Annotated in this window: 827 protein-coding genes, 8 tRNA genes, 6 rRNA genes, 7 pseudogenes and 5 riboswitches (2 of these 853 only partly in view); of the genes and pseudogenes, 366 read left to right on the top strand and 482 right to left on the bottom strand. The window is 72.9% G+C overall.

Annotated features, from left to right (window positions below; genetic code table 11):
* On the top strand, positions 1-315 hold the 3' end of the coding sequence (locus EIZ62_RS29860; RefSeq protein WP_483030213.1) for an amidohydrolase family protein. 2,976 nt of this gene lie to the left of the window's left edge; the window shows 315 of its 3,291 coding nt (coding positions 2,977-3,291); the start codon falls outside the window, past its left edge; it ends in the stop codon at positions 313-315.
* 19 nt (positions 316-334) lie between these two features.
* Here the strand turns inward: EIZ62_RS29860 and EIZ62_RS29855 are convergent, their stop codons facing one another.
* On the bottom strand, positions 335-721 hold the full coding sequence (locus EIZ62_RS29855; protein WP_156695775.1) for a VOC family protein: 387 nt from the start codon (positions 719-721) through the stop codon (positions 335-337).
* A gap of 155 nt (positions 722-876) precedes the next feature.
* Positions 877-1,103: riboswitch (cobalamin riboswitch) on the top strand.
* Between the two features lie 186 nt (positions 1,104-1,289).
* Between EIZ62_RS29855 and EIZ62_RS29850 the strand changes: the two genes are divergently transcribed.
* The 8 genes from EIZ62_RS29850 to EIZ62_RS29815 all read left to right on the top strand — a co-directional run bounded on the left by EIZ62_RS29850 (position 1,290) and on the right by EIZ62_RS29815 (position 9,766).
* Positions 1,290-2,216: a GHMP family kinase ATP-binding protein gene (locus EIZ62_RS29850; protein ID WP_156695774.1), complete on the top strand. Its 927-nt coding sequence runs from the start codon at positions 1,290-1,292 to the stop codon at positions 2,214-2,216.
* A complete protein-coding gene (locus EIZ62_RS29845) occupies positions 2,213-3,235 on the top strand; it encodes a cysteine synthase family protein (protein ID WP_156695773.1) in 1,023 nt (340 codons plus the stop codon). The genes EIZ62_RS29850 and EIZ62_RS29845 overlap by 4 nt, the downstream gene beginning before the upstream one ends.
* The gene (locus EIZ62_RS29840; RefSeq protein ID WP_156695772.1) at positions 3,232-4,536 is read left to right on the top strand and encodes an ATP-grasp domain-containing protein; all 1,305 of its coding nucleotides are present in this window, start codon (positions 3,232-3,234) and stop codon (positions 4,534-4,536) included. Before EIZ62_RS29845 ends, EIZ62_RS29840 begins: the two co-directional genes overlap by 4 nt.
* Complete coding sequence (locus tag EIZ62_RS29835) at positions 4,529-5,794, top strand: MFS transporter (protein ID WP_156695771.1); 1,266 nt, start codon at positions 4,529-4,531, stop codon at positions 5,792-5,794. The genes EIZ62_RS29840 and EIZ62_RS29835 overlap by 8 nt, the downstream gene beginning before the upstream one ends.
* On the top strand, positions 5,763-6,512 hold the full coding sequence (locus EIZ62_RS29830) for a class I SAM-dependent methyltransferase (protein ID WP_156695770.1): 750 nt from the start codon (positions 5,763-5,765) through the stop codon (positions 6,510-6,512). Before EIZ62_RS29835 ends, EIZ62_RS29830 begins: the two co-directional genes overlap by 32 nt.
* Before the next feature lie 54 nt (positions 6,513-6,566).
* Positions 6,567-6,744, top strand: a riboswitch (cobalamin riboswitch).
* Between the two features lie 30 nt (positions 6,745-6,774).
* Positions 6,775-7,815: an ABC transporter substrate-binding protein gene (locus EIZ62_RS29825; RefSeq protein WP_156695769.1), complete on the top strand. Its 1,041-nt coding sequence runs from the start codon at positions 6,775-6,777 to the stop codon at positions 7,813-7,815.
* Positions 7,812-8,951 (top strand): FecCD family ABC transporter permease, encoded by a 1,140-nt coding sequence (locus EIZ62_RS29820; protein WP_244376023.1) that lies wholly within the window; start codon positions 7,812-7,814, stop codon positions 8,949-8,951. Before EIZ62_RS29825 ends, EIZ62_RS29820 begins: the two co-directional genes overlap by 4 nt.
* Complete coding sequence (locus EIZ62_RS29815) at positions 8,948-9,766, top strand: ABC transporter ATP-binding protein (RefSeq protein ID WP_156695768.1); 819 nt, start codon at positions 8,948-8,950, stop codon at positions 9,764-9,766. The genes EIZ62_RS29820 and EIZ62_RS29815 overlap by 4 nt, the downstream gene beginning before the upstream one ends.
* Here EIZ62_RS29815 and EIZ62_RS29810 read toward each other — a convergent pair.
* The gene (locus tag EIZ62_RS29810; RefSeq protein ID WP_156695767.1) at positions 9,751-10,749 is read right to left on the bottom strand and encodes a ferric reductase-like transmembrane domain-containing protein; all 999 of its coding nucleotides are present in this window, start codon (positions 10,747-10,749) and stop codon (positions 9,751-9,753) included. The two genes, EIZ62_RS29815 and EIZ62_RS29810, sit on opposite strands and share 16 nt — an antisense overlap.
* Positions 10,750-10,925: 176 nt before the next feature.
* On the opposite strand from EIZ62_RS29810, the gene EIZ62_RS29805 reads away from it, so the two are divergent.
* Both EIZ62_RS29805 and ppk2 read left to right on the top strand, forming a co-directional pair.
* A complete protein-coding gene (locus tag EIZ62_RS29805) occupies positions 10,926-11,558 on the top strand; it encodes a TMEM175 family protein (protein ID WP_167536440.1) in 633 nt (210 codons plus the stop codon).
* A 136-nt stretch (positions 11,559-11,694) separates the two neighbouring features.
* On the top strand, positions 11,695-12,690 hold the full coding sequence (gene ppk2, locus EIZ62_RS29800) for a polyphosphate kinase 2 (protein ID WP_156695765.1): 996 nt from the start codon (positions 11,695-11,697) through the stop codon (positions 12,688-12,690).
* A gap of 5 nt (positions 12,691-12,695) precedes the next feature.
* On the opposite strand, the gene EIZ62_RS29795 is transcribed toward ppk2, so the two are convergent.
* Together EIZ62_RS29795 and EIZ62_RS29790 are read right to left on the bottom strand one after the other, a co-directional pair.
* Positions 12,696-14,174 (bottom strand): glutamate-cysteine ligase family protein, encoded by a 1,479-nt coding sequence (locus tag EIZ62_RS29795; protein WP_156695764.1) that lies wholly within the window; start codon positions 14,172-14,174, stop codon positions 12,696-12,698.
* A gap of 97 nt (positions 14,175-14,271) precedes the next feature.
* Complete coding sequence (locus EIZ62_RS29790) at positions 14,272-15,018, bottom strand: GbsR/MarR family transcriptional regulator (RefSeq protein WP_156695763.1); 747 nt, start codon at positions 15,016-15,018, stop codon at positions 14,272-14,274.
* Positions 15,019-15,266: 248 nt separating this feature from the next.
* Here EIZ62_RS29790 and EIZ62_RS29785 point away from each other — a divergent pair, with 248 nt between their 5' ends.
* Positions 15,267-15,938 (top strand): DUF4097 family beta strand repeat-containing protein, encoded by a 672-nt coding sequence (locus tag EIZ62_RS29785; protein WP_156695762.1) that lies wholly within the window; start codon positions 15,267-15,269, stop codon positions 15,936-15,938.
* 69 nt (positions 15,939-16,007) lie between these two features.
* Here the strand turns inward: EIZ62_RS29785 and EIZ62_RS29780 are convergent, their stop codons facing one another.
* The 9 genes from EIZ62_RS29780 to EIZ62_RS29740 form a co-directional block, all read right to left on the bottom strand.
* Positions 16,008-16,394 carry a VOC family protein gene (locus EIZ62_RS29780; protein WP_156695761.1) on the bottom strand — a complete coding sequence of 129 codons (387 nt, stop codon included), beginning with the start codon at positions 16,392-16,394 and terminating at the stop codon, positions 16,008-16,010.
* Positions 16,391-16,684: an ArsR/SmtB family transcription factor gene (locus tag EIZ62_RS29775; RefSeq protein WP_156695760.1), complete on the bottom strand. Its 294-nt coding sequence runs from the start codon at positions 16,682-16,684 to the stop codon at positions 16,391-16,393. The genes EIZ62_RS29780 and EIZ62_RS29775 overlap by 4 nt, the downstream gene beginning before the upstream one ends.
* Before the next feature lie 88 nt (positions 16,685-16,772).
* The gene (locus tag EIZ62_RS29770; protein WP_425281859.1) at positions 16,773-18,170 is read right to left on the bottom strand and encodes a serine hydrolase domain-containing protein; all 1,398 of its coding nucleotides are present in this window, start codon (positions 18,168-18,170) and stop codon (positions 16,773-16,775) included.
* A gap of 227 nt (positions 18,171-18,397) precedes the next feature.
* Positions 18,398-19,282 (bottom strand): geranyl diphosphate 2-C-methyltransferase, encoded by an 885-nt coding sequence (locus tag EIZ62_RS29765; RefSeq protein WP_156695758.1) that lies wholly within the window; start codon positions 19,280-19,282, stop codon positions 18,398-18,400.
* A 13-nt stretch (positions 19,283-19,295) separates the two neighbouring features.
* Complete coding sequence (locus EIZ62_RS29760) at positions 19,296-20,795, bottom strand: family 2 encapsulin nanocompartment cargo protein terpene cyclase (RefSeq protein ID WP_156695757.1); 1,500 nt, start codon at positions 20,793-20,795, stop codon at positions 19,296-19,298.
* A gap of 101 nt (positions 20,796-20,896) precedes the next feature.
* Positions 20,897-22,306, bottom strand: a complete 1,410-nt coding sequence (locus EIZ62_RS29755; protein ID WP_156695756.1) for a family 2B encapsulin nanocompartment shell protein — start codon at positions 22,304-22,306, stop codon at positions 20,897-20,899.
* A gap of 276 nt (positions 22,307-22,582) precedes the next feature.
* Positions 22,583-23,410, bottom strand: coding sequence for an arylamine N-acetyltransferase family protein (locus EIZ62_RS29750; protein WP_156695755.1), 828 nt, complete (start codon positions 23,408-23,410; stop codon positions 22,583-22,585).
* A 67-nt stretch (positions 23,411-23,477) separates the two neighbouring features.
* The gene (locus tag EIZ62_RS29745) at positions 23,478-23,675 is read right to left on the bottom strand and encodes a hypothetical protein (RefSeq protein WP_156695754.1); all 198 of its coding nucleotides are present in this window, start codon (positions 23,673-23,675) and stop codon (positions 23,478-23,480) included.
* 29 nt (positions 23,676-23,704) lie between these two features.
* Positions 23,705-24,142 (bottom strand): DUF6003 family protein, encoded by a 438-nt coding sequence (locus EIZ62_RS29740; protein WP_156695753.1) that lies wholly within the window; start codon positions 24,140-24,142, stop codon positions 23,705-23,707.
* Between the two features lie 197 nt (positions 24,143-24,339).
* Here EIZ62_RS29740 and EIZ62_RS29735 point away from each other — a divergent pair, with 197 nt between their 5' ends.
* The 3 genes from EIZ62_RS29735 to EIZ62_RS29725 are packed head-to-tail and all read left to right on the top strand — an operon-like array spanning position 24,340 to position 26,129.
* Positions 24,340-25,242, top strand: a complete 903-nt coding sequence (locus EIZ62_RS29735; RefSeq protein ID WP_156695752.1) for an RNA polymerase sigma-70 factor — start codon at positions 24,340-24,342, stop codon at positions 25,240-25,242.
* Positions 25,230-25,688 carry an SRPBCC family protein gene (locus EIZ62_RS29730; protein WP_156695751.1) on the top strand — a complete coding sequence of 153 codons (459 nt, stop codon included), beginning with the start codon at positions 25,230-25,232 and terminating at the stop codon, positions 25,686-25,688. Before EIZ62_RS29735 ends, EIZ62_RS29730 begins: the two co-directional genes overlap by 13 nt.
* Before the next feature lie 54 nt (positions 25,689-25,742).
* On the top strand, positions 25,743-26,129 hold the full coding sequence (locus EIZ62_RS29725) for a barstar family protein (RefSeq protein ID WP_156695750.1): 387 nt from the start codon (positions 25,743-25,745) through the stop codon (positions 26,127-26,129).
* 31 nt (positions 26,130-26,160) lie between these two features.
* Here EIZ62_RS29725 and EIZ62_RS29720 read toward each other — a convergent pair whose 3' ends face one another.
* Positions 26,161-26,562 (bottom strand): thiol-disulfide oxidoreductase DCC family protein, encoded by a 402-nt coding sequence (locus tag EIZ62_RS29720; protein WP_156695749.1) that lies wholly within the window; start codon positions 26,560-26,562, stop codon positions 26,161-26,163.
* Positions 26,563-26,735: 173 nt separating this feature from the next.
* On the opposite strand from EIZ62_RS29720, the gene EIZ62_RS29715 reads away from it, so the two are divergent.
* Positions 26,736-28,181, top strand: coding sequence for a serine/threonine-protein kinase (locus tag EIZ62_RS29715; RefSeq protein ID WP_156695748.1), 1,446 nt, complete (start codon positions 26,736-26,738; stop codon positions 28,179-28,181).
* Between the two features lie 28 nt (positions 28,182-28,209).
* On the opposite strand, the gene EIZ62_RS29710 is transcribed toward EIZ62_RS29715, so the two are convergent.
* On the bottom strand, positions 28,210-28,680 hold the full coding sequence (locus EIZ62_RS29710; protein WP_156695747.1) for a hypothetical protein: 471 nt from the start codon (positions 28,678-28,680) through the stop codon (positions 28,210-28,212).
* Between the two features lie 235 nt (positions 28,681-28,915).
* On the opposite strand from EIZ62_RS29710, the gene EIZ62_RS29705 reads away from it, so the two are divergent.
* Positions 28,916-29,833 carry a YihY/virulence factor BrkB family protein gene (locus EIZ62_RS29705; RefSeq protein ID WP_156695746.1) on the top strand — a complete coding sequence of 306 codons (918 nt, stop codon included), beginning with the start codon at positions 28,916-28,918 and terminating at the stop codon, positions 29,831-29,833.
* An 18-nt stretch (positions 29,834-29,851) separates the two neighbouring features.
* On the opposite strand, the gene EIZ62_RS32060 is transcribed toward EIZ62_RS29705, so the two are convergent.
* Positions 29,852-30,232, bottom strand: coding sequence for a RodZ family helix-turn-helix domain-containing protein (locus EIZ62_RS32060; RefSeq protein ID WP_167536288.1), 381 nt, complete (start codon positions 30,230-30,232; stop codon positions 29,852-29,854).
* On the opposite strand from EIZ62_RS32060, the pseudogene EIZ62_RS33000 reads away from it, so the two are divergent.
* The 9 genes and pseudogenes from EIZ62_RS33000 to EIZ62_RS29665 form a co-directional block, all read left to right on the top strand.
* Positions 30,132-30,458, top strand: a pseudogene (locus tag EIZ62_RS33000) (phosphatase PAP2 family protein); the annotation flags it as partial. The gene EIZ62_RS32060 and the pseudogene EIZ62_RS33000 sit on opposite strands and share 101 nt — an antisense overlap.
* Before the next feature lie 238 nt (positions 30,459-30,696).
* Positions 30,697-30,951: an EF-hand domain-containing protein gene (locus tag EIZ62_RS29695; RefSeq protein ID WP_156696662.1), complete on the top strand. Its 255-nt coding sequence runs from the start codon at positions 30,697-30,699 to the stop codon at positions 30,949-30,951.
* Positions 30,952-31,080: 129 nt separating this feature from the next.
* Positions 31,081-31,233, top strand: a complete 153-nt coding sequence (locus EIZ62_RS32055) for a DUF6126 family protein (protein ID WP_167536439.1) — start codon at positions 31,081-31,083, stop codon at positions 31,231-31,233.
* 92 nt (positions 31,234-31,325) lie between these two features.
* Entirely contained in the window at positions 31,326-32,129 is an 804-nt protein-coding gene (locus tag EIZ62_RS29690) for an alpha/beta fold hydrolase (protein ID WP_156696661.1), read from the top strand.
* Positions 32,129-33,472, top strand: a complete 1,344-nt coding sequence (locus EIZ62_RS29685; RefSeq protein ID WP_156695744.1) for a PP2C family protein-serine/threonine phosphatase — start codon at positions 32,129-32,131, stop codon at positions 33,470-33,472. Before EIZ62_RS29690 ends, EIZ62_RS29685 begins: the two co-directional genes overlap by 1 nt.
* Complete coding sequence (locus EIZ62_RS29680) at positions 33,469-33,798, top strand: STAS domain-containing protein (protein ID WP_156695743.1); 330 nt, start codon at positions 33,469-33,471, stop codon at positions 33,796-33,798. The genes EIZ62_RS29685 and EIZ62_RS29680 overlap by 4 nt, the downstream gene beginning before the upstream one ends.
* 126 nt (positions 33,799-33,924) lie before the next feature.
* Entirely contained in the window at positions 33,925-34,332 is a 408-nt protein-coding gene (locus EIZ62_RS29675; protein WP_156695742.1) for a YciI family protein, read from the top strand.
* Positions 34,333-34,340: 8 nt separating this feature from the next.
* Complete coding sequence (locus EIZ62_RS29670) at positions 34,341-35,486, top strand: RNA polymerase sigma factor (RefSeq protein WP_156696660.1); 1,146 nt, start codon at positions 34,341-34,343, stop codon at positions 35,484-35,486.
* A gap of 110 nt (positions 35,487-35,596) precedes the next feature.
* Complete coding sequence (locus EIZ62_RS29665; RefSeq protein WP_156695741.1) at positions 35,597-36,058, top strand: hypothetical protein; 462 nt, start codon at positions 35,597-35,599, stop codon at positions 36,056-36,058.
* 48 nt (positions 36,059-36,106) lie between these two features.
* On the opposite strand, the gene EIZ62_RS32625 is transcribed toward EIZ62_RS29665, so the two are convergent.
* From EIZ62_RS32625 to EIZ62_RS29645, 4 genes are all read right to left on the bottom strand, one after another.
* Positions 36,107-37,414, bottom strand: a complete 1,308-nt coding sequence (locus EIZ62_RS32625) for a NucA/NucB deoxyribonuclease domain-containing protein (protein WP_244376019.1) — start codon at positions 37,412-37,414, stop codon at positions 36,107-36,109.
* A 410-nt stretch (positions 37,415-37,824) separates the two neighbouring features.
* Positions 37,825-39,894, bottom strand: coding sequence for an iron ABC transporter permease (locus EIZ62_RS29655; protein WP_156695740.1), 2,070 nt, complete (start codon positions 39,892-39,894; stop codon positions 37,825-37,827).
* Between the two features lie 4 nt (positions 39,895-39,898).
* Positions 39,899-40,876 (bottom strand): iron-siderophore ABC transporter substrate-binding protein, encoded by a 978-nt coding sequence (locus EIZ62_RS29650; RefSeq protein ID WP_156695739.1) that lies wholly within the window; start codon positions 40,874-40,876, stop codon positions 39,899-39,901.
* Positions 40,873-41,733: an ABC transporter ATP-binding protein gene (locus EIZ62_RS29645; RefSeq protein ID WP_156695738.1), complete on the bottom strand. Its 861-nt coding sequence runs from the start codon at positions 41,731-41,733 to the stop codon at positions 40,873-40,875. The genes EIZ62_RS29650 and EIZ62_RS29645 overlap by 4 nt, the downstream gene beginning before the upstream one ends.
* Positions 41,734-41,912: 179 nt before the next feature.
* On the opposite strand from EIZ62_RS29645, the gene EIZ62_RS29640 reads away from it, so the two are divergent.
* Positions 41,913-43,973 (top strand): DUF4139 domain-containing protein, encoded by a 2,061-nt coding sequence (locus EIZ62_RS29640; RefSeq protein ID WP_156695737.1) that lies wholly within the window; start codon positions 41,913-41,915, stop codon positions 43,971-43,973.
* 4 nt (positions 43,974-43,977) lie between these two features.
* The gene (locus tag EIZ62_RS29635) at positions 43,978-45,537 is read left to right on the top strand and encodes a DUF4139 domain-containing protein (RefSeq protein ID WP_156695736.1); all 1,560 of its coding nucleotides are present in this window, start codon (positions 43,978-43,980) and stop codon (positions 45,535-45,537) included.
* Here EIZ62_RS29635 and EIZ62_RS29630 read toward each other — a convergent pair.
* Positions 45,498-46,367 (bottom strand): class I SAM-dependent methyltransferase, encoded by an 870-nt coding sequence (locus tag EIZ62_RS29630; RefSeq protein ID WP_156695735.1) that lies wholly within the window; start codon positions 46,365-46,367, stop codon positions 45,498-45,500. The two genes, EIZ62_RS29635 and EIZ62_RS29630, sit on opposite strands and share 40 nt — an antisense overlap.
* A gap of 162 nt (positions 46,368-46,529) precedes the next feature.
* Positions 46,530-47,645, bottom strand: a complete 1,116-nt coding sequence (locus EIZ62_RS29625; protein ID WP_156695734.1) for an AI-2E family transporter — start codon at positions 47,643-47,645, stop codon at positions 46,530-46,532.
* A 64-nt stretch (positions 47,646-47,709) separates the two neighbouring features.
* On the opposite strand from EIZ62_RS29625, the gene EIZ62_RS29620 reads away from it, so the two are divergent.
* Complete coding sequence (locus EIZ62_RS29620) at positions 47,710-48,219, top strand: hypothetical protein (protein ID WP_156695733.1); 510 nt, start codon at positions 47,710-47,712, stop codon at positions 48,217-48,219.
* A gap of 145 nt (positions 48,220-48,364) precedes the next feature.
* Positions 48,365-49,720: a DEAD/DEAH box helicase gene (locus EIZ62_RS29615; RefSeq protein WP_156695732.1), complete on the top strand. Its 1,356-nt coding sequence runs from the start codon at positions 48,365-48,367 to the stop codon at positions 49,718-49,720.
* 30 nt (positions 49,721-49,750) lie between these two features.
* Here EIZ62_RS29615 and EIZ62_RS29610 read toward each other — a convergent pair whose 3' ends face one another.
* Both EIZ62_RS29610 and EIZ62_RS29605 read right to left on the bottom strand, forming a co-directional pair.
* Positions 49,751-50,437 carry a DUF4230 domain-containing protein gene (locus EIZ62_RS29610; protein ID WP_244376017.1) on the bottom strand — a complete coding sequence of 229 codons (687 nt, stop codon included), beginning with the start codon at positions 50,435-50,437 and terminating at the stop codon, positions 49,751-49,753.
* 98 nt (positions 50,438-50,535) lie between these two features.
* A complete protein-coding gene (locus EIZ62_RS29605; RefSeq protein ID WP_156695730.1) occupies positions 50,536-51,948 on the bottom strand; it encodes an aminopeptidase P family protein in 1,413 nt (470 codons plus the stop codon).
* Between the two features lie 171 nt (positions 51,949-52,119).
* On the opposite strand from EIZ62_RS29605, the gene EIZ62_RS29600 reads away from it, so the two are divergent.
* A complete protein-coding gene (locus EIZ62_RS29600) occupies positions 52,120-53,103 on the top strand; it encodes a helix-turn-helix domain-containing protein (protein WP_208828096.1) in 984 nt (327 codons plus the stop codon).
* 85 nt (positions 53,104-53,188) lie between these two features.
* Here the strand turns inward: EIZ62_RS29600 and EIZ62_RS29595 are convergent, their stop codons facing one another.
* Positions 53,189-54,604: an amidase gene (locus EIZ62_RS29595; protein ID WP_156695728.1), complete on the bottom strand. Its 1,416-nt coding sequence runs from the start codon at positions 54,602-54,604 to the stop codon at positions 53,189-53,191.
* Positions 54,605-54,858: 254 nt separating this feature from the next.
* Between EIZ62_RS29595 and EIZ62_RS32865 the strand changes: the two genes are divergently transcribed.
* Both EIZ62_RS32865 and EIZ62_RS29585 read left to right on the top strand, forming a co-directional pair.
* On the top strand, positions 54,859-55,074 hold the full coding sequence (locus EIZ62_RS32865; RefSeq protein ID WP_341873989.1) for a hypothetical protein: 216 nt from the start codon (positions 54,859-54,861) through the stop codon (positions 55,072-55,074).
* A gap of 457 nt (positions 55,075-55,531) precedes the next feature.
* The gene (locus EIZ62_RS29585) at positions 55,532-59,866 is read left to right on the top strand and encodes a cation-translocating P-type ATPase (RefSeq protein ID WP_156696658.1); all 4,335 of its coding nucleotides are present in this window, start codon (positions 55,532-55,534) and stop codon (positions 59,864-59,866) included.
* A gap of 70 nt (positions 59,867-59,936) precedes the next feature.
* Here EIZ62_RS29585 and EIZ62_RS32995 read toward each other — a convergent pair whose 3' ends face one another.
* The 3 genes and pseudogenes from EIZ62_RS32995 to EIZ62_RS29575 all read right to left on the bottom strand — a co-directional run bounded on the left by EIZ62_RS32995 (position 59,937) and on the right by EIZ62_RS29575 (position 62,915).
* Positions 59,937-61,148: a branched-chain amino acid ABC transporter substrate-binding protein gene (locus tag EIZ62_RS32995; RefSeq protein ID WP_425281889.1), complete on the bottom strand. Its 1,212-nt coding sequence runs from the start codon at positions 61,146-61,148 to the stop codon at positions 59,937-59,939.
* 447 nt (positions 61,149-61,595) lie between these two features.
* A pseudogene (locus EIZ62_RS32990) lies at positions 61,596-62,384 on the bottom strand (serine/threonine-protein kinase); the annotation flags it as partial.
* Between the two features lie 114 nt (positions 62,385-62,498).
* Positions 62,499-62,915 carry an STAS domain-containing protein gene (locus EIZ62_RS29575; RefSeq protein WP_156695726.1) on the bottom strand — a complete coding sequence of 139 codons (417 nt, stop codon included), beginning with the start codon at positions 62,913-62,915 and terminating at the stop codon, positions 62,499-62,501.
* 512 nt (positions 62,916-63,427) lie between these two features.
* On the opposite strand from EIZ62_RS29575, the gene EIZ62_RS29570 reads away from it, so the two are divergent.
* From EIZ62_RS29570 to EIZ62_RS29510, 13 genes are all read left to right on the top strand, one after another.
* On the top strand, positions 63,428-64,978 hold the full coding sequence (locus tag EIZ62_RS29570) for a xanthine dehydrogenase small subunit (RefSeq protein WP_156695725.1): 1,551 nt from the start codon (positions 63,428-63,430) through the stop codon (positions 64,976-64,978).
* Positions 64,975-67,413 carry a xanthine dehydrogenase molybdopterin binding subunit gene (gene xdhB, locus EIZ62_RS29565; protein ID WP_156695724.1) on the top strand — a complete coding sequence of 813 codons (2,439 nt, stop codon included), beginning with the start codon at positions 64,975-64,977 and terminating at the stop codon, positions 67,411-67,413. Before EIZ62_RS29570 ends, xdhB begins: the two co-directional genes overlap by 4 nt.
* 1 nt (position 67,414) lies before the next feature.
* The gene (gene xdhC / locus EIZ62_RS29560; protein WP_156695723.1) at positions 67,415-68,224 is read left to right on the top strand and encodes a xanthine dehydrogenase accessory protein XdhC; all 810 of its coding nucleotides are present in this window, start codon (positions 67,415-67,417) and stop codon (positions 68,222-68,224) included.
* Positions 68,225-68,360: 136 nt separating this feature from the next.
* Positions 68,361-68,696 carry an ArsR/SmtB family transcription factor gene (locus EIZ62_RS29555; RefSeq protein WP_156695722.1) on the top strand — a complete coding sequence of 112 codons (336 nt, stop codon included), beginning with the start codon at positions 68,361-68,363 and terminating at the stop codon, positions 68,694-68,696.
* Positions 68,696-69,433 (top strand): cation efflux transmembrane domain-containing protein, encoded by a 738-nt coding sequence (locus EIZ62_RS29550; RefSeq protein WP_156695721.1) that lies wholly within the window; start codon positions 68,696-68,698, stop codon positions 69,431-69,433. The genes EIZ62_RS29555 and EIZ62_RS29550 overlap by 1 nt, the downstream gene beginning before the upstream one ends.
* The gene (locus tag EIZ62_RS29545) at positions 69,430-70,074 is read left to right on the top strand and encodes a methyltransferase family protein (RefSeq protein WP_156695720.1); all 645 of its coding nucleotides are present in this window, start codon (positions 69,430-69,432) and stop codon (positions 70,072-70,074) included. The genes EIZ62_RS29550 and EIZ62_RS29545 overlap by 4 nt, the downstream gene beginning before the upstream one ends.
* A 30-nt stretch (positions 70,075-70,104) precedes the next feature.
* Complete coding sequence (locus EIZ62_RS29540) at positions 70,105-70,767, top strand: class I SAM-dependent methyltransferase (RefSeq protein WP_156695719.1); 663 nt, start codon at positions 70,105-70,107, stop codon at positions 70,765-70,767.
* A complete protein-coding gene (locus EIZ62_RS29535) occupies positions 70,764-71,069 on the top strand; it encodes a sulfurtransferase TusA family protein (protein WP_156695718.1) in 306 nt (101 codons plus the stop codon). The genes EIZ62_RS29540 and EIZ62_RS29535 overlap by 4 nt, the downstream gene beginning before the upstream one ends.
* A 166-nt stretch (positions 71,070-71,235) precedes the next feature.
* A complete protein-coding gene (locus tag EIZ62_RS29530) occupies positions 71,236-71,724 on the top strand; it encodes a MepB family protein (protein ID WP_208828281.1) in 489 nt (162 codons plus the stop codon).
* 104 nt (positions 71,725-71,828) lie between these two features.
* Positions 71,829-72,494: a dihydrofolate reductase family protein gene (locus EIZ62_RS29525; protein ID WP_156695716.1), complete on the top strand. Its 666-nt coding sequence runs from the start codon at positions 71,829-71,831 to the stop codon at positions 72,492-72,494.
* Between the two features lie 110 nt (positions 72,495-72,604).
* Positions 72,605-73,111 carry a hypothetical protein gene (locus EIZ62_RS29520; protein ID WP_156695715.1) on the top strand — a complete coding sequence of 169 codons (507 nt, stop codon included), beginning with the start codon at positions 72,605-72,607 and terminating at the stop codon, positions 73,109-73,111.
* Positions 73,108-78,339, top strand: a complete 5,232-nt coding sequence (locus tag EIZ62_RS29515) for a tetratricopeptide repeat protein (protein ID WP_156695714.1) — start codon at positions 73,108-73,110, stop codon at positions 78,337-78,339. The genes EIZ62_RS29520 and EIZ62_RS29515 overlap by 4 nt, the downstream gene beginning before the upstream one ends.
* 122 nt (positions 78,340-78,461) lie before the next feature.
* Positions 78,462-78,683: a hypothetical protein gene (locus EIZ62_RS29510; RefSeq protein ID WP_156695713.1), complete on the top strand. Its 222-nt coding sequence runs from the start codon at positions 78,462-78,464 to the stop codon at positions 78,681-78,683.
* A 96-nt stretch (positions 78,684-78,779) separates the two neighbouring features.
* Here the strand turns inward: EIZ62_RS29510 and EIZ62_RS29505 are convergent, their stop codons facing one another.
* The gene (locus EIZ62_RS29505) at positions 78,780-79,394 is read right to left on the bottom strand and encodes a glycosyltransferase (RefSeq protein ID WP_244376015.1); all 615 of its coding nucleotides are present in this window, start codon (positions 79,392-79,394) and stop codon (positions 78,780-78,782) included.
* 50 nt (positions 79,395-79,444) lie between these two features.
* Between EIZ62_RS29505 and EIZ62_RS29500 the strand changes: the two genes are divergently transcribed.
* Complete coding sequence (locus tag EIZ62_RS29500) at positions 79,445-79,687, top strand: hypothetical protein (RefSeq protein WP_156695711.1); 243 nt, start codon at positions 79,445-79,447, stop codon at positions 79,685-79,687.
* A gap of 169 nt (positions 79,688-79,856) precedes the next feature.
* On the opposite strand, the gene EIZ62_RS29495 is transcribed toward EIZ62_RS29500, so the two are convergent.
* Positions 79,857-80,267 (bottom strand): MarR family winged helix-turn-helix transcriptional regulator, encoded by a 411-nt coding sequence (locus EIZ62_RS29495; RefSeq protein ID WP_341873988.1) that lies wholly within the window; start codon positions 80,265-80,267, stop codon positions 79,857-79,859.
* A gap of 145 nt (positions 80,268-80,412) precedes the next feature.
* On the opposite strand from EIZ62_RS29495, the gene EIZ62_RS29490 reads away from it, so the two are divergent.
* Entirely contained in the window at positions 80,413-80,862 is a 450-nt protein-coding gene (locus EIZ62_RS29490; protein WP_156695710.1) for an SgcJ/EcaC family oxidoreductase, read from the top strand.
* A 124-nt stretch (positions 80,863-80,986) separates the two neighbouring features.
* On the opposite strand, the pseudogene EIZ62_RS32620 reads toward EIZ62_RS29490, so the two are convergent.
* Positions 80,987-81,169, bottom strand: a pseudogene (locus EIZ62_RS32620) (IS3-like element ISMyma3 family transposase); the annotation flags it as partial.
* Positions 81,170-81,240: 71 nt separating this feature from the next.
* On the opposite strand from EIZ62_RS32620, the gene EIZ62_RS29485 reads away from it, so the two are divergent.
* From EIZ62_RS29485 to EIZ62_RS32610, 5 genes are all read left to right on the top strand, one after another.
* A complete protein-coding gene (locus tag EIZ62_RS29485) occupies positions 81,241-81,903 on the top strand; it encodes an SgcJ/EcaC family oxidoreductase (protein WP_156695709.1) in 663 nt (220 codons plus the stop codon).
* Entirely contained in the window at positions 81,900-82,685 is a 786-nt protein-coding gene (locus EIZ62_RS29480; protein WP_156695708.1) for an SDR family NAD(P)-dependent oxidoreductase, read from the top strand. The genes EIZ62_RS29485 and EIZ62_RS29480 overlap by 4 nt, the downstream gene beginning before the upstream one ends.
* Positions 82,682-83,065: a hypothetical protein gene (locus tag EIZ62_RS29475; RefSeq protein WP_156695707.1), complete on the top strand. Its 384-nt coding sequence runs from the start codon at positions 82,682-82,684 to the stop codon at positions 83,063-83,065. The genes EIZ62_RS29480 and EIZ62_RS29475 overlap by 4 nt, the downstream gene beginning before the upstream one ends.
* A gap of 178 nt (positions 83,066-83,243) precedes the next feature.
* Entirely contained in the window at positions 83,244-84,113 is an 870-nt protein-coding gene (locus EIZ62_RS32615) for a recombinase family protein (RefSeq protein WP_244376013.1), read from the top strand.
* Positions 84,110-84,694, top strand: a complete 585-nt coding sequence (locus EIZ62_RS32610; protein ID WP_244376011.1) for a site-specific integrase — start codon at positions 84,110-84,112, stop codon at positions 84,692-84,694. The genes EIZ62_RS32615 and EIZ62_RS32610 overlap by 4 nt, the downstream gene beginning before the upstream one ends.
* A 32-nt stretch (positions 84,695-84,726) precedes the next feature.
* Here EIZ62_RS32610 and EIZ62_RS29460 read toward each other — a convergent pair whose 3' ends face one another.
* A complete protein-coding gene (locus EIZ62_RS29460; RefSeq protein ID WP_156695705.1) occupies positions 84,727-85,356 on the bottom strand; it encodes a class I SAM-dependent methyltransferase in 630 nt (209 codons plus the stop codon).
* Between the two features lie 267 nt (positions 85,357-85,623).
* Between EIZ62_RS29460 and EIZ62_RS29455 the strand changes: the two genes are divergently transcribed.
* Complete coding sequence (locus EIZ62_RS29455; protein ID WP_244376009.1) at positions 85,624-85,884, top strand: hypothetical protein; 261 nt, start codon at positions 85,624-85,626, stop codon at positions 85,882-85,884.
* A gap of 210 nt (positions 85,885-86,094) precedes the next feature.
* On the opposite strand, the gene EIZ62_RS29450 is transcribed toward EIZ62_RS29455, so the two are convergent.
* Positions 86,095-86,499, bottom strand: coding sequence for a glycosyltransferase (locus tag EIZ62_RS29450; protein WP_156695704.1), 405 nt, complete (start codon positions 86,497-86,499; stop codon positions 86,095-86,097).
* 171 nt (positions 86,500-86,670) lie between these two features.
* Between EIZ62_RS29450 and EIZ62_RS29445 the strand changes: the two genes are divergently transcribed.
* The 9 genes from EIZ62_RS29445 to EIZ62_RS29405 all read left to right on the top strand — a co-directional run bounded on the left by EIZ62_RS29445 (position 86,671) and on the right by EIZ62_RS29405 (position 96,701).
* The gene (locus tag EIZ62_RS29445; protein ID WP_156695703.1) at positions 86,671-88,221 is read left to right on the top strand and encodes an ABC transporter substrate-binding protein; all 1,551 of its coding nucleotides are present in this window, start codon (positions 86,671-86,673) and stop codon (positions 88,219-88,221) included.
* A gap of 2 nt (positions 88,222-88,223) precedes the next feature.
* Positions 88,224-89,171 carry an ABC transporter permease gene (locus EIZ62_RS29440; protein WP_156695702.1) on the top strand — a complete coding sequence of 316 codons (948 nt, stop codon included), beginning with the start codon at positions 88,224-88,226 and terminating at the stop codon, positions 89,169-89,171.
* On the top strand, positions 89,168-90,004 hold the full coding sequence (locus tag EIZ62_RS29435; RefSeq protein WP_156695701.1) for an ABC transporter permease: 837 nt from the start codon (positions 89,168-89,170) through the stop codon (positions 90,002-90,004). The genes EIZ62_RS29440 and EIZ62_RS29435 overlap by 4 nt, the downstream gene beginning before the upstream one ends.
* Positions 90,001-91,620: an ABC transporter ATP-binding protein gene (locus EIZ62_RS29430; protein WP_156695700.1), complete on the top strand. Its 1,620-nt coding sequence runs from the start codon at positions 90,001-90,003 to the stop codon at positions 91,618-91,620. The genes EIZ62_RS29435 and EIZ62_RS29430 overlap by 4 nt, the downstream gene beginning before the upstream one ends.
* Before the next feature lie 134 nt (positions 91,621-91,754).
* Positions 91,755-92,525: a class I SAM-dependent methyltransferase gene (locus EIZ62_RS29425; protein ID WP_156695699.1), complete on the top strand. Its 771-nt coding sequence runs from the start codon at positions 91,755-91,757 to the stop codon at positions 92,523-92,525.
* A 16-nt stretch (positions 92,526-92,541) separates the two neighbouring features.
* Positions 92,542-93,630 (top strand): pyridoxal-phosphate dependent enzyme, encoded by a 1,089-nt coding sequence (locus EIZ62_RS29420; protein WP_156695698.1) that lies wholly within the window; start codon positions 92,542-92,544, stop codon positions 93,628-93,630.
* A gap of 65 nt (positions 93,631-93,695) precedes the next feature.
* Complete coding sequence (locus tag EIZ62_RS29415; protein ID WP_208828092.1) at positions 93,696-94,499, top strand: phytanoyl-CoA dioxygenase family protein; 804 nt, start codon at positions 93,696-93,698, stop codon at positions 94,497-94,499.
* A 61-nt stretch (positions 94,500-94,560) separates the two neighbouring features.
* The gene (locus tag EIZ62_RS29410) at positions 94,561-95,382 is read left to right on the top strand and encodes a Rossmann-like domain-containing protein (protein ID WP_156695697.1); all 822 of its coding nucleotides are present in this window, start codon (positions 94,561-94,563) and stop codon (positions 95,380-95,382) included.
* A complete protein-coding gene (locus tag EIZ62_RS29405) occupies positions 95,379-96,701 on the top strand; it encodes an MFS transporter (protein WP_208828090.1) in 1,323 nt (440 codons plus the stop codon). The genes EIZ62_RS29410 and EIZ62_RS29405 overlap by 4 nt, the downstream gene beginning before the upstream one ends.
* 81 nt (positions 96,702-96,782) lie before the next feature.
* Here the strand turns inward: EIZ62_RS29405 and EIZ62_RS29400 are convergent, their stop codons facing one another.
* Together EIZ62_RS29400 and EIZ62_RS29395 are read right to left on the bottom strand one after the other, a co-directional pair.
* Positions 96,783-98,441, bottom strand: coding sequence for a serine/threonine-protein kinase (locus tag EIZ62_RS29400; protein ID WP_156695696.1), 1,659 nt, complete (start codon positions 98,439-98,441; stop codon positions 96,783-96,785).
* Positions 98,442-98,496: 55 nt separating this feature from the next.
* Complete coding sequence (locus EIZ62_RS29395; protein ID WP_156695695.1) at positions 98,497-98,883, bottom strand: VOC family protein; 387 nt, start codon at positions 98,881-98,883, stop codon at positions 98,497-98,499.
* Positions 98,884-99,220: 337 nt separating this feature from the next.
* Between EIZ62_RS29395 and EIZ62_RS29390 the strand changes: the two genes are divergently transcribed.
* Complete coding sequence (locus EIZ62_RS29390) at positions 99,221-99,874, top strand: TetR/AcrR family transcriptional regulator (protein ID WP_156695694.1); 654 nt, start codon at positions 99,221-99,223, stop codon at positions 99,872-99,874.
* A gap of 139 nt (positions 99,875-100,013) precedes the next feature.
* Here the strand turns inward: EIZ62_RS29390 and EIZ62_RS29385 are convergent, their stop codons facing one another.
* Both EIZ62_RS29385 and EIZ62_RS29380 read right to left on the bottom strand, forming a co-directional pair.
* Positions 100,014-100,226 (bottom strand): DUF4287 domain-containing protein, encoded by a 213-nt coding sequence (locus tag EIZ62_RS29385; protein WP_156695693.1) that lies wholly within the window; start codon positions 100,224-100,226, stop codon positions 100,014-100,016.
* A gap of 31 nt (positions 100,227-100,257) precedes the next feature.
* The gene (locus tag EIZ62_RS29380; protein ID WP_156695692.1) at positions 100,258-100,641 is read right to left on the bottom strand and encodes a hypothetical protein; all 384 of its coding nucleotides are present in this window, start codon (positions 100,639-100,641) and stop codon (positions 100,258-100,260) included.
* A gap of 357 nt (positions 100,642-100,998) precedes the next feature.
* Here EIZ62_RS29380 and EIZ62_RS29375 point away from each other — a divergent pair, with 357 nt between their 5' ends.
* The 6 genes and pseudogenes from EIZ62_RS29375 (at position 100,999) to EIZ62_RS29350 (ending at position 106,938) form a co-directional block, all read left to right on the top strand.
* Positions 100,999-101,979, top strand: a complete 981-nt coding sequence (locus tag EIZ62_RS29375) for a HAMP domain-containing sensor histidine kinase (RefSeq protein WP_156695691.1) — start codon at positions 100,999-101,001, stop codon at positions 101,977-101,979.
* Positions 101,976-102,641, top strand: a complete 666-nt coding sequence (locus EIZ62_RS29370; RefSeq protein WP_156695690.1) for a response regulator — start codon at positions 101,976-101,978, stop codon at positions 102,639-102,641. Before EIZ62_RS29375 ends, EIZ62_RS29370 begins: the two co-directional genes overlap by 4 nt.
* Before the next feature lie 637 nt (positions 102,642-103,278).
* On the top strand, positions 103,279-105,579 hold the full coding sequence (gene secD, locus EIZ62_RS29365; protein WP_156695689.1) for a protein translocase subunit SecD: 2,301 nt from the start codon (positions 103,279-103,281) through the stop codon (positions 105,577-105,579).
* Between the two features lie 251 nt (positions 105,580-105,830).
* Positions 105,831-105,971, top strand: a pseudogene (locus tag EIZ62_RS29360) (DNA repair protein); the annotation flags it as partial.
* Positions 105,972-106,146: 175 nt separating this feature from the next.
* Positions 106,147-106,482 (top strand): TraR/DksA family transcriptional regulator, encoded by a 336-nt coding sequence (locus EIZ62_RS29355; protein WP_156695688.1) that lies wholly within the window; start codon positions 106,147-106,149, stop codon positions 106,480-106,482.
* Between the two features lie 81 nt (positions 106,483-106,563).
* Complete coding sequence (locus EIZ62_RS29350) at positions 106,564-106,938, top strand: TraR/DksA family transcriptional regulator (protein WP_156695687.1); 375 nt, start codon at positions 106,564-106,566, stop codon at positions 106,936-106,938.
* A gap of 155 nt (positions 106,939-107,093) precedes the next feature.
* On the opposite strand, the gene EIZ62_RS29345 is transcribed toward EIZ62_RS29350, so the two are convergent.
* Complete coding sequence (locus tag EIZ62_RS29345; RefSeq protein ID WP_156696654.1) at positions 107,094-107,915, bottom strand: barstar family protein; 822 nt, start codon at positions 107,913-107,915, stop codon at positions 107,094-107,096.
* Positions 107,916-108,566: 651 nt separating this feature from the next.
* Between EIZ62_RS29345 and EIZ62_RS29340 the strand changes: the two genes are divergently transcribed.
* Positions 108,567-109,925, top strand: coding sequence for an MFS transporter (locus tag EIZ62_RS29340; protein ID WP_156695686.1), 1,359 nt, complete (start codon positions 108,567-108,569; stop codon positions 109,923-109,925).
* 49 nt (positions 109,926-109,974) lie between these two features.
* On the opposite strand, the gene EIZ62_RS29335 is transcribed toward EIZ62_RS29340, so the two are convergent.
* From EIZ62_RS29335 to EIZ62_RS29310, 6 genes and pseudogenes are all read right to left on the bottom strand, one after another.
* Positions 109,975-112,017, bottom strand: coding sequence for a helix-turn-helix domain-containing protein (locus EIZ62_RS29335; RefSeq protein ID WP_156695685.1), 2,043 nt, complete (start codon positions 112,015-112,017; stop codon positions 109,975-109,977).
* Positions 112,018-112,078: 61 nt separating this feature from the next.
* A complete protein-coding gene (locus tag EIZ62_RS29330; protein WP_156695684.1) occupies positions 112,079-112,861 on the bottom strand; it encodes a 3-hydroxybutyrate dehydrogenase in 783 nt (260 codons plus the stop codon).
* A 60-nt stretch (positions 112,862-112,921) separates the two neighbouring features.
* A complete protein-coding gene (locus EIZ62_RS29325; protein WP_156695683.1) occupies positions 112,922-113,401 on the bottom strand; it encodes an NUDIX hydrolase in 480 nt (159 codons plus the stop codon).
* A 75-nt stretch (positions 113,402-113,476) separates the two neighbouring features.
* Positions 113,477-115,090 (bottom strand): apolipoprotein N-acyltransferase, encoded by a 1,614-nt coding sequence (gene lnt / locus EIZ62_RS29320; protein WP_244376007.1) that lies wholly within the window; start codon positions 115,088-115,090, stop codon positions 113,477-113,479.
* A gap of 310 nt (positions 115,091-115,400) precedes the next feature.
* Positions 115,401-115,928 (bottom strand): annotated as a pseudogene (locus EIZ62_RS29315) (hypothetical protein); the annotation flags it as partial.
* An 85-nt stretch (positions 115,929-116,013) separates the two neighbouring features.
* Positions 116,014-116,799 carry a glutamate racemase gene (locus tag EIZ62_RS29310; protein WP_156695682.1) on the bottom strand — a complete coding sequence of 262 codons (786 nt, stop codon included), beginning with the start codon at positions 116,797-116,799 and terminating at the stop codon, positions 116,014-116,016.
* A 58-nt stretch (positions 116,800-116,857) separates the two neighbouring features.
* On the opposite strand from EIZ62_RS29310, the gene EIZ62_RS29305 reads away from it, so the two are divergent.
* From EIZ62_RS29305 to EIZ62_RS29285, 5 genes are all read left to right on the top strand, one after another.
* Complete coding sequence (locus tag EIZ62_RS29305; protein WP_156695681.1) at positions 116,858-118,069, top strand: glycosyltransferase; 1,212 nt, start codon at positions 116,858-116,860, stop codon at positions 118,067-118,069.
* 401 nt (positions 118,070-118,470) lie between these two features.
* The gene (locus EIZ62_RS29300) at positions 118,471-118,941 is read left to right on the top strand and encodes a DUF6643 family protein (protein WP_156695680.1); all 471 of its coding nucleotides are present in this window, start codon (positions 118,471-118,473) and stop codon (positions 118,939-118,941) included.
* A 111-nt stretch (positions 118,942-119,052) separates the two neighbouring features.
* A complete protein-coding gene (locus tag EIZ62_RS29295; protein ID WP_156695679.1) occupies positions 119,053-119,877 on the top strand; it encodes an MOSC domain-containing protein in 825 nt (274 codons plus the stop codon).
* Between the two features lie 106 nt (positions 119,878-119,983).
* The gene (locus tag EIZ62_RS29290; protein WP_156695678.1) at positions 119,984-120,652 is read left to right on the top strand and encodes an Rv1733c family protein; all 669 of its coding nucleotides are present in this window, start codon (positions 119,984-119,986) and stop codon (positions 120,650-120,652) included.
* Between the two features lie 114 nt (positions 120,653-120,766).
* Positions 120,767-123,253: a right-handed parallel beta-helix repeat-containing protein gene (locus EIZ62_RS29285; RefSeq protein WP_156695677.1), complete on the top strand. Its 2,487-nt coding sequence runs from the start codon at positions 120,767-120,769 to the stop codon at positions 123,251-123,253.
* Here the strand turns inward: EIZ62_RS29285 and EIZ62_RS29280 are convergent.
* Positions 123,223-125,661: a hypothetical protein gene (locus EIZ62_RS29280; protein WP_156695676.1), complete on the bottom strand. Its 2,439-nt coding sequence runs from the start codon at positions 125,659-125,661 to the stop codon at positions 123,223-123,225. The genes EIZ62_RS29285 and EIZ62_RS29280 overlap by 31 nt on opposite strands.
* A 215-nt stretch (positions 125,662-125,876) precedes the next feature.
* On the opposite strand from EIZ62_RS29280, the gene EIZ62_RS29275 reads away from it, so the two are divergent.
* From EIZ62_RS29275 to EIZ62_RS29265, 3 genes are all read left to right on the top strand, one after another.
* Positions 125,877-126,707 (top strand): DeoR/GlpR family DNA-binding transcription regulator, encoded by an 831-nt coding sequence (locus EIZ62_RS29275; protein WP_156695675.1) that lies wholly within the window; start codon positions 125,877-125,879, stop codon positions 126,705-126,707.
* A 53-nt stretch (positions 126,708-126,760) separates the two neighbouring features.
* Positions 126,761-127,288 (top strand): SRPBCC family protein, encoded by a 528-nt coding sequence (locus tag EIZ62_RS29270; RefSeq protein ID WP_156695674.1) that lies wholly within the window; start codon positions 126,761-126,763, stop codon positions 127,286-127,288.
* Between the two features lie 247 nt (positions 127,289-127,535).
* Positions 127,536-128,075 carry an SRPBCC family protein gene (locus EIZ62_RS29265; RefSeq protein WP_156695673.1) on the top strand — a complete coding sequence of 180 codons (540 nt, stop codon included), beginning with the start codon at positions 127,536-127,538 and terminating at the stop codon, positions 128,073-128,075.
* 35 nt (positions 128,076-128,110) lie between these two features.
* Here EIZ62_RS29265 and EIZ62_RS29260 read toward each other — a convergent pair whose 3' ends face one another.
* Positions 128,111-129,268 (bottom strand): PLP-dependent cysteine synthase family protein, encoded by a 1,158-nt coding sequence (locus tag EIZ62_RS29260; protein WP_156696652.1) that lies wholly within the window; start codon positions 129,266-129,268, stop codon positions 128,111-128,113.
* Between the two features lie 374 nt (positions 129,269-129,642).
* Here EIZ62_RS29260 and EIZ62_RS29255 point away from each other — a divergent pair, with 374 nt between their 5' ends.
* The 3 genes from EIZ62_RS29255 (at position 129,643) to EIZ62_RS29245 (ending at position 131,121) form a co-directional block, all read left to right on the top strand.
* Positions 129,643-129,972 carry a hypothetical protein gene (locus tag EIZ62_RS29255; RefSeq protein WP_156695672.1) on the top strand — a complete coding sequence of 110 codons (330 nt, stop codon included), beginning with the start codon at positions 129,643-129,645 and terminating at the stop codon, positions 129,970-129,972.
* A gap of 197 nt (positions 129,973-130,169) precedes the next feature.
* Positions 130,170-130,712, top strand: a complete 543-nt coding sequence (locus tag EIZ62_RS29250; RefSeq protein WP_156695671.1) for an ATP-binding protein — start codon at positions 130,170-130,172, stop codon at positions 130,710-130,712.
* A 142-nt stretch (positions 130,713-130,854) separates the two neighbouring features.
* The gene (locus EIZ62_RS29245) at positions 130,855-131,121 is read left to right on the top strand and encodes a glutaredoxin domain-containing protein (RefSeq protein WP_156695670.1); all 267 of its coding nucleotides are present in this window, start codon (positions 130,855-130,857) and stop codon (positions 131,119-131,121) included.
* Positions 131,122-131,544: 423 nt separating this feature from the next.
* Here the strand turns inward: EIZ62_RS29245 and EIZ62_RS29240 are convergent, their stop codons facing one another.
* Positions 131,545-132,771, bottom strand: a complete 1,227-nt coding sequence (locus EIZ62_RS29240; protein WP_156695669.1) for an ROK family protein — start codon at positions 132,769-132,771, stop codon at positions 131,545-131,547.
* 121 nt (positions 132,772-132,892) lie between these two features.
* On the opposite strand from EIZ62_RS29240, the gene EIZ62_RS29235 reads away from it, so the two are divergent.
* The 4 genes from EIZ62_RS29235 to EIZ62_RS29220 all read left to right on the top strand — a co-directional run bounded on the left by EIZ62_RS29235 (position 132,893) and on the right by EIZ62_RS29220 (position 136,061).
* Positions 132,893-133,579, top strand: coding sequence for an HhH-GDP family DNA glycosylase (locus tag EIZ62_RS29235; protein WP_156695668.1), 687 nt, complete (start codon positions 132,893-132,895; stop codon positions 133,577-133,579).
* Positions 133,576-133,929: a DUF8129 domain-containing protein gene (locus tag EIZ62_RS29230; protein ID WP_156695667.1), complete on the top strand. Its 354-nt coding sequence runs from the start codon at positions 133,576-133,578 to the stop codon at positions 133,927-133,929. The genes EIZ62_RS29235 and EIZ62_RS29230 overlap by 4 nt, the downstream gene beginning before the upstream one ends.
* Positions 133,930-134,027: 98 nt before the next feature.
* On the top strand, positions 134,028-135,236 hold the full coding sequence (locus EIZ62_RS29225; RefSeq protein ID WP_156695666.1) for an MFS transporter: 1,209 nt from the start codon (positions 134,028-134,030) through the stop codon (positions 135,234-135,236).
* 81 nt (positions 135,237-135,317) lie between these two features.
* The gene (locus EIZ62_RS29220; RefSeq protein WP_156696651.1) at positions 135,318-136,061 is read left to right on the top strand and encodes a maleylpyruvate isomerase family mycothiol-dependent enzyme; all 744 of its coding nucleotides are present in this window, start codon (positions 135,318-135,320) and stop codon (positions 136,059-136,061) included.
* Here the strand turns inward: EIZ62_RS29220 and EIZ62_RS29215 are convergent.
* Entirely contained in the window at positions 136,048-136,461 is a 414-nt protein-coding gene (locus tag EIZ62_RS29215; protein WP_156695665.1) for a MarR family winged helix-turn-helix transcriptional regulator, read from the bottom strand. The two genes, EIZ62_RS29220 and EIZ62_RS29215, sit on opposite strands and share 14 nt — an antisense overlap.
* 88 nt (positions 136,462-136,549) lie before the next feature.
* On the opposite strand from EIZ62_RS29215, the gene EIZ62_RS29210 reads away from it, so the two are divergent.
* Positions 136,550-138,085: an MFS transporter gene (locus EIZ62_RS29210; protein WP_156695664.1), complete on the top strand. Its 1,536-nt coding sequence runs from the start codon at positions 136,550-136,552 to the stop codon at positions 138,083-138,085.
* A 74-nt stretch (positions 138,086-138,159) separates the two neighbouring features.
* Positions 138,160-138,441 carry a DUF6332 family protein gene (locus EIZ62_RS29205; RefSeq protein WP_156695663.1) on the top strand — a complete coding sequence of 94 codons (282 nt, stop codon included), beginning with the start codon at positions 138,160-138,162 and terminating at the stop codon, positions 138,439-138,441.
* Here the strand turns inward: EIZ62_RS29205 and EIZ62_RS32985 are convergent.
* The 3 genes and pseudogenes from EIZ62_RS32985 to EIZ62_RS29190 all read right to left on the bottom strand — a co-directional run.
* Positions 138,402-138,524 (bottom strand): annotated as a pseudogene (locus EIZ62_RS32985) (DNA-binding response regulator); the annotation flags it as partial. The gene EIZ62_RS29205 and the pseudogene EIZ62_RS32985 overlap by 40 nt on opposite strands.
* 209 nt (positions 138,525-138,733) lie before the next feature.
* Positions 138,734-139,915: a GDSL-type esterase/lipase family protein gene (locus EIZ62_RS29195; RefSeq protein WP_156695662.1), complete on the bottom strand. Its 1,182-nt coding sequence runs from the start codon at positions 139,913-139,915 to the stop codon at positions 138,734-138,736.
* Positions 139,916-139,951: 36 nt separating this feature from the next.
* Positions 139,952-140,635 carry a TetR/AcrR family transcriptional regulator gene (locus tag EIZ62_RS29190; protein ID WP_156695661.1) on the bottom strand — a complete coding sequence of 228 codons (684 nt, stop codon included), beginning with the start codon at positions 140,633-140,635 and terminating at the stop codon, positions 139,952-139,954.
* A 106-nt stretch (positions 140,636-140,741) separates the two neighbouring features.
* On the opposite strand from EIZ62_RS29190, the gene EIZ62_RS29185 reads away from it, so the two are divergent.
* On the top strand, positions 140,742-141,188 hold the full coding sequence (locus tag EIZ62_RS29185; RefSeq protein WP_156695660.1) for a nitroreductase family deazaflavin-dependent oxidoreductase: 447 nt from the start codon (positions 140,742-140,744) through the stop codon (positions 141,186-141,188).
* Positions 141,189-141,504: 316 nt separating this feature from the next.
* On the opposite strand, the gene EIZ62_RS29180 is transcribed toward EIZ62_RS29185, so the two are convergent.
* Positions 141,505-142,722, bottom strand: coding sequence for a geranylgeranyl reductase family protein (locus tag EIZ62_RS29180; RefSeq protein ID WP_244376005.1), 1,218 nt, complete (start codon positions 142,720-142,722; stop codon positions 141,505-141,507).
* 160 nt (positions 142,723-142,882) lie between these two features.
* Between EIZ62_RS29180 and EIZ62_RS29175 the strand changes: the two genes are divergently transcribed.
* Both EIZ62_RS29175 and EIZ62_RS29170 read left to right on the top strand, forming a co-directional pair.
* Complete coding sequence (locus EIZ62_RS29175; protein ID WP_156695658.1) at positions 142,883-144,268, top strand: dipeptidase; 1,386 nt, start codon at positions 142,883-142,885, stop codon at positions 144,266-144,268.
* 68 nt (positions 144,269-144,336) lie between these two features.
* Positions 144,337-145,062, top strand: a complete 726-nt coding sequence (locus EIZ62_RS29170; protein ID WP_425281858.1) for an MBL fold metallo-hydrolase — start codon at positions 144,337-144,339, stop codon at positions 145,060-145,062.
* Between the two features lie 58 nt (positions 145,063-145,120).
* Here the strand turns inward: EIZ62_RS29170 and EIZ62_RS29165 are convergent, their stop codons facing one another.
* Positions 145,121-146,161: an NUDIX hydrolase gene (locus EIZ62_RS29165; RefSeq protein WP_156695657.1), complete on the bottom strand. Its 1,041-nt coding sequence runs from the start codon at positions 146,159-146,161 to the stop codon at positions 145,121-145,123.
* Positions 146,162-146,392: 231 nt separating this feature from the next.
* On the opposite strand from EIZ62_RS29165, the gene EIZ62_RS29160 reads away from it, so the two are divergent.
* Positions 146,393-146,614, top strand: a complete 222-nt coding sequence (locus EIZ62_RS29160) for a hypothetical protein (protein ID WP_156695656.1) — start codon at positions 146,393-146,395, stop codon at positions 146,612-146,614.
* A 114-nt stretch (positions 146,615-146,728) separates the two neighbouring features.
* Here the strand turns inward: EIZ62_RS29160 and EIZ62_RS29155 are convergent, their stop codons facing one another.
* Positions 146,729-147,688 (bottom strand): ROK family protein, encoded by a 960-nt coding sequence (locus EIZ62_RS29155; protein WP_156695655.1) that lies wholly within the window; start codon positions 147,686-147,688, stop codon positions 146,729-146,731.
* Between the two features lie 345 nt (positions 147,689-148,033).
* Here EIZ62_RS29155 and EIZ62_RS29150 point away from each other — a divergent pair, with 345 nt between their 5' ends.
* The gene (locus EIZ62_RS29150) at positions 148,034-149,014 is read left to right on the top strand and encodes a LacI family DNA-binding transcriptional regulator (RefSeq protein WP_156696649.1); all 981 of its coding nucleotides are present in this window, start codon (positions 148,034-148,036) and stop codon (positions 149,012-149,014) included.
* Positions 149,015-149,054: 40 nt separating this feature from the next.
* On the opposite strand, the gene EIZ62_RS29145 is transcribed toward EIZ62_RS29150, so the two are convergent.
* Both EIZ62_RS29145 and EIZ62_RS29140 read right to left on the bottom strand, forming a co-directional pair.
* Complete coding sequence (locus EIZ62_RS29145) at positions 149,055-149,909, bottom strand: ABC transporter permease (protein WP_156695654.1); 855 nt, start codon at positions 149,907-149,909, stop codon at positions 149,055-149,057.
* Positions 149,906-150,847 (bottom strand): ABC transporter ATP-binding protein, encoded by a 942-nt coding sequence (locus EIZ62_RS29140; protein WP_208828087.1) that lies wholly within the window; start codon positions 150,845-150,847, stop codon positions 149,906-149,908. Before EIZ62_RS29140 ends, EIZ62_RS29145 begins: the two co-directional genes overlap by 4 nt.
* A 131-nt stretch (positions 150,848-150,978) precedes the next feature.
* Here EIZ62_RS29140 and EIZ62_RS29135 point away from each other — a divergent pair, with 131 nt between their 5' ends.
* Together EIZ62_RS29135 and EIZ62_RS29130 are read left to right on the top strand one after the other, a co-directional pair.
* Complete coding sequence (locus EIZ62_RS29135; protein ID WP_156695652.1) at positions 150,979-152,247, top strand: sensor histidine kinase; 1,269 nt, start codon at positions 150,979-150,981, stop codon at positions 152,245-152,247.
* Positions 152,244-152,912, top strand: a complete 669-nt coding sequence (locus EIZ62_RS29130) for a response regulator transcription factor (RefSeq protein ID WP_156695651.1) — start codon at positions 152,244-152,246, stop codon at positions 152,910-152,912. The genes EIZ62_RS29135 and EIZ62_RS29130 overlap by 4 nt, the downstream gene beginning before the upstream one ends.
* Positions 152,913-152,926: 14 nt before the next feature.
* Here the strand turns inward: EIZ62_RS29130 and EIZ62_RS29125 are convergent, their stop codons facing one another.
* The 6 genes from EIZ62_RS29125 to EIZ62_RS29100 all read right to left on the bottom strand — a co-directional run bounded on the left by EIZ62_RS29125 (position 152,927) and on the right by EIZ62_RS29100 (position 159,326).
* Positions 152,927-154,654, bottom strand: coding sequence for a serine/threonine-protein kinase (locus EIZ62_RS29125; protein WP_156695650.1), 1,728 nt, complete (start codon positions 154,652-154,654; stop codon positions 152,927-152,929).
* Positions 154,655-154,739: 85 nt separating this feature from the next.
* The gene (locus EIZ62_RS29120) at positions 154,740-156,038 is read right to left on the bottom strand and encodes a DUF6986 family protein (protein WP_156695649.1); all 1,299 of its coding nucleotides are present in this window, start codon (positions 156,036-156,038) and stop codon (positions 154,740-154,742) included.
* Positions 156,039-156,190: 152 nt separating this feature from the next.
* Positions 156,191-157,153: an electron transfer flavoprotein subunit alpha/FixB family protein gene (locus EIZ62_RS29115; protein ID WP_156695648.1), complete on the bottom strand. Its 963-nt coding sequence runs from the start codon at positions 157,151-157,153 to the stop codon at positions 156,191-156,193.
* Positions 157,154-157,285: 132 nt separating this feature from the next.
* Complete coding sequence (locus tag EIZ62_RS29110) at positions 157,286-158,071, bottom strand: electron transfer flavoprotein subunit beta/FixA family protein (protein WP_156695647.1); 786 nt, start codon at positions 158,069-158,071, stop codon at positions 157,286-157,288.
* Positions 158,072-158,260: 189 nt separating this feature from the next.
* The gene (locus EIZ62_RS29105) at positions 158,261-158,797 is read right to left on the bottom strand and encodes a flavin reductase family protein (protein WP_156695646.1); all 537 of its coding nucleotides are present in this window, start codon (positions 158,795-158,797) and stop codon (positions 158,261-158,263) included.
* Between the two features lie 199 nt (positions 158,798-158,996).
* Complete coding sequence (locus tag EIZ62_RS29100) at positions 158,997-159,326, bottom strand: TlpA family protein disulfide reductase (protein ID WP_244376326.1); 330 nt, start codon at positions 159,324-159,326, stop codon at positions 158,997-158,999.
* 276 nt (positions 159,327-159,602) lie between these two features.
* Here EIZ62_RS29100 and EIZ62_RS29095 point away from each other — a divergent pair, with 276 nt between their 5' ends.
* The gene (locus tag EIZ62_RS29095; RefSeq protein ID WP_156695644.1) at positions 159,603-160,325 is read left to right on the top strand and encodes a lysophospholipid acyltransferase family protein; all 723 of its coding nucleotides are present in this window, start codon (positions 159,603-159,605) and stop codon (positions 160,323-160,325) included.
* Positions 160,326-160,395: 70 nt separating this feature from the next.
* On the opposite strand, the gene EIZ62_RS29090 is transcribed toward EIZ62_RS29095, so the two are convergent.
* The 4 genes from EIZ62_RS29090 to EIZ62_RS29075 all read right to left on the bottom strand — a co-directional run bounded on the left by EIZ62_RS29090 (position 160,396) and on the right by EIZ62_RS29075 (position 164,547).
* Positions 160,396-161,088 (bottom strand): B3/B4 domain-containing protein, encoded by a 693-nt coding sequence (locus EIZ62_RS29090; protein WP_156695643.1) that lies wholly within the window; start codon positions 161,086-161,088, stop codon positions 160,396-160,398.
* Between the two features lie 179 nt (positions 161,089-161,267).
* Positions 161,268-162,365: a threonine aldolase family protein gene (locus tag EIZ62_RS29085; protein ID WP_425281857.1), complete on the bottom strand. Its 1,098-nt coding sequence runs from the start codon at positions 162,363-162,365 to the stop codon at positions 161,268-161,270.
* Complete coding sequence (locus EIZ62_RS29080) at positions 162,344-163,108, bottom strand: SDR family NAD(P)-dependent oxidoreductase (protein ID WP_156696647.1); 765 nt, start codon at positions 163,106-163,108, stop codon at positions 162,344-162,346. The genes EIZ62_RS29085 and EIZ62_RS29080 overlap by 22 nt, the downstream gene beginning before the upstream one ends.
* A gap of 26 nt (positions 163,109-163,134) precedes the next feature.
* On the bottom strand, positions 163,135-164,547 hold the full coding sequence (locus tag EIZ62_RS29075; RefSeq protein ID WP_156695642.1) for a DUF6421 family protein: 1,413 nt from the start codon (positions 164,545-164,547) through the stop codon (positions 163,135-163,137).
* Positions 164,548-164,922: 375 nt separating this feature from the next.
* On the opposite strand from EIZ62_RS29075, the gene EIZ62_RS29070 reads away from it, so the two are divergent.
* Positions 164,923-165,606 (top strand): glycerophosphodiester phosphodiesterase, encoded by a 684-nt coding sequence (locus EIZ62_RS29070; protein ID WP_156696646.1) that lies wholly within the window; start codon positions 164,923-164,925, stop codon positions 165,604-165,606.
* Between the two features lie 183 nt (positions 165,607-165,789).
* A complete protein-coding gene (locus EIZ62_RS29065; protein WP_156695641.1) occupies positions 165,790-168,477 on the top strand; it encodes an ATP-dependent Clp protease ATP-binding subunit in 2,688 nt (895 codons plus the stop codon).
* Positions 168,478-168,540: 63 nt separating this feature from the next.
* On the opposite strand, the gene EIZ62_RS29060 is transcribed toward EIZ62_RS29065, so the two are convergent.
* Positions 168,541-169,101: a GNAT family N-acetyltransferase gene (locus EIZ62_RS29060; RefSeq protein WP_156695640.1), complete on the bottom strand. Its 561-nt coding sequence runs from the start codon at positions 169,099-169,101 to the stop codon at positions 168,541-168,543.
* Positions 169,102-169,243: 142 nt separating this feature from the next.
* Between EIZ62_RS29060 and EIZ62_RS29055 the strand changes: the two genes are divergently transcribed.
* The 4 genes from EIZ62_RS29055 (at position 169,244) to EIZ62_RS29040 (ending at position 172,378) form a co-directional block, all read left to right on the top strand.
* Positions 169,244-169,798 carry a DUF5134 domain-containing protein gene (locus EIZ62_RS29055; protein WP_156695639.1) on the top strand — a complete coding sequence of 185 codons (555 nt, stop codon included), beginning with the start codon at positions 169,244-169,246 and terminating at the stop codon, positions 169,796-169,798.
* A gap of 106 nt (positions 169,799-169,904) precedes the next feature.
* Positions 169,905-170,840 (top strand): M56 family metallopeptidase, encoded by a 936-nt coding sequence (locus tag EIZ62_RS29050; RefSeq protein ID WP_156695638.1) that lies wholly within the window; start codon positions 169,905-169,907, stop codon positions 170,838-170,840.
* A gap of 73 nt (positions 170,841-170,913) precedes the next feature.
* Positions 170,914-171,609, top strand: coding sequence for a phosphatase PAP2 family protein (locus EIZ62_RS29045; protein ID WP_156695637.1), 696 nt, complete (start codon positions 170,914-170,916; stop codon positions 171,607-171,609).
* Between the two features lie 127 nt (positions 171,610-171,736).
* Positions 171,737-172,378, top strand: coding sequence for a TetR/AcrR family transcriptional regulator (locus EIZ62_RS29040; RefSeq protein ID WP_156695636.1), 642 nt, complete (start codon positions 171,737-171,739; stop codon positions 172,376-172,378).
* Positions 172,379-172,381: 3 nt separating this feature from the next.
* Here EIZ62_RS29040 and EIZ62_RS29035 read toward each other — a convergent pair whose 3' ends face one another.
* Positions 172,382-173,899 carry an LVIVD repeat-containing protein gene (locus tag EIZ62_RS29035; RefSeq protein ID WP_156695635.1) on the bottom strand — a complete coding sequence of 506 codons (1,518 nt, stop codon included), beginning with the start codon at positions 173,897-173,899 and terminating at the stop codon, positions 172,382-172,384.
* 177 nt (positions 173,900-174,076) lie between these two features.
* On the opposite strand from EIZ62_RS29035, the gene EIZ62_RS29030 reads away from it, so the two are divergent.
* Both EIZ62_RS29030 and EIZ62_RS29025 read left to right on the top strand, forming a co-directional pair.
* Complete coding sequence (locus tag EIZ62_RS29030) at positions 174,077-174,742, top strand: DUF305 domain-containing protein (RefSeq protein ID WP_156695634.1); 666 nt, start codon at positions 174,077-174,079, stop codon at positions 174,740-174,742.
* Between the two features lie 204 nt (positions 174,743-174,946).
* The gene (locus EIZ62_RS29025) at positions 174,947-176,305 is read left to right on the top strand and encodes an FAD-dependent oxidoreductase (RefSeq protein ID WP_156695633.1); all 1,359 of its coding nucleotides are present in this window, start codon (positions 174,947-174,949) and stop codon (positions 176,303-176,305) included.
* A 46-nt stretch (positions 176,306-176,351) separates the two neighbouring features.
* On the opposite strand, the gene EIZ62_RS29020 is transcribed toward EIZ62_RS29025, so the two are convergent.
* Entirely contained in the window at positions 176,352-176,732 is a 381-nt protein-coding gene (locus EIZ62_RS29020; protein WP_167536436.1) for an ArsR/SmtB family transcription factor, read from the bottom strand.
* Between the two features lie 90 nt (positions 176,733-176,822).
* On the opposite strand from EIZ62_RS29020, the gene EIZ62_RS29015 reads away from it, so the two are divergent.
* The 5 genes from EIZ62_RS29015 (at position 176,823) to EIZ62_RS28995 (ending at position 181,903) form a co-directional block, all read left to right on the top strand.
* A complete protein-coding gene (locus EIZ62_RS29015; RefSeq protein WP_156695631.1) occupies positions 176,823-177,905 on the top strand; it encodes an NADH:flavin oxidoreductase/NADH oxidase in 1,083 nt (360 codons plus the stop codon).
* A gap of 104 nt (positions 177,906-178,009) precedes the next feature.
* Entirely contained in the window at positions 178,010-179,095 is a 1,086-nt protein-coding gene (locus EIZ62_RS29010; RefSeq protein ID WP_156695630.1) for a WD40/YVTN/BNR-like repeat-containing protein, read from the top strand.
* Between the two features lie 34 nt (positions 179,096-179,129).
* Complete coding sequence (locus EIZ62_RS29005; protein ID WP_156695629.1) at positions 179,130-179,807, top strand: uracil-DNA glycosylase; 678 nt, start codon at positions 179,130-179,132, stop codon at positions 179,805-179,807.
* A 55-nt stretch (positions 179,808-179,862) separates the two neighbouring features.
* Entirely contained in the window at positions 179,863-180,912 is a 1,050-nt protein-coding gene (locus EIZ62_RS29000) for an N-acetylglucosamine kinase (RefSeq protein WP_156695628.1), read from the top strand.
* 70 nt (positions 180,913-180,982) lie between these two features.
* The gene (locus EIZ62_RS28995; RefSeq protein ID WP_156695627.1) at positions 180,983-181,903 is read left to right on the top strand and encodes a sirohydrochlorin chelatase; all 921 of its coding nucleotides are present in this window, start codon (positions 180,983-180,985) and stop codon (positions 181,901-181,903) included.
* A gap of 153 nt (positions 181,904-182,056) precedes the next feature.
* Here the strand turns inward: EIZ62_RS28995 and EIZ62_RS28990 are convergent, their stop codons facing one another.
* A complete protein-coding gene (locus EIZ62_RS28990) occupies positions 182,057-183,193 on the bottom strand; it encodes a lactonase family protein (protein WP_156695626.1) in 1,137 nt (378 codons plus the stop codon).
* Positions 183,194-183,292: 99 nt separating this feature from the next.
* On the bottom strand, positions 183,293-184,825 hold the full coding sequence (locus EIZ62_RS28985; protein WP_156695625.1) for an FUSC family protein: 1,533 nt from the start codon (positions 184,823-184,825) through the stop codon (positions 183,293-183,295).
* Positions 184,826-185,110: 285 nt separating this feature from the next.
* On the opposite strand from EIZ62_RS28985, the gene EIZ62_RS28980 reads away from it, so the two are divergent.
* From EIZ62_RS28980 to EIZ62_RS28965, 4 genes are read left to right on the top strand one after another with little or no spacing between them, the layout of a single operon-like run.
* Complete coding sequence (locus EIZ62_RS28980; protein ID WP_167536435.1) at positions 185,111-187,489, top strand: MMPL family transporter; 2,379 nt, start codon at positions 185,111-185,113, stop codon at positions 187,487-187,489.
* Between the two features lie 37 nt (positions 187,490-187,526).
* Positions 187,527-188,012, top strand: coding sequence for an Lrp/AsnC family transcriptional regulator (locus EIZ62_RS28975; RefSeq protein ID WP_156695623.1), 486 nt, complete (start codon positions 187,527-187,529; stop codon positions 188,010-188,012).
* 38 nt (positions 188,013-188,050) lie between these two features.
* Positions 188,051-188,737, top strand: coding sequence for an HAD family hydrolase (locus tag EIZ62_RS28970; protein ID WP_156695622.1), 687 nt, complete (start codon positions 188,051-188,053; stop codon positions 188,735-188,737).
* A gap of 43 nt (positions 188,738-188,780) precedes the next feature.
* Positions 188,781-189,056, top strand: a complete 276-nt coding sequence (locus EIZ62_RS28965) for a DUF2087 domain-containing protein (RefSeq protein ID WP_156695621.1) — start codon at positions 188,781-188,783, stop codon at positions 189,054-189,056.
* A 30-nt stretch (positions 189,057-189,086) separates the two neighbouring features.
* On the opposite strand, the gene EIZ62_RS28960 is transcribed toward EIZ62_RS28965, so the two are convergent.
* Positions 189,087-189,506: an arsenate reductase ArsC gene (locus EIZ62_RS28960; protein WP_156695620.1), complete on the bottom strand. Its 420-nt coding sequence runs from the start codon at positions 189,504-189,506 to the stop codon at positions 189,087-189,089.
* 103 nt (positions 189,507-189,609) lie between these two features.
* Between EIZ62_RS28960 and EIZ62_RS28955 the strand changes: the two genes are divergently transcribed.
* Positions 189,610-189,924, top strand: a complete 315-nt coding sequence (locus EIZ62_RS28955; protein ID WP_156695619.1) for an ArsR/SmtB family transcription factor — start codon at positions 189,610-189,612, stop codon at positions 189,922-189,924.
* A gap of 121 nt (positions 189,925-190,045) precedes the next feature.
* Positions 190,046-190,846, top strand: a complete 801-nt coding sequence (locus tag EIZ62_RS28950; protein ID WP_156695618.1) for an aquaporin — start codon at positions 190,046-190,048, stop codon at positions 190,844-190,846.
* 25 nt (positions 190,847-190,871) lie between these two features.
* Here the strand turns inward: EIZ62_RS28950 and EIZ62_RS28945 are convergent, their stop codons facing one another.
* Both EIZ62_RS28945 and EIZ62_RS28940 read right to left on the bottom strand, forming a co-directional pair.
* Complete coding sequence (locus EIZ62_RS28945; protein ID WP_156695617.1) at positions 190,872-191,363, bottom strand: GNAT family N-acetyltransferase; 492 nt, start codon at positions 191,361-191,363, stop codon at positions 190,872-190,874.
* Entirely contained in the window at positions 191,360-191,728 is a 369-nt protein-coding gene (locus EIZ62_RS28940; RefSeq protein ID WP_156695616.1) for an ArsR/SmtB family transcription factor, read from the bottom strand. Before EIZ62_RS28940 ends, EIZ62_RS28945 begins: the two co-directional genes overlap by 4 nt.
* A gap of 147 nt (positions 191,729-191,875) precedes the next feature.
* Between EIZ62_RS28940 and EIZ62_RS28935 the strand changes: the two genes are divergently transcribed.
* Positions 191,876-193,258 carry an FAD-dependent oxidoreductase gene (locus EIZ62_RS28935; protein ID WP_156695615.1) on the top strand — a complete coding sequence of 461 codons (1,383 nt, stop codon included), beginning with the start codon at positions 191,876-191,878 and terminating at the stop codon, positions 193,256-193,258.
* Between the two features lie 148 nt (positions 193,259-193,406).
* Here EIZ62_RS28935 and EIZ62_RS28930 read toward each other — a convergent pair whose 3' ends face one another.
* The gene (locus EIZ62_RS28930; protein ID WP_156695614.1) at positions 193,407-194,684 is read right to left on the bottom strand and encodes an ATP-binding protein; all 1,278 of its coding nucleotides are present in this window, start codon (positions 194,682-194,684) and stop codon (positions 193,407-193,409) included.
* Between the two features lie 224 nt (positions 194,685-194,908).
* Here EIZ62_RS28930 and EIZ62_RS28925 point away from each other — a divergent pair, with 224 nt between their 5' ends.
* Both EIZ62_RS28925 and EIZ62_RS28920 read left to right on the top strand, forming a co-directional pair.
* Complete coding sequence (locus EIZ62_RS28925; RefSeq protein WP_156696645.1) at positions 194,909-196,078, top strand: lactate 2-monooxygenase; 1,170 nt, start codon at positions 194,909-194,911, stop codon at positions 196,076-196,078.
* Entirely contained in the window at positions 196,075-197,070 is a 996-nt protein-coding gene (locus tag EIZ62_RS28920) for a 2-hydroxyacid dehydrogenase (protein ID WP_156695613.1), read from the top strand. Before EIZ62_RS28925 ends, EIZ62_RS28920 begins: the two co-directional genes overlap by 4 nt.
* 16 nt (positions 197,071-197,086) lie before the next feature.
* Here the strand turns inward: EIZ62_RS28920 and EIZ62_RS28915 are convergent, their stop codons facing one another.
* From EIZ62_RS28915 to EIZ62_RS28895, 5 genes are read right to left on the bottom strand one after another with little or no spacing between them, the layout of a single operon-like run.
* A complete protein-coding gene (locus tag EIZ62_RS28915; RefSeq protein ID WP_156695612.1) occupies positions 197,087-198,448 on the bottom strand; it encodes a protein kinase family protein in 1,362 nt (453 codons plus the stop codon).
* The gene (locus EIZ62_RS28910) at positions 198,420-199,373 is read right to left on the bottom strand and encodes a hypothetical protein (RefSeq protein WP_156695611.1); all 954 of its coding nucleotides are present in this window, start codon (positions 199,371-199,373) and stop codon (positions 198,420-198,422) included. Before EIZ62_RS28910 ends, EIZ62_RS28915 begins: the two co-directional genes overlap by 29 nt.
* Positions 199,370-200,191 (bottom strand): vWA domain-containing protein, encoded by an 822-nt coding sequence (locus tag EIZ62_RS28905; RefSeq protein WP_156695610.1) that lies wholly within the window; start codon positions 200,189-200,191, stop codon positions 199,370-199,372. Before EIZ62_RS28905 ends, EIZ62_RS28910 begins: the two co-directional genes overlap by 4 nt.
* Before the next feature lie 53 nt (positions 200,192-200,244).
* On the bottom strand, positions 200,245-202,785 hold the full coding sequence (locus EIZ62_RS28900) for an outer membrane protein assembly factor BamB family protein (RefSeq protein ID WP_156695609.1): 2,541 nt from the start codon (positions 202,783-202,785) through the stop codon (positions 200,245-200,247).
* Entirely contained in the window at positions 202,782-204,818 is a 2,037-nt protein-coding gene (locus tag EIZ62_RS28895; protein ID WP_244376324.1) for an outer membrane protein assembly factor BamB family protein, read from the bottom strand. The genes EIZ62_RS28900 and EIZ62_RS28895 overlap by 4 nt, the downstream gene beginning before the upstream one ends.
* A 392-nt stretch (positions 204,819-205,210) precedes the next feature.
* Here EIZ62_RS28895 and EIZ62_RS28890 point away from each other — a divergent pair, with 392 nt between their 5' ends.
* Positions 205,211-206,719 carry a DUF4246 domain-containing protein gene (locus EIZ62_RS28890; RefSeq protein WP_156695607.1) on the top strand — a complete coding sequence of 503 codons (1,509 nt, stop codon included), beginning with the start codon at positions 205,211-205,213 and terminating at the stop codon, positions 206,717-206,719.
* 263 nt (positions 206,720-206,982) lie between these two features.
* Here EIZ62_RS28890 and EIZ62_RS28885 read toward each other — a convergent pair whose 3' ends face one another.
* Entirely contained in the window at positions 206,983-207,660 is a 678-nt protein-coding gene (locus EIZ62_RS28885) for a response regulator (protein ID WP_156695606.1), read from the bottom strand.
* Positions 207,657-208,736: a sensor histidine kinase gene (locus EIZ62_RS28880; protein WP_156695605.1), complete on the bottom strand. Its 1,080-nt coding sequence runs from the start codon at positions 208,734-208,736 to the stop codon at positions 207,657-207,659. Before EIZ62_RS28880 ends, EIZ62_RS28885 begins: the two co-directional genes overlap by 4 nt.
* A gap of 514 nt (positions 208,737-209,250) precedes the next feature.
* Here EIZ62_RS28880 and EIZ62_RS28875 point away from each other — a divergent pair.
* Positions 209,251-211,521: an MMPL family transporter gene (locus EIZ62_RS28875; RefSeq protein WP_156695604.1), complete on the top strand. Its 2,271-nt coding sequence runs from the start codon at positions 209,251-209,253 to the stop codon at positions 211,519-211,521.
* Here EIZ62_RS28875 and EIZ62_RS28870 read toward each other — a convergent pair.
* Positions 211,494-211,916 carry a YjbQ family protein gene (locus tag EIZ62_RS28870; RefSeq protein ID WP_156695603.1) on the bottom strand — a complete coding sequence of 141 codons (423 nt, stop codon included), beginning with the start codon at positions 211,914-211,916 and terminating at the stop codon, positions 211,494-211,496. The two genes, EIZ62_RS28875 and EIZ62_RS28870, sit on opposite strands and share 28 nt — an antisense overlap.
* Positions 211,917-211,981: 65 nt before the next feature.
* Between EIZ62_RS28870 and EIZ62_RS28865 the strand changes: the two genes are divergently transcribed.
* Entirely contained in the window at positions 211,982-213,115 is a 1,134-nt protein-coding gene (locus tag EIZ62_RS28865) for an FAD-dependent oxidoreductase (protein WP_156695602.1), read from the top strand.
* On the opposite strand, the gene mltG (EIZ62_RS28860) is transcribed toward EIZ62_RS28865, so the two are convergent.
* The gene (mltG, locus tag EIZ62_RS28860) at positions 213,084-213,941 is read right to left on the bottom strand and encodes an endolytic transglycosylase MltG (protein ID WP_156695601.1); all 858 of its coding nucleotides are present in this window, start codon (positions 213,939-213,941) and stop codon (positions 213,084-213,086) included. The genes EIZ62_RS28865 and mltG (EIZ62_RS28860) overlap by 32 nt on opposite strands.
* Positions 213,942-214,330: 389 nt before the next feature.
* Positions 214,331-216,139 carry an ABC transporter ATP-binding protein gene (locus EIZ62_RS28855; protein WP_156695600.1) on the bottom strand — a complete coding sequence of 603 codons (1,809 nt, stop codon included), beginning with the start codon at positions 216,137-216,139 and terminating at the stop codon, positions 214,331-214,333.
* 96 nt (positions 216,140-216,235) lie between these two features.
* Here EIZ62_RS28855 and EIZ62_RS28850 point away from each other — a divergent pair, with 96 nt between their 5' ends.
* The 4 genes from EIZ62_RS28850 (at position 216,236) to EIZ62_RS28830 (ending at position 222,853) form a co-directional block, all read left to right on the top strand.
* Positions 216,236-216,685: a MarR family winged helix-turn-helix transcriptional regulator gene (locus tag EIZ62_RS28850; protein ID WP_156695599.1), complete on the top strand. Its 450-nt coding sequence runs from the start codon at positions 216,236-216,238 to the stop codon at positions 216,683-216,685.
* Between the two features lie 220 nt (positions 216,686-216,905).
* Entirely contained in the window at positions 216,906-219,830 is a 2,925-nt protein-coding gene (locus EIZ62_RS28845) for an FAD-binding and (Fe-S)-binding domain-containing protein (RefSeq protein WP_156695598.1), read from the top strand.
* Positions 219,831-220,062: 232 nt separating this feature from the next.
* On the top strand, positions 220,063-221,490 hold the full coding sequence (locus tag EIZ62_RS28835; protein ID WP_156695596.1) for a Gfo/Idh/MocA family protein: 1,428 nt from the start codon (positions 220,063-220,065) through the stop codon (positions 221,488-221,490).
* 46 nt (positions 221,491-221,536) lie between these two features.
* On the top strand, positions 221,537-222,853 hold the full coding sequence (locus EIZ62_RS28830) for an SUKH-4 family immunity protein (protein ID WP_156695595.1): 1,317 nt from the start codon (positions 221,537-221,539) through the stop codon (positions 222,851-222,853).
* Positions 222,854-223,166: 313 nt separating this feature from the next.
* On the opposite strand, the gene EIZ62_RS28825 is transcribed toward EIZ62_RS28830, so the two are convergent.
* Positions 223,167-224,759, bottom strand: a complete 1,593-nt coding sequence (locus tag EIZ62_RS28825) for a peptide-N4-asparagine amidase (protein ID WP_156695594.1) — start codon at positions 224,757-224,759, stop codon at positions 223,167-223,169.
* A 201-nt stretch (positions 224,760-224,960) separates the two neighbouring features.
* Here EIZ62_RS28825 and EIZ62_RS28820 point away from each other — a divergent pair, with 201 nt between their 5' ends.
* Both EIZ62_RS28820 and EIZ62_RS28815 read left to right on the top strand, forming a co-directional pair.
* On the top strand, positions 224,961-226,772 hold the full coding sequence (locus EIZ62_RS28820) for an ABC transporter transmembrane domain-containing protein (RefSeq protein ID WP_156695593.1): 1,812 nt from the start codon (positions 224,961-224,963) through the stop codon (positions 226,770-226,772).
* On the top strand, positions 226,769-228,559 hold the full coding sequence (locus EIZ62_RS28815) for an ABC transporter ATP-binding protein (protein ID WP_156695592.1): 1,791 nt from the start codon (positions 226,769-226,771) through the stop codon (positions 228,557-228,559). The genes EIZ62_RS28820 and EIZ62_RS28815 overlap by 4 nt, the downstream gene beginning before the upstream one ends.
* 73 nt (positions 228,560-228,632) lie before the next feature.
* Here EIZ62_RS28815 and EIZ62_RS28810 read toward each other — a convergent pair whose 3' ends face one another.
* Complete coding sequence (locus EIZ62_RS28810) at positions 228,633-230,597, bottom strand: flavin monoamine oxidase family protein (protein ID WP_156695591.1); 1,965 nt, start codon at positions 230,595-230,597, stop codon at positions 228,633-228,635.
* Positions 230,598-230,745: 148 nt separating this feature from the next.
* On the opposite strand from EIZ62_RS28810, the gene EIZ62_RS28805 reads away from it, so the two are divergent.
* The gene (locus EIZ62_RS28805) at positions 230,746-231,249 is read left to right on the top strand and encodes a GNAT family N-acetyltransferase (protein ID WP_156695590.1); all 504 of its coding nucleotides are present in this window, start codon (positions 230,746-230,748) and stop codon (positions 231,247-231,249) included.
* A gap of 67 nt (positions 231,250-231,316) precedes the next feature.
* Here EIZ62_RS28805 and EIZ62_RS28800 read toward each other — a convergent pair whose 3' ends face one another.
* Complete coding sequence (locus EIZ62_RS28800; protein ID WP_156695589.1) at positions 231,317-232,108, bottom strand: metal-dependent hydrolase; 792 nt, start codon at positions 232,106-232,108, stop codon at positions 231,317-231,319.
* 62 nt (positions 232,109-232,170) lie between these two features.
* Here EIZ62_RS28800 and EIZ62_RS28795 point away from each other — a divergent pair, with 62 nt between their 5' ends.
* Both EIZ62_RS28795 and EIZ62_RS28790 read left to right on the top strand, forming a co-directional pair.
* On the top strand, positions 232,171-234,744 hold the full coding sequence (locus tag EIZ62_RS28795) for a DEAD/DEAH box helicase (protein WP_425281856.1): 2,574 nt from the start codon (positions 232,171-232,173) through the stop codon (positions 234,742-234,744).
* A 16-nt stretch (positions 234,745-234,760) separates the two neighbouring features.
* Positions 234,761-235,627 carry an acyl-CoA thioesterase gene (locus tag EIZ62_RS28790; protein WP_156695587.1) on the top strand — a complete coding sequence of 289 codons (867 nt, stop codon included), beginning with the start codon at positions 234,761-234,763 and terminating at the stop codon, positions 235,625-235,627.
* Between the two features lie 6 nt (positions 235,628-235,633).
* On the opposite strand, the gene EIZ62_RS28785 is transcribed toward EIZ62_RS28790, so the two are convergent.
* Positions 235,634-235,843 carry a DUF6011 domain-containing protein gene (locus EIZ62_RS28785; RefSeq protein WP_156695586.1) on the bottom strand — a complete coding sequence of 70 codons (210 nt, stop codon included), beginning with the start codon at positions 235,841-235,843 and terminating at the stop codon, positions 235,634-235,636.
* 69 nt (positions 235,844-235,912) lie between these two features.
* On the opposite strand from EIZ62_RS28785, the gene EIZ62_RS28780 reads away from it, so the two are divergent.
* Positions 235,913-236,398, top strand: a complete 486-nt coding sequence (locus EIZ62_RS28780; RefSeq protein ID WP_156695585.1) for a glutathione peroxidase — start codon at positions 235,913-235,915, stop codon at positions 236,396-236,398.
* Between the two features lie 14 nt (positions 236,399-236,412).
* Here the strand turns inward: EIZ62_RS28780 and EIZ62_RS28775 are convergent, their stop codons facing one another.
* The 4 genes from EIZ62_RS28775 to EIZ62_RS28760 are packed head-to-tail and all read right to left on the bottom strand — an operon-like array spanning position 236,413 to position 240,676.
* Positions 236,413-237,057: a thermonuclease family protein gene (locus tag EIZ62_RS28775; protein ID WP_208828085.1), complete on the bottom strand. Its 645-nt coding sequence runs from the start codon at positions 237,055-237,057 to the stop codon at positions 236,413-236,415.
* A gap of 50 nt (positions 237,058-237,107) precedes the next feature.
* The gene (locus EIZ62_RS28770; protein ID WP_156695584.1) at positions 237,108-239,393 is read right to left on the bottom strand and encodes an ABC transporter permease; all 2,286 of its coding nucleotides are present in this window, start codon (positions 239,391-239,393) and stop codon (positions 237,108-237,110) included.
* A gap of 6 nt (positions 239,394-239,399) precedes the next feature.
* Positions 239,400-240,164, bottom strand: a complete 765-nt coding sequence (locus tag EIZ62_RS28765; RefSeq protein ID WP_156695583.1) for an ABC transporter ATP-binding protein — start codon at positions 240,162-240,164, stop codon at positions 239,400-239,402.
* A complete protein-coding gene (locus EIZ62_RS28760; RefSeq protein ID WP_064067144.1) occupies positions 240,161-240,676 on the bottom strand; it encodes a PadR family transcriptional regulator in 516 nt (171 codons plus the stop codon). Before EIZ62_RS28760 ends, EIZ62_RS28765 begins: the two co-directional genes overlap by 4 nt.
* A 124-nt stretch (positions 240,677-240,800) precedes the next feature.
* Here EIZ62_RS28760 and EIZ62_RS28755 point away from each other — a divergent pair, with 124 nt between their 5' ends.
* The 5 genes from EIZ62_RS28755 (at position 240,801) to EIZ62_RS28735 (ending at position 247,560) form a co-directional block, all read left to right on the top strand.
* Positions 240,801-242,075 (top strand): ABC transporter substrate-binding protein, encoded by a 1,275-nt coding sequence (locus EIZ62_RS28755; RefSeq protein WP_156695582.1) that lies wholly within the window; start codon positions 240,801-240,803, stop codon positions 242,073-242,075.
* Between the two features lie 217 nt (positions 242,076-242,292).
* Positions 242,293-243,984 carry a glycoside hydrolase family 13 protein gene (locus EIZ62_RS28750; RefSeq protein ID WP_156695581.1) on the top strand — a complete coding sequence of 564 codons (1,692 nt, stop codon included), beginning with the start codon at positions 242,293-242,295 and terminating at the stop codon, positions 243,982-243,984.
* Complete coding sequence (locus EIZ62_RS28745) at positions 243,981-245,306, top strand: ABC transporter substrate-binding protein (protein ID WP_156695580.1); 1,326 nt, start codon at positions 243,981-243,983, stop codon at positions 245,304-245,306. Before EIZ62_RS28750 ends, EIZ62_RS28745 begins: the two co-directional genes overlap by 4 nt.
* Before the next feature lie 5 nt (positions 245,307-245,311).
* The gene (locus EIZ62_RS28740; RefSeq protein ID WP_156695579.1) at positions 245,312-246,643 is read left to right on the top strand and encodes a carbohydrate ABC transporter permease; all 1,332 of its coding nucleotides are present in this window, start codon (positions 245,312-245,314) and stop codon (positions 246,641-246,643) included.
* Entirely contained in the window at positions 246,640-247,560 is a 921-nt protein-coding gene (locus EIZ62_RS28735) for a carbohydrate ABC transporter permease (RefSeq protein ID WP_244376002.1), read from the top strand. Before EIZ62_RS28740 ends, EIZ62_RS28735 begins: the two co-directional genes overlap by 4 nt.
* 158 nt (positions 247,561-247,718) lie before the next feature.
* On the opposite strand, the gene EIZ62_RS28730 is transcribed toward EIZ62_RS28735, so the two are convergent.
* Complete coding sequence (locus EIZ62_RS28730) at positions 247,719-248,006, bottom strand: hypothetical protein (protein ID WP_156695578.1); 288 nt, start codon at positions 248,004-248,006, stop codon at positions 247,719-247,721.
* A 462-nt stretch (positions 248,007-248,468) separates the two neighbouring features.
* Entirely contained in the window at positions 248,469-249,695 is a 1,227-nt protein-coding gene (locus EIZ62_RS28725; RefSeq protein WP_156695577.1) for an acyl-CoA dehydrogenase family protein, read from the bottom strand.
* Between the two features lie 135 nt (positions 249,696-249,830).
* Here EIZ62_RS28725 and EIZ62_RS28720 point away from each other — a divergent pair, with 135 nt between their 5' ends.
* A complete protein-coding gene (locus EIZ62_RS28720) occupies positions 249,831-250,484 on the top strand; it encodes a TetR/AcrR family transcriptional regulator (RefSeq protein WP_156695576.1) in 654 nt (217 codons plus the stop codon).
* Between the two features lie 13 nt (positions 250,485-250,497).
* Here the strand turns inward: EIZ62_RS28720 and def are convergent, their stop codons facing one another.
* On the bottom strand, positions 250,498-251,043 hold the full coding sequence (gene def, locus EIZ62_RS28715; protein WP_156695575.1) for a peptide deformylase: 546 nt from the start codon (positions 251,041-251,043) through the stop codon (positions 250,498-250,500).
* A 115-nt stretch (positions 251,044-251,158) separates the two neighbouring features.
* On the opposite strand from def, the gene EIZ62_RS28710 reads away from it, so the two are divergent.
* The 5 genes from EIZ62_RS28710 (at position 251,159) to EIZ62_RS32050 (ending at position 255,634) form a co-directional block, all read left to right on the top strand.
* The gene (locus tag EIZ62_RS28710; protein ID WP_156695574.1) at positions 251,159-252,406 is read left to right on the top strand and encodes a Mur ligase family protein; all 1,248 of its coding nucleotides are present in this window, start codon (positions 251,159-251,161) and stop codon (positions 252,404-252,406) included.
* A gap of 18 nt (positions 252,407-252,424) precedes the next feature.
* Positions 252,425-253,153: a type 1 glutamine amidotransferase gene (locus EIZ62_RS28705; RefSeq protein WP_156695573.1), complete on the top strand. Its 729-nt coding sequence runs from the start codon at positions 252,425-252,427 to the stop codon at positions 253,151-253,153.
* 157 nt (positions 253,154-253,310) lie between these two features.
* Positions 253,311-254,336: a 6-phosphofructokinase gene (locus EIZ62_RS28700; protein WP_156695572.1), complete on the top strand. Its 1,026-nt coding sequence runs from the start codon at positions 253,311-253,313 to the stop codon at positions 254,334-254,336.
* 120 nt (positions 254,337-254,456) lie between these two features.
* On the top strand, positions 254,457-255,419 hold the full coding sequence (locus tag EIZ62_RS28695) for a cytochrome c oxidase assembly protein (RefSeq protein WP_156695571.1): 963 nt from the start codon (positions 254,457-254,459) through the stop codon (positions 255,417-255,419).
* 56 nt (positions 255,420-255,475) lie between these two features.
* On the top strand, positions 255,476-255,634 hold the full coding sequence (locus tag EIZ62_RS32050) for a hypothetical protein (RefSeq protein ID WP_167536434.1): 159 nt from the start codon (positions 255,476-255,478) through the stop codon (positions 255,632-255,634).
* Positions 255,635-255,646: 12 nt separating this feature from the next.
* Here the strand turns inward: EIZ62_RS32050 and EIZ62_RS28690 are convergent, their stop codons facing one another.
* The 3 genes from EIZ62_RS28690 to EIZ62_RS28680 all read right to left on the bottom strand — a co-directional run bounded on the left by EIZ62_RS28690 (position 255,647) and on the right by EIZ62_RS28680 (position 258,024).
* Positions 255,647-256,081: an SSI family serine proteinase inhibitor gene (locus EIZ62_RS28690; protein WP_244376000.1), complete on the bottom strand. Its 435-nt coding sequence runs from the start codon at positions 256,079-256,081 to the stop codon at positions 255,647-255,649.
* 81 nt (positions 256,082-256,162) lie between these two features.
* A complete protein-coding gene (locus EIZ62_RS28685; protein WP_156695570.1) occupies positions 256,163-257,473 on the bottom strand; it encodes an APC family permease in 1,311 nt (436 codons plus the stop codon).
* An 80-nt stretch (positions 257,474-257,553) separates the two neighbouring features.
* Positions 257,554-258,024: a DUF6098 family protein gene (locus EIZ62_RS28680; protein WP_156695569.1), complete on the bottom strand. Its 471-nt coding sequence runs from the start codon at positions 258,022-258,024 to the stop codon at positions 257,554-257,556.
* A gap of 278 nt (positions 258,025-258,302) precedes the next feature.
* Between EIZ62_RS28680 and EIZ62_RS28675 the strand changes: the two genes are divergently transcribed.
* Positions 258,303-258,911: a response regulator transcription factor gene (locus EIZ62_RS28675; protein WP_208828083.1), complete on the top strand. Its 609-nt coding sequence runs from the start codon at positions 258,303-258,305 to the stop codon at positions 258,909-258,911.
* 13 nt (positions 258,912-258,924) lie between these two features.
* Here EIZ62_RS28675 and EIZ62_RS28670 read toward each other — a convergent pair whose 3' ends face one another.
* The 5 genes from EIZ62_RS28670 to EIZ62_RS28650 all read right to left on the bottom strand — a co-directional run bounded on the left by EIZ62_RS28670 (position 258,925) and on the right by EIZ62_RS28650 (position 265,826).
* Entirely contained in the window at positions 258,925-260,625 is a 1,701-nt protein-coding gene (locus EIZ62_RS28670; protein ID WP_156695568.1) for an ATP-binding cassette domain-containing protein, read from the bottom strand.
* On the bottom strand, positions 260,622-262,436 hold the full coding sequence (locus tag EIZ62_RS28665; RefSeq protein ID WP_156695567.1) for an ATP-binding cassette domain-containing protein: 1,815 nt from the start codon (positions 262,434-262,436) through the stop codon (positions 260,622-260,624). Before EIZ62_RS28665 ends, EIZ62_RS28670 begins: the two co-directional genes overlap by 4 nt.
* A gap of 143 nt (positions 262,437-262,579) precedes the next feature.
* A complete protein-coding gene (gene ramS / locus EIZ62_RS28660) occupies positions 262,580-262,708 on the bottom strand; it encodes a mycelium formation morphogenetic lantipeptide SapB (protein WP_156695566.1) in 129 nt (42 codons plus the stop codon).
* A 2-nt stretch (positions 262,709-262,710) separates the two neighbouring features.
* Entirely contained in the window at positions 262,711-265,290 is a 2,580-nt protein-coding gene (lanKC, locus tag EIZ62_RS28655; RefSeq protein WP_156695565.1) for a class III lanthionine synthetase LanKC, read from the bottom strand.
* Between the two features lie 140 nt (positions 265,291-265,430).
* Positions 265,431-265,826, bottom strand: a complete 396-nt coding sequence (locus tag EIZ62_RS28650; RefSeq protein WP_156695564.1) for a VOC family protein — start codon at positions 265,824-265,826, stop codon at positions 265,431-265,433.
* A gap of 160 nt (positions 265,827-265,986) precedes the next feature.
* Between EIZ62_RS28650 and EIZ62_RS28645 the strand changes: the two genes are divergently transcribed.
* Both EIZ62_RS28645 and EIZ62_RS28640 read left to right on the top strand, forming a co-directional pair.
* Positions 265,987-266,700: a lysophospholipid acyltransferase family protein gene (locus EIZ62_RS28645; RefSeq protein WP_156695563.1), complete on the top strand. Its 714-nt coding sequence runs from the start codon at positions 265,987-265,989 to the stop codon at positions 266,698-266,700.
* Between the two features lie 126 nt (positions 266,701-266,826).
* Entirely contained in the window at positions 266,827-267,117 is a 291-nt protein-coding gene (locus EIZ62_RS28640; RefSeq protein ID WP_156695562.1) for a DUF4190 domain-containing protein, read from the top strand.
* Between the two features lie 65 nt (positions 267,118-267,182).
* Here EIZ62_RS28640 and EIZ62_RS28635 read toward each other — a convergent pair whose 3' ends face one another.
* The 7 genes from EIZ62_RS28635 to EIZ62_RS28605 form a co-directional block, all read right to left on the bottom strand.
* Positions 267,183-267,920, bottom strand: a complete 738-nt coding sequence (locus EIZ62_RS28635; RefSeq protein ID WP_156695561.1) for an urease accessory protein UreD — start codon at positions 267,918-267,920, stop codon at positions 267,183-267,185.
* Entirely contained in the window at positions 267,917-268,600 is a 684-nt protein-coding gene (gene ureG, locus EIZ62_RS28630; RefSeq protein WP_156695560.1) for an urease accessory protein UreG, read from the bottom strand. The genes EIZ62_RS28635 and ureG overlap by 4 nt, the downstream gene beginning before the upstream one ends.
* A 19-nt stretch (positions 268,601-268,619) precedes the next feature.
* Positions 268,620-269,282, bottom strand: a complete 663-nt coding sequence (locus tag EIZ62_RS28625; RefSeq protein ID WP_156695559.1) for an urease accessory protein UreF — start codon at positions 269,280-269,282, stop codon at positions 268,620-268,622.
* A gap of 23 nt (positions 269,283-269,305) precedes the next feature.
* The gene (locus EIZ62_RS28620; RefSeq protein WP_156695558.1) at positions 269,306-271,042 is read right to left on the bottom strand and encodes an urease subunit alpha; all 1,737 of its coding nucleotides are present in this window, start codon (positions 271,040-271,042) and stop codon (positions 269,306-269,308) included.
* Entirely contained in the window at positions 271,035-271,346 is a 312-nt protein-coding gene (locus EIZ62_RS28615) for an urease subunit beta (protein ID WP_156695557.1), read from the bottom strand. The genes EIZ62_RS28620 and EIZ62_RS28615 overlap by 8 nt, the downstream gene beginning before the upstream one ends.
* A gap of 15 nt (positions 271,347-271,361) precedes the next feature.
* On the bottom strand, positions 271,362-271,664 hold the full coding sequence (locus EIZ62_RS28610) for an urease subunit gamma (RefSeq protein WP_156695556.1): 303 nt from the start codon (positions 271,662-271,664) through the stop codon (positions 271,362-271,364).
* A gap of 136 nt (positions 271,665-271,800) precedes the next feature.
* Positions 271,801-272,427: a TetR/AcrR family transcriptional regulator gene (locus EIZ62_RS28605; protein ID WP_156695555.1), complete on the bottom strand. Its 627-nt coding sequence runs from the start codon at positions 272,425-272,427 to the stop codon at positions 271,801-271,803.
* 145 nt (positions 272,428-272,572) lie between these two features.
* Between EIZ62_RS28605 and EIZ62_RS28600 the strand changes: the two genes are divergently transcribed.
* Complete coding sequence (locus EIZ62_RS28600; RefSeq protein ID WP_156695554.1) at positions 272,573-273,547, top strand: ABC transporter permease; 975 nt, start codon at positions 272,573-272,575, stop codon at positions 273,545-273,547.
* Between the two features lie 32 nt (positions 273,548-273,579).
* Here EIZ62_RS28600 and EIZ62_RS28595 read toward each other — a convergent pair whose 3' ends face one another.
* Positions 273,580-273,882: a type II toxin-antitoxin system Phd/YefM family antitoxin gene (locus tag EIZ62_RS28595; protein WP_156695553.1), complete on the bottom strand. Its 303-nt coding sequence runs from the start codon at positions 273,880-273,882 to the stop codon at positions 273,580-273,582.
* Positions 273,883-273,942: 60 nt separating this feature from the next.
* Here EIZ62_RS28595 and EIZ62_RS28590 point away from each other — a divergent pair, with 60 nt between their 5' ends.
* From EIZ62_RS28590 to EIZ62_RS28580, 3 genes are all read left to right on the top strand, one after another.
* Complete coding sequence (locus tag EIZ62_RS28590) at positions 273,943-274,551, top strand: ATP-dependent Clp protease proteolytic subunit (RefSeq protein ID WP_156695552.1); 609 nt, start codon at positions 273,943-273,945, stop codon at positions 274,549-274,551.
* A gap of 3 nt (positions 274,552-274,554) precedes the next feature.
* The gene (locus EIZ62_RS28585; protein WP_156695551.1) at positions 274,555-274,872 is read left to right on the top strand and encodes a hypothetical protein; all 318 of its coding nucleotides are present in this window, start codon (positions 274,555-274,557) and stop codon (positions 274,870-274,872) included.
* Between the two features lie 328 nt (positions 274,873-275,200).
* Positions 275,201-275,373, top strand: a riboswitch (cyclic di-AMP (ydaO/yuaA leader).
* Positions 275,374-275,376: 3 nt separating this feature from the next.
* The gene (locus EIZ62_RS28580; protein ID WP_156695550.1) at positions 275,377-275,853 is read left to right on the top strand and encodes a C40 family peptidase; all 477 of its coding nucleotides are present in this window, start codon (positions 275,377-275,379) and stop codon (positions 275,851-275,853) included.
* Between the two features lie 66 nt (positions 275,854-275,919).
* Here the strand turns inward: EIZ62_RS28580 and EIZ62_RS28575 are convergent, their stop codons facing one another.
* Both EIZ62_RS28575 and EIZ62_RS28570 read right to left on the bottom strand, forming a co-directional pair.
* Entirely contained in the window at positions 275,920-276,351 is a 432-nt protein-coding gene (locus tag EIZ62_RS28575) for an ATP-binding protein (protein WP_156695549.1), read from the bottom strand.
* Between the two features lie 245 nt (positions 276,352-276,596).
* Positions 276,597-277,832: an 8-amino-7-oxononanoate synthase gene (locus tag EIZ62_RS28570; RefSeq protein ID WP_156695548.1), complete on the bottom strand. Its 1,236-nt coding sequence runs from the start codon at positions 277,830-277,832 to the stop codon at positions 276,597-276,599.
* A gap of 143 nt (positions 277,833-277,975) precedes the next feature.
* Between EIZ62_RS28570 and bioB the strand changes: the two genes are divergently transcribed.
* Genes bioB through EIZ62_RS28540 form a run of 6 tightly spaced genes read left to right on the top strand, consistent with a single transcriptional unit; the run spans position 277,976 to position 283,058 of the window.
* On the top strand, positions 277,976-279,157 hold the full coding sequence (gene bioB, locus EIZ62_RS28565; protein ID WP_156695547.1) for a biotin synthase BioB: 1,182 nt from the start codon (positions 277,976-277,978) through the stop codon (positions 279,155-279,157).
* A complete protein-coding gene (locus EIZ62_RS28560) occupies positions 279,150-280,454 on the top strand; it encodes an adenosylmethionine--8-amino-7-oxononanoate transaminase (protein WP_156695546.1) in 1,305 nt (434 codons plus the stop codon). Before bioB ends, EIZ62_RS28560 begins: the two co-directional genes overlap by 8 nt.
* Position 280,455: 1 nt before the next feature.
* Positions 280,456-281,175, top strand: coding sequence for a dethiobiotin synthase (bioD, locus tag EIZ62_RS28555; protein WP_156695545.1), 720 nt, complete (start codon positions 280,456-280,458; stop codon positions 281,173-281,175).
* A 2-nt stretch (positions 281,176-281,177) separates the two neighbouring features.
* On the top strand, positions 281,178-281,522 hold the full coding sequence (locus EIZ62_RS28550; protein WP_156695544.1) for a VOC family protein: 345 nt from the start codon (positions 281,178-281,180) through the stop codon (positions 281,520-281,522).
* 59 nt (positions 281,523-281,581) lie between these two features.
* Positions 281,582-282,226 carry a class I SAM-dependent methyltransferase gene (locus tag EIZ62_RS28545; protein WP_156695543.1) on the top strand — a complete coding sequence of 215 codons (645 nt, stop codon included), beginning with the start codon at positions 281,582-281,584 and terminating at the stop codon, positions 282,224-282,226.
* A gap of 52 nt (positions 282,227-282,278) precedes the next feature.
* A complete protein-coding gene (locus EIZ62_RS28540; RefSeq protein WP_156695542.1) occupies positions 282,279-283,058 on the top strand; it encodes an SDR family NAD(P)-dependent oxidoreductase in 780 nt (259 codons plus the stop codon).
* A 224-nt stretch (positions 283,059-283,282) separates the two neighbouring features.
* On the opposite strand, the gene EIZ62_RS28535 is transcribed toward EIZ62_RS28540, so the two are convergent.
* Both EIZ62_RS28535 and EIZ62_RS28530 read right to left on the bottom strand, forming a co-directional pair.
* Positions 283,283-283,654: a fic family toxin-antitoxin system, toxin component gene (locus EIZ62_RS28535; RefSeq protein WP_156695541.1), complete on the bottom strand. Its 372-nt coding sequence runs from the start codon at positions 283,652-283,654 to the stop codon at positions 283,283-283,285.
* Between the two features lie 22 nt (positions 283,655-283,676).
* On the bottom strand, positions 283,677-283,916 hold the full coding sequence (locus tag EIZ62_RS28530; RefSeq protein ID WP_156695540.1) for an antitoxin: 240 nt from the start codon (positions 283,914-283,916) through the stop codon (positions 283,677-283,679).
* 45 nt (positions 283,917-283,961) lie between these two features.
* Between EIZ62_RS28530 and EIZ62_RS28525 the strand changes: the two genes are divergently transcribed.
* The 3 genes from EIZ62_RS28525 (at position 283,962) to EIZ62_RS28515 (ending at position 286,949) form a co-directional block, all read left to right on the top strand.
* Entirely contained in the window at positions 283,962-284,387 is a 426-nt protein-coding gene (locus EIZ62_RS28525) for a GNAT family N-acetyltransferase (RefSeq protein ID WP_156695539.1), read from the top strand.
* Between the two features lie 151 nt (positions 284,388-284,538).
* The gene (locus EIZ62_RS28520; RefSeq protein ID WP_156695538.1) at positions 284,539-285,936 is read left to right on the top strand and encodes a hemolysin family protein; all 1,398 of its coding nucleotides are present in this window, start codon (positions 284,539-284,541) and stop codon (positions 285,934-285,936) included.
* Positions 285,933-286,949, top strand: a complete 1,017-nt coding sequence (locus EIZ62_RS28515) for a hemolysin family protein (RefSeq protein WP_156695537.1) — start codon at positions 285,933-285,935, stop codon at positions 286,947-286,949. Before EIZ62_RS28520 ends, EIZ62_RS28515 begins: the two co-directional genes overlap by 4 nt.
* A gap of 61 nt (positions 286,950-287,010) precedes the next feature.
* On the opposite strand, the gene EIZ62_RS28510 is transcribed toward EIZ62_RS28515, so the two are convergent.
* Positions 287,011-288,051, bottom strand: a complete 1,041-nt coding sequence (locus EIZ62_RS28510) for a maleylpyruvate isomerase family mycothiol-dependent enzyme (protein WP_156695536.1) — start codon at positions 288,049-288,051, stop codon at positions 287,011-287,013.
* A gap of 67 nt (positions 288,052-288,118) precedes the next feature.
* On the opposite strand from EIZ62_RS28510, the gene EIZ62_RS28505 reads away from it, so the two are divergent.
* The 3 genes from EIZ62_RS28505 to mug all read left to right on the top strand — a co-directional run bounded on the left by EIZ62_RS28505 (position 288,119) and on the right by mug (position 291,059).
* Positions 288,119-288,910, top strand: coding sequence for an SGNH/GDSL hydrolase family protein (locus tag EIZ62_RS28505; protein ID WP_156695535.1), 792 nt, complete (start codon positions 288,119-288,121; stop codon positions 288,908-288,910).
* Positions 288,911-289,063: 153 nt separating this feature from the next.
* Positions 289,064-290,497, top strand: a complete 1,434-nt coding sequence (gene purB / locus EIZ62_RS28500) for an adenylosuccinate lyase (RefSeq protein WP_156695534.1) — start codon at positions 289,064-289,066, stop codon at positions 290,495-290,497.
* Between the two features lie 19 nt (positions 290,498-290,516).
* On the top strand, positions 290,517-291,059 hold the full coding sequence (gene mug, locus EIZ62_RS28495) for a G/U mismatch-specific DNA glycosylase (protein WP_156695533.1): 543 nt from the start codon (positions 290,517-290,519) through the stop codon (positions 291,057-291,059).
* Here mug and EIZ62_RS28490 read toward each other — a convergent pair.
* Positions 291,056-291,946 carry a LysR family transcriptional regulator gene (locus EIZ62_RS28490; RefSeq protein ID WP_156695532.1) on the bottom strand — a complete coding sequence of 297 codons (891 nt, stop codon included), beginning with the start codon at positions 291,944-291,946 and terminating at the stop codon, positions 291,056-291,058. The genes mug and EIZ62_RS28490 overlap by 4 nt on opposite strands.
* 99 nt (positions 291,947-292,045) lie before the next feature.
* Between EIZ62_RS28490 and EIZ62_RS28485 the strand changes: the two genes are divergently transcribed.
* Complete coding sequence (locus EIZ62_RS28485) at positions 292,046-292,411, top strand: YybH family protein (protein WP_156695531.1); 366 nt, start codon at positions 292,046-292,048, stop codon at positions 292,409-292,411.
* A gap of 9 nt (positions 292,412-292,420) precedes the next feature.
* On the opposite strand, the gene EIZ62_RS28480 is transcribed toward EIZ62_RS28485, so the two are convergent.
* Positions 292,421-292,858 (bottom strand): hypothetical protein, encoded by a 438-nt coding sequence (locus EIZ62_RS28480; protein ID WP_156695530.1) that lies wholly within the window; start codon positions 292,856-292,858, stop codon positions 292,421-292,423.
* Between the two features lie 142 nt (positions 292,859-293,000).
* Here EIZ62_RS28480 and EIZ62_RS28475 point away from each other — a divergent pair, with 142 nt between their 5' ends.
* Positions 293,001-294,158: an ROK family transcriptional regulator gene (locus EIZ62_RS28475; RefSeq protein WP_156695529.1), complete on the top strand. Its 1,158-nt coding sequence runs from the start codon at positions 293,001-293,003 to the stop codon at positions 294,156-294,158.
* A gap of 27 nt (positions 294,159-294,185) precedes the next feature.
* Here EIZ62_RS28475 and EIZ62_RS28470 read toward each other — a convergent pair whose 3' ends face one another.
* Both EIZ62_RS28470 and EIZ62_RS28465 read right to left on the bottom strand, forming a co-directional pair.
* Complete coding sequence (locus tag EIZ62_RS28470; protein WP_156695528.1) at positions 294,186-294,932, bottom strand: GntR family transcriptional regulator; 747 nt, start codon at positions 294,930-294,932, stop codon at positions 294,186-294,188.
* Between the two features lie 192 nt (positions 294,933-295,124).
* Positions 295,125-296,078 carry an RNA polymerase sigma-70 factor gene (locus tag EIZ62_RS28465; protein ID WP_156695527.1) on the bottom strand — a complete coding sequence of 318 codons (954 nt, stop codon included), beginning with the start codon at positions 296,076-296,078 and terminating at the stop codon, positions 295,125-295,127.
* A gap of 239 nt (positions 296,079-296,317) precedes the next feature.
* Here EIZ62_RS28465 and EIZ62_RS28460 point away from each other — a divergent pair, with 239 nt between their 5' ends.
* Complete coding sequence (locus EIZ62_RS28460; protein WP_156695526.1) at positions 296,318-297,910, top strand: hypothetical protein; 1,593 nt, start codon at positions 296,318-296,320, stop codon at positions 297,908-297,910.
* 236 nt (positions 297,911-298,146) lie between these two features.
* Positions 298,147-298,977, top strand: a complete 831-nt coding sequence (locus EIZ62_RS28455; RefSeq protein ID WP_156695525.1) for an alpha/beta fold hydrolase — start codon at positions 298,147-298,149, stop codon at positions 298,975-298,977.
* Between the two features lie 573 nt (positions 298,978-299,550).
* Here EIZ62_RS28455 and EIZ62_RS33015 read toward each other — a convergent pair.
* Positions 299,551-299,955: pseudogene (locus tag EIZ62_RS33015) on the bottom strand (EamA family transporter); the annotation flags it as partial.
* 101 nt (positions 299,956-300,056) lie between these two features.
* Between EIZ62_RS33015 and pdxR the strand changes: the two are divergent.
* The gene (gene pdxR, locus EIZ62_RS28445) at positions 300,057-301,472 is read left to right on the top strand and encodes a MocR-like pyridoxine biosynthesis transcription factor PdxR (RefSeq protein WP_156695524.1); all 1,416 of its coding nucleotides are present in this window, start codon (positions 300,057-300,059) and stop codon (positions 301,470-301,472) included.
* An 89-nt stretch (positions 301,473-301,561) separates the two neighbouring features.
* The gene (locus EIZ62_RS28440) at positions 301,562-302,992 is read left to right on the top strand and encodes a GNAT family N-acetyltransferase (protein ID WP_156695523.1); all 1,431 of its coding nucleotides are present in this window, start codon (positions 301,562-301,564) and stop codon (positions 302,990-302,992) included.
* On the opposite strand, the gene EIZ62_RS28435 is transcribed toward EIZ62_RS28440, so the two are convergent.
* On the bottom strand, positions 302,907-304,148 hold the full coding sequence (locus tag EIZ62_RS28435; protein ID WP_156695522.1) for a trans-sulfuration enzyme family protein: 1,242 nt from the start codon (positions 304,146-304,148) through the stop codon (positions 302,907-302,909). The two genes, EIZ62_RS28440 and EIZ62_RS28435, sit on opposite strands and share 86 nt — an antisense overlap.
* A 60-nt stretch (positions 304,149-304,208) precedes the next feature.
* On the opposite strand from EIZ62_RS28435, the gene EIZ62_RS28430 reads away from it, so the two are divergent.
* Together EIZ62_RS28430 and EIZ62_RS28425 are read left to right on the top strand one after the other, a co-directional pair.
* Positions 304,209-304,715, top strand: a complete 507-nt coding sequence (locus tag EIZ62_RS28430; protein ID WP_156695521.1) for an Lrp/AsnC family transcriptional regulator — start codon at positions 304,209-304,211, stop codon at positions 304,713-304,715.
* Positions 304,716-304,753: 38 nt separating this feature from the next.
* Positions 304,754-306,445 carry a DUF885 domain-containing protein gene (locus EIZ62_RS28425; protein WP_156695520.1) on the top strand — a complete coding sequence of 564 codons (1,692 nt, stop codon included), beginning with the start codon at positions 304,754-304,756 and terminating at the stop codon, positions 306,443-306,445.
* A 31-nt stretch (positions 306,446-306,476) separates the two neighbouring features.
* Here the strand turns inward: EIZ62_RS28425 and EIZ62_RS28420 are convergent, their stop codons facing one another.
* Entirely contained in the window at positions 306,477-307,001 is a 525-nt protein-coding gene (locus tag EIZ62_RS28420; protein WP_156695519.1) for a rhodanese-like domain-containing protein, read from the bottom strand.
* 110 nt (positions 307,002-307,111) lie between these two features.
* On the opposite strand from EIZ62_RS28420, the gene EIZ62_RS28415 reads away from it, so the two are divergent.
* Positions 307,112-307,558 (top strand): Lrp/AsnC family transcriptional regulator, encoded by a 447-nt coding sequence (locus EIZ62_RS28415; RefSeq protein WP_156695518.1) that lies wholly within the window; start codon positions 307,112-307,114, stop codon positions 307,556-307,558.
* Here the strand turns inward: EIZ62_RS28415 and EIZ62_RS28410 are convergent.
* The 3 genes from EIZ62_RS28410 to EIZ62_RS28400 form a co-directional block, all read right to left on the bottom strand.
* Entirely contained in the window at positions 307,548-310,580 is a 3,033-nt protein-coding gene (locus tag EIZ62_RS28410; RefSeq protein ID WP_156695517.1) for an AAA family ATPase, read from the bottom strand. The genes EIZ62_RS28415 and EIZ62_RS28410 overlap by 11 nt on opposite strands.
* Entirely contained in the window at positions 310,577-311,743 is a 1,167-nt protein-coding gene (locus EIZ62_RS28405; protein ID WP_156695516.1) for an exonuclease SbcCD subunit D, read from the bottom strand. Before EIZ62_RS28405 ends, EIZ62_RS28410 begins: the two co-directional genes overlap by 4 nt.
* A gap of 167 nt (positions 311,744-311,910) precedes the next feature.
* Positions 311,911-312,537 (bottom strand): YigZ family protein, encoded by a 627-nt coding sequence (locus EIZ62_RS28400; protein ID WP_156695515.1) that lies wholly within the window; start codon positions 312,535-312,537, stop codon positions 311,911-311,913.
* Positions 312,538-312,635: 98 nt separating this feature from the next.
* Between EIZ62_RS28400 and EIZ62_RS28395 the strand changes: the two genes are divergently transcribed.
* Complete coding sequence (locus EIZ62_RS28395; RefSeq protein ID WP_156695514.1) at positions 312,636-313,055, top strand: CoA-binding protein; 420 nt, start codon at positions 312,636-312,638, stop codon at positions 313,053-313,055.
* Positions 313,056-313,089: 34 nt separating this feature from the next.
* Here the strand turns inward: EIZ62_RS28395 and EIZ62_RS28390 are convergent, their stop codons facing one another.
* The gene (locus EIZ62_RS28390) at positions 313,090-313,662 is read right to left on the bottom strand and encodes a helix-turn-helix domain-containing protein (protein WP_156695513.1); all 573 of its coding nucleotides are present in this window, start codon (positions 313,660-313,662) and stop codon (positions 313,090-313,092) included.
* 92 nt (positions 313,663-313,754) lie between these two features.
* Between EIZ62_RS28390 and EIZ62_RS28385 the strand changes: the two genes are divergently transcribed.
* Positions 313,755-314,621 carry a DMT family transporter gene (locus EIZ62_RS28385; protein ID WP_156696640.1) on the top strand — a complete coding sequence of 289 codons (867 nt, stop codon included), beginning with the start codon at positions 313,755-313,757 and terminating at the stop codon, positions 314,619-314,621.
* A 23-nt stretch (positions 314,622-314,644) separates the two neighbouring features.
* Here the strand turns inward: EIZ62_RS28385 and EIZ62_RS28380 are convergent, their stop codons facing one another.
* Complete coding sequence (locus EIZ62_RS28380) at positions 314,645-315,412, bottom strand: acyltransferase (RefSeq protein WP_156695512.1); 768 nt, start codon at positions 315,410-315,412, stop codon at positions 314,645-314,647.
* Positions 315,413-315,544: 132 nt separating this feature from the next.
* On the opposite strand from EIZ62_RS28380, the gene EIZ62_RS28375 reads away from it, so the two are divergent.
* Positions 315,545-316,075, top strand: a complete 531-nt coding sequence (locus EIZ62_RS28375) for a gamma carbonic anhydrase family protein (protein WP_156695511.1) — start codon at positions 315,545-315,547, stop codon at positions 316,073-316,075.
* A gap of 66 nt (positions 316,076-316,141) precedes the next feature.
* Here EIZ62_RS28375 and EIZ62_RS28370 read toward each other — a convergent pair whose 3' ends face one another.
* The 3 genes from EIZ62_RS28370 to EIZ62_RS28360 all read right to left on the bottom strand — a co-directional run bounded on the left by EIZ62_RS28370 (position 316,142) and on the right by EIZ62_RS28360 (position 319,986).
* On the bottom strand, positions 316,142-316,813 hold the full coding sequence (locus EIZ62_RS28370; RefSeq protein WP_156695510.1) for a DedA family protein: 672 nt from the start codon (positions 316,811-316,813) through the stop codon (positions 316,142-316,144).
* Positions 316,814-316,892: 79 nt separating this feature from the next.
* Positions 316,893-319,385 (bottom strand): beta-glucosidase family protein, encoded by a 2,493-nt coding sequence (locus tag EIZ62_RS28365; protein WP_156695509.1) that lies wholly within the window; start codon positions 319,383-319,385, stop codon positions 316,893-316,895.
* 148 nt (positions 319,386-319,533) lie between these two features.
* Complete coding sequence (locus EIZ62_RS28360; RefSeq protein ID WP_156695508.1) at positions 319,534-319,986, bottom strand: DUF4442 domain-containing protein; 453 nt, start codon at positions 319,984-319,986, stop codon at positions 319,534-319,536.
* 106 nt (positions 319,987-320,092) lie between these two features.
* Here EIZ62_RS28360 and EIZ62_RS28355 point away from each other — a divergent pair, with 106 nt between their 5' ends.
* Positions 320,093-321,166, top strand: coding sequence for a DUF8017 domain-containing protein (locus EIZ62_RS28355; protein ID WP_156695507.1), 1,074 nt, complete (start codon positions 320,093-320,095; stop codon positions 321,164-321,166).
* A gap of 55 nt (positions 321,167-321,221) precedes the next feature.
* The gene (locus tag EIZ62_RS28350) at positions 321,222-322,550 is read left to right on the top strand and encodes an MFS transporter (RefSeq protein ID WP_156695506.1); all 1,329 of its coding nucleotides are present in this window, start codon (positions 321,222-321,224) and stop codon (positions 322,548-322,550) included.
* Here the strand turns inward: EIZ62_RS28350 and EIZ62_RS28345 are convergent.
* From EIZ62_RS28345 to tuf, 3 genes are all read right to left on the bottom strand, one after another.
* On the bottom strand, positions 322,512-323,357 hold the full coding sequence (locus EIZ62_RS28345) for a spermidine synthase (protein ID WP_425281855.1): 846 nt from the start codon (positions 323,355-323,357) through the stop codon (positions 322,512-322,514). The genes EIZ62_RS28350 and EIZ62_RS28345 overlap by 39 nt on opposite strands.
* Positions 323,358-323,361: 4 nt before the next feature.
* Complete coding sequence (locus tag EIZ62_RS28340) at positions 323,362-324,219, bottom strand: patatin-like phospholipase family protein (RefSeq protein WP_156695505.1); 858 nt, start codon at positions 324,217-324,219, stop codon at positions 323,362-323,364.
* Positions 324,220-324,294: 75 nt separating this feature from the next.
* Positions 324,295-325,464: an elongation factor Tu gene (gene tuf, locus EIZ62_RS28335; protein WP_156695504.1), complete on the bottom strand. Its 1,170-nt coding sequence runs from the start codon at positions 325,462-325,464 to the stop codon at positions 324,295-324,297.
* A 360-nt stretch (positions 325,465-325,824) separates the two neighbouring features.
* Between tuf and EIZ62_RS28330 the strand changes: the two genes are divergently transcribed.
* The 6 genes from EIZ62_RS28330 to lnt (EIZ62_RS28305) all read left to right on the top strand — a co-directional run bounded on the left by EIZ62_RS28330 (position 325,825) and on the right by lnt (EIZ62_RS28305) (position 330,553).
* A complete protein-coding gene (locus tag EIZ62_RS28330; protein ID WP_156695503.1) occupies positions 325,825-326,529 on the top strand; it encodes a TVP38/TMEM64 family protein in 705 nt (234 codons plus the stop codon).
* A 120-nt stretch (positions 326,530-326,649) separates the two neighbouring features.
* Positions 326,650-327,525 (top strand): undecaprenyl-diphosphate phosphatase, encoded by an 876-nt coding sequence (locus tag EIZ62_RS28325; protein ID WP_156695502.1) that lies wholly within the window; start codon positions 326,650-326,652, stop codon positions 327,523-327,525.
* Between the two features lie 99 nt (positions 327,526-327,624).
* The gene (locus EIZ62_RS28320) at positions 327,625-327,804 is read left to right on the top strand and encodes a hypothetical protein (protein ID WP_156695501.1); all 180 of its coding nucleotides are present in this window, start codon (positions 327,625-327,627) and stop codon (positions 327,802-327,804) included.
* A 219-nt stretch (positions 327,805-328,023) separates the two neighbouring features.
* On the top strand, positions 328,024-328,239 hold the full coding sequence (locus tag EIZ62_RS28315; RefSeq protein ID WP_156695500.1) for a hypothetical protein: 216 nt from the start codon (positions 328,024-328,026) through the stop codon (positions 328,237-328,239).
* A 111-nt stretch (positions 328,240-328,350) separates the two neighbouring features.
* A complete protein-coding gene (locus EIZ62_RS28310; protein WP_208828081.1) occupies positions 328,351-328,812 on the top strand; it encodes a nuclear transport factor 2 family protein in 462 nt (153 codons plus the stop codon).
* A gap of 139 nt (positions 328,813-328,951) precedes the next feature.
* Complete coding sequence (gene lnt, locus EIZ62_RS28305; protein WP_156695499.1) at positions 328,952-330,553, top strand: apolipoprotein N-acyltransferase; 1,602 nt, start codon at positions 328,952-328,954, stop codon at positions 330,551-330,553.
* On the opposite strand, the gene EIZ62_RS28300 is transcribed toward lnt (EIZ62_RS28305), so the two are convergent.
* Entirely contained in the window at positions 330,474-331,382 is a 909-nt protein-coding gene (locus tag EIZ62_RS28300) for a Gfo/Idh/MocA family protein (protein ID WP_156695498.1), read from the bottom strand. The two genes, lnt (EIZ62_RS28305) and EIZ62_RS28300, sit on opposite strands and share 80 nt — an antisense overlap.
* Before the next feature lie 91 nt (positions 331,383-331,473).
* Positions 331,474-332,691 carry an FAD-dependent monooxygenase gene (locus tag EIZ62_RS28295; protein ID WP_156695497.1) on the bottom strand — a complete coding sequence of 406 codons (1,218 nt, stop codon included), beginning with the start codon at positions 332,689-332,691 and terminating at the stop codon, positions 331,474-331,476.
* Between the two features lie 82 nt (positions 332,692-332,773).
* Here EIZ62_RS28295 and EIZ62_RS28290 point away from each other — a divergent pair, with 82 nt between their 5' ends.
* Both EIZ62_RS28290 and EIZ62_RS28285 read left to right on the top strand, forming a co-directional pair.
* Positions 332,774-333,364, top strand: a complete 591-nt coding sequence (locus EIZ62_RS28290; protein ID WP_156695496.1) for a TetR/AcrR family transcriptional regulator — start codon at positions 332,774-332,776, stop codon at positions 333,362-333,364.
* An 88-nt stretch (positions 333,365-333,452) separates the two neighbouring features.
* The gene (locus EIZ62_RS28285; protein ID WP_156695495.1) at positions 333,453-333,920 is read left to right on the top strand and encodes a hypothetical protein; all 468 of its coding nucleotides are present in this window, start codon (positions 333,453-333,455) and stop codon (positions 333,918-333,920) included.
* Between the two features lie 840 nt (positions 333,921-334,760).
* On the opposite strand, the gene EIZ62_RS28280 is transcribed toward EIZ62_RS28285, so the two are convergent.
* The 7 genes from EIZ62_RS28280 to EIZ62_RS28250 form a co-directional block, all read right to left on the bottom strand.
* Positions 334,761-335,156, bottom strand: a complete 396-nt coding sequence (locus EIZ62_RS28280) for a hypothetical protein (protein WP_156696637.1) — start codon at positions 335,154-335,156, stop codon at positions 334,761-334,763.
* Positions 335,157-335,392: 236 nt separating this feature from the next.
* Positions 335,393-336,076 carry a uracil-DNA glycosylase gene (gene ung, locus EIZ62_RS28275; RefSeq protein WP_156695494.1) on the bottom strand — a complete coding sequence of 228 codons (684 nt, stop codon included), beginning with the start codon at positions 336,074-336,076 and terminating at the stop codon, positions 335,393-335,395.
* A 151-nt stretch (positions 336,077-336,227) separates the two neighbouring features.
* Complete coding sequence (locus EIZ62_RS28270; protein ID WP_156695493.1) at positions 336,228-337,805, bottom strand: ABC transporter substrate-binding protein; 1,578 nt, start codon at positions 337,803-337,805, stop codon at positions 336,228-336,230.
* Between the two features lie 118 nt (positions 337,806-337,923).
* Complete coding sequence (locus EIZ62_RS28265) at positions 337,924-338,691, bottom strand: SDR family oxidoreductase (RefSeq protein ID WP_156695492.1); 768 nt, start codon at positions 338,689-338,691, stop codon at positions 337,924-337,926.
* Positions 338,692-338,707: 16 nt separating this feature from the next.
* On the bottom strand, positions 338,708-339,469 hold the full coding sequence (gene fabG / locus EIZ62_RS28260; protein ID WP_156695491.1) for a 3-oxoacyl-ACP reductase FabG: 762 nt from the start codon (positions 339,467-339,469) through the stop codon (positions 338,708-338,710).
* A gap of 189 nt (positions 339,470-339,658) precedes the next feature.
* On the bottom strand, positions 339,659-340,042 hold the full coding sequence (locus EIZ62_RS28255; RefSeq protein WP_156695490.1) for a DUF3037 domain-containing protein: 384 nt from the start codon (positions 340,040-340,042) through the stop codon (positions 339,659-339,661).
* Positions 340,039-340,893 (bottom strand): HipA family kinase, encoded by an 855-nt coding sequence (locus EIZ62_RS28250; RefSeq protein WP_156695489.1) that lies wholly within the window; start codon positions 340,891-340,893, stop codon positions 340,039-340,041. The genes EIZ62_RS28255 and EIZ62_RS28250 overlap by 4 nt, the downstream gene beginning before the upstream one ends.
* 517 nt (positions 340,894-341,410) lie before the next feature.
* Between EIZ62_RS28250 and EIZ62_RS28245 the strand changes: the two genes are divergently transcribed.
* Positions 341,411-342,268 carry a neutral zinc metallopeptidase gene (locus EIZ62_RS28245; protein WP_156695488.1) on the top strand — a complete coding sequence of 286 codons (858 nt, stop codon included), beginning with the start codon at positions 341,411-341,413 and terminating at the stop codon, positions 342,266-342,268.
* Positions 342,269-342,296: 28 nt separating this feature from the next.
* The gene (locus tag EIZ62_RS28240) at positions 342,297-342,974 is read left to right on the top strand and encodes a hypothetical protein (protein ID WP_156695487.1); all 678 of its coding nucleotides are present in this window, start codon (positions 342,297-342,299) and stop codon (positions 342,972-342,974) included.
* Between the two features lie 47 nt (positions 342,975-343,021).
* On the opposite strand, the gene EIZ62_RS28235 is transcribed toward EIZ62_RS28240, so the two are convergent.
* The 3 genes from EIZ62_RS28235 to EIZ62_RS32600 are packed head-to-tail and all read right to left on the bottom strand — an operon-like array spanning position 343,022 to position 348,246.
* Entirely contained in the window at positions 343,022-344,113 is a 1,092-nt protein-coding gene (locus EIZ62_RS28235; protein ID WP_156695486.1) for a hypothetical protein, read from the bottom strand.
* 40 nt (positions 344,114-344,153) lie between these two features.
* Complete coding sequence (locus EIZ62_RS28230; protein WP_156695485.1) at positions 344,154-346,037, bottom strand: DNA/RNA non-specific endonuclease; 1,884 nt, start codon at positions 346,035-346,037, stop codon at positions 344,154-344,156.
* 10 nt (positions 346,038-346,047) lie between these two features.
* The gene (locus EIZ62_RS32600; RefSeq protein WP_156695484.1) at positions 346,048-348,246 is read right to left on the bottom strand and encodes a trypsin-like serine peptidase; all 2,199 of its coding nucleotides are present in this window, start codon (positions 348,244-348,246) and stop codon (positions 346,048-346,050) included.
* A gap of 559 nt (positions 348,247-348,805) precedes the next feature.
* Between EIZ62_RS32600 and EIZ62_RS28220 the strand changes: the two genes are divergently transcribed.
* Together EIZ62_RS28220 and EIZ62_RS28215 are read left to right on the top strand one after the other, a co-directional pair.
* Positions 348,806-351,055, top strand: a complete 2,250-nt coding sequence (locus tag EIZ62_RS28220) for a S9 family peptidase (RefSeq protein WP_156695483.1) — start codon at positions 348,806-348,808, stop codon at positions 351,053-351,055.
* A gap of 73 nt (positions 351,056-351,128) precedes the next feature.
* Positions 351,129-351,629 (top strand): Rieske (2Fe-2S) protein, encoded by a 501-nt coding sequence (locus EIZ62_RS28215; protein ID WP_156695482.1) that lies wholly within the window; start codon positions 351,129-351,131, stop codon positions 351,627-351,629.
* Here EIZ62_RS28215 and EIZ62_RS28210 read toward each other — a convergent pair.
* Positions 351,595-352,293: a cysteine hydrolase family protein gene (locus EIZ62_RS28210; RefSeq protein WP_156695481.1), complete on the bottom strand. Its 699-nt coding sequence runs from the start codon at positions 352,291-352,293 to the stop codon at positions 351,595-351,597. The genes EIZ62_RS28215 and EIZ62_RS28210 overlap by 35 nt on opposite strands.
* 97 nt (positions 352,294-352,390) lie before the next feature.
* On the opposite strand from EIZ62_RS28210, the gene EIZ62_RS28205 reads away from it, so the two are divergent.
* Positions 352,391-352,861, top strand: coding sequence for a pyridoxamine 5'-phosphate oxidase family protein (locus tag EIZ62_RS28205; protein ID WP_156695480.1), 471 nt, complete (start codon positions 352,391-352,393; stop codon positions 352,859-352,861).
* Between the two features lie 85 nt (positions 352,862-352,946).
* Here the strand turns inward: EIZ62_RS28205 and EIZ62_RS28200 are convergent, their stop codons facing one another.
* Entirely contained in the window at positions 352,947-353,852 is a 906-nt protein-coding gene (locus tag EIZ62_RS28200) for a LysR family transcriptional regulator (RefSeq protein WP_156695479.1), read from the bottom strand.
* A gap of 74 nt (positions 353,853-353,926) precedes the next feature.
* Between EIZ62_RS28200 and EIZ62_RS28195 the strand changes: the two genes are divergently transcribed.
* Entirely contained in the window at positions 353,927-355,003 is a 1,077-nt protein-coding gene (locus tag EIZ62_RS28195) for a DMT family transporter (RefSeq protein ID WP_156695478.1), read from the top strand.
* On the opposite strand, the gene EIZ62_RS28190 is transcribed toward EIZ62_RS28195, so the two are convergent.
* Positions 354,994-356,328, bottom strand: a complete 1,335-nt coding sequence (locus EIZ62_RS28190) for an aminotransferase class I/II-fold pyridoxal phosphate-dependent enzyme (RefSeq protein ID WP_156695477.1) — start codon at positions 356,326-356,328, stop codon at positions 354,994-354,996. The genes EIZ62_RS28195 and EIZ62_RS28190 overlap by 10 nt on opposite strands.
* A gap of 35 nt (positions 356,329-356,363) precedes the next feature.
* Here EIZ62_RS28190 and EIZ62_RS28185 point away from each other — a divergent pair, with 35 nt between their 5' ends.
* Positions 356,364-357,044, top strand: coding sequence for a pyridoxamine 5'-phosphate oxidase family protein (locus tag EIZ62_RS28185; protein ID WP_156695476.1), 681 nt, complete (start codon positions 356,364-356,366; stop codon positions 357,042-357,044).
* Here the strand turns inward: EIZ62_RS28185 and EIZ62_RS28180 are convergent.
* From EIZ62_RS28180 to EIZ62_RS28170, 3 genes are all read right to left on the bottom strand, one after another.
* Positions 357,031-358,125, bottom strand: coding sequence for a DMT family transporter (locus EIZ62_RS28180; protein WP_156695475.1), 1,095 nt, complete (start codon positions 358,123-358,125; stop codon positions 357,031-357,033). The genes EIZ62_RS28185 and EIZ62_RS28180 overlap by 14 nt on opposite strands.
* Before the next feature lie 172 nt (positions 358,126-358,297).
* Entirely contained in the window at positions 358,298-359,281 is a 984-nt protein-coding gene (locus EIZ62_RS28175) for an EamA family transporter (RefSeq protein WP_156695474.1), read from the bottom strand.
* Between the two features lie 7 nt (positions 359,282-359,288).
* On the bottom strand, positions 359,289-359,636 hold the full coding sequence (locus EIZ62_RS28170; protein WP_244375996.1) for a hypothetical protein: 348 nt from the start codon (positions 359,634-359,636) through the stop codon (positions 359,289-359,291).
* A 513-nt stretch (positions 359,637-360,149) separates the two neighbouring features.
* Between EIZ62_RS28170 and EIZ62_RS28165 the strand changes: the two genes are divergently transcribed.
* Positions 360,150-360,578: a type II toxin-antitoxin system Rv0910 family toxin gene (locus EIZ62_RS28165; RefSeq protein WP_156695473.1), complete on the top strand. Its 429-nt coding sequence runs from the start codon at positions 360,150-360,152 to the stop codon at positions 360,576-360,578.
* Between the two features lie 66 nt (positions 360,579-360,644).
* On the opposite strand, the gene EIZ62_RS28160 is transcribed toward EIZ62_RS28165, so the two are convergent.
* Complete coding sequence (locus tag EIZ62_RS28160) at positions 360,645-361,262, bottom strand: PadR family transcriptional regulator (RefSeq protein ID WP_156695472.1); 618 nt, start codon at positions 361,260-361,262, stop codon at positions 360,645-360,647.
* A 148-nt stretch (positions 361,263-361,410) separates the two neighbouring features.
* Here EIZ62_RS28160 and EIZ62_RS28155 point away from each other — a divergent pair, with 148 nt between their 5' ends.
* Complete coding sequence (locus EIZ62_RS28155; RefSeq protein WP_156695471.1) at positions 361,411-362,220, top strand: PhzF family phenazine biosynthesis protein; 810 nt, start codon at positions 361,411-361,413, stop codon at positions 362,218-362,220.
* Between the two features lie 116 nt (positions 362,221-362,336).
* Here the strand turns inward: EIZ62_RS28155 and EIZ62_RS28150 are convergent, their stop codons facing one another.
* Together EIZ62_RS28150 and EIZ62_RS28145 are read right to left on the bottom strand one after the other, a co-directional pair.
* Positions 362,337-363,116, bottom strand: coding sequence for a CPBP family intramembrane glutamic endopeptidase (locus EIZ62_RS28150; RefSeq protein WP_156695470.1), 780 nt, complete (start codon positions 363,114-363,116; stop codon positions 362,337-362,339).
* A 121-nt stretch (positions 363,117-363,237) separates the two neighbouring features.
* Positions 363,238-364,764 carry a glutamate-cysteine ligase family protein gene (locus EIZ62_RS28145; RefSeq protein ID WP_156695469.1) on the bottom strand — a complete coding sequence of 509 codons (1,527 nt, stop codon included), beginning with the start codon at positions 364,762-364,764 and terminating at the stop codon, positions 363,238-363,240.
* A gap of 521 nt (positions 364,765-365,285) precedes the next feature.
* Between EIZ62_RS28145 and EIZ62_RS28140 the strand changes: the two genes are divergently transcribed.
* Positions 365,286-365,879, top strand: a complete 594-nt coding sequence (locus EIZ62_RS28140) for a hypothetical protein (protein ID WP_156695468.1) — start codon at positions 365,286-365,288, stop codon at positions 365,877-365,879.
* A gap of 250 nt (positions 365,880-366,129) precedes the next feature.
* Entirely contained in the window at positions 366,130-366,336 is a 207-nt protein-coding gene (locus EIZ62_RS28135) for a DUF5999 family protein (RefSeq protein ID WP_280117760.1), read from the top strand.
* Between the two features lie 136 nt (positions 366,337-366,472).
* Here the strand turns inward: EIZ62_RS28135 and gcvP are convergent, their stop codons facing one another.
* Positions 366,473-369,358, bottom strand: coding sequence for an aminomethyl-transferring glycine dehydrogenase (gene gcvP / locus EIZ62_RS28130; RefSeq protein ID WP_156695466.1), 2,886 nt, complete (start codon positions 369,356-369,358; stop codon positions 366,473-366,475).
* Between the two features lie 179 nt (positions 369,359-369,537).
* Positions 369,538-369,637: riboswitch (glycine riboswitch) on the bottom strand.
* Positions 369,638-369,751: 114 nt separating this feature from the next.
* Here gcvP and EIZ62_RS28125 point away from each other — a divergent pair.
* Positions 369,752-370,117 carry a PRC-barrel domain-containing protein gene (locus EIZ62_RS28125; RefSeq protein WP_208828075.1) on the top strand — a complete coding sequence of 122 codons (366 nt, stop codon included), beginning with the start codon at positions 369,752-369,754 and terminating at the stop codon, positions 370,115-370,117.
* On the opposite strand, the gene EIZ62_RS28120 is transcribed toward EIZ62_RS28125, so the two are convergent.
* From EIZ62_RS28120 to EIZ62_RS28060, 13 genes are all read right to left on the bottom strand, one after another.
* Positions 370,045-371,607, bottom strand: coding sequence for a DNA polymerase IV (locus EIZ62_RS28120; protein ID WP_156695464.1), 1,563 nt, complete (start codon positions 371,605-371,607; stop codon positions 370,045-370,047). The two genes, EIZ62_RS28125 and EIZ62_RS28120, sit on opposite strands and share 73 nt — an antisense overlap.
* Positions 371,608-371,664: 57 nt before the next feature.
* The gene (locus EIZ62_RS28115; protein WP_244375994.1) at positions 371,665-372,336 is read right to left on the bottom strand and encodes a MerR family transcriptional regulator; all 672 of its coding nucleotides are present in this window, start codon (positions 372,334-372,336) and stop codon (positions 371,665-371,667) included.
* A gap of 195 nt (positions 372,337-372,531) precedes the next feature.
* Positions 372,532-373,005: a bifunctional nuclease family protein gene (locus tag EIZ62_RS28110; protein WP_004002801.1), complete on the bottom strand. Its 474-nt coding sequence runs from the start codon at positions 373,003-373,005 to the stop codon at positions 372,532-372,534.
* A gap of 53 nt (positions 373,006-373,058) precedes the next feature.
* Positions 373,059-373,811, bottom strand: coding sequence for a transcriptional regulator FtsR (gene ftsR, locus EIZ62_RS28105; RefSeq protein WP_208828073.1), 753 nt, complete (start codon positions 373,809-373,811; stop codon positions 373,059-373,061).
* Positions 373,812-373,828: 17 nt separating this feature from the next.
* Positions 373,829-374,764: an FHA domain-containing protein gene (locus EIZ62_RS32980; protein ID WP_156695462.1), complete on the bottom strand. Its 936-nt coding sequence runs from the start codon at positions 374,762-374,764 to the stop codon at positions 373,829-373,831.
* 166 nt (positions 374,765-374,930) lie between these two features.
* A complete protein-coding gene (locus EIZ62_RS28095; RefSeq protein ID WP_156695461.1) occupies positions 374,931-375,779 on the bottom strand; it encodes a DUF881 domain-containing protein in 849 nt (282 codons plus the stop codon).
* A 5-nt stretch (positions 375,780-375,784) separates the two neighbouring features.
* Entirely contained in the window at positions 375,785-376,117 is a 333-nt protein-coding gene (locus EIZ62_RS28090) for a small basic family protein (RefSeq protein WP_064068997.1), read from the bottom strand.
* The gene (locus EIZ62_RS28085; protein ID WP_156695460.1) at positions 376,114-377,043 is read right to left on the bottom strand and encodes a DUF881 domain-containing protein; all 930 of its coding nucleotides are present in this window, start codon (positions 377,041-377,043) and stop codon (positions 376,114-376,116) included. The genes EIZ62_RS28090 and EIZ62_RS28085 overlap by 4 nt, the downstream gene beginning before the upstream one ends.
* 113 nt (positions 377,044-377,156) lie before the next feature.
* Entirely contained in the window at positions 377,157-379,652 is a 2,496-nt protein-coding gene (locus EIZ62_RS28080) for a mannose-1-phosphate guanyltransferase (RefSeq protein ID WP_156695459.1), read from the bottom strand.
* A gap of 116 nt (positions 379,653-379,768) precedes the next feature.
* Positions 379,769-380,377, bottom strand: a complete 609-nt coding sequence (clsA, locus tag EIZ62_RS28075) for a cardiolipin synthase ClsA (protein ID WP_156695458.1) — start codon at positions 380,375-380,377, stop codon at positions 379,769-379,771.
* A 150-nt stretch (positions 380,378-380,527) separates the two neighbouring features.
* A 5S ribosomal RNA gene (gene rrf, locus EIZ62_RS28070) occupies positions 380,528-380,644 on the bottom strand.
* 95 nt (positions 380,645-380,739) lie between these two features.
* Positions 380,740-383,860, bottom strand: a 23S ribosomal RNA gene (locus EIZ62_RS28065).
* 304 nt (positions 383,861-384,164) lie between these two features.
* A 16S ribosomal RNA gene (locus EIZ62_RS28060) occupies positions 384,165-385,692 on the bottom strand.
* The 16S, 23S and 5S rRNA genes sit together here, the layout of an rRNA operon.
* 691 nt (positions 385,693-386,383) lie before the next feature.
* Here EIZ62_RS28060 and EIZ62_RS28055 point away from each other — a divergent pair.
* Positions 386,384-386,833, top strand: a complete 450-nt coding sequence (locus EIZ62_RS28055; protein ID WP_156695457.1) for a PTS sugar transporter subunit IIA — start codon at positions 386,384-386,386, stop codon at positions 386,831-386,833.
* Between the two features lie 84 nt (positions 386,834-386,917).
* Positions 386,918-388,588: a phosphoenolpyruvate--protein phosphotransferase gene (gene ptsP, locus EIZ62_RS28050; protein ID WP_156695456.1), complete on the top strand. Its 1,671-nt coding sequence runs from the start codon at positions 386,918-386,920 to the stop codon at positions 388,586-388,588.
* A gap of 73 nt (positions 388,589-388,661) precedes the next feature.
* Here the strand turns inward: ptsP and EIZ62_RS28045 are convergent, their stop codons facing one another.
* Together EIZ62_RS28045 and EIZ62_RS28040 are read right to left on the bottom strand one after the other, a co-directional pair.
* Positions 388,662-389,555, bottom strand: a complete 894-nt coding sequence (locus EIZ62_RS28045) for a hypothetical protein (RefSeq protein WP_156695455.1) — start codon at positions 389,553-389,555, stop codon at positions 388,662-388,664.
* Positions 389,556-389,871: 316 nt separating this feature from the next.
* Positions 389,872-391,857, bottom strand: a complete 1,986-nt coding sequence (locus EIZ62_RS28040) for an acetoacetate--CoA ligase (protein ID WP_156695454.1) — start codon at positions 391,855-391,857, stop codon at positions 389,872-389,874.
* 223 nt (positions 391,858-392,080) lie between these two features.
* Between EIZ62_RS28040 and EIZ62_RS28035 the strand changes: the two genes are divergently transcribed.
* Positions 392,081-394,441: a glycoside hydrolase family 31 protein gene (locus tag EIZ62_RS28035; RefSeq protein ID WP_156695453.1), complete on the top strand. Its 2,361-nt coding sequence runs from the start codon at positions 392,081-392,083 to the stop codon at positions 394,439-394,441.
* Between the two features lie 52 nt (positions 394,442-394,493).
* Here the strand turns inward: EIZ62_RS28035 and EIZ62_RS28030 are convergent, their stop codons facing one another.
* The gene (locus EIZ62_RS28030; protein ID WP_156695452.1) at positions 394,494-395,042 is read right to left on the bottom strand and encodes an NUDIX domain-containing protein; all 549 of its coding nucleotides are present in this window, start codon (positions 395,040-395,042) and stop codon (positions 394,494-394,496) included.
* A gap of 112 nt (positions 395,043-395,154) precedes the next feature.
* On the opposite strand from EIZ62_RS28030, the gene EIZ62_RS28025 reads away from it, so the two are divergent.
* The 3 genes from EIZ62_RS28025 to EIZ62_RS28015 all read left to right on the top strand — a co-directional run bounded on the left by EIZ62_RS28025 (position 395,155) and on the right by EIZ62_RS28015 (position 397,624).
* Entirely contained in the window at positions 395,155-395,922 is a 768-nt protein-coding gene (locus EIZ62_RS28025) for a M15 family metallopeptidase (RefSeq protein ID WP_244376318.1), read from the top strand.
* 74 nt (positions 395,923-395,996) lie between these two features.
* Positions 395,997-396,440 carry a Zn-ribbon domain-containing OB-fold protein gene (locus tag EIZ62_RS28020; RefSeq protein WP_156695450.1) on the top strand — a complete coding sequence of 148 codons (444 nt, stop codon included), beginning with the start codon at positions 395,997-395,999 and terminating at the stop codon, positions 396,438-396,440.
* A complete protein-coding gene (locus EIZ62_RS28015; protein WP_156696635.1) occupies positions 396,437-397,624 on the top strand; it encodes a lipid-transfer protein in 1,188 nt (395 codons plus the stop codon). The genes EIZ62_RS28020 and EIZ62_RS28015 overlap by 4 nt, the downstream gene beginning before the upstream one ends.
* A 43-nt stretch (positions 397,625-397,667) precedes the next feature.
* Here the strand turns inward: EIZ62_RS28015 and EIZ62_RS28010 are convergent, their stop codons facing one another.
* From EIZ62_RS28010 to EIZ62_RS27995, 4 genes are read right to left on the bottom strand one after another with little or no spacing between them, the layout of a single operon-like run.
* Complete coding sequence (locus EIZ62_RS28010; RefSeq protein WP_156695449.1) at positions 397,668-398,279, bottom strand: GTP-binding protein; 612 nt, start codon at positions 398,277-398,279, stop codon at positions 397,668-397,670.
* Positions 398,260-398,688, bottom strand: a complete 429-nt coding sequence (locus EIZ62_RS28005) for a DUF742 domain-containing protein (protein ID WP_156695448.1) — start codon at positions 398,686-398,688, stop codon at positions 398,260-398,262. The genes EIZ62_RS28010 and EIZ62_RS28005 overlap by 20 nt, the downstream gene beginning before the upstream one ends.
* 10 nt (positions 398,689-398,698) lie before the next feature.
* On the bottom strand, positions 398,699-399,136 hold the full coding sequence (locus EIZ62_RS28000; RefSeq protein ID WP_156695447.1) for a roadblock/LC7 domain-containing protein: 438 nt from the start codon (positions 399,134-399,136) through the stop codon (positions 398,699-398,701).
* Entirely contained in the window at positions 399,133-402,009 is a 2,877-nt protein-coding gene (locus tag EIZ62_RS27995) for a sensor histidine kinase (protein WP_156695446.1), read from the bottom strand. Before EIZ62_RS27995 ends, EIZ62_RS28000 begins: the two co-directional genes overlap by 4 nt.
* A gap of 372 nt (positions 402,010-402,381) precedes the next feature.
* Between EIZ62_RS27995 and EIZ62_RS27990 the strand changes: the two genes are divergently transcribed.
* On the top strand, positions 402,382-402,792 hold the full coding sequence (locus EIZ62_RS27990) for a hypothetical protein (protein ID WP_156695445.1): 411 nt from the start codon (positions 402,382-402,384) through the stop codon (positions 402,790-402,792).
* A 38-nt stretch (positions 402,793-402,830) separates the two neighbouring features.
* On the opposite strand, the gene EIZ62_RS27985 is transcribed toward EIZ62_RS27990, so the two are convergent.
* The 5 genes from EIZ62_RS27985 to EIZ62_RS27965 all read right to left on the bottom strand — a co-directional run bounded on the left by EIZ62_RS27985 (position 402,831) and on the right by EIZ62_RS27965 (position 411,071).
* Positions 402,831-407,546 carry a hypothetical protein gene (locus tag EIZ62_RS27985; RefSeq protein ID WP_156695444.1) on the bottom strand — a complete coding sequence of 1,572 codons (4,716 nt, stop codon included), beginning with the start codon at positions 407,544-407,546 and terminating at the stop codon, positions 402,831-402,833.
* 42 nt (positions 407,547-407,588) lie between these two features.
* Entirely contained in the window at positions 407,589-408,506 is a 918-nt protein-coding gene (locus EIZ62_RS27980; protein ID WP_156695443.1) for a hypothetical protein, read from the bottom strand.
* Positions 408,503-408,658 carry a hypothetical protein gene (locus EIZ62_RS27975; RefSeq protein WP_156695442.1) on the bottom strand — a complete coding sequence of 52 codons (156 nt, stop codon included), beginning with the start codon at positions 408,656-408,658 and terminating at the stop codon, positions 408,503-408,505. Before EIZ62_RS27975 ends, EIZ62_RS27980 begins: the two co-directional genes overlap by 4 nt.
* Positions 408,655-410,181 carry a hypothetical protein gene (locus EIZ62_RS27970; RefSeq protein WP_156695441.1) on the bottom strand — a complete coding sequence of 509 codons (1,527 nt, stop codon included), beginning with the start codon at positions 410,179-410,181 and terminating at the stop codon, positions 408,655-408,657. The genes EIZ62_RS27975 and EIZ62_RS27970 overlap by 4 nt, the downstream gene beginning before the upstream one ends.
* 170 nt (positions 410,182-410,351) lie before the next feature.
* On the bottom strand, positions 410,352-411,071 hold the full coding sequence (locus tag EIZ62_RS27965; RefSeq protein ID WP_156695440.1) for a GntR family transcriptional regulator: 720 nt from the start codon (positions 411,069-411,071) through the stop codon (positions 410,352-410,354).
* Between the two features lie 198 nt (positions 411,072-411,269).
* On the opposite strand from EIZ62_RS27965, the gene EIZ62_RS27960 reads away from it, so the two are divergent.
* The 4 genes from EIZ62_RS27960 to EIZ62_RS27945 are packed head-to-tail and all read left to right on the top strand — an operon-like array spanning position 411,270 to position 414,889.
* Entirely contained in the window at positions 411,270-412,550 is a 1,281-nt protein-coding gene (locus EIZ62_RS27960) for an MFS transporter (RefSeq protein WP_156695439.1), read from the top strand.
* 58 nt (positions 412,551-412,608) lie between these two features.
* Complete coding sequence (locus EIZ62_RS27955) at positions 412,609-413,373, top strand: LamB/YcsF family protein (RefSeq protein ID WP_156695438.1); 765 nt, start codon at positions 412,609-412,611, stop codon at positions 413,371-413,373.
* Positions 413,370-413,996 carry a 5-oxoprolinase subunit PxpB gene (gene pxpB / locus EIZ62_RS27950; RefSeq protein ID WP_156695437.1) on the top strand — a complete coding sequence of 209 codons (627 nt, stop codon included), beginning with the start codon at positions 413,370-413,372 and terminating at the stop codon, positions 413,994-413,996. Before EIZ62_RS27955 ends, pxpB begins: the two co-directional genes overlap by 4 nt.
* Entirely contained in the window at positions 413,993-414,889 is an 897-nt protein-coding gene (locus tag EIZ62_RS27945) for a 5-oxoprolinase subunit C family protein (protein ID WP_156695436.1), read from the top strand. Before pxpB ends, EIZ62_RS27945 begins: the two co-directional genes overlap by 4 nt.
* Here the strand turns inward: EIZ62_RS27945 and EIZ62_RS27940 are convergent.
* The 6 genes from EIZ62_RS27940 to EIZ62_RS27915 form a co-directional block, all read right to left on the bottom strand.
* Positions 414,840-418,445 carry a hydantoinase B/oxoprolinase family protein gene (locus tag EIZ62_RS27940; RefSeq protein WP_156695435.1) on the bottom strand — a complete coding sequence of 1,202 codons (3,606 nt, stop codon included), beginning with the start codon at positions 418,443-418,445 and terminating at the stop codon, positions 414,840-414,842. The two genes, EIZ62_RS27945 and EIZ62_RS27940, sit on opposite strands and share 50 nt — an antisense overlap.
* The gene (locus EIZ62_RS27935) at positions 418,442-419,497 is read right to left on the bottom strand and encodes an SGNH/GDSL hydrolase family protein (RefSeq protein ID WP_156695434.1); all 1,056 of its coding nucleotides are present in this window, start codon (positions 419,495-419,497) and stop codon (positions 418,442-418,444) included. The genes EIZ62_RS27940 and EIZ62_RS27935 overlap by 4 nt, the downstream gene beginning before the upstream one ends.
* Positions 419,494-420,654 (bottom strand): glycosyltransferase, encoded by a 1,161-nt coding sequence (locus EIZ62_RS27930; RefSeq protein ID WP_156695433.1) that lies wholly within the window; start codon positions 420,652-420,654, stop codon positions 419,494-419,496. The genes EIZ62_RS27935 and EIZ62_RS27930 overlap by 4 nt, the downstream gene beginning before the upstream one ends.
* A complete protein-coding gene (locus tag EIZ62_RS27925) occupies positions 420,651-421,772 on the bottom strand; it encodes a glycosyltransferase family 4 protein (protein WP_156695432.1) in 1,122 nt (373 codons plus the stop codon). Before EIZ62_RS27925 ends, EIZ62_RS27930 begins: the two co-directional genes overlap by 4 nt.
* A gap of 273 nt (positions 421,773-422,045) precedes the next feature.
* On the bottom strand, positions 422,046-423,464 hold the full coding sequence (locus tag EIZ62_RS27920; RefSeq protein ID WP_156695431.1) for a HEAT repeat domain-containing protein: 1,419 nt from the start codon (positions 423,462-423,464) through the stop codon (positions 422,046-422,048).
* Between the two features lie 250 nt (positions 423,465-423,714).
* Positions 423,715-424,107, bottom strand: coding sequence for an ankyrin repeat domain-containing protein (locus tag EIZ62_RS27915; RefSeq protein WP_156695430.1), 393 nt, complete (start codon positions 424,105-424,107; stop codon positions 423,715-423,717).
* Positions 424,108-424,448: 341 nt separating this feature from the next.
* Here EIZ62_RS27915 and EIZ62_RS27910 point away from each other — a divergent pair, with 341 nt between their 5' ends.
* Positions 424,449-424,643, top strand: a complete 195-nt coding sequence (locus EIZ62_RS27910) for a hypothetical protein (RefSeq protein ID WP_073757949.1) — start codon at positions 424,449-424,451, stop codon at positions 424,641-424,643.
* Between the two features lie 43 nt (positions 424,644-424,686).
* The gene (locus EIZ62_RS27905) at positions 424,687-426,612 is read left to right on the top strand and encodes an ATP-binding protein (protein WP_425281854.1); all 1,926 of its coding nucleotides are present in this window, start codon (positions 424,687-424,689) and stop codon (positions 426,610-426,612) included.
* 22 nt (positions 426,613-426,634) lie between these two features.
* On the opposite strand, the gene EIZ62_RS27900 is transcribed toward EIZ62_RS27905, so the two are convergent.
* A complete protein-coding gene (locus tag EIZ62_RS27900) occupies positions 426,635-428,137 on the bottom strand; it encodes an SCO1417 family PLP biosynthesis transcription factor (RefSeq protein ID WP_156695429.1) in 1,503 nt (500 codons plus the stop codon).
* A 103-nt stretch (positions 428,138-428,240) separates the two neighbouring features.
* On the opposite strand from EIZ62_RS27900, the gene yczE reads away from it, so the two are divergent.
* The 4 genes from yczE (at position 428,241) to EIZ62_RS27880 (ending at position 431,770) form a co-directional block, all read left to right on the top strand.
* The gene (yczE, locus tag EIZ62_RS27895) at positions 428,241-428,963 is read left to right on the top strand and encodes a membrane protein YczE (protein WP_156695428.1); all 723 of its coding nucleotides are present in this window, start codon (positions 428,241-428,243) and stop codon (positions 428,961-428,963) included.
* Positions 428,960-429,727, top strand: a complete 768-nt coding sequence (locus EIZ62_RS27890; protein ID WP_156695427.1) for a glycerophosphodiester phosphodiesterase family protein — start codon at positions 428,960-428,962, stop codon at positions 429,725-429,727. Before yczE ends, EIZ62_RS27890 begins: the two co-directional genes overlap by 4 nt.
* A gap of 45 nt (positions 429,728-429,772) precedes the next feature.
* Positions 429,773-431,140: an MFS transporter gene (locus EIZ62_RS27885; protein ID WP_156695426.1), complete on the top strand. Its 1,368-nt coding sequence runs from the start codon at positions 429,773-429,775 to the stop codon at positions 431,138-431,140.
* A 255-nt stretch (positions 431,141-431,395) separates the two neighbouring features.
* Positions 431,396-431,770, top strand: coding sequence for an RNA polymerase-binding protein RbpA (locus EIZ62_RS27880; protein WP_026278069.1), 375 nt, complete (start codon positions 431,396-431,398; stop codon positions 431,768-431,770).
* A 123-nt stretch (positions 431,771-431,893) separates the two neighbouring features.
* Here EIZ62_RS27880 and fxsA (EIZ62_RS27875) read toward each other — a convergent pair whose 3' ends face one another.
* From fxsA (EIZ62_RS27875) to EIZ62_RS27860, 4 genes are all read right to left on the bottom strand, one after another.
* Positions 431,894-432,499, bottom strand: coding sequence for an FxsA family membrane protein (fxsA, locus tag EIZ62_RS27875; RefSeq protein WP_156695425.1), 606 nt, complete (start codon positions 432,497-432,499; stop codon positions 431,894-431,896).
* Positions 432,500-432,545: 46 nt separating this feature from the next.
* Positions 432,546-433,355 (bottom strand): polyprenol monophosphomannose synthase, encoded by an 810-nt coding sequence (locus tag EIZ62_RS27870; protein ID WP_156695424.1) that lies wholly within the window; start codon positions 433,353-433,355, stop codon positions 432,546-432,548.
* Between the two features lie 539 nt (positions 433,356-433,894).
* Positions 433,895-435,520, bottom strand: coding sequence for an amidohydrolase (locus EIZ62_RS27865; RefSeq protein ID WP_156695423.1), 1,626 nt, complete (start codon positions 435,518-435,520; stop codon positions 433,895-433,897).
* Between the two features lie 22 nt (positions 435,521-435,542).
* Complete coding sequence (locus EIZ62_RS27860) at positions 435,543-435,983, bottom strand: Lrp/AsnC family transcriptional regulator (protein WP_156695422.1); 441 nt, start codon at positions 435,981-435,983, stop codon at positions 435,543-435,545.
* Positions 435,984-436,186: 203 nt separating this feature from the next.
* On the opposite strand from EIZ62_RS27860, the gene EIZ62_RS27855 reads away from it, so the two are divergent.
* Positions 436,187-436,585 carry a hypothetical protein gene (locus EIZ62_RS27855; RefSeq protein ID WP_156695421.1) on the top strand — a complete coding sequence of 133 codons (399 nt, stop codon included), beginning with the start codon at positions 436,187-436,189 and terminating at the stop codon, positions 436,583-436,585.
* Positions 436,586-436,936: 351 nt separating this feature from the next.
* On the opposite strand, the gene EIZ62_RS27850 is transcribed toward EIZ62_RS27855, so the two are convergent.
* From EIZ62_RS27850 to EIZ62_RS27840, 3 genes are all read right to left on the bottom strand, one after another.
* On the bottom strand, positions 436,937-438,109 hold the full coding sequence (locus EIZ62_RS27850) for an acyl-CoA dehydrogenase (RefSeq protein ID WP_156695420.1): 1,173 nt from the start codon (positions 438,107-438,109) through the stop codon (positions 436,937-436,939).
* 188 nt (positions 438,110-438,297) lie between these two features.
* Entirely contained in the window at positions 438,298-438,444 is a 147-nt protein-coding gene (locus EIZ62_RS27845) for an SCO1431 family membrane protein (protein WP_156695419.1), read from the bottom strand.
* A 119-nt stretch (positions 438,445-438,563) separates the two neighbouring features.
* Complete coding sequence (locus tag EIZ62_RS27840; protein ID WP_156695418.1) at positions 438,564-439,943, bottom strand: C39 family peptidase; 1,380 nt, start codon at positions 439,941-439,943, stop codon at positions 438,564-438,566.
* 171 nt (positions 439,944-440,114) lie between these two features.
* Here EIZ62_RS27840 and EIZ62_RS27835 point away from each other — a divergent pair, with 171 nt between their 5' ends.
* Both EIZ62_RS27835 and EIZ62_RS27830 read left to right on the top strand, forming a co-directional pair.
* Positions 440,115-440,756, top strand: a complete 642-nt coding sequence (locus EIZ62_RS27835; RefSeq protein ID WP_156695417.1) for a uridine kinase family protein — start codon at positions 440,115-440,117, stop codon at positions 440,754-440,756.
* Positions 440,757-441,160: 404 nt separating this feature from the next.
* Positions 441,161-443,140, top strand: a complete 1,980-nt coding sequence (locus tag EIZ62_RS27830; protein WP_156695416.1) for an AAA family ATPase — start codon at positions 441,161-441,163, stop codon at positions 443,138-443,140.
* 23 nt (positions 443,141-443,163) lie between these two features.
* On the opposite strand, the gene EIZ62_RS27825 is transcribed toward EIZ62_RS27830, so the two are convergent.
* From EIZ62_RS27825 to ribD, 10 genes are all read right to left on the bottom strand, one after another.
* Complete coding sequence (locus EIZ62_RS27825; RefSeq protein WP_156695415.1) at positions 443,164-444,366, bottom strand: hemolysin family protein; 1,203 nt, start codon at positions 444,364-444,366, stop codon at positions 443,164-443,166.
* Positions 444,363-445,709, bottom strand: a complete 1,347-nt coding sequence (locus EIZ62_RS27820; protein WP_156695414.1) for a hemolysin family protein — start codon at positions 445,707-445,709, stop codon at positions 444,363-444,365. The genes EIZ62_RS27825 and EIZ62_RS27820 overlap by 4 nt, the downstream gene beginning before the upstream one ends.
* A gap of 236 nt (positions 445,710-445,945) precedes the next feature.
* The gene (locus tag EIZ62_RS27815; protein ID WP_156695413.1) at positions 445,946-446,398 is read right to left on the bottom strand and encodes a PH domain-containing protein; all 453 of its coding nucleotides are present in this window, start codon (positions 446,396-446,398) and stop codon (positions 445,946-445,948) included.
* A 63-nt stretch (positions 446,399-446,461) separates the two neighbouring features.
* Positions 446,462-447,310, bottom strand: a complete 849-nt coding sequence (gene hisG / locus EIZ62_RS27810) for an ATP phosphoribosyltransferase (RefSeq protein ID WP_156695412.1) — start codon at positions 447,308-447,310, stop codon at positions 446,462-446,464.
* 50 nt (positions 447,311-447,360) lie between these two features.
* Positions 447,361-447,642, bottom strand: coding sequence for a phosphoribosyl-ATP diphosphatase (locus EIZ62_RS27805; RefSeq protein WP_156695411.1), 282 nt, complete (start codon positions 447,640-447,642; stop codon positions 447,361-447,363).
* Positions 447,643-447,676: 34 nt separating this feature from the next.
* Positions 447,677-448,162: a 6,7-dimethyl-8-ribityllumazine synthase gene (gene ribH / locus EIZ62_RS27800; RefSeq protein ID WP_156695410.1), complete on the bottom strand. Its 486-nt coding sequence runs from the start codon at positions 448,160-448,162 to the stop codon at positions 447,677-447,679.
* A 35-nt stretch (positions 448,163-448,197) separates the two neighbouring features.
* Positions 448,198-449,478: a bifunctional 3,4-dihydroxy-2-butanone-4-phosphate synthase/GTP cyclohydrolase II gene (locus EIZ62_RS27795; RefSeq protein WP_156695409.1), complete on the bottom strand. Its 1,281-nt coding sequence runs from the start codon at positions 449,476-449,478 to the stop codon at positions 448,198-448,200.
* Positions 449,475-450,113, bottom strand: coding sequence for a nicotinamide mononucleotide transporter family protein (locus tag EIZ62_RS27790; protein ID WP_156695408.1), 639 nt, complete (start codon positions 450,111-450,113; stop codon positions 449,475-449,477). The genes EIZ62_RS27795 and EIZ62_RS27790 overlap by 4 nt, the downstream gene beginning before the upstream one ends.
* Positions 450,110-450,718: a riboflavin synthase gene (locus EIZ62_RS27785; protein WP_156695407.1), complete on the bottom strand. Its 609-nt coding sequence runs from the start codon at positions 450,716-450,718 to the stop codon at positions 450,110-450,112. Before EIZ62_RS27785 ends, EIZ62_RS27790 begins: the two co-directional genes overlap by 4 nt.
* Before the next feature lie 2 nt (positions 450,719-450,720).
* The gene (gene ribD, locus EIZ62_RS27780) at positions 450,721-451,773 is read right to left on the bottom strand and encodes a bifunctional diaminohydroxyphosphoribosylaminopyrimidine deaminase/5-amino-6-(5-phosphoribosylamino)uracil reductase RibD (RefSeq protein WP_156696634.1); all 1,053 of its coding nucleotides are present in this window, start codon (positions 451,771-451,773) and stop codon (positions 450,721-450,723) included.
* Between the two features lie 216 nt (positions 451,774-451,989).
* A riboswitch (FMN riboswitch) is annotated at positions 451,990-452,120 on the bottom strand.
* A 247-nt stretch (positions 452,121-452,367) separates the two neighbouring features.
* Between ribD and EIZ62_RS27775 the strand changes: the two genes are divergently transcribed.
* Complete coding sequence (locus EIZ62_RS27775) at positions 452,368-454,698, top strand: chitinase C-terminal domain-containing protein (RefSeq protein WP_244375992.1); 2,331 nt, start codon at positions 452,368-452,370, stop codon at positions 454,696-454,698.
* Between the two features lie 122 nt (positions 454,699-454,820).
* Positions 454,821-455,564, top strand: a complete 744-nt coding sequence (locus EIZ62_RS27770) for an SDR family oxidoreductase (protein WP_156695405.1) — start codon at positions 454,821-454,823, stop codon at positions 455,562-455,564.
* Between the two features lie 15 nt (positions 455,565-455,579).
* Here the strand turns inward: EIZ62_RS27770 and EIZ62_RS27765 are convergent, their stop codons facing one another.
* Positions 455,580-456,755 carry an ROK family transcriptional regulator gene (locus tag EIZ62_RS27765; RefSeq protein WP_156695404.1) on the bottom strand — a complete coding sequence of 392 codons (1,176 nt, stop codon included), beginning with the start codon at positions 456,753-456,755 and terminating at the stop codon, positions 455,580-455,582.
* 67 nt (positions 456,756-456,822) lie between these two features.
* On the opposite strand from EIZ62_RS27765, the gene EIZ62_RS27760 reads away from it, so the two are divergent.
* Together EIZ62_RS27760 and EIZ62_RS27755 are read left to right on the top strand one after the other, a co-directional pair.
* Positions 456,823-458,013, top strand: coding sequence for an MFS transporter (locus EIZ62_RS27760; RefSeq protein WP_156695403.1), 1,191 nt, complete (start codon positions 456,823-456,825; stop codon positions 458,011-458,013).
* A gap of 576 nt (positions 458,014-458,589) precedes the next feature.
* Positions 458,590-460,023, top strand: a complete 1,434-nt coding sequence (locus tag EIZ62_RS27755; protein WP_156695402.1) for a uracil-xanthine permease family protein — start codon at positions 458,590-458,592, stop codon at positions 460,021-460,023.
* Here the strand turns inward: EIZ62_RS27755 and EIZ62_RS27750 are convergent.
* Positions 460,002-461,144: a glycoside hydrolase family 6 protein gene (locus EIZ62_RS27750; protein ID WP_156695401.1), complete on the bottom strand. Its 1,143-nt coding sequence runs from the start codon at positions 461,142-461,144 to the stop codon at positions 460,002-460,004. The two genes, EIZ62_RS27755 and EIZ62_RS27750, sit on opposite strands and share 22 nt — an antisense overlap.
* A 355-nt stretch (positions 461,145-461,499) precedes the next feature.
* Between EIZ62_RS27750 and EIZ62_RS27745 the strand changes: the two genes are divergently transcribed.
* Positions 461,500-462,300 carry a DUF5995 family protein gene (locus tag EIZ62_RS27745; RefSeq protein ID WP_156695400.1) on the top strand — a complete coding sequence of 267 codons (801 nt, stop codon included), beginning with the start codon at positions 461,500-461,502 and terminating at the stop codon, positions 462,298-462,300.
* Here EIZ62_RS27745 and EIZ62_RS27740 read toward each other — a convergent pair.
* Both EIZ62_RS27740 and EIZ62_RS27735 read right to left on the bottom strand, forming a co-directional pair.
* Positions 462,261-463,955 carry a flavin monoamine oxidase family protein gene (locus tag EIZ62_RS27740; RefSeq protein WP_156695399.1) on the bottom strand — a complete coding sequence of 565 codons (1,695 nt, stop codon included), beginning with the start codon at positions 463,953-463,955 and terminating at the stop codon, positions 462,261-462,263. The genes EIZ62_RS27745 and EIZ62_RS27740 overlap by 40 nt on opposite strands.
* Before the next feature lie 44 nt (positions 463,956-463,999).
* Positions 464,000-464,800, bottom strand: coding sequence for a carbon-nitrogen hydrolase family protein (locus EIZ62_RS27735; protein WP_156695398.1), 801 nt, complete (start codon positions 464,798-464,800; stop codon positions 464,000-464,002).
* Positions 464,801-465,104: 304 nt separating this feature from the next.
* Here EIZ62_RS27735 and EIZ62_RS27730 point away from each other — a divergent pair, with 304 nt between their 5' ends.
* A complete protein-coding gene (locus EIZ62_RS27730; protein ID WP_156695397.1) occupies positions 465,105-465,668 on the top strand; it encodes a hypothetical protein in 564 nt (187 codons plus the stop codon).
* Here EIZ62_RS27730 and EIZ62_RS27725 read toward each other — a convergent pair whose 3' ends face one another.
* Both EIZ62_RS27725 and EIZ62_RS27720 read right to left on the bottom strand, forming a co-directional pair.
* On the bottom strand, positions 465,669-466,124 hold the full coding sequence (locus EIZ62_RS27725; RefSeq protein ID WP_156695396.1) for an Lrp/AsnC family transcriptional regulator: 456 nt from the start codon (positions 466,122-466,124) through the stop codon (positions 465,669-465,671).
* A gap of 10 nt (positions 466,125-466,134) precedes the next feature.
* Complete coding sequence (locus EIZ62_RS27720) at positions 466,135-467,598, bottom strand: amino acid permease (protein WP_156695395.1); 1,464 nt, start codon at positions 467,596-467,598, stop codon at positions 466,135-466,137.
* 293 nt (positions 467,599-467,891) lie between these two features.
* Here EIZ62_RS27720 and EIZ62_RS27715 point away from each other — a divergent pair, with 293 nt between their 5' ends.
* From EIZ62_RS27715 to EIZ62_RS27680, 8 genes are all read left to right on the top strand, one after another.
* Complete coding sequence (locus EIZ62_RS27715; RefSeq protein ID WP_156695394.1) at positions 467,892-468,917, top strand: GDSL-type esterase/lipase family protein; 1,026 nt, start codon at positions 467,892-467,894, stop codon at positions 468,915-468,917.
* Between the two features lie 132 nt (positions 468,918-469,049).
* Positions 469,050-469,355 carry a DUF5133 domain-containing protein gene (locus EIZ62_RS27710; protein ID WP_244375990.1) on the top strand — a complete coding sequence of 102 codons (306 nt, stop codon included), beginning with the start codon at positions 469,050-469,052 and terminating at the stop codon, positions 469,353-469,355.
* 208 nt (positions 469,356-469,563) lie between these two features.
* Entirely contained in the window at positions 469,564-470,451 is an 888-nt protein-coding gene (locus tag EIZ62_RS27705; RefSeq protein WP_156695392.1) for an STAS domain-containing protein, read from the top strand.
* On the top strand, positions 470,448-470,846 hold the full coding sequence (locus tag EIZ62_RS27700; protein WP_156695391.1) for an STAS domain-containing protein: 399 nt from the start codon (positions 470,448-470,450) through the stop codon (positions 470,844-470,846). Before EIZ62_RS27705 ends, EIZ62_RS27700 begins: the two co-directional genes overlap by 4 nt.
* Positions 470,843-471,403: an anti-sigma regulatory factor gene (locus EIZ62_RS27695; protein WP_244375988.1), complete on the top strand. Its 561-nt coding sequence runs from the start codon at positions 470,843-470,845 to the stop codon at positions 471,401-471,403. The genes EIZ62_RS27700 and EIZ62_RS27695 overlap by 4 nt, the downstream gene beginning before the upstream one ends.
* Positions 471,403-472,416, top strand: coding sequence for an ATP-binding protein (locus EIZ62_RS27690; RefSeq protein ID WP_156695390.1), 1,014 nt, complete (start codon positions 471,403-471,405; stop codon positions 472,414-472,416). Before EIZ62_RS27695 ends, EIZ62_RS27690 begins: the two co-directional genes overlap by 1 nt.
* Positions 472,413-473,705, top strand: coding sequence for a PP2C family protein-serine/threonine phosphatase (locus EIZ62_RS27685; protein WP_156695389.1), 1,293 nt, complete (start codon positions 472,413-472,415; stop codon positions 473,703-473,705). The genes EIZ62_RS27690 and EIZ62_RS27685 overlap by 4 nt, the downstream gene beginning before the upstream one ends.
* A gap of 78 nt (positions 473,706-473,783) precedes the next feature.
* Positions 473,784-474,146 carry an ATP-binding protein gene (locus EIZ62_RS27680; protein WP_156696632.1) on the top strand — a complete coding sequence of 121 codons (363 nt, stop codon included), beginning with the start codon at positions 473,784-473,786 and terminating at the stop codon, positions 474,144-474,146.
* A gap of 188 nt (positions 474,147-474,334) precedes the next feature.
* On the opposite strand, the gene EIZ62_RS27675 is transcribed toward EIZ62_RS27680, so the two are convergent.
* The 6 genes from EIZ62_RS27675 to fmt form a co-directional block, all read right to left on the bottom strand.
* On the bottom strand, positions 474,335-475,180 hold the full coding sequence (locus EIZ62_RS27675; RefSeq protein WP_156695388.1) for an RNA polymerase sigma factor SigF: 846 nt from the start codon (positions 475,178-475,180) through the stop codon (positions 474,335-474,337).
* A 161-nt stretch (positions 475,181-475,341) separates the two neighbouring features.
* Positions 475,342-476,787, bottom strand: a complete 1,446-nt coding sequence (locus tag EIZ62_RS27670) for a GuaB1 family IMP dehydrogenase-related protein (RefSeq protein WP_156695387.1) — start codon at positions 476,785-476,787, stop codon at positions 475,342-475,344.
* 170 nt (positions 476,788-476,957) lie between these two features.
* Complete coding sequence (locus EIZ62_RS27665) at positions 476,958-478,004, bottom strand: sugar-binding transcriptional regulator (RefSeq protein ID WP_208828071.1); 1,047 nt, start codon at positions 478,002-478,004, stop codon at positions 476,958-476,960.
* Positions 478,005-478,089: 85 nt separating this feature from the next.
* Positions 478,090-478,773, bottom strand: coding sequence for a ribulose-phosphate 3-epimerase (rpe, locus tag EIZ62_RS27660; protein WP_156695386.1), 684 nt, complete (start codon positions 478,771-478,773; stop codon positions 478,090-478,092).
* A 100-nt stretch (positions 478,774-478,873) separates the two neighbouring features.
* Complete coding sequence (locus EIZ62_RS27655; RefSeq protein ID WP_156695385.1) at positions 478,874-480,295, bottom strand: RsmB/NOP family class I SAM-dependent RNA methyltransferase; 1,422 nt, start codon at positions 480,293-480,295, stop codon at positions 478,874-478,876.
* A 39-nt stretch (positions 480,296-480,334) separates the two neighbouring features.
* The gene (gene fmt / locus EIZ62_RS27650; protein ID WP_156695384.1) at positions 480,335-481,276 is read right to left on the bottom strand and encodes a methionyl-tRNA formyltransferase; all 942 of its coding nucleotides are present in this window, start codon (positions 481,274-481,276) and stop codon (positions 480,335-480,337) included.
* Positions 481,277-481,501: 225 nt separating this feature from the next.
* On the opposite strand from fmt, the gene EIZ62_RS27645 reads away from it, so the two are divergent.
* Positions 481,502-482,017: a hypothetical protein gene (locus EIZ62_RS27645; RefSeq protein WP_156695383.1), complete on the top strand. Its 516-nt coding sequence runs from the start codon at positions 481,502-481,504 to the stop codon at positions 482,015-482,017.
* Positions 482,018-482,601: 584 nt separating this feature from the next.
* On the opposite strand, the gene EIZ62_RS27640 is transcribed toward EIZ62_RS27645, so the two are convergent.
* Positions 482,602-484,752, bottom strand: a complete 2,151-nt coding sequence (locus tag EIZ62_RS27640) for a primosomal protein N' (RefSeq protein ID WP_156695382.1) — start codon at positions 484,750-484,752, stop codon at positions 482,602-482,604.
* Positions 484,753-484,843: 91 nt separating this feature from the next.
* Between EIZ62_RS27640 and EIZ62_RS27635 the strand changes: the two genes are divergently transcribed.
* Positions 484,844-485,509 carry a hypothetical protein gene (locus EIZ62_RS27635; protein ID WP_156695381.1) on the top strand — a complete coding sequence of 222 codons (666 nt, stop codon included), beginning with the start codon at positions 484,844-484,846 and terminating at the stop codon, positions 485,507-485,509.
* A 103-nt stretch (positions 485,510-485,612) separates the two neighbouring features.
* Here EIZ62_RS27635 and metK read toward each other — a convergent pair whose 3' ends face one another.
* From metK to pyrR, 13 genes are all read right to left on the bottom strand, one after another.
* Positions 485,613-486,821, bottom strand: a complete 1,209-nt coding sequence (gene metK / locus EIZ62_RS27630; protein WP_156695380.1) for a methionine adenosyltransferase — start codon at positions 486,819-486,821, stop codon at positions 485,613-485,615.
* Between the two features lie 241 nt (positions 486,822-487,062).
* Complete coding sequence (coaBC, locus tag EIZ62_RS27625) at positions 487,063-488,301, bottom strand: bifunctional phosphopantothenoylcysteine decarboxylase/phosphopantothenate--cysteine ligase CoaBC (protein WP_156695379.1); 1,239 nt, start codon at positions 488,299-488,301, stop codon at positions 487,063-487,065.
* 122 nt (positions 488,302-488,423) lie between these two features.
* Positions 488,424-488,696 carry a DNA-directed RNA polymerase subunit omega gene (gene rpoZ / locus EIZ62_RS27620; protein ID WP_005319902.1) on the bottom strand — a complete coding sequence of 91 codons (273 nt, stop codon included), beginning with the start codon at positions 488,694-488,696 and terminating at the stop codon, positions 488,424-488,426.
* Positions 488,697-488,736: 40 nt separating this feature from the next.
* Positions 488,737-489,330 carry a guanylate kinase gene (gmk, locus tag EIZ62_RS27615; RefSeq protein ID WP_156695378.1) on the bottom strand — a complete coding sequence of 198 codons (594 nt, stop codon included), beginning with the start codon at positions 489,328-489,330 and terminating at the stop codon, positions 488,737-488,739.
* 38 nt (positions 489,331-489,368) lie between these two features.
* Positions 489,369-489,692, bottom strand: coding sequence for an integration host factor (locus EIZ62_RS27610; protein ID WP_064068014.1), 324 nt, complete (start codon positions 489,690-489,692; stop codon positions 489,369-489,371).
* Positions 489,693-490,024: 332 nt separating this feature from the next.
* A complete protein-coding gene (gene pyrF, locus EIZ62_RS27605; protein WP_156695377.1) occupies positions 490,025-490,903 on the bottom strand; it encodes an orotidine-5'-phosphate decarboxylase in 879 nt (292 codons plus the stop codon).
* The gene (locus tag EIZ62_RS27600) at positions 490,900-492,003 is read right to left on the bottom strand and encodes a quinone-dependent dihydroorotate dehydrogenase (protein WP_156695376.1); all 1,104 of its coding nucleotides are present in this window, start codon (positions 492,001-492,003) and stop codon (positions 490,900-490,902) included. Before EIZ62_RS27600 ends, pyrF begins: the two co-directional genes overlap by 4 nt.
* Before the next feature lie 55 nt (positions 492,004-492,058).
* Positions 492,059-495,367 carry a carbamoyl-phosphate synthase large subunit gene (carB, locus tag EIZ62_RS27595; RefSeq protein WP_156695375.1) on the bottom strand — a complete coding sequence of 1,103 codons (3,309 nt, stop codon included), beginning with the start codon at positions 495,365-495,367 and terminating at the stop codon, positions 492,059-492,061.
* Positions 495,360-496,514, bottom strand: coding sequence for a glutamine-hydrolyzing carbamoyl-phosphate synthase small subunit (gene carA / locus EIZ62_RS27590; protein WP_156695374.1), 1,155 nt, complete (start codon positions 496,512-496,514; stop codon positions 495,360-495,362). The genes carB and carA overlap by 8 nt, the downstream gene beginning before the upstream one ends.
* Positions 496,511-497,086: a PH-like domain-containing protein gene (locus tag EIZ62_RS27585; RefSeq protein ID WP_208828069.1), complete on the bottom strand. Its 576-nt coding sequence runs from the start codon at positions 497,084-497,086 to the stop codon at positions 496,511-496,513. Before EIZ62_RS27585 ends, carA begins: the two co-directional genes overlap by 4 nt.
* On the bottom strand, positions 497,083-498,369 hold the full coding sequence (locus tag EIZ62_RS27580; RefSeq protein WP_156695373.1) for a dihydroorotase: 1,287 nt from the start codon (positions 498,367-498,369) through the stop codon (positions 497,083-497,085). The genes EIZ62_RS27585 and EIZ62_RS27580 overlap by 4 nt, the downstream gene beginning before the upstream one ends.
* A complete protein-coding gene (locus tag EIZ62_RS27575; RefSeq protein WP_156695372.1) occupies positions 498,366-499,352 on the bottom strand; it encodes an aspartate carbamoyltransferase catalytic subunit in 987 nt (328 codons plus the stop codon). Before EIZ62_RS27575 ends, EIZ62_RS27580 begins: the two co-directional genes overlap by 4 nt.
* A 123-nt stretch (positions 499,353-499,475) precedes the next feature.
* Positions 499,476-500,063, bottom strand: a complete 588-nt coding sequence (pyrR, locus tag EIZ62_RS27570; protein WP_156695371.1) for a bifunctional pyr operon transcriptional regulator/uracil phosphoribosyltransferase PyrR — start codon at positions 500,061-500,063, stop codon at positions 499,476-499,478.
* Positions 500,064-500,261: 198 nt separating this feature from the next.
* Here pyrR and bldD point away from each other — a divergent pair, with 198 nt between their 5' ends.
* Positions 500,262-500,762: a transcriptional regulator BldD gene (bldD, locus tag EIZ62_RS27565; protein ID WP_028431622.1), complete on the top strand. Its 501-nt coding sequence runs from the start codon at positions 500,262-500,264 to the stop codon at positions 500,760-500,762.
* A gap of 300 nt (positions 500,763-501,062) precedes the next feature.
* Here the strand turns inward: bldD and nusB are convergent, their stop codons facing one another.
* The 3 genes from nusB to EIZ62_RS27550 are packed head-to-tail and all read right to left on the bottom strand — an operon-like array spanning position 501,063 to position 503,225.
* Entirely contained in the window at positions 501,063-501,491 is a 429-nt protein-coding gene (gene nusB / locus EIZ62_RS27560; RefSeq protein WP_156695370.1) for a transcription antitermination factor NusB, read from the bottom strand.
* A gap of 2 nt (positions 501,492-501,493) precedes the next feature.
* Complete coding sequence (gene efp / locus EIZ62_RS27555; protein ID WP_156695369.1) at positions 501,494-502,060, bottom strand: elongation factor P; 567 nt, start codon at positions 502,058-502,060, stop codon at positions 501,494-501,496.
* Positions 502,061-502,118: 58 nt separating this feature from the next.
* Positions 502,119-503,225 carry an aminopeptidase P family protein gene (locus EIZ62_RS27550; RefSeq protein ID WP_156695368.1) on the bottom strand — a complete coding sequence of 369 codons (1,107 nt, stop codon included), beginning with the start codon at positions 503,223-503,225 and terminating at the stop codon, positions 502,119-502,121.
* Between the two features lie 136 nt (positions 503,226-503,361).
* On the opposite strand from EIZ62_RS27550, the gene EIZ62_RS27545 reads away from it, so the two are divergent.
* Entirely contained in the window at positions 503,362-503,880 is a 519-nt protein-coding gene (locus EIZ62_RS27545; RefSeq protein WP_156695367.1) for a hemerythrin domain-containing protein, read from the top strand.
* A 34-nt stretch (positions 503,881-503,914) separates the two neighbouring features.
* Here the strand turns inward: EIZ62_RS27545 and EIZ62_RS27540 are convergent, their stop codons facing one another.
* From EIZ62_RS27540 to EIZ62_RS27490, 11 genes are all read right to left on the bottom strand, one after another.
* Positions 503,915-504,820, bottom strand: coding sequence for a Pro-rich N-terminal domain-containing protein (locus EIZ62_RS27540; protein WP_156695366.1), 906 nt, complete (start codon positions 504,818-504,820; stop codon positions 503,915-503,917).
* 124 nt (positions 504,821-504,944) lie between these two features.
* A complete protein-coding gene (locus tag EIZ62_RS27535) occupies positions 504,945-505,397 on the bottom strand; it encodes a type II 3-dehydroquinate dehydratase (RefSeq protein WP_156695365.1) in 453 nt (150 codons plus the stop codon).
* The gene (gene aroB, locus EIZ62_RS27530) at positions 505,394-506,488 is read right to left on the bottom strand and encodes a 3-dehydroquinate synthase (protein ID WP_156695364.1); all 1,095 of its coding nucleotides are present in this window, start codon (positions 506,486-506,488) and stop codon (positions 505,394-505,396) included. Before aroB ends, EIZ62_RS27535 begins: the two co-directional genes overlap by 4 nt.
* Positions 506,485-507,000, bottom strand: a complete 516-nt coding sequence (locus EIZ62_RS27525) for a shikimate kinase (RefSeq protein ID WP_156695363.1) — start codon at positions 506,998-507,000, stop codon at positions 506,485-506,487. The genes aroB and EIZ62_RS27525 overlap by 4 nt, the downstream gene beginning before the upstream one ends.
* Positions 506,997-508,181, bottom strand: a complete 1,185-nt coding sequence (gene aroC, locus EIZ62_RS27520) for a chorismate synthase (protein ID WP_156695362.1) — start codon at positions 508,179-508,181, stop codon at positions 506,997-506,999. The genes EIZ62_RS27525 and aroC overlap by 4 nt, the downstream gene beginning before the upstream one ends.
* Before the next feature lie 182 nt (positions 508,182-508,363).
* Positions 508,364-509,194, bottom strand: a complete 831-nt coding sequence (locus tag EIZ62_RS27515; protein WP_156695361.1) for a shikimate dehydrogenase — start codon at positions 509,192-509,194, stop codon at positions 508,364-508,366.
* The gene (gene mltG, locus EIZ62_RS27510) at positions 509,191-510,969 is read right to left on the bottom strand and encodes an endolytic transglycosylase MltG (protein ID WP_156695360.1); all 1,779 of its coding nucleotides are present in this window, start codon (positions 510,967-510,969) and stop codon (positions 509,191-509,193) included. The genes EIZ62_RS27515 and mltG (EIZ62_RS27510) overlap by 4 nt, the downstream gene beginning before the upstream one ends.
* Before the next feature lie 101 nt (positions 510,970-511,070).
* Entirely contained in the window at positions 511,071-511,535 is a 465-nt protein-coding gene (ruvX, locus tag EIZ62_RS27505) for a Holliday junction resolvase RuvX (protein WP_156695359.1), read from the bottom strand.
* Positions 511,535-514,204, bottom strand: coding sequence for an alanine--tRNA ligase (gene alaS, locus EIZ62_RS27500; RefSeq protein WP_156695358.1), 2,670 nt, complete (start codon positions 514,202-514,204; stop codon positions 511,535-511,537). Before alaS ends, ruvX begins: the two co-directional genes overlap by 1 nt.
* Complete coding sequence (locus EIZ62_RS27495) at positions 514,204-514,548, bottom strand: DUF6167 family protein (RefSeq protein ID WP_156695357.1); 345 nt, start codon at positions 514,546-514,548, stop codon at positions 514,204-514,206. Before EIZ62_RS27495 ends, alaS begins: the two co-directional genes overlap by 1 nt.
* A gap of 8 nt (positions 514,549-514,556) precedes the next feature.
* On the bottom strand, positions 514,557-514,988 hold the full coding sequence (locus tag EIZ62_RS27490; protein ID WP_064068038.1) for a DUF948 domain-containing protein: 432 nt from the start codon (positions 514,986-514,988) through the stop codon (positions 514,557-514,559).
* Positions 514,989-515,213: 225 nt separating this feature from the next.
* Between EIZ62_RS27490 and EIZ62_RS27485 the strand changes: the two genes are divergently transcribed.
* Positions 515,214-517,343: an ATP-binding protein gene (locus tag EIZ62_RS27485; RefSeq protein WP_156695356.1), complete on the top strand. Its 2,130-nt coding sequence runs from the start codon at positions 515,214-515,216 to the stop codon at positions 517,341-517,343.
* Positions 517,344-517,471: 128 nt separating this feature from the next.
* Here EIZ62_RS27485 and rpsD read toward each other — a convergent pair whose 3' ends face one another.
* Positions 517,472-518,086, bottom strand: a complete 615-nt coding sequence (gene rpsD, locus EIZ62_RS27480) for a 30S ribosomal protein S4 (protein ID WP_156695355.1) — start codon at positions 518,084-518,086, stop codon at positions 517,472-517,474.
* Positions 518,087-518,280: 194 nt separating this feature from the next.
* Here rpsD and EIZ62_RS27475 point away from each other — a divergent pair, with 194 nt between their 5' ends.
* Entirely contained in the window at positions 518,281-518,964 is a 684-nt protein-coding gene (locus tag EIZ62_RS27475) for a DUF2470 domain-containing protein (RefSeq protein ID WP_156695354.1), read from the top strand.
* Here the strand turns inward: EIZ62_RS27475 and EIZ62_RS27470 are convergent, their stop codons facing one another.
* From EIZ62_RS27470 to EIZ62_RS27455, 4 genes are all read right to left on the bottom strand, one after another.
* Positions 518,965-520,323, bottom strand: coding sequence for a replication-associated recombination protein A (locus EIZ62_RS27470; RefSeq protein ID WP_156695353.1), 1,359 nt, complete (start codon positions 520,321-520,323; stop codon positions 518,965-518,967). It abuts the gene before it with no gap.
* Positions 520,324-520,367: 44 nt separating this feature from the next.
* Positions 520,368-520,991, bottom strand: coding sequence for a vitamin K epoxide reductase family protein (locus tag EIZ62_RS27465; RefSeq protein ID WP_156695352.1), 624 nt, complete (start codon positions 520,989-520,991; stop codon positions 520,368-520,370).
* A 123-nt stretch (positions 520,992-521,114) separates the two neighbouring features.
* The gene (hisS, locus tag EIZ62_RS27460) at positions 521,115-522,377 is read right to left on the bottom strand and encodes a histidine--tRNA ligase (protein ID WP_156695351.1); all 1,263 of its coding nucleotides are present in this window, start codon (positions 522,375-522,377) and stop codon (positions 521,115-521,117) included.
* Positions 522,378-522,390: 13 nt separating this feature from the next.
* Positions 522,391-523,101, bottom strand: coding sequence for an MBL fold metallo-hydrolase (locus tag EIZ62_RS27455; protein ID WP_156695350.1), 711 nt, complete (start codon positions 523,099-523,101; stop codon positions 522,391-522,393).
* Between the two features lie 154 nt (positions 523,102-523,255).
* On the opposite strand from EIZ62_RS27455, the gene EIZ62_RS27450 reads away from it, so the two are divergent.
* Positions 523,256-524,035, top strand: a complete 780-nt coding sequence (locus EIZ62_RS27450) for a peptidylprolyl isomerase (RefSeq protein WP_156695349.1) — start codon at positions 523,256-523,258, stop codon at positions 524,033-524,035.
* Between the two features lie 224 nt (positions 524,036-524,259).
* Complete coding sequence (locus EIZ62_RS27445; RefSeq protein WP_156695348.1) at positions 524,260-525,489, top strand: DUF349 domain-containing protein; 1,230 nt, start codon at positions 524,260-524,262, stop codon at positions 525,487-525,489.
* 58 nt (positions 525,490-525,547) lie between these two features.
* Here the strand turns inward: EIZ62_RS27445 and EIZ62_RS27440 are convergent, their stop codons facing one another.
* The 16 genes from EIZ62_RS27440 to pgsA form a co-directional block, all read right to left on the bottom strand.
* Complete coding sequence (locus tag EIZ62_RS27440) at positions 525,548-528,040, bottom strand: RelA/SpoT family protein (RefSeq protein ID WP_156695347.1); 2,493 nt, start codon at positions 528,038-528,040, stop codon at positions 525,548-525,550.
* A 189-nt stretch (positions 528,041-528,229) separates the two neighbouring features.
* Positions 528,230-528,772, bottom strand: coding sequence for an adenine phosphoribosyltransferase (locus EIZ62_RS27435; protein ID WP_156695346.1), 543 nt, complete (start codon positions 528,770-528,772; stop codon positions 528,230-528,232).
* Positions 528,769-529,884 carry a protein translocase subunit SecF gene (gene secF / locus EIZ62_RS27430; protein ID WP_156695345.1) on the bottom strand — a complete coding sequence of 372 codons (1,116 nt, stop codon included), beginning with the start codon at positions 529,882-529,884 and terminating at the stop codon, positions 528,769-528,771. Before secF ends, EIZ62_RS27435 begins: the two co-directional genes overlap by 4 nt.
* A gap of 1 nt (position 529,885) precedes the next feature.
* On the bottom strand, positions 529,886-531,634 hold the full coding sequence (secD, locus tag EIZ62_RS27425) for a protein translocase subunit SecD (protein ID WP_208828067.1): 1,749 nt from the start codon (positions 531,632-531,634) through the stop codon (positions 529,886-529,888).
* Between the two features lie 139 nt (positions 531,635-531,773).
* Positions 531,774-532,244 (bottom strand): preprotein translocase subunit YajC, encoded by a 471-nt coding sequence (gene yajC / locus EIZ62_RS27420; protein WP_156695344.1) that lies wholly within the window; start codon positions 532,242-532,244, stop codon positions 531,774-531,776.
* 165 nt (positions 532,245-532,409) lie between these two features.
* Complete coding sequence (gene ruvB, locus EIZ62_RS27415) at positions 532,410-533,483, bottom strand: Holliday junction branch migration DNA helicase RuvB (protein WP_156695343.1); 1,074 nt, start codon at positions 533,481-533,483, stop codon at positions 532,410-532,412.
* 97 nt (positions 533,484-533,580) lie between these two features.
* Complete coding sequence (gene ruvA, locus EIZ62_RS27410) at positions 533,581-534,198, bottom strand: Holliday junction branch migration protein RuvA (protein WP_156695342.1); 618 nt, start codon at positions 534,196-534,198, stop codon at positions 533,581-533,583.
* Positions 534,195-534,728 (bottom strand): crossover junction endodeoxyribonuclease RuvC, encoded by a 534-nt coding sequence (gene ruvC, locus EIZ62_RS27405; RefSeq protein WP_156695341.1) that lies wholly within the window; start codon positions 534,726-534,728, stop codon positions 534,195-534,197. The genes ruvA and ruvC overlap by 4 nt, the downstream gene beginning before the upstream one ends.
* 106 nt (positions 534,729-534,834) lie before the next feature.
* Positions 534,835-535,587, bottom strand: a complete 753-nt coding sequence (locus EIZ62_RS27400; RefSeq protein ID WP_156695340.1) for a YebC/PmpR family DNA-binding transcriptional regulator — start codon at positions 535,585-535,587, stop codon at positions 534,835-534,837.
* 62 nt (positions 535,588-535,649) lie between these two features.
* Positions 535,650-536,240 carry a pyridoxal 5'-phosphate synthase glutaminase subunit PdxT gene (pdxT, locus tag EIZ62_RS27395; protein ID WP_156695339.1) on the bottom strand — a complete coding sequence of 197 codons (591 nt, stop codon included), beginning with the start codon at positions 536,238-536,240 and terminating at the stop codon, positions 535,650-535,652.
* Entirely contained in the window at positions 536,240-537,148 is a 909-nt protein-coding gene (pdxS, locus tag EIZ62_RS27390) for a pyridoxal 5'-phosphate synthase lyase subunit PdxS (protein ID WP_156695338.1), read from the bottom strand. The genes pdxT and pdxS overlap by 1 nt, the downstream gene beginning before the upstream one ends.
* Positions 537,149-537,257: 109 nt before the next feature.
* Entirely contained in the window at positions 537,258-537,806 is a 549-nt protein-coding gene (locus EIZ62_RS27385; RefSeq protein ID WP_156695337.1) for a LemA family protein, read from the bottom strand.
* An 11-nt stretch (positions 537,807-537,817) separates the two neighbouring features.
* On the bottom strand, positions 537,818-538,513 hold the full coding sequence (locus EIZ62_RS27380) for an N-acyl homoserine lactonase family protein (protein ID WP_156695336.1): 696 nt from the start codon (positions 538,511-538,513) through the stop codon (positions 537,818-537,820).
* 250 nt (positions 538,514-538,763) lie between these two features.
* The gene (locus tag EIZ62_RS27375) at positions 538,764-539,924 is read right to left on the bottom strand and encodes a glycosyltransferase family 4 protein (protein ID WP_156695335.1); all 1,161 of its coding nucleotides are present in this window, start codon (positions 539,922-539,924) and stop codon (positions 538,764-538,766) included.
* Positions 539,921-540,835 carry a phosphatidylinositol mannoside acyltransferase gene (locus EIZ62_RS27370; protein WP_156695334.1) on the bottom strand — a complete coding sequence of 305 codons (915 nt, stop codon included), beginning with the start codon at positions 540,833-540,835 and terminating at the stop codon, positions 539,921-539,923. Before EIZ62_RS27370 ends, EIZ62_RS27375 begins: the two co-directional genes overlap by 4 nt.
* Positions 540,832-541,626: a phosphatidylinositol phosphate synthase gene (gene pgsA, locus EIZ62_RS27365; protein ID WP_244375986.1), complete on the bottom strand. Its 795-nt coding sequence runs from the start codon at positions 541,624-541,626 to the stop codon at positions 540,832-540,834. The genes EIZ62_RS27370 and pgsA overlap by 4 nt, the downstream gene beginning before the upstream one ends.
* 282 nt (positions 541,627-541,908) lie before the next feature.
* Here pgsA and EIZ62_RS27360 point away from each other — a divergent pair, with 282 nt between their 5' ends.
* Together EIZ62_RS27360 and EIZ62_RS27355 are read left to right on the top strand one after the other, a co-directional pair.
* Complete coding sequence (locus tag EIZ62_RS27360; protein WP_156695333.1) at positions 541,909-544,119, top strand: elongation factor G-like protein EF-G2; 2,211 nt, start codon at positions 541,909-541,911, stop codon at positions 544,117-544,119.
* 181 nt (positions 544,120-544,300) lie between these two features.
* Positions 544,301-545,947, top strand: a complete 1,647-nt coding sequence (locus EIZ62_RS27355; RefSeq protein WP_156696628.1) for a hypothetical protein — start codon at positions 544,301-544,303, stop codon at positions 545,945-545,947.
* On the opposite strand, the gene EIZ62_RS27350 is transcribed toward EIZ62_RS27355, so the two are convergent.
* The 4 genes from EIZ62_RS27350 to EIZ62_RS27335 form a co-directional block, all read right to left on the bottom strand.
* Positions 545,948-546,514: an HIT family protein gene (locus EIZ62_RS27350; protein WP_156695332.1), complete on the bottom strand. Its 567-nt coding sequence runs from the start codon at positions 546,512-546,514 to the stop codon at positions 545,948-545,950.
* A gap of 69 nt (positions 546,515-546,583) precedes the next feature.
* Positions 546,584-548,560, bottom strand: coding sequence for a threonine--tRNA ligase (gene thrS / locus EIZ62_RS27345; RefSeq protein WP_156695331.1), 1,977 nt, complete (start codon positions 548,558-548,560; stop codon positions 546,584-546,586).
* 105 nt (positions 548,561-548,665) lie between these two features.
* A complete protein-coding gene (locus EIZ62_RS27340; protein ID WP_425281853.1) occupies positions 548,666-549,892 on the bottom strand; it encodes a hypothetical protein in 1,227 nt (408 codons plus the stop codon).
* Positions 549,892-550,458 (bottom strand): DUF4365 domain-containing protein, encoded by a 567-nt coding sequence (locus EIZ62_RS27335; RefSeq protein ID WP_156695330.1) that lies wholly within the window; start codon positions 550,456-550,458, stop codon positions 549,892-549,894. The genes EIZ62_RS27340 and EIZ62_RS27335 overlap by 1 nt, the downstream gene beginning before the upstream one ends.
* 155 nt (positions 550,459-550,613) lie before the next feature.
* Between EIZ62_RS27335 and EIZ62_RS27330 the strand changes: the two genes are divergently transcribed.
* Positions 550,614-551,342 (top strand): 3'-5' exonuclease, encoded by a 729-nt coding sequence (locus EIZ62_RS27330; protein WP_156695329.1) that lies wholly within the window; start codon positions 550,614-550,616, stop codon positions 551,340-551,342.
* Between the two features lie 66 nt (positions 551,343-551,408).
* Here EIZ62_RS27330 and EIZ62_RS27325 read toward each other — a convergent pair.
* Positions 551,409-551,480 (bottom strand) — tRNA-Val (locus EIZ62_RS27325).
* Positions 551,481-551,519: 39 nt separating this feature from the next.
* Positions 551,520-551,969 carry an SRPBCC family protein gene (locus EIZ62_RS27320; RefSeq protein WP_156695328.1) on the bottom strand — a complete coding sequence of 150 codons (450 nt, stop codon included), beginning with the start codon at positions 551,967-551,969 and terminating at the stop codon, positions 551,520-551,522.
* A gap of 89 nt (positions 551,970-552,058) precedes the next feature.
* On the opposite strand from EIZ62_RS27320, the gene EIZ62_RS27315 reads away from it, so the two are divergent.
* Positions 552,059-554,371: an SCO7613 C-terminal domain-containing membrane protein gene (locus EIZ62_RS27315; protein ID WP_156695327.1), complete on the top strand. Its 2,313-nt coding sequence runs from the start codon at positions 552,059-552,061 to the stop codon at positions 554,369-554,371.
* A 53-nt stretch (positions 554,372-554,424) separates the two neighbouring features.
* On the opposite strand, the gene EIZ62_RS27310 is transcribed toward EIZ62_RS27315, so the two are convergent.
* Positions 554,425-554,499, bottom strand: a tRNA-Val gene (locus EIZ62_RS27310).
* 66 nt (positions 554,500-554,565) lie between these two features.
* Positions 554,566-555,033: a TIGR02611 family protein gene (locus EIZ62_RS27305; protein ID WP_156695326.1), complete on the bottom strand. Its 468-nt coding sequence runs from the start codon at positions 555,031-555,033 to the stop codon at positions 554,566-554,568.
* 190 nt (positions 555,034-555,223) lie between these two features.
* On the opposite strand from EIZ62_RS27305, the gene EIZ62_RS27300 reads away from it, so the two are divergent.
* Positions 555,224-555,637 carry an SsgA family sporulation/cell division regulator gene (locus tag EIZ62_RS27300; RefSeq protein WP_003959770.1) on the top strand — a complete coding sequence of 138 codons (414 nt, stop codon included), beginning with the start codon at positions 555,224-555,226 and terminating at the stop codon, positions 555,635-555,637.
* 258 nt (positions 555,638-555,895) lie between these two features.
* Positions 555,896-556,456, top strand: coding sequence for a CGNR zinc finger domain-containing protein (locus tag EIZ62_RS27295; RefSeq protein ID WP_156695325.1), 561 nt, complete (start codon positions 555,896-555,898; stop codon positions 556,454-556,456).
* Positions 556,457-556,476: 20 nt separating this feature from the next.
* On the opposite strand, the gene EIZ62_RS27290 is transcribed toward EIZ62_RS27295, so the two are convergent.
* Positions 556,477-556,665: a hypothetical protein gene (locus EIZ62_RS27290; protein WP_156695324.1), complete on the bottom strand. Its 189-nt coding sequence runs from the start codon at positions 556,663-556,665 to the stop codon at positions 556,477-556,479.
* A gap of 114 nt (positions 556,666-556,779) precedes the next feature.
* Positions 556,780-557,214, bottom strand: coding sequence for a hypothetical protein (locus EIZ62_RS27285; RefSeq protein ID WP_156695323.1), 435 nt, complete (start codon positions 557,212-557,214; stop codon positions 556,780-556,782).
* A 173-nt stretch (positions 557,215-557,387) separates the two neighbouring features.
* Here EIZ62_RS27285 and EIZ62_RS27280 point away from each other — a divergent pair, with 173 nt between their 5' ends.
* A complete protein-coding gene (locus EIZ62_RS27280) occupies positions 557,388-557,921 on the top strand; it encodes a DsbA family protein (RefSeq protein WP_156695322.1) in 534 nt (177 codons plus the stop codon).
* Positions 557,922-557,927: 6 nt separating this feature from the next.
* Here the strand turns inward: EIZ62_RS27280 and EIZ62_RS27275 are convergent, their stop codons facing one another.
* From EIZ62_RS27275 to EIZ62_RS27265, 3 genes are read right to left on the bottom strand one after another with little or no spacing between them, the layout of a single operon-like run.
* Entirely contained in the window at positions 557,928-558,767 is an 840-nt protein-coding gene (locus tag EIZ62_RS27275; protein ID WP_156695321.1) for a GNAT family N-acetyltransferase, read from the bottom strand.
* A gap of 33 nt (positions 558,768-558,800) precedes the next feature.
* Positions 558,801-559,613, bottom strand: a complete 813-nt coding sequence (locus EIZ62_RS27270; RefSeq protein WP_156695320.1) for an aminotransferase class IV — start codon at positions 559,611-559,613, stop codon at positions 558,801-558,803.
* On the bottom strand, positions 559,610-560,665 hold the full coding sequence (locus tag EIZ62_RS27265; protein ID WP_156695319.1) for a chorismate-binding protein: 1,056 nt from the start codon (positions 560,663-560,665) through the stop codon (positions 559,610-559,612). Before EIZ62_RS27265 ends, EIZ62_RS27270 begins: the two co-directional genes overlap by 4 nt.
* 145 nt (positions 560,666-560,810) lie before the next feature.
* Between EIZ62_RS27265 and EIZ62_RS27260 the strand changes: the two genes are divergently transcribed.
* The 5 genes from EIZ62_RS27260 to EIZ62_RS27240 all read left to right on the top strand — a co-directional run bounded on the left by EIZ62_RS27260 (position 560,811) and on the right by EIZ62_RS27240 (position 561,263).
* Positions 560,811-560,883: transfer RNA gene (locus EIZ62_RS27260), tRNA-Gly, on the top strand.
* Positions 560,884-560,920: 37 nt separating this feature from the next.
* Positions 560,921-560,994: transfer RNA gene (locus EIZ62_RS27255), tRNA-Cys, on the top strand.
* A gap of 1 nt (position 560,995) precedes the next feature.
* A tRNA-Val gene (locus EIZ62_RS27250) sits at positions 560,996-561,067 on the top strand.
* Between the two features lie 19 nt (positions 561,068-561,086).
* Positions 561,087-561,158: transfer RNA gene (locus tag EIZ62_RS27245), tRNA-Val, on the top strand.
* Between the two features lie 33 nt (positions 561,159-561,191).
* Positions 561,192-561,263: transfer RNA gene (locus tag EIZ62_RS27240), tRNA-Val, on the top strand.
* Positions 561,264-561,321: 58 nt separating this feature from the next.
* Here EIZ62_RS27240 and EIZ62_RS27235 read toward each other — a convergent pair.
* From EIZ62_RS27235 to EIZ62_RS27225, 3 genes are all read right to left on the bottom strand, one after another.
* On the bottom strand, positions 561,322-561,600 hold the full coding sequence (locus EIZ62_RS27235) for a TFIIB-type zinc ribbon-containing protein (protein WP_156695318.1): 279 nt from the start codon (positions 561,598-561,600) through the stop codon (positions 561,322-561,324).
* Between the two features lie 40 nt (positions 561,601-561,640).
* Positions 561,641-562,591, bottom strand: coding sequence for a phosphotransferase family protein (locus EIZ62_RS27230; protein ID WP_425281852.1), 951 nt, complete (start codon positions 562,589-562,591; stop codon positions 561,641-561,643).
* 483 nt (positions 562,592-563,074) lie between these two features.
* The gene (locus tag EIZ62_RS27225; protein ID WP_156695317.1) at positions 563,075-563,281 is read right to left on the bottom strand and encodes a hypothetical protein; all 207 of its coding nucleotides are present in this window, start codon (positions 563,279-563,281) and stop codon (positions 563,075-563,077) included.
* Between the two features lie 472 nt (positions 563,282-563,753).
* On the opposite strand from EIZ62_RS27225, the gene EIZ62_RS27220 reads away from it, so the two are divergent.
* On the top strand, positions 563,754-564,932 hold the full coding sequence (locus EIZ62_RS27220; RefSeq protein WP_156695316.1) for a protein kinase domain-containing protein: 1,179 nt from the start codon (positions 563,754-563,756) through the stop codon (positions 564,930-564,932).
* A gap of 13 nt (positions 564,933-564,945) precedes the next feature.
* Here EIZ62_RS27220 and EIZ62_RS27215 read toward each other — a convergent pair whose 3' ends face one another.
* The 8 genes from EIZ62_RS27215 to EIZ62_RS27180 all read right to left on the bottom strand — a co-directional run bounded on the left by EIZ62_RS27215 (position 564,946) and on the right by EIZ62_RS27180 (position 575,992).
* The gene (locus EIZ62_RS27215) at positions 564,946-565,764 is read right to left on the bottom strand and encodes a TrmH family RNA methyltransferase (RefSeq protein ID WP_156695315.1); all 819 of its coding nucleotides are present in this window, start codon (positions 565,762-565,764) and stop codon (positions 564,946-564,948) included.
* Between the two features lie 46 nt (positions 565,765-565,810).
* Complete coding sequence (gene cobA, locus EIZ62_RS27210; protein ID WP_156695314.1) at positions 565,811-567,043, bottom strand: uroporphyrinogen-III C-methyltransferase; 1,233 nt, start codon at positions 567,041-567,043, stop codon at positions 565,811-565,813.
* Between the two features lie 265 nt (positions 567,044-567,308).
* Complete coding sequence (cobT, locus tag EIZ62_RS27205) at positions 567,309-570,863, bottom strand: nicotinate-nucleotide--dimethylbenzimidazole phosphoribosyltransferase (protein ID WP_156695313.1); 3,555 nt, start codon at positions 570,861-570,863, stop codon at positions 567,309-567,311.
* 317 nt (positions 570,864-571,180) lie between these two features.
* On the bottom strand, positions 571,181-572,386 hold the full coding sequence (gene cbiE / locus EIZ62_RS27200) for a precorrin-6y C5,15-methyltransferase (decarboxylating) subunit CbiE (protein WP_156695312.1): 1,206 nt from the start codon (positions 572,384-572,386) through the stop codon (positions 571,181-571,183).
* 109 nt (positions 572,387-572,495) lie between these two features.
* Positions 572,496-573,182 (bottom strand): GNAT family N-acetyltransferase, encoded by a 687-nt coding sequence (locus EIZ62_RS27195; RefSeq protein ID WP_156695311.1) that lies wholly within the window; start codon positions 573,180-573,182, stop codon positions 572,496-572,498.
* Between the two features lie 155 nt (positions 573,183-573,337).
* Positions 573,338-574,204: a MetQ/NlpA family ABC transporter substrate-binding protein gene (locus EIZ62_RS27190; protein ID WP_156695310.1), complete on the bottom strand. Its 867-nt coding sequence runs from the start codon at positions 574,202-574,204 to the stop codon at positions 573,338-573,340.
* A gap of 70 nt (positions 574,205-574,274) precedes the next feature.
* Entirely contained in the window at positions 574,275-574,946 is a 672-nt protein-coding gene (locus EIZ62_RS27185) for a methionine ABC transporter permease (RefSeq protein WP_156695309.1), read from the bottom strand.
* On the bottom strand, positions 574,943-575,992 hold the full coding sequence (locus EIZ62_RS27180; protein ID WP_156695308.1) for a methionine ABC transporter ATP-binding protein: 1,050 nt from the start codon (positions 575,990-575,992) through the stop codon (positions 574,943-574,945). Before EIZ62_RS27180 ends, EIZ62_RS27185 begins: the two co-directional genes overlap by 4 nt.
* Before the next feature lie 584 nt (positions 575,993-576,576).
* Between EIZ62_RS27180 and EIZ62_RS27175 the strand changes: the two genes are divergently transcribed.
* Both EIZ62_RS27175 and EIZ62_RS27170 read left to right on the top strand, forming a co-directional pair.
* On the top strand, positions 576,577-576,936 hold the full coding sequence (locus tag EIZ62_RS27175; protein WP_156695307.1) for a hypothetical protein: 360 nt from the start codon (positions 576,577-576,579) through the stop codon (positions 576,934-576,936).
* Positions 576,917-577,390 carry a hypothetical protein gene (locus tag EIZ62_RS27170; protein WP_425281851.1) on the top strand — a complete coding sequence of 158 codons (474 nt, stop codon included), beginning with the start codon at positions 576,917-576,919 and terminating at the stop codon, positions 577,388-577,390. Before EIZ62_RS27175 ends, EIZ62_RS27170 begins: the two co-directional genes overlap by 20 nt.
* 50 nt (positions 577,391-577,440) lie before the next feature.
* On the opposite strand, the gene EIZ62_RS27165 is transcribed toward EIZ62_RS27170, so the two are convergent.
* The 3 genes from EIZ62_RS27165 to EIZ62_RS27155 form a co-directional block, all read right to left on the bottom strand.
* The gene (locus EIZ62_RS27165) at positions 577,441-577,923 is read right to left on the bottom strand and encodes a GNAT family N-acetyltransferase (protein ID WP_156695306.1); all 483 of its coding nucleotides are present in this window, start codon (positions 577,921-577,923) and stop codon (positions 577,441-577,443) included.
* A 39-nt stretch (positions 577,924-577,962) separates the two neighbouring features.
* Positions 577,963-578,523, bottom strand: a complete 561-nt coding sequence (locus EIZ62_RS27160; protein ID WP_156695305.1) for an RNA polymerase sigma factor — start codon at positions 578,521-578,523, stop codon at positions 577,963-577,965.
* 478 nt (positions 578,524-579,001) lie between these two features.
* Positions 579,002-580,150, bottom strand: coding sequence for a glycerophosphodiester phosphodiesterase (locus tag EIZ62_RS27155; RefSeq protein ID WP_156695304.1), 1,149 nt, complete (start codon positions 580,148-580,150; stop codon positions 579,002-579,004).
* A gap of 268 nt (positions 580,151-580,418) precedes the next feature.
* Here EIZ62_RS27155 and EIZ62_RS27150 point away from each other — a divergent pair, with 268 nt between their 5' ends.
* Positions 580,419-581,048: a lysophospholipid acyltransferase family protein gene (locus tag EIZ62_RS27150; protein WP_156696624.1), complete on the top strand. Its 630-nt coding sequence runs from the start codon at positions 580,419-580,421 to the stop codon at positions 581,046-581,048.
* 49 nt (positions 581,049-581,097) lie between these two features.
* On the opposite strand, the gene EIZ62_RS27145 is transcribed toward EIZ62_RS27150, so the two are convergent.
* Positions 581,098-582,642, bottom strand: coding sequence for an MFS transporter (locus tag EIZ62_RS27145; RefSeq protein ID WP_156695303.1), 1,545 nt, complete (start codon positions 582,640-582,642; stop codon positions 581,098-581,100).
* Complete coding sequence (locus tag EIZ62_RS27140; protein WP_156695302.1) at positions 582,639-583,190, bottom strand: TetR/AcrR family transcriptional regulator; 552 nt, start codon at positions 583,188-583,190, stop codon at positions 582,639-582,641. The genes EIZ62_RS27145 and EIZ62_RS27140 overlap by 4 nt, the downstream gene beginning before the upstream one ends.
* Positions 583,191-583,275: 85 nt before the next feature.
* On the opposite strand from EIZ62_RS27140, the gene EIZ62_RS27135 reads away from it, so the two are divergent.
* Positions 583,276-583,782: an HAD domain-containing protein gene (locus EIZ62_RS27135; RefSeq protein WP_156696623.1), complete on the top strand. Its 507-nt coding sequence runs from the start codon at positions 583,276-583,278 to the stop codon at positions 583,780-583,782.
* 9 nt (positions 583,783-583,791) lie between these two features.
* Here the strand turns inward: EIZ62_RS27135 and argH are convergent, their stop codons facing one another.
* On the bottom strand, positions 583,792-585,219 hold the full coding sequence (argH, locus tag EIZ62_RS27130; RefSeq protein WP_156695301.1) for an argininosuccinate lyase: 1,428 nt from the start codon (positions 585,217-585,219) through the stop codon (positions 583,792-583,794).
* Between the two features lie 123 nt (positions 585,220-585,342).
* Positions 585,343-586,536 (bottom strand): argininosuccinate synthase, encoded by a 1,194-nt coding sequence (locus EIZ62_RS27125; RefSeq protein ID WP_156695300.1) that lies wholly within the window; start codon positions 586,534-586,536, stop codon positions 585,343-585,345.
* A 164-nt stretch (positions 586,537-586,700) separates the two neighbouring features.
* Here EIZ62_RS27125 and EIZ62_RS27120 point away from each other — a divergent pair, with 164 nt between their 5' ends.
* Complete coding sequence (locus tag EIZ62_RS27120) at positions 586,701-587,393, top strand: L,D-transpeptidase family protein (protein ID WP_156695299.1); 693 nt, start codon at positions 586,701-586,703, stop codon at positions 587,391-587,393.
* Between the two features lie 37 nt (positions 587,394-587,430).
* On the opposite strand, the gene EIZ62_RS27115 is transcribed toward EIZ62_RS27120, so the two are convergent.
* The 5 genes from EIZ62_RS27115 to argC all read right to left on the bottom strand — a co-directional run bounded on the left by EIZ62_RS27115 (position 587,431) and on the right by argC (position 592,499).
* Positions 587,431-587,967: an arginine repressor gene (locus tag EIZ62_RS27115; protein ID WP_156695298.1), complete on the bottom strand. Its 537-nt coding sequence runs from the start codon at positions 587,965-587,967 to the stop codon at positions 587,431-587,433.
* Positions 587,968-587,974: 7 nt separating this feature from the next.
* Positions 587,975-589,195 (bottom strand): acetylornithine transaminase, encoded by a 1,221-nt coding sequence (locus tag EIZ62_RS27110; protein ID WP_156695297.1) that lies wholly within the window; start codon positions 589,193-589,195, stop codon positions 587,975-587,977.
* Positions 589,192-590,091, bottom strand: a complete 900-nt coding sequence (argB, locus tag EIZ62_RS27105; protein ID WP_156695296.1) for an acetylglutamate kinase — start codon at positions 590,089-590,091, stop codon at positions 589,192-589,194. The genes EIZ62_RS27110 and argB overlap by 4 nt, the downstream gene beginning before the upstream one ends.
* Positions 590,088-591,239, bottom strand: coding sequence for a bifunctional glutamate N-acetyltransferase/amino-acid acetyltransferase ArgJ (gene argJ / locus EIZ62_RS27100; protein ID WP_156695295.1), 1,152 nt, complete (start codon positions 591,237-591,239; stop codon positions 590,088-590,090). The genes argB and argJ overlap by 4 nt, the downstream gene beginning before the upstream one ends.
* Before the next feature lie 231 nt (positions 591,240-591,470).
* Complete coding sequence (argC, locus tag EIZ62_RS27095) at positions 591,471-592,499, bottom strand: N-acetyl-gamma-glutamyl-phosphate reductase (RefSeq protein ID WP_156695294.1); 1,029 nt, start codon at positions 592,497-592,499, stop codon at positions 591,471-591,473.
* Between the two features lie 194 nt (positions 592,500-592,693).
* Between argC and EIZ62_RS27090 the strand changes: the two genes are divergently transcribed.
* Complete coding sequence (locus EIZ62_RS27090) at positions 592,694-593,299, top strand: dihydrofolate reductase family protein (RefSeq protein WP_156695293.1); 606 nt, start codon at positions 592,694-592,696, stop codon at positions 593,297-593,299.
* A gap of 2 nt (positions 593,300-593,301) precedes the next feature.
* Here EIZ62_RS27090 and EIZ62_RS27085 read toward each other — a convergent pair whose 3' ends face one another.
* Positions 593,302-594,879 carry a hypothetical protein gene (locus EIZ62_RS27085; protein WP_244375984.1) on the bottom strand — a complete coding sequence of 526 codons (1,578 nt, stop codon included), beginning with the start codon at positions 594,877-594,879 and terminating at the stop codon, positions 593,302-593,304.
* A gap of 167 nt (positions 594,880-595,046) precedes the next feature.
* On the opposite strand from EIZ62_RS27085, the gene EIZ62_RS27080 reads away from it, so the two are divergent.
* Positions 595,047-595,544 carry a hypothetical protein gene (locus tag EIZ62_RS27080; protein ID WP_156695292.1) on the top strand — a complete coding sequence of 166 codons (498 nt, stop codon included), beginning with the start codon at positions 595,047-595,049 and terminating at the stop codon, positions 595,542-595,544.
* Positions 595,545-595,574: 30 nt separating this feature from the next.
* On the opposite strand, the gene EIZ62_RS27075 is transcribed toward EIZ62_RS27080, so the two are convergent.
* Both EIZ62_RS27075 and EIZ62_RS27070 read right to left on the bottom strand, forming a co-directional pair.
* A complete protein-coding gene (locus EIZ62_RS27075; protein ID WP_156695291.1) occupies positions 595,575-596,753 on the bottom strand; it encodes a methyltransferase in 1,179 nt (392 codons plus the stop codon).
* A gap of 74 nt (positions 596,754-596,827) precedes the next feature.
* Positions 596,828-597,265, bottom strand: coding sequence for a GNAT family N-acetyltransferase (locus tag EIZ62_RS27070; RefSeq protein ID WP_156695290.1), 438 nt, complete (start codon positions 597,263-597,265; stop codon positions 596,828-596,830).
* 172 nt (positions 597,266-597,437) lie between these two features.
* Between EIZ62_RS27070 and EIZ62_RS27065 the strand changes: the two genes are divergently transcribed.
* Positions 597,438-597,629: a DUF1918 domain-containing protein gene (locus tag EIZ62_RS27065; protein WP_156695289.1), complete on the top strand. Its 192-nt coding sequence runs from the start codon at positions 597,438-597,440 to the stop codon at positions 597,627-597,629.
* Between the two features lie 24 nt (positions 597,630-597,653).
* Here EIZ62_RS27065 and EIZ62_RS27060 read toward each other — a convergent pair whose 3' ends face one another.
* Complete coding sequence (locus tag EIZ62_RS27060; protein ID WP_156695288.1) at positions 597,654-598,964, bottom strand: glycoside hydrolase family 10-like protein; 1,311 nt, start codon at positions 598,962-598,964, stop codon at positions 597,654-597,656.
* A gap of 169 nt (positions 598,965-599,133) precedes the next feature.
* On the opposite strand from EIZ62_RS27060, the gene EIZ62_RS27055 reads away from it, so the two are divergent.
* Entirely contained in the window at positions 599,134-599,997 is an 864-nt protein-coding gene (locus tag EIZ62_RS27055) for a 3-hydroxybutyryl-CoA dehydrogenase (protein WP_167536432.1), read from the top strand.
* Between the two features lie 155 nt (positions 599,998-600,152).
* Positions 600,153-600,410, top strand: coding sequence for a hypothetical protein (locus EIZ62_RS27050; RefSeq protein WP_156695286.1), 258 nt, complete (start codon positions 600,153-600,155; stop codon positions 600,408-600,410).
* Positions 600,411-600,432: 22 nt separating this feature from the next.
* On the opposite strand, the gene EIZ62_RS27045 is transcribed toward EIZ62_RS27050, so the two are convergent.
* The 10 genes from EIZ62_RS27045 to infC form a co-directional block, all read right to left on the bottom strand.
* Positions 600,433-600,963 carry an NUDIX domain-containing protein gene (locus EIZ62_RS27045; RefSeq protein ID WP_156695285.1) on the bottom strand — a complete coding sequence of 177 codons (531 nt, stop codon included), beginning with the start codon at positions 600,961-600,963 and terminating at the stop codon, positions 600,433-600,435.
* A gap of 77 nt (positions 600,964-601,040) precedes the next feature.
* The gene (locus EIZ62_RS27040; RefSeq protein ID WP_156695284.1) at positions 601,041-602,381 is read right to left on the bottom strand and encodes an NsdA family TPR-like regulatory protein; all 1,341 of its coding nucleotides are present in this window, start codon (positions 602,379-602,381) and stop codon (positions 601,041-601,043) included.
* Positions 602,382-602,654: 273 nt separating this feature from the next.
* Positions 602,655-603,713 carry a PP2C family protein-serine/threonine phosphatase gene (locus EIZ62_RS27035; protein WP_156695283.1) on the bottom strand — a complete coding sequence of 353 codons (1,059 nt, stop codon included), beginning with the start codon at positions 603,711-603,713 and terminating at the stop codon, positions 602,655-602,657.
* 150 nt (positions 603,714-603,863) lie between these two features.
* Positions 603,864-606,422, bottom strand: a complete 2,559-nt coding sequence (gene pheT / locus EIZ62_RS27030; RefSeq protein WP_156695282.1) for a phenylalanine--tRNA ligase subunit beta — start codon at positions 606,420-606,422, stop codon at positions 603,864-603,866.
* On the bottom strand, positions 606,422-607,546 hold the full coding sequence (gene pheS, locus EIZ62_RS27025) for a phenylalanine--tRNA ligase subunit alpha (protein WP_156695281.1): 1,125 nt from the start codon (positions 607,544-607,546) through the stop codon (positions 606,422-606,424). Before pheS ends, pheT begins: the two co-directional genes overlap by 1 nt.
* 136 nt (positions 607,547-607,682) lie before the next feature.
* Positions 607,683-608,849, bottom strand: coding sequence for a sensor histidine kinase (locus tag EIZ62_RS27020; RefSeq protein ID WP_156695280.1), 1,167 nt, complete (start codon positions 608,847-608,849; stop codon positions 607,683-607,685).
* Positions 608,850-608,903: 54 nt separating this feature from the next.
* Positions 608,904-609,758, bottom strand: coding sequence for a TrmH family RNA methyltransferase (locus EIZ62_RS27015; RefSeq protein WP_156695279.1), 855 nt, complete (start codon positions 609,756-609,758; stop codon positions 608,904-608,906).
* Positions 609,759-609,858: 100 nt separating this feature from the next.
* Positions 609,859-610,245: a 50S ribosomal protein L20 gene (gene rplT, locus EIZ62_RS27010; protein ID WP_064068121.1), complete on the bottom strand. Its 387-nt coding sequence runs from the start codon at positions 610,243-610,245 to the stop codon at positions 609,859-609,861.
* Positions 610,246-610,347: 102 nt separating this feature from the next.
* The gene (gene rpmI / locus EIZ62_RS27005) at positions 610,348-610,542 is read right to left on the bottom strand and encodes a 50S ribosomal protein L35 (protein ID WP_041128339.1); all 195 of its coding nucleotides are present in this window, start codon (positions 610,540-610,542) and stop codon (positions 610,348-610,350) included.
* A gap of 100 nt (positions 610,543-610,642) precedes the next feature.
* Entirely contained in the window at positions 610,643-611,281 is a 639-nt protein-coding gene (gene infC / locus EIZ62_RS27000; RefSeq protein WP_156695278.1) for a translation initiation factor IF-3, read from the bottom strand.
* Between the two features lie 359 nt (positions 611,282-611,640).
* Here infC and EIZ62_RS26990 point away from each other — a divergent pair, with 359 nt between their 5' ends.
* The gene (locus EIZ62_RS26990; RefSeq protein WP_156696621.1) at positions 611,641-612,015 is read left to right on the top strand and encodes a DUF1844 domain-containing protein; all 375 of its coding nucleotides are present in this window, start codon (positions 611,641-611,643) and stop codon (positions 612,013-612,015) included.
* 7 nt (positions 612,016-612,022) lie between these two features.
* On the opposite strand, the gene EIZ62_RS26985 is transcribed toward EIZ62_RS26990, so the two are convergent.
* The 3 genes from EIZ62_RS26985 to EIZ62_RS26975 all read right to left on the bottom strand — a co-directional run bounded on the left by EIZ62_RS26985 (position 612,023) and on the right by EIZ62_RS26975 (position 615,043).
* Positions 612,023-612,757, bottom strand: coding sequence for an SseB family protein (locus tag EIZ62_RS26985; protein WP_156695277.1), 735 nt, complete (start codon positions 612,755-612,757; stop codon positions 612,023-612,025).
* A gap of 22 nt (positions 612,758-612,779) precedes the next feature.
* The gene (mycP, locus tag EIZ62_RS26980; RefSeq protein ID WP_244376304.1) at positions 612,780-613,895 is read right to left on the bottom strand and encodes a type VII secretion-associated serine protease mycosin; all 1,116 of its coding nucleotides are present in this window, start codon (positions 613,893-613,895) and stop codon (positions 612,780-612,782) included.
* Between the two features lie 98 nt (positions 613,896-613,993).
* Positions 613,994-615,043, bottom strand: coding sequence for a hypothetical protein (locus EIZ62_RS26975; protein WP_341873987.1), 1,050 nt, complete (start codon positions 615,041-615,043; stop codon positions 613,994-613,996).
* Positions 615,044-615,489: 446 nt separating this feature from the next.
* On the opposite strand from EIZ62_RS26975, the gene EIZ62_RS26970 reads away from it, so the two are divergent.
* Entirely contained in the window at positions 615,490-616,692 is a 1,203-nt protein-coding gene (locus EIZ62_RS26970) for an amino acid deaminase/aldolase (protein WP_156695275.1), read from the top strand.
* A 12-nt stretch (positions 616,693-616,704) separates the two neighbouring features.
* On the opposite strand, the gene EIZ62_RS26965 is transcribed toward EIZ62_RS26970, so the two are convergent.
* The 5 genes from EIZ62_RS26965 to EIZ62_RS26945 all read right to left on the bottom strand — a co-directional run bounded on the left by EIZ62_RS26965 (position 616,705) and on the right by EIZ62_RS26945 (position 622,509).
* On the bottom strand, positions 616,705-617,598 hold the full coding sequence (locus EIZ62_RS26965; RefSeq protein WP_156695274.1) for a DUF2510 domain-containing protein: 894 nt from the start codon (positions 617,596-617,598) through the stop codon (positions 616,705-616,707).
* Between the two features lie 9 nt (positions 617,599-617,607).
* Positions 617,608-618,897: an HAD family hydrolase gene (locus tag EIZ62_RS26960; RefSeq protein WP_156695273.1), complete on the bottom strand. Its 1,290-nt coding sequence runs from the start codon at positions 618,895-618,897 to the stop codon at positions 617,608-617,610.
* Between the two features lie 77 nt (positions 618,898-618,974).
* The gene (locus EIZ62_RS26955; protein WP_208828066.1) at positions 618,975-619,757 is read right to left on the bottom strand and encodes a 3-oxoacyl-ACP reductase; all 783 of its coding nucleotides are present in this window, start codon (positions 619,755-619,757) and stop codon (positions 618,975-618,977) included.
* 5 nt (positions 619,758-619,762) lie between these two features.
* Positions 619,763-621,136: an aldehyde dehydrogenase family protein gene (locus tag EIZ62_RS26950; protein ID WP_156695272.1), complete on the bottom strand. Its 1,374-nt coding sequence runs from the start codon at positions 621,134-621,136 to the stop codon at positions 619,763-619,765.
* A gap of 8 nt (positions 621,137-621,144) precedes the next feature.
* The gene (locus EIZ62_RS26945; RefSeq protein ID WP_156695271.1) at positions 621,145-622,509 is read right to left on the bottom strand and encodes a glutamine synthetase family protein; all 1,365 of its coding nucleotides are present in this window, start codon (positions 622,507-622,509) and stop codon (positions 621,145-621,147) included.
* 78 nt (positions 622,510-622,587) lie between these two features.
* Here EIZ62_RS26945 and EIZ62_RS26940 point away from each other — a divergent pair, with 78 nt between their 5' ends.
* The 3 genes from EIZ62_RS26940 (at position 622,588) to EIZ62_RS26930 (ending at position 625,608) form a co-directional block, all read left to right on the top strand.
* Positions 622,588-623,334 (top strand): FadR/GntR family transcriptional regulator, encoded by a 747-nt coding sequence (locus tag EIZ62_RS26940; protein WP_156695270.1) that lies wholly within the window; start codon positions 622,588-622,590, stop codon positions 623,332-623,334.
* A 127-nt stretch (positions 623,335-623,461) separates the two neighbouring features.
* A complete protein-coding gene (eat, locus tag EIZ62_RS26935) occupies positions 623,462-624,904 on the top strand; it encodes an ethanolamine permease (protein WP_156695269.1) in 1,443 nt (480 codons plus the stop codon).
* An 11-nt stretch (positions 624,905-624,915) separates the two neighbouring features.
* On the top strand, positions 624,916-625,608 hold the full coding sequence (locus tag EIZ62_RS26930; protein ID WP_156695268.1) for a gamma-glutamyl-gamma-aminobutyrate hydrolase family protein: 693 nt from the start codon (positions 624,916-624,918) through the stop codon (positions 625,606-625,608).
* Between the two features lie 53 nt (positions 625,609-625,661).
* Here EIZ62_RS26930 and EIZ62_RS26925 read toward each other — a convergent pair whose 3' ends face one another.
* Entirely contained in the window at positions 625,662-626,561 is a 900-nt protein-coding gene (locus EIZ62_RS26925; RefSeq protein ID WP_208828064.1) for a LysR family transcriptional regulator, read from the bottom strand.
* A 70-nt stretch (positions 626,562-626,631) separates the two neighbouring features.
* Here EIZ62_RS26925 and EIZ62_RS26920 point away from each other — a divergent pair, with 70 nt between their 5' ends.
* Positions 626,632-627,783 (top strand): TDT family transporter, encoded by a 1,152-nt coding sequence (locus EIZ62_RS26920; protein ID WP_156695267.1) that lies wholly within the window; start codon positions 626,632-626,634, stop codon positions 627,781-627,783.
* Here the strand turns inward: EIZ62_RS26920 and EIZ62_RS26915 are convergent.
* Positions 627,701-628,426 carry a helical backbone metal receptor gene (locus EIZ62_RS26915; protein WP_156695266.1) on the bottom strand — a complete coding sequence of 242 codons (726 nt, stop codon included), beginning with the start codon at positions 628,424-628,426 and terminating at the stop codon, positions 627,701-627,703. The two genes, EIZ62_RS26920 and EIZ62_RS26915, sit on opposite strands and share 83 nt — an antisense overlap.
* Complete coding sequence (locus EIZ62_RS26910) at positions 628,426-629,040, bottom strand: helix-turn-helix domain-containing protein (protein WP_156695265.1); 615 nt, start codon at positions 629,038-629,040, stop codon at positions 628,426-628,428. The genes EIZ62_RS26915 and EIZ62_RS26910 overlap by 1 nt, the downstream gene beginning before the upstream one ends.
* Before the next feature lie 204 nt (positions 629,041-629,244).
* Between EIZ62_RS26910 and EIZ62_RS26905 the strand changes: the two genes are divergently transcribed.
* Both EIZ62_RS26905 and EIZ62_RS26900 read left to right on the top strand, forming a co-directional pair.
* Entirely contained in the window at positions 629,245-630,150 is a 906-nt protein-coding gene (locus EIZ62_RS26905; protein ID WP_156696617.1) for a 5'-3' exonuclease, read from the top strand.
* A 68-nt stretch (positions 630,151-630,218) separates the two neighbouring features.
* A complete protein-coding gene (locus EIZ62_RS26900) occupies positions 630,219-631,070 on the top strand; it encodes a siderophore-interacting protein (RefSeq protein ID WP_208828062.1) in 852 nt (283 codons plus the stop codon).
* A 351-nt stretch (positions 631,071-631,421) separates the two neighbouring features.
* Here EIZ62_RS26900 and EIZ62_RS26895 read toward each other — a convergent pair whose 3' ends face one another.
* Positions 631,422-632,123, bottom strand: a complete 702-nt coding sequence (locus EIZ62_RS26895) for a MerR family transcriptional regulator (protein ID WP_156695264.1) — start codon at positions 632,121-632,123, stop codon at positions 631,422-631,424.
* A 119-nt stretch (positions 632,124-632,242) separates the two neighbouring features.
* Between EIZ62_RS26895 and EIZ62_RS26890 the strand changes: the two genes are divergently transcribed.
* From EIZ62_RS26890 to EIZ62_RS26870, 5 genes are all read left to right on the top strand, one after another.
* On the top strand, positions 632,243-633,223 hold the full coding sequence (locus EIZ62_RS26890; RefSeq protein WP_244375981.1) for a hypothetical protein: 981 nt from the start codon (positions 632,243-632,245) through the stop codon (positions 633,221-633,223).
* Positions 633,220-633,771, top strand: coding sequence for an ABA4-like family protein (locus tag EIZ62_RS26885; protein WP_156695263.1), 552 nt, complete (start codon positions 633,220-633,222; stop codon positions 633,769-633,771). Before EIZ62_RS26890 ends, EIZ62_RS26885 begins: the two co-directional genes overlap by 4 nt.
* A 4-nt stretch (positions 633,772-633,775) precedes the next feature.
* Entirely contained in the window at positions 633,776-633,976 is a 201-nt protein-coding gene (locus tag EIZ62_RS32185) for an ADP-ribosylglycohydrolase family protein (protein ID WP_156695262.1), read from the top strand.
* Positions 633,977-634,217: 241 nt separating this feature from the next.
* The gene (locus EIZ62_RS26875) at positions 634,218-635,570 is read left to right on the top strand and encodes a DUF8189 domain-containing protein (protein WP_156695261.1); all 1,353 of its coding nucleotides are present in this window, start codon (positions 634,218-634,220) and stop codon (positions 635,568-635,570) included.
* A gap of 33 nt (positions 635,571-635,603) precedes the next feature.
* Positions 635,604-636,377 carry an ADP-ribosylglycohydrolase family protein gene (locus tag EIZ62_RS26870; protein WP_244375979.1) on the top strand — a complete coding sequence of 258 codons (774 nt, stop codon included), beginning with the start codon at positions 635,604-635,606 and terminating at the stop codon, positions 636,375-636,377.
* 79 nt (positions 636,378-636,456) lie between these two features.
* On the opposite strand, the gene EIZ62_RS26865 is transcribed toward EIZ62_RS26870, so the two are convergent.
* The 11 genes from EIZ62_RS26865 to EIZ62_RS26815 all read right to left on the bottom strand — a co-directional run bounded on the left by EIZ62_RS26865 (position 636,457) and on the right by EIZ62_RS26815 (position 647,850).
* On the bottom strand, positions 636,457-639,276 hold the full coding sequence (locus EIZ62_RS26865) for a DEAD/DEAH box helicase (protein WP_156695259.1): 2,820 nt from the start codon (positions 639,274-639,276) through the stop codon (positions 636,457-636,459).
* Positions 639,277-639,434: 158 nt separating this feature from the next.
* Positions 639,435-640,391 (bottom strand): twin-arginine translocase subunit TatC, encoded by a 957-nt coding sequence (gene tatC / locus EIZ62_RS26860; protein ID WP_156695258.1) that lies wholly within the window; start codon positions 640,389-640,391, stop codon positions 639,435-639,437.
* Between the two features lie 49 nt (positions 640,392-640,440).
* The gene (gene tatA, locus EIZ62_RS26855) at positions 640,441-640,722 is read right to left on the bottom strand and encodes a Sec-independent protein translocase subunit TatA (protein WP_156695257.1); all 282 of its coding nucleotides are present in this window, start codon (positions 640,720-640,722) and stop codon (positions 640,441-640,443) included.
* 222 nt (positions 640,723-640,944) lie between these two features.
* The gene (locus EIZ62_RS26850) at positions 640,945-641,142 is read right to left on the bottom strand and encodes a hypothetical protein (protein ID WP_156695256.1); all 198 of its coding nucleotides are present in this window, start codon (positions 641,140-641,142) and stop codon (positions 640,945-640,947) included.
* A gap of 20 nt (positions 641,143-641,162) precedes the next feature.
* On the bottom strand, positions 641,163-641,429 hold the full coding sequence (locus EIZ62_RS26845) for a hypothetical protein (protein WP_425281850.1): 267 nt from the start codon (positions 641,427-641,429) through the stop codon (positions 641,163-641,165).
* Between the two features lie 100 nt (positions 641,430-641,529).
* Positions 641,530-642,486, bottom strand: a complete 957-nt coding sequence (locus EIZ62_RS26840; protein WP_156695254.1) for a helix-turn-helix transcriptional regulator — start codon at positions 642,484-642,486, stop codon at positions 641,530-641,532.
* A gap of 16 nt (positions 642,487-642,502) precedes the next feature.
* Complete coding sequence (locus tag EIZ62_RS26835; protein WP_156695253.1) at positions 642,503-643,459, bottom strand: helix-turn-helix transcriptional regulator; 957 nt, start codon at positions 643,457-643,459, stop codon at positions 642,503-642,505.
* Between the two features lie 147 nt (positions 643,460-643,606).
* On the bottom strand, positions 643,607-643,981 hold the full coding sequence (locus tag EIZ62_RS26830) for an FKBP-type peptidyl-prolyl cis-trans isomerase (RefSeq protein ID WP_156695252.1): 375 nt from the start codon (positions 643,979-643,981) through the stop codon (positions 643,607-643,609).
* Positions 643,982-644,027: 46 nt separating this feature from the next.
* A complete protein-coding gene (locus tag EIZ62_RS26825; RefSeq protein ID WP_156695251.1) occupies positions 644,028-645,008 on the bottom strand; it encodes an FKBP-type peptidyl-prolyl cis-trans isomerase in 981 nt (326 codons plus the stop codon).
* Between the two features lie 190 nt (positions 645,009-645,198).
* Positions 645,199-646,560 (bottom strand): Pup--protein ligase, encoded by a 1,362-nt coding sequence (gene pafA / locus EIZ62_RS26820; RefSeq protein WP_073758312.1) that lies wholly within the window; start codon positions 646,558-646,560, stop codon positions 645,199-645,201.
* A gap of 9 nt (positions 646,561-646,569) precedes the next feature.
* Positions 646,570-647,850 carry an MFS transporter gene (locus EIZ62_RS26815; RefSeq protein ID WP_156695250.1) on the bottom strand — a complete coding sequence of 427 codons (1,281 nt, stop codon included), beginning with the start codon at positions 647,848-647,850 and terminating at the stop codon, positions 646,570-646,572.
* A 124-nt stretch (positions 647,851-647,974) separates the two neighbouring features.
* Between EIZ62_RS26815 and EIZ62_RS26810 the strand changes: the two genes are divergently transcribed.
* Positions 647,975-649,066, top strand: coding sequence for a LacI family DNA-binding transcriptional regulator (locus EIZ62_RS26810; protein WP_156695249.1), 1,092 nt, complete (start codon positions 647,975-647,977; stop codon positions 649,064-649,066).
* Positions 649,067-649,693: 627 nt separating this feature from the next.
* Here EIZ62_RS26810 and prcA read toward each other — a convergent pair.
* The 5 genes from prcA to arc form a co-directional block, all read right to left on the bottom strand.
* Entirely contained in the window at positions 649,694-650,455 is a 762-nt protein-coding gene (gene prcA / locus EIZ62_RS26805; RefSeq protein WP_156695248.1) for a proteasome subunit alpha, read from the bottom strand.
* A 34-nt stretch (positions 650,456-650,489) separates the two neighbouring features.
* Positions 650,490-651,335 (bottom strand): proteasome subunit beta, encoded by an 846-nt coding sequence (gene prcB / locus EIZ62_RS26800; protein ID WP_156695247.1) that lies wholly within the window; start codon positions 651,333-651,335, stop codon positions 650,490-650,492.
* 148 nt (positions 651,336-651,483) lie between these two features.
* The gene (locus EIZ62_RS26795) at positions 651,484-651,702 is read right to left on the bottom strand and encodes a ubiquitin-like protein Pup (RefSeq protein ID WP_011027899.1); all 219 of its coding nucleotides are present in this window, start codon (positions 651,700-651,702) and stop codon (positions 651,484-651,486) included.
* 193 nt (positions 651,703-651,895) lie between these two features.
* The gene (dop, locus tag EIZ62_RS26790) at positions 651,896-653,407 is read right to left on the bottom strand and encodes a depupylase/deamidase Dop (RefSeq protein ID WP_341873986.1); all 1,512 of its coding nucleotides are present in this window, start codon (positions 653,405-653,407) and stop codon (positions 651,896-651,898) included.
* Positions 653,408-653,679: 272 nt separating this feature from the next.
* Entirely contained in the window at positions 653,680-655,446 is a 1,767-nt protein-coding gene (gene arc, locus EIZ62_RS26785; RefSeq protein ID WP_156695246.1) for a proteasome ATPase, read from the bottom strand.
* A 232-nt stretch (positions 655,447-655,678) separates the two neighbouring features.
* Here arc and EIZ62_RS26780 point away from each other — a divergent pair, with 232 nt between their 5' ends.
* The gene (locus EIZ62_RS26780) at positions 655,679-655,990 is read left to right on the top strand and encodes a ferredoxin (protein ID WP_156695245.1); all 312 of its coding nucleotides are present in this window, start codon (positions 655,679-655,681) and stop codon (positions 655,988-655,990) included.
* Positions 655,991-655,994: 4 nt separating this feature from the next.
* On the opposite strand, the gene EIZ62_RS26775 is transcribed toward EIZ62_RS26780, so the two are convergent.
* From EIZ62_RS26775 to EIZ62_RS26765, 3 genes are all read right to left on the bottom strand, one after another.
* Positions 655,995-656,573 carry a hypothetical protein gene (locus tag EIZ62_RS26775; RefSeq protein ID WP_156695244.1) on the bottom strand — a complete coding sequence of 193 codons (579 nt, stop codon included), beginning with the start codon at positions 656,571-656,573 and terminating at the stop codon, positions 655,995-655,997.
* 200 nt (positions 656,574-656,773) lie between these two features.
* The gene (locus EIZ62_RS26770) at positions 656,774-657,661 is read right to left on the bottom strand and encodes a tRNA (adenine-N1)-methyltransferase (RefSeq protein ID WP_156695243.1); all 888 of its coding nucleotides are present in this window, start codon (positions 657,659-657,661) and stop codon (positions 656,774-656,776) included.
* A gap of 18 nt (positions 657,662-657,679) precedes the next feature.
* A complete protein-coding gene (locus EIZ62_RS26765; protein WP_156695242.1) occupies positions 657,680-658,927 on the bottom strand; it encodes a site-2 protease family protein in 1,248 nt (415 codons plus the stop codon).
* Positions 658,928-659,034: 107 nt separating this feature from the next.
* On the opposite strand from EIZ62_RS26765, the gene EIZ62_RS26760 reads away from it, so the two are divergent.
* Both EIZ62_RS26760 and EIZ62_RS26755 read left to right on the top strand, forming a co-directional pair.
* Complete coding sequence (locus EIZ62_RS26760) at positions 659,035-660,051, top strand: RecB family exonuclease (protein ID WP_280117757.1); 1,017 nt, start codon at positions 659,035-659,037, stop codon at positions 660,049-660,051.
* Between the two features lie 175 nt (positions 660,052-660,226).
* The gene (locus tag EIZ62_RS26755; protein WP_156695241.1) at positions 660,227-660,898 is read left to right on the top strand and encodes a response regulator; all 672 of its coding nucleotides are present in this window, start codon (positions 660,227-660,229) and stop codon (positions 660,896-660,898) included.
* 66 nt (positions 660,899-660,964) lie between these two features.
* Here the strand turns inward: EIZ62_RS26755 and EIZ62_RS26750 are convergent, their stop codons facing one another.
* The 4 genes from EIZ62_RS26750 to metH all read right to left on the bottom strand — a co-directional run bounded on the left by EIZ62_RS26750 (position 660,965) and on the right by metH (position 669,111).
* Entirely contained in the window at positions 660,965-662,560 is a 1,596-nt protein-coding gene (locus tag EIZ62_RS26750; RefSeq protein WP_208828058.1) for an ABC transporter substrate-binding protein, read from the bottom strand.
* A gap of 63 nt (positions 662,561-662,623) precedes the next feature.
* Positions 662,624-664,222, bottom strand: a complete 1,599-nt coding sequence (locus EIZ62_RS26745) for an ABC transporter substrate-binding protein (protein ID WP_156695239.1) — start codon at positions 664,220-664,222, stop codon at positions 662,624-662,626.
* 516 nt (positions 664,223-664,738) lie between these two features.
* Entirely contained in the window at positions 664,739-665,440 is a 702-nt protein-coding gene (locus tag EIZ62_RS26740) for an HAD family hydrolase (RefSeq protein WP_156695238.1), read from the bottom strand.
* 158 nt (positions 665,441-665,598) lie between these two features.
* The gene (metH, locus tag EIZ62_RS26735) at positions 665,599-669,111 is read right to left on the bottom strand and encodes a methionine synthase (RefSeq protein ID WP_156695237.1); all 3,513 of its coding nucleotides are present in this window, start codon (positions 669,109-669,111) and stop codon (positions 665,599-665,601) included.
* Between the two features lie 235 nt (positions 669,112-669,346).
* Between metH and EIZ62_RS26730 the strand changes: the two genes are divergently transcribed.
* From EIZ62_RS26730 to EIZ62_RS26710, 5 genes are all read left to right on the top strand, one after another.
* Entirely contained in the window at positions 669,347-670,111 is a 765-nt protein-coding gene (locus tag EIZ62_RS26730; RefSeq protein WP_156695236.1) for an IclR family transcriptional regulator, read from the top strand.
* Between the two features lie 234 nt (positions 670,112-670,345).
* Positions 670,346-671,134 carry an MIP/aquaporin family protein gene (locus tag EIZ62_RS26725; RefSeq protein ID WP_156695235.1) on the top strand — a complete coding sequence of 263 codons (789 nt, stop codon included), beginning with the start codon at positions 670,346-670,348 and terminating at the stop codon, positions 671,132-671,134.
* 32 nt (positions 671,135-671,166) lie between these two features.
* Positions 671,167-672,693: a glycerol kinase GlpK gene (gene glpK / locus EIZ62_RS26720; RefSeq protein ID WP_156695234.1), complete on the top strand. Its 1,527-nt coding sequence runs from the start codon at positions 671,167-671,169 to the stop codon at positions 672,691-672,693.
* 6 nt (positions 672,694-672,699) lie between these two features.
* Positions 672,700-674,310 carry a glycerol-3-phosphate dehydrogenase/oxidase gene (locus tag EIZ62_RS26715; RefSeq protein WP_156695233.1) on the top strand — a complete coding sequence of 537 codons (1,611 nt, stop codon included), beginning with the start codon at positions 672,700-672,702 and terminating at the stop codon, positions 674,308-674,310.
* A 234-nt stretch (positions 674,311-674,544) separates the two neighbouring features.
* The gene (locus tag EIZ62_RS26710) at positions 674,545-675,540 is read left to right on the top strand and encodes a PAC2 family protein (protein ID WP_156695232.1); all 996 of its coding nucleotides are present in this window, start codon (positions 674,545-674,547) and stop codon (positions 675,538-675,540) included.
* Between the two features lie 97 nt (positions 675,541-675,637).
* On the opposite strand, the gene mshC is transcribed toward EIZ62_RS26710, so the two are convergent.
* The 4 genes from mshC to EIZ62_RS26690 all read right to left on the bottom strand — a co-directional run bounded on the left by mshC (position 675,638) and on the right by EIZ62_RS26690 (position 679,128).
* Positions 675,638-676,867 carry a cysteine--1-D-myo-inosityl 2-amino-2-deoxy-alpha-D-glucopyranoside ligase gene (gene mshC, locus EIZ62_RS26705; RefSeq protein ID WP_156695231.1) on the bottom strand — a complete coding sequence of 410 codons (1,230 nt, stop codon included), beginning with the start codon at positions 676,865-676,867 and terminating at the stop codon, positions 675,638-675,640.
* A gap of 128 nt (positions 676,868-676,995) precedes the next feature.
* Positions 676,996-677,823 carry an SCO1664 family protein gene (locus tag EIZ62_RS26700; RefSeq protein WP_156695230.1) on the bottom strand — a complete coding sequence of 276 codons (828 nt, stop codon included), beginning with the start codon at positions 677,821-677,823 and terminating at the stop codon, positions 676,996-676,998.
* The gene (locus tag EIZ62_RS26695) at positions 677,787-678,377 is read right to left on the bottom strand and encodes a DUF3090 domain-containing protein (RefSeq protein ID WP_156695229.1); all 591 of its coding nucleotides are present in this window, start codon (positions 678,375-678,377) and stop codon (positions 677,787-677,789) included. The genes EIZ62_RS26700 and EIZ62_RS26695 overlap by 37 nt, the downstream gene beginning before the upstream one ends.
* A gap of 64 nt (positions 678,378-678,441) precedes the next feature.
* A complete protein-coding gene (locus tag EIZ62_RS26690; RefSeq protein ID WP_156695228.1) occupies positions 678,442-679,128 on the bottom strand; it encodes a histidine phosphatase family protein in 687 nt (228 codons plus the stop codon).
* Positions 679,129-679,181: 53 nt separating this feature from the next.
* Here EIZ62_RS26690 and corA point away from each other — a divergent pair, with 53 nt between their 5' ends.
* Positions 679,182-680,177 carry a magnesium/cobalt transporter CorA gene (corA, locus tag EIZ62_RS26685; RefSeq protein ID WP_156696612.1) on the top strand — a complete coding sequence of 332 codons (996 nt, stop codon included), beginning with the start codon at positions 679,182-679,184 and terminating at the stop codon, positions 680,175-680,177.
* Positions 680,178-680,193: 16 nt separating this feature from the next.
* On the opposite strand, the gene EIZ62_RS26680 is transcribed toward corA, so the two are convergent.
* Both EIZ62_RS26680 and EIZ62_RS26675 read right to left on the bottom strand, forming a co-directional pair.
* Positions 680,194-680,985: a ferritin-like domain-containing protein gene (locus tag EIZ62_RS26680; RefSeq protein ID WP_156695227.1), complete on the bottom strand. Its 792-nt coding sequence runs from the start codon at positions 680,983-680,985 to the stop codon at positions 680,194-680,196.
* A gap of 289 nt (positions 680,986-681,274) precedes the next feature.
* Positions 681,275-682,327: an LLM class F420-dependent oxidoreductase gene (locus EIZ62_RS26675; RefSeq protein ID WP_156695226.1), complete on the bottom strand. Its 1,053-nt coding sequence runs from the start codon at positions 682,325-682,327 to the stop codon at positions 681,275-681,277.
* Between the two features lie 166 nt (positions 682,328-682,493).
* Between EIZ62_RS26675 and EIZ62_RS26670 the strand changes: the two genes are divergently transcribed.
* Together EIZ62_RS26670 and EIZ62_RS26665 are read left to right on the top strand one after the other, a co-directional pair.
* On the top strand, positions 682,494-683,477 hold the full coding sequence (locus EIZ62_RS26670; RefSeq protein ID WP_156695225.1) for an aldo/keto reductase: 984 nt from the start codon (positions 682,494-682,496) through the stop codon (positions 683,475-683,477).
* Positions 683,474-685,672, top strand: coding sequence for a helix-hairpin-helix domain-containing protein (locus EIZ62_RS26665; protein ID WP_156695224.1), 2,199 nt, complete (start codon positions 683,474-683,476; stop codon positions 685,670-685,672). The genes EIZ62_RS26670 and EIZ62_RS26665 overlap by 4 nt, the downstream gene beginning before the upstream one ends.
* A gap of 91 nt (positions 685,673-685,763) precedes the next feature.
* On the opposite strand, the gene EIZ62_RS26660 is transcribed toward EIZ62_RS26665, so the two are convergent.
* A complete protein-coding gene (locus EIZ62_RS26660; protein WP_156695223.1) occupies positions 685,764-686,423 on the bottom strand; it encodes a hypothetical protein in 660 nt (219 codons plus the stop codon).
* 47 nt (positions 686,424-686,470) lie between these two features.
* Here EIZ62_RS26660 and EIZ62_RS26655 point away from each other — a divergent pair, with 47 nt between their 5' ends.
* Entirely contained in the window at positions 686,471-686,659 is a 189-nt protein-coding gene (locus EIZ62_RS26655; protein ID WP_005319466.1) for a DUF5703 family protein, read from the top strand.
* Between the two features lie 70 nt (positions 686,660-686,729).
* Here EIZ62_RS26655 and EIZ62_RS26650 read toward each other — a convergent pair whose 3' ends face one another.
* The 3 genes from EIZ62_RS26650 to EIZ62_RS26640 all read right to left on the bottom strand — a co-directional run bounded on the left by EIZ62_RS26650 (position 686,730) and on the right by EIZ62_RS26640 (position 689,425).
* The gene (locus EIZ62_RS26650) at positions 686,730-687,548 is read right to left on the bottom strand and encodes a chaplin (RefSeq protein ID WP_156695222.1); all 819 of its coding nucleotides are present in this window, start codon (positions 687,546-687,548) and stop codon (positions 686,730-686,732) included.
* Positions 687,549-687,687: 139 nt separating this feature from the next.
* Positions 687,688-687,921: a chaplin gene (locus EIZ62_RS26645; RefSeq protein ID WP_156695221.1), complete on the bottom strand. Its 234-nt coding sequence runs from the start codon at positions 687,919-687,921 to the stop codon at positions 687,688-687,690.
* Positions 687,922-688,093: 172 nt separating this feature from the next.
* On the bottom strand, positions 688,094-689,425 hold the full coding sequence (locus EIZ62_RS26640; protein ID WP_156695220.1) for a M20/M25/M40 family metallo-hydrolase: 1,332 nt from the start codon (positions 689,423-689,425) through the stop codon (positions 688,094-688,096).
* 142 nt (positions 689,426-689,567) lie between these two features.
* Here EIZ62_RS26640 and EIZ62_RS26635 point away from each other — a divergent pair.
* Both EIZ62_RS26635 and EIZ62_RS26630 read left to right on the top strand, forming a co-directional pair.
* Positions 689,568-689,652 (top strand) — tRNA-Leu (locus EIZ62_RS26635).
* Positions 689,653-689,729: 77 nt separating this feature from the next.
* Complete coding sequence (locus EIZ62_RS26630) at positions 689,730-690,968, top strand: ROK family transcriptional regulator (RefSeq protein ID WP_156695219.1); 1,239 nt, start codon at positions 689,730-689,732, stop codon at positions 690,966-690,968.
* Positions 690,969-691,333: 365 nt separating this feature from the next.
* On the opposite strand, the gene xylA is transcribed toward EIZ62_RS26630, so the two are convergent.
* Positions 691,334-692,503 (bottom strand): xylose isomerase, encoded by a 1,170-nt coding sequence (gene xylA / locus EIZ62_RS26625; RefSeq protein ID WP_156695218.1) that lies wholly within the window; start codon positions 692,501-692,503, stop codon positions 691,334-691,336.
* Positions 692,504-692,584: 81 nt separating this feature from the next.
* On the opposite strand from xylA, the gene xylB reads away from it, so the two are divergent.
* Both xylB and EIZ62_RS26615 read left to right on the top strand, forming a co-directional pair.
* Complete coding sequence (xylB, locus tag EIZ62_RS26620) at positions 692,585-694,021, top strand: xylulokinase (protein WP_156695217.1); 1,437 nt, start codon at positions 692,585-692,587, stop codon at positions 694,019-694,021.
* Positions 694,018-694,947 (top strand): RluA family pseudouridine synthase, encoded by a 930-nt coding sequence (locus EIZ62_RS26615; protein WP_156695216.1) that lies wholly within the window; start codon positions 694,018-694,020, stop codon positions 694,945-694,947. The genes xylB and EIZ62_RS26615 overlap by 4 nt, the downstream gene beginning before the upstream one ends.
* On the opposite strand, the gene EIZ62_RS26610 is transcribed toward EIZ62_RS26615, so the two are convergent.
* The 4 genes from EIZ62_RS26610 to EIZ62_RS26595 form a co-directional block, all read right to left on the bottom strand.
* Positions 694,931-695,560: an MBL fold metallo-hydrolase gene (locus EIZ62_RS26610; protein WP_156695215.1), complete on the bottom strand. Its 630-nt coding sequence runs from the start codon at positions 695,558-695,560 to the stop codon at positions 694,931-694,933. The genes EIZ62_RS26615 and EIZ62_RS26610 overlap by 17 nt on opposite strands.
* Entirely contained in the window at positions 695,560-696,645 is a 1,086-nt protein-coding gene (locus EIZ62_RS26605; protein ID WP_156695214.1) for an S-(hydroxymethyl)mycothiol dehydrogenase, read from the bottom strand. The genes EIZ62_RS26610 and EIZ62_RS26605 overlap by 1 nt, the downstream gene beginning before the upstream one ends.
* 138 nt (positions 696,646-696,783) lie before the next feature.
* Positions 696,784-698,250, bottom strand: a complete 1,467-nt coding sequence (locus EIZ62_RS26600) for an amino acid permease (protein WP_156695213.1) — start codon at positions 698,248-698,250, stop codon at positions 696,784-696,786.
* 202 nt (positions 698,251-698,452) lie between these two features.
* Positions 698,453-699,154, bottom strand: coding sequence for a FadR/GntR family transcriptional regulator (locus tag EIZ62_RS26595; protein ID WP_156695212.1), 702 nt, complete (start codon positions 699,152-699,154; stop codon positions 698,453-698,455).
* Between the two features lie 144 nt (positions 699,155-699,298).
* On the opposite strand from EIZ62_RS26595, the gene EIZ62_RS26590 reads away from it, so the two are divergent.
* From EIZ62_RS26590 to EIZ62_RS26570, 5 genes are all read left to right on the top strand, one after another.
* Positions 699,299-699,817 carry a gluconokinase gene (locus tag EIZ62_RS26590; protein ID WP_156695211.1) on the top strand — a complete coding sequence of 173 codons (519 nt, stop codon included), beginning with the start codon at positions 699,299-699,301 and terminating at the stop codon, positions 699,815-699,817.
* Positions 699,818-699,856: 39 nt separating this feature from the next.
* On the top strand, positions 699,857-701,254 hold the full coding sequence (locus EIZ62_RS26585) for a GntP family permease (protein ID WP_156695210.1): 1,398 nt from the start codon (positions 699,857-699,859) through the stop codon (positions 701,252-701,254).
* Positions 701,255-701,338: 84 nt separating this feature from the next.
* On the top strand, positions 701,339-701,788 hold the full coding sequence (locus EIZ62_RS26580; RefSeq protein WP_156695209.1) for an ASCH domain-containing protein: 450 nt from the start codon (positions 701,339-701,341) through the stop codon (positions 701,786-701,788).
* A complete protein-coding gene (locus tag EIZ62_RS26575; RefSeq protein ID WP_156695208.1) occupies positions 701,785-702,189 on the top strand; it encodes a nuclear transport factor 2 family protein in 405 nt (134 codons plus the stop codon). The genes EIZ62_RS26580 and EIZ62_RS26575 overlap by 4 nt, the downstream gene beginning before the upstream one ends.
* Before the next feature lie 327 nt (positions 702,190-702,516).
* A complete protein-coding gene (locus EIZ62_RS26570) occupies positions 702,517-703,044 on the top strand; it encodes a DoxX family protein (RefSeq protein WP_156695207.1) in 528 nt (175 codons plus the stop codon).
* Between the two features lie 87 nt (positions 703,045-703,131).
* Here EIZ62_RS26570 and EIZ62_RS26565 read toward each other — a convergent pair whose 3' ends face one another.
* On the bottom strand, positions 703,132-704,787 hold the full coding sequence (locus EIZ62_RS26565) for an FAD-binding dehydrogenase (protein WP_156695206.1): 1,656 nt from the start codon (positions 704,785-704,787) through the stop codon (positions 703,132-703,134).
* A gap of 88 nt (positions 704,788-704,875) precedes the next feature.
* On the opposite strand from EIZ62_RS26565, the gene EIZ62_RS26560 reads away from it, so the two are divergent.
* The 3 genes from EIZ62_RS26560 to EIZ62_RS26550 are packed head-to-tail and all read left to right on the top strand — an operon-like array spanning position 704,876 to position 706,112.
* Complete coding sequence (locus EIZ62_RS26560) at positions 704,876-705,403, top strand: NUDIX hydrolase (RefSeq protein WP_156695205.1); 528 nt, start codon at positions 704,876-704,878, stop codon at positions 705,401-705,403.
* Positions 705,400-705,792, top strand: a complete 393-nt coding sequence (locus EIZ62_RS26555) for a YidH family protein (RefSeq protein ID WP_156695204.1) — start codon at positions 705,400-705,402, stop codon at positions 705,790-705,792. Before EIZ62_RS26560 ends, EIZ62_RS26555 begins: the two co-directional genes overlap by 4 nt.
* Positions 705,792-706,112, top strand: a complete 321-nt coding sequence (locus EIZ62_RS26550; RefSeq protein WP_156695203.1) for a DUF202 domain-containing protein — start codon at positions 705,792-705,794, stop codon at positions 706,110-706,112. Before EIZ62_RS26555 ends, EIZ62_RS26550 begins: the two co-directional genes overlap by 1 nt.
* 49 nt (positions 706,113-706,161) lie before the next feature.
* Here the strand turns inward: EIZ62_RS26550 and EIZ62_RS26545 are convergent, their stop codons facing one another.
* Positions 706,162-707,100, bottom strand: a complete 939-nt coding sequence (locus EIZ62_RS26545; protein ID WP_156695202.1) for an NADP-dependent oxidoreductase — start codon at positions 707,098-707,100, stop codon at positions 706,162-706,164.
* Between the two features lie 116 nt (positions 707,101-707,216).
* Here EIZ62_RS26545 and EIZ62_RS26540 point away from each other — a divergent pair, with 116 nt between their 5' ends.
* From EIZ62_RS26540 to EIZ62_RS26525, 4 genes are all read left to right on the top strand, one after another.
* Entirely contained in the window at positions 707,217-707,513 is a 297-nt protein-coding gene (locus tag EIZ62_RS26540) for a hypothetical protein (protein ID WP_156695201.1), read from the top strand.
* Positions 707,514-707,685: 172 nt separating this feature from the next.
* Complete coding sequence (locus EIZ62_RS26535; protein ID WP_156695200.1) at positions 707,686-708,708, top strand: phosphotransferase family protein; 1,023 nt, start codon at positions 707,686-707,688, stop codon at positions 708,706-708,708.
* Positions 708,709-708,717: 9 nt separating this feature from the next.
* On the top strand, positions 708,718-709,932 hold the full coding sequence (locus EIZ62_RS26530) for an acyl-CoA dehydrogenase family protein (RefSeq protein ID WP_156695199.1): 1,215 nt from the start codon (positions 708,718-708,720) through the stop codon (positions 709,930-709,932).
* Positions 709,933-710,200: 268 nt separating this feature from the next.
* On the top strand, positions 710,201-711,985 hold the full coding sequence (locus EIZ62_RS26525; protein WP_156695198.1) for a lysyl oxidase family protein: 1,785 nt from the start codon (positions 710,201-710,203) through the stop codon (positions 711,983-711,985).
* A gap of 15 nt (positions 711,986-712,000) precedes the next feature.
* Here EIZ62_RS26525 and EIZ62_RS26520 read toward each other — a convergent pair whose 3' ends face one another.
* From EIZ62_RS26520 to EIZ62_RS26510, 3 genes are read right to left on the bottom strand one after another with little or no spacing between them, the layout of a single operon-like run.
* Positions 712,001-712,594, bottom strand: coding sequence for a TetR/AcrR family transcriptional regulator (locus tag EIZ62_RS26520; RefSeq protein WP_156695197.1), 594 nt, complete (start codon positions 712,592-712,594; stop codon positions 712,001-712,003).
* A 42-nt stretch (positions 712,595-712,636) separates the two neighbouring features.
* Positions 712,637-714,301, bottom strand: a complete 1,665-nt coding sequence (locus EIZ62_RS26515) for a class I adenylate-forming enzyme family protein (RefSeq protein WP_244375977.1) — start codon at positions 714,299-714,301, stop codon at positions 712,637-712,639.
* Entirely contained in the window at positions 714,298-715,065 is a 768-nt protein-coding gene (locus EIZ62_RS26510; protein WP_156695195.1) for an SDR family oxidoreductase, read from the bottom strand. The genes EIZ62_RS26515 and EIZ62_RS26510 overlap by 4 nt, the downstream gene beginning before the upstream one ends.
* 159 nt (positions 715,066-715,224) lie before the next feature.
* Here EIZ62_RS26510 and EIZ62_RS26505 point away from each other — a divergent pair, with 159 nt between their 5' ends.
* From EIZ62_RS26505 to EIZ62_RS26480, 6 genes are all read left to right on the top strand, one after another.
* Positions 715,225-716,463 carry an exo-beta-N-acetylmuramidase NamZ family protein gene (locus tag EIZ62_RS26505; RefSeq protein WP_156695194.1) on the top strand — a complete coding sequence of 413 codons (1,239 nt, stop codon included), beginning with the start codon at positions 715,225-715,227 and terminating at the stop codon, positions 716,461-716,463.
* Between the two features lie 423 nt (positions 716,464-716,886).
* Positions 716,887-717,498 (top strand): hypothetical protein, encoded by a 612-nt coding sequence (locus EIZ62_RS26500; protein ID WP_156695193.1) that lies wholly within the window; start codon positions 716,887-716,889, stop codon positions 717,496-717,498.
* 128 nt (positions 717,499-717,626) lie between these two features.
* Positions 717,627-718,352 carry a 3-keto-5-aminohexanoate cleavage protein gene (locus EIZ62_RS26495; protein ID WP_156695192.1) on the top strand — a complete coding sequence of 242 codons (726 nt, stop codon included), beginning with the start codon at positions 717,627-717,629 and terminating at the stop codon, positions 718,350-718,352.
* A 72-nt stretch (positions 718,353-718,424) separates the two neighbouring features.
* Positions 718,425-719,507, top strand: coding sequence for an RNA ligase (ATP) (locus EIZ62_RS26490; protein ID WP_156695191.1), 1,083 nt, complete (start codon positions 718,425-718,427; stop codon positions 719,505-719,507).
* Positions 719,508-719,601: 94 nt separating this feature from the next.
* Entirely contained in the window at positions 719,602-720,027 is a 426-nt protein-coding gene (locus EIZ62_RS26485; RefSeq protein WP_156695190.1) for an Hsp20/alpha crystallin family protein, read from the top strand.
* Between the two features lie 146 nt (positions 720,028-720,173).
* Entirely contained in the window at positions 720,174-720,617 is a 444-nt protein-coding gene (locus EIZ62_RS26480) for a DUF2267 domain-containing protein (protein WP_156695189.1), read from the top strand.
* A gap of 3 nt (positions 720,618-720,620) precedes the next feature.
* Here EIZ62_RS26480 and soxR read toward each other — a convergent pair whose 3' ends face one another.
* Positions 720,621-721,106 (bottom strand): redox-sensitive transcriptional activator SoxR, encoded by a 486-nt coding sequence (gene soxR, locus EIZ62_RS26475; protein WP_156695188.1) that lies wholly within the window; start codon positions 721,104-721,106, stop codon positions 720,621-720,623.
* Positions 721,107-721,210: 104 nt separating this feature from the next.
* On the opposite strand from soxR, the gene EIZ62_RS26470 reads away from it, so the two are divergent.
* Positions 721,211-721,672 (top strand): MaoC family dehydratase, encoded by a 462-nt coding sequence (locus EIZ62_RS26470; RefSeq protein ID WP_156695187.1) that lies wholly within the window; start codon positions 721,211-721,213, stop codon positions 721,670-721,672.
* Here the strand turns inward: EIZ62_RS26470 and EIZ62_RS26465 are convergent.
* The 3 genes from EIZ62_RS26465 to EIZ62_RS26455 are packed head-to-tail and all read right to left on the bottom strand — an operon-like array spanning position 721,663 to position 723,868.
* On the bottom strand, positions 721,663-722,313 hold the full coding sequence (locus tag EIZ62_RS26465) for a TetR/AcrR family transcriptional regulator (protein ID WP_156695186.1): 651 nt from the start codon (positions 722,311-722,313) through the stop codon (positions 721,663-721,665). The two genes, EIZ62_RS26470 and EIZ62_RS26465, sit on opposite strands and share 10 nt — an antisense overlap.
* 56 nt (positions 722,314-722,369) lie before the next feature.
* Positions 722,370-722,657: a YiaA/YiaB family inner membrane protein gene (locus EIZ62_RS26460; RefSeq protein ID WP_156695185.1), complete on the bottom strand. Its 288-nt coding sequence runs from the start codon at positions 722,655-722,657 to the stop codon at positions 722,370-722,372.
* Positions 722,658-722,716: 59 nt separating this feature from the next.
* Positions 722,717-723,868, bottom strand: coding sequence for an acyl-CoA dehydrogenase family protein (locus EIZ62_RS26455; RefSeq protein ID WP_156695184.1), 1,152 nt, complete (start codon positions 723,866-723,868; stop codon positions 722,717-722,719).
* Between the two features lie 53 nt (positions 723,869-723,921).
* On the opposite strand from EIZ62_RS26455, the gene EIZ62_RS26450 reads away from it, so the two are divergent.
* The 3 genes from EIZ62_RS26450 (at position 723,922) to EIZ62_RS26440 (ending at position 726,340) form a co-directional block, all read left to right on the top strand.
* Positions 723,922-724,575 (top strand): TetR/AcrR family transcriptional regulator, encoded by a 654-nt coding sequence (locus EIZ62_RS26450; RefSeq protein WP_156695183.1) that lies wholly within the window; start codon positions 723,922-723,924, stop codon positions 724,573-724,575.
* A 98-nt stretch (positions 724,576-724,673) separates the two neighbouring features.
* Positions 724,674-725,366 (top strand): ArsR/SmtB family transcription factor, encoded by a 693-nt coding sequence (locus EIZ62_RS26445; RefSeq protein ID WP_156695182.1) that lies wholly within the window; start codon positions 724,674-724,676, stop codon positions 725,364-725,366.
* A 32-nt stretch (positions 725,367-725,398) separates the two neighbouring features.
* On the top strand, positions 725,399-726,340 hold the full coding sequence (locus EIZ62_RS26440; RefSeq protein ID WP_156695181.1) for a DMT family transporter: 942 nt from the start codon (positions 725,399-725,401) through the stop codon (positions 726,338-726,340).
* Here EIZ62_RS26440 and EIZ62_RS26435 read toward each other — a convergent pair.
* The 7 genes from EIZ62_RS26435 to EIZ62_RS26405 all read right to left on the bottom strand — a co-directional run bounded on the left by EIZ62_RS26435 (position 726,306) and on the right by EIZ62_RS26405 (position 736,045).
* Positions 726,306-727,628, bottom strand: a complete 1,323-nt coding sequence (locus tag EIZ62_RS26435) for an MFS transporter (RefSeq protein ID WP_156695180.1) — start codon at positions 727,626-727,628, stop codon at positions 726,306-726,308. The genes EIZ62_RS26440 and EIZ62_RS26435 overlap by 35 nt on opposite strands.
* A gap of 404 nt (positions 727,629-728,032) precedes the next feature.
* Positions 728,033-729,112, bottom strand: a complete 1,080-nt coding sequence (locus EIZ62_RS26430; protein WP_156695179.1) for a Zn-dependent alcohol dehydrogenase — start codon at positions 729,110-729,112, stop codon at positions 728,033-728,035.
* 45 nt (positions 729,113-729,157) lie between these two features.
* Positions 729,158-730,552: an aldehyde dehydrogenase family protein gene (locus EIZ62_RS26425; protein ID WP_156695178.1), complete on the bottom strand. Its 1,395-nt coding sequence runs from the start codon at positions 730,550-730,552 to the stop codon at positions 729,158-729,160.
* 123 nt (positions 730,553-730,675) lie between these two features.
* Positions 730,676-731,155: a DUF3574 domain-containing protein gene (locus tag EIZ62_RS26420; protein ID WP_156695177.1), complete on the bottom strand. Its 480-nt coding sequence runs from the start codon at positions 731,153-731,155 to the stop codon at positions 730,676-730,678.
* 404 nt (positions 731,156-731,559) lie between these two features.
* Complete coding sequence (locus EIZ62_RS26415; protein WP_167536431.1) at positions 731,560-732,492, bottom strand: pentapeptide repeat-containing protein; 933 nt, start codon at positions 732,490-732,492, stop codon at positions 731,560-731,562.
* Between the two features lie 482 nt (positions 732,493-732,974).
* Positions 732,975-734,555: an amidohydrolase gene (locus EIZ62_RS26410; protein WP_156695175.1), complete on the bottom strand. Its 1,581-nt coding sequence runs from the start codon at positions 734,553-734,555 to the stop codon at positions 732,975-732,977.
* A 20-nt stretch (positions 734,556-734,575) separates the two neighbouring features.
* Positions 734,576-736,045 carry an APC family permease gene (locus EIZ62_RS26405; RefSeq protein WP_425281849.1) on the bottom strand — a complete coding sequence of 490 codons (1,470 nt, stop codon included), beginning with the start codon at positions 736,043-736,045 and terminating at the stop codon, positions 734,576-734,578.
* 177 nt (positions 736,046-736,222) lie between these two features.
* Here EIZ62_RS26405 and EIZ62_RS26400 point away from each other — a divergent pair, with 177 nt between their 5' ends.
* On the top strand, positions 736,223-736,837 hold the full coding sequence (locus EIZ62_RS26400; protein WP_156695173.1) for a TetR/AcrR family transcriptional regulator: 615 nt from the start codon (positions 736,223-736,225) through the stop codon (positions 736,835-736,837).
* A gap of 183 nt (positions 736,838-737,020) precedes the next feature.
* On the opposite strand, the gene EIZ62_RS26395 is transcribed toward EIZ62_RS26400, so the two are convergent.
* The 3 genes from EIZ62_RS26395 to EIZ62_RS26385 all read right to left on the bottom strand — a co-directional run bounded on the left by EIZ62_RS26395 (position 737,021) and on the right by EIZ62_RS26385 (position 742,102).
* Positions 737,021-738,319 (bottom strand): MFS transporter, encoded by a 1,299-nt coding sequence (locus tag EIZ62_RS26395; RefSeq protein WP_156695172.1) that lies wholly within the window; start codon positions 738,317-738,319, stop codon positions 737,021-737,023.
* Positions 738,319-739,770 carry a CitMHS family transporter gene (locus EIZ62_RS26390; RefSeq protein WP_156695171.1) on the bottom strand — a complete coding sequence of 484 codons (1,452 nt, stop codon included), beginning with the start codon at positions 739,768-739,770 and terminating at the stop codon, positions 738,319-738,321. The genes EIZ62_RS26395 and EIZ62_RS26390 overlap by 1 nt, the downstream gene beginning before the upstream one ends.
* Positions 739,771-739,891: 121 nt before the next feature.
* Positions 739,892-742,102: a molybdopterin oxidoreductase family protein gene (locus EIZ62_RS26385; RefSeq protein WP_156695170.1), complete on the bottom strand. Its 2,211-nt coding sequence runs from the start codon at positions 742,100-742,102 to the stop codon at positions 739,892-739,894.
* Positions 742,103-742,481: 379 nt separating this feature from the next.
* Between EIZ62_RS26385 and hmgA the strand changes: the two genes are divergently transcribed.
* The 3 genes from hmgA to EIZ62_RS26370 are packed head-to-tail and all read left to right on the top strand — an operon-like array spanning position 742,482 to position 745,823.
* Complete coding sequence (gene hmgA / locus EIZ62_RS26380; protein WP_156695169.1) at positions 742,482-743,804, top strand: homogentisate 1,2-dioxygenase; 1,323 nt, start codon at positions 742,482-742,484, stop codon at positions 743,802-743,804.
* 12 nt (positions 743,805-743,816) lie between these two features.
* A complete protein-coding gene (locus EIZ62_RS26375; protein WP_156695168.1) occupies positions 743,817-744,566 on the top strand; it encodes a GntR family transcriptional regulator in 750 nt (249 codons plus the stop codon).
* 54 nt (positions 744,567-744,620) lie between these two features.
* On the top strand, positions 744,621-745,823 hold the full coding sequence (locus EIZ62_RS26370) for a type ISP restriction/modification enzyme (protein ID WP_156695167.1): 1,203 nt from the start codon (positions 744,621-744,623) through the stop codon (positions 745,821-745,823).
* A 58-nt stretch (positions 745,824-745,881) separates the two neighbouring features.
* On the opposite strand, the gene EIZ62_RS26365 is transcribed toward EIZ62_RS26370, so the two are convergent.
* On the bottom strand, positions 745,882-746,589 hold the full coding sequence (locus tag EIZ62_RS26365) for a TetR/AcrR family transcriptional regulator (RefSeq protein WP_156695166.1): 708 nt from the start codon (positions 746,587-746,589) through the stop codon (positions 745,882-745,884).
* Positions 746,590-746,652: 63 nt separating this feature from the next.
* On the opposite strand from EIZ62_RS26365, the gene EIZ62_RS26360 reads away from it, so the two are divergent.
* From EIZ62_RS26360 to EIZ62_RS26350, 3 genes are all read left to right on the top strand, one after another.
* Positions 746,653-747,591 carry an ATP-binding cassette domain-containing protein gene (locus tag EIZ62_RS26360; protein ID WP_156695165.1) on the top strand — a complete coding sequence of 313 codons (939 nt, stop codon included), beginning with the start codon at positions 746,653-746,655 and terminating at the stop codon, positions 747,589-747,591.
* Entirely contained in the window at positions 747,588-748,370 is a 783-nt protein-coding gene (locus EIZ62_RS26355; RefSeq protein WP_156695164.1) for an ABC transporter permease, read from the top strand. Before EIZ62_RS26360 ends, EIZ62_RS26355 begins: the two co-directional genes overlap by 4 nt.
* A 73-nt stretch (positions 748,371-748,443) precedes the next feature.
* A complete protein-coding gene (locus EIZ62_RS26350; protein WP_156695163.1) occupies positions 748,444-749,646 on the top strand; it encodes a CaiB/BaiF CoA transferase family protein in 1,203 nt (400 codons plus the stop codon).
* Positions 749,647-749,790: 144 nt separating this feature from the next.
* On the opposite strand, the gene EIZ62_RS26345 is transcribed toward EIZ62_RS26350, so the two are convergent.
* Both EIZ62_RS26345 and EIZ62_RS26340 read right to left on the bottom strand, forming a co-directional pair.
* Positions 749,791-750,054, bottom strand: coding sequence for a hypothetical protein (locus tag EIZ62_RS26345; protein ID WP_156695162.1), 264 nt, complete (start codon positions 750,052-750,054; stop codon positions 749,791-749,793).
* A gap of 213 nt (positions 750,055-750,267) precedes the next feature.
* Complete coding sequence (locus tag EIZ62_RS26340) at positions 750,268-751,077, bottom strand: SGNH/GDSL hydrolase family protein (protein WP_156695161.1); 810 nt, start codon at positions 751,075-751,077, stop codon at positions 750,268-750,270.
* Between the two features lie 260 nt (positions 751,078-751,337).
* On the opposite strand from EIZ62_RS26340, the gene EIZ62_RS26335 reads away from it, so the two are divergent.
* Positions 751,338-752,441: a DUF5925 domain-containing protein gene (locus EIZ62_RS26335; protein WP_208828056.1), complete on the top strand. Its 1,104-nt coding sequence runs from the start codon at positions 751,338-751,340 to the stop codon at positions 752,439-752,441.
* A 102-nt stretch (positions 752,442-752,543) separates the two neighbouring features.
* Here the strand turns inward: EIZ62_RS26335 and EIZ62_RS26330 are convergent, their stop codons facing one another.
* Positions 752,544-752,918, bottom strand: coding sequence for a GntR family transcriptional regulator (locus EIZ62_RS26330; protein WP_208828054.1), 375 nt, complete (start codon positions 752,916-752,918; stop codon positions 752,544-752,546).
* Between the two features lie 70 nt (positions 752,919-752,988).
* Between EIZ62_RS26330 and EIZ62_RS26325 the strand changes: the two genes are divergently transcribed.
* Together EIZ62_RS26325 and EIZ62_RS26320 are read left to right on the top strand one after the other, a co-directional pair.
* Positions 752,989-753,912 (top strand): GNAT family N-acetyltransferase, encoded by a 924-nt coding sequence (locus EIZ62_RS26325; RefSeq protein WP_156695158.1) that lies wholly within the window; start codon positions 752,989-752,991, stop codon positions 753,910-753,912.
* Positions 753,893-754,390, top strand: coding sequence for a ribonuclease FAU-1 family protein (locus EIZ62_RS26320; protein ID WP_156695157.1), 498 nt, complete (start codon positions 753,893-753,895; stop codon positions 754,388-754,390). Before EIZ62_RS26325 ends, EIZ62_RS26320 begins: the two co-directional genes overlap by 20 nt.
* Here the strand turns inward: EIZ62_RS26320 and EIZ62_RS26315 are convergent.
* Genes EIZ62_RS26315 through EIZ62_RS26300 form a run of 4 tightly spaced genes read right to left on the bottom strand, consistent with a single transcriptional unit; the run spans position 754,369 to position 757,815 of the window.
* The gene (locus EIZ62_RS26315; RefSeq protein ID WP_156695156.1) at positions 754,369-754,818 is read right to left on the bottom strand and encodes a GNAT family N-acetyltransferase; all 450 of its coding nucleotides are present in this window, start codon (positions 754,816-754,818) and stop codon (positions 754,369-754,371) included. The two genes, EIZ62_RS26320 and EIZ62_RS26315, sit on opposite strands and share 22 nt — an antisense overlap.
* On the bottom strand, positions 754,815-756,311 hold the full coding sequence (locus EIZ62_RS26310) for a tripartite tricarboxylate transporter permease (RefSeq protein WP_156695155.1): 1,497 nt from the start codon (positions 756,309-756,311) through the stop codon (positions 754,815-754,817). The genes EIZ62_RS26315 and EIZ62_RS26310 overlap by 4 nt, the downstream gene beginning before the upstream one ends.
* Positions 756,311-756,835, bottom strand: a complete 525-nt coding sequence (locus tag EIZ62_RS26305; protein ID WP_156695154.1) for a tripartite tricarboxylate transporter TctB family protein — start codon at positions 756,833-756,835, stop codon at positions 756,311-756,313. The genes EIZ62_RS26310 and EIZ62_RS26305 overlap by 1 nt, the downstream gene beginning before the upstream one ends.
* Positions 756,832-757,815 carry a Bug family tripartite tricarboxylate transporter substrate binding protein gene (locus EIZ62_RS26300; RefSeq protein ID WP_156695153.1) on the bottom strand — a complete coding sequence of 328 codons (984 nt, stop codon included), beginning with the start codon at positions 757,813-757,815 and terminating at the stop codon, positions 756,832-756,834. Before EIZ62_RS26300 ends, EIZ62_RS26305 begins: the two co-directional genes overlap by 4 nt.
* Before the next feature lie 127 nt (positions 757,816-757,942).
* On the opposite strand from EIZ62_RS26300, the gene EIZ62_RS26295 reads away from it, so the two are divergent.
* Positions 757,943-758,611, top strand: a complete 669-nt coding sequence (locus EIZ62_RS26295; RefSeq protein WP_156695152.1) for a response regulator — start codon at positions 757,943-757,945, stop codon at positions 758,609-758,611.
* Positions 758,612-758,655: 44 nt separating this feature from the next.
* On the opposite strand, the gene EIZ62_RS26290 is transcribed toward EIZ62_RS26295, so the two are convergent.
* From EIZ62_RS26290 to EIZ62_RS26280, 4 genes are all read right to left on the bottom strand, one after another.
* Positions 758,656-759,774 (bottom strand): methyltransferase domain-containing protein, encoded by a 1,119-nt coding sequence (locus EIZ62_RS26290; RefSeq protein WP_244375975.1) that lies wholly within the window; start codon positions 759,772-759,774, stop codon positions 758,656-758,658.
* Position 759,775: 1 nt separating this feature from the next.
* Positions 759,776-759,907 (bottom strand): hypothetical protein, encoded by a 132-nt coding sequence (locus EIZ62_RS32785; RefSeq protein ID WP_280117756.1) that lies wholly within the window; start codon positions 759,905-759,907, stop codon positions 759,776-759,778.
* A gap of 325 nt (positions 759,908-760,232) precedes the next feature.
* Positions 760,233-760,430 (bottom strand): hypothetical protein, encoded by a 198-nt coding sequence (locus tag EIZ62_RS26285; protein ID WP_156695150.1) that lies wholly within the window; start codon positions 760,428-760,430, stop codon positions 760,233-760,235.
* Between the two features lie 72 nt (positions 760,431-760,502).
* Complete coding sequence (locus EIZ62_RS26280) at positions 760,503-761,684, bottom strand: helix-turn-helix domain-containing protein (protein ID WP_156695149.1); 1,182 nt, start codon at positions 761,682-761,684, stop codon at positions 760,503-760,505.
* Positions 761,685-761,802: 118 nt separating this feature from the next.
* On the opposite strand from EIZ62_RS26280, the gene EIZ62_RS26275 reads away from it, so the two are divergent.
* Positions 761,803-762,351, top strand: coding sequence for an HFCD family protein (locus EIZ62_RS26275; protein WP_156695148.1), 549 nt, complete (start codon positions 761,803-761,805; stop codon positions 762,349-762,351).
* Between the two features lie 169 nt (positions 762,352-762,520).
* Here the strand turns inward: EIZ62_RS26275 and EIZ62_RS26270 are convergent, their stop codons facing one another.
* The gene (locus EIZ62_RS26270) at positions 762,521-763,312 is read right to left on the bottom strand and encodes a hypothetical protein (RefSeq protein WP_244375973.1); all 792 of its coding nucleotides are present in this window, start codon (positions 763,310-763,312) and stop codon (positions 762,521-762,523) included.
* Positions 763,313-764,649: 1,337 nt separating this feature from the next.
* Between EIZ62_RS26270 and EIZ62_RS26265 the strand changes: the two genes are divergently transcribed.
* Positions 764,650-765,666 carry a lytic polysaccharide monooxygenase auxiliary activity family 9 protein gene (locus EIZ62_RS26265; RefSeq protein ID WP_156695146.1) on the top strand — a complete coding sequence of 339 codons (1,017 nt, stop codon included), beginning with the start codon at positions 764,650-764,652 and terminating at the stop codon, positions 765,664-765,666.
* Between the two features lie 64 nt (positions 765,667-765,730).
* Here EIZ62_RS26265 and EIZ62_RS26260 read toward each other — a convergent pair whose 3' ends face one another.
* The 3 genes from EIZ62_RS26260 to EIZ62_RS26250 all read right to left on the bottom strand — a co-directional run bounded on the left by EIZ62_RS26260 (position 765,731) and on the right by EIZ62_RS26250 (position 771,348).
* Positions 765,731-766,603 (bottom strand): esterase/lipase family protein, encoded by an 873-nt coding sequence (locus EIZ62_RS26260; RefSeq protein ID WP_156695145.1) that lies wholly within the window; start codon positions 766,601-766,603, stop codon positions 765,731-765,733.
* 159 nt (positions 766,604-766,762) lie between these two features.
* Positions 766,763-767,722, bottom strand: coding sequence for a DNA polymerase Y family protein (locus EIZ62_RS26255; RefSeq protein ID WP_156695144.1), 960 nt, complete (start codon positions 767,720-767,722; stop codon positions 766,763-766,765).
* Positions 767,719-771,348 (bottom strand): DNA polymerase III subunit alpha, encoded by a 3,630-nt coding sequence (locus EIZ62_RS26250; RefSeq protein ID WP_156695143.1) that lies wholly within the window; start codon positions 771,346-771,348, stop codon positions 767,719-767,721. The genes EIZ62_RS26255 and EIZ62_RS26250 overlap by 4 nt, the downstream gene beginning before the upstream one ends.
* Before the next feature lie 164 nt (positions 771,349-771,512).
* Between EIZ62_RS26250 and EIZ62_RS26245 the strand changes: the two genes are divergently transcribed.
* Positions 771,513-772,595, top strand: a complete 1,083-nt coding sequence (locus EIZ62_RS26245) for a YhgE/Pip domain-containing protein (RefSeq protein ID WP_156695142.1) — start codon at positions 771,513-771,515, stop codon at positions 772,593-772,595.
* Between the two features lie 129 nt (positions 772,596-772,724).
* On the opposite strand, the gene EIZ62_RS26240 is transcribed toward EIZ62_RS26245, so the two are convergent.
* The gene (locus EIZ62_RS26240; protein ID WP_156695141.1) at positions 772,725-773,810 is read right to left on the bottom strand and encodes a S1 family peptidase; all 1,086 of its coding nucleotides are present in this window, start codon (positions 773,808-773,810) and stop codon (positions 772,725-772,727) included.
* A 280-nt stretch (positions 773,811-774,090) separates the two neighbouring features.
* On the opposite strand from EIZ62_RS26240, the gene EIZ62_RS26235 reads away from it, so the two are divergent.
* The gene (locus tag EIZ62_RS26235; protein ID WP_208828051.1) at positions 774,091-774,963 is read left to right on the top strand and encodes an alpha/beta fold hydrolase; all 873 of its coding nucleotides are present in this window, start codon (positions 774,091-774,093) and stop codon (positions 774,961-774,963) included.
* Positions 774,964-775,124: 161 nt separating this feature from the next.
* On the opposite strand, the gene fxsT is transcribed toward EIZ62_RS26235, so the two are convergent.
* From fxsT to fxsA (EIZ62_RS32580), 4 genes are all read right to left on the bottom strand, one after another.
* A complete protein-coding gene (gene fxsT, locus EIZ62_RS26230) occupies positions 775,125-779,057 on the bottom strand; it encodes an FxSxx-COOH system tetratricopeptide repeat protein (protein ID WP_156695140.1) in 3,933 nt (1,310 codons plus the stop codon).
* On the bottom strand, positions 779,041-780,375 hold the full coding sequence (locus EIZ62_RS26225) for a TIR-like protein FxsC (protein WP_167536430.1): 1,335 nt from the start codon (positions 780,373-780,375) through the stop codon (positions 779,041-779,043). The genes fxsT and EIZ62_RS26225 overlap by 17 nt, the downstream gene beginning before the upstream one ends.
* 121 nt (positions 780,376-780,496) lie before the next feature.
* Positions 780,497-782,749: a radical SAM/SPASM protein FxsBH, inactivated beta-hydroxylase extension form gene (gene fxsBH, locus EIZ62_RS26220; RefSeq protein WP_208828049.1), complete on the bottom strand. Its 2,253-nt coding sequence runs from the start codon at positions 782,747-782,749 to the stop codon at positions 780,497-780,499.
* Positions 782,750-782,758: 9 nt separating this feature from the next.
* Positions 782,759-782,875: an FxSxx-COOH cyclophane-containing RiPP peptide gene (gene fxsA, locus EIZ62_RS32580; protein WP_156695138.1), complete on the bottom strand. Its 117-nt coding sequence runs from the start codon at positions 782,873-782,875 to the stop codon at positions 782,759-782,761.
* A gap of 278 nt (positions 782,876-783,153) precedes the next feature.
* Here fxsA (EIZ62_RS32580) and EIZ62_RS26210 point away from each other — a divergent pair, with 278 nt between their 5' ends.
* Positions 783,154-784,056: a DUF4231 domain-containing protein gene (locus EIZ62_RS26210; RefSeq protein WP_156696609.1), complete on the top strand. Its 903-nt coding sequence runs from the start codon at positions 783,154-783,156 to the stop codon at positions 784,054-784,056.
* A gap of 241 nt (positions 784,057-784,297) precedes the next feature.
* On the opposite strand, the gene EIZ62_RS26205 is transcribed toward EIZ62_RS26210, so the two are convergent.
* The 4 genes from EIZ62_RS26205 to EIZ62_RS26190 form a co-directional block, all read right to left on the bottom strand.
* Complete coding sequence (locus EIZ62_RS26205) at positions 784,298-784,789, bottom strand: hypothetical protein (protein WP_156695137.1); 492 nt, start codon at positions 784,787-784,789, stop codon at positions 784,298-784,300.
* A 132-nt stretch (positions 784,790-784,921) separates the two neighbouring features.
* Positions 784,922-785,824 (bottom strand): S1 family peptidase, encoded by a 903-nt coding sequence (locus EIZ62_RS26200; RefSeq protein WP_156695136.1) that lies wholly within the window; start codon positions 785,822-785,824, stop codon positions 784,922-784,924.
* A 247-nt stretch (positions 785,825-786,071) separates the two neighbouring features.
* The gene (locus EIZ62_RS26195) at positions 786,072-786,860 is read right to left on the bottom strand and encodes a DUF1684 domain-containing protein (RefSeq protein ID WP_156695135.1); all 789 of its coding nucleotides are present in this window, start codon (positions 786,858-786,860) and stop codon (positions 786,072-786,074) included.
* Between the two features lie 19 nt (positions 786,861-786,879).
* Entirely contained in the window at positions 786,880-788,157 is a 1,278-nt protein-coding gene (locus EIZ62_RS26190; RefSeq protein ID WP_156695134.1) for a DUF5685 family protein, read from the bottom strand.
* A 288-nt stretch (positions 788,158-788,445) separates the two neighbouring features.
* Between EIZ62_RS26190 and EIZ62_RS26185 the strand changes: the two genes are divergently transcribed.
* A complete protein-coding gene (locus EIZ62_RS26185; RefSeq protein WP_156695133.1) occupies positions 788,446-788,880 on the top strand; it encodes a cell division protein SepF in 435 nt (144 codons plus the stop codon).
* Between the two features lie 13 nt (positions 788,881-788,893).
* Here the strand turns inward: EIZ62_RS26185 and EIZ62_RS26180 are convergent, their stop codons facing one another.
* Both EIZ62_RS26180 and EIZ62_RS26175 read right to left on the bottom strand, forming a co-directional pair.
* Complete coding sequence (locus tag EIZ62_RS26180; protein WP_156695132.1) at positions 788,894-790,084, bottom strand: acyl-CoA dehydrogenase family protein; 1,191 nt, start codon at positions 790,082-790,084, stop codon at positions 788,894-788,896.
* A 141-nt stretch (positions 790,085-790,225) separates the two neighbouring features.
* Positions 790,226-791,974: an MFS transporter gene (locus EIZ62_RS26175; protein WP_156695131.1), complete on the bottom strand. Its 1,749-nt coding sequence runs from the start codon at positions 791,972-791,974 to the stop codon at positions 790,226-790,228.
* Positions 791,975-792,435: 461 nt separating this feature from the next.
* Between EIZ62_RS26175 and EIZ62_RS26170 the strand changes: the two genes are divergently transcribed.
* Entirely contained in the window at positions 792,436-793,419 is a 984-nt protein-coding gene (locus EIZ62_RS26170) for a phosphatase PAP2 family protein (RefSeq protein ID WP_156695130.1), read from the top strand.
* Between the two features lie 66 nt (positions 793,420-793,485).
* Here EIZ62_RS26170 and EIZ62_RS26165 read toward each other — a convergent pair whose 3' ends face one another.
* The 6 genes from EIZ62_RS26165 to EIZ62_RS26140 form a co-directional block, all read right to left on the bottom strand.
* On the bottom strand, positions 793,486-793,701 hold the full coding sequence (locus EIZ62_RS26165; protein WP_156695129.1) for an I78 family peptidase inhibitor: 216 nt from the start codon (positions 793,699-793,701) through the stop codon (positions 793,486-793,488).
* Positions 793,702-793,986: 285 nt separating this feature from the next.
* On the bottom strand, positions 793,987-794,991 hold the full coding sequence (locus EIZ62_RS26160) for a helix-turn-helix transcriptional regulator (protein ID WP_156695128.1): 1,005 nt from the start codon (positions 794,989-794,991) through the stop codon (positions 793,987-793,989).
* A gap of 71 nt (positions 794,992-795,062) precedes the next feature.
* Complete coding sequence (locus tag EIZ62_RS26155) at positions 795,063-795,857, bottom strand: hypothetical protein (protein WP_156695127.1); 795 nt, start codon at positions 795,855-795,857, stop codon at positions 795,063-795,065.
* Positions 795,854-797,137 (bottom strand): glycosyltransferase family 4 protein, encoded by a 1,284-nt coding sequence (locus tag EIZ62_RS26150; protein ID WP_156695126.1) that lies wholly within the window; start codon positions 797,135-797,137, stop codon positions 795,854-795,856. The genes EIZ62_RS26155 and EIZ62_RS26150 overlap by 4 nt, the downstream gene beginning before the upstream one ends.
* 120 nt (positions 797,138-797,257) lie before the next feature.
* Complete coding sequence (locus tag EIZ62_RS26145; RefSeq protein WP_156695125.1) at positions 797,258-798,559, bottom strand: ABC transporter substrate-binding protein; 1,302 nt, start codon at positions 798,557-798,559, stop codon at positions 797,258-797,260.
* On the bottom strand, positions 798,534-799,049 hold the full coding sequence (locus EIZ62_RS26140; protein ID WP_156695124.1) for an MTB12 C-terminal domain-containing protein: 516 nt from the start codon (positions 799,047-799,049) through the stop codon (positions 798,534-798,536). Before EIZ62_RS26140 ends, EIZ62_RS26145 begins: the two co-directional genes overlap by 26 nt.
* A gap of 104 nt (positions 799,050-799,153) precedes the next feature.
* Here EIZ62_RS26140 and EIZ62_RS26135 point away from each other — a divergent pair, with 104 nt between their 5' ends.
* From EIZ62_RS26135 to EIZ62_RS26125, 3 genes are read left to right on the top strand one after another with little or no spacing between them, the layout of a single operon-like run.
* Positions 799,154-799,564, top strand: coding sequence for a hypothetical protein (locus tag EIZ62_RS26135; protein WP_156695123.1), 411 nt, complete (start codon positions 799,154-799,156; stop codon positions 799,562-799,564).
* A 7-nt stretch (positions 799,565-799,571) separates the two neighbouring features.
* Complete coding sequence (locus tag EIZ62_RS26130) at positions 799,572-802,196, top strand: ABC transporter permease subunit (protein WP_156695122.1); 2,625 nt, start codon at positions 799,572-799,574, stop codon at positions 802,194-802,196.
* A complete protein-coding gene (locus tag EIZ62_RS26125) occupies positions 802,193-802,891 on the top strand; it encodes an ATP-binding cassette domain-containing protein (RefSeq protein ID WP_156695121.1) in 699 nt (232 codons plus the stop codon). The genes EIZ62_RS26130 and EIZ62_RS26125 overlap by 4 nt, the downstream gene beginning before the upstream one ends.
* Here EIZ62_RS26125 and EIZ62_RS26120 read toward each other — a convergent pair.
* Complete coding sequence (locus EIZ62_RS26120) at positions 802,842-803,471, bottom strand: LysM peptidoglycan-binding domain-containing protein (RefSeq protein WP_156695120.1); 630 nt, start codon at positions 803,469-803,471, stop codon at positions 802,842-802,844. The two genes, EIZ62_RS26125 and EIZ62_RS26120, sit on opposite strands and share 50 nt — an antisense overlap.
* Before the next feature lie 193 nt (positions 803,472-803,664).
* On the opposite strand from EIZ62_RS26120, the gene EIZ62_RS26115 reads away from it, so the two are divergent.
* Positions 803,665-804,453 (top strand): hypothetical protein, encoded by a 789-nt coding sequence (locus tag EIZ62_RS26115; RefSeq protein ID WP_156695119.1) that lies wholly within the window; start codon positions 803,665-803,667, stop codon positions 804,451-804,453.
* A gap of 149 nt (positions 804,454-804,602) precedes the next feature.
* Entirely contained in the window at positions 804,603-804,899 is a 297-nt protein-coding gene (locus EIZ62_RS26110) for a hypothetical protein (protein WP_341873982.1), read from the top strand.
* A gap of 67 nt (positions 804,900-804,966) precedes the next feature.
* Here the strand turns inward: EIZ62_RS26110 and der are convergent, their stop codons facing one another.
* The 5 genes from der to aroH form a co-directional block, all read right to left on the bottom strand.
* Positions 804,967-806,415 carry a ribosome biogenesis GTPase Der gene (der, locus tag EIZ62_RS26105; RefSeq protein WP_156695117.1) on the bottom strand — a complete coding sequence of 483 codons (1,449 nt, stop codon included), beginning with the start codon at positions 806,413-806,415 and terminating at the stop codon, positions 804,967-804,969.
* Between the two features lie 69 nt (positions 806,416-806,484).
* Complete coding sequence (locus EIZ62_RS26100) at positions 806,485-807,129, bottom strand: lysophospholipid acyltransferase family protein (RefSeq protein ID WP_156695116.1); 645 nt, start codon at positions 807,127-807,129, stop codon at positions 806,485-806,487.
* Positions 807,126-807,809 (bottom strand): (d)CMP kinase, encoded by a 684-nt coding sequence (gene cmk / locus EIZ62_RS26095; protein WP_156695115.1) that lies wholly within the window; start codon positions 807,807-807,809, stop codon positions 807,126-807,128. Before cmk ends, EIZ62_RS26100 begins: the two co-directional genes overlap by 4 nt.
* A 134-nt stretch (positions 807,810-807,943) precedes the next feature.
* Entirely contained in the window at positions 807,944-809,029 is a 1,086-nt protein-coding gene (locus tag EIZ62_RS26090; protein ID WP_156695114.1) for a prephenate dehydrogenase, read from the bottom strand.
* The gene (gene aroH / locus EIZ62_RS26085) at positions 809,026-809,388 is read right to left on the bottom strand and encodes a chorismate mutase (protein WP_156695113.1); all 363 of its coding nucleotides are present in this window, start codon (positions 809,386-809,388) and stop codon (positions 809,026-809,028) included. Before aroH ends, EIZ62_RS26090 begins: the two co-directional genes overlap by 4 nt.
* Positions 809,389-809,520: 132 nt before the next feature.
* On the opposite strand from aroH, the gene EIZ62_RS26080 reads away from it, so the two are divergent.
* From EIZ62_RS26080 to EIZ62_RS26070, 3 genes are read left to right on the top strand one after another with little or no spacing between them, the layout of a single operon-like run.
* Positions 809,521-809,856 carry a DUF952 domain-containing protein gene (locus EIZ62_RS26080; protein WP_156695112.1) on the top strand — a complete coding sequence of 112 codons (336 nt, stop codon included), beginning with the start codon at positions 809,521-809,523 and terminating at the stop codon, positions 809,854-809,856.
* A gap of 52 nt (positions 809,857-809,908) precedes the next feature.
* The gene (locus tag EIZ62_RS26075) at positions 809,909-810,415 is read left to right on the top strand and encodes a Rieske (2Fe-2S) protein (RefSeq protein ID WP_156695111.1); all 507 of its coding nucleotides are present in this window, start codon (positions 809,909-809,911) and stop codon (positions 810,413-810,415) included.
* 10 nt (positions 810,416-810,425) lie between these two features.
* Positions 810,426-811,157 (top strand): nucleotidyltransferase domain-containing protein, encoded by a 732-nt coding sequence (locus EIZ62_RS26070; RefSeq protein WP_156695110.1) that lies wholly within the window; start codon positions 810,426-810,428, stop codon positions 811,155-811,157.
* Here EIZ62_RS26070 and EIZ62_RS26065 read toward each other — a convergent pair.
* From EIZ62_RS26065 to EIZ62_RS26015, 11 genes are all read right to left on the bottom strand, one after another.
* Positions 811,154-812,182 carry an ADP-ribosylglycohydrolase family protein gene (locus tag EIZ62_RS26065; RefSeq protein WP_156695109.1) on the bottom strand — a complete coding sequence of 343 codons (1,029 nt, stop codon included), beginning with the start codon at positions 812,180-812,182 and terminating at the stop codon, positions 811,154-811,156. The genes EIZ62_RS26070 and EIZ62_RS26065 overlap by 4 nt on opposite strands.
* Positions 812,179-812,916, bottom strand: coding sequence for an NUDIX hydrolase (locus tag EIZ62_RS26060; protein WP_156695108.1), 738 nt, complete (start codon positions 812,914-812,916; stop codon positions 812,179-812,181). Before EIZ62_RS26060 ends, EIZ62_RS26065 begins: the two co-directional genes overlap by 4 nt.
* Positions 812,917-813,043: 127 nt before the next feature.
* Complete coding sequence (locus tag EIZ62_RS26055) at positions 813,044-814,165, bottom strand: pseudouridine synthase (RefSeq protein ID WP_156695107.1); 1,122 nt, start codon at positions 814,163-814,165, stop codon at positions 813,044-813,046.
* On the bottom strand, positions 814,165-814,734 hold the full coding sequence (scpB, locus tag EIZ62_RS26050) for an SMC-Scp complex subunit ScpB (RefSeq protein WP_244376300.1): 570 nt from the start codon (positions 814,732-814,734) through the stop codon (positions 814,165-814,167). The genes EIZ62_RS26055 and scpB overlap by 1 nt, the downstream gene beginning before the upstream one ends.
* Before the next feature lie 32 nt (positions 814,735-814,766).
* Positions 814,767-815,762: a segregation and condensation protein A gene (locus tag EIZ62_RS26045; protein ID WP_156695105.1), complete on the bottom strand. Its 996-nt coding sequence runs from the start codon at positions 815,760-815,762 to the stop codon at positions 814,767-814,769.
* A 49-nt stretch (positions 815,763-815,811) separates the two neighbouring features.
* Positions 815,812-816,315, bottom strand: a complete 504-nt coding sequence (locus tag EIZ62_RS26040) for a hypothetical protein (protein WP_156696608.1) — start codon at positions 816,313-816,315, stop codon at positions 815,812-815,814.
* Positions 816,312-817,355 carry a ParA family protein gene (locus EIZ62_RS26035; protein ID WP_425281848.1) on the bottom strand — a complete coding sequence of 348 codons (1,044 nt, stop codon included), beginning with the start codon at positions 817,353-817,355 and terminating at the stop codon, positions 816,312-816,314. Before EIZ62_RS26035 ends, EIZ62_RS26040 begins: the two co-directional genes overlap by 4 nt.
* 425 nt (positions 817,356-817,780) lie before the next feature.
* A complete protein-coding gene (ald, locus tag EIZ62_RS26030) occupies positions 817,781-818,896 on the bottom strand; it encodes an alanine dehydrogenase (RefSeq protein WP_156696607.1) in 1,116 nt (371 codons plus the stop codon).
* Positions 818,897-819,038: 142 nt separating this feature from the next.
* Entirely contained in the window at positions 819,039-821,084 is a 2,046-nt protein-coding gene (locus tag EIZ62_RS26025) for a tetratricopeptide repeat protein (protein WP_156695103.1), read from the bottom strand.
* Positions 821,085-821,246: 162 nt separating this feature from the next.
* Positions 821,247-821,873 carry an NUDIX domain-containing protein gene (locus EIZ62_RS26020; RefSeq protein WP_156695102.1) on the bottom strand — a complete coding sequence of 209 codons (627 nt, stop codon included), beginning with the start codon at positions 821,871-821,873 and terminating at the stop codon, positions 821,247-821,249.
* A 107-nt stretch (positions 821,874-821,980) separates the two neighbouring features.
* Positions 821,981-823,645, bottom strand: a complete 1,665-nt coding sequence (locus tag EIZ62_RS26015; protein ID WP_156695101.1) for a CTP synthase — start codon at positions 823,643-823,645, stop codon at positions 821,981-821,983.
* 555 nt (positions 823,646-824,200) lie between these two features.
* Between EIZ62_RS26015 and EIZ62_RS26010 the strand changes: the two genes are divergently transcribed.
* Positions 824,201-826,006 (top strand): glycoside hydrolase family 15 protein, encoded by a 1,806-nt coding sequence (locus EIZ62_RS26010; protein ID WP_156695100.1) that lies wholly within the window; start codon positions 824,201-824,203, stop codon positions 826,004-826,006.
* Positions 826,007-826,211: 205 nt separating this feature from the next.
* Complete coding sequence (locus EIZ62_RS26005) at positions 826,212-827,855, top strand: PucR family transcriptional regulator (RefSeq protein WP_156696606.1); 1,644 nt, start codon at positions 826,212-826,214, stop codon at positions 827,853-827,855.
* A gap of 37 nt (positions 827,856-827,892) precedes the next feature.
* Here EIZ62_RS26005 and EIZ62_RS26000 read toward each other — a convergent pair whose 3' ends face one another.
* From EIZ62_RS26000 to EIZ62_RS25975, 6 genes are all read right to left on the bottom strand, one after another.
* A complete protein-coding gene (locus tag EIZ62_RS26000) occupies positions 827,893-828,975 on the bottom strand; it encodes a glycosyltransferase family 4 protein (protein ID WP_156695099.1) in 1,083 nt (360 codons plus the stop codon).
* 91 nt (positions 828,976-829,066) lie between these two features.
* Positions 829,067-829,810, bottom strand: a complete 744-nt coding sequence (locus tag EIZ62_RS25995) for a hypothetical protein (protein ID WP_156695098.1) — start codon at positions 829,808-829,810, stop codon at positions 829,067-829,069.
* Between the two features lie 135 nt (positions 829,811-829,945).
* On the bottom strand, positions 829,946-831,664 hold the full coding sequence (gene recN, locus EIZ62_RS25990) for a DNA repair protein RecN (RefSeq protein ID WP_156696605.1): 1,719 nt from the start codon (positions 831,662-831,664) through the stop codon (positions 829,946-829,948).
* Positions 831,665-832,135: 471 nt separating this feature from the next.
* Complete coding sequence (locus tag EIZ62_RS25985) at positions 832,136-833,077, bottom strand: NAD kinase (protein WP_156695097.1); 942 nt, start codon at positions 833,075-833,077, stop codon at positions 832,136-832,138.
* A complete protein-coding gene (locus EIZ62_RS25980) occupies positions 833,074-833,889 on the bottom strand; it encodes a TlyA family RNA methyltransferase (RefSeq protein ID WP_156695096.1) in 816 nt (271 codons plus the stop codon). The genes EIZ62_RS25985 and EIZ62_RS25980 overlap by 4 nt, the downstream gene beginning before the upstream one ends.
* Positions 833,890-833,896: 7 nt before the next feature.
* Positions 833,897-834,184: a hypothetical protein gene (locus EIZ62_RS25975; RefSeq protein ID WP_156695095.1), complete on the bottom strand. Its 288-nt coding sequence runs from the start codon at positions 834,182-834,184 to the stop codon at positions 833,897-833,899.
* 42 nt (positions 834,185-834,226) lie between these two features.
* Here EIZ62_RS25975 and EIZ62_RS25970 point away from each other — a divergent pair, with 42 nt between their 5' ends.
* A complete protein-coding gene (locus tag EIZ62_RS25970) occupies positions 834,227-834,574 on the top strand; it encodes an SCP2 sterol-binding domain-containing protein (protein WP_156695094.1) in 348 nt (115 codons plus the stop codon).
* A 30-nt stretch (positions 834,575-834,604) separates the two neighbouring features.
* Here the strand turns inward: EIZ62_RS25970 and EIZ62_RS25965 are convergent, their stop codons facing one another.
* From EIZ62_RS25965 to EIZ62_RS25950, 4 genes are all read right to left on the bottom strand, one after another.
* Positions 834,605-835,468: an ABC transporter ATP-binding protein gene (locus EIZ62_RS25965; RefSeq protein WP_156695093.1), complete on the bottom strand. Its 864-nt coding sequence runs from the start codon at positions 835,466-835,468 to the stop codon at positions 834,605-834,607.
* The gene (locus EIZ62_RS25960) at positions 835,465-836,508 is read right to left on the bottom strand and encodes a FecCD family ABC transporter permease (RefSeq protein WP_156695092.1); all 1,044 of its coding nucleotides are present in this window, start codon (positions 836,506-836,508) and stop codon (positions 835,465-835,467) included. The genes EIZ62_RS25965 and EIZ62_RS25960 overlap by 4 nt, the downstream gene beginning before the upstream one ends.
* Complete coding sequence (locus tag EIZ62_RS25955; RefSeq protein WP_167536429.1) at positions 836,505-837,554, bottom strand: FecCD family ABC transporter permease; 1,050 nt, start codon at positions 837,552-837,554, stop codon at positions 836,505-836,507. Before EIZ62_RS25955 ends, EIZ62_RS25960 begins: the two co-directional genes overlap by 4 nt.
* A gap of 141 nt (positions 837,555-837,695) precedes the next feature.
* On the bottom strand, positions 837,696-838,763 hold the full coding sequence (locus tag EIZ62_RS25950) for an HAD-IIA family hydrolase (RefSeq protein ID WP_156695091.1): 1,068 nt from the start codon (positions 838,761-838,763) through the stop codon (positions 837,696-837,698).
* Positions 838,764-838,837: 74 nt separating this feature from the next.
* On the opposite strand from EIZ62_RS25950, the gene EIZ62_RS25945 reads away from it, so the two are divergent.
* The gene (locus tag EIZ62_RS25945) at positions 838,838-840,115 is read left to right on the top strand and encodes a DUF1015 domain-containing protein (RefSeq protein WP_156695090.1); all 1,278 of its coding nucleotides are present in this window, start codon (positions 838,838-838,840) and stop codon (positions 840,113-840,115) included.
* Between the two features lie 61 nt (positions 840,116-840,176).
* Here the strand turns inward: EIZ62_RS25945 and EIZ62_RS32175 are convergent, their stop codons facing one another.
* The 6 genes from EIZ62_RS32175 to EIZ62_RS25920 form a co-directional block, all read right to left on the bottom strand.
* Entirely contained in the window at positions 840,177-840,905 is a 729-nt protein-coding gene (locus EIZ62_RS32175) for a tetratricopeptide repeat protein (RefSeq protein WP_208828269.1), read from the bottom strand.
* Entirely contained in the window at positions 840,884-841,912 is a 1,029-nt protein-coding gene (locus EIZ62_RS32170) for a hypothetical protein (protein WP_208828306.1), read from the bottom strand. The genes EIZ62_RS32175 and EIZ62_RS32170 overlap by 22 nt, the downstream gene beginning before the upstream one ends.
* A 228-nt stretch (positions 841,913-842,140) precedes the next feature.
* Positions 842,141-842,257 (bottom strand): 5S ribosomal RNA (rrf, locus tag EIZ62_RS25935).
* 109 nt (positions 842,258-842,366) lie between these two features.
* Positions 842,367-845,487: ribosomal RNA gene (locus EIZ62_RS25930) — 23S ribosomal RNA — on the bottom strand.
* A gap of 299 nt (positions 845,488-845,786) precedes the next feature.
* A 16S ribosomal RNA gene (locus tag EIZ62_RS25925) occupies positions 845,787-847,314 on the bottom strand.
* 522 nt (positions 847,315-847,836) lie between these two features.
* Positions 847,837-848,478 (bottom strand): DNA-3-methyladenine glycosylase, encoded by a 642-nt coding sequence (locus tag EIZ62_RS25920; RefSeq protein WP_156695088.1) that lies wholly within the window; start codon positions 848,476-848,478, stop codon positions 847,837-847,839.
* Positions 848,479-848,561: 83 nt separating this feature from the next.
* Here EIZ62_RS25920 and EIZ62_RS25915 point away from each other — a divergent pair, with 83 nt between their 5' ends.
* The 3 genes from EIZ62_RS25915 to EIZ62_RS25905 all read left to right on the top strand — a co-directional run bounded on the left by EIZ62_RS25915 (position 848,562) and on the right by EIZ62_RS25905 (position 850,652).
* Entirely contained in the window at positions 848,562-849,344 is a 783-nt protein-coding gene (locus EIZ62_RS25915; protein ID WP_156695087.1) for a sporulation protein, read from the top strand.
* Positions 849,345-849,395: 51 nt separating this feature from the next.
* Positions 849,396-849,932 (top strand): YbhB/YbcL family Raf kinase inhibitor-like protein, encoded by a 537-nt coding sequence (locus EIZ62_RS25910; RefSeq protein WP_156696603.1) that lies wholly within the window; start codon positions 849,396-849,398, stop codon positions 849,930-849,932.
* A 165-nt stretch (positions 849,933-850,097) separates the two neighbouring features.
* Complete coding sequence (locus EIZ62_RS25905) at positions 850,098-850,652, top strand: HNH endonuclease (RefSeq protein WP_156695086.1); 555 nt, start codon at positions 850,098-850,100, stop codon at positions 850,650-850,652.
* Positions 850,653-850,730: 78 nt separating this feature from the next.
* Here EIZ62_RS25905 and EIZ62_RS25900 read toward each other — a convergent pair whose 3' ends face one another.
* From EIZ62_RS25900 to EIZ62_RS25885, 4 genes are all read right to left on the bottom strand, one after another.
* Complete coding sequence (locus EIZ62_RS25900) at positions 850,731-851,501, bottom strand: sulfite exporter TauE/SafE family protein (RefSeq protein WP_156695085.1); 771 nt, start codon at positions 851,499-851,501, stop codon at positions 850,731-850,733.
* Positions 851,502-851,577: 76 nt separating this feature from the next.
* Positions 851,578-852,540 (bottom strand): SPFH domain-containing protein, encoded by a 963-nt coding sequence (locus EIZ62_RS25895; protein WP_156695084.1) that lies wholly within the window; start codon positions 852,538-852,540, stop codon positions 851,578-851,580.
* Positions 852,541-852,679: 139 nt separating this feature from the next.
* Entirely contained in the window at positions 852,680-853,108 is a 429-nt protein-coding gene (locus EIZ62_RS25890; RefSeq protein WP_156695083.1) for an NfeD family protein, read from the bottom strand.
* A 75-nt stretch (positions 853,109-853,183) separates the two neighbouring features.
* Entirely contained in the window at positions 853,184-853,975 is a 792-nt protein-coding gene (locus EIZ62_RS25885; protein WP_156695082.1) for an ABC transporter ATP-binding protein, read from the bottom strand.
* 152 nt (positions 853,976-854,127) lie between these two features.
* On the opposite strand from EIZ62_RS25885, the gene EIZ62_RS25880 reads away from it, so the two are divergent.
* The gene (locus EIZ62_RS25880; protein WP_156695081.1) at positions 854,128-854,949 is read left to right on the top strand and encodes a hypothetical protein; all 822 of its coding nucleotides are present in this window, start codon (positions 854,128-854,130) and stop codon (positions 854,947-854,949) included.
* Positions 854,950-855,120: 171 nt separating this feature from the next.
* On the opposite strand, the gene EIZ62_RS25875 is transcribed toward EIZ62_RS25880, so the two are convergent.
* The 3 genes from EIZ62_RS25875 to EIZ62_RS25865 all read right to left on the bottom strand — a co-directional run bounded on the left by EIZ62_RS25875 (position 855,121) and on the right by EIZ62_RS25865 (position 857,307).
* Positions 855,121-855,366: a chaplin gene (locus tag EIZ62_RS25875; protein WP_156695080.1), complete on the bottom strand. Its 246-nt coding sequence runs from the start codon at positions 855,364-855,366 to the stop codon at positions 855,121-855,123.
* 146 nt (positions 855,367-855,512) lie between these two features.
* Entirely contained in the window at positions 855,513-856,157 is a 645-nt protein-coding gene (locus tag EIZ62_RS25870; protein ID WP_156695079.1) for a response regulator, read from the bottom strand.
* Positions 856,150-857,307: a GAF domain-containing sensor histidine kinase gene (locus EIZ62_RS25865; protein ID WP_156695078.1), complete on the bottom strand. Its 1,158-nt coding sequence runs from the start codon at positions 857,305-857,307 to the stop codon at positions 856,150-856,152. Before EIZ62_RS25865 ends, EIZ62_RS25870 begins: the two co-directional genes overlap by 8 nt.
* Positions 857,308-857,480: 173 nt before the next feature.
* On the opposite strand from EIZ62_RS25865, the gene EIZ62_RS25860 reads away from it, so the two are divergent.
* From EIZ62_RS25860 to EIZ62_RS25850, 3 genes are all read left to right on the top strand, one after another.
* Entirely contained in the window at positions 857,481-858,179 is a 699-nt protein-coding gene (locus EIZ62_RS25860) for an SDR family NAD(P)-dependent oxidoreductase (protein WP_156695077.1), read from the top strand.
* Positions 858,176-859,258 (top strand): S-adenosylmethionine:tRNA ribosyltransferase-isomerase, encoded by a 1,083-nt coding sequence (locus tag EIZ62_RS25855; protein WP_156695076.1) that lies wholly within the window; start codon positions 858,176-858,178, stop codon positions 859,256-859,258. The genes EIZ62_RS25860 and EIZ62_RS25855 overlap by 4 nt, the downstream gene beginning before the upstream one ends.
* Before the next feature lie 301 nt (positions 859,259-859,559).
* Complete coding sequence (locus EIZ62_RS25850; RefSeq protein WP_156695075.1) at positions 859,560-860,288, top strand: transglycosylase SLT domain-containing protein; 729 nt, start codon at positions 859,560-859,562, stop codon at positions 860,286-860,288.
* 94 nt (positions 860,289-860,382) lie between these two features.
* Here the strand turns inward: EIZ62_RS25850 and EIZ62_RS25845 are convergent, their stop codons facing one another.
* Positions 860,383-863,043 carry an ABC transporter ATP-binding protein/permease gene (locus EIZ62_RS25845; protein ID WP_156695074.1) on the bottom strand — a complete coding sequence of 887 codons (2,661 nt, stop codon included), beginning with the start codon at positions 863,041-863,043 and terminating at the stop codon, positions 860,383-860,385.
* Between the two features lie 323 nt (positions 863,044-863,366).
* Here EIZ62_RS25845 and serB point away from each other — a divergent pair, with 323 nt between their 5' ends.
* Positions 863,367-864,593 (top strand): phosphoserine phosphatase SerB, encoded by a 1,227-nt coding sequence (serB, locus tag EIZ62_RS25840; RefSeq protein ID WP_156695073.1) that lies wholly within the window; start codon positions 863,367-863,369, stop codon positions 864,591-864,593.
* A gap of 493 nt (positions 864,594-865,086) precedes the next feature.
* Here serB and EIZ62_RS25835 read toward each other — a convergent pair whose 3' ends face one another.
* From EIZ62_RS25835 to EIZ62_RS25825, 4 genes are all read right to left on the bottom strand, one after another.
* Positions 865,087-865,605, bottom strand: coding sequence for a SixA phosphatase family protein (locus EIZ62_RS25835; protein ID WP_156695072.1), 519 nt, complete (start codon positions 865,603-865,605; stop codon positions 865,087-865,089).
* Positions 865,606-865,664: 59 nt separating this feature from the next.
* Positions 865,665-865,889, bottom strand: coding sequence for a hypothetical protein (locus EIZ62_RS25830; RefSeq protein ID WP_156695071.1), 225 nt, complete (start codon positions 865,887-865,889; stop codon positions 865,665-865,667).
* A gap of 160 nt (positions 865,890-866,049) precedes the next feature.
* Positions 866,050-866,169: an SGM_5486 family transporter-associated protein gene (locus tag EIZ62_RS32780; RefSeq protein WP_280117755.1), complete on the bottom strand. Its 120-nt coding sequence runs from the start codon at positions 866,167-866,169 to the stop codon at positions 866,050-866,052.
* A gap of 17 nt (positions 866,170-866,186) precedes the next feature.
* A complete protein-coding gene (locus EIZ62_RS25825; RefSeq protein ID WP_244375971.1) occupies positions 866,187-867,602 on the bottom strand; it encodes a CynX/NimT family MFS transporter in 1,416 nt (471 codons plus the stop codon).
* Positions 867,603-867,708: 106 nt separating this feature from the next.
* Here EIZ62_RS25825 and EIZ62_RS25820 point away from each other — a divergent pair, with 106 nt between their 5' ends.
* The gene (locus tag EIZ62_RS25820) at positions 867,709-868,398 is read left to right on the top strand and encodes a FadR/GntR family transcriptional regulator (RefSeq protein ID WP_156695070.1); all 690 of its coding nucleotides are present in this window, start codon (positions 867,709-867,711) and stop codon (positions 868,396-868,398) included.
* Here the strand turns inward: EIZ62_RS25820 and EIZ62_RS25815 are convergent.
* The 3 genes from EIZ62_RS25815 to fabG (EIZ62_RS25805) all read right to left on the bottom strand — a co-directional run bounded on the left by EIZ62_RS25815 (position 868,367) and on the right by fabG (EIZ62_RS25805) (position 870,608).
* Complete coding sequence (locus EIZ62_RS25815; protein WP_425281847.1) at positions 868,367-868,792, bottom strand: hypothetical protein; 426 nt, start codon at positions 868,790-868,792, stop codon at positions 868,367-868,369. The two genes, EIZ62_RS25820 and EIZ62_RS25815, sit on opposite strands and share 32 nt — an antisense overlap.
* 303 nt (positions 868,793-869,095) lie before the next feature.
* Positions 869,096-869,887, bottom strand: a complete 792-nt coding sequence (fabI, locus tag EIZ62_RS25810; protein WP_156695069.1) for an enoyl-ACP reductase FabI — start codon at positions 869,885-869,887, stop codon at positions 869,096-869,098.
* 4 nt (positions 869,888-869,891) lie between these two features.
* On the bottom strand, positions 869,892-870,608 hold the full coding sequence (gene fabG / locus EIZ62_RS25805) for a 3-oxoacyl-[acyl-carrier-protein] reductase (RefSeq protein WP_156695068.1): 717 nt from the start codon (positions 870,606-870,608) through the stop codon (positions 869,892-869,894).
* A 198-nt stretch (positions 870,609-870,806) separates the two neighbouring features.
* Between fabG (EIZ62_RS25805) and EIZ62_RS25800 the strand changes: the two genes are divergently transcribed.
* From EIZ62_RS25800 to tyrS, 3 genes are all read left to right on the top strand, one after another.
* Positions 870,807-872,330: a TldD/PmbA family protein gene (locus EIZ62_RS25800; RefSeq protein ID WP_156695067.1), complete on the top strand. Its 1,524-nt coding sequence runs from the start codon at positions 870,807-870,809 to the stop codon at positions 872,328-872,330.
* 91 nt (positions 872,331-872,421) lie between these two features.
* Entirely contained in the window at positions 872,422-873,813 is a 1,392-nt protein-coding gene (locus EIZ62_RS25795; RefSeq protein ID WP_156695066.1) for a TldD/PmbA family protein, read from the top strand.
* 73 nt (positions 873,814-873,886) lie between these two features.
* The gene (gene tyrS, locus EIZ62_RS25790) at positions 873,887-875,155 is read left to right on the top strand and encodes a tyrosine--tRNA ligase (RefSeq protein ID WP_156695065.1); all 1,269 of its coding nucleotides are present in this window, start codon (positions 873,887-873,889) and stop codon (positions 875,153-875,155) included.
* Between the two features lie 88 nt (positions 875,156-875,243).
* Here tyrS and EIZ62_RS25785 read toward each other — a convergent pair whose 3' ends face one another.
* Complete coding sequence (locus EIZ62_RS25785) at positions 875,244-875,519, bottom strand: GlsB/YeaQ/YmgE family stress response membrane protein (protein WP_156695064.1); 276 nt, start codon at positions 875,517-875,519, stop codon at positions 875,244-875,246.
* Positions 875,520-875,762: 243 nt separating this feature from the next.
* Between EIZ62_RS25785 and EIZ62_RS25780 the strand changes: the two genes are divergently transcribed.
* Complete coding sequence (locus EIZ62_RS25780; protein ID WP_156695063.1) at positions 875,763-876,176, top strand: DUF3099 domain-containing protein; 414 nt, start codon at positions 875,763-875,765, stop codon at positions 876,174-876,176.
* A gap of 200 nt (positions 876,177-876,376) precedes the next feature.
* The gene (locus tag EIZ62_RS25775; RefSeq protein ID WP_156695062.1) at positions 876,377-876,601 is read left to right on the top strand and encodes a hypothetical protein; all 225 of its coding nucleotides are present in this window, start codon (positions 876,377-876,379) and stop codon (positions 876,599-876,601) included.
* A 50-nt stretch (positions 876,602-876,651) separates the two neighbouring features.
* On the opposite strand, the gene moaA is transcribed toward EIZ62_RS25775, so the two are convergent.
* The 3 genes from moaA to EIZ62_RS25760 form a co-directional block, all read right to left on the bottom strand.
* Positions 876,652-877,641, bottom strand: a complete 990-nt coding sequence (gene moaA, locus EIZ62_RS25770; RefSeq protein WP_156695061.1) for a GTP 3',8-cyclase MoaA — start codon at positions 877,639-877,641, stop codon at positions 876,652-876,654.
* A gap of 163 nt (positions 877,642-877,804) precedes the next feature.
* On the bottom strand, positions 877,805-879,445 hold the full coding sequence (locus EIZ62_RS25765) for a solute symporter family protein (protein WP_156695060.1): 1,641 nt from the start codon (positions 879,443-879,445) through the stop codon (positions 877,805-877,807).
* Positions 879,442-879,819 carry a DUF485 domain-containing protein gene (locus EIZ62_RS25760; RefSeq protein WP_156695059.1) on the bottom strand — a complete coding sequence of 126 codons (378 nt, stop codon included), beginning with the start codon at positions 879,817-879,819 and terminating at the stop codon, positions 879,442-879,444. The genes EIZ62_RS25765 and EIZ62_RS25760 overlap by 4 nt, the downstream gene beginning before the upstream one ends.
* Before the next feature lie 240 nt (positions 879,820-880,059).
* Here EIZ62_RS25760 and EIZ62_RS25755 point away from each other — a divergent pair, with 240 nt between their 5' ends.
* The 7 genes from EIZ62_RS25755 to EIZ62_RS25725 all read left to right on the top strand — a co-directional run bounded on the left by EIZ62_RS25755 (position 880,060) and on the right by EIZ62_RS25725 (position 888,504).
* Positions 880,060-881,595 (top strand): S8 family peptidase, encoded by a 1,536-nt coding sequence (locus EIZ62_RS25755; RefSeq protein ID WP_156695058.1) that lies wholly within the window; start codon positions 880,060-880,062, stop codon positions 881,593-881,595.
* 96 nt (positions 881,596-881,691) lie between these two features.
* A complete protein-coding gene (locus EIZ62_RS25750; RefSeq protein WP_156695057.1) occupies positions 881,692-883,098 on the top strand; it encodes a CoA transferase in 1,407 nt (468 codons plus the stop codon).
* Between the two features lie 551 nt (positions 883,099-883,649).
* Positions 883,650-884,636, top strand: coding sequence for a DEDDh family exonuclease (locus EIZ62_RS25745; RefSeq protein ID WP_156695056.1), 987 nt, complete (start codon positions 883,650-883,652; stop codon positions 884,634-884,636).
* A 65-nt stretch (positions 884,637-884,701) separates the two neighbouring features.
* Positions 884,702-884,938: a hypothetical protein gene (locus EIZ62_RS25740; RefSeq protein WP_156695055.1), complete on the top strand. Its 237-nt coding sequence runs from the start codon at positions 884,702-884,704 to the stop codon at positions 884,936-884,938.
* 145 nt (positions 884,939-885,083) lie between these two features.
* Entirely contained in the window at positions 885,084-885,929 is an 846-nt protein-coding gene (locus EIZ62_RS25735; RefSeq protein ID WP_156695054.1) for an SURF1 family cytochrome oxidase biogenesis protein, read from the top strand.
* Positions 885,930-885,959: 30 nt separating this feature from the next.
* Positions 885,960-887,744, top strand: coding sequence for a glycoside hydrolase family 15 protein (locus tag EIZ62_RS25730; RefSeq protein ID WP_156695053.1), 1,785 nt, complete (start codon positions 885,960-885,962; stop codon positions 887,742-887,744).
* A gap of 4 nt (positions 887,745-887,748) precedes the next feature.
* Complete coding sequence (locus tag EIZ62_RS25725) at positions 887,749-888,504, top strand: SDR family oxidoreductase (RefSeq protein ID WP_156695052.1); 756 nt, start codon at positions 887,749-887,751, stop codon at positions 888,502-888,504.
* 276 nt (positions 888,505-888,780) lie between these two features.
* On the opposite strand, the gene amaP is transcribed toward EIZ62_RS25725, so the two are convergent.
* Genes amaP through EIZ62_RS25700 form a run of 5 tightly spaced genes read right to left on the bottom strand, consistent with a single transcriptional unit; the run spans position 888,781 to position 891,026 of the window.
* Entirely contained in the window at positions 888,781-889,344 is a 564-nt protein-coding gene (gene amaP / locus EIZ62_RS25720; RefSeq protein WP_156695051.1) for an alkaline shock response membrane anchor protein AmaP, read from the bottom strand.
* 5 nt (positions 889,345-889,349) lie between these two features.
* Entirely contained in the window at positions 889,350-889,964 is a 615-nt protein-coding gene (locus EIZ62_RS25715) for a DUF6286 domain-containing protein (protein WP_156695050.1), read from the bottom strand.
* On the bottom strand, positions 889,961-890,428 hold the full coding sequence (locus EIZ62_RS25710) for a hypothetical protein (RefSeq protein ID WP_156695049.1): 468 nt from the start codon (positions 890,426-890,428) through the stop codon (positions 889,961-889,963). Before EIZ62_RS25710 ends, EIZ62_RS25715 begins: the two co-directional genes overlap by 4 nt.
* Entirely contained in the window at positions 890,403-890,594 is a 192-nt protein-coding gene (locus tag EIZ62_RS25705) for a hypothetical protein (RefSeq protein ID WP_156695048.1), read from the bottom strand. Before EIZ62_RS25705 ends, EIZ62_RS25710 begins: the two co-directional genes overlap by 26 nt.
* 21 nt (positions 890,595-890,615) lie before the next feature.
* Entirely contained in the window at positions 890,616-891,026 is a 411-nt protein-coding gene (locus tag EIZ62_RS25700; protein ID WP_244376290.1) for an Asp23/Gls24 family envelope stress response protein, read from the bottom strand.
* A 193-nt stretch (positions 891,027-891,219) separates the two neighbouring features.
* Here EIZ62_RS25700 and EIZ62_RS25695 point away from each other — a divergent pair, with 193 nt between their 5' ends.
* Positions 891,220-891,900, top strand: a complete 681-nt coding sequence (locus EIZ62_RS25695) for an Asp23/Gls24 family envelope stress response protein (RefSeq protein ID WP_244375969.1) — start codon at positions 891,220-891,222, stop codon at positions 891,898-891,900.
* Here EIZ62_RS25695 and EIZ62_RS25690 read toward each other — a convergent pair.
* The 3 genes from EIZ62_RS25690 to EIZ62_RS25680 form a co-directional block, all read right to left on the bottom strand.
* The gene (locus EIZ62_RS25690) at positions 891,888-892,688 is read right to left on the bottom strand and encodes an enoyl-CoA hydratase/isomerase family protein (protein ID WP_156695045.1); all 801 of its coding nucleotides are present in this window, start codon (positions 892,686-892,688) and stop codon (positions 891,888-891,890) included. The two genes, EIZ62_RS25695 and EIZ62_RS25690, sit on opposite strands and share 13 nt — an antisense overlap.
* Before the next feature lie 145 nt (positions 892,689-892,833).
* Positions 892,834-893,055 carry a helix-turn-helix domain-containing protein gene (locus EIZ62_RS25685; protein ID WP_006123601.1) on the bottom strand — a complete coding sequence of 74 codons (222 nt, stop codon included), beginning with the start codon at positions 893,053-893,055 and terminating at the stop codon, positions 892,834-892,836.
* 319 nt (positions 893,056-893,374) lie between these two features.
* Positions 893,375-894,973, bottom strand: a complete 1,599-nt coding sequence (locus EIZ62_RS25680) for an ABC-F family ATP-binding cassette domain-containing protein (protein ID WP_156695044.1) — start codon at positions 894,971-894,973, stop codon at positions 893,375-893,377.
* 307 nt (positions 894,974-895,280) lie between these two features.
* On the opposite strand from EIZ62_RS25680, the gene EIZ62_RS25675 reads away from it, so the two are divergent.
* Positions 895,281-895,682, top strand: coding sequence for a VOC family protein (locus EIZ62_RS25675; RefSeq protein WP_156695043.1), 402 nt, complete (start codon positions 895,281-895,283; stop codon positions 895,680-895,682).
* Positions 895,683-895,707: 25 nt separating this feature from the next.
* On the opposite strand, the gene EIZ62_RS25670 is transcribed toward EIZ62_RS25675, so the two are convergent.
* The 3 genes from EIZ62_RS25670 to EIZ62_RS25660 all read right to left on the bottom strand — a co-directional run bounded on the left by EIZ62_RS25670 (position 895,708) and on the right by EIZ62_RS25660 (position 899,466).
* A complete protein-coding gene (locus EIZ62_RS25670) occupies positions 895,708-897,000 on the bottom strand; it encodes a hypothetical protein (protein WP_156695042.1) in 1,293 nt (430 codons plus the stop codon).
* A 156-nt stretch (positions 897,001-897,156) separates the two neighbouring features.
* Entirely contained in the window at positions 897,157-898,284 is a 1,128-nt protein-coding gene (locus EIZ62_RS25665) for an alpha/beta hydrolase (RefSeq protein ID WP_156695041.1), read from the bottom strand.
* A 531-nt stretch (positions 898,285-898,815) separates the two neighbouring features.
* Entirely contained in the window at positions 898,816-899,466 is a 651-nt protein-coding gene (locus EIZ62_RS25660; RefSeq protein WP_156695040.1) for a class II aldolase/adducin family protein, read from the bottom strand.
* Between the two features lie 270 nt (positions 899,467-899,736).
* On the opposite strand from EIZ62_RS25660, the gene EIZ62_RS25655 reads away from it, so the two are divergent.
* On the top strand, positions 899,737-899,790 hold the 5' end (the start) of the coding sequence (locus EIZ62_RS25655; RefSeq protein ID WP_156695039.1) for an inorganic phosphate transporter. It continues 1,215 nt past the right edge of the window; 54 of the gene's 1,269 nt are visible here — the first part of the coding sequence; the start codon lies at positions 899,737-899,739; its stop codon lies off the right edge, out of view.

Raw genomic sequence — 899,790 nt, 5'->3', positions numbered from 1 at the left:
CTCGCGACGGCCACGCGGCTGCCCGCGCGGGCGTTCGCCCTGGACCGGGACCTGGGCACCCTGGAGGTGGGCCGGGTCGCGGACCTCGTGGTGGTGGACGGCGACCCGTTCACGGACTTCGACGCGCTGGTGCGCACGGTGTCGGTGCTCAAGGGCGGGGTGCCGTACGAGAGGGCCGCGCTCGTCGGGGCGTTCGCCGCACCGGAGGTCCGGTCGCGCGGGGACCGGACCGGGCCGGCCGGGCAGGACTGGGCGGCCGTCGGCCGCGCCCTGCGCGGGGACGGGTGCTGTGCGCCCGGCCCGGACCTCGGGTGACGGCCGGCCGGTCCGGGCGTCAGTCCGCGGCGTCCTGCGGGTACCAGCGCAGTTCGACCGTGTTGCCGTCGGGGTCCTTCACATAGACGGACTGGGCGCAGCCCCGGGCTCCGAAGCGGCTGACCGGCCCCTCCACGACGTCGAACGTGCCCGAGTCGATGACCTCCTGCCAGTCCAGGGGGTCGACGACCAGGCAGATGTGGTCGACGTTCGACTCGCCGCGGGCGCGGGCGAACAGGTCGATGATCATCGTCGGGGTGACCCGCACGGACGGGAACGGCACCTTGCCCGCCCGCCACTCCTCGACCCGTACCGGCTCCAGGCCGAGCGGCCCGCAGTAGAACTCCAGTGACCGCTCCACGTCTTCGACATTGAGCACCACATGGTCGAAATCCTTGACCCTCATCAGGGCCTCCCCCTTCGTCGGTCCCGCACCGGTCCGGTCCGTCCCGGACCGAGCGCCACGGTACAACGCGGTGGGGACGCGGGCCCGCACGGCCGCGGCGGGCGCAAACAAGCCAACGGCGGGGGTGGCCCTGTCGGGGCGGGGCGGGTGCCCCTACGCTGAGGAACGCGATCGGTTCGCGTCACCGCTTGCGGGTGGCGCGTCGCAAGAGGGAACCCGGTGGGAATCCGGGACTGTCCCGCAGCGGTGAGTGGGAACGAACGCCGTCAACGAGCACTGGACCCCATCCAGCGGTCCGGGAAGCGACGGCCAGTAGGTGACTGCCGGAACCCGGCAGCAGGCGCCCACGAGTCCGAAGACCTGCCGGTCGCGCGCGTGCGGTACGGCACGCGCTGTTCGCGGTGGCCTCGAGGGCTGGGTCAGCGGTGTACGCGGTCCGACGCGCGGGTGCGCGGCGGACGCGCTTCGCCCGTGCGCTCCCCCGGGGTCGAGACGACGAGGGAGGAAGCGCGTTCGTGCCCCCGAGACATCCCATCCGGGCGGGCCGCCGGCTCGTTCGCAGACGGCCGTGACCGGCGTCCCCGCCCCGCCGCACCCCCCGTCCTCCGTTCCCGCCCGCCCGGGGCGCGTCTCGGCCGGGGTGTGCCACGGCACGCTGGGCGAGCTGTACCAGGGCCCCCTGCGGCACGGGGCGGGGGAACGGGACATCGCCATCGTCTCGTTCCCGGTGGAGCTGCACTCCTGGGTGTACTTCACGCCCGGGGAGGACACCCCGGCCGGCCCTCGGGACGCGCCGCCGCTCGGGGAGAAGGCCCGGGCGGCCGCCGGACTGTTCCTGGACCGGTTCGGGCTGGTGCTGCCGCCCGGCCGGCTGAGCGCCCATTCCGATCTGCGCGTGGGGGTGGGGATGGCGAGTTCGACCGCGGACGTCGTCGCCACGCTGCGCTGCCTGTTCCGCGTCTTCTCCCTGCCGTACGACCCCGCCGCGGTCACCGCGATCCTGTCGTCGATCGAGCGGGCCGACAGTGTGTTCCTCGACGAGTTCGCGCTGTACCTCAGCGCCCGCCACCGGGTGGTGCGCCGGCTGGGGCGGTCGGTGGGTTTCCACACGGCCTACGTCACGGAGCCGGGGACGGTGGACACCTCCGCCGTCACACCTCTGCTGCTGCGCCACTACCGGCGCAGGGCGGAGGAGTACGGGCGCTGTCTGACGGACCTGCTGAAGGGGTTCTCGGCGGCCGATCCGGCGGCCGTCGCCCGGGCGGCGACGGACAGTGCCGTGCTGTCGCAGGAGGTGCTGCCGAAGCGGACGTTCGAGGCCCTGCTCGCGCATCGCGGGGAGTTCGGGGCGGACGGTGTCTTCGTCGCCCACACCGGCTCCCTGGCCGGCTTCCTCTTCACGCGCCGCCCCGACCCGTTCGTCAAGGACGACGTGTCGGCGTTCTTCCGTTCGCTCGGCCACCAGTGTTCGTTCGCCCAAGGAGGATACGGGTGATACACCCCCACATCGCCGACGCCCTCAAGAGGCCGGACCTCGTCCGGCTGTCGGAGGGCATGGTCCTGATCCGGTTCGAGTCGATGAAGGTCTACTCCGCCCTCGCCGCCGTCGGGAACCTGCTCGACCGGGGCGTGATCCGGCCGGGGCAGACCCTGGTCGACAGCTCCAGCGGCATCTACGCCCACGCCCTGGCGCTGGCCTGCCACCGCTACGGCCTGCGCTGCCACATCGTCGCGTCGACCACGGTCGACGCGACCACCCTGGCGCAACTGGAGGTCCTCGGCGCGACCGTCGAGCAGGTCAGGCCGTCGCGGAACCTCAAGCTGGACCAGGAGTTACGGGTGCGGCGGGTGCGGGAGCTCCTCGCCGAGCGGCCCGACGTCCACTGGATGCGCCAATACCACGACGACGTCCACTACCTGGGCTACCGGGAGGTCGCCGACCAGCTCGCGGCGGCGGCGCCGGACCGGCCGCTCACGGTCGTCGGCGGCGTCGGGTCCGGGGCCTCCACGGGCGGGATCGTGCAACACCTGCGCCGCCGCGACCCGGACGTGCGGCTGGTGGGCGTCCAGCCGTTCGGCAGCGTCACGTTCGGCAGCCAGGACCACCACGATCCCGAGGCGATCATCGCGGGCATCGGCTCGTCGATCGTGTTCGACAACGTGCGCCACCACCTCTACGACGCGGTGCACTGGATGGACTTCACCCACGCCCTGTCCGGCACGGTCGCCCTGCTGCGCGACCACGCCGTCTTCGCGGGCCTGTCGACGGGCGCCGCCTACCTGACCGCCACGCACGAGACGCGGCGCCATCCGGACCGGCTCCATCTGGTGATCGGCGCCGACACGGGCCACCGGTACGTCGAGCAGGTGCACGCCCGGCACGCGCAGGCCCTGGACCCGGCCGCGCTGAAGCCCGTCGAGGTGGACAGTCCCGAGGCGATGTCCATGCCCTGGTCCGTCATGGCGTGGAACCGCACGCCCTGCCCGGCGCACTGGAAGGAGGCCGCCGCATGACCGTGGTGTGCCTGGAAGCCCTGACGTTCGGACTCGGCCACCTGGTGCGCGCGGCGGACGCGCTGGGCGAGCGGCTGCGGCTGCTGACCCGCGACCCGGCGTACTACGCCCACGAGCTGGAGCGCCTGCCCGCCGGCGCCCTCGACGTCGTGACGACCGAGACGTTCGACACCGAGCGGGTGGCCGGACAGCTCGACGCCACGCCCGGCCTGCGCGGTCTGATCAGCTCCACGGACACCTGGACCCTCGTCGGGGCGGAGCTGACCGCCCGCTTCGGCCTGCCGGGGCTCGAACCGGGCGTGCTGCGGCTGACGCGCGACAAGGCCGCCGTGCGCGACCGGCTGCACCGGGCGGGCCTGTCCCGGGCGGGCGCCGTGGAGGCGGACGGCGGGCGGGGGCACGGTAGGGCGGGCCTGGGCGCCCTGGTCCTGAAGGAGGTGGGGCTGCCGGCCGTCCTCAAGGACACCGCCGGTACCGGCAGCCAGAACGTCTGGCTGGTCAGGGACGAGCGGGAGCTGGAGCACGCCCTGGAGGAGGCCGCGGCGCGGCGCCTGACGGGCCGGCTCTTCGCGGAGCCGTACTTCACCGGGCCGGTCTACAGTGCCGAGACCCTCACCTGGGCGGGGCGGACCCGGCTGCTGGGTGTCTCCAGCCGGCAGATGTCCCCCGAGCCGCACTTCCGCGAGGAGGTGACCGCGTTCCCGGTGGCGTTCGGCGAGGCGCGGCGGGCGGCGCTGGAGGGCTGGCTGGGCGAGGTCCTCGCCGCCATCGGCTACACCGACCGGTTCGCCCACGTCGAGTTCGCGCTGACCACCGCCGGGCCGGAGGTGGTGGAGGTCAACCCGCGCATCGGTGGCGCCCTGGTCGGCGAGGGCATGTGCCGGGCGCTCGGGGTCAACGTGTACACGGCGATGGTGGAATGCGCGCTGGGCCGGCGGCCCGCCCTGATGGACGCGCGCCTGCCGGGCGGGCCGGCCGTCGCGTTCGTCCTCGGCTACCCGCGGGAGCCGGGGACGTTCACCGGCGTCGAGGGGCTCGACCGGCTGGCGGACATGCCCGGCGCGCCCGCCTGGTACCCGGTCAAGCGGGTCGGTGACCGGATCGAGCACCTCGGGGACAGCCGCGGGTACGCGGGCATCGTCTACGCGGAGGGGGAGACCGCCGAACTGGCCACGCACTGCGCGGTGGCGGCGGCGAACGCCGTCCGGGTCCTGACCGGTCCGGTCGCGGCCGCACCGGAGGACCGGGACGTCACCGGGCCTGTCGGGGCCGCACGGGACAGCCGGGGCCCCGGTGGCTGAACCGTCCAGGGGCGCGGGGGGCTTGCGGGCCGCGTTGTCGACGCCGGCCGGCCCGCCGCGCTTCCTGCTGCTCAGTTCGTTCCTCATCCCGCTCGGCAGTTTCATGGTGCTGCCGTTCATGTCGGTGTTCCTGCACGAGCGGCTGGGGATGGGGCTCGGCACGGTCGGTGTGGTCCTGGCGGTGGCGTCGCTGGTGCAGTTCTCGGGCGGGGTCCTCGGTGGTGCGCTGGCCGACCGGATCGGTCTGCGGCGCACGATGCTGTGGGCCCTGGCGGTCCGCACGGCCGGGTTCGGGTGCTTCCTGGCGTGCCTCGTGTGGCCGCCGGTCGCGGTCGTGGCGCTGGTGCTGACGTGCTGCGGCGCCGCGCTCTACCTGCCGGCGAACAAGGCGTACCTGGTGCACGGCGTGGACGAGGAGCGGCGCCCGGTGTTCCTGTCGGCGGGGAACGCGGCGCTCAACGCGGGCATGGCGCTGGGTCCGCTGGTGGCCGGGCCGTTCGTCCTGTCGTCGCCCGGCCCGCTCTTCCTGGTCGTCGTGGTGCTGTTCGCCGTGGTGACGGCGGGGCACGCGCGGCTGCCGGCCGCCGGGGGCGACGGCGTCCCGGCCGCGGGTGCGGCCCGTCAGGGACTGCTGTCCGGGGTGGCGGCGCTGCCGTTCGCGGCCAACGCGCTGGCGTTCTACCTGTACTTCCACTTCCAGCACTTCCTGGCGGTGTACGCCGTGCGGCGGGCGTCGGCGGAGTTCTACAGCGTGGTGCTGCTGCTCTGCTTCGTCCTGGTGATCGTGGTGCAGCCGCTCGCGTCCGGGCTGATCCGCCGGATGCCGTACGCCCTCGCCCTGGCGGCCGGGTTCACCGGGCTCGCCGCGGGGCTCGCGGTGCTGGCGATCGGTACCCGGCCGGCGCTGCTGGCGGGCGGGGCGCTGATCACCCTCGGGGACATCGTCCTGTTCCTGAAGAACGACCTGGAGGCGCTGCGCCGCAGTCCGCGCTCGGACGCGGTGGTCTTCGGCCAGCAGCGGCTGGCCGCGGGGCTCGGGGCGTGTGCCGCCGGCGTGCTGGGCGGGCAGGTGTACGGCCTCGGCGAACGGTCCGGGCACACCGGCTGGTTCTGGCTGCTGGCCGCCGCGCAGTGCCTGCTGCTGCCTCCGCTCCTGCTCACCCTGCGCGGCAGGACCGCCGCGCCCGGCTCCGCCGGCGACGACACGGAAGGAACGACGGCTCCTCATGACGCACACGGGCGGGTTCCAGGACGATGAGTTCTGGACCGAGTTCTACGACTTCCTCTTCTCCGTACAGCGTCACGCGCAGGCGGAGTCGCTCCTCGACACGTCGCCGCTGCTCGCGTTCCCGCCCGGGGCCCGCGTCCTGGACCTGGCGTGCGGCCCGGGGGTGTTCACCGTGCCGCTCGCCCGGCGCGGCTTCCGCGTGACCGGCGTGGACCTGAGCCCGGCCATGCTGGACCGGGCGCGGAAGGCCGCGGCCGACACGGGGGTGTCACCGGAGTACGTCCGGGCCGACGCCCGGGAGTTCACGCGGGCGGGCGCCTTCGACGTGGTGCTGAACATGTTCACCTCCTTCGGCTACTTCGAGGACCCGGCCGACAACGCCCGCGTGCTGCGTGCCATGCGCACGTGTCTCGCCCCGGGCGGCACGCTGGTCCTGGACCTGGCCGGGAAGGAGCTGCTGGCGCGGAAGGTCGAACCGCCGAAGGTCGTCCGGCGCGGCGAGGACCTCCTGGTGCAGACGGACACCGTGCTGGACGACTGGGCGCGGCTGCGCAGCGACTGGGTGCTGGTGCGGGGCGACCGGGTGACGCGGGCGAGCCTGGTGTGGTTCGTCTACAGCGCGGTGGAGCTGCGCGCGATGGCCGAGGAGGCCGGGTTCGGCCGGGTGGAGGTGTTCGGCGGGTTCGACGGCCGGCCCTACGACCAGGACGCCGAACGGCTCGTCCTGCGGGCGGTCCGTGACGCATGACACCACCCCGGGGGCGCACGGCGGTGATCGTGCGCCCTTTCACCCCTTCCCCATATGAACGTAATATCGCCAGGTCATCACCGCGATGGGAGCCAGGAAGCCGGTGCGAGTCCGGCACGGTCCCGCCACTGTGACCAGGACCGCCCCCCATCGACACGCCGCCGCGCTCGCGCGCGGGGCGCGGGGAGGGCGCCCCGGGAGTCAGGACACTGTCCCGTCGCGGGCCCGATCCGAGGAGCGCGGACTCCCCAGGAGGCTTTACGTGTACGACGGCACGCCCCGTCCTGTCTCACCCCCCTCTGTTCCCCGCCGCCGTGCCCTGCGCACCGCGGCCGCCCTCCTCGCCCTGAGCACCGCCCTGGTGGCCGGCTGCTCCGCGGGCGGGGACGGGAAGGGCGCGGCGAAGTCCGCGCCGGCGCCGGCCAAGGGCTTCCCGGTCACCATCGACAACTGCGGTGTCCGCACGACGTACGACGCGCCCCCCGCCCGGGTGGTCACCATCCACCAGCACCCCGCCGAGCTGATGCTGTCCCTCGGTCTGAGGGACCGCATGGTCGGCACCGCGTTCCCCGACTCGGCGGTCCTGCCGCAGCTGCGGAAGGACTTCGGGGCCGTACCCGAACTGGCCAAGAAGGAACCGTCCTTCGAGAAGGTCCTCGACGCCGAACCCGACTTCGTCTACGGCGGCTACGGCAGCGCGTTCGCCGAGGACGAGGGCCGGTCCCGGAAGGCGTTCGCGGACGCCGGCATCGACACGTACCTGAACCGCGAGTACTGCGGCAAGAAGCAGGTGTCGATGAAGGACACCTACGACGAGATCCGCACGATCGGTTCCCTGTTCGGGGTGGCGGAGCGGGCCGACCGGCTGGTGGCCGACCTGCGGGGCCGCGTCGACCGGGCGACCGCGGCGGTGAAGGGCGCGCCCGCGGTACCGGTGTTCGTCTACGACAGCGGCGACAAGGCCGCGTTCACCGCCGGCGGCAAGAGCCTGGGCACCGAGATCATCCGGCTCGCGGGCGGACGCAACGTCTTCGACGACCTCGACGAGGTGTTCGGCGACGTGTCGTGGGAACAGGTCGTCGCGCGCAAGCCCGAGGTCATCGCCATCTACGACTACGCGGGCGCCGGCAGCGTCGAGCAGAAGAAGAGGTTCCTGCTCTCGCAGCCCGCCCTCGCGGACGTGCCGGCCGTGAGGAACAAGCGGTTCGTCGTCCTGCCGCTGACCGCGACCCTGGTGGGCGTCCGCCCGCCGCACGCGGTCGAGGACCTGGCGCGCGCCCTGCACCCCGAGAAGTTCCGGTGACGGGCGCGGCGCCCGCCAGTCCGCCGACCGCTCCCGCCTCCCGCCCCGCCGCTCCCGGCCCCGCCCGGAAGGACGGGGGCGCGGCGGGGTCCCGCCGGGCGCCCTTCGTCACGGCCCTGGGAATCCTCGGCGTCCTGCTCCTGGTGTCCATGACCGCGGGCATGGCCATCGGCTCGGTCGCCGCGCCGCCCGGCGAGGTGTGGGGCATCGTGACGCACGCGCTGGGCGCCGACTGGTCGGAGCCGGTCTGGTCACGGGCGCGCGAGACGATCGTCCTGGACGTGCGGGCGCCGCGCGTCCTGCTCGGGGCGGTGACCGGCGCGGGGCTCGCCGTGGTGGGCACCGCCATGCAGGCCCTGGTGCGCAACCCGCTCGCGGAGCCGTACCTGCTGGGTGTGTCGTCCGGTGCCTCCCTGGGCGCGGTCGCGGTGATCGTCTTCGGGGTGAGCGTGTTCGGGCCCCTGTCGCTGTCGGTCGCCGCGTTCATCGGGGCGCTGGTGACGCTCCTGCTCGTCTACATGACCGCGCGGACGGGCGGGCGGATCACGTCGGTGCGCCTGGTGCTGTCCGGTGTGGCGTTCGCCGCCGTGCTCACGGCGGTGATGGACATGCTGCTGCTGACCAGCGACCGCGGCAACGAGGCACGGGCGGTCCTCGCCTGGACGCTCGGCGGGCTCGGCGGTGTGCAGTGGGGCACCCTGTGGCTGCCCGGCGCCGCCGTGCTGCTCGGGGTGGGCGTCCTGCTCGTCCAGGCCCGGAACCTGAACCTGCTGCTGGCGGGCGAGGAGGCCGCCACGACGATGGGGCTGGACGTGGCGCGTTTCCGGGCCCGGATGTTCGTCCTGCTGTCCCTGGTGACCGGTGTGCTGGTCGCGGCCGCCGGGCCGATCGGATTCGTGGGGCTGATCATGCCGCACATCGTCCGGCTGTTCGTGGGCGGCGACCACCGGCGGGTGCTGCCGACGGCCGCGCTCGCCGGGGCGGTGTTCCTGATCTGGGCCGACGTCGCCGCGCGTACGGTCGCCGCGCCCATGGAGATACCCGTCGGCGTCCTGACCGCCCTGTGCGGCGGGCCGTTCTTCCTGTGGCTGATGCGCAGGGACGCCCGGCGGAACCCGGACGGAGGAGTGGGATGACCGCGACCGAGCTCGTGATCGAGGGCGTCACGCTCAGCGCCGGCGCCCGCCGTCTCGTCCGGGACGTCTCCCTGACCGCCCGCCCCGGCGAGGTGATCGGGCTGGTCGGTCCCAACGGCAGCGGCAAGTCCAGCCTCCTGCGCGCCGTCTACCGGGTCCTGCGCCCCGACACCGGGCAGGTCCGCGTCGACGGCGCCGACGCCTGGGCGCTGCCCCCGCGCCGGCTGGCCCGGACCCTGGCCGCCGTGGTGCAGGAGACGGGCGCCGACTTCGACCTGACGGTGCGGGAGGTCGTCGCCATGGGCCGTACCCCGCACAAGCGGCTCCTCGACGGCGACACCGCAAAGGACGCCCGGCTGATCTCCCGGGCCCTGGAGGCGGTGGACGCCGCCGGGCTCGCCGACCGCGCCTTCGACCGGCTCTCCGGGGGCGAGCGCCAGCGCGTGCTGATCGCCCGCGCCCTCAGCCAGCAACCGTCGCTGCTGGTGCTGGACGAGCCGACCAACCACCTTGACGTACGGCACCAGCTGGAGGTCCTCGGCCACCTGCGGGCGCTGCCCGCGACCGTGCTGGTGGCGCTGCACGACCTCAACCTCGCCGCGTACTACTGCGACCGGTTGTACGTCCTGCGGGACGGCGCGGTCACGGCCTCCGGCCCGCCGGGCGAGGTGCTCACCCCGCTGCTGCTGGCCGAGGTGTACGGGGTGGCGGCCGAGGTGTCGGTCCATCCGCGCACCGGCGCGCCCCAGGTCACCTTCCTGCCCGGTGGGACGGCCGGGGCGGTCGTGGCAGGGGCGGATCACTCCGGCTCGTGATGGTGGGGTGTCGTGGCGGGCGGCGCGGCGGGCCGGGGCCTGCCGCCGTCGTGCCCGGACAGCACCACCGCGAGGAGTCCCACGACCACCGCGACGGCGGCGAGCCGCCCGGCGGCCCGGGCCGTCCAGCCCGCGACGGCCGCGCCCCGCCCGCCGCCGGGCGCGCCCAGCCGCTCGGACCGCCGGGCGGGCCGGACCAGGCGCAGCACGAGCAGGACGGCCACGGGCAGCTGGAGCAGCCACAGCGCGGTGCGCGGCCACTCGCCGTACCAGACGTTGGTGCCGTACAGCAGCGTGTGCCAGACGCTCAGGACGTACACGAGGATCACGAACCGGTGCACCCGCCGCCAGGTGCCGGCGCCAATGCGGTGCCGGACGTAGAACAGCAGCCCGAGCGGGACGGCGAGGTAGAGGGCGCCCTGGCCGAGGGGGATGGCAAGCCTGCCGGTGCCCGAGTCGTACCAGCCGGGTACGAAGGTGTCGGCGAACGCGGACCACAGCCGTGACGCCCAGGGCAGCGCGACCTCGTACCGCACCAGCTCGGCCGCGAACATCAGGGCGTGCGCGAACATCAGGGCCATGGTGGTGAGGCTCGTGGTGCGGTGCCAGCGCTCCAGACGGGGGCGGGACACCGGGAGGCGTCCGGGTCCCGGCCCGGACAGCAGCAGGCCGAGCATGACGGTGCCATACGCCCACAACAGGCCGGACCAGCCGAAGGCCTGGCTGAGCAGGTACATCCAGAAGGTGTCGGGGTCGTCCATGAACGGCATGACCGCGACGGTCGCCGATGCGCCGGACCGCATCCGGACGTACAGGAACACGAACACGGCGAGGGTGACCCCCACGGCGGCCGCGGCGTCGGGCAGCGCGGCCCGCAGGTCCGTACGCAGGTCCGCACGCGGCCGTACCCGTCCGCCCGGGCGCTCCTCCACCGCTGCCACGGGACGCGCGTCCTCGTGATCCGGCGTCACTTCCCGCTGCATGCACGGCCTTTCGGGTTGCGCTCACCGGCGTGCTCACCGGTGACACCAGTGTGACGTGCGGGGCGGCCGGTGCCGAGACGGCATTCGGCCAGTCGTCACGCCGGCCCGGGGACACGGTCAGCGACACGCCCGCGCGGGCGGCGGGGCGGGGCACGGGTGAGTGCTACTACAGGTCGATGGACAAGGGTGAAGGGCACACGGACGTCCCGGCCGCCGGGCAGCAGGTCCCCCGGCACAGGATGCTCGCACTGACCGACGGCGTCGTCGCCATCGCCATGACGCTGCTGGTCCTGGACATCCAACTGCCCGACGACCTGAGCGGGACCGCGCTGCGCAGGGCCCTCGACGACGTGCAGTCCCAGGTGGGCGCCTTCCTGCTGAGCGCCGTGGTGATCGCGATGTTCTGGCGCGCCCACCACGCCACGCTGCGGACCGCGGAGTGGCTCGACACGCGCCTGTTCTGGCTGAACGTGGTCTTCCTGGTGCTGGTGTCCCTGATGCCGTTCCCCACCCGCGTCCTGGAGGACTACGCCCACCTTCCGGTGGGGCCGGGACTGTACGGGGCCGTCATCGGCCTGGGCGCGCTGGTGCTGTACGCGATGCAGGTGCACATCGCCCGCACGCCGCCCTACCGGACCGACCTGCGCCCGCCGCTGCCCGCGCAGGCGTTCGTGTTCCTGCTCTCGGTGGCCATCGCCCCGTTCTCGCCGCAGGCGGCCATCTACAGCTGGGTGGCCTCCGTACCGCTGTCCGTCCTCGCCCACCGGCACGCCGCCCGGCCCCGCGACGGTGCGCCGCGCCGCACCTGAGCCCGGCCGCACCTGACGTCGGCCGCACCGGGCGGAACGCGTGGTGGGGGCCGCCTTCCGGGGTACACGCCCCTCCACGCGACCGCCACGGCGGGCGCCTGCGCGTCGCGGCGGGAGCGGGAGCGGGAGCGGGACAATGGTGGAGGGGAACGCGGTGGAAGGAGACCGGGTCGTGGACGAGTCGGAGTCGGAGAAGGATCTGCTGGCCGGGCTCAGCGTGGACGACAGCCGGCCGGAACGGCCCCTCCTCTACGACGGGGACGGCCGGCCGATCCGCACCTGGCAGGAGAACTACCCGTACACGCGCAAGGTGCGCCGGGCGGAGTACGAGCGGGTCAAGCGCACCCTCCAGATCGAGCTGCTGAAGCTCCAGCGCTGGGTCAGGGAGACGGACACCCGGCTGGTCGTGATCTGCGAGGGCCGGGACGCCGCGGGGAAGGGCGGGACGATCCAGCGGTTCACCGAGCGGCTCAACCCGCGCGGCGCCCGGGTCGTCGCCCTGGACAAGCCGTCCGCCAGGGAAGCCGGGCAGTGGTACTTCCAGCGCTACGTCGCCCACCTCCCCGGCCCCGGCGAGATCGTGTTCTTCGACCGGTCCTGGTACAACCGCGCCGGCGTCGAGAAGGTGATGGGCTTCTGCACGGACGAGGAGTACGAGCTGTTCCTGAAGCAGTGCCCCGCCTTCGAGCGGATGCTGGTGGAGGACGGCATCCACCTCGTGAAGTTCTGGTTCTCCGTCTCCCGTGCCGAGCAGCGCACCCGGTTCGCCATCCGCCAGGTCGATCCGGTACGCCAGTGGAAGCTGTCGCCCACCGACCTCGCCTCCCTCGACCTGTGGGACGCCTACACCGAGGCCAAGGTCGCCATGTTCCGCGCCACCGACACCCACGAGGCCCCGTGGACGGTGGTCAAGAGCAACGACAAGCGGCGGGCGCGGCTGGAGGCGATGCGGCACCTCCTCACCCGCATGGACTACGCGAAGAAGGACCCGGCCGTCGTCGGCACCCCCGACCCGTTGATCGTCGGCGCCGCCGACACGCTCCTGGAGCCCGGGGAGGAGGAGTCCGCACTCTCCCCCACACCGCTCGTCCACGACCCCACCGGACCGGGCCAGCACCCGCCCGCTTCCTGACCACGTCAGTCGACGGGCCAGGTGTGGGCGGGGGCGTTCAGGTGCATGTAGTCGATGTACTGGTGGGTCATCCGCCGCAGCGCCTGGTGCCGGTCGGTGTGTCCGATGTCCTGGATGTGGTGGAAGGTCTCGGCCTGCCACACCGCGCCGTTGCGGCCGCTGACGCAGCGCTGCTCGATGACGCCCAGCAGCGGCTCCCGCCACGCCGCGTCCATGCCCGCCCGCTCCAGCCCTCGGTGGGCCATCGGCAGCAGGCGCCGCAGCACCAGCTCGGTCACCGGGACCTCGCCCATGCCCGGCCAGTACACCTGGGCGTCGATGCCGTGCCGTGCGGCGGAGTGCAGGTTGTCCTCGGCGGCGGCGAACGACATCCGGGACCAGACGGGCCGGTCCTCGTCGACCAGTGCCCGGGTGAGCCCGTAGTAGAAGGCGCCGTTGGACAGCACGTCGGCCACCGTCGGGCCGGCGGGCAGCACGCGGTTCTCCACCCGCAGGTGCGGTACGCCGTCGACGACCGCGTACACCGGCCGGTTCCAGCGGTAGATCGTCCCGTTGTGCAGGGTGAGTTCGGCGAGCCCGGGGGTTCCCCCGCCGTCCAGCGTGCGGTGCGGGTCCTCCTCGTCGCACAGGGGCAGGAGTGCGGGGAAGTACCGCACGTTCTCCTCGAAGAGGTCGAAGACGCTGGTGATCCACCGCTCGCCGAACCAGACCCGGGGCCGTACGCCCTGGACCTTGATCTCCTCGGAGCGGGTGTCGGTGGCCTGCTCGAACAGCGGGATGCGCGTCTCGCGCCACAGCTCCTTGCCGAACAGGAAGGGTGAGTTCGCCGCGAGGGCCACCTGGACGCCGGCGATGGCCTGCGCGGCGTTCCAGTAGTCCGCGAATTCGTCCGGCGACACCTGGAGGTGGAACTGCGTGCTGGTGCACGCCGCCTCCGGTGTGATGGTGTCGGCGTAGGTCCTCAGCCGCTCCACCCCGTCCACCGCGATCAGCAGGTCCTCCCCGCGTGCGGAGAAGATCTGCTCGTTGAGGAGGTGGTAGCGCGGGTTCTCCGACAGTGCCGCCAGCCCGACGTCCTTGGTCTCCAGCGTGGGCAGGATGCCGATCATGACGAGGTGGGCGCCGACCGCCGCCGCCTTCGCCTCGGCGTGGTTGAGCGCGCCGCGGATCTCCTGCTCCCAGGCGTCCGGCCCGCCCGCCGTCAGCCGGCGCGGCTCGACGTTGATCTCCAGGTTGAACCGGCCCAGCTCGCTGGACCAGGAGGGATCGGCGATGGCCTCCAGTACGTCCGTGCTGCGCATGGCGGGCTCGGCGGCGCCGTCGACGAGGTTCAACTCGATCTCCAGGCCGACCATCGGCCGCTCGAAGTCGAACCGCGACTCCCGCAGCATGCGCGAGAAGGCTTCGAGGCAGGCGTGCATCTTGTTCCGGAACCGGCGGCGGTCGTCGCGGGTGAACACCAGCGCCGGGACGTCACGTCCCATGCGGCCCTCCCGAGTGCCCTCGGTGTGAACGGCTCCAGGCGGCGGATCCCGGTGCACTCGGTGGATCTCGGTACACCTCGGTGGATCTCGCCGGATCTCATTGCAAGGGTCCCACTCCCCCGCCGTCGCCACCACCGCCGCCGCCGGTGTGGAGGATCTCGCGGGCCTGTTCCGCGGCGCGGGCGATGCTCTCGGAGACGAAGTCGAGGAAGCGGGCGATGTTCTCCAGGCGGGCCGCGGCCGGTGTGCCGGTGCCGAGGACGCCGACGCCCTGCCGTGCGGTCTCGACGAGCTGGGCGGTGGCGCGGGCGCTGCCGATCATCGACTGGTACCAGAGGTCGTCGTCCACGCTGTAGCGCTCGCGGCGGCCCTCGGCCCGCTCCCTGCGGACGAGGTCCTGGCTCTCCAGGAACGCGATCGCCTTGGACACGGACGCCGGGCTGACCTGCAGGCGCCGGACCAGCTCGGCCGCGGTGAGGCTGCCCTCGTCGGTGGTGTAGAGGCAGGTCAGCACCCTCGCCATCATCTTGGGCAGGCCGGAGGCCATGAGCACGGTGGTGAACGTCTCCTCGTACGCGCGCACGGCCTCGGCGTCGCGTCCGTGGAGCTGCGGGGTCTCCCGCGCTCCCGTGGAGGGGGCCTTGCGGCGGTGGGCGCGCTGCTCGGTGGCGCGGTGGGCCAGGTCGGCGCGGTAGGCGGTGGGGCCGCCGTTGCGCATCACCTCGCGGGTGACGGTCGAGGTGGGGCGGTCGAGGCGTCTGGCGATCTCCGCGTAGGCGAGGCCGTCGGCCAGCCCGAGCGCGATCCGCTGGCGTTCGGCCTGGGTGAGTCTGCCTCCCGGCATCGCGTTCTCCTTCGTTCGCCGCGCGGGCGGTGCGGTGCTGTGCGGTGCGATGAACGAAACGTAGCGTTCACCCCCGCCCTATTGCAACGCCATTGAGTGGAGTCGTTGCGTTGCCTCACAGCCCGTTGCAATGAAATAGCGGCTTTGACCTGCTCTAATGCCGTACATACGCAATGAATGCGTTGCCAATCCATTGAACGCAACGTAGCGTTTCTGGTGTCAGAAACAACGCAGCGCAGGAGGACATCATGCAGAAGTTCGACACCACCGCCCCGGTCTCCGCCGTCCTCGACGTCCCCGCCGGGCGCGTGCAGATCATCGCGGCCGACCGGGCCGACGCCACGGTCGAGGTCCTGCCCGCGGACGCCTCGAAGAGCCGGGACGCGCAGGCGGCCAAGGAGACCACGGTCGCGTTCACGGACGGCGTCCTGAGGATCGCGGCGCCGGAGGCGAAGAACCAGCTCCTCGGCCACTCCGGCTCGGTCGAGGTGACCGTTCAGCTGCCGGCCGGCTCCCACGTCACGGTGAAGGCGGCCGACGCGGAGCTCCGGGGCGTGGGACGGCTCGGCGACGTCACCTTCGAGGGCGCGCGGGGCACGGTCAAGCTCGACGAGGCCGCGAGCGCCCGGCTCGCCCTCGCCGCCGGTGACGTCTCGCTCGGCCGCCTCGGCGGCCCGGCGGAGATCAGCACCCAGAAGGGCGACCTCCACGTCGCCGAGGCGGAGCGCGGCACGGTCGTGCTCAGCACGGAGCACGGCGAGATCTCGGTCGGCGCGGCCCGCGGGGTCTCCGCCACCCTGGACGCCGGCACCTCCTACGGCCGGATCCACAACGCCCTCAGGAACGCCGAAGGCGCCGGCGCGGCCCTGGAGATCCGGGCGACCACCGCCTACGGCGACATCACCGCCCGCAGCCTGTGACACCCGGGCCCGGACGGCACCGGCCCGGCGGGCATACCGGCGTACGTCCGCGGGGCCCGGGCCCCGCGGCTACGCGCCGTGGACGATCTGGATCAGGTTGCCGCAGGTGTCGTCCAGGACCGCGGTGGTGACCGGGCCCATTTCCAGCGGCTGCTGGGTGAACCGCACGCCGAGGCCGCTCAGCCGGTCGAACTCGGCCGGTACGTCGTCCACGGCGAAGGAGGCGGCCGGGATGCCGTCCTCGACCAGCGCCGTTTGGTACGGCCCCACGGCGGGATGCCCGGACGGCTCCAGCAGGAGTTCGGTCCCGTCGGGAGCCTCCGGCGAGACCACGGTCAGCCAGCGGGCCTCACCGACCGGGACGTCGTGCTTCTTCACGAAGCCCAGGACGTCGGTGTAGAAGCGCAGGGCCTTCTCCTGGTCGTCGACGAAGACGCTGGTGATGTGGATCCTCATGGGGTGCTCTCCGGTCCGTCGGGCCTGAGCCATCGGGTGACGATGTGCTCCAGGGGTCGGGTGTTCAGGTCGTGGAACTTGTAGCGGCCCTGTCGTCGCGTCACGACCAGGCCCGCGGATTCCAGCACGGCCAGGTGCTGGCTGATCGCCTGGCGCGACAGCGCCGAGCCGTGCCCGGCAACCAGCCGCGCGCAGATCTCGAACAGGGTCTGGCCGTCCCGTTCCACCAGCTCATCGAGGATGCGCCGACGCGTGGGGTCGGCCAGCGCCTTGAACACATCGTCCGCCATGCGGCCACAATAGGCAAGCATCGACTTGCCTATCAACCCGGACCACCCCCGTGGTCACCCAGGCTCGCTCCCAACGGCTGAGCGCTGCTCAGCGCAGGGTCTCGGGGGCGGCGAAGGGCCGCGGCATCGTCTGCTGCGACCGCTTCGCCGTACCGCCGAGGGCGGTGGTGACGTACCGCAGCATCGCCGCGTCTATCGGGTGCGGCTTCATCTGGCCCTGGTCGTCGAAGCGCTGGTACTTCATCAGGTTGTAGCCGACGGCGACCTGCCGCCGGCCGTCCTCGGTGGACAGCACCCAGGTGCCGGCACCGAAGACGCCTCCGTCGTGGCCCCAGTACCACCGGCCGTCCGGCAGTCGCAGGGTGTAGAGGCCCAGGCCGTACTTCATCACGGCCTCCTCGCCGGGCGGCGTGTCGTGTCCGGGGACCGTGGTCTTCATGGCGCGCAACTCCGCCGGCGGGAGGAGCTTCCCGGTCAGCAGCTGCCGGTAGAAGGAGTTGAGGTCGTCGGCGGTCGACACCAGTGACCCGGCGACGCCGCACCACGACATGTCGTACGCGCTGTAGTCGCGGGCGGGTTCGATCATCCCGTACATCGACTCGTACATCTTGGTGTGCGGACCGGTCAGGTAGGGGCTCTTGGGGAAGTACGTGTGGCGGAGTCCGGCCTTGCGGATCACATGACGGGTGATGTACTCCTCGGGCTCCAGTCCGGTCACCTCGCGCAGCAGCAGTCCGGCGATCACATAGTTGGTATTGGAGTAGGAGTGGGTGCCGAGCGGCTTGGGTGCGGGCGTCTCAAGGCCGATGCGGACGAGTTCCTCCGGTGCGAACCGGTGGAAGCGCCGCGCGTCGAGGGCCTTGCCGGGGTCCTCCAGCAGCCCCGGGAAGGCGCCCAGGACGTGGTCGCCCAGCCCGCTGGTGTGATTGAGCAGCATCCGCACGGTGATGGTGCGGCCGCGCTCCCCCGGTATGAGGTCCGGCAGGTAGCGGCCGACGGGGGCGTCCAGTTCGATGCGGCCCCGGGCGACCTGCTGGAGGACGGCGACGGCGGTGAACGTCTTGGTGATGCTGCCGGCCCGCTGCCGCACCTGGGGCCGCACCGGGCGGTGCGTGTCCCGGTCCGCGAAGCCGGCGGCCCCGGTCCACCGTGCCGAGCCGTTGCGCACGGACGAGAACGTCCCGTACATGCCGGCCTGGTGTATCGCCGTGAGCGCATCCCGCAACTCCGCGCGGTCGAGGCCGTGACGCGCGTCGAACGCGGCGACGGCGGCGGTGCGGGTCCCGGCCGGGTGTGCGCCGGTCGCTGCGTGGGCGGGCAGGGTGTCGGCGGCCACGGAGAGCAGGACGGCGCTCGATGTGAGGGCGACGAGCCGCATCCTGCGGCGCGGCGCGGCGCGGTGACGGTGGCGTGGGCGTGCGGGGTGTGGTCCATGGGCGCTCCCTGTACGGTCGACGGCGCACGTGTCGGTGTGCGCGTCAGCCATACTCACGGTGCCGCCCGGGACGGGACCTCCTCCTCCGGGTCGATTGCGTGCACAGGATCCGGTGACGTTTGTCAGATGCGCGGGAGCGCGGTGCGTGGCATGGTCACCCGGTTCGCAGCGCTCTCAACGGGCCTGCTCCGCTTGCCGGTTCACACGGGACGCTCCCGGTGGAACGCCGAGGCCGGACCCGTCGGGTGCCGGGTCCGGCCTGGGCGTCGGCGGGTCGGTCAGACCCGGTCGGCCGCGATCAGGACGTACTGGAAGGAGCCGTCCTTGTAGGAGTTGATGAACGCCTCCTCGATGCCGGTGACCAGCGAGGAGGTGGCCCTCAACTCCCAGTAGGGCAGGGTGGCGGGGGTCAGGTCGACGACCGCCTGCGGTACGAGGCGGTTGTCGGCCATCGCCCGCAGGTACTCGCGGCGGGAGTGGATGTTGCACTCGAAGTGCGCGTTGATCTGGGAGACCCACTTGGAGGGCTGGCCGTAGCGCGGGTTCCAGCAGCCGGTGATGGTGACGTAACGGCCGCCGACCGCGAGGACGCGGGAGTGCTCGGCGAAGAGGTCGTGCAGGTCGACGTACATGCTCGACTCGTTGTTCCACGAGCCGGCCGCGCTCCCCGTCTCGAAGGGCGTGGCGAGCATGTTGCAGACGCGGGCGCGGACGTGGTCGTCGATGCCGAGTTCACCGGCGCGGCGGTTGGCGAATTCGGCCTGCTTGGCCGACAGGGTCACACCCTCGACCTTGCACCCGAAGCGCTGGTGGGCCATGACCATGGAGCCGCCGCGGCCGCAGCCCGCGTCGACGAGGGTGTCGTCGCGCCCGATGGAGCCCAGGTGGTCCAGGAGGACCTGCGCCTGCGCCGACTCCAGGCGGTGGAGTTCGGCGATGAGCTTCTTCTCGTACTCGGCGTCCCCGGTGTCGCCGAGGGCGGCGTGGTCGACGTCGCCGATGCCGTAGTGGTGGTGGTAGAGGCCGTCGACGTCACCGAGGCGCAGGTTGACGGGCCTGGCCTCCTGGTCCCAGTAGCGGGCGATGTCACCCTGGTAGGGCGATGCCGGGGAGGGGACGAACGCGGGGGCGTCGTTGACGGTGGTGAACTCGGTGCTGGTCACAGATAAGTCCTTCTTACCAGAAATCGGGCAGGCTGTAGCGATAGGTGTTGGTCTGGTGCCAGTAGTGGTTGCCGTCGACCCAGGCGGCCACTCCGCGCAGGAAGCGCGGCACGGCCGGCACCGGGCAGGCGGCGGCCAGCGCGGCGGCCTCGGCCTCGAAGGCGTGCATGAGGTCGTTGTGGACCTCCACGGCCTTCAGGTAGGCCTTCTGCTCGGAGCAGTCCTCGCGTTCGGCGATCACCACCGGCAGGTTCAGGTGCCGTCCGGGGCTGGCCTGTTCCTTGGTGTACGAGTAGAGGTCGTTGACGATGGTGGTCGCGTTGCCGGCGAGCGCGATGACCCGCTGCATGGCGGGCTGGGCGTGCAGGTCCGCCGGCAGCTCGTACCCGCCGACGGTGTCGGTGATGGTGGGGCAGGGGCGGAAGTTGTTGAACTGACGCATCGCCAGGTACTCCCACACCTCCGGCACGTGGTCCGTCTCGGCCCAGGCCGCCTCGGCGAGGTAGCCCATGTGCAGCCGGGCCATGTCGTGCCGGAACCGGTCGGCCTGGGAGGGCGTGGCCAGCCGCACCAGGTAGTCCATCGCGGAGCGGTAGGCGCGCCGCGGGGCGTCCGACAGGAGCGACTCGGCCCAGGCCGGCTCGTACTCCTCGGTGGTGTGCAGCGGGTCGAGGGCCGTGTGCGCCAGCAGCAGACGGCTGCCGAGGCCGACGGGCGAGCCGCCGTGGTCCTCGCAGTAGCAGTCGTCGACCGCGTTCTCGGCGACCATCAGGCGGGTGGCGACCATCAGGTGCTCGACGGTGGGGGCGTCGGGGTGGCAGGCGACCATGTAGCGGCCGACGGAGAAGCCGTCGAACTGGTCCTCCCACTCCGGCGGGAAGGCCTGCACCTCGTCGACCGCCCACGCCTTGATCCTGCGGCTGACCTCGGCCACCCGCGCCTCGTCGGGCTCCGGCACCGGGTGGAAGTAGAGGCCCGGGATCGGCCTGCCCGCGACCGGCTCCCCGGGCGCGGCCGGTGCCGGTGCCCCGTCGCGCCGGAACAGGTGGAGGCTCGCGGTGCCCAGGCCGCTGGGGCCGCGGAGGATGCGCTCCATGGCGGGGCTCGGCTGCCGCGCCGCGGCGGCGTCCTCCCGTACGGGCGCGGCGGTCGCCGTCACGGCAGGACCGGTGTCCGTGCCGCCCGCCACCGCGGGGGCCGCCGTGGAGCCCGGGGCGGCCTCGGCCGCGGTCCCGGCCGCCTCCGCGGTGCGCGGCCGTACGGGAAGGGAGGGCGGGCCGGGCAGGACGGGCCGGGCGGCCCGCGCCGGCTGACCCGGCGTCACCGGGGGCGCGGCCGGCGGGTCCGGTTCGCCGGCCGGCACCGGCTCCACCAGCTGGGCGGACCGGACCACCCGGACGTCGGCGGTGACCTCGGTCCCCGCGGCGAGGGCGTGGGCGAGGACGTGCGCCCCGAACTGGGCCGCGGCGGCCGGCAGGCTCGACGTGGCGGGGGAAGGCCCTGGCTCGGGCATCCGTAGCTCCTTGGTGACGTGGTTGGGCTGTCCCCGGGCCCGGACGGACGCGCCCGGGCGGGGAGGGTCCGGGCCGTCGTGGCCGCCGGACGGCGTGCGCCTCAGTCGCTCCGGCGGGCGATCTGCACGTTCTCCAGCACTCCGAGCGCGTCGGGCACCAGGATGGCGGCGGAGTAGTAGGTGGTGACCAGGTAGGAGATGATCGCCTGCTCGTTGATGCCCATGAAGCGCACGGACAGGCCCGGCTCGTACTCCTCGGGCAGGCCGGTCTGGCGCAGACCGATGACGCCCTGGTTGTCCTCGCCGGTGCGCATGGCGAGGATCGAGCTGGTGCTCTCCTTGCTGATGGGGATCTTGTTGCAGGGCAGGATGGGGACCCCGCGCCAGGCCGGGACGTGGTGCCCGTCGATGTCGGCGTGGTCCGGGTAGATGCCCCGGGCGTTCCACTCGCGTCCGATCGCCGCGATCGTCCGGGGGTGGGCCAGGAAGAGCCTGGTGCCACGGCGGCGGCAGAGCAACTCGTCGAGGTCGTCCGGGGTCGGCGGACCGGAGTGGGTCTGGATCCGCTGCTTGAAGGCGGCGTTGTGGAGCAGACCGAACTCACGGTTGTTGATCAGCTCGTGCTCCTGGCGCTCACGCAGCGCCTCGATGGTGAGCCTGAGCTGCTCCTCGGTCTGGTTCATCGGCCCGTTGTAGAGGTCCGCGACCCTGCTGTGGACCCGCAGGACGGTCTGGGCGACTGAGAGTTCGTACTCGCGCGGCTTGAGCTCGTAGTCGACGAACGCGCCCGGCAGCTCGGCCTCGCCGGTGTGGCCGGCCGACATGGCGATCTCGGCCTCGCCGTGACGGTTCTGCCGCTGGAGGGGCAGCGAGCTGAACCGCTGGATGTGGTCCTGGAGGCTGGGCGCCGCGCCCATCACGGCGGCGAAGTCGGCGCGGGACAGCGTGAGCAGGGTGCCCGCGGTCTCGGCCGTCACGGTGTAGTCCCAGGTGGCGTCGGCGTCCAGCAGGGCGTTCTCGCCGAACCGGTCGCCGTCGGCGAGCACGGCGACGACGACCTCGTCCCCGTACTTGCCGACGGAGGTCTGCTTGACACGGCCGTGGGCGATCAGGTGGATCCGGTCGGCGGGCGCGTCGTGCTCGACCAGCACCTCGCCGGCCCGGAAGTCGCGCTGGACGCACCGGGCGGCGATCGTCTTGAGCGCCTCGTCGTCCTCGAAGCCGCGCAGCAGCGCCAGTTCGCCCAGCTCGCGGGGGATCACGCGGACGTCGGCACCGTCCTGGACGAACTCGATGTGGCCGTCGCCGACGGTGTAGCTCAGTCGCCGGTTGACCCGGTAGGCGCCGCCCTTGGTCTCCACCCACGGCAGCATCCGCAGCAGCCAGCGGGAGGTGATCTCCTGCATCTGCGGCGCGGACTTGGTGGTCGTGGCGAGGTTGCGGGCGGCCGCGGTGCTCAGGCTCTGCCGGGGCGGCTCCACCTGGGACTCCGGGTCGGTCTCAACGGTCATCGGGGCGAGCTCTCCTTCGCGGGTGTGGACCGGCGCGCACGCGCGTGCCGCCGGGGGGAAGCGGGAGAAAGTCAGGGAAGGTCAGGATGAAGAGGAGGAAAAGGAGGAAAGCGGAGGAATCTCTGGGAATCCGTCCAGATCCTCGGGAACCCTAACGGCCGTCACGCCCGGCTCGCCCCACCACGCCGTTGCCATTACCTCAATGCAGTGATCTTGCTCCATTCGTGGTTTATCCGGTCGACCCGAGGCTTTCCGGCCACCGGTAGCGGACGTCCGCTACCGGTGGCCCTGGGGCCGGGATGCCGGCGGCTCGGGAGGCAGCCGGTCCAGGACGATCCCGAAGTGCTCGCGGTAGGCGGCCAGCGTCTCGTCGTCGCTCTCCAGCATCCGTTCCGTGCGCCGCCCGGCGGTGGTCGTCACCAGCTTGCGGCCGCTGAGCGTGATCCGGCCGTCCTCCGTCAGCAGCGAACAGACCGACGACCGGGTGAAGTGCGACGCCGGGGACGTGCGGTGGTACCAGGCGCCGGCCTCGAAGTCGGCGAAAGTGCGGGGCCGTGGCTCGAGGCGGTACTGCGCCTCTCCGTTCCGCCGGACCTCGAGGTCTCCCCCGGGCAGCTCGTCGATGCGGAAGGTGCCGCCCGGATCCCGCTGCTCGCCGCGCTCGTCCAGGGCGAGCGGGTAGTGGCTGTGGTCGCCGAACCCGACGTCCACGAGCCAGGGCCCGGTGCCGTCGGCGGCCCCGACGCGCAGCGCCATGTGGTCGTACGGGATGCCCAGGCGGCCCCCGGCGGTGAGGGTGCGGGCCTGGAGGAGGTCGACGCGGAAGCCGAGCCGGCGCAGCAACGCCGCGAAGGCGCCGCCCAACTCGTAGCAGAAGCCGCCGCGCCGGGCGTTGACGACCTTGTCGAGCAGCGCCTCCTCCTCCAGCACGATGTCCTCGCCCAGGTGGATGGAGAGGTTCTCGAACGGCACGGCCAGCAGGTGGCGCAGGTGCAGCTCGCGCAGGGCGCCGGCGTCGGGTCGGGAGGGGCGCGGGGCGCCGATGCGGTGGAGGTAGGCCTGTGTGTCGACCGGGACGGTGCGGACAGGGCGGACGGTGCTCATACCGGCAGTCTCGGCCCCGCCCGGACGCCTGTCATGCGGCTGCGGTCGTAGGACCCGGGGGACGCCGCTAAGTCGTGGGCCGGGTGGTGCCGGGCCGCGGGGGGCGGGCGGCCGGTCGTGGCGTAGGGGCGCCGTCCTCCTCCTCGTCCGCCGGGGCCGGCCGGGTGAGCGGGATGCGGGTCTGGCCCTCGATGGGTGAGGGTGTCGGCCCGGCGAGCCGGTGTTCGATCTCTTCCAGCCTGTGGCGCGTTTCCGGTGTCGTCATGGTCTCCTCGTCCCCCTGCCCGGCCCGGTTCAGCGGCCCGCCGCCCGGGCGGCCACGGAGGCCACCGTCTCGGGCTCCTCGCCGGTCAGTTGGACGATGCGGTGCGGCGGAACGCCGGCGGCCACGGCCCGGTGGAGCAGCGCGTCCCGCTCCCCCGCGCAGTCGCGGTAGGCCAGCAGCTCGTCCTCGACACGGGCGAGGGCGCCGGGCGCGAGGGCGTGGCGCAGCCGGATCAGCTCCTCCTCGCTCAGGGGCACCGGCAGCTTCTCCGCCTCCTCGGGGATGCTCCCCGTCTCCTCGGGCGGCAGCAGCCGCAGCGCGGTGGAGGCGGGCGTGACGCCGTGGGCGTCGAGCCAGCCCCGTACGGCGGGCGTCTCCAGGCATTCCAGGTCGCCCACGAGAGCGAGCGGTGCGCCGAGGTGGGTCACCGAGCCGTCCGCGAGAAACAGGTAGGCGTCGTCGGTCATGCTCGTCTCCTTCAGGCACGGTCGTCGTGTGGAGTCCTCCTTACCCGCTTCGGCCCGGGTCACCACGGGCACTTTCGGGTGGATGTGACGCGGGCCACCCGGCCCGGTGTCACGTTTCCCGGACGGGTGGTGTCTCCACGGTGGGCACGGGCCGGAAGCCCCGGCCGAGGGAACGTGCCGAGCGGGAGGAAAGGGAAGTGAGCGAGGACGACGAGGACTTCGCGGGGTGCAGGCCGCTGCTGTTCACGATCGCCTACGAGATCCTCGGCAGCGCGGCCGACGCCGAGGACGTGGTGCAGGACAGCTACCTGCGGTGGCACGCGGTGCGCGGGAAGGGCATCGGGCACCCCCGCGCGTATCTGGTGCGCACGGTCACCCGGCAGGCGCTGAACCATCTGCGGGCGGCGCGGCGGCGGCGCGAGGAGTACGTCGGGCCGTGGCTGCCCGAGCCGGTGCGCACCGCGCCGGACGTGAGCGAGGACGTGGTGCTCGCCGAGTCGGTGTCCATGGCGATGCTGCTGGTCCTGGAGACGCTGGGCCCGGACGAGCGGGCCGTGTTCGTGCTGCGGGAGGTGTTCGGCTACTCCCATCGTGAGGTGGCCGGGCTGGTCGGCAGGAGCGAGGCGACGGTGCGCCAGATCGCGCACCGGGCGCGCGAGCACGTACGGGCGCGGCGCAAGCGGTTCCACCACGACCCGGGCACGGCGCGGGAGGTCGTCGGCCGGTTCCTGAGCGCGGCGGGCACCGGCGACGTCGGGACGCTGATGAGCCTGCTGGCCCCCGGCGTGGTGCACGTCTCGGACGGCGGGGGCCTCGTGAGCGCGGCCCGGCGGCCCGTGGCGGGTCGCGAGCGGGTCGCCCGGTTCGTCGCCGGGGTGGCCCGCAGGAGCGCGCCCGGTACCCGGTTCGACATCACGAGCTGCAACGCCCTGCCCGCGGTGCTGTTCCGGGTGGGCGACCGGATCGACCAGGCGCTGGTGTTCGAGATCTCGGGCGGCCTGGTCCACGGCATGTACGCGGTGGGCAACCCCCACAAGCTGGGCGCGGCCGTCACTCCGCGCCTCCTGAGCAGGAAGGGGCACGAGACATGGAAACCCTGACGGTGCGACGGGTCGTCGAGGCGCCGGTCGCCGACGTGTTCGACTGGTGCGCCACGACCACTCACTACACCCGCTCCCCCTACGTCCTGGCGGCCCGCCTCGCCAGGCGGGGCGCCGACGCGCCCTACGGGGTGGGCGCGGTCCGGGTCCACACCTGGCTGATCGGCCGGTTCCGGGAGCGCATCACCGCCTACGACCCGCCGTACGGCTTCGACTACACCGTCGAGCGGAGCTTCCCGCCGGCCCGGCACCGGCTCGGCCGCATGACCTTCTCCGAGACCTCCGGCGGCACCCTCGTCGAGTGGACGACCACCTTCGAGGTGCGGGCGCCCTTCGCCGCCGCCGCTCTGACGCGGGTGTTCGCCAAACCGGTCGTCGCGCACGTCTTCGGGGACATCCTGCGGGCCGCCGACGCGGCGCTCACGGGCGGGGCCGGCCACCGCTGAGACAGCCCGGCCGACAGGCGGCGGGCGGCGGACTCCGTGGCCTAGCCTCGCCGCATGGCGACGACCTACGTACTGGACGGTGAACGGATCCGGACGCTGGAGGACTTCTGGCGGGTGATGGGCGAGGCGGTCAACGGCCCCGGGGGCTACTTCGGCCGCGGTCTCGACTCCTTCGGCGACTGCCTCGCGGGCGGCTTCGGCACGCCGGACGACGGGGACTTCACCGTCGAGTGGCGGGACCACGCCCGCTCCCGGCAGGCACTGGGGCACGAGGAGACCGCGCGCCGGCTGGAGTCGCGTCTGGCCCGCTGCCACCCGACGCAGCGTCCTTCGGTCGCCGGCCTGCTGGCCGACGCCCGGGCCGGCCGGGGTCCGACGGTCTTCGACTGGCTGGTGGAGGTCTTCGAGGACGCGGCCCCGGGCGTGCTGCGACTGCGCTGAGCGCGCCACGAGCGGGCTCGTCGCCGGCCCGTCAGGGGGTGCGGCGCGGTGGGACGGCGCAGGCGGCCGTTCCGCCGGGCATGCGGTGCCGGTTGTCCGCGATCAGGCGGTAGACGGCGTGGGCGGCCCACCGGATGGGGGGCAGCAGGAGCAGGGCGCCCAGCGGTGCCCAGCCGCCGCCGGCGTCCAGCAGGAGCTTCGCGACCGCCTCGGCTCCGCCGTACACCCGGCCGGGCGGGGTCACCCAGAGCACTTCGTGGCCGGCGCGTTCCGGCGTCACTCCGAGGGCGTCCAGATCCGCGAACTGCCAGGGGACGAGGTCGCAGTCGGGCCGCAGGCGGCGCTCGGCGAACCGCGCGGACGTCGTGCAGAAGCCGCAGTCACCGTCGAAGACGAGCACGGGTCGGGTGCGCGGCACGGGTCGGGTTCGCATGGGTCCCATGATGCCGAACCCGTCCCGGAGGGATGTCCGGCGGCTGAGGGGGCAGGCGGGCCACCAGTGCTCGCAACCAGGCGGCCAGGCGTGCCCTCGGCAAGATGCACCGGTCGTGCACACGAGGGCGGGCGGACGACGGCAGGTGACAACAGAACGCAGGGAGCGCAGTGATGAAGGTCCGCTCGTGGCCGATACGACCCGACCACCGGCTCACGGCCCAGGTGGTGGCCGGACGCTACCGGCTCGACGATCTGCTGGGCCGGGGAGGCGCGGCGGATGTGTACGAGGGCCTGGATCTGCGCCTGCGGCGGCCGGTCGCGGTGAAGGTCTTCCGCCCGGACGGCGAGGCCGGGACGGAGGACCACTTCGACAGCGAGGGCCGCCTGCTGGCCCGGTTGCAGCACCCGGGGCTGATCACCGTGTACGACTCGGGCCGGGAGGACGGCACGCCGTACCTGGTGATGGAGCTGATCAGGGGGACCACCCTGCGCCGCCGTATCGCCGCGTCCCCGCTGACGCCCACCGAGGCGTGCCGGATCGGGTCCGCCCTGGCCTCGGCGCTGGCCCACGTGCACGCGGCCGGTGTCGTGCACCGCGACGTCAAGCCCGCGAACATCCTGCTGGACGAGACGGACGTCCCGCACCTGACGGACTTCGGCATCTCCAGGCTGCTGGACACCACGGCCCGGACCGTCACCGGCGCGCTGGTGGGGACGGCCGCGTACATGTCCCCGGAGCAGGTGCTGGGCAAGGGCGCGGGACCGGCGGCCGACATCTACAGCCTGGGCCTGGTGCTCCTCGAGTCGATGAAGGGCGAGCTGGAGTACGACGGCGCCCCGCTGGAGGCCGCGATCGCCCGCCTCCACCGGCCCCCGGTCCTCCCGCCGGGTCTGCCGGCCCCGCTCGCCGAGCTGCTGGAGGCCATGACGGAGGTGGACGAGCACCGCAGGCCGGACGCCCGGACCTGCGCGCGAGCCCTGGCCGTCGCGGCGCCCGAGGACGATGCGCGACCGGTGCCGGCCCCGGCGCCGGTCGCCCGCGTCGGCGTGCCCGGACGACCGGGGCCGGACGCCCTTCCGGGGCCGGATGCCTTCCCCGAGCCGGATGCTCTTGAGGGGCGGGCCGGGCGCGACGGCCGGGTGACGACACCCGCGCGTGTCCCCGCATCCGGCCCCGGGGCACGCCGTGGCGGCCGGGCCCTGCTGTCGGCGGGTGCCGCCCTGGCCGCGCTCGGGGTGGGGCTCACCGGCTCGATCGGCGCCGCGGGTGACGGGCGGGCGAACGCCGCCGCCGAGCCGGCCCGCCCGTCGGCGACGAAGCCCGACCCGGGGCCCGGCACCACCGCACCCGGCACCCCACCCGGAGCGGGAACGACGCCCCGCACGATGCCCCGCCCGGTCCCGGCGCAGCCCGGTACACAGTCCGCCGCGTACCCCGCGACGGAGCCCGCCGCGTCGACCCGCGCGGGCGACCAGGACGGGCAGGGCAGCCAGGGGTCCCGGGGCAAGCACGGCAAGCACGCAAAGCACGGCAAACCGGGCAAGCACGCGGTGCGCGACGACGCCGAGCCCGGTTCGGTACGGCAGGTGAAGGCGAAGGCGAAGGCTCACCGGTGACGGTGCAAGCCGGGGTCATCTCCCGGGGTCATCTCCGGGCCTGCTGCTCCCGCCACTTCTCCTCCTGCCAGTACAGCGTGAGGTAGAGCACCAGCAGGTGGTCGGCCGACAGTGGCAGTGCCTCCGCCCCGCCCTGGAGGCTGACGCGGGCGGCACGGCTACCGAGACGGTCGTAGTCGATGCCCAGCGGCCCGACGGCACGGACCCGGCTGCCGTGGCGGTCATAGGCCAGCTCGTAGGGGCCGATGCGCAGCAGGCGGGCGGCGAACCGGCTGTGTTCGCAGTCCCAGCGGCCGACGGTCCGGGGCAGGCCGGCCCATCGGCTGTAGGTGATGCCGGTGGGGCCCACGGCGCGCAGCCGGGAGCCCAGCGTGTCGTACTCCAGACGCCAGGAGCCGAGCGTGCGGGGGCGGCTGCCCAGCAGGTCGTAGGTGATCTCCACGCCCCCGATGCCGCGCAGTCGGGTGCCGAACGCGTCGTACGTCAGCTCGATGTCCATGCGTCGACTCACTGTGATGGGCCACGGGTGCCCGGCGCGGGCGGCTCCAGCTTGGCACCCGGGGCGGGCCCCGGCCACCGGGGCGGCTCCGCCCCCGCGCGGCCTTCCGCTCCCCCGCCGGGGCGTGCCGCGGCCGTCGCGGGGCAGCAGGAAGGGGACCCCTGCCGGCCGCCGCCCGGGGTGCGGCGGCCGGATGGTGGCGGGGCCGGAACGGAGCGGGTGGAGCGGTGTTCTCATGACGATCGGTGTCCCCGCGGACGGTGCGGCGGCCGGAGGGCGCGAACCCGGGGCGTACGGCAGGGCGCTGGCCCGTACGCCGGTAGCCGTGTGGGAGGACGACCTGACCGACTGGGCGGCGGCGTTGACGTACTACGCGGTCCTGGCGGTCTTCCCGGCGCTGCTGGTGATCGTCTTCTCACTGGCGCTGCTCGGCACGGGCTCGCCCCAGGAGGTCGTCGCGCAGTTGGGGGCGTTCGTGCCGAAGGCGGCCCGCCCGGTGCTGACGCAGGCGCTGGGCGCCCCGCAGGAGGACCCGTCGGTCCGCTGGGTGCTGGTGGTGCTCACCGGCGGTGCCGCGCTGTGGTCCGCCTCCAGCTACCTGGCCGTCTTCCGGCGCGCGCTGCACGCCATGTACGGCGTTCCGGACTGCCGGCCGGCGTGGCGGACGTTTCCCGCCATCCTGCTGCGGGCGCTGGCGGTGCTGGCCCTGCTCGTCAGTGGTGTGGTGACGCTGACGGCCGCCGAGCGGGTCGCCCGGGCGATCGGCCGGGGTACGGGGACGGACCATGAGGCCGCGCTGGTGTGGGCGGGTCTGAGGTGGCCGCTGCTGTTCGTGGTGGTGGTCGCGCTGGTGTTGCTGCTGTTCCGGTCCGGGCCGCCCGAGGCGCGAGGGGTGCGGCGGACGGTGGCCGGCGGGACGCTCGCGGTGCTGCTGTGGCTGCTCGCGTCGGCGGGGTTCGCCTTCTACGCGGCGCACGTCGCGACGTACAACCGGCTGTACGGGTCGCTGGCCGGGGTGGTGGCGTTCCTGGTCTGGTTGTGGGTCTCCCACGTGGTGCTGCTGGCGGGCGCGCAGTTCAACGCCGAACTCGCGCGGGGCGGGCGGCCTCGGGGCCCGGATCCGTGCTCCCCGGACCGGACCCCGGCGGCCTGAATCGCCCGTCCTCGCGGTTCACGCGGGCGTGTGGGGCAATACGTCGGCCATGACGAGCGGAAGCGGTGGGGCGGCCGGACGGCTGGGCCTTCTGGTGTGGCTGCCGGTGTGGGGCGTGCTGATGGTGGGGGCGGGGCTGGTGGTCACCGGTCCGGCGGCGGGGTGGTGGCCGTTCGCGGCGGAGGGCGCGGTCGGCGTCTGGTTCGCGGGGCGGCGTACGGCGGTGGCGACGGCCGTGTCGGAGTGGCTGACGTCCGCGGCCTCGACCGGGGCCGTCATCGGTGTCACGGGTGTCTGCGTGGTCGCGCTGGTCGTGCTGCCGCGTGCGCCGCGGTGGCGGGACGCGCTCTTCCTCGGGGCGTCGGTCACCGCGCAGTCGGCCCTCTTCCTGCTGGTCACGGTGTGCGTGGACCGCTCGCGGCCGGAGGTGGAGCGGCTCGATCCGGCCCCGCCGACCTCCAGCTTCCCGTCCGGGCACGCCGGCGCGTCGCTCGCGCTCTACGGAGGACTGGCCACGCTCGTGGTCACCCGGCTGCGCGGCCCGTGGCGGTACGTCGCGGCCGGGCTGCTGCTCCTCGTACCGCCGGCGGTGGCGGTGTCCCGGCTCTACCGGGGGATGCACCATCCGAGCGACGTGGTCGCGGGCCTGGTCAACGGCGCCGTCGTGCTGCTCGTGCTGGCACACGCGCTGCTCCTGGGGCGCAGCCCTGTGTCGCGTGGGGCGTACGCGCCGCGGCGGACGCGGGCGGTGGCCCCGTACGCGCCGGCCGGGTGGTGGGGAACCGGGCGGGGGCAGGGCGCGTTCTGGTACGTGGACGGGCGGACCGGCCCGCCCACCGAGGGGAAGAGACGGGGAACACGTGATCAGCGACAAGGCCCGCAAGCTGTTCGAGGCGCTCGACCTCGACCACAACGGGACCCTGACCCGGGAAGAGGTGATCGTCGCGCTGCGGACGAAGGGTCCGTCCCTGGCGGCGTCGGGTGATCTGCCGATCTGGGGCCTCGGTGACGCGGACGACTCGTCCGCGCTGTTCGACACCGCCGACCAGAACGGCGACACGGTCCTTAGCCTGGAGGAGTTCGCCGCGGTGGTGGACCGCCGCTTCGGCTGGCGGTGAGCGCACGCCCGCACCGGTCCCGCCCCGGCTTTTGCCTGTCGGGCAATTTTTTTGCCTCCGGGGCAGCGACCTGGCCCAATGGCGGTATGACCCGGGTGACCGGCCCGGGCCCGGCGGAAGGTGGCGGTCATGACGCGTGACCCGGCTCGTGCGGACACCGGCGTCGAGCGGGGGGACGGCCGGTTCCCCCGGGGGTTCGTCCTCCGGATCTTCGCCTATGTCGTGGCGGGACACGTCTTCGCCGCCTTCCTCTACTTCCTGTTCGAGATGGGCTCCCGGTAGGCGCCGCCGTGGACCGGGAACCCCGGCCTGAGGTGTGCGGGTCCGGTGAACCGCCTGTTGAGCGTGTTGCGAAGGATGCGAGGATGACGGGCATGGACATCTGCCGCAGGAACAACGTGACCGTCACCGGCCCGGCCTCCGCGCCCGTGGTGGTGCTGGCGCACGGGTTCGGCTGCGACCAGAACATGTGGCGGCTGGTCGTCCCCGCGCTGTCCGAGCGGTACCGGGTGGTGCTGTTCGACTACGTCGGCGCCGGCGGCTCGGACCTGTCGGCCTGGGACCCGGAGCGGTACGCCTCCCTGGACGGGTACGCCCGTGACGTGGTCGAGGTGTGCGAGGCCCTGGAGCTGGAGGAGGCCGTGTTCGTCGGGCACTCCGTCAGCGCCATGGTCGGCGTGCTCGCCGCGCAGGCCGCGCCCGAGCGCATCGGGGCGCTGGTGATGGTGGGCCCCTCCCCCTGCTACATCGACGACGAGGGCTACCGCGGCGGTTTCACCGCGGCGGACATCGACGAGCTGCTGGAGTCCCTGGAGTCGAACTACCTGGGGTGGTCCGCCGCCATGGCTCCGGTGATCATGGGCAACCCGGACCGGCCGGAACTCGGGCAGGAACTGACCAACAGCTTCTGCGCCACGGACCCCGACATCGCCCGGGTGTTCGCCCGCACCACCTTCCTGTCCGACAGCCGCGACGACCTGAAGGGCGTGACGGTGCCGACCCTGGTGCTGGAGTGCTCCCAGGACGCGATCGCGCCCCGCGAGGTCGGCGCGTACGTGCACGCCGCGATCCCCTCGTCCCGCCTGGTCACCCTCGACGCCACCGGACACTGCCCGCAGCTGAGCGCCCCGGAGGCCACCACGGAAGCGATCCTCGCCTTCCTGGAGTCGCGTCAGTGATGTGCCGCGCCGGTGGCGTGCCGGAGCCCGCCGACACCGGGGACGACGCGAGCACGGACGCGTCCTTCACCGCCCTGCTGGAGGACAGCGCCGACGACCTGTACGAGTCCGCTCCCTGCGGTTACCTCTCCACGCTGATGGACGGCACCGTCGCCAAGATCAACGCCACGCTGCTGCAGTGGCTCGGTCTGCGGCGCGAGGACGTCGTGGGGCGGATGCGTTTCGCCGATCTGCTCACCGTGGGTGGGAAGCTGTACCACGAGACGCACTTCGCGCCGCTGCTGCGCATGCAGGGCGAGCTGCGCGGCATAGCCCTGGAGATGAGGAAGCAGTCCGGCGGCCGGCTGCCGGTCCTGGTGTCCTCCCTGGTCAAGTACGGCACCGAGGGCGAACCACTGCTCATCCGCACCACCGTCTTCGACGCCTCCGACCGCCGGGCCTACGAGGAGGAGCTGCTGCGCCGCCGCCGGGACGCCGAGCAGGCCCGCGCCGACGCGGACCGGGCGCGCGCGGAGGCCGAGGAGGCGCGCCGGCAGGCCGAGGCCGACCGGGCACGGCTGGCCGACGCGCTGGCCGTGCTGCAGCAGTCGCTCGTACCGTCCTCACTGCCTCCGGTGCCGGGCCTGGAGACGGCCGTCCACTACCACACCGCCTCCGCCGACCGCCTCGGCGGCGACTTCTACGACCTGTTCCCGATCGACGGCAAGCGCTGGGCGTTCTTCCTCGGCGACGTGTGCGGCAAGGGCCCGGAAGCCGCCTCCCTCACCTCGCTGACCCGCTACACCCTGCGGGCCGCCGCCCTCCACGACCCGGAGCCCGCCACGGCGCTGGCGACGCTGAACACCGTGCTGCACGACCGGTACGCCGCCGGCGGCGATCCCCGCTACTGCACCGCGATCTTCGGCGTCGTCGAGCCCGGCACCGGGGACGAGCCCACGACCGTGCGCATCGCCTCCGGCGGACACCCGCCGGCGCTGGTGCTGCGGGCCGACGGCCGCGCCGACTACCTGCCCACGCCCGGCGGGCTGCTGATCGGCATCCTGCCGAACGCCCCGGTCGGCACCGCGCGGACCGTGCTCGCCCCGGGCGACACCCTGCTGCTGTACACCGACGGTCTCACCGAGGCCCGGACCGGCCCCGGCCGCACCGACCTGTACGGCGAGGAGGCGCTGCGCGCGTTCGCCGCCGGGCACGCCCCCGCCACACCGCAGGAGACGGTCACCGCGCTCACCGGCCTGATCCAGGGCTTCGGCGACGGTCTGGAGGACGACACCGCCCTGCTCGCCCTCGGAGTCCCCGCGTCCCGTCCCCCCGTCCACCCGAACCCGAAGCGCCCACGATGAGCCCGCTGAACATCACCCGCCGTGACGCCGCGACCGGACCGGTCCTGCACGTGGCCGGCGAACTCGACTACGAACAGGCCACCGCCCTGCGGCAGCAGGTCGGCCGGCTGGAGCTGAGCCCGGGCCAGTGCCTGGTGATCGACCTGTCCGGGCTCTCGTTCTGCGACTCCAGCGGCATCACCGCCCTCCTCGCCGCCCGCCACCACGCCCACGCCGCCGGTGCCGACATCGTCCTGAGCGCCGTCCCCTCCAACACCCTGCGCGTCCTCGGCATCGTCGGCCTGGACCAGGTCTTCACCATCCGCGACGCCGGCGCCGACGGCTGACCCCCGCGCGGGCCACCGAAAGAATCCGGGAAAACCTCGTACGGCGATGTCGAGAACCCGCGTCCGGCTCCGTCCCCGGGGTGAACGCGACCACAATGGGTCGCACGAGCACCGAGGAGAACCACGATGGCGAAGTACCTGCTGCTGAAGCACTACCGCGGCGCCCCGGCTCCGGTCAACGACGTGCCGATGGACCGGTGGACGCCGGAGGAGATCTCGGCACACATGCAGTACATGAACGACTTCGCGGCCCGGCTGGAGAAGACCGGCGAGTTCGTCGACGGTCAGGCGCTGGCCCCCGAGGGGGCGTGGGTCCGCTACGACGGCGAGGGGCGCCCGCCGGTCACCGACGGGCCGTTCGCGGAGACCAAGGACCTGATCGCCGGCTGGATGATCATCGACGTCGACGGCTACGACCGCGCCGTCGAGCTGGCCGGGGAGCTGTCGGCCGCGCCGGGGAAGGACGGCAAGCCGATCCACGAGTGGCTTGAGGTGCGTCCGTTCTACGGTGTGCGGCCCAACGTCACGGAGTGACGGCACCGATGGACGAGGCCCTGCTCAGGAGCCTCACCCCGCGCGCCATCACCGCCCTCGTCCGCCGCGGAGCCGACTTCCCGGCGGCCGAGGACGCCGTGCAGGACGCGCTGGTCGAGGCGGTCCGGGTCTGGCCGGCCGACCGGCCGCACGACCCCGCGGGCTGGCTGGTCACCGTGGCCTGGCGCAAGTTCCTGGACGCGGCGCGCGCCGACACCGCCCGCCGCCGGCGCGAGGTCCGCGTCGAGCGGGAACCGGCGCCCGGCCCGGCGCCCGCGGCGGACGACACGCTCCAGCTCTACTTCCTGTGCGCCCACCCGTCGCTGACCCCGGCGTCGGCGGTGGCGCTCACCCTGCGCGCCGTCGGCGGGCTCACCACCCGCCAGATCGCCGAGGCCTACCTGGTGCCCGAGGCCACCATGGCGCAGCGGATCAGCCGGGCCAAGCGCACGGTCTCCGGCGCCCCTCTCGACCGGCCCGGTGACGTCGCCACCGTGCTGCGCGTCCTGTACCTCGTCTTCAACGAGGGCTACTCGGGCGACGTCGACCTCGCCGCCGAGGCCATCCGGCTCACCCGGCGGCTCGCCGTCCAGGTCGACCACCCCGAGCCGGCGGGGCTGCTCGCCCTCATGCTGCTCCACCACGCCCGGCGGGCCGCCCGGACCGCGCCCGACGGCAGCCTGGTGCCGCTCGCCGAGCAGGACCGGGGGCGGTGGGACACCGCGTTGATCAGCGAGGGGGTCGGGATCCTCCAGGCGGCCCTGGCCCGCGACCGGCTGGGCGAGTTCCAGGCGCAGGCCGCCGTCGCGGCGCTGCACGCCGACGCGCCGACCGCCGAGGAGACCGACTGGGTGCAGATCGTCGAGTGGTACGACGAGCTGATGCGCCTGACCGACAGCCCGGTCGTCCGGCTCAACCGCGCGGTCGCGGTCGGGGAGGCCGACGGGCCGCGCGCGGGCCTGGCGGCGCTGGCCGGCGTGGAGGCCGCGCTGCCCCGCCGTACCGCCGTGGCGGCGTACCTCCACGAGCGGGACGGCAACCTGGCGACGGCGGCTCGGCTGTACGCCGAGGCGGCCCTCCGGGCGCCCAACCTCGCCGAGCGCGACCACCTGACGCGCCAGGCCGCCCGGCTCAACGCCCGGCGGTCGCCCTGACGGTGGGCGCGGACGTCCGCTCGAAGGGCGGGCGGGGCTCCCTGGCCTAGAGCCCAGAGAGGTCGTGCTTGTCTAGGATCCAGTGTCGACGGCTGATGTGTGGAGGGGATATGACGAAACTGATTCGACGTCAGTGCCTCGATGCCGATGTGGGCTATCACAGCTTCAGTTTCCAGGAGTCCGACGACGCTGCCCTGCCGGTGCCCTATCCGGATGCGTACGACTTCGGGACATTCCTCAGCGCCCATCCTGGGCGTATCGATTTCTTCAGCGCCGGCCACACTCACACGGCCGCGGTGACGGTGGAGGTGTGGGACGGGCCCGCACCAGAACTGACGGGCACCCACTGGGATGAGCAAGGAGAGGTCGAATTCGAATCGGTCAGTGGTCAAGTGGCCGTCTGGTCGATGAGTCTTGGCCGTACGGACGAGTTGATCGTCCTCAGCCCTGGCCTGTGGCGCGTGAGGGCGAGCTGCACCGGCCGCGCCGAGGCCGAGCGTCTGTCACTGGAAACGGGTACCGCGAAGGGAGCGGAGAAGTACCTGGTCCAGTTCTGGCCTAAGCGGTCTTGACGCGGACAGGGGCGGCCGATGGTGCGGCCGCCCCCCTCTGTCATGGGCTCACGACGTGATCTGCACGAGGAATCCGTCCTCAAGGCCGTCTATCAGCCTGTTCTTGGCGTAGAAGCCGAGCAGCAGGCTTCCTGCGGCCCCGTTGTCTTCCTTGGCCACCGGCTTGACCGAGAAGTTGAACTTCCTGGCGTCCCCGTCGTAGTCGGGCTGTGCGGCGCCTTCATAGGTCGTCGCGAAGGGGTACTCGTCGCACTCGCGAGTCGCCCCCTGGCTGTAGTTGTCGCCCCAGTAGCGCTTGCACTGCTTGACTGCGGCCTTGCGATTCTCCTCCTTCCGCTTGGGGTCGACGAGCCGGTGCAAGGGTTCGTTCGCCACCTGCCCAGCCACCTTCTTCGCTGCCATCTCGGGCTTGGTATCGCCCGGGTTGGTGAAAGCCGTCCTGAGGTGTTCGGCCACCGCCCGCTCGGGCGCGCCCGCCTTGGCGCTGTACGCCAGCGTGGGCAGGTAGCTGAACGTCGCGGCACCCTTCTTGGCAGGGTTCCCTCCGCCGGTGGAGTTGGCCAGGTATGGAGCTGCGTCCCAGCGCGGAGCCAGCATGAACAGCTTGCCACTGAGCGCTCCGCCCAGCCGCCACCCAGCCGGCGCAGTGATGGAGATCGACGGTTCGTAGGCGGTGAAGACCAGGTCGGTGCTACCGCTACTGCCCTGTCCGGGCTTGGCGTTGACGGTGTGCAGGTATGTTCGTGCCAACTTCAGCTCGTCGAAGCTCTTCGCGGCCTTGGGCAGGTTTCCACCAAGGTCGTACTTCACGCCCGCGGGCCAACTCTTCGGCATAGCCCCGGTTGTCGTGATCTTCATACCCGAAGTAGCGGTCTGGCCTGTACTCTGCATCTCGGTGAAGTAGTACTGGAACTTGATCTCCCTGCTGTGGGCGGCAATCGTTCCCACGGTGCGTACGTTGAACATACTTTCACCGACGGGACGGTTGTTCCGGAACCACGTCTGGAGAAATGTCGCCCCGGAACACACCGCGAACCTGGACTTGATGAAGAACTTCTTGTCCGCGCCCAGCCCGTTCCTGCATTCCTCGTAGGTCATCGTCCGGGCCGGCTCCGGATACACAGACCCCGCTGCCACATCGGCCGCCCCCTCGCCGTCCTCGGCCTTGGCGACCAAGCGGGACGTCTGCTCGGCCACCGGGGCGAATGACGCTGCTGGCCCCACCGTCTCCGCAGCAAGCTGTACAGCGGGTTCCCACGACTCGGCCAGTCGCTGCAAGCGGGCTATGCCGCCTTCAGCTTGTAACTCCTCCAACGTCGGTTTGTCCGCCCCGACCGGCAGGACGTAGGACTCCACTCGCACATCGTCATCACTCGCGCTCGCCTGGGCGAATGACAGTGACGGCAGTAACGCAGCCGTGGCGAGTACCGCCGACGCCTTGGTACGGACGTGACGGACCCCTAAATGCCGCATAGGTGTACCCCCGGGTCATCCGAGCCGGGACATCCCGGCTCGTGGTCACCTCCACAACTATCGAACTGGTGAACGCATCCTGTGCCGATTCGTCCGGACTGGCTGGAACAGCAGCACGCTTGGCCGAACAGCGGAGCCTTCCTTGCGTGGTGTGGAAGTGCCTAGGCATGGCGTATCCGAGCACTGCGCTGGGCTGTTGAGACCGAGCGGGCGGCTGAGGCCACCCATGCGCCGCTCATGGAGCAGTTCTTCCCTCTCCTGGACGAGTACCGAGCCGACCGAAGCCGGCCCACCTATGAGCGGCGGGTGCGGACGAGCAGGTAGAGGAAGTACGGCGTGCCGATGACCGCGGTCATCAGGCCGGCGCCGAGCTGGGCGGGGGCGATCACGGTGCGGCCCACGAGGTCCGCGGTGCACACCAGGACGGCACCGACGAGCACGGCGACCGGCACCACGCGCGCGTGCTGACGGCCCACCAGGGCGCGGGCGGCGTGCGGCGCGACGAGTCCGACGAAGCCGATCGTGCCCGCGGCGGCGACCGCGGTGCCGCTGAGCGTGACGCTCAGGGCGAGGAAGCCGAGGCGGCCCCGCCCCAGGTTGATGCCGAGGAGCCGGGGGGTGTCCTCGTCCAGCGACACCAGGTCGAGTTCGGTGCGCCGTACGAACGCCCAGACCGCGCCGGCGGTGAACACGGCCGCGAGGGGCGCCACGTCGGGCAGGGTCCGCCCGTAGGTGGAGCCCGACAGCCAGGTGAGGGCCTTGGTGGCGTTGAACGGGTCGGTGAGGATGATGAGCAGGCTGATCAGCGCGGCGGAGCCCATGGCGACGCCGAAGCCGACGAGGACGAGCCGGTTCTGCTGGAACCCGCCCCGGGCGGCCAGCCCGAAGACGACGAGGGAGCTGACGCCGGCGCCCGCGAAGGCGGCTCCCGCCACACCCCACGATCCGGCCGCGGGCACGGTCGTCACGAGGAGTACGGCGCCGAGCGCCGCGCCGTGGGAGACGCCCAGGACGGCCGGTTCGGCGAGGGGGTTGCGGGTCACGGCCTGGACGAGCGTCCCGGCCAGGCCGAGCGCCGCGCCCGCGAGCAGCGCGGCGAGCACCCGGGGCACCCGGGTGTCGAGGACGAACGTGGTGGTCCGGCCGGCCCGTCCCTGGGCCCAGTTCGCCACGTCGCCGAGCAGCAGTTTGGTGTCGCCGAGCAGGACGGCGGCGATGGTCACGCCGACGAGGGCGGCGACGAGGACGCCCGTGGTGGCGAGGAAGGCGGCCCGGCCGCGGATGCGGAGCCGGTCCGCCGGGTCGGCCCCGGCGGTGTCCTTGGTCCGGGTCGCCAGGACGATCAGGAACACGGCGCCGACGAGGCTGGTGACGACACCGGTCGGTACGGCGACGGCCACGTCGGCCGGCACCAGGATGCGCAGCAGCACGTCCGAGCCGAGTACCAGGATCACGCCGATGAGCCCGGCGACGGGCAGGCCCAGGCGGGTCCGGTTGAACGCCCGGAACCTGCGGGCCAGGAAGCGCAGGACCGCCGGCGCGCACAGGCCGACGAAGCCGACGGGGCCCGCGAGCGTGACGGCGGCGGTGGAGAGCAGGGCGGCGAGCACGACGGCGGTGACCCGGGTGGCGCGGACCGGGACGCCGAGGCCGCGCGCCGCGTCGTCGCCCAGGGCGAGGGCGTCGATCCGGCGGGCGAGGAGCAGCAGTCCGGCGAGGCCGGCCAGGCCGACCGGCGCCATCTGGAGCACGCCGTCGAACCCGTTCTGCGCGATGCTTCCCTGGTTCCACTCGTAGATGCCCTCGGTCGCCTGAGGGATCAGCAGGAACAGGCCCTCGGTGACGGCGGTGAGGCCGAGGGTGAGCGCGCTGCCCGCGAGGACGAGCCGGACGGTGCCGGTGCCCAGTCCGGAGAGGCCGAGGACGACGGCCGCCGCGGCGAGGCCGCCGGCGAACGCGACGCCGGAGGAGGCCAGCAGCGGGAGCGAGAGTCCGGTGGCGGCGACGAGGCCGAGGGCGAAGTAGGAGCCCGCGTTGACGGCGAGGGTGTCGGGTGAGGCGAGGATGTTGCGGCTGACCGCCTGGAGGGCGGTGCCGGCGACGCCGAGCAGGGCGCCGATGAGCAGCCCGGCGGCCACCCTCGGCAGCCGGGATGCGATGACGACGGACGCGTCGGAGGGGTCGGCCCCTCCGGTGAGCGCCTTCCACACCTCGGGGGCGCCGACGGCGGCGGTGCCCTGGGTGATGTCGACGGCCGCGAGGGCGGCGGCGAGGAGGACCAGTGCGGCCGTCACCGCGGCCGCGCCCGACGTGGACGGGGCCGCCGCGGGACGGGTGGCGGGGGTGGTTGCGGTGACGGCCATGGTGCTACTTCGTCAGGGCGGCGACGACGGTGTCGACGTAGCGGTTCATCGACTCGGGGCCGCCGAACATCCAGATGCCGTCGGGGAGGCGGTGGACGTTGCCCTTCTTGACGAACGGCAGGGACGTCCACACCTTGTCCTTGGCCAGGACGCCGGTGAACGGCGTGCTGTTCTTGTCGCCGTCGCTGCCGATGTAGGCGAACTGGACGTCGCCGAGCTTGGTGAGGCCCTCGACGTCGGTGGCGGCGAGGCCGTAGGCCGGGTCACCCTTGACGGTCCAGGCGTTCTTCAGGCCGAGCTTCTCGTTGACGGCGCCGATGAGGGAGCCGCTGGTGTAGGGCCGGATCGAGACCTGGTTGGAGACGACGTAGCCGTCGGCGAAGGCGTACTTCGTCCCGGCGAAACCGGCGGCGGCGAGGGCCTTGTTGCCCTCGGCGAGCTTCGCCCCGAAGTCCTTCTTGAGCTTCTCGGACTTCTCCGTGGTGCCGGTGGCCTTGGCGAGCAGGTCCAGGTTGCCGGTCATGCGGCCGATCGGGTCGGCGGCGTCGGCGGCCTGGACGTTCAGGACGGGGGCGACCTTGCGCAGCTGCTTCACGGCGGCGGGCGGGAGGTCGGTGGTGGCGACGATGAGGTCGGGCTTGAGCGAGGCGATGGTGTCCATGCTCGGCTCGCCGCGCATGCCGACGTCCTTGGGCTCGTTCTTCAGCGGGACGGCGGTGTTCCAGGTCTTGTAGCCCTTGACGTCGGCGACGCCGACCGGGTCGACACCCAGCGAGATCAGGCTCTCGACGACGTTCCACTCGGTGCCGACGACCTTCTTGGCGGGGCCGTCGAGCTGCACCTTCTGGCCCGAGGCGTCGGTGAGCGTGATGCTCCCGGTGGACTTCTTGGCGTCGTCGGCGGCGGGTTCGGTGGTGCCGCAGGCGGTGAGGGTGAGGGCGGTGGCGGCGAGGGCCGCGGCGGGCAGGAGGAGGCGTCTCATGAGGTGGTGCTGAGCCTTTCGCTTCGCGAGTGGTGGCGGCCGATGGCGCGGGTGCGCAGCCGGCCGGTGAGGGGGTCGGTGTCGACCTCGATGCGGATGCCGTAGGTGCTGGTGAGGCGTTCGGCCGTGAGGACGTCCTCGGGGAGGCCGTCGGCGGTGACGCGTCCCGCGCAGAGCAGGACGATCCGGTCGGCCACGGCCGCGGCCTGGTCGAGGTCGTGCAGGACGGCGCCGACGGCGATGCCGTGGTCGTCCGCGAGGTCGCGCATCAGGTCGAGGAGTTCGACCTGGTAGCGCAGGTCGAGGTAGGTGGTGGGTTCGTCGAGGAGCAGGACGCCGGTCTCCTGGGCGAGGCAGCCGGCGAGCCAGACGCGCTGGAGCTGGCCGCCGGAGAGGTGCTCGGCCCCGCGGTCGGCGAGTTCCGTGACGCCGGTCATCGCGAGCGCGCGGTCCACGGCGGCGGGTCCGTCCGGGTCGGTCCTGCCCCAGCGGCCCCGGTAGGGGTAGCGGCCGAACTCGACGACGTCCCGTACGGTCAGCCCGCTGGGGGTGGGCCGTCCCTGGGTCAGCAGGGCGACGTGCCGGGAGAACTCACGGGGGCTCAGGGCGAGGCCGTCGGTGGCGCCGTCCAGGACGAGCTGGGCGGTCCTGGGCCGCTGGAGCCGTGCGATGGTCCGCAGGAGCGTGGACTTGCCGCTGCCGTTGGGGCCCACGAGGACGGTCACGGCGCCGGGGCGCAGCGTCACCGCCGCGTCGTGGACGACGTCGACGCCGTCGTACGCCACGGTGACTCCGGTGGCCGACAGTTCGTGGCCGCGGGAGCGGGTGGCTTCGGAGAACTCTTCACCTGCATGCACGCGACGCAGGTTAGCCTAACCTTAGAAGATCTCGACAGGGGGTCCCCCTGTCGGGACGCAAGGCGAATTCCCGCCAAACTCTGCCTACCCGCGTCCGGCACCGGTTCCGGGGCTCGCCGGGGACACCGCGCGGAGCGGGCGTAGGCTTCGCTCAGCACGGATGCGGCGGGGGGCGGCACATGACGGCTGGTACGGCACCGAAGTGGGAATCGGTCCTCGACTCGGTGGTGGTGTACGCGCGGGGCGCGCTCTGCCGCCGCCTCGCCAAGGGCTGCGTGCCGCCGGACGGCCGGGTGCGCGTCGCGGGGCTGCCCCGCTCCCTGGACCCCGGTTCGCTGCGGGTCCGCGTCCTCGGCGCCGACGGGGTGCGCGTCACCGGGGCCCGGGTGGAGGTCGGGGCGGAGCCGCTCGACGCGGACACGTCCCATGCCCTGCGGGGCGAGGCCGAGCGGCTGCGCGACGCGTACGCGGCCGCCGAGGGGCGCCGCGACCGGCAGCTGGGGCTGATCGCGGAGGTCGGCGCCCTGCACCCGGTGCCGCCGGCCCGCAGGCGCGACGACCCGCACCGCCGCACCCCGGTCGACGCGTGGCTGGAGCTGGCCGATTTCGTCGACGACCGGCTGACGACGCTTCACGCCCGCCTCGCCGAACTGGAGGAGGAGCTCCGCGGCACCCGGCACGAGCTGGCCCTGGCCGAGGACCGGCTGGCCCGCGCCTCCACCGACGCCCCTGCGGCGCACGTGGAGACCACGGTCTGCGCGGTGCTCACCCTCGACGGGGCCGGTGACGCGGAGGTGGAGCTGGAGCTGGAGTACGGCGTGCCGGGCGCGGTGTGGGTACCGGCGTACCGCCTCACCCACCGGCAGGGCGACGGCAGTGGCCGTCTGGTGCTGCGCGCCTCGGTCGCCCAGCGCACCGGCGAGGACTGGACGGGGGTGCGCGTCGCCCTGGCCACCGCCGATCTGCGGCGCCGCACCGATCTGCCACGGCTGCGCTCGATGCGGATCGGACGCCGTCAGCCCGCCCCCGCGCCGTCCGGCTGGCGCGAACCCCCGGCCGGGCTGGCCGACCTGTTCTCCGGGTACGACACAGCCGGCCCGCGCCCCGCTCCGGCAACGGCCGGGCCGGTGGCGGTGGCCGCCGGTGGCGCCCCTCCCCCACCCCCGCCTCCGCCCCCGGCGCCGCAGGGTTATGGAGCACCGCCCCCGCCGCCCGCCATGGCGGCTGCCGCCCCGGCGCCCTACGGCGCGCCCTTCGCCGCCGCGCCCCCCGCCCAGGCGAGGCCGGGCGCCCGGGCGCGCACGGGTGGCAGGCCGCCCACCGCACCGGCCGGGCTCGCGCCCGCCGCACCCGGCGCCGCGCCGTCCCCGCCCCCCGTACCGGGGCCGCCGCCCGTGCCCGGCCCGCCGCGGCCCAGCGGCGCCGAACTCGACTACGCGGCCCTCGTCCTGAGCGGCGCCGACGAGCAGGCGGCCCGCAGGGGCCGGCTGTTCCCCGACGCCCCCTTCGACCCGGTGGCGACCGAACACCGCCGCCGCGCCGAAGCGGTGGCCGCGCTGCCGCTGCCCGGGCACGCCGTGCGGCCCCGCGAGTCGGCGGGCTCCTTCGACCACCGGTACGACGCCGCCGCGCGCGCCGACATCCCCTCGGACGGCACCTGGCACACCGTCACGGTCACCGAGATCCCGGTCGGCCTGCACACCGAGTACCTGTGCGTGCCGTCCGTGGAGCAGACCGTGTACGCGACGCTGGTGCTGTCCAACGCCACGGACCAGGCCCTGCTGGCCGGTCCGGTGGAGGTGACCGTCGACGACGACCACCTGCTGACCGCCGCGCTGCCCACCCTGCCGCCCGGCGCGGTCCGCCGGGTGGGTCTCGGGCCCGCCGAGGGCATCCGGGTCACCCGGCGCACGAACCTCCACGAGTCGGCCGCCGGGCTGCGGGGCGGCACCACCGTGCTGGACCACCGCGTCCACGTGGAACTGGCCAACCGGCTCGCGACGCCCGTCACCGTCGAGGTGCGCGAGCGCGTACCCGTCACCTCCGAGCCGGACGTCCGGATCGAGGAACGGGCCGACTGGACGACGCCCGAGGCGGGCGCCGGGCCCGAGCACCACGCCCCGGGCACCCGCCTGTGGCGGGTCGGCCTGCCCGCCGGGGGCACCGCCTCACTCGACGGCGGCTACGAGATCCGCATCCCGGCCGGCAAGACCCTGGCCGGCGGCAACCGCAGGAGCTGACGTCATGCCCACGGCACCCGAGCCGATCGCCCTCCCCGTCACCGCCGTCACCTGCCTGGAGGACCGCGCCCACGTCGAGCGGACCACCGTGCTCGACCTGGCCGCCGGCGTCCAGCGGCTGCGGCTCGGACCGGTCGGCGCGCTCGCCGTCGACCGCAGCCTGCACGCCGAGCTGACCGGCGGTCACCCCGCGACCGTGCTCGACGTGCGGATCGTCCGCACCTGGACGCCGCGCGGGCCGCTGCCGTCCGCCGCCGACTCCGCGCTGCGCCGGCGCGTGCACGGTCTGGAGGAGGAGCGGCTCGTCCTGGAGCAGCGGCGCGACCGGCTGCGCACCCGCCTCGGGCTGCTCGGCCGCCTGACCGCCGACCTGCTGCGGGAGATCGGTGAGGGTGCCGGCTCCGGGGAGACCGAAGGGGCCCGCTGGTCCGGTGAACTGGACCGGCTGGACGGGGAACGCGACACGTACGGCGAGCGACTCCGCGCCGCGGAGGCCCGCCTGGCCGCTCTCGACGCCGAACTGGGCGCCTCCCGGCGGGCGTTGGACGATGCCGAGGAGCAGCCGGCCGAGCTGGTCGGCCACATCGAGCTGACCGTGGACGCGGCGGAGGCCGGGCGGGCCGGGCTGCGGCTGACCCACCTCACCCCGTGCGCGCTGTGGCGGCCCGCGTACCGTGCCGTGCTCGACGGGGACTCGTTGACGCTGGAGACCGACGCGATGGTCTGGCAGCGCACCGGCGAGGACTGGTCGGACGTACGGCTGACGCTGTCGACCGCCCGCTCGGCGTCGGCCACCGAGCCCCCGCGGCTGGGCGAGGACCGGCTGACGCTCGAGGACCGCTCCCCCGAGGAACGCCGCACCGTGCACGTCGAGTTGCGCGAGGAGGAGATCGGCGACCTGGGCCCCGCCCCGGTGCAGGGCCTGCCCGGGGTGGACGACGGCGGCGAGGCCCGGGTGCTGCACTCCCCCGCGCCGGTCTCGGTACGCGCGGACGGACGCGCGCACCGGGTGCCGCTGTCCGCCTTCACCACGGAGGCCCGCAGCGAGTACGCCTGTACGCCCGAACTGTCACCGCTGGTCACCCGGGTGGTGCGGTGCGACAACCGGTCGGGCCACGCCCTGCTCGCCGGGCCCGTGGACCTGGTCCGCGGCGGCGGGTTCGGCGGCCGCTCCACGCTGGACTTCACCGCGCCCGGCGCGCCCGTCGAGCTCGCCTTCGGCAGTTGCGACGACCACCGGGTGGTCCGGGAGACCGAGGAGTCCCGTGACGTCGCGGGGCTCTCCCAGCGGACCGTGGTCACCCGGACCGTCCGGCTGCACCTGTCCCGGTTCTCCGCGCCCGGGGAGCAGGCGGGGCGCACGGTCGTGGTGCGGGAGCGGATCCCGGTCTCCGAGGTCGCGGCGGTGGAGGTACGGGTCCGCGAGGACGCCTGCTCGCCGCCGCCCGGCCCGGTCGACGCCGAGGGCCTCGTCCGCTGGGACGTCCTCCTGCCGCCGGGCGGCCACCGGACGATCACCCTGGTCTACGAGTTGTCCGCGAAGTCCAAGGTCGTCGGGGTATGAGCCGGACCCGGGCGGCGGCCCCAGGCGGTGAGCATCCCCGGGGACAGCTCGGCGCAGTCCGGTGACTCCAGGCAGCGGACGGCCTCCTCGACCGTCGCGTCGTCGACGAGGCCGGTCGCCGTGATCGCCTCCCGGGCGCGGTGCCACGTGTCGGCCCAGAACCGGCTGATGGCGCTGCCGGGCAGCAGCGGAGGGACGTACACCTCCGCCGCCACGGAGGTGAGTCCGGCTTCGCGCAGCAGACGGGGGTATCCGGGCACCCAGGTGACGTCCGTCCCGATGGTGTCCCTCAGGCCCTGCCACATCGCCCGCATCACCCGCGTGTACGGGGTGTCCGCCGCCCCCGCGGAGGTCAGGTCGGCGGCGTCGCTGAGGACCAGCACCCCGCCGGGGGCGAGCAGTTCACTCAGCCGCCCGATGAGGCGCCGCCGCTCGGGCAGGTGCATCAGGACGAACCGTGCGTGGACGAGGTGGAAGCGCCCGGCGCCGAAGCCCGGGTCGGTGACGTCCGCCTCCCTCACGGTGAGCCCCGGTACGGGCCGGGCGGCGAGGAACCGCACGTCACGGTCGACGGCGAGGACGGACGTGACACCGAGCCCCTCCAGGAGCCCGCGGGCCACCGTTCCCGTACCGGCCCCCACGTCCAGGCAGCGCCACCCGGGTCCGGCCCCGAGCGCGGCGAGCCGTGCGAAGGTGGTCGTGTCGTAGGCGAGGGCGCCGAGGTCGATCCGTTCGTCCTCGCCCGGCCGCTCCGCCGGGAACACCGCCTCGCCGTAGCGGCCGTCACCGGTGTCCTCACCGGCGGGGTGCGAAGGGTCGGGCTGTTCCACGGCGGATCCTCCTCCGGCGCGACGGGCACGGTCCGACGGCCGGTACGGCCGGTGCGCACCGTTCTCGCACCGATCCTGCACCCGCCGCCGCCCGCCGGGGTGAGGCTCGCCGCGCGGCCCCCCGTCCGTAGGCGTTCCCGACCAGGACTCCCGCAGCGCGCCCTAGGAGGGGACGGCCGCGCCGGAGGGTGTTCCGTCGGCCTCCGGTTCCGGCGAGGGGTCGGCCAGCTGCTCGCGCAGGTAGTTCCACACCACGGCGACCAGCGCGGCCGCCGGTACGGCGAGGAGGCTGCCGACGATGCCGGCCAGGCTTCCGCCGAGGGTGACCGCCAGGAGGACGACCGCGGCGTGCAGGCCGAGCCCCCGGCTCTGGATCATGGGCTGGAACACGTTGCCCTCGAGCTGCTGGACCACCACGATGAGCGCCAGCACGATGAGCGCGTCCGTCAGGCCGTTGTAGACCAGGGCGATGAGCACCGCGACCAGACCGGCGAACAGGGCACCCACGATCGGTACGAACGCGGACACGAAGGTCAGCACCGCGAGCGGCAGCACCAGCGGTACGTCGAGGACCCACAGGCCGATGCCGATCAGGACGGCGTCGAGCAGACCGACGAACGCCTGGGAGCGGACGAACGCCCCGAGCGTCTCCCAGCCGCGCTCCGCCACCACGGGGACGTCGGTGGCCAGCCGGCCGGGCAGCTGACGGGTCAGCCAGGGCAGGAAGCGCGGGCCGTCCTTGAGGAAGAAGAACATCAGGAAGAGCGCCAGGACGGCGGTGACCACACCGTTGACCACGGTGCTCACCCCCGTGACCACGGCGGTGACCATGCTGCCGATGCTGTCCTGGATGCGGGCGACGGCCGTGTCGAGGGCCCCGGTGATCTGGTCGTCACCGATGTTCAGCGGCGGCCCGGCCGCCCATTCGCGCACCCGCTGGATGCCTTCGACCACACCGTCGGTCAACTCGCCGGACTGCGAGGCCACCGGGACGGCGATCAGCGCCACGATGCCCGTGACCGCGAGCAGGAACAGCACGGTCACCGCCGACGCGGCCAGGGCCGGGGGCCACCCGTGCCGGCGCAGGAAGCGGGCCACGGGCCAGGTCAGGGTGGTGATGAACAGGCCCACTATGAGAGGCCAGACGACCGACCACATCCGTCCCAGCAGCCACAGGGCGACCGACACCGCCAGGAGGACCAGCAGCGATTCGAGACAGACGCGCGCCGAGGTGCGCAGCGCGGCGGCGGTTTTCGTGGAACTGAGCGAAGCAGGCATGGGAGCACCCTATGGGTACGCCGATCACGGCCCGCCGCCACCGCCGGTCGGCATAATGCGCGGCATGAACACCCGCGCCGTCGCCCGCGTACACCTGCTCGTCTCCGTGGAACTCACGCTGGCCGGCGGTGTGCTGGCCGCTCTGTGCGGCCTGATGGTGAGCGGGCCGTTCGTCGCGGTGCTCGCCGGTGCCGTGACCGGCGCGGGCGTCCTCGCCGGCTCGGTGGTGATCCGCCGACGGGTGTTCGCCGGCTTCGACCGCGCCGCGAAGGACGCCCACGACCAGGGGTACGCCGAGGGCCTGGCGCAGGCGGTGCTCCTGGGCATCGCGACGTACGGGGCCGCCGTCTTCCCGCTGACCGGTGGCGGGGTCTCCGCCGGGGAGCGCTCGGCACGGCGTACGGTCGCCTACCGGATCTCCGCGGACGACGGTCTGCCGCACGCGGTGCGCACCGCGGCCGCCGCGGCGCTGGAGGCGCTGGACCGCGGCGAGGACCGCGAGGCGGCGCAGCTGGCCGTGAAGGATCTGCACCTCGCCGTCCTCCAGCTGCGCACGGGGCCGGACGCCGGGTAGCCGGCCGGTCACCCGGTCCGGGCGGCGCCGGGGGCGTACCTCGCCGGCTGGTAAAATCGGGGGCACGCGTCGTCGTGGCCGGGGCCCGTACCGAGGAGAGGTACGGGCCCCGGTTCGTTCCGGGCGCCGTACCAGGAAGGGTTCCATGAACACGAAGCCGTCGGCCGGGCCAGCGGAGCCGGGGCTGCCGCCCGTCGCCTCCTTCGCCGAGCTCGGCCTGCCGCCGGTGCTGGTCACGACGATGACCGGCCTCGGGGTGCGCGAGCCGTTCCCCGTCCAGGCGGCCACGCTGCCGAACGCCCTGGCGGGCCGTGACGTCCTCGCCCGGGCGCGGACCGGGTCGGGCAAGACCCTCGCGTTCGGGCTGGCGCTGCTCGCCCGCACGGCGGGCCGGCGCGCCGGCTCCAAGCGGCCCCTGGCGCTGGTCCTGGTCCCGACCCGGGAGCTCGCGCAGCAGGTGGGCGACGCCCTCGCGCCCTACGCGCGGGCCCTGGGGCTCCGGACGGCGACCGTGGTGGGCGGAATGTCGATCGGGCGGCAGGCCGCCGAGCTCAAGGCAGGCGCGGAGCTGGTGGTCGCCACTCCGGGACGGCTGGCGGACCTGGTGGAGCGCCGGGACTGTCTGCTGGACGCGGTGCGGATCACGGTGCTGGACGAGGCGGACCAGATGTGCGACATGGGGTTCCTGCCCCAGGTGACGGACCTGCTGGACCGGGTGGGCCCCGACGGGCAGCGGATGCTGTTCTCGGCCACCCTCGACCGTGACGTCGAGGGACTCGTCACGCGCTACCTCGACGACCCAGTGCTCGCCTCGGTCGACCGCCCCGAGGACGTCGTCACCACGATGGAGCACCATGTGCTGCACGTGCACCCGGCCGACCGGTACGCCACCGCCACCGAGATCGCCGCCCGTGACGGCCGGGTGCTGATGTTCCTGGACACCAAGCACGGCGTGGACCAGTTCACCCGGCACCTGCGGGCCAGTGGTCTGCGCGCCGCCGCGCTGCACAGCGGGAAGTCCCAGCCGCAGCGCTCCCACACGCTGGCCCAGTTCAGGAACGGCGACGTCACCGTGCTGGTGGCCACCAACGTGGCGGCCCGTGGCATCCACGTCGACGACCTCGACCTCGTCGTCAACGTCGACCCTCCCGCCGACGCCAAGGACTACCTGCACCGCGGCGGCCGCACGGCGCGCGCGGGCGCGTCCGGCAGCGTCGTCACCCTGGTCACCCCGGCTCAGCGCCGGGAGGTGAACCGCGTGCTGTCCGAGGCCGGTGTCCGGCCGGTGGAAACGCAGGTGCGGTCCGGCGAGGCGAAGCTGTCCGCCCTCACCGGCGCCAAGCGGGCCCCGGCGACGGCCGGGAAGGGCAAGAGCACCGGCGCGCCCTTCCGGGGCCTCGGCTCACGCGAGGGCCGCGCCCCGAAGGAGTCCCGCAGGGCCGCCGAGGCACGCCGGACGGCGGAGGCGCGCAAGGCCGCCCGGGTGCGCAGGGGCCACTGACGGCGACGGCACGAGGCGGGGCGCACCGCGCTACGCGTACACCACGTCCACGCTGCGGAACCCGAGCGAACGCAGCAGCCCCTCCAGCATGGTGGCGGTGTTCTTCTCCGCCCGGGCGGTCAGGCCGCTGTCCTTCGCCGCCTCGCCGATGCGCTGCGAGGCCAGCTGGTGGACGGCGCGCTCGCTGGCGGGGTTGTCCGAGAACAGGTCGCCGAGCCGGTCGAGCAGCCCCCGCTGCTTCGACACGGCGTACGAGCGCTCCGGGTCCAGTGCCGGGGCGCCGAGCCGGGCGTGGGGCAGGCGCACGGTGACCGCGGTGCGCGCCTCGTCGACGGTGACGCTGCCGGGGCCGGTGCGGCCGAGGTCCACGTAGGCGCTCACGGTGCCGGCGCCGACGTACAGGGTGCGCGTGCCGCGGATGGCGTCCGGGAGGAACTTGGCGTCCTTCTCCAGGTCGACGACGACCTGGAAGTTCCCGGCGGCGCCCTCGTAACGGCTCATGTCCTGGATGGACTTGAGCAGGGCGGGGCCGGAGCGGTCGTGCGTCTCCTCACCGAAGAGGTCGCCCACGCCGGGCAGGAGGCTGAAGCGTCCCGCGAGCGCCCAGAGCAGGACGAGGGTCAGCAGCACCGCGGGGACGGTGAGCGTCCACCGGGGCAGCCGTCGGCGGCGGACCGGCGCCGGCGTGCGAGGAGGCGTTTCGTCGAGGGTCTCCACACGCCCCGTGTGCCCGCCATCCCCGCGGCGCATGTCTGCCGCCGCGGGAAAAGGCCGGCAACACCCCTGCCGGCGCGGGCCGTTGCGGCCGGCTGGAGTCAGCCGGCGAACCGGGCCATCCACGCCTCGACGTCGTCCGCCGAGCGCGGCAGCCCCGCCGACAGGTTCTCGTGTCCGCCGGCGGTGACGACCAGGTCGTCCTCGATGCGGACGCCGATGCCGCGCCACTCCTCGGGCACCGTGAGGTCGTCCGGCTGGAAGTACAGGCCGGGTTCGACGGTGAGCACCATGCCCGGTTCCAGCACGCCGTCGACGTACTCCTCGTTGCGGGCGTGCGCGCAGTCGTGGACGTCCAGGCCCAGCATGTGGCCGGTGCCGGCCATGGTGAACCGGCGCTGGAGGCCCAGTTCGTACGCCCGGTCGGCGGGGCCCGGGAGGAAGCCCCACTCGACGAGCCGTGCCGCCAGGTGGCGCTGGGCCGCCTCGTGGAAGTCGCGGTACCGGGCGCCCGGTTTGACGGCCGCCATGCCCGCCTCCTGCGCCTCGTACACCGCGTCGTAGACGGTGCGCTGGACGGGGGTGAAGGTGCCGCTGACGGGAAGCGTGCGGGTGACGTCGGCGGTGTAGAGGGTGCGCGTCTCCACCCCGGCGTCGAGCAGGAGCAGGTCACCGGGGCGTACGGGGCCGTCGTTGTCCGTCCAGTGCATGATCGTGGCGTGCTCGCCGGCGGCGCAGATGGTGCCGTAGCCGACGGAGTTGCCCTCCAGGCGCGCCCGGCGGAAGAAGGTGCCCTCGATCCAGCGCTCGGAGGTCGCGACCGCCCGGGACAGCTCCCCGATCGCGTCGGTGAAGCCGCGGACGGTGGAGTCCACCGCCTGGCGCATCTGGGCCAGTTCCCACGCGTCCTTGACGAGCCGGAGATCGCTGAGCGCCTCGTCGAGTTCCTGGTCGCGGGTCTCGTCGGTGGTGACGGCCGCCTCCAGCGCCGGGTCGACGCCCCGGACGATCCGGGTGGGGGCGGCGGGGGCGGCGGTTAGGTCGCGGGCGGCCGTGCGGACGTCGCGGCACGGCAGGCCCAGTACGCGCTCGGCCTCGGCGAGCGAGCGGCGACGGCCCATCCACAACTCCGCCGTGGGGCCCGTCCAGAACTCGTCGTCGCCCCTGCTGTCGCGCGGCAGTTGGTAGCAGTAGGCGTCGTGGCCGCCGTCCGCGCGGGGTTCGAGGACGAGGGCGCCGTCCCTGGCCTGGTCCCCGGTCATGTGCACGTAGCCGGAGTACGGGCGGAAGGGGTAGGTGTCGTCGTTGGAGCGGACCTTGAGGTTGCCCGAGGGAACCACGAGGCGTTCGCCGGGGAAGCGCGCGGACAGCGCGGCGCGGCGGTGTGCCGCGTAGGGGGCCTGTTCGCCGGGCTTCAGGTCGTGCTGTTCGGTGTCGGCCCATCCGGTACGCATCAGGGCGGACAGTTCGTCGGAGATCCCTGCGTACAGACCGTTCTTCCGGCCCTTCGCCACGATGTGCTCCTTCTTCTCGGCTTCGGTCTTCGCGCTTCGGTCTTCGCACTTCGGTCTTCTCGGGCTGCCCGACCCGGACGGTAGCCCGTGGCGGGCGCGCCGGGGGCCGGGTCGTGCCAGTGGCACCGATCGGCCACGGCGGTGGGGCGGGAGCCGTCGATAATGCGTCGCATGACGAACGCGAAACTCGCCGAGGCCCTTCGGCTGCTGGGTGTCGGCGGGACCGCGCGCCGGGTCTACGTGGCGCTGCTGGAGCGGGCGCCCGCTCCGCTGGGCGCGATCGGCGCCGAGGTGGGCCTGACCGGTGCCGAGCTGGCGGCGGCGTACGCCGAGCTGGTGGACGCCGGACTGGCCAGTGCCGCGGAGGCGGGGGCGGACGTGGTGGCCCCGGTCCCGCCCACCGCGGGGCTGGAGGTGCTCGCCCGGCGCCGGGCGGCCGAGCTGGAGGAGTCGCGGGTCGCCGTCGGGGGTGCCTTCGAGCAGTTCCGGCGGCAGCGGCTGGCCGCGTACAACGACGGTCTCGTCGAGGTCGTCACCGGGGAGGCGGTGGGCCACCGGATGCGCCACGCGTGGGCCAGCGCCCGGGAGCAGATCCGGCAGTTCGAGTCACCGCCCTACTTCCCCCTGCCCGGTGCCACCGAGGAGGCGCTGGCGACGCTCGCCCGCGGGGTGACACAGCGCGTGGTGTACTCGCGGGCGTCGCTGGAGCACCCGGGTCATCTGCGGGAGACGATCGAGCCGTGCGTGGAGGCGGGCGAACAGGCCAGGGTGCTGCCGTCGGTGCCGGTCAAGCTGGTGATCATCGACGAGGCCTACGCGCTCGTGTCGCTGTCGATCAAGGAGGCCGACGTGCACAACAGCATGCTGGTGGTGCAGCCGTGCGGTCTGCTCTCCGCGCTGGTGGCGCTGTTCGAGCAGTCCTGGCTGAACGCCCTGCCGTTCCACGGCCGCACCACGCGCCACAGCGGCCTGGCTCCCGCCGACCGCCGTCTGCTGTGGCTGCTCGCGGGCGGTGCGACCGACGAGGTCATCGCTCGCGAGATGGGCGTCAGCCGCCGGACGCTCTACCGCCGCCTCCAGGTCCTGATGGCCCGTCTCGGTGCCGCGAACCGGTTCCAGATGGCCCTGCAGGCGCAGCGGTCCGGCTGGTTGTGACCCGCGGTCCGCGGGACCCGCGGCCCGCGGAGGACGGCCGGGACGGCCGCGCGGCCCCACCGCCCGGCCCCGCTCCCCGGCGAGGTCAGAGGTCCTGGATACGCCGGAAGGGCCGGTCCGCCTCCAGCTCGAACGCCAGCTCCAGCAGCGTTCGTTCACTCCCTGGGCGGCCGGAGAACATGACGCCGATGGGCAGTCCGTCCTCCGTACCGCTCGCGGCCGGCAGGGAGAGCGACGGGTTGCCGACGACGTTGTTGACCGGCGTGAACGCCACGTACGCGAGGATCCGTTCGATCAGCGTGGGGTAGGGGACGGCCGGGCCGAGGTGACCGATCGGCGGCGTGGTGTGGGCGAGCACGGGCGTAAGGACGACGTCGAGGCCGCGGAACGCCGCCGCGTACCCCGCGGTCGTACGCTTCAGCCTGCGCAGCACCCCCGGTGTGCGCCGCCAGTTCCGCAGGTACGCCTCCCGCAGGCCCCGGCTGAGGCCGTCCATGCGCCGCCGGTCGAAGTCCGGGCCGAAGGACCGGCCGGTGATACCGAGGAGGAACGACAGCATTCCCCAGTAGGTGAGGAAGTCGTCGGTGAAGCGGGGGTCGATGGCCAGCTCCACCGGGTGCACGGTGTGGCCGAGCCGTTCGAGCGCGACCGCGGTGTCCGTGACCGCCGCCCGGGTGGCGTCGTCGGTGCGGACGCCGTTGGGCGAGTCGATGAGGAGCCCGACGCGCAGCCGCCGCTTCGCGGGGCCTTCGACCAGGCCGAGCGGCGGGAGCTTCGGGTTGCGCCAGTACGTCTCGGCGGCGGCGAGGAACGCGGCGGTGTCCCGCACGGAACGGCTCAGGACGCCGTCGGAGACGATGTCGACCGGCAGCTGGCGGCTCTGGGCGTTGGGCACGACCCGGCCCCGCGTCGGCTTCAGGCCGACGAGACCGCAACAGGCCGCGGGGATCCGGATCGAACCGCCGCCGTCGTTCGCGTGCGCGACGGGCACCGCCCCGGCGGCGACGAGCGCCGCGCTGCCGCCGGACGAACCGCCCGCCGAGAAGCCGGTGTTCCACGGGTTGCGGACCGGTTCGGCGGCCTCGAACTCGGTGGTCGGGCTGAACCCGAACTCGGGCAGCCGGGTCTTGCCGAGCACCGTGACGCCGCTGCTCAGGAACTGCCGGGTGAACGGCGCGTGCCGGCGCGCGCCCCTCGGGGTGAAGGCCGCGCTGCCGTGCCCGGTGGGCAGCCCCAGGAAGTCGGTGTTGTCCTTGACGAAGGTCGGCACCCCGGCGAGGGCGCCGCCCGCCCCGGGCTCGGGAGCCGGGTCGTCGATGTGCACCTGCACCGCGTTGAGCCTCGCCTCGACCGCCCGTACCCGCGCGGCCGCGTCCCGGGCGACCTCGGCGGCGCTCACCTCACCCCGCCGGACGGCCCCGGCGAGACCGACGGCGTCGTGCTCCCCCAGGGCGTCGTCCCCGAAGGCGTGCACCGTGGTCCGTTCCTCGAAAGTCGTCACCGCTACCTCAGCCCCCGGCCGTGTGGATGGTTGCCCGCCATCATTGCTTACCAACGGGTAACACGCGAGGGCTGCGTGCGGGCCTTCCGGGGCCGAGGATTCCGGCGGCCGTACGAGCGAGGACAAAAGGAGCGACTTCCCCGCCGAGAGCCGAGGATGGGGCGGGAAGGGCGAGGCGCCCCGGGGCCCTCGGCCACGGACAGGGACACGGACACGGAAAACACGGACACGCACGCGTGCGGGTGGAGGTCGCTATGAGCGAGGCCGGGACTACCGGGACGGGTACGTCGGATCTGCCCCAGCCGTTGCGGGCGGTGGCCTCGGGCCTGCTCCGCATCCCCGGAGCCGGGCAGGTGGGGAAGGCGGCCGCCGGTGCGCTGGACCGGCTCGAGGCGGTCTCGCCGCGCAGCCGCCGGATCGCGGTGTACGCCGGGGCCGGGGTGCTCGGCGTGGCCGGGCTGGTGGAGTAGCCGGTCGCCCTCACCGGCGCCGCGGTCGCGTGGCTGACCCGGCCGGGGCGGGGCGCCGACGACGGGGCCGCCCGCGAGGGCGGCCCGTGGGCGGCCGGCGGGGCGGGCCGGGACGCCGCCGGGGAACCGGGCGGTACGGGTGCGGCTCCCGACGCCGCCCTGGCGGAGCGCTACGGAGCCGGCGACAAGCTGGCGGCCTCCCACTTCCGCCACGACCGCCCCGAGCGCCACGTCCACGAGCAGCCGGCGAAGGTCGGGGACACCACGACCGCGTCGGCGCTCAAGCAGGTCGCGGAAGCCACCGTCCACCACGACGGACCACGGTCCGCCCAGGACCGTACGGAACCGGAGCGGGCCGGCGGCGGGAGCGGCGGCCGGGACGGCGGGGGCCGGACGGGCGGCCACGACCGGGGCGCGGGCCGTGCCCGGCACTCCGGCTGAGCCGGGGCCGCCGAAGATGCTCGCACTCCTCGACGTGTCGCCCCTCGCGGGAGCCGTGGCGGGGGCGGCCACCGGCGCCGCGCGTTCCACCGTCCAGGGCGTGACCGCCGCCTGCGCGACGGCGTACCGCATCGGGCACGTCGCGCGGAACGCCCTGGACACCGACGTCCACTGGCGCGGCGGTCACCGGGTCCACCTGGCCCTGCGCCTGCCCCGCGGCGAGACCCGCGCGCTCGCCCGCGAGCTGGTCGCGCAGCTCCTCGAACACCCGGACGTGGTGGCGGCCCACTGGGACGAGGGGCTCGCCCGTCTGGTGGTGACCGCCGTCGAGGAGGCGGCCGCCGACCGGGTGACCGCACGGGCCCTGGAGATCGCCCGCGCACGGGGCCTGACGGTGGCCGCCGAACCGGACGGCGAGGAGGACGCGGTCCATCCGGGCGACCCCCGCGAGGTGCGGATCGCCGGTGCCGCCCTGCTGATGGACACCGCGGGCGCGGCCGTGGCCGTCGCCGGCCGGTCGCTGCGCCTGCCGCCCGCCCCGAAGATGCTCACCGCCGGTGTCAGCCTGCTGCGGGAGAACCCCCGGTTCCGGGCGCTGTTGCGCAAGCGGCTCGGCCGCACGGGCCGGGAGCTCGCCCTCGCCGCCGCCAACGCCGCCGCGCACGGCGCCGGGCAGTCACCGGCGGCGCTGGTGCTCGACGGACTGCTGAGGACCGCGCAACTGACCGAAGCGGTGGCCAGAACCGCCGCCTTCGAGCGCGCGCACGACGAACTGTGCCACCCCGGGCGCGTCAGCCTCCCCTCCCCCACGGGCACCCGGCCACCGCTTCGGGTCACACCCGCCAAGGCGTACGCGGCGAACGCCGGCACCGGCAGCCTGGCCGGCGCCGCGGCCGCCTTCCTGGTGACGCACGACGCGGCGGAGGCGGCCGAAGCGGTGCTGGCCGGCTCGCCCAAGGCGGCCCGCTACGGTCCGACCGCCTTCAACGCCACCCTCGGGACCCTCCTCGCCCGCTCCGGGGTCCTCGTGCGCAGCGGCGAGCGCCTCGGCCAGCTGGAGATCGCCGACTCGCTCGTCCTGCACGCCGCCGTCCTGCGCGACGCGCGGTCCTCGGACACCGCCGGCGACACTTCCGCCGACACCGCCGACGATCGGGTCCACCCCTTCGCCGAGGCCGTCCTCGACGCGGCCCGCCGGGCCGGGCTGCACGTGGTGATCACGGGCGGCAGCGACCTGAAGGACATCACGCGCCTCGCCGACGAAGTCGCCCCGGCGGACCGGCCCATGGGCGACGTCGTACGGGCGCTCCAGGACGAGGGGCACTGCGTGGTCACCGTCGCCCGCCCGGACGGGACGCGCCCGGAGGACACGGCGGGACTGACCGCGGGTGACGTGGCCATCGCCCTCTCCGACGAGGGGGCGGCCGTCGCCTGGGGCGCCGACGCACTCGCGCCCGGCGGTCTGCCCGACGTGTGGCGCCTGTTGGCGGCCGTCCCGGCGGCCCGCCGCGTCGGCCGCCGCTCGCAGGCCCTGGCGCGCGCCGGGGCCGCCCTGTCGGGGCTGATGGTGGCCAGGGGCGGCCGGCCGCCGAAACTGCCGGCCGGGCCGCCGCTCACCCGGCACGCCCCGGTGAACATCGCCGCCGCGGTCGCGCTGCTCACCGGATGCCTCGAAGCCGCCCGGATCGCCGCCGCCACGCCGCCCCGGCCACGGCTGCACGTCCCGTGGCACGCCCTGGAGCCCGACGAGGCCCGGAGCCGGCTGGCCCGCACCCGCTCGGACGCCGAGCCCCGCGGGTTCGCCCTGCTGACGGAGCGTTCCCGGCGGCAGGCGGCGCGGGTCCTGGGCACCCCGGCCGCGGCACCGGCGCGCTGGACGTGGCGGGCCGCCGACGCCGTACGCCGGGAGCTCGACGATCCGCTGACGCCGGTCCTGGCCACCGGCGCGGTGGCCTCCGCGCTGCTCGGTTCGGTCGTCGACGCGATGCTCGTGGTCGGGGCGATGGACCTCAACGCGGTCGCGGGCGGCCTCCAGCGGATGCGCGCCGAGCAGGCCCTCGCCCGCCTGGCGTCCCGGCAACAGCCCAAGGCGCGCCGGCAGGAGGGGCGACGGCGCACGGTCACCGTCGACGCGGCCCGGCTGCGGCCCGGTGACGAGATCGGGCTGGCCACGGGTGACGTCGTACCCGCCGACGCGCGGCTTCTGGAGGCCGACGGGCTCGAGGTCGACGAGTCGGCCCTGACAGGTGAGTCGTTGCCGGCCACCAAGGCGGTCGACGCCACACCCGGCGCTCCGGTCGCCCAGCGCTCGTGCATGGTCTTCGAGGGCACCACCGTCGTGGCCGGGACGGCGACCGCGCTCGTCGTGAACACCGGCGACCAGACCGAGGCGGGGCGCGCCGTCACGCTCGCGGCCCGCACGCCGCCGCCGGCCGGGGTGCAGGCGCGGCTCCAGGAACTGACCCGCAAGGCCCTCCCGGTGACCCTCACCGGCGGCGCCCTGGTCACGGGACTCTCCCTGCTGCGCGGCAGCCCCGTCCGGCGCGCCGTCAGCGGCGGCGTCGCGGTCGCCGTGGCCGCCGTGCCCGAGGGGCTGCCGCTCGTCGCGACCGTCGCGCAGATGGCCGCCGCCCGCCGGCTGTCCCGGCGCGGGGTGCTGGTGCGCAGTCCGCGCACGCTGGAGGCGCTCGGCCGGGTCGACACCGTCTGCTTCGACAAGACCGGCACGCTCACCGAGAACCGGCTCCGGCTGGTCCGGGTGGCCGCCGCCGACGGCACCGTCCACGAACCGGACGCCGAGGCGGCCGTACCCGTCGTACGTCTGGCCGCGCGCGCCTGCCCGCGCGAGGAGACGGGCGAGGGACGGCGCATCGCCCACGCGACCGACGAGGCGGTGCTCGACGCCGCCCCGCCCGACGAGGCCTGGTCGGCGGTCGCCGAGCTGCCCTTCGAGGCCCGCCGTGGATACGCCGCGGCGGTGGGCCGCGACGGGGAGGCCGAGGAGCTCCTCGTGGTCAAGGGCGCCCCGGAGACGATCCTGCCCGCCTGCCGCGACCTCCCCGGGCACGTGAGCGGGGCGGCACAGGAGCTGGCCGGGCAGGGGCTGCGCGTCCTCGCCGTCGCGGCCCGGCCGTGCCCGGCCGCCGGCGCGGACGCCGCACTCGACGCGCCCCTGGGCGACCTGGAGTTCCGCGGGTTCGTCGCCCTGGCGGACGTCCCGCGCGACACCTCGCGCACCCTCCTGGCGGAGCTGCGCCGCGCCGGCATCGTGCCCGTCATGCTCACCGGCGACCACCCCGAGACGGCGCGCGCCATCGCGCTGCAACTGGGCTGGCCGGAGGACTCCGAGGTGGTCACCGGTGACGAGCTGGTCGCCATGGGCCGCCGCGACCGGGCCCGCGCCCTGCACGGGGCGGGCATCGTCGCCCGGGTCGCCCCGGAGCAGAAGCTGCACGTGGTGGAGGCGCTGCAACAGGCCGGCAAGGTGGTGGCGATGGCGGGTGACGGTGCCAACGACGCCGCGGCCATCCGGGCCGCCGACGTGGGCGTCGGCATCGAGGCGCGCGGGTCGGCGGCCGCCCGCAACGCCGCCGACCTGGTGGTGACCACCGGCGACCTGTCCGTGCTGGTCGACGCGATCGCCGAGGGCAGGGCCCTGTGGCGGAGCGTCGCCGACGCCGTGAGCATCCTCATCGGCGGCAACGCGGGCGAGGTCGGCTTCAGCGTCCTCGGGACGCTGCTGGCGGGCTCCTCGCCGCTGTCGACGCGTCAGCTGCTGCTGGTGAACCTGCTCACGGACATGTTCCCCGCCATGGCGGTGGCCGTGACACCGAGCGACGACCCCTCGACGGCGGACCCGGCGGCGAACGGTCCGATGAACCTCGAGGTCCTCGGTGTGCCCCTGCTGCGTGCCATCCGGCGCCGGGGCGTCACCACCTGCCTGGGCGCCGTCGCCGCCTACCTGTTCGGCCGCCTCACGCCCGGCACCCACCGGCGGGCCACCACCATGGCCCTGTGCGGCGTGGTCGGCGCTCAACTGGTGCAGACCCTGTCCGGCCGGCGCCACAGCCCGCTGGTGTGGACCACCGCCCTGGGCTCCGCCGCCGTGCTCGCCGCGCTCGTCCAGACGCCCGGGGTCAGCCACTTCTTCGGCTGCACCCCGCTCGGCCCCCTGGCCTGGGCGGGCGTCGCGCTGGCCATCACCCTCTCGGCCCTGGCACCGCGGCTGGAGCGCCTGGAGCCGGTACGGCAGCTCTACGCGGCGGTGGCCCGGCTGGTCGCGCACCTGAACGACGCGGTGCGCGGCGCCCGGCGGACCCTGCACAGCGGCATCGCCCAGCCGGTCGCCTGAGGCGGGGCGCCCGGGGCGGGCGCGGGCGGTGTCGTGCCGTACCGGGGCGCGGGCGGTGCCGTACCGGGGGTCAGGGGGTGTGCGGGCCGCTCTTGACGCTCTTCCAGTCGCCGCCCTTCACCGCGTGCACGGTGAGCCGGCGGTTGACCGTGTCGCCGTACTCGTCGAAGGCGACGCGCCCGGTGACACCGTCGAACGCCACACCCGCCACCGCCTCGGCCGTCCGTGCCCTGGCGTTCGCGGGGAGGGAGCCGCCGTGGGCCGCCGCGACGGCCTTCACCGCCTCGATGACGGCCCAGGTCGCGTCGTAGGCGTAGGCACCGTACGCGCCGGCCTCGTCCGGATAGCCGGCCGCCCGGTACCGGGAGAGGAAGTCCCGCCCGCCCGGGAGGTCCTCGGCGGGCGCGCCGATGCCGGTGGCCAGGTCGCCCTCGGCGCGGTCGTTGGTCTCGGTGTACTGCGGGTCGAAGATGCCGTCGCCGCCCATCAGGGGGATGTTCGCGCCGGCCTCCTTGAGCTGCCGGGAGAGCGGCGCCGCGGTGGTGTAGTAGCCGCCGAAGTACACGGCGTCGGCGCCCGAGGCCCGGACCTTCGCGGCGAGGGCGGAGAACTCGCCGTCCTCGGGGGCCACGTGGTCCGCGCCGACGACCCTCCCGCCGAGCGCGGTGAACCCGCTCCTGAACCCGGCGGTGAGCCCGGTGCCGTAGGAGGTGTTGTCGTCGACGACGAAGACCTTCCGCTTCCCGGCGTCCCGGTACAGGTACCGGGCGGCGAACGGGCCCTGGTCCACGTCGGTGGCCACGGTACGGAAGTAGGTCGTGGACTGGCGGGACTTGGTGCCCTTGGCCCAGTCGAAGCCGTGCGTCAGGACGGGGCTGGTGTTGGCGGGCGAGACGTTGACCAGTTTCGCCCGTTCGAGCGGCTCCAGCATGGAATGGGCGACGGCGGAGTTGAGTGGTCCGACGACACCGAGCACCTTGTCGTCGGCGATGAACCGCTCGGCGTTCCGCTGCCCCGCCGTCGGCAGCGCCTCGTCGTCCAGGGCCTTGACCTCGAACGTCACACCGGGCACATGACGCTTCTGGTTGGCGGTCTTCACGGCCAGGTCGGCGGAGTGCTTGATGCCGGCACCGAGGAACGACAGGTCACCGCTGAGCGGCGCGTCCACACCGATCACGACCGTGGTGGAGGACGCCCCGGAGCCGTTGCCCCCCGCACCGCCGGCACCCGCCTTCCCCCCGCCCCCGGCCGGCTCGTCCCCGGTCAGCTTCCAGGTCAGCACGGAGCCGGCGGCGAGGGTCGCCAGGGCGACGGCCAGGACGCCGGACCGCTGCGTGAGGGTACGCCGCCGGCCGGCGGTCCCCGCGCTCCGCCGATCGCGGTCCGCCCCGCCGATCGAGACCACTTCCTCGGCCGGAGGCACAGACCCGGGTACGGACTCGGGCACGGGTGTGGTCGCCGGGGCGGTCGTGGCGGGTGGTGTGCCGGGCTGCCCGTCCGCCACCGGGTGGCGTGAGCCGTCGGGGGTGGTGGGGGTCAGGGAGGACTGCTCGGACGACCGCTCGGGCAGCGGTCGCGGATCCGGTTCCGTCGGGGTGGGTGCCGGCTGCGTCGGAGCCTCCGGCAGGGGCACCGGCGCGGGATCGGCCCCTTGTTCCGGTACCGGCACTGGTTCCGGTCCCGGCCCGGTGCCGCGCAGGACCGCGCCGAGGAGTTCGGCGGCCTCGGCGGCGCTCGCGCGCTGCGCCGGGTCCTTGGCGAGAAGCGCGTCCAGTACGGGTGTCAGCGGGCCGGCCTGGACGGGCGGCCGGTGGGGGCGGGTGAAGACGGCGATGGCGAGGGCGTGCAGCCCCTCGGCGTCGAACGGCGGCCGCCCCTCGACGGCGTGGTAGAGCGTGGCGCCGAGTGCCCACAGGTCGTTGGCGGGTGTCGGGCGCTTGCCCTCCAACTGCTCCGGCGGCATGTACTGCGGCGTGCCGATGACGATCCCGCTGTGGCTGAGCTTGGTCGTGGCGTCGGCGAGGTGGGCGATGCCGAAGTCCGTGAGGACGACGCGGTCCTTGCCCAGCAGCACGTTGTCCGGCTTGATGTCACGGTGGACGATCCGCGCGGCGTGGGCCTCCGCGAGGGCGTCGAGCATGGCGGAGCCGATCTCCGCCACCCGCCGCACGGACAGCCGGCCCTGCTCGCGGATCGCGGCGGCGAGGGACTGCCCGCGGATGAACTCCATGACGATGAGAGGGGCGCCGTCGTGTTCCGCGACGTCATGGATGGTGATGATCCCCGGATGGCTGAGGGTGACCGCCGCGCGGGCCTCGCCGGTGAATCGCCGGAGCAGCGTGGCGCGGTCGCCCTCGTCCATGCCCGGGGGGAAGACGATCTCCTTGATGGCGACCTCGCGCCCGAAGAGCTGCTGGTCGACGCCCCGCCAGACGCGGCCCATGCCGCCCTGGCCGATCTGCTCGACCAGCAGGTAGCGTCCGGCGATGAGCTCGGGGATCTCCTCGTTCACGCCCATACTGTAGGACCTGTTCGGCCGGACGCATGACGATCGCGGAACGTGGGCGCGGGCCCCACGGGCGCCGGCCACGCGGGCGTTGCCGTCCCGGTGGGCGCTGTCGTCCCGGTGGACTCAGCGGCGCGTGCCGTGGAACCGGACCTCGCCCGCGCCCCGCTCGCGCTGGGCGGGCAGGGCGGGGTCGTGGTGGCACCCGCGCGTGACGGCCCGTGCCCCTGACAGGGTGGCCGACACCCGCAGGGTGCGGTGCGCCCCGCAGATACGGAAGACCTTGCGGGCGAGCGGGCGGCGGGCGACGACGGCCAGCGTGGCGCCCCGGGCGTGGGCGGCCGCCCGCAGGCGCAGCAGCATGGCGACCATGCCGCCGGTGACCAGGGGCGTACGCAGGTCGACGAGGACCGTTCGTACGCCGGAGCCGGCGATCAGGGACGCCAGAGCCCGCTCGGCGGGCTCTTCGTCGGGCAGGTCGATCACATCGTGGATCTCGATCAGAAGCTGATCGACGCTGGGGCGGTGGCACGGAAACAGCAACGCGGACTCCTGGGTATGCCTGTAGGAGGGGCCGCTTCCTGACCGCCACGGTTCCGACTACCCAGGTCGTGCCGGTTGATGCACAGGGATTCGTGAGGCGCCGTCCATGTCTTGACCCCGGTGGCCGCGGCCATTACGTTGCCGTAGGACCTCACCCATGACGACCGGCCCGTGAGCACCGAAAGGGGGCGACCAGCGGATGTACGCCATCTCCGACCTCGGTCGCCAGGCTCAGCGCACGGTCTGGGTGCCGGGTCGTATCGCACACGGCTGCTGACACGCCGTTCTCACGCGTGCCCGTTCGTGGCACGTCTCGGGTTTCCCACCACCGTCTCCGGTACGTCGCTGCCACGTGCCGTTGTCGCGTCCCACGCCGTTTCGTGTCCACGCCGTTCCGCGCCCGCGCCGTTTGGCGTCGACCGCTCCGACGTGGCGCGTCCGCACACAGAAAGCTGCCTGACATTGGCGAACATGATGAACCGACCCGTCGCCCACCGGAACGAGGGCCCGTCATGGTAGGGGCGCGGATCACGGTCAACGGCGAGGACACACCGATCTCACCGGCCGCTCCGCACACCACCGTGCTGGACTTCCTGCGCGAGCGCGGCCTGACCGGCACCAAGGAGGGCTGCGCCGAGGGTGAATGCGGTGCCTGTTCGGTCCTGGTGGCCCGTCCGGGGGTGAACAAGCCGACCGACTGGGTGGCGGTCAACGCCTGCCTGGTCCCGGTCGCGGCGCTCGACGGCCAGGAGGTCGTCACCTCCGAGGGGCTCGCCACCGCCGGCGCACCCGGCACGGCGCCCGAACTGCACCCGGTGCAGCGGGAGATGGCGGTCCGTGGCGGCTCCCAGTGCGGGTACTGCACACCGGGGTTCGTCTGTAGCATGGCCGCCGAGTACTACCGGCCCGACCGCTGCGCGCACGCCACCCCCGACGGCGACACCGCTGCCACCGGCGACGACACCGCCGTCAGCACGGCCGACGGCACCACCGGCACCGTCGGCAGCAGTACCAACAGCACCACCGGCACCGATCCCGAGCACGGACCCAACGGCTTCGACCTGCACGCGCTGAGCGGGAACCTGTGCCGGTGCACCGGCTACCGCCCGATCCGCGACGCCGCGTTCGCCGTCGGGGCGCCCACCGGCGAGGACCCGCTGGCGCGGCGCCGCGAGCAGGCGCCGCCCGCGCCGGTCGCCACCCGGTACGCCGGGGACGGCGGCGAGTTCGTACGCACGGACACCCTCGCGGAGACGCTCCGGCTGCTGCGCGAGCGGCCCGACGCGGTGGTGGTCGCCGGTTCCACCGACTGGGGCGTGGAGGTCAACATCCGCTCCCGGCGGGCGCATTGCGTGGTCGCCGTGGACCGGCTGCCCGAACTGCGGGAGCTGCGGACCCGATCCGACCACATCGAGATCGGGGCGGCCATGACGCTCACCGAGATCGAGCGCCGTCTCCACGGCGCCGTGCCGCTGCTGGCCGAGTTGTTCCCGCAGTTCGCGTCCCGGCTCATCCGCAACGGTGCGACGCTCGGCGGCAACCTGGGCACCGGCTCCCCCATCGGTGACAGTCCGCCGGTCCTGCTGGCGCTGGAGGCGTCGGTGGTGCTCGCCGACGCCGACGGTGAGCGGGAGGTCCCCCTCGCCGACTACTTCACCGGCTACCGGCAGAGCGTGCGCCGGCCCGGCGAGCTGATCCGCTCGGTGCGCGTCCCGCTTCCGCTCTCGCCGGTCACGGCCTTCCACAAGATCGCCAAGCGGCGTTTCGACGACATCTCCAGCGTGGCCGTCGCCTTCGCGCTCGACGTCGAGGACGGGATCGTCCGCAAGGCGCGCATCGGGCTGGGCGGCGTGGCCGCCACGCCGATCCGGGCCATGGCCACCGAGACCGCCCTGGAGGGCCGGGCCTGGACGGCGGAGACCGTCGAGGCCGCGGCCGAGGTGCTGCGGGCCCAGGGCACACCGATGAACGACCACCGGGCCAGCGCCGAGTACCGCTCCGCGATGCTCGGCCAGAGCCTGCTGAAGCTGTACGCCCGAACCACCGAGGCGGTGTCGTCATGAGCCAGTTGTCCGAGCGCCCCGAGAAGTCCGTCGTCGGGCTCCCCCTGCCGCACGAGAGCGCCGTCCAGCACGTCACCGGGACCGCCCTCTACACCGACGACCTGGTCCACCGCACCAAGGACGTCCTGCACGCCTATCCGGTCCAGGTGATGCGGGCGCACGGCAGGATCACCGCGCTGCGCACCGAGCCGGCGCTCGCCGTGCCCGGGGTGGTCCGGGTGCTGACCGCCGCCGACGTGCCGGGTGTCAACGACGCCGGGATGAAGCACGACGAACCGCTCTTCCCCGGCGTGGTCATGTTCCACGGTCACGCGGTCGCCTGGGTGCTCGCCGAGACGCTGGAGGCGGCCCGGCTCGGGGCGGCGGCCGTCGAGGTGGAACTCGACGAACTGCCCGCCGTCGTCACGCTGCGGGACGCGATCGCGGCCGGCAGCTTCCACGGTGCCCGGCCCGTGATGGAGACGGGCGACGTCGACGCCGGCTTCGCCGACTCCGCGCACGTGTTCACCGGCGAGTTCCAGTTCTCCGACCAGGAACACTTCTACCTGGAGACGCATGCGGCGCTGGCTCATGTCGACGAGGCGGAGCAGGTGTTCGTGCAGAGCAGCACCCAGCACCCGTCGGAGACCCAGGAGATCGTGGCGCACGTCCTGGGCCTGCACAGCCACGAGGTGACCGTGCAGTGCCTGCGGATGGGCGGCGGCTTCGGCGGCAAGGAGATGCAGCCGCACGGCTTCGCGGCCGTCGCCGCGCTCGGCGCCAGGCTGACGGGCCGGCCGGTCCGGGTGCGGCTCAACCGCACGCAGGACCTCACCATGTCCGGCAAGCGGCACGGGTTCCACGCCCAGTGGAAGATCGGCTTCGACGCCGACGGCCGCATCCGGGCCCTCGACGCCACCCTGACCGCGGACGGCGGCTGGAGCCTGGACCTGTCGGAGCCGGTGGTGGCCCGGGCGCTGTGCCACATCGACAACACGTACTGGCTTCCCAACGCGCGCATCGCCGGTCGCATCGCCCGGACCAACAAGGTCTCCAACACCGCCTTCCGCGGCTTCGGCGGCCCCCAGGGCATGCTGGTGATCGAGGACATCATGGGCCGGTGCGCGCCGCTGCTCGGCCTGGACCCGGCGGAGCTGCGGGAACGCAACTTCTACCAGCGCGGCCAGTCGACACCGTACGGGCAGCCCGTCGTCCAGCCGGAACGCATCTCCGCGGTCTGGTGGCAGGTACGCGAGAACGCCGGCGTCGCGGACCGCGAGCGCGAGATCGCCGCCTTCAACGCCACGCACCCGCACACCAAGCGGGCGCTGGCGGTCACCGGCCTCAAGTTCGGGATCTCCTTCAACCTCACCGCCTTCAACCAGGGCGGGGCGCTGGTCCTGATCTACAAGGACGGCTCGGTCCTCATCAACCACGGCGGCACCGAGATGGGCCAGGGGCTGCACACCAAGATGCTCCAGGTGGCCGCGACCACGCTGGGCATCCCGCTGCACAAGGTGCGGCTGGCCCCGACCCGGACCGACAAGGTCCCCAACACCTCCGCCACCGCCGCCAGCGCCGGTGCGGACCTCAACGGGGCGGCGGTCAAGAACGCCTGCGAGCAGTTGCGCGGACGGCTGCTCCAGGTGGCCGCCACGCAGCTGGGGTCGAACGCCTCGGACGTACGCATCGTCGAGGGCGTCGCGCGCGCCCTGGGCAACGACGCGGAGCTGGCCTGGGACGACCTGGTGCGCACCGCGTACTTCCAGCGGGTCCAGTTGTCGGCGGCCGGCTTCTACCGGACCGAGGGCCTGCACTGGGACGCGAAGACGTTCAGGGGTTCGCCGTTCAAGTACTTCGCCCACGGCGCCGCCGCGGCGGAGGTGGAGGTGGACGGCTTCACCGGGGCGTACCGCATCCGGCGGGTGGACATCGTGCACGACGTCGGCGACAGCCTGTCCCCGATGATCGACATCGGTCAGGTCGAGGGTGGTTTCGTGCAGGGCGCGGGCTGGCTGACGCTCGAGGACATGCGCTGGGACGACGGCGACGGGCCGAACCGCGGCCGGCTGCTGACCCAGGCGGCGAGCACGTACAAGCTGCCGAGCTTCTCGGAGATGCCCGAGGAGTTCAACGTCACGCTGCTGCGGAACGCCGCCGAGGAGGGCGCGGTGTACGGGTCCAAGGCGGTGGGCGAGCCGCCGCTGATGCTGGCGTTCTCGGTGCGGGAGGCGCTGCGGCAGGCCGCCGCCGCGTTCGGACCGGGCGGGGTGTCCGTCGAGTTGGCGTCGCCCGCGACGCCGGAGGCGGTGTACTGGGCGATCGAGTCCGCCCGCCGGGGCGGCGCGCCCTCCCGGGCCGGTCACGCCGAGGGCTCCGGAACCGGTGACGCGGGCCGGGAAGCCGCCTCCGGCGGAGGGGGCCGTACCGGTGCCGAAGCGCTGAGCGGTGCCTGACATGGCGTGGGTCGCCGCGGTCGCACGGCTGCGGGCACGCCGGGAGCCCGGCGTGCTCGTGACCGTCGCGGCCGTGCGCGGCCATGCCCCGCGCGACGCCGGAGCGAAGCTCGTCGTGGGGCGGAGCGCGACGTGGGGCTCCATCGGCGGCGGCAACGTCGAGGCCGTGTCGGTCGACCGGGCCCGGGAGATGATCACCGCGTCGAAACGGGAGCCGGAGCTGATCGATTTCGCCCTGAACGACAAGGTGACCAACCAGCACGGCGTCCAGTGCTGCGGCGGGACCGTCACGGTGCTGCTGGAACCCCTGCCGGTGGTGCGGGCGGTGGCGGTCTTCGGCGTCGGGCACGTCGGGCTGGAGCTGGCCCGCATCCTGGCGCGTCAGGACCTCGACCTCCACCTGGTCGACAGCCGCGCCGACGTCCTCGCGGCGGAGCGGCTCGGCGTGCTGGCCGACGCGGTGGCGCAGGTGCACGTCCACCACACGCCGCTGCTGCCCGAGGAGGTGCTGGAGGAGTTGCCGCCCGGCACGCACGTTCTGATCATGACGCATGACCACGCCGAGGACGCCGCCCTGTGCGACGCCGCCCTGCGCACGCCGGGCCTCGGCTCCGTCGGCCTGATCGGCTCGGCGGCCAAGTGGGGGCGGTTCCGCAAGCGCCTCGCCACCGAGGGCGGACACGATGAGGCCGTCATCGACCGGATCAAGACCCCGATCGGGCTGGCCGACGTCACCGGCAAGGAACCCGCGACCATCGCGGTGAGCGTCGCCGCCGACCTGCTGCGCACCTTCGAGTCGGAGGTGGTCTGACACCCCGGCCGGACGGCGTCCGGCCGGGGCCGCCGTCCGTCGGCCACCGGCCACCGGCCACCGGCCACCGGCCACCGGCCACCGGAGCCGATTATCCACGATTCCCTGAATTCAGAATGCCGTGTACTGTCGCGATGTGCTGACCGTTGCTTCCGACATCGAGGTGCTGGCCCGGTTCGGCCGGGCGCTCGCCGATCCGATCCGCTGCCGCATCCTGCTGACTCTCGGGGAGGCGCCCGCCTACCCCGCCGACCTCGCCGACGCGCTCGGCATCTCCCGCACCCGGCTGTCCAACCACCTGGCCTGCCTGCGCGACTGCGGTCTGGTCGTCACGGTCCCGGACGGGCGCCGCACCCGCTACGAGCTCGCCGACGAACGTCTGGGGCATGCGCTGCTCGACCTGCGCGGTGCGGTGGTCGCCGTCGAGGCGGACAAGACCTGCCCGGACGCCACGGAGAAGGGCTGCTGCTGATGACCGCGATGGCACTGGGGCCTTCCCCGGCTCGCCGTGACGCCCTCACCCGCCGCATACGCCTGCTGGTCGCCGCGACCACCACGTACAACGTCGTCGAGGCGGTCGTCGCGCTCACCGCCGGCTCCCTGGCCTCCTCCACGGCGCTGATCGGCTTCGGGCTCGACTCGGTCGTCGAGGTCTCCTCCGCAGCGGCGGTCGCCTGGCAGTTCTCCGCCCCCGACCACGTGACGCGCGAGGGGCGGGAGAGGACCACGTTGCGGATCATCGCCGTCTCCTTCTTCGCCCTGGCCGCCTATGTCGCCGTCGACGCGATCCGCGCCCTGTCCGGCACCGGTGACGCGGAGGTTTCCGCTCCCGGGATCGTCATCGCCGCCCTGTCATTGGCGGTCATGCCGTTCCTGTCCGCCGCGCAGCGCCGCGCAGGGCGCGAACTCGGATCCGTCAGTGCGGTCGCCGACTCCCGGCAGACCCTGCTGTGCACCTACCTGTCCGCCGTGCTCCTCGCCGGCCTCGTCCTCAACGCCACCCACGGCTGGTCGTGGGCCGACCCCGTCGCCGCGCTCGTGATCGCCGCCATCGCGGTCCGGGAAGGGCGCAACGCCTGGCAGGGCAAGGGCTGTTGCGCCCCTTCCCCCCACGCCCCGGCCCCGGCCGCCGTGGGCGCGACGGCTTCCGCGTACGGCTGCGAGCCGGGAAGCGCCTGCTGCGTCCCGGGCACGGGGAGCGGGCGGTGAACGCGTGGGCCTGGACGGCACTCACCCTCTACCTCGCCTGGGCGGGCACGGCTTTCGGGGTCCGGGCCGCCGTGCAGCGGCGCCGCACCGGTGACGCGGGGTTCCGGGGTGCCTCCGGCCGCCCCGGCACGGCTTCCTGGTGGGCGGGGGTCCTGTTCCTCACCGCCCTCCTCGTCGGAGCGGCCGCCCCGGCCGCGGCCCTGGCCGGTCTGCCCGGCCTGCCCGGCACCGGCGACGTGACGGTACGCGGGGCGGGCCTGCTGCTCACGGTGACCGGCATGGCGTTCACGCTGGCCGCCCAGACGAACATGGGCGCCTCGTGGCGGGTCGGAGTGGACGCGGCCGAGCGCACCACGCTGGTCACCGGCGGCCTGTTCGCCCACGTACGCAACCCGGTCTTCACCGCCATGGTCTGCACGGCCGCGGGCCTGGCGCTGATGGTCCCGAACTGGATCGCCGCCCTCGGGCTGATCGCCCTGGTGACCGCCGTTCAGGTGCAGGTCCGCGTCGTCGAGGAGCCCTACCTGTCGGCCATCCACCCGGATGCCTACGGCGCCTACACCGCCCGGACCGGACGGTTCGTCCCCGGCATCGGCAAACGGCCGGTCTCACCGGACCGGGTGACACCACCTATAGGCTGACCGCGGACGCGGCAGGAGCGAGGAGAGACCGTGGCGGACGAGCAGGGGCTGACCGAGGTCCAGCGGCGGCACTGGCAGGACACCTACGCCGCCCACCCGGGCATGTACGGCGAGGACCCGTCCGAGCCCGCCGTCCACGCCGCCACCGTGTTCCGTGCCGCGGGGGCCCGCGACGTGCTGGAGCTGGGTGCCGGGCACGGCCGGGACGCGCTGTTCTTCGCCCGCGAGGGCTTCACCGTCCGGGCGACCGACTTCAGTCCCGTCGGGCTGGAGCAGCTGCGCGACGCCGCCCGCTCCCAGGGCGTGGAGGAGCGAGTGGCCACCGCGGTGCACGACGTGCGCGAGCCGCTGCCGCTGCCGGACACCTCGGTGGACGCGGTCTTCGCGCACATGCTGTTGTGCATGGCGCTGTCGACGAAGGAGCTCCACGGCCTGGTCGGTGAGATCCGCCGGGTTCTGCGGCCCGGCGGGACCTTCGTCTACACCGTGCGGCACACCGGCGACGCCCACTACGGCGCCGGCACCGCGCACGGCGACGACATCTACGAGCACGGCGGCTTCGCCGTCCACTTCTTCGGCCGCGAACTGGTCGACGCCCTCGCCGACGGCTGGACTCTCGACCAGGTCCACGCCTTCGAGGAGGGCGACCTGCCCCGCCGTCTGTGGCGCGTCACCCAGACCCCGCCCCGATGACCGCAACTCCCTCCCACACGGCGGACATCACCGTCGACGGCACCGGCCTGCTGTGCGTCACCCTCCTGCTGCGACTACGCAGGCAGATCGACGGCGCCGCCCCGGGCACGGTCGTCCACATCATCGCCACCGACCCCGCCGCCCCACTCGACCTGCCGGCCTGGTGCCACATGACCGGCCACACCTACCTCGGCCCGGTCCCCGGCGGCACCGACCGGCCGGTGTACGCCCTGCGACTTGCCGCCGCAGCGCGTCCCACCCGACCGGACGCACCGTGGCACCCGGCCGCACCGGCGTCCTGAACGCGACGCACTGCTCGTCGGGCGCACTTTCGCTCACACGTTCGACATCTGACAGGATGCGGGAATGAGCGCGCTGCACGAGACGCCGGCGGAACACGACGCACCCGCACCCGCACCCGGTCCCCGGTCGTCCGGGCCGGGTGTCCCCGGTGATCTGCTGAGGGCGATGGAAGTGGCGTACGAGGCGAGCGGGCTCACCTGTTCGCAGCCGGTGCCCGAGGCGGAGAGCGCCGAGTACGGGGCGTGCGCGTTCACGCTGGACGGCCTCGCGGTCAGGTTCCGCGTGGCCAGGACGACGCCGACCAAGGCCGGCCAGTTCGTCACCGTGTGGAGGAGGTCCACGGGCGGGCCGATCCAGCCGTTCGACGCGGCCGACCCCGTGGACCTCTTCGTCGTCAGCACGCGGCAGGGCGAGCGCTTCGGGCAGTTCGTGTTTCCGCGCGAGGTCCTCCGGGAGCGGGGCGTCGTGTCGACGGACGGATGCGGCGGGAAGCGGGCGTTCCGTGTCTATCCTCCGTGGGTGGTCACAACCAGTGGCCAGGCCCGCAGGACCCAGGCCTGGCAGGTGGAACACTTCCTCCACTTGCCGGAGGACGAGCCCGTCGACGTCACCCGCCTACGGGCGCTCCTCGGCTTCCGCCGGGCGGGCCGCTGACCCACCGGTCGCGATCTCGCTCTCGGTCGCGATCTCGGTCGCGGCGATGAGTTCTGGTGGCCCGGGCCGTCATACCAGCGTCGTCGACCGCAGAGGAGGAGCCCGTGGCTCAGCTGCTGAGAGTCCAGAACTTCACCGTCTCCAGTGACGGGATCGGGGCCGGTGAGGACCAGAGCCTCGAGCGTCCGTTCGGCCACACGGTCGATCCGGCCGCCCTCTTCGCCTGGGCCGGAGCCACGGCGAGCTGGCCCATGCGCACCGAGCCCGGGGGCAGCCGGGGCCTCGACGACTACTTCACGCGGGACTTCGCGCACCACATCGGTGCCGAGATCATGGGCCGCAACAAGTTCGGCCCCCAGCGCGGGCCGTGGCACGACCACGAGTGGCGCGGCTGGTGGGGCGACGAACCCCCGTTCCACACACCGGTGTTCGTGATGACCCACCACGAGCGGCCGTCGTTCACGCTCTCCGACACCACGTTCCACTTCGTCGGCGGCGACCCGGCCGCGGTCCTGGAACGGGCGCGGGAGGCGGCGCGGGGCAAGGACGTCCGGCTGGGCGGCGGGGTCACCACCGTCCGGGAGTTCCTGGACGCCGGCCTCGTCGACACCCTGCACGTGGTCGTCTCGCCGGTGAGGCTCGGCTCCGGGCTGCGCCTGTGGGAGTCGCCCGAGGAGCTGCTCGACCGGTTCCACCTGGAGGTCGTCCCCAGCCCGAGCGGCGTGACGCACCACCTGTTCTGGCGGCGTGACCCGGACCGCGCGGCCTGACGCACAGAAGTGGGCACGCCGGTTGACGTGAACCCCGCCATCAAACGAGGCCCCCGGTGGCACACTTGTGCCCCAGGAGTGGTTCCGTGCTTCTGTAGGGGGAGATCGTCTTGGATCCTGCTGTCGCGGCTGTCGCCGCCACCGCCGCGACCACGCTCGTCACCGCGATGACGACGGACGCGTGGGGGCACACCAAGCAGGGCTTCGTCCGCCTGCTCGGGATCGGGCGCGCCGACGAGGCCGCCCGGGCCGGGGCCGAGCTGGAACAGGCGCGGGCGACCGTCCTCGCCGCGTACGAGCGGGGCGACGAGTCCGCCCTGGGCGCGGCGCACGACGACTGGGCGGCCCGTCTCGGGGCGGCCCTGGAGGCGAACGCCGACCGGTCGGCCGAGTCCACCGGGCTGCTGCGCGAGCTGCTGACGGGCCGGCCCGGCGCCGAGGGCGAGATCCGGGCCCTCGACGCGGCGCTCCACCGGTCGGCCGCCGGCGGCGTCTACAACCAGGTGATCCACGAGGGTGGCGCGGGCGCGCAGGGGCAGGGAGCCAGCATCACCATCAACAACAACCATTACGGGCCCGGTGGTTCGCTGGCGCGGGCGCCGTTCGGCGAGTCTTGACCGAGCCGCGCTACGAGCAGCACGTCGCCGCCGGCGCGGTGGCGGCCCAGGGCCCATACGCGACCGCGACCGTCAACCACTATTACGGGACGCGGCTGCCCACGATCGACGCGTTACCGGCCCCGTCCGCCCCGGACACCGCGTGGCTGATGGCCCAGCCCAGCCGTCTCCTCGACGCGCGGAGCCATGTCGTCCCCTTCATCGGCCGGACGGCGGAGCTGGAGCGGCTGCGGCAGTGGCGGGACGCGCGGGACGCACGGCTTTCGGTGCTGCTGCTCCACGCGCCCGGCGGCCAGGGCAAGACCCGGCTGGCCACGGAGTTCGCCGAGCTGTCCCGGAGCCCCGGCCTGCCGGCGGCCGAGCGGTGGGACGTCCTCCAGGCGGGTTTCCGGGGCGGGCCGCCCGGCCCGGCGCCGTCACCGTCTCCCGACGGGGCCGGTGTGCTGCTCGTCGTCGACTACGCCGACCGCTGGGCGTACAGCGAGCTGGAACGCCTGCTGGCCGATCCGGTGCTGCACCAGCAGCGCCCCACGCGCGTCCTGCTGATCGGCCGTACGGTCCGCTGGTTCGCGGCCCTGCGCGGTGAGCTCGCCGACCGTCGCGCCGACGCCGGTGACCTGCTGCTGCCGTCCCTGGACGAGGACCGGCTGCGGATGTTCACCGCCGCGCGGGACCGGTACGGCGCGAGCGACCTGTACGGCCTGCCGGACCCGGCGGACGTCGAGCCGCCCGCCTCCCTCGGCCGCCGGGACTTCGGCCTGACGCTGAACCTGCACATGGCCGCCCTGGTGTCCGTCGACGCCCGGGCGCGCGGCAAGCGGCTGTCCCTCGCGGAGCCGCACGAACTGTCGGCGTACCTCCTGGACCGCGAATACCGGGCATGGCAACGCCTGTTCGACGCCGGCGGGCAGGGGCAGGACTACCGGACGCGGCCCGCGGTCATGGCCAGGACGGTGTTCACCGCCGCCCTCACCGGTGCGGTGGACCACGGCACCGGGCTGGCGGCGTTACGGACCCTGGACCTGCCGGGCCATCCGCAGGAACTCCTCCTGGACCACCGGTTCTGCTACCCGCCCTCCGAGCGCGACCTGGTCCTGGAGCCGCTCTATCCCGACCGGCTCGCCGAGGACTTCCTCGGCCTGCTCACGCCCGGGCACGACGTCAGCGCGTACGACCCGGACCCGTGGACGAGCGGTGTCCCTGCCGCCCTGCTGAACGGTGAGCTGCGGCCCACGGTGTCCCCGCGCGCCGTGACGTTCCTGGCGTCCGCCGCCGACCGCTGGGCCCACATCGGCGAGCGGGTGCTCTACCCGCTGCTGCGTGCCGAACCCGGCCTCGCGATCGCGGCGGGCAGCCCCGCCCTGACCGCGCTCGCGGCCCTCGCCGACAAGGGAGGCGCGGCTGGGGCCGAAGGTGCGGCCGGGACAGGAGGCGCGGCCGAGCAAGGCGGTGCGGCCCGGCAGCGCATCCCCCCGTCCCTGCTCGCGGCGCTGGAGGCCGTAGAGTCGCACCTGCCCTCGGGCCGTCACGCGGACCTGGACAGCGGGATCCTCGCCGTCGTCGAGACCCTGATCGCGCACCGCCTGGCCTCGACCACGGACCTCGCTCAACGCGCCTGGCTCTACGGCACGCTGGCGTGGCGACGGGCCAACGCCGGGCGCCGGGAGCAGGCGGTCCCGCCCGCCGAGGAGGCCGTACGGCTGCACCGTGAACTCGCCGGGGGCGACCCCGGACACCTGCCCCAGCTGGCGAACGCCCTCAGCGTGCTCGGCGACCGGCTGTCCGCCGCCGGCCGCTGGGAGGAGGCGCTGTTCCTCGCCGAGGAGTCGGTGGCGATCAGCCGCCGCCTGGCCGCGTCCGACTCCGCCCACCAGGACCGGCTGGCGGACTCGCTGGCGGGGCTCGGCAACCGGCTCTCGCGGCACGGCCGCACCGAGGAGGCCCTGGCCGTGACGCAGGAGGCGGCCGGGCTGTACCGGCGCCTGTGCGAAGCGGACCCGGGGTACCGGCCCGACCTGGCGGGACTGCTCAACAACCTGGGCATGCGCCTGCTCGACGCGGGCCGCGTCGAGCAGGGCCTGGGTGCCGCCGAAGAGGCCGTGGAGCTGTACCGGCGCCTCTCCGACGCCGACCCCGACGCCGAGCGGCACCACTTCGCCATGTCGCTCGCCAACCTCGGGCTCGCGCTGCGCGCGGCCGGCCGCTCCGAGGAGGGTCTGGAGATCGCGGAGGTGGCCACCGACCTGTACCGCGGGCTCGCGGAGGCGAACCCCGCCGCCCACCAGCCCGACCTGACCACCGCGCTGATCAACCTGGGAGCCTTCCTCGGGGACCTGGGCCGCGGGGAGGAGGCCCTCGCCCCGGCCGAGGAGGCGGTGGCCATCCAGCGGCAACTGGCCGAGACCGACTTCGCCGCCCACTGCCTCGACCTGGCGAAGGTCCTGAACAACCTCGGCACCCGGCTCCTCGCCCTGGGCCACGAGGAGCGCGCCCTCGCGGTCACGCGGGAGGCCGACGACCTGTACCGGCGGCTGGCGCTCGCCCACCCTACGGTGGACCTCCCCGAGCACGCGGACGTACGCCACCGGCTGGCCCTGGTCCCGGGCCGGGTCCGGGAGGAGGCGCTCGCCGCCACCCGCGAGGCGACCGAGCTGTACCGGCAGCTGGACGGGACGGCCTCGGCCACCGAACTCACGGACACGGCGGCCCTGTTGGGCAAGACCGGCCAGACGCTGGCCCGCCTCGGGCGTTTCGAGGAAGCCGTCACCGCCGTGGAGCGGGCCGCGCTCGTGCACGTCGGGACCGGTGACCGCCGGCGCGCGGCGGAGCTGCTCCTCGAGTCCGGCCATGCCCTGATGGGCATGCGGCGCACCGGGGACGCGGCCGCGCTCTTCGACCGGGCCGCCGGCCATTTCCGCCACACCGGTGACATCGTCCTGGAGGGCACCGCGCTCACCAACCTCGGCACCGCCCTGGCCGGTGACGGCCGCGCCGACGAGGCCGTCACCGCCTGTGAACGTTCCGTGGCCATCTTCCGGGGCTCCACCGAGCCGCTCTTCGAGATCGCGGTGCTCACCAACCTGAGCAACGCGCTGACGGCCGCGAAGCGGTTCGACGAAGCCGCGGACGTCAGCCGGCGCGCCGCCGCCCTCGCCGAACAGAGGACCGCCGCTTATTCCGGCGGAACAGGTGACGGAACGGGCCACGGAACGGGTGACGGAACGGGTGGCGGCCGCCGTGAGGGCGTCCCGCTGCACAACCTCGGCAACGCCCTCATCAGACAGGGGCGGTTCGAGGAGTCCATCGCCCCCACACGGGAGGCCGCGGCCATCTACCGCGAGAACGGCGACCACGGCCGCGAGGCGGACTCCCTCGGCAACCTGGCCGACGCCCTGTACGCGACGGACCGGCTCGACGAGGCGATCGCCGCCTACCAGCGTTCGGCCGCCCTCTTCCACGAGACCGGTGAGCGCGGCAAGGAGGCCCGGATGCTCAGCCGGCTCGGCACCACCCTGGTGCGCACCGAGCGCCACGACGAGGCCGTCACGGCCACCCTTCAGGCCGCCGCGGCCTTCCGGGAGCTCGGCGACCGCACCGGTGAGGCGTTCGCACTGATCAACCTCGGCAACGCCTGTGCGAAGACCGGCCGTTACGCGGAGGCGGCCACCGCCTGCGGGAAGGCGGCCGCGCTGCTGCGCGAGACCGGTGACCACGGGCACGAGGCCGACGCGCTGGCCAACCGCAGCGAGGCCCTGGCCGGAGCGGGGCGGTACGAGGAGGCCGTCACCGCCTGCGAACAGGCCGCCGCCGGTTACCGCGAGGTGGGCAACCCCGCACGCGAGGGGGCGCTGCTGCACAGCCTGGGCACCCATCTCTTCCAGCTGCACCGGACCGCCGAGGCGATCACCGCGTTCGAGCGGGAGCTCGCCGTGAGCCGGGAGGCCGGTGACCGCGCCGGCGAGCGGTCGGCGCTGCACAGCCTCTCCCTCGTCCTCGTCTACGAGGGCCGGCACGCGGACGCCGTGAGCGTCTGCGAGCGGGCCGCCGCCGAGTACCGCGCGGCCGGCGAACACGGCACCGAGGCCGAACTGTTCGGCCGGCTCGCGTCGGTGCTCCTGGAGCTGGGGCGCGTCGAGGAAGTCGTCACCGCACGCGAGCGGGCGGTCGCCGCGCTCCGGGCGGCGGGGGACGTGCGGGGCGAGGGAGCGGCGTACGGCGAACTCGCCGAAGCCCTCGCGCGCGTGGGCCGGTACGAGGAGGCCGTCACCGCCGGCCGGCACGCCGCCCGCATCCACCGGCGGTCCGGCGACCGCACCGGGGAGGCCCGGGCGCTCACCGTCACCGGGCGGGCGCTGATCGGGCAGGGAAAGCCCAAGAAGGCCGTCTCCGTCTGCACCGAGGCCGTGGACCTCTTCCGCGAGGCCGGTGACGGCCGCGCCGAGGCCGAAGCCCTGCACCAGCTCGGCGACGCCCTCGCCGCGGCGGGCCGGAGGGTGGAGTCCGCCGCCGCCGTGGAGCGGGCCGCCGTCCGGTACCGGGACGCGGACGACCAGCGCGGCGAGGGCCTCACCCTCTACCGTCAGGGCGAGACGCTCATGGCGGAGCGCCGGTACGAGGAGGCCGTCACCACGTACCGGAGGGCCGTCGCGCTGTTCGAGGCGGTCGACCTCCCCGACCTGGAGGGTTCCGCGCTCCTCAACCTGTGCCGCGCCCTGCGGGCGCTGAACCGCAGCGAGGAGGCGGTGACCACCCTCCGGCGGGCCGCCACCGTCTACCCCCGGACGGACGACCGCGAGCGGGAGTCACAGGTCCACCTCCACCTCGGCCAGCTCCTGGAGCAGTTGGGCCGGCCGCAGGAGGCCGCGCCCGCCTACCGCCGCGCCGCGGAACTGTTCCGCGCCCGGCAGGACACCGGCAACGAGGGCCAAGCCCTGTTCCGGCTCGGCATCGTGACCGTGGGCCTCCGCCGGTACGAGGAGTCCGTCCCCGCGTTCGAGCGGTACCTGCGGATCTGCCGGGAGACCTCGGACGGTACGGGAAAGGGCGCGGCCCTGCTCCTCCTCGGCGGCCTCCTGGTCGACGTGGGCCGGTACGAGGAGGCCGTCACCGTCAACGACCAGGCAGCCGACCACTTCCGCCGCGCGGGCGAACCCGACTCGGTGAACCTGGCCCTCAGCCACCGGCAGAAGGCCCTGCGCGCCCTGCGCCGCGCCGGCGAACGGCCCTGACGGCCAGGTGCGGGCGGGTCGGGACGGCGACCGTGCGAGCGGGGCCCGGCCCCGCCCCCTGCGTAGGGATCACCGGCTGGGGAAGGGGTGCGGCATCGGATCCGCGCGGGCTCGGGGGGACCATGGCGCACACACGCCGGTGCAGAGGCTGCGGGGGCACGGACACCGTCGTACGCCGCGACACCTATCGCGAGGCCCTGCGCAGCCAGTTCACGATGAGCCGGAAGCTGCGCACGGACGCCGGCCGAGTGCTGGGCGTGCTCCTCTTCCCGCCTGTACGCGCCCTGAAAGGACTGCGCGTCGTCTGCCGCGCATGCGGCTGGGAGACACAGGTCTGGCGTTAGCGCGTGAGCGCCTCCCGGGCGGCGGCTGAGCGACGCGGGGCGTTCACCGTCGTACGTGGACGACCGTCCGTATCTGGCCGCGCCGTGTCGGGGGGCTCACCTGGACGCGTGTGCGTCGATCCACGCCAGCAGTGGCGCGGCGCCGTCCTCCGTGGCGATCGCGCGGGCGAGGCGGGTCGCGCGGTGGCGGTGGGACGGGTCGGACAGGCATGCCGTGACCGCGTCGCCGAGGGCGTCGGCGGTGAGTTCGGCGAACGGCAGGGAGCGGGGGGCGACTCCCAGGGCGCACAGGCGGGACGCCCAGAAGGGCTGGTCGGCCATGACGGGGACGGGTACGGCGGGCACGCCGGCCCGCAGGGCGGCCGCGGTGGTGCCCGCTCCGGCGTGGTGGACGGCGGCGGCGGTGCGCGGCAGCAGCCAGTCGTGGGGGACGTCACCGATGGTCAGGACGTCGTCGCCGCGGCCGGCCAGGTCGGCCCACCCCGCCTGCACGACCGCGCGCACGCCCGCCCGTCGCACTGCCGCGGCCACCAGTTCGCTGAGCCGGTCCCCCTCCCCCGGCGCCATGCTGCCGAACCCGATGAACACCGGGGGCGGGCCGGCCTGGAGGAAGTCGAGCAGTACGGCGGGCGGTTGCCAGCCCGTCGGGCGCGCGGGCCACCAGTAGCCCGCCGCGCCGGCCCAGGACGGCCAGTCCTCGGGGCGCGGCACCACCTGCGGGCTGAAGCCGTGGAAGACCGGGCGGACCTCCGGTGCCGGGTGTGCGTCGGCAGGCAGTCCGAGGTGGGCGCGCAGCCGGGTGGCCGGCCCTCGGCGCCACGCTCACCCGGCCCATCAAGAGCAAGGAGGACCGGCGCGGGCTGACCGCGCTGTTCTGGTCCAACGTCAACCCGTACGGCACCTTCCGCCTCGTTATGGACAAGCGCCTCGACCTGGGCCTCACAGTGCCCCGTCCCCGCACCCGGGCGGATGCCGCCGAACGATCGACCACGAAGCCGCGCTGACCGAGGCGTTGAGCAGCGAGGCTGCTTCACCGAGCAGGCCATCACCGATCTTGAGGTACAGATCGTCGGCAGTGGGCTGATCCGCCGTCCCCGACGCGCACGTAGCGCGAGGCCCACGGCTTCTCTCGGGGCGGCGTCGCTGCGGAACTCGCTGATATGGCAGGACGCGTCAGGATGGCGTGACGTTCCCAGCTCGGATCTGCTCGGTGGCTTCTCGAAAGGCCGGGGCGGCGTGCTCGAAGTAGTCGAACAGCACTGCCCGCTGCTCCGGGGTGTAGCGGTCGAGGACCGCGGCGATGGTGCGGCGGGCGGGTGCGACCAGGGCGGCGATGCCTGCCAGGGCCTCGGATACCGGCTTGACGATGACCTTGCGGCGATCCGCGGGGTCGGCGGCCCGGCGGACATAGCCGGCGCGCTCCAGGCGATCGATTAGGCGGGTAGTCGCCCCCGTCGTCAGGCCGGTGCGCTCCGACAGCTGCCCGGAGGTGAGCCCGTCGGCGAGGGCAAGCTGGCTCAACGCGTACCACTCCGTGGCCTGCAGTCCGGCGGCTGTGGCTGCGGCGATGCTGTGCAGGCCCACCGCGTCTAGGTAGGCGCGGAAGATCTCCCCCTCGCGGGGATTTCCACGATTTGCCACTGTTCCGCCCATCCCTTACGGTTAAATCTGCACGCATGCAGATAATGTCCTTGTGCAGATACCTTGTAGCCTATCAAAGGGAGACACCATGGCTACCGAACATGACCGGCAGGCCGTCACCGGCGTCATCGACTCGCTCGTCGACGCCTGGCGCCGCCGCGACGCCGACGCCTACGCGGCGCCCTTCACCGACGACGCGACCTACGTCACCTTCGTCGGCACCTACTACCAGGGCCGCCAGGACATAGCCGACAGCCACCGCGTCCTCTTCGCGAAGTACCTCAAGGGCACCCGGCTGGCGGACGAGGTCCTCGACGTCCGCTTCCCGGCACCGGATGTCGCCGTGGTGACCGGCCGCGGCGACACCTACAAGGGCAAGCGCCCGGAGAAGCTCTCCAAAGTCCAGACCTACACGCTGGTCCGCGAGGCGGACGGCCAGTGGCGCATCGCGGCGTTCCAGAACACCAAACGCAAGCCGCTGATGGAGGCGATCTCCTTCAAGACCGCACCCGGCCTGATCCCCGCCGCCCAGCGGTAATCCCGACTGCGCACAGAAACGACCGGACAGCCGCAAGACGGCCCGGCGGTGATCCGAGTACACCGTCGACCAGGCAAACCCAACCCACAGAATAAACCGTTCCGGGTTGGGTGGAGACCTCAGCTTGCCCGGAGTCGACCTCGTCCCGCCTGACCCAATTGCGCAGCGTCTCGGCGGAACCAATGCGGAGCTTCTGCGCGACCGCCCGCAACGCAGCCGACTCGTTCGGGTAGGCACCACGGACTTCGGCGACCATACGGACCGCTCGTTTGCACAGCTCAGCAGGGTAGGAGGAGGGACGTGCCATGACTCACTCCTTTCACGGAATCGAGTCTCCACCGAACCCGGAACGGTTCAGAAACCTAAGCGAGCACCCTGATGACCACTGAACACACAGCCACGCCCGCCCACGACACCATCTCCCCCACGCCCTCAGCCCGGCCGCGCCGAAGGCGCCTCAAACGAGCGCTGGGTATCTCGGCGCTGACCGTGGCCGTGGCCGCTGGAGGCGGATACCTCTGGCTCAAGACCACCTCCGATGTGCACCAAACCGGCCAGGCGGACTGCATGAAGGTGACCCCCACCGGCACTCACGCCACGCACCAAGACCATGCCGCCGTCTGCGCCGTCATGGACTCCCTCATCGAGGCATGGGACCGCAACGACGCCGATGCCTACGGCAAGCAGTTCACCAAGGACGCCACCTACACCACTTTCGTCGGCAGCCACTACGAAGGCCGCAAGGACATCACCGACTCCCACGCTGCCCTCTTCGACGACTTCCTCGAAGGCAGCAAGCTCGCCGGCACCTACCTCGACGTCCGCTTCCTCACCCCGGATACGGCCGTGATCACCGGCCGCGGCGACGACTACACCGGCGACAAGCCGGACAAGCTGTCCAAGGTCCAGACCTACACACTGGTGCGTGACGCGGACGAGCAGTGGCGGGTGGCAGCCTTCCACAACACCCAGCGCAAGCCCGTCATGGAACGCATCTCCTTCATCTTCTCGCCCGACACCAAGCCGCAGGCCGAGCGATGACCGGACGACGCAGGGCGCTGGTGACCGGCGCCAGCGAGGGCATCGGAAGGGCCTTGACACGCCGGCTTGCCGCGAGCGGATACACCATCACCGCGGTGGCCCGCAGCCAGGAACGCCTGGACGCGCTGGCTGGTGAGCTCGGCCCTGGCCACCACGCCCTCGCCGCCGACCTGGCCACGGAAGCGGGATGCCGGCGCGTACGGCAGGAACTGCAGAAATCCCGCTACGACCTGCTGGTCAACAACGCGGGCGCGGCCGCTGCCGGACCGTTCGTCGAAGTGTCGGCGGAGCAGGCCACATCCATGATCCGGCTGAACTGCGATGCCCTGGTGACCTTGGCGCACGCCTTCCTCAACGGTGCCCGATCGGGAGATGCGCTGATCAACGTGGCCTCCACGCTCGCGTTCGCGCCCATGCCGCAGCTGAGCATCTACAGCGCCACCAAGGCGTTCGTGGCCTCGTTCTCCGAGTCGCTGTGGGCCGAGCAACGACCACGCGGGGTCTATGTGATGGGGCTGTGTCCTGGCATGACGGCCACGAAGTCCCAGCCACATACGGGCGATCAGGTGCCGGCCGTCATGGTGCAAACCCCCGAGCAGGTAGCGGCCACCGCCATTGCAGCCCTGGAACGCCGCCATCGTCCCACCATCATCTCCGGCAAGAAGAACACCGTCTTCGCCGCTGTCACCCGCACCATGCCGCGCCGAACCCTCCAGCGGATACTCGGCAACGGCCGCACCCCCAGCACACCACCACCGCCTCAGGCGACAGGACGCACATGACCATCCGCAACGCACATCCGCATACACCCGCAGGGACAACCCAGAACAACCGCAAGCTGCTGGCCGAGGCCACCGGATACGTAGATCTGCCGCCCGCACAGGTACGACGAGCATTGGTGGCCAAGGTCCCCGACGGCTACGTCGCCGTGGACGAGTCGGACACATGCGTCGGCGCCCAGGGATCCTGGTGGGCCCGCCGGGAGTACGCCCTGCAGCCCGAGCGCACGGGCACCCGAGTGACGCTGCGGGTCTACAACATCGCCAGCAAGGCACGCTGGGCCGTGCCCCTGGTCAACAAGTTCTTCATCGGCTTCCCGCACGCTATGCAGTCCGAACTCGACACCCTGCTGGCGGCGATGCCCGCACCGTCGCGCCCCTGATCGTGACATGGGCGAAGTGTCGTCAGACGATCGTTTGACGACAGGCGGCCGACGTGTCCAATGACCTCCGGGAATACGGGGGTTCATGGCGGCCCGAATCCAATCAGATCCGATGGTGATTGCTGACAGGGTTTGACGACAGATAGGGTCCGATCCTCCGTACGGAAGGGGCCCCTCGGTGGCGAACCTGGTCTACAAGCGGGTCTCGACCGACCAGCAGTCCACCGCCCGCCAGGACCTCGTCCTCGCCGAGGCCGGGATCGAGGACCCGGTCGTCTTCGAGGAGGATCCGGGCACCTCCAGCCGCCTCCACCCGCTCCAGCGCCCCAAGTTCCGCGAACTGCTCACCTACGCGCGGCCGGGCGACACCGCGCACATCTCCGAGATGTTCCGCCTCGTGCGCGGCACCGGCCACATCCTCGACGTCCTCGAAGTCCTGCACCGCGACCAGCTCGCCCTGCGCATCCACGACGGAGCGTTCTCCGCGATGGACCTCACCGCCCGCCACCCGAGCACCGGCGAGCTGCTGTCCACCGTGAAGTTCATGGTGCAGACCCTCGCCGCCGCCGGCGAACTCCAGCGTGACCTCCAGCGCGAGCTGACGTACGACGGCCTGCGTGCCGCCGAGGCCAAGGGCAGCAAGGGCGGACGACGGCCCGCCGTGGCGGCCTGCCCGCGGTCGACAAGTACCTGTGTTCCTTCCAACGCTGGCTTCCCGGGCATCTGGCCCGCATCGCCGACGCCGAGCACGTCAAGACGATCAAGCTGTTCGCGACCTGGCGTGTCCTTCCTCGGCTGCGGGCCCGCGCCGAGCGAAGCCACATCACACCCAGCGTCCGACGGTTCGCCGCCGAGCAGATCAAGTACGCGACCGCATTTCTGCAATGGCTCGGCGAGCGCAGCAGCACCCTCGCGTCCTGCGGCCAGATCGACATCGACGCCTGGTGGGCCGGGAACACCGAGCACAGCCGAACCTGCCTGCGAGCCTTCCTCAGCTGGGCGATGCAGAGCCGCCGCTGCCGACGCGCCCTCTCCATCCCCGCGATGAAGGTCTCCCGGCGGGCCGTGCTGAGCGAGGACGAGCGCCTCGATGCCCTTGGCCGGCTGCTGACCGACGCGGAGATACCCATGCGTCTCCGAGCCGCCGGAGTCATCGTCCTCCTTTACGCACAGCCCGTAAGCCCTATCGTCCGGCTCAGCGTCGACGACCTGATCCGCGACGGCGACACCGTGCTTCTACGGCTCGGCGAGCCAGCCTCGCCCGTTCCTGCACCGGTCGCCGCGCTGCTGCTGGAGCACATCGCAAACCGCGACAACATGAACACTGCTACCAACCCTGCATCCTGCTGGCTCTTCCCCGGGCGCCGGGCGGGCCAGCCGTTTCGCCCCGACCACCTGTCCGCGCTCCTGAACGAGGTCGGGGTTCCGGCCGCCGCTGCCCGCGGTGCCGCCATCCGACAGCAACTCCTCGAACTACCCGGCCCCGTCGTCGCGGACGCCCTCGGCTACCACAACAAGACCACCACTCGCCTGCTCAACGAGACCGGCGGAACGTGGAGCCGATACGCCGCTGGAGATCACACACGGTCACCAGCAGGCTGGGCTCCACGGGGACCTGGCGACAGTTGAATACAGCGAGCGCACCAGTAGAAGGCCATGCTCTAGCGGAGGCGGGCCAGCAAGTGGGCGTCGAGGAAGCCCCGCTCAGAGGCCGGGTCGTGGAGCAGCCGGGCGAATGTGACGAGCCCGGCCCCGGCCAGCAGCTCGGCGAACCGGTCCGCCGGCCAGCTATAAGCGGGCGTCACCTTGTGGTCGAAGCGGACCGGCTCGGGCCCGTCTGTCGCGAAGAACGAGACCAGGAGCAGGCCCCCTGGTGCCAGGACACGCGCCTGCTCGGCAAGCAGCGCGGGTAGTTCCCCAGGAGGGGTGTGGATCATCGAGTAGTGGGCCAGCACTCCGCCGAGCGCGCCGTCCTCAACTGGGAGGGCCTCCATCCGTGCCTCGTCGAACTGCAGCTCCGGATGGGCCCGCCGGGCATGGTCGACCATGGCTGGGGAGAGGTCCAGCCCGAAGGCATCCAGCCCGAGGTCGTGCAGCATGGCCGTCAGATGTCCGGGCCCGCAGCCGACATCGGCCGCCCGCAGGTTCCCCGTCCCGCGCACCAGCTCGGCAAAGATGCCGATCATGTTCCGCGAGAACGGCTGCGTCTCCAGCCGATTAGCGAACATCGACGCATACAGCTCGACGACCCCGTCGTAGGCCGCCCTGGTCTCGTCCTGGTGCTCCGCCACGGGAAGGAAGTTAACACCCCCCATTCGCAGCTGTTCTCCGGCCCCATGCCAAATCCCGCGCCGTCGTAGCGGACTCGCTCGGCTACCACAACAAGACCACCACCTGGCTCCGCAACGAGACCAGGAGGACCTGGAGCGATACGCCGCTGGCGACCACAATCGGTCACCAGCTGGCTGGGTTCCTCGGGGAAACCGGCGACAGTTGATTAGGCGATCACACCAGTACCGAGGCCGGTTCCGGCGCCGGAACTGCCCGTCATCCTCTACATGCCCGGCAAGGTCGCCGACTTCCTCCGCAAAGCCGGCCTGCCCGGCGACCAGCGCTCGGCCCTGGCCGACGGGATGACCGTACGGCGCGGCCAGGGCTACATCCTCCGTGTGACCGCCGCACCGTCCGTCCACCGCGAGCTCCTCGCTCGCTGCCAACCCCTCGACGGCGCGCAGGCCGTCCCGGCGCAGCGCAAGGCCCGTCGCGAGTACGAGAACCGCGTCAACGCCCTGCCCGAAGCGGCAACCGAGCGCTCTTGAAGCTACCGGCCGGTTACTTGCTCCCGGGTGCCTGGGCTAGGGCGTGTTTCGAAAGTAGCGTCGTCCGCCCGGAGGGCGGGGCCGGGGGCGTCTGGTGCGTGCGATCGCAAGGCGGAGGTCGGAGAGCGCAGCGGGCTGCGCCGACGGCCGACAACGCCGCGAGGGTGCGTGCCGGGCGTTCCCGGCCAGACGGGACTTTCGAAACACGCCCTAGGAGTTCCGGGCCGGGTGGGACGGTACGAGGTAGGTGCCGATGACGGGGACGCCCAGCGCTTCGCCGGCCGCCCGGCTGAGCGGTGCCGGGCCGAAGGCGGTGAGCAGCAGGTCGGCTCCGCCCGCCGCGGCCTGCGCCACCCCGTCGGCGAGCCCGTCCGCGTACGCCCTGGTCAGCGCCTGCGTCTCGGCCCGCGACGCCGCCCTGGCCCAGTCCTCGATCAGCGCTTGCGGGTCTCCCGGTACGGGTCGGTGGTCGAGTCCGCAGCCGCGGACGAGTGTCTCGAAGCACGGGTGGGCGGCGACGGCGACTTCGTGGCCCGCGGCCGTCAGGCGCTGCCCCAGGCCCGTGTAGGGCGCGACGTCTCCGCGTGAGCCGGCCGTGACGATCAGGATGCGCATCCGGTGATTCTCCACGAGGGGGCCGGGAACCAGGCTTCGGCCGAGATCGAACCAACCGTCAGACGAGATTGACAATCATTTTCATCTATTGGATGCTGCTCGGGCCCCGCACTCCTCCGCGCCGTCCTGCGGACGTGGTGCGGGGTCCACCACGTGAGCCTGGGGAGCAGCATGTCGATCTTCCGGAACCGCCGAGAGTTCCTCGCCCTGACCGGCGCCGCAGCGGGCGGCATAGCCCTGACCGCGTGCGGCGGCCCCGGCGCCACGGACGAGGCCGCCGGCGGCGGCGAGCCGCGGCGGGGCGGCCGGTTCCGGGCGCTGTTCACCGGGGGCGGCGAGCAGGAGACGATCGACCCGCACGCCGAGTCGCTGGCCATCGACATGGCCCGCACCAAGGCGCTGTTCGACCGGCTCGTGGAGCTGGACGCCACCATGGCGCCCGTACCCCGCCTCGCCGCGAAGTGGGAGTCCAACGCCGACGCCACCGTGTGGCGGTTCACCCTCCGCGAGGCGCTCTTCCACGACGGCAAGCCGCTGGCGCCCGAGGACGTCCTCTTCACCTTCGCCCGCATCCTCGACCCGAAGGCGACCACCCACTTCGCGCAGGGCCTGCTGTCCGTCATCGACCTCAAGAAGAGCCGCGCGGCGGGCGGGAACGTCGTCGAGGTCGCCCTGAAGCGGCCCACCGCCGAGTTCCCCGCCCTCCTCGGCACCCTCGGCACGGCCGTCGTCAGCTCCCGGTACGCCGACCCGGCCCGCCCGGCCGGCACCGGGGCGTTCCGGCTGAAGACCTTCCAGGCCGGGCGTTCCTTCGTCGCCGAGCGCTTCGACGACCACTGGGACGGCGGCGCGTACGTCGACGAGCTGCACGTCCTCGCCGCGGACGCCGACGCCCGCGGCAACGCCCTGCGGGCGGGGGAAGCCGAGTTCGGCTACGAGATGACGCCCACCTTCGCGCGGACCGTCCAGGCCGACAGATCCGTACGGGTCCTGGCCGCCAAGGGCAGCACCGCCCACGCCATCGTGATGAAGTGCGACCAGGAACCCTTCGACGACCCGGACGTGACCCTGGCGTTCAAACTGCTCGCCGACCGCGAAAAGCTCGTCCAGGTCGTCCTCGCCGGACAGGGCGTGGTCGGCAACGACATGTTCGGCAAGGGCTACCAGTACTACCCCGAGGACGTCCCGCAGCGTACGCGTGACGTCGAGGAGGCCCGCGCGCTGCTGAAGAAGGCGGGCGTGCTCAACAGGACGCTGTCCCTCTACACCTCATCAGTGGCCAACGGCTTCGTGGAGGCCGCGACGCTCTTCGCCGAGCAGGCCGCCGACGCCGGACTGCGGGTGAAGGTCACCACCGGTTCGTCCGAGACGTACTTCAAGGACCAGCTCACCAAGGGGGTGATGGGCAGCCACCGCTCCGGCGCGATGACCATCCCCAACTACCTCAACGACCGGCTGCTGAGCACCTCCGCCTTCAACGCCTCCGCCTGGCGCCGCAAGGACTTCGACGCGGCCTTCGCCACGGCCCGGTCCACCACCGACGAGGCCGAACGGACCCGGCTCTACGGCCGGTTGCAGCGCACGGTGCACGACGAGGGCGGACTGCTCGTGTGGGGCCACCCGGACTGGCTCAACGCCGTCTCGTCCCGGGTCCGCGGCATGGACGCCGCCCCGCCCAACACCCTGCACTCGGCCCGCTTCGACAAGGTGTGGCTGGCCTGACGATGCGTGGGTACGCCTTCCAGCGGCTCGCCCTCGGCGCCGCCCAGCTCGCGCTGCTCGCGGTGCTGGTCTTCGCCCTGACCGCCCTCCTGCCGGGTGACGCCGCCGACGTCCGCAACAACGAGGACGCCACCGACGCGCAGGTAGCGGCGCTGCGCGAACAACTCGGCCTGGACCGCCCGGCGGTGGAGCGGTTCACCGACTGGGCGGCGGGCCTGCCCACCGGCGACTTCGGCACCTCCCTGGTCAGCGGCGGCCCGGTACGGGACATCCTCGCCGACACCGTCGGTACGACCCTGGTGCTCGGCGCGGTGACGCTCGCCGTCGTCCTGCCCGTGGCCGTGCTCCTCGGCGTGGCGTCCGGTCTGCGCGAGGGCGGCCGCCTGGACCGTACCGTCACCTCCGTCACCCTCGCCCTGAACGCCGTACCCGACTTCGTGCTGGCCCTGCTGCTGGTCGCCGGGCTGTCGCTCAAGCTGGGCCTGCTGCCCGCCACATGGGTGGGCGTCGAGGCGGGCGACCTGCTCGCCGAACCCGCGCTGCTGGTCCTGCCGGTCACGGTCGTGGCCGCGCGCGTGGTGTGCCTGCTCTCCCGGCAGGTGCGGGCGGGCGTGGTCTCCGTCCTCGGCGCGGGGTACGTCGTGCAGGCCAGGCGCCTGGGCGTGCCGCGCCGGACGCTGCTGCTGCGCCACGTACTGCCCAACGCGGCGGTCCCCGGCATCCAGGAGCTGGCGCGGGTGGGCGACAACCTCGTCGGCGGCGTCCTGATCGTCGAGGCGGTCTTCGCCGTGCCCGGGGTGGCCACCGCGCTCGTCCGGGCGGTGGAGGCGCGGGACGTACCCACCGTGCAGGGCCTCGCCCTGGTGGTCGCCGTCGCGGCCCTGCTGTTCAGCCTCGCGGCGGACCTGCTGTGTCACCGCCTCGTCCCGCGTACGGAGGTCCTCCGATGAATGCCCGTGCGGTGGTCCGCTCCCTGCGGGCGCCCGTCGGCGCCGTGCTCCTCGCCCTGCCGCTCGGCGCGGCCGCGCTGGGGCCGCTGTTCGCCGACGCGCCCGCCGCCGGGCTGGCCGCCCCCTACGCGGCACGCGACGGCGAACACCTCCTCGGCACGGACGCCCTGGGCCGCGACGTCCTGGCCCTGCTGCTCCACGGCGGGCGCAGCGCGCTGGGCATGGCCCTGGGCGCGGTCGTACTCGCCTACCTGGTGGGCGGGATGGCCGGCCTGCTCGCGGCGTCCGCGCGTCGGCGGTGGCTGGACGAACTGCTCATCCGGCCGCTGGACGTGCTCCTGCCGCTCCCGACCCTGTTGGTGATCAGTGTGGTCGCCGTGGGCTGGCGCGGCTCACCGGTCGCCATCGCGCTCGCCGTCGCTGCCGTCAACGTGCCGCCGGTCGCCCGGCTGGTCAGGGCGGCCGCGCTGGACGCGGCGAGCAGTCCGGTCGCCGAGGCGCTGCGGCTCCAGGGCGAGTCGTGGAGCCGCATCCAGTTCGGGTTCGTCGCGCGCTCGGCGCTCGGCCCGGTCACCGCCGACTTCGGCACCCGGGTCACCCTCGCGGTCTTCCTCGTCGGATCGGCCAACTTCCTGGGGCTCGGGCTGAGTCCGACGGCACCCGACTGGGCGGTGAGCATCGCGCGCGGCCGGGAGGGGCTCCTGCTCCAGCCGTGGGCGGTGCTGGCGCCCGCCCTGATGCTCGTCCTGTTCACGGTGGGGCTCAACCTGCTTGCCGACCGCCTGCTCGCCCGTTCCCGCCCCCTCACGCAGAGGAAGGAGCCCGCCCGATGACCGCGCTCACCACCCCCACCGGCGGACCCACCGCGCTCGCCACCGTCCGCGACCTGACCGCACGCGCCGGGAACACCGTGCTCCTCGACGGGGTCGACCTCGACCTGTACGCGGGACGCGTCACCGCGCTCGTCGGCCCGTCCGGCAGCGGCAAGACGACCGCCGCCCTCACGCTCCTGGGCGAGGCGGGACCGGGCGTACGGCTGACCGGCCGGGTCACCGTCGGCGGCGTCACCGTCGTCGACGGCCTCGGCCCCACGGCGAGGGCCGCCTCGGTGCCCGGGCGGGTCGTGGCGTACATGCCGCAACACCCGGGAAGCACACTGAACCCGGCCCGCCGCACCGGCGCCGTCCTCGCCGAACTGGCCCGGCTGCACCACCCGGCGTCCCCGCCGGCGGACGTGGTGGCGGAGGCGCTCCGCTCCGCGCAGCTCCCTGCCGGGCGGGACGTCCAGCGGCGCTTCCCCCACCAGTTCTCCGGCGGCCAGCGGCAGCGCGTCGCCCTCGCCCAGACCCTGGTGTGCCGCCCCCGGATCCTGGTCCTCGACGAGCCCAGCACCGGTCTGGACACGGTGGCCCGCACGCGGCTCGCGGAGGAACTCGCCTCGCTCACCCGCGAGGGCCTCGGCCTGCTCCTGCTCAGCCACGACCACGACCTGGTGCGGGCCCTCGCCGACCACGTGGTCGTCCTGAGCCGTGGCCGGGTGGTGGCCTCGGGCACTCCCGCCGAGGCCCTGCCCGTCCGGCCGCGGCCCGACGTCGTACGCCACCGCCCCCGCGACCCCGGCCGGCCGCCGGTGCTGGAGGTGCGCGCGCTCTCCGCGCACCTGCGAAGCCACCGCCGCGGCCCCGTCCTGCACGCGGTGGACCTGCGTCTGGCGGCCGGGGCCTGCGTCGGTGTCGCGGGCCTGTCCGGCAGCGGCAAGACGACCCTGGCCCGCTGCGTCGCCGGCCTCCACGAGCGGCAGCGCGGCCGGGTGCTCCTGGACGGCGTGGCCCTGCCCGTCCTGCGGCGGCGCACCCGCGAGCAGAAGCGGCGCGTGCAGTACGTGTGGCAGGAGGTGCGCGGCTCGTTCGACGAGCGGCGTCCGGTGGCCGAGCAGGTGGCCCGTACCGCCGTACGGCTCCGCGGTCGCGCCCCGGACGACGCGCGCGCCGACGCGCTGCGGCTGCTGGACCGCCTGGGGCTCGACCCGGAGACCGCCGGGCGCCGGCCCGCCGGCCTGTCCGGCGGCGAGCTGCAACGGGCGGCGCTGGCCCGGGCGGTCGTCGCGGCACCCGACGTCCTGGTCTGCGACGAGATCACCACGGCCCTGGACCCGGCCGCCACCTCGGCGGTCCTCGCCGAACTCGCCCGGCTCCGCGAGGAGCACGGCACCGCGCTGCTGTGGGTGAGCCACGATCTCGGGCTCCTCGCCGCCGTCGCCCATCACGTCGTCGTCATCGACGAGGGGCGCGTCGTCGAGACCGGCGCCCCCGACGAGGTGCTGCGCGCGCCCCGGGCCGCGCTCACCCGGCGGCTCGTCGACGCGATGGACCTCGGCGCGGGCCGGGCGGTCGCGGACACGGCCTCGGGCCGGACGGGCGCGGACCGGGCGGCCTCGCACCCGTCCTAGCCCACGGCGCAAGCGGCGCGCTCCGCGCACTCTCCGCGCGCTCTGCGCACTCTCCGGGCCGAGCGTCGCGGCCACCACGTGTCCGGTGCCCGCAACGACCTACTTCCCCCTCTCCATCCGATCACGGAGGAACCATGACCGACCGCACCGCAGTCGGCGGCGCCGCGTCCGAGGACGCTGCCCACGCGCTGCTGGCCTCCCTGCCCGACACGCTGCCCCGGGAGGAGATCCTCGCCATCAACAGCGGCTCCACGTCCGACATCCACACCGAGCGGACGTACGCGTACAACGGCTGGACCTTCACACTCCCGCCGGGCGTGTTCGCGCCGGGCGACACCAGCCGCATCGTCCACGACCGTCTGCTGGACGGCACGATCCCCGTCAAGGGCCGCTCGTACGCGGCGATGGGCGCCGGCCTCGGCGTCGAAGCCGTGATCGCCGGCTCCCTGGGGGCGCGGGAGGTCTACGCGGCCGACGTCCACCCGGACAGCGTGGCGACGGCCGCCGCGCACTACCGGGACATCGTCGGCGACCGGACGGACACCGTCTTCCGGCCGCTGGTGTCCAACCTGTTCGAGGACTTCCCCGACACCGCCCGGCTGGACGTCATCACCTTCAACCCGCCCGCCGTCAGCACCAGGACCAGCGAGGACCCCACCGTGGTCCGCAACGTCTGCGTGGGCGCCGGGATCGTCCTGCGCTTCCTCGACCAGATCGTCACCCGCGATCTGCTCGCGCCGGACGGTGAGGTCCACCTGGTCGTGTCCAACACCGCCGAACTCAGGCGGATCGTCGGCCACGCCGTCGACGCCGGGTTCCGGCCCGTCGTCCTGCACCGCCAGACCTGGGAGGGCGACAACTGCCAGGCGTACCTGTTCAAGCTCATCCGGCACGACGCCGCCTGACCGGGAGGACGACGACATGCACGCGCACATAGCCGAGGCCGTCAAGGTACCGGACGTGGTGACCGTCCCACCGGGGGCGATCTGTCTGCGCTTCGAGACCATGAAGCTCTACTCGGCGCTCGGCGCCGTACGCCACCTGCTGGAGACGGGGCAGGTGGAGCCCGGTGACACCCTGGTCGACAGTTCCAGCGGCATCTACGCCCACGCGCTCGCCCTGGCCTGCCACCGCTACGGCCTGAACTGCCACATCGTCGGCTCCACGACCGTGGACCGCACCCTGCGCGTCCAGCTGGAGATCCTCGGCGCCACGCTCGAACAGGTCCGGCCGTCCAGGAACCTGCGCCTGGACCAGAACCTCCGTGTCGAGCGGATCGGCGAACTGCTGCGCGAGAACCCGCACTACCACTGGATGCGGCAGTACCACGACTCCATCCACTACCTCGGCTACCGCGACGTCGCCGACCTCATCCGCAAGGAGGTCCCCGAGGGCCCCCTGTCGCTCGTCGGCGGTGTCGGCACCGGCGCGTCCACCGGCGCCATCGCCACGTACCTGCGGGAGACGGGGCGTGACGTGAAGCTCATCGGCGTACAGCCGTTCGGCAGCGTCACCTTCGGCGCCGAGCACGTGTCCGACCCGGACATGATCATCGCAGGTATCGGCAGCTCCATCCCGTTCCAGAACGTCCGGCACGACCTGTACGACCGCATCCACTGGGTCAACTTCGACTACGCCATGTCCGGCGCCGTCGAACTCCTGCGGGTCAGTGGCATCTTCGCCGGCCTGTCGGCGGGCGCCGCGTACCTGGCCACACTCTGGGAGCGGGAGCGGGAGCGGGGGCGTGAACGGGAGCGTGAACGGGAACGCGGGCGGGTTCGGGGGCGGGACGCCGACCGGACGTACGTGTTCCTGGCCGCCGACACGGGCCACCGCTACGTCGACAGCGCCTACGCCCACCATGCCGGGGCCAAGGGCCTCGGCGCGTTGCTCCCCCACGAGGTGACGACGCAGGACGAGCTCCGGCACCCCTGGTCCGCCATGGACTGGCCGCCCGCCGACAGCGCGCTGTTGCGCGGGGCGCCCGTGCTGGTGGCCGAGTCGGCCTAGGCCGTGTCCGGCTCATACGGCTCCCCCTCCCCCGTACCCCCGCGCTCGACCGGAAGGTGACTCCCGTGTCCCTGCCCCCGACCCCACCCCCGTCCCTCGACGAGCAGCTCGCACGCGGCTTCGTCCTCCTGCCACGGCTCCTGGGGCCGGTCGAAACGGCGGCCCTGGGCGAGGCGGCCGAGTCCGTGCTCGCACGGGTGACCGGGAGGGCGCCGGCGGCACGGGCCGACGTCACCGTATGGCCGGACGGGCACCGGCTGGAACGGGTGGACGGCACCACCGTCCACTGGGAACCGGAGGCCCGTCCGCCCGCCGTACGCAGCCTCTCGCCCGTCACCCCACTGCACCCGTCGCTCGGCGCCCTGTGGAACGACGAGCGGATCGCGGCTCCGATGCGCCGGATCGTCGGCTGCGAACGCCTGGGCGGCTTCACATCCAAGCTGAACTTCAAGCGCGCGGGCGTCGGTTCGGAGTTCCGCTGGCACCAGGACCACCCGTTCTGGTACTGCTGCGCCGGCCCCAGCGCGCGGGACGTCGCCACCGCGATGGTCTTCCTCGACGACGTCACCTCCGACAACGGCGCCCTGGAGATCGTGCCGGGCAGCCACCTGGCCGGACCCGCACCGCGTGACCGGTCCGAGCCCACCGGCCTGCTGGTCGACGCCGCGCGCACCGATGTGAGCGGGGCGGTGACCGTGGAGGCTCCGGCCGGGTCGGTGCTGATGTTCCCCGGGCTGCTCGTGCACCGCTCCGGCCCCAACCGGACGGACCGGGACCGGCGTTCGCTGCTGCTGTGCTTCCAGCCGGCCGGGCGCCCGGAACTGGCGGACCTGCCGTACCGCGCCGAGCGGCTGACCGACCTGCCCTGACCACCCCTTTCCCACCCCCCGTCGTCCTCTCCCCTCCACGTACACCCGAGAAGGAACCGCCATGTCTCCTGCACAGCCACAGTCCATACCGGAGCTGCGAGAAGCCGTCCTGGAGGGCGCTTTCGGCCCGCTCCCCGGCGAACTGGCCGTCACCAGCGCCTTCTACGTCCACCACACCACCCGGCTGGCCGGGAGCCAGGTCACGTACCGGAACCAGTACGCGCTCCTCCGCTCCGGGGACGCCTTCGGTGCCTGCTCCTTCGAACCCGGCGACCTCACCCCGGACTTCTGCGCCGAAGCCTCCGGGCACACCCTCGACACCCTGATACGGCACGAGTCCGCGCCAGTACGCATCGCCGCGCTCGACGCCTACCTCGGACGGGTGCGGCCGCACCGCGACGCGGAGGACGCCGAGACGGTCACCCTGCCGACCGGTACGCCGGAGGCGCGGGCCGGGGCGAGGGACGCCGCCGTGGCCGGGCTCCTCGACACCGCCCCCGGGGCGAAGGTCGCGCTGATCGGCGTCGTCAACCCACTGGTCGCGGCGATACGCGAGCGGGGCGGCGTCCCCCTGCCCTGCGACTTCAACCTGCGCACCACCAACTGGGGCGACCCCGTCACCGACGACATGGCCGAGGTGCTCGCCGAGGCCGACGCGGTCGTCGCCACCGGCATGACCCTGATGAACGGCAGCTTCGACCGGATCCTGGAGCACTGCCGCAAGCACGGGATCCCGCTGGTGGTGTACGCCCAGACCGGCAGCGCCGTCGCGCGGGCGTTCCTGGGCGCCGGCGTGACCGGGCTGTCCGCCGAGCCGTTCCCCTTCTCCCAGTTCAGCGCGGACGAGACGGCGCTCTACCGGTACCGGGCGGAGCGGATATGAGCAGCGAGCCCAAGGGCCCCTCGGCGGCCGTGAGTACCGGCGCGGCACCCGTCCCCGCCCCCAGCACTGGCACTGCCACTGGCACCGGCACCGGCACCGGCACCGGCACCGTGCCCGGTGATCTGGCGATGACCCGTGTCCTGTGGCCGTTCATGCTGGCCTCGGCCGTGGGTCTGGTGCCCTTCACCATCTACAGCACCTTCCTCGTCCCCCTCGCCGACGCGTCCGGCGGCGGTGTGGCCGCGCTGGGTCAGCTGCGTGGTCTGGGCGGCCTGGCCGCCCTCGCCGTGGGCACCGCGCTGGCACCGCTGATCGACCGCGTACGCCGGGAGTGGGCGGCCGCGGGCGGGCTGGCCGTGCTCGCGGTCTCGGCGGCGCTCGGCGCGAGCGGCGAGTTCCTGCTCCTCGCGGCGTTCTGCCTGCTGGTGGGCGCCGGAACGGCCGTACTGAACCCCGCGCTGACCGCGGCCGCGGCCGACCGGTTCGACGATGACGCCGCGGCGGGCCGTGCCGCCACCCTCATCACGGCCACCCAGTCGCTGACCGCGCTCCTCGCCGCGCCGCTCGTGGCGCTGCCGGCCCTGGTGTGGGGTTGGCGGGGAGACCTGTGGGCGATCGCCGCGCTCTGCTCCGTACTGGCTTTGTACTTCCTCCTGCGCGGCCGCCGGAAGCCGGGGGCGGAGGTGGCCGGGGCGGCGGAACGGCCCGGCTATCTGGAGTCGTTCCGGCTCCTGGCGGCCGTGCCCGGCGTCGTCCCGCTCCTCGCGATCGCCATGCTGCGAACGGCCGCGTTCATGGGCTACCTCGCCTATCTCGCCGCCTTCTACGACGAGCGGTTCGGGCTCGCACCCGGCCCCTTCGCACTGGTGTGGACGCTGAGCGGCACGTCCTTCTTCCTGGGCAACCTGCTCGCCGGCCGGGTGTTGAGCGCCGAACGGTCAAGGGTCCCGGCGGAACGCCTGATGACGCTGGCGCTGATCGTGGCCCTGGTCGCGCTGGTCGCCGTCTTCTTCGCCCGTTCGCTCTGGCTGGCCCTGCCCCTGACAGCCCTGGTCGGCGCCGGACACGCGACGGTCGCGGCCTGCGTCACCACGTCGCTCGTACGGCGCTGCGGGTCGCTGCGCGGCGCGGCGCTGAGCGTCAACGCCGCCGGCATGAGCTTCGGCGTCTTCGCGGGCGCCGGCCTGGGCGGCGTGGGCCTGGCCCTCGGCGGCTTCGCCGGCACGGCGGCGGCGCTCGGCGGACTCACCCTCGTGGCCCTCGTCCTCGCCCGCGTCGCGGCCAAGTCGTCGGCAGGGGCTTCGCGTACGTCCTCGTGACGGGCCGGCGCCGGACGTCGAACACACAGTGCCGCCGTCGCGCGTCGTCCGGGCCGGTGTGCGCCGGCCCGGGCCACGACCTCAGGCCGCGTCCTCCCAGACGTACATGCCCAGTTGCAGGAAGGCGGCTTCCCGTAGGGCCGTCTGCTTGACCTGGATGGTGAGGGCCGCGATGTCGCCGGCAGCGTTCTTGACGCAGAGCTGGGTGCCGGCGTCCGCCGCCGCGAGCGACCAGGTGCGGTACTCGGAGCCGGTGGCGCCGGTGAGGAGGTGACGGCAGGCGGCGAGGGAGGCGGTCTTCCCGTTGAACAGCTGCACGAACACGCTGGTGTCGCTCCGCAGCGCGCAGTCCGTGTCGTCCTCGCAGTCGAGGCGGATCTCACCCCTGCGGTCCTTGGGAAGCCTCGGCTCACGCAGGTTCAGGGAGTTCTTCTCGTCCAGCCACACCGGGGACAGCACGTCGGCGCCCGACGCCGCGAGGGCGTTGGGGGCCGGCTTGGACGCCCGGGGGACGCCGGAGGCGGGGTTACCGGAGGCGGGGTTGCCGGACCGCGGCGTCTCGGCCGGTGCGGACTTCGTCGGACCGGGTGTCGAAGCGGGTGCGCCCGCGGCTCGCTCGCGCAGGCCGAACCGGTCCCCGGCGAGCCAGGTGAGGCCCGTCAGCACCAGTGCGCCCGCCGTCACGGCGGCGACCGTGATCAGCGCGGTACGCCGTCGGGTCGCCCTGCGCCGGGCGGGGCTCAGCAACAGCGTGGGGGCCGCGGTCGACGGGTCCACGGGGGTGGGCACCGGTTGCGGCACGGCCGCCTCGGGTCCGGTGACCTCGCGCCAGACGGCCGGCCCGGCGCCCGCGTCGGCGCCTGTTCTCGCACCCGTGCCGGTGTCCGCGTCGGCGGCGTCGGCGTCGGCGTCGGCGTCCAGTTGTCGTCGGCACCACTCGACGACCTCCGCCAAGGTGGCCCGCTCCCCGGGATCGGTCGCCAGGCACCGGGCGATCAGCGGGCGCAACGGCTCGGGCAGCAGAGTCAGGTCGGGTTCCTCGTGCACGATCCGGTACAGCACGACGGGCGCGATGCCGTCCCCGTACAGCGGTTCACCCAGCGCCGCGAAGGCGGCCGTCTGCCCCAGGGCGAAGACGTCGGTCGCCGGGGTGACCTCACCGGCGACCGCCTGCTCGGGGGCCATGAAGTGGGGCGTACCGACGGTGGATCCGGTGGCGGTGTGGGACGAGAGGCCGGCGGCGATCGATATACCGAAGTCGATCACCCGCGGCCCGTCGGCGGCCAGCAGGACGTTGGACGGCTTGAGGTCCCGGTGAACGATCCCCGCGGCGTGGACCGCCTGGAGCGCCTCCGCCACGCCGGCCATCAGCCACAGCACGGCCGACACCGGCAGCGGACCACGCCGGGCGACGGCTTCGGTGAGGGACGGCCCGGGCACGTACAGCGTGGCGAGCCAGGGCGGTACGCCGTCGGTGTCGGCGTCGACGAGTTCCGCGGTGTAGGCGCCCCTGACCCGGCGGGCGGCCTCCACCTCCCGGCGGAACCGCCGCCGGAAGGCCGGGTCGTCGGCCAGCTCGGGCCGCACCACCTTGATCGCCACCGGGCGGCCGCCGGGGGTGTGCGACAGGTACACCCGCCCCATGCCCCCCGCGCCGAGCCGGGCCGCGAGGCGGTATCCGGCAACGACGGGAGGGTCGTCCGCATGGAGCGGCTGGAACACCTCGGTGGTACTGCGCATCGGACTGTCGTCCCCCTGATCCCCGACCGGCCGACGGGCCGGCCCGGGCGACAGCCTAGGCGGTCGGCGTGACCCACTCGACGAACTGGACGATCACGCCGTTCGGGTCGGTGACCTGGAAGAGGCGCTCTCCCCAGGGTTCCTCGCGCAGCGGCATGGTGATCTCGACGCCCTCGGCGCGCAGCCGCTTCTCCTCGGTGTCGATGCCGGTGGTGGTGAAGGCGAGGATCAGGCCGGAGGCGCGCTGATCGCGCTGGTCGGCCGGCAGCACTTCGGTGCCGCGTGCGAGCAGGACGACGTCCATCGCGGCGTCGTCCCGCGACAGGGAGGCGAATCCCTCGGCGGCGGCCTGCTCGACGTAGCCGAGGTGGGCGGTGAAGAACCGCTGGGACGCGGTGACGTCGTCGACGGTGAGCGAGACGGTGGACGCGGTGATCTGCAAGGTGCTTCTCCTCGTTGTCTTCCGGGAGGCGGAGTACGGGTGCCGGGAGCGGTGAGTGCGCGGCGGGTGCGTGCTGGTCAGTAACCGGAGCGGCGCGGCAGGTTGGGGGGCTTCGGCGGGAGGCGCCGGGCGGGGGCCGGCAGAGCGCGGACGGGACGCCGGCTACCGGCCCGGGCCGGACCGACCGTGACGGACGTGACGTAAGAGCGGGCAGGGCGGGGTGCGGGCATGCGGTGCATCCGTTCTTCACTTCGGGTAAAACTTGCGACGGACGTAAATTTAGACTGAGCACACGAAAGCTGTCAACATAAGAATGCTACGAGTGTAAGATTGCCCCATGACTACTGACGCCACCCCGTCCGCGACCCTTCCCGGCCTGCGGGAGACGAAGAAGCAGGAGACCCGGCAGCTCATCTCCGACGTCGCCACCGGTTTGTTCCTCGCCCAGGGGTTCGAACGGACCACCATCGCCGAGATCGCCACCGCCGCGCGCGTGGCGAAGAAGACGGTGACCAACTACTTCTCACGCAAGGAGGACCTGGTCCTGGACCACCAGGACGCCTTCATCGCCTCACTGGCCGGTACGGTGAGCGGCCGTCAGGCCGGTGAATCGGCCCTCTCCGCCCTGCGCCGCGCCTTCACCGACGCGGCCGCGGGCACCGACCCGGTCGCCGGGTTCTCCGGGCCCGACTTCGCGCGCATGATCGCCGACAGCCCCACCCTCTCGGCCCGGCTGCGCGACCTGCACGACCTGCGGGAGGCCGCCCTGGCCGACGCCCTGGCCGACGCCACCGGCACCCCCCGCGGCGAGATCGCCCCCCGCACGGCCGCCGCCCTGCTCGGCGCCGTGCACCGCACCCTGTTCCAGCGCATCCAGGAACTCACCCTCGCCGGACAGGACAACGCCCGGATCTCCACCACCGTCATCGCGGAGGCGGACAGCGCTTTCGGCATGCTGGAGCCGTCGCTCGCGGACTACGCCACAGCCTGAACGGCCGCGCTCGCGGGCGCCCTTGGCGGCGAGCCGTCGGGGGCTCTTCGTAAAACACCGTGGCCTCCCGCGGTTGAGCACGCGAGAGGCCACGGCTCCCCTGCTCGGGGTCAGGTGGGTCGGATGAGCCAGGCGCGGTTCACCTTCCGCCGCCCTCGGCGAGGGTGTGCGCGACCAGCGCGTTGGCATGGCCGTGCCCCATGTCGTGCTCGGTCTTGAGCCAGGCGACGAGTTCCATGTGCTTGGTCAGGGGTGAGGAGCGGATCAAGTCCTTCCACTCGGCGATCGGTCGGCCGTACTTCTTCTCTATCGAGGGGAAGTAACTGGCGGGGCCCTTCACGGGTTCGGTCATGCCGCTGAATCCGTCCATCCGTAGTCGATGATCATGAATTGTTGCCCTCCCGGGACCGTCTGTCGATCCTCCGCAAAGGATCTGTGGACGTCCCCCACCGCCGCAGAAGGGCCCGACGTCGGGTTTCCGGCGGCAGCGCCGCACCGGTGCCGGACGCCTGGGCGAGCCAGGCCCAGACCAGGTCGACCACGACGGCCCCCGACGGTGCGGCGTCACACGGCTTGAGCCTTCGCGCCTGGTGTGACAGCCCGGTGAGGAACTCCGCGAGCACGGCGCCCATGCCCTCGCGCCCGGAGAGGCCGCACCCGAGCAACGGTCGCACCCGGCGTTCGGGAAGCGGCGTCAGCGCCTTCGGCAGGTCGACGCCCACGCCCGTGACGAGTTCGTCGCCCCGGGCGTCACCCGGGTGGTACATGGGTGTCCACGTGGCGGGACTGCCGGGGACCCAGCCGGTAGCGGATGGGCAGTGTCGTCCTCGGCCACGCCCTCACCGCGCCCAGCTCCATCAGCAGCGGTTCCGCATGGAAGTGACTGGTGGACCCGCACGGGTGCGAGCACGGCCCGTGCGGGCGCCGATCCGGCGGCTGACCAGGGCGTACGTAGGCACACGGCGCGGAAATGGGCATTGGAGCCCATCGACGGATCAGCGGACCGCGGGCAGGCTGGCCTCAGCCGGTCCGGAGCAGTGGCCGCGAGGAGTGCTCGGAGTCCGCGGTGACCGACACTGTAGACAAAGCCGTGTCACGGAGAGACAGAGAAAGGCCTCATCGCGGTGTCCCTGTTCTGGCGGATCTTCGCCCTCAACGCCGTGGTGCTCGGGACCGCGACCGCGCTGCTGTTGTGGGCGCCGGTGACCGTGTCCGTACCGGTCCTGCTGACCGAAGCGGTCATCCTCGTGGCGGGCCTGGTGGTCATGCTGATCGCCAACGCGGCGCTGCTGCGGATCGGCCTGGCCCCTCTGGACCGGCTCACCAAGCTCATGACCACCGTCGACCTGCTGCGCCCGGGGCAGCGGCTGCCGGAACACGGACACGGCGGGATCGCCGAGCTGATTCGCACGTTCAACGCCATGCTGGACAGGCTGGAGCATGAGCGCGCCACCAGCAGTGCCCGGGCGCTGCTCGCGCAGGAGGCCGAGCGACGCCGGATCTCCCAGGAGCTCCACGACGAGGTCGGCCAGAGCATGACCGCGATCCTGTTGGGACTGAAACGGGCGGCGGACGAGGCGGACGAACCCCTGCGCGGCGAGCTGCACCAGGTGCAGGAGATCACCCGGGAGGGCCTGGACGAGGTGCGCCGCCTGGTACGCCGGCTACGGCCGGGCGTCCTGGACGATCTCGGCCTGGTCAGCGCGCTGACCTCGCTGACCACGGAGTTCGCCACCCACACCGGGCTACGCGTGGTGCGCCACTTCGACGCGCCCCTGCCCGATCTCGACGAGCAGAGCGAACTGGTGCTGTACCGCGTCGCCCAGGAGGCCCTGACCAACGTCGCCCGCCACGCCGAGGCCGACCGGGTGTCGGTGAGCCTGCGCCTCGCCGACGGCACGGTGGTGCTGGCCGTCGCGGACGACGGCCGGGGGACGGGAGTCGCGCGTGAGGGCGCGGGGATCCGGGGGATGCGCGAGCGGGCCCTGCTGATCGGGGCCACGCTGGAGGTCACCTCCCAGCCGCAGGCCGGTACGCAGGTCCGGCTGACCGTACCCGTTCAGCCCGCTCAGCCCGCTCAGCCCGTTCTCAGGGAGCAGCCGTGACCGCAAACGACGCGACGGTGATCCGTATCCTCCTCGCCGACGACCATGCGCTGGTGCGTCGCGGTGTGCGGCTCATCCTCGACCGGGAGCCGGACCTCCAGGTCGTCGCCGAGGCCGGCGACGGCGCGGAGGCCATCGCCCTGGCCCGTTCCCACGAGGTCGACCTGGCCGTACTGGACATCGCCATGCCCCGGATGACCGGCCTGCAGGCCGCCCGTGAACTGATCGCGCTCCAGCCGGACCTTCGGGTGCTGATGCTGACCATGCACGACAACGAGCAGTACTTCTTCCAGGCGCTGAAGGCCGGCGCCAGCGGGTACGTACTGAAGTCCGTGGCCGACCGTGACCTGATCGCCGCCTGCCGGGCCGCCATGCGCGACGAGCCCTTCCTGTACCCGGGCGCGATCACCGCTCTCATCCGCAACTATCTCGACCGCGTCCGGCAGGGAGAGGAGCCTCCGGAGCAGGTCCTCACGCGCCGGGAGGAGGAAGTCCTCAAGCTGGTCGCCGAAGGCCACTCCTCCAAGGAGATCGCCGAGATGCTCTTCATCAGCATCAAGACGGTCCACCGGCACCGGGCGAACCTGCTGCACAAACTCGGCCTGCGTGACCGTTTGGAACTCACCCGCTACGCCATCCGCGCCGGCCTCGTCGAACCCTGATCCGACGCGGCTCCGACGCCGCTCCGTCGCGTGCCTCAAGGGGCACCTGCCACTCCACAGCCCGGACCTCGCAGCCTCCGACGGACCCGCTGCCGCCCGGCCATCGACGACGACACAAGGGGGGACGGCGCATGGCACGCTCCGTGCACACCGCCCCCCGTACGGGCGGCTCCGGCCCGGCAGCGGTGAGCGCTGCCCTGCTCGCCGTCCTGCTCGCCGCCCTTGCCGTTGTGCTCGCCGTTGTGCTCGGCCCGCCGGCGCACGGCAGCACATACGTCGCCGACGGCGTGGCACCGGTGTCCGGTGCCGTACGGGCCGACGGGGGCCGCGGCCCGCACGCTGACGACGGGCACCCTGCCGCCTGCAACACGCTGCTGCGGGCTTCTCGCGACACCCCGGGTGAGCGGTCCGCACCTCCGTCCACCACCGCGCTCACCGCGTGCTGCGGTATCCACGTCCCATCGTGGCCCGTTCGTTCGAGTCCGCCGGCGGCGAGTGCACCCGCTGCCCCGTGTCCGGCGAGCCGTCACCAGGGGCGGGCGCCTCCTCCGCGCCCCGGCATCTGAACGCCCCTCCCCTTCCTTCCATCGACCGCGGCCGCCGTCCCGGGCCGCGGTGTGCCTGCCGGAGGCCCGCCTTGACCCGCGCCCTGCGCATCCGGGGGCTGCTCGCCCTCGCCGTAGTCGCCCTGTCGCTGTACATCACCTTCACCGTGCCCGTCCGCCTCGGACTCGACTTGAGCGGGGGCACGCAGATCGTGCTGGAGACCCGCCCCACCGCCACCGCTGACGCCGGCAGCGAGGCCACCGACCGCACCCTGGAGGTGCTGCGCGGACGCATCGACGCGCTCGGCGTCGCCGAACCCACCCTCGCCCGCTCGGGCGACAACCGGATCGTCGTGGAACTGCCCGGCGTACAGGACCCGGCCAAGGCCGCGGACGTGCTCGGCCGCACCGCCCACATGACCTTCCACCAGGTCGTCGGCACCGCCACCGACACCGACTCCGCCTCTGGCACCGACACCGAGTCCGCCACGCGTACCGGCACCGGCACCGGCGCCGCCACCGACACCGACACCGACACCGAACCGCTGCCCGTACGGCCCCGCCAACAGGTTCTGGCCGACGAGTCCGGCCAGCTGCTCCGTCTCGAGGAGAGTGCGCTGACCGGCAAGGACGTCAAGGAGGCCGCCGCCCGGTTCGAGCAGCAGGGTGGCGCGGGATGGCAGGTCACCGTCGACTTCGCGGGATCCGGCCGCGACGGCTGGGCCCGCCTGACCGGCGAGGCCGCCTGTCACCCGGCCGGGGATCCGTCCCGGCGGGTCGCCATCGTGCTGGACGGGAAGATCATCTCCTCGCCGCAGGTCGACCCCTCGGTCGGCTGCGGCTCGGGCATCGGCGGCGGCTCCACGCAGATCACCGGCTCCTTCACCGCCGCTGAGGCCAAGGAACTGGCCCTGCTCATCAACGGCGGCGCTCTGCCGGTACCCGTGGAGACGGTCGAGCAGCGCACCGTCGGCCCCACCCTGGGCGCCCAGGCCATCAGCGCCAGCGCCTGGGCCGCCGCCGTCGGCACCACGCTGACAGCGCTGTTCATCGTCGCCGTCTACCGGCTCCTGGGCGCGTTGGCCACCGTGGCGCTGGCCTGCTACGGCCTGATCTCCTACGCCGCCCTGGCCGCCCTCGGCGCCACCCTCACCCTGCCCGGACTCGCCGGGCTCGTCCTGACGATCGGCATGGCCGTCGACGCCAACGTCCTCACCTTCGAACGAGCGCGCGAAGAGTACGCCTCCCGGCTCCGGCCCAGCCCGCGCTCCTCGCTGACCGCGGGGTTCCGCGGCGCGTTCAGCGCGGTCGCCGACTCCAACATCACCACCCTCATCGCCGCCGGCCTGCTGTTCCTCCTCGCCTCCGGACCCGTGCGCGGCTTCGGCGTCACCCTGGGCATCGGTGTGCTGGCGTCCATGTTCAGCGCCCTGGTCATCACCCGTGTGCTCGCCGACCACGCCGTCTCCCGGCCCTGGCTGCGCCGTCGCCCCCGCCTGACGGGCATCGCCCACCCCGGCACCGTCCGCGAACGCCTCACCCGCAGGAACCCCGATCTGATGCGCCACCCCAGGCGGTGGCTGGCCGCCTCCTCCATCGTGCTGGTTCTGGCCGCCTCCGGGATCTGTTTCCGGGGCCTGGACTTCGGCGTCGAATTCACCGGGGGCCGCCTCATCGAGTACACCACCGCCACCCCCGTCGACCCCGACCGGGCCCGCGCCGCCCTCGCCGACGCCGGGTTCCCCCGCGCCGTCGTCCAGACCTCCGGCGACAGCCGGCTCACCGTCCGCACCGACCGGCTGACCAACGCGCAGTCGGCCACCGTCAGCGAAACCATCGGACATCTGACCAGCCGGGCCGACAAGCTCCGGGACGAGGCCATCGGCCCCAGCCTCGGCAAGGAACTGCGCCAGGGCGCTTTGATCGCCCTCGCCGTCGCCCTCGGCGCCCAGCTGTTCTACCTCGCGGCCCGCTTCCGCTGGCTCTTCGGCACTTCCGCGGTCGCCGCCCTCGTCCACGACACGGTGATCCTCGTCGGTGTCTTCGCCTGGCTCGGCAAACCCGTCGACGGCGTCTTCCTCGCCGCGCTGCTGACCGTCATCGGCTACTCGGTGAACGACTCCGTCGTCGTCTTCGACCGCATCAGGGACCTGGGCCGACGCGACGGGGCGGCACCCTTCGCGGCCGTCGCCAACCGGGCGCTCGTGCAGACCCTGCCCCGGACCGTCAACACCGGCATGGGCGCCGCCTTCATCCTCACCGCCCTGGCCGTCCTCGGCGGCGACTCCCTCACGGACTTCGCCGTCGCCCTGCTCATCGGCCTCGCGGTGGGAACCTACTCCTCCATGTTCACCGCCACGCCCCTCGCCATCGCCCTCCACAAGGGCCGGTAGGCGAGGGTCCCACCGCGGCCCATAGAGGGTGGAGCGGGGGTACGTGAGCGCGGGAGCGAACGGGTGGGGGCCGGTGCCGGGCATCCAGCCGGCCACGGTGCGGCAGGCGTGCGAGGCGTGTGGGCGGACTTGCGGCACGCGTGCACGTACTCGACGCTGGGGTCGACGAGGCGGTCGTCGGCGGCGATTGTCCATGCCGCCGACCCGCGTCGACGCCGCCCCGGCGGAAGCCGCCCCCGTACATCGGAGGCCGGATCATCGCGGATTTCGCGGTACTCGCGCGCCGGACCAAGGTGCTGCACCTGTCCCATGACGGACGGCTCACCGAACACCGGCCCACGGTGGGTGACCGGCTGCGTGAGGACGGCCTTCTGGTGTACGACCAGCACTGAGCAGACCACTGTTCGCGAACCCGGTGACCGTCTGCACCGTGCGGCCCCGACGAAATGGGGTCTGCGCCCGATGGCCACCGACCGCCTGGGCGGCGAGGGTGGAGGGCGAAGGGGAGAGCGCCGGAGAACGCGGTGGTATCCCTGCTCGGCTGTCATGGGAAGGGACTGTTACGTGATGTCGCTGGACTCCGCCGCCCGCGCCGGTTCTGCCGTCGAACGCTTCAGTGTGCACGAGGCACGTCAGCGTCTGGAGCACGAGCGCCATGCCCGTCTCACCCAGTTGCAGGCCGTGGGCGAAGCCTCCGGCGGTGCCCCGGAGGCCCATGACCTGCAGATCGTGCAGAGAGGGGCGATTGAGCATGCGCTGAAGGACATCGACGCCGCCCTTGCCCGGCTTCAGCAGGGCACGTACGGCACCTGCCAGGGATGCGACAGGCCCATCCCGGTGGAGCGGCTCGAGATTCTGCCGTACGCGCGGTGCTGTGTGCCGTGCCAGCAGCGCGCCGGCTGACCAATGAGGCCTGGCGTACCGCTCTGGCCGCGGCCGGAGCCTTCCGAGTATCCCGCCCCCTGCCCTTGAAGGGGTGAAGTCGTGAACCAGCAGGTCGTCGATGTCGCCACCCACGCGCGGCTGGGCGCGGCCGAACTGGCCGGGCTGCGCGAGAACCTCAACGAGCAGCGTGCTTTTCGCCTGGACCAGCTCGCCCAGCTCTGGCAGGGCACTGCCGCCAGGGCCCAGCACGTCCGCGAACAGGCTGCGGTCTCCCAACTGGAGGTGCACATCAAGCTGTGCGCCTCTGCCCGGATGGTCCTCGCCGACGTCGAAGCCGCCCTCGAGCGCATGGATCAGGGCACGTACGGCACCTGCCGGCAGTGCCGGCACCCCATCGAGCCGGCGCGGCTGCACATCGTGCCGCAAGCCCGCTATTGCGGGCACTGCCACCGCTTCCGGGAGGCCCGGCCGTGAGCACCGCTGCCCGCCACCGGCCCTCGCGTCATCGGTCCGGAACAGTCGGCCCTCACACCCCCTCCAGGAGGTCCGGCCAAGGAAGACCGCTGAGCAACACGCGTCAGGCAACCGCGTTCGGGAGCGGGCAGCTGCGGGGACGGGGCATCGGCGGTCTACCGGAGGCTGACGCTCACGCCTCGTTCCTCGAAGATCTCCAGGAGCAGGTTGAACAGCGCGACCTGGCGATCGCCACCAACGGGCACGCGCTCTACCAACCGTGTCCTGGCCTGGGCCGAGGACTCCCACTGCAAGGTGAACGGAGTGGTGGCGCCCCAGCCTCCGCTCAGGCAGTCGTCCAGAGCGTCGAGGTTCCAGCCGAAGTATCCGCCGGGCCCGTTGATGGCCTCACCGATCGCGCAGTAGAAGGTGTCTTCGTCAACGATGTGTCGGCCGTCCAAGGTGAACACTTGGCCTGCGGGCGCGTCGGGCTTTTGCCGGCGTCGGTACTCCCGGGACCCCAGGGCCACGGACAACCACGCGTGTCGGTCCTCGGGCTGGAGTTCGTGCCACATGCCGGCGCGATTCAAATGACCAGTGCGGAGCAGGCCCCACGGTCGTTCCGCTCCGGGCAGGGCGTTCTCGCACCACAGCGTCACGGTGAGGTCCACGAGGCCGGCTGCGCGGGCGGAGGGCTTGACGTCAATGACGGTGACCTCGTTGACGAAGTAGGACCCCATGGTGGCGCCGTCACGGTCGAGGAGCTGGAACCAGGCGTTCCCTGCCACGGCCCGACGACTGCCGACGTGGGCAACGCACCTCAGTAGGCCACCCTGCGGCAGGCATCCCGCGAGGTGCACTCGACGCATTCCTGCCTCGTCTGGCAGGGAAGTGAACAGCCCCTCGGCCTCGTGAGCGTAGCCCCAGAAATCGCTGTCGTCCTCGTCCGAGGCCAGTGCGTACTTGTGGCCCTCGCCGCCCAGCTCCGATGTTCGCATCACGCCCCCCATGGAAGCGCTGATCTTACCGAGCCAGGGGATGTACCTGGCGCCGACGCCGCCACCACCCCTGACCCCATCCCCTCCATCTCGGAGGTCTCTGAGGAGTCACGTACGGCACGATGATCGAATGTGTAGCGGGTGATGGGGTCTACGGCGGCAACCCGAGCTTGCGGGCGGCCCTGGAACAACTTGGAATCTGCTATGTCCTTGCGGTTGCCGGTACGGTCGAAGTGGCCACTGGTGCGGGAAGGTTCCGCGTCGCCGATGTGTTGATGCTGGCAGAAGCTGTCCGTCGGCCCCGGCGCGGAGGGGCACCGTTACGACGACTGGGCCGTCATCGACGTCCCCGACCCGACGCCGGGCCACCGTCAGCTGCTGAGCCCGGCGCAACCGCACCACCGGCGGATTCGTCTACTACCGGCGCCATTCCACCCTGCGGCTCGGTTGCACACCCTGGTCGGGGCGGTGGGCCAGGTGGCGGGCGAAGGAGACCTTCCAGACCGGGAAGGGGCCGACGGGCCCCCATGGTGGCCCCACGCACCCCCGCCCCCACAACTATGGTGTCCCACCACATACGCCCCTGACCTGCCGCTTCCTACGGTATGGCGACACGGAAACGTCCCCGCCAACTGTCCGGAAGTGGTGTTCATGGCCGCCCCCGCATCCGCTCCGCCCGAGCCCGCGAACCTCCGCCGCATCGTCGCCGCCAGCCTCATCGGCACGACCATCGAGTGGTACGACTTCTTCCTGTACGGGTCAGCCGCCGCGCTCGTGTTCAACAAGCTGTTCTTTCCCGGCTCCGATCCGCTCGTGGGAACCCTACTGTCCTTCCTGACGTACGCCGTCGGGTTCGCCGCGCGGCCGCTCGGCGCGTTGGTGTTCGGGCACTACGGGGACCGGCTCGGGCGGAAGAAGCTGCTCGTGCTGAGCCTGCTGATGATGGGCGGGGCGACCTTCGCCATCGGGTTGTTGCCGACGCACGCCACCATCGGGACGGCCGCGCCCGTGCTGCTGACCGTGTTGCGGTTGGTGCAGGGGTTTGCGCTCGGGGGTGAGTGGGGCGGGGCCGTGCTGCTGGTGTCGGAGCACGGGGACGCCCGGCGGCGCGGCTTCTGGGCGTCGTGGCCGCAGACCGGGGCGCCCGCCGGGCAGTTGCTGGCGACCGGTGTGCTGTCCGCGCTCACCGCGCTGCTGTCGGACGCGGCGTTCACCTCGTGGGGGTGGCGTGTGCCGTTCCTGCTGTCCGGTGTGCTGGTGATCGTCGGTCTGTGGATCCGGTTGTCCGTGGACGAATCCCCCGTGTTCAAGGCGGCCCTCGCCCGGGCGGAGGAGCGGAAGGCGGAGACCGCGCAGGTGGAGAAGCTGCCGCTGGTCGCCGTGTTGCGGCACCACTGGCGCGACGTGCTGGTCGCGATGGGCGCCCGCATGGCCGAGAACATCAGCTACTACGTCATCACGGCGTTCATCCTGGTGTACGCGACGACGTCGACCGGGCTCAGCAAGCAGACCGCCCTCAACGCCGTACTCATCGCCTCCGCCGTGCACTTCGCGGTGATCCCGGCGTGGGGCGCGCTGTCGGACCGTATCGGGCGCCGGCCGGTCTACCTGATCGGGGCGGTCGGCGTCGGTGCCTGGATGTTCCCGTTCTTCGCGCTCATCGACACCCGCAGCTTCGGCAACCTGCTGCTCGCCGTGACCGTCGGGCTGGTGCTGCACGGGGCGATGTACGCACCCCAGGCGGCGTTCTTCTCCGAGATGTTCGCGACCAGGATGCGCTACTCGGGCGCCTCCATCGGGGCGCAGTTCTCGTCCGTGGCGGCGGGTGCGCCGGCACCGCTGATCGCGACCGCGTTGCTGGCCGACTACGGGAGTTCCACGCCGATCTCCCTGTACGTCATCGCCGCCGCGCTGCTCACCGTCGTCGCGATCGCCTGCGCCCGGGAGACCCGTCACCGGGACCTGGCCGACGTGCATCAGGACGAGGAGAGGCTCATGGCGGGACGCTGAGCCCGGCGGCCCGCGACGGCCGGTCGTCCCGCGAGGGGCGGCCGGCCGTTCAGCGTTGTACCGCCGCGGACATCGCGTACAGCCGCAGGGCGAGCTGGATCTCCAGGGCACGGTGCGGCGACTGCCAGTCCGGCCCCAGGAGCCGGCCCACCCGCTCCAGGCGCTGCGCCACCGTGTTGACGTGGACGTGCAGTTCGTCCTTGGTACGGACGGGGCTCATTCCGCTGGCGAAGTACGCGTCGAGCGTGCGCACCAGGTCCGTGCCCCTGCTCCGGTCGTAGGCGACGACCTCGCCGATCGTGCGGGTGACGAACCCGGCGATGTCCCGGGTGTCGGCGAGCAGCAGGCCCAGGAACCCCAGGTCCGAGGCGGCCGCGCCCTCCCCGGAGCGGCCGAGCAGGTGCAGCGCTTCCAGGCAGCGCCGGGCCTCGGCGTACGCGGGGGCTATGTCGCCCGGCCGCGTGGCGGGGGCGTCGACCGGGGAGGAGGCACCCACCGTGACCGGTTCCCGCAGGGTGCCGCCCAGGTGCTTGGCCGTCTGCCGGGCCAGGTCGGCGGCGCTGTCGCCGGGGCCGAGCGGCAGCAGCAGCACCGTGCCGCCGTCGCGCGCCGAGGCGAGCCCGTGGCGGGTGGCCGCCAGGTGCGACGCGGCGGACCAGAGGCGCTGCCGGTCGGCGCCGTCCCGTTCGACCCTGTCCCGTTCGGCCCTGTCCCGTTCGGCGCCGTCCCGCGGCGAACCCTCCCGGGCGAAGCCCTCCCGCCCCGTGTCCTCGTTCACCGCGTCCCGCCGCACCGACCCGGGCCGCCCCGTGCCCTCACGGTCCTCGGCGCACGGCGGGGCCGGGCGGTCGAGGCGGGCGGCGAGCACCACGTGCGGGGCGTCGAAGTCGGTGCGGAGGCGGGCGGCACGCTCCTTCAGCAGCCGCCGGTCGCGCTCGGGCGCGTCGAGCAGGTCGTCCAGCAGTTCGCCCCGTACCCGCTGTTCCGCCTCTCCGGCGGAGCGGCGTGCCAGGAGCAGCAGGGAGGTGACCATCGCGGCCCGCTCCAGGGTCCGCTGGTCGACGGGGTCGAGGTCGGGGTGTCCGCGCAGCACCAGGGCACCGAGGACCTCGCCGCCGGCCGATACGGCGGCCACCCAGTCGTCGCCGTGCCGGGTCGCGTGCCCGTCGGCGCACTCGGCGGGCGGTGGCCCTTCGGTGAACGCGACCGTTCCCCCCAGGACTTCCGACACGGCCGCCGCCACGTCGTGGACGCCACCGCCCCGCAGGACCAGTTCGGTCAGCCGGTCGTGCACGCCGGAGGCCCGCTCGATGACGCCGCTGTGGGCGCGGATGATGTTGTTGGCGCGCTCCAGCTCGGCCAGGGCGGACCGGGTCTCGGCGAGCAGGTTGGCGGTGTCGATGGCGACGGCCGCGTGGGCGGCGAACGAGCCGAGCAGCGCGACCTGTTCGCGCTCGAAGACGCGGGCGCGCCGGTCGGCGGCGAAGAGCACGCCGATCACCTGGCTGCCGAGGGTGAGCGGCACGCCCAGGATCGCCACGAGCCCCTCGTCGCGTACGCCGGAGTCGATGGCGCGCGTGTGCAGGAACCGCTCGTCGTCGAAGTAGCTCTCCGTCACGTACGGCCGGGCGGTCTGGGCGACGAGCCCGCCGAGCCCCTCCCCCATGCCGAGGCGCAGCTGCTGGAAGCGCGCGGACACGGAGCCTTCGGTGACCCGCATGTAGGTGTCGCCGGCAGCCGGGTCGTTGAGGCTCAGGTAGGCGACCTCGGTGCCCAGCAGGGACCGGGCGCGCTGGACGATGGCGCGCAGCACCGCGTCGAGGTCGCGCAGTCCGGCGAGGTCGTGGGCGGTCTCGAAGAGCGCGGACAGCTCGGCCTCGCGGCGGCGGCGGCCCTCCAGCTCGGCGCGGACGCGCAGCGCGAGCTGCTTGGCCCGGTCGAGCTCGGCGAGTGCGGCCGGGCCGGCGCCGCCGGCACGGGCGAGCAGCACGGGCCGGTCGTACGCCTCGACGGCCGCACCTCGCGCGAGAAGACCCAGGTAGGCGGCCGGGTCGGCGCTGGGCTCCGGCTGACGGAGCGGTTCTTCGGACATGGTCACAGGGATACCTGCCGTACGGGTGGTCGCACCAGCCCTGTGGAAAACCCGGGCACGCTCAGTGCGCGGTCCAGCCGCCGTCGAGGACGAGCGAGGTGCCGGTGATGAATGAGGCGGGCGGGGTGCAGAGGTAGGCGACGGCTTCGGCGACCTCGTCGGGTTCGACGAGCCGCTTGAGCGCGGAGTCCTTCAGCAGGACGTCGGTCAGCACGCGTTCGGGCGGGATGCCGTGGGCGTCGGCCTGGTCGGCGATCTGTGCTTCGACCAGGGGGGTGCGTACATAGCCGGGGTTCACACAGTTGGAGGTGACCCCGTGTGGGGCGCCTTCCAGGGCGGCCGTTTTGGAGAGCCCTTCGAGGCCGTGTTTCGCGGCCACATAGGCGGACTTGTAGGCGGAGGCACGCAGCCCGTGCACGGAGGAGATGTTGACGATCCGGCCCCACCCTTGTGCGTACATGTGCGGCAGGGCGCCGCGGATCAGCCGGAACGGCGCCTCCAGCATCACGGTGAGCACGGTGTGGAAGACGCCGGGCGGGAAATCCTCGATGGGGCGGACCAGTTGGAGCCCGGCGTTGTTGACGAGGATGTCGGCTCCCGCCGCCACGTCCTCGGCGGCGTCGAGGTCGGTGAGGTCCAGGACGTGGGGTTCGACCACCCCTGTGGTGGCGGGTGCCGCCGCCAGGGCTTCCAGGCCCGTGGCGTCCCGGTCGACGGCCCGGACCTTGGCGCCGGCGGCCGCCAGGCGCAGCGCGCAGGCCCGGCCGATGCCGCTCGCGGCGCCGGTGACGAGTGCGGTGCGGCCACCGAGGTCCCGGAGGGTGACGGTGTGGGGTGCGGTCATGCCTGGCACCTTATGGAGCGCCGACGATCCGACCGATGTGGTCTGGACCCACAGTTGTGATCAGTCGGAGGTGGTGGAGAACCATGTGGGGTGGTCGGCACGCGCCTGCTCGATCCGGAACAGTTCGCCGGGGCGCAGCGGCGGCAGGGCGTCCACCGGGAACCAGTCCACCTCCAGCGACTCGTCGTCGTTCACCCGCGCCCGGCCGCCCACGGCCCGGCAGCGGAAGGTGGTGTCCATGAACTGGCACTTGTCGCCGTTGGGGTAGGTGAGGGGAGGCGTCGTCTCCACCAGGACCACCCGTTCGACGACGCACTCCACCGCCGTCTCCTCGTACACCTCCCGCACCGCGCAGACGGCCGGCTGCTCGCCGGGCTCGGGGATGCCGCCGATCAGCGACCACCTGCCGTTGTCGGCCCGCCGGGCGAGGAGGACCCGCGCGCCGTCGTCGTCGAGGACGACGGCGGTGACTCCGGGCAGGAACAGCAGTTGGTGCCCGGCGGTGGCCCGGACGGCACGGATGAAGTCGGGAGTTGTCATGGAACGACCCTAGGTCGTGTCCGGAAAGTACGGCCCCCGCCCTCCGGGCGGACGCCGATACTTTCCGGACACGACCTAGGCGTTGGCGGTCCCGGGGTTCGCGGCCTTGCGGCGGCGTACGGCTCCGGAGGCGGACCAGGCGAGGCCGGCGGCGGCGAGGGCGACCAGGAGCGCTTCCGGCAGGGTGCCCATGCGGGTCGCCGGGGTCAGCGAGGACCGCAGCGGCACCTCCGCCACCAGGGCGTCCGGGGTGAACATCCGCGACTCGCGCACGATGGTGCCGTCCGGCCGGATGATCGCGCTGACCCCGCTGGTGACCGGGACGACGACGGAACGGCTGTGCTCGACGGCGCGTACTCGTGACATCGCGAGCTGCTGGTAGGTCATCTCGCTGCGGCCGAAGGTGGCGTTGTTGCTCGGTACGGAGATGAGCCGGGCGCCGTGCGTGACGGTGTCGCGCACCGCCCAGTCGAAGGCCGCCTCGTAGCAGGTGGCGAGACCCACCTTGGTGCCGGCGAGGTCGAACACGCCCACCTCGGTGCCGGGTCCGAAGTCGCGGCTGACCCGGTCGACGTCCTTGTTGAAGATCCGCACGAGGGACCGCATGGGGATGTACTCGCCGAAGGGCTGGACGTGCCGCTTGTCGTAGGTGGCGACGGGGCCGGACCGCGGATCCCACTGGATCAGGGTGTTGCGGAGCGGACCGGTCTCGGGGGTGACGACGGCGCCGACGACGGTCGGCACGCCGATGGCCTTGACCGCCTCGTCGATGACGAACCGGGCGTCGCCGTTGCGGTAGGGGTCAAGGTCCGAGGAGTTCTCCGGCCACAGGACGAAGTCCGGCTTCGGTACCCTGCCCGCCGCGACGTCGGTGGCGAGCTGCTCGGTGCGGCGGGCGTGGTTGTCGAGCACGGCACGCCGTTGCTCGTTGAAGTCCAGGCCCAGCCGCGGCACGTTGCCCTGGATCGCGGCCACGGTCGCGGTCCCGTCCTCCGCGGCGTCGGAGACCAGCGGCTGGGCGGCGAGCGCCGCCGTGACCGGAAGGAAGAGGGACAGCGCCGCGGCGGCGAGAGGACCGCGCGGGAGGCTGCCGGTCGCCCGGTACGCGATGACCTGGCGTACCGCCTCGTACAGGCCGAAGCCGCACAGGGCGACGGCGAACCCGAGCAGGGGCGTGCCGCCCAGCGCCGCGAGCGGCAGGAACAGGCCGTCCGCCTGACCGAAGGCGATCTTGCCCCAGGGGAACCCGCCGAAGGGCACGCGCGCGCGTGCCGCCTCGCCCAGGATCCATACGGCGGCGGCGAACACCGGCCACGCCGGGAGCCGCGACACGGCCGCGACGAGGCAGCAGGCGGCGGCGACGAAGAGTGACTCGGCGGCGACGAGCGCCAGCCACGGCACCGCGCCGACCTCCTCGCCGGTCCACACGAGGAGCGGCAGCAGGAAGCCGAGCCCGGCGAGGTAGCCGAGGCCGAAGCCCGCCCGGAGGCGCCGGCCGCGCAGCGTCCAGCCGAGGAGGGCGAAGCCCGGCACGGCGAGCCACCACAGGGGGCGGGGCGGGAAACTCAGGAACAGCAGGACCCCGGACAGCACCGCTGCCGTGGGCCGCACCAACCGCCGCGGCAACCGGCCCAGCCGCTTCGGGCGGGCGGGGGGAGGGACATCGACGGCGGTCATGGTGGCGCTCACGTGCGGAGTCTACGGCGACCGCCTGTACGAACCCCAGCGCGGGCAGCGGGCCGGCGCCCGGCGGCCAGGCCTCGGGCCGCTATCCCAACCCGCCCAGGAGGCCCCGCCCCGGGCCCACGACCGCCTCACGTCACGTCGGGCCCTCCCCACCCCGGAGGCCGGGGTGGTGGCCGCCGGCGCCCGGGGCGGGGAGTGAGGCGCCGTCCGGGCCGGGGCCGGGGCCGGGGTGCTCGGGGCGCAGGCGGGCCCGGGTGGTGCCGCCCAGCTCCATCCACTCCTCCAGGGCGGTCGCGCGCTGGATACGGCGCAGGCGGAGGCGGTGCCGGATGACCCGGACGGCGGTCTCGGCGTCGTCCACGGTGACGGTGAAGCTCCGGCCGTCGCCCAGGGTGAGGACGAGGCCCTCGCCCCGGCGCACCACGACCGCCGTGCCCTTCTCCGGCAGCCAGCGGTACCCCCAGCCACCCCACTGGCGCGGGGTGACGGAGGGGGTGAATTCGGCGCCCACCACGGTGTCGAGCGGGATGCGGCGGCGCGGCAGGCCCATGTGGCCGCAGCGCACTTCGAGGGCGTGCGGGTCCACCGTGATCTCGACGTGGACGAAGGCGAGCGTCCCGAAGAGCACCAGGAGCCCCGCCGCGACGCAGCCGACCACCGCCATCAGCAGGGCGGCGGTCCCGGAGGCCCACGGCAGGACGACGCCCAGCACGACACCGAGGGCCACACACGCGACCCCGGCGGCGGCGAGCACCCACTGCACGCGGTTGGTGGCCCGCCCGGTCCAGACGTCGGGCACCGGCTCTGCGGGGGGTCGCTCGGGGCGGGAGTGGTCCCTCATGCGTAGCAGCGTATGCACGTTCCGCAACGACGGCCCGTGCACGGGGGCCACCCGGACGAGCCGCCCGGGCGGGGCGGGCCGTGGCTCAGCGCGTGGGGGCGGCCGCGCGCAGGAGCCGGCCCTCGGCGTACGTCAGGGCCGCCTCGGGGAGGAGGGCGTCACGGCCGCTGAGGAGCACCGTGAGGTCGGTGGCCGTGGGCGCGTCCGGGGCGGGGAGGGCGCCGATGCGGCGGAGCGCCTGCGCGGCGACCGCGTCGGCCGAGCCGTGCAGCACCACCTCCGGCGACCCGGCGGGCTGTACGGCGGCCCGGATGCGTTCGGCGACCAGTTCGTAATGGGTGCAGCCCAGGACAACGGCCCTTACATCTTTGGGCGTGAGCGCGGCGGCCGCGGCGATGGCCCGGTCGATGGCCTCCTCGTCGGCGTACTGGACCGCGTCGGCCAGTCCCGGGCAGGGCACTTCGGTGACGTCGACCGCGCCGGCGAAGTCCTGGATGAGCCCGCGCTGGTAGGGGCTGCCGGTGGTCAGGGGCGTGGCCCAGATCGCGACGGGCCCGCCGCCGGCCGCGGCCGGCTTGATCGCCGGTACGGTGCCGATCACCGGGATCGCCGGCTCCAGCTCGGCGCGGAGGGCCGGCAGGGTGTGGACGGAGGCCGTGTTGCAGGCCACGATCAGCGCGTCGGGCCGGTGCGCGGCGGCCGCGCGGGCCACGGCGAGGGCCCTGGTGGTGAGGTCGTCGGTCGTCCGGGGACCCCAGGGCATGCCGTCGGGGTCGGAGGAGAGGACGAGAGCCGCGTCCGGCCGCAGCCGACGCACCGCGGCGGCCGCCGCGAGGAGGCCGATTCCGGAGTCCATGAGCGCGATCTTCACCCGGTCACCCTAGCCGACACCCCTTGCGGTCCCGTCGTTGTGGGGCAGACTGCGACGAATGAGCACCATTGCGTGGATCGCCCTGGGGTCGGTGGCCGCCTGGGGGTGGCTGCTGCTGGGGCAGGGGTTCTTCTGGCGTACGGATCAACGTCTGCCGCGCCGCGCGGACCCCGACCGGTGGCCGTCGGTCGCCGTGGTGGTGCCGGCCAGGGACGAGGCGGAGGTGCTGCCGCTGAGCCTGCCCTCCCTGCTGGCGCAGGACTATCCGGGCCCGCTGGAGATCGTCCTGGTGGACGACGGCAGTGAGGACGGTACGGGGGACGTGGCGCGCGCCCTGGCGGTGCGGTACGGGGGGCCGCCCCTGACGGTGGTGTCGCCGGGCCCGCCCGAGCCGGGCTGGACCGGGAAGCTGTGGGCCCTGCGGCACGGGATCGCCCGGGCACGCGCGCGTGGAGCGGCCGAGGAGTCCAGGGGGACGGCGTGCGCGGGCGGCCCCGAGTACCTGCTGCTGACGGACGCGGACATCGCGCACGAGCCGGACAGTCTGCGGGAGCTGGTCGCTGCGGCCACCGCGAACGGCCTGGACCTGGTCTCGCAGATGGCGCGGCTGCGGACGGTCACTCCGTGGGAGCGGCTGATCGTCCCGGCCTTCGTCTACTTCTTCGCGAAGCTGTATCCGTTCCGCCGCGTCAACGAGCCGGGCGCGCGGACGGCGGCCGCCGCCGGCGGCTGTGTGCTGCTGCGCACGGAGCTGGCCGCCCGGGCGCGTGTGCCGGAGTCGATCCGGCAGGCGGTGATCGACGACGTGTCGCTGGCGGGGGTGGTGCAGCGGACCGGGGGCCGGATCTGGCTGGGACTCGCCGAGCGGGTGGACAGCGTCCGCCCCTATCCGGGGCTGGCGGACCTGTGGCGGATGGTGGCGCGCAGCGCGTACGCCCAGCTGTGGCACAACCCGGTCCTGCTGGCGGGGACGGTGGTGGGGCTCGGCGTGGTGTATCTGGCGCCGCCCGCCGCGGTGTGCGCGGGCCTGTTCGCGGGTGACGCGGCGGCGGGGCTGCTGGGCGCGGTGGCGTGGGCGACGATGACGGCGACGTACGTCCCGATGCTCCGCTACTACCGGCTGTCGCTCTGGCAGGCGCCGCTGTTGCCGTTCACGGCGTCCCTGTACCTCTGCATGACGGTCGATTCGGCGGTCATGCACCACCGGGGCCGGGGGGCCGCCTGGAAGGGCCGCACCTACCCGCGGCCCGAGGTCGCCCCGGAGAGGTGACGGGCCGTCAGGCCGGGGAGCGGGAAAGGCGGCGACGGAAATGACCGGCCGCCCGCGCCGCAGCGCAATTCTTCCGGCACGCGGAGTCACCTCACCAATTCCATGCCGACGTGATGTGAAGACCTCGCGGATGCGCCGGAACAATGATCAATTTAAGCATGGACATGCAGAAGCCCATCCTCGTTGCGCCGCCGGGGATTTATGTACGGGCCACCTTGGCGACACTCCTCGGCAGGGCGGATCGACCCGTGGGTAACCCCCCGGCAGCCTGGCCTTTACACGGACGGTGACCGTTTTTCCCAGGTTCGATCGTATTGGCGGGCGGCCGCCACTCACACCGCGTAAAACAACCTGCTTACCGGCCTCCCCAATCCGCACATCGTGGGCTTAACTTATGTGCCATGACCTCCCCCCGTTCCTACGGCGGCGCGTACTACAACGCGCCGTCGTTCCCGGACACCCCGATCTACGACTCTCTCGTCGCGGAACGGGGCACGCCTCAGATCGCTCCGATCCGAGTGCCCGCCGCGTACGACACCGGCAACTCCTACCTGCCGGCGCTGCCCGCGGCCCTTCCCGCCCTGCCGGCGGCCGCCTCCCAGCCCATGCCGTCCTACAACGGTGGTTCGTACGGCTATCCCCAGCAGGCGGCTCCGCAGCCCGCCCCGCTGCAGCACATGCCCGCGCCGTACATCCCGCAGCAACCGACCGCGCCCCGCGCCGGTTACGGATACCCGGGTCCCCAGCCCCAGCAGCAGCGGCCGGTCCCGGCCGGTTACGAGGCGATGCGCCCCGCCGCGCCCCGGCCCGTGCCCGCGCCGTCCCCGTACGACGACCCGTACAGCCGCCCCTACCAGGGCGGGGGGTACTGACCCGGTACACGGACCGGGTCAGCACCGCCCGGACGCACCGGCCCCCGCATGCCACGGCTCCGGGAACAGGGCCGGTCCGGGGGACGTCACGCGTGCTGGCAGGATGAGGCCATGCCCACTCCTGCCCTGCACGCGCTGCACGTCCGTCCGGTCAAGTCCCTGGGCGGGTCCTCGCCCGTCGAGGCGGCGGTCGAGCCGTGGGGGCTCGCCGGGGACCGCCGCTGGATGCTGATCGACACCACGGCGAAGGTGGTCACCCAACGCCAGCACGCGCGGCTGGCGTTGGCGTTCGCCGAGCAGGCGCCGGACGGCGGGCTCCTGGTGTCCGCGCCGGGCATGGAGCCGCTGCCGGTGGCCGTACCGGAGCCGTCGGCCACCGTGACGACGGAGATCTTCCGGTCGAAGGTCGAGGCGGTACCGGCCGGTGCGGCCGCCGACGAGTGGTTCGGCACGTACCTGGGCGAGAGCGTACGGCTGGTGCACCTGGACGACCCCGCCCGCCGCCGCCCCATCGACCCCGACCACGCGCTGCCCGGCGAGACCGTCAACTTCGCCGACGGCTACCCCCTCCTCGTGACGACCACGTCCTCGCTGGACGCGCTCAACGCGCTGATCGCCGAGGGCGACCACCCGGACGAGGGCCCCCTGCCGATGGACCGCTTCCGGCCCACCGTGGTCGTCGAGGGCACCGCCCCCTGGGACGAGGACGACTGGACCCGTGTCGTGATCGGCGGCGTCTCCTTCCGCGTCGCCAAGCCCTGTGCGCGCTGCGTCGTGACGACCACCGACCAGCGGACGGCGGATCGCGGCAGGGAACCCCTGCGCACCCTGGCCCGCCACCGCCTTATCGGCAACAAGATGATCTTCGGCCAGAATCTGGTGCCCGAGCGCACCGGCGTCCTGCGGGTCGGCGACCCCGTGGAGATCCTTCGTTAGCGACACCCCGGACGGTCGCATGGGCCGGGCCTCCAGGGGCACCCGCGAACCGGAACCCCTCCAGCCCATCAGACGTGTTGACGGATACGAAAGGGGGTGCGGGCCTGTGCGTGCGGTCGTCGGACTCCGGCGCTGGCGGCACAATCCCCTCCGCCGGCCCACCGATCTCACCGAGGCATGGGTGGCGTTCGCCGCCCTGCTGCTGATGTGCGTCGCCGCTCCGGCCGGCGGGGCCGTCGCCGGCACGGTGACCCACACCTCGCTCCAGGAGTCGGCGCGGCTCCAGCAGGAGCAACGCCATCCCGTCACGGCCCGGGTGCTCCCCGACGACGGCACGGGCGACAGCACGGGCGACGGCACCGACGACAACACCGGCGACGGCTCCGCCAACGGCACCGCCGCTCGGGACGCGCGTACCACCGAAGCGTCCGCCGAGCACCGTACGCACCGGCCGGTGCCCGCGCGGTGGACCGGGCCCGACGGCACGCGCCACACCGGGGTGCTGGTCACCACGCGGGCCGACGTGAGCCCCGGCGACGTCCTGCGCGTCTGGACCGACGACCGGGGCCGTCTCGTGGACCGCCCCATGACCGCGGCGACCGCCCGCGACCACGCCGTGCTCGCGGGCCTCGGCACCATGTTCCTGACGGCGGGCATCGTCGAGGGCGTCCGGCGGGTCGTCGTATGGCGCCTGGTACAGCGGCGGTACGAGGATCTGGACCGGGAGTGGGCCCAGGTGGGCCCGGACTGGGGCAGGACGGGAGCGGGCAGCTGACCGCTCGTCGTCACCACGCGGACCGACCGGTCAACTCGCTCCCCCGGCGCGCGCTACGGTGGTGCGATCGTCCGGAAAGACGCGCGGCGCACGAGGTGGGGGCAGAGCAGCACCATGGCACAGGGCACGGTCCAGGTGACGCACACCGGCACGTCGCGGTGGCGGCGCCGCACGGGCGAGTACCCCTCTCTCGCCGCGGCCCTGGAGGCCGCCGGTGACGGCGACGTCCTGACCATCTCCCCCGGCACGTACCGGGAGAACCTGGTCCTCCAGCGTGCCGTCACCCTGCGGGGCACCGAGGGCGCGGTCGGTTCGGTGCGCATCGCGCCCGCCGACGGGGTGCCGCTGACGGTGCGCGCCTCGGCGACCGTCCAGGACCTGCACGTGGAGGGCCAGGACACGTCGGCGCCCGCGCTGCTGATCGAGGACGGCACCCCGGAGCTGCTGGACCTGCGGATCGTGACCCGCTCGGCGGCCGGCGTGGAGGTGCGCGGGGCGGCGCGGCCGACGGTGCGGCGCTGCACGGTCGACAATCCGGCGGGCGTGGGGATCGGCGTACTGGACGGCGCCGGGGGCCTGTTCGAGGAGTGCGAGGTGGTGGCGGCCGGGCAGTCGGGCGTCTCGGTGCGCGGCGGGGCACACCCGCGCCTGGAGGGTTGCCGGATCCACCACACGTCGGGCGCCGGCCTGTCCGTCACGGGCGAGGGCAGCGGCCTGGAGGCGATCGGCTGCGAGGTGTACGAGATCAAGGGCAGCGGCGTCCAGGTCGCCTCCCGGGCGGCGGCCCACCTCACCGACTCCTCCGTGCACCGGACGACCGCCGACGGGATCACCCTCGACACGGACGCGGTGCTGACGCTGTCCGACTGCGACATCCACGACATCCCGGAGAACGCGGTCGACCTGCGGTCCCGTTCGGTGCTGACGCTGACCCGCTCGACGGTGCGGCGGTTCGGCCGCAACGGCCTGTCCGTGTGGGACCCGGGCACCCGCGTGGACGCCAACCAGTGCGAGATCCACGACAGCACGGGCGACTACCCGGCGGTCTGGGTCAGCGACGGCGCCACGGCCGTCCTGGACTCCTGCCGGGTGCACGACGTACCGGACGCGCTGTTCGTCCTCGACCGCGGGTCGCGCGCGGACGTCGTGGACAGCGACCTGTCGCAGGTGCGGAACACGGCGGTGTCGGTCAGCGACGGCGCGACCGCGCAGCTGGACGACTGCCGCATCCGGGAGGCGTCCACCGGTGCCTGGTTCCGCGACCACGGCAGCGGCGGCACGCTCAACGGGTGCACCATCGACTCCGTGCAGACCGGTGTCATCGTCACCAAGGGCGCCGATCCGGTGATCGAGCGGTGCACGGTCACCTCGCCCGCCGAGGCCGGGTTCTACGTGTCGGCGGAGGGACGCGGCACGTTCCACGGCTGCCGGGTCTCGGGCAGCGGCGGGTACGGCTTCCACGTCATGGACGGCTGCCGTACGACGCTGAGACGGTGCCGTACGGAGCGGTGTGCACGCGGTGGATACGAGTTCGGAGAGGAGGGCCCAGTCGTCGAGGACTGCACCGGCGACGACAGCGCGGTCCTGACGGCCGGGGCGGGGGCGACCGTGCCGGCCGCGCCGCGCTCGGTCGGCGGACTGCTCGGCACGGTCGCCCCCTCCGGAGCACCCTCCGCCCCCTCCGTCGCGCCGGCCGTGGCGCCCGCCCCCGGCCCGGCCGCGACCGGCGCGCGGGTGCCGCCCCAGGCCATGGGCGCCTCCGCGGGGGATCCGCTCGCCGAGCCGGCCGTACGCAGCTCCGAGGACGTTCTCGGTGAACTCGACGCGCTGGTGGGCCTCGACAGCGTCAAGCGGGAGGTCCGCACGCTGACCAACATGATCGAGGTGGGCAGGCGTCGCCAGGAGGCCGGGCTGAAGGCCGCGTCCGTCCGGCGCCACCTGGTCTTCACCGGCTCCCCCGGCACCGGCAAGACGACCGTCGCCCGGCTGTACGGGGAGATCCTCGCCTCCCTGGGGGTCCTGGAGCGCGGGCACCTCGTGGAGGTGTCCCGGGTGGACCTGGTCGGCGAGCACATCGGCTCCACCGCCATTCGCACCCAGGAGGCGTTCGACCGGGCGCGCGGCGGTGTGCTGTTCATCGACGAGGCGTACGCGCTGTCCCCCGAGGACTCGGGGCGGGACTTCGGGCGCGAGGCGATCGACACGCTGGTGAAGCTGATGGAGGACCACCGGGACGCGGTGGTGGTGATCGTCGCCGGCTACACCGCCGAGATGGAGCGGTTCCTGACCGTCAACCCGGGTGTGGCGTCCCGTTTCTCACGGACCATCACCTTCAGCGACTACGTGCCGGACGAGCTGCTGCGGATCGTCGAGCAGCAGGCGGAGGAGCACGAGTACCGTCTCGCCGGGGGGACGGCGGAGGCGCTGCTGAAGTACTTCACGGAGCTGCCCAAGGGCCCCGCCTTCGGCAACGGCCGCACCGCCCGCCGCACGTTCGAGTCGATGGTCGAGCGGCACGCGGGCCGGGTCGCCGGGCTCACCGAGATGAGCACCGACGACCTGACGCTCCTCTACCCGGAGGACCTGCCCGCACTGCCCTGAGACTCGTCGCTGGAGAGCCCCGTGCGCGGGGCGGGCAGAGGCAGGGCGGGCGGCAACCGGTCCAGCAGTACGGTGCGTTCCTTGGCGAACACCGGGTCGGCCTGATAGTCGCCGTGGCCCAGGATCGGCTCGGGCAGCGGGTGCTGGTGGGTGCGGCCGTAGACCACCGGGTCGCGCAGCGCCCTGTGGTCGACCTCCGGCTTGCCCCCTTCGGCGGGGAGGTTCACCGGCCCGCCTATCGGGTCGGTGCGGCGCCACAGGTTGCGCCAGCAGTGCACCTCCCGGTGCAGGGCGCCCAGGGGCCCGGGCCCGAAGTAGGCGGGGAACCACCGCCCGTACAGCCGCTCCAGGGGCGATCCGTAGGTGAGGAGGGCGACGCGGCGGCGGGTGCCGGCCGGGAGCTGCCAGACGGCCGCGGCGGCCAGCACGCTGCCCTGCGAGTGCCCGGAGATGACCAGGCGGCCGCCCGTACGCCCGGTCCAGGACGACATACGCCAGGCGAGGTCCGGCACGGCCCGCTCCGCGTAGCAGGGCGGGGCGAACGGGTGGGCGGCGCGCGGCCAGAACGTACCGACGTCCCAGAGGATGCCGATGGTGCGGCGGGCGGAGGCGTCCTTGTAGGCGCGGCGGCCCCAGGTGACGAACAGTATGAAACCGAAGCCGATCAGCCAGGAGCCCAGGGCCTGCGCCGCCTCGGCCGCGCTCTCCACGAACGGGGGCCCGCCCGCGAAGGCCTTGCCGGGCACCGTTCCGCTCACCCACGCCCCGACGAGGGCGCCCGCGCCGAGCAGCAGGGTGGCACCCGACACGATGCCGGCCATGACGGGCGCCGTGTCGGTGAGGGCGGCACGCGCGCGCGTGCCGGCGATCCGCCGCGTACGGACGACATCCGGCTGCTCGCCCTCGTACTCCGCCTCCACGACGGGCGCGAGGCGGCGGGCGGTGAGCGCGGTGCGCACCACGAGCACCGCCGCCGGGACGAGCAGCAGGAGCAGCAGGACGGGGATGACGGACGCCTGCCAGCTGAGCAGCACGGGCGGCCCGATGGGGTCGTCGCCGGTGCCGGGGGTGGCCGGGCCGTCGAGCCAGTCGGCGACCCGCTGGGCGACGCCGCCGCTCATGACGCCGCCGAGCGCGCAGGCGAGCATCGCGACGGCCGGGCCGCCGAGCCCGTACAGCACGGTCCGGGCGTGGGGTGCGCGCCGGTGCATCCGCAGCGCGACCGCGGCGAGGGCCAGGACGAGGACGCCTTGGGCGAGGGTGATGACGCTGAACGTGGCGTCCCCGGGGAGGGTGCCCGTGGAACGCCAGCCGGGGCGCGACCACGCGGCGTACAGCACGGCGGCGACGAGCAGCGCGATGGACGCGCCGGGCAGGCAGCTCACGACGGCGCGGTCCAGCCGGTTGTCGAGCCGCTTCTCGCTCCGTCCCCGGCGGCACACCACCCAGATCACGACGACCGCGCCCAGCGCCAGGGCGGCCTCCAGGGTCCAGCCGACCGCCTCGCGGACGGTGCCGCCCGCGTGCCGGTCGTACCGGGCCGCCGCCCCGCCGACCGCGGCGGCGACGGTCAGGACGCCGGCCGCGGTGTGCGCCGCGCGCAGCCGGGCGACGAGTCGCCGCCCGTACCAGAAACCGGGCCGGCCGAGCGCGGGCCGCAGCTCGCGGTCGGGGGTGCCGTCGCCGTCCATGTCGCCCCGGGGCGGGCGCTGCGCCTCGTACGCGCTCCAGGTGCGGTTGGACAAGTACCACAGGAGCCCCACCAGTGCGGCGGGGACGACGGCGGCGAGCGCGAGCCGACGGCCGGGCTGCGACCACCAGCCGCCCTGGTCGGCCGCCATGAAGCCCAGCCAGGACCGCTCCTCGGCGCAGCGGGCGGACCCGGCGCACTGCCACGCCGTGAGGTCCAGGGCGACCTCGCAGGCGGCGGCCGTGAGCAGGACGGTCAGGCTGAGGGCGACCAGCCGCACCAGGACGCCGTACAGCCGGACGGAGCCGGACCGGGAGCGGGACTCGGAGCCGGACCGGGGTCCGGCCCCGGGGCCGGACCCGGTGTCCGCTCCCTCACCGGGGCCGGGCCTGCGGCCGGCGGGCGGGCGCATCCAGTGGGCGAGGTTGACCACCATGAACGGCAGGAGCAGCAGCCATAAGGCACGCGATCCGTTGCCTGAGGTGAGGTTGCACCAGCAGTACGCCTCGGGGACCGGCCGTCCGTCGGTGAACCGTTCCGGTTCCCTCTCGGCGTGCTGGTCGACGGTGCGCCGGTAGATCGCCGCGGTCGCGTCGCCGGTCACGCGCACGGTCCGGGGGTCGTCGAGCATGCGCTCGGGCGTGGTGCCGCCGACGCCGTGGACGAGCAGTTCCAGCGCGGCGCCTGGGCGGGTGGGCTCCGGGGTGGCAGGGGGCACGGGCGGGCTCCCTCTCAGGACGGGGGGACGGGCGGCCGGGGACGGATCGGAGCACGTGAGTGACCGGTCGTGACCGGACGTGACCAGGATCGCGGAACGCGGCGTCCGACGGCAGGGTTCTCACGTAATCTCCCCGGTCTGTCGCCTCCGGGCACATGGCAGGATGATGACCCTTGGCCAGCGGTGTTGACGACATGGAAGGACCGGCCCCTGCGGTGAGCGACAACCAGAACCTCCTCGCGGAGCAGCGGCGTGCCCTGATCCTGGACGAGGTGAGGCGGCGCGGCGGGGTCCGGGTCAACGAGCTCACCCGCAGGCTCAACGTCTCCGACATGACCGTCCGCCGCGACCTCGACGCGCTGGCCCGGCAGGGGGTCATCGAGAAGGTGCACGGCGGTGCCGTACCGCTCGTCGAGGCGAGCACCCACGAGCCCGGGTTCGAGGCGAAGTCGGCCCTGGAGCAGGGCGCCAAGGAGGACATCTCGCGGGCGGCGGCCAGGATGGCGGCGCCGGGCAGCGCGATCGCCCTGTCGGGCGGTACGACGACGTACGCGCTGGCCCAGCACCTGCTGGACGTGCCGGACCTGACGGTGGTGACCAATTCGGTGCGCGTCGCCGACGTCTTCCACACGGCGCAGGGCACCGGCTCGGGCGGCGCGCCCCGCGCCGGTGCGGCGACCGTGGTCCTGACGGGGGGCGTGCGCACGCCGTCGGACTCACTGGTGGGACCGGTGGCCGACCAGGCGATCCGCTCGCTCCACTTCGACGTGCTGTTCCTCGGGGTGCACGGCATCTCGGTGGAGGCCGGGGTGTCCACCCCGAACCTGGCGGAGGCGGAGACCAACCGGCAGTTCATCCGCTCCGCGCGGCGGGTGGTGGTCGTCGCGGACCACACCAAGTGGGGCACGGTGGGCCTGAGTTCCTTCGCGCGGCTGGACGAGATCGACACCCTCGTGACGGACGGCGGCCTGCCGGACGAGGCGCGCGCGGAGATGGCCGAGCACCTGCCGGGGCTCGTCGTCGCGGGCGAGGACGACACCGTCTGACGGCCGCTCGCGGCGGTCCCGGCGTGGGGCCGCGGCGCGCATACGATCGGGGCATGGCCCTGTTCCGGATCGTCCGCGGCGCCCCGCTGCCCGCCGCCGAGGCGTGGCGGCGACTCACCGACTGGCACGCCCATGCGGCGCTGGTCCCCCTGACGCGTGCCACGGCGGTGACGGCGGGACCGGTGCGGACGGGGAGCCGCTTCACGATGCGCACCGGTATCGGGCCGGTCGGGTTCGACGACCCCATGGAGGTCGTCCACTGCGTGCCACCGGGGGCGGGTGGTGCGGGGGACGACGGTCCGGAGGCTGGTGGGCCGGATGCGGGTCGTCCGGGGGCCGGTGGCCTGGAGGCGGGTCGTCCGGAGGCCGGTACGGGAGTGTGCCGGCTGGAGAAGCGGGGCCGGGTGATCACCGGCTGGGCCGAGATCGAGGTGCGTCCGACCGCGCCCGGAGCGGTCCGGGTGACGTGGACGGAAGAGGTGCGGGTGCGCGGCCTGCCCCGGATGTGCGACGCCGTGGTCGCCCGCGCCGGCCGGTTGCTGTTCGGCCGGGCCCTGTCCGGCCTCCTGGCGGACAACTGATGGGGCGCCAGCTATGGTGTGGGGCCCGGGCCGTGTCCACGAAGTCCCGTCCTCCCGCCCGCAGGACGCCGTCCGGCGACGCGTGACCGACGCGCCGCGGGCGGGGCGCGCTGCACCCCCGCATCCGGCGGGTGCCGCCGACCGCGCGGTCGTACGCACCGGCCGTGGGACGGGCGTCCCGGGCCGGGTACGCGGCTTCACGGACACCGCCCGCCGCCATCCCCTTCGCATCTGGAGGTACGGTCCCATGGCACGCCGACTGCGCCCGGTACAACTGGACTTCCTCGAGTCCGCCCCCGTACGACTGGTCTTCGACACGCATGTGGCCGCGCCGCCTTCGGCGGTGTACCGGGCACTGGCGGACGAAGTCGCCGACAGCCCCTCGTGGTTCACCGCCATCGCCGCCGCCCGGCCGACCGCCGGTGGTGCCGGCCGGGAGATACGGCTGCGCGGCGGAGTGGTCTTCCAGGAACGGATCCTGGTGACGGACGCCGGTGAGCGGTACGCCTACCGGGTGGAGGAGACCAACGCCCCGGGCGTCCGCGCCCTGATGGAGGAGTGGCTCCTGAGCCCGGCACCGCCCAGCACCGGAACGGCCGGGGCGACCGGGCCGGCAGGGACGTCAGGGACGGCCGGTGGCGGCACCCGGGTGCGGTGGACGATGGCGGCCGAGGGCGTCGCGCCGTTCCGGCTGGTGATGCGGCTGGCCCGGCCCGGCGTGGGCCGCTCGTTCCGGGACGCGATGCGCAACCTCGACCGCAGACTCGCCTCGTCCCCGGCCCCGTAGGAACGCGCCGGACGGCGCGCCCCGCCGGAGAGCCGTCAGCCGGTCGTGAAGCGGGCGGGCCAGACCCCGCTGCCGAGGAACTCGTCGATCGCGGCGCTGTACGGAGCGATGTCCAGGCCCTGTTCGGCGAGCCAGGCGTCGGAGTAGTACTTGTCGAGGTAGCGGTCGCCGGGGTCGCACAGCAGGGTGACCACACTGCCGGTGCGGCCCTCCGCCACCATCTCGGCGACGATCTTCAGCGCGCTCCACAGGCCGGTCCCGGTCGAGCCGCCCGCCTTGCGCCCGATGGCGTTCTCCAGCGCGCGTACGGCGGCCACGCTCGCCGCGTCGGGAACCTTCATCATCCGGTCAATGGCGCCGGGCACGAAGCTCGGCTCCATCCGGGGCCTGCCGATGCCCTCGATACGCGAGCCGCAGTCGCTGGCGGCGTGCGCGTTTCCGGTGGTCCAGCCCTCGAAGAAGCAGGAGTTCTCGGGGTCGGGGACGCACACGCGGGTGTCGTACATCATGTAGTGGACGTAACGGGCGATGGTCGCGGACGTGCCGCCCGTACCCGCCGTGGCGACGATCCAGGCGGGCACCGGATGGCGCTCCAGCCGCAGCTGCTGGTAGATCGACTCGGCGATGTTGTTGTTGCCGCGCCAGTCGGTGGCCCGCTCCGCGTACGTGAACTGGTCCATGTAGTGGCCGCCGGTGGCGAGCGCGAGGGCGGCGGACTCCTCGTACATCTTGCGGGAGTCGTCGACGAAGTGGCATTGCCCCCCGTGGAATTCGATGAGCCGGATCTTCTCCGGGCTGGTGGTCCGCGGCATGACGGCGATGAAGGGCACACCGATGAGTCCCGCGAAGTACGCCTCGGAGACGGCCGTCGAACCGCTGGAGGCCTCGATGACGGGCTTGCCGGGGCGGATCCAGCCGTTGCACAGCCCGTACAGGAACAGCGAACGAGCCAGGCGGTGCTTGAGGCTGCCGGTCGGGTGGGTGGACTCGTCCTTGAGGTAGAGGTCGATACCCCACCGCTCGGGGACCGGGAAGCGCAGCAGGTGGGTGTCGGCGGACCGGTTGGCGTCGGCCTGGACCTTGCGCACCGCCTCCTTCAGCCAGTCCCGGTACGCGACGTCGCTGCGGTCCACGTCGATGGTCGCGGCCGGTCCGGCCGGCCCGTCCGGTCCCTGCTGCCCTGCTTGCCCGATGGTGCTCACGCGCCGCTCCTCGTCTTCTCTCCGCCGTGCTTCCCCACCTCGAACATACCCCCCTCACCTGCACAAACGATGACTTTGATGCCCCATAGGGAAGGCTTGCAGGCGGGCCGGACGGGCCACGACGGCCGGCCCCGGCTGTCGGCGGGCCACGGCTGCCGACGACTCGCAGCTGCCGGCGGGCCGGACGGGCCTGGTGCGTGGGCGCACTCCCGCGCGGCGCGCGGCCCACGGGGCGCGGCGCACGGGGCGCACCGGCCGGGCGGTACGTGGCACAGGGGGCGCATCTGTTCCCGCGCCCTGGCGAACGGGCGGGCACTTGTGCAGACTGACCGGCATAAACCTGCGCGAAGGGGGCTGGGTACGTCATGGCTGAGGCTGATTTCAGCGCCACAGGCGTACGGATAGAACGGTGGCCGCGCTCGCTGACCCGGGCGGGCGAGGTGCTCATCAAGGACGGCAGGCTGGCGCTCCTCACCAGCTACGGACGGGTGATCGACAGCGCGCCGGTACGGGCGGTCAGGGCGAGCCGGCCCTGGTTCGCGGGGCGCGACGACGCCATGGTGGCGACGCTCAACGGCACGCGGTACCGGCTGACGATGGGCCAGCGCAGCCGGAGGCCGGACGGGGCCGCGGCGACGGCACTGGCCGGGCGCCTGCTGGAGGCCGTACGCCGCGAGGGCGGCGACCAAGACTGACAGAAGTGACGGCTGTGGCCACGGGTACCGAACGTCGTTGAGTTGCGAACCGGTCACCCCTGGTCCACGCTGGACTGACATCACTACCCAGGGTGCACCGGCGGTGACGCTGCGATCCAGCCCGCCGGACCAACAGCCAGCCATCTACTGGATCCGATCTCCGTCTTCTTCCGGACCTATTTCGGGGAGTCGCAGCCGTGATCAGCCAGGCAAGCAGGCAGTGCACGGTAGAGCTCCAAGCCCTGCCGTCGCGGATCGGTCAGGTCCGCAGAATCGTTTCAGCGCAACTGCGCTACTGGAATCTCGATTGTCTGATCGAGAAGGCCGCGCTCGGTGTCACCGAGCTCCTGACAAATGTTCACCAGCACGCCCAGCCCGACAAGGTGTGCACCGTCGAGATCGAGCTGCTGCTCGACCGGCTGACGGTCTCGGTCCACGACCACGACCCCCGCCTCCCGATGGTCAACACGTCCGACCCGATGGCCACTTCGGGCCGCGGGCTGGCTCTGATAGAGGCGTTCAGCGAGAGTTGGGGTGCCCGGCCGCAGGGCGAATCCGGGAAGGTCGTGTGGTTCACCCTCCCGGCGCCCTCGTCGACGCCCCTGCCGATACCGCCCCTTCCGGTGTACGGCGCCGCCACCACGGGTCCCTTCACCGGCGCGGTGCCGTTCGGGGACGCGGCGGAGGCGGCCGACGTGGTCCGCGAACGGGTCACCGTCCGGCCGGCCGTGGCGGGCTGACCGGCCTGCCCGCCGTGCCCTCCCCTCGTCCCGGGGGCCGGGCCCCGCGGGGTGTCCTCGTCGCCGTACGGGCAGCAACACCGCCCTTACACGGCGGGGAGTAGCCTGCTGAGCACCAGCACCAGGCGACGGAGGGGCGACCGTGGGCGCGGACCGTGAGGACGTGGTCGTCTACTGGCGGCCGGGCTGTCCGTACTGCATGAAACTGCGCCTTCAGCTGCGCGTCGTCGGTCTGCCGCGCACCGAGGTGAACATCTGGCAGGACCCCGAGGCGGCGGCGTACGTCCGCTCGGTCGCCGACGGGAACGAGACCGTACCGACCGTACGCGTCGGCGGGACGGCGCTGGTCAACCCGTCACTGCGGCGGCTACTGAAGACCGTGAAGGCGAACGCCCGGCGCACGGCGTGACCGCACGCGTCACCGTCTCGCACGGGCACGCGGAGGCGCGGGCCGGCCGGTGCGGTCGTCCAGCAACAGTGCGGCCAAACGGGGACCCGTGCGGCAGGTCGACGGGCCGCACGGCCGAGCCCCCGGGCTCAGCGGCCGGTCCGGCAGTCGCGCTGCCGAGCGGCCGACCACGCAGCCGGTCCGCGAGCTGCCCGGCCGAGCAACAGCCCGCGCGGCCGAGGTCCACGGGCTACGCGTTCGGGTCCACAGACTTGGCAGCCGGTCCGCGTCGCGGGCGAGCTGCCCGGCCGAGCAACAGCCCGCGCGGCCGAGGTCCACGGCCTGCATCCGAAACCACGGGCTTGGCGCCCGCCCGCGAGACATGCGGCCGCAGCGGCCCGCGCCCTGGCGTCGGCGTTCACGCCGCTCGTTCGCGCCGCTCGTTCACGCCGCCGGCTGGCCCAGGGCGGCGAGGGGGTCGTCCAGCACGGGCTGCCAGGCCAGTTCGGCCGCGCCGGCGAGGCTGTTGTGGTCCAGGGTGCAGCCCAGGATCGGTACGCCGCCGCTGCGGCCCCACAGGCTGCGGTCGGCGACCACCGCGCGCAGCCGCTCGGGGTCGGCGGCCAGGAGTTCGCGGTGCAGGCCGCCGAGGATGATGCGGTCGGGGTTGAGGATGTTGACCAGGCCCGCCAGCCCCAGGCCCAGCCGGTCGACCAGCTCCTCCGTGGCCGCCCGGACGCCCTCGTCGTCGGCGTGGTCGCGGAGCAGGTCACGGGACTGCTGGAGCAGGGAGACCTCGGGCCCGGGTTCACGGCCGGCTGCCGTGAGGAAGGCCAGCGGGTCGGCCTCGACGTCCAGGCAGCCGCGGCTGCCGCAGTAGCAGGGGCGGCCCGCCGGATTGACGGTGAGGTGCCCCACTTCGAGGGCGAGGCCGGAACTGCCGGTGTGGAGGCGCCCGTCCAGGACGAGGGCGCCGCCGACGCCGCGGTGCCCGGTGGCGACGCAGAGCAGGTGCTGGGCGCCGCGCCCCGCGCCGTGCCGGTGCTCGGCCAGGGCGGCGAGGTTCACGTCGTTGCCGGTGAACGCGGGGCCGTCGATCCCGGCCGCCCGGACCAGCTCGGCGAAGACGTCCCGGACGGGCGCCCCGGCCGGCCAGGCGACGTGCAGCGGGTTGAGGGCGGTGCCTTCGGGCTCGGCGACGGCGGAGGGCACGGCGAGGCCGGCGCCCACGCAGCGGCGCCCGCTCTCCCGGAGCAGGCCGGCGCCCGCCTCCACGACGGCCGCGAGGACCTGCGCCGGGTCGGCGGTCACCGTCATGGAGCCGGGCGCCGTGGCGACGACACGGCCGCCGAGGCCGACCAGGGCGGCGCGGAAGCCGTCGGCGTGGATCTGGGCGGCGAGGGCGACCGGGCCGTTCTCCTCGACGGTGAGCCGGTGCGACGGCCGGCCCTGCGAACCGGCCGCGGCACCGGGGCGGGAGTCGACGCGGATGAGACCGAGCGCCTCCAGCTCGGCGGCGACGGCACCGGCGGTGGCACGGGTGACACCGAGCTCGGCGGTGAGGACGGCGCGGGTGGGGGCGCGCCCGGTATGCACCAGCTCCAGTGCGGGTCCGAGCGCGCTGCGGCCCCGGTCCAGCCGGGATCGGGTCGTGGTCGCCTTGCCGTTCATGGGGGCGAGTCTCCCATGATCCAGCGGGCCGCCCCGCCCGGTGGTGCTGTTTCGGCCGACCCTGGACGGGTACTGCGGGCGGCAGGTTCACCGGGGATCGCGCGAGGTTCCAGGAGGTCGCATGGCACGCCCCGCCAACGGGACGACGGTCCGGTCCCTCCTCGACCGGGAGGGCCGTACCTACGCGGAGGAAGCCGGGATCCGCCTCAAGGACACTCCGCAGCCGCTGTACCAGGTGCTGGTCCTGGCCCACCTGCTGAGCGCGCGGATCCGCGCCGGCACGGCGGTGGCGGCGGCGCGCGCCCTCTTCGACGCGGGCCTGCGGGACGCGCGCCACATGCGGGACGCGACGTGGCAGCGGCGCGTGGACGCGCTGGGCGAGGGCGGCTACCGGCGGTACGACGAGCGGACGTCGACCCAGCTGGGCGAGGCCGCCGGGCTGGTGCTCGACACGTACGGCGGCGACCTGCGCCGGATGCGCGACATCGCCGGCGGTGACGTGGACGCGCTGCGGGGCCTGCTCCGGGAGGTGCCCGGGATCGGCCCGGCCGGGGCGGACATCTTCCTGCGCGAGGTGCAGGGCGTGTGGCCGGACCTGGCGCCGTACCTGGACCGCAAGACGCTGGACGGGGCGCGGCGGCTGGGACTGCCGGCGGAACCGGAGGAGCTGGCCCGACTCGTCGGGAAGGAGGAACTGCCCGCGCTGGCCGCCGCTCTGGTGCGCGCGGCGCTGGACGAGCAGGTCGTCGACGAGGTGGTCGGGGACGTGCGCGAGACGGACGACGAGACACAGGGAGGATCCGGATGACCACCGACCACGGCGGACTTCCGCTGCCCGACTACGACGAGCTGCCCGTCGGCACGCTGGAGCACCGCATCCGGTCGCTCGGCGTCCCCGAGCTGGACCAGTTGCTGCACTACGAGCACGAGCACGCCGACCGGGCGATGGTCGTGCAGGTGCTGACGGCCCGCAAACGGCAACTGGACGCCGGAGCCCCCCTGTCCGGCGGCAACCCCGCCGCCGCCAAGCCGGAGAAGGCCGCGCCCGGCCGGGGCGGCTCCCCGGTCTCGCCGGCCACGTCGCAGGAACCCATGAGCCCACCGCCACACGGCACGCCGGCCCAACAGGGCAAGCCCAAGGGCGACCGCACGGGCTGACGCGTCGCTCACGAAGGGCGACCACGCCGTCTGACGCCGCGCCCGCGAACGCCCCTTCCGGTTTGATGGCGACCCTCCCCAACCCCTACCCTGACTTTGTGCCGCTACTAAACAAACTCAGGACGACCGGCGCCGGGAGCCCCGGCGGGGCCACCGACATGCGCTCCCTCGCCGGTCTCCGTACCGCCCTGACCTTGTTCTTCGCCCTCGACGGGTTCCTGTTCGCCGGCTGGGTGGTCCGGATCCCGGCCATCAAGCAGCAGACCGGCGCCTCCGCCGGTGACCTTGGGCTGGCCCTCCTCGGGGTGTCGGCGGGCGCGGTGGTGACCATGACGCTGACCGGCCGTCTGTGCCGGCGCTTCGGCAGCCACCCGGTGACCGTCGTGTCGGCGGTGCTGCTCAGCCTGAGCATCGCGCTGCCCGCGCTGACCCATTCGGCGCTCGCGCTCGGGCTGGTGCTGCTGGTGTTCGGCACCGCGTACGGCGGCATCAACGTGGCGATGAACAGCGCCGCGGTCGACCTGGTGGCCGCGATGCGCCGCCCGGTGATGCCGAGCTTCCACGCCGCGTTCAGCCTCGGCGGCATGCTCGGCGCCGGGCTCGGCGGCCTGGTCGCGGCCGGGCTCTCCCCCGTCGCGCACCTCCTCGGGCTCACGGTCGCGGGGCTGCTGCTGACGGCCGCCGCCGGCCCCGTACTGCTGCGTCACCCCTCCCCCGCCGCCCCGGAGGCCGTGCCGGCCGACGAGCGGCCGCGGGCCCGGCTCGACGGCCGGTCGCGCCGGCTCGTGACCGTCTTCGGGGTGATCGCGCTGTGCACGGCGTACGGAGAGGGGGCGCTGGCCGACTGGGGAGCGCTCCACCTGGAACAGGACCTGCACGCCCACCCCGGCGTGGCCGCCGCCGGGTACTCGCTGTTCGCCCTCGCGATGACGGCCGGGCGCCTCTCGGGTACGGCGCTGCTGGAGCGCCTGGGACAGACCCGCACCCTTGTGGCGGGCGGGGCGACGGCAGCGGTCGGCATGCTGCTGGGCGCGCTGGCGCCGACGGTGTGGCTGGTTCTGCTCGGCTTCGCCGTCACGGGGCTTGGCCTGGCGAACATCTTCCCCGTCGCCGTCGCCCGGGCCGGCGCCGTGGCCGGGCCCGGCGGAGTGGCCGGCGCCTCCACGCTCGGGTACGGGGGCATGCTGCTCGGGCCGCCGGCGATCGGCTTCCTCGCCGACTGGTTCTCGCTGCCGGCCGCGCTGACGACCGTCGCGGTGCTGGCCGCCGGTGCGGCGCTGATCGGGTACGCCGCGCGCGACGCGTGAGCCACAACGCCCGACGCGTCGCCCAGCCGTTGAACCGCTCCCTGCCCGGGCGGGCGCTGGCAGAATCGCGACATGGCAACCATGGAGATCACTGAGCACATCAAGTACCTGGCCGCCGAGGGCCAGTTGCTCGCCGGCACCGCCGAGCGGGCCGGCACGGGCGCCGCGGTCGCCACCTGCCCAAAGTGGCGGGTACGGGACCTGTTGCGGCACACGGGCATGGTGCACCGCTGGGCCACCGCCTTCGTCACCGAGGGCCACCCCTCGTACCACCCCGCGGAGGGCGAGCCCGACCTCGACGGCGCCGAACTGCTCGGCTGGTTCCGGGAGGGGCACGGGCGCCTGGTCTCGGCGCTGACCGAGGCCCCCGACTCCCTCGCGTGCTGGGCGTTCCTGCCGGCGCCCTCGCCGCGCGCCTTCTGGGCCCGGCGTCAGGCGCACGAGACGGCGGTGCACCGCGCGGACGCGCAGTCGGCGCTGGGGGCCGTGGTCCCGGACATGGCGCCGGAGTTCGCCGCCGACGGGATCGACGAGTTGCTGTGCGGCATGCACTCCCGGGAGAAGAGCCGGGTGCGTACGCCAAAGGCGGCCGTCCTGCGCGTGCGGGCGACGGACACGGCCGACGTGTGGACCGTGCACCTGTCGGACCGGGCGCCGCGCACGGTGCGCACGGACGGGGGCGACGCGGACTGCGAGCTGAGCGGGACGGCCGCCGAGCTGTACCTGGCCCTGTGGAACCGGCTGCCGCTGGAGGCGGTCACCGTGTCCGGGGACGAGGGTGTGGCGCTGCTGTGGCGGGAGACGTCCGCCGTCACCTGGTCGTAGGACCCCGCTCCTCGCCGAGCATCCGGCTGAGCACGGCACGCTGGAGAGGCAGCACTTCGGCGTGCCGGGCTCGTCCGGCGTCGGTGAGGGCGACCCGGACGCCGCGCCGGTCCTCGCTGCACATACCGCGCGCGACCAGGCCGTCCTTCTCCAGGCGGGCGACCAGCCGTGAGAGGGCGCTCTGGCTGAGGTGGACCCGGGAGGCGAGTTCCTGGACGCGGTAGGCGTTGCCGCCATCCTCCGCCGCGCCCTCGGCCAGCACGTCGAGGACCTCGAAGTCGCTGGCGCCCAGGCCGTGCTGGTGCAGCGCACGGTCGAGTTCGCAGGTCGTGCGGGCGTGCAGGGCGAGCACATCGCGCCACTGGTCCACGAGCGCGCGCTCGGACTTCGTCACAGCCATGGAGCCACGTTAGCAGGGAAGACACCACTTGTTGCACAAGAATTAAATGCACTTGCATCCAATGCATATGCATGTACTGTTGCTGCGCATGACCACTCCGCTCAACGCCCCCTCCCCCACTGCGGGTTCGGCCACCGAAGACCGCTGGAGCCCCCGCCTGTGGGGCACGCTGCTGGTGCTGTGCGCCGCGATGTTCCTGGACGCCCTCGACGTCTCGATGGTCGGCGTCGCCCTGCCCTCGATCGCGGCGGACCTCCACCTCTCCACCGCCACCCTTCAGTGGATCGTCAGCGGCTACATCCTGGGCTACGGCGGGCTCCTGCTGCTCGGCGGCCGGGCGGCCGACCTCCTGGGCCGCCGCCGCGTCTTCCTGATCGCCCTCGCCGTCTTCGCGCTCGCCTCCCTGCTCGGCGGGCTCGTCGACTCCGGCCCGCTGCTCATCGCGAGCCGCTTCATCAAGGGCCTGAGCGCCGCGTTCACCGCGCCCGCCGGCCTCTCGATCATCACCACCACGTTCAAGGAGGGCCCGCAGCGCAACCGGGCCCTGTCGATCTACACCACGTGCGCCGCCACCGGCTTCTCCATGGGCCTGGTCCTGTCCGGACTGCTCACCGAGGTGAGCTGGCGCTCCACCATGCTGCTGCCCGCGCCGATCGCGCTCATCGCCCTGGTGGCCGGCCTGCGGCTGATCCCGCACAGCGACCGCGAGGACACCCGCGGCGGCTACGACGTCCCCGGCGCGGTCACCGGCACCGCCGCCATGCTGCTGCTGGTGTTCACCGTGGTCCAGGCGCCCGAGGTGGGCTGGACCTCCGCCCGTACGCTGCTGTCGTTCCTCGCCACCGCCGCCCTGCTCGCCGCCTTCGTGACCATCGAGCGCCGCAGCGCCAGTCCGCTGCTGCGGCTCGGTGTGCTCCGCTCCGGTACGCAGGCCCGCGCCCAGCTCGGAGCCGCCGCGTTCTTCGGTTCGTACGTCGCCTTCCAGTTCATCGCCACCCAGTACATGCAGGCGCTGCTCGGCTGGAGCGCCCTGCAGACCGCCCTCGCGTTCCTGCCGGCCGGTGTGCTGGTGGCGCTGTCCTCCACCAAGATCGGTGACGTGGTGGACCGGTTCGGCACGCCCCGCGTGATCGCCACCGGCTTCGCGCTCCTGGTCGCCGCCTACGCGATCTTCCTCCAGGTCGACCTGACGCCCCGCTACGCGGCCGTCGTCCTGCCCTCGATGCTGCTCCTCGGCGCCGCCTGCGCGCTGACCTTCCCCTCCCTCAACATCCAGGCCACCAACGGCGTGGACGACCGCGAACAGGGCATGGTGTCCGGCCTGCTCAACACCTCCGTCCAGGTGGGCGGCGCCGTCTTCCTCGCCGTCGTCACCGCCGTGATCACGGCGGGCGGCGGGCACGGGGCGAGCTCCCCGCAGGCGGTCCTGGACAGCTTCAGGCCCGGCCTCGCCGTGGTCACGGCGATCGCGGTCGCCGGCCTCCTGATCACCCTGACCGGTCTGCGTGCCGACCGCCGCTCGCGAACCCCGCGGCCGTCGGTCGTGGTCGCCACGTCGGCCGCCACGCCGGTCGAGAAGACCGTGCGGGCCGAGCAGGCGTACCCGGTCGGCGCGCGGGACTGACGGCCCGCGGGTACGGCGCACGGCCGGTGGGCGAGGTCCTTGCCCACCGGCCGCCCTCTTGTGACACTCGGGCCATGGGGAATCGAACACAGGCCCAGCGGGACGCCATGACCGTCGAGATCGGGTACGCGCTGGTGACGGCGGCGTTCCTCGCGCTCGGCGTCTTCCTCCTGTGCGCCGCGCCCGTCCTCGCCCTGGACCTGGCGGGCGGCGCGGCGCGGGGCGTGACCATGGCGGCCGCGACGGCGGCGGGGCTGGCTTTCGTGGCGCGCGTGGTGCGGGTGCTGTGGCGGTACGGGGGTGGCGGGGGTGCCGGTCAGCCGAGCCAGCCCGGGCACACCAGGCCCGACTCGTAGGCCGGCACGACCAGTTGGGCCCGGTCGCGGGCGCCCGGCTTCACCATCGTGCGGCTGACGTGAGAGCAGCGCGTCACCGGCGACCACCGCCCGTACGGCCCGCAGCAGTTAGTCCGGCTCGGTGTCCTTCACCAGGGCGCAGCACGAGCATCGCGGGCCCGGCGAGCAGCAGCGCCCGCGCGAGGGCGTCGAGCGGCTCTCGGTCCGGCTGGCCCCGCGCCGCGAAGGTGGTGCCGACCAGCGCCAGACGCGGCGGGCCGGGGCCGGCGTCGGCCGGGCGGGGCGGTCGCGGCTACTCCCCGGGGAGTACGGGGCCGCCGCCCCCGAAGGCACCCTGCGCGGTGAAGGCCAGCGCGGCGAAGCGTTCGCCCATGCGGCGGTGCGTGGCGGCGTCCGGGTGCAGCGCGTCGGGCAGCGGCAGGTCGGCGGCGTCGGCCTCGCCGTAGAGCCGGCGGCCGTCGAGGTGGTGCAGGTGGGGGTCCCCGGCCGCGCGCTGCGCCACGATGCGGGCCAGCTCGTCACGTATGACGCGCAGGGTCAGCTTTCCGCCCGCCCGGTCCGCCGGGTCGCCCGTGGCGCGGAACCGCAGCCGGCCGGCGGCGAGTTCGGCGGGGTCCATGGCGCTGGGGCCGGGTGTGTCCTCGTGGATGGGGCACAGGATCGGCGAGACGACCAGCAGCGGTGCGGTGGGGTGGCCGTCGCGGATCGTGTCGAGGAAGCCGTGGACGGCGGGGGTGAAGGCACGCAGGCGCATCAGCTCGGTGTTGACCAGGTTGATGCCCAGTTTGACGCTGATCAGGTCCGCCGGTGTGTCCCGCATCGTGCGGGCGGTGAACGGGTCGAGCAGGGCGCTGCCGCCGAAGCCCAGGTTGACCAGGTCCACACCGCCGAGCGACGCGGCGAGCGCGGGCCAGGTGGTGGTGGGGCTCGCCGCGTCCGAGCCGTGGCTGATCGAGCTGCCGTGGTGCAGCCAGACCCGGCGGCCTCGGTCCGGCGCCGGGGCCACCGGGGCGTCGGTGCGCAGCGTCAGGAGCTCCGTCGTCTCGTTGTGGGGCAGCCAGATCTCGACGTCCTTCTCGCGGTCGGGCAGCCCGGTGAACCGCAGGGTGCCGTGCGGGCCGGGCCGGTGGTCGGCGGTCCCGGTGGTCAGGTCGATGGCCAGGGTGTTGCCGCCCGCGACACTGCCCTGCCCGGCCGGGCTCCCGTCGACCAGCAGGTCGTAGACGCCGTCCGGGCGGGGCGGGGAGCCCGCGTAGACGCGTTTGGTGGGGCGTGTGTCGAGTTCCAGGACGGTGGCCCGGGTACGGAAGGCCAGCCGCACCCCGGCGGGCTGTGCCTCGGCCATGGCCAGTTGTCCGTCGACGCCCCGGGCGCGGACCCAGGCGGGGAGCCGGTGCGGCAGCACGCCGTCCTCGGTCTGCTCCACCTCGATGGCACCGCGCAGGAGCCGGGCGGTGACGGGCGTGGTGATCATGCGGTGGTCCTCGGGTGGTGGGGGGTACGGGCGGCGTCAGCGCAGGAGGCCGAGGTCGCGGCCCAGGCGGTCCGCCGAGTGCGCGAAGAACGTCTCCGGTTCCTCGACGACCCGGTTGAAGTGGCCGAACACCTCGAACGAGATCAGCCCGAACAGCTGGCACCAGGCGCCGACGAACGCGACGACCAGCGAGGGCGGAAGGTCCGGGGCGAGGTCGGCCGTGAGACGGTCCGCCTCCGCCCGCATGTCCCGCGCGAGCGGCGGCGGTGCCACACCGTCGCCGCGGTGGGCGTCCCGGAGGACGGACAGCAACGCATGGGCGACGCGGGACGCGGGGGCCACGGTGGCCTGCGGGGCGGAGTATCCGGGCACGGGCGAGCCGTAGATCAGGGCGTACTCATGGGGGTGCGCGACGGCCCAGGCCCGTACGGCGCAGCAGACGGCGGTCCAGCGGGCGCGGGGGGTGGCGGTGGCAGTGAGCGCGGCCTCCGCGGTGGCGCCGACCGCGTCGTACGCGTCGACGATGAGCGCGGTCAGGAGCTCGTCCCGGCTCGGGAAGTACCGGTAGAGGGCCGAGGAGACCATGCCGAGTTCCCGGGCGACGGCACGAAGCGACAGTTTCGCGGCGCCGTCGGCGGCGAGCTGCCGGCGGGCCTCGTCCTTGATGGCGGCGGTGACTTCCACACGTGCCCTCGCGCGGGCTCCTTGGACGGGACTCATGGGAAGCAGTATGCCACCACTTCGAGAGCACTGCTCTTGCTTTGAATCACCGCTCCGTGCACACTGCTCTCAACCGAGAGCACTGCTCACACTCAAAGGGGCCGTCATGTCGCAGCACGTCATCAAGCCCGGCTGGTTCACCATCAACGTCGTCAACCGGGCGGTCGCGTGGATGACCCGGCGCGGCCTCAGCGTCTGGGGTTCACGAGTCCTTGCGGTGCGCGGCCGCAAGAGCGGCGAGTGGCGGCGTACACCGGTCAACGTCCTCACCCTCGAGGGGGCCCAGTATCTGGTGGCGCCGCGTGGCCACGTCCAGTGGACGTACAACATGCGGGCGGCCGGCGGCGGCGAGCTGCACCTGGGCAAGCGGGCGCAGACGTTCACCGCGGTCGAGGTCGGCGACGACGACAAGCCCGAGATCCTGCGCGCCTACCTCAAGCGCTGGAAGGCCGAGGTCGGCGTCTTCTTCAAGGGCACCGGCCCCGACGCCACGGACGAGGAACTCCGCGCCATCGCACCGAAGCACCCGGTGTTCCGCATCACCCTCACCTAATCCCCCACCCGGCAACGCACCCAGCCGGACCGCACCCACCCCCCACCGTCCCGCACCCGGCAACGTACCGGGGCGGGGCCGTGCAGGGTCGCCCCCGCAGGGGCTGGCGGCGTTACCGGGGCTCCCTCAACTCGTAACCCAAGGCCGCCGGCCCCGAGGAGGCGAGCCCGGAGGGGCCACGCCCCCACCCCACCGGGGGTCACCGTCAGGAGGCACGCACCGCCCGCAGGCGAACCGAGAACAGCAGGGCGAACCGAGAACAAGCACCGCCCCACGGCGGACCGCAACCAGACCGGCAGAACCACAGCTGCCGGTACTACCCCCGCCGATCCAGCGCCTCCAGGGCCCGGCGCGCAACGGGCGACGTACGGACGAGCCCGGCCAGCGTCGTCGCACCCCGGGTGATGTCGCTGAACGCCCGCCACGCCGGGCGGAATCCGGTGATCGTCGCGTGCAGCAGACCCGGCCGCTTCTCGAAGAGCGCGAGCATCCGGCGCCCGACGGCCATCTCGACGCCCAGCCCGGCCTTGATGGCGAACGCGTAGTTCAGCGCCTGGCGCCGCGCGTCGACGGCGTCGCCCGCCTCGGCGATCCGTACCGCCCACTCCCCCGCGAGCCGGCCGGACCGCAGCGCGAAGGAGATGCCCTCACGGGTCCACGGCTCCAGGAGCCCGGCCGCGTCGCCGCAGACGAGCACCCGCCCGCGTGACAGCGGGGAGTCGTCGCTGCGGCACCGCGTGAGGTGTCCGGAGGAGATGGCGGGTTCGAAGCCGGCGAGCCCCAGCCGGGCGACGAAGTCCTCGAGGTACCGCTTGGTGACCGTCCCCTCGCCCCGCGCGGAGATCACGCCGACGGTGAGGGTGTCGCCCTTGGGGAACACCCAGCCGTAACTGCCGGGGATGGGCCCCCAGTCGATGAGGACGCGCCCCGCCCAGTCCTCCGCCACGGTCCGCGGAACCGGGATCTCCACCTCCAGGCCGAGGTCGACCTGGTCGGTCTTGACCCCGACGTGCGCCCCTATCCGGCTGGCGCTGCCGTCCGCGCCGACGACCGCCCGGGCGAGTACGACCTCGCCGTCGGCGAGGACGACCGCGACGGTCCGCCGGTCGGGCACAGCGGTGCCGTGCTGCTCGACGCGGGACACCGTCACGCCGGTTCGCAGCTCGGCGCCGGCCTTCTGTGCCTGCTCGACCAGGCCGGCGTCGAACTCGGGACGGTTGACGAGACCGAAGAGCATCCGCTTCGAGCGCCGTGTCCGGGCGAAGCGGCCGTTCAGCGAGAACGTCACCGCGTGCACCCGGTCCTGGAGGGGCAGTTCGAAGCCGGGTGGCAGGGCGTCGCGCGAGGGGCCGATGATGCCGCCGCCGCAGGTTTTGTAGCGCGGCAGCTCGGCCTTCTCCAGCAGGAGCACCCGGCGGCCCGCGACGGCCGCCGCGTACGCCGCGGACGCTCCCGCGGGCCCGGCGCCGACCACGACGACATCCCACACCGGCGCGGAGTTCTCGTTACCGGCGTCTGCGTTCTCGCTGCTCACGATGTGCTTCTGCTCCTGATCCCGGTTAGTCCCTCGGTCCCTGCCTGTGATCGCATCCTACGGCGCGGTACGGCGGCACCCACTGTGGGAGGATCGGACGCGCGTTCGCCGTCGACCACGCAACGCCAGTATCGCCGTCGCACCCACCAGGAGCGTGCCCATGACCGCCCAGCCGAGCCGGCCGACCCCGCAGATCGCCGGAACCGTCGCTTCCTTGATGCCCCGCGCCAAGGCGGAGCTCGCGGAGCTGGTGGCGTTCCGGTCGGTGGCGGACCCGGCGCAGTTCCCGCCGAGCGAGTGCCGGGCGGCGGCGGACTGGGTGGCGGACGCGTTGCGCGCCGAGGACTTCCAGGACGTGTCGGTCTTCGACACCCCGGACGGTTCGCAGTCGGTGTACGGCTACCTGCCCGGCCCGGAGGGCGCTCCGACCGTGCTGCTGTACGCGCACTACGACGTGCAGCCGCCCCTGGACCCGGCCGGCTGGCTCACCCCGCCGTTCGAGCTGACCGAGCGGGAGGACGGCCGCTGGTACGGGCGCGGGGCCGCCGACTGCAAGGGCGGCTTCATCATGCACCTGCTCGCGCTGCGCGCGCTGAAGGCGAACGGCGGGGTGCCGGTCGGCGTCAAGGTGATCGCCGAGGGCTCGGAGGAGCAGGGCACGGGCGGCCTGGAGCGGTACGCCGAGGCGCACCCGGAGCTGCTCGCGGCGGACGCGATCGTGATCGGCGACGCGGGGAACTTCCGGGCCGGTCTGCCGACGGTCACGGCGACGCTGCGCGGGATGACGATGGTGCGCGTCACCCTGGAGACCCTCCGGGGCAACCTGCACTCCGGGTTGTTCGGCGGGGCCGCGCCGGACGCGCTGGCCGCGCTCATCCGCCTGCTGGACTCGCTGCGGGGCGAGGACGGTTCGACGACGGTGGACGGGCTGGACGCCGAGGGGGCGTGGCAGGGCCTCGAGTACCCGGAGGAGGACTTCCGCGGGGACGCCAAGGTGCTCGACGGCGTGGAGCTGATCGGTCACGGAACGGTCGGCGACCGGCTGTGGGCCCGCCCGGCCGTCACGGTCATGGGCATCGACTGCCCTCCGGTCGTCGGCGCCACCCCGTCCGTCCACGCCACCGCGCGTGCGCAGATCAGTCTGCGGGTGCCGCCGGGGCAGGACGCCGCCGAGGCGACGAAGCTGCTGACCGCGCACCTGGAGGCCCACGCGCCGTGGGGTGCGCGGGTGTCGGTGGAGCAGGTGGGGCAGGGCCAGCCGTTCCGTGCGGACGTGACGAGCCCGGCGTACACCTCGATGGCGGACGCGCTGGGTGCCGCGTACCCGGGGCAGGAGATGCAGATCGCGGGCATGGGCGGCTCGATCCCGCTGTGCAACACGCTGGCGGCGCTGTATCCGTCGGCGGAGATCCTGCTGATCGGGCTGAGTGAGCCGGAGGCGCAGATCCACGCGGTGAACGAGAGCGTGTCGCCCGACGAGCTGGAGCGCATGTCGGTCGCGGAGGCGCTGTTCCTGCTGAACTACGCGGACTCCGCCCGGGGTTGAGCCGACAGCGGATCTGCGCACGGCAGAGGCGGCGGCCGCGGGCCGGCGCCGGTGCGTAGGTTCGCCGCATGACCATGACTGTGGAGCTCATCGACGTACGGCCCCGGTTGTTCATGCTGCGCTTCCCGATCGGGCAGGCGTACGTGTGGGTGGACGGGGACGACGACCTCACCCTGATCGACGCGGGCTGGGCCGGTGCGGCGCCGCGGATCGAGGCGGCGCTGCGGAGCCGGGGCCTGCGCCCGGAGGGCCTGCGCCGCATCGTGCTCACGCACTGCCACCGCGATCACGCGGGCGCGGCCGGCGCGCTGGCCGGGCGGTACGGGGCCGAGGTGGTGGCGCACGCGGCGGACGCGCCGGTGGTCCGGAACGAGGCGCCGGTCCCGGAGCCGGTCCTGCTCGACTGGGAGGTGCCGCTGTACGAGCACGGGCTGACGGTCCCGCCGGCGCCGCCGACCCGGGTGGACCGGGAGGTCGTGGACGGGGACGGGCTCGGGTTCGGGGACGGGGCCCGGGTGGTGCACACGCCGGGGCACACGGACGGTTCGATCGCGGTGCACCTGCCGCGGCACGGGGTGCTGTTCACGGGCGACACGGTGGCGTCGGTGGGGCGGGTGGCGCTGGGGGTGTTCCATGTGGACCGCGAGCGGGCCGGGACGTCGATGCGGCGGCTGGCGGGGCTGGCCCCGGAGACGGTGTGCTTCGGGCACGGCGACCCGCTGACGGAGGACGCGGCGGCGGTCCTGCGGGCGGCAGCCGGCAGGGACGCCGCCACCGGTACCGCACGGCCGTGAGACCGCACGGCCGTGGGCGGCGGCGCGCCCGGAACGGATGGGCGCGCCGCCGCCCCCGTCAGCCGACCGGGACGCCCGCCTCCAGGTTCAGGACGGTGCCGCGCTCCCGGGCGCGCAGGGCCCAGCGGAGCCGTTCGTAGCGGTTCGGGGGCAGCATCCCGGACGCCTCGCCCTCGGTGACGAACCGCCAGCCGCGCAGTTCGGTGCCGGGGAGCAGGACGCCCCTGGTCTGGGCGGCGGTGAGCCGGCCGCCGTCGAAGAGGAGCCGGAGGCCGCCGTAGCCGGGTGGTCTCGGCGGCTCCCAGTCGACGAGCAACAGCCGCGGGACGACGTCCAGTTCGAGCCCTATCTCCTCGGCGACCTCCCGCATCCCGGCACGCGCCGGGGGCTCACCCCGTTCGACGACCCCGCCGGGGAACTCCCAGCCCGGCTTGTAGGTGGGGTCGACGAGCAGCACGCGGTCCTGCTCGTCGAAGAGGAGGACGCCGGCGGCGAGGGTCTCGCCGGTCGGTTCCGGCGTCTGGACGATCCCGCACGCCCCGGCCGCACCGGTCCGCACCGCGTCGGCGATGGCCCGGGCGGTCTCGGCCGGGGTGAGGCGGCTGTTGTCGACCGCGTAGGCGTCGGCCGACAGCCAGCCGCCGAGCGCCGCGCGGTACGGCTCGATGTGGTCGTACGCCCATTGCCGGACCCGCTCATTGCCGTCCGGGTCGTTCTCGAACTCCTCGCGACCGGAGATACGGCTGCGAAGTATCGTTTCGTCCGGTGTCAGGAGCACATGGTGCACGGCGACGCGGCGGGCGGCGAGCCCACCGAAGATCTCGTCGCGGTACTCCTGGCGCAGCAGCGTCATCGGCACCACCAGTACGCCGCCGACCTCGGCGAGCATCGCGGCCGCGGCGTCCACGACCATCCGCCGCCACATCGGCAGGTCCTGGTAGTCCGTCACCTCGGCGAGCTTCTTCTGCGGCAGCAGGTGGCGCAGTGCCCCGCCGATGATCTCGGGGTCGTAGACGGTGCTGTGCGGGATCAGATCGATCAGTTCGCGCGCGGCACTGGTCTTGCCGGCACTGAACGCACCGTTGATCCAGACGATCACGGTTCCCCCTCCTCCGTAGCCCCCAGTGGCTTGCCCGCAACACCCTGCCACGGAAACCCGCGTGGACCCCCGGGTGTCCGAGGGCGCACGAAACTGTGGCCGGGCTGTTGCGCTTCCGTCGCGTCGGACGGGGCACCAGGAACGTGTCTCACTGTACGAAGAGATGCCCGCACGGACCGTAACGACCGGACCAGGGTGTCGTTGGAACAGGTGATGGACTGGGGGTGTGCAATGGCACGCATGGTGTTGGAGAGGTTCCCGGCGGGAGGCCCGCGGGGCTCGTGGCCGGCGGAAGAGTTCGCCCAGGCCCGGCGGAACGAGGGCCTGGCGGCGGAGGTCGTCATGGACATCGAGGCGGACGCGTTCCTGGTGGTGATGCGGCAACCCCGCCCGGAGCCCCGAACCCCGGCTCCCCGCGCGGCGGGCTCCCGCGTGGAGGCCGCCGTCCACTGAGCGGCACATAGGCGGGCGCCCCGCCCACTGGGGCGCCGGGTGCCCGGCCGTACGCGCCGGGGCGCATCGACCACAGGAGCGCGCCGACCGCCGGGGCGTCCCGGCAGCCGCGGGTCAGCCGGAGAAGGTGACCGCGTGCGGGCCGCGCCGCGCGGGCGCCGCCGCGGCTGCCGCGCCGAGGAGGCCCGCGTCGCCGCCGGTGAGCGCCGGGGCGACCTTCAAACGCTGGACGAAGGAGAGCGTGGCGTAGTCGCGCAGGGCGCGCCGCAGCGGGGCGAACAGCACGTCGCCGGCGCCCGCGACTCCGCCGCCGATCACCGCGATGTCGATCTCGACCAGCGTGGCCGTGGCGGCGATCCCGGCGGCCAGCGCGCGGGCGGCGCGCTCGAAGGACGCCGTGGCGATCGGGTCACCGGCCCGCGCCGAGGCCGCCACCGCGGCGGCCGTGGCGTCACCGTCGGGGCCGGGGCGCCAGCCGTTGTCCAGGGCGCGGCGGGCGATGTTGGGGCCGCTGGCGATCCGCTCGACGCAGCCGCGGGACCCGCACGGGCAGGGGTCACCGTCCAGGTCCACGCTGATGTGGCCGATGTGACCGGCATTGCCCGTGGGACCGGTGTGCAGGCGACCGTCCAGGACGAGTCCGCCGCCGACACCGGTGGAGACCACCATGCACAGCGCGTTGTCGTAGCCCCGGGCGGCACCCCGCCAGTGCTCGGCAGCGGTCATCGCCACGCCGTCGCCGACCAGTTGCACGGGGAGCCCGCCCGTCGCGCGGCGCACCCGCTCGACGAGGGGGTAGCCGCGCCAGCCGGGCACGTTGACCGGGCTGACCCGGCCCGCCGAGGCGTCCACGGGTCCCGCGCTGCCGATGCCGACGGCGCCGGCGTCCGGCCACAGCGGTGACGCCGCGAGTTCGGCGAGGACCTCCTCGACGGCGCCCATCACCGTCTCGGCGCCCTCCCGCGCCGGGGTCGGCCGCTGCACCCGGAGCAGCATGCGGCCGCGGCCGTCCACCAGCGCGCCGGCGATCTTGGTGCCGCCGATGTCCAGTGCGGCGACGAGGTCGGATTGCATCGGTGTCGGATCCCCCGTGAGAGCGTGAGCGTGCGTAGCGTGCCCGGCGTGCCGAGCACCCTGGCCCGGAGCAGCCCGAGCCACGCGGACGGCGGGCCGCGGGCTCGGCCGCGGTCGGCGGACCTGGCCCTTTCCAGGTCTTGTTCAAGAGCGGTTCAAGAACGGTCCACCTCAGTCTCCCCCGGCTTGACAACGTTGTCCAGGGCCTATGCTCGACGCCACAGCCTTGCACATCCGCCCGCGCGCCGATCGCCGAACAACCAACACCGACACCGACACCGACACCGACGACAGGACAGGACACCCGTGGCCCAGCCCGCCCACCGCTACGGCAACCGGCCGACCATGAAGGACGTGGCCGCCCGCGCGGGCGTCGGGCTCAAGACCGTCTCGCGCGTGGTCAACGGCGAGGCGGGCGTCACGCCCGACACGGAACGCCGCGTGCAGGAGGCCATCGAGGCGCTGGGCTTCCGGCGCAACGACAGCGCCCGGGTACTGCGCAAGGGCCGCACCGCCTCGATCGGGCTGGTCCTGGAGGACCTGGCCGACCCGTTCTACGGGCCGCTCAGCCGGGCCGTGGAGGAGGTCGCACGGGCGCACGGGGCGCTGCTCATCAACGGCTCCAGCGCCGAGGACCCGGAGCGTGAGCAGGAACTGGCGCTGGCGCTCTGCGCCCGCCGCGTCGACGGGCTGATCGTGATCCCGGCCGGCACCGACCACCGCTATCTCGAACCGGAGATGAGGGCGGGTATCGCGACGGTCTTCGTGGACCGTCCGGCCGGGCGGATCGACGCGGACGCGGTGCTGTCCGACAGTTTCGGTGGCGCCCGGGCGGGTGCCGCGCACCTGATCGCGCACGGGCACCGCCGGATCGGCTTCATCGGCGACCAGCCGCGCATCCACACCGCCGTGGAGCGGCTGCGCGGCTACCGCGCGGCGATGGAGGACGCCGGGCTGGTGGTGGACGACGCCTGGGTGTCGCTGGGTTCGACGGAGCCGGCCCGGGTGCGGGAGGCGACGGCCGCGATGCTCGGCGGGCCGAACCCGGTCACGGCGATCCTCGCCGGGAACAACCGGGTCACCGTGACCGCCGTACGGGAACTGGCCGCGCGTGAGCGGCCGGTGGCGTTCGTCGGCTTCGACGACATCGAGCTCGCGGACCTCCTGGGCATCACGGTCATCGCCCAGGACGCGGCCGCCCTGGGGCGCACGGCGGCGGAGCGGCTGTTCCGGCGACTGGACGGCTTCGACGACGACGCGTCCCGGACCGTGCTGGAGACGGTGCTGATCCCGCGCGGCTCGGGCGAACTCCCCCCGGCCCCCTGAGGCGCGACACCCACGGCCCACCACCCCTCACCAGCCACCCTCACACGTCCCGGCGGCGTACGACGACCACGGCCAGGGCGACGGCGGCCAGTGGCCAGAGCGCGTACACGAGCCAGGAACCGGGGACCGTGGGAATGAAGACGTGGCTGTCGGGTGAAGGGCCCCAGTTCTGCACCAGGCGCCGCCACGCGGACGCCACCATCATGTGGTTGATGTCGGCGGACCACCGCTCGCTCGGGGAGAAGAGCGGCGGCAGCATCAGCAGGGTGAGGGCCCCGGTGAGCACGGTCGCGGCACTGTGCCGCACCAGGACACCGAGGCCCAGGCCGACCAGTGCGCAGACCGGGGCCAGCAGCGCGGACGCGGCCAGCGCCCGGAACACTCCGGGGTGGGTGATCGGCACCCCGGCCCGCTCTCCCTCCAGGACGGCCTGTGAGACCAGGAACGAACCGGTGGACACGATCAGGCCGACCACCGTCCACAGCGCGGCGGTGACGACGGCCTTGGCCAGGACGACCGCGCCGCGCGCCGGGACGGCCACGGTGGTCGTACGGATCAGCCCGCTGCCGTACTCGCTGACGACGGTGAGCGCGCCGAGGCCGGCGGCGACGAGCATGAGCAGCAGGTATCCGCTCGGCGGGTAGGCGGTGAAGGGCACGAAACCGCGGGGCGGCCGCACGCCCGGCGCGGCGTTCGCGAACTGGTCGACGTCCGCCAGTGCCGCCACGGCGGAGGACCCGACGACGAAGAGAATCGTGACGCCGATCGCCCAGGGCGTGGAGCGGAGGGATCGCGTCTTGATCCACTCGGCGGCGAGCAGGTCACCGAAGCGGGCGGGCGGTTCGTTCGCCGGCCGGGAGAAGGTGGTCACGGGCGCGGTCACGGGCGCGGTCATCGGGTTTCTCCTGCCACGTACTCGATGCTGTCGGCGGTCAGTTCCATGAACGCGTCCTCCAAGGAGGCGTTGTGGGTGGTGAGTTCGGTCAGCAGGATGTGGTGCTCGTGGGCGAGCGCGGCGATGCGGTCGGCCGGCAGTCCTGTGACGAACAGCGTGTCGGCGCCCGTCTCGTCCGGGGAGGTGCCCTTCGCGCGGCCGGGAGCGGCCGACGCGCCCGCGGCGGTCAGGACCGCCGTGAGCTCGGCGGCCCGCCGCGTACCGACCCGGACGCCGGGGCGGGTGCCGCGGGCGGCGAAGTCGGCCAGTGACTCGGCGGCGATGAGGCGTCCCCGGCCGATGACGACGAGGTCGTCGGCGGTGTTCTCCATCTCCGACATCAGGTGGCTGGAGAGGAAGACCGTGCGGCCCTCGGCCGCGAGGCGCCGGAAGAGGCGGCGCATCCAGAGCACGCCTTCGGGGTCCATGCCGTTGACGGGCTCGTCGAAGAGCAGCACGGGCGGGTCACCGAGCAGGGCGGTCGCGATCCCGAGCCGCTGTTTCATGCCGAGCGAGAACCCGCCGATGCGGCGCTTCGCCACCCGGGCGAGGCCGACCTCCTCCAGCACCTCGTCCACCCGGCGGCGCGGGATGCCGTTGCTCCGGGCGAGGGCGGACAGGTGGGCGGTGGCGCTGCGGCCCCCGTGGACGTGGTGGGCGTCCAGGAGGGCGCCGGCGTGCCGCAGGCCGCGGGGATGGCTGCGGAAGGGGACGCCGCTGACGGTGGCGGTGCCGGAGGCGGGCGTCTCCAGGCCGAGGATCATCCGCAGGGTGGTGGTCTTGCCCGCGCCGTTGGGGCCGAGGAATCCGGTGACGCGGCCCGGCCGGACGGTGAAGGACAGGTGGTCGACGGCGACGCTGCCGCCGTAGGACTTGGTGAGTTCGCTGACTTCGATCACAACGGCAACCCTGCCGCGCGGGTTCCGCCGGGGCATGGGGCCGTGGGCGGCAATCGGGCGGCGGGGCCCCTCCCCCGGGTGTAAGCCCCGGGGACGATGTCGTGAGCGCGGGGGCTGGTTAGGCTCGCGGGATGGACGTGACCGGAGCCAACGCCCCCTCGCTGACGCGGACTCGGGCCGCCGCATGGATCGGAGGGGTGCTGTATGTCCTCGCCGTGGTGCTGCTGGTGGGCGGGACGACGCGTGCTCCCGAGATCGTCCCCGCCGTCGGGTCGCTGCTGGCCGCGAGCCTCCTCGCCGCAGTGCTGCGGCGGGCCCCGCTGGTCGCCCTCGCCCTGACGCTCTTCGGTTCCACCGCCGTGGTGGTGGGCACTCCGGAGCTGGCGCCTGCGGAGCCGTTCGGGCCCGTGCCGGTGCCGGTGGCGTTCCAGGGCCAGTTCCTGGCGTACGTGGCGGTGAACCTCGTCCTGGGCTTCGTGGTCGCCACGTGCGGGCGGCGGGCGGCGGTGGCCGCCGTGGCTGCCGCCTTCGCCGTGCAGCTCCTGGGCATCGGTGCCTTCGCGCGCGGGGACGCCCTGACGGTGAACGGGGTGATCGCGCTCCTGGCGATGGTCGCGTCCTGCACGGTCGGCCTGCTCGGCCGCGAGCGGCGGGAGCACGCGGTGGCGCTGCGGTCGCAGGAGGTGGCGGAGGCGGTGACGGCCGAACGGCTGCGGATCGCGCGGGAGTTGCACGACATGGTCGCGCACAGCATCGGCATCATCGCCATCCAGGCCGGGGCGGGGAGCCGGGTCATCGCCAAGCGGCCCGAGGAGGCGGCGGAGGCGCTGCGCGCCATCGAGGCCACGAGCAGGGAGGCCCTGTCGGGTCTGCGGCGGACGCTGGTGGCGCTCCGCAGGACCGACGCGGAGCCTGCGGGCGCGGGGGCCGGGGCCTCGGGGGCGGCCGGTGCGGGGGCCGGGGCCGCCGGTGGGGCGCCGCTCGCGCCGTCGCCGGGTCTGGCGGACCTGGACCGGATGGTGGCGGCCACCATGGAGGCGGGCGTACGCGTCGAGGTGCAACGCGCCGGGGAGCAGCGGCCGTTGCCGCCGGACCTCGACCTGGCGGCCTACCGTATCGTTCAGGAGGCGCTGACCAACGTGGTCCGCCACGCGGGCGCCGGGTGGTGCCGGGTGACCGTCGGGTACGAGGACGAGGAGCTGGTCGTGGAGGTCGTCGACGACGGGCGGGGCGCCCCGGTGGACGCTCCGGCGCACGGCTTCGGCATCGTGGGCATGCGGGAGCGGGCCGGGCTGCTGCACGGCCGCCTGAGCGCCGGGCCGCGCCCGGGGGGCGGCTTCCGGGTGGCGGCGCGGCTGCCCCTTCCGGAGGCCGCGGAGGCCGGGGCGGGGGCCCGGTGACCATCCGTGTCGTCCTCGCCGACGACCAGCCGCTGGTGCGGTCCGGTCTCCGTATGATCATGGCCGATCAGCCCGGCCTGGAGGTCGTCGGTGAGGCCGCGACCGGCGTCGAGGCGGTCGGTCTGGTGCGGGACCTGGCGCCCGACGTGGTGGTGATGGACATCCGTATGCCCGGCATGGACGGGATCGAGGCCACCCGTCTCATCACGGGCGGCCCGGCGGCGACGCGGGTCCTCGTACTGACGACCTTCGACGAGGACGACCACGTGTACGGCGCGCTCCGGGCCGGGGCGAGCGGCTTCGTGGTCAAGGACATGGCCCTGGACGACATCCTCGCGGCGATCCGGGTGGTCGCCGCCGGTGACGCGCTGATCGCACCGGCGGTGACGCGCCGTCTGATCGCCGACTTCGTCGCGCGTCCCACGGGTGCCGGGGAGCGCTCCGGTCCCCCGCTGCCGCCGGACGGCATCACCGAGCGGGAGCGGGAGGTGCTCACGCTGGTGGGACGCGGCCGGTCGAACACCGAGATCGCCGAGGACCTGGTCATCTCCGTGGCCACCGCCAAGTCGCACGTGTCACGGCTGTTCACGAAGCTGGGTGCCCGGGACCGGGTGCAACTGGTGATCACGGCCTATGAGATGGGGCTCGTCGCGCCGTCCCGCTGAGCCCGGGCGGCGGCTCAGCAGACGGGCAGGCCGGGCAGCGGCTGGTCGTTGTCGCCGCCCTTGATGTAGACGTCGCTGACGTAGACGCCGGTGTTGCCGCTGTCGTCGTCGGTGCGGGCCCACCAGGTGTTGGTCCAGTCGCCGTGGGTCTCGCGGCGGCCCAGGTCGGACTGGCAGTAGAAGTAGTTGGTGCCCGCGTTGAGGACGCCGGCCTGGCTGCCGTCGGCGCGGTGGGACGTGGCGGTGCGCCAGACCTGGCAGTTGTACTTCCCGCCGCCGGTGGAGTGGCACACGGGCGCCGGGGCGGGGGCTCCCCCGCCGCCGGTGGTGGTCGCCGCGCCGCCGCCCGTCGTGCCGGACGTGCCGCCGGTGCTCTTGCCCGCCCCTCCGGACGTGCCTCCGGAGGTGCCGCCGTCAGTGCCGCCGCCGGGGGTCGTCGCTGAGGGGGAGGCGGTGGCGCGCGGCTTGTCGCCGGCCTTTGTGGAGGGCTTCGCGTCCGCCGGCTCGGAGGCGGACGGCTGGGCCGCGGGTGACGTGCCGGCCGCGGACGGGGCGGTGCCCGGGTCGAGCGGGCGGCCCGGGTCCGGGGTGGAGCCGGGGTCGGCCTGCCCACCGGCCAGTTCCTGACCCGTGGCCGGCTTCTTGCCGCCGTCCATGAAGGCGTACGTCACGCCTCCTCCGGCCAGCAGGACCGCCGCCGTCGCCACCGCGACGAGGACCTTGCCGCGGCTCTTGCGCTCGGCCGGCGCCACCGGGGCCGTGGGCACGCCACCGGCCGTCGGCAGGGGGGCGACGGGCTGTGCCGGGGGCGCCGTGGGCGCGGGGCCGAAGCCCTGCGGCTGGTGGGGCAGGACGGTCCGCTCGGTCGGGACGTACACCGGCGCCGCGGCCGTGGGGCCGGGGTCGGCGCCCTCGGCGACCGCTGCCAGGAGCCGCGCCGCGGTCGTCGCGTCCGGCCGCTGCGCCGGGTCCTTGTGCATCAGCTGCCCCAGTACGGGGCCGAGGGCGCCCGCCCTCCGGGGTTCGGGCAGGGGTTCGGTGACGATCGCGGTGAGCGTCGACCACGTCGACGTACGCCGGAAGGGGGAGGCGCCTTCGACCGCCGCGTACAGCGTGGCGCCGAGCGCCCATACGTCGGACGCCGGGCCGGGGTCCTGGCCCTGGGCCCGCTCGGGGGCCAGGTAGTCGAGGGAGCCGACGATCTCGCCGCTGCGCGTGAGGTGGGCGGTGGAGCCGTCACCCGGGTCGTCCATGGCGGCGATGCCGAAGTCGGTGAGGACGACCCGGCCGCCGCGGTCCAGCAGCACGTTCCCGGGCTTGACGTCGCGGTGGAGCACCCCCGCCGCGTGGGCGGCGGCGAGCGCCTCCAGCACCTTCGCGCCGACCGCGGCGGCCTCGCGCGGGTCCATGACGCCGTGTTCGGCGAGGACATCGTCGAGGGACGGTCCGTCGACGAACTCCATGACGATGACCGGGCGGCCCTGGTGGTCGGCGACGTCGTGGACGGCGATGACCCCGGGGTGGCGCACGCGCGCGGCGGCCCGCGCCTCGCGTTGCATCCGCAGCCGCAGGTCGGCCAGTTCGTGGCCGGAGGAGTCCGTGTACGTACGGAGCTCCTTGACGGCCACCTCGCGGCCCAGTACCTCGTCGACCGCGCGCCAGACGACGCCCATGCCGCCGCGCCCGAGCTGCCGGACCACCCGGTAGCGCCCGGCGATCAGTTCGTTCTCCCCCGAAGACACCGCTGCCCCGTTCCCTGTGTCGTGTTCCCGTCCGAACGCGTTACAGAGTACGGGGCAGCGATGACAACCCTGACGACAGCCGTCCCTACGGGGCGGTCGCCGTCAGGTCGCCTCGGCGCGGCGCGGCGAAGCCGTCGAGGTCCGCGCGGGTCAGTCCGGTGAGACGGGCGACCTCGTCGGTTCCGAGGGCGCCGCAGTCGATGCCGCGCAGCAGGTAGGAGCTGAGGGCCTTGGCGGTGGCGGGCTCGTCCATGACGTCGCCGCCCGCCTGGTTGGCGTACGCGGACAGGCGGGCGGCGGCCTGTTCGAAGCCCTCGCGGTAGAAGGCGAAGACGGCGGCGTACCGGGTGGGCAGGTGGCCGGGGTGCATGTCCCAGCCCTGGTAGTAGGCGCGGGCCAGGGCGCGGCGGGTGAGGCCGTAGTGCAGCCGCCAGGCGTCGTGGACCTTGTCGGTGGGGCCGACCGGGAGGACGTTGGTGGAGCCGTCGGACACGCGTACGCCGGTGCCGGCGGCGGCGACCTGCATGATCGCCTTGGCGTGGTCGGCGGCCGGGTGGTCGCTGGCCTGGTAGGCGGCGGAGACGCCGAGGCAGGCGCTGTAGTCGAAGGTGCCGTAGTGCAGGCCGGTGGCGCGGCCCTCGGCGGCGTCGATCATGCGTGCGACGGTGGCGGTGCCGTCGGGCGCCAGGATGGCCTGGCTGGTCTCGATCTGGATCTCGAAGCCGAGGCGGCCGGCGTCGAGGCCGTGGGCCTTCTCGAAGGCCTCGACGAGCCGTACGAAGGCGCTGACCTGTTCGGCGTAGGTGACCTTGGGGAGGGTGAGGACGAGCCCCTCGGGGAGGCCACCGTGCTCCATGAGTCCGCTGAGGAAGACGTCGGTGGTGCGGATGCCCCGGTCCCGTACGGCGGCCTCCATGCACTTCATGCGGATGCCCATGTACGGGGCGGCGGTGCCGGTGGCGTACGCCTCGGAGATCAGGCGGGCGGCGCGGGCGGCGTCCGCGTCCTCGGCGGCGCCGTCCTTCCCGCCGTAGCCGTCCTCGAAGTCGACGCGGAGGTCCTCGATGGGCTCGTGCTCCAGCTTGGCCCGCACGCGCGCGTGGACGTCGTCGGCGAGTTCGTCGGGCAGGCCGAGGGCGGCGGCGAGGGAGGCGGCGTCGGGGGCGTGCTCGTCGAGCATGGCGAGGGCCTGGTCGCCCCAGGAGCGGATGGTTCCGGCGTCGAAGGCGTCTCCGGGCACGTAGACGGTGTGGACGGGCTGGCGGGTGCCCGGGTCGCCCGGGTAGCGGCGTGCGAGCTCTTCGTCGACCGAGACGAGGGAGGCGCTGATGCCCTCGCTGACCGCGCCGGCGAGGCTCGTTGCCACCTTCTCCTGCTGACCCATTCCCACACCCTCCAAATTTCCACTACACGGAATCAACAATCCGTATGGTGAAGTTAATGGGTGTCATTGACCTGCGTCAATGGTCGCCCCAACGACGCGGGGCCGCGCGGTGGACTCACCGCGCGGCCCCGGAGCCGGAGAGATGCCGCAGGTCAGCCCTTGCGGGTCTTGATCTCCTCGGTCAGCTGCGGGACGACCTGGAACAGGTCGCCGACCACGCCGTAGTCGACCAGGTCGAAGATCGGGGCCTCGGCGTCCTTGTTGATGGCCACGATGGTCTTCGAGGTCTGCATGCCGGCGCGGTGCTGGATCGCACCGGAGATGCCGGAGGCGATGTACAGCTGCGGCGAGACCGACTTGCCGGTCTGGCCGACCTGGTTGGAGTGCGGGTACCAGCCCGCGTCCACGGCGGCGCGGGAGGCGCCGACGGCGGCACCGAGGGAGTCGGCGAGGTCCTCGATGATCGAGAAGTTCTCGGCGCCGTTGACGCCGCGGCCGCCGGAGACCACGATCGCGGCCTCGGTCAGCTCGGGGCGGCCGGTCGACTCGCGCGGGGTGCGGGAGACGACCTTGGTGCCGGTGGCCTTCTCGGAGAACGAGACGGCGAGGGCCTCGACGGCGCCGGCGGCCGGGGCGGCCTCCACGGGGGCCGAGTTCGGCTTGACCGTGATGACCGGGGTGCCCTTGGACACACGGGACTTGGTGGTGAAGGAGGCGGCGAACGCCGACTGGGTGGCCACCGGGCCCTCGTCGCCGGCCTCGAGGTCGACGGCGTCGGTGATGATGCCGGAGCCGATGCGGACCGCGAGGCGGGCCGCGATCTCCTTGCCCTCGGCGGAGGACGGGACGAGCACGGCGACCGGGGACACGGCCTCGTGGGCGGCCTGGAGGGCGTCCACCTTCGGTACGACGAGGTAGTCGGCGAACTCGGCGGCGTCGGCGGTGAGGACCTTGACCGCGCCGTGCTCGGCGAGCGTGGCGGCGGTGGCCTCGGCGCCGGAGCCGAGGGCGACGGCGACCGGCTCGCCGATGCGGCGGGCCAGCGTCAGCAGCTCCAGGGTGGGCTTGCGGACGGCACCGTCCACGTGGTCGACGTAGACGAGAACTTCAGCCATGGGACTTCAATCTCCTGCGGTGCGAAGAGTCTGGGGGCGGGGAGTGGCTCGCGCGAGCCCGGGGAGTGTCTGCGAAGTAGCGTCGTCCGCCCGGAGGGCGGGGCCGGGCAGACGGGACTTCGCAGGCACGACCTAAATGAACTTCTGGCCCGCGAGGAACTCGGCGAGCTGCTTGCCGCCCTCGCCCTCGTCCTTGACGATGGTGCCGGCCGTGCGGGCCGGACGCTCCGCGGCCGAGTCGACCTTGGTCCAGGAGCCCTCGAGGCCGACCTCGTCGGCGTCGATGTCCAGGTCGTCCAGCTCCAGGGACTCCACCGGCTTCTTCTTGGCGGCCATGATGCCCTTGAAGGACGGGTAGCGGGCCTCGCCCGACTGGTCCGTCACGGACACGACGGCCGGCAGCGAAGCCTCCAGCTGCTCGGACGCGGTGTCGCCGTCGCGGCGGCCCTTGACGGTGCCGTCCTCCACCGAGACCTCGGAGAGCAGGGTGACCTGCGGGACGCCCAGGCGCTCGGCGAGGATCGCCGGCAGGACGCCCATGGTGCCGTCGGTGGACGCCATGCCGCAGATGACCAGGTCGTACCCGGTCTTCTCGACGGCCTTGGCCAGCACGAGCGAGGTGGCCATGACGTCGGAGCCGTGCAGGTCGTCGTCCTCGACGTGGACCGCCTTGTCGGCGCCCATGGACAGCGCCTTGCGCAGCGCGTCCTTGGCGTCCTCGGGGCCGACGGTGAGCACGGTGATCTCCGCGTCGTCGGCCTCCTCGGCGATCTGGAGCGCCTGCTCCACCGCGTACTCGTCCAGCTCCGACAGCAGGCCGTCGACGTCGTCGCGGTCGACGGTCAGGTCATCGGCGAAGTGCCGGTCGCCGGTGGCGTCGGGCACGTACTTCACACAGACAACGATCCTCAAGCTCACGCCGGCTCTCCTACACATCGTCATAACTGGGCTGCCTTGTTGCACGCAGCATAGGCGCCTGATGGGACGGTTTCCGCTCGGGGCGGTGGACGCCCCTCCCGAAATATTACTCGTCAGTACATCGATTGCTTTCCCGGTAAGCAAGCGCTTTGAACTGTGACCTTGCCAACGCTCCGTAACCGGGACTTCTCAGTCGCGCAGAGCGTTGAAGCGCCCCTCGTGGTACAGCAGCGGACGGCCGTCGCCGGACGCGTCCCCGGCGACCACCTCGGCCAGCACCAGGCGGTGGTCGCCGGCCGGGACGCGGGCCACGATCCGGCCCACCAGCCAGGCCTGCACCCCGTGCAGCACCGGTACGCCCTCGGGCCCCTCGTACCAGCGCGTGGGCGCGCCGAAGCGGTCGGCGCCACTGCGGGCGAAGGTGGCGGCGAGCTCCCGCTGGTGCTCTCCCAGGACGTGGACCCCGATGTGTCCGGCCTCCGCGAGGACCGGCCAGCTGGAGGACGAGGTCCCTACGCCGAACGAGATCATCGGGGGGTCCGCGGAGACCGAGGTGAGCGAGGTGGCGGTGAAGCCGACGGGCCGCTCGCCCCGGGCGGTGATCACCGCGACGCCCGCCGCGTGCCGCCGGAAGACGGAGCGGAGCAGCTCGGGTCCGCCGGGGCGGGGTGCGGGCCGCTGGGGAGGCAGGGCGGCCTGGAGGCCGGGGTGGGGCGAGACCGTCATGGAGGGGTCCTTCTGCGGAGGGCGCGGGGCGGTGTTCCGTGGCTGCTCAGACACCCGGACAGCGCGCGCTCGCGTTGCGGGCGGGGTCGGCGTCCGCCCGCCCGTGAAGGAGAGGTTCCTGGGGCACGGCGTCAGCCTGTCGATCGATGGCATGCACAGTCAAGGGCGGGCCGGGATGTGCGACGTGTGTCACTGGGCGTCACACCGCCTGGCCGAGCGCGACGATGACGTCGGCCTTGCGGGGCTGGCCGGCCGCCCTGCGGACGATGCGGCCCTCGCCGTCGAGGACCAGGACCGTCGGGGTCCTGGCGATGGCCAGCTCGCGCACCAGGGCGAGGTGGTGCTCGGCGTCGATCTCGACGTGGGCGACGCCGTCGACCATCGCGGCGACCTCGGCCAGGGTGCGGCGGGTGGCGCGGCACGGCTGGCAGAACGCGCTGGAGAACTGCACGAGCGTCGCCCGCTCCCCCAGCGGCGCCCCCAGCTCGTCCGCGCCGAGCACGCTCCGGTCCGTCCCGGTCGCCCGCACTCCCGCGTCGCGCACTGCGGCCTCCTGTCTCTCGTCCACGGCCCCCACCCTTCGGTGGTGCCCCCCGGTCCAGCGCGAAAACGGGTCCGTAGGATTCCCGATAGGGGCATGAAACCCCTCCTGAGCGGACATGACGTGACGAGGATCTCGCTGTCCGGAGTCGTCAGGACTGGTCTGTACGGCGCCCATGGTGCACGATCGGCGCAATGCCGTACCTACGGCTGCGTAACTTTGCCGGGAGAATCCTCCCGAGGCACAGAGGAAGGGTCTTCTCCCGTGGCAGAACTCGTCTATCGGCCGGTCATCGGCGCCGCACTCACGATGTTCAAGGCGCTCGACCTCAAGATCGACACTCAGGGTTCGGAGAACATCCCGCGCACCGGCGGGGCCGTGCTGGTCAGCAACCACATCAGCTATCTGGACTTCATCTTCACCGGGCTGGCGGCGCTGCCGCAGAAGCGGCTGGTGCGCTTCATGGCCAAGGACTCGGTGTTCCGCCACAAGATCTCCGGCCCTCTGATGCGCGGGATGAAGCACATCCCGGTCGACCGCCAGCAGGGCGAGGCGGCCTACCGCCACGCCCTGGAGTCCCTTCGTGCGGGCGAGATCATCGGGGTGTTCCCCGAGGCGACGATCTCCCAGTCGTTCACGCTCAAGAGCTTCAAGTCCGGGGCGGCGCGCCTGGCGCAGGAGGCGGGCGTCCCGCTGATCCCGATGGCCCTGTGGGGCACCCAACGGGTGTGGACCAAGGGCCGGCCCCGCAACTTCCGGCGCAGCCACATCCCGGTGACGATCCGGGTGGGCGAGCCGGTGGAGGCGCCGTCCGACCAGTACGCCGGCGCGATCACCCGGCGGCTGCGCGAGCGCGTGCAGGAACTGCTCGAGGCGGCGCAGCGCGCGTACCCCGTGCGCCCCAAGGACGCCGCCGACACCTGGTGGGTCCCGGCGCACCTCGGTGGCACCGCCCCGACCGCGGCGGAGGTCCGCGAGGCGGGCTGAGCGCCCCCGGGCTCCGGCAGGGGCGGGGCGGACGCCGGGTCGCTGCCCCGGCCGGGCGCCGCCACGCGGGTCAGGCCGGGCCGTGGACGGTGATCCGCGCGCCGGGGCTGAGCTTCTCCAGCGTCTCGGCCAGTTCGGCGCCCGCGGCCTCCAGGGCCGTGAGCGGCATGGGGGCGAGGCCCTCCAGCAGGAACAGCGCGTTCACCGACCGCTCGGTGAGGCGGGTGCGGACGCCCTGCCGCCAGTTCCAGCGGCGGCACGTGACGCCCTCGTCGTCGCACCAGACCACTTCCCCGGCCTCCGGGTGCTCGACGACCTCCCGACCGCCCGCGGCGGTGACGAACGGCTCCGTCCCGGTGGCGCGGAGCAGCCGCATGCCGCCCCGGATCCGGTCGGTGTCCTCGCCGCCCACCGGGACGAGGTGGGCCACGCTGACGGCGTTGTAGGCGTCGACGAGCAGGTTGATGCGGGGCAGGCCGCCGTCGGCGAGGGCGCGCCGGGCGAGGGCTTCGGCGGAGTTGCGCGTACGGGACGGCTTGGCGCCGAAGGCGCTGTACGCCTCGCGCCAGGCGGCGACGTGCTGGTCCTCGTGCGGGGCGCGGCCGTCGAGGCGGGCGGCGAGTCGGCGGGCGGCGTCGTCCAGGAGGGCGGAGCTGGTGGCGTCGCTGGGTCCGTTGACCAGTCCGCGCGCCTCGACGGCGAGAGGGGTGAAGCCGGGGACGAGGGCGCGTACCTCGTCGGCGACGGTGAGCGTCAGGGTCATGGTCGGCCGTTCCGGGTCGCGGGCGAATGGCGTGGTGCGCCGTGGGGCGATCAACGCCCGTGGTTCACCTTACAGCACCACGCAGTACACTCCATTGGACTTCGCTGTCCCGGGCGCAAACGACGACGCGGCCGGCCCGGAGTCCTTCGACTCCGAGCCGGCCGCGTGGCCGTGCAGGGTTACGCGTGCGCCATCTCTTCCTTCAGCGCCAGCAGGAACGCGTCGACGTCGTCCTCGGTGGTGTCGTACGAGCACATCCACCGCACGTCGCCGGCCGCCTCGTCCCAGAAGTAGAACCGGAAGCGCTCCTGGAGCCGTCGCGTCACCGCGTGCGGGAGCCGGGCGAACACGGCGTTCGCCTGGACCGGGTAGAGGATCTCCACCCCGTCCACCGCCCGCACACCCTCCGCCAGGCGCTGCGCCATCGCGTTGGCGTGCCGGGCGTTGCGCAGCCACAGGTCCTTGGCGAGGAGCGCCTCGAACTGCGCCGAGACGAACCGCATCTTGGAGGCGAGCTGCATCGACATCTTGCGCAGGTGCTTCATGTGGCGGGCCACGTCCGGGTTGAGCACCACCACGCACTCGCCGGCGAGCATGCCGTTCTTGGTGCCGCCGAAGGACAGGACGTCCACGCCGACCGCGTTGGTGAACGCCCGCATCGGGACGTTCAGCGAGGCGGCCGCGTTGGCTATCCGGGCGCCGTCCAGGTACACCTTCATGCCCAGGCCGTGGGCGTGGTCCACGATGGCGCGGATCTCGTCCACCGTGTAGACGGTGCCCAGTTCGGTGTTCTGGGTGATCGAGACGACCTGCGGCATGGCGCGGTGCTCGTCGTCCCAGCCGAACGCCTGCCGGTCGATCAGCTCGGGCGTCAGCTTGCCGTCCGGGGTCGGCACGGTCAGCAGCTTGAGCCCCGCCATGCGCTCGGGCGCCCCGCCCTCGTCCACGTTGATGTGCGCGGACTCGGCGCAGATCACCGCGCCCCAGCGGTCGGTGAGCGCCTGGAGGGCGGTGACGTTGGCCCCGGTGCCGTTGAACACCGGGTACGCCTCGGCGGTGGGGCCGAAGTGACTGTGCATCACCCGCTGGAGGTGATCGGTGTACACGTCCTCGCCGTAGGCGACCTGGTGGCCCCCGTTGGCGAGGGCGATGGCGGCCAGGACCTCGGGGTGGACGCCGGCGTAGTTGTCGCTGGCGAAGCCCCGGACCGCCGGGTCGTGGCGACGCTTCGCGTCCGTCCTGGCGGTCAGGGGGTTCACGGCTTGGGGGTCAGCCACAGGCGCTGTCCATTCACTTCCCGGGCGGGCTTGTCCCAGACGGCGGCGATCTCGTCGGCCAGATCCATGACGTCCGTGAAGCCCGCGAACTTGGCGTTCGGGCGCTCGGCGCGCATGGCGTCGTGCACCAGAGCCTTCACGATCAGGATCGTAGCCGCGGCCTTCGGGCCCTCCTCGCCGCCCGCCTTGCGGAAGGCGTCGCCGAGCGCGAGCGTCCACGCCTCGGCGGCGGCCTTGGAGGCGGCGTAGGCGGCGTTCCCGGCGGTCGGCTTGCTGGCACCGGCGGCGCTGACCAGGACGTAGCGGCCGCGGTCGCTGCGCAGCAGCCCGTCGTGGAAGGCGAGCGTGGTGTTCTGGACCGTGCGGATCAGGAGCTTCTCCAGGAGGGTCCAGTCGGCGAGGTCCGTCTCGGCGAAGGTGGCGCTGCCGCGCCAGCCGCCGACCAGGTGGACCAGGCCGTCGATCCGCCCGAACTCCTTCTCGGTCTTGTCGGCCCACTCGCGGGCCGCGGCCGGGTCGAGCAGGTCGACGGTGTCACCGACGACGGTCGCCCCGCCGTGCGCGTACCGGGCGGCGTCGACCGCCTCCGCGAGCCGCTGCGGGTCGGCGTCGGAGGCGACCACGGTCGCTCCGGCCTCCGCGAGCCGCAGCAGGGCGGCCCGGCCGGCCGCTCCCGCCGCTCCGGCCACCGCGACGACGGCGCCCTCGAGCGGGCCGCCGTTTCCGTTGCCCTTGCCGTTCATGGTCGACGTCTCCTCCGTACGAGAGCTCACGCGGCGACCCTCTCGGCGGCCTGGTCACCGGCGTTGTCGGCGGTGATGCCCTTGGTGGAGGCGATCACGTTCTTCAGCTTCTTGGAGAGGGCCTCATAGAACATGCTCAGCGGAAACTCGTCGGGAAGCACGTCGTCGACGAGCTTGCGCGGCGGCAGGCCCAGGTCCAGGGCGTCGGGGCCCTTGGCCCAGCGGGAGCCGGGGTGCGGGGCGAGGTAGGTCGACACCAGGTCGTACGCGGCGAACCAGTGGACAAGCTTCGGGCGGTCGATGCCGTCGCGGTAGAGCTGCTCGATCTCGCCGCACAGCTGGTTGGTGACCTGCGGGGCGCGCTGCCAGTCGATCTTCAGCGTGTTGTCGGTCCAGCGCAGCACGTCGTGCTTGTGCAGGTAGGCGAAGAGCAGCTGGCCGCCGAGGCCGTCGTAGTTGCGGTTGCGGTCGCCGCTGAGCGGGAAGCGGAACATCCGGTCGAACAGCACGGCGTACTGGACGTCACGGCCGTGCGCGTTGCCCTCGGCCTCCAGCTTCACGGCCTCCTTGAAGGCGGTGAGGTCACAGCGCAGCTCCTCCAGGCCGTACATCCAGAACGGCTGGCGCTGCTTGATCATGAACGGGTCGAACGGGAGGTCGCCGTGGCTGTGGGTGCGGTCGTGGACCATGTCCCAGAGCACGAAGGCCTTCTCGCAGCGGTCCTGGTCGCCGAGCATCTCGCGGATGTCGTCGGGCAGGTCGAGACCGAGGATGTCCACGGCCGCCTCGGTGACGCGGCGGAAGCGGGCGGCCTCGCGGTCGCAGAAGATGCCGCCCCAGCTGAAGCGCTCGGGGGCCTCGCGCACGGCGATCGTCTCGGGGAACAGGACGGCCGAGTTGGTGTCGTAGCCGTCGGTGAAGTCCTCGAAGGTGATGCCGCAGAACAGCGGGTTGTCGTAGCGGGTGGCCTCGAGCTCGGCGAGCCACTCCGGCCAGACCATGCGCAGGACGACGGCTTCCAGGTTGCGGTCCGGGTTGCCGTTCTGCGTGTACATCGGGAACAGCACCAGGTGCTGGAGGCCGTCGGCCCGGTTGGCCGCGGGCTGGAAGGCCAGCAGCGAGTCCAGGAAGTCCGGCACGGCGAAGCCGCCGTCGGCCCACTTGCGCAGGTCGGCGACGAGCGCCCGGTGGTACGCGGTGTCGTGCGGGAGCAGCGGGGAGAGCTGCTCGACGGCGGAGACGACACGGTCGAGCGTGGTCTCGACGACGGCGCGGGACGGGGCGCCCTCGGCCTCGAAGTCGATGGAGCCGTCCGCGGACTGCCAGGGGCGGATCTCCTGCACGGCATTCTTGAGCTCGGGCCACGCCGGGTGCTCGACCACCCGGACATCGGCGGAAACATCCCCGCCCGTTACATCCTGCACAAGAATTTCCGTCATCACCATTCCTCCACGGGAGAACCTCGCGTCAAGGAACCGTATCCATGGATGCTTCTCCGCCACAAGGGGAGCAAGAAGAGAATATCCTGCCGACCCCCCGCCCCAACCGGTGTTTTTCCTGTCACACGCGGGGTACGCAGCCGCTTCCACGCAGTTTCGGCACCGCCACGGCCCCTGGACGCGTGACCGGTTTCACGCCCCCAACGACGCGCCCACGTACGGGTGAAGAGCATCGCGGCGCGCCGGGCGGAGCCGGATCGACCGGCTTCCCCGTGCACGAAGGGTTCCCTCCCGGGTACGGATCGTTAGGCTGCGACGGTGCCGCGGGTGGCACGGCACCGTGCGGCAACCGCCGTCGACGGAAGCGAGAAGATCTTGAGTTTCCTCACCATCGGTCATCGCGGAGTCATGGGTGTCGAGCCGGAGAACACCCTGCGGTCCTTCGTCCGCGCGGAGCACGCGGGCATGGACGTCATCGAACTGGACCTGCACCTGAGCAAGGACGGCGCCCTGGTCGTCATGCACGACGCCGAGGTGGACCGGACGACCGACGGCACCGGGGCCGTCGCCGACAAGACCCTGGCCGAGCTGCGGGAGCTCGACGCCGGGCTGGGCGAACGGATCCCGGTGTTCGAGGACGTCCTGGACGCCGTGCGGATCCCGCTCCAGGCGGAGATCAAGGACGTGGCCGCCGCCCGGGCACTGGCCGAGGTGATGCACCGGCGCGACCTGACCGGGCGGGTGGAGGTCTCCTCGTTCCACGACGAGGCGGTCGCCGAGATCGCCCGGCTCGTACCGGGCGTCCGCACCGTGCTCATCGCCAGTCACTGGGGCGACGACATCGTGGCCCGGGCGCTGGCGGTGGGCGCCGGCGCGCTCGCGCTGAACATCCGCCGCCTCACCCTGGAGACCACCGAACGGGCGCGGGCGGCGGGGCTGCGGATCATCGCCTGGGTGGTCAACACACCGGAGCACCTGCGGCTCGTCAGGGCCCTGGAGCTGGACGGGGCGACCACCGACCACCCGGAGATCCGCCGCACGGGCCGCTTCACGGCCTGACGCCCGGCGGCCCGGCCCCGGGGGCGTCACGCGCCTCCCGGGGCGGCCGGACCCCGCGTCCCCCTCCCGTGTCACTGGTGTCACAGGTGTAACCGGAAAGCGCTCGGGAACCCGCGACCTGGATCCAGCAGGTCTTCTCGTACAGCGTGTCCCGGCCATTACCGGACACCGGAACGGACGCATATGAGCAGCGGTTTTATGGGTCCGGAGGGTTACGGCTCCGACCCGTTCAGCGAGTTTCTGGCCCGCTTCTTCGGGAGCGGGGCGGGATCGTCGCCCGCGGGCGGGCGGCCCATCCCCCGGTACATCGACATCGGTCGCCTGATGAGCGAACCCGCGCGCCGGATGGTCGGCGACGCCGCCTCGTACGCCGCCGAACACGGCAGTACCGACCTGGAGACCGAGCACCTGCTGCGGGCGGCCCTCGCCACCGAGCCCACCCGTGACCTGATCGCGCGCGCGGGCGCCGACCCCGACGCCCTGGCCGACGAGATCGACCGGACGGCCGGCGAGGGGCCGCCGCAGTCCCGGATCGCCGTCACGCCCGCCGTCAAGCGGGCGCTGCTCGACGCCCACGACCTGGCCCGGCACACGGGTGCCTCGTACATCGGGCCCGAGCACGTGCTGGCGGCGCTCGCCTCGAACCCGGACTCGGCGGCGGGGCGGATCCTGAACGCGGCCAAGTTCGACCCCGGCTCCGTGCAGGGCTCCGGACCCGGGCGCGGCGGCCCCGGCCCGTGGGTGGGCGACACCGAGCAGCGGCCCGCGCCGCCGCGCGGCACGCCCACGCTGGACAAGTACGGCCGCGACCTGACGGACATGGCCAAGGAGGGCCGGATCGACCCGGTGATCGGCCGGGACCTGGAGATCGAGCAGACGGTGGAGGTGCTGTCGCGGCGCGGCAAGAACAACCCCGTGCTCATCGGTGACGCCGGGGTCGGCAAGACGGCCATCGTCGAGGGCCTGGCCCAGCGCATCGCCGAGCACGACGTGCCGGACACCCTGCGCGACCGCCGGGTGGTGGCGCTGGACCTGTCCGGAGTCGTCGCCGGGACCCGCTACCGGGGCGACTTCGAGGAGCGGCTGAACACCATCATCGAGGAGATCCGCGCGCACTCCGGCGAGCTGATCGTCTTCATCGACGAACTGCACACGGTCGTCGGCGCGGGCGCGGGCAGCGGGGGCGGCGACAGCGGCCCGATGGACGCGGGCAACATGCTCAAGCCCGCGCTCGCCCGCGGTGAGCTGCACGTCATCGGCGCGACGACGATGGAGGAGTACCGCCGGTACGTCGAGAAGGACGCGGCGCTGGCCCGCCGGTTCCAGCCCATCCTGGTGCCGGAGCCGAACCCGGAGGACGCGGTGGAGATCCTGCGCGGCCTCCAGGACCGCTACGAGGCCCACCACCAGGTGCGCTACACCGACGAGGCGCTGCTCGCCGCCGTCGAGCTGTCCGACCGGTACCTGACCGAGCGGTTCCTGCCCGACAAGGCCATCGACCTGATCGACCAGGCCGGCGCCCGCGTCCGGCTGCGCACCCACACCGACACCGACGTACGGGCCCTGGAGCGGCAGGCGGAGCAGCTGTCCCGGGACAAGGCGCAGGCGGTGGCGGACGAGCAGTACGAGAAGGCGACCGAGCTGCGCGACCGCATCCAGGAGATCACTGAACGGATCAGGGCGGGGCGCGTGGAGCGGCCCGCCGGCGACGGAGCGGTCGTGGAGGTCACCGCCGAGGACATCGCCGAGGTCGTCAGCAGGCAGACCGGCATCCCGGTCGCCAGCCTCACCCAGGAGGAGAAGGCCCGGCTCCTGGGTCTCGAGGAGCATCTGCGGCAGCGGGTCATCGGGCAGGACGAGGCCGTCAGGGCCGTCTCGGAAGCGGTGCTGAGGTCCCGCGCGGGCCTCGCCGACCCGCGCCGCCCGATCGGCAGCTTCCTGTTCCTCGGCCCCACCGGTGTCGGCAAGACGGAGCTGGCCCGGGCCCTGGCGGACGCGCTGTTCGGCAGCGACGAGCGGATGGTGCGCCTGGACATGAGCGAGTTCCAGGAGCGGCACACGGTCAGCCGGCTGGTCGGCGCGCCGCCCGGGTACGTGGGGCACGAGGAGGCCGGGCAGCTGACGGAGTCGGTGCGCCGCCACCCGTACTCCCTGCTGCTGCTGGACGAGGTGGAGAAGGCCCACCCGGACGTGTTCAACATCCTGCTCCAGGTGCTGGACGACGGGCGGCTGACCGACTCGCAGGGCCGCACGGTCGACTTCAAGAACACGGTCATCGTGATGACCAGCAACCTCGGCTCCGAGGCGATCGGCACCGGACGCGGCATGGTCGGCTTCGGCGCCGCGGACGGCGGGGCGGCCGGCGACGCGGCGCGGGAGCGGGCGCTGCGGCCGCTGCGTGAGCACTTCCGCCCCGAGTTCCTCAACCGTATCGACGAGATCGTCATCTTCCGGCGCCTCGACGAGGAGCAGTTGCGCCGGATCACCGATCTGCTGCTGGAGGAGACCCGGCGCCGGATGCGCGCGCAGGAGATCTCGGTCGAGTTCGCCCCCGACGCCGTCGACTGGATCGCCCGCCGCGGCCACCAGCCGGAGTACGGCGCGCGGCCGCTGCGGCGCACGATCCAGCGCGAGGTCGACAACCACCTGTCCCGGCTCCTGCTGGACGGCAGGCTCCCGGCGGGCGGACGGGTGCGGGTGGCGGTCGACGACGGACGGCTGGCGTTCCGCACGGACGAACCGGGTGCCCCCGGAGAGCCGGCCGGCGCGCGGGCGGCGACCGGTGAGACGGCCGGTGACGCGACCGGTTCACTGGGCAAGCCCGGTGCCATGGACCGGCCCCCCGGGCTCCTCGGGCCAGGGCGCGGGTAGCGCGTCCCCGGCGGACACGGGCGGACCGGCACCGGCCGCCTGAGGAGTGCCGTACGCCGGGGCTCAGACGGTCTTCGCGAGCGTCTTCACCAGGAGCTCGAACTCGAGGTCGTCGCGCTGCGGCAGGCCGAAGCGCTCGTCGCCGTACGGGAACGGGGTCATCCGGCCCGTACGGCGGTAGCCGCGCCGCTCGTACCAGGCGATCAGCTCGTCGCGGACCGAGATCACCGTCATGTGCATCTCGCGCACGCCCCACTCGGCGACGACGAGCCGTTCCGCCTCCGCCATGACGCACCGCCCGAGCCCACCGCCCTGGAGGCCGGGCCGTACGGCGAACATGCCGAAGTAGGCGGCGTCGCCGCGGTGTTCCAGCTGGCAGCAGGCGACCGGCTCGCCGTCGCGCTCGACGACCAGGAGGCGGGAACCGGGCGTGCCGATGACCTCCCGCACGCCCTGCGGGTCGGTGCGCTGCCCCTCCAGGATGTCCGCCTCGGTCGTCCAGCCGGCGCGGCTGGAGTCGCCCCGGTACGCCGACTCGACCAGCTCGACGAGCACGGGGACGTCGGCCTCGGTGGCGTCGCGGTAGGTCAGTTCGTCCGCGCCCAGGGGCAGTGCGGTGTCCATGGCTCTCCCTCACGCTGTCGGTCCCGGTGTGCAGCGTAACGCGCCCTCTTCGCGCGCCCCCCGTACGCCCCTGCGCTCGCGTGGGACCCCGCCGGCACGGGCATCGTCCCGGTCGGAGCCGTCTCGCCGAGGGGGGTACGTCGTGCACGGACCTGCGATGTCCGGCTGGCTGCTGGTGGCGCTCTGCGGGGCGGCCGGCGCCTTCTGTCTGGCGCGGACGGCGAGCAGCACGGGCGCCGAGCGGCGGGCGGCGGCGGACGAGGCGGTGATGGGCTTCGGCATGGCCGCGATGGCCCTGCCGGCGGCCGTCCTCGCGCCGACCGGGTGGACCTGGGCGGTGTTCGCGGCGGTGTTCGGCGCCTCTTCGCTGCGCGCGCTGTGGGCGGCCCGGCGCGGCGCGGGCCACCATCTGCACCACCTGGTGGGGTCGCTGGCCATGGTGTACATGGCGGTGGCGATGGCCTCGGGGGGCGGGGGCGCGCACGCCGCCCACGCGGCGCCGGGCGGCGTCGCGCCGGTGACGGCGGTGCTGCTCGTCTACTACGCGGCGTACGTGCTGCGGGCCGGGCTGCGGCTGGTGCCCGCCGGTCCGGTGCCGGTACCGGACCCGGGTGGCCGTGCGGCGGGTCCCGAGGTGGTTCCGGCGTGCCGGGTGTCCATGGGACTGGCCATGCTGGCGATGCTGGCGGCCATGTGACCGCCGTTGCGGATTCCGTGGCGTGGGGGCTGCGGATTCCGTGGTGTGCGTCACTTGACGTGCCAGGCCATACCGGGGGACAGTCCCGCGCTCCTAAGGTGAGGGCATGCTGGTCTCCCTCGCGCTGCTCGGGCTCGGCCTTCTCACCGCCGTGGCGGCTCCGCGTCTGCTGGCGCGGGTCGCGTGGCCGGAGCGCGAGCCGGTCGTGGCGCTGTGGGTGTGGCAGTGCGTGGTGGCGGCGGTGCTGCTGTGCTTCGCCCTGTCGATGACGTTCAGCGCGGCGGCCGCCTGGCAGGCCGTCCGGGGTCACGTCTTCGCGCCCGCCCCGCGCGCGGTGGTCGAGGCGTACGAACTCGGCGCGCACGGGCCGTGGTCGGCCGTGCTCGCGGTCCTGCTCGCGTGCGGTGGCCTGTGGACCGGGGCGATGCTCACCCGGGAGGTGCGCCGGTCCCGGCTGGGGCACCGGCGCCGGCGCGCCGAACTCCTGGTGCGCGCACCGCTGTTGCCGGGCGAGGAGCCCGGCCCGGACGCGCTGGTGCTGCTGGAGGGTGAGCGGCCGGACGCCTGGTGGCTGCCGGGCCAGGTGCCCCGGCTGGTCGTCACCACCGGCGCGCTGCGCCGCCTGAAGGGGCATCAGCTCGATGCGGTGCTGGCCCATGAGCAGGGGCACGCGCGGGCGCGGCACGACTGGCTGCTGCACTGCTCGACGGCGCTGGCCACGGGTTTCCCGCAGATCCCGGTGTTCGCCGCGTTCCGGGACGAGATGCACCGCCTGGTGGAGCTGGCCGCGGACGACGTGGCGTCGAAGCGGTACGGGCGCCTGACGATCGCGCTCGCGCTGGTGGAACTGAACGAGCACCGCGGGGTGTTCGGACCCTGCCCGACGCCGGACGCCGGTCTGCCGCACCGCGTGAACCGGCTCCTGACCGCCGCGCCGCGGCTGACGGCGGGGCGGCGCCTGCGGCTGACGGCCGCCGCCGCGCTCGTCCCGGTCGTACCGCTGCTGGTGGCGTTCGTGCCGGCGCTGCGGGCGCTGGGCTAGGGAGTGTACGGAACGTACCGGCGTCCGCCCGGAGGGCGGGGATAGCCGGGCGGAGGCAGGGGAGGATCACCTCATGCACTCCCCCACCACACCCCCCACACGCCCCCCGTTCACTCCCTTCACCCCCCTCGCCTCCGTCGTCGCGCTGGTGTCCGGTGCCCTGTCGGCCCTGCTGCTGGTCCTGGTCGCCACCGAGTGGGGGCCGCTGATGTCGTTCGACCGCGCGGTGGCGGACGGGATGCACGACTCGGCCGTCCGGAGTCCGGAGCTCACCGGGACCAACCGGATCCTCAGCGATTGGGTGTGGGATCCGTGGGCGATGCGCGCGCTGGTCGCGGCGGGAGTGGTGTGGCTGTGGTGGCGCGGGGAACGGCTGCTCGCCCTGTGGGCGGCGGCGGTGAGCGCGGTGGGCTCCGCCGTGCAGCAGCTGATGAAGGTGGCGGTGGGCCGGGACCGGCCGCGGTGGCAGGACCCGGTGGACACGGCGCACTTCGCGGCGTTCCCGTCGGGTCACGCGATGACGGCCGCGGTCACCTGCGGGCTGCTGCTCTGGCTGCTGGCGCTGTTCGGCGCGGCCCGTCGGCTGAGGGTCGCCGTCCTGGCCGTCGGCGCCTTCTCGGTGGTGGGCGTGGGCCTGACCCGGCTGTACCTGGGCGTGCACTGGGCGTCGGACGTGGTGGCCGGCTGGCTGCTGGGCGGCTGCCTGGTGGCCGTCGCCGTGCTGGCGTACGAGCGGGCGGCCGCCCGGCGGGACGCCGCGTCCGCGTGACGAACGGACGAGCGATTCACGCACGGCGGTGCGGGCCGGGCAGACCGGACGATCCCCCGCGTCGCCCGGTCCGGCCGGCACGCCTCTGAGTATATTGGCTGTGAGCCAGTCAACGCAGGAGTTAAGCATGTCCCCGCGCAGCGCATCGGTCAATGAAGAGCTGCGGCGACGGTCGCGGGAGCGACTGCTCCAGGCGACGGTGGAGCTGGTCGCCGAGCGGGGGTACGAGGCGACGACGCTGGCCGACATCGCGGACCGGGCCGGTTCGGCGCGCGGACTGGTGTCGTACTACTTCCCCGGCAAGCGGCAGCTGCTCCAGTCGGCGGTGCACCGGCTGATGCACCTCACCCTGGAGGCGGCGCTGGAGCGCGAGCCGCGCAGCGAGGACGGGCGGGAGCGGCTGGCCCGGGCCATCGACGCGATCCTGGGGCTCGCGGTGGAGCGGCCGCTGCTGATGCGTACGCACATGGCGGGGATCCTCCAGGCGGAGGGGTTCGTGCAGGGGCCGGAGCAGCAGCGGCTGGCGTCCCTGCTGCGGGACACGGTGGACCGGTACGGGTCACGGGACGTGGACGCCGACTATCCGCTGCTGCGGGCCCTGCTGATGGGCGCCGTGTTCGCGGTGCTGCTGCCGGGGGCGCCGATGGCGCCGGCCCGGCTGCGGGCGGAGCTGTTCCAGCGGTACGGGCTGGACTGGGAGCTGGGCGTGCCGCCGGACGGGGAGCCGTCCGGCGGCACGCACGAGGGCGGTCAGCCGTTCCAGCGGTGAGCGTCAGTCGTCGTCGAAGTCGTCGAAGTAGTCGGGCTGGGTCTGGACGTTGAGTTCGTGCATCCGGACCCGCTTCGCCGGGTCGGTGCGGCGGTCGTCGAGCTTCAGTACGTCGAAGCCCTTGACCATGTCGTTCGAGTAGATGTGGCCGTTGTAGTAGTACGCCGACCAGGAGCCGCCGCCGACCAGCTGCTCGGCGCTGAGCGGGCCGCGCTCGAAGTAGGCGATCTCCTTGGGGCGGGCCGAGTCGGTGAAGTCCCACACGGAGACGCCGCCCTGGTACCAGGACTGGACCATGAGGTCCTTGCCCTTGACCGGGATGAGCGAGCCGTTGTGCGCGACGCAGTTCTCGGTGTCCGCCTGGTGGCGGTCGATCTTGAAGTAGCTGCGGAAGACGAGCTTGCGCTTGTCGCCCTTGCCGACGATGTCGTAGATGCCGTCGGCGCCGCGGTGCGGCCCGGTGCGCTCGTTGCAGGTGGCGCCGCCCCCGCCGCCCAGCTCGTCGGTGAAGACGACCTTGTTCGCGCGCTGGTTGAACGTCGCGGAGTGCCAGAAGGCGAAGTTGACGTTGTCCTGCACCTGGTCGATGACCTTCGGGTTCTCCGGGTCCTTGATGGAGAAGAGGATGCCGTCGCCCATGCAGGCGCCGGCCGCCAGGTCCTTGGAGGGCAGCACGGTGATGTCGTGGCAGCCGGTGGTCTTGTTGACGCCCGGGTTGGTGGGCGGGCCGGGGTTGCCGCCGCCGTCGGGGCCCTCGCCCGGGAACAGCACCGGGAAGCCCACGACCGCGGCCTTGTGGGGTGCCTTGCGGGGCACCTTGATGACGGAGATCCCGTCGTGCGGTGGCCGGCAGTCGGGGAAGGCGGCGCTGGGCGAGTAGGAGGAGACGTAGACGTAGACGTTCCGGCGCTCCGGCACGAGGGTGTGGGTGTGCGAGCCGCAGGCGGTCTCGACGGCGGCGACGTACCGGGGGTTGCGCTTGTCGCTGATGTCGAAGACCTTGATGCCCTCCCAGGAGGACTTCTCGGTGGCGGGCTGCGTGGTGCTGGTGCAGGAGTCGTCGCTGCGGGAGGAGTCGGTGGAGAGGAAGAGCAGGTCGCCGGAGACCGACACGTCGTTCTGGGAGCCGGGGCAGAGCACTTGGGCGACGGTCCTCGGGGAGGACGGCCTGCTGATGTCGAAGATCCGGAAGCCGTCGTAGTTGCCCGCGAAGGCGTACCGGCCCTGGAAGGCCAGGTCGGAGTTGATGCCGGTGAAGGCCTCGCGCGGGACGTTGGCGACGTGCTCGATGTTGGCGCTGTGGACGATCTCGTCCACGCCCGGGATCTCACCGGAGCGGATGGCCGCGCGGGCTTCCGCCTGGTCCTGGGCGGAGACGGTGCCCGGCGGGGCGGGGGCGTCTCCGGGGTCGGGGACGGCGGCCGCGGGGCCGGCCGTCAGGAGTGTCGCAAGAAGTCCGGCCGCGGCGGTGGCCACGCCCAGGCGTCTGCGTCGCACATGAGTGGCGCGCGACGAGGTCATCGCGTCGTCCTCCCTTGTCTCCGTTGGAAGCCGAAAGGGTGCACGGACCTCCGCAGTATCTTCCTCCGCATGTACATCTCAATAGCCCCGGCCCAGACTTGTTCCGTACGGACCCGGTGAAGCCGTCCGAACGCACCGGCCGGTCCACGCCGTTCCACGTGCCCCTGGAGGTCTTTCGTGTGGAAGCGCAGCGCAAGCGTCGCCGCAGCGGCCGTCCTGGCCCTCGCGGCCGCCCTGACGGCCTGTGAGGCGGAGCCCGCGGGACCGCGGGCGGGGGCGGAACCACGGCCCGCGGCGGCGGGCGCGAGCGGTGGCCCCGCGGTGGTGGCGCCCGGGAAGCCGGGCGAGCCCGCGAGGACGATCTCGCCGGAGGAGGCGCGCCGGGCGGTGCCGCCCGACACCCCCAACGCGGCGGACTTCACCTACACCCAGATGATGATCGTCCACCATGGCCAGGCGCTGGAGATGACGAAGCTGGCCGCGCGGCACGCGTCGTCCACGCGGGTGAAACAGGTGGCCGCGCGCATCGCGGCGGCCCAGGCCCCGGAGATCGGTGCCATGCGGGGGTGGCTGGAAACCAACGGTGGCCCCCGCCCGCACGCGGGCCACGACCACGGCACGATGCCGGGCATGGCCACCGCCGCCCAGCTGACCCGGTTGGGCGAGGCCCGCGGCAAGGCCTTCGACGAGCTGTTCCTGACGCTGATGATCACGCATCACCAGGGGGCGGTCACCATGGCGACCGAGGTGCTGTCGGAGGGCAACAACATCCGCGTGGAGGAGATGGCCAACGACGTGATCGCCCAGCAGACGGCCGAGATCTCCCGCATGCGCGCGATGTGACGATGCCCGCGGGACGGCGGCCCGGGCGAGGAGGGGGAGGCGGACTCGAACACCGGTGGTCGCCCGTCCGCACGCCCGGTAAGATCAACATTTACGGTGAAATGGCATCGTCCTGCCTCCGCCGGCGCGCGTCCACGCGTACACACCTCCCGCGTCCGGCGCGGCGGTGCGATGCTGGGAGTCCCTGCGGGAAGGAGCGCAGCCGTGCTTCGTGTCGCCGTCGTCGGTTCCGGGCCCAGCGGGGTCTACACCGCGCAGTCCCTCGTCGAGCAGACCGCGGTGCCGGACGTGCGGGTGCACGTCCTGGACCGGCTCCCCTGCCCGTACGGACTCGTCCGTTACGGGGTCGCACCGGACCACGAGAAGATCAAGTCGTTGCAGAACAACCTGCGGACGGTCCTGGAGCACGAGCGGATCGGCTTCGTCGGCAACGTCGAGGCCGGCGCGCGCGGCCTGACGCCCGAACGGTTGCTGGAGCTCTACCACGCGGTCGTCTACTGCGTGGGAGCGGCGCGGGACCGCCGTCTCGGCGTACCGGGCGAGGACCTGCCCGGCAGCTTCTCGGCCACCGAGTTCGTCTCCTGGTACAGCGCCCACCCGGACGCGGCCGCCCGCGGGTTCGTGCTGGGCGCCCGGTCGGCTGTCGTGATCGGCGTCGGCAACGTGGCGGTCGACGTCGCACGGGTCCTGGCGCGCGGGCCGGGTGAGCTGGACCCCACCGATGTGCCCGAGGCCGCGCTGGGCGTCCTGGCCGCGAGCCGGGTGCGCGAGGTGCACATGGTCGGCAGGCGGGGCCCGTCCCAGGCCAAGTTCACCACCAAGGAGCTGCGCGAGCTGGGCGCGATGCCCCGGGCCCGGGTCGAGGTGGACCCCGCCGATCTGGCGCTGGACCCGGCGTACGCGGATCCGGCGGGGCTTCCGGCGGTCGGCCGGCGCAATGTGGAGGTGGTGCGCGGCTGGGCGGACGCCACCGGCCGGGCAATGGGGCGGGACCCCGGCGAACGGGTCATCAGGATGCGGTTCTTCCTGCGGCCGGTGGAGGTGCTGGAGGAGGGTGGCCGGGCGGCCGGGGTGCGTTTCGAACGCACCGTTCCGGACGGCTCCGGGGGCGTGCGCGGGACCGGGGCGTACGAGGACGTCGAGGCGCAGCTGGTGCTGCGGGCGGTCGGCTACCGCGGGGTGCCGCTGGAGGGCCTGCCGTTCGACGCGTCGCGCGGGACGGTGCCGCACGCGTCGGGCCGGGTACTGCGGGACGGGGTGCCGTCGGCGGGCGAGTACGTCGCGGGGTGGATCAAGCGCGGTCCGACCGGGGTGATCGGCACGAACCGGCCGTGCGCCAAGGAGACGGCGGGCTCGCTGCTGGCGGACGCCCCGGCGCTGGCCCGGCGGACGGTGGCGGACGACCCGCTCGCCACGCTGCGCGCGTGGGGGCACCGGCCGGTGGAGTGGCCGGGCTGGCTGTCCATCGAGGAGGCGGAGACCGCCCTCGGCCGCACCCTGGGCCGCGGCTCGGTCAAGATCCCGGACTGGTCGGGCCTGTTGACGGCCGCCGGCCAGGAGTGAGCGGCCCGCCGGGGCGGGTGGTCGGCCGTCGCCGTGCCCGTGGTCGTCAGGGGGCGTTCAGGCGGGCGGCCTGCCCCTCGGCGGCGGACAGGACGGTGTCGAGGAGGCCGGGGAAGAGCGCGTCGAGGGCGTCACGGCGCAGGCCGTTCATCTTGGCCGTGCCGCGGTAGGTCTGGCGGATCACTCCGGCCTCGCGCAGGACGCGGAAGTGGTGCGTGGTGGTCGACTTGGTGACCGGCAGCTCGATGGACGAGCAGGACACCTCCGCGCCGGTGGCGGCCAGTTCGCGCACGACGCGCAGCCGCATGGGGTCGGAGAGCGCGTGGAGCACGCCTTCGAGGCGGATCTCGTCGCGCGCGGGGTGCGCGAGGTCGCGCGGGCTGGTCGCGGTGGTCACGGCGGCTCCAGGTTCATCGGGTGCCTCCATTGTACGAGCACTCTCGTAGTTTGACAGACACCGTACTACGATGGTTATCGTACGAGCCGTACCCCGGCCTCGCCCTGAATGGAGTCCGCCGTGAGCGCACTGTTCGAGCCCCGCACCCTGCGGTCGCTGACCATCCCCAACCGCGTCTGGATGGCACCGATGTGCCAGTACAGCGCCGAGCCGTCCGGGCCGGACGCGGGCGTGGCGCACGACTGGCACTTCGCCCACTACGCGGCCCGCGCCGCCGGCGGCACCGGGCTGATCCTGCTGGAGGCGTCCGCCGTCTCCCCCGAGGGCCGCATCAGCCCGTACGACCTCGGCATCTGGAACGACACCCAGGTCGAGGCGCTGCGCCGGATCACCCGGTTCCTCAAGGCCCAGGACACGGTGCCGGGCATCCAGATCGCCCACGCCGGGCGCAAGGCGTCCACCGACCGCACCTGGAAGGGCGGCGGCCCGGTCGGCGCCGACGAGCACGGCTGGCAGCCGGTCGCCCCCAGCCCGGTGGCGTTCGCCGAGGGCCACCCGGTGCCGGACGAGCTGACCGACGACCAGATCCGGGACGTCACGGCGCAGTTCGCGGCCGCGGCGCGGCGCGCGCTGGACGCCGGTTTCGAGGTGGTCGAGATCCACGGTGCGCACGGCTACCTGATCGGCGAGTTCCTCTCCCCGTACAGCAACCACCGCACCGACGCGTACGGCGGGTCGTTCGAGAACCGTACGCGTTTCGCCCTGGAGGTCGTCGACGCGGTGCGCGAGGTGTGGCCCGAGGAGCTGCCGCTGTTCTTCCGGATCTCGGCGACCGACTGGCTGGAGGGGACCGCGGGCTGGACGGCCGACGACACGGTCCGCTTCGCGGCGCTGCTGAAGGAGCACGGTGTCGACCTGCTCGACGTGTCGAGCGGTGGCAACGCGGCCAAGGTCCGCATCCCCGTCGGGCCGGGGTACCAGGTGCCGTTCGCGGCGCGGGTGAAGGAGGAGACGGGGCTGCCGGTCGCCGCCGTGGGTCTGATCACCGAGGCGGAGCAGGCGGAGAAGATCGTCGCCAACGGCGAGGCGGACGCGGTGCTGCTCGGCCGGGAGCTGCTGCGCAACCCCTCCTGGGCACGCCACGCCGCCCGCGAGCTGGGCGGCCGGGTGCACGTGCCCGACCCGTACCACCGCTCCGTCTGACCCCCCGCTCCGAGCTGGGGAAACGCCGCCTTCGGACGCCGCTGTCAGTGGTCGGGTGCAGACTGGCCCGTATCCGAGACAAAGGCGTCCAGGAGGTGTCGGCGATGACCGACGTGCTACTGACCGTAGGCACCCGCAAGGGACTGTTCACCGGCCGCAGGCGTGGCGGCCGGTGGGAGTTCGAGGGGCCGCACTTCAACGCGCAGGCGGTGTACGCGATCGGTATCGACACGCGCGGGCCCACGCCCCGCCTGCTGGCCGGCGGCGACAGCTCTCACTGGGGCCCGTCGGTGTTCCACTCCGACGACCTGGGGGCGACCTGGACGGAGCCGGTGCGGCCGGCCGTCAAGTTCCCCAAGGACACGGGGGCTTCGCTGGAGCGGGTGTGGCAGCTCCACCCGGCCGGTCCGGCGGCGCCCGGTGTGGTGTACGCGGGCACCGAGCCGGCCGCGCTCTTCCGCTCCGAGGACGGCGGGGAGAGCTTCGAGCTGGTCCGGCCGCTGTGGGAGCACCCCACCCGGTCGAAATGGGTGCCGGGCGGCGGCGGCGAGGGGCTGCACACGGTCGTCACGGACCCGAGGGACCCGGAGGCCGTGACGGTCGCGGTGTCCACGGCGGGGGTGTTCCGCACCAAGGACGGCGGCGAGAGCTGGTCCCCGTCCAACCAGGGGGTGTCGGCGGTCTTCCTGCCGGACCCCGACCCGGTCTTCGGGCAGTGCGTGCACAAGATCGCCCAGGATGCGGTCGATCCGGACCGGTTGTACCTCCAGAACCACTGGGGGGTGTACCGCAGCGACGACGCGGGCGCCCAGTGGACCGACATCGGCGCCGGGCTGCCCTCCGACTTCGGCTTCGCCGCGGTCGCCCACCCGCACCGCGCCGACGTGGCGTACGTCTTCCCCATCACGGCCGACTCCGACCGGGTCCCGGCGGAGCGGCGGTGCCGGGTCTACCGTACGAGTGACGCGGGCGGCAGCTGGGAAGCGCTGTCGGCCGGCCTTCCGGAGGGCGACCACTACGGCACGGTGCTGCGCGACGCGATGTGCACGGACGACGCGGATCCGGCCGGCGTCTATTTCGGCAACCGCAACGGCGAGTTGTACGCGAGCGCGGACGACGGCGACAGCTGGCGGTTGCTGGCCTCCCACCTGCCGGACGTGCTGTGCGTACGGGCGGCGGTGATCGGGTGAGGGGCGGGCGTGCTGCGCCAGTAGAGTGACGGCCGTGGCAGCACGACCGTTGAAAGAAATCATCGAACCGGGGTGGGCCGAGGCCCTCGCGCCGGTCGCCGAACGCATCGCCGGAATGGGCGACTTCCTCCGGCAGGAGATCGCCGCCGGACGCACCTACCTGCCCTCCGGGGCGCATGTGCTGCGGGCGTTCCAGCAGCCGTTCCACGAGGTGCGCGTCCTGATCGTCGGACAGGACCCGTACCCGACGCCGGGACACGCGGTGGGGCTGAGCTTCTCCGTCGCGCCCGAGGTGCGGCCGCTGCCGGGGAGCCTGGAGAACATCTTCCGGGAGATGCACTCCGACCTGGACCTGCCCCGCCCGTCCAACGGGGACCTCACACCGTGGACCCGGCAGGGGGTGCTGCTGCTCAACCGGGCCCTGACCACGGCACCCCGCAAGCCGGCCGCGCACCGCGGCAAGGGCTGGGAGGAGGTGACCGAGCAGGCCATCAAGGCACTGGTGGCACGCGGCAAGCCGCTGGTGTCCGTGCTGTGGGGGCGGGACGCCCGCAACCTCCGGCCGCTGCTCGGTGACCTCCCGGCGATCGAGTCCGCGCACCCCTCGCCCATGTCGGCGGACCGGGGCTTCTTCGGCTCGCGGCCCTTCAGCCGCACCAACGAACTCCTGTCCGGGCAGGGCGCCGAGCCCATCGACTGGCGGCTCCCGTGACAGGTCCCGCGAGCGGGGCGGGCGCCCGGTGGGGCGTGCGGTCCGGGGTGGGGCGATGAGCGGCGGCGCGTGGGTGCTGGGCGTGGACTCCGGCGGTTCCGGGCTGCGGATCGCGCTCGGCGCGGTGCCGGGCGGCGCCGGTGCCTCGGCGGCGGGTGACCCGGGTGGCGTGCGCGCGGTCGGGAGCGTGGAGTTCGGGGAGCCGGTGCGTACCGGGGCGGGAGGGATCGACGCGGGGCACCTGCTGGAGCGGCTGGTGCCCGCGGCCGAGGGGCTGTTGCGGCGGGCCGGGGCCGACGGGCCGACCGCCGAGGCGGGGCTCGCGGCGGTCGCGGTCGGTGCGGCCGGGATGACGACCCTCGGGGACGACCTGCGCGCAACCCTGCCGGACGCGCTGCGCCGTTCGCTGGGGGCCGGGCGGCTGGCCCTGGCCGCCGACGCCGTGACCGCCTACGCCGGGGCGCTCGGGCAGCGGCCCGGCGCGGTGGTCGCCGCGGGCACGGGCCTGATCGCGGTCGGCACGGACCTGTCCGGCGGCTGGCGCCGGGCGGACGGCTGGGGGCACCTGCTGGGCGACTGCGGCGGCGGAGCCTGGATCGGCCGCGCCGGGCTGGAGGCCGCCCTGAGGGCGCACGACGGACGGCGCGGAGGTTCCGCGGCGCTGCTGGCGCGCGTCGAGGCGGTGTTCGGGCCGCCCGCGTCGCTCCCGGGCCGCCTCTACCCGCGTACCGACCGCGCGGCCGTGCTCGCCTCGTTCGCGCCGGAGGTGGCCCGCTGTGCCACGGCCGGCGACCCGGTGGCGGCGGGCATCCTGGCGCGGGCGGCCCGGCACGTCGCGGAGGCGGTGAGTGCCGTCTGCCCGCCCGGGGCGGACCGCGAAGTGGCGCTGGCCGGCGGGCTGTTCCGCATGGGCGACCCCCTCCTCGTACCCCTGCGCGCGGAGCTGGCGGAGCACCTGCCGCACGCGCGCACGGTCGCCGCGGCGGGGGATCCGCTCGACGGTGCGCTCGCCGTCGCCGCGGCCCTCGCGACGGGCACCCTCCGGCTGCCTCGCGAGCCGGGCATGCTGGAAACAATCACCCTCCTACCGGCGACTCGGACATAGCCGGACAGAGGGCGCCTGACCGCCCCCTCCCCAAGCGTCGAAGCAGGTAAAGCCAGTAGCATGCGGCGCCATGAGCTCCCCCACTGGGCCCGCTTCCGGCCTGCCTGTACGAATGCCGCGACCCCGACAGTCCGGGCGGCACCGTCGCCCTGAACCCGTGGCGGCCCCCGAGGGCGCGCCCGCGCTCGTTCTCGCCGTTCCCGGCACGCCTTCCGCCGCTGTCCGCGGCCTGGCCGAAGAGGTCGTGAGCATCGCTCGTTCCGAGCTGCCCGGCCTGGAGGCCGCGATCGGTTTCCTGGACGGCGACGGCTCCGAGTACCCCACGCTGTCGGCCGTCCTGGAGCGGGCGGCCGCGCTGCGCGTCGAGCGCTACGAGCTGGCCCGTGCCGCCGGCCGTGAGGTCGCCGAGCCCGAGGGCCCGGCCGCCGTGGTGGTGCCGCTCATGGCGGGCCCGGACAGCGCCCTGACCCACCGCATACGGCAGGCGGTCGCGGACAGCGGCGCGTCCGCCGAGCTCACCGACGTGCTCGGCCCGCACCCGCTGCTCGCCGAGGCGCTCCACGTGCGCCTGTCGGAGGCGGGGCTGGCGCGCGCCGACCGGGCGCGGCTGTTCACGGTCGCGACGGCGGCCGACGGCATCGTGCTGGCGACCGTCGGTGGCGAGGAGGCCGTGCAGGCGGCCGGTATCACCGGCATGCTGCTGGCCGCCCGCCTCGCCGTCCCGGTGATGGCCGCCGCGCTCGACCAGGAGGGATCGGTGACGGCGGTCGCCGAGCAGCTGCGCGGCTCCGGTTCGCTGCAGCTGGCCCTCGCCCCGTACCTGATCGGGCCGGAGCTGCCCGAGGGCCTGCTCGAGGAGGCCGTGAAGTCGGCGGAGTGCCCGGTGGCCGAGCCGCTGGGCGCCTACCCGGCGGTCGGCAAGCTGGTGCTGTCGCAGTACACGACGGCGCTCGGCATCGCGCCGCAGCCGCAGGGGACCCCGGTTCGCTGACGGCTCCGGAGCACCGGCGGTTCGCCGGGGGCTCCGTACGGAAGGGCCCGCGCCGGATGCGTCCGGAGCGGGCCCTTCCGCTGTCCGGCGGTGGCCCTTCCGCTGTCCGGAGAGGGCCGCTCCGCCGCCTGGCCGGCGCCGGGCCCGGCCGTCTCAGGCGAAGACCACGCAGGACGCCGCCGGGGCCTCGATGGACCCCGCCCGGCTCGGGAGCCCCGTCTCGGGGTCGAGGTCGAACCAGGTGACGTCGCCGGAGCGCTCGTTGGCCACGTACAGGCGCCGTCCTCGCGGGTCGAGGGTGAGGTCGCGGGGCCAGTGGCCGCCGCACGGCACGGTCGCGACCGGGACGGGCCGTTCGCGGGAGCCGTCGAGCGCCAGGACCGCGATGGCGTCGTCACCGCGCACGGCCGCCCACAGGAACCGCCCGTCGGGGGCGGCGACGATGCCGGAGGGGTAGCTCTCCCCCTCCTCGCCCGGCCGGGTCGGGAGGACGGCCGGCTCGCCCACGGGGACGAGGCTCCCCGAGGCGGGGTCCCAGCGGCAGGCGGTGAGCGTGGGCGCCAGTTCGGCCAGGACGTAGGCGTGGCTGCCCGAGGGGTGGAAGGCGAGGTGGCGCGGCCCGCTGCCGGGGCGCAGCGCGGTCCGGCCGTGCGGCGTCAGTTCGCCGGTCATGGGGTCGAGGGCGCTCACGTGCACGGAGTCGGTGCCGAGGTCCACGCTCAGCACCCAGCGGCCGCCGGGCGCCGGCACCACCTGGTGGGCGTGCGGGCCGGTCTGCCGCTCCGGGTGCGGGCCGGTGCCGTGGTGGTGCAGCACTCCCCCCGCGGGCTCCGGCGCACCGCCAGGGCCGAGGGGCAGGGCGCTCACGCTGCCGGAGCCGTAGTTCGCGGTGAGCGCATGGCCGTGGGCGAGCGCCAGGTGCGTCGGGTGCGTCCCGCGCACCGGAGCCGGGTCGCCGAGGAGCCGGGGCGCGGGCCCGGTGACGTCGAACGCGGCGACGGCGCCCTCCTCGGTCTCGCTGACCGCGTACAGGACCTCTCCGCCGGGTGCGGGAACCAGGAAGGAGGGGTCGGGGACCGCGTCCGAGGCGCCCGTCACGGTCAGCGCGCCCGTCCTGGGGTTCACGGTCGCCGCGAGGACCCCGCGTCCGCCCGCCGAGGTGAACGACCCGACGTACGCCCGGGCGCCGGCACCGCGCCCCTCACGGTGGCCCCGTCCGCCCCCGCCTGCCCCGCCACCGCCGGTCCCGCCACCGGTCCCGTCGCCGTGCCGCTGTGCCTCGTCCGCCACCGCGCTGCCCCTCTCCGCCCGCCGATCGGCCTGCCGGCCTCGGTGCACGCCCGACGCTAGCAGGTCTAGACCAAGAGGTGAGGTGCTCGGGACAGCGGACTACGCGCCGATCAGCGGTTCCCTCGGGGAGGTGCGCAGCGGGGCGGCGAGCTCGGTCAGCGCGCGCTCCAGGCTGTGCAGGTGGACGAGCGCGGGCTCGGAAAGGGCGCCAACGGCGTGCGGCGCGTCGACGGGAGCCGTCCGGGCCTCCTCGGCCTCCCGTGCCTCCCGGGCCTTCTCCGGCGTGGTGAGCGCCTCGACGGCCGTCTCCACGCGCCAGCACGCCGCGGCGAGCCGGGCGTCGTGCGAGGCCTCGGGGTCCGCCGCGATGGACGCCAGTCCGCGCACCTCGCGGGCGCAGGCATCCAGCAGCGCGAGGACCTGCCCGGCGCGGGCCTTGCGGGCGCGCAGCGGGCTCAGCGGGTGGACGAGCGGGGCCAGGGAGAGGCGTACGCGCCCGAGCAGGGTTTCCAGCTCGGCGACGTGGGGGGACGGGTCGGCGTCCGGGGTGCCGGACAGGCGGGCCGCGGCCTCCGCGGTGCAGACGTGCACGCAGCGCAGGGCGCGCTGGATCCACGCGTCCGTGGTCGCGTGGGTGGTGACGGGCAGCACGAGGAGCACGGCCAGCACCGCGCCGAGGGCTCCGGCGCCGGTCTCCAGGGCGCGCAGCGCGAGCAGGGCCGGGTCCAGCACGCCCAGCAGTCCGTACAGCACCCCGGCCATCAGGGTCACCGACAGCATCATCCAGGTGTACGAGACGGCGGCCGTGTAGAAGATCCCGAACACGCAGGCCGCGACGAGGACGGCCGTGGGGACGACGGCGCCCTGGAGCGGGACGACGAGCACGAAGCCGACGGCGATGCCGATGAGCGTGCCGAGGACCCGGCGGAAGCCGCGTACCAGCGTCTCGCCGCGCGAGGTGGTGTTGACGAAGATCCACCAGGTGGCGCCCACGGCCCAGTACCAGCGCTCGCCCGAGAGCATCTGGCCGATCACCAGCGCGACGGCGCCGCCGACGGTCGCCTGGACGGCCTGGCGCGTGGTGGTGCGGGCGAGCCCCCGGGCCTCGGCGGGCACCTGGGCGGCGAGCGGGGGCAGGCGCCGCTCGTAGCACCAGAGGCCGAAGCGGACCGCCGAGCTGCACACCAGCGACAGGGCGACGGCCGCGTACAGCTCGGGGAGCTGGCCGGGCAGCGTGTGCAGGAACTGCGTCACGAAGAAGGTCATGAACGCGAAGACGCCGAGGGAGTGGCCGCGCGGGCCCCAGCGGCGGGCGTAGACCCCGGCACCCATGACGGCGAGGAAGGCCATGTCACGGGCCACCGGGTGGTCGTGCAGGACGGCCGCGACGGCGAGCACCGGGAAGCCGACCACCGGCAGCAGGGCGGTGGTGGCCACCTGACCCCGGACGGTGGCGTCCGTGACGGTGAAGAGCGCGAGGAGCGCGGCGAGACCACCGGTGATGGCCGCCGCGAGTGAGTGCCCGGCGAGACCGCACACGGCCACCGCCAGGCTGATGCCGAGGACGGCCCGGGTCGCGCTGCGCAGACGCAGACGCCCCGGGTCCGGAGCCACGAACACCCTCTTCAGCACAGTTCCCGCCCCTTCGTGATGCACGGCGCCGCCATGGCGTCCGGTGTCTCGGCATGAAAAAGGCGCCGCGGGATCCGCAGCGCCATCGACGGCCCCATGACACCACCTCCCGGCCCGATGGCTCAACTCGACCGTTCCACACTGGGCCATTGGCCCATACCGGTGACCGTCCGCCCGGTGGGGAGCGGGCCAATGGGCCACCTCTCAAGGTGGGACGGGCGCCGGGACGAAGAAGGAGGGAAAGCCGCCGCCACCGGACCGCCCGAACCCGTCGCAGGAGTGCGCATGCCGATCACGACCAAGCCGGAACCGGAACCGGCGCCCGGACCGGCGCCCCTCCCGGTGCCGCCGCCGCTCCCCTCGGGCGGTGGCGGCGCCGCAGGGCCGGGTGGCGGCCCGTCCGCCCCCTTCGCCGTACGGCACCGGCGTCCGGTGTGCGTGGTCGCGCTGCTGCTGATGGTCCTGTCCGCCCTGGCGGGGCACGACGTGGCCGACCGTCTGTCCTCGGGCGGCATCGTGTCGCGCGGGGCGGAGTCGCTACGGGCGGAGGAGGTGCTGCGGCGGGACTTCCGGGCGGGCAGACCGGAGCTGGTGCTGCTGGCCCGCACCGGCGCCGCCGACGGCCGGGGGCCGGACGCGCCCGCCGCGGTGGCGGCCGGCCGGGCGGTGGCACGGCGGCTGGCGGCCGACCCGGGGGTCGAGCGGGTGTGGTCCCCGTGGGACGCGCCGCGTTCCGGGGGGTGGTCGCACGCCGGGGACGGTCGCGGCGTGCTGATCCTGGCGTGGCTGCGCGGCGGCGACCACGAGCGCGGCAGGACCGCCGAGCGCGTGGTGCCGGAGGTGACGGGGCGGTTCGGTCCGCTGGAGGTGACAGCCGGGGGCGAGGCGGCCACGCGGGTCGCGGTGGCCCGGCAGGCCGACCGCGACGCACGGATGAGCGAGCTGGTCGCCCTCCCGGTCACCGTGACACTCCTGCTGCTGGTGTTCGGGTCGCTGGTGGCGGCGGCCCTGCCGGTCCTGGTGGGCGTGTTCGCCGCGCTCGGCACGACGGCGCTGTTGCGCAGGCTCACCGACGTCACCGAGATCTCGGTGTACGCGCTCAACATCGGCACCGCGCTGGCCTTCGCCCTGGCGATCGACTACAGCCTGTTCCTGGTCACCCGGTACCGCGAGGAGCGTACGAACGGGGCGGCGCTCGGCTCCGCCCTCGGCACGGCGCTGCGCACCGCGGGCCGGGCGGTGGCGTTCTCGGCGGGCACCGTGGCGTGCAGCATGGCGGCGTTGCTGGTCTTCCCGCACCCGCTGCTGCGGTCCATCGGGTACGCGGGCGTGACGGTCACCGTCATGGCGGCCGCGGGCAGCCTCGTCGTCCTGCCGGCCGTGCTCGCGCTGCTGGGTGACCGGCTCGACCGGCTGGACGCGTTCGCCCGGTGGCGCCGCCCGCGCGCCACGGGGGCGGCGACCGGCGAGGCGGCGGACGAGGCGGCGGCGACCGGGCGCTGGGGGCGGGTCGCGCTGGCGGTGATGCGGCGACCGCTGGTCACGGGCGTCCCGGTCACGTGCCTGATGGTGCTGCTGGCCCTGCCGTTCGCCGACGTCCGCTTCGCGATGTCCGACGACCGGGTGCTGCCCGCGGGTACCGCCGCGGCGGGCGTCGGTGCCGCGCTCCGGGACGACTTCCCCGACTCGCCGGCCGGGGCGACGACCGTCGTCCTGCCGGACCTGGACGCCCGTGCGCGCGCCGGGGAGCTGGACCGGTACGCGCGCCGGGTCTCCGCCGTGGCGGGTGTGACGCGGGTGGACACGGTCACCGGGACGTACCGCGCGGGACGGCTCGCCGCCGGGCCCACGCCCTCCGCCGCCCGGTTCCTGCCGGCCCCGCCGGCCTCACCGGCCTCACCGGCCTCACCCCGGACGGTCCGCCCGGGCGCGTACCTGTCCGTGGTCACGGCCGGCGAGCCGGGCGATCCGGCCAACGCCGACCGGATCGAGGCGATCAGGGACGTGCCGGCACCCGCCCGCGCCCTCGTCGGCGGGTTCGACGCCATGGTCGCCGACGTACGCGGCGCGATCGGCGACCGGCTCGGACTCGCCCTGACGCTGGTCGGCGTGTCCATGGTGGCCCTCGTCCTGGGGCTGACCCGCAGGCCCGTCCTGGCCCTCAAGGCCCTCGTCCTCAACACCCTCAGCCTGTGCGCCACGTTCGGCGCGCTGGTCTTCGTGTTCCAGCAGGGACATCTGCGGTGGCTCGTGGGCGACTTCGTCCTGACGGGCTCCCTGGACGTGCAGATCCCGGTGGTGACCTTCTGCGTCGCGTTCGGCCTGTCCATGGACTACGAGTGCATGCTCCTGTCCCGCGTGGTGGAGGAGCGCCGGGCGGGGGCGGACCCGGTGACGGCGGTGGCGCGCGGACTGGACCGTACGGCCCGCCTGTTCACCTGGTCGGCCATCATCCTCGCCGTGGTCATGGTGGCGCTGGCGACCTCCGGCCTGGTCTTCCTGAAGGCGGTGGGGGTGGGGCTCGCGCTGGCCGCCGTGCTGGACGCGACCGTCGTCCGCGGCCTGCTGGTTCCCGCCGTGATGCGGCTGGCCGGGCGCGCCACCTGGTGGGCGCCGAGGTGGCTGCGCGAGAAGGGGGAGCCGGCTGAGCCATTGGTACGGTGATCAGAGGAAACGCCGTACCACCGAGGGGTCGAGGACCATGGCCGTCGACGAGCTGGACACCCGTATCCTCCGGCTGCTGATCGAGCAGCCGCGGACCAGCGTGCGGGAGTACGCGCGGATCCTGGGCATCGCCCGCGGCACCCTGCAGGCGCGGCTGGACCGGCTCGAACGGGACGGGGTGATCACCGGTACGGGGCCGGCCCTCTCCCCCGCCGCGCTCGGGCATCCGGTGCTGGCGTTCGTGCACATCGAGGTCACGCAGGGACACCTGGACGAGGTGGGCGACGCGCTGGCCGCGATCCCCGAGATCGTCGAGGCGTTCTCGATCACCGGTGGGGGGGACCTGCTCACCCGGGTCGTGGCGCGGGACAACGGCCACCTGGAGGACGTCATCCAGCGGCTGATCCAGCTTCCCGGGGTGGTGCGTACGCGCACCGAGATGGCGCTGCGCGAGCGGGTGCCGCACCGGCTGCTGCCGCTGGTGGAGGCGGTGGGCCGGGCGGCCGGTACGCAGCGGGGGTGACCCGCGTGGCCGGGCGGCGGCTTGGCATGCTGGACGCCATGAGCACCCCTCGCACCGCGGTCCTGTTCGATCTCGACGGCACGCTGGTCGACAGCGAGCCGAACTACTACGAGGCGGGGCGCCGGCTCCTGGAGCGGTACGGCGTCACCGGCTTCGGCTGGGAGCGCCACACCGACTTCATCGGGATCGGGACGCGCGAGACGCTGGAGGCGCTCAAGGAGGAGTACGGGATCGACGCGCCGATCGAGGAGTTGCTGGCCGGCAAGAACCGGCACTACCTGGAGCTGGCCCGCGCGTCGACCGAGGTGTTCCCGCAGATGCGGGCGTTCGTGGAGCTGCTGCACGCGGAGGGCGTACCGATGGCCGTGGCGTCCGGTTCGTCGCGCGCCGCGATCGAGGCGATCCTCGCCGGTACGGGGCTGGACGCGTACCTCACCACGCTCGTGTCGGCCGAGGAGGTCGAGCGCGGCAAGCCGGCGCCGGACGTGTTCCTGGAGGCGGCGCGGCGGCTCGGGGTGGAGCCGGCGCACTGCGTGGTCCTGGAGGACGCTCCGCCCGGCGCGGCGGCGGCCGCGGCGGCCGGCATGCGGTGCATCGCCGTGCCGTACGTGCCCGCGACGGTCGACGACCCCGCGTTCCGCGGCGCGGGGCTCCTGCTGCGCGGCGGGCAGGCGGAGTTCACCGCCAGGGCCGCGTACGACTTCGTACGCGCGGGAGGGCGCTGAAAATGCGTTGCCCGCGGGGGCGGCGCGCGGGAGGCTTCCCGGCATGTCCGAAACCCTGACGGGCGGCGCGCGTGACGTGTCCGCCCTCTTCTCCCGCGGGCGGCTGACGTCCATCCCGCGCAAGCCCGCCCGCCGCGAGCAGTTGCTGGCCCACCTGGCCGAGACCCTCTTCGAGCGGGACCGTTCGTACACCGAGCCCGAGGTCAACGAGGCGCTGCGCACGGTGCACGACGACTACTCGGCGCTCCGGCGCTACCTGGTGGTCGGCGGGATGCTGACCCGCACCAGGGACGGCGCCACGTACCGCCGCGCCGCCTGACGTGCCGTTGCGATGGGCGGCGGATGACGCCTACGCGGTCCGCTCGGTGTCGATCTCGGCGATCAGGCCCTCGACGAGGTTCCTGATCTCGTCGCGGATGGGGCGGACCGCTTCGACGCCCTGGCCGGCGGGGTCGTCGAGCCGCCAGTCCAGGTAGGTCTTGCCGGGGAAGTACGGGCAGGCGTCGCCGCAGCCCATGGTGATGATGTAGTCGGAGGCCTGGGCGGCCTCGGGGGTGAGGACCTTCGGGGTCTGGCCGGAGATGTCGATGCCCAGCTCGGCCATGGCGGCCACCGCGGAGGGGTTGACCGTCTCGCCGGGCATCGAGCCGGCGGAGCGGACCTCGACGCGGTCGCCGGCGAGGTGGCGCAGGAAGCCGGCCGCCATCTGGGAGCGGCCGGCGTTGTGGACGCAGACGAAGAGGACGGACGCGAGCGGTTTCGCGGACATCGGCTTTCCTTCACGGCAGGCGGCGGCCGCGGCCGGGGGGCCGACTGCGGCACGGTTCAGCAGGGGCTGGTATCAGCCGCCGCTGATGTGACAGTATCAGTGGATGATGACATCAGTCGACACTGATCTGATCCGGGTTCTGGCCGACCCGCTCAGGCTCAGGATCGTGAGCCTGCTCGCCCAGGAGACGCTCTGCACCACCCACCTCATGGAGGAGACGGGTGCGAAGCAGACGAACCTGTCCAATCACATGAAGGTGCTGCGCGAGGCCGGGGTCGTGGAGACGGAGCCGTGCGGGAGGTACATCTACTACCGCCTGCGCCCGGATGTCATCGACGCCCTCGCCGGCCAGTTCGCCGACCTCGCCCGGGCCGCGCGCGCCACCGCCGAAGCGAACCTCAAGCGGTCCTGCTCCTAGGCCGTGTTTCGACAGTGGCGTCGTCCGCCCGCAGCCCGGCCGGACGGGACTTTCGAAACACGCCCCAGCCCGCCCCGGCGGCCCGTCCGCCCAGCCTCACCTCCCCCAGGAGAAGCCCGCCTTGACCGCGACCGAGCCCGCCGGCACCGCCCCCGCCACGCCACCGGCCATGCCCCCCGAGCCCGACGCGCCCCGGCCCGCCCCGGGCGCCACCCCGCCCCGTACCCCGCTGGTCGCCCGCGCCGCCGCCGAGCTGGTCGGGACCGCCGCCCTGGTCGCGGTCGTGGTCGGCTCCGGCATCCAGGCCACCGAACTCACCGACGACGTCGCCCTGCGGCTGCTGGCGAACTCCACCGCCACCGTCTTCGGGCTCGGCGTCCTGATCGCCCTCCTCGGCCCGGTGTCCGGCGCGCACTTCAATCCGGCCGTCACTCTGGCCGAGTGGTGGACCGCCCGCCGGGGCGGCGCCGGCGTCACCGCCCGCGAACTCGCCGTGTACGTGCCCTCGCAGGTCGCCGGTGCGATCGCGGGCGCCGTCCTCGCGGACGCGATGTTCGGCGAACCGCTGGTGAAGTGGTCGCAGCATGACCGTTCCGCCGGGAACCTGCTGGTCGGCGAGGTCGTCGCCACGGCCGGGCTGATCCTGGTGATCTTCGGCCTCGCGAGGACCGACCGGCTCCGCCTCGCCCCCGTGGCGGTCGCCTCCTACATCGGCGCCGCCTACTGGTTCACCTCCTCCACCTCCTTCGCCAACCCGGCCGTCACCATCGGCCGCGCCTTCACCGACACCTTCGCCGGCATAGCCCCCGCCTCGGTGCCGGGCTTCATCGTCATGCAGCTGCTCGGCACCGTCGTGGGCCTCGCGCTCGTCGCGGTCGTCTTCATGCGCGGCAGGACCGGCCAGGAGCAGCCCACGGGGTGACTCCTCGCGCCCGCGGCCCCTCGGCTCACGCCGGGCTGCGGCGCTCCAGCAGCACCACGTCCCGCCACACGCCGTGGTGGCGGCCGATGCGTTCGCGGGTGCCGATCACGCGGAAGCCCACCCGCTGGTGCAGGGCGAGGCTGGCGGTGTTCTCGGGGAAGATCCCGGACTGGATGGTCCAGATCCCCGCCGCCTCGGTCGAGGCGATCAGCGTCTCCAGCAGCGTGCGGGCGACGCCGCGGCCGCGGGCGCCGGGGTGGACGTAGACGGAGTGCTCGACCACGCCGGCGTAGGCGCACCGGTCGGAGACGGCGCTGACCGCGATCCACCCCAGCACTTCCCTGCTGTCGCCCAGGGCGACGAACCGGTGCTCGGGCAGCTTCGCGGCGTCGAACGCGGCCCAGCCGGGTGCCGTGGTCTCGAAGGTGGCGTCACCCTCGTCGATGCCGACCTGGTAGATCGCGAGGATTTGTTCGGCGTGCTCGGGCAGCATCGGGCCGATGCGGACCGCGGTCATGCCGTCGTCGTGGCGCCGGCCAGGAGCGCGCCCATCGCGGCGACGACGGACGGCTCGACCCGGTAGTACACCCAGGTGCCCCGGCGCTCGGAGGACAGCAGGCCGGCCTCCTTGAGCTTCTTCAGGTGGTGGGAGACGGTCGGCTGGGAGACCCCGACGTCGGAGATGTCGCACACGCACGCCTCGCCGCCCTCGTGGGAGGCGACGGCGGAGAACAGGCGCAGGCGGACGGGGTCGCCGAGGGCCTTGAACATCCTCGCCGCGACCTCGGCCTCCTCCGCCGACATCGGGCGTTCGTTCAGCGGCGGGCAGCACGCCGCGACGTCGTCGGGCTCCAGGAGCGGCAGAACCTTCGCATTCGACATATGTCTATGTTGACACACGTCGAACCAACGCCGACCACGCGTCACCCCTTCGAACTTCGACGAATGTCTATGTTGACGCACATCTAAACAAGTGGCAGGCTGAACACACAAGACATCGACGCATATCGAAGCAACGGAGACTCGACCGTGAACGCGTCCGCCACCACCGACCTGCCCGTCGTCGTGATCGGAGCCGGCCCCGCCGGACTGGCCGCCGCCGCACACCTGGAGGACCGCGGCCTGGACTTCCTCGTCCTGGAGGCCGGCCCGTACGCCGGAACCGCACCCCGCGACTGGGCCCACGTACGTCTCTTCTCCACGTGGGACGAGGTCGTCGACCCGGCCGCCGAGAAGCTGCTCGCCCCCACCGGCTGGGTCAGGCCCGACCCGGCCGGCTACCCCACCGGCGGGGACTGGGCCGGCCTCTACCTCCAGCCCCTCGCCGACATCCTCGGCGACCGCGTCCGCTACCGGGCCCGCGTCACCGGCGTCTCCCGCACCGGCCGCGACCGCGTCGTCGACGCCGACCGCGATACGCAGCCCTTCGTCGTCCACATCGAGACCGCCGACGGCCGGGAGGAACGCGTCCTCGCCCGCGCCGTCATCGACGCCTCCGGCACCTGGTCCACCCCCGGCCCCGCCGGCGCCAGTGGCCTCCCGGCCCTGGGCGAGAAGGCCGCCGCCGACCGGATCACCTACCGGGTCCCGGACTTCAGGGACCCGGCCGTCCGCGCCCGTTACGCGGGCAGGCGCACCGCCGTCATCGGCTCCGGCGCCTCCGCCTTCACCGCCCTCGCGCACCTCGCCGGCCTCGCCGACTCAGCCGCCCCTGGCGGGAGCGACGGCGGGGCGGGCACCAAGGCCGTGTGGATCCTGCGCCGCGGCATCTCCGGCTCCACCTTCGGCGGCGGCGAAGCCGACCAGCTCCCCGCCCGCGGCGCCCTCGGCCTGGCCGCCAAGGCCGCCGTCGACGCCGGTCACGCCGACGCGGTCACCGGCTTCCGCACCGAGGCCGTCGAGCGTGACACCGACGGCCGCCTGATCCTCGTCGGCGAGGACGGTCGCCGTCTCGACCCGGTCGACGAGGTCATCGTGCTGACCGGCCTGCGCCCCGACCTCACCTTCCTGGACGAGCTGCGCCTCGGCCTCGACGAGCGCCTCCAGGCCCCCGTCGAGCTGGCGCCGCTGATCGACCCCAACCAGCACTCCTGCGGCACCGTGTACCCGCACGGCGTGAACGAGCTCTCCCACCCCGAGAAGGACGTCTACCTCGTCGGCATGAAGTCCTACGGCCGCGCTCCGACCTTCCTCGCCATGACCGGCTACGAGCAGGTCCGCTCCATCGCCGCCCACCTCGCCGGCGACCGGGAGGCCGCCGAGCGCGTCGAGCTGACCCTGCCCGAGACCGGCGTGTGCGGAGGCTCCGGCCTCTTCGACCAGCCCGGCACCACCGAACCGGGCGGCGGCGGCTGCTGCGCCGCACCGGCGACCCTCACCATCGGCGCGCCCGGCTCCTCCGGCGGTTGCTGACCCGCCTCTCCAGGCAGGCGCACAGCGCGTCCTCGTCGGGGAACTCGACGACACCGTTGGTGAGCCGATCCCATGGCTCGAGTGACCTGGCGCGCGTGCGGATCACCTCATGGAGGCCGTCGCGCTGCCGCTCGTACCCCGTGGGCGGTCAGAAGCGGGCGTGGGCGGTGATGTCGGCGCCGAACTGGTCGATCATCGCCGGGGTGACGGTCGGCCGGCACTGCGCGACGGCCTCCAGGTAGTCCTCCGTGCTCGCACCGGGCGCCCGCACCTGGTCCTGGTCGCCCAGGTCCCGCTCGAAGGCGCTCTGGGCGGCGATCCTGGCGGCGTGCTCGATGTCGGCCGGGGTGAACAGTTCGCTGGCGGCCACGAGGACGGAGACGTCCACGTCGCTCCGGCCGTCCGTGTACCGGGACCAGATCGCGGCGCGGGCCGCCTTGTCCGGCGTACCGATCGGGATGAGGTAGTCGAACCTGCCGGGGCGCAGGAACGCGGGGTCGAGCGAGCGGATGGAGTTGGTGGCGCACACCAGCAGGCGTTCGTCGCCCTCGCGGAACCGCGGTATCAGCTTGAGCAGTTCGTTGGTGACCCCGTGCATCCCGCCGGGCTGGGCGGGCTCGGCGCGTACGGGGGCGATCTCCTCCACCTCGTCGATGAAGACCAGCACCCGCTCCAGTTCCGAGATCCGGGCGAACGCGCTGCGCAGGGCCGCCGCCAGGTTCCCCTCGTCAGCCAGCCGGGACGGCAGCAGCTCGACGAAGGGCCAGCCGAGACGGGAGGCGATGGCGCGGGCGAAGGTGGTCTTGCCGGTGCCGGGCGGCCCGAACAGGGTGACCGCCCGCGGGGGGCGCACCCCGTGGCGGGCAGCCCGTTCGGGCTGGGCCAGCGGCAGGACGACCCGCCGCTCGATCAGGTCCTTCTCCGCCTCCATGCCGGCGACCCGCCCCCACAGGTCGCCCGGCAGGGTGCTGCCGCCGAGGTCCTCCAGGAGGTTCGCGGCGGGGCCGTGCAGCGGCTCGACCTTCTCGAAGTACGCCACCGCGGGCTGCCGGGTGTAGCCGGCGTTGAGCAGCCCCTCGCCGACGAGCTCCTCCTCGGGCAGGACGTAGGCGATGCGCCCCACGCGGGCGGCGACCAGGCGCCGCTCCAGCTCGACCAGCAGCGCGCTCGCCAGGCCCCTGCCGCGCCAGGCCGGGGAGAGGGCGATGCGCATGACCCAGGCGCGCTCCCCCGCCACGCACGCGAGCGCCGCGCCGATGGGCGCGCCCTGGTGGACGGCGACCACCGCGGGCTGGCGGGAGGTCAGCGCGCCGATGCACTCGGCGAGCGAGAACACGGACTCCTGCCCGAGTTCGGCCGTGGTGTCGATCAGGTGGACGACCGCCGCGAGATCGCTCTCTCGGTAGTCGTGGATCAGCCAGTTCACCGGTACCGCCCCTCGTTGTGCTGTTCCGGCGAGGCTAGGGGCCGGGTCGCCGCCGGTCCTGTGCCACGGTGCACAAGCGGGCGGTGCCGAATGCGACGGTGTGGACGTGGACGTCGACGGGAACGCCGGGACATCGACGGGAACGCCGGGACGGTGGACGCAGCGGCACGCGGTCGCGAGGATCCGGGGTGGCACCCGATTCCCGGCTGAAGGGCGACGCGCGCATGGCGAAACACTGGGCCGACTTCCAGTACGAGATCTACCTGAACGGCATGACCGGCGCCGTCCCGCGGCTGCCCACCGACCTGACGCGGCTGGAGGAGCTCACCGAGCGGCGCCTCGGGCCCGGCCCGGTCGGCTACGTGGCGGGCGCCGCGGGCAGCGGCAGTACGGCGGCCGCCAACCGGGCGGCGCTGAAGCGGCGCCGGATCGTGCCCCGGATGCTGCGTGACGTGCACGAGCGGGACCTGTCCGTCGAGGTCCTGGGCCGCGCCCTGCCCGCGCCGCTCGCGCTCGCGCCCGTGGGCGTGCTGTCGATCATGCACCCGGACGCGGAACCGGCCGCCGCGCGGGCGGCCGCGGCGCAGGGCGTCCCCTTCGTCCTGTCGTCCGCCTCCAGCACGCCCATGGAGGAGGTCGCCGAGGTGATGGGCGACGCGGAACGCTGGTTCCAGCTGTACTGGGCCAGGGACCGGGAGGTGACCCGGTCGTTCCTCACCCGGGCGAAGGCCGCCGGGTTCACCGCGCTGCTCGTCACGCTGGACACGCCGCTGCTGGCGTGGCGGCCGCGCGACCTGGACCAGGCGTACCTGCCGTTCCTGCACGGCGTGGGCACCGCGAACTACTTCACCGACCCGGCGTTCCGGGCGGGCCTGGCCAAGCCCGTGCACGAGGACCCGAACGCGGCGGTCATGCACTTCGTCGGGATGTTCGCCGACCCGGCCAAGACGTGGCCGGACCTGGCGTTCCTCCGGGAGAACTGGGACGGCCCGATCGTCCTGAAGGGCATCCTGCACCCGGAGGACGCCCTCCAGGCCGCCGAGGCGGGGATGGACGGTGTGGTGGTGTCCAACCACGGCGGCCGCCAGGTGGCCGGTTCGGTCGCCGCCGCCGACGCCCTGCCGCGGGTCGCGGCCGCGGCCGGTGACCGGCTGTCCGTGCTCTTCGACAGCGGCATCCGCACCGGCGACGACGTCTTCAAGGCGCTCGCCCTGGGCGCCGAGGCGGTGCTGGTGGGGCGGCCGTACGCGTACGGGCTCGGCCTCGACGGCCAGGCGGGCGTCGAGCACGTCATCCGCTGCCTGCTCGCCGAACTGGACCTGACCCTGGCCCTGTCCGGGCACTCCACGCCCGCCACGCCCGGCCCGGACGACCTCATCGAGGAGACCGCGTGACCGCCCCGGAAGGCGTCCCGCCGAAGAACGTGCTCGCCGTCGTCGCGCCCCACGTGGGCGGCCGCGGCGCCGGCGCCGCACTCGCCACGGTCTTCCCCGCCGGCGCCCGCGTCACCGTCGTCGAGTCGGCCGGCGAGGACCCGGCGGCCCTGCGGGAGGCGCACGTCGTCGTCACCGCCCTCGCGCCGGTCACCGCGGACCACATCGCCGCCGCCCCGCACCTGGAGCTGGTCCAGTGCGCCAGCCACGGCTACGACCACGTCGACCTGGACGCGGCCCGTGAGCGGGGCGTCCCGGTGTGCACGATCGGCTCCAGCAGCGCGGAGCACCACAACGTGGCCGAGCAGACGTTCGCGCTCATGCTGGCCCTCGCCAAGCAGCTGGTCCCCGCCCACATGGCCCTCACGGGCGCCGACTGGGCGCTGCCGCGCCTCCAGCAGTCCCTCACGGAGCTGTACGGCAAGACGCTCGGCGTCGTCGGCCTGGGCAGGATCGGCGCCGAAGTGGCCCGCCGGGCGGTCGCTTTCGACATGAACGTCGTCTACGCCGGGCGCCGGCGCGTCGATCCCGGGACGGAGGCCCGGCTGGGCGGCGCCCGGCACGTCCCGCTCGACGAGCTGCTGCGCACCTCGGACTACGTGACGCTGCACGTCCCGCTGACGGACGCCACCCACCACCTCCTGGACGCCGGGCGCCTGGCGCTGCTCAAGCCCACGGCCTTCGTCGTCAACACGGCGCGCGGCGCGCTCGTCGACCAGGACGCCCTCGCGGACGCCCTCGAGTCCGGCGCCCTCGCCGGGGCGGGCGTCGACGTCTTCGACCCCGAACCGCCCACCTCCGCGCTGCGGTTGCTGAAGGCCCCGGGTGTGGTGCTGTCGCCGCACGTCGGGGGCGTCACCCGGGAGACGCTGGTCCGTATCGCGCTCGCCGCCGTGGAGAACGTCGCCGACCACCTGGCGGGCGAGCCGCCGCGGGACGTGGTGGGCGGCTGAGCGACCGGGGTGCGGCTCATGGCAGCGGTGACCATGCCGGGTCCACGAGCACGAGGAAGACGCCGAAGAGGGCGACCAGCAGCGTCAGCACGGCGGACAGCAGCAGCACCACCGGATCCTTCCAGACCCGGCGGACCGGGCGCCGCGCGTCCCTCGTCGCGCGCGACGTCCCGGAGGCCGACCGCGGCGTCCCGCCCGAGGGCACCCACCCGGACGCCGCGGCGGTCGCGGCGGCGGGCGTCGGCTCGGGCCGCGCGTGCGGCTCCCGAGGCGGTGCGGAGTTCGGCGCGGAACCGGGCGCGGAGCTGGACGCGGAACCGGGCGCGGGGGCGGTCGAGCCGGCCCGGGCGGGCTGCGGCTGCGCCGGTCGCCCGGCGGCGCGGTCGGTCCTGGTGTCGGGGGCCGGCCGTGGGCGGGCGCCCGGCACGCGGGCGAGCACGGGCTCGGTGACCACCGCCGCGAGCGGGGGCAGCGGGTACGTCGTGGACCGCAGGTCCTTGCGCAGCTGTGCCGTGATGGCCCGCACCTGCGGGTCCGGGCTGTCCGCGAGCGCGGCGAGCGCCTCGGACCCGTCCGGGGCCTCGAAGTCCTCCTGGCCGAGCAGCAGCCGGTCGTCGTCCTCGCGCAGCCGGTCCCACAGCTCCGCGTCGGCGGCGAGCCCGAGCAGGCCGAGCTGGATCACCCGAGCGGGGAAACGGTCCATGAACGGGCCGTACGGAACCGGCTCCGGGCGCTGGTAGTTGCGGTGGCCGCGCTCGGGCCGCGCGCTGCCGGCGAGAGCGGGTACGTACATCGCGTCGTAGTCGATCAGGCGCACCCGCCGGGGCGCGGAGATCAGGATGTTGCCGTGCTGGAGGTCGCCGTGCGCGATGCGCAGCTCCTCCATCCGCCGTACCACCAGCGTGAAGTCGGCCGCGACCGCGCGCAGCGCCGCGGGGGCCTCCTTGCGGCGTTCGACCCAGTCGAGGAGCGGCGCGGCCGGCAGCCACGGCATCTTCACCAGGGGCCAGCGCCGGCCGTCCACCAGGACGCCCTCGGGCGCGAACTCCATCGGCACCAGCCAGCGTTCCTTGGCCGGGTCCAGCCCGGCCAGGGCGGCGCACACCGTGCGGTAGCGGCCGACGCGGGCGTCCGAGTGACTGGTGAAGCACTTCACGGCCCAGGTCAGCGCGCCGTCCTCCGAGGTGAGGCGGAAGACGCAGCCGAAGACGCCGCTGCCGGTGACCGGGCCGAGAGGGTCGACCACGGTGGTGGAGGCGGCGAGGGCCTCGTCGTCGGGGAAGCAGAGCCGGGGGTGCTGCACCGCCAGCATGTAGTCGGTCAGGCTGGGCGGCTCCACCGCGCCCCGCTCACCGCTCGCCATGGCCGTCCGCCCCACCGCCGGGACGGTCGCCCGTCCACCCGTCGTCGAGGAACCGGACCGCGACCAGGGTCACGTCGTCGTCCTCGATCGCCCCGGTCTCCCGCAGGCCGCCGACGAAGACCCGCAGGGCGTCGGCGCCGTGGCCCGCACCACCCTCCGCGTCGGAGTACGGGTCGGCGACCGCACCGGAATACGGGTCGGAATACGGGTCGGTCGTCGCTCCGGCCGCCGCCGCCACCTCGGCGAGCCGTCGCCAGGCGGGGCGGCCGCCGGTCGCCTGGACCAGCGCCCACTTGGCGAGGGCGTCGCTGGCGAGCAACAGCGTGTCGCCCGGCCGCATGTGCCCGGAGGTCGTACGGATCGCCGAGACGCCTGCGGCACCGAGGCAGTTCAGCCCGCGCACCAGGTCGGGGTGGAAGCCGAACTCCTCGGGCAGCCGCAGCGGGAACGACGTGACCAGCGAGTCGCCGCGGGTGTGGAACAGGCAGCAGTCGCCGACCGCCGCCGCCGACCACTGCCAGCCGCCCGGCACGGGCAGAACGCCCACGGCGACGAACGTGGCGCCCGGGCCGTGCTGGAGGGCGTGCGGCTCCAACCAGTCCAGGGGGCGGCCGAGCCCGGTGACGTAGGACCGCAGGGCGGCCGGCCAGCCGTCGCTGAGCGTCCGCAGGGCCGCGTGCAGGGTGTCCGGGGCGGCCAGGGCCCGAACGGGCAGGGCGCACAACTCCCGTACGAGCGCCCGCGCCCAGGGTTCCGGCAGGGCGCTCAGGGACGCCCCGTCGGCGACGGCGCACCGGACGGTGGTGTCGTCCGTGACCAGCCCGGCGCGCAACTCCTGCCCGGCGGCGCCGCCCTGGACGAGGTGGTACCAGGCGTCCGCGCACTCCGTCATCTCGTCCCCCTCCTTCTGCATCCGGCAGCCGGCGATGGCGACGCTCACGCCAGGGTGCCGATCCGGAGCACCTTGGTGATGTCCACGACGTTCCCGTTGAAGACCAGGCCCCGGCAGCCGTGCGGGGCGTCCATGTGCAGCCCTTGCGCCTGTTCGCGCAGGACGTCCGGCAGCACGCTGGAGATGCCGTACAGGAGCTGTCCCTCGGGCGGCAGGCCTTCCGCCGTGACGGGGAACCGGCACGTGTCCTTGGACTCGGCGGACACATGGAGGTTGAACACCAGGACCTGGCCGTCGGCGGTGGACAGGGACCTGATGCGCTGCACGTTCTCGTGCAGGCCCTCGTCGGTCGGGATGCCGTCGGTCAGGTTGATCACGATCGGGGGGAAGCTGGCGGGGTTCTCCTCCACCCACTCCTCCAGCAGCGGCAGGACGTGGGCGAAGGCCGCGGCCATGCTGGTCTTCCCCGACGCCGAGGCCGTGACCCAGACCGGGTCGTGCACGGTCGCCCGGTGTTCGTTGCCGTCGGCGTCGGTGGTCACCATCTCGCGCTGGCGCATGGCGGCGGGCGCGGCGTACAGCTCGCCGACGCTCACGCTGTCGCGGCCGGCCAGCTTGCCCGCGAAGAGCGAGCGGACGGTGTGGTTGTAGCCGAAGATCGAGACGTCGTAGTAGTCCTTGACGTCCCGGCCGGTGGGCGCGGCCGCCCGGATCAGTTCCAGCAGGAGCCGGTTGAGCGCGTCGGTCACCTCCTGGCTCTTGGCGCGCCCGGTGGCGGCCATGGGGGTGTCCATCGACCCCGACTGGTCGATGAGGATGACGACGTAGGTCCGCTGGTTCCTCTTGATCTTGCGCTCGTACGGCACGGTGTTCCCCCAGGGTGTGAGGTGGACGGACGGTGGGCGGAGCTGACGGTGGTTCAGCAGGGCGTGCGCAGCGCGGCCGCGAACTTGTCGTCGATGAGCGGGTGGACGTGGAGGGCCCCGGTTCCGCCCGTGGAGCCGTCCCGGGCGTCGATCGCGTACAGGTGGCAGTCCGACGCCCCCAGGTACACGCGGTCGCCGTCCGGGTACGGCCCGCCCCGGCAGGCCCGTCCGCCGGTACGGGCGGTCCACCGCGGCTCGCCGGTGCGGGCGTCGAGGCAGCGCAGCCACCGGTCACGGCCGGCGAACAGCACGGTGCCGTCCCCGGTGGCGGCCCGCCCGGCCGGCGGGGAGCCGGTGTGCCGGTGCCAGCGGGGCTCACCGCTCTGCGCCCCCACCCCGGCGGCCGCGCCGTCCGCGGTCACCACGACGACGGTCCCGGCCACGAGCAGCGGTCCGGTGGCGGGCAGGGCGGGCAACTCGGTGCGCCACACCTCCCGCCCGTCGCGGTCCAGGCGGAACAGCAGCCCGGCGGCGGTGACCCCGACGACGTCGTCGCCGCACCAGACCGGGTCGAGGCCGCCGGTGTCACCGAGGTCGGGCCTGCCCCACCACACGCGGCCGTCCGGGCCGAGGCAGACCGGCCCCCGGTACGTGGCCAGGCAGACCGGGCCGTGGGGGTGGACGGCCGGGGTGGCGGCCAGCGAGTCGGCGGTGCCCGGCAGCCGCAACCGCCCGGGACGACCGGAGCCGGGCCACAGGATGTGCAGGCGACCGGAGACACCGCCCAGCCACACCGCCGACGCGACGGACACCGGGTCCCCGGCCGGGCGGTCGGCCACCGCCGCCGTCCCGGTGACCCTTCCGGTCCCGGCGTCGAGCCAGCGGACCGCCCCGGAGTCGTCGGCGACGCACACCTGGCCCGCCACCGGCAGCGGCCGCGTGCGGCACGGCGCCGCGGTGACGTGCTCCCAGCGGACCTCCCCGTCCCGCACGCCCACCGCTGCCACCCTGCCCCGTTCGCCGTCGGTACCGGCGACGAACAGGAGGTCGCCCTCGGTGGTGCACGCGGCCTCGGGCAGGAACCCGAGCGCCCGCGTCCACGGCGGCGCCGGGACCGGCGACGGCGACGGGTCGTGTGCGGCCGGCCCTTCCCCCTCGCCCCGTCCGTCCGGGCTCTCCCCTTCGTCCGGTGGAGGACCGGAGCCGGCGCGCGGGTCGTGGTCGCCCTCGCGCGCGCTCCTGGTGTACACCACCGGTGCGGTCAGCAGCGGAACGGTCGCCCGGACCGGGTCCTCCCCGGCGCCCGAGTCGTCCCCGGCGTCCGCGTCGTGCCGGGCGGGGTGCGCGACGTCACGCGCCGGTTCGCGCACCGGCCCGGTGCGTGACCCGTCGTCGTGGTCGGCGCACGGGGCGGCCGGCTCCGGGGTCACCGGTCGCACGGGCCCCGTGGCGGCGTCCGCCGGGTGCTCGCCGGGCCGGCCGGGAAGGGCTCCGGGCGGCGCGCCGTCCGGCCCGGCCCCCGGCACCACAGCGGGGCCCAGGGAGTGGTCCGGGGAGTGGTCCGCCGCCGGGCCGGGGTCGTAGGCGTGGTCGGGCGCGGAAGGCGGGACGGGCTCCGGAGCGGCGGCGGGCTGCGGCGGGTCGCCCTCCGCGACGTCGTCCGCGCGCCGCCCGGCCGGAGGGGTGGACGGACCGGCGGGGGGCGTGGCCGGCCCCGGCGGGACGACCACGGTGGCCGGCGCCGACGCCAGGAACGCGGCCCACTCCTCCCGCACCGCGCCGTCGGCGAGGTTGAGCCCGTAGAACAGCGTGGAGAGCCGCCGCGAGACCCTCGCCATGGACGGCCGCAGCACCGCGGGCCCCCGGCAGCACCGCCTGATCAGCCGCCGCAGGGCGCGTCCCTCGCGCCGGGGCAGTTCGGGCGGGAGGAGGACCGCGAGCAGCAGCCCGAAGGCGTGCACGTCGGCCGGGCCCGGGCGGGGGCGGTCGGGGTCGATCCGGGGCAGCAGACAGTGGCCGGTGATCAGGGGGCCGTCCGGAGTGCATAGCACGGACGTCGTGCTGAAGCCGCCGTGGTGGCGTCCCGCCTGGTGCAGGCCGGACAGCGCGGACGCGACCCGACGGGCCGTCAGCAGTGCCACGGGCAGCGGTACGGACCTCCCGGAGAGCACCCCGGGCAGCGGGCGCCCCTCGCGGTACTCCGCCACGAGCCTGCCCGCGTGGCGGCCGTCCTCGATGCGGGCGAGCCAGCGGAGCGTGCCCTCGACCCCCGGTGACCCGGCGGCGGCGCGCACCGCGTCGGTGAGCGCCTGGTCGGTCCGGCCGGTCGTCCGCCAGTGGGCGTGCGGCTCGACGAGGAAGGCGACCGGCCGGCCCTGCCGCGGGTCGAGGGCGAGGTAGGTGGTGCCCACCTCGTCCGCCCACAGGTGCGGGCCGCGCCGCGCCCGCGCCGCGGCTTCCACGACGGGGTCGGCGGCGGTGGCGGGGCCGGGACTCGTGGCGGGGCCGGGGGTCGCGGCGGGGCCGCCCCCGGCGTGACCGTGTCTGCCGGTGGCGGGCCGCCGCCGGAGGCGCGGCCACCGGAAGCGGCTCACGGGGCGGGCTCCGCGCCGAGCGGCCGGGTGGGGTCGGCGCCCAGGTCGACGGCGTGGAGCAGGCAGTCGGTCCCCACGACGTACAGGAGGCCGTCCACCGCCTTCAGCCCCGCCTCGACGGGCGCGCCCGCGTCGTACCAGGGGTGGGCCGGGCCCGCGTCGCGGCGCAGCCGGTACACCCGGCCGTCCGTGGTCCCGGCGTAGACGCTGTGTTGGTCGACGGCGACGTCGGAGCGGATCTCCGAGCCGAGCGCGAGGCGGCGGTCGGCGCCGCCGTCGCGCAGGCCCAGGCCGTAGACGCCGCCGCGCAGGCAGCCCACCCAGATCTCGCCGTCGTACGCGACGGGCCGTGCGCGGACCGCGCCGTAGGTGGCGAACCGCCGCTCGGGGTGTCCGTCCCGGGCCCGGAAGCCGCGGACGCACCGGGCGCGGCTGCCGACGTGCACGGTGTCCCCGGTGACGACCGGACCGCCGTGCAGTTCGCCGCCGGTGTACGCCTCCCACAGCCGGGTGCCGTCGCGCGCGTCGAGGGCGTACAGGCTGCCGTCCCAGGAGGCGGCGTAGACGCGGCCACCGTCGACGGCGGGCGCGCCGTAGACGGCCCGCTCCCCGGTGCGGGCGGTCCACAGGAGGTCCCCGCCGTCGGCGTCGAGGGCCCGGACGAGCCCTTCCCGGTCGCCGAGGAGGACCCGGCCGCCGGCGATCACGGGGGCGGAGGGGGCGGTGTTCCCGGTGGGGCGGCGCCAGCGTTCCTTGCCGGTGGAGGCGTCCAGGGCGCACACCCAGCGGTCGGCGCGGGAAACCACGAGGGTGTCGCCGCTCGCCGCGGGCGGGCACTCCACCCGGCCGTCGAGCTTCCGTGACCAGGCGACCTCGCCGGTGCGGGCGTCGAAGGCGCGGACGGTGCCGTCGAGCGCGGCGACCACGGCGAGGCCACGGTGGAGGACGGGTGCGGCGTAGTAGGTGCGGCCGGGCAGTTGAGCGGTCCAGAGCGCGGGGACCGGGTGGTGGGATGCCGGTGGCCGGGCGGAGGCCGGGGTGCCCGGCGAGGGCATGACCCGGGTCGGCGCGGCCGGGGCGGGGAGGCTCCGCCGGTCGGGCGGGGCCGCCGGCCGCTGGGGGGCGGGCCGTGCCTCGGGCAGGTGGATCTCCTCGTACGCGCGCAGGACGTCCTGCGCGGCGGGCGGCAGCCAGGTGAAGGCGCCGGGCCGGGCGGTGCCCGGTGTGGTGCCCCGGGACAGGGCGTCGGCGCGCTCGACCACGGCCGCGGGGGTGGGCCGGTCCGCCGGGTCGAGCGCCATGCAGTCGGCCACCAGCTCGTACGCCTCGGTGGACAGCCCGGAGATGTCGGGGCGCCCGTCCGGCCGGCGGCGGACGGCCGGACCCTCCACGGGCAGTGCCCCGCGCAGGACGAAGGCGAGGATGCCGCCGAGGGCGTAGACGTCGGCCGCCTCGCCGACCGGGCGGCCGTGGCGGTGCTCGGGGGCGGCGTAGCCGGGAGTGCCCCGGCGGGGGGTGTCGAGCGGGTCGGTGGGGCTGGCCAGGTCGAGCAGCAGGCCGAAGTCGATGACGACCGGGCCCTGCCGTGCCACCAGGACGTTGCCGGGTTTGAGGTCGCGGTGGACGAGGCCGAGCCGGTGGACGCGGGGCAGGATGCGGGCCAGTTCGCGGACGAGTGACATGGCGCCGCACGGGGGTAAGGGCCCCGCCTCGCGGACCAGGACGCTCAGGGGTGGCGCGTGGACGTAGTCGACGGCCAGCCAGGGCGGCCGGCCGTCGGGGTCGGCGCCCCGGTAGCGCGGTGTGCCCGCTCCCGCGAGCCGTTCGCACGCCCGGGCCTCCCGGGCGAACCGGGTGCGGTACTCCGGTTCGTCCTGGAGTCCGGGCCGCACGGTCTTGATGGCGACGGGTGGTGCCCCGGCCGCCTTCTCACCGAGATAGACGCGGCCCATCCCGTCCTGCCCGATGACGGCGAGCACGGTGTAACCGCCCAGACTGCGCGGGTCCTCCTCGCCGAGCCGGGCGAGCATCATGTTCACGTGGGCGTCCCCCTCCCAAGTGGTCCCCGGGCGACGGGGTGTGGGCGGGGAGGGGAGGGCGGCGCGCGCGACGCCTCCGCGTCGTGCCCCGGCCCCCCGAACCGCCCCCCGCGCACGCCCAGTCAAGTTCCCTTTGCGCCGAAGATTGTCACATCGTACAGATAAATGACGACCCTTCGGGCATAACCGCGGATCTCCTGCCTCCGCCCAGCCCGGCGGGGCCCCCGGGCCACGAAGTACGCCCTCGCGCAGGGCCTTTCACGGACCGGACCGCCGGCATCGGCGCGGCCGGGGTGCGGGCCGGCGACGACCGGACCACGGCTGCGGTGTCAGTCCGCTGACGTATTCTTCCGGCCATCGCGCACCGACTGTGAGGATGAAGAGACGTGACCGGCCTGTCCGCCTTCCCGCTGCCCTTCCATACTTCCCGTTCCATACCGTTCGCCACACCCCGGACACTGCGGGAACTCCAGATGATGCGGTGCAGCGCCCACATCCGGTCGAAGCCGCGATGGTTCGACAAGATGAACGACCCCGAGATCACCGCCCGTTGGACGCGGGAGGCGGTCGCCCGGGGCCTCACCGAGGCGCAGGTGCGTTACGTGCTCGACGAACTCGCGCACTACGCCGCGCTGCGGGACGCGCGTACCGGTGCCGAGGTGTCCGCCGTCGACGGCGTGTGGCAGTCCGACACGCTGATCGACGACGCGCTCGCGGCCCGGCTGCGCGAGGCGGTCCGGGTGCTGGAGGAGGTCCCGGAGGAAGAGCGGGACTGGCATCCCGGATCCGGCGGACAGGTGTTGGACCTGGTGCATCCCTCACTGTTCTGCCTGGTGCGGGACGTGAGCGGCGGGCCGGAGCGGGCGTGGCACAACCCGACCGACCGCTACTCGAGGTACGAGTTCTCGGAGAGGTTCCAGTGGCTGCCCACGGACGTCGACGTCAGTGAGGACGGCGACGTCACCTTCCGTTCGTACGTCAACAACGTGCACCCCGAGGCCCACGCCGACCTGGCCGCCGTCCTGCCGGACGTGTTCGCACGCGTGCGCCCGCTCCTGGAGAACGTACTGACCGACCTGCGCCATCCGCGGCCCCTGCGGATCGAGGTCGATCCCTACAGGTGGTACGACTCGGAGCCGGTGCGCCCGGAGAAGTCGTCCTACGGCGATGACGAGGCCTACCGGGAAGCCGTCCGGGCGTGGGAAACGGCCCAGGACGACTGGTGGGAGAACCGGCGCCCGGTCGTCCCGGACGCCCCGGCCTTCGCCCCGCCCGAGCCGCCCGGTGAAGGCGCCCGGGTCGACCTGCGCGGCCGCGCCCTCCAGGTCATCGTCAAGCTCGCCACCATCCACCTCACCCCGGACAAGCCCGAGTACGCCGGTGGTTCCTGGCATGTCGAGGGGATGCTGAACGAGCGGATCGTCTCGACCGCCCTCTACTACTGGGACAGCGAGAACATCACCGAAAGCCGGCTGGGCTTCCGGGCGGCGCTCGACGACCCGGACTACGAACAGAACGACGACAACGGTCTGCGCGAGGTGTACGGCCTGGAGGACGAGGACGCGCTCAACCAGCCGCTGGGTTCGGCGTCGACCCCGGCGGGCCGCTGCCTGGCGTTCCCGAACGTCCTCCAGCACCGCGTCGACTCGTTCCGCCTCGCCGACCCCAGCCGCCCGGGGCACCGCAAGATCCTCGCGTTCTTCCTGGTCGACCCGTCGGAGAGGATCGTCTCGACCTCCGACGTACCCCCGCAGCAGCCGTGGGCGCCCACCTCGACGATGACGCTCGAACAGGCCAAGGACTACCGCGAACAGCTCATGCGGGAACGCAAGTTCTTCGTCGACGAGCACAACGAGCAGCTCTACGAGCGGGAGTTCTCCCTCTGCGAGCACTGACCCCTGCTCGTGCCGCCCTGTTCCGCCCTCCGCGTCACGGCCGCCACGCGGGTCACGCGCGTCACGTGTGTCACGCGAGGAACGACAGCCGCACCTGCCGGTCCGGGTTGTCCTTGTCGGTGTCCGCCAACCTCCGCAAGGACAACCCGGACGGTAGCCGTCCGGCCGATGACCCGGCGCTTTGGCCCGCTCCGCCGCTCGGTCACGGGCAGCGGTGCGGGCCGCGTACGTGCGCGTACCGGTCCTCGTATCGGTCCGGTGGCTCACGTCTCCCGTCGTGCCGTCACCAGGCCCGTCTCGTAGGCGGCGATGACCGCTTGGGCCCGGTCGCGGACCCGCAGTTTGGCGAAGAGGGCGGTGATGTGGTTCTTCACGGTAGAGGCGCTCAGACCGAGCCGGTCGGCTATCTCCGCGTTGTCCGAGCCGTCGGCGATCAGCCGCCACACCTCCCGCTCCCGCGGCGTGAGCCCCTCGGCGCCGGTGGGTGCCGGGGGCACCGCCCAGCGGTCCGGTGCCGTGACGTGTCTGGAGATGAGCCGGGTCAGGAGTCTCGGGGCGAGGATCGCCTCGCCGTCGCGGACCACGCGCAGGGCGGCGACGAGGTCCTCGGGCGAGATGTCCTTGGGCAGGAAGCCGCACGCCCCGGCCCGCAGGGCACCCACGACGTGTTCGTCCATGTCGAAGGTGCTCAGGGCCAGAACCCGGCAGCCGGGCAGTTCGGAGGTGAGCCGCTCGGTGGCCGCGATGCCGTCCAGTACCGGCATCCGGATGTCCATGACGACCACGTCGGGTCGGTGCTCGTGGGCGAGGCGGACCGCCTCGGCGCCGTCCGCGGCCTCGGCCACGACCTGGAAACCGGGTTCGGGATCGAGCATCAGGGCGAGGCCGCGGCGGACGAGCGGCTGATCGTCGGCTATGAGGACCTTCACGATCGCGTTCACGCGTACGTCTCCTGACGGTCGGTGGGCAGGGGCAGCCGGGCCCGGACGGCGAATCCCCCGCCCTCCGGCCCTGCTCGCAGGGTGCCGCCGTGGAGGGCGACGCGTTCACGCATCCCCATGAGTCCGTGGCCCGAGCCGCGTGCGACGGGACGGCCGGGACGGCCGGGACGCGGACCGTCGTCGGTGACGGCGACCCGTACCTCGTGGACGGCGAAGGTGAGCCGCACGTCGACGTGCGCACCGTCGCCCGCGTGCCGAAGGGCGTTGGTGAGTGCCTCTTGGACGATGCGAAAGACGGTGAGGGCGACACCGGGCGGAAGCGACCGCGGGTCACCGTCCGTGGTGAGGGTGGTGGGAAGGCCCGCGCGGCGGCTGTCCCCGACGATGCGGTCGAGGTCGCCGATGCCGGGCTGCGGCGCGGTCGTCTCGCCCTCGTCGTTCTCGTCACCGGCCCGTAGCACGTCGAGGAGGTGGCGCATCTCGCGCAGGGCGGTGCGACCGGAGCCCTCCAGGGTGACGAGCGCCTCGCGGGCCGCCTCCGGCGACCGGTCGATGTTGGCCCGGGCGCCTCCGGCGAGCAGCTGCATCGTGGTCAGGTGGTGGGCGACGATGTCGTGCAGTTCCCGGGCGATGCGGCGCCGTTCGTCGGAGACGGCCCGCTCGGCGAGCAGTCGCCGCTGGGCCTCGGCGCCGCGCTGCCAACGGCCGGCCCCGACGGCGGCGCCGGCCACGAACAGCGCGGACGCGGCGTTGGCGACGAAATCCATGGAGGAGGGCGCGGGCAGGACCGGGTGGACGAAGTGGAGCACCGCGACGCAGCCTGCGACGGCCGCCGCGCCGACCGCGGCCCTGTGGTGAAGCACGGCGGTGTAGAGGGCGACGACGGTGGCCGCCCCATAGTGCTGGCCCAGGGAACTGAACCAGTTGAGCGACAGGTTCACCGCGAGGACGCACGCGAGGACGCACAGGGGCGCGCGGCGGCGCGCCAGCAGGAACAGCGAAGCGGCGACCACGACCGCGCACCCGGCCACCGGCACGTGGCCCTGATCCAGCTGGCTGGTGACGGTGAAGCCCACGAGGTCGACGGCCGCGGCGCCGGCGGCAACGAGCCCGTCGTGCCGACTCCACGGTCCGGGCCCTCCGCGTCGGTCCTCCGTCCCGACCCCGTCGGGGAGCGTCCCGGTCGTACGGTCCGGAAGTCCGGCGCCGGACGCACCCGCCCCTGTCCGGGCCCCACCGGGACACACTTCGTCCGCGCGCCGCCCCATCCCAGCCCCCTGCGTGTTCGCGCTCTCCCCGGGGCCGCCGCAGCGACCCGATGACCTGCGGTTCGTCCGCCGAGTGTCCCATGGTGCCGGCACACCGGAGCCGTGACGTCGGGACCGGGAGGGAGCCGCGGCCAGGAGCAGAGTCCCAGCGGCCGGACGATACGGGCCCGTGCTCCCAGCGGGTTTCTCGTCCCCGGCTCCGAGGTGCGGGCCGCGTGCCGCTGATGTGCTGGACACGTGCCGGAACGACCCGGCACGGGGCACCGCGCCGAACGTCCACGGTCTCGCGCCCCCTCGCCCGTACCCCTCCCGGAGGACTCCCGTGATCCGTGCCCTGACCGGTTTCTCGACCCGCAGACCGTGGCGGGTCATCACCGTGTGGGCGGTGGTCGGCATCCTCCTGGCGCTCATGGGCCAGGCTCTCGTCTTCCGCGTGACGCACACCGACAGCGCCGGTTTCCTGCCTCCGGAGTACGACGCGGCCGCGGCGCTGCGGGTCGCCCGGGAGGAGTTCGGCGCGGAGCCGGACGCCAATGCGCTGACGGTGCTGGTGGCACGCCGTGACGGGAAGCCTCTGCAGGGCGCGGACAGGAAGCGCGTGGAGGAGGTGACCCGCGAACTGAACTCCGCGCGCGTGGAGATGCCGTGGACGGAGGAACAGGTACGGGGGCTCTCCGAGGACTACTCCCAGGTCCCCCGCGTGACCGTGGTGACGACCGCCCCGGACGGGTCGTTCGCGCTGCTCGGCGCACGACTGCGGGGCAACTCCACCGACCCGGGCCTGCACTCCGTGTACCGGGCCTTCCACGACCGGGCCGAGCGGGAGTTCGGCGAGGCCGGGCTGCGCACCGGATTCACCGGCGGTCTGGCGGACGTGGTGGACGGCGCGGACGCGGAGAGGACCACGCAGACGGTGGTCGGGCTCGTGATGGTCGTACTGATCGTGCTGATCAACGTGTTGGTGTTCCGCAGCGTCCTGGCCGCGTTCGTCCCCCTGCTCGCGGTGTCCGTGGTGGGCGGCGCCGCCACCGGCACGGTCGTGGGAGCCGCCCTCCTGACCGGTCTCGAACTGGACCCGGGCACCCCGAGCATGATCGGCACCGTGTTGATCGGCATCGGCGTGGACTACTTCCTCTTCCTGCTGTTCCGCTTCCGGGAGGAGCTGCGACGGCGCCCGGAGGAACACCACCGCCTGGTGGCCGCGGACGTGGCCGGACGGGTGGGCACGGCGGTGACCTCGGCAGCGCTGACGATCGTGGCGGCCTTCGCGACGCTCGGCGTGGCGACGTTCGGGCAGTTCCGGGTGCTCGGACCCTCGGTGGCGGTATCGGTCCTGGTGATGCTGGTGGCGAGCCTGACCCTGATGCCGGCGCTGCTGGCGGTGGCCGGCCGGAAGATGTTCTGGCCCTCGCGGATCCTCTCGAAGACCGAGCGGACCGGTCCGGCCTCCCGTACCGGGGAGCTGGTGGCGCGCCGTCCGCTGCTGGTGCTGCTGGCGTCGGCCGCCCTCCTCGGCGCGCTCGCGCTCGGCACGGCGGGCGTCCGCATGGACTTCGGCACCGGCGGCACCCCGCGCGACACGGCGGCCGCCGCGACGGCGCGGGAGATCGCCGGCGCCCTGCCGGCGGGGGTGTCCGATCCGACGACGGTGTACGTCACCGCCGATGACGGCCGGCCCCTGGACCCCGCCGGGCTCGACGGCCTGCGCCGGGCGCTGTCCGGGGTGGACGGGGTGGGCGAGGTGGCCGCCCCCGTGCTCGGCACCGGCCGCGACGCCGCCCGGCTGGACGCCTATCTGACGGTGGACTCCCGGTCCCAGCGTGCCCGGGACCTCGTGGCTGGACCCGTGCGCCAGGCCGTACGGGAAGCGACACCGGCCGGTACCACCGCACACGTGGGCGGCACCGCGGCCGTGTTCGCCGATGTGGCGACCGCGGTCGACCGGGACCTCCGGACGGTGTTCCCGGTGGCCGCGGCACTGATCGCGCTGATCCTGGTGGTGCTGCTGCGCAGCCTGGCGGCCCCGGTGGTGCTGATGCTCTCGGTCGGGTTGTGCTTCGCGGCGACGTTCGGCGCCTCCGTCCTGGTCTTCCAACACCTCGGCGGCGAGCCGGGGGTGAACTTCGTCCTGCCGTTGGTGCTGTTCCTGTTCGTCGTGGCACTGGGCACCGACTACAACATCCTCGTCAGTGACCGTCTGCGTGAGGAGATGGCCCACGGGGGTCCGGCCCGTGCCGCCGTGGCCCGCGCGGTACGGCACACGGCGCCGGCCGTCGCCACGGCCGGTGTGGTCCTCGCGGCCTCCTTCGGCAGCCTCGCGGTGAACGCGGACGCCTCCACCCGCCAGCTGGGCTTCGCCACGGCCCTGGGCATCCTCCTGTCCTCCTTCGTCCTGTCGCTCCTGCTCGTCCCGGCGGCCGCGGCGCTGCTGGGCCGTGGGATGTGGTGGCCGGTGCGCGGGGCGCGAAGCCGGCAGGACGACATCCGGAGTGCGGGCGAGCGGAACGCCGGGCTCCCCGCTCCGTACGAGGGGGAGGAGCCCCCGCGTTCACGACCGGTTCCGGACTACCCGAGGAAGCTCAACCGCACCTGACGGTCCGGGTTGTCCTTGTTGGTGTCGACGACGCACACGGACTGCCAGGTGCCCAGGGCCATCTCGCCGCCCACCACCGGGATGGTGGCGTGCGGGGGTACCAGGGCGGGCAGGACGTGGTCGCGGCCGTGGCCGGGGCTGCCGTGGCGGTGCTGCCAGCGGTCGTCGGCGGGGAGCAGGGTGTGCAGGGCGGTCAGGAGGTCGTCGTCGCTGCCGGCGCCGGTCTCCAGGATGGCCACGCCGGTGGTGGCGTGCGGTGTGAAGACGTTCAGCAGGCCGTCGCGGCCGTCGGCGACCTCCCGGAGGAAGGAGGCGCAGGCGCCGGTCAGGTCGTGGACCGTCTCCCGGTCGCCGGTGGTGATCCTCAGGGTGCGGGTGGTGAAGGCGTCGCTCATGTCCCCATGGTGTCACCGGACCGGGTTCCGGGAAGATCCTCCGACCCCCCCTGGTTAGTAGAACCATGAACTACTTTCCGGACGGGGTCGTGGACGTGGACGTGGTGGTCGTCGGCGCGGGACAGGCGGGGCTCTCCGCCGCCTACCACCTGCGGCGCGGCGGATTCGAGCCGGACCGGGACGTCGTCGTCCTGGACCACGCGCCACGGCCGGGCGGCGCCTGGCAGTTCCGCTGGCCGTCGCTGACGTACGGGAAGGTGCACGGCATGCACGCGCTCCCGGGCATGGAGCTGACCGGCGCCGACGCCGGCCGGCCGTCGGCGGAGGTGATCGGCGAGTACTTCGCGCACTACGAGGAGCGGTTCGGGCTGCGCGTGCACCGGCCCGTGGACGTCTCGGCCGTGCGCGACGGGGAGGACGGGCGCCTGCTCGTGGAGTCGTCGGAGGGGACATACGCCGCCCGTGCCCTGGTCAACGCGACGGGCACCTGGGACCGGCCCTTCTGGCCCCGCTATCCGGGACAGGAGACCTTTCGCGGGCGGCAGCTGCACACGGCCCAGTACCCGGGCCCGGAGGAGTTCGCCGGGCAACGGGTGATCGTGGTCGGCGGCGGGGCGTCGGGGACGCAGCACCTGATGGAGATCGCGGAGGTGGCGGCGGGGACCACGTGGGTGACGCGCCGCGAGCCGGTGTGGCGCGAGGGCCCGTTCGACGAGGAGGCGGGCCGGGCGGCGGTCGCCCTGGTGGAGGAACGGGTCCGGCGCGGGCTGCCGCCGCGGAGCGTGGTCAGTGTGACCGGGCTGCCACTGAACGACGCGACCCGGCGGGCGCGCGAGAGCGGCGTCCTGGACCGGCTGCCGATGTTCGACCGGATCACCCCGACCGGCGTCGCCTGGGACGGGCCGGAGTCCCGGACCCTCGACGCGGACGTCATCCTCTGGGCCACCGGGTTCCGGCCGGCCGTGGACCACCTGACCCCGCTCCGCCTGCGGGAACCGGGCGGGGGCATCCGGGTGGACGGCACCCGCGCGGTGCGCGACGAGCGCGTCCACCTGGTGGGGTACGGCCCGTCCGCGTCCACGATCGGCGCGAACCGCGCGGGCCGCGCCGCCGCCCGGGACATCGGCCGCCTTCTGCAGCGGCGGCCCGGAGCTCTGGACGGGGCGGTCAGTTCACCGCCGACGCCCGCTGGGCGTTGAACTCCTGCACGTTGCGCTGGTGCTCGCCGTAGTCGGCGGTGAAGCGGGTGTCACCGGGGCGCACCGTGACGAAGTAGAGCCAGTCCCCGGCCGGCGGGTCGACCGCGGCCCGCATGGCCTGCTCGCCCGGGTTGGCGATGGGCGTGGGGGGCAGCCCCTGACGGTTGTAGGTGTTGTACGGGTTGTCCATCCGGGTGTCGGAGTGCGACGTGTCGAGCGTGGAGCGGCCCAGCCCGTAGTTGAGGGTGGAGTCCATCTGGAGCGCCATGCCCTGGGCGAGGCGGTTGTGGATGACGCGGGCGACCTTTCCCATGTCCTCCGGGGTGTCGGCCTCGGCCTGGACGATGCTGGCGATGTTCACCGTCTGGTAGAGGCTCACGCGGTTGCGCTGGGCGCCGGCGCTGATGCTCTTGGCGCCGAAACGCTCGCGGGCGGTCCTCACCATGTAGTCGAGCAGGCCGCGCGGCGTCGTCTTCTTGTAGACCGGGTACGTCGCGGGGAACAGGAAGCCCTCGGGGTTGCCCAGGGCGTCCGCCGGCAGCTTGAGCTTGCCGCTCTCGGCCACCTTGCGGGTGGTTCCGGGTGCCGCCTTGAGCGCCTTGTCGACCGCGTCGTACACCTGGGTCGCCCGCCAGCCCTCGGGGACGAGCAGCATCGTCGGCTTCTCGGGCGGCGGCGGGGCGGGGGGTTCCTTGACCAGCAGCAGCGGCACCAGCACCGCGGCGGCCACGACGAGGGCCAGGCCTGCGCTCAGGGCCAGCCAGCCACGGCGCGTCATCTGGGGCCGCCTGCGGCGGGGCGGACCCTGCGGGGACTCGTTCACCATGCGGGAACGCTAACCCGACAAAGGGGCATATTCCGGCAATTCAGACAACGGCCACCCCTCTGCCCGTCACCCGGCGCCGGTCGACCGGGTACAGCCACCCGGGAACAAGCGAACACGGGCTCGGATGTTCGCTCGAACGCATGATCGCGATGGATTCCCCTGCCGCGCCCGGCTGCGACGGATGATGCTTACGGTGCGCAAGCGACGGGCTGCAGACCGCGGCGGCGCGAGTCCCACACAGGCATGTGAAGCACAAGGAGAACGCACCACTATGAACGTCATCACCGACCTGCTCGCCGGTTTCGTCCACTTCATCGGCTGGCTCGTCTGACGGTCCCCACCCCGGCGCCGCCGCTCCCCCGTCCCACGGGAGCGGCGGCGCCGTCGTGTCAGGGCCTGGCGGGCTCCAGCTCCGCGTCGCCGCGCACCAGTGCGGCGTAGCGGCCGTCGAGCCGCAGCAGCTCCTCGTGGGTGCCGCGCTCGGCGATGCGACCCGCGTCGAGGACGACGATCTCGTCGGCGTCCCGGACGGTGGAGAGCCGGTGGGCGATGGTGATCGTGGTCCGGCCCGCGGACAGCGCGTCGATCGCCTGCTGCACGGCCTGCTCCGTACGGGTGTCCAGGGCGCTGGTCGCCTCGTCGAGGATCAGCACCGGTGGGTCCCGCAGGATGGTCCTGGCGATGGCCAGGCGCTGCTTCTCGCCGCCGGAGAAGCGGTAGCCGCGCTCGCCGACCAGGGTGTCGTACCCGTCGGGGAGGGAGGCGATGTGGTCGTGGATCTGGGCGGCCCTCGCGGCCGCCTCGATCTCCTCGTCGGTCGCGTCCGGCCGGGCGAAGCGGAGGTTGTCGGCGACGGAGGCGTGGAACAGGTACGTCTCCTGGGAGACCACGCCCACCCCGCGGGCGAGGCTGTCGAAGTCCAGGTCCTGTACATCGACGCCGTCGAGCGTGACGCGGCCGCCGGTGACGTCGTACAGCCTCGGGACCAGATAGCTCAGGGTGGACTTGCCGGAGCCCGTCGGGCCGACGACGGCCAGGCTGCCGCCCGCCGGGACGGTGATGTCGATGCCGCTGAGCGCGAGGCCGCTCTTGGCGTCGTACTGGAAGTCCACGCCCTCGAGGCGGACCTCCCCGCGGATCTTCTCCAGCCGCACGGGGTCCGCCGGTTCCGTGATGTCGACCGGCAGGTCCAGGTACTCGAAGATCCGCTGGAACAGGGCGAGGGAGGTCTGCATCTCCACACCGGTCGACAACAGGCTCACGGTGGGCCGGAACAGCCCCTGCTGGAGGGAGACGAAGGCGACGAGCGTCCCGATGGAGATGGCCGGGCCGCCCGCCTGGAGCGCCAGGCCGGCCGCCCAGTAGATGAGGGCCGGCATGGCGGCCATGACGATGCCGATCGTCGACATCCGCCAGCGGCCGGCCATCGAGGAGCGCACCTCCAGCCCGACGAGGCGCTCGGACTCGGCGGCGAACGACCGGGTGAGGGAGTCGGCACGCCCCATGGTGCGGCCCAGCAGGATGCCGCTGACGGACAGCGACTCGGTGACCGTCGCGGCCATGGCCGCCATCTGCTTCTGCCGCTGGGTGGTGATCTTCTTGCGCTCGCGGCCGACACGGCGGCTGATCCACACGAACACCGGCAGCAGGAGCAGGGAGACGACCGTCAGCCGCCAGTCCAGCGCCAGCATGGCGACCACGGTGGCGACGACGGCCGTCAGGTTGGACACCAGGGACGTCGCCGTGGAGGTGACGGTCGCCTGCATCCCGCCGATGTCGTTGGCGATGCGGGACTGGACCTCACCCGTTCGGGTGCGCGTGAAGAACGCGAGCGGCATGCGCTGGAGCCGGCCGTAGACGGCGGTGCGCAGGTCGTGCATCACCCGCTGGCCGACCGTCGTGGAGATCAGCGTCTGCAGGACGCCGAAGACGCTGGTCACCACCGCGGTGAGGATCATGCCGAGGGCGAGCAGCGTCAGCAGGCCGGTGCGCCCCTGCGGAATGGCGGTGTCGAGGATCTCGCGGAGCAGGAAGGGTGAGGCGACCGACACCAGCGACGAGGCGCCGACGAGGAGGCCGACCAGGGCCAGCCTGCCGCGATAGGGGCGGAAGAGCCGCAGGATGCGCCGGACCTCGGCCGGCGGCTGGGCCGGATCGGGCGGTGGTGGCGTCCAGTCGGACTCGAGGTGGATGCGCATGGGCTCCTTCGGAGGCTGGGAGACGCAGGACCGTATGAGAGCATAGCTCATTGTTACCTGACCTCACAATGAGCGTGGTCCTGATATCATCCGGCCATGAACTCCCCCGACGCCGACGGCCTGCTGGCCGAGCAGCTGCTCCGGCTGACCCGGCGCCTCCACCGCAGCCAGCAACGGCAGCTGCAGTCGGCCGACATAGCCATCACCCCCGCGCAGTCGCGGCTGCTGCGCACGGTCGCGCACTACGACCACCCGCCCCGGATGGCCGATCTCGCCGCCCGCCTGGAGGTGGTGCCGCGCGCCGTGACCAGCCTGGTGGACGGCCTGGAGGCGAGCGGGAGGGTCCGCCGCGCCCCCGATCCGGCCAACCGGCGGGTGGTGCGGATCGAGCTGACCGACGCCGGGCGGGACACGCTGCGGCAGCTGCGCACCGCGCGCCGGGCGGCCGCAGAGGACATCCTTGCTCCATTGACCGCCGAGCAGCGCGAGGTGCTCGGCGGACTGCTGAACGCTCTGGTCGACGGAGGGCCGGAGCGCCGCTGCTGACGACCGCCGCGGTGGCGGTCGCCGTCGTGGCGGCCGTGCGGTGACCGCCGCACGGTGGCCGCCGCACGGTGGCCCGCCGTGCGGACGGACGCGCGTGACCGGCCTCGACCGGACCGGACGACTGGTCCGGCGACCGGACCGCGCGGGCCAGTCCACGCGGGGCGCCCGGCCGACCGCGCGGGTGCCGCACGACCCTGTTGCCTGTCGAGGGGAGCGAGACATGCCGCTGATGGAGCCGAAGCCCGACGCCCTCCGGCCCGGCACGCACCACGGCCCGTCCCCCGACCGGGTGCCCGATCTGCTGGCGCACGGCTCGCCCGGGCGGCTGCGCGACGAGCTGACGGCGCTCGTGGGCCCCGGGAAGGTGCTGTCGCAGGTCTCCGATCTCGTCCGCTACGCGTCGGACGCCAGCCCCTACCGCTTCGTGCCGCAGGTCGTCGTGGTCGCGGAGAGCGTCGGCGACGTCGCGGCCGTCCTGGCGTACGCCCACGACAAGGGCCGCGAGGTGGTGTTCCGGGCCGCCGGGACGAGTCTGAACGGCCAGGCGCAGGGCGAGGACATCCTCATCGACGTACGCAGGCACTGGGCGGGTGTCGAGGTCCTGGACGGCGGCGCCCGCGCCCGGATCCGGCCCGGCACCACCGTCGCCCGGGCGAACGCGGCCCTCGCCCGGCACGGCCGGATCCTCGGCCCCGACCCGGCGAGCGCAGTGGCCTGCACGATCGGCGGGGTCGTCGCCAACAACGCGTCCGGGATGACGGCCGGCACGGACCGCAACTCGTACCGTACGGTCGCGTCCCTCACCGTCGTGCTGCCGTCCGGCACCGTCGTCGACACCGGCGATCCGGCGGCCGACGCCGTGCTGGCCCGCGCCGAGCCGGCCCTGTGCGCGGAGCTGCTGGCGATCAAGGCGGAGATCGAGGCCGACCCGGAGCTGACGGCCCGCGTCCGGGCCAAGTACGCGCTCAAGAACACCAACGGCTACCGCCTCGACGCCTACCTGGACGGGTCGACACCCGTCGAGATCCTGCGCGGGCTGATGGTCGGCTCGCAGGGCACGCTCGGTTTCCTCTCCGAGGTCGTGTTCGACACGCTGCCGCTGGACCGCGAGGTGGCGGCCGGGCTGTTGTTCTTCCCGTCTCTGACGGCCGCCGCGGCGGCCGTGCCGCTGTTCACGGAGGCGGGCGCGGCCGCCGTGGAGCTGATGGACGGCAACACGCTGCGGGCCTCGGTGCAGGTCGACGGGGTACCGGCCGACTGGGCGGGGCTGCCGGGCCCGGCCGCCGCGCTGCTGGTGGAGTTCCGGGCACCCGACGCGGCGGCTCTCGCGTCGTACGAGCGGGCGGCGGCGCGCGTCCTCGAACGGGTCGAGCTGGCGGCGCCGGTGGCGTCCGTGACCAACGACTTCACCCGGGACGCCCGCCGGATCGGCGGCTACTGGAAGGCGCGCAAGGCGTTCGTCGCCGCGGTGGGCGGCAACCGGCCGTCCGGTACGACGCTGATCACCGAGGACTTCGCGGTGCCGCCCGGGCGGCTCGCCGAGGCGTGCGAGGCGCTGCTGGCGCTCCAGGCGGAGCACGGCTTCGACGCCGCCGTGGCCGGGCACGCGGCCCATGGCAACCTGCACTTCCTGCTGGCCTTCGACCCGGCCGACCCGGACGACGTCGACCGGTACGCCGCCTTCATGGACGAGTTCTGCAAGTTGACCGTCGAGGAGTTCGACGGGTCGCTGAAGGCCGAGCACGCCACCGGCCGGAACATCGCGCCGTTCCTGGAGCTGGAGTGGGGCCCGAGGGCCACGGAGGTGATGTGGCGAACGAAGGAGGCCTTCGACCCCGAGGGCGTGCTCGCCCCGCGGATCGTGCTCGACCGGGATCCGCGCGGGCACCTGCGCGGCCTGAAGACGGTGCCCCGGGTGGAGCCGGTCGTCGACGCGTGCATCGAGTGCGGCTTCTGCGAGCCGACCTGCCCCAGCCAGGACCTGACGACGACACCGCGTCAGCGGATCGTGCTGCGCCGTGAGATGGTGCGGCAGCACCCCGGTTCGCCGGTGGAGAGCGGTCTTCTCGCGGCGTACGGCTACGCGGCGGTGGACACCTGCGCGGGTGACTCGACGTGCGCGCTCGCCTGCCCGGTGGGCATCGACACGGGCGCCCTGATGAAGCGGCTGCGGCACGCACGGCACTCGGAGCGGGAGGAGCGCGTGGCGGCGTCGGCGGCGCGGCGGTTCGCGGCGGTGGAGGCGGCGGCGCGGCGGGCGGTGGCCACCGGGCGGCGGCTCGGCGACCGGCTGCCCGCCTCGGTGACGGGCCTGCTCCGTACGGCGGTGCGGCCCGACCTGGTGCCCGGCTGGCTGCCGGAGATCCCGGGCGCGGCCCCCGCCGGGCTGCCGGTCACGGAGCGGGCGCGGGCGGTGGCCGTGTACTTCCCGGCGTGCGTGAACCGGGTCTTCGGCCAGCCGGAGGGGTTCGACGGGCCGTCGCTGCCCGAGGCGGTGGTCGCGCTGTCGGAGCGGGCCGGGCAGCCGGTGTGGATCCCGGACGACGTGGCGGGCACCTGCTGCGCCACGATCTGGCACTCCAAGGGGTACGAGGAGGGCGCGAGGGTGATGGCCGGCCGGGTCGTCGAGGCGGCCTGGGGCTGGACGGCGGGCGGGCGGCTGCCGCTCGTGGTGGACGCCTCCTCGTGCGCCCTGGGCCTGGCCCGCGAGGTCGTGCCCCACCTGAGCGGCCACCACCGCGAACTGCACGCGGAGCTGACGGTGCTCGACTCGGTCGTCTGGGCCGCCGACACGCTGCTGCCGCGGCTGACGGTACGGCGCAAGGTGGCCTCCGCGGTGGTCCATCCCACGTGCGCGGCGCGGCACCTCGGCGACGAGGACCGGTTGCCGGAGCTCGCGGCCGCCTGCGCGGAGGAGGTCGTCGTCCCGGACGACGCCGGCTGCTGCGCGTTCGCCGGTGACCGCGGGATGCTGCACCCCGAGCTGACGGAATCGGCCACGGCGCGGGAGGCGGCGGAGGTGACGGCGCGGACGTTCGACGCGTACCTGTGCGCGAACCGCATGTGCGAGATCGGGATGCAGCACGCCACGGGCCGCCCGTACCACTCGGCGCTGCTGCAACTGGAGCGGGCGACGCGACCGTAGGGACACCGACAACCCCGACCACCCCGACCCCGCCCACCGAGGCCCCAACCCAGCCTCCGACAACCACCACGGCCCCGGCTCCCGCCCGGGGCCGTCGTCGTGCCGCCGCGCGAAGAGTCCATGCACTCGCGACGGGAGTCCAAACGGAGCCCTTGCGTACCAGCGGCCCCAACGGCCAGGGTCCTCACCGGGATTCATGAACCAGCCGCGCACACGACGCACTGGAGGTTCGATGAACGACGCTGCACCGGGGAACCAGGACCGGGGCTCCGACCCGCCCAGCCGCCGTTCCGTGTTGCGGACCACGGCCGGGGTGGCGGGCGCCGCAGGGCTGGGGTTCGGTGTGCTGGGAGCCACCCCCGCGGCCGCGGCCACGCCCTCCGCCGAGGACGCCGGCTCCGCTCCCCCGCGCCAGGGCCGGACCATGGCCGGGGTGCCGTTCGAGCGGCGGTCCACCGTCCGCGTCGCGATCGTGGGGCTCGGCAACCGCGGCGGCAGCATGATCGACCTGTTCCTCGCCCTCCCGGGCGTCCGGGTGACCGCCGTCTGCGACCCCGTGAAGGCCAAGACCGAGCGGGCGGCGGCCAAGGTCGTCGCGGCCGGGCAGCCGTCACCGGCCGTGTACGCCAGCGGCGAGAACGACTACGAGAAGCTGTGCGAGCGCGGTGACGTCGACCTGGTCTACGTGGCGACGCCCTGGGACCTGCACTTCGCCATGGCGAGGACGGCGCTGCTGAACGGCAAGCACGTGGGCGTGGAGTGCCCCGTCGCGATGCGTCTGGACGAGCTGTGGGCGCTCGTCGACCTCTCCGAGCGCACCCGCCGCCACTGCATGCAGCTGGAGAACTGCTGTTACGGCAGGAACGAGATGCGGGTGCTGCGCATGGCGCACGCCGGGAAGTTCGGCGAGCTGCTGCACGGGGCGGGGGCGTACAACCACGACCTGCGGGGGCTGATGTTCTCGCCGACGTACTACGAGGGTCCCTGGCGCCGTCTGTGGCACACCCGGCTGCGCGGCGATCTGTACCCCAACCACGGCTTCGGTCCGGTCGCCAACTACATGGACGTCAACCGGGGCGACCGGGCGGTCAGTATCAGCAGCTTCGGCACGCCCGCGCTGGGCCTGGCCGAGTACCGGGAGGCCAACGTTCCCCGGAGCGACCCCAGTTGGAAGGAGACGTACATCGAGAGCGATCGCACCATCAGCATGGTGCGGACCGCCCGGGGCCGGGTGATCCGGCTGGAGCACGACGTGTCCACCCCGCACCCGTACAGCAGGATCAACAGCCTGGGCGGTACGAAGGGCGTCTTCGAGGACTACCCGGAGCGGATATACCTGGAGCCGGACCACAGTGACGACCGGTGGGCCGACTTCTCGGCGTACGCGGACGAGTTCGACCACTGGCTGTGGAAGGAGCACGCCGACCCGCCCGGTGGGCACGGCGGGATGGACTACATCATGGTGTACCGGCTGATGCAGTGCATGCGGCTCGGTCTGGTCCCCGACTTCGACGTGTACGACGCCGCCACCTGGACCGCTCCGGTGCCGCTCAGTCACGCCTCGATCAGGGCGAACGGCGCCCCGCAGCGGATTCCCGACTTCACGCGCGGGGAGTGGCGCGGGGCGCGGCCGGGGGTGGACTCGGTCAAGCCGGAGTGAGGGCCGCGCCCGGGGCGTTGTCATTGGCCGGTGACACGATGGCCGTATGAACGAGGAACTCGACGACGTACTTGCCGACCCCGCACGGCTGTTGGAGGCCGACCGCGCCTCGGTGCGCGACCACGTCGCGGCCGGGGGTGGTACGGGGGCCGTGGCGCGGGAGGGCCGGGAGGTCTTCCTCCAGGCCGAGGCGATCTTCGGTGGCGCCGGTGTGTCGCGTGCCGAGTTCGCCTCCTGGCTCCATTTCGCGGCCACGGCGACCGGGCACGAGGAATTCGCCAAGGGGGTGGCGAAGGCCGAGCCGGGCATGCCGTGGCGGACGGTGTGGGCGTGCTGGCGGCCCGCGAACTGGTTCGTGGCCCAGCCGAGCCTGAACGGTGACTACTACCAGGTGCACCGCCGTCTGCACGAGGGCCGGCTGCTCATCGAGGTGGAGGACTGGCGCGGCCGGGTCCGGTTCGACGCGGAGACGGGCGCGAGGGTACGGCTGCCCGCCGTGGACGAGCTGCCGGAAGCCCCCTTGCCGCGCGAGGCGCTCGAAGCACCGGAGCTGAAGCAGTGGAACCTGACGGCGCCGGAGAGCTGGGAGGGTGCGTCCGTGTTCGCCGCCGACGGCGGCAGGGTCCGCCATCTCGTCCACGGGGTCTCGGGCCTGGCGGTGCTGGAGACGGACGCGGAGGTGCTGCGTGACTGGCCACGCGGCCAGGGCGTCGACAGCGCCTCGTCCGAGCGCGCGCTGCCCAAGACCGCACCGGATGTGCGGCGGCCCACGGGCCCGCTGACCCCGGACCGGGTCGACGAGGCCTTCGGCGAGCGCAATGTGCTGCGCGTGCCGGGAGACGACCTCCCCGAAGGGCTCGAACACCCTGCCGGCAGGCGCCACTTGCGGGACATCGGGCTGCCCGCCCAGTGGTTGTGCCACACCGCCCAGTACGAGACCCTGCCGCCGGGGGCCATGCGCTCCCCCACCGATGACGAGCTCCCGGGGGACCGGCTGCCCGCCGGTGTGGCCGCCCGCGACCTGATCGCTTTCGGCTCGGCCGAGTACGGTGAGCTGTACGTGCACCGCCACGACGGTTCGGTGCACATCTGGAGCAACCTGCACGGCCCGGCGCGCGCGGCGCTGGTGCCGCTCGCCCCGGACCTCGACGTCTTCACACGGGTCCTCGAGGCCGTCTACCGCTACAGCAACGCCTGCTGGCACCCCTACCCCGTGGAGGGAGACCAGGACGCGGTGGCGGAGCTGTTCGTGGACGAGATCGAGGGGCTGGCCCCTGGCCTGTTCGACCGCGGGACGCCCTGCGGCGAGGTGTGGAGCTGGCTCTACGCAGGCATCACCGAGCTGGGAGTGGACGGCTTCTAGGGCGTGTTTCGAAAGTAGCGTCGTCCGCCCGGAGGGCGGGGCCGGGGGCGTCTGGTGCGTGCGATCGCAAGGCGGAGGTCGGAGAGCGCAGCGGGCTGCGCCGACGGCCGACAACGCCGCGAGGGTGCGTGCCAGGCGTTCCCGGCCGGACGGGACTTTCGAAACACGCCCTAGGGGCTTTACGGACACGACCCGGGGCGTTCGGATCCTGCCGGGCTCGCGACGCCCGGACAGCGCGCGTCGCGGCGTTGCCGGTCGTGTCGCCCGCGCCCGGGGCACCGTCAGCGTGCCCCGGGCCGGGCCGGGTGCCGGGTCAGCAGCGGCGGCGGTCCTCGGTCACCGTTCCCTGCGCGGTCCTCAGGCTGCGGTCGTAGCAGCCCCCCGGGCCGTACAGCCGGTACCGCTCGGAGCTGGTGCCGACGGCGTGCCGCTGGTCGCGCGGTACGCCGGTGGTGTAGGTCGCGTCGCCGGCGTACCGGTCGTCCAGCCGTGTCCGGACCGGCCGGTGGCCCTGGCGCAGGGTCACCGTGTCGGCGCGGTCGCCGAGGCGGAGCACGGTGCGAAGCCGGTCGCCGGTGCCGAGCGTGGTCTCGCCGTCCATGGTGTACGCGCGGGTGGTGCGGGTGGTGGTGCGGTTCCGGGCGACGGTCTCGTCGTCCCGCCAGGTGGCGGTCAGGGCGTCCCGGGTCTCGCCGTCGGTCCAGCGGTGTGCGGAGGTGTGGGACACCGTGCGGGTCACGGTGGTGGTGACGCGGCCGTGCGAGGTGTCGAGGTGGCCGGCGACGGTGAGCCGGTGCGTGGCCCGGGTGTCGAGGCGGTGCTCGGTGCCCGGCGTGTACACCGGTGAGTTGACGGGCGCGCGCTCCTCGTGGCGGGTGAGCGCGCCGGTGACGACCCGGCGGGCCTCGTCCTGCCAGAGCAGCACGTTGGTGGGTGTCGACCAGCCGGGTCGTCCGGCCGGTACGCCGGTGACGGTGACCTCGACGCGGTGCGGGCGGCCGTCGTTGAGGAGGGCGGCGAAGGGGGTCAGGTCGTAGAGGAGCGGCTTGACGTCGAAGGCGCGGGGGCCCGGGATCACGTACCAGAGGAAGGGGTTGGACCAGCCGCCGGTCCAGACGGTGGGGAAGGGCGCGGCGATCCCGGCGAGCCGCCCGTCCACCGAGACGCGGACCTCGCGGTGCGGTCCGCCGGCCGCGGTGCAGGAGTAGGGCGCGGCGTCGGGGACGGTGAGGTACCAGTACTCCTCGCAGCCGCCGCCGGAGCCGGTGGCGTACACCTCGGCGAGGATCCGTTCGGAGTTGCGTGGGGTGGTGAGCGTGGGGTTGGTGAGGGGGATGACGCGGTCGGGCACTCCGGTGGCGGCCGGGGGTCCGGCGTAGAAGGACAGGGTCACCGTGACGTCGATGACGCCGGTGTGGGTGTCGTCGACGACGTTGCCGATGAGCATCTCGACCGGCTGGGGGCGGCGGAGGGTGTCGCCGTACCGGGTGATGTCCTTCTCCACCGACCAGGTGATGCCGTCGGGTGACGGTTGCGGGGTGGAGGTGCGGAGGATCTCGACGCCGCCGAGGGCGAGGTGGCCGAGGCGGTCGTACTGGCGTCCCTTGACGCTGCCGTCGAGGCGCAGGACGACGGTGTTCCACCGGTCGCCGCAGCCCTCGGGGGGCGTGTAGGTGCCCTTGTAGGGCGTGAAGTCGCGGAACTGCGCCCGGGCGAGCGTCATTTCGCAGGTGGGTGCGGCGGCCGGGCGGGGTACCGGCGGGGCGGCGGTGACGGGATCGTGCCAGTCCGTGCCGAACTCGGCCGGTGGCTCGTGGGGCGCGGCGGACGCGTGGGGCGTCCCGAGGAGCGCGGCGAGGACCAGCGCCGCACTGACGAGCATCCTCATGGCGTGTCGTGGGCTCATGGGCCGGGAGTGAAGCGCGGGACCCGGGCGCGCCGCCAGGGCGGGCGGTGGTCCTTGGCGCGTTCCGCGCGGTCGCACCGGAAATTCGATTGCGCCCCGGGGCCCGAAAGGCGAACCTTGCACGGTTTCCGGCTGCCGGGCCCGCTCGGTTCCGGTTGCCGCTCCGCGCTGCCCGCCCGTCGACGGAACCCCTGGGACGCCATGCAGATTCAGCATCTTCCGTACGCAGATCCCGGCGATCCCGACGTCGGGTCGGGCACGCGCCTCCTGCTGTGGCTGGGCCGCAACCAGCTGGGCGGCCAGGTCAGGTCGACGCTGTGGGGCCTGCTGCTGCACCTCGGCATCGCCGGGCTCCCGCTGGGCGTGGGCCTCGCGGTGCAGGCCGTCGTGGACCGTTCCGGCAGCGGCCTCGCGTGGGCCGGCGGGCTGATCGCCCTGCTGGGCGCGGCCATCGCGGTGGGTGACACCATGCAGCACCGCACCGCCGTCACCAACTGGATCACGGCTGCCGCCCGGGTCCAGCAGTTGCTGGCGCGCAAGACCGCCGAGCTGGGGTCGCTGCTGACCCGCCGGGTCGCCGCCGGCGAGGTCGTCGCCGTCTCCACCTCCGACGTGGAGAAGATCGGCTGGTTCGTGGAGGCGCTGTCGCGGTTCGCCGCGGCGGCCACCACGCTCCTGCTGGTGTGCGTGGGCCTGCTCGTGTACCAGCCCGCCCTCGGTGTCGTCGTCGCCGTCGGCGTGCCCGTGCTCGCGCTCGCCGCGCTGCCGCTGCTCCCCCGCGCGACCCGGCGTGCGGACGTCCAGCGTGAGAAGGCGGGCCGGGCCACGGAGCTCGCCTCGGACACGGTCGCCGGCCTGCGGGTGCTGCGCGGGATCGGCGGGGAGGAGCTGTTCCTCGGCCGCTACCGCGAGGCGTCCCAGGAGGTGCGCCGGGCCGCGGTGCGCAGCGCCAGGATGTGGGCGCTGATCGCGGCCGTCCAGGTGGCGCTGCCGGGCCTGTTGCTGGTCGTGGTCGTGGTGTACGGGGCGAAACTCGCCCTGGAGGGCCGGGTGTCGGTCGGCGAACTGGTCACCGTGTACGGCGTGGTGACGCTCACCCACCACCCGCTGCGCAACTTCGAGGAGATCGCGATGGCGTACTCCTTCTCGCGCCCCTCCGCCCGGCGTGCGGCCCGGGTGCTCGCCCTGACCCGCACCACGACCACCACCCCGGCCGGGGCCACGTCCGAGGCCACGTCCGGTGCCACGTCCGCCGGGTACGAGCCGCCCGGCGGGGACCTGTACGACCCCGTCACCGGGCTGCTCGCACCGGCCGGCCTGTTCACCGCCGTGGTGTGCGGCGACCCGGACGCCGCCGGGCGGCTGGCCGACCGGCTCGGCGGCCACCCGTCACAGGACCCGGAGGACCACGTGTCCGTCCTGCTCGGCGGGGTGCCGCTGGACGAACTCCCGCTGGACGCGGCCCGTTCGGCCGTCCTCGTACAGGACAAGGACCCGATCCTGCTGTCCGGCACCCTGCGCGAGCTGCTGGACGTGCCGGCGTCCGGGAAGGTCTCCGCCGAGGAGGCCCTGGCGGCCGCCCGGTGCGGTGACGTGCTGGGCGCGCTGGCCCAGGCGGCGCCGGAGCCCGGCGGCGACCCGATGCTCACCCGGATCACCGAGCGCGGCCGGTCGCTGTCCGGGGGGCAGCGCCAGCGGCTGGCCCTGGCCCGGTCGCTGGTCACCGACCCGGAGGTGCTGGTGCTGGACGAGCCGACGTCGGCGGTGGACTCGCACACCGAGGCGCGGGTCGCGGCGGGCGTCCAGCGGCTGCGCTCCGGCCGGACGACCGTGGTGCTGGCGTCGTCGCCGCTGCTGCTGGACCCGGCGGACCGGGTGGTGCTGGTGCACGAGGGCCGGGCGGTGGCGGTGGGAACCCATCGCGAACTGCTGGTCACCGAGGCGCGCTACCGCGCGGTCGTCACGCGCGAGACCGAGGAGGAAACCCTGGTGGACATCGAGGAGTCGGCATGACCGCCGCCATCGGCCTGACACCGCCGGCTCACGACCCGGCGGCCCCGGAGTCGGCGACCACGCTGCCGGTCGGCACCCCGGCGACGGTCCGGGCGTACGTCACCGGGCTGCTGCGCCGCCACCGCGCCGCCTTCGCCGTGCTCGTCTCCGTCAACGCGGTCGCGGTGATCGCCTCGATGGTGGGGCCCTACCTGCTCGGCTCGCTGGTGGACCGCCTCGCGGAGGGAGCGCGGGACCTCCACCTGCCGGTGACGGTGGGGCTGTTCACGGCCGCGCTGCTGGTCCAGACGGTGTTCGTCCGGATGGTGCGGCTGCGTGGCGCGATGCTCGGGGAGGAGATGCTCGCCGATCTGCGGGAGGACTTCCTCGTACGGTCGGTGGCGCTGCCGCCGGGCGTGCTGGAGCGGGCCGGCACCGGTGACCTGCTGTCGCGGATCACCACCGACATCGACCGGCTGGCCGAGGCCATGCGGGAGGCGGTGCCCCAGCTGACCGTCGGCGTGGTGTGGGCGGGGCTGCTGATCGGCGGGCTCACGGTGACCGCGCCGCCGCTGGCCCTCGCCGTGCTGGTGGCCGCCCCGCTGCTGGTCGTGGGCTGCCGCTGGTACTTCAGGCGGGCGCCCGCGGCGTACCGCTCGGAGGCCGCGGGGTACGCGGCGGTCGCCGCCGCCCTGGCCGAGACGGTCGACGCGGGCCGGACGGTGGAGGCCCACCGGCTGGGCGCGCGCCGGGTCGCCCTGTCGGACCGGCGGATCAAGGAGTGGACGGCGTGGGAGCGCTACACGCTCTACCTCCGTTCCGTGCTGTTCCCGGTCATCAACGTCACGCACACCACGGTTCTGGCGGCCGTCCTGCTGATCGGCGGGGTGTTCGTGCTGAACGGCTGGATGGACGTCGGGGACCTCACCACGGGGGCGCTGCTGGCGCAGATGCTGGTGGAGCCGGTCGGCATCATCCTGCGCTGGTACGACGAGCTCCAGGTGGCCCAGGTGTCGCTGGCCCGGCTGGTGGGCGTGCGGGACATCGAGCCGGAGCGCGGTGACGAGTCGGTCGGCCCGGACGGGCGCGAGGTGCGGGCCCGGGAGGTGCGGTTCGGCTACCGCGAGGGGGTGGACGTGCTGCACCGGGTGTCGATGGAGGTGGCGCCGGGCACGCGGATGGCGCTGGTCGGCCCGTCGGGCGCGGGCAAGTCGACGCTGGGGCGGCTGCTCGCGGGGATCTACGCGCCGCGGGCGGGCCGGGTGACGCTGGGCGGGGCCGAGCTGTCGCGGATGCCCGCCGAGCGCGTCCGGGAGCACGTCGCGCTGGTCAACCAGGAGCACCACGTCTTCGTCGGGTCGCTCCGGGACAACCTGCTGCTGGCGCGGACGGGCGCGGAGGACGCCGAGCTGTGGGCGGCGCTCGGGGCGGTCGACGCCGACGGCTGGGCGCGGGCGCTGGACGACGGGCTGGACACCGGGGTCGGCTCGGGCGGTCTGGCGCTGACCCCGGCGCAGGCGCAGCAGATCGCGCTGGCCCGCCTGGTGCTGGCGGACCCGCACACACTGGTGCTGGACGAGGCGACGTCCCTGCTGGACCCGCGCGCCGCCCGGCACCTGGAGCGGTCCCTGGCCCGGGTGCTCGAAGGGCGCACGGTGGTCGCGATCGCGCACCGGCTGCACACGGCGCACGACGCGGATGTGATCGCGGTCGTCGAGGAGGGCCGGATCACCGAACTGGGCAGCCATGACGACCTGGTGGCGGCCGGCGGGGCGTACGCGGCGCTGTGGCGGTCGTGGCACGGGTAGGTCCGGAAGCAAGGGGGCCGGGGGCCGGGGCCAGGGCTTGTTGCCGCCCCGGCCCCGGCCCCCGGGCGTGCCGTCAGCCGGTGCCGTGGACCTCCAGGGCCGCGCGGACGGCGGACTCCAGGGCGCCTTCGATCCAGGCGGGCTTGACCGAGGTGTGGCAGCCGGCGAAGTGGAGCGGGCCCTCCGGGGTGCGCATGTCGAGGAGGATCTCGGTGTGCTGGCCGGGCAGCAGCACGGACGCCTCGCCGTAGGCGTAGGGGTCGCGCTGCCAGCTCTGGGTGCGGCCGACGCCGGTGAAGAAGACCTCCAGCCGCTGCCCGTACACCTCCTGCATGCCGCGCAGGGCGAGTGCGTAGCGGGCCGCGTCGTCGTAGGAGTCCCAGCGCCTGGCGTCGTCCGCCCAGCTGTAGGAGGCGAGGACGACGCCGCCGTCGCTGCCGGGCACGGGGTGCGAGGGGTTGAACATGAAGCGGTTGGCGTTGTCGGTGACGGAGCCACCGCCGATCACCCCGGCGGCCTCGGGCTGGGCGCGGGAGACCCAGGCGTTCGCCGCGTAGTGGGTGCGCTGGTCCTCGGTGAGGTGGCCCCGGGGCACGGACGGGTGGGCGCCGAGCCGCCGTCCGTCCTGCGGCACCCGGCCCTTGCGGTACTCGTCGTAGAGGCCGGGTTCCATGGCGTCGAGTTCGCGGCGCCAGTCCTCCTCGGCGAACTCCCACCAGCGGCGGCTGAATTCGAGGAGCACCTTGGTGGCGCTGTCGTAGTGCACCTCGGTGATGGCGCGGCGCTTGGCGTAGGACGGCCGGGGTGAGATCTGGACGTGCCGCAGGCCGGAGAAGGGGATGGTCACGATCGCCGCGTCGCCGGTGAACCGCTCCTGGACGACCTTGCCGCCGCGGCCCTCGGAGACGGTGTCGACGACGACCCGCTTCCCCTCCTGCCTGGTCTCGACGCGGGTGACGCGCCGGTCGAAGCGGACCTCGTCGCGCACCTGGTCGAGGAGGGCGTCGGCGAGGACGGCGGTGCCGCCGGTCAGCTCGTGGAAGGCGGTGCCGGGGCTGATGAGGGACTGGCTGATGAAGGAGTGCAGGAAGGAGAGCGGCAGCCGGGAGGTCATGTTCTCCAGGGTCCCGATCAGGTCGACCGTGCGGGTGTCGAGCCCGGCGTGCTCGGTGAGGAACCGGTACATGGACCAGTCGCCGAAGCGCTGCACGATCCGGGCCCAGCCTTCGAGCAGCTCGGGCATCGGCTTGTCGACGCGGGTGCCGTCGGGGCGACGGGTGCTGTACTCGTCGCGTACGGGGTCGAGGACCCGGCGCACGATGTCGGCGGCGGGGACGTTCTCGTACTCCTTGGGCACGCCGAAGGAGCGGTTGACCGCTCGCGGGTCCTTGGCGTAGTCGGCGCGGCGGGTGCTGATGCCGTTGACGCGGATCCAGGTGCGGTACCGGGGCTTGCCCGCAGGGTCGGTGTCCACGTAGCGGAAGGGGCGGCGTTCGATGCCGAGCTTGTCGATGAGCCCCATGACGAGCGGGTGGCTGCCGGGGATGCGCATGGCGCCGGCCTCGGCGTACTGCTTGGGGTCGGCGAAGGCCTGGGCGGCGTTCTCGTGGCCGCCGGTGCGGAAGGTCTTGATGCGGCCGCCGGCGCGGTTGCCGTTGGCCTCGATGACGGTGACCCGGTGGCCGGCCCGCTTGAGGAGCGAGGCGGCGACCATGCCGGCCGGTCCAGCGCCGAGGACCAGCACCTCCTTGGGTGCGGAGGCGCCCCTGGGCAGTCCGCCGCCGAGCAGGATCCTCTCGTAGCGGGGCACCAGCGGCCGGTCGTCGTCGTCGAGCACGAGCAGGGCGCGGGCGACACCGAGGCACGTCTCCCAGTCGGCGGTGGACCGCGGCGCGGGTGCGGCCGCGGGCGGGGCGGCGGGCGCGGCAGCGGCGGCGGGTGTCGCAACGGTGGCGGGCAGGGCGGCGGCAGCGGCCACCACCCCGGCCCGGGAGGTGAATTGACGGCGGCTCAGTTCTGCGGAATCAGCGGAATCCATGATCAGAAGAAAGCGGATCATGAGGTTCCGTGGAGCGGCTTCGTGTCCGGTTCACCCGAACGGGACGGCCAGGAGCAGGCCAGTCGCGTTCACGCGGCCCTGCTACTCCAGCCGTCGTTCGTGATGCTCCGTGGGAGAGAGTGGGGGCATGACTACGTACGAGACGATGCCGTTCCACCTGGAGACCGAGCGGCTGATACTGCGGCCGTGGGCCGAGTCGGACGCCGCCGAGTTCTGCGCCCTCCTCTCCGAACGCGGCAACGGGACCCCCACGGTGGAGCACATCCGGACGTCCATCGCTGAGCTGCTCACCGCCACGGCGAGTACGGGGATCGCCCTGTTGCCCATCCAGCGTCGTGACGAGGGGGACTTCATCGGCTACTGCGGGCTGATCACCGGCCGCTCCACCCTGGAGGAGCCGGAAATCGCGTACGAGCTGTTCCGGCGCGTGCATGGGCGTGGCTACGCCACCGAGGCGGCCGGAGCCGTACTCGATGCCGCTGTCGCGACCGGGCGGAAGCGGCTCTGGGCGACCGTCGCCACGTGGAACACACCGTCGCTGCGTGTCCTGGAGAAGCTCGGCTTCGAGCGGGATCGCGTGTCCATGGAGGACAGTGGTGAAGTGGCCTGGCTGACACGCTCGTTGCCGTGATGCCAGGGCACGCCCCTCACCATGAAGCCCGGGGACGGAGAGCTGGTGACGATCACCCCGAGGCCGGTCAGATGAATCCCAGCGCGGAGGCGCCGCCGAAGCCGCCCAGCAGCATGAACGCGGGCATCAGCACCTTGAGCTCCACCCAGCTGCCCGCCCGGAAGCGCATCCCCTTGGGCGGGCCGACCGGGTACCAGCGCTTGCCCTTGACCGGGATGGGCCACAGGACCGGGCAGCCCGAGACGGTCAGGGCGTCGCCGATGTCGTGGACCAGGGCGCCGAGCACGATCGGCAGGCCCAGCCACAGGTACTCCTGCCCGGGCGCGGTGAACAGCCAGTCGGCGCCGTTGCCGGGCTTGTCCAGGACGCCCGCGAGGATCCACGCGCTGGTGGCGCCCAGCAGCCACACCAGGACGTCGCTGGACACCCGGGCCGCCCGCCACAGCAGCCCCTCCACCGCCAGCACCAGGTGGACGAAGAGGATGCCGAGGACCGCCCAGCGGCCGCCGGTGATCGCCAGCACGGACGCGCCGGCGCCGCACAGCACGGCCCACACCCAGGTGTGGGTGAGCGTGCGGTGGCCGCCGGTGCGGCGGGCGTCGGCCCTCGTCTTGGTGGCCTTGTAGACGGCGTACGACAGCTTGTCGACGATCTCGCAGATGGCGCGGGAGATCGGGCCGAAGGCCCGCGAGATGGTGGCCGACTTGTGGTCGAGGTCGGGCGCGAGCGCCGCACCGGCGCAGATCAGGGCGCCGACGACGAGCACCGGCCAGGGCATCGGGTGGCCCGCCGCGGCGGTCGCGGCCCCCACCCCCAGCCAGGCCGCAGCGCCGGAGAGTGAGTGCGCCGGTCCCATCATCGTGCGTCCCCCGCCCCGTTTGCTCTTGTCGTGCACCCCGTTGACGGGACAGCCTACCGTTCGTGATCTTCACTTCGGCGGCCGGTTCCCGCTTCGGGACCCGGGACAGGCAAGATGGGGGCGTGACCCTTATCGATCAGCTGCCGCCGGACGCCGACCCCGATGCCCTCTTCGAGGCCTTCTCGTCATGGGCCGAAGGACGGGGCATCACCCTGTACCCGGCTCAGGAGGAGGCGCTGATCGAGGTGGTGTCGGGGGCGAACGTGATCCTCTCCACCCCCACCGGCTCCGGAAAGTCGCTGGTCGCGGCGGGTGCGCACTTCACCGCCCTGGCGAACGACCAGGTGACCTTCTACACCGCGCCGATCAAGGCGCTGGTGTCGGAGAAGTTCTTCGACCTGTGCAAGCTCTTCGGCACCGAGAACGTGGGCATGCTCACCGGCGACGCGTCCGTGAACGCCGACGCTCCGGTGATCTGCTGCACCGCCGAGGTGCTGGCGTCGATCGCGCTGCGTGACGGCAAGGACGCGGACATCGGCCAGGTCGTGATGGACGAGTTCCACTTCTACGCCGAGCCGGACCGCGGCTGGGCCTGGCAGATCCCGCTGCTGGAGCTGCCGCAGGCACAGTTCGTCCTGATGTCGGCGACGCTGGGTGACGTCTCGATGTTCGAGAAGGACCTCACGCGCCGCACCGGCCGTCCCACCTCGGTGGTCCGCTCGGCGACCCGGCCGGTCCCGCTGTCGTACGAGTACCGGCTCACGCCCATCACCGAGACGCTGACCGAGCTGCTGGAGACCAAGCAGGCACCGGTGTACATCGTGCACTTCACGCAGGCGCAGGCGGTGGAGCGGGCGCAGTCGCTGATGAGCATCAACATGTGCTCGCGCGAGGAGAAGGACCGGATCGCCGAGCTGATCGGCAACTTCCGCTTCACCACCACGTTCGGCAAGAACCTGTCCCGGTACGTACGGCACGGCATCGGTGTGCACCACGCGGGCATGCTGCCCAAGTACCGTCGCCTGGTGGAGAAGCTGGCGCAGGCGGGGCTGCTGAAGGTGATCTGCGGTACGGACACGCTGGGTGTCGGGGTCAACGTCCCGATCCGCACGGTGCTGTTCACCGCGCTCACCAAGTACGACGGCAGCCGGGTGCGGACCCTGCGGGCGCGCGAGTTCCACCAGATCGCGGGCCGGGCGGGGCGCGCGGGCTTCGACACGGCCGGGTTCGTGGTCGCCCAGGCCCCGGAGCACGTCATCGAGAACGAGAAGGCCCTCGCCAAGGCGGGCGACGACCCGAAGAAGCGCCGCAAGGTGGTGCGCAAGAAGGCACCGGAGGGTTTCGTCGGCTGGACCGAGAACACCTTCGAGAAGCTGATCGCCTCCGAGCCGGAGCCGCTGACCTCCCGTTTCCGCGTCACCCACACCATGCTGCTGTCGGTGATCGCCCGGCCCGGCGACGCCTTCACGGCGATGCGCAGGCTCCTGGAGGACAACCACGAGCCGCGCCGGAACCAGCTGCGCCACATCCGCCGTGCCATCGCGATCTACCGCTCCCTGCTCGACGGCGGGGTGGTCGAGCAGCTCGACGCCCCCGACGCCGAGGGCCGCAGGATCCGGCTCACCGTCGACCTCCAGCAGGACTTCGCGCTGAACCAGCCGCTGTCCACGTTCGCGCTGGCGGCCTTCGACCTGCTGGACCCGGAGTCCCCGTCGTACGCGCTGGACATGGTGTCGGTGGTCGAGTCGACGCTGGACGACCCGCGCCAGATCCTCGCCGCCCAGCAGAACAAGGCGCGCGGCGAGGCGGTCGGCGCGATGAAGGCGGACGGTGTCGAGTACGAGGAGCGGATGGAGCGGCTCCAGGAGGTCACGTACCCGAAGCCGCTGGAAGAGCTGCTGTGGCACGGGTACTACACGTACCGGAAGTCCCACCCGTGGGTCGGCGACCATCCCGTCTCGCCGAAGTCCGTCATCCGGGACATGTACGAGCGGGCGCTGACCTTCACGGAGTTCACGTCCTTCTACGAGCTGGCGCGCACCGAGGGCATCGTGCTGCGGTACCTGGCGTCGGCGTACAAGGCGCTGGACCACACCATCCCGGACGACCTGAAGACGGAGGACCTGGAGGACCTGATCGCCTGGCTGGGCGAGATGGTGCGGCAGGTGGACTCCTCGCTGCTGGACGAGTGGGAGCAGCTGGCCAACCCGGAGGTCGAGACCGCCGAGGAGGCCCAGGAGAAGGCCGACCAGGTCAAGCCGGTCACCGCCAACGCCCGCGCCTTCCGGGTGCTGGTGCGCAACGCGATGTTCCGCCGGGTGGAGCTGGCCGCGCTGGACCTGGTCCGCGAACTGGGCGAGATGGACGCCGAGTCAGGCTGGGACGAGGACGCGTGGGGCGAGGCGATGGACGCGTACTGGGACGAGTACGAGGACCTGGGCACCGGGCCGGACGCGCGCGGGCCCAAGCTGCTGTCCATCGAGGAGGATCCGGCGCACGGCCTGTGGCGCGTGCGGCAGACGTTCGCCGACCCCAACGGCGACCACGACTGGGGCATCAGCGCGGAGGTGGACCTGGCCGCCTCGGACGAGGAGGGCCGGGCGGTCGTCCGCGTCACCGACGTCGGCCAGCTCTGACCAGAGAGGAATGCGGATGACCAACCCCGCCGAGAGACTCGTCGACCTGCTCGACCTGGAGCAGATCGAGGTCAACATCTTCCGTGGCGCCAGCCCCGAGGAGTCTTTGCAACGGGTCTTCGGCGGGCAGGTCGCCGGCCAGGCCCTGGTCGCGGCCGGCCGCACCACGGACGGCGACCGCCCGGTGCACTCGCTGCACGCGTACTTCCTGCGGCCCGGGATCCCGGGGCTGCCGATCGTGTACCAGGTCGAGCGGGTGCGTGACGGGCGGTCGTTCACCACGCGGCGGGTGACCGCCGTGCAGCGCGGCAAGACGATCTTCAATCTGACGGCGTCGTTCCACCAGCCGGAGGAGGCGGGCTTCGAGCACCAGCTGCCGCCGCGGCTGGACTTCCCGCCGCCGGAGGACCTGCCGTCGGTGGCGGACGAGGTGCGCGAGCACCTGGGCGCGCTGCCGGAGGCGATGGAGCGGATGGCCCGGCGCATGCCGTTCGACATCCGGTACACCGACCGGCTGCGCTGGTCGGCGGAGGAGGTCAAGGACGCCGATCCGCGCAGCGCGGTGTGGATGCGCGCGGTCGGCCCGCTGGGCGACGACCCGCTCGTGCACACCTGCGCCCTGACGTACGCCTCGGACATGACGCTGCTGGACGCGGTCCGCATCCCGGTCGAGCCGCTGTGGGGTCCGCGCGGGTTCGACATGGCGTCGCTGGACCACGCGATGTGGTTCCACCGCCCGTTCCGTACCGACGAGTGGTTCCTGTACGACCAGGAGTCCCCGATCGCCACGGGTGGACGGGGTCTGGCGCGCGGCCGGATCTACGACCGGGAGGGCAGGCTGCTGGTGTCGGTGGTGCAGGAGGGTCTGTTCCGCCGCCTCTGACCGCGCCTACAGGCCGGGCAGCGCGTCCTGCTCGACCTCGTGGCGACGGGTCCTGATGCCGGGCCCCGCCGGGTGCAGCTTGGCGTCGCAGGCGGGCCCGAGCCCGGTGCGCCGGGAGCCGGCGCCGGTCAGCGGGCGTCCGCACAGCCGGCACCGCACCGGTCGGGGCCCGGTGTCCTCGTCGTCGGCCCCGGGCAGGAGCGCGTCATGCTGCATGCTTGCCTGTCTACCAGGCCGGCGTGATCTGATCGACCTGTCGCACGTTGTTTCGAGGAGGAGTCCCGCATGTCCCTGTACGACATCCCGCTGCGCACCCTGTCCGGTGACCCGACGACCCTGAGCGCCCACAAGGGCAAGGTGGTCCTGGTGGTCAACGTCGCCTCGAAGTGCGGCCTGACCCCGCAGTACGAGGGTCTGGAGCGGCTCCAGAAGACCTACGGCGACCGCGGCTTCACGGTGCTGGGCGTGCCGTGCAACCAGTTCGGCGGCCAGGAGCCGGGCTCGGCGGAGGAGATCGGCACGTTCTGCTCGGCGACGTACGGCGTGACGTTCCCGATGCTGGAGAAGACCGACGTCAACGGCCCGGACCGGCACCCGCTCTACGAGGAGCTGACGAAGACGGCGGACGCGGCCGGTGAGGCGGGCGACGTCCAGTGGAACTTCGAGAAGTTCCTGATCTCCCCGCAGGGCGAGGTCACCCGCTTCCGCCCGCGCACGGAGCCGGAGGCGGCCGAGCTGGTCACGGCGATCGAGGCGCGGCTCTCCGCCTGACGCGGCCCGGAAGATTACCCGGGTGGGGGTTCCGAGGTGTCCGCGCAGTGGTCCCACAGGCCGGCGCCGGACGCCCGGGCGGCGCTCTGGGCCCGGGACAGCTCGGGCCAGTACTTGTCGTTGGGCTCGTACAGCACGGCTCGGGCGTAGCCGCCGCGGACGAGGGCCTCGTTCACGAACACGCCCTCGGCGTTCCACACGTAGAGCAGGTAGCGGTCGTAGGGGTCCTTGAGGTCCTCGTCGACCTCCGCCCGGAGCCTGCTGCCGGGCGGCAGCAGCTGCTCGGTGCGGGCGGTGGCCTCCTCGCTGAAGCAGTCGCCCCTTTCGGGGGTGTCGACCTCGAGGAGCCGCACGCTCGCCGTGGTACCGGCCGGGACGACCCGGCCGTCTCCGCGCACTTCGACGGTGTCGCCGTCGATCACCCGAACGACCACGAGGCCGGCCGCCGGGACCGGGGCCCGGCCGGGTGGCGGCTCGGCGTCGGCGGGCGGGGGCGGGCGCGGGGATTCGGCCGGTGACCGGGCCTCTTCGACGGCGGCGGGCCGGGTGGACGCGGAGTCGTCCTTCGTCGCTTCGAGCAGCGCGCCCAGCCCGCCGAACGCGAGGACGGCGACCAGCGCGGCGAGCAGTGCGGTGAGCCAGGGGCGCCTCGGGCGCATGTCGCCCCCTGTTCGAGGGGTGTCCTCCAGTACAGCACCGCCGGGGCGGGTCAGGCCACCGCGCTGAGGGTGTCCGCGAGGCGGCGGCGGGTGGCGCGGGCGGCGGGGAGGGCGGCGAGGGCGACCGCGCCGGCGACGGCGGCCGCGACGAGCGCCAGGAGGGCGAGCGGCGGCGGGGCGTGGGCGATGCCGGCGCCGATGCCGGTGGCGTGGGCCTCGTGGTCGATCAGCCAGTGGGCGAACGGGACGCCGAGCGCGGTGCCGAGGAGGGCGGCGGCCAGCGCGGTGCAGCCGGTGGCGGTGACCGTGACGCCGGTGATCTGGCGTGGGGAGAGGCCGATGGCCTTGAGGGCGAGCAGGTCGCGTTCGCCGTCGCGGACGGTGCCGCCGATGGCGGTGGACAGTTCGGTGAGGCCGATGAGGGCGAGGACCGCGATCAGTCCGGCGACGACTCCGCGCAGGGCGGAGAGGCGGTCGGCGGGGCTGGTGACCTCGTGGACGTCGAGCCGGCCGGCGGAGGCTTCGGTGAGGGCGGCGGCCACCCGGCCGGGGTCGGCGCCGGGGCGCAGCTGGAGCTGGTAGAGGCTGGGGCGCAGGCCGGGGTCGTTCTCGCGGAGGGTGTCGAGCGAGGTGGAGACGGTGCGGCCGCCGTTCTCCGGTTCGATGCTGCGGCCCACGAGGTGCAGCACCTGCGGGTGGCCGCCGACGGTCAGGCGTACCCAGTCGCCGACGCGGGCGTCGAGCAGGTCGAGCAGGCCCTGTCCGGCGACGGCCTCGTCGGGGCCGTGCGCGGGCCGGCCCTCGGCGACGGAGTACGGGTAGGGCTGCTCGTGGGTGCCGAGGCCGCGCAGGGCGATGGTGCCGGTCTGGCCGGGGACGAGGGCGGCGACCTCCAGGCCGGGGTGCGCGGCGGTGACGTCCGGGTTCGCCCCGAGCAGGGCGGCCGCCTCGCGGTCGGTGAGCGTGGCGTCGGGGCGGGCGGTGAGCGCGGCGGCGAGGCCGACCTGCTCGGGGCGGCTGTCGAAGCGTTCGATGGTCGTCCACGCCCCGAGCGCCACGGTGATCAGCAGCAGGGGCAGGGCGAGCCGCACGACGGTCGCCGGGGCGCGGCGGCCGCGCCCGAAGGCCCGGTGCCAGCCGAGGACCAGCGCGGGCGGGACGCGCACTCCGAGGGCCCGCCTGGCCGCGCCGGAGAGGCCGCCGCCCGGGGCGGCGGCCGCGGGCAGCACCGGTACGGGGGGAACGCGGCCGGCTCGCCAGGCGGCCAGGCAGGTGCCCGCCCCGATGAACAGCACGGCGGCGGCGGGGACGAGCAGGAGGGCCGGGAGGTGGCCGGGCAGGCCCTGCCAGACCTGGACGGCGTCGCCGAGCCGGCCGGGCAGCCGGGCGCCGAGGGCGCGGACGAGGACCACGGCCGAGGCGGCGCCGAACACGGCGAACGCCAGGTGCTGGACGAGGAAGATCCGTACGACCTGGCCGGGGGTGAACCCTACGGCCTTGAGGACGGAGATGTCCCTGAGGTGTCCGCGCACCCGGGTGGTGATGGCGCCGAACACGGCGAGTGCGGCGGCGACGAGGGCGCCGAGGCCGAAGAGCCCGAGGACCTGGCCGAGCAGTCTGGTGTCGCCCTGTGCGTCGGCGCGGGCCTGCTGCCAGGTGGAGACGTCGTTGACGGCGCCGGCGCCGAGCGTGGTGACGGCGCGCTGGACCGTGTAGTCGGTGTCGTCGGGGTCGGCGAGCCGCAGTCCGACGACCTGTCCGGCGCTGCGGTCCTCGGGGACGGCGCGGGGCAGGGCCCAGATGGTGCCGGGGCGTTCGCCGGGGCGGTGGCGGCGCTCGGCGGTCTCGGCGACGCCGAGGACGGTGAGGGTGCGGCCGGCGACGGTGAGGCGGTCGCCGGGTTCGGCCCACAGGGTGCGGGCGAGGCCCGCTTCGAGGACGACGCCGTCGGGGGTGGCCGGGTCGAGCCAGCGGCCGGAGGTGATCAGGGGGCGGCCCGTGGCGGGCGGGGTGGCGCCCGTGGCGCGGAGTTCGACGCCGGCCCGGGCGCCGCGCGAGGCGACGGTGGTGGTGGCGGTGCGGTAGGGGCCGGAGACGTCGGCGACACCGTCGAGCTTGGTGAGCCGGCCGGTGTCGGCGGCGGGCCCGGTGTGGATCCAGACGTGGGCGCCCGCGGACTGGGTGAAGACCCGCTGCCAGGGGTTGGTGGCGTAGCCGAAGAGGGCAGTCGCCAGCAGGAGGGAGGCGACGATCCCGGCGGTGGCGGCGACGAGGAACAGCGCCTCGCCGCGGTGGGTCCGCAGATCGGCGTGCGCCCAGCGCAGCATGGCCCGCACCGCCGGTCAGCCCTTCGGTTCGGTCAGGTCGATCACGCCGGCCGGGCCGGTGCGGCGGGGCGGGGTCCCGCCGAGTTCGGCGTCGTCGGCGATGCGCCCGTCGAAGAAGCTGATGACGCGGTCGGCGGCGCTGGCGAGCCGGGCGTCGTGGGTGACGAGGACGATGCTCTGGCCGCGCTGGTGGAAGCGGGTCAGCAGCCGCATGACCTCGCGGGTGCCCTTGCTGTCGAGGCTGCCGGCGGGTTCGTCGGCGAGGAGCAGGCGGGGGTGGTTGACGAGGGCGCGGGCGAGGGCGACGCGCTGCTGTTCGCCGCCGGACAGTTCGCCGGGCATGCTGCGCTCCTTGCCTTCCAGGCCGAGTTCGGCGAGGAGCTCGACGCGTTCGGCGCGGGCCTGCCGGGCGGGGGTGCCGGCCAGGAGGGCGGGGAGTTCGACGTTGTCGGCGACGGTGAGGTTGGAGACCAGGTTGAAGAACTGGAAGACGATGCCGATGCGGCGGCGCCGTTCGACCGCCCAGCGTGCCTCGCTGTAGTCGTCGGTGCGTTCCCCGTCGAGCCACAGCGAGCCGCTGTCGGGGCGCTGGAGTCCGCCGAGCAGGTGCAGGAGGGTGGACTTGCCGGCGCCGGAGGGGCCGGTGACGGCCACGAACTCGCCGTGCCGTACGTGGAGGTCGACGCCGCGCACCGCGCGGGCGGGGGCGCCTTCGCCGTGGTGGGTCTTGACCAGGCCCTCGGCGCGCAGCAGGGGCTCGGGCGTGGAGGTGTCCGTCATCGCAGGTCCTCCAGTTCCTCCTGGCAGCGCTCCAGCCAGTCGAGGTCGGCCTGGAGGTGGAGCATGGCGCCCTCGATCAGCAGGTGCGATATGCGGTTGTCGCGGTCTTCGGTCGCGGCCAGCTTGGAGAGGTTGCGCATGGTGTTGAGGTACTCGCGTCGCTGTCGGTTGATGAGGGCGATCTGGTCGGCGAGCCCGGTGCGGGGGGCGAGGGCGAGTTTCATGAAGAACTCGTCCCGGACCCTCGGTTCGTCGGCCGTCTCCTCGAACCAGGCGCGGAGCGCTTCCTGCCCCGCGTCGGTGAGACGGTAGATCTTCTTGTTGGGCCGGCTCTCCTGGGCGATCTCCTCGCCCTCGATGAGTCCGGACTTCTCCAGCCGGCCGAGGGTGACGTAGATCTGGCCGACGTTGGTGGGAGGGTACGCGGCGCCCAGCAGTTGCTCAAGGTCCTGCTTGAGCTCGTACCCGTGGGCGGGGCCGCGGGCCAGGAGCGCGAGGAGGGGAAGGCGCACCCGTGTCGTCCTCCTCCGCGTGCTCCCGATGTGATGTGGGCTCTAGTATCGCCCATGCCTAACGGGTATACATGCCCGAGACGCGGACGCCGATGTCCTGCGCCGGGTGCACAGGGAGGAACCTATGCGGTGGATACGTGCCGCGGGTAGGGGTCTCCTCGCGGTCCTGGTCGTTCTGACCGGTTACGCGGCGTCCGGCACCGCCCCGGCGGGCGGGACCCCGGAGGGCGGGCGCGGTCCGATGACGCTGGCCACGGCCGGTGACCTCACCGGTTATCTGGGCCGGGTGCTGGACGGCTGGAACCGGGCGCACCCGGGCGAGAGGGTCACACTGGTCGAGCTACCGGACTCGGCGGACGAGACCCGGTCCCAGATGATCACGGATCTGCGGTCGGGGGCGGGCCGGTTCGACGTCCTCAACATCGATGTGGCCTGGACGTCGGAGTTCGCCGCCGCCGGGTGGATCGCGCCGCTGGACCGGGCGCGGTTCCCGCTGGGGAGCTTCCTGCCGCCGGTGGTGGACACGGCCACGTACGACGGGAAGCTGTACGCGGTCCCGTACGTCACCAACGCCGGGATGCTGTTCTACCGCAAGGACGTCCTGGAGAAGGCGGGCGAACGGCCGCCGCGGACCTGGGCGGAGCTGGAACGCCAGGCGCGGACGGTCGCGCCGCGGTACGGGCTCGGCGGGTACGCGGGCCAGTTCCTGCCGTACGAGGGGCTGACGGTGAACGCCGCCGAGGCCGTGTACTCGGCGGGCGGCAGCATCCTCGGGGACGACGGCGAGCGGGTCACGGTCGACTCGCCCGCGGCGCGCGCGGGCATCGGCTTCCTGACGCGGGGCGTCCGGGACGGCTGGATTCCCCGGGAGGCGCTCGCGTACACGGAGGAGGAGTCGCGGCAGGCGTTCCAGGACGGCCGGCTGCTGTTCCTGCGGAACTGGCCGTACGCCTATGCCGGGGCGTCGGGCGAGGACTCGAAGGTGGCCGGGAGGTTCGGCGCGGTGCCGCTGCCGGGCACGGACGGGCCGGGTACGAGCGTGCTGGGCGGGTCCAGCCTGGCGGTGAGCAGCCATGCGCGGCACCCGGAGTCGGCGCGTGACCTCATCGCGTACCTCACGAGCGAGCGGGTGCAGCGCCGCGTGCTGACCGAGGGCGCCCTGCCGCCGGTGCGGGCCGCGCTGTACGAGGATCCCGCACTGGTGCGGCGGTTCCCTTACCTGCCGGCGCTACGGGCGAGTCTGCTGACGGCCGCCCCGCGCCCCAAGAGCCCGCACTACGAGCAGGTCAGTCTCGCCGTGCAGGCCGTGGTGCACGACGCCATGGCGCAGGGGCAGACGTCCGCGGCCGCCGTGCGGCGGCTGGCGGGCGAACTCGCGGCCATCGCGCGCCGCCGCTGACGCGTCGCCGACGCGTCGTTCGTTCACCCAGATAGTTACTTGTTAGGTAACCGCAGGCGAACGATTCCTACGGCATAACCGGACATAAGCCGCTCTATTTCGCGGATTTCCGCACCATCGTTGACACCCTCTTGTCACCGCTACTTAACATGCATGCATAACCGCTACCCGCTCTGGATGGCGTGCACCCCTTCACGAAGAAACAGGTCAACGGGTGATGCTCACCGCTCCGGCCGACGACGGCCTCTCGCAGCACCTCACGCACCGGTCCGCCCACCCCTGGTGGCGCGACGCGGTGATCTATCAGGTGTACGTCCGCAGCTTCCTGGACAGCACCGGTGACGGCATCGGCGACCTCGCCGGGGTCCGGGCCGGCCTGCCGTACCTGAAGAAGCTCGGCGTCGACGGCATCTGGCTGAGCCCGTTCTACCCGTCACCGCAGGCCGACCACGGCTACGACGTCGCCGACTACTGCGACGTGGACCCCGTCTTCGGCGACCTCGACGAGTTCGGCCGGCTGGTGGCCGACGCCCGCCGGCTCGGGGTCAAGGTCCTGCTGGACATCGTCCCCAACCACTGCTCCAGCGAGCACGCCTGGTTCCGTGAGGCGCTCGCCTCCGGCCCGGGCGGCGAGGCCCGCGCCCGGTTCCACTTCGCCGAGGGCCGCGGCCCGGGCGGGGACGTCCCGCCCAACAACTGGCACGCCATGTTCGGCGGACCGGCCTGGAGCCGGGTGACCGAGCCGGACGGCACGCCCGGCCAGTGGTACCTGCACATGTTCACGCCCGACCAGCCCGACCTCAACTGGCGCAACCCCGAGGTGCCCGCCCACTTCGACGAGGTCCTCCGCTTCTGGCTGGACCGGGGCGTCGACGGCTTCCGCATCGACGTGGCCGCCGGCCTGTTCAAGCACCCCGACCTGCCGGACTCCCCCGACCCCGAGGCCGACGCCCGCACCCGCGACTCGGTCAACCCGCTCGCGTGGAACCAGCCCGAGGTGCACGACGTGTGGCGCCACTGGCGCGCGGTGTGCGAGGAGTACACGGCCCGGGACGGCCGCGAGCGGCTCCTGGTCGGCGAGGTCTCGGTGCCCAGCGCCCGTGAGCACGCCAAGTACGTCCGCCCCGACGAGCTGCACCAGGCGTTCTTCTTCGACCTGCTGAGCGCGCCCTGGGACGCGGGGACCTTCCGCGCGGTGATCGACGAGGCGATCCGCGACATCGCGGGCACCGGCTCCACCGTCACCTGGGTGCTCAACAACCACGACCAGGTGCGCACGGTGACCCGGTACGGCGAGTCCGGCACCGAGGGCAGCGGCCTGGGCGCCTCGCGGGCGCGAGCGGCGGCGCTGCTGATGCTGGCGCTGCCGGGCGCGGCGTACATCTACCAGGGCGAGGAGCTGGGCCTGCCGGAGGTCGTGGACCTGCCGGACGAGGTGCTCACCGACCCGATCTTCCGGCGCACCGGCAGCCGGGCCCGGATCCGCGACGGCTGCCGCGTGCCGCTGCCGTGGTCGGGGCACGCCTCGCCGTTCGGCTTCAGCACCGGCGCCGAGAGCGCCAAGCCGTGGCTGCCGCAGCCCGGCTGGTTCGCCGAGCACGCCACCGACCGGGCGCTCGCCGACACCCGCTCGTTCTGGCACCTGTACCGGGACGGCCTGCAACTGCGGCACGGGCTGCCGCAGTTGGGCGAGGGCACGCTGCGCTGGCTTCCGGCGCCGCCCGGTGTCCTGGCCTTCGAGCGCGGCGAGGGCCTCGTCTGCGCCGTCAACTTCACCGCCGACCCGGTGCCCGCACCGGTCTCCGGCGCCCCCCTGCTGTCCAGCGGCCCTTGCCCGGCCGGCGTACTGCCCGGCTCCACCGCCGCCTGGTGGACCGGTGACCACACCACCCCGGAGGTATCACGATGATCACGCGACGACGGATGGCGATGGCGTGCTGTTCGGCGCTGACCCTGGCTCTCGGGGCGACCGCCTGCGGCGGTGGCCCGGTGAGCGCGGGCGGCGGCAGCAAGGAGTTCAGCGGCCAGACGCTGAACGTGGCCGGTGTGTGGTCCGGCGCCGAGCAGAAGAACTTCCAGAAGGTGCTGGACGCCTTCAGCGAGAAGACCGGCGCCAAGACCCAGTTCACGTCGACCGGTGACAACGTCTCCACGGTCGTCGGCAGCAAGATCGAGGGTGGCAACGCCCCCGATGTGGTGATGGTCCCGCAGGTCGGCGTGCTCCAGCAGTTCGCGAAGAAGGGCTGGCTCAAGCCGCTCACGCCCGCCACGGGCAAGACCGTCGCCGCCAACTACGCGCCGGTCTGGAAGGACTACGGGTCGGTCGACGGCAAGCTGTACGGCCTGTACTTCAAGGCCGCGCACAAGTCGACCGTCTGGTACAGCCCAGAGGCCCTGGAGCAGGCCGGCGTGAAGCCGCCGAAGACGTACGAGGAGATGCTCGAGGGCGGACGGGCCGTGTCCGACTCCGGCCTGGCGGCCTTCGCGGTGGCCGGCGAGGACGGCTGGACGCTCACCGACTGGTTCGAGAACATCTACCTCTCCCAGGCCGGGCCCGAGAAGTACGACCAGCTCGCCAAGCACGAGATCCCGTGGACCGACCCCACCGTGGTGAAGGCCCTGACCACCCTCGGCAAGCTGTTCTCCGACAAGAAGCTGATCGCGGGCGGCCAGAAGGGCGCGCTCGGCACCGACTTCCCCGGCTCGGTGGAGAAGGTTTTCGGCCCCGACCCGGAGGCCGGGATGGTGTACGAGGGCGACTTCGTGGCGGGCATCGCCAAGGACCAGTTCGGCAAGCGGATCGGCCAGGACGCGACGTTCTTCCCGTTCCCGGCGGTCGCGGGCGGCAAGACGCCCGTCGTCAGCGGCGGTGACGCGGCCGTTGTACTGAAGGACGGCAAGAACCAGAAGGCCGCCGAGGCCTTCCTGGAGTACCTCGCGACCCCGGAGGCGGCCGCCGTGTGGGCGGAGGCGGGCGGGTTCCTCTCCCCCAACAAGAAGCTCGACCTCGCCGCGTACGTCGACGACACGCTGCGCAAGACGGCCCAGTCCCTGATCGACGCGGGTGACTCGGTCCGGTTCGACATGTCGGACCAGGCGCCGGCCTCCTTCGGCGGCACCAAGGGCGTCGGCGAGTGGAAGCTGCTCCAGGACTTCCTGCGCGACCCGTCGGACCCGGCGGCGACCGCCGCCGCGCTGGAGGCCGCCGCGGCCAAGGCGTACAAGGGCTGACGACGATGACCACCCTCACCACTCCCGTGGGGGCCGTGAGTCCCCGGCGGCGCGCCCAGCGCCGCCGGCGGACCATCGCCGTCGCCTTCGTCCTGCCGGCGCTGCTGCTGCTCGGCGCGCTGGTCGTCTACCCCGTCCTGTTCTCGGTCGGCCGCAGCTTCTTCGACGCGGCCGGGACCACCTTCGTCGGCGGGGACAACTACGCGGAGATGTTCCGCGACCCGGCCACCCTCACCGCGATCCGCAACAGCGCCATCTGGGTGGTCGTCGCCCCGACGCTGCTGACCGGGCTCGGCCTGATCCTCGCCGTGCTGGTGGAGAAGGTCCGCTGGGCCACCGCGTTCAAGCTGCTGCTGTTCATGCCGATGGCCGTCTCCTTCCTGGCGGCGGGCATCATCTTCCGGCTCGCCTACGAGGAGGACCCCGACAAGGGTGTGCTCAACGCGGCGGTGGTCGGCGTGCACGACACCTTCTCGGGGGCGTCCTCCTACCCGGGCGCCCGGCCCCGGGACGACCAGGGTCTGACGAAGGGGCCGGACGGTTCGTACGGGACGGCCGACGCCGTGACCCCGGGCCGCACGGTGAACCTCGGCCTGGTGGGCGTGGCACCCAAGGAGATGCCCGCCGGGGCGGAGCCTGCGGCACCGGCGAAGGCCGGCGCGGGCGAGGTGGGCGGCACCGTCTACCTGGACTTCACGCCCGGCGGCGGGGGCCGGCCCGGAGTGGTCGACGCGGCCGAACGCGGCCTGCCCGGGATGACGGTGGAGGCCGTCCGGGACGGGAAGGCGGTCGCCACGGCGACGACGGCGGCCGACGGGTCGTACCGCTTCGCGGACCTCGCGGACGGTTCGTACACCGTGCGGCTGCCCGCGGCGAACTTCGCGCCGCCCTACGAGGGCGTCTCCTGGCTCGGTCCGGCCCTCGTCACCCCGGCGATCATCGGCGCCTACCTGTGGATCTGGACCGGTTTCGCCATGGTGCTGATCGGCGCGGGGCTGTCCTCGCTGCCGCGTGACGCGCTGGAGGCGGCCCGGATGGACGGGGCGAGCGAGTGGCAGGTGTTCCGCCGGATCACCGTGCCGCTGCTGGCGCCAGTGCTGACGGTCGTCTTCGTCACCCTGGTGATCAATGTGATGAAGGTCTTCGACCTCATCTACATCATCGCGCCCGGCCCGGTGCAGGAGGACGCCACGGTCCTCGCCACCCAGATGTGGCTCGTCTCCTTCGGCGGCGGCAACAACCAGGGGCTCGGCAGTGCGCTCGGTGTACTGCTCCTGCTGCTGGTGATCCCCGCCATGGTGTTCAACGTCCGCCGCTTCCGCAGGAGCCAGTCATGAGCGCGACCGTCACCGCACCTCCGTCGAAGCCCGCGGCTCCGCCCCCGCCCGCCCGGCCCGCGCCGTCCCGGCCGAAGGGCGGCCGGCTCCGCCGCTGGCTGGGCAACGGCCTGGTCCAGGCGTTCCTCGCGGTGGTGGGCCTGGTGTGGATCACTCCGGTCGCGGGGTTGCTGCTGTCCTCGCTGCGCTCGGCCAACGACAACGCGGCGAGCGGTTGGTGGACGGCGCTCACCAGCCCCGGCCAGCTGTCGCTCGACAACTACACGACGCTGCTGGGCAACGCGGGCATCACCCGGGCGTTCTGGAACACGGTGCTGATCTCGGTGCCCACGACGGTGCTCGTCGTGGTGATCGCGGCGCTCGCCGGATACGCCTTCGCCTGGCTGGAGTTCCCCGGCCGGGACTGGATCTTCCTGCTGGTGGTCGCGCTGCTGGTGGTCCCGGTCCAGGTGGGTCTGCTGCCGGTCGCCAAGATGTTCGGGCAGGTGGGGCTGTTCGGCACGATCCCGGGCGTGGTGCTCTTCCACGTCGCCTACGGTCTGCCGTTCGCCGTGTTCCTGCTGCGCAACTACTTCGCCGACATCCCGCGCGAGATGCTGGAGGCGGCGCGCATGGACGGCGGTGGCGAGTGGCGGATCTTCACGCAGCTGGTGCTGCCGGTGGGCCGCCCGGCCATCGCGAGCCTGGCGATCTTCCAGTTCCTGTGGGTGTGGAACGACATGCTGGTGGCGCTGCTGTTCGCCGACAGCTCCTCGCAGCCGCTGACCGTGGAACTCCAGTCGCAGGTCCGGCAGTTCGGCAGCAACATCGACGTGCTGGCGCCCGGCGCGTTCCTCTCGCTGATCGTGCCGGTGGTCGTCTTCTTCGCCTTCCAGCGGCACTTCGTGCAGGGCGTGATGGCCGGTTCGGTGAAGTGAGGTCATGGGTACGGGCAGGGCGCCTCTCACGGGGGAGGCGCGCCGCCCGTACCCCTACCCTCGGGCGGGTCAGCGGATGGGCAGTCGGGCCGGTGAGGGCTGCGCGGCGGGGCAAACACCCTCACGCGCTGCCGGACCGGCCCGTCTGATACGAGGGGTCACTCCTCGCACTGCCTGATGCACCCCGCACTGGGCTTCCACGCACAGCAGGCGCGGCGACGCGGAGTGGGCTCGTCACGATCGACGAATTCGGTGACGACGCGACCGTCCTCGACGCGCGAGACCCCTACCTGCCTGGTGAAGTCGATCTTCAGTACATCGAGCTCCACCGCGAGGCACGTCACCGCATACCTGTCAGCGGCATCGGGGAACTCCGCGAAGACTCTGTCGAGTTCGCGGAAGAATTCAGGGTCGCGCTCCGGCCCACAGGCGGCCTTTGCCTTCATCGCTGCACTCCCACATCTCCGAAGGACCCCGATTGACATGTTCTCGTATCCCTGAAGCCGCCGCCACTCGGCCGATACCCGACGACTTACGTCACGACCGTGCGGTCGTTCCTGACAGCCCGGACCGTCGCCGATCACTCGGTGCCGCCGACCGGTGCCCGAGCAGGCACACCAGCAGCCAAATCGTCCGGCTCGGCCTCGCGGCGCAACCGCTCGATCGACCCGACGTGTTGCTGGCCGACTCGGCCACAACCTCGACCGCGATACCCGCACACGTCGTACGGCCCGCTGGCGGACTGCAAGGGCCCGCTGCTCGTCGTCGCCCACGACCGCAGGTTCGGGTTCATGGCGTCGAATCAGGACATCGGATACAAGGGGAAGAACAGTTACTTAACCAGCTGCTTCCAGGACTGCTGGTGTGCCCGTAGAAGAGCCCCGGTCCGGCGGCGCCGGCTCACCGGTTCAGCGGATGGGCATCCCGGACAGGGTGCGGGCGATGACCAGGCGCTGGACCTCGCTGGTGCCCTCGAAGATGGTGTAGATGGCGCTGTCGCGGTGCATCCGCTCCACCGGGTACTCGCGGGTGAAGCCGTTTCCGCCGAGGATCTGGACGGCCTGCGCCGTGACCTTCTTGGCGACCTCGCTCGCGTAGAGCTTGGACATGGAGCCCTCGGCGGAGGTGAACGGCTTGCCGGTGGTCGCCATCCAGGAGGCGCGCCAGACGAGGAGCCGGGCGGCGTCGATCTGGGTGCGCATGTCGGCCAGCTGGAAGGCGACGCCCTGGTTGTCGATGATGGGGCGGCCGAACTGGACACGGGTCCTGGCGTAGTCGAGCGCCACTTCGTACGCGGCGCGGGCGGTGCCGACCGCCATGGCGCCGACGGCCGGGCGGGACGCTTCGAAGGTGGCCATGGCGGCGTTCTTGACGCGGTCGGCGCCCTTGGCGGCCTTCTCCCGGGCGCGGGCGAGCCGTTCGTCCAGCTTCTCCTTGCCGCCGAGCAGGCAGTGGCCGGGGACGCGGACGTCCTCGAGGACGACCTCGGCGGTGTGGGAGGCGCGGATGCCGTGCTTCTTGAACTTCTGCCCCTGGGACAGACCGGGGGTGGCCGGGGGGACGATGAAGGAGGCGTGGCCCTTGGAGCCGAGCTCGGGGTCGACGACGGCGACGACGACGTGCACGCCCGCGATGCCGCCGTTGGTCGCCCAGGTCTTGGTGCCGTTGAGGACCCACTCGTCCGTGGCCCCGTCGTAGACCGCGCGGGTGCGCATGGCGGCGACGTCGGAGCCGGCGTCCGGCTCGGAGGAGCAGAAGGCGGCGACCTTGACGTCGTCGGGGGTGCCGTACATCTGGGGGATCCAGGTGCCGATCTGCTCCTCGGTGCCGTTGGCGAGGACGCCGACGGCCGCGAGGCCGGTGCCGACGATGGACAGGGCGATGCCCGCGTCGCCCCAGAACAGCTCCTCCATGGTCATCGGGATGCCGAGGCCGGTCGGGTCGAAGAACTGTTGCGCGTAGAAGTCGAGGGAGTAGATGCCGACCTTGGCGGCCTCCTGGATGACCGGCCAGGGGGTTTCCTCCCGCTCGTCCCACTCGGAGGCGGCCGGTCGGATCACGTCCTTGGCGAAGCCGTGCAGCCAGTCACGGACCTGCTTCTGGTCGTCGTTGAGTTCAAAGGTGAACTCGGCCATGTTCCCTCCCGGTGTTACTTGCGGTAACGGCAGTCTGTTACTGGTTAGTAGCCGCTGTCAACCGGCGGCTTCGAAGGGGTGGGTGTTACGTTGCGCGGGTCTTACGGACATCGCACGGGCGCGGGGAGAAACACTATGGAGACCACACACCGGACGGACCAGCAGCGGTCGGCCGACCAGCGGCGGCGCGAACTGCTCGAGGCCGCGGACCGCGTGGTCCTCCGGGACGGGCCGCAGGCGTCCATGAACGCCATCGCCGCCGAGGCCGGCATCACCAAGCCGATCCTCTACCGCCACTTCGGCGACAAGGGCGGCCTGTACCGGGCGCTCGCCAAGCGCCACACGGACGCGCTGCTGTCGGCCCTCCAGCAGGCGCTCGACGCGCCCGCCGACCGGCGCGAGCGGGTGGAGGCCACGCTCGACACGTACCTGGCCGCCATCGAGGCGCGCCCGCAGGTCTACCGGTTCCTGATGCACCCCTCGGAGGACACCGGCGGCGGCCAGCACTCGGAGCAGGGCTTCGACATAGGCCGGCACTCCGCACCGGTGCTGCGGCGGATGGGCGAGGAGCTCGCCAAGGTGATCGCCGAGCGCGTCGACCTCGGACCGAACAGCGAGGTGATGGCCCGAGTGTGGGGCCATGGCATCGTCGGCATGATGCACGCCGCCGGCGACTGGTGGCTCGGGGAACGGCCCTGCTCGCGCACCGAGTTGGTCAAGGGCCTGGCCGACCTGCTGTGGGGCCGGCTGGAGCGGGTCGACGACAAGGAGGGCGGCCCGGGGTTCTGACGCCCCGGCGCCCTCAGGCGTCCCGGGCCCAGGGGGCGCGCCGTGCCGCCCGCAGCGCCCTGGCCCGGCGCCAGCCGGTGAGGCGGTCGGTGTAGACCGTGCCGTCCAGGTGGTCGCACTCGTGCTGGAGGCAGCGGGCGAAGAACCCGGTGCCCTCGACGCGCACCGGCGCGCCCAGCAGGTCGACGCCCTCGACCACCGCGCGGTCGAAGCGTTCCGTACCGGCCTCGACGCCGGGCAGCGACAGGCAGCCCTCCGGGCCGCGCACCGTCACCCCGTCCGCCTCCACCAGGCGCGGGTTGACGATGTGACCGAGGTGACGTTCGTCATCGTCGTCGGGGCAGTCGTAGACGAAGACCCGCGAGCCCACGCCGATCTGGTTGGCCGCGAGGCCCACGCCCTGGGCCGCGTACATCGTGGCGAACAGGTCCTCGACGAGCCGGGCCAGCGAGGGACCGAAGTCGCTGACGGGTTCACAGGGCGTGTGCAGGACCGGGTCGCCGAGCAGGGTCATGGCTCGTACATGGCCGGAACTGCCGGGGATCGGCCGGTTTCGCATGGCGTCCACCCTACGTTCCGCGCACCTCGTGGGGTTTCGGCAGGTGGCGCGGTTCGGGCGTCCGGCCGGAGGTCGATAGGCTGAGCCCGGACCCACGCTAGGAGGAACAAGGACGATGGCAGGACACCAGGGCAATCCTGAGCCGCTGTCGCCGCGCGCCAAGCTGGCCGTGACGGCGGGAAAGGCCGCAGCGGCGGTGTCACGCGCCGCGGGACGCGGCAGCGGATCGGTGATCGGCGGCCGGGTGGCGCTCAAGCTCGACCCCGACCTGCTGGGGCGGCTCGCGCAGCACCTGGACGTCGTCCTGGTGTCGGCGACCAACGGCAAGACGACCACCACCCGGCTGATCGCCGAGGCGCTGCGGGCCAGCGGCCCGGTCGTGTCGAACGCGCTCGGCGCGAACATGCCCGCGGGCATCACCTCCGCCCTCGCCGGCGGCTCGGACGCCAAGTTCGGCGTGATCGAGGTCGACGAGAAGTACCTCGCGGGCGTGGCGCGCGACGTGACGCCCAAGGCGATCGCGCTGCTCAACCTCTCCCGTGACCAGCTCGACCGCGCCGCCGAGACGCGGATGCTCGCCGAGAAGTGGCGCGAGGGCCTGTCCGGTACGAAGGCGGTCGTCATCGCCAACGCCGACGACCCGCTGGTCGTCTGGGCCGCGTCCTCCTCCCCCAACGTCGTGTGGGTGGCGGCCGGCCAGGAGTGGAAGGACGACGCCTGGTCGTGCCCGGCCTGCGGCGGTGTGATGCAGCGGCCCGGCGACGACTGGTTCTGCGGCGAGTGCGGCTTCCGCCGGCCCGCCCCCAGCTGGGCGCTCAGCGGCGAGCACGTGCTGGACCCGCACGGCTCGGCCTGGCCGATCCACCTCCAGCTCCCCGGCCGCGCCAACCGGGCGAACGCCGCCACCTCCGCCGCCGTGGCGGCCGTGTTCGGCGTGCCGCCGCAGGTCGCGCTGGAGCGGATGTACCAGGTGCAGGCGGTGGCCGGCCGGTACGACGTGGTGAACTTCCAGGGCCGTGACCTGCGGCTGCTGCTGGCGAAGAACCCGGCGGGCTGGCTCGAAACGTTTTCGCTGATCGACCCGCCGCCGACGCCGGTGATCCTGTCCGTCAACGCGCGCGGCGCGGACGGCACGGACACCTCCTGGCTCTGGGACGTCGACTACACCCGGCTGGCCGGGCACCCGATCGTGGTGATCGGCGACCGCCGGCTGGACCTCGCGGTGCGGCTGGAGGTGGCGGGCCTGGACTTCCGGGTGTGCGAGACGGTCGACGAGGCGGTGCAGCTGTCGCCGCCCGGGCGGATCGAGCTGATCGCCAACTACACCGCGTTCCAGGACGTCCGCCGCCGCGTCGGCAACTGACCCTTTAAGGACATGAGCATGAGCGACAGCAGTCTGCGTCTCGTGTGGGTCTACCCGGACCTGCTCAGTACGTACGGAGACCAGGGCAACGCCCTCGTGGTGGAGCGGCGCGCCCGCCAGCGCGGTCTGGACGTGCAGCGGGTGGACGTGCGCAGCGACCAGCCGATCCCCACGTCCGGCGACATCTACCTGATCGGTGGCGGCGAGGACCGGCCGCAGCGCCTCGCGGCGGAGCGGCTGCGCCGCGACGGCGGCCTGAACCGGGCGGCGGAGAACGGCGCCATCATCTTCTCGGTGTGCGCCGGCTACCAGATCCTGGGCCACGAGTTCATCAACGACCTCGGGGAGCGCGAGCCGGGCCTCGGCCTGATCGACGTGATCTCCACGCGCGGCGAGGGCGCCCGGTGCGTGGGCGACGTGCTGGCCGACATCGACCCCCGGCTGGGCCTGCCCCAGCTGACCGGGTTCGAGAACCACCAGGGCGTGACCCACCTCGGTCCGACGGCCCGCCCCTTCGCCCGGACGGTGTTCGGCAACGGCAACGGCACCGGGGACGGCACCGAGGGTGCGTACAACGACACCGTTTTCGGGACGTACATGCACGGACCGGTCATGGCGCGCAATCCTCAGATCGCGGACCTGCTGCTGAAGCTGGCCCTCGATGTGAACGCGCTGCCGCCGACCGACGACCGGTGGTACGAGGCGCTGCGCACCGAGCGCATCGCGGCCGCCTCGCAGCCGGCCTGACGGACCGTCGGCCCCCAGGTCTTGTCGGTTCGTACGACTACCGTCCAGTAGACGGACGCTCGTTTCGGCCCCGTCACCCAACGCCGGTAGGGTGACGGGGATCCAACCGGACGACGTGGTCCGGGAGTCGGCCCACGTTGCAAAGGTATTTCGGGCTATGCGCATTGGTGTGCTCACCTCCGGCGGCGACTGCCCCGGTCTGAACGCCGTCATCCGTTCCGTCGTGCACCGCGCCGTCGTCGACCACGGCGACGAGGTCATCGGCTTCCACGACGGCTGGAAGGGCCTCCTGGAGTGCGACTACCGCAAGCTCGACCTCGACGCGGTGGCCGGCATCCTGGCCCGGGGCGGCACGATCCTCGGCTCCTCCCGCGTCCAGCCGGCGCACCTGGTCGACGGTGTCGAGCGCGCCAAGGGGCACGTCGCCGACCTCGGCCTCGACGCGATCATCCCGATCGGCGGCGAGGGCACCCTCAAGGCCGCCAACCTGCTCTCCCAGGCGGGGCTGCCCATAGTCGGCGTCCCCAAGACGATCGACAACGACATCGCGTCGACCGACGTCACCTTCGGGTTCGACACGGCCGTCGGTGTCGCCACCGAGGCGCTGGACCGGCTGAAGACCACCGCCGAGTCCCACCAGCGCGTGCTGATCGTCGAGGTCATGGGTCGCCACACCGGCTGGATCGCCCTGCACTCCGGCATGGCCGCCGGTGCGCACGCCATCGTGGTGCCCGAGCGGCCCTTCGACATCGACGAGCTGACCGCCCGCGTCGGGGCCCGCTTCGAGGCGGGCAAGAAGTTCGCGATCGTGGTCGTCGCGGAGGGCGCCAAGCCGCGCGCGGGTTCCATGGAGTTCAACGAGGGCGGCAAGGACATCTACGGCCACGAGCGGTTCGCCGGGGTGGCCCAGCAGCTGGCCGGCGAGCTGGAGCGGCGCCTCGGCAAGGAGGCCCGCGCGGTGATCCTCGGGCACGTCCAGCGGGGCGGCACCCCGACCGCGTACGACCGGGTCCTGGCGACGCGGTTCGGCTGGCACGCGGTGGAGGCGGCGCACCGCCGCGAGTTCGGCATGCTCACCGCGCTGCGCGGCACGGACATCGTGATGGTGCCGCTCGCCCAGGCCGTGGAGACGCTGAAGACGGTGCCCTCGGAGCGGTACGACGAGGCCGAGACGGTGCTGTGACGTCCACCGGACGATGACGTTGCACGATGAACCATCCGCCCCCGGTCGCAGCCGCGATCGGGGGCGGTTCTAGTCTGGACCCCGCAAGCGGACAACCCAGCACGAATCAGGAGCCGGCGGATGGATCACAGCGGGCACGGCACGCACGACATGCCCATGGATCTTCCGCCCTTCTCGCTGGGGCAGGGGCTCGCCCTCTCGCCGGACGCTTTCTTCCTCACCGGCTGCCTGCTGGCCCTCGGCCTGTACGGCTGGGGCGTCGTCCGGCTGCGGCGGCGCGGCGACGCCTGGCCGGTGGGCCGGACGGTCTTCTTCGTCACCGGTGTGCTGAGCGTCGCACTGGTGATGTGCACGAAACTGAACGACTACGGCATGGTCATGTTCAGCGTGCACATGGTGCAGCACATGGTGATCAGCATGCTGTCGCCGATCCTGCTGCTGCTGGGCGCCCCCGTGACGCTGGCGCTGCGCGCCCTGCCCGTCGCCTCGCGGCGCGGGGCCAAGGGGCCGCGCGAGCTGCTGCTGGCGCTGCTGCACAGTCGCTACATGCGGATCGTCACGCACCCGGTGTTCACGATCCCGCTGTTCATCGCGAGCCTGTACGCCCTGTACTTCACCCCGCTGTTCGACTTCCTGATGGGCTCCAAGCCGGGGCACATCGCGATGATGGTGCACTTCCTCGCGGTCGGCCTGGTGTTCTTCTGGCCGATCATGGGCGTGGACCCGGGCCCGCACCGGCCCGGCTACGTGATGCGGATGCTGGAGCTGTTCGCGGGCATGCCGTTCCACGCCTTCTTCGGCATCGCGCTGATGATGGCGACGGAACCGATGGTCGGGACGTACGCGAACCCGCCCGCCTCCCTCGGCATCGACGCGCTCACCGACCAGAACGCGGCGGGCGGCATCGCCTGGGCGTTCAGCGAGATCCCGTCCGTACTGGTGCTGATCGCGCTGGTCTACCAGTGGTACCGCTCCGAGCAGCGTCAGGCGGTGCGCACGGACAGGGCGGCCGACCGCAACGGGGACAAGGAACTGGAGGCGTACAACGCCTACCTCGCCTCGCTGCAGACGCGCGGACGGTAGCGCGGACCCCTCCCCGGGGGCGACCATGGCGGTAGACCGCCATGAGGAGGACGCGCATGTCCGGTTCCACGAAGACGATGAGCGGGGTCACCATCGGGGCGCTGGTCCTGACGACGGCCTACACGGTGGCGCTCGGCAGCAATGGCTGGCTGTGGTTCGGCTGGGTGGTGCTCGGGCTGGTGACGATCGGAATGGCGGCCACCCGCGACACGTGACGCGGGACGCCCTCAGAAGCGGAAGACCGGCCCGGTCGCGGTGTCCAGGACGCAGGCGTTGGGGTAGGTCCGGCGCCAGTCGAGGCTCGTCCCGCGCCACTCCCCGACCGCACGGGCGGTGACCGGGTCGAACCTCTTGGTGCACGGGTGCTGGTCGCCGCGCAGCCGGTCCAGGTTCCCGCGTGCCGTGTCCAGGGACGCGCAGGCTCCCGCCGCCTGCGGGTGGGGGCCCGCGGGCCGGGGCGAACAGCGCAGCCGGACGCCCCGGATCCAGCTCTCGTCGCCGCCGGAAAGGGTGAGGAAGAGACCCTCGGCGGGCCCGGGCGCGGGGTCGCGGGCGTCGGCGTGGCCGGGTACGGCCGGTGCGAGGGCGAGGAGGACGGCGGCGACGGCAGCGGCGGCGCGGAGGGACACTTCGTACTCCCGGGGCTCCTGGGGCGGACTCACGCAGGGCCAGGGCACATCCGGCCGAGGCCGGTGGCCAAGCCGACGCGCCGCGCCGTCCCGCGTACGGCCCACCCGCCGGCCTCACCCGGGCGCCCGCTCCGGATCCCGCCGGGCGGCGGCCACCGCCGCGAGGACCAGGCCGACGCCGAGGACGATCAGCCCGCGCAGCCAGACCTGCGGCTCCACCCGGCCGGCCAGCAGGACGCAGGACGCCGCGCCCAGCACGGGCACCACGGTCGGGGCGCGGAAGTGCCCGGGGACGCCGCGGTCCCGGCGCAGGACCAGCGCCGCCGTGTTGACCAGGAAGAACACCACCAGGAGCAGCAGCACCAGGGTGGAGGCGAGGGTGGCGACGCTGCCGGTCAGGGCCAGCAGCATCGACAGGGCGGTCGTGGCGGCGATCGCCACCCACGGTGTACGGCGCCCGGGCAGGACCTTCGTCAGCGCGGCCGGCAGCAGGCCGTCCCTGGCCATGCCGTAGGCGAGCCGGGAGGACATGATGCCGGTCAGCAGCGCCCCGTTGGCGACGGCGACCAGCGCGATCGCGCTGAACAGCCACACCGGCACCCCGCCCGCGGCCCGCACCACCTCCAGGAGCGGTCCGCTGGACGCCGCGAGCGTGCCGGTCGGCACGGCGGCGGAGGCGGCCAGGCCGACGGCCACGTACACCGCGCCGGCCGTGAGGAGCGCGCCGAACAGGGCGCGCGGATAGGAGCGCCGGGGGTCGCGGGTCTCCTCGGCGACGTTCACGGCGGTCTCGAAGCCGACGAAGGAGTAGTACGCGAGGACCGCGCCGCTCAGGACGGCGGCGGCCGCGCCCTGCCCGGCCGTGCCGAGCTGCGTGAGCCGGCCGGGGTCGCCGTCGCCCCGCAGCAGCAGCCGGGCGCCGAGCACCACGACGATGGCGAGGCCGCCCAGCTCGACGACCGTGGCGATCACGTTGGCGCGGGTGGACTCCCGGATGCCGCGCGCGTTGAGCAGGGCCAGGGCCGCCAGGAACACGACGGCGACCAGGGCGACGGGCAGGGTGACGAAGGCCGTCAGGTAGTCACCGGCGAAGCCCCGGGCCAGGGCGCCGACCGAGACGATCCCGGCGGCGAGCATGCAGAAGCCCGTGAGGAACCCGGCGAACGGCCCGTAGGCGCGGGTCGCGTAGTGGGAGGCGCCACCGGCCCGGGGGTACTTGGTGGCGAGTTCCGCGTAGGAGGCCGCGGTGAGCAGGGCGAGCACGAGGGCGACGGCCAGCGGCACCCAGACGGCGCCCCCGGAGTCGGCGGCGACCTGGCCGATCAGGACGTACACCCCGGCGCCGAGGACGTCGCCGAGGATGAAGAAGTAGAGCAGGGGCGTGCTCAGCGCACGCTTGAGCGGCTGGTCGTTCGCTTCTGGCATGCCGCACCTCCTTCCCCGGAAACGCGGTCGCAGCCCCGCCCCGCGACCGGTTGCGGGGTGCGGCCGGCCGGTGGGTGCGGTCAGCGGCGCATGGGGCCCCAGGGGCGTCGCTGGCGGGCCACCTCCGCCTCGGCCTCGGCCATGACGGCCAGGTCGATCCAGCTGACCGGTTCGATGTCGCGGACGAGCGGCTCGTTGTCCGGGCCACGGCCGACCTCGCGGCCGCGCAGGGTCCAGGGGCGTACGTCGCCGTCCCGGTCCCGCCGCAGATGGCAGTAGTCGTACAGCCGGCGCGCCACCCACAGCCGCAGGGAACGGTCGCCCCACCACTCCTCCACCTCGAGGGGGTTCGCGGACAGGCCGGGCATGGGGATGCCGGTGAGTTCGTCGACGCTGCGGGTCCGGCCCAGGTCACGGGCCGGGCCACGGGACCAGCGGACGTAGAGCGGCCCGCGGCGCACCACCAGTTCCTCCAGCTCCCGCAGGGAGGCGACCGTGGGCAGGTCGGCCTCCCCGTCGGGGGCCGGTGTCCTGGGGGTCGTCTGCGTCATCGGGCTCCACCTCCTGGGCGTACGGAGGACCACCACGTACCCCGTCATTTTCACGGGACGCCCCCGTTCCCACCACGTGACCCCCGCACCGCCGGCTCTCCGCCCCAGGGGCGCACACACGCGCACCCCCGGCGCACGGGGGGCGCTCACTCACAAGGAGACGCGCCCCTTCACGTAACGGGGCGATGTTCCAGTTCCGCCGCCCGGGGAAGCCGGATGGGTGACCATACGGATGCCCGGTGTGATCGGCCGGACGGACGACAGGGAGGGGATGGGCCATGACCAGAGTGCTCGTACTGCACAGCGTCGGTCTGCTGAGATCCGCGCTGGAGGCACTGCTGAGGACCGAGGGGGCGTTCGACGTGTTCTCGGCGGGCTGGCGCGCCGCCAACCGCCACGCCGAGTCGTTACGGCCGGACGTGTGCGTGGTCGACCTCGACTGTCCGGGGGCGGGGGCTCTCCTGGACGGCGAGGCGGGGGCCGACCGGGAGCTGCTGGGCGCGCGCACGGCGCTGCTGGTCCTGGCGTCGGCCGGACGGCCCGGGGCGCTGCGCCGGGCGTTCGAGGCGAGGGCGCTGGGGTTCGTCGACAAGCACGGCTCCCCGCACCGGCTGGTGCGGGGCATCCACAAGGTCGCCGAGGGCGAGCGGTTCGTGGACGAGTCGCTCGCCTTCGGCTTTCTGGAGGCGTCCCGGATGCCGCTCACCGCGCGGGAGCTGAGCGTGCTGGCCCGGGCGGCGGAGGGCGAGTCGATCGCGGAGATAGCGCGGGGCCTGCACCTGTCGAACGGGACGGTGCGCAACTACATGGCCTCGGCCACCCGCAAGGTCGGCGCCCGCAACCGAATAGACGCGATCCGTATATCGCAGGGCGCGGGATGGGTGTGAGGGAGCCCTGCGATCAGGCAGCGCCGGGCCGCCACAGCCCGGCGAGGTCCCGGTACAGGCCGGACCGCTCCAGCAGCTCGCCGTGCGGGGCGCACTGGGCCCGGTCGCCGTCCAGGACCAGCACCCGGTCGGCCCGTACGGCGGACGTGATGCGGTGGGCGACCACGACGAGCGTGCCGGGGCGGGCGGCCAGCGCGCGCTCGGCGTGCTCCTCGGTGGCGGGGTCCAGGTGGCAGGTGGCCTCGTCCAGCAGGAGGAGGGGGGCGGGCGACAGGTAGGCGCGGCCGAGCGCCAGCCTCTGGCGCTCACCGTGCGACAGCCGGCGCGGGTCGATCACCGCGTCCGGGCCGCCGAGCCGCCGGACGAGGGGGGCGAGCCCGAGCGCGTCGACCGCCCGGCGGACCTCGGCCGGGGTGGCGTCGGGGCGCAGGTAGCGCAGGTTGTCGAGGACGGTACCGGTGAAGACGTACGCCTGCTGGGGCAGCAGCGCGACCGCGCCGGCCACCGTGACCGTGCCGGTGCTCGGCGCGAGGAGCCCGGCGAGGAGCCCGGTCAGGGTCGACTTGCCGATACCGCTCGGGCCCACCACCGCGAGGTGCTCCCCCGGTTCGACGACCAGGTCGAGGCCGTCCAGTACGGGCTTCGCCCCGGGGCCGTACGCGAAGGTCACGCCCCGCAGTTCGGCGGCGGGCCGCGCGAGGTGGCGGGGCCCGGGGAGGGCGGGGGCGGCGGCGGGCGCCGGGGGCGGGGCGGGCGCGTCGCCGGTGAACCGCTCCAGGACCACGAGGAGCCGCGTCCCGGCCGCCCCGAGCGCGGTCATCAGCGCGTCCAGGGCCGGCAGCAGCGCCTGGACGAGGTAGGTGAGGGCGCCGAGCAGGGTGCCCGCGGTGACCCCGCCGCGCAGCAGCCACGGGGTCGCCAGCAGCAGCGCGACGACCGGGAGGCGGCCCGCCGCGCCCAGGGCGAGCGTGCGCACGGCCGCCCATCGCGCCAGGCGCCGCGAGAGCCGGGCCCCCGCGTCGATCAGCCGGCCGGTCTCGGCGGCCGCGTACCGCTCGCCCCCGCACGCGACGACGTCCCGCAGGCCCGCGCCGACGGCGCCGACCCGCTCCGCCAGCGCCTCGTCGGCGTCGAGGAACGCCCGCTGCACGGCGGCCATGGGCGCCAGCGTGGCGAGGAACAGCCCCAGGCCCAGCAGCAGCGGCGGCAGGACGACCAGGGTCAGCGCGGGTTCCAGGGAGGCCAGGCCGGCCAGCGCGCCCAGGGCGGTGAAGACGAAGGACCGGGCGGTCAGGACGAGCCCGGCGAAGCTGTCGCGGGCGATCTCGGTCTGGTGGGTGAGCCGGGAGACGGCCCTGCTGCCCGCCTCGCCCTCGGCGCGCGCCGGGTCCGCCACCGCCGTCGCGAGGGACTGCGACACGGCCCGCCGGACCAGGCCGTCGCGCAGCGGCTCGACCAGGCCCGCGAGCCCGCCGAACACGCCGCGTACGGCGAGCCCGCCGAGCAGGGTCCCGGCGGCGGCCACGGCCAGCCACAGCAGTCCGGAGCCGGTGCGCCCGGCGAGGAACCCGTCGTCCAGGGCACGGGCGACGCCGTAGCCGCCGAGGAAGGTGTGGGCGGACTCCAGCAGGGACCAGCCGGCCAGGCGCAGCAGGTCGCGCCTGCGCCGCAGCAGGAAGGTCCGCCCCTGGGCCAGGACCGGGCGCGCCGTCATGCGTCCTCCGTGCCGGGCGGGGCGAACACGGCCCGGTAGGCGGGGTCCCGCCACAGCGTCCGGTGCGGCCCGACGGCGCGCACCCGGCCCTCCTCCAGCCAGACCACCAGGTCCGCCCGGGCGGCGGAGGACAGCCGGTGGGCGACGACGAGCCGGGTGCCCGGCCGGACGTCCTCGGTCAGTGCCCGCTCGACCTGCCGCTGGGTGACCGTGTCCAGGCCGGACATGGCGTCGTCGAGGATCAGCAGCCGCCCCGCGTGGGCGAACGCCCGGGCGAGCCCGAGCCGCTGGAACTCGCCGCCCGAGAGCGGGGCGTCGGAAAGGCGCGTGTCGTAGCCGTCGGGGAGCCGTTCGACGAACCCGTCCGCGCCGGCCGCCCGCGCGGCGTCCCGCACCGCGGCCGGGCCCGCCGGGTCGGCGCCGAACGCGATGGCCTCGCCCACGGTCGTGCCGAACAGGGCGGGCCGGCTGAAGGCGTACCCCACCTCGCGGCGCAACTCCCGCGGGGCGAGGCGGTCCAGGCGTACGCCGTCGAGCAGGACGCACCCGTCGTCGGGGTCGGCGAGCCGGCCCGCGACGGCCGCGAGCAGGGACTTGCCCGCGCCGGACCGGCCGACCACGGCGGCCGTCGCCCCGCCGGGCACCCGCAGGTCGACGCCGCTCAGCACGGCCGTGCCGTCGCGCACGACCGTGACGTCACGCAGTTCGAGGGTGCCCGTGCCGCCGGCGGGGAGGGCCTGACGGCCGTGCGGGACCGCCGTCAGGGCGAGGAGCTCGCCGGTGCGGCGGGCGGCGGCGCGGCCGCGGACCAGGGCGCCGAGGGCCGAGGCGACCGCGCCGACGCCCGCGGCGAGCGCGGCGTACCGCGAGGCCGCCACCAGTTCGCCGACGCCCAGGTCGCCGGAGGCCAGCCGGGCGCCGCCGACAGCGAGGACGACGCACACCAGCAGCGGCATGAGGACGCTGCTGCGGGCGACGGCCCGGCCGTGGACGAGCCACATCGTCCTTCCCTCGGCGGCGAGTTCGGGCAGGGGGGCGAGGACGCGCCGCTGTTCGCGCGCGGTGGTGCCGGCGGCGGCGATCGTCCGGGCGCCGGACAGGGCCTCGACGAGCCGGTCCGCCATGGCCGCCTGCACGCGCTGGTAGCGGGAGACGGTGTCGGACGAGCTGCGGGCGAAGGCCCTCAGGAGCAGCACGAGCAGCGGGACCCCGGCCAGGAACGCCGCCGCGGTCCACAGGTCGATCAGGAGCAGGGCGGCCAGGGCGCCGAGCGGTGGGACGACCGTGGCGAGCGCGGCCGCGGCGGTCGCGGGGAACGTGCCGGCATCGGTGGCGTTGGCGGTGAGCCGGGTGGCCAGGTCGCCGGGGGCGAAGCGGGCCGCCGCGTGGTGGGGGGAGGCGGTGAGCAGCCGGCCGAGGGCGCGGTGCCGGAGCCAGGCGGTGGTGCGGGCGTTGGTGGTGCCGGTCAGCAGGGCCACCAGGGCGTCGAGGGCCACCTCGGCGGCGATCAGCGTGGTGCACAGGGCGACCCAGCGGGGTGCGTCGGGCGAGCCGGCGAGCAGCAGGTCGAGGCTGCGCCCGAGGACGGCGGGTTCGGCGAGGGCGGCCAGCGCGGCGGCCAGGGAGCAGAGCAGTACGGCCGCGGCGCGTCCGCCGCTGTGCCGGACGGCGCCCCGCAGCACGCGGTCCGCTCCCCGAGGTTGCGTTCCGGCGGGGCCGGGGCCGGGTGCCGGGGCCGGTGCCTCGGCCGTGGGGGGCGGCGGTGGCGCGGGCGGTCGGGGGGTGGCTTCCGGGTGCGGCGCGGAGGTCATGGGGAGCGGTGCCCTCCTCGGGACGGAGCGGGGGCGGGGACACGGTCCCGGGCGGAGACGGGAACGGCCCCGGGCGGGGTGAGCCGCCCGGGACCGGGTGATCCGTACGGCCGCGCGCGTTCGGCACCGCGCGACCGGGCGGGTCAGTTACAGGTGGTGACGCTCAGGCTGCTGTCGCCGCAGAGCAGGAGGCTCGCGCGGCTGCCCGTGGCGACGTCGCCCGTGGCCTCTTCCTTCGGGGTCTCCATCGACTGCAGGTCGAGAAGCGACATGATCAGTTCCTTTCCTTCATGGGGACGGTGTGCTTGGTCACGGCCCCTGGATGGGGCCGGCTCGTGGGCCGCCGGAGCGGCGGGAGGAACGGCAGGTGCGCGTGTCCGTCGGACGCGGCGCTGCCGAGGGCGAGCAGACAGCCCGCGGTGCCCGTGGCGAGGTCCATGGACAGCCGCATCATCTGCTCGCCGGGGAAGGCCAGATGGCCCTGGTACGGCACGGCGTGCCGGGCGAGGGCGTCGATCTGGCGCCGTACGTCGGAGGGGCCGGTGCCCGGGCCGGGCGCGGTGGTGCGGCTCAGGTGCAGCACCATGCCGGCCGCGCCCCGGAACAGCCCGGGCTGGGCGTAGAACGTGGCCTGGGCGGCCCGGACGATGTCGCGCCGGGCGCGGTCGAAGGCGGCGTCCTCGCGGTGGGCGGCGTAGTCGTCGAGCACCATGCCGATGCCGACGCTCCCGGCGCCGAGGTACGGCATGGTCCGCCATCCCTCATCGACCTGGAGGGTGCCGCCCGCGCTGGTGACGCACCGGTCGAGGTCGCGCCGCAGCGCGTCGGCGGCCAGGTCGAGCAGGCCGCTGTCGCCGGTGCGTTCGTACAGCCGGAGGAAGAGCAGCGCGGGGCCGGACGCGCCGTACAGCAGTCCGGCGCGGGAGATGCCGGGGAGGGCGCCGGCGACGAGGTCCGCGCAGCGCAGGGCGGCGTCGCGCATGCCGAGCGCGTCCAGGGCGAGGCCGACGCCCGCGAGCCCGCTGTGCAGGTCGGGCGCGATGTCCTCCCAGGGCCGCCGGAGGGTCAGTTCGGCCAGTTCCAGGGCGCGTTCGGGGTGGCCGAGGCGGTCGAGGGCCCAGGCGACGCCGGCGAGGCCGTCGTAGAAGCCGACGGGGGTGCCGGACTCGGGTTCCTTGGTGCGGCGCAGCAGCCACTCCTCGGCCTCCGCGCAGGGTTGCGCGCCCGTCTCGGCGAGGGCGTACAGGACGCCGGCGGTGCCGTAGCCGAAGGTCAGTCCGCCGCCCGCGGAGGCGAACTGGGCGATGTCCCCGGGGAAGTACCGGTCCTCGCGCTCCGGTGTGGCGGAGGTCAGCACGGCGCGTGCCATGGAATCGCGGCTGTGCGGCCAGTCGCCGGGTTCGACGGGCAGGTAGGGGCCGCTCGCGGACTCTCCGGCGATCTCGGCGACCGCCTCGTCGAGGAAGGCGCGCGGCACCGGGAACTGCTCGGCGGCGATGTCGGCCAGGTGCCTCGCCTTCCCCGGGTCCAGCGGGAAGAGGCTGGTCAGCGGGAGGAACAGGGCGATGCGCAGGCAGGCGAGGGCGTACCGGTCGACGGCGAAGCCGCGCCGGTCGGGCGGGGCGACGAACGCCGGGTTGGCGACGGTCTGGCGCCGTCCCTCGTCGATGTGGGCGGCGGCCTCGAAGTCGAGGAGCGCCACGGACGTCTCGTCCTCGGACACCATGATGTTGAACAGGTGCAGGTCGTTGAAGACGACGCCCCGGGCGTGCACGGCGTCGACGGCCTCCTCGACGAGCCGGTGGATCCGCAGCGCCCACGCGGTGTAGTCGGCGAGGGACTCGGGTGTCGGGTCGGCCTCGATGAGGGGGTGGCGGCGGGCGAAGAAGGTGTTGAGGGGCTTGCCCTCCAGGAACTCCATCGCCAGGAAGTGGTGGTCGCCGACGACGAACGTGCCCTTGACCTCGGGGGTGTACGGCAGTCCGGCGAGCCGTTCCAGGGCGGTCTGCTCGCGGCGCAGCCGGGTCACCGCGTCGGCTCCGTCGGCGGCCAGGCCGGCGTGCGGGCGCGCCTCCTTGAGGACGACCTTCTCGCCGGTGCGGCGGTCGTGGCCGACGTACACCCCGCCGCCGTTGGAGAAGTGCAGGGCGCTGTCGACGGTGTACGGGAGGTCGGTGACCGTGACGGCGGCGCGTGCGTCGAGGTGGGGGCGGAGGAAGGCGGGCGGGTCGATCCAGTCGGGTATCTGGAAGACGGGGCCGCGCAGGTCGGGGACGAGCCGCCCGTCGGGGCGCTCGACGGCCGGGCACAGTTCGCCGTTCTCGCCGTAGCAGTGCCGCCGGGTGAAGCTGCCGTAGCGGACGTGCACCGGGCCCTGGCCCCAGCGGAGGTCGCTGAGGATGTACGGGCCGGGCTCGCCGGCCAGGAGCGCGGCCAGGTCGTCGGCGATCCGGTGGCACCGCTCGTCATCCGCCGGGTAGACGGTGATGAACTTGCCGCTGGCGGCCCGGTCGGCGTACTTGGCGTTGCGGGTGTGCAGCAGGTAGCGGCTCGGCACGAACTTGAAGGCGACGCCGCGGGCGAGGCAGTACTCCCGTACCCGCTCCAGCACCGGTTCGGCGTTGTCCAGGCAGGCCGACACGTGGATCTTCCAGCCCTGGGCGGGCAGCGCGTGGTCGACGGGGCGCAGGGCCAGCCAGTCACCGCTGCGGTGCCGGTGCCACCCTTCCGGTACGGGCGCCAGTGCCGCCGCGTACTGCGCGCCCCTGCGGTCGGTGCCCTCCGTGGACAGCCGGTACGGCGCGTCGTAGAAGTGGCGGTCCGCGTCGCAGAAGGCGGCGTAGCCCTTGATCACACCTGCTCCCTCGCTCGGCACCGATGACGACGGGGAAGACGGTGCCACCCCCGGCGGGGGCGGCAACAGTCACATCCGTCAGCAACCGGCCATGCGGAACGCACGAGTAACCTCGGGCCGCCCCCCGGGAGACCCCGGAGTCACATCGCGGAACGGCCTTCCCTGGCGACCAGGGAGAAGGAGTGGCCGGCCGGGTCGGCGTACGTGCGCACGTCGCGGGGGCCGGAGTTGTCCCTGGTCTCCACCGGCCGGGCGCCGAGGCTGACGGCCTCGCGCTCCGCCTCGTCCATGTCGTCCTCGGCCACCAGGATGTGCAGGTGGGCCTGTTGTGAGTCGTCGGGGCGGGGCCAGCTCGGCGGGGCGTAGCCGTGGTCGCGGCGGACGGCGACGCGGACGCCGTCGTTGCCGGCCACCTCGATGAAGTCGGGGTCGGTCCCCCGTCGGGTGCGGGCGCCGAGGAGTCCCGCGTAGAACTCCGCGAGGGCCTCGGGCTCGGCGCTGTCCAGGACCAGGACGCTGTTCTTGGGTACGGTCATGAGGACCTTGTGCCCGCATCCCGGCCGCCCATCACCGCGCGTGGTTCCCGGTCACGACACGCGCACCTACACTGATCCCCCTCCGAACCGGTTTGTGTCCTGGTAAAACGCACAGAGCCGATCCGATCCGAGCCGATCCGGTGCAGTAGGGAGCCAGCGAGTGTTCTACTACCTGCTCAAGCACGTCCTCCTCGGGCCGGTGCTGCGGCTGTTGTTCCGGCCGAGGACCGAGGGGCTGGAGCACATCCCCGAGGACGGCGCCGCGATCGTGGCGGGCAACCACCTGTCCTTCTCGGACCACTTCCTGATGCCGGTCGTGCTCCGGCGGCGCATCACCTTCCTCGCGAAGCAGGAGTACTTCACCGGCCCCGGGATCAAGGGCCGTCTGACCGCGGCGTTCTTCCGCAGTGCCGGTCAGATCCCGGTCGACCGCTCCGGCAAGGAGGCCGGCCAGGCGGCGATCCGCGAGGGGCTCGGGGTGCTGGGCAGGGGTGAACTGCTCGGGATCTACCCGGAGGGCACGCGCTCGCACGACGGGCGGCTCTACAAGGGCAAGGTCGGCGTCGCGGTGATGGCCCTGAGGGCGGGTGTCCCGGTGGTGCCGTGCGCCATGGTGGGGACCTTCGAGATCCAGCCGCCCGGCCAGGTCGTGCCCAAGATCAAGCGGGTGCGGATCCGGTTCGGCGAACCCCTGGACTTCTCCCGGTACGCGGGGATGGAGAACGACAAGGCGGTGCTGCGTGCCGTCACCGACGAGATCATGTACCGGATCCTCGCCCTCTCCGGCCAGGAGTACGTGGACGACTACGCGGCCAACGTGAAGGAAGCCCAACAGGCCGATCAAGCACGGAAGTTCGGGCGCTTCCGGCGCTGACCGGCGACTCCCGGACACCGGCCCCGCAGGGAGCGCGGCGCACGTTTTTCCCACCGGGCGGGCATGGGACGGGCACAGCGGGCAACACGGACCTTCACAAGTCCACTGTGGAGAGGGAGAGTTGTCATGGCCGGTTACGGCACCAGCAGCGCGCACGGGCAGTCGCAGTCCCGCACCAACGGCCTCGCCATCGCCGGACTCGTCTGCGGCATCGTCGGTGTGCTGTTCTTCCACATCATCCTCGGGCCGCTCGCCATCATCTTCGGTGCGATCGCCCTCCGGCAGGCGCCGGTCAAGAACGGCGCGGGCATGGCGAAGGCCGCGATCGTCCTCGGCATCATCGACCTGGTGGTCTTCGGCATCCTGCTCGCCGTGGCCGCCTCCACCGGCGGCTTCACCTGGTACGTCGGCGGCTGACGTCCCCGCTGACACCACTGCCGACACCCCCACTGGCGTCGTTTCGCTGACGGCTGCGCAAGCCGTCAGCGAAACGACGCCAGCGCCTCGTCCAGGACGCGCCGCAGCCGCAGCGCGTCCTGGGCGACCGCCGTGACCAGCGCGGCGGGCCCGGCCAGTGGGGTGAGCGCGGCGGTGTCCCCGATGAGCCGGGGCTCGACCGGCCGCTCACCGAAGGCCTCGTCCACCAGCAGGAGCTGGCCGACAGCCCGGTGCCCTCCCAGCACCGCTCCCCCGTCCCAGCCGCCCGGCGCCCCCGGACCGTAGCTGAGTTCCTGGTCCAGCAGCAGGCGCCCGGCGCGGCGGACGGTGAGGCGGCTGGTGAGGGTGCCGGGCTGTTCGCCGTGCCGGCCCAGGACCTGTTCCTCGCGCAGGACCAGGCGGGCGCCTGCGGCCAGGTCGGCCGTCGTACGGGTGTGGAGGTCCGAGCCCTGGGCGGAGACCAGTTGCTCGGGCAGCCAGCGCAGCTCCGCGCCCCTGCCGACCGTCAGGCGCACGTCGTAGCGCGCCCGGCCCGCGTCACGGCCCGGCAGGGCGACCGTCGCCGCCGCCGCGTCGACCGTCAGCCGCCCCCCGTCGCGCACCTCCGCCTCGACGGCCAGCCGGTCGCCGCCGAGCGGCGCGGTCATGGCGCCCACGACGGTGACGCGGGTGTACGGGCCGGTGGCGCGGGTGCGGCGCAGGGCGAGCGGCCCGTCGCTGACCAGGACCGGCAGGCCGCCGTCCGCGTCGGCGACGATCCGGGCGGTGGCGCGGACGCTCATCCGGCGGTGGTCCAGGCGGCGAGCCGCTCCCGTACCCACGCGGCGACCGGGGCGACCCCCTGCTCGCCGGTGAGCGAGGTGAACGCGACGGGCAGGTCGCCGCGCTGCTCCTTGGCGTCCCGCGCCATCCGCTCCAGGTCGGAGCCGACGTAGGGGGCGAGGTCGGTCTTGTTGACGACGAGGAGGTCGGCGGTGGTGACGCCGGGGCCGCCCTTGCGCGGGATGTCGTCGCCGCCCGCGACGTCGATGACGAAGATCTGCGCGTCGACCAAGCCCCTGGAGAAGGTGGCGGTGAGGTTGTCGCCGCCGGACTCGACCAGGATGAGGTCGAGGGGACCGACCGCGTCCTCCAGGTCCTCGACGGCTTCGAGGTTGGCGGAGATGTCGTCGCGGATCGCGGTGTGCGGGCAGGCGCCGGTCTCCACGGCCTGGATGCGCTCGGGCGGCAGGACCGCGTTGCGCAGCAGGAACTCGGCGTCCTCGCGGGTGTAGATGTCGTTGGTGACGACGGCGAGGGACAACTGGTCGCGCAGTTCGCGGCAGAGGGCGGCGACGGTGGCGGTCTTGCCGGAGCCGACCGGCCCGCCGAGGCCGATGCGCAGGGCGCGGCGGGTGCCGTCGGGGCGGTGGGCGTCGGCGCCGACGGCGGTGTGGCCGTGGTGGCCGTGGTCGAGGTGCATGGGTGCTCCAGGGGTGGGGTCAGGAGGCGAAGAGGCGTACGGGCCAGGCCGCGTGCTGTTCGGCGGTGATGTCGAGCAGCGGCGCGGAGGCGGCGGGCAGCGCGTCGATGCCGTCGCGGGCGGCTTTCGCGGCCCGCTCGGCGACCTGGTCCATGTCGGGCGCCAGGCGGGCGAGGACGGCGGTGGCGTGGAAGGGGTCGAGGCCGAGGAGGCGGACGGCGGCCGTGGCGGGGCCGCCGACCGTCTCGTACGCGACGCAGTGGGCGGCGTCCTCGGGGGCGAGGCCCGCGGTGCGGGCGGCCAGCCCGAGGACGATCGGCTGGTGGGCGCCGCGCGGGAAGGTCCGCGCGAGGGCGTCCAGTTCGGGGGACGGCCAGGTGGCGCGGGCGGCCCGCAGCATCTGGCGGCCGAGCCTGCGGGCGGTGGCGCGCAGCGCGGCTGACGGGGTGCGGGCGTCGGCTGCCTCGTCGAGCGCCACGGGGTCGTGGCCGGTGGCCGCCGCGGCCGCCAGGGCGGCGGAGGTGAGCCCGGTGGTGTGCAGGCGGCCCCGGCAGAAGGCCTCCAGGTCGCGGGCGTCTCGCAGGCGGCCCGCCTTGACGGCCGGTTCGGCTCCGCCGGAGTGGGCGTGCCCGCCCGCGGGGAACCGGCCGTCGGCGAGGACGAGGAGTGCTGCTCGTGACATCGGAACCGTGTTCTCAGGAGTTCTCAGAAGAGGAAGTAGCGCTGGGCCATGGGGAGTTCGGTGGCCGGCGCCGGGTCGACCGGTTCGCCGTCGATCGTCACCGTGAAGGTGTCGGCGTCGACCTCGACGCGCGGCATGGCGTCGTTCTCCCGCATGTCGGCCTTGGTGACGCCCCGGGTGCTGGTGATGGCGACGAACTCCTTGCCGAGGCCGAGGCGTTCGGGCAGCCCGTCGTCGAGGGCGGTTTGGGTGACGAAGTTGACCGAGCCCGCCGCCGCGGCGGCGCCCAGGGCGCCGAACATGGGGCGCGGCATGACCGGCTGGGGGGTGGGGATGGAGGCGTTGGCGTCGCCCATCTGCGCGTACGCGATCTGGCCGCCCTTGATGACGGTCTGCGGCTTGACGCCGAAGAACGCCGGCTCCCACAGGACGAGGTCGGCGAGCTTGCCGGTCTCGACGGAGCCGATCTCGTGGTCGAGGCCCTGCGCGACGGCCGGGTTGATCGTGTACTTGGCGACGTAGCGGCGTGCGCGGTGGTTGTCGGCGCGGCCGTCGCCGGGCAGGGCGCCCCGGCGCCGCTTCATCACGTGTGCGGTCTGCCAGGTGCGGAGGATCACCTCGCCGACGCGGCCCATGGCCTGGGAGTCGGAGGAGATGATCGAGATGGCGCCCAGGTCGTGGAGGATGTCCTCGGCCGCGATGGTGGAGGGCCGGATGCGGGACTCGGCGAAGGCCAGGTCCTCGGGGACGGCCGGGTTGAGGTGGTGGCAGACCATCAGCATGTCGAGGTGCTCGTCGAGCGTGTTGACGGTGTGCGGCCGGGTGGGGTTGGTGGAGCTGGGCAGGACGTACGGCTCGGAGACGACGGTGATGATGTCGGGCGCGTGACCGCCGCCCGCCCCTTCGGTGTGGTAGGCGTGGATCGTGCGGCCCGCGACGGCGGCGAGGGTGTCGCCGACGAACCCGGCCTCGTTGAGCGTGTCGGTGTGGATGGCGAGCTGGGCGCCGGTCTCCTCGCACACGGTGAGGCAGGCGTCGATGGCCGCCGGCGTCGCCCCCCAGTCCTCGTGGATCTTGAACCCGAGCGCCCCGCCGCGCAGTTGGGAGCGCATCGCCTCGTGCGAGACGGTGTTGCCCTTACCCAGGAGCCCGATGTTGACGGGGTATGTCTCCAGTGCCTGGAACATCCGGGCGAGGTGCCAGGGGCCGGGCGTGATGGTGGTGGCCTTGGTGCCCTCGGCGGGGCCGGTGCCGCCGCCGACGAGGGTGGTGATGCCGGAGGTCAGGGCCTGTTCGACGACGGTCGGGGAGATGAAGTGGACGTGCGCGTCGATGGCTCCGGCGGTGAGGATCTTGCCGTTGCCCGCGATGATCTCCGTCTCGGGGCCGATGACGAGGTCGGGGTGGACGCCGTCCATGGTGTCGGGGTTGCCGGCCTTGCCGATGCCGGTGATCCGGCCGTCGCGGATGCCGATGTCGGCCTTGACGACGCCCCAGTGGTCGATGACGACGGCGCCGGTGATGACCGTGTCGGGGGTGCCCTCGGCGCGGGTGGCCCGGGACTGGCCCATGGACTCGCGGATGACCTTGCCCCCGCCGAACACCGCCTCGTCACCGGCGCGTCCGGGGCCGCCGCAGCGGTCCTCCTCGATCTCGACGAGCAGGTCGGTGTCGGCGAGCCGGACGCGGTCCCCGGTGGTGGGGCCGAAGAGGTCGGCGTGGACGGCCCGGTCGAGCAGGACGCGGCTGAGCTCAGTCATCGAGGGGGCCTCCGGTCTGCCCGCGCAGGCCGGGGACGACGCGCAGCCCGGCGATCGGTACGAGTTCCACGTCGACGGGGATGCCGGGCTCGAAGCGTACGGCGGTGCCGGCGGCGATGTTCAGCCGCAGGCCGTGAGCGGCCGGACGGTCGAAGTCGAGGCCGGGGTTGGCCTCGGCGAAGTGGTAGTGGGAGCCGACCTGGACGGGCCGGTCGGCGGCGTTGAGGACGGTGAGGCGGGTGACGGGGCGGCCCTCGTTGAGGGGGACGAGCTCGTCCGCGTACAGGATCTCGCCGGGGATCATGGGCGCTCCCTCCCGTCAGACGATCGGGTCGTGGACGGTGACGAGCTTGGTGCCGTCCGGGAAGGTGGCCTCCACCTGGACGTCGTGGATCATCTCGGGGATGCCGTCCATGACGTCGTCCCGGGTCAGCACCTTGCGGCCGGACGCCATGAGTTCGGCGACGGTACGGCCGTCGCGGGCGCCCTCCAGGAGGTGCGAGGTGATGAGGGCGACGGCCTCGGGGTGGTTGAGCCTCACCCCGCGGGCCCTGCGCTTCTCCGCCACGTCGGCGGCGACGTGAATCAGCAGCCGTTCCTGTTCGTGCGGGGTCAGTTGCACGTTTCACCTCACAGTCTCCCGCCCGGTGCGATCCCGGGCGCAGCGGGACCCTATCCGGCTTCAACACTCTGTTGACCTGCAGAAACGAGTGTGGCTCAGAGATATTTCAATCTCGGGCAGAAGTTTTTCCGGGAGGTTAACTGGCTCTTTGCCCGTCCATGGACATCAGGGCCCGCAGGCCGTCCTGGAGGACCGCGACGGGGACCGCGCCGAACAGGGCCTGCTGGGCGGCGAATCCCTGCGCCGCGGCGATCATCGTGCGGGCGACGTGCTCGGCGGGGACGTCGTCGCGCATCAGGCCCGCCCGCTGGTAGGCGAGGACGACCCGCACCCAGGCCTCGCGGACCTTGAGGAAGCCGGCGCGCATCACGGCGGCCAGGTCCTCGTTGCGGAGGGTCTCGGTCCAGACCTGGATCATCAGCCGGGGCAGGCTCTCCTCGCCGTCGTAGGAGAGCCCGGAGCGCTCGGTCAGCACCTCGGTCATGACCTGGCCGATCAGAACGTCCGGCGGCGGGGGCGGGGCCTGGCGGGCGGCGGTCTCGAAGGTGGTGCGGAGCGCTTCGAGCACCTCGGTGACGATCGCCTCGATGAGCTCCTCCTTGCCGCGGAAGTAGCGGTAGACGGCGCCGGCCGACAGGCCCGTCTCGCCGAGGACGTCCGCCATCGAGGTGGCGTGGAAGCCGTTGCGGGCGAAGCAGCGGGCGGCGCCGTCCAGGATCTGCCGGCGACGGGCTTCGAGGTGGTGCTGGGACACGCGGGGCATGGTGGCCAACTTAAAACGAACGTTCCTTCTTGACAAGGCGGCCGGGCGGGTGAACTCTGCTACCAGAACGTAAAACGAACGATCCTTCTCTTTGGGTCGCGACCTTTCTCTTCGCACCGGCGCACGCCGGAATGGAGGCCCCGTCATGCCCACGTCCCCGAACCGCCGCACCCTCGCGGTGGTGGTCCTCGTCCCGGTGCTCGCGGCCCTGGCCCTGTGGGCCTTCGCCTGGCCCGCCGCCCGCGTCGCCCCGCGCGACCTGCCGGTCGGCGTGGCCGGCCCCGCCGCCGCGACCGCCCAGCTCCAGGAGCGTTTCGCGCGGGCCGGCGAGGGATCGTTCGACGTGCACCGCTACCCGGACGAGACCGCCGCCCGCGCCGCCATCGAGGACCGCGACGTATACGGGGCGGTCGTCGCCTCGCCGGGCGGGCCGAAGGTGCTGACCGCCACCGCCGCGAGCCCCGTGGTCGCCCAGCTGCTCCAGCACGCGCTGCCCTCCGCGCCGGTGACCGACGTGGTGGCCGCGCCGCCGGGCGACCCCCGGGGCACCGCGCTGGCGGCGAGCCTCCTGCCGCTCGCCCTCGCGGGAGTCGCCGCCGGCGCGCTGGTCACCCTCACCGGCCTGCGCGGCGCCCGGGCCGTGACCGCACTCCTGGGCGCCGCGCTCCTGGTGGGCGTCGTGGGCGCCGCGATCGGCGGCAGCTGGCTCGGGGTGATCACCGGCGGCTGGGGGACCACGGCGGGCGTGCTGGCGCTGACCACGCTGGCGGTCGGGGGAACCGTCGCGGGGCTCGCGGCACTGCTCGGCCGGGCGGGCATCGGGCTCGGCGCGCTGGTGATCGTGCTGCTGGGCAACCCGTTCTCGGGCGTGGCCGGAGCACCGGAACTGCTGCCCGCGCCCGCCGGGGCGATCGGTCAGCTGCTGCCGCCGGGTGCGGCCGGGTCGCTGCTGCGCTCGGTGGCGTTCTTCGACGGCGCCGCGGCGGCCGGGCCACTGACCGTCCTCGTCACCTGGGCGGTCCTGGGCCTGACCGCGGTCCTCGCGGGCGCCCGGCACACCCGGGCGACGGCTCCCACGGCGACCCGCCACCGCCCGGCCGCCCCGGCCCCGGCGGGCTGACCGGCCCCCGACCCGGCCCCGGCGGCGTGCCGTCAGTGGCCGGGGCGGGGCGGGCCTCCGGGGCGGTGTTCGGCGGCGATGCCGAAGCGGCTCTGTTCGCCCGGAGCGGAGGGCGGGAGGTCCCGCACGGTGGAGACGGAGCGGATCACCTGCTCCTCCCCCGCCTCCGCGGGCTCCCGCTCCGCTTCGAGTCGTTCCAGGTCGGCGGCCGACACCAGCGCCACGAGCGGCTTGCCGTGGCGTGTGACGACCACCCGTTCGCCGCCGTAGACGACACGGTTGATCAGATCGGCGAGCTCAGCCCGGGCTTGCGTCACCGGAATCTCGTAGGCCATGCTCCCATTCTAACGAGATGTACGTCCTGTACATTTTTTACAGAGACAAGGAGCTGCGCGATGAGCCATGCCGCGCGTCATGTCCTGCCCGAGTTCACCGAGCGCACCAGCACCGGCACCCGCACCCTGGACCCCTACTCCAAGCTGCTCGAGGAGCGGATCGTCCTCCTCGGCACGCCCCTCGACGACACCGCCGCCAATGACGTGATCGTCCAGCTCCTGCACCTGGAACACGCCGCGCCCGACCGGGACATCGCGCTCTACATCAACTCGCCCGGCGGTCCGGTCAGCGCCATGACGGCCGTCTACGACACCATGCGGGCGATCCGCTGCGACGTGGAGACGACCTGCATCGGGCAGGCCGCGTCGACCGCCGCCGCCCTGCTCGCGGCGGGCGCGCCCGGCAAGCGCATGGCCCTGCCCGGCGCGCGCGTGCTGATCCAGCAGCCGTCCTTCGACGAGCCGTTGCACGGCCGGCCGACGGATCTCGGCATCCACGCGGACGAGTTGCTCCGGCTGCGCGGCCAACTGGCGGCGATCCTGGCCCTCCACACCGGCCGGAGCCGGGAGCGCGTCGACGCCGACCTGGAGCGAGACACGTTCCTCGACGCGTCCGCCGCCGTGGCGTACGGCCTGGTGGACCAGGTCGTGCCCCGGCGCGGGAGGTGAGCGGTGCTGCCACCGGAGCATCCGCCGCTCCCCGCGCTCACCCGGGCCGAAAGCGCGTTCGTCGACAGCTGGCTCGAAGCGGTCGACCTGCTGGGGCGGACCAACCCGGCGCGGGCCACCCATACGTACAGCGCCCTGCGCGCGGCGCAGGCCCTCGTGGGGCGCGCGACGGCGCTGCGCGAGGCCCTGACCTGGATGCACGAGCGCGGCGAGAGCGAAGTACATGCCCATACGCTGGCGCGAGCCCTGCGGGTGCTTGACGGCGAACGGCGCGCGGGTCGCGTGACAGTCCCTCACAATCGAGGCGTGGGACCGACGTAGCCCTCCCCCGAACGGGCTCAGGAGTACGAGAACCGCTCCCTCGTTCAGCCTACGCATTCGGACGAATTTCGGACGACGCGAGTTGCGCAGCACGCGTACGCATCTGGCGGAATATCAGGTTCCGCCGCTGGTACGGGGATCGTCGATGTCACGTCGCCGGGCCCCAAATCGGCTCTGTCCACCCGAATGGATCAGTCGTGAGGAGCCTCACAAACGGCCGTTTCGACTCGGAATTTCCCCTCGGGATGGGTCAAGATCCCTGACGACGACAAGCCCCCGCCACCGCGGCGGGGCGGTCCGGGCGGACGCCGAGTCCTGCCGCCGTCCGGATGACTGGTCGACAGGAGTGGATCGGCAGGAGTGGAGGACCCGAGCAGTACGGGTGACCGAACGATGTACGTCCCATCGGTCGCCCTTGGGGTGAAGCCGCGCGAGCGGCCGGGCAACTTCGCCAGCCCGAACCCGACAGGTCATCCTTCACAGGCGGCTGACGAAGGGTTGCGCATGACCGCGCAGATTCATGTCCCGTCTCTGCTGTCCCGGGCGGGTGCCGTCTCGGCACTCACCCTCGCCGCCGTCGGCGGCACGATGCTGGCGCCCGGCGCCGTGTCCGAGGCGCAGGCCGCCCCGGCGTACGCCGGCAAGGCGCTGAACGTCGCCGCGTCCAAGAAGGGCGCACCCTACAAGTACGGAGCGGTGGGCCCGTCCCGGTTCGACTGCTCGGGGCTCACGCTCTACTCGTACAAGAAGGCCGGCAAGACCCTGCCGCGTACGGCGCAGCAGCAGTACAACAAGACCCGGCACATCTCGGCGTCGAGCCGGCAGAAGGGTGACCTGGTCTTCTTCCATCGGGGGAGCAACGTCTACCACGTCGGGATCTACGCGGGTAACAACAAGATCTGGCACTCACCGAAGTCGGGTTCGGTGGTGAAGCTGGACAAGATCTGGTCGAAGTCCGTCTGGTACGGACGCGTCCGCTGATCGTCCGGCGATGACCCGTGGTGCGGGGGCGGCCGGGCGCGTCCGGCGCACCCGCACCGCGGGCGGTCAGGTCTGGACCGGGACCGACCAGGGCAGTGCGATCCAGACCGTCTTGCCGCCCTCCGCGGTGGGGGTGACCGAGAGGCGTCCGCCGCACTCCGCGGCGAGCCAGCGGATGATCACCATGCCGCGCCCGTTGTCCTGCTGTACGGCGGCGGGCAGCCGCTGCGGCCAGCGCGGGTGGCTGTCCGTGACCCCGATGCGCAGCCGCTCGTCCCGCTCCAGCCGGACGTCCACCGTGAAGGTCGGCGACTGCCCGAAGGTGTGCTGGACGGCGTTGGTGGCGAGTTCCGAGACGATCAGCCGTACGGTGTCGGCGGTCTCGGCCCCATCGGGGAGCCCCCATTCGCTGAGGACGCCCGCCACGTATCTCCGGGCGGCGGAGACCGAGACGGGATCGCTCGGCAGGGTGATGGATGCTTCCTGATGGTCCGCCATGGCGACGCTGTCCCTTTCCCACCGGGGCCGGACTCCGACACGAACCGGATGTTTTGTGAGGACGGCCTCGGATTGCGCTTCGCGCCAGACTGCCACTTATGTCGCTCCTGATGGGGGCGATCCACCAGGATCCGCATATATCTGTCGCCCGAAGCGGTGAACTCTGCTACTCGAGACCGGATTTGGGCGGCAAACTGGTGGGTTGGTCCGGCGGCCCGGGAGACGGTGACGTAAGGCAGGACCGCTCAGCCGACCGGGACCGGTGAGGTGCGGAGGATCGTCGCGACCGCCTCGTCCAGTTGACGTTCCGTCAAGTCGGCTCGGGCGGTGAGACGGAGGCGCGAGATGCCGTCGGGCACCGACGGCGGCCGGAAGCACCCCACCGCGAGCCCCTCGGCCCGGCAGTCGGCGGCCCACCGCACGGCCTGCTCCGGGGAGGGGGCCCGCACCGACACCACGGCGGCGTCCGGCCGCACCGCGGTCAGCCCCGCGGCGGTCAGCCGGGCGTGCAGGGTGGACGCCACCGTACGCGCCCGGCCGGCGAGGTCCGGCTCGGCGCGCAGCAGCCGCAGGCTCGCCAGGGCTGCGCCCACGGCGGCCGGGGCGAGCCCGGTGTCGAAGATGAACGTCCGGGCGGCGTTGACCAGGTGGTCGATCACCCGGGCGGGACCGAGGACCGCCCCGCCCTGGCTGCCCAGCGACTTGGAGAGGGTGAGCGTGGCGACCACGTCCGGGTCGCCCGCGAGCCCCGCCGCGTGCAGCGCGCCCCGCCCGCCCTCGCCCAGGACGCCCAGGCCGTGCGCGTCGTCGACCACCAGCGCGGCACCGTGCTCCCGGCACGCCGCCGCCAGTCCGGCCAGCGGCGCCGCGTCACCGTCGACGGAGAAGACCGAGTCGGTGACCACCAGCGCCTGGCGTCCCGGGTGGGCGCCGAGGGTCTTGGCGACCGCGTCGGGCTCGGCGTGCGGGACGACCGCGGTCTCGGCGCGCGAGAGCCGGCAGCCGTCGACGATCGAGGCGTGGTTGCCCGCGTCGGAGACGATCAGCGAGCCCCGGGCGCTCAGCGCGGTCAGGGCGGCGAGGTTGGCGGCGTAACCGGACGAGAACACCAGGGCCGCCTCGAACCCGCAGTACGCGGCCAGTTCCCGCTCCAGCTCGCCGTGCAGCTCGGTCGTCCCGGTCACCAGGCGCGAGCCCGTGGCGCCCGCGCCCCAGCGGCGGGCCGCCTCGGCGGCGGCCGCGGTGATGGCGGGGTGGTGCGTGAGGCCGAGGTAGTCGTTGCTCGCCAGGTCCAGGACGTCGGGCTCGGCCGGCCGGGGGCGGAGGGTCCGGACGAGACCCGCGTCCGCCCGGCGGCGCGCCTCGGCGTCGATCCATCCGAAGGGCGCGGCGGCAGGCGGGCCGGAGGACGGGCCGGAGGGTGTGGCGGGCGGCGGCCCGGACGGGGAGGCGGGCGGCGGGTCGAGCGGAGCCTGGGGCATGTCCGGTTCCCTTTTGTAGACAGCGAACAGACCCTAATGGTGGTGGGGTGGTACCGGAGTGTGGTTATACACACACTCGAAACGGACTCTCCTGTGGAGTTCCTCCTTGGCCCGGGGCCGTGCCGTAGGCCAGGATCTGCGTCATGGACCTGCTGAACACGCTGGTGGACAAGGGGCTTCGGCGCGAGCTGCCGACCCGCGAAGAAGCGCTCGCCGTGCTGGCGACCTCGGACGACGAGCTGCTCGATGTGGTGGCCGCGGCCGGGAAGGTACGCCGTCAGTGGTTCGGACGGCGGGTGAAGCTCAACTACCTGGTCAACCTCAAGTCCGGCCTGTGTCCCGAGGACTGCTCATACTGCTCCCAGCGGCTCGGTTCGAAGGCGGAGATCCTCAAGTACACCTGGCTGAAGCCGGAGGAGGCGTCCAAGGCCGCCGCCGCGGGTGTCGCCGGCGGCGCCAAGCGGGTCTGCCTGGTGGCCAGCGGCCGCGGCCCGACGGACCGGGACGTCGACCGCGTCTCGAAGACCATCGAGGCGATCAAGGAGGAGAACGAGGGCGTCGAGGTCTGCGCGTGCCTCGGGCTGCTCTCGGACGGCCAGGCGGAGCGGCTGCGGTCGGCCGGCGCCGACGCGTACAACCACAACCTCAACACGTCCGAGGGGACGTACGGGGACATCACGACCACGCACACCTACGCGGACCGGGTCGACACGGTGCAGAAGGCGCACGCGGCGGGTCTGTCCGCGTGCTCCGGTCTGATCGCGGGCATGGGCGAGAGCGACGAGGACCTGGTCGACGTCGTGTACGCGCTGCGCGAGCTGGACCCGGACTCGGTCCCGGTGAACTTCCTGATCCCCTTCGAGGGCACGCCGCTCGCCAAGGAGTGGAACCTGACCCCGCAGCGGGCGCTGCGCATCCTGGCGATGGTCCGGTTCGTGTGCCCGGACGTGGAGGTCCGGCTGGCCGGCGGACGCGAGGTGCACCTGCGTTCGCTCCAGCCGCTGGCCCTGCACCTGGCCAACTCGATCTTCCTGGGCGACTACCTCACCAGTGAGGGCCAGGCGGGCAAGGCGGACCTGGACATGATCGCGGACGCCGGCTTCGAGGTGGAGGGCACGGACACCACCACCCTGCCCGAGCACCGCGCGGACGCCTCGTCCTGCGGCACCGGTGGCGGGTGCGGCTCGGGTTCGGTGTGCGGCTCCGAGGAGCCCGCGCCCGCGCAGCCGGTGGCCACCGACACGGCCCGTACCGACCAGGCCCGTACCGACCTGGTGGCCGTGCGCCGCCGGGGCGCCGGCACCGACCTCGCGCCCAATGCGTGACGGCACCGGGGCCGGGCTCGACGCGGCCGGGCTGATCGCGCTCGACCGGGCGCATGTGTGGCACCCGTACGGTCCGATGCCCGGCCGTACCGACCCGCTCGTCGTGGAGTCCGCCTCCGGGGTGCGGGTGCGGCTCGCCGAACCGGCGCACGGGCACGACGAACTGGTCGACGGCATGTCGTCCTGGTGGTCCGCCGTCCACGGCTACAACCACCCGGTGCTCAACGAGGCGGCGCGCGGTCAGCTGGACCGGATGAGCCATGTGATGTTCGGCGGGCTCACCCACGAGCCCGCCGTGCGCCTCGCCACGCGGCTGGTCGAGATCACTCCGGAGCCGCTGCGCCACGTGTTCCTCTGCGACTCCGGCTCGGTGTCGGTCGAGGTCGCGATCAAGATGTGCCTCCAGTACTGGCGCTCGGTGGGCCGGCCCGCCAAGCAGCGGCTGCTGACCTGGCGCGGCGGCTACCACGGCGACACGTGGCAGCCGATGTCGGTGTGCGACCCCGAGGGCGGGATGCACGAGCTGTGGTCCGGCGCGCTGCCGCGGCAGGTCTTCGTGGGACCGCCCCCGGCGGAGTACGAGGAGTCGTACGCGCGGGAGCTGCGGGAGGCGATCGGGCGCCACGCGGACCAGCTGGCGGCGGTGATCGTCGAGCCGGTGGTGCAGGGCGCGGGCGGGATGCGGTTCCACGACCCGGAGTACCTGCGGGTGCTGCGGGAGGCGTGCGACGCGCACGACGTGCTCCTGGTGTTCGACGAGATCGCGACCGGGTTCGGGCGCACGGGCACGCTGTTCGCGGCGGAGCACGCGCGCGTGGCGCCGGACGTGATGTGCCTGGGCAAGGCCCTGACCGGCGGCTACCTGTCGCTGGCGGCGACGCTGTGCGCCAGCCGTGTGGCGGACGGCATCTCGCGGGGCGAGGTGCCGGTGCTGGCGCACGGCCCGACGTTCATGGGCAACCCGCTGGCCACGGCGGTGGCGTGCGCATCGATCGATCTGCTGCTGGGCCAGGACTGGCAGCAGGAGGTCAAGCGGATCGGAACGGGACTCCGGGACGGGCTGGCGCCGGCCGGCGAGCTGCCCGGCGTGCGCGACGTGCGCGTGCTCGGCGCGATCGGCGTCGTGCAGCTGGACCACCCGGTGGACATGGCGGCCGCGACGGCGGCGGCGGTCCGCGAGGGCGTGTGGCTGCGGCCGTTCCGGGACCTGGTGTACGTGATGCCGCCCTACGTCACGGGTGACGAGGACGTGGCACGGATCTGCCGCGGGGTGTTCGCGGCCGCGCGGGAGGGATGACATGTCGGTACTGGTCGTCAGCGGTACGGGCACGGAGATCGGCAAGACCGTCGTCACGGCGGCGCTCGCGGCGGTGGCACGGGCGGCGGGCCGCTCGGTGGCCGTGCTGAAGCCCGCGCAGACCGGGGTCGCACCGGCGGAACGCGGTGACGCGGACGAGGTCGTGCGGCTCGCCGGGGGCGGGGTCACCGCCGCCGAACTGGCCCGGTTCCCCGAGCCGTTGGCACCGGACACGGCCGCCCGGCGGGCCGGGATGGCGCCGGTGGGCCCGGCCGAGGTGGCCGACGCCGCGGCCAAGCTGGCGGACGAGCACGACCTGGTGCTGGTCGAGGGCGCGGGCGGACTGCTCGTGCGGTACGACGAGGAGGGCGGCACGCTCGCCGACGCCGCCCGGCTGCTGGACGCCCCGGTGCTGGTGGTGGCGCCCGCCGGGCTCGGCACGCTCAACATGGTGACGCTCACCGCGGAGGCGCTGCGGGCGCGCGGGCTGGTGCAGGCGGGCCTGGTCGTCGGCAGCTGGCCGGACGAGCCGGGGCTCGCGGAGCGGTGCAACGTCACGGACCTGCCGAAAGTCGCGGGCGCTCCGCTGCTGGGCGCGGTGCCCTCGGGCGCGGGCGCGCTGCCGCCGGACGTGTTCCGGGCCCGGGCGGGCCGGTGGCTGGCCCCGGCTCTCGGCGGCATCTGGGATGCGGACGCGTTCGCCGCGGCCGTACGCTCCTGATCATGCGAGCTGTCGTCAGTGAAATGGTGTTCGACTGCGCCGACCCGGCCGCGCTGGCCCGGTTCTGGGCCGCGCTGCTGGGCGGCGAGCCGGTCGACCGGAGCCCGGACTGGTCATACGTCGACCCGCCGGACTTCGTCCGGGTGGCCTTCCAGCGCGTACCGGAGGGCAAGGCCGTGAAGAACCGGCTGCACCTGGACCTGGAGGGGGGCGACGTGGCCGCCGCCACGGAGGCGGCGGTGGCCCTCGGCGCGGTGCGGCTGGGCGGCGTCGTGGCGGACGAGCACGGCCACTTCCAGGTGCTGCGCGACCCGGAGGGCAACGAGTTCTGCTTCGTGTCCGGCTGACGGGGGGACACTGACGGTGTCGGGTCCGGGACCGTCGGCCGTCTCCCAGGAGGTCCGTGATGCGGGACACCGTCCACCACCCTCTGTTCGCCCGCTTCTACGCGCGCATGAGCGTCACCATGGACACCCGCGGCGGGGTCGCCGGGTACCGGCGGGAGCTGCTCGCCGGGCTGTCCGGCCGGGTCATCGAGGTCGGCGCGGGCAACGGGCTGAACTTCGCGCACTACCCGGCCGCCGTGTCGGAGGTCGTCGCGATCGAGCCCGAGCGGCGGCTGCGGCAGCTGGCGGCCACCGCGGGGCTGCGCGCCGACGTGCCGGTGGACGTGGTGCCGGGTGTGGCGGAGGCGCTGCCGGTGAAGAGCGAGGCGTACGACGCGGCGGTCGCGTCGCTGGTGCTGTGCACGGTGCGGGACCTGCCGCGTGCGCTCGGCGAGCTGCGGCGGGTGCTGCGGCCGGGGGGCGAGCTGCGCTTCTTCGAGCACGGCGTCGCCGGGGGGCGGGCCGCGGCGACGGCCCAGCGGGTGCTGGACCGCACGGTGTGGCCGCTGCTGTTCGGGGGCTGCCACACGGCGCGCGACCCGCTGGCCGCGATCGAGGCGGCCGGGTTCGAGATCGCCTCGCACCGCCGGTTCCGCATCCCGGAGCAGGGCCCGGCGACACCGACGTCCTTCTGCGTGCTCGGGGTGGCCAGGCGGCCGGACTGAGCCCGCACCGCCGTGTGCGGCCCGCGTGGGGTGATCACACTAGGGTGCGGGCATGACTGCGCACGCGTACCTCTCGAACCTGTTCTCGCTGGACGGCCGGGTCGCCCTGGTGACGGGCGGCAGTTCCGGTATCGGCCGGGCGATCGCGGGTGCCCTCGCGCGGGCGGGGGCGAGCACCGTGGTCGTCGCGCGCCGCGAGGCGGAGCTGGCGGCCACGGTCGACGAGCTGGCCGCGGACGGCTGCCGGGCCGCGTGGGTGAGCGGCGACCTGTCCACCCGTGACGGGGTGCGGGCGGCCGCCGAGGCCGCGGCGGAGGTGTACGGGGAGCCCGACATCCTCGTCAACAGCGCCGGGATCAACCTGCGGCCGCCGATGGGACGGGTGGGCGAGGACGTCTGGGACGCCACGATGGCGGTGAACCTGGAGGCCCCCTTCCTGCTCGGCGAGCGTTTCGGGCCGGGCATGGCGGAGCGGGGCTACGGCCGGATCATCCACGTCACCTCGCAGCAGGCGCACCGGGCGTTCGTGCAGAGCGGGGCGTACGGGGTGTCGAAGGGGGGCCTCGAGTCGCTGGCCCGTTCGCAGGCCGAGGCGTGGTCGGCGCACGGGGTCACATGCAACACGCTGGTGCCGGGCTTCGTGCTGACACCGCTCAACGCCCGGCTCCAGGACGACGCCGAGACGGTCGCCGCGCTGGCCGCGCGCACGATGGTGGGCCGCAACGGGCTGGCGGAGGACTTCGCCGGGGCGGCGGTGTTCCTGGCGAGCCCGTCGGCCGGGTACGTGACCGGGCACTCGCTCTTCGTCGACGGCGGGCTGTCCGTCCACTGACGTGCCCGGCCGCGCGGTTCGCCGGCCGTGTGCGTCCCGCGTTCGGTGCGGTGTGCGTTTCGACTAGGGTGATCGCCTTGGAGGTGACGCCCCGTGACGAACGAGCAGGAGCAGCTCTTCGCGGCGGTGGACGCGCTGCTGGAGCAGGCGGCGCAGGACGCACTGCCCGAGCCCGACGAGCACAAGCGGCTGCGGGAGGCCGCGGGCGTGGAGCCGGCGGCGGGTCAGCGGCTCCAGCGGCGCAGTTCGGCGGCGACGGCGGCGACGTCCGCCTGGCCGGCCTTCACCAGCCGGGCCAGGTCCCGCACCTTCTCGGGCGAGGCGGCCACGTCGAGGCCGGAGGCGACGAGGTAGCCGTACGCGACGGCCGAGGCGTACAGCGCGTTGGAGTGCTCCAGCGCGGGCACGTGCAGCAGCAGTTGCAGCAGCGCGGCCGCCCGGGTGTGCGGGTCCTGGTAGACGGCGACGCCGAAGATCTCCGCGTCGTGCCGGGCGACGGCGGCGACGAGGGCTCCCCAGTCGGTGACGCGGGGGTCGCCGGGGGTGGCCTGCTCGGCGACCATGAGCAGCCAGGACAGGTCGACCGACAGGTTCATACGGGCCGGCCGGCGTCGTCCGTCATCGCTCGCCCGCCGCCCGCCGGCCGGGGGCGTCCCCGAACTCCTCCGCGAAGACGGCCTCGTACTGCTTCATGAAGTCGGCCGCGGCCGACACGAAGGCGCGGCCCGCCTCGCCCGCGTCCTGCCGGACGAGCTCCTCGATGTACCGGTTCACACTGACGCCCCGCTGCCGCGCCCGGCGGCGGGCGGCCTCGGCGGTGGTCTCGTCGACGCGTACGTTCAGCTGGGTCTTCGCCACACCACGACGCTAGCGCCGCCGCGCTAGCACCGGCAAGATGGACGCATGAACGATCTTCGGATACGCGCCGCCTCGCCCGCCGACCTGGACGCCGTCCTCGCCTTCTGGAAGGTCGCGGCCGAGGGGACGAGCATCAGCGACGACCGGGACGGTGTCGAGCGGCTGGTCGCCCGGGACCCGGAGGCGCTGATCCTCGCCCAGGCGGGCGGGGCCCTCGCGGGGACGGTGATCGCCGGGTTCGACGGGTGGCGCTGCCACCTGTACCGGCTGGCCGTGCATCCGGACCACCGGCGCCGGGGCGTCGGCACGGCGCTGCTCGCGGCGGCCGAGGAGCGGTTCGTCGGCCTCGGCGGGCGGCGGGCCGACGCCATGGTCCTGGACCGCAACGAACGGGCGCACCACGCCTGGCGGGCGGCCGGTTACGGCCGGGAGCCGCAGTGGGGCCGCTGGGTGAAGCCCCTCACACCCTGACCACTTTGCTGATCCTTTACCATGGGTTCACCCAGTCCGTAACGACCGAGAGGTGTGAGCGTCCGCCCATGGGCGAGCCTCCCAGTAGTAGCCGTAGCCGAGATCGCGCATCCCTTCCCTCCGTGGCCGATCATGGAACGGAGGTGAACCGATGACCGAAGTGCTCCTGCTCCTCGTGGCGCTGCTGCTCTCGCTCGCGTGCGGGGCGTTCGTCGCGGCCGAGTTCTCACTGACCACCGTCGAGCGAAGCGAGCTGGAACGGGCGGCCGAGCGCGGTGAGCGCGGAGCGCCCGGCGCCCTCAAGGCGGTGCGCTCCCTCACCTTCCAGCTCTCCGGCGCCCAGCTCGGCATCACCGTCACCAACCTGATCGTCGGCATGCTGTCCGAGCCGTCCATCGCCAAGCTCATCCGCGGCCCGATCCAGGACCTCGGCCTGTCGGCGTCGGTGGCGTCCTCGGTGGCGCTGGTCCTCGGTACGGCGCTGTCGACGGTCGTCCTGATGGTCGTCGGCGAGCTGGTCCCGAAGAACTGGGCCATCTCGTCGCCGCTGGCCGTCGCCAAGGTCGTCGCCACCCCGCAGCGCGTCTTCACCGCCGCGTTCAGGCCCCTGATCAGCCACCTCAACAACACGGCCAACCGGATCGTCCGCCGGCTCGGCATGGAGCCGGCCGAGGAGCTGGCCTCGGCGCGCAGCCCCCAGGAGCTGGTGGCCCTGGCGCGCCACTCCGCGCGTGCGGGTGCCCTGGAGCCGGACACCGCCGAGCTGTTCGTCCGGACCCTGAACCTCGCGGAGCTGACCGCGGAGAACGTCATGACCCCGCGCGTACAGGTCACCGCGCTGGAGGCACAGGCCACCGCCGAGGACGTCGCCAACGCGACCCGCGCCACCGGCCTGTCCCGCTTCCCCGTCTACCGGGGCGGCCTGGACTCGGTCATCGGCATCGCGCACATCAAGGACGTCCTGACCGTCCCGGCGCCGCAGCGGCGCCTCAAGCCGGTCACGGAGATCCTCCGCGAGCCGCTGCTCGTCCCCGAGTCGCTGACCGTGGACCGGCTGCTGGACCGGCTGTCCGGCAAGACGACGATGGCCGTCGTCATAGACGAGTACGGCGGTACGGCCGGGGTCGTGACCCTGGAGGACATCGTCGAGGAGGTCGTCGGCGAGGTCCGCGACGAGCACGACCCGCACGAGACGCCGGACCTCGCCCCTGCGGGTGAGGACGCCGACGGGCGGGCCCTGTGGTCCGCCGACGGCGCCGCCAGGACCGACCAGCTGGAGGCGATCGGCCTGCGCGTGCCGGACGGCCCGTACGAGACCCTCGCCGGGCTCGTCGCCACCGAGCTGGGGCGCATCCCCGCCGTCGGCGACCGCGTCGCCCTCGGCGGCTGGGGGCTCGACGTGGTCGACGCCTCCGGGCGCCGTGCCGCGCGCGTGCTGCTGCACGCCCCGCCGGCCGGGCCGGACGGTGACGGGGACGGGGACGGAGCGGGTGCCGGCGAGTCCGGATCGCACAAGGGTGCGCACAAGGGCGGGGAGGCGGGCCGATGACCGCGATCCAGTTGCTGATCGGTCTGCTGACCCTAGTGGTCAACGCCTTCTTCGTCGGCGCGGAGTTCGCCATGATCTCCGTACGCCGCAGCCAGATCGAGCCGGAGGCGGAGGCCGGGAACCGGCGGGCGCGCAGCGTCATCTGGGGCCTGGAGCACGTCTCGGCGCTGCTCGCGGCGGCCCAGCTGGGCATCACGCTGTCCACGCTGGTGCTCGGTGTCGTGGCCGAGCCGGCCATCGCGCACCTGCTGGAGCCGGTGTTCGACGCGGTCGGCGTCCCGCACGGGCTGGTGCACCCGATCTCGTTCGTCATCGCGCTGTCGCTGGCCACGTACCTGCACATGCTGCTCGGCGAGATGGTGCCGAAGAACATCGCCCTGGCCGAGCCGACACGTACGGCGCTGCTGCTGGGCCCGCCGCTGGTGGCGCTGGCGAGGGCCCTGAAGCCGGTGATCTTCACGATCAACGCGTTCGCCAACACCCTGCTAAGGCTGATGCGGGTGGAGGTGAAGGACGAGGTGTCGGCGACGTTCTCGGACGACGAGCTGGCGCGGATGGTCACGGACGCGGGTGACGCGGGCCTCCTGGACGACCGGGCGGCCGAGCGGCTGCACGACGCCCTGGAACTCGGCCGGCGTCCGGTGCGCGACGTGGTGATGCCGGTGGAGCGCGTGATGTACGCCCGGGTCGGCACGACGCCGGAGCAGCTGGAGGCGCTGGCCGCCGAGTCGGGCTTCTCGCGCTTCCCGGTGGTCGACTCGGCCCACCGGATCCTCGGGTACCTGCACGTGAAGGACGCGCTGGACGTGATGCCGCGCGACCTGCCGTTCCCCGTGACGGCGATGCGGCCGATCGCCCGGGTCCGGGCGGCCACGCCCCTGGACGACGTCCTGACCGCCATGCGGCGCAGCCGCACGCACCTGGCCGCCGTGCTCGACGACGACGGCAGGCTGGCGGGGCTGGTCACCATGGAGGACGTGCTGCGGGAGCTGGTGGGACGCCCGGCGGCGTGACGGCCGGCCCGTGCCCGTGCGTTCGGCCTGGAAGGCGGTCCGGCGTGGAAGGCGGTCCGGCCTAGAAGGCGGTCGCCGACGTCCAGGCGTCGAGGAGCGTGGGGTCGCCGGAGACGGTGAACCGGTGGTCGTCGGCGCCGTACCTCCCGTAGAGGAGGAGCAGCAGCTCACCGGCGGTGCCCGCGACCGTGACGGTCGCGGGCTCCGTCGTTCCCGGGGCCGCCGTCCGGCGGGTCCAGTCGAAGCCGCCCCCGCCGAGCGTGATCGTCCAGGTCGTCCGGGCCGCCGCACCGGTGTCGGTCGCGGTCAGCCGCAGGGTGGCGCCGTCGCGGCCGATCCGGGAGACCGGTTCGGCGATCCAGCCGTAGTGCGGCAGGTTCTCCAGGAACTCCTCGACGGCGTCGGCGGCCGTTGCCGGCTCGACGCGGGGTTCGGCGCCCACGGCCAGCGCCGCGTCGGCGAGGTGGACGGCGGACTCCGACAGCACGCGCCGGTGGTAGGCGCGCACGTGCCGGTCGGCGCCGAACGACCAGAGGCCGGCGTCCGGGTCGGCGGCGCGCAGGGCGCGCACGGCCGCCTCGGCGCCCTCGACCGCCCAGTCCAGGCACTCGGCCGGATCCGCGGGCGGCTGAAGCCGGAGGTCCTTGGCGAAGACCCGCTCGGTGGGCAGCGTGCGCACCATGTGCGCGGTCCAGCGGTGGGTGGTGCCGTAGTGGGCGATCAGGTCGCCGACCGTCCAGCCCGGGCAGCTCGGTACCGGGGCCGCCGGGTCGGCGCCCCGCAGCGTCTTCGCGAAGCGGCGGGCGTGGTCCTCGACGGCGTCGCAGTACCACGCGTACGGGTCCTCGGCGAGGCCGAGCCCGGCCGGGACCCGCAGGAGCGCCTCCCGCCAGGGCCCCTCCGGTTCGCGCAGCGCCGCCTGCCGGAGGAGGGCGTCGAGCCGGCGCCGGTCGCCGGGAGCGAGGCGGCCCAGCGCGTGGGCCGTGTGCTCCGTCCACCCCACCGCGGTGTCGGGGTCGAGCACCTCGTCGTCGCAGGTGTCGACGTGTGCCAGGAGGTGGGCCAGGGCGGTGGCCAGCGCCTGCTGGAGTGGATCGCTCATGGTGCTCGCCTTCCCTTCCCCGGCCCGCTGCGGACCCGCCGACCCTACGCGATACGATCGCACCGCCATGGAGATGAATGCCACCTACAACAGTTTCGTCGCGGTGGGCGACAGCTTCACCGAGGGGATGTCGGACCTCCTGCCCGACGGCTCCTACCGGGGCTGGGCCGACCTGCTGGCGTCCCGCCTCGCCACCCGCTCCCCCGGCTTCCGGTACGCCAACCTCGCCGTGCGCGGAAAGCTGATCGGCCAGATCGTCGACGAACAGGTGGACCTCGCGGCGGCCATGAAGGCGGACGTCGTCACCCTGGTCGGCGGACTGAACGACACCCTGCGCCCGAAGTGCGACATGGGGCGGGTGCGCGGGCTGCTGGAGGAGGCCGTGGAGCGCCTGGCCCCGTCGTGCGGGCAGCTCGTGCTGATGCGCAGCCCCGGCCGGAACGGCCCCGTGATGCAGCGGTTCCGGCCACGCATGGAGGAGCTGTTCGCGCACGTCGACGCGCTGGCCGCCCGGCACGGCGCCCTGGTGGTCGACCTGTACGGCGCCGAGGTGATGGGCGATCCGCGGCTGTGGGACCTGGACCGGCTGCACCTGACCGCCGAGGGCCACCGGCGGGTCGCCGAGGCCGTGTGGCAGGCGCTCGGTCTGCCGCCGGAGGAGGACTGGCGGGCACCGCTGGGGCCGCTCGTGCCGACCGCCTGGCTGGCCCGGCGCTCCGGCGACCTGCGGTTCGCCCGCCGGCACCTGGGGCCGTGGATCGGGCGGCGGCTGACCGGCCGGTCGTCCGGCGACGGGCGCCCCGCGAAGCGGCCGGACCTGCTGCCGTACGTCCTGGACGACGACGCGCCCCTGGCGTAGCGGCTGGGGCGGGTCGCGCACCGGCGGCCTGCCCGCGCGGTCCACGGCCGCGCGCCGGGCGTCGCCCTCGGTGCCGGTGACCGTGGTCTCGTAGCAAGGTACAACCCGGCCCGTGGCGCTGGCCTGCACAAACCGCCAGTAGACTCTGGTCACGTGACTGCCAAGCCTCGCATCCCCAATGTCCTGGCCGGCCGCTACGCCTCCGCGGAGCTCGCCGTCCTGTGGTCCCCCGAGCAGAAGGTGCAGCTCGAGCGCCGGCTGTGGCTCGCCGTGCTGCGCGCCCAGCGGGACCTCGGCATCGAGGTGCCGGAGGCCGCCCTCGCCGACTACGAGCGGGTGCTCGGCCAGGTCGACCTGGCGTCGATCGCGGAGCGCGAGAAGGTCACGCGCCACGACGTGAAGGCGCGTATCGAGGAGTTCAACGCGCTCGCGGGCCACGAGCAGGTCCACAAGGGCATGACCTCGCGCGACCTGACCGAGAACGTCGAGCAGTTGCAGATCCGGCTCTCCCTGGAGCTGATGCGGGACCGCACCGTCGCGGTGCTGGCCCGGCTGGGCAAGCTGGCGGGCGAGTACGGCGAGCTGGTCATGGCGGGACGCTCGCACAACGTCGCCGCCCAGGCCACCACCCTCGGCAAGCGCTTCGCGACCGCCGCCGACGAGCTGCTGGTGGCGTACGCGCGGCTGGAGGAGCTGCTGGGCCGCTACCCGCTGCGCGGGATCAAGGGACCGGTGGGCACCGCGCAGGACATGCTGGACCTGCTGGGCGGGGACACCGCGAAGCTGGCGGAGCTGGAGCAGCGGATCGCCGGGCACCTGGGCTTCGCCCACGCCTTCACCTCGGTCGGCCAGGTCTACCCGCGGTCGCTGGACTACGAGGTGGTCACCGCGCTGGTGCAGCTGGCCGCCGCCCCCTCCTCGCTGGCGAAGACGATCCGGCTGATGGCCGGGCACGAACTGGTCACCGAGGGTTTCAAGCCCGGGCAGGTCGGCTCCTCGGCCATGCCGCACAAGATGAACACCCGCTCCTGCGAGCGCGTCAACGGCCTGATGGTCATCCTGCGCGGCTACGCGTCGATGACCGGCGAGCTGGCCGGCGACCAGTGGAACGAGGGCGACGTCTCCTGCTCGGTGGTGCGCCGGGTGGCGCTGCCCGACGCGTTCTTCGCCCTCGACGGGCTGCTGGAGACGTTCCTGACGGTGCTGGACGAGTTCGGCGCGTTCCCGGCCGTCGTCGCCCGCGAGCTGGACCGCTACCTGCCGTTCCTCGCCACCACCAAGGTGCTGATGGCGTCGGTGCGGGCGGGTGTGGGCCGCGAGGTCGCGCACGAGGCCATCAAGGAGAACGCGGTGGCGTCGGCGCTGGCCATGCGCGAGCAGGGCGCGGAGCGCAACGAGCTGCTGGACAAGCTCGCCGCCGACGACCGCATCCCGCTCGACCGCGGGCAGCTGGACGCGGCGATGGCCGACAAGCTGGCGTTCACGGGCGCCGCCGCGGGCCAGGTCGGTGCGGTGGTCGCGCGGATCGAGGAGATCGCCAAGCAGCACCCGGAGGCCGCCGGTTACGTCCCGGGTGCGATCCTCTGACGCGGGGCACACGGACCGTATGACTCCTGAGGAACTCCAGGCCGCCCGCGACCGCGTCGTCCCCGATGTGATCGCGAGCGGCCTGTCCGTGCTGTTCTGCGGTATCAACCCGGGCCTGATGTCGGCCGCGACGGGCCATCACTTCGCCCGCCCCGGCAACCGGTTCTGGCCCGTGCTGCACCGCTCCGGTTTCACCCCGCGCCAGTTGCGGCCCGCCGAGCAGGAGGAGCTGCTGGCGTACGGGCTCGGCATCACCAACGTGGTGGAGCGGGCGAGCGCGCGGGCGGACGAGCTGACCGACGAGGAGTTCCGCGAGGGCGGCCGGCTGCTGGCCCTGAAGGTGGAGCGGCTGCGCCCGCGCTGGCTCGCCGTCGCGGGCGTCACCGCGTACCGCACCGCGTTCCGCGACCCCAAGGCCCGGATCGGCCCGCAGGACCGGACGATCGGCGACACCCGCGTCTGGGCGCTGCCCAACCCCAGCGGGCTCAACGCCCACTGGACGCTCCAGACGATGGCGGAGGAGTTCGCCAGGCTGCGCGCCGCCGCGCGGGAGGAGTCCTAGGGAGTGTCGGGGGCCCGGAACGCGCGGCGGCTGTGCACGAGCAGTTCGCGCACCGCGGGGTTGTGCGGGCTCTGCCAGACCAGGGCGAGCAGGGCGGGGATGTCGGCGTCCTTGAGGTCGAGGGCGGTGAGCCGGTCGCCGTGGCCCGCGGCCATCGACTCGCTGAGGACGGCGACGCCGAGTCCCCGGACGACGAGGTCGACGAGGGTGTCGGCGGCGCCGGCCTGGAGCGCGATCGCGGGGTGGAGGCCCTGGGCGGCGCAGGCCTGGTCGAACACCTTTCGCAGGCCGGTGCCGGGTGGCATGCACACGATGGGGTGCGCCATGAGGTCGCTCAGCGACACCGTCCCGGATGCCGCCAGCGGGTGACCGGCGGGGACCGCCGCGACGAGCCGTTCGCTGATGATGGTCAGCGATTCCAGCCCTTCGGGGGCGGCGGCGGCCGCCCCGATCAGCGCCACGTCGACGCGGCCGGTGCGCACCCCGTCGACGAGCCGGTCGGAGCTGTCCTCCAGCAGCGCGATCTCCACGCCGGGATGGGCCCCGTGGAAGGCGGCGAGGGCGTCGAACAGCGGGGTGATGGTGCAGCCGATGACCATGCCGACGGTGAGCCGGCCCCGGATCAGGCCGGTCACCTCGCTCACGGCCTGGCCCACCGCCCCGGCCGCGGCGAGTGCGGCACGGGCGTGCGGGAGCGCGGCCTCCCCCGCGGCGGTGAGGGTGACGGTGCGGGCCGACCGGTCGAACAGCTCGGCGCCGACTTCCCGTTCGAGCCGGCGGATCTGGGCGCTGACCCCGGACTGGCTGATGTGGACCCGCTCGGCGGCGCGGGTGAAGTTCCGCTCGTCGGCGACGGCGACGAAGTACTCGAGCTGCCTCAGTTCCATGACTGTGGATTCTACTTTCCAGAAGATCCATCTGTTGGACTTCTGGCGGATGGGCGAACAGGCTGGGACGCACCGAAAGCCGAGAAGCAGGAGGAATCCGTGCCGGAGTATGAGAAGGCCATGCGACCCGAGGACATCACCCGCCTGTTCGTGGAGCGGTCCAACGCCGGTGACGCGGCCGGGGTCGCCGCGCTGTACGAGGAGGAGGCCGTCATCGCCTACCCGCCCGGCGAGCTGACGACCGGTCGGGAGGCGATCCGCGCGCTGTGGGCGAAGGTGCTGGCGGGCAAGCCCCGCTTCGAGCCCGAGCAGCCGCTGCCGACGCTGGTCAGTGGTGACATCGCCCTCACCTCGACCCCGCCGAAGGACGGGTCCGGCGCGCGGGCCCAGGTGGTCCGGCGTCAGCCCGACGGAAGCTGGCTGCGCCTGCTCGACCAGCCCGAGTTCGTGCCCCCGGCACGCTGACGCCGCGCGTCACGGCGGGTCGGTCGGCGTGACGGCCGCGAGGAGCTGGAACGGGAGCTCCCCGTCCCACTGCGAGACGCCCAGCGCTATCCAGTGCTCGTCGACCCGCCAGAGGTGGACGTCGGGGACGGACTGGCTGAGGGTGCGCCAGGGTTCGGGGACCTCCTCCCCGTTCGCGCAGCGCTCGAAGAGCGACCACAGGCTGAAGACCTGGGGTTCGCCCCAGCGGGTCGTCAGCAGCGCCGCGAGGGCGTCGCGCTCCGCCTCGTACTGCTCCTCGACGGCCTCCCGGCGGGTGCCGTCGTCCTCCCAGAAGTCCTCGCTGGTGGCCAGTTCGGCCAGGTGGTAATCAGCGCCGCCGCGACCCGCTTCCGGGTCACCGGACCGGGCCGGGAACGGCAGGGTCCGCAGCCGATCGATGGTCGCCAGGTGCCGTGCGGTGGTCATGGCTCCAGTAAAGCCCCCGCCACTGACAACTGGCGCAGCGTCAGACCCCGTCCCGGCGGGCCCCGGGGCGAGGCGCCCGACCGCGCGGCGGGGTGATTGAGTACGATCCGGCAGACACGCGTTCTAGCTGGGAGGACACACGGTGAGCCGGCTGACCGGCGGGGACCCGTCGCTGTTGCGGCGGATCAATTCCGCGGTGGTACTCCATGCGCTGCGCGGCGGTGACGCGCGTACGCTCACCGACCTCACCCGGATCACGGGGCTGTCGCGGCCGACCGTCGAGGGGGTGGTCGAGGGGCTCATCGGCAACGGTCTGGTGGTCGAGGTGGCGCCCGAGGAGGGCGAGGCCAGGCGTCAGGGCCGCCCCGCGCGCAGGTTCCGGTTCCGGGCGGAGGCGGGGCACCTGCTGGGCATCGAGATCGGACCGCACCGGGTGGCCGCGCTGATGTCGGGGCTGGACGGGCGGATCATCGGCGCCGGGTCCCGGGAAGTGCCGGAGACCGCGTCGGCGGACGAACGGCTGGAGCGGGTGCGGACGGTGGTGGCCGACGTGCTGCGCCGCACCGGTGTGGCGCGCGGCAGCCTGCGGGCCGTGGGGGTCGGGACGCCCGGGATCGTGGAGGCGGACGGGACGGTCCGGCTCGGTACGGCGCTGCCCGGCTGGACGGGGCTGGCGCTCGGCGGGCGGCTGCGGCGGTCGTTCCGGTGTCCGGTGCTGGTCGAGAACGACGCGAACGCCGCGGCCGTGGCCGAGCAGTGGAAGGGCGCGGCCACCGACTCGGACGACATCGTGTTCGTGCTCGCGGGCCTGAGCCCCGGGGCCGGTTCGCTGATCGGCGGGCGGCTGCACCGCGGGTTCGGCGGGGCGGCCGGGGAGATCGGGGCGCTGCACCTGCTGGGTCAGGGGGCCACGCCGGAGACGCTGCTGTCGACCACGGACGAGCCGCTGCACCCGCTGGACGAGCAGGCGGTGGCGGAGGTCTTCGCGCTGGCGCGCGAGGGTGACGCGCGGGCCCGGGAGGCGGTGGAGCGGTTCATCCAGCGGCTGGTGCACGACGTGGCGGCGCTGGTGCTGGCGCTCGATCCGGAGGTGGTGGTGATCGGCGGCTGGGCGGCCGGCCTGGACGGCGTACTCGAGCCGCTGCGGAAGGAGCTGGCGCGCTTCTGCCTGCGGCCGCCCCGCGTGGTGCTGTCGCTGCTGGGCGAGGCGGTGGTGGCGACCGGTGCGCTGCGGCTGGCGCTCGACCACGTCGAGGAGCAGCTGTTCGCGGTGGAGGGAACGGTGACGGCCCGCCGCTGAGCGACGGGCCGCGCACGGTCGTACGGGTCAGGAGGCGATGCCGAAGTCCCCGGCGTCGCCGAAGGTGAGCCGGCAGGTGTCGGCGCGGTAGGTGGCGACGGAGACGGCGGCGGTACGGCCCCGCGCCAGGTACCGGGTGGTGACGACGAGGACGGGGGCGCCGGGCAGCCGGTCCAGTTCCCTGGCGTCGTCCGCGCGGGCGGAGCCGAGCTCCACCGCGCGGTCCTGGCCCTCCAGGGTGAGCCGCTGGAGCTCGCGCAGGACGCCGCGGGCGCGGGCCGCGCCGGACGGAGCGTCGATGGCGGTGAGGTCCGGTACGGAGCCGGCGGGGACGTACAGCTGCTCGGCCGCCAGGGCCTGACCGTGCGTCATCCGCAGGCGCCGCACGGTGTGCACCGGTTCGCCGGCGCCCTCGCCGAGGTCGAGGAGGCGGGCCACGGCGGCGGGCGGGGCGGCGAGGACACAGTCCACGGGCTGCCAGACCTCCTCGCCGGTGCCGGGCCACTGGGCCTGCGCGGTGGACACGTCCACGCCCATGCGGGGCGGTGCGACGGTGGTGCCGACGCCGCGGCGGCGCTGGAGCCGGCCCTCCAGCTCCAGCTGTTCCAGGGCCTGGCGGAGCGTGGCGCGGGCCACGCCGAACCGGGCGGCCAGGTCACGCTCGTTGGGCAGGATCTCGCCCACCGAGAATTCCGTGTCCAGCGCTTCGCCGATCACGGTCTTCAGGTGCCAGTACTTGGGCTCGGGCACTGATTCCAGCTGCGTGGTCCCCACCCTGATCCTCCGCAATCGCCGGCTCCCCGGCGGCTTTCCGTGCCTTGTTTATTAAAGGTTCCTGCACTAACCCTGTGACCATAGGACGGCGCTCACCCTTGGTCAAGACCAATCGTCGGCCGGTAACGCAGCGGGGTCGAGTCCTGTCGCAGAGCGTTCACACGCTGTTCGCGCCCATGGGCGTGGCGGTGGTCACGGTGCCAGCGGGGCGACCTTGTCGGGGTTCCTGATCAGGTAGACGCGCGCGATCCGGCCGTCCAGGACGTCCACCTGGAACACCGAGTCGGGCCGGCCGCCGACGAGGACGAGCAGCGCCGGTCCTCCGTTGACCTCCAGGAACCGGACCTCGGCGCGGGCGGCCGGTTCCCTGGCGACGGCGCACAGGAAGCGGCCGACCTTGTCGGCGGTCTCCATCACGCGCAGGGGCCCCTTGGCCTTGCCGCCGCTGTCGCCGATGAGCCGCACGTCGGGGGCGAGCAGGGCGAGCAGCCCGTCCAGGTCGCCCCCGGCCGCCGCCGCGAGGAACCGCTCGGTGAGGTCGCGGCGTTCCGCGGGGTCGACGTCGAACCGGGGCCTGCCCTCGTCGACATGGCGGCGGGCGCGGCCGGCGAGCTGCCGCACGGCCGCCTCCGACCGGTCGAGGGTGGCCGCTATCTCCGCGTACGGGAAGCCGAAGGCCTCGCGGAGCACGAACACCGCGCGTTCCAGCGGCGAGAGGGACTCGAGAACCACCAGGACGGCGAGCGACACGGAGTCGGCGAGCACCGCGCGCTCGACGGTGTCGGGGACGGCCGGGCCGAAGTCGGTGACCAGCGGTTCGGGCAGCCACGGCCCGACGTACGCCTCGCGGCGCGCCTGCAACTGCCGGAGCCGGTCGACGGCGAGCCGCGTGGTGACGCGTACGAGGTAGGAGCGGGGCTCGCGGACGCCGGAGCGGTCGGCGGCGGACCAGCGCAGCCACGCCTCCTGGACGACGTCCTCCGCGTCGGCGACACGGCCGAGCATCCGGTAGGCCACTCCGGTCAGGACGGACCGATGGGCCTCGAAGGCGGCGGAGCCGTCGTCCGCGCCCGCCCCCGACCGCGTACCTGGTTGCGCACCGGATTGCGCACTGCTGTGCGCATCACTGTGCGCACCGAAGTGCACGGTGGGCTTCGTCTCGCTTCGTGTGCTGCCTTCTTTTGTCACCACTCCATCATCCGCTGCCCCGTACCACGGAGCGGGCGCTGCCGCGTTGCGAGATGCGCCAACTGAGGGAAGAGTGGGTCTTGTAGCGCCTGTGCTTCGTTGAGTCGTGGAGCTCCGTTCCCACAGGCCGGCCGCCCTCAGAGCAGAGCTTCGCAGGGCCCCTATTCGAGTTGGTGAATCTTCCACCAGGAACTGCCATGCCCAGAACCTCCGGGAAACACATCGCCCGTTTGTGCGGGGCTTCCTGCCTGGCCGCGGCGCTCGCCCTGTCGACAGGCGCGGTCGCCGCCGAAGCGATGCCCCAGGCCTCCCCCGCGGCCGCCTCCGTACCCGCCCAGCCTCCGCCGCCACCACCGGATCCGGAGGAACCGCAGCCTCCGCCGCCGCCTGAGGAGGAGGTACCGCCTCCGCCGCCTCAGGAGGAGCAGCCGCCGCCTCCACCCCAGGAGGAGCAGCCCCCGCCACCTCCGCAGGAGGAGCAGCCGCCTCCGCCGCAGGAGGAGCAGCAGCCGCCCCCTCCGCAGGAGCAGCAGGAGCAGCAGCCGCCGCCGGCCCAGCAGGAGGAGCAACTCCAGAAGTTGACGCCTCAACTGCAGAACAACGTCGATGAACTGGCGAACCAGGAGAACGCCCCGGCAGAGGTCAAGAACGCGGCGGGGAACCTGAACGAGACGCTCGCGATCGTCGAGGACCCCAACACGCCCCTGGCGCAGCGAGTGGCCCTCGGTAACGTGGTGAAGCAGTCGACGGACGCCCTGACGAACCTCCAGACGGCGAACGTGCCGCAGGAGGTCAAGGTCTCGGTGACCAACACGGTCGAGCAGTCGACCCAGGTGCTGGTCGACACGCTGAAGTCGAACGCGCCGAACGCGGTCAAGGTCGCGGTCACCAACACCGTCGAGACCCAGACGAGCGTCCTGGTCGACGTCCTGAAGGCGAACGTGCCCAACGAGGTGAAGGTGGCCGTCACCAGCACCGTCGAGAGCTCGACGCAGGTCATGGTCGACACGCTGAAGTCCAACGCGCCGAACGCGGTCAAGGTCGCGGTCACCACCACCGTGCAGACGACCACCACCGTGCTGGTCGAGGTCCTGAAGGCCGGAGTGCCCACCGGGGTGAAGGTCGCGGTCACCACCACCGTGAAGACCACCACGACCGTGCTGGTCGACGTCCTGCGGTCGAACGCGCCCACCGCGGTGAAGGTGGCGGTCACCAACACCGTGAAGACCAGCACCAGCGTCCTGGTCAACGTCCTGAAGTCCAACGCGCCGACGTCGCTGAAGGTGGCGGTCACCAACACGGTGAAGACCAACACCACCGTCCTGGTCAACGTGCTGAAGTCCAACGCGCCGGCCGGGGTCAAGGTGGCGGTCACCAACACCGTGAAGACGACCACCAACGTCCTGGTCAACGTACTGAAGTCCAACGCGCCGGCCGGGGTCAAGGTGGCGGTCACCAACACCGTGAAGACGACGACGAGCGTCCTGGTCAACGTGCTCCAGTCGAACGCGCCGACGGCGGTGAAGGTGACGGCGTCGAACGTCGTCACGACGACCACGACCGTCCTCGTGAACGCCCTGAAGCCCGGTACGCCGCAGGCCCAGCAGACGGCCGCGACGAACTTCGCGAACCAGGTGAACAACACGCTGAAGACGGCACAGGACACCAACGCCTCCGCCGAGCAGCGGAACCAGGCGACCGCGCAGCTGAACCAGTGGGAGGACGAGCTGCCCCAGTGCCTGAAGGCCAGTCCGGTCACCGAGTGCGTGAGCGCCGGAGCCGGTAGCTGACGCGGGTCCCCGAGGCCCCTGGCCACGAAGCAACCGCGAGGCGGTCCTTCCCGGGCGACGTCCGGGAAGGACCGCCTCCTCATGCCCCGCCCCGACTCCTCCCGCCCCCGATTCCTCCCGGACCCTTGAACTCGTGGCTACTGGACGGTAATTGTTGCTGACACCGCGTCCAGGACGGGGCCCGGGGCGGGCGCGCGGACGGAACCGGGACAGCACCGGGGACAGGGAGCAGCAACATGGCCGTACGGGTGTCCTTCCCTGTCGAGTCCCGGCAGGGCTCCGGCACGGTGTCGGTGGAGTACGAGCGGATGGGCGACGGTGAACCGCTGCTGCTGCTCCACGGCATAGGCCACCACTGGCAGGCCTGGCAGCCGGTGCTGGAGATCCTGGCGGCCGAGCGCGAGGTGATCGCCGTCGACCTGCCCGGCTTCGGCGCATCCCCCGCCCTCCCCGACGGCTTCGCCTACGACCTGCCCACGGTCGTGCCCGTCCTCGGTGCGCTGTGCGAGGCCCTGGACCTCGACCGCCCGCACGTGGCGGGCAACTCGCTGGGCGGGCTGCTGGCCCTGGAGCTCGGGCACCAGAAGCTCGTCCGGTCGGTGACCGCCCTCTCCCCCGCCGGTTTCTGGACGGAGGGCGAGCGCCGCTACGCCTTCGGGGCGCTGCTGGCCATGCGCCGCGGTGCCCGCTCCATGCCGCTGCCGATGATCAGGCGGCTGTCCCGGTCGTCCGCCGGGCGCGCCGCGCTGACCAGCACCATCTACGCACGACCCGGCCGCCGTTCACCGGAGGCGGTGGTCGCCGAGACGCTCGCCCTGCGCGGCGCGACCGGCTTCGGACGGACCCTGGCCGCGGGACGCGGGGTCCGGTTCGCGCGCGACGTGACCGGCCTGCCCGTCACCGTCGCCTGGGGCACCCGCGACCGGCTCCTGCTGCCCCGGCAGGGGGTGCGCGCCAAGCGGGCCGTCCCCGCCGCCCGGCTGGTGCGCCTGCCGGGATGCGGTCACGTGCCGATGAACGACGACCCGGCCCTGGTGGCGCGCGTCCTGCTCGACGGAAGCCGCTGAGGCGGGCGACCCCCCGGTCGTCCCCACGGGCGACGACCCCGCGGGCGACGACTTCACGGGCGACGACGCAGAGGGCCGGGACCCGGCCGGCGGGTGCGCGGGTGCGCACCGGTCCAGGACGCCCGAGCCCAGCGCGACGCCCGCCCCGACCAGCGCGCTGCCCACGCCCTGGGCGAGCCCGTAGGAGCCGGTGGCGACGAGCGGCGCGGTCAGCGCGGCGGACACCGGGATGAGCCCGGAGAACAGGGTGGCGCGCTCGGCGCCGATCCGCTGGACGCCCGCGTACCAGCAGACGAACCCGACGACCGTGACGACGGCCGCCTGCCAGAGCAGCGCGCCCGCCTCCTGCCCGGTCGGTACGCGCAGCGCGCCCGCGCCGTCCAGCACCATGCCCGCGAGGGCCGACTCCAGTGCGGCGACGGCGCACACGGTGGCCGTGAGCAGCTTCGGGCCGAGCGGCTTGAGCACGGGCACGGCCAGCACCGCGAACCCGACCTCGCCCAGCAGCGCCGCCGCCGACCACGCGATGCCCGCCGGGTCCGTGCGCCCCCACCCCTGCACGGTGAACGCCCCGGCGGCGACGAGAAGCGCCCCGTACAGCACCGGGCGGGTGGGCCGGCGTCCGCCCAGCGCGGGCACCAGCACGGCCACCACCACGGGGGCGCAGCCGACGAACACGCCCGGGACGGCCGGCTCCGCGGTGCGTTCGGCGGCCAGTACCGCCAGGTTGAACCCGACCATGCCCACCGCCGCCAGCAGCGCGATCCGCGCCCACTGGCGGGCCGTCAGCCGCCGTACGGCGGCGGTGGCGCCCCGCCCGGCGAACGGCAGCAGCAGCAGGAAGGCCAGGCCGTAGCGGAGGGCCTGCCCGCCCGCGTGGGGGTAGTCGCCGAGGACGCTGTTGGCGGTGAAGGAGGCGCCGACGAGGACGCACGCGAAGGCCGCGAGCAGTGTGCCGCGCGTTCGGTTCGGAGTCATGGCCACGACGCTAGGAGGGGTGGTGGTCCGGTTGCAGGACCACTTGCCGTCCTGTTTCGGGGACCACTTGTAGGCTCGTGACCGGCACGGGGAGGGAAGGCATGGGCGGGGAACCGGGCGGCGGGCTCTGGGAGTTGCTGCTGCCGGCGGTGGGCGCGCCGCCCCGGCGCCGCGGCCGGGCGCTCCAGGCGGCCCTGCGTGACGCGGTCCGGTCGGAGCGGCTCGCGGCCGGGACGCGGCTGCCGTCGAGCCGCGAGCTGGCGGCCGCCCTGGGGGTGTCGCGGGGCCTGGTGACGGAGGCGTACGAACAGCTGACGGCCGAGGGGTATCTGCGCAGCGGCCGGGGTTCGGGCACCTGGGTGGGGGACGCCGTACGGGGGCGGGCCGCGCCCGAGGTGCGGGACCTGGCCCCGGGGCGGGCAGGGGCCCTGGTCGACTTCCGCCCCGGGACGCCGGACCTGTCGCTGTTCCCCCGCGCCGCGTGGGCGGCCGCCCACCGGACCGTCCTGTCCCGGCTGCCGCACCGGGCGCTGGGGTATCCCGACCCGCGCGGGCTGCCGGAGCTGCGGTCGGCCCTGGCCGCACTGCTGACGCGGCGGCGCGGGGTGGTGGCCGACCCGGAGCGGGTGGTGGTGTGCTCGGGCGTGGCCCAGGCGATGACGCTCCTGGGGTTCGCCCTCGGGGCGCACGGTCTGCGGAGCCTGGGGGTCGAGGACCCGGGCAGTCCGGAGCCCACCGCGCTGTTCGCGTCGGCGGGACTGCGGACCGTACCGCTGCCGCTCGACGCGGAAGGGCTCGCGCCCGGTCCCCTCGCCGCGTCCGGCCTGAGGGCCGTGGTCACCACGCCCGCCCACCAGTTCCCGTCGGGGATCGCCTACTCGGCGCGGCGCCGCGCGGAGCTGCTCGACTGGGCCCGTGCGGTGGACGGCTGGCTGGTCGAGGACGACTACGACGGCGACTTCCGCTACGACCGCGCCCCGGTGGGCGCCCTCCAGGGCCTCGACCCCGAGCGCGTCGTGTACACGGGTTCCGTGAGCAAGTCCCTCGCGCCCGGGCTGCGGCTCGGCTGGATGCTCGTACCGCGGTCGCTCGCCGGCGAGGTCGTCGAACGCAAGCGCACGATGGACCTGGGCAACCCGGCGCTCGACCAGGCCGTGCTGGCCCACTTCGTGACCAGTGGGGGCTACGACCGCCACCTGCGCCGCTGCGGGCGCGCCTACCGGGAGCGGCGGGACGCGCTCATCTGCGCCCTCGCGGAGCACCTTCCCGGTACGGAGGTCAGCGGCATCGCGGCCGGGCTGCACATCATCGCGCGCGTGCCGGGGCGTCACGGGCGGGGCTCGTCGTTCCTGGAGCGGGCCGCGGCCGCGGGGGTGGCGCTGAGGCCGCTGACCGACTACGGGTCGGCGCGGCCGGACGACGGGGACGTACGGCTCGTGCTGGGGTACGCCCACCTGTCGCCGTCCGAGATCGCGCGGGGCGTACGGCTCATGGCGAGCATCGCCGCAAATCCTTGAAAACGGGACTTAATGGAGCAGATCCCTACTTAACCGTTCGGTCATAAGGCGTTCGTGATCGCGCAACACCGCTGCGTCACAGTGGCCCCATGACTGATGGGACTTCCCGGAAGAGCCGCCGCCACCACTGGCGGCGGGACCTCGTCGAACTGGCCGCCCTGTTCACGGCCGTGGCCGTCGCGGACGCGGTGGCGAACACCGTCGCGCACGGCCCGGACGGCCCGTACCTGCTCGCCGTGTCGGCGGTGGCCCTGGTCGCGACGGCGGCGTTCCACATCTGGTGGGCGCGCCGCCACAGCCATGCGCCACCGGCCGCCTCCGATACCGGTGGCGGCCCCGCGACGGCCGCCGCCGGACCGGAGGCGTCCGCCACCGACGGCCGGGAGGGCGGGGCCGGCTCCGGGACGGTGTTGTGGCGGATGCGGACCACCGTGCGCGACGAGCCCGGCAGCCTGGCCGCGCTGTGCACGGCGCTGGCGCGTCTGCGGGTCGACATCCTCACCCTCCAGACGCATCCGCTGGCCGACGGCACCGTCGACGAGTTCCTGCTGCGGGCGCCCGCCGCGCTCCCCGCCGCCGCGCTGGCCCGGGAGGTGGCCGCGGCGGGCGGCACCGGCACCTGGACCGAGCGCGCCGACGCCCACGACCTCGTGGACGTCCCGGCGCGGGTGCTGGGCCTGGCCACCCGTACCGCGCTGGACGCGGCCGAACTGCCGCTCGCGCTGCGCCGGCTGCTCGGGCGGTGCACCATCCACTCGTTGCCCGCGGTCTCCCCCACCGGCCGTCCCACCGGCGCGACGGCCCCGGTCGAGGGCGCCCTGGAGGAGGGCGAGACGGTGATCCGGCTGCGCGCCCCGGGTGGCGGCGCCCTCACCATCGAGCGGCCGTACCTGCCGTTCACGCCCACCGAGTTCGCCCGCGCCCGGGCCCTGGTGGAGCTGGACGCCCGCCTCGGGCCGCGCGTCCCGCGCAGCCAGGACGTACTGACCCTCCCGGAGGGCAACGACATCACGGTCCGCCGCGCCGACCAGAGTGACGTGGCGGCCGCCCGGGCCATGCACGACCGCTGCTCGGACCGGACCCTGGGCCTGCGCTACCACGGCCCGGTCGCCGACGCCGGCCGCTACCTCGACCACCTGCTGAGTCCCCGCTTCGGCCGCACCCTCGCCGTCGAGACCGCGTCCGGGCGGCTGGTCGCGCTCGGCCACCTGCTGTGGGACGGCGACGAGACCGAGGTGGCCCTGCTCGTCGAGGACGACTGGCAGCGCCGCGGCATCGGCTCCGAACTGCTCGGCCGTCTGGTGTCCCTCGCGCGGGAAGCGTCCTGCGAGAGCGTGTACGCGGTCACGCAGTCGTCCAACACGGGCATGGTCGCGGCCATGCGCGCGCTGAACCTGCCGCTGGACTACCAGATCGAGGAGGGCACCCTGGTGATCACCGCGCGGCTGGACGGCCTTCCCGCGCCCCGCCCGCCGCAGCGGTCCGGCCCTCCCGAGCAGTCGGCGCGGGCCCGGCGCTGAGCGCCTCGGTCAGGTCCCGCCACAGGTCCTCGACGTCCTCCAGGCCGACCGACATGCGCAGCAGCCGGTCGCTGATGCCCGCCGAGCGGCGGTCGCCCTCCTCCACGATGCGGTGGCTGATGGAGGCCGGGTGCTGGATCAGGGTGTCGACGCTGCCGAGGCTGACCGCCGGCGTGATCAGCCGTACGCCGGCGATCACGTCGTGCGGGTTGCCGAACACCTCGAAGGCGACCATCGCGCCGCCGATCTCCGGGTAGTGCACCCGCGCGATACGGGGGTCGGCCGCCAGCCGGCACGCCAGCTCGGCGGCGGAGGTGGAGGCGGCGCGCATCCGCACCGGCAGCGTGGACAGTCCGCGCAGCAGCAGGTAGCTCGCCAGCGGGTGCAGGACGCCACCGGTGGCGAACCGCACTTGGCGCAGCTTGCCGGCGAACTCCTCGTCGCAGGCCACCACGCCGGCCAGCACGTCCCCGTGCCCGCCGAGGTACTTGGTGGCGCTGTGCAGCACGATCCGCGCCCCGTGCTCCACGGGACGCTGGAGCACCGGGGTGGCGAAGGTGGAGTCGACCAGCAGCGGCACCGAGCCGCAGGCGTGGGCGACGGCCCGGATGTCGACCTCGGCGAGCGTGGGGTTGGCGGGGGTCTCCACCATGACCAGGCCGGTGTCGGGGCGGATGGCGTCCGCGATGCCGGCGACGTCCGTCCAGGTCACCTCCGTGCCGAGCAGCCCTGCGGTGAGCAGGTGGTCGCTGCACCCGTACAGCGGGCGGACCGCCACCACGTGCCGCAGGCCCATGCTCGCCCGGACCAGCAGGACGGCGGTCAGGGCCGCCATGCCGCTGGCGAACGCGACGGCGCTCTGGGTGCCCTCCAGCCGGGCGAGCGCGTCCTCGAAGCGGGCGGTGGTGGGGTTGTCGAGCCGGGAGTAGACGGGCGGGCCGTCCGGGCGGGCGCCGGTGGTGGCGAACGCGTCGATCCGCTCCGCCTCGGCCCTCGCGTCGTGCGACGGGTACGTGGTCGACAGGTCGATCGGCACGGCGTGCAGGCCCAGGGCGGCGAGGTCGTCCCGCCCGGCGTGCACGGCTTCGGTGGCCAGCGCCCGCGGGGCCCTCGGGGTGGGAAGGGCGGGCGAGGCGTCGTAAGGCAGGGCATCCATGGACGGCACTGTGAACAGATACCGGAGGGTAGCGGGAAAACGACGTGTTACGTTCGGCGAATGAACGGTTCTGTCGTCCTCGACACGGTCGATCTCCACATTCTTCGCCTCTTGCAGAACGACGCCCGGACCACCTACCGCGACCTGGCCGCCGAGGTCGGGGTCGCGCCCTCCACCTGTCTGGACCGGGTGGCGCGGCTGCGGCGCACCGGGGTCATCCTGGGCAACCGGCTGCGACTCGATCCGGCCAAAATCGGCCGCGGCCTGGAGGCGCTGCTGCTGGTGCAGGTGCGCCCCCACCGCCGGGAGCTGATCGGCCCGTTCGTCGACCGGATCCGCGCGCTGCCCGAGTCACGGGCGCTGTTCCATCTCACCGGCCCCGACGACTACCTGGTGCACGTGGCCGTGTCGGACCCCTCCGACCTGCAACGACTCGTGCTGGACGAGTTCACCTCGCAGCGGGAGGTGGCCCGCGTCGAGACCCGGCTGATCTTCCAGCAGTGGGAGTGCGGGCCGATGCTGCCGCCCGGCGCACCCGCTCATTTGTCAGCCGACCGGGACGGATGAGGGTGACGCCGGGGACCGGGGCATATCAGGATGGCCTCATGCCAGACACCACCAGCAGCGCGCTCCCCCGCATGGTCGCCGACGCCTATGTCGACGCGCTCATCGAACTCGACCCGATCACCGGCACCTACCTGGGCGTCCGGAAGAGTGCCGGGCTCCTTCCGGACTTCTCGCCCGCCGGTCAGGACGAGATGGCCCGGCTGGCCCGGCAGACGCTGGCCCGGCTCGACGAGGCCGAGCGCCTCCCCGGGGCCGCCGGCGACGCCGAGCGGCGCTGCGGACGGCTCCTGCGGGAGCGCCTGACCGCCGAACTCGCCGTGCACGACGCGGGCGAGGGGCTGCGGACGGTCAGCAACATGCGCTCGCCCGCGCACAGCGTCCGCATCGTGTTCACGGTGATGCCCACCGAGACCGGGGACGACTGGGCGGCGGTCGCCGAGCGACTGCGCGCCGTGCCGGCCGCGCTCGCCGGCTACCGCGAGTCCCTGGCCCTGGGCCTGGAACGCGGCCTGCCGGGCGGGCCCCGGGCCACGGCGACGTTCATCGACCAGCTCACCGAGTGGACGGGCGACGACACCGGCGGACGTGGCTGGTTCGAGGCCTTCGTGGCACCCGCGCCGGCGAACCTCCGCGCCGAGCTGGACGCGGCCGCGGGCGGTGCCACCCGGGCGCTGGCGGCGCTGCGCGACTGGATGCGCGACGTGTACGCCCCGGCGGTGAAGGACGCCCCCGACACGGTGGGCCGCGAGCGGTACGCCCGCTGGTCGCGCTACTTCAACGGCAGCGACTGCGACCTGGACGAGGCCTACGCGTACGGCTGGGGCGAGTACCACCGGCTGCTCGCCGAGATGAAGGCCGAGGCGGACAAGATCCTGCCGGGCGCGGGCCCGTGGCAGGCGCTCGCGCACCTCGACGAGCACGGCACCCACATCGAGGGGGTCGAGGAGGTACGGGTCTGGCTCCAGCGCCTGATGGACGAGGCGATCGAGACGCTGGACGGCACGCACTTCGAACTGGCCGAGCGGGTACGGCGGGTGGAGTCGCGGATCGCCCCGCCGGGCGGAGCCGCTGCGCCGTACTACACCGGCCCGTCCGAGGACTTCTCGCGCCCCGGCCGCACCTGGCTGCCGGTCGACGGCGAGACGCGGTTCCCGGTCTACGACCTGGTGTCGACCTGGTACCACGAGGGGGTGCCCGGCCACCACCTCCAGATCGCGCAGTGGGCGCACGTCGCCGACCGGCTGTCCCGCTACCAGGCGACCGTCGGTGTGGTCAGCGCCAACGCGGAGGGCTGGGCGCTGTACGCGGAGCGGCTCATGGACGAGCTGGGCTTCCTGCCCGACCCGGAGCGGCGCCTGGGCTACCTGGACTGCCAGATGATGCGGGCCTGCCGGGTGATCGTGGACATCGGCATGCACCTGGGTCTGGAGATCCCGGCGGACTCGCCGTTCCACCCGGGCGAGCGGTGGACGCCGGAGCTGGCGCAGGAGTTCTTCGGGCAGCACACCAGCCGCCCCCGGGCGTTCGTCGAGAGCGAGCTGACCCGCTACCTCTCGATGCCCGGCCAGGCGATCGGCTACAAGCTGGGCGAGCGGGCCTGGCTGCTGGGCCGGGAGAAGGCCCGCCGTGCGCACGGCGACGCGTTCGACGCGAAGAAGTGGCACATGGCGGCCCTGTCCCAGGGCCCGCTCGGCCTGGACGACCTGGTGGACGAACTGGCGCGGCTCTGAGGGGCCGGCCCCTCAGGATCGGCCCGAGGCGTCAGCAGCCGCAGTCGTCCGTGCCGAGCGGGGCGGTGAGGGGGTCGGCGTCCCGCTTCCGGGCGCCCTCCCACGTCTCGTAGCCGAAGCCCTCGCGGGCCCAGTACTCGAAGCCGCCGAGCATCTCCTTGACCTGGTAGCCGAGTTCCGCGAGGGCGAGGGCGGCGCGCGTGGCGCCGTTGCAGCCGGGGCCCCAGCAGTACGTGACGACCGGTACCGACGGGTCGAGCAGCCGCGGCGCCTCCTCCGGGATGAGCGCCGTCGGCAGGTGAACGGCGCCGGGGATGTGGCCCTGGTCCCAGGACTCGGTGGAGCGGGAGTCGAGGACGACGAACCCGGGGTCGCCGCCGGCGGCGAGCGCGGCGGCGACGTCGGAGACGTCCGCGTGGAACGCGAGGCTCGCCGAGAAGTACGCGGCGGCCGCGGCCGGCGGGGCGGGCGGGACGCGGAGGACGGCGTTGGCGGCCGGGGCGGTGGTGACCGGCGCGGCCGGCGGGACCGGAGTCGTCGGGGTCGTCTGAGTCATCGGCGTGATCGTCATGTCCGGAAATCTACGGCTGGTCGATCATCGCGGTGAAGTGACGATCCCCGGAGACCGGCTTGTCCAGCCGTGGAATCCCCTGCTATTCCTCGTCCATGACGGGATATTCACCGGACGCCACCGACTGGCGCATACTCGCCGCCCTCCAGGACGACGGACGGGCCACCTTCGCCGAACTGGCCCGTACCGTCTCCATGTCCGCGAGCGCCGTCACCGAGCGGGTCCGCAGGCTGGAGGAGGCCGGTGTGATCACCGGCTACACCGCGGTCGTCGACCAGGAGCGGCTCGGGCTGCCGGTCCTGGCGTTCGTACGGCTGCGCTACCCCAACGGCAACTACAAGCCGTTCCACGACCTGCTGGACACGACGCCGGAGGTGCTGGAGGCGCACCACGTGACGGGCGACGACTGCTTCGTGCTGAAGGTCGCCGCCCGCTCGATGCGGCACCTGGAGGAGATCTCCGGGAAGGTCGGCGCGCTGGGTTCGGTGACGACGAGCGTCGTGTACTCGTCGCCGCTCCCGCGCCGCCCGGTCAGCCGCTGACCGCTCCCCCGCCGCGCAGCCGCACGGCGGAGCCGTTCCGCTCCTTGACGACCTCCAGCTGGGTGGGGATGCGGCGGCGCAGGTCGCCGACGTGGCTGACGATGCCCACGCTGCGGTCGCGTTCGCGCAGCGAGTCCAGGACGTCCAGCACCTCGTCGAGGGTCTGGTCGTCGAGGCTGCCGAAGCCCTCGTCGATGAAGAGGGTGTCGAGCCGTACGCCGCCGGTCTCGTCGGTGACGACGTCGGCGAGGCCCAGCGCCAGCGCCAGCGACGCGAAGAACGTCTCCCCGCCGGAGAGCGTCGCCGTGTCGCGTTCGCGGCCCGTCCAGGCGTCGACGACGTGCAGGCCGAGGCCCGATCGTTTGCCGCCGGCCCGGGCGTCGGAGTGGACGAGCGTGTAGCGGCCGGCCGACATGCGGGCCAGGCGGGCCGTGGCCGCGGCGGCCACCTGCTCCAGCCGGGCCGCGAGGACGTACGACTCCAGCCGCATCTTGCGCTCGTTGTCCGCCGACGTGCCGGCGGTGAGCCCCGCCAGCCGCGCCACCCGCTCGTACTCCTCGCGCAGCGGCCCCAGGCGCCGCACCTCGGTGGCGGCCTGCCGGGACAGCCGGTCCAGTTCGGCGCACCGCTCGCGGTGGGCGGCCAGGGCGGAGTCCGCGTCACGGGCGGCGCGGTCGGCGGCGGCGTGGGCGGTGCGGGCGCGGTCCGGGTCGGCGGGCGGGCGCTGGGCGGCGGCGCGGGTCTCCGGTTCGGCGAGCCGGTCGGCGACGGCCGCCGCCTCGGCCTGCCAGGCGTCGAGGCGCCGCTGGAGGTCGCGGTGGGCCGCGTCGTCGAGGAGCGCGGCGGCCGCGGCGGCCGGGGTGTCGAAGCCGGCGCGGTAGGCGGCGTGGGCGAGCCGGTCGTCGGCCTCCTTGAGGCGGCGGGCCGTGTCCTCGACGGCGCGTACGGCGTCGGCGGCCTCGACGAGGCGGGCGATGCGGTGCTCCAGGGACGCGGCGTGCTCGGCGACGGCGCCGCCCGGCACCCTGGCCAGCTCGGCGTCCACCGCGGCCTGCTCCCGGTCGAGCGCCTCGCGCTGCGACGTCCGGGCGGCGGCCCGGCGTTCGGCCTGCTGCCGCACCTCCAGCCTGCGGTGGTGTTCCGCCTCGGCGCGGTCGAGCGCCTCCCGCGCGGCGTGGGCACCGCCCGCCAGCGCGCGCGCCTCGGTGTGGGCGCCGTCCAGCCGGGCGACCTCGTCGGCCAGCGCGTCGGCGGCGGGCTGTTCGGTGTCGTCGGCGCTCCCCGTACCGGCCACTTCGTCGCGTGCGGCGGTGAGCGCCTCCCGTACGACGGCGAGGTCGCGTTCGGCGGCCGAGCGGGCCTCGTCGGCGCGGGCGTGGGCCTCGTAGGCCGCGTCCTCCGTCGCGCGGTCGACGTGATGGGCGTCGGCGCGGGCGGGGTCCGGGTGGTCGGCGGAGCCGCAGACCGCGCAGGGCTCCCCGTCCGCGAGCCCGGCCGCGAGTTCGGCGGCGATGCCCCGCAGGCGGCGTTCGCGCAGGTCGAGCCAGGTCTCGTGGGCGGTGTTGGCGTGCTCGCGGGCGTCGGTCAGCCGGGCGGTGGCGGCCTCGGCATCGCGTGCCAGCGTGTCGCGGCGGCGGGCGGCGGCCAGCCGGCGGCGGGCGGGTTCGAGGCGTCCCGCGAGGTGTTCGGCGCGGGTCGCGGCCTCCTGCGCCGCCTCCACCCGGTCCTGGAGGGCGCGGCGGGTGGCCTCCCAGCCGGCCAGCCACTCGTCCGTGTCCTGGAGCGTCGCCTCGTCGGCGCGTTCCTGGCGGTCCAGTTGGTCGCGCTCGTGGGCGAGTTCAGCGCTCCGCCGCTCGGCCCGGCGGGCGGCGTCGAGCCCGCCGAGTTCCTCCCGGAGGCGGCCCGCCAGCGCGGTCAGCCGCTCGGCGCCCGCCTCGGCGAGGTCCGGCGCCAGACCGGCCACGGCCCGCTCGTGCGCCGCGCGTGCCGCGTCATGCTCCCGCTCGGTGTCGTCGCGCAGGGCCAGCGGCGCGGCCACCCGCTCGGCCTTGCGGCCCCGCTCCAGCAGGGCCTGCCATCCGTCGCGCTCGGCCCGGCGGGCGTCCAGTGCGGCGTCGCGGCGCCGGGCGTCCTCGTACCGCTGCTGGAGGGTGGCCAGTTCCCGCTGTTCGTCGAGGGCGCGGCGCGCGGCGGCCCGCCGGCTCTCGGCGGCGGCGAGCGCGGACTCGGCGACGTCCCGTGCCTCCCGGGCGCCGGAGCGGGCGACGGCGGCCCAGGTGAGGACGGCTCCGGCGAGGCCGGGGTCGCCCGGCTTCTCCGCCGGGGCGGGCAGGCCGCCGGCTGCCGGGCCGGCCGCCTGCGCCATGCGGTGGGCGAGGGCGAGGAGCCGTTCGTCGCCCTGTTTGACCTGCTGTTCGGCGGTGCGGCGCTGGTCGGCGAGGTGCTCCTCGACGGCGGCGAAGCGGCGGGTGTCGAAGAGCCGGCCGAGGAGCTTGCCGCGCGCCTCCGCGTCGGCCCGCAGGAACCGGGCGAAGTCGCCCTGCGGCAGGAGCACCACCTGGCAGAACTGGTCCCGGTTCATGCCGAGGAGCTGGGTGACCTCCTCGCCGATCTCCTGGTGGGAGCGGCTGAGGCCCTTCCAGGTGCCGTCGGCCGGGTCGTACTCGCGCAGCCAGGACTGGGCCTTCTCCGTGGTGAGACCGCCGCCCCGCTTCTTGGGGCGGGGCTGGGCGGGTCGCCGGGTGATCTCCAGCCGCCGGCCGGCCACCGTCAGGTCGAGCACCACCTCGGTGTGGGTGCCGGGCGGGGCGTGGTCGCTGCGCAGGGAGGTGCCGGGGCTCTGCCGGGCGCCGGGGACGGCGCCGTACAGGGCGTAGCAGACGGCGTCGAGGACCGAGGTCTTGCCGGCGCCGGTCGGTCCGTGGAGGAGGAAGAGACCGGCCCGGGCGAGGGTGTCGAAGTCGACGGTCTGGGTGGTGCCGAAGGGGCCGAAGCCGGTGATGTCGAGCCGGTGGAGCCTCACCCGGCCACCTCGCGCCGTGCCATGTCCACCCGGACGTCGTCGAAGGCGTGCCGCAGCGCCGCGCGTTCCCGGTCGTCGGGGCCCGCGCCGCCGCGTACGTGGGCGACGAAGTCCTCGGCGATCTGCTGGTCGTCGCGGTCGCGCAGGCGCTGCGCGTAGGAGGCGAGGGGCTCGTCGTCGGGGCGCTCGGGGGCGAAGAGGAGGCTGAGGGTGTGGGGGAAGCGTTCGGTGAGGCGGGCCATGGGTTCGGCGGGGCGGACCGGGTCGGTGAGGGTGGCCTCGACCCAGGAGTCCTCGTGGCGGGTGAGGGCGGGGTCGGCGAGCAGCTCGTCGAGCCGGCCGCTCAGGCGGGCGAGGGGGCGGGGCACCGGGCAGTCGAGCCGCTCGGCGCGGACGGAGCCGTCGGCGTCCAGGTCGACGAGCCACATCGTCTTGCGGTGCCCGGCTTCGGAGAAGGAGTACGCGAGGGGCGAGCCGGAGTAGCGCACCCGCCCGGTGACGGCCTGGCTGCCGTGCAGGTGCCCGAGGGCGACGTAGTCGGCGCCGTCGAACACGCCGGCCGGGACGGCGGCCACCCCGCCGACGGTGATGTCGCGTTCGCTGTCGCTGGGTTCGCCGCCGGCGACGAAGGCGTGGGCGAGGACGACGGACCGGGTGCCGGGCGCGCGGCGGGCGAGGTCGGCGCGGACGCGGTCCATGGCGGCCGTCAGGACGGCCTCGTGCCCGGTCTTCTCGACGCCGAACTCGTCGCGGACGAGGGCCGGTTCGAGGTAGGGCAGGCCGTAGAACGCCACGTCGCCGTGGGCGTCGGCGAGCACGACCGGGGTGCCGGCGCCCGCGGGGTCGGTGCGCAGGTGGATGCCGGCGCGTTCGATGAGCCCGGCGCCGACGCCGAGCCGGCGCGCCGAGTCGTGGTTGCCGGAGATCATCACGGTGGGTACGCCGGCCCCGGCGAGCCGGTGCAGCGCGGTGTCGAACAGCTCCACGGCCGCCAGCGGGGGCACCGCGCGGTCGTAGATGTCGCCGGCCACGAGCACCACGTCCACGTCGTGCTCGCGGACGGCCGCCACGAGGTGGTCGAGGAACGCGGCCTGGGCTTCGAGCAGGCTCACCCGGTGGAACGACCGCCCCAGGTGCCAGTCCGATGTGTGCAGCATCCTCACGACGCCGCTCCGACCCGCGATGGCCGCATGTGTCCCGCTCCTCCGCCCCCGGCGGCCCGTACGGCCACCGCTCTGCACCCGTACACGCTAACGGTGCCGGGCCCCCGGTCGGTCACGGACCTCTTTTCCGGAACGCCCGCACCCTCGCCCCCGGGCCCGGCCCCGGTCTACGCCTCGCCGTACGCCTCGCCGCCCAGCTCCAGCCGGGCGGTCCCGGCCGTCGCGTCGGCGAGCCAGGCGCGGAAGGCGTCCACGTCCGTGCCGGGCAGTCCGACCTCGATGGTGACGGCCTCGGCGTACCGCACCTCGCGCACGGCCCGGCCGGTGGCCCGCAGGTCGTTCTCCAGCTTCCCGGCGCGCTGGTGGTCGACGGTGACGGTGGCGAGCCGGAACCGGCGGCGGGTGACGGTGCCGAGCGCGTCGAGCGCCTCGCCCACGACTCCGCCGTAGGCCCGGATGAGGCCGCCCGCGCCGAGCTTCACGCCGCCGTAGTAGCGGGTGACGACGGCCACGGCGTACCGGATGTCGCGGCGGGTGAGCATCTGGAGCATCGGCACTCCGGCCGTGCCGCCGGGTTCCCCGTCGTCACTGGCCTTCTGCACGGCGGCGTCGGCGCCGATGACGTAGGCGAAGCAGTTGTGGGAGGCGGTCGGGTGCTCCTTGCGTACGCGTGCGACGAAGTCCTGCGCCTCCTGTTCGGTCGCGGCGGGCGCGAGGGCGCAGAGGAAGCGCGATCGGTTGATCTCTGTCTCGTGCACGCCCTCGCGGGCGACGGTCCGGTACTGCTCCTGCATCCCGCCACCCTATGCGCACGGGTGGACGGGAATCTCCGGCGGCGGGTGGCGGTTGGCGCTGGGGAGACGAGGACGACCTTGACCAGTGGAGGCGGCACGTGACCGGCGAGCAGGAGCAGGACACCATCGCGAAGATCCTCACCGAGTCCGGCGACACCTGGGCGGTGGTGGGGCTGTCCGGCAACCGGGCCCGCGCCGCGTACGGGGTGGCCGCCGTCCTGCAGCGTTTCGGCAAGCGCGTGGTGCCCGTGCATCCCAAGGCCGAGACGGTCCACGGGGAGCAGGGCTACGCCTCGCTGGCGGAGATCCCGTTCCCCGTGGACGTGGTGGACGTGTTCGTCAACAGCCACCTGGCGGGTGCCGTCGCGGACGAGGCGGTGGCGAAGGGCGCCAAGGCGGTGTGGTTCCAGCTCGGGGTGGTCGACGAGGCGGCGTACGAGAGGACCACGGCGGCCGGTCTCGACATGGTGATGGACCGCTGCCCCGCGATCGAGATCCCGCTGCTCGACCGGGACTGACCCCGCCGGGCGGGTCTCCCGGCGGGGTGCCGTCTCAGCGGACGGGCGGGATGGAGACGGCCATGGTCATCCCGACCGTCTCCTCGCCGTCGTTGCGGTAGGCGTGCGGGACGTTGGACTCGAAGACGGCGGAGGTCCCGGCCGGCACGCGGTGCTCCACCCCGTCGACGACGAGGGTCAGTTCACCGGCGGTGACGTGGAGCAGCTCGGTGGTGCCGTCCGGGTGCGGGTCGGAGGCGCTGACGTCGCCGGGCATCAGGGTCCAGGTCCACAGTTCCAGGGGGCCCCGGGCCTCGGTGCCGGCGAGGAGGGTGGTGCTGCTGCCCTTGTCGGTGGACCACATCCGTACCGCCTGCTCGGGCGGTACGAGGCGGACGTGCGCGCCCTGCTCGTAGTCGAGGAGCGTGGTGATGGACACGCCCAGCGCGTCGGCGAGCTTCACCGTGGTGCCGACGCTGGGGTTCGTACGGGCCTGTTCGATCTGGATGATCATGCCCCGGCTGACGCCCGCCCGCGCGGCGAGCGCGTCGAGGGTGAAGCCGCGCTCGCCGCGCCAGCGCTTGAGGTTGCGGGCGAGCGACTGCGTGAGCTGGTCGAGGTCCGACACATTCCGTCCAATATTTTGGATGACATAGTTCAATGGACTGCACTACGGTGTGATGCACCCCCGTGTTCACCGCACTGTACTGCGAGGATCTCATGACGGCACTGTTCGCCCTGGCCACCAGCCTCCTGTGGGGGCTGGCCGACTTCGGCGGCGGACTGCTGACCCGGCGCATGCCCGCGCTGACGGTGGTCGTCACCTCGCAGATCATCGCGGTCGCCGTCCTGGGCGCCGTCGTCCTCGCCACCGGCGCCTGGACGGAGGCGGGACCGGGGCTCTGGTACGCGGTGGCCGCCGGGGCCGTCGGACCGGCCGCCATGCTCGCCTTCTACAAGGCCCTCGCCCTCGGCCCGATGGGCGTGGTCTCACCGCTCGGTTCGCTCGGCGTCGTCGTCCCGGTGTCCGTGGGGCTGCTGGTCGGCGACCGGCCGGGGCTGCTCCAGTTCGCGGGCATCGGCGTCGCGATCGCGGGCGTGGTCCTGGCGGGCGGGCCGGAGCTGCGCGGGGCGCCCGTCCAGCGCCAGGCGGTGCTGCTGACGCTGGTCGCGGCGTTCGGCTTCGGCTCCGTGATGGCCCTGATCGCCGAGGCGTCCACCACGCTCACCGGGCTGTTCCTCGCGCTGTTCGTGCAGCGCGTCACCAACGTCGCGGTGGGCGGGGCCGCCCTGTGGGCCTCGGTGCGGCGCGGCGCGCCCGCCCTGCCGGAGGAGGGCGGGATCCGGGTCGTGTGGGCCGCGCTGCCCGCGCTCGCGTTCGTCGGCCTGGCGGACGTCGCCGCCAACGGTACGTACGCGCTCGCCGCGCGGAGCGGCCCGGTCACCGTGGCCGCCGTGCTCGCCAGCCTCTACCCGGTGGTGACGGCGCTCGCCGCGCGGGGCGTGCTCAAGGAGCGGCTGCGGACCGTGCAGGCCGCGGGAGCGGGGCTGGCGCTGGTCGGGACGGTGCTGCTGGCGGCGGGGTGACGGAGCGCCGGGCCCCCGCCGGGTCAGGCCTTGTCGAGGTCGGCGTCGAGATCGGCGTCGAGGTCGAGCTCGGCCAGCGCTGCCAGTTGCTGCGACGTGACGCCCTCCGGCACGGGTACGGGAGCGGGCGTGCGCAACGGCGGCTGCCACCCGTTCGCGGCGTCCCAGCGCCGTACGACCCGGGCCGGCGCGCCCGCCACCACCGCGTGGTCGGGCACCTCGCCCCGCACCACGGCGCCCGCGGCCACCACCACGTTGCGTCCGAGCCGTGCGCCGGGAAGGATCACCGCTCCGGTGCCGAGCCAGCAGCCCGGGCCTACCGTCACGGGCGCGGAGCGCGGCCACTGCCGGCCGACCGGCTCGTGGGGGTCGTCGTAACTGTGGTTCGTGGACGTGATGTAGACGTACGGCCCGCAGAAGGTGTCCGCGCCGACCGTCACCGGCGCGTCCGCGACGACATGGCTGCCGCGCCCGAGCACGACGCCGTTGCCCAGGGTCAGGACCGGGTCGGGCCCCAGGTCGAGCCCCGGCATCATCCCGGCGGTCAGCGTGACCTGTTCGGCGATGATGCAGTGGTCGCCCAGCTCGATCCACCGCTCCCCGAAGACGGTGCCCTGCGGGAACGCCAGCCGTGTGCCGGGGCCCAGCCGCCGGAAGCGCAGCCTCCCGGGGTGCTCCGCGGTGACGGCTCCCGTCTCCTGCACCCATCGCCAGCCGCCGTGCACGGCCCGGCTGAGGACCCGGCGCCGCCAGGCGGCCAGGGAGGAGAACGTGTTTCTGTTCTTCGGCACCCGGACACGGTAGTCGGCCCGCTCGGGCCCCGGCCGCGCCACGCGCTGTGATGTTCGCCCCACCGTCACGGCCGTCAGGGCCGTCCCTTACCGTTCCCCTGGCGCGACCTTTCGCAACACGAGGAGCAGGCGATGACTGAGCGGGCGTTGATCACCGGGGTCGGCGGCAAGGAACCGGACGTGCACCCGGACGCGTTCGCCGCGCCGACCTCTGTCGTGGTCGGCGAGGTGACCATGGCCGCCGGGGCGAGCGTCTGGTACCACGCCGTGCTGCGCGCCGACTGCGGCCCGATCGTCCTGGGCGCCGACAGCAACATCCAGGACAACTGCACGGTCCACGTCGACCCGGGCTTCCCCGTCACGGTCGGCGAGCGCGTCTCGGTCGGCCACAACGCGGTCCTGCACGGGTGCACGGTCGAGGACGACGTCCTGGTCGGCATGGGCGCGACGGTCCTCAACGGCGCCCACATCGGCGCCGGTTCGCTGATCGCCGCCCAGGCGCTCGTTCCGCAGGGCATGCGCGTCCCGCCCGGCTCGCTGGTGGCGGGCGTCCCGGCGAAGGTGAAGCGCGAGCTGACTGCCGAGGAGCGCGAGGGCATCAAACTGAACGCCACGATGTACGTGGAGCTGGCCCGCGCGCACGGCGAGGCGCACACGTCCTGACGGCTGGTGGGCCCGGCGCCGCCAACCTCTGCGGGGGCGAACCTGCACGGCCCCTTCGCGCCGTCGTCAGTCCGCGGTGGCGCCGACGGGTTCGGGGGCGGCGACCTCGGTGGCCGCGCGGGCCTCGGCCGCCGCCGCCGCCTTCTTGGCGCGGTTCTTGAGCACCAGCATCGACGTCAGGCCGATCAGCACGGCGAGCACCAGGCCCAGCCACGAGAAGCGCTTCAGCCACGCCTCGGCGACCACGCCGACCGAGTAGATGACCGCGGTGGTGCCGCCCGCCCAGAGGATGCCGCCGAAGACGTTGGCGATGAGGAACTTCCAGTACGGCATGCGCAGGACGCCGGCCAGCGGCCCGGCGAAGATCCGCAGCAGGGCCACGAAGCGCCCGAAGAAGACGGCCCACATGCCCCACTTCTGGAACGACCGCTCGGCCAGGGCGATGTTGGCCTCGCTGAAGTGCTTGGGGAACTTGCCGCCCAGCCAGGTCAGCAGGGGCCGCCCGCCCCTGCGCCCGATGGCGTAGCCGATCGAGTCGCCGATGATCGCGCCGGCGGTGGCGCACGCGCCGAGCACCCACGGGTCGATGTCACCGTGCTGGGAGGCCAGCAGCGCCGAGCTGACGAGAACGATCTCGCCCGGCAGCGGGATGCCGAGGCTCTCGAGCCCGATCACCACCCCCACCAGGATGTAGATGCTGACCGCGGGAACGGTCTCGAGCCACTCCTGGACGTGCAAAGCCGGTTCCTCCGTCGTCGTTTCCGTGCTGCCCGGCGTGCGGCGCGGGTCGGGCGCGCACGCCGGGCAGCCTACCTGCTCAGACCGGGAGGACCCGCGCCCGAGCGGTGAGCGTCAGGTCACGCGAGGAGGTGCCCAGCCGGACGGTGCGGGTGCCGGTGCCGAGCACCCAGGCGTGGCCCCGCGGGTCCCACGAGGACAGCGTCCGGGCGGCGATCGGCACGGTGACGTGCCGGACCTGGCCGGCCCGCAGCTCGATGCGCCGGTAGCCGGCGAGGATCCGGGCCGGCTGGTCGAGCGCGAGGTCCGGGGAGGGACCGGCGTACAGCTGCGCGACGGTGACGCCGGTGCGCCGGCCGGTGTTGCGGACGGTGAAGCGGGCGGTGAGGCCGCCGCCGCGGGCGGGGGTCACGACGAGCCCGGCGTACGCGAACGTGGTGTACGACAGGCCGTGGCCGAAGGGGAACAGCGGCTCGACGCCCTCCGCGTCGTACCAGCGATGTCCGGTGCGGATGCCTTCGGAGTACTCCTGGACGCCGCCGCTGCCGGGGTAGCGGCGGGGGTCGCCGGCCGTGGGGTGGCGGGCGTCGGAGACCGGGAAGGTCTGGGTGAGCCGGCCGCCGGGGTCGGTGTCGCCGAAGAGCACGGCGGCGGTCGCGGCGGCGCCCTCCTGGCCCGGGTAGTACATCTGGAGCACGGCTCCGGTGCGCTCCAGCCACGGCATGGTGACGGCGGAGGAGGTGTTGAGGACGACGGTGGTCCGGGGGTTGGCGGCGGTCACGGCGTCGATGAGCGCCTCCTGCCGGCCGGGCAGCGCCAGCGTGGTGCGGTCGCGGCCCTCGGCGGCGTCCTCGTACGCGAACAGGACGACGCTGTGCGCGGCGCGGGCCGCGCGTACGGCCTCGGCGACGTCGGCCGCCCGGGTGGCGGTGGTGATGCGGCGCAGCCGGAACAGCTGTCCCTGGGCGCCGCCGGTGGCGGTGACGCGCAGGGTGTGGCGTCCGGCGGTGAGGCGGAGGGTGCGGCGGCGGACCTTCAGGCCGTCGGGGGCGGTGGAGACCAGGCCGAAGCCGGCGAAGAGCTCGGCCTCGCGGTCCTGGGCGGCGAACAGTTCGGTGCCGTCGACGAGGACCGTGGGGCGCGTGCCGCCGTAGTGGACGACGAAGGTCCATTCGTCGGGGTGGTCGAGGGTGAGCGTCCCCTCGTAGGTGTAGGTCTTCCCGGGGCGTACGCGCTGCCCGTCGAGGGGCGCGCCGTGGACCGTGAGGGGCTTGCCGTACAGGTCCTCGCCCAGGGCGTGGGTGACCGTGGCGCCCTCGCCGGCGCGGGCGGTGATGGCGTCGAGCGGGCTGTCGGCGCGGTCGGGGACGACATGGGCGCTGCCGCCGCCGCTGGCGAACGGCACCGTACCGGTGGGGCCGATGACGACGACGGAGCGGGCGGCGGGCCCGGTGAGCGGCAGCGTGGCGCGCTCGTTGCGCAGCAGGGTCGCCCCGGCGACGGCGACGCGGTACGCGAGGCGGGCCCCGGCGTCGCGGTCGCGGGTGGCGGGGCGGGCCGGGGCGGTGCCGTCGAGGAGGCCGAAGCGGCCCATGATGGTGAGGATCCGGCGTACGGAACGGTCGACGGCGTCCTCGGTCACGGTGCCGTCCGCCAGGGCGCGCCGCAGGGGTTCGCCGTACCAGCGGCCTGCGGGCATCTCCATGTCGAGGCCGGCGGTGAGGGACGGGACGGTGCTGTGGGTGGCGTCCCAGTCGCTCATCACGAAGCCGTCGAAGCCCCACCGCTCGCGCAGCACGCCGGTGAGCAGGTCGCGGTTCTCGCAGGCGTGGGCGCCGTCGACCTTGTTGTACGCGCCCATCACCGCTCCGGTCCCGGCGGCGACGGCGGCTTCGAAGCCGCGCAGTTCCGTTTCGTGCAGGGCCTGTTCGCCGATGCGCACGTCGACGGTGGTGCGGTCCTTCTCCTGGTTGTTGAGGGCGAAGTGCTTGACGGTGGCGATGAGGCCTTCGGCCTGGATGCCGCGGATCTCCTCGGCGACGAGGTCGGAGGTGAGCAGCGGGTCCTCGCTGAACGTCTCGAAGTTCCGGCCGGCGTAGGGGGTGCGGATGAGGTTGACCATCGGCGACAGCAGGACGTCCTGGCCGAGGGCCCGGCCTTCGTGGCCGATGACGCGGCCGTACTCGTGGGCGAGGGCGGGGTCGAAGGCGCTCGCCAGCATCACGGGGGCGGGGAGGGCGGTGGCACGGGCCCGGACGCGCACGCCGGCGGGCCCGTCGGCGAGGCGGAGGGGCGGGATGCCGAGACGCGGTACGCCGGGGATCCAGCCGGCCTGGCCGAGGCTGTGGGGGTCCTTGGCGCCGTGCAGGAGGCCGAGCTTCTCGTCGGGGGTGAGCCGGGCGAGCAGCTCGTCGACGCGGCGGGCGGCGGCGGGTGGTGCGGCGGAGTGGGCGGGGGCGGGGGCCGTGGCGGCGGTCGCGGTCGTGGGGGTGTCGGTCGCCGCGGCGGCCGTGGCGGCGGCGGCTCCGGTGAGCAGGCGGAGGGTCGTCCTGCGGGAGACATGTGATGACATATGCGCACTATGCGCAGGCGGGTGGGGGGATCGCGGTGACGCGAGGGGGGACACGACCGCCCCCGCACCCGGACAGGGGTGCGGGGGCGGTCTTCGCGCGCGCGTCCGACCACGCGTGCGCGGGACGCGGGGATCCGCGCGTCAGGGGTCAGGAGTTGGGGCGCAGGGTCCAGGTGATGGTCATCTCGCCGGTCACGGCGCCGTCCTCGCGGGTGATCTCCACGTGGACGGGGAACTCGGGGCGCTCCCCGGCGTCGAGTTCGGCGACGACCTCGGCCTTGGTGCGGCCGAGCGTGGCGGTGGCGGTGACGGGGCCCATGGCGAGCTTCCTGTAGCCGATCTCGGCACGGACGGCGAGCGGCACGGCCCGGCCCATCTGGTCGCCGAACGCGCCGATGACGATCGCGCCGCTGGCGGACTCGCCCAGGGTGAACATGGCGCCGGCGTGCGGACCGCCGACGTGGTTGTGGAAGGCGCCCTGGTCCGGGAGGCGCAGCACCGCGCGCTCGGCAGTCGCCTCGACGACGTCCAGGTTCAGGGTCTTGGCCATGGGGACGGTGGCCAGCAGCATGTCGCCGATGCTCGGCATGGTCTTGGACATACCGGCGAAGTTACCAGGCAGTAGCAAGCGCGGGAAGCCTCCGCGGGAACCAGGTCCAGGGGGCGGGCGTGGCACTCGTCACCACGCACCTCTATGGTTACTCGCCATGTGGCCAGGACAGCAGCCGCCCGGGGGCGAGCAGAACCCGCAGGACCAGAACCCGTACCAGCAGCCGGGGTACCAGCAGCCGAATCCGTACCAGCAGCCGGCCACCCCGCCGCCGCCGAGCGCACCGCCGCAGCAGCCGGGCCACGCGCCGCAGCCGGGCCAGCAGCCCACGTACCAGCAGCCCAACCCGTACCAGCAGCCGACCGTGCAGCAGCAGTACGCGATGCCCGGCCCGCCCGTACCGCCGCAGGGCGGCGACGACAAGAGGAAGACGACGATCGTCGCGATCGTCGCGGCGACCGCGGTCGTCGTCGCGGCCGGCGTCACCGGTTTCCTGGTGCTCGGCAAGGACGACGAGAAGAAGACGGTCGGCGCCGACCCCAAGCCCTCGCAGAGCGCGTCGAAGTCGTCCGAGGCCCCGCCGCCGGCGCCGACGGACAACCCGCGTGACGGTGGGACCGCCGCCAAGCCCACCGTCCCGGGCTGGAAGGTCGTCTACAACCCCAAGCGCAGCGCCCAGTTCGACGTCCCGGCCGACTGGGAGGTCCTCGGCTCGGGCACCAGCGTCGGGTTCGAGGACCAGGTGAAGAAGGACGGCAGCGCGGTCGCCGTGATGTCCGCCCCGGCCGAGTACAAGAGCACCTGGTGCACCGACGACGCCAACAAGGACGGGCGCAAGGAGGAGACCGGCCTCGCCATGGTCGGCACCAAGGGCGCCCAGGGCGCCAAGGACACCGCCCAGGCCGCGTACGACACGGCCGGCCAGTGGGCGTGGGCCGGTTACGCCCAGACCGAGCCCAAGGGCACGGTCAAGGTCACCAAGGCCAAGCCGTTCACCACGACGTCCGGTCTGACCGGCCACGTCGCCACGGCCACGGCCCTCAACACCAAGAAGGAGGGCAAGTGCGACACGGACGGCAAGTCCACCGTCTTCTCTTTCAAGAACGACAAGGGTGACTTCGTCAGCTGGGTCCTCTACGCCAACGCCGGCGTCCCGGACGAGGTGCCGGACGCGACCATCCAGAAGATCCTGGCGACGGTGAGGCTGCCCGAGGGCGCGTCCGCGTCCTGACCGCCTCCGCGTAATCGGTTTGGCACCGGGGCGCGGTGCCGGGGAGAGTACTCCGGTGAGTACTCCCGCCGCCGCGCCCCGCAAGGGCCTCCGTCCGCGACGCCCCGGGTGGGCCGGACGCAACTACACGCTCCTGACCGCCGCCACGGTCGTCACCAACCTGGGCACCCACGGCGCCCTGATCGCGGCGGCGTTTGCCGTCCTGGAGGCGGGCGGGGACGGCGGGGACGTGGGCCTGGTCGCCGCGGCCCGTACGCTGCCGCTCGTCCTCTTCCTGCTCGTCGGCGGCGCGATAGCCGACCGGATACCCCGCCACCGGGTCATGGTCGCGGCGAACGCCCTCAACTGCGTCTCGCAGGCGGTGTTCGCCGTCCTCGTCCTGGCGGGCGACCCGCAGCTGTGGCAGATGATGCTGCTGACCGCCCTGTGCGGCACCGGCCAGGCCTTCTTCAGCCCCGCCGCCGAGGGCATGCTGATGTCCAGCGTCAGCGGCGAACAGGCCGGGCGGGCCTTCGCGTTCTTCCGGATGGCCGTGAACGGCGCCAGCATCGGCGGCGCCGCGCTCGGCGGCGCGATGATCGCGGCGTTCGGCCCCGGCTGGGTCCTCGCCGTCGACGCGGCGGCCTTCGCCGTGGCGGGCGCGCTGCGGGCCTTCCTCGACGTCGGTCACATCGCGAAGCGGGCCCCCGGGGGCGGGCTGCTGTCCGACCTGCGCGAGGGGTGGGACGAGTTCCGGGGGCGGCCCTGGCTCTGGTCGATCGTGGCGCAGTTCTCGGTGGTCGTGGCGGTCGTCGGGGCGGCCGAGTCGGTGTACGGGCCGCTGGTCGCCGAGGAGGAGCTCGGCGGTGCCCGGCCCTGGGGGCTCGCCCTGGCGGCGTTCGGGGCGGGAACGGTGGGCGGCGCGCTGCTGGCGATGCGCTGGAAGCCCCGCCGGATGCTCCTGGTGGGCACCCTGTGCGTCTTCCCGCTGGCGCTGCCGTCGGCCGCGCTGGCCGTACCGCTCCCGGTGGGCGGCCTGATCGCGGCGATGTTCGTCTGCGGTGTCGCGCTGGAGATCTTCGGCGTCGCGTGGATGACGGCGCTGCACCAGGAGATCCCGGAGGAGAAGCTGTCGCGGGTCTCGGCGTACGACTGGTTCGGCTCGACCGCGATGCTGCCGCTGTCGACGGCGCTGGCCGGACCGGCGGAGAGCCTCTTCGGCCGCTCCCAGGCGCTGTGGGGGTGCGCGGCGCTGGTGGTGCTGGTGACGGCACTGGTGCTGCTGGTGCCGGACGTACGGAACCTGACGCGGCGTACGAAGGAGGTCGCCGCCCAGCCCGCCGCCCCCGCGTCAGCCGACCCCGCGTCAGCCGATGCCGAAGGCGCCGCCGGGCGGCTCGGGTGATGCGACGGCGTCCTCGTCCCGCACCGGCCGGGCGTCGGCCGTGAACCGGGCCAGTGACGCGCCGTGCTCCACGCGCGCGGGAAAGGCGTCGGCGGCCGTCCGCCGGGCCAGGCTCGCGGTGTCGAGTTCCCGCTGCGAGGCGACGAGCACGGCGTTGCCGAAGCGCCGCCCGCGCAGCACCGCGGGCTCGGCAATCAGCGCCAGGTGCGCGAACGCGGCGGCGAAGGTCGCCAGCTGGGAGCGGAGGAACGCGAACGGGGCGCCGTCCGCCAGGTTCGCCGCGTAGACCCCGTCCCTGCGCAGCACCCGTTCCGCGGCCCGCGCGTACCCGAGGGACGTCAGATGGGCGGGCACCCGCGAACCGCCGAAGACGTCCGCGAGCAGCACGTCCGCCGACCGGGCGGGCGCCGCCTCCAGCCACGCCCGTGCGTCGGCGCCGTGCACGGTGATGCCGCTCCCGGGCGCCAGCGGCAGGTGCTCCGCCACGAGCGCGATGAGCCCGCGGTCGGCCTCGACGACCTCCTGACGGGAGCCGGGCCGGGTCACGGCCAGCCGCCGGGGCAGCGCCAGCGCCCCACCGCCCAGGTGCACCACGTCCAGCGGCCCGCCCCCGGGCGCCGCGCAGTCCACGGCGTGCGCGAGCCGGCGGGCGTACTCGAACTCCAGGTGCGCCGGATCGTCCAGGTCGACGTACGACTGGGGCGCCCCGTCGACCGTCAGCAGCCACGCCCGCTCACGATCCACGTCCGGCATGAGTTTCGCGGTGCCGTGGTCGACGTCACGGAGTACGGGGCGGGGCTCGGTCACCGCTTCATTGTGCCCATACGGCGGCGACGGCCCGCGCGTGGGCAGCGGCCTGGGCCCGCCCGGCGCGGGCGGCGGGCACGCGGCGCGCCGGGTCGAGCGGGTTCCGCCCGAAGGCCCGCCGGGCGGCGGCGTCGGGGGTGATCACGGCGACCCGTGCGCCCGCGTCGCGCAGCCGGGCGGCCTGGGCGCGGGGTGAGTGGATCACCTTGTTGCCGGAGGCGCTGGGCGCGACGACCACGACCCGTTCGTACCCGGCGGCCAGGTGGGCGTTGGCGGTGGAGTGCAGGCCGCCGTCGATCCAGGTGCGCCCCTGGGCGGTCGCGGCCGGCCAGACGCCGGGGATGGCGCAGCTCGCGGTGACGGCGTCGACGAGGGGTACGCCGCTGTCCTTGTCGAAGGTGTGCAGTTCGCCGGTCGCGGCGTCGACGGCCGTGACCCGCAGCGGCCGGCCGGGCCACTCGTGGTGCAGCAGCCGAGCGGCGATCATCTCGCGCCGGGCGGCCTCGCCGACCGGTGTCCGGGCGGCGAGCGCGAGGCGGCCGAGCCTTCGCCCGTACGCCTCGGGGGTGCGCGAGGCCAGGACGGCGGCCGTGTACCGCAGGAGGGTCGCGGGGCCGAGGCGGCCCGCGGGGCGCCCCGGCGGCGGGTCGGCCAGCTGCCGTTCGTACAGCCCGGCGAGGCTCTCCCCGCCGGAGAGCAGATCCGCGCCGACGGCGGAGCCGGCCGAGCTGCCGATGACGACGGAGGCCGTCGACAGGTCGACACCCGCCTCGGCGAGGCCGTGCAGGACACCCACCTCCCAGCCGGTGCCCGTGAGTCCGCCCGCGCCAAGAACCAATGCTGTCGTTCCCGTTTCTGGCATGGACGCCAGTCTGCCGGTCGGTCAACGGCCCGCCACCACCAGGGTGTTGTTCCCGGTGGTGGCGGCCCGTGGCGCTCAGAGCACCTCGGTGACCGTTCCCGCGCCGACCGTGCGGCCGCCCTCGCGGATCGCGAAGCCGAGGCCCGGCTCCAGCGGGACGTCACGGCCCAGGCCGACGGTCATGGTGACCGTGTCGCCGGGGCGGGCGACGGCCGTCTCGCCGAGGCCGACGTCACCGACCACGTCCGCGGTGCGGATGTAGAACTGCGGGCGGTATCCGGTCGTGACCGGCGTGGTCCGGCCGCCCTCACGCCCGGACAGCACGTACACCCGTGCCGTGAAGCGCCGGCTCGGGCGGACGCTGCCGGGCGCCGCCACGACGTGGCCGCGGCGGACCGCGTCGCGCGGGACCCCGCGCAGCAGCATCGCCACGTTGTCGCCGGCCTGGGCGGACTCCATCGGCTTGCCGAAGGTCTCCAGGCCGGTGACGACCGTCTCCGTGTCCGCGCCCAGCACCTCGACGCGGTCCCCGACCCGGACCGTGCCGCGCTCGACGGCGCCGGTGACGACCGTGCCGCGACCGGTGATGGTGAGCACGTTCTCCACGGACAGGAGGAACGGCGCGTCCACGTACCGCTCCGGCATCGGCACATAGGTGTCGACGGCGTCGAGCAGCGCCTCGACGGCGCCGGTCCAGCGCGGGTCGCCCTCCAGGGCCCGGAGCCCGGAGACGCGGACCACGGGGACGGAGTCACCGCCGTACCCGTGCGCGGTGAGCAGCTCCCGCACCTCCAGCTCCACGAGGTCGGTGAGCTCGTCGTCACCCGCGTCGGCCTTGTTGAGGGCGACGACGATGTGGTCGACGCCGACCTGACGGGCCAGCAGCACGTGCTCGGCGGTCTGCGGCATGATCCCGTCGAGCGCGGAGACGACGAGGATCGCCCCGTCGAGCTGGGCCGCGCCGGTGACCATGTTCTTGACGTAGTCGGCGTGGCCGGGCATGTCGACGTGCGCGTAGTGCCGGGTGTCCGTCTCGTACTCGACGTGCGCGATGTTGATGGTGATGCCGCGCTGCGCCTCCTCGGGCGCCCGGTCGATCCGGTCGAACGGCACGAACGTGCCGGTCCCGCGCTCGCTGAGGACCTTGGTGATGGCCGCGGTCAGGGTGGTCTTGCCGTGGTCGACGTGACCCATGGTGCCGATGTTGAGGTGCGGCTTGGTGCGCACGTATGCCGTCTTGGGCATGGCTGCTGACGTTCCTTCCCGGAACTCGAAGCGTTGAAGAGGACCCCCGCGCCCTGCCGACCCTCCCCCTGCGGGGTCCGCCGGACGATCCGGGAAGGGTCAGCTTCGGGCGCCGTCGAGAACGGCGGGGAAGGCGAATGCGGCAGCCTTCGGCGCGTCCGCGACTGCGGACGGCGCTGCGAGGAAGGCGTACCGGAACATGTGCCGATCATGGCTGGTCCGCGGGGTGCGCGTCGACCGAATTACGGTGCCCACGGGAGCCGAGCGGCCCCTGGTGCCGGTGGGGCGGGCGGGACGCATCAACCAGGTACGAGACGGACGTTACGGCGATCACCGGCCCAAGTCGGTTAGTCTCCCCGGATGCTCGACCCCGTCACCAGGCCCCAGGCCGGTCTCGCCGTCCGCTGCTCCCGTGCTCTTCTGTCGCCCTGGTCGCGACTGTCGCTCCTGCTCGTCGTCCTTGCCTCCGCGGCGGTGACGGTCGTGCTGTACGAGCCACAGCGGCTGCTGTCGGCGGGCTGGCCCCCACAGGTCGGCGGCGCGGGCGCGGTGGTGCTGTTCGCGATGGCGTACGGGCTGTGCACCGCGGCCTTCGTCCCGAGGCCGATCCTGAACCTGGCGGCGGGCGCGCTGTTCGGCTCGCAGGCCGGGCTCGTCGCGGCGGTCGGCGGGACGGTGCTGGGCGCCGGCATCGCGTTCACGCTCGGGCGGCTGCTGGGCCAGGAGGCCCTGCGGCCCCTGGTCCGGGGCCGGTGGCTGGAGGCCGCGGACGGGCAGCTGAGCCGGCACGGCTTCCGTTCGATGCTGGCGATCCGCCTCTTCCCGGGCGTGCCCTTCGCCGCCGCCAACTACTGCGCGGCGGTGTCACGCATGGGATACGCGCCGTTCCTGCTGGCGACGGGCATCGGCTCGATCCCCAACACGGCGGCCTATGTGGTGGCGGGCAGCGAGGCGGCGTCCCCGACCTCGCCCGCGTTCCTGTTCGCGATGGGATTCATCCTGCTGAGCGGCCTGGGCGCGGCGGTGGTCGCCTGGTGCAAGCGCCACCGCCTGCGCAGCCGGTAGGACGCCCGGGCGGCCGCCTCCATTCATCTTGGGGCTGTACGCTGCGCACCGACCGGCCGTCGAACGATCACGGCCGCCCCCAATTGACCCCACGAGCACATTCGGGACGGCTTCAGCCCCATGAATTGGTTCGAATCACTCATCCTCGGGCTCGTCCAGGGGCTGACGGAGTTCCTCCCCATTTCATCCAGCGCGCACCTGCGCCTCACCGCGGCCTTCGCGGGCTGGCACGACCCGGGCGCGGCCTTCACGGCGATCACCCAGATCGGTACGGAGACGGCCGTACTCATCTACTTCCGCAAGGACATCGCGCGGATCGTGTCCGCCTGGTTCCGGTCGCTGACGAACAAGGAGATGCGCGGCGATCACGACGCCCAGATGGGCTGGCTGGTGATCGTCGGCTCGATCCCGATCGGTGTGCTGGGTGTCACCCTCAAGGACCACATCGAGGGCCCGTTCCGTGATCTGCGCCTGATCGCGACGACCCTGATCGTCATGGGCATCGTCCTGGGCATCGCCGACCGGCTGGCCGCCCGCGTCGAGGAGGGCGGCCGCCACCGCGCGGCGCCCGAGCGCAAGACCCTCAAGGACCTGGGCGTCAAGGACGGTCTGATCTTCGGCATGTGCCAGGCGATGGCGCTGATTCCCGGTGTGTCCCGGTCCGGCGCGACGATCAGCGGCGGCCTGCTGATGAGCTACACCCGCGAGGCGGCGGCCCGCTACTCCTTCCTGCTCGCCATCCCGGCCGTGCTGGCGTCCGGACTCTTCGAGCTCAAGGACGCGAGCGAGGGCGGGCACGTGTCCTGGGGCCCGACGATCTTCGCCACGATCATCGCGTTCGCCGTGGGATACGCGGTGATCGCGTGGTTCATGAAGTTCATTACCACCAAGAGCTTCATGCCTTTCGTGATCTACCGCATCGTCCTCGGCCTGGTGCTGTTCGCCCTGGTCGGGATGGGTGTCCTCAGCCCGCACGCGGGTGAGTCCGGCGGCTGACGCCCCCCGGCCGGGCGGCACCCGGCCCGGCGGGAGCTTCGTCACAAAGCGCCGCGAGAAGTAGCCGTACGGCCGGGGGGTCCCCCTACATTGGGTGCCATGACCAGATCCCCCGACGAGCTGCCCACCCCGGACGCCGAAGCCCTGAACGCGGCCATCCGCGAGTTGTGGGTGCGCTCCGGCGGGCAGCTGTCGGAGGACGAGCAGCGGATCTACAGCGCCCTGGTCCTCCAGTACGCCCGGACCTCGCAGCAGGGGGACGTGGAGAGGGCCGCGTAACCTCCGGCGGCCGGTACGCATGGGCGGGGGCCGCCGGCAGGGGGGGTGGCCGGCGGCCCGATGCCCGGGTCCTCCGTCCCGGACACCTGCGGAGAGCCTCCCGCGCGAGGCGGACGGACGCGAGGGCGCACGGGGCACCTGTGCACGCACTGCGTTCACACCCCGTGTGAACGGACGCACCGGCTCGCGATCGGGCGCCGCACGGCGCACCCTGGTCCCATGGCTTGGCAGGCACCCGTCGTCGTCCACCGCCCCTCCCCCGGCGGCGGGCGGCGCGTCACCGTACGCGGGCAGATCGTGGGCCTCGCCCACAACGACGCGGACCTCGTCGAGTTCCTGCGGCGCGCGGGGCTGGACGAGGCGGACATCTCCCTGGACGACCCGCACCTGGTGGAGTGGCGCGGCGGCCGTGCCCACCACTGGGAGGCGGCGTGACGGCCGGGTGACCGGCGCCGGGCGGTGACCGGCGCCGGGCGGTGACCGGCGCCGGGCGGTGGGGCGTGCGGGGCTCTTGGCCTGCGGGTCGCGCTGCCCGACACTGATGCGATGACGCAGCGCGTGGATCTCGCGACCGTGATGGACCGGCTGGCCATCGACGAAGTGATCACCCGGTACGCGGTGGCGGTGGACGACGCGGACTGGTCCGCCTACCGGGCGTTGTTCACGGCCGACGGGCGGGCCGACTACCAGGGCGCGGGCGGGGTCGCCGGCCCGGCCGGCGAGGTCGTGGACTGGCTCGCGGAGACGATGCGCCTGTTCCCCGTGCGCCAGCACCTGATCGTCAACCGGCGGGTGACCATCGAGGACCTGGGCGGCTATCCGGGCGACCGCGCCGAGGCGCTGGCCGACTACGTGAATCCGATGCGGATGGCGGCGGGGGACGACTTCGTCTCGGGCGGGCGGTACGCCTTCGCGCTGGCCCGCACCGACGGCGGGTGGCGGCTGCGGACGGTGGTGGTGCACGAGAAGTGGCGACGCGCGACCGGCGGCGTACTGTCGGCGGAATGATCTGCTCCCGCACACTGGAGATGTCGGCAGGGCGTCCGGGTCTGCCACCGGACGTCGCGAGGCGTCGCCGTACGTCTTAGCGGGGCGTCGCCGGGTATCCGGAAGCGTCGGGAGGCGGCCCACTGTGCGAGGAGGCGCGATGCGGATCCCGGTCGGGCGGTGGCGGCCGCGCACGGCGCACGTGGCGGCGTCGCCGTGGTGGCGGGGCGCGGCGGCCGTGGTGGCCGGCGCTCTGCCCGCCCTGGCGTTCCCGGCGCCGTCGCTGTGGTGGTGGGCGTACCTGGCACTGGTGCCCTGGATGCTGCTGATCCGCACGGCACCCACGTGGCGTCGCGCGGCGCTCGACGGCTGGCTGGGCGGGCTCGGGTTCATGCTGGCCGTACACCACTGGCTGATGCCGAGCCTCCATGTCTTCATCCTGCTGCTGGCCGCCCTGCTCGGGCTGCTGTGGGCGCCGTGGGGTCCGTTGGTGCGGCTGATGCTGTCCGGGGTGCCGTCACGCGCGCGTGCCGCGGCCGCCCTCGCCGTCGTGCCGTCGGGCTGGCTCATGGTGGAGCTGGTCCGTTCCTGGGAGGGGCTGGGCGGCCCGTGGGGTCTGCTCGGGGCCAGTCAGTGGCAGGTGCCGCCCGCGCTGAGGGTGGCGTCGCTGGGCGGGGTGTGGCTCGTCAGCCTGCTAGTGGTGGCGGTGAACACGGCGGTGACCCTGCTGGTGTCGGTTCGCGCCCTGCGCCCGACCGCCGTCGCCGGTCTGCTGGTGTGTGCGGTCGCCATGGGTGCGGCGGCGTGGTGGGTGCCGGCCCCACAGCCGGCCGGGCAGGTGCGGATCGCCGTCGTGCAGCCGGGGGTGCTGAACGGGGTGGGCGGGGCGGAGCGGCGGTTCGCGCGGGCCGAGGAGCTGACGCGGGAGCTGGCGGGCCGGCAGGACGTGGACCTGGTGGTGTGGGGCGAGAGCAGCGTCGGCGCCGACCTGACGGCGCGGCCCGCGTACACGGCCCGGCTCGCGGCGCTGTCCCGGCAGGTGGGCGCCGAGGTCCTGGTGAACGTGGACGCGCGCCGGTCCGACCGGCCGGGCATCTACAAGAGCAGCGTGCTGGTCGGTCCCGAGGGCACCACCGGTGACCGCTACGACAAGATGCGGCTGGTGCCGTTCGGCGAGTACGTCCCGTTCCGGTCGGTGCTGGGCTGGGCCACGTCGGTCGGCAGGGCGGCGGCCGAGGACCGCAGGCGCGGCGAGCAGCCGGTGGTGATGACGGTCGGGGAGCGCGGGCTGCGGCTGGGCCCGCTGGTCTGCTTCGAGACGGCGTTCCCCGACATGAGCCGGCACCTGGTGCGGGAGGGGGCGCAGGTGCTGGTGGCGCAGTCGGCGACGTCGACGTTCCAGGACAGCTGGGCGCCTGGGCAGCACGCGTCGCTGGCGGCGCTGCGGGCGGCGGAGACGGGACGGCCGATGGTGCACGCGACGCTGACGGGCGTCAGCGCGGTGTACGGGCCGGAGGGTGAGCGCGTCGGCGCGCCGCTCGGCACCGACCGCAGCGCCGCCGCCGTGTACGACGTACCGCTGGCGGCCGGGACGACGCCGTACGTCCGGCTCGGCGACTGGGCGGTGTACGCGGCCGTGCTCGTCCTGGCGTCGCTCGGCGCCGTCGGGGCTGCCCGGTCGGTCAGGCGGCGGACTGCTCCAGGCACTCCCGCACCACGCGCTCGCACAGCTCGTGGGTCGCCAGTGCGTCCCGGGCGCTGAGCGTCTTCCCGGCGCGTACGGCGTCGAGGAAGGCGTGCACCGTCTGCTCGATGCCGCGCTGGCGGGCGACCGGCACCCAGTCGCCGCGCCGCCGCACGCTCGGCTGGCCCTTGTGGTCGACGACGTCGGCGAGGTTGAGGACCTGGCGCTTGGTCTCCTGCCCGGACACTTCGAGGATCTCCTCGGTGGAGCCGTTCATCCGGTTCATCATGCCGATGGCGGTGAAGCCGTCGCCGGACAGCTGGAGCACCACGTGGTGCAGCAGGCCGTCGCGCATCCGCGCCCGTACGTCGGTGTGCTCGACGGGCCCGGGCAGGAGGAAGCGCAGGGTGTCGACGACGTGGATGAAGTCGTCCAGGACCAGGGTGCGCGGGTCCTCGGGCAGGCCGATGCGGTTCTTCTGCATGAGGATCAGGTCGCGCGGGTGGTCCCGGCACTGCGCGTAGCCGGGCGCGAGACGGCGGTTGAACCCCACGGCGAGGCTCACTCCGTCGCGTTCGGCGCGCTCGACCAGGCGGCGGGACTCGTCGAGTTCGTACGCCAGGGGCTTGTCGACGTACGTGGGCACGCCCGCGTCCAGCAGCCGGGTGACGATCTCGGCGTGGACGGAGGTCGGGGCGTGCACGAACGCGGCGTCGAGGCCCGCGGCGAGCAGCGAGTCCAGGTCGGCGTGGCGCCGTCCGGCGGGCAGGTGGTAGGTGTCGGCGACCCGCGCGAGCGTCGCCGGGGTGCGGGTCTGGAGGTGGAGTTCGGCTCCGGGGACGGTGGCGAGCACCGGCAGGTACGCCTTCTGCGCGATGTCACCGAGTCCGATGCAACCGATCTTCACAACACTCTCCCTGTCGCCGTACGCGACCGTGCCCGGGCCCCTGCCCGGGCCCGTGCTCGGGCCCGTGCTCGTGGCTGTTCCCGTGCTGCCGTCAGGCGTCGTCGCGCTGGTGTGCCCGGTCAGAATACGTGTGCTGGGGCGGCCGCCAGTCCGCGATCCCGTCGAAGGTGCGCAGCGCGAGGCCGGGGCCGAAGCGGGAGAGCGTCATCACCGTCTCGCGGAGGGCGACGGCCGGGGCGCTGGTGAGGGTCAGCAGCCGTGCGACACGGGCGGACTTGCGGACGATGCCGGTGGTACGCGGCACGCGCACCGCGGAGTACGCGGCGAGGCCCGCGCCGACGTCACCGTGGGGCGACAGGTGGTGGGCGAGCACGATGCCGTCCTCGATGGCCTGGTTGCCGCCCTGTCCGAGGGTGGGTGCCATGGGGTGGGCGGCGTCGCCGAGCAGGGCGGTGCGCCCCCGGTGGAAGGCGGGCAGCGGGGTCGTGAGGTGGTGGACGTCGTGCCGGAGCACCTGGTCGGGGGCGACGGCGGCGAGGATCGCGGGGATCGGGTCGTGCCAGGTCCCGAAGCGGCGCGTCAGCTCGGCGCGTTCGTCGTCGGGGGCGTGCGCGCCGGCGGGGGCTCCGGCCGCGGCGTAGGCGTAGACACGGCCGTCCTTGAGCGGCTGCGTGCCCCACAGGGCGCCGCGTCCCCAGGTCTCGTGGGGGGCGAACGGCCGGTCGGGGGCGGGGATGACGACGCGCCAGGTGGTGAAGCCCGCGTACGCCGGCCGGGGGTGGGCGGGGAACAGGGTTGGGCGGAGGGCGGAGTTGATGCCGTCGGCGCCGACGACGAGGTCGGCCTCGATGTCGCCGTCCGGGGTGGTGACCACGGCACGGCGGCCGGTGGCGGGGCATCCCGGGTCGGTGAGGGTGGCGCGGGTCGCGGTACGGACGGCCCCGTCCGGGAGGCGGGAGGCGAGGGCGTCGATCAGCGTGGCCCGGTGCACCGGGACGAGCGGGTCGCCGAACCGGGCGACGGCGGCCTGTGCGTCGGTACGGGAGAGCCAGCGTCCGCCCGGGGTGCGCATGCCGCCGTCGCCCTGCCAGGTCGCGAGGGCGCGGATCTCGTCGCCGAGGCCGATGACGTCCAGGGCCCGCAGCGCGTTGGGCGCGAGGCCGATGCCGGCGCCCACGGGCTGGAGCGAGGCGGCGCGCTCCAGGACGGTGACGCGCCAGCCGCGCCGGTGCAGGGCGACGGCGGCAGTGAGGCCGCCGATTCCGCTGCCCACGACGACGGCCAGGGGCATGGCGGTGCGGTTGTCCATGATTCCTCCACGCAGGCGGAACTACATCTGTAGTGACGCGTTCACCGTACTACGGGTGTAGTGCGAGCGGTAGGTTGGGGCCATGACCGCACGCGCCGACCTCATCGCCGACGCCGCCCTGACCCTGCTCGTCGAGCGGGGCATGCGCGGGCTCACCCACCGCGCGGTGGACGAGACCGCAGGGCTCCCCCAGGGCTCGACGTCCAACTACGCCCGGACCCGTCAGGCCCTCCTCGAGGCGGCGGTCCGGCGGCTCGCGGACAGGGAGGCGCGGGTGATGTCCCTGGAGGAGATGCCCGTCCCCGACACCGGCCTCGACGGGCTCCTGGAGGGCCTCTCCCTGGCGCTTCACCGCTACCTCACCGACCACCGCGACCTCCTCGTCGCCCGGTACGAGCTGGGCCTGGAGGCCACCCGCCGCCCGGAGCTGCGCGCGTTCTACGACGAGACCGGGCGCCGGTTCCGGGAGCCGCTGACGGCGCTCATGCGCGCGGCCGGGTCCTCCGAGCCCGAGCGCCACACCCTGTCCCTGGTGGCCTGGTGCGAGGGGCTGATGTTCTCCTGCGCGGTCGGGGCGTTCCACTCGTCCGTACCGAGCCGGGAGGAACTGCGCACCGGGTTCCGCGAGTTGCTCGGGGGGATGCTCGGCGGTCCGGGCGGCACCACGGCCTGATCATCGGCCGGTCACACCCATCACCCGTGCGGACCAATAACCGCGGGTAGCCGTCCCCAAAGGGCCGGTCACCGACCAGAGTTACCGGGTGCAACGAACGAGAATCACCGCGAAGGTCCTGGCGACCGTGGCCGTGGCGGCCGTCTCCGGCTGTATGTCGGTCGATCCGGGCGCCGCTCCCGCTCCGGGCCCCCCGCCGGCGACCGGCCCGGCCGGCCAGGGCGTCGCGCCGCAGATCGTCCAGGGCCCCGCGCGCGAGGCCCTGGAGGCCGCGCTGGCGCCACCGCCGGCGTCCGCGCCCCGGCAGCCGCCCCCGGCCGCGCCGGACCGCGCCCCGGCGCCGCCCGCCACCCCGCCCACCGCACCCCGCGACGACCGCCCGGGCGAGCTCCCGTCACCCGAGCACCCGCGCGACCGGCTCCCCCGGATGGACCCGCCGTCCCTGCCCTCCGTCCCGGACAACGTCCCCGACGTCTGCACCCTCGGCCGCAGCTTCGGCGACTGGGACCCCGACAGCCGCCAGGCCAAGCTCTGCCAGGAGGCACTCGGCCACTGACGCCGGGCCGCTACCCCCTCCCGGGGCGAGCACTGAGCCACGACTGGGCGCCGTGGCCACCGCCGGAACGCGGGCGGGGGCGTGCGCCGCGGGCCTGCGGCCACCGCGGGGAGCTGCGCTGAGGAGTGTGGCCACCGCCGGGAGCTGCGCCGGGGGACCTGCGGATACGCCGGACCTGCGCCGGGGGCCTGCGGCGACGGCGGGCAGACCGCCGTCTCCGGCGACGGCGGCTCGACGCGCTCGCCGACCGTCCGCGCCCGCGCGGTGCACAAGCGGGGCGGCCATGCCACCCTGCGCGTCGGGGCGTTCGGCCACAGCCGGGACCTGCACCCGGCGCCGGGAGCCGCGCGCCGGTCCTGCGGCCACCGCGGCCAGACCGCCGTCTCCGGCGACGGCGGCTCGACGTGCTCGCCAACCGTCCGCGCGAACGACAAGCGGGGCGGCCACACCACGCCCTGGATCCGGGGCGTTCGGCCCCGCCGGCCCAGGTCAGCGGCAACGCTGTCGGTCGTGCCGGTCCCGCCGGGCTACCCCCAGCCGCGTGCGCACCGCCAGGCCCCCTGCGGCCGGCAAGGCCGTCGGCCCGCCCGTCAGCCGGGAGCGGGCCCGACGCGCCGTCCAGGGCGCCGCCGGGCCCACGCGGGGCCCACCGCTGGGCCCCACCGAGGGCTGCGGTTCCCGCAACACCCGTCAACCGGGCGCAACCTGGCCGGGGCCACCGGCACGTACACCCGGAGCGCCCCGCCAGGCGCGCCCCCGCCGCGCGGCACCGCCCCGGCGCGGGCCCTGCGGCGTCACCCGTTTGCCCGGGCAGACGCCCCGCAGGCGCGCACCGCGCGGTCACTCCGCGGCGAGGCGCTCCGTCAGGCGGGCGATGGCGGCGCGGACGCCGTTGCCGTAGCCGTCGTCGGTCAGGGTGCCCGACGTGGCGCGGGCGCGGTCGAGGTGGGTGCGCGCCGCGTCGGGGCGCCGCAGCTTGACGTAGTCGGCGGCGAGGTTGACGTGGAGGGCGGGGTACAGGGCGCGCAGCGCCATCCCGTGGCCGTCCACCTCCTCCGCGGCGGTCAGCGCCCGGAGGTCCCAGGCCAGCTCGTCGTAGGGGTCGTCCTGGGCGTCGGCCATGCAGTGCGCGAGCGTGCAGCGCTGGAGCGGGTCGCCGTCCGCTCCGAGCTGCTCCCACAGCTCGCCGAAGCGGTTGCGCGCCTCTTCCCGGTCTCCACCGTGGAGGAGCATCATCGTCTGCCCGATCCTGGTCAGGACGGCGTCCTCCGGCGCGTCCGACGCGTCCTGCTGCTGCTCCCGCACTGCGGCCTCCACTCGTCCGTCGGCGACCCGGCCCGGGCCGGCCGGGCCCCGGGGCCGGCCAGGGCCCGGGGGCCGGTCCTCCGACGCTAGCCGCAGTGGACGGCTTTCCCGCTCAGGCTCGGTCCGGGGCGGCGCCGCGCCCCGGAGCGCGGGCCGGCGGGCGACGGTCAGCCGAGGTTCGGGACGCGCCAGTCGATGGGGGCGTGCCCCTGGTCGGCGACGGCCTTGTCGATCTGGGTGAACGGACGGGAGCCGAAGAACTTCTTCGCGGAGAGCGGCGAGGGGTGCGCGCCCTTGACCACCACGTGGCGCGTCTCGTCGATCAGCGGCAGCTTCTTCTGTGCGTAGTTGCCCCACAGCACGAAGACGACCGGGTCGGGCCGGGCGTCGACGGCGCGGATCACAGCGTCGGTGAACTTCTCCCAGCCCTTGCCCTTGTGGGAGTTCGGCTCACCGGCCCGGACGGTCAGCACCGCGTTGAGGAGCAGGACACCCTGCTGGGCCCACGGCATCAGGTAGCCGTTGTCCGGCACCGGGTGCCCCAGCTCCTCCTGCATCTCCTTGTAGATGTTGCGCAGCGACGGCGGCGTCTTCACACCGGGCCGCACGGAGAAGCACAGGCCGTGTCCCTGCCCCTCCCCGTGGTACGGGTCCTGGCCGAGGACGAGGACCTTGACCTTGTCGTACGGGGTGGCGTCGAGCGCGGCGAACACCTCTTCGCGCGGGGGGTAGACCGGCCCCTTGGCCCGCTCCTCCTCGACGAACTCGGTGAGCTGCTGGAAGTACGGCTTCTGCAGCTCGTCGCCGAGGACGCCGCGCCAGGACTCGGGCAGCATGTCGGTGTCGGTCACGTGAACAACCTCCGGTGGGGTGATCGCCTTGTCTGCTCACAGAACTTACCGGTGACCACTGACAACCGGCCCCACCGGCCGGTTTCCACCCGCTGGCCACACCGACCAGGCTGGAGCCCGAACCGACCGGGCCCCAACGCCCGCCCCGCCGCTACCAGCTGGTCTTGCGCTGCAGCTCCCACATCTGCATGACCGTCTGCGGGTCCAGCGCACGCTCGCCGCCGGCGATCTCCTCGCTCGCGGCGATGTAGAGCTTGCCCTGCCACAGGGGCAGCAGCCGGACGTCGTCCACGAGGATCTCCTGCGCCTTCTCGAACTCCTCCGTGACCGCTCCCCGGTCGCTGACCTTGCGGGACTTGGGCAGCAACTGGTCGGTGATCTCCGGCCGGACGTACGGCGTGGACAGCACGTTCTCCTTGCCGACGAACGGGGCGATGAAGTTGTCCGGGTCCGGGAAGTCCGGGAACCAGCCTCGCCCGAAGGCCGGGTACTCGCCCTTCTGGTAGCCCGCCTGGAACTCGTTCCACGGCTTGCCCTGGAGCGTGACGCGGAACAGTTTCGACGCTTCGAGCTGCCGCTTGAGCTCCGCGAACTCGGCCGCGGTGCCGGAGCCGTAGCGGTCCGTGGTGTACCAGAGGGTCAGTGCCACCGGCCCGTCGACACCGGCCTCGTCCAGCAGCTTCTCGGCCTTGTCGACGTCCGGGTCGCCGTACCGGTCGTAGAAGGCGGTCGTGTGCCCGGCGATGCCCTTGGGGACCATCGAGTACAGGGGCTCGGCGGTGCCCTGGTAGACCTTGGCGACCAGCGCGTCCCGGTCGACGACCTGGGCGATCGCCTGGCGGACGGCGAGCTTGCTCACGCCCGGCGCCTGGGCGTTGAACACCAGGTAGCGGATGTCGGCGCCGGTCGACTCGACCAGCTGGAGCCCCTCGTTCTCGGGCTTCTTCTCCTGGAGCTGGACGACCTCCTCCGCGGTCAGACCGCGGTAGGTGGCGTCGATCTCCTTCTTCCGCAGGGCGCCCACCATCGCCTCGGACTCCTTGAAGTACCGGATGGTGACGGCGTCGTTCTTGCGGTTGGCGAAGCCCTTGTACGTCTGGTTCCTGGTGAGCTCGGCCTCGGCGCCCTCCTGATAGGAGTTCAGGACGTACGGGCCGGAGCCGGTGAGCTTGCCGTCCTCGCGCAGCGCGTCCGCCGGGTACTTCTCGGGCGGGACGATGGACATGGCGGGTGTGGCGAGGATGTACGGGAAGGTGGCGTCGGGTTCCTTCAGGTGGAACGTCACCGTGCGGTCGCCACTGGTCACGATCTTGTCGAGCGACCCGAGGAGCGGCCCGGGGCCACCCTTGGCGTTGATGGTGCGGATCCGGTCGATCGAGTGCTTCACGGCCCGGGCGTCGAGCTTGCCGCCGTCGGAAAAGGCGAGCCCTTCCTTGAGCCGGCATTCGAAGACTTTGCTCACCGTGTCGGTGAATTTGCACTCGGCCGCGTCGGGCTGAGGAGTCGCGCTTCCGGTGGGAAAGCTCAGGAGGGTCTGGAAGACATTCCGGTACAGCTCCCAGGAGCCGTCCCAGGCGGCGGCGGGATCGAGCGTGCTCGGTGCGCTCGTCGTACCGACCACGATCTTGTTCTCCCCATCGGCGTCATCCCCCGAGAAGAGGCCGCATCCCGCCAGCAGGGATATGGACGCAAGGGCTGCAGCCGCCTGCAGACTGGTCCGGTTGAACACGTGCGCACGCTCCTCGTTCAGCCATGGGTCGGCCGACCATACCGCAGTGCCCCGCCAGGTCAATGTGGTGGACTGGCGGGGCACTCGAGGCATTAGCGGTCAACCGGAAGAAACGGGATCAGCCGACTCCGGCATTGAGGAAAATTCCGCCGTCGACCACCAGGGTCTGGCCGGTGATCCAGTCCGACTGGCCGGAGGTGAGGAATGCGGCGGCCCCGCCGATGTCCTCGGGCACGCCGAGCCTGCCGAGCGGATAGGCGGCCGCGGCCTCCTCTTCCCGGCCCTCGTACAGGGCCTGGGCGAATTTCGTCTTCACGACCGCCGGGGCGATCGCGTTGACCCGCACCCGGGGGGCGAATTCGTGGGCCAGCTGGAGGGTCAGATTGACCATGGCGGCCTTGCTCATGCCGTACGCGCCGATGAAGGGCGAGGGGGCGATTCCGGCCACCGACGCGATGTTCACGATCGCACCGCCGTTGTCCTTCTGCCACGCGTGCCAGGTCCGCTGCGCGAACCCGAGCGCCGAGATCACGTTGGTCTCGTAGACCTTCCGCGCGACGTTCAGGTCCATGTCGGCCATCGGGCCGAAGACCGGGTTCGTCCCGGCGTTGTTGATCAGGTAGTCGACGCGGCCGAAGGCCTCCATGGCCCGGTCCACGGCGAGCGCCTGGTGCGCCTCGTCATGGGCCTTGCCGGCGACGCCGATCACGCGGTCGGCGCCGAGCCTGTCGACCGCCTCCTTGAGCGCCTCCTCGCCGCGGCCGGTGATGCAGACGCGGTCGCCGCGGGCGACGAGCGCCTCCGCCACGCCGTAGCCGATTCCCCGGCTGGCGCCCGTGACGAGGGCGACCTTGCCGGACGGCGGGGGCAGTTCCGTTACGGTCATGACCGTCACCCTTCGCTTAGTTGAGGGGGCCGCCGGCCACGTACATGACCTGGCCGGAGACGAAGCCGGCGTCGTCGCCGGCGAAGAACGCGATCGCGTTGGCGACGTCCTCGGGACGGCCCACGCGCTGGACGGGGATCTGGGTGGCGGCCGCGGCCTGGAATTCCTCGAAGCCCATGCCCACGCGCGCGGCGGTCTGCGCGGTCATCTCGGTGACGATGAAGCCGGGCGCCACGGCGTTGGCCGTGATGCCGAACTTGCCCAGCTCCTTGGCGAGGGTCTTGGTGAGGCCCTGGAGACCGGCCTTGACGGCGGAGTAGTTGGCCTGGCCGCGGTTTCCGAGCGCCGAGGACGAGGAGAGGCTGACGATCCGGCCGAAGCCCGCGTCGACCATGTGCTTCTGGCAGGCCTTGGCCATCAGGAACGCGCCCTTGAGGTGCACGTTCATGACCATGTCCCAGTCGGACTCGCTCATCTTGAAGAGCAGGTTGTCGCGGAGTACGCCCGCGTTGTTGACGAGGATCGTCGGCGCGCCGAGTTCGGTGGCGACGCGGGCGACGGCCGCCTCCACCTGGGCGCTGTCGGAGACGTCGCAGCCGACGGCGATGGCCTTGCCGCCCGCCGCGGTGATCTTCTCGACGGTGTCCTTGCAGGCGGCTTCGTCGAGGTCGAGTACGGCGACGGCGCGGCCCTCGGCCGCGAGCCGGACCGCGGTGGCGGCGCCAATGCCCCGCGCGGCCCCGGTCACGACGGCGACGCGCTGCTCGGTGGTGGACATGCTGGTTCTCCTCGCCCTTGGATCCCGGATAAGCGGTTCGGCCGGCACGACCATGCCGGTGAGCGACCGCTTAGTACCTTCAGCAGACGAGACGCTAGAGACCCTGGCACCCGGTGTCAACGGCCCACCGGGTGCGCCCGGTCACTCGGCGTACAGGCGCTGCGGGCCCGGCGCCCGTACGCGCGGGGCTCAGCGCACCAGCAGGTCGAGCAGCCGCTCCGTCTCGCCCCGGGGATCGGTGGTGAGTCCGGTGTGCACGGGGCCGGGCTGGACGACCGTGGAGCGCGGCGCGATCAGCCACCGGAAGCGCCGGCCGGCGTCGTCACCGCCCGCCTGCCCCGCGTGCTCGCCGCCCTCGCAGACGCCCTCCACGGCGCGCAGCGCGGCCCTGACGCCGGCCACGTCGGCCCCGGGGTCCAGCGCCCGCAGCTTCGCCTCGTCGAGGTGCGTACGGGCACACACGAAGCCCTGGGCGCGGCAGTAGACCACCACGCCCGCGTTGAAGCACTCGCCGCGCTCGACGCGCGGCACGACGCGCAGCAGCGCGTACTCGAAGACGTCCCGGTCGGTCACTCGCTGCCGTCCTTCGCGTCGTGCTTGGTGGCGTGCGGCCAGGGCGCCAGGTGGTCGGTGAGCCACCCGGGGGCCCGGGAGGGCGCCTGCTCGGTGCGTTCCCCGAGGGTGATCCGCTCGTGGACGGTCGCGGCGCGCGGCAGCAGCGCGTCCACGTAGGCGCGGCGCAGCGCGTCGGCCGAGTCGAAGCCGGGCTCGTCGACCAGCCACTCGTCGGGCACGTCGGCGGCCACCTCGGTCAGCAGGTCCTCGGTGACCAGCGGCGCGAGGTCCGCCGCCGCGGCGCGGACGTCGGGCCGGAAGGAGGCGAGGACGTGGTCGGAGGCGTCGTAGGGTTTGGCCGTGGAGGCCTGGACGCCGGGCCAGTTGTGGTGCCAGATCATGGTGGCACCGTGGTCGATCAGCCACGGTTCGCCGTGCCAGACCAGCATGTTGGGGTTGCGCCAGGAGCGGTCGACGTTGTTGATCACCGCGTCGAACCAGACGACGCGGCCCGCCTCCTCGGAGTCCATCGCGTACGCGAGCGGGTCGAACCCGATCGAGCCGGGAAGGTAGTCCATGCCGAGGTTCAGCCCGCCGCTCGCCTTCAGCAGCTCCTGCACCTCCTGGTCGGGCTCGCCGAGCCCGATGACCGGATCCAGCTGGATGGTGACGAGCTCGGGCACCCGCAGGCCGAGCCGACGGGCCAGCTGCCCGCAGATCACCTCGGCGACGAGCGTCTTGCGGCCCTGCCCGGCGCCGGTGAACTTCATGACGTACGTACCAAGATCGTCGGCCTCGACGATCCCGGGGAGTGAGCCGCCCTCACGCAAGGGCGTGACATAGCGGGTCGCTACGACCTCTTCCAACACTTTCCCAGGCCACCCATCTCTTCAGCCTTGCCATCCACGGACGACTTCTGCGGGGCGTAGCGGCGGGAATCGCCGGTCGACGACGCTGAGGGGAACTTGGGGAGTTCGGCCGGCGGGCCGGACTCCCCGCTCCCCCCGTAGACCGTCGATGACGCCGCGCCCCTTGCCGCCGGCCTCCGGCATGAAGTGAGCATAGTAACCGCGGGTGATCGCCGACGGTTCGAGCCACCGGGACGGTGCCCCATGGGCGCGATCGCCGCCGGGAGGTCGCCCATCTCCCACGCGGCCACCAATACGCCACATTTCGTCGAGCAGCTCGATCCCCGCTCCTGGGTGTCGTACCAGCTCATACGCCCTTCACCGTACCGATGGTGGTCGCTTTCTGGCCATATCGCCTCAACCAGATCAAGGCCTACCATCACGGTGGAGACGGTCCCCCCACGCTGCCGTCGCCGGCTGCGACCGCCGGGCCCCGAGAGCTCACGCCGAGTCGCGTTGGAACGAGGGGGGAAGTCCTGTGGTCGAGTTTCGGAAGTGGTTGATCGCCGGCGGCATCGCGGTCCTCGTCGTCACGGGTTGCTCTGCTCCGGGTTCGTACCCGGACGGGCAGACCCAGGGCGCCGGGGCCGGGGCGGACCGGGAGGACGTGTCGGTGGACGAGGGCGGGACGGACGACCAGGACGGGACGGGCGACCAGGACGGGACGGACGAGGAAGGGCCGTCGGACGAGGAAGAGCCGTCGGACGAGGACGAGGACGAGCCCGGGGACAGCACCCCGTTCGAGCCGCCGGCCGATACCGGTGGCGACACGGGCGGACCTGGCCCCGATGAAGACTGGGCCGCCGAGACCGCGGACGCCGTGGCGGTCGTGGACGCCTTCTGGAGCTCGCACTGGGATGACCACTTCACCGGGACGTACCAGTCACCGCACGTCTTCGGAGCGTACGTGGCCGGCTCCCCCGAAGCGCCCCGCTGCGGTGACGAGGCCGCCGCCCCGGGCAACGCCTTCTACTGCCCCCCGGGCGACTTCATCGCCTGGGACGTCACGCTGATGCGCGACGGACACGCGCAAGGGGACTCGTGGGTCTACCTCGTGGTCGCCCATGAGTGGGCCCACGCCGTACAGCGCCGGGTCTCCGGGCTCCGGGCGGTCGCGGCCGAGTTGCAGGCGGACTGCCTGGCGGGAGCCACCCTCTTCGGGTCCGACGACCTGGTGTTCGAGGAGGGGGACGGGGAGGAGCTGGCGCAGGCGCTGACCGCACTCGCCGACGAGACGCCCTGGACCCGCTCAGAGGACCACGGCGATGCGGCTCAGCGCACCACGGCGTTCAGCAACGGCGGCAGTGGTGGCGTCGACGCCTGCCTGCCGCGCTGACACCCCGACACGACGATCCGAGGAGCTCATGGCCGACAGTCCGGAGGGTGGAGCGGCAAGGCGGCCGGGTGCGTGGAGGCGCGCGTGGTCCGAACACCCGGCGGTCATCATCGCCGCGCTCATCACGGCGATCGGCGCCCTCGCCGCCGCCGTGGTGCAGGGCGTCAACTGGATGGAGAGGAAACAGGACGACGACTCCCGCGCCCAGCCGTCCGTCCACAGCTCCCCGCCCGCACCCACTCCACCACCGCAGCAGACCTCGTCCACACCCTCCCCGCCACCGGCCCGGGCTCCGTCCGACGCGGACCGCGCCGGGCCGGCGCCACGGTGGCGAGGCCCCGTCACCCTTCCCCTGAGCCTCAATGTCCCCTCGGACGTCGGTGCCGAACTGGACGGCAAAGGGCCGGGCAGGCTGGCGGGAGTGGACGACGACCTGCGGGGCGACTACAGCACGACTCCGGCCGTCCTGGTGATGAGCGGGCGTGCCGCGGAGACGGGCAGGGACCTGGACGCCCTCGACGCCCCGACCTGCGAGGCCTCGCTGCCCCCGCTGCCCGGCGCCCCGCCCGCCATCAGTGCCTACCGGGAGGGCACGTACTGCTTCGCCACGTCGTCGGGCGGGGTCGGAGCGTTCTCGATCACCTCACCCCCCGCCCTCTCCGACATCCCCGATGCCCTGACCGTGCAGGTGGTCCTCTGGGAGTGACGAGCGGTCACCACCGCGCCCCCAGGACGTCACACCGATCGGCCCCGTCAAGCGGCCGGGGTCTGGGGGTCGCGGGCCGGTTTGGCGGGGGTGTTGTTCGGTCCGCCGACGGAGTCCAGGACGGTCTGCGCCTGGTTGTCGACGAGCTTGGTGAACAACTGCTGCGCGTAACCGAAGATGACGGCCCAGGCGACGATCTGGGCCGATGAGTCGAGGGCCTGGAGGCCGGGGACGAACTCGCCGCGCATCAGCAGCAGCCCGAGCACGGCGGTCAGGGCGCCGGTGGGGAGCTTGAGCAGGGCCAGGGCCACGGGGACGTTGTAGGGGGTGGAGGTGCCCCTGATGCGTCGCAAGGAGGTGGCGGCCGCCACGGCGGCGGCCACGATCCCGGTGAACATGACGACGGGGTAGTCCCACCGCGAGGCGACCATCGCGTACAGGTCGTCCACGTCGCCGTCGGGCGCCGTGCTCAGGGCGGACGTGTCGCTGGCCGTGGGACAGACGACGCCGATCTTCTCGGGGTGGAAGCACAGGGGCACCGTCTCCGGTGCCATCGCGCCGAAGATACCCAGCAGGACGACGATGACGGACAGCGCGACGGCCATCCCGTAGACGACGCAGGTGAAGTTCCGGACCCGGAGGTGCTCCCGGAGGTGGGTCTGCCGGGCGGCGGCGACCGCGTCGACGACGACCTGCCGCTGTGTCCCCTCCAGGGCGGTGCCGCTCCGGACGGCCAGGGCGATCTCCTCGACCTGGATCCTCCGTTCGTCGTTGACGGGCAGGTGCTCCCGGACGAAGGCCACCAGGCCCGGCATCATCGCGGTGACCTCGTCCAGCGAGGAGAGCCTCAGCATGAGGGTGTGCGCCATGTCGAAGCGCGTCTGCGCGACGGCGAGATGCGCGGCGGGGAGGCGCCGGCGGTGGTCGTGGCGGAGCGTGGTCCGGGCTTCCTCCAGTTCCTTGAAGGCCTGGTCGGCCAGCGCTCGCGTCTCCGCCGGGGTGTCCTCCGCGGCCGTCTTCGTCCGGAGCAGCGCCTCGAGTTCGCTGATGCGGGAGGTGAGGTCCTCGCGAAGCTCCCAGAGGCCCTTCTCGTGAGCGTCGGGCCTCTGGCGCTCCCGGAGCGTCCAGTTCGCGAACATGGTGAGGGGTCTCAGGAATGGGTCTCGCCCGTGGTGGCTGTCAGCTCCAGTCGATGTCCGACCGGCGCTCCAGTGGTGCCCGGTCCTCCGCGGACTCCGGGACCACCAGCGTGTCCGCGTTCTTCATGGCGGTGGGGAAGCGCAGGCCGGTGCGCTTCTGGACCTCCGACAGCTTGACCTGGAAGACCCGGAACTCGTCGAGCTCGAGGGCCTCGCTCACGTCCAGGTTCTGTGTGAGCAGGAACGCCTTGCACTTGAGCGCGCCGTCCTCGCAGTAGACGATCACCTTCCAGAACTCCCGGGGGAGCATGACTCCGCGGAAGACGCGGTCGTCCTCGTGGAAGACCGGTCCGCCGAAGACGCTCACCTTCAGTTCGTCGACGCGGACGTCCTCGAAGACCGCGTCCTCGAGGCTCCCCCAGAGACCGTTGCGCGAGCTCTGGTTGAAGTCGTCCATCTGCGGGGTGATGTTGGTGTAGTGGAACGAGTCCCTGTTGGCCCTCGCGGCCTCGGTCAGTGTTCCCCACACCACGTCGGCGCGGCGGGCGATGTGCCCTCGGTCGAGCCGGTTGTTCCGGCCCTTGTACAGCTCGTTGCTGACCTGGACGGCGTCGGGAAGGCGCGGGTCCTTGACGAATTCGATGCCGTTCCGGTCGAGCTTCTTGAGCAGGGCTCCGTCGATGTTCCAGGCCACCCAGCGGGCGAATCTCCGCGAGGCGCTCATGGCCAGCGAGAAGTGCGTGTACGGGACGACCTCGGAGCCGTCGAGCCGGACGGCGTCCTCCTTGATCGAGGCGTTCAGCCGCGGTGTGCCGACCGGTACGGCGAGGAAGCCGGGGTCGTAGCCGGTCACGGCCTCCAGCGACTCCGGGTCGGGCCGGGTGAGGGTGATCTTCAGCTCGTCGAACACCGCCTGCGGCAGGCACGCCAGAGCGCGCTCCTCCGGGTCCTCGTCCGACTCACCGCCGAAGTGCAGGCCGGCGAGTACGTCCGTGGGCCTGCCGGAGCGTGTGGTGAACATCCATACCGAGCCGGAGTCGCCGGGGAGGCTGATCTCGTTGCTGTCGGCCGGGTGCTTCGGGTCGGGGCCGATCTCGAAGCACTCGATCTCCCGCACGCCGACGGGGGCACCGTAGTTGATGCTGACCTTGGCGAACGGACGCGTCACCATGCCGTGTGTCACGCCGGTGGTGCGGCCGCTCTTGACGACCTTGTCGTCGATCTGCGGCTCGCCCAGGTGCGCCGGTGTGATGTCGAGGCCGAGGATGTCCGTGGCGAACTCGCGGTCGGTGATGGTGGACACGGCGCAGTCCCCGAGGCGCCCCAGGTGGGCGCGTTTGAGTGCGCCGAGCCGGTTCAGCGCGAGGCGGCTGTCGTCCGCCTTGCCGGGCTGTACGACGGTGTCGCCGAGTTCGCCCTGGCGGCCGTTCAGCACGTGCCAGTTGCTCAGCAGCGAGGGGGTTCCGTCGTTCCGGTCGAAGACGACGCACCCGAAGGTCCCGGCCGAGACCTTGACGTTGCCGACGCTCACGCCGGGACGGACCGGGACGACGCGCTTCTGCCGCTCCGGTGTCTCGCCCTCGGCGACCACGAGGAAGTGCGGCTTGTACGAGCGCTGGATGACGTCGGTCGGTATTTCGACGCCGTCGCCGATGTCGATGACCTCGGGTATGTGTGTGGTCCGAAGGCCTTCCATGGCCTCCGGCCGGACTTTCCGGTCGACCGTGAACTGGAGGACCAGTTCCTTGCTCCGCTGCCCGTTCCTCTCCTTGTACCCGATGCCGATGGAGGAGACGTTCGGGTCGCTGAGGTATCCCGATCCCTGGGTGCGGATGTATTGCTTGAGGTCGCTGATCAGTCTTTCCTGTCCGCCGGCCCCGGACGCGGGGCTCGATTTCGCGGACGCGCGGTTGTTGGCAGCCATGGCGGGCTCCTCACGCGCCGACGAGTTGCCCGATCTCGGCGGCGACTTCTGGGTGGGTGAGATATTCGTCGATGTCGTGCGCCCGGTCGCGGGAGTTGGCGACGGCCAGGTCGGTCAGTTCGCCCTTCCAGGTGTCGCCGAGGGGGCAGCCGATGGCCACGGCGTCGGTCGGGCACCAGGCGTTGACCCAGCGGAACTCGCCCTCGGGGCGCTCGGGGCCGCCGAGGAGCAGCCGGCGCTGGACGGTGTCCAGGCCGAGGGGGCTGCCGGCGGTGACGAGGAGGGCGACGCGGACCTCCGGCCCGAGCCTGGTCATGAGGTCCATGCCGACGACGGTGCCGAGACTGTGGGTGACCAGGACGAGGTCACCGGACGTGGGCATCGTCGCGAGCACGGCGTCCAGGACGGCGTTGCGGGCGTCCGGGTCGTCGAGGTAGGCGGCGACGTCACGCAGGACGGTGGCGATGAACCACTCGTCGAGGTCGGTCTTGGCGGCGATCCAGCTCAGTTGCCGCTGGAGCTTGCCCACCAGCGAGGCGCCGAACCGCTCGTCGGCCGCATCGCCGTTGGGGGGCATGTGGGCGTTCGCCGCCGCCTCGGCGATGAGCTGCTCGTACGTGCCCCGGGCCGGGCCGTCGGGCGCACAGGCCTCGGCCACCGGGCTCGCCGTCATCCCGGCGAACGGGCGGGGTACGGACTCGTCGCGCCGGAGGGCGCCCACCAGGGTGTCGCCGTAGAACGGGAACCAGGCGTCCGCCGGGTCGACGGGGGCCATGCCGGCGCGGGTGAGCCCGTGGTTGAGTCCGGCACACCAGTCCCGGCGGAGCTTCTCGGTGTCCTTGTCCTGCTGGCTCCTGCCGTGCAGGAGGACGAGGTGCCGGTTCGCGCCGGTGGCGGTCGCGCGGGGGCGGAGCCCGACGCGTTCGGCGGAGGCCTCGCGTGCGGTACGGCGCGTGGCGGTGGCGGTGGCGGAGGTGCGGTCCGCGGGGGCGCCGTCCCTCAGGGTGCGGTCCGCGGGGGCGCCGTCCCTCAGGGTGCCGTCCGCGGGGGCGCCGTCCACGAGGGTGACGCCCGCAGAGGTGCCGTCCATCCGGCTGCCGTCCGCGAAGGTGACGCCCGCGAGGCTGCCGTCCGCGGCGGGCCGTCCGGCCGACTGCGGTGCCGCGCCCGTGTCCTGGAGGCCGGAGTCCGGGCCCATCCCGGCCAGCAGGGCGCGCCGCGCCGGGTCGAGCCGCAACCCGGCGAGGTGCCGGAGGATGACGCTGATGCGTACGCCCTCGTTCGCCACCCAGGCGACCGCGTCGTCCCCGTCGCCGGGCTCCCACACCTTGCCGTCCTTGCGCAGCGTACGGCCCTCGTCGTCCTTGTCGGGGACCCCGCTGTGGTGCAGGGCCACGACCTCCCACTGGTCGTTGTAGACCGGTGAGCCGCTGTTTCCCGGCTCGGTGTCGGTCAGGTAGTGCAGGAAGTCGTCCAGGCGTACCTGGAGCGCGTTGTCGCGTACGGCGATCTCCTTGAGCCGGCCCATGGGGTGGCCGATGACGTTGACCGGTTCGCCGATGACCAGTTTCCCGAGCTGGGCGCTGAGTCTGTTCCACCCGAACACGTCGCCCGGAGGCCGGCCGTCACCGTCGGGCCGCACCAGCACCAGGGCGAAGTCGAGCCGCTCGTCCGCGACGAAGAACGCGTCGGGGTCGAACTCGAGCCGGATGGACGCGCCGGGGGTGTTGTCGATGGTGACCTGGGCGTCGAACTCCAGCAGGCACTCCCGCGCCGACGCCGCGTCGGGCAGGACGTGATGGTTGGTCATCAGCAGGCGGGGCGAGACGAGGAAGCCGGTCCCGATCGGCAGCTCCCGGCCGTTGTCCCGGGTGAGGATCCTGGCGACGGTGCGCGCGGCGCGGGCACCGCGCGGCAGGAAGCTCCATGCCTGCAGTTCCTTCGACAGGCCGAGGATGCGTTCGTACGCGGCGGGGGCGGAGAGCCGTTCCTCACGAATGCTGTCCACCGCGGCCGCGGCGGGTACCGCCTGGTTGTCGAGCAACCGTGCGGCGCGCACGGCGATCGCCTCCGCGGAGTCAGGAAACCGTACCCCCGCGTCCATCCGCCGCTCGACGTCATGGCGTTCGGTACTCGTCCGGCGATACCGCTCCGCCGCGGCCTCGGCCTGGTGCAGCCGTTCCGCGCGTGCCGTGGTCGTCACTGTCATGACCGACTCTCCCGTCCTGCTCGGGGCGTGCCTGCGACCCAGCAGGCGACGAGCGGACGGTGCGGCCGACGGTGGGGAGGCCGGACCGGTGTACCGGGACGGGCGTCAGGGGGCGGGACGGTGTCCCGTCACCGGGAACGGGCGTCAAGGGGGCCCTGCACCCCACGAGAGGCGCTGTACGTGCGTCGCCAACTGTCCGCACTGTGAGCCCAGACGGCCGGGAGCATCCAGTTCCGGGCTTTGCCTTGCCCTCTCCTCATGGTGCCTGTGCGAAAACCTTCCGTGCCTTCAACTGCTCGACAGTGGTGCCGAACTGCCGGGCCTGTGCGTACAGCGCGTCTCCCGTCTTCACTGTGCAGCACATACCTTCCAATTCCATTGTTTAATGCTAGGCGCATTTCCCGTGGACTGCATGCGGGAGGGCTCGGTTTTCCCGGAGTTTCCAAGGCCTGGCGCTTGGTTGACGATTCATCCGAAACCGTCGGTTGACGGGACGACTATTGCATGGGTGACGCTTTCCGGAGTCCCTCGTTTTCACGGGTCTGTCATGCTCAGCCCCATGACCGTTGCCGAGACCGCCCCCGGGGCCGTGCACGCGCCCGCCTTTCCCCGTCAGTTCGCCCGTACGCGCCGCTTCGCGCTCGGCGTCCCGGGCGGGTTCGCCGTCTCCCCGGACGGCGCTCGGGTGCTGTTCGTACGGACCGGCGCGGGCAGCGACAGCGTCGGACGGCTCTGGCTGTACGAGGACGGCCGGGAGCGGCTGCTGGCGGATCCCGCCACCCTGGGCGGTGGCCCGGAGGGTGAGGGCCCGGATGGTGTTGCCCTGGAGGGTGCTGAGCCGGAGGCGGAGCGGGTGCGGCGGGAGCGGGCCCGGGCGGTGTCGACCGGGGTGGTGGACTTCGCCGTCGACCGGCACGCACGCGTGGCGGTGTTCGCCCTGTTGGGTGCGGTGTGGGCGGTACGCACGGACGGCGGTGCCCCGTGGCGGGTCCCCACGGCGGGGCCGGCCGTCGATCCGCGGCCGTCGCCGGACGGTTCGCTGATCGCGTACGTGACCGGGGGCGCCCTCCGGGTGGCGCCCGTCGCCGGCGGCGCCAAGGACGTGGGCGGGGCCAAGGACACGTGCGGGGCCGAGGACATCCGCGCGGCCGGGGAAGTCGGCGGAGCCGAGGACGTACTGCTGGCCGCGCCGGAGGGACCGGACGTCACCTACGGGTTGTCGGACCACGTCTCCGCCGAGTCGGTCGGGCGGCCGCGCGGGTACTGGTGGTCTCCGGACGGGGACGCGCTCCTGGTGGCGAGGACGGACCACGCGCGCGTGAACCGGTGGTACCTGGCCGACCCGGCGGATCCGGCGAAGCCGCCGCGCGCCATCCGCTACCCGGCGGCCGGCACGGCCAACGCCGACGTGTCGCTGCACGTCCTGCGCCTGGACGGGACGCGCACACCCGTCCGCACACCGGCCCGCGCCGAGGACGAGGCCCATCCGCCCGGCGTGTGGACGGACCCGCGCTACGAGTACGTCACCGTCGCCGGGTGGGACGGGCACGGGCCCTTCGCCGAGCTCCAGACGCGTGACCAGCGCACCACCGTCCTGCTCGCCGTCGATCCGGTCACCGGCGGAACGCGCCCGCTGCTGCACCGCCACGACCCCGACTGGGTGGAGCTCACCCCGGGAACGCCGACCCGTACCGCGGCCGGCGCGGTGGTCACGACGCTCGTACGGGACGACGTGCGCGGGCTGTGCGTCGGTGGCGTACCGAGCCCGCCGGGGCTCGAGGTACGCGCGGTCCTCGGCACGGTCGGCGAGCGGGTGTACTTCACCGCCTGCGAGGACCCGGCCGAGACCCATGTGTGGGTGTACGACCCGGCGGCAGGAGGGTTCGACCGCGTCAGCCGGGAGCCGGGCGTCCACACGGCGGTGGTCGGCGGCGGCACCGTCGTCCTGGACGGCCGGACGCCCGGCGGCAGGAGCGTGACCGTCCTGCGGGAGGGGGAACCCGCCGGGCGCATCGCCGTGCTCGCCGAGACGCCCCTGGTGACGCCCCGGCCCGTCCACCTGGCGCTGGGCGCCCGTCGGCTGCGCAGCCACCTGTACCTGCCGTCGTGGCACGAGCCGGGCGCGGGCCGGCTGCCCGTGCTGCTCAGCCCGTACGCGGGGTACGGGATACAGCTGGCCGTGCGGGCGAGCGGCTGGTACGGCGCGGTGGCCCAGTGGTTCGCCGAGCAGGGCTTCGCGGTGCTGATCACCGACGGGCGCGGTACGCCGGGTCGTGGTCGCGCGTGGGAGACGGCCATCCGCGGCGACCGGCTGACCGCGCCGCTGGCGGACCAGGTGGACGCGCTGCACGCGGCGGCCGAGCGGTACCCGGACCTGGATCTGGAGCGGGTGGGCATCCGGGGCTGGTCGTACGGCGGTTACCTCGCCATCGGCGCCGTACTGCACCGGCCCGACGTCTTCCACGCGGCCGTCGCGGGTGCCGCGCCGACCGACCGCCGGCTCTACGACACGCACTGGGAGGAACGCTTCCTCGGCCACCCGGAGGTCCAGCCGGACAACTACGAGCGGTCCTCCCATGTGCCGTACGCACACCTGTTGTCACGGCCGCTGCTGCTGATGCACGGCTTCGCGGACGACAACGTGGTGCCGGCCCACACCGTGCGGTTCTCCGCCGCCCTGCTGGCTGCGGGACGGCCGCACAGCGTCCTGCCCCTGCCGGGCGCGACCCACGCCGTGACCCGGGAGGAGGTGGCGAGCAGCCAGTTGTCGGCCGAGGTGGGGTTCTTCCGGAGGTCCTTGCACGGGTGAACACCCCGCACCGTCCTCCCGTAATCCCCCATGACGCAGATGTCGGGACGACCACCTCGGAAGGGAAACCGGAATGAGCGGATCGCAGGGGACCAGCAGGGCGGTGGCGCGCCGCACCGTCGTCGCGGCGGCGAGCGGGGCCGGCCTGGCGGCCGTGCTCACGGCCTGTGGCGGGTCGGAGGGCGAGGCGGGGTCCGTGGGCGAGGCGCCGGCGGGCGGCGGCACCGGTACCGGAACGGCCACCGGCGGCGGAAGTGAAACCGGTGGCGGGACCGGGGGCGGCGCCGGAGGGGGTCAGGTGCTGGCGAAGACGGCGGACATTCCCGAGGGCGGGGGCAAGGTCGTCGGCGAGATCGTGGTGACCCAGCCCAAGGCGGGCGAGTTCAAGGCCTTCTCGTCGAAGTGCACCCATGCGGGCTGCGCGGTGAAGGAGGTGGCCGACGGGGTCATCAACTGCCCATGTCACGGCAGCAAGTTCGACGCCACCGACGGCAGCGTCAAGGCGGGTCCGGCCACCAAGCCGCTGGCGGCCGCGTCGATCACGGTCGAGGGCGACTCGATCCGGATGGCGTGACGCCTGGGCCGGCGGGGCGGGACCGGCGGCGTTCCCAGCAGGCCAGCACGTCGTCGGTGGTCGTGATCGTGGCGACCAGCGCGAGCGTGTGGCGGACCATCGCGGGGGTGTACTCGGAGGGGACTCCCGCGATGGCGTCCGCCGGAACCACCGCCGTATAGCCGAGGTTCACCGCGTCGAAGACGGCGTTCGGTATCGCGACGTTGGCGGAGACGCCGGTGACGACCAGGGTGCGGCACCCCAGGTTGCGCAACAACGCGTCGACGTCCGTACCGGCGAGGGGCGACAGGCCGTGCAGCCTCGTCACGACGAGGTCCTCGCCGGTCACCTCGATGGGCTCGGCGATCCGGACGGCGGAGCTGCCCCTGAGCTGCTGTACGGGGAGCCGTGCGGCCGCCCGGAACAGCCGGGCGTTGTGGTTCGCACCGCGCCCGTCGGGGCGCCGCTCCGCCACCGCGTGCAGCACCTGTACGGAAGCCTCGTGGGCGGCGGCGACCAACCGGGCCACCCGGCGCAGGGCGCCCGACGACCGTGCCTCGGCGGCGAGTTCGGGCAGTGCGCCGTCCGGGCCCACGACACCGCGCTGGCACTCGACGGTGAGCAGCACCGTACTGGCGGGGACGAGCTGGTCACGGAGCCTGGTGTCACCCGGCGACGTCGGCATGCGGCGTGAGGGTAGCCCCCATTGCGCGAGGAAGGAAGTGACCGCATGCTTGCGTCAGTCCGGACAACCTGACAGCCCATCAGGAAGCGAGGCGGTCATGACCGCGACCCAGCGCCGGGGCCGGCGCATCATGATGACGCGGCCCGAACTCGACGCGTACCTCACCGAGCAGCGCACCTGCCGGGTGGCGACGGTCTCCCCCGACGGCAGGCCGCACGTCGGTGCCCTGTGGTTCGTCTGGGACGGCACCTCCTTGTGGTTGTACTCGCTGACGCGCAGCCGGCGCTGGGCGGACCTGCGCCGCGACGCCCGGATCGCCGTGGTGGTCGACGACGGGGAGGGCTACGGCGAGCTGCGGGGCGTGGAGCTGTCCGGCACGGCGGTACGCGTCGGCGAGGCCCCGCGCACCGGTGAGCCGTGCGCCGAACTGGACGCCGTGGAGCGGCTGTTCGCGCGCAAGAACTTCGGTCTCGACGCCATGCCCCACGACGGCCGCCACGCCTGGCTGCGCCTGACCCCGGACGCCATCGCCTCCTGGGACTTCCGCAAGCTGAACCCGGGCGCCTGACGCCACCCACGTCCGCCGGGGCCCGTCCCCGGCCGGGCCCGGCACGAACTCCCACAGCAACCCGACGCCCTTTCCCCCAGCCCTGTCAGCTCCCGATCGACTCCCCCACCTCCCGGAGCGCCTCGACGGCCGCTCTGATCGAGGGCCGCCGGTCCGCGTCGGTCCGCCACACCGCGTAGATGTGTCGCCGCATCTGCTGCCGCACCGGTACCAGCGCCACACCCTCCGGCACGGACCCCCGGCCGAGCCGGGGCGTGACGCACACGCCGAGTCCCGCCCGGATCAGCGCCAGCTGGGTGTGGTGCTCACCCGCCAGGTGCGCGATGCGCGGTTCGACGCCCTTCGAGCGCAGCGTGAACATCAGCCAGTCGTAGCAGAACTCACCCTCCGGCCAGGACACCCAGTCCTCGTCCGCGAGCTCCTCCAGGTCCAGCTCCGCCCGCCCGGCGAGCGGGTGGCCGGGCGGCAGCGCCACGTCGGCGGCGTCGTCCAGCAGCTCGGCCCTGGCCAGCCCGGCGGGGACGGGGAGCCGCTTGTTGCTCCAGTCGAGCACCACCGCCAGGTCCATGTCCCCGCGCAACACCTGGCGCACTCCGTGCTCGGGCTCCAGCTCGCTGGTGCGGACGACCAGGTCGGGGTGGTCCCTCCGCAGGGCGGTGATCGCCGCCGGGAACAGCCCGCGCGCGGCGGTCGGGAACCCCGCCAGCCGTACCTCGCCCACGACCTGGCCGCGCTGGGCCTCGATGTCCGCCTGCGCCAGCTCCACCTGCGACAGGATCCGCGCCGCGTGATCGGCCAGCAGCAGTCCGGCGTCCGTCAGCCGCACCCCGCGCCCGTTCTTCGCGACGAGCTGCTGCCCGACCTCCCGCTCCAGCTTGGAGAGCTGCTGCGAGACGGCCGAGGTCGTCACGTGCAGCCCGTCCGCCGCGCCGCTGACCGAGCCGTGGCGGGCCAGGGCGTCCAGGGTGCGCAGTCTCTCCAGGTTCAACATGTAAGCAATGCTAAGCGAAGCGTCTGACAAAATCTCGCTTGTTCTACGAGGTTCCACGCGTCATCGTGGTCGTCATGAGCACCGCCACCGCACCCTCTCCCCGCTCGCGGCACACCCCGCCGCCCGGCACCTCCGCCCCCTCGGTCCCCGACCCGGCGCGAAAGCCGACGCCCCGCCGCGCCGTCGACTGGCGCGTCCGTTTCGCGCTGCTGTCCCTCGTGTGGGGCTTCAGCTTTCTGCTGATCAAGGTGGGTACCGAGGCCTACGCGCCCTTCCAGGTGACCTTCGGGCGCCTGCTGTTCGGTACGGCGGTGCTCGCCGTGGCCATGGTGGTCAAGCGCCAGGGCCTCCCGCGCGGCGCCCGCACGTGGGGTCACCTGACGGTGGCGGCGTTCTTCCTCAACGCGCTGCCGTTCTCGCTCTTCGCGTACGCCGAGCTGACGATCCCGTCGACGCTGGCCGGCATCTGCAACGCGACCTCCCCGCTGTGGGGCATGGCCCTGTCCATGGTCGCCCTGTCTGAGGACCGCCCGACGCGCCGCCGGGTCGCGGGCCTCGGTATCGGGTTCATCGGCGTCCTGACGGTGCTCGGCGCGTGGCAGGGGTTCTCGGGTCTGGACGCCACGGGTACCGCGATGGCGTTGCTGGCGTCGCTCAGCTACCCCATCGGCTGGATCTACGTCCGCCGCACGCTCGCGGGCCGCAGCGAGTCCCACCTCTCCCTGACCGGGGCGCAGCTCTTCCTCGCCACCCTCCAACTGGCGGTCGTCACCCCGCTGTTCACCACCTGGCCGTCGGCGTTCCCGGTCGTCCCCCTGTTGGCCGTGATCGCGCTCGGCGCGCTGGGCACCGGCCTCGCGGTACTGATCCAGTACGGGATAGTCGCCGAGGTCGGCCCGACGACCGGGCAGATGGTCACCTACTTCATCCCGGTCATCGCGACCGCCGCCGGCGTCACCCTGCTGGACGAGGCGCTGACCTGGAACACCCCCGTCGGTGCGCTGATCGTGCTGGCCGGAGCCGCCCTCACCCAGAGCCGCCCCAAGGCCGAAGCGCCCCGGAACGGCGATGGAGCCCGAGCCGCGACCCCGAGCAGCCCCACCACCCCGGCCGTATCCCCGACCACCGCCCCGACCGCCCCTCAGCCGTAGCTGCGCGCCTCCACCGGGGCGACCGCCGACGCCACCGAACCGGCGAGCGACTCCAGTTCCGCCACCGGCAGACCCGAGACGGTGATCCGTACGCCCGGTCCGGCAGCCAGCCGGAAGCGGGCGCCCGGCGCCACCACCCAGCCCGCGTGCAGCAGCCGGGCCACCGTCCCGGTCTCGTCGGCCACGGGCACCCACACGTTCATGCCGCTGCGCCCGTGCGCCTCGACGCCCCGGCGCGCCAGCGCGGCCACGAGCGCGTCGCGGCGCTCCGCGTAGGCGGCGGCGACCGCCCGCGCGTCCACCGCGCCGGTCTCCCAGAGGTGGACGACGGCACGCTGCAACAGGTGGCTCACCCAGCCGGGGCCGAGGTCCTGCCGGCCGAGCACCCGGTCGACCGTGACCGTGTCGCCGGTCATGGCGGCGACCCGCAGGTCGGGGCCGTACGCCTTGGCGACCGAGCGCACCAGCACCCAGTGGTCCGTCACCCCCGCGAGCGGGTGCAGGGGCACGTCGACGAACCCGTGCCCGTGGTCGTCCTCGACCAGCAGTACGTCGCGATGCCCGGCCAGGACCCGCCGCAGCTCCGCCGCCCGGGCGGCACCCACCGCCGCGCCGGTGGGGTTCTGCGCCCGGCAGGTCACGATCAGGGCCCGCGCCCCGGCGTCGCGGAGCGCCCGCTCCACCTCGCCCGGCAGGGGGCCGTCGTCGTCGAGGGCGACCGGCACGGCCTTCAGTCCGAGCGCCGGTACGAGGTCGAGGAGTGCGCCCCAGCCGGGGTCCTCGACCGCCACGGCGTCGCCGGGCCGCAGGTGGGCGGCGAGCACGCGCTCGATGGCGTCGAGCGAACCGGAGGTGACGGCGATCGGCCCGTCCGGCACCCCGTCGGCGTCCAGCGCGGCCCGGGCGAGCCGTGCGAAGTCCTCGTCGACCGGCGCCTCACCGTACAGCCGGGGCCGCTCCGCCTCGCGCCGCGCCGCGACCGCCAGGGCGTCGCCGAGCGGGGGCAGCAGCGCCGGGTCGGGGTTGCCCTTTCCCACGTCCCGGACGCCCGGCGGCGCGTCGATCCGCAGCGACCCGCGCGCGGTGGTGGCGGGGCGGGGCCGCACCCGGCTGCCCCGGCGCCCGGCCGTCTCGATCACCCCGCGCTCGCGCAGGGTGCGGTAGGCGGCGGCGACCGTATTGGGGTTGACGCCCAACTGAGCGGCCAACTCCCGCATGGGTGGCAGAAGTTGTCCCGGCGCCAGCTCGCCCGAGCCGACTCCGCGCTCCACGCTCGCGGCGATCTCCGATGCACGACGACCGACGATCCGATACTCTCCTAGCACAAACACAATTATGCACTAGTGCAATGGAGAAGGCAATGTCCCAGACCTCCCCGCAGGCCCCCGCCGGCGCATACCGGTCCACCGACCGCACCGTCCCGACCCGCTCCCGGGAGCGCGCGTCGTACGACCGCGAGCTGGTGCACGCGATACTCGACGAGGCCTACGTCTGCCACCTCGGCTTCGTCCGCGACGGTGCGCCGGTCGTCCTGCCCACCTTGTACGGCCGCGTCGGCGAGCGCCTCTACGTCCACGGCTCCACCGGCTCGCGGCCGCTGCGGGCGGCGGGCCAGGCCGACCCGGGGCTCCCCGTCTGCCTGACGGTCACCCATGTCGACGGCCTGGTCCTGGCCCGCTCCGCCTTCCACCACTCGATCAACTACCGCTCGGTCGTCGTGCACGGCATCGCCCACCAGGTGACCGACCCCGAGGAGAAGCGCACCGCGCTCGACGCCCTCGTCGACCACGTCGTACCGGGCCGCTCCGGCGACTCGCGCCCGGCCAACGCCAAGGAGCTGGCCGCGACCGCCGTGCTCCGCCTGGACCTCGACGAGGTGTCCGCGAAGGTCCGCAGCGGTGGCCCCAACGACGAGCCGGAGGACCTGGGACTTCCCCACTGGACGGGCGTCCTTCCCCTGCGGACCGGCTACGGCGAGCCCCTTCCGGCGGACGACCTGGACCCGTCGGTCGCGGTTCCCGACTACCTCACCGTGCTCTGACGGCACGTCGGCGCGGCGCGGAGGCGCCGGGCTCGCCCGGCCCGCTCGGTGCCCCGGTGCCACTCGCCCCGGCACCCCGTGCGCCAGCGCTCGGCGCATCGGCACCCCGCACCCCGGCACTCCGCACCCCTGCACCTCGCGCCCCGGCGTCCCGCGCCTCGGCCAGCGCCAGCCCGGCGACGGCGCCGATCAGGAGCAGCGTCCCGCCCACCGTGGCACCGGTCAGCCGCTCGCCGAGTACCGTGACGGCGATGACGGCCGCGCTCACCGGCTCCAGCAGCATGATCACGGAGACGGTCGCGGCCCGGACCACGGCCGCGCCCGCGAAGTAGAGCGCGTACGCGAGGGCGGTCGGTACGGCCGCCACGTACACCAGCAGCACCAGCACCTTCGCGGGTTCGGCGGTGTGCGGGAGCAGCCCCTCGGCCGCCGCCATCGGCAGCAGGCCGACCGCGCCGACCGCGAAGGCCCAGGTACTGGTGGTCATCGCGTCGGCGCCGCCGCCGGCCCGCCCGAGCCACCGGGTGAGCAGCGTGACCGCGGCGTATCCGGTGGCGGACAGCACCGCGAGGGCGACTCCGGCGGGCCGCACGGTCGCGCCCCCGCCGCCCAGCACCAGTACGGCGAGCCCGGCGAGCGCGCCGCCGACCGCGAGGATCCCGCCGCGCCCGAGGCGCTCCCCCAGAGCCAGCCGCGCACCGAGCGCGATGAGTACGGGCCCGGCGCCCAGGGTGACGACCGTGGCGACCGCGAGGCCGGTCGCCTCGACGGCGGCGAAGTAGGCGCTCTGGAAGACCGTCAGCCCGATCCCCGTGGCGAGGACGCGCAGCAGCCGGTTCCGACGCGGCTCGGCCGCCCGGGGCGTACGGGAGACGAGGGGCGAACGGCGACGGCGTACCGCCAGCGCCCCCAGCAGCAGCACCAGGCCACCGGCGCAGCGCCAGAAGGACAGGGCCAGCGGACCGAGGTCACTGACCAGGAACACCAGCGAGGCGGCTGCCCCGGCGGTACCCCAGGCGACCCCGGCGACGATCAGGAAGAAGAGGCTGCGCCCGACGGGCGCGGCGGAAACGTTCGACACGTGAGTTCTCCGACGACAGACGAATGAGATGGCCGCTCGACTGCGCACGCGGGCAGCGACGAACCACCCGGGGCCGAAAGGGACTGCCCGGGCCGGTCTGCGTCAGGAACTGGGGTGCCGCCCGCGTTACGCGGCGGGCGGCGGAAGTACGGTCGAATGCATGATCGCGACCTTATGTGGTGGCGCGTCCGGCGGACAACTGGTCTTCGGGCAGCGCGTGGTCGGATCCGGCCACCGGCCCCGACGGGGGCTTCGGCGTGGACGACTGGGCGATGAAGGCGCCGATCAGGACCACCGCGCCGCCCAGGATCTGCGGCCCGGAGAGGTGCTCCCGCAGCAGCACCCACGCCAGTACGGTCGCGATGACCGCCTCCAGGCAGGCCACGACGCCCGCCACCTGCGGCGAGAGCCGGCGCACGGAGATGACACCGGTGACGTACGCGACGACCGTGGCGATCAGGACGATCCAGCCGAGCAGCAGCCACGCCGGGACGGCGGTGCCGCCCATGGCGGCGGTGCCGCCGAGGACGTCGAAGTCCATGCCCCACGGGCGGGCGACCACGGTGAGGACGAGCGAGCCGAAGAGCAGTCCGTACGCGATGACGCCGAGCGGGTCGGCGGGACGGGCCTCGTCACTGCCCTGGTCGGAGAGGACGAAGTAGCCGACCTGGCAGCATGCGGCGCCCAGCGCGAGCAGCAGCCCCAGCAGGTCGAAGCTCAGCCCGGACCAGACCTCCACGACGCAGGCGAGCCCGCCGACGGCGAGGACGACCCCCAGCGCGGCGGCGCGCGTCACCGGCCTGCGCTGCACGAAGCGCACCCACCCGAGCACCAGCGCGGGGGCGAGGTACTCGATGAGGAGCGCGACACCGACGGGGATGCGCGAGATCGACGCGAAGTAGCAGGCCTGGACGCCCGCGACGGCGAGCAGGCCGAAACCGGCGAGCAGCGCGGGCTTGCGGCGCAGCAGCTCACGGTGGCGCCAGGCCACGGGCAGCATGACCAGCGCGGCGCCGGTCACCCGCAGCCAGACCACGTGCAGCGGGTCGAGGCCCGCCTCGATCAGCGGCTTGGCCGCGACACCTGAACCACCGAATGCGAAGGCCGAGGCCATGGCGAGTCCCAGGCCGGCGCTTCTCCCCTGAGACGCGTGCATCGGCACATCATGGCAGTGGCGCGTCAGGAGCGTAAAGCCGGTGACACCTGTTGAGACGGTCGGCGGTCGCGGCCGCCGGTACGGCCGCGTCGACGCCCGCCCGGGTGAGGACCTCGACGGCCCGGCAGGCGGGGTCGGCGCAGAGGGCGGCGAGCGGGTCGAGGCGGTCGCGCGCCGGTCGCCCCGGCGTCCGGCCCGCCGCAGGGCGTCGTCCATCGCCGCGGCGGGCGGCGGGCGACCAGCCGGATACGTCCGCCTCGGGCAGGGTCGGCACGGCGCCGGAGTCCTCGACGGACTCCTGCCGGCGCAGCCCGTAGCCGATGCTGCGCCGCACCAGGTAACCGCGTACGCGCACGTCCGGTCACCGCCTAAAGCGGCCCGGACCTCCGGGTCGGACTCGAGGAGCGAGTGCAGCAGGTGGGCCGTGTCGATCCGCCGGTCGCCGCCCCGCAGTGCCCTGCGCCGCGCGCCCGCGACGAGGGAGACCAGCTCGTCGGCGAGCCCGCCCCCGGCATCGGTGGGGGCTTTCGCTGTCGGCGGGGCTTTCGGCGAGCTGTGGGGGGCTCGCGGGGTAGGGCTTCGCACCTCCCCACCCCATCAGCCGTGCTGCCCCGGGCATCCCCGTAGGGAATCATCCGCGTGTCTCACGGAGGTTGGGGAGGAGCCGCCGTCGCCTCCTCCCCGCGGAGGACACCGAGGACCGCCGAAGACCATCGCTGACGGGTCATCAGCCTTGTGTCTTCACGGCCGCGCCGCTACGGTCCGCGCCACCAGCACGGCGCCGGCACGAGCCGACACCGGCCGGCACGACTACGGCTCGGCACCGGCACCGTCACCGGCACCGAGCCCGCCGAGAAGGGGTGGTCCCATGGCCGAGGTCAGCGCGGAGGCACGCATCGAGGCACCGGCCGGCAGGGTCTGGGCGCAGCTGACGGACTTCGCGTCGTACGGCAGCTGGAACGCCACCCACACCGGCTTCCCCGCCGGCGGCCCCGAACCGCTCGAGGTCGGCGCGGCCTTCCAGGAGAACATGAAGCTCATGGGCTTCCCCGCCGAAGTCACCTGGACCGTGGCGGAACTGGAGCGGGAACGGCTGCTGACCACCCGGGGCAAGGGCCCCATGGGCGTGATGCTGGGCATGCGCTACACGCTCACCCCCGAGGGCCGGGCCACGACCGTCCGCATCGACGGCGAGTTCACCGGCGCCGCCGTCTCCCTGATGGCGGCCCGGCTGAAGGACTCGGCGGCCACCGCACTGGACGAGTCGCTGCGCCGGCTGGCCGGCCTGGTCAGCTGACGCGCCGGTGCCCCGCGGCGGCGTGCCGCGGGGCACCGGCGAGGTCCTCCTCCGGCCGCGAGCGGCTCAGTGCTCGTCGGCCAGGATCAGGTACAGCTTCTTGCGGGCATCGTTGATCACGGTCAGCGCCTTCTGCCGCTGGTCGGCGTCACCGGTCTTCCAGACCTGCCCGAACGCCTCGAGCAGCCCGAACCCGGCCTGCCGGATCTCGTGCATGGCCTCCCAGTCGACGCCGCGGCCCGCGTCCTCCCACGGGGCGTCCGGCCCGGACTCGGCCTCGGTACGCCCGGCGTCGGTGAGCGTGAACAGCTTCTTGCCGCCCTCGCTCCGGCTGGTGATCAGGTCCTCGTCCTCCAGCAGCTGGAGGGTCGGGTAGACCGAGCCGGGACTGGGCCGCCAGGCCCCGCCGCTGCGCTCCGCGATCTCCTGGATCATCTCGTAGCCGTGCATCGGGCGGTCCTTCAGCAGCGCGAGGATCGAGGCGCGCACATCGCCGCGCCGCGCCCGGCCCCGCCCGCCTCCGCGCCCACGCCCGCCGCCGAAGGAACCTCCGCCGAACGGCCCGCCACCGAACCCCGGCCCGAACGGGCCGAAGGCGCCGCGCCGCCCCTCGAAGTCTCCACGGTGCTCACCACCCCAGCCCCGATGGCCGGACCCAGGACCACAGTTTCCCTGCGTACGCATCTCGCACGCTCCTTCCATCGTTGATCTGTCGCGATGCGTCAACGATATATCGGAACAGCTCGCCGAGCAATCGGTCGAGCGACTTCAGAGCCGCGCACCGCGGATTGGCCTTGGCCCGGGGGCCGGCCGGGGCCTTACGGTCACGTGCATGCGGATTCGAATCGTCGACGCCTTCACCGACCGCCCCTTCTCCGGCAACCCGGCGGGGGTCGTGCTGCTGGACGCCTTCCCGGACGACGAGTGGCTCCAGAAGGTCGCCGCGGAGGTCAACCTCTCGGAGACGGCCTTCGCCCACCCCCTCCCCCCGGGCGGCGAGGCCGACTGGGCGCTGCGCTGGCTCACGCCGGTCACCGAGGTGGACATGTGCGGCCACGCCACGCTCGCCACCGCGCACGTCCTGCACACCACCGGGTACGCGACCGGCACCGTCCGCTTCACCGCGCGGTGCGGCGTCCTCTCCGCCACGCCGGCCGACGACGGCTCCCTCACGCTGGACTTCCCGACCTCCACGCTGACGCCCGCCCCCGTACCGGACGGGCTCGCCGAGGCGCTCGGCGCCGACGTGGTCACCGTCCACGACACGGCCGCGCACGTCGGTGACCTGCTGGTCGAGCTGCCCGACGAGCGGTCCGTACGGTCCCTCGCACCGGACTTCGGCGCACTGGTGCCCCTGTCGCACCGGGGTGTCATCGCCACGGCCGCCGCCGACGACCCGGAGCGGGGGTACGACTTCGTCTCGCGGTGCTTCTTCCCCGCCGTCGGCATCGACGAGGACCCCGTGACGGGCAGCGCGCACACCGCCCTCGCGCCCTACTGGTCGGCCCGCCTCGGCCGCGACACGCTGACCGGCCTCCAGGGCGGCGCCCGCACCGGGCTGGTGCGCACGACGCTGCGCGGAGAGCGGACGCTGCTGACGGGTCACGCGGTGACGGTCATCGAGGGCGACCTGCTGGCCTGACGACCGGCACCGGAAGCGCACCGGCCACGAACGAGGGGGCGTATGGCTAGAGGGGCGTACGGAGATGTCCGTACGCCCCTCTACCCGTACCCCTCCCGGCTACGACAGCCGCATCGTCACGCCGTCGGCAGCCACCCCACCCGGTCCGCCAGCAACGCGTATCCGACGAAGGCGACGATGTCGAGCAGCGCGTGCGCCACGACGAGCGGCCCGACCCGCCCCCACCGCCGGTAGAGGAGCACGAAGACCACGCCCATCACCATGTTGCCGATGAAGCCGCCGATGCCCTGGTACAGGTGGTACGAACCGCGCAGCACCGAACTGGCCGTCAGCGCTGCCATGGGGCTCCACCCCAGCTGGTCCAGCCTCCGCAGCAGGTAACCGACGACGATGACCTCCTCCAGCACGGAGTTCTGCACCGCCGACAGGATGAGCACCGGGAACTTCCACCACACGTCGGGCAGCGCCTCCGGCACCACCGTCAGGTTCGCGCCCGCGGCCCGCGCGGCCAGGTAGAACGCCAGCCCGGCGCTCCCGATGCCGGCCGCGACCAGCGTCCCGCGCCCCAGGTCCTGCCACGGCCGGCTCCGGTCGAAGCCGATCGCCCGCAGCCCCGCGCCCTCCCTGAGCAGCAGGTGCGCCACGAGGACGACGGGCACCAGTGCCGTCGCGATCCCGAAGAGCTGCCAGGCCAGGTCCAGCCAGGGCCGCCCCGGCGAGTACGAGCCGTTGAGCGTCGCCGCCTGGTCCTTCAGCCCGCCCGGTTTCGTCAGCGAGCCGATGAAGCTGATCAGCGCGGAGACCCCGCTGGCGCCCAGGGAGAGCGCCAGGACGATCAGCGTCTCGGACCGCAGGGTCCTGGGCCCCACGCTCTCAGCGGGGAGAGTTCCTGCCACGTACGCGCACACCTGCCTCGGTCGACCGCCCTGGTGACGTCACAGCTTGCCCGACGATCGCGGCACCAGCCCAGCCGGGGCGTCCGGTCACCCCTCCCACAGCCCGGCCGCACGCGTCCGGTCAGCTCTCCAGCTGTGCGTCCGGCCGCCCGGGGAAACCGGTCGGCCAGGTGTGCACCGGGTTCCCCTGGCGCATCAGCCGGCAGTACTGGCGGGTGGTGGCGGCCAGCGCCGCCTCGCGCCCCAGCCCGGCCTCCAGGGCCCGGTGGAACGTCTCCACCTGCCAGGACGCGCCGTTGACCTTGCGCCGGCACCGCTGCTCGATGATCCCGAGGTACCGCTCGCGGTCGGAGCGCTCCACGCCCCACGCGTCGAGCCCGGCGGCGGCGAGCGGCAGCAGCTCGTCCCGTACGAGCTTCACCGCCGGCACGGTGGTGACCCCGCCGCCACGGCCCGGCCGCGGCCAGCGCAGCTCCGCGTCGATGCCGTACCGGCAGGCGGCGTCGAAGTTGGCGGCCGCGTCCTCGAACGGCAGCCGCCTCCAGACGGGCCGGGCGTCCTCGGCGAGGGCCCGCACCAGGCCGTAGTAGAAGGCGGCGTTGGCGAGGACGTCGTCGACGGTCGGCCCGGCGGGCAGCACCCGGTTCTCCACGCGCAGGTGCGGAACGCCGTCCACGACCCCGTACACCGGCCGGTTCCAGCGGTAGACCGTGCCGTTGTGCAGGACGAGTTCCCGGAGAGCCGGTACGCCGCCCTCGTCGAGGACCCGCAGCGGTTCCTCGTCCTCGCAGATCGGCAGCAGTGCGGGGAAGTAGCGCACGTTCTCCTCGAAGAGCTCGTACGCGGAGGTCACCCACCGCTCCCCGAACCAGGTGCGGGGCCGTACGCCCTGCGCCTGGAGCTCGGGCGGGCGGGTGTCCGTGGCCTGGGTGAACAGCGGAGGGCGGGACTCCCGCCACAGCTCCCGGCCGAAGAGGAACGGCGCGTTGGCGCCCACCGCGATCTGTACGGCGGCGATGGCCTGGGCGGCATTCCACACGTCGGCGAAGCGCTCGGGCGTCACCTGGAGGTGCAGCTGCACGGAGGTGCACGCCGATTCGGGCACGATGGAACTCGCCGTGCAGCTCAGCCGCTCGACCCCCTCGATGTCGAGGGTGAAGTCCTCGCCCCGGGCGGCCACGATCTCGTCGTTGAGCAGCCGGTAGCGGTCGACGTCCGAGAGGTTCTGGGACACCAGGTCGTCCTGCGACAGGGTCGGCAGAATTCCGATCATCACAATGCCGGCGTCGACCTCCTGCGCCTTGCGGTGCGCATACGCCAGCCCCGTGCGCAGCTCTTCGGCGAGCTGGTCGAAGACCCGGCCGCCGAGCCGGTGCGGCGCGATGTTCACTTCCAGGTTGAACATTCCGAGTTCCGTCTGGAAATCGTGACTCGCGATGCGCTCCAGCACCTCGGCATTCATCATGCGCGGCATGCCGTCCGCACCGGCGAGATTCAGTTCGATCTCCAGGCCCACGAGATTCCGTGGCCGGTCGAACCTCTTGTCGGCAAGGAGTCGCTCCAGTCCCGTCAGGCACTCCTGGAGTTTCCTGCGGTACCTCTGCCGATCGGACAGGTCGAAGCTCCCTGCCGCGATCTTCTCCCCCATCGAAGGGTCCCTCCTCGAGTGGGCGGCGCGCGGCATCGTCCGCTCGCGTCACGGACGATGATGCCCAGCCGGACTGATCTGTAACGCCCACATGGACAGCGTGTGGACGGTAGGCTGGATAAGATGTTTGTCCGGCACATTCCGGAGGCATGGGGCGGCGGGCAGTTACCGGCGCCACGACCCGATCGGAAGGGGTGCCGACGGCGGCCCCGAGGGGTCGGAACAGCAGCGGCATTCGGCCTACCGCCCGCCGGGCAACGCCGCAGGCGGCGACCCCCGGCCCCGCGGGAAATCCACAGAAACTCCGCAAAATAAAGACCTGTTTCAGCCTTGTCGGTAATATCGCCGACGGCTAGCGGAAACATTGTGTGAACACCTGTCGTATAAACTCCGCGAACGAGGCAGAGAGTCGAGCCCGGGCACGGCCACCGGCCCCTTCCGGCACCCTCTGACCCCGAGCTGACACCGCCGTCCGCACCTCCCCCGCATCACCCTGTCTCTTGACTGAGAGGCGACCCACCATGCCGCTCCACGTCTCCCCTGCCCCCACGCCTGCCCTGCGCAGCGTTCTCGCGGCGCTCGGCTCCCCCGCCGTCCGCGAGGCACACACGCCCGCTCTCCGGTCCGTCCAGGGACCGCTGAGCCCCGAACTCCCGCTGCCCGTCCACGTCCTGGACGTGCGCGACCCGATCGTTCCGTCCGCCGGAGCACCGCGTACCCGACTGGCCGGCTGGCGGTTCCTGATCCGCGGCGGCGACCGCCCGGTCGCCGCCGCGGACACCATCCTCACGCCCGACGGCTGGGCGTTCTCGCACTTCTTCGAGGGTCCCTACCTCGCCTCCACGGAGCGTGCCCTGCGCCAGGCCGAGGCCATGGCGTCCGGCCACCAGCCGCGCCTGCTCTCCGTACCCGATCTGTACATGCTGACCCTCTGGCTGCACGGCGACCCCGAGGCCGATCCGGCCGAGGGCTCCCCCGCCCCCGCCGACCTGCTGATCCCGCTGGCCCCGGCCCCGCCCGGGATCGCCGCGCACCTGCCGTGCCGGGTCGCCGATCTGCTGCCGGTGCTGACGCTGCGTCTGGTGCCGCCGCCGCTGCTGGAGTCAACGGCGTGATGACTTCCCCGGTCCGTTCGGACTAGCCCGGTGCGGCCATGACGAACCACCCGAAGGGACAGTGTGGTTGGGCTGAACCATCCGGGCGGGTGACACGTCATTAAGCAGTAGGAAGCGCTGCCGCGAAATCCCTGCGGATTGACGCCGGTGGGGCAACACTGGGAACGGACCGACCGACAAACGGGGGGCGGCCATGAACACCGCATCGAGCCGCAGGACACACACCACACCGCAGCGAAAGAACCGACCCATGTGCCAGCACCAGCCAGCCTGTCCGACCGCCGACTCCGCCGACAGGGAGGCGGCCCACCTGGTGGCTCACCACCCGGAACAGGGCTGGAGCCTGCTGTGCAACGGCGTCCTGCTCTTCGAGGACACCGGTGAACTGCTGCCGGACGGCCAGATCATCGCGCCGCACCGGCCGCTGAGCGCCTCGAAGGTCGTCACGGCCGCCTGAGGCACCACCGCACGCACGTGCACCACGCACCAAGCACCGCGCACACCGCACGGCGAAGGGCCGGTACGGGATTCCGATCCCGTACCGGCCCTTCGCCGTGTCCGTCAGGCGCCCCGCTCATCAGGCGCCCTGTCCGTCAGGCGTCGTACTCGTCCAGCGGCGGGCAGGAGCACACCAGGTTCCGGTCGCCGAACGCGCCGTCGATCCGGCGCACCGGCGGCCAGTACTTGTCGGAGGCGACGACCCCGGCCGGGAACACCGCATCCTCCCGGCTGTACGCGTGCGTCCACTCGCCGCCCAGCGCGGCCGCCGTGTGCGGGGCGTTGCGCAGCGGGTTGTCGTCCGCGGGCCACTCGCCCGACGCGACCTTCTCGATCTCACCGCGGATCGCGATCATCGTGTCGCAGAACCGGTCGAGCTCGGTCAGGTCCTCGCTCTCGGTCGGCTCGATCATCAGGGTGCCGGCCACCGGGAACGACATGGTCGGGGCGTGGAAGCCGTAGTCGATCAGACGCTTGGCGATGTCGTCGACGCTGACGCCGGTCGCCTTGGAGATCGGGCGCAGGTCCACGATGCACTCGTGGGCGACGAGCCCGGCCGGGCCGGTGTAGAGCACCGGGTAGTGCGGCTCCAGGCGCTTGGCGATGTAGTTGGCCGCGAGGACGGCGACCTGCGTGGCGCGCTTGAGGCCCTCGCCGCCCATGAGCCGGACGTACGCCCAGGAGATCGGCAGGATGCCGGCCGAGCCCCACGGGGCGGCCGAGATCGGGCCGACCCCGGTGTCCGGGCCCGCGCTCGGCTGGAGCGGGTGGTTGGGCAGGTAGGGGGCGAGGTGCTCGCGCACGCCGACCGGGCCGACGCCGGGGCCACCGCCGCCGTGCGGGATGCAGAACGTCTTGTGCAGGTTCAGGTGCGAGACGTCGCCGCCGAACTCGCCGGGCTTCGCCAGGCCGACCAGCGCGTTGAGGTTGGCGCCGTCGACGTACACCTGGCCGCCGGCCTCGTGGACCTGGGCGCAGATGTCCGCGACGTGCTCCTCGAACACGCCGTGCGTGGACGGGTAGGTGATCATCAGGACGGACAGCTGGTCGCGGTACTGCTCGATCTTGGCGCGCAGGTCCTCGACGTCGATCTCGCCGTCGTCGGCGGTCTTGACGACCACGACCTTCATCCCGGCCATCACGGCGCTGGCGGCGTTGGTGCCGTGCGCGGAGGACGGGATCAGGCAGATGGTGCGCTGCGTGTCGCCGTTGGCGCGGTGGTACGCGCGGACGGCGAGCAGGCCGGCCAGCTCGCCCTGCGAACCCGCGTTGGGCTGGATGGAGACCTTGTCGTAGCCGGTGACCTCGGCGAGGCGCTCCTCCAGCTCACGGATCAGGGTCAGATAGCCCTGGGCCTGGTCGACCGGCGCGAAGGGGTGGATCTGGCCGAACTCGGGCCAGGTCACCGGCTCCATCTCGGTGGTCGCGTTCAGCTTCATGGTGCAGGAGCCGAGCGGGATCATGCCGCGGTCGAGCGCGTAGTCCCGGTCGGCGAGCCTGCGCAGGTAGCGCAGCATCGCCGTCTCGGAGCGGTGGGCGTGGAAGACGGGGTGGGTGAGGTACGCGTCGGAGCGCAGGCTCGCCTCGGGCAGCACCTCGCCCGCGGCGGCGTCCAGCGCCTCGATGTCGCCCCGCACGCCGAACGCGTCCCACACGGCCACGATCTGGGCGCGGGCGGTGGTCTCGTCGCAGGCGGCGGAGACGTGGTCGGCGTCGACGAGACGGAGGTTGACCCCGTTCTCGCGGGCGGCGGCGACGGCCTCGGCGGCCCGGCCGGGTACGCGGACGGTGACGGTGTCGAAGAAGGTGTCGTGGACGACGTCCACGCCGCCCGCGCGGAGCCCGTCGGCGAGCACGACGGCGTAGCGGTGGACGCGCTGGGCGATCTGCTGGAGTCCGTCGGGGCCGTGGTAGACGGCGTACATGCCGGCCATGACGGCGAGCAGCACCTGTGCGGTGCAGATGTTGCTGGTGGCCTTCTCCCGGCGGATGTGCTGCTCACGCGTCTGGAGCGCCAGGCGGTACGCCTTGTTGCCGTCGGCGTCGACGGAGACGCCGACGAGCCGGCCCGGAAGGCTGCGGGCGAACGTGTCGCGGACGGCCATGTAGCCGGCGTGCGGACCGCCGAAGCCCATGGGGACGCCGAAGCGCTGGGTGGTGCCGACCGCGATGTCGGCGCCCAGCTCGCCCGGCGAGGTGAGGAGGGTCAGCGCCAGCAGGTCGGCGGAGACGGTCACGATGGCGCCCAGCTCGTGGGCCTGGTCGATGACCGGCTTGATGTCGCGTACGGCACCGGAGGCACCGGGGTACTGGAGCAGCACACCGAAGACGCCGCGCTCGGCGATCTCGGCGGGGATGCCGTCGCTCAGGTCGGCGACGACGACCTCGACACCGGTCGGCTCGGCGCGGGTCTCGATGACGGCGATGGTCTGGGGCAGGGCGTCGGCGTCGATCAGGAAGACGCCCTTCTTGACCTTGCCGACGCGGCGGGCCAGCGACATGGCCTCGGCGGCGGCGGTGCCCTCGTCCAGCAGCGAGGCGCCGGAGGTCGGCAGCCCGGTGAGGTCGGCGACCATGGTCTGGAAGTTGAGCAGCGCCTCCAGGCGGCCCTGCGAGATCTCCGGCTGGTACGGCGTGTACGCGGTGTACCAGGCGGGGTTCTCCATGACGTTGCGCAGGATGACCGGCGGCGTGAACGTGCCGTGGTAGCCGAGGCCGATCATCGGGGCCAGCACCTGGTTGCGGTCGGCGAGGGAGCGCAGTTCGGCGAGGACCTCGGCCTCGGTGCGCGCGCCGGGCAGCCCGAGGGCCTCGGCGCTCTTGATCACATCCGGCACCGCGGCAGCCGTGAGCTCGTCGAGCGAACCGTAGCCGACCTGCGCCAGCATCTTGGCGCGGGCCTCCTCGTCGGGCCCGATGTGCCGCTGCTCGAACGGGATGCCCTGTTCGAGTACGGAGAGCGGAATGCGGTTGGCGGTCATGGCGGGGGCCTCCTGGTCGATACGACCTGCGAGGGGCACCACGGCGCGGGTGCCCGGACGGCCTCCCCCTCTGTCATCTCAACCTGAGAGCTTCACCGGACCTCCCCGAGGGGCGGGCCGGCTTTCACCGTCGGTGAGAGCGGATGCCGTCCGACGCCCGCCCTGCTTTCCAGAGTGACCTCGTCCGTGCGGTACCGGGTGCCTGAGAGATTCCGGGGAGGATTTGCTCCTTCGGCGCCTCCGAAAGGTTTCTCCGGAGGACTCTCCCGCACGGGGTCAGCGGCCATTTGCCAGCCTACCAGCGAGGTCCCCGCCCCATCCCTCGAGTGGCCGACGTCACCGATGTGCACTTTCGTAGTGTTGACAGAGCGGTTGCGACCAGTTGGAGGGACCGTGCAGACCGACATCGATCCGCGCAGCCTGATCGGCCGCAAAGCCTTCGACCGCAACGGCCACAAGATCGGCACCATCGACGAGGTGTACCTGGACGACGCGACCGGCGTCCCGGAGTGGGCCGCGGTGCGCACGGGCCTCTTCAGCCGCGACGCCTTCGTCCCGCTGGAGCCCAGCGACCTCGCGGACGACGGCCTCCACGTCCCGTACGAACGGGCCCTGATCAAGGACGCCCCCGACTTCGGGGTCGGCCGCCACCTGTCCCCCGAGCAGGAGCTCCAGCTCTACCACCACTACGGGCTCGCGCTCCCCCCGCCTCCCTCCTCGGACCGTGACTTCGGCAGGCTCGCCGGCCAGGAGGACTGACCCGGCACGAGGGGCAGCGGGTCGGACGGCTCCAGGTCCGGATCACCGGCCCTGAACGTCCGCACCCGCCCGGGCTGCGACGACCCGGGCTCCTCGAACCGGACGGTGACCCGCCCCAGGCCGCTGCCCTGCACCCACCCCGGCCCGTACTCCGCGTGCCGCACGTCCTGGCCGGCCATCCACGTCCGCGCTTCCCCGTCACCCGCGACGGCACTCGGCTCCTGCGCGCCGCCGGTTCCTACCGCGGCACCGGCCACGCGGCCCCCCTCAGCCGCGTCCACCGCGTCCCCCGCAACCGCCTCCGGCCCCACCGGCGCGCCCGCCCCACCCGGACCCGCCCCTGCCGGGTCGGCCCCGGCGGCCACTCCTGCCGGCGCACCCCGCTCCGCCTCGGCCTGCTCCGCCTCCGCCCGCTCCGCGGCGGCCTGGGCGAACAGGTCCTCCTGCGTGAAGTCCGCGAGCCCCGTGACGCCCACACCCAGCAGGCGGACGCCACCGGTGGTGTCCACCGACTCCAGCAGCCGTGCCGCCGCCTCCCGCACCACCACCGGGTCGTCCGTCGGACCGCGCAGGGTCTCGGACCGGGTCAGCGTCGAGAAGTCGTACCTCCGCACCTTGAGCACCACCGTCCGCCCCGAGCGCCCCGCTGCGCGCAAGCGCCGCACGCACCGCTCGGCCAGCCGCTCCACCTCCGTGCGCACCCGCACCCGGTCGTGCAGGTCGACGTCGAAGGTGTCCTCCACCGACACGGACTTGGCGTCCCGCTCGGCCACCACCGGCCGGTCGTCGTACCCGAGCGCCATCCGGTACAGCGACTCCCCGTGCGCCTTGCCCAGCAGCCGTACCAGCTCGTCCTCGCCCGCCGCCGCCAGGTCCGCCACCGTCGTCATGCCGGCCCGCCGCAGATGCTCTCCGGTGGCGGGCCCCACACCCGGCAGGATGCGCACCGACTTGGGGTCCAGCAGGTCCCGCTCCGTGCCCGGCTCGATCAGCACCAGGCCGTCGGGCTTGGCCTCCTCGGACGCGATCTTCGCGATCATCTTCGACCCGGCCAGGCCCACCGACCCCGTCAGTCCCGTGACCGCCCTGATGTCCCTGCGCAGCCGCTCACCGGCCTCCCGCGCGGTCGCCGCGTCATGCGCCGAGCCCCCCGCCTCGAGGTCCACGAACGCCTCGTCGAGGCTCAACGGCTCGACGAGCGGCGACAGCCCCCGCAGCAGCTCCATGACCTGGTCGCTGACCGCCCGGTAGAGGGAGAAACGCGGCACCAGGTACGCGGCGTTGGGCGCCAGCCGGCGCGCCTGCGCCATCGGCATCGCCGAGTGCACCCCGAACCGCCTGGCCTCGTACGACGCGGTGGCCACGACCCCGCGCGGCCCGAGGCCGCCCACGACCACCGGTTTCCCGCGCAGGCTCGGCTTCGCCGCCTGCTCGGCGGCGGCGAAGAAGGCATCCATGTCCAGATGCAGGATCGTCGGCGCGGTTCTCACACCGTCGATGCTGCCGTACACCACTGACAATCGCCCCGCACACACGTACGGACCGACTCAGACAGCCCGGTCACGCCTCCTGCGCGCCAGCTCGTCCGACGGGTTGTGCCCCACCAGCGTCTCACCCGTGTCGATGCGCTCCCCGTGCAGCTGCGAGAGCGCCGCCTCGACGTCCCGCCACACCACGCCCACGGCGATCCCGAAGACCCCCTGGCCGCCCTGCAACAGGTCGACGACCTCGTCGGGCGACGAGCACTCGTAGACCGTCGCCCCGTCACTCATGAGCGTCATCCGCTCCAGGTCCCGGAAGCCCCGCGCGCGCAGGTGCTGGACGGCCGTGCGGATGTTCTGCAGCGCGACACCGGTGTCCAGGAACCGTTTGACGATCTTGAGGACCACCACGTCCCGAAAGCTGTACAGCCGCTGCGTGCCGGACCCGTAGGCGGGCCGGACACTCGGCTCGACCAGCCCGGTCCGCGCCCAGTAGTCCAGCTGGCGGTACGTGATGCCCGCCGCCGCACAGGCGGTGGGCCCCCGGTAGCCGATCGTCTCCGTCGCGGGGTCCGCCGGATCGGCCGGCCGGCCCGGCACCGCGTCGGCGTCAGCACCGACCGCGCCGACCGCCCCCGCCGGGAGTCGCTCGGCCGCACTCCCGTGAAGCGGATACGGCCCGCTCTTCCCCAGACTTCGTCCGGGGAGGCCCCCAGTCGCACCGTCGCCGCTGCTCATCACGCCGACCCTCCGTCCTTGACCTGCCATCTCGACGGTAGGCAGTCGCCAGGGGTGCGTCAACGATCGCCACACTCGGCACGCCGAGTGATAATCACCCTGAGAGTGGTTTCCCGTATCCCGAAACGGGGAAAGGGTGCCCGAATGGGCTCAAAGCCGACTCCAAGGTTGGTGCAGGCCGCTTGCCCGCCCTCCCTACTGGCTGCTGGTGCCGAAGTCCTCGGGCGAGATCTGGTCGAGGAACTCGCGGAACTTCTCCACCTCGTCCTCCTGCTCGTCCGGGATGGCGATTCCGGCGTCGTCGAGCACGCCGTCGCTCCCGTAGATGGGAGTACCGGTGCGCAGGGCCAGCGCTATGGCGTCGGAGGGCCGCGCGCTCACCTCGACCCCGCTCGCGAAGACCAGCTCCGCGTAGAAGACACCTTCCCGCAGGTCCGTGATCCGGACCTCGGTCAGCTCCTGGCCCACGGCTTCGAGCACGTCCTTGAAGAGGTCGTGCGTGAGCGGCCGGGCAGGGGCCATGCCCTGCTGCGCGAAGGCGATCGCCGTCGCTTCCCCCGGACCGATCCAGATCGGGAGGTACCGGTCGCCTCCCACTTCACGCAGGAGCACGATCGGCTGGTTGGACGGCATTTCCACCCGGACACCGACAACATCGAGCTCGTTCACATTGCAACCCTAGGACGTGCCGGACCGGTTTGGATAGTCGGGCTCTGTCAAGATCAGTGCAAGCGGACGCCGAGGGCGGTCTGCACGAGGGCCGCGTGCAGCCGTACGGACAGCGCCGCGAGCTCCTTGGCGGTGGCCTCGGCATGGGCTCTGGTCTGCGGATTACGATGCCTGCGCAGGGGTGCGACCACCTGTTCGACCAGGCCCGCCTCACGCTCGGCGGCGGCTTTCACCGCCCGCAGGTGGCGCGGTTCCAGCCCGTACCTCCCGAGATCGGCGACGAGCTTCGCGACGGTCACCGCCTCGGCGTCGTAACCGCCGTCCACGCCCTGGACGACGAGGCCGTACGACTCCCACTCGGCGAGTTCCTCCTCCCCGGCGCCCGAGGCCGCCAGGAGCTCCGCCCGGCCGACGCGGGCGGCCGTCGGGCGGTCCTGCCCGTCGGCCTGCCACGGCTCGCCGTCCAGGGGCTCGCGCTGCGGCCCGGGAGCGGCGGGCAGCTCCACCTGTTCGCCCCGCTCCACGGCGTCCAGGTGCTCCCTGATCACCTTCAGGGGCAGGTAGTGGTCCCGCTGCATCCGCAGGATGCGTCCGAGCCGTTCCACGTCCCGCGCACTGAACTTCCGGTATCCGGAAGCCGTCCGCTGTGGCTCGACGAGCCCCTCGGCCTCCAGGAACCTGATCTTCGAGATGGTGACTTCGGGAAACTCTTCCCGCAGCTGGTTGAGCACCGTGCCGATGCTCACCAGCTGATCGGCCGCGCCGGCGGTGCCGTTGCCGGCACCGCCCGTCGTGGTTCGCAGCATGGGCCTCCCCTGCCGGGTCACACGCCTCGCTGGCTCGCGTAGAAGACCAGCCGGTACTTGCCGATCTGCACCTCGTCACCGTTCGCCAGCGGAACCGAGTCGATCCGCTCACGGTTGACGTAGGTGCCGTTGAGGCTGCCGACGTCCGAGACGGTGAAGCTGCCGTCGGGCGACCTGCGGAACTCCACGTGGCGCCGTGACACGGTCACGTCGTCCAGGAAGATGTCGCTCTGCGGGTGCCGTCCGGCCGTGGTCAGGTCACCGTCCAGCAGGAAGCGGCTGCCCGAGTTCGGGCCCCGCCGCACCACCAGGAGCGCCGAACCGAGCGGCAGCGCCTCCACGGCGGCCTGCGCCTCCGGCGACAGCGACGGCAGCTGCGTCTGACCGGTGACCTCGGAGTCGTACGCCTCCAGGCCGGAGATCGAGATCGTCGACGTCGTCTCGGACGCGCGCTCCGCCGGGACCCCGCCTCGCAGCGGTGCCCCGCAGTTGGAGCAGAACCGGCTCGACTCGGCGTTGCGGTGCCCGCACCTCGTACACACCGGCATGGAGTCCTCCTGCCGCGGCTGCCCCGCGTGGGCGCTCGTCGCGTACGGGTCGGGCGCAAACCCTCCACCCGTACTCGAGGTTGATGGTTCCCCGAAACCTATGCGGCCGGAACCGGCAGGGTCAACAGACGCGCCCTGGCCCCCCGGAATGTCACCACCCGGACCCGCAACCTCGTCGCGGAAGAGCGGGCGCTCGCCACCCTGCTCCTCGCTCTGGCCATGGCGCGGAGCGCGGTGACGGGCGTTTCCGCCCTCCTCGCGTGCGCTCCTGCCGAACAACTTCGCAAACAACTTCACGGGCGATTCCCCTTGAACGAAACAGACCCGCCCGTGGGGCAGGACGAACCCTGAATGAACACACCTGCCGACCCGGACATCATGACAACGTCCGTATCCTCCGGACAGTTTCCATCACGCGCCACGTATGTGATGCGCCGACCCCCCGCAACCTCGCGCCCTGGCACCGGTCTTCCGGTTCCCGCCGGTCCACCGCGTGCCCCGGACGCCGTTCCCCGACCCGGCCCGCCTCCGATGACGGACCTTCGCCCCCTGACCCCCATGTACCCCCGATTCACTGCGATGACGACCGAGCGTAGTCAGGCCGCTCCGGCGGTCGCAAGGCGTCAACGACGATCTTCTGCGACCGGGTGACCGCGGCCGTGGCCTGCTCCTTCTCCAGCGTCTGCACGACGCCTCCCGGGATGTTCAGCGCCGGCTCGAGGTCCTGCGGCTTCCCGATGACCTTGAAACGGTACGGCGCCTTGATTTTCTTGCCGTCCACCTCGATGTCACCGGCGTCACCGGAGAAGTACGAGTCGGCGACGACCCGCACGCCGTTGACCTGGATGGCTTCCGCCCCCGCCGCCCGCAGCTCCTGGATCGCGTCCAGCAGCATGTCCGACTCCACCGCTCCGGCGCCGTCGTCGATGGTCAGCGTGATCCCGGGCCCCTGGGCCGCCACCGTACCGGCCAGGATCCCGAGCTGCCGCTCCTTTTCGAGCGTCTGCTTACGGGCCTCCTCGGCCTGGTCGGAGCTGTTCTCCAGCTCCGTGCGCTGGTCCTCGAGGAGCGCCTTCTCGTCCTCCAGGCGCTGCGTGCGGTCGTCGAGCTCGTCGAGGATGCGCACCAGGTCCTCCTGGCGCGCACCGCGCAGGGCACCGGTGTCGCTGGTGGAGCGGACCTGGATGGCCAGGCCCAGCCCCAGTCCGAACAGCAGCACGGCCACGATGAGTTGTGCCCTCGTCACGCGCGGCGGCCACAGGCCCGCCATCAGCCGCTGCCGTCCGGTCGGCTGCCCCCGCCCGCTCTCCGTCCCCGGGTCCGCTTCCGGGCTCGGGGCCGGGCGCGGCATCGGGGCCGGCTCGGGGTCGCTGTGGGGGTTCGGCTTCGGGTTCGGGTTCGGTGTCTCTTCGTTGCTCATCGGCCTCACGCCCGGAACACGTGCCGCCGGATGGCGGCGGCGTTGGAGAAGATCCGGATGCCCAGCACCACGACCACGCCGGTCGACAGCTGCGCGCCGACGCCCAGCTTGTCCCCGAGGAACACGATCAGGGCGGCGACGACGACGTTCGACAGGAACGAGACGACGAAGACCTTGTCGACGAAGATCCCGTCGAGCATGGCCCGCAGACCGCCGAAGACCGCGTCCAGGGCGGCCACGACGGCGATCGGCAGGTAGGGCTCGACCACCGCCGGTACCTCGGGCCGGATGAACAGTCCGACCACGACTCCCACGACGAGGCCCAGTACGGCGATCAAGATGTGCCCTTCCCTGTGTCGGCCGTGCCCTGCCCGTCACCCGCTCCGGCTCCGGCATGGCCCGGCTGTGCTGTACGTACGATCAGGCTCGGCGCCGCCGGCAGACGCACCTCGCCCTGGTCCGAAATGCTGGTGCGGATACCGAAGTTCTCCTGGAGCACGTGCAGGTACTGCCCGTCCGCGCTGTCCTGGAACGTCGTACTCAGCTTCTTTCCGTCCCCCACCGCCAGCACCGTGTAGGGCGGCACCAGCGGTTTGTTGTCGACCAGTATGGCGTCGCCCGCCGCGCGGATCGCCGACAGGGCGGTCAGGCGCTGACCATTGATGGCGATGGCTTCCGCGCCCGCCTGCCAGAGCCCGTTGACGACGCGCTGCATGTCACGGTCGCGGACACGGCCCGTATCGGCGAAACCGTCGCTCTCCCGCGGCCCGCCGCCGCCCGCGTCGGTGTCCTTGGCGTCGTCGACGACCAGCCTGACGCCCGGGCCACGGACCGGCGTCGCCCCCGACAGGAGCGCGACGAGCTGTCCCTGGTCCCCGCCGTGCTGCTCCAGTGCCTTGCGCTGCCGCTCCCCCACCTCGGTGCGCAGCGCCTCGATCTCCTTCTCCAGGCGGTCCGCCCCCGAGGTCTCCGACTGGATGCGGTCGATGAGCTCCTCGCGCTCCTTGGCAACCACCGGAGCCGATATCTGCGCCTGCGCGGCGCCGAGCGTGACCACGAACGCGGCCAGTACGAGTCCGGCCGCCAGTCCCAGTTTGGCGCGGAGCGTACGGGGCAGACCGCCGCCCTCCGCGTCCCTGCGGGCCGACGCCTCCGCGTAGCCGTCGTCGAGCGCGTGGTCCATCACATTGGTCAGCAGCGACATGGACGCATCGGGACGCGGTGGCGGGGAGCCGGTGCTCCGAATGGGGGGCTGCTGCGACATGCCGCACATCGTCGCACGTCGCAGCGGCTACCGCCGAATGGCCCCACCGGTGAGCCGGGAGGCGCCCTGGAACCGCGCCTCCCGGCTCACCGCTCAGCCGGCCGTGCCTGACCTCAGCGGCCCGCGCTGTCCACCACGGCCGCCCACTCGTCCAGCAGGGCCTGCGCGGACGCGTCGTCCGGGCCCTCGGCCCACAGGTGCGTCACCGCCTCCGCGGGGTCGGGCAGCACCATCACCCAGCGGCCGTCGGCCTCGACGACCCGGACGCCGTCGGTCGTGTCCACGTGCCGGTCCCCGGCCGCCTCCACGACCCGCCGCATGACCAGACCCTTCACGGCCCACGGCGTCGCCAGGTCCCGCTTCAGCACGTGCGCCCGCGGGATGCGCGCATCGATCTGGCTGAGCGTGAGCTGCGTACGCGCCACGAGCCCGATCAGCCGCACGAACGCCGCCGTACCGTCGAAGACGCTGCTGAACTCGGGGACGATGAAGCCACCGCGGCCGTCGCCACCGAAGATCGTCGACTCCTCACGGCCGACCCTGGTCAGGTCGTCCGGAGAGGTCGTCGTCCAGTCCACCTGTGTGCCGTGGTACGCCGCGACCTGCTCGGCGATCCGCGTGGTCGTCACCGGCAGGGCCACCCGACCGCTGCGCCGCTCGGCGGCCACCAGGTCGAGCAGCACGAGCAGCGCCCGGTCGTCCTCGATGATCCTGCCGCGCTCGTCGACGAGCGACAGCCGCTCGCCGACCGTGTCGAACCGCACGCCGAACGCGGCACGGGCCGACGCCACTATCTCCCCGAGCCGCACCAGACCCGCCCGGCGGGACTCGGCCGACTCGGTGGGCCGCGACTCGTCCAGACCCGGGTTGATCGTCAGCGAGTCCACCCCGAGGCGTCCCAACAGGCTGGGCAGGACGAGCCCGGCGCTGCCGTTGGACGCGTCGACGACGACCTTGAGGCCCGCGTCGGCGACACCGGTCGTGTCGACACTCCGCAGCAGGGACCCGGTGTACGAGTCGAAGACGCTGGACGGGAAGCTCAGGTCGCCGATCTCGCCCGGGAACGCCCGCCGGTACTCCTGGCGTGCGAACACCCGGTCCAGCTTCCGCTGCCCCGCCTGGGAGAGGTCGGCGCCCCGCTCGTCGAAGAACATGATGTCGACCGAGTCGGGAACACCGGGCGTCGTCCGGATCATGATGCCGCCGGCGCTTCCACGGGCCGTCTGCTGTCGCGCCACGGGCAGCGGCACGTTCTCCAGGTCGCGTACGTCGATGGCGCTGGCCTGCAGCGCGGAGATCACCGCCCGCTTCAGCGCGCGAGCACCTCGGGAGTGGTCACGTGCCGTGGTGACCGTGGCCCCCTTCTTCAGTGTCGTCGCGTACGCGCCGGCGAGTCGCACCGCGAGTTCCGGTGTGATCTCGACGTTCAGAATTCCGGAAACACCGCGGGCGCCGAAGAGGTGCGCCTGCCCGCGGGACTCCCAGATCACCGACGTATTGACGAAGGCGCCCGCCTCGATCGTCTTGAACGGGTAGACCCGCACATTGCCCTGGACGATCGCTTCCTCACCGACGAGGCACTCGTCGCCGATGACGGCGCCTTCCTCGATCCGGGCGGCCCGCATGACGTCGGTGTTCTTGCCGATGACGCAGCCACGGAGGTTGCTGTGCTGCCCGATGTAGACGTTGTCGTGAACAACCGCCTTGTGCAGGAAAGCGCCGCTCTTCACCACCACGTTCGATCCGACGACCGTGTGCTCGCGGATCTCGACGCCCGCCTCGACCTTGGCATAGTCACCGATGTACAGCGGCCCGCGCAGGACGGCGTCGGGGTGCACCTCCGCGCCCTCGGCGACCCAGACGCCCGGGGAGATCTCGAATCCGTCGAGTTCGACGTCGACCTTTCCCTCGAGGACGTCGGCCTGCGCCTTGACGTAGCTCTCGTGTGTGCCGACGTCCTCCCAGTAGCCCTCGGCGACATAGCCGTAGATCGGCTTGCCTTCCTTCATCAGCTGCGGGAAGACGTCTCCGGACCAGTCGACGGGAACGTCCGCCGCGACGTAGTCGAAGACCTCGGGCTCCATGACGTAAATACCCGTGTTGACCGTGTCGGAGAACACCTGGCCCCAGGTGGGCTTCTCCAGGAAGCGCTCCACCTTGCCTTCCTCGTCCACGATCGTGATGCCGAATTCCAGCGGGTTCGGAACCCGGGTGAGGCAGACCGTCACCATCGCGCCCTTTTCCTTGTGGAACGCGATGAGGTCCGTCAGATCGAAATCCGTGAGCGCATCACCGGAGATGACGAGGAAGGCGTCGTCCTTGAGTGCTTCCTCGGCGTTCTTGACGCTTCCCGCGGTACCGAGGGGCTTCTCCTCGTTGGCATAGGTCAGTTCCATGCCGAGTTCTTCGCCGTCGCCGAAGTAGTTCTTGACGAGCGACGCGAGGAACTGGACGGTCACGACGGTCTCATTGAGCCCGTGCCGTTTGAGCAGCCGGAGCACGTGCTCCATGATCGGCCGGTTGGCCACCGGCAGGAGCGGCTTGGGCATGCTCGAGGTCATGGGGCGAAGTCGAGTACCTTCGCCACCGGCCATAACGACGGCCTTCATGTCGGAAGCGTCCTCCTTGCAGAGACGACGGTCAAGCCGACTTCACCCGTCCGGGACAGTGGTCCACTGACAACAAAGAGGTACTGGCAACGCTGCTAGGTACCAGACAGACAGGCTCAATCGGCCGCGGTATCCGCCTTGACAAGTCGGCGGACCTGGACCACATACAGGATCCCTGCCCACCAATACAGAGTTGTACCCCATCCGGCGAACGCCCACCCGAAAACTTCAGCGAGTGACGAAAGCCAGCCGGTGCCGTCACTGAGCAGCAGGAGGGGGAAGGCGTACATCAGGTTGAAGGTCGCGGCCTTGCCGAGGAAGTTCACCTGTGGCGGCGGATACCCGTGCCGCCGGAGGATTCCCACCATCACCAGCAGCATCAGCTCCCGGGCCAATAGGGCCAGGGTGAGCCAGAGGGGCAGGATCTCACGCCATGTCAGACCGAGAAGTGTGGAAAGGATGTACAGCCGGTCGGCCGCCGGGTCGAGGAGCCGGCCCAGGCTGCTGATCTGGTTCCAGCGGCGGGCGAGCTTACCGTCGAGGTAGTCGCTGACTCCGCTGAGCATCAGGACGAGCAGCGCCCACTCGTCGCTCTTCGGACCGCCGAACTCGGGGAGAAGGATCAGCCACAGGAACAGTGGCACACCAGCAAGGCGAGCCATGCTGAGGATGTTGGGGATGGTGAGGACCCGGTCCGTCTGAACGCGAGTCTCCTGAACCTCCACCCGGGGGCCTCCTGTGGAAACGTGCCAACGATGCCCCCCGACTTTACCGTCAGCCGAGAGGGGCGACGCACAGGGGGTGGTGCCGGCTTCCGGAAACGCAAAAAAGCCTCAGTCCCCGGACACGAGGTCCGGGGACTGAGGCTAATGATTGTTCGGCGGCGTCCTACTCTCCCACAGGGTCCCCCCTGCAGTACCATCGGCGCTGAAAGGCTTAGCTTCCGGGTTCGGAATGTAACCGGGCGTTTCCCTAACGCTATGACCACCGAAACACTATGAAGATATCCGAACTACAACCAGCCACCCCAAACAAGGGGGTGTGGGAGTTCGTTACTTCAGAACTAACACAGTGGACGCGAGCAACTGAGGACAAGCCCTCGGCCTATTAGTACCGGTCAACTCCACCCATTACTGGGCTTCCATATCCGGCCTATCAACCCAGTCGTCTACTGGGAGCCTTACCCTCTCAAGGAGGTGGGAATACTCATCTCGAAGCAGGCTTCCCGCTTAGATGCTTTCAGCGGTTATCCCTCCCGAACGTAGCCAACCAGCCATGCCCTTGGCAGAACAACTGGCACACCAGAGGTTCGTCCGTCCCGGTCCTCTCGTACTAGGGACAGCCCTTCTCAATATTCCTACGCGCACAGCGGATAGGGACCGAACTGTCTCACGACGTTCTAAACCCAGCTCGCGTACCGCTTTAATGGGCGAACAGCCCAACCCTTGGGACCGACTCCAGCCCCAGGATGCGACGAGCCGACATCGAGGTGCCAAACCATCCCGTCGATATGGACTCTTGGGGAAGATCAGCCTGTTATCCCCGGGGTACCTTTTATCCGTTGAGCGACGGCGCTTCCACAAGCCACCGCCGGATCACTAGTCCCGACTTTCGTCCCTGCTCGACCCGTCGGTCTCACAGTCAAGCTCCCTTGTGCACTTACACTCAACACCTGATTGCCAACCAGGCTGAGGGAACCTTTGGGCGCCTCCGTTACCCTTTAGGAGGCAACCGCCCCAGTTAAACTACCCATCAGACACTGTCCCTGATCCGGATCACGGACCCAGGTTAGACATCCAGCACGACCAGAGTGGTATTTCAACGACGACTCCACCTGAACTGGCGTCCAAGCTTCACAGTCTCCCACCTATCCTACACAAGCCGAACCGAACACCAATATCAAACTGTAGTAAAGGTCCCGGGGTCTTTCCGTCCTGCTGCGCGAAACGAGCATCTTTACTCGTAGTGCAATTTCACCGGGCCTATGGTTGAGACAGTCGAGAAGTCGTTACGCCATTCGTGCAGGTCGGAACTTACCCGACAAGGAATTTCGCTACCTTAGGATGGTTATAGTTACCACCGCCGTTTACTGGCGCTTAAGTTCTCAGCTTCGCCCCACCGAAATGGAGCTAACCGGTCCCCTTAACGTTCCAGCACCGGGCAGGCGTCAGTCCGTATACATCGCCTTACGGCTTCGCACGGACCTGTGTTTTTAGTAAACAGTCGCTTCTCGCTGGTCTCTGCGGCCACCCCCAGCTCGAGCAGCAAGTGCTCTCACCAGTGATGGCCCCCCTTCTCCCGAAGTTACGGGGGCATTTTGCCGAGTTCCTTAACCATAGTTCACCCGAACGCCTCGGTATTCTCTACCTGACCACCTGAGTCGGTTTAGGGTACGGGCCGCCATGAAACTCGCTAGAGGCTTTTCTCGACAGCATAGGATCATCCACTTCACCACAATCGGCTCGGCATCAGGTCTCAGCCTTAACGTGTGACGGATTTGCCTATCACACGGCCTACACCCTTACCCCGGGACAACCACCGCCCGGGCTGGACTACCTTCCTGCGTCACCCCATCGCTTACCTACTACAGGTCTGGTCCGTCGGCTCCACCACTTTCCTTTCCCCGAAGGGTCCGGAACGGCTTCACGGACTTAGCATCGCCTGGTTCGATATTGGGCGTTTCAAAGCGGGTACCGGAATATCAACCGGTTGTCCATCGACTACGCCTGTCGGCCTCGCCTTAGGTCCCGACTTACCCTGGGCAGATCAGCTTGACCCAGGAACCCTTAGTCAATCGGCGCACACGTTTCTCACGTGTGTATCGCTACTCATGCCTGCATTCTCACTCGTGAACCGTCCACAACTCGCTTCCGCGGCTGCTTCACCCGGCACACGACGCTCCCCTACCCATCACAGCGGGCGTTGGCCCGTATGCTGCAATGACACGACTTCGGCGGTACGCTTGAGCCCCGCTACATTGTCGGCGCGGAATCACTTGACCAGTGAGCTATTACGCACTCTTTCAAGGGTGGCTGCTTCTAAGCCAACCTCCTGGTTGTCTCTGCGACTCCACATCCTTTCCCACTTAGCGTACGCTTAGGGGCCTTAGTCGATGCTCTGGGCTGTTTCCCTCTCGACCATGGAGCTTATCCCCCACAGTCTCACTGCCGCGCTCTCACTTACCGGCATTCGGAGTTTGGCTAAGGTCAGTAACCCGGTAGGGCCCATCGCCTATCCAGTGCTCTACCTCCGGCAAGAAACACACGACGCTGCACCTAAATGCATTTCGGGGAGAACCAGCTATCACGGAGTTTGATTGGCCTTTCACCCCTAACCACAGGTCATCCCCCAGGTTTTCAACCCTGGTGGGTTCGGTCCTCCACGAAGTCTTACCTCCGCTTCAACCTGCCCATGGCTAGATCACTCCGCTTCGGGTCTTGAGCGCGCTACTAAATCGCCCTGTTCGGACTCGCTTTCGCTACGGCTTCCCCACACGGGTTAACCTCGCAACACACCGCAAACTCGCAGGCTCATTCTTCAAAAGGCACGCAGTCACGACACAGAGACAAGTCTCTGTGCGACGCTCCCACGGCTTGTAGGCACACGGTTTCAGGTACTATTTCACTCCGCTCCCGCGGTACTTTTCACCATTCCCTCACGGTACTATCCGCTATCGGTCACCAGGGAATATTTAGGCTTAGCGGGTGGTCCCGCCAGATTCACACGGGATTTCTCGGGCCCCGTGCTACTTGGGTGTCTCTCAAACGAGCCGCATGAGTTTCAGCTACGGGGGTCTTACCCTCTACGCCGGACCTTTCGCATGTCCTTCGCCTACTCATACGGTTTCTGACTCGTCTCACAGCCGGCAGACTGTGAAAGAGAGATCCCACAACCCCGCATGCGCAACCCCTGCCGGGTATCACACGCATACGGTTTGGCCTCATCCGGTTTCGCTCGCCACTACTCCCGGAATCACGGTTGTTTTCTCTTCCTGAGGGTACTGAGATGTTTCACTTCCCCTCGTTCCCTCCACACTGCCTATGTGTTCAGCAGTGGGTGACAGCCCATGACGACTGCCGGGTTTCCCCATTCGGAAACCCCCGGATCAAAGCCTGGTTGACGGCTCCCCGGGGACTATCGTGGCCTCCCACGTCCTTCATCGGTTCCTGGTGCCAAGGCATCCACCGTGCGCCCTTAAAAACTTGGCCACAGATGCTCGCGTCCACTGTGCAGTTCTCAAGCAACGACCAGCCACCCATCACCCTGCCGTACAAGACGAACAGGTTCACTGGGGCCGGCATCGCAGAAGGGCGAGCAACGCTCGCACCCTCAGACACCCAACAGCGTGCCCGACACTCTCGTTCCTTCTCCGTGTTCCACGCCGAAGCAGTACTGACAGGAAGATTCCGAGTGTGCCGAATAATCAACGTTCCACCCATGAGCAACCAGCATCGGACGTTCGCCGATGTTCTGGCCTCTGACCAGCCGTGGCTGGTGAGAAGTGCTCCTTAGAAAGGAGGTGATCCAGCCGCACCTTCCGGTACGGCTACCTTGTTACGACTTCGTCCCAATCGCCAGTCCCACCTTCGACAGCTCCCTCCCACAAGGGGTTGGGCCACCGGCTTCGGGTGTTACCGACTTTCGTGACGTGACGGGCGGTGTGTACAAGGCCCGGGAACGTATTCACCGCAGCAATGCTGATCTGCGATTACTAGCAACTCCGACTTCATGGGGTCGAGTTGCAGACCCCAATCCGAACTGAGACCGGCTTTTTGAGATTCGCTCTGCCTCGCGGCTTCGCAGCTCTTTGTACCGGCCATTGTAGCACGTGTGCAGCCCAAGACATAAGGGGCATGATGACTTGACGTCGTCCCCACCTTCCTCCGAGTTGACCCCGGCAGTCTCCTGTGAGTCCCCATCACCCCGAAGGGCATGCTGGCAACACAGAACAAGGGTTGCGCTCGTTGCGGGACTTAACCCAACATCTCACGACACGAGCTGACGACAGCCATGCACCACCTGTATACCGACCACAAGGGGGCGACCATCTCTGGCCGTTTCCGGTATATGTCAAGCCTTGGTAAGGTTCTTCGCGTTGCGTCGAATTAAGCCACATGCTCCGCTGCTTGTGCGGGCCCCCGTCAATTCCTTTGAGTTTTAGCCTTGCGGCCGTACTCCCCAGGCGGGGAACTTAATGCGTTAGCTGCGGCACCGACGACGTGGAATGTCGCCAACACCTAGTTCCCAACGTTTACGGCGTGGACTACCAGGGTATCTAATCCTGTTCGCTCCCCACGCTTTCGCTCCTCAGCGTCAGTAATGGCCCAGAGATCCGCCTTCGCCACCGGTGTTCCTCCTGATATCTGCGCATTTCACCGCTACACCAGGAATTCCGATCTCCCCTACCACACTCTAGCCTGCCCGTATCGAATGCAGACCCGGGGTTAAGCCCCGGGCTTTCACATCCGACGTGACAAGCCGCCTACGAGCTCTTTACGCCCAATAATTCCGGACAACGCTTGCGCCCTACGTATTACCGCGGCTGCTGGCACGTAGTTAGCCGGCGCTTCTTCTGCAGGTACCGTCACTTTCGCTTCTTCCCTGCTGAAAGAGGTTTACAACCCGAAGGCCGTCATCCCTCACGCGGCGTCGCTGCATCAGGCTTTCGCCCATTGTGCAATATTCCCCACTGCTGCCTCCCGTAGGAGTCTGGGCCGTGTCTCAGTCCCAGTGTGGCCGGTCGCCCTCTCAGGCCGGCTACCCGTCGTCGCCTTGGTAGGCCATTACCCCACCAACAAGCTGATAGGCCGCGGGCTCATCCTTCACCGCCGGAGCTTTCCACCACTGAGGATGCCTTCAGTGGTCGTATCCGGTATTAGACCCCGTTTCCAGGGCTTGTCCCAGAGTGAAGGGCAGATTGCCCACGTGTTACTCACCCGTTCGCCACTAATCCCCCACCGAAGTGGGTTCATCGTTCGACTTGCATGTGTTAAGCACGCCGCCAGCGTTCGTCCTGAGCCAGGATCAAACTCTCCGTGAATGTTTACCCGTGATCGGGTTGACACTCGCGTTGAGCGGAACCAGAGGGGAGGAATAGTCCCCTCGGTTCACAGCGTCCTCGCTGTGTTTTCTTCAAAGGAACCTCGACCATCCGTTGGATGGACGGGGTATCAACTAATCTGGCGTTGATTTTTGGCACGCTGTTGAGTTCTCAAGGAACGGACGCTTCCTTTGTACTCACCCTTGCGGGTTTTCCTCCGGGCGCTTCCCTTCGGTATTTCGTGTTTCCAGCTTAGCAGATCCGTTTTCCGTTTCCGCCACCCGCTGGAGCGGGCTGTTGCCTTCTCGGTTCTTTCGCTTTCGCGCTTTCCCGTTCTGGCGGTGCCGACTCTATCAGCCTTTTTCCGTCTCCCTGACCGCCACCCTCCGGACACCCCAATGGACACAGAGGTGCGTCAGAGGTGTAGACCAGAGGTGTAGACCAGTTAGGATCCGGCTTGAGAGTCGCTGCCGGCCTTCGACGCACAGTCGCGTCCGGGGGCCGAGCAGGGGTACGACCCTACCGCCCGTTGGCAGTTGAGGCAAATCGTTGCCGGTGGTCCCTAGGTCCGCCAACCCGGACGTCTCGGGCAGAACCCGGACTTCTCATGACATACGCTCTGATCAACGCGCCGTCCTGGACAGGCAGTGACGGCGTGCAACAGCATCTCCACCCCCCTGGGAGGCCCCCCATGACCACTGTGACGTCGCCGCTCGAGGGCCGCGCCATCGGACTCGCCGCCGTACCCGACCCCGTCTTCTCCGGGGCGATGGTCGGTCCCGGTACGGCCATCGACCCCGTGCGCGAGGCTTCGTCGGCCGTGGCTCCCGTGGACGGCATCGTGGTGTCCCTGCACCCGCACGCGTTCGTGGTCGTCGACGGCGAGGGCCACGGGGTGCTCACGCACCTGGGCATCGACACCGTCCAGCTCAATGGCGAGGGCTTCGAGCTGCTCGTGAACAAGGGGGACACCGTTTCGCGCGGGCAGGCCGTCGTGCGCTGGAACCCGGCGGCCGTCGAGGCGGCCGGCAAGTCGCCGATCTGCCCGATCGTGGCCCTGGAGGCCACCGCCGACTCTCTCGGCGCGGTCGTCGAGGACGGCGACGTGAAGGCCGGTGACTCCCTCTTCTCCTGGCAGTGACGTCACCGCCGTCGTGACCGACGGCAGCAGGTCGGGACATTCAACGGGGCGGCTCCGGCCGCCGCTCAATCGGAGACAGGTGTAATGGAGACAACGCTTCGGGGCGTCGGGGTGAGCCACGGTGTGGCGATCGGCGAGGTCCGCCACATGGGTACGGCCGTCCTCGAACCCCCGGCCAAGCAGATCCCCGCCGAGGAGGCGGAGCGCGAGCAGGGGCGTGCCCGCCAGGCGGTCGAGGCGGTGGCCGCCGACCTGATCGCGCGCGGCAATCTCGCCGGCGGCGAGGCCCAGCACGTGCTCGAGGCGCAGGCCATGATGGCGCAGGACCCCGAGCTGATGGCCGACGTCGAGCGCCGTATCGCCGTGGGGAGCACCGCCGAGCGTGCCGTCTACGACGCGTTCGCCGCGTACCGCGCTCTGCTGGCCGGTGCCGGGGAGTACCTGGCGGGCCGGGTCGCGGACCTGGACGACGTGCGGAACCGGATCGTGGCGCGGCTGCTGGGTGTGCCGATGCCGGGTGTTCCGGACAGTGACGAGCCGTATGTGCTGATCGCGCGGGACCTGGCTCCGGCGGACACGGCGCTGCTGGACCCGGCGCTGGTGCTCGGTTTCGTCACCGAGGAGGGCGGGCCGACGAGTCACAGCGCGATCCTGGCGCGGGCGCTGGGCGTGCCGGCCGTGGTGGCGTTGCCGGGTGCCGGTGAGCTGGCCGAGGGCACGGTGATCGCGGTGGACGGCAGTACCGGCGAGATCTTCGTGGAGCCGAGCGGCGAGAAGCGGGCCGAGATGGAGCAGGCGGCGGCCGCGCGCAAGGCGGCGCTGTCGGCGGCGACGGGTCCGGGTGCGACGTCGGACGGGCACAAGGTGCCGTTGCTGGCGAACGTGGGCGGGCCGGCCGATGTGCCGGCGGCGGTGGAGGCCGGGGCGGAGGGTGTCGGGCTGTTCCGTACCGAGTTCCTGTTCCTGGACGACAGCGAGCGGGCTCCGTCGGAGGCCAAGCAGGTCGAGGCGTACCGCAAGGTGCTGGAGGCGTTCCCCGAGGGGCGGGTGGTCGTGCGGGTGCTGGACGCCGGTGCGGACAAGCCGCTCGACTTCCTGACTCCGGGCGACGAGCCGAACCCGGCGCTGGGGGTGCGGGGTCTGCGGACGCTGCTGGATCATCCGGAGGTGCTGCGGACGCAGCTGGCGGCGTTGTCGAAGGCGGCCGAGGGGCTGCCGGTGTACCTCGAGGTCATGGCGCCGATGGTGGCCGACCGCAAGGATGCGAAGGCGTTCGCGGACGCGTGCCGGGAGGCGGGGCTCCGGGCGAAGTTCGGCGCGATGGTGGAGATTCCGTCCGCCGCGCTGCGGGCGCGTTCGATCCTTCAGGAGGTCGAGTTCCTCTCGCTGGGGACGAACGACCTGGCGCAGTACACGTTCGCCGCCGACCGTCAGGTGGGGGCGGTGTCGCGTTTGCAGGATCCGTGGCAGCCGGCGCTGCTGGATCTGGTGGCGCTCGCGGCGGAGGCGGCCTCGGCCGAGGGCAAGAGCTGCGGTGTGTGCGGTGAGGCTGCCGCGGACCCGCTGCTGGCGTGTGTGCTGACGGGTCTGGGCGTCACCTCCTTGTCGATGGGTGCCGCGTCCATTCCGTATGTGCGGGCGACGCTGGCGAAGCACACGCTGGCGCAGTGCGAGCGGGCTGCGGCCGCCGCGCGGGCGACGGACTCGGCCGAGGAGGCCCGGCTGGCCGCGCAGGCGGTGCTGTCCGGGGAGTAGTCCCCCGGGCGGGTGTGGTGAGGGGCTTTCCCGCCGGTGGCGGGGAAGCCCCTTTTCCGTGGTGGGTGCGCGGTCAGTGGTGGGTGGGCCAGGGGTCGTCGGGGGTGATGTCGAATCCGGCGCGGTGGTCGACGCCGGGTTCGGGTGGGAGGGGTTCGCCGGTGTCGGCGTCGGTGCAGTAGGCGTTGAACACTTCGGCCGCGGTGAGCGGGACGAGCCGACCGCGGTCGAGGCGCCAGCCGTGGACGCGGTCGGGTGCGGCGGGTGTGATGGTGCGCAGGACGAGGCCGCCTCGGCTTTCGAGGGCGATGCCGGCGGCGAGGACGGTGACGAACTCGGCGCCTTCGGTGGAGTCGAGCCGGGCGGGGCCGGTGGGTGGGCGTTCGGCGTGGAGGGTGGCGAGGAGCTGCTCGTCGGTGGGGACGCTGACGACGAGGTGGTGGGTGCCGGGGCCGGCTTCTTCGAGAAGTCGGGTCAGGGTGTGCGAGGCCTGGTCGAAGGCGGCGCGGCCGATGTCCTGGCCGCAGTCGGCGCACTCGCCCAGGTCGGTGAGGAGCATGGTGGCGTACTCCCACGTCGCTTGCCTGACCGCGCGGTGGATGAGGAGGGGGACGAGCCGGTCGATGGGCTGTCCCGTGTAGGGGACGCTGGGGCCGGTGGCGGCGAGCTCGGCGGTGAAGCGGCTGCGGCTGGCCGGGGTGTCCGGGTCGAGTCCGGTCTCGGTGCAGTAGTCGGCGTAGTCCTCGGGGTCGAAGAGGGCGACGGTGGTGTGTCCGCCCTGGGTGGCGAGGGTTTCGAGGAGTTTCTCGATCTGGCGGAGGTAGGTGTCGTGGTCGTCGAAGGTGAAGCTGCGGTAGCGGTGGCGCATGGCCGTGAAGTCCTGTTCGTCGGCGATGACGGCGACGGTGCTGGGTACTTCGCGGCGCAAGGCGCGTCGCATGGCTGTGGTCTGCCTGGTGTGTGCCATGAATCCCCCTGGTCCATCAATGCTCACTCACAGTAATCGGAGCCACTGACAGTGAGGGATGGGGAGCCGGGGGGGCCATGGGTGCGGCGGGCGGGTCAGAGGTTCTCTGAAGGGGTGGCGTGCGGCGAACTCCGGGGCGGTGATGAGCTTGCGGGTGCAGGGCGAGCGAGGCGTCGTTGAACGCGTTGATGCCCGCCTCGCACTTGTGGTGGCGGCGCTCGCCGAACATGAAGCGCAGCAGCAGCACGACAGCGTCCGCGGCGTCCTCGGGCTCGATCCCGCGGAGTCGTACCCGCTCACCGGTCCAGAAGGGTGCTCATCGCCCTCCCTGGGCGCGCTTGCGGGCGAGGCCCTCGTAGAAGCGGAGCAGGTCGAGGTCGTCGACCGAGCCGGGGTTGACGGCCTTGGCGAGGTCCGTGCCCTGGAGGAGGCGCTTGACCGGGACCTCGATGCGCTTGCCGGTGAGGGTGTGCGGGACGCCGGGGACCTCGATGATCTCGTCCGGGACGTGGCGCGGGGACAGCTCCGTACGGATGGTCTGCTTGATCCTGCCGACGAGGTCCTCGTCCAGGGTGGCGCCTTCGGCGAGGTGGACGAAGAGGGGCATCCAGTAGCCGCCCTCCGGTTCCTCCAGGCCGATGACGAGCGATTCGCGGATTTCGGGGAGCCGTTCCACGGCCTCGTAGATGTCGGCGCTCCCCATGCGGACGCCCTGGCGGTTGAGGGTGGAGTCGGAGCGGCCGTGGATGACGACCGAGCCGCGGTCGGTGATGGTGATCCAGTCGCCGTGGCGCCAGACGCCGGGGAACATCTCGAAGTAGCTGTCGTGGTAGCGGCTGCCGTCGGGGTCGTTCCAGAAGCGGACGGGCATGGAGGGCATGGGGTTGGTGACCACCAGCTCCCCCACCTCCCCGGTGACGGGCTTGCCCTGCGGGTCCCAGGCCTGGAGGTCGGTGCCGAGGCAGGCGGCCTGGAGCTCGCCGATGTGCACCGGGAGCGTCGGCACCGCGCCGGCGAAGCAGCTGCACACGTCGGTGCCGCCGCTGACGGAGGCGATCCACAGGTCGTCCCGCACCTCGTCGTGGAGCCAGCGGAAACCGTCCGGCGGGAGCGGCGAACCGGTGGTGGCGACGCAGGCGATCCGCGACAGGTCGTGGTCGCGCGAGGGGTGGACGCCGGCCTTGCGGCAGGCCATGACGTAGGCGGCGGACGTGCCGTACAGGGTGGCTCCGGTGATCTCGGCGACGCGCCACTGGGCGCCGGTGTCCGGATAGCCGGGGCTTCCGTCGTACACGACCACCGTGGTGCCGGTGAGCAGGCCGGAGACGAGGAAGTTCCACATCATCCAGCCGGTGGAGGTGTACCAGAAGAACCGGTCCTCGGGGCCCAGGTCGCAGTGGAGGCCGAGCTGCTTGAAGTGTTCCAGGAGGATGCCGCCCTGGGACTGGACGATCGCCTTGGGCAGGCCTGTCGTCCCGGAGGAGTACAGGACCCACAGGGGGTGGTCGAAGGGGACCTGCTCGAAGACGGGCTCCCTGTCCCCGGTGGTGAGCGCGGACCAGGCGAGCGCGCCCTCGGGGGTGTCCGTGCCGAGCAGCGGGATGTGCACCACCGCGCGGAGAGTGGGCAGCTCGCGGCGCAGCTCGGCGACGGTGTCGCGGCGGTCGTGCTCCTTGCCGCCGTAGCGGTAGCCGTCGACGGTGAACAGGACGACCGGCTCGACCTGCTGGAAGCGGTCGAGGACGCTGCGGGCGCCGAAGTCGGGGGCGCAGGAGGTCCACACGGCTCCGACGGCGGCGGTGGCGAGGAAGGCGGCGACGGCCTGCGGGATGTTCGGCAGGTAGCCGCTGACCCGGTCGCCGGGGCGTACGCCGAGGGCGCGCAGCTCTGCGGCGAGCGCGCCCACCTGGCGGCGCAGCTCGGCCCAGCTGACCGGCGTCACCTCCTGCGTCTCGTCCACGTGGAGCAGGGCGGGCGCGTCGGGCCGGTCGGCGGCGGCGCGCAGCGCGTGCTCGGCGTAGTTGAGGGTGGCGCCGGGGAACCACTGCGCGCCGGGCATGGAGCGGTCGCCGAGGACGCTCTCGTACGGCGTGGAGAAGCGGATGTCGAACCACTCGGCGACCGCCTGCCAGAAGGTCTCCAGGTGGTCGACGGACCAGCGGTGCAGTGCGGCGTAGCCGCCTTCGGCGGGCGCGCCGTGCCGCTCGGCCGCCCAGGTCTGGAAGCGGGTGACCGCGGCCGCGTCGATGCGGTCCTGGCCGGGCTGCCAGAGCGGCTCGGAGGGGGCGTGCTCTGTGGTCATGGATCTGCTCCCTGGCTGTACGTCCCTGTACGCGGGTCCGCGTGGGTCGCGCGCACGTGCGGGGGTGTGCGCGTGACGCGGCTCAGCAGGACGATGCCATGTGATCGTTGTTCGCACCAGGGCTCGCCACCTATGGTCGGCGGGATGAACATGTGCTCCCACCATGGGTGAACGGCGGTTGAACGCGCCCTGCGGGGTGTGGGACGGCTGGCAGGGTGGGCGCATGGACGGTCGTGATCTGGTGCGCTCGGTGAGGATCCTCAAGCCGGTGGGCGGGCTGCGGGCGGTGCGGTCGGCGTGGCGGCGGCGCCGGATCGACGCCGAGGCGCTGCGGCCGCGGGGCGCCGAGCGGGCGCGGGTGCCGGGGCCCGTCGAGGGTGTCGAGCCGTTGCCGGGCGGTGGGCTCGTCCGGTTCGCCCGGTCCGCGGTACGGGTGTACGTCACCACCGGCGGCGCCGTGTTCTGGGGCTGGGACGGGGCGGAGCCGCTGCCCTCGTACGCCCTGGCGGGCCGTCCCCCGGAGCCCGACCCCCGGGCGGAGCTGGAGCCGGACAAGGGCGGCGGCTGGCGGGTGGTGTCGGAGCGGGTGACCGTGGCCGTGTCGCGGAACGGCGCCGTGGAGGTCCGTACGCCGGGCGGCGTCGTCCTGCGGCGGGACGTGCCGCCCCGGTGGTGGGAGCCGGCCGCCGGGGGCCCGGCGCGGTGGGTGCAGCGGTCGGAGGTGCCGGCCGACGCGCGGTTCTTCGGGCTGGGCGGGCGGGCCGGCGGGCCGCGGCTGCGCAGCGGGACGTACCGGCTGTGGAACACCGACCCGCGCGGCAGCTTCGGGCCCGGTGACGATCCGCTCTACATCACCATGCCGGTGCAGCTGGTCGTGTCCGACGCGGGTACGCACCTGGCGTTCCACGACAACTCCTGGGACGGGGAGGTGACGCTGCGGGAGGGCGAGGAGGGCGCGGGCTCGGGACACGACCGGCCGGGTGCGAGCGAGGTGCGGATGAGCGGGGGGCCGCTGCGCTGCTGGGTGGTCGTCGGCACCCCCGCGCGCGTGCTCCACGGCTGGACGGTCCTCACCGGCGCGCCGGCGCTCCCCCCGTCGTGGGCGCTCGGGCCGCAGCACGCCCGCTGGGGGTTCGGCAGCGCGGAGGAGGTGCGCCGGGTGGTGGCCGGCTACCGGGAGCGGAACCTGCCGCTGTCGGCGCTGCACCTGGACATCGACCACTACGACCGGCACCAGGTGTTCACGGTGGACGAGGAGCGGTTCCCCGACCTGCGGGGGCTCGCGCGGACGCTGCGGGAGGACGGGGTGCGGCTGGTGTCGATCGTCGACCCGGCGGTGAAGGCGGAGAGCGGGAACGCCGTCCATGACAGCGGCTCCCGCGTGGGCGCCTCGGGGGCGTTCGTCCGGGACTCCCGGGGCGCTGTGGTGCGCGGGGTGGTGTGGCCGGGTGAGTGCGTGTACCCGGACTTCACGGACCCGGCGGTGCGCGAGTGGTGGGGCGGGCTCTACGAGGAGCGGCTGGCGCAGGGGTTTTCCGGGGTGTGGCACGACATGAACGAGCCGGTCTCCTTCACGCCCTTCGGGGACATGACGCTGCCGCGGTCGGCACGGCACGTCCTGGAGGGCCGGGGAGGCGACCACCGGGAGGCCCACAACGTGTACGGGCTGGCGATGGCCAGGGCCGGGTACGAGGGCCTGCGGCGGCTGCGCCCGGACGAGCGGCCCTTCCTGTTCTCCCGCTCCGGCTGGGCCGGGATGCAGCGGTACGGCGGGACCTGGTCCGGAGACGTGTCGACCGGGTGGCCGGGGCTGCGCGCGTCCCTGTCGCTGGTGCTGGGCCTGGGGTTGTGCGGCGTGCCGTACTCGGGTCCGGACGTGGGCGGTTTCGACGGCAGCCCGTCACCGGAGCTGTTCCTGCGGTGGTTCCAGCTGGGTGCCTGGCTGCCGCTGTTCCGTACGCACGCGGCGATCGACGCGGGACGGCGCGAACCGTGGGAGTTCGGGCCGCGGGTCCTCGAACACGCCCGGGCCGCGCTGGCCGAACGGGAACGGCTGCGCCCCTACTTCGTCACGCTGGCGCACCTGGCCCGCCGCACGGGCGCGCCCTATGCGCGGCCCGTCTGGTGGGGCTCCCCCGAGGACCGGGCGCTGCGGGACTGCGAGGACGCCTTCCTGCTGGGTGACGGGCTGCTGGTCGCCCCCGTACTGGCGCGCGGCACGGACCGGCGCGCGGTCCGGCTGCCGCGCGGGCGCTGGTACGACAGGGCGACCGGCCGGGCGTACGAGGGCCCCGGCCAGGTGCTGGTGGACGCGCCCCTGTCGCGGATCCCGGTGTTCGTACGGGCCGGCGCGGTGCTCCCGGTGCGGGGCGGGGACGGGACGGCCGGGCTGGAGGTGTGGGCCCCGGCGGCGGGGCGCACCGGTGGGGGGCTCGTGGTGCGGGACGCGGGCGACGGGTGGGCGGAGGCGGAGATCGAGCGGTACACGTCCCGGCTGGTGGACGGGGAGGTCGTGGTGGAGCGCGTCATGGCCGAGGGTGCGGCGGTGCGGGTGGAGGGGGTGGAGGTGCGGGGGCTGGGGTGAGGGTGGGGTGAGGGGCTGGGTCGGGGCGCGGGGGGATGGAGAGGCGTGGCCGTCAGTGGTAGTGGCCCGCGAACCAGTTGGCGACCGCCGCCGTGTGGAGCGGGAAGGCCAGTTCCTGCGGGGCGTGCAGCAGGTGGTGTCCGGCCGTCTCGTCGGTGGCGGCGGAGGGCGGGAGGGCGGCGGCCGGGCGCTCGGGCAGGAGGCCGAAGACGAGCAGGTGGCCGGCGGGTGAGCTCATCGCGTCGGCCAGGGTGACGTCGCGGGCGGCGGCCTCGATGCCGGTCTCCTCCTTCAGTTCGCGCACCACCGCGTCCCGCCAGTCCTCGCCGTGGTCGATGAACCCTCCCGGCAGGGCCACCCCGCCGCGATGGGGTTCGATGGTGCGGGTGATGACGACGAGTCCGGTGCCGTGTGCGTCGGTCGCGGGCAGCAGGGCCACGGCGACGGGCAGCGGGTTGCGGTAGGCGACGGCGCCGCAGCCGGGACAGGCACGGGGCCAGCCCGCGCCGGCCGGGTAGGGGGCGCCGCAACTCGTGCAGTGGGAGTCCTTCACGGAGACGGACTGTACCGACACGGACGGGATTTGATAGACGGTGCGCATGACTGGATTCGTTTCCGCCGCATCCGCTGTCCGTGCCCTGGTGACCGTCGCCGCCACCGCGCTCGTCCTCGGGTCGACGGCGACGACGTCGACGGCCACGACGGCAGCGCCCATGACGTCGGCGGCCGCCGCGTCGACCGCCGCAGCGCCCGTCGTGCGGGCCACGCCCGAGCCCAAGGCCCCGCGCGCGTTCGTGGCCCTGCGTTCCGTCGATCCGACGATCATGCAGGAGATCCGCTACACAACCCGGCACAACTTCGTCGGCGAGCCGGTGGACGGCTACCGGCACCCCCTGTGCATCCTCACGCGGCCGGCCGCGCAGGCCCTCCACCGGGCGCAGGTGAGGCTGCTGCGGCAGGGGTACTCGCTCAAGGTGTACGACTGCTACCGGCCGCAGCGCGCGGTGGACCACTTCGTCCGCTGGGCGAAGGACCTCCAGGACGAGCGGATGAAGGCGGAGTTCTACCCGCTCGTGGCCAAGTCGCGGCTCTTCGCGGACGGGTACATCGCCGAGAAATCCGGGCACAGCAGGGGTTCCACGGTCGACGTGACGCTCGTGAAGCTGCCCGCGGCGCCGACCCGCCCGTACGTGCCCGGCGAGAAGCTGGTCCCGTGCTACGCCCCCCAGGCGGAGCGCTTCCCGGACAACTCCGTCGACATGGGGACGGGCTTCGACTGCTTCGACACGCTCTCCCACACGGACGACCCCCGGATCCAGGGAGCGCAGCGGGCCCACCGCCAGTTGCTGAAGGACACGCTCGCGGCGGTGGGGTTCGTCAACCTGCCCGAGGAGTGGTGGCACTTCACCCACAAGCCGGAGCTCTTCCCGGAGACGTACTTCGACTTCCCCGTAGCCAGGAGGTCGGTGGCGGGTCACTGACGGCCTCTCGCGGGGGTGGGGCCACCCGTGTCACACTCCTGACGTACCGTCACTTTCGTTGCCGGGGAGGGGTCTTGACTCGTGCACGCACACCTGCGGTGGCGGGGTGGTTCACCGACGCTCCCGGTGGGTTCCGGTTGCTGGGCACGCGCTGCTCGGCCTGTTCGGCGGTCTTCTTCCCGCCCGAGGGCGCCTTCTGCCGCAACCCGGACTGCGCGGGCGGCGGCGAGCTGCTGGAGGTGCCGCTGTCCGGGCGCGGGCGCGTCTGGTCGTACACCGACGGCCGCTACCGGCCGCCCGCGCCGTACGTCTCGGACCCCTCCGTGCCGTGGGAGCCGTACACCCTCGTCGCCGTCGAGCTGGCGGCGGAGGCCATGGTGGTGCTGGGGCAGGCGGCTCCCGGTGTGGGCGTCGCGGACCTGGCCGTCGGCATGGAGGTGGAGCTGGTCCCCGGGGTGCTCCACGAGGACGCGGACACGACGTGGACCACCTGGCACTGGCGTCCGGTGACCTCATGAGCGGCGATGTCGCGGTGCTGGGCGCGGGCATGCACCCGTGGGGGAAGTGGGGCCGTTCCTTCGTCGAGTACGGGACGGCCGCGGCGCGGGCCGCGCTCGCCGACGCGGGGGTCGGCTGGCGGGACGTGGACGCGGTGGTCGGCGCCGACACCGTGCGCGGCGGCTATCCGGGGTACGTGGCGGGCGCGACGTTCGCGCGGGCGCTCGGCTGGCAGGGCGCGAGGGTGAGCAGCGTGTACGCGGCGTGCGCCTCCGGCGCCCAGGCCATCGCCACCGCGCGGGCGCAGATCCTGGCCGGACTGGCGGACGTGGTGCTGGTGGTGGGTGCGGACGCGGCGCCCAAGGGGTTCTTCGCGCCCGCCGGCGGGGACCGGCCGGACGACCCCGACTGGCTGCGGTTCCGGCTGCTCGGGGCGACCAATCCGGCGTACTTCGCGCTCTACGCCCGGCGCCGCATGGCCGTGTACGGGGACACGCCCGAGGACTTCGCGCTGGTCAAGGTGAAGAACGCGGCGGCGGGCGCCCTCAATCCGCACGCCCGCTACCGCACCCCCGTGACACCGGACGAGGTGGCCGCCTCCCCCGTGGTGGCCGACCCGCTGCGGCTGCTCGACATCTGCGCGACCTCCGACGGGGGCGCCGCGCTGGTGCTGTCGTCCATGGCGTACGCGCGCGTGCACGGGGTCGGGGAGCCGGTCCGCGTCCGCGCGGTGTCGACCGTCACGCCCACGTATCCGCGTGCCGTGCTCGACCTGCCCGACATCGCCACGGACTCGGCGGCCGGCGCCGCGCCCGCGCCGCCCTTCCGGGAGGCGATCGCGACCGCCGCGTACGAGGAGGCGGGCATCGGGCCCGGGGACCTGTCCCTGGCGGAGGTGTACGACCTGTCGACGGCTCTGGAACTGGAGTGGTACGAGGACCTCGGCCTGTGCGGCCGGGGCGAGGCGGCGAAGCTGCTGCGGGAGGGCGCCACGGCGCTCGGCGGCCGGGTGCCGGTGAACGCGAGCGGCGGCCTCGCCTCCTTCGGGGAGGCGGTACCGGCCCAGGCGATCGCCCAGGTCTGCGAGCTGACGTGGCAGTTGCGCGGCACGGCGGGGCCACGGCAGGTGCCGGGCGCGCGGGCCGGGATCACCGCGAACCAGGGGCTCTTCGGGCACGGTTCCGCGGTCGTCGCCGTTCGCTGAACGCCACCGGGCGCGATCCGGAGGGGGCGAGCCCGGCGTGACGTCAGGTGGTGACGGGCTCGCGGGTGCGGGCGGCGAGCGTCAGGGCGTGCTCGGCCACCGCGACCAGCACGTCCCTGACCGACTCCCGCGACCGCGCGTCGCACATCAGCAGCGGCACCTCCGGGTCCAGGTCGAGCGCCGCCCGCACCGTCTCACCGGGGAACCGTGCCGTGCCCTCGAAGCGGTTGACGGCCACCGCGAAGGGGATGGCGCGCCGCTCGAAGTAGTCGATCGCGGCGAAACTGTCCTCCAGGCGGCGGGTGTCGCAGAGGACCACGGCGCCCAGGGCGCCCTGCGCGAGCTCGTCCCACAGGAACCAGAAGCGGTCCTGCCCCGGCGTACCGAACAGGTACAGGACCAGGTCCTCGCGCAGCGTGATGCGTCCGAAGTCCATGGCGACCGTGGTCGTGGTCTTCGCCTCGACGCCTTCCAGGTCGTCGACGGGCCGGCCCGCCTCGGTGAGGGACTCCTCGGTGCGCAGCGGGCGGATCTCGCTGACGGCGCCCACCATGGTGGTCTTGCCCACCCCGAACCCGCCCGCCACCAGGATCTTCAGCGTCACCGGCTCGACCGGTCGCTTCCTGCGGCCGGTGCTAGAGCGCCCGAAGGCCATTGATCACCTCACGGAGGATGCTGACGTCCGGCAGCTCGGCCGGCGGTACGGGACGGGTGACGTGGACGAGTTCGTCGTCGACGAGGTCACCGACCAGGACGCGGACCACCCCGACGGGGAGGTCCAGCCCGGAGGCGAGCTCGGCGATCGACCGTGGGAGGTCGCTGCACCGTTCGACGATCTCCACGTGTTCCGGGGAGAGCGTCTGGTCGCGGCCGGGGTCGTCGGCCGCGGGTTCGGGGACGACGACCGCGATGAGGTCGAGGCGGTGACGGGTGGCGCTGCTGGTACGGCCGCGTGTCATCGCGTACGGGCGGACCACCGGGCCCGCGTCGTCGTCGAACCAGTGGTGCGGCTCCTGGTGGTCCCGGCGCCTGTGCCGGCTCTGCCGCCCGCTTGCGTCACTCATCTCATCCCCCTCACCCTCCGGCGTGCAGTCCGGTCCGAGGTGCCGTGGCGAGATGGGCGCCGACGCGCTTGACCATCAGCGTCATCTCGTACGCCACGAGGCCGACGTCCGAGTCGGCGTCGGCGAGCACGGCGAGGCAGCTGCCGTCGCCGGCGGCCGTCACGAAGAGGAACGCCTCCTCCAGCTCGACGACGGTCTGGCGGACCCGCCCCGCGTCGAAGTGGCGGCCCACGCCCTTGGCGAGGCTGTGGAAGCCGGAGGCGACGGCCGCCATGTGCTCGCTGTCCTCGCGGCTGAGGTCCTTGGAGGCCCCGGTGGCCAGGCCGTCGCTGGACAGCACCAGTGCCTTGCGGATGGATCCCACCCGGTCGACCAGTTCGTCCAGGAGCCAGTTCAGCTCGCCGGCCGAGCCGGTCGAATCGGGTGCTGCGGCGTTCGGTGCGGTCATGGACCGTCCCCCTCCGGTGTCGTTCCTGGTGCTGTCTCGCCGCGGTCGGCGGGTGAGGCGCTTTCGGCGTTCTGCCTGCGTCCCCGTTGCCAGCCGCGCTGCATCGCCGCCATTCGGCTGCGTACTTCTTCCGCCTCGCGCTCGGTGTCGCGTTCCGTGTCGCGTTCTGGACCGCGTCCTGGGGCATGTCCTGGATCCCGGTCGGCGTCCCGGTCCTCCGCGGCCGCCCTGCGGGCCGCTTCCCGCAGCTGCGGCGCGAGGCTCGCCTGGCGCACCCGTCGTGGAAGGCCCCGGAGCAGCAGGGTGGCGTCGTCGCCGCCGGGGGTCGCGGAGGACCCGGGTGTGCCGGACGGCGTGGGTGGTTCGTGCGGCTCGGGTGCTTCGCGGGACTCGTGCGTGTCGCGTGACTGGCGGGTCTCGCGGGTCACGGGTGTCTCCGGCGTGCCGGGGGCCGGGTGCGTACGGCCGCGTTCGTCCAGGCGCCGGCCGCGGTGCGCGACGAGCGTGGGGGGTTTGCGGCGGGGCAGCGGGACGGGGCCGTCCGAGGGGCGCCCGGGAAGCTGTTCGGCCGCCTGCTGGTGCTGCTCGTGGTCACCGAGGTCGCCGTGGAGGCCGGACACCGGGCGGAGTGGTGGCCGGGGGCGGAACAGCCCGCCGCGCTCGCCGTCCGTCTCGTCGGGATCACCGGCGGGGTCGCCCAGCCGGTCACCCGGCCGGTGGCCCAACCGGTCGCCGATACGGTCACCGATCCGGTCACCGATACGGTCGTCGAGCCGGTCGTCGAGGTCCGTGAGGCCGGGGAGCCGGTCGTCGAGGCCCAGCGCGCCGACCGGGGCCTCCAGTTCGACCGGTCCGTCGAGGACGGAGGGGCCGGTGGCGGCGGAGCGGCCGGCGGGCGCCGTGGTGAGCGCGGCGCGCCGGGGCGGCGCCTCCTTGCCTCCCTTGCGGTCCAGCCGGAATCCGGCGCCCTGGGTCTCGGGTGCGTCGGTGAGCAGGGCGGCCGGTATGAACACGACCGCGGTGGTCCCTCCGTACGGGGAGGGCTGGAGCGAGACCCGCACGTTCTGGCGCTGGGCGAGGCGGCTGACCACGAAGAGGCCGAGCCGGTCGGTGTCGGAGAGCTCGAACTCGGGGGTCTCGGCGAGCCGCAGGTTGGCGTCGAGCAGGGCCTCCGGGGTCATGCCGAGGCCGCGGTCGTCCATCTCCAGGGTGAAGCCGTTCGCGACCCGCTCGCCGTGGACGTGGACGGCGGTGTGGGGCGGGGAGAACACGGTGGCGTTCTCGAGGAGTTCGGCGATCAGGTGGGTGAGGTCGGCGACGGCGGGACCGCCGACGCCGATGCGCGGCAGCCGCCGCACCTCCACGCGCTCGTAGTCCTCGACCTCCGCGACCGCGGCCCGTACGACGTCCATCAGCTGGACGGGCTTGCGCCACTGCCGGGAGGGGGCCGAGCCGGAGAGGATGACCAGGCCCTCGGCGTGGCGGCGCATGCGGGTGGTGAGGTGGTCCAGGCGGAACAGGTCGGCCAGTTCCTCGGTGTCCTCGGTGCGCCGCTCCATGGTGTCGAGGAGGGTGAGCTGGCGGTGGAGCAGCACCTGGTTGCGGCGGGCGAGGTTGACGAAGACCTCGGACACGCCGCGGCGCATGTCGGCCTGCTTGACGGCCGCTTCGACGGCGGCCCGTTGGAGGGTGTTGAGTGCCTGGCCGACCTGGCCGACCTCGTCCTTCTCGTACTCCAGGTGCGGGACTTCGGTCTCGACGTCGACCTGCTCGCCGGCGGCGAGGCGGCGCATCACACTGGGCAGGCGCACGCCGGAGACCTCCTGGGCCTCCTTGCGCAGCCGGCGCAGGTCGCGCACGAGGCCTCGCCCGATGCGTACGGAGACGACGACCGACACGAGCAGCGCGAGGAAGCCGAGCACGCCCGCGACGCCGACCTTGAGCAGGACGCTGCGGGCGGCGGGCTCGACGCGGTCCCCGAAGCGGTGGCCCGCCTCGGTGTTCTCGCGGGCGAGTTCCTCGAGGACCGGGGTGGCCATGTCCTGCCACCGCGCGGCGTCGAGCGTGCGGGGCTCGTCACCGGGGCCGGCGGCGAGCAGTGCGTCCTCGGCGTCGCGCAGCGGTTCGGTGTCGGGGCCGCGCCAGTAGGCCTGGAAGACGTCGCGTTCGGAGCCGGGCATGAGCTCCAGGTTGACCTCGTAGAGCAGCTCGCGGTGGGCGGCGAGATCGGATATCGCGCGGATCTCCTGGGCGGTGATCCGCTCGCTGATGAGGGAGGAGACCACCAGGGCGTCCTCGCGCGAGAGCATCTCCCGGGCGCGGACGATGCCGACCAGGGCGCGGCCCTGCTTGTCCATTTCCACGTTTTCCAGCGCGTGGAGGTTGGTGAGGAAGCCGTAACAGGGGTCCACGACGCGGTTGTAGAAATCCAGTGCCTGTATGCGGCCGATGGCGCGGCTCTCGACGGAGCGGCGCAGCGAGGTGAGGTCGTCGAAGGCCGCGAGGAGGGAGTCGAGCCTGCGGGCGGCCTGGTCGCTCAGGGCGTCGACGACCTCGGGGTCCTTCGCGCTGGCGCGGATCCGCGCGATGGCCCGGTCGGTCGAGGTGCGGTCGCGGTGGAGCACGGGGAGGGCTTCGGCGGAGCGGGGATCGGCCAGGTAGATCAGCGTCTGGCGGCGCTCCTGCTGGATGACGTGGATCGTTTCCTCGAGAGGGTGTGCGACCTTCTCGACGATGTGCCCGACGTCCAGGAGTTGACCGGCCTCACGGCCGGTGATGAACGTCGCGAACCCCCACAGGCCGGTGAGGGAGACGAGCGGCACGAGGAGCAACGCCACGATCTTCCTGCGGATCGACTTCCCGCGAAAGCGCATGGCCTCCCCCACTCGCACCCGCCGCTGTCCGGCGCGGGTGTACACATCAACACATCAACAAACGGCGCGAGCCTACTACTGCACCACGGACAACTCGAAGGGACGTCCGGGCGATTTTCAGCCGCACCTCGCGCCGCAGATCATGAGTTGTCCTGGTATTCGGCGAGTTGACTTTTACCGCTGTGTCACAGGACACCTGGCGGGGCGTCACTTCGGCCGAGTGGATGGATGGCTGGAATTGCACCTATCGGGGGGAATCATCGCCGTGCGCCGTTCGTCCTCCTGTACGGGGAGGCCAGAACGGTCGGCGTAATCCGGCTGAAGGCGGGCAGCCACCCTTGAGACGGTCGGTCGTGGGGAGTGGCGGTTCGGATGGAGACGGCAGCGGGACGCGAACTGTGGGTGGACGAGCCGGTGGGGAGGCGGAGGATGCCCGATCCGGTCCGTACGGCGGCGGTCCGGGCCGTACTCATCACGGCGCTGACGCTCATACAGGCGATGGTGGCGTTCTTCTGCACGCTCACGGCGTCCTGGCTGGCGTTCCCGATGGTGCTCAGCAGTGTCGGCAGCACGGTGGTCGCCACCTGGTCCGTGCTGGACGTGTGGGTGACCCGGCAGGTGTGGAACCAGCGGCATGGCGTCGTGTCGACGCCGAGCAGTACGGCTCGCCGGCTGCGGCGGGAGCGGCGCCGTGCCCGCCGCGCCGCCCGTGCCGAGGCCCGCGCCGCCGCCCGCACAGGCGGGCGGCAACGCGCGGGCGACAACCGGCTGTCGCGGGCCTGAGTACCGGACGGTCGTGACCGTGGGCGGCGCCGGGCGGGTCAGTCGGCCAGGGCCGTCTCGGCGGTCGTGGCGCGCTTGAACATGCGGGTGGCGGTGATCTCGCCGTGCACCACCGTCTCGCCCTCGGTCGCGGGTTGCGGCAGGCCGGGGCGCAGGTGCTCCTCCACGCTGATGTACTTCAGGCCCGCCCGCAGGTCCGCGTCGTTGCGCAGTCGGATGACCAGCGGGAACTCGGCGAGCGCGGTCGTGTCGAACAGGCCCGTGGTGTAGAGCAGCTGGACGCCGAGCGCGTCGGACACCGCCCGCTGGAGTTCCAGCAGGTACGTGGCGTTGGCGCGGCCGATCGGGTTGTCGAGGAACAGCGTGCCGGCGTGCCGGTGCTTGTCGCGGCCCCGGTCGTTGCTGCGCAGGGCGGCCATCGTGCAGTACAGGGCGATCGCGGCGGTGAGCAGCTGGCCACCGGAGAACACGTCGCCCATCTGACCGACCGGGACCCGCTCGGCGCGCAGCACCGCGTCCGGCTTGAGGATCTCGACCGCCACGCCCTTGGGCTCGAGGGCGGCCTGGACGCCGCGCAGCAGCAGGGACATGCCGTCCCGGCGCATGTCGGAGTTCTTCTTGACGGCCGCGCGGGTGGCCTCGTCGATGACCTCGCCGAGCCGCTCGACGAGCGTCGCCTGGTCCGGTTCCTCGAACCGGATGCGCAGGAACTCCTGGCCCGACCATTCGCCGAGGCCCTCGGGCAGCCGCGACAGCCGCTGGGCCGAACGGAGCGTGGCCAGGGCGGATTCGACCAGGCCCCGCAGCCGGTCGACGATGGAGTCGCGGTTGCGCTCCAGCTGCGCCAGCTCGTCGGTGAGGACGCGCAGCCGGGGTGCGAAGGCGTCGGCCCACTGGGCGGCGTGCTCGGGCAGCGCCGATGCGGGCAGTTCGCGGATCTGCTGCCGGGCCGGGGTGCGGACCTGCTCGTAGCGGGTGGAGTTGGCGTGGCGTACGAGGACGTCACAGGCCTCGCGTACGGCGGCGTCGGCGGCCGAGAGGTCGGCCGCGCAGCCGCGCAGGGAGCGCCGCGCCTCGGCGGCGGACTGGCGGGCCTCCTCCAGGCTGCCGGGGTACGCCTCGGGGGTCTCCTGGTCCTCGTCGGTGTGCTCCCGGAGCAGGTCGCGCAGGAGGGCGGCCGTCTCGTCGAAGCCGCCCGCCGCGTCCTCGGCGGTGCGGTGGGCGTGCAGGAGGCGGGCGTGGGTGGCGCGGGCGGACTCCAGGGCGTCCGTGCGCAGGGCCAGCTCGGTGGTGGCGGTGCGCAGGAGGGTCTGGGCGTGTCCGGCGTCGGCCGGCACGAGCTCCTCGGGCAGGACGGTGTGGGACTCGCCGTCCGCGGGGGCCAGGCGCTCGGCCTCGCCGCGCAGGCGGCCGAGCTTCTCGCTGGCCTCGGAGGCGCGGGTCTCCAGCATCTGGACGAGGGACTCGGCGCGGGCGGCGGCGGCCTGGCGGGACGGCCCGTCGGCGCCGTCCGGGCTCTCCAGCAGCTGGGCGGCGCGGGTGCGGACCTTGTTGGTGAGGCGGTCGAGTTCGGCGAGGGCGGCGCTCTCGTCGCTCTCGGCGCGGGCCTGCTCGGCGCGCAGGTCGGCGCCGACGCCGACCTTCTCGTAGAGCTGGGAGGCCGCGCGGTACGCCTCGCGAAGCGCGGCGAGCGGGACGCGCGGGGCGTCGGGGTCCGCCTCCGGCAGGGTTTCCGGGGCGCCGGCGATCTCGGCCCGCTCGGCGCGCAGGGCGCGGGCGGTGCGGTGGGCGTCGTCGGCGGTGCGCTGGGCGGCGCGGCGGTCCTCGTCGGCGGCTCGGGCCCGTTCCAGGCAGGTCTGGGCGCGGGCCTCGTACTCGGCGGTCTCGTCGGCCAGTTCGCGGAGCCTGGCCTGCCAGCCGGCCCGCTCGCGCAGCCGGAACGCCAGCCCGGCGAGGGCGTCGGCGACCCGGCGGGCCCGCTGCGCGGCCTCCTGCCGTTCGTCGCGCACCCGGGCGGTGTCGGCCGCCGCCTCGTCGGCCTCGGCCCGTACGGTGCGGGCCTCGGCGAGCATGGCCTCGGCGGCTTCGGCGGCGTCGCGGGCGGAGGCGGCGGCCTCGGCGAGTTCGGTGAGCATGCCGGGCGGGCAGTCGGCGCGCCAGGAGCCGATGCGGGCGGCGAGCGACCGGTCGCGGGTGAGGCGGCCCGCCAGGGCGCGGATCTCCTCGTCGCGGGCGGTGGCGCGGGCGCGCAGCGCCTGGCGCTCCTCGTCGGCGGCGTGTTCGTCGTGCATGGCCGGGTTCGGCGGGACGAGGAAGACGCCGGGGTCGTCGCCCGCGGTGCTCGGTGCCGGTACGGGGGCGAGGAGCGCGGCGGCGGTGCCCACGGCCACCGCGGAGCGCGGCAGGAGGGCCGCGCCGGCGAGGACCTCGCGGGCCCTGGCGTACGAGACGGGGTCGGTGATGACGACGCCGTCGACCAGTTCGGGCCGGGCGGCGAGCACGGCGGCGTGGTCGGCGGGGTCGACCGCCTGGGCGAGGTAGCGCCAGCCGGGGAGCGCGGGGATGCCCTGTTCGCCGAGGTACTCGACGGTGGCGAGGACGTCGGGGCCGGGCGGCAGCAGTCCGCCGTCGCCGAGGGCGCCGAGGATGCGGGCGTCGTCCGCGGCGGCGGTGCGCAGCTCGAAGAGCTTCCGTTCGGCGGAGGAGATGCCCTGGTCGAGGAGGTCGCGCAGTTCGTCCGCGTACCGGTCGAACTCCTCGACCGTGAGGGGGCCCTGGGCGGCGCGCGGGGCTGTGCCCGCCTCCTGATCCTGGCCCGGGTCCTGGCCGTGATCCTGGTCCGGCTCGGCCGCTGCGGCCGGGCGGGTGTCCGCGTCCTGGCGGGGGCCGGGCACGGCGGGCCGGGCGGCGGCGGGGAGGCTGAGCAGCTCGGCGAGGCGTTCCTCGGCGGCGATGGCCTCCGCCGCCCGGTGCTCGGCCCGGTAGGCGTTCTCGGCGGCCTGGGCGGCGTCCGCGGCGCGGGCGGCGGCCAGTTCGGCGCGGCTCTCCGTGGCGGCGGCCTCACGGGCCCGCTCGGCGGCGGTGCGCGCGGCGTCGCGGGCGGTGTCCCAGGCGGCGACCGTGGTCTTCTCGGCGTCGCTGGCGGCGAGCGCGGCGCGGGCCGGGTCGGCGTCCGGGGCGGTGTCGTCGAGCCAGCCGGCCCGTACCGCTTCGGCGGTCTCCTGCTCCACCTCGGCGAGGCGCTGGCGGAGGTGCCCGGCCTCGCTGCGGGCGCGCTGGGCCTCGGTGGCGGCGGCGGTGGCGTCCCGGTGCGCGGTCTCGCCCGCCTCCTGGAGGGCGGCGGAGCGCTCCTCCTCCTCGTCGGCGAGCCGCTCGCCCTCCTCGGCCGCCGTGTGCAGCGCCCGTACGAGGTCGGCGGCGGCCTTGGCGCGGGCTGCGAGGGCGGGGGCGGCGTCCCGCTCGGCCTCACGGATGGCGGCGGCCACGCGCGCGGAGCGGTCGGCGGCGGCGCGGTGCCTGAGCACGGCTTCGGCGGCCTGCCAGGCGGCGTGCAGGGTGCGGGCGTCGGACAGTTCGCGGCGCTGGGCGGCGGCGCCCTTCTCCGCCGCGGTGAGGGCCAGGGAGGCGTGGCGGTAGGCCAGCTCGGCGGCGATGCGGGAGCTGTGGGCGCGCGCCTGCTCGGCGTCGGTGACGGCGTAGGCGGCGGTGGTGACCTGTTCGGCCAGTTCGGCGGTGCGGCCGCGTTCCCCGGTGGCGCGGGCGGCGAGGCGGCGGGCCAGCGAGCGGGTGCGGCGCTCGGCGCCGGCGTGGACGTCGCGGGCACGCGCGCGTGTGCCGGCCGCTTCGACGATGCGCCCGAGCAGGTCGACCGAGCCGGCGGTGAAGTCGCGCTCGGCGGTGAGCTCGGCGCGGCGGCCGAGCTTGTTGCCGAAGCCGCTGACGAGGTCGGCGAGACCGTCGGTGTCGCGGGTGTCGGTGACGGCGCGCAGCAGCAGGTCGGTGAAGTCGGAGTCCTTCTTGACGGCGAAGAGGCCGGCCGCCTCGCCCTCGTCGGCGTTCATCTCCCGCTGGTAGCGGAACAGTTCGGGGTCGAGGCCGAGGTCGCCGAGGTGTTCGTTCCAGCGGTCGTGGATCTCCTCCCAGTACACCTCCAGGTGCGGGTAGGCCTTGCCCGCCTCGGTGAGCGCGTCCCGGAAGCCCTTCATGGTGCGGCGGCGGCCCTGGGCGCCGGAGATGCCCTCGGCGGCCGGGCGTACGGAGGTGGCCTCGGCGACGGGGAGGGAGTCGAGGCTGAGGCCGGGGCCGGGACGGAAGGAGTACCAGGCCTCGGCGAACTTGCGCGGGTCGTTGGAGACCTGCCGGCCGCGCCATTCGCTGACCTTGCCGACGACGACGAGTTCACCGGTGAGCGTGTGCTGCCATTCGAGGGCGACGTGGCCGCAGTCGTCGGCGAGCAGGAACTTGCGCAGCACGCCGGAGCTGGCGCCGCCCAGGGTGTTGCGGTGGCCCGGCAGCATCACCGAGAAGATCAGCTTGAGGAGGACGGACTTGCCGCCGCCGTTCTCCAGGAAGAGCACGCCCGCGGGGGCGGGGCGGCGCGGCGGACCGACCGGCTCCTCCTCGAAGAACTCCGCCTGGGTGGGTGCGGGGTTGGGCACCGGTGCGCCCACTCCGCGCAGGTCCAGCACGGTGTCGGCGTAGCGCGCACCGGCCGGCCCGATGGAGTAGAGGCGGACCCGGGACAACTCGTACATGGCGGCGGACTCTCAGTCGTGTGCTGGGGTGATGCGCGTGTGTCAGGCGTGGAAGGGGAGGCCGGCGTCGGCGGCCAGTTCCAGGTCGTCGCCCTCGGGCGGCGGCAGGAGCGTGGCCGATCCGTCGCTGACCGGGACGACGCCCAGCTCCAGCAGTTCGGCCATGGCGGCGCTGCCCGCCATGTCGCGGACCTGGAGCTGGTAGCGGGCGGTGGTGCGGTAGGAGCCGCCGCCCTCGTCCCCGGTGCGCTGGAGGAACCCGGAGTCGGTGAGGAACGCGACGGCCTTGCCGATGATGCCGGTGGTGGAGCCGGCGAGGCGGCGGGCGTCCTTGGTGGCGCCGGTCGCGCTGCGCCGTGCGTAGATGCGCCAGGCGGCCTCCAGCCCGGGTGCGTCGGTCGCCGGGTCGGTGTTCTCGCCCTGCTCCTCAGCGCGCTCCTCCAGGCGGTGACAGGCCTGGCGTACGAAGGCGTCGACACCGTTGACGGTGATGCGGCCGATGTACGTGTCGTCGGCGAGGTCCTCGGGGCGCGGGAACGCCATGGCGGCGACGGCGAGGTGGGCGAGGCCGTGCAGGAAGCGGTCGCCGGAGTCGGTGGAGGCGCGGCGGGCGTAGTCGCCCATGCGGACGGCGAAGACGGAGTCCTCGGCGGCGGTGACGGCCATGCCGGCGCGCGGGGAGACCTCCAGGACGATGAGGCCCAGGCCGGTGGCGACGGCGTCGGCGAGGCGGGCGAAGGCGGGCTCCTCGCGGTAGCGGCGCAGCAGGTCGGCGTACTCGGCGTCGCGGGCGGGGAGCAGCTTGGGCTGGAGCCCGAAGGAGACCAGGCGGGCGGCGTCGGCCGCGTCGGCGGGCGTGACGGCGTGGGCGCCGGCGGGGGCGGGCGTGGCGGGCTGGGCCGCCTGGGCGGTGTCCGGCTCGCCCCACGCGTCGGCGTGCTCGGCGTGGTGGTCGCTCACGGCTGGGTCTCCTCGGTGCGGGCGGTTCCGGTGCGGGTGGACGGGGCGGGCGGCCCCGTCACGGCCGGCGGTGCGGGGGTGGCGGGCCGGGCCGGGGGCGGGCCGGCGGGGGCGGCGTGGCGGCCGTGGGCGTGGGTGCGCGGGGCGGTCATGTGGCGTCCGTGCGGTCGGCGGCCATGCCGGCGGCGTCCAGCAGGGCGGTGCCCACGATCAGGTCGGCGCCGCCGAACTCCGGGTCGTCCAGCTCGGTGCCGTCGTCGACGGCGAACAACAGGCGTTCCTCGCCCTGCCGGTAGGCGGTGCCGACCGGGGGGCTCGCCGCGTGCACGGCCAGCAGGGCCACCAGGTAGGGCAGTTCGGGGTCGCGGTCGCGGGCTTCGGCGAGCAGGCCGGAGAGGCGGCGGGGCGCGTCGTGCTCGAGGTCGAGCAGCTCCATCGCGCTCGCCAGTTGCGCCTCGCTGAACCGGCTGTCGTCCGGGGTGGCGATCAGGTCCGGTTCGGGCATCTCGGCGCCCAGGTGCTCCCGCTCCACCGGCGGGGTGAGCAGCAGGTCGACCAGGTCCCCCATGCGTACCGAACCGGGGGCGAGGAGGCCGGTGCCGTGGGTGAACCAGGCGTCGGTGACCTTGATGGCCTCCTCGACCGGCAGCGGCAGGACGGGGGCGACCAGCTGGCCGTACAGGTCGAGTCCCGTCCGGGCGGTGGGCCGGCCGAAGGCCTGCCGGTCCTGTTCCGCCCGGAACAGCGGCCCGGCCTCCAGGAGCCGGGACTGGAGCTGGGTGTGGCGGCGGATGCAGTCCTTGACGATGTCGACGAGCTCGGCCGCGCGCCGCTTGTGCTCGTGGTCCTCCGCCTCGTCGCGGGCCTTGCGGATGTTGGTCAGGATGGCGTTCTCGTGGCGGTACCGGTCGGCGACGTGGTCGAGCGCCTCGTCGATCATCTCGGGCACGGCGCTGAGCCAGTCGACGGCCCGGACGTTGCGCCGCGTGGCCTCCAGGGTCTTGCGGAGCGTCTCCGCGTACTGCACGGTGCGGTACCGCGCCTGTTCGGCGGCGAGCTGGGCGTCGGCGAGCCGGCCGCGGCTGATGAGGACCTCGAGCTTGACCTCGGCGGCGATCTGCGCGCTGGTGACGTCGGTGTCGAGGGCTCCCACGAGGACGTTGACCGCCTCGTCGGTGGTCCGGAGGTAGACGGTGCCGCCGTACCCGGGGACCTCTTCGATCAGCTTGAAGTCGTAGTCGCGGCGGACGTAGACGCCGTCGGTGCCGAACGTGCCGTACACGGCGCGGAATCCGCGGTCGACGCTGCCGACGTTGATCAGGTTCTCCAGGACCCAGCGCGCGACGCGCTCGTGCTCGGCGGCGGGCCGACGGGGGGCCTGGGCGGCGACTCTGGGGAGCAGGCGGGCGACGATCTGCTCGTGGTCGGCGCCGGTGTCGAAGTCCATGTTGAGCGTGACGAGGTCGATCGCGGCGAGGGCGACCTCCGCCATGGCGTACGTCGAGTACTCCCCCGCCAGGTTCGCCTTGCGCGCGTCCAGGTCGTGCAGGGGCGCGGTGCACGCGAGCGCGCGCAGCCGCCGCGCGAGCCCTTCGTCGGCGGCCGGGCCCTGCGCGGGCCGCGGCCCCGCGCTGAGCTGGGGCGGAACGAATTCCGTCGAGGCAGGCGAAGTCACGCTGCACAGATTAGGTCCTCGCACTGACAACGGTCGAAACGGCGCAGATGGGCGGTGGCGGGGCCGGTGTGCCGGCGGGTGCCGGCGACCGCGGCGCGGGCCGGGTGACCGCCGGGCGGGCCGGCCGTTGCCGGCCCGGGTCGACCGGTGTCAGCCGGTGTCAGCCGGTGTCAGCCGGTGGGCGTCGGCGGGTCACCGGCCATCAGATGGGTGTAAACCTGGACCAACTGGTCACGCGAGTCGTCCAGGTACTCCACGAGCAGCCGCTCGGCCTTCGTCCGCTCCCCCGCCCGCAGGGCGTCCAGAATCTTCCGGTTTCGAATGAGATAGGGCTCGTGGAGTGCCCGCGGGTCGTCCACCATGTGGAAGACGAGCCGCAGTTCGGCGAGGACGCCGCGCATCAGCTCGTCCATGCGGTCACTGCCCGCGAGGGCGACCAGCTCCCGGTGGAAGTGGATGTTGGCGGTGGAGACGCCCTTCCAGTCGCCGTCCCTCGCGTCGCGCTCCCCGCCGGTGACCGCGCGGACGAGGCCGCCGAGCTCGAAGGGGGGCTCGCCGAGGTCGTGGAGGACCGAGCGTTCGACGAGCCGTCGCGTGCGGTAGATGTCGGTGACGTCGTCGACGGCGAGGACGCGGACGAAGACCCCGCGGTTCAGCTCGTGGACGAGCAGCCGCTCGTGGGTGAGCAGCCGGAACGCCTCCCGCAGGGTGTTGCGGGACACCCCCAGCGCGCCGCCGATGCTGTCCTCGGAGAGCCGTGTGCCGGGCGGGAAGAAGCCTTCGGCGATCCGGGTCCGCAGGATGTCCGCGACCCGCTCCGCGGTGCTCGTACGCCCGAGCAGTGCGCGGTCGTCCGCCAGTCCGCCGCTCTCCGGGCCGGTCGTCCCCACAAGCACCCTCTTCTCGTCCGTCGCGTAAGCCCCCGGCTTCCGCCCCGCTCATCCTAGGAGGAACGGGGAAGCGAGAACGAGGGGACGAACCCCTTGTCGGATCGTTCAACGATCCCTACCTTGGGGGCACCGCACCAGTCCCACCCCCTCCCCTCCCCCTGTATCGCTCAGGTCCGCCTCCCCCTCTGCGAGGTGCAGATGAGTACGACCCAGACCCCTCGGCCCGCCCAGGGCGAACTGCCCGAGGACAGCGGCGCGTTCGCGTGGCTGCGTGCCCTCGGCCCGCGCGGCCGGCGCGCCTTCGGCGGCGCGTTCGGCGGCTACGCCCTGGACTCCTACGACTTCTTCACGCTGCCCCTGAGCATGGTGGCGATCTCCGCCTACTTCAGCCTGAGCAGCGGCCAGACCGGCCTGCTCACCACCGTCACGCTGGTGGTGTCCGCCATCGGCGGCGTCGCCGCGGGCATCCTCGCCGACCGGATCGGCCGGGTGAAGGCCCTGATGATCACGGTCATCACGTACGCGCTCTTCACCGTCCTGTGCGGCTTCGCGCCCAACTACGAGACCCTGCTGGTCTTCCGTGCCCTCCAGGGCGTCGGGTTCGGCGGCGAGTGGGCGGTCGGCGCGATCCTCGTGGCCGAGTACGCCGGCGCCAAGCACCGCGGCCGCACCCTCGGTGGCGTCCAGAGCGCCTGGGCCGCCGGCTGGGCGCTCGCGGTCATCGTCTACACGCTGGTGTTCCACTTCCTGGACCCGGACACCGCGTGGCGCGTGATGTTCTGGACGGGCGCGCTGCCGGCCCTGCTGGTGATCTGGGTGCGCAGGAACGTGGAGGACGCGCCGCAGGCGGCCGAGGTGCGCAGGGCGAGCAGCGAGCGCGGCTCCCTCACCGCCGTCTTCAAGCCCGGTCTGCTGCGGACGACGCTGTTCGCGACGCTGCTGTCCACCGGCGTCCAGGGCGGCTACTACACCCTGGCCACCTGGGTGCCCACCTATCTGAAGAACGACCGCGGGCTGACCGTCGTCGGTACGGGCGGGTACCTCACGTTCCTGATCTCCGGCGCCTTCATCGGGTACCTGACGGGCGGCTACCTCACCGACCGGCTGGGACGGAAGCGGAACATCGTCATCTTCGCGGTCCTCTCGGCCGTGTGCATCCTCGCGTACACCAACATCCCCGCCGGGGCGAACGCCCTGGTCCTGGTCCTCGGCTTCCCCCTCGGCTTCTGCATGTCGGCCATCTTCAGCGGCTTCGGCTCGTTCCTCGCCGAGCTCTACCCGACCGCCGTACGCGGCACGGGGCAGGGATTCACGTACAACACGGGCCGGGCGGTCGGCGCGTTCTTCCCCACCCTCGTCGGGTTCCTCGCCGACAGCTGGGGCGTGGGCGGGGCGCTGGTGTTCGGCGCGGTCGGCTACGGCATCGCCGTCCTGGCGCTGCTCGGGCTGCCCGAGACGCGCGGCCGGGAACTCGTCTAGCGCGTCCGCCGGCCCGCGCGGGGCAGCGGCAGGACACTCGTAGGAAAGAGACACCACCATGACCTGGGCCTCGATCGACCTCAACGCCGACCTGGGAGAGGGCTTCGGCCGCTGGCGGCTGACGGACGACGAACAGCTCCTGTCCGTCGTCACCAGCGCCAACGTCGCCTGTGGCTTCCACGCCGGGGACGCGGCCACCATGCGGCGCGTCTGCGCCCTGGCCGCCGAGCGCGGGGTACGGATCGGGGCCCAGGTCTCCTACCGCGACCTGGCCGGCTTCGGACGCCGCTCCATGGACGTCCCGTACGAGGAGCTGGCCGCCGAAGTGGCGTACCAGATCGGCGCCCTGGAGGTGTTCGCCAGGGCCGCCGGCGCGCGCGTGTCGTACGTGAAACCGCACGGCGCGCTGTACAACCGCGTGGTGCACGACGACGGGCAGGCGCAGGCGGTCGTCGACGGCGTGCTGCTGACCGGGGAGCGGCTCCCGTTGCTGGGGCTGCCGGGCTCCCGGCTGCACGAGGTCGCCGAGAAGGCCGGGCTGCCGGTCGTCACCGAGGCGTTCGCGGACCGCGCGTACACCGCCGCGGGCACCCTCGTGCCGCGCGGTGAGGAGGGCGCCGTCATCACCGACGCGGCGGCCGTCGTGGAACGGTCCGTCGCCATGGCCAGGTTCGGGACGGTCACCTCACGGTGCGGACGGCCGGTCGCCGTCCGCGCCCGGTCCCTGTGCCTGCACGGCGACACACCCGGCGCGGTGGGACTCGCCCGCCGGGTCCGGCACCAACTGGAGGCCTCCGGCGTCCGGGTGGGGGCGTTCGTATGAGGACCCTGCCGGTCGGTGACCGGGCCCTTCTCGTCGAGTTCGGCAGCGGCGAGGAGACCGAGGCGTTCCACGCCGAACTGCTGCGCCGCCGGGCGGCCGGCGCGCTGCCCGCCGTCACGGAGGTCGTCCCCGCGGCCCGGACGGTACTGCTGGACGGCGTGGAGGCGCCCGAGCGGCTCGCCGCGCTCGTCGCCGGCTGGGAGATCGAACCGCTCCACGCGCGCGTGGACCCGGTGGTCGAGATCCCGGTCCGGTACGACGGCCCTGACCTGCCGGACGTCGCCGCACTGTGGGGCGTTCCGCCGGCCGACGTGGCGACGGTCCACTCGGCGGCGGAGTTCCGGGTGGCGTTCTGCGGGTTCGCTCCCGGGTTCGGCTACCTGACCGGGCTCCCCGAGGCGTACGAGGTGCCCCGACGGGCCACACCGCGCACGGCCGTCCCCGCGGGCGCCGTGGCGATGGCCGGCCCGTACACGGGCGTCTACCCGCGTTCCTCGCCCGGCGGCTGGCAGCTGATCGGGACGACGGACGCCGTGCTGTGGGATCCGGCACGGGAGCCCGCGGCCCTGCTGTCGCCGGGTACGCGGGTGCGGTTCGTCCCGCGGGGCGTGGGGGCCCGATGACCGACCGGGCCCTCGCGGTCGTACGGGCCGGGGCGCTGACCACCGTGCAGGACGGGGGACGCCCCGGGTACGCGCACCTCGGCGTGCCCCGCTCGGGCGCCCTCGACCCGGGCGCGAGGGACCTCGCCAACCGCCTGGTCGGCAACCCGGCGGACGCGGCCGTGCTGGAGACCACCGTCGACGGGTGCGCGGTGCGGCCCCGCTGCGCCGTGACCGTCGCGGTGGGCGGCGCGCCATGCCCGGTCACGGTGGACGGCCGGCCCGCTTCCTGGGGCGCGGCGGTACGCGTCCCCGCGGGTGCCGTGCTGGCGGTGGGCGCGGCGGTGCGGGGGCTGCGCTCGTACGTGGCGTTCGCCGGGGGCGTCGCCGCCGAGCCGGTGCTGGGCAGCCGCTCCACGGACCTGCTCTCGGGGCTGGGTCCGGCGCCCCTGCGGGACGGCGCCGTCCTGCCGCTCGGCCCGGAACCGCCCGCTCCGCCGGGGCACGACGCCGTGCCCTGGCCGGGGCCGCCCGGCGAACTGGTACTGCACGTGCGGCCGGGCCCGCGCGACGACTGGTTCACCGCGCGGGCGCTCAGCGCCTTCGCCACGCGCGCGTACCGGGTGTCCCCGGCGAGCAACCGCATCGGGCTGCGCACCGAGGGGCCGCCCCTGGAGCGTGCCGTGGCGGGCGAACTGCCCAGCGAGGGCATGGTCCTGGGGGCGGTCCAGGTTCCGCCGGACGGGCGCCCGGTGGTGTTCCTCGCGGACCACCCGACGACCGGCGGCTATCCGGTGGTGGCCGTGGTCCGGGAGCGGGACCTGGCGGCGGCCGCGCAGGCCGTGCCGGGGACGCCGGTGCGGTTCATCCCGGTGCGGCAGGCGTCCCGTAGCCGCCGCCCCCGGGGGTGGTGACGACCAGGACGTCCCCCGGGCCGACGTCCACCACGTCGACGCCCGCCAGGCGCCGGACGGTGCTGTCCGCGCGCTCCACCGCGTTCTCCCCGAGCGCCCCCGGGGCGCCTCCGGCCATGCCGTACGGGGCGATCCTGCGGTGCCCGGTGAGAAGGGCCACCGTCATCGGCTCCAGGAACCGGATGCGCCGTACGACGCCCTCCCCGCCCCGCCAGCGCCCCGCGCCGCCGCTGCCGTCCCGTACCGCGAAGGCGTCCACGCGGACCGGGTGGCGCCACTCCAGGACTTCGGGATCGGTGAGCCGCGAGTTGGTCATGTGGGTCTGCACGGCGTCGGCGCCGGGGAAGCCGTCGCCCGCGCCGGAACCGCTCGCGACCGTCTCGTAGTACTGCACGCGGTCGTTGCCGAAGGTGACGTTGTTCATGGTGCCCGAGCCCTCCGCCTGGACGCCCAGAGCCGCGTAGAGGGCGCCGGTCACGGCCTGCGAGGTCTCGACGTTGCCCGCGACCGTCGCCGCCGGGTGGGCCGGGGCGAGCATGGAGCCGTCGGGCACGCGCACGTCCAGCGGCTCCAGGCAGCCGCTGTTGAGGGGGATGTCGTCGTCGACGAGCGTCCGGAACACGTACAGCACGGCCGCCATCACCACGGAGGTGGGCGCGTTGACGTTCCCCGGCTGCTGCGGTGATGTGCCGGTGAAGTCGAGGACGGCCCCGCGGCGCTCGCGGTCGACGCGGACGGCCACCTGGATGACGGGGCCGCCGTCCGTCTCGTACCGGCAGGAGCCGTCCCGGAGGGTGGCGACGATCCGGCGTACCGATTCCTCGGCGTTGTTCCGTACGTGCCGCATGTAGGCGTGGACGACGTCCAGACCGAATTGGTCCACCATGTGGTCCAGTTCCTCGATGCCCTTCTCATTGGCGGCGATCTGGGCGCGCAGGTCGGCGAGATTGGTGTCGGGGTCGCGGGACGGGTGGGGCGCCTCGGTGAGGAGCCGCCGCGTCTCCGCCTCACGCAGCCGGCCGTCCCGTACGAGCAGCCAGTTGTCGAAGAGGACGCCCTCCTCGTCGACGCTGCTGCTGAAGGCGGGCATCGAGCCGGGGGTGATACCGCCGATCTCCGCGTGGTGGCCGCGGGAGGCGACGAGGAAACGCAGGTCGCCGGACGGGCCGAAGACCGGTGTCACCACCGTCACGTCGGGCAGGTGCGTGCCCCCGTGGTACGGGTCGTTGATCGCGTACACGTCTCCGGGGCGCATGGCACCCTCGTTGCGCCGCAGCACCTCCTTGATGGACTCCCCCATGGAACCCAGGTGGACCGGGATGTGGGGTGCGTTGGCGATCAGGTTGCCGTCCGCGTCGAAGAGGGCGCAGGAGAAGTCGAGGCGTTCCTTGATGTTGACGGAGTGGGCGGTGTTCTCCAGGCGCACGCCCATCTGTTCGGCGATCGCCATGAACAGGTTGTTGAACACCTCCAGGAGGACGGGGTCGACGTCCGTGCCGACGGCGCTGCGGCCGGGCCGGGGACGGGCGCGGGTCAGCAGCAGGTGACCGGAGTCGGTGGCGACCGCCTGCCAGCCGTCGTCGACGACGGTGGTGGCGTCGGCCTCGGCGACGACGGCCGGCCCCGGCACCGTGTCGGCGGGGCGCAGGTCCTCCCGCCGGTACAGCGGGGTGTCCCTGCGCTCGCCGTCCACGAACATCGCGACGGTGGCGCGGGGGCGCGGCGGGCCCTTCCCGGGCGGTTGTCCGGCGCCTGGTGGGCCGGGTGCGCCCGCCCGGCCCGTCGCCTCGACCGAGACGGCCTCGACCACCAGCGGTTTGTCCATGGTGAAGCCGTACCGCGCCCGGTGTGCCGCGGTGAACTCCTCGGCCATGTCCCCGGCGGGGGCGAGCGTCACGGGCAGGGTCGCGTCCGTTCCGGCGTAGCGGACCAGCACGCGCGCGTGGGTGCTGATCGCGCTGTCGGGCAGCCCGTCGGCGCGCAGTTCGTCGCGGGTGCGCCGGGCCAGCCGGTCGCAGATCCCTTCCACGCGCGCGTGGACGTCGCCGTCCAGCTCCGCCTCCACGGACTGTTCGCGCATGGCGGTGGCGTCGGCGAGCCCGATGCCGTACGCGGAGAGCACCCCCGCCAGGGGCGGCACCAGGACGGTGTCGACCCCGAGGGCGTCGGCGACGGCGCACGCGTGCTGGCCGCCGGCGCCGCCGAAGCTGGTCAGGGCGTACCGCGTGACGTCGTGACCGCGCTGCACGGAGATCTTCTTGACGGCGTTCGCCATGTTGAGGACGGCGATCTCCAGGAACCCGGCGGCGACCTCCTCCGGGCTGCGGGTCGTCCCGGTGTGTCGCCGCACCTCCTCGGCGAGGGCCGTGAAGCGGTCGCGCACCACTTCCGCGTCGAGCGGCAGGTCGCCGCCGGGCCCGAAGACGGCGGGGAAGTGTGCGGGCTGTACGCGTCCGAGCATCACGTTGGCGTCGGTCACCGTCAGCGGGCCGCCGCGCCGGTAGCAGGCGGGACCCGGGTCGGCTCCGGCCGAGTCGGGGCCGACGCGGTAGCGCTGTCCGTCGAAGTGGAGGACCGAGCCGCCGCCCGCCGCGACGGTGTGGATGCTCATCATCGGCGCGCGCATGCGGACACCAGCCACCTGGGTGCCCAGCTCCCGTTCGAACGCGCCGGCGTAGTGCGACACGTCGGTGGACGTGCCGCCCATGTCGAAGCCGATCACCCGGCGGTGACCGGCCTGCTCGGAGGTGCGCGCCATGCCCACCACCCCGCCCGCCGGGCCGGATAGCACGGCGTCCTTGCCGCGGAAGTGGGCGGCCTCGCGCAGTCCGCCGTTGGACTGCATGAACATCAGCCGGACGCCGCGGAGTTCGCCGGCGACCTCGTCGACGTACCGCCGCAGGATCGGGGACAGGTACGCGTCGACGACGGTGGTGTCGCCGCGCGGCACCAGCTTGATCAGCGGGCTGACCTCGTGCGAGCAACTGACCTGCGTGAACCCGGCGTCACGGGCGGCCTCGGCGACGCGCACCTCGTGCCCGGGGTGCGCGTACCCGTGCATGAGGACCACCGCGGCGCTGCGGAAACCGTCACCATGGGCGGCCTTCAGGAGGCCGCCGACCGCTGCCAGGTCGAGCGGCCGGACGACGGTGCCACGGGCGTCGACCCGTTCGGGCACCTCGACGACCCGCTCGTACACCGCTTCGGGCAGCAGGATGCGGCGGTCGAAGATGCGCGGCCGGTTCTGGTAGGCGATCCGCAGCGCGTCGCGGAAGCCTTCGGTGATGAGCAGGACGGTGGGCTCCCCGCGCCGCTCCAGAAGGGCGTTGGTCGCGACGGTGGTGCCCATCTTGACGGAGGCGATCCGGTCAGCCGGTACGGGTTCGTCCGCCGCGAGCCCCAGGACGAGCCGGATGCCCGCGACGGCCGCGTCCCGGTAGCGGTCCGGGTCGTGGGAGAGCAGCTTGCGGGTGACCAGGCGCCCGTCGGGCCGCCGGGCCACGACGTCGGTGAACGTCCCACCGCGGTCGATCCAGAACTCCCAGCGTCCTGTCATGCCCCCATTGTGGCCGCGGAGGCCCGTACGGGCACCGGGACCGCCCTGGGCCCGGACACCACCGCGAGCGCGGCCGCCAGGGACTGTTCGGCGCTCAGGTCGAGCCGGGCGCCGGTCCCGCGGGCCCAGTGCCGGACCTCCGTCCCGGCCAGCCGGAGCAGTTGGGGCAGCAGGTCGTGGCACCGTCGCGCCACCCAGCCGGTTCCGGCGGTGGCCAGCCACAGCAGGGTGTCGGCACGGGACGGTGGCGGCTGCCCGGGCTCCCGGGCCGGCGCGGCACCGCCCGCGAGGCCGCGCTCCGCGAGCAGGGCGTGGAACCGGGCGGCGATCGTGCGGTGCCCGCGCTCTCCGGGGTGCAGCCGGTCCGCGCTCCACAGGGACCGGTCGGCCACCCAGGCGGCGTCCGCCATGTGCAGGTGGACGGCCCCGTAGCGGGCGGACAGGGCGTGCACGACGGCGTTGACCTGCCGCTGGCGGCGCGCCAGGGGCCGCGCGAGCGGCGGGGGCAGGCCCAGCACGGCACCGGGGTCGGGCAGGCAGGCCGTGAGGAGCAGGGCGCCCTGGGCGGCCAGCCGCGCGCAGACCCCGTCCAGGGCGAGGGCGAACCCGGTGATGTCGAAGCTGCTGCGCAGCGTGTCGTTCACGCCGACGACGACGGAGGCGACGTCCGGGCGGTACGCGAGGGCCAGGGGCAGCTGCGTCTCGGCGACGTCCCGGGCGCGCGCGCCGCACACCGCGAGGTTACGGAACTCCACGGCGCCCTCACCGCCCGGCGCCACCGCATCGGCACCCGGCCCGGCGCCGCTCGGCACCACCGCGTCCGCGTCCGGCGCCGCGGCGAGTGCGTCCGCGAGCAGTGCGGCCCAGCCGCGCCACCCGCCGGCCACGGGGTCGCCGACCCCGGCGGTGAGCGAGTCCCCGAGCGCGGCGAACCGCCGCACTCCGGTAGCCCGCTCCGCAGGTACGTCCGCCCCGCCGGCGGGCGCCACGCGCGCGTGGAGCTTCCGCCGGAGCGGGCCGCCGTCGAGGGGTGCCTCCACGGTCGCGCTCATGCCGGTACCTCCGCGCCGGACGGGCCCGGAGCACGGGCCGAACGGACCGGCGCGTCGTGGGCCGCGAGGAAGGCCGCCACGGAACGGTCCCAGCCGAAGAGTTCGGCACGCGCGCGGGCCTCGGCGCGGCGGTGGCCCTCGGGGCGGGCCAGCAGGCGGGCGACGGCGTCGGCGAACGCGGCCGGGGTGTCCTCGGCGGCCGCGCCCGCGTCGCCGACGACCTCGGGGAGGGCGGAGGTCGCGCTCGCGACGACCGGGGTGCCGCAGGCCAGCGCCTCCAGGGCGGACAGGCCGAACGTCTCCGCCGGGCCCGGCGCCAGGCACACGTCCGCCGTGGCCTGGAGCGCGGCCACCTCCTCGCGGTCCGGGACGTGTCCGAGGAACCGGACGTCCAGGCCCCGGGCGCGCCGCTCGAGGCCGCCGCGCAGCGGCCCGTCCCCGGCGACCACCAGGGCCGCGCGGACGCCCCGGGCCCGCAGTTCCGCGAGGGTGTCCAGGGCCAGGGCGGGGCGCTTCTCGACCGACAGCCGGGAGCAGAGCAGCAGCATCACGTCGGCGCCGGGCGCGTACCGGGCGCGCAGGGCGGGGCGCCGCCGCTGCGGCCGGTACCGGATCAGGTCGACCCCGAGCGGCGCCCGTACGACGTTGCGCGCACCGATCCGTACGAACTCGCGTTCCGCCCACTCGGTGGTGCAGACGATCCGGGTGTACGCCCAGGCGCTGAGGCGGTTCAGCCGGTCGGCGGTCAGCGCGGCGGGGCGGGCCGGGACGCCCCAGGTGCGCAGGACGCCGTGCGCCGTCTCGTGGGAGACCATCACGGCGGGCACCCGGGCGCGGCGGGCCCACTCGCCGGTCCAGCGCAGGGTGGTCCGGTCGGACACCTCCAGGCGGTCGGGGCCGATCTCCTCCAGCAGGCGTCTCAGCCGTCCGCGGTCGGCGAGGACCCGGTAGCCGCCGGTTCCGGGCAGGGCGGGCCCGGGCAGGGTGATGACCCGGCCCTGCAGGGTGAGGCGGTCGCTCTCCCGCTCTCCCGGCGTGACGAGGACGGGCTCGTGCCCGGCGGCCAGGTAGCCGCGGCCGAGTTCGTCGAGCGCGGTGCGCAGCCCGCCGGACGAGGGGGTGACGAAGTTCGCCAGCCGTACGATGCGCAGGCTCATGCCGCCACCGCCGTCCGCTGGCGCAGCACCTCGCCGTAGTGGTCGATGAGCTGGTCCCCGACGACGGCCCAGGTTCTCCCCTCGACCGTGGCCCGCGCGGTCCGCCCGTACGCGGCGCGCAGATCGGGGTCGCCGGCCAGGGCGGACACGGCGGTGCGCACCGCGTCCGGGTCGTGCGGGGCGACGAGGAGGCCCGTCCGGCCGTGGTCGACCAGGTCCAGAGGCCCGCCCGCGGCAGGGGCGACCACGGGGACGCCGCCGGCCATGGCCTCCTGGACCGTCTGGCAGAACGTCTCATGGGGACCGGTGTGGACGAAGACGTCCAGTGAGGCGAAGATCCGGGCCAGGTCCCCGCCCGTGCGCCGCCCCAGGAAGACCGCGCCGGGCAGGGCGGCCCGCAGCGCGCCCTCGCTCGGCCCGTCGCCGACGACCACCACCCGTACGCCCGGCAGGCCGCACACCCCGGCCAGCAGCTCCACCCGCTTCTCGGGCGCGAGGCGGCCCACGTACCCGACGAGCAGCTCGCCGCCCGGCGCCAGCTCCCGGCGGAGCGCCTCGTCCCGCAGGCCGGGCCGGAACCGCCGGGTGTCGACCCCGCGCGGCCAGAGCCGTACGCGGGCGACACCGTGCCGCTCCAGGTCCCGGACGGCGGCCGTGGAGGGGGCGAGGGTGCGGTCGGCCGCGCCGTGCACCGCGCGCAGCCGCCGCCAGGCCGCGCTCTCGCCCGCACCCACGTAGGTGCGGGCGTAGCCGGCGAGGTCGGTCTGGTAGACCGCGACGGCGGGCAGCCCCAGCCGCGCCGCCACGGTCATGCCGCGCACGCCGAGCACGAAGGGGCTCGCCAGGTGCACCAGGTCGGCCCGGTGGGCGGCGATCGCCGCGGCCACCCGCCTGCTGGGCAGCGCCACCCGGACCTGGGGGTAGCCGGGCAGCGGCAGGGAGGGGATCCGTACGACCGGGCAGGGGGCGTCCCCGTCGGGGGTGCCGGCCGGGACGGCGGGAGCGAGGACGAGCGGGTCATGGCCGCGCGCGGCGAGGTGCCGGGCGGTCTGCAGGGCGCAGTGCGCCACACCGTTGACGTCGGGAGGGAAGGACTCGGTGACGATGACGACACGCATACCCGTGTTGTCGTCGCCCCCGGGGTGGCTCCGCCGACTTGGATCTTTCCGTGCGGGGAACGTCCCGTGAGCGTTTGCCCGGGCCCCGGCACACGGCCCACCCGTCCGGCCCGCGCCCCCGGCCCGGTGTCCGGTCCCGGCCGGGCGCCGCGGACGGGGCCGCGGACGGCGAGCGGGCGGCGCACCCGGGCCGCGGGCCGCCTCCGGATCGAGGCCGGACCCGGGCCACGGGCACATCCAGGTCCGAACCGGTCAGCCCCGGGCCGGAACCACTCAGACCTTGGGCAGGTCCGGTCCGATCCTGCTCCGTACCGCGCTCTGCACCTCGTCCTCCTCCGCCGGGTCGGCGGCGAGGCGGCGCAGCCGCTCGGCCACGCGCACGTCACCGGTCTCGGCGTGCAGGGCGGCGATCTCCCTGGTCGTCTCCTCGCAGTCCCAGAGGCACTCGACGGCGAAGCCCGTCGCGAAGGAGGGGTCCGTGGCGGCGAGGGCGCGGGCCGTGCGCCCGCGGAGCTGGGAGGAGGCGGTCTCGCGGTAGATGTGGCGCAGTACAGGCGCGGCGCAGGCGACTTCGAGCCTGCCCGTGCCGTCGACGAGCGTGTAGAGCGAGGGCGCGTCGGGGCCGTCGGACCGGACCGCCTCGCGCAGCGCCCCGAGGACGAGGGTGGCGTCCCGGGCGTCGCCCCGGCAGGCGAGGACGCCTGCGGCGGAGGCGCCGAGCGGGTCGGGGCGGTGGACCCAGCCGCGGGCGCGGTCGACGGCCGCGTCGCCGCACATGCGCTCGAAGGCGGCGACGGCGGCTTCGGCGACGATGCGGGAGTCGCTGACCGCCGCGGCTTCGATGAGGTCGAGCACGGCGGGGTCGCGTGCTTCGGCGAGGTAGTGGAGCGCGGCGCAGCGGGCGCCGTCGGGGCCGCCGCGCGCGGCCTCGACGATCAGCGGCCGGTCGTCGGGACCGGCGACGGCGGTGAGACACCGGGCGGCGGGCACGTGGAGCGGGGAGCCGCGGTCCAGGCCCTCCTGGGCCCACTCGAAGACGGCCTGGACGCTCCAGCCGGGCCGCGGGCCGGTGGGGCGCAGCTGGCGCTGCCAGCGGTCGAAGGAGCCCTGCTCCCGCGCGGCGCGCACCCGGGCGCCGATCGTCTCGCGCCGGTCCTCGGCCCACAGGCGCCACGGGCGCGGCTCGAAGGCGTCACGGACGGCGGCGGCCAGTTCGGCGTCGCCCTCGGGGGTGGCGGGGAACCTGGCGAGGATCGGGGCGGCGAGACCGCGCAGCCCGGAGTCGTCGTCGCGCAGGGCGAGCTCGTCGAGGGCCCAGGCCCAGTTGGAGCCGGTCGCGGCGTACCTGCGCAGCAGGGCGAGGGCGTCCTCACGGCCGTACGCGGCGAGGTGGCCGAGGACGGCGAGCGCGAGCCCGGTCCGCGACTCCTCGGTGTCGAGGACGTCGTCGGCACCGAACAGGTGGGCCTCGATCTCCTCGAGCCCGCCGTGCAGATCCAGGTAGAGGCGCGCGTAGTAGAGGGAGCGGTTCTCGACCTGCCAGTCCTGGCGGGGGTCGCTGAGAACGCAGTGGTTGAGGGCCGCGAGGGCTTCCGCCCGTGGCGCGGCGAGCGCGTGCAGCGTGCCGTCGCCGCGACCCCTCTGCAGCAGGCCGAGCAAGGTACCGCTCGGCGCTATGACTGGATCGAACATGGGAAAATGCCTCACATCAAGCTGTCGACGCACCCGGAGGACACCGGGGATCCCGGGGTGACCGGGGAACGGTGATTGCCTAGGCCGCGCAGCAACATGTGGAGCCGCCCGTCGTCTTCCGCTTGGTGTTGACCATCTTCCTCTGCCTCTCGTCGGTGGCCCCGTGCGGGCCCGACGTCATGATGACCCAGCCGTTTCGCCACCGCGACCACATTTACGGCACCGCTCTCACCTGGCGTTCCGTGCCCGTTCACCGGGACGCGAACAGCTCCAGGAGGTGTGTCTTCCCAAACATCCTCGCGGTATCCACCGCCGACGGAGTTCCGGCTTCCGGATCGGCTCCGGCGGCGAGGAGGGCCCGGACCACGCCGTCCTCGCCCTTGAAGACGGCACCGGCGATCGGCGTCTGCCCGCGGTCGTTGACGCGGTTGGGGTCGGCGCCCCGTGCCAGGAGGGCGGTCACCGCGTCCTCGTTGCCGTGGTAGGCGGCGAGCATCACCAGGCAGTCACCCTTGTCGTTGGTGAGGTTCGCGGGCACGCCGGCGTCGACGTAGGCGGCGAGCGCCTCGGCGTCCCCCTGCCGTGCCAGGTCGAAGACCTTGGACGCCAGCTCGATCACCTCGGGGTCCGGGGTTTCACTCATCGGACGTACCGCCTCTCACCTCGTTGACGCGCCATGGCCACCATGGACGCGCGCGGCCGCAACAGCCGCCTTGACCTGCATGGACCCGGTCGTACCGGTACGCACGGCGGGAGCGCCGTACGAGTGAACCGACAGGGTACTGCCCGGCCCCGCACATGACCCGGCCCGGCCGAGGCAAGGGATGTGGCGCGGCACCGCGGCGCTTCGCGACACGGGCGGTCCATCCGCCAGTGAAGTGAAAAGAGCACTATTTCACCCGTTTGCACCTTTTATCACATAGATACTTGCTGTGAGGCTGGAAGTACTGAAGGTGACTGTCCCCTCACCCAGGAGATCCCCTCATGATCCTGTCCATCTCAGGCGTGGTACTGCTCGGCATCATCGTCTTCCTCTTCTTCAGGAAGGACGGGCTCAAGGCCTCCCACGCCCTCGTCTGCGCACTCTTCGGCTTCTACCTCGCGGGTACCGCGATCGCACCCAGCATCACGGCGGGCGGGGCGAGCCTCGCCAGCCTGCTGGGCGGGATCAAGTTCTGACGCCCCGCGGCCCCTTCCACGACTTCAGGATCAGGAGTACGACGTGGCCCGGCGCCCTCTTCCGCGCATCTCGAACCTCCCGAGCATCGCGAGCCTTCCGAGCACCGCCACTGCCCGGATCGCACGCGGCCGGCAGATCGCACGAACGGCCGCCGACGGCGCCACGGACGTCCTCCATCCGCTGATCACGATCACTCGTGGTCTGCGGAAGCTGGCGGGGGCCGGCCGCTCCAAGTGGGCCGCGACACCGAAGGAACGGCGCGGTCCCGCGCTGTTCGTCGTCGCGGCCTGCGTGCTCGCCGTCGCACTCGTCCCGTACGGGCCGCTGCTGGCCCTGGTCACGGTGATGGGCGCGGCGGCGTGGCACGGGCGTGAGCGCCCGGTCGTCAAGACCGGGCCCGACGAGGCGGAGACCGAGCGGCTCCGGGCGCTGTACGAGGCCCTGGTGCCGTACTTCTCCGCACCCGACGACCCGAGTCCGCTGTTCACCCACGGCGGCGACTGGACCAAGGCCCTCGGCGACTTCGCGTTCGACGGCGACGGGCGGCCGACCCGGCTGCGCATCACCTACCCCGCGTACTTCACGGACGGCGAGCCCGAGTGCCGCGCGAGGATCGAGCAACTGGTCCACGCCAAGTCGGGACGCGGCCGGGAGTACCTCTTCGACTGGGACGAAGAGGGAAACCAGCTCCTGGTGCGGGTACTTCCGGCGCTGTCCACCTCCGTGGCCGCCCAGCGCTTCGTCACGGCGCCCGGCGAGACGGTGCTGGGTTTCACCGACCCCGAGGCGGTGCAGCGCACCGTGCCGGTGCTGGACGGGGACGAGTCCCGGGACGCGCCCGCGGTGGTCTGGCGCACCGGGCCGCGTTCGACCGAGCCGCACCTGCTGGCCGTCGGTCAGCCCGGCAGCGGCACCACCACCCTGCTGCGGTCCATCGCGCTCCAGGCGCTCCAGCACGGCGACGTCCTCGTCGTGGACGGGAGCGGTACGGGCGAGTACGCCTGCCTCGCCGGCCGGACCGGCGTCCTGGCGGTCGAGTGCGGGCTGACGGGCGCGCTGTCGAGCCTGGAGTGGGCGGCGCACGAGACGGAACGCCGGCTGATCGCGGCGAACCGCGCACGGCAGGCGGGCCACCCCGCGCCCGAGGACACCAGGCGGCCGCTGTGGATCCTGCTGGACCGGCCCGGCGTGTTCGGCCACCTCGCGGCGGCGGACGGGCGGACGGACCCGCAGGCACTGCTCCAGGTGCCGCTGCGGCACGGCCGGGCGGCCCAGGTGACGGTGGTCGTGGCCGAGCAGTTCGACAGCCTCGACACGCTGAGCGAGGCGGTGTGGGCGCACACCCGCGCCCGGGTCGTCCTCGGGGCCGCCACACCGGAACAGGTGCGGTGCGTCCTGGACGCCGCCCCGCACACCACCCCCACCCCGCACGTCCCGCCCGGACGCGGGTACGCCCGGCTCGGCACGGGTCCGGTGTTCCGGCTCCAGGTCCCGGCGACGCCCGACCCGTACGACGACGCCACGACGGAGGCGCAGCGCCGGGCCGTCCTGGACCTCCTCCCCGAGCGGCCGCCCCCGCCGGTACCGCTCGACGCACCACCGGTCCCACCGACCCCGCCTGCCGCACCGGCCCCGTCCGACGCACCGGCCCCGCCTGCCGCACCGGCCCTGTCCGTCGCACCGACCCCGCCTGCCGCACCGGCCCCGTCCGTCGCACCCACCAGCGCACCCGCACCCACCGGCGCACCCGCGGACGCGGCCCTCGCGGCCCTCCCGGAAGCGCAGTCCGCCCCGGCCCAGGGCGCCCCGGAAGCCCGCCCCGCCCCTGCCTTCGTCGTCACCGCCTACGGCCCGCCGACCGGACCGGCACCCACGACCCCTGCGCCCGCAACCGCATCCGCGCCCGCACCAGCCCTGCCGACGACCTCAGCCTCAGCCTCGGCCTCCGCACCCTCACCCGACCACTGACGCACGGGCGGCGCAGGGCCCCTCAGGCCACGAAGGTCCTCGGCGACTCGCCCGAGCCGGAGCTCGCGCCCGCCCGCACCAGCCGGGTCGCCGCGGCGAGGCGTACCGCGGCCTCGTCGGCGACCGGCCCGGCCACGGTGAACGGCAGCCGGACGTACCCCTCGAAGGCGCCGTCCACGCCGAACCGCGGGCCCGAGGGCACCCGTACGCCGACCCGTTCGCCCACCTCGGCCAGCCGGGAGCCGGAGAGGCCGCCGGTGCGCACCCAGAGGGTGAGTCCGCCGCGCGGCACCTCGAACTCCCAGTCGGGCAGCTCCCGGCGCACCGCGGCGACCAGCGCGTCACGGTTCTCCCGCGCCTGCTCGCGGCGCAGGGCCACCGCCTCCTCCCAGCCCCCGGTCCGCATCAGCCAGTCGACGCCGAGCTGCTCCAGGACGGGCGTGCCGAGGTCGGCGTACGCACGGGCGGCGACGAGCGAGCGGATCACGTCGGGCGCCGCCCGCACCCACCCGATGCGCATGCCGGCCCAGAAGGCCTTGCTCGCCGAACCGACGGTGAGGACCGTGCTCCCGGCCGGGTCGAAGGCGCAGACGGGCCGGGGCATGTCGAGCCCCTCCTCCAGGTACAGCTCCGTCATGGTCTCGTCGACGACGAGCACCGTCCCCGCCGAGCGGGAGGCGTCGACCAGCGCCCGCCGCCGGTCCTCGTCGGCGAGGGCGCCGGTCGGGTTGTGGAAGTCGGCCACGACGTAGGCGAGCCGGGGGGCGGCGTCCCTGAGCACCTGGCGCCAGCGGGTGAGGTCCCACCCCTCCAGCCCCTCCGACATCGCGACGGGCACCAGGCGGGCGCCGGCCTCGCGCATCAGCTGGAGGATGTTGGCGTACGACGGCGACTCCACGGCGATGCGCTCGCCGCGTCCGGCGAACAGGTGGCAGATGGCGTCGATCGCGCCCATGGCACCCGTCGTAACCATGATCTGCTCGGGCATCGTCGGGATGCCCCGCCGTGTGTAGCGGTCGGCGAGCATCTGCCGCAGGGCGGGCAGGCCCGCCGGGTAGTCGCCGTGCGTGTGGGCGTAGGGCGGCAGCTCTTCGAGGGCGCCCTGGAAGCCCCGGGTCAGCCAGGGTTCGGGTGCCGGGAGGGAGGCGCAGCCCAGGTCGATCATGGAGCCGAGGGCTTCCGGGGGCAGTGGTTCGAGTCCGCGGGCGGGCAGCGGGTTCCCGGCGGGCACCGCGGTCCAGCTCCCCGCGCCCCGGCGGGACTCCAGGAACCCCTCGGCGCGCAGCGCCTCGTAGGCGGCGGCGACCGTGGTGCGGCTCACGGAGAGGGCGAGGGCCAGTTCGCGCTCGGCGGGGAGCCGGGCGGCGACCGGCACGCGGCCCTCCAGTACCAGCAGCCGGATGCCATCGGCCAGAGCGCGGTAGGCGGGCGGCTTGCGGGTGCCGGGCCCGGCCGGCCTGGGCTGTTGTGCGTTCAACTGCCGGGCGAGCTGCGCCGGGCCCACCGCTGAAGTCCACTCGGCCATGGAATTCAGTCCACCTTCCTCGAATTGGACCTGGTTGGGGTCCGAAGCCCTGCCACAGGGTGACATGAGTCAGTCCACCACCATCGCATCGGGGGCACAACACATGTCGACGACATCGAGCACACCGGACACGGAGGAGGCCACCCGGCCGGCCTCTCCCGGACCCGCCGCCGCCCGTCTCCCCCGCCACCTCCCCCGCAGGCTCTTCCAGCTCTACTTCGGCCTGACCCTGTACGGGGTGAGTTCGGCCATGCTCGTCCGCAGCGGCCTCGGCCTGGAGCCGTGGAACGTCCTGCACCAGGGCCTGGCCGAGCGGACCGGCCTGTCCATGGGCGTGGTCCTGACCGTGCTCGGCGCGCTGATCCTCCTCCTGTGGATCCCGCTGCGGCAGAAGCCCGGCCTGGGCACCGTCTCCAACGTGCTCGTCATCGGCGCCGCGATGGACGGGGCCCTCTGGCTCCTCCCCGACGCGCACGGCTGGCCCGCCCAGGTCCTGCTGATGGCCGGCGGTGTCGTCCTCAACGGTGTGGCCACCGGCCTCTACATCGCCGCGCGGTTCGGCCCCGGCCCGCGCGACGGCCTGATGACCGGCCTGCACCGGCGCACCGGCCGCTCCATCCGGCTGATCCGTACGACGATCGAGGTCACCGTCGTCGTCACCGGGTTCCTGCTCGGCGGCTCCCTGGGGGTGGGGACGGTGCTGTACGCCCTGGCGATCGGGCCGCTCGCCCAGTTCTTCCTGCGCGTGTTCGCCGTCCCGGGGCAGGACGGCGGAAGCACCGTGGTCGCCTCGCGGAAACCCGGACAGGTCATACTGCGGCGGTGACTCGCGTACGCCATCCCTATCTGGACCACCCCTCCTCCCCCATACCCTTCGCCCACCGCGGCGGGGCGGCGGACGGCCTGGAGAACACCGCGACCGCCTTCCGGCGCGCCGCGGCGGCCGGTTACCGGTACTTCGAGACGGACGTGCACACCACCGCCGACGGCCGGCTGGTCGCGTTCCACGACGCCACGCTGGACCGGGTGACGGACAGCCGGGGCCGGATCCAGGACCTGCCGTGGAGCGCGGTGCGCCACGCGCGCGTGGCGGGGACGGAGCCGCTGCCGCTCTTCGAGGAGCTGATGGAGGAGTTCCCGGACGCCCGGTGGAACGTGGACGTCAAGGCGGAGCCCGCCCTTCGGCCGCTGGTGGAGACCATCCGCAGGGCGAACGCGTGGGACCGGGTGTGCGTCGGCTCCTTCAACGAGGGCCGGGTGGTCCGGGCGCACCGGCTGGGGGGCGACCGGCTGGCCACCTCCTACGGCGTGCGGGGCGTACTGGCGCTGCGGCTGCGGTCGTACGGGATCCCGGCGGCGCTGCGCACGGGCGCCGTGGCGGCCCAGGTGCCGGAGGCCCAGAACGGGGTGCGGGTGGTGGACCGGCGGTTCGTGCGGGCCGCGCACGAGCGGGGCCTCCAGGTGCACGTGTGGACGGTGAACGACCCGGAGCGGATGGCCGCTCTCCTGGACCTCGGGGTGGATGGCATCATGACCGATCATCTGGAGACGTTGCGTACGGTGCTGACCGACCGGGGGGTCTGGGTCTAGACCGCGCCACCCGTCTTCCGCCGGGGACGAGCGAGGGGGCGGGGCATGAGCGACGCCGAGGACGCGAGGACGGACGACCGGGCCGCGGGCGGGGCCACGGCGGCCGAGCGCAGGCGAGAGCAACGGGGCTGGTACTTCTACGACTTCGCGTGCTCGGTGTACTCGACGAGCGTGCTGACGGTCTTCGTCGGCCCCTATCTGACGTCCGTCGCCAGGGCCGCGGCCGACGCGGACGGCTTCGTCCACCCCCTCGGAATCCCCGTCCGCGCGGGATCGGTCTTCCCCTACGCGGTGTCCGCCTCCCTCGTCCTGGCGGTGCTGGTGATGCCGCTGGCGGGGGCCGCGGCCGACCGGACGGGCCGGAAGAAGCCGCTGCTGGCGGTGTCCGCGTACGTGGGGGCGGCCGCGACGGCGGGCATGTTCTTCCTGGACGGCGACCGCTACCTCCTGGGCGCCCTCCTGCTGATCGTGGCGAACGCCGCGCTCGCGGTGTCGATGGTGCTGTACAACGCCTATCTGCCGCAGATAGCGACGCCCGAGGAGCGTGACGCCGTCTCCTCGCGCGGCTGGGCGTTCGGCTACACGTCGGGCGCGCTCGTCCTCGTGCTGGACCTGGTCCTGTACACGGGCCACGCGTCCTTCGGGCTGTCGGAGCAGGAGGCAGTGCGAATCTGCCTGGCCTCGGCGGGCCTGTGGTGGGGCGCCTTCACCCTCGTACCGCTGCGGCGGCTGCGCGACCGGCGGGTGCGGCCAGGCGGGGAGGGCGCCGCCGGCTCGGGCTGGCGGCAGTTGGTGGCGACGCTGCGCGACATGCGCCGGCACCCCCTGACGCTCTCCTTCCTCCTCGCCTACCTCGTCTACAACGACGGCGTGCAGACGGTGATCTCGCAGGCGTCCATCTACGGCTCGGAAGAACTGGGGCTGGAGCAGTCCACGCTGATCACGGCCGTGCTGCTGGTGCAGGTCCTGGCGGTCGCGGGCGCCCTGGGGATGGGGCGGCTGGCGCGGCTCTACGGCGCGCAGCGGACGATCCTCGCCTCGCTCGCGGTGTGGACGCTGATCCTGGTGGCCGGATACCTGCTGCCGGCCGGGGAGCCCGTGTGGTTCTACGCGCTGGCGGCGGCGATCGGACTGGTCCTGGGCGGCAGCCAGGCGCTGTCCCGCTCCCTGTTCTCGCACCTGGTCCCGCCCGGCAAGGAGGCCGAGTACTTCTCCGCGTACGAGATGAGCGACCGCGGGCTCAGCTGGCTGGGTCCTCTGGTGTTCGGTCTCGGCTACCAGCTGACCGGCAGCTACCGGGACGCCATCATCTCCCTGGTGATCTTCTTCGCGGCCGGATTCGTTCTGCTCGCGCGGGTACCCGTCCGGAAGGCGGTGGCCGCGGCGGGAAATCCCGTCCCGGACCGGATTTAGACGCGGAAGTGAAAGGCCGGTAGTGTACGCCTTTGGCCTGCCAGGCGGACCGTTACTGCGTGCTCTGCTAGTGAAGACGCTGGGTGACATCTGCTGCCAGATGTGACAAACCGGGCACTGGTGGGTACAAAAAGGGGCGGCACGACGGGCGACGCATGACCCGCAACGGGAATCTTTACCGCCGACCGGACGTTGACCGGATGACGACGACAGCGACACCTGTCCTGTGGGCGACAAGCCCGGGAGGCACGATTCATGAGTGAGCGAGCTCTTCGCGGCACGCGCCTCGTGGTGACCAGCTACGAGACCGACCGCGGCATCGATCTGGCCCCGCGCCAGGCGGTGGAGTACGCATGCGAGAAGGGGCATCGTTTCGAGATGCCGTTCTCGGTCGAGGCGGAGATTCCGCCGGAGTGGGAGTGCAAGGTCTGCGGAAGCCAGGCACTCCTCGTTGACGGGGACGGCCCCGAGGAGAAGAAGGGCAAGCCGGCGCGTACGCACTGGGACATGCTCATGGAGCGGCGCACCCGCGAGGAGCTCGAGGAGGTGCTGGCCGAGAGGCTGGCGGTCCTGCGCTCCGGCGCCATGAACATCGCCGTGCATCCGCGCGACAGCCGGAAGTCCGCGTAAGCGCACGACAAGCGCGCTGCACGACAGCGAGCAACGCCGCGGGGCGGCAGTACATCAGGTGTACTGCCGCCCCGCGGCGTTGTGCTGTGTCCCGGCCCCGGCGAAACGCCCCGATGAGCCCGCTCAGCGGGTGAGCGGCGGCCGGGGCCCCTCATCGTCGTACGCGGCGCGCCCGTGGGTGTCGTCGCGGATGACCTCACCCTGGACGACCTTGCCGTCGGGGCGGTGCATGCGCGCCTGCTGGGCCTGCTGGAAAGCGTCGCCCAGGGGGCCGTAACCGGGCATGGCCGCCCGCATCCGGCGCTCCAGGGTCCGCTCGGCGTACCGCCCGGCCATCGCGCGGACGGGCGGGACCAACAGCAGCAGACCCAGCGCGTCCGAGATCAGGCCCGGCAGCATCAGAAGCAGCCCGCCGAGCATCAGGAAACCGTTCCCGGCGCTCGCCCGGTCCGTGCCGCCGGCGGACGCGGACGGGGCGCCCGACTGCTGCTGCTGGAGCGTCTCGGTCAGCGTCCGGAACGCCCGCCGCCCCGCCCGCTTGATCACCGCGCCGCCGAGCACGGCGCCGCCGACGAGCAGGGCGAGCACGGTGAGCCCTCCGGCAGCGCCCGCCACCAGGGTGAGCAGCCAGACCTCCAGCACCAGCCAGGCGGCGACGCCGACGGGAACCAGGGAACGGGCGCGTGAGCGCGGTTTACGGTCAGTGGGGGGCGGTGAGCCGGTCGTCATGCCCCCAGTGTGCCTGGGAGCGCGCCAGCGCGGCGTAAAGGGGCGATCAGGAACGATCGGCGGGCCCGGCGGGCCCCGCCGCCCGCGGGCCGGAGGGCCGGCGGCCGAGGAGGCGTTCCGCCCGGGAGCCGACGCCCCAGGCGGTGACCCGCCACAGCGCCTCGACGACGATGTCCCGGCTCATCTTGGAGTCGCCGAGCTCGCGCTCCACGAAGGTGATCGGCACCTCGACGACGTGGTATCCGGCGGCGACCGCCCGGCGGGCGAGGTCGACCTGGAAGCAGTAGCCCTGGGACGCGACCTCGTCGAGGCCGAGCCCCTCCAGGGTCTCCTTGCGGAACGCGCGGAAGCCGCCGGTGACGTCCCGGATGGGGACGTCGAGGAGCAGGCGCGAGTAGGTGCTGCCGCCGCGGGACAGGAACTCGCGGGACTTGGGCCAGTTCACGACCCGGCCGCCCGGCACCCAGCGGGAGCCGAGGACGAGGTCGGCGCCCTTGAGGGCGGTGAGCAGCCGGGGCAGCTCCTCGGGCTGGTGGGAACCGTCGGCGTCCATCTCGACGAGGACGCCGTAGTCGTGCTCGATGCCCCAGCGGAAGCCCGCCAGATAGGCGGCCCCGAGCCCTTCCTTGCCCTTGCGGTGCAGGACGTGGACGTGGTCGTCCTCGGCCGCGAGTTCGTCGGCCAGCTTGCCGGTGCCGTCCGGGCTGTTGTCGTCGGCGACCAGGACGTCGACATCGGGCACGGCGGCGCGCACCCGGGACACGATCGGCTTGATGTTCTCGGCCTCGTTGTAGGTCGGGATGATCACCAAGGCTCTGCCGAGCGGGCCGTAGCGCCTCTGGCCACCGTCGTTCACTGCTGCCCCTTACGTCCGTACACGGATCACCACCATAGCGAGCCCCGGGCGGGGCAGGTCGCGGCGGCGGTACGGAAAGCGGCCGGAGCGGGGCGAGCGGCACAGCCGAGGGTGGGGGCCCGACGTCCTTCGGGCCGACCTGGGGCCCGCTGGCTGCGGGTCGACCGAGAGCCGTTGTCTACTGAACGTCCGGGCCCCACCCGGGTCGCACCTCCCCCGGCCTCCTACGGAGCAGGGGGGACCTCCAGCCGGGAAAAACCTTCCCTCGCCCCCGAGGCGCGGGCGCTGAACCTGGCTCCCAGTGGTGGTGCGCCGGTGCGGCACACCACCCCATGACCCAGCGGCGTTCGACGACTGCGTGAAAGGTCGACCGGTCGGACGTCCTGTGGTGGACCCGCCGAACCTACCCGCCGCCGACCGCTCGCTGTCAACAGCCGCGCGACCTGCGGCGATCAGGGATAAGAGCAGGTCAGAGGGGAAGATCCGCAGGTCGCGGGGGACCGGGCGCCGGGGTGGCGGACCCGCGGGACGCCCTTACGTCACTCGTTCGGTCGCACGAAGACCGTGCGACCGGAGACGACCGTGCGGAGGCAGACGGGCAGGTCGGCGCCGGGGGTGAGGTCGGGGAGGCCGGGCGTGCCCGACCGCGGGTCCGTGGACCAGCGCGCGACCCGGTCGTCGGGCGCCTGGACCACCAGCTCGTCCGCGCGCCAGACCGCGTAGTCGGCGGGCGCCCCGGGGACGAGGACCCCGGCGTCGTCCCGGCCGGTGGCCCGCCAGCCGCCCCTGGTGTGGGCCGTGAAGGCCGCCCGTACCGAGATGCGGTGCTCGGGCGTGCGGTGGAAGGCGGCGGCCCGCACGGTGCCCCAGGGGTCCAGCGGGGTGACGGGGCTGTCGGAGCCGAAGGCCAGGGGGACGCCGGCGCGCAGCAGCGCCGCGTACGGGTTGAGGGTGCGCGCCCGCTCGGCGCCGAGGCGCTGCGCGTACATGCCGTCCTCGCCGCCCCAGGCGGCGTCGAACGCGGGCTGTACGGAGGCGGTGAGCGCGAGCTCGGCGAAGGCGGCGACGGTCTCCGGGGTGAGCATCTCGGCGTGCTCGACGCGGTGGCGGGCGGCACGCACGCGTGCCAGGCCGACCGTCTCGGCCGCGGCCCGTACGCCCTCGACGACCGCGCTCACGGCCGCGTCGCCGATGGCGTGGAAGCCCGCCTGGAGGCCGGCCTCGGTGCAGGCGGTGACATGGGCGGCGACGGCGGCCGCGTCGAGGTGTGCGGTACCGGTGTGGGGGGCGTCGGCGTACGGCTCGTGCAGGCACGCGGTGTGGGAGCCGAGGGAGCCGTCGGCGAACAGGTCGCCGGCCGCGCCGATCGCCCCCAGTTCGCGGATGCGCCGCGCGTCCTTCTCGCCCGAGACGGCTTCGGCCCAGTAGCCGACGACCCGGGGTCCGGCCTCTTCGGCTGCCAGCGCCAGCAGGCCGGTGAAGTCGTCCTCGTCGGAGATCTCGGGGCCCGCGCACTCGTGGACGGTGCCGATGCCGAGGGACGCGGCGCGGGCCAGTGCGGCGCGCTGGGCCTCGGCCCGCTGGCGGGGCGTCACGGCGGCGTGGGCGGCGGCCCGTACGGCGTGGTGGGCCGCGGCGGTGAGCGGCTGGTCCGGGTGGTAGCCGGGCAGACCGGTGACCCCGGGGACGCGGTCGAGGAGGGCGGTGGTGACGACGGCGGAGTGCACGTCGACTCGGGGCAGGTACAGCGGGCGTCCGCCGGTCGCCTCGTCGAGTTCGGCCCGGGACGGGGGCCGGCTTTCGGGCCAGCGGGCGGCGTCCCAGCCGTGGCCGAGGAGGACCTGGTCGGCCGGGCGGGCGGCGCTGTGCGCCCGTACGCGCTCCAGTGCTTCGGCGAGCGTGCGGGCGCCCGACAGGTCGAGGCCGGTGAGGGCGAGTCCGGTGGCCGTGGTGTGGACGTGCGCGTCGGTGAAGGCGGGCGTCACCAGAGCGCCCTCGAGGTCGATCACCTCGTCCACGCCGGCGGCGAACGCGTCGGCCGCGCCCTCGGACCCCACCCAGGCGACGTGGCCGCGTTCGACGACCATGGCGGTGGCGAAGGGGTCGGCGGGGCTGTGGACGTCTCCACCGCGCAGGAGCACGGTGCGGTGTTCGCTCTCGGTCATGGTGACCAGCCTAGATACGCGGCTACACGCGCGGCGGCCGGGCCTCGTAGGGAGTGGACAGGACGACCGTCGTACGGGTGGAGACGCCGGACTGCGAGCGGATCCGGGTGAGCAGGTGCTCCAGTTCCAAGGGGGTGGCCACCCGCACCTTGAGGATGTAGTTCTCCTCACCGGCGACGCTGTGGCAGGCCTCGATCTCGCTGATGTCGGCGAGCCGGTCCGCGATGTCGTCCGGGGCGCTGGGGTCGAACGGTTTCACCGAGATGAACGCGGTGAGCGGCAGCCCGACCGCCTCGGGGTCGACGACGGCGGCGTAGCCGCGGATGACTCCGCGCTGCTCGAGGCGCCGGACGCGCTGATGCACCGCCGACGTGGACAGGCCCGTGGCCTTGCCCAGGTCGGTGTAGCTCATGCGCCCGTCCTTGACGAGCAACTCGACGATCTGACGATCCAGCTCCTCCATGCGGTCAACCTATTGCCCCGGGCACCCCGCGGCACAGTCGGAGGCACCTCGGAAGGGCACCTGCGAGCGGCATGTGACGAAGACCACAGCCCATGGGGGGCGTCCTTCGTGACCGGATGGTTATTCGCGCGGGCGGAAGGGAATTGGTTGCTGTGGTCGAGGCCGCAAGAGCCTGGTCGGCCCACCCGAGGGGGAGATTCTCCATGCAGGAGCCTGTTGATTCGGTCGGATCCCACGTGGACGACGAACTCGACGCATACGACACTTTCGAAATGGTCCGGGTGATCTGCCCGGACTGCTCGCAGCCCATCGCGCTCCTCGCGGACGAGGACGCGCTGCCGGAGCACGCCCTGTGCCCCACGCCGTGGAACCCGTTCGTGCTGACGGTGTGCAGCGGTACGGGGCGGGCGGCGGCGGAGGCCCGCCCGGCCGACGAGTCGCTGGAGCTCCAGGAGCAGGACACCGCCCTGCTGCTGACGCTCCCTCAGGGGCTCGACTGGCGCACCCAGCCGTTCTCGCACGTGGGCGGTCCCGGGTCGCGCCCCCTCAAGATGCCGCGCCCCTCGGGCCGCCGGATGCCTCCGATGCGCCGGGCGGCCTGAGCGGTCGTCACCGTCCCCGGCGGGCCCGCGTTGTGGCGTCCGCCGGGCAGGGCCCGGCGGCGGTGCGGGTGGGTGACGAACTGCCGCGCGAATGCGGAGACGGGTGACCGGGCGGGACCGCCCGGCGTTGGCCGGGCATGAGCTCGCTGTACTCGACGTACCCGACGAGCGGCTACGGCGTGAGCCGCATGGTCCGGGGCCGGGAAGAATCGGTTCCGCAGCCCGCCGACCCGCCCATCTACCGGGCGCTGGTCCGCCACTGGGCCGGCAGCGGCCGGACCGTGCCGGGCCGCCGTGACCAGGAGTGGACCAGGCTCACGGCGGCGCCGGTGTGGACGCTTCCCGGGGAGATCAGCGGGACTCGGGGCCCACGACGTGACGGGCGATGACCATCCGCTGGATCTGGTTGGTGCCCTCGACGATCTGGAGCACCTTCGCCTCGCGCATGAACCGCTCGACCGGGAAGTCGGCGGTGTAGCCGTAGCCGCCCAGGACCTGGACGGCGTCGGTGGTGACCCGCATCGCCGCGTCCGTGCAGAACAGTTTGGCCATGGCCGCCTCCCGGGAGAAGGGCAGGCCGGCGTCGCGCAGCCGGGCGGCGGTCAGGTACAGCGCACGCCCCGCCTCGATCTGGGTGGCCATGTCGGCCAGCATGAACCGCAGGCCCTGGAAGTCGGCGATGGGGTGCCCGAACTGCTTCCGCCCGGTGGCGTAGGTGACCGCCTCGTCGAGCGCCGCCTGGGCGACGCCGATGGCGCACGCGGCGATGCCGAGACGCCCTGAGTCCAGCGCGGAGAGGGCGATGGCGAAGCCCTGGCCCTCCTCGCCGATGCGGCGGGCGTCGGAGACGCGCACCCCGTCGAAGTGCAGCTGCGCCGTGGGCGAGCCCTTCATGCCCATCTTCTTCTCGGGCGCGGCGGCCGAGAGGCCCTCGGCGTCGCCCGGCACCAGGAAGGCCGTGATGCCCCGCGGGCCCTCGACGCCCGTACGGGCCAGGACCGTGCAGAAGTCGGCGACGCCACCGTGGGTGATCCAGGCCTTGGTGCCCGTGATGATCCAGTCGTCGCCGTCGCGGACCGCCTTGGTGCGCAGGGAGGCCGCGTCGGAGCCGGACGAGGGCTCCGAGAGGCAGTACGCGCCAAGGAGCCCGCCGCCCAGCATCGCCGGCAGGTGCTCGGCCTGCTGCTCCTTGGTGCCGTACCCGGCCAGGGCGTGGCACGAGAGGGAGTGGACGCTGACGCCGAGGCCCACGGTGAGGCGGGCGGCGGCGAGTTCCTCGAGGACCTGGAGGTAGACCTCGTACGGCTGGTCGCCGCCGCCGAAGGCGGAGTCGTACGGCAGTCCGAGCAGACCGGCTTCGGAGAGCAGGGTGAAGACCTCGCGCGGGAAGCGGCCGGCGTCCTCCTCCTCCGCCGCGCGCGGAGCGATCTCCCGCTGGACGATGTCACGCACCAGGGCGATGAGATCCCTGGCCTCCTCGGTGGGCAGCTGTCGTTCCACCGGCTGCGGGGCGCGGTCGGGCATGGGGGCGCTCTCCTCCCTGTCGGGCGCTACGGCGGCGCGCGCGAAGGGTTGGGCGACGCCGCCGGGTCTCACTTCGCCGATGCTGCCTTCCCGGATCACGGAATCGGCTGACCAGCGGCTGTGGCGGGTTGAGTATGCCCGATCAGGCGGCTCCCGTCACCGGTTGGCCGCTGATCATTGCGCCTCGGTCAGAGCAGGCCGACCTTGGTGACGAGCATGGCGATGACGACGACGAGCACCCAGCCCAGGGCGTGCTCCAGGAGCTGGGGGCCGTCGTCCTTCGGCCCGCCGGTGCGGGTGCGGGGTGCGGAGAGGGCGGCGGCGTTCGTGGTCATGGCATCTCGCTCAGTGGTCTGGTCGACGGACGTCCCCCGGTGACCAGACCACAGTGCCAGCCCGGCCGGTCACCGGGGTAGAGACGTTCGTCACGCCCCGCCCCGGCGGCGGGGCGTGATCAGCGGACGCCGACCGCCGCCAGGGCCCGGCGCTGGGCGGACGTGGGGTGGGCGGGCCAGTAGAGGTAACAGACGCCGCCTGTGCCCGAGACCACTTTCCCGGCGGCGTTGTGGCGCTTGGTGCGCAGCCAGATGTTCTCCCACTCCCGGCGCCGGTAGACCCGGCGCACGGCCGCGTTGTCCGGGGACGCCGGGTCGTTGGCGATCACGTCGCCGCCGTCGGTGAACCCGATCACCGTCATCAGGTGGCCCGCCGTGCCGTAACCGGCCCCCGTCAGCTCCGTGGCCAGGAACGACTGCGACGTGATGACCGGGATGCCCGCCCGGATGAGGGTCTCCAGCTCGGTCAGCGACCGCAGCCGGGTGACGACCGCGTTCATGCCGTCGTAGGTGGCGGCGTAGGCGGCGTTGAAGGGCCAGTTGCCGCAGCCGTCGTACTGGAAGTCGAAGGTGTGGCGGGCGGCGTGGCAGACCTGGGGGTCGGTGTAGTCCGGGTCGACCCAGGCCAGGTCCTCGGCGGTCGGCCGGCGGCCCCAGTACTCGAGGATCATCTGTGAGGAGGTGGGGCTGCACCACGCCTCACCGCCGTTGTCGTACTCGGGGTACCGCCCGATGTGGATGTTCTGCGAGTAGCGCGGCACGACCAGTTCGCGGGCGAGCCCCGGGCGCGAGGCGGGCACGGTGAAGCGGTCCGGGACGTCCGACGCCATGGCGCCCGCCCGCCACACGGTGGGCGTGAGGCGGGTGCCGGGCTCGCGCAGCAGCGTGAGGCGCAGCCGGTACGCCGCCAGGCGCAGCCCGGTCGCGGGGTCGTCGACGGCGAGGGTGTCGGTCCAGACGGCGCTGCGGCCGTCCTTCTGGTCGTCGACCGAGGTGCGCCGGATGTCGCCGTCGCCGGCCGCCCAGCGGCCCATGACGTACCAGGGCGTCCCGGTGCCGTCCGAGTACCGCCCCCGCAGCTCGACCGTGATCCAGGTGCCGGCCGGGGTGTCCGCGTTCCAGGAGGCGATGACCTCGGTCGCCGGGACGGTGGAGGTGTGCTCGGGCGAGGTCCAGGTCGCGTACTCCCAGGTGGCCCGCCTTCCCGTGTGCGGGTCGGTGTAGTCGGTGCGCCCGGCGGGGGTGCCGATCACCAGCCCGGGGCGGCGGGAGGCGACGGCGCGGGTACCGGCGCGGGTACCGGACCGCCAGTCGGTGTAGGAGGTCCAAAAGCGGTTGTCGATCAGGCGGGACGACGTCCTCGGGCGGCGCCCGGGTGCCGCGTCCACGGCGGAGGCCGGCGCGGAGGAGGCCGCGGCGGTGCCGACGGTGGCGAGCGCGGCCGCCAGCACGGTGCGGCGTGCGGCGGACGATGCTCCGGGCGGCGGGGAACTGGTCATGGCGAGACCCCCGGTCGGTCGGTGACGACGGGTACGTGAGGCAGGCGCGTACGACGGACGCGTACGGCGGGTGGGCCCACTATCCCGGTTCCGGTGGCGGCCCGGCCAGCGTCGCGGCACGCGTCGCGCCACCAATATTGGTCTGCACCTGTGGCTTTGTAGGGTGGCGGCATGGACGACCTCGACCGGCCCGCCGCCGCGCTGCGCGCGCTGCCGCCCTCCTGCGGCCCGGTGCGGCTGGTCGCGGTCGACGGCCACGCCGGGTCCGGCAAGTCCACGTTCGCGGGCCGGCTGGCAACGGCGCTCGGCGGGGCCCCGGTGCTCCACCTGGACGACCTGGCGACCCACGACGAGCTGTTCGCCTGGACCGAGCGGCTCCGCGCCCAGGCACTCGGACCGCTGAGCCGTGGCGAGGTCGCGCGCATTCACCCGTACGACTGGAATCTGCGGCGCTTCGGGCCGCCCGTGCCACTCCCTCCGGCCCCCGTCGTCCTGATCGAAGGGGTGGGCGCCGGCCGCCGCGCGCTGCGGCCCCACTTGGCGCGGCTGCTGTGGATGGAGCGGGCCGCGGAGGCGTCGTGGGAGCGGGGCCGCCACCGGGACGGACCGGCGCAGGCCGCGTTCTGGGACGGGTGGACGGTGGCGGAGACACGCCACTTCGCGGCGGACCCGTCCCGGCCCTTCGCCCACGCGCTGGTACGGGAGTGTCCAGAGGGGTACGAGTGGCTGCCGGGGCCTGCTGCGGCAGCGGGCCCGAACCAGTTCATCACGGACGGTGACCACCTTTTGCCCCGTTCCGAGCCTCCGTACTGAGCAGTCGGAAATCGGCCTGCAGAGTGCCTCAACTTCGCTTGACCGACGGGGCGTACAGGTCTTACGTTCTCAATGTGCGGCTTTTCGGAGTCGCCGCAGACGCGAAGCCCCCGGTTGTTCCCCCGTGATCGGGGGCTTCGTTCTGCCCCCGCATCCCCCGTACCGACGCCGCTGAAGCACCTCACGCTCACCGTCGGTCACCGTTCCCGGACCGTTTCCGGACCGCTCCCGCACCGCTCGCGGGGCGCTCGCGCAGCCCTTCGCACCCTTAAGCGCACACTCCCCGTACAGGTACGATGCCCCTCGGTGCGGTCAAATCCCGTTCATGAGAGGGCGATTGGGAACGCTTCCGGCGGGCGGCCGCCCGGCGGACAGGTACGGGGACACGGTTTGTGGGGGACCCGATGGACACCGGCACGCAGGGCACGCAGGCCCCGGCCGACCTCGCCTGGCTGCGCGGCGTGGACGCCTACACCATGGGTGCGTATCCGCAGGCGGAGGAGGAGTTCCGGGCGGCGGTACGGATCGATCCCGGCATGGCGGACGGGTGGCTCGGGCTGCACGCCCTGCGCGTCGACACGACGACCGCCCTGCTGCGGATGTACCGCAACCGCGACCGCTTCGGTGAGCAGCGGGCCCGCTACCGCCGGACGCTCAACTCCTGGTACTGGCTCGGCTGGTGGGTGCAGCCCGTGCTGGAGAGCCCGCGCGACCTGCTCCTGGCGCACGCCTCGCACTGGCTGGACGGCCGCCACGTGCCGGAGCTGGACCGGGCGCTGGCCGGGCTGCCGCCCGTGGACGCCGACCCCCAGGTGCGCTTCCTGCACGCCTGCCGGGCCTATCTGGTCAAGGACTGGGACCAGCTCGTACGCCACACCGAGCCGCTCGTGAACGACCCGCTGCTGGGCATCGAGGCCGGGCTCTTCGGCGGCATGGCCCGGGTCCGCCTGGAGATGTACGGGCAGGCCGAGCCCCTGCTGTCCGCCGCCCTGATGCGCTGCCGCAGCGAGCAGCCGCAGCGCAAGGAGCTGCGCTACTGGCTGGCCCGCGCCCGCGAGGGCACCGGCCGCAGCGCCGCCGCCCTGCCCCTGTACCGCGCCGTGCACCGGATCGACCCGGCGTTCATGGACACCGCCGCGCGGCTCGACGCGATCGCGGAGTACGACGGGTTCGACGGCACCGACGACCCGGCGGCCGACCTGGCGGCCGTGTCCCTGTCCGGCCTCGGCCAGGACGCCGCCGACCTCACCGACACGGCCACGGACGTCCCGCCCGGCGACGTGCTCCGCCTCGGCGGCGACCCGCAGCAGCCCCAGCCGCCCGGCCAGGCACCGGGCCAGCCGCCCGGACAGACGCCCGGCCCCTCCGGCGGACAGCCGCCCGCACAGCCCCCGACGCCCGCCCACGGCGTACGGGTGTCCGCACCCCTGCCCGGCCGCCCGCGCACCCCGGCGTTCCCCGCGAGCCCCACCGACCCGGCGCTGCTCGCCCAGGCGCTCGCCGAGCTGGAGCGCATGGTGGGCCTGGAGCCGGTGAAGCGGCAGGTGAAGGCGCTCTCGGCGCAGCTGGAGATGGCACGGCTGCGGGCCGAGCAGGGACTGCCGGTGCAGCCGCCGAAACGTCACTTTGTCTTCTCCGGTCCGTCCGGCACCGGGAAGACCACGGTCGCGAGGATCCTCGGCCGGGTCTTCTACGCCCTCGGCCTGCTCGGCGGCGACCACCTCGTGGAGGCGCAACGCTCCGACCTGGTGGGCGAGTTCCTCGGCCAGACCGCGGTCAAGGCGAACGAGCTGATCGACTCGGCGCTCGGCGGGGTGCTGTTCGTGGACGAGGCGTACTCCCTGTCCAACTCCGGGTACAGCAAGGGCGACGCGTACGGCGACGAGGCGCTCCAGGTGCTGCTCAAGCGGGCCGAGGACAACCGCGACCACCTCGTGGTCATCCTGGCCGGCTACCCCGAGGGCATGGACCGGCTGCTCGCCACCAACCCCGGGCTGTCGTCCCGCTTCACCACGCGGGTCGACTTCCCCTCGTACCGGCCGCTCGAGCTGACCGCGATCGGCGAGGTGCTGGCCGCGGCGAACGGCGACGTCTGGGACGAGGAGGCGCTCGACGAGCTGCGTTCCGTCAGCGGGCACGTCGTCGACCAGGGCTGGATCGACGAGCTGGGCAACGGCCGGTTCCTGCGCACGCTGTACGAGAAGTCGTGCGCCTACCGCGACCTGCGGCTGTCCGGCTACACCGCGGCGCCCACGCGGGAGGACCTCGCCACGCTCCGCCTGCCGGACCTGATGCAGGCGTACGGCGAGGTCCTGTCGGGCCGCGGTCCCGCGAACCGCGGCCCCCAGGACCCGCCGGGCTCCACGGGCCCGGCCGGGTACTGACCGGGCGGGTGGCCCACCGGCGGTCAGGCCGTGAGGACGCCCTGCGCCGGGTCCTGGCCCACCGCCGCACCGGAACCGGGGCCGTCGAGGTCCGCCCCGGGCGGGGGGCCGGTCGCCAGGGCCGGCGCTCGGGCGGGCTCCGCGGCGGCGACGGCCGGGGTGACGACCGGGGTGACGACCGGCACCAGCGGCGTGGCCGAGCGGTGGGCCGGGTCGCGGACCTCGCCCACCAGCATCTCCAGGACGTCCTCCAGCGCGACCAGCCCCAGGATCCGCCCCGCGGGGTCGGCGACCTGGGCCAGGTGCGTGGCGGCGCGGCGCATCACGGTGAGGGCGTCGTCGAGCGGCAGCTCGGCCCGCAGCGTCGCCATCGGGCGCCACACGTGCTGCGGCACGGCCCGGTCGGCGTCCTCCAGGTCGAGCACGTCCTTGACGTGCACGAACCCCATGAAGACGCCCCCGCCCTCCGCGCACACCGGGAAGCGGGAGTAGCCGGTGCGGACGGTCAGCTCCTCCACCTCGGCCGGGGTGACCGACGGGGTGACCGTCACCAGCGACGTACGCGGGATGAGGACCTCGGAGACGGGGCGGCTGCCCAGCTCCAGGGCGTCCTCCAGCCGCTCCTGCTCGGCCGGGTCGAGGAGCCCCGCCTGGCCGGCGTCCTCGACCAGCCGGCCCAGCTGGGTGCTGGTGAACACCGCCTCGACCTCGTCCTTCGGCTCGACCCGGAACGCCTTGAGGACCAGCCGGGAGCAGGCCCCGAGGGCCGCCGTCACGGGACGGCACAGCCGGGCGAAGCCGACCAGGGCGGGGCTGAGCCACAGCGCGGTCTTCTCCGGCGCCGCCATGGCGAGGTTCTTCGGCAGCATCTCGCCGATGACCAGGTGCAGGAAGACCACCACGGCGAGCGCGATGACGTACCCCAGCGGATGGATCAGGCCCTCGGGCATGCGCACCGCGTGGAACACCGGCTCCAGGAGGTGCGCCACGGTCGGTTCGGCGACCGCGCCGAGGGTCAGCGAGCAGACGGTGATGCCGAACTGGGCGGCGGCCATCATCTGCGGCAGGTTCTCCAGGCCGTACAGGACCTGCCGTGCCCGCTTGGAGCCGGGGCCGAGCGGTTCGACCTGGCTGCGGCGTACGGACACGAGGGCGAACTCGGCGCCCACGAAGAACCCGTTCGCGAGCACGAGCAGGCCCGCGAAGAGGAGTTGGAGGACGCTCATCGCGCGGCCTCCGCGAGTTCCGGCGCCGGTGCGGCGGCGGTGCGGACCAGCCGGACGCGCTCGGCGCGGTAGCGGTCCACCCGGCGCACGGAGAGGCGCCAGCCGGGCAGGTCGGCGCGGTCGCCGGGCGCGGGGATGCGGCCGAGCAGGTCGGCGACGAGCCCGGCGACGGTCTCGTACGGCCCGTCGGGGACGTCGAGGCCTATCCGTCTGAGGGTGTGGACGCGGCAGCTGCCGTCGGCCTCCCAGGCGGCGTGTCCGTCCTCGGCGGGCACGGCGGCCAGTTCGGGCCGGTCGTCGCCCTCGGCGTCGTGCTCGTCCCGGACCTCGCCGACGAGTTCCTCGACGATGTCCTCCAGGGTGACCACCCCGGCCGTGCCGCCGTACTCGTCGACGACGACGGCGATCGGCTGCTCGTTGCGCAGCCGGTCCAGGAGCGCCTGGGCGGGCAGGGTCTCGGGGACCAGCAGCGGCGGGACGGCGACCCGGGCCACGGGGGTGCGCAGCCGCTCGGCCGCGGGCACGGCCAGCGCGTCCTTCAGGTGGACCATGCCGACGATCTCGTCGATGCGCTCCCGGTAGACCGGGAAGCGCGACAGGCCGGTGGCCCGGGTGAGGTTGACGACGTCCGCCGCGGTGGCGTCGGTGCGCAGGGCGTTGACCTTCACCCGTGGCGTCATCACGTGCTGTGCGGTGAGCCCGCCCAGGGACAGGGTCCGTACGAAGAGGTCGGCCGTGTCCTGTTCGAGCGCGCCGGCCCGCGCCGAGTGCCGGGCGAGCGACACCAGCTCGCCGGGCGTGCGCGCGGACGCCAGCTCCTCGGTGGGCTCGACGCCGAGCAGCCGTACGAGCCGGTTGGCGGCGGCGTTGAGCAGGGTGATGACGGGCCGGAAGGCGGCCGAGAACAGGGTCTGCGGCCCGGCGACGAACCGGGCGACGTGCAGGGGCCGGGAGACGGCCCAGTTCTTGGGCACGAGTTCGCCGATCACCATCTGGACGGCGGACGCGCCGAGCATGCCGATCGCGACCGCGACCCCGGAGACGGCCCCTTCGGGCAGTCCGGTCGCGGTGAGCGGCCCGTCGAGGAGCTGCGCGAGCGCCGGTTCGGCGAGCATGCCGACGACCAGCGACGTGATGGTGATGCCGAGCTGGGTGCCGGACAGCTGGAACGACAGTTCCCGCAGGGCCTTGACGACGGTACGGGCCCGCCGGTCACCCTCGGCGGCGGCACGTTCGGCGTCCGCCCGTTCGACGGTGACGAGGCCGAACTCGGCCGCCACGAAGAAGCCGTTGGCGAGGATCAGCAGGAATGCCGCGGCGAGCAGCAGGAGGGGGATGGTCATGCCGCCGCCTCCTCGGAGGGGGCGGCGCAGGTACTACCGGACGATCCGTCCATTGCTGGAGGGAATCACTCCTCGGGTCGCAGGGGCCCCGCCGGCCCGTGGTGCGTGTGCTGCCGTGTGCGCGGGGCGGTGGTGCGTCCGGCACCACCGCCCACAAGAGTAATCACGCCCGCCGCCGGCGGGGCAGAGGGTCGGCGCCCATCCGGGCGACCCGGCCGGTGCCGGACCGCTCGCCGTCAGGCGGTGTCGGTACCGGTGCCGCGGGTCTCGGCGAGGGCGCGCAGGGCCCGCGCGTCCCTGATGGCCTGCTGCTTCCCGATGCCCGGCTGGATGCCGAGGGCGGGCATGCTCGTGCCGTCGCTGAGGTCGAGGAAGACCCAGGGGTCGCCCTCGCGCAGGTTCACCTGAAGGATCTCGGCCCAGGCCAGGCGGCGGGTGCGGGTGAGGTTGACGACGGTGACGCCCTCGTCGTCGGCGACGACCTTGGGGCGGCTGAGGAGCGCGAGGACACCGAAGAAGAGCGCCGCGGTGAAGACGAAGCTGACGCGCTCCCCCGGCCCGAGCGTGTCCAGCATCAGCGCGACGGCCGTGATGGTCACGAACATCAGCAGGCCCACGGTCAGCAGGACGGCCCGGGTGCGGGTCGGCCGGAAGGTGACCGGGAGGGCGGGGGCGTGGGGGTCGGACATGGGCGTACCGGTTCTTGCTCGGGCCTGGGGTGCAGGGGGTCGGGCCGGGGGCGCGCGGGTGCCTCAGAGGCGGCAGGCGTGGATCTCGGTGGTGAGGATCGCGCGGGCGCCCAGGGCGTACAGGTCATCCATGATGCGCTGTGCCTCCCGGGCGGGGACCATGGCGCGGACGGCGACCCAGCCCTCGTTGTGCAGCGGGGAGACCGTCGGGGACTCCAGGCCCGGGGTGAGGGCGACGGCCTGCTCCAGGTGCTCGGCGCGGCAGTCGTAGTCCATCATCACGTACGACCGGGCCACCAGGACGCCCTGGAGACGGCGCAGGAACTGCTGCACCTTGGGGTCGTCGGTGGGGGCGCCGGTGCGGCGGATGACGACGGCCTCGGACTTGAGGATCGGCTCGCCGACGACCTCCAGGCCCGCGTTGCGCAGGGAGGTGCCGGTCTCGACGACGTCGGCGATGATCTGGGCGACGCCGAGTTCGATGGCGGTCTCGACCGCGCCGTCGAGGTGGACGACGGAGGCGTCGATGCCCTGGTCGGCGAGGTGCTTGGCGACGATGCCCTCGTAGGAGGTGGCGATCGTCATGCCGCCGAAGCCGGCGGGGCCGCTCGCGGTGCCGGGCTTGGTGGCGTACCGGAAGGTGGAGCGGGCGAAGCCGAGCTGGAGGATCTCCTCGGCGTTGGCGCCGGAGTCCAGCAGCAGGTCGCGGCCGGTGATGCCGATGTCGAGCTTGCCGGAGCTGACGTAGATGGCGATGTCGCGGGGGCGGAGGTAGAAGAACTCGACCTCGTTCTCCGGGTCGACCATCACCAGCTCCTTGGACTCCTTGCGCTGCTGGTAGCCGGCCTCATGGAGCATCGCCGACGCAGGTCCGGACAGTGAACCCTTGTTGGGGACGGCGATGCGCAGCATGGGGTGGGCTTCCTAACTGTGAAAGGAGTCTTCGTGGGAGCGGGGGGTGCTCAGAGGTGGGCGTAGACGTCGTCGAGCGAGATCCCGCGGGCGACCATCATCACCTGGACGTGGTACAGCAGCTGCGAGATCTCCTCGGCGGCGGCTTCCTTGCCCTCGTACTCGGCGGCCATCCAGACCTCGGCGGCCTCCTCGACGACCTTCTTGCCGATGGCATGGACACCCTTGTCCACCAGTTCGGCGGTGCGGGAGGAGGCGGGGTCGCCGGTCTTGGCCTTGAGCTCCAGCTCGGCGAAGAGCGCTTCGAAGCTTTTACGGGGTGTGTTCGCCATGATGGTCCAAGAGTACGGGGTGGGGTGTTCCCACTCAGCGCCAGGGTTCGCTGACCGTGCGCAGTGTGGTGGCGGTGGCGACGGCGGCGGTGACCGCCTCGTGGCCCTTGTCCTCGTTCGACCCCTCCAGGCCGGCCCGGTCCAGGGCCTGCTCCTCGGTGTCGCAGGTCAGTACGCCGAATCCGACGGGGACGCCCGTGTCGACGGAGACCTGGACGAGGCCCTGGGTGACGCCCTGGCACACGTACTCGAAGTGGGGCGTGCCGCCCCGGACGACGACGCCGAGCGCGACGATCGCGTCGTAGCCGCGGCCGGCGAGGACCTTGGCGACGACCGGGAGCTCGAAGCTGCCGGGGACCCGCAGCAGGGTCGGCTCGTCGATGCCCAGCTCGTGCAGGGCGCGCAGGGCGCCGTCGACGAGACCGTCCATGATCTTCTCGTGCCACTGCGCCGCGATCACGGCGACCCGGAGGTCGCCGCAGTTCTTCACGCTCAGTTCGGGTGCGCCCTTGCCGCTCACGTGCGTATCTCCTCGGTGCTGTAGTTCGTTCGGTCTTACTGGTTGTTGCAGGGCGACGCGCCGGCGGCGGCGTCGAGCCAGGGCAGGTCGTGGCCCATCCGGTCGCGCTTGGTGCGCAGGTAGCGGAGGTTGTGCTCGCCCGCCTGGACGGGCATGGGCTCGCGGCCCTTGACCGTCAGGCCGTGGCGGACCAGGGCGTCGACCTTCTCGGGGTTGTTGGTCATCAGCCGCAGGCTGCGTACGCCGAGGTCGGCGAGCATCTGGGCGCCGGCGGCGTAGTCGCGGGCGTCGGCGGGCAGGCCCAGCTCCAGGTTGGCGTCGAGGGTGTCGTGGCCGCGCTCCTGGAGTTCGTAGGCGCGCAGCTTGGACAGCAGCCCGATGCCGCGCCCCTCGTGGCCGCGGAGGTAGACGACGACGCCGCGGCCGGCCTCGGCGACGCGGTCCATGGAGGCCTGGAGCTGGGGGCCGCAGTCGCAGCGCAGCGAGTGGAAGATGTCGCCGGTCAGGCATTCGGAGTGGACGCGGACGAGGACGTCCTCGCCGTCGCCGAGGTCGCCGTGGACGAGCGCGATGTGCTCGACGCCGTCGACGGTGGAGCGGTAGCCGTAGGCGGTGTACTCGCCGTGCGCGGTCGGCAGCCGGACCTCGGCCTCGCGGCGGACGGTCGGCTCGTTGCCGCGGCGGTAGGCGATCAGGTCCTCGATGGAGATGATCGTCAGGCCGTGCTTGCGGGCGAACGGGACCAGCTCGGGGAGGCGGAGCATGACCCCGTCCTCGCCGGCGATCTCCACGATGGCGCCGGCCGGGCGGAGTCCGGCGAGCCGGGCCAGGTCGACCGCGGCCTCGGTGTGGCCGTTGCGGACGAGGACGCCGCCGGGCTGGGCGCGCAGCGGGAAGACGTGGCCGGGCCGGACGAAGTCGCCGGGGGCGGCCACGCCGGAGGCGAGGAGCTGGAGGGTGGTGGCGCGGTCGGCGGCGGAGATGCCGGTGGTGACGCCGTGGGCGGGGGCGGCGTCGACCGAGACGGTGAAGGCCGTCTTCATCGACTCGGTGTTGTCGCCGACCATCTGCGGGAGCTGGAGGCGGTCGAGTTCGTCGCCCTCCATGGGGGCGCAGATCAGGCCGCGGCACTCGCTCATCATGAAGGCGACGATCTCGGGCGTCGCCTTCTCGGCGGCGACCACGAGGTCGCCCTCGTTCTCCCGGTCCTCGTCGTCGACGACCACGACGGGGCGGCCGGCGGCGATGTCGCGGATCGCCTGCTCGACGGGGTCGAGGGCGAGGTCCGTCGCGTCCCAAAGGGGGAGGGCGCTCATGCGGGTGCTCCTTCCAGGGCGGACTCGCTCGCGCGGGAGCGCAGCCACCAGTCGCGCAGGCCCCACAGGACGAGCGCACCGTAGATCACGTAGACGAAGCCGGAGAAGGCGTAGCCGTTGACGAAGTTGAGCGGCACGCCGACGAGGTCGACGAGCAGCCAGGCGAACCAGAACTCGACCATGCCGCGCGCCTGGGCGTACATGGCGACCAGCGTGCCGACGAAGATGTACGCGTCGGGCCACGGGTCCCAGGAGAGGGCCGGGTAGGCGGTGAACAGGCCGCCGACGGCGAGGGTGCCGAGGAGGGCGCCGCCCGCCATGAGGCCGCGTTCGCGCCAGGTGGCGAAGCGCACGGCGATCGTGCCGTCCTGGCTGCGCTGCCGGCCGCGGGTCCACTGCCACCAGCCCCAGCCGGCGACGGCCATGACGACGACCTGCTTGCCGGCGCTGCCGGTGAGGTGGCCGGCGAAGGCGGCGAAGAGGATGGCGCCGGAGAGGAACTGGGCGGGCCAGGTGAGGACGGAGCGGCGCCAGCCGAGGGCCAGGGCGACCAGGCCGATGGTGTTGCCGATCATGTCGGACCACAGGATGTGCTGGCCGAAGGCGGTGAACGCCTCGGTGTTGAGCCAGGTCACTTCGCCGCTCCTTCGGCCTTGTCGCCGATGAGCCGCTCGACGTACTTGGCGATGACGTCGACCTCGAGGTTGACCGGGTCGCCGGGCTCCTTGATGCCGAGCGTGGTCAGGGCGAGGGTGGTGGGGATGAGGCTGATGGTGAAGAAGTCGGCCGCCGCGTCGACGACGGTGAGGCTGACGCCGTCCACCGTGATGGAGCCCTTCTCGACGACGTACCGGCGCAGGGCGGCCGGGAGGGAGATCTTCACGATCTCCCAGTTCTCGGAGGGGGTGCGGGCGAGGATGGTGCCGGTGCCGTCGACGTGGCCCTGGACGATGTGGCCGCCGAGCCGGTCGCCGACCGCCATGGGGCGCTCCAGGTTGACCCGGGAGCCGGTGGTGAGGGCGCCGAGGCTGGAGCGGTTGAGGGTCTCGGCCATGACGTCGGCGGTGAACTCGCCGCCGGCGGTCTCGACCACGGTGAGGCAGACGCCGTTGACGGCGATCGAGTCGCCGTGCTTGGCGTCCTCGGTGACGAGGGGGCCGCGGAGGCGGAAGCGGGAGGAGTCACCGAGGTTCTCCACGGCGGTGACCTCGCCCAGTTCTTCGACGATTCCGGTGAACACGCTCAGCGCTCCTTGGGTGCGACGGTTGCGGTGATACGAAGGTCGGGGCCGAGGCGTACGGTCTCGGTGACGTCGAGCCGCAACGCTTCGGTGAGGGTGGTGATTCCGGCGGCGGCGAGGGCGGCGGGGCCCGCGCCGAGGAGCACGGGGGCGAGGTAGCCGACGATCCGGTCGACGGCTCCCGCGGCGACGAACGACCCGGCGAGGGCGGGGCCGCCCTCGAGGAGCACGGAGCGGACGCCCCGCTCGTGCAGGGCCGCCAGGAGGGCGGGGACGGACAGGCCGCGGTCGGCCCTGGGCAGCCGTACGACGTCGGGCAGGGCGGTCTCGGCGTCCTCGGCGACCGCGATCAGCGTGGGCGCGGCGTCGTCGAGGACGCGGGCGCCGGGCCTGACGGCGGTGGCCTCGGTGTCGACCACGACGCGAAGCGGCTGGACGGCGCCCTCGATGCCCCGGACGGCGAGGTGGGGGTCGTCCGCGCGGGCGGTGCCGGAGCCGACGACCACGGCGTCGGACTCGGCGCGCAGCCGGTGGACGTCGGCGCGGGACTCGGGCGAGCTGATCCAGCGGCTGGTGCCGTCCTGCGCGGCGACGCGGCCGTCCAGGGTGGCGGCGTACTTCCACACGACGTGGGGGCGCCCGAGGCGTACGGAGGTGAGCCAGGCGGCGTTGCCCCGCTCGGCCTCGTCGGCGAGCGGTCCGGCGACGACCTCGACGCCGGCCGCGCGCAGGGTGTCGGCGCCGCCGGTGGCCTGCGGGTTGGGGTCGCCGACCGCGTACACGACCCGGGTGACGCCCGCGTCAATGAGCGCCTGGGCGCAGGGGCCGGTGCGGCCGGTGTGATTGCAGGGTTCGAGGGTGACGTAGGCGGTGCCGCCGCGGGCGAGGACGCCGGCCTGGCGCAGGGCGTGGATCTCGGCGTGCGGGCCGCCGGCGCGCTGGTGCCATCCGGCGCCGACCTCGTGTCCCGAGGCGTCGTGGATGACGCAGCCGACGACCGGGTTGGGGCTGGTGGAGCCGAGGCCCCGGGCGGCGAGCGCGACGGCGCGGCGCATGGCTGCGGCGTCGGCGGGGTGCGCCGTGCCGGTCGGTTCCACTGCGGGGGCCACCGGGTCTCCTGCCTCTTCGGGCGGACTCCGGGGCCTGTCGGTGACGACAGAGAAGCGGGTAGGACACCACCGCACGAGGGGACGCGGGACCGACGACACGGGTCGCCGGACACCGGCGACCAGCGGGCGTACGGCCGGTCGCCCCGAACGAGGGGTCACCCGCCGCGCACTGCCTCCCATCCGGACTTTCACCGTCGGTCCAGGAATTTCACCTGGTCAACCGGCCACTGGATGCGGCCGGGTCGCGGACTGTAACCGCCGGTTCGGAATTACACCGACCCCGGAGTGCGCTGCTGCTGATACAGGGCCAGTGTGCCACGCCCCGCCGTCACCCGTGCGGGCGAAGGCTGTGGCCTGCCTCACAGGGTGGTCGGCACATCCCAAGTGGTCCAGACCTATTGACCACTTGGTCTAGTCCTTTTAATGTCTGCGTCACCTCCACGGAGACGGCCCGCAGCGTGTGCGCACACCGGGGCCGACACGACCCACTCCCCTGCCCGTTGTGTGTGCCCCCTCAGCCTTCCCGGGAGGAAACCCGCCGTGCTCTCCCCCACCCGCAGACGAGCCACCCTGCTCGCGTCCGGCGCGGCCGCCGCCGGACTGCTGCTCGGCTCGCTCTCCGGCGGCGTCTCGCACGCCGCCACCGACCACGGGGCCTGTCGCCCCGACGGCCTGTACGCCACGCCCGGCGTCGACGTCCCGTACTGCTCGGTCTACGACACCGAGGGCCGCGAGAAGATGGGCGCCGACCACCAGCGCCGCGTCATCGGCTACTTCACCGGCTGGCGCACCGGCAAGGACGGCACGCCCGCCTACCTCGCCAAGGACATCCCCTGGGACAAGATCACCCACATCAACTACGCCTTCGGGCACATCGACTCCGCCAACAAGCTGTCGGTCGGCACCGACGGCCCGGCCAACGCCGCCACCGGCATGACCTGGCCCGGCGTCGCGGGCGCGGAGATGGACCCGGCGCTGCCCTACAAGGGCCACTTCAACCTGCTGAACAAGTTCAAGAAGCAGCACCCCGACGTCAAGACGCTGATCTCGGTGGGCGGCTGGGCGGAGACCGGCGGCTACTTCGACGACAACGGCAAGCGCGTCGGCTCCGGCGGCTTCTACACGATGGCGACCCACGCCGACGGGTCGGTCAACCAGGCGGGCATCGACACCTTCGCCGACTCGGCGGTCGCGTTCGTCAAGAAGTACGGCTTCAACGGCGTCGACATCGACTACGAGTACCCGACCTCCATGAAGGACGCGGGCCACCCGGCCGACTTCGCCGTCTCCAACGCCCGCCGCGGCGGCCTCGTCAAGGGCTACGCGGCGCTGATGAAGACCCTGCGCGAGAAGCTCGACCGGGCCGGCGCGGCCGACGGCAAGCACTACATGCTCACCGTCGCGGCGCCCTCCTCCGGCTACCTGCTGCGCGGCATGGAGACCTTCCAGGTCCAGAAGTACCTGGACTACGTCAACATCATGTCCTACGACCTGCACGGCGCCTGGAACGAGTACGTCGGCCCCAACGCCTCGCTCTACGACGACGGCAAGGACGCGGAGCTGGCCGCGGCGAACGTCTACGGCAGCCAGCAGTACGGCGGCATCGGCTACCTCAACACCGACTGGGCGTACCACTACTTCCGCGGCTCCATGCCGGCCGGCCGCATCAACATCGGCCTGCCGTACTACACCCGCGGCCACAAGAACGTGCAGGGCGGCACGGACGGCCTGTGGGGCAGGGCGGCCGCGACCACCTGCCCGGCCGGGTCGGGTCTGACGAAGTGCGGTGACGGGGCGACCGGCATCGACAACCTGTGGCACGACAAGGACGACAACGGCAAGGAGTCCCCGGCGGGCTCCAATCCGATGTGGCACGCCAAGAACCTCGAGAAGGGCGTCCTCGGCGACTACCTGCCCTCCTACGGCTTCGGCCCCGGCACCAAGCTGACCGGCACCTACGCCCGCAAGTACGACTCCACCCTGGTCGCGCCCTGGCTGTGGAACGCGCAGACCCGGACGTTCCTGTCCACCGAGGACGAGCAGTCCGTGGCCGCCAAGGCCGACTACGTGGTCGACAAGGGCATCGGCGGCACCATGGTCTGGGAGCTGGCCGGCGACTACGCCTGGAACGCCGCCAAGGGCCAGTACGAGCCCGGCTCGACCCTCACCTCCCTGATGTACGACGCGTTCAAGTCGGCCACGCCGTACGGCGCGAAGGTGTCGAACAAGGCCCTGCCCACCAAGGCGGTCAACATCGGGGTGGAGTTCGGCGAGTTCAAGCTGGGCGACTCCAACTACCCGATCACCCCCAAGGTGAAGATCACCAACAACACGAAGACGGCGCTGCCGGGCGGCACGGAGTTCCAGTTCGACTACTCAACGGCCGCGCCGGGCAACGCCTCGGACCAGTCCGGCTTCGGCACCAAGGTCATCAGCAGCGACCACACGGGCGGCAACGTGGGCGGCCTGAAGGGCGACTTCCACCGCGTCTCGCTGAAGCTGCCGGCCTGGCAGACGCTGGCCCCCGGCGCCTCGGTCGACCTCTCCTTCAACTACTACCTGCCGGTGTCGACGCCGTGGAACTGGACGGTGAACATCGGCGGCACCACCTACGCGCTCGCCGGCGACCTCGCCCGGGGCGCGACGGTGGTGGAGCCGGGTACGGGCCCCGGCCCGTCGCCCGACCCGACGAACCCGACACCGACCCCCGGGGCGTGCACCGCGCCCGCGTGGAGCACGGCCACCGCGTACGGCTCCGGCTCCACGGTGTCCCACGCGTCCCGCACCTGGAAGGCGAAGTGGTGGACCAAGGGCGAGGAGCCCGGCACCACCGGCCCATGGGGTGTCTGGCAGGACCTCGGCGCCTGCTGACCGGGTGACGGGACGACGGGCCCCGGCGGCGGAGACACGGCCCTTGCCGCCGCCGGGGCCCGCTCGTACGCGCGCACGGCGTGCTTCCTTGCTGATGACGACACATCGACGAGGAGGCGTACATGAACACGACCCTGGTGACCGGCGGGACCGGCACGCTCGGCAGGCACGTCACGGAGCTGCTCCGGGCGGCCGGGCACGAGGTGCGGGTGCTGAGCCGGAGCACACAGCCGTACGCCGTCGACCTGCGCGAGGGCGGTGCGGGCCTCGACCGGGCGCTCGCCGGCGTGGGCACGGTCGTGCACTGCGCGTCCAGCCCGCGCGGCGGGGACGAACAGGCGGCACACAACCTGATCGGGGCCGCCCGGCGGGCCGGGGCGGGCCACCTGGTCTACATCTCGATCGTGGGCGTGGACCGCGTGCCGCTCGGCTACTACCGCACGAAACTGGCCGTGGAACGGCTGATCGAGGACTCCGGCCTGGGCTGGACGGTCCTGCGCACGACCCAGTTCCACGACCTGCTGCTCAGGCTCTTCCAGGGCGTGGGCAAGCTGCCGGTGATGCCGCTGCCGGCGGGCGTCAGCGACCAGCCCGTGGAGGTAACCGAGGTCGCCGCCCGCCTCGCCGCACTGGCGGCGGGCGCGCCTTCGGGCAGGGTCACGGACATGGGAGGACCCGAGGTACGGACGCTTCCGGACCTGGCCCGCGCCTACCTGCGGGCGGCGGGGCTCAGGCGCCCGGTGGTGGGCGTGCCGCTGGCGGGCGCGGCGTACCGCGGGTTCCGGGCGGGCGGGCACCTGACGCCCGGGCGGGCGGTGGGGCGGGGCACGTTCGAGGACTTCCTGGCGCGCCGCTTCACCGCGTGAGCGGCTGGCCCGCGCTCACCGGGACGGGCCGAAGAGCTCGTCCTGGGCGGCGTCGCGGACGGTGAGCAGCGCGCCCCGCAGCACGGCCGCGCCGCCCAGCGCACCGGCCCGCACCTCGGTGCGCAGCGGGGACAGGGCGGCCAGCCGGGTCTCGACGCGGGCCGCCAGACCGGGGCCGCCCGCGTGGCCCGCCTCGCCGCCCAGGACGACGCAGCCCGGGTCGAGCACGGCGCTGACGGCGGCCGCCCCGAGGGCCAGCCGGTCGGCGAGGGCGTCCAGGAAGTCGTCCGCCCCGGCGGCCAGGGCGGCCCGGACGGCCACCGCGCCGGCCGGTTCGCCGCCCTCGTCGCCGGGGGCGTGCTCCACCCCGTACTCCCCCGCCAGCGCCCGGATGGCCGACGAGCCGGCCAGGGCGTGGAAGCCGCCGGCGCAGCCGGTGGCCGACGGCAGCGAGCCGGTCCCCGGCACCGGCAGGAACCCGATCTCGCCGGCGCCGCCCGACGCCCCGCGCCGCAGCCGCCCGTCGAGCAGTACGGCCGCGCCGACGCCATGACCCAGCCACAGCAGGACGAAGGTGTCCCGGTCCCGCGCGGCGCCCTCCCGCAGCTCCGCCACCGCCGCGAGGTTGGTCTCGTTCTCCACGAGCACGCGCGCGTGCAGCCGTTCCTGAAGGGCCGGAACGAGCCGCCGGTGCCAGGCCGGCAGGCTGGCCGAGTCGCGCAGCTCGCCCGTGGCGGGGTCGATGAGACCGGGCGCGCCGATGCCGACGCTGTGCAGCCGCCGCACCCCGGCTCGCTCCACCGTCCGCTCCAGCACCGCCACCGCGCGCTCCAGGGCCGGCCCGTCGCTGTGCCCCTCCATGGGCAGGGAGGCCTCGGCCAGGGTGGCGCCCAGCAGGTCGGTGACGACGACGGAGACACTGGTGGTGCGTACGTCGAGGGCGGCGAGGTGCGCACGGTCGGCGACGATCCCGTACAACCGGGCGTTGGGTCCACGGCGTTCGGCGCCCGCTTCCCCGACCACCCGCACCAGCCCGGAGTCCTGGAGCCGCTCGACGAGGTCGGCGACGGTCGGCCGGGAGAGGCCCGTCAGGTCCTTGAGCTGACCGGCCGTCAACGGGCCCTGGTCCTGGAGGAGCCGCAGGGCGAGGCGGTCGTTGATGGCCCGTGCGGTGCTGGGTGATGCGGGCATGACGTGATCCTCTCAGAACGCGTCTTACTATCAGGCAGGGTTCCTGATAATTTACCGGCCACCAACCATGGGAGGGGACGTGACGTACGGCAAGGAACGGCTCCGGCGGGCCAGGTTCGCCATCGCCGCCGTCTTCTGCGTGCACGGCGCCGTGACCGGCAGTTTCGCCACCCGGATCCCCTGGATCCAGGACCACGCCGACGTCGGCGCCGGGCAGCTGGGCCTCGCGCTGGCCTTCCCGGCGCTGGGCGCGTCGGCGGCGATGCCGCTGGCCGGCGCGATCAGCCACCGCTTCGGCGCCCGGGCGGCGCTGCGCGGGCTGCTGGTGCTGTGGACCCTGTCGCTGGTCCTGCCCTCCTTCGCGCCCAACGTCTACACCCTCTGCGGAGCGCTCTTCGTGTACGGGGCGACCTCCGGCATGTCCGACGTGGCGATGAACGCGCTGGGCGTCGAGACCGAGAACCGGCTCGACAAGTCGATCATGTCCAGCCTGCACGGCATGTGGAGCGCCGGAGCCCTCATCGGGTCGGCCGCGGGCACGCTCGCCGCGCACCTGGGCACCGACGCCCGGCTGCACCACGTGGTCGCGGCGCTCGTGCTCACCGCGCTCGGGCTCCTCTTCTGCCAGGGCGTACTGGACCTGCGCAGCGCCCCCGACGAGGAGCCGCCGCCCCGGTTCACGCTGCCGCCCAGGTCGGCGCTGGTGATCGGCGCGGTCGGGTTCTGCGGGGTGTTCGCCGAGGGCGCGAGCCTGGACTGGTCGGCCGTCTACCTGCGCGACGAGCTCGGTACGTCGGCGGGCCTCGCGGCCGCGTCGACCACCGCGTTCGCCCTGACGATGGCGGTGGCCCGGCTGGTGGGCGACCGGGTCGTGGACCGGTTCGGCGCGGTACGGACGACCCGGGTCGGGGGCGTGGCGGCGACCGCGGGCGGCCTCCTGGTGGTCGTCGCGCCGCACCCGGCGGTGGCGATGGCGGGCTTCGCGCTCCTGGGTCTGGGCGTGGCCGTCGTCGTACCGCTGGCGTTCGCGGCGGCCGGACGCAGCGGGCCGAACCCGAGCCAGGCGATCGCGGGCGTCGCGACCATCACGTACACCTCGGGTCTCATCGCCCCGTCGGCGATCGGCGCGGTGGCCGACCTGACGTCGCTCACCGTCTCCTTCGGCCTGGTGACGCTGCTGGCCCTCGGCCTGGTGCTCGGCGCGGGCGTGCTGCGCACGGGCGAGCGCGCGGTAGCGGCGGAACGCACCCCGCGCTGACGCCCCCACCCCCGTCCCGCACGCGGCAACGCACCGGGGCGGGGCCGTGCAGGGTCGCCCCCGCAGCGGATCGGCGGCGAGATACGGCACCGTTTCGCGGCTGGGTGCCCCGCCGACCGCGAGGAGGCGAGCCCGGAGGGGCCACGCCCCACCCCCACCGGGGGTCACCGGCACGAGGCACCGCCCGCAGGCGAACCGGGACGAGGCACCGCCCCAGTCCCGTTGTGCCCACCCTCCCCCAAGCTCTCGGCTTCGCTCGAGCAGGGGGGACCCCCATCGCCCTGCGGGACGATTGCCCACAACGGGAGGGAGCTGTCCTGCGGGGCGCAGACAACGGGTGGGGAGCCCCAGCGGGACGACTGCCCACAACGGGGCGGGGAGGGAACCCCAGCGGGACAACCGCCCGGCGGGACGATTGCCCACAACGTGCCGCAGGTGACCGCCCGCGCCACCGCCTGCCGCCCGCGCGCGGGCCTCGTTCGGGCGCGCCGTTACGATGGCGGACGGTCTTTTTCGGCCGCCCCGCCGGGACCCGGACGGGCGGTCGCCCGAACCGGAGAAGTGGAGCCACCCCCCATGAACCTCGGCGTGCGCTGGACCCTGCACGGCGACGGACGGACACCCGCTCCCGGAGCCGTCGTCCGACCCGACGAGCGGCTCTCGTGGCCCCGGACGGTCGGGCTCGGCGCGCAGCACGTGGTGGCGATGTTCGGCGCGTCGTTCGTGGCGCCGGTCCTGATGGGGCTCGACCCCAACCTGGCGATCATGATGTCGGGTGTCGCGACGGTGATCTTCCTCCTGGCGACGCGCGGCAAGGTGCCCAGCTACCTGGGCTGTTCCCTGTCGTTCGTCGGCGTGGCCGCGACCATCCGGGCGTCCGGCGGTGACAGCGCCACCGTCACCGGGGCGGTCCTGGTGGTCGGCGTCGTGCTGTTCCTCGCGGGGCTCGCGGTACGGCGGTTCGGCGCGCGGATCATCCACGCGGCGATGCCGCCGATCGTGACGGGCGCGGTCGTGATGCTGATCGGGTTCAACCTGGCGCCGGTGACGGCGTCGACGTACTGGCCGCAGGACCAGTGGACCGCGCTGCTGGTGATGCTGTTCACCGGCCTGGCCGTCGTCTGCCTGCGCGGTTTCTGGTCACGGGTGGCGATCGCCCTGGGGCTGGTCTTCGGGTACGCGCTGTCGTGGGTGCTGGACCTGACGTTCGGCAAGATCCACTCGCCACTCGGCGGCCCCGAGGCGGTCGACCACTGGCGCCTGGACCTCTCCGGCGTGGCCAAGGCCGACTGGGTGGGGCTGCCGTCGTTCCACGCCCCGGCCTTCGAGTGGTCGGCGATCCTCGTGGCGCTGCCGGTCGTCATCGCTCTGGTCGCGGAGAACGCGGGGCACGTCAAGGCGGTCGGCGAGATGACGGGCGACCCGCTCGACGACAAGCTGGGCACCGCCATCGCCGCGGACGGCGCCGCCTCGGTCCTGTCGACGGCGGTGGGCGGCCCGCCGAACACCACGTACTCGGAGAACATCGGCGTCATGGCCGCCACCCGGGTCTATTCGACGGCCGCCTACTGGGCCGCCGCCGGCTTCGCGCTGCTGTTCGGCCTGTGCCCCAAGTTCGGCGCGGTCGTCGCCGCGATTCCGGGCGGGGTGCTGGGCGGGATCACCGTCATCCTGTACGGGATGATCGGTCTGCTGGGCGCGCAGATCTGGATCAACGCGGGGGTCGACCTGCGCAACCCGCTCAACCTCGTGCCGGCCGCCGCGGGCATCATCATCGGCGTCGGCGGCGTGAGCCTGAAGATCACCGACAACTTCGAGCTGGGCGGCATCGCGCTGGGCACGATCGTCGTCATCACGGGCTATCACGTCCTGCGCGCCTTCGCCCCCGCGCACCTCAAGGAGCAGGAGCCGCTGCTGGACTCCGGCACCAGCTCCTACGAGAGCGACAGCGGGGGCGGCGGCAAGGGCGAAGGCACGGGCGACGACGGTCAGCCGGTCGCCAGGTCGTAGGCGTAGCCGGCGGAGAACTCCCCCGCCGAGCCCGAGCAGCCGTCCGACTCGCCCGGCAGCTTGATCCACAGGTAGGCGTCGATCCGCGCGTCACCGGTCCGGGTGGTCGGCGTCCGGCCGAGCGCCCGGCCCGCCGGGTCGCACCACTCACCGGGCGCGGGGGCGCCGTTGCCGTTGCGGCTGGTGTCGATGACGGCGCCCAGGTGGGACGGGCCGCCGAGGGCGGCGAGCACGCGTCGGGCGTAGGAGGCCTCGTCGGCGGTGGCGTGGAAGTTGGAGACGTTGGTGAAGATGCCGTCGCTGCTGGTCGCGGCGTCCGCCTGGCGCAGGGCGCCGGCCATCTTCGACGCCGAGTGCCAGCCGGAGTGGCCCGCGTCGAAGTACACCTTGGCCTGCGGGTTGGCGGCCCGCAGTGCCTTGCCTGCCCGGGCGAGCGAGGCGTAGCGGGCGGCCCGCTCACCGGACGAGAGGCAGTCGGCGAGCGCGATCGAGTCGGGTTCGAGGACGACGATGACCGGCCCGCTGCCGAGCCCGTCCGCGAAGTTCCGTATCCACCCGTCGTACGCGGCGAGGTCGGGCGCCCCGCCCTGCGAGGCACCGCCGCAGTCGCGGTCGGGTATCGCGTACGGCACGAGGACGGGCACCCGGCCCGCGGCGGCGGCCCCGGAGGTGACGGCGCGGACCCTGCCAGTGATGGCGCCGGGGTCGTACTGGGCGAACCACACGGCGGCCGGCTGGTCGGCGATCCGGGATTCGATGACGGCCCGGCGCGAGTCGCCCGGGTTGGCCCGCACCCAGTCCAGTACCTGCGACTGCGGGTGCCGGTAGAGGTCGGCCGACACGGTCCGCGCCGCGGGCGCCGCGGGGGCCTTGCTCTTCTTCGCCGGCGGCTTGGGCTTCGGGCTCGGCCGGACGGACGGCTTCACGGCCGTGACGGAGGGCGAGGGCGAGGGCGTCGGCGAGGCGGCCCTGGGGCTCGGGCGGGCGGGCAGCGGCAGCTGGAGGGCGCTCGTGGTCACCTCGGGCGCGGGCAGGGCCGTGTGCTTCTCCTCGCCCCCGGTCGCGGCCAGCAGCCCGCTGACGGTGCCGACGGCGACGACCACCGACGCGGCGGCGACCATGGCGTGGCGGCGCGCCGTGCGCCGTCGCGCGGCCCGCCGGTCCCGCGCGGCACGCCGGTTCCCGGCGGCCGGAGCGGAGGCGGCCCGCGGCGCCCCGGGCAGATCAGGCGCCCCCGGTTGTTCCGCCGCCGGCGGCTGAGCGCCCCACAACCGCGCTTCCGCCCCTTCGGCTTCCGCCCCCTCGGCCTCCGGCCGTCCGAGCCCAGCCATCCTGTCCGTACGGCGCTGTCCGCGCACGCCTGACACCGTCTGATCCCCTCCCCCAGGTGCTCGCCCGGGCGGGATGGTTCCCCCGTTTCGGGGAAGCCCGGCGCGATGACACCACCGAGAGCCTACCTACTGGAACGCTGCCCCCATGGCGCAGATCGAACAGTTCTCGTCCGCCCCCTCCGCGGTCGGCCCGGTCGTGGCACGGATGCGCGCGCTGCGCGAGCTGTGGCCGGAGACGGACGGGGTGGCGGTCTTCAACCGGGTGTACCTCACGGTCACGGAGGAGATCGAGCGGCGCATCGAAGCGGGCGAGTTCGCCGACCGGCGGGCCGCCGTGACGCTGGACGTCCGGTTCGCGGAGCGGTACCTGGCGGCGGTCGACGCGGTCGCCGCGGGTGGGCGCCCGCCGGCGTGCTGGTGGCCGGTCTTCCAGTACCGGCGCCATCCGGGCGTACGCCCGCTGCAGTTCGCCCTGGCCGGTATCAACGCGCACGTCGGGCACGACCTGGCGCTGGCCGTGGTGGACACCTGTCGTACGCTCCGCTGCGAACCCGCCGACCTGGAGGGGGAGTTCGAGCGGGTGGGCGATGTCCTCACCCTGCTGGAGGAGCGCATCCGCGAAGAGCTGATGCCGGGGCCGGACCTGCTGGAGGTGGCCGACCCGCTGACGCATCTGCTGGGCTGCTGGAGCCTGGACCGGGCCCGTGAGGGGGCGTGGCTCGCGGCCCGGTCCCTGTGGCAGCTGGAACGCCTGGACGGTCTGGGCCGCCTGGACGGGCTGGGCCGCCTGGGCGGCACACTGACGAGCGGGCTGGGCGGGCTGCCGGAGCTGGCCGAGGAGTTCACCGAACGCCTCGACCGCTCCGTGGGGATGGCGGGGCGGCTGATGCTCACCCCGCTGGTCGCTCAGTCCTCCGGCAGTTCCACCGGCGCGATCTCGTCGTAGACGTCGCCCGGGCCGGGGTTGGTGGCGTCGGTCGCGCCGCCGAAGTGGTGCATGACGCCCCACACCGCGTTGAGCGCGGTCTGGACGGCGCCCTCGGCCCAGCCGGCGGTCCAGGAGATGTCGTCACCCGCGAGGAAGATGCCCCGCTTGTCCTCGGGCAGGCGGTCCTGCATGAAGTGGGTGAACAGGCGGCGCTGGTAGCGGTAGTGGCCGGGGAGGTTGGCCTTGAAGGCGCCCATGAAGTAGGGCTCGTTCTCCCAGGACACCGTCACCGGGTTGCCGATGATGTGCGAGCGGATGTCGACCTTCGGGTAGATCTCGCCGAGCGACTTGAGCATGACCTCCATGCGCTCGTTCGGCGAGAGGGGCAGCCACTTCAGGCTGTCGTCGCACCAGGTGTACGACAGGCAGATCACGGCCGGCTTGTCCGGGCCGTCGTCCAGCAGGTAGGTGCCGCGGGTCATGCGGTCGGTGAGCGTCATCGACATGACGTCCCGCCCTGTCTCCTCGTCCTTGTCCAGCCAGAACGGCCGGTCGACCGGGACGAACAGCTTGGAGCTCTCCATGTAGTGGGTGCGCTCCATCGCCGTCCAGTGGTCGATGGGGAAGAGCGAGTCGTCGCAGGCGATCTTGGAGAGCAGCAGCCAGGACTGGGCGGTGAAGATCGCCGCCTGGTACGTGCGGATGTCGCCGTTCGCGTCGGTGACGGTGATGCGGTTGCCGGCGGTGCGGTGCAGGCGCGTGACGGCGGGCTTGGGGTCGCCCTCGTGGAGCGACTTCAGCGACGTACCGAGCGGCCAGTGGACGATCTTCTGCGGCTCGCGCTCCCACAGGCGCAGCGGGAGCTGCTGCGAGCCGCCGACGATGCCGCGGTGGTGGTCGTCGGCCTCGGTGTAGACGACGCGGAGGATCTCCAGGATGGAGTTGGGGAAGTCGGTGTCCCAGCCGCCGGTGCCGAAGCCGACCTGGCCGAAGATCTCGCGGTGCCGGAAGGACTTGAACGCCTCGGAGTCGCAGAGGAAGCCGTAGAACGTCTGGTTGTCGAGCTTCTCGACCAGCTTGGCCCAGATCTCGCGGATGCGCGGGACGTCGCGCTCGCGCATGGCGCGGTTCATGTCGGAGAAGTCCGCGCCCTCCTCCAGGCACTCGTTCCACGCGCGCGCCACGTCGCGGTAGACCTGCGGGAGGTCGTCGATGGTCTCGGCGTAGTGCGACTCGCCCTTGAGGTCGACGACGGTCGAGGGGGTGGACTCGGCCAGCGGGTTGGGGAACGGCTGGGTCTTGAGGTCCACGAGGTCGATGTAGTGCTGGAGCGCGGTGGAGGAGGGCGGGAAGCGCATGGCGCCCATCTCGGCGGTCAGGCCCTCGGTGGCGGTGCCCTCGAAGCCCACGGTGCGCAGCCGGCCGCCGATCTGGTCGGCCTCGTAGACGACGGGCTTGAGGCCCATCTTCATCAGCTCGTAGGCGGCGACGATGCCGGACAGGCCGCCGCCGATGACGGCGACCTCGGTGCCGTGCTCGGTGGCGGGTATCTGGCCGAGCCCGGCCGGGTGGGCCAGGTAGTCGTCGTACGCGTACGGGAAGTCCGGACCGAACATGGTGATCGGCGGCTGCGCGTCGGTGTGCTGGACGGCGGTGGGCACCGTGGACGTCATGGGGTACGGACTCCTTGCGGGAAAGCTGGGGAGGGGCGGAAGGCTCAGACGAGGGAGGTGTAGAGGCCGGGGCGGCGGTCGCGCAGGTACGGGTTGACCTCGCGCGAGCCGGTCAGGAACTCCGGGTCGACGTCGCCGGCGACCAGTTCCTCGCCGCGTCCGGCACGGGCGCGGGCGGTGCCGTCGGGGCCGGCGAGCGCGGACAGGCCGACGAACTCGAAGTCGCCCTCGGGGCCGGTCCGGTTGGCGTACGCGACGTAGATCTGGTTCTCGAAGGCGCGCACCGGGACGACGGACTCGGCGACGACCTCGGCCGGGTGCATCAGGGCGGTGGGCACCAGCAGGAGCTGGGTGCCGGCCAGCGCGTGCGCCCGGACGTTCTCCGGGAACTCCACGTCGTAGCAGATCATCAGGCCGACGCGCAGGCCGCCGAGCTCCGTCTGGGCGACGGGCTGGTCGCCGGGGGTGAACGCGCCGCTCTCGAAGTCGCCGTAGAGGTGCGTCTTGCGGTAGTTCAGGAGCCGCGTGCCGTCGGGGCCGATGAGCTGGGCCGCGTTGTAGACCGTGGTGCCGTCGCGCTCGGGGTAGCCGTAGGCGACGGCGAGGTCGTGGCGCTCGGCGATGCCGGCGACGGCGTCGGCGGACTCCCCGTCGGCGGGCTCGGCCAGCCGGGCGACGCCCTCGTCGCCGATCGCGTACCCGGTCAGGAACATCTCGGGGGCGACCAGCAGGCCGGCGCCGGTGGCGGCGGCGCGGGCGGCGGCCTCGTCGAGGACCTTGAGGTTGGCGGCGACGTCACCGGGCTGTCCGGAGCTCTGGAGCAGGGCGGTGCGCAGCGGCGGCATCGGCAGACCTCGGTCGGGTGTGTGACGGGAGGGAAGGGCGTCAACGAAGACGTCAACGAAGACGTTCAAAACGGTACGGTCCGGTGTTCTTCCGGGACAAGGCGTGACCGTTGCGGACCGACGAGCGATCTGTTGCGTGGATGGGCCGGTCGGCGGAGATTCATTGCGGGCCGCTCGCCCGCAGGTCGGAGGGCGTGCCCGCCGCGCGGCGGAGGGGCGACCCGACCCGGGCGCGATGTGGCGGGCGGGGGCCGGGCGGAACAGTGAGGGACGTCCGATTCACCGGCCGGAAAGGGCTCCCACCATGAACCACCGTACGAAGGTCGTCGCCGTCGGGGCGGCCGTGCTGCTGACCCTCATGGGCACCGGTCCCGCCGTGGCCACCGCCACGGCGGACGACCCGGCCCGGCCGGCCGTCACCCGGGAGGCGGCCGCGCTGACGGGTACGGCGAAGCTGTACCGGCCGGCCGGCGACGACATCACCTTCACCTTCGACGCGCACCTGGCCGCGCGGGACAACATGAACCCGGAGGCGGCGACCGGCACGTTCAGCTTCCGGCACGTCTTCCCGGACGGTACGTCCGGCTGGGCGAAGGCCCGTGTGGACTGCCTGGTGACGGGCGGGAAGGTGGCGGTGGTGACCGGTGTCGTCACCGACAGCGACACCCCGTTCAAGGGCCGGCGCGTCGGGATCTCGGTGCACGACCTGGGCGGGCACGACCGGCTGGGCTACAGCTGGATCGGCTCCGAGCCCGAGGAGAGCAAGAAGCTGCCGAAGTGCATGAGCGCGGCGCCGTTCGAGAAGGTCAAGGGCGGCACGGGCGACTTCCGGGTTCTGCCGTGGCAGCCGGAGTACCCGAAGGGCTGACTAGGCCGGCGAGCCGGACGAGAAGCGCCGCAGCAGCGGCGAGAGCACCAGCACCGACTTGGTGCGCTCCACGAACGGCTCGCCCGCGATCCGCTCCAGCACGCGCTCGAAGTGGCGCATGTCGGAGGCGAAGACCTGGACGATCGCGTCCGCGTCACCGGTGACGGTGGACGCGGCCGCGACCTCCGGGTAGCGCTCGAGACCGCGCTGGATGGTCTCGGGCGAGGTGTTGCCGCGTGCGTAGATCTCGATGAAGCCCTCGGTCTCCCAGCCGAGCGCCGCCGGGTCGACCCTGACGGTGAACCCGGTGATGGCGCCGTCGGCCCGCAGCCGGTCCACGCGCCGCTTGACGGCGGGCGCGGACAGGCCGACGAGCGAGCCGATGTCGGCGTAGGAGCGGCGGGCGTCCTCGGCGAGGGCGTGGACGATGCGTTCGTCGAGATCGTTCAGTCGCACTACGGGTGGGTCACTTCTCTGCTGTGGCCAATCGGGAGCGGCGCATGCCGTACACGAAGTACACCACGAGACCGACGGCCATCCAGATTCCGAAGTACGCCCAGGTGATCATGTCGAGGCTGTACATGCTGTAACCGCAGAACAGGAACCCGAGGACGGGGAAGACCGGGCCGAAGGGGACCTTGAAGCTTCGGTCGAGGTCCGGCTTGGTGTAGCGGAGGACGACGACCGCGATGTTGACCAGCGCGAAGGCGAACAGCGTGCCGATGCTGGTGGCGTTGACCAGCTCGCCGAGCGGGACGGCGGCGGCGAGGATGCCGCAGAACAGCGAGACGATCACGGTGTTGACGCGCGGGGTGCCCGTCTTGGGGTTGACCTTGCCGAAGACCTTGGGCACCAGGCCGTCGCGGGACATCGCGAAGAGGATGCGGGTCTGGCCGTAGAGCACGGTGAGGACGACGCTGGCGATGGAGATCACCGCGCCGGCGGCGAGCAGGGTGCCCCAGAAGCTCTGGCCGGTGACGTCGTTCATGATCGCGGCGAGCGAGGCCTCGGAGCCCTCGAACTTCTTCCAGTCCCAGGCGCCCACGGCGACGGCCGCGACCAGCACGTACAGCGCGGTGACGATGACCAGCGACAGCATGATCGCGCGCGGCAGGTCCCGCTTGGGGTCCTTGGCCTCCTCACCGGCGGTGGAGGCGGCGTCGAAGCCGATGTACGAGAAGAACAGGATGGCCCCGGCCGCGCCGATGCTGCTGACGCCGAGCGGCATGAAGTCGGAGTAGTTGCCCGACGTGAAGCCCATGAAGCCGATGGTGCAGAAGAGCACGAGCGCGGCGATCTTGACGACCACCATGATCGTGTTGGCGCGGGCCGACTCCTTCGCCCCGCCGAGCAGGAAGATCATCGCCAGCATGACGACGATCAGCGCGGGCAGGTTGAAGATCCCGCCGTCACCGGGGGGTGCGGAGAGCGCCGTCGGCAGGGTCACGCCGATGGTGCCGTCGAGCAGCTCGTTGAGGTAGTCGCCCCAGCCGACCGCCACCGCGGCGACGGACACGCCGTACTCCAGCAGCAGGCACCAGCCGCAGATCCACGCGACGACTTCACCCATCGTTGCGTAAGCGTACGAATACGAAGAGCCCGCGACCGGGATGGTGCCCGCCAGCTCGGCGTACGACAGCGCCGAGAAGAGCGCGGTGAGTCCGGCGAAGACGAAGGCGACCGTGACGGCCGGCCCGGCAAGCGGAACGGCTTCGCCAAGGACGACGAAGATGCCGGTGCCGAGGGTGGCACCGATGCTGATCATGGTCAGCTGCCACATGGAGAGCGAGCGGCGGAGCGAACCGCCCTCACCCTGCCCACCCTCTGCGACCAGCAGGTCCACCGGCTTCCGGCGGGTGAGGGCGGAGAGGCCGGACGCCTTGCGCGTGGGCTTCTCGGTGGCGGGAGGGGCTGTGCCTTGGTCCAGCACTGCGTCAGGCTCCTTCATCGCTGCGGGACGGAACGGAGGGCGACCCGCGGCGGCACGCGGGCATGGAGAACAGCCCACGGGGGAGGGAGACCGCCGAGCAGGCGGTCACCGCCACTCCTGGTACGGGGCACGAGCCTAAGGGGCGGGGTTCGCGCTCGTAACGAGAGGTTGTTGCGCATCCACGAATGATCATTGCGCGGTTGGGGCACAGACGGGGAAACATTGCGCCCCGCCGCACGAATCGACACATTGGGGGTCCGGGGCAGGCATTTCACCGACCGGAGGAGACTGGTATGACCTGGCAGGACCCGGTGCCCTTTCTGCGCGGCACGGCGTGGCTGGACACCCGCGGCAGGGCACTGCGCGCCGACCCCGCGGACCTGGGCCGCCTGCCGTGGGAGACCGCCCAGCGGGCCGCGCTGCCCATCGGCGTACGGCTGGAGTTCACGGTGTCGCCGGGCACCCGTGCCGTGGAGATCCGCTACCGCGCGGCCGTGCCGGACAGCTCGCAGGAGCTGCGGGACGTGGCCCACTGCTTCGCGCTGTGGGAGGGCGACACCTGCCTGCGGGAGACGATCCCCGACCCGGCCGAGGAGACGAAAGTCACCATCCCGCTCCCCCCGGACGGGCGCACCGGACCCTTCACCGTCCACCCGCCGGAGAGCCAGGCGCCCGAGATCCTCGGCGTCCGTGCCGTGGACGGCACCCTCTCCCCCGCCGCGCCGCGCCCCCGCTGGCTGGTCCACGGCGACTCGATCACCGAGGGGTGGTGGTCCACCCGCCCCGCCCACGCCTGGCCCGCCGTCGCGGGGCGCGCCCTGGGCGTGGACGCGGTCAACCTCGGCTACGCGGGCTCGGCGCGCGGCGAGCTGTCGATCGCCCAGCAGCTGGCGCGCCTCCCCGCCGACCTGCTCACCCTCGCGTTCGGCACGAACTGCTGGTCCGGCGTCCCGCACTCCGCGCCGCTGCTGTACGAGACGACCCGGGCGTTCATCTCCCTCGTGCGCCAGGGGCACCCGGACACGCCCCTGCTGCTGCTCTCGCCGCTGCTGCGCCCCGAGGCGGAGTCCACGGCCAACGCCCTGGGCGCGACGCTCGCGGAGCTGCGCACCGCCATGGAGGAGGCCGTACGGGACCTGGCCGCGGACGGTGACGGGCGGCTGGACCTGCTGCCCGGCCGCGACCTGATCGGGCCCGGCCAGCTGGCGGACGGGCTGCACCCGGACGACGCGGGCCACGCGCGGGTCGCCGAGGCGGTCGCGGTGGCGTTGCGGCAGGCGGCGGCAGCCGCCGGTGGACGGGCGCTGACGGGGACGTGAGAGCCCGGAGGGGCAGGGCGGGGGAATGACCCGGCGGAGGCGGGGTAGGGGCGCCCTCGGTCGGTGACATCGCGATCCGGCACCCGACACCCGGGCAACGGGTCCCGTTCAGAAGGAGGTTCTGTCGTGCTGATGGCGCACCCCTCAATGCTGCGCACACTCGTCGCCAGGTATGAGGAGCTGACCGCTTCCGGTGCGGAGGCGGACGCGAAGGTCGTGCGTCAACGGGAGGACACCGCCTACACCCTGTGCGTGTCCACCGGTACGCGTGACGTGCGCGACGCCCTGCGCGTCGCCCGGCAGGCGATCTCGGCGGCCGGCGAGCCGGCGTCCGTGACGGCGAAGGTGAAGGCGGCCACGGCTCCGGCGGCGGCCCCCGCCACCAGCGCGGCTCCGGCCGCCACCCCCACCAAGGCATCGGCCACGGCCACGGTTTGAGCGGACGTGGAGGGCGGCGGCCGGCACTCTGCTCCGGTCGCCGCCTTCGGCGTCCGCACGGCGGACCCCGGCCGCTCCCCGCCCCAGCGGCCGGGACGGCCCGACCGCCGTCGAACATGAGGGACCGGCCGGGCGGCCGCACCGGCGGCGACTTCCGCGCCGGGTCGCGGAGGTCCGCCCGTCCTGTCCCCGAATGCGAGAGGTACTTGTGAACACCAGCGAATCGATCGTGCGGGACCGCCTCTGTGAGGCCCTGCGGGAGCGTGAGGAGGAGATCGCGGACCAGTGGGTCCGGCTCCAGCTGGAGCAGGCGGTCAGCACCGACATGAGTGAGCACGAGATCCGCGAGGAGGCCGATCTGCTGATCTCGGCCCTGGCCGCGGGTCTGGCCGGCGACGTACCGGTGGAACGCCTGGTGACGTCCCGCAACGAGCTGCGCCAGACGGTGATAGAGCTGTCGTTGCGCCGTGCGCGGGCGGGCGCCACGCCGACCGCCACGTCGATGGCCGTGCTCTCGCTCAAGGAGGCGCTGCTGTCCGCCGTCCAGCACACCGCACGGGACTCGGCCGAGCTGTACTCCGCGGCCATCCTGGTCAACCGGCTGCTGGACGCCGCCGGGGTGCTCTCCTTCGAGACGTACGTGGAGGGGCGCGAGGAGATCATCCAGCGCCAGAGCCGCCAGCTCCTGGAGGTCTCCACCCCCGTGGTGCGGCTGTGGCGGCACGTCCTCGCCGTCCCCCTGATCGGCACGCTGGACACCGCCCGGACGCAGGTGGTGATGGAGAGCCTGCTCCAGGCGATCCAGGACAACGAGGCGCAGGTCGCCATCATCGACATCACGGGTGTCCCGGCCGTCGACACGGCGGTCGCCCAGCACCTGATGCACACCGTCAACGCGGTGCGGCTGATGGGCGCCGACTGTGTGATCAGCGGTATCCGGCCGCCCATCGCCCAGACCATCGCGCAGCTCGGCATCGACCTGTCGACCATCCTGACCCGCGCGACCCTGGCGGACGCCCTCGCCGCCGCCATCAGGCTGACCGACCAGCCCGGCGTCGGCCAGGACGCCGGAACAGCCCGGCCGGTGACCGCGTGACGGCCTCCCGAGCCACTGGCGTACCGATCCTGCGGCTCGGCGACGTGCTCATCACCGGTCTGCTCAACGAGCTGGACGACCAGTCGGCGGTGGCCTTCACCGACGAGCTGACCGAGCGGATCGTCGGCGACGGCGCCCGTGGCGTCCTGATCGACATCTCCCGGCTGGAGATCATCGACTCCTTCGTGGCGCGCACGCTGATGGAACTGACCACCATGGCGCGGCTCCTCGGCGCCCGGGTGATCGTGGCCGGGATGCGGCCCGCGGTCGCCATCACCCTGGTCGAGCTGGGGCTCCAGCTGACCGGCGTGGAGACCGCCCTCAACGCCGAGCAGGGCCTGACCGCGCTCGGCTGGCACCGCATGGCCCAGCCCTCCGGGGGAGGCACGACGTGACACTCCGCGGTGAACGGGTGGTGACGCCCGGGTCCGAGGTGATCGCCCAGCGCTCCCCCACGGCCTCCGAGGGCCGGTCCTCCGGTTCCTCCGACGACCGGTCCTCCGGTCCACCGGGGGAACCCTGGGAACCCGGGGCGCCCGGCGGGGAACGCGGCGCCGGGTCCCGTTACAACGTCGCCTCCGAGGAGGACCTGCTGACGGTACGTCACGCCGTGCGGGCGGCCACCGTCGAGGCCGGATTCGGGCTCGTCGACCAGACGAGGATCGTCACCGCCGCCAGCGAGCTGGCCCGCAACGCGTACGTGCACGGGGGCGGCGGCTCCCTGGAGATCCAGCCGCTGACCCGGTCCGGACGCAAGGGTCTGCGCCTGACGGTCCGGGACGACGGCCCCGGCATCCCCGACGTGGAGGAGGCCCTCGGCGACGGGTTCACCACGGGCTCCGGGCTCGGCCACGGGCTGGGCGGAGCACGCCGCCTGATGCACGAGTTCGAGGTGCGCACCAGACCCGGCGAGGGCACCACCGTGATCGTCAGCCGCTGGAACGACCGCTGATGGACTCACCGGCCTCCCCCACCACCCACGTCCCGGTGGACCACTACAGCGCCGTCCAGCTCGCGGCGACCACCGCCCACCGGGCGGCGCTGGACCAGGGGCTCACGGGCGCGCTGCCCGACCAGGCGGCCGTGCTCGCCAGCGAACTGGCCGGCAACATCGCCAAGCACGCCCAGAACGGCTCGCTGTACATCCAGCCGCTGCCGCTGCGCACCGGCGTGGAGATCCTGGCCGTCGACCGCGGCCCGGGCATGGCCGACCTGGACCAGTGCCTGACCGACGGGTACACCACCAGCCGCACGCTCGGCTCCGGGCTCGGCGCCGTACGCCGGATCGCCGACGAGTTCACCGTGCGTACGGCGAGGGGCGCGGGCACCGTCGTCTCCGCCCGCCTGGGTGTACCGGGCGACGGCCCCGCCGATGGCGCGCCCTCCGTCGGCGCGGTGCGCCTGCCGGCCGACGGGGAGCGCTCCTGCGGGGACGCCTGGGGCCTCGCGGTCACCGGCGGCGTACGCACGGCCCTCGTCGTGGACGGGCTCGGGCACGGCCCGCCCGCCGCCGAGGCCGCCGAACTGGCCGTGCGCGTCTTCCACCGCGACCCCGGCCAGCCCCTGCCGCGGCTGCTGGGGGCGATGGACCGCGCGCTGCGACGCAGCCGGGGCGCGGCGGTGAGCATGCTGCGGCTGTCGGACGACGGCGTCGAACAGGCTTCGGTGGGGAACGTACGCACCCTGCTGCTGGGCCACGACGGCGTCCGGCTGCGCTTCGGCGGCCAGCCCGGTGTCGTCGGCTGGAACATGCCCGCCCCCCGGGTGCAGCGGGCCCCGGCGGAGCCGGACACCATCGCGCTGCTGCACAGTGACGGTGTCGACGCCCGCTGGACGCACACCCTCACCCCCTTCCTGACCGGGCTGCCGGCGCCGCTGCTGGCCGGAGCCCTGGTCCACCGACACCGGCGCAGCCGGGACGACGCCACCGTCCTCACCGTCGGCCCGGCGCGGAGAGAGTCATGAAACCGCAGATCACCACCCTCCACTCGCTCGCCGGGCTGCGCAGCGCGCTGCGCCGGGTCGCCCACCGGGCCGGCCTCCCCGTGGAACTGCGCTACCGGCTGGCGCTGTCGGCGACGCGGGTCGCCCGGGGTGAGCTCACGGCGGGCCGGCCCGTACTGCTGGAGACGGTGCCGCCCCAGGCGCCGCACCAGCCGGGCGGCGAGGCGGACGGCGTACCGGACGGGCGGGCGGACGAGCTTGCGGACGGGCCGGCCGAAGGACGGCTGATCGTCCGGCTGCACCTGCCGCACGCGCCGCGCCGGCCGTCGCTGGAGGGGCTTCCGCTGCCCGCGGAGCGGCTCCCCGGCACGACGGCCGTGTGGCGGGTCCCCACTCCCCTCCTGTCCGGCACGGACGCGTGCCGGGACGATCCTCCCGGCCTGGGCGAGCTGCTGGAGGAGGAGCTGAGCGTGGCGGTCGACCGGGCCGACGCCCTGGCCGAGGACCACCAGCGGCTCAAGCACGAGCTGGCCGAGACCAACAGCGGGGTGCTGGCGCTTTACGTACAGCTGGAGGAGCGCGACGAGCAGCTGCGCCAGGCGCACGGCCGGATACTGCGCCAGCTGGAGGACGCCCTGCGCCCGCCGCCGGTGCGGGTCCCGGGCCTGGAGATGGCCGTCCACTACGAGCCGGCCGAGAAGCACGCCCCCACGGGCGGGGACCTGTACGACTGGTTCGTCCTCCCGGACGGCACCGTGCACATCACGGTGGTGGACGCCCTCGGACACGGCCTGACCAGTACGCGCAGCGCGCTCAACGTCACCCACGCCGTGCGCACCCTCGCGCTGGAGGGGCACCCGCTGGAGTCGATCGTCCAGAGGACCGACGAGGTCCTCGCGACCTTCGACCACGAGCTGATGGCCACGGTGCAGCTCGCCCGCCTCGACCCGGGGAGCGGGGAGCTGGTGCTGGCGAACGGCAGCCATCCGCCGGCGCTCCTGGTCCGGAAGGGCGGGGAGTCGTCCCTGCTGGAGGTGCGCGGCCGGGGCATCGGCTTCCCGCTGCCCGGCAGCGAGCGGCTGCTGCGCGACCGCCTCGACCCCGGCGACCTGCTGGTCCTCTACACGGACGGGCTGACCGAGAGCCGCCGCGACCCGCGGGAGGGCGAGCAGCGGCTGGAGCGGGCGGCGCGCCGCCACCGGCACCGTCCGATAGAGGACATCCCGGCGGCGATCGCGGACGAGATGCACACGGTGATCCTGCACCCGGACGACACGGTCGCCCTGACCGTGCGGCGGGTGCCGGGCTGATCCTCGCCAGTCCGGTGGTTAACGCACGAGGTCGGGGTATGCGAGCGGTGAGGAACGAAGGAGCCGCTCGTGGTTGTCATGATTTCGCCGTACGCCGACTGCGCCTCGGCCCGTGACACGGCCGCCCGTTTCGTGGCCGAGCACTGCCCGTGGGCGGACCTGGACGCGGTGCAGCTGGTCGTCACCGAGCTGACGGCCAACGCGCTGCGCCACACCGAGGGCTGGTGGCGGCTGCGGCTGTGCGCCGAGCCGGGCGAGCTGGCGGTGGAGCTGGACGACTCCGAGCCGGCCGCGCCCGCGCCGCGCAAGCCGGACTTCTCCGGCGGCGGCGGCTTCGGCTGGCACATGGTGCAGAGCCTCGCGAGCCGGGTGGAGATCCTGCCGACCCGGGTGGGCAAGACGATCCGGGCCATCTGGTACCGCCAGGCCGAAGCCGCCTGACACCGCCGCGCACCGCAGCGCCCCGCTCCCGAACGGCCCCGCCCCGGCGGGGCCGTTCCGCGTGGGGCGGCCGGAAACCCGGCACCGGTCACCAGGTCACGAGCAGCACGATGCCCGGGGCGCATCGCCCCGGGCATCGTCGGGAAGCCGTCGACGGACCGGCCGCCGGCCGGTCCGTCACCGGTACGTCACTCGACGGCCAGTAGCCCTTCGCGGAGCCGCGCGGTGATCCTCGACAGCAGCCGGGACACGTGCATCTGGGAGACCCCGAGTTCGGCGCCGATCTCGGACTGGGTCATCTCGTCCACGTACCGCATCTTGAGGATGCGGCGGTCCCGTTCGTCGAACTGCTCGATGAGCGGCTTGAGTGCCTGGACGTTCTCGACGATCTCCAGCTCGCGGTCGGGTTCGCCCAGCCGGTCACCGAGGGTCTCGGAGGAGTTGTCCCCGCTGTCGTCCAGGGGCAGGTCGATCGACCCGGCGGTGTAGCCGTTGGCCGCGACGAGCCCTTCGAGGATCTCCTCCTCCTCCATCCCCAGGTGCTCGGCCAGTTCGGCCGGGGTCGGGGAGCGGTCGAACCGCTGGAAGAGTTCGTCGGTCGCCCGCGCGATGTCGATGCGCAGTTCCTGCAGCCGCCTCGGCACGTGCACCGACCAGCTGGTGTCGCGGAAGAACCGCTTGATCTCGCCGATCACACACGGCATGGCGAAGGTCGTGAACTCGACCTCGCGGCTCAGGTCGAAGCGGTCGATCGCCTTGATCAGTCCGATGGTGCCGACCTGGATGATGTCTTCCATCTGGTCGGACCGGTTCCGGAAGCGTGTCGCCGCGTACTTCACCAGGGAGAGGTTCAGTTCGATGAGGGTGTTGCGGACGTACTGGTACTCCGCCGTCCCTTCCTCGAGAACAGCCAGCCGGTCGAAGAACTGCTTCGACAGTTCCTTCGCGTCCTTCGGAGCCACCTCGCCGGGGTTCCGGATCTCCGGCAGATCAGTCGTCTGCGGGGTGGTACCGGTCGAGATCGTGGTCGCCATGGACACTGCACCCTCCCTCTCGTCTACGTACGTTCGCACAGCGCGTGTACCCGCCTCCAGCATGAGCACTCCTGCGAATTCGGCCGGACGCGAAAAAAGCGGAACGGGGCCGCCCTCGCGTTTGGCGAGCGGCGGCCCCGTACCGGAGTCCTGACGGCGGATCAGCTCCAGCTGGCGTGGAGCGGCTTGCCCTCGGCGTAGCCGGCGGCGCTCTGGACGCCCACGATGGCCTTCTCGGCGAACTCCTCCAGGGAGCCGGCACCGGCGTACGTGCACGAGGAACGCACACCCGCGATGATCGAGTCGATCAGGTCCTCGACGCCCGGGCGGGCGGGGTCGAGGAACATCCGCGAGTGCGAGATGCCCTCCTCGAAGATCGCCTTGCGGGCCCGGTCGTACGCGGACTCCTCGCTCGTGCGGTTGCGGACGGCACGCTTGGACGCCATGCCGAACGACTCCTTGTAGAGCCGGCCGTTGGCGTCCTGCTGGAGGTCGCCGGGCGACTCGTACGTCCCCGCGAACCAGGAGCCGATCATCACGTTGGAGGCACCGGCGGCGAGCGCCATGGCGACGTCGCGCGGGTGACGGACACCGCCGTCGGCCCAGACGTGCTTGCCGTACTTCTTCGCCTCGGCGGCGCACTCCAGGACGGCGGAGAACTGCGGGCGGCCCACGCCGGTCATCATGCGGGTGGTGCACATGGCGCCGGGGCCGACACCGACCTTGATGATGTCCGCGCCGGCCTCGATGAGGTCGCGGACGCCCTCGGCGGCGACGATGTTGCCGGCGACGATCGGGACCTGCGGGTCGAGACCGCGGACGGCCTTGACCGCGGCGATCATCGACTCCTGGTGGCCGTGCGCGGTGTCCACGACGAGCGTGTCGACGCCCGCGTCGAGGAGCTGCTTGGCCTTGCCGGCGACGTCGCCGTTGATGCCGACGGCGGCGGCGATGCGCAGCTTGCCGTTCGCGTCGAGGGCCGGCGAGTACAGGGTGGCGCGCAGGGCGCCCTTGCGGGTCAGGATGCCGGCGAGGCGGCCGTCCTTGTCCACGGCGGGGGCGTAGCGGCGGTTGTGGTGGTCGAGCGTGTTGAACGCCTCGCGCGGGTCGATGTCCGCGTCGAGCAGCAGCAGGTCGTCCTTGGACATGACCTCGGACAGCTGGGTGAAGCGGTCGACCCCGGACAGGTCCTCGTCGGTGACGACACCGATGGGGCGCTGGTCGGCGTCGACGACGACGCCGGCGTTGTGCGCGCGCTTGGGCAGCAGCGACAGCGCGTCGGCGACCGTCTGGTGCGGGTCCAGCACGATCGGGGTGTCGAGCACGTGGTGACGGCTCTTCACCCAGGAGGTGACGTCGGTGACGACGTCGATCGGGATGTCCTGCGGGATGACGACGAGGCCACCGCGGCGGGCGACGGTCTCGGCCATCCGGCGGCCCGCGATCGCCGTCATGTTGGCGACGACCAGCGGGATGGTCGTCCCGGTGCCGTCGGGGGAGGACAGGTCGACGCCCTGGCGGGAGCCCACGGCCGAGCGGCTAGGCACCATGAATACGTCGTCGTACGTGAGGTCGTACGGCGGCTTCAGGTCATTGAGGAAACGCACGTGCTGAACATCCCAGTCGTTCGGAGTTGGCCCCCGGGCATTTCAGCCGGGGGGAAAACGCACGTACTTCATTCTCCCACGGCCGCACACGCGTACGCCCCGGACGAAAGCCACAGGTCATCGAAGGATCACTTGTGGCTTCCTCCAACCCAGAGCGCCACCCGCCACCGCTACTCGTCCGGGTCGGTGCGGTCCAGTGCCGGGCGCGGGCCGGGGGTGAACTCGGTGAGGAGGTAGTCGGCCGCCATGGTGTCCGTGACCAGGCTGGTGACCAGGCCGGACCGCAGCACCGCCCCGATCGCCGCCGCCTTGCGGCGCCCGCCCGCGATGGCCACGACCTCGGGGATGCGGCGGAGCCGGTCGGCCTCCACGGTGATGCACCGCTCGCCGAGGTCACGGCCGACCCGGCGCCCGGCCGCGTCGAAGAGGTGGGCCGACATCTCGGCGGCGACGCCGAGCGAGGCGTAGTGCGCCCGCTCCTCGTCGGTCAGCATGTCGTGGACGGTCGAGATGCCCGGCTCCCAGGAGCCGATGGACACGGCCGCCACGGTCACCTTGTCGAAGTACTCGAAGGCGCGGGCGATGCCGGTCTGGTTGCGCAGGGCGGCCGCGGTCGCCGGGTCGGGCAGCAGCATGGGCGCGTAGATCGGGTGCGCCTCGCCGCCGGAGACCTGGGCGGCACGCCGTACCGCCTCCACCGAGCCCCGCTCGGCGGTGCCCGCGTCGTACACGCCGGTCAGCTGGACCACCGTGCAGGGCGGCAGCCGGTCGAGGGCGGCCGCCATGTGGATGGTGGAACGGCCCCACGCCAGGCCCAGGACGTCACCCTCGGCCACCAGCTCGCCGAGCAGGTCCGCGGCGACCTCGCCGAGGTTCTCCGGGTCGGGCGAGGCGTCCTCGCCCTCCGGCGGGGACTCGACGACCACGGCGTGACGCAGCCCGTACCGGGACCGCAGCGCGTCGGAGCGCTCGGCGTCCAGCTCGGCCGGTACGCGGATCTCGATCCGTACGAGGTCACGCTCCAGGGCGGTCTCCAGGACCCGGGCCACCTTGAAGCGGCTGACGCCGAACTCCTCGGCGATCTGGATCTTGGACTTGCCCTCGAGATAGAAGCGGCGGGCCATGGCCGCCGCCTGCACGAGCTCCGCGGGTCCCATCCGCAGGGCTGGCCGTCCCGCCGACATAGCAGACACCGCGCTCTCCTCACTGCTGTTCACACTTCGGATCGCCATCCTTGCAGATCCGGCGGTCCGGGTTCGGTCCTGTTGGGCTGCGTTCATCTGCCCGTGGTTCGCCCGTGGCTCAGTGGCCGCACGCCCACGCGGCCGTGGCGGTCGCGGCGGTGGCCTGCTCACGCAGGGCCCGCACCGCGGCGGCCGGGTCCTCCGCCCCGTACACGGCGGAACCGGCGACGAAGACGTCCGCGCCCGCCTCGGCGCAGCGCTCGATGGTGGAGGCCGAGACACCGCCGTCGACCTGGAGCCACAGCTGGAGGCCGTGCTTGGAGATCAGCTCCCGGGTGCGGCGGATCTTCGGCAGCATGATGTCGAGGAACGCCTGGCCGCCGAAGCCCGGCTCCACGGTCATGATCAGCAGCATGTCGAGTTCGGGGAGCAGGTCCTCGAACGGCTCGATGGGCGTGGCCGGCTTCAGCGCCATCGACGCCCTGGCCCCCTTGGCCCGGATCTCACGCGCCAGCCGCACGGGGGCGGCGGCCGCCTCCACGTGGAAGGTGACCGACCCGGCACCGGCCTCGACGTACTGCGGGGCCCAGCGGTCGGGGTCCTCGATCATGAGGTGGCAGTCCAGCGGGGTGTCCGTCGCCCGGCTGAGCGACTCCACGATGGGCACGCCCAGGGTCAGGTTGGGCACGAAGTGGTTGTCCATGACATCGACGTGGAGCCAGTCGGCGCCTTCGACGGCCTTCGCCTCGTCGGCGAGCCGGGCGAAGTCGGCGGACAGGATGCTGGGGTTGATCTGGGCCATGAGCCAAGCCTGCCATGCCGGATGGCGTTTCCTTCACCCGATGCCCGGGCTGCCCCGCCACCGCACGGCACACTTGCCGCAATCCCGGCGTATCAGCGGCCTACGTGGTCCGCCGCAGCAGCGCCAGGTACATCGCGTCGGTGCCGTGCAGATGCGGCCACAGCTGTACGTCGGGGCCGTCGCCGAGCGCGGGCACGCCGGGCATCAGGGGCCGGGCGTCGATCAGCTCGGCGCCGCCGTGCCGCTTGAGGACGTCGTCGACGACCACCCGGGTCTCCGCGAGGTGCGGCGAGCACGTCGCGTACCCGACGACCCCGCCGACCCGGACGGCCTGCAACGCCTCGGTCAGCAGGGCGCGTTGCAGCGGGCCGAAGCCCTCCAGGTCCTCCGGGCGGCGGCGCCAGCGGGCCTCGGGGCGGCGGCGCAGGGCGCCCAGGCCGGAGCACGGCACGTCCACCAGGACCCGGTCGAAGGAGCCGGGGCGCCACGGCGGGCGGGTGCCGTCGGCGGCGATCACCTGGTAGGGGCCGGGGTTGCCGGTCAGGGCGCGCTCCACCAGCCGGGCCCGGTGCGGCAGCTTCTCGGAGGCGAGGAGGGTGGCACCGCGCCCGGCGGCCAGGGCGCCCAGGAGGGCCGCCTTGCCGCCGGGGCCCGCGCAGCCGTCCAGCCAGCGCCGGTCGGGTCCGTCGACCGGGGCGTTCGCCAGGGCGATCGCGACGAGCTGGCTGCCCTCGTCCTGGACGCCGGCCCTGCCGTCGCGCACGGCGTCGATCGCGCCGGGCTCGCCGCCCTCGGCCAGCCGCACGGCGTAGGGGGACCAGCGGCCCGGCAGGCCCGCCTCCTCCCCCAGCACGTCCAGCAGCTCGTCCGGGGTGGACCGGCCGGGGCGGGCCACCAGCGTGACCTCGGGCCGCTCGTTGTCGGCCTCCAGCAGGTCCTCGATCCCGGCGCGCCCGCCGCCGAGGGCGTCCCACAGCGCGGAGACGACCCAGCGCGGGTGCGAGTGGACGACGGCCAGGTGGTCCTCGGCGTCCTCGTCGTACGGCGGTGCGACCTGCTCCAGCCAGGCGTCCAGGTCCTGCTGCGCGATCTTGCGCAGGACGGCGTTGACGAACTTGGCCCGCCCGTCGCCAAGCACCACCCGCGCCAGCTCCACGCTCGCCGACACCGCGGCGTGCGTAGGGATCCGGGTGCCCAGCAGCTGGTGCGCACCCAGCGCCAGCACGTCCAGGACCGGCGGGTCCACCTCACGCAGCGGCCGGTCGATGCACGCCGCGATGACCGCGTCGTACGTGCCCTGCCGGCGCAGCGTGCCGTACACCAGCTCCGTCGCGAGCGCCGCGTCCCGGCCGTCGAACCCCTCCTTCTCCCGCGCCTTCTTCAGCAGCGGCGGCAGCACGAGGTTGGCGTACGCGTCCCGCTCGTCGACGGCGCGCAGCGCCTCGAACGCCAGGATCCGCACCGGGTCCTTCTTGGGGCGGCGGTACGGCTTGGGGGGACGGCGACGGGACTGCTCGCTCAAAAGGTGCTCCGCGTTTCGTGTGGCTCGAACCCTTTCAGCCTACGACGGTCCGGCACCGGCCTGCTCCCCCGGTGCGATCCGCACCCCGCGGGCCCAGTCGGCGGCGCGCATGGGCTTCTTGCCCTGCGGCCGGACCCAGAGCAGTTCGACCGCGTGGGAGCCGGTGCCCACGTGGACGTTGTTCTTGCCCGCCGACAGCTCGCCGGGGGCCAGGTCGGTGCGGTCCGGTGCCGGGGCGGCCTGGACGACCTTCAGCCGCTCGCCGCGGAAGACGGTCCAGGCGCCCGGGGCGGGCGTGCAGCCGCGGACGACGCGGTCGACGCGCAGCGCCGGGGCGGACCAGTCGATGTGCGCGTCCTCGACGGTGATCTTGGGGGCGAGGGTGATGCCCTCCGCGGGCTGCGGGACCGCCTTGAGCGTGCCGTCCTCGATGCCGTCCATCGTGGCGGCGAGCAGTCCGGCACCCGCGAACGCGAGCCGGGTGAGCAGGTCGCCGCTGGTGTCCGTGGGCCGCACCTCCTCGGTGATCACGCCGTACACGGGACCGGAGTCCAGGCCCTCCTCGATGAGGAAGGTGGACGCGCCGGTCACCTCGTCCCCGGCCATGACGGCGTGCTGGACGGGCGCGGCACCGCGCCAGGCGGGCAGCAGGGAGAAGTGCAGGTTCACCCAGCCGTGCGCGGGCACGTCGAGCGCGACCCTCGGCAGCAGGGCGCCGTAGGCGACGACCGGGCAGCAGTCCGGGGCGATCTCGCGCAGCCGGGCCAGGAAGTCCTCGTCGCGGGGCTTCGCCGGCTTGAGGACCTCGATCCCGGCCTCCTCGGCGCGCTGGGCGACGGGGCTGGCGACGAGCCGGCGGCCGCGACCCGCGGGGGCGTCGGGCCGGGTGACGACAGCGGCCACCTCGTGCCGGTCCGAGGCGATCAGGGCGTCCAGGGCGGGTACGGCGACCTCGGGGGTGCCTGCGAAGACGAGCTTCATCAGTGGCTGACTGCCTGTCTGTTCGGTGGCGGTGGCGGGCGACGCACCAGTTTAGGCGCCGGTGCGGCGGGGGGCGTACGGCGCCTTGCGCGCCCTGGGCATATGCGGATACGCCCCCGCAGCGTGACCCCGACGACGGGTGGCGCGTTGGTCAAGGCAGATTGACCGAACGGGCCCGCCTCCGAGCGGCCCACCCCTTTCAACGCCGGTTCGAGAGGCTTGTACATGGCCGACCACGCAACCCATGACGCCCAAGCCCGGGCGAGTCTGCACCTGCTGGTGCGGGACATCGAGCGGGTCCGCCGGCAGGTGGACGCACTGCGCACGCTCACCGCCCAGCTCGGCAATGTGTACCGCCCGCGGCGATCCGGCCCGTCCACGGGCTTCGTCGTCTACGGCAGGGCTCCGGCCCCCACCGTGCGGCTCGCCCAGGAACTGCGGGACAGCGTCGAGACCCTGGTGACCGCGGCCGTGGACTTCGACCGTTCGCTGGGCTTCTCGTGGGACGCGGTGGGCTCGGCGCTCGGCGTCACCAAGCAGGCGGTCCACCGGCGTTACGGTGCCCGGCGGGCGACGGCCCAGCAGCCGGCGGAGGCGGAGCTCCCCGCCGAGCCGGGCGGTACGCGGACGGTGCCCTCGGTCCCGGCCGCCCGCTCGATGCCGCCGCAGCCCACGTCCGGCTCCCAGACCCTCCGCGACGAGGTCCGCCCGAGCGCCTTCCCCGGCCCGCGCAACGGCTGACCCCACCCGGCCGCCCGCCCCCTCCTCCCCCGGGCGGGCGGCCGCCCCATGCCCCCACCGCGCGCACGCGGCAACGCACCCACGCCAGGGCCGTGCCCACCACCCACCGCCCCGCAGTCGGCATCCGGCCGGGGCGGGGCCGTGCAGGGTCGCCCCCGCAGGGGCTGGCGGCGCAAGTTCGGCTCCCTTACCCGTGACCGAAGGCCGCCGGCCCCGAGGAGGCGAGCCCGGAGGGGCCACGCCCCACCCCCACCGGCAGCCCACCGAGCCGCACCCGGGCGAACCGGGAACAGGCACCGCCCCCGGGGCGAACCGGGACAGGGCACCGCCCCGGTCCCGTTGTGCCCACCCTCCCCCAAGCTCTCGGCTCCGCTCGAGCAGGGGGCACCCCCATCGCCCTGCGGGACGCCTGCCCACAACGAGACCGGCGGGCGATCGCCCAAAGCGGGTGGATGGAGCCGCCCTGCGGATCGGCTGCCCACTACGGGGGCGGCGCGGCGGGAGCCGCACTGCGGGCGATCGCCCACAACGGCGAGGAGGCCCCCCGCAGCGAGCCCAGCCCCAGACGGCGCCGCACCCCCGTCTCAGCCGATGTCCGGGGGGTCCACCCGGAGGCGGACCGGGTCGGGGGCGCCGCGGGCGAGCCTGGCGGCTTGTGCGGCCTTCAGCGCGGCGGCGAGGGCCGCGCCCCGGCCCGGGGGGACGCGGAGCAGGGCGCGTTCCCAGAACTCGCCCGGCGGGGGGTCGCCCGGGCGGCGCGGGGCGCCCGGGGGCGGGGGCGCCAGGGGCACCGGGCCGAGCACCTCCGCCTCGGCGGGCAGCTCGGCGGCGGTCAGGAACGCCGCGACCGCCTCGGTGCGTCCCGTCACGGCGGCCATGCGGGAGACCGGCGGGAAGCCCAGCTCCGCGCGTTCGGCCAGCTCGCGCTGGGCGTGGCCGACCGGGTCCCACCGGACGAGGGCCTGCACGGGCCGCAGCGTCGGTTCGGCGACGATCACGACGGTGCCGCCCTCGTCCTGGCCGCGCACCAGCGCGGCCGCGTCCATCCAGCGCCGCAGCGCCTCCTCGCCGGCCCGCAGGTCGGCCCGGCCGAGCATGGCCCAGCCGTCCAGCAGCAGCGCGGCGGCGTATCCGCCTTCTGCGACCGGTTCGGCGCCGGGGGTGCTGACCACGAGGGCGGGGCGTCCGGGCACGGTGTCCAGGACGTGGTCGCGCCCCGACGTCCGTACCGGGACGGCCGGGAACGCCCGCCCCAGTTCCTCCGCCGTGCGCCGGGCGCCCACCACCTGGGCGCGCAGCCGGACGGAGCCGCACTCGGCGCAGTGCCAGTCCGGCGCGCCGCGCCCGCACCAGCCGCAGCGCAACTCCCGTTGTCCGGGCGCCTCCAGGGGCCCGGCGCAGTGCCGGCACCGGGCGGGTGTCCGGCACCGCTCGCAGGCGAGCCGGGGGACGTATCCGCGCCGGGGCACCTGGACGAGGACCGGTCCGGTCTTGAGGCCCTCGCGGGCCGCCTGCCAGGCCAGTGACGGCAGCCGGGCGGCCCGCGCCGCCTCGTCGCGCGCGAGCTCCCCGTCCCCGACGGTGCGGACGAGCGGCGCGGCGGTCCGGACCTGTTCGCGGGGCGCGACGAGGGGGCGGGCCCAGCCGGTCTCGACGAGCTGGGCCGCCTCGACGGTGCAGCTGGTTCCGCCGAGCAGAAAGCCGCACTTGTCGTGCGCGGCGCGCAGCAGCAGCACCTCCCGGGCGTGCGGCTGCGGGGCGTGCTGTTCGCTGTGGCTGGAGTCGCCGTCGTCCCAGATGGCGACGAGGCCGAGATCCCGGACGGGGGCGAACATCGCCGCGCGGGTCCCGACGACGGCGCGTACGGTTCCGCGCCGCACGGCGAGCCACTGGGCGTACCGCTTCTCGGGGCCCGCCTCGGCGGTCAGGAGCGCGTGGCGTCCCTCGCCCAGTGCGGCGGTCAGGGCCGCGTCCATCCGGCCGGCCGCCCGTCCGTCGGGCACGACGACGAGCGCGCCGCGTCCCGACGCGAGGGTGGCGGCGACGGCTCCGGCCAGCTCGTCCGCCCAGTGGGGCCCGGGGAGCGCGTTCCACACGGCGCGGGGCGAGCCGCCGTCGGCGAGCGCGGCGAGGAACGCCTCGCCGCGCGCGTACCGGCTCCAGGTGCCGGGTTCCGGGGCGGGCGGCGGTGGCAGCGGCTCCGGTGAGGGGCGCCGCTCGGCGCGGGCGCTGCGCGGCGGGATCGCCAGTTGCAGCACGTCGGCCAGGGATCCTGCGTACCGGTCGGCGACCGCGCGGGCGAGTCCGAGCAGTTCGGCGTCGAGCACCGGCTCGGGCGAGACCACGCCGGCGAGGGCCGCGAGCGGGCCCGAGTAGTCGGAGTCGGCCCGCCGTTCGACGAGGAAGCCGTCGATGAGCCGGCCGCCCTCGCGCCGCCCGTCGCGCACCTGGTGGGCGCCCGCCCCGAACCGCACGCGCACGCGCACTCCGGGCTGGGCGGCGGCGTCGAGTTCCTCGGGCACGGCGTAGTCGAAGAACTGGTCCAGGTGGAGGACGCCCTTGTTCACGACGACCCGTGCGACGGGCAGCTCTTTCGCCAGGGCGGCCCCGCGCCAGGTTCTGGGCTTGGCGCGCGGCACGCTCGCCTTGCGGACGGTTTCCCGTATGAGCGCGAGCTGCTCGGGCGGCTCGGCCCCCCGGCCCCCGCCTTCCCGCTTCGCGTCGTCGCTGCTCACAGCCTCATTCCTACCAGAGCCCACTGACAACGCCCGTTGCCAGTGGGCGCTGCCAGGGGGCGCTGTCAGTGGCCTGCGCTTGGATACCCCGGTGACCGTTCATGACACCGCACGGCTGCTGCCGTCGATACCCGCGCTCCGCGACCACTGCCGGGCGCTGGCCCTGCTGGAGGCGATCCTCAGTCCGGACCCCGTGTACCGGCACTACACCTTCGACACGCGCTGGTCCGCCACCGAGGAGCTGGCGTCGATGAGCACCGGCTCGGGTGACGAGTTCTCCCTGGTGTTCTCGCCGGCCGGCGCGTACCTCCGGGGCTTCGACCACGAGTCGCCGATGAGTCCGTACGTCGAGGACGGGGTCTGGCCGGGTGTGGTGGACGACGTACCGGAGGTCTTCCGGCGCTACGTGGACGAGCCGGCCTTCTCGCACGGCGTCGGGTTTCCGGACGTGACCGCGTGCCTGTGGCGGACCGCCGGGGACGACGCCTGGCGCGCGGGCGCGATCGAGTTCCCCGCGCACGAGGACCCGGACGGCTCGGGGTTCCTGTTCGAGCACCTCACCGACCGGTCCCCCGAGGCGTACCGGGACTTCGCCGCGGACATGCACGAGGTGGCGGTCGACCTGGACGCGGTCCGGCACGTCCTCGCGCTGCGCCCGCTGACCGACGGCCTGGTCGCCGCCCTCAATCCGGGACTCGCCCTGAGCGATCTCGCCGCGGACCTGTCCGCCATCGGCTGGTCCTCCCCCGCCCGCTGAAACGCCGAAGTCCGGCATCCCATATCGGGGTGCCGGACTTCGCGGGTGTGCGAGGCGTAACAGCCCCGCCGCGTCAGGGGTTACAGCCCCGCCGCGTGAAGGGTTACAGCCCCGCGGCCTTGCGCAGCGCGTCCACGCGGTCGGTGCGCTCCCAGGTGAAGTCGGGGAGCTCACGGCCGAAGTGGCCGTACGCGGCGGTCTGCGAGTAGATCGGCCGCAGCAGGTCGAGGTCGCGGATGATCGCGGCCGGGCGGAGGTCGAAGACCTCGCCGATGGCGTTCTCGATCTTCTCGGCGTCGATCTTGGCGGTGCCGAAGGTCTCGACGAAAAGCCCGACCGGCTCGGCCTTGCCGATGGCGTAGGCGACCTGGACCTCGCAGCGCGAGGCGAGCCCGGCCGCGACGACGTTCTTGGCGACCCAGCGCATCGCGTACGCGGCCGAGCGGTCCACCTTGGACGGGTCCTTGCCCGAGAAGGCACCGCCGCCGTGGCGGGCCATGCCGCCGTACGTGTCGATGATGATCTTGCGACCGGTCAGGCCGGCGTCACCCATCGGGCCGCCGATCTCGAACCGCCCGGTCGGGTTGACCAGCAGCCGGTAGCCCTCGGTGTCGAGCTTGATGCCGTCGTCGAGGAGCTGCTTGAGGACGTGCTCGACGACGAACTCGCGGATGTCGGGCGCGAGCAGCGACTCGAGGTCGATGTCGGAGGCGTGCTGCGAGGAGACGACGACCGTGTCGAGGCGGACGGCCTTGTCACCGTCGTACTCGATGGTGACCTGGGTCTTGCCGTCGGGGCGCAGGTAGGGGATGGTCCCGTTCTTGCGGACGTCGGTCAGGCGCTTGGACAGCCGGTGTGCGAGGTGGATCGGCAGCGGCATCAGCTCGGGCGTCTCGTCCGACGCGTAGCCGAACATCAGGCCCTGGTCGCCGGCGCCCTGCTTGTCGAGCTCGTCCTCGTCACCCTCGACGCGCTTCTCGTAGGCGGTGTCGACGCCCTGCGCGATGTCCGGCGACTGGGCGCCGATCGAGACCGAGACGCCGCAGGATGCGCCGTCGAAGCCCTTCTTCGAGGAGTCGTAGCCGATCTCAAGGATCTTGTTGCGCACGAGCGTGGGGATGTCGGCGTACGCCTTGGTGGTCACCTCGCCGGCCACGTGCACCAGGCCGGTGGTGATCAACGTCTCCACGGCGACGCGGGAGGTGGGGTCCTCCCGGAGCAGCGCATCGAGAATGGTGTCGCTGATCTGGTCAGCGATCTTGTCGGGGTGACCCTCGGTCACGGACTCCGAGGTGAAGAGACGACGGGACACAACGCTCCCTGGGTTTGCAGCGGCTGCTGGCTGATCATTTGCGGACCGGCAGGGGGCTGCGCCCCGCGTCGTTCCGAGGACAGTTTATCGGGCGCTCTCGGCCGTTGGACCAGGTGTCTCGCACGTTGGGAGCCTGATCGGCCACATCCGCCGGGCCGGCGGGAGGGGGATCGGCTCCTTCCGCGGGCCGGAACGCCGCTTTTCTGGGGTTTGATCCGCCCAAAGGGGCGAAATTAGAAATTCATCCTGAATTGCCCGAGTCGGTGTCGCCGGAGGCGCCCAGCCGGGGGACCACGAGGTCCCAGACGGTGTCGGCCAGGGCCTCCTTCGGCCCGTACGGTACGGGGGTCTCCGCGCCGTCGGCGGCCAGCACCACGGCCTCGTTCTCCTCGGAGCCGAAGGTCTTGCGCTCCCCCACCTCGTTCACCACGAGCAGGTCGCACCCCTTGCGGCGGAGCTTGTCCCGACCATTGGCCAAAACATCATCGGTCTCGGCGGCGAATCCGACGACCACCTGCTCCGGACGCGCGCGCTCCGCCGAGATCTCCGCGAGGACGTCCGGGTTGCGCACCAGCGCGACGGGCGCCGGCTCCTGGCCGTCCTTCTTCTTGATCTTGCCTTCGGCGTACACGGCGGGGCGGAAGTCCGCGACGGCGGCGGCCATCACCACGGCGTCCGCGTCGGCCGCCGCCTTGAGCACGGCCTCGCGCAGCTGTACGGCGGTGCCCACCCGGACGACGTCGACGCCCGCGGGGTCCGGCAGGCCGGTGTTGGCCTCGATCAGCGTCACCCGGGCGCCCCGGGCGGCGGCGGTCCTGGCCAGGGCGTACCCCTGCTTGCCCGAGGAGCGGTTGCCGAGGTACCGCACCGGGTCCAGCGGCTCGCGGGTGCCGCCCGCGCTGATCACGACATGGCGGCCCGCGAGGTCGCGCCCGGCGGCCGCACCGCGGGCGAGCACCCGGCGGCAGATCTCGAAGATCTCGTCCGGGTCGGGCAGCCGGCCCTTGCCGGTGTCGGCGCCGGTGAGGCGGCCCACGGCGGGCTCGACCACCACGGCGCCCCGGCGGCGCAGAGTGGCCACGTTCTCCTGGGTGGCGGGGTGCTCCCACATCTCGGTGTGCATCGCGGGGGCGAAGACCACCGGGCACCGGGCGGTGAGGAGCGTGTTGGTCAGCAGGTCGTCGGCGATGCCGTGCGCCGCCTTGGCGAGCATGTCGGCGGTGGCGGGCGCGACGACCACCAGGTCGGCGTGCTGGCCGATGCGTACGTGGGGGACCTCGTGGACGTCCGTCCAGACCCCGGTGGAGACCGGGTTGCCGGAGAGCGCCGACCAGGTGGCGGCGCCCACGAAGTGCAGCGCGGCCTCGGTCGGGACGACCCGTACGTCGTGGCCGGACTCGGTGAGCCGCCGCAGCAGCTCGCACGCCTTGTAGGCGGCGATGCCACCGCTGACTCCGAGGACGACCTTCGGCTTGTCCACTCCACGCCTCCCGCTTCGTGACCCTCGTGATCTTCGTGACCCGCGAGAGCCGTACGACTCCATGACACACCACAGGCCCGGCGGAGTGTCCACCGGGCCTGTCATGACGTGCAGTGGGGCGCCTACTGGGCCGGGCCCTCGATGGCCTCGGAGGTCAGCAGACCCGCGTTGATCTCCCGCAGGGCGATCGAGAGCGGCTTCTCGTGGACGTGGGTGTCCACCAGCGGACCGACGTACTCCAGCAGGCCCTCACCGAGCTGCGAGTAGTACGCGTTGATCTGGCGCGCGCGCTTGGCCGCGTAGATCACGAGGCTGTACTTCGAGTCAGTGGCCTCGAGCAGCTCATCGATCGGCGGGTTGATGATGCCCTCGGGCGCGGTGATGGAAGAGGACACGCTCTACCTTCCGAAAAACTTCTGGAAAATGGGACAAAGATCAAACAACTTGCATCAAGGCTAGCAGCTCACGGGCTACGTCCTCGACGGAGGTGTTGACCAGGGTGGTGTCGAACTCGGACTCCGCCGCCAGCTCGGTCTTGGCCGCCTCCAGGCGCCGCTCGATGACCTCCGGCGGCTCGGTGCCGCGGCCGGTCAGCCGGCGGACCAGCTCGTCCCAGCTCGGCGGTGCCAGGAAGACCAGCTGCGCCTCCGGCATCGACTCGCGGACCAGCCGCGCGCCCTGGAGGTCGATCTCCAGCAGCACGGGCTCACCCGATTCGAGCCGCTCCAGGACGGCGCGGCGCGGCGTGCCGTAGCGGTTGCCGGCGAACTCGGCCCACTCCAGCAGTTCGCCGTTGGCGACCAGCTTGTCGAACTCGTCGTCGGTGACGAAGTAGTACTGCACCCCGTCCCGCTCGCCGGGTCGCGGCTTGCGGGTCGTGGCGGAAACCGACAGCCAGACCTCGGGGTGGACCTTGCGCATATGAGCGACGACCGTGCTCTTGCCGACCCCGGAGGGGCCGGAGAGCACGGTCAGTCGCGGACGTACGTCCGGGGGCTCGGGGGCGGTCCCCCGGGATGTTGCAGCCATGGGGCGATTATTCCAGGTTTACTCCCGTGCCCCGGACGTCAGGCCCCGGTGCTGCCGAACTCGCGCTCCAGGGAGGCGATCTGGTTGGAGCCGAGGCCCCGCACGCGGCGGCTCTCGGAGATCCCGAGCCGCTCCATGATCTGCTTGGCGCGGACCTTGCCCACGCCCGGCAGGGACTCCAGGAGGGCGGAGACCTTCATCTTGCCGATGACCTCGTTCTCCTGGCCCTGCTTGATGACCTCCTGGAGCGAGGCGCCGGAGTGCTTGAGTCGATTCTTGACCTCGGCCCGCTCCCGGCGAGCCGCGGCGGCCTTTTCGAGCGCGGCTGCGCGCTGTTCAGGGGTAAGGGGCGGAAGAGCCACGCCTACGTCACCTCGGATGTCGAACTGTCGGATACGGACCGGTGAGGAACCTAGTCGGCCCACACCTGGGGAGCAACGAGCAACGCAGTGCACGTTGGCTCTGCGACGGAGACTAGCGGCCATGGCCGCCAGAGTCAGCGAGAACAGAGGAAAAGTCCTGGTCAGCATCGACCTACCCAGACATTCACGACATAAAGACGCGGTTTTGCGCGCAGATTCCGACCCCGGCGCTCGCGGACCGGTCGAACGTGAGGTACGTCACGTCGGTACGGCCGGAGCCCACGGTCACCGGAGGGTGACCGTGGGCTCCGACGACCTGGCCCGCGGGGGTGTCAGGCGGTGACCGCAGCCCGCACCTCGTCCGCGTACCGCTCGGCGGCCTCGCGCAGCGCCGCCGCGTCCGGACCGTGGCGCAGGACGCCCCGGCTGACGTTCGGCACGACGTTGCGCACGGCCGCGCCGAAGACCGCCGGCAGGTCGGCCGGCGTCGCGCCCTGGGCGCCGATGCCGGGCGCCAGCAGCGGACCGTTGATGTCGAGGTCGTACGAGGAGAGGTCGCCGAGCGTCGCGCCGACGACCGCGCCGAAGGAGCCCATGGGCGTCTCGTCCGCGTTGTCCCGGGCGAGGTGGGCCAGCATGGTCGCGCCGATGGTGCGGCCGGCCGGATCGTCGGTGCGTACCGCCCGCTGGACCTCGGCGCCCTCCGGGTTGGAGGTGAGGGCGAGGACGAACAGCCCGGTGCCGGTCTCGCGGGCGAGGTCGACGGCCGGCTTCAGCGAGCCGTACCCGAGGTACGGCGAGACGGTCAGCGCGTCCGAGAACAGCGGCGCGCCCTCGCGGAGGTAGGTCTCGGCGTAGGCGGCCATGGTGGAGCCGATGTCACCGCGCTTGGCGTCCATGACGACCAGGGCGCCCGCGTCCCGCAGGTCGGCGACGGCCCGTTCCAGGACGGCGATGCCGCGCGAGCCGAACCGTTCGAAGAAGGCGCTCTGCGGCTTGAAGACGGCCACCCGGTCGGCGAGCGCCTCGACGACCGTGCGCGTGAAGCCCTCCAGGCCCGCCACGTCGTCGCCCAGGCCCCAGGAGGACAGCAGGGAGGCGTGCGGGTCGATGCCGACGCACAGCGGGCCACGGGCGTCCATGGCGCGGCGCAGACGGGCGCCGAAGGGCTCGCGCGGGCTCTGCGGGCTCTGCGGGGTCGACTGGCTCATGCGGCGGCCTTCCGGGTGTCGGCGCCGACGGCTTCGGCGAGGGTGGCGTACGGCGAGGCGTTCAGCCGGGCGGCGAGGCCCTTGTGGACGGCGCGGGCGTAGAACGGGCCCTCGTAGATGAAGGCGCTGTAGCCCTGGACCAGGGTGGCGCCGGCGAGGATGCGCTGCCAGGCGTCCTCGGCGTTCTCGATGCCGCCCACGCCGACGAGCGTGATGCGGTCGCCCACGCGCGCGTAGAGGCGGCGCAGCACCTCCAGGGAGCGCTCCTTGAGCGGGGCGCCGGACAGGCCGCCGGTCTCGCCGGTGAGGGACGCCGGGGACTTCAGGCCCTCGCGGGCGATGGTGGTGTTGGTGGCGATGATGCCGTCCAGGCCCAGCTCGACGGCGAGGTCGGCGACCGCGTCGACGTCCTCGTCCGCCAGGTCGGGCGCGATCTTGACCAGCAGCGGGACGCGGCGGCCGGTGACCGTGCGGTCGGCGGCCTCGCGCACGGCCGTCAGGAGCGGCCTGAGCGACTCGGTGGCCTGGAGGTTGCGCAGCCCGGGCGTGTTCGGCGACGAGACGTTCACGACCAGGTAGTCGGCGTGGCGGGCGAGCCGCTCGGTGGACTTCACGTAGTCGGCGGCGGCCTCGGCCTCCGGGACGACCTTGGTCTTGCCGATGTTGACGCCGACGACGGTCCGGAACACCGGCACGCGCGCGTGGAGGCGTTCGGCGACGGCGGCGGAGCCGTCGTTGTTGAAACCCATGCGGTTGATCAGGGCGCGGTCCGCGACGAGGCGGAACAGGCGCTTCTTGGGGTTGCCCGGCTGCGGCTCACCGGTGACGGTGCCGATCTCGACGTGGTCGAAGCCGAGCATCGCCATGCCGTCGATGGCGACGGCGTTCTTGTCGAAGCCGGCGGCGAGCCCGAAGGGGCCGTGCATGCGCAGGCCGAGCGCCTCGGTGCGCAGCTCCTTGTGGCGGGGGGCCAGGGCGGCGGCGAGGAAGGTGCGCAGGACGGGGACGCGGGCGGCGAGGCGGATCCAGCGGAACGCCAGGTGGTGGGCGCGCTCGGGGTCCATGCGGGAGAAGAACAGCCGGAAGAAGAGCTTGTACATGTGTGGTGGTGTCCTCATGAGGAGGGGGACACCGTTTCCGGTGTCCCCCTCGCTGCTAGTCGCGGGCCGCGGTCAGGTGTTCCGCGTGTTCCTGGAGGGAACGCACGCCGACGCCTCCGTGGTTCAGCGCGTCGATGCCCTGGACGGCGGCGGCGAGCGCCTGGACCGTCGTGAGGCAGGGGACGCCGCGCGCCACGGCCGCGGTGCGGATCTCGTAGCCGTCGAGGCGGCCGCCGGTGCCGTAGGGGGTGTTGACGATGAGGTCGACCTCGCCGTCGTGGATCAGGCGGACGATGGTCTTCTCGCCGCCGGGGCCCTCGCCCTCGGACTGCTTGCGCACGACGGTGGCGCTGATGCCGTTGCGCCTGAGGACCTCGGCGGTGCCGGAGGTGGCCAGCAGCTCGAAGCCGTGGGCGACCAGCTCGCGGGCCGGGAAGATCATCGAGCGCTTGTCGCGGTTGGCGACCGAGATGAAGGCGCGGCCCTTGGTGGGCAGCGGGCCGTAGGCGCCGGCCTGCGACTTGGCGTAGGCGGTGCCGAAGACCGCGTCGATGCCCATGACCTCGCCGGTGGAGCGCATCTCGGGGCCGAGGACGGTGTCGACGCCGCGGCCGTGCACGTCGCGGAAGCGCGACCAGGGCATGACGGCCTCCTTGACGGAGATCGGCGCGTCCAGCGGCAGGGTGCCGCCGTCGCCGTTGGCCGGCAGCAGGCCCTCCGCGCGGAGCTCGGCGATGGTGGCGCCCAGCGAGATGCGGGCGGCGGCCTTCGCGAGCGGCACGGCGGTCGCCTTGGAGGTGAAGGGCACCGTACGGGAGGCGCGGGGGTTGGCCTCCAGGACGTACAGGATGTCGCCGGCCATGGCGAACTGGATGTTGATCAGGCCGCGGACGCCGACGCCCTTGGCGATCGCCTCGGTGGAGGCGCGCAGGCGCTTGATGTCGAAGCCGCCGAGGGTGATCGGGGGCAGGGCGCACGCCGAGTCGCCGGAGTGGATGCCGGCCTCCTCGATGTGCTCCATGACGCCGCCGAGGTAGAGCTCGGTGCCGTCGTAGAGGGCGTCGACGTCGATCTCGATGGCGTCGTCGAGGAACCGGTCGACCAGCACGGGGCGGGTCGGGGAGATCTCGGTGGACTCGGCGATGTACGCCTCCAGGCGCGCCTCGTCGTACACGATCTCCATGCCGCGGCCGCCGAGCACGTACGACGGGCGTACGAGGACGGGGTAGCCGATCTCGTCGGCGATGGCCTTGGCGCCGGCGAAGGTGGTGGCGGTGCCGTGCTTGGGGGCGGGCAGCCCGGCCTCGGCGAGGACGCGGCCGAAGGCGCCGCGGTCCTCGGCGGCGTGGATGGCCTCCGGGGAGGTGCCGACGACGGGCACGCCGTTGTCCTTGAGCGCCTGGGCGAGGCCCAGCGGGGTCTGGCCGCCGAGCTGGACGACGACGCCCGCGACGGGGCCGGCGAGGGTCTCGGCGTGGACGATCTCCAGCACGTCCTCGAGCGTGAGCGGCTCGAAGTACAGGCGGTCGGAGGTGTCGTAGTCGGTGGAGACGGTCTCGGGGTTGCAGTTGACCATCACGGTCTCGTAGCCGGCGTCGCTCAGGGCGAAGGAGGCGTGGACGCAGGAGTAGTCGAACTCGATGCCCTGGCCGATGCGGTTCGGGCCGGAGCCCAGGATGATCACCGCGGGCTTCTCGCGGGGCGCGACCTCGCTCTCCTCGTCGTAGGAGGAGTAGAAGTACGGCGTCTTGGCGGCGAACTCGGCGGCGCAGGTGTCGACCGTCTTGTAGACCGGGCGGACGCCGAGGGCGTGCCGGACCTCGCGGACGACGTCCTCGCGCAGGCCGCGAATGCCGGCGATCTGGGCGTCGGAGAAGCCGTGGCGCTTGGCGTCGGCGAGCAGCTCCGGCTCGAGCTTCTCGGCGGCGGCGAGCTCGTCGGCGATCTCCTTGATCAGGAAGAGCTGGTCGACGAACCACGGGTCGATCTTCGTGAAGTCGAAGACCTCCTGCGGGGTGGCGCCGGCGCGGATGGCCTGCATGACGGTGTTGATGCGGCCGTCGGTGGGGCGTACGGCCTCGCGCAGCAGCTCGTCCTTGTCGCCGACGGGGCCGGTGAAGGTGAACTGGCTGCCCTTCTTCTCCAGGGAGCGCAGGGCCTTCTGGAGCGCCTCGGTGAAGTTCCGGCCGATGGCCATGGCCTCGCCGACCGACTTCATGGTCGTGGTCAGCGTGGAGTCGGCGGACGGGAACTTCTCGAAGGCGAAGCGCGGGGCCTTGACGACGACGTAGTCGAGGGTCGGCTCGAAGGAGGCCGGCGTCTTCTCGGTGATGTCGTTGGGGATCTCGTCGAGGGTGTAGCCGACGGCGAGACGGGCGGCGATCTTCGCGATCGGGAAGCCGGTGGCCTTGGAGGCGAGCGCGGAGGAGCGGGAGACACGGGGGTTCATCTCGATGACGATGACCCGGCCGTCCTCGGGGTTGACCGCGAACTGGATGTTGCAGCCGCCGGTGTCGACGCCGACCTCGCGGATGATCGCGATGCCGACGTCCCGGAGGATCTGGTACTCGCGGTCGGTGAGGGTCATCGCCGGGGCGACGGTGATGGAGTCACCGGTGTGCACGCCCATGGGGTCGAAGTTCTCGATGGAGCAGACGACCACGACGTTGTCGTGCTTGTCGCGCATCAGCTCCAGCTCGTACTCCTTCCAGCCGAGGATGGACTCCTCCAGGAGCACCTCGGTGGTGGGCGAGAGGGTCAGGCCCTGGCCGGCGATGCGGCGCAGCTCCTCCTCGTCGTGGGCGAAGCCGGAGCCGGCGCCGCCCATGGTGAAGGAGGGGCGGACGACGACGGGGTAGCCGCCGAGCGTCTCGACGCCGTTGAGGACGTCGTCCATGGAGTGGCAGATCACCGAGCGGGCGGACTCGCCGTACCCGATCTTGGCTCGGACGGCCTCGACGACGCCCTTGAACAGGTCGCGGTCCTCGCCCTTGTGGATGGCCTCGACGTTGGCGCCGATCAGCTCCACGCCGTACTTCTCCAGCACGCCCTGCTCGTGCATCGAGATCGCGGTGTTGAGCGCGGTCTGGCCGCCGAGGGTGGGCAGGAGCGCGTCGGGGCGCTCCTTGGCGATGATCTTCTCGACGAACTCGGGGGTGATCGGCTCGACGTAGGTGGCGTCGGCGATCTCCGGGTCGGTCATGATCGTCGCCGGGTTGGAGTTCACCAGGATGACGCGCAGGCCCTCGGACTTGAGGACGCGGCACGCCTGGGTGCCGGAGTAGTCGAACTCGGCGGCCTGACCGATGACGATCGGGCCGGAGCCGATGACCAGGACGGACTGGATATCGGTGCGCTTAGGCACGCTCGGCCTCCATCAGGGCGGTGTTCATCAAAGACGTGAAGCGGTCGAAGAGGTACGCGGCGTCGTGCGGGCCCGCGGCCGCCTCGGGGTGGTACTGGACGCTGAAGGCCGGCTGGTCGAGCAGCTGGAGGCCCTCCACCACGTTGTCGTTGAGGCACACGTGGGAGACCTCGGCGCGGCCGTAGGGCGTCTCGGAGACCTTGTCCAGGGGCGCGTCCACGGCGAACCCGTGGTTGTGCGCGGTGACCTCGACCTTGCCGGTGGTGCGGTCCTGCACCGGCTGGTTGATGCCGCGGTGGCCGTACTTCAGCTTGTAGGTGCCGAAGCCGAGGGCGCGGCCGAGGATCTGGTTGCCGAAGCAGATGCCGAAGAGCGGGGTCCTGCGGGCGAGCACGCCCTGCATGACGGAGACCGCGTGGTCGGCGGTGGCCGGGTCGCCGGGGCCGTTGGAGAAGAACACCCCGTCCGGGTTGACGGCGTAGACGTCCTCGACGGTGGCGGTGGCGGGCAGGACGTGCACCTCGATGCCGCGCTCGGCCATGCGGTGCGGGGTCATGCCCTTGATGCCGAGGTCGACGGCGGCGACGGTGAACTTCTTCTCGCCGATCGCGGGGACGACGTAGGTCTCCTTGGTGGCGACCTCGGCGGAGAGGTTCGCGCCCTTCATCTGCGGGGCGTCCTGCACCCTGGCGAGGAGGGTGGCGTCGTCGGCGACCGCGTCGCCGGAGAAGATGCCGACGCGCATGGCGCCGCGCTCGCGCAGGTGGCGGGTGAGGGCGCGGGTGTCGATGCCGCTGATGCCGACGACGCCCTGCGCGGCCAGTTCCTCGTCGAGGGTGCGGCGGGAGCGCCAGCTGGACGGGACGCGGGCGGGGTCGCGGATGACGTACCCGGAGACCCAGATCTTCTTCGACTCGGCGTCCTCGTCGTTGACGCCGGTGTTGCCGACGTGCGGCGCGGTCATCACGACGACCTGGCGGTGGTACGACGGGTCGGTCAGGGTCTCCTGGTAGCCGGTCATGCCGGTGGAGAAGACGGCCTCGCCGAAGGTCTCCCCCACGGCCCCGTAGGCGCGGCCGCGGAAGGTGCGGCCGTCCTCCAGGACGAGTACGGCGGGAACCCTGGTTCCCCGGGTGGAGGTCGTCATCGTGCGGCGCCTTCCGTCGTAGTGATCATGGTGTTGAGGGCGTCGGCCCAGGTGGTGTGCTCGGCGGCCCGGTCGGAGCGGAAGCCGGAGTCGATCAGCGTCCCGCCGTGCTCCCAGGTGACGATCAGCAGGCCGCCCTCGGCGAGGACCTTGCCCGCGATGCCCTTGTCGAGCCGGGCGCCGCGCAGCCGCCCGGTCGGGACGAAGAAGTCGCTCGCCCCGGGGCGTACGACTGCCAGGCCCGTGTCGTGGAGCGTCAGCTCCACGCGGCTGCGGGTACCCAGGCCGTGGGCGACGATCCGGTCGAGCCACTGCCCGGCGGTGGTGGAGCCGTGGTAGCGGCCGGTCATCGTCAGTGTCGCCGCGCCCGGGGCGTCCGGCGCGGCGGGGAGGTCGGGCAGGCCGGACTGGAGGCTGCCGCGCCACTTCCACCCCTGGCGCATCAGCCAGTAGACGAGCGCGATGAAGAGCAGCAGTCCGGCGACCCAGCCGAGCCGGGCGGCCCAGTCGGTCACCTCCGCCGACTTCGGCTCGGCCGCGAGTTCGGCCGCGAGTTCGATCGAAAAGGTCACGCCAGCTTCCCGTCCATGAGCGTCGCCCGGCCCCGCAGGAAGGTGTGGGTGACGCGACCCGGCAGCTCGCGGCCCTCGTAGGGGGTGTTGCGGCTGCGGGAGGCGAAGCCCGCGGGGTCCACCACTCCACGGTATGCCGGATCGACCAGCGTGAGGTTGGCGGGCTCACCAGCCGAGACGGGGCGGCCGTGGCCGTCGGCGCGGCCGATCTTCGCGGGCCGGAAGGACATGCGGTCGGCGACGCCGGCCCAGTCGAGCAGCCCGGTCTCGACCATCGTCTGCTGGACGACGCTCAGCGCGGTCTCCAGGCCCACCATGCCCATGGCGGCGGCGGCCCACTCGCAGTCCTTGTCCTCGTGCGGGTGCGGGGCGTGGTCGGTGGCGACGATGTCGATCGTGCCGTCGGCGAGGGCCTCGCGCAGCGCCATGACGTCGCGCTCGGTGCGCAGCGGCGGGTTGACCTTGTAGACGGGGTTGTACGAGCGGACCAGCTCGTCCGTCAGGAGGAGGTGGTGCGGGGTGACCTCGGCGGTGACGTCGATGCCGCGCGACTTGGCCCAGCGGACGATCTCGACGGACCCGGCGGTCGACAGGTGGCAGATGTGGACGCGGGAGCCGACGTGCTCGGCGAGCAGCACGTCCCGGGCGATGATCGACTCCTCGGCGACGGCCGGCCAGCCGCCCAGGCCCAGCTCGGCGGAGACGACGCCCTCGTTCATCTGGGCGCCCTCGGTGAGGCGGGGCTCCTGGGCGTGCTGGGCGACGACGCCGCCGAAGGCCTTCACGTACTCCAGGGCGCGGCGCATGATCACGGCGTCGTCGACGCACTTGCCGTCGTCGGAGAAGACGGTGACGCCGGCGGCGGACTCGTGCATGGCGCCGAGTTCGGCGAGCTTCCTGCCCTCCAGGCCGACGGTGACGGCGCCGATGGGCTGGACGTCGCAGTAGCCGTGCTCCCGGCCGAGCCGGTAGACCTGCTCGACGACACCGGCGGTGTCGGCGACGGGGAAGGTGTTGGCCATGGCGAACACGGACGTGTAGCCGCCGGTGGCGGCCGCGCGGGTGCCGGTGAGGACGGTCTCGGAGTCCTCGCGGCCCGGCTCGCGCAGGTGCGTGTGCAGGTCGACCAGGCCGGGCAGCAGAATCCTTCCCTCGGCCTCGACGACGGTGGCGTCGCCGGCCGCGAGACCGGCGCCGACCTCGGCGATGGTCTCGCCGTCGATCAGGACGTCCTGGGCCTCGCCGCCGAGTACCTTCGCACCACGGATCAGGGTCTTGCTCATCGGTCTTGCTTCTCCTCGGTACGGGTGTGGGCGACGGCCGATTCGTTGCCGCCGAGCAGGAGGTACAGGACGGCCATGCGGATGGAGACGCCGTTGGCGACCTGCTCCACGACCGTGCAACGGCCGGAGTCGGCGACCTCGGCGGTGATCTCCATACCGCGGACCATCGGGCCGGGGTGCATCACCACGGCGTGTTCGGGCATCTTCGCCATGCGCTGGCCGTCGAGGCCGTAGCGGCGCGAGTACTCGCGCTCGGTCGGGAAGAACGCGGCGTTCATCCGCTCGCGCTGGACGCGCAGCATCATCACGGCGTCGGACTTCGGCAGGGTGCTGTCGAGGTCGTACGACACCTCGCACGGCCAGGTCTCGACGCCGACCGGGACGAGGGTGGGCGGGGCGACGAGGGTGACCTCGGCGCCGAGGGTGTGCAGCAGGTCGACGTTGGAGCGGGCCACCCGGCTGTGCAGGACGTCGCCGACGATCGTGATGCGCCGGCCGGCCAGGTCCTGGCCGAGCCCGGCGTCCGGGCCGATCAGCCGGCGGCGCATGGTGAAAGCGTCCAGCAGGGCCTGCGTGGGGTGCTGGTGGGTGCCGTCACCGGCGTTGATGACGGTGGCGTCGATCCATCCGGAGGTGGCCAGGCGGTACGGGGCCCCCGAGGCTCCGTGCCGGATGACGACGGCGTCGACACCCATCGCCTCCAGGGTCTGCGCGGTGTCCTTGAGGGACTCGCCCTTGGAGACCGAGGAGCCCTTGGCGCTGAAGTTGATGACGTCGGCGGACAGGCGCTTCTCGGCGGCCTCGAAGGAGATCCGGGTGCGCGTCGAGTCCTCGAAGAAGAGGTTGACGACGGTACGGCCGCGGAGGGTGGGCAGTTTCTTGATCGGCCGGTCGGCGACCCGGGCCATCTCCTCGGCGGTGTCGAGGATGAGGACGGCGTCGTCGCGGGTGAGGTCGGCGGCCGAGATGAGGTGGCGCATCATCGGGGGGTTCTCTCCGTCGTGGTGGAGGTGGAGGACCGGGAGGTGACCTGCTTCTCGGGCAGGCCGACGGACGTGCGGGCGCGCGGCTGCGGCGCACCGTACGAGGAGGTCGTACGGCGGGTGCTACCGCTCGCCGGCCGGGGCGTCGGGGGCGGTCTCCCGGATCCCGAGCAGCACGGTGTCGCGGCCGTCCTCCTCGGAGAGCTGGACCTTGACCGTCTCCCGCAGCGACGTGGGGAGGTTCTTGCCGACGTAGTCGGCGCGGATCGGGAGTTCACGGTGGCCGCGGTCGACGAGGACCGCGAGCTGGACGGCGCGCGGGCGGCCGATGTCGCCGAGGGCGTCCAGGGCGGCGCGGATGGTGCGGCCGGAGAAGAGGACGTCGTCGACGAGGACGACGAGGCGGCCGTCGATGCCGTCACCGGGGATCTCGGTGCGGGCCAGCGCGCGGGCGGGCCGCATCCGCAGGTCGTCGCGGTACATGGTGATGTCGAGCGAGCCGACCGGCACGGTGCGGCCGGTGATCTGCTGGAGCTTGTCGGCGAGGCGGCGGGCGAGGAAGACGCCACGCGTCGGAATGCCGAGGAGTACGACGTCGTCGGCGCCCTTGGCGCGCTCGACGATCTCGTGGGCGATGCGGGTCAGTACCCGCGCGATGTCGGGGCCCTCGAGAACGGGGCGCGCGGCATCGGACTGCTGTACGGCGTCCATACGAAACGGACCTCCTTCTCCGCCTCACGGGACGGACCTTAAAGGACGTCGGAATTGCGCCACCCACGGTACCAGGGCCGGGACGCTGCTCCGGACCCGCCGGTGGAAGACCGTCGGGACGGACCTATTCGGCTTGACGCAGCCAAGTAACGCTGCGTAACCTCACAGTGAGTTACCAGCCTTCGTCCCGGGAGCTATATGTCCAGCGAATACGCAAAACAGCTCGGGGCCAAGCTCCGTGCCATCCGGACCCAGCAGGGCCTCTCCCTCCACGGTGTGGAGGAGAAGTCCCAGGGCCGTTGGAAGGCCGTGGTGGTCGGTTCGTACGAGCGCGGTGACCGTGCCGTGACCGTGCAGCGCCTCGCCGAGCTGGCCGACTTCTATGGCGTCCCGGTCCAGGAGCTGCTGCCGGGCACCACGCCGGGCGGAGCCGCCGAGCCGCCGCCGAAGCTCGTCCTCGACCTGGAGCGCCTGGCGCACGTCCCCGCGGAGAAGGCGGGCCCGCTGCAGCGCTACGCGGCGACGATCCAGTCGCAGCGCGGTGACTACAACGGCAAGGTGCTGTCGATCCGCCAGGACGACCTGCGCACCCTCGCCGTCATCTACGACCAGTCGCCCTCGGTGCTGACCGAGCAGCTGATCAGCTGGGGAGTGCTGGACGCGGACGCGCGCCGCGCGGTCGCCCACGAGGACGCCTGACCCACCGGGCCACACACAGCAGAAACGTTGCCGCCGGGTGCGGGGGGCTCCTTCGGGCGCCCCACCGCCCCGGCGGCTCGTCGTTTCCGGCGGTGTGGTGCTTCCCGGCCCGGCCCCGTGTCATGCCGGATGGCGAAGCCTCGCCACGACCGGTCCGTCCCCGCGGGACGCCCGCGGGACGCCCGCAGGACGCGGCGCAAGACGCCCCCGGAACGCCCCCGGGAACGCCTGCGGAACGCCGAAGGGCCCGCCGCGCGAGATGCGCTGCGGGCCCTTCGTACAGGCACGACCGGGGCCGTTTCAGTCCCGGCGGAGCTTCGGCTTGAGGTCCTTGAAACGGCCCAGCAGGCCGTTGACGAACTGCGGGGAGTCGTCGGTGGAGAACTCCTTGGCGAGCTGCACCGCCTCGTCGATCACCACCGCGTCCGGAGTGCCGTCCACCCACACCAGCTCGTACGCACCGAGGCGCAGGATGTTCCGGTCGACGACCGGCATCCGGTCGAGCGCCCAGCCCTCCGCGTAGGTGGCGATGAGCTCGTCGATCCGGCCCGCGTACTGCGCGTACCCCTCGACGAGCTCCATCGTGTACTCGCTGACCGGCGGCTGCCGGTCGTCGGACCGGGCGTGCCGGATCCAGTCCGCGAGGACCTCCTGCACGGACGCGCCGCGCTGGTCGGCCTCGAAGAGGATCTGGAAGGCGCGCTTACGGGCCTTGTTCCGGGCAGCCACGGTTAGCTGTTCACCCGGCCGAGGTAGCCGCTGTCACGGGTGTCGACCTTGATCTTCTCACCGGTGGTGATGAAGAGCGGGACCTGGATCTGGTGGCCGGTCTCCAGGATGGCCGGCTTGGTGCCACCGGTGGAGCGGTCGCCCTGGACGCCCGGCTCGGTCTCCTGGATGACGAGCTCGACGGCGGCCGGGAGCTCGACGTAGAGCACCTCGCCCTGGTGCGTGGCGACGGTGGCGGTGAAGCCCTCGATGAGGAAGTTCGCGGCGTCGCCGACGGCGGCCTTGGAGACGTGCAGCTGGTCGTACGTCTGCATGTCCATGAAGACGAAGTACTCGCCGTCCATGTACGAGAACTGCATGTCGCGGCGGTCGACGGTGGCCGTCTCGACCTTCACACCGGCGTTGAACGTCTTGTCGACGATCTTGCCGGAGAGCACGTTCTTGAGCTTGGTGCGCACGAAGGCCGGGCCCTTGCCGGGCTTGACGTGCTGGAACTCGACCACGGACCAGAGCTGGTCGTTGTCGAGCTTGAGCACCATGCCGTTCTTGAGGTCGTTCGTGGAAGCCACGGTTGCGGAATCTCCTGGACTGACGCTGGTGGACGACCGAGGCGTGGTGCGTCACGCGCTACAGCGCGAGCAGCTCCTTGGTCGTGATGGTGAGTAGCTCGGGTCCGCCGTCCGCCTCCTGGCGTACGACGAGCGTGTCATCGATCCGGACGCCGCCCCGGCCCGGGAGGTGGACCCCCGGTTCGACGGTGACCGGCACACAAGCGTCCAGTTTACCCATGGCGCCGGGTGCCAACTGCGGGTCCTCCTCGATTTCGAGCCCCACCCCGTGCCCGAGGACCGGCGCGAGGCACTCGCCGTACCCCGCCGCGTCGATGATCTGCCGCGCCGCGCGGTCCACGTCCCGGTACCCGACGCCCGGGGCCAGCGACTCGCGGGCGGCCCGCTGAGCGGCGAAGACGAGGTCGTACAGCTCGATCTGCCAGTCGGCGGGCGAGGTGCCGATGACGAACGTCCGGCCGATCTCGCAGCGGTAGCCGCGGTAGTTGGCGCCGAGGCAGACGGAGAGGAAATCGCCCTCCTCGACCCGGCGGTCGGAGGGCCGGTGGCCGCCCCGGCCGGCGTTCGGGCCCGTGGCGACGGACGTGGCGAACGCCGGGCCGTCCGCCCCGTGGTCCACCAGGCGCCGCTCCAGCTCCAGCGCGAGGTGGCGCTCGGTGCGGCCCACCAGGATCGACTCCAGGAGTTCGCCGAGCGCCTGGTCGGTGATCTCCGCGGCGATCCGCAGGCAGGTGATCTCGTCCTCGTCCTTGACGATCCTCTCCTGCTCGATCGCGGTGCCGAGGTCCGCCAGCCGCACCTTCGGGGCGGCGGCGCCCATCGCGCGGTGCCGCGCCACGGTCAGGTGGTGCTCCTCCACCGCGACCGTGTCCGCCCCCGCCTCGCCGGCGAGGCCGACCGCCGCGACCGCCGGGTCCGCCCCGGCCGGCGGAAGCACCACCAGCCGCAGCCGCTCGTCGACGCGCCCCTCCACGGGGTCGCCGGTCGGCGCGCCCGGGCAGAGCAGTACGTCGTCACCGCCGCCCAGCAGCAGCACGGCGCCCGGGGGCGCGCCGCCCGTGAGATACCGGACATTGGCGGGGCGGGAGACCAGGGCCGCCGCAGAGCCGGACGCCGCGCACCGGTCGCGCAGCCGCCCTCGGCGGTCCGCAAACACCTCTGACATGCCCCGAGCCTACGAGCGCGGGCCCGGCTCGGCAGGTCGGGCGGGCCCGACCGTGCACTCAACCGAGGTGGTCAATCGCGAAAAGCGGGGTATCCGGCGAACCGGACAGCAGTCACACAGGTTCGAAGGAGTCGCCATGACCAGCAGCCCCGCAGCCACGGCCACCACCGATGTCGTCGAGCTGATCCTCCGGGACCACCGCCGGATGGAGGAGCTGTTCCGGGCGATGCGCAACGTCCAGGCCGACCGGGCCGGAGCGCTCCAGGAGTTCTCCGCCCTGCTGGTGGCGCACGCGACGGCGGAGGAGAGCGAGGTCTACCCCGCGCTGCGCCGCTACAAGAACGTGGACGACGAGGACGTCGAGCACAGCGTCCACGAGCACCACGAGGGCAACGAGGCCCTGCTCGCGCTGCTGGAGGTCGAGGACACCGGCTCCGAGGAGTGGGACGAGAAGCTGGAGGAGCTGGTGACGGCGGTGAACCACCACGCGGACGAGGAGGAGCGGACGCTGCTGAACGACGCGCGCGAGAACGTCGCCGCCGAACGCCGGGCGGAGCTGGGCGCGGCCTTCGAGCAGGCGCGCGCCGAGCAGCTGGCGGCCGACTGCGGCAGTTTGGAGAACGTGCGCCGGCTGGTGAAGTCGTCCTCCGACTGACGCCGCCGCGGGCCCCCTGCGGTGGGGCGGCGGCCTAGAACGACGGCGGGCTGGCGATCGCCCGGGCGAGGACGTCGTCCAGGGCGCGGGCGGTCGTCTCGACGTCGTACGTGGAGTTGTCGATGATCGGCAGCCCCGAGCCGTACCAGCCGGCCATCCGGCCGTGGATGCCGGCGACCTCTTCGTCGGAGAGGCGCCGGTTGCCGGAGCGTTCGGCGTTGCGCTCCAGGACGATCTCCAGTCCGGGCAGCAGGACCACGGGCAGCAGCCCGGGGCCGACGTGCCGCTTCCAGCCGCCGAGGCCGACGACCGGGCGGTCGGGGAAGACGGCGTCGTCGAGGATGCAGGAAATGCCGTTGGCCAGGAAGTTCCGCGCGGCGAAACCGCAGGTGCGGCGGGCCAGGCGGTACTGGGCCTCCGACTGGTCGTTCCAGCCGGACTGGGGGTCGGCGAAGCCGGAGCAGACCCACTCGCGCACGTCGTCGAGGCTGATGTGCGCGGTGGGCACCGGGCGATTGGCCGCCCAGTACCGCGCGACGGTCGTCTTGCCGGCGCCGGCCGGCCCTATGAGCAGGACGGCGAGCGTCGCGGTGCCGGTGCCGTGCCCGGCGGGCGGCGCGGCCGGCGCCGCGACCGGGGCGCCGGGCGGGAGGTGGATGTGGCCCGTGGTGTCGCGCGGGGGCGCCGTCGGCACGGTCCACCCGGCCGGGGCGGGAGGCGCCGGTGCGGGAGGCGGCGCGGAGGCCGGCGGCTGGGCGGGCGCGGACGGCGGTACGGGCGCCGCCGGGCCGCTCGGGGGCGCGGGTGCCGCCACGGGCGGGGCCGGGGGCCCCTGGGGCGGCGGCGGGCCCGGGTGGTGGGCGGCCTGGTTGATCCATCCGGTGGCTGCGTGCCCCGGCTGGTGGGGCGGCGGCAGCGGAGCCCCCACTGCATGCTGCATCCGGTGCCACTCCGTCTCGTGCGACTGACGCTGGTCGGGCGCCCGTTCGGGTCGTCCGTTACCGAACCGTACCCTCCCCGGCCGCTGTTGGGTGAAACGGCCGGGGACGGCCGGACGTGCCCGGTCAGCCGGTGCCGTCGCCGGCGAGCTCTTCGGCGAGCGCGCGCAGGGCGAGCCGGTAGGAGCCGATACCGAAGCCCGCCACCGTGCCGCTGGCCACCGCGGCGACCACCGAGGTGTGGCGGAACTCCTCGCGGGTGTACGGGTTCGAGATGTGCACCTCGATGAGCGGGGCCGTGCGCTGGGCGGCGGCGTCGCGCATCCCGTACGAGTAGTGGGTGAAGGCCCCCGGGTTGAGGACGACCGGGAGCCGCCCGTCGGCCGCCTCGTGGAGCCAGCGGATCATCTCGCCCTCGTCGTTCGTCTCGCGCACGTCGACGTCGAAGCCCAGCTCCTCGCCGAGGGCCCGGCAGGTGTCCACCAGTCCGGCGTAGGAGGTCGCGCCGTACACGTCGGGCTCGCGCGAGCCGAGCCGTCCGAGGTTGGGGCCGTTGAGGACCAGCACCGTGCGGGTCACGCGGAGACCTCTCCGTACGCCGCGACGAGGACGGCCGGGTCCGGGCCCTCGAGGACGGTCGGCTTGGCGAGGCCGTCGAGGACGATGAAGCGCAGGAGGTCGCCCCGGGACTTCTTGTCGACCTTCATGGTCTCCAGCAGCTTGGGCCACTGGTCGCCGCGGTAGGTCAGGGGCAGGCCGACGGACTCCAGGACGGCGCGGTGCCGGTCGGCGGTGGCGTCGTCCAGCCGTCCGGCGAGGCGGCCCAGTTCGGCGGCGAAGACCATGCCGACCGAGACGGCGGCGCCGTGGCGCCACTTGTACCGCTCGTTCTTCTCGATGGCGTGGGCCAGGGTGTGGCCGTAGTTGAGGATCTCCCGCCGGCCGGATTCCTTGAGATCCGAGGAGACGACGTCCGCCTTGACCCGGATCGACCGCTCGATGAGCTCGGCGGTGTGCGGGCCGGCGGGCGTCCGGGCGGCGGCCGGGTCGGCCTCGATGAGGTCGAGGATCACCGGGTCGGCGATGAAGCCGGCCTTGATGATCTCGGCCAGGCCGCTGACGTAGTCGTGGACCCCGAGCGAGTCCAGCGCGGCGAGGTCGCACAGGACACCGGCCGGCGGGTGGAAGGCGCCGACGAGGTTCTTGCCCTCGGCGGTGTTGATGCCGGTCTTGCCGCCGACCGCCGCGTCGACCATGGCGAGGACGGTGGTGGGGACGGCGACCCAGCGCACGCCGCGCAGCCAGGTGGCGGCGACGAACCCGGCGAGGTCGGTGGTGGCGCCGCCGCCCACGCCGACGATGACGTCGGTGCGGGTGAAGCCGGTCTGGCCGAGGGCCTTCCAGCAGTACGCCGCGACCTCGGCCGTCTTGGCCTCCTCGGCGTTCGGCACCTGGATGGCGACCGCCTCGTACCCCTGCTCGGCGAGGTCGGCGCGCAGGGCGTCGCCCGTGCCGGCGAGCGCCTCCGGGTGGATCACGGCGACGCGCTTGGCCTGCGGGCCGATGATGCCGGCGAGCTCGCCGAGCAGCTGCCGCCCGACCAGCACCTCGTAGGGGTCGGTGCCGGCCGTGCCGGCGACCTGGATGCGGGTCACTGCTTGGTCAGTCACTTCTGGGGCTCCAGTGCGTCGAGGACCGCGTCGGCGACCTCTTCGGGCGTCTTGTCGTCGGTGGCCACGACCACGCGGGCGACTTCGGTGTACAGGTGGCGCCGGGCCTCCATCAGCTCGCGCCACTGGCGGCGCGGGTTGACGGCGAGCAGCGGCCGGGCGGTGTTGAGGCCGACGCGGCGGACCGCCTCCTCCACGTCCATCGACAGGTAGGCGACCGGCAGCCCGGCGAGCAGCTCGCGGGTGCCGGCGTCGAGGACGGCGCCGCCGCCGAGGGCGAGGACGCCGGTGTGCTCGGCGACGGCGGCCCGGACGGCCGCGCGCTCGAGGGCCCGGAAGTGCTCCTCGCCGTCCTCGACGAAGATGTCGGAGATCTCCCGCCCCTCGGCGGCCACGATGTCCGCGTCCGTGTCCCGGTAGGGCGCGCCGAGCTTCTCGGCGAGCAGCGCGCCCACGGTGGACTTGCCGGAGCCCATGGGCCCGACCAGGACGATCAGCGGGCCGGTGCTCAACGGATGTGGAGGTTGTCGAGGTACGAGCGGACGTTGCGGCGGGTCTCCGCCACGCTGTCGCCGCCGAACTTCTCCGCGACCGCGTCGGCGAGGACGAGGGCGACCATCGCCTCGGCGACGATGCCGGCGGCCGGGACGGCGCACACGTCGGAGCGCTGGTGGTGGGCGGAGGCCGCCTCGCCGGTGACGACGTCGACGGTCTTCAGGGCCCGGGGCACGGTCGCGATGGGCTTCATCGCGGCGCGGACGCGCAGCAGCTCGCCGGTGGTCAGGCCGCCCTCGGTGCCGCCGGAGCGGCCGGAGGTGCGCCTGATGCCGTCGTCGGTGGCGACGATCTCGTCGTGGGCCTTGGAGCCGGGTACGCGGGCGAGGTCGAAGCCGTCGCCGACCTCGACGCCCTTGATGGCCTGGATGCCCATCAGGGCGGCCGCCAGGCGGGCGTCCAGCCGCCGGTCCCAGTGGACGTGGGAGCCGAGGCCGACGGGCACGTCGTAGGCGAGGACCTCGACCACACCGCCGAGGGTGTCGCCGTCCTTGTGGGCCTGGTCGATCTCGGCGACCATCGCCTTCGAGGCGTCCGCGTCCAGGCAGCGCACCGGGTCGGCGTCCAGCTTCTCGACGTCGGCCGGGGTCGGGTACACGCCGTACGGGGCCTTGGCCGCGGCCAGCTCGACGACGTGCGACACGATCTCGATGCCGGCGGTCTCCTTCAGGTACGAGCGGGCCACCGCGCCCAGCGCGACGCGGGCGGCGGTCTCCCGGGCGCTGGCGCGCTCCAGGACCGGCCGGGCCTCGTCGAAGCCGTACTTCTGCATGCCGGCGAGGTCGGCGTGGCCGGGCCGCGGGCGGGTCAGCGGGGCGTTGCGGGCCAGTTCGGCGAGCTCGGCCGGGTCGACCGGGTCGGCCGACATGACCTTCTCCCACTTGGGCCACTCGGTGTTGCCGACCATCACGGCGACGGGCGAGCCCATCGTCAGGCCGTGCCGGACGCCGCCGAGGAAGGTCACCTCGTCGCGCTCGAACTTCATCCGCGCACCGCGCCCATAGCCGAGGCGCCGGCGGGCCAGGTGGTCCGCCACCATCTCCGTGGTGACCGGGACACCGGCGGGAAGACCCTCCAGCGTCGCCACCAGTGCGGGGCCGTGCGACTCCCCCGCGGTCAGCCAGCGCAACCTGCTCAACGGTGCTCCTCATGCTCGCGCCTCGACTGCGACGGCGCGACCGGGTGCGCGGCCCTGGCCCGCCACCCCCGATCCTCCCATGACCTGGGACTGGACCGGTCGACCGGTCCAGCAGGCGGACGCGCGGTATCACCACGTGAGGCGGCGGACCGGCCTGCGGGTGCGTAGGGAGTCGCGGCTGCTCAGTGGGTCGCGGCCAGCGCCGCTTCCCCGGCGGACCGCATGGCGGCCATGGGGGCGGGCGTCCGGCCGGTCATCTGTTCCACCTGGAGGACCGCCTGGTGGACCAGCAGGTCGAGGCCGCCGACCACGGCGCCGCCGCGGCCGGACCAGGCCGCCGCCAGGGCGGTGGGCCACGGGTCGTACAGCACGTCGAACAGGGTGCCGGGCCGGTCGGGCACGACGGCGGCGAGCGCGTCGGTCGTCCCGGCGGGCGTGGTGGCGATGACGAGCGGCGCCCGCAGCGCCTCGGCCGCCCGCTCCCAGCCGGCCGTGCGGACCTCGACGCCGAGCCGCTCGCCCCAGCCGCGCATCTCGGCGGCGCGTGCCTCGCTGCGCACGTACGCGGTGACGGGCCCGTCGCAGACGCGGGACAGTGCGGCGAGCGCGGAGGACGCGGTGGCTCCCGCGCCGAGCACGGCGGCACCGTCCACCTGCTCCACGCCCCGCTCCCGCAGCGCGGACACCATGCCGGGGATGTCGGTGTTGTCGCCGACGCGGCGGCCGTCGTCCGTGAGGACGACCGTGTTGACGGCCTCGACGGCGGCGGCCGTCGCGGTCACCTCGTCGAGCAGCGGGATCACGGCCCGCTTGAGCGGCATGGTCAGCGACAGGCCGGCCCAGGACGCGTCCAGCCCCTCCAGGAAGCCCGGGAGCCCGGCCTCGTCCACCTCGTGCCGGTCGTACGACCAGTCGGTGAGGCCGAGCGCCGCGTAGGCGGCCCGGTGGAGGACCGGGGAGAGCGAGTGGGCGATCGGCGACCCGAGTACGGCGGCGCGCTTCACGGTACTCACTGGCCGGACTTCTCCCGTTCCTTTTCGTACTGCTCGACGTTCCGGTTGTGTTCCTCGTTGGTCACCGAGAACACCGTCTTGTCCTCGTTGATCGAGACGAAGTAGTACCAGGGACCCGGGGTCGGATTGATCGCGGATTTGATGGCGTCGACGCCGGGATTGCTGATCGGACCGGGAGTCAGGCCCTTGATGTCGTACGTGTTGTACGGGTCGTCGATCTTGCGCAGGTCCGCGACCGTACCGACGTCGAGGGTGCTTTCTTCCTTGATGTAGTTGATGGTCGAGTCGAATTCCAGGCGGCCGACCGTCTCGACGTTGTTCGGCTTGAGACGGTTGTAGACGACGCGGGAGACCTTGTCGAAGTCGTGCGGGTACTTGCCCTCGACCTGGACCAGGCTCGCGATGGTCAGCAGCTCCCACGGGCTCTTCAGCCCCAGTGACGTTGCCTTCGTCTCGATGTCGAGCTTGGTGTACTCGGCGTTCGCCCGCGCGACCATCTTCTTGAGGATGTCCTCGGGCTTGGCGCCCTTCGCCACCGGATAGCTGGCGGGGAAGAGGAAGCCCTCCAGCGGGTCCTTGAGGTCGGGGTGGTTGGTGGCCCAGGCCGGCAGGCCGAGGTTCTTCGCCTTCGCCTTCGCGACCGACTCCGTCGTTCCCGCTTTCAGTTCGAGTTTCTTGTCGATCTGCGCGTAGACGAATGCGCTGCGCTTTCCTTCGGGAATGGTGAGCGCGTTCCGGTTCTCCGGGTTGAGCATGGCCTCGACGGCACTGGCCGCGGACATGCCCTTCTTGAGGGTGTAGACGCCGTCCTGAATGCTCTTGCCGTCGGGGTTCTTCTCCTGGGCGGAGACGAAGGCGCCCTGGCTCTTGACCACGCCCTGCTCGACGAGGAGCGCGGCGATCTCGTAACCGCCCGCGCCCTTGGGGATCTCGACCTGGACGGTCTCGCTCGTGCCCTCCCCCGCGTAGTCGGGAGCGGCGCCGAACCGGCCCTGCCAGAACTGGTATCCGAAGTAGCCGACACCACCGGCGCCGCCGGCCATCACCAGCGCGACGACCAGGCAGGCGAGCCCGTTGCGGCTCTTGCGCTTCTTCTGCGGCTTGCCGCCGCCCCGGCGGCCCTTGCCGCCATCGTGCCGCGATCCGCCCGGCTCGTCGTGGTCGTCGTCGCCGTCGTCGTCACCGGCGCCGTCCGAGAAGAACGGGTGGGTCTCCTCCTCCGGTTCCGGCTGCGGTTCCTCACGCACCGGTTCCGGCTCGGCCCGCCGCTGGCCGGGGGGCTGCGGCGGCGGGTACGCCTCGGGGGTGCCGTACAGATCGGGGCCCTGTGTGCCGTAGGGGTCGCCGGGGGCGTGGGCCCCGTAGGGCATCGCCGTCTGCTGGCCGGTGTCCCAGCCGCCGGTGTCGTACGGCTGCCCGGCGTAGCCCTGACCGCCGTACGTCTGCTGGGCATGGGCCTGCTGGGCGTGGGCCTGCTGCTGTTGCGCGTGAGCCTGCTGGGCGTGGACCTGCTGCTGGTGCGCCTGCTGCGCGTGGATCTGCTGCGCGTGGGCCTGCTGGGCGTGGGCCTGTTGCGCGTGGTAGTCCTGCGCCGCGTGGTACTGCTCGTCGCCGTATCCCTGCTGCGACTGCTGCTGGTACGGGTCCTGCTGGTGCCCGTCGCCGTACTGGGTCTGCTGGTAGTAGGCCTGCTGACCTTCCCACCCCTGGTGCCCGTGCGCCGGGTCCTCGGGGTGCCACGGTTCGGAGCCGGGGCTCCGGCCATACTCAGTCATCGATCCCCAAACAGCCGCGAGGCGTCCGGACGATCCGCCTCTACGTCACGCGGCGGCTGTTCGAACGCCGCCGCGTAGCGCGGAACGTTACCGTATCGCGATCAGATGACCACTTCGACGCTCTCTCCGGGCGGATTACCCGATACCCGTTCGGACTCAAGAGCGTTCTGAAGGATGATCACAGCGGCCGCCTGATCGATGACAGACCGGCCTTTTTTGGACTTAACGCCGGACGCGCGGAGCCCTTGACTGGCCGTCACTGTGGTCATCCTCTCGTCCACGAGACGCACCGGGACGGGGGCGACGCCCCGGGCGAGCTCCTGGACGAATCCACGGACCTTGGCCGCCGCCGGGCCCTCGCCCCCACTGAGGGAGCGAGGGAGCCCGACCACGATCTCGATCGGTTCGTACTCCTCGGCGAGTTGTCGCAACCGCCGGTGGGCGGCCGGGACATCGCGTCCCGGCACGGTCTCCACCGGCGTGGCGAGGACCCCGTCGGGGTCGCACGAGGCGACCCCGATCCGGGCGTCCCCGACGTCGATCGCGAGGCGGCGGCCCCGTCTCATCAGACGGTGTCCGCCACGAGCCGCTCGACGGCGGCCATGGCCTCGCCGACGGCCTCGGCGTTCTGGCCGCCGCCCTGGGCGACGTCCGGCTTGCCGCCACCGCCGCCGCCGAGGGTCTTGGCTGCCGTACGGACCAGGTCACCGGCCTTGAGGCCCCGCTCACGGGCGGCCTCGTTGGTGGCGATCACGGTGAGCGGACGGCCGTTCGCCGTGGTGAACAGGGCGACGACGGCCGGGCGGTCGCCCGGGATGCGGCCGCGGACGTCGAGGACCAGCTTGCGGAGGTCGTCGGCGGAGGTGCCGTCGGGGACCTGACCGGTGACCAGGGCCACCCCGCGGACGTCCTGGGCGCCCTGGGCGAGACCGGCGGCGGCCTGGAGCACCTTCTCCGCGCGGAACTTCTCGATCTCCTTCTCGGCGTCCTTCAGCTTGGCGAGCATGCCGGAGATCTTCTCGGGAAGCTCCTCGGGACGGCCCTTGACCAGCTCCTGGAGCTGGGCGACGACCGTGTGCTCCTTGGCGAGGAAGTTGTAGGCGTCGACACCGACGAGGGCCTCGATACGGCGCACACCCGAGCCGATCGACGACTCGCCGAGCAGCTTCACCAGACCCAGCTGGGCGGTGTTGTGGACGTGCGTACCGCCGCACAGCTCCTTGGAGAAGTCGCCGATGGTGACGACCCGGACCCGCTCGCCGTACTTCTCGCCGAACTCGGCGATGGCGCCCTGCCGCTTGGCCTCGTCGATGGCCATGACCTCGGCGTGCACGTCCAGCTCGCGGGCGAGCACCTCGTTGATCTTCTGCTCGACGTCGGTCATCACCGTCTGCGGCACGGCCGCCGGCGAGCCGAAGTCGAACCGGAAGCGGCCGGGCTGGTTCTCCGAACCGGCCTGGGCGGCCGTCGGGCCGAGGGCGTCGCGCAGCGCCTGGTGGGTGAGGTGGGTGGCGCTGTGGGCGCGAGCGATGGCGCGACGGCGCTTGACGTCGATCGTGGCGTACGCCGTGGCGCCGACCGTGACCTCGCCCACCTGGACCGAGCCCTTGTGCACGGAGACGCCCGGGACCGGCTGCTGGACGTCGCGGACCTCGATGACGGCACCGCTGTGCAGCTTGATGCGGCCGGTGTCGGCGATCTGGCCGCCGCCCTCGGCGTAGAACGGCGTGCGGTCGAGGACGACCTCGACCTCGTCGCCCTCGGTGGCGGCGGGCGAGGAGACACCGTTGACGAGCATGCCGACGACGGTCGTCTCGCCCTCGGTGTTGGTGTAGCCGGTGAACTCGGTGGCGCCGGAGGTGTCGGCGATCTCGCGGTAGGCGGAGACGTCGGCGTGACCGGTCTTCTTGGCCCGGGCGTCGGCCTTGGCGCGCTCCCGCTGCTCCTTCATCAGGCGGCGGAAGCCGTCCTCGTCCACGGAGAGGCCCTGCTCGGCGGCCATCTCCAGGGTGAGGTCGATCGGGAAGCCCCAGGTGTCGTGGAGCAGGAACGCCTTGTCGCCGGAGAGGACCTTGCCACCGGCGGCCTTGGTCTCGGTGACGGCGGTGTCGAGGATGTTGGTGCCGCCCTTGAGGGCCTTGAGGAACGCGGCCTCCTCGGCGAGGGCGACGGTCTCGATGCGCTTGCGGTCGGTCTCCAGCTCCGGGTACTGCTCGCCCATGGTCTTGATGACCGTGTCGACCAGCTCGCCGACCACGGGGCCCGTGGCGCCCAGCATGCGCATGTTGCGGACGGCGCGGCGCATGATGCGGCGCAGCACATAGCCACGGCCCTCGTTGCCGGGGGTGACGCCGTCACCGATGAGCATCACGGACGTCCGCATGTGGTCGGCCACCACGCGCAGCGAGACGTCGCTGGCGGTGGCCTGTCCGTAGCGCACACCGGTCAGCTCGGTGGCCTTGTCGATGACGACCTTCAGGGTGTCGGTCTCGTACATGTTCTGTACGCCCTGGAGGATCATCGCCAGGCGCTCGAGGCCGAGGCCGGTGTCGATGTTCTTGCTCGGCAGGTCGCCGAGGATCTCGAAGTCCTCCTTCGAGGTGCCCTCGCCGCGCTCGTACTGCATGAAGACCAGGTTCCAGATCTCCACGTACCGCTCGTCGTTGACGGCCGGGCCGCCCTCGGCGCCGAACTCGGGACCGCGGTCGTAGTTGATCTCGGAGCAGGGGCCGCAGGGACCCGGGACGCCCATGGACCAGTAGTTGTCCTTCTTGCCCAGGCGCTGGATGCGCTCGGCGGGGACGCCCACGACGTCGCGCCAGATCCGCTCGGCCTCGTCGTCGTCCTGGTAGACGGTGATCCAGAGCTTCTCGGGCTCCAGACCGTAACCACCGTGCTCGACGGAGCTGGTCAGCAGCTCCCAGGCGAGCTTGATGGCGCCTTCCTTGAAGTAGTCGCCGAAGGAGAAGTTGCCGCACATCTGGAAGAACGTGCCGTGACGGGTGGTCTTGCCGACCTCTTCGATGTCCGGCGTGCGCACGCACTTCTGCACGCTGGAGGCGCGGGTGTACGGCGGCTTCTCCTCACCCAGGAAGAAGGGCTTGAAGGGCACCATGCCGGCGTTGACCAGGAGCAGAGTCGGGTCGTCCGCGATGAGCGACGCCGAAGGGACGACGGTGTGCCCGCGCTCCTCGAAGAAGCTCAGCCAGCGGCGGCGGATTTCAGCCGACTCCATCAGTGGTCCTCATTCCGGTTGTACGAGTGGTTGTTCGGGTACGGGGGGCGGGCGCCGTCCCGGGGACTGTCGAGGGCCGCGGCGCGGCGCGGCGCCGGGAGCGCGGGGTCGTCGACCGGCGCCTCCAGGCCCAGCGCCTCGCCCAGCTCGGACTCGCGCTGGAGCATGCCCGCGCGGACGTCGAGCGCGAATTCCTTGATCCGGTGGCCGGTCTCGACCGCCTTGTCGGCGGCCTGCGCGGCGAGGCTCTCCGGGGTCAGCTTCTTGAGCTTGCGGTTGACCTTGGTGGTGGCCCACACGCCGGCTGCGGCGCCCGCGGAGAACCAGAAAGCACGGCGGAACATCCCTAGCGTCAGCCCTTCCGCTTCCGGCCCCGCGCCCCTGGCACCGTACGGCCGACGATCACCGTACGCCGGGGCTGCTCGGCCGGCCTGTCGTTCTTGTTCCGGCTCATCGCCCGGCGCACGCCGTAGCCGAACGCCGCGACCTTCACGAGCGGCCCGCCGAAGGTGGAGGCCACCGTCGTGGAGAGCGCGGAGGCGTTGGACGTCACTTCCTGGACGTCCGACGCGATGGCGTCGACCCGGTCGAGCTGCGTCTGCGCGGAGCGGACCGTCGCGGAGGCGTCCGCCAGCAGCGGGACCGCCTGTTCGGTCACCTCGGCCACGAGTCGGGTGGTCGCCCTGAGCGTCTGGGCCAGCCTCACCAGCACCACGGCCAGGAAGGAGACCAGGATCGCCCAGAAGACGGCCACCAGAATCCCGGCAACCTCTCCACCGGTCACTGCGCACCGCTCTCTGCTCGTAGATCGTCGTCGGTCGGTCGTCGGTCGATGTCCGTCGGTCGTCGGCCCTCGCACGGTCGTCGTCGCACGCTGACGCCCTGCGAAGTCGTCCTCCGAGCCTATCGCGCCGACGCTCGCTCCCCGTACCGCATTACGGGCGCACGGAGCCGGAGTTGTGCGGTCCGATTGTACGGAGTGCTCCGTCGTGAGTACGCTCCGTGTTCCATGCGACGGAGCAATCTGCCGGCGGAGCTGAACCGGTTCGTCGGACGCGACGACGAGCTGGCCGAACTGGAGCGGCTGCTGGGAGAGTTCCGGCTCGTCACGGTGACCGGGATGGGCGGGGTCGGCAAGTCCCGGCTGGCGGCGCGGGCCGCCTCGACCGCGGAGAAACGCTACTGCGACGGGGTCCGGCTGGTGGAGCTGGCACCGCTGCGCGACCCGGAACTCCTGGAGCAGGCCCTGCTGGACGCGCTCGGCCTCACGGACCACACCCGCCGGCCACCGCGCGAGGTGCTCGCCGAGCACCTCGCCGGACGGCGGCTGCTGCTGGTCCTCGACGGCTTCGAGCACCTGGTGGACGACCTGGCCGGTCTCGTACGGGAACTCCTGCGCCGCTCCCCCGGGCTGGCCGTCCTGGCCGCCGCGCGCCGCCCCCTGCGGCTGGACGGGGAGGCCGTGATGCCGCTCGCCCCGCTGCCGGACGACGACGCCGTACGGCTGTTCACCGACCGGGCCGCGGCGGTCGCGCCGGGCCTGCGCCCGGCCCCGGAGGACGCCGGCGCGGTACGGGAGCTGTGCCGGCGCCTCGACGGGATCCCGCTGGCCGTGGAGCTGGCCGCGGGCCGGCTGCCGGTGCTCTCCGTGGAGCAGATGCTGCACCGGCTCGACGACCGGTTCCGGCTCCTGACCGGCGGCGTGCGCGGCGCGCCGCCCCGGCACCGGACGCTGCGCACGGCCATCGGCTGGAGCCACGAGCTGTGCACGCCCCGCGAGCGGCTCGTCTGGGCACGCCTGTCGGTGTTCGCCGGCCCCTTCGACCTGGACGCCGTCGAATACGTCTGCGGCGGGCCGGACCTGCCGCCCGACGAGGTGCTGGACGTCCTCGCCGGCCTGGTGGCCCAGTCCGTGGTGCACCGTGAGGAGACGCCCGCGGGCGTGCGCTACCGGATGCTCGACACCGTCCGGGCGTACGGCGCGGAGTGGCTCACCGCGCTGGACGACGAGGAGCGGATGCGGCGGCGCCACCGCGACTGGTACATGGGCCTGGCCTCCTGGTGCGAACTGGAGTGGTTCAGCCCCCGCCAGGCCGAGGTGGCGGCCTGCGCCGACAGTGCGCTGCCCAACCTGCGGGCCGCCCTGGAGCTGTGCCTGGAGGCGCCGGACGAGGCCCACCTGGCCCAGCACCTGGCCGCGACGCTCTGGTTCTCCTGGGTCGGCTGCGGGCGCCTGGCGGAGGGACGGCACTGGCTGGACCGGGCCGTGCGGTCCGACCCGCGTCCCGGCTCCCGGCACGACGAGGCCCGGCTGCGCGCCCTGTGGGTGCTGGGGTACGTGGCGGTCCTCCAGGGCGACGACACCGCGGCGATGGCGGCACTGTACGAGTGCGGGGAAGGTGCGGCCCGTACGGGCAACGCGCTCGCGGGCGCCTACACCACCCACCGTCTCGGCTGCCTCGCGCTCCTGTCGGACGACATGCCGCGCGCCGAGGAACTGCTGTCCCGGGCGCTGATCGCCTACCGCGAGCTGGGCGAGCTGAACAGCCAGGTCCTGATGGGCCAGGTCGAACTGGCCATGACGAAGGTCTTCCTGGGCGACCTGGAGTCGGCCGTGGCACTGTGCCGCGAGGTGCGCGAGATCTGCCAGGACCGGGGTGAGCGGTGGACACGGGCGTACGCGCTGTACGTCCTCGCGTACGCGGCCTGGACCCGCGGTGAGCACGGCGAGGCCCGCGAGCTGCTGGGCGAGTGCATCGCCATCGACCACGCGTTCAACGACCTGGTGGGGCTGGTCCTGGCCATCGAGCTGCTGGCGCTGGTGACCGCCGGCGAGGGTGACCCCGCGGAGGCGGCGGTGCTCCAGGGCGCGGCGGCGCCGATGTGGGAGGCGGTCGGCCTGCCGCTCTTCGGCTCCGGTTACTTCGGCGCGCCCCGGGCGCTGTGCGAGCGGCAGGCGGGTGAGGCGCTGGGCGCGGAGCGCTTCCGCTCCTGCCTGGCGGAGGGCGGCGCGCTGCCGAAGGACGAGGCGGTGGCGCGGGCCCTGGCCGGGCGGCGCCCCGTGGACGGCGTGCCGTCGCCACGCGGCCGCGGCGCGCGTGCGGGCCTGACACGCCGGTCGCGCCGGACGGCGCGGTGAGGTGGGGGGGGACGGCAGGGGTGGGGTGGTGGGGGTTACTCCTCCCCGGTGGGCGGGGAAACGCGTGAGCCCGCCGCTCCCGGAGGGGAACGGCGGGCTCGGAAGACGCGTGAGCGACTACGCCTGGATCAGCGGGCGTAGTACTCGACGACCAGCTGCTCGTCGCAGATGACCGGGATTTCCTTGCGGTTCGGCTCGCGGTCGAGACGGAACGCCAGGGCCTTCAGGTTGACCTGGAGGTAGCGGGGGGTCTCACCGTCGGGGGCGAAGCCACCCTCGCGCGCGACCTGGAACAGGCTCTTCGCGCGGCTGCGCTCGCGGACCATCACGACGTCGTCGGGACGGACGCGGAACGACGGCTTGTCGACCTTGCCACCGTTGACCTCGATGTGGCCGTGAACGACCATCTGGCGGGCCTGGTAGATGGTACGGGCGATGCCCGAACGCAGGACCAGGGCGTCGAGACGGCGCTCGAGCTCGACGACCAGCGCCTCGCCCGTCTTGCCCTCGGCCTTCTTGGCGCGGTCGTAGGCGCGCGCCATCTGGCGCTCGCTGATGTCGTACTGCGCACGCAGACGCTGCTTCTCGAGCAGACGGACCTTGTAGTCCGAGTTCTGCTTGCGGCCACGGCCGTGCTCGCCCGGCGGGTAGGGGCGGGCCTCGAAGTACTTGACGGCCTTCGGCGTCAGCGCGATACCGAGCGCGCGAGACTTCTTGACCTTGGGACGCGACTGGTTAGGCACGTTCTCCAGACCTCCGAAATAGGTTAGGTTAGGCTTACCTTAATCAAGGAGATCGCATGTCGAGCCCTGGGAACACCACGCGCATCACAGACAGCAGCACAAAGAGCGATGCTCCTGCTTCGCGGAGCATCGATGTGACGGAGGTCCGATCAGCTCATGGTCAGCCGCGTCCCAGCGGGCTTGAGATCGCCCGGATGCCGTCAGCAGCCGAACGCACACGAACTCTCGTACAGAGTACATGCTCGGCGGTGCTCGTCGTTCCGGGGGCGGAGGGGGCCGGCGAGCACGAGCTGATGCCGGAGGTGCGGACGGTCGGCACGGACGGCGAGGTCTACCTGCTGTTTCCGGCCGACGCCCCGGCCGTACGGGCCGCCACGCACGCGCAGGACGACGAGCTGCCGGCCGTGCTGGAGCTCACGGACGTCGCCCCGGTCGCGGTCTGCCACCGTATCCGGGGCCGCGCCCGGGTCTCCGGGTGGCTGACGTGCGCGCCGGGGATCGCCGGCCCCGGGCGGATGATGCTGCGCCTGGAGGTCGGCGAGGTGTACGTCGACGACCTGTGGGGCGACGCGGCGGTGAGCGCCGAGGAGTTCGCCGCGGCGGGGCCGGACCCGCTGACGGCGTACGAGACCGAGCTGCTCCAGCACCTCGCGGCCGTCCACGACGACCAGGTGCGGGGCCTGAGCGGGCTGCTCGGGGACCGTGCGGACGTGCGGCGCGTGGTGCCGCTGGCGCTGGACCGGTTCGGGCTGCGGGTGCGCTGCCTGGACGCGGCGGGCCGGTCCTTCGACGCGCGCTTCGACTTTCCCAAGCCGGTGGTGGACGTCCACGGGCTGCGGCGGGCGATGCACACGCTGTTCGAGGCCGCGCAGGGCTGATCAGGCCGTTCCTTCGCCCCTCAGCCGCTCGCGGACCTTCTCCACGACGTCCGCGTACCGCGCCTCGGCGCCGTAGCGCGTGGGCTCGTAGTACTGCCGGCCGTGGATCTCGTCCGGAGCGTACTGCTGGGCCGCGATGCCGCCCGGTACGTCGTGCGGATAGACGTAACCCTGGGCGTGGCCGAGCTTGGCGGCGCCCTTGTAATGCCCGTCGCGCAGATGGGGAGGTACGGGACCGGCGAGGCCGTTGCGTACGTCGGCCCGCGCGGCGGAGATCGCCGTGGTCGCGGCGTTCGACTTCGGTGCCAGCGCCAGGGCGATGGTGGCGTGGCTCAGGGTGAGGGCCGCCTCGGGGAAGCCGATCATGGCCACGGCCTGCGCGGCCGCGACCGCCAGGGGGAGGGCCGTGGGGTCCGCGAGGCCAATGTCCTCGCTGGCGGAGATCATCAGGCGCCGGGCGATGAAGCGGGGATCCTCGCCGGCCTCGATCATGCGGGCCAGATAGTGCAGCGCGGCGTCCACGTCGGAGCCACGGATGGACTTGATCAGGGCGCTGGCCACGTCGTAGTGCTGGTCGCCGTCCCGGTCGTACGTCACGGCCGCCCGGTCGACCGTCTCCTCCAGGGTGGCGAGCGTGATCTCGGACTCGCCCTTGGCGAGCGCCGCACCGGCCGCGGCCTCCAGGGCGGTCAGGGCACGGCGGGCGTCGCCGCCCGCGATGCGCAGGAGGTGGCCCTCGGCGTCGTCCGGCAGGGTCACCGCTCCGGTCAGGCCCCGCTCGTCGGTGAGCGCACGCTTGAGCAGGCCCCGGATGTCGTCGTCGGTGAGCGGTTCCAGGGTGAGCAGGAGGGAGCGGGACAGCAGCGGCGAGATCACCGAGAAGTAGGGGTTCTCGGTGGTGGCGGCGATGAGGGTGACCCAGCGGTTCTCCACGGCCGGCAGCAGCGAGTCCTGCTGGGCCTTGCTGAAGCGGTGGATCTCGTCGAGGAAGAGGACGGTCTCCTTGCCGAAGCCGCCTGCCGCGCGGCGGGCGCCGTCGATGACCGCGCGGACCTCCTTGACGCCCGCGGTGATCGCGGACAGCTCCACGAACCGCTTGTTCGTCGCCTTGGACACCACGTACGCCAGGGTCGTCTTGCCGGTGCCCGGCGGTCCCCAGAGGATCACGGACGAGGCACCTGCCGGGCCTCCCGCGCCTTCGCCGACCAGGCGGCGCAGTGGGGAGCCGGGCTTCAGGAGGTGCTGCTGGCCAACGACCTCGTCCAGGGTGCGCGGGCGCATCCGGACCGCCAGGGGGCTGCTGGACGGGTCCTTCTCCTGGCGTTCTTCCGCCGCGGCGGTAAAGAGATCGGGCTCCACACCCAGAAGCGTATGTCAGGCCACTGACAGTCGGTTCCGGCGGATCAGCCGGTCCAGAAGTCCCACCAGCGGGTCAGGATCAGCATCCCGATGATCCCGGTGTGCAGGGCGGGCAGGAGCCAGGTGAACTCGTCGAGGAAACCGCGGACCGCGCGCGGGGCGGGAAGCAGTCCCTCGCGGACGTTGTGCGAGGTCACGTACCAGAACATGATGATCGTCGCGACCCAGGCGAGGGAGCACCACAGGCACAGGGCGTTGATCTCGTACAGCGACTGCTGCATGAGCCAGGTGCAGAAACCGACGCCGAAGAGCGTGCCGGCGTTGAGCCCCAGCCAGAACCAGCGGCGGTACCGGGCGCCGGCGAGGAGCCCGGCACCGATGGCGACGACCATGCCGTAGGTGACGAGCCCGAGCATCGGGTTGGGGAAACCGAAGACGGCGGCCTGGTCGCTCTTCATGATGCTGCCGCAGGAGACCACCGGGTTCAGACTGCACCCCGGGGTGAAGTTCGGGTCCTCCAGCAGCTTGAACTTGTCCAGCGTAATCACCCACGCCGCCAGCAGACCGGCCGCGCCCGTGACCACCAGCATCCACGCGAACGCCCGGCCCGCGCCGACGGTCGTCGTGCCGTGGGCGGAGGAGGCGTCGTCAACCGCTGGAGTCGTCATGTGATGCCCGTTCCCTCACTCGGTCGGTGCATGAGGCAGTGCTCATTCTGCCGTACGGCGGCTCCCGTCCGCCGTTCGGTGGACATAAGGACACCCCGGCCGGGGCCGGGGTGTCCTTGGAGGTCAGGCCGGGCGGGCGGCCAGCTTCTCGACGACGGCGTCGAGCGCGACCGGCTCCTGCTCGCCGGACTCCATGTCCTTGAGCTGGGCCACGCCCTCGGCGAGGTCCCGCTCCCCCAGTACCAGCGCGTACCGGGCGCCGCTGCGGTTGGCGGCCTTCATCGAGGCCTTGAGGCCCTTGCCGCCGTACGCGAAGTCCGTCGCGACGCCCGCCTTGCGCAGCTCGGTGACCACGCCGAACAGCCGGCGGCGGGCCTCCTCGCCGATCGGGACGGCGAACACGCTGGTGGTGGCGGGGATGTCGAGGGTGACGCCCTCCGCCTCCAGGGCCAGGACCGTGCGGTCCACGCCCAGCGCCCAGCCCACCGACGGCAGCGCGGGGCCGCCGATCATCTCGGACAGGCCGTCGTAGCGGCCGCCGCCGCCCACCGCGGACTGCGAGCCGAGGCCGTCGTGGACGAACTCGAAGGTGGTGCGGGTGTAGTAGTCCAGGCCGCGCACCAGCTTCTCGTCGTCCTCGAAGACCACGCCGGCGGCTGTCAGCAGCTCGCGCACCTCGGAGTGGTACGCCGTGCAGGCGTCGCACAGGTAGTCGCGCAGCAGGGGCGCACCCACCAGCTGCTTCTGGACGTCCGCCCGCTTGTCGTCGAGGACCCGCAGCGGGTTGATCTCGATACGGCGGCGGGTGTCCTCGTCGAGGTCGAGTTCGCGCAGGAAGCCCTGCAGCGCCTCGCGGTAGACGGGACGGCACTCCTTGTCGCCCAGCGAGTTGAGCAGGATGCGGAAGTTCCGCAGGCCCAGCGAGCGGTAGGCCTGGTCGGCCAGGATGATCAGCTCGGCGTCCAGCGCCGGGTCCTCGGCGCCGATCGCCTCGGCGCCCACCTGGGAGAAGTGGCGGTAGCGGCCCTTCTGCGGGCGCTCGTAGCGGTAGTACGAGCCCGAGTACCAGAGCTTGACGGGGAGGTTGCCCTGCTTGTGCAGGTTGGCCTCCAGCGCGGCGCGCAGTACGGACGCGGTGCCTTCGGGGCGCAGGGCGAGCCTGTCGCCACCCTTGGTCTCGAAGGCGTACATCTCCTTGGTGACGATGTCGGTGGACTCGCCGACACCGCGGGCGAACAGTTCGACGTTCTCGAAGCCGGGGGTCTCGACGTACCCGTAGCCGGAGTTCCTCAGCGGCGCGGAGATCGCCTCGCGGACGGCGAGGTACGTCGCGGAGTCGGGCGGCAGCAGGTCGTAGGTGCCCTTGGGGGCCTGGAAGGTACTCACGGGAATCTTCTCGTCACATTCCTCGTCGGGGAGCGGGGCCCGCTCCCTGGCCGCCGGCCGCCACCTCGCGCAGATACGGGTTGGTGGCGCGCTCGCGGCCGATGGTCGTCTGGGGGCCGTGGCCGGACAGCACCACGGTCGAGTCGTCGAGCGGCAGGCACACGCGGGCCAGCGAGTCGAGCATCTCGGCCATGTCACCGCCGGGCAGGTCGGTGCGTCCGATGGAGCCGGCGAACAGCAGGTCGCCCGAGAAGAAGACCGGCGGGATGTCCGCCGCCTCGGGCATGCCGAAGGTCACCGACCCCTTGGTATGGCCGGGCGCGTGCGACACGGTCAGCTCCAGACCGGCCAGCTTCAGGGCGGCGCCGTCGGTCAGCTCGTGGACGTCGTCCGGCTCGCCGACCGTCAGCTCGCCCATCAGCGGCATGCCGATCGAGCGGCCGAGGGCCTTCTCCGGGTCGCTCATCATGTACCGGTCGGCGGGGTGGATCCACGCCGGTACGTCATGGGCGCCGCAGACCGGGACGACGGAGGCGACGTGGTCGATGTGCCCGTGGGTCAGGACGACCGCCACGGGCTTGAGCCGATGCTTCTTGAGCGTCTCCTCGACTCCCTGCGCGGCCTGGTGGCCGGGGTCGATGATCACGCACTCCTCGCCTGCGGCGGGGGCGACCAGGTAGCAGTTGGTCCCCCAGGCCCCGGCGGGGAACCCGGCAATGAGCACGATCGTCCTTAGAGAGTCGTCCGGAACGAGTCGTCCGGTGGAGGAATGCAGCAGATCAGAGCCTACCGGCGCTGCTCATTCCACAGCCAACCCGTATACGGTACGGGCACACTCGGCCAGGACAGGAACAGACGACCGACAAGGAGAAGACCCGGTGGTCACCAGCGATCAGCGGCGGCGCCAGCTCGCCCGGGAGAAGTTCGAGCGCCAGCAGAAGCGTCGTGCGGAGGCCCAGCAGAAGGCCAGGCGGCGCACCAGGATCATCGTGGCCGCGATCGCCGTGGCGCTGGTCGCGGGAGCCGGCGCGTACACGAACTTCCGGACCGAGTCCGCGGCGGACGGCGCGAAGGAGCCCGTCGAGTTCCCGTCGCCCTCGGCGAGCGAGAGCAGCTCGCCCGAGCCGAAGATGGCCATCGACGCCAAGGCGAAGTACACGATGGCGCTGACCACCAACCACGGCGCGGTCTCGATCGCGATGGACGCGGCGAAGACGCCGCACACGGTGAACTCGTTCAAGCACCTCGCGGACAAGAAGTACTTCGACAACACGAAGTGTCACCGTCTGACCACCGCGAACATCTTCGTGCTCCAGTGCGGCGACCCCAAGGGCGACGGGTCGGGCGGCCCGGGCTACAACATCCCGGACGAGAACCTCGGTGCGCTGGGCAAGCCGGGGGCGGACGGCACGGTGACGTTCAAGGCGGGCACCGTCGCGATGGCCAACACCATGCGGCCGAACACCGGCGGCAGCCAGTTCTTCCTGGTCTACAAGGACACCAAGCTGCCCCCGCAGTTCACCCCCTTCGGCACGATGGACGCGGCCGGACTGAAGGCCGTGCAGGACGTGGCCAAGGGCGGGGTCGAGGGCGGTGCCACGGACGGTGCGCCCAAGAAGGCCGTCACCATCGAGAAGGCGGTCGTCGGCAAGGCCTGAGCCAGGGCGTGAGCCAAGGCGTCACACATGGTGTGGTCAGCCGGGTGCGAACCACCGAATTCGGTCGCGCTGAGTGCGGACAGCCGGGTGGCCGGTCGCCTAGATTGGCGTTGTGCAGCGCGGTCGGAACGGCCGCGTCGTGGAGGGCGGGCGAGGCCCGTCAGGGAACTGTGGACGATGCCCGGGGGCGACAGCCCCCGCCGGCATCATGTGGAGGAGGCGCTGTGAGCAGCGACCCGTGGGGCCGCGTCGACGAGACGGGCACCGTGTACGTGCGTACAGCCGACGGCGAGCAGGTCGTCGGATCGTGGCAGGCCGGAACTCCCGAGGAGGCACTGGCCTACTTCGAGCGCAAGTACGAGGGCTTGGTTGTCGAGATCGGCCTCCTCGAGAAGCGGGTGAAGACCACCGACCTGTCGGCCAAGGACGCGACGGCCGCGATCGACCACATCCGTCATCAGGTGGACGAGCACCACGCCGTGGGCGACCTCGACGCGCTCCGCAAGCGGCTCGACAAGCTGGTCGAGACGGTGGACGCGCGGCGCGAGGAGCGCAAGGCGCAGAAGGCCAAGCAGACCGACGAGGCCCGGCACGCCAAGGAGGCGCTGGTCGCCGAGGCGGAGGAGCTGGCGCAGAGCGAGCAGTGGCGGGCCGCGGGTGAGCGGCTGCGGGCCCTGGTGGACACCTGGAAGGGCCTGCCCCGGCTGGACCGGAAGTCCGACGACGAGCTGTGGCACCGCTTCTCGCACGCCCGGTCGGCGTTCTCCAAGCGGCGCAAGGCGCACTTCGCCTCGCTGGACGCCCAGCGCGAGGAGGCCCGGAAGGTCAAGGAGCGTCTGGTCGGCGAGGCGGAGGCCCTGTCCGGCTCGACCGACTGGGGTGCGACGGCCGCCCGTTACCGCGAGCTGATGGCGGAGTGGAAGGCGGCGGGCCGGGCCCAGCGCGAGCACGAGGACGACCTGTGGAACCGTTTCCGCGGCGCCCAGGACGTGTTCTTCGCGGCGCGCAGCGAGGTCTTCGCGGAGCGTGACGCCGAGCAGGCGGAGAACCTCAAGCTGAAGGAGGAGCTCGCGGGCGAGGCGGAGAAGCTGCTGCCGGTGACGGACCTGAAGGCGGCCCGTGCGGCCTTCCGGGCCATCAACGAGCGGTGGGAGGCCATCGGCCACGTGCCGCGCGACGCCCGGCCGAAGGTCGAGGGCCGGATGCACACCGTGGAGCGGGCGATCCAGGAGGCCGAGGAGACCGAATGGCGCCGGACGAACCCGGAGGCACGCGCGCGTGCGGCGGGTCTGACGGGCCAGCTCCAGGACGCGGTCGACAAGCTGCAGAAGCAGATCGACGCGGCCCGTGCGGCCGGCAACGACGCCAAGGCGGACAAGCTGGCCCGTGAGCTGGAGGGCCGGCAGGCGCTGCTGGACCAGGCCCTGAAGGGTCTCCAGGAGTTCGGCGGCTGATCCCCGCCAGGCACGACGAAGGGGCCTCCCCTCGGGGAGGCCCCTTCGTCGTGCGTCGTTACGGCCGGCGGGCCGACGTCACGCGGTACACGTCGTAGACGCCCTCCACGCCCCGTACCGCCTTCAGGACGTGCCCCAGGTGCTTGGGGTCGCCCATCTCGAAGGTGAAGCGGGAGGTGGCCACCCGGTCGCGGGAGGTCTGGACGGCCGCCGACAGGATGTTGACGTGCTGGTCGGACAGGACGCGGGTGACGTCCGACAGGAGCCGGGAGCGGTCCAGGGCCTCGACCTGGATGGCGACCAGGAAGACCGAGGACTGGGTGGGCGCCCATTCGACGTCGAGGATCCGCTCGGGCTGCTGCGAGAGCGAGTCCACGTTGACGCAGTCGGCACGGTGCACCGATACGCCGCTGCCGCGGGTGACGAAGCCGATGATCGGGTCGCCCGGCACCGGCGTACAGCACCGGGCGAGCTTGACCCACACGTCCTCGACGCCCTTGACGACCACGCCCGGGTCGGCCTTGGCGCGCCGCTTGCCGCGCCCGCGCGACGGCGGGGCCGACTCGGCGATGTCCTCGCTGGCCGCCTCCTCGCCCCCGAGGGCCTGCACCAGCTTCTGGACGACGCCCTGGGCGGCGACATGGCCTTCGCCGATCGCCGCGTACAGCGAGGAGATGTCGGGGTAGCGCATCTCGTGCGCCAGCGTGACGAGCGAGTCGCCGGTGAGGATCCGCTGGATGGGCAGGTTCTGCTTGCGCATGGCGCGCGCGATGGAGTCCTTGCCCTGCTCGATCGCCTCGTCGCGGCGCTCCTTGGAGAACCAGGCGCGGATCTTGTTGCGGGCGCGCGGCGACTTGACGAAGCCCAGCCAGTCGCGGGAGGGGCCCGCGCCGGCCGCCTTGGAGGTGAAGACCTCCACCAGGTCGCCGTTGTCGAGGGTCGATTCGAGCGGTACGAGCCGCCCGTTGACCCGCGCTCCTATGGTGCGGTGGCCGACCTCGGTGTGGACCGCGTACGCGAAGTCCACCGGGGTGGCGCCCGCCGGGAGCGCTATGACGTCACCCTTCGGGGTGAAGACGAAGACCTCGTTGCGGGACAGGTCGAAGCGCAGCGATTCGAGGAACTCGCTGGGGTCCTCGGTCTCCTTCTGCCAGTCCAGCAGCTGGCGCAGCCACGCCATGTCGTTGATGTGGTCGTCCTTGCCGGCCTTCTTCGGCACGTCGGTGCGTACCTTGGAGGCGCCGGCGACGGCCTCCTGCTTGTACTTCCAGTGCGCGGCGATGCCGTACTCGGCGCGGCGGTGCATGTCGAACGTGCGGATCTGGAGCTCGACGGGCTTGCCGTTGGGGCCGATGACCGTCGTGTGCAGCGACTGGTACATGTTGAACTTCGGCATCGCGATGTAGTCCTTGAACCGGCCGGGGACCGGGTTCCATCGCGCGTGGACGGTGCCGAGGGCCGCATAGCAGTCGCGGACCGTGTCGACGAGGACGCGGATCCCCACCAGGTCGTAGATCTCCGCGAAGTCCCGGCCGCGGACGATCATCTTCTGGTAGACGCTGTAGTAATGCTTCGGCCGGCCGGTGACGGTGGCCTTGATGCGGGCGGCGCGCAGGTCGGCCTGGACCTCGTCGGTCACTATGGCGAGGTACTCGTCCCGCTTGGGGGCGCGCTCGGCGACGAGGCGGACGATCTCGTCGTACATCTTGGGGTAGAGGATCGCGAAGGCGAGATCCTCCAGCTCCCACTTGATGGTGTTCATGCCCAGGCGGTGGGCGAGCGGCGCGTAGATCTCGAGGGTCTCGCGGGCCTTCTTCTCCTGCTTCTCCCGCTTGAGGTAGCGCATGGTGCGCATGTTGTGCAGGCGGTCGGCGAGCTTGATGACCAGGACGCGCGGGTCCTTGGCCATGGCGACGACCATCTTGCGGACGGTCTCGGCCTGCGCGGCCTCGCCGAACTTGACCTTGTCCAGCTTGGTGACGCCGTCGACGAGGAGGGCGACCTGGTCGCCGAAGTCCTTGCGGAGCTGCTCCAGGCCGTACTCGGTGTCCTCGACGGTGTCGTGGAGGAGGCCCGCCATGAGCGTCGCCGGGTCCATGCCCAGCTCGGCGAGGATGGTGGTGACGGCGAGCGGGTGCGTGATGTACGGGTCGCCGCTCTTGCGCTTCTGGCCGCGGTGCCAGCGCTCGGCGACCTGGTAGGCGCTCTCGATCTGGCGGAGCGTCGACGTCTCGATCTTCGGGTCGTTGCCCCGGACTATGCGCAGCAGGGGTTCCAGGACCGGGTTGTACGGCGACGAGCGCTGGACGCCGAGCCGGGCGAGGCGGGCCCGCACCCGGTTGGAGGAGCCGCCGGAGCGGGCGACGGCGGGCGGCGTGGGCTTGGGTGCCGAGACGGGGGCGGGGCCCTGGGCGCGCTGCGGGGCGGCCGGCTTCGCGTCCGCCGCCCTGTTCACCGCGGCCTTGTCGGGGGGCGTGGCTGGGGGCGCCGCGGCCTTGTCGGCCTGCTGGTCGGGCTTCGCGGCGGAGAGTGGCTGGGCCTCGTCTGGCAAGAGCGCTCCTCGTGCGGGTCCGGGTCCCCCGGTCAGGCCCGGAATCCCATGGTACTGACCTCGGGCGAACCACTCGCCCCGGGACGGGGCGAGGCGCTCCGGGCGCGGGGCACCGGCGGCCGGGGGGCGACAGCGCGAAACGGGCACCCGGTGTTCCGGATGCCCGTTCCTCGACCGTGTGCGCCCTGGTCAGAGCGTGATCAGCGCCTCCAGCGGGGCGCCGGCCAGGGCGGGCTCCAGGCGGGCGCGGCCGCCGAGGAAACCCAGCTCCATGAGCACGGCGACGCCCGCGACGTCCGCGCCGGCCCGCCGGATCAGCTCCAGGGAGGCCTCGGCGGTGCCGCCGGTGGCGAGGACGTCGTCGATGACCATGACGCGGTCGCCGGGGAGCAGGTCCTCGGCGTGCACCTCGATCTCGGCGGTGCCGTACTCCAGCTCGTACGCCTGGCTGAGCGTCGCCCCGGGGAGCTTGCCCGCCTTGCGCACCGGGACGAAGCCCAGCTTCGCGGTGACGGCGACCGGAGCGGCGAGGATGAACCCGCGCGCCTCCAGGCCGACGATCTTGGTCGCCCCGTGCCGTACGCACAGCTCGGCCAGCGCCCCGGTGAGGGCGGTGAACGCCTCCGGATCCGCCAGCAGCGGCGTGATGTCCTTGAACGTCACGCCGGGGATCGGGTAGTCCGCGACGTCCCGGATGCGGCTGAGCAGGAGCTCCCGCGTGGTGACCGTCATCGGCGCTTGCCCCGCCCGCGGGTGGGCTGGCGGCGCTGGCCGACGACGGCGCCCGCGGGGGCGGCGTCCTCGGGCTCGGCGTCGAAGGCTCCGGCGGCCTCGGCCGCCTCGGCCTCCTCCGCCTCCGTGGGCTCGCCCTTCTGCATGGCCTGGGCACGCTTGGCCAGGACCCGCTTCTTCAGCGCCTTCATCTGCGGGTCGCGTTCCTTCAGGTCGGCGACGAGCGGCGTGGCGATGAAGATCGACGAGTACGCACCGGCCGCGAGGCCCACGAACAGCGACAGCGAGATGTCGTTGAGCATGCCGGCGCCGAGGAAGCCACCACCGATGAACAGCAGGCCGGCCACCGGCAGCAGCGCCACGACCGTGGTGTTGATGGAGCGGACCAGGGTGCCGTTGAGGCTGCGGTTGGCGATCTCGCTGTACGTCCAGCGGGTCTGCTTGGTGATGTCCTTCGACGCCTCCTTCAGACCGTCGAAGACGACGACGGTGTCGTAGAGGGAGTATCCGAGGATGGTCAGCAGACCGATCACGGTGCCCGGGGTGACCTCGAAGCCCACCAGGGCGTAGATGCCGACGGTGATGGTCAGGTCATGGATCAGCGCGATCAGCGCGGCGACGGCCATGCGCCACTCGAAGGCGATGGCGAGGTAGACCACCACCAGGACCATGAAGATGCCGAGGCCCATCCAGGCCTTGTTGGCGATCTGCTCGCCCCAGCTCGGGCCGACGACGTCGACGTTCAGGTCGTTGGTGGCGACGCCGAGGTCGGACGCCAGCTCGGTCTTGATCTTGTTGGACTCCGAGGTGGACACATCGCTGATCTGGATGCGCAGGCCACCGCTGCCGAGCTCCTGGACGATCGGGATGTGCCCGGAGATCTCCTCCGCGGTGTCCCGCGCCTCCTCGGTGGACACCGAGAGCTTGGGCGTCGTGACGACCACGCCGCCCTTGAACTCGATGCCCATGTTGAGACCCTGCACCGCCAGGCCGACGACGGCCGTGATGGTGATCAGGATGGAGACGCCGTACCAGAGCATCCGCTTGCCGACGAAGTCGTACCCGACCTCACCGCGGTACAGGCGCGCGCCCAGGCTGCCGAGTCGTGACATCTCACGCCTCCTTCGGTTCGGTGGTGGCGGAGACACGCCGCGAGCGGCGCAGCGGGGGCTTGGCTCCCAGCCGCTTGGGGTCCAGACCGGACCAGGGGTGGCCGCTGCTGAAGAACTTCGTACGGGCCATCAGCGTCATCAGCGGCTTGGTGAAGAAGAACACCACGACCACGTCGAGGAGGGTCGTCAGACCCAGCGTGAACGCGAAGCCCTGCACCTTGCCGACGGTCACGATGAACAGCACCGCGGCGGCGAGGAACGACACGAAGTCGGAGACGAGGATGGTGCGCCGCGCGCGGGGCCAGCCCCGCTCGACGGCGGGCCGCAGGGTGCGGCCCTCGCGGATCTCGTCCCGTACGCGTTCGAAGTACACGATGAAGGAGTCCGCGGTGATGCCGATGGCCACGATCGCACCACAGACGGCCGGCAGGTTCAGCGCGAAGCCGATGGCCGGACCGAGCAGTGACATCAGGGCGTAGGTGAGGACCGCCGAGACCAGGAGGCTGAGGAGGGCGATGATCGACAGGCCGCGGTAGTAGACGACCAGGTAGATCACGACCAGCGCGAGGCCGATGGCGCCCGCGATGAGACCGGCCTTGAGCTGCTCACCGCCGAGCGCGGCGGTGACGGTGGTGACGCTCTCCTGCTCGAACGAGAGGGGAAGCGCGCCGTAGGACAGGATGTTCGCGAGATCGGTGGCCGACGCCTGGTCGAAGCTGCCGGAGATCTCGGCGCTGCCGCCGCCGATGGCGCTGCTCACCGACGGGGCGGAGACGACCTGGCCGTCGAGGGTGATCGCGAACTGGTTCTGCGGCTGGACCTGGCTTGCGAGCTTGCCGGTGGTGGCCGCGAACTTCTTGGTGCCCGCGTCGGTGAAGCCGAGCTGGACGATCCACCGGCCACGCTGCGGGTCGAGGACGCCCTGGGCCTCGTCGACGTCGGTGCCCGCGACCTCGGCCGGGCCGAGGATGTACTTGGCGTCACCCTCGGTGCCACAGGCCACGGTCGGCTTGGCCGGGTCGGCGTTCTGCGCCGGGTTGGGCACCTCCTTGGTGCCCTTCTTCGGCGTGCAGTCCAGCGCGGTGAACTGCTTCTCCAGCGCGGCGACGGCAGCCGCGCCGGAGGCGGAGGGCTGCGGGGCCGGCGTGGCGGCCGGCTTCTCGGGGGTGCTCGCCTTGGGGCTCGGCGACTCGTCCTTCTTCAGGGCCTCGGGGACGGCACGGCCCTGGGTGGTGGCGCTCGCCTTGGGCGAGGGCGTCGACGAGGCCTTGTCACCGGGCTTGGCGCTCGGCTTGGCACTCGGCGAGGTGCCCGTGGACGGCTCGGGGAGCGGCGCGCTGCCGGTGACGGCCAGGACCGGGCGGAAGTACAGCTCGGCGGTGGTGCCGACCTGCTTCTGGGCCTTCTCGGAGTCGGTCGCCCTCGGGATGTTGACGATGATGTGCCGCTCGCCCTGCTGCTGAACCTCGGACTCCGAGACACCCAGACCATTGACACGGCGTTCGATGATGCCAATCGCCGTCTGCATGTTGGTGTTGTTGATGGAGTCCGGCTTGCCGGGCTGGTTCTCGGCGCGGAGCGTGATGCTCGTACCACCGGCGAGGTCGATGCCCAGGCGCGGGGTGGTGTCGCCCGACCAGAACATCCCTCCGATCAAGGCGCCGATGGCGATCAGGATCAGGGCCAGGGTGCGCCCCGGCTTGCCCTGCCCCCCCGTCGCCGGGCCTCGGCCCTTCTTGGGTGCTGCCACCTTCTCGTTTCTCCCTGTCCAACCGCCGCTACGCCGGGTATGCGTCGGGGCGGCCACGAAGTGGTGTGGGGAATCCCCCGCGTGTGTCGGCACGAACGGACCGCGTACGCCGGTGGGCGACGCGGTCCGTCAGCTGGCCTTACTTCGCGTCGGTGTCGCCGTCGCTCTTCTCGTCGGCCTTGGCGTCCTTGGCCTCGGGAGCGGTCTCGCCCTCGGCCGCGTCCTTCTTGCCCAGGTCGATCTTCGCGTCGTCGGCCACGACGGCGTCCTCCGCGGTGAGCGAGGAGGCGTCGTCCGGCACGACGGGGGCGTCGGTCTTCAGGTCACCGTCACCGTGGACGATGCGGTTGTACTCCTCGTCGTCGAGGACGGCGCCGACGGCGTTCTTGGCGTACACGGCGTGGACCCCTGGAGCGACCTCCAGGAGAACCGTGTCGTCGCCGACCTCCTTGACGGTGGCGTACATCCCCCCGATCGTCCGTACGCCGGTTCCGGGCTGCATCTGGTTGCGCATTTCCACCGCCTGCTGCTGCTTCTTCTTCGCAGAGCGGGTCATCAGGAACATGGCCCCGATGAGGACGATGAACGGCAGGAGAGTCACGATACTCACGGGACGACAAATCCTTCGCACGGTCGCGGGGAACCGCGGCCTGATCTTCGGGGGTGGGTACGCCGCCCGCAAGGGTCGGCATCGGCGGAGTCTAGGCGAGTCCGCATCAATGGAACAACGCCCAGCATGGCACCGCGGTTCCTGGCCCGGCGAGTCTCCTCGCCGTCACGCCCCGAAGAGACCCTGTTGTCCGCTTCCCGGGCCTCCCGCCTGCGGCGGTACGAGGCCGAGATGCGCCCATGCGGCGGGTGTGGCGACCCGGCCACGGGGCGTGCGGGCCAGCAGGCCCTCCCTGACGAGGAACGGCTCGGCCACCTCCTCGACCGTCTCGCGCTCCTCCCCCACCGCGACGGCGAGGGTCGACAGGCCGACCGGCCCGCCGCCGAAGAGCTTCAGCAGGGCTCCGAGCACCGCCCGGTCCAGCCGGTCCAGGCCCCGCTCGTCCACCTCGTACACCTTGAGGGCGGTGGCGGCGATGTCCCGGGTGATCAGGCCGTCGGCCTTGACCTGCGCGTAGTCGCGGACGCGGCGCAGCAGGCGGTTGGCGATACGGGGCGTGCCCCGGGAGCGCCCGGCGATCTCGGCGGCGCCGTCGGTCTCGATCCCGACGTCGAGGAGCTGGGCGGAGCGGTGGATGACCCGCTCCAGCTCGGCCGGGGCGTAGAACTCCATGTGCGCGGTGAAGCCGAACCGGTCACGCAGCGGGGGCGGCAGGAGGCCGGCGCGGGTGGTGGCGCCGACGAGGGTGAAGGGCGGCAGCTCCAGCGGGATGGCGGTGGCGCCGGGGCCCTTGCCGACGATGACGTCGACACGGAAGTCCTCCATCGCCATGTACAGCATTTCCTCGGCGGGCCGGGACATCCGGTGGATCTCGTCGAGGAAGAGGACCTCTCCCTCCTGGAGGGACGAGAGGATCGCGGCGAGGTCCCCGGCGTGCTGGATGGCGGGGCCGGAGGTGATGCGGATGGGCGCGCCCATCTCCGCCGCGATGATCATGGACAGGGTGGTCTTGCCGAGGCCGGGGGCGCCGGACAGCAGGACGTGGTCGGCGGTGGCGCCGCGCGCCAGGGCGGCCTTGAGGACCAGGTCCAGCTGCTCGCGGACCCGCTCCTGGCCGACGAACTCGTCGAGCGACTTGGGGCGCAGGGCCGCCTCGACGGCCTGGTCCTCCCCGTCGGCGGACGCCCCGACGAGCCGGTCGGCGGCCGGTGTGCTGGTGGTGTCGTCGTACGCGTTCACTGCGGGAGGCCTCGCGTGGTCGTGGCGGCGGAGCCGCGCGGGTGGTCTGCTGCCGGACCCCGGCGCCCCGCGCTGGGGCGGGCCACGGGCGGCGGGGTCACCGGGTGCGGTTCAGGGTCTGGAGGGCGGCTTTGAGGAGGGGGCCGACCTGCGGCTCGGCGCCCGCCGCCTCGGCCTGCGGGGTGACGGCGGCCACCGCCTCGTCCGCCTCGCGCGTGGCGTACCCGAGGCCGATCAGCGCGGCGTGCAGCTGGTCGCGCCAGGACGCGGTGACCGCGGTGCCGATCCCCTGCCTGCCGATGTGGGCGCCGACGGGCTCGCCGAGCCTGTCCTTCAGTTCGAGCAGCAGCTTTTGCGCGCCCTTCTTGCCGATGCCCGGCACCGCGGTGAGCGCCTTCTCGTCGCCGGAGGCCACCGCGACGCGCAGCGCGTCGGGGGTGTGCACCGCGAGCATGGCCTGGGCCAGCCGGGGCCCGACCCCGCTGGCGGTCTGCAGGAGCTCGAATACCTGCCGCTCGTCGTCGTCGGCGAAGCCGTACAGGGTCAGCGAGTCCTCCCGTACGACCAAGGACGTGGCCAGCCGGGCTTCCTGACCGACCCTCAGCCCGGACAGGGTGTTCGGCGCGCACTGGACGGCCATGCCGACGCCGCCGACCTCGATGACGGCGGTGGTCGGGGCGAGCGCGGCGACGGGGCCGCTCACGAAGGCGATCATGCGGTTCGGCCTTTCATGGCTCGTTGTGCGGCGACGGCCTGCTGGAGCCGGTTCTGGGCGGGGGCCCGCCAGATGTGGCAGATGGCGAGGGCGAGGGCGTCGGCGGCGTCGGCCGGTTTCGGCGGGGCGGAGAGCCGGAGCAGCCGGGTGACCATCGCCCCGACCTGGGCCTTGTCGGCGCGACCGCTGCCGGTGACGGCGGCCTTCACCTCGCTCGGCGTGTGCAGCGCGACGGGGATCCCGCGCCGGGAGGCGCACAGGATGGCGACCGCGCTGGCCTGGGCGGTGCCCATCACCGTCCGCACATTGTGCTGGCTGAACACCCGCTCCACCGCGACCAGTCCGGGCCGGTGCTCGTCCAGCCAGTGCTCGATGCCCTGCTCGATGGCGACGAGGCGCGGTCCCGTCTCCGCGTCGGCCGGTGTGCGGACGACACCCACGCCGAGCATGGTCAACGGGCGCCCGGCGACGCCTTCGACGACGCCGACTCCGCACCGGGTCAGGCCCGGGTCCACCCCGAGGACGCGCACGCCACCCCTCCTTCGCTCAACTGTTTGTGCAGGCTATCGGGTGGCACTGACAACGCGGCGGGCCGGCAGGGGGTGTGTCCCCTGCCGGCCCGCCATGTCGCGTGGGTCAGGCGTCGACCTTCGCCATGACGTCGTCGGAGACGTCGAAGTTGGCGAAGACGTTCTGCACGTCGTCGCTGTCCTCCAGCGCGTCGATCAGCTTGAAGATCTTGCGCGCGCCGTCCTCGTCCAGCTCGACCTGCATGGTCGGGACGAAGTTGGCGTCCGCCGAGTCGTAGTCGATGCCGGCCTCCTGGAGGGCGGTGCGGACCGCGACCAGGTCGGTGGCCTCGCTGAGGACCTCGAAGCTCTCACCGAGGTCGTTGACCTCCTCGGCGCCCGCGTCCAGGACCGCCCCCAGGACGTCGTCCTCGGACAGCTCACCCTTGGGGACGATCACCACGCCCTTGCGGTTGAACAGGTACGACACCGAGCCCGGGTCGGCCATCGAACCGCCGTTGCGGGTCATCGCGACGCGGACGTCGGAGGCGGCGCGGTTGCGGTTGTCGGTGAGGCACTCGATGAGCACCGCGACACCGTTGGGGCCGTAACCCTCGTACATGATCGTCTCGTAGTCGGCGCCACCGGCCTCCAGGCCGGCACCGCGCTTGACCGCGGAGTCGATGTTCTTGTTCGGGACCGAGCTCTTCTTCGCCTTCTGGATGGCGTCGTAGAGCGTGGGGTTGCCGTCGGGGTCGCCGCCGCCGGTGCGGGCCGCGACCTCGATGTTCTTGATCAGCTTCGCGAAGAGCTTGCCGCGCTTGGCGTCGATCACGGCCTTCTTGTGCTTCGTCGTAGCCCATTTAGAGTGGCCGGACATCTGCCTGTCTCCTTCGCGTAACCAATTTCCGGACGAACCCCAGAGATCCTACCGGGACGAGGTCAGCCCGCCGCGCGCACCATGTCGACGAACAGGGCGTGCACCCGGTGGTCGCCGGTCAGTTCCGGGTGGAACGACGTGGCGAGGGCGTTGCCCTGGCGTACGGCGACGATGTGACCGTCGTGCTCGGCGACGACCTCGGCGCGGGCGCCCACCGACTCGACCCAGGGCGCCCGGATGAAGACGCCCTCCACCGGTCCGCCCTCGACCCCGGCGACCTCGACGGCCGCCTCGAAGGACTCGTTCTGACGTCCGAAGGCGTTACGGCGGACGATCATGTCGATGCCGCCGAGCGTCTCCTGGCCCGAACGCGGGTCGAGGATCTTGTCGGCGAGCATGATCAGGCCGGCGCACGTGCCGTACACGGGCATGCCCGCCGCGATGCGCTCGCGCAGCGGCTCCATCAGGCCGAAGAGTTCGGCCAGCTTGGAGATGGTGGTCGACTCGCCGCCCGGGATGACCAGGCCGTCGACCTCGGCCAGCTCCTCGGGACGCCGGACCGGCCTGGCCACGGCGTCCGCCGCGGCCAGGGCGATCAGGTGCTCGCGTACGTCGCCCTGGAGGGCGAGGACACCGATGAGCGGGGTGCTCATCACCAGCCCCGGTTGGCGTAGCGCTCGGTCTCGGGGAGGGTGTCGCAGTTGATGCCGACCATGGCCTCGCCCAGGTTGCGGGAGGCGTCCGCGATGATCTTCGGGTCGTCGTAGAAGGTGGTGGCCTTCACGATGGCGGCGGCGCGCTTGGCCGGGTCGCCGGACTTGAAGATGCCGGAGCCGACGAAGACGCCCTCGGCACCGAGCTGGCGCATCAGCGCGGCGTCGGCCGGGGTGGCGACACCACCGGCGGAGAACAGCACGACCGGCAGCTTGCCGAGCTCGCTGACCTCCTTGACGAGCTCGTAGGGGGCGCGCAGCTCCTTGGCGGCGGCGTACAGCTCGTTGTTGTCGAAGCCGCGCAGCTTGGCGATCTCGTTCTTGATCTGGCGCAGGTGGCGGACGGCCTCGACGACGTTGCCGGTGCCGGCCTCGCCCTTGGAGCGGATCATGGCCGCGCCCTCGGCGATGCGGCGCAGCGCCTCGCCCAGGTTGGTGGCACCGCACACGAACGGGGTCGTGAACGCGAACTTGTCGCTGTGGTTGACCTCGTCGGCCGGGGTGAGGACCTCGGACTCGTCGATGTAGTCCACGCCCAGCGACTGGAGGACCTGGGCCTCGACGAAGTGGCCGATGCGGGACTTGGCCATGACCGGGATGGAGACCGCGTCGATGATCTCCTCGATCATGTTCGGGTCGGACATCCGGGCCACGCCGCCGTCCTTGCGGATGTCGGCCGGGACCCGCTCCAGGGCCATGACGGCGACGGCGCCGGCGTCCTCGGCGATCTTGGCCTGCTCGGCGTTGACCACGTCCATGATCACGCCGCCCTTGAGCTGCTCGGCCATGCCGCGCTTGACGCGGGCGGTGCCGGTCTCGGGGGACTGCGGGGTGCTGGTGCTGGACACGGATGGACCTCACTCAAGAAACGGGGCGGTTTCAACTACACCGAGGAAACCCGGGCCACCCGGTCCACTTCAAGGGCCAATAGTGAGCCGGTGGCTCGTTTTCCCGAGGTCAGGAGCTGCCCGGCCGGTCCGCCAGGGCGGTCGGCGGCTCGTCGTCCATCTCGAAGGCCATCGGGAACGGGGCGTGGCCGGCGAGCCGGAACCAGCGCACCTTGCGGTGCCTGCGCAGCGCCCTGGCCGCCCGTACCGCGTCGTTGTGGAAGCGGCGGGCCATCGGCACCCGGCGCACCGCCGCGGCCAGCTCCCCGGCCGCCTGATCGCCGCCCGGGGCCTCCCGCACGGCCTCCACCTGCTCGGGCTCGCCGAAAACGGCCCGCAGCGCCTGGCTCAGCTCGCTCTCGGCGACCTCCCGGTGCTCCTCCTCCGCCTGCCGGGCGGCGTGGGCGGCCTCGTAGAGCACGATCGACGCGGCCGGGTCGAGCACGCCCGAGGTGGCCAGTTCCTGGGCGACCGAGGCGCGGCGCAGGAGCTGGGCGTCGAGCGCGGCGCGGGCGGCGTCGATCCGGGCGTGCAGCCGGTCGAGCCGCCCGGCCGTCCAGCTCAGGTACAGGCCGATGGCGACCAGGCCGACGACGATCCAGATGAAGGTTTCGATCACGGGCCGAAAGGCTACCCGCGCGCCGCCGCGTCCCCTTCCCACACCGACCGGTCGTGCGCGAACAGCACCCGCCGCGGCCCGAACGCGGCCAGCCGCTCCAGCCACTCCGGTACGGGTACGTCCGGGCACCCGGCCGCCCGCGCCATCTCGTCGGACGCGTACTGCGACGCGCAGTCGTACGCCTGCCCCGCGAGCACCACCGTGCCCCGCCGTCCGGTCACCACCAGCGACTGGTGCCCGTCCGTGTGCCCGGGCGTCGGTACGACCCGGACACCGGGCCACACCTCCGCCTCGCCGTCCAGCTCCTCGTACCGCGCACCGGGGAAGTCGACCAGGGCGTCGATCGTGTAGTCGCCGGCCCGCGCCGTGGCCAGCTCCTCGCGCTGGACCAGGACGGGGCGGCCCGCCAGCAGCGGGTTGCCCCCGCAGTGGTCGAAGTGGAGGTGGCAGTTCACCACCACGTCGACGTCCTCCGGCCGGACCCCCTCCGCGGCGAGCGCCTCGACCAGCCCCCGCCGCCGCGGCCGGTACCGCGCCTCCGCCCCGGGGTCGCCCTCCCCCACGCCGGTGTCGAACAGCAGCAGCCCGTCGGGGTGCCGCACGAGATACGCGAGCACCGGCTCCACCCGAGGATGCGGGGTGCCCGCCTCGGCGGCGGACCGGACGAAGTACCCGAGATCGAGACGGCGTATGTCCACGCGGGCCATACTGCCGTCCCGCACCCGGCCGACGACAGAGGGCGGTGCCGTGCAGGGTCGCCCCCGCGGGGGCTGGCGGGACAGGCGCGGCTCCCTCACGCGTCACGCGCGGCAGCCGACCCCGCGGAGGCGAGCCCGGAGGGGCCACGCCCCCACCCACCGGAGGTCACCGGACCAGGCACGGCCCGCAGACGAACCGCCCCGGAACAACCGAGCCCCGGATCAACCCGGTTCCACCCCGCACGGAACCAACCCGGCCTCAGTCCCGAGCCAGCCCCCACCGGGCCCGCAGGCCGAGCCGCTCGTCCGTGGCGACCGACGCGGCGCCGTCCGTCACCGTCTCGTACACGGCGAGGATGTCCGCGCCGACCGTCGACCAGTCGAAGCGGCGGACGTGGGCGCTGCCCCGCTCCCGGAGCTCCACGCGCCGCCCGGAGTCGCCGAGCAGGCGGATCGCCGTCTCGGCGAGGGCGTCGGCGTCCTCGTTGGCGAACAGCTCGCCCGCGGCGCCCTGGTCCAGGACCTGCGCGAACGCGTCCAGGTCGCTGGCCACCACCGGCGCGCCCGCCGACATGGCCTCGACGAGGATGATGCCGAAGCTCTCGCCACCGGTGTTGGGCGCCACGTACACGTCGACGCTGCGCAGCAGCCGTGCCTTGTCCTCGTCGCTGACCATGCCGAGGAACTCCACCCGCGACCGCATCTCGGCGGGCAGCGACGCCACGGCCTCCTCCTCGTCGCCCCGGCCCGCGACCAGGAGCCGGGTGTCGGGGCAGGCGGCCAGGATCTTCGGGAGGGCCTTCATCAGCACCGGAAGGCCCTTGCGGGGCTCGTCGATCCGCCCGATGAAGCCGAGCGTGCCGCCCTGCCACTCCGCCTTGGGCTCCGCCTTGGCGAAGAAGTCCACGTCGACGCCGTTGGGGATGACGACCGCGTCGCCGCCCAGGTGCTCGACCAGGGTCCGGCGGGCGTACTCGCTGACCGCGATGCGCGCGCTGATCTTCTCCAGGGCGGGCTGGAGGATCGGGTACGCGGCGATCATCGCCCGCGAGCGCGGGTTCGAGGTGTGGAAGGTGGCCACGATCGGGCCCTGCGCCGCCCAGCAGGACAGCAGCCCCAGCGAGGGCGAGGCGGGCTCGTGGATGTGGATCACGTCGAACGTGCCGTCGTGCAGCCAGCGCCGCACCCGCGCCGCCGACAGGAACCCGAAGTTCAGCCGGGCCACGGAGCCGTTGTACGGGACGGGTACCGCGCGGCCGGCCGAGACGACGTACGGCGGCAGCGGCGTCTCGTCGTCGGCCGGGGCCAGGACGGACACCTCGTGGCCGAGCCGGATCAGGTGCTCGGCCAGGTCGCGGATGTGGAACTGGACGCCACCGGGGACGTCCCAGGAGTACGGGCAGACGATGCCGATCTTCACGCGCCGGGCCCCTTCGCCGGGTCGAGGTCGGCGAGCCACAGCCGCTGGAGCATGTGCCAGTCCTCGGGGTGGTCGGCGATCCCGGTGGCGAAGGCGTCGGCCAGGGTCTGGGTCATGACCGCCGTCTTCTCGGCGCGCGTGCCCGTCCCCGGCACGTCGACCGGCGGGTGCACCCGTCCCTTCATGGTCGACGTCTCGTCGTACCAGAGGGTCACCGGCAGGAGCAGCGCGCCGGTCTGCTGCGCCAGCATCGCGGGGCCGGCCGGCATGCGGGCCGTCTCGCCGAAGAACTTCACCTCGACGCCCGACGCCGACAGGTCCCGGTCGGCGACCAGGCAGACCAGGCCGCCCCCGCGGAGCCGTCGGGCGAGGGTGCCGAACGCGGAGCCGCCGGTGTGCGGCAGGACCTCCATGCCCAGCGACTCCCGGTACGCCACGAAGCGGTCGTACAGCGTCTCGGGCTTCAGCCGCTCGGCGACCGTCGTGAACGGTACGCCCAGCGCGCGCGTGACCCACACGCCCGCGAGGTCCCAGTTGGCCAGGTGCGGCAGCGCGAGTATCACGCCCTTGCCCGCGGCGAGCCCGTCGGTCAGGTGGTGCACGTCCTTGACGTCGAACGCGTCCTTGACGCGCTCCGCGCTCCAGGCGGGCAGCCGGAACGACTCCATCCAGTAGCGCATGTACGAGCGCATCCCGGCCTGCGACAGCTGGGCCAGGCGCTCCGGGGAGGCGTCCGGCACCACGCGCGCGAGGTTGGCCTCCAGGCGCAGCACGCCCTTGCCGCGCCGCTTCCAGACGGTGTCCGCGATACGCCGGCCGAGCCCGGCCGCCACCGGCTCGGGCAGTTTCTTCACCGCGGTCCAGCCGATCCCGTACAGGGCGTCGGTCAGCCGCTCACCCACAGCGCTCATGTCGCCTCACTCCCCCTAGCCCCAGAAGCCCCACCGGCATCAGAAGCCCCACGGGCATCCGCAGCCCCACCGGCGCCACCGATACCACTCGCCCCGGCGGCCGCATCCGCCCCAGAGCCCCCGGCGGCCCCCGACGCCGGCACCGCATCCGCCGCCGACACCACGTCCGCCTCCGCCGCCTCGCGCCGTACCGTGACGACCCGCTGCCCCAGCGTCACCGCACTGCCCACGGCCACCGCCCACAGGGCGATCGGCAGGAGCACCTGCACGCCCGGCACACCGAAGCCGTGCAGTCCGGCCACGCCCGCCGCCACCAGGGAGACCACGAGCCGCTCGGCCCGCTCGACCAGGCCGTTGACCGCGACCGGCAGGCCGATCGACTCGCCGCGCGCCTTGGTGTACGACACGACCTGGCCGCTGGCCAGGCAGAAGATGGCGACCGCGCACAGCACGTTGTCGTCGCCCCGGCCCGCGTACCAGAGCGCGAAGCCGCCGAAGATCGCGCCGTCGGCGACCCGGTCGAGGGTCGAGTCCAGAAAGGCGCCCCAGCGGCTGGAGATCCCGGCCTGGCGGGCCATGTTGCCGTCGACCAGGTCGGAGAAGACGAACAGGGTGATGACGATCGTGCCCCAGAAGAACTCGCCCCTGGGGAAGAAGACCAGCGCGCCCGCCACCACGCCGGCCGTGCCGACGAGCGTCACGGCGTCGGGGCTCACTCCGCGGCGGAGCAGAAACGCGGCGAACGGTGTGAGAACACGCGTGAAAAATGCACGCGCGTACTTGTTCAGCATGGCCTTCCCGAGGGTCGGTGGGCCGCGCGGCCCCTACGGCCACCGGCTGGCCCATCGTAGCCAGGCAGGGGCACCCTCCGGCCCCGGGCACCCCGCTCCCGTCGCGGTGTCGGACGTATGGACGCAACCTGGCCTGAGTGGAAAGCTCGAAAGACCTGAGCGGAAAGCTCGAAAGACGACCGCGGGCACCGCCGGAGCCGCCCCAGCAGGCTCCCCCGCGCCCGCGCCCCACCCCCCACCTCCACCGTGCACCCCGTGCACTCGCGATCGGGAGGAAGAATCATGGGCGACAAGGCGAACGCACACCCCGGGGCCGCCGGCAGGGCTATAACGGCCGACCAGCCCTCATCGGTACGGAACGTGGTGCTGGTCGGCCACAGCGGATCCGGCAAGACGACCCTGGTCGAGGCCCTCGCGCTGACGGCAGGAGCGGTCAACCGGGCGGGCCGGGTCGAGGACGGCGGCACGGTCTCCGACTACGACGAGATCGAGCACCGCCAGCAACGCTCCGTACAACTGTCCCTCGTCCCACTCGAATGGGGCGGCTGCAAGATCAATCTGCTGGACACTCCCGGATACGCCGACTTCGTCGGGGAGCTGAGGGCCGGTCTGCGCGCCGCGGACGCGGCCCTCTTCGTCGTCTCGGCCGCGCAGGAGGCCGACGCGGTCGCCGGGTCCTGCCGGATGGTGTGGGAGGAGTGCGCGGCGGTCGGCATGCCGCGCGCCATCGTCGTCACGCACCTCGACACCGCGCGCGTCGACTTCGACGAGCTGACCCGGGTCCTCGCCCGGATCTTCGGCGGTGACGACCCCGACGCGATCCTCCCGCTGTACGTCCCCGTCCTCGGCCCGCAGACGCCCGACGGGCACGCTCCCGCGACCGGGCTGATCGGCCTGCTGACCCAGAAGATCTTCGACTACTCCTCCGGGGAGCGGCAGGAGAACCCGCCCGACGACGCCCAGCGGCCCCTCATCGCGGAGGCCCGCAACCGCCTCATCGAGGGGATCATCGCCGAGAGCGAGGACGAGTCGCTCATGGACCGCTACCTCGGCGGTGAGGAGATCGACCTCAAGACGCTCGTCGACGACCTGGAGAAGGCCGTGGCGCGGGGCAGCTTCCACCCGGTCCTCGCCGCCGCACCCGCCGCGTCCGGCGGCAAGCAGGGCCTGGGCACGGTCGAGCTGCTGGACCTGATCACCCGTGGCTTCCCCACGCCCCTGGAGCGCGAGGCGCCCGCCGTCACCACCCCGCAGGGCGCCGCGCGCCCCCCGATCACCTGCGATCCGGCCGGGCCGCTCGTCGCCGAGGTCGTCAAGACGTCCTCCGACCCGTACGTCGGCCGGATCTCGCTGGTGCGGGTCTTCTCCGGCACCCTCCGTCCGGACGAGACCGTCCACGTATCCGGGCACGGCCTCGCCGACCGCGGCCACGAGGACCGTGCCTCCCACGAAGCGGACGAGCGGATCGGTGCCCTGTCCGCGCCCTTCGGCAAGCACCAGCGGCAGCTGAACCACGCGATCGCCGGCGACCTGGCCTGTGTCGGGAAGCTGTCCCGCGCCGAGACCGGTGACACGCTGTCCGCCAAGGACGACCCGCTCCTGATGGAGCCCTGGACGATGCCCGACCCCCTCCTCCCGCTCGCCATCGAGGCGCACAGCAAGGCGGACGAGGACAAGCTGTCCCAGGGGCTCGCCCGGCTCGTCGCCGAGGACCCGGCCATGCGCCTGGAGCAGAACCAGGACACCCACCAGGTCGTCCTGTGGTGCCTGGGTGAGGCGCACAAGGACGTGGCGCTGGAGCGGCTGCGCAAACGGTACGGCGTCCAGGTCGACGTCGTACCGCACAAGGTGTCGCTGCGCGAGACGTTCGGCGACAGGTCGTCGGGGCGCGGGCGGCACGTCAAGCAGTCGGGCGGGCACGGGCAGTACGCCATCTGCGAGATCGACGTGGAGCCGCTGCCGCCCGGTTCCGGCATCGAGTTCGTCGACAAGGTCGTCGGCGGGGCGGTGCCGCGCCAGTTCATCCCCTCCGTGGAGAAGGGCGTACGCGCCCAGGCCGCCAAGGGTGTCGCCGCGGGCTATCCGCTCGTCGACGTCCGCGTGACCCTCCTCGACGGCAAGGCCCACTCGGTCGACTCCTCCGACGCGGCCTTCCAGACGGCCGGCGCCCTCGCGCTGCGCGAGGCGGCGGCGGACGCCCGGATCAACCTCCTCGAACCGGTCGCCGAGGTCCAGGTCCTCGTACCGGACGAGTACGTCGGCCCCGTGATGAGCGACCTGTCCGGCCGGCGCGGACGCGTCGTCGGCACCGAACAGGCGGGGCAGGGCCGGACGCTCGTACGGGCCGACGTGCCGGAGATCGAGATCGGACGGTACGCCGTCGACCTCCGCTCCATCTCGCACGGCACGGGCCGCTTCGACCGCGCCTACGCCCGCCACGAGGCCATGCCGCCGCAGGTCGCCGACAGGGTCCGCGAACGCGTCGGGAGCTGACCGCCGTTGGCCGAGCCGCCCGCCCAACTCCGCCCGGGCGGGCGGCATTCGGCCGTCCGCCGACGCGCGGCGGGCGGCCTCGATAGGCTGTGGTGCCCAGTTCAGCAAGTGTGCGGGGGCGAGGGGTTGGGAACAGACCGCAGTGCGGACACACGCGGCGATGGGGGCGGCGAAAGTGACAATGGACAGTTTCGGCCCCGGGGCACAGGTCCCGCTCCAGGGCTCGGACGGGCAGACCGTGGCGACGCACGCGCTGGCATCCGCCGCGTACCGGGAGAACGTCGAGGTCGAGGAGATCCTCAAGGCCAACAACGAGTGGCACGAGTCGAGCGTCACCAAGGGCAAGTTCTCGCTCTTCAAGCCGACCCTCGGTGAGGCGTTCTCCCGCGCCGTGCAGGTCCGGATGCTCGGCGGCGCCCGCAAACCGCTCATCCAGTCCTTCGGCACCGAGCCCCAGCCGGTCGTCGAGCACTGTCTGGCCGCCACCAACATCCGCAAGCAGCGCGACAAGCGGCTCACCCTCATCACCGTCGTGTTCGGTGTGCTGTTCCTGCCCGGCATGCTGGTGTGGCTGACCGCCTTCCAGCTGCGGCGCACCCTGGCCGGCGGCGCCTCCGGCAAGCGGTCCGGGGCGCTGGGCGCCCTGCTGCTGGTCGGGGTCGGCATCCTGGCCCTCCTCTTCCTGTTCAAGCTGCCCTTCACCGGCTTCCTGGCGCTCTACCTCCGCGCGATGTTCGTCGCGCCGGTCCTCGGCTGGTTCCTGGCCAAACGGGTCTGCGAGTCGACCGCGAAGGACCTGCGCGCCCGCTGGGACTCGCTGCTCAGCGGGGGCGGCGGCATGGGTCCGAAGATCCCCGAGGCGGTGCCGCACGACCCCAACGAGACGGCCGCCGAGGAGCTGCGCCAGCAGCTGGAGAAGCTCACCGCGGAGCAGCGCTCGAACGTCGTCTTCTACGCCGGGCCCAAGGGCGTCCTCGGCATGGGCACCCGCTGGGGCAGCTGGCACCTGGCCGAGGAGCTCGTTCCCAAGGAGGGCAAGGAGATCCACGCCTTCCGCACCTGGGACGTCATCCGCCCCATCCACGACGAGCTGAAGCTGCTGGAGCGCGGCACGCTCAAGACCGGCTTCCCCAAGCCGTCCGTCAACCACTGGATCGTCACCCCCGTCGGCGAGGGCGCGAAGGAGGTCGCCCGGCCGGAGGGCGAGGACATCGTCGCGTACCAGGTCAAGCCGCACGAGATACAGCGCGTCTGCAACGAGAACCAGTTCGGCAAGGGCAACCGCCACTACCTGGGCGTGCAGTTCGTCCTGTGGGACGGCCAGCTGGTGCTCACCATGATGGTGACCGTCACGGCGCTGCTGCACACGCTGCGCATCGAGGTCACGGGGCACGCCCTCGGGCCCGTGCACGGGCTGTTCACGACGAAGCCCGAGCCCAAGAAGAAGGTGGTCTCCAAGACCGTCCGGTTCTGGGAGACGCGGGAGATCGAACTGCCGCTGATCGACAACGACGAGGTCGTCCGGCTGGCCGTGCGGGCGCCCCTGACCTGGTTCCCGCCGGTGCTGGACTTCCTGGGCGGCAAGCTGGTCCTGCCCGAGCCGTTCGGCCTGCGGCACGCCTGGGCGTCACAGCCCTGGCGTCACCGTTTCATGGCCGACGACGCCATCCGCGCGGCCACCCCGGTGATGCGGGCGGTGCACGCCGCGACGATCAAGATGCTCGACGAGCACGGCGTGGACACCGAGCGCTTCAGCAACCGGTCGATGGTCCTGAGCGGTTTCGTCCAGGACCCGATGCCGAAGAAGGCGGACTCGTACGACGCGTGATCAGGCGGACGCCGCGGGCCACGCCTCGGCGAGCATCCGCCGGGTGTCGCCGAGGAGCTGCGGCAGCACCTTGGTGTGGCCGACGACCGGCATGAAGTTGGTGTCGCCGCCCCAGCGGGGAACGATGTGCTGGTGCAGGTGGGCGGCGATGCCGGCGCCCGCCGACGCGCCCTGGTTCATGCCGATGTTGAAGCCGTGCGCCCCGGAGGCGGCCCGCAGCGCGGTCATCGCCTGCTTGGTCAGCAGCGCCAGCTCGGCGGTCTCGGCGTCGTCCAGCTCCGTGTAGTCGGCCACGTGCCGGAACGGGACGACCATGAGGTGGCCGCCGTTGTACGGGTACAGGTTGAGCACCGCGTACACGCTCTCGCCCCTGGCGACGATCAGCCCGTCCTCGTCGGACTTGGCCGGGAGGGTGCAGAACGGGCAGCCGTCGCCGGCGCCGGGACCGGTCGGCTTGTTCTCCCCCTGGATGTACGCCATCCGGTGGGGCGTCCACAGGCGCTGGAACGCGTCAGGCGTCCCGACTCCGATCTGCTGCTCCGGCTCAGTCGTCATGCGAGCCAGCATATTCGCCGCCGGTGGAGCGTGAACCGAGGGGCGGCCCCGGGAACCGGGACCGCCCCTGGGCGACGTGCGTCAGACCTGTACGCGGCGCTCCACCACGTCGGCGAGCTTGGCGAGGGCCTCGTCGCGCGGGATGCCGTTCTCCTGCGAACCGTCCCGGTAGCGGAAGGAGACCGTGCCGGCGTTCATGTCGTCGTCACCGACGATGATCATGAAGGGCACCTTCAGCTTCTGGTGGTTGCGGATCTTCTTCTGCATCCGGTCCGATGAGGCGTCCACCTCGACACGCAGGCCCTTCTTCTTCGCCTCGGCGGCGAACTCCTGGAGGTACCCCACGTGCGCGTCGCCGATCGGGATGCCGACCGCCTGGACCGGGGCCAGCCACGGCGGCATGGCGCCCGCGTAGTGCTCCAGCAGGACCGCGAAGAAGCGCTCGATGGAGCCGAACAGGGCGCGGTGGATCATGACCGGCCGCTGGCGGGAGCCGTCCGGCGCGGTGTACTCCAGGTTGAACCGCTCCGGCAGGTTGAAGTCGAGCTGGACGGTCGACATCTGCCAGGTCCGGCCGATGGCGTCCTTGGCCTGGACGGAGATCTTCGGGCCGTAGAAGGCGGCGCCGCCCGGGTCCGGGGTCAGGGGAAGGCCCTGCTTCTCGGCCACCTGGCGCAGGGTCTCGGTGGCCTCCTCCCAGATCTCGTCCGAGCCGACGAACTTCTCGGGGTCCTTGGTGGACAGCTCCAGGTAGAAGTCGTTCAGGCCGTAGTCGCGCAGCAGGTTCAGGACGAAGGTGAGCGTCTTGTCGAGCTCCTCCGCCATCTGCTCCTTGGTGCAGTAGATGTGCGCGTCGTCCTGGGTGAAGCCACGGGCGCGGGTCAGGCCGTGCACGACGCCGGACTTCTCGTACCGGTACACCGTCCCGAACTCGAACAGGCGCAGCGGCAGCTCGCGGTAGGAGCGGCCGCGCGCGTCGAAGACCAGGTTGTGCATCGGGCAGTTCATGGGCTTGAGGTAGTAGTCCACGCCCTCGTCGAGCTGCATGGGCGGGTACATGCCGTCGGCGTACCAGTCCAGGTGGCCCGAGGTCTCGAAGAGCTTGCCCTTGGTGGCGTGCGGGGTGTAGACGAACTCGTACCCCTCTTCCTCGTGGCGGCGCCGCGAGTAGTCCTCCATGACCCGGCGGATGATGCCGCCTCGGGGGTGGAAGACGGCGAGGCCGGAGCCGATCTGGTCCGGGATGGAGAAGAGGTCCAGCTCGCTGCCGAGGCGGCGGTGGTCGCGCTTCTCGGCCTCGGCGAGGAAGTCCAGGTGGGCCTTCAGCTCGTCCTTCGACGGCCACGCGGTGCCGTAGATGCGCTGGAGCATCGGGTTCTTCTCGCTGCCCCGCCAGTACGCGGCGGCGTTGCGCATCAGCTTGAACGCCGGGATGTTCCGGGTGGTGGGCAGGTGCGGGCCGCGGCAGAGGTCCTTCCAGCACAGCTCACCGGTCTTGGCGTCGAGGTTGTCGTAGATGGTCAGCTCGCCGCCGCCCACCTCGACGTCCGCGCCGTCGTCGCTGGACGCGGATCCCTTGATGCCGATGAGCTCCAGCTTGTACGGCTCGCCCGCCAGCTCCTCGCGGGCGGCCTCGTCGCTGACCACGCGGCGGGAGAAGCGCTGGCCGCGCTTCTGGATCTCCTGCATCTTCTTCTCGATGGCCTTGAGGTCATCGGGAGTGAAGGGGCGCTCGACGTCGAAGTCATAGTAGAAGCCGTCCTTGACCGGCGGGCCGATGCCCAGCTTGGCCTCGGGGAACAGCTCCTGCACGGCCTGCGCCATGACGTGCGCGGTGGAGTGCCGCAGGATGTTCAAGCCGTCCTCGGAGGAGATCTCGACCGGCTCGACGGTCTCGCCGTCCTTGATCTCGTACGCGAGGTCCTTCAGCTCGTCCGCGACCCGGGCGGCCACGACGGTGCGCTCACCGGCGAAGAGGTCGGCGGCCGTAGTGCCCGGCGTCACCACGCGCTCTTCCCGCTCGGAATCGCGTTGGATGATCACACGGACGTCTGACACCGGTCTCTCCTGACTGAAGGGGTACCCAAAACCTCTTGCTCGGGCAATAGGAGATGGTACCGAGCCGCCCGGCCCGCCCGCGAAACGGTTTCCCCTCCCCCGGCCTCAGTCGCCCGGCCCGCACGCCTCCCCGAAGAAGCCCAGGTTCTCGTGGAGGGACTTCATCAGCCGGTCCCGCTCCGCCTCGTCGACCTGCACGGGTACGACCCCGGAGGCGTCCGTCAGCCGCCGGAACCCGCCCCGGCTCTCCAGCCGGCCCGCCACCCGCACGGGCAGCCCGACCAGGTGCGCGTGCCCGGCCGTACGGTACGACTCCTCGTCCAGCGCCACCCGGACGTGCGGCACCTCGGCGCCCGCCAGCACCCTCAGCCGCACCGTGCCCGCACCGCGCGGTCCCGACCGGCGCATCCGCACCACCGTCCCGGTGATCCGCACCGGCACGGACGGCTCGTCCTGGAGGTAGCGGGCGCCCGCCTCGCGCAGCGCGGGCAGGTCACCGGGCGAGAACTCGACGGGCTCCGGCCGGGCCGCGCACCCCTCCGGCACCCCGGCGGCGGGCGCCCACGCCAGGGCGATCCTGGCGCCCTCGGTGCCGCGTACGAGGGAGACGAGCGCCTCGGTCAGCTCACGGCTCACGCCCGCCCCGACGGCCGAGTCGAACGCCTCCGGCCTGCCCGTCGCCCGCTGGTAGTCGACGGCCTCGCGGGTCGCGTACAGCGCGTGGTAGAGCCGCGCGGTGACCGCCCGGCCCGGTTCGACCGGCACGAACGCGGTCAGGCCGCGCCCGCCCTGCGCGCTGCCCACCAGGACGCCCTCCAGCGAGGCCTGCGCCTGCCGGCGGTGCCGGGCGCCGTGGTAGCCGGCCCGGCCCCGCACCGCGAGCGCTCCGGCCAGCAGGACCTGCCGGGCGGCGGAGCGCAGCTGCTCCTGCACGGCCCAGGAGACGGTGCCGGAGGGGCTCTGGGGGACGTCCCGCCACCAGCGGACCTCGTCGCTGGGCACGGTCAGGCCGGTGAGGACCTCGCGCGCGGAGGGCGCGGCGCTGCGGGAGAGCGCGGTGAGGGCCTCGCCCAGGAGGTCCTCGCAGTCGGGGAAGGCGCGGTTTTCCGGGACCAGGAGGCTGGTGGCACCCGGTCCCGCTCCGGGGCCGGGCGGGGTCCAGCGGCTGTAGCGGCCGGGCGCCCCGCCGCGGCGGCGCCAGCCGTGCCGGTCGAGCAGCGCGCCGAGGACGCGGGGGTCGACCTGTGCGGGGTCGACGGAGGCGCCGGGTCCCAGGGGGTCCGGCGAGGTCGTGGGGTGCGGCCGCATGGGCTCGTCGATCGGCCGGTGCATCAGGGTCTTCCTCCCGCCCCGACCCGGGTCATGATCTCGCAGAGCGCCCGGTCGTCGAATATCCGATGGGTAGGTATGCGCACGGTGGTGCGGCGCCTGCCGGTGACCGGGTGGCCCGCGAGGTTGGTCCAGTAGCAGCAGTGCCGCAGGTCGAGACGGTCGTGTCCGGCGCGCAGCCAGTCCTCCCGGGTCCGGGGGACGATCATCACGACCAGGATCTTGTGCACCGAGACCGGGGTGCGGGCCAGCTTCACCAGGTGGTCGTTGTCGAGGGTGAAGGAGAACTCGGGCCGCGCGGCCGGGGGCGGGATCTGATAGGTGCACTTGAGCTGCACCTTGATGGTGACCTCGTCGTCCACGGTGTGCGCGGGGGCGCTGTGGCTGACGTGCCAGTCGATGCCGTTGTCCGGAAAGGGCTGGGAGAGCGAGCACCCGGCGGCGGCCGCGACCGCGTGGAGGTAGCCCACCTGAAGGGTCTCCATGCAGGCGGTGGTGGCGAGCGCGCCCCGCAGCGGTGCGATCCGCTCGGGCAGCAGCCCACCGGGTTCGGGCTGCGTGAGCGCCATGGCTCCTCATGCCTTCCGGCCGGCGACGGGGAGTCAGTTCGACTGTCCCTCACCTGTGTTGTCACCACGTTGCGTACGGGGCAAACGGCGCGGGTATCACCGTTCCGGGCAGGGGGATCACGCCATCTGCCGGGCACGCGCGAGGAGTTCGGGGTATGACGCTCTGGTACGAGGGGCCCCTGGCCGCATTCGACACGGAGACCACAGGAGTTGACGTCGAACGGGACCGGATCGTTTCGGCCGCCGTCGTCGTCCAGGACGCGGCGGGCGGACGGGTCCGGTCCACCCGCTGGCTGGTCAATCCGGGCATACCGGTGCCGCGCGCGGCGACCGAGGTGCACGGGCTGACGGACGATCACCTTCAGCGCAACGGCCGCTGGCCCTCACCCGTGGTGGAGGAGATAGCGCGGCAGCTGGCCGAGCACTGCGCGGCGGGCCGGCCGCTGGTGGTGATGAACGCGCCGTTCGACCTGACGCTGCTCGACCGCGAACTGCGGCGGCACCGCGCCTCGTCGCTGTCGCGGTACCTGCAGAACGTCCCGTTGTGCGTGCTGGACCCGCGGGTGCTGGACAAGCACCTGGACCGGTACCGCAAGGGACGTCGCACCCTGACGGACCTGTGCGCCCAGTACGAGGTGGCGCTGGACGGCGCGCACGACGCGGCGGCGGACGCGACCGCGGCCCTGGAGGTCGTACGGGCGGTGGGGCGCCGGTTCGCGGCCCGCATGGAGAGGCTGTCGCCGGCGGAGCTGCACACCCTGCAGGCGGTGTGGCACGCGGCCCAGGCGCGGGGTCTCCAGGCGTGGTTCGCGCGCAACGGTTCGGAGGAGGCGGTGGATCCGGCGTGGCCACTGCGACCCGAGGTACCGGCCGCGGCCGCCTGAACCCGGCGGGCGGGCCCGGCGGGAAACGCGAAGGCCGGTCCGTGGTGACGGACCGGCCTTTCCCGGTGGGCGATACTGGGTTCGAACCAGTGACCTCTTCGGTGTGAACGAAGCGCTCTCCCACTGAGCTAATCGCCCGGGAACGCACTGAACCATACAGGTCCGGTCCCGGTTCCTTCAAACCGTATCCAGGTGCGCGACCAGCCCCCGGCGCCCCGCCCGCATCATCAGCGCGTGGTTGGCGGTGAAGAGGGGACGGGCGGGCAGCGCGAGGCGGCGCAGCAGCGGCCGTTGGACGTCGACCTCCTGCTCGTAGACGGCTCGTGTACGGCCGGCCTCCGGTGCGGTGAGCGTCCACCGGGCCCACCCCTCGACGTCACCGGCGAGCGCGGTCTCCAGGACGTGCGCGACCGGGTCCCGGCGCCGCTCGGTGAGGGTGACGACGAGGTCGTACGGGAGGAAGGACCGGATGCGCGCGGTGCCGGAGCGCTCGTCGGTCCGGGTCGCCTCGCGCACCTGTGGCCACCAGGAGGGGTACGCGTCGGGCCGCTCCAGGACGGCGTAGACGGTGTCCGGCGCGGCGGGCAGGTCCCAGACGCTGCGGAAACGGTAGTGGCACCAGTTCATGTCCGAAGTCTGCGCGCCCGGCGCGTACTCATGCGCGGCTGAGTACCCGCGCTCATGCCGTGCCGTGTGGCCCGGGACACACTCCGCTCATGAACACTGTGCCGCCACCGGCCGAGGAGCTGGTGATCATCAACCGTGAACTGGCGCTGCTCGACGCCCGGAGAAGTCACCTGCTGGCCCGCAGGGCGTGGCTGCTGAGCGTGCTGAACGCCCCGGCCGCCCCAGCGCGCCCGGGGGCGGCGCCTGCCAAGGACGCCCCGCCGCGCAGCGCGCAGAACGTGCTGCTGACGCTGGGCGGTGTGCTGCTGGCGGTCGCCGCGGTCGCCTTCACCCTGGTCAGCTGGGGCCACCTGGGCATCGGAGGCCGCTCGGCGGTGCTCTTCACGGTGACGGCCGGCGCACTGGCCGCGCCGGTGGTGCTGCTGCGCCGGCGCCTGGCGTCGACGGCGGAGTCGGTCGCGTCCCTGGGCCTGCTGCTGACGGTGCTGGACGCGTACGCGGTCCACCGGGTGGCGGCCCCGGACACCGGAGCGCTCGGGTACGCGGCGGGCGCTTCTGCGGTGCTGGCGGCGCTGTGGGCGGTGTACGGGGCGGTCGCCCGCGGGCTGCGGGTTCCGCGGCCGGTGGCGGTGGTGGCGGCGCAACTGCCGTTGCCCCTCTGGGCGCTGGCGTCGGACACGGGTGCGCTGACGGTGGGCTGGGCGCTGCTGGTGACGGCCTCGCTCGACGTGCTGGGGGCGCTGCGGGCACGGCCGGGTGCCGGACTGCGGGTGGTGGCGTGCGTGACGGCCTGCGTGTCGGGCGGCTGGGCGGTGCTGGTCGCGGGCTGGCTGTCGGTGGCGCCGGGCGGGGCCGGACCGGCCGCGCTGCTCCTGGCGGCTGCGGCGCCCGCGCTGTACGGGGCGTGGCGCGTCGGCACGGGGTCGCAGGCCTGGGCCGTCACGTGGGCGGCCGTGGCGGGGCTGCTCGCGGTCGCCGGTGGCGGCGGGCTGCTGCGGGAGGTGCTGCCGGGGTCGTGGACGGCGCCCGTGTACCTGCTCGTCGCCGTGGCGGTCGCCGCGGTCGCGGTCCGCGGCGGGGTGCCGCGTGCGGTGGGGCGCGGCCTGGCGGGTGCTTCCGCGGGAGCGCAGGCGCTGGCCCTGGCGTGGGCACTGCCCCTGGTGGCGGCCGCGGTGACGGGCGTCCGGCCGGGTCTGCCGTGGGCGGTGGCGGTCGTGCCGGTGACGGTCGCCGGGGTGCTCGCGTGCCTGCCGTCGCTGGAGGCGCGCTGCGGGACGCTGGCCCTGGCCTGGGCGGCGGGCATGGCCCTGCCGGAGGCGCTGGCCCTGCCGCACGCGGCGACGCTGGGGGCGCAGCTCGTGCTGACGGCCGGGTTCCTGGCCCTGGCGGTACGCCCGTCGGCGGCCGCCGCCCGCCTGTCCGGGGACCGTGAGGCGGAGGGTCCGCTCGGCGGGGTCGCGCTCGGCGGGGCGCTGCTGGGCGCGGTGGTCGTCGCGGCCGGGGCGTGGCGCACGGAGACGGCGGCGGTCGTCGTGCTGGGCTCGCTGACGGGGCTCCTGGCGGGCGCGGCGGTCCTGGGTGCGGGTCCGCGCCGGACGGTCTCGGCGTGCGCGGCCGTGGTGGCGGGCACCGGCCTGGTGGGCGCCGTCGCGGCGGCGGTGGAGCTGCCGGCGCACCTGACGGGCGTGGCGCTGCTGGCGGTGCCGGTCGTGACGGCGGCGGTGGGGTCGGGGCTGCGGCGCCACCCGGTCGCCGTGCCGGTCGAGCTGGCGGGCACCGCGGCGGGGGCGCTGGCGGTCGGGCTCGCGTCCGCCCGCCCGGCGGTCCTGGCCCTGGTGCTGGGCCTCGGCGGCGTCGTGGCCGCGGCGACGGCGGTACGTTCCGAGCGGCGCCCCGCGGCCGGGTACGCGGCGACGGCACTGTTCGTGGCGGCGGCGTGGGTGCGGCTGGCCGCGTCGGGGGTATCCGCCCCGGAGGCGTACGCCCTGCCGGTCGCGGTGCCCGCGCTGGCGGTGGGCGTGCTGCGCGCCCGCCGCGACCCGGAGGCGTCGTCGTGGACGGCGTACGGCCCGGGGCTGGCGGCCGCCCTGCTGCCGAGCCTGTTCGCGGCGTGGGGCGACACCGGCTGGCCGCGCCCGCTGCTGCTCGGGCTGGTCGCGCTCGCCGTCACCCTCGCGGGCGCCCGGCTGCGGCTGCAGGCGCCGCTGCTGCTGGGCGGGGCGGTCCTGGCCCTGGTCGCGCTGCACGAGCTGGCGCCGTACGTGGCTCAGGCGGTCGGCGCCCTGCCCCGCTGGCTGCCGCCTGCGCTGGCCGGTCTGCTGCTGCTCGCGGTGGGCGCCACGTACGAGCAGCGGCTGCGCGACGCCCGGCGGCTGCGCGACACCCTGGGCCGGATGGGCTGAGCGGGATACGCCGAAGGCCCCGGAGACATCGTCTCCGGGGCCTTCGGTCCGGGTGGTGGGCGATACTGGGTTCGAACCAGTGACCTCTTCGGTGTGAACGAAGCGCTCTCCCACTGAGCTAATCGCCCGGGCGCACCGCAAACATTACCGCATGTCAGCGGGTGCCCCCGACCACCTCCGGCGGCTCGCGCCGGTCATTGGCGGGCGATGTTCCAGGGCAGCGTGAGCCCGTACTTCCACAGGTAGACCGCGGCCAGCGCGGCGACGATCACGAGGCCGACGGTGGTGAGGATGATGTTGCGCCGCCGCACCTTCGGGTCGAGTGCCCGCTGCGCGGCCTCCGTCACCTTCCGCTTCGTCCAGCGCAGCACCAGCTGCGCCCACACGAACTCGGTCGCCCAGATCGCCATGCCGCCGAAGATCACGACCCAGCCGGGCCCCGGCAGGACCAGCATCGCGGCACCCGCGGCCACGACCGCGAGGCCGACGACGAAGACGCCGACCTGCCAGCTGACATGGAGTGTCCTGCGCGCCTTGATGAAGTCGGGCGCCCGCGAACCGAGGGGTGGTTCGGCGGCCACCTCTTCCGTCACGTCCCCCGTCGCGGGCGCCGTGGTCACCGGTGGGGTGACCCTGCGCCGCTCGTCACTCTCCGCATTCATGACGCCCAACCTACCTGACGTGACCGGGGTACCGGAATGGACGCATAACGTCCGCTTGCACACCGCCATACGAGGTACCTCAAGGGCCACAAAACAGACAGAGGGGTTTACAACGGCACCGTAGGTGGCATGTCGATTTCGCCGACGTGCGAATCCCCGAGCGCACACTGAGCGAAAGGCCCTGGCGCTTATGAACACCACGGTCAGCTGCGAGCTGCACCTGCGCCTCGTTGTATCCAGCGAGTCCTCACTGCCTGTACCGGCGGGCCTGCGGTATGACACGGCCGATCCCTATGCCGTGCACGCCACCTTCCACACCGGAGCCGAGGAGACGGTCGAGTGGGTCTTCGCCCGCGACCTTCTCGCCGAAGGGCTCCACCGCCCGACGGGCACCGGCGACGTCAGAGTCTGGCCGTCCCGCAGCCACGGTCAGGGCGTCGTCTGCATCGCGCTGAGCTCCCCGGAGGGCGAAGCCCTGCTCGAGGCCCCGGCGCGGGCCCTGGAGTCGTTCCTGAAGCGGACCGACGCCGCGGTGCCCCCCGGCACCGAACACCGTCACTTCGACCTCGACACGGAGCTCTCGCACATCCTGGCCGAAAGCTGAGGCCAGGCCGAGAGCCGCACGGCGCCGTCCGACTCGGGGCGACGGCGCCGCGCGGAGAGCTCCCACGGCCGTGACCGGCCGGATACGGCGAGTACCGGCGCCGTCACCGCGGAAGCCACCGCGGTGACGGCGCCGGTGCGTTTCCGGCCGCCCCCGGCCCCCGCTCCCGCGGACACCACCCCGGCCCGGCCGGAGCGAGCCGCTAGAGTCGGCGCACATCCGGCGGGCGCCCGCCCGCGACAGGCCAGGGAGCGAATCGTGCTGATCCCCCACGACACCCGGATCGCGCTCGACACCGTCGTCGATCTGATGAACACCGCGCCGGAAGGCGGGCGCGGTGACGGCCTCGGGGACGTGAGCGCGCTGTACGCCTTCGTGCGGAGCCACGACATCAGCGGGGTCGGTGACCTCGGCGAGCAGGACCTGCGGGCCGTACGCGACGTACGAAAACGATTCACCGACGTCTTCGCGGCCCCCGACACCCGCACCGCGTCCGAGCTGATCAACCAGCTCGTGGCCGCCGCGGGCACCACGCCCCAGCTGACCGACCACGACGGCTACGACTGGCACGTGCACTACTTCGCGCCGGGCGCCTCGGTGGCCGACCACCTGGCCGCGGACTGCGGCATGGCGCTGGCGTTCATCGTGGTCGCCGGCGAGCGCGACCGGCTGCGGCACTGCGAGGCGCCCGACTGCGGGCGGGCCTTCGTCGACCTGTCCCGGAACCGGTCGCGCCGCTACTGCGACAGCCGTACCTGCGGTAACCGGCTCCACGTGGCGGCCTACCGGGCGCGCCGCAAGGAGTCGGCGGCCGGCTGAGCCGGCCCGTCAGGGCGCGCTCACAGCACGAACAGATCGTGCACGGCCGCCATCAGCAGCAGACAGCCGATCACCGCCAGGAAGATCATCAGTGGCGGCTGGGAGAGGGCGAAGAGGCATCCGCGCCGCTCCTCGAAGGCCGGTTCGGGGGCATCGGTGGTGGCGGGGGACGACTCCCGCGAGGTCTCGAGCATCTCGGTGCCGATCATGGCGCAGCCGAGCACTCCGTGAACGGCGAACGCCGATGATCGGCAAGGGAGTTCGCGCCATCCGGCGCCACGTGGTAAAGGGCCGCGCGGGCGCCCCGGACGCCGTGCGTCGCCTCAGATGCCGTGCTTCTTCAGGATCGCCTCGATGTCACTGAAGTCCTCGGCGGGCTTGGCCGTGGCAGGCCGGCCGGACCCCGGCGAGGGCGCCGACGCGGCAGGCTCGACCGCCTGGGGCCCCTGACCGCCCCGCTTGCGCTCCTTGCGGGTTCCGCGCTCCACGCGGGCGGCCCCACCACGACGGCGCTCCACCGCCCGCGTCGTCATGAACAGCACCCAGGCGACGCCCAGCACACCGAAACCGGCCCACGCCAGCGGGCTGAACGCGGTCTCGGCCAGCCACTCCACCGCGCCGGTCATCACCAGACCGACCGGCACCAGCGCGTAGGCCGCGATCCGGGCGGCGGCCAGGAACCGCCTGCGGTACGCGGTGATCGCCGCAATCCCCAGCCCGGCCGCGGACACGGCGGAGCAAATCGTCTCGGCAAGCATCCGGTCCTCCAGGCGGGCGCGGGGGCGATACGTCCCTTCCATCCTGCACCGTGCGACCACGCGGAGGCCATGGCGCCGGCCGGTCCGGGAAGGATCTCCGGGACATCTCCGGGGCCCGCCTCCTCCCCAGGTCCCAGTTGGGGCGCCATCCGTCCTGCTGGAAGACTGGGCGCATGACTGACTCCACCACCGACCGCACCGCCACGCCCCCCGTCCTCGACGTCTGGTGCGACCTCCAGTGCCCCGACTGCCACGCCGCCCTGGAGGACATCCACGCACTGCGCGCCCGGTACGGGGACCGGCTGGAGATCCGGCTGCGGCACTTCCCGCTGGAGAAGAACAAGCACGCCTACGCCGCCGCGCAGGCCGCCGAGGAGGCCATCACGCAGGGCCAGGGCCGCGCGTACGCGGAGGCGCTGCTGGCCAGGACCCGGGAACTGGCGGCGGACGGCGAACCGGTGCTGATCGATACCGCACGCCGACTCGGCCTGGACGCCGACGAGTTCGACACCGCTCTCATCGACGGCCGGCACCTGCTGATCGTGGACGCCGACCAGGCCGAGGGCAAGGCCATCGGCGTCACCGGCACGCCGACCTACGTGATCGACGGCCGGCGCCTCGACGGCGGCAAGAGCCAGGAAGGGCTGCGCGAGCGCATCGAGGAGATCGCCGACCGCCTCCTGGCCGACCCGGGCGGCCTCCTCTGACGCCCCTCACAGCAGCGGCTTGAAGCTGTGCACGCGGGTCGTCCGGTAACCGAGCGACTCGTAGAGCCGGACGGCCGGGGTGTTGTCGGTGAACACGTGCAGCCCGATCCGCCGCTCCCCCGCCTCCAGGGCGATCCGCTCGGCGAACAGCATCAGGACCCGCCCGTACCCCCTGCCCCGCTGGTCCTCGGCGACCTGGATGTCGTACACGTACGCGGCCCGCTCGCCGGTGGGCAGCTCCGTCCGGCCGGTCCACAGATGACCGGCGACCGCGCCGTCCCGCACGGCGACGTGGAACGCGACGCCCTCGGTGGCCAGCCCCTCGGCCAGGTACTCGCGGTGGCTCGCCTCGGCCTTCGCCCGGGCCTGCTCCACCGGCATCCCGCGCTCGGCCCAGCCGCGCGCGAACCGGTCCGTGGCCCCGGCCTCCCACTCCCGGAACTCCTCCTCCGTCATCGCCCGGACCTCCACCTCCCCGGGCACCCCGGCGGGCGGTCCGGCGACGTCCTTGGCCATGCTGCGGCTGCGCTCGCTGTACCCCAGGGCCGTCGCCATCCGCCGCGCGACCGCCGCCCCGGCCGGCACCGTGACGGTGACCTGGCCGCAGCCCCAGCCGCGCAGCACCTCCTCGGCGGCCAGCGCCGCCACGGTGCCACGGCCGCGCCGGCGGTCCGGCGCGTCGATGCCGAGCGACCGGATCACCCCGGTCGGCCGCCCCGGCCCGGCCAGGGTGCCGAGCTCGACGGCGCCCACGCGACGGCTGTTCACACAGACGTCGTAGACGCGCGATCGGGCGCCGTCGGGGCTCTGCTGGAGCGGCCCGGCCGGCCGCAGAGTGGTGGTCATCGCCACTGTTCTACCCACCCCGCGGCCCGGTGCTCACATCTGGGCCGCGCGCTCCGCGAAGATCCGCATGGCCTTGGCCGTGACCGGGCCGGGCGCGCCGGGCAGCTCGCGCCCGTCGACCCGGTGCACCGCCTGGACGTCGCGGAGCGTGGACGTCAGGAAGACCTCGTCCGCCCGCTCCAGGACGTCCAGCGGCAGATCCGTCTCATGGGCTCCGGTCCACTCCACGGTCAGGGCCCGGGTGATCCCCGCCAGGCAGCCCGACGCGAGCGGCGGGGTGTGCAGCTGACCGTCCAGGACGACGAACACGTTCGAGCCGGTGCCCTCGCAGAGCCGCCCCACCGTGTTGCCGAACAGCGCCTCGCTCGCGCCCTGTTCGCCCGCCCTCGCCAGGGCGACGACGTTCTCCGCGTACGACGTGGTCTTCAGCCCGGTCAGGGCGCTGCGCTCGTTGCGGACCCAGGGAACGGTGATCACGGCGGTGGTGTCCGGCCGGCGCTTCGTCGGGCCGAGCGCCACGACGACGGTCGGACCGGCGTCGCCGCGGTCGGAGCCGAGCGGGGAGACACCACCGGTGTACGTGATCCGCAGCCGGCCCAGCGGCATCGGGTTGGCCTCCAGGACGGCGGCGCAGGCGCGGCGGATCTCGTCGAGGTCCGGCTCGGGCAGCCCGAGGCCGCGCGCGGAGCGGGTGAGCCGGTCCAGGTGCGGCTCCAGCGCGAAGGGCCGGCCCTCGACCGCCTTGATCGTCTCGAAGACGCCGTCGCCCACGGTCAGGCCGTGATCCAGTACGGAGACCAGGGCGCCCTCCGCGTCGTGCAGCCCGCCGTTGACCCACAGCTTCATGTCCCGATGGTCCTTCCGCTCGCCTCGTACGTTCCCGACGCTACCGCGAGCAGCCGGGCGGCCTTCAGCTCGGTCTCGTCCCACTCGCGCTCCGGGTCGGAGCCCCAGGTGATGCCCGCGCCGGTGCCGAAGCGCAGCACGCCCCCGCCGTCCGCGCGGTCGATCCAGAAGGTGCGTATGCCGACGGCCAGCTCCCCGGTACGACGGTCCGCGTCGACCCAGCCGATGCCGCCGCAGTACGGGCCCCGAGGCGCGGTCTCCAGCGCCTCGATGATCTTCAGGGCACTGGACTTCGGGGCGCCGGTGACCGAACCGGGCGGGAAGGTGGCGTCCAGGAGGTCCGGCCAGCCCGCCTCCGGCGCCAGCTCGCCACGCACGGTGGACACCAGGTGCACGAGTCCCGGGTGCGCCTCGACCGCGCACAGCGCCGGAACGGTGACCGACCCCGTGGCGCAGACCCGCCCCAGGTCGTTGCGGACCAGGTCGACGATCATCACGTTCTCGGCCCGGTCCTTGTCCAGGAGGTCCTGGGCGGTCCTCCCGGTCCCCTTGATCGGGCCGGACTCCACGGTCGCGCCCTGGCGCCGCAGATAGAGCTCGGGCGACGCGGTGGCGATCTCGACGCCGTGGGCGGGCAGGCGAATCGTTCCGGCGTAGGGGGCCGGGTTGCCACGCGCCAGCAGCGCCGTCAGCGCGTCCACATCGGCGGCCGGGTCCGGCAGCGGCGCCGAGAGCACCCGGCACAGGTTCGCCTGGTACACCTCGCCGGCCGCGATGTGCTCCCGGATCCGCCGCACCCCCGCGATGTACGCGGCGCGGTCGAGCGAGGACGTCCAGTCACCGGCGGCCGGCCCGCGCCACGCCCCCGGGACCGGCTCCGGCACCGGGTCGGGGCGCACGTCACCGAAGCGGGCGCAGGTCAGACGGCCTTCGAAGTCCGCGCTGACCACCCAGAAGCCGGCCGAGTCGAGGGCCTCGGGGTCACTGGTGACATCCCGCAGGTCGGTTGCGAGGAGGCCGCCGAAGCGGGCCAGAGGAGCGAGGTCGTGCACAGGTGCGAGTCTATGGCCGGGGCCGACGGGACGGTGCGGACCGGGCTCAGCGCAGCACGCTGGGCAAACGCGTTTTTGTACTGGCCCGGGAATCCGCTAGAGTTCAACACGTCGCCGGGACGCGGAAGCGGACCGGAAACGACAAGCGGACGTGGCTCAGTTGGTAGAGCATCACCTTGCCAAGGTGAGGGTCGCGAGTTCGAATCTCGTCGTCCGCTCGAAGTGGGGGATCACTTCCCGAACCCCTGCACTCCTGGTGGAGTGGCCGAGAGGCGAGGCAACGGCCTGCAAAGCCGTCTACACGGGTTCAAATCCCGTCTCCACCTCCAAGGACGATTAGCTCAGCGGGAGAGCGCTTCCCTGACACGGAAGAGGTCACTGGTTCAATCCCAGTATCGTCCACTGGATCTTCGGATCCCCCGCGCGATTAGCTCAGCGGGAGAGCGCTTCCCTGACACGGAAGAGGTCACTGGTTCAATCCCAGTATCGCGCACGCAGTGCCCATGATCCTCGATCATGGCCCCGAGGACGATTAGCTCAGCGGGAGAGCGCTTCCCTGACACGGAAGAGGTCACTGGTTCAATCCCAGTATCGTCCACACACACCGAAGCCCCGGCCGCCCGAAGCGGCCGGGGCTTCGTCGTGCACTCCCCGGCTCAGGAGGAGAACAGCATCCGCCCGAAGCCACGGTGGTGACCGTGGTGACCGTGGTGCGGGGCACCCCAGGCGGGGGCGTGCTGGGCGGGCGCGGCCGGGTACGCCTGCGGGGCGGGCGGCGCCGGCGGAGCCTGCTGCACCCACTGCGACTCCAGGCGGGTCAGGGCCTCCAGCTCGCCGTAGTCGAGGAAGATCCCCCGGCAGCCGCTGCACTGCTCGATCTGGACGCCATTGCGGTTGTACGTGTGCATCGGCGCATGGCACTTGGGACACTGCATGCTCGGCTCAACTCCTCGCCGTACGGATGATGTCCTCACCCTACGACGGGCCCTCGGCCTCCAACTCCCCCGGGATTGTCGCAATTCGGGCACAAGCGTCGACGACGCACAGCTCGACCTCGTCCAAGTCCCGGTCCTCCGCGGCGCTCTTCGAGACGGCCAGCGCCGCCGTCTGCACCGTCAGCGCACGCGCCGGCACGTCCAGCCGCGGCCACGGGTCACCGTCGGCCGGTACGGCCGGGCCACCCGCCGCCCGGTACGCACCGAGGAAACGCTCCCACACCGCCGGAGCCAGCAGCCCGGCCGCGTACCAGGCGGCCGGGCGGGCCAGGTCCCACGCCGGGTCGCCGACACCCAGGTCGTCCACGTCGATCAGCAGCCACGGGCCACCGTCGGCGGGGTGGCGGACCAGCTGGCCCAGATGCACGTCACCGTGACAGACCGCCGCCCCCGGGCCTGGCGCCTCGCCCCGCGCCCAGGCCGGCAGCCGCGCCCACGCGGCCAGCACCGGCCCGGCCGCCGCGTGCGGCCCGGCCGCCCGCATCCGCGCCACGGCCCGCGCCGCCTTGGCGGGCCCGCGCATGGGAGGCAGCGCGGGCAGCCCGGCGGGCGGTACGCGGTGGAGGCGGGCGACCAGGGCGGCCGCCTCCTCCCACGGGGCGGCGTCCGGATCGCCGGGGTCCACGGGCGCCCCGTACGGCCAGGCGCTGACCGGCCGTCCGCCCAGCCCGCCGGTCGCCACCGGGAGGGGCGGCAACAGGATGTCGGCGAGCAGCGGGTGGGCGGCGACCGCGAGCCGGGCGCGGTGGTCGGCGACCTCGGTGTCCGGGGCGTGCGCCTTCGCCACGGCGTCACCGTGACGGACCACGGTGCCGTCCGGCCGGTCCGCGAGCACGCGGCCGGATTCGCAGGCCCGGCAGGCCTGGTGGGGCACGGCGCCCCTGGCGACGGCGTCGAGCTCCCGTACGAGGGTGTCGGTCTCCTGCTGCACGCCCCTGACCCTACGCGGGCCCGTGAGCGGTTGTCGGTTGCGCCCGGTGGGTACGGTCGGGGCCCCTCCGGGCTCACCTCCTCGGGGTCGGCGGGGCGCCCACCTACTTCTGTCGCCGTATCTCGCCGCCGATCCCCTGCGGGGGCGACCCTGCACGGCCCCTCCCCGCCGTACGCGAACACAGTGCGGCCCGCAGCCGGAAAACGACCCGGGCCGCGGCCGTGCAGGGTCGCCCCCGCAGGCGTTGGCGGCGCCGGGACGGCTCCTTTACGTGCGACCCAAGGCCGCCGGCGCCGAGGAGGTGAGCCCGGAGGGGCCGCGGCCCCCACCCACCGGCAGGCAACCGCACCCGGAGACGACGAAGCGGTGGCCGGCAGCTCCCCAGCTGCCGGCCACCGCTGCCGTCCGCCGCACCCCCGTCCCCACGGGGTTGTTGGCCGGATGACCCTGGCCCGGGCCGCTCTCCCGGGCCCGGGGCGCCGCTCAGCGCCCCAGCATCACGCCCACGGACGACGCCTGTGTGACCACCGCGTCCCAGCCGCCGAAGGCGACCACGAGGAGCGCGGCCAGGGGGAGGACCATCGCCGTTGCCACCAGCGGGTGGCGACGGCCGGAGGGGCGGACGTCGAACGAGACGTGGGCTTTCCGTCCCTGCGTGCGGATCACCGTCCGTGTTGCCGTGTCCGCCATGGTTCCTCTCCCGTCAATTCCAGCAGCGGCGAGTGCTTGACCTCGGGGGACGAGTGCCGCACTCGCCGCTTGACGTCAACATTAGGGAAGCGGGCCGCCCGGCACGTCATGCCCGCGTACCCTTTGTGCGGCCTCCCGGAGGATGAGCCGTCGCCGGGTGGTGTACTCCCCTGGGTGGAGAAGGGGCCGGGCGTCTGGGGGACTTCCCGGAGGGGGCGGGGGGCGGGTGACGTCACTCACGTCCGGCCCGCCGGGCTCCGCGGCCCGGCGCGACGGAACGTCAACCACCTTGATCGCCGGGGCATTTGGTGCACCAAGGGGGTCCGGGGGCCCGACCGGTACTGACAATCGATCGGTCCGCGAGGGCGCGGCCTATGAGCGCACCGGGGCGCGGGTACGTAAGCTGTGCCACGTCAAACGGACACCGGTGCAGCGAGGGTGGGGCCTCCCCCACCGCAGGTAGGGGACGGACATGGCGATGATGCGGCTCCGGCGCGAGGACCCGCGTGTCGTCGGCTCATTCAGGCTTCACCGGCGGCTGGGCGCGGGCGGGATGGGGGTCGTGTACCTCGGGTCCGACCGGCGCGGGCAGCGTGTGGCCCTGAAGGTGATCCGACCGGATCTCGCCGAGGACCAGGAGTTCAGGTCGCGTTTCGCGCGCGAGGTGTCGGCCGCGCGGCGGATCCGCGGCGGGTGTACGGCACGGCTGGTGGCGGCGGACCTGGAGGCCGACCGCCCGTGGTTCGCCACCCAGTACGTGCCCGGTCCTTCGCTGCACGACAAGGTCGCCGAGGAGGGGCCGCTGATGGCGGCCGACGTGGCGGCCATCGGCGCGGCGCTCTCGGAGGGACTGGTCGCGGTCCACGAGGCCGGGGTGGTCCACCGGGACCTGAAGCCGTCGAATATCCTCCTGTCCCCCAAGGGCCCGCGGATCATCGACTTCGGTATCGCCTGGGCGACGGGCGCGTCGACGCTCACGCACGTGGGTACGGCGGTGGGTTCGCCGGGGTTCCTCGCGCCGGAGCAGGTGCGGGGCGCTGCGGTGACCCCGGCGACGGACGTCTTCGCGCTGGGGGCGACCCTGGCGTACGCGGCGATGGCGGACTCCCCCTTCGGGCACGGCAGTTCCGAGGTGATGCTGTACCGGGTGGTGCACGAGGAGCCGCAGCTGCACGGGGTGCCGGACGCGCTGGCACCGCTCGTACGGGCGTGCCTCGCCAAGGACCCGGAGGAACGTCCCAGCACGCTGCAACTGTCCATGCGGCTGAAGGAGATCGCCGCACGTGAGGCGCAGGGGCTGACGGACGTCCGGTCGCCGGCGCCGCGGCCGGCGGCCCGGCCGGTGGACGACCGGCCCACGGGGCGGCTGACGGAGCGTTACACGGAGCGGAGCACGCAGGGCGGTGACCGGCGGACGCCTCCGCCGCGCGGGGCTCAGGCGTCGCGTGGCCCGGCGTCGCGCGGCGCGTCGCGGCCGTCGTCGCGGACGGGTGGCGGCCGGACGCCGTCGAGGCCCGGGGTGCGTACCGGGGCTGGGGGTGGGCGGCGGCCCGCGAACCCCCGGCTGCTGCGTCAGCGGATCTTCGTCTTCGTGGTGGTGACGCTGATCGTGCTGCTGGGCATCGCGGGGGCGCAGGGCCTCCAGGGGTGACGGCCGGTCAGGGTCAGTCCTGCGGGCGTCCGGTGACCACCGCGTAGAACGCCACTGCTGCGGCCGCGCCCACGTTGAGCGAGTCGACGCCGTGGGCCATGGGGATGCGCACCCACTCGTCGGCCGCCATCAGGGCCTTGGTGGTGAGGCCTTCGCCTTCGGCGCCCAGCATCAGCGCGACCCGGTCCAGGCGGTGCGGGGCCGCCGTGTCGATGCTGGTGGCCTTCTCGTCGGGCGTCAGGGCGAGGAGTCTGAAGCCCGCCTGGCGGACCGTCTCCAGGCCCCGGGGCCAGGTGTCGAGACGGGCGTACGGGACGGAGAAGACGGCGCCCATCGAGACCTTCACCGACCGGCGGTAGAGCGGGTCGGCGCAGTCGGGCGACAGCAGTACGGCGTCCATGCCGAGGGCTGCGGCGCTGCGGAAGATGGCACCGATGTTGGTGTGGTCGTTGACGCCTTCCATCACGACCACCCGGCGGGCGCCGGTGAGCAGGTCGTCCGCGGTGGGCAGCGGCTTGCGCTGCATGGAGGCGAGCGCGCCGCGGTGCACGTGGTAGCCGGTGACGCGTTCGGCGAGGTCCGGCGTCACCGCGTACACGGGCGCCGGGACCTCGTCGATGACGTCGCGCATGACGTCGACCCACTTGGCCGACAGCAGCATCGACCGCATCTCGTACCCGGCCTGCTTGGCGCGCCGGATGACCTTCTCGCCCTCGGCGATGAACAGGCCCTCGGCGGGTTCGCGCCTGCGGCGCAGTTCGACGTCGGTCAGGCCCGTGTAGTCGCGCAGGCGCGGGTCGTCGGGGTCGTCGATGGTGAGGAGATCGGCCACGGGGTGATACTGCCTTGTCGGGGGTGGGGTGCCAACGGGGTCTGGGTCACGCGGTGCTCTTGTGCGGGCCTTCGGCGACGACGGGCCCGATGACGATCACGGCGGGCGGGCGTACGTCCTCCGCCCGGACGCGGTCGGCGACGGTCGCGAGCGTCGCGTCCACGCGCCGCTGCGAGGCGGTGGTGCCCTCCTGGATCAGCGCCAGGGGCGTGTCGGGGGCCTTGCCGTGCGCCACCAGGGCCTCGGCGATCGCGCCGATCTTGTCGACGCCCATGAGGACGACGAGGGTGCCGGTCAGTTTGGCGAGGGACCCCCAGTCGACGAGCGAGCGCGGGTCGTCGGGGGCGACGTGGCCGCTGACCACGGTGAACTCGTGGGCCACGCCCCGGTGGGTGACGGGGATGCCGGCCGCGCCGGGAACGCTGATCGAGCTGGAGATACCGGGTACGACCGTGCAGGCGATGCCCGCCTCGGCGAGCGCCTGGGCCTCCTCCATGCCGCGGCCGAAGACGAACGGGTCGCCGCCCTTGAGGCGGACCACGGACTTGCCGGCCTTGGCGTGCTCGATGAGGGCGTTGTTGATGGCTTCCTGGGCCATGAACCGGCCGTACGGGATCTTCGCGGCGTCGATCACCTCGACGTGCGGCGGCAGTTCGTCGAGGAGGTCACGGGGGCCGAGCCGGTCGGCGATGACGACGTCCGCCTCGGCGAGCAGCCGGCGTCCGCGCACGGTGATCAGGTCGGGGTCGCCGGGGCCGCCGCCGACCAGTGCGACGAACGGGCTGCGGGAGCGGTGGTGCGGCGCTGCGATCGAGCCGTCGCGCAGCCCCTCGACGATGGCGTCCCGCACGGCGGCGGAGCGGCGCGGGTCGTGGCCGGTGAGCACGGCGACGGTGACGCCTTCGCTGCGGCCGGTCGCGGGGGTCCAGGCGGTGGCGGCGCCGGCGTCGTCGGAGCGTACGCACCAGGTGCGGGTGCGTTCGGCCTCGGCGGACGCGCGGGCGTTGGCCTCCGGGTCGGTGGCGGCGATCAGGGCGTACCAGGCGTCCGTCAGGTCTCCGTCCTCGTACCGGCGCCTGATCCAGGTGATCTCACCGGCCTCAGCCATGGCCTCGACGGACGGCGTCGCGGACGGGGAGACCAGGGTGATGTCGGCGCCGGCCGCGATGAGGGCGGGGAGGCGGCGCTGGGCGACCTGGCCGCCGCCGATGACGACGACGCGGCGCCCGGTCAGGCGCAGTCCGACGGGGTAGGCGGGGTGCTCGGCGTTCTCGGCCATGGCGGTGCGGCTCCTCGGCGAGGCGGTGGTGCGGTGTGCGGGGCCGCTGCGACGGTGGAGCGGCTGGTGGGACGGGGTGTCGCGGGTACGGCGCGGCGAGGGAGTGCCGGCGACCCCACGATACGGTGCGGCGCGCGCGGGCGTCCGGGGCGGTGCCCTCCGGCCGGGTCGGCCGGGCCGGGTCCCGGAGGTCCCCGCCCCCTGCCCGTGCGCGGAGACGACCGCGCACGGGGGCGGGAGGGCGAGGGCGGGTGGGCTCGGGGGCCTACTTCTCCGTGACGCCCGCCGAGTCGAACGTCGCCACCTCGTGCATCGCGCGGGCCGCGCTCTGGATCACCGGCAGGGCCAGCAGCGCGCCGGTGCCCTCGCCCAGGCGGAGGTCCAGGTCCACGAGGGGACGCAGGCCCAGCTTGTTGAGGGCGGCCAGGTGGCCCGGTTCGGCGCTGCGGTGGCCCGCGATGCAGGCGGCCAGCGCCTCGGGGGCGATGGCACGGGCGACGAGGGCCGCCGCTCCCGCGCTGACGCCGTCGAGGACGACCGGGGTGCGCAGCGAGGCGCCGCCGAGGATGAGGCCGACGAGCGCGGCGTGCTCCAGGCCGCCGACGGCCGCCAGGACACCGATGGGGTCGGCCGGGTCCGGCCGGTGCAGCTCCAGCGCGCGACGGACGACGTCCACCTTGCGCGCGTGCATCTCGTCGTTGATGCCCGTGCCGCGGCCGGTGACCTCCGCCGCGTCGGCGTCGGTGTAGACCGAGATCAGGGCGGCGGAGGTGGTGGTGTTGGCGATGCCCATCTCGCCGGTCAGCAGCGCCTTGTTGCCTGCGGCGACCAGGTCGCGGGCCGTCTCGATGCCGACCTCGACCGCGGCGAGGACGTCCTCGCGGCTGAGGGCGGGACCGGTGGTGAAGTCGGCGGTGCCGGGGCGCACCTTGCGCGGCAGGAGGCCGGGCGTGGCGGGCAGGTCGCCGGCGACGCCCACGTCGATGACGCAGACCTCGGCGCCCACCTGGTTGGCGAACGCGTTGCACACCGCGCCGCCGCCCAGGAAGTTGGCGACCATCTGGGCCGTCACCTCCTGGGGCCAGGCCGTGACGCCCTGGGCGTGCACCCCGTGGTCGCCCGCGAAGATCGCGACGGCCGCGGGCTCCGGGATGGGCGGCGGACACATCCGGGACAGACCGGACAGCTGGGCGGAGATGATCTCCAGCATGCCGAGCGCCCCGGCCGGCTTGGTCATCCGCTTCTGCCGCTCCCACGCCTCGCCGAGCGCCTTGGCGTCCAGGGGGCGGATGTTGGCGACGGTCTCCTGGAGCAGGTCGTGCGGCTCTTCGCCGGGCAGCGCGCGGCGGCCGTACGTCTCCTCGTGGACGACCCACGACAGCGGGCGGCGCTTGGACCAGCCCGCCTGCATCAGCTCCGGCTCCTCCGGGAACTCGTCGACGTACCCGACGCAGAGGTACGCGACCACTTCGAGGTGCTCGGGCAGGCCGAGGGCGCGGACCATCTCCCGCTCGTCGAAGAAGCTGACCCAGCCGACGCCGAGGCCCTCCGCGCGGGCGGCGAGCCACAGGTTCTCGACGGCGAGGGCCGAGGAGTACGGCGCCATCTGCGGCTGGGTGTGCCGGCCGAGGGTGTGACGTCCGCCCCGGGTCGGGTCGGCCGTGACGACGATGTTCACCGGGGTGTCGAGGATGGCCTCGATCTTCAGTTCCTTGAACTGCTTGGCCCGGCCCTTCGGCAGCGACTTGGCGTACGCCTCGCGCTGGCGCTGGGCCAGCTCATGCATCGAGCGCCGGGTCTCGGCGGAGCGGATGACGACGAAGTCCCAGGGCTGCGAGTGGCCGACGGACGGCGCCGTGTGGGCCGCCTCGAGGACGCGGAGGAGGACCTCGTGCGGGATCGGGTCGCTGCGGAAGCCGTTACGGATGTCCCGGCGCTCGCGCATCACCCGGAGCACGGCCTCGCGCTCGACGTCGTCGTACCCGGGGGCCGGTGCCCCCTGGTCCGCCTCCACCGGCTCGGCGGCCGGGGCGGGGTCGTCGTTGGTTTGGGCGGGGGCCTCAGGCTGCTGCGGGGCTTCGGGCTGTTCGGCGGCGGCCGGCTCGATGACGACCGGCTCGGTGGCGACCGGCTCGGTGGCGACCGGCTCGGTGGCGACCGGTTCGGTGGCGTCGGGAACGTCCGCCGCGGCGGGCGTTGGCGTCGCGGAATCGGCGGCGGCCGTCGGCTGCTCGGGAGCGACCGGCTGCGGGGACGCCACCGGCTCGTCGGTCGCGGTCTGCTGCGGCGCGGCGGGCGGCTGGTCGACGAGCAGCGCGTCGGGCTGCGCGGGCTCGGCGGGCTCCGGAGCGGGCGACTCGGCGGCCACGGGCTGCTCGGGCGTCGGCTGCTCGGCCGGGACCGACGGCTCGGGGGCGGCCTGGTGCTGCTCGGCCGGGGCCTCGGCGACGGCTTCGGGCGCTTCGGCGGCCACGGGCTCGGCCGCGGGCGCCTGCGGCTCGGCGGGCTGCACCGCGGGCTCGGCAACCGCCGCGTCGGGGGCGGGCGCCTCGGGGGCGGACACCTCCGCGGGCGCGGGCTCTGCGGCCACGGGCTCCGCGGGCGCCGGTTCCGGCTGTTCGGCCACCGGTTCCGGGGCGACCTGCTCGGGGGCCCCCGCCACCGGCTCGGCGGCGGGGGCGGGGGCGCCGCCGTCGCGGGGGGCCGGGACGGTCACGGCGACGTCCGGGGCGGGCTCGGGCGTGACGGCCACGGGCTCGGGCTCGGGCAGCGGCGCGGCCTGCTCCGCGGCCTGTTCGGGCGCGGGGGGCGGTGTCGGGGCGAGGTGGGGGGCGGTCGGGACGGAACCCTCGACCGGTACGAACTGCCCGGCCGGCGCGGGTGCCTGCTCCGGAACGACCGTTTCTGCTGGGGCGGGGAACGACGTCTGGGACGGCTGTGGCTGCGGGGACCACGGCTCGGCGCTCTGGGGCGGCAGCTCGCCGAACTGCGGGCCCGGCAGCGCGGACACCGGCTCGTCGCGCGGCACGTCCAGGTACTCCAGGCCGCCGGATGTCGCCGGACCGGGCGTCATGGGACCGGGCGCCATCGGACCGGGGTTCGCGGGCCCACGGTCGGCGAGCGAGCGGACGACCCCGCCCGAGGCGTCCGGGACGGGCGGGCCCATGTGGAGCGGGCGCCGCGCCGGGGCGGGAGCGGCGGCCGGTGCGGGGATCTGCGGCTGGGCCTGGGCGGGTTCGGGAGCCGGGGCCGGCTCCGGCATCCGTACGCCGGTCAGGTCGACCGAGCCGGAGTCACGGCCACCGGCCTCGTGCGCGCCGGCCTCGTGGGCGTCGTGCGCGGGCGCGGGCTCGTGGACTGCCGGCTCCGGCATGACGGGCTCGTGGACGGCGGGCTCGTGGGCAACCGGCTCGTGCACGGCGTCCCCGTGGGCGAGCGGCTCGTGGGCCGCCGGTGCCACCGGGGCGGCCTGCTCGTACGCGGCGGCGGCCAGCTCGTAGACGGGCTGCTGCGCCTGGTGGAGCGCCTGGGCCTCCTGGAGCTGGGCCTGCTGCTCGGCGATGACCGCCGCGCCCACCGGGTCCACCGCGGCGGGAACCGGCTGGGGCATCGGCATGGGGGCGGGTGCGGGCGCCGGGGCGGCGGGCGGCTCGCCCCACGCGCCCTGGGACCCCGGCATCAGCAGCAGGTCGTCGTCCTCGGCGGTGTTCTCGGAGGGGTCGAGGAAGGTGTAGGCGCCCGGGGCGGGGACGCCCGGCTGCTCCACCATGCCTGCGTTCTCCGGCTGCCCCTCGCCCGGGACCTGGCCGGTGTCAGTCATGCGTACCCCTCGCCCATCGGTTGTGCTCCTTCAGACCGTCGCCCGCCAACAACAACGAGCGTGCGCGCCGCGCGGCACGAACGGCACGCGGACATCACGTATTGTCGCGGCCTTCTGCCGCCGTGGCAGCGGGATCCGCCACCGTCGGCTGTGGACTGCGCCACGTTGCGCAACCCCCCGGTAACGCCGTACCACAGCGGGGGCCCGGACGGGGACCCAAAGCGGTCCCTTTTTCCGGACATTGACGAACCAAAGGTGGGTCGCCCGGCTGCCGTACAACGATCGGCCAGCCTACCTTCCGTCCCGTAGTGACATGGTCACGGGGAGGGCGCGGACCTGTGCCCGGACAGCAGGAAGACGACCGTGCGGTCGCGTTCCGTCCAGGCGCCGGGGTCGAGGTCGACGGACTGGAGGAGCGCGCATTCGACCGCGTACCCGCCGTCCGTGAGCACCGCGCCGATGGCCTCCGCCTCGTCGCGGGTGGTGGCGTGCGCGACGATCCGTTCGGGGCGGCGGTCCGCGCAGGCGGCGACGACGGCCGCTCCCCCGCCGCCGACGCGGACGACGTCGGGTTCGGGCAACCGCTCCAGGACGTGCGGGGCCCGGCCGGCGACGGTCTGGATCTGTACGCCGGAGTGGCGTGCGGCGGCCTCGGTGCGGGCGCACGCGGCCGGGTCCTCGTCGACCGCGATCACGGCCGCGCCGAAGCGGGCCGCCTCCACGGCGAGCGCCCCGGCGCCGCAGCCGATGTCCCAGACGAGGTCGCCGGTGCGCGGGCCGAGGCGCGCGAGCTGGGCCGCGCGCAGGCCGGCCGACTCGCCGGTGCGCAGGTCGCCGCCGTAGGCGTGGTCGGGCAGCCCCCAGCCGCGTACCGCTCCGGGGTCGCGGCCCATGAGCCAGCCGCCGCCCTGCGTGGCGGCGGCGCCACCGATGACGATGACGACGTTGGGGTCGCGCCAGGCGTGGTCGGCGACCTTGTCGGAGGTGAGGACGGTGACCTGTTCGCGCTCGGTGCCGAGTTCCTCGCAGATGACGAAGGTGCGGTGGACGCCGTCGAGGAGCAGGGCGAGTTCGGTGGGGCCCGCGCCCGGGGAGGTGAGGACGGCGACCTTGGGGTGGGCGCGGCAGACGTTGACGGCGCGGCGCAGCGTGCGGCTGTGGGCGACGACGACGTGGGCGTCGTCCCACGGCATGCCGGCGCGGGCGAAGGCGGCGGCGACGGAGGAGACGGCGGGCACCACTTCGACCTCGAGGCCGTACTGGGGTGCGCGCAGGGTGCGTACGACGCCGAAGAAGCCGGGGTCGCCGTCGGCGAGCACCACGGCCGTGCCGCGGTGGCCGGCGATGCGGCGGGCGGCGAGGTCGACGCTGCCGAGGCGGACGCGTTCGGCCGCGGGCGGGATCTCCGGGAGCGCCAGGTGGTGGCCGGCTCCGGCCACGAGGGTGGCGGCGGAGAGGGCGGACCTGGCGGCCGAGGTGAGGGGCGAACCGTCCCAGCCGATCACCGTGACCCGGTCGGCCATCGTCGTGTGTCTCCTGCGGTGTTGGTGGGGGCGTGGAGTGTGGGGGCGTGGGGTGGAGGTGGGGGCGTCGAGTGGAGGTGCGGTGGAGTGCTGGTGAGCGTACCGGGTGTCAGTTCCACTCGGTGAACGAGGAGTGGCCGAAGTCGTCGTGCTGGTCGGCGCTGCTGTCGAAGTCCTCGGGGAGCAGGCTCCAGACGATCAGGTCGGTCCGGATGTCGGTCCAGCCGCCGTCCTCCGTGCGGCTGCGCGCTATCCAGGCGTTGCGCAGGACGCCCTCGCTGATGCAGCCGATCTTCTGGGCGACCTGCTGGGAGGCGGTGTTGTCGGCCGCGGTGCGCAGTTCGAGCCGCTCGAAGCGCTGCCGGCGGAAGAGCCACTGGGCGGTGGCGAGGACGGATTCGGTGGCGTAGCCCTCGCCCCGGGCCCAGGGGGCGGTGACGTAAGCGACTTCGGTGGCGCGGGTGCGCCAGTCGGTGTTCTTGAGGTGGATGGTGCCGACGAGGCGCTGGGTGAGGAATTCGGTGACGGCGAGGACGACGCCCCGGCCTTCGGTGCGTTCCGCAGGAGCGATCCTGCGCACCCATTCCTCGGCGTCGGCGGCGGTGTAGGGGTGGGGCGCGGAGGTCCAGGCGACGACCATCTCGTCGTTCATCATCTCGATGTGCGCGGGGATGTCGGATTCCTCGTAGGGGCGCAGCACCAACCGTTCCGTGCTGATGGAGATGTCCGGAAAGGTGGTAGTCATGCGCAGCTCCATGCCGAAGACCGTCCGTTGAAGGCCGTGAACGCACAGCATGCAACATGCAGCCGGTTGTGCGCATGGCCGGGTCGATACGGATTCGTCGGTACGGATACGTCGATACGTCGACGTATCGACATGGTGGTGCGCCGGTACGGCGGAGGCCCCGCGCACCGGACGGGGTACGCGGGGCCTGGACCGTGTGGTGAGGGCTACTTGGCCGCGCCGAACGCGGGGACGATGGAGCCGTCCTTGTAGGTGTCCTCGATGTACTTCTTCACCTCGGGCGAGTTGAGGAGCTTCACGAGCTTCTGCACGCGCGCGTCCTTCTCGTTGCCCTTCTTGACGGCGAGGAAGTTGGCGTACGGGTTGCCCGCGGCCTTCTCCACGGCCAGGGCGTCCTTGGAGGGGCTGAGCTTGGCCTCGATGGCGTAGTTGCCGTTGATGACGGCGGCGTCGACGTCGTTCAGGGCGCGGGGCACGGTGGCGGCCTCCAGCTCCTTGAACTCAAGGCCCTTCTTGTCCTTGATGTCGGACAGCTTGCCGTTCGCGCCGACGCCGTCCTTCAGAGTGATCAGCCCGTTGTCGGCGAGCAGCTTGAGCGCGCGGCCGCCGTTGGTGGTGTCGTTGGGGACGGCGACGGTCTTGCCGGGCTTGAGGTCCGCCAGAGACTTCAGCTTCTTGGAGTAGAGGCCGAGGGGCTCCAGGTGCACGTCGACGACCGGCACGATGGTGGTGCCGTTCTTTTTGTTGAAGTCGTCGAGGTACGGCTTGTGCTGGAAGTAGTTGGCGTCGACCTGGCCGCTCTGGGTGGCCTTGTTCGGCAGGACGTAGTCCGTGAACTCCTTCACCTCCAGCTTCAGGCCGGCCTTGTCGGCGAGGTTGTCCTTGACGTACGTCAGGATGTCGGCGTGCGGCGTGGGGGACGCGGCCACCACGAGCGGCTGCGACTCGTCGGCCTTGCCGCCCTTGGAGGCACCCGGGTCGGAGGCGGTGCCGCAGGCGGTGAGGCCGAGGGCGAGGGCCGTGACGGCGGCGAAGGCGCCGGTGAGCTTGAGGTTCTTGCTGTTCTTACGCACGAAAAGTGCCTCTTTCTGGTGGTGCGGACTGCGCCCGGACAAGGAGTGCGGGCTGTTTCTCCGGAGGAGGTCAGGAAGCGGTGCGGCCCCGGCGGGCGAGGAGCCGTACGGCCAGGTCGCCGATGAGCTGGATGACCGTGACGATGACGATCAGCAGCACCACGGTGATCAGCATGAAGTTGGTCTCGAAGCGCTGGTAGCCATAGGTGATGACCTTGGAGCCCAGGCCCTCGCCGCCGACCGCGCCGGCCAGGGCCGAGTAGCTGATCAGCGTGATCACGGTGGTGGTGAGGGCGGCGATCAGCGACGGCAGGGCCTGCGGGAGCAGCACCTTCCCGACGATCGTCGGGATGCCTCCGCCCATGGACTGGACGGCCTCGACGAGTCCGTGGTCGACCTCGCGGATCGCGGTCTCGACGAGACGCGCGAAGAACGGGATGGCCCCGATGGACAGCGGCACGATCATCGCGGTCGGCCCGATGAAGGTGCCGACCACGAGAGTGGTGACCGGGATCAGGGCCACCAGCAGGATGATGAACGGCAGCGAGCGGCCGATGTTCACGATCACCCCGATGACCTTGTTGACCGGCCGGTTCTGGAGCAGGCCGCCCTTGTCGGTCAGGACCAGGAGGACGCCCAGCGGCAGGCCGCCGGCGAGGGTGACGAGCGTGGACCACAGCACCATGTAGAGCGTGTCGATGGTGCCCTGCTCCAGCAGGGGCCGCATCTCTTCCCAGGTCACTTCGCGATCTCCTTGACCAGGCCCTGCGCGGGCACGTGCGGTTCCTCGTCGATGACGTCGACCTGGAGGCCCTGCTCGCGCAGGAAGCCCACGGGGACGACGTTCTCCTCGTACCGGCCGGGCAGCTCGATGCGCATGCGGCCGATCTGCCGGCCACCGACGGTGTCCATGGCGGCGCCGAGGATCGAGATGTCGATGTTGTACGTACGGGAGAGCTGGGAGATCACCGGCTGCGTCGCCGCCTCGCCGTGGAACGTGACGTCGATGACCGTGCGGTCGGCGCCGGTGGCCTCGCCGGTCACCGGGAACAGCTCGCCGGCGAGCTCGGAGCCGGGGGTGGCGAGCAGTTCGGGGAGGGTGCCCGACTCGACGACCCGGCCGTTCCGCATCAGGGCGGCGGAGTCGCAGATCTGCTTGACGACGTCCATCTCGTGGGTGATGAGCAGGACGGTCAGGCCGAGCTGCCGGTTCAGGTCGCGCAGCAGCTGGAGGATGGACCGGGTGGTCTCCGGGTCCAGGGCGCTGGTCGCCTCGTCCGAGAGCAGTACCTTCGGGTTGCCGGCCAGCGCCCGGGCGATGCCGACGCGTTGCTTCTGGCCGCCGGAGAGCTGGCCGGGGTACGCCTTGGCCTTGTCGGCGAGGCCGACCAGGTCGAGGAGCTCCAGGGCGCGGCGGGAACGTTCGGCGCCGGAGACGCCGAGGATCTCCAGCGGCAGCTCGATGTTGTCCTTGACGGTCCGCGAGGACAGCAGGTTGAAGTGCTGGAAGACCATGCCGATGCGGCTGCGCGCGCGGCGCAGGTCCTTCCCGGCGCGGCGCCCGCGGCCGGCGAGCGCCGTGAGGTCGGTGCCGTCCACCGTCACGGTGCCGGAGGTGGGACGCTCCAGGAGGTTGACGCAGCGGATGAGCGAGGACTTGCCGGCGCCGCTCTGTCCGATGACGCCGAAGACCTCGCCTTCGCGGACATGCAGGTCGACGCCGTCCAGAGCGGTGACCTGGCGGCCTCGCGACTCGTAGACCTTGGTCAGGCCCTTGGTGGTGATCACAGGGTTTCCGTCACTGTCGAGTGCGCGGCGCGGTGTCCGCCGGGCACGGGGCATTCGTCGTTCCGACGCGCGGCACGGCTGTTCGGCGGGTGGCCGGGGAGGCACGTGCGCGGGGCGGCCCGTTCCGTCCGGTCTCGTCCGGAACAGGGCAGGGCAGTCGGGTCTCGCTTCGGGGCGCGAGGCTCAGGCGGGGGCCCTCAGAAGGCGCACATTCGACACATACAACGAGCACCGGGCGTCATCATCGCCTCGGTCGCAAGGGTGCGGCTGCTCGTCGTGGTCATGCGGGCCAGTAAAGCAGACCTCCCGAGCGGGCCCGGACGGTTGTCCGAATAGCGGACGTCTTGTGTACGCCATCCGGACAGGTCCGAGTGGTGCGCCGGAGGCCGCCGACTGCTTGCGCACCCCTTCTCGCCTGCGCGGACGCGGACGGCGGGGGTGGCCCGGGCGGGTGGGTGGAGGGGCGGCCGGGGCGGGCGCCACGGCGGGTGCTGTGGTCAAGACCACCCTCGCCCGCACGGGGTGCCGTGCGCCGCCCGGGGCCGGTCGCACCGGGTCTTTTGGCCCGTAATAGTCTCGGGCGCATGCTTGTCGCCCTGACGGTCGCGGTCTCCGTGGCCGCGCTCGCCCTCGCCGCCTGGTGCGGCTTCGCCGCGTACCGGGACCAGCCGACGAAGGACTGGCACTTCATCGCCATGGCCGTCGTGTCGGTCCTGGCGCTGGCCCAGCTGGTCGTCGGGATCGTGCGGCTGGCGCGGGGCGAGGAGGCCGACGAGGGAACGGCGATCTTCCTCGCCTACCTGATCGGCGCCCTGTTCGCGGTACCCGCCGCGGGCTTCCTGTCGCTCGCGGAACGCACCCGTTGGGGTTCGGCGACCGTCGCGGCCGGCGCGCTGGTGCTGGCGGTGCTGGAAGTGCGGCTCCATGACATCTGGACGGCGTGACATGGCGGCGGAACGGTCCGGTGCGGCGGCGGGACGGCAGGGCGGCCCCTCGCGGGGGCGTGGGCTGGCCAAAGGGCCGGGCATGCTGCTGGTGTGGCTGTACGGGGTCATGTCGGTCGGCGCCGTGTCGCGGTCGGTGCTCCAGATCGCCACCGAGTTCGGCCGGGCGCCGCTGGCGTACACGCTCTCCGCGCTGGCCGCGGTCGTGTACGTCTTCATCACGTACACCCTGGTGCGGGGCGGGGAGACCGCCCGCAGGGCGGCGCTGGTGTGCTGCGCCGCCGAGCTCGTGGGCGTACTGACCGTGGGAACCTGGACCCTGGCCGACCCCGGCGCCTTCCCCGACGCCACCGTCTGGTCGGACTACGGCTACGGGTACGTCTTCATCCCGGTGCTGCTGCCGGTGACCGGCATCATGTGGCTGCGCAACTCCCGGCGGCCCACCGCGGCGTAAGGCCCGCGCGGGGGCCACTGACGGGTGGGCCCGTCCGCGCGGCGGACGCCTCAGGCGGCCTTCTCCAGCGTGACGAGCCTCAGGCGCGGGCCCGCCTGGCGGGTGGCGACCGTTTCGTACCCCTTCTTGCGGTAGAGGCGCAGATTGCTCTCGCTGCGGTGGCCGGTGAACAGCTGGAAGCGCTTGGCCGCGGGTGCCCCCTCGCCGGCGAAGTGCTTCTCGATGGCGTCCAGCAGACGGCCGCCCAGCCCGTGGCGGCGCAGCCGCGGGTGGACGATCAGCTTGCCGATGGTGGCGGTGCCGGAGTCGTCCAGCTCGCCGCGTACGGAGGCGATCACCTCGTCACCGAGCCGGGCGACGAGGGCGTGGCCGCGGTACAGCTCCGCCTTCAGGTCGTCGAGCGACTGGGTGAGGGGCTCGATGCCGTAGTCGCCGTAGAGCTCCGCCTCGCTCTGGTAGCACAGGTACTGCAACTTGAGGATGTGCTCGGCGTCCTGCGCGCTTGCCGCTGAGATGGTCACGCTCATGCCCATGTCTGCATGCCTCCGGCTCACCTGGTCCGCCCTGTGGGTCTACCGCTCCCTTCCCCGATGACCAGGAACGGCAACCTCTGCCGGGAGCATTCTGCGCAGGCATCCCAGGCAACGGGAACGCATCGGCCCCAAACTGCCTTGTGAGATACCCAACTCCCCTGCGATTTCGCGGTAGGTGGGGTCAGTCGGCGACAACATCGCAGTGAGCAGCCGCCGGCAGTGGACCGGGGTGCGGGCGACGGCGGTACGCAGCGCCCGGCGCCGTTCCGCGACCAGCGCCGCGGGCTCGGGCTCCGCGCGCTCGGGCCCCGCGTCCGACACCGGCTCCTGGGCGGTGTAGGGCAGCTCCCGTACGACGGTACGCCTCGCGCGGCGGGCCTCGGCGCGGACGGCGCGGCGCAGCCAGTCGGCGGGGTGACGCGGCATGCCCGGGCCGTCGTCGAGCCGCTCCAGCAGCCTGAGCCACACGGCCTGTTCGAGATCGGCCGCATCGATGCCGGCGGCTGCGGCCTCCGCCTCGGACTCGGCCGCGAGCAGGGCGGTGAGCGTGCCGAGGGGTTCGGGCAGGGTGTGGCCGGTCTTCTTCACGGGGGGCGTCATGTCGCCGACGACACGGCTTGGCGGTCGGGTGGTTGCCCCTGCTCGCCGAAACCGCCCTTTCGGGTGGGGGTGGGGGCGTGGTGATGACGCCCGCCCGGTGGTGTCCGGGGTGCGGTGAGCCCCGGTGGGTGGGACGGCTCGGTTCGGCGCGGGGCGGTGTCTGGGTGCGGTGAGCCCCGGTGGGGGTGGGGCGTGGTGCTGACGCCCGGCCCTGTGCTGTCGGGGTGCGGTGAGCCCCGGCGGGGGTGGGGCGTGGCCCCTCCGGGCTCACCTCCTCGGGGCCGGCGGCCTCGGGTCACGGGATAGGGAGCCCCGGTAACGCCGCCGGTCCCCTGCGGGGGCGACCCTGCACGGCCCCGCCCCGGGCCGGATGCCGACTGCGGGACGGGGGTGGCGCCCCCGCCCGGGGTGCGTTGCCGGTGCGGGGCGGGGGGTGGCGCTGCCCCGCCCCGGGTGCGTTGCCGGTGCGGGGCGCGGGTCAGTGGCGGCCGCGGTATTCCTCTGCGGCCAGGAGGCCGGTGTCGGGCTGGTCGGTGAAGATGCCGTCGATGCCGGTCGCGAAGTACGCCTCGTACGCGCCGAAGACGTCGCCGTAGGCCGCCGGGTCCGTGCCGCGGCGGAACTCGGCGGGCAGGAAGGAGTTCTCGTTGCGCATCGTGTACGGATGGAGGACCAGGCCCTTGGCGTGGGCGTCGCGGACCAGGGTGGTCGGCTTGCCCAGGGTGCCGTCCTTGTCCTTGGGGATGACGAGGTCGAGGAGGGGGCCGATGCCCTGGGCGAAGGACGCGATCCACTTCAGGCCGTCGGGCGTGATCAGGTCGGCGACCGTGCGGGGGTCGCCGGACTCGCGGAAGTCCCAGGGGCGGTCGTCCGGCGTCCACAGGAGGACGACACGGGGCGTCGCGACGAGCTTGGCCATGCGCCGCATGCTGGTGGGCTCGAACGACTGGAGGAAGGTGGGCGAGTCCGCGCCGTGCCGCCCGTACCGGCGCAGCAGCTTCGCCAGCGGCTCCTCCAGGGGGAGGCCGAGGTTGCGGAAGTAGGTGGGGTGCTTGGTCTCGACGTACAGCCAGATCGGGCGGCGCCGGCGGCGGCCCTCCTGCTGGGCCCAGCGCAGCACCTCCTCGAAGGTGGGCACCGCCCAGCGGCCGTCGTACAGGGTGTTCTCCTGGCGCGTGCCGGGGATGCGCTCCTTCGCGCGGAGCGTCTTCAGCTCGGCGAGGGTGAAGTCCTCGGTGAACCATCCGGTCAGCGCGGTGCCGTCGACCGTCTTGGTGGTCTTCCGGGAGGCGAACTCCGGGTGGTCGGCGACGTCGGTCGTTCCGGTGATGTCGTTCTCGTGGCGGCAGACCAGGTGACCGTCCTTCGTGGGGACCAGGTCCTGCTCGATCACGTCGGCGCCCATGTCGAGGGCGAGCTGGTAGGAGCCGAGGGTGTGCTCGGGCCGGTAGCCGCTGGCGCCGCGGTGGGCGATGACCGTCGGGACGGGAAGGCGCCGGTACGCGCCGGAACCGCCGTGGGCCTGCGCCGCGGTGCTGCTCGCGCCCACGGAGAGGGCGGCCGAGCCGAGGACCGCCGCCCCCAGTACGGTCCGCCGGCCGGGACTCCTGTGCGCGCCCTGTGTCATGGAGAGGCTCCTTCGTGAAACGTTTTTCCGGATGGCCGAGCGAAGCCTGATCGTAGGCAGCGGTCCCTTACGTACGGGAGACCCCGAACGAACGTGTGGAAAACACGGGTCAACACCGCGTATCGACTCGGTGAACCCGACGTGCGGGCGGGTGTGACCCACGAGTATCGTCCTCACCTGCACATACTGGTCACACAGGTGGTCAGCTACTTCGACGGAGGACTCGTTGTCCCGCTTCGCGCTCATCAAGGCAGTGCTCAGCCCGGTCATGCGCCTGATGTTCCGCCCCCGGGTGGAGGGCGCCGGGAACATCCCCGGTGACGGGCCGGTCATCCTGGCGGGCAACCATCTGACGTTCATCGACTCGATCGTCCTGCCGATCGTGTGCGAGCGCCAGGTCTTCTTCATCGGCAAGGACGAGTACGTGACGGGCAAGGGCCTCAAGGGCCGGCTCATGGCGTGGTTCTTCACGGGCGTCGGCATGATCCCGGTGGACCGGGACGGCGCCAACGGTGGTGTGGCCGCGCTGATGACGGGGCGCCGGGTGCTGGAGGAGGGCAACGTCTTCGGCATCTACCCGGAGGGCACCCGCTCCCCCGACGGCCGCCTGTACCGCGGCCGTACCGGGATCGCGCGCCTCACGCTGATGACGGGTGCGCCGGTGGTGCCGTTCGCGATGATCGGCACGGACAAGCTCCAGCCGGGTGGTGCGGGTATCCCCCGTCCGGGCCGGGTGACCGTCCGGTTCGGCGAGCCGATGGAGTTCTCCCGCTACGAGGGCATGGACCGCGACCGGTACGTGCTGCGGGCGGTGACGGACTCGGTGATGGCCGAGGTGATGCGGCTGTCGGGGCAGGAGTACGTGGACATGTACGCCACGAAGGCGAAGGCCGCGTAGCGGACCGTACGGAGGAGGGCCGCACCCCTGGTGGGGTGCGGCCCTTTGCCTACGGGTGCTCGACGCCTTCCTCCAGCTTCTGGCCCCGGAGCAGGAACCAGGCAGCCACCGCGGTCGCCAGGAGGACGACGGCGCCGACGCCGGCCGCGATGCGCAGGCCCTCGGTGAAGGCGTCCTGTGCGGCGGTGACCAGGGCTCCGGCGGTGGCGTCCGGCAGGGCCGCCGACGCTTCCACCGCGCCGCCCAGGGATTCGTGGGCCGCGGCGGAGGTGTCCGCGGGGACGCCCGGCGGGGTGGGGAAGTCGCGGTAGACGCCGGTCACGATGGAGCCGAGGAGCGCGATGCCGAGCGCCGCGCCGAGTTCGTAGGCCGTCTCCGAGACCGCGGAGGCCGCGCCGGCCTGTTCGCGCGGGACGCTCGACAGGATGACGTCGGCGGTGACCGTGAACGCGAAACCCGCGCCGATGCCGACGACCAGCAGGGACGCGCCGAGCAGCGGGTAGCCGGAGGACCGGTCGAGCAGGGTCAGCACGGCGAGCGCGAGGCCCACCGCGGCGAGGCCGCCCGACACCACGGACCGCACCGAGAACCGCCGGGCGACGGTGCCGGCGATCAGACCGGCCGTCACCGCGCCGATCGCGGCGGGCAGTTCCGCGAGACCCGCCTCCAGGGGTTCGCGTCCCTGGACGAGCTGGAGGAACTGGGAGAGGAAGAACACCAGTCCGGACAGGCCCAGGATGGTCAGCAGGTCGGCGAGCACCGCCCCGGAGAAGCCGCGGTGGTGGAACAGCCGCATGTCGAGCAGCGGTGCCTCCAGCCGTAGCTGACGCCGTACGAACGAGGTCAGGGCGCCGAGGCCGATGACGGTGGCGACGGCCATGTCGACGTGCAGCCCGTGCGCGGCGACCTCCTTGACCCCGTACACGATGCCGATCATGCCGATGAGCGAGAGGGCGACGCTGGGCAGGTCCCAGGGGCCGGGGGCCGGGTTCTTGGACTCGGGGATGAACTTGGCGCCGACGAGGACGAGGACGGCCATCACCGGCAGATTGATCAGGAAGACCGAGCCCCACCAGAAGTGTTCGAGCAGGAACCCGCCGACCACGGGGCCGACGGCCGCGCCGGCCGAGGCCATGGCGCCCCAGATGCCGATGGCGAGGCTGCGCTCGCGCGGGTCGTGGAAGAGGTTGCGGATGAGCGCCAGGGTGGACGGCATCAGGGTCGCGCCGGCGACGCCGAGCAGCGCGCGGGCGACGATCATCATCTCGGGACTGGTGGCGTAGGCGTTGAGCACGGAGACGGCGCCGAAGGCGGTGGCTCCGGTCAGCAGCAGCTTCTTGCGGCCGATGCGGTCACCGAGGCTGCCCATGGAGACGAGCAGGCCGGCGATGACGAAGGAGTAGACGTCGCCGATCCACAGCAGCTGGGTGCCGGTGGGCTGGAGGTCCTCGCTGAGGAACGGGGTGGCCAGGCCGAGTACGGTGGCGTCGACCGCCACGAGCAGGACGGCCAGGACCAGTACGGCGAGGGCCAGCCACCGGCCGGGGCTGCGCAGAACCTCCTCGTTCTTCTCGAGGTGATCGGTACGGGTCATTTCTCCACGCTCCTGCGTGCTCCACCGAGCAGCAACTCGGCGATCATGTACTGGAAGTCCTTGGCGGCGACCCGCCCGTCCTGCACGGCCCAGGCGCAGGTGCCGATGAGGCCGTAGAGCGCCTCGGTGAGCCAGACGGGTGTCAGGTCGATCCGGAACTCGCCCTGCTCCTGGCCGCGCCGGAAGAGCGCGGCGACCCGTGCGTCGAGACGGGCCCAGCCCTCGTTGACCTGGTCGCCCTCGAAGAGCTGGTTCTCGGTGACGAGGAACGCGAGCAGTCCGGCGACCGGCTCCAGTCCGGCGATGAGCCGGAGCAGCGCGTCCTCGGCGGTGCCGTCGTCGAGCCGGGCGGCCTCGATGGCCCCCTCGAATTCCTGGATGCCGTACGCCTCCAGCGCCCTGACCAGCGCGTCCCGCCCGGCGAAGTGCCGGTGCAGGGTCGCGCGGCCGATGCCAGCGGCGCGGGCGACCTCGTCCATGGTGGCGGTCGCCTTCCGGGAGAGGAGGGCGGCGGCGGTGCGCAGCACCTGCTCACGGTCGACTGTCATGAGACAACCATAACCCACATGAGACATCAATGTCTCATTCGAAATTCGATCGACTCACCGGAGGGTGATCGGGATGCTGAACCGCATGAAGCCACTGCTGCTGCTCGACGTGGACGGTCCGCTCAATCCGTACGCCGCCCAGGCGGAACGAAGACCGGCGGGCTACACCACGCACCGGATGCGCCCCACGGGCTGGACGGACGGGAAGCCGCTGCGGGTGTGGCTCAATCCCGCGCACGGCGAGGAGCTGCGGGCGCTCGCCCGCCTGTACGACCTGGTCTGGGCGACCACGTGGAAGGGCGAGGCCAACGAGTGGATAGGGCCGCATCTGGGACTGCCCGGACTGCCGTACATCGACTGGCCCCAGATGCACGGAAAGGCCCCTCGCGGGACCTTCTGGAAGACGCAGTACATCCTCGAGTACGCGGCGGGGCGGCCGTTCGCGTGGGTCGACGACGACATCACGGCGTACGACCGCGAGATGGTGGAGGCCGAACACCTCGCCGCCGCCCTGTTGGTGCACGTCGACGAGCGCGTCGGCCTGACGCGGCCGGACTTCGACGCGCTCGCGGACTGGGCGGCGGCGCTGTGAGCGGGGGTCCTACCGCTTGGCGGTGGCCCAGGCGCGCTGGATCACCAGGTCGGCCTTGACCTCGGAGAGCTGGGCGGCGACGGCGGAGGGGGCGGTGCCGCCCCGGCCGTTGCGGGAGGCGAGCGCGCCGGGGACGTTCAGCACCGTGCGGACCTCGGGGGTGAGGTGCTCGGAGATCTTGGCGAACTGCTCGTCGGTGAGCTGGTCCAGCTCGATGCCCTGTGTCTCGCACTCCTTGACGCACTCGCCGGCGACCTCGTGCGCCACGCGGAACGGCACGCCCTGCTTGACCAGCCACTCCGCGATGTCGGTCGCGAGGGAGAAACCGGCCGGGGCCAGCTCCTCCATGCGCTCCCGGTTGACGGTGAGCGTGGCCATCATGCCGGTGAAGGCGGGCAGCAGGACCTCCAGCTGGTCGCAGGAGTCGAAGACCGGCTCCTTGTCCTCCTGGAGGTCGCGGTTGTAGGCGAGCGGGAGGGCCTTGAGGGTGGCCAGGAGGCCGGTGAGGTTCCCGATCAGGCGGCCGGACTTGCCGCGCGCCAGCTCCGCGATGTCCGGGTTCTTCTTCTGCGGCATGATCGACGAGCCGGTGGAGAAGGCGTCGTGGAGGGTGACGAAGGAGAACTCCTTCGTGTTCCAGATGATGACCTCCTCGGCGATCCGGGAGAGGTTCACGCCGATCATCGCGGTGATGAACGCGAACTCGGCGACGAAGTCCCGCGACGCCGTGCCGTCGATCGAGTTGCCGGCGCTGCCGTTCTCGAAGCCCAGGTCCTTGGCGACCGCCTCCGGGTCGAGCCCGAGGGACGAGCCGGCCAGGGCGCCGGAGCCGTACGGGGAGACCGCCGTCCGCTTGTCCCACTGGCGCAGCCGCTCCGCGTCCCGGGACAGGGACTGCACGTGGGCGAGCACGTGGTGGGCGAAGAGCACCGGCTGGGCGTGCTGGAGGTGCGTACGGCCCGGCATGGCGACGTCGGGGTGCGCGTCGGCGAGGCCGACCAGGGCGTCCTGGAGGTCGGCGAGGAGGCCGCCGATGATGCGGGCGTGGTCGCGCAGGTACATCCGGAACAGGGTGGCGACCTGGTCGTTGCGGGACCGGCCCGCCCGCAGCTTGCCGCCGAGGTCGGGGCCGAGCCGCTCCAACAGGCCGCGCTCCAGGGCGGTGTGGACGTCCTCGTCGGCGATGGTGCCGGTGAAGGAGCCGTCCGCGACGTCCGCCTCCAGCCGGTCGAGGCCGGCCAGCATGCGCGTCAGTTCGTCCTCGGTGAGCAGCCCGGCCTTGTGGAGCACGCGCGCGTGGGCGCGGGAGCCGGCGATGTCGTACGGCGCGAGGCGCCAGTCGAAGTGCACGGACGCCGACAGCTTGGCCAGCGCCTCCGCGGGACCGTCGGCGAAACGACCGCCCCAGAGCCGGACGTCACCGTTGTTGCTGCTCACTGCGGGTTGCTCCTCACGAGGGTGGATGTGCCGCCGCCTCCCCGCCGAGGGAACGGGGAGGCGGCTGGTCGAACGAGCCGGGGGCGGGTCAGGTCACGCCGGGGCCGGTCGGCCGGGGTCGAGTCAGGTCAGGTCGCGCTTGGCGGCGATCTTCGACGACAGGGCGAAGATGTCGATGAATCCCTGCGCCTTGGACTGGTCGAAGGTGTCGCCCGAGTCGTACGTCGCCAGGTTGAAGTCGTAGAGCGACTCGTCGGACTTCCGGCCGGTGACGACGGCGCGGCCGCCGTGCAGGGTCATCCGGATGTCGCCGGAGACGTGCTGGTTGGCCTCGTTGATGAAGCCGTCCAGGGCCCGCTTGAGCGGCGAGAACCACAGGCCGTCGTAGACCAGCTCGCCCCAGCGCTGCTCGACCTGCCGCTTGTAGCGGGCCAGCTCGCGCTCGACGGTGACGTTCTCCAGCTCCTGGTGGGCGGTGATCAGGGCGATCGCGCCGGGCGCCTCGTAGACCTCGCGGGACTTGATGCCGACGAGCCGGTCCTCGACCATGTCGATCCGGCCGATGCCCTGGGCGCCGGCCCGGTCGTTGAGCTGCTGGATCGCCTGGAGGACGGTGACGGGCTTGCCGTCGATGGCGACCGGGACGCCCTCCTTGAAGGTGATGACGACCTCGTCGGCCTCGCGGGGCGTGGCCGGGTTGGAGGTGTACTCGTAGATGTCCTCGATCGGCGCGTTCCAGATGTCCTCCAGGAAGCCGGTCTCGACGGCCCGCCCGAAGACGTTCTGGTCGATGGAGTACGGCGACTTCTTGGTGGTGGCGATCGGCAGCTCCGCCTTCTCGGCGAAGGCGATGGCCTTGTCGCGGGTCATGGCGTAGTCCCGGACCGGGGCGATGCACTTGAGCTCGGGGCCGAGGGCCTGGATGCCGGCCTCGAAGCGGACCTGGTCGTTGCCCTTGCCGGTGCAGCCGTGGGCGACGATCGAGGCGTTGTGCTTGTTGGCGGCGGCCACCAGGTGCTTGACGATCGCGGGCCGGGAGAGCGCCGAGACCAGCGGGTAGCGGTCCATGTAGAGGGCGTTGGCCTTGATGGCCGGGAGGCAGTACTCGTCGGCGAACTCGTCCTTGGCGTCGGCGACCTCCGCCTCGACCGCACCGCAGGCGAGCGCGCGCTTGCGGATGACGTCCAGGTCCTCGCCGCCCTGGCCGACGTCCACGGCGACGGCGATGACCTCGGCACCCGTCTCCTCGGCGATCCAGCCGATGGCGACGGAGGTGTCCAGTCCGCCCGAGTAGGCGAGTACGACGCGCTCGGTCACGGGTTTCTCCTTACGGTGCATTCACTGACAGGTATAACTATGCAATCCGCCGTATGTTTTGTCAACGCCGCGGGGAGCCACTTCACGGAGGGCCTCTCCGGTTCGCCGCCCCGATCGGACGCGTCCGGGGAGCGGGCCGGGGACGGCGCGCGTACGGTCCCGGCATGCGCCTCGGTCTCGCCCTCGTCTCCGTACTCCTGCCGGCCCTGCTCGCGCCCCCGGGCGGCGCCGGGCCGCTGCCGGAGCGCATGGCCGACACGGGCGGCGGTACGCAGCTGATCACCGCCGAGGCGCCGGGCGCCCGGTCCACCACCGGGACGGTGACGTGGTGGGACCGGCGCGGCGGACGGTGGGTGCGGGTGGGGTCGGCGGCGGCGCGGTTCGGGGCGAACGGCCTGGTGGAGGGGGTCAGACGACGCCAGGGCACCTCGACCACCCCGACGGGCCTCTACTCCCTGCCGTACGCCTTCGGCATCGACGCCGCCCCGGCGGGTACGGACCTGCGCCACCGCCGGGTGACGCGTCACTCCTGGTGGTGCCAGGACAACCGGTCGCGTGCGTACAACCGGTGGGTGGAGGGACTGCCCGCCGACTGCCGGGCGAAGGAGGCCGAACACCTCGTCACCTACGGCGAGCGGTACGCGCACGCCGTGGTGATCGGGTTCAACTACGACCGCCCGGTACGCGGGCGGGGTGCGGGGATCTTCCTGCACGTCGCCGGGGCCGGGCCGACCGCCGGTTGCGTCGCCGTCCCCGCGGGCGCGATGCGCCGGATCCTGGCGTGGGCGGACCCGGCGCGGCGGCCGCACATGGCGATCGGGACGGCGTCGGGGCCGACCGCGCTGACCCGCTACTGAGCCGACCCGGTACCGACCCCGTACCGGGCGGGGTGGCCTACCGGTCCTTCTGCGCGAGCCGCAGCAGGTGGTCGGCGAGGGCCTGGCCGCCCACCGGGTCGCGGGAGATGAGCAGCAGGGTGTCGTCGCCCGCGATGGTGCCCAGGATGGCGTGCAGTTCGGCCTGGTCGATGGCGGAGGCGAGGAACTGGGCGGCTCCCGGCGGTGTGCGCAGGACGACGAGGTTGGCGGACGCCTCGGCGGAGATCAGCAGCTCGCCCGAGAGGCGCCGCATCCGCTCCTCCTTGGCCGACTCGCCGAGCGGGGCCTGCGGGGTGCGGAAGCCGCCCTCGCTGGGCACCGCGTAGATCAGCTCGCCGCCCGTGTTGCGGATCTTGACCGCGCCCAGCTCGTCGAGGTCCCGGGAGAGCGTCGCCTGGGTGACGCTCAGCCCGTCGTCGGCGAGGAGCTTCGCCAGCTGGCTCTGGGAGCGCACCGGCTGCCGGTTGAGGATGTCCACGATCCGGCGGTGACGGGCGGTGCGGGTCTGCGGAACGGACGGCCCGCCGTACTCGAGGTCCTGCGCGTCGGTCATCGTCGTCTCATTCTCCGGATCGTCCTTCCCCGTGCACGCTGCTGAGGACGCCGGGCAGGGCCCGGAGGAAGGCGTCCACCTCGTCGTCACCGATGACCAGCGGCGGCATGAGCCGTACGACATCGGGGGCGGGCGCGTTCACCAGGAGGCCGGCGTCCTGAGCCGCCTGCTGCACCTGGGGCGCGAGGGGCTCGGTGAGCACGATACCCAGCAGCAGGCCCGCACCACGGACGTGGGAGACCAGCGGGTGGCCCAGTGCCTCGATTCCGCCGCGCAGCTTCTCGCCGAGGCGCTTGACCTGGTCGAGCGTGGAACCGGTGGCGAGGGTGTCGAGTACGGCGAGGCCGGCCGCGCACGCGACGGGGTTGCCGCCGAAGGTCGTGCCGTGGTGGCCCGGCTTCAGCAGCTCCGCAGCCTCGCCGAACGCGACGGTCGCGCCGATGGGCAGACCGCCGCCGAGGCCCTTGGCGAGGGTGACGACGTCCGGCTCGACGCCGTGCGCCTGGTGCTCGAACCAGTGGCCGCACCGCCCGATGCCGGTCTGCACCTCGTCCAGGACGAGCAGGGTGCCGGTGGCGCGGGTGATCTCGCGCGCGGCCTTGAGGTAGCCGGGCGGCGGGACGACCACGCCGTTCTCGCCCTGGATGGGCTCGATGACGACGAACGCGGTGTCCTCGGTGACGGCCGCCCGGAGCGCGTCGGCGTCTCCGTAGGGCACGTGCGTGACGTCGCCGGGCAGCGGGAGGAACGGCTGCTGCTTGGCGGGCTGGCCGGTGAGCGCGAGGGCGCCCATGGTCCGGCCGTGGAAGCCGCCGTCGGTGGCGACCATGTGCGTCCGCCCGGTCAGCCGCCCGATCTTGAAGGCGGCCTCGTTGGCCTCGGCGCCCGAGTTGCAGAAGAACACCCGTCCCGGGCGGCCGAGGAGCTGGAGCAGCCGTTCGGCCAGGGCGACCGGCGGCTCGGCGACGAAGAGGTTGGAGACGTGGCCGAGGGAGCCGATCTGCCTCGACACGGCTTCGACGACGGCCGGGTGGGCGTGGCCGAGGGCGTTGACGGCGATGCCGCCGACGAAGTCGAGGTACTCGGTGCCGTCGGCGTCCCAGACCCTGGCGCCCTCGCCGCGCACGAGAGGGAGGCGGGGCGTGCCGTAGTTGTCCATGAGCGCGCCCCGCCACCGCTGGGTCAGGTGCTCGTTCCCGGTCTCGTTGCCGGTCTCGTTGCCGGTCATGCGTCCCCCTGTCCGTCCGGCACGACCATCGTGCCGATGCCCTCGTCGGTGAAGATCTCCAGCAGGATCGAGTGCTGTACGCGCCCGTCGATGACGCGGGCGGTGGTGACGCCGTTGCGTACGGCGTGCAGGCAGCCCTCCATCTTGGGGACCATGCCGCTGGAGAGCTCGGGCAGCAGCTTCTCCAGCTGGGCGGCGGTGAGCCGGCTGATGACCTCGTCGCTGTGGGGCCAGTCCTCGTAGAGGCCCTCGACGTCGGTCAGGACCATCAGGGTTTCGGCACCCAGCGCCGCAGCGAGTGCCGCAGCCGCCGTATCAGCATTGACGTTGTAGACATGTCCGTCGTCCTCGGAGCGGGCGATCGAGGAGACGACCGGGATGCGGCCGTTGTCCAGCAGTGCCTCGATGGCACCGGTGTCGATCCGGGTGATCTCACCGACCCGCCCGATGTCGACGAGTTCGCCCTCGATGCGTGGCTGGTGCTTGGTGGCGGTGATGGTCTGCGCGTCCTCGCCGGTCATCCCGACGGCGAACGGGCCGTGCTGGTTGAGCAGCCCCACGAGCTCGCGCTGCACCTGCCCGGCCAGGACCATCCGTACGACGTCCATCGCTTCAGGAGTGGTGACGCGCAGGCCGGACTTGAACTCGCTGACCAGGCCCTGTTTGTCGAGCTGGGCGCTGATCTGGGGTCCGCCGCCGTGCACGACGACCGGCTTGAGGCCGGCGTGGCGCAGGAAGACGACGTCCTGGGCGAAGGCGGCCTTCAGTTCCTCGTCGATCATGGCGTTGCCGCCGAACTTGATGACGACGGTCTTGCCGTGATGGCGTGTCAGCCAGGGCAGGGCCTCGATGAGGATCTGCGCCTTGGGCAGTGCGGTGTGCTTGCGAGTGCTCATGAGCTGTACGCGCTGTTCTCGTGGACGTAGTCGGCGGTGAGGTCGTTGGTCCAGATGACCGCGGACTCGGTTCCCGCCGCGAGGTCGGCGGTGATCTTCACTTCGCGGTACCGCATGTCGACGAGGTCGCGGTCCTCGCCGACCGAGCCGTTCTTGCAGACCCAGACGCCGTTGATGGCGACGTTGAGCCGGTCGGGCTCGAAGACGGCGCCGGTGGTGCCGATGGCGGACAGGACACGGCCCCAGTTGGGGTCCTCGCCGTGGATGGCGCACTTGAGGAGGTTGTTGCGGGCGATGGAGCGCCCGACCTCGACGGCGTCGGCCTCGCTCGCCGCGTTGACCACCTCGACGCGGATGTCCTTGGACGCGCCTTCGGCGTCACCGATGAGCTGGCGGCCGAGGTCGTCGCAGACCCGGGTCACGGCGTCGGCGAAGTCGGCGTACGCGGGGGTCGTGCCGGACGCGCCGGACGCGAGGAGCAGGACGGTGTCGTTGGTGGACATGCAGCCGTCGGAGTCGACCCGGTCGAAGGTGACGCGGGTCGCGTCGCGCAGCGCCTTGTCGAGGGTCGCGGCGTCGACATCGGCGTCCGTGGTGAGCACGACGAGCATGGTCGCGAGGCCCGGGGCGAGCATGCCCGCGCCCTTGGCCATGCCGCCGACGGTCCAGCCCTCCTTGGTCACCACGGACGTCTTGTGGACGGTGTCGGTGGTCTTGATGGCGATGGCGGCCTTCTCGCCGCCGTGCTCGGACAGCTCCCCGGCGGCCTTCTCGACGCCCGGCAGGAGCTTGTCCATGGGCAGGAGTACGCCGATGAGGCCGGTGGACGCGACGGCGACCTCGCCGGCGCCGATGTCCAGCACCTCCGCCACCTTCTCGGCGGTGGCGTGGGTGTCCTGGAAGCCCTTGGGGCCGGTGCAGGCGTTGGCGCCGCCGGAGTTGAGGACGACGGCCCGCAGTTCGCCGGTCTTCAGGACCTGCTCGGACCACAGGACGGGCGCGGCCTTGACGCGGTTGGAGGTGAAGACGCCCGCGGCGGCGCGGCGGGGCCCCTCGTTGACCACGAGGGCCAGGTCCGGGTTGCCGTTCGCCTTGATCCCGGCGGCGACGCCCGCGGCCGTGAATCCCTTTGCTGCCGTGACGCTCACTGTGCTTCTCCGTTCGCCCCGCCGCGGTAGCGGCTGATGTCACTGTCGCCCGCGCAGCGCAGAGGTGCGGGCATCGTCGTTGTCCGCGGCCCGGTGGCTGCGCGTGCTCCCCCAGCTGCCGCTGGGAGGTGCCCCCAGCTCACGGTGCCTCTCCGTTCGCTTCTCCGCCCGCGCAGCGCAGAGGTGCGGGCATCGTCGTTGTCCGCGGTCCGGTGGCTGCACGTGCGTCGCTCACGGTGCGACCCCGATCGTGGAAAGACCCGTGTCCTCGGGGAGCCCGAGGGCGATGTTCATGCTCTGCACCGCTCCGCCGGCGGTGCCCTTGGTGAGGTTGTCGATGGCGCTGATGGCGATAACGCGGCCCGCCGCCGCGTCGTACGCGACCTGCACCTGCACGGCGTTGGAGCCGTAGACGGAGGCGGTCGCGGGCCACCGGCCCTCGGGGAGGAGGTGGACGAAGGGCTCGTCGGCGTACGCCTTGGTGTAGGCGGCCCTGACGTCCTCGGCGGTGGTGCCCCGCTTCGCCCTGGCGCTGCACGTGGCGAGGATGCCGCGTGCCATGGGGGCGAGGGTCGGGGTGAAGGAGACGGTGACCGGTTCGCCCGCGACCGTGCCGAGGTTCTGCATCATCTCGGGGGTGTGGCGGTGGCCGCCGCCGACGCCGTAGGGGCTCATGGAGCCCATGACCTCGGAGCCGAGCAGGTGCGGCTTGAGCGCCTTGCCGGCGCCGGAGGTCCCGGTCGCGGCGACGATCACCGCTTCCGGCTCGGCGAGTCCGGCGGCGTACGCCGGGAAGAGCGCGAGCGACACGGCGGTGGGGTAGCAGCCGGGCACCGCGATGCGCTTGGCCCCCTCCAGCGCGGCGCGGGCGCCCGGCAGCTCGGGGAGGCCGTAGGGCCAGGTTCCGGCGTGCGGGGAGCCGTAGAACGTCTCCCAGTCGGACGCGTCCTTCAGCCGGAAGTCGGCGCCCATGTCGATGACCAGGACGTCGTCGCCGAGCCGCTCGGCGACGGCCGCGGACTGGCCGTGCGGCAGGGCCAGGAAGACCACGTCGTGACCGGCGAGGGCCTCGGCGGTGGTCGGCTCCAGGACGCGGTCGGCGAGCGGCAGCAGGTGGGGCTGGAGGCTGCCGAGGGTCTGGCCGGCGTTGGAGTGGCCGGTCAGGGTGCCGATCTCGACCCCGGGGTGCCCGAGGAGCAGACGGAGCACCTCTCCGCCCGCGTATCCGCTCGCGCCCGCCACTGCTGCTCGTACTGCCATCGAAGCCTCCTCGTCGATGGCATGACTATACGCAAGGCTGCACTTTTATGCAATGCGCTGGCGGCGAGTCGAGCGGGGGTCCACGCGTGGGACGTGGCCCGCGCTCCCCGGCGCGGCCGATGAGTTTGCGGCGCACGGCCGGTCCAAGCTCGTGACACCCCTCGACTCGTGACACCCCACGAAAGGACAGCGCCATGTCGGAGCTTCTCGTCGACTTCATCACCTCCCTCGACGGCTACGCGTCGGGAGAGGGCTGGCCCGGGTTCTGGGGCCTCGAAGGCCCGGAGTACCTCGCATGGCTCGGCGATCAGCCCGAGGTCACCTACCTGATGGGAGCGAACACCTACCGCCTGATGTCGGGCTTCGCCGCGGGCGAGGTCCCGGCCGGCCAGGACGAGTTCCGGCCCGAGGAAGAGGCGTCCGTGGACGAGCTCACCCAGGCGCCCAAGGTGGTGTTCTCCTCCTCACTCACCGAGCCGCTGACATGGGCCAACTCCACGCTCGTCCGCGGCGACGCCGTCGAGGCGGTCCGCGCCATGAAGTCGAACGGCTCGGGGCTGCTCAGCACGATCGGCAGCCTCAGCCTGTGCCGGTCCCTGCTGCGGGCCGGACTCGTCGACCGCTTCCGGGTCGTGATGTTCCCGGTGATCACCGGGGCCACGGGCGCGGAACGCATCTACGACGGCTACCCGGACGTCGCCCTCGAGATGATCGAGCACCGCACCTTCGACGGCCGCACCCAGCTGGTGGAGTACAAGCCCCGCGTGCTGGAACACCCGCCGCTCGCCGTCCCCGCGTGACGTCACGCTGCTGCTTGGTTCGCGCGGCTCAGCAGGGCGCGCATCAGGGCCGGGGGCAGTGAAGGGTTGGCGGCGGCCGCCTCGGCCACGTCCTCGTCGTCGGCGAGCAGCTCGCGCAGGGCCGCCACCGGCAGGGCCGGGTGCCCGGCGGCGACGGGCCGGGCACGCTCGTCCACGAGGCAGGCGAGCAGGGCCCGCGCGCCGGCGTTGCGGTGCCGCGCCACCTCGCGGAAGACCCCTCGCACCGGAGGCTCGCGCAGGACCAGGTCCTCCAGCAGGGCAGCCGGGGCATCGGGGTTGGCGGCCACCCGGGCGGCGGTGCGGCTTCCGTGGTCGTCGACCATGGCGCGCAGCCGCGCTCCGGTGAGCCCGGGGTGTGGTGCCACCGCCTTGACCACCTTCGCGTCGGGGTCGAGGGCCAGCGCGTCCCGCACCCCGGCGGGCATATCACGTCGCTCGGCCAGGAGCGTCCGTACGGCGGGCTCCGGTGAGGCGGCCCGCTCCTCGACCTCGGCGGGAGAGGCGGCGGCGATCCGGGGGAGCAGGATCGAGCCGATCCTGGTGGTACGGGCCAGGCCGGTGAGCACGTCGAGCGGTACCCGCGGGTTGAGCGCGAGGCTCCGCCGTACCCCGGGATCTCGGTCCCGGGCGAGCACGCGCATCAGCGCCTCACCGATCGCGGGGTTCTCGGCCAGATCGCCCCGTACGCCCGGGGCCGGATCGGCGGCGAGCCGTTCGCCGACCCCCGGCGGCAGGTCCCGGCGGGTCGCGAGCTGCCGGCGCAGGAGCACGGAGGGGTGTCCGGCGTAGCCGGTGACGGACGCGGTGGGCGTGGCCGGGTTGCCCAGCGCTCGGGCCCGCAGCCGGAGAACGGCGGACTGGTGGGAGCCGTCACACGCGTCGCCGGGCAGCGGCTCGCCGTGGGGTCGTCGGCCGTGCGCATCGTGGACGGAGGGCGTTTCCTTCTGGTCGCACACCAGGCACCGCCGCGCGGCCGGCAGGCCCACACCCGCGAGCAGCATCGCCAGCACCTCCGGTGGCGTCGCCTCGTTGTGCGCCACCGCGCTGCGGACTTCGGTGTGCGGGTGCCGCGCGAGCCGGGCAGCCAGGTCGGGCGTCGCCCACAGCGCCAGCTCGGCGACGACGCGTACGTCCGGGTCGGCGGCGAGCGCCTCCGTCACGTCGGGCGGCAGTCCGGGACAGGCGCCCAGCCTCTCCCGGTGGTCCACGGCCGGGTCCGCGACGAACCGGCGCGCCCACTCAGGGTCGCCGCTCCCGGCGTCAAGCAGCGCGAGCGCGGCGTGCGGGCGCGCCACCGGGTCGACGTCGGCAGCCGTCAGTCTGCCCGCACAGGCGAGTGGCACGGCCGCCTCCTCGACGCGGTCGGCCAGCGCGACCGCCTGCGTGTGCGTGAGGTCCGGGCGATCGGCGAGGACCCCGCCGAGTTCGGCGTCCGCGACGTCGATCAGCCGGTCGACGAGGTCGGGCGGCAGGGCCGGATTGGCGGCGAGACCGTACAGGGCACGGGGATGGGCGCGGGGCACCCGGACATCCTGCTCGGGCTGCGGCAGAACGGCCAAGGCTTTTCCCCGGCGGCCCCGCGCCCACGGCGGCCACGGCGGCCCCGGCAGCCACGGCGGTGACACGGGGGGCGGGTGGCGTGGCGGTAGGATCCGCTGCTCGGGCGGCTCGGCGGACTGGAGGGGACAGGGTGGTGGCGGAACCGGTGGCGGAGGTGCTTGCCCGTATGCCGGAGGTGTTGCGGGAGGTGCCCGCCGACCGGAGCGGCGCCCTGTGGCGTCTCGCGGAGGACGGCCGTCAGCTGGACGCCAACGTGGTGCGCGTGGCCGCCGGTGTGCGGGTCGCCGCGCACGTCGAGCCGGCCCTGGACGTCCTGCTGTACGTCGTGGACGGCGCCGGGCTGCTCGACACCGGGGAGGGCGAACGGCCGCTGGTGGCGGGGTGCCTGGTGTGGCTGCCGCGTGGTGCGCGACGCGGTGTGGCGGCGGGGCCGCGGGGGCTGACGTATGTGACGGTGCACCGGCGCCGGCCGGGCCTCTCCATCGGTGGCGCCCCGGCGGCGGCGGAGGCACCGGTAGCTCCGGACGCCGGGAGGGCGGAGCGGGAGGGCGGCGAGGCGGCGTGCCTGCTGGGCCGGGTGTGCACCGAGTGCGGCCGGCTCGCTCCCGACACGTCCGGCATCCGCTTCTGCGGGTGGTGCGGCGCCCGGCTGCCGGCCGGCTGAGCGGGCGCCCCTGCCGGAAGGGCCGGGCGGCTACTTCTTCACGGCCCGCAGGACCACGAACCTCGGGTCGCTCGCCACGACGTCCGCGTTGCCGAAGATGCGCCGCAGCGTCACGTGGTAGCCGAGGTGCCGGTTGCCGACGACCCACAGTTCGCCGCCGCTGCGCAGTGCGCGCCGGGCGCCGGTGAACATCCGGCGGGCGGTCAGGTCGGTCGTGGCCTGGTGGCTGTGGAAGGGCGGGTTGTTCAGGACGAGGTCGACGGAGCCGGCCGGTACGTCCGCGAGTCCGTCGCCGACCAGGAACTCCGCCTCGCGGTCCGGTCCGGCACCCGCCCGGAAGGTCTCCTCGGCGGACGCCACGGCCTGGTAGGACTCGTCGGTGAAGAGCAGCCGGGCGGCTGGTTCGGCGAGTGCCACGGCCAGGCCCACCACGCCGTTGCCGCAGCCCAGGTCGACGACCCGGGCGTCGCCGAGCCCGCGCGGCAGGTGCTGGAGGAAGAAGCGCGTGCCGACGTCGAGGCGGTCGGCGCAGAAGATGCCGGCGTGGTTGACCACGGTGCGGCCCGCGACGGCGGCCGGGGCGTCGTCGGGGAGGGTGTAGCGGTGCGGCCAGGGGCCGGCGGTGCGCGGGAGCTCCGGGTCGGGCGTGGCGAAGATGAGCCGGGCCTTCTTCACGGCGAGGGACGTGCGGGTCGGGCCGATGAGACGCTCGAAGAGCCGCAGCGTGGAGGTGTGGATCTCCTTGACCATGCCGGTGCCCACGACGAGCGTGCCGGGGTGGAGGGCCGGGGCCAGGCGGTGCAGCTGGTCCTCCAGGAGCCCCAGGCTCTTGGGCACCCTGACCAGGAGCACGTCGATGCGCTCCGGCGGGGTGTCCCTGGTGGTGAGGAGCCGTACGGACGTCTCGTCGAGCCCGGCCCGCGCGAGGTTGGCGCGGGTCGCCTCGCGGGCCAGGAACGAGTCGGTGATCTGGACGACCCGGCCGGGGTGGTGCCCGGCCAGCGAGGTGGCCAGGGCGCCCCACCGGTCGCCGGCGACGACCACGGTGCCCGTGGCGGGGGCGGAGGGCGCGAGGGCGGCGGGCGCGGACTCGGCCAGGTGTCCCAGCAGGTACTCGTCGGCTGCGTCCCAGGCGCGCAGTCGGTCGCGCGGGTCCTCGGGGTGTCGGGCGAGTTCGTACGCGCCCCATGACGTGGTCAGACGGTTCATCGTGCGCCCAGGCTAGCCGGTGGGACGGACACCGCCCGAACCGGCGCCCTGGGGGGCGGCTCCGCCCCGACCGGCTACTGGAACTGGAGGGCCATCCAGTGCTCCGGTACGTCCAGCGACGTGAAGCCGATCTTCCGGTACACCTCGTGCGCGTCGTGCGTGGCGAGCATGATGCGGTGGACGCCGGTCGACGCGAAGTGGTCGCGCACCGCCCGGGCCAGTGCGGTGCCGAGCCCCTTGCCGCGGGCCCCGCGGTCGACGTAGACGTCGCAGAGCCAGGCGAAGGTCGCGTGGTCGGTGACGGCGCGGGCGTAGGCGACGAGTTCGCCGGTGGAGGTCTCGTAGGCGCCGAAGTTGAGCGATCCGTCGATGGCGCGGTCCTGCTTGTCGCGGCTGCGTCCGATGGCCCAGTACGCGTCGGTCGAGAGCCAGTGGTGGATGCGGGCCCGGTCGAGGCGGGCGGCGTCGGTGGAGATCTCGTACGCGTCGGGGGCGGTCGTCGTCTCGTCCATGATCGAACCCTGGCAGGGCGGGGGCCGGTTGTCAGTGGTGCGTGCCACGCTGGTTGCACGGTGAACGAGCGGCACCCGGCCGGCTGCTCCGGGTGACGCGGACCACACCTGCGGACGTAGACTCCCCCTACGGAACGACATTCAGGACAAACCGGCGCAAGGAGGTCACTCGATGCACGCGACCGTGGGCGACAAGCTGTTGGTGCACGGCAGGGTCGTCGGCCAGCACGACAGGACCGCCGAGGTCATCGAGGTGCTCGGCCCGGACGGCACACCCCCGTACCGCGTCCGCTTCGACGACGGGCACGAGACCCTGATGTCCCCGGGCCCCGACAGCGTCGTACGCCACAAGGAGCCCGGCTAGGGCACACCGAGGGGCGTGCACGCCCTAGCCCGGCGGGCGGGCCGCCGTCGGGTAGTGGTCGGCCACGACCCTGGCCATCGCCCCGATGCGGTCCGTCACGACCTCCTTGGCCGAGAAGAAGACGTGGCCGCCCACCCGGGGGTGCTCGCCCGCCAGGGTGAGGTGGCGTGACAGCTCCGTCGGGTCCTGCCAGGCGGCCGGCTGGGCGGGGTCGCCGGCCTTGTACAGCGCCTCCCCCACGTACAGGTCCACGCCCGTGCCGCGCGCCACCTCGTCCCACCAGGGCACCAGCTCGGCGTAGTCGGCGGCGGCGTTGCCGATGTGCCAGTAGAGCTGCGGCACCACGTAGTCGATCCAGCCCTCCTTGACCCATTTCCGGGTGTCGGCGTGCAGGTCGTCGTAGGTTTGCACGCCCGCCCGGGTGTTCGAGCCGAGCGGGTCGGTGGCGGCGTTGCGCCACACACCGAAGGGGCTGATCCCGAACGCGACGTCCTTGCGGGTCTCCTGGATCCGCTCGGACATCTCCCGCACCAGCCGGTCGATGTTGTCCCGCCGCCACGCCGCCTTGTCCGGGAAGCCCGCGCCGTGTGCGGCGAAGGTGTCGTCGTCGGCGAAGGCCTGCCCGGCCACCGGATAGGGGTAGAAGTAGTCGTCGAAGTGCACGCCGTCGACGTCGTAGCGGCGTACCGCGTCGAGCATGGCGTCCTGGACGAAGCCGCGCACCTGCGGCAGGCCCGGGTTGTAGTAGAGCTTGCCGCCGTAGGGCAGGACCCAGTCCGGGTGGACCCGGGCGGGGTGGCCTTCGGTGAGCCTCGCCGGGTCGGTGTGGTTGGCCACCCGGTAGGGGTTGAACCAGGCGTGCAGCTCCAGGCCGCGGGCGTGGGCCTCGGTGACGGCGGTGCCCAGCGGGTCCCAGCCGGGGTCGCGGCCCTGGACGCCGGTGAGGTACTGCGACCACGGCTCGTACGGCGAGGGCCACAGGGCGTCGGCGGTTGGCCGCACCTGGAACACCACCGCGTTCAGCCGCCGCTCCACGGCCGCGTCGAGGAAGGCCAGCAGCTCGGCGCGCTGGCGGTCGGCGGTCAGGCCCGGCTTGGACGGCCAGTCACGGTTGGCCACGGTCGCCAGCCACATCCCGCGGAACTCCTTGCCCGCGGCCCTCCTCCCCCGGTGTCCGCGCCGCCCCCGCAGCCCCGCCGGCTCACCGGGGTCCTTGACGTGCCCACGGCTGTCACGGTCGGGCCGGGGCGCGGCGCCCGCGCCCGTCGTGGCCCACAGCGACGCCAATACTCCGGCCGCTGCCGCCGCCAGGTTCCTTCTGCCGATATGCCGCATTCATATGCCCCTTTACCAGCGTGTTGTCCCGTTCTCGCCCGGTCCCCGCAGAGCATGCCCGCCCCGGACCGCCCTGCACCCGCGCGAACGGAGTAACGTCGTGGGGTCGAGGCGGGCACCGGAATCACACGGGGATCCTGCCGCAGGGAAGATCAGCGAAAGGCACGATGTGACCGACATCGAACGCGTCGGAGTGGTGGGCTGCGGCCAGATGGGCGCGGGCATCGCGGAGGTGTGTGCCCGCAGCGGCCTGGAGGTCATGGTCGCCGAGACCACCGGCGAGGCGCTGGAGATCGGCCGTACCCGGCTGTACAACTCGCTCTCCAAGGCCGCCCAGCGGGGCAAGATCACCGAGGAGGAGCGGGACGCGACGCTGGCCCGCCTCAGCTTCACCACCGACCTGGGCGAGTTCGCCGACCGCGACCTGGTCATCGAGGCGGTCGTCGAGAACGAGCAGGTGAAGACGGAGATCTTCCAGGTCCTCGACCAGGTGGTCACCCGCCAGGACGCGATCCTCGCCTCGAACACCTCCTCCATCCCGCTGGTGAAGCTGGCCGTGGCGACGTCCCGCCCCGACCAGGTCATCGGCATCCACTTCTTCAACCCGGCCCCGGTGCAGCAGCTCGTCGAGCTGATCCCGGCGCTGACCACGTCCGAGGGCACCATCAGCCGCTCCCAGGCCGTGGTCGAGAAGGTGCTGGGCAAGCACGCGATCCGCGCCCAGGACAGGTCGGGCTTCGTGGTGAACGCGCTGCTGATCCCGTACCTGCTCTCCGCGATCCGGATGTTCGAGTCGGGGATCGCCAGCCGCGAGGACATCGACAACGGCATGGAGATGGGCTGCGCCCACCCCATGGGCCCGCTCAAGCTCGCCGACCTGATCGGCCTGGACACGGTCGCCTCGGTCGCGGACTCGATGTACGCCGAGTACAAGGAGCCGCTGTACGCCGCTCCCCCGCTGCTCCAGCGCATGGTGGACGCGGGTCGCCTGGGCCGCAAGACCGGCTCGGGTTTCTACCCGTACGAGGTGTGACGCACGTCCTCCCGTACGGCGGGTGACGCAGAGCGACGAAGTTTCGCACGGGGTGTGCGGAGCGTGTTCGCATATGCCCTGCGCACACGCTCCCCGCGTCCCACCCGGGGGAGTTGACTCGGATCCGCTCAGTCGACCAAGAGGAGCGGAGAACCGTGACCACCGACCCCGAACACTTAACCGCCGTCGAGGAGTTCGCCGAGCTGCGCCGCTGTCTCGATGTGGGGCTCGCCCGTATCGACGGGCAGCTGGCGCTGCTTGCCCAGCGGCACGGCCAGATCGACCGTGACCTGACCGATCTGGCCGCGCGCGTCGCCGCCCTGGAGCAGGCCAGGTGGCCGCTGCCCGCCGTCTCCGCGTTCACCGCCGTGGGCGCCCTGGCGGTGGCGGTCTGGCAGGCGCTCGGCAGGTGAGGACGGCGCCCCGCGAGGCGGGTCAGCCGAGCCGGAGATGGTGCAGCATCAGCAGCCCGGCCGCCATGTTGGCGGCCGGGACCTCTCCGCGCGCGATCATGTCGGGGACGAGTTTCAGCGGTATCCACTCCCGGCGGGACGATTCGAAGTCGTCCTCGGGGTGGCCCGTGTAGGTCGCCTCCTCCGACCAGTAGAGGTGGTGGCGCGCGTCGGTCAGGCCGTTGGACGGCTCGACGGTCAGCAGGTGGTGGAGGGGTCCGGGGCGCCAGCCCGTCTCCTCCTCCATCTCGCGGGCGGCCGCGGCGGCGATGTCCTCGCCGTCCTCGACCACCCCCGCGGCGAGTTCCCAGCCCCAGCTGTCGGTGATGAAGCGGTGCCGCCACAGCATCAGCACCTCGTTGGCCGTGTTGACCGCGGTCGCCACCGCGACCGGGCGGAGCCGGATGAGGAAGTGGTCCAGGTGCCGGCCGTCCGGGAGGGCGACGTCCGCCAGATTGACCTTGAACCAGCGGTTCTCATAAATGGTTTGTTCGCTCAGGTTCGTCCACTGCACGTTTCTGCCACCTTCCGACAAGTAGATGGCAATATCGCAGCAGGCTCATGGACCGTGCGGAACGTCGCACGGGAAGGTCACAGCGGCACGCGCAGCGCTCCGTCGATGAGGCCGGCCGCTTCCGCCGCGTCGTCGCAGCCGCTCGCGACGAGGTGTTCGCGCACCTCCCGCAGCCGGTCCCGCAGCCGCTGCGACTCCATCCCCCGCGCCCGCTCGGCCATTTCCGAGGCCGTCACCGCCGCCCGGTCCGCCTCGCCCTGCCGCAGCTCGATCTGGCTCAGCATGGCGAGCCGGTGCACCCGCCCCCGGTCGTGCGCGGGGGTGCGCACCGCCGCGGCGGCGTGCTCCCGTGCGCCGGTCAGGTCACCCAGGCTCAGCAGGGCCTCGGCCACCTGTACGTTGACCAGCCCCGGCTGGACGTAGCCGGTCTCGTCCGGCTCGCGCACCGGCTGGATCCGCTCCGCCTCCGACTCCGCGCGCCGGATGCATCTCAGCGCCCCGGTCCCGTCGCCCAGGTGTGCGTACGCCTTGGCCTGCATCGCGTGCAGGTCCGCGGCGAGCGCCGGGGTGATCTGCGCCCCGGCGGTCCGCAGCGCCGCCTCCGCGAACGCCACCGCCTGCCGGTGCTCCCCCATGAACAGCGACTGGTTGACCAGCAGGGCGATCACATAGGCGCCGAGCCCGCGGTCCCCGCTCGCCTTCGCCAGCCGCAGCGCCTGGTGGAAGTAGCGCTGCGCGAGGCCGTGCGCGTCCGAGTCGTACGCGCAGATCCCGGCGACCGCCACCAGCCCTCCCGTCGCGCGGTGCAACTGGCGGCCCAGGGCGTCGTTGTAGCGGCCGCGCAGCAGCGGCGCCGTCTCGGCGTTCAGGAAGCCCACGATCCGGGCGCGGGTGGCGATCCCGCCCGCCCGCCGGTACATCAGCTCGTAGTGGGCGCGGGCCGCGCGCAGCATGGTGATGTCGGACATGCTGACCCGGGTCTGGCCGTCGCGCGAGACGTCGGCGTCCTCCGGGGGGTTCTCCCACTCCCAGACGGGCATCACGGCCGGGGTGCCCGTCACCGCCGGTGCGCCCAGTATGTGCGGGCGTTGCTGCTCGTCGGAGCGCCACAGCGCGGTGGCCCGCTCCACGAACCCGGACAGCGGGGAACCGTGCGTCGCGGCCGCCCCGCCGGGGACGCCGAGCCCGATGTCGTCGAGGGTCACCGGCCGGTGCAGCCGGGCACCGAGCACCTCGCAGATCAGGTCCGGCACCTGGCCGCGCGGCCGCTGGCCCTTCAACCAGCGGGCCACCGCGGTGTGTTCGTACCGCAGCGACAGGCCTCTCGCCCGGCCGGCCTGGTTGACGTGGGCGGCCAGGCCCGCGTGGGAGATGCCCGCCTCGTCGAGCAGGGCGTCGAGCAGGGTGTTGGGCTGCATGGGCCCCTCCGGTGACTCGGTGTGCCCAGACTAGTGGAGACCGGTTCGCACGGGGTGTGAACGGAATGCCCGTATCCGTGCCCCGCGCGCTCTGCCGCCGTACGTCCGGGGCCGGTTGACTGGGCGGTCTCTCACAGAGGCGGCCGGGCCGCCGGCTCCCCCCTCGTACAGTGCGGCGGCCCGCGAAGGCGCCGTCCGTCCTGCCTGATCTGCCCGACACTCCGCGGCAGGCCGGACGGCGCCCGGCCGCACCGTCCATGTCCCGGCAGCACGTCAGCGAGGGGAGGGTGAAGGGCGGGTGCGGCGCAGCTCAGGGTCCGCGGGCTGCGCCGGCACCCGGGAACGGTCGTTGCGGACGACCATCAGGGCCACGTCGTCGGTCAGCCGCCCGCCGGTGTGGCGCAGCAGCGCCGAGTGCACCCGGTGGATCAGGGCCTCCGGGGGCACCGGCGTCCCGAGCAGGGCCCGGTCCAGCGCGTCCTGGAGCCGGAAGAACCGCCCGGAGGTGTCCCTCGCGTCCTCGGCGCCGTCGGTGTGGAGGAACAGCGCCTCGCCGGGCAGGAGCGTCGTGCACCGGTGCGGCGCCGGCTCGGCCGGCAGCGGCAGGACGCCCAGCGGCGGCAGCGGCTCCCCGGCCGCGACGGGTTCGGCACGCGTGCCGGCCAGCCGGTAGGGCCAGGGGTGCCCGCAGTTGAGGGCGAGCACGGCCCCGTCCGCGCGGACCTCCAGCAGCAGTACGGTGACGAATTCCTCCGCCGCCGGGTGCGCCGGGTCCCCTCCGCCCGCCGCGGGGTGCTCGTCGCGCGCCCGCTCCCGCAGGTGCCGCCCGAGCGCCCGTTCCAGTCGTCGCAGGACGTCCCCGAGCGCGGGCTCGTCGTGCGCGGCCTCGCGGAAGCTGCCCAGTACGGCGGCGGCCGCAGCGAGCGCGGGCAGCCCGTGCCCGCGTACGTCCCCGATGACGATCCGCACCCCGTGCGGGGTGGCGACCGCCTCGTACAGATCGCCGCCGACGGCGGCGCCCCGGGCGGCGGACAGCTGGGCGGCGGCGAGGGAGAGGCCGTCGAGCCGGGGCGGCGGCGGGCGCAGCAGGACCTGCTGGGTGGCCCGGGCGACGGCTTTGACCTGTTTCAGTTCCTTGGCCGGCCCGCAGCGCATGCCCAGGGCCAGGCCGGTGCCCACGGTGAAGAAGACGGCGCTGGTGGCGATGCGTGCCGCCGTGCCCTCCTGCTGGGCGATCGGGCAGGTGAGTTTCCACAGGACGGCGACGGCGCCCCAGAGCGAGGGGAGCGCCAGCGGGGCAAGGCGACGAAGCCAGGAATGCGTACGCAGCATGCGGACCGCCCTTCTCCAGGCCCCTCCCCGCGGTCGGGACGATTGTGTCGATCGTCCATGCGCCGGGGGAACATCCACCAGACTTCCCACTCGAACGAGTGAGGGGCACGGCCGGTGTTCCGGCCATGCCCCTCAGCGCGCTGTGGGCCGTCAGGCGCCGCGCAGCACCGCGCCGGTCCGCTCGGCGGCCAGGGCCACCGCGGTGTCACGGGCGGCCGACGCCTCCTCGACGGTCAGGGTGCGGTCGGCGGCGCGGAAGCGCAGCGCGTAGGCGAGGGACTTCCGGCCCTCGCCGATCTGCTCTCCGGTGAAGACGTCGAACAGCCGGACGGACTCCAGCAGTTCGCCCGCGCCGTCGCGCAGCGCGGCCTCGACGTCGGCGGCGGGCACGTCCCGGCCGACGACCAGGGCGACGTCCTGGGTGGCGACCGGGAACGTGGAGATCCTCGGTGCGCGCAGCGCGCCGGACGAGGCGCGCTCGACGGTGTCGAGGTCCAGCTCCATCGCGCACGTCCGGTCGGGCAGGTGCAGCGCCTTGACGACGCGGGGGTGCAGCTCGCCCGCGTACCCGACGGTCCGCTCCTCGCCGTCCACCACGACCGCGAGCTCGGCGCAGCGACCGGGGTGCCACGGGCCGTACTGGCCCTGGCGCACGATCAGTTCGGCGCCGGCCTCACGGGCGACGGTCCGGGCGGCCTCGACGGCGTCGGCCCAGTCGGCCGGGCGGCCCTTGCCCCACCAGCCGGCCTGCTCGCGCGCCCCGGCGAGCACCACGGCGGCGTGCCGCGGCTGCTCGGGCAGCGGCGCGTTGAGCCGGGCGATCTCCTCGTCGGTCGGGCGCCGGTCGACGGGGAGGACGACGGCGGTACCGGCCTCGGCGGCCGGGTGGAAGACCAGCCCGGTCTCGAAGAGCGCCAGGTCGTGGCTGCCGCGGCCGTTGTTGCGGCGCAGCGCGCCGAGCAGGCCCGGCAGCAGGGTGGTGCGCATCGCCGGCTCTTCGTCGGAGAGCGGGTTGACCAGCTTCACCACCCGGCGGTTGGGGTCGTCGGCCTCGAGGGCCAGCTGGTCGAAGACCTGCTCGGCGACGAACGGGTAGTTCGGCGCCTCGACGTACCCGGCGCCCGCGAGCGCCCGGCCGACGCGGCGGTGCAGCCGCTGGCGGGCGGTCAGGCCGCGGCCGGACGGCGGCTGGGGCAGCGTGGAGGGCAGGTTCTCGTACCCCTCCAGCCGGATGACCTCCTCGGCGAGGTCGTTGGGGTGGGCGAGGTCGGGGCGCCAGGACGGGACGGTGACGGTGAGCTCGTCCTGCCCGTAGACGTCGCAGCCGACCTCCTGGAGGCGGCGTACGACGGTCTCGCGGCCGTAGGCGACACCGGCGACGCGGTCGGGGTGGTCGGCCCGCATCAGGACGGTGCGCGGCGCGGAGGGCGCGAGGATCTCGGTGACCCCGGCCTCGGCGGTGCCGCCCGCGAGGAGGACCAGCAGGTCGACGGTGCGCTGCGCCGCTGCGGCGGCGGCCTGGGGGTCGACGCCGCGCTCGAAGCGCCGGGACGCCTCGGAGGACAGCTTGTGGCGGCGGGCGGTGCGGGCGATGGCGACCGCGTCGAAGTGGGCCGCCTCGATGACCACCTCGGTGGTGCCGCGCACCTCGCCCGTCTCGGGGTCGGTGACGGAGTCGGCGATCTCGGTGTGGGCGCCGCCCATGACGCCCGCGAGGCCGATGGGGCCGCCCTCGTCGGTGATGACCAGGTCCTCGGCGTCGAGGACCCGCTTGACACCGTCGAGGGTGGTGATCTTCTCGCCCTGCTCGGCGCGGCGGACGCCGATCGCGCCCTGGATCCGGGTGCGGTCGTAGGCGTGCAGCGGCTGGCCCAGCTCCAGCATCACGTAGTTGGTGATGTCGACGGCGAGCGAGATCGGGCGCATGCCCGCCTTCTGGAGGCGGCGGCGCAGCCAGATCGGTGAGCGTGCCTCGGGGTCGAGGCCGACGACGGTGCGCGCGGTGAAGCGGTCGCAGCCCATGGGGTCGGCGACCTTGACGGTGTGGCCGTACGAGTTGGGCGCGGGCACGTCGAGGAGCGCCGGGTCACGCAGGGGCAGGCCGTAGGCGGTGGCGGCCTCGCGGGCCACGCCGCGCATCGACAGGCAGTAGCCCCGGTCGGGGGTGACGGCGATGTCGAGGACCTCGTCGTACAGCTCCAGCAGCTCGGTGGCGTCGATGCCGACCTCGTACTCCGGCGGGAGCACGATGATGCCTCCGCTGCCGTCGTCGCCCATGCCGAGCTCGTCGCCGGAGCAGATCATGCCGCGCGAGACCTTGCCGTACGTCTTGCGCTCGGCGATCCGGAAGTCACCGGGGAGGACGGCGCCGGGCAGGGCCACGACGACCTTGTCGCCCTCGGCGAAGTTCCGGGCGCCGCAGATGATCTCCTGGGGCTCACCGGTGCCTCCCCCAGAGCCTTCGGCCTGGGAGGTGCCCCCAGCGTCGCCGACGTCGACGGTGCAGAAGCGGATGGGCTTCTTGAACTCGGTCAGTTCCTCGATGGTGAGGACCTTGCCCACCACGAGCGGGCCCGTCAGGCCGGCGCCGAGCTGCTCGACGGTCTCGACCTCCAGCCCGGCCGACACCAGCTTGGCCTGTACGTCACGGCCGGTCGCCGTCGCCGGCAGGTCGACGTACTCCCGCAGCCACGAAAGCGGGACCCGCATCAGATCTCCATCCCGAACGGCCGGGTGAACCGGACGTCACCCTCGACCATGTCTCGCATGTCTTCGACGTTGTGGCGGAACATCAGCATCCGCTCGATGCCGAACCCGAAGGCGAATCCGCTGTACTTCTCGGGGTCCACGCCGCAGGCGGTCAGCACCTTGGGGTTGACCATGCCGCAGCCGCCCAGCTCGATCCAGCCCTCGCTGGAGCAGGTGCGGCAGGGCCGGTCCGGGTTGCCGACGGACTCGCCGCGGCACACGTAGCAGACCATGTCCATCTCGGCGGACGGCTCGGTGAAGGGGAAGAAGTTCGGCCGGAGCCGGGTCTTCATGCCCTCGCCGCCGAACAGCGCCCGCACCATGTGGTCCAGCGTGCCCTTGAGGTCGGCCATGGTGAGGCCCTCGTCCACGGCGAGCAGCTCGACCTGGTGGAAGACCGGGGTGTGCGTGGCGTCCAGCTCGTCCGTGCGGTACACGCGGCCGGGGCAGATCACGTACAGCGGCGGCTCGCGGTCCAGCAGGGAGCGGACCTGGACGGGCGAGGTGTGGGTGCGCAGCACGACACCGGAGCCGGACGTGCCCTTCTCGTCGGCGACGAAGAAGGTGTCCTGCTCACCGCGGGCGGGGTGGTCGACGGCGATGTTGAGCGCGTCGAAGTTGAGCCACTCGGACTCGACCTCGGGGCCCTCGGCCACCTCGTAGCCCATCCCGACGAAGACGTCCTCGATGCGCTCCATGAGGGTGGTCAGCGGGTGGCGGGCGCCGGGCGGGGTGCGGTCGTGGGGCAGGGTGACGTCCACCGCCTCCTCGACCAGCACGCGCGCGTCGCGCTCCGCCTCCAGCTCGGCCTGGCGGGCGGCCAGGGCCTTGTTCACGGCACCGCGGGCCTGGCCGACGCGCTTGCCGGCCTCGGCCTTGGCGTGCGGCGGCAGCGCGCCGATCTCCCGGTTGGCGAGCGCGAGCGGTGAGGTGGGGCCGGTCTGGGCGACCTTGGCCTCGTGGAGCGCGTCGAGGTCGCCGGCGGCGGCGAAGGCGGCGAGCGCCTCGTCCCGCATGCGCTCGATCTCTTCCGGTTTCAGTGCCTCGACCTCGACTGGGTCGTACGACTTGTTCGGTGCCGACATCTCTTCCCGTACTTCCGATGGGCTGGCTGGGGCCCCCGCTCGACGACCGAGGACGCAAAGGTGCCAAAGGACGAGTCTAACGGGGTGTGGGCAGGCGGATGAGCCGTGGATCAGCCCGTGGACGCGTGCGCGGCCCTCACTGGGTGAGATAGGCCGGGGCGCCCACGGGCAGGGTAAATCGGAACTGGGCGCCACCGGCGGGTCCGCGGCCGACGGTGATGGTGCCGCCGTGCGCCTCGACGATGCCCTTGACGATGTACAGGCCGAGGCCGGTTCCGCCGCGCTTGCTGCCCCGCCAGAAGCGGGTGAAGACACGGCCCATCGACTCCTCGGGGATGCCGGGGCCTTCGTCGCTCACGGTGACGGCCGTTCCCTTCTCGTCGTCGGTGGGGCCGGTGGGGGCCACCTCGATGGTGACGGTTCCCTCGCCGTGGCGCACGGCATTTTCGAGGAGGTTGCCGAGGACCTGGTCGATCTTGTCGGGGTCGGCCCACAGATCGGGCAGCGGGCCCCGCACCCGGACGAGGAAGCGGTCCGGGGACTGGCCGCGGGTGGTGTGCGCCTGGACGTGGCGGCCGACGGCGGCGGCGACGTCGACCGGCTGGCGGCGCACCTCGAGGCGGCCGGAGTCTATTCGGGAGATGTCGAGGAGTTCGGCGATCAGCCGGGTGACGCGGCCCGCGTCGGCGTCGACGGTCTCCAGCATCAGCCGCTTCTGGTCGTCGGTGAACCGCTCCCACTTGGCGAGCAGGGTGGCGGTGAAGCCCTTGACGGAGGTGAGCGGGGAGCGCAGTTCGTGGGCGACGGTGGCGATCAGCTCGGCGTGGCTGCGTTCGGTCCGCCGCCGCGCCTCGGTGCCGCGCAGGGAGACGACGACCTTCCGGACCGGCCCCAGGGGCTCGTCGCGCACGTAGCGGGCGGCGACGAGGACCTCCCGGTTGCCCGGCAGCAGCAGGTTGCGCTCCGGCTGCCCGACGCGGATCGCGAGGCCTCCGTACGGGTCGGTCAGCGCCCACCAGCGCCGGCCCTTGAGGTCCTCCAGGGGCAGCGCCCGCTCCAGCGGCTGCCCGAGCGCGTCCGCCCGGGCGACGGCGGTGAGGCGTACGGCGGCGGCGTTGAAGCACACCACCCGGCCGTTCTCGTCGGCGACGACGAGCCCGTCGGGGAGGTCGTCGGGGTCGATGGCGGGCAGCCCGGTGCCGGGCCCCTGGGACGCGCCGGGGCCACCGGATGCGTCCGCGTCCGCCGCCGCGCCCAGTAAAGCGCCCTTCCGCGCGGCGGGCCTGCTGGTGCCGACCGTCATCCCCGTCCCCCACCCCTCCGTCCGACGCAGCGGGCCCCCGAACCCGTCACCCTACTAGCTGGAGGTGACGGAGCGGCACCCTCCGGCAGCACGCTGCGCACGGGCGGAGCCGTAGAGACATACGGCGGCGGCGGTCGCGAGGTTCAGGCTCTCGGCCTTGCCGTGGATCGGGACGCGCACCACGGCGTCCGCGAGGGCGCGGGTCTCCTCGGGCAGGCCCCACGCCTCGTTGCCGAAGATCCAGGCGGTGGGGCCGCCCATGGTGCCCGCGTCGAGCTCGGCGTCCAGGTCGTCCTCGCCGGCCCCGTCGGCGGCGAGGATCCGCACCCCGGCGCCCTTGAGCCCGGCGACGGCCTGCTCCACGGGGACCCCGACCGCGACGGGCAGGTGGAAGACGGAGCCGACCGAGGCGCGCACGGCCTTGGGGTTGTAGAGGTCGACGGAGGCGTCGGTGAGGACGACGGCGTCGGCGCCGGCCGCGTCGGCGCAGCGCAGCACGGTCCCGGCGTTCCCGGGGTCGCGTACGTGGGCGAGGACGGCGACGAGCTTGGGGCGGGCGGCGAGGATCTCCTCGAACGGCGAGTCCAGGAACCGGCAGACCCCGAGCAGCCCCTGCGGGGTGACGGTCTGCGAGACCTCGGCGAGCACGGCGTCGGAGGCGTGGTGGACGCGGGCGCCGGTGGCGCGGGCGGCCTCGACGATGTCGGCGTACCGCTCGGCGGCCTCGACCGTGGTGAACAGCTCCAGCAGGGTCGGCTCGCCGGCGCTGCGGTGCGCGACGGCCTCGCGCACCGCCTGGGGGCCCTCCGCGATGAACCGGCGCTCCTTGCCCCTGAAGTTGCGCTTGGCGAGCCGCCGCGCCGCGATGACGCGCGGGGAACGGGGGGAGATCAGCTCGGGGGTGCCCATGTGGTCGGCGGCTCTCTTCTCGTACGCGACGGGGTGGAACAGACCGGACCCGCAGGCTCGGGGCCTGCGGGTCCGGGGTGAAGAACTGCGGCCTGACGGGTCAGGCGGCGGCCTTCGGGGCGTTGACGTCGCTCGGGAGCGCCTTCTGGGCGACCTCGACGAGCGCGGCGAACGCGTTGGCGTCGTTGACCGCGAGCTCGGCCAGGATCTTGCGGTCCACCTCGATGTTGGCGGCCTTCAGACCCTGGATGAGGCGGTTGTACGTCATGCCGTTGGCGCGGGCAGCGGCGTTGATGCGCTGGATCCACAGCTGACGGAAGTCGCCCTTGCGCTTCTTGCGGTCGTTGTAGTTGTAGACCAGCGAGTGGGTGACCTGCTCCTTGGCCTTGCGGTACAGGCGCGAACGCTGACCGCGGTAGCCGCTGGCCTGCTCGAGGATCGCCCGGCGCTTCTTGTGGGCGTTGACTGCCCGCTTGACGCGTGCCACTTGTTAACTCCTTGTAGCGGGGCCGTGGGTGGACTCACACGGCCCGGAAACGATATGGGTCCCGGTGTCGGGCTGCCCCCGTGGGCCGGGGGCGGAGGTCAGTCAGATGCCCAGCATCTTCTTGATCTTGGCGCTGTCACCCGGGGCCATCTCGGCGTTGCCGGTGAGGCGACGCGTCAGCTTGGACGACTTGTGCTCGAGCAGGTGGCGCTTGCCGGCGCGCTCGCGCAGGATCTTGCCGGAGCCGGTGACCTTGAAGCGCTTCTTGGCACCGGAGTGCGTCTTGTTCTTCGGCATAGCGCCGTTCTCTCCTCGTCAGTGGCGCTCCCAGCCGGTCCGGGGACCGGCCCTCGGGAGCGTCATGTGTGTCGGTTGGACCCTGGGCGGCTGCCCGGGATCAGGCCTCGGCGGCCTCGTCGGCGGGCTCGTCCGCGTGCACGGCCTCGTCGGCGTGGGCGGGCTGGCCCTGGCGCTCGGCCTTGCGGGCGGCCTGCGCCTCGCGGGCCTCGGCCATCGCCTCGGTCTTCTTCTTGTGCGGGCCGAGAACCATGATCATGTTCCGGCCGTCCTGCTTGGGGTTCGACTCGATGAAGCCGAGCTCCTGGACGTCCTCCGCGAGCCGCTGCAGCAGCCGGTAGCCGAGCTCCGGCCGGGACTGCTCGCGACCACGGAACATGATCGTGATCTTGACCTTGTCGCCCTGCTTGAGGAACCGGACGACATGACCCTTCTTGGTGTCATAGTCGTGCGGGTCGATCTTCGGCCGGAGCTTCATCTCCTTGATGACCGTGTGCGCCTGGTTCTTGCGCGCCTCACGGGCCTTCATGGCCGACTCGTACTTGAACTTCCCGTAGTCCATGAGCTTGCAGACCGGCGGACGGGCGTTCGCCGCGACCTCGACGAGGTCGAGGTCGTACTCCTGCGCAAGCTCCAGGGCCTTGGCAAGCGGAACAATCCCGACCTGCTCGCCGCTGGGACCGACAAGTCGCACCTCGGGAACGCGAATCCGGTCGTTGATGCGGGGCTCGGCGCTGATGGATCCTCCTCGGTAGCACCACGCGAACGCCTGGCGGACGGACGCGTAACGTCTGTTTTAGTGAGACCAACCGCGCCGGCACATGAAAAATGCCCCGGACGGGACACAGGCGGGGCTCCACGTGCTACCGGAGCACCGCCACGGCGTACCGCGGGGCGCACATCGGGCGGCTCCATCGTCCGTACGGAACGATGGTGGCCGCCTGACCGGTGACCCGCCGTCCCGGAGGACGGTCAGGTGGGAGATCGGAGCCTCCACTTGTGGGCCGGAGCACGAGTCGTGTCCGGCCGGTCGTCACACCAGGTTACCAGTTCCCGCCGGGTGCGGCGAACCGTGGCGGGGCGCATATCGTGGGCCCCATGAGTGACGCAACGCCGAGCAACGCCTCCGCCGCCGAGACCACCGATTTCGAGACCATGACCCGCGACATCGCGGAGGTCCCCGCGGTCGAGGTGATCGTGACGGTCGCCGTCAACCTGATGAGCGCCGCCGCCGTCAAGCTCGGCCTCACCGAGGAGGGCGACCAGTACAAGGACCTCGACGAGGCGCGCAAGCTGATCCACGCGCTGGCGGGCCTGCTCGACGCGGGCGCCACCGAGATCTCCTCGTTCCACGCCGCGCCGCTGCGCGACGGCCTGAAGTCCCTCCAGCTGGCGTTCCGCGAGGCCTCCTTCGTCCCGGACGAGCCGGGCCAGGGGCCGGGCGAGAAGTACACGGGCGCGGTGTACGGCTGAGCCGCCCTCAGGCCTTCACGTAGAAGGGCTCGCCCGGGGGCGTGGCCGTGGCCGGCAGGACTGCCAGGTCGAGGCCGCGCACCAGGCGGGCCCTCAGTGTTTCGTCCGCCGCCAGGGCGCGGGCCACGCGCTGGGCCGCCCCGGCGGGCGGCGCGTCGGGGGCGAGCACCAGGGCGAGGGTGCCGTCCGCGGTGCCGGGGCCGAGGTGGGCGCGCAGGACGGAGGGCTCGGCGGCGACCACGGCGCGGACCGCGGCCGTGACGGCGGGGTCGGCGAGCGGGTCGGTGGAGGTGCGGCCCTCGGCGAGCGCCAGCAGCGCGGGACCGGTCAGCTGGTACGGCACCGGCCCGGCGAGGTCCAGCACGAGCGTGTCGGCCTTCTCGTGGGCGGCGGCCTGGAGCGCCTGGTGCAGGGGTACGGCGACGGGGCGGGCGGCCGGGTCCCACAGGGCGAGCGACGCCAGGGACGTGAAGGCGGGCAGGGCGCGGCGGTCACCGGCGGTGAGCGTCGGCACGGCCATGTCGCTGGTCTTCTCGCGGCGCAGGCCGGTCGCCTCGTCCTCCTCGACCTCCCCGAGGACGGCGACGACGGGCACGAGCAGCCGGGCGTCCTTGAGGGCGGCGAGGACGCGCGGCTCGGCGGCCCGGTCCGCGGCCCAGGCCGCGAGGGCCTCGGCCAGCGCCGGGTCGGCGGTGCCGTCGTCGTCGGAGAAACCGGGGTCAGGGATGTTCTTGAGCGCCACGCGACGAGCCTAGCCGCGGGCGTCAGCGCCCGGTGGCGCGGCCCCCGCGCCACAGGACGACCGCGGCGGCCAGCAGGAGCACGCCGAGGCCGCCGCTGACGGGCGCGAGCAGGCCGGCGCCCTCGTCCTCGCCGGACGCGGCCGCCGGCCCCGGGCCGAAGTACCGCTTGCCGTAGCCGGCGGTGGCGGCCTTCAGGTCGGCCGGGCGCAGCTTGGCGCCCGCCTGGATCGCGGCGGCCGGGTCGACCGTCCCGTAGCCCTTGTCGATGTCGTGGCCGCCCGCGGGGCGCTCCCGGGCGGTGTCGGTGAGCAGCTTCTTGACCTGGGCCGGGGTCAGGCCCGGGTGCGCGGACCTGACCAGGGCGACGGCGCCCGACACGAACGCCGACGCGGCGCTGGTCCCCCAGCCCTCGTAGTACTTGCGGTCGGGGTCAGGGATGACGATGTCGACGCCGGGCGCGCTGACGGTGGCGTACCAGCGGCTGGTGGAGAAGGCGGCGTGGGTGCCGAACCGGTCGACGGCGGTGACCGCGATGACGCCGGGATAGGCGGCGGGGTACGAGATGTGGTCGCCCTTGTCGCCGCCGTTGCCGGCCGAGGCGACGACGACGGCGCCCTTGGAGAGGGCGTACTGGACGGCGGCGTCCTCGCCCGCGTCGGGGTGGGCGGTCTCGCTGTCGTCGCCGAGGGACAGGTTGATGACGTCCGCACCCTGGTCGACGGCCCAGCGGATGCCCTGCGCGAGGGCGGTGCCCCGGGTGTTGCGGGCCTTGGCGCGGGCCGGGTCGCCGCCTTCGAGGATGACGCGGACGGGGAGGATCTTCGCCTCGGGTGCGATGCCGAGGACGCCGTCCTCGCGGCCGGGGCCGTGCCCGTGCCCGGCGATGATGCCGGCCATGGCGGTGCCGTGGCGGGCCCAGGCGCGGTCGCCGCTCTTGGCGCCGAAGCCGATGAGGTCCTTGCCGGGCAGGACGTTGCCCTCGAGGTCGGGGTGCGTGGCGTCGACGCCGGTGTCGAGGACGGCGACGGTGATGCCCGCGCCCTTGGTGGTGCGCCACGCCTCGGTCGTGTGCATCGCCTCCAGGCCCCACTGCTGGGCGCGGATGGTGTCGGCGTGGGCGGGCGCGGCGGGGAGCACGGCGAACGCGGTGGCCGCGAGGGCGGCGACGACGGCGGTACGGCGTGGGCGGCGGGGCGGGTGGGTCCGGTGCGCGGTCCGGGGGCTGGTCCGGTGGGTCAACGGGGCTCCTGCGTGGCCTTGCCGGTCGTCGCGGTCGTACGGATGCCGCGCTCGATGCGGTCGGCGATGCCGTCGGCGTCGTGGCCGAGCCCCGCCTGCGCGGGCGTGCTCGTCTGCCCCTCGGCCATCGCCTCGGCGGCGGGCTGCGGGTCGTCGACCGTCCTGCCGTCGGCGAAGCCGGACACGGCGTAGACGATGACGGGTACGTCGGTGAGGACGCTCACCCGCCAGCTGGCCCGCTGCTCGTCGCCGAAGCGGGCGGCGACGGTGCCGGGGGCGGCGAGGGTGCGCGGCAGGAGGTCGGTGCGCTCGTCGAGGCTCTCGCCGGCGAAGCGTTCGCGCAGCGCGGTCATGGCGGGGCGGTCGGCGTCGGTGAACACCAGGCCGACGGTGGTGACGCTGGTGGAGGTGGCGTCGGTGTACGTGGCGCGCAGCACGCGCTCGCACCCCACCGGCTGCACGGTGCGCAGCAGCAGCGGGTCGAGGGCACCCGTGCAGGGCCCGTCGGGCGCGACGGCGACGCGCGTCCAGGTGCGGTCGGCGCGTCCCGGTCCGGCGCCCTCGCCGTCGAGGGTGCGGGGGAAGAGCGTGTCCACGGGGACGTCGTGCCAGAGGCCGCGGGCCTCGGTGAAACGGTCGGCGGACCGGGCCGCCGAGTCGCCCACGAGCCACGCCCCGGCGGCGGCTCCGCCGGTCAGCCCGAGCCCGAGCACCAGGCACGCGACGGCCCCCGCGGTCCGGCCCGGACGCCTGGCGGGCACGGGGCGCAGGCGGGTGGTGGTCTCGGCGGGCGTCTCGGGCGGCACCCAGTGCGGCCGGGGCGCGGCCGCCGGGGCGCTCCCGGATCCGGCTCCGGGCCGCGGGGTCAGGTCCACGGCCCCGACGGGCCGCCGCCGCGTGGGCGGGGTGGCGGCCGGTTCGCCCTGCGGGGCGGCGGGCGGCACGGGACGCAGCCGGGCGGTGGTCTCGACGGGCGGGGCGCCGGGCGCCGGGGAGGCGGGTCCGGTCGAGCCGGTACGCGGACCCGGCGGCCGGGTGGGCGCCACGGCCGGCCCGGCGCCGGGCGGGGACGTCGCAGCCGCGAACGCCGTACCCGGACCGGACGCGGTCCGTGCACCGGGCGCGGAAGGCGCGGAAGCCCGACCGCTCGGCGGCCGGGCCGCCACCTGCTCGGGCAGCGGGCGGGGGCGGCGGATGCCGGGCCGGGCGCGGGTGCCTGCGTGGGTGCCTGGGCGGGGGGTGTCGTGGGGCGCGGCGGTATGGGAGGGCGGCGGTCGGCGGGGGCCGGGCGGGAGGACGGGTGTCGTGCCTCGGTGCTCATCCGCCCCCCTCGGTTGCCGTACGGATCGCCTTGCGGGGCAGGCCCGTTCGTCAGCGCGTGGGTAACTCTACGGGCTGTGCGCACCGGGGCGGGAACGAGACCGCAGGTCGGGGCGGATCTGACCGGATCGTCCCCCTACCCCCGGGTAGACGGTTCTGGCAGGCTCTGGCCATGACTCCGCGTGCCGCTGACCGGGCCCGGTACGACCGGGCCACCGCCCATCTCGACGCGCCCGTGGCCGTCGTCGACCTGGAGGCGTTCGACGCGAACGCCGCCGACCTCGTGCGCCGGGCCGGCGGGAAGCCGGTCCGGGTGGCGAGCAAGTCCGTGCGCTGCCGGGCACTGCTGGAGCGGGTGCTGGCGCGCGAGGGGTTCGCCGGTGTGATGTCGTACACGCTCGCCGAGTCGCTGTGGCTGGCGCGGGCCGGGTTCGACGACGTGCTGCTGGCGTACCCCTCGGCGGACCGCCCCGGTTTCGCGGAGCTCGCGGGGGACGCGAAGCTCGCGGGCGCGGTGACGGTGATGGTCGACGACCCGGCGCAGCTGGAGCTGATCGACCGGGCCCGGGACGGCGGCGCGGAGGAGGTGCGGGTGTGTCTGGAGCTGGACACGTCGCTGCACCTGCTGGGCGGCCGGGTCAGGGTCGGGGCGCGGCGTTCGCCGTTGCGCACGCCGGCGCAGGTGGCGGAGCTGGCCCGGTCGGTGGCCCGCAGGCCGGGGTTCCGGCTGGTGGGGCTGATGGCGTACGAGGGGCATGTCGCCGGGGTGGGCGACGCGGTCGCGGGGCGGCCGGTGCGGTCGCGGGTGGTGCGGGTGATGCAGGCCGCGGCCCGCCGGGAGCTGGCGGCGCGCCGGGCGGCCGTGGTGGCGGCGGTGCGGGAGGTGGCGCCGGACCTCCGATTCGTGAACGGGGGCGGGACCGGGAGCGTGCAGCACACGGCGGCCGAGGAGGCGGTGACCGAGATCGCGGCCGGGTCGGGGCTGTTCCTGCCGCGGCTGTTCGACCACTACACGTCGTTCACGGGCCGCCCGGCGGCGCTGTTCGCGCAGCCGGTGGTGCGCCGGCCGGGGCTGGGCGTGGTCACGGTGCTGGGCGGGGGGTACCCCGCGTCGGGTGTGGCGGGCCAGGACCGGTCGCCGGTCCCGTACCTGCCCGAGGGGCTGCGCTACGACCCGCAGGAGGGGGCGGGCGAGGTGCAGACCCCGCTGCTGGGGTCCCCCGCCGACGATCTGCTGATCGGCGACAAGGTGTGGTTCCGGCACGCGAAGGCGGGCGAGCTGTGCGAGCGGTTCGGCACGCTGCACCTGATCGAGGGCGACCGGGTCACGGCGTCCGTGCCGACGTACCGGGGCGAGGGCCGGACGTTCCTCTGACCGGCCGGCCGCTCAGGGGCCCATGGTGCTGCCCACGCCGCCGCCGGTCGAGCTGCCGATGGGGCGGATGCCGCGGGTGATCTCGTCCATGGTGGCCGGCGGCGGCGCGCCCGGCCCGGCGGAGAAGACGTACCGCACGATGACGGGCGACTCGCTGCCGCGCGGCGAGGGGAACGCCAGGGACTGGACGTATCCGCCGGGGCCCTCGTTGGTGGTGACCCGCCAGCGGACCAGGTGTCCGGTGCGTCCGGCGACGACGGCGGGCCGGTCGGCGACCACCTCGTGGGAGCGGATGCCGCCGTGGGGGCGGACGCCGAGGACGTCCTCCTCGTAGGCGCGGTCGGCGGCCTTCCCGATGTCCTCCAGGGCGATGGCCCGGGGGTCGTCGGTGGCGGCGACCGCGGTGGCGGTCATGGCGGAGACCGAGCCGCGTGTGCACCGGCGGCTGCTCGCGGCGGGGCAGGGGTCGTCGGCGACGGTCGAGACGGTCGGCAGGTCGTCCGTGGTGCGTTCGGGCTTCTCCCAGCCGTCGAGTACGGGCAGGGTGATGCCGTTGAGCTGGTCGACGACGGCGGTGGGGTCGTCCTCGTCGCCGTCGGTGGGGGACGCGGACGGGGGCGGCGGTGCGGGCGCGGTGCTCGCCCGGGGCGGCGCGGGGCTGTTCCTCGCGCCGGCGGCCGGCTCGTCGCCCGGGCGGAGGACGACGGCCGCCACGGCGACCGCCGCCACCGTGGCGATCGCGGCGGCGATGCCGAGGGTGCGGCGGGGCCGTCGCTCCGCGGGCCGGGTGGCCCTCGCGGTGGTGGAGGCGCGGGTGTGCCCGGTCCAGGCGGTGCCGTCCCACCAGTGCTCGGCGGCGGGGTTGCCGGGATCCGGGTACCAGCCGGGCGGGCTCGACATGCTCATGCGGTCAGCTTAGGCGGCGGGCACGGTGTCCGGCTGGTCCGGTACGACGCTCCCGTCGGCCCGGCGGACGGGGCCGGGGGTGCCGTCGGACGCCGTGTAGCCGGTGGTGGCGCAGGGGTAAGGGGTGGTCTTGCGCGGGTTGGGGTGGAGGAACATGGGGTTGACGATCCAGCGGCCGTCGGCGTTGTCGTAGGCCCGGCACATCACTTCGTTCTTGTTGCGGTTGAGGACCAGCCGGAGGGCGGTCGCGTCGCGCAGGAAGGAGATGTCGGTGTCGGAGTCGCCCGCGGCGAACACCTGCCTGCGGTGGGCGGGCTGGACGCGCTCGGCGGCGGCGCCGCGTACGCCGAAGACCTCCTGGTTGATCCAGCAGCGTTTGCCGTCTATATAGGTGATCATCGAGTCGTCGCCGTCGGGGACGGTGCCGCAGCCCTTCAGCCGCGCGGTGAGGCGGCCGTGTTCCACGACGTTGCGGATGCCGATGGCCCGGGAGGGCCGGATGCCGGCGCCCCGCGCCCAGACGTCGACGACGGGTTCCGGCGAGGCGGAGGTGATCCACACGTCGAAGCCGGCCCCGTGGAGGGTACGGACGAGGTCGCGCTGCTGGTCGTAGTAGCGGACCCAGCCGGTGACGTCGGTGCTGCCGACGCGCTGTTCGGCGCCTATGGGCGCGGTGAGGTTCTCGGCGCGGGCGGCCTCGGCGAAGGCGCGGATCTGGCGGGGCGTCCAGCCGTGCAGGAGCTGGGCGAACCAGGCGTACTGGGGCTCCATGCGCCGGTGGTCGAACCCGCTGAAGGCCGTCTCGCCGCGGGTGGTCGTGCCGTCCGCGTACACGCTGCGGATCTCGTCGGCGCAGTCGGTGTCCGTCGCGGTGGGGAGGGTGGCGCGTACGCCGGTGCCGCGTCCGGGGTTGGGGCAGGCTCCGGCGAGGGCGGCGGCGGCCTCGTCGGTGAGATGGCGGCTGGTGGTGTGCCAGTCGCCGTCGCGGGGAGGGCGGATCCTGCTGTTGCGCAGGAGCCAGAACATGGTGGCGTCGCCGACGTCGTTCTTGATGACGGTGTTGTCCCAGTCGAAGACGGCGACGGGTGCGGGGCCGTCGACGCGGTTGCCGCCGCAGCGGCCGTGACGGTCGATCAGTTGCTGGAGCCGCGCCCGGTTGTCGCCGTACCAGCCGTCGGACGCGGGCAGGCGCGGGCAGGGCCGGGGCTGCGCGCCGGCGGTCGTCGACGCGGCCGTGAGGCCGGTGACGGTCAGGGCGAAGGCGGCCGCGGCGACGGCCCAGCGGCGTAGGTCGGTCACGTACACGCTCCTGGTCTATGCAGGACAGCCGGGCGTCGTGCGACGCCCGGCTGTCGGGAAGGTGGAGGGCGGGTGAACTACAGGGGGGTGACGTAGGCGCCGGAGATGCCGCCGTCGACGAGGAAGTCGGTGGCGTTGACGAAGGACGAGTCGTCGCTCGCGAGGAACGCGACGGCGGCGGCGATCTCCTCGGCCTCGGCGAAGCGCCCGGCGGGGATGTGGACGAGGCGGCGGGCCGCGCGCTCGGGGTCCTTGGCGAACAGCTCCTGGAGGAGCGGGGTGTTCACCGGTCCGGGGCACAGGGCGTTGACGCGGATGCCCTCGCGGGCGAACTGCACGCCCAGCTCGCGCGACATGGCGAGGACGCCGCCCTTGGAGGCGGTGTAGGAGATCTGCGAGGTGGCGGCGCCCATGATGGCGACGAAGGAGGCGGTGTTGATGATGGAGCCGCGGCCCTGGCGCTGCATGTAGGGGATGGCGGCCTTGCAGCAGAGGTAGACGGAGGTGAGGTTGACCTCCTGGACGCGCTTCCAGGCCTCCAGGCCGGTGGTGAGGATGGAGTCGTCGTCGGGCGGGGAGATGCCCGCGTTGTTGAAGGCGATGTCGACGCTGCCGTAGGTGTCGTACGCGGCCTTGAAAAGGGCGTCGACCTCCTCGGCGTCGGTGACGTCGACGCGTACGAAGGTGCCGCCGACCTCGTCCGCGGCGGCCTTGCCGGCCTGCTCGTCGATGTCGCCGCAGACGACGTTCGCTCCCTCGGAGGCGAGGCGGCGGGCGGCGGCCAGGCCGATGCCGCTGCCGGCGCCGGTGATGACGGCGGTCCGGCCGGCGAGGCGGCGGCACACAGTGTTGTCGGTCATGTCGGTCAGGCCTCCGTGCTGATGAAGACGTTCTTGGTTTCGGTGAAGGCGGTGAGGGCGTCGGGGCCGAGCTCCCGTCCGAGGCCGGACTGCTGGTAGCCGCCGAACGGGGTCCAGTAGCGGACGCTGGAGTGGGAGTTGACGGAGAGGTTCCCGGCCCGGACGGCGCCGGAGACGCGCAGGGCGCGGCCGACGTCGCGGGTCCAGATGGAGGCGGCGAGGCCGTACTCGGTGGCGTTGGCGAGCCGGATCGCGTCGGCCTCGTCGTCGAACGGCAGGACGACGGCGACGGGTCCGAAGATCTCCTCGACGGCGGCGGGCGCGTCGGGCGCGAGGCCGGTGAGGACGGTGGGCGGGAACCAGAAGCCGGGGCCCTCGGGGGCCTTGCCGCGGATGCCGGCCGCGTCGTCGGGGACGTGTCCGCGCACCCGCTCCAGCTGGGTGCGGGAGATCAGCGGGCCCATCTGGGTCTTCTCGTCGGCCGGGTCGCCGACGACGATCTCCTCGACGGCGGGGGCCAGCAGTTCCATGAACCGGTCGTGGACGCTGCGCTGGACGAGGATGCGCGTGCGGGCGCAGCAGTCCTGTCCGGAGTTGTCCAGGAAGGACATGGGGGTGGCGGCGGCCGCGGCCTCGATGTCGGCGTCTGCGAAGACGATGTTGGGGCTCTTGCCGCCGAGTTCGAGCGTCACGCGCTTCACCCGGCCGGCGCACTTCGCCATGATGCTCTTGCCGACGCGGGTGGAGCCGGTGAAGACGATCTTGGCGACGCCGGGGTGCGTGACGAGCGCGTCGCCGGTGACGGTGCCGGCGCCGGGGAGGACCTGGAAGAGGTGCTCGGGCAGGCCCGCCTCCAGGGCGAGTTCCGCGAGGCGCAGGGCGGTCAGCGGGGTGGTCTCGGCCGGTTTGAGGAGGACCGCGTTGCCGGCCGCGAGGGCGGGGGCGGTGCCCCAGGCGGCGATCGGCATGGGGAAGTTCCAGGGCGCGATCACTCCGACGACGCCCAGGGGTTCGAGGACGGTGACGTCGAGGCCGCCGGGGACGGGGATCTGCCGGCCGTTGAGACGCTCCACTCCCCCGGCCGCGTAGTCGAGCAGGTCGCGTACGTTGCCGGCCTCCCAGCGGGCGTTGCCGAGGGTGTGGCCGGCCTCGCGGACCTCCAGCCGGGCCAGTTCCTCGGCGTGTTCGTCGACGACGGTCGCGAACCGGCGCAGCAGGCGGGCGCGGTCGGCGGGGGCCGCCGCCGCCCACCCCCGCTGGGCGGCGGCGGCGCGGGTGACGGCCGCGTCCACGCCGGCGGCGGTGGTGGCCGGGACGGTCGCGACGACCTCTTCGGTGGCGGGGTTGAGGACGAGGTGCTCGGTGGGCTCTGTGCTCACGGGGGTCCTTACAGGCGTTCGAAGGAGCGGCGCAGCTCCCAGTCGGTCACCGCGGCGTCGAAGGCTTCGAGCTCGACCCGCGCCATGTTGCGGTAGTGGGCGACGACCTCGTCCCCGAAGGCGGCCTTTGCGATGGGGCTGTTCTCCCACAGTTCGGCGGCCTCGCGCAGGGTGGTGGGGACGTGGGCGTAGTCGGCGGTGTAGGCGTTGCCCTCGCACGGCTCGGGGAGTTCCAGCTGCTGCTCGATGCCGTACAGGCCCGCCGCGACCAGGCCGGCGACGGCGAGGTACGGGTTGACGTCGCCGCCGGGGAGGCGGTTCTCGAAGCGCAGGGAGCGGTCGTGGCCGACGACGCGCAGGGAGCAGGTGCGGTTGTCGTAGCCCCAGGCGACGGCGGTGGGGGCGAAGGAGCCGGGCTGGAAGCGCTTGTAGGAGTTGATGTTGGGGGCGTAGAGGAGGGAGAAGTCGCGGAGTGCGGCGAGCTGGCCGGCGAGGAAGTGGCGCATGACCGGTGACATGCCGCCGGGTCCGTCGCCCGCCATGACGTTGCGGCCGTCCTCGTCCTGGAGGGAGAGGTGGATGTGGCAGGAGTTGCCCTCGCGCTCGTTGTACTTCGCCATGAAGGTGAGCGAGACGCCCTCCTGGGCGGCGATCTCCTTGGCGCCGGTCTTGTAGATGGCGTGCTGGTCGCAGGTGACGAGGGCCTCGTCGTACTTGAAGGCGATCTCGTGCTGACCGGGGTTGCACTCGCCCTTGGCGGACTCGACGGTCAGTCCGGCGGTGGCCATCTCGTTGCGGATGCGGCGCAGCAGGGGTTCGATGCGGCCGGTGCCGAGGATGGAGTAGTCGATGTTGTACTGGTTCGCCGGGGTCAGGTCGCGGTAGTCGGCGTTCCAGGCCTGTTCGTAGGTGTCCTTGAAGACGATGAATTCGAGTTCGGTGCCGACGTGGGCGGTGAAGCCGTGTCCGGCGAGCCGTTCGAGCTGGCGGCGCAGGATCTGGCGGGGCGCGGCGACGACGGGGGTGCCGTCGTTCCAGTGGAGGTCGGCGACGAGCATCGCCGTGCCCTCGTTCCAGGGGAGGCGGCGCAGGGTGGTGAGGTCGGGGCGCATGGCGAAGTCGCCGTAGCCCTTGGCCCAGGACGACATGTCGTAGCCGTCGACGGTGTTGAGCTCCACGTCCACGGCGAGGAGGTAGTTGCAGCCCTCGGTGCCGTGGTGCAGTACGTCGTCGAGGAAGAACGGTGCGGCGAACCGCTTGCCCTGGAGCCGCCCTTGCATATCGGGGAAGGCCAGGACCACTGTGTCGATCTCACCGTTCGCGACGAGGGTACGCAGTTCCTCGACGCCGAGCGGGGGTTTGCGGTCTGCCACGGGATTACTCCTCCTTCGGTCAGCCGGGAGCCATAAGGTATTGCGGAAGACCATTGCTTGGGAAGGGGAAACGGCGAGGTGGCGAAGAAGAGCCCGGGCCGCGGGCCCGGGGACCGGTTGGCGCCCGTGCTGCGGCCGGTGCGCGCGGGCAACGGTTTCGAGGAGGCGCTGGAGCAGATCCTCCAGATCGTCCGGCTCGGGCTCGTGCCCGGGGGCGAGCGGCTGCCCGCGGAGCGGGAGCTGGCGGACCGGATGGGCATCAGCCGGGTCACCCTGCGCGAGGTGCTGAAGGTCCTCCAGGAGCAGGGCCTGGTGGAGAGCCGGCGCGGCCGCTACGGCGGAACGTTCGTGCTGCACCGGGACCGGACGCCCGGCGACTCGGGCGAGGCGGAGCTGCGGCGCCGGATCGCGTCGGTCGACGTGGAGGACACCCTGCGCTTCCGCGAGGTGCTGGAGGTGGGCGCGGCGGGGCTGTGCGCGGCGCACGGTCTGCCCGAGGAGGGCGCCGAGCGGCTGCGTACGGCACTGCGGGCGACGCACGACGCGCCGCTGGAGGACTACCGGCGCCAGGACACGCTGCTGCATCTGACACTGGCGGAGCTGTCGGGCTCGCCGACGCTCATGGCGCAGTACGCCGGGGTGCGGGCGTCGGTGAACGACCTGCTGGACTGCATCCCCCTGCTCGTACGCAACCTGGAGCACTCGCAGGCGCAGCACACCGCGCTGGTGGAGGCGGTGCTGGAGGGCGACGCGGACGCGGCGCGCGAGGTGATGCGGGAGCACTGCGCGGGGACGGCGGCGCTGCTGCGGGGTTTCCTGACGTGAGGGGCCGGGCACCAGCGGCCCCGGGCGTAACCCGAAAGTAACGCAGGGGTCTTGCGCTCACGCCCGCCCACCGCAAAGGTATGGGTCCATTCCATTGGGTCCCGACCGACGCGGGAGCACTGCTGCCATGACGCTGGAAGAAACCAAGGACACACCCGTCGCCGCCGACGACTACCTGCGGCGCCGGGCGCTGCGGCAGGGCAGCGCGGGCTGGCTGCTGCTCACCGGGCTCGGGGTCGGATACGTCGTCTCCGGCGACTTCTCCGGCTGGAACATCGGCCTCGCCGAAGGCGGCTTCGGCGGGCTCGCCATCGCCACCGTTCTGATGGGCGTGATGTACGCCTGCCTCGTGTACGCACTCGCCGAACTGTCCGCCATCCTGCCGGCCGCGGGCGGCGGCTACGGCTTCGCGCGCCGGGCGCTCGGCACCTGGGGCGGGTTCCTCACCGGAACCGCCATCCTCATCGAGTACATCCTGGCCCCGGCCGCCATCTCCATCTTCATCGGCGACTACGTCGAGTCCCTCGGGCTGTTCGGCCTGGAGTCGGGCTGGCCCGTCTACCTCGCCTGTTTCGTGATCTTCATCGGCATCCACCTGTGGGGCGTGGGCGAGGCACTGCGCTTCAGCCTGGTCGTGACCGCCATCGCGGTCGCCGCGCTCCTCATCTTCGCGGTCGGCGCCTTCACCGAGTTCCACGCGGACGGCCTCAACGACATCCCGGCCGACCCGGCGGCGTTCGGCTCGAACTCGTGGCTGCCGTACGGGCTGCTCGGCATCTGGGCGGCGTTCCCGTTCGGCATGTGGTTCTTCCTGGGCGTGGAGGGCGTGCCGCTCGCCGCCGAGGAGGCCAAGGACCCGGTGCGGTCCATGCCGCGGGCGCTGTCGCTGTCGCTGATGGTCCTGGTCCTGCTCGCCGTGCTGACGTTCTTCGCGTCGACCGGTGCCCGGGGCTCGGCCGCCATCCAGGACGCGGGCAACCCGCTGGTGGTGGCCCTCCAGGGCGACGGCGACCCGACCGCGCTGAGCCGGTTCGTGAACTACGCGGGCCTGGCGGGCCTGGTGGCGTCGTTCTTCTCGCTCATCTACGCCGGTTCGCGGCAGCTGTTCGCCCTGTCCCGGGCCGGCTACCTGCCGCGCTTCCTGTCGCTGACCAGCCGCCGCAAGTCCCCGTACCTGGGTCTGCTGATCCCGGGCGCGATCGGCTTCGCGCTGGCGGCGGGCACCGGCGACGGGGCGCGGATGCTGAACATCGCCGTCTTCGGCGCCACCATCAGCTACGCCCTGATGGCCCTGTCCCACATCGTGCTGCGGCGCCGCGAACCGGACCTGCCGCGCCCGTACCGCACGCCGGGCGGGATCCTGACGTCCTCCGTCGCCTTCGTGCTGGCGCTGTCCGCGCTGGTGGCGACGTTCCTGGTGGACAAGGACGCGGCGTTCATCGCGCTGGGCGTCTACGTCGTCGCCCTCGCGTACTTCGCCTTCTACAGTCGGCACCGTCTCGTCGGACACGCGCCCGAGGAGGAGTTCGCGGCGCTGGCCGCGGCCGAGGCCGAGCTCGAACGCAACTGAGAGGAACCCCTGTGCCTGCCAAGCCGCTGATCGGCGTCACCACCTACCTGGACCCCGCCGCCTGGGGCGTGTGGGACATGCGGGCGGCGCTGCTCCCCGAGGTGTACCCGCGCCTGGTCCAGGGCGCGGGCGGCATCGCCGCGATGCTCCCGCCGGACGCCCCGGCCGTCGCAGCCGACGCGGTCGCCCGCCTCGACGGCCTGGTCGTCGCGGGCGGCGCGGACGTGGACCCGGCCCGTTACGGCGCCGACCGCGACCCGCGCACCGGGCCGGCCGCGGACGAGCGGGACGCGTGGGAGCTGGCCCTGATCGAAGCGGCGCTGGCGCACGGTACGCCGGTGCTCGGCATCTGCCGCGGCATGCAGCTGCTGAACGTCGCCCTGGGCGGCACCCTGGTCCAGCACCTGGACGGCCACACCGGTGGCGTCGGCGTCTTCGGCGCCCACACCGTCAAGCCGGTGCCGGGAACGCGGTACGCCTCACTCGTCGCCGAGGCGGTGACGGTGCCCACCTACCACCACCAGGCCGTCGACCGGCTCGGCACCGGGCTCACCCCCTCGGCCCACGCCGAGGACGGCACGGTGGAGGCCGTCGAGCTGTCGGGCGGCCCCGCGGGCGGCCGGTGGGCGCTGGGCGTCCAGTGGCACCCGGAGATGGACGCGGACCTGCGGGTGATGCAGGGCCTGGTGGCGGCGTCCGCCTGACGGCTGCCGGCGAGGGGTGCGCCCCCGGTACGCCGGTTGCCGACCTGGCGTCGCTACCCCCGCGCCAGGGACAGCAGGTCGCGGGCGGGGCCCGGGGGGAGGGGGCCGGTGGGCCAGACGGCGCGGAGGGCGCGGTGGAGGTGGACGCCGTCCACCGGGATCTCGACGAGGCGGCGGGACGACAGTTCCTCGGTGACCGCCAGTTCGCTGAGCACCGCGGGGCCGGCGCCGCTCACGGCCGCGCCCTTCACTGCGGTGGTGGACGCCAGTTCCATCAGCGGGTCGGCGAGGCCGCCGTACTCGGCGAGTGCCGCGTCCAGGACCTGGCGGGTGCCCGAGCCGTACTCGCGCAGCACCAGGGGCGTGGCCGCCAGTTCCGCGGGGGTGAGCGGGGCACGGCGGCGGGCCCAGCGGTGGGACGGCGCGGCGACCACCACGAGCCGGTCGTGGGCGACGACCACGGCGTCCAGGCCCTCGGGGACGGCGACGCCCTCGACGTACCCCAGGTCCGCCTCCCCGGCGAGCAGGCTGGCGGCGACGACGGTGGAGTTGCCCGCCTGGAGGGAGACGGCCGTGTCGGGGCGTTCGGCGCGCAGGGCGATGAGCCAGCCGGGCAGCAGGTACTCCGCGATGGTCATGGACGCGGCCACCCGCAGCCGCGAGTCGCGCCGGTCGCGGAGCGCCTGGGCACCCGCGTCGAACGCCTCCGCCGCCTCGACGACCCGCCGCGCCCAGTCGGTGACCAGGGCGCCCGCGTCGGTGAGCCGGGACCCGCGCGGGGAGCGGTCCACCAGTGCCACGCCCAGTTGCCGTTCCATGGAGCGGATGCGGCTGCTCGCGGCCGGCTGTGTGATGCCGACCTCGCGCGCCGCCCGGCCGAGGCTGCCGTGCCGGGCGACGGCGAGCAGCAGTTCCAGGGCGCCGAGGTCCGGCACGCGGTGCGAGATAGCCATAACCCCAGTTTATGGGGTCATAGGACACTGATCTCTGGTGGGTGCCATCCACGCAGGTCAGGGTGGGTGCATGGCACTCCTCGCACAGCCCCCGACACCGCAGCACCCGGCACCGCAGCACCCGATACCGACGGCCCCGGTGTACCGCGCTCCGGCGGTCCGTCACCTCGGGCCCAACTGGTACGCGACGGTGATGGGGACCGCGATCGTGGCCAACGCGGGCGCTTCGCTGCCGGTCGCGGTGCCGGGCCTGCGCACCGCCTGCGCCGCCGTGTGGACGTTGTCCCTGCTGATGCTGCTCACCCTGCTGGCGGCCCGCTCGGCGCACTGGTGGCACCACCGGGACCAGGCCCGCGCGCACCTCCTGGACCCGGCCGTGGCCCCGTTCTACGGCTGCCTCGCCATGGCGCTGGTCTCCGTCGGCGGCGGCGCCGTCATCGTCGGCCGGGACGTCATCGGGCCGGACGCGGCGGTCGCCGTCGACGCGGTCCTGTACGTGGCGGGGACGGTGGTCGGACTCGCGGTCGCCGTGGCCGTCCCGTACCTGATGGTGGTGCACCACCGGGTCGACGCCGCCTCGCCGGTGTGGCTGCTGCCCGTCGTGTCGCCCATGGTGTCGGCGGCCCTCGGCCCGCTCCTGGTGCCGCACCTGCCGCCGGGGCAGTGGCGGTGGACGCTGCTGGTCGCGTGCTACGGGATGTTCGGGCTGAGCCTGCTGGCGACCCTGGTGATGCTGCCGCTGGTGTTCGGCCGGCTGATGACCGGCGGGCCGCTGCCGCTCGCCCTGACGCCGACGCTGTTCCTGGTGCTCGGGCCGCTGGGCCAGTCCACGACGGCCGCCAACCAGTTCGCCGACGCGGCACCGCCCGGCCTGCCCCACGCCGCCGGGCTCGCCGTCCTCTACGGCGTGCCCGTCATGGGCTTCGCGCTGCTGTGGCTGGCGCTGGCGGGCGCGATGGTGCTGCGGGCGCGGCGCCGGGGCATGGGCTTCGGGATGGCCTGGTGGGCGTTCACCTTTCCGGTCGGGACGTGTGTGACGGGCGCCGAGGGGCTGGCGCGGCACACCGGGCTCGACGGGCTGCGGTGGCTGGCGGTGGCGCTGTACGTGCTGCTGCTGGTGGCGTGGCTGACGGCGGCCGTCAGGACGGCCCGTGGACTGGCCGGAGGAGTGCTGCTCGCAGCGCCGCCGGCGCCCCGGCCAGTGACGGCCCGTACCACGTGAGGTACCGGCCGTCGACGAGGGCGGCGGGCAGGCCGTCGAACGCCTCCGGCCCGTCGTCGGCGGTGAAGCGGTACGGCTCGTCCGGCAGGACGACGAGGTCGGCGCCGCGGGCACGCAGCTCGTCGAGCGGAACGCGCGGATAGCGCTCGGGGTGGTCCGCGTACACGTTCATGACGCCGAGGCGGGCCAGCAGGTCGCCCGCGAAGGTGTCGCTGCCCAGCACCATCCAGGGGCGGCGCCAGATGGGCACCACGGCCTTGCGGTGCGTGTCCGGGGCGACCGCCGCCCACGCCGCCTCCGCCTCGTCCAGCCAGCGCGGCCGGTCCGTGACCCCGCAGGCACGCAGCACCCGGTCCAGTTCGGCGAACGCCTGCTCCAGGCCGCGGACCTCGGTGACCATGACGTCCAGCCCGGCCGCGCGCAGGGCGGCGAGGTCCGGCTCCCGGTTCTCCTCCTCGTTGGCGACGACGAGGTCGGGGCGCAGGGCGGCGATCGCGGCGACGTCCGGGTTCTTCGTACCGCCGATACGGGTGACGGCCAGCCCGGCGGGGTGGGTGCACCAGTCCGTGGCACCGACCAGCACGCCCGGGGCCGTCACGGCGACGGCCTCGGTGAGGGACGGGACCAGCGACACGACCCGCACTAGGCGTCCTTCTCGCTCGACGGCCGGGTCCGCGCGCCCCTGGCTCCGTTCCCCGTCTGCGCACCCTGCTCGGCCGTCCTGGTCTCGATGTGCTCGGCGACCGCGACCACCAGGACCCGGGTGTGGGGGTCGCCCGCCCGCCAGCGGTGGCGTACGCCCCCCGACAGGTACAGGGTGTCGCCGCGCTCCAGCCGGTACGCCTGCCCCTCGGCCTCGACCTGGGCGGTGCCGTCGGCGACGTACAGCATGGCGTCGTTGCGCAGCACGAGTTCCCGCCCGGCGTCGTGCTCGCCGGTGAACTCCTCGGCGTGCATCTGGTGCTCGCCGCGCACCAGGGCCCGCGCGCCGGCGTGCCCGGGGTCGCCGGCGGCCCGTACGACGTCGACCGTCCGCGCCGGGTCGGCCGCGTCGAGCAGCGCCACCGTCGTGGTCTCCAGAGCGTCGGCGATCTGCTGCAGCGAGCGCTCACTGGGCCGGGCGCGCTCGTTCTCGATCTGGCTCAGGAAGGGTACGGACAGCCCACTGCGCGCGGCCACCGCGGCGAGGGTGAGCGCCATGGCTCTTCGCCTCCTGCGGACGGCCACGCCCACCCGGAGCGTCTCCTTCTCGTCCATGTCCTCGGCTCCCTCCCTCTGCGACCACCTTACGCAGCGGCGGTACCACCGAGTAGCGCAACGGGAGGGAAAGACGCGAAGGGGACGGCCCGCTCGAACGGCCGGAGGGACGGAACCGTCCTCGGACGGCGCCGCCCCTCCGGCCGGCGGGGCGGCCGGGTGTCAGTGGGGTGCGGCATGATCGGGGTTGTGACGCGACGCCTGATGCTCCTCGACACCGCTTCTCTGTACTTCCGCGCCTATTTCGGCGTTCCTGACTCCGTGAAGGCCCCGGACGGCACGCCGGTGAACGCCGTGCGCGGGCTGCTGGACTTCATCGCCCGGCTGGTCCAGGACCACAGGCCGGACGACCTGGTGGCCTGTATGGACGCGGACTGGCGTCCGGCGTGGCGGGTGGAGCTGATCCCGTCGTACAAGGCGCACCGGGTGGCGGAGGAGACGGAGACGGGGCCGGACGAGGAGGAGGTGCCGGACACGCTGTCGCCCCAGGTCCCGGTGATCGAGGCGGTGCTGGACGCGCTGGGCATCGCCCGGGTGGGGGTCGCGGGGTACGAGGCGGACGACGTGATCGGGACGCTGGCCGGGCGGGCGGCGGGCCCGGTCGACATCGTGACCGGTGACCGGGACCTGTACCAGTTGGTGGACGACGCCCGCGGGGTGCGGGTGCTGTATCCGCTCAAGGGCGTGGGCACCCTCCAGGTCACGGACGAGGCGTGGCTGCGCGGGAAGTACGGCGTGGACGGCCCGGGGTACGCGGACCTGGCCCTGCTGCGGGGGGACCCGAGCGACGGCCTGCCGGGCGTGCCGGGCATCGGCGAGAAGACGGCCGCCAAGCTGCTGGACGCGTTCGGCGATTTGGCCGGGATCCTGGCGGCGGTGGACGACCCGAGGTCCGCGCTGACGCCCGCGCAGCGCAGGCGGCTGGACGAGGCCAGGCCGTATCTGGCGGTCGCGCCGAAGGTGGTGCGGGTCGCCGGGGACGTGGCGCTGCCCTCGTTCGATCCGGCGCTGCCGGTGGAGCCGCGTGACGCGGCCGAGCTGGAGCGGCTGGCGGCGCGGTGGGGGCTCGGCGGGTCGCTCGACCGGCTCCTCACCACGCTCCGGGACTGAGGCCGCGTTCCCCGGCCACGGGTGTTAACTTAGGTAAGCCTAAGCACCCAACATCCCGGGAGACCACCGTGGCGGATCAGCCGGCCCGTAAGGCACCCAAGGCGCAGGAGGCGCGCGTGGTGCGCACCGAGCGGCTCACGCCGCACATGGTGCGCATCGTCCTCGGCGGTGACGGGCTGGCCGGGCTCGCCGCGGACGAGTTCACGGACCACTACATCAAGCTGCTCTTCGCGCCGCCCGGCGTGACGTACCCGGAGCCGTTCGACATGACGCGCATCCGGGAGGAGTTCCCCCGCGAGCAGTGGCCCACGACGCGGACGTACACGGTACGGGCGTGGGACGCCGCCCAGCGGGAGATGACGGTCGACTTCGTCGTCCACGGCGACGAGGGCCTGGCAGGCCCGTGGGCGGCGAACGCGCGGGTGGGCGAGACGGTGCGCTTCCTGGGCCCGGGCGGTGGGTACGCGCCGGACCCGGCGGCGGACTGGCACCTCCTCGTGGGCGACGAGAGCGCGCTGCCCGCGATCGCCGCGTCGCTGGAACGGCTGCCGGAGGACGCCGTGGGGCGCGCCTTCATCGAGATCGAGTCCCCCGACGACGAGCAGAAGATCGCACTGCCGCCCGGCGTCGAGCTCCACTGGCTGCACCGTGGCACCCGGCCGGTCGGCGAGGCGCTCCTCACCGCCGTACGGACACTCGACTTCCCGCCCGGCGACGTGCACGCCTTCGTCCACGGCGAGGCGGGCTTCGTCAAGGACCTGCGCCGCCACCTCCGCCTGGAACGCCAGGTGCCCCGCGAACGCCTCTCCATCTCGGGCTACTGGCGCCTGGGCAAGTCGGACGAGGCCTGGCGGGCGATCAAGCGCGACTGGAACGACCAGGTCGAACGCGAACAGGAAGGCCGCCCGACCGCGGCCTGACGCCGACGGGTCGGGCGGTGCGGCCCGGAGCCAGGGGCCGGCGGGCCCGGCCCCACGGTCGGCCCGGAGCCGCCGCGGCCGGCGGGCCGACTGCCCCGCCGACGCCCGGCGCGCAGTCGTGGTGCGGTGACCGGCCGGGCGGGTGCGGGTGCCGGGTGCGGTGCGCCTCGCGTACGTACGCATGACCGCCGTGCGCGGCGGCGCGCTCACGCGAGCCGAGCGCGCCCGGAGGGCCCGCCCGGCGCCACCGCCGGGCACCCGCCCACCGCTCGAACCGCCCGACGGGCGCGCCGCCCCCAGCGTGGCACCGCCAACCGCTCAGGCTCCGCCCCCGCCGTCACCCCCCGCCCGTCACCCCGCCGCCGCCCCCGGCCCCGATGCGTCGCCGTCCTCGCCGTCCTCGCCACCCCGGGCACCGATGCCGGTCCTGTCGCCGTACGCCCGGGCGGAGGCGTCCACGTGGGCGAGGCGTCGCAGCGACGCGAACACCGCGTCGCCCAGCACCGTGCCGATGACCGCGCTCTCCACCAGGTCCTCGCGCTTGGCGTTTCGTGCCACGTACGCGAGGTCGGCGGCGGCGACACGCTCCGCCGCATCGGCGTAGTCGTCCAGCAGTTCGACGTACGCGGCATGGCCGACCCGCCGCAGCGCGGCGAGCGCTGCGGCGAGCGCCTCGGCCTGCGGGCTGTCCGTGTTGGCCCGCCAGCCTCGTTCGCCGATGAACTCGGCCACCGCGACGCGAGTCGCCTCCAGTTCCGCGTCGGGTTCGCCGGCGTGGCGCGGGGCGAGGCGGTCGGCGGCCTCGCCCAGCACCTTGTGCACCGGCCGGTCGTCGTCGTCGACCGCGTCGAGCACCTCCCGGATGGCGGCGACCGAGAGGCCGCCCACCTCCAGGAGGGCGCGGATCAGCCGCAGTCTGCGCTCGTGGGACTCGTCGTAGCTGGCCTGGTTCGGACTGCTCAGCCGCCCTGCCGGGAGGAGTCCCTCCCGTACGTAGTACTTGACCGTCGGCACCGAGACCCCGGTCCTGCGGCTCAACTCACCGATGCGCACGCCGCCTTCACCCACTTCGTTTCGTCACGCCCTTGCCAACTCGCTCCCCATCCTAGATAGTCTCACTATCAGATAGCGGATAGTGCCACTATCCATGATGGTCAGGGGGGTCATCAAACATGTCCGTTCCCAGCCGCTTCGCCGGCCTGCACAAGCCATTGACGGTCTTCTCGGCCACGATGGCGGTCCTCGCGGTCGTGTCCGCCGTCGGCATGGTCGTCGACGACCGCGTCCTCGTCGGGTCGGCGATCTGGTTCAAGCCGTTCAAGTTCTCCGTGTCGTTCATCGCCTACTCCATGTCGCTGGCCTGGATGCTCTCGCTGCTCCCCCGCTTCCACCGGGCGGGCTGGTGGGCCGGCACCGTCGTGGCGGTGACGAGCGCGATCGAGATGGTGGTGATCACCGGACAGGTGATCCGCGGCAGGCGCAGCCACTTCAACCACGAGACGCCCCTCGACTCCGCGCTGTTCGACGTCATGGGGGCGACCATCGTCGTGCTGTGGGCCGCGACCGTCGTCATCGCCGTCCTGCTGTTCCGCGCCCGGCTCGCGGACCGGGACTCCGCCTGGGCCATCCGGCTCGGCGCCCTCATCGCGCTGGCCGGTGCCGCGCTCGGCTTCCTGATGACACGGCCCACGCCCGACCAGCGGAGCAACGCCTCGAAGATCGTCGGCGCGCACAGCGTCGGCGTCCCGGACGGCGGCCCCGGCATGCCGCTCACCGGCTGGTCGACGGGCGGCGGCGACCTGCGGATCCCGCACTTCGTCGGCATGCACGCGCTGCAACTGCTCCCGCTGCTGGTGCTCGCCCTCCTCGCGCTGGCCCCGCGCGTCACCCGGCTGCGCGACGAGCGGGTCCGGCTCCGCCTGGTGCTGGTGGCCTCGGCGGCGTACGCGGCCGTACTGGCCCTGCTGACCTGGCAGGCGCTGCGCGGCCAGCCGCTGATCCGTCCTGACGCGGCGACCCTCACCACAGCGGCCGTGGTCCTCACGCTCACGGCGGCGGCCGGCTGGGCCGCACTGCGCCGCCCCACACCCGCGCCCCCGCTCGCGCCCGTCCGCACCACCACCGCCGACACCACCCCGGAGCACGCGGCATGAGCGTCTTCCTCTTCGAGTTGTCCTTCTGCCTGGCGGCACCGGTCTGGCTGCTGATGATCTTCGCGCCGGCCTGGTCCTGGACGTCCCGGATCGCCGCCTCACCCCTCACGGTCGTCCCGGTCCTGCTGGTCTACCTCGGTCTCGCGGCCCCGGTGGCCCCCGAACTGTGGGTCGCCGTACGGGAACCGGACCTGGAGGCGTTCCGCGCCCTGACCTCCCTCGCCGACGGAGCCGGTGCCATCTGGGCGCAGGTCGTCGCCTGGGACCTGCTCATCGGCCAGTGGATGTTCCTGGAAGCGCGCCGCCTCGGCCTCCACCCGGCCTTCACCGGCCCGCTGCTGGTCCTGACCGTGTTCCTCTCCCCCATCGGGCTGCTGCTCTTCCTGGCCGTACGGGCGGCGACGCGCACGGCCGGAGGCACGACTGGACGCACAGCCGCACGCCGGGCGCCCGAAGACGCGGCGCCGCGCCCGGACCCCCACGACCGCCACGACCGCCACGACCGCCACGACCGCCACGACCCCCACAACCGTCCCGCCCTACCCTGACCACATGTCACCCGCACTCCGCTCCGCCCATGTCGTCGGTACCGTCCTCGGCTCAGCCGTCGGGGACGCGCTCGGCGCGCCCTTCGAGCCTGTCGGCGTTCGATTTGAGGGCAGGGCCGGGGCAGTCGGGAACAGCCGGTGGGAGCGGACCGCCTGGCAGGCAAGGCTGTCGCTCGGCGCGGTGCCGGGGCTCAAGGTCAGGTAGGACACCGCCGTGGGCGGGCGCGTGCGCCGTCGCTCCCGTCCGCGCCTGGTGACAGCCGGCTCGGTTTTCACCGTATGGACGGTCATGGCTGTTTTCCGCCAGATTGAGTAGCCCCTGAGGCCAGTCAGTGACTCTATACAGTCATCACGCTGCGCTATGTGTGCATCCTGATCTCCGCCGGGGTCCTCGAGTACCGAGCCCGGGCAGGCCGGTACGACACTCGCCAATGGAGAGGGAGATCATGGCTATTGACCAGTCCACCGAGTCCCAGGACAGCACGCCGCAGAGCAGCGGGCTCTACGACACGCCACCGCCGGAGCTGGCGGAAAGGGCGGAGCACGCACGCAAGGAGCTGGAGGCGCTGGGCGCCACCGTTCGGTTCGAGGCGAAGTGGTGGGGTTTTGAGGTTCACCTGAACCAGGCGGCGGTGGACGCGTACCTGGAGATCAAGGACCTCCTCGCGGACATCCTCGGCGAAGCTCTCAAGGAGCCCCTGTCGACGCTGGTCACTCTGGCGGCCATGGCGCAGAAGGTCTGGGTGCAGGCGGTGTCGAGGGGATATGGCTGCAAGCTGGTCTCGCCGTGGATTTCGCCGACGATGCTCATCCCGATCGGGATCAATCCCTCCGAGGACCCCAACTTGTGGTGGACGGTGCTCGGTCGGAACGCGGATACCGGTCACTTTCAGTGGAACGAGGACACCATGTTCCCGGCCCATGCCAGCGCCGCGAACCCGGCGGCGGCGGTGTTCAACAGCCGTCTGATCCTCGTCCACCGCGGCTTCGACGACCAGCGGCTGTGGTGGACCTCGTTCGATCCTGACAATGGCTGGTCTGTGGACACGGAGTTCGGCGCCCACTCCAGCGCCGCCGGCCCGGCTCTGGCGGTGTACGACGGGAAGCTGCACTGCGTTCACCGCGGGCACGGCAGCGACACCAAGTTGTGGCACACCACCTTCGACGGCCGGGGCTGGTCCGCAGACAGGCCGCTCGGCGCCCATTCCAGCTCTGCCGGCCCGGCTCTGGCGGTGTACGACGAGAAGCTGCACTGCGTCCACAAGGGTGCCAGCTCTGATAGCACGCTGTGGCACACCACCTTCACCAGCTCGGGGGGCTGGACCCAAGACACCCCGCTCCCCCGCCACTCCACAGCCTCGAACCCTGCACTGGCGGTGTATGGCGGCACGCTCCACATGGTCCACCGAGGCAGCGGCAACGACACCTCCCTGTGGCACACCACCTACACGAGCGCCGGGGGCTGGGGCTCGGACAACAAGTTCCGCGCCCACTCCAGCCTGGAGGGGCCCGGCCTGGCAGTCTTCGACAACAGGCTCTACTGTGTCCACCGCGGCCACGGCAACGGGGACCAGAACCTGTGGTGGACCAGCTACAAGCCCGGCAGCGGCCCCTGGACCGACGACCAGAAGTTCCCCGGCCACACCAGCGGCGCCGGACCAGCGGTCGTCGTCTACCGCGACAAGAACGGCACGCAAGACCAACTCATGGTCATTCACCGCGGCTACGGCAACCGCGCCGCCGGCACCGACAGCGCCGAAGTGCAGGCACAGATCGCCGCCGAGGAAGACGCCAGCTGAATCCGAAGTGCTGCACTACTGCTGTCCAATCTCGTGGACAAAGCCAGGGAGTCCCTGCTGGAACGCGACGGGCTCGACCTTCCAGATGTGTTCGACCGGTTCCGGCGGTGGGCGGCCGGCGCGCCGAAGGACGTCGGCTTGCAGACCGAGGACGTCCTGACGAACGGTCAGCCGTGGGACCGCGCGGCGGCGCTGCACTTCCGGACCAACGGGCGGGCCGCGGGCAACGGTTCGCTCATGCGGGCGGCGACGTCCGCCGTGTACTTCGCGGGCGCCGGGCAGGCCGGGACCATGGAGGCCGCCCGGCGGATCGCGGCGCTCACGCACGGCGACCGGGCGGCGTGGGAAGGGACGGCCGTGCTGCACGAGTTGGTACGGGCCGCCCTGGACGGCGCCGATCCCGACGTGGCCGTCCCGGACGCCCTGGCCGCCGTCCACCCGGACCACCGGGCGCGCTGGGCGGTCGTCCTGGCCGCGGACTGGCACCCGGACGAGGCCACCGAGTTCAACGGGGCGGTGTGGCCGTGCCTGGGTTCGGCGCTCTGGGCGCTGCGGACGACGGGTTCCTTCGAGGAGTCGCTGGCGGCGGCGGTCGACCTGGGCGGTGACACCGACACCGTCGCGGCCGTCACGGGGATGCTGGCGGGCGCGGTGTACGGGGCCGAAGCCGTCCCGGCCCGCTGGACCGGCCCGCTGCACGTACCGCTGCCGGGCCATGGCGATCGGGTGCTGCGCGCGTTGGACCTGGCCGCCCTGGCGGAGGCGCTCGCGAAGGCGGGCCCTTCCGTCGCTACCTCGGGGCGGTGACGCCGCAGGCCCGGCCGGGTGCCCCCGAGGGGGTTCCCGGCCGGGCCCGGCTGCGTGCGGTACGGCGGGGCGGAGCGGGTCAGCCCACCGAGCTGTAGGCGACGACTCCCCTCAGCAGCGAGTCGACCGCCTTGCGGGCGTTCTTGGCAACCGTGCTGTTCTCCCTCGGCGCCGCGGCCGCGATCTGCCCGAGCACGTCGATGACCTGCTTGCACCAGCGGACGAAGTCACCGGCCGGCATCTCGGCCTCGCGCAGCACTTCGTCGAGGCCCTTGTCGGAGGCCCACTGGTAGGCGGCCCAGGCGAAGCCGAGGTCCGGCTCGCGCTGGCCGACGCCCTCGGCCTGGTTGATCCGGAACTCCTCCTCCAGGGCGTCCAGCCGTCCCCAGATCCGCACCATCTCGCCGAGCGCGGCCTTGGCCTTGCCCGACGGGAGCTTCGGCGCCACCGCGTCGTCCGACTGCCGGGCCTCGAAGACCAGGGCGGAGACGCACGCGGCCAGTTCGGCGGGGTTGAGCCCCTCCCAGACGCCGTCGCGCAGGCACTCGCTGGCCAGCAGGTCCAGTTCGCCGTAGAGCCGGGCGAGCCGCTTGCCGTGTTCCGTGACCTCGTTGCCGCGCAGGTAGTCCATCTCCGTCAGGAGGGCGACGATCCGGTCGAAGGTGCGGGCGATCGTGTTGGTACGCCCCTCGATCCGCCGCTCCAGCTGCTTGGTGTCGCGCTGGAGCCGGTGGTACCGCTCGGCCCACCGTGCGTGGTCCTCCCGCTCGTCGCACCCGTGGCACGGATGGGCGCGCAGGGCGGTGCGCAAGCGGGCGATCTCGCGGTCGTCGGCCGCCGCGGAGCGCTGCTTGCGGTGCCGCTCCGGCGCTATGTGCCCGGCCTTGGTCCGCAGCGCGGACGCGAGGTCGCGCCGGGACTGCGGGGACCGAGGGTTGAACGACTTGGGGATGCGCATGCGCTCCAGCGGTTCGACCGGCACCGGGAAGTCGATCGACGCCAGCCGCTTGACCTGCCGTTCGGCGGTGAGCACGAGCGGGCGCGGGCCGTCCTGGTGCTCGAAGCCCCGGTGCCCGTTGGCCCGCCCGGCGGGCAGCCCGGGGTCCAGCACCAGCGCCAGCCCGGCGAACTTGCCGGTCGGCACATGGATGACGTCACCCGGCTTGAGCCGCTCCAGCGACGTGGCGGCCGCCACCCGGCGCTGCGCGGCGCCCTGTTTGGCCAGCTCCGTCTCACGGTCCTTGAGTTCGCGGCGCAGCCGCGCGTACTCCTCGAAGTCCCCGAGGTGGCACGTCATGCCCTCCCGGTAACCCTCGAGACCCTCCTCGTTGCGCTGGACCTGGCGGGAGATGCCGACCACGGACCGGTCCGCCTGGAACTGCGCGAACGACGTCTCCAGCAGCTCGCGCGAGCGGTGCCGGCCGAACTGGTCGACCAGGTTGACCGCCATGTTGTACGAGGGCTTGAAGCTGGAGCGCAGCGGATACGTACGGGTGCCGGCCAGGCCCGCGAGGTGGCCGGGGTCCATGCCGCGCTGCCAGAGCACGACCGCGTGGCCCTCGACGTCGATGCCGCGCCGCCCGGCGCGCCCGGTCAGCTGGGTGTACTCACCGGGGGTGATGTCGGCGTGCTGCTCGCCGTTCCACTTGACGAGCTTCTCCAACACCACCGACCGCGCGGGCATGTTGATGCCGAGCGCCAGTGTCTCGGTGGCGAACACGGCCTTGACCAGGCCGCGTACGAACAGCTCCTCGACGACTTCCTTGAAGGTCGGCAGCATGCCGGCGTGGTGCGCGGCGATGCCCCGCTCCAGGCCTTCCAGCCATTCGTAGTACCCGAGGACGTGCAGGTCCTCGGTGGGGATGGAGGCGGTGCGCTCCTCGACGATCTCCCGGACCCGGGCGCGCCCGGCCTCGTCGTTGAGGCGGAGCCCCGCGTAGAGGCACTGCTGTACGGCGGCCTCGCAGCCGGCGCGGCTGAAGATGAACGTGATGGCGGGCAGCAGCCCCTCGGCGTCCAGCCGCTCGATGACCTCGGGGCGTCCCGGTGTCCAGATCCGCGAGCGCTGGCGCCGCTCACGCTCGCGGTCGGCCTCCCGTCCCCGGCGCCGGTCACGGCCGCCCATCGGGCGCGAGTTCTCCATCCGGGCCAGGCGGATCAGGTCGGGGTTGACCTCGCGCCGGCCGGAGCCGCGCCCGCCGTGGTCGGTCTCCTCCTCGAAGAGGTCGTAGATCCGGCGCCCCGCCAGGACGTGCTGCCACAGCGGCACGGGCCGGCTCTCCGAGACGATCACCTCGGTGTCGCCACGGACCGTGTCCAGCCAGTCACCGAACTCCTCGGCGTTCGACACGGTCGCGGAGAGCGACACCAGGGTCACCGACTCGGGGAGGTGAATGATCACTTCCTCCCAGACGGCCCCGCGGAACCGGTCGGAGAGGTAGTGCACCTCGTCCATCACCACATAGCCCAGGCCGCGGAGGGACTGGGAGCCCGCGTACAGCATGTTGCGCAGGACCTCGGTGGTCATCACGACCACCGGCGCCTCGGAATTGACGCTGTTGTCCCCGGTGAGCAGGCCGACCTTGCCCGCCCCGTACCGCTTGACCAGGTCGGCGTACTTCTGGTTCGACAGGGCCTTGATGGGCGTGGTGTAGAAGCACTTGCGCCCCTGCTCCAGGGCGAGGTGCACGGCGAACTCACCGACGATGGTCTTGCCCGAGCCGGTGGGTGCCGCGACGAGTACGCCCTTGCCGGCCTCGAGGGCCTGGCATGCCTCGATCTGGAACGGGTCCAGCTCGAAGTCGTACAGGGCGCGGAAGGGAGCGAGCGCGGTTGCCTCTTCGGCGGCACGGAGCCGGGCGGCCGCGTACGCCTCCGCGGGTGTGAGTTCTTCTGTCATCTTGCTATCGAGCCTACCCGCCGGCACTGACAGTCAGCCGATCTTTAATCAGCTCGGCAGACCGTGACCGGAGCCTCACGCCCCGGGAACGGCACAAGGCCCTCCAGGTGCACCTGGAGGGCCTTTCGTCACGGGGTGTCGCTGCCGCCGCGCACCGGTCAGGTGACGTCGTCGTACCCGCTGCCGTTCAGCCGCTGCGACCGGCCGCCGTCCGCCTGCTCGGGCAGTGCCGGGGCGGTGGGTACGGCTTCGACCGCGCCGATGGCCTCGGGGGTGAGGTCCAGCTGGGAGGCCTCGTCGTCGGAGAGGCCCCGGTCGGGGTTGCCGAAACGCCGGCGCCGGTCATTGAGCAGGGACACCGCGACCGCGATGAAGTAGAGCACCGCAAGCGGTCCGGCCAGCAGGATCATCGAGAGGGGGTCGCCGCCGGGCGTGGCGATCGCGGCGAAGGCCGTCAAGCCGATGATCATGCCGCGCCACCAGTGCAACATCCGCCGCCCGGTCAGGACGCCGGTGAAGTTGAGCAGGATCAGCAGCAGGGGCAGCTCGAAGGCCAGTCCGAACACCACCACCATGCGGGTGATCAGGTCGAGGTAGTCGTCGAGCGGCAGTAGGTTCTTCGCGCCTTCCGGCGTGAAGCTCAGCATGATCTCGGCGGTCTGCGGAAGGATCGTGTACGCGACGTACGCACCGAGGACGAAGAGCGGCACACCGATGGCGGCGAAGCCGAGGGCGTAGCGCTTCTCCTTGTGGTGCAGACCGGGGGCGACGAAGGCCCAGAGCTGGTACAGCCAGACCGGGGTGGCCACCAGGACACCGGCCATCAGCGCCACCTTGAGCGCGATGGTGAACGGCGAGAGCAGACCGTTCGTCGTCATGTCCGCGCACGGCCGTCCGTCCCTGGTGACCAGCTGGCCATTGGCACAGCCCACCGACTCCAGGATCGGCCTCATCAGGAATTCGAAGATGTCCTTCTGGAAGAAGGCCGCGACGATCACCGCTACCGCAATGGCGATAACCGACTTCAGAAGCCGGTTCCGCAGTTCACGCAAATGCTCGGCGAGGGGCATCCGCCCCTCGTCGTCCTTCTCCCGCTTGCGGGCAGACTTGAGCAACCCACTTCCCTTGTCTCGTGCGAGTGCGGCAGCCGTCAGCGCGTGTGCGTCAGCTCTTGGTGGTGTTCTGCTCGGCGACCGGGCGGGCGCTGCTCACGTCGCCGGGCGCGGCCTGGATCGTGCGCGGGGCGGCCTGCTGGGCGGCCTGGTCCGTGGTGGAGGCCGGGGCGGACTCGGCGTCGTCCTTCTTCATGGCCTTCGCCTCGCTCTTGAGGATGCGGGCCGACTTGCCCAGCGAACGCGCCATCTCAGGGAGCTTCTTGGCACCGAAGAGCAGCAGGATGACTACGATGATCAGAACGATCTCGAGGGGCTTCAGATTGCCGATCATGTGCGACTTCCTTCTCACCGAGGCGGCTGGGGGAGTGGGACTTACCTCTGCGACCGGACCGTTGTCCAGCCCCGTGCTGCAAGGATCGTAACTCGCACGGGTAAACGCCGGGCAATCCCTGTGCGTACTCCGCGTTCCGGGCCGGCGCCTGTGGGCCTGTGCCGTTCACGCGCCGGAACAAGCAGCGTACTCCTCGCGGCCGGGCCCGAGGAGACGGCGTCGTCACCGCAAGGTGTCGCCGGTGCGGGCCAGATCGGTGGCCGCCCGTTCCAGGTCCTCGGCCGCACGGTTGATCCGCTGTGTGGTGTGCGTCACTTGGCGGCCGAGGCGCTGGGCCTCGACGAAGACCCGGATGCCGAGGACGCCGAGCACGGCGATACCGAGGAACCCCAGGGCGATGGCGAGCATGGGCCAGAACATGCGCAGAGCCTAGACGACGCTCAGACGGTGGAGTGGAGGCGCAGGGTCCGCACGCCGCCGCCCGTGAGGAGTTCGACGATGCGGTCACCGGCCGGCTTGCGGACGGCGGAGCCGCACTCGGGGCAGGTGAAGGAGTAGAAAGTGGTCCGGCGGCTGGCGCCGATGGCGAGGCGCAGGGAGCCGGCGGACAGTTCGCAGCGGGCCTGGCACTCGGGGCAGGCGGCCTTGAAGAGGACCGGGGCCGGCGGCGACACGATAGTTCCGGACGTCACGGACAATTTCCTCAATTCCCTCAGCTCTCTCCGCACCACTCCCCCAGCCGGTCGCCCGCCGCCCAAGGCCGCACCCCCCGCGCCCCCGCACCCCGTCCCGCCGGCAGAATCCCGCCTACGCCTGGTCCCCGTACGCGGCCAGCGCCTCGCACGCCGCCTGCCGGGCGCTCGCCGCCAGCTCCGGCGGGGAGACGATCCGGCCCTCCCGGCCCAGGCGCAGGGCCAGCCGCCGCAGCGACGCCGGGTCCGGCGTCCGCAGGGTGATGCGCAGGCCCCCGTCGGGCAGCTCCTCCGCGCTGTCGTGCGGGTAGTACTCGGCCACCCAGCGGCCGCCCGGACCGACCTCGACCATGACCTCCGGGTCGTCGGCGGACGGCTGGACCAGGCCCTCGGACAGGTCGCGCAGCTCGATCTCGGGCGGCGCGGACGGCTCGTCGAGCAGCCGGATCTCGGCCACCCGGTCGAGGCGGAAGGTCCGCCGCGCCTCGGACAGCCGGCACCAGGCCTCCATGTAGGTGTGGCCGACGGCGAACAGCCGGATGGGGTCGACCTCGCGCTCCGTGAGCTCGTCCCGCGCCGGCGAGTAGTACCGCACCCACAGTCGGCGCCGTTCCGAGATGGCCCGGTCGACCTCGGCGAAGACGCCGCCCTCGGACTCGAAGGTCACCGAGAGCCGGGAGCTGGCCCCGGCCGCCTCGCCTGCCGCTGCCTCCAGCTTGGCGGTGGCCCGCAGCAGCGCCTCCCGGTCGCCCTCGCGCAGCCCGGGCAGGGTGGCGACGGCCCGTGCCGCGACCAGCAGCGCGGTCGCCTCGTCGGCGGCGAGCCGCAGCGGCTCGGCCACGTCGTCCGGGTTGTGCCACCAGATCTGCTCGCCGTCGGTGTCGATGTCGAGCAGGTCGCCGCCGCGGAAGCTGGTCCCGCACATGGGCAGCACGTCGAGGTCCGAGATCAGCTCGTCCTCGGTGATGCCGAACGCCCGGGCGACGTCCCCGACATGGGCGCCGGGGCGCTCCCGCAGGTAGGTCACCAGCGACAGCATCCGCCTGGTCTGGTCGATCGCGTTCGCGGCCATCGTCTCCCCGTCCCCCTCAGCCCTTGGCCACGGCACGCAGCCGGTCCACCACGTCGGCCCGCAGATCAGCGGGCTCCAGCACGACCACGTCCGGCCCGAACTCCACGAGCCAGGCGTCCAGGCCGTGCCCGTACGGGATCTCCAGCTCGTCCCAGCCGTCGCCCAGCTCACGCACCGACAGGGCGCGGGCGCGCAGCGGGTAGCCGCAGTCGGTGCGCAGCCGGATCCGCGCGGAGCGGGTGGCCGTCTCCCCCGCCCAGCTCTCGACCGTCTCGCGTACGGTCGACACGTCCGGTACGGGCGCGGTGAAGGCACCGGCGCGGGACCGGACCCTGCCGGTGATCCGGGAGAGCCGGAACACGCGCTCGGCGCCCCGCTCGCGGTCCCAGCCGGCCAGGTACCAGTGACCCCGCCAGCACTCCAGCGTCCAGGGCTCCACGTGGCGGGCCTCGGGGCGGGCGGCGTTGGCCTTGCGGTACTCGAAGACCACGGGGCGCCGGTCGCGGCAGGCCAGCATCAGCGGCTCGAAGGCCGCCTCGTGGACGGGAATGCGCGGTTCGAGGGCGCTGTGCGGGGTGTCGTACGTGTCGCCCGCCTCGGGCATGCCGGCGGCGCGCAGCTTCTGGAGGGCGCCGCTGGCGGCGCCGGCGAGGCGGGCCTGCTGCCAGACCTTGGCGGCCAGGCCGAGCGCGGCGGCCTCCTCGGCGTCGAGCTGGATGGGGGGCAGCCGGTTGGAGTCGCGGCGGGCGAGGTAGCCGGTGTCACCGTCGAGGTTCTCCACGGTCTCGATGACGAGGCCGAGTTCGCGCAGATCGTCCTTGTCGCGCTCGAACATGCGGTTGAAGGCGTCGTCGGAGCCGGCTTCCAGGTAGGCCTCGATCGAGCTGCGCAGTTCCCGCTTGCTGAGTGGGCGCCTGGTCCCCAGCAGGCACAGCGCCAGGTTCATCAGCCGCTCGGCCTTGGCAATGGCCATCGACGCGCCGCACCTCTTCTTGTGGAGTCACCCGGAGTCACTTTTCCCGCTCAACGTACCGCCCCGGGGTGTCGCGGCAAAAGTCGCTCCGGAGTGCGGACATGCGAAGGGCCCGTGCCGCGCGGCACGGGCCCTCGGCGTCACCGGTCAGGCGGCGACCAGGTCGCAGACGAAGATCAGCGTCTCACCCGGGGCGATGCGGCCGCCGCCGGCGCCGCGGTCGCCGTACGCGAGGTGCGCGGGGATGGTCAGCTTGCGACGGCCGCCGACCTTCATGCCCTGCACGCCCTGGTCCCAGCCCGGGATGACCTGGCCGGCGCCGAGCTGGAACTGCAGCGGGGTGCCGCGGTTCCAGGACGCGTCGAACTCCTCGCCGGTGGAGAAGGCCACGCCCACGTAGTGGACCTTGACCATGGCACCGGCCTGGGCCACGGCGCCGTCGCCCTCCCAGATCTCCTCGATCTGGAGCTCGGTCGGGGCCGGGCCCTCCGGGAAGTCGATCTCGGGCTTGTCGATGTTCACGAGAAACAGTGCTCCTCAAAAGATGTACTGATCAACCGGGACAGTCTTACATCACGGCGAGGATGTCGAGCGAGAAGACCAGGGTCGAGTTGGCGGGGATGTCCCCGGACGCCTGGGCTCCGTAGCCCAGCTCCGGCGGGACGACGAGCATGACGCGGCTGCCGGCCTTCTTGCCCGCGAGGCCCTGCTGCCAGCCCTTGATCAGGCTCTGGAGGGGGAACTCGGCGAGCTGCCCGCTCTTGTAGCTGGAGTCGAACTCCTTGCCGCCCTCCCACAGGACGCCCTTGTACTGGAGCAGCAGCTTGTCCGTGGGCTTGACGACCGGGCCGTCGCCCTCCAGGACGTACTTCGCGACGAGCTCCTTCGGCGCGGGCTTCTTCGGTACGTCGATGGAGGGGGCCGCGCCGTCGGTGTTGGTGCCGACCTTGGGCAGGTCGATGTTGTCCTGGGCGACCTCGCGGCCCTTGGAGGAGCTCTTGTTGTTGAACGTGCCCCGGATGTCGACCACGAAGACGAGGGTGTCGGTGCCCTTGATGCCGCCCTGGGGGTTGCCCTGCGTCCCGTAACCGAGGGCCGGCGGGATGGCCAGCTCGACGCGGCTGCCGACGGTCTTGCCGGGCAGCGCCCGGTCCCAGCCGGGGATGAGCTGCCCGACGCCGATGGCGCTGGTCAGGGGCGCCTTGCGGTCGTAGCTGTTGTCGAAGACCTTGGCGGTGTCCCAGATCTGACCGAGGTAGTCGAACTGGAGGTAGTCGCCCTTGGCCACCTTCTGGCCCGTGCCCGTGATCAGCGTCTTCACGGCGAGGTCGGGAGACGGCTCGCCGGGGCCCTTGGCGACGGTCGGCTTCTGGCCGAACTTGGTGCCCGCGGTGACGGCCGGCAGCGGACCGTCCACGATCTTGGCGGAGGGCTCCGGGGACGTGGACGGGCTCTCGTCGGTCTTGGCCTTGTCGGCCTTGTCGTCGCCGCACCCCGCGAGGGTGAGCAGGCCGGCGGGGACGGCGAGGAGGAGGGAGCGACGGCGCACGGAATGCCTCGTATCTTGGTCGGGATCTCGGGATCTGTAGGTCTTCGCAGTCGAGTTCGCGAGGGTGTCGCGTCACTCTACGGCGTGACTCTACGGCGTGCGTGAGGCGCCGTACGAGCAACGCACGACGCCTCACAGCCCCCGGTCCCCGCTCCGGACGGGCCCCGCGGGCCGCCCGGAGCGCTCCGGATCACATTCCTGCGATGAGCTTCTCCACCCGGTCGTCCACCGACCGGAAGGGGTCCTTGCACAGCACGGTGCGCTGCGCCTGGTCGTTGAGCTTGAGGTGCACCCAGTCCACCGTGAAGTCCCGGCGCTGCTCCTGCGCCCGGCGGATGAAGTCGCCGCGGAGCCGCGCCCGGGTGGTCTGCGGGGGCACCGACTTGCCCTCGAAGATCTTCAGGTCGTTGCAGATCCGGGCGGCCTGTCCCTTCTTCTCCAGCAGGTAGTAGAGGCCGCGCCGGCGGTGGATGTCGTGGTAGGCGAGGTCTATCTGGGCGACCCTCGGGTGCGACATGGTCATGTTGTGCTTGGCGCGGTACCGCTCCAGCAGCTTGTACTTCATGACCCAGTCGATCTCGGTGCCGATCCGGTCGAGGTCCTCCTCCTCGATGGCGTCCAGGGTGCGGCCCCACAGCTCCAGGACCTGGGCGACGGTGCCGGTGCGGATGCCGCGCCGGTCGACGAAGTCGGCCGCCTTCTCGTAGTACTCGCGCTGCACCTCCAGGGCGGAGGCCTCGCGCCCGCTGGCGAGCCGGACCTTGCGCTGGCCGGTGATGTCGTGGCTGACCTCGCGGATCGCCCGGATCGGGTTCTCCAGGGTGAGGTCGCGCATCACGGTGCCCGCCTCGATCATGCGCAGGACGAGGTCGGTGGCGCCGACCTTCAGCAGCATGGTCGTCTCGGACATGTTCGAGTCACCGACGATGACGTGCAGGCGGCGGTACCGCTCGGCGTCGGCGTGCGGTTCGTCCCGGGTGTTGATGATGGGCCGGGAGCGGGTCGTCGCGGAGCTGACGCCCTCCCAGATGTGCTCGGCACGCTGGCTGACGCAGTAGACGGCGCCGCGCGGTGTCTGCAGCACCTTCCCGGCGCCGCAGAGCAGCTGCCGGGTGACGAGGAAGGGAATGAGGATGTCCGCGAGACGCGAGAACTCTCCGTGACGGGCGACGAGATAGTTCTCGTGGCAGCCGTAGGAGTTTCCCGCCGAGTCGGTGTTGTTCTTGAACAGGTAGACGTCGCCCGCGATTCCCTCCTCGTGCAGGCGGCGTTCGGCGTCGACGAGCAGGCCCTCGAGAATGCGCTCGCCGGCCTTGTCGTGGGTGACCAGTTCGGTCACGTTGTCGCATTCGGGAGTTGCGTATTCCGGATGCGATCCCACGTCGAGGTAGAGGCGGGCGCCGTTCCGCAGGAAGACGTTGCTGCTGCGGCCCCATGACACGACACGGCGGAAGAGGTAGCGCGCCACTTCGTCAGGAGACAGTCGGCGCTGTCCCCTGAACGTGCACGTGACGCCGTACTCGTTCTCCAGCCCGAAAATGCGGCGGTCCATGACTGAACATTACGCCTGAGGGCGTGCGCTGAAACCGGGTTCGACGGCACCGTTTCGATCATTTTCCGATCCCGCCACGACATCTCCGGTGTGCGGGGCACCGCGCAGCGGAACCGCGAGTACGCGCTGGGTGGCCATGAGGACCAGCAGGGCGACGAATCCGCCGGCGCCCGCGACGGCGAAACTGGCGGTGGTTCCGGAGAGCTGGACCACCGGTCCGGCGACAGCCGTTCCGGCGGCGGCGCCCACGCCGAAGGTGGTGACCAGCCAGGAGAACGCCTCGGTGACCGTGCCGCGCGGGGCGTGCCGGTCGACGACGATGAACGCGCAGGCGATGGCGGGCGCCAGGAAGACGCCCGCGAGGGCGGCCAGGGCGGTCATCGCGACCACGCCCGGGGTCAGCGTCAGCGGCAGGTAGCCCAGCGCCAGCAGCCCGACGAGCACCCGCAGCCGCCGCTCCGGGGCGCCGGCCCAGTGGCGGGCCCCGTAGAAGACACCGCCCACGAGGGCGCCCAGGCCGAGCGCGGCCATGAGCCAGCCGTAGACGGACTCGTTGCCGTGGTCCTCCGCGTAGGCGATCCCGGCGACCGTGATCGAGCCCATGGCGAGGCCGACGAAGAAGAAGGAGCCGAGCAGGGCGAGCAGTCCGGGTGACCGCAGGGCGCCGAGCCAGTGGGCCTCGCGCGGCGCGGAACGCCAGGCGCGGGACGGGGCGGACAGGACGACGGAGAGCGCGCCGAGCACGCCGATCCCGTTGATCAGGAGTACGGCGGCGGCCGGCGACCAGAGGGCGACCATGAGCGTGACGAGCAGGGGCCCGACGGTGAACATCACCTCCTGGGCGACCGCGTCCATGGCGTACGCCCGGTGGACCCGGCCCTCGCCGCCCAGGACGCTGGGCCACAGCGCGCGCAGGCCGCCCTCCAGGGGCGGGGTGAACAGCCCGGCGACGGCGACGGCCGCGTAGGCGAGCGGCAGCGGGTCGGTGCCGGTGAGGACCAGCAGGGCCATGCCGAGCGCGGAGACCAGCGCCGAGGGCAGCTGGACGCGGGGCTGGCCGTAGAGGTCGACGGCGCGGCCGAGGAGGGGCTGGCCGATGGCGTTGCCGATGCCGTACACGGCGGCGAGCCCGCCGGCGAGGCTGTAGCTGCCTCCCTCGGCGCGGGTGAACACCATGATGGCGATGGGGCCCGTGCCGTTGGGGAGGCGCCCTATGAGGGTGCCTATGAGCAGCCTGGCGGCGTGGGGTGCCTTCAGGATGTCGGCGTACCCGCCCGGTGCGGCGGCCATGTGCTGCCCCTCTCCCCCGGTACTCAGCCCGAGGTTTTACGTATAACTACCTTCGTCATACGTACCATGTCGGCATCCGGCGGGTCCACCCCCGCGGTCGTGATCACCGAAAGCGGAGGCGTGCGTGCACCACCCGGACCCAGCGGCCCCCGACCCCTCGTCCCCGCCGGCGACCGGCCCCGCGGGCGCGCCGGAGGAACCGGCTCCGGTCCCCGCCCGCCCCACCAGCCGTGACGTCGCCCGGGTCGCGGGGGTGTCCCAGGCGACCGTGTCGCTGGTCCTCGGCGACAAGTGGCGCGGGCGGGTCTCGGAGCGCACCGCGCGGCTCGTGCGGGAGGCGGCCGGCGAGCTGGGCTACCGGCCCAATCTCGCGGCGCGCAACCTCCGCCTGGGGCGCACCAGGACCGCGCTGCTGGTGGTGCCCGCGCTCACCAACGAGTTCTTCGCCCGCGTCTACACGGGTGCCGCCGCCGTGGCCGCCCGGCACGGGTTCGGGGTGGTCCTCTACCCCTCCCCCGAGGGCGTCGGCCCGGCGAGGGACCCGTTCGCGTCCGCGCGGGCGGCGCTCGACGGGGTGATCGCCTCCTCGATGGCCGCCGACGCGCTGCGGGCGATCCGCGGCACCGACCTGCCGCTGGTGATGCTGGACAGCGACCCGGCGGACGCGGACGCCGCCGCCCACGTCAACCTCGACATCGGCGACGGCATGCGGCAGGTGACGGACCATCTCCTGGCGCTGGGTCACCGTCGCTTCGTCCACCTGTCGTCCGCCGTGCCGTCCTGGACGTTCCACGTCCGCGGCGGAGCCCTCGCCGCCCGCCTGGGCGGCCTGAGCGACGTGTCCGTGACGACCGTCCCGGCGCCGCTGGAGGTGAACGGGGCGCGTGAGGCCGCCGAGCGGGCTCTGACCGCGCCCGGGCCGCGCCCGACGGCACTGATCTGCGACGACGACATCGTGGCGGCGGGCGCCTGCAAGGCGGTACGCCGGCTGGGGCTCCGGGTGCCGGAGGACGTGTCGGTGACCGGCTTCGACGACCTGGCGCTCGCCACGGCGGTCGAACCCGAGCTGACCACGGTCCGGCTCCCGGCGGAACGGATCGGCGAGCGCGGTATGACGGCCCTGCTGGACGTCCTGGCGGGCCGCCCACCGCAGGGCGGCGACCTCCCGGTCACCCTGATGCCCCGCGGCTCCACCGGCCCGTCCCCGGCCCCCTGACGCCCCCGGAGCGCCCCGCTTCGGCGCGACCGGCGCGGGGACCCGAGCGCCCCGCCCGCACCAGGCAGGTCCCGCGCGGCCCCGCCCGCGCGGCCGGGCCGCTGCCGGCGCACTGGGGCCATGCCCCAGGCCACCTACCCGGTCCGGCCCCATGCCGGTCGGCCGGCCCGCGCCCGCCTGGCCGCCACACGCCGCCAGGCCGCTGCGGGCGCACCGGGGCCATGCCCCAGGCCACCCGCCCGGTACGGCCCCCATGCAGGTGAGCCGGCCCACGCCCTGCACTACCCGGCCGGTCCCGCCGCGGCCCCGCACACGCCGCCAGGCCGCCGCAGGCACACCGGCGTCCCGCCCACTCCTCGCCCGCCCGGCCACGCCCACGCCCCGACGCGCTCCAGCTGCGGCGGCACCGCAGAGCCCCGACACGCCGGACGCCCGGCGCCCCACTCCTCGCCCGCCCGGCGCCCCGCCACCGGCTCTGGCCGCCCACCCGGCACGCCGACCGTGCAACGCGGCACCGGACCGCGGCGCCGGGGCGCCGCGGTCCAGGGAACCCCCGAACACACCGGTGCCCCGGACCGCAAAGCGATCCGGGGCACCGGGGCACGAAGGAACCGGGCGGGCCGGGGGTCAGTCCTCCGACTCCTCCGGCTCCTCGTCGGAGGGCGCGTCGGTGGGGGTGGACGCCGCGGCGTCCGCCTCCAGGAGGCGGGACAGCTGGCGTCCCACGATCCGCTTGAACTTGCGCTGCTGCGGGCGCGTGCGGTCCAGGATCGCCACCTCGAGCCGCTCCGCGGGGATCTCCCGCTCGCTGCCGTTGGTGTCCCTGGACAGTGCCTGCACGGCCAGCTTCAGCGCCTCGGCGAGCGACATGCCGTCGCGGTGCCGCTGGTCGAGGAAGCTGCTGATCTGCTCGGCGTTGCCGCCGACCGCGACCGAGCCGTGCTCGTCCACGATCGATCCGTCGTGCGGCAGGCGGTAGATCTGGTCGCCCTCGGGGGAGGTGCCCACCTCGGCGACGACCAGCTCCACCTCGTAGGGCTTCTCGCCCGCGCTGGAGAAGATGGTGCCCAGCGTCTGGGCGTAGACGTTGGCGAGGCCGCGGGCCGTCACGTCGTCACGGTCGTAGGTGTACCCGCGCAGGTCCGCGTACCGCACGCCGCCGATCCGCAGGTTCTCGTACTCGTTGTACTTACCGGCCGCGGCGAAACCGATCCGGTCGTAGATCTCGCTGAACTTGTGCAGCGCACGGGACGGGTTCTCACCGACGAAGACGATGCCGTCGGCGTACTGCAGCACAACCAGGCTGCGTCCACGGGCGATGCCCTTGCGGGCGTATTCCGCCCGGTCCTGCATGGCCTGGGCGGGCGAGACATAGAACGGCGTCGTCACCGGCTATCCGTCCCTTTCTTCAGGTGGGCAAACATCAGAGCAGCGCGGCGCGCGGGCCGTCGGGCTGTTCGAGGCGGCGCTCCAGGATCGCGCGGGCGGTCTCGGAGGACTCGGCCTCGGTGAGCCGGCGGAAGCCCTCGTCGGTGATCACGGTGACGATCGGGTAGATCCGCCGGGCCACGTCGGGGCCGCCGGTCGCCGAGTCGTCGTCCGCCGCGTCGTAGAGCGCCTGCACGACCAGGGTGATGGCCTGCTGCTCCGTCAGGTCGTCGCGGTAGAGCTTCTTCATCGCGCCCCGGGCGAAGATCGAGCCGGAGCCGGTGGCGGCGAAGCCGTGCTCCTCGGACCGGCCGCCCGTCACGTCGTAACTGAAGATGCGGCCCTTCTCTCGCTCGATGTCCCAGCCGGCGAAGAGCGGCACGACGGCGAGGCCCTGCATGGCCATGCCGAGGTTGCTGCGGATCATCGTGGAGAGGCGGTTCGCCTTGCCCTCCAGGGAGAGCTGGACCCCCTCGACCTTCTCGAAGTGCTCCAGCTCCAGCTGGAAGAGCTTCACCATCTCCACGGCGAGACCGGCGGTGCCGGCGATGCCCACCGCCGAGTACTCGTCGGCCGGGAACACCTTCTCGATGTCGCGCTGGGCGATCATGTTGCCCATCGTGGCGCGGCGGTCACCGGCGAGCACCACACCGCCGGGGAAGGTGGTGGCGACGATGGTCGTGCCGTGCGGGGCTTCGATGGCGCCCTGCAGGGGCGGCAGCGTCCGCTTCCCGGGCAGCAGCTCGGGCGAGTGGTCGGCCAGGAAGTCCATGAACGAGGAGGAGCCGGGCGTCAGGAAGGCTGCCGGCAGACGCCCGGTGCTACGAGGGTTGGCTTCCACGCGTTTCCTTCCGAAATGAGGCGGCGGCCCGCCGCTGCGGCGGCCGGGCCGATCATGCGTGCTGTGCACGGACCTTACCCGTGCCGTCGCCGGTCATCCGTCCCGGTGCCGTCGGCTTCCACCGGCGGCACCGGAACGACAACGAGCGCTACTCTCCGCCCTTTTGCACGAAGGACCGTACGAAGTCCTCGGCGTTCTCCTCGAGGACGTCGTCGATCTCGTCGAGTACGGAGTCGACGTCGTCGGACAGCTTCTCCTGGCGCTCCTTGAGGTCCTCGGACGCCTGCGCGTCCTGCGCCTGCTCCTCGACCTCCTCGGTGGAACGTGTGGCCTTCTGCTGCCCGCCGCCGGTGTCCTTGGTCGCCATGTGCCTCACCCCGCTCGGTTTGCCCGCTTGGTTCGGTCTCTCAAGATCAGACCCTACAAGGACGGTCTGACATCGGCCCGGACTTTCTTCGACGTCCGGGGAGTATCCCCATGATTCCCGTAGATCGCCGGGCCAAGCTCTTTTCGTACGAGCACTCGGTCGCGTCACCGGCCGTGACCGGCCGGCGCCCCGCTCAGTGGCCGGACAGCACGCGGACCAGGTCCTCGGCCGTGCGGCACCGGTCCAGGAGCTCCTTCACATGGTTACGTGTACCGCGCAACGGTTCCAGCGTCGGTACGCGCTGCAGGGAGTCACGGCCCGGCAGGTCGAAGATCACCGAGTCCCAGGAGGCCGCGGCGACGTCGTCGGCGTACTGCTCCAGGCACCGGCCCCGGAAATAGGCCCTGGTGTCCTCAGGAGGCTTCGACTGGGCCCGCGTGACCGTTTCCTCGTCCAGCAGCCGCTTCATCCGCCCACGGGCCACCAGACGGTTGTAGAGGCCCTTGTCGGGGCGCACGTCGGCGTACTGGAGGTCCACCAGGTGCAGCCGGGCGGCGTCCCAGTCCAGGTCGTCCCGCCGACGGTAGCCCTCCATGAGCTCGCGCTTGGCGACCCAGTCCAGCTCACCGGCCAGGCTCATCGGATCGTTCTCCAGCCGGTTGAGCGTGTCCTCCCACCTGACCAGCACGTCCTTGGTCTGCTCGTCGGCGTCGGCGCCGAACCGCTCCTCGACGTACTTGCGGGCCAGCTCGAAGTACTCCATCTGGAGTTGTACGGCGGTGAGGGTGCGGCCGCTGCGGAGCGTGATCAGGTACTGGAGGGACGGGTCGTGGGACACCTGGTGCAGGGTGCGCACCGGCTGGTCGACGGCCAGGTCGACCGTGATGAAGCCGTCCTCGATCATCGACAGCACCAGGGCCGTCGTGCCCAGCTTGAGGTACGTCGAGATCTCGGAGAGGTTGGCGTCGCCGATGATCACATGGAGCCGGCGGTACTTCTCGGCGTCGGCGTGGGGCTCGTCCCGGGTGTTGATGATCGGGCGCTTGAGCGTGGTCTCCAGGCCGACCTCGACCTCGAAGTAGTCGGCTCGCTGGCTGAGCTGGAAGCCGTGCTCGTGCCCGTCCTGCCCGATGCCGACGCGGCCGGCGCCCGTGACGACCTGGCGGGAGACGAAGAAGGGCGTCAGGTGGCGCACGATGTCCGAGAAGGGGGTCTCCCGCTTCATCAGGTAGTTCTCGTGCGTGCCGTAGGAGGCGCCCTTGTTGTCGGTGTTGTTCTTGTAGAGGTGGATCGGCTGGGCGCCCGGGAGCTGGGCCGCCCGCTCCGCGGCCTCCGCCATGATCCGCTCGCCGGCCTTGTCCCACAGGACGGCGTCGCGCGGATTGGTGACCTCGGGCGCGCTGTACTCGGGGTGGGCGTGGTCGACGTAGAGCCGTGCGCCATTGGTGAGGATCACATTGGCCAGGCCGATGTCCTCGTCCGTGAGCTGGCTGGAATCGGCGGCCTCGCGGGCGAGGTCGAAGCCGCGGGCGTCCCGCAGCGGATTCTCCTCCTCGAAGTCCCAGCGGGCGCGCCGCGCCCGGTGCATCGCCGCCGCGTAGGCGTTGACGATCTGGGACGAGGTGAGCATGGCATTGGCGTTCGGGTGACCGGGGACGGAGATCCCGTACTCCGTCTCGATGCCCATTACTCGCCGTACGGTCATGCGGCCCTCCTTGCCCGGCGGCGTCCCCGTCCGGGAACGGCGCTCAAGTACCGCTGCTGCTTCTCCGGTGCGTGTGCGGTGCCCGTCCCCGCACTGCGCGACTCGGCGGTACGGAAGAGCCTAGAACGCCTCCGCGCTGGTGGGGAGATCAATTGCGTCATTGCTGCGGTGTGGTCGGAATGGTGGCCAGGACCGTGAATGCGACCGGCCGCGGATGCCCTTCCCCGCCCGAGGGCGGGGAAATCCGGGGCACCCGCAGCCGGAATCGCGCTCTACAGGTACTGACCGGTGTTCGCCACCGTGTCGATGGACCGACCGGTGTCGGCGCCCTGCTTTCCGGTGACGAGTGTGCGGATGAATACGATCCGCTCGCCCTTCTTTCCGGAGATCCGGGCCCAGTCGTCCGGGTTGGTGGTGTTCGGCAGGTCCTCGTTCTCCTTGAACTCGTCCACGCAGGCCTGGAGGAGGTGGGAGACCCGGAGGCCCTTCTGGTTGTGGTCGAGGAAGGCCTTGATGGCCATCTTCTTCGCCCGGTCGACGATGTTCTGGATCATCGCGCCGGAATTGAAGTCCTTGAAGTACAGGACTTCCTTGTCGCCGTTGGCGTACGTGACCTCGAGGAACCGGTTCTCCTCCGACTCCGCGTACATCTGCTCCACGACCGACTGGATCATCGCCTGGGCCGCGGCTTCCTTGGACCCATTGTGCTCGGCCAGGTCGTCGGAGTGCAGCGGCAGCGAGGATGTCAGGTACTTGGCGAAGATGTCCTTCGCGGCCTCGGCGTCCGGACGCTCGATCTTGATCTTCACGTCGAGACGGCCCGGCCGGAGGATGGCGGGGTCGATCATGTCCTCGCGGTTGGAGGCGCCGATGACGATGACGTTCTCCAGGCCCTCCACACCGTCGATCTCGGCGAGCAGCTGCGGGACGATGGTGTTCTCCACGTCCGAGCTGACACCGGAGCCACGGGTGCGGAAGAGGGACTCCATCTCGTCGAAGAAGACGATCACCGGGGTGCCCTCGCTCGCCTTCTCACGAGCACGCTGGAAGACCAGGCGGATGTGCCGCTCGGTCTCGCCGACGTACTTGTTGAGGAGCTCGGGGCCCTTGATGTTGAGGAAGTAGCTCTTCCCCGCGGGCTGCCCGGTCACCTCGGCGACCTTCTTGGCAAGGGAGTTGGCGACGGCCTTCGCGATCAGCGTCTTGCCGCAGCCGGGCGGGCCGTAGAGGAGGATTCCCTTCGGCGGCCGCAGCTCGTGCTCCTGGAAGAGGTCGGGGTAGAGGTACGGAAGCTCGACCGCGTCACGGATCAGTTCGATCTGGTTCCCCAGACCACCGATCTTCGTGTAGTCGACGTCCGGGACCTCCTCGAGGACGAGCTCCTCGACCTCGCTCTTCGGGATCACCTCGTAGACGTAGCCGGACCTGGGCTCCAGCAGCAGGGCGTCGCCGGGGCGGATGGTGGTGTCCAGCAGCGGCTCGGCGAGCCTCACCACCCGCTCCTCGTCGGTGTGCCCGATCACCAGGGCGCGCTCGCCGTCCTCGAGGATCTCCTTGAGGGTGACGATGTCCCCGGCGCGCTCGAACTCCATGGCCTCGACCACGTTGAGCGCTTCGTTGAGCATCAGTTCCTGGCCGCGCCGGAGCTCGTCGAGCTCGACGCTGGGGCTGACGTTCACCCGGAGCTTGCGGCCCCCGGTGAAGATGTCGCACGTGCCGTCCTCGTTCGACTGCAGGAACACACCGAAGCCGGCCGGTGGCTGCGCGAGCCGGTCGACCTCCTCCTTGAGGGCCACGATCTGGTCGCGGGCCTCACGGAGCGTGTTGGCGAGTCGCTCGTTCTGCGCGGACACGCCGGCCAGGTTGGTCTGCAGCTCGACGATCCGCTCTTCGAGAATCCTCGTGTGACGCGGAGAGTCGGCGAGCTTACGTCGCAGGACGGCGATTTCCTGCTCGAGATAGGCAACCTGGCCGGCAGGGTCTTCAGACCCCCGCCCCGGCCGGATGCCGCGGTTGATGTCGTCGTCGTGGGCTGCCACGGTCCTCACCTCCTCCAAGGGGAGCTGGACGCTTCCTGACCCTACCTGGGCTGGTGATGATTGAAACCCCTAGATCACAAAGACTCTCGGGGTGTGTCCGATCTTCACCCTTGCGCTCTCCCTCGCATCAGGGGGATACCCACCCATCAACACTTGAAAGCGGGCGGTTGTATGGTCGGAGTGGTCAACACCCGTCAGCGTTGGCCCGACTTACCACACCAGAGGCAGGAACATGACCGTGCAGCACGAGGCTCCGACCACGGGCGCCGGCGAGGCCCTGGAGGTCTGGATCGACCAGGACCTCTGCACCGGCGACGGAATCTGCGCCCAGTACGCGCCCGAGGTCTTCGAGCTGGACATCGACGGCCTGGCGTACGTGAAGAGCTCCGACGACGAGCTGCTCCAGGACCCGGGCGCCACCACACCCGTTCCGCTGCCCCTGCTCCAGGACGTCGTGGACTCCGCCAAGGAGTGCCCGGGCGACTGCATCCACGTACGCCGCGTTTCGGACAGGGTCGAGGTCTACGGCCCTGACGCGGAGTGACCGCTCACGCACCCGTGGCGGTGGCGGCGGAGCGGACGAACTTGTCCCCCTCCCACCGCCACTTGACCGTCTCTCGCTGATCGGGACAGCACCTCGGCACGTCCGCCGAGGAGTAGCCGAGCAGGGACGCGGTGACGGCTCCGTCACGTACGGCGAGGGTGGCGACGCTGCGTCGCTCGGCCGGTTCCACCAGGGTGGCCACCACCCGGGACGCGGCCGCGTCGCCGGTGGCGCGGGCCAGGACGTACACACCGCTCGGCGGCGTTCCCGAGCCCGCCCGGCAGTGGGCCGCGACGACCGTCTCCGGACTCCCGTCGCCGTCGAGGTCACCCGTCGCCCGTTTCGCCACCACGCTGCCCGCGTCCCCGCATTCGAGCGGGTACGTCACCGCCGCCGGGTCGGGAGCGGGTGCCGGGGCGGGGACCGCCGTTGTCCGGATTCCGCCCGTTTGAGAGGCGGTGGCCGCGTCGGGCTGGAACAGCGCGGCGCCGGCGACCACCGCGGCCATCGCCGCGGCGGTGGCGAGCCAGTGCGCGGGGCGGGCGTGGGTGTGCGCGAGGTCCGGGAGGGCGGAGGTCTGCACGCGGAGTGCCTCCTGTGGGCGGTGCGGTGGGGGTGGCCAGCATCGTGCCACACGTCACAGCCGGGCGGAACCGCGGGGTCGCACGGGACACCGGCGCGGCCGGTCCCGGCGAATATGGAGGCGCCGCCGCCGAGTTCCCCACCGATGGCGGGAACTCGACGGCGGCGCCGCTGCGTTGTCGGGGCGTCAGCCCCCGGGCGTCAGCCCTTGTTGGGGCCTTCGTAGTCGTCGCCGTACGCGCCCTTGGCGGGGCGGCGGCGGCGCATCGGGGGCTCCACACCGTCCGCGAGGCGGCGGGCGGTGACCAGGAAGCCGGTGTGCCCGATCATCCGGTGGTCGGGGCGCACGGCCAGGCCCTCGACGTGCCAGTTGCGGATCATCGACTCCCACGGCTGCGGCTCGGCGTAGCAGCCGATCTCGCGGATGGACTCCACAGTGCGGGCGAGCTGCGTGGTGGTCGCCACGTAGCAGCACAGGATGCCGCCGGGAACGAGGGCCTTGGAGACGGCCTCCAGGCACTCCCAGGGGGCGAGCATGTCCAGGATGACCCGGTCCACGTCGGTGTCGGAGAGGTTGTCCTGGAGGTCGCCGACGGTGAGCTGCCAGGCGGGGTGCGGGCCGCCGAAGTAGCGCTCGACGTTGCCCTTGGCGATCTCGGCGAAGTCCTCGCGGCGCTCGTAGGAGTGCAGCATGCCGTCGTCGCCGATGGCGCGGAGCAGGAAGCTGCTGAGCGAGCCGGAGCCCACACCGGCCTCGACGACGCGCGCGCCGGGGAAGATGTCGGCGAAGGCCAGGATCTGCCCCGCGTCCTTGGGGTAGACCACGGCGGCGCCGCGGGGCATGGACAGGACGTAGTCGGGGAGCAGGGGGCGCAGCGCGAGGTAGGCGACGTTTCCCGTGGTACGGACAACACTGCCCTCGGGAGCACCGATCAGCTCGTCGTGCGGGAAGGAACCCTTGTGGGTGTGAAAATTCTTCCCGGCCTCGAGCGTGAACGTGTAGTGGCGTCCCTTGGGGTCGGTGAGCTGGACCTGGTCCCCGACTTCGAAGGGCCCGCGACGGCGGGCGGCACCGGTCGGTTCGGACATGTGACCAGTGTATGGGTTTCAGGAACCCGGCCGTGCCATGGCCTGGACGAAGGCCCGCTCGACGTCCGCGGTGGACAGGACGCCGTAGATGGCGCCGGACTCCTCCACCACCAGGTACTCGGTGGCCGGGGTGGCCCGCAGGGCGTCCAGCAGCGCCTCGCCCGCGAGGTCCGCGGGGACCCGCATGCCCTCGGTGAGGTCCTGGGCGAGACCGCTGACGGCGACCCAGGGACGGCGGTGCTGGGGGACGCCGACGATGGCGGTCTCACGGACGAGCGCGGTCGGCTCGCCCTCGCCGTCGACGACCACGAGGGCGCGCGCGCCCGCCTCGTTGGCGCGGCGGAGGGCCTCGGACAGCGGGGTGGCGGGCTCGACCGGGACGGCGCGGCGGGTGAGGGTGCGGGCGCGCAGCTCGGGGAGGTGTTCGCGGAGCCGGGCCATCCGGAGGCTGTTGCCGGCCCCCGTCCAGATGATGGCGGCGAGGATCGCGGCCAGGAGCGCGTCGGTGACGGTTTCCAGGCCGCTGATGTCCTCGGTCGCGTTGCCGAGGGCGCCGGTGTGGGTGAGCAGCGGGAGGCCGATGAGGACGGTGACGGCGAGGGCCCGGCCGACCCAGGCGGCGGCGACGGTGCCGGTCATGGGCTTGCCGGTGATCTTCCAGACCACGGCGCGGAGCATGCGGCCCCCGTCGAGCGGGAGGCCGGGCAGCAGGTTGAAGGCGGCGACGATGAGGTTGGAGATCATCAGGCCGGCGAGCAGGACGCCCGGGACCGTGCCGGGCTCGGCGGCGTACATCGCGCCGTAGAAGACCCCGGCGAGGAGCAGGGAGAGCAGCGGGCCGACGAAGGCGAGGACGAACTCGCGGCCGGGGGTCTCGCACTCCTTCTCGATCTCGGAGACGCCTCCGAAGAACTGGAGCTGGATGCGGCGCACCGGCAGCTTGAAGCGCAGGGCGGCGACGGTGTGGGCCAGCTCGTGCACGAGCACGGAGGCGTAGAAGGCGACCGCGAAGAAGAGGGAGACCAGGTAGCGGGCGTTGCCGAGCTCGGGGAGGACCCGTTCGATCTGGCCGCCGAACACCCAGGTGATGAGGGCCGCGACCAGGAACCAGCTCGGGGCGACGTACACGGGCACGCCGAAGATGCGGCCCATCAGGATGCCGCCGCCTTCCCTCGGCCGCTGCGGCTTTCCGCTGTCGGGAGCGGTGGTTCCGGCCGGCTCGGACCGCGGGCGGGAGTGCTCGCCGCTCTCGTCGTCCTTGTTCACAGGTTCCCTTCGGTGTGAAGCGTCACACGACGATCATGCAGTGTGGGAGGGTCTGGCGTCGATGGTATGCCGCGCGGTGTCAGTGGCGGGCCGTAGGGTTCTGAACCATGACCACGAGCCCGTCCAGCTCCCCGAGCCCGTCGCCCGCCGCCGCCGGGCCGTCCGCCGGTGCGCCAGCCCCCGCCGGTCCGGTGGACCTCGCAGGTCCCGGCCCCGGCGGTGCCTCGGGCGCCACGGGTTCCGCCGAGGGCGCCCCGGGTGCCGCGGACGGTGTGCCGGGCGCCGTGCTGGGGCCGCGGCCGCCCGCTTCGCTCTCGCCGTCGCGGGCCAGCGACTTCATGCAGTGCCCGTTGTTGTACCGCTTCCGGGTGATCGACAAGCTGCCGGAGAAGCCGAGCGCGGCGGCGACGCGGGGCACGCTGGTGCACGCCGTGCTGGAGCGGCTCTTCGACGATCCGGCGGTGGACCGGACGGTGCCGCGGGCCAGGGCGATGGTGCCGGGGCAGTGGACGCGGCTGCTGGAGTCGCGGCCGGAGCTCGCGGAGCTGTTCGCGGGGGACGCGGACGGGGAGCTGCTGGCGCGCTGGCTGGCGGAGGCGGAGCAGCTGGTCGAGCGGTGGTTCACGCTGGAGGACCCGACGCGGCTGGAGCCCGCGGAGCGGGAGCTGTTCGTGGAGACCGAGCTGGACTCGGGGCTGCGACTGCGCGGGGTGATCGACCGGGTCGACGTCGCCCCCACGGGTGAGGTGCGGATCGTCGACTACAAGACGGGCAAGGCCCCGCGCCCGGAGTACAGCGAGGGCGCGCTGTTCCAGATGAAGTTCTACGCCCTGGTGGTCTGGCGGCTGAAGGGCGTGGTGCCGCGCCGGCTCCAGCTGGTGTACCTGGGCAGCGGCGACGTGCTGACGTACGACCCGGTGGAGGCGGACCTGCTGCGGGTGGAGCGCAAGCTCCAGGCCCTGTGGGACGCGATCGCGCACGCCACCGAGACGGGTGACTGGCGGCCGCGTCCGACCAAGCTGTGCGGATGGTGCGACCACCAGTCGGTGTGCCCCGAGTTCGGCGGCACTCCCCCGGTCTATCCGCTGCCGGTCGTCCCGGCGCAGCGCCCGGACACGGCCTAGACCCGGCGGTGCACCGGAGGGGCGCGGCGTAATGGGCCCGGCGGGCCGGATCTCGCCCGGGTCGCGGAGCGGAGGGTTCCGGACCGACACGGGATCCGCCGCCGGGACCGCCGGGATCGGGGCGGGGCCGTCAGGGCAGAATGGGCCCGGTCAGCTCAGCCTTGGAGGAGTACCTGTGGCCATCCGCGTCCTACTGGTCGACGACCAGCCGCTTCTGCGCACCGGCTTCCGGATGATCCTGGAGGCGGAGCAGGATCTCGCGGTCGTCGGGGAGGCCGGGGACGGCCTCCAGGCCCTCGACCAGGTGCGGGCCCTTCAGCCCGACGTGGTGCTGATGGACATCCGGATGCCCCGCATGGACGGGGTGGAGGCGACCCGGCAGATCACCGGACCCGGCCGGGACGGCCCGGCGAAGGTGCTGGTCCTGACGACGTTCGACCTGGACGAGTACGTGGTGGAGGCGCTGCGCGCCGGGGCCAGCGGCTTCCTGCTGAAGGACGCGCCGGCCAACGAGCTGGTGCAGGCGATCCGGGTGGTCGCGGCGGGCGAGGCGATGCTCGCGCCGAGCATCACGCGCCGGCTGCTCGACAAGTACGCGGACCACCTGCCCTCCGGCGAGGAGCCCGTCCCGGACGCGCTGAACACGCTGACCGATCGCGAGGTCGAGGTGCTGAAGCTGGTGGCGCGCGGACTGTCGAACGCGGAGATCGCCGCCGACCTGTTCGTCAGCGAGACGACGGTGAAGACCCATGTGGGCCATGTGCTGACCAAGCTGGGCCTGCGCGACCGCGTGCAGGCCGCGGTGTACGCGTACGAAAGCGGCCTGGTGCGCCCCGGCGCCCAGTGACCCGAACCACGAGGAAGCGGGGTGTCCGACCGGCGTCGGGCACCCCGCTTCTCGTTCGGGCCGGTGTCAGCTCTGGCTCTTCTTGATCTCCCAGAAGCGGAAGACGGTGGACGCGTCCAGCGTCCACTCCAGACCGGTGACGCCGTCACGGGCGACCGCGTACTGCTTGCCCTGCCACAGCGGCAGGATCGGGAGCTCCTTGGCCACCAGGTCCTGCAGCGTGCCGAAGTCGTCCTCGGTGGCGGCCCGGTCGGCCGTCGCGGCGGTGCGCGGGACGAGCGTGCCGGTGATCTTGCTGTTGTCGTAGTGGTTGTTCAGGACGTTGCCCGGGCCGAAGAACGGCTGGGTGAAGTTGTCCGGGTCCGGGTAGTCGGGGACCCAGCCCTTGACGTACACGCCGTACTTGCCGGCCTTGATGTCCTTCTCGTACTGCTCGAACTCGACGGACTTGACGGTGGCGTCGAACAGCTTGCTGTCGTTGAGCTGCTTGGCGATCAGCTTGAGCTCGTCGTCGGTGGACGGGCCGTAACGGGTGGGCGTCGACCAGAGGGTGAGCTTGACCTTGCCGTCGACACCGGCGGAGCGCAGCGCCTGCTCGGCCTTCTCGCGCTGCGGCCGGTCGCCGTACTCGTTGACGTAGGCGGTGTTGTGGCCCACGATCCCCGCCGGGATGATCGAGTACAGCGGGGTGGCGGTCGACCGGTAGATGTTGTTGACGATGGCGTCGCGGTCGACGAGGTGCGCGATGGCCTTGCGCACGCCGAGCTTGCCGACGATCGGGTCGTTGACGTTGAACACCAGGTGCTGGACCTCGGCGCTGGAGCCCTCGATGACCTTGATCTCGCGCTCGGACGTGGTGTCGGCGGCCTGGATGGCGGCGATGTCGCCGGCGGCGAGGCCACGGTAGGCGACGTCGATCTCGCCCTTCTGCATGGCCGTGCCCAGCGCCTTGCGGTCACCGTGGAAGAACTTCAGCGTGACGCCGCCGTTCTGCACCTTGACCGTGCCCTTGTAGTCCGGGTTCGGCGAGAAGACGGCCTGCCCGTCCTGGAACGAGTCGAGCTTGTACGGGCCGGAGCCGACGGCCTTGCCGTCGCTGCGCAGCTCGCCGTCCTCGTACTCCCGGTGGTCGACGATGGAGCCGGCGCCCGAGGCGATCTTGCTCGGGAAGGTGGCGTCGGGGACCTTCAGCCGGAAGACGACGGTCTTCTCGTCCGGCGTGTCGATCTTTTCGATCGTGCTGAGCAGCGGTGCGGGACCGTTGGGGTCGTTGATCTTCAGCGCCCGCTCGAAGGAGAACTTGACGTCCTCGCTGGTGAGGGGGTTGCCGTTGCTGAACTTCAGCCCGTCGCGCAGCGTGCAGCGGTACACCTTGCTGCCGCCCTGGTCGAAGCCGCACTTGTCGGCGGCCTCCGGCTGGGGCACGGAGGTGCCCTTGGGGAAGCCGAGCAGGGACTGGAAGACGTTGTTGAACAGCAGCCAGGAGCCCGGGTCGTAACCGGCGGCGGGGTCCGTCGCCAGGATGTCGTCGGACATGCCGACGGTCACCGAACCGCCGGCGTCACCGGCGTCGCCGCCCTTCTCCTCGCCGCAGCCGCTCAGCAGGGCGGCCGCGAGCCCGGCCGCCAGCGGGGCCGTCAGCCACTTGTTGTGTGCCTTCACAGGAACCTTGCCTCTGGATCTCATCGCCGGCCGAGCCCGTGTGCCCGGCCGGGTACAGCACGGTCAGGCGATACCTCGGGCGAGCTCCCAGAGCTGCAGATCCGAGGAGGTGTTGAGCGCCCATTCGACACCGGTCAGGTCGTCGCGGGCGGCGACGTACTGCTTGCCCTGCCACAGCGGCAGGACCGGGACGTCGGTGGCGACGATGTCCTGGATCTGCTCGAAGGCGGAGGCGGCGGCGTTGCGGTCTGCCGCGCGGCGCGACTCGGGGAGGAGCCGGCTGCGCGTGGCGCTGTTGACGTAGGGGGTGTTGAGGAAGTTGTCCGCGTCGAGGAACGGCGCGACGTAGTTGTCCGGGTCCGGGAAGTCGGGGAACCAGCCGAGGCCGTACACGGCGTACTCGCCGCGCTTCTGGGCGGGGCGGAACTCCGACCACTTGGTGCCCTCGATGGTGACGTCGAAGAGCTTGGTGGCGTTGAGCTGGTCGCGCAGGGCCGCGAACTCCTTGGCGGTGCCCGCGCCGTAGTGGTCGCTGGTGTAGTGCAGGGTCAGCTTCACCGGAGCGGTGATGCCGGCGCCGCGGAGGATGCTTGCGGCCTTCTTGCTGTCCGGCTCGCCGTACTTGTTGAGGAACGAGTTGGTGTGCGCGGCGATGCTCGAGGGGATCAGCGAGTACAGCGGGGTGGCGGTCGTTCCGTACACCGTGCCGGCGAGGCGGCCGCGGTCGACGACGGCGGCCATCGCCTGGCGGACGGCCTTGTCCTTGACGGACGGCGCCTCGGTGTTGAAGCCGAGGTAGCGGATCTCCAGGCCGGGAACCTCGGTGATCTTGATGCCCGGCTTGGGGTTCTCGGTGAGGTCCTCGATCTGCTCGGGCGACATCGTGCGGGTCATCATGTCGATGTCCCCGGACTCCAGGGCCTTGCCCATGGCGCCGGCGTCGTCAAAGGACCGCAGCTCGACCTTCTCGTTGCGCGGCTTGATGTCGCCCTTGTAGCGCTCGTTGCGGGTGAAGACGACGCCGGTGACCCGGTCGCCGCTGACCTCCGCCTTCATGGTGTACGGCCCGGAGCCGTCGACCTCGAAGCCGTCGCGGAGCTTCTTCGCGTCGTACTTCTCGCTGCTGAGGATGCCGGCGACCGGGGTGGAGAGCTTGTACGGGAAGGTGGCGTCCGGGCTCTTCAGGTGGAAGACGACCTCGTCGTCACCCTTGGTCTCGATGGTGTCGATGTTCGACAGGAGGCCGGCCGCGCCGTTGTCCGACTTGATCGTGAGGGCGCGCTCCAGGGAGAACTTCACGTCCTTGGGGGTGATGGGCGAGCCGTCGGCGAAGGTCAGGCCGTCGCGGAGGGTGCAGCGGTAGCGCTCGCTCGCCCGGTCGGTGAAGCCGCACTGGGAGGCCGCCTCGGGCACCGGGGAGCCGCCGCCGCGCGGGACGTGCATCAGGGTCTGGACGGTCTGGCGCAGGACGTTCCACACGCCGGTGTCGTACGCGTAGGCCGGGTCGAAGGGCGCGGAGGCGTCCTTGGTGGCGGCGAACTGGTCCGTGGTACCCACGACGATGGCGTCGCCGCCGGAGCCGCCGCCCGAGCCGCCACAGGCGACGAGTACGGGGGCGAGCAGGCCGAGCACGGCCGGCAGCACCAAAGTCTTGCGGTTCATTCTGGACGTTCTCCTCATCCGGCACTGGGTACAGCGGCGTACGGACACTCCGCCGCGTCCGCCCGGTCGGGGCGGAGCGATCGGGCCGGGATACAGAGCGATCGGTCCTGTGTTCCGCAGGCCTGGTGGGCCGGTACGGGACACGCGGAAACTGCGGCGAAGTTCTCGGCAAGAGATTAGTCGGCAACGCCACACGCGCAGGAACGGGGCCGAGTTGGGGCCGCGTCGGTCTGTGATCAGTAATGCGTGCCGGTCGATCCCTATGCGCCGGAATGATTCGTACACCGGCCAATGAATCAGGACACATGGACAAGGCCGAAGTGTTGCGTTCCGGGCAAGCGGCTCTTTCCGTCCATGCGGTCCACGCCACGCACAGTGACCAAGCTCACGCCGGAAGGCCCGCGCGCCGGTAACGGAAAATGCATGATTCGGTGCCCTGAGTTTGCGGCGGTATTCAGCCGCCGCACGCTCGGTGCGCGGGCCGTGCTTTCCCGTGATGGGGGTCGTGCGGGGCGTTCAGTTCATTCGCGCGATCAATGTCCGCAGAAAGCGCAGATCGACTTCCTCCAGCGATCCGACGACGACCCGGCCGTCGGCGGGCGCGATGGGCGCCACGGACGGTACGGCCACCACCCGGCAGCCCGCCGCCTCGGCGGCCGCCACACCGGTCGCGGTGTCCTCGATGACCGCGCATCTGCCGGGGTCGGCGCCCACGCCCCGGGCGGCCAGGAGGTACGGGTCGGGGTGCGGCTTCGTACGGGACACCTCATCGCCGGCCACCGTGAGCGTGAAACGGTCACGGCCCAGGGAGTGCAGGACGCGGTCGATGATGCGGCGGTGCGAGGCGGAGACCAGTGCGGTGGGCACGTCGTGCGCGGCGAGCTCGGCGAGCAGCCGTTCGGCGCCGGGCATCAGGGGGACGCCACGGCTGATGCGCCGCTCGAAGCGGTCGTTGAGCAGGACGGTCAGCTCGGGGAGGGTGATGTCGGCGCCGGTGGCCTCGATGAGATAGCCCGCGCTGCGGGTCATCGGCCCGCCGACGACGATGTCGCGCCAGGACTCGTCGAGCGCGTGGCCCAGCTCGGCGAAGACCTCGACCTCCGCGTCCCACCAGAAGCCCTCGGTGTCGACGAGCGTGCCGTCCATGTCGAGGAAGACCGCTTGCAGGGCGGAACCCTCGGCCGCGCGGGTCAAGGACGCGGGGACCGTACTGGTCATCCGGCACACCTCCATGGAGGGACGAGAAGGCCGATCGCTCTCCCCGGTGGGAAGTCCCGGCGGGGTGGACCGCGGAAATCACGCGGTGATCCCGCCGTCGACCCGCTGGGAGAGCGACCGGCCTGCACTGGACCGACCAGTGTACGTCGCGTCCGCGCTCAGCGCGCGTTGAAGTACTTCGCCTCCGGGTGGTGGATGACGATGGCGTCGGTGGACTGCTCGGGGTGGAGCTGGAACTCCTCGGAGAGGTGGACGCCGATCCGCTCCGGCTGGAGCAGGTCGGCGATCTTGGCCCGGTCCTCCAGGTCGGGGCAGGCACCGTAGCCGAGCGAGAACCGGGCGCCGCGGTACTTCAGCGCGAACATGTCCTCCACGTCGGCCGGGTCCTCGCCGGCGAAGCCGAGTTCGGCGCGCACGCGCGCGTGCCAGTACTCGGCGAGGGCCTCGGCCAGCTGGACGGACAGGCCGTGCAGTTCGAGGTAGTCGCGGTAGGAGTCGGCGGCGAACAGCTCCGCGGTGGCCTCGCCGATGCGCGAGCCGACGGTGACGACCTGGAGGCCGACGACATCGGTCTCGCCGGACTCCTCGGGGCGGAAGAAGTCCGCCAGGCAGAGGCGGCGGCCACGGCGCTGGCGGGGGAAGGTGAAGCGGGTGCGCTCGTTGCCGCTCTCGTCGAGGAGGATCAGGTCGTCGCCCTTGGAGACGCACGGGAAGTACCCGTACACGACCGCCGCTTCCAGCATGTTCTGGGTGTGCAGCTGCTCCAGCCAGCCGCGCAGCCGCGGCCGGCCCTCGGTCTCGACGAGCTCCTCGTACGTCGGGCCGTCGCCGGCGCGGGCCTGCTTCAGGCCCCACTGGCCCTTGAACAGGGCGCCCTCGTCCAGCCAGGACGCGTACTCCTTGAGCTGGATGCCCTTGACGACCCGGGTGCCCCAGAACGGCGGCTCGGGTACCGGGTTGTCGGTCGCCACGTCGGAACGGACGCCGCTCTCGGGGGCCTGCTCCTCCACCACCGCGCCGGCGGCGGGGCGTACGCGCCTCTGCTTGAGCTCGGGCAGGGTGGCGCCGGGGACGCCGCGCTTGACCGCGATGAGCGCGTCCATCAGGCGCAGGCCCTCGAACGCGTCCCGGGCGTAGCGGACTTCACCCTGGTAGATCTCGTGCAGGTCCTGCTCGACATACGCCCGGGTGAGCGCGGCGCCGCCCAGGATGACCGGGTATTCGGCGGCGAGGCCCCGCTGGTTGAGCTCTTCGAGGTTCTCCTTCATGATCACGGTGGACTTGACCAGGAGGCCGGACATGCCGATGACGTCGGCCTTGTGTTCGTCCGCGGCATCCAGAATGGCCGAAACCGGCTGCTTGATACCGAGGTTGACCACGTTGTAGCCATTGTTGGACAGGATGATGTCGACGAGATTCTTGCCGATGTCATGGACGTCACCACGGACCGTGGCCAGCACGATGGTGCCCTTGCCGTCGTCGTCCGTCTTCTCCATGTGCGGCTCCAGATGCGCCACCGCCGTCTTCATCACCTCGGCCGACTGCAGCACGAACGGCAACTGCATCTGACCCGAGCCGAACAACTCACCAACGACCTTCATCCCCTCCAACAGGGTGTCGTTGACGATGTCCAACGCCGGCCGGCCCTGAAGCGCCTCATCGAGGTCCGCCTCCAGACCGTTCTTCTCCCCGTCGATGATCCGCCGCTGAAGCCGCTCCTCCAACGGCAAAGCCGCCAGCTCCTCCGCCTTGCCCGCCTTCAGCGACTTGGTGTTGACCCCCTCGAACAACTCCATCAGCTTCTGCAGCGGGTCATAACCCTCCGCGCGCCGGTCATAGATCAGGTCCAGCGCGGTGGTGACCTGCTCCTCGTCGAACCGGGCGATCGGGAGGATCTTGCTGGCATGCACGATCGCCGAATCCAGACCCGCCTTCACACACTCGTCCAGGAACACCGAGTTCAGGAGAATCCGCGCCGCCGGGTTCAGACCGAAGCTGATGTTGGACAGGCCCAGCGTGGTCTGCACCTCGGGATGACGCCGCTTCAGCTCCCGGATCGCCTCGATCGTGGCGATCCCGTCCTTGCGCGACTCCTCCTGACCCGTGCAGATCGTGAACGTGAGCGTGTCGATGAGGATGTCCGACTCGTGAATGCCCCAGTTCCCGGTCAGGTCGGCGATCAGCCGTTCGGCGATCGCGACCTTCGTCTCCACCGTCCGCGCCTGACCCTCCTCATCAATCGTCAGCGCGATCAGCGCGGCACCGTGCTCCCGGGCCAGCGCCGTCACCTTCGCGAACCGTGACTCCGGCCCGTCGCCGTCCTCGTAGTTCACGGAGTTGATCACCGCTCGGCCACCGAGCTTCTCCAGCCCCGCCCGGATCACCTCCACCTCGGTGGAGTCCAGCACGATCGGCAGCGTGGAGGCGGTCGCGAACCGCCCCGCCAGCTCCTCCATGTCCGCCACACCGTCCCGGCCGACATAATCCACACACAGATCCAGCATGTGGGCACCCTCGCGGATCTGGTCCCTGGCCATCTCCACACAGTCGTCCCAGCGACCCTCCAGCATCGCCTCACGGAACTTCTTCGAACCATTCGCGTTCGTCCGCTCACCGATCGCCATATACGCGGTGTCCTGCCGGAACGGCACCGTCTGATACAACGACGCCGCCCCCGGCTCCGGACGCGGATCACGAGGTGCCGGAACCAGCCCCCGCACCCGCTCCGCCACCTGCCGCAAATGCTCCGGCGTCGTACCGCAGCACCCACCCACCAGCGACAACCCGTACTCACGGACGAAGTTCTCCTGCGCGTCCGCCAGCTCGCCGGCCGACAGCGGATAATGCGCCCCGTTCTTGCCCAGCACCGGCAGACCCGCGTTCGGCATGCACGACAGCGGGACGCGGGAGTGCCGCGCCAAGTAGCGCAGGTGCTCGCTCATCTCCGCCGGACCCGTGGCACAGTTCAGCCCGATCATGTCGATGCCCAACGGCTCCAACGCCGTCAGCGCCGCCCCGATCTCCGAACCCAGCAACATCGTCCCCGTCGTCTCCACCGTGACGGAGCAGATGAGGGGCAGCTGGAGGCCGGCGACGTCCATGGCCCGGTGGGCACCGAGGATGGCGGCCTTGGTCTGGAGGAGGTCCTGGGTGGTCTCGACGAGCAGCGCGTCGGCGCCGCCGGCGATGAGGCCCTCGGCGTTCTGCTGGTAGGCGTCGCGGATCGTCACGTAGGAGACGTGGCCGAGGGTGGGCAGCTTGGTGCCGGGCCCCATGGAACCGAGCACCCAGCGCTGCCGGCCGTCCCCGGCGGTGAACCGGTCGGCGGTCTCACGGGCGATCCGCGCCCCCGCCTCCGACAGCTCCACGATGCGGTCGGCGATGTCGTACTCACCGAGGGCGGCGTGGTTCGCGTTGAACGTGTTGGTCCCGACGCAGTCGACGCCGGCGGAGAAGTACTCCTCGTGGACCGTACGGACAATGTCGGGGCGGGAGACGTTGAGGATCTCGTTGCAGCCCTCGAGCCCCTCGAAGTCCTCCAGGGTGGGGTCCTGCGCCTGGAGCATCGTGCCCATGGCTCCGTCGGAGACGACCACGCGGGAGGCGAGCGCCTCGCGGAGGGCGGCGGCTCGGGTCCTGCTGTCAGCGGAAGGGGTCGGCAACGAGGCCATGGATGTGCTCCCTGGAGTGCGACGGCTGTCGGCTTTGCGTCTTCGGGGGAAGGCGCACCGGGCCAGAGTAACCGTGTACCCGCCGGGGCGGACATCTTGTCCCAGGTGGTGGACGGCATGCTGGGGCGGCGTCGTCCGTCCGCTGGGTGCCCGGGGAGGCCCCCGGGATGTGGCTCAGGGTCGGCAACGACCGATAGTGTTCAGCATTGTCGAACTGTGGGAGAAAGGCCGGGCGATGCCGAAGAACATCCAGTCGCTGGAGCGGGCGGCGGCGATGCTGCGACTGCTCGCCGGCGGCGAGCGCCGTCTCGGACTGTCGGACATCGCGTCGTCGCTCGACCTCGCGAAGGGCACCGCGCACGGCATCCTGCGCACCCTGCAGGCCGAGGGTTTCGTCGAGCAGGACCCGGCCTCGGGCCGCTACCAGCTGGGCGCCGAGCTGCTGCGGCTCGGCAACAGCTACCTCGACGTGCACGAGCTGCGGGCGCGGGCGCTGGTGTGGACGGACGACCTGGCGCGCTCCAGCGGCGAGAGCGTCCACCTCGGGGTCCTGCACCAGCACGGCGTGCTGGTGGTGCACCACGTCTTCCGGCCCGACGACAGTCGCCAGGTGCTGGAGGTCGGCGCCATGCAGCCGCTGCACTCCACGGCCCTGGGCAAGGTGCTGTCGGCGTACGACCCGGTGGCGCACACCGAGGCGCTGGAGGTGGAGCGGGAGGCCTTCACCCCGCGCACCGTGACCGGCCTGGAGGACTTCGAGGGCGTCCTGGACCTGACCAGGGCGCGCGGCTGGGCCGCCGACGTGGAGGAGACCTGGGACGGGGTGGCCTCGGTGGCCGCGCCCATCCACGACCGGCGCCGGATGCCGGTCGGCGCGGTGGCCATCACGGGCGCCGTGGAGCGAGTCTGCGACGACGGCGAGCTGCGCCAGGAGCTGGTCGCGGCGGTGCGGGACTGCGCCCGCGCGGTGTCCCGGGATCTGGGCGCCGGGCGCTTCTGACACGTCGGGCGCATCATCGGTAACGAACGCATTTCAGCCAACAGAACTCTTGACGCCACGTTTACCCGAGGGCAAAACTGCCGTTCATCGGTCGGCATTGTCGAACACCTACCGGCAATACGCGCTAGAGTGTGACAACGCCAGGAGGCCGGTTAACGCCCTCACCTGAGGGCGCGGACCACCGGAGGGACCCGGGGTTCGCCTTCCCCTGGACGAAGGACAAAGGAGTCGCGGGTGTCCAGCTCCGACATCTTCATCGGCGAGATCATTGGTACCGCCGTACTCATCCTGCTCGGCGGTGGCGTGGTCGCCGCCGTCGTACTCAAGCGCTCGAAGGCGCAGAACGCCGGCTGGCTGGCCATCACCTTCGGGTGGGGCTTCGCGGTCCTGACCGCCGTCTACATGACGGGTTCCCTGTCCGGCGCCCACCTGAACCCCGCCGTGACGCTCGGCATCGCGATCAAGGACGGTGAGTGGGGCAACGTCCCCGTCTACTTCGCGGGCCAGCTCCTCGGCGCCATGATCGGCGCGGCGCTGGTCTGGGTCGCGTACTACGGACAGTTCCACGCGCACCTGACCGACCGCGAGATCGTGGGCGACCCGGCCGACAAGGCCATCGAGGGCCCCCACGACACCAAGAACACGGCCGGCCCCGTCCTCGGCGTCTTCTCCACCGGCCCCGAGATCCGCAACGTCTGGCAGAACCTCGCCACCGAGATACTCGGCACCCTGGTGCTCGTCCTCGCGGTCCTCACCCAGGGCCTGAACGACAGCGGCAAGGGCCTGGGCGTGGTCGGTGGCCTGATGGTCGCGTTCGTCGTGGTCTCCGTCGGCCTCTCGCTCGGCGGCCCGACCGGCTACGCCATCAACCCGGCCCGTGACCTCGGACCGCGCATCGTGCACGCCCTGCTCCCGCTGCCGAACAAGGGCGGCTCCGACTGGGGCTACGCCTGGATCCCCGTCGTCGGTCCGCTCATCGGCGGAGCCCTCGCCGCGGGTATCTACAACATCGCGTTCGCCTGAGCCGTCCTTCTCACAGACCTACGGGAGCAACCGTGACCGACGCACACACCACCGGCCCGTTCATCGCGGCCATCGACCAGGGCACCACCTCCAGCCGCTGCATCGTCTTCGACCGCGACGGGCGCATCGTCTCCGTCGACCAGAAGGAGCACGAGCAGATCTTCCCCAAGCCGGGCTGGGTCGAGCACGACGCCGCCGAGATCTGGACCAACGTCCAGGAGGTCGTCGCCGGCGCCATCGAGAAGGCCGGCATCACCTCCGCCGACGTCAAGGCCATCGGCATCACCAACCAGCGCGAGACCACGCTGCTGTGGGACAAGAACACCGGCGAGCCCGTCCACAACGCCATCGTCTGGCAGGACACCCGCACCGACGCCCTGTGCCGCGAGCTCGGCCGCAACGTCGGCCAGGACCGCTTCCGCCGCGAGACGGGCCTGCCCCTCGCGTCGTACTTCGCCGGCCCCAAGATCCGCTGGATGCTCGACAACGTCGAGGGCCTGCGCGAGCGCGCCGAAGCCGGCGACATCCTCTTCGGCACCATGGACTCCTGGGTCATCTGGAACCTCACGGGCGGTATCGACGGCGGTCACCACGTCACCGACGTCACCAACGCCTCCCGGACCATGCTGATGAACCTCCACACCATGGAGTGGGACCAGAAGATCCTGGAGTCCATGGGCGTCCCGGCGGCTGTGCTGCCGGAGATCCGTTCTTCCGCCGAGGTCTACGGCCACGTCAAGGGCGGCGTCCTCGACGGCGTCCCGGTCGCCTCCGCGCTCGGCGACCAGCAGGCGGCCCTGTTCGGCCAGACCTGCTTCGCGGAGGGCGAGGCCAAGTCGACGTACGGCACCGGCACCTTCCTGCTGATGAACACCGGCGAGAAGATCATCAACTCGTACTCGGGCCTGATCACCACCGTCGGCTACAAGATCGGCGACGACGCCCCGGCGTACGCCCTCGAGGGCTCCATCGCCGTCACCGGCTCGCTGGTGCAGTGGATGCGCGACCAGATGGGCCTGATCAACTCCGCCGCCGAGATCGAGACGCTCGCGTCCTCGGTCGACGACAACGGCGGCGCCTACTTCGTACCGGCCTTCTCCGGCCTGTTCGCCCCGTACTGGCGCTCCGACGCCCGCGGTGTGATCGCCGGCCTCACCCGGTACGTCACCAAGGCGCACATCGCGCGCGCCGTGCTCGAGGCCACCGCCTGGCAGACCCGCGAGATCACCGACGCCATGACGAAGGACTCCGGCGTCGAACTGGCCGCGCTCAAGGTCGACGGCGGCATGACCTCCAACAACCTGCTGATGCAGACCCTCTCGGACTTCGTGGACGCCCCCGTGGTGCGCCCCATGGTCGCCGAGACGACCTGCCTCGGCGCCGCCTACGCCGCCGGCCTGGCCGTCGGCTTCTGGCCCGACACCGACGCGCTGCGCGCCAACTGGCGCAGGGCCGCCGAGTGGACCCCCCGCATGGACGCTGACCAGCGTGACAGCGAGTACAAGAACTGGCTCAAGGCCGTGCAGCGGACCATGGGCTGGATCGAGGACGAGGAGTAGAACGACATGACCACCCTGCAGAGCGTCCCCTCCCTCGGGACGCACCCGGCTGCCGGTTCCCTGCCGAGCCGTGCCGAGACGCGGGAGCAGCTCTCCAAGGCCACCTACGACCTCCTGGTGATCGGCGGCGGCATCCTGGGCATCTCCACGGCCTGGCACGCCGCGCAGTCCGGGCTGCGGGTGGCCCTGGTGGACGCCGGCGACTTCGCCGGCGCCACCTCCTCCGCCTCCTCCAAGCTCCTCCACGGCGGTCTGCGCTACCTGCAGACCGGCGCGGTGAAGCTGGTGGCGGAGAACCACTTCGAACGCCGCGCGGTCTCCCGCCAGGTCGCCCCGCACCTGGCGAACCCGCTCACCTTCTACCTGCCGGTCTACAAGGGCGGCCCGCACGGCGCCGCCAAGCTCGGCGCGGGCGTCTTCGCGTACTCGGCGCTCTCCGCCTTCGGCGACGGCGTCGGCCACCTCCTGAGCCCCGCCAAGGCCGCCCAGGACGTACCGGAGCTGCGCACCGACAACCTCAAGGCCGTGGCCGTGTACGGCGACGACCAGATGAACGACGCGCGCATGGCCCTGATGACCGTCCGCGCCGCCGTCGACGCGGGCGCCACCGTCCTCAACCACGCCGAGGTCACCGGCCTGCGCTTCACCCGGGGCCGGGTCACCGGCGCCGACCTCAGGGACCGCACCAGCGGTGACGAGTTCGGTGTCGACGCCCGCCTCGTCCTGAACGCGACCGGCCCCTGGGTCGACCACCTGCGCCGGATGGAGGACCCGAACGCGGCCCCCTCCATCCGCCTGTCCAAGGGGGCGCACCTCGTCCTCAAGCGCACCTCCCCCTGGAAGGCCGCGCTCGCCACCCCGATCGACAAGTACCGCATCACCTTCGCCCTCCCCTGGGAGGACATGCTGCTCCTCGGCACCACCGACGAGGAGTACGAGGGCGACCCCGGCGAGGTCGCCGTCAACGAGAAGGACATCACCCAGATCCTGGACGAGGCCGCGTTCTCCATCCGCGACCAGCAGCTGTCCCGCGACCTGATCACGTACTCCTTCGCGGGCCTGCGGGTCCTGCCGGGCGGCCCCGGCGACACCTCCAAGGCGAAGCGCGAGACGGTCGTCACCGAGGGCCGCGGCGGCATGCTGTCGGTGGCCGGCGGCAAGTGGACGACGTTCCGCCACATCGGCCGTACGGTGATGAACAAGCTGGCGTCCCTGCCCGGCGGGCCGCTCGGCGAGGACATGGAGCCGATCTCGGCGCTGCCGAAGAAGCTCCCGCTGCCCGGCATAGCCAACCCGAACGCGGTCGCCCACCGGCTGCTCGTCGACGGCGGTGCGCCCGGCCCGCGCATGGCCGCCGACACCGCCCGCCACCTGGCCACCCACTACGGCTCGCTCTCCTTCGAGATCGCGCGCCTGGCGAACGACGACCCGCGGCTGGCCGAGCGCGTCCACCCGGACGCGCCGGAGATCTGGGCGCAGGTCGCCTACGCCCGGGACCACGAGTGGGCCGAGACGGCGGACGACGTGCTGCGCCGCCGTACGACGCTGACGATCCGCGGCCTGGCCACGGACGACATCCGCGCCAGGGTCGAGGACATGCTCGGCGAGAAGGCCTGACGGCCGGCGCACGACGCGAGGGCGGCTCCCCGGGAGGGGGGCCGCCCTCGCCGTACGGGCGCGAACCGGCGAACCCCCGGACGAATCGGCTGACTTCCCGCCGTGTTCCCCCCGGTCGTCGTGGGTAGTGGCTCCCGGTCGGTACAGCGTGCGGGCCTGCACGGGGACTGCGGTCGGGGCCCCGGGAAGCCTTAAGGTTGGTCCGTACGCACGGAACTTCGGAAGGAGGCCTGGGTGATCGAGCTCGAGGGGGTTCCCGAGCTGATCGACCCGGTCATGGTGGCCGCGTTCGAGGGCTGGAACGACGCCGGCGACGCCGCCTCCACCGCGGTCGCGCACCTGGAACGGGAATGGAAGGGCGAGGTGTTCGCGGCGCTCGACGCCGAGGACTACTACGACTTCCAGGTCAACCGGCCCACGGTGTACCTGGACGGCGGGGTACGGAAGATCACCTGGCCGACCACCCGGCTCTCGGTGGTCCGGATCGGCGGCGAGAAGCCGCGCGACCTGGTGCTGGTCCGCGGCATCGAACCGTCGATGCGCTGGCGCTCGTTCTGCAACGAGCTGCTCGGCTTCGCCCACGAGCTGGGCGTGGAGATGGTGGTGATCCTGGGCGCGCTGCTCGGCGACACCCCGCACACCCGCCCGGTGCCGGTCAGCGGCGTCACGTCCGACCCGGACCTGGCGCGCACCATGGACCTGGAGGAGACCCGGTACGAGGGGCCGACGGGCATCGTCGGCATCCTCCAGGAGGCCTGCACGCACGCGGGCGTCCCCGCCGTGAGCCTGTGGGCGGCGGTGCCGCACTACGTGTCGCAGCCGCCGAACCCGAAGGCGACGCTGGCGCTGCTCAACCGGCTGGAGGACCTGATCGACCTGCGCATCCCGCTGGGTGAGCTGGCCGAGGACGCGCGGGCCTGGCAGGTCGGCGTGGACCAGCTGGCGTCGGAGGACAGCGAGGTGGCGGAGTACGTGCAGACGCTGGAGGAGGCGCGGGACACCGCGGAACTCCCCGAGGCGTCGGGCGAGGCCATCGCGCGCGAGTTCGAGCGGTACCTGCGGCGGCGGGACGGCGGCCCGGGGCACGCCACGGAACTCGGCGACAGCTCGTACCTGCGCGACACCTCCAGCGGCCGGACGCGCCCGCCGAAGCCGCCCAAGGCGGAGGACCCGGGCGCCGGTGGCGGGGACGACGCGGAGGGCGGCTCCCCGGACACGTCCGAGGACTGAGCAGCGACGCACGACGCACGACGGGGCGGGGCGGCACCTCCGGTGAGGTGCCGCCCCGCCCCGTCGTCCACGGGTGCCCGCAGTGGTGCGGGCCGGGCTACAGGGCGACGCCGAGCAGGGCGTCCACGGTCCGCGAGACGAGCCCCGGCGCGCCCTCGTCCGTACCGCCTTCGGCCGCCTGGCGGGCGGCCCAGCGGTCCACGGCCGCCAGGGCGGCCGGGGCGTCCAGGTCGTCGGCGAGGGCCTCACGGACCTCGTCGAGCAGCGTGTCGGCCGGCGGCCCGTCGGGGCGGGACACGGCGGCGCGCCACCGGTCGAGCCGCTCCACGGCGTCCTGGAGGACCTGGTCGGTCCACTCCCAGTCGGCGCGGTAGTGGTGCGACAGCAGGGCGAGGCGGATGGCGGCCGGGTCGACGCCCTGACGGCGCAGCGCCGACACGAAGACGAGGTTGCCCTTGGACTTGGACATCTTCTCGCCGTGCAGGGCCACCATGCCGGCGTGCACGTAGGCCTTGGCGAACGGGTGCTCGCCGGTCAGCGCCTGGGCGTGCGAGGCGCCCATCTCGTGGTGCGGGAAGACCAGGTCGGAGCCGCCGCCCTGGACGTCGAAGCCCATGCCGAGGTGGTCCAGGGCGATCGCCACGCACTCGATGTGCCAGCCGGGCCGGCCACGGCCGAGGCTCGCGCCGTCCCAGCTGGGCTCGCCCTCGCGGGCGGCCATCCACAGCATCGGGTCGAGGGGGTTCTTCTTGCCCGGGCGGTCCGGGTCGCCGCCGCGCTCGGCGGACAGCGCCCGCATGAACTCGGCGTCGTAGTGCGAGACCTCGCCGAAGTGCGGGTCCGCCTCGACGGAGAAGTAGACGTCGCCGTCGAGTTCGTACGCGGCGCCCGCGTCCCGGAGCCGCTCGACGAGCGGCACGATGCCGGGTATGGCCTCGACGGCGCCGATGTAGTGCTGGGGCGGCAGCATCCGCAGGGCGGTCATGTCCTCGCGGAACAGTGACGTCTCACGCTCGGCGAGGCTGTCCCAGTCGATGTTGTCGCGAATCGCCCGCTCCAGGAGCGGGTCGTCCACGTCGGTGACGTTCTGGACGTAGTGGACCTGCCGCTTGGTGTCGAGCCACACGCGCTGAACGAGGTCGAACGCGTTGTAGGTCGCCGCGTGACCGAGGTGGGTCGCGTCGTACGGCGTGATGCCGCAGACGTAGATACGGGCGACGGGGCCGGGGTCGAGGGTCACTCGTCCACCGGTCGCGGTGTCGTGGATCCGGAGGTCGCGGCCCTTGCCGGGCAGGGCGGGGACCTCAGAAGCGGGCCAGGCATGCATGTCACGAGCGTAACCGGATGCCTGTTCCGGATACGAACCGGATGCGGAAATGATGACCGGATAAGCCCTCTTGCGCGATCACCCGACCTGTGCGTCGGACACCGGCCCGCGCACGTGGGGGAACGGCGTCAGACCGGCGGCCAGGGGATGGCGGGCCACTGGCCCGACGGCTCGGGATGGCGGCCCGTGGTGCGCAGGGCGGCAACCCGGGAGCGCGCCGCCCCGACCTCCGCCGGGGTGATCAGCTCCGCGAGGCGGGCGGCGAGGGGCGCGTCGGGCGCCAGGGCGGCTTCCAGGCGGGCCAGGACGTCCAGGGCCTCCTCCGGGAGCGGCTCGCCCGCCCAGCCCCACAGGAGCGTGCGCAGCTTGTCGTCCTCGTTGAAGGTCACGCCGTGGTCGATGGCGTACAGCCGGCCGTCCGGGGCGGGCAGCAGGTGGCCGCCCTTGCGGTCCCCGTTGTTGATCACCGCGTCGAGCACGGCGAGCCGCCGCAGGCGTACGTCGTCGGCGTGCACCAGCAGGGCGGTACGGTCCTCGCCCACGTCCGCGAACCCCACCGCCTTCCAGCCCTCCCCCGGCTCCTCGTCCTCGACGAGCGCCAGGAGCGCGGCGGACGGGTCGCCCTCGATCCACAGCTGCACCATGCCCGGCCCGAACGGGCCGTCACGGAGCACGGTCGGCGGGACCAGGCCCCACCCGGTCGCCTCCGACACCTCGTACGCCGCGACCTCCCGCTGCGCCAGGTTCCCGTCGGGGAAGTCCCACAGGGGCCGCTCGCCCGCGACGGGCTTGTACACGCAGTCGGCCTCCCGGCCCTCGTACGCGACCGAACAGAACAGCACCGCGTTGGACGCCTCGCGAACCTGGCCGCGTACCGTCAGCTCACCCTTGGCGAGCAGGTCGAGCAGCTCCACCGCCGTCAGGCCCCCCGGCGGTATCCGTTCTGGCGCGGGCATACGTGTCCTTCCGGATCGAGCGGCAGGCTGCACAGCGGGCACGGCGGCCTGCCCGCGTTCACCACGTCCAGGGCACGCTTGGCGAACGCCCTCGCCTGCGCCCCGGTGAGCCGCACCCGCAGCATCGGCGGGCCGTTCTCCTCGTCCTGGAGCAGCCGCTCCTCGGCCTCGGCGAGGTCCTCCTCGGACTCCACGTCCAGCTCGACCAGCGCCTGCGCCTCGACGATCATGCGCTGTTCCTCGCCGTCCCAGGCCAGCGCCATCGTGCCGACCCGGAACTCCTCCTCCACCGGGGAGTCCAGCGGCGCGGTGTCGGAGACGTCGGACGGCGCCACGGCCGGCACCGGAGCATTGCCCCCGGTACGCCGCACCACCTCGTCGAGCAGTTCGTCGATCCGCTCCGCGAGCGCGGCCACCTGGGTCTTCTCCAGGGCGACACTGGTGACCCGGCCGCCGGCGGAGGCCTGGAGGAAGAACGTACGACGGCCAGGCAACCCGACCGTACCGGCCACGAACCGCTCCGGTGGGTCATAGAGGAACACCTGACGGGACACGTTCCCTCTCCCTTGCTTCAGTTCGGACGTCGCTGCGGCCCGTCCACCCTACTGTGCGATTCGATCACGGCGCCCCCGCGCCGCCGCCCACCTCGGCGGCCTCCCCGGCCGGTTCCACCCTCGGGATCAGCCCGGCGAAGTCGCCGGTGTCGCCCAGCCGCAGAAGAGAGGGCCGCAGACGGGTGTAACGGATCGCCGTCACGGAACAAGGATCCACATGGATCCGCTGGAACAGATCGAGATGCATGCCGAGCGCGTCGGCCACGAGCGACTTGATGATGTCGCCGTGCGAGCACATCACATAGACCGCGTCCTCCCCGCTGTCCGCCTCCACGCGCGCGTTCCAGTCGCGCACGGCGTCGACGGCACGGGCCTGCATGGCACGCATCGACTCGCCGCCGGGGAACGCGGCGTTCGACGGGTGGCGCTGGACGACGTCCATGAGGGGCTCGTCGGCGAGTTCGGCGAGCTTGCGCCCCGACCAGTCGCCGTAGTGGCACTCACCGATCCGCTCGTCGGTGTGCAGCGGCAGGTCGGGCCGGGCGTCCAGCAGGGGCTGGACGGTCTCCAGGCACCGCTGGAGGGGGCTGGAGACGACGGCCGCGACCGGCACCCCCGCCAGCCGGGCCGGCAGCGCGGCGGCCTGCGCCGAGCCGCGCTCGTCGAGGGCGACCCCGGGCGTCCAGCCCGCGAGCACGCCGGCGGTGTTGGCGGTGGAGCGTCCGTGCCGTACGAGGATCAACGTGGCCATGCCTGCCAGCCTAGGCGGCTTCATGGGTGCGGGGCGCCCTGGGCCGGGGGAGAATACGCGCCGTGATCGTGGACTGCGCCATCTACCGGGACGGGCACCGCAGCGAGGGCCCGTCCGACTTCTCCGACGCCCTCGACGCCGCGCGGGCCGCCGACTCGGGCGACGCGTTCCTGTGGATCGGGCTGCACGAGCCTACGGAGGAGGAGTTCGACCACGTCTCCGAGGAGTTCGGCCTGCACCCGCTGGCCGTGGAGGACGCCCTCAAGGCGCACCAGCGGCCCAAGCTGGAGGTGTACGACGACTCGCTGTTCATGGTGCTCAAGCCGGTGGTGTACGAACCCGAGAGCGACACCGTCACCACCGGCGAGCTGATGGTGTTCGTGGGCGACTCGTTCGTGGTGACCGTCCGGCACGGCGAGGGCGCGCCCCTGACGGCCGTGCGCAAGCGGCTGGAGTCGGAGCCGGAGGTGCTCCGGCACGGGCCGACGTCCGTGCTGTACGCGATCAGCGACGCGGTCGTGGACCACTACATCGAGGTGGCGGGCGAGCTCCAGGTGGACCTGGAGGAGATGGAGACGGAGGTCTTCCAGCCCACCGGCGGCGACAAGAACACCGCGGCGCGGATCTACACCTTCAAGCGGCAGGTGCTGGAGTTCCGCCGGGCCACCGGCCCGCTGGCCGCGCCGATGGCCCGGCTCGCGAGCCCGGGCGTGCCGTTCGTCAGCGACCACGCCCAGCCGTTCTTCCGGGACGTCAGCGACCATCTGACCCGTGCCACCGAACAGGTGGAGGGGCTCGACCGGCTGCTCTCGGACATCCTGTCGGCCCACCTCGCCCAGATGGGGGTGCGGCAGAACGACGACATGCGCAAGATCTCGGCGTGGGCGGCGATGGCGGCGGTGCCCACGATGGTCGCAGGCGTCTACGGCATGAACTTCGACCACATGCCGGAGCTCCACCAGGTGTGGGGCTATCCGCTCGTGATCGTGCTGATGGCCGTGGCGGTCGTCGGCCTGTACCGGCTGTTCAAGCGCCGCGGATGGCTGTAGGACGGCCGGGGGGCCGTCAGAAGGCCGGGGCGGGCTCCGCCGGACCGCCGAGCGCGTTGCGCCGCTCCGGCTCCGGCATCCTGAGGTCGACCATGCGCCGCCAGCCGCCGACCCTCTCGTACCCGTACATGGCCCGGATGCCCAGCGCCAGCGCCGCCCGCTTGGCGCCCGGCCACTTCAGGACGCGGCCCATGTGGTCCATGACCGCGAGGCTGACGTCGCGGTAGACGCCGATCTCGGCGAGCGCGCACTCGCGCAGCGTGCGCTGGATGGTGCGGCCGTGGCCGGCGTAGGCGAGGCCCAGCAACTCCTCATGGCAGTAGGCGAGGTGGTTGTCCTCGTCGTTGCAGATCATGCGGATGGCCTTGCCGACCTCGGGATGGTCGCCGAAGTACTTGACGAGCATGTCCATCTGGTCGGCCGCGCGCTGTTCGGTGACCCGGCTGTGGGAGAGGTAGACGAGGACGTCCTCCTCCGTCAGCCGCTGGTCACGGCGCAGCTTCTCGTGGGCCAGGCCGATGCCGCGCTGCTCCAGCAGCATCGTGTAGTCGGTCTCCGGCGGGACGGCCACCGGTTCGAGGCCGCGCTTCTTGAGCAGGGCGTTGAAGATGCGGCCGTGCTTGTCCTCGTCCGCGCCGTGCCGGGTGACCTTGGGGGCGAGGTCCCGCATGCTCTCGGGGAGGAGGGCCGCGATACGGGCGTTCTCCCAGCCGCCCTGAGCCTCCCCGCTGGCCGCGATGGAACAGAACAGCTGGTAGGAGGCGTCGTTCTCGACGATCTCCTGGAACAGGCTTCGGGCCGACAGCATGATTGCCACCTCCATACGCGCGTCTGTGCGCACATCCGCAAAGTCCGCAAAGTCCGCGACGCGAGTCAAATGCCGTGTGGAGGGCCTCGCAACAGCACGGCGGGGAAGTCCGCCCGAAGTCCGCCGGATGGCGGAGCAGCGGGGGCGCGGGGCGCGGCGGGGCGGCGCCCGCCGGCCTGGGAGGCGCCCGGGCAGTAACCCCGGAGGGGCTCGGGGCGTTGTGCAGCGTGACGGCCGTGGCGGGGATGACCCCGAGCCCCCACCACGGCCGCAGACTTCGGCCGGGCCGTCAGTCCACCAGGCCCGCCCGCTCCAGGGCCTCGGTGCCCGCCCGCAGCGCCGCGAGCCGCTCGTCCAGCGTGAAGCCGGCCGGGGCGAGGGTGAGGGTGGTGACGCCCGCCGCCGCGTAGGCCTGCATGCGGTCGGCGATCCGCTCGACGGAACCGAGCAGCGTGGTCTGGTCGATCAGCCGGTGCGGGACGGCGGCCGCGGCGCCCGCCTTGTCGCCCGAGAGGTACTTCTCCTGGATCTCGGCGGCTTCCTTCTCGTACCCCATGCGCTGGGCGAGCTGGTTGTAGAAGTTCTGCTTGCGGCTGCCCATGCCGCCGACGTACAGCGCGGTGTACGGGCGGAACATGTCGGCGAGGCCGTTGACGTCGTCGCCGAGGGCCAGCGGGACCGTCGGGCACACGTCGAAGCCGTCCATCGTCGCGCCGGCCTTCTCGCGGCCCGCGCGGATGTGCCGGATCGCGGTCTCCTCCAGGTGCTCGGCGGAGGGGAAGATCAGCAGGGCGCCGTCGGCGATCTCGCCGGTCTGCTCCAGGTTCTTCGGGCCGATCGCCGCGATGTACAGGGGGATGTGCTCGCGCTGCGGGTGGACGGTCAGCTTGATCGGCTTGCCGGGGCCGCCGGGCAGCGGGAGCGTCCAGTGCTCGCCCTCGTGGGTCAGCCGCTCACGGGCCATCGCCTTGCGGACGATCTCTACATACTCGCGGGTGCGGGAGAGCGGCTTGTCGAACTTCACGCCGTACCAGCCCTCCGACACCTGCGGGCCCGAGACGCCGAGGCCGAGCCGGAAACGGCCGCCGGAGAGCGAGTCGAGGGTCGCGGCCGTCATCGCGGTCATGGTGGGCTGCCGGGCCGGGATCTGCATGATCGCGGAGCCGAGGTCGATGTTCTCGGTCTGCGCGCCGACCCAGGCCAGGACGGTCGGGGCGTCGGAGCCGTACGCCTCCGCGGCCCAGCAGACGTCGTAGCCGAGGCGGTCCGCCTCCTGGGCGACGGCGAGGTTGTCGCCGTCCATGCCCGCGCCCCAATAGCCGAGGTTGATGCCGAGCCGCATAGCCGGGTCCCCTTACTCATCGACTCTTTTACTGACCAGTAACGATCTGCGTCCGGACTCTAGCGCGCGGGCCCCGCCGCCGTCAGGAGGGGAACGGGCCCGGCACCGGGACGAGGTTGTCCACAGGCTCTCTCCGCGTGGGCCTCTGGCCAGTAATCTCGCGGCCATGGAGCAGAGGCATCTCGGCCGTACCGGCCTGCGTGTGTCCCGGATCGGCCTCGGCACCCTCACCTGGGGGCGCGACACCGACGAGCACGACGCGGCGGACCAGCTGAAGGCGTTCTGGGAGGCCGGCGGCACCCTCGTCGACACGGCGGACGTGTACGGCGGCGGCGAGGCCGAGTACCTGCTCGGGCAGCTCGTGGAACGCCTCGTCCCGCGCCGCGACCTCGTCATAGCGACCAAGGCCGGCAGCGTCCCGGACCCCGACCGCCGCTTCGACGGATCGCGCGGACACCTGCTGGCCGCGCTCGACGCGTCCCTGGAGCGCCTCGGCACCGACTACGTGGACCTGTGGCAGATCCACGCCTTCGATCCGGCGACACCCCTGGAGGAGACGCTCCAGGCCCTCGACATCGCGGTCGGCAGCGGCCGCGCCCGGTACGTCGGCGTGTCCAACTTCTGCGGCTGGCAGCTGGCCAAGGCGGCGACCTGGCAGCTCGCCCCGGGCGGCGGGCGGGCCCGGCTGGCGAGCACCCAGATGGAGTACTCCCTCCTCCAGCGCGGCGTGGAACGGGAGGTGCTGCCCGCCGCCCTCGACCTGGGCGTGGGGCTGCTCCCCTCGTCACCCCTGGGGCGGGGGGTGCTCACCGGCAAGTACCGGCACGCCACCCCGTCCGGCTCGCGGGGCGCGTCGGACCGGCTGGCACCCTTCGTGGAGCCGTACCTGGACGACCCGGCGACCCGGATCGTGGACGCGGTGATCACGGCCGCCGACGGGCTCGCGGCCACCCCGCTCCAGGTGGCACTGGCATGGGTGCGCGACCGGCCGGGCGTGGCCGCCCCGGTCGTGGGCGCGCGCAACGCGCAACAGCTCGCGGCGGCGTTGTCAGTGGAGACCCTTAGTCTTCCTGACGAGATCCGCCGGGCGCTCGACGACGTGTCGGCGCCCGTGCACCGCTATCCCGATCAGGACTGGAGCACGCTGTGACCGCGCTTCCCCGGGGGGCAACCCCCGGCTCCCCGGCCGATGACGACCAGGACGCCGCCGCACCCGCCGACGCTCCCCCGGCCGCGGACGACACCACGGACACGGACGGCGGGGACGGCGCGGGCGGTGCCGATCCGGCTGTGGCCGATCGGGGTGGGGCCGAGGGGACGGCTCCGGGCGCGGAGGACGGTGGCACGGGCGCGGACGTGACCGAGGCGGCGGCCGAGCTGGCCGCACAGCGGGAACTGCGGGCGCGCATCGAGCAGCGCAAGGCGGAGAAGGACCACCCCATCGAGGCGGGCGGCAAGCTCAGCGGCCAGGCCGCCGACCTGCTGGCCGCCGTACGGGCGGTGGAGAGCGGCAAGACGTCCGGGACGGCCTTCTTCGACACCCCGCCCCCCGCCCCGCGCCGGCCCGCGCCCCAGCCCGCCGCGCCCACCCCGCAGGCCGCCCCCGCCGAACCCGTCCGTCCCGCGCGGGCGGCCGCGCCGGAGACGGTCGCCGCCGTGCGGGCCGTGCTGGGCGAGGGCGGCGCGCCCGAAGCGCTCGCCGCGCAGGTGGCCACGGTCCTGGGCGCCACGGCGGCGGACGTGTTGCGCGAGGACCCCTGGCAGTTGCTGTCGGTACCCGGGGTGCGCCCCGAGCAGGCCGACGGGTTCGCCAGGGCCCTGCTCGGGGCGGAGTGCGGCCCCGGCGACGAGCGCCGGACCGTCGCGCTCATCGGCTGGGTGCTCCAGCGGGCGGCCCTCCAGGGGCACACGGCGCTGGAGGCCACGGCCGTGCGGGCGGCACTCGCGGAGCGTTCGGTGCCCGAGCCGGACGAGGCGGTCCAGCACGCCATCGCCGAGGGCGCGGTGCTGGTCTTCCACGACGGCCTCGACGAGCTCGGGGGCGGTGACGCGGACGAGGACGAGGACGGGCAGGCCGGCGAGGAGGGCGCGGCCGGCGCCGAGCCGGTTCCGGTGCTGCTGGGGCTCGACCGGTACGCGCTCGCGGAGGAGAGCCTCGCGGACGGTCTGGCCCGGCTCGCCCGGTCCGGCCCGGACACCCGCTGGCAGGACGCCCCGCCCACCGAGCTGACCCGCGCGGTCGCCGGGCACGGGCTCGTCGCGCACACGGGCGGCGAGGCGGCCCGGGCCGAGGCGGTCGCCCTCGCCGGGGCGGCCCGGGACCTGGGGCTGCGGGCGGCCGTGGCCACCTACACGGAGAACGGCCGCCGCAGACTCGGCACGGACGCCGGGGCGGTCACCGTCGCCGGGCTGCTGGCCGGGACGGCCGGGCCGGGGCGCGACGAGGACGGCGCGCTCGCCCTGGACCTGCTGGTCGTGCTGGACGCCCCCCAGCTGGACGTGGAGACCGCCGCGATGCTGGTGGAGGCGCTGCCCGACGGCTGCCGACTGGTGCTCGGCGGCGACCCGGGGGTGCTGTGGTCGGCGGGCGCGGGGCGGGTCTTCGCCGATGTGCTCGCGGCGCGCGCCTGTCCGCAGATCGCGTCGCGCACACCCGACCCCGGCCCGATCGGAGAGCTGGTCTCCGGCATCGGGATCGGTGAGCTGAACCAGGTCGAGGCGCCGGGCAAGGAAGTCGTGATCGTCCCGGTGCGGGACGCGGGCGAGGCGGTGCACCGGACGGTCCAGCTGGTCGCCGACTCGGTGCCGCGCGCGTTCGGCGTACCGTCCGAGGACACCCGGGTGATCACCGTCGGCCACGGCGGCTCGGCGGGGACGCGGGCGCTCAACACCGCGCTGAAGCAGCGGCTGAACCCGGGGCCGAGCCGCTTCGGCGGATTCGACCCCGGCGACCGGGTCGCCTACGCGCCCGCCCCCGGACGGACCGTGCCGGGCACGGTGCTCTCGGCCGACGCGGACGGGCTGCACCTGGACTGCGAGGGCGAGCGGATCGTCGTCCCGAAGGACCGGGTCGAATCGGCGCTCCGCCACGGCTGGGCGCTGACCGCGCACCAGGCGGTCGGCATGCGCTGGCCGGCGGCGGTCGTCGTCCTCCCCGGCGACGCGGCCGACGCGCTGGACCGGTCGTGGGTCTACACCGCGTTCGGTCGCGGGGAGCGGCACCTCTCGGTGGTCCACGGTGTGGACCAGGCCCTCCCCCGCGCGGTGGCCGAAGCGCTCCCCCGCCCCCGCACGACCCGCCTCCGGCAGCTCCTGGAGGCCCTGCTCACGTCCCAGGAGGACTGACCGGCCCCACGCCGGTAACCGAAGCCGGCGCCGGGGGCCGGCACCCGGGGCCGCCCTGCCGGGACTCGTCCGGCAGGGCGAGCCCGGCGGGTCAGGCCGGGTTCGGGCGGGCGTCTTCCGGGTCGCCGTGGATGTCGTCCTCGTCGAACACCGCGCTCACGTCGAACCGGCAGATCACCCGGCCCGGGTCGGCCTGGTCGAACGGGGTGCTCAGCCACTCGCCCGGTTCCGGCAGCTCGTCCGAGGCGGCCACCCACAGCGTGGAGTCGCCCTCCTCCAGGCCGAACTCCTTGTGCCGGGACGCGATCTCGTCCGGTTCGAACTCGCCGAACAGCACGCCCAGCGCGGCGTGGACGCTCCTGCCCACCACCGCGACCGTCTCGGGCGCGTCGTCCTCCCGGTCCAGGTCGGCGATCCGCTGGGACTGGGCCAGCAGGCGCTGTGGCTCCACCACCGCGTAGTCCCGGCGGATCAGTACGGTCAGCGCGTTCGGCTCGTCCGGGCCCTCGTAGGGCGGCAGGGAGTCCTCCACGCCGGGGATCTCGAACGGGGTGACCTCGTCGTAGCGGTCGTAGAGGCGCTCGTCGTAGGCCTCGGCGGCGGTGGCGAGCTCGTTGAAGGCGGCGTAGACGGCCGGGTCGTCATCGCCCGTGCGGTTCTCGACCGCCTCCAGGTGACGGTCCAGTGCGGCTTTGACCGCCTCGGCGGCGGCACGTACCTCGGCAGCGGTGGGCTGCGCAGCATCAGACATAGTGCAGACGCTATCCGTACCGGGGCCGTGCCCGCACAATAGATGCGATGCCGGAATACGAATTTGTCGACGTGTACGTACCTCGCGGGGTCTCCCGCAAGGAGGCGACCCGTCTGCTGACCGACCATGCCGAGTACGGACACTGGGAGTTGGACCGACTGAGTCTGCACCGGGACGGCAGCCGCCGTGTGCGGCTGCGCCGGCGCATCATCCGTCAGGTGCGCGCCACCTGGTGAGGGTGGCGAGCAGCACGGAGCGGGCCCCGCGATGCCGGGGCCCGCTCCGTCGTCTCCGCGGGGGCGGGGACTACGAGGACTGCCGGGTGCGACGGTAGAGGACCGTGCCGCCGAGCAGCAGGCCCGCGCCCGCCGGGATCAGCATGCCGAGCGGAGCGGCACCGGTCAGCGCCAGCTCGTCCTCCGCCTTGGGCGGGGTGACGGTGTGCGCGCCGGGCTCGTTCGGCTCGATCGGCGAACCGGGCTCGTCCGGGCTGTCCGGCGTCCCCGGCGTACCGGGCTCGTCCGGGTTGCCGGGCTGGTCCGGGTCACCGGGGTTACCGGGCTCGTCCGGGTCTCCGGGGTTGCCCGGCTCGTCCGGGTCTCCCGGGTTACCGGGCTCGTCCGGGTCACCGGGGTTGCCCGGCTCGTCCGGGTCTCCCGGGTTACCGGGCTCGTCCGGGTCACCGGGGTTCCCCGGGTTGCCGGGGGTGTGCTGGTGACCGTTGCCGCAGCCGTTGCCGAACGACGGGTTGAGCGCCCCGACGACGTCCACGCTGTTGCCGCACGCGTTGACCGGCACGTTGACCGGCGCCTGCACGTTGTTCCCGGACGCGACGCCCGGGGAGTTCGCCGCGACGCCCTCCGCCTTGGCGCCGCTGGACTTGTTGACGCACTTGTTCCCGAACGACGGGTTGAGTGCACCGACGACGTTCACGGTGTTGCCGCACGCGTTGACCGGCACACTCACCGGCGCCTGCACGTTGTTCCCGGACGCGACGCCCGGGGAATTCGTCGCAGCCCCGTGCGCGTCGGCGCCCGTGTGCGCCTGGGCGAATCCGCCGCCGAGGGCGAGTACGCCACCCGCGGCCGCCACGATGGTCAGGCCCTTTCGCGTGACCTGTCGCATAGCTGGTTCCCTGCCTTCTAGGCTTCCGGAATACCCCCGGGCACAGCGCCCGGGGGTACGAATGTCCAGCGGCCCCGGAGCGCATGGCGCGCGCTCCGGGGCCGGCCGGGCTCGGACCACTAAGGGTCGAGGCTCAACGTCAGTCGTTGACGCAGACGTTCCCGAAGGCCGGGTTCAGCAGACCGATGACGTTCACGGTGTTGCCGCAGGCGTTGACCGGGATGTGGATGGGGACCTGAACCACATTGCCCGAGATGACACCGGGGGAGCCCACGGCGGCACCCTGGGCGCCCGCGTCGGCCATGGCCATGCCCGCGCCAGCCAGGACCAGTCCGCCCGTGGCGGCCGCGACAGCGGCGACCTTCTTGATCATTATTCCTCCTTGTTGGCAATGCGGTCCCAGCCGCGGACCGCATCACCTGTAACGACAGGGAGGTAATCGGGCTACGTCCCGGTGACGCCGTTCACCCTTTTCGGTCAGATGTGCACACGCGGGCGATTATTGGAGTTTCGTTTCACCTGACTAATTCCGGTGAGCGGGCGCCTCAGCTCGCATCGATGAAACGGTCCAGCACCCGCACCCCGAATTGCAGGCCCTCCACCGGAACCCGCTCGTCCACGCCGTGGAACATCCCGGCGAAGTCCAGCTCCGGCGGCAGCTTCAGCGGCGCGAAGCCGAAGCAGCGGATGCCGAGGTCGTCGAACGACTTGGCGTCCGTCCCGCCGGACAGCATGTACGGCACGGCCCGGGCGATCGGATCCTCCGCCTTCAGCGCCGACTGCATCGCGTCCACCAGGTTCCCGTCGAAACTGGTCTCCAGCGCCTTGTCCGCGTGCACGTCCTCACGCCGCACGCGCGGGCCGAGCAGCCGGTCGAGATCGGCCAGGAACTCCTCCTCGTACCCCGGCAGGAAACGCCCGTCGACGTGCGCCGTCGCCTGCCCCGGAATCACGTTGACCTTGTAGCCGGCACCGAGCATCGTCGGAGCCGCCGAATTGCGGAGCGTGGCGCCGACCATCTTCGCGATGCCGCCCAGCTTGGCGAGCGTCGCGTCCATGTCCTCCGGGTCCAGCGGAGTGCCGAGCGCGTCCGACAACTCGTCCAGGAACGACCGCACCGTCTTGGTGACCCTGACCGGCCACGTGTGCCGGCCGAGCCGCCCCACCGCCTCGCACAGCTCGGTGATCGCGTTGTCGGTGTTCGTCATCGAACCGTGGCCCGCCGTGCCGTCCACGGTGAGCCGCATCCAGTGCATGCCCTTCTGGGCGGTCTCCACCAGGTACAGGCGCAGGTTCTCGTTGACGGTGAAGGAGAAGCCGCCGACCTCGCCGATCGCCTCCGTCACCCCCTCGAAGAGGTCGGGGTGCTTGTCCACGAGGTACCGCGCGCCGTACGTACCGCCCGCCTCCTCGTCCGCGAGGAACGCCAGCACGATGTCGCGCGGCGGCTTCCGGCCGCTGCGCAGCCGGTCCCGCACGACCGCGAGGGTCATCGCGTCCATGTCCTTCATGTCGACCGCGCCCCGGCCCCACACGCAGCCGTCCGCGATCTCACCGGAGAACGGGTGGTGCGTCCAGTCGTCGGCGTTGGCCGGTACGACGTCGGTGTGGCCGTGGATCAGGAGCGCGGGCCGGGAGGGGTCCTCCCCCGCGATCCGGGCCACCGTCGACGCCCGCCCCTTGGCTGACTCGATGATCCTGGGCTCCAGGCCCACCTCGGCGAGCTTCTCGGCCACGTACTCGGCGGCGGCCCGCTCCCCGGGGCCCGAGTGGTCGCCGTAATTGCTGGTGTCGATCCGGATCAGGTCGCGGCAGAGGTCCGTGACCTCGTCCTCGCCCCTGACCATGGCGGTTCGCGCCGTGCTCGAGTCGCTCACGCTGGTTCCTCCCGGGTCGCTGCTGCTGGGTCCCCTCATCCTGCCCCCTCCCCCGGCGGAGGTGGGGGCGTGATCGGGCCCTCCCAATGTTTGCTATGGTTTTCCACGTCGGAACGGCCGCAGGCCGCGAGACAGACACCTTGTCCGGGTGGCGGAATGGCAGACGCGCTAGCTTGAGGTGCTAGTGCCCTTTATCGGGCGTGGGGGTTCAAGTCCCCCCTCGGACACAGAAGAGCGCGGGCCCGGTCGTCAGACCGGGCCCGCGCTCGTGTGCGCACCGCCTTCGCATAGGCTCGGCCGCACCATGACGACCTCTCCCGGCCCGCCGGCCCCCAAGGCCGGCAAGGACACCGTGCGGCGGCACAACCTGAGCCTCGTGCTGCGGACCGTGCTCGACGAGGGCGAGACCACGCGGGCGGCGGTGGCGGCACGCGTCGGGCTCACACGGGCGGCGGTGTCGTCGCTGGTGGAGCAGCTCCTGGCGGGCGGGTTCCTCACCGAGCGGGGCAAGACCTTCAGCGGACAGGCGGGACGTCCGGGCACCGCGCTGCGGGCCGCCGCCACCGGACCGGCCGGACTCGGCGTCGAGATCAACGTCGACTACGTGTCCGTGTGCGTGGTCGACCTCGCCGGGGCCGACCGCGTACGGCTCACCGAACACCTGGACAACCGGAACGTACCGCCCGGCGAGGTCCTGGAGCGGGCCGCCCGCATCGCGGCACGGACCCTCACGTCGGCGGCCGGCCAGGAACTCGACGCCGTGGGCGTCCGGCTCGCCCTGCCGGGCCTGGTGTCCGGCGGCACCGTGCGCCAGGCACCCAACCTGGGCTGGAACCGGGTGGCGGCCGAGGACCTGTTCGGGCGGGCCCTCGCCGCCCTGCGCCCGGAACGGCCGGCACTGCCCGTGGGCTCCGACAACGAGGCGAACGCGGCGGCGGTCGCCGAGCTGTGGTTCGGCGCAGGCGCCCAGCGCGAACCGGTGCGCGGCTTCCTCTACCTCTCGGGCGAGATCGGGGTCGGCGGCGCGATCGTCGTCGACGGTGAACTGCTGCGCGGAGCGCACGGCTTCGCCGGCGAGATCGGGCACGTCGTCGTGGACCCGCAGGGACCCGTGTGCCGGTGCGGCTCGCGCGGCTGCCTCGAGCAGTACGCCGGGCAGGCCGCGCTGCTGCGGGGCGCCGGCCTCGACGAGGCGGCCGGAGTGCCGGGCGTGACGGAGCTGGAACGGCGCGCCCTCGACGGTGACGGCCGGACCGTGGCGGCCCTGGAGAGCGCCGGGCGGATGCTGGGCCTCGTCGTGTCCGGCGCGGTGAACCTGCTGGACCCGGAGGCGGTCGTGCTGGGCGGCATCTACCGGCCGCTGATGCCGTGGCTGGGTCCCGCGGTGAACCGTGAGCTGTCCGGGCGGGTCGTGTCCGGGCTGTGGCCGCGGGGCGGCACGCGGCTGCGGGCGTCCTCACCGTCGGGCGACGCGGCGCGGGGCGCGGCGGCGCTGGTGGTCCGGGACGTGGTCGCCGACCCTGCGCGGTACGCGGGGCGCTGACGCCGACGCCTTCGCTGGGGCGCGGTGAGCGGTTGTCGGTTGCGCCCGGTGGGTACGGTCGGGGCCCCTCCGGGCTCACCTCCTCGGGGTCGGCGGGGCACCCCCGTACTCTCGGCGCCGTTTCATGCCGCCGATCCCCTGCGGGGGCGACCCTGCACGGCCCCTCCGCGCCGTACGCGGAACACAGTGCGGCCCGCAGCCGGGATACGACCGGGCCGCGGCCGTGCAGGGTCGCCCCCGCAGGCGCTGGCGGCGACAGATGGGTTCGAACTGTCGAGACCCAAGGCCGCCGGCGCCGAGGAGGTGAGCCCGGAGGGGCCGCGGCCCACCACCCACCGGCAGGCAACCGACCCTGCGCAGACGCGTCAGCGGGTGCCCAGGAGGTGTTCCAGGGCCAGTTGGTCGAGGCGTTCGAAGGACATGGAGCGGGCCGCCGCGGCCGTGGGGTCGAACGTCTCGTACGCGGAGGGGTCCGCGAGCAGCGCGGCGAGGCCGTCCTCGGCCGTGGGGCGGGACAGGTCCGGGAGGCGGGACGCGCGGAGCGCTTCGCGGACCTCGGGGTCGGCGCGGAACGCGGCCGCGCGCTCCTTGAGGATCAGGTAGTTGCGCATGCAGTTCTTCGCGGACTCCCACACCCCGTCGGCCCCGTCCGTGCGCACGGGCTTGAAGTCGAAGTGGCGCGGGCCGTCGTAGCCGGCGCTCTCCAGCAGGTCGACCAGCCAGAAGGCCTGGCGGAGGTCGCCCGCGCCGAAGCGGAGGTCCTGGTCGTACTTGATGCCGCTCTGGCCGTTGAGGTCGATGTGGAAGAGCTTGCCCGCCCACAGGGCCTGGGCGATGCCGTGCGGGAAGTTGAGGCCGGCCATCTGTTCGTGGCCGACCTCGGGGTTGACGCCGACGAGTGCGGGGCGTTCGAGGCGCTCGATGAACGCGAGGGCGTGGCCGATGGTGGGGAGCAGGATGTCGCCGCGGGGCTCGTTGGGTTTGGGCTCGACGGCGAAGCGGAGGGCGTAGCCCTGCTCGGTGACGTACTGGCCGAGGAGGTCGAAGGCTTCCTTCAGGCGGTCGAGGGCGGCGCGCACGTCCTTGGCGGCGCCGGATTCGGCGCCTTCGCGGCCGCCCCAGGCGACGTACACCTCGGCGCCGAGTTCCGCGGCGAGGTCGATGTTGCGGATGGTCTTGCGCAGTGCGTAGCGGCGGACGTCGCGGTCGTTGGCGGTGAAGGCGCCGTCCTTGAACACCGGGTGGGTGAAGAGGTTGGTGGTGGCCATCGGCACCTTCATGCCGGTCCGGTCGAGCGCGGAGCGGAACCGTTTGACGGCGGTTTCGCGTTCGGCGGCGGAGGAGCCGAAGGAGATCAGGTCGTCGTCGTGGAAGGTCACGCCGTGGGCGCCGAGGGCGGCGAGGCGCTCGACGGATTCGACGGGGTCGAGGGCGGGGCGGGTCGCGGTGCCGAACGGGTCGGCGCCCTGCCAGCCGACGGTCCAGAGCCCGAAGGTGAACCTGTCCTCGGGAACGGGGATGAAGCGATCCGGCATGTCGGGGCCCTCCAGGCTCTATTTGTTTTCTCACCTTACCAATACGCTATGGGCGGCTCGCCGCCAAGAGAGAGGTACGGGATGTCGTCGTCGCCCCCGCTCGTCATCGGCGTGGACAGTTCCACGCAGTCCACCAAGGCGGCCCTGGTGGACGCCGTCTCCGGACGGGTCCTCGCCGTGGGGCGCGCCGCCCACACGGTGAGCGGCCGTGCGGGGGCGCGAGAGAGCGATCCCGAGCAGTGGTGGCGGGCGCTCGTGGCGGCGGTCGCCCAGGCACTGCGGGGCGCCGATGCCCGGGCGGTCACCGGGATCGCGGTCGCCGGGCAGCAGCACGGGCTGGTCGTCCTGGACGCCTCGGGCCGTCCGCTGCGCCCGGCGCTGTTGTGGAACGACACCCGGTCGGCACCGCAGGCCGCCGCCCTCACCGAGCGGCTCGGCCCGGACGGCTGGCTGGCGCGTACCGGCTCCGTACCGGTGGCGTCGATGACGGCGGCCAAGTGGCAGTGGCTGCGGGAGAACGAGCCGCGCGCCGCCGGGGGCGCCGCCGCGGTGCGGTTGCCGCACGACTTCCTCACCGAGCGGCTGTGCGGGGTGGCGGCGACCGATCCCGGTGACGCGTCGGGGACGTGCTGGTACGGCACGGTGACGGGCGCGTACGACCCGGAGCTTCTCGGCCTGCTCGGGCTGGACGCGGCGCTCCTCCCGCCCGTCGCGCGGACCGGCGCCACCCGGGTGGGGTCGCTGACCGGGGGCGCGGCGAGGGAGCTGGGCCTCGCCGAGGGCATCGCGGTCGCCGCGGGCACCGGGGACAACATGGCGGCGGCGGTGGGGCTGGGGCTGGGCGGCCGGGGGCTGCTGGACCATCCGGTGGTGTCCCTGGGCACGTCGGGCACCGTTTTCGCGGCGACGAGGGCGCGGCCCGCCACGGCCGCGCTGGCGGGTTTCGCCGCCACCGACGGTACGTTCCTGCCCTTGGGCTGCACGCTCAACTGCACGCTGGCCGTCGACAAGGTGGCCGCGCTGCTGGGGCTGGACCGGGAGGACGCCGAGCCGGGCGGGGAGGCGGTGCTCCTGCCGTACCTGGACGGTGAACGGACTCCGGACCTGCCCGGTGCCTCCGGTCTGCTCACCGGGTTGCGGCACGCCACGACCCGGCAGCAGCTCCTGGGGGCCGCCTACGAGGGTGCGGCCTTCACGGTGCTCCGGGCGCTGGGGGCGCTGCCGCGCACGGGCGAGGGCGTGCCGCTGCGGCTGATCGGGGGCGGCGCCCGGGGGCGTACGTGGGTGGAGACGGTGCGCCGTCTGTCGGGGCGGCCCGTGGTCCTCCCCCGTACCGCGGAACTGGTCGCGGTCGGGGCGGCCGCGCTGGCAGTGGGCGCCGCGACCGGGGAGGACCCGGTGGCGGTGGCCGTGTCCTGGGGCACCGGCGGGGACGAGACGCTGCCTCCGGTCGTCCGGGACCGGGAGACGTGGGAGCGGATCGAGGCGGTGCTGGCACCGCTTACCGTGGGGCGGTGAGACGGAGAACCAGGATCCCGGCCGCCCCGCTGCCCCAGCGGGCCGGTGTCGACCCGGTGCGGCTGCGGCTGCCCGCCGATCCCGATGGCGCGTGGCCGACGGTTCGGGACCATCTTCTCGCGCGGTACGCGGGGGCGATCGGCGCCGGGCGGGTGGACGCGATGGTCGCGGAGGGCCGGTTCGTGGGGGCGGACGGGGTGCCGGTGGGGGCGGAGGAGAGGTACGAGCCGGGGCGGTACGTGTGGTTCCACCGGGATTTCCCGGCGGAGGAGCGGGTGCCGTTCGAGGTGGGGATCGTGTACCGGGACGAGCGGATCGTGGTGGCGGACAAGCCGCACTTCCTGGCGACGACGCCACGCGGGCGGCATGTGACGGAGACGGCGCTGGCGCGGCTGCGGCGGGAGCTGGGGCTGCCGCAGTTGCAGCCGGCGCACCGGCTGGACCGGCTGACGGCGGGGCTCGCCCTGTTCGTCGTACGTCCGGAGGACCGGGGCGCGTACCAGTCGGTGTTCCGGGACCGGCGGGTGCGCAAGGAGTACGAGGCGGTGGCCGCGTACGAGCCCTCGCTGGCCCTGCCGGTGACGGTTCGCAGCCGGATCGTCAAGGAGCGCGGGGTGCTGGCGGCGCGGGAGGTGCCGGGCGAGCCGAACAGCGAGAGCCGGATCGAGCTGGTGGAGCACCGGGGCGGTCTGGGCCGGTACCGGCTGGTGCCGGCGACCGGCCAGACGCATCAGCTGCGGGTCCACATGGCGCGGCTGGGGGTGCCGATCCTGCACGATCCGCTGTATCCGGTGGTGCGGGAGGACGGGCCGGAGGACTTCGGGCGTCCGCTGCAGTTGCTGGCGCGGGCGCTGGAGTTCACCGACCCGGTCTCGGGTGTCCCGGTGCGGTTCGTGAGCCGGCTGCGGCTCAGTGGCCTCGGTTGATCCACTCCTGGAGGTGCGGGGCCTCGGCGCCGATGGTGGTGGTGTCGCCGTGGCCGGTGCGGACGACCGTCTGCGGGGGCAGGGTCAGCAGCCGGTCGCGGATCGAGTCGATGATGGTCGGGAAGTGGGAGAAGGACCGGCCGGTGGCGCCGGGGCCGCCCGCGAAGAGCGTGTCGCCGGTGAAGACGGTGCCGAGGTCGGGGGCGTGGAGGCAGACGGCGCCGGGGGCGTGGCCGGGGGTGTGCAGGACGGTCAGGTCGGTTCCGGCGATGGTGAGGGTCTGTCCGTCGGTGAGTTCGCCGTCGGGGTGGTGGTCGGGGTGGGTCTGCTTCCACAGCGGCAGGTCGTCGGGGTGGAGCAGGATGCGGGCGCCGGTGGCGGCGGCGAGCGCGGGGGCGGCGTCGATGTGGTCGTTGTGGGCGTGCGTGCAGATGATGGCCCGCAGCGTACGGCCGTCGAGGGCGGCCAGGATGGCGTCGGCGTCGTGTGCGGCGTCGATGACGACGGCTTCGGCCCCGTCGCCGACGATCCAGACGTTGTTGTCGACGTCCCAGGTGCCGCCGTCGAGCGTGAAGGTGCCGGAGGTGACGAGGTGCTCGATGCGCGCGGTCATCAGAAGACCACCACCGAGCGCAGCACGTCGCCCTCGTGCATGCGGGCGAAGGCCTTCTCGACGTCGCCGAGTCCGATGGTCTCGGTGACGAAGGCCGCCAGGTCGATGCGGCCCTGCTGGTGCAGGTCGATGAGCATGGGGAAGTCGCGGGACGGCAGGCAGTCGCCGTACCAGGACGACTTGAGCGCGCCGCCGCGCCCGAAGACGTCGAGCAGCGGGAGTTCGAGTGTCATCTCGGGGGTGGGTACGCCGACGAGGACGACCGTGCCGGCGAGGTCGCGGGCGTAGAACGCCTGCTGGTAGGTCTCGGGGCGGCCGACGGCCTCGATGACGACGTCGGCGCCGAAGCCGCCGGTGAGTTCGCGGATCGCTTCGACGGGGTCGGTGGTGCGGGAGTTGACGGTGTGGGTGGCGCCCATGGTCCGGGCGGTCTCCAGTTTCCGGTCGTCGATGTCGACGGCGATGATGCGCGCGGCGCCCGCGAGGCGGGAGCCGACGATCGCCGCGTCGCCGACGCCGCCGCAGCCGATGACGGCGACGGAGTCGCCCCGGCCGACCTGGCCGGTATTGATCGCCGCGCCGATGCCGGCCATGACGCCGCAGCCGAGCAGGCCGGCGACGGCGGGGGCGACCGACGGGTCGACCTTGGTGCACTGGCCGGCCGCGACCAGCGTCTTCTCGGCGAACGCCCCGATGCCGAGCGCCGCCGAGAGTTCCGTCCCGTCGGTCAGCGTCATCTTCTGGCGGGCGTTGTGGGTGGCGAAGCAGTACCAGGGCCTGCCGCGCTCGCAGGCCCGGCAGGTGCCGCACACGGCACGCCAGTTGAGGACGACGAAGTCGCCGGGCGCGACGTCGGTGACGCCGGCGCCGACCGACTCGACGACGCCCGCCGCCTCGTGACCGAGGAGGAAGGGGAAGTCGTCGTTGATCCCGCCCTGTTTGTAGTGCAGGTCGGTGTGGCACACCCCGCAGGCCTGGATCTGTACGACGGCCTCACCGGGGCCGGGGTCGGGGACGATGATCGTCTCCACCCGCACGGGCTCGTTCTTCCCCGGGGCAATGACCCCGTTGACCTGCTGCGCCATCGCGGCTCTTCCTTTCGTCGCGCGGTTGTCCGGCTCCACTATCGCTGTCGGGGGCGCTCGTCGGGGTGGAAATCCGGCCGCGTGCGCGAAGCCCCCGCCGGACGGGTGTCCGGCGGGGGCTTCGGGAGGGGTGGTGGGTCAGTCCTGCGGCCGTGAGGCGGCCAGGGTGGCGACCCGCTTGCGGACGGCGAACCAGCCGCCGACGAGCAGGAGCGCGATGACCGGCAGGCAGTTCACGGTGTACCGGCCGACTCCGCCGCCGTACCACATCAGGAACAGGACGGTGGCGAGGAAGACCAGCGTCACGATCTGCGTGTACGGGGCCCAGGGGAGCTTGTAGGAGGGGCGGGTGACCCTGCCCTCCTTGGAGCGGGACCAGAACAGCAGCGAGCAGAGCATGATCATGCCCCAGGTGCCGAGGATGCCGATGGAGGCGAGGTTCAGCACGATCTCGAAGGCCTCGCCGGGCATGACGTAGTTCAGGCCGACGCCGAGGACGCCGAAGCCGGCGGTGAGCAGGATGCCGCCGTAGGGGACCTGGCCCTTGTTCATGCGGGCGGTGAACTTGGGCGCGGAGCCCGCCATCGCCATCGAGCGCAGGATGCGGCCGGTGGAGTACAGGCCGGAGTTCAGGCTGGAGAGCGCGGCGGTGAGGACGACCAGGTTCATGATGCCGGCCGTGCCCGGGATGCCGAGCTTGTCGAAGACGGTGACGAAGGGGCTCTGGTCGCCGGAGAAGGCGGTGTACGGCAGCAGCAGCGAGAGCAGGACGACGGAACCGACGTAGAAGAGGCCCACGCGCCACATGATCGAGTTGATCGCCTTCGGCATGATCTTCTCGGGGTTCTCGGTCTCACCGGCGGCGACGCCGACCAGCTCGACGGAGGCGTAGGCGAAGACGACGCCCTGGACGACCATCAGCATGGGCAGCATGCCCATGGGGAAGATGCCGCCGCTGTCGGTGATGGTGGACAGGCCCGGGGTGTGGCCGCCTACCTCGTGGGAGGTGACGACGAGGAAGATGCCGACGCACATGAAGATCACCAGTGCGGCGACCTTGATGATCGCGAACCAGAACTCCATCTCGCCGAAGTACTTCACCGAGATCAGGTTCGCCGTGAGGACGACGGCGAGGGCGATCATGGCGAGCACCCACTGCGGGACGTCGCTGAAGAGCGACCAGTAGTGGGCGAAGACCGCGGCCGCGGTGATGTCGGCGATGGCGGTGGTCGACCAGTTGAGGAAGTAGAGCCAGCCGGCCGTGTAGGCGCCCTTCTCGCCCATGAACTCACGGGCGTACGAGACGAAGGCTCCGGAGGAGGGACGGTAGAGCACCAGCTCACCGAGGGCCCGGACGACGAAGAAGGCGAAGACGCCGCAGACGGCGTACGCGATGGCGAGGGACGGGCCCGCGCCCGCGAGGCGGCCGCCGGCGCCAAGGAAGAGGCCGGTCCCGATGGCGCCACCGATGGCGATCATGTTGACGTGGCGGGACTTGAGGTCCTTGCTGTAACCGGCGTCACCGGCGTCGATGTGGGGGGCGCCCGTCGCCGCCGGGGAACCGGGGCTCTGGGTGTCGGCCGCAGGCATGGTGCGGTCACTCATCTAGAAGTCGCCTTTGTGAGGGGTCGTGCGGTATCAGCCGTACGCCGGTGAGAAGGGTGGGTCACCGTGGCATGAAGGCCAGGGCACATAGTCACGGCTACGCGGCCGTTTTGGCTGTGGCCTATGTCACGTACGGGCTGATCTGAGGTGTTTTTGAGGTTACCGACTGGTTAATCAGCATTGAGCAGCTTAAGGGGTCCCGCTACGGCGCGAGGACGTCCAGCTCTCGGAGGGCGCCCATGGCGATCTCCCTGGTCAGCTCCTCGGCGCGGGCGGCGTCCCGCGCCCGTACGGCCTCGGCGACCCGGACGTGCAGCGTGACGGCCGCCGGGTCGGGGTCCTCGAACATCACGTGGTGGTGGGTGCGGCCGGCGAGGACCTCCGCGACCACGTCCCCGAGGCGGGCGAACATCTCGTTGCCGGAGGCGTTCAGCACGACCCGGTGGAAGGCGATGTCGTGCACGAGGTACGCGTCCAGCTGCCCGCCGCGCGAGGTGGCGACCATCCCGAGCGCCTGCTCGGTCAGCTCCCGGCACTGCTCGGGGGTGGCGTGGGCGGCGGCGAGGCCGGCGGCGACCGGTTCGACCGCCGAGCGCAGCACGGTCAGCGAGCGGAGCTGACGGGGCCGGTCGGCGCCCGCCAGCCGCCAGCGGATGACGCGCGGGTCGTACACGTTCCACTGCTCGGTGGCGCGTACGGTCACGCCGACGCGGCGACGTGACTCGACGAGGTGCATCGATTCCAGGACGCGGACGACCTCGCGGATCACCGTGCGTGACACTTCGAACCGCTGGGCGAGCTCGTCGGTGCGCAACACGCTGCCCGGCGCGTACTCCCCCGCCGTGATGGCAAGGCCCAGGGTGTCCAGCACCTGCGTATGGAGCCCCTGGGCCTGCGTCGTCATGTGCATAGCGTAACCGCCCAGATTAAGTATGACTTTTATGTCACAGGCTCTTGAATACGTCGTACCTGATGGGTTTCAGTGTGCGGCGACGGACACCGCGGTGGCGTCCGGATCGATGTCGAGGAAGACAGCGAGGCACCATCCATGCAGCAACCCCCCGTCGTCGTGGTGATGGGCGTGGCGGGCACCGGCAAGACCACCATCGGTCCGCTGGTCGCCGAGCGCCTCGGCGTGCCCTATGCCGAGGGCGACGACTTCCACCCCGAGGCGAACATCGCCAAGATGTCGGCCGGCGTCCCGCTGGACGACGACGACCGGTGGCCCTGGCTGGACGCCATCGGACGGTGGGCGCACGGGCGCGCCGGCCTCGGCGGGGTGGTGAGCAGCTCGGCGCTGAAGCGAGCGTACCGCGACCGGCTGCGGGCGGCCGCGCCCGGGGTGGTCTTCCTGCACCTGACCGGCGACCGGACGCTGATCGAGGAGCGGATGGCCGCCCGCAAGGGGCACTTCATGCCCACCGCGCTGCTCGATTCGCAGTTCGCGACCCTCCAGCCGCTGGGCGACGACGAGGCCGGTGCGGCCGTCGACGTCTCCGGCTCCCCCGAGGACATCGCCGACCGGGCCGTCACCGCGCTGCGCCGGTCCGCCGACTCCCCCTCCTGACTCCCCCGTCCGTCTCCCCCACCCGACCCGAGGAACCCTGTGACCAGTCTCAACGTCGAGATGCTGGCAGCGGGTGCCGCCGAGCCGATCACCTCGGCCGGCAACGCCCAGCTGGGCATCGCCGTCCTGGCGGGCATCGCCGTCATCGTCCTGCTCATCACGAAGTTCAAGCTCCACGCCTTTCTGGCGCTGACCATAGGTTCGCTCGCGCTGGGCGCCTTCGCGGGCGCCCCGCTCGACGCGGCCATCGCGTCCTTCACCACGGGGCTCGGTTCGACCGTCGCGGGTGTCGGTGTGCTCATCGCGCTCGGGGCGATCCTGGGGAAGCTGCTCGCCGACTCGGGCGGCGCGGACCAGATCGTCGACACGATCCTGGCGAAGGCGGGCGGGCGCGCCATGCCGTGGGCGATGGTACTGATCGCTTCGGTGATCGGCCTGCCGCTGTTCTTCGAGGTCGGCATCGTGCTGCTGATCCCGGTGGTGCTGATGGTCGCCCAGCGCGGCAACTACTCGCTGATGCGGATCGGCATCCCGGCGCTGGCCGGCCTGTCGGTGATGCACGGGCTCATCCCGCCGCACCCCGGCCCGCTGGTCGCGATCGACGCGATCGGCGCGAACCTGGGCGTCACGCTGGCGCTGGGGCTCGTCGTCGCCGTCCCGACGGTGATCATCGCGGGCCCGGTCTTCTCCCGGTACGCGGCCCGCTGGGTGGACGTGCCGGTGCCGGAGCGGATGGTGCCGCAGCGGGCCTCGGAGACGCTGGAGCGGCGGCCGGGCTTCGGCGTCACCGTGGCGACCGTGCTGCTGCCCGTCGTGCTGATGCTGGTCAAGGCGCTGGTGGACATCGTCGTCGACGACCCGGAGAACCACGTCCAGCGGGTCACGGACGTGATCGGCTCGCCCCTGATCGCGCTGCTCGCGGCGGTCCTCGTGGGCATCTTCACGCTGGGCCGGGCGGCCGGCTGCACCAAGGAGCGGATCTCCTCGACCGTCGAGACGTCGCTCGCGCCCATCGCGGGCGTCCTGCTGATCGTCGGCGCGGGCGGCGGTTTCAAGCAGACCCTGATCGACGTGGGCGTCGGGCGGATGATCCTGGACTTCTCCGAGAACTGGGCGATCCCGGCCCTGCTGCTGGCCTGGCTGATCGCGGTGGCGATCCGGCTGGCCACCGGTTCGGCGACCGTCGCCACCATCTCCGCGGCCGGGCTGGTCGCGCCGCTGGCGGCCGACATGTCGACCACGCACGCGGCGCTGCTGGTGCTGGCGATCGGTGCCGGCTCGCTGTTCTTCAGCCACGTCAACGACGCCGGGTTCTGGCTGGTGAAGGAGTACTTCGGGATGAGCGTCGGCCAGACGGTCAAGACCTGGTCGGTGATGGAGACGATCATCTCGGTGGTCGGGATCGTGTTCGTGCTGCTGCTGTCGCTGGTGCTGTAGCTGGTGCTGTAGCTGCTGTTGCTGCTGTGCCGGGGGCCGATATTGCGTCGCGTGCGGGGCGGCGGGTTGCCACACTGTCGCCCCATGACGCACCCCGAGACGCACCCCGCCACGCATCCCGAGCAACTCAAGCCCTATCTGCTGGCGTTCCCCGGCCCGTTGCGCGACCAACTGGTGGCCGCGGTCCTGTCCGGCGAGAAGGTGTCGACGACCGGCCTGCTCGCCGAGTACGAGGCGGAGGACGAGGAACTGCCGGAGATCGGCGAGCGGTCGGCCCTGATCGACTCCGACGGCCGCGAGGTGGCGGTGCTGGAGGTGACGGAGGTGCGGGTGCTGCCGCTGGGCGACGTGGACCTGCGGCACGCGCTGGACGAGGGCGAGGGGTACGCCTCGGTCGCCGACTGGCGGGCGGGCCACGAGACGTTCTGGCACGGCGACGAGATGCGCGAGGCCCTCGGCGACCCGGACTTCACGGTCGACGACACGACGATGGTCGTCGCGGAACGCTTCCGCGTGGTGGAGGTGCGGGCATGACCGGCGCCTCCGGCGTGGAGGCGGCGATCGCGGGCGAACTGCGGCTCCTTGACCCGGCCGTACGGGCCTCCCGGGCGGAGGCGGCCCGCCTCCTGCACCCGGACTTCACGGAGGTCGGCGCCTCGGGGCGGCGGTGGACCAGGCAGGCGATGCTGGACGCGCTGCCGGGCATGGCACCCGCCCCGGCTCTCCCGGCGGACGGCCCGCCCGTGGAGGTGTCCGGCATGACGGGCGTGCAGCTCGCCCCGGACGTGGTCCACCTGACGTACGAGACGGCCGGCGGTGGCCACCGGGTGCGCCGCAGCTCGCTGTGGCGCCGCGACCCGGCCGGGCGCGCCGGGGGCGGGGACTGGCGGCTGTACTACCACCAGGGGACGCCGGTGCCGGAGGGCATGGTCTAGGTCGCGTCCGCCCGGGGTTATATGGGGGGTTCGCCCCGGCGGGGCTGCCGCCTCCGAAGTGCCGGGCCGGCGTGGACTTCTGGGCCGGGCGGCGGAGGGCCGCGCCCTCTTCCCGCGCGGCCGGGCCTACGCCCGGCAGCACCCCGAAGACCTGGTGCGGATCCCGGCGGCAGCACCCCTTCACGCAAGTAGTGCCCCATCAGCGGCACTTGAGCGCCGGCGTGCCGACTGAGCCCGCAGACCTTTATCCGCTCAGCCCTCTCCACATGGATAGCGGATAGCGCTAGTATCCATTCTGTAGGCCGACCCGTCGAAAGGACTGCGCTCATGCTGGGCACCCTCATGCTCATCGCCGTTCCCACCCTGCTGTTCCGGCTCCTCGGCGCCGTCGGCGTCCGGCGGTTCGTTACCTGGCGGGTGTCCGTCGTGCACGGCCTCGCGGTCATGCTGGTGTTCACGGCGAGCGCGCACTTCGTCCCGTCCGGCCTCGGCCCCATGCCCGGCCACCACGATCTGGTCGCGATGGTCCCGCCGTTCGTGCCGTTCCCCCGCCTGGTGGTCTACGCGACGGGCGTCCTGGAACTCCTGGGCGCCGCCGGGCTCGTCCTGGAGGCCACCCGGCGGGCGGCGGGACTCGGCCTCGCGGTGCTGTTCGTCCTGATGCTGCCGGCCAACATCTACGCGGCGGTCGAGGGCGTTTCGGTCAACGGGAAGCCCGCGACGCCCCTGTGGTTCAGGATTCCCGAGCAGGTGCTCTTCATCGGCGTCGCGCTGTGGGCGTATCTCCCGGGGCGGAACCGCCGGGTCACCGGTCCGGACGCGGCGTACGCGCCGGCTCCGGGGACGCGCGCGTGAGGTGGCGTGCCCGGAGGGTGCGATGAGGTACCCCGCCCGGGGGCATTACGGCCGCGGCGCCACGGGAGGTGCCGGCTCTGAGGGCTCTCAGCCGGTCGCCTCCGCCGCGGCCCGGCCGGCCGTGCGGCCGGAGAAGAGGCAGCCGCCGAGGAAGGTGCCCTCCAGCGCACGGTAGCCGTGGACGCCGCCGCCGCCGAACCCGGCCGCCTCGCCCGCCGCGTACACCCCGGGCAGCGGGGTGCCGCCGGCGGTGAGGACCCGGGACGACAGGTCGGTCTCCAGGCCGCCGAGCGACTTACGGGTGAGGATGTTGAGGCGGACGGCGACCAGCGGGCCCGCCGCGGGGTCGAGGATCCGGTGCGGGGCGACCGTGCGGATCAGCTTGTCGCCCAGGTACTTGCGGGCGCCGCGGATCGCCGTGACCTGGCTGTCCTTGGTGAAGGGGTTGGCGATCTCCCGGTCGCGGGCGACGATCTCGCGGCGTACGGCCGCCTCGTCGAGGAGGGGCTCCTTGGTGAGCGCGTTCATGCCGCGCACCAGGGACGTCAGGTCCTTCTCGATGACGAAGTCGGCGCCGTGGTCCATGAACGCCTTGACCGGGCCGGGGACGTCGGCGCGGGCGCGGTCGAGGACGCCGCGTACGGACTTGCCGGTGAGGTCCGGGTTCTGTTCGGAGCCGGAGAGGGTGAACTCCTTGCCGATGATGCGCCGGTTGAGGACGAACCAGGTGTGGCCGTGGCCGGACTTCATGATGTGGTCGAGGGTGCCGAGGGTGTCGAAGCCCGGGAAGAGCGGGACGGGCAGCCGGCGGCCGCGCGCGTCGAGCCAGAGGGAGGACGGGCCGGGCAGGATGCGGATGCCGTGCCGCGCCCAGATGGGGTTCCAGTTCTCGATGCCCTCGGTGTAGTGCCACATCCGGTCGCGGTTGATGTGGTGGGCGCCGGCCGCCTCCGTGATGCCGAGCATCAGCCCGTCGACGTGGGCGGGCACCCCGGAGAGCATCTTCTCGGGCGGTGTGCCGAGGCGCTCGGGCCACTGGGCGCGGACGAGGTCGTGGTTGCCGCCGATGCCGCCGGAGGTGACGATCACGGCCTGGGCCCGGTACTCGAAGGCGCCGGTGACCTGCCGGCTGCTGGCCGTGCCGCGCGCGGCGCCGGACGGCTCCAGGATCTCGCCGCTCACGGTGTCGACGGTGCCCGCGGTACGGCCGAGGCCGGTGACGCGGTGCCGGAACGCCAGGCGTGCGAGGCCCTTGGTGACGCCCGCGCGCACGCGCCGCTCGAAGGGGGCGACCAGGCCGGGGCCGGTGCCCCAGGTGATGTGGAAGCGCGGCACCGAGTTGCCGTGGCCGGTGGCGCCGTAGCCGCCGCGTTCGGCCCAGCCGACGACGGGGAAGAAGCGGACGCCCTGCCGGTGCAGCCAGTCCCGCTTCTCGCCCGCCGCGAAGTCGACGTACGCCTCGGCCCACCGGCGCGGCCAGTGGTCCTCGGGGCGGTCGAACCCGGCGGTGCCGAGCCAGTCCTGGAGGGCGAGGGCGTGGCTGTCGCGGATGCGCATCCGGCGCTGTTCGGGCGAGTCGACGAAGAACAGGCCGCCGAAGGACCAGTGCGCCTGGCCGCCGATGGACTGCTCCGGCTCCTGGTCCAGCAGGATGACGCTGCGCCCGGCGTCGACGAGTTCGGCGGTGGCGGCCAGGCCGGCGAGGCCCGCCCCGATCACGATCACATCAGCGTCGTACGCCATGGGGTCCTCATCCTCGTCGGGCAGGGTGCTCCGATCTTCGGTACGCGGCGGTAACACGTCAACAGGTGGGTGGTGTTTTCATGGCGGCATGACTGCTGCCGAGGAGATCCTGGACGTCGTCGACGAGCACGACGAGGTGGTGGGGCGGCTGCCGCGCGGTGAGGTGTACGCGCGGGGCCTGCGTCACCGGTGCGTGTTCGTCCTCGTGCGGGACGCCGACGACCGGGTGTTCGTGCACCGCCGCACCGCGACGAAGCTGGTCTTCCCGTCCCTGTACGACATGTTCGTGGGCGGTGTCGTGGGGGCCGGCGAGAGCTACGACGAGGCGGCGCTGCGCGAGGCGGAGGAGGAGCTGGGGGTGCGCGGACTGCCGCACCCCACCCCGCTGTTCCGGTTCCTGTACGAGGACGGCGGCGGGCGCGGTTCGTGGTGGTCGGCGGTGTACGAGGTGCGGTGCGCGCTGCCGGTGGACCCGCAGGCGGAGGAGGTCGCGTGGCACGGGTTCCTGCCGGAGGAGGAGGTACGGGCGCGGCTGGGCGAGTGGGAGTGGGTGCCGGACGGGCTGGCGGCGTACGAAAGGCTGCGCGCGCACCGCGCCGGTAGGCTGATCATGTGAGCGGATTCGTGCGGGGCCTGCGGCTGTGGTTCGCGCCGCAGCGGGTCCGGGAGGAGGGCGAGACGCCCGACTACCGGTTCTCCCTCGCCAACGAGCGCACGTTCCTCGCCTGGATCCGTACCGCGCTGGCGCTCGTCGGCGGGGGTTTCGCGGTGGACCAGTTCCTGCCGGACCTGCGCTGGGGCGTCCGGGTGGGGATGGCGTTCGCGCTGCTCGCCGCGGGGGCGTTGTGCGCGCTGCGGGCGGTGAACCACTGGGTGCGGTGCGAGCGGGCCATGCGGCGGGGCGAGGACCTGCCGGTGAGCCGGTTCCCGACGCTGCTGGGTCTCGCGGTGGGCCTGGTGGCCGGTGCGATGGTGGTGGTCGTCCTCTTCGGGTGGAGCGGCTGATGGCGGGCGGTGCCGTGGAGGCGCGTGATCCCGGGTTGCAGCCGGAGCGGACGCGGCTGGCGTGGCGGCGGACGACGCTGTCGGCGACCGTGGCCGCGGTGCTGGCCGCCCGGCAGGCCGTGCACGACGACGTCACGGCGGCCGGGCTGGTGGGCGCGGCGCTGTCGCTGCTGGTGTGGCTGGTGTTCCTCGGGGTGGCGCACCGGCGGATGCGGGCGCTGGTCGCGGCGCGCCCGGGGGCGCTGAGGCCGCGGGGGGCGGTCGTGGCGGCGGGCTGCGCGGTGGCGCTGGCCGCGTTCGCGGTGGCCGTGGTGGTGTGACGGCGGGCCGCCGGTGCGCGCCTGTGCGCTGTGGTGCGTGGCCGGCGGGTCAGTGGTCGGGCCAGTCCACGGTGACGACGACCTTGCCGTGCAGGCCGCCCTCCTGGTTGGCGCGCTGGGCGTCGGCGGCCCGGTCCAGGGGGAACGTCCTGGCGACCCGTACGGTGAGGGCGCCCTGTTCGACCAGTTCGGCGAGTGCCGTCAGGTCGTCCGTGTCGGGGCGTACCCAGTAGTAGTGCCCGCCCAGGCCGACGACCTCGCCGTCCGCGATGGAGGCGAGGCGGCCCTCGGGGGCGAGGAGGTGGGCCGAGTCCTTCAGCACCTGGCCGCCGACCGTGTCGAAGGCGGCGTCGACGCCGTGCGGGGCCAGTTCCCGGACCCGGTGGAGGAAGCCGTCGCCGTAGGGCACCGGCTCCGCGCCGAGTTCGCGGACCCGGTCCTGGGCGTGCTCGCGGGCGGCGCCGATGACGCGGGCGCCGAGGTGGCGGGCGATCTGGACGGCCATGGAGCCGACGGCGCCGGACGCGGCGTGGACCAGGACGGTGTCGCCCGACCGGACGCGGAGCGCCCGGTGCAGCACCTGGTGGGCGGTGAGCCCGGCGAGCGGGAGGGCGGCCGCCTCCTCGAAGGTCAGGTTGCGCGGCTTGCGCGCGAGGGTGCGGACGGGCGCGGCGACGTATTCGGCGAAGGTGCCGTGGGACAGGACGTCCTCGCGCACGTACCCCATGACCTCGTCGCCGACCGCGTACTCGGGCACGGACACCCCGGGCTGCACGACGACGCCGGAGACGTCCCAGCCGGGGATGACCGGGAAGACGGTGTCGAAGATCGTGTCGAGGTACCCGGCCTGGGCCTTCCAGTCGACCGGGTTGACGGCCGCCGCCCGGACTTTGACGAGCACCTTGTCCGGCCCCACCTTGGGGTCGGGGTGGTCGCCGAATTCCAGCACCTCCGGGCCGCCGTAGCGGCTGTAGCTGATCGCCCTCATGGTCCGACCCTCCGGCGCGTTCCCTCCGGCCGCAAGCCGGGAGGGAGGATTCCAGCAGAAGGGTGACAAAAAGGACTAGCCTGAAAGTCCCGCAGCCGCCCACGCCGGAGGCCCCGATGACCGTCCTCCACCAGGAACACTCCACGCACGACCACCGCCACGGCCCGGCCTGCGGGCATCGGTCCGTGGTCCACCACGACCACCTCGACTACGTCCACGACGGGCACCTGCACCGGGAGCACTCCGGGCACTGGGACGAGTGCGAGCCGGGCGAGCACGTCGCCCACAGCGGCCACGCGCACGAGCACGGCGACGGCTGCGGGCACCCGGCCGTCGCGCACGGCGACCACGTCGACTACGTGCACGAGGGACACCGGCACGCGGCGCACGACGGCCACTGGGACGACCACTAGACAGCGACCCCACACCGGGACCCATTCGTGCGCTTTGTCCACGAACGGGTCCCGGTGACGTGTGAGGAACCGCCGGTTTACGCACCGGACGGGGCGTGGCCCTGGACGACATACCGACTGGTCGGTCATGCTGCGTACACCACTGTTCTTCCCGTCACCGGAGGTGCGAACGATGAGCTCAGCTCCCCCACCAGGTCTCGATCCCGAGCGGCTGCGCGGCTTCCTGGACCGCGAGCGGCCCGGCCTGGTGAGCGGACCGCTCAGCGCCCGCCTCGTCGAGGGCGGCCGGTCGAACCTGACGTACGTCGTCACCGACGGCACCGGCCAGTGGGTCGTGCGCCGCCCGCCGCTCGGCCACGTCCTGGCCACCGCCCACGACATGCGGCGCGAGCACCGGGTGATCAGCGCCCTGCACCCGACGGCGGTGCCGGTCCCGGAGCCGCTGGTGCTGTGCGAGGACGAGGAGGTCCTCGGCGCCCCGTTCTACGTCATGGAGTTCGTGCCCGGCACGCCCTACCGCACCGCCGCCCAGCTCGCCCCGCTCGGCCCCGAGCGCACCCGCGCCGCCGTGCTGGGCCTGGTCGACACGCTGGTCGACCTGCACGCCGTGGACCCCGGCGCGGTGGGGCTCGGCGACTTCGGGCGCCCCGACGGCTTCCTGGACCGGCAGTTGCGGCGCTGGGGCAAGCAGCTGGACGCCTCGCGCAGCCGCGAACTGGCCGGGATCGACGAGCTGCACGCCGCACTCGGCCGCGAACTGCCGCTGTCCGGCGCCCCCACGGTCGTCCACGGCGACTACCGCCTGGACAACGCCCTGCTCGGCGAGGACGACAAGGTCAACGCCGTACTGGACTGGGAGATGTCCACGCTCGGCGACCCGCTCACGGACCTGGGCCTGCTGGCCATGTACAGCGTCCGGCTGGACCTGCCGCACTCCCCCGTCTCCACCACCGCGGCGGCCCCCGGCCACCCGTCGCCCGCCGAACTGGTCGAGCGCTACGCCGCCCGGTCCGGCCGCGACACCTCGGCCATCTCCTGGTACACGGCGTTCGCCTGGTTCAAGCTCGCCGTGATCCTGGAGGGCATCCACTACCGCTACACCCTCGGGCAGACCGTCGGCGCCGGCTTCGACCGGATCGGCGAACTCGTCCCCGTCTTCATCGAGCACGGCCTCACCACCCTCCAGGAAGGCTGACCGGCACCCATGGACTTCGCATTCGACGCGCGCACCGAGGAACTGCGGGCCAGGCTCCTCACCTTCATGGACGAGTTCGTGTACCCGGCGGAGGAGGTCGCGCACGAACAGCGCGCCAAGCTCGCCTCGCCGTGGGACACCCCGGCGGTGGTCGAGGACCTCAAGGCCGAGGCGCGCAGGCAGGGCCTGTGGAACCTCTTCCTGCCGGACGACGAGCACGGCGCGGGCCTGACCAACCTCCAGTACGCGCCGCTGGCGGAGATCACCGGCCGGTCGCCGCACCTGGCGCCCACCGCGCTGAACTGCGCCGCCCCGGACACCGGCAACATGGAGGTGCTGGCCCAGTTCGGCGACGCGCGGCAGCGGGAGCGGTGGCTCCGCCCGCTGCTCGCCGGGGAGATCCGCTCCGCCTTCGCGATGACCGAGCCGGACGTCGCCTCGTCGGACGCCACCAACATCGAGACCCGCATCCGGCGCGACGGTGACGACTACGTCGTCAACGGCCGCAAGTGGTACATCTCCGGGGCGATGAACCCGGACTGCCGGATCTTCATCGTGATGGGCAAGACCGACCCGGACGGCGAGGACATCCGCCGCCAGCAGTCGATGCTCCTGGTGCCCCGCGACACCCCCGGTGTGCACGTCCGGCGCGCCATGCAGGTGTACGGGTACGAGGACCACTCCCACGGCGGGCACGCGGAAGTCGTCTTCGAGGACGTCCGCGTCCCGGCGTCGAACCTGATCGGCGAGGAGGGCGGCGGGTTCGCCATCGCCCAGGCCCGGCTCGGGCCCGGCCGGATCCACCACTGCATGCGGCTGATCGGCATGGCGGAGCGGGCGATCGAGCTGATGTGCCGCCGGGCGGTGTCCCGTACGGCCTTCGGCAAGCCGCTGGCCGCGCAGGGGCAGGTGCAGGCGTGGATCGCGGACGCCCGGGTGACGGTGGAACAGCTGCGGCTGCTGGTCCTCAAGACCGCCTGGCTGATGGACACCGTCGGCAACCGGGGCGCGCACACCGAGATCCAGGCCATCAAGATCGCGACGCCGCGCGCGGTGGTGGACATCATCGACCGCGCGGTGCAGCTGCACGGTGCGGGCGGGGTCAGCCAGGACTTCCCGCTCGCCGAACTGTGGGCGGGGGCGCGGACGCTGATGCTGGCGGACGGGCCGGACGAGGTGCACCAGCGGTCGCTGGCGCGGCGGGAGCTGAAGCGGTACCTCTGAGCGTCACGGTGGTGGAGGGAGCCCGGGTCCGCACGTCGCGGTCCCGGGCTTTTACCACATGTGGGCGGCTTGTCCGGCGAGAACGGCACTAAGTCGGCGGGATCCTGTGCGAGGGGCCTAGTTTCGGTCAAGGATCCACGACTCACCGCGTCGCAGACAACCCACGGTGCCGACCGTCGACTCTCACGGACCGGAGAAGGCCGCGCGACACGACCACCGCGCCGGCCGTCCTCCGCCGTCCCGACAGGCACTCGCAGAACGAGGAACGATGACCAGATCCCACCAGGCCCGTCTCGGGCGTTCGGTGATCGCCGGAGCAGCGGCCGTCGCCGTGACCGCCGGTATCGTCGCCGCCGCGCCCGACGGCGAAGCAGCCCCCGCCACACCGCAGTTCAGCCTGATCGCCGCCGCGAAGTCGGTGACGCTCGACTCGTACCAGGAACAGCCCGGCGTCTACCTCGACCTCGGTACGTACCTCACCGCCGAGAACGCCCCGCTGGAACTGAAGGTGACCCGCAAGTCCTACAAGGACCCGGTCGTCGTGACGCAGATCGTCCACGAGGGCGGCAAGACCCGGGCGAAGGCCCTCCCCAAGGGCCTGGTGAAGGACTTCCAGGGTCTGCCGGGCTTCATCGAGATCGCCGTCACCGACGCGGCCGGCAAGACGGTCCTCAAGCGCACCGAGGACTTCTGCCCCAACAACGCGTCCGGCCGGGTGCGCCCCGACGCGCCGGCCACCTCGAAGTATCCCGAGAGCTGTCCCACCAACCCCTTCACGCTCGGTTCCGTGTGGGGCGTGGAGAAGGGCTGGGCGGCCAACACCTACTCGGGCGCGTACTCCGAGCCGGTCGTCCTGCCGGCCGGGCAGTACACGGCCAAGGTGTCCGTGGCGAAGCGCTACCGCGACCTGTTCGGCGTCGCGGACAAGCCGCAGTCGGTCAAGGTGACGGTGCGCGAGATCAGCTCGGAGGGCGGTGCCGGTGCGGCGCCCGGTGCGCGGCACGACGCGAAGAAGGCCGGGCACGCGGGTCACGGCGCGGCCGCGGGGCACGGCGCCGCCGCGGGGCACGGCGCCGCCGCGGGTCACGGCGCCGCCGCGGGGCACGCCCGGCACGGCGCGGTGGCCCCGGCCGCTCCCGCCGCCCCGACGAGCGGTGCGGGTCCCTCGTACAACGTGGGCCACGGGCCCCTGGTGCCGGCGCCGCCCGCCGTCCCGTGGGCGGTGAAGAGGCAGGGCCTGAAGGCGGGCGCCGCGCGCATGGGCGACGGCGGCGGCCAGACCGACGGCTCGCGCAAGGCGCCCGCGGTGAAGCCCGCCGCGAAGCGGCCGACGGGCAAGGCGGCGGTGCCAAACGTGCCCAAGCCCGACCTGCGGTCGCTGCCCGCGTACGGCATCACCATCAGCGAACCCGCCACGGAGGGCCCCGACAAGGGCAAGGACTTCCTCGCCTTCAGCGCCAACGTGTGGAACGCGGGCCCCGCCCAGCTGGTCGTCGACGGCTTCCGGTCGCCCGGCAAGGAGCTGATGGACGCCTACCAGTACTTCTACGACGCGAAGGGCAAGCAGGTCGGCTACACCCCGACCGGCACCATGGAGTGGGACCCCCGCCCCGGCCACGAGCACTGGCACTTCACCGACTTCGCCAGCTACCGGCTGCTCAAGGCCGACCAGAAGGAGGCCGTGCGCAGCGGCAAGGAGGCCTTCTGCCTGGCCAACACCGACGCGGTCGACTACACGGTGAAGAACGCCAACTGGCACCCGTTCAACACGGACCTGTCCACGGCGTGCGGTCAGCAGAACTCGATCTCGGTCCGTGAGGTCCTGGACGTCGGGTCCGGCGACACCTACACCCAGGACCTGCCGGGCCAGTCGTTCGACATCACCTCGCTGCCGAACGGCACCTACTACATCCAGGTGCTGGCCAACCCGGAGAAGCGCCTCAAGGAGACCGACCTCACCAACAACAGCGCGCTGCGGAAGATCGTCCTCGGCGGCAAGAAGGGCGCGCGGACGGTGACCGTACCGCCGCACGAGCTGGTGGACGCCAACTAGTGAGCTGAACGCCCGTCAGGGCCGCAACGCCCTCAGCAGCAGGTCGGCCAGGTGGTCGGCCACCTGCTGGGGGCTGAGCGGCCCGTCGGGGCGGTACCAGGTGGACAGGTGGTGGACCGACCCGAAGTGGTAGTCCACCACCAGGTCCGCGGGGGTGGCGGTGGAGAAGACGCCCGCGTCCTGGCCCTCCTCGATGAGGGCGCGGAACCGCTCGTGGTAGCGGCGCCGTTCGGACCGGACCTGCTTGTTCTTCTCCGGGCTCAGGTGGTGCATCGAGCGGAAGAAGATCGCCGCGTCGTCGAGGTTGTCGATGGTGGTGACGACCACGTCCGCGGCGGCGTCGCGCAGCCGCTGATCCACGGGGGCGTCCGCCTGGGCGAAGGCGTCCAGCCGCTCCTGCTGGAGCCGGAGCACGCGCGCGTACACCTCCTGGAGCAGGTCCTCCTTGGAGCCGAAGTAGTGGTAGAGGGCCCCCTTGGTGACCCCGGCCCGCTCGACGATCTCCTGGACGGAGGTGCGGTCGTAGCCCTGTTCGGCGAAGAGCCGGGTGGCGGTGGCCAGCAGCCTCTGGGGGACGGGGGTGCCGTTCCCGTCCGTCGTCCTGGCCATGTGCCGCCACCTTTCTCCGGTACTCGTGGGTGTCGCCGTCATCTACGTGGGGTAACGCAGTTCCCGCCTGAGGATCTTCCCACTGGTGGTCTTCGGCAGCTCCGGCAGGACCTCGACCTCCCGGGGGTATTTGTACGCCGCGAGCCGCTGCTCGCAGTAGGAGGAGAGCTCGGCGGGTGCGACCGTGCTGCCCGGCCGCAGGCTGACGTAGGCCTTGACCGTCTCGCCCCGGTAGGCGTCGGGGACGCCGATCACGGCCGCCTCGCGGACCGCCGGATGGGTGTGGAGGACGTCCTCGACCTCGCGCGGCCACACCTTGAAGCCGGACGCGTTGATCATGTCCTTCTTGCGGTCGACGACGTAGAGCCAGCCGTCCCGGTCCATGAAGCCGATGTCGCCGGTGCGCAGCTCGCCGTCGGGGAACGTCTCCGCGGTGGCGTCCGGCAGCCCCCAGTAGCCGGGGACGACCTGGGGCCCGCGGACCGCGATCTCGCCCTGCTCGCCGAACGGCACCTCCTCACCGCGTTCGTCGAGGATCCGGACGACGGTCTCGGGGCCGGGCACGCCGACGGAGAGGGTGCCGGAGGCGGGGTCGACCGGGGCTTCCCGGTCGGGGGGCACGGAGGCGCAGGGGGCGGTGCACTCGGTGAGGCCGTAGCCGTTGCGCAGGTACGGGCCGAAGCGGGTGCGGAACCGCTCGACCAGCGCCGGGGGCACGGGGGCGCCGCCGGAGGAGATCACCCGGAAGGACGCGAAGTGCCCGGGGGTGGCGTCGGGGTGGGCGGCCAGGGCCATGAAGGCGGTGGAGGGGCCGACGGTGTAGGCGGGGCGGTGCTCGGCGAAGGCGTCCAGGACGACTCCCGCCTCGAAGCGGTACGCGAGGACGAGGGTGCCCGCGTTGGCGACGCAGGCGGCCAGTTCGCAGACCATGCCGGTGATGTGGAAGAGCGGGGCGAGGGCGAAGTAGGCGGCGCCTTCGGCGACGGGGTGGCCGGTGCGTTGCCGCTCGGCGTTGTACATGATCCCGCGGTGCGTGTTCATGGCGCCCTTGGGCGTGCCGCTGGTGCCGGAGGTGTAGCTGATCAGCGCCACGTCGGTGGTGGTGAGGTCGCGGCCGTAGTGGGGTGCCGGGAGCTCGGCCCGGGCGACGGCGACCAGGTCGTCGGTGTCGGCCGGTACGGGCAGCCGTTCGAAGCCGAGGACGCGCGGGTCGTTCCGCGTCTGGAGGTCCTTCTCGCAGGCGGTGAGGACGACGTGGACGGGCGTGCCGGCGGCCGTGTCGCGCAGGTAGGCCTCCCAGGCGCGGTCGGAGCAGATCAGCGCGCTCGCCCCGGAGTCGGCGAGGACGTGGGCGGCTTCGGCGGACTTGTACATGGGGTTGAGCGGGACGACGGTGGCGCCCGCCTTCCACGCGCCGAGCAGGGCGATGACGAAGTGCGGGGTGTTCTGGAGCATCAGCGCGACCCGGTCGCCGCGGCCGACGCCGCGGGCGGCGAGGTGTCCCGCGACGGAGTCGGACAGCGCGTCGGTCTCCCGGTAGGTGAGCCGGCCGTCGAAGTAGGCGAGGGCGGGGTGTTCCGGGGCGCGGGCGACGGCGGCGCGGAAGGCGTGCACCAGGGTGGCGGCCGGTCGTATGGGGGCGCGCTGGGCGTCGCTGAGCTGCGCGAGCCACGGTCTGGCCGCGTAGATCGAGGTCGTCGGGTTCACTGCCCGGTGCCCTCCCACTTCTGCTGGATGTGGCTCATATTGTCCAGCCAGCGTTCGGGGTCGCCCGCGCGGGCCCGGTAGTAGCCGGCGACCTCGGGGTGGGGCAGGATCAGGAAGCGGTCGGCCTCGATGCCCTCGAAGAGCGCGTCGGCGACGTCCTCGGGTTCGATGGCGGTGGGGGCGAGGACGAGTTCACCGGCCGATCCGGCGGCGGTGAGCATGTCGGTGCGCACGCCCTGGGGGCAGATGGCGTGGACCTTGAGGCCGCGGTGGCGGTAGGTGAGGGAGAGCCACTCGGCGAAGGCGTAGGCGCCGTGCTTGGACACGCTGTAGGGCGCGGCGCCGACCATGGTGAGCAGTCCGGCGGCGGACACGGTGGACACGAAGCGCCCGGAGCCGCGCTCCAGCCAGTCGGGCAGGAGGGCGCGGGCGGCGCGGACGTGGGCCATGACGTTGACGTCCCAGGCGGCGGCCCAGACGCCCTCGTCGGCGAAGGCGTCGCCGGGTGAGGCGAGGCCCGCGTTGGCGCAGTAGACGTCGACGGTGCCGCCGAGCGCGTCGCGGGCCTCCTCGACGACGGCGGAGGCGTCGCCGGGGACGGCGGTGGCACCGGTCTCGTCGGCGATGGCCTTGGTCCGGTCGGGGTCGATGTCGTTGACGACGACGCGGGCCCCTTCCGCGGCGAACCTGCGGGCGAGGGCGGCTCCGATGCCGCCGCCCGCGCCGGTGACGACCACGCCCTGGCCCTGGACCGTCGTACTCATCGGGATCCGCCTCTCCGTCGTGCCGTTCACTGTCAACGGCGACAGACTAACCAGTCGGTATGTGACGGGGGAAGGCCGTCGTGCCGCCTTCGTTCCCTGGCGCCCCTGTGCGCGCTAGCGTGCGTGGCCGGATCGGTCGAGCGGTCACGGAGGTGTCGGATGGGCGTGTCCAGACGGGGACTGCTGGTGGCGGGTGGCGCGGTGGGGGTGGCGGCGGCCGCGGGGCCGGCCGCCGCGCACGGCGCCGGCCGGCGGGTGCGGACCGGATTCGACCGGCTCGCCGCCGACGGGTACGCGGCGCTGGCCGGGGAGCGGGTGGGCGTGGTGACCAACCCGACCGGGGTCACCTCGGAGGTGCGCCACGTCGTCGACGTCATGCACGCCGACGACCGGGTGGACCTGGCGGCGGTGTTCGGCCCGGAGCACGGTTTCCGGGGCACGGCGCAGGCGGGCGGCTCGGAGGGGCGGTACGACGATCCGGCGACGGGGCTGCCGGTGTACGACACGTACCTCAAGAGCGGGAAGGCGCTGGCGGACGTGTTCACCGCCTCGGGGGTCGACACGGTCGTGTTCGACATCCAGGACGTGGGCGCGCGGTTCTACACGTACATCTGGACGCTGTACGACTGCATGGTGGCGGCGGAGCTCGCCGGGAAGCGTTTCGTGGTGCTGGACCGGCCGAACCCGGTGACCGGGCGGGCGGCCCTCGGGCCGGTGCTGGACCGGGCGTTCGCGACCTTCGTCGGGCGCGAGCCGGTCAGCCAGGCCCACGGGATGACGGTGGCGGAGCTGGCGCGGCTGTTCAACGGCGAGTTCCTGGCGCGGCCGGTGGAGCTGGCGACGGTACGGATGTCCGGGTGGCGGCGGTCGGACTTCTTCGACGGCACGGGGCTGCCGTGGGTGCCGCCGAGCCCCAACATGCCGACGCCCGACACGGCGCTGGTGTACGCGGGGACGTGCCTGTTCGAGGGGACGAACCTGTCGGAGGGGCGGGGTACGACGCGGCCGTTCGAGCTGCTGGGCGCGGAGGGCGTGGACCGGCGGTGGGCGGAGGCGGCGAACGCGCTGGACCTGCCGGGTGTCCGCTTCCGGGAGGCGTACTTCGCACCGGTGTTCTCCAAGTTCCAGGGCAAGACGGTCGGCGGGGTGCAGCTGCACGTGGACGACCGGGAGGCGTTCGACCCGGTGCGCACCGGGATCGGTCTGCTGGTCACGGCGAAGCGGAGCTGGAGCGGTTTCGCCTGGCGGGCGGACAACTGGATCGACAAGCTGACCGGTTCGGCGAAGGTCCGGACGCTGATCGACGCGGGCGCGGACACGGACGAGGTCGTGGGCGCCTGGCAGGCGGACCTGGCGGCGTTCCGGGCGGTGCGGCGGCGGTACCTGGTGTACGGCTGAGCGAACGGGGGCACTGTTGTCCGCACCGGAGCCGTTGTCCGAACCGGACCCGGGCCTCCGCACCGGAGCCGTTGTCCGAACCGGACCCGGGCCTCCGGACCGGAGCCGTTGTCCGAACCGGCCACCGTGGGTGCGCTGACGGCGTTTCAGGCCGACCGGCCGGAACGGGTGCTATCGCGCCGAAGCCGGTGGGCGCGCGGTACGGGCCGGCGAGGGTGCGCGCACACGGCGCCGAACGGCTCGGTACCCGTCGGTACGGTGAGGACGCGTCACCTCTCCGGAGTCACCACACGGTGCGCCGTGGGGGCATTTCACGTCAGATGTCCCGCTGATGGGCTCCATTCGTTTTTCGATGGAGCCGAACTGGGAACCCGTACGTCCATTCATCGACGCCGAAGTACGAGCGACGGAGGTGGCAGGGCGATGGCCGGTTTCCGGAGTCTGGCGAGACAGGTGCGTGATCCGGGATGCGATCTGGCGCTGCGGCGGTATTCACTGCGCAAGTGCCTTGAGCGATTTGCCCCTTATGGGCATCGGGCGACCTGGGACCACCTGTGTTCCAGGCACAGGTTCGGGCCGGAGGACCGGGACCCCGATCCGGCGCGGCTGGTGGCCGCGCTCGACGAGCTGGAAGAGGCGCGGGCGGTATGGCTCGCGTACGAGGAGAAGTTCGCCGCGCGGCGCAGGCGCGAGAAGCACGACGGACTGCGGCGCCCCGGCTGGATCGACGACTGGCACCGGCGCACCTGGGGCGGCAACGGCATAGCGCGGTGCGACGACCCGTCGCTGCACCCGACGGTGCCCCTCGCGGAGGCGCTGCGCCGGCTGATCACCGCGCTGGAGGCGGGGCCCGGCGAGCACTGCCCGGTGTGCGCGGGGGACGGGATCGTCTGGCGGCCGGACCTGTCGAACGAGCCGTGGTTCGGGCCGGTGTGCACCGGCTGCGGCGTGGTGGTCCCGCAGGCCGTGCTGACGCCCGAGACGCTGGCGACGGTCAAGCGCGGGCGCCGCAAGGAACTCGCGTCGGTGGCGTGAGCGACGGTGGCGGACGCGGCGGTGACGGATGTCGGGGCGTGCTCCGGCGCCGGTACGCCTCCGTGGCCGGCGTCGGCGCGCCTTATCGCCGGTCGCCCGCTGTCAGTGGTGGGTGACACCATCGGGGCATGATCCAGGTCTGCCTGAACGGAGCTCGTGGGACGGGGGATTGCGCGGCCGTGCCCGTGTCGCCCGGTGCGATGGCCGAGTCGGCCGCCCGGGCGGTCGCGGCGGGCGCCGCCGAGGTGCACGTGCACCCGAAGTCGCCGTGCGGGGACGACACGCTGTCCCCGCGCGTGGTGGCCGCCGTGCTCGGGGCGATACGGGAGGCGGTGGACGTCCCCGTCGGGGTGACCACCGGCGCGTGGGCCGAGCCGGATCCGCGGCGACGGGTGGAGCGCGTGCGCTCCTGGACGGCGCTGCCGGACCACGCCTCGGTCAACTGGCACGAGCCGGGTGCCGAGGAGGTCGCCGCCGCGCTGCTGGAGCGCGGCGTGGGCGTGGAGGCGGGCGTCTGGTCGGGGACGGACGGGGCGCGGCGGTTCCTCGCGTCGCCGCTGGCGCCGAGAGTGTCGCGCGTGCTGGCCGAGGTGACGGACCGTGACCCGGTCACGGCACCGGTGACGGCGCGCGCCCTGCTGGCGGAGCTGGCGGGCGCCCCCGGCGTCCCGGTGCTCCTGCACGGCGAGGACGGTGGCGCGTGGCCGGTACTGCGGCTGGCGGTACGGCTGGGGCTGGACACCCGCGTGGGGCTGGAGGACACGCTGGTCCTCCCGGACGGCCGGCCCGCGGGATCGAACGCGGAGCTGGTCGCGGCGGCGGTGGAGGTGGTGCGTGACGCTAGCAGGGCGTAAATCCGGTGGGCCACCGGTTTCATGGCGGCGACAGTGGTCGGCGATGAGAACCGCACCCTGAGGAGCCCGCCCATGTCGACGCTGCGCGTCACCGCCGAACTGCTGACCGTCCACGACCATCCGAACGCCGACGCCCTGGAGCTGGCCCAGGTCGGCCTGTACCGCGCGGTCGTCGCCAAGGGCGCCTATCGCACCGGTGACGCGGCCGTGTACATCCCGGAGCAGGCGGTGCTGCCGCAGGCGCTCGTCGAGGAGCTGGGGCTGACCGGGCGGCTGGCCGGGAAGGCGTCGGACCGGGTGAAGGCCGTCCGGCTCCGCGGCGAGCTGTCGCAGGGCCTGGTGTGCCGGCCACGCGCGCTGGCGGACGTGGACCTCGTTCGGGCCGCCGCCGAGGGGACGGACTTCGCGGAGGCGCTGGGCATCACCAAGTGGGTGCCGCCGGTGCCCACGACGATGAACGGTGACGTGGAGTCGGCGCCCGACCTGCTGCCGTGGGTGGACATCGAGAACCTCCAGCGGTACCCGGACATCTTCGAGCCCGGCGAGCCGGTCGTGCTGACGGAGAAGCTCCACGGCACGGCCTGCCTGACGACGTACGTCGCCGACGGCGGGCGGGTGCTGGTCTCCTCCAAGGGCTTCGGCTCCAAGGGCCTCGCCCTGACGGAGGATCCGCGCAACCTGTACTGGCGGGCGGTCCGCACGTACGACGTGCCGGGGGCCGCGGCGCGCCTGGCCGCCGCGCTGGGCGCCACCCGGGTCGGCGTGTTCGGCGAGGTGTACGGCGCGGGCGTGCAGGACCTGGGGTACGGCGCCAACGGGCGGAGCACGGAGCTGGGTTACGCGGTCTTCGACGTCTCGGCCGAGGTCGACGGCCGGGTCCGCTGGCTGGACCCGGCCGCGCTGGTGGAGGCCGGGCTGCTGGACGGCGCGCTGCCGCTGGTGCCGCGGCTGTACGAGGGGCCGTACGACCCGGCGAAGGTGCTGGAGCTGGCAACCGGACGGGAGACCGTCTCCGGGCGGGAGCTGCACCTGAGGGAGGGCGTGGTCGTCCGGCCGGCCGTGGAGCGGTACAGCCCGGTGGTGGGCGGGCGGGCGATAGCGAAGGCGATCAGCCCGGCCTACCTGACCCGCAAGGGCGGTACGGAATACGAGTGAGCTTTCTTGAGTCGGGGCTTGTCAACTTCGGCCGGGCGGAGGTATAAGAAATAACGCGAACGTCAGCACCATCCTTGAAACGAAGGAGGGACCGATGATGCTGATGCGGACCGACCCCTTCCGTGAGTTCGACCGGCTCACCGAGCGTCTGATGGGGACCGCCGCCCGCCCGACGAGCATGCCGATGGACGCCTACCGGGAGGGCGACACCTTCGTCGTCCGCCTCGACCTGCCCGGTGTGGCCCCCGAGAGCATCGACCTGGACGTCGAGCGCAACGTCCTCACCGTCAGGGCCGACCGGCGCACCGCGCCCCACGGCGACGCCGAGATGGTGATCGCCGAGCGTCCGTCCGGCACCTTCAGCCGGCAGCTGTTCCTGGGCGAGACGCTGGACACCGAGCGGATCGAGGCGTCCTACGACATGGGGGTCCTGACCCTGCGGATCCCCGTCGCCGAGCAGGCCAAGCCGCGCAAGATCGAGATCAGCGGCGGCGGCGACCGCCGGCAGATCAGCGGCTGAGCCGCCGGACGACCGGCGCCCGGCCGGCGGCTGATCGCCGGCCGGACCGGCCCGCCGCGCCGCACGACGGGCGGGGACGGGTTCCCGCCGCCCCCGCCCGCACCCCGTCGACCGAGGCCGACGAAGACGAGAGCCGAGGGAGAACGATGCGCATGCAGTGGGACGCGTTCCTGGCCGCGGTGCGGGAGCGCGGCGAATACCCCTCCCAGCGGGAGGCCGACCGGGCCGCCCGGGTCGTCCTGGCCCTGCTGGGGGCACACCTCGTGGGCAACGAACGGGCCGAGCTGGCCGCCCGGCTGCCGGAGACCTGCGCCCTGGTCCTGCTCAATCCCCTCCCCGCCGCCGAACCGCTCGGGCCCGAACGGTTCGTGCGGGCCACGGCCGCGTGGATCGAGGGCGCCACGGAGGAGACGGCCAAGTGGGACATCGGCGCCGTGCTCAGCGTCGTCGCCGACAGGGCGGACGACGCGCTGATGCGCCGCGTGCTCCTGCAACTGCCGCCGGGCTATGACCTGCTGTTCGGCCGGCCCGGCATGGCCGACGCGCAGGACGACGACGAGAACGACCCGGACGGCCCGGACGGTCCCTGACCGCTAGGGCGTGTCCTGACGTGTCGCCGGCCGGCGGCGCTCCGGCATGAGGCGGGAGCCGGTGATGCGCTCGCCGAACACGTCGTCCGGGTTGGAGAGGACGCAGTTCTCCAGGGACAGGCAGCCGCAGCCGATGCAGTCGGTGAGGTGGTCCCGCAGCCGGCCGAGCTGCTCGATCCGCTCGTCGAGTTCCGAGCGCCACACCTCGGACAGCTTCGCCCAGTCCTCCCGGTTGGGCGTGCGTTCCTCGGGAAGCTCCGCCAGGGCCTTCCTGATCGTGGCGAGCGGGATGCCGACGCGCTGCGCGGCGCGGACGAAGGCGACCCGGCGCAGCGCGTCCCTGCTGTAGCGGCGCTGGTTGCCGCTGGTGCGGCGGCTGCTGATGAGGCCCTTGGCCTCGTAGAAGTGCAGGGCCGAGACGGCCGCCCCGCTGCGCGCGGAGAGCTGGCCGACGGTGAGCTCGTGGATCTTCTCTGGAATCTGCGGCACCCCTCGAACCCTACTGGGCCGCGCCCGGCGGTCCGTTGACAGGACCGCTCCCGCCCCAGCATGCTGAGCAAGCGCTTAGACATCGAGAGTCAGGGAGCCGGGACATGGCAGAGCCGAGGATCTTCACGTCCGCCGACGAGCTGCGCGGGGCGGTCGGTGAGCAGCTGGGGCACAGCGACTGGCTGGAGGTCGAGCAGAAGCGGATCGACCTGTTCGCCGAGGCCACGGGCGACCACCAGTGGATCCACGTGGACCCGGAGCGGGCGGCGTCCGGCCCGTTCGGCACGACCATCGCGCACGGCTACCTGACGCTGTCGCTGCTCCCCCTCCTCGTACCGCAGGTCATGCGGGTCGAGGGGATGAAGATGGGCGTCAACTACGGGACGAACAAGGTGCGCTTCCCCGCTCCGGTGCCGGTCGGCTCCCGGCTGCGCGCGACGGCGGTGCTGAAGGACGTCGAGGACGCGGGCGGCGGCGTGCAGGTCACGGCCCTGGTGACGGTGGAGCGGGAGGGCGGCGACAAGCCGGTGTGCGTCGCCGAGTCGGTGTCCCGCTACTACTTCTGAGCCCCGGCGGCCCCAGGCTCCCCGGCGCCCACCATGCGCAGGACGAGGTCGGCGTAGAGCGCGCCGACCTCGTCGGGCGTCCGGCGCCCCTCGGTGTTGAACCAGCGGGCCACGTCGATGCAGAGCGAGAGGACGGCGACGGTGGTGCCCGAGACGTCGGGCACGTCGAACTCGCCGGCCGCCACGCCCTCGTTGATGATGCGGCGCACCGCCGAGTCGCTCTGGCGGCGCAGCTCGAAGATCTCCTCGCGGTGCTCGTCGCCGAGCGAGTCGAGCTCGTACTGGACCACGCGCGCGGTGGTGCGGCGGCCGGCGTGCCAGCGGACGAAGGAGCGGACGGCGTCGGCGAGCCGCTCGGCGGCGGTGCCGGGGCCGTCGGCGGCGGCCCGGAGGATGTCCAGGGCCTTCACGTGGCCGATGCGGCTGATCCGGTGGAGGAGCTCTTCCTTGGTCTTGTAGTGGATGTAGAGCGCGGCCGGGCTCATCCCGGCGCGGCCCGCGATGTCACGGGTGGTGGTGGCGTGGTAGCCGCGCTCGGCGAAGGCGTCGACGGCGGCGACGAGCAGCCGTCTGGCCGCGTCGGGCGTCACCTCGTCCCACGGCGTGTCCTCGCCGCCGGCCGTTTCCTCCGCCGTGCTCATCGTTCGCCCCTTCCGGTGTCAAGGACGAACACCATACCCCGACAGTGAGCAAGCGCTTAGAGCTTCTGGAAGGGATCGTGCTCAGCGAGCAATTTCTCCAGCCGGGCCTGGTCGACCCGGCTGACGATCTGCCCGGCCTCCTGCCGGTCGCGGACGACCTTGGCGAGGGTGAAGGCGGAGGTCGTGAGGTAGAGCACCGCGACGCCGAGGAAGGCACGCACCCAGGCGTCGGTCTCGAGGTTGAAGATCCCGAGGGCGACCGCGCCCAGGGCGACCGCGAAGGAGACGACGGCCTGACCGTAGTAGGCGGCCGTGTTCTGCTGCTTGACCGGTGTGTCACTCATGGCGGAAGGATGCGCCGCGTGCGGACCGGCCCACATCCGGCGTCGTACTCACCCGGTACTCAGAAAGCGGAAACGCCCGTCAGGGCGCGGCCGATGATGAGCTTCTGGATCTGGCTCGTGCCCTCGTACAGGGTCATCACGCGGGCGTCGCGGAGCAGTTTGCCGACCGGGTACTCGTCGATGTAGCCGTAGCCGCCGAAGACCTGGAGGGCGTTGTTGGCACAGCGCACGGCGGCCTCGGAGGCGAAGAGCTTGGCCTTGGAGGCGGCGGTGGCGAAGTCCTCGCCCCGGTCGACGAGGTCGGCGACCCGCCAGGTCAGCAGCCGCGCCGCGTCGACGTCCACGGACATGTCGCTGATGAGTTCCTGGACGAGCTGGTACGAGGCGATCGGCTTGCCGAACTGCTCCCGCTCCCCCGCGTACCGCACCGCGGCGTCGAGTGCGGCCTGCGCGATGCCGACGCATCCGGCGGCGACCGACATGCGGCCCTTGGCGAGCGCGGACATGGCGATCGAGAAGCCCTTGCCCTCCGGGCCCATGAGCGCGCGGGCGGGCACCCGGACGTCCTCCAGCACCAGTTCGGCGGTGGCCTGGCCGCGCAGGCCGAGCTTGCCGTGGATGGTGCGGCGGGTGAGGCCGGGGGTGTCGGTGGGGACGAGGAAGGCGGAGACGCCCCGGTGGCCGGGGGTGTCGCCGGTGCGGGCGAACAGCAGCACCACGTCGGCCCAGGTGCCGTTGGTGATGAACATCTTGGTGCCGTTGATGACGTAGTCACCGCCGTCGCGCACCGCGCGGGTGGCGAGGTTGCCGGCGTCGGAGCCGGTGCCGGGCTCGGTGAGGCCGAAGCAGCCGATCGCGTCCCCGGCGGTGAGCCGGGGCAGCCAGTGCCGCTTCTGGTCCTCGTCTCCCCAGGCGGCGACGGTCTTGGCGACCAGCCCGAGCGAGACGGACACGATGCCGCGCACGGACGAGTCGCCGCGCCCCAGCTCCTCGGTGACCAGGCAGTACGCGAGGTGGTCGCCGCCGGAACCGCCGTACTCCTCGGGGACGGTGAGGCCGAGGAAGCCGAGCGCGCCGAGCTTCTTGACGATCGACTTGTCGACGTTCTCGGCGCGGTCCCAGGCGGCGGCGTGCGGGGTGACCTCGCGCCGGACGAAGTCCTCGGCGAGCTGCCGGACGGCTGCCTGCTCGTCGCTCAGCTCCAGGTTCATACGCGGCCACCCCACTTTAACTACCACTGCTAGTTTGTTTGCCCGGGCCTACTATGTGCCGCATGGCCCGACCGCGCAAGCCCCTCCTCAGCCGAGACCGCATCGTCACGACGGCCGGGGCGCTCGTGGACGCGGAGGGGCTGGAGGCCGTCTCCACCCGGCGCCTCGCCGCCGAGCTGGGCGTCAGCGGGCCCTCGCTCTACAACCACTTCCGCACGAAGGACGAGATCCTGGAGGCGGTCGCGGACGCGGTGAGCGCGAAAGTCGACCTGTCGATGTTCCACGAGGACGACAGCCGTGACTGGCGCACCGCCCTGCACGACTGGGCCGTCTCCTACCGCGCTGCCCTCACCGACCACCCCAACATCGTCCCCGTCCTGGCCCGCGGTCCGGGGCGCCGCCCGGCCGGGCTCCGCGTCGCCGACGCCGTCTTCGGCGCCATGGTCCGCGCCGGCTGGCCGCCGGCCCAGGCCACCCACATCGGCGCGCTGATGCGCTACTTCATCACCGGCTCGGCGCTCGGCTCCTTCGCCCGGGGCTTCGTCGACGACGAGACGGCGTACGACCCGGCCGACTATCCCCACCTGGGCCAGGCGCACCTGCTCGCCGAGCGCCAGGAGCAGGTCGACGAGGGCGCCTTCGAGACGGGCCTGCGAGCGCTGCTGGACGGGCTGGCGGTCCAGTACGCCGGGGCGGCGCGGCGCTGAGGATGGTGGCGGTGTCGCACCGGTGCGGCGCGGGCGGCGCGGGCGGGGCGACGGGCGGTTCGGCGTCGGCCGAACCGTGCGTGCGCCATCCTGGGGCCATGACCGCCAGGGACCTCGCCTCGCTCGCCTCACTGCTCGCCGACGGGACCCGGGCCGCGTTCTGCCTGGCCCTGCTCGACGGGCGCGCCTGGACGGCCGGGGAACTGGCGCGGCACGCGGGCGTGGCGGCGTCGACCGCCAGCGAGCACCTCGGGCGACTCGTGGCGGGCGGCGTACTGGCCGAGGAGCGGCAGGGGCGGCACCGGTACGTGCGGCTGGCCGACGAACGGATCGCGCAGCTGGTCGAGGACCTGGCCGCGTGGGCGGAGCCGGGGACGGCACCGCCCCGCTCGCTGCGGGCCGCGAACGCGCGCGGCGCGATGGCGCGGGGGCGGACGTGCTACGACCACCTCGCCGGACGGCTCGGGATCGCGATCACGGAGGCGATGACGGTACGCGGACTGCTGCGCCAGGACAACGGGTTCGCGCTCACCGACGCCGGGGTGGACTGGTTCCGCGGGCTGGGTGTGACGCTGGATCGGACCGGCCGCCGGCCGGTGGCGCGCGGCTGCCTGGACTGGACCGAGCGCAAGCCGCACCTGGCCGGCGTGGCCGGTGCCGCGCTGTGCCGCCACGCGCTGGAGGCCGGGTGGTGCGTACGGATCGGGTCGGAGCGGGCCGTGAAGGTGACGGCGGACGGCGAGCGGGCCCTGCACGGGCTGCTCGGCATCGCGGCACCGACGTTGCGGTGAGCGCCGAACCGTCCCCCGCTTACGGTCGCCCCATGACGAACTCGCCACGTGTCCTACCGCTCGCCGCGGCGGCGGTCACCGTCGTGCTGTGGGCGTCGGCCTTCGTGTCGATCCGCAGTGCCGGTGACGCCTACTCCCCCGGCGCCCTGGCTCTGGGACGGCTGCTCGCCGGGGCGCTCACGCTCGGGTGCTTCCTGCTGGTGCGCCGGGCGGGGTTGCCGCCGCGCGCCGCGTGGCCGGGGATCGTGGTGTCCGGGCTCCTCTGGTTCGGCGTCTACATGGTGGTGCTCAACTGGGGCGAGCAGGAGGTCGACGCCGGTACGGCCGCGATGCTGGTCAACATCGGCCCGGTGCTGATCGTGCTGCTCGGGTCCCGGCTGCTGGGCGAACCCCTGCCGCGGCGCCTGCCGGCGGGCATTGTGGTGTCGTTCGCGGGTGCGGTCGCCGTGGGGCTGTCGATGTCGGACGAGGGACACGCCTCCGTACTCGGGGTGCTGCTGTGCCTGCTGGCGGCGGTGGGTTACGCGGCCGGGGTCGTCGCCCAGAAGCCCGCGCTGCGGCACGCCGGCGCCCTGCAGGTCACGACGTTCGGGTGCCTGGTGGGGGCGGTGGCGTGCCTGCCGTTCACCGGGCAGCTGGTCGACCAGGCGGGCCGCGCGCCGCTGTCGGCCACGCTCAACATGGTCTATCTGGGCGTCTTCCCGACCGCGCTGGCGTTCACCACGTGGGCCTACGCGCTGGCGAGGACGACGGCGGGGCGGATGGGCGCCACGACGTACGCGGTGCCCGCGCTGGTGGTGCTGATGTCGTGGCTGTTCCTCGACGAGCTGCCGGGCGCGCTGACGCTCGCCGGCGGGGCGCTGTGCCTCGCGGGGGTGGCGGTGTCGCGCTCCCGGCCGCGGACGTCCGGCGGCGCCGGGGCCGGGAGCGCGGGTCCCGCTACCGGGGGGCGGCCCGGGAGGCCAGGACCTTGATGGAGACCAGGGCGATCACGGCGAGGCCCATGATGTAGCCGGAGACGGCCATGGACGTACCGGTGGTCTCCAGCAGCAGCACCATCACGAACGGCGCCAGCCCGCCGCCGAACACCGCGGCGATCTGGTAGCCGAGCGAGGCACCGGTGTAGCGCATCTCGGCGGTGAACAGCTCGGCGAACAGTGCCGCCTGCGGCCCGTACATGATGCTGAGGAAACAGCTGGTGACGAACGTGCCGACGGCCAGCCAGAGCAGTGAGGCGGTGTCGATGAGCAGGAACAGCGGGACCGCCCACAGCAGCAGCCCGGCCGCACCGAGCGCGTAGATCCGCAGCCGTCCGATGCGGTCGGACAGGGCCGCCGCGGCCGGTATGAGCACCAGTTGGGTGAGGCTGACGCAGAGCGAGACGGTGAGGACGGCGCTCCGTTCCATGTGGAGTTCGCGGGTCGCGTAGTCCAGGACTCCGGTGATGATGATGTAGAAGGTCGCGGTGTTGACGGCGAACGAGCCGCCGGCCAGGAAGACCGTGCCGAGGTGCCGGCGCAGGATGGTGCGCAGCGGCGAGCGGGCCCGGCTCTGCTCCTCCTGCGACAGGGCGCGTTCGGCCGCCTTGAACTCGGGGGTCTCCTCGACGCGGGTGTGGATGTACCAGGCCAGGCCGAGGACCAGGAAGCCGACGAGGAACGGCAGCCGCCAGCCCCAGGCCGCGAAGGCGGCGTCGTCGGTGAACGCCCCGGCGGCCAGGAACACGGTGTTGGCGGTCACCACTCCGATCGGGACGCCGAGCTGGACGAGGCTGCCGTACAGGCCGCGCTTGCCCTCGGGGGCGTACTCGGTGGCCATGAGCATCGCCCCGCCCCACTGGGCGCCGACGGCGATGCCCTGGAGGACGCGGAAGAGGACGAGCAGCAGCGGGGCGGCGATGCCGATCGTCTCGTACGTGGGCAGGAGGCCGATCCCGGTGGTGGCGAGGCCCATGAGGGTGAGCGCCAGGACGAGCATGGGCTTGCGGCCCCGCTTGTCGCCGAGCTGGCCCGCGATGATGCCGCCGACGGGCCGTGCGAGGAAACCCACGGCGAAGGTGGCGAAGGCGGCGAGGACTCCGGCGGACGGGCTGCCGGAGGGGAAGTAGAGGTCGCCGAGCACGAGGGCGGCGGCGATGCCGAAGACGAAGTAGTCGTACCACTCGACGGCCGAGGCGAGCGCGGCCGCGGTGGCCACCTTCCGGCGGGCGCGTTCGCTGGGGGTGGTGGTGGGTGGTGTGGCGGGCGGGGGTGCCGTGTCCATGCGTGCACACTCCGGTGGGTGCGGGGGACGGAACGGGGGGCGGCGCCTTGAGATGACGGGGACCGTACCGACCGGCTGGTATGGCGGTCAACGGCTCGTACGGTCACAGTTTCGGCGCCCCTCTCACCCCCGCGTCCGCGGCCACGGCAGCACGAGCACCCCGGCCGCGAAGGGCGGCCGGGGTGTCGCCCGGGCGGGACGGCGGTGGGGCTAGGGCGTGTTTCGAAAGTCCCGTCTGGCCGGGAACGCCTGGCACGCTCCCCCAGAGGGGGGACCCCCACGCGGCGTTGTCGGCCGTCGGCGCAGCCCGCTGCGCTCTTCTCCGCCCTCCGCCTTGCGATCGCACGCACCAGACGCCCCCAGCCCCGCCCTCCGGGCGGACGACGCTACTTTCGAAACACGCCCTAGAAGACGACCAGCGCCCGTCCGCCCTTGCCCGCGAGCATGTTGTCGAACGCCGCCGGGATGCCGTCCAGCGCGATCCGCTCGGTGACGAGCGCGCCCAGGTCGAGCCGGCCCGCCCGGACGTGGGCGGCGAGGACGGGCAGGTCGGCGGCCGGGTCGGAGTTGCCGTACACGCAGCCGGAGAGCGTGCGGCCCCAGTGGAAGATCTCCAGGGCGTTGAACGTCACCTGCTGGTCCTTGCCGCCGATGCCGACGACCGTGGTCCGCCCGCCGCGCCGGGTCGAGTCCCAGGCGGCGCGGATGGTGGCGGCGCGGCCGACGCACTCGATCGCCACGTCGGCGCCGTGCCCCCCGGTGAGCCCCCGGACCTGCCTGGCGGTGGTCTCGGAGGCGACGAGGTACTCGGTGGCGCCGGCCCGGCGGGCGAGCTCCTCCTTCTCCGGCGACACGTCGACGGCGACGATCGTGCCCGCGCCGGCGATCCGGGCGGCCTGGAGCGTGGCGAGGCCCACGCCGCCGACGCCGAACACGACGACCGACTCGCCCTCGCGGACCCGCGCCGAGTGGTGGACCGCCCCGTACCCGGTGAGGACGGCGCAGCCGAGGAGGGCCGCGTCGGTGAGGGGTACGCCGTCGGGGACGGGCAGTACGCAGTTCGCCGCGACCACGGTCTCCTCGGCGAACGCGGCGACGTTCAGGCCCGGGTGGAGTTCGGTGCCGTCCTCGGTGACGGCGTAGACGCTGCCCGCCCCGGTGAGGGCGTCGGCGCACAGCCACACCTCGCCGAGCGAGCAGGCGTGGCAGGAGCCGCAGGACGGTGCCCAGTTGAGGACGACGCCGTCGCCGGGGGCGACGTGGGTGACGCCCTCGCCGACCGCGAGCACGGTTCCGGCGCCCTCGTGGCCGAGGACGGCGGGCACCGGGACCCGCATGGTGCCGTTCGACAGGGACAGGTCGGAGTGGCAGACACCGGCGGCGGCGAGGCGGATCCTCACCTGGCCGGGCCCGGGCTCCGGGAGTTCGATGCCGGTGATCTCCAGGGGAGCACCTATGGCAGGCAGGACGGCGGCGCGGACCACGATCGTTTTCTCCCGGGTGTCGTCAGGCTGTGGAAGGGGCTGGGGTCAGAACTGGAGGGACTTGGTCTGGAGGTACTCGGCGAGTCCGTGCGCGCCCAGCTCGCGCCCGACGCCGGACTGCTTGTAGCCGCCGAAGGGGGCGAGCGGGTTGAAGCGGCCGCCGTTGATGTCGACCTGGCCCGTCTCCATGCGGCGCGCGAACGCGACGGCCGTCTCGTCGTCCGCCGCCCACACCGCTCCGGCCAGGCCGTAGACGGTGCCGTTGGCGATCCGCAGGGCGTCGTCCTCGTCCTCGTACGCCAGGATCGAGACGACCGGGCCGAAGATCTCCTCCTGGGCGATGGTCATGGCGGGCGTGACATCGGCGAAGACGGTGGGGCTGACGTAGTAGCCCTTGTCGAGGGGCGCTTCGGGGCCGCCGGCGACCAGCCGGGCGCCCTCCGCGACGCCCTGCTCGATGTAGCCGCGGACCCGCTCCTGCTGCTTGGCGTTGACCAGCGGGCCGATCCGGTCGCCCGGCACGTACTTGCCGACGGCCTGGGCGGCGAGCGCGACCGCCTCGTCGTACTGGTCGCGGTGGACGAGCATCCGGGTCCAGGCGCTGCACGTCTGGCCGGAGTTGGACATGACGTTGGCGACGCCCACGGCGACCGCCTTGGCGAGGTCGGCGCCCGGGAGGATGACGTTGGCGGACTTGCCGCCGAGCTCCAGCGCGACCCGCTTGACGGCCCCGCCGGCGACGGCGCCGATCCTCCGGCCGACGGCGGTGGAGCCGGTGAAGGAGACCATGTCCACCCCGGGGTGCTCGGCGAGGGCCTGGCCGGCGACCGGTCCGAGCCCGGTGACCAGGTTGAACACCCCGGCGGGCAGGCCCGCTTCGTGCGCCGCCTCGGCGAAGTGCCGGGCGGTCAGGGGCGTGTCCTCGGCCGGCTTGAGGACGACCGTGCACCCGGCGGCCAGGGCGGGCGCCACCTTGGCGACGATCTGGTGGAGCGGGTAGTTCCAGGGCGTGATCGCACCGACGACGCCGACCGGTTCCAGCAGGACCGTGGAGTTCCCGGCCTCCTCCTCGAAGCCGTACGTCGCGGCCAGGTCGGCGTACGTCCCGGCGACCGCCACGGGCAGGCCTGCGTGGATGGCCTGGGCCGCCTGCGGCGGGGCGCCCAGCTCGGCGGTGACGGTCGCGGCGATCTCGTCCTTGCGGGCCGCGAGGGCGTCGCGCAGCGCGGCGATCAGGGCGGCCCGCTCGGCGGGCGGGGTGGCGGCCCACGCGGGGAAGGCCGCGCGGGCGGCGCGGACGGCGGCGTCCACGTCCTCGGCGGTGCCGGCCGGGACGTGGGCGATGACCTGCTCGTCCGCCGGGTTCACCACCGCGATGGTGTCGGTGCCGGCGGCGGGCCGCCACGCCCCGTCGATGTACATCCCGTCGTGGGCCTTCATCCGCTTCTCCTTCGCACGGGTCCTTCGCTCGGGCCGCGGACCCGTTTTCTCGTGGTCGTCCACAGCCCAAACTAGCGGTGGTAGTTTTCGGGCGCCAGGGGCTGCGGGACCGACCACATCACATCAGAAGTCGGCCGTGGTCCGTTCGTCGAGGCGGGCCACCGACTCCTGCCCGAAGGCCCGGGCGTACGCACCGCGGATCCGCTCGATCCGCGGGTGGCGCTCGCGCGCCTGCGACGCCGGGTACAGCAGGGTCAGCTCGTAGGAGCGCTCCCGCTCGATCCTCCCGCTCGCGTCCCGCCACTGCCCGCGCCCGTCCTGCACGGTCAGCCCCTCCGGGAAGGCGGGCGTGACCTCCCGGTCGACGAACGCCATGAACTGCGCGTCCGTGACGGCCGGCCCGCCGTCGGGCCGCTCGGTCCCGAAGAGCAGCCGGGTCTCCAGGTAGGCCTCGCCCTCGACGGCAACGGTGGTGTTGGTGGTGGTTGCCGGTGCGGGGGCCGGGTCGCCGAGGGCGGCGTACGCGGCGGGCGCGCCGGCCGCGAGGAGGGCGGCCGCGGTGGTGAGGGCCAGGCGGGTGCGGGTGGTGGTCGCGAACGGCATACCGGGGCGGGCCTTCCGGGAGGTGGAGCGGCGGACGGACGCCGATCACTCTGGCAGTCCGCCGGCCCCCGGCGGAGCCGAACCACCGGAGGGGTCGGCAGGTCGTGGGGGGCGGGGGGCGCGGGGGGCGCCGTCTTCGTGACTCCGGCGCCCTCGTGCGCCAGGTCACCGACCTGCGGGAGCGCCACATCAAAGATGCCGAAGCAGCCGTCATCGCAGGTCTCGGCGGTGCTGAGGCGGCAGCAAGCGATCCGCCTGAGACCGGTCTCCCCTGGCCGGACAACCCGTCGGGCCCCGGAGGTCCCCTCTGAGGGCCTCGGAGCAGGCGTCGCAGCTCTCCCGGTCCGCGGTGCTCCTTCAGCTCGTAATGTACGCATCACCGACACCCACCGAGGCGGCGGCAGTCATGAACGCTTCGGCAGTCCACGTGCGCTGGCGGTCTTCGTGCGGAGCATCTTCGCACCCGCCATCTTGGCGCCTGTCAGGTCAGTGTTCCGGAGGTCCGCGTCCGTCAGGTTGGCGTCTCGGAGATCCGCACCGGTCAGAACGGCCCACCTCAGGTCGACGCCCGTCAGGTTGGCGCCGCGGAGGTTCGCGTTGTTCAGGTGGGCATACTCGAGATTTGTGCAACCAGCCAGCGTTTCCTTGCCGCCTGGTTCCACGGAGAATCCCTCGCAGGAAACGTCTGCCTTGCGAAGGTCCGCCCCGTCGAACGAAGATGCTCTCAACGTTGCCTGGCCCAAGTCAGCACCCGTGAGGTCCGCCTTGTCCAGGATCGCCTTCTCGACGTTCGACCCGACCAGGTTCGCTCTCTGGAGGTCCGCGCCCGTCAGGTCGGCGTAGCGGAGGTCCGCCTCGGTCAGATCCGCTCCGGGAAACCGGATGCGGATTCTCTCTGTCACACGGAGGCCGCGAAGATCCGTTTTGCTCAGATCGACGGATGTCCCTGAGTCGCGGTCCGGTTGGCGCCGAGCCAGCACGGCATACGCCGCCCGGACATCGACAGGCGGCGCGTGGTATCCCGCCGGAGCGGTCATGCGGGTCGGCCCCTTCTTGCTCTCCGCACTGCTGCCCGCGTGCTGGCGTACGAAGGCGGCAAGCACGGATACCACGGTGGGATGATCCCTGGCAGAGTCCTGCATGATCCGCTGAAGGGCGTAGATCCCACCCAGCCGCACGTCCAACGAGGCAGACCCCAGATTGCCGATCGCGGCATTGAATCTGTTCGTGATCTGGCCGGACTCGTTGATCCGCAGCTCCTTGCTGGCCTGACCCCCCTGCAGCCAGGTGAACAACAGCGCCCCCAGCGCTGCCAGCCCCGGCAAGCTGACCGCCACCAGACTGACCAGCTGCAGTCGGTTACCGCCATCGGACGACTCTGCCCGAGAGGGACGGCTGGGTGGACGGTCACGCAGCCGGGCATCGCGCCGACGAACGACTCGCCGGAGCCTTTCGACACCCCGCCTAGCGCTCACCTTCCCCATGCCATCCCGGACGCTGAGCCGGCGCAACTCTTACTACTCCGGCGCCCCGAAGGCTTCCCTCCCGGTCAGAGCGGAGGCGGCCGGGGAGTCTCGGAGCACCAAGGCCCGGGGACCGGCCGGATTGGCTCTCAGTACCAACCGCAGTTCGTCGGCGTGGACCGGGACCGGACGGCCGCCGCCGAGGGAGGCATCGGGTACCTGGCCGCGCTGCCGACCGTGTCCAAGCCCTGGTGACGGGCACGTCAACGGGGACGAAATCCGCGCAACGGCAGCCACCGCCGTGAATACGCATCGTGCGCGGTACGACGAGGCGCAGACGCTGGTCCCGGACAACGTCACAGCGCCCGGTGCGTCACCCGGCCCGAGGAGACGGTCAGCCGGACCGGGGCGTCGGCGACCTCGTCGGCGGGGGCGTCGACCGGGTCCACGGCGAAGGCCGTGAGGTCGGCCCGCAGACCCGGTGCGATCCGCCCGGCCACCGTCTGTTCGCCCGCCGCGACCGCCGCGTGGGTCGTGCACCCCTCCAGGGCCATCAGCCCCGTCAGGGCCCGCCCGGCGGCCGCCGCGCCGCGCGGGACGCGGGCCGTGGCCAGAACCTGCCGGGCGTCGTAGTGGGCGATCGGCCAGTCGGAGCCGAGGGCGACGTACGCGCCCGTGTCGCGCAGGTCGCGGCACCGCCAGGCGCGTCCGGCCCGCTCGTCGCCGAGCCGCCGGGACCACTCGTCGGTGTGGTCGGCGCGGGTGTACGCCGTGTGGGGCGGCTGCATCGAGGCGATGACGCCCAGTTCGGCGAAGCGGGCGAGCTGACCGGCGGGCACCGTCTCGATGTGCTCGATCCGGTGCGCCAGCCGGCCGCTCTCCCCCAGCGACGCCACCGTGTCCAGGACGTGCCGCACGGCCGCGTCGCCGATCGCGTGGGTGGCCGTGCGGACCCCGGCCGCGTGCAGCGTGCGCACGGCGGCGCTGTACGCGGCCGGGTCGGGCCAGAAGGCCTCGGTGCCGCGGCCGTGGCAGTCGGGGTGCTCCAGCCAGGCGGTGCCGCCCTCGACGGTGCCGTCCATGAAGAACTTCACCCCGCCGACCAGCCAGTCGCGGCCGCGCAGCCGTTGCAGCGCGACCAGTTCGTCCAGGGCCCCCGCGTCGGCGCCCGGCATGCACCAGGGCGCCAGCCTGAGCCGCAGCGGCAGGTCCCCGGTCGCCTCCACGGCCGTCAGCAGGTCGGGTACGTCGCCGTCGCCGAGGTCCATGACGTGCGCGCCGGTGAGCCCGGTGGCGGCCATCGCCGACAGCAGCGCGACGAGCCGGGTGCGCCGCTCGTCGTGCGAGGGCTTCGGGAGCACGGCGGTCACCAGGGCCATCGCCGCGTGCTCGACGAGGTGGCCGGTGGGCCGGCCGGTCGCGTCGCACACGATCTCGGAGCGCTGGGCGAAGGAGCGTGGGCCGTCGATCCCGGCGGCCCGCAGGGCGACGCCGTTGACGAGGGCGGAGTGGCCGTCGTAGAGCCGGAGGAAGACGGGTACGTCCGGTACGGCGTCCTCGACGAGGGCCCGGTCGACCGGGCGGCCGCCGAACGCGTTGTGGTCGAGTCCGTACCCGAGGATCCAGCCGCCGGTGCGTTCGGCGCCGCGCAGGGCCGCCCGCAGCCCGTCGACGTCGGTGACCCCCGACAGGTCGAGGCCCGTCGCCATGTCCAGGCCCCACACGGGGTGGCTGTGGGAGTCGGTGAGGCCGGGGGTGAGGGCCGCCCCGGCGAGGTCGACGGTCTCGGTGCCGGGCCCCGTCCAGTCGCGGGCGTCGGAGGCGTCGCCGACGGCGGCGATCAGCCCGTCCCGTACGGCGACGGCGGTGGCGTGCGGCCGGGCGGGGTCGAGGGTGCGGACCTTGGCGCCGGTGAGGACCAGATCGGCTGCGGGCACGGGGGTACTCCTTGTTCGGTTCATTCGGTGGGTTCCTCGGCGAACCGGGCGTACACCTCGGGGCGGCCGCGGCGCAGGCGGACGGCGAGCAGCAGGCCGAGGAGGAGGACGCCGGGGACGAGGGCGACCAGGACGGTGTTGACGGTGGCCGACGCTCCGGTGAAGGCGTCGATCTCGGACACGACGAGCCCGATCGCGGCGGTGAGGAGCACGGCGGCGACGACGGGCGCGACGACCGTGCGGAAGGCCCCCTCGCCGTGCCGGACGCGGCGGAAGTAGCAGGGGACGGCGATCGCGGCGAGGAGCTGGAGCACCATCAGCCCGATCCCGCCGGGGGTGTTCACCCAGAGCAGCAGCTGGGTGTACGGGTCGGCGCCGGCGAGCGCGAAGGACAGGACGACGACCAGCCCGAGGACGGTCTGGGCGGCGCCCGCCAGGTACGGCGAGCCGTGCCGGGGGTGCACCCTGCCGAGGGCCGCGGGCAGGACGCCCTCCTCGGCGAGGGCGAGGGCGTAGCGGTTGATGGCGTTGTGGAAGGCCAGCAGGGACGCGAGGACGCTCGTGACGATGAGGAGGTGCATCAGGTCGGCGGCCCAGGCGCCCACATAGGTGGTGATGGCGGCGAAGAACAGGCCGCCGGGGTCGTTCGCCGCCGCCTCGACGACGGCCGCGTCGCCGAAGGCCTGGATGACGGCCCAGACGACGAACGCGTAGAACACCCCGAGGAAGCAGACCGCGATGTAGGTGGCGCGGGGGACGGTGCGGCCCGGGTCGCGGGCCTCGCGGCGGTAGATGACCGTCGACTCGAAGCCGGTGAAGGCGATGAACGCGAACGCGAGGACGGCCGCGGTGCCGGGGACGAGGACGTTGTCCGGGGCGAACGAGGCGAGGGACAGCCCGTCGGCGCCGCCCCGCAGCAGGACGCCGCCCGCGAGGAGGACCAGGATCCCCGTCTCGGCGACGAGGAGGACGCCGAGGACCTTGGCGCCGAAGTCGATGGAGCGGTGGCCGCCGTACCAGACGAGGAGCAGCCCGGCGAGGGCGATCGGCAGCCAGGGCACGTCGACGCCCCACAGGGCGTGGGCGGTGTCGGCGCCCGCGCTGCCGAGCAGGCCGTACACCCCGATCTCCATGCCGTTGTAGCCGACGACGGCGAGGAGCGCGGCGCCGATGCCGAGGGGCTTGCCGAGCCCTTGTGCGATGTACGCGTAGAAGGCGCCGCCGCTGCGGACGTGGCGGCTCATGGTGGTGAACCCGACGGCGAAGACCGTGAGCGTGACGCCGGCGATCAGGTAGGCGACGGGGGCGCCGATGCCGCCCAGCACGATGGCGATGGGCGCGACGCCCGCCATGACGGTGAGCGGGGCGGCGGCGGAGACGACGAAGAAGGTGATGTCGGCGGTGCCGAGGGTGCCGGTGCGGAGCCGGGCCGCGGCGGGCTGCCGTTCGGCGCTCCCCGGGCACGCCCCGGGGGTCGTCTTGGAGGACACGGACATGGGTGTGGGTGAGCCCTTCTGCGTACGTGAGGCGGGGCTGCGAGCCGGTGACCGGAAGCCGGGGCACGGGAACCGGGTTGGACCCGGACCCAAAAACCTAAAGGCTTTCGGTTTCGGCAATGTAGCCTCCCTCAGGGCATCCGGGAAGACCTCAGGACAGGAGCTGGCGCCATGGGACGGCCGCGCACACCACTGCTCGACCGGGCACGCATCACCACGACGGCGCTCGAACTGGTCGACGAGCAGGGCGAGTTCAGCGTCCCGCAGATCGCGCGGCGGCTGGGTGTGCAGACCGGGTCGGTGTACCACCATGTGGACGGGCGGGACGGCATCGTCGAGTTGATGCGGGAGCGGATCTGCGAGGCGATCGACTCGGCCACCCTGGACGCCGGGCCCTGGGACGCGGCCGTGTCCGCCTGGGCCCACTCCTACCGGGCCGCCTTCGCCGCCCACCCCCGGGTGATCCCGCTGCTGATGACGTCACCGGTGCGGGCGCCGAAGGTGCTGGAGCAGTACGAGCGGGCGGTGGGCCTGCTGCTGACCGCCGGGTTCGCGGTGGCGGACGTGATGCCGCTGATCACCGGTCTGGAGAACCTGGTCCTGGGCTCCGCGCTGGACCTGGCCGCGCCCGAGACGATGTGGGAGCTGCGGGAGGAGACCCCCACGCCCCAACTGGCCCGCGCCCTGGCTGCGGTCGGCGCCGGCCGGGCCGACGCTGCGTTCGACGCGGCCCTGGAAGGGCTGATCGGCCACGGCCGCACCCTGCTGGCGCGCACCACCCCCTGACCCGCGCCGTACGCAACGGCCCCCTAGGGCGTGTTTCGAAAGTCCCGTCTGGCCGGGAACGCCTGGCACGCACCCTCGCGGCGTTGTCGGCCGTCGGCGCAGCCCGCTGCGCTCTCCGACCTCCGCCTTGCGATCGCACGCCCCAGACGCCCCCAGCCCCGCCCTCCGGGCGGACGACGCTACTTACGAAACACGCCCTCGCGCGCCGCGCGGTACGGGCGTCGCGGGCTTCGCTCCGGTACCGGTTTCCGGCCGCTCCCGCGCCGGCTCGTCGGGGCCGCGTCCCACGCGGGTGCCCAGGGCCGCCGCCGTCAGCAGCAGGGCGCCCAGCATCACGAACGGGGCGGCCGTACCGGCGAGTCCGGCGATCAGGCCGGCGGAGGCGGGCGCCGCGACCTGGCCGAGACGGTTGCCCGTCAGGCGCAGGGCGAGCGCGGTGGAGCGGGCGCCGTCGGGGGCGGCCCGGACCACGGTCGTCATGGACAGCGGCTGGCCCACCCCGAGGCAGAAGCCCAGGGCGGCCAGCATCACGGCGAGCGCCCACACCGGGACGGGCAGGGCGATGCCCGCGCACAGCAGAGCGCCGAGCAGACACGTCACGGTCAGCAGCGCCGTACGGCCCAGGAGCCGGATCATCGGCGTCATCACCAGGCGGCAGGCGATGGTGGCGGCCGCGCGCAGGCTCAGCAACAGGCCGACGGTGGCGGGGGCGATGGAGCGGTGCTCGCCGACGACCGGCAGGTAGGCGGTCAGGATGTCGGTCGCGGAGAGCACGGCGAGGCTGATGAAGATGCCGGCCGGCACCCCGCGGGCGCGCAGGATGCGGTGGACGGGGACCTTCGGGGGCGAGTCCGCCCTCCCCTTGTCGCGCCGCACGCGCGCGTGGGCCCGGCGCGTCCGGCGCGTCCGGCGCGTCCGGTTCGCATCGCGTTGTTCGACGCGCCAGAGGGTCGTGAAGGACAGCGTGGCGACGGCGGCGGAGACGACCAGGGCGAGGGTGCTGCCGCGGCCCATGTCGTCACCGATGAGGAACCCGGCCGCGACCGGCCCGACGAGCTGGCCCAGCGAGGCGCCGATGGTGAAGTGGCCGAAGTTCCGGTCCTGTTCGGCCGGCGCGGACCGGCGTGCCACCAGCGACTGGGCGCCGATCACGAAGCACAGGTGGCCGAGTCCCATCACCCCGCTCCACGCCGCCATGCCGGCCGGTGAGCCCGCCGTCCCGCTCAGCGCGCACCCGCCCGCGACGAGCACCACGCCCACCGCCAGCAGCGGCGTGCACCTCCCCCGGTCGGTCCTGCGCCCGAGCGGCACGGCGGCGAACAGCGGCAGCAGCGCGTACACGCCCGCGGTGACGCCGATCGCCCGTTCGTCGGCGCCCAGCGCGAGGGCGCGGTACGAGACGGCGGGCCGGGCCATCGACACCGCCGCCTGCGCGAAGGCGAAGGCGGCGACGAGGCGCAGCAGCCAGTACCGGCGCTCCATCAGATGATGCCGAAGAGTATTCCCGCGCCGAGCACCACCAGCGAGGTGAGCGCGGCCCACTTCACGGTGAACCGGGTGTGGTCGCCGAACTCCACCTTGGCCATGCCGACCAGGACGTACACGGCGGGCACGAGCGGGCTGGACATGTGCAGGGCCTGGCCCGCCAGGGAGGCGCGGGCGATCTCCAGCGGGGAGACGCCGTGCGCGGCACCGGCCTCGGCGAGGACGGGCAGGACGCCGAAGTAGAAGCCGTCGTTCGACATGAAGTACGTCAGGGGCAGGCTGAGCAGGCCGGTGACGAGCGCCATGTGCGGGCCCATGGCGTCGGGGATGGCGCCGACGAGCCAGTCGGCCATGTGCTTGACCATGCCGGTGCCGGTGAGGACGCCGGTGAAGACGGCGGCGGCGAAGACCATGCCGGCGACGTTCAGGACGTTGTCGGCGTGGGCGGCGATCCGGGCCTTCTGGTCGGGCATGTGGGGGTAGTTGACGGTGAGGGCGAGGGCCGCGCCGAGCAGGAACAGCACCGGGATCGGCAGCAGTTCGAGGATCATGGCGGTAAGCAGCGCCACGGTGAGGGCCGCGTTGAACCAGTACAGCCGGGGACGGAGGGTGGGGCGGTTCGGGTCGAGGCCCTGGAAGCCCTCGCCGGACTCCGGACCGGTGCCGGGACCGGTGTGGGGGCCGGCGCCGGTGCCGGGGCCGGTGCCGGGGCCGGTGCCGGCATCGGTGCCGGGCCCCGTGCCGCCGGCCGCCGGCTGGGGGCTGTCCTCTCCCCCGCCCGCCGTGACCAGCACGGTCTCGGACCGCGGCTCCAGGGCCTCGTCCAGGGTCAGGTACCCGAGGCGCTTGCGCTCGCGCCGGCCGAGGACGTACGCGAGGGCGAGGACGAACAGCAGGCCGACGCCGAGGGCCGGGATCATCGGGACGAAGATGTCGCCGGCGTCCAGCTTGAGTGCGGTGGCCGCGCGGGCCGTGGGGCCGCCCCAGGGCAGGGTGTTCATGACGCCGTTGGCGGTGGCGGCGACACCGGTCATCACGACCAGGCTCATCCCCAGGCGCTTGTAGAGCGGGTACATCGCCGAGACGGTGATCATGAAGGTGGTGGAGCCGTCGCCGTCCAGCGAGACGATCGCGGCGAGGACGGCCGTACCGACCACGACCCGCATCGGGTCGGCCTTGCAGAAGCGCAGGATGCCCCGGACGATCGGGTCGAACAGGCCCACGTCGATCATCACGCCGAAGTAGACGATGGCGAACATCAGCATCGCGGCGGTGGGCGCGAGGTTGCCGACGCCTTCGAGGACGTAGTCGCCGAGCTGTGCGCCCTGTCCCACGAGGACGCAGAAGAGGGCGGGGATGAGGACCAGCGCCGCGATCGGCGACATCTTCTTCATCATGATCAGCACCAGGAAGGTCGCGATCATGGCGAAGCCGAGGACTGTCAGCATGGAGGACACCTAACGTTCACCCTTGAACTCCACCGGGGGGCGGCGGTGCGGACGACGTTAGGTGCCTCGTTCAGCGGTTAACAAGATGTTGACGTGTGAGCAATACGAGCAAAACCCCTGCTCAGAGGCGGTCGTCGTGCGCCGGTGACACCTCGACGGGGAAGCCGTTGAGGACGGCGGTGCCGGACAGGGGGTCGAGCCGGGTCCCGTCCAGGAGCTGGTTGACGTTGACCCCGGGGCGTTTCGAGGCGACCGCGGTACGGGTCCCCGGCCGGTCGTGCCCCCAGCCGTGCGGCAGACTCACCACTCCCCTGCGCACCGTGTCGGTGACCTCGACGGGCGCCTGAAGCTCGCCGCCCTCCGCCTTGACGCGGGCGGGCTCGCCGTCGGTGAGGCCGAGGCGGGCCGCGTCCTCGGGGTGGACCTGGAGGGTGCAGGTGTTGGTGCCGCGGTTGAGGGAGGGGAGGTTGTGCATCCAGCTGTTGTTGGAGCGGAGGTGGCGGCGGCCGACGAGGACGAGGGCGTCACCGGGGGCGGCCAGGGCGGTGCGCAGCCGGGTCAGGTCGGCGGCGATCGGTTCCGGCAGGAGTTCGACACGGCCGCTGCGGGTCCTAAGGACCTGTGGGACGCGGGGCTTCAGCGGGCCGAGGTCGATGCCGTGCGGGTGCTCCAGGAGCCGGTCGAGGGTGAGACCGTACGGGCCGAGGCGCAGCATCAGGTCCAGGCGCCGCTCCGCGCCGGTGCGGCCGGTGAGCCCGGCCGCGTACGCGTCGGGGTCCTGCCCGTACGCGGGTGAGTGCGGCTCGGTGACGGCCTTGGCGAGGGTGCGGGCGATGGCCGTGTCGTCGACGGCGGCGGGGTCGGCGCCGTGGAGGCCGGTGGCGGCGAGGACCAGCCGTGCGTGGATCTCGCACTCGTCCATGCGGCCCGGCTCCAGGGGGACGGGCGCGGGGGTGTGGCGGACCTGGTTGCGGACGGCGAAGTTGTTGAACGCGAAGTCGAAGTGGGCGCTCTGGGCGGGTGGCGGCGGGGGCAGGATCACATCGGCGTGGCGGGAGGTCTCGTTGAGGTACGGGTCGACGCTCACCATGAAGTCCAGCTCGCCGAGGGCGCGGTCGAGGCGGTCGCCGTCGGGCGCGGAGAGCACGGGGTTGGCGGCGATGGCGACGAGGGCGCGGATGCGGCCCTCACCGGGGGTCTCGATCTCCTCCGCGAGGGCGGCCATGGGCAGTTCGCCCTTCGCCTCGGGGTGCCCGGACACCCGGCTCGCCCAGCGGCCGAGCGCGAAGCCCTTGCCGGGGCCGGGCGGGCGGGGCGCGGGGGTGGTGGCGGAGAGCGGGAACATCGCCCCGCCGGGCCGGTCGAGGTTTCCGGTGAGGACGTTGAGGACGTCGACGAGCCAGTTGGTGAGGGTGCCGTGGACGACGGTGCTGCCACCGACCCGCCCGTAGACGGCCGCCGCGGGCGCCGCCGCCAGCTCGCGGGCGAGGGTGCGGATCGTGCCGGCGTCGACGTCGCAGGCGCCGGCGACGGCCTCGGGGGTGAACTCGGCGACGGCCCGCCGTACGTCGTCGACGCCTTCGACGTGCTCGGCGAGCGGCCCGGGGGCGGCGAGCCCCTCCTCGTACAGCACGTGGACGAGGGCGGCGAGCAGTGCCGCGTCGGCGCCCGGGCGGATGGCGACGTGCCGGTCGGCGAGGCGCGCGGTGCGGGTGCGGCGCGGGTCGACGACGGTGAGGGTGCCGCCGCGGCGGCGCAGCGCCTTGAGCCTGCCGGGGAAGTCGGGGGCGGTGCACAGGCTGCCGTTGGAGTCCAGCGGGTTGGCGCCGATCAGCAGCAGGTGGTCGGTGCGGTCCAGGTCGGGTACGGGGATGGCGAACGCGTCGCCGAACATCAGCCCGCTGGAGACGTGTTTGGGCATCTGGTCGAGGGTGGACGCGGTGAACAGGCTGCGGGTGCGCAGGGCGCCGAGCAGGAGCGGCGGGTAGAGCGCGCCCGCCATGGTGTGGACGTTGGGGTTGCCGAGGACGACCCCGACGGCGTCGGCGCCGTGCCGCTGGACGAGCGGCGGCAGGCGGCGCGCGACGAGGTCGAACGCCTCCTGCCAGCCGGTCTCCCGCAGGGTGCCGTCGGCGCCGCGGACGAGCGGGACGCGCAGCCGGTCCGGGTCGGCGTCCAGCTCGCCGAACGACGCGCCCTTGGGGCAGATGAAGCCCCGGCTGAACACGTCGTCGTGGTCGCCGCGGGTGGAGGTGACGCGTGGGCCGTCGAGGGTGAGGGTCAGCCCGCAGGTGGCTTCGCAGAGCGGGCAGATACGCAGGGCGGTGGGCATGGAGGCCTCCCGGGGCGGCGGCGGGCGAGGCCGCGGCGGCGTTGACGCGCAGACACCCCCGAGCATACCGACCGGTAGGCATGGCGGCGATGGTTCCGTTCGCCGGGAAGGGCGATCGCCCCGGGGAACCCGCGCCGGGCCGGAACGCGCCCACCGGGGGCCGTACCCCGGCCGTCCGGTCCGGCCGCCGGGGTCGAACCTCGCCGCCCGGACCGGCCGCCGCCGGCCGGAACCCGCCCGCCGGACCGGCCGCCGGGGCCGGAACCCGCACGGCCCGGGGCGCGTCCAAGGCCCACCCCCGTTGACGTGGGCCGCGCGGAATCCTACGGTCTTCCATAGGATTGCGTTGGGGCAGGTCGAGCGACAGGAGCGGGCGACGATGACGAACCACGGCACCGAACAGGCGAGGAAGACCGCCGACGCGCTGGAGTACTCCTCCGGCTTCGGCAACGAGCACAGCTCAGAAGCCCTGCCCGGCGCCCTGCCGCTCGGCCGGAACTCCCCCCAGCGCGCCCCACTGGGTCTGTACGCCGAGCAGCTCAGCGGCTCCGCGTTCACCGAGCCGCGCCCCCACAACCGCCGCTCGTGGCTCTACCGGATCCGCCCCTCGGCCGCCCACCCGCCGTTCGTCCGCACCGGCAACGGTGCCGTCCGCACCGCGCCCTTCACCGAGACCGTCCCCGACCCCAACCGGCTGCGCTGGAACCCGCTCCCGGACCCGGCGCCCGGCACCGACTGGCTGGCGGGTCTGTGGACGCTCGGCGGCAACGGCGACGTCACCCAGCGCACCGGCATGGCCGTGCACCTCTACCACGCCAACGCCTCCATGGACCGGGTCTTCAGCGACGCCGACGGGGAGCTGCTGATCGTCCCCGAGCGCGGCGGCCTGCTGCTGCGCACCGAGTTCGGCCTGCTCGCCGCCCGCCCCGGGGAGGTGGCGCTCGTCCCGCGCGGGATCCGCTTCCGCGTCGAGCTGCTCGACGAGACGGCGCGCGGGTACGTGTGCGAGAACTACGGCCGGCCCTTCGAACTGCCCGCCCTCGGCCCGATCGGCGCCAACGGCCTGGCCAACCCCCGGGACTTCCGGGCGCCGGTCGCCGCGTACGAGGACGTGGAGGGCGAGGTGGAGGTGGTGAACAAGTTCTGCGGCAACCTGTGGAGAGCGACGTACGCCCACTCGCCGCTCGACGTCGTCGCCTGGCACGGCAACCACGTCCCGTACGTCTACGACCTGCGCGCCTTCAACGTCATCGGCACCATCTCCTACGACCACCCCGACCCGTCGATCTTCACGGTGCTCACCGCGCCGTCCGACACCCCCGGTCTCGCGGGCGTCGACTTCGTGGTCTTCGCACCGCGCTGGCTGGTCGGCGAGGACACCTTCCGCCCGCCGTACTTCCACCGCAACGTGATGAGCGAGTACATGGGCCTCATCGAGGGCGCCTACGACGCCAAGGCCGAAGGCTTCGTCCCCGGCGGCGGCTCGCTGCACAACATGATGTCGGCGCACGGCCCCGACCGGGAGACCTTCGACCGCGCGAGCGCCGCCGAGCTGAAGCCGCAGAAGATCGACGACGGCCTGGCGTTCATGTTCGAGACGCGCTGGCCCGTCACCGCCACCGGCCAGGCGGTGGAGGCCGACCACCTTCAGCGCGGGTACGACGACGTGTGGCAGGGTCTTGAGCGCCACTTTCGGCCGTAGTACGGAGTACCCGTGACCGCTTTCGCCCCCGACTCGCTGGTCCTGAACCGCAAGCTCCCGCTGTGGTACCAGGTCTCGCAGTCCCTGCGTGCCTCCATACTCGGCCGCGCGCCGGACGCCTCGCTGCGCCTGCCGACCGAGGAGCAGCTCGCCGCGCACTACGGCGTCAGCGTGCTCACCATGCGGCAGGCGCTCAAGGAGCTGGAGGCGGAGGGGCTGATCAGCCGGCACCGGCGGCGCGGCACCTTCATCGAGCCGGGCGCCCGGCGCAGCGCGCCGCGCCGGCTGCTGGGCTCGATCGACGCGATCGTGGCCCAGCAGTCGGGCGAGCGGACGACGATCCTCGGCCACGGCGAGGACAAGGTCCACGGCGAACTCGCCGAGCACTTCCCGGACCTGACCCAGGTGGTCACCTTCCGGCGGCTGCGCTGCGACGGCGAGAGCGGCGAGCCGACGAACTGGGCCGAGAACGCCGTCCGGCCGGAGGTCGCGGCCCGCATCGACCTGGCCGACCTGGAACGGTGGCCGATGACGAAGGTGCTGCGGGACGCGGTCGGGGTGCGGATCAGCCGGATCACCGACACCGTCGAGGCGCGGCTCGCCGACCCCGAGACGGCCGAGCTGCTGAACGTCCCGCTGCTGTCGCCGATCCTGCACTACACGGGCGTGACGTACGACGAGGACGGCCGGGTCGTGGACGTGGCCCGCATCCGCTACCGCGGCGACCGCTTCTCCTTCACGGTCACCGTGGAGGCGGACTGAACGCGGGCCGGTGCGGGCGGGCGTGGTGGAGGCGGGCCGCGTGCGGTCACTAGCATGCCGCCCGTGACCGATGACGCGCCCCTGCTCGACGACCTGATGCCCTGGTCCGTGGCGCCGCTGCGGCTGGGGCGGCCGTGGGTCGTCGCCCCGGACGTCCGCACCCTGCGGGCCCGCTGGGACGCACTGGCCGGGGCGCCCGGGCACGCCGAGCGGGAGGCCCTGTTCCGGCCCACGCGGGCACGCTCGCTGTCGACGCCGGTGGCCGCGCTGCCGGGGCAGCGGACCGTCACGGCCCGGTTCGCGCGGGAGGCGGGCCCGTGCCCCGAGCCGGTGCGGCTGGCGCACGGGCCGTTCGACGAGCAGTGGCTGCTGCCCGACCACCGGCTGATCGACGTGGCCCGCCCGGAGCTGTGGCGGGTGGCGGACGAGCGACAGCTGTTCGCGGTGGAGCAGGGGTACGTGCCGCAGGCCGCGGGTCCCGCGCTGCTGGTGACCGCCGCCCTGCCGGACGGCCGCTCCCCGGCGGGCCGCCCCGGCCGCATCCGCCCGCTGTACCGGCGCCCCGGCGGGCGGGAGCCGAACGTCACGCCCGGCCTGCTGGAGCTGTTGAGCGAGCGGTACGGGGCCGGGGTCGCCCCCGCGGACCTGCTGGCGTGGGCGGTGGCCGCCGCCCGGCCCGCCCCCGCCGGGTGCGCCGTCCCGCTGCCCGCCGACCCGGACGTCTGGGCGTCGGGCGTGGCGCTGGGCCACCGTATGACGGACGTCCAGCTGCGCGGCGCCCGGAGCGGTCGGCGCCCCCGGCTGCCCGGCGGGCGGCGCCCCTACGTCCGCGCGGCGCTCCCGGCACGGCCGGCGACGCTCGCGTACGACGCGGAGGACGAGGCGCTGCTGGTCGGCGACGGCGGCCGGATCTCCCCCGTGCCGGCGGAGGCCTGGGACTACCGGGTGGGCGGCGTGCGGATGCTGGAACTCTGGTTCGGGCACCGCACCTCCCCCGCCGAACCGGGCACCCTCGAGGCGATCCGCCCGGCCGCGTGGCCGCAGGAGTGGACGTCCGACCTGCTGGAGCTGATCACCGTGCTCGCGCTCCAGGCCCAACTGGAGTCGGAGCGCCCGGACCTGTCCGGCACCGACCTCCTCACCCGCACCACCCTCCACTCGGCCGGCATCCTCCCCGCCCCCGGGTCGGCACGGCGCCCCGCCTCGGTCCTGGACCGCGCGGAAGAGGGCCCGGAGGGGCAACTGTCCCTGCTCTGACCCCCGCCACGGGCGCCAACGGCCGCGGACGCCACCACGGCCGACGGCTGCTCCCGTGTCAGCCGAAGGAGTCCAGCAGTCGCCGCATAGCGCGGTCGAAGGCTTTGTCGGGGGCTTCCGGCGCCGGTGCCTCGGCGAGGAGTGCGGCCAGGCGCGGATAGGCCCCGCTCGCCACCTCCCGCCCCAGATAGGCCGCGCGCACGGCCTGTTCCCGTTCCTCGGACCACGGCAGGGAGCGGCTGCGCTCGGCCATGGCCAGTTCATTGGCGACGGTGACCAGGGCGGTGCCGTTGACCATCGCGATCAGTTCCATCTTGGCGCCGCCCGGCACGTCCAGCGGGGCCAGGCAGCCGAGGCAGAACTCGAGATAGCGGAGGGCGTTGGGGCTGAAGCCGTAGACGGTCGACATGACCCGGGTGAGCCACGGGTGCCGGTGCATGATGGCCCGGGTCTGGCGGCCCAGCGCCAGCATGTCCGCCTTCCAGTCACCGCTGGGCGCGTCCGGCAGCTCGTACTCGCCGCTCACCGCGTCGACCATCAGCTCGTACAGGTCGGCCTTGCCGGTCACGTAGTTGTAGAGCGACATCGTGCCGCAGCCCAGCTCGGCCGCCACGCGCCGCATGGACACGCCGTCGATGCCGTCGGCGTCCGCGATCCGCACCGCCGCCGCCGCGATGTCGGCACGGCTGTGCGCCGGCCTGGGGCCACGGCCCGTCCGCTCGGGGCGCGCCCAGATCACTTCCGGTTCGGCCGCTCGGCCCGCCATGGATCATCACCTCGCCCACCATCGTAGTTACGTACAGCGTACGTAGTGAGGTACGGTCGACCCATGACAACTACGTACGCTGTACTTAGTGAGGGTCTGGAGAAGCGCTACGGAGACGTCCGCGCCCTGCGCGGCCTCGACCTCGCCGTCCCCGAAGGCGCGGTCTGCGGGGTGCTCGGACCGAACGGCGCCGGCAAGACCACCGCCGTGCGGGTCCTGACGACGCTCACGGCACCCGACTCCGGCAGCGCCCGGGTCGCGGGCCACGACGTGGTCCGCGAGCCCGCCGCCGTACGCCGCCGCATCGGCGTCACCGGCCAGTACGCCTCCGTCGACGGCGAGCTGTCGGGCGCCGAGAACCTGCGGCTGTTCGCCCGGCTGCTGCGCGTACCGCGCTCCCGCGCCGACGAACTCCTGGAACGGTTCGGCCTGACGGGCGCGGCCGGCCGGCCCGCCCGCACCTACTCCGGTGGCATGCGCCGCCGCCTGGACCTGGCCGCCGGCCTGCTCGCCCGGCCCGCGGTGCTGTTCCTGGACGAGCCCACCACCGGCCTGGACCCGCAGAGCCGCAGCGCCGTGTGGGACGCCGTACGGGGGTTGGCGTCCACGGGCACGACCGTGCTCCTCACCACGCAGTACCTGGAGGAGGCCGACCAGCTCGCCGACGAGATCGTCCTGATCGACGAGGGACGGGCCGCCCACAGCGGGACACCCGCCGAACTCAAGGCGACGATCGGCGCGTACGCCGAGGTCGTCGTCGCCGACCCGGCCGGCCTGCCCGCCGCGGCGGCCGTCCTGGACCAGCTCACCGGCTCGCGGCCGGCCCTGGACGCGGAGACCCGCACCGCCGGGGCCGTCACCACGGACCGGACCCTCACCCTCCCCCGCATCGTGCGCGAACTCGACGCGGCGGGCGTCCTCGTCGTCGACGCCTCCCTCCGCCCGCCCACCCTCGACGAGGTGTTCCTGCGCCTCACCGCCCGGCAGGAGGCCGCCGCATGACCGCGCTCGTCCACGACGGGGCGGCCATGACCGGCCGTCACCTCCAGCGGACCAGGCGCGCCCCGGCGCTGCTGGTGCTGACGCAGACCATGCCGATCGTCTTCCTGCTCTTCTTCGGGTACGTCCTCGGCAGCGCGCTCGCCATGCCGGGCGACGCCTACCGCGCGTACCTGGTGCCGGGGATGCTGGTCGCGACGGCCGCGAACGGGGTCATGACCGGGATGTTCACCGCCGCCCAGGACTCCCACCGGGGCGTGATGGACCGCTTCCGCACCCTGCCGATGAGCCGGGCGGCGGTGCCGCTGGGCCAGGCGGTCGCCGACCTGGTGACGACCACCGCCGGGCTGGTGCCGCTGATCCTGGTGGGCCTGGCGATGGGCTGGCGGATCGAGGGCGGCCCGCTGGAAGCGGTGGGCGCCTTCGGGCTGTTGCTGCTCCTGAGGTTCGCGGCCACCTGGGCCGGGATACTGCTCGGGCTCGCCTCGCGGAGCGAGGAGGCGGCGGGGCAGCTGGGCAGCGCCACGTTCATGCTGCCGCTGCTGTCGAACGCGTACATCCCGACCGAGGGCATGCCGGGCTGGCTGCGGACGGTCGCCGAGTGGAACCCGATCTCGGCGGTCACGACGGCGGTACGGGACCTCTTCGGCAACGCGCCCGTCCCGGCGGACGCCGCCTGGCCGGTCGCCCACCCGGTGGCGGGGGCGGTGGGCTGGTCCCTGGTCCTGCTGGCGGTGTGCGTGCCCCTCGCCGTGCGCAGGTACGCGGCCTCTGACCGGTGACGGGCCGACTGCCGGCTGCCGGCTCCCCAGGAGGGGGTGACAAAGGTGGCACGTACACGATAGGCACGGCTGCATGAGCACACAGCCGCTGCCCCTCCCCCTGGAGGGCATCACCGTCGTCGCCGTGGAGCAGGCCGTCTCGGCGCCGTTCGCCACCCGCCAGCTCGCCGACCTGGGCGCCCGGGTCATCAAGATCGAGCGCCCGGACGGCGGTGACTTCGCCCGTGGCTACGACACCGCGGCGGCGGGCCTGGCCTCGCACTTCGTCTGGTGCAACCGGGGCAAGGAGTCGGTGGCGGTGGACCTGAAGGACCCGCGCGGCCTCGACGTCGTCCGGCGGCTGGTGGCCGGCGCCGACGTGTTCGTGCAGAACCTGGCCCAGGGCGCGGCGGCCCGGCTCGGCCTGGACGCGGCCACCCTGTGCGCGGCCGACGAGCGGCTGGTCGCGGTGGACATCTCCGGGTACGGGGCGGGCGGGCCGTACGCGCACAAGCGGGCGTACGACATGCTCGTCCAGTGCGAGGCGGGCCTGGTGTCGGTGACCGGGACGCCGGAGCAGCCGGTCAAGGCGGGGATCCCGGCGGCGGACGTCGCGGCGGCGATGTACGCCTTCTCGGGGGTGCTGGCCGCGCTGCTGCGGCGGGCCACGACGGGACGGGGCGGGCCGGTGGAGATCTCCATGCTGGAGTCGCTCGCCGAGTGGATGGGCCACCCGCTGCACCACGGGATGCACGGGGGTGGGACTCCGGCGCGCACGGGGGTCGCGCACGCCGTCATCGCCCCGTACGACGCGTACCCGACCGCCGACGGGGGGCAGGTGCTGCTGTCGGTGCAGAACGACCGCGAGTGGCGGCGGCTCGCGGAACGGGTGCTCGGGCGGCCGGAGCTGGGCGACGATCCGGCGTACGCCACGAACACCGCGCGGGTGGCGCACCGGGAGGAGACGGACGCGGTGGTGGGCCGGGCGCTGGCCCTGCTGGGGACGGCCGAGGCGGTCGGCCGCCTGGAGGCGGCGGGCATCGCGTGCGCCCGCCTCAACACGGTCGAGGACGTGGCGGCGCACCCGCAGCTCGCGGCGCGGGACCGCTGGCGGGAGGTGGGCACCGAAGTGGGGCCGCTGCGGGCCCTGCTGCCCCCGGTCACGCTCCCGGGCGGTCCGGAGGCGCGGATGGGCGCGGTCCCGGCCCTGGGTGAGCACACGGACGCGGTGCTGCGGGAGCTGGGCGTGCCGGACGACGAGCGGGCGGCGCTGCGACGGGAGGGCGTGGTGGCCTGACGGGGCGGGGCGGCGGCGACGGGGGCGGTCGGCGGGTGACGGCCGGCGGTACGGCCGGCACGTTGCGGACGGCACGTCACGGCCGACCGGTTACTCCGGGTGACGGCGGGCGGGTGAGCCCGCCGGGGCGGTGGGCCGCCCCGGTCAGGCGTGGTTGCCGAAGAGCGAGCGACGCAGTCGGCGCAGTGGCGCGAAGAGCCTGACGCGCGCGCTCTTGCTCGTGCGGGTGTGGGCGACATCACGCGTCGTCAACTCCCGCATGAGCAGCGTGGCTTCGGCCGCCTCACGCTGCGGGACGGCCGGGCCGCCCAGCACCGAGAGATGACGGTCGAGGCGCGTGCTGGTCGCGCTGCTCCCGCATGTGATCGCAGGCACCCGAGGCCTGCTGCGCACCGTTATCTGTTCCATGTCACTCCCCACCCGTACGAGGGCACCCGGCCGCTGCAGATTAACCCTATCGTCCCCGCATCACACTCGTGTATCCCGGTGGCGGGATTCACCACACATGTACGAGGGTTGACGACTACCCTCCGAATACGAGCTGTATCAGCGCGAGTTGAACGGGTGTCCCATCGGGGGCCGCCCACCGGCGGACCCCAACGGGACGGTGCCGCGGGGCCCTTACAGCGCGGCCCTGAAGGCGGGCAGGTATCCGCCGGACTGTCCGGCGGCGGTGGGGTGGTAGGACTCGCCGATGTTGAGCCAGTTGACGCTGTGCAACCAGGACGCGCCCGAGCAGATCTCGTGGCCGGTGAAGGCGGGGACGACGTCGGCCCAGGTGTAGCCGTGGTCGGCGGCGCGCTTGGCGGTCGCCGCGTTGAGGTGGTCGGCGCCGCTGTTGATGGCACGACGCTCGTTCTCGCTCAGACCGGCGAGGCAGCTGCCGCCGATCTTGTAGAAGCGGGGGTAGCCGAGTACGACGACCTCGGCCGAGGGCGCCTTGGATCTGATCGCCGAGTACACCGAGTCGAGCCGGCCGGGCAGGGTGGTGTCGACGTACCGCTTCGCCTCGTTGACGCGGGCGATGCAGGTGGCCTCGGACTGGAGGACGCAGGTGGTCATGACGTCGGCGAACCCGGCGTCGTTGCCCCCGATGGTGACGGAGACGAGGTCGGTGGCGGAGGACAGCGGGCCGAGCTGGCCTGCCGTCACATCGTTCGTACGGGCGCCCGAACATGCGGTGAAGGCGAAGGACGAGGGGGAGTTGGCGGCGGCCCAGAGCCTGGGGAAGGCCTTGGTGCTGCGCTTGCAGTCGCCGCTCGCGCCGTCGTAGCTGCCGGCGCCGACCCCGGAGGAGTAGGAGTCGCCGAGGGCCACGTAGTCGAGGGCTGCGGCCGACGAGTCGGCCTGCGCCGCGCCCGCCCCGGTGAGGGTCAGGACGGCGCCGAGGAGCAGTGAGGTGGGGAGTGCCGCGGCTCGGGACAGTTTCATGGAACCTCCCTTTAGCAGGCTTTCTGCCTGAAAAGTTCGTAGCATCTTGCGGTGTCCATGCCAATATCCGCGCGTGGCGGTCAGCTGACGCCCAGTCGAAGTCTGCTCACGCTCGAGGCCGGATATCCGGAATTGTGGGGGCAACTCACCCGTGCGGCGGTTCCTTTGGCGAGACGACGCCACCCGGTCCGCACGCCGCCCGCCCGACTGGTTCGAACACGCACATAAACACCGTGCGGGGAGAACGGGTGTGCCCGATCATGGGGCGCATGTCTGCCAACCCTCATGAGGCCCTGCCGATCCGGCTCACCGTCGACGACAGCGACTCCCCCGCCGACGTCGTCGACGCGCTGTTCCTCGGGCGCTTCGCGACGGGCGAGCAGCCGTACGCGCACAGCGCGAACCTGGACCGCGTCAAACCCGGCGCGACCCTGCTCCCGCCGGGTGCCGAGGTGCTGCGCACCGCCCGTGACGACGACCGCAGCGCCACGCTCGCCCAGGGCGACGGCTGGACGCTGCTGGTTTCCCGCTGGAACCGGGGCGCCGACGTGACGGTCACCGCCACCGGGGCGGACCTGGCCGAACGGGTGCTGAAGCAGGCGACGGACGGGGCGAAGGACGACCCGGAGCCGCAGCCGGACAACGTGACCATGGGCTTCTGGTACGTGTCGCCGCGCCGCGGCCCGCACCGCACGACCCGGCGGATTGCCGCCGGCTCGTGGGAGGAGGTGCGGCCCAACTACACGGCCCCGGTGGCCGGGGCGATGGACCGGCTGATGAAGGTCACGCCCGACGACATCGCGGGCCGGTTGCTCCTGCTGCACGGCCCGCCCGGCACGGGCAAGACGTCGGCGCTGCGCACGCTGGCGCGGTCGTGGCGGGACTGGTGCCAGGTGGACTGCGTGCTGGACCCGGAGCGCCTGTTCAACGACGTCGGCTACCTGATGGACATCGCGATCGGCGAGGACGAGGGCACGGCGAACGGCCGGTGGCGGCTGCTGCTCCTGGAGGACTGCGACGAGCTGATCCGCGGCGAGGCCAGGCACACGGCGGGCCAGGCGCTGTCGCGGCTGTTGAACCTGACGGACGGTCTGCTCGGGCAGGGCCGCAACGTCCTCGTCGGCGTCACCACCAACGAGGACCTCGAGCGCCTGCACCCGGCGGTGGTCCGCCCCGGCCGCTGCCTGGCCCGCATCGAGGTCGGCCCGCTGACCCGGGCGGAGGCGGTGACGTGGCTCGGCACCGAGGAGGGCGTCGGACGCGACGGCGCGACGCTGGCGGAGCTGTACGCCCTACGACGCGGCACGGGCCCCGCGTCCATCCCGGACCAGACCCACGGCGCGGACGCGGGGCTGTACTTGTAGCCGGGTCGCGGGCGCGCGGGGACGGGTCGGCGGGCCTGACGCCGCTCCCGCCGCCGGTCGCCTTCCGACCGCGGGCCCCCGCGGGGAAGACACGTACCCGGCTCAGTCCCCGTACGCGGCGCGCAGTGCGTCCGTGACGGCGGCCTGTGCGTCGGCGCGGGTGAGGCCGAGGCGGCGGGCCTCGGCGGCGTACGCGGCGGCGGCCGTGGCCGCCTGGCGGGCGGCGGCGTCGCGGGCGGCGGCGACGAACGTCCCGGCGCGGCCGCGCGTCTCGATCACCCCGTCGGTCTCCAGCACCCGGTAGGCCTTGGCGACCGTGTTGGCGGCGAGGCCGAGCTCCTCCGCGAGGCCCCGGACGGTCGGCAGTTTGTGGCCGACGGGAAGCCGGCCCGACCGGGCCTGGTCGGAGATCTGCGCGCGCAGCTGTTCGTAGGGGGCGGTGGAGGAACCCGCGTCGATGGAGATCTTCAAGGTCACGGGCCGATTGTCCCCCAGACCGGGGAAATTGGGAGGCGTTCGCGTGGCGCCGCGCGTACCGTGCGGCTCCATGACTGTGATCGTGCGGGACTTCCGCCCCGAGGACGCCGAGGCCGTGAGCAGGTCCCGGCAGGCGTGCATACCGTTCCAGGTGGCGACGCCGCGTTCGGTGCTCTTCGACGTCGACAACTTCAACCCGGCGGCGAAGTTCCGCCTGCTGGTCGCCGAGAAGGACGGTGAGGTCGTCGGGACGGCCTACGTCGGCGTCGCCTACGACAGCAGCGAGCCCGGCCAGGCCTACGCCACCCCGCACGTCCACCCCGACCACCGGGGACACGGCGCGGGCGGCCTGCTGCTGCGGACCGCGGAGGAGCACCTGGCGGCCGAGGGCGCGACCTCGCTGTACGCCTATGTGATGGACGAGCCGGGCAGCCTGGGGTTCGCGGAGAAGCGGGGCTACCGGCCCACCCGGTCCTCGCACTTCCAGCGCCTCGACCTGACGGGCACGGACCTGCCCGAGCTGCCCGGGACGCTCCCGCCCGGCGTCGCGCTGCGTACCGCCGCCGACTACGAGGCGGACCCGCGCCCGATGTTCGTCGCCGACGCGGAGGCGACGGCGGACGAGCCGAGCGACATCGCCACGGACTTCGACGACTACGAGGACTGGATCCGCCACACCTGGAACAACCCCCTGCTGGACCGCGACCTCTCGACGGTCGTGACCGTGGACGGTGAGGTGGCGGCCTACACCGCCGCGTTCACGGACGGCGGGACGCGGTACGTGTCGGGCATGACCGGCACGCTGCGCGCCCACCGGGGGCGGGGCCTGGCGAAGCTCGCCAAGACCGACTCGCTGCGCCGGGCCCGCGCGGCGGGCTGTACCGACGCGTACACCTGCAACGACGGTGCGAACGGCCCGATGCTGGCGATCAACAAGTGGTTCGGGTACGAGGTCTGCGCGACGGAGGTCCGGCATGTCCGCACGCTCGGTTGAGGTGCGTCTCGTCAAGGCCGGGCGGACGAAGATCTCGTACCCGGCGGACGTCGTGGCCGACGACGGTGTCCGCCTCACGGTCCGTGCCCCGTGGGCGGCGGACGGGGTGCGGGACTTCGGCTTCGTGCGCTTCGAGCCCGGCGACGTGTTCACCGAGCACTACTGGCGGAACCGGTGGTACGCGGTGAAGGAGGTGCGCGGCGGGGACGGCGCCCTGAAGGGCTGGTACTGCGACGTCACCCGGCCCGTCCTCGTCGGCCGGGACGCGGTGGTCGTGGAGGACCTGGACCTCGACCTGTGGGTGTCCGCGGACGGCACCGAGGTCCTGCGCCTGGACGAGGAGGAGTTCGCCGCGAGCGGGCTGGCCGACCGGGACCCGGCCGCGGCGACGGCGGCCCGCGAGGCCCTGGACGCCCTGGAGGCCCTGGCCCGCGCGGGCCGCCTGCCGGGGGCGAGTCAGGCGACCGGCTTGCGGTAGTGGACCCGCTCGGGGTCGTCCGCGGTGCGCGGCTCGTCGACCTCGTACCCGTACCGCGCGTACATGGCCTGGTTCTCCCGCATCAGCCGGTGTGTCAGGAGCCGCACCTCGGGCAGGCCCAGCTCGCGGGCCCGCTCCTCCACGAAGGCGAGCAGGCGGCGGCCGAGGCCGGTGCCCCGCACCTCCGGGTGGACGGCGACGTTGTCGAGGTACAGGTGGTCGGCCCCGGTTCGCAGGACCACGAGGCCGACCGCCGGGTCGCCGGCGACGAACACCCTCCCCGCGGCGACCTCCGCCGCGTGGTCGGCCTCCATCGGGCCCGGCACACGGCCGATCCGCTCGATGTAGGGCTGGTAGGCCGCGTCGGTCACGGCCTTCACCCGGGGAACGTCGCCGGCGGTCGCCGGGCGGATGCGATGGTCGGTCATGCCGACACGTTACGGCGGCGGGTCACCGCCTTCTTCAGCAGCGGCCAGGCCAGCAGGACGGCGATCACCGCGTAGACGGTCACCGAGAACGGGGTGTTCACCAGCCCGGTGACGCTCCCGTCGCTGATCTGGAGCGCGCGGCGCAGCTGCTGTTCGGCGGCCGGGCCGAGGATGACGCCGATCACGGCGGGCAGCACCGGCAGGCCGTAACGGCGCATGCCGAACCCGATGAGGCCGATGAGCAGCAGCAGGACCAGGTCCAGCGCCTCGCCGCCGACCGCGTAGGCGCCCGTCGCCGCGAAGAACAGGATCCCGGCGTACAGGTAGGGGCGCGGGACGCGCAGCAGCTTGGCCCAGACGGGCGCGAGCGGCAGGTTCAGCGCGAGGAGCAGCACCATCCCGACGAAGAGGGAGGCGATCAGGCCCCACACGAGGTCGGGTTCGCGTTCGAAGAGCAGCGGGCCGGGCTGGATGCCGTACTGCTGGAAGGCGGCGAGCATCACGGCGGCGACCGCGGTGGTGGGCAGGCCGAGCGTCAGCATCGACACGAGGGTGCCGGCCGCGGAGGCGGAGGCGGCGGACTCCGGTCCGGCGACGCCTTCGATGGCGCCGCGCCCGAACTCGTCCCGGTGCTTCGACAGCCGCTTCTCGGTGACGTACGACAGGAACGTGGGAATCTCGGCGCCGCCGGCCGGGATGGCGCCGAAGGGGAAGCCGATCAGCGGCCCGCGCAGCCATGGTTTCCAGGTGCGCCGGACGTCGTCCCTGCCGAGCCAGGGCCTGCCGACGGGGATCGCGTCGGCGCCGCCGCGCCGCAGGTGTGCCGCGACCCACAGGGCCTCGCCGATGGCGAAGAGGCCGACGGCGACGATGACGACGTCGATGCCGTCGGCGAGCTGGAGCGAGCCGAAGGTGAGGCGCTGCTGGCCGGTCATCTGGTCGAGCCCGACGAGGCCGAGGGTGAGGCCGACGAGCAGCGAGGCGAGCCCGCGGATGCGGGACGAGCCGAGGACGGACGTCACGGCGATGAACGCCAGCACCATGATGGCGAAGTAGTCGGGCGCGCCGATGTCCACGGCCAGCGCGGCGACGGTCGGGGCGAGGGCGACGAGCAGGACGGTGCCGATGAGGCCGCCCGCGAAGTGTCCGCCCGCGGCCGCGGCGAGGGCCTGGGCGCCGCGGCCCGCCTTGGCCATCGGGTTGCCCTCGATGGCGGCGACGACGGCGGCGCTCTCGCCGGGGGTGTTGAGCAGGATGGACGTGGTGGAGCCGCCGAACATCGCGCCGTAGTAGATGCCGGCGAACATGATGAACGCGCCGGTGGGTTCGAGGCCGTACGTCACGGGCAGCAGCAGCGCGACCGCCATGGCCGGGCCGATGCCGGGCAGGACGCCGATGGCCGTGCCGAGGAGCACCCCGATCGCCGCCCACAGCAGGTTGACCGGTGTCAGCGCGGTGCCGAAGCCGTCGACGAGGGACGTGAACGAGTCCATCAGAGCACTCCCGTCAGGGGGCCGCCGGGGAGCGGGACGCCCAGGAGGTGGGTGAAGACGAGGTAGGTGGCGAGGGAGAGGGCGGCCGCGATCAGCGGGTCGCGGTCGGGGCGGCGGCTGCCGAGGGCGTACGCGGAGCCCCAGAAGATCAGCGCGCCGGCGACGGGGAAGCCGGCCGGGCCGATGAGGACGGCGCCGCCGAGGAACACCCCGGCGAGCAGCAGGACGGTGCGCCAGTCGCCGGGTTCGGACAGGTCGACGTCCTCGCCGCCCTCGGCCTCGCCGCGGCCGCCGCGCAGGACGTCGACGGCGAGGAGGACGGCGACGGCGAGGAGGCCCGTGCCGACGACGACGGGGACGGTGGCGGGGCCGACGGGGCCGCGCTGTCCCGCCGCCACGTCCATCGTCAGCGCGTCGGTGAGGACGAGGACGCCGAGGAGGAGGAGCAGCAGGCTGACGCCGAGTTCGGAGTGTTCGCGCAGCCAGGCGCGGCGTGTGGTGCTCGGTGTGCCAGGTGTGCTCACAGTCCCAGCTCCTTCAGGACGGAGTCGACGCGTTCGTCCTGCTCGTCGAGGAAGTCGCCGAACGCGTCGCCGGACAGGAAGGCGTCGCTCCAGCCGTTCTTCTTCAGGGAGGCCCGCCACTCCTTCGACGCGTGCAGCTCCTCGACGAGGCCGATGAGCTTGTCGCGCTCGGCGCGGGTCAGGCCGGGCGGGGCGACGATGCCGCGCCAGTTGGTGAAGTCGGTGTCCAGGCCCGCCTCACGGAGGGTCGGGGCGTCGAGCCCGGGGACGCGCTTGGGGCCGGTGACGGCGAGGAGACGCAGTTCGCCCGCCTCGATCTGGTCGAGGTACTCGCCCACGCCGGAGACCCCGAAGGCGACCTTGTTGCCGAGGATCGACGCGAGCAGCTCGCCGCCGCCGTCGAAGGGGACGTAGTTCACCGACCGGGGGGCTATCCCGGCGGCCTGCGCCATCAGCATGGGCGCCAGGTGGTCGGGTCCGCCCGGGGACGACCCGCCGCCGACGGGCAGCCCCGCCGGGTCCTTCTTCCAGGCGGCGAGCAGGTCCTGGACCGTCCGGTACGGGGAGTCCTTGGCGACGACCACGATGTCCTGCTCCTCGGTGAGCCGGGCGATGGGTGTGGTGTCGGCGAGGGTCGCCGGGGTCTTGTTGGTGTGTACGGCTCCGACGACGCCGAGGCCCATGGACATGGCGAGCCTGCCGTTGCCGTGCTCGCCGACGAGCCGGGTCAGGCCGACGGTGCCGCCGGCGCCGGGCAGGTTGAACACCTCGACGTCGTGGGTGAGCCCGGCGTCCTCGGCGTTCCTGGCCGCGGTGCGCGCCGTGATGTCGTACCCGCCGCCGGGGGTGTTGGGGACCATGAACCGCAGGCCGGGGATCTGGGTGCCGGTGCCGGAGCCGCTGCCGGGTGCGAGCAGCGGCGGCCCCACGAGCACCAGCAGCGCCGCCCCGAGCAGGGCGAGGGGGGTGCGCAATCGCACGTGTGCCGCCTTTCGTACGGACGTATCTGTGAGGTGGCCCACATGTTGCCCGTGCGTTAAGAAGCTGTCTCCCTTCCGCAATCAACGGACGTTGTGGTCGTTGTGGTCGGGACCTAGCCTGTCGCCGGTGACGAAGGTGCTGGTGGTGGACGACGACTTCATGGTCGCCAAGCTGCACAGCCGCTATGTGTCCGCGATGGACGGCTTCACGGTCGTCGGGGTGGCGCACAGCGGCGCCGAGGCGCTGCGGGCGGCCGAGGCGCTGCGCCCGGACGTCGTCCTGCTGGACATCTACCTGCCCGACATGGACGGGATCGGGGTGCTGCGTGCCCTGCGGACGGCGGGGCACGGGGTGGACGCGCTGTTCATCACGGCGGCCCGGGACGCGGGCACGATCCGCTCGGCGCTGCGCGCCGGGGCCCTGCACTACCTGATCAAACCGTTCAGCCAGGCGGCGCTGCGCGAGCAGTTGCTGCACGTGGCCGGGGTGCGCACCCGCCTGGACGCGCTGGAGGAGGCGCGCCAGGAGGACGTCGACCACATCTTCGGCACCCGCCCGCCGGGTTCGCGCGAGCTGCCCAAGGGCCTCGCCGCGCACACCGCCGAACTGGTGGAGCGCATCCTGCGCGACCACCCCGCGGGCCTGTCGGCGGCGGAGTGCGCGGAGGCGGGCTCCCTGTCCCGCGTGAGCGCCCGCCGCTACCTGGAGTACTTCGCCGGCACGGGCCGCGCCGAAGTCACCCTCCGCTACGGCGGCACGGGCAGACCGGAGCGCCGCTACCGGCGGGTGGGGTGAGGGGGGCGGGGGTGAGCGGGGGGGCGGGGCGCGGGTCCCGCACTCTATGAGGCCGGTTCGCGTGCCGGTGCGGGCCGGACGACCGCGCCCGGCTGGTGCAACCACACCTGTTGTGCGTGCGCGGTCACGGTGAGGCCGAAGTCGTGGACCCCGGGCGAGCCGAGGGCGATGTACTCGGCGTGTACGCGCTCCGCTTCCTGCCACAGGCAGCGCGCCCCGTACTCGTACGCGGCCTCACCCGTGCTCACCGTGGCGGCAGCACCGTGCTCGTCCTGGAGCCACACCTGCGCGCCGTCGGGCCGCGTCACGTGCACCATGCGTACTCCCGGCAGGCGGGCGCCCGCGTAGAGCGCGAAGCCGAGTGACAACAATTGGCGAGGGTCGATGGTCACGATTGTCGGTCGACATGTCGTCTCGGCGACTGGCGGAGGCGGGGCCGGCCGATGGGAGCGCATCGGCATGTACGAGGCGCTGCCCTGGAAGCGGCCCGTGGCCGACCCGCTGCCGTCAGCGGTGAGCTGGACGATCGCACCGCTCCAGAAGTCCCTGGCCAACGGCGCGACCAGAATGCCGCCCGGCACCAGCTGCCGCACCAGCGGGTGCGGCACCGTGCGCAGGGCGCAGGTGGCGAGGACGCGATCGAAGGGTGCCTCGTCGGACCAGCCCGCTTCACCGTCGCCACATGCCAGGTTCGGGTGATGGCCGGTCGCCCGCAGGACGGCGGCCGCGTGGTGCGCCAGCCCTGGGTCGATCTCGACGCTGTAGACCGCGGAGTCACCGAGCCGGCGGCAGAGCAGGGCCGCGACGTACCCCGACGCACTGCCGATCTCGAGCACGCGCCGGCCGGGCTCGACCAGCAGGAGTCGCAGCATCCGGGCGACCATCGAGGGTTGCGAGTTGCTCGATGTGGCGATGCCAGGGCCATCGGCCTCGCCGTCGTCGACCTGGATGACGACCGGCTCGTCGGAGTGGATGAGAGCCAGGCGCTCAGCCTCGGTGGTCAGCGGCTCGCACGCCGTAGGGCCTTGGCGCCATGCGCGGCACGGGATGAAGGGCGCGCGCGGGACGGCGTGCCAGACAGCGCGCCATGATTCGTCGAGCAGGCCGCGCCCGTAGAGGTACTCCACGAGGGCGGCGTGCCCGCCCGAGCGGGCGGTGGTCACATCAGCTCCTGTCATTGTCGGCGTATTTCCCCGGGCCGGAGCCGTCCGGGGACGGCGGGGTGGGCGGCGGTGTCCAGGGCTTGTCGGACGGCTCGCCGCCGTGCTTGCCCCCGTCGGCCATGGGATCGCTCATCTTCTCCTCCTGCATAAATGGTGGGGATGTGGCGGGGTGCTGGTGGCCGCCCGCTACGCCGTCCCCGCCGGTCGGTCGTGGGCAGCGGGCGGAGATCAGCGGTCGCGCAGGGCGTCGGACACCGTCAGCAGGCCGCGCTCGTCGGTCGCGCCCACCCGTAACGGCCAACGGGTCTCCGAGTATTCGTGGAAATGGTCGCCCACGTGGCCGGGTGCGAAGGTGCAACAGCGAGTGGGCACCGCCGGGTTCGCATCCCAGCACAGGGCCAGGGCGGGCGGACGCGTCATGGCGGCGGACGTTCGCGGTGGCGGGGCGGACTGGACGCTCACCGGGCGGACCCGGCCGGGACCACCAGCTCGTACAGCGGCCGTACGCCCCGGGTTTCGGCGCACGCGCGATGTGCGAGGACCGCCCGGTCCGGGCCCGATGTGCTGGGCAGGGTACGGACACATACGTCGGCGCCGGGCTTGGGGCAGTAGGCGCATACGGGCTGCGGAGGGCCGCTGATCTGCTGCTCTGGCATGCAGCCAGGGTGGGCCACGGGAAGGGGCGCAACGCTCACCGTTCTGTGAGCGCTGTGAATGCTGTGGGCGCCCTACAAGCCGATCCACGCGGCCATGTGGCTCAGCATGGCGGGAGTACGGCGAGTCGTGTGGAGGAGGCCCGTGATGGCGTCGCGTGTTCCAGGGTGGTACCTCGTCTGCTCGGGAGCTGCGCGCCGTGCGTCGGCCAGGTGTTGCAGCGCGCGATCCGCGCGGCCGGTCTCCATGTCGACCACTGCCCGGTCGACCAGGAAGCGTGCACGCCGGGACGTGAGCGTCGACGGCGGCAGTTTGATCCGCCGGGCCTGGACCGAGGCTGCGTCGAACTGCCGAAGGGTGATCGAAGCGCCCAGCTCGTGCAGGGCGACGTTCATGTGGCCGAAGGAGAGCCAGTGCACTTCCGGGGCCTCGCCACCGACACGCGTCGCCAGTTCGCGGGCTGCGGCGATGTGCCGGGCGACCGCGGGGGCGTCGCCAGAGCGGGCCGCCACCGCGGAAGCACCGAGATGCAGTTGCCCAGCGACGACCAGGGCTTCTCGTGAACGCTCGCCGTCGAGCAGTTCATGGCCGGTCTGGACGAGCCGGCGCCCCAGGTCGTACTCAGAGGTCTTGTGTCCGAGGGCACGTTTGTAGTGGCGGATCGCGGCGAGGCAGGGGTCCGACGCGCGCTCGGCGGCCCAGCCCATGCGGTCGAGGGCGACCGTGGCCAGGTCCCGGTACCCCACCTTCAACGCCACGTCATGGGCCGTACGACAGGTGGAGGCGAGGGCCTGCCATGTCGCCGTGGAGGGTCGCGTCCGGGCCAGTACGGTGAGTTCCGCGAGGAGCGGCGGCAGGTCTTTCGCGGCCTTGCGGAGGTGGGTGGCCCGTACGTCCTGACACACCTGGTCGGCCGCAGCAGACAGTTCCGTGAGGGGACGAACGCGGTGGACCGGCTCCGGTTCGAGGTCGAACAGGTCTAGGGCCTCGCGGATCGGCCGTACGAGGGCTGCCAGGCGAGCCTGCTGGACTCCGGTAACGCGGGAAGGGCCAGCGAGGATGGTCGCGTCAACCCCAAGCGCCGTGGCCACGGCAGCGACCAACGCATCCGTTGCCGGCTTCGCCCCGCACTCCACCTGGTTCAGCAGGCTGTACGAGTACGGAATGCGGGCCGCCAGCTCGCGCTGCGTCAGACGGGCCAGCTTCCGCTGCTCCTTGATACGGGCACCCGTGTGGTCGTCGTCCAGGTTTCGCATACCGGTCTCCCGTCCCCGACTCATCATCCGCAAGGTACCCGCGTGGCGGCCGTCCGGATCCCCAACCCGATGCGTCCCCCACCGTGATGGGCGCGGTCGCGTGTGATCGGATGGGGCCATGACGAGGACCCTGTACCTGTTCTGCTCGGCCGCGCCCCCCGTGTTCGACGTTGCCGGGGTCATCGAGGACACGCAGGCCCGTGGGTGGGACGTGTGCCTCGGACTGACCCCGACCGCGTCCTCGTGGCTGGCGGACAGTGTCGACGGATTGGCCGCGCTCACCGGTCATCCGGTCCGGTCCGAGTACCGGATGCCCGGGCAGCCCGACGTGTGGCCGAAGCCGGACGCCATCCTGTTCGCACCGGCGACGTTCAACTCGGTCAACGAATGGGCGCTCGGACTGACGTCGAAATGGGTGGTGGGCGTAGTGGCCGAAGGGATCGGCAAAGGCACCCCCATCGTGACGATGCCGTGCGTGAACGCGGCGTACGCGCAGCACTCCGCGCTGGAACGGTCAGTGGAGACCCTCCGCGCTCTCGGCGTGACCGTCCTCTACGGCGAGGGCGGGTTCGTACCGAACCAGCCGGGCCAGGGACGACCGGCGGAGTACCCGTGGGGCCTGGCCCTGGATGAGGTGGCGCGGGTTGCTCGTCCCCCGGCGGGCTGATCTTTCGCATCCGGGAACTTGACGCAAAGGTTATCCCGTAAGGAATCTTGGTGGTGAAGTGGGCTGCCTGGCCGTACCGGATGCACGTTACGCGCTGCCCTCTCGACCTCCGCCCACTCCCACCAAAAGCCGCTTCACCGACCTCACGCCAAATTTCCGCCCAGGCGATTTAGGGCTTAAATTTCTCAGTCCCGATCACGGGAATAACACCCTCGCCATCAAGGGTCTTCAAAGTCCCAAGAAGCTTCCCCTGCGCCCAGCTATTCCACGACTTGGCGATCAGATTATAGGAGGCTCGACGCCCTCCACTCGTCCCAAGCACTACACGGTCACGGAAAAATCGATTCCTGAGGACGAGGCGAGGATCTTTGGCATCCATGTTAGCGCCAGAAATTAGACCGTTAGCCCAATCGTCGATCTTCTCGGCGTACTCAGTTCGTGCTGCTTGAGCGAGCACCACCAGGTGGGTGGGCTGATTGATTCCAGAGGCTCGATATGACGCAGCAGCAATGGGCGCCATGGTCGTAAGCTCTGGCCAGGCCGCAACAGCCTTCAAGATGTCTGAGGTGGCGGCTTTCGTATCATAAAACCCATCAAAAAGAGTAACCGGATCCCACATTTTATACATCTGCCCGATAACCCGGGCCGCCGCAGCCACAATTACCCTGTGGGGGATTTTAAGAAGTTGTGCCGCTTGTCGACGATGGCCTGAGTCAAGCACATCGAAGGTCTCTGCCTCACAATTGGGAATCACAAGCATCTCGACTGAAACACCCGAAAGCTTGATACCCATCAACCTATGCTGGCCATCGAGCAGCATGCCGTTTTTATCAAAAGCGATGCCCTGATGCGTCGTCCTCCACGCCCCATCAGCCATCGCCTTCGCGTACCGTTCATAGACGGTATCCGAGAGAACACGGTTATGCGCCGGGTTGCAGTGAGTCAACCAGAGCTCTGCCATCTCTGGACTGATAGTCATATACTTGGGCCCGATAGGCAGAGCTGGGAGATCAATCATGCTTCGCTTGCATCCCTTCACGCAGATATGCCAGTAGCATGATTGCAGACTCGTGGGCCTATTTTACTCCCGCGCATTCAATTGGTAACTTTGGATCCATATGCGCGCAAAACACTTCCCCGTTTTGCACTACATGACTCCATCTGACTCCACCAGTTTCACTTTTGATCAATCAGCATGCTGTCATGGTGCCTGAACCTGTCAGCCGACGCCGGTCGCTCAGGCAGGATGGCGAGTGTCCAACCACATGGCAGCGCTGGCGGCCAGGGCGAACAAGTACGGACGCGTACGCTCCATCAGGCACGAAAGGGGCGCAGCAGTCCAGGGTCGGTAGCCCGCGATGGTTCGTGACAGGCGCCAGGCTCATGAAGCAAGTGTCAGCACCACCTAGGGCTGAGGCCAGCCCTCATCTGTCATGCACTGCGTGAACGCCTTGTCCCGCTGCATCGCGGAGTACGAGCCGGTCAGCTCGTCTAGCGAGGGATCTCCGCTCTTCGTCTCAGGCCACGCCTCACCCACGAGATCGGTGCAGTAGGCCCGTGATTCGAGCTGTGTCATCTGTCGCGTGCGACCGTTGCTGAGCTCATCGGCCGCTGGGGCGACATCCACGGGCGCGGCGCGTCCATCTTTGCCGTCCTTCCCAACCGGACCCGCCTGACCGCGGGGACCGGGAAGTCCCCGTGGCCCGGGCGGCCCTTGGGGCCCTGGGTCGGCGTCTCGGGTCTGCAAGTCCGCGATCTGCCGCTGCTGAGCGACGATCGCCGCAGTCTGGCCGGCGAACAGGGCAGCAGCCAAGGTGACGCCTCCGATCACGAGCCGTCGTCGTGGCTTGCTCGGCGCTGGTTCCTGAACCTTGTTGGCCATGGTCCCCCCACAGGCTTTGCGTGACGTGGAGTCTAAGGCGACCTGCTCCAGCCCAGGGGCCAAACGGTGGCTCCCCATGGGGGACATACGGGAAGCCACCCGCCACGGCATCAGGCGGACTCGGCAAACCACGGCAAACGGCGAACCACGGCAGCAGGGGCGGACGACCGCACCGGGAACGCCTACCTGAGCGTCCTCTTAGCGTCGCCTTAAGCGGAGCATAAGGATCACCGTCTGCCGCTCCCAGCAGCGGATTCCGGCCCTTCGAGGGGCTAACTTGCTGATCACCGGGGCTGGTCCGGACCGTCGGTGCCGAAGCCGGGGGGCTGCGCCGCCGCGTCCGGTTCCCGTTCCCGCAACCCCCCACACGCACACGCCACCCCCCACTCGCTTTCCCCTCGAAGGAGAACGTCACCATGACTCCTCGCCGTAAGCCGGCAACCGTCGCCGCCGCCGTCGCCCTGGGCATCGCGCCGCTCGCGCTCACGGGACTGACCGCGTCCCCGGCCATGGCGCACGGCACGATGACCGATCCGGTCAGCCGGGTGTCCGCCTGTTACGCAGAGGGGCCGGAGAGCCCGGACTCGGCGGCGTGCAAGGCGGCGGTCGCGGCGAGCGGGCCGCAGGCGTTCTACGACTGGAACGAGGTCAACATCGCCAACGCCGCCGGCAAGCACAAGCAGGTGATACCGGACGGCAAGCTGTGCAGCGCGGGCCGCGACAAGTACAAGGGGCTCGACCTGCCGCGTGGTGACTGGCCGTCGTCGAAGCTGGCGGCCGGCAAGCACACCTTCCGCTACAAGGCGACCGCCCCGCACAAGGGCTCCTTCGAGCTGTACCTCACCAAGGACGGGTACGACCCGTCCAAGCCGCTGAAGTGGTCGGACCTGGAGGCGAAGCCCTTCGCGAAGGTCACGAACCCGAGGCTGGAGAGCGGCGCCTACGTCTTCGACGGCACCGTCCCGGCCAAGTCCGGCCGCCACCTGGTCTACTCGGTGTGGCAGCGCTCCGACTCCCCCGAGGCGTTCTACACCTGCTCCGACGTGGTGTTCGGGAAGGAGAGCGCCCCGGCGCCGACCGCGTCGGCGCCCTCCGAGGCCCAGATCGAGGACGGCCAGGACAAGTCGACGGTCGGCCATGGCGGGCACGGCGGCGACGACCACCCCGCGGAGCCGTCGGCCCCCGCGAGCCCCGAGGGCGCCGCGAGCCCCGCGGCCGCCGAGCCGGCTCCGGCTCCGGCCGCTGAGCAGGCCGACACGCTCCAGGCGCAGGGCGCCGGCACGCCGTCGCCCGTCGCTGCGGCGGCCGACGAGAACCTCGCCGAGACCGGCGGCAGCACGAGCACCCCGTACCTGGCGGCCGGCGGCGCGGCCGTGCTCGCGGTGGGCGCCGCGGTGCTGTTCGCCACGACGCGCCGCAGGGCCACGCGCTGACACCCGGCGCCTCGACGCACGGGGCCCGTCCGCACCTCGCGGACGGGCCCCTTCGCGTGCGCGCTCAGCCGATGACCGAGGCGCAGGTGGTCGGTGTCGCCCGCGCCGGGTCGAGCGCGTTGGTGACCTCGTGGTAGGCGATCCGGTCGAGCAGCCCGATCGCCACGTGCTCGGAGAGGTCCAGGGGACACAGGTCCTGGACGAGGACGTTGCGCACGCCGGGGCCGTCGAGGAACTGGGAGCGGTAGGGGGTGACGACCTCGTCGTACTTGGTGGCGATGACGGTGTAACGGACGCCCGGGACGGTGTCGCCGCCCTCGTTGAGCTTCTGGAGGAAGGCGGAGCCGGCGATCTGGTCGGCGAGGCCCGGGGTCTTCTCGTTCAGCAGGTCGGCCGCGCCGGGGAAGTACGGCAGCAGCTTGGTGAGGCCGAGCAGCGTGGTGCCGTGGTTGTCGGGGGCGATGCCGACGAGGGCGTTCACCTTGTCGGCGCCGCCGAGGAACTTCAGGTAGTGGCGGGGCATCATGCCGCCCTGTGAGTGTCCGACGAGGTCCGCCTCGGCCGCACCGGTGGCGGCCAGGACCTTGTCGACGTACGTGTCGAGCTGCTCGGCGGACTTCGCGATGGGCCCGAGCCCGTGGAAGAACGGCACGCCGGGCAGCTGGCCGTAGTCGAAGGAGAAGACGCAGTAGCCGCGCCTGACGAGGTAGGGGGCGAGGGCGAGCCAGTTGTCGACGGAGTTGCCGAACGTTCCGTGGACGAGGACCACCGGCCGGGGGTGGGCGGTCGACGGTTTGCAGGAGTAGTCGTTCCAGCCGCTGCTGGGACGGCTGACGGCCTCGGCGGAGGCGGTGGACACCGGGCTGAGGGTCGCGGCGACGACCAGCAGCAGGACGGCGGCAGGTCTGAGGGCACGCCGGATACGCGGGGGCAGCATCGAGTGGTCTCCTTGCGGCTCAAGGAAATGGGGATGGGGCGTGGCGGTACGCCCCGTGGGCCCGGAACCACGGAATGCCGTGCTCATGCCAAATTACGCACGGGTAGCGGCGGCTGGGAAGTTACGTGCCGGTAAAAAACTGACGTGCCGCCGGCGGCGTCACGCCGCCAGCGACCCCGGCACCACCGCGCCCGGGCCGAACCTGGCGCGGGCGCGGTCCGCCGCTGCTTCCAGTCGCCTCGCCCTGTCGTCCGCCGGGTCGAGGGAGAGCTGGTGGGCGGCCTGCTCGGCGGGCATCAGGCCCTCGGCGCGCAGGCCGATGGCGCGTACCCGGGCGCGCTGGAGGCCGAGCGCGTCGAGCATCGCGTACGCGGCGTCGGCGAGGTCGGCCGTGTGGGCGGTCGGCTCGCGCAGGGTGCGGGTGCGGGTGGTGGCCGTGCGGTCGGCGTACCGCACCGTCAGGGTCAGCGAGCGGCACACCTGTTCCTCGCCCCGCATCCGGGCGCCCAGCTCACCGGCGAGCGACAGCAGGGCGCGGCGGTGCCGGTCCCGGTCCAGTTCGTCGCGGTCGAAGGCCCGTTCGGCGGCGACCGACCGGGAGGCGGTGCCCGGGACGACCGCCGTCCGGTCGATGCCCTGCGCCCGCTCCCACACCTCGCGTCCCGCCCGCGCGCCCAGGATCCGCTGGAGCACGGCGAGCGGCGCGGCGGCGGCGCGGCCGACGGAGTCGAGCCCGTACGAGCAGAGCGTCCGGGCAGTGGCCGGGCCGACCCCGTGGAGCGCGGCGACCGGCTTGTCGCGCAGGAAGGCCTCCGGGTCGTCGACCACCAGGGTGGTGCCGGGTGCCGCGTCCCGCGCCGCCATGCGGGCGAGCATCGGGTTGGGGCCGGCCCCGATGGCGCAGTCGACGCCGTACAGGGCGAGCGCCCTGACCCGGATCACGGCGGCCAGCTCGGCGGGGCCGCGCCCGAAGTACCGTACGGCGCCGCGCACGTCGGCGAACGCGGCGTCGGGCGGGGCCGCCTCGACGACGGGGGTGAACTGGCCGAGCATCCCCATCAGTTGCGGGAGCAGGACCTCCTGCGCCGGCTCCAGCCGGAATCGTACGTGGAGGATCATCCCGCGCTCCCCTGGCTCTGGTGCCACAGCTTCCTCGGGACCTTCTCCGCCCCCTCGCCCGCCGGGCGCAGGTCCGCCCAGGGGTTCATCTCGTAGCCGGTGGGCATGGTGATGCGGCGACCGGCGCCGGAGGAGGAGGCGGCGGCCGGGCCGCCCGGCAGGGGTTCGGCCAGCCGGGCCGCCACCGCGTCCAGGCCGCCCTCGCGGCGGAGCTCCACCAGTTCGGCGAGGTTCCAGGCGGCCGAGGCGACCACGCTGAAGCTGCGCGGTCCGCGCCGCTGCACCACCCCGCGCACCAGCAGCAGCCAGGAGTGGAAGACGGTGTGCGCGCACCGCTCGTGGCTGTCGTCGAAGAAGGCCAGGTCGACCAGGCCGGTGCCGTCGTCGAGGGTGGTGAAGATGACCCGTCTGCCGGACCGGATGGGCGGGGTCTGGGTGGCCGCCTTGGCGCCCGCGACCAGCACGGTCTGCCCGTGCGGCACCTCCCGCAGCCGCTGCGCGGAGACCACGCCCAGCTCGGCGAGGAAGGTGTGGTGATCGGTCATCAGGTGGCGCGAGGCGTCCATGGACAGTACGCCCAGCTCGGCGCTGAGCCGCTCCGCCTCGTTGAGGTCGGGCAGCCCGACGGGCGCGGACTTCCGGCCGCCCGCGAGCGGGAGCTGGTCGCCGTACGAGCCGGATCCGCGCTGGAGGCGGTGGAGTTCGGCGAGGTGCAGCAGCAGGTCGCGCCGGTTGCCGCCGAACGCGTCGAGCGCGCCGACCTGGGCGAGCCGCTCGGCGACGGGACGGCTGGGCCGGGCCCGCTCCCAGAAGTCCAGCAGTGAGGCGTACGGCCGGCCGGCCTCGATCCGCGCGGCCTCCGCCTCGCTGATGCCGTGGACGTCCGCAAGCGCCAGCCGCAGCCCCCACGTGCCCAGCGAACCGGACACCAGTTCGATCTGGTGTGTGGCCGCCGACCGGTTCACGTCCACCGGCAGGACCGGCACCCCCCGCCGCCGCGCGTCGGCCAGCAGCAGCCGCTTGGGGTACATCCCGGGGTCGTGGGTGAGCAGCCCGGCGTAGAAGGCGGCCGGGTGGTGCGCCTTCAGCCACGCCGACTGGTAGGTCGGTACGGCGAACGCCACCGCGTGCGCCTTGCAGAAGCCGTAGCTGCCGAAGGCCTCGACGATCTCCCAGGTCCGGGCGACCACGTCGTCCGCGTACCCCTTCGCCCGGGCGTGCCGCGCGAACCAGACCTTGATCCGTGCCTGGGACTCGGGGTCGGACAGCCCGCGCCGCACCGCGTCGGCCTCCTCGCGCCCGCAGCCGGTCATGACGTCGAGGATCTTGATGATCTGCTCGTGGAAGACGACCACCCCGTACGTCTCCCTCAGCGCCTCCTCCAGGTCGGAGTGCGGGTAGCGGGCGGGTGCCCGGCCGTGCCGGGCCTCGATGAACGGCCGCACCATGTCAGCCGCGACCGGCCCCGGGCGGAAGAGGGAGATGTCGACGACCAGGTCGTGGAAGGTGGACGGCTGGAGCCGCCCGACGAGGTCGCGCTGGCCCGGTGACTCGATCTGGAAGCAGCCCAGCGTCTCGGCGGACTTGATCAGCCGGTACGTGTCGGGGTCGCCGGGCCGTACCTGCTCCGGGTCGTCCAGGTCGACGACCTCGCCGCTCGCCCGCTCGATCTCGGCGACCGCGTGCGCCATCGCCGACTGCATCCGTACGCCCAGGACGTCCAGCTTGAGCAGGCCCAGCTCCTCGACGTCGTCCTTGTCGAACTGGGACATGGGGAAGTTCTCGCCGCTGGTGGGCACCACCGGCGTGCGGTGCGGCAGCGAGGAGTCCGAGAGCAGCACTCCGCACGGGTGCATGGCGACGCCGCGCGGCAGCGCGTCCAGCGCCTCCACCAGCTCCCAGAGCCTGCCGTACTTCTCCCGCTCCCCCGCGAGCTGCCGCAGCTCGGGCAGCTCGTCGAGCGCGGCGCGGGCGTCCCGGGCGCGGACGTGCGGGAAGGCCTTGGCGATCCGGTCGATCTCGGCCGGGTCCATGGACAGGGCGGCGCCCACGTCCCGTACGGCGTGGCGCACCCGGTAGGTCTCGGGCATGGCGACGGCGGCGACCCGCTCCGGTCCGAAGCGGCCGAGGATGGCTCGGTAGACCTCCAGGCGGCGGGCGGACTCCACGTCGATGTCGATGTCGGGCAGCACGGGCCGCCGCACCGACAGGAAGCGCTCCATCAGCAGCCCCTGCTCGACCGGGTCGGCGTGGGCGATGCCGAGGAGGTGGTTGATCAGGGACCCGGCACCGGAACCCCGGGCCGCGACGCGGATGCCCATCGCGCGGGTGTCGTCGACGACCTGGGCGACGGTGAGGAAGTACGAGGCGAAGCCGAGCCGTTCGACGGTGCGCAGCTCGTCCTCCAGGCGGTGCCAGTACGCCCGCTTCCGGTCGTGGCCGCGCAGCACCATCCCGGCGGCGCAGCGGGAGCGCAGCACCCGCTCGGCGGTGCGCCGGCCGGCCCCGACCAGGTGGGCCTCGGGGAAGTGGACGCTGCCGATGCCCAGGTCGCCCTCGGGGTCGACCAGGCACGCGGCGGCGGCCTCCTCGGTCATGGCGAGGAGCCGGTGCGCGGTGTCGCGGCGGAACCCGGCGGCCTCGGCGACCCGCTCGGCGGTGGCGGCCATCGCGGCGGGGTCCTTCAGCCAGCGCTCACCGCTGTCGAGGCCCTTGCGGGGGTCGATGGGCACCAGGCGGCGGGCCGCGTCGAGGACGTCGGCGACCGGGCCCTGGCCGGGGTCGGCGTACCGCACGGCGTTGGTCAGCACGGCGCGCACGCCCTGCTCGGCGGCGAAGCCGAGGGTGCGGGCGGCGTGCCGGAGCGAACCGGGGCCGGTGCCGGTGCGCCCGTGGTGGACGACCTCCAGGCGCAGGGCGTCGCCGTGGGCGTCGCGCCAGGGGGCGAGGAGCCGGGCGGCGCGGTCGGGGCGGCCGGCGGCGAGGGCGCGGCCGATCTCGGAGTCGGGCCCGAGGAGGACGGTCACGCCGTCGCCGTGGTTGTCCGGCCAGGGCAGCAGGGGCGGGCCCTCGGCGGTGTGCGCGGCGGTGATCAGCCGGCACAGGGTGGCCCAGCCCTCCCGGGAGCGGGCCAGGAACACCGCGCGGGGCGCGGACTCGTCGACGAAGGCGCCGCCGCGCACGGGGGTGCGGCGGCGCTCGGTGGCACCGGCGCCGGCGGCCCCGGCACGCGCACCGGACCAGTCGCCCCCGGTACGCGGCTTGGACCCGGCGCTCCCAGTACGACGCCCGGCGCTACCCGTACGCGGCCCGGCGCTTCCGGAGCCGGAGCGGCGGGCGCCCCCGCTGCCGCCGTCCGGGCCGGATCCGGCACCCGGATCCGTGGCGCCCGGACCCGCCTCCCCCGCCGGGCGGGCGATCGCGAGGTCGGCGCCGAAGAGCGGCCGGACGCCCTCCTTGGCGCAGGCCGCGGCGAAGCGGACCGCGCCGGCGACGGTGTCGCGGTCGGTCAGGGCGACGGCGTCCATGCCGCGCTCGGCGGCGCGCGCCGCCAGCCGCTCCGGGTGGGAAGCCCCGTACCGCAGGGAGAAGCCCGAAACGGTGTGCAGATGCGTGAAGTCTGGCACCCGCACCTCCTGGATCAATCCGGTCTCACCTCCCCCACATCCACCATAGACCAGTTTCGAACATTCGTACGACGGGGTGGACGGCCCACCGGGTCGCCTGGCATGCGTCCGCCATTCGGCCCGCCCCACCTGCGCCGATGGGGCACGCCCCGGAGCGTGGGGGCATGAAGCTCGCCGCCGAAGTCAGGAACGCCGTCACCCCCCGCGCCGCGCTGCTGGTCGTCGGCGTGCTCGCCCTCCAGCTGCTGTTCATCGCCTCCTACGTCGGCGCGCTGCACGATCCGAAACCGAAGGAGGTGCCCTTCGGCGTGGTGGCACCGGCCTCGGTGGCGTCCCAGGCCGCCGCCCGGCTGGCGGACCTGCCCGGCGACCCGCTCGACCCGCGGGTGCTGGCCGACCGGGAGGAGGCCCGGCGGCAGATCATGGACCGGAGGATCGACGGCGCGCTGGTCATCGACCCGGGGGGCACGACCGACACCCTGCTGGTCGCCTCCGGCGGCGGGACCGTCCTCGCCTCCGCGCTGCACGCGATCACCACCGAGCTCGAGGCGGCGCAGCGCCGCACGGTACGGACGGTGGACGTGGCCCCCGCATCACCCCAGGACTTCGACGGCCTGTCGGCGTTCTACCTGGTGGTGGGGTGGTGCGTGGGCGGCTACCTGCTCGCCTCGATCCTGGCGATCAGCGCGGGCTCCCGGCCCGCCAATCCGCAGCGCGCCGTCATCCGGCTCGTCGTCCTGGCCCTGTCCGCGCTCCTCGGGGGCCTCGGCGGCGCGATCATCGTCGGCCCGGTCCTCGGCGCCCTGCCCGGCAGCGTGGCCGCCCTGTGGGGGCTGGGCACCCTGGTGGTCTTCGCGGTCGGCGCGGTCACGCTCGCGCTCCAGGCGGTTTTCGGGATCGTGGGCATCGGCCTGGCGGTGCTGCTGATCGTCATCGCGGGCAACCCGAGCGCCGGAGGCGCCTTCCCCGGCCCGATGCTGCCGGACTTCTGGCGGGCGATCGGCCCGGCCCTGCCGCCGGGCGCGGGCACCTGGGCGGCCCGTTCGATCGCCTACTTCAAGGGCAACGCGCTCTCCGGCGCGATGCAGGTGCTGGCCATCTGGGCGGTCGTCGGCACCGTGGTCACCCTGGTGATGTCCGCGGTGCGCAAGCGCGCCGGGCGGGACGACGGCGCGGGCCACGGCGTGGACGACGACGCGGACGGCGCGGGCCACGGCGACGGGCCGGCCGGCGCGCGCCCCGCCTGACACTGCGAGCCGCCGCCCCGGCGTCAGGACCGGGGCGGCGGCCGTGACAGGGCCCCGGACCGCGGGAGTCGCGGCGGCCCGGGGCCCTGTCATGTCAGGTCATGCCATGTGGTGCATGTGGTGCGGGTGTCAGCCGATCTCCGCGCCCAGGGTGCTCAGCGCCTCCGTGACCGGCTGGAAGAAGGTCTCACCGCCGGCGGAGCAGTCACCGCTGCCGCCCGAGGTCAGGCCGACCGCCGAGTCGCCCGAGAAGAGGGAGCCGCCGCTGTCGCCGGGCTCGGCGCACACGTTGGTCTGGATGAGGCCCTCGACGACCTGGCCGCTGCCGTAGTTCACGGTGGCGTTCAGACCGGTGACCTCGCCCTCGTGGACCTGGGTGGTCGAGCCGCTGCGGGTCACCTTCATGCCGACCGTCGCGTCGGCCGCCTTGGTGATCGCCTGCGTGCTGCCGTTGTAGAGGTTCACCTCGCTCGGGTGCGCGGTGTCACCGTTGTACTTGACCAGGGCGAAGTCGTTGCCCGGGAACTGCGAGTCGACCATGGTGCCGATCGCGGCCCCGCCCTGGGAGTCGGACCACTCGCTGTTCGCCTCGCCGCAGTGGCCGGCCGTGATGAAGTGCGGCTGGCCGTCCTTGACCACGTTGAACCCGAGCGAGCAGCGACCGCCGCCGGAGTGGATGGCGTCCCCGCCCGCGACGAAGGGCTTGAACTCGCCCGCCGTGCGCTTCAGTTCCGCCTTGGCGCCGAGGCCCTTCACGACCTGGTTGAGCTTCTCCCAGTTCGCGCCCTTGACCGTACGGTCGGCCGTGACGACGACCTTGTTGCTCACCGGGTCGACCGCCCAGGACGTACCCGGAATGGTCGCCTTGGTCTTCAGGGTCTGCCGCGCGCCGGTCAGCTCGGCCAGCGTGTTCTGAACCAGTCTCGCCTTGCCGCCCGCCTCGCGCACGGAATCGGCCGCCGCCTGGTCCACCACGTTGACCACGAGGTTCTTGGCCTTCGCGTCGTAGTACGCGCCGGCCGCGTCGTCGCCGAGCGTCGTGGCGAGCGTCGTGGCGAGGCTCTGCGCCGCGGGCGCCGACAGGGTCTTCACCGTGGACCCGGACGGTTCCTCGCTGGCGTTCGCAGTCTGGAAGGTGAATCCCGCTCCGATCAGCGCGGCGACGGCGCCGCCGGCGATCGCTGCCCGCCTCGTGGGTATGCGTCGGTGCTTCAAAACGTCGACCTCTCCTGTGGGGGGCCGCGCCCGGGCAAGTGGGGTGCCTGGACACGGAGGATGGTGCGCCCACTGTCCCGATACCAACGGGTAGCACACAAGACCGACTTCAGGACGCACACGCGACCTTCACGTCACGCGCGCGTCACTCCCACTACTTCCCGCACCCCGCCGGTTGCCGTTCGCGAACGTCCACGACGTCCCGACAGGCGACAAAGACACCCCGTCCGGGCACCCTGATGGGTAATCATCGACGGACACGGTGAAGGAGGCGGGGGGCTTGCGACGTCGGGTGCGCGCGACGGACGGCCGGCATCTGATGGTGGAACGCCTGGGGGACCCGCAGGGCCGTCCGGTCTTCCTGCTGCACGGCACGCCGGGCAGCAGACTGGGGCCGGCCCCGCGGGGCATGGTGCTCTACCAGCGCGGCATGCAACTGATCGCGTACGACCGTCCCGGTTACGGCGGCTCCGACCGCCGGGCCGGGCGCAGCGTCGCCGACGTGGCCTCGGACGTGGCGGACATCGCGGACGCTCTCGGGCTGGACCGGTTCGCGGTGGTGGGCCGCTCCGGCGGCGCCCCGCACGCGCTGGCCTGTGCGGCGCTGCTGCCGCACCGGGTGACGCGTACCGCCGCGCTGGTGACGCTGGCGCCGCGGAACGCGGACGGGCTGGACTGGTTCGAGGGCATGGCCGCCTCGAACGTCACCGAGTACACGCACGCGACGCTCGACCCCGACGGCGTGGCCGCCCGCCTCACGCCCCGCGCCGACGCGATCCGCAAGGACCCGGTGCGGCTCCTGGACGACCTGCGCCGGGAGCTGACCGCGTCGGACCGCATGGTCGTCTCGGACGCGGGCGTACGGTCCATGCTGCTGCGCAACTACCAGGAGGCGCTGCGCACCTCGGCGTACGGCTGGATCGACGACGCGCTGGCCTTCTGCAGCCCGTGGGGGTTCGACCCGGCCGACATCCCGGGCGAGGTGCTGCTCTGGCACGGCGAGCAGGACGTGTTCTCACCGGTCGGCCACTCCCGCTGGCTCGCCCAGCGCATCCCGGGCGCGACGGCCGTCCTGGAACCGGCCGCCGCGCACTTCGACGCCCTGCACGCCCTCCCCCGGGTCCTGACCTGGCTGCTGGAGGAGGGCGGGTGAGCCGGTGGAGCACCCCCGGCACGTGAAAGGCGAGTGAGCCGAAGGGGCGCGACGGTGTCGAAAGGGAGAACGCGCGGAGGGTCGTGAGGAACGAACGACCCGAGCACGATCGACCGTCGACACCGGCTGAAGCGCCCCGGAGGCGAACCGAGCCCCAAGAATCAGACAGCCAGCGGCTCCAGGTCCCGGTGGACCCGGCGCTCGTCGCGGGCCATCCGGGTCAGGGCGTGGTCGTCGCCGAGTTGCCGGGCGAGTTCGTCGCCGGTCTCCGTCCGCATCCGGGCCGCCTCGTCCTTGCGGCCCAGGGCGCCCAAGGTGACCGCCAGGTTGGAGGCGACGCCCAGCACTTCGGGGTGGTGGGCGCCGAGGGTCTCGCGCAGCGCCCGCACGGTGCGCTGTTCGATCCGCAGCGTCTCGTCCAGTTCGCCGAGGTCGGCCTTGGCGTTGGCGAGGTTGACCGTGCAGAACAGGGCGTGCGGGTGCCGTTCGCCGAGGACCTCGCGCATCATCCGCAGGGCGGCCTGGAGGGTCTGTTCGGCGCTCTCGGGTGATCCGCAGCCCCACTGGTAGATGCCGAGGTTGTTGAGCGCGGCCAGGGTGTAGGGGTGCCGCTCGCCGGGCACTTCGCGGTACTGGTCGACGACCTCCTGCGCGAGGTCGCGGGCGGCGACCGGCTCGCCGGCCGCGAAGAGGTCCGCCGCGAGGTTGAGGTCGCAGGCGAGCGAGTCGGGGTGGGCGTAGGTGTACTTGGCGCGGTACCGGTTGCGGGTGGCGGTGGTGAGCCGCCGTGCGTCGTCCACCCGGCCGGCCCGGCGCAGGGAGACGGCGAGGCTCTTGCCTGCGGCGAGGGTGCCGGGGAAGGCGCGGCCGAGGGTCTCCTTGTAGATGTCGTACGTGCGGGAGAGCAGCGTCACCGAGTCCTCGTACCGTCCGACCTCCCGCAGGTCGCGGGCGAGGGAGGTGGCCGAGGAGAGGGTGTAGGGGTGCTCGGGTCCGAGCACTTCGGTGCGCCGGTCGAAGACCTCCTGGTCGATCTCGCGGGCCCGGGAGTACTGGCCGACCATGCGCAGGTTGAGCGCCAGGTTGTTGGCGGCGGCCAGGGTGCGCGGGTGGGAGTCGTGGAAGATCTGGCTGAACCCCTCGTGCGCCTCGGTGGCCAGTTCCATGGCCCTGCCGTACTGGCCGAGTGCGCCGAGGTCCATGGCAAGGCTGGAGGTGGTCATGTAGGTGTGCGGGTGGGACCGGCCGAGTACGGCGCGCTGCCGCTCCAGGGTGACCTCGTCCAGGTCCCTGGCCTCCACGTACCGGCCCTGGGAGCGAAGGATGTTGGAGAGGTGGAAGCGCAGGTAGAGGTACTGGAGGTCGTCGTTGCCGAGCGATTCGCGCCAGGCGTCGCGCAGGTCCTCGGCGAGCGCGCCGGCGGTCTGCCAGTCGCCGCGCTTCCAGAGGTAGCGGACGCGGTCGATGAGCAGCCGGCGCGTCTCTGGCTCCTTGCAGTGCCGGGCCTCGGAGGTGCCGAGGTGGGGCCAGATGGTGGCGAACCGGGGCCAGGTCTCGGGGTTGTCGATCGGTTCGTCGTCGTCCGGGCGGGCTCCGGCGAGGATCCGGTGGACGGCGTGCCGGGCCTCCCGCTGCTCCTCCTCGGAGAGCTGGGCGCGGATGACGGCCTGGACGAGCCGGTGGACCTGGATGGAGTTGGACACCTGGTCGACCTTGGCCAGCGCGAACCGTCCGATCTCGCGGATCACCCGGCCGAGGACGAGCTTCTCCTGGAGGGAGGCGTCGTAGGGCTTGAGGGCCTCGATCATCTCCTTGCTGTAGAGGAGGTTGGCGTGGATGGGTTCGGGGGCGAAGAAGGCGCACAGCTGGAGCAGCCGCACGGCGGCCGGTGAGCGTTCCTTGAGCCGTTCGATGGAGACGTTCCAGGTCGCGGCGACCGGTTCGGGGTAGCCGGCCGGCTGGTTGAGCGCGAGGGTGCGCGCGGCGGCTTCCTGGAGCTGTTCCAGGTAGGCGGCGACGGGGGTGGCGGTCTCGGCGATCCAGGCGGCGGCCTGTTCGACGGCGAGCGGCAGGTCGCCGACCGCTTCGGCGACCTGGTCGGCGTCCTCGCGCCCGAGGCCCTTGGCGCGGCGCTGGAGGTGCTCGACGGACTCCTCGCGGAGGAAGACGTCGACGGGCAGCGCGTCGCCGTACTGCGACCAGGTCTGGTTCCTGGAAGTGACGAGGATGTGGCCGCCGGTGGGGAAGAACCGCTTCAGGGCGTCGGGGTCGTCGGCGTTGTCGAAGACCAGCAGCCAGCGGTTGGTGGGCACGCCGCGCCGGAGCAGGTCGATGGCCTCCTGGGAGGCGGCGGCCATGTCGTCGCCGCCCTGGGCGCCGATGCGGACGGCCAGTTCGGCGAGCCCGGCGATGACGTCGTCGGGCTGCTCGGCGGACATCCACCACACCAGGTCGTAGTCGGCCATGAAACGGTGGACGTATTCGAGGGCGACCTGGGTCTTGCCGACGCCACCGAGCCCGTAGATGGTCTGCGGCTGGGGCAGGACGACGGCCATCCCGCCGCCGAGCTGGTCGCGCATCCGCTCCAGGACGACGGACCGGCCGGTGAAGCCGGGGTTGCGGGGTGGCGCGTTCCAGATCTTGGGGACGGTGCCGGGGAACCGCGGGCCGGGCGGCACGCCCTCGTTGAGTTTGACCGGCCGGTCCAGGGCGCGCAGCAGCGCCGCGGTGGCGTGCACCTCGTCGAGCCGGAACAGGTCGACGGGGTTGCGGTCGATGTAGGGGGTGGTGAGCCGGACGTCGCCGACGCGCAGCGGCAGCAGGTGGCGCCGGCCGCCGCCGGGGTCCTCGGAGGCGGCGCGTTCCCAGACCTCCACGGCGCGGGCGGACTTGAGGTAGGCGCTGGAGAGCAGGACGACGGTGCGGGCGGCGTTCTCGGCGGCGTGGAGCACGTCGTTGCCGCCGGCCGCCGGGTCGGCGGAGACGTCGCGGGGCACGACGCGGAAGCCGGCCCGGGTGAGGACGGATTCGATCCAGTCGGCCCACATGCGGTTCTCGGCGACGTACGAGAGGAACAGGTCGGCGGGCAGGGCGGGGCGGCGGCGGGTGAAGGCGTCGCGGATCCGCAGCCGTACCTCCTCGTTGACGGCCGGCATGGCGGTGACGTCGCCCTCGGTGACGACGGCGGTGAGCCGTTCGAAGGCGGACAGCAGCGAGTTGGCGATGCCGGCGTCGTCGCCGAAGGTGGCGAGGGTCTCCTCGTAGGCGTAGTAGGGCCGGTACGGGATCTCCACGGCGCCCCAGTAGGCGGCGAGTTCCTCCCCGGTCATGCCGGTGGGGAAGCCGTCGAACTTCAGGCGGGCCAGGGCCCGGCCGGCGTCGGCCTTCTCCTTCTCGCCCTCGTCGATCCGCATGGGCACGGGGAAGATCCGGATGCCGCGGCCGCCGTACCGCTCGTCGATCTGCCGGGCGACGGCGGCGGCGCCGTCCATGGACTGGTCGCTGAGGGTGAAGCAGTCGACGAGGGCGTCGGGCAGGTGGACGGTGCAGATGTCGGCGATGTCGCTGAGGCCGGTGCGGCTGTCGATGAGGACGTAGTCGTAGTTGGCCTTCATGTCGTCGCGCAGGGCGTCGAAGAAGTGGCCGCCGCCGAGCCGGTCGTAGAAGTTGTCCCAGTCGAAGGTGGAGACGGTGGCGGAGTACTCGCGGTTCTGTTTGCCGGCGGAGACGAAGTCGAGGGTGCCGCCGTCGGGGAACTCCCAGCCGAGCGCCTCGGGGGCGAGGGAGACGGCGTGCGGCTGGATGCGCGCGTAGTCGCGGTGCCAGTCGTCGGGGCGCTGGACGGGGCTGGTGGCGGCCCAGGCGTACTCGGTGATCAGGTCGATGACGCCGGTGGTGGCGCCGAGGGTGGAGGGGTCGAGGAAGGGGTGGAAGAAGCGGTGCAGGCCGGGGGCCTCCAGGTCCCAGTCGACGGCGAGGACCCGCTTGCCGTTCGCGGCGAGGATCCAGGCCGTGTTGGCCAGCGCCATCGTCCGTCCCGTACCACCCTTGTAGGAGTAGAAGGTGACGATGCGTCCGTCACGACTGGCTGTCATCCAGGTCCTCCGCATCGGGCGCGATCTCGTGGGTCTCGGGTGTGTAGTGCGTGGTGCCCAGTTCTCCCGCCATGGGGCCGCGCAGCCGGGGCCGTTCGGTGTGCCGGCCGCCCGCGGGCGGGTAGACGGCGGCGTGCCGCAGGTACTGCTGCGCGGCCGCCTCCACCACCTGGGGCAGGATCTGGCCGAACGCCTCCATGCTCGGTACGCCTCTGGCGGCGGCGCGGCTGGCGGCGCGGCCCTGGCCCATCTTGACGGGCATGGTCTCTTCGAGCGTCCGGTGGAGTTCGGCGTCCGCCGCCCGGCTCTGGTGGTCGGTCTGGTTGCGGGGGACGACGACGCTCACCCAGGGGCGGTGTTCCGCGTCGAAGGCGGCGAGCCGTTCGCGGCACGCGTCGTCCTTGAGGGCCCAGCGGTCGAGGAGCAGGATCTCGGGGCGGCTGGGGGGCTGTTTGGAGTCGGGCGGGCCGGAGTCGTGGTCGAAGGAGGAGACGGTCGCCTGGTAGTTGAGCGAGCGGACGAGGTCCTCGGTGACGTAGGCGAGCGGCCGGGCGGCGTCGGGGTGGTACGGGTTCCAGTCCTGCGGCATGTCGCCGTAGTACGCGGGGTCGCGGCCCTCGGGCAGGTCGTGGCGGGTGGGGGCGGCGACGGTGACGTGGAGGGGCCGGGGGCCCCGGCCGGGGGTGCCGAAGGCGCTGGGGACGGAGCGGTAGTCGACGGGCCTGGCGGGGCTGATGGCCGCGGTGTCGGCGACGGAGACGATGCGTTTGGCGAGTTCGTAGACGGCCCGTTCGTACTCCTCGGCGAATATGCGGAGTTTGATGAGGCCGTAGAGTCCGTCGGTGACGTACCGGTCGCCGAAGTCGCGGTGGTTGAACTGGAGTCGTTCGGCGGGGCCGGGGAGGTGTTCGGGCGGGACGGGGACCCACAGGGCGGGGACTATCGCCTCGGCGGGTCTGTTGTGTTTGGCGTGGTGGTAGATGGCCCGGGTGGCGAAGGCGTACCACTCCTTGCCGCACATCTCGCTGGCGAAGTAGCGGGGTGAGAACAGGGGGACGAAGACCCGGCAGGTGGCCAGGACTTCCCCCAGCCGTTCCGACCAGCCTTCGCCGGACCGTATCTCCCGGTCGATGAAGCCCGCCGGGGCTCCGGCGGGGAGATCCGTCATGGCCATCACGTGGCCGCACAGATCGCGGAAGAGCCGCTCGACCCACATGTCGGGATCGGGGCCACCGGCTCCGTACCTCGGCGTGTGCGCATAACTCAGAAAGAAGTACGGCCGATGGTCCGCCGCTCGCGCTTGCGATGACGCCTGCACACGACCCCCGTCCTAGGTGATCACTCGCATCCGGGATGAGAAGGATACGAGCTGATTAATCATTCCGGAGCTGGCTTTGCTCCACCCCCATGACGTTCAGTCATTCACCGCTGCTTTTCGGTCATCCACGGACTGGCACGGCGGACCGATTCCTTGATCGGTAAAGCTCCTCGCGCACGCCGGCGACCAGCAGTTTGCCCGAGACGGTAAGTTCGGCGGCGCTTTCCAGCAGGTCGAGAGCCCTTTCCGCCCGATCGGAATGGCCGGAAGGGATGTCCCCCTCCGCCGCACAACCGGAGGCGAGATCGAACGGGAGGCCGACCCGCTCGAACGCCTCGGCGAGCAGCGCGGAGACCGGCACCGGCTCCTCCCGCCAGGGCGAGGGATGACTCCAGGCACCGTCCAGCGCGTAGAGGTCCGCGACGTCGAGCAGCGCCCGCAGCTTGGCCCGCCGGAAACCGCGCAGCAGCGCCCCGGCCAGCTCCCGCTCGTCGCCCCGCACCGGCAGGCCCAGCGCCCCGTACCCGTGCCGGCCCACGGCAGGCTCCGCCCCGGTCAGGGGCGTGAGGGTGGTCAGGCACGCGGCGGCCTCCCCGGCCTGCTCCGGCACGGCGTCCCGCAGCAGCGCCCAGGCCCCCTCCAGCCGGCCGCTCCAGTCCGTCGCCGCGGCCCGGGTGAGCCTGCCGGTGGCGGGCGCGCCGAAGCGGTCCCGGTACGGGTCGAGGTCGTCCAGCGCGACGCCGCCCGGCCCCCGGCGGACCGGCCGCCACCCGGCGCCCTCCTCCGCGAGCCGCTCGACGCGCAGTTCGGCGCCCTGGGCGGTCCGCACCGAGAAGCCCTCGCCGGTGGCCCGCACCTCGGCCCCGCCCGGCGCGTCCAGGCGCAGTTCGCCCAAGGTGGGCAGGTACAGCACGCCGCCCCGGGGGGCGACGGGCACCGGCAGGTCGACCCCGCCCCGTACGGCGGCGGCGGCCACGTACCGCGACAGCTCCCCCGCGAGGGCGGCCGCCCCGGCGCGCCCCTCGCGCAGGGCGTCCAGGCAGTCCAGGAGCCAGGTGCGGGTGTAGGGGTGGGCGAGCACCTCGTCCAGCCCGTCGGAGGTCCGTTCGACGGCCGCGGCCAGCTCCCAGGCGGCCGTCCACCGCTCGCCGCCGCGGCCGTCGAGTGCGCTGTGCAGTTCGGCGAGGAGCACCCGGGTCAGTTCGTGCTGCTCGGCGACGAGGGCACCGGGTTCGGTCACGGCGGGCGCGGCGGTGGCGGCGGCGGTGCGGTGCTCGATGCCCCGGACGAGCGCTTCGAGGTCGGCACAGTAGACGGACGGGTTGTCGAATTCGCTGTCGGCCCGGTAGCGGTGGGTGTAGAGACCGCCGCCGCAGGAGCGGACGACGGGGCACCGGCGACAGGTCTCACCGACTCCGGCGAGGCCGAGCTGGCGGGCGCGGACGCCGGGGTGGGCGGCGACGTCGTCGAGGGAGTGGTGGTAGACGTCGAACCCGGTGGCGGCGGCGCCTTCGTAGGCGCTCTTGAGGGAGTCGACCTGTTCGAGGGTGCCGTCGGTCTCGACGACCACGAGGTCGGTGGGGGCCAGCCCGAGGGACTCGGTGAGGCTGGGGCCGCCGTTCAGGGTGGACAGGACGGACTCGAAGAGGCGTACCGGGACGGGCCTCCCGCCGTCGTTCCACCGGTCGAACACGGCGAGGATCCACTCGGCGTACGCGGTGGGCGAGCCGTCGGGGCGCGGCGGGGGCTCTTCCCACGTGGCGTGCGGCAGCAGGAAGTCGACGCGCGGCGGTTCGAGCGCGACGAGTGCGTCGTACACGGCGACGGGGTCGTTGGCCACGTCGATGGTGCAGAGCAGGCCGAGGTCGAGGTGGCGGTAGCGCTCCTGGTGCAGGAGGCCGATCGCCTTCAGTACGAGGGGGTGGCTGCTGCGGCCGTCGGCGAAGCGGCGGTGGCGGTCGTTGGCCGTCCTGTCGCCGTCGAGGGAGATGCCCACCTTGACGCCGAACTCGTCGAAGAGGTCGAGGTGGCGGGGGCTGAGCTGGAGCCCGTTGGTGTGGATCCGGAGGTCCAGGGCGGTGACCGGGGCGAGGGCGGTGGTCAGCTCCTCGCAGACGCGCCTGAGGCGCGCGGGCCCCGCCAGCAGAGGCTCCCCTCCGTGCAGGATCACTGACACGGAGGGCAGGGCATGTTTCGTGGCATGCTCGGCCAGTCGCAGAGCTGTCCAGGAGATGGCCTGGTCAGAGATTGTCTTGGGGCGGGTACGCCAGCTCTGATCAGCGTGTTCGTAGATGTAGCAGTGGTCACAGGCAAGATCACACCTGCTGTGGACCTTCAGGACGATCTCGCGGAATGGGACCAGGGGTCCAGTCATTCCGCCAGTTTAGAGCGCCGAGTTGAACGTCGTGACGCGCTCGGTACGGTCACTCACGGACGGCAGGACCCGGCTGAGCTTCTTGGCGGCTGCCGCTCCTCGCACGTCGATCTCGGCGAGTGGCACACGGTTTTTCTTCGCGACAGCGAAGGTGACTGCGGGCTGAAAGGTCACGACGGCCGTCCTAGGGGGAGTGGGTCGGTTGGGGATAACCGCACCGTTGCAGTGTCGGCGGCACGACTTTACTCTCATGCCCACCTACGGCAAATCAGCGCAAGGGGTTGAAACAAAAGCGTTGCGCCAGTATTCCCCGACCTACCCGGAACGAGCTATTCCACCAAAAGAGTGAGACAAAACCGCAGACGGGGGTGCGCATGACCGGGTTTCAGGGCCCGCTCCAGAGCATGGTGTTCCGCAACGCAGACCTGCCCGCCCTGTTCCACCGGGCGGACGAGATCGCCATCGCCCGGCAGCGGGAAGCGGTGCAGGACACGCGCTTACAGCTGTGGCTGCTGGTCCTGGGCGCCTGCCTCGCGGCGGTGCCCGGCGGCTGGCGCGTCGGGGACACCTTCCAACTGGCCGGAGCACTCAGCGCGTTCGCGTACGCCGGTGTGCTCCTGGCCACGTACCGCGCCTCCCGGCGCCGGGCGAAATCGCATTGGCAACTGAACCGTTCCGCCGCCGAGTTCATCAAGTCGATGTGCTGGCGCTACGCGGTGCACGGCGCGCCCTTCGACGCCGGCTTCCCCGACCCGGACGGGGAATTCCTGTCCCGGCTGGAGGCGGGGCTGGGCGAACTGCGGAAGGTCGGCTGGTCCGATCCGCGCGCCTCCGCTCCGGCCGACGACCGGTCGGAACTCATCACCCCGGCCATGCGGATGCTCCGCGACAAACCCTTCCGGGTACGCAAGGAGACGTATGTGAGGGACCGGCTGATCGAGCAGCGCAACTGGTACCACAGGAAGACGGTGGTGTCGCGCCGGGCCACCACGCTGTGGTCCGCCACCATCTCGGTGCTCACCGTCCTCGCCCTCTTCCTGGGCGTGTTGCGGACCTTCTCGGTCGGCGACTCGGCCGTGCTCGCCGGGCTGCTGTCGGCCGCGGCGGCCGCGTGCGTCGCCTGGAGCGAGATCCGCCGCCACCAGCCGCTGATAGCGGCGCACTCCCTGGTGGAGGAGGACCTGGCGGCCATGCACACCGCCATGGAGACGGTGATCGGCGAGGACCGGTGGGCGGCGGCCGTGTACGAGACCGAGCGCGTCGTCTCGCCCCAGCACACCGACTGGCTGGTCCAGCACCGGCGCTGACCCCGCGGCGCCGGGCGGCTGAGGGCCGGTCGGTGCGTAAGCCCGGCGCCTCAGCCCGGGCGGCCGGGCGAGGCGTCAGCCGGGGCGACCGGGCGGGGCGTCAGCCCGGCGCGTCAGCCGGGGCGTCAGCCCGGCGCGTCAGCCGGGGCGTCAGCCCGGCGCGTCAGCCGGGGCGACCGCCCGGCGCCTCAGCCCGGGCGACCGGCCGGCGCCTCAGCCGGGCGCGCCTCAGCCCGGGGCGTCAGGCCCGCTCGACGCCCGCGCGCCAGATGACGGTCACCGGCGTCCCGCGCGCGCGGGCGTACCGGACGATGTCCCCGGTGCCGCCGAGGCCACGGGCGGGGCGGCCGTCCCAGACCGCGAGCAGCCGGTCGCAGTGGTCGGCGATGTAGGTACCCGCCGCGTAGTACGCCTCGTCCGTGGAGCGCGGGAAGTCCAGCCGCACCTCGCGCGAGGCGCGCTTGCGCAGGCAGTGGTAGCGGGCCAGCTCGTCGGGGTCGGTGAAGCCGTCCTCGTAGTCCCCGCTCGGGATGACGGCGGTCAGCTCGGCGCCGCAGTCGAGGGCGATGTCCGCGAACAGCTGGTCCGCCCCGGCCGCCAGGCTGGACAGCGCCTCCAGCCCGCCCTCGTCCGCCCGCGCGGCGGCCCGGACGGCGTCGCGCAGGGCGGCGCGCACATACGCGTGGAGTTCGACGGGGATGTCCCTGTGGCCGGTCACTCCGATGCGCTTCATCCGCCCCCGCTCTCCGAAGCCGCCCGCGCCCGGGCGCCCGTCACATGCTCTCAAATGTGGGCGCTTCAGGGCAGGGCGTCGAGCCCCCGGCGGGGAATCCCGCCGGAGGCTCGTCGCGCTGGGCGGTGGCGGTCAGTAGACGCTGACCCGGTAGGCGCTCAGGGCCTCGGTGACCGGCTGGAAGAACGTCGTGCCACCCGAGGAGCAGTTGCCGCTGCCGCCGGAGGTGAGCCCGATGGCCCGGCTGCCCGAGTAGAGCGGGCCGCCGCTGTCGCCGGGTTCGGCGCACACGTTCGTCCGGATCATGCCGTAGACGACGTCGCCGCCGCCGTAGTTGACCGTGGCGTTCAGGCCGGTGACCGAACCGCTGTGGGTGCCGGTGGTGGAGCCGCGGCGGGTGACCGACATGCCGACGGTGGCGTTGGCGGCGCTGGTGATGTCGACGCCACCGACGGTCCCGGGTTTGGCGATGGAGCCGTTGGAGTAGCGCACGATCCCGTAGTCGTTGTTCGGGAAGCTGGAACCGTGGGTCGGCCCGAGGACGGTGGTCCGGCCCGAGTTGGCGTACCAGGTGCCCGCGCCGTCGGTGCAGTGGCCGGCGGTGAGGAAGTACGTGGTGCCCGCGCTGTCGCGGACGTTGAACCCGAGCGAGCAGCGCCAGCTGGTGGCGTAGGTGGCATCGCCGCCGGATATCAGCTTGGTGAAGGTGCCGGGGGTGCGCTCGATCCTCAGGGCGCCGGCGTTCGTGCCCGCCCGGCGCTTGATCTCGGCTATCTCGGCCGCGGACACGGTCGAGTCGGCGGTGACCACCAGGGTGCCGGTCGCCCCGTCGACGTGCCAGGCGGTGCCCGGCACGTCGGCCTTCAGGACGGCCGTGCCGGCGGCTGACAGTTCGGCGGCGCTGAACGTGCGCGGTGCGTCGGCGTTCGCGGCGGGGACCGCGAGGGTGGCGGCGGCGGCGAGACCGGTGGCGACGGCGAGCAGGCGGGGCCGTCTGGCCGTGCGGCCGAGGGGGGTGGTGCGCTTGATCCTCACTTCTCGTTCCTCCCGAGGGGAATCGGGGGCCCGCCGTGGGGTGTCGGGCCCGTGAGGCGCGGTCGGGACGGGTGGCACGGGCGTGCCCGGCTCTGCGGCACGTCGTGTCCCTGACAAGCGCGCTGCTTCGGGAGTATTCGCGGGCTCAACCACCACCGCAAGGGTGCCTTTCGGCCGAGCCGGGCGCGGGCAGGAGGAAGTGCCCGGCGGCCCTGTCCGTGCGCCGGGTTCACGACCCTGGGACGTGTCAGCCGCTCAGCACGTTCCGCTCCCCCGCCGGGACCGGCACCGGGAGGGTGTTGCCGGGCGGCGGGAAGGGGCAGATGAAGTGCTCGGCGAACGCGCACGGCGGGAGCAGCGCCCGGTTGAGGTCGACCGTCACACCGCCGTCGGGCCCGGGCGCGGCGGGCCGCAGGAAGCGGAAGCGGTACGTGTCCTTCCCGCTGGTCGCGTCGGCGAAGACGGCCCACAGCGTGCCGTCGTCCTCGGCCACCACCTGGAGGGTGTGCTCCTCGCCCCCGAGCGCGAACGCCAGCTCGCCCGTCAGGCCGAGCCCCCGCTCGCGCCCGTCGGCGTTCTCGACGCGGACGCTGCGCTCCGCCGCGTACGGCCGGTACGTCCCCGGCACCACCCAGCGCTCCTCGTACGGGGTGGCCTCGATGCCCCGGAAGGCGCGGCGCGCCGGGGCGCCGGGGTCGAAGTCGCGTACCGCCCAGAGCCCTTCGCGGCGCAGCACGACCAGCCGCCGGTCACCCGCCGCGACGCGCGAGCGCGGGATCGGGGCGTGGTCGGCGGTCAGCCGGACGTCGCCGGTCAGGGGCTCGCCGTCGACGGTGACGCCGTCGGCGGCGGTGGCGCTGAGGAGCACGTGGTCGCCGTCTTCGCGCCACCTGCCCGGGACGGCCGGAATTCGACCTTCCGGGTGGTCGGCCAGCCAGTGCGTACCGGACAGGGACAGCGGGCCGTACGGGGCCGATACGGAGGCGGTGCGCCGCTCGTGCCAGCGCCGCCAGTCCGCGTGGGGGTCACTGCTCATGCGGTCACCTTACGGTCCGTCAGCAGCCGTCACAGGGGCAGCAGCAGTCGCAGCCGCTCGGGTTGCAGTCGCAGTCGCGGCAGCAGCCCTCGCGCTTCTTGCGGGACCAGGGGCCCTCGTACTCCTTGGCGCAGCAGATCTGGCAGGTGCAGAAGAGCCAGGTGAAGGCCGCGCAGCCGGCGAGGAGGCCACGGGGCTTGGGGCGGGACGGCTCGCCGCCGGGCCCTCCGAAGCCGGGCGGCATGCCGCCACCGCCGTGACCACCGCCATGGCCGCCACCGTGACCGCCACCGTAGCCGCCGCCGTGACCGCCCGGCTGGCCACCGTAGGGGTTCTGGCCGCCGTACGGGTTCTGCGAGCCGTAGGGGCCCGGGGCGCCGTACGGGCCCGGGGCGCCGCCCTGGTGGGGCGGCGTCGCGCCGTACCCCTGGTGCGAGCAGGCCGCTGTACCGAAGGCGCGGTCCACCGACTGGCGCAGCTCGTGCGCGAGCAGCACGTGCAGCAGCTTGTCGTCCACGAACTCCGCGTCGCGCAGGGCGAGCCGCACCCCGTGCAGGGCGTCGTCGGCGAGCCGGCGCGCCTCGGCGAGGGACGTCCCGGTGGCGGTGAGCGGGTTCCAGGCGCCGGCCGCGGCGTCGGCCTCCCGGTCCTCCACGGCGTCCAGCAGGTGGGCCAGCCGCCCGAAGAGCCGTCCCGCCTCGGCGAGGGGCGCCACGTTCTGCGGCTTGCCGGCGAGGACCGCGGTGTGGGCGAAGGCCGCGGCGGTCGCCGTCTCGGTCGGCTCGGTGACGGCCAGCAGGGGCGTGCCGGGACCGGCGAGCGCCTCGATGCCGGTCTGCCGGTCCACCGCGTCGACCAGGACCGCCGTGTCGAAGCCGAGCTCACGGCCGGCCCTGGCTCCCGCCCGGTCCCAGCCGTGGGCCACCCGGCGCGCCGCGGCGGCCATCGGGCGGCGCGCCAGCAGCCCGTCCCGGTCGGCGACATGGTCGCGCACCTTCGCCGAGGCCAGGACCAGCGAGACGGCGGCGGCGAGCCGTGCGCCCTCGCCCCGGGCGACGGGCGCGGTCCGCATGGCGCGCAGCGGACAGGGCCCGGCGGTGCGCCGCGCTCCGGTGGCGCGCTCGGCCTGAGCCTCCGTCAGAACCGAGATGATGAGGCCGTCGTAGTTGGTGGCGACCCGGGCGAACTGCCCGTGGTCGGCCCGAAGTGCCAGGCAGAGCCCGCACAGATGGGCCATCCACTCGGTCTTGAGTCCGTCGCTGAGCCGGTGCGTGCAGGGCCTGACGATTCCGAACATGGTGCTCCCCCGTGAGTGGTGCGAAGTGCGCGGCGGGCATCGTACCGAGTGCTTTCGTTCACCCGTACGTCCGCACGCTCACCCGTACGGCCCGAATGTCATATTTGAGTTGTACCGACCCCTTCTCAGGGCCCGTGCGCCCGGGGAACCTTGACGAATCGCCACATCTTCTGCACCAGTACCGTCACGAATCGCTCGCGCGGCGACTGTCCACTTGGCGCGCGATCCGCATGATGGACGACGATAGGGATAGCGGAACCACAAGTGACCGCGTGAAAGGAGGCGTCCATGGGATCGGTGCGCAAGGCGAGTGCATGGCTCGGCCTCGTCGAGGACAACGACGAGCGCTACTACGACGACGAGTACGCCGACGGTGACCGCCCCGGCGACGCCTGGGTGACCGACCCGCGGGTGCGTGTCGTCTCCGAAGCCGCCCAGGAGGAGGGCCGCCGGATCGCCACGGTGTCCCCCGACGGGTTCCGGGACGCCCGCGCCATCGGTGAGCTGTTCCGGGACGGCGTCCCGGTCATCATGAACCTCACGTCCATGGAGAGCGCCGACGCCAAGCGCGTGGTCGACTTCGCGGCCGGGCTGACCTTCGGCCTGCGCGGTTCTATCGAGCGGGTGGCGACCCGGGTCTTCCTGTTGACGCCCGCGGACACGCAGATCGTCAACGGCGAGCCCGGGACCCACACCCAGGACGGCTTCTTCAACCAGAGCTAGCGGGCGAGGCCGCTCACCGGAACGCGTCGAGGCCGGTGAGCGCCTTGCCCAGGACGAGCTGGTGCATCTCCACGGTGCCCTCGTAGGTGAGCACCGATTCCAGGTTGGTGGCGTGCCGCATCACGGGGTACTCCAGCGAGATCCCGTTGGCGCCGAGGATCGTCCGCGAGGTGCGGCAGATCTCGATCGCCTCCCGGACGTTGTTCAGCTTGCCGAAGCTGACCTGCTCGGGGCGGAGCCTCCCGGCGTCGAGCCGCCGCCCGAGGTGGTGGGCGAGCAGGATGCCCTTGTGCAGTTCCAGCGCCATGTCGGCGAGCTTGGCCTGGGTGAGCTGGAAGCCGCCGATGGGCCTGCCGAACTGCTCGCGCGTCCGCGCGTACTCCAGCGCCGCCTCGAACGACGAGCGGGCGGCGCCCATGGCGCCCCAGACGATGCCGTAGCGCGCGTGGCTCAGGCAGCTGAGCGGTCCCTTGAGGCCGGTGACGTCCGGCAGCACGGCGTCGGCCGGCAGGCGTACGTCGTCCATGACGAGCTCGCTGGTGACGCTGGCGCGCAGCGACCACTTGTGCGTGATCTCGGGCGCCGAGAAGCCGGGGGTGTCCGTCGGGACGGCGAAGCCGCGGATCCCGCCGTCGGTCTGGGCCCATACGACGGCGACCCCGGCGACCGAGCCGTTGGTGATCCACATCTTGCGGCCGTTGAGGATCCAGTCGGTGCCGTCCTTCTTGGCGTGCGTCCGCATGGCGGCCGGGTCGGAGCCGACGTCCGGCTCGGTCAGGCCGAAGCAGCCGATGGTCTCGCCCGCGGCCATGGACGGCAGCCAGCGCTGCTTCTGCTCCTCGGACCCGAACCGGTGGATCGCGTACATGGCCAGGGAGCCCTGGACGGAGACCAGGGAGCGGATGCCGGAGTCGGCGGCCTCCAGCTCCAGGCAGGCCAGCCCGTACTGGACGGCCGACGCGCCGGCACAGCCGTACCCGTCCAGCGACATGCCGAGCGCGCCGAGGGCGCCCAGCTCGCGCGCGAGGTCGCGGATGCCGGGCAGCTCGCCCTTCTCGTACCAGTCGGCGATGTACGGCAGGACCCGGTCGGCCGCCCAGGTGCGGACGGTGTCGCGGACGGCGAGGTCCTCGGGGCCGAGGAGGTCGTCGACGCCGAGGGGGTCACCGGCGTCGAACGGCGGGAGCTTCGCGGGTGCGGACATGCGGGACCTCCGGACGGCCACTAAAACTAGCGGTGTTAGTTACGCTGCGGAGCCGACGTTACGACGCGGTTCCGCCGCACGTCCAGACCCGGCGGCGGGCGCCGCACCGGCAGTGTGCCCCACCGCGCGGGCCGTTCGCGCTCAGGCCCGCGTACGTCCCGACCTGGCCGGCTCCACCGGCTCGCGCGACGCGGGCACATGGGCCGTGACGGCGGCACCGTTCCCGGCGTCGTGAGCGTCCCGCGTGTCCTGCGCGTCCCGCGTGTCCTGCGCGTCCCGCGTGTCCTGCGCGTCCCGCGTGTCCTGCGCGTCGGGCCAGGCGTCGTCGGCGCCCAGCCGTGCGTCGAGGTCCGCCGGGCACTCCATCACGCGCGGGAGCCGCACCGCCATCAGCGCGCCGAGCAGCAGCAGCCCCGCGCTGACGACCAGCGTGACGTGCAGCCCGTGCACGAACGCGTGCCGCGCGGCCGTGCGCAGCGCGTCGCCCGCCGGGCCGCCCAGCCGGGCCGCGACCTGGTAGGCCTCGCCCAGCGAGTTGGCGGCGGCCGCCCCGGCGTGCGCGGGAACACCCGGCACATGGGCGAGGCCGGGCGCGTACGCCGCGTTCATGACGCTGCCGAGCAGCGCGATGCCCATGCCGGCGCCCAGCTGGTAGGAGGTCTCGCCGATCGCGGCGGCCCCGCCCGCGCTGTGCGCCGGGGCCTCGCTCAGCATCGACTCGTAGGCGCCGAACAGGGTGGTCTGGAGGCCGAAGCCGAGCAGGACGAACCCGGCGGTGAGCAGCAGCGGCCGGTCGTGGTGGCCCATCGAGACCAGCAGCAGGACGGCCGCGGCGGTGAGGACGAAGCCCCACCCGACCATCCGCCGCGGGCCGATCCGGCGCAGCGTGTACGAGCCGGTCGCGCCGGCCGCCATGGCGGCGAAGGTGAGCGGCAGCAGCCGCAGCCCGGTCTCCAGCGGCGTCAGCTCCAGGACGAGCTGGAGGTACTGGACGGCGATCAGCTCCAGGCCCACCAGCGCGAGCATGGCGAGGACGATGCAGCCCACGGAGGTGGTGAAGGCGGCGCGGGCGAACATCCGCATGTCGATCAGCGGGTGGGCGCGGCGCTTCTGCCGCCGTACGAAGAGGATGAGCAGCGCGGCGCCGAGCAGCAGCGGCGCCGCCGTCTCCAGGCTCAGGACGGACCCGCCGGCACCGGCCCGCTTGACACCGAGGACCACTCCGAGGATGCCGGCCGCCGCGAGGAGCGCGCCGAGGACGTCCCAGGGGCCGTCCCCGCCGCCCTTCGACTCCGGGAGCAGCCAGCGGCCGAGCGGCAGGATCAGCGCCATCAGCGGGATGTTTATGAGGAAGACCGAGCCCCACCAGAAGTGCTCCACCAGGAAGCCGCCGAGGACCGGGCCCGTCGCGGCGCCGACGGCGGCGACGGCGGTCCAGATGCCGATGGCCGTGGCCCGCTCGCGGCGGTCGGGGAAGACCGCGCGGAGGATCGAGAGGGTGGCGGGCATGATCATCGCGCCGCCGACGCCGAGCAGCGCGCGGGCGGCGATCAGGACCGCCGGGCTGTCGGCGAAGGCCGCGACCGCGGAGGCGACACCGAACAGCGCGTACCCGGCCAGCAGCACCCGCCGCCGCCCGACCCGGTCGCCGAGCGTGCCGAAGAGGATCAGCAACGAGGCGCAGACCAGAGGGTAGGCGTCGACGATCCACAGCAGGGCCGTGGAGCTGGGGCGCAGGTCCTCGGTGACGGCGGGGACCGCGACGTGGAGGACCGTGGCGTCGAGCGCGACCAGCAGCAGGCTGACGCAGAGGACGAGGAGGACGACCCAGCGGTTGGCACCGCCGCCGGTGGCACGCAGCCGCGCTCCGGCCGTGGTCGTCACGGACATGTACGTACCTCCCACAGACCACAGATGGCTCCCTCGCGCTCGGTGGGCACCGGCCGGAGGGGGACGACTTCCGGGGGCCCGGCATCGACGGGCGAGTGAATCGCCAGCGTACGCGAGTCCGGGCGGGTGGCGCGTGGTCCACCTCTCACGGGGCAGGAGCGGGACTGTGGCGTACACCACTCCGGCGGGCCCGTCACGGACGGGGCCGGGCCACGTACCAGAGGGCGGGCCACGGGCGGCGGGGAGGAGGGCAATTCCGGCCACGGGCCGGCCGCGGCCTTTTCCGGCGGCGGACAAACCCGCTGCCCCCGGCGGCCGCTCGGCAATAGGGCCCGCGGCCCCCGAGGTTTATGGATAAGCACGGGATAAACAGCCGACTGAGACACACTCCACATCACATGGTCATCACGAAGAGAGCGGATCGGCGTGGGCCGACACTCACTCCCTGTAACGTCGATTGGGTGCGTACCGACATCTTTGCCCGTCTGGACCGGGAGCCGGAACCGCCGAAGATTGAGATCCCGCGGATGAGCCGCACCCGTCTCGCCCTCTTCGGCGGGACCTCGGCGTTCTATCTCGCCATCGTGGTGGCCGTGCTCGTCTCGTCGTGGCTGGTGACCCTGGACTGGAAGGTCATGCTCTTCCGGCCGTACCAGCAGTGGCCGGAGCTGCACGCGACGCTGGACTACTTCGTGGTGCTGGGTCAGCGTGGGCCGACGGCCGTGATGGTGGCGGCGTGGCTCGGCTGGCGCTCCTGGCGGCAGCACACGCTCCGCCCGCTGCTGGTGCTGGGCGCCGCGCTGCTGCTGCTGAACGTCACGGTGGGCGCGGTCAAACTGGGTCTGGGCCGGCTCGGCCCCCACTACGCGACACAGATCGGCTCGGCCGAGATGTTCGCGGGCGGCGATATATTTCCTTCCGGGCACACCGCCAACGCGGTGGTGACCTGGGGCATCCTGGCGTATCTCGCCACCACCCCCCGGGCCAGGCGCTATCTGTCGGCCCTGTCGGCCGTGGTCGCCCTCGGCGTCGGCCTGACCACCGTGTACCTCGGGACGCACTGGCTGAGCGACGTGCTGCTCGGCTGGGCCGCCGGTCTGCTGATCCTGCTCGGACTGCCCTGGTGCGAGCCGCTGATCGTCCGTACCGAGGCACTGATCTTCTCGGTCCGCGAGCAGCTGCGGGCGCGCCGCCGCCGTGCGCCGTCGCTGCCCGTCGCTGCGGGCGGGCCCCGGCCGGCCATATACCGGCAGCGGCCGGTCGCCGCGGACGGCGAGCCGGTGCGCGAGCCGGTGCCCGCCGCGGGCTCCCCCGGCCGTCCCCCGTCGGCCAGGAGCACGCTCACCCAGGCCCGGCCGCACACGGTGGTGCGTTCGGAGCGGATGCCGGTCACCCCGGCGGGCAGCCGCCGGCCGCCGCGCTCCCGCCCGGTGACGGGCGGCTGAGACGCCCCGCGACACCGATGAGGCCCCGGCTGTGACAGCCGGGGCCTCATCCGTACGTCCGCCGGGTCAGCCGGTCCAGCACCGCCTGACGGTGTCGCCGTCGACCTCGAAGTTGATCCGGCCCGCCACGAACTCCAGGGTGATGATCGTGCCGGGCGGCAGCGACCGCACGGTGGTCCAGCCATGGGCGCGGGCGCGGCGCTCCGCGTCGTGCGCGTCGAGGCCGACGTAGGACTCGGTGCTGTCGTCGGGCTGTTCGGGAGCGTTCGGAATCGGTGCCATGCCCTTCACCGTAGGGGGCAGCTCAGGGTGACGGAAGCCGGGCGGGGCGGATCACCCCACCATCCCCACGTACCTCCGTGGTCACGCTTGTGTCACAGGATCACGACATGTGTTCAGTAAGGCCACCTTGGCCCGGGAGGCCTTCCCGGGCGGTTCGGGGAAGCGTTACCGGCGGAATTCCGCAGGCTCCGCGGTGTCACCTCGCACCGCCGTACGAGCGAATTCCCGAGCGTGCGGAAAAACGCTTCGGCATATCGTCACGACAATCGGCGGAAGGCGGCCCATTCATCCGTCACCCGGGGAATTCCCCCGGTCCGCGGCGATCCCGCCCGAACGGTCCAGCGCCCGGGAGAAGCGGTCCCGGACCACCCGGATGTGGTCGTCCAGCTCCCGCGGCTCGACCACGTCGAACTCCACCCCCATGAGCCCGACGTGGATCACCAGGACGTCCATGCTCGTGGCGCCGGTGCGCAGCAGGCACGTCGACTCGCTCTCCGCCTCCAGGACGCCGTCCATGGGGCCGACCACCCGTGCGGCCTCGGCGACCGGCAGGTGCAGCCGGACGACGGCCCGCGCCGTGTACACCCGGCTGGCGACGCCCTCCGACACGTAGGCCGCCAGGTCCTCGGCGGGCGGCGTGCGGGGCGGGAAGCGGGGCCCGTGCGGCGGCCTGGGTTCGATCCGGTCCGCCCGGAAGGTCCGCCAGCCGGCCCGGTCCACGTCCCAGGCGACCAGGTACCAGCGCCGCTCGGTGCACACCAGGCGGTGCGGCTCGACCGTGCGGCGGCTGGCCGAGCCGTTGTGGTCGCGGTACGCGAAGCGCAGCCGCTCGCTGTCCCGGCAGGCCGTCGCCAGCTCGGTGAGCACCGACGGGTCGACGCGCGACTCGGCCGGGCGCAGCATGGGCACGGTGAAGGTGGTCAGCGCGCTGACGCGGCGCCGCAGCCGGTCGGGCAGCACCTGCTCCAGCTTGGCCAGCGCGCCCACCGACGTCTCGCCCACGCCGTCGATGCCGCTGCCCGCGGCGGTGCGCAGCCCGACGGCGACCGCGACGGCCTCGTCGTCGTCCAGGAGCAGCGGGGGCAGCGCGGCACCGGCGCCGAGCTGGTAGCCGCCGCCCGTGCCGGGGCTGGCGTTGACGGGGTAGCCGAGTTCGCGCAGCCGGTCGACGTCACGCCGCACCGTGCGCGGTGTGACGCCCAGCCGGTCCGCGAGGTCGGCGCCGGACCACTCGCGGTGCGCCTGGAGCAGGGACAGCAGGCGCAGCAGACGTGCCGAGGTCTCCAACATGGCCGCGAGTCTGCCAGCAGTCGCGGACAGGTACGGTCCGCGATCCGCTGCCGTGCCGTGCCGTGCCGTGCCTACGGAGTGATCCGCACGCAGAGGTCGTTGTCCGTGGTGTAGCAGGGCGCCGCCCGGTAGCCCTCGCCCTGGTGCGCGGGGTAGACGAACACGTTCTTGCGGTCCCAGACGTCGTCCAGGACGCGGGAGACCCGCACCGGCTCCGAGCTCGCGTCGGGCCGCAGCCACAGCTCCCAGAGCTGTTCGGCCGCGACCGGCGGCTCGGCGAGCGCGTCGTACGCGACGGTGAAGGCGAAGCCGCCCTTCTCGCCGCCGGCCGGCACGCGGTGGACGGTCCCGCCCCGCCGCACCTCGGCCACCGCCCCGGCCGCGGTCTCCGCCCCGTACAGCGTCCCCTCGACGGTGCAGACGCCCTCGCCGAGGACGATGTCGCCGGCCTCCGCGTGCGGCAGGCGCACCCAGCTGCGCACGGCGAGCCGGCCGTCCGCCGTGGGGTAGGGGACGCGGACGGCGACCCCGCCCTCCTCGTCGGGGACCCGGTCGACGAGCGCCCGCAGGTCCCGGACGCCCGGCTCGACCGCCCGCTCGTCGAGGAACACGTCCCAGCGGCCCTCGGCCAGCTCCATGGTGTTCGGCAGCACCGCCCTCATGTGGCCCTCGCCGGCCGGGGTGAGGGGCAGCCGGGTCTCGTCCGCCGTGCCGCCGGAACCGCCGCGGCGGCGCAGCACCAGGACCGGCTCGGCCGTGTCGAGGACCACGATGTCGAAGGTGATCCCGCCGGCGGAGTCCGCCACGCAGTCCACGCGCGGCGGCGCCGCGGGCGCGGGGGCCGGGGTGGGGGCGGCGTCGCTCATGCGGATTTTCCCTTCCGGAGCACATCGGCGGCCTTGTAGCGCAGGGAGTAGGCGGCGTCCAGGACCGCTCCGCGGGTGCGGTGCAGCGTGTCGCGGACCCGGCCGCGCGAGCGGCCGTTGGCCCCCTGGGCGACGAGTTCGGTGAACAGCGCCTCGTGCCGTTCGGCGATCCTGACCGGGTCGAAGCGCTGCGACGCGGCGAGCGCGGCCTGCCCGGTGCGGCGCCTGAGGTCGTCGTCCTCGATGAGGGCGAGCAGCGCGTCGGCGAAGGCGTCGACGTCGCCGACCGGCACCAGCCGGCCGTCGACGCCGTCCTCGATGATCTCGCCCGGTCCGTGCGGGCAGTCGGTGGAGACCACGGGCAGCCCGCAGCGCATCGCCTCGACGATGGTCATGCCGAAGGATTCGAGGCGGGAGGTGACGGCGGCGACGGACCCCTTGACCCACTCGGGCTCCAGCGGGTTGGCCGTGCCCATGAGGAAGACGTGGTTGTGCAGGCCGCGCGCCTCGATGAGGGAGCGCAGCGCGTTCCGCTCGTTGCCGGTGGCGTCGCCGGAGCCGTAGATCCGCAGGCGCCAGTCGGGGCGGGCGGCGACCACCTTCGCGAAGGCCTCGACGAGCATGTCGTAGCGCTTGACCCGGGTGAGCCGGCCGGCCGCGACGACCCACTTGGCGGTGGAGTCGGACGGTGCCACGCTCGGGGCGGGGACGCTGTTGGGCACCGAGTCGATGCGCACGCCGGGCAGTTTGAGCTTGGCGCGGTACGAGCGGGCGTCGGCCTCGGTGACGGTGGTGACCGCGTCGAGCAGGGCGTAGCGGTGGCCGATCTCGCGGCGCAGCCGGTAGCCGTGGCTGTCCAGCGTCAGGTGCTCCTGCCCGACGCGCACGGGGCCGCGGCGGGCCTGGCGGGCGATGTGCACGTTGAGGCCGGGGCGGGTGCCGACGACGACGTCGGCCCGCAGGGTCCTCAGGTGCTCGGCGATGCGGTCGTCGGTGAGCCGGCTGTACTGCTTCCAGCGTCCGTCGCCGCGCGGGAACACCTTCGCGGGCTTCGTGTAGTCCGGGTGCGTGCCGTCGTAGGTGGGGCTGTTCCTGCGCAGGTCGACCAGGTGCCGCATGGTCACGCCGGCGGGGGCGCCGAGGGTGGGTTCCTCGCGGTGGCGGAAGACGGACACGATCTCGACGTCGTGCCGTTCGGCCAGCGTCCGGGCGAGGTTGAACGTCGTACGGATCGTGCCGCCGATGCCGTACGCGTTGTGCAGCAGGAAAGAAATACGCATCGCGTCGCCGCGTCCTCCTGGTCCGGACTGGGCCGATGGCCTGTGATTGGTCGTCTGTCGATGGTCGTCCGACAGCGACTCTACTTGGCTCGTGACCATGTGACGGTCGCGGGCACTGGGTCAGGGGCGGTAGCGGAGCTGGGGGACGGTGGCGCAGTTGCGGTCCATGTCGCCGCCCTGGGTGACCCAGCCGCGCCCGTCCTGCCAGCGGGCCACCGACAGGCAGGTGTGACGGGTCCGTGGCGGCTCGGGCAGGCGCTCGAAGCGGACGGGCACGAGGAGCCCTCCGGCGGTGTAGGGCTCGGTGCGGTTGAGGAACCGTTCGACGCACGCGCGCGTGGGGCCGGTCCTCCCGCACGACTCGGCGGCGTCCGTGAACCACTTGGCGGCCGCCCAGCCCTCCAGCGCCCACTGGGAGAGCGGCCTGCCGTTCATGGCCCGCCGGAACTCCTGGACGGCGGGGTGGCCGGTGTCGTCGTGGTTGCGGCTGGCTCCGGTCACCCACAGGGCGTTGCGGCAGCGTGGGGCGTCCTGGTAGTCGCGCGGGACCGCCTGGTTCCAGTTCTGCACGTTGGTGACCTTGGCGGTGACGTTCACCCCGACGGCGTCCATCGCCTCGCACAGCCGGGCGTTGCCGTGGGTGTCCAGGGCGTCGAAGACGACGTCGACCTGCTGCTCCCGGAGGTCGGCGGCGACGGCACGGTAGTTGGGGAGGGCGAAGTCGACCTGTTCGGTCACGACCCGGTAGCCCTCCGCCTCCAGGCCGTCGGTGATCAGCCGGGCGTACGCGGCGGACGCGGCCTGGTTGTAGGCGACGACGGCCGCCGTGCGGGCGCCGAGCTCCCGCTTGAACCAGCGGTAGACCTCGGTGCCACCGGTGAGGACGCCGTTCCAGCCGGGCTTGCCGCCGGTGCGCGGCGCGGAGCTGCCGTAGATGCCGTACAGGTGCGGGTAGGTGTCGTACGCCGGGCCGAGCGGCTGGCCGCCGATGTCGGGGACGCCCGCCCGGGAGACGCGCGCGGCGCCCGCGTAGTCCAGGGCCGTGGTGGCGACCAGGGCGAACACGTCCTTCTCGTCGACCAGTTCCTGCACGCACGCGTTGTTGCCGATGCCGCTGCCGCCGTCGTCGCAGGTGAGGACCTCGACGCGGCGGCCGTCGATGCCGCCGCGGGCGTTGAGGGCGGTGAAGTACGCCATGGCCCCGTCGCGCGGCCCGGTCAGGGCGCCGCCGCCGACGGGGCTGGTGGCTCCGGTGATGATGCCGACGCGGACCGGCTCCCCGGCTCCGGTGGCCCGGCCGGAGGGCCGGGTACCGAAGTCGCTCTCGGGGAGGCGGCTGCCGCAGGCGGCGCTCAGCGCGAGGAGACCCGCGAGGAGCGCCGCGAGCAGGGGGGCTTCAGCAGCCCGGCACGGGCGACGCATCGGGGGACAGCTTGACCAGCGCGCACAGCGTCTTCACGGACACCTTCCAGGTGTCGTCCTGGAGCACGGTGGTGCCCTTGGAGTCCGGGAGGGCGGGGCTGCCGGCGACGAGCAGGTCGTAGGTGACCTCGCCCTGGGTGGGTGAGGTGAAGGTGACGTTCTCGACCTTCACCGAGGTCTGCGCGGCCTGCGGGGAGCCGGACAGCGCCTGGAGCACCGGCTGCATCCGCTCGCCGTTCTCCAGGAGCCGGACCTTCTCCTCGGCGGGCGTCGCCGGGGCGAAGAAGGCCGTCCAGTTCTTCTCGACCTCCGCCCTGGCGGCCGCCGGGTCGGACGGCTGGTTCTGCCCCTGGGTCGCCGTCGCGGCGGGGGACGGCGAGGTCTGCGGCTCGCCGCCGTCTCCGTTGCCGCAGCCGGCCGCGACCGGTACCAGTACCAGGACGGCGGCCGCCGCCAGTGCCGCACCGCGGGGGTGCTTGCGGGAACTCATGTGGACCATCTGGCTCACCGCCGGGTTCCGGGGTCGGTGCCTTCTTGGGCCTTCTTGGGCATAGTGCAAGGAATCGCCATACATCGCCAGCCGGAGGATGCGGTATGCCGACGTCGCGGATGCTGTGGTGGGGCGGGATCGTCGCCGCCGCCGTCGGCGCGGTGCTGTGCACGCTGGGCTGGTACGGGGTGTCCGGCGAGCGGTTCGCCGAGCGTCAGGTCCCCTACCTGGCGTCCTGCACGGTCCCGGGTGCGGCGCTGATGGTCGCCGGGGCGGTCCTGGTGGCCGGCGCGGTACTGGTCGCCGGGGTGCCGCGGCGGCGCCCCTTCGCGGACCGGCCGCCCGAGTCCGCCGCCGGCGCCGACCGCCCCTCGTCCACCGCTCCCCCGCTGCGCGTGCCGGGCGGGACCCTGGCGCACCGCCCGGACTGCCCGCTGGTGGACGGCAGGGCGGACGCGGAGCCGGCCGGTGACGCGGCGCTCGCCCCCTGCCCGGTGTGCGAGCCGGAGAGCTGACGCCGCGGTGTCGTCGCTGAGTTACGAACTGGTCCTGGCCGGGCTCGCGGTGGGCAGCGCCGCCGCCCTCACCGGCATCGGGCTGATCGTGACGTACCGGGCGACGGGCGTGCTGAACCTCGCGCAGGGCGCCATCGCCATGGTCTGCGCCTACGTGCTGCGGAACCTGGTGGTGGAGTGGGGCTGGCCGCTCCCGCTCGCCGCCTGCGTGACGCTGCTGCTGGTGGCGCCCGGCATCGGGCTGGTGCTGGACCGGGCCGTGTTCCGGCCGGCCGCGGTGCTGGAGCTGGACCCGGCGCGGACGCTGGTGGCGTCGATCGGCGTGTTCGTGCTGCTCGTCGGCGGCGCGGCCCTGGTGTGGGGCGACGGCGCGCGGGCGGACGCGCCGGTGCTGCTGGGCGACGACCCGTGGGTGCAGCTGGCCGTGGTGCTGCTGCTGGCCGGCGCGGTGGGCGCGGCGACCCGGTGGACGCCGCTGGGGCGGGAGCTGCGGGCGGTGGTGGACAACCGGGAGCTGGCCGTGCTGGGCGGCATCGACGCGGACCGGGTGTCGGCGGCGGGGTGGGCGTTCGGGTCGTTCACGGCCGGGGTGACGGGCGTGCTGCTGGCGCCGTACGTCCGGCTCGACCCGTACGGGCTGCCGCTGCTGGTCGTCGAGGTGATCGCGGTGGCGGTGGCCGCCCGGATGCGGAGCCTTCCGGTGGCGGTGGGGACGGCGCTGGTCATCGGGGTGGCCCAGGCGCAGCTGACCCGCCTCCACCCGGAGGGCTGGGCGGGCCCGCTGGTCCAGGCGGTCGTCACCAACCTGTTCGTCGTCGCCCTGCTGGTCGCCGCCCTCGTCCTCCCGGGAGTGGGGGCGCGGGGCCCGGTGGCGGGCACCCCGGCGTCGGGGACGCGCGTCCCGGCGGGCCTGTGGGTGGCGGCCGGGGTGCTGTACCTGCTGCCGCTCGGCTTCGCCGGTGACGACCTCCGCACCGCGGTGCAGGTCCCGGCGCTGGCCGTCGTCCTGCTGTCCCTGGTGGTGGTCACCGGCAGGGGCGGCCAGATCTCGCTGGGCCAGGCGGCGTACGCGGGCCTCGGCGCCCTGTTCACGGCGCTGCTGGCGGCGGGCCGCTTCCCGGGCCTGCCCCGCCTGCCGGAGCTCACCGCGCTGCTGGTGGCCGTCGTCCTGGTCGCCCCGCTCGGCCTGCTCACCGGCTGGCCGGCGATCCGCCGCCACGGCCTGGCGCTCGCGCTGGCGACGCTGGCGGTGGGCGTGGCGGTGAGCCGGTTCGTCTTCGCCCAGCCGTACGCGACGGCCGGCCTGTCCCTGTCGCGCCCGGCGGGCCTGAACTCCGACCACGCGTACTACGCCCTGGAGCTCGCCGTCCTCGCGGTGGCCCTCCTGCTGGTGGCCGCCCTGCGCCGGGGCCGGACGGGCAGGGCGCTGGCCGCGCTGCGCGACCACGAGGCGGGGGCGGAGGCGTCCGGCGTGGCCGTCCCGGCCCTGAAGGTCCTCGCCTTCGTGGCGGGCGCTGCCCTGGCGGCGCTCGGGGGCGGTCTGCTCGGCATGGGCGTCCAGGCCTTCGACCCCGAGGCGTTCGACCCGGTGCGCGGCCTGCTGTGGTTCGCCGCGATCCTGGTGCTGGGCGCCGACAGCCTCCTGTCCCCGCTGGCCGCGGCGGCGCTGCTGGTGGGCCTCGACGCGGGCGCCCGGGGCGGCGCGGCGGCCGCGGTGATCGGCCTGCTGGCCGCCTTCACGGCCCGCGTGCCGCCGCTCACGACCCTGCTCCCCGCCGCGCCCCGCCGGTCCCACGCAATCGGATCCGCGTCGATGGCGCCCGCGCCGGCCACGGGGCCGGGTCGCGGCACGACCGCCCCAGAGCCCACCGGGCCGGCCCCACGGCCCCGGAGGGCGGAGACGAACGGCGGCCGGGACTCCGAGGCCCCCGGCCGGCCCGGCGGGAGGGCCCGCGGCCACCGCCCGCCGGTCGCCCGTCCCGCTCCCGCTCCCCGGCTGGAGGCGCACGGCCTCGTCCTCCGGTACGCCGGGTCCAGCGTGCTGGACGGCGTCGACCTGGTCGTCGAACCGGGGCGGGTCACCGCCCTCGTGGGGCCCAACGGGGCGGGCAAGAGCAGCCTGTTCCACTGCCTGGCCGGCACCGCGCGGCCCACCTCCGGCCGCGTCACGCTGGACGGCACCGACATCACGGCGCGCCCCGCGCACGTGCGGACCCGGCTCGGTGTCGGCCGGACGTTCCAGGAGCTGGCCGTGTTCCCGTCCCTGACCGTCGAGGAGAACGTCCGGGTCGGCGGCGAGCAGGGCCGCGTGCGCGACGATCCGTACGCCGTGGAGCGGGCACTGCGCCTTCTCGGGCTGACCGGCGTCCGCCACCTGCCCGCCGCCGGGCTGTCCACGGGCGCCCTGCGCCGCGTCGAGGTGGCCCGCGCCCTGGCCGGCCGGCCGCACACCCTGCTGCTCGACGAGCCCTCCGCCGGGCTGGACGCGGCCGAGACCGGCGCGCTCGCCCGCGTCCTGGGCGCCCTCGCGGCGGACGGGACGGCCGTCCTGGTCGTCGAGCACGACCTCGACCTGGTCGCGGACGTCGCGCACACCGTGCACGTCATGGAGGCGGGGCGGATCGTGTCGTGAGCGTCGAGATCGCGCTGCGCGCCGCCCGCGTCCGCTACGGCCCCCTGGAGGCCCTGCACGGCGTCGACCTGCCCGTCCCGGCCGCCCGCGTCACCGTGCTCCTGGGCCGCAACGGCTCGGGGCGCACCACCGTGCTGCGCGCCCTCGCCGGGACGGTGCCGCTGAGCGCCGGGCGGGTGCTGTGGCGCGGCGCGGACGTGACCCGGCTGCCCGCCCACCTGCGGGCGCGCCGCGGCCTGTGCTTCGTACCGGACCGGCGCGCCCTGTACGCCACGCTCACGGTGGCGGAGAACCTCGGGCTGAGCGCCCCGGGCGGGGACGTCACGGCAGCCCTCGACGCGTACCCCGAGCTGGAGCCGCTCCTGGGCCGCCGGGCGGGCACGCTCTCCGGCGGCGAGCAGCGGATGCTCGCCCTGTCCCGCGCCCTGCGCACGCCCGCGCGCGTGGTGCTCGTCGACGAGCCGGCCCTCGGCATGTCGCCCGCCGTGGCGGCCCGTACGTACCGGCTGCTGCAAGGGCTGTGCGCGCGGGACGGGGCCGCGGTCGTGGTGGCCGGGCAGCGTCCGCCGGCCGGTCTGCCGGACGGGACCCTCGCTCACGAACTGCGGCGCGGCGCCCTGGCCTTCAGCGGTGAGCTGGCCGAGTTCACTTCCGGGCCGGCGGCGGGAGGAGCGCCGCCTTCGGGGCGGGCTTGAGGCCGGGGAGGGTCAGCATCATGCCCGGCCGGATCTTGTCGGGGTCGGCCCCGACGACCTTCTGGTTCGCCTTGTAGAGCGCCTTCCAGCCGCCGGGCACCTTGAACCGCCGCGCCACGGAGGTGAGGGTGTCGCGCGGCTGGACGGTGTGGGCGCGGCCCGAGAGCCCGTGCTTCTTGGAGCAGACGGGCCAGGCGTTCCAGCCGTGCCAGCGCAGCACCTCCTCGGCGACGGCGATCTGCTGCGGCCGGGTCGCCAGGTCGGCGCGGCGGGCGTGGGCGAGGCCGCCGTAGGCCTCCCAGGTGGACTGCTTGAACTGGAGTCCGCCGTAGAAGCCGTTGCCGGTGTTGAGGTTCCAGCGGCCGCCGCTCTCGCACTCGGCGACGCAGCCCCAGGGCCACTGGTCGTCGGCGCAGCCGGCCGCCGCGCCCGCGGCGGGCCCGGGCTGGACCCTCGGGCCGGGCGCGGGCGGCGGCGGGTGGCCGCCGGGCACGGCCGGCGCGGCGCCCGCGTACGTAGCCCCCGACACGAGCAGCAGCACGGCCGGCACGATCGCCGGCCACAAGCGGATCTTCGGCATCGGGCCACGTTAGGCGGTGGGGCGGCGCCCCGGGCCGGCGCCGCGCGGGGGCGGCGGCGAGGCCCACCCGGACGGCCGACGCGCCGAGGCGCGAGCCGACCCGTGACTCCGGCCGCAGATCACCCGTTGAACCCTTCATGAGACGAGCCGGGATCCGCCCGGCATCGCACGCAACGAGTCCGAGGAGCCACCCGTGCCCCGCATGCTCGACGTCAGCGAGGACGTACGCGCCGAGATCGGCGACGAAGAAGCCGACCGGCTGCTCGCCGGCGAGAACGCCCCGGGCAGCTACGACTGCACCTCCTGCCGCACCCCGGGCGACTCCGAGCAGGAGCGCACCAGCACCGTCCTGTTCGTGGGCGAGGAGACCGCCGTCCTCGCCTTCGCCCACGCCACGTGCATCCCCTCCCAGGTGGTCAAGGTCGCCGAGGAGCAGCTCCAGGGCGCCGTCCGGTCCATCACCGGTACGGAGGGGCAGGCCGCGCCGGTGACCCCCACGGCCGTCGGCGACCAGGCGGTGCTGGGGGTGACCAGCGGTCTCGTCCTGATCGACAACGAGCTGCACCCGGCGCTCGTCGTCGAGCCGACCGCGCCGATCGCCCGGCCCGGCACCTCGGGCGCCACCGACGAGTTCCTGCCGCTGCTGATCGAGCAGGGCTTCCTGCCGGTCGCCGACGTCAACCGGAAGCCGGGCGCGCTCGCCGGCTGGTCGGTGCTGCTCGCCATGGGCCAGCTGCACGCCATCCTCCAGCCGGGGACGGGTGGTGGCAGCCCGGTCGCCTGGTGGCAGGCCCACCAGCCGCTCCAGGTCACCGAGGGCTGGCGCGCGGCGGCCAACAAGTCGCACACGGTGCTGGTCTTCGCGGCCCCGGTCGGCTCCATCGGCCAGCAGCCGCGCGAGGACCTGCTGCGGGACGCGCTGGAGAAGGCGGCGGCGAACGGGCGGCTGGTCGCGGCGGCGATGCCGCTGGCCGGCACCTGATGCCCGCCGGGGCCGGGGAGGACCCGGCCGCGGCGGCCGGGCGAGCGGCGTTTTCCGGCCCGGGCCCGCATCCGAAGGGCGGCGGGGTCGTTGGCACCTACGTGCACGCATACGAGCCCTCCCGCCAGCCGTACCAGCAGATTCCCGCGATGCGTTCCACGCAGGACGGACTGTCCGCACCGTCGGCCACGCCGATCTACGACGCGCTGTACTCCGAGTACCTGAGGTCGTTCAGGACGCTGCCGGGCGACCGCAGCGGGGAGGAGGACCTCGGGTTCCGGTCGTTCGGCACCTTCGGTTCGTTCGGGTCGGCCGGCTCCGGCACGTACCAGCCGCAGTCCGGCGGCTACCCGGGGGCGGGGTGGCAGCCGGTCGGTGTGCGCCGGCACACCGGGCAGCACCATGTGCCGGCGGCTTTGCCACCGGCGCCCCGCAGGGGTCTGTGACCGACGACGACGGCGGGGCCGGAGCGACTCGTTCGCTCCGGCCCCGCCGTCGTGTGTCAGTGCTGCGTCACTTCTTGCGGCCGCGCTTCTCGCGCACCCGGACCGAGATGTGGATCGGGGTGCCCTCGAAGCCGAACTCCTCGCGCAGCCGGCGCTCGACGAACCGGCGGTAGCCGTGCTCCAGGAAGCCCGACGCGAACAGCACGAACCGCGGCGGCTTGGTGCCCGCCTGCGTACCGAACAGGATGCGGGGCTGCTTGCCGCCCCGGATGGGGTGCGGGTGGGCCGCGACCAGCTCGCCGAGGAAGGCGTTCAGCCGCCCGGTCGGGACGCGGGTCTCCCAGCCGGCCAGCGCCGTCTCGATCGCCGGGACGAGCCGGTCCATGTGGCGGCCGGTGCGGGCGGAGACGTTGACGCGGGGGGCCCAGGCCACCTGCTGCATCTCCGTCTCGATCTCCCGCTCCAGGTAGTAGCGGCGCTCCTCGTCGAGCTCGTCCCACTTGTTGTACGCGATGACGAGCGCGCGGCCCGCCTCGACGGCCATGGTGATGATCCGCTGGTCCTGGACGGAGATGGACTCGCTGGTGTCGATCAGGACGACCGCCACCTCCGCCTTCTCCACGGCGGCGGCGGTGCGCAGCGAGGCGTAGTAGTCCGCGCCCTCCTGGAGGTGGACCTTCTTGCGGATGCCGGCGGTGTCGACGAACTTCCAGGTGGTGCCGCCGAGTTCGATGAGCTCGTCGACGGGGTCGCGGGTGGTGCCGGCCATCTCGTTGACGACGACGCGCTCCTCGCCGGCGACCTTGTTGAGCAGGGACGACTTGCCGACGTTCGGGCGGCCGATGAGCGCGATGCGGCGCGGGCCGCCGACGGCGGTGCCGAAGGTCTGCTCGGGGGCCTCCGGGAGGGCCTTCAGGACCTCGTCGAGGAGGTCGCCGGTGCCGCGGCCGTGCAGGGCGGAGACCGGGTACGGCTCGCCGAGGCCGAGCGACCACAGCATGGACGCGTCGGCCTCGCCGGAGGGGCCGTCGACCTTGTTCGCGGCGAGGACGACGGGCTTGCCGGCCCGGCGCAGCAGCTTGACGACGGCCTCGTCGGTGTCGGTGGCGCCGACGGTGGCGTCCACGACGAAGACGACCGCGTCGGCGGCCTCGATGGCGTACTCGGCCTGGGCGGCGACGGAGGCGTCGATGCCGAGGACGTCCTGCTCCCAGCCGCCGGTGTCGACGACCTTGAAGCGGCGGCCGGCCCACTCGGCCTCGTACGTCACGCGGTCGCGGGTGACGCCGGGCTTGTCCTCGACGACGGCCTCGCGGCGGCCGATGATGCGGTTCACCAGGGTCGACTTGCCGACGTTCGGCCGGCCGACGACGGCGAGGACCGGCAGCGGGCCGTGCCCGGCCTCCTCGATCGCGCCCTCGACGTCCTCGATGTCGAAGCCCTCTTCGGCGGCGAGCTCCATGAACTCCGCGTACTCGGTGTCGCCGAGTGCCCCGTGGTCGTGCTGGTCGTTCATGAAGTCCGTTCCTCGTTCATCATCGTCATCGGCGGGTCGAGTGATCCGCTACTCAAGACTCAGTCTCGCTCAGCGCCCGGTGAGGCGCCTGGCGTTTTCCAGGTGGGTGGTGAGCCGTTCCTGGATGCGTACGGTGGCGTCGTCCAGCGCCTTGCGGGTGCGGCGTCCGGAGCTGTCGCCCGCCGCGAACGCGTCGCCGAAGACGACGTCGACACCGCTGCGCAGCGGCGGCAGCGCCTTTATCAACCGCCCGCGGCGGTCGGTGCTTCCCAGGACGGCGACCGGGACGATCGGGGCGCCGCTGCGTACGGCGAAGTACGCGAGGCCGGCGCGCAGCGAGGCGAAGTCGCCGGTGCCCCGGGTGCCCTCCGGGAAGATGCCGAGGACGCCGCCGCCCGACAGCACGTCCAGGGCCCGGGTGATGGCGGTGCGGTCGGGTGCGTCGCGGTCCACCTTCAGCTGGCCGATGCCCTCCAGGAACGGGCCGAGAGGCCCCTTGAAGGCCTCCTTCTTGATCAGGAAGTGCACGGGCCGGGGCGCGGTCCCCATCAGCATGGGGCCGTCGAGGTTGTGCGCGTGGTTGACGGCGAAGATCACGGGTCCCGAGGCCGGGACGCGCCAGGCGCCGAGGACGCGCGGCTTCCACAGCCCGTACATCAGCCCGATGCCGATGCCCCGGCCGACCGCGGCGCCCTTCTCGGAGGGTGGGGTCACGTGTCGGCCCGCTTCTCCTCGATGAGCGTGACGACGCACTCGATGACCTGCTGGAGGGTGAGGTCGGTGGTGTCGACCTCGACGGCGTCGTCCGCCTTGGCGAGCGGGGACGTCTTGCGGCTGGAGTCGGCCGCGTCCCGCTTGATCAGCGCCTCGCGGGTGGTGTGGACGTCGGCGCCCTTAAGCTCGCCGGAGCGGCGGGCGGCGCGGGCCTCGGGGGACGCGGTGAGGAAGATCTTGAGGTCGGCGTCGGGCAGCACGGTGGTGCCGATGTCGCGGCCCTCGACGACGATGCCCTGGACGGCGCTCGCGGCGATGGTCCGCTGGAGCTCGGTGATCCGCTCCCGCACCTCGGGCACGGCGCTGACGGCGCTGACCTTCGAGGTGACGTCCTGGGTACGGATGGGGCCGGAGGCGTCCAGACCGTCGACGGTGATCGTCGGGTGGGAGGGGTCGGTTCCGGAGACGATGGCGGGCTTCCCGGCGGCGGAGGCCACGGCGTCGGCGTCGGCGACGTCCACGCCGTTGGTGATCATCCACCAGGTGATCGCCCGGTACTGGGCGCCGGTGTCCAGGTAGCTGAGCCCCAGCTTGGCGGCGACCGCCTTGGAGGTGCTCGACTTGCCCGTGCCGGAGGGCCCGTCGATGGCGACGATCACGGATTCCACGGTGTCGGACACCTTCCTGGTACGCGGGAGAGGGCCGGCCGGTTGCCGAGGGGCCCCGCACAAGGTTACCGACTGCTGCCGCCACCCCTTGCACCCATTCGGGCTACCCCCCCCCTACCCGGCCGCCCAGCGGACCCCCGGCGCCCCTACTGCCGCAGCGCCCAGCCCCTCTCGCGGAGGGCGGCGGACAGGACGGGGGCCGAGGCGGGCTCGACCATGAGCTGGATGAGGCCCGCCTGCTGGCCGGTGGCGTGCTCGATGCGGACGTCCTCGATGTTGACGCCCGCCCGGCCCGCGTCCGCGAAGATGCGGGCGAGCTCGCCGGGCTGGTCGCTGAGGAGGACGGCGACCGTCTCGTAGGCGACCGGACCGCCGCCGTGCTTGCCGGGGACGCGGGCCCGCCCGGCGTTGCCGCGGCGCAGGACGTCCTCGACGCCGGTGGCGCCGCCGTGCCGCTGGTCCTCGTCGGCGGACTGGAGGGACCGCAGGGCCCGGACCGTCTCGTCGAGGTCCGCGGCCACGCCGGCGAGGACGTCCGCGACCGGGCCGGGGTTCGCCGACAGGATCTCCACCCACATGCGCGGGTCGGAGGCGGCGATGCGGGTGACGTCACGGATGCCCTGCCCGCACAGCCGGACCGCCGTCTCGTCCGCGTCCGCCAGCCGCGCGGCGACCATCGACGACACCAGCTGCGGGGTGTGCGAGACCAGGGCGACCGCCCGGTCGTGGGCGTCGGCGTCCATGACGACGGGGACCGCCCGGCACAGCGCGACCAGCTCCAGGGCGAGGTTGAGCACCTCGGTGTCGGTGTCCCGGGTCGGGGTGAGCACCCAGGGGCGGCCCTCGAACAGGTCGGCGGTGCCGGCCAGCGGGCCCGAGCGCTCCTTGCCGGACATCGGGTGCGTACCGACGTAACGGGAGAGGTCCAGGCCCATGGCCTCGAGCTCCCGCTTGGGGCCGCCCTTGACGCTGGCCACGTCGAGGTAGCCGCGCGCGAGCCCGTCGCGCATCGCCCCGGCGAGGGTGGCGGCGACGTACGCCGGCGGTACGGCGACGATCACGAGGTCGACGGCGCCCTCGGGCGGCTGCTCGGTGCCCGCGCCGAGTGCGGCGGCGGTGCGGGCCCGGGCGGGGTCGTGGTCGGACAGGTGGACGGTGATGCCCCGCGCGCTGAGCGCGAGGGCGGCCGAGGTGCCGATCAGTCCGGTACCGATGACGACGGCGGTTCTCACTGGGCGATGTCCTTGCGGAGGGCGGCCGCGGCACCGAGGTACACGTGGGCGACGGCGGACTTGGGGAGGTCGGTCTCGACGTGCGCGAGGAGGCGTACGACGCGCGGCATCGCACCGGCGATGTCCAGCTCCTGCGCGCAGATCAGCGGTACGTCCACGATGCCCAGGTCGCGCGCCGCGGCGGCGGGGAAGTCGCTGTGCAGGTCGGGGGTGGCGGTGAACCAGATGCTGATCAGGTCGTCGGCGGTGAGGCCGTTGCGCTCCAGGACGACGGTGAGCAGCTCACCGACCTGGTCCCGCATGTGCCCGGCGTCGTCCCGCTCCAGCTGGACGGCCCCTCGGACCGCTCGTACCGCCACGTCCCCGCTCCTTCGCCTGGTGTCGCCGTGCCGCTCGTGCCTGGGCCGGCGCGTGCTGGTGTTCAGCCTAGTCAGCCGGGGCGGGAGCGCCCGGTGCGTCCGGGATGCAGACGGGCGGGTAGAACTGTCGGCATGCTGCTTCACGTCGCCACGGGGCCCGAGTGGTCGGCCGCCCCCGCGGATCCGTACCGTCCCGCCTCCCTCGCCTCCGAGGGTTTCGTGCACTGCTCACCCGACGAGGAGACCGCGCTGGCCGTCGCCGGCGCCCACTACCGGGATGTGCCGGCCCCGCTGCTGCTGGTGTCGCTCGACGAGGCGCTGCTGACCACCGAGGTGCGCTGGGAGCGTGCGGACGGGGGGCTCTTCCCGCACGTGTACGGGCCGGTCGACCGTGCCGCCGTCACGGACGTGCGGGAGATCCGCCGCGATGCGGCCGGCCGCGTCACGGGGCTCGCCCCCTGGGCGTAAACGTCAGCGCGGTGGCTTCGCCCCGGGGGCGCGGGGCGCCAGGATGCGGCCCATGACATCAGCCCCCACGCACCGCCGTACCGTCCTGACGGCCGCCGCGTCGGCCACCGCCGCCCTCGTCACGGGCTGCGGCGACGGCGGAGGCGAAGCCCCGGCGACCACCGCCAGCCCCACGGGCACCGCCCCGGCCTCTCCCCCGTCCCCGGCCGACTCCGCCTCGGTCTCCGTCTCGGCCTCCGCGTCGGCGTCCGCCTCCGCCTCCGTGTCGGTGGGCGCCGAGCTGGCCAGGACCGCCGACATCCCCTCCGGCGGGGGGAAGATCTTCAAGGAGCAGAAGATCGTGGTGACCCAGCCGCAGGAGGGCGAGTTCAAGGCGTTCTCCGCGGTCTGCACCCATCAGGCCTGTCTGGTCTCCACGGTGGCGAACGGCACGATCAACTGCCCGTGCCACGGCAGCCGCTTCCGCGTCGCGGACGGCTCGGTCGAACGGGGCCCGGCGACCCGGCCGCTGCCCGCGGAGCAGATCACCGTGGCGGGGGACAGCATCCGCCTGGCGTAGGGTCTGGCCCATGCCGACCCCTGACGAACTGGTGCGCGACCACACGATCTACTCGTGTGTCGTGGGGTCGCGCGCCTTCGGGCTGGCCACCGACGGCAGCGACACCGACCGCCGGGGTGTGTTCCTGGCCCCCACCGCGCTCCAGTGGCGCTTCGACAAGCCGCCCACGCATGTGGAGGGGCCCGCGGAGGAGCAGTTCAGCTGGGAGCTGGAGCGGTTCTGCGAGCTGGCCCTGCGCGCTAACCCCAACATCCTGGAGTGCCTGCACTCTCCGCTCGTCGAGCGGATCGACGACACCGGTCGCGAACTGCTCGCCCTGCGCGGCGCGTTCCTCTCGCGCCTCGCCCACACGACGTTCGTCCGGTACGCGGCCGGGCAGCGCAGGAAGCTGGACGCGGACGTCCGCCAGTGCGGCGGGCCCCGCTGGAAGCACGCCATGCACCTGTTGCGCCTGCTGACGAGCTGCCGCGACCTGCTGCGCACGGGCGAGCTGGTGGTCGACGTGGGCGCCGAGCGCGAGCCGCTGCTGGCGGTCAAGCGCGGCGAGGTGCCGTGGCGGGAGGTCGAGTCCTGGATGGCCCGCCTGGCCACCGAGGCCGACGAGGCCCTCTCCGGCTCGCCGCTCCCGCCGGAGCCGGACCGGCGGGCGGTCGAGGACTTCCTCTTCCGCGTCCGCCGGGCGTCAGCCCTCCGGGCGCTGAGCCCGGAACCGGAACCAGCGCCGACACCGTACACGCCCTAAGCGTCCCAAAGCGCGCCCAGGGTGTGCAGCTCGCTGCCGTACTCGATGCGGTCGGTCCACTCGGCCGGCCACGCCCCGGCGCCCAGGTGGGCTCCGGCGAAGGCGCCGGCGAGGCAGGCGATGGAGTCGGAGTCGCCCTTGGTGCAGGCGGCCCGGCGGATCGCCGTGAGCGGGTCCTCGGGGAAGAGCAGGAAGCAGAGCAGGGCTCCGGTGAGGGCCTCCTCGGCGATCCAGCCCTCGCCCGTCACCAGGCACGGGTCGGTCTCCGTCCCGGCGGTGCGCAGGGCGGTGTCCAGCGTGGCCAGCGCGTCGGCGCACTCGTCCCAGCCGCGCTCGATGTACGCCTGCGGGGTGCGGTCGTGGGAGTGGGTCCACAGGTCGCCCAGCCACCGCTGGTGGTAGCGGGAGCGGTTCTCGTACGCGTACGAGCGCAGCTGTCCGACCAGGCCGAGCGGTTCGGCTCCCCGGGACAGCAGGTGGACCGCCTGCGCGGTGAGGTCGGAGGCGGCCAGCGCGGTGGGGTGGCCGTGGGTGAGGGCGGCCTGGAGCTGGGCGGCGCCCGCGCGCTGCTCCTGGCTGAGTCCGGGGACGAGCCCGACGGGGGCGACCCGCATGTTGGCGCCGCAGCCCTTGGAGCCGATCTGGCTGGCCTGCTGCCAGGGCAGGCCGGCGTCCCGGTCGAGCTTCTCGCAGGCGACCAGGCAGGTGCGGCCGGGTGCGCGGTTGTTGTCCGGGGAGTGGTACCAGGCGGTGAACTCGTCGCGCAGCGGGCGGGTGAGGGTCTGCGGGGCGAGCGGGCCGCGGGCGAGAGCCGTGCGGATCGCCCGGGCGACCGCGAGGGTCATCTGGGTGTCGTCGGTGACGACGGCGGGCGCGGGCAGGGGCAGTTGGCGCCAGGGTCCGTACGCGGCGAGGATCGCCGGGACGTCCTTGAACTCGGTGGGGAAGCCCAGCGCGTCGCCGAGCGCGAGCCCGACGAGGGAGCCGGTGGCCGCCTGCTTGGTGATGGTCCTGGCGGTGATCATTCCTGCCGTCCTTCCGGTCGCAGCAGTGGCGGGTGCAGGGCCGTGGCCTGTCCCGCCCGGTAGAGAGCGGCCGGTTTCCCCCGTCCGCCGGTGAGGCGCGGCGGTCCTTCCACGGCCTGGACGAAGCCGGGCGTGGTGAGGACCTTGCGCCGGAAGTTGGGGCGGTCGAGCTCGACGCCCCAGACCGTCTCGTACACCTGCCGCAGCTCGCCGAGGGTGAACTCGGGCGGGCAGAAGGCGGTGGCGAGGCAGGTGTACTCGAGCTTGGCGCCGACGCGTTCGTGGGCGTCGGCGAGGATCGTGTCGTGGTCGAAGGCGAGCGGGCCGTACGAGCCGTACGGCAGCCACTGGGCGTGGGCCGCGTCGCCGCCGCCGCGCGGTTCGGGCAGGTCGGGTACGAGCGCGGTGTAGGCGACCGACACGACCCGCATGCGGGGGTCGCGGTCGGGGTCGCTGTAGGTGGCGAGCTGTTCCAGGTGGAGGTGGGCGACCGTGGCGTCGGACAGCCCGGTCTCCTCGGCGAGCTCGCGGCGGGCGGCCCGTCCGGCGGACTCGCGGGGCAGGACGAAGCCCCCGGGCAGGGCCCAGCAGCCCTGGTAGGGCTCCTGGCCGCGCCGGACGAGCAGGACGTGGAGCCGTTCCTCGCGGACCGTGAAGACGGCGAGGTCCACGGTGACGGCGAAGGGGGCGAAGGCGTGCGGGTCGTACCCGTCGGGCCGCCGTGCGCCGCTCATGTCCGCCCCCCTTCCCCTTAAGAGTCACTATGACTATAAAGCTGGTCGAGCGGGTCCGGCAAGCACGAAAGCCCGTGACCTTCCGCAGGTCACGGGCTTTCGTCCGGGTTCTACCGGGTCGGTCCGGTTACAGACCGACTTCCTTCATCAGCATGCCGACCTCGGTGTTCGTCAGGCGGCGCAGCCAGCCCGACTTCTGGTCGCCGAGCTGGATCGGGCCGAACGCGGTGCGCACGAGCTTCTCGACCGGGAATCCCGCCTCGGCGAGCATGCGGCGCACGATGTGCTTGCGGCCCTCGTGGAGCTGCACTTCGACCAGGTAGTTCTTGCCGGTCTGCTCGACCACCCGGAAGTGGTCGGCGCGGGCGTAGCCGTCCTCCAGCTGGATGCCCTCCTTGAGCCGCTTGCCGACCTCGCGCGGCAGCGGGCCCGTGATGGCGGCCAGGTAGGTCTTCTTCACGCCGTACTTGGGGTGCGTGAGGCGGTGGGCCAGCTCACCGTGGTTGGTGAGCAGGATGATGCCCTCGGTCTCGGTGTCGAGCCGGCCGACGTGGAAGAGGCGCGTCTCGCGGTTGGTGACGTAGTCGCCGAGGCACTGGCGGCCGTCCGGGTCCTCCATGGTGGAGACCACACCGGCGGGCTTGTTCAGCGCGAAGAAGAGGTACGACTGGGTCGCCACGGTCAGGCCGTCGACCTTGATCTCGTCCTGCTCGGGGTCGACGCGGGTGCCCTGCTCGATCACGATCTTGCCGTTGACCTCGACGCGCCCCGCGTCGATCAGTTCCTCGCACGCCCGGCGCGAGCCCATGCCGGCGCGGGCGAGCACCTTCTGGAGCCGCTCGCCCTCCTGGTCGCCGAACGTCTTGGGCGTCTTGATCTGGGGCTTGTTCGCGTACCGCTCGCGGTTGCGCTCCTCGATCCGGGCGTCCAGCTCACGCGGGCGCGCCGGGGTGGTGCGGCCGCCGCCGCGCTGGGGCGACTGGCGGGGGCCGCCCTTGGCGCCACCGCGGGCCGCCGCGCCGCGCCCCCGCTTCGGGCCGCCCTCGCCCGGGGCGCCCACGTCGTAGGTGCGGTCCTCGGGGCGGGGGCGGCGCGGGTTGCCGCCGCCCTTGGGGCCCTGGCGGTCGTCGCGGCTGTTACCGGCACCCCGGTAATTGCCGCGGCCGCCGCTGCTGCCGCGGCCGCCGCTGTTGCCACCACGGCTCCCGCCGTTGTTTCCGCTGCTGTTCCTGCCGCTGCTGCTTCGCATCAAAGTTCCGTCTTGTCGTCTGCGTGCTCGGAATCCGGAGCGTCCGGATCGAACGACGGGACCCCCTCCTGCGTCTCCGCCTCGATCGCGTCCGCCTCGGGGAGGAAGGGCGCGAGCTCGGGCAGTTCGTCCAGGCCGCGAAGGCCCATCCGCTCCAGGAAGTAGTTCGTCGTCCTGTACAGGATCGCACCTGTTTCGGGTTCCGCGCCCGCCTCCTCCACCAGACCCCTCTGGAGCAGGGTGCGCATGACGCCGTCGCAGTTCACCCCGCGCACCGCCGAGACCCTCGACCGGCTGACCGGCTGGCGGTACGCGACGACCGCGAGGGTCTCCAGGGCGGCCTGGGTGAGCCGGGCCTGCTGCCCGTCCAGGACGAAGCTCTCGACGGCCTCCGCGTACTCCGCCCGCGTGTAGAACCGCCAGCCGCCCGCCACGAGCCGCAGCTCGAAGCCCCGCCGCTGCACGTCGTACTCGTCGGCCAGCTCCCGCAGCGCGTCGGCGACCTCCCGGCGCGGCCGGTCCAGCACCTTCGCGAGGTGCTCCTCGGTGGCCGGCTCGTCGACGACCATGAGGACGGCCTCCAGGGCCGGCTTGAGTTCCCTCACGTCTCCTCCTGATCGAACTCGTCCGTCACCTCGACGCTCCCCTCACCCGTCCACCGCACGGTGAGCTCGCCCAGCGCCTCGTCCTGGTCCAGGGCGACGGCCTTCTCGCGGTACAGCTCCAGCAGGGCCAGGAACCGGGCGACCACGGTGAGGGTGTCCGGGGCGTCCCCGGCCAGCTCGCCGAAGCTCAGGCGCCCGCGCTCGCGCAGCCGGGCGACGACCACCTCCGCCTGCTCCCGGACGCTGACCAGCGGGGCGTGGATGTGCTCCACGTACACCTGCGGCTTGGCCCTGGGCTGCATGGCCTTGACCGCCAGCTTCGCGAACCCCTCGGCGCCGATGCTGATGACGACGTCCGGCAGCAGCTCGGCGTGGTGCGGTTCGAGGCCCACCGTACGCGGGTAGCGCCGGCCCTCGCTCTCCAGCCGCTCGCTGAAGACGTCGGCGACCTGCTTGTACGCGCGGTACTGCAGCAGCCGCGCGAACAGCAGGTCCCGGGCCTCCAGCAGCGCGAGGTCCGCCTCGTCCTCCACCTCCGCGGCGGGCAGCAGCCGGGCGGCCTTCAGGTCCAGCAGCGTCGCCGCGACGACCAGGAACTCCGTGGTCTGGTCGAGGTCCCAGTCCGGCCCCATGGCCCGGATGTGGGCCATGAACTCGTCGGTGACCCTGGACAGGGCGACCTCGGTGACGTCGAGCTTGTGCTTCGAGATCAGCTGGAGCAGCAGGTCGAACGGCCCCTCGAAGTTCGCGAGCCGCACGGTGAAACGCCCGTCGCCGGGTCCGCCGGGCGCCGGTTCCCGCCCGGACTCGGGCGCGGGCTCCTGCGGAGGCTCGGGCGCCGACGGGAGCTGCTCGGGCTCCTGCGGGGGCTCGGGCGCGGGTGCTGGTTCCGGCGCGGGCGGGGCCGCAGGGGCGGGGCCCTCCGGGGCGCGGGCGCCCGGGCCGCGGCCGAGGGCGCGGCGGCGGGGGGACGGAGCGTCGGTCGGGGGCATCTGGGTCCAGGGGCGAAGCGAAACGGGCGGCGGCCCGCGCAGGCTACCGTCAGCGCCCGCGCAGACGCCGCACGAGGATGCTCGCGTCGCCCCGCGACTCCAGGTCCGCCAGCACCACGGCGACCGCCTCGCGGACGATGCGCCCGCGGTCGACGGCGAGACCGTGCTCGCCGCGCAGGACGAGACGCGCGTGCTCCAGGTCCATGAGCTCCTCGGCGGAGACGTACACCGTGATCTTCTCGTCGTGCCGCTCGCGCCCGCTGGGGCGCCGGTTCGCCGCGCGCCCCCGGCGCCGGGCCGGGGCCGCGGCGGCGGGGGGCTTGGCGGCGGGCTCCGCGTCGCGGCTCCGGGGCTCGGCGGCGTCCGCCTCGGCGGCCGAGTGCTCCTCGGGGGCCGGGGCGGGCGCGGGTGCGGGGGCGGGCGCCGCGGCGGGGTCGCTCTCGCCCGCCGGCGCCGGCACCCGCGGTTCCCCGTTCTGCCGGCGCGGGGTGGACGACTGCAGCGCCATCCCCCCTGTCGTACGGAACAGCTCGTCGGCACCGGGCAGACTCACTCGGCGTGACACCGGGCGAGCACCTCCCTGGCGAGCTGGCGGTAGGCGGCCGCACCGACCGAGTTCGAGGCGTACGTGGTGATCGGCTCGCCCGCGACCGTGGTCTCCGGGAAGCGCACGGTCCGGCCGATCACCGTGTGGTACACGTGGTCGTCGAAGGCCTCGACGACCCGGGCGAGCACCTCGCGGCTGTGCACCGTGCGCGAGTCGTACATCGTCGCGAGGATGCCGTCGAGTTCGAGCTCCGGGTTGAGCCGCTCCTGGACCTTCTCGATGGTCTCGGTCAGCAGCGCGACGCCGCGCAGGGCGAAGAACTCGCACTCCAGCGGCACTATGACCTTGTGAGCCGCCGTCAGCGCGTTCACGGTCAGCAGACCGAGCGAGGGCTGGCAGTCGATCACGATGTAGTCGTAGTCCTGGAGCAGCGGCTTGAGCGCGCGCTGGAGCGTGGACTCGCGCGCGACCTCGCTCACCAACTGCACTTCGGCGGCTGACAAATCGATATTGCTGGGGAGCAGGTCCATGTTGGGCACGGCGGTCTTCAGGAGGACCTCGTCCGCGGACATGCCCCGCTCCATGAGCAGGTTGTAGACGGTGAGGTCGAGCTCCATCGGGTTCACGCCGAGGCCGACCGACAGGGCTCCCTGCGGGTCGAAGTCGACGAGCAGGACCCGGCGTCCGTACTCCGCGAGCGCGGCACCCAGGTTGATGGTCGACGTCGTCTTGCCCACGCCGCCCTTCTGGTTGCACATCGCGATGATCTTCGCGGGCCCGTGGTCGGTCAGGGGCCCGGGGATCGGGAAGTACGGCAGGGGCCGTCCGGTGGGGCCGATGCGCTCGCGACGCTGGCGTGCGGCGTCGGGGGCGAGCGTGGCCGCGTACTCCGGGTCGGGCTCGTACTCGGCGTCAGGGTCGTAGAAGTGCCCCTCGGGGACTTCGTCGTAGGCGGCGAAGTGGGTGGACTCTCGGCCACTCTCGTTGCCGGCCATGGCGTTCACGTGTTGGCCGTCCATCATCTTCATCGTGTGGGCTGTCGTCATGTCCTGCTGGCCGGCCGCGAGGGTTCGGACAGCGACCGAGCCGGCCTCGCCGACCGTTCCTGGCTGACCACCTCCGGGAGTAAATGTCGACTCATTCACAAGTCGTCTTACCTCCTTGGAAGTGGCCAGGAAACTTATCGATAGGTCAGCGTGGCACCATGCCGACGGTTTGCGACTCTATGGCGTGTCACCGCTCCGCAGCAACACAATCGCCCGGACGCGGGCCGATGTGTCGGCAAAGAAACACTCGCCTGTCAAGGGCACACAGCCACTCATCGACACGTTTCGCGGGTGTGCGAAACGGTTAAAGGGTTACGTTCGAGACGACTTGAGCGCCGGTCAGGAGCACGCCGGACACACGTCCGGCCGGACCTCGTCGAGCAAGGTCCGGCCGGATGTGTGAGGTTGACGGCAACCGTTGACGGTCAGCCGATGAGCGAGTCGATCCCGACGTGCGCCAGGCCGTGGGCCTCGGCGACCTCGCGGTAGACGACCTTGCCGTCGTGGGTGTTGAGGCCCTTGGCGAGCGCGGCGTCGCGGCGCAGCGCCTCGACCCAGCCGTTGTTGGCCAGCGACACGATGTAGGGCAGCGTGGCGTTGGTCAGCGCGTAGGTGGAGGTGTTGGGCACCGCGCCCGGCATGTTGGCGACGCAGTAGAAGACCGAGTTGTGGACGGGGAACGTCGGCTCGGCGTGCGTGGTGGGACGGGAGTCCTCGAAGCAGCCGCCCTGGTCGATCGCGATGTCGACAAGGACACTTCCGGGCTTCATCCGGGAGACCAGCTCGTTGGTGACCAGCTTCGGGGCCTTGGCGCCCGGGATGAGCACCGCGCCGATGACGAGGTCGGCCTCGAGGACGGCCTTCTCCAGCTCGAAGGAGTTGGACATGACGGCCTTGATCTTCGTGCCGAAGATCTTGTCGGCCTCGCGCAGCTTGTTGATGTCGCGGTCGAGCAGGGTCACGTCGAAGCCCATGCCGATGGCGATCTGGGCGGCGTTCCAGCCGGAGACGCCACCGCCGATGACGACGGCCTTGGCCGGGATGACACCGGGGACACCGCCGGGCAGGACGCCCCGGCCGCCGGCCGCGCGCATCAGGTGGTAGGCGCCGACCTGCGGGGCCAGCCGGCCCGCGACCTCGGACATCGGGGCCAGCAGCGGCAGGGCGCGGTTCGCGGTCTCGACGGTCTCGTACGCGATGGCGGTGGTGCCGGACTCGATGAGGGCGTCCGTGCACTCGCGGGAGGCGGCGAGGTGCAGGTAGGTGAAGAGGGTCTGGTCCTTGCGGAGGCGGTGGTACTCCTCCGCGATCGGCTCCTTGACCTTCAGCAGCAGGTCCGCGGTGGCCCAGACCTCGTCGGCCGTCGGAAGGATCCGAGCACCTGCGGCGACGTACTCGTCGTCCGTGATCGAGGAGCCCACACCGGCGTTCTGCTCGACGAAGACCTGGTGGCCGTTGCGCACGAGCTCGTGCACACCGGCGGGGGTGATGGCCACCCGGAACTCGTTGTTCTTGACCTCGCGGGGGATGCCGACCTTCACGTCGATCACGGTCCTTGGCTTTGGGGGTACGGGGGCAAAGCAATACATACCCGGATACACAGGACGCACCGGGATACACCGCGGTCAATCGCGGCGCACCCAGTCTATTGAAGGGACTCTCGTTGTCTAGCCTTGCAAAGCATTAATCTTTGGCTGAAGCACTGCGGATTTCGTAGGCTGATCCCTCGGTTCCCAGCAGACGATCAGCCGCGGCACGGTGGAGCCGGGCCGCCGCGGGATCGCCCAGCCGGTCGAGCGTGTCCGCCAGCCGCAGCTGGAGCGCCGCGAGAAGCCGCACGTCCTTGGCCCTGCGCGCCCACTCCACGGCCTCCTCGCAGGTGCGCAGGCACTCCTGCGGGCGCCCCGCGTACTCCTGGACCCGGGCCGCCTCGCTCAACGCCCGGGCGTGCCCGGCGAGATCGCCGAGGCGGCGATATCCGGCCGCGGCGGCCCGCCAGTTCCGCAGGGCCTCGCCATACCGCCCCTCATAGGTGTGGACGGCGCCGAGCCGGCCGTACAGCCGCGCCTGGTCGGCCCGCTCGTCCCGGGCGAGGCGCTGCGACAGGGCCCGCCCGTACCAGTCGGCGGCCCGCTGCCAGTCCCCCAGCGCCTGGTGCGCGCCGCCTACGGATTCCATCGCGCGGCCGATCGCGTACGGGTCGTTCGCGAGCCGTCCGGCGTCCAGAGCGGCCCGGTAGCGGGCGAGCGCGTCGGCGGTGCGGCCGGTCCGGGCGTCCAGGTCGGCGAGGTTCAGCAGGGCGGCGGCCCGCTCACGGTGCAGCCCGCGCCGCTCCGCGACGTCCAGGACCAGCTGGTGCAGCCCGTACAGCTCGGGCGCCGCCTCCTCGGTGCCCCGGTGGGCGGCGAGCGCCCGGACGAGCGCGGCGACCAGGCGGCGGGCCAGGGTGTCGAGGTCCCCGTCGTCGACGGCGACCCGGGCGGCGGCCAGCAGGGCGGGCTGCCGGGTGCGCAGCCACGCGGCGGCGGCCTCCGGACCGGTGAAGCGCAGGGCGCGCGGCAGCCCGGCGAGCTTGCGCCGCGCGGGCGACCCCTCGGGCTCGGTGACCGCCCGGCACGACTGGAGGAGCCGTACGGTCCGCTCCAGCATCCGGGCACGGGCCAGCTGCACCTCGGCGGGCCGGTCCTCGCTCTCCAGACGCTCGCGCAGCAGCGGCAGCAGGCAGCCGGGCACCTCGTACTGCTCGTCGTCCGCCTCGTGGACCAGCCCGGCGGCGGCGAAGCCCTCCAGCGCGGTCCGGGCGGCCGACACCGAGCAGCCGGCCAGGGCGGAGGCGGTGTGGGCGTCGGCGATGCCGACCGGGGCTAGTGCCAGCAGGCGCAGCGTCCGGGCGGCGGGCGCGGGCAGCGCCTCGTAGGCCAGGCGGAAGGCGCGGGCGAGCGGCCGGGTGGCGGCGGGCCGGTCGGGCTCGTCGGGCAGGGACCGCAGCCGCTTGGTGAGGTCGGCGACGGACGACATGGGCCGGGCGGCGAGCCAGCCGCCCGCCAGCACCAGGGCTGCGGGCTGGCCGCCGCACAGCTCGGTGAGCGTCTCGGCGGCCTGCGGGTCGACGGTGATCCGCACGGAGCCGGTGAAGCGGTCGAGCAGTTCGATGGCGGACTTGGCGTCCAGCCCGCCGACCGTGCAGGGGCGGACGTCCGGGATGCCGGTGAGCGGGCCCTCGGCGACCGCGACGACCAGGCACGCGGGGTTGTCCGGGAGCAGCGCGTCGACCTGCTCGGCGTTCGCGGCGTCGTCCAGCAGGAGCAGGGCGCGGCGGTCGGTGAACGTCTCCCGCAGCAGCTGGGTGAGTTCGTCCTCCCCCGCCCCGGCGGGCGCGGGGACGCCGAGGCGGTCCAGCAGCCCGCGGGCGACCCGTTCGACGGGCACCGGCGCGCCGCCGGGTTCGGTCAGGCGGGCCCGCAGGACGCCGTCGCGGTAGCCGCGGGCGAGGTCGCCGACGAGTTCCTCGGCGAGCGCGGTGCGGCCGCTGCCGGGGCGCCCCGCGATCAGCAGCACGCGGGCGCGCGGGGAGGGCCGCCCGGCGAGGGTGTCGAGCCCGGCGCGGGCGATGTCGGCCCGCAGCTCCTTGAGCTCGCGCACCCGCCCGAAGAAGAGACGGTGCCCGGGCCGCGCACCGGACCGGTCCGCCCCGCCCGCGCCGCCGATGTCCACCGCCTGATCCGTCACGGGCCACGCTCCCGTCCGCTGCGCACGTGCTGACCCCGCCGGATTCCCCGGGCGGGCGATCCGAGCGTAGTTCAGCCGCGGTGCCCCGCCCGGCGGACCACGGCGGACGGGTCACTCAATCGGATCAGCAGATCGTCACACCAGACACCCGGCCGGGTGCGCCTACGCCTCGAACGGGCGGGCCGGCCAGGGCGCCTCGGCGGGCCGGAGCGCGTCCAGACCGTCCGCCGCGCGGGCGGCGAGCACCGACAAGACGCCCACGACCAGGCAGTTGTTGTGCAGCTCGCCCGCCAGGACGCCGCGTGCCAGCTCGTCGAGCGGCACCCGGGCGAGCTCCATGTCGGCCTCCTCCTCGGCGACCTCGAAGCGGTCGCCCTCCGCCGCCGACAGACCGCGCGCGAGGAAGATCCGCACGGCCTCGTCACAGCCGCCCGGCGTGGTGTACACGTCCGTGAGGACCTGCCAGCGCTCCGCCTTGACGTGCGCCTCCTCATACAGTTCGCGCACCGCCGCGTTCAGCGGGTTCTCGCCGGGCACGTCCAGCAGACCGGCCGGGATCTCCCACAGCTTCTGCCGGACCGGGTGCCGGTACTGGCGCAGCACGAGGACCCGGTCGTCGTCGTCGAGGGCGACGACCGCGACCGAGCCGGGGTGGACCTGGTAGTCACGGCGTACGACGGTCCCGTCCGGCATGACCACGTCGTCGGTGCGGACACTCGTCTTGTTGCCCTTGAACGGCACCGCGCTCGCGGTGACCCGCCACTCCTCGGGCGTGTCCTTGATGGCCATGAAAGACGTCCTCCCTCGTACACACACGCACTTCACACACCTACACAGAAAACCGGGGCACGTGCCCTGGTCAGGCGCGTACCCCGGTCAACCGTATCGCTAGCGCGTCACTTGCCCGTCGTGCGCGCGGCCTGCTGCCGTTCGACGGCCGCCTTCACCAGACCCGCGAAGAGCGGGTGCGGCCGGGTCGGACGGGAGCGCAGCTCCGGGTGCGCCTGGGTGGCGACCAGGTAGGGGTGCACCTCGCGCGGGTACTCGACGTACTCGACGAGCTTGTTGTCCGGGGACGTGCCCGAGAAGACGATGCCCGCCTTCTTCTCCAGCTCCGCGCGGTAGGCGTTGTTCACCTCGTAGCGGTGGCGGTGCCGCTCGTCGACGTACGGCTCGTCGCCGTAGGCCTCGCGGACGATCGAGCCCTCGGCGAGCTTCGCCGGGTACAGGCCCAGGCGCATCGTTCCGCCCAGGTCGCCCGCGCCCTCCACATACGCCAGCTGCTCCTCCATCGTCGAGATGACGGGGTGGGAGGTGGCCGGGTCGAACTCGGTGGAGTTGGCGTCGGCGATGCCGGCGAGGTTCCGCGCGGCCTCGACCACGATGCACTGCAGGCCCAGGCACAGGCCGAGCAGCGGGATCCGGTTCTCGCGGGCGTACTGGATGGCGCCCACCTTGCCGTTGACGCCGCGCTCACCGAAGCCGCCGGGGATGACGATCGCGTCGACGTCGCCGAGCTGCCCGGCCGCACCCGCCTGCGTCTTGCAGTCGTCGGAGGTGACCCACTTGACCTTGACGCGGGCCTTGTTGGCGAAGCCGCCGGCACGCATGGCCTCGGTCACCGACAGGTAGGCGTCGGGCAGGTCGATGTACTTGCCGACGAGCGCGACGGTGACCTCGTGGTCGGGGTTGTGGACGCGGTCCAGCAGGTCGTCCCACGTCGTCCAGTCGACGTCACGGAACGGCAGGTCCAGCTTGCGGACGACGTAGGCGTCCAGGCCCTCGGTGTGGAGCACCTTGGGGATGTCGTAGATCGACTTGGCGTCGATGGCGGCGACGACGGCCGCCTCGTCGACGTCGCACATCAGCGAGATCTTGCGCTTGATCGCGGTCGGTACGTCACGGTCGGCGCGCAGCACGATGGCGTCCGGCTGGATACCGATGTTCCGCAGGGCCGCCACGCTGTGCTGGGTCGGCTTGGTCTTCAGCTCGCCGGACGGGCCGATGTAGGGCAGCAGCGAGATGTGCACCACGAACACGTTGTCGCGGCCGACCTCGTGGCGGACCTGGCGGACGGTCTCCAGGAACGGCAGCGACTCGATGTCGCCGACCGTGCCGCCGACCTCCGTGATCACGACGTCGACGTCGTCGGTCGCCATCCGGCGGATGCGGTGCTTGATCTCGTTGGTGATGTGCGGGATGACCTGGACGGTGTCGCCGAGGTACTCGCCGCGCCGCTCCTTGGCGATGACCTGGCTGTAGACCTGGCCGGTGGTGACGTTGGCCGAGCCGTCGAGGTCGACGTCGAGGAACCGCTCGTAGTGGCCGATGTCCAGGTCGGTCTCGGCGCCGTCGTTGGTGACGAACACCTCACCGTGCTGGAACGGGTTCATCGTGCCCGGGTCGACGTTGAGGTACGGGTCGAGCTTTTGCATCGTGACCCGAAGGCCCCGGGCCTTGAGGAGCGCACCCAGGCTGGAGGCGGTCAGGCCCTTGCCGAGGGAGGACGCGACACCCCCGGTGACGAAGATGTGCTTGGTCGTCGTGGTTTTGGGCGGCATGGCCAAGAGGGGGCTCCCGTGGTCGCGTTCTGGAAATGCGTTCCGGCGTCCGGTCCGGAGGGATTCCGGGGGTGCCGTCGCTGCGGTTCGGGGGCCGCCGATTCGAGGTGCGGCGCCCACCGGTCCACGGGCTACCAGGGTATCAGCGACGCGGGACGCCCGCTTCCGGTCACGCGCGCAGCGGCGCCCGGGGCGGGGCCGGGCGCGGGCCGGGCGCGGGCCGGGCGCAGCCCGGGCGCGGGGTCCGGCGCGTCCGGCGAGGCGCCCCGCACGCACGCTGCGCACACGGCCGGACACCCCCGGCGCACGTTTCGGCCCGGTGTTTCGGCCGGGGAGAGGAGGGTCACTCGTTCTGCCCAACAGCTCTACCAGGACGATCACACAGAGGGCCGGGGGGCGTCGTATCCTGCCAGGACATCCGCTGCCGAGACGGCCCCCCACAACGGCACCACCCCCGCCCGTCACCGGGACCATCGTGCTCGTCGGCGATCCTTGACTCTGACCCCAGTAAGCGCCCCACGGGGGCGAACGTTGCCGTTCGACTGGAGATTGCACGTGGCCGGGCGCATCGAGGACTACGCACTCATCGGAGACATGCAGACCGCCGCCCTGGTCTGCCGGGACGGCACGGCCGACTGGCTGTGCCTGCCCCGCTTCGATTCGCACGCCGTCTTCGCAGGAATCCTCGGTACCGAGGAACACGGTTTCTGGCGGATCGGGCCGGCGCACGCCGATGACGCCGAACCGCCCGCCGCCGACCGCCGCCGGTACGTCGGCGACTCGCTGATCCTCGAATCCGTGTGGGACGCGCCGGGCCGTGGCACGGTGCGCGTGACCGACTTCATGCCGCCGCGTGACGGCGCCCCGCAGCTGGTGCGGATCGTGGAGGGCGTCAGCGGCCGGGTGCGGATGCGGTCGGCGCTGCGCATGCGGTTCTCCTACGGGCGCGTGGTGCCCTGGGTGCACCAGGTCGAGGGCCGTACGGTCGCCGTCGCCGGCCCGGACTCGATCTGGCTGGACACCGACGTGGAGACCCACGGCGAGCACCTGACGACGTACTCGGACTTCACCGTCAAGGAGGGCGACCGGGTCGCCTTCACCATCAGCTGGCAGCCCTCGCACCGCCCGCAGCCGCCGCTGGCGGACCCGATGGGCGCCCTGGAGGCGACGACGGAGTTCTGGCGCGAGTGGGTCGACCACTGCACCTACCGCGGCCCCTACCGGGAGGCCGTGGTCCGCTCCCTGATCACGCTGAAGGCGCTGACGTACGCCCCGACGGGCGGCATCGTCGCCGCGCCCACCACCTCGCTGCCGGAGGACATCGGCGGCGTACGGAACTGGGACTACCGCTACACCTGGCTGCGCGACGCGGCGATCACCCTGTCGTCGCTGCTGCGCACCGGCTACCGCGAGGAGGCCCGCGCCTGGCGCGAGTGGCTGCTGCGCGCGGTGGCGGGCGACCCGGAGAACCTCCAGATCATGTACGGCATCGCCGGCGAGCGCGAGCTCGGCGAGGCGGAGCTGGACTGGCTGCCCGGCTACGAGAACTCCGCCCCGGTCCGGGTCGGCAACGGCGCCGCCAACCAGCTCCAGCTCGACGTGTACGGCGAGGTCACCGAGGCTCTGCACCTGGCGCACATGACGGGCCTGTCGCGCAACGACTACGCCTCGCTGCTCCAGCTGAAGCTGATCCGGTACCTGGAGGACCACTGGGACCAGCCCGACGAGGGCATCTGGGAGGTGCGCGGGCCGCGCCGCCACTTCGTGCACTCCAAGGTGATGGCGTGGGTGGCGGTCGACCGGACGATCAAGCTGATCGAGTCCGGGGACGCGGACGGCCCGCTGGACAAGTGGGCGGAGCTGCGCGACACGATCCACCGGGACGTGTGCGAGAAGGGCTACGACCCGGAGCGCAACACCTTCACGCAGTCGTACGGCTCGAAGGAGCTGGACGCCTCGCTGCTGCTGATCCCGCAGGTGGGCTTCCTGCCGCCGGACGACAAGCGGGTCATCGGCACGATCGAGGCGATCCAGCGGGAGCTGTCCACCTCGGACGGCTTCATCCTGCGCTACCCGACGGAGGGCTCCGACGAGGGCGTGGACGGCCTGCCGGGTGACGAGGGCGCGTTCCTGGCCTGCTCGTTCTGGATGGCGGACGACCTGGCGATGATCGGCCGGGTCGACGAGGCGCGCAGGCTCTTCGAGAAGCTGCTGGCGCTGCGCAACGACCTGGGGCTGCTGGCGGAGGAGTGGGACCCGCGCCTCCAGCGCCAGGTGGGCAACTTCCCGCAGGCGTTCAGCCACGTGCCGCTGATCGACACGGCCCTGCGGCTGACCGCCTCGGGCGCGTACGGGGGTTAGGTCGTCGCGTCCGCGAAGTCTCGCCCGGCCCGCGGCGCCCCGCACGCGCGCTCGGGCGCGGCGGCGTGACGTACGCCACACCGGGCGGCCGGTCGCCCAAGCGGTGCCGGGGCCCGGTGAGTTGTCGCCGGGGGTCCGGCGTCGCGGGGGCCCCGCGAGGTGCCCGGGGACACGGACGCGGGTAGCGTCCGGCCGTATGACCAGCATGAACGATCAGGGCGGAATCACCGTGCAGCGGGCGCTGGAGCTGCCCGGGCTGCGCGGGGGGCTCCCGGAGGTGGTCGCCGGGGCGGACCGGCTGCACCGGACGGTGCGCTGGGTGCACGCCGGTGAGGTGCCGAACATCGCGTCGCTGCTCAAGGGCGGCGAACTGCTGCTGACGACCGGCCTGGGTCTGGGGACGCGCCCGGCTGAGCAGCGGGAGTTCGTGCGCCGGCTGGCCGAGCGTGGGATCGCGGCCCTGGTGGTGGAGCTGGGCCCGCGGTTCTCCCGGCTGCCGGCGACGATCGTGGAGACGGCACGGGCGGCGGGCCTGCCGCTGGTGCAGCTGCACCGGGAGGTCGCCTTCGTCTCGGTGACGGAGGAGGTCCACACCGAGATCGTCAACGGCCACTACGCGCTGCTGCGGCAGGCCGAGGACGTGCACCGGCGGTGCACGGAGGCGGTGCTGGGCGGCGGGGGCGTGCCGCAGGTGCTGGAGATCCTCGCCGGGTTCGCCGCCAACCCCGTGTTCCTGGAGACCGCGGACGGCCGGCTGCTGTTCGCCGCGGGCGGCGGTGCGGGGCCCGATCCGCTCCAGGTGTGGGAGGGGCTGCGCGGCCAGCGGGAGGCACGGGAGGCGGGGCCGCCGACGGGTGCGGTACTGGTCGACGTGCCGGGCGGCGGAACGGGCCCGGGGGCGGGCACGGGGTCGGTCCGCGCCCGTCTCGTCCTGCTCGCCGTGTCCGGGAGGCTGCTGCCCGTCCACCGGATGGCGGCGGAACGGGCCGCGGGCATCCTCGCGGTCGTACTGATGCAGGCGCGGCAGGAGGAGGAGCTGGCGGCCCGGGGCCGGGGCGACTTCCTCAACGACCTCGCGGAGGGCCGGATCACCGCCGACGACGCGCCCGCGCAGGCCCGGGTGCTGGGTTTCAAGCCCGGTGCCGGACCGCTGCTGCCGGTCGTGATGCGGCTCGGCTCCGGTGGGACGCCGTCCGGCAACTGGTCGCTGCTGGCCCGCGCGGTGCTGGAGGAGCTCGCGGCCGTGGGCGTGCCCGTACTGCTGGGCGTGCGGCCCGTCGAGGGCCGGGTGCCGCTCCTGGTCGGTCTGCGCGCGGAGCCGGAGCGGACCGCGGTCGCCGACCGGGTGGCCGCGGCGCTGCGGGCGGGTGTGGCGCGGGCGGGCCTTGAGCACACGTCGGGCGGCCACCCGCCGGTCGTCGTCGTGGGCGTCGCGGGCGGCTGGGCGGCGGCCTCGGCGGGGCTGCGGCACGCGGCGGAGACGGCCACCGCGGCGCAGGGCCTGCCGGACCGGCCCTGGTACGACGCGCGGCGCCTGGACATCGACCTGCTGCTGTGGCGGCTGCGCGCCCATGGCGAGGGCGCCGCCCTGGCCGCGTTCGTGGACCGGGCGATCGGCCCGCTGCGCGAGCACGACCGGACGTCGCGCCCCGCCCTGCTCCCCACGCTCCAGACGTACCTGGCGCACGCGGGCCGCAAGGCGGAGACGGCGCGCGAGCTGCACCTCAACCGCCAGACGCTCTACAACCGGCTGGCCCGCATCGGCGAGCTGCTGGGCACGGACCTGGACGACCCGCAGACGGTCCTGGCCCTCTCCCTGGCCCTCCGGGCCCGCCGCCACGTCCCCTGACGGCGGACCGTCGACCCACGGCTCGCGCCGGCCGCGTTCAGAAGCCCGCGCGCAGCTCGTCGTACACGCTCAGCACCTGCGCGACGGTCTCGTCCTCCGTCGGCCATGTCGCCGCCTGCCGCCGCCCCGCTTCCGCGAGGGCGTCGCGACGTGCCGGGTCCGCGAGCAGCGCGGACACCGCGGCGGCCAGGGCGTCCGCGTCCCCGTAGGGCACGAGTTCGGCCGCGTCGCCGACGAGTTCCGGTACCCCGCCCACCGCCGTCGCGACCAGCGGTACGCCGAGCCGCAGCGCCTCCTGGGCGAGCGGGGCGCGGGCCTCCCAGCGGCTGGGGAGCACCGCCACGTCCGCCGCCGCGAGCAGTGCCGTGACGTCGTCGCGCCGGCCGAGCAGCCGCACCGGCAGCCCGTCCGCGTCGATCCGCCGCTGGAGCGCGGCGCGTTGCCGCCCCTCCCCCGCGACGGCGAGCAGCGGCGCCGGGTCGTGCCGGAGCCAGAGCCGCGACGCGTCGAGCAGCGTGCCGTACCCGCGGTGCGGCTCCAGTGCGCCGACGGCCATCAGCAAGGGCCGGTCCATGGCGCCGAGTTCGGCGCGCGCCTTGCCCGCCTGCGCCTCGCCGACGTCCGTGCGCGGCGCGGGTACGGAGACGGGCCCCAGCCGCGCGTCACGGGCGCCCCGCCGCCGGGCGCGGTCGACGAGCCCGGACGACGTGCCGAGCACAACGGCCGCCGCCCGTACGGTCTTTCGCTCCATGAGCCGCACCAGCCGGCCGCGGGCGCCCTCGGCGTGCGTCAGGGTGTGCCACGTCACGACCAGCGGTACGCGCTGCTGGCCCAGCGCCAGCACGGCCCGCACCGAGGCGTGCAGCCCGTGCGCGTGCACCACGTTCGCGCTCGCGCACGCCATGCGCAGCGCGCCGATGGCGACCGGGTCGCTGCGGTGCGGCACGGGCAGGAAGTGCGCGCCGGTGCCCAGGAAGTCGTAGTCGTGGTCCAGTTCGGCAGGGGCGCACACGGTCACCCGCACGCCCCTCGCCACGAGCCCGGCGGTCAGTGATCTGACGTGAGCGCTGCTGCCCGCGCTGTCGCCGCCCAGCACCTGGACCGTATGCAGCTGTGTCACGCGCCCAAGGATGCCAGTCCGTACGGACGTTCCGGCACCGCCGGAGCGGAGTGGCCGTGTCGCGCGGCGTTAATCGGTCACCCGCGTTCACTCACACGGGTGATCCCGCGAGTCGGCTGACGGTGTCCCCGCACACGGCCGCCGCGACGAGCCCGGCCGCGTGGAGCGCGAGTCCGGGCCGCCCGTTGACGGCGGCGACCGCCGTGCCGAGCACCGCGCCCAGAGCGTGCGCGCCCGCGTCTCCGAGCATGGTGCGCTCACCGAGGTCGTCGGCGAGGACGGCGGCCGCGGCGCCCACCGGCGCGGCGGCGAGGGGCCCGCGCAGGAGGCCGGGGGCGCCGAGCGCGAGCACCGCGAGGGCGGCCCGGCCGGGCCGTACGTCCACCAGGTTGACGAAGTGGGCGGTACCGGCGACCACCACGCCCGCGAGGACCTTGTCGGCGGGCCGCTCCTTGAGCAGCGCGCCCGCGACCAGCCCCGCGGCGCCGATCCCGAAGAGCTTGACCGCGCCGCTGGTGACCTCGCCGTCGCCGAGGGCGCCCAGGTGCGCCCGGAAACCCCGCCGGTGGTCGCCCCGGACGTCGTCGTACGCCCCGCACATCCCCGCCGCGAGCCCGGCCACCACGGCGGCGCCCCGCTCCCGGCCACGGGCCGTGGGCAGCGCCCCGAGCACCGCGCCGACGGTCGTGGCGGGCCCGGCGTACAGGTCGACGGTCCGCCCGGCGTAGTTCCGCCGCTCCCACCGCTCGTCGCGGCGCCGCCGCAGCACGGCGTACGCGGCCCGGGTGGCCCCGGCGGCGACGGCCAGCCCCACGGCCCTGCTGAATCCGCTCATGCGGTCACCCTAGGAGCGCGGCGCCCGGCGCCCGGCACCGGGTGCGGAAGCCCCAGCGGGGGCTCCAGCGGACGCCGCGGCGGCGCGGGCGTGCGGGACGGGGTCCGGGCCACGGGCAGGCAGGGCCCGGACGTGTCAGGCGTCGGCCCTGGCCGTCTCCAGCAGCTCCTCGGCGTGCGCCCTGGCCGTCTCCGAGTCCTCCTGGCCGGCCAGCATCCGCGACAGCTCCCGCACGCGGTCCTCGCCCTCCAGGACGGTGACTCCGGAGCGGGTCACGGACCCGTCGTTGGTCTTCTCGACCAGCAGTTGCCGGTCGGCGAACGCCGCCACCTGCGGGAGGTGGGTGACCACGACGACCTGCGCCGACTTGGCGAGCTTGGCGAGCCGCCGGCCGATCTCCACGGCCGCCTTGCCGCCGACGCCCGCGTCGACCTCGTCGAAGAGGTACGTCGGCACCGGGTCCGTACCGGCGAAGACGACCTCGACGGCGAGCATCACGCGGGAGAGCTCACCGCCCGACGCGCCCTTGGCGATGGGCCGGGGCGGGGCGCCCGGGTGCGGGGCGAGCAGCAGCTCGACCTCGTCCGCGCCGGCCGGCCCGTACGCCACGGTCCGGCCGCCGACCTCGACCCCCTCGGGGTCCTCGGTCTGCCGGATGTCGAACGACACGCGCGCGTGCGGCATGGCGAGCGAGGCCAGCTCGGCGGTGACGGCGTCGGCGAACCGCGCCGCCGCCTCGGTCCGGGCGTCCGTCAGGGCCTGGGCGAGTGCGGACAGTTCGGCGCGCAGGGCGTCCCGTTCGGCCGTCAGCGCCTCGATCCGGTCGTCGTCGCCGTCCAGCTCGGTGAGCCGGGCGGCGCCGTCCTCCGCCCAGGCGAGGACGGCGGCGACGTCGGTGCCGTACTTGCGGGTGAGGGCGGTCAGCGCGGCGCGGCGCTCCTCGACGGCCGCCAGGCGCCGGGGGTCGGCGTCCAGGTTGTCGGCGTATCCGGCGAGTTCGCCCGCCACGTCCGCGAGGAGGATCGCGATCTCACCCATGCGGTCGGAGAGCGCGGCGAGGGCCGGGTCGTGCGCCCGGACGGCCTCCAGCGCCCGCTGGGCGCCTCCGACGAGGGTGGTCGCGTCGAGGACCTCCGGGTCCTCCGGGTTGCCCGCCAGCGCCCCGTGGGCGAGCGCCGCGGCGGACGCGAGGGCCTCGGCGTGCCCGAGGCGCTCGGCCTCGGCGGCCAGTTCGGCGTCCTCGCCCGCGCGGGGCTCGACCGCCTCGATCTCGGCCAGCCCGAAGCGCAGCAGGTCGGCCTCCTGCGCCCGCTCGCGGGCGCGCGTGGTCAGCTCCTCCAGCCGGCCGGTGACCTCGCGCAGCCGCCGGTAGGCGCCGGTGTACGCGGCGAGCGGTACGGCGACGGCGTCGCCCGCGTACCGGTCGAGCGCGCCGCGCTGCCGGGCGGGCTTGAGGAGCCCCTGCTGGTCGGTCTGTCCGTGGACGGCGACGAGTTCGTCGGCCAGCTCGGCGAGCATGCCGACCGGCACGGAGCGTCCGCCCAGGTGCGCCCGGGAGCGGCCCTCGGCGGAGATGGTGCGGCTGATGAGCAGCGCGCCCTCGTCCAGTTCGGCGCCCGCTTCCTCGGCCCGTACCGCCGCGGCGGCGCCGGGCGGCACGCTGATGCGGCCCTCGACGACGGCGGACGGTGAACCGATCCGGACCAGGGCGGGGTCGGCGCGCCCGCCGAGCAGCAGCCCGAGGCTGGTCACGACCATGGTCTTGCCCGCGCCGGTCTCGCCGGTCACCGCGGTGAAACCGGGTGACAGCTCGACCACCGCGTCGTCGATGACTCCGAGCGACCGTATCCGCATCTCCTCCAACACGGGGAAGACCTTACGAGGTCCGGGGGCCACTGTGCGACGGCCCCCGCCCCGCGTCGCCGAAGCCGCAGGTCGCGGCGGGGGCGTGGCGGTGGTCTGTCACCCGCCGGAGTGGGCGGGGCGAGGGGGGGTGGGGACAACCCCAGGCCGATCGGGGCACCAGCCGGATGGTCCCGGCGTGGCCGCGCCAGCACCATGATCACTATGAGTATCGAACCGGCTCTCGCCCCGCTGCGCGTCCACCGGCCGACCTCCGCCCCTCGCCCGGCTGCGGCTGCGGCTGCGGCCGTGGCGGCAGGGTTCCCGCTGGGCGGAGCGCCGGCCCGGGTGTGGTTCGGCGGAACGTGCCGGTGCGGCCGGTGGCGCGCCGCCGGGTGGTCACCGTGGTCCAGGCCACCGCACGGCCGAGCGCACCCTCGCACCGCCCCGGCCGGGCCACGCGTCGGCCGCCCCCGTCGCGGGTCAGTGCGGCGCGCCCCGCCAGCCCGACACCGGGAGGGCGAACTTCGCCACCAGCCGGTCGGTGAACGACGCGTGGTGCAGCCGTGCCAGGCGTACGGGCACCGCGCCGCGCCGGACCTCCACCCGGGCCCCGGCGGGCAGTTCGATGGTGCGCCGCCCGTCGCACCACAGCACCCCGTCCGGGGTGTGCGGCTCGACCTCCACCGCCAGCACCGAGTCCGGCGTCGTCACCAGCGGCTTGGCGAACAGCGCGTGCGCCCCGATCGGCACCATCAGCAGCGCCTCGACCTCGGGCCAGATCACCGGCCCGCCGGCGGAGAAGGCGTAGGCCGTCGAGCCGGTCGGCGTCGCGCAGATCACCCCGTCGCAGCCGAAGCCGGTCACGGGCCGGCCGTCGATCGCCAGGACGACCTCCAGCATGCGTTCCGGAGACACCTTCTGCACGGCGGCCTCGTTGAGCGCCCAGTCGCTGTAGAGCACGTCGCCGTTGTTGTGCACGGTGACGTCCAGCGTCATGCGCTCCTCGACCTCGTAGGCCCGGGTGACGACCCGGTCCACGACCTTGTCGAGGTCGTCGCGCTCGGCCTCCGCGAGGAAGCCGACCCGCCCGAGGTTCACGCCGAGCATCGGGACCCCCGAGGCGCGGGCGAACTCCGCGCCGCGCAGCAGCGTCCCGTCGCCGCCGAGGACGATCAGCAGCTCGCACCCGTCCAGCACGTCGGGCGACGCCTCCGGCACCGTCTCCACCGTCGGCGGCAGCGGCAGGTCGGCCGCCTCGGCGGCGAGGACGCGTACGCCGAGTCCGCTGCGCAGCAGGCCCAGCACGACCAGCTCGGCGCTGCGGATCGCCGCCGGACGGCCGGTGTGCGCGAGCAGGAAGACGGTGCGGGGTCCGGCGGCCGCCGGATCCGCCGTCGCCGGAAACGATGTCGATGAAGTCAACGGGGTCCCTCCGCCACGGCGCGTTCCACATCCGCCGGATCCAGGGCGGGCGCGCCGGCCCGCAGCCACAGAAAGTACTCGACGTTGCCGGACGGGCCGGGCAGCGGGCTGGCGGTGACGCCCAGCACGCCGAGGCCCAGTTCACCGGCCTGGCGCGCCACCGTGCGCACCGCCTCGGCGCGGAGGTCCGGGCTGCGGACCACCCCGCCGCTGCCGAGGCGTTCCTTGCCCACCTCGAACTGCGGCTTCACCATCAGGACCAGGTCGGCGTCCGGCGCCGACACACCCGCCAGGGCCGGCAGCACCAGCCCCAGCGGGATGAACGACAGGTCGCCCACCACCAGATCCACCGGCTCTCCGTCGATCGCGTCCAGCGTCAGTTCACGCACGTTGGTACGGTCCTTGACCGTGACGCGTTCATCGCTCTGGAGCGACCAGGCGAGCTGCCCGTAGCCGACGTCGACGGCCACCACGTGCGCGGCCCCGGCGCGCAGCAGGACGTCGGTGAACCCGCCCGTCGACGCCCCGGCGTCCAGCGCCCGCCGCCCCTCGACCTTCAGCCCGAGCGGCACGAAGGCCGCGAAGGCGCCGGCCAGCTTGTGCCCGCCGCGCGAGACGTAGTCGGGGTCGTCGTCGTCCTGCGCCACCACGATGGCGGCGGCGGTCTCGACCTGGGTGGCGGCCTTGGTGGCGGTGTTGCCGCCGACGGTGACCCGCCCCGCCGCGATCAGCTGGCTCGCGTGTTCGCGCGAGCGGGCGAGCTTCCGGCGCACCAGCTCGGCGTCGAGACGGCGGCGTGCGACTCCTGCCACGTTCGGTTCAGCTCCTGTGTTCGTACGAAGGCGACGGCTGGGGGTGTGCGTCGAGCGCGGCGAGCGCCTCCCGCAGCCCCCGGTGTACATCCTCGTACACCTCCAGGTGCCCGTCCGCCGGGAGGTGGTCGGCGTCGGCCAGCCGCTCCAGGCCGGCGTCGACCCGGGGGTGCCCGGTGGGCGTCCGTTCCACCCCGAGGGGCGCGGGTGCCGCCGGTTCGTACGTCTCCCCGGGCGCGTCCGCACCGGGTGCGTCCTCTGCGGCCTCCGGCGGCTCGGGCATCACGTCGCTCATGCCCAGACGCTACCGCGAAGGGCTGAGGTACGGTCGGTCCCGATGGCCACGATCGAGGAGTGCCGCAGCGCACTCGACAAGCTCTCCGACACCCTCCGGCACGCGAACGGCGAGGTGCGCAGCGCCGCGGCGCTGGACCGCTCCCTCAGCTGCCACATCACCGACCTCGACACCACCTTCAACGGCCGCCTCGCGGGCGGCCGGATCGAGGTGGTGGACCAGCAGGACGGCCCGCCCGCCGAGAAGGCCGAGATCCGGCTGGCCATGACCGGCGACGACCTGGTGGCGCTGGTGGACGGCGAGCTGAACTTCGCCAAGGCGTGGGCGGTGGGCCGCGTCAGGCTGGAGGCCGGCTTCCGCGACCTGATGCGCCTGCGCTCCCTCCTGTAGCGGCCGCTGTCACTCCCCCAGCACCGGCGGTCACTTCTCCAGCGTCTGGAGCGCGGCGGCGGTACGGGCCTTGCGCGCCGCCGGCACGACGAGCGGGGTGCCCGTCTCGGGGTCCTCGATGACCTGGCAGCGCAGCCCGAAGACCCGCTCGACCAGCTCGGCGGTGACCACCTCCGACGGCGGCCCCTCCGCGACGATCTCCCCGCCGCGCACGGCGATCAGGTGCGTGGCGTACCGGGCCGCGTGATTGAGGTCGTGCAGCACGGCGACCAGCGTGCGGCCCTGCGTCTCGTGCAGCTCGGCGCACAGGTCGAGCACGTCGATCTGGTGCTGGATGTCGAGGTAGGTCGTCGGCTCGTCGAGCAGCAGCAGCGGGGTCTGCTGGGCGAGCGCCATCGCGATCCACACGCGCTGCCGCTGCCCGCCGGAGAGCTCGTCGACGTACCGGTCGCCCAGCTCGCCGACGCCGGTCGCGTCCATCGACTCGGCGACGATCCGCTCGTCCTCCGGGGACCACTGGCGCAGCAGCCCCTGGTGCGGGTAGCGGCCGCGCGCGACGAGGTCCGCGACGGTGATGCCGTCCGGGGCGATCGACGACTGCGGCAACAGGCCCAGGGTCCTGGCGACCTTCTTGGCGGGCATGGAGTGGATGGTCTGGCCGTCCAGCAGCACCCGGCCCTCCGTCGGCTTCAGCATCCGCGCCAGGGCCCGCAGCAGGGTCGACTTGCCGCAGGCGTTGGGCCCGACGATCACCGTGAAGGAGTTGTCGGGTATCCGGACCGACAGGTCCCGGGCGATGATCCGCTGCTCGTAGGCGAGGGTGACCGCCTCGGCGCTCAGGCGCTGCTGCATGGACGTACTCCTGGCGTTCTTCTCTTGGTTCTCGGTGGTCATATCCGGCCCGCCTTGCGCTCGGTCACCAGCAGCCACAGCAGGTAGACACCGCCGACGACACCGGTCACGACGCCGACCGGCAGTTGCCGCTCACCGAAGGCGTTGGTGGCGGTCCAGTCGGCGACCAGCAGCAGGGCGGCGCCCATGAGGGCGGAGGCGGCGAGGTTGGGGCCGGGTGAGCGGGTGAGGCGGCGGGCGAGCTGCGGCGCGCTGAGCGAGACGAAGGTGATCGGACCCGCGGACGCCGTGGCGACGGACACCAGCAGCACCGCCGCCCCCATCAGCACCAGGCGCGTCCGTTCCACCTTCACACCGAGCGCGTACGCCGCGTCGTCGCCCATCTCCAGCATCCGCAGCGGGCGGCCGTACGCCAGCGTCAGCGGCACGAGCACGGCGCACACCCCGAGCAGCGGCCAGAACTGGGCCCAGTCACGGCCGTCGAGGGTGCCCGTCATCCACAGCACGGCCCGGGTGGCGTCGATCAGGTCGGCCTTGGTGATCAGGTAGTGGATGACGGCGGTCAGCATGGCGGCGGCGCCGATGCCGACGAGCACCAGCCGGAAGCCGTGCACGCCGCGCTTCCAGGCGAGCAGGTAGATCAGGACGCCGGTGACCACGCCGCCCGCGACCGCGCCGCCGGCCACCGCCGCGGAACCGCCTCCGAAGAGCACGATCACGGTCAGCGCGCCGACGGTGGCGCCCTGCCCGAAGCCGATGATGTCGGGGCTGCCGAGCGGGTTGCGGGACACCGACTGGAAGACGGCGCCACCGAGGCCCAGGGACGCCCCGACCAGGATCGCCACCAGCACCCGCGGCAGCCGCAGGTCCTGGACCACGAACTCCTGCGCCATGGTGCCGTCGCCGAGGAGCGTGGCGACGACGTCCCCGGGCGCGATCGGGAAGTCACCGCTGCCGATGAGGACGACCCCGGCGGCCAGGGTCACCACGGTCAGCGCCAGGACGGCGAGGGCCGCGCGCGGCTCGTAGCGGAGGGACAGCCCGCCGGGTGTGCGCAGGGCCTTGGCGGTACGCGTGCTCACAGCTGGGCCATCCTCTTGCGGCGTACGAGGTGGATGAAGACGGGCCCGCCGACGAGCGCGGTCACGATGCCGACCTGCAACTCGGAGGGCCGGACCATGACCCGGCCCAGCACGTCGGAGCCGAGCAGCAGCACGGGCGACAGAACGGCCGCGTACGGCAGGATCCAGCGCATGTCCGGGCCGGTCAGGGCGCGGACCAGGTACGGCACCATCAGGCCGATGAAGACGATCGGCCCGCACGCGGCGGTCGCGGCGCCGCACAGCAGCGTCACCGCCACCATGCCGAGGACGCGCGTCCGGCTCAGGTGCGCGCCCAGCGCGCGGGCCGTGTCGTCGCCCAGCTCCATGGCGTTCAGCGGCCGCGCGATGAGCAGCGCGAGGGCGACGCCCACGACGATGAACGGCGCCACGCTGCGGATCGTCGCCGCGTCGGCGTTGGCCAGCGAGCCGACCGTCCAGAACCGCAGCCGGTCCAGGGCGGCCGAGTCCAGCAGCTGCACGGCGTTGACGTACCCGTACAGCGCGGCGGTCGCCGCCGTACCCGCCAGCGCGAGCCGTACCGGCGTGGCGCCACGGCTGCCGCCGAGGACGTACACCAGCACCGACACGACCGCGGCCCCCAGGAACGCGAACCACACGTAGCCGCTCAGGGAGGTGACGCCCAGGAAGCTGATGGCGGTGACGACGGCCGCCGCGGCACCGGCGTTCACGCCCAACAGGCCGGGTTCGGCGAGCGGGTTGCGGGTGAGCGCCTGCATCACCGCGCCGGACAGGCCGAGCGCGACGCCGACGAGCACCCCCAGGACGGTCCGGGGCACACGCAGGTCCTGGATGAGGACGTCGTTGCCCGTACCGGAGTTGTGGAACAGGCCGTGCCACACGTCACCGAGCGGGACCGGCTTGGCCCCGACCATGATGCTCGCGACACAGACCAGCAGCAGGACGGCGACGGACACGAGGAGTCCGGCCAGGCGTGCCGAACGGCGGCGCCCGGGCGACTCGGCTGAGGTGTCCGCGCTCTGTTCGGGGGGACTGTCGACCAACACCCGGTTAGGTTAGCCTACCTTGGCTTTTGTGCCATGGCCGGGCGGTCGGACCCCGCCCGGCCCGGCTCCCGCCGGCCCTCGGATCACGTCCGCCTCGCCCGTCTCCCCTCCTCCCCCTTCTCCCCCTTCTCCCGCGACGGATCACCACCCCAGCGCGGCCAGCGCCTTCCCCGCGTCCAGCGTGCACGAACCGTCCCCGGCGTGCGTCCACGCCGCCGCGCACAGCGCCCGCAGCCCGTCCAGCGCCGGCGCCCCGGGGCGAGCGTCCGCGCCGCCGTCCCCTTCCCCGGCGCGTTCGACCACCAGCGCGTCACCGCGGACACCGGCCGTCCAGTCACCGCACCGGAATCCGTCGGCGGCCGAGCCCGTCACCTCCGGCTGCCCGGTCAGCAGCCCCCGCAGATCGGCGTCCACGTACGTCGGCCGGTGCTCCGGCACCGCGGCCAGCAACCGCGCCGCGTCCGTCACCCCGGTCAGCACGAGCAACGAGTCGACACCCCCGTTGAACGCCCCCTCGATGTCGGTGTCCAGCCGGTCCCCCACCACCAACGGCCGCTCCGCGCCCGTCCGCAGGATCGTCTCCCGGTGCATCGGCGGCAGCGGCTTGCCCGCCACCTGCGGCTCCGCGCCCGTCGCGATCCGCACCACCTCCACGGCGGCACCGTTCCCCGGCGCGATGCCCCGGCCGCTCGGGATCGTCAGATCGGTGTTCGAAGCGAACCACGGCACCCCCCGGGCCACCGCGTACGACGCCTCCGCGAACCGCCCCCACGGCAACTCCAGCCCCCCGTACCCCTGCACCACCGCGGCCGGGTCGTCATCGGCGGACTCCACCGGCTCCAGCCCGCGCTCACGCAGCGCGACCCGCAACCCCTCCCCACCGATCACCAGCACCCGCGCCCCCCGCGGCACCTGCTCGGCGATCAGCCGGGCCACCGCCTGCGCGGAGGTGATCACATCGGCCGGCCCGGCCGGCACCCCCAGCTCCGTCAGGTGCGCGGCGACGGCGTCCGGCGTCCGGAGCGCGTTGTTGGTGACGTACGCGAGGTGCATCCCGCCGTCACGGGCGACCTCCAGCGACTCCACCGCGTGCGCGATCGCCTCACCGCCCGCGTACACCACCCCGTCCAGGTCCAGCAGCGCCGTGTCGTACGCCTCGCTCAGCGCACCCGCGCTGCCGCCCGGCCGGTTCCTGACCCGCTGCTCCATGTCCCGCACTCCTCGTTCCGGCCGCAATTGCCCCCGATCATCGCTCATACCCTCGATCCACATACGATGCAGGGATGGACACAAGAGGTTCTGCGGCCAACGGCGGTCTGCGCCTGACACCTTTCCGCGGACTGCGCTATGTACCGGAACGGGTCGGGAGTCTCGCCGCGGTGACCTCTCCCCCGTACGACGTCGTCGTCCGGCCCGACGGGGTGCACCATCTCCAGTCGGCCGACCCGTACAACATCGTCCGGCTGATCCTCCCGCAGGCCGCCACCAGCGAGGCCCGCCACCGCCAGGCCGCCGACACCCTCCGGTCCTGGCTCGCCGAAGGCGTCCTCGCCGCGGACACCGAACCGGCGCTGTACGTGTACGAGCAGCGCAAGGGCGACCTCCTCCAGCGCGGCCTCATCGGGGCCCTGGAACTCAGCACCCCCGCCGAGGGCATCGTCCTGCCCCACGAGGACGTCATACCGCACGTCGTCGAGGACCGCGCGTCCCTGATGCGCACGACGGCCGCGAACCTCGACCCGCTGCTCCTGACCTACCGGGGCAACGGCACCGCCACCGGCGCGACCGCCGTCATCGAGCGCACGGTCCTGCGGGCACCGCTCCTCTCCACCACCACCGAGGACGGCATGAGCCACCGTCTGTGGTCCGTCACCGACCCGGCCGCGCTGGCCGAGGTCGCCGACGACCTCGGCCGGCACCAGGCACTCATCGCCGACGGCCACCACCGCTGGGCCACCTACCTCCGCCTGCGCGAGGAGCACCCGCCCGGCCCCTGGAACTACGGCCTCGTGCTCCTCATCGACACGGCCCGCTACCCGCTCCAGGTCCGGGCCATCCACCGGCTCCTGAACCACCTCCCGGTCGCCGACGCGCTCCGCCTCCTCGGCGACGCCTTCCGCGTCCGTACGGTGGAGGGCCCCCTCCCCGCCGCCCTGGACGCCCTCGCCACCGCCGCCCGCGACGGCAACGCCTTCGTCCTCGCCGGCGACGGCCGCTTCCACCTCGTCGACCGCCCCTCCCCGGACCTCGTGGCCCGTACGGTCCCGGCCGACCGCCCCGACGCCTGGCGCGCGCTCGACGCGACCGTGCTGCACGCCACGCTCATCGACCACGTCTGGCGCGTCCCGGACACCCCCGAGGGCATCACCTACATCCACGACGCCCAGGCCGTCGTCGAACAGGCCGAACGCCGCGGCGGCACGGCCGTCCTGATGCACCCGGTACGCGAGGACGTCGTCCGCGACCTCGCCCGCCAGGGCGTCACCATGCCGCGCAAGTCGACCTCGTTCGGCCCGAAGCCCGCGACGGGCCTGGTGCTGCGGAGCCTGGACGTCGACTGACCGGTTCCGGACACGCGAAAGGGGCGGCACCCGCGAGGGATGCCGCCCCTTTCACCTCACCTCAGTCCCGCGGCTCGACGCCCGCGTCGCCCTCGCCGGTCTCGGACTCCTCCACGGCGGCGTCGACGAACTCGACCCCGTCCAGCTCGGCGAGCCGGTCGGACGCGTCGGTCGACCCGTCCTTGTCGGCCTCCAGCGCCTTGGCGAACCACTCGCGCGCCTCGGCCTCACGCCCCGCCTCCAGCAGCGCGTCGGCGTACGCGTACCGCAGACGGGCCGTCCACGGCTGTACGGAGTTCGACGCCAGCTCCGGGCTCTGCAGGGTCACGATGGCGGCGTCCAGCTGCCCCATGTCCCTGCGCGCCCCGGCGGCCACCAGGCGCATCTCGACCTGGCCGGCCTTGTCGAGCTTCTGCACCTCGGGCTCCCCGGCCATCGCCATCGCCCGCTCGGGCCGGCCCATGCCGCGCTCGCAGTCGGCCATCACCGGCCACAGCTCCACACTGCCCGTCATCCGCCGGGCGGCCCGGAACTCGGCCAGCGCCTCGGCGTACTTCTGCGTGGCGTACGCGGCGAAGCCCGCGGCCTCCCGCACGGCGGCCACGCGCGAGGCGAGCCGCAGCGCGATGCGCGAGTACGCGTACGCCTTCTCGGGGTCCTCGTCGATGAGCTTGGCGACCATCACCAGGTTCCTGGCGACGTCCTCGGCCAGGGTCTTCGGCAGGCTCATCAGCTCCTGCCGCACGTCCTTGTCGATCTCGTCCCCGGTCACGTCCTCCGGGATGGGCAGCCGCTTGATCGGCTCCCGGTCGCGGTCACGCCGGTCCCGGTCGTCGCGCCGGAACCCACCACGGTCGTCACGCCCCCGGTAACCGCCGCGGTCACGGTCGTCCCGCCGCGGCCCACGCGCACGGTCGTCGCGGCGGTCGTCGCGACGGAACCCGCCACGGTCGTCGCGGCGGTCGTCACGCCGGTCATCGCGGCGAGGCGCCCGGTCGTCGCGCGGGAAGCCGCCCCGGTTGTCGTCGCGCCGGTCGTCGCGGCGGTAGCCGCCCCGGTCGTCGCGGGGGAAGCCGCCACGGTTGTCGTCGCGGCGGTCATCGCGACGGAACCCGCCACGATCGTCACGGCGGTCATCGCGCCGGTCATCGCGGCGGAAGCCACCGCCCCGGTTGTCATCCCGACGGTCGTCGCGACGGAACCCGCCGCCACCACCGCCACCGCCGGCCGGACGCCCGCCCCGGTCGTCGCGCCGGTCATCCCGGCGGTAGCCGCCCCGGTCGTCACGGGGGAAGCCGCCACGGCTGTCGTCGCGGCGGTCATCGCGACGGAACCCGCCACGATCGTCACGGCGGTCATCGCGCCGGTCATCGCGGCGGAAGCCACCGCCCCGGTTGTCATCCCGCCGGTCGTCACGCCGGAACCCGCCGCCACCGCCACCGCCGGCCGGACGCCCACCCCGGTCATCCCGACGGTCATCCCGGCGGTCATCGCGGCGGTCATCGCGGCGAGGCGCCCGGTCGTCGCGCGGGAAGCCGCCCCGGTTGTCGTCACGGCGGTCGTCGCGACGGAAGCCACCCCGATTGTCGTCACGGCGGTCGTCGCGGCGGGGAGCCCGGTCATCACGGCGGAAGCCGCCACGGCTGTCGTCACGGCGGTCGTCACGCCGGTCGTCACGCCGGTCGTCACGCCGGAACCCGCCGCCACCGCCGACGGGTCGCCCACCACGGTCGTCACGGCGGTCATCGCGACGGTCATCGCGACGGAAGCCACCGCCACCGCCACGGTTGTCATCACGCCGCGGTCCGCGGAAGCCGCCCCGGTCACCACCGTCCCTGCGACGCGGCTCGCGCTCCGGACGATCGTCGGAGGAGTTGGTGGACATGGGTAAGGCTCCTGTCTTCGGGTACCGCAGTCATTCTCGCGCAGTCGGTCGCCCGTCGCGCTTCGAGAAAAAAGATCAGCAAAACAAAAAGGACCCTTGGTCCCAGCATGAACGCTGGGACCAAGGGTCCTAGAAAGATTGTTCGGCGGCGTCCTACTCTCCCACAGGGTCCCCCCTGCAGTACCATCGGCGCTGAAAGGCTTAGCTTCCGGGTTCGGAATGTAACCGGGCGTTTCCCTAACGCTATGACCACCGAAACCCTATCGGGTTCTAGCGAACAAGCACACTCTTCAATTAAGTAGTGAAACTGGTTCAACCGGTGCGACTGTTCGCAACCCGGGAACCACACAGTGGACGCGAGCAACTGAGGACAAGCCCTCGGCCTATTAGTACCGGTCAACTCCACCCATTACTGGGCTTCCATATCCGGCCTATCAACCCAGTCGTCTACTGGGAGCCTTACCCTCTCAAGGAGGTGGGAATACTCATCTCGAAGCAGGCTTCCCGCTTAGATGCTTTCAGCGGTTATCCCTCCCGAACGTAGCCAACCAGCCATGCCCTTGGCAGAACAACTGGCACACCAGAGGTTCGTCCGTCCCGGTCCTCTCGTACTAGGGACAGCCCTTCTCAATATTCCTACGCGCACAGCGGATAGGGACCGAACTGTCTCACGACGTTCTAAACCCAGCTCGCGTACCGCTTTAATGGGCGAACAGCCCAACCCTTGGGACCGACTCCAGCCCCAGGATGCGACGAGCCGACATCGAGGTGCCAAACCATCCCGTCGATATGGACTCTTGGGGAAGATCAGCCTGTTATCCCCGGGGTACCTTTTATCCGTTGAGCGACGGCGCTTCCACAAGCCACCGCCGGATCACTAGTCCCGACTTTCGTCCCTGCTCGACCCGTCGGTCTCACAGTCAAGCTCCCTTGTGCACTTACACTCAACACCTGATTGCCAACCAGGCTGAGGGAACCTTTGGGCGCCTCCGTTACCCTTTAGGAGGCAACCGCCCCAGTTAAACTACCCATCAGACACTGTCCCTGATCCGGATCACGGACCCAGGTTAGACATCCAGCACGACCAGAGTGGTATTTCAACGACGACTCCACCTGAACTGGCGTCCAAGCTTCACAGTCTCCCACCTATCCTACACAAGCCGAACCGAACACCAATATCAAACTGTAGTAAAGGTCCCGGGGTCTTTCCGTCCTGCTGCGCGAAACGAGCATCTTTACTCGTAGTGCAATTTCACCGGGCCTATGGTTGAGACAGTCGAGAAGTCGTTACGCCATTCGTGCAGGTCGGAACTTACCCGACAAGGAATTTCGCTACCTTAGGATGGTTATAGTTACCACCGCCGTTTACTGGCGCTTAAGTTCTCAGCTTCGCCCCACCGAAATGGAGCTAACCGGTCCCCTTAACGTTCCAGCACCGGGCAGGCGTCAGTCCGTATACATCGCCTTACGGCTTCGCACGGACCTGTGTTTTTAGTAAACAGTCGCTTCTCGCTGGTCTCTGCGGCCACCCCCAGCTCGAGCAGCAAGTGCTCTCACCAGTGATGGCCCCCCTTCTCCCGAAGTTACGGGGGCATTTTGCCGAGTTCCTTAACCATAGTTCACCCGAACGCCTCGGTATTCTCTACCTGACCACCTGAGTCGGTTTAGGGTACGGGCCGCCATGAAACTCGCTAGAGGCTTTTCTCGACAGCATAGGATCATCCACTTCACCACAATCGGCTCGGCATCAGGTCTCAGCCTTAACGTGTGACGGATTTGCCTATCACACGGCCTACACCCTTACCCCGGGACAACCACCGCCCGGGCTGGACTACCTTCCTGCGTCACCCCATCGCTTACCTACTACAGGTCTGGTCCGTCGGCTCCACCACTTTCCTTTCCCCGAAGGGTCCGGAACGGCTTCACGGACTTAGCATCGCCTGGTTCGATACTGGGCGTTTCAAAGCGGGTACCGGAATATCAACCGGTTGTCCATCGACTACGCCTGTCGGCCTCGCCTTAGGTCCCGACTTACCCTGGGCAGATCAGCTTGACCCAGGAACCCTTAGTCAATCGGCGCACACGTTTCTCACGTGTGTATCGCTACTCATGCCTGCATTCTCACTCGTGAACCGTCCACAACTCGCTTCCGCGGCTGCTTCACCCGGCACACGACGCTCCCCTACCCATCACAGCGGGCGTTGGCCCGTATGCTGCAATGACACGACTTCGGCGGTACGCTTGAGCCCCGCTACATTGTCGGCGCGGAATCACTTGACCAGTGAGCTATTACGCACTCTTTCAAGGGTGGCTGCTTCTAAGCCAACCTCCTGGTTGTCTCTGCGACTCCACATCCTTTCCCACTTAGCGTACGCTTAGGGGCCTTAGTCGATGCTCTGGGCTGTTTCCCTCTCGACCATGGAGCTTATCCCCCACAGTCTCACTGCCGCGCTCTCACTTACCGGCATTCGGAGTTTGGCTAAGGTCAGTAACCCGGTAGGGCCCATCGCCTATCCAGTGCTCTACCTCCGGCAAGAAACACACGACGCTGCACCTAAATGCATTTCGGGGAGAACCAGCTATCACGGAGTTTGATTGGCCTTTCACCCCTAACCACAGGTCATCCCCCAGGTTTTCAACCCTGGTGGGTTCGGTCCTCCACGAAGTCTTACCTCCGCTTCAACCTGCCCATGGCTAGATCACTCCGCTTCGGGTCTTGAGCGCGCTACTAAATCGCCCTGTTCGGACTCGCTTTCGCTACGGCTTCCCCACACGGGTTAACCTCGCAACACACCGCAAACTCGCAGGCTCATTCTTCAAAAGGCACGCAGTCACGACACAGAGACAAGTCTCTGTGCGACGCTCCCACGGCTTGTAGGCACACGGTTTCAGGTACTATTTCACTCCGCTCCCGCGGTACTTTTCACCATTCCCTCACGGTACTATCCGCTATCGGTCACCAGGGAATATTTAGGCTTAGCGGGTGGTCCCGCCAGATTCACACGGGATTTCTCGGGCCCCGTGCTACTTGGGTGTCTCTCAAACGAGCCGCATGAGTTTCAGCTACGGGGGTCTTACCCTCTACGCCGGACCTTTCGCATGTCCTTCGCCTACCCATACGGTTTCTGACTCGTCTCACAGCCGGCAGACTGTGAAAGAGAGATCCCACAACCCCGCATGCGCAACCCCTGCCGGGTATCACACGCATACGGTTTGGCCTCATCCGGTTTCGCTCGCCACTACTCCCGGAATCACGGTTGTTTTCTCTTCCTGAGGGTACTGAGATGTTTCACTTCCCCTCGTTCCCTCCACACTGCCTATGTGTTCAGCAGTGGGTGACAGCCCATGACGACTGCCGGGTTTCCCCATTCGGAAACCCCCGGATCAAAGCCTGGTTGACGGCTCCCCGGGGACTATCGTGGCCTCCCACGTCCTTCATCGGTTCCTGGTGCCAAGGCATCCACCGTGCGCCCTTAAAAACTTGGCCACAGATGCTCGCGTCCACTGTGCAGTTCTCAAGCAACGACCAGCCACCCATCACCCTGCCACTCACGCGGCAAGTTCACTGGGGCCGGCATCGCAGAAGGGCGAGCAACGCTCGCACCCTCAGACACCCAACAGCGTGCCCGGCACGATCAGATCAGGTTCACGTTCCACGCCGAAGCAGTACTAGTGACCCTCACGAACCGTGCCGAATAATCAACGTTCCACCCATGAGCTGACCACCGTCGAACGTTTGCCGACGTAGTGGCTCTGGATTCCTTGCGGAATCTAGATGCTCCTTAGAAAGGAGGTGATCCAGCCGCACCTTCCGGTACGGCTACCTTGTTACGACTTCGTCCCAATCGCCAGTCCCACCTTCGACAGCTCCCTCCCACAAGGGGTTGGGCCACCGGCTTCGGGTGTTACCGACTTTCGTGACGTGACGGGCGGTGTGTACAAGGCCCGGGAACGTATTCACCGCAGCAATGCTGATCTGCGATTACTAGCAACTCCGACTTCATGGGGTCGAGTTGCAGACCCCAATCCGAACTGAGACCGGCTTTTTGAGATTCGCTCTGCCTCGCGGCTTCGCAGCTCTTTGTACCGGCCATTGTAGCACGTGTGCAGCCCAAGACATAAGGGGCATGATGACTTGACGTCGTCCCCACCTTCCTCCGAGTTGACCCCGGCAGTCTCCTGTGAGTCCCCATCACCCCGAAGGGCATGCTGGCAACACAGAACAAGGGTTGCGCTCGTTGCGGGACTTAACCCAACATCTCACGACACGAGCTGACGACAGCCATGCACCACCTGTATACCGACCACAAGGGGGCGACCATCTCTGGCCGTTTCCGGTATATGTCAAGCCTTGGTAAGGTTCTTCGCGTTGCGTCGAATTAAGCCACATGCTCCGCTGCTTGTGCGGGCCCCCGTCAATTCCTTTGAGTTTTAGCCTTGCGGCCGTACTCCCCAGGCGGGGAACTTAATGCGTTAGCTGCGGCACCGACGACGTGGAATGTCGCCAACACCTAGTTCCCAACGTTTACGGCGTGGACTACCAGGGTATCTAATCCTGTTCGCTCCCCACGCTTTCGCTCCTCAGCGTCAGTAATGGCCCAGAGATCCGCCTTCGCCACCGGTGTTCCTCCTGATATCTGCGCATTTCACCGCTACACCAGGAATTCCGATCTCCCCTACCACACTCTAGCCTGCCCGTATCGAATGCAGACCCGGGGTTAAGCCCCGGGCTTTCACATCCGACGTGACAAGCCGCCTACGAGCTCTTTACGCCCAATAATTCCGGACAACGCTTGCGCCCTACGTATTACCGCGGCTGCTGGCACGTAGTTAGCCGGCGCTTCTTCTGCAGGTACCGTCACTTTCGCTTCTTCCCTGCTGAAAGAGGTTTACAACCCGAAGGCCGTCATCCCTCACGCGGCGTCGCTGCATCAGGCTTTCGCCCATTGTGCAATATTCCCCACTGCTGCCTCCCGTAGGAGTCTGGGCCGTGTCTCAGTCCCAGTGTGGCCGGTCGCCCTCTCAGGCCGGCTACCCGTCGTCGCCTTGGTAGGCCATTACCCCACCAACAAGCTGATAGGCCGCGGGCTCATCCTTCACCGCCGGAGCTTTCCACCACTGAGGATGCCTTCAGTGGTCGTATCCGGTATTAGACCCCGTTTCCAGGGCTTGTCCCAGAGTGAAGGGCAGATTGCCCACGTGTTACTCACCCGTTCGCCACTAATCCCCCACCGAAGTGGGTTCATCGTTCGACTTGCATGTGTTAAGCACGCCGCCAGCGTTCGTCCTGAGCCAGGATCAAACTCTCCGTGAATGTTTACCCGTGATCGGGTTGACACTCGCGTTGAGCGGAACCGGAGGGGAGGAATAGTCCCCTCGGTTCACAGCGTCCTCGCTGTGTCTTCTTCAAAGGAACCTCGACCATCCGTTGGATGGACGGGGTATCAACTAATCTGGCGTTGATTTTTGGCACGCTGTTGAGTTCTCAAGGAACGGACGCTTCCTTTGTACTCACCCTTGCGGGTTTTCCTCCGGGCGCTTCCCTTCGGTATTTCGTGTTTCCAACCCTACCAGATCCTTTTTCCGTTCCGTTTCCGGTTCGGATTCTGTTTCCGGTGGCCGTTGGAGGGCCTTTGCCTTTCGGCGCTTCCACCACTTTAGACCATTTCCTCGGCGACTCATAATCAAGTCGCTCGGATTTCATTCCGGGCATACCGAAAAGACGAAACCCGTTGAGGATGTCGATCTTGGATGGTGGATGGCTGCTCCCGGGCGCCTTGAACGGCAGGCCCAGCTCTTGCAGCTCGGTAGACACTAGGCGCTTCGGCTCCCCAAGTCAACCCCTCCTCCGGCGCGGTGCGTGGGCGCGGTAGGGGCTGACCGTGGGGTCGCCGTCGATCCAGAAGCGCCAGGGGTGGGTGGCCCCTTCGCCGCCGACACCGGTTCGCGGACCGTTGCTGACCTGGGCGGCCGGGATCGGCGCCCCCGTGAGCACGGACAGCGGGGACGAGGGGCCGGCGCAGGCGTCGGTGCCGTCCAGGGTGCGGTCGACGTCCAGGGCAGTGGCCAGGCGTGCGGGGCCCTTGGCCAGTTCCCTGTCGTTGCGGGCCGAGAGCCGGCGTTTGCGGGCGAGCTCCTGGCCCACCCGGACCTCACCGGCCCGCAGGAGGACTCCGCTCGCCCGGCCCTCGGGTCCGCACACCAGGTTGAGGCAGTGCCACATGCCGTAGGTGAAGTAGACGTAGGCGTGACCGGGCGGGCCGAACATCACGGCGTTGCGGGCGGTGCGGCCACGGTAGGCGTGGGAGCCTGGGTCGGCCTCGCCCGCGTACGCCTCGACCTCGGTGAGGCGGAGTTCGATGGGGCCGTCGTCCGTCATCCGTACGAGGGTGCGGCCCAGCAGGTCCGGGGCGACCTCCAGTACGGGGCGGTCGAAGAAGTCTCGCGGGAGCGGCGTACGGTCGGGGCTCTCGATCATGTCGTACGAGCGTACTGGGAACCGGCCGCGGTCCTTCCGCGTATGCGGGTATGTAGGGGTCCGGATCCGAAAAGGAGTGAAACATGGGGTTCAAGAAGCTGCTCGCGAGCCTGGGTGCGGGGGGCGCGTCGGTCGAGACGGTGCTCACCGAGGCGAACGTCGTGCCCGGTGGAGTCGTCCAGGGCGAGGTGCGCATCCAGGGCGGCTCGGTGGATCAGCGGATCGAGGGGCTGTCGGTCGGGCTGCAGGCCCGGGTCGAGGTCGAGGGTGGTGACCAGGAGTACAAGCAGGACGTCGAGTTCACCAAGGTGCGGCTCGGCGGCGCCTTCGAGGTGAAGGCGCAGGCGGTGCACGTGGTGCCGTTCGGGCTGGACATCCCCTGGGAGACGCCGGTGACGACGATCGCCGGGCAGCAGCTGCGCGGCATGGACATCGGGGTGACCACGGAGCTCGAGATCGCGCGGGCCGTGGACTCCGGTGACCTGGACGCGATCAACGTGCACCCGCTGCCGGCGCAGCAGGCGATCCTGGACGCGTTCATCCAGCTGGGCTTCCGGTTCAAGAGCGCGGACATGGAGCGCGGGCACATCCGGGGGACGCGGCAGAAGCTGCCGTTCTACCAGGAGATCGAATTCCTGCCGCCGCAGCAGTACCGGGGGCTGAACCAGGTGGAGCTGACGTTCGTCGCGGACGAGCGTGAGATGGACGTCGTCCTGGAGATGGACAAGAAGCCGGGGCTGTTCAGCGAGAGCAGCGACTCGTACCGGGCCTTCAAGGTAGGGCTGAACGACTTCCAGGGCACCGACTGGGCCGCCTACCTGAACCAGTGGCTCGCCGATGTGGGTGGGCGCCGCAACTGGCTCTAATCTCGGCGGAGGATCAGTGAGGAACAGCGAAACGGAGGTTCTGACGTGACCGTGGGCGAGGAGAAGAGGGCGCCGCTCCCTCACGACTTCCATCCGCAGGTGCCGTCCTTCACGGTGGTGAGCGACGACGTCGTGCCCGGTGCCGAGCTGGCGGACGGGCAGGTCTACGCGAAGGGCAACACCTCGCCGCACCTGCGGTGGGAGGGCTTCCCGGCGGAGACCAGGAGCTTCGCCGTGACGTGCTTCGACCCGGACGCGCCGACGGGCAGCGGGTTCTGGCACTGGGTGCTCTTCGACGTCCCGGCGTCGGTCACGGAGTTGCCGGCGGGTGCGGGATCCGGGAAGTTCGAGGGTCTGCCCGAGGGGGCGGTGCACGTCCGCAACGACTACGGGTCGAGGGACTTCGGCGGTGCGGCGCCGCCGGCGGGCGAGGACCACCGGTACGTCTTCACCGTCTACGCGGTGGACACCGAGAAGCTGGGGCCGGACGCGGACGCGTCGCCGGCGGTCGTGGGGTTCAACCTCCGGTTCCACACGCTGGCGCGTGCTCAGCTGGTCGGTCACTACGCGGAACCCGCCGAGAGCTGACCGTTCGCCTGGTGTTTGCCCGCTCCTGGTCTTGGAGAGATCAGGAGCGGGCATCTTTCGTTGCGCACGGGATATTGCGTTGTCCAACCCGGCGCGCCCGGCCAGAGTTGGTCCCGGCCCCAGGCCCGCCAGGAGGGCAGGGCCGGCATACGGGAGGTGGGCGGGATGCGGGACACGCTGGTACTCAACGCGAGCTTCGAGCCGCTGTCGACGGTGACGCTGAACCGTGCGGTGGTTCTGGTGCTCCAGGACAAGGCCGTCGTCGAGCAGGAGCATCCCCGGCTGCGTATGCGGGCGGCCGCCGTCGAACTTCCGGTGCCGCGGGTGATCAGGCTCTGCCGGTACGTGCGGGTGCCGTTCCGAAGACAGGCCCCGTGGTCGAGACGGGGTGTGCTGGTGCGGGACCAGCACCGGTGCGCGTACTGCGGGAGGCGCGCGACGACCGTGGACCACGTGGTGCCGCGGGCGCAGGGCGGCGGGGACAACTGGCTGAACACGGTGGCGTCCTGCGCGGAGGATAACCACCGCAAGGCGGACCGTACGCCGGAGCAGGCGGGTATGCCGCTGCTGCACCAGCCGTTCGTACCGTCGCCGGCGGACGCGATGCTGCTGGCGCTCGGGGTGCGGGACCGGGCGGAACTGCCGGAGTGGCTGGGGCGGTCGGGGCAGCCCGGCCAGTCGGGCCCGCCGGGCCCGTCCGGTGTCCCAGTGGCCGCATGAGTCGCGGGAGCCGTATGAGCCGCGGGGTGTGATCGCAGGGCGGTGGCCCGTCTCGTCGTGACACGAGACGGGCCTTCCTCATCTCCTGGCGACGAGCTGGATGATCGCGAGGGTGCCGACCACGATGATCACGGCGCGCAGCGCGGCGGGTGGGAGGCGCCGGCCGACCTTGGCGCCGATCTGGCCGCCGATGGTGGAGCCGACGGCGATCAGCAGGACCGCCGTCCAGTCGAAGTGGGCGACGAAGAGGAAGAAGAGCGCGGCGATGCTGTTGACGACGGCGGCGAGGACGTTCTTCACCGCGTTGAGCCGCTGCATGGTGTCGTGGAGCAGCATGCCCATGAGGGAGAGGTAGATGATCCCCTGGGCGGCGGTGAAGTAGCCGCCGTAGATGCTGGCGAGGAACAGGCCCGTGATGAGGAGTGGTCCGCCGTCGGGGTTGCCGGGGGTGCCTTCGCGGTCGCGGTGGCGCTGGACGGCCCTGGAGATGCGGGGTTGCAGGAGGACCAGGACGAGGGCGAGGGCCACCAGGACGGGGACGATGGTCTCGAAGGCGGTGGAGGGCAGGAGGAGCAGCAGTATGGCGCCGCCGAGTCCGCCCGCCGCGGCGGCGGTGCTGAGGCGCAGGATGCGACGGCGCTGGCCGGTGAGTTCGGCGCGGTAGCCGATGGCGCCGCTGATGGAGCCGGGGATCAGGCCGAGGGCGTTGGAGACGGTGGCGGTGACCGGTGGGAGGCCGGTGGCGACCAGCACGGGGAAGGTGATCAGTGTGCCGGATCCGACGATGGTGTTGATCGTGCCGGCGCCGACGCCCGCGGCGAAGACGGCGAGCATCTCCCAGATCGTCACGCTGTGCCCTTCGTGCGGGATCGGTGCTTGCAGGATCGGTGCTTGATGCACTGATCATGCACGAAGGGCGGGTGTCTCAGTCGACCGGGGGCTCTTCGCGGCGCTGGGCCGGGGGGCGCTCCTTGCCGCTGCCGCCGGTGCCGCCGGTGTTGAAGCCGGGGGCGCCGCTGCCGAGGTTGCCGAAGGCGCCGGACAGGCCCTTGAGGGCGTCGCCGATCTCGCTGGGCACGATCCAGAGCTTGTTGGCGTCACCCTCGGCGATCTTCGGGAGCATCTGGAGGTACTGGTAGGAGAGGAGCTTCTGGTCGGGGTCGCCGGCGTGGATGGCCTCGAAGACCGTGCGGACGGCCTGGGCCTCGCCCTCGGCGCGGAGGGCGGCGGCCTTGGCCTCGCCTTCCGCGCGGAGGATCGCGGACTGCTTCTCACCCTCGGCGGTGAGGATCTGCGACTGGCGGATGCCTTCGGCGGTGAGGATCGCGGCGCGCTTGTCGCGGTCGGCGCGCATCTGCTTCTCCATCGAGTCCTGGATGGAGGTCGGAGGCTCGATGGCCTTCAGCTCGACGCGGTTGACGCGGATGCCCCACTTGCCGGTGGCTTCGTCGAGTACGCCGCGGAGGGCCGCGTTGATCTCCTCGCGGGAGGTGAGGGTCCGCTCCAGGTCCATGCCGCCGATGATGTTGCGGAGGGTGGTGACGGTGAGCTGCTCGATCGCCTGGATGTAGCTGGCGACTTCGTAGGTCGCGGCGCGGGCGTCGGTCACCTGGTAGTAGATGACGGTGTCGATGTTCACGACCAGGTTGTCCTGGGTGATCACCGGCTGGGGCGGGAAGGGGACGACCTGTTCACGCAGGTCGATCCGGTTGCGGATCGAGTCGATGAACGGGACGACGATGTTCAGTCCCGCGTTGAGGGTGCGGGTGTAGCGGCCGAAGCGCTCGACGATGGCGGCGCTGGCCTGCGGGATGACCTGGATCGTCTTGATCAGGGCGATGAAGACGAGCACCACCAGGATGACCAGGACGATGATGACTGATGGCATCGTGTGTTCCCCGTGCCCTTCGCTGCCGGTTGTCTGCCGGTTCGTTGCCGGTTGGTTCGATGATCGAGTTTCGCAGACGGCGGGGCCGTGCGTGCGCCGTTCGGCGGTAGTTGACCGGGTTACGGTGCCTGACGCTCCATCACATCACCACGGCGGTCGCTCCGTCGATCTCGACCACGTCGACCTGCCGGCCGGGTTCGAAGACCTGGTCGGTGTCGAGGGCGCGGGCGGACCAGATCTCACCGGCCAGTTTGATGCGGCCCCCGCTGCCGTCGACGCGTTCGAGCACGACGGCCTGCCGGCCCCGCAAGGCGTCGACGTTGGTGGCGTGTTGTGGCCGTCCGTCGCGGTGGCGGGCCGCGATGGGGCGTACCACGGCGATGAGCGCGACGGAGACGGCGGCGAAGACCACCACCTGGGCCACCAGGCCGAAGCCGAGGCTCGCGGTGAGGGCTCCGGCGATCGCCCCGACGGACAGCATTCCCAATTCCGGCATCGCGGTCAGCACGAGCGGGATGCCGAGCCCCACCGCGCCGATCAGCCACCAGACCCATGCGTCGATGTCCACCTGGTCATGGTAGGACCGGGTGCCGGTCCACGGACAGGGCGCGGAGGGCACGGTGGGCGCGTGCCCGACGGGCCGTCAGGCGAGCGGCAGGCCCTGGGCGGTGTAGCGGTCGCCGACGCGCTCGACGACGAGCGGCAGGCCGAAGCAGTGGGAGAGGTTGCGGGAGGTCAGTTCCATCTCCACCGGGCCGGCGGCGAGCACCTTGCCCTGACGGATCATCAGGACGTGGGTGAAGCCCGGCGGGATCTCCTCGACGTGGTGGGTGACCATCACCATGGAGGGGGCGTACGGGTCGCGGGCGAGGCGGCCGAGGCGGCGCACCAGGTCCTCGCGGCCGCCGAGGTCGAGGCCGGCGGCGGGCTCGTCGAGGAGCAGCAGTTCGGGGTCGGTCATCATGGCGCGGGCGATCAGGGTGCGCTTGCGCTCGCCCTCGGAGAGGGTGCCGAATGTGCGGTCGAGGAACTCGGTCATGCCGAGGCGGTCGAGGAAGGCGCGGGCGCGGTCCTCGTCGACGGTGTCGTAGTCCTCGTTCCAGGTCGCGGTCATTCCGTACGCGGCGGTGAGGACGGTTTCCAGGACGGTCTGCCGCTTGGGCAGCTTGTCGGCCATCGCGATCCCGGCCATGCCGATGCGGGGGCGGAGGTCGAAGACGTCGACCTTGCCGAGCTGGTCGCCCAGGATGCGGGCGGTGCCGGAGCTCGGGAAGAGGTAGCTGGAGGCGACGTTGAGGAGGGTGGTCTTGCCGGCGCCGTTGGGCCCGAGGATGGCCCAGCGCTCGCCTTCCTTGACCGACCAGGAGACGTCGTCCACCAGAGCACGTCCGTCGCGGACCACGGATACGTCCACCAGCTCCAGTACATCGCTCATGAGCGCGTTGTCTCCCCTATGCGGTCGAGTCTCGTCGTCGCTTGCGCCTGTGGGCGAAGCTCCCAGGGGAAAACCTACGCCACTGGTGACGGAGGTCGGTCCTTAGGGCCGGTTCCGGACAGTGGCCGGGCGGCAGTGCCTAGGGTGGGGGAATGCTTTCGGAACCACGTTCAGGACGGTTGGCCGCATGGGGGAACGCCTTGCTGGCCGGGTTGGTGTCGCCGGATGAGGCCGTGCTCGCGATCGTCGGTGACGACGCCGTGCACCGGGTGGAGGGGATGCCGGGCGAGGAGGGGCCGGTCGGCCTGACCCTGGCGCTGGGCCGCCTGCGCGGGCTCGGGGTCACGGGCTGGCGGGTGGCGCTGCCGGCGCCGGGGCACCCGCTGGGGCTCAGCGGGCCACCGGCGTTCAACGCGCGGGCGCTGGAGGCGGAGGAGGCGGTCGTCGGGTACGGGGCGCCTTTCGGCCTCGTACCGGAGCTGTACGAGGCGGGACCGGGTGGCGCGGAGCATCCGGAGGACGTCCATGTGGAGGTGGTCTGGCACTGCCTGCCGGTGCGGGAGGCACCGCCGGCGGACGTGCCGTCCCTCGGTGAGGCGGAGCGGGAGCTGGCGGAGGCGCTGCGGGAGGCGACGCTGGTACTGACGCGGCTGGACGTGGCGGCGTCGGGCCCGGTGGCGGAGGCCGCGCTGGACGCGTACCGGGCGCGGGCGGAGGCCGGGCGGGAGGTGCTGGCGCCGGGGTATCCGCCGCGGGCGGTGCGGGTGCTGGAGCTCGCCCAGCGGGTGGGGCTGCTGGTGTCGCTGGCGCATGCGCCGCGGTACGGGACCGGGGGCGCGCACGGCGGGGCGGTGAGCGCGTCGGAGATGGCGGCCCGGCGGGAGGCGCTGCGGCCGGTGGAGCGGGTGGCCAGGCGCGCGCAGGTGGCGGCGTTCAACGCGTGGGTGGAGGAGCGCGAGCGCGAGCGGGGGTGAGCCGCGGGCCGGGCTGCGGCGGATGCGGGGGCGGTTCTGCTGGGGCGGTTCTGCTGCTGAGGCCACCCCCACGGGGCCGGCGGGGACGGGGAGGGGAACCCGTCCGCTGCCGCCGGCCCCGGCGGGGACGACCTTGCACGCGGTGCCCGGCCAGGCCCGGCCGTGCGTCCGTCAGTGGTTGACGGCGGTGTTGCCGAAGGCCGGGTTCAGCAGGCCGATGACGCTGACGCTGTTGCCCGAGACGTTCACCGGGACGTGGACCGGGACCTGGACGAGGTTGCCGGAGCCGACGCCGGGCGACCCGATGGCAGCGCCGTCCGCGTGCGCACCGCTGGTGGCGGACGCGGCGCCCGCGGCGGCGGCCACGAGCCCGCCGGCGACCATGGTGACAGCAGCGGCCTTCTTCAGGTTCTTCACTTCGAACATCCTCCGTTGGCTTCCGCCGCGGCGATCACCGCGGCACGCCATGGAGAACGCCCACACGGCGCCGGGGTTGCGCCGAGTGGGTGACATACACCCGACAGTATGAATCTCGGACCGGTTCGCTCGGTCAGTCCTTCGACTCAGCCGGTGAGGCCGTGGCGGACCGCCCAGAGGGCCGCCTGGGTGCGGTCGGCGAGGTCCAGCTTCATGAGGATGTTGGAGACGTGCGTCTTCACCGTCTTCTCCGAGAGGACCAGCGCCCGGGCGATCTCGCGGTTGGAACGGCCGTCGGCGATCAGGCCGAGGACCTCCCGCTCCCGCTCGGTGAGGGTGCCGCCGCGGCCCGTGCCGTTGTTCGACTCCTCCTGGGACAGGAGCGCCGTGGCGACCTCGGGCTGGAGCAGGACGTGCCCGGCGTGCACGGAGCGGATGGCGCCGGCCAGGGCGTCCGGGTCGACGTCCTTGTAGACGTACCCCGAGGCACCGGCCCGCAGCGCGGGGATCACCGTGCGCTGCTCGGTGAAGCTGGTGACGATGAGGACCTTCGCCGGGTTGGCCAGCTCGCGGAGCTTGCGCAGGGCCTCGATGCCGTCCATGCCGGGCATCTTGACGTCCATGAGGACGACGTCGGGGCGGAGCTCCTCGGCGCGGGCCACGCCCTCGGCGCCGTCGCCCGCCTCCCCCACGACCTCGATGTCGGCCTGGATCTCCAGGAACGTGCGCAGCCCGCGGCGGACGACTTGGTGGTCGTCGACCAGCAGGACACGGATCGGGGCTTCAGCCACCGGGGACCTCCATCTCGATCGTGGTGCCCTTGCCGGGCGCGGACTGGACGTCGAGCGTTCCGCCGACGCCGCCGGCCCGGTCGCGCATCGAGACCAGTCCGAGGTGTCGGCCCGCCCGGCGGACGGTGCGGGGTTCGAAGCCCTTGCCGTCGTCGGTGACGCTGAGCAGGGCGCCCTGGCCGCGGCGTACCAGGGACACGGCGACGCGCTCGGCCCCGGAGTGGCGCAGGGCGTTGTGCAGCGCCTCCTGGGCGACGCGGAGGACGGCCTCCTCCTGGGCGGCGGGCAGCGCCCGTACGCCGCAGGTGTCGAAGGTGACGCTCGCGGTGTGGGCGCGGTCCAGGACCTGGATCTGCGTGCGGAGGGTGTGGACCAGGCCGTCCTCGTCGAGCGCGGCGGGGCGCAGTTCGACGACCGCGGCGCGCAGCTCGTCGGCGGCTTCGGCGGCGAGGACGGCGACCTGGTGGAGCTCGCCCTTGGCGCGGGCGGGGTCGCGGTCGACGAGGGCGGCGGCGGCCTGGGCGGTGAGCCTGAGCGAGAAGAGCTTCTGGCTGACGGCGTCGTGCAGCTCGTGGGCGAGCCGGGAGCGCTCCTCGGCGATGGTGAGCTCGCGGCTGCGTTCGTACAGCCGGGCGTTGGTGAGGGCTATGGCGGCGTGCTGGGCGAGGATGCCGAGCAGCTCCTCGTCGTCCTCGGTGAAGCCGCAGCCGCCTTGCGGGGTGCGGCCTCCGGGGCAGCGCTTGTTCGCCAGGAACAGGGCGCCGAGCGTCTCGTCGCCGTCCCGGACGGGCAGGCCGAGGAAGTCGGACATGTCGGGGTGGGCGGAGGGCCAGCCCTCGAAGCGGGGGTCCTGGCGGACGTCGGCGAGGCGCTCGGGCTTCGCCTCGTGGAGCATCGCCGCGAGGATGCCGTGCTGGCGCGGCAGCGGGCCGATCGCCTTCCACTGCTCCTCGCTGACGCCGTCCACGACGAACTGGGCGAACCCTCCGTGGTCGTCGGGCACGCCCAGGGCCGCGTACTCGGCGTCGAGCAGCTCGCGGGCGGAGGCGACGATCGTCTTGAGGACGTCGCGCACCTCCATCTGCCTGCTCATCGCGAGCAGGGCGGTGCTGACGGCGGCGAGGCCGGAGCGGGGCGGTCGATCGGTCATGCGTTCACGTTACCGGCGGGGTGTGACGGTCCGTATCGGGCTGTGGACGGCGGTCGCTTAGGGCGCGGGGCCTAGGTCGAAGTCCCCCGCCGGTCCGGGCCGGGGGCCGAGGCGGGGGCCGGGGGCCGGGTTCCAGGCTGAGGGCATCGACTCCGGAAGAGGGGATGGGTGTCATGGCCGTAGCGATGATCACGGGTGCTTCGAAGGGGCTGGGCCGGGCGTTGGCCGCCGGGCTCGCCCGGGAGGGCTGGGACCTGGTGCTGGACGCCAGGGACGCGTCGGTCCTGCGGGAGAGCGCGCGGGAGGCGCGGGTCCACGGGACGCGGGTGGTGGCCGTGCCCGGGGACGTCACGGACGGGTGGCACCGTGCGGCGCTGGTGGCGGCCGCGCGGGAGCTGGGCGGGCTGGACCTGCTGGTGAGCAATGCGAGCGCGCTGGGTGCCGAGCCGCTGGTGCGGCTGCACGGGCTGCCCCTGGAGGGGCTGCGGGCGGCGCTGGAGACCAATGTGGTGGCCGCTCTGGGGCTGGTGCAGGAGGCGCTGCCGCTGCTGCGGGCGAGCGGGGGCGGAACGGTGATCGCGGTCAGTTCGGACGCGGCGGCGGAGGCGTACGAGACATGGGGCGGGTACGGGGCGTCGAAGGCGGCGCTCGACCGGCTCATGGCGGTCCTGGCGGTGGAGGAGCCGGACCTGAGGGTGTGGGCGGTCGATCCGGGCGACATGGCCACGGATCTGTACCGGGCCGCCGTGCCGGGTGACGAGGAGCCGCGGCCCGCCCCGGAGACGGTGGTGCCGGGGTTCCTGCGGCTGCTGGCGGACCGGCCGGCGAGCGGGCGGTACGCGGCCCCCGCGCTGCTGGGGGTGGAGGCGTGAGCGTGCTGGAGGCCCTGCGGGTGCCGGAGGAGCTGTCCGCGCGGGTGCCGGCCGAGCAGCGGGGCGCGGGGCGGGACGACGTACGGCTGATGGTGTCGCGCGGGGTCGCGGTGTCGCACCACGCGTTCCGTGAGCTGCCGGGGCTGCTGCGGGCCGGGGACGTGCTGGTGGTGAACACCTCGCCGACGCTGGCGGCCGCGGTGAACGGGCGGCTGGGCGGGGACGCGATGGTCGTGCACTTCTCGACGCGGGGGGACGACGGGCGCTGGGCGGTGGAGCTGCGGGACCCGGACGGGCGGGGCAGTACGCGGCCGCGGCCGGGTGGTCCGGCGGGCGGGCTGGTGCGGCTGCCCGGCGGGGCGCAGCTGGTGCTCCAGGAGCCGGTGGGGGCGGGGGCCGCGGGGCCGGTGGGGGTGGCGGGGCCCGCGCGGCTGTGGTGGGCGTCGGTCGCGGTGGACGTGCCGGGGCTGCTGGCCCGCTACGGGCGGCCCATCCGGTACGGGTACACGGAGCGGGACCAGCCGCTGGCCGCGTACCAGACGGTCTTCGCCCGGCCGTCCCGGGACGGGTCCGGTTCGGCGGAGATGCCGAGCGCGGCGCGGCCCTTCACGGCGGGGATGGTGGCGGAGCTGGTGAGCCGGGGCGTGCAGGTGGCGCCGGTGACGCTGCACACGGGGGTGGCGTCGGCGGAGGCGCACGAGCCGCCGTATCCGGAGCGGTTCGAGGTGCCGGCGTCGACGGCGTGGCTGGTCGGGGCGGCGCGGGCGGGTGGCGGGCGCATCGTGGCGGTGGGGACGACGGCGGTGCGGGCGCTGGAGTCGGCGACGGGCGAGGACGGTGTGGTCCGTGCGGCGTCGGGCTGGACGGACCTGGTGGTCACGCCGGGGCGCGGGGTGCGGGCGGTGGACGGGCTGCTGACCGGGCTGCACGAGCCGGAGGCGTCGCACCTGCTGATGCTGGAGGCGGTGGCGGGCAGGGAGGCGCTGGGGCGGGCGTACGCCGAGGCGCTGAGGCGGCTCTACCTGTGGCACGAGTTCGGCGACGTCCATCTCCTCCTGCCGGACGAGGGGGCTCACTGAGAGCATCGCTTGTGCAACAAATGGTGAGACTGTTACGGGTCCGATGTGAGCCCGCGCATAGGACGCAGGTCACGTACGAAGCCCTGTAGTGGTGGAGATAAGGATGAGATGAGTGCAGGTGGAGCGGGGCCGGGTCCGTTTTGGGTCCTTCGTCCCGCCCGCTGATCCACTACCCGGCTTCGTACGTCACACCTTTGCCCCTGGATTTTGCTGCCGCTAAGAATTGCATCCGTCGCCCGCCGAGCAGGCGAAGTGCCGCCCTGGCCTTGCGACGTCCCGCGATTCGAAGAGGTACGACTGCATGTCCGCGTTCAGCACCCGTCCCGGCTTCAGCCGTCTCAAGAAGAACCACAAGCTCTCCCTCGCCGGCGTGGCGACGCTGAGCGCCGCCGCGCTCGCGTTCTCCATCGTTCCCGGCAACGACGCCGCCGCCGAGACCGAGCCGCAGGCGGTCGCCGCGGCCCCGGCCGCCGCCCCGGTGGCGCTCACCAGCACGCAGAACAAGCCGCTGCACCTCGGCATCACCGAGCAGCAGACCACCATCGAGCTGAAGGCCAAGGCGGACGCCGCCGCGGCCAAGGCGAAGGCGCAGGCCGCCGCGAAGGCCAAGGCCGACGCCGCCGCCAAGGCGAAGGCCGAGGCAGCCGCGAAGAAGCGCGCCGCCGCCAAGGCCGCCGCGAGCCGCGCCGCCGCCCGCAAGCCGGTGTTCGCCAACAACCTCGACGGCTGGATCCGCGAGGCCATGTCGATCATGAAGAAGCACAACATCCCGGGCAGCTACGAGGGCATCCACCGCAACATCATGCGGGAGTCCAGCGGTAACCCCCGGGCCATCAACAACTGGGACATCAACGCCATCAACGGCGTTCCGTCCAAGGGCCTGCTCCAGGTCATCTACCCGACCTTCAAGGCCTACCACGTGCCGGGCACCAAGTTCGACCAGTACGACCCGGTCGCCAACATCGTCGCCGCCTGCAACTACGCGGCCGACCGCTACGGCTCCATGGACAACGTGAACAGCGCCTACTGAGCCGGTTCACCCGCTGCCGGACTCCGGTACGCACACATGCCGAAGGGCGGCACCCCCGTGCGGGGGTGCCGCCCTTCGGCGTGCGCCGTGGCGCTTACTTGCGCATGACCTCGGGCTCGTGGCGGCGCAGCAGGCGCGCCACGATCACACCGCAGATGGCGCCGAGCGCCAGGAGCGCGCCCATGTCGGCCATCCACATGCCCACCTCGTGGTCCCACAGCGGGTCCGTGTCGGTGGGGTCGTCCTGGTTGGGGAAGAGCTTGTTGAGCTCCACCGTCGTACCGGCGGCGGCGACGGCCCAGCGGGACGGCATCAGGTAGGAGAACTCGTTGACGCCGACCTGGCCGTGCAGGGTGAACAGGCAGCCCGTGAACACCACCTGGATGATCGCGAACATCACCAGCAGCGGCATCGTCTTCTCGGCGGTCTTCACCAGCGAGGAGATGATCAGGCCGAACATCATCGAGGTGAAGCCGAGCGCCATGATCGGCAGGCTCAGTTCCAGTCGCACCAGGGAGGAGCCGAAGAGCAGGCCCTCGTCCGGCACGTCCCGCATGCCGAAGCCGATGCCGCCGATGATCGCGCCCTGGATGACGGTGATCAGACCGAGGACGATCACCTTCGACATCAGATACGCCGAACGTGACAGGCCCGTGGCCCGTTCCCGTTCGTAGATGACCCGTTCCTTGATCAGTTCTCGTACGGAGTTGGCGGCGCCGGCGAAGCAGGCACCCACCGCGAGGATCAGCAGGATCGTCGCCGCGCTGCCGTTCGTACCGCGCGGGCTGGGCCGCAGCCCGTAGTCCGAGCTGATCAGCGTGGAGACCACACCGAGGACGGCCGGCAGGATCACCATCAGGGCCATGAAGCCCTTGTCGGAGGCGATCACCGAGACGTATCGGCGGATCAGCGTCCAGAGCTGCGCGCCCCAGCCCTGCGGCTTGGGCGGGCGCATCGCCTGCGCCGACGGCATCTCCACCGACTGCGGGGCGACCGCGTCCAGGTCCGCGGCGTACATCTGGTAGTGCTGCGAGCCCTTCCAGCGGCCCGCCCAGTCGTAGTCGCGGTAGTTCTCGAAGGCGGAGAAGACGTCCGCCCAGGTGTCGTAGCCGAAGAAGTTGAGCGCCTCCTCCGGCGGGCCGAAGTACGCCACCGAGCCACCGGGCGCCATGACCAGCAGCTTGTCGCAGAGCGCCAGCTCGGCGACCGAGTGGGTCACGACGAGGACCGTACGGCCGTCGTCGGCCAGCCCGCGCAGCAGCTGCATGACGTCGCGGTCCATGCCCGGGTCGAGGCCCGAGGTCGGCTCGTCCAGGAAGATCAGCGACGGCTTCGTCAGCAACTCCAGGGCGACGGACACGCGCTTGCGCTGGCCGCCGGAGAGCGCGGTGATCTTCTTGGTCTTGTGGATGTCGAGCTTCAGCTCGCGCAGGACCTCGTCGATCCGCGCCTCGCGCTCCTGGGCGGTGGTGTCCGCCGGGAAGCGCAGCTTGGCCGCGTACTTGAGCGCGGTGCGGACGGTCAGCTCCTTGTGCAGGATGTCGTCCTGCGGGACCAGACCGATGCGCTGACGCAGCTCGGCGAACTGCTTGTACAGGTTCCGGTTGTCGTAGAGGACGTCGCCCTGGTTGGCGGGGCGGTAGCCGGTGAGCGCCTTGAGCAGCGTCGACTTGCCGGAACCGGACGGGCCGATGACCGCGACGAGCGACTTCTCCGGGACGCCGAAGGAGACGTCCTTCAGGATCTGCTTGCCGCCGTCGACCGTGACGGTGAGGTGGCGGGCGGAGAAGGAGACCTCACCGGTGTCGACGAACTCCTCGAGCCGGTCACCGACGAGCCGGAAGGTCGAGTGACCGACGCCGACGATGTCGTTGGGGCCGATGAGCGCGGAGCCGGACTTGGCGAGCGGCTGGCCGTTGACGTACGTGCCGTTGTGCGAGCCGAGGTCGCGGATCTCGAACCGGCCGTCGGGCGTGGCGTGGAACTCGGCGTGGTGGCGCGAGACCTGGAGGTCGGAGACCACCAGCTCGTTCTCCAGCGCACGACCGATCCGCATCACGCGGCCCATCGCGAGCTGGTGGAAGGTAGTCGGGCTGCGCTCGGCGTGCACCGGCGCGGCCGGGGCGCCGCCGCCCTGGCCCGGCACCTTCTGCGCGTACTGCTCGCTCGCACCGGACTGCTGGTGCGGGACGTGCGGCTGGGCGGCCGGGGCGTGCGGCTGGGCCGGGGCCTGGTGCGCCGGGGCCTGGTGGGCCTGCGGCGGCTGCTGGTGCGCGGGCGCCTGCTGGGGCCAGCCCTGCTGGGCGGGCTGCTGGTGCGGGGCGGCCGGGGCCTGCTGCTGCCAGGCCTGCTGCGGCGGGGCCTGGTGCGCGGCCTGCGGGGCAGGGGCCTGGGCGGCCACCTGCGGGGCGGCCGCCTGGGCGCTGTACGCGCCGGCTCCCGCACCGGCCGCGGCGTCGGTCAGGCTCACGCGGGGACCGTCGGTCGCGTTGCCGAGGTGCACGGCGGAACCCGGGCCGATCTCCATCTGGTGGATCCGCTGGCCCTGCACATACGTGCCGTTGGTGGAGCCGTGGTCCTCGATGACCCAACTGCGGCCGTTCCAGCTGACCGTGGCATGCCGCCACGAGACCCTGGCGTCGTCGATCACCAGGTCACCCTGCGGATCACGTCCGAGGTTGTACGACCTGGACGGATCGAGAGTCCAGGTCCTTCCGTTCAATTCCAGTACGAGTTCCGGCACTCCATGCCCCACTACTTGTCCCCCGAGTTCCCCCCGTCGCAGGGAGTCTAGGGATGGCGAACATCGGAAGGAACTATTTCAGGCCGGGTGCCCGAATCGAAAGTCGGGCGGTGTGAAGAGAGCGCGCAGTCGCCCGGGCGCTCCGCTCCCCGCGCTGCCGACCCAGGACAAATGCCCCCGGAAGGTGCCGAGAGCCGGTGGGTGCGCACGGCACATGTGATCCAAGCCTCGGGTCGTACGGTGGCGGCTCACCCCCGCCGCACGCGGCGGACGGGTGTCCGGTGGTCGGGACGGGGCGCGCCCGACCGCGTGGGGGCCGATACGGTGGGAACACCATGAGCGCATCGCAGACCCCTGACGTTCCCACCGTTCTCGTCAAGATCTTCGGCAAGGACCGCCCGGGTATCACCGCCGGACTGTTCGACACCCTCGCCGCCTTCTCCGTCGACGTGGTCGACATCGAACAGGTCGTGACCCGTGGCCGCATCGTCCTGTGCGCGCTCGTCACGGCGCCGACCGTGACGAGCGAGGGGGAGCTGCGCGCCACGGTGCACAGCTGGGCCGAGTCCCTGAAGCTCCAGGCGGAGATCATTTCCGGTACGGGTGACAACCGGCCCCGCGGCTCCGGCCGGTCGCACGTCACCGTGCTCGGGCACCCGCTGACGGCCGAGAACACGGCGGCCATAGCGGCCTCCATCACCGGAACGGGCGGCAACATCGACCGCATCTTCCGGCTCGCGAAGTACCCGGTGACGGCCGTGGAGTTCGCCGTGTCGGGCGCCGAGACGGCACGGCTGCGCACCGCGCTGGCCACGCAGGCCCACGAGATCGGCGTAGACGTGGCCGTGGTCTCGGCGGGCCTGCACCGCAGGGCGCAGCGGCTGGTCGTCATGGACGTGGACTCGACGCTCATCCAGGACGAGGTGATCGAGCTCTTCGCGGCCCACGCGGGCTGTGAGGAGGAGGTCGCCGAGGTGACGGCGCGGGCGATGCGCGGCGAGCTGGACTTCGAGCAGTCCCTGCACGCGCGGGTGGCCCTGCTGGCCGGGCTCGACGCGTCGGTCGTCGACAAGGTGCGGTCCGAGGTCCGGCTGACGTCGGGTGCGCGCACCCTGATCCGTACGCTGAAGCGGCTCGGCTATCAGGTCGGTGTGGTGTCGGGCGGCTTCACCCAGGTCACGGACGACCTGAAGGTCCGGCTGGGGCTGGACTTCGCGTCGGCCAACACGCTGGAGGTCGTGGACGGCAAGCTGACCGGCCGGGTGACCGGCGAGATCGTCGACCGGGCCGGAAAGGCACGGCTCCTGCGCCGGTTCGCCGCCGAGGCCGGTGTACCGCTCGCGCAGACGGTGGCGATCGGCGACGGCGCCAACGACCTGGACATGCTGAACACGGCAGGCCTGGGCGTGGCCTTCAACGCCAAGCCGGTGGTGCGCCGGGCGGCCCACACCGCCGTCAACGTGCCGTTCCTGGACACGGTGCTCTACCTGCTGGGCATCACGCGCGAAGAGGTCGAGGCCGCGGACGCGGACGCGGACGCGGAGCCGCTCCAGGGGGCCTAGGAGGTGCCGTGTGCTCGAGCGAGCCTGCGGCCCGCACGAGCACGCGGCTCCCGGGCGTCCGGGCTCCTCCGGTGCCGGGGCTCCTTCGGTGCCGGGAACCTCATGCTGGGGACGCGCCGGTGCCGAAACCCTTAGACGCCTGGGCTCCCTGCACTGGGCTCCCCCGGCGCTGGGGCTGGCCCGCGCCACGGCTTCCCCGTGCAGAGGGCTCGCCCGGCGTCGGGCCTCCCCAGCGCCACGGCTCGCTCGCTGCCGGGGGTCGCCCGGTGCCGGGGACGCGCCGGTGCCGGAACCCTTGGACGCCTGGGCTCCCTGCACTGGGCTCCCCCGGCGCCGAGCCTCCCCTGCACCTCGGCTCCCCCGGCGCCGAGCCTCCCCTGCGCCTCGGCTCCCCCGGCGTCGGGCCTCCCCCACGCCGCGGCTTCCCCGTTGCCGGAGGCTCTCCGGCACCGGGAAACCCAGCACCGGGGAGCCCCGCGTGCGGGCGGCGGTCCTACTCGTGCGGCGCCCAGTAGCTCAGCAGCGTGCCCACGCCGTGCTCCACCGACTTCCAGGTGCCGGTGAAGCCGACGACGGCGAAGGCGGAGGTGGGGAAGCCGCCCCGGTTCATCCGTGCCAGGGTGTCCCCCTCGCCCTGGCCCGCGAGGGCGTCGGCGACCGCGTGCATCCCCGGGTTGTGCCCGATGACGAGGATGTCGTGCACGTCCTCCGGCGTCTCGTTGAGCAGCGCGAGGATCTCGCCGGGGGACGCCTCGTAGAGCCGCTCCTCGTACACGGTCTTGGGCCGCTGGGGCAGCTCCTGCACCGCCAGCTTCCAGGTCTCGCGGGTCCTGGCCGCGGTCGAGCACAGGGCCAGGTCGAAGGTGATTCCGGTCTCGGCGAGCCGGCGCCCCGCCACGGGGGCGTCCTTGCGGCCTCGCTCCGCGAGCGGTCGCTCGTGGTCGGACACCTGGGGCCAGTCGGCCTTCGCATGCCGGAGTAGCACGATCCTGCGGGGTGTATCGACGCTCATGCTCCCCAGCTTCGCATGAAACACGCCACGGAGCGCAGGGTGTTGACCAGCTCGGCCGGCTACCCCGCGAGCGTGTGGTGGATCTGCTGGATGAGCCTTCCGACCGCCGGGTCGCCATCCGCAGCGTGCGCCGCGCCGCCGCCGGATATCAGCGCGAAGAGGGCGGCGAAGGCGAGCACGGGCAGGACGAGGGCCCACCACGACAGGCGGGCGTCCGCGCTGCCGGTGGCGGCCGCGCAGGTCCGGGGCACGTTCGTCGGTGGCGCTTGCGTCCGGGCCGGCATGGGCCACCTCCGTGGGTCTGTGATGCCGAGGTCCAAGTGGCTTCCACGTTACGGATCACGGAGCACCGGGCCCATCCGGCAACCCACCCACTCGACCCTGACCCTGGCCCCCTAGGGGAAGGTGGGGCCAGCCCCACCATCCCGGGTCACGGACGCGGGGTCACGGCGAGACGATGGTGGCGATGACGCCGATCACCACGCCGATCCCCAGCATCGTGCCGAGCACGAGGAGGAGCTTCTTCTGGCCGTTCTGCGGGTTCGGTTCGAGCACAGGCTGCATGGCCCCAGTCTCGCACCTCACGCCTCGTCCTCGATCGTCCGGTCCCGCCCCGCCAGCATCCCGACGATCATCTGCGGCACCATCAGCCCCGCCATCAGCGCGAGGGGGACACCCCAGCCGCCGCTGTGCTCGTAGAGGGCGCCGACCAGGATCGGCCCCGGGATGGAGATCAGGTAGCCGACGCTCTGGGCGAAGGCGGAGAGCCGTACGACACCGCCACCCGTCCGCGACCGCATGCCGATCATGGTGAGCGCGAGCGGGAACGCGCAGTTGGAGACGCCCAGCAGCAGCGCCCAGACCCACGCCCCGCCCGCGGGGGCGAAGTGGAGCCCGGCGTACCCGGTCAGTCCGCACAGGCCGAGGACGACGGCGATGGGACCCTGGTTCTTCATCCGGGTGGCGAGCCGGGGGATGACGAAGGCGAGCGGCACGCCCATCACCATGGTCACGGCGAGCAGTACCCCGGCGGTGCCGGCGGAGACCCCGGCGTCCCGGAAGATCTGCGGCATCCACCCCATGGTGATGTACGCGCCGGTGGCCTGGAGCCCGAAGAAGCAGCCGAGCGCCCAGGCCGTACGGCTGCGGGTGATCCGGAACGCGGGCACCTCCCGGGTGCCCCCCTCCCCGGCGGAGTCCCCCGGCGCCGCGCCCGCATCCGCGCTCGCACCCGGCGCCGTACCTGCATCCACGCCGCCCCGGTTGCGTACCAGTGGCAGCCAGGCCACCACGGCGAGGGCGCCGAGGACGGCCCACACCGCGAGGCCGGCGCGCCAGCTGCCGCCCAGCGCGGAGGTGACCGGGACGGTGGCGGCGGCGGCCAGCGAGGTGCCGAGGGCGAGGGCCATCGAGTACAGGCCCGTCATGGTGCCGACGCGGTCGGGGAAGTAGCGCTTGACGATCACTGGCATCAGGACGTTGCTGACGGCTATGCCCATCAGGGCCAGGGCGCTGGCGGCCAGGAAGGCGGCCGTACCGCCGGTGAAGGGCCGGATGAGCAGACCGGCCGTGATGGCGGCCATGCCGGCGAGGACGACGGCCCCGGGTCCGAAGCGGCGGGCGAGCCGGGGGGCGGTGATGCCGAACACCGCGAAGCACAGGGGCGGTACGGAGGTGAGGACGCCGGCGACGCCGCCGCTCATGTGCAGTCCCGTGCGCACCTCTTCGAGAAGGGCGCCGAGGCTGGTGATGGCGGGCCGGAGGTTGAGCGCCGCGAGGACGAGCCCGACGATCAGGAGCCGGGTGAGCCAGACCGTGCTCCGGTGCTGCGGGTCGTCCGCACCGGCGGGGGCGGGCGCGGAGGTGTGGGGCTGCGTCCGGCTCCCGGTCGCGGGCCGGCTGCGCGGCCGGCCGGGACCCTGACTCCGCGTCGGCGTCTGGGCCTGCGTCGACGTCTGGGTCCGGGTCTGGATCTGGGTGTGCGGCTCGTCGGACATGGTTCCATCATAGAATCATGGGATGATTGGCTGTCCAATCCTCTCCGGTCCTCTCCGGAGGGCCTCAGGACGGCCCCCGACCTCTCCAAAGGAGCCAAGGAGCACCATGGCGCTCAGCTCTCCCCGCAGGTCCGCGCTGTCCGACCAGGTGATCGCCGAACTGCGGAACCAGATCACCTCGGGCGAGTGGCCGGTCGGCTCCCGGATCCCCACCGAGCCGGAGCTGGTCGAGCAGCTGGGCGTGGCGCGCAACACGGTCCGCGAGGCCGTCCGGGCGCTGGCCCACAACGGTCTGCTGGACATCCGTCAGGGCTCGGGCACATACGTCGTCGCGACCAGCGAACTGGCCGGCGTGATGCACCGGCGGTTCGCGTCGGCCGACCCTCGGCACGTCGCCGAGCTGCGCTCCACGCTGGAGTCCTCGGCCGCGCGGCTGGCCGCCGAGCGCCGGACGGAGCGTGACATGAAGCAGCTGGACGCCCTTCTGGCGCGGCGCGAGGAGGCGTGGGAGGCGGGCGACGCGGAGCGGTTCGTGGCGGCGGACGCCACGTTCCACCTGGCCGTGGTCGCCGCCTCACACAACGACGTGCTGTCGGAGGTCTACGCCGACCTGGGGCACCTGCTGCGCGACTGGCTGCGGGACGACGTGGGCCAGGAGTTGCGGCCGGAGAACCACATGGACCACGCGCGGCTGGTCGAGGCGATCAGGGCCGGGGACGCCGCTACGGCGGCGACGGAGGCGGCCGGCTACCCCTTCATGTGCCTCAGCGGCGATCGCTCACCGGCTGGTGACTGATCCACGCGTCGCCGACCTCCTTCCAGCAGCGCTGGGTCAGCTCCGCGTAGGCCGTGGGGCCGACCTCGACCGGCTCGCTGTCCGAGTCGACGTCCCACCAACGGGCGCATTCGACGTGCAGCTGCACACGGTCGGTGCCGGGGTTGGGGTTGTGGCAGTGCGCGGTGACGCGGGAGCCCTCGACCTCGGTACGGCAGGAGGCGACGTACACGTCCCGTTCGGCGGCGTGGGTCTGGGCGCCGAGGGCGAACGGGGAGAGCAGGCCCGCGCCGGCGGCCAGGGCCACCGATCCGCAGTGCTTCGCGAACCGTTTGGCGAGCCGCTTCGTACGGCGCCGTGCCCGCCGCTCCACCGGGGGCCGCTCCGCCGGGTGTTCCTGGTGCTTCGTACGCACAGCCACACCTCCTCCCCGCACTCCCCGAGCCACGGACGCGTCGAGTCGTTCCGCCTTCCGTTGTGCACCAGTTTGCCGTGCTTTTGGTGACTCTACGACTTGGAAGCGCTTCGCACCGTACGCGCGTGCGAAAACGGGCTCACGGCGGGCTCACGGCGGGCGGGCGAAACGCGAACCGGCGCGCGAACCGGCAGGCGGAAACGCGGAAGGCCGCGCACCACTCCCCCGGAGCGGTGCGCGGCCTAGCGGCGCGACGGACCGGCGCTGCGACGGCCGGCCCGGTACGACTCGGGCCCGTACGACTCAGGCGCCCATGATGTGCACGCCGCCGTCGACGTGGACGATCTCGCCCGTCGTCTTCGGGAAGAAGTCCGACAGCAGGGCGACGACACCGCGGCCGGCCGGCTCCGGGTCGGCCATGTCCCACTGGAGCGGGGAGCGGTCGTCCCAGACCTTCGCCAGCTCGCCGAACCCGGGGATGGACTTGGCGGCCATCGAGCCGATCGGGCCGGCCGAGATCAGGTTGCACCGCACGTTCTGCTTGCCGAGGTCACGGGCCAGGTAGCGGCTGGTGGCCTCCAGGGCGGCCTTGGCCGGTCCCATCCAGTCGTACTGCGGCCATGCGAACTGCGCGTCGAAGGTCAGGCCGACCACCGAGCCGCCGCCCGCGCCGGAGGCGCCGTCGGACGCGGTCATCAGCGGCAGGCAGGCCATGGTCAGCGACTTCAGCGAGAACGCCGAGACGTGCATCGCGGTCGCCACCGACTCGAACGGCGTGTTGAGGAAGTTGCCGCCGAGCGCGTCCTGCGGGGCGAAGCCGATGGAGTGGACGACGCCGTCGAGGCCGCCCAGCTCGGCGCGCACCAGCTCCTCGACGCGGGCGAGGTGCTCGTCGTTGGTGACGTCGAGCTCGATGACCTTGGCGGGCTTCGGGAGCTTCCGGGCGATGCGCTCGGTCAGCGTGGGCCGCGGGAAGGCCGTCAGGATGACCTCGGCGCCCTGCTCCTGAGCCACCTTGGCGGTGTGGAAGGCGATGGAGGACTCCATCAGCACACCCGTGATGAGGATGCGCTTGCCGTCGAGAATTCCGCTCATGTGATCAGTGACCCATGCCCAATCCGCCGTCAACGGGGATGACGGCTCCAGTGATGTACGAAGCGTCGTCGGACGCGAGGAACCGGACCGCGGCGGCGATCTCGTCGGGCTGCGCGTAGCGGCCGAGCGGCACCTGGGCGACGATGCCCGCCCGCTGCTCCTCGGTGAGCACCTTGGTCATGTCGGTGTCGACGAAACCGGGTGCGACGACGTTGAAGGTGATGTTACGGCTGCCCAGCTCCCGGGCGAGCGAGCGGGCGAAGCCGACGAGTCCGGCCTTTGAGGCGGCGTAGTTCGCCTGGCCCGCCGAGCCCAGCAGCCCGACCACGGAGGAGATCAGGACGACGCGGCCCTTCTTGGCGCGCAGCATGCCGCGGTTGGCGCGCTTCACCACCCGGAAGGTGCCGGTGAGGTTGGTGTCGAGGACGGACGTGAAGTCCTCCTCGGACATCCGCATCAGCAACTGGTCCTTGGTGACACCGGCGTTGGCCACCAGCACCTCGACCGGACCGTGCTTCTCCTCGATCTCCTTGTAGGCCTGCTCCACCTGCTCGGCGTCGGTGATGTCGCACCGGACGGCCAGGAAGCCCTCCTCGGCGAGCTCCGCCGGGTCGCCGGAGCGGTATGTGATCGCGACCTTGTCGCCAAAGGCGGCGAAAGCGCGGGCGATGGCGAGGCCGATGCCCCGGTTACCTCCGGTGACGAGAACCGAGCGGCTCAACGGATCACCCTTTCCTCAGCGGTCTGGTTCCTCGAAAACCTATCGGTCCGGCCCCCACGACGGAGAATCGGCCTCTGACAGTGGCGTACGGGAGTCACTGTCGGGTCCCTACAGAAAGCCCCCGCCGAAAGCACTGGGCACGGGGCCGCGCGGCGCGACATGATCAGGGCGACCCGTCTCACACGACAGGAGACATTCGTGCCTCATTCCATCGACGAAGCCTTCACGGCGCTGCCGCTGCGGGCGCTCGCCGACGCGGCGCTCGCGCGGGCCAGGGCGCTCGGCGCCGTGCACGCCGACTTCCGCTTCGAGCGCGTACGCAGCGCCTCGTGGCGGCTGCGGGACGCCAAGCCCGCCGGATCGTCGGACACCACCGACCTCGGGTACGCGGTGCGCGTGGTGCACGGCGGCGCCTGGGGGTTCGCCTCCGGGGTGGACCTGACCATGGACGCGGCGGCCAGGGTGGCGTCGCAGGCGGTGGCCATGGCGAAGCTGTCGGCGCAGGTGATCGCGGCGGCGGGGTCGGCGGAGCACGTGGAGCTCGCGGACGAGCCGGTGCACGCCGACCGGACGTGGGTCTCGTCGTACGAGATCGACCCCTTCACCGTGCCGGACGCCGAGAAGAGCGCGCTGCTCGCGGAGTGGAGCGCGCGGCTGCTGCGCGCGGACGGGGTGGCGCACGTCGACGCCTCCCTGCTGACCGTGCACGAGAACAAGTTCTACGCGGACACGGCGGGGACGGTCACCACGCAGCAGCGCGTACGGCTGCACCCGCAGTTCACGGCCGTGGCGGTGGACGGGTCGACGGGTGAGTTCGACTCGATGCGCACGATCGCGCCGCCGGTCGGGCGCGGCTGGGAGTACCTGACCGGCACGGGCTGGGACTGGGACGCCGAGCTGGAGCGGATCCCGGAGCTGCTGGCCGAGAAGATGCGGGCGCCGAGCGTGGAGGCGGGGACGTACGACCTGGTCGTCGACCCGTCGAACCTGTGGCTGACGATCCACGAGTCGATCGGGCACGCGACGGAGCTGGACCGGGCGCTCGGCTACGAGGCGGCGTACGCGGGCACCTCGTTCGCCAACTTCGACCAGCTGGGGAAGCTGGCGTACGGGTCGCCGATCATGAACGTGACCGGCGACCGGACCGCCGAGCACGGGCTGGCCACGATCGGGTACGACGACGAGGGCGTCGAGGCGCAGAGCTGGGACCTGGTGAAGGACGGCACGCTGGTCGGCTACCAGCTGGACCGCCGGATCGCGAAGCTCACGGGTCTCGGGCGCTCCAACGGTTGCGCGTTCGCGGACTCGCCGGGGCACGTGCCGGTGCAGCGGATGGCGAACGTGTCGTTGCAGCCGGATCCGGGCGGGCTGTCGACGGAGGACCTGATCGGCGGGGTGGAGCGCGGGATCTTCGTGGTCGGCGACCGGTCGTGGTCGATCGACATGCAGCGGTACAACTTCCAGTTCACCGGGCAGCGGTTCTTCCGGATCGAGAACGGGCGGCTGGCCGGTCAGCTCCGGGACGTCGCCTACCAGGCGACGACGACCGACTTCTGGGGCTCCATGGAGAAGGTCGGCGGCCCGCAGACGTACGTGCTGGGCGGCGCCTTCAACTGCGGCAAGGCCCAGCCGGGGCAGGTCGCGGCGGTCTCGCACGGCTGCCCCTCGGCCCTGTTCCGGGGCGTGAACATCCTTAACACCGCGCAGGAGGGTGGCCGATGAGCACAGGCCTGGCCCGCACCGCCCCTTGCTGGGGGTCCGGGGGTCGTCCCCCGGGCAAGCACAGTCTTAACACCGCGCAGGAGGGTGGCCGATGAGCCCCGTAGCGAAGCCGTACGAGATCGTCGAGCGGGCGCTGGAGCTGTCCCGCGCGGACGGGTGCGTCGTCATCGCCGACGAGCACTCCTCCGCGAACCTGCGCTGGGCCGGGAACGCGCTCACCACCAACGGCGTGACGCGCGGCCGGACCCTCACCGTCGTCGCCACCGTCGACGGGGCGGAGGGCACCGCGTCCGGCGTGGTCTCCCGGTCGGCGGTCACCGCCGAGGAGCTGGAGCCGCTCGTCCGGGCGGCCGAGGCCGCCGCGCGGGGCGCCGGGCCGGCCGAGGACGCCCGGCCGCTGGTGACCGGCGGGGAGGCGTCGCCGGACTTCCGGGACGCGCCGGCGGAGACCTCGTCGGCGGTGTTCGCGGACTTCGCGCCCGCGCTGGGCGAGGCGTTCGCGCGGGCCCGCTCGGGCGGCCGGGAGCTGTACGGGTTCGCGAACCACGAGCTGACGTCCACCTACCTCGGTACGTCGACGGGGCTGCGGCTGCGGCACGACCAGCCGTCCGGGACGCTGGAGCTGAACGCCAAGTCGCCGGACCGGACGCGCTCGGCCTGGACGGGGCACTCGACGCGGGACTTCAAGGACGTCGACCCGACGGCGCTGGACGCGGAGCTGGAGCGGCGGCTGCGCTGGGCGGAGCGCCGGATCGAGCTGCCCGCGGGCCGGTACGAGACACTGCTGCCGCCCACCGCGGTGGCGGACCTGCTGATCTACCAGCTGTGGTCGTCGGCCGCCCGGGACGCGGCGGAGGGCCGTACGGTCTTCTCCAAGCCGGGCGGCGGCACCCGGATCGGCGAGACGCTCTCCCCGCTGCCGCTGACGCTGCGCAGCGACCCGAACGAGCCGGGCCTGGAGTCGGCGCCGTTCATGATCGCCCACTCGTCGGGGGACGACTCGTCGGTGTTCGACAACGGCCTGCCGCTGTCGCCGACCGACTGGGTGCGGGAGGGCCGGCTGGAGCACCTGGTCACCACGCGGCACAGCGCGGCGCTCACGGGGCTGCCCGTCACTCCGGGGATCGGCAACCTGGTCCTGGACGGCGGGGGCGAGCGGTCGCTGGAGGAGATGGTCGCCGCCACGGAGCGCGGGCTGCTGCTGACCTGCCTGTGGTACATCCGCGAGGTGGACCCGGCGACGCTGCTGCTGACCGGGCTGACCCGGGACGGCGTGTACCTCGTCGAGAACGGCGAGGTCACCGGCGAGGTGAACAACTTCCGGTTCAACGAGTCGCCGGTGGACCTGCTGTCGCGGGCCACGGAGGCCGGGCGGACGGAGAAGACGCTGCCGCGCGAGTGGAGCGACTGGTTCACCCGGACCGCGATGCCGCCGCTGCGGGTGCCGGACTTCAACATGAGTTCGGTCAGCCAGGGCGTGTGACCCCCATAGACTGGCGTTCCATCGTCGTGCGTGGTCGGCCGCGCACGATCATCGTTCAAGGAGACACGACACCGTGACGGACATCGTCGACGAGCTGAAGTGGCGCGGGCTGTTCGCCCAGTCCACCGACGAAGACGCACTGCGCAAGGCTCTCGCGGACGGTCCGGTCACGTTCTATTGCGGCTTCGACCCCACCGCGGCCAGCCTGCACGTCGGGCACCTGGTGCAGGTGCTCACCGTCCGCCGGCTCCAGCAGGCCGGTCACCGGCCGCTGGCGCTGGTGGGCGGGGCGACGGGTCAGATCGGTGACCCGCGCCCCACCGCGGAGCGCACGCTGAACGACCCGGAGACGATCGCGCAGTGGGTGACGCGGCTGCGGACGCAGATCGAGCCGTTCCTGTCCTTCGAGGGCGAGAACGCCGCGGTCATGGTCAACAACCTGGACTGGACCGCGGGCCTGTCCGCGATCGAGTTCCTGCGGGACATCGGCAAGCACTTCCGGGTCAACAAGATGCTGACGAAGGACTCGGTCGCCCGCCGGCTGGAGTCCCAGGAGGGCATCAGCTACACCGAGTTCAGCTACCAGCTGCTCCAGGGCATGGACTTCCTGGAGCTGTACCGCCGCTACGGGTGCGTGCTCCAGCAGGGCGGCAGCGACCAGTGGGGCAACCTGACGGCGGGCCTGGACCTGATCCACCGGCTGGAGCCGCACGCCCAGGTGCACGCGCTGGCCACCCCGCTGATGACCAAGTCGGACGGCACCAAGTTCGGCAAGACCGAGGGCGGGGCCGTCTGGCTCGACCCGGAGATGACCAGCCCGTACGCGTTCTACCAGTTCTGGCTGAACGTGGACGACCGGGACATCTCGACGTACATGCGCATCCTCAGCTTCAAGAGCCGTGAGGAGCTGGAGGAGCTGGAGAGGCTCACCGAGGAGCGTCCGCAGGCCCGTACGGCCCAGCGTGCGCTCGCGGAGGAGCTGACGGCGCTGGTGCACGGCGCCGACCAGTGCGCCGCGGTGATCGCCGCGTCGAGGGCGCTGTTCGGGCAGGGCGACCTGGCGGAGCTGGACGAGGCGACACTGGCCGCCGCGCTCCAGGAGCTGCCGCACGCCCGGGTCGCCGGGCCGGGCCCGGTGGTGGACCTCCTGGCGGAGGTCGGCCTCGCGCCGAGCAAGTCGGCGGCCCGCCGGACGATCAAGGAGGGCGGCGCCTACGTGAACAACGTCAAGGTGACCGCCGAGGACGCCGTGGTGTCCGCCGGTGACCTGCTGCACGGGCGCTGGCTGGTGCTGCGGCGCGGCAAGAAGAACCTGGCCGCGATCGAGGTCGCGGCGGGCTGACGCGGCGCGTCGACGTGGACAGCGCGTGCGGTGGGGCGGCGCCCCGGGTGTGGATGCACCCGGGGCGCCGTCTCGCGTCGTGGGAGGGTCAGGCTCGTTGTTTTCTGCCGCGCATGGACATGTAGAGCATGTCGCCGAGGCCGACGAGGACGATCGCGGCTCCGAGCTGGAGGGCGTGCCTGCCCCAGTCGATGCCGGAAGTCTCCTCGATGCCGAATGCCCTGGCGAGGGCGTTGCCGGCGATGCCGCCGATGATGCCGAAGATGGTGGTCAGCCACAGGGGACTGTGCTGCTTGCCCGGCAGGATCGCCTTGGCGAGCAGACCCAGCACAAATCCGACGATAATCGCCCACAACCAGCCCATGGCTGCCTCCTCGGTGGATTGACGTGAGCAGTCCCGACAAGTCTGGGCCCACCGGGCATACGGCGCACGTCGGACGGCCCCGTGTGTGCGACGCGCACGCGCGTCGCACACACGGGTGTGCGACGCGCACGCGCGTCCGCCCTGGTGGGGGCTACCCGGTCTCGTACGAGGCGGAGGGCGGGCGTACGGTGGTAGCAAGCCGGACCGGGGAGCGTCCGGTGTGAACGCGGGTGGTGGAACGTGATGCGGAAGCACGGGAGTGACGAGGTCTTCCGGATCACCGGTGCCCGTCAGGGGCTCGCGGACGACGTGCGGGGCCGGCAGCGGCGCTATGTGATCTCGATGTCGGTGCGCACCCTCGCCGTGATCGCCGCCGCGACCCTGTGGAACGTCGAACGGCACGTGGCGATCGTCGCCCTGGTCCTGGGTGCGGTGCTGCCGTACGTCGCGGTGGTCATCGCCAACGCGGGCCGGGAGACGGCACCGCCCCAGCCGCGGCCCTTCGTACCGCCGGCGGCCGAGCACCCCATGCTGACGACGGGGGCGGGGCCGGCGACGGAACCGGACGCGGAACCGGAGCCGGAACCGGAATCCACGGCGGACGGCCGGGGGCACCGTCAACAGCCCCGCCAGGAACGCGAGTACGAGCAGGGCTGAGCCGCCACCGGTCTGCAAAGCTCAAGAAAAGCTCAGATCAATCGTGTGGTTTCAGTGCACTCCACCCCGCTCCGCGTGACATACTTCGTAGGCGCTCCGCATCCCCCGTCGGAGCGACGGACCGACGCCGGGCAGCTCCCCCCGTGGCTGCCCGGCGTCGCCTTTGTCCGGGTAGTTCGGGCCTGTGTTTGGACGTGTTCGTGAGCGACGAGACCACCCCCATCTGTTCCGCCAAGGGCTGCCGCACCGCGGCGGTCTGGGTGCTCGCGTGGAACAACCCGAAGCTGCACACCCCCGAGCGCCGCAAGACCTGGCTCGCGTGTGACGAGCACCGGGAGCACCTGTCCCAATTCCTGGGCGTGCGGGGCTTCTTGAAGGACGTGGTCACGCTGGCCGAGTGGGAGTCCCGCCCGTCCGCGGAATGACCCCGCCCACGGGACGACCGGGCCCGGGAGCGGAACCGGGCCGACGCGGGTCAGCCGCCGATCGCGGACATCGGGCGGTCGGGCTGGAGGAAGCTCGGGTCGTCCAGCCCGGAGCCGGCCTTCTTCCCCCACATGGCGAGCTTCCAGATGCGGGCGATCTCCTCGTCCGGCGCGTCCGAGCGCAGCGCGGCCCGCAGGTCCGTCTCCTCCTGGGCGAACAGGCAGGTGCGCACCTGGCCGTCGGCGGTGAGCCTGGTCCGGTCGCAGGCGCGGCAGAAGGGCCGGGTGACGGAGGCGATGACGCCCACCCGGTGCGGTCCACCGTCGACGATCCAGCGCTCGGCGGGCGCCGAGCCGCGGGCCTCGTCGGGCTCGGGGTCGAGGGTGAAGCGCGTCCGCAGCGACTCCAGGATGTCACCGGCGGTGATCATGCCGTCGCGCTTCCAGCCGTGCTGGGCGTCCAGCGGCATCTGCTCGATGAAGCGCAGCTCGTAGTCGTTCTCGACGGCCCAGGCGAGCAGGTCGGGGGCCTCGTCGTCGTTGAGGCCCGGCATGAGGACCGCGTTGACCTTGACGGGGGTGAGTCCGGCGTCCCGGGCGGCTTCGAGGCCTTCGAGGACGTCCTTGTGGCGGTCGCGGCGGGTCAGGGTCTTGAAGACGTCGGCGCGCAGGGTGTCCAGGGAGACGTTGACCCGGTCCAGGCCGGCGACCTTGAGCGCGGTGGCGGTCCGCTTGAGGCCGATGCCGTTGGTGGTCAGCGACATCCTGGGGCGGGGCTCCAGGGCGGCGCAGCGCTCGACGATGCCGACGAGGCCGGGGCGCAGCAGCGGCTCGCCGCCGGTGAAGCGGACCTCGGTGACGCCGAGGACGGTGACGGCGATCCGTATCAGCCGGACGATCTCGTCGTCGGTCAGCAGATCGGGCTTGGCGAGCCACTGGAGGCCCTCTTCGGGCATGCAGTAGGTGCAGCGGAGATTGCACCGGTCGGTGAGCGAGACGCGCAGGTCGGTGGCCACACGGCCGTAGGTGTCGATCAGCACGGTGAGCGCCTCCCCCGGTTGTCAGGTTCCGTCTACCAAGGAGCCTACGTGACCCCACCGACAACGACACGGGCCATTGTCCACAGGAGCGGCGCGGCCGCGTCGTAGGGATCTACGACGATCCCCACGGCGCGGCCGGGTACGGTCGCCCAGGGTGTGCGGGTCAGTGCGCTCCGACACCGGTGAGGGACTTGACCTCCAGTTCCGCGTACTTGCCCTTGTCCGGCTCCTCCTTCGACAGCAGCGAGCCGAGCCAGCCGAGCAGGAAGCCCAGCGGGATGGAGATCAGGCCGGGGTTCTCCAGGGGGAACCAGGCGAAGTCGGCGGACGGGAACATCGAGCTGGGCTTGCCGGAGACGACCGGGGAGAACAGGACGAGCGCCACGGACGCGGTCAGGCCGCCGTAGATCGACCACAGGGCGCCCTGGGTGGTGAACCGCTTCCAGAACAGGCTGTAGAGGATGGTGGGCAGGTTCGCGGACGCGGCGACCGCGAAGGCCAGGGCGACCAGTCCGGCGACGTTCAGGTCGCGGGCCATCGCGCCGAGGGCGATGGAGACGACGCCGATGAGGACGGTCGCCCAGCGGGCGGCGCGCACCTCCTCCTTCTCCGTGGCCTGGCCCTTGCGGATCACGTTGGCGTAGATGTCGTGCGCGAAGGACGAGGACGAGGCGAGGGTGAGGCCGGCGACGACGGCGAGGATGGTGGCGAAGGCGACCGCGGAGATCACCGCGAGGAGGATCGCGCCGCCCGTGGAGCCGCCGCCTCCGCCGACCTCCAGCGCGGCCAGCGGGGCCGCGGTGTTGCCGGCCTTGTTGGAGGCGATGATGTCGCCGGGCTCGAGCAGGGCGGCGGCACCGAACCCGAGGACGATGGTCATCAGGTAGAAGGCGCCGATGATGCCGATGGCCCAGTTGACCGACTTACGGGCGGCCTTGGCGGTCGGCACCGTGTAGAAGCGGATCAGGATGTGCGGCAGGCCCGCGGTGCCGAGCACCAGCGCGATGCCCAGCGAGATGAAGTCCAGCTTCGAGGTCCCGGAGGCACCGTACTTCAGGCCGGGCTCCAGGAAGGCGGTGCCCTTGCCGCTGTTGGAGGCGGCGGTCCCGAGGAGGTCGGAGAGGTTGAAGTCGAACTTCCAGAGGATCAGGAAGGTGATGAGCAGGGTGCCCGCGATGAGCAGGACGGCCTTGACCATCTGGACCCACGTGGTGCCCTTCATGCCGCCGATGGTCACGTACACGATCATCAGGATGCCGACGAGGGCGACGATCGCGACCTTGCCGCCGTCCGAGGTGATGCCGAGCAGCAGCGAGACGAGGACGCCCGCACCGGCCATCTGGGCGAGCAGGTAGAAGATCGAGACGACGATGGTGGAGGTGCCGGCGGCGGTGCGGACGGGACGCTGGCGCATCCGGTACGCGAGGACGTCGCCCATCGTGTAGCGGCCGGAGTTCCGCAGCGGTTCGGCGACCAGCAGCAGGGCGACCAGCCAGGCGACCAGGAAGCCGATGGAGTAGAGGAACCCGTCGTACCCGAAGAGGGCGATGGCGCCCGCGATGCCGAGGAACGACGCGGCGGACATGTAGTCGCCAGAGATGGCGAGGCCGTTCTGGAAGCCGGTGAACTGGCGGCCGCCCGCGTAGAAGTCGGCGGCGTTGCGGGTCTGGCGGCCGGCCCAGACGGTGATGCACAGCGTCGCGACGACGAAGGCGCCGAAGAGGGTGATAATCAGCGGCCGGTGTTCCGAGGCGTCGGACGCGGCGGCCAGCAGCGCCGCGCCGGTGGCGGTGGTGTCACTCATGCGTCGGCCTCCGTACCGGACTCCATGCGGGCCTTGATGGCCTCGGCCTTCGGGTCGAGCTTCTCGGCGGCGTGCCGGGAGTAGAACCAGGCGATGAGGAAGGTGGTCAGGAACTGGCCGAGGCCGAGGACGAGCGCGACGTTGATGTTGCCGAACAGCCGGGTGCCCATGAAGCCGCCCGCGTAGTTGGACAGCAGGACGTACAGCAGGTACCAGGCGATGAAGGCGACGGTCAGGGGGAAGGCGAAGGAGCGGTACGTGCGGCGCAGTTCGCCGAATTCCGCACTCTCCTGCACCTGGGCGAACGACTGTGTCGTGGGCCGGGCCGGCCTTGCGGCCGTACCGTCCTCGGGCGGCGGTGCATCGGTTACCACGGGAACTCCTCGCGAAGCGGATGCGCTGGGCATGGACAGGAACCTCACGGTGGGGGCGGGTGCTCGGGCTGTGCTCCCCCCTGATCAACGGCACGGAGGCCGTGGCGGCGCGGTTCACCTGCGACGTTTTTCTTCCCAAGTCATTGATGGGCCGGGATGATCGGCGATAGCTTCGCTCGTCATGCACCCGCCCACGCGCAACCGGCGCGTGGGCGGATCTCAGGATGATGTGGAGAACCCATGGCTCATCTGCGATCCGGACGCGGGCGAATACTCGCGCTGCCCGCCGGCCTGGCGCTCACGGCCTCACTCGGTCTGCTGCCGGCCGCCGGGGCCTCGGCCGCCCCGCTGGACGAGGCTCCCACCGCCGCGGTGGCGACGAACGGCCCGAAGATGTCGTACGTCGTGAACGTGACGGGTGGTCACTCCACCGTCAAGGCGGTGAAGAAGGCGATAACCAGGGCGGGGGGCTCCGTGGTGATCGCCTACGACCAGATAGGCGTCATCGTCGTCCACTCGCAGAACCCGGACTTCGCGAAGACCATCCGCGAGGTCCGTGGCGTGAAGTCGGCGGGGGCCACGAGGACCACGCCCCTCGCCGCGCAGACCACCACCGACATCGAGGCCGAGCAGCCCCTCTCCGCCAAGGAGGCACGGACGGCTGCGGCCCGCGCGACCGACGAGCAGGACCCCTTCGAGCCCCTCCAGTGGGACCTGCCGGCCATCAAGGCGGACCAGGCCCACGAGAAGTCGCTCGGCAGCAAGAAGGTCACCGTCGCCGTCATCGACACGGGTGTCGACGACACCCACCCGGACCTGGCGCCGAACTTCGACCGCCGCGCCTCCGCGAACTGCGTGACCGGCGCACCGGACACCACCGAGGGCTCCTGGCGGCCGGGGCCGACCGAGAGCGACCACGGCACGCACGTGGCGGGCACCATCGCCGCCGCGAAGAACGGCGTCGGTGTCACCGGAGTCGCGCCGGGCGTCAAGGTCTCCGGCATCAAGGTGTCCAACCCGGACGGGTTCTTCTACACCGAGTCGGTCGTCTGCGGCTTTATCTGGGCCGCCGAGCACGGCGTCGAGGTGACGAACAACAGCTACTACGTGGACCCGTGGCTGTACACCTGCAAGAACGACCTCGACCAGGGTGCCCTCGTCGAGGCGCTGGCGCGCGCCACGCGGTACGCGGAGCGCAAGGGCGCCGTCAACGTCGCCGCGGCGGGCAACTCCCGTACGGACCTGGCGGCGGACGAGATCGTCGACAAGACCAGCCCCAACGACACCACGCCGGTGGAGCGGACCATCGACCCGGAGGTCTGCCCGGACGTGCCGACCATGCTCGACGGCGTGGTGACGGTCTCGGCGACGGGCGCGAAGGGGCTGAAGTCCTCGTACTCGAACTACGGCCTGGGTGTCGTGGACATCGCCGCGCCGGGCGGTGACTCGACGGCGTACCAGCCGCCGGAGGCGCCCGCCACCAACGGGCTGATCCTGTCGACGCTGCCGGGCGGGAAGTACGGCTACAAGGCCGGTACGTCGATGGCGTCGCCGCACGCGGCGGGTGTGGCCGCGCTGATCAGGTCGACGCGCCCGCACGCCTCGGTGTCGGAGGTGAAGGCGCTGCTGGCCAAGCAGGCCGACGACATGGCGTGCACCACGCCGTACGACATCAACGGTGACGGCACGGCCGACGCCGTGTGCGAGGGCGGCAAGCGCGACAACGGCTTCTACGGCAAGGGCATGGTCGACGCGCTGGACGCGGTGCGACGGTAACGCCCCCCATGGGCCCCGGTGCGGCGTGTGTCGTGCCGGGGCTCTGTCGTGCGTCACCCCTGGCCCGGAAGTGGCACTGAGTGCCACACTGAGGCCATGGACTATGGGATCGATCCGGGAACGTCCCAGGCTTGGGCGGCACTGGGTGCCGACCCGGCTCTTCTGGAGCGGGTTTCGTACGGCGGCCCTTCGGACGGGCTTCCGTCCCGGCTGCCGGTGATGGAGCTGGCCCGCGCCGCCGTCGCGGTCTGCTCGCTCGCCGCCGCCGAGTGCGCCGCCGTACGGGGCGGGCGGCCGGTGCCGCGGGTACGGGTCGACGACGGGGCGGTCGCCACGGCGTTCCTCAGCGACCGGCTCGTCAGGGTGGACGGGAAGGCGTGGACGACGTTCGCGCCACTGTCGCGGTTCTGGCGGGCGGCCGACGGGTGGGTGCGTACCCACGCCAACTACCCGCATCACCGGGAACGGTTGCTCCTCGCGCTCGGCCTGCCGGACGACGCCGGGCCGGACGCACTCGCCGAGGCGGTCGCCGGGCGCCGCGCGGTGGACGTGGAGGACGCCGTGTACGCGGCCGGGGGCCTGGCCGTCGCGGCGCGCGGCGTGCCCGAGTGGTCGGCGCACGAACAGGGCGCCCTGGTGGCCGCGCAGCCACTGCTGACCATGGAGCGGATCGGCGAGGCGGGGCCCACGCGCGCGTGGAGCCCGATGTCCGGTACGCCGCTGCTCCCCTGCGCGGGACTGCGGGTGCTGGACCTGACGCGGGTGCTGGCCGGGCCGGTCGCCACCCGGACACTGGCGCTGCTGGGCGCCGACGTGCTGCGGATCGACGCGCCGCACCTGCCGGAGAGCCAGGAGGCGCACAACGACACCGGGATGGGCAAGCGGTCGACGACCCTGGACCTCGGGCGCGGCGTGGACCACCGCGTGTTCGAGGAACTGCTCGCGGGCGCCGACGTCGTGGTGACCGGCTACCGGCCCGGCGCGCTCGACCGGTTCGGGCTCTCCCCCGAGGCGCTGGCCGAGCGCCGCCCCGGCCTGGTCGTCGCCCAGCTGTCGGCATGGGGCCGGTACGGGCCGTGGCACGAGCGGCGCGGCTTCGACAGCCTGGTCCAGGCGGCCACCGGCATCGCCGCGCTGGAGGGCTCCGGCGGTGAGCCGGGCGCACTCCCCGCCCAGGCCCTGGACCACGGCACCGGCTACCTGCTGGCCGCCGCCGTACTGCGGTCCCTGACCGGGCAGCACGCCCCGGACGGCGGCGGGACGCGGCTCGCCCGGCTGGCCCTGACGCAGACCGCCCACTGGCTCGTGCACGGCCTGGCCGGGGGCCCGCGGCGGGGCGGACACGACCCGGAGACGTGGCTCACCACCACGGACAGCCCCATGGGCCGCCTCCGGCACGCGCTGCCCCCGGTCGCCTACGAGGGCGGCCCGGCGAACTGGTCGCGTCCGCCGGGGCTTTGGGGCACGGACGCCCCGCGCTGGGCGGGCGCCGTCGCACGCTAGGGCGTGTACGCGCCCATCGCTGGTCGAGGACGTCCTGCGGCACCCCGGCCCGTGGAAGCGGGCGGCCGAGACGCTCCACCCGTACGAAGGGCCGGGCAGCCACCCGAAGGCCGCGCTCGCGTTCGCCGTACTGCGAGGGACCGACCTTTCGGCGGTCTCCTTCGGTGAGACGCTGCGGCGCACGGCGGCCGCACACCCGCACGCGGTGCGGCTCGACGGCACGCGCGTGAAGGCCCACACGTGGCGCCGGCGCCCGGCGGCCGACCCGGCGGGCCGCCGCCTCGCGGGCGGCCGCCGGCAGGCGGGTCTTCCTCGCCCTGACGGACGGCACGGTGGCGCCCGAGGGCGCCTCGGGCGAGGTCTACCGGCTGCTGCCGGGACCGGTCGACGGCTGCGCCTGGAGCCGGTGACGGCTGGGGACCTCGTCTCCCGGCCCGGTCGAGTGCCACAACCGGCCTACGGTGCCCCGGTGTTCGGGTCCGGGCCGTCAACACCCGGGCCGCGCGGGGGATGCCCGGCGACGGCGTTGTCAGTGACGGGCTCTATTCTCAGTGACCATGCTCGACGACCGTACGACAGCAGCACCGTGGCCGACCGCCTACCCGACACAGGGGTACGCGGTCGTCGACGTGGAGACCACCGGCCTCGCCCGCGACGACCGGATAGTGTCGGCTGCCGTCTACCGGCTCGACGCGCAGGGCAACGTGGAGGACCACTGGTACACGCTGGTCAATCCGGAGCGCGACCCGGGCCCGGTGTGGATCCACGGCCTGACGAGTGACGTGCTGGCGGGGGCGCCGCTCTTCGCCGAGGTCGCGGCGGAGTTCTCCGCCCGGCTCGACGGCCGCGTACTGGTCGCGCACAACGCCATGTTCGACTGGTCGATGATCGCCCGGGAGTACGCCCGGGCGGAGCGGACGGCGCCGGTGCGGCAGCGGCTGTGCACCATCGCGCTCTCCAAGGAGCTGGACCTGCCGCTGTCCAACTTCAAGCTGGAGACGCTGGCCACGCACTTCGGCGTGGTGCAGCGGCGGGCGCACAACGCGCTGGACGACGCGCGCGTGCTGGCCGAGGCGTTCCGCCCGAGCCTGCACGCGGCGGCGGAGCGCGGCGTACGGCTGCCGCTGCTGGAGTGCCGCCCGCTCACCGAATGGGCGTCCTCGCCCGCCGCGTCCGGGGTGCCCCGCATCGGGCGGCAGGCGTCGTACGGCTCGGGCGGCTGGCGGCCCTCACGCAAGCGTCCCGCCTGCCCGTACCCCAACCCCGGACGCTACGAAGCGGACAAACCGCTCAAACAGGGCATGCGGGTGGCGTTTTCGGGCGATACGTCCATCGATCGGGAGCTGCTCGAGGACCGCGCCGTCGAGGCGGGCCTCCATGTCGCCACCAGCGTCTCGCGGCTGACGAGCCTGCTGGTCACCAACGACCCGGACTCCGCCACCTCCAAGACGGTCAAGGCCAAGGCCTTCGGCACGCCGGTCGTCGACGAGGCGGCGTTCACCCAGTTGCTCCGTGACGTGGCCCCGGCAGACGAGTAGGCAGACGGGTGACCGCCGGGCGTTTCGCCGCCCCCTGACGAGCACCGGCCCGCACCCTGTGGCGCATGGCAACTTGTGAGGTCTGCGGAAACGACTACGGCATGTCCTTCGAGGTGCACGCGCAGGGCGCCGTGCACGTCTTCGACTGCTTCTCCTGCGCCATCCACCGCATGGCGCCCATCTGCGAGCACTGCCGGGTCCAGATCATCGGCCAGGGCGTCGAGGCCGGGGGACAGTTCTTCTGCGGGGCGCACTGCGCCCGCGCGGAGAAGGGCGAGGTGGGCATCGTCGACAAGGTGTGACCCCCGGGACGCCCGGGGCGGGCCGGGCCGTGGGTCCCCCTGCGTCCCGCCCTGGGTCCGGGCGGGCCAGGGCGCACGGCGGCTCCCGCGCCCCGGGCGGGACCCACCATCCGGTGGCCGGACACGAGCAGGTACGGTCGAAGCCGTGTACCGCTTCCTGTTGTCCCGGCAGTGGGTGATCCTCACCCTCATCGCCCTCGTTCTCATCCCCGTGATGACCGAGCTGGGCTTCTGGCAGTTCCACCGGCACGAGCACCGGGTCGCGCAGAACCAGCTGATCGAGGACAACCTGAAGGCCGAGCCCGTCCCCGTGACGCGGCTCACCTCCCCCGGTCACACCGTCCCCCGCGCCGACTACTGGCGCCGGGTCACCGCCACCGGCACCTTCGACACCCGGCACGAGGTCGTCGTCCGCCGCCGGACCTCCGCCGACGACCGGATCGGCGTCCTGGTCCTGACCCCGCTGGTCCTCGCCGACGGCCGGGCGGTCCTGGTCAACCGGGGCTGGATCCCCGCCGCCGCCGACCAGAAGTCCTTCCCCGAGGTGCCGCCCGCGCCCAAGGGCGAGGTGACCGTCACCGGCCGGCTCAAGGCCGACGAGACGACCGGCGCCAGCGGCATCAAGGACCTCAGCGGACTGCCGCCCCGCCAGGTCATGCTGATCAACAGCGAGCAGCAGGCGAAGAGCCTCGGCCGCGAAGTCCTCGGCGGCTACCTGGAGCAGACCGCGCCCGGCCCGGCCGGTGACACCCCGGAGCAGATCCCCGAGCCCGACCACGACTCCATCGGCGCGCACATGGCGTACGCCGTGCAGTGGTGGCTGTTCGTCGCGGGCGTGCCCGTCGGCTGGGTGGTGCTCGTACGCCGGGAGAAGCGCGACCGCGACGCGGCAGCGGCAGAGGCGGCGGCCGGAACGCCGGACACCGGCGACGGCGACGGAGACGGAGACGCCGGCGGCGAGCGGGAACCGGCGGCACACACGCCCGCTTAGCCGCCGGTCGGTGCGGGAAGACGGCACAGCGTGACACAACGCATCGAGGACTACGCCCTCATCGGGGATCTCCAGACGGCCGCACTCGTCGGCAGGAACGGTTCGATCGACTGGCTGTGCCTGCCCCGCTTCGACTCGGCGGCCTGCTTCGCGGCCCTGCTCGGCGACGAGGAGAACGGCCACTGGCGGATCGCCCCCAAGGACGCCCAGGCCTGCACCCGCCGCCGCTACGTCGGGAACTCGCTCGTCCTCGAGTCCCTGTGGGAGACCCGCACCGGCACGGTCAAGGTGCTGGACTTCATGCCGCAGCGCGACGAGGCCCCCGACGTCGTACGCATCGTGGAGGGCGTCAGCGGGACGGTCGAGATGACCTCGGTGCTGCGGCTGCGCTTCGACTTCGGGTCCGTCGTGCCGTGGATGCGGCGGACCAACGGCCACCGGGTGGCGGTCGCGGGCCCCGACTCGATATGGCTGCGCAGCGAGCCGGAGGTCAAGACGTGGGGCCAGCAGTTCAGCACCTGCTCGTCGTTCACCGTCACCCCCGGCGAGCGGGTGGCGTTCGTCCTCACCTGGCACCCCTCCCACCACCCCCGGCCCCCGCTGATCGACCCGTTCGAGGCGCTGGAGCACACCCTGGAGGACTGGGAGGCGTGGGCGGTGCAGTGCACCTACGAGGGCCCCTACCGCGACGCGGTGATGCGTTCGCTGATCACCCTCAAGGCGCTGACCTACGCCCCGACGGGCGGGATCGTGGCCGCGCCGACCACCTCGCTGCCCGAGGAGATCGGGGGCGTGCGCAACTGGGACTACCGCTACTGCTGGCTGCGCGACGCCACCCTCACGCTGGGCGCGCTGCTGTCCGCCGGCTACCTGGACGAGGCAGCGGCGTGGCGCGACTGGCTGCTGCGGGCGGTCGCCGGCGACCCGGCGGACCTCCAGATCATGTACGGGCTGGCGGGCGAGCGGCGGCTGCCCGAGACGGAACTGCCGTGGCTGCGCGGGTACGCCGGTTCCGCGCCGGTGCGCACCGGGAACGCCGCCGTGCGCCAGTTGCAGCTCGACGTGTACGGGGAGGTCATGGACTCGCTGTACCTGGCGCGCGAGGCGGGGCTGTCCTCGCAGGCGCACGCCTGGAACCTCCAGCTGAGCCTGCTCGGCTTCCTGGAGTCGACCTGGCGGGAGCCCGACGAGGGGCTGTGGGAAGTGCGCGGGCCGCGGCGCCACTTCGTGCACTCCAAGGTGATGGCGTGGGTCGCCGCCGACCGCGCCGTGCGCGCGCTGGAGGAGGACCCGTCACTGACCGGTGACGTGAGCCGGTGGCGGGCGATGCGCGACGCGGTCCACCGGGACGTGTGCGAGAACGGGTACGACCCGGAGCGCAACACCTTCACCCAGTCGTACGGCTCCCGGGAGCTGGACGCGGCGACCCTGCTGATCCCCCGGGTGGGCTTCCTGCCGCCGGACGACCCGCGGGTGGTGGGGACGGTGGACGCGGTGTGGGAGGAGCTGAACCACGAGGGGCTCGTCAAGCGGTACAGCACCGCGGGCGTGCCCGTCGACGGGCTGCCGGGCGACGAGGGCACGTTCCTGGTGTGCTCGTTCTGGATGGCGGACGCGCTGCGCATGACGGGCCGTGAGAAGGAGGCGCGGGAGCTGTTCGAGCGGCTGCTGTCGCTGCGCAACGACGTGGGGCTCCTCGCCGAGGAGTACGACACGGTGTCGGGGCGCCAGCTGGGCAACTTCCCGCAGGCGTTCAGCCACGTCGGGCTCGTGGGCACCGCCCTCGCCCTGGCGCGGGAGGGCGCGGCAGGATAGGGGCATGGATCTTGGACTGAAGGACCGCGTCTACATCGTGACCGGCGCCTCCCGCGGACTGGGCAACGCCTCGGCGCGCGCCCTGGTGACGGAGGGCGCGAAGGTCGTCGTCTCCTCACGCGACGAGAAGGCCGCGTCGGGCGCCGCCGAGGAGCTGGGCCCCGGCGCGGTCGGCGTCGCGGCGGACAACGCCGACCCGTCGGCCCCGGAGCGTCTGATCGGCGCCGCCCGCGAGCACTTCGGGCGCCTCGACGGCGTCCTCGTCAGCGTGGGCGGCCCGGCCCCCGGGTGGGCGGCGGACAACACGGACGAGCAGTGGCAGGCGGCGTTCGACTCGGTGTTCATGGGCGCGGTGCGGATGGCCCGGGCGGCGGCGGCCGCGCTGCCGGAGGGCGGGGTGATCGGGTTCGTCCTGTCCGGCTCGGTGTACGAGCCGATCCCGGGGCTGACCATCTCCAACGGCCTGCGCCCCGGTCTCGCGGGCTTCGCCAAGTCCCTCGCCAACGAGCTGGGCCCGCGCGGCATCCGCGTCGTCGGGCTGCTCCCCGGCCGGATCGACACCGACCGGGTCCGCGAGCTCGACGCCCTGTCCGGCGACGCCCCGGCGGCCCGCGCGGCCTCCGAATCCCACGTCCCGCTGCGCCGCTACGGCACGCCGGAGGAGTTCGGCAACGCGGCGGCGTTCCTGCTCTCGCCCGCGGCCTCGTACCTGACGGGCGTCATGCTCCCGGTGGACGGCGGCGCCCGGCACGGCTTCTGACCCGGGGACGGCTTCCGACCCGGGGACGGCTTCTGACCGGGCACGGGCCGGCCCGTCGCCGGGGCACGCCGGGCGCGCCGGGGGCGGGGCACGCCGGCGGCCCGGGGGCGGGGTCGCGGGGCGCCGCCAGGTGACGCCACGGGCCAGGCGCGCCGGGGGCGGCCTCCCGTCGGGCGCGCCGGGGGCGGGGTCGCGCCGGGGCCCCGGGCCGGGGCGCAGGGCGCCCTCAGCTGACGCGGCGAACCAGGCGCCCCGGGGCGCGACCGCGGGGCGCCGTCAGGTGACGCGGCGGGTCGGCTGGCGGGCGGCGCGGAGGTGGGCTTCCGTGGGCAGCCGGGGCAGGCCCGCCGACTCGCGGGCGTGCTTCAGCGTGCCGTCGCGGAGCCGTGCGAGGGTCTCGTCCGGTGACGCGTGGGGTTCCAGCAGCAGGGACACCCGGGCGGAGGGCGCCGTTCGCCGGCCGGCGAGCCGGACGCGGGCGCGCGAGACGCCGTCCAGTGCTTCCGCCTCCGCCTCCATGGCGCCCTCCAGGGCCCGGCCCCGCAGGGTCGCGCCGTCTCCGTCCCGGCTGTCGACGAGCACCTCCGGCGGCCGGGGGCGGCGCAGTTGTGCCACCAGCCACCAGAGGGACAGCAGCACCAGCACCGCCAGCACCGCGATCACCGCGGGCCACGCCGGCCGCCGGCGCGCCGACTCGGTCAGCAGGACGGCGTCCGGGCCGCGCCAGGGCCACCACGACGGCACGCCCAGGTCCAGTCCGGCCACCAGTACCGCGCCGCCCGCGCACACCAGCACCGCTCCGGTCAGGCCCAGGACCACCCGGTTGACGCCTCGCAGCACGCCCCTCACCCCTTCCGCGACGATCGCGTGACGTGGACGGACAGGCGGGGCGGCCGGGCCAGCCCCAGCTCCTCGACCGCGTCCCGCATCGCGGCGTCCAGGTCGGCCCGTACGTCGCCGAGTTCACGGAAGTGGACCACGGCCCGCACGGCGGCCTTGTGGCGCCGCGCCCGGACCCGCGCGGACCGCACGCCCGCCACGGCCACCGCCCGGTCGCGCAGCACGGTCTCGACCGCTTCCCGCCGCAGCCCGGCGCGCAACGGGTCGGCGCCGCGCCGCATCGGCAGCACGGCGCGCAGTCCCGGCGTACAGGCGAGGACGAGGAGCCAGACGCCCAGCGCGATGGCGACCGCCGCGCCGACGAGGACCACGACGTCGTCGAGCTGCCGGGTCGCCAGGTCGTCGGCGAGGACGCGGCGCCAGTGCATGCCGGGCCGTCCGGCGCGTACCGAGGCGACGTCGTACAGCAGCAGTCCGGCGCCCGCGAGCAGCACGAGGGCGAGCAGGGCGGCCGGGACGCGCCGTACGGACCAGAAGCGGTGGGCGCCGGGCGGGGTCTGCTCCTCCAGGACGGGTACGGAGCCGGGGGCGGGTTCGGTGGGCGGCGCGTCGGTGCTCATCGGACCCTCCCGCGTCCCTTGTCCCGGTCCCGGGTGTACGAGGAGTGCAGCCGGTCCACCTGGACGGCCACCTCGGGCACGTCCATGCCCGCGAGCGTCTTCACGCGCCGGATCACCTGACGGCGGACGGCGGCGCACCGGGCGCCGATGTCGCAGGGGTAGCCGAGTTCCAGGCTGATGCGGACGCGGGCGGTGTCGCGGTGCACGACGACGGTCGCGTGGGGCGGCTCGCCCCCGCCGGTGCCGTCGCTCAGGCCTCCCGGGCCTTCCGGGCCGTGCGGGGTGCCGGGCCGTGCGGTGCCGGGCCGTGCGGTGCCGGGTTCGTCGTCCGGTGCGCCGGCGAGTGCCTCGCGGGCCGCATGGGCGGCGATCTTGGCCACCACGCGGTCGGCGATGACGGTCGCCCCGCGTTCCGCCGCCAGGACCCCCGTCACCGCGTCACCGCCTCCGGTCGCCGCGGTCACGGCCCCGGAAGAAGTCACCGGGTTCGAGGTCCCCGTCGAGGAACCGGCCGGCCACGAAGCCGACCGCACCCAACGCGGCCACCAGCACAAACGCCCCGAAGCCGCCGAAGTATCCGGCGAAGCCGAGCGCCATTCCGGCCACCAGGCCGACCACCGCCATGCTCATCGCGCTCTCCTTAGGGACCCGCTACTGGATGCGGGGCTCCGGCTCTTCGTCCTCGTCCTCAGGAAGCTTCACGTCGCTCACCGAGATGTTGACCTCGACGACGTCGAGACCGGTCATCCGCTCGACCGCCGAGATCACGTTCTCCCGCACCGCGCCGGCGACCTCTTTGATGGGGACGCCGTACTCGACGACGATCTCCAGGTCGAGCGCCGCCTGCACCTCTCCGACCTCGGCCTTCACCCCGCGGGTGACGCTCGGCCTGCCGCCGGGGACCCGGTCGCGCACCGCGCCGAAGGTGCGGGCGGCCCCGCTGCCCATGGCGTGGACACCGTCGACGTCACGCGCCGCCAGCCCGGCGATCTTCTCGACGACCCCGTCGGCGATGGTGGTACGGCCGCGGGAGGCCGGATCGCCGCCGCCCCGCTTGGACATGGAGGTCCTCCTGGCTTCCTCCGCCGCCGGTTCCTTGACCCGCGCCGCTCTCGAGGCCTGGTCGGCCCGAGCGGACTGGGCGGGCTGCGACGCGTCAGACATCACCATGGTCCTTTCCGGAGGATTTGGACTCCTTCGCTCACATTAAGGGTGGTTTCCGGATCCCGCGCCGGGGATGCGGCAGGCTGGAGGAATGACGACGGCTGACGGATGGGTGGCGGCGGCGCGGAGCCGCATCGGCCTGGGGCGGCTGCTCCCGCTGGGAGGCCCGCAGGACGGAGCCTGGATCGCGGAGCGCGCCGCGGACGCGGTACTGCGCCGGGCGGCGCGGAAGGTGCCGGGGGTGGAACCGGGCCGGCTGCGGATCACCCTCGCGGACGAGGCGGCCGCACCCCGGTCCGCCTTCCCGGCGCCACCGGGATCGGTACCGCCCGGCCCGCTGAGGATCGAGGCCGGCTTCGCCGCCGGGTACGGCGTGCCGCTGCCGGACCTCGCCGAACGGCTGCGCACCGCGCTGTCGGCCGCGTGCGAGCGGCGCCTCGGGCTGACCGTGGCACGGGTGGACCTCCGGGTCACGGCGCTGCTGGACGCCCCGCCCGAGCCGCCCGCGCCCGCTCCCCCACCGGAGAAGGAGGCCGGACCGCAGGAGGACACCGCGGCCGTCGCGGCCGTCGCCGTCCCGGGCGTGGCCCGGCTGACGGGCGTCCTCGGCGCCCCGGTGCACCGGGCGGACGATCACGTACGCGTCGAACTGGCGACGACCCCGGACCACCGGCCACTGGACGTGGCACGGGCGGTACGCGGGGCCGTCGGGGGCGAGCTGCCGGTGACCGTGGTGGTCACCGACGTCACCCGGCGGGTTCAGTCGGACTGACCCGCGAGATCGCGCAGGCGGCGCGCCTGGGCGGCGCGCTCGGCCGTCCGCTGCTCCTCGTAGCCGCGCTCGCCGGCGCCGCGGAGCAGCGCCTTGGTCTCGATGACGGCGTCGCGCGGCGCGGCGAGCAGCGCGACGGCGAGGTCGCGCACCGCGCCGTCGAGGTCGCCCGCGGGCACGACGAGGTTGGCCAGCCCGATGCGCTCGGCCTCGTCGGCGTGCACGAACCGGCCCGTGGCGCAGATCTCCAGCGCGCGGGCGTAGCCGACCGCCGCGACGAGGGGGTGCGTACCGGTCAGGTCGGGCACGAGGCCCAGGCTGGTCTCGCGCATGGCGAACTGGACGTCCTCGGCCACGACCCGCAGGTCGCACGCCAGGGCGAGCTGGAAACCGGCCCCGATGGCATGCCCCTGGACGGCCGCGATCGACACGATGTCGTTGCGGCGCCACCAGGTGAACGCCTCCTGGTACTCGGCGATGACGGCGTCCAGCGCGGCGTCGGAGCCGCGCGCCATCTCCAGGAACGACGGCTCGCCGTCGAAGCCCTCCGGCGTGAACGCCTGGCGGTCGAGTCCGGCGGAGAAGGACTTGCCCTCACCGCGCAGCACCACGATCCGCACGCTGCCCGGCAGCGACCGTCCGGCTTCCGCCAACGCCCTCCACAGCGCGGGGGACTGGGCGTTGCGCTTGGCCGGGTTGGTCAGGGTCACCGTGGCAACGGCGTCCTCGACGGTGAGACGTACGCCGTCCTTGTCGAGCACTTCGAGGACTGGGTCGAGCGAGGTCATGGGGCGCCTCCGGGTCCGGTGCGGCAGTGCAGCCATTAAGTGACTGCACAGTAACCACCCGGCCGACCGCGCGATCGGCCGGGTGGCCCTGCCGGAACCGGTGGGGCCGGACGAGCCGCGCTCGACTTGTCAGGACGCGGGGCCCTCAGGCCGAAGCGGCCTTCTTGCCTCGCGTCGCTCCGCCGCGTCCACGCAGCGTGACTCCCGACTCACTCAGCATCCGGTGGACGAATCCATAGGATCGGCCCGTCTCCTCGGCCAATGCCCGGATGCTCGCGCCGGAGTCGTACTTCTTCTTCAGGTCTGCCGCGAGCTTGTCGCGCGCGGCGCCGGTCACCCGGCTGCCCTTCTTCAGAGTCTCGGCCACCCGTGCCTCCTCATGGGAAGTGCGCTCTGGTCTTCTCATGATCACCCCTCGGGGGCTTCCTGGCCAGCCATTCGACAAGGTCCGTGCCGCGAGGTTTCGCCGCTCCGGGGCCGCCGACCCGCACACCGCGCGGATCCGATACCGGCCGTGCGCCCGAAATGCCAGGTCAGAGGGGTGTGCGGAGATCACGAGCGGCGTGGGGCCGAAGCGGGAAATCCGCTCGCCGCCACGCCGCAGTACGAGACGCTCTCACTCAGATGATGGATCACGCGTAGGCCGAATGATCCATACCGGGGCGAGCGGGCCGCCCCGGTCCCGGTCAGGCCAGCGCCACCAGGTCCTTGTAGTCCGGGCCCCACAGGTCCTCGACACCGTCCGGGAGCAGGATGATCCGCTCCGGTTCGAGGGCGTCGACGGCGCCCTCGTCGTGCGTGACGAGGATGACGGCGCCCTTGTAGGTGCGCAGCGCGCCGAGGATCTCCTCGCGGCTGGCCGGGTCGAGGTTGTTCGTGGGCTCGTCGAGGAGCAGGACGTTCGCCGAGGAGACGACCAGGGTGGCCAGCGCGAGCCGGGTCTTCTCACCGCCGGAGAGGACGCCCGCCGGCTTGTCGACGTCGTCGCCGGAGAAGAGGAACGAGCCGAGCGTCTTGCGCACCTCGACGAGGTCGAGGTCGGGCGCGGCGGACCGCATGTTCTCCAGGACGGTGCGGTCCGGGTCGAGGGTCTCGTGCTCCTGGGCGTAGTAGCCCAGCTTGAGGCCGTGGCCGGGGGTCACGTCGCCGGTGTCCGGCTTCTCCACCCCGGCGAGGAGCCGCAGCAGGGTCGTCTTGCCGGCGCCGTTGAGGCCGAGGATGACGACCCGCGACCCCTTGTCGATGGCCAGGTCGACGTCGGTGAAGATCTCCAGGGAGCCGTACGACTTGGAGAGCCCCTCCGCGGTGAGCGGGGTCTTGCCGCAGGGGGCGGGCTCGGGGAAGCGGAGCTTGGCGACCTTGTCGGAGACGCGGACCGCCTCCAGGCCGGAGAGCAGCCGCTCGGCGCGCTTGGCCATGTTCTGCGCGGCGACGGTCTTGGTGGCCTTCGCCCGCATCTTGTCGGCCTGCGAGTTCAGCGCCGCGGCCTTCTTCTCGGCGTTCTGGCGCTCGCGCTTGCGGCGCTTCTCGTCGGCCTCGCGCTGCTGCTGGTACAGCTTCCAGCCCATGTTGTAGACGTCGATCTGGGCGCGGTTGGCGTCGAGGTAGAAGACCTTGTTCACGACGGTCTCGACGAGGTCGACGTCGTGGGAGATCACGATGAAGCCACCGCGGTAGGTCTTGAGGTAGTCGCGGAGCCAGACGATCGAGTCGGCGTCGAGGTGGTTCGTGGGCTCGTCGAGGAGCAGGGTGTCGGCGTCCGAGAACAGGATGCGGGCGAGCTCCACTCGGCGGCGCTGACCACCGGAGAGGGTGTGCAGCGGCTGGCCGAGGACCCGGTCGGGCAGGCCGAGGGCGGCGGCGATGGTGGCGGCCTCGGCCTCGGCGGCGTAACCGCCCTTGGTGAGGAACTCGGTCTCCTGGCGCTCGTACTGGCGCAGCGCCTTCTCGCGGGTGCCGCCCTGGCCGCTGGCGATCCGCTCCTCGTTCTGCCGCATCTTGCGGATCAGCACGTCGAGGCCGCGGGCGGAGAGGATCCGGTCGCGGGCCAGGACGTCGAGGTCGCCGGTGCGGGGGTCCTGCGGGAGGTAGCCGACCTCGCCGGAGCGGGCGATCGTGCCCCCGGCGGGAACGCCCTCGCCCGCGAGGCACTTGGTGAGGGTCGTCTTGCCCGCGCCGTTGCGGCCGACCAGGCCGATGCGGTCGCCCTTGGCGATGCGGAAGGAAGCGGACTCGATGAGGACGCGGGCGCCGGCGCGCAGCTCGATGCCGGAAGCGGTGATCACGGACAGACTCCAGGGCGGTGTGGAAGACGGCGGAAGGACGGCGGGTGCGGTGGCTTCGACGCCGGTCTAATGCACAGGGAGAATGGCCATACGGCCCAGTCTAACGGGCGCGTGCAACTGCTTTTCGGCCACGCGGGAGCCGTGCGGGGCCGCGTGGCCGCGCCACACCTTCCGGTGAGCCGGGTGTGCTCCAGGGGGCGTTGTCAGTGCCCGGTGCGAGACTGAGGAACGGTTGAGATCCGGATCACAGTCGCACGGTCGGGGACAGCAAGGTCGCAGTCGAGCACCGAATCGGAGAGTGGTCAGCATGGCGAACGTACCGAGCATCTATCCGACGATCCTGTACGAGGACGCGAAGGCGGCCATCAGAACGCTGAAGGAAGCGTTCGGGTTCACCGAGGTGAGTGTGTACGAGGGCGAGGACGGCCGCGTCGTCCACTCGGAGCTGGCCTGCGGGAACGGCATGGTGATGCTGGGCAGCAAGGGCGGGGACGGGGTCTTCGCCAAGGCGATGGGCGGCGCGGGGCCCGTGGGGGTGTACGTGGTGGTGGAGGACCCCGACGCGCACCACGCCCGGGCGGTGGAGCACGGGGTGGAGATCCTGATGCCGCCCACGGACCAGGAGTACGGCTCGCGGGACTACATGGCGCGGGACGCCGAGGGCAACGTCTGGAGCTTCGGGACGTACGCCCCCGGCGCCGCGGAGTAGCGGACGGTCCCCGGCGTCGCGGGCGTCACGCTCCGCCGGTGTGGACCTGGAAGGCCGCGCGGCGCACCGCCTTGGCGAGGGCGGGGTCGGGGTGGGCCGCGGCCAGGGCGACCAGGACCTGCACGGTGCGCGGGTGGTCCACCGCCCGGACCTCGTCGAGGAGCGCGGGGACCGTGCCCTGGACGGCGGACTCCAGGTGGCGGACCAGGAGGGTGCTCTCGCCGTGGTCGGCCACGGCCGCCGCGGTGTCCACCCAGAGCCAGGTGGCCTCCTCGCGGGTGAGGACGTCCTGCGCGTCCTCGGGGTCGGCGCCCTCGTACTCGGCGAGCCAGAGCAGCGCGTAGGGGCGCAGGCAGACCTCGTCGGCGGCGGCCCGGACCTCGGACTCCGCGGGGGCGCCGACGACCCGGAGCGCTTCGAAGGCGAGACCGCGCAGCAGGGCGTCCTCACCCCGGGCGACGGCGAGGAGTTCGGTGACGGCACTGCCGACGGGGCGGGCGGCGAGCCAGGCGCGGTACTCGACGCGGGCGGGGCCGGGGGTGAGGCGCGCGCAGCCGCGCAGCATGTCCTCGGCGGACTGCTCGATGTGGCCGGCGGGGCTCTGGGCGGCGACGCAGATCTGCTCCAGCTTCACCCACACCGCCCAGTTGCCGAGCGGGGTGAGGGTGGCCTGCCCGTCGCCGAGGGTCAGCGCGCCGACGGCGGCGAGGCCCTCCAGCGCCCAGTCGAGCAGCCGGGCGAGCGACTCGGGGGCGGTCGCGACCACGGGCTGCGGGCCCTCGGGCACCTCGCAGCGCTCCTCGCGGAGTTCGGCGACGCGCTGGCGGAGCAGGTCGAGCAGGGCCGGGACCGGCACCGGACCGGCGGAGAGCTGGAGGAGGGAGAGCACCTGGGGGACGGCTTCCACCACCTCGGCCACCGCGGCCGGGGCGACATCGGCGGGCGCCGGGTGGACGAGCGACCAGGCGTCGAAGAGGGCCACCCAGCCGCGCAGGACGGCGGAATCGTCCCGGTCCCAGGCACGCAGCCGCCAGCCGGGGCGGGCGGTGTCGCCGTGGAGTTCGACCAGTCCGGCGAGCCGGGCGCGGTCCCAGCCGGCCCGCACTTGACCGGCGGTCAGGCCGAGCGCGGCGGCGGCCCGTTCGGTGGCGGAGACGGCGTCGGGGCCGCGATGACGGTCGCGGTCGCGCTCGACGGCGGCCCAGCGGGCGATGCGCACGGCGTCGGCGAGCACCGCCCTCGCCTGTCGGGCCAGCTCGGCGGGCGGCGGAGTGCCCTCCGGCGGCCTGGGCACCGGCCGGGTACGCCGGGTCGTCACGGCCCGTCGGGCCGTGGTCAGGGGCCGCGGACGGACGAGTCGGAGTCTGGAATTGCGCGCCAGTTGCTCATCAGGCTTTCGAGACGTCACGGGGGCAGTCTTCCCGCTGACGCCCCGAAAGCCCAAACGGAACGCGATTCGCCGGGCTCGGCGGGGTCAGATCAGGGAGGTGAGGAAGCGGCGCATGGCCTCCTCGTAGCGGTCCGGGTCGGCGTTCCACATGGCGGCGTGCGGGGCGTTCGGGACGGTGTGCAGGGTGACCAGGTCGGCGCGGCGGGCGGCCAGCTCGCGGGAGCTCTGCCAGGGCGCGAGGCGGTCGTCCGGGCCGTGGAAGACGAGCGTGGGTACGCGCAGGCCCCGCGGGTCGGCGGCCTCGGCGAGCCGGTCGCCGTGCACACCGGTGCTGCCCTGCGCGGCGCGGACGGCGAGCGGGAGCAGCGGGGCGGGCACCCGGCGGGCGGTGGCCAGGGCGCGCAGGGTGGCCTCCCAGTCCAGGACCGGCGAGTCGAGGACGAGGCCGCTGATCCGGTCGCGCAGGCCGCAGTTGGCGGCGGCGTGCAGGGCCATGGACGCCCCGGTGGACCAGCCGTGGAGGATGACGCGTTCGGCGCCGTGCCGTACGGCGTGGCGGATCGCGGCGTCCAGGTCGCGCCATTCGGAGTCGCCCAGGTGGCCCAGTCCGCCGGCGGGGCGAGGCGCTCCTGGGTCGCCTCGGTAGGCGAGGTCCAGGACCGGCAGGCGCATCCGGTTGAGGAACGTCATGAGGTTCAGCGGGTGCTCGCGGGTCGTGCCGATGCCGTGGACGGCGATGACCCAGGTGGAGCGGGAGGCGGGGACGAACCAGGCGGGCAGGGCGCCGAGTTCCCCCTGCACCTCCATGTCGCTGTACTCCAGGCCGAGCGCCGAGGCAGGGGTGCCGGTGTGCAGCTGCGGGGTGAACCTGACCCGGCTGCCCGGTTCGAGCCGGCCGCCGACGACCCGTTCGAGCCGGCGTACGACGGTGTCGGCGCTGTGCGGTACGTCGTCCAGGACGGGCCCGACGACGGCGTGGACGTCCGGGCCGGCCAGCCCGTAGGTCCCGGGGCGCCGGGAGGCGAGGCAGCGGGTCAGGGTGACCTGCCCGGCGGCCGTGGCGTGCACGGTGAGCCGGGGCTCGCCGGGCAGGGGCCGGCCGGACGGCACCTTGAGCGCGGCGCTGCTGGTGTACCGGCCGGCCGCGACCGCGGCCGCGCCGGCACCGATCAGTGTGGTGACGGCCGCTGCCGTCGCTGTAGCGGGGCGCACCGTTCCAGTGTGGTGACGTGCGGGTGCGGATGCCAGTGGGCGCCCCCCGCCGGGGTGTCGCGCACCCGGCGACGTACCCAGGGTGGGGCCGTGCCCCCCACCCACCGCCCCGCGCCCGGCGACGCACCGGGGTGGGGCCGTGCAGGGTCGCCCCCGCAGGGGACCGGCGGCGTTACCGGGGCTCCCATCCTCGTAACTCGAGGCCGCCGGCCCCGAGGAGGCGAGCCCGGAGGGGCCACGCCCCCCACCCACCGTGCGTATCCGCACCGCCCACCGGGCGAACCGGGAACAGGCACCCCGCCGGCCCGTTGTGCCCACCCGTTCCGCCCTGCGGAACGATTGCCCACAACAGGGTGGGGGGGGACCCAGCGGGACGATTGCCCACAACGGGTGGGCGGGGGTGGGAGCGGCCGCGGGACGATTGCCCACAACGGGTGGGCGGGGGTGGGAGCCGCCCAGCGGGACGACTGGCCACAACGGGGGCGAGGGTGGGCCCAGCGGGGCGAGCCCAGAACGAGACCGGCGGGGCCGTCAGTGGGGCTGGCCGTAGCCGGAGAGCTTCGTGGCGGCTTCGTGGAGTTCGGCGGGGGACAGGAGGCTGGGGGTGTGGCCGGGTGCCGAGGTGGCGGTGAGCCAGACGCGGCACATCCACTCCAGCTGGGCCGTGCGGTCGTAGGCCTGGTCCAGGGTGTCGCCGTAGGTGACCGTTCCGTGGTTGCGCAGGAGGCAGCCGGTGCGGTCGTCCAGGGCGCGCATCATGTGGGCGGCGAGGTCCGGCGTGCCGTACAGGGCGTAGGGGGCGACGCGGACGGGGCCGCCGAGGGCCGCGGCCATGTAGTGGATCGGTGGGAGTTCGGTGACGAGGGTCGACGCGGCGGTGGCGTGGACGGCGTGGGTGTGCACGACGGCGCGGGCCGTGGTGCGGCGGTAGATCTCCAGGTGCATGGGGAGTTCGCTGGTGGGCGCGAGCCGGCCGCGGACCTGGGTGCCGTCGAGGTCGACGGCGACGGTGTCGGCGGGGGTGAGCCGGTCGTACGGCACGCCGCTGGGGGTGACGAGCACCAGGTCCCCCACCCGTGCGGAAACGTTTCCGGAGGTACCGACGACCAGCCCGTCCGTCACCGTCCTGCGGGCGGTGCCGACCAGTGCGTCCCATGCCCGCTCGATCGCGTCCTGTGTCATGCACCCGATCCTGTCAGGCACCGGGCGGGTCCGGCACGAGTGATCCATGTCTCGTCGGCGGGTCGGCGCCGGGCCACGGCGCGGCCGTGAGGAGACGGGGCGGGGTGCCGGAATCGCCCGGTTTTCCGGCCCCGACCTCACGCCCGGGGGCGTAAGCGGAATGACCGCACCCCGCTTGGGGTCACCATGGCGCCCGAGCCAGTTCACCTTCCGTTCACTCAGGTTGCTTACGTTCGCCGTGCCACTGACGTCGAACGATTGCCTGGGTAAATGGAACACATCACGCTGCTGCTCGCCATTGTGGTCGTGACAGCTCTCGTGTTC

The organism is Streptomyces ficellus, assembly GCF_009739905.1.
GTDB classification, from domain to species: Bacteria; Actinomycetota; Actinomycetes; order Streptomycetales; family Streptomycetaceae; genus Streptomyces; species Streptomyces ficellus_A.
Note: the sequence above shows the minus strand (reverse complement) of the source record. Positions and strands in the feature narration are given on the sequence as shown.

What these genes read in the sequence shown, in the direction of transcription:
- EIZ62_RS29855 (WP_156695775.1), bottom strand. Translation starts at nt 721, where the DNA reads ATGAGGGTCAAGGATTTCGACCATGTGGTGCTCAATGTCGAAGACGTG.
- EIZ62_RS29840 (WP_156695772.1), top strand. Translation starts at nt 3,232, where the DNA reads ATGACCGTGGTGTGCCTGGAAGCCCTGACGTTCGGACTCGGCCACCTG.
- EIZ62_RS29830 (WP_156695770.1), top strand. Translation starts at nt 5,763, where the DNA reads ATGACGCACACGGGCGGGTTCCAGGACGATGAGTTCTGGACCGAGTTC.
- EIZ62_RS29815 (WP_156695768.1), top strand. Translation starts at nt 8,948, where the DNA reads ATGACCGCGACCGAGCTCGTGATCGAGGGCGTCACGCTCAGCGCCGGC.
- EIZ62_RS29810 (WP_156695767.1), bottom strand. Translation starts at nt 10,749, where the DNA reads ATGCAGCGGGAAGTGACGCCGGATCACGAGGACGCGCGTCCCGTGGCA.
- EIZ62_RS29805 (WP_167536440.1), top strand. Translation starts at nt 10,926, where the DNA reads ATGGACAAGGGTGAAGGGCACACGGACGTCCCGGCCGCCGGGCAGCAG.
- ppk2 (WP_156695765.1), top strand. Translation starts at nt 11,695, where the DNA reads ATGGTGGAGGGGAACGCGGTGGAAGGAGACCGGGTCGTGGACGAGTCG.
- EIZ62_RS29795 (WP_156695764.1), bottom strand. Translation starts at nt 14,174, where the DNA reads ATGGGACGTGACGTCCCGGCGCTGGTGTTCACCCGCGACGACCGCCGC.
- EIZ62_RS29790 (WP_156695763.1), bottom strand. Translation starts at nt 15,018, where the DNA reads ATGCCGGGAGGCAGACTCACCCAGGCCGAACGCCAGCGGATCGCGCTC.
- EIZ62_RS29785 (WP_156695762.1), top strand. Translation starts at nt 15,267, where the DNA reads ATGCAGAAGTTCGACACCACCGCCCCGGTCTCCGCCGTCCTCGACGTC.
- EIZ62_RS29780 (WP_156695761.1), bottom strand. Translation starts at nt 16,394, where the DNA reads ATGAGGATCCACATCACCAGCGTCTTCGTCGACGACCAGGAGAAGGCC.
- EIZ62_RS29775 (WP_156695760.1), bottom strand. Translation starts at nt 16,684, where the DNA reads ATGGCGGACGATGTGTTCAAGGCGCTGGCCGACCCCACGCGTCGGCGC.
- EIZ62_RS29770 (WP_425281859.1), bottom strand. Translation starts at nt 18,170, where the DNA reads ATGGCTGACGCGCACACCGACACGTGCGCCGTCGACCGTACAGGGAGC.
- EIZ62_RS29760 (WP_156695757.1), bottom strand. Translation starts at nt 20,795, where the DNA reads ATGCCCGAGCCAGGGCCTTCCCCCGCCACGTCGAGCCTGCCGGCCGCC.
- EIZ62_RS29755 (WP_156695756.1), bottom strand. Translation starts at nt 22,306, where the DNA reads ATGACCGTTGAGACCGACCCGGAGTCCCAGGTGGAGCCGCCCCGGCAG.
- EIZ62_RS29750 (WP_156695755.1), bottom strand. Translation starts at nt 23,410, where the DNA reads ATGAGCACCGTCCGCCCTGTCCGCACCGTCCCGGTCGACACACAGGCC.
- EIZ62_RS29745 (WP_156695754.1), bottom strand. Translation starts at nt 23,675, where the DNA reads ATGACGACACCGGAAACGCGCCACAGGCTGGAAGAGATCGAACACCGG.
- EIZ62_RS29740 (WP_156695753.1), bottom strand. Translation starts at nt 24,142, where the DNA reads ATGACCGACGACGCCTACCTGTTTCTCGCGGACGGCTCGGTGACCCAC.
- EIZ62_RS29730 (WP_156695751.1), top strand. Translation starts at nt 25,230, where the DNA reads ATGGAAACCCTGACGGTGCGACGGGTCGTCGAGGCGCCGGTCGCCGAC.
- EIZ62_RS29725 (WP_156695750.1), top strand. Translation starts at nt 25,743, where the DNA reads ATGGCGACGACCTACGTACTGGACGGTGAACGGATCCGGACGCTGGAG.
- EIZ62_RS29720 (WP_156695749.1), bottom strand. Translation starts at nt 26,562, where the DNA reads ATGCGAACCCGACCCGTGCCGCGCACCCGACCCGTGCTCGTCTTCGAC.
- EIZ62_RS29715 (WP_156695748.1), top strand. Translation starts at nt 26,736, where the DNA reads ATGAAGGTCCGCTCGTGGCCGATACGACCCGACCACCGGCTCACGGCC.
- EIZ62_RS29710 (WP_156695747.1), bottom strand. Translation starts at nt 28,680, where the DNA reads ATGGACATCGAGCTGACGTACGACGCGTTCGGCACCCGACTGCGCGGC.
- EIZ62_RS29705 (WP_156695746.1), top strand. Translation starts at nt 28,916, where the DNA reads ATGACGATCGGTGTCCCCGCGGACGGTGCGGCGGCCGGAGGGCGCGAA.
- EIZ62_RS32055 (WP_167536439.1), top strand. Translation starts at nt 31,081, where the DNA reads ATGACGCGTGACCCGGCTCGTGCGGACACCGGCGTCGAGCGGGGGGAC.
- EIZ62_RS29690 (WP_156696661.1), top strand. Translation starts at nt 31,326, where the DNA reads ATGGACATCTGCCGCAGGAACAACGTGACCGTCACCGGCCCGGCCTCC.
- EIZ62_RS29685 (WP_156695744.1), top strand. Translation starts at nt 32,129, where the DNA reads ATGTGCCGCGCCGGTGGCGTGCCGGAGCCCGCCGACACCGGGGACGAC.
- EIZ62_RS29680 (WP_156695743.1), top strand. Translation starts at nt 33,469, where the DNA reads ATGAGCCCGCTGAACATCACCCGCCGTGACGCCGCGACCGGACCGGTC.
- EIZ62_RS29675 (WP_156695742.1), top strand. Translation starts at nt 33,925, where the DNA reads ATGGCGAAGTACCTGCTGCTGAAGCACTACCGCGGCGCCCCGGCTCCG.
- EIZ62_RS29670 (WP_156696660.1), top strand. Translation starts at nt 34,341, where the DNA reads ATGGACGAGGCCCTGCTCAGGAGCCTCACCCCGCGCGCCATCACCGCC.
- EIZ62_RS29665 (WP_156695741.1), top strand. Translation starts at nt 35,597, where the DNA reads ATGACGAAACTGATTCGACGTCAGTGCCTCGATGCCGATGTGGGCTAT.
- EIZ62_RS29655 (WP_156695740.1), bottom strand. Translation starts at nt 39,894, where the DNA reads ATGGCCGTCACCGCAACCACCCCCGCCACCCGTCCCGCGGCGGCCCCG.
- EIZ62_RS29650 (WP_156695739.1), bottom strand. Translation starts at nt 40,876, where the DNA reads ATGAGACGCCTCCTCCTGCCCGCCGCGGCCCTCGCCGCCACCGCCCTC.
- EIZ62_RS29640 (WP_156695737.1), top strand. Translation starts at nt 41,913, where the DNA reads ATGACGGCTGGTACGGCACCGAAGTGGGAATCGGTCCTCGACTCGGTG.
- EIZ62_RS29635 (WP_156695736.1), top strand. Translation starts at nt 43,978, where the DNA reads ATGCCCACGGCACCCGAGCCGATCGCCCTCCCCGTCACCGCCGTCACC.
- EIZ62_RS29625 (WP_156695734.1), bottom strand. Translation starts at nt 47,645, where the DNA reads ATGCCTGCTTCGCTCAGTTCCACGAAAACCGCCGCCGCGCTGCGCACC.
- EIZ62_RS29620 (WP_156695733.1), top strand. Translation starts at nt 47,710, where the DNA reads ATGAACACCCGCGCCGTCGCCCGCGTACACCTGCTCGTCTCCGTGGAA.
- EIZ62_RS29615 (WP_156695732.1), top strand. Translation starts at nt 48,365, where the DNA reads ATGAACACGAAGCCGTCGGCCGGGCCAGCGGAGCCGGGGCTGCCGCCC.
- EIZ62_RS29600 (WP_208828096.1), top strand. Translation starts at nt 52,120, where the DNA reads ATGACGAACGCGAAACTCGCCGAGGCCCTTCGGCTGCTGGGTGTCGGC.
- EIZ62_RS32865 (WP_341873989.1), top strand. Translation starts at nt 54,859, where the DNA reads ATGAGCGAGGCCGGGACTACCGGGACGGGTACGTCGGATCTGCCCCAG.
- EIZ62_RS29585 (WP_156696658.1), top strand. Translation starts at nt 55,532, where the DNA reads ATGCTCGCACTCCTCGACGTGTCGCCCCTCGCGGGAGCCGTGGCGGGG.
- EIZ62_RS29570 (WP_156695725.1), top strand. Translation starts at nt 63,428, where the DNA reads ATGGTAGGGGCGCGGATCACGGTCAACGGCGAGGACACACCGATCTCA.
- xdhB (WP_156695724.1), top strand. Translation starts at nt 64,975, where the DNA reads ATGAGCCAGTTGTCCGAGCGCCCCGAGAAGTCCGTCGTCGGGCTCCCC.
- xdhC (WP_156695723.1), top strand. Translation starts at nt 67,415, where the DNA reads ATGGCGTGGGTCGCCGCGGTCGCACGGCTGCGGGCACGCCGGGAGCCC.
- EIZ62_RS29550 (WP_156695721.1), top strand. Translation starts at nt 68,696, where the DNA reads ATGACCGCGATGGCACTGGGGCCTTCCCCGGCTCGCCGTGACGCCCTC.
- EIZ62_RS29535 (WP_156695718.1), top strand. Translation starts at nt 70,764, where the DNA reads ATGACCGCAACTCCCTCCCACACGGCGGACATCACCGTCGACGGCACC.
- EIZ62_RS29530 (WP_208828281.1), top strand. Translation starts at nt 71,236, where the DNA reads ATGGAAGTGGCGTACGAGGCGAGCGGGCTCACCTGTTCGCAGCCGGTG.
- EIZ62_RS29510 (WP_156695713.1), top strand. Translation starts at nt 78,462, where the DNA reads ATGGCGCACACACGCCGGTGCAGAGGCTGCGGGGGCACGGACACCGTC.
- EIZ62_RS29490 (WP_156695710.1), top strand. Translation starts at nt 80,413, where the DNA reads ATGGCTACCGAACATGACCGGCAGGCCGTCACCGGCGTCATCGACTCG.
- EIZ62_RS29485 (WP_156695709.1), top strand. Translation starts at nt 81,241, where the DNA reads ATGACCACTGAACACACAGCCACGCCCGCCCACGACACCATCTCCCCC.
- EIZ62_RS29480 (WP_156695708.1), top strand. Translation starts at nt 81,900, where the DNA reads ATGACCGGACGACGCAGGGCGCTGGTGACCGGCGCCAGCGAGGGCATC.
- EIZ62_RS29475 (WP_156695707.1), top strand. Translation starts at nt 82,682, where the DNA reads ATGACCATCCGCAACGCACATCCGCATACACCCGCAGGGACAACCCAG.
- EIZ62_RS32610 (WP_244376011.1), top strand. Translation starts at nt 84,110, where the DNA reads ATGAAGGTCTCCCGGCGGGCCGTGCTGAGCGAGGACGAGCGCCTCGAT.
- EIZ62_RS29455 (WP_244376009.1), top strand. Translation starts at nt 85,624, where the DNA reads ATGCCCGGCAAGGTCGCCGACTTCCTCCGCAAAGCCGGCCTGCCCGGC.
- EIZ62_RS29450 (WP_156695704.1), bottom strand. Translation starts at nt 86,499, where the DNA reads ATGCGCATCCTGATCGTCACGGCCGGCTCACGCGGAGACGTCGCGCCC.
- EIZ62_RS29445 (WP_156695703.1), top strand. Translation starts at nt 86,671, where the DNA reads ATGTCGATCTTCCGGAACCGCCGAGAGTTCCTCGCCCTGACCGGCGCC.
- EIZ62_RS29440 (WP_156695702.1), top strand. Translation starts at nt 88,224, where the DNA reads ATGCGTGGGTACGCCTTCCAGCGGCTCGCCCTCGGCGCCGCCCAGCTC.
- EIZ62_RS29435 (WP_156695701.1), top strand. Translation starts at nt 89,168, where the DNA reads ATGAATGCCCGTGCGGTGGTCCGCTCCCTGCGGGCGCCCGTCGGCGCC.
- EIZ62_RS29430 (WP_156695700.1), top strand. Translation starts at nt 90,001, where the DNA reads ATGACCGCGCTCACCACCCCCACCGGCGGACCCACCGCGCTCGCCACC.
- EIZ62_RS29425 (WP_156695699.1), top strand. Translation starts at nt 91,755, where the DNA reads ATGACCGACCGCACCGCAGTCGGCGGCGCCGCGTCCGAGGACGCTGCC.
- EIZ62_RS29420 (WP_156695698.1), top strand. Translation starts at nt 92,542, where the DNA reads ATGCACGCGCACATAGCCGAGGCCGTCAAGGTACCGGACGTGGTGACC.
- EIZ62_RS29410 (WP_156695697.1), top strand. Translation starts at nt 94,561, where the DNA reads ATGTCTCCTGCACAGCCACAGTCCATACCGGAGCTGCGAGAAGCCGTC.
- EIZ62_RS29405 (WP_208828090.1), top strand. Translation starts at nt 95,379, where the DNA reads ATGAGCAGCGAGCCCAAGGGCCCCTCGGCGGCCGTGAGTACCGGCGCG.
- EIZ62_RS29400 (WP_156695696.1), bottom strand. Translation starts at nt 98,441, where the DNA reads ATGCGCAGTACCACCGAGGTGTTCCAGCCGCTCCATGCGGACGACCCT.
- EIZ62_RS29390 (WP_156695694.1), top strand. Translation starts at nt 99,221, where the DNA reads ATGACTACTGACGCCACCCCGTCCGCGACCCTTCCCGGCCTGCGGGAG.
- EIZ62_RS29385 (WP_156695693.1), bottom strand. Translation starts at nt 100,226, where the DNA reads ATGACCGAACCCGTGAAGGGCCCCGCCAGTTACTTCCCCTCGATAGAG.
- EIZ62_RS29380 (WP_156695692.1), bottom strand. Translation starts at nt 100,641, where the DNA reads ATGTACCACCCGGGTGACGCCCGGGGCGACGAACTCGTCACGGGCGTG.
- EIZ62_RS29355 (WP_156695688.1), top strand. Translation starts at nt 106,147, where the DNA reads ATGTCGCTGGACTCCGCCGCCCGCGCCGGTTCTGCCGTCGAACGCTTC.
- EIZ62_RS29345 (WP_156696654.1), bottom strand. Translation starts at nt 107,915, where the DNA reads ATGCGAACATCGGAGCTGGGCGGCGAGGGCCACAAGTACGCACTGGCC.
- EIZ62_RS29340 (WP_156695686.1), top strand. Translation starts at nt 108,567, where the DNA reads ATGGCCGCCCCCGCATCCGCTCCGCCCGAGCCCGCGAACCTCCGCCGC.
- EIZ62_RS29335 (WP_156695685.1), bottom strand. Translation starts at nt 112,017, where the DNA reads ATGTCCGAAGAACCGCTCCGTCAGCCGGAGCCCAGCGCCGACCCGGCC.
- EIZ62_RS29330 (WP_156695684.1), bottom strand. Translation starts at nt 112,861, where the DNA reads ATGACCGCACCCCACACCGTCACCCTCCGGGACCTCGGTGGCCGCACC.
- EIZ62_RS29325 (WP_156695683.1), bottom strand. Translation starts at nt 113,401, where the DNA reads ATGACAACTCCCGACTTCATCCGTGCCGTCCGGGCCACCGCCGGGCAC.
- EIZ62_RS29305 (WP_156695681.1), top strand. Translation starts at nt 116,858, where the DNA reads ATGAGCACCATTGCGTGGATCGCCCTGGGGTCGGTGGCCGCCTGGGGG.
- EIZ62_RS29300 (WP_156695680.1), top strand. Translation starts at nt 118,471, where the DNA reads ATGACCTCCCCCCGTTCCTACGGCGGCGCGTACTACAACGCGCCGTCG.
- EIZ62_RS29295 (WP_156695679.1), top strand. Translation starts at nt 119,053, where the DNA reads ATGCCCACTCCTGCCCTGCACGCGCTGCACGTCCGTCCGGTCAAGTCC.
- EIZ62_RS29285 (WP_156695677.1), top strand. Translation starts at nt 120,767, where the DNA reads ATGGCACAGGGCACGGTCCAGGTGACGCACACCGGCACGTCGCGGTGG.
- EIZ62_RS29270 (WP_156695674.1), top strand. Translation starts at nt 126,761, where the DNA reads ATGGCCCTGTTCCGGATCGTCCGCGGCGCCCCGCTGCCCGCCGCCGAG.
- EIZ62_RS29265 (WP_156695673.1), top strand. Translation starts at nt 127,536, where the DNA reads ATGGCACGCCGACTGCGCCCGGTACAACTGGACTTCCTCGAGTCCGCC.
- EIZ62_RS29255 (WP_156695672.1), top strand. Translation starts at nt 129,643, where the DNA reads ATGGCTGAGGCTGATTTCAGCGCCACAGGCGTACGGATAGAACGGTGG.
- EIZ62_RS29240 (WP_156695669.1), bottom strand. Translation starts at nt 132,771, where the DNA reads ATGAACGGCAAGGCGACCACGACCCGATCCCGGCTGGACCGGGGCCGC.
- EIZ62_RS29235 (WP_156695668.1), top strand. Translation starts at nt 132,893, where the DNA reads ATGGCACGCCCCGCCAACGGGACGACGGTCCGGTCCCTCCTCGACCGG.
- EIZ62_RS29230 (WP_156695667.1), top strand. Translation starts at nt 133,576, where the DNA reads ATGACCACCGACCACGGCGGACTTCCGCTGCCCGACTACGACGAGCTG.
- EIZ62_RS29220 (WP_156696651.1), top strand. Translation starts at nt 135,318, where the DNA reads ATGGAGATCACTGAGCACATCAAGTACCTGGCCGCCGAGGGCCAGTTG.
- EIZ62_RS29215 (WP_156695665.1), bottom strand. Translation starts at nt 136,461, where the DNA reads ATGGCTGTGACGAAGTCCGAGCGCGCGCTCGTGGACCAGTGGCGCGAT.
- EIZ62_RS29210 (WP_156695664.1), top strand. Translation starts at nt 136,550, where the DNA reads ATGACCACTCCGCTCAACGCCCCCTCCCCCACTGCGGGTTCGGCCACC.
- EIZ62_RS29205 (WP_156695663.1), top strand. Translation starts at nt 138,160, where the DNA reads ATGGGGAATCGAACACAGGCCCAGCGGGACGCCATGACCGTCGAGATC.
- EIZ62_RS29195 (WP_156695662.1), bottom strand. Translation starts at nt 139,915, where the DNA reads ATGATCACCACGCCCGTCACCGCCCGGCTCCTGCGCGGTGCCATCGAG.
- EIZ62_RS29190 (WP_156695661.1), bottom strand. Translation starts at nt 140,635, where the DNA reads ATGAGTCCCGTCCAAGGAGCCCGCGCGAGGGCACGTGTGGAAGTCACC.
- EIZ62_RS29185 (WP_156695660.1), top strand. Translation starts at nt 140,742, where the DNA reads ATGTCGCAGCACGTCATCAAGCCCGGCTGGTTCACCATCAACGTCGTC.
- EIZ62_RS29175 (WP_156695658.1), top strand. Translation starts at nt 142,883, where the DNA reads ATGACCGCCCAGCCGAGCCGGCCGACCCCGCAGATCGCCGGAACCGTC.
- EIZ62_RS29170 (WP_425281858.1), top strand. Translation starts at nt 144,337, where the DNA reads ATGACCATGACTGTGGAGCTCATCGACGTACGGCCCCGGTTGTTCATG.
- EIZ62_RS29160 (WP_156695656.1), top strand. Translation starts at nt 146,393, where the DNA reads ATGGCACGCATGGTGTTGGAGAGGTTCCCGGCGGGAGGCCCGCGGGGC.
- EIZ62_RS29155 (WP_156695655.1), bottom strand. Translation starts at nt 147,688, where the DNA reads ATGCAATCCGACCTCGTCGCCGCACTGGACATCGGCGGCACCAAGATC.
- EIZ62_RS29150 (WP_156696649.1), top strand. Translation starts at nt 148,034, where the DNA reads ATGAAGGACGTGGCCGCCCGCGCGGGCGTCGGGCTCAAGACCGTCTCG.
- EIZ62_RS29145 (WP_156695654.1), bottom strand. Translation starts at nt 149,909, where the DNA reads ATGACCGCGCCCGTGACCGCGCCCGTGACCACCTTCTCCCGGCCGGCG.
- EIZ62_RS29135 (WP_156695652.1), top strand. Translation starts at nt 150,979, where the DNA reads ATGGACGTGACCGGAGCCAACGCCCCCTCGCTGACGCGGACTCGGGCC.
- EIZ62_RS29120 (WP_156695649.1), bottom strand. Translation starts at nt 156,038, where the DNA reads ATGGGTCAGCAGGAGAAGGTGGCAACGAGCCTCGCCGGCGCGGTCAGC.
- EIZ62_RS29115 (WP_156695648.1), bottom strand. Translation starts at nt 157,153, where the DNA reads ATGGCTGAAGTTCTCGTCTACGTCGACCACGTGGACGGTGCCGTCCGC.
- EIZ62_RS29105 (WP_156695646.1), bottom strand. Translation starts at nt 158,797, where the DNA reads ATGACGGTCTCGCCCCACCCCGGCCTCCAGGCCGCCCTGCCTCCCCAG.
- EIZ62_RS29090 (WP_156695643.1), bottom strand. Translation starts at nt 161,088, where the DNA reads ATGACCCTGACGCTCACCGTCGCCGACGAGGTACGCGCCCTCGTCCCC.
- EIZ62_RS29080 (WP_156696647.1), bottom strand. Translation starts at nt 163,108, where the DNA reads ATGAACGGCAAGGGCAACGGAAACGGCGGCCCGCTCGAGGGCGCCGTC.
- EIZ62_RS29075 (WP_156695642.1), bottom strand. Translation starts at nt 164,547, where the DNA reads ATGACGGAAATTCTTGTGCAGGATGTAACGGGCGGGGATGTTTCCGCC.
- EIZ62_RS29065 (WP_156695641.1), top strand. Translation starts at nt 165,790, where the DNA reads ATGAGCAGCGGTTTTATGGGTCCGGAGGGTTACGGCTCCGACCCGTTC.
- EIZ62_RS29060 (WP_156695640.1), bottom strand. Translation starts at nt 169,101, where the DNA reads ATGGACACCGCACTGCCCCTGGGCGCGGACGAACTGACCTACCGCGAC.
- EIZ62_RS29050 (WP_156695638.1), top strand. Translation starts at nt 169,905, where the DNA reads ATGCTGGTCTCCCTCGCGCTGCTCGGGCTCGGCCTTCTCACCGCCGTG.
- EIZ62_RS29045 (WP_156695637.1), top strand. Translation starts at nt 170,914, where the DNA reads ATGCACTCCCCCACCACACCCCCCACACGCCCCCCGTTCACTCCCTTC.
- EIZ62_RS29040 (WP_156695636.1), top strand. Translation starts at nt 171,737, where the DNA reads ATGTCCCCGCGCAGCGCATCGGTCAATGAAGAGCTGCGGCGACGGTCG.
- EIZ62_RS29035 (WP_156695635.1), bottom strand. Translation starts at nt 173,899, where the DNA reads ATGACCTCGTCGCGCGCCACTCATGTGCGACGCAGACGCCTGGGCGTG.
- EIZ62_RS29020 (WP_167536436.1), bottom strand. Translation starts at nt 176,732, where the DNA reads ATGGAGGCACCCGATGAACCTGGAGCCGCCGTGACCACCGCGACCAGC.
- EIZ62_RS29010 (WP_156695630.1), top strand. Translation starts at nt 178,010, where the DNA reads ATGACCGACGTGCTACTGACCGTAGGCACCCGCAAGGGACTGTTCACC.
- EIZ62_RS29000 (WP_156695628.1), top strand. Translation starts at nt 179,863, where the DNA reads ATGAGCGGCGGCGCGTGGGTGCTGGGCGTGGACTCCGGCGGTTCCGGG.
- EIZ62_RS28995 (WP_156695627.1), top strand. Translation starts at nt 180,983, where the DNA reads ATGAGCTCCCCCACTGGGCCCGCTTCCGGCCTGCCTGTACGAATGCCG.
- EIZ62_RS28980 (WP_167536435.1), top strand. Translation starts at nt 185,111, where the DNA reads ATGCCGATCACGACCAAGCCGGAACCGGAACCGGCGCCCGGACCGGCG.
- EIZ62_RS28975 (WP_156695623.1), top strand. Translation starts at nt 187,527, where the DNA reads ATGGCCGTCGACGAGCTGGACACCCGTATCCTCCGGCTGCTGATCGAG.
- EIZ62_RS28970 (WP_156695622.1), top strand. Translation starts at nt 188,051, where the DNA reads ATGAGCACCCCTCGCACCGCGGTCCTGTTCGATCTCGACGGCACGCTG.
- EIZ62_RS28965 (WP_156695621.1), top strand. Translation starts at nt 188,781, where the DNA reads ATGTCCGAAACCCTGACGGGCGGCGCGCGTGACGTGTCCGCCCTCTTC.
- EIZ62_RS28960 (WP_156695620.1), bottom strand. Translation starts at nt 189,506, where the DNA reads ATGTCCGCGAAACCGCTCGCGTCCGTCCTCTTCGTCTGCGTCCACAAC.
- EIZ62_RS28955 (WP_156695619.1), top strand. Translation starts at nt 189,610, where the DNA reads ATGATGACATCAGTCGACACTGATCTGATCCGGGTTCTGGCCGACCCG.
- EIZ62_RS28945 (WP_156695617.1), bottom strand. Translation starts at nt 191,363, where the DNA reads ATGACCGCGGTCCGCATCGGCCCGATGCTGCCCGAGCACGCCGAACAA.
- EIZ62_RS28940 (WP_156695616.1), bottom strand. Translation starts at nt 191,728, where the DNA reads ATGTCGAATGCGAAGGTTCTGCCGCTCCTGGAGCCCGACGACGTCGCG.
- EIZ62_RS28925 (WP_156696645.1), top strand. Translation starts at nt 194,909, where the DNA reads ATGGCGAAACACTGGGCCGACTTCCAGTACGAGATCTACCTGAACGGC.
- EIZ62_RS28895 (WP_244376324.1), bottom strand. Translation starts at nt 204,818, where the DNA reads ATGATGCTCGCCCGGCTCGGCGAGGAGGACCCGCGCAGTCTGGGCGGT.
- EIZ62_RS28870 (WP_156695603.1), bottom strand. Translation starts at nt 211,916, where the DNA reads ATGAGCGACGCCTTCACCACCCGCACCCTGAGGATCACCACCGGCGAC.
- EIZ62_RS28865 (WP_156695602.1), top strand. Translation starts at nt 211,982, where the DNA reads ATGAACTACTTTCCGGACGGGGTCGTGGACGTGGACGTGGTGGTCGTC.
- mltG (WP_156695601.1), bottom strand. Translation starts at nt 213,941, where the DNA reads ATGGTGAACGAGTCCCCGCAGGGTCCGCCCCGCCGCAGGCGGCCCCAG.
- EIZ62_RS28855 (WP_156695600.1), bottom strand. Translation starts at nt 216,139, where the DNA reads ATGCGCATCCACCTCGAGTCCGACTGGACGCCACCACCGCCCGATCCG.
- EIZ62_RS28850 (WP_156695599.1), top strand. Translation starts at nt 216,236, where the DNA reads ATGAACTCCCCCGACGCCGACGGCCTGCTGGCCGAGCAGCTGCTCCGG.
- EIZ62_RS28845 (WP_156695598.1), top strand. Translation starts at nt 216,906, where the DNA reads ATGCCGCTGATGGAGCCGAAGCCCGACGCCCTCCGGCCCGGCACGCAC.
- EIZ62_RS28835 (WP_156695596.1), top strand. Translation starts at nt 220,063, where the DNA reads ATGAACGACGCTGCACCGGGGAACCAGGACCGGGGCTCCGACCCGCCC.
- EIZ62_RS28830 (WP_156695595.1), top strand. Translation starts at nt 221,537, where the DNA reads ATGAACGAGGAACTCGACGACGTACTTGCCGACCCCGCACGGCTGTTG.
- EIZ62_RS28825 (WP_156695594.1), bottom strand. Translation starts at nt 224,759, where the DNA reads ATGAGCCCACGACACGCCATGAGGATGCTCGTCAGTGCGGCGCTGGTC.
- EIZ62_RS28820 (WP_156695593.1), top strand. Translation starts at nt 224,961, where the DNA reads ATGCAGATTCAGCATCTTCCGTACGCAGATCCCGGCGATCCCGACGTC.
- EIZ62_RS28815 (WP_156695592.1), top strand. Translation starts at nt 226,769, where the DNA reads ATGACCGCCGCCATCGGCCTGACACCGCCGGCTCACGACCCGGCGGCC.
- EIZ62_RS28810 (WP_156695591.1), bottom strand. Translation starts at nt 230,597, where the DNA reads ATGGATTCCGCTGATTCCGCAGAACTGAGCCGCCGTCAATTCACCTCC.
- EIZ62_RS28805 (WP_156695590.1), top strand. Translation starts at nt 230,746, where the DNA reads ATGACTACGTACGAGACGATGCCGTTCCACCTGGAGACCGAGCGGCTG.
- EIZ62_RS28800 (WP_156695589.1), bottom strand. Translation starts at nt 232,108, where the DNA reads ATGATGGGACCGGCGCACTCACTCTCCGGCGCTGCGGCCTGGCTGGGG.
- EIZ62_RS28790 (WP_156695587.1), top strand. Translation starts at nt 234,761, where the DNA reads ATGACCAACCCCGCCGAGAGACTCGTCGACCTGCTCGACCTGGAGCAG.
- EIZ62_RS28785 (WP_156695586.1), bottom strand. Translation starts at nt 235,843, where the DNA reads ATGCAGCATGACGCGCTCCTGCCCGGGGCCGACGACGAGGACACCGGG.
- EIZ62_RS28780 (WP_156695585.1), top strand. Translation starts at nt 235,913, where the DNA reads ATGTCCCTGTACGACATCCCGCTGCGCACCCTGTCCGGTGACCCGACG.
- EIZ62_RS28775 (WP_208828085.1), bottom strand. Translation starts at nt 237,057, where the DNA reads ATGCGCCCGAGGCGCCCCTGGCTCACCGCACTGCTCGCCGCGCTGGTC.
- EIZ62_RS28765 (WP_156695583.1), bottom strand. Translation starts at nt 240,164, where the DNA reads ATGACGGACACCTCCACGCCCGAGCCCCTGCTGCGCGCCGAGGGCCTG.
- EIZ62_RS28755 (WP_156695582.1), top strand. Translation starts at nt 240,801, where the DNA reads ATGCGGTGGATACGTGCCGCGGGTAGGGGTCTCCTCGCGGTCCTGGTC.
- EIZ62_RS28750 (WP_156695581.1), top strand. Translation starts at nt 242,293, where the DNA reads ATGCTCACCGCTCCGGCCGACGACGGCCTCTCGCAGCACCTCACGCAC.
- EIZ62_RS28745 (WP_156695580.1), top strand. Translation starts at nt 243,981, where the DNA reads ATGATCACGCGACGACGGATGGCGATGGCGTGCTGTTCGGCGCTGACC.
- EIZ62_RS28740 (WP_156695579.1), top strand. Translation starts at nt 245,312, where the DNA reads ATGACCACCCTCACCACTCCCGTGGGGGCCGTGAGTCCCCGGCGGCGC.
- EIZ62_RS28735 (WP_244376002.1), top strand. Translation starts at nt 246,640, where the DNA reads ATGAGCGCGACCGTCACCGCACCTCCGTCGAAGCCCGCGGCTCCGCCC.
- EIZ62_RS28730 (WP_156695578.1), bottom strand. Translation starts at nt 248,006, where the DNA reads ATGAAGGCAAAGGCCGCCTGTGGGCCGGAGCGCGACCCTGAATTCTTC.
- EIZ62_RS28725 (WP_156695577.1), bottom strand. Translation starts at nt 249,695, where the DNA reads ATGGCCGAGTTCACCTTTGAACTCAACGACGACCAGAAGCAGGTCCGT.
- EIZ62_RS28720 (WP_156695576.1), top strand. Translation starts at nt 249,831, where the DNA reads ATGGAGACCACACACCGGACGGACCAGCAGCGGTCGGCCGACCAGCGG.
- def (WP_156695575.1), bottom strand. Translation starts at nt 251,043, where the DNA reads ATGCGAAACCGGCCGATCCCCGGCAGTTCCGGCCATGTACGAGCCATG.
- EIZ62_RS28710 (WP_156695574.1), top strand. Translation starts at nt 251,159, where the DNA reads ATGGCAGGACACCAGGGCAATCCTGAGCCGCTGTCGCCGCGCGCCAAG.
- EIZ62_RS28705 (WP_156695573.1), top strand. Translation starts at nt 252,425, where the DNA reads ATGAGCGACAGCAGTCTGCGTCTCGTGTGGGTCTACCCGGACCTGCTC.
- EIZ62_RS28700 (WP_156695572.1), top strand. Translation starts at nt 253,311, where the DNA reads ATGCGCATTGGTGTGCTCACCTCCGGCGGCGACTGCCCCGGTCTGAAC.
- EIZ62_RS28695 (WP_156695571.1), top strand. Translation starts at nt 254,457, where the DNA reads ATGGATCACAGCGGGCACGGCACGCACGACATGCCCATGGATCTTCCG.
- EIZ62_RS32050 (WP_167536434.1), top strand. Translation starts at nt 255,476, where the DNA reads ATGTCCGGTTCCACGAAGACGATGAGCGGGGTCACCATCGGGGCGCTG.
- EIZ62_RS28685 (WP_156695570.1), bottom strand. Translation starts at nt 257,473, where the DNA reads ATGCCAGAAGCGAACGACCAGCCGCTCAAGCGTGCGCTGAGCACGCCC.
- EIZ62_RS28680 (WP_156695569.1), bottom strand. Translation starts at nt 258,024, where the DNA reads ATGACGCAGACGACCCCCAGGACACCGGCCCCCGACGGGGAGGCCGAC.
- EIZ62_RS28675 (WP_208828083.1), top strand. Translation starts at nt 258,303, where the DNA reads ATGACCAGAGTGCTCGTACTGCACAGCGTCGGTCTGCTGAGATCCGCG.
- EIZ62_RS28670 (WP_156695568.1), bottom strand. Translation starts at nt 260,625, where the DNA reads ATGACGGCGCGCCCGGTCCTGGCCCAGGGGCGGACCTTCCTGCTGCGG.
- EIZ62_RS28665 (WP_156695567.1), bottom strand. Translation starts at nt 262,436, where the DNA reads ATGACCTCCGCGCCGCACCCGGAAGCCACCCCCCGACCGCCCGCGCCA.
- ramS (WP_156695566.1), bottom strand. Translation starts at nt 262,708, where the DNA reads ATGTCGCTTCTCGACCTGCAGTCGATGGAGACCCCGAAGGAAGAGGCC.
- EIZ62_RS28650 (WP_156695564.1), bottom strand. Translation starts at nt 265,826, where the DNA reads ATGACCGTACCCAAGAACAGCGTCCTGGTCCTGGACAGCGCCGAGCCC.
- EIZ62_RS28640 (WP_156695562.1), top strand. Translation starts at nt 266,827, where the DNA reads ATGGCCGGTTACGGCACCAGCAGCGCGCACGGGCAGTCGCAGTCCCGC.
- EIZ62_RS28635 (WP_156695561.1), bottom strand. Translation starts at nt 267,920, where the DNA reads ATGAGCGTCCGCGCCACCGCCCGGATCGTCGCCGACGCGGACGGCGGC.
- ureG (WP_156695560.1), bottom strand. Translation starts at nt 268,600, where the DNA reads ATGCACCTCGACCACGGCCACCACGGCCACACCGCCGTCGGCGCCGAC.
- EIZ62_RS28625 (WP_156695559.1), bottom strand. Translation starts at nt 269,282, where the DNA reads ATGTCACGAGCAGCACTCCTCGTCCTCGCCGACGGCCGGTTCCCCGCG.
- EIZ62_RS28620 (WP_156695558.1), bottom strand. Translation starts at nt 271,042, where the DNA reads ATGACTGAGCTCAGCCGCGTCCTGCTCGACCGGGCCGTCCACGCCGAC.
- EIZ62_RS28615 (WP_156695557.1), bottom strand. Translation starts at nt 271,346, where the DNA reads ATGATCCCCGGCGAGATCCTGTACGCGGACGAGCTCGTCCCCCTCAAC.
- EIZ62_RS28605 (WP_156695555.1), bottom strand. Translation starts at nt 272,427, where the DNA reads ATGCCCCGCGTGTCCCAGCACCACCTCGAAGCCCGTCGCCGGCAGATC.
- EIZ62_RS28600 (WP_156695554.1), top strand. Translation starts at nt 272,573, where the DNA reads ATGCCCACGTCCCCGAACCGCCGCACCCTCGCGGTGGTGGTCCTCGTC.
- EIZ62_RS28595 (WP_156695553.1), bottom strand. Translation starts at nt 273,882, where the DNA reads ATGGCCTACGAGATTCCGGTGACGCAAGCCCGGGCTGAGCTCGCCGAT.
- EIZ62_RS28590 (WP_156695552.1), top strand. Translation starts at nt 273,943, where the DNA reads ATGAGCCATGCCGCGCGTCATGTCCTGCCCGAGTTCACCGAGCGCACC.
- EIZ62_RS28580 (WP_156695550.1), top strand. Translation starts at nt 275,377, where the DNA reads ATGACCGCGCAGATTCATGTCCCGTCTCTGCTGTCCCGGGCGGGTGCC.
- EIZ62_RS28575 (WP_156695549.1), bottom strand. Translation starts at nt 276,351, where the DNA reads ATGGCGGACCATCAGGAAGCATCCATCACCCTGCCGAGCGATCCCGTC.
- EIZ62_RS28570 (WP_156695548.1), bottom strand. Translation starts at nt 277,832, where the DNA reads ATGCCCCAGGCTCCGCTCGACCCGCCGCCCGCCTCCCCGTCCGGGCCG.
- bioB (WP_156695547.1), top strand. Translation starts at nt 277,976, where the DNA reads ATGGACCTGCTGAACACGCTGGTGGACAAGGGGCTTCGGCGCGAGCTG.
- EIZ62_RS28560 (WP_156695546.1), top strand. Translation starts at nt 279,150, where the DNA reads ATGCGTGACGGCACCGGGGCCGGGCTCGACGCGGCCGGGCTGATCGCG.
- bioD (WP_156695545.1), top strand. Translation starts at nt 280,456, where the DNA reads ATGTCGGTACTGGTCGTCAGCGGTACGGGCACGGAGATCGGCAAGACC.
- EIZ62_RS28550 (WP_156695544.1), top strand. Translation starts at nt 281,178, where the DNA reads ATGCGAGCTGTCGTCAGTGAAATGGTGTTCGACTGCGCCGACCCGGCC.
- EIZ62_RS28545 (WP_156695543.1), top strand. Translation starts at nt 281,582, where the DNA reads ATGCGGGACACCGTCCACCACCCTCTGTTCGCCCGCTTCTACGCGCGC.
- EIZ62_RS28540 (WP_156695542.1), top strand. Translation starts at nt 282,279, where the DNA reads ATGACTGCGCACGCGTACCTCTCGAACCTGTTCTCGCTGGACGGCCGG.
- EIZ62_RS28535 (WP_156695541.1), bottom strand. Translation starts at nt 283,654, where the DNA reads ATGAACCTGTCGGTCGACCTGTCCTGGCTGCTCATGGTCGCCGAGCAG.
- EIZ62_RS28525 (WP_156695539.1), top strand. Translation starts at nt 283,962, where the DNA reads ATGAACGATCTTCGGATACGCGCCGCCTCGCCCGCCGACCTGGACGCC.
- EIZ62_RS28520 (WP_156695538.1), top strand. Translation starts at nt 284,539, where the DNA reads ATGACCGAAGTGCTCCTGCTCCTCGTGGCGCTGCTGCTCTCGCTCGCG.
- EIZ62_RS28515 (WP_156695537.1), top strand. Translation starts at nt 285,933, where the DNA reads ATGACCGCGATCCAGTTGCTGATCGGTCTGCTGACCCTAGTGGTCAAC.
- EIZ62_RS28510 (WP_156695536.1), bottom strand. Translation starts at nt 288,051, where the DNA reads ATGAGCGATCCACTCCAGCAGGCGCTGGCCACCGCCCTGGCCCACCTC.
- EIZ62_RS28505 (WP_156695535.1), top strand. Translation starts at nt 288,119, where the DNA reads ATGGAGATGAATGCCACCTACAACAGTTTCGTCGCGGTGGGCGACAGC.
- mug (WP_156695533.1), top strand. Translation starts at nt 290,517, where the DNA reads ATGACTCCTGAGGAACTCCAGGCCGCCCGCGACCGCGTCGTCCCCGAT.
- EIZ62_RS28490 (WP_156695532.1), bottom strand. Translation starts at nt 291,946, where the DNA reads ATGGAACTGAGGCAGCTCGAGTACTTCGTCGCCGTCGCCGACGAGCGG.
- EIZ62_RS28480 (WP_156695530.1), bottom strand. Translation starts at nt 292,858, where the DNA reads ATGACCACCGCACGGCACCTGGCGACCATCGATCGGCTGCGGACCCTG.
- EIZ62_RS28460 (WP_156695526.1), top strand. Translation starts at nt 296,318, where the DNA reads ATGCCCAGAACCTCCGGGAAACACATCGCCCGTTTGTGCGGGGCTTCC.
- EIZ62_RS28455 (WP_156695525.1), top strand. Translation starts at nt 298,147, where the DNA reads ATGGCCGTACGGGTGTCCTTCCCTGTCGAGTCCCGGCAGGGCTCCGGC.
- pdxR (WP_156695524.1), top strand. Translation starts at nt 300,057, where the DNA reads ATGGGCGGGGAACCGGGCGGCGGGCTCTGGGAGTTGCTGCTGCCGGCG.
- EIZ62_RS28440 (WP_156695523.1), top strand. Translation starts at nt 301,562, where the DNA reads ATGACTGATGGGACTTCCCGGAAGAGCCGCCGCCACCACTGGCGGCGG.
- EIZ62_RS28435 (WP_156695522.1), bottom strand. Translation starts at nt 304,148, where the DNA reads ATGGATGCCCTGCCTTACGACGCCTCGCCCGCCCTTCCCACCCCGAGG.
- EIZ62_RS28430 (WP_156695521.1), top strand. Translation starts at nt 304,209, where the DNA reads ATGAACGGTTCTGTCGTCCTCGACACGGTCGATCTCCACATTCTTCGC.
- EIZ62_RS28425 (WP_156695520.1), top strand. Translation starts at nt 304,754, where the DNA reads ATGCCAGACACCACCAGCAGCGCGCTCCCCCGCATGGTCGCCGACGCC.
- EIZ62_RS28420 (WP_156695519.1), bottom strand. Translation starts at nt 307,001, where the DNA reads ATGACTCAGACGACCCCGACGACTCCGGTCCCGCCGGCCGCGCCGGTC.
- EIZ62_RS28415 (WP_156695518.1), top strand. Translation starts at nt 307,112, where the DNA reads ATGACGGGATATTCACCGGACGCCACCGACTGGCGCATACTCGCCGCC.
- EIZ62_RS28400 (WP_156695515.1), bottom strand. Translation starts at nt 312,537, where the DNA reads ATGCAGGAGCAGTACCGGACCGTCGCCCGCGAGGGCGTGCACGAGACA.
- EIZ62_RS28385 (WP_156696640.1), top strand. Translation starts at nt 313,755, where the DNA reads ATGACGGCACTGTTCGCCCTGGCCACCAGCCTCCTGTGGGGGCTGGCC.
- EIZ62_RS28375 (WP_156695511.1), top strand. Translation starts at nt 315,545, where the DNA reads ATGACTGAGCGGGCGTTGATCACCGGGGTCGGCGGCAAGGAACCGGAC.
- EIZ62_RS28365 (WP_156695509.1), bottom strand. Translation starts at nt 319,385, where the DNA reads ATGTCATCACATGTCTCCCGCAGGACGACCCTCCGCCTGCTCACCGGA.
- EIZ62_RS28360 (WP_156695508.1), bottom strand. Translation starts at nt 319,986, where the DNA reads ATGTCCAAGACCATGCCGAGCATCGGCGACATGCTGCTGGCCACCGTC.
- EIZ62_RS28355 (WP_156695507.1), top strand. Translation starts at nt 320,093, where the DNA reads ATGTGGCCAGGACAGCAGCCGCCCGGGGGCGAGCAGAACCCGCAGGAC.
- EIZ62_RS28340 (WP_156695505.1), bottom strand. Translation starts at nt 324,219, where the DNA reads ATGCCAGAAACGGGAACGACAGCATTGGTTCTTGGCGCGGGCGGACTC.
- tuf (WP_156695504.1), bottom strand. Translation starts at nt 325,464, where the DNA reads ATGCCCAAGACGGCATACGTGCGCACCAAGCCGCACCTCAACATCGGC.
- EIZ62_RS28330 (WP_156695503.1), top strand. Translation starts at nt 325,825, where the DNA reads ATGCTCGACCCCGTCACCAGGCCCCAGGCCGGTCTCGCCGTCCGCTGC.
- EIZ62_RS28325 (WP_156695502.1), top strand. Translation starts at nt 326,650, where the DNA reads ATGAATTGGTTCGAATCACTCATCCTCGGGCTCGTCCAGGGGCTGACG.
- EIZ62_RS28320 (WP_156695501.1), top strand. Translation starts at nt 327,625, where the DNA reads ATGACCAGATCCCCCGACGAGCTGCCCACCCCGGACGCCGAAGCCCTG.
- EIZ62_RS28315 (WP_156695500.1), top strand. Translation starts at nt 328,024, where the DNA reads ATGGCTTGGCAGGCACCCGTCGTCGTCCACCGCCCCTCCCCCGGCGGC.
- EIZ62_RS28310 (WP_208828081.1), top strand. Translation starts at nt 328,351, where the DNA reads ATGACGCAGCGCGTGGATCTCGCGACCGTGATGGACCGGCTGGCCATC.
- lnt (WP_156695499.1), top strand. Translation starts at nt 328,952, where the DNA reads ATGCGGATCCCGGTCGGGCGGTGGCGGCCGCGCACGGCGCACGTGGCG.
- EIZ62_RS28295 (WP_156695497.1), bottom strand. Translation starts at nt 332,691, where the DNA reads ATGGACAACCGCACCGCCATGCCCCTGGCCGTCGTCGTGGGCAGCGGA.
- EIZ62_RS28290 (WP_156695496.1), top strand. Translation starts at nt 332,774, where the DNA reads ATGACCGCACGCGCCGACCTCATCGCCGACGCCGCCCTGACCCTGCTC.
- EIZ62_RS28280 (WP_156696637.1), bottom strand. Translation starts at nt 335,156, where the DNA reads ATGATGCTCCTCCACGGTGGAGACCGGGAAGAGGCGCGCAACCGCTTC.
- EIZ62_RS28265 (WP_156695492.1), bottom strand. Translation starts at nt 338,691, where the DNA reads ATGACCGTAACGGAACTGCCCCCGCCGTCCGGCAAGGTCGCCCTCGTC.
- fabG (WP_156695491.1), bottom strand. Translation starts at nt 339,469, where the DNA reads ATGTCCACCACCGAGCAGCGCGTCGCCGTCGTGACCGGGGCCGCGCGG.
- EIZ62_RS28240 (WP_156695487.1), top strand. Translation starts at nt 342,297, where the DNA reads ATGGCCGACAGTCCGGAGGGTGGAGCGGCAAGGCGGCCGGGTGCGTGG.
- EIZ62_RS28235 (WP_156695486.1), bottom strand. Translation starts at nt 344,113, where the DNA reads ATGTTCGCGAACTGGACGCTCCGGGAGCGCCAGAGGCCCGACGCTCAC.
- EIZ62_RS28230 (WP_156695485.1), bottom strand. Translation starts at nt 346,037, where the DNA reads ATGGCTGCCAACAACCGCGCGTCCGCGAAATCGAGCCCCGCGTCCGGG.
- EIZ62_RS32600 (WP_156695484.1), bottom strand. Translation starts at nt 348,246, where the DNA reads ATGACAGTGACGACCACGGCACGCGCGGAACGGCTGCACCAGGCCGAG.
- EIZ62_RS28220 (WP_156695483.1), top strand. Translation starts at nt 348,806, where the DNA reads ATGACCGTTGCCGAGACCGCCCCCGGGGCCGTGCACGCGCCCGCCTTT.
- EIZ62_RS28215 (WP_156695482.1), top strand. Translation starts at nt 351,129, where the DNA reads ATGAGCGGATCGCAGGGGACCAGCAGGGCGGTGGCGCGCCGCACCGTC.
- EIZ62_RS28210 (WP_156695481.1), bottom strand. Translation starts at nt 352,293, where the DNA reads ATGCCGACGTCGCCGGGTGACACCAGGCTCCGTGACCAGCTCGTCCCC.
- EIZ62_RS28205 (WP_156695480.1), top strand. Translation starts at nt 352,391, where the DNA reads ATGACCGCGACCCAGCGCCGGGGCCGGCGCATCATGATGACGCGGCCC.
- EIZ62_RS28200 (WP_156695479.1), bottom strand. Translation starts at nt 353,852, where the DNA reads ATGTTGAACCTGGAGAGACTGCGCACCCTGGACGCCCTGGCCCGCCAC.
- EIZ62_RS28195 (WP_156695478.1), top strand. Translation starts at nt 353,927, where the DNA reads ATGAGCACCGCCACCGCACCCTCTCCCCGCTCGCGGCACACCCCGCCG.
- EIZ62_RS28185 (WP_156695476.1), top strand. Translation starts at nt 356,364, where the DNA reads ATGTCCCAGACCTCCCCGCAGGCCCCCGCCGGCGCATACCGGTCCACC.
- EIZ62_RS28175 (WP_156695474.1), bottom strand. Translation starts at nt 359,281, where the DNA reads ATGCACGCGTCTCAGGGGAGAAGCGCCGGCCTGGGACTCGCCATGGCC.
- EIZ62_RS28165 (WP_156695473.1), top strand. Translation starts at nt 360,150, where the DNA reads ATGGCCGAGGTCAGCGCGGAGGCACGCATCGAGGCACCGGCCGGCAGG.
- EIZ62_RS28160 (WP_156695472.1), bottom strand. Translation starts at nt 361,262, where the DNA reads ATGCGTACGCAGGGAAACTGTGGTCCTGGGTCCGGCCATCGGGGCTGG.
- EIZ62_RS28155 (WP_156695471.1), top strand. Translation starts at nt 361,411, where the DNA reads ATGCGGATTCGAATCGTCGACGCCTTCACCGACCGCCCCTTCTCCGGC.
- EIZ62_RS28145 (WP_156695469.1), bottom strand. Translation starts at nt 364,764, where the DNA reads ATGGGGGAGAAGATCGCGGCAGGGAGCTTCGACCTGTCCGATCGGCAG.
- EIZ62_RS28140 (WP_156695468.1), top strand. Translation starts at nt 365,286, where the DNA reads ATGCCGCTCCACGTCTCCCCTGCCCCCACGCCTGCCCTGCGCAGCGTT.
- EIZ62_RS28135 (WP_280117760.1), top strand. Translation starts at nt 366,130, where the DNA reads ATGTGCCAGCACCAGCCAGCCTGTCCGACCGCCGACTCCGCCGACAGG.
- gcvP (WP_156695466.1), bottom strand. Translation starts at nt 369,358, where the DNA reads ATGACCGCCAACCGCATTCCGCTCTCCGTACTCGAACAGGGCATCCCG.
- EIZ62_RS28115 (WP_244375994.1), bottom strand. Translation starts at nt 372,336, where the DNA reads ATGAGCAGCGGCGACGGTGCGACTGGGGGCCTCCCCGGACGAAGTCTG.
- ftsR (WP_208828073.1), bottom strand. Translation starts at nt 373,811, where the DNA reads ATGCTGCGAACCACGACGGGCGGTGCCGGCAACGGCACCGCCGGCGCG.
- EIZ62_RS28095 (WP_156695461.1), bottom strand. Translation starts at nt 375,779, where the DNA reads ATGAGCAACGAAGAGACACCGAACCCGAACCCGAAGCCGAACCCCCAC.
- EIZ62_RS28085 (WP_156695460.1), bottom strand. Translation starts at nt 377,043, where the DNA reads ATGTCGCAGCAGCCCCCCATTCGGAGCACCGGCTCCCCGCCACCGCGT.
- EIZ62_RS28080 (WP_156695459.1), bottom strand. Translation starts at nt 379,652, where the DNA reads ATGAAGGCCGTCGTTATGGCCGGTGGCGAAGGTACTCGACTTCGCCCC.
- EIZ62_RS28055 (WP_156695457.1), top strand. Translation starts at nt 386,384, where the DNA reads ATGACCACTGTGACGTCGCCGCTCGAGGGCCGCGCCATCGGACTCGCC.
- ptsP (WP_156695456.1), top strand. Translation starts at nt 386,918, where the DNA reads ATGGAGACAACGCTTCGGGGCGTCGGGGTGAGCCACGGTGTGGCGATC.
- EIZ62_RS28045 (WP_156695455.1), bottom strand. Translation starts at nt 389,555, where the DNA reads ATGGCACACACCAGGCAGACCACAGCCATGCGACGCGCCTTGCGCCGC.
- EIZ62_RS28040 (WP_156695454.1), bottom strand. Translation starts at nt 391,857, where the DNA reads ATGACCACAGAGCACGCCCCCTCCGAGCCGCTCTGGCAGCCCGGCCAG.
- EIZ62_RS28035 (WP_156695453.1), top strand. Translation starts at nt 392,081, where the DNA reads ATGGACGGTCGTGATCTGGTGCGCTCGGTGAGGATCCTCAAGCCGGTG.
- EIZ62_RS28030 (WP_156695452.1), bottom strand. Translation starts at nt 395,042, where the DNA reads ATGCGCACCGTCTATCAAATCCCGTCCGTGTCGGTACAGTCCGTCTCC.
- EIZ62_RS28025 (WP_244376318.1), top strand. Translation starts at nt 395,155, where the DNA reads ATGACGTCGGCGGCCGCCGCGTCGACCGCCGCAGCGCCCGTCGTGCGG.
- EIZ62_RS28015 (WP_156696635.1), top strand. Translation starts at nt 396,437, where the DNA reads ATGAGCGGCGATGTCGCGGTGCTGGGCGCGGGCATGCACCCGTGGGGG.
- EIZ62_RS28010 (WP_156695449.1), bottom strand. Translation starts at nt 398,279, where the DNA reads ATGGCCTTCGGGCGCTCTAGCACCGGCCGCAGGAAGCGACCGGTCGAG.
- EIZ62_RS28005 (WP_156695448.1), bottom strand. Translation starts at nt 398,688, where the DNA reads ATGAGTGACGCAAGCGGGCGGCAGAGCCGGCACAGGCGCCGGGACCAC.
- EIZ62_RS28000 (WP_156695447.1), bottom strand. Translation starts at nt 399,136, where the DNA reads ATGACCGCACCGAACGCCGCAGCACCCGATTCGACCGGCTCGGCCGGC.
- EIZ62_RS27995 (WP_156695446.1), bottom strand. Translation starts at nt 402,009, where the DNA reads ATGCGCTTTCGCGGGAAGTCGATCCGCAGGAAGATCGTGGCGTTGCTC.
- EIZ62_RS27990 (WP_156695445.1), top strand. Translation starts at nt 402,382, where the DNA reads ATGGAGACGGCAGCGGGACGCGAACTGTGGGTGGACGAGCCGGTGGGG.
- EIZ62_RS27985 (WP_156695444.1), bottom strand. Translation starts at nt 407,546, where the DNA reads ATGTACGAGTTGTCCCGGGTCCGCCTCTACTCCATCGGGCCGGCCGGT.
- EIZ62_RS27975 (WP_156695442.1), bottom strand. Translation starts at nt 408,658, where the DNA reads ATGACCGCCCCGCGCACCCACGCCCACGGCCGCCACGCCGCCCCCGCC.
- EIZ62_RS27960 (WP_156695439.1), top strand. Translation starts at nt 411,270, where the DNA reads ATGAGTACGACCCAGACCCCTCGGCCCGCCCAGGGCGAACTGCCCGAG.
- EIZ62_RS27955 (WP_156695438.1), top strand. Translation starts at nt 412,609, where the DNA reads ATGACCTGGGCCTCGATCGACCTCAACGCCGACCTGGGAGAGGGCTTC.
- pxpB (WP_156695437.1), top strand. Translation starts at nt 413,370, where the DNA reads ATGAGGACCCTGCCGGTCGGTGACCGGGCCCTTCTCGTCGAGTTCGGC.
- EIZ62_RS27945 (WP_156695436.1), top strand. Translation starts at nt 413,993, where the DNA reads ATGACCGACCGGGCCCTCGCGGTCGTACGGGCCGGGGCGCTGACCACC.
- EIZ62_RS27940 (WP_156695435.1), bottom strand. Translation starts at nt 418,445, where the DNA reads ATGACAGGACGCTGGGAGTTCTGGATCGACCGCGGTGGGACGTTCACC.
- EIZ62_RS27935 (WP_156695434.1), bottom strand. Translation starts at nt 419,497, where the DNA reads ATGAGCGCGACCGTGGAGGCACCCCTCGACGGCGGCCCGCTCCGGCGG.
- EIZ62_RS27930 (WP_156695433.1), bottom strand. Translation starts at nt 420,654, where the DNA reads ATGAGCCTGCGCATCGTACGGCTGGCGAACTTCGTCACCCCCTCGTCC.
- EIZ62_RS27925 (WP_156695432.1), bottom strand. Translation starts at nt 421,772, where the DNA reads ATGCGTGTCGTCATCGTCACCGAGTCCTTCCCTCCCGACGTCAACGGT.
- EIZ62_RS27920 (WP_156695431.1), bottom strand. Translation starts at nt 423,464, where the DNA reads ATGTTCGATCCAGTCATAGCGCCGAGCGGTACCTTGCTCGGCCTGCTG.
- EIZ62_RS27915 (WP_156695430.1), bottom strand. Translation starts at nt 424,107, where the DNA reads ATGAGTGAAACCCCGGACCCCGAGGTGATCGAGCTGGCGTCCAAGGTC.
- EIZ62_RS27910 (WP_073757949.1), top strand. Translation starts at nt 424,449, where the DNA reads ATGATCCTGTCCATCTCAGGCGTGGTACTGCTCGGCATCATCGTCTTC.
- EIZ62_RS27900 (WP_156695429.1), bottom strand. Translation starts at nt 428,137, where the DNA reads ATGGCCGAGTGGACTTCAGCGGTGGGCCCGGCGCAGCTCGCCCGGCAG.
- yczE (WP_156695428.1), top strand. Translation starts at nt 428,241, where the DNA reads ATGTCGACGACATCGAGCACACCGGACACGGAGGAGGCCACCCGGCCG.
- EIZ62_RS27885 (WP_156695426.1), top strand. Translation starts at nt 429,773, where the DNA reads ATGAGCGACGCCGAGGACGCGAGGACGGACGACCGGGCCGCGGGCGGG.
- EIZ62_RS27880 (WP_026278069.1), top strand. Translation starts at nt 431,396, where the DNA reads ATGAGTGAGCGAGCTCTTCGCGGCACGCGCCTCGTGGTGACCAGCTAC.
- fxsA (WP_156695425.1), bottom strand. Translation starts at nt 432,499, where the DNA reads ATGACGACCGGCTCACCGCCCCCCACTGACCGTAAACCGCGCTCACGC.
- EIZ62_RS27865 (WP_156695423.1), bottom strand. Translation starts at nt 435,520, where the DNA reads ATGACCGAGAGCGAACACCGCACCGTGCTCCTGCGCGGTGGAGACGTC.
- EIZ62_RS27860 (WP_156695422.1), bottom strand. Translation starts at nt 435,983, where the DNA reads ATGGAGGAGCTGGATCGTCAGATCGTCGAGTTGCTCGTCAAGGACGGG.
- EIZ62_RS27855 (WP_156695421.1), top strand. Translation starts at nt 436,187, where the DNA reads ATGCAGGAGCCTGTTGATTCGGTCGGATCCCACGTGGACGACGAACTC.
- EIZ62_RS27850 (WP_156695420.1), bottom strand. Translation starts at nt 438,109, where the DNA reads ATGCCCGACCGCGCCCCGCAGCCGGTGGAACGACAGCTGCCCACCGAG.
- EIZ62_RS27845 (WP_156695419.1), bottom strand. Translation starts at nt 438,444, where the DNA reads ATGACCACGAACGCCGCCGCCCTCTCCGCACCCCGCACCCGCACCGGC.
- EIZ62_RS27840 (WP_156695418.1), bottom strand. Translation starts at nt 439,943, where the DNA reads ATGACCAGTTCCCCGCCGCCCGGAGCATCGTCCGCCGCACGCCGCACC.
- EIZ62_RS27835 (WP_156695417.1), top strand. Translation starts at nt 440,115, where the DNA reads ATGGACGACCTCGACCGGCCCGCCGCCGCGCTGCGCGCGCTGCCGCCC.
- EIZ62_RS27830 (WP_156695416.1), top strand. Translation starts at nt 441,161, where the DNA reads ATGGACACCGGCACGCAGGGCACGCAGGCCCCGGCCGACCTCGCCTGG.
- EIZ62_RS27825 (WP_156695415.1), bottom strand. Translation starts at nt 444,366, where the DNA reads ATGAGCGTCCTCCAACTCCTCTTCGCGGGCCTGCTCGTGCTCGCGAAC.
- EIZ62_RS27820 (WP_156695414.1), bottom strand. Translation starts at nt 445,709, where the DNA reads ATGACCATCCCCCTCCTGCTGCTCGCCGCGGCATTCCTGCTGATCCTC.
- EIZ62_RS27815 (WP_156695413.1), bottom strand. Translation starts at nt 446,398, where the DNA reads ATGTCCGACCCCCACGCCCCCGCCCTCCCGGTCACCTTCCGGCCGACC.
- hisG (WP_156695412.1), bottom strand. Translation starts at nt 447,310, where the DNA reads ATGCTGCGCATCGCCGTCCCCAACAAGGGTTCACTGTCCGGACCTGCG.
- EIZ62_RS27805 (WP_156695411.1), bottom strand. Translation starts at nt 447,642, where the DNA reads ATGGCGAACACACCCCGTAAAAGCTTCGAAGCGCTCTTCGCCGAGCTG.
- EIZ62_RS27795 (WP_156695409.1), bottom strand. Translation starts at nt 449,478, where the DNA reads ATGAGCGCCCTCCCCCTTTGGGACGCGACGGACCTCGCCCTCGACCCC.
- ribD (WP_156696634.1), bottom strand. Translation starts at nt 451,773, where the DNA reads ATGCGCCGCGCCGTCGCGCTCGCCGCCCGGGGCCTCGGCTCCACCAGC.
- EIZ62_RS27770 (WP_156695405.1), top strand. Translation starts at nt 454,821, where the DNA reads ATGAACACGACCCTGGTGACCGGCGGGACCGGCACGCTCGGCAGGCAC.
- EIZ62_RS27765 (WP_156695404.1), bottom strand. Translation starts at nt 456,755, where the DNA reads ATGCCCGCATCACCCAGCACCGCACGGGCCATCAACGACCGCCTCGCC.
- EIZ62_RS27760 (WP_156695403.1), top strand. Translation starts at nt 456,823, where the DNA reads ATGGGAGGGGACGTGACGTACGGCAAGGAACGGCTCCGGCGGGCCAGG.
- EIZ62_RS27755 (WP_156695402.1), top strand. Translation starts at nt 458,590, where the DNA reads ATGAACCTCGGCGTGCGCTGGACCCTGCACGGCGACGGACGGACACCC.
- EIZ62_RS27750 (WP_156695401.1), bottom strand. Translation starts at nt 461,144, where the DNA reads ATGGTCGCCGCCGCGTCGGTGGTCGTCGCCGTCGGCACCGTCAGCGGG.
- EIZ62_RS27745 (WP_156695400.1), top strand. Translation starts at nt 461,500, where the DNA reads ATGGCGCAGATCGAACAGTTCTCGTCCGCCCCCTCCGCGGTCGGCCCG.
- EIZ62_RS27740 (WP_156695399.1), bottom strand. Translation starts at nt 463,955, where the DNA reads ATGACGTCCACGGTGCCCACCGCCGTCCAGCACACCGACGCGCAGCCG.
- EIZ62_RS27735 (WP_156695398.1), bottom strand. Translation starts at nt 464,800, where the DNA reads ATGCCGCCGCTGCGCACCGCCCTGCTCCAGAGCTCCGGACAGCCCGGT.
- EIZ62_RS27730 (WP_156695397.1), top strand. Translation starts at nt 465,105, where the DNA reads ATGAACCACCGTACGAAGGTCGTCGCCGTCGGGGCGGCCGTGCTGCTG.
- EIZ62_RS27715 (WP_156695394.1), top strand. Translation starts at nt 467,892, where the DNA reads ATGACCTGGCAGGACCCGGTGCCCTTTCTGCGCGGCACGGCGTGGCTG.
- EIZ62_RS27710 (WP_244375990.1), top strand. Translation starts at nt 469,050, where the DNA reads ATGGCGCACCCCTCAATGCTGCGCACACTCGTCGCCAGGTATGAGGAG.
- EIZ62_RS27690 (WP_156695390.1), top strand. Translation starts at nt 471,403, where the DNA reads ATGGACTCACCGGCCTCCCCCACCACCCACGTCCCGGTGGACCACTAC.
- EIZ62_RS27685 (WP_156695389.1), top strand. Translation starts at nt 472,413, where the DNA reads ATGAAACCGCAGATCACCACCCTCCACTCGCTCGCCGGGCTGCGCAGC.
- EIZ62_RS27680 (WP_156696632.1), top strand. Translation starts at nt 473,784, where the DNA reads ATGATTTCGCCGTACGCCGACTGCGCCTCGGCCCGTGACACGGCCGCC.
- EIZ62_RS27675 (WP_156695388.1), bottom strand. Translation starts at nt 475,180, where the DNA reads ATGGCGACCACGATCTCGACCGGTACCACCCCGCAGACGACTGATCTG.
- rpe (WP_156695386.1), bottom strand. Translation starts at nt 478,773, where the DNA reads ATGGCCCAGATCAACCCCAGCATCCTGTCCGCCGACTTCGCCCGGCTC.
- fmt (WP_156695384.1), bottom strand. Translation starts at nt 481,276, where the DNA reads ATGAAGCTCGTCTTCGCAGGCACCCCCGAGGTCGCCGTACCCGCCCTG.
- EIZ62_RS27645 (WP_156695383.1), top strand. Translation starts at nt 481,502, where the DNA reads ATGGCCGACCACGCAACCCATGACGCCCAAGCCCGGGCGAGTCTGCAC.
- gmk (WP_156695378.1), bottom strand. Translation starts at nt 489,330, where the DNA reads ATGGCTGCAACATCCCGGGGGACCGCCCCCGAGCCCCCGGACGTACGT.
- pyrF (WP_156695377.1), bottom strand. Translation starts at nt 490,903, where the DNA reads ATGAGCCAGTCGACCCCGCAGAGCCCGCAGAGCCCGCGCGAGCCCTTC.
- EIZ62_RS27600 (WP_156695376.1), bottom strand. Translation starts at nt 492,003, where the DNA reads ATGTACAAGCTCTTCTTCCGGCTGTTCTTCTCCCGCATGGACCCCGAG.
- carA (WP_156695374.1), bottom strand. Translation starts at nt 496,514, where the DNA reads ATGACGACCTCCACCCGGGGAACCAGGGTTCCCGCCGTACTCGTCCTG.
- EIZ62_RS27580 (WP_156695373.1), bottom strand. Translation starts at nt 498,369, where the DNA reads ATGAGCAAGACCCTGATCCGTGGTGCGAAGGTACTCGGCGGCGAGGCC.
- EIZ62_RS27575 (WP_156695372.1), bottom strand. Translation starts at nt 499,352, where the DNA reads ATGATGCGCCACCTCATCTCGGCCGCCGACCTCACCCGCGACGACGCC.
- pyrR (WP_156695371.1), bottom strand. Translation starts at nt 500,063, where the DNA reads ATGGACGCCGTACAGCAGTCCGATGCCGCGCGCCCCGTTCTCGAGGGC.
- bldD (WP_028431622.1), top strand. Translation starts at nt 500,262, where the DNA reads ATGTCCAGCGAATACGCAAAACAGCTCGGGGCCAAGCTCCGTGCCATC.
- EIZ62_RS27550 (WP_156695368.1), bottom strand. Translation starts at nt 503,225, where the DNA reads ATGTCAGAGGTGTTTGCGGACCGCCGAGGGCGGCTGCGCGACCGGTGC.
- EIZ62_RS27545 (WP_156695367.1), top strand. Translation starts at nt 503,362, where the DNA reads ATGACCAGCAGCCCCGCAGCCACGGCCACCACCGATGTCGTCGAGCTG.
- EIZ62_RS27540 (WP_156695366.1), bottom strand. Translation starts at nt 504,820, where the DNA reads ATGCAGCATGCAGTGGGGGCTCCGCTGCCGCCGCCCCACCAGCCGGGG.
- mltG (WP_156695360.1), bottom strand. Translation starts at nt 510,969, where the DNA reads ATGACTGAGTATGGCCGGAGCCCCGGCTCCGAACCGTGGCACCCCGAG.
- ruvX (WP_156695359.1), bottom strand. Translation starts at nt 511,535, where the DNA reads ATGAGACGGGGCCGCCGCCTCGCGATCGACGTCGGGGACGCCCGGATC.
- alaS (WP_156695358.1), bottom strand. Translation starts at nt 514,204, where the DNA reads ATGGAGTCGGCTGAAATCCGCCGCCGCTGGCTGAGCTTCTTCGAGGAG.
- EIZ62_RS27495 (WP_156695357.1), bottom strand. Translation starts at nt 514,548, where the DNA reads ATGTTCCGCCGTGCTTTCTGGTTCTCCGCGGGCGCCGCAGCCGGCGTG.
- EIZ62_RS27485 (WP_156695356.1), top strand. Translation starts at nt 515,214, where the DNA reads ATGCGACGGAGCAATCTGCCGGCGGAGCTGAACCGGTTCGTCGGACGC.
- EIZ62_RS27475 (WP_156695354.1), top strand. Translation starts at nt 518,281, where the DNA reads ATGCCGTCAGCAGCCGAACGCACACGAACTCTCGTACAGAGTACATGC.
- EIZ62_RS27465 (WP_156695352.1), bottom strand. Translation starts at nt 520,991, where the DNA reads ATGACGACTCCAGCGGTTGACGACGCCTCCTCCGCCCACGGCACGACG.
- EIZ62_RS27435 (WP_156695346.1), bottom strand. Translation starts at nt 528,772, where the DNA reads ATGACGGTCACCACGCGGGAGCTCCTGCTCAGCCGCATCCGGGACGTC.
- secF (WP_156695345.1), bottom strand. Translation starts at nt 529,884, where the DNA reads ATGTCACGACTCGGCAGCCTGGGCGCGCGCCTGTACCGCGGTGAGGTC.
- ruvA (WP_156695342.1), bottom strand. Translation starts at nt 534,198, where the DNA reads ATGATCGCCTTCGTGAGCGGCCCCGTCGCCGCGCTCGCCCCGACCACC.
- EIZ62_RS27400 (WP_156695340.1), bottom strand. Translation starts at nt 535,587, where the DNA reads ATGTCCGGCCACTCTAAATGGGCTACGACGAAGCACAAGAAGGCCGTG.
- pdxT (WP_156695339.1), bottom strand. Translation starts at nt 536,240, where the DNA reads ATGAGCACCCCGCTCATCGGTGTCCTCGCCCTCCAGGGCGACGTACGC.
- EIZ62_RS27380 (WP_156695336.1), bottom strand. Translation starts at nt 538,513, where the DNA reads ATGGCCCGCGTGGACATACGCCGTCTCGATCTCGGGTACTTCGTCCGG.
- EIZ62_RS27370 (WP_156695334.1), bottom strand. Translation starts at nt 540,835, where the DNA reads ATGAGCGCTGTGGGTGAGCGGCTGACCGACGCCCTGTACGGGATCGGC.
- pgsA (WP_244375986.1), bottom strand. Translation starts at nt 541,626, where the DNA reads ATGCTGAACAAGTACGCGCGTGCATTTTTCACGCGTGTTCTCACACCG.
- EIZ62_RS27360 (WP_156695333.1), top strand. Translation starts at nt 541,909, where the DNA reads ATGGGCGACAAGGCGAACGCACACCCCGGGGCCGCCGGCAGGGCTATA.
- EIZ62_RS27355 (WP_156696628.1), top strand. Translation starts at nt 544,301, where the DNA reads ATGGACAGTTTCGGCCCCGGGGCACAGGTCCCGCTCCAGGGCTCGGAC.
- EIZ62_RS27350 (WP_156695332.1), bottom strand. Translation starts at nt 546,514, where the DNA reads ATGCTGGCTCGCATGACGACTGAGCCGGAGCAGCAGATCGGAGTCGGG.
- EIZ62_RS27340 (WP_425281853.1), bottom strand. Translation starts at nt 549,892, where the DNA reads ATGCACCGGCCGATCGACGAGCCCATGCGGCCGCACCCCACGACCTCG.
- EIZ62_RS27335 (WP_156695330.1), bottom strand. Translation starts at nt 550,458, where the DNA reads ATGGCGCTCACGCAGCCCGAACCCGGTGGGCTGCTGCCCGAGCGGATC.
- EIZ62_RS27330 (WP_156695329.1), top strand. Translation starts at nt 550,614, where the DNA reads ATGACGCTCTGGTACGAGGGGCCCCTGGCCGCATTCGACACGGAGACC.
- EIZ62_RS27320 (WP_156695328.1), bottom strand. Translation starts at nt 551,969, where the DNA reads ATGAACTGGTGCCACTACCGTTTCCGCAGCGTCTGGGACCTGCCCGCC.
- EIZ62_RS27315 (WP_156695327.1), top strand. Translation starts at nt 552,059, where the DNA reads ATGAACACTGTGCCGCCACCGGCCGAGGAGCTGGTGATCATCAACCGT.
- EIZ62_RS27305 (WP_156695326.1), bottom strand. Translation starts at nt 555,033, where the DNA reads ATGAATGCGGAGAGTGACGAGCGGCGCAGGGTCACCCCACCGGTGACC.
- EIZ62_RS27300 (WP_003959770.1), top strand. Translation starts at nt 555,224, where the DNA reads ATGAACACCACGGTCAGCTGCGAGCTGCACCTGCGCCTCGTTGTATCC.
- EIZ62_RS27290 (WP_156695324.1), bottom strand. Translation starts at nt 556,665, where the DNA reads ATGATCGGCACCGAGATGCTCGAGACCTCGCGGGAGTCGTCCCCCGCC.
- EIZ62_RS27285 (WP_156695323.1), bottom strand. Translation starts at nt 557,214, where the DNA reads ATGCTTGCCGAGACGATTTGCTCCGCCGTGTCCGCGGCCGGGCTGGGG.
- EIZ62_RS27280 (WP_156695322.1), top strand. Translation starts at nt 557,388, where the DNA reads ATGACTGACTCCACCACCGACCGCACCGCCACGCCCCCCGTCCTCGAC.
- EIZ62_RS27275 (WP_156695321.1), bottom strand. Translation starts at nt 558,767, where the DNA reads ATGACCACCACTCTGCGGCCGGCCGGGCCGCTCCAGCAGAGCCCCGAC.
- EIZ62_RS27270 (WP_156695320.1), bottom strand. Translation starts at nt 559,613, where the DNA reads ATGAAGCTGTGGGTCAACGGCGGGCTGCACGACGCGGAGGGCGCCCTG.
- EIZ62_RS27235 (WP_156695318.1), bottom strand. Translation starts at nt 561,600, where the DNA reads ATGCAGTGTCCCAAGTGCCATGCGCCGATGCACACGTACAACCGCAAT.
- EIZ62_RS27225 (WP_156695317.1), bottom strand. Translation starts at nt 563,281, where the DNA reads ATGGCGGACACGGCAACACGGACGGTGATCCGCACGCAGGGACGGAAA.
- EIZ62_RS27220 (WP_156695316.1), top strand. Translation starts at nt 563,754, where the DNA reads ATGGCGATGATGCGGCTCCGGCGCGAGGACCCGCGTGTCGTCGGCTCA.
- cobA (WP_156695314.1), bottom strand. Translation starts at nt 567,043, where the DNA reads ATGGCCGAGAACGCCGAGCACCCCGCCTACCCCGTCGGACTGCGCCTG.
- cobT (WP_156695313.1), bottom strand. Translation starts at nt 570,863, where the DNA reads ATGACTGACACCGGCCAGGTCCCGGGCGAGGGGCAGCCGGAGAACGCA.
- cbiE (WP_156695312.1), bottom strand. Translation starts at nt 572,386, where the DNA reads ATGGCCGACCGGGTCACGGTGATCGGCTGGGACGGTTCGCCCCTCACC.
- EIZ62_RS27195 (WP_156695311.1), bottom strand. Translation starts at nt 573,182, where the DNA reads ATGCTGTGCGTTCACGGCCTTCAACGGACGGTCTTCGGCATGGAGCTG.
- EIZ62_RS27175 (WP_156695307.1), top strand. Translation starts at nt 576,577, where the DNA reads ATGCTTGTCGCCCTGACGGTCGCGGTCTCCGTGGCCGCGCTCGCCCTC.
- EIZ62_RS27170 (WP_425281851.1), top strand. Translation starts at nt 576,917, where the DNA reads ATGACATCTGGACGGCGTGACATGGCGGCGGAACGGTCCGGTGCGGCG.
- EIZ62_RS27165 (WP_156695306.1), bottom strand. Translation starts at nt 577,923, where the DNA reads ATGGGCATGAGCGTGACCATCTCAGCGGCAAGCGCGCAGGACGCCGAG.
- EIZ62_RS27160 (WP_156695305.1), bottom strand. Translation starts at nt 578,523, where the DNA reads ATGACGCCCCCCGTGAAGAAGACCGGCCACACCCTGCCCGAACCCCTC.
- EIZ62_RS27155 (WP_156695304.1), bottom strand. Translation starts at nt 580,150, where the DNA reads ATGACACAGGGCGCGCACAGGAGTCCCGGCCGGCGGACCGTACTGGGG.
- EIZ62_RS27150 (WP_156696624.1), top strand. Translation starts at nt 580,419, where the DNA reads ATGCGCCTGATGTTCCGCCCCCGGGTGGAGGGCGCCGGGAACATCCCC.
- EIZ62_RS27145 (WP_156695303.1), bottom strand. Translation starts at nt 582,642, where the DNA reads ATGACCCGTACCGATCACCTCGAGAAGAACGAGGAGGTTCTGCGCAGC.
- EIZ62_RS27140 (WP_156695302.1), bottom strand. Translation starts at nt 583,190, where the DNA reads ATGACAGTCGACCGTGAGCAGGTGCTGCGCACCGCCGCCGCCCTCCTC.
- EIZ62_RS27135 (WP_156696623.1), top strand. Translation starts at nt 583,276, where the DNA reads ATGAAGCCACTGCTGCTGCTCGACGTGGACGGTCCGCTCAATCCGTAC.
- EIZ62_RS27120 (WP_156695299.1), top strand. Translation starts at nt 586,701, where the DNA reads ATGCGCCTCGGTCTCGCCCTCGTCTCCGTACTCCTGCCGGCCCTGCTC.
- EIZ62_RS27115 (WP_156695298.1), bottom strand. Translation starts at nt 587,967, where the DNA reads ATGACCGACGCGCAGGACCTCGAGTACGGCGGGCCGTCCGTTCCGCAG.
- EIZ62_RS27110 (WP_156695297.1), bottom strand. Translation starts at nt 589,195, where the DNA reads ATGACCGGCAACGAGACCGGCAACGAGACCGGGAACGAGCACCTGACC.
- argB (WP_156695296.1), bottom strand. Translation starts at nt 590,091, where the DNA reads ATGAGCACTCGCAAGCACACCGCACTGCCCAAGGCGCAGATCCTCATC.
- argC (WP_156695294.1), bottom strand. Translation starts at nt 592,499, where the DNA reads ATGGCAGTACGAGCAGCAGTGGCGGGCGCGAGCGGATACGCGGGCGGA.
- EIZ62_RS27090 (WP_156695293.1), top strand. Translation starts at nt 592,694, where the DNA reads ATGTCGGAGCTTCTCGTCGACTTCATCACCTCCCTCGACGGCTACGCG.
- EIZ62_RS27080 (WP_156695292.1), top strand. Translation starts at nt 595,047, where the DNA reads ATGCCGGAGGTGTTGCGGGAGGTGCCCGCCGACCGGAGCGGCGCCCTG.
- EIZ62_RS27075 (WP_156695291.1), bottom strand. Translation starts at nt 596,753, where the DNA reads ATGAACCGTCTGACCACGTCATGGGGCGCGTACGAACTCGCCCGACAC.
- EIZ62_RS27070 (WP_156695290.1), bottom strand. Translation starts at nt 597,265, where the DNA reads ATGGACGAGACGACGACCGCCCCCGACGCGTACGAGATCTCCACCGAC.
- EIZ62_RS27065 (WP_156695289.1), top strand. Translation starts at nt 597,438, where the DNA reads ATGCACGCGACCGTGGGCGACAAGCTGTTGGTGCACGGCAGGGTCGTC.
- EIZ62_RS27060 (WP_156695288.1), bottom strand. Translation starts at nt 598,964, where the DNA reads ATGCGGCATATCGGCAGAAGGAACCTGGCGGCGGCAGCGGCCGGAGTA.
- EIZ62_RS27040 (WP_156695284.1), bottom strand. Translation starts at nt 602,381, where the DNA reads ATGCAGCCCAACACCCTGCTCGACGCCCTGCTCGACGAGGCGGGCATC.
- EIZ62_RS27035 (WP_156695283.1), bottom strand. Translation starts at nt 603,713, where the DNA reads ATGCTGCGTACGCATTCCTGGCTTCGTCGCCTTGCCCCGCTGGCGCTC.
- pheT (WP_156695282.1), bottom strand. Translation starts at nt 606,422, where the DNA reads ATGCGGGTCCCGCTTTCGTGGCTGCGGGAGTACGTCGACCTGCCGGCG.
- pheS (WP_156695281.1), bottom strand. Translation starts at nt 607,546, where the DNA reads ATGTCGGCACCGAACAAGTCGTACGACCCAGTCGAGGTCGAGGCACTG.
- EIZ62_RS27020 (WP_156695280.1), bottom strand. Translation starts at nt 608,849, where the DNA reads ATGACGGTCGGCACCAGCAGGCCCGCCGCGCGGAAGGGCGCTTTACTG.
- EIZ62_RS27015 (WP_156695279.1), bottom strand. Translation starts at nt 609,758, where the DNA reads ATGGGCACCCCCGAGCTGATCTCCCCCCGTTCCCCGCGCGTCATCGCG.
- rpmI (WP_041128339.1), bottom strand. Translation starts at nt 610,542, where the DNA reads ATGCCGAAGAACAAGACGCACTCCGGTGCCAAGAAGCGCTTCAAGGTC.
- EIZ62_RS26990 (WP_156696621.1), top strand. Translation starts at nt 611,641, where the DNA reads ATGAGTGACGCAACGCCGAGCAACGCCTCCGCCGCCGAGACCACCGAT.
- EIZ62_RS26970 (WP_156695275.1), top strand. Translation starts at nt 615,490, where the DNA reads ATGACTCCGCGTGCCGCTGACCGGGCCCGGTACGACCGGGCCACCGCC.
- EIZ62_RS26965 (WP_156695274.1), bottom strand. Translation starts at nt 617,598, where the DNA reads ATGAGCATGTCGAGCCCGCCCGGCTGGTACCCGGATCCCGGCAACCCC.
- EIZ62_RS26955 (WP_208828066.1), bottom strand. Translation starts at nt 619,757, where the DNA reads ATGACCGACAACACTGTGTGCCGCCGCCTCGCCGGCCGGACCGCCGTC.
- eat (WP_156695269.1), top strand. Translation starts at nt 623,462, where the DNA reads ATGACGCTGGAAGAAACCAAGGACACACCCGTCGCCGCCGACGACTAC.
- EIZ62_RS26925 (WP_208828064.1), bottom strand. Translation starts at nt 626,561, where the DNA reads ATGGCTATCTCGCACCGCGTGCCGGACCTCGGCGCCCTGGAACTGCTG.
- EIZ62_RS26920 (WP_156695267.1), top strand. Translation starts at nt 626,632, where the DNA reads ATGGCACTCCTCGCACAGCCCCCGACACCGCAGCACCCGGCACCGCAG.
- EIZ62_RS26910 (WP_156695265.1), bottom strand. Translation starts at nt 629,040, where the DNA reads ATGGACGAGAAGGAGACGCTCCGGGTGGGCGTGGCCGTCCGCAGGAGG.
- EIZ62_RS26905 (WP_156696617.1), top strand. Translation starts at nt 629,245, where the DNA reads ATGCTCCTCGACACCGCTTCTCTGTACTTCCGCGCCTATTTCGGCGTT.
- EIZ62_RS26890 (WP_244375981.1), top strand. Translation starts at nt 632,243, where the DNA reads ATGTCCGTTCCCAGCCGCTTCGCCGGCCTGCACAAGCCATTGACGGTC.
- EIZ62_RS26885 (WP_156695263.1), top strand. Translation starts at nt 633,220, where the DNA reads ATGAGCGTCTTCCTCTTCGAGTTGTCCTTCTGCCTGGCGGCACCGGTC.
- EIZ62_RS32185 (WP_156695262.1), top strand. Translation starts at nt 633,776, where the DNA reads ATGTCACCCGCACTCCGCTCCGCCCATGTCGTCGGTACCGTCCTCGGC.
- EIZ62_RS26875 (WP_156695261.1), top strand. Translation starts at nt 634,218, where the DNA reads ATGGCTATTGACCAGTCCACCGAGTCCCAGGACAGCACGCCGCAGAGC.
- EIZ62_RS26865 (WP_156695259.1), bottom strand. Translation starts at nt 639,276, where the DNA reads ATGACAGAAGAACTCACACCCGCGGAGGCGTACGCGGCCGCCCGGCTC.
- tatA (WP_156695257.1), bottom strand. Translation starts at nt 640,722, where the DNA reads ATGATCGGCAATCTGAAGCCCCTCGAGATCGTTCTGATCATCGTAGTC.
- EIZ62_RS26850 (WP_156695256.1), bottom strand. Translation starts at nt 641,142, where the DNA reads ATGTTCTGGCCCATGCTCGCCATCGCCCTGGGGTTCCTCGGTATCGCC.
- EIZ62_RS26840 (WP_156695254.1), bottom strand. Translation starts at nt 642,486, where the DNA reads ATGGCCGCGAACGCGATCGACCAGACCAGGCGGATGCTGTCGCTGGTG.
- EIZ62_RS26835 (WP_156695253.1), bottom strand. Translation starts at nt 643,459, where the DNA reads ATGGCCATTGCCAAGGCCGAGCGGCTGATGAACCTGGCGCTGTGCCTG.
- pafA (WP_073758312.1), bottom strand. Translation starts at nt 646,560, where the DNA reads ATGGACCGCCGCATTTTCGGGCTGGAGAACGAGTACGGCGTCACGTGC.
- EIZ62_RS26815 (WP_156695250.1), bottom strand. Translation starts at nt 647,850, where the DNA reads ATGGCCGCCGCACCGGGCGGGTACGCCGACATCCTGAAGGCACCCCAC.
- EIZ62_RS26795 (WP_011027899.1), bottom strand. Translation starts at nt 651,702, where the DNA reads ATGGCGACCAAGGACACCGGCGGCGGGCAGCAGAAGGCCACACGTTCC.
- dop (WP_341873986.1), bottom strand. Translation starts at nt 653,407, where the DNA reads ATGACCGTACGGCGAGTAATGGGCATCGAGACGGAGTACGGGATCTCC.
- EIZ62_RS26780 (WP_156695245.1), top strand. Translation starts at nt 655,679, where the DNA reads ATGACCGTGCAGCACGAGGCTCCGACCACGGGCGCCGGCGAGGCCCTG.
- EIZ62_RS26770 (WP_156695243.1), bottom strand. Translation starts at nt 657,661, where the DNA reads ATGTCCGAACCGACCGGTGCCGCCCGCCGTCGCGGGCCCTTCGAAGTC.
- EIZ62_RS26760 (WP_280117757.1), top strand. Translation starts at nt 659,035, where the DNA reads ATGACCACGAGCCCGTCCAGCTCCCCGAGCCCGTCGCCCGCCGCCGCC.
- EIZ62_RS26745 (WP_156695239.1), bottom strand. Translation starts at nt 664,222, where the DNA reads ATGAACCGCAAGACTTTGGTGCTGCCGGCCGTGCTCGGCCTGCTCGCC.
- EIZ62_RS26740 (WP_156695238.1), bottom strand. Translation starts at nt 665,440, where the DNA reads ATGACCAGTACGGTCCCCGCGTCCTTGACCCGCGCGGCCGAGGGTTCC.
- metH (WP_156695237.1), bottom strand. Translation starts at nt 669,111, where the DNA reads ATGGCCTCGTTGCCGACCCCTTCCGCTGACAGCAGGACCCGAGCCGCC.
- EIZ62_RS26730 (WP_156695236.1), top strand. Translation starts at nt 669,347, where the DNA reads ATGCCGAAGAACATCCAGTCGCTGGAGCGGGCGGCGGCGATGCTGCGA.
- EIZ62_RS26715 (WP_156695233.1), top strand. Translation starts at nt 672,700, where the DNA reads ATGACCACCCTGCAGAGCGTCCCCTCCCTCGGGACGCACCCGGCTGCC.
- mshC (WP_156695231.1), bottom strand. Translation starts at nt 676,867, where the DNA reads ATGCATGCCTGGCCCGCTTCTGAGGTCCCCGCCCTGCCCGGCAAGGGC.
- EIZ62_RS26700 (WP_156695230.1), bottom strand. Translation starts at nt 677,823, where the DNA reads ATGCCCGCGCCAGAACGGATACCGCCGGGGGGCCTGACGGCGGTGGAG.
- EIZ62_RS26690 (WP_156695228.1), bottom strand. Translation starts at nt 679,128, where the DNA reads ATGGCCACGTTGATCCTCGTACGGCACGGACGCTCCACCGCCAACACC.
- EIZ62_RS26680 (WP_156695227.1), bottom strand. Translation starts at nt 680,985, where the DNA reads ATGCTGTCGGCCCGAAGCCTGTTCCAGGAGATCGTCGAGAACGACGCC.
- EIZ62_RS26675 (WP_156695226.1), bottom strand. Translation starts at nt 682,327, where the DNA reads ATGCGGCTCGGCATCAACCTCGGCTATTGGGGCGCGGGCATGGACGGC.
- EIZ62_RS26670 (WP_156695225.1), top strand. Translation starts at nt 682,494, where the DNA reads ATGGAGCAGAGGCATCTCGGCCGTACCGGCCTGCGTGTGTCCCGGATC.
- EIZ62_RS26660 (WP_156695223.1), bottom strand. Translation starts at nt 686,423, where the DNA reads ATGTCTGATGCTGCGCAGCCCACCGCTGCCGAGGTACGTGCCGCCGCC.
- EIZ62_RS26655 (WP_005319466.1), top strand. Translation starts at nt 686,471, where the DNA reads ATGCCGGAATACGAATTTGTCGACGTGTACGTACCTCGCGGGGTCTCC.
- EIZ62_RS26650 (WP_156695222.1), bottom strand. Translation starts at nt 687,548, where the DNA reads ATGCGACAGGTCACGCGAAAGGGCCTGACCATCGTGGCGGCCGCGGGT.
- EIZ62_RS26645 (WP_156695221.1), bottom strand. Translation starts at nt 687,921, where the DNA reads ATGATCAAGAAGGTCGCCGCTGTCGCGGCCGCCACGGGCGGACTGGTC.
- EIZ62_RS26630 (WP_156695219.1), top strand. Translation starts at nt 689,730, where the DNA reads ATGACGACCTCTCCCGGCCCGCCGGCCCCCAAGGCCGGCAAGGACACC.
- xylA (WP_156695218.1), bottom strand. Translation starts at nt 692,503, where the DNA reads ATGCCGGATCGCTTCATCCCCGTTCCCGAGGACAGGTTCACCTTCGGG.
- xylB (WP_156695217.1), top strand. Translation starts at nt 692,585, where the DNA reads ATGTCGTCGTCGCCCCCGCTCGTCATCGGCGTGGACAGTTCCACGCAG.
- EIZ62_RS26610 (WP_156695215.1), bottom strand. Translation starts at nt 695,560, where the DNA reads ATGACCGCGCGCATCGAGCACCTCGTCACCTCCGGCACCTTCACGCTC.
- EIZ62_RS26605 (WP_156695214.1), bottom strand. Translation starts at nt 696,645, where the DNA reads ATGGCGCAGCAGGTCAACGGGGTCATTGCCCCGGGGAAGAACGAGCCC.
- EIZ62_RS26600 (WP_156695213.1), bottom strand. Translation starts at nt 698,250, where the DNA reads ATGAGTGACCGCACCATGCCTGCGGCCGACACCCAGAGCCCCGGTTCC.
- EIZ62_RS26595 (WP_156695212.1), bottom strand. Translation starts at nt 699,154, where the DNA reads ATGACGACGCAGGCCCAGGGGCTCCATACGCAGGTGCTGGACACCCTG.
- EIZ62_RS26590 (WP_156695211.1), top strand. Translation starts at nt 699,299, where the DNA reads ATGCAGCAACCCCCCGTCGTCGTGGTGATGGGCGTGGCGGGCACCGGC.
- EIZ62_RS26580 (WP_156695209.1), top strand. Translation starts at nt 701,339, where the DNA reads ATGACGCACCCCGAGACGCACCCCGCCACGCATCCCGAGCAACTCAAG.
- EIZ62_RS26575 (WP_156695208.1), top strand. Translation starts at nt 701,785, where the DNA reads ATGACCGGCGCCTCCGGCGTGGAGGCGGCGATCGCGGGCGAACTGCGG.
- EIZ62_RS26570 (WP_156695207.1), top strand. Translation starts at nt 702,517, where the DNA reads ATGCTGGGCACCCTCATGCTCATCGCCGTTCCCACCCTGCTGTTCCGG.
- EIZ62_RS26565 (WP_156695206.1), bottom strand. Translation starts at nt 704,787, where the DNA reads ATGGCGTACGACGCTGATGTGATCGTGATCGGGGCGGGCCTCGCCGGC.
- EIZ62_RS26560 (WP_156695205.1), top strand. Translation starts at nt 704,876, where the DNA reads ATGACTGCTGCCGAGGAGATCCTGGACGTCGTCGACGAGCACGACGAG.
- EIZ62_RS26550 (WP_156695203.1), top strand. Translation starts at nt 705,792, where the DNA reads ATGGCGGGCGGTGCCGTGGAGGCGCGTGATCCCGGGTTGCAGCCGGAG.
- EIZ62_RS26545 (WP_156695202.1), bottom strand. Translation starts at nt 707,100, where the DNA reads ATGAGGGCGATCAGCTACAGCCGCTACGGCGGCCCGGAGGTGCTGGAA.
- EIZ62_RS26540 (WP_156695201.1), top strand. Translation starts at nt 707,217, where the DNA reads ATGACCGTCCTCCACCAGGAACACTCCACGCACGACCACCGCCACGGC.
- EIZ62_RS26535 (WP_156695200.1), top strand. Translation starts at nt 707,686, where the DNA reads ATGAGCTCAGCTCCCCCACCAGGTCTCGATCCCGAGCGGCTGCGCGGC.
- EIZ62_RS26530 (WP_156695199.1), top strand. Translation starts at nt 708,718, where the DNA reads ATGGACTTCGCATTCGACGCGCGCACCGAGGAACTGCGGGCCAGGCTC.
- EIZ62_RS26525 (WP_156695198.1), top strand. Translation starts at nt 710,201, where the DNA reads ATGACCAGATCCCACCAGGCCCGTCTCGGGCGTTCGGTGATCGCCGGA.
- EIZ62_RS26520 (WP_156695197.1), bottom strand. Translation starts at nt 712,594, where the DNA reads ATGGCCAGGACGACGGACGGGAACGGCACCCCCGTCCCCCAGAGGCTG.
- EIZ62_RS26510 (WP_156695195.1), bottom strand. Translation starts at nt 715,065, where the DNA reads ATGAGTACGACGGTCCAGGGCCAGGGCGTGGTCGTCACCGGCGCGGGC.
- EIZ62_RS26505 (WP_156695194.1), top strand. Translation starts at nt 715,225, where the DNA reads ATGGGCGTGTCCAGACGGGGACTGCTGGTGGCGGGTGGCGCGGTGGGG.
- EIZ62_RS26500 (WP_156695193.1), top strand. Translation starts at nt 716,887, where the DNA reads ATGGCCGGTTTCCGGAGTCTGGCGAGACAGGTGCGTGATCCGGGATGC.
- EIZ62_RS26495 (WP_156695192.1), top strand. Translation starts at nt 717,627, where the DNA reads ATGATCCAGGTCTGCCTGAACGGAGCTCGTGGGACGGGGGATTGCGCG.
- EIZ62_RS26490 (WP_156695191.1), top strand. Translation starts at nt 718,425, where the DNA reads ATGTCGACGCTGCGCGTCACCGCCGAACTGCTGACCGTCCACGACCAT.
- EIZ62_RS26485 (WP_156695190.1), top strand. Translation starts at nt 719,602, where the DNA reads ATGATGCTGATGCGGACCGACCCCTTCCGTGAGTTCGACCGGCTCACC.
- EIZ62_RS26480 (WP_156695189.1), top strand. Translation starts at nt 720,174, where the DNA reads ATGCGCATGCAGTGGGACGCGTTCCTGGCCGCGGTGCGGGAGCGCGGC.
- EIZ62_RS26470 (WP_156695187.1), top strand. Translation starts at nt 721,211, where the DNA reads ATGGCAGAGCCGAGGATCTTCACGTCCGCCGACGAGCTGCGCGGGGCG.
- EIZ62_RS26465 (WP_156695186.1), bottom strand. Translation starts at nt 722,313, where the DNA reads ATGAGCACGGCGGAGGAAACGGCCGGCGGCGAGGACACGCCGTGGGAC.
- EIZ62_RS26460 (WP_156695185.1), bottom strand. Translation starts at nt 722,657, where the DNA reads ATGAGTGACACACCGGTCAAGCAGCAGAACACGGCCGCCTACTACGGT.
- EIZ62_RS26455 (WP_156695184.1), bottom strand. Translation starts at nt 723,868, where the DNA reads ATGAACCTGGAGCTGAGCGACGAGCAGGCAGCCGTCCGGCAGCTCGCC.
- EIZ62_RS26450 (WP_156695183.1), top strand. Translation starts at nt 723,922, where the DNA reads ATGTGCCGCATGGCCCGACCGCGCAAGCCCCTCCTCAGCCGAGACCGC.
- EIZ62_RS26445 (WP_156695182.1), top strand. Translation starts at nt 724,674, where the DNA reads ATGACCGCCAGGGACCTCGCCTCGCTCGCCTCACTGCTCGCCGACGGG.
- EIZ62_RS26440 (WP_156695181.1), top strand. Translation starts at nt 725,399, where the DNA reads ATGACGAACTCGCCACGTGTCCTACCGCTCGCCGCGGCGGCGGTCACC.
- EIZ62_RS26435 (WP_156695180.1), bottom strand. Translation starts at nt 727,628, where the DNA reads ATGGACACGGCACCCCCGCCCGCCACACCACCCACCACCACCCCCAGC.
- EIZ62_RS26425 (WP_156695178.1), bottom strand. Translation starts at nt 730,552, where the DNA reads ATGAAGGCCCACGACGGGATGTACATCGACGGGGCGTGGCGGCCCGCC.
- EIZ62_RS26420 (WP_156695177.1), bottom strand. Translation starts at nt 731,155, where the DNA reads ATGCCGTTCGCGACCACCACCCGCACCCGCCTGGCCCTCACCACCGCG.
- EIZ62_RS26400 (WP_156695173.1), top strand. Translation starts at nt 736,223, where the DNA reads ATGGGACGGCCGCGCACACCACTGCTCGACCGGGCACGCATCACCACG.
- EIZ62_RS26395 (WP_156695172.1), bottom strand. Translation starts at nt 738,319, where the DNA reads ATGGAGCGCCGGTACTGGCTGCTGCGCCTCGTCGCCGCCTTCGCCTTC.
- EIZ62_RS26390 (WP_156695171.1), bottom strand. Translation starts at nt 739,770, where the DNA reads ATGCTGACAGTCCTCGGCTTCGCCATGATCGCGACCTTCCTGGTGCTG.
- EIZ62_RS26385 (WP_156695170.1), bottom strand. Translation starts at nt 742,102, where the DNA reads ATGCCCACCGCCCTGCGTATCTGCCCGCTCTGCGAAGCCACCTGCGGG.
- hmgA (WP_156695169.1), top strand. Translation starts at nt 742,482, where the DNA reads ATGACGAACCACGGCACCGAACAGGCGAGGAAGACCGCCGACGCGCTG.
- EIZ62_RS26370 (WP_156695167.1), top strand. Translation starts at nt 744,621, where the DNA reads ATGCCGCCCGTGACCGATGACGCGCCCCTGCTCGACGACCTGATGCCC.
- EIZ62_RS26365 (WP_156695166.1), bottom strand. Translation starts at nt 746,589, where the DNA reads ATGGCGGGCCGAGCGGCCGAACCGGAAGTGATCTGGGCGCGCCCCGAG.
- EIZ62_RS26360 (WP_156695165.1), top strand. Translation starts at nt 746,653, where the DNA reads ATGACAACTACGTACGCTGTACTTAGTGAGGGTCTGGAGAAGCGCTAC.
- EIZ62_RS26355 (WP_156695164.1), top strand. Translation starts at nt 747,588, where the DNA reads ATGACCGCGCTCGTCCACGACGGGGCGGCCATGACCGGCCGTCACCTC.
- EIZ62_RS26350 (WP_156695163.1), top strand. Translation starts at nt 748,444, where the DNA reads ATGAGCACACAGCCGCTGCCCCTCCCCCTGGAGGGCATCACCGTCGTC.
- EIZ62_RS26345 (WP_156695162.1), bottom strand. Translation starts at nt 750,054, where the DNA reads ATGGAACAGATAACGGTGCGCAGCAGGCCTCGGGTGCCTGCGATCACA.
- EIZ62_RS26340 (WP_156695161.1), bottom strand. Translation starts at nt 751,077, where the DNA reads ATGAAACTGTCCCGAGCCGCGGCACTCCCCACCTCACTGCTCCTCGGC.
- EIZ62_RS26335 (WP_208828056.1), top strand. Translation starts at nt 751,338, where the DNA reads ATGGGGCGCATGTCTGCCAACCCTCATGAGGCCCTGCCGATCCGGCTC.
- EIZ62_RS26325 (WP_156695158.1), top strand. Translation starts at nt 752,989, where the DNA reads ATGACTGTGATCGTGCGGGACTTCCGCCCCGAGGACGCCGAGGCCGTG.
- EIZ62_RS26320 (WP_156695157.1), top strand. Translation starts at nt 753,893, where the DNA reads ATGTCCGCACGCTCGGTTGAGGTGCGTCTCGTCAAGGCCGGGCGGACG.
- EIZ62_RS26315 (WP_156695156.1), bottom strand. Translation starts at nt 754,818, where the DNA reads ATGACCGACCATCGCATCCGCCCGGCGACCGCCGGCGACGTTCCCCGG.
- EIZ62_RS26310 (WP_156695155.1), bottom strand. Translation starts at nt 756,311, where the DNA reads ATGGACTCGTTCACGTCCCTCGTCGACGGCTTCGGCACCGCGCTGACA.
- EIZ62_RS32785 (WP_280117756.1), bottom strand. Translation starts at nt 759,907, where the DNA reads ATGAGCGATCCCATGGCCGACGGGGGCAAGCACGGCGGCGAGCCGTCC.
- EIZ62_RS26285 (WP_156695150.1), bottom strand. Translation starts at nt 760,430, where the DNA reads ATGCCAGAGCAGCAGATCAGCGGCCCTCCGCAGCCCGTATGCGCCTAC.
- EIZ62_RS26280 (WP_156695149.1), bottom strand. Translation starts at nt 761,684, where the DNA reads ATGCGAAACCTGGACGACGACCACACGGGTGCCCGTATCAAGGAGCAG.
- EIZ62_RS26275 (WP_156695148.1), top strand. Translation starts at nt 761,803, where the DNA reads ATGACGAGGACCCTGTACCTGTTCTGCTCGGCCGCGCCCCCCGTGTTC.
- EIZ62_RS26270 (WP_244375973.1), bottom strand. Translation starts at nt 763,312, where the DNA reads ATGGCAGAGCTCTGGTTGACTCACTGCAACCCGGCGCATAACCGTGTT.
- EIZ62_RS26265 (WP_156695146.1), top strand. Translation starts at nt 764,650, where the DNA reads ATGACTCCTCGCCGTAAGCCGGCAACCGTCGCCGCCGCCGTCGCCCTG.
- EIZ62_RS26260 (WP_156695145.1), bottom strand. Translation starts at nt 766,603, where the DNA reads ATGCTGCCCCCGCGTATCCGGCGTGCCCTCAGACCTGCCGCCGTCCTG.
- EIZ62_RS26255 (WP_156695144.1), bottom strand. Translation starts at nt 767,722, where the DNA reads ATGATCCTCCACGTACGATTCCGGCTGGAGCCGGCGCAGGAGGTCCTG.
- EIZ62_RS26245 (WP_156695142.1), top strand. Translation starts at nt 771,513, where the DNA reads ATGAAGCTCGCCGCCGAAGTCAGGAACGCCGTCACCCCCCGCGCCGCG.
- fxsT (WP_156695140.1), bottom strand. Translation starts at nt 779,057, where the DNA reads ATGACAGCCAGTCGTGACGGACGCATCGTCACCTTCTACTCCTACAAG.
- fxsBH (WP_208828049.1), bottom strand. Translation starts at nt 782,749, where the DNA reads ATGACTGGACCCCTGGTCCCATTCCGCGAGATCGTCCTGAAGGTCCAC.
- EIZ62_RS26210 (WP_156696609.1), top strand. Translation starts at nt 783,154, where the DNA reads ATGGTGTTCCGCAACGCAGACCTGCCCGCCCTGTTCCACCGGGCGGAC.
- EIZ62_RS26205 (WP_156695137.1), bottom strand. Translation starts at nt 784,789, where the DNA reads ATGAAGCGCATCGGAGTGACCGGCCACAGGGACATCCCCGTCGAACTC.
- EIZ62_RS26195 (WP_156695135.1), bottom strand. Translation starts at nt 786,860, where the DNA reads ATGAGCAGTGACCCCCACGCGGACTGGCGGCGCTGGCACGAGCGGCGC.
- EIZ62_RS26190 (WP_156695134.1), bottom strand. Translation starts at nt 788,157, where the DNA reads ATGTTCGGAATCGTCAGGCCCTGCACGCACCGGCTCAGCGACGGACTC.
- EIZ62_RS26185 (WP_156695133.1), top strand. Translation starts at nt 788,446, where the DNA reads ATGGGATCGGTGCGCAAGGCGAGTGCATGGCTCGGCCTCGTCGAGGAC.
- EIZ62_RS26180 (WP_156695132.1), bottom strand. Translation starts at nt 790,084, where the DNA reads ATGTCCGCACCCGCGAAGCTCCCGCCGTTCGACGCCGGTGACCCCCTC.
- EIZ62_RS26175 (WP_156695131.1), bottom strand. Translation starts at nt 791,974, where the DNA reads ATGTCCGTGACGACCACGGCCGGAGCGCGGCTGCGTGCCACCGGCGGC.
- EIZ62_RS26165 (WP_156695129.1), bottom strand. Translation starts at nt 793,701, where the DNA reads ATGGCACCGATTCCGAACGCTCCCGAACAGCCCGACGACAGCACCGAG.
- EIZ62_RS26160 (WP_156695128.1), bottom strand. Translation starts at nt 794,991, where the DNA reads ATGTTGGAGACCTCGGCACGTCTGCTGCGCCTGCTGTCCCTGCTCCAG.
- EIZ62_RS26155 (WP_156695127.1), bottom strand. Translation starts at nt 795,857, where the DNA reads ATGAGCGACGCCGCCCCCACCCCGGCCCCCGCGCCCGCGGCGCCGCCG.
- EIZ62_RS26150 (WP_156695126.1), bottom strand. Translation starts at nt 797,137, where the DNA reads ATGCGTATTTCTTTCCTGCTGCACAACGCGTACGGCATCGGCGGCACG.
- EIZ62_RS26145 (WP_156695125.1), bottom strand. Translation starts at nt 798,559, where the DNA reads ATGCGTCGCCCGTGCCGGGCTGCTGAAGCCCCCCTGCTCGCGGCGCTC.
- EIZ62_RS26140 (WP_156695124.1), bottom strand. Translation starts at nt 799,049, where the DNA reads ATGAGTTCCCGCAAGCACCCCCGCGGTGCGGCACTGGCGGCGGCCGCC.
- EIZ62_RS26135 (WP_156695123.1), top strand. Translation starts at nt 799,154, where the DNA reads ATGCCGACGTCGCGGATGCTGTGGTGGGGCGGGATCGTCGCCGCCGCC.
- EIZ62_RS26120 (WP_156695120.1), bottom strand. Translation starts at nt 803,471, where the DNA reads ATGCCGAAGATCCGCTTGTGGCCGGCGATCGTGCCGGCCGTGCTGCTG.
- EIZ62_RS26110 (WP_341873982.1), top strand. Translation starts at nt 804,603, where the DNA reads ATGCGTTCCACGCAGGACGGACTGTCCGCACCGTCGGCCACGCCGATC.
- der (WP_156695117.1), bottom strand. Translation starts at nt 806,415, where the DNA reads ATGAACGACCAGCACGACCACGGGGCACTCGGCGACACCGAGTACGCG.
- EIZ62_RS26080 (WP_156695112.1), top strand. Translation starts at nt 809,521, where the DNA reads ATGCTGCTTCACGTCGCCACGGGGCCCGAGTGGTCGGCCGCCCCCGCG.
- EIZ62_RS26075 (WP_156695111.1), top strand. Translation starts at nt 809,909, where the DNA reads ATGACATCAGCCCCCACGCACCGCCGTACCGTCCTGACGGCCGCCGCG.
- EIZ62_RS26070 (WP_156695110.1), top strand. Translation starts at nt 810,426, where the DNA reads ATGCCGACCCCTGACGAACTGGTGCGCGACCACACGATCTACTCGTGT.
- EIZ62_RS26065 (WP_156695109.1), bottom strand. Translation starts at nt 812,182, where the DNA reads ATGATCACCGCCAGGACCATCACCAAGCAGGCGGCCACCGGCTCCCTC.
- EIZ62_RS26060 (WP_156695108.1), bottom strand. Translation starts at nt 812,916, where the DNA reads ATGAGCGGCGCACGGCGGCCCGACGGGTACGACCCGCACGCCTTCGCC.
- EIZ62_RS26055 (WP_156695107.1), bottom strand. Translation starts at nt 814,165, where the DNA reads ATGCGAAGCAGCAGCGGCAGGAACAGCAGCGGAAACAACGGCGGGAGC.
- scpB (WP_244376300.1), bottom strand. Translation starts at nt 814,734, where the DNA reads ATGGTCGTCGACGAGCCGGCCACCGAGGAGCACCTCGCGAAGGTGCTG.
- EIZ62_RS26045 (WP_156695105.1), bottom strand. Translation starts at nt 815,762, where the DNA reads ATGCCCCCGACCGACGCTCCGTCCCCCCGCCGCCGCGCCCTCGGCCGC.
- EIZ62_RS26035 (WP_425281848.1), bottom strand. Translation starts at nt 817,355, where the DNA reads ATGACGACAGCCCACACGATGAAGATGATGGACGGCCAACACGTGAAC.
- EIZ62_RS26020 (WP_156695102.1), bottom strand. Translation starts at nt 821,873, where the DNA reads ATGGCCATCAAGGACACGCCCGAGGAGTGGCGGGTCACCGCGAGCGCG.
- EIZ62_RS26015 (WP_156695101.1), bottom strand. Translation starts at nt 823,645, where the DNA reads ATGCCGCCCAAAACCACGACGACCAAGCACATCTTCGTCACCGGGGGT.
- EIZ62_RS26005 (WP_156696606.1), top strand. Translation starts at nt 826,212, where the DNA reads ATGAACGATCAGGGCGGAATCACCGTGCAGCGGGCGCTGGAGCTGCCC.
- EIZ62_RS25995 (WP_156695098.1), bottom strand. Translation starts at nt 829,810, where the DNA reads ATGAGCGGATTCAGCAGGGCCGTGGGGCTGGCCGTCGCCGCCGGGGCC.
- recN (WP_156696605.1), bottom strand. Translation starts at nt 831,664, where the DNA reads ATGCGGATACGGTCGCTCGGAGTCATCGACGACGCGGTGGTCGAGCTG.
- EIZ62_RS25975 (WP_156695095.1), bottom strand. Translation starts at nt 834,184, where the DNA reads ATGAGCGACGTGATGCCCGAGCCGCCGGAGGCCGCAGAGGACGCACCC.
- EIZ62_RS25970 (WP_156695094.1), top strand. Translation starts at nt 834,227, where the DNA reads ATGGCCACGATCGAGGAGTGCCGCAGCGCACTCGACAAGCTCTCCGAC.
- EIZ62_RS25965 (WP_156695093.1), bottom strand. Translation starts at nt 835,468, where the DNA reads ATGACCACCGAGAACCAAGAGAAGAACGCCAGGAGTACGTCCATGCAG.
- EIZ62_RS25950 (WP_156695091.1), bottom strand. Translation starts at nt 838,763, where the DNA reads ATGGAGCAGCGGGTCAGGAACCGGCCGGGCGGCAGCGCGGGTGCGCTG.
- EIZ62_RS25945 (WP_156695090.1), top strand. Translation starts at nt 838,838, where the DNA reads ATGGACACAAGAGGTTCTGCGGCCAACGGCGGTCTGCGCCTGACACCT.
- EIZ62_RS25920 (WP_156695088.1), bottom strand. Translation starts at nt 848,478, where the DNA reads ATGATCGAGAGCCCCGACCGTACGCCGCTCCCGCGAGACTTCTTCGAC.
- EIZ62_RS25915 (WP_156695087.1), top strand. Translation starts at nt 848,562, where the DNA reads ATGGGGTTCAAGAAGCTGCTCGCGAGCCTGGGTGCGGGGGGCGCGTCG.
- EIZ62_RS25905 (WP_156695086.1), top strand. Translation starts at nt 850,098, where the DNA reads ATGCGGGACACGCTGGTACTCAACGCGAGCTTCGAGCCGCTGTCGACG.
- EIZ62_RS25895 (WP_156695084.1), bottom strand. Translation starts at nt 852,540, where the DNA reads ATGCCATCAGTCATCATCGTCCTGGTCATCCTGGTGGTGCTCGTCTTC.
- EIZ62_RS25885 (WP_156695082.1), bottom strand. Translation starts at nt 853,975, where the DNA reads ATGAGCGATGTACTGGAGCTGGTGGACGTATCCGTGGTCCGCGACGGA.
- EIZ62_RS25880 (WP_156695081.1), top strand. Translation starts at nt 854,128, where the DNA reads ATGCTTTCGGAACCACGTTCAGGACGGTTGGCCGCATGGGGGAACGCC.
- EIZ62_RS25865 (WP_156695078.1), bottom strand. Translation starts at nt 857,307, where the DNA reads ATGACCGATCGACCGCCCCGCTCCGGCCTCGCCGCCGTCAGCACCGCC.
- EIZ62_RS25860 (WP_156695077.1), top strand. Translation starts at nt 857,481, where the DNA reads ATGGCCGTAGCGATGATCACGGGTGCTTCGAAGGGGCTGGGCCGGGCG.
- EIZ62_RS25850 (WP_156695075.1), top strand. Translation starts at nt 859,560, where the DNA reads ATGTCCGCGTTCAGCACCCGTCCCGGCTTCAGCCGTCTCAAGAAGAAC.
- serB (WP_156695073.1), top strand. Translation starts at nt 863,367, where the DNA reads ATGAGCGCATCGCAGACCCCTGACGTTCCCACCGTTCTCGTCAAGATC.
- EIZ62_RS25835 (WP_156695072.1), bottom strand. Translation starts at nt 865,605, where the DNA reads ATGAGCGTCGATACACCCCGCAGGATCGTGCTACTCCGGCATGCGAAG.
- EIZ62_RS25830 (WP_156695071.1), bottom strand. Translation starts at nt 865,889, where the DNA reads ATGCCGGCCCGGACGCAAGCGCCACCGACGAACGTGCCCCGGACCTGC.
- EIZ62_RS32780 (WP_280117755.1), bottom strand. Translation starts at nt 866,169, where the DNA reads ATGCAGCCTGTGCTCGAACCGAACCCGCAGAACGGCCAGAAGAAGCTC.
- EIZ62_RS25825 (WP_244375971.1), bottom strand. Translation starts at nt 867,602, where the DNA reads ATGTCCGACGAGCCGCACACCCAGATCCAGACCCGGACCCAGACGTCG.
- EIZ62_RS25820 (WP_156695070.1), top strand. Translation starts at nt 867,709, where the DNA reads ATGGCGCTCAGCTCTCCCCGCAGGTCCGCGCTGTCCGACCAGGTGATC.
- fabI (WP_156695069.1), bottom strand. Translation starts at nt 869,887, where the DNA reads ATGAGCGGAATTCTCGACGGCAAGCGCATCCTCATCACGGGTGTGCTG.
- EIZ62_RS25795 (WP_156695066.1), top strand. Translation starts at nt 872,422, where the DNA reads ATGAGCCCCGTAGCGAAGCCGTACGAGATCGTCGAGCGGGCGCTGGAG.
- EIZ62_RS25785 (WP_156695064.1), bottom strand. Translation starts at nt 875,519, where the DNA reads ATGGGCTGGTTGTGGGCGATTATCGTCGGATTTGTGCTGGGTCTGCTC.
- EIZ62_RS25780 (WP_156695063.1), top strand. Translation starts at nt 875,763, where the DNA reads ATGCGGAAGCACGGGAGTGACGAGGTCTTCCGGATCACCGGTGCCCGT.
- EIZ62_RS25765 (WP_156695060.1), bottom strand. Translation starts at nt 879,445, where the DNA reads ATGAGTGACACCACCGCCACCGGCGCGGCGCTGCTGGCCGCCGCGTCC.
- EIZ62_RS25755 (WP_156695058.1), top strand. Translation starts at nt 880,060, where the DNA reads ATGGCTCATCTGCGATCCGGACGCGGGCGAATACTCGCGCTGCCCGCC.
- EIZ62_RS25750 (WP_156695057.1), top strand. Translation starts at nt 881,692, where the DNA reads ATGGACTATGGGATCGATCCGGGAACGTCCCAGGCTTGGGCGGCACTG.
- EIZ62_RS25740 (WP_156695055.1), top strand. Translation starts at nt 884,702, where the DNA reads ATGGCAACTTGTGAGGTCTGCGGAAACGACTACGGCATGTCCTTCGAG.
- EIZ62_RS25725 (WP_156695052.1), top strand. Translation starts at nt 887,749, where the DNA reads ATGGATCTTGGACTGAAGGACCGCGTCTACATCGTGACCGGCGCCTCC.
- EIZ62_RS25715 (WP_156695050.1), bottom strand. Translation starts at nt 889,964, where the DNA reads ATGAGCACCGACGCGCCGCCCACCGAACCCGCCCCCGGCTCCGTACCC.
- EIZ62_RS25705 (WP_156695048.1), bottom strand. Translation starts at nt 890,594, where the DNA reads ATGAGCATGGCGGTGGTCGGCCTGGTGGCCGGAATGGCGCTCGGCTTC.
- EIZ62_RS25700 (WP_244376290.1), bottom strand. Translation starts at nt 891,026, where the DNA reads ATGTCCAAGCGGGGCGGCGGCGATCCGGCCTCCCGCGGCCGTACCACC.
- EIZ62_RS25695 (WP_244375969.1), top strand. Translation starts at nt 891,220, where the DNA reads ATGACGACGGCTGACGGATGGGTGGCGGCGGCGCGGAGCCGCATCGGC.
- EIZ62_RS25690 (WP_156695045.1), bottom strand. Translation starts at nt 892,688, where the DNA reads ATGACCTCGCTCGACCCAGTCCTCGAAGTGCTCGACAAGGACGGCGTA.
- EIZ62_RS25675 (WP_156695043.1), top strand. Translation starts at nt 895,281, where the DNA reads ATGGCGAACGTACCGAGCATCTATCCGACGATCCTGTACGAGGACGCG.
- EIZ62_RS25660 (WP_156695040.1), bottom strand. Translation starts at nt 899,466, where the DNA reads ATGACACAGGACGCGATCGAGCGGGCATGGGACGCACTGGTCGGCACC.